This window comes from Variovorax durovernensis (assembly GCF_977011995.1).
In genome coordinates this window covers 3,849,803-4,742,598 of sequence record NZ_CDRNCW010000001.1, presented here as the reverse complement: position 1 = coordinate 4,742,598, position 892,796 = coordinate 3,849,803, and the positions used below count along the sequence as shown (strand labels likewise).

Annotated in this window: 843 protein-coding genes, 12 tRNA genes, 3 riboswitches and 1 other annotated feature (2 of these 859 running past the window's edge); of the genes, 454 read left to right on the top strand and 401 right to left on the bottom strand. The window is 66.9% G+C overall.

What is annotated here, in order from left to right:
• Both ACWV14_RS22555 and ACWV14_RS22550 read right to left on the bottom strand, forming a co-directional pair.
• Positions 1–18,928 carry the 5' portion of an Ig-like domain-containing protein gene (locus tag ACWV14_RS22555; protein ID WP_454903847.1) on the bottom strand. It extends 2,957 nt beyond the left edge of the window, so 18,928 of the gene's 21,885 nt are visible here — the first part of the coding sequence; the start codon lies at positions 18,926–18,928; the stop codon falls past the left edge of the window.
• An 800-nt stretch (positions 18,929–19,728) separates the two neighbouring features.
• Positions 19,729–19,938, bottom strand: coding sequence for a hypothetical protein (locus tag ACWV14_RS22550; protein ID WP_422087584.1), 210 nt, complete (start codon positions 19,936–19,938; stop codon positions 19,729–19,731).
• 185 nt (positions 19,939–20,123) lie between these two features.
• Between ACWV14_RS22550 and ACWV14_RS22545 the strand changes: the two genes are divergently transcribed.
• Positions 20,124–20,597, top strand: coding sequence for a hypothetical protein (locus ACWV14_RS22545; protein ID WP_454903846.1), 474 nt, complete (start codon positions 20,124–20,126; stop codon positions 20,595–20,597).
• Between the two features lie 92 nt (positions 20,598–20,689).
• Entirely contained in the window at positions 20,690–22,525 is a 1,836-nt protein-coding gene (locus ACWV14_RS22540; protein WP_454903845.1) for a bifunctional metallophosphatase/5'-nucleotidase, read from the top strand.
• On the opposite strand, the gene ACWV14_RS22535 is transcribed toward ACWV14_RS22540, so the two are convergent.
• From ACWV14_RS22535 to ACWV14_RS22515, 5 genes are all read right to left on the bottom strand, one after another.
• Positions 22,456–23,463: a DUF418 domain-containing protein gene (locus ACWV14_RS22535; RefSeq protein ID WP_455342663.1), complete on the bottom strand. Its 1,008-nt coding sequence runs from the start codon at positions 23,461–23,463 to the stop codon at positions 22,456–22,458. The genes ACWV14_RS22540 and ACWV14_RS22535 overlap by 70 nt on opposite strands.
• Positions 23,464–23,590: 127 nt before the next feature.
• Positions 23,591–23,950, bottom strand: a complete 360-nt coding sequence (locus tag ACWV14_RS22530; protein WP_422087580.1) for a hypothetical protein — start codon at positions 23,948–23,950, stop codon at positions 23,591–23,593.
• Positions 23,951–24,049: 99 nt separating this feature from the next.
• A complete protein-coding gene (locus ACWV14_RS22525; RefSeq protein ID WP_081267980.1) occupies positions 24,050–24,433 on the bottom strand; it encodes a roadblock/LC7 domain-containing protein in 384 nt (127 codons plus the stop codon).
• 31 nt (positions 24,434–24,464) lie between these two features.
• A complete protein-coding gene (locus tag ACWV14_RS22520; RefSeq protein ID WP_454903841.1) occupies positions 24,465–24,989 on the bottom strand; it encodes a GTP-binding protein in 525 nt (174 codons plus the stop codon).
• Entirely contained in the window at positions 24,986–25,738 is a 753-nt protein-coding gene (locus tag ACWV14_RS22515) for a hypothetical protein (RefSeq protein ID WP_454903840.1), read from the bottom strand. The genes ACWV14_RS22520 and ACWV14_RS22515 overlap by 4 nt, the downstream gene beginning before the upstream one ends.
• Before the next feature lie 326 nt (positions 25,739–26,064).
• On the opposite strand from ACWV14_RS22515, the gene ACWV14_RS22510 reads away from it, so the two are divergent.
• Positions 26,065–26,649, top strand: coding sequence for a BPSL1445 family SYLF domain-containing lipoprotein (locus ACWV14_RS22510; protein ID WP_454903838.1), 585 nt, complete (start codon positions 26,065–26,067; stop codon positions 26,647–26,649).
• A gap of 21 nt (positions 26,650–26,670) precedes the next feature.
• Here the strand turns inward: ACWV14_RS22510 and ACWV14_RS22505 are convergent, their stop codons facing one another.
• Genes ACWV14_RS22505 through ACWV14_RS22490 form a run of 4 tightly spaced genes read right to left on the bottom strand, consistent with a single transcriptional unit; the run spans position 26,671 to position 30,094 of the window.
• Positions 26,671–27,513, bottom strand: a complete 843-nt coding sequence (locus ACWV14_RS22505) for a plasmid replication/partition related protein (RefSeq protein WP_454903837.1) — start codon at positions 27,511–27,513, stop codon at positions 26,671–26,673.
• A 30-nt stretch (positions 27,514–27,543) separates the two neighbouring features.
• Positions 27,544–28,353, bottom strand: a complete 810-nt coding sequence (locus tag ACWV14_RS22500) for a 4'-phosphopantetheinyl transferase family protein (RefSeq protein WP_454903836.1) — start codon at positions 28,351–28,353, stop codon at positions 27,544–27,546.
• A gap of 25 nt (positions 28,354–28,378) precedes the next feature.
• Positions 28,379–29,083, bottom strand: coding sequence for a glutathione S-transferase N-terminal domain-containing protein (locus ACWV14_RS22495; protein ID WP_454903834.1), 705 nt, complete (start codon positions 29,081–29,083; stop codon positions 28,379–28,381).
• A gap of 51 nt (positions 29,084–29,134) precedes the next feature.
• Entirely contained in the window at positions 29,135–30,094 is a 960-nt protein-coding gene (locus ACWV14_RS22490) for a TIGR03571 family LLM class oxidoreductase (RefSeq protein ID WP_454903832.1), read from the bottom strand.
• 190 nt (positions 30,095–30,284) lie between these two features.
• Here ACWV14_RS22490 and ACWV14_RS22485 point away from each other — a divergent pair, with 190 nt between their 5' ends.
• The 3 genes from ACWV14_RS22485 to ACWV14_RS22475 all read left to right on the top strand — a co-directional run bounded on the left by ACWV14_RS22485 (position 30,285) and on the right by ACWV14_RS22475 (position 34,097).
• Positions 30,285–31,604: an MFS transporter gene (locus ACWV14_RS22485; protein ID WP_454903830.1), complete on the top strand. Its 1,320-nt coding sequence runs from the start codon at positions 30,285–30,287 to the stop codon at positions 31,602–31,604.
• A 10-nt stretch (positions 31,605–31,614) separates the two neighbouring features.
• Complete coding sequence (locus ACWV14_RS22480) at positions 31,615–33,033, top strand: FAD-binding oxidoreductase (RefSeq protein WP_454903829.1); 1,419 nt, start codon at positions 31,615–31,617, stop codon at positions 33,031–33,033.
• A gap of 89 nt (positions 33,034–33,122) precedes the next feature.
• Complete coding sequence (locus ACWV14_RS22475; protein WP_454903828.1) at positions 33,123–34,097, top strand: LysR substrate-binding domain-containing protein; 975 nt, start codon at positions 33,123–33,125, stop codon at positions 34,095–34,097.
• On the opposite strand, the gene ACWV14_RS22470 is transcribed toward ACWV14_RS22475, so the two are convergent.
• On the bottom strand, positions 34,094–34,786 hold the full coding sequence (locus ACWV14_RS22470; RefSeq protein ID WP_454903826.1) for a TetR/AcrR family transcriptional regulator: 693 nt from the start codon (positions 34,784–34,786) through the stop codon (positions 34,094–34,096). The genes ACWV14_RS22475 and ACWV14_RS22470 overlap by 4 nt on opposite strands.
• A gap of 204 nt (positions 34,787–34,990) precedes the next feature.
• Between ACWV14_RS22470 and ACWV14_RS22465 the strand changes: the two genes are divergently transcribed.
• Genes ACWV14_RS22465 through ACWV14_RS22455 form a run of 3 tightly spaced genes read left to right on the top strand, consistent with a single transcriptional unit; the run spans position 34,991 to position 38,511 of the window.
• The gene (locus tag ACWV14_RS22465; RefSeq protein ID WP_454903825.1) at positions 34,991–35,794 is read left to right on the top strand and encodes an SDR family NAD(P)-dependent oxidoreductase; all 804 of its coding nucleotides are present in this window, start codon (positions 34,991–34,993) and stop codon (positions 35,792–35,794) included.
• 25 nt (positions 35,795–35,819) lie between these two features.
• Positions 35,820–36,956 (top strand): DUF5938 domain-containing protein, encoded by a 1,137-nt coding sequence (locus tag ACWV14_RS22460; protein ID WP_454903824.1) that lies wholly within the window; start codon positions 35,820–35,822, stop codon positions 36,954–36,956.
• A 4-nt stretch (positions 36,957–36,960) separates the two neighbouring features.
• Positions 36,961–38,511, top strand: coding sequence for an acyl-CoA synthetase (locus tag ACWV14_RS22455; RefSeq protein WP_454903822.1), 1,551 nt, complete (start codon positions 36,961–36,963; stop codon positions 38,509–38,511).
• Here ACWV14_RS22455 and ACWV14_RS22450 read toward each other — a convergent pair.
• The gene (locus ACWV14_RS22450; protein WP_454903820.1) at positions 38,496–40,127 is read right to left on the bottom strand and encodes a class I adenylate-forming enzyme family protein; all 1,632 of its coding nucleotides are present in this window, start codon (positions 40,125–40,127) and stop codon (positions 38,496–38,498) included. The genes ACWV14_RS22455 and ACWV14_RS22450 overlap by 16 nt on opposite strands.
• Before the next feature lie 100 nt (positions 40,128–40,227).
• Positions 40,228–41,067 carry a hypothetical protein gene (locus ACWV14_RS22445; protein ID WP_454903818.1) on the bottom strand — a complete coding sequence of 280 codons (840 nt, stop codon included), beginning with the start codon at positions 41,065–41,067 and terminating at the stop codon, positions 40,228–40,230.
• A 234-nt stretch (positions 41,068–41,301) separates the two neighbouring features.
• Between ACWV14_RS22445 and ACWV14_RS22440 the strand changes: the two genes are divergently transcribed.
• Positions 41,302–41,961, top strand: a complete 660-nt coding sequence (locus ACWV14_RS22440; RefSeq protein ID WP_454903816.1) for a DUF1345 domain-containing protein — start codon at positions 41,302–41,304, stop codon at positions 41,959–41,961.
• Between the two features lie 19 nt (positions 41,962–41,980).
• Here the strand turns inward: ACWV14_RS22440 and ACWV14_RS22435 are convergent, their stop codons facing one another.
• From ACWV14_RS22435 to ACWV14_RS22425, 3 genes are read right to left on the bottom strand one after another with little or no spacing between them, the layout of a single operon-like run.
• Positions 41,981–42,928, bottom strand: coding sequence for a DMT family transporter (locus ACWV14_RS22435; protein WP_422087562.1), 948 nt, complete (start codon positions 42,926–42,928; stop codon positions 41,981–41,983).
• Positions 42,929–42,956: 28 nt separating this feature from the next.
• A complete protein-coding gene (locus ACWV14_RS22430) occupies positions 42,957–43,454 on the bottom strand; it encodes a methylated-DNA--[protein]-cysteine S-methyltransferase (protein ID WP_454903815.1) in 498 nt (165 codons plus the stop codon).
• A 6-nt stretch (positions 43,455–43,460) separates the two neighbouring features.
• Positions 43,461–45,053 (bottom strand): DNA-3-methyladenine glycosylase 2 family protein, encoded by a 1,593-nt coding sequence (locus ACWV14_RS22425; RefSeq protein ID WP_454903813.1) that lies wholly within the window; start codon positions 45,051–45,053, stop codon positions 43,461–43,463.
• A gap of 111 nt (positions 45,054–45,164) precedes the next feature.
• Here ACWV14_RS22425 and ACWV14_RS22420 point away from each other — a divergent pair, with 111 nt between their 5' ends.
• Together ACWV14_RS22420 and ACWV14_RS22415 are read left to right on the top strand one after the other, a co-directional pair.
• Positions 45,165–46,547: a phosphomannomutase/phosphoglucomutase gene (locus ACWV14_RS22420; protein ID WP_454903812.1), complete on the top strand. Its 1,383-nt coding sequence runs from the start codon at positions 45,165–45,167 to the stop codon at positions 46,545–46,547.
• Positions 46,548–46,551: 4 nt separating this feature from the next.
• Positions 46,552–47,937 (top strand): 3-deoxy-D-manno-octulosonic acid transferase, encoded by a 1,386-nt coding sequence (locus ACWV14_RS22415; protein ID WP_454903811.1) that lies wholly within the window; start codon positions 46,552–46,554, stop codon positions 47,935–47,937.
• 9 nt (positions 47,938–47,946) lie between these two features.
• On the opposite strand, the gene ACWV14_RS22410 is transcribed toward ACWV14_RS22415, so the two are convergent.
• From ACWV14_RS22410 to ACWV14_RS22395, 4 genes are all read right to left on the bottom strand, one after another.
• Positions 47,947–49,488 carry a TolC family outer membrane protein gene (locus ACWV14_RS22410; protein WP_454903809.1) on the bottom strand — a complete coding sequence of 514 codons (1,542 nt, stop codon included), beginning with the start codon at positions 49,486–49,488 and terminating at the stop codon, positions 47,947–47,949.
• Positions 49,489–49,508: 20 nt separating this feature from the next.
• Entirely contained in the window at positions 49,509–49,853 is a 345-nt protein-coding gene (locus ACWV14_RS22405) for a rhodanese-like domain-containing protein (RefSeq protein WP_454903807.1), read from the bottom strand.
• 14 nt (positions 49,854–49,867) lie between these two features.
• The gene (locus ACWV14_RS22400) at positions 49,868–50,545 is read right to left on the bottom strand and encodes a protein-L-isoaspartate O-methyltransferase family protein (RefSeq protein WP_454903806.1); all 678 of its coding nucleotides are present in this window, start codon (positions 50,543–50,545) and stop codon (positions 49,868–49,870) included.
• Between the two features lie 89 nt (positions 50,546–50,634).
• Complete coding sequence (locus tag ACWV14_RS22395; RefSeq protein WP_454903804.1) at positions 50,635–51,312, bottom strand: TetR/AcrR family transcriptional regulator; 678 nt, start codon at positions 51,310–51,312, stop codon at positions 50,635–50,637.
• 102 nt (positions 51,313–51,414) lie between these two features.
• Between ACWV14_RS22395 and msrA the strand changes: the two genes are divergently transcribed.
• The 6 genes from msrA (at position 51,415) to ACWV14_RS22365 (ending at position 58,210) form a co-directional block, all read left to right on the top strand.
• Positions 51,415–51,966, top strand: coding sequence for a peptide-methionine (S)-S-oxide reductase MsrA (gene msrA, locus ACWV14_RS22390; RefSeq protein WP_454903803.1), 552 nt, complete (start codon positions 51,415–51,417; stop codon positions 51,964–51,966).
• 14 nt (positions 51,967–51,980) lie between these two features.
• Complete coding sequence (locus ACWV14_RS22385; RefSeq protein ID WP_454903801.1) at positions 51,981–52,370, top strand: hypothetical protein; 390 nt, start codon at positions 51,981–51,983, stop codon at positions 52,368–52,370.
• Between the two features lie 80 nt (positions 52,371–52,450).
• Positions 52,451–54,628 carry a TonB-dependent receptor gene (locus ACWV14_RS22380; protein WP_454903800.1) on the top strand — a complete coding sequence of 726 codons (2,178 nt, stop codon included), beginning with the start codon at positions 52,451–52,453 and terminating at the stop codon, positions 54,626–54,628.
• A gap of 19 nt (positions 54,629–54,647) precedes the next feature.
• Complete coding sequence (locus ACWV14_RS22375; RefSeq protein WP_454903799.1) at positions 54,648–55,031, top strand: hypothetical protein; 384 nt, start codon at positions 54,648–54,650, stop codon at positions 55,029–55,031.
• An 82-nt stretch (positions 55,032–55,113) separates the two neighbouring features.
• A complete protein-coding gene (locus tag ACWV14_RS22370; RefSeq protein WP_454903798.1) occupies positions 55,114–57,207 on the top strand; it encodes a TonB-dependent receptor in 2,094 nt (697 codons plus the stop codon).
• Between the two features lie 52 nt (positions 57,208–57,259).
• A complete protein-coding gene (locus ACWV14_RS22365) occupies positions 57,260–58,210 on the top strand; it encodes an AEC family transporter (RefSeq protein ID WP_454903797.1) in 951 nt (316 codons plus the stop codon).
• Positions 58,211–58,231: 21 nt separating this feature from the next.
• On the opposite strand, the gene pdxH is transcribed toward ACWV14_RS22365, so the two are convergent.
• The gene (gene pdxH / locus ACWV14_RS22360) at positions 58,232–58,885 is read right to left on the bottom strand and encodes a pyridoxamine 5'-phosphate oxidase (RefSeq protein WP_454903795.1); all 654 of its coding nucleotides are present in this window, start codon (positions 58,883–58,885) and stop codon (positions 58,232–58,234) included.
• 29 nt (positions 58,886–58,914) lie between these two features.
• On the opposite strand from pdxH, the gene ACWV14_RS22355 reads away from it, so the two are divergent.
• On the top strand, positions 58,915–59,493 hold the full coding sequence (locus ACWV14_RS22355; protein WP_454903794.1) for a nucleotidyltransferase family protein: 579 nt from the start codon (positions 58,915–58,917) through the stop codon (positions 59,491–59,493).
• Here ACWV14_RS22355 and ACWV14_RS22350 read toward each other — a convergent pair.
• Both ACWV14_RS22350 and ACWV14_RS22345 read right to left on the bottom strand, forming a co-directional pair.
• Entirely contained in the window at positions 59,483–60,019 is a 537-nt protein-coding gene (locus tag ACWV14_RS22350; protein WP_454903792.1) for a superoxide dismutase family protein, read from the bottom strand. The two genes, ACWV14_RS22355 and ACWV14_RS22350, sit on opposite strands and share 11 nt — an antisense overlap.
• A complete protein-coding gene (locus tag ACWV14_RS22345; RefSeq protein WP_454903791.1) occupies positions 60,016–60,702 on the bottom strand; it encodes a gamma-glutamylcyclotransferase in 687 nt (228 codons plus the stop codon). The genes ACWV14_RS22350 and ACWV14_RS22345 overlap by 4 nt, the downstream gene beginning before the upstream one ends.
• Positions 60,703–60,837: 135 nt before the next feature.
• On the opposite strand from ACWV14_RS22345, the gene ACWV14_RS22340 reads away from it, so the two are divergent.
• The 4 genes from ACWV14_RS22340 (at position 60,838) to ACWV14_RS22325 (ending at position 64,957) form a co-directional block, all read left to right on the top strand.
• Positions 60,838–61,395: an OmpA family protein gene (locus ACWV14_RS22340; RefSeq protein WP_454903790.1), complete on the top strand. Its 558-nt coding sequence runs from the start codon at positions 60,838–60,840 to the stop codon at positions 61,393–61,395.
• 197 nt (positions 61,396–61,592) lie between these two features.
• Positions 61,593–63,431 carry a phosphogluconate dehydratase gene (gene edd, locus ACWV14_RS22335; RefSeq protein ID WP_454903789.1) on the top strand — a complete coding sequence of 613 codons (1,839 nt, stop codon included), beginning with the start codon at positions 61,593–61,595 and terminating at the stop codon, positions 63,429–63,431.
• Positions 63,432–63,590: 159 nt separating this feature from the next.
• Positions 63,591–64,226 (top strand): bifunctional 4-hydroxy-2-oxoglutarate aldolase/2-dehydro-3-deoxy-phosphogluconate aldolase, encoded by a 636-nt coding sequence (gene eda / locus ACWV14_RS22330; protein ID WP_454903788.1) that lies wholly within the window; start codon positions 63,591–63,593, stop codon positions 64,224–64,226.
• A gap of 2 nt (positions 64,227–64,228) precedes the next feature.
• Positions 64,229–64,957 carry a haloacid dehalogenase type II gene (locus ACWV14_RS22325; protein ID WP_454903787.1) on the top strand — a complete coding sequence of 243 codons (729 nt, stop codon included), beginning with the start codon at positions 64,229–64,231 and terminating at the stop codon, positions 64,955–64,957.
• Here ACWV14_RS22325 and ACWV14_RS22320 read toward each other — a convergent pair whose 3' ends face one another.
• The 7 genes from ACWV14_RS22320 to ACWV14_RS22290 all read right to left on the bottom strand — a co-directional run bounded on the left by ACWV14_RS22320 (position 64,958) and on the right by ACWV14_RS22290 (position 70,969).
• On the bottom strand, positions 64,958–65,515 hold the full coding sequence (locus ACWV14_RS22320; RefSeq protein WP_454903786.1) for a DUF1697 domain-containing protein: 558 nt from the start codon (positions 65,513–65,515) through the stop codon (positions 64,958–64,960).
• Between the two features lie 19 nt (positions 65,516–65,534).
• Complete coding sequence (gene gloA / locus ACWV14_RS22315) at positions 65,535–65,948, bottom strand: lactoylglutathione lyase (protein WP_081268016.1); 414 nt, start codon at positions 65,946–65,948, stop codon at positions 65,535–65,537.
• Between the two features lie 61 nt (positions 65,949–66,009).
• The gene (locus ACWV14_RS22310; RefSeq protein WP_454903784.1) at positions 66,010–66,690 is read right to left on the bottom strand and encodes a glutathione S-transferase family protein; all 681 of its coding nucleotides are present in this window, start codon (positions 66,688–66,690) and stop codon (positions 66,010–66,012) included.
• A gap of 102 nt (positions 66,691–66,792) precedes the next feature.
• Positions 66,793–67,479, bottom strand: a complete 687-nt coding sequence (locus tag ACWV14_RS22305) for an ABC transporter ATP-binding protein (RefSeq protein WP_454903782.1) — start codon at positions 67,477–67,479, stop codon at positions 66,793–66,795.
• Positions 67,476–69,155, bottom strand: coding sequence for an ABC transporter permease (locus tag ACWV14_RS22300; RefSeq protein ID WP_454903781.1), 1,680 nt, complete (start codon positions 69,153–69,155; stop codon positions 67,476–67,478). Before ACWV14_RS22300 ends, ACWV14_RS22305 begins: the two co-directional genes overlap by 4 nt.
• Positions 69,156–69,195: 40 nt before the next feature.
• Positions 69,196–70,260 carry a Fe(3+) ABC transporter substrate-binding protein gene (locus tag ACWV14_RS22295; protein ID WP_454903780.1) on the bottom strand — a complete coding sequence of 355 codons (1,065 nt, stop codon included), beginning with the start codon at positions 70,258–70,260 and terminating at the stop codon, positions 69,196–69,198.
• A gap of 160 nt (positions 70,261–70,420) precedes the next feature.
• A complete protein-coding gene (locus ACWV14_RS22290) occupies positions 70,421–70,969 on the bottom strand; it encodes a PaaI family thioesterase (protein WP_454903779.1) in 549 nt (182 codons plus the stop codon).
• A 75-nt stretch (positions 70,970–71,044) separates the two neighbouring features.
• On the opposite strand from ACWV14_RS22290, the gene ACWV14_RS22285 reads away from it, so the two are divergent.
• The 4 genes from ACWV14_RS22285 (at position 71,045) to ACWV14_RS22270 (ending at position 75,117) form a co-directional block, all read left to right on the top strand.
• Positions 71,045–71,500 (top strand): MarR family winged helix-turn-helix transcriptional regulator, encoded by a 456-nt coding sequence (locus ACWV14_RS22285; RefSeq protein WP_454903778.1) that lies wholly within the window; start codon positions 71,045–71,047, stop codon positions 71,498–71,500.
• A gap of 103 nt (positions 71,501–71,603) precedes the next feature.
• Positions 71,604–72,917 (top strand): MFS transporter, encoded by a 1,314-nt coding sequence (locus tag ACWV14_RS22280; protein WP_454903777.1) that lies wholly within the window; start codon positions 71,604–71,606, stop codon positions 72,915–72,917.
• A gap of 23 nt (positions 72,918–72,940) precedes the next feature.
• Positions 72,941–74,362 (top strand): MATE family efflux transporter, encoded by a 1,422-nt coding sequence (locus ACWV14_RS22275; RefSeq protein ID WP_454903776.1) that lies wholly within the window; start codon positions 72,941–72,943, stop codon positions 74,360–74,362.
• 44 nt (positions 74,363–74,406) lie between these two features.
• Positions 74,407–75,117: an SDR family oxidoreductase gene (locus ACWV14_RS22270; protein ID WP_454903774.1), complete on the top strand. Its 711-nt coding sequence runs from the start codon at positions 74,407–74,409 to the stop codon at positions 75,115–75,117.
• A gap of 12 nt (positions 75,118–75,129) precedes the next feature.
• Here the strand turns inward: ACWV14_RS22270 and ACWV14_RS22265 are convergent, their stop codons facing one another.
• From ACWV14_RS22265 to ACWV14_RS22245, 5 genes are all read right to left on the bottom strand, one after another.
• Positions 75,130–75,447: a hypothetical protein gene (locus ACWV14_RS22265; RefSeq protein ID WP_454903773.1), complete on the bottom strand. Its 318-nt coding sequence runs from the start codon at positions 75,445–75,447 to the stop codon at positions 75,130–75,132.
• Between the two features lie 203 nt (positions 75,448–75,650).
• Positions 75,651–76,388, bottom strand: a complete 738-nt coding sequence (locus ACWV14_RS22260) for an aldolase (RefSeq protein ID WP_454903771.1) — start codon at positions 76,386–76,388, stop codon at positions 75,651–75,653.
• Between the two features lie 38 nt (positions 76,389–76,426).
• Positions 76,427–77,068: a 2-dehydro-3-deoxy-6-phosphogalactonate aldolase gene (locus ACWV14_RS22255; protein WP_454903770.1), complete on the bottom strand. Its 642-nt coding sequence runs from the start codon at positions 77,066–77,068 to the stop codon at positions 76,427–76,429.
• Complete coding sequence (locus tag ACWV14_RS22250) at positions 77,065–77,976, bottom strand: 2-dehydro-3-deoxygalactonokinase (RefSeq protein ID WP_454903769.1); 912 nt, start codon at positions 77,974–77,976, stop codon at positions 77,065–77,067. Before ACWV14_RS22250 ends, ACWV14_RS22255 begins: the two co-directional genes overlap by 4 nt.
• Positions 77,977–77,979: 3 nt before the next feature.
• A complete protein-coding gene (locus tag ACWV14_RS22245) occupies positions 77,980–79,716 on the bottom strand; it encodes an IlvD/Edd family dehydratase (protein WP_454903768.1) in 1,737 nt (578 codons plus the stop codon).
• 149 nt (positions 79,717–79,865) lie between these two features.
• On the opposite strand from ACWV14_RS22245, the gene ACWV14_RS22240 reads away from it, so the two are divergent.
• The 5 genes from ACWV14_RS22240 (at position 79,866) to ACWV14_RS22220 (ending at position 85,076) form a co-directional block, all read left to right on the top strand.
• Positions 79,866–80,609 carry a FadR/GntR family transcriptional regulator gene (locus tag ACWV14_RS22240; protein WP_454903767.1) on the top strand — a complete coding sequence of 248 codons (744 nt, stop codon included), beginning with the start codon at positions 79,866–79,868 and terminating at the stop codon, positions 80,607–80,609.
• Positions 80,610–80,715: 106 nt separating this feature from the next.
• Entirely contained in the window at positions 80,716–82,098 is a 1,383-nt protein-coding gene (locus tag ACWV14_RS22235) for an ABC transporter substrate-binding protein (RefSeq protein WP_454903766.1), read from the top strand.
• A 43-nt stretch (positions 82,099–82,141) separates the two neighbouring features.
• A complete protein-coding gene (locus ACWV14_RS22230; RefSeq protein WP_454903765.1) occupies positions 82,142–83,023 on the top strand; it encodes a carbohydrate ABC transporter permease in 882 nt (293 codons plus the stop codon).
• On the top strand, positions 83,020–83,871 hold the full coding sequence (locus tag ACWV14_RS22225) for a carbohydrate ABC transporter permease (RefSeq protein ID WP_422087520.1): 852 nt from the start codon (positions 83,020–83,022) through the stop codon (positions 83,869–83,871). Before ACWV14_RS22230 ends, ACWV14_RS22225 begins: the two co-directional genes overlap by 4 nt.
• Positions 83,872–84,005: 134 nt before the next feature.
• The gene (locus tag ACWV14_RS22220) at positions 84,006–85,076 is read left to right on the top strand and encodes an ABC transporter ATP-binding protein (protein ID WP_422087519.1); all 1,071 of its coding nucleotides are present in this window, start codon (positions 84,006–84,008) and stop codon (positions 85,074–85,076) included.
• A gap of 11 nt (positions 85,077–85,087) precedes the next feature.
• Here the strand turns inward: ACWV14_RS22220 and ACWV14_RS22215 are convergent, their stop codons facing one another.
• Complete coding sequence (locus ACWV14_RS22215) at positions 85,088–86,128, bottom strand: endonuclease/exonuclease/phosphatase family protein (RefSeq protein ID WP_454903763.1); 1,041 nt, start codon at positions 86,126–86,128, stop codon at positions 85,088–85,090.
• 116 nt (positions 86,129–86,244) lie between these two features.
• Positions 86,245–88,044, bottom strand: coding sequence for a DEAD/DEAH box helicase (locus ACWV14_RS22210; protein ID WP_454903761.1), 1,800 nt, complete (start codon positions 88,042–88,044; stop codon positions 86,245–86,247).
• 302 nt (positions 88,045–88,346) lie between these two features.
• Here ACWV14_RS22210 and ettA point away from each other — a divergent pair, with 302 nt between their 5' ends.
• Positions 88,347–90,008, top strand: coding sequence for an energy-dependent translational throttle protein EttA (ettA, locus tag ACWV14_RS22205; RefSeq protein WP_056587499.1), 1,662 nt, complete (start codon positions 88,347–88,349; stop codon positions 90,006–90,008).
• Positions 90,009–90,011: 3 nt separating this feature from the next.
• On the opposite strand, the gene ACWV14_RS22200 is transcribed toward ettA, so the two are convergent.
• From ACWV14_RS22200 to ACWV14_RS22180, 5 genes are read right to left on the bottom strand one after another with little or no spacing between them, the layout of a single operon-like run.
• Positions 90,012–90,473, bottom strand: a complete 462-nt coding sequence (locus ACWV14_RS22200) for a carboxymuconolactone decarboxylase family protein (RefSeq protein WP_454903760.1) — start codon at positions 90,471–90,473, stop codon at positions 90,012–90,014.
• Positions 90,391–90,888 (bottom strand): MerR family transcriptional regulator, encoded by a 498-nt coding sequence (locus ACWV14_RS22195; RefSeq protein ID WP_454903759.1) that lies wholly within the window; start codon positions 90,886–90,888, stop codon positions 90,391–90,393. Before ACWV14_RS22195 ends, ACWV14_RS22200 begins: the two co-directional genes overlap by 83 nt.
• A 51-nt stretch (positions 90,889–90,939) precedes the next feature.
• Positions 90,940–92,736, bottom strand: coding sequence for an aminodeoxychorismate synthase component I (gene pabB / locus ACWV14_RS22190; RefSeq protein WP_454903758.1), 1,797 nt, complete (start codon positions 92,734–92,736; stop codon positions 90,940–90,942).
• Positions 92,726–94,105 carry a TAXI family TRAP transporter solute-binding subunit gene (locus ACWV14_RS22185; protein WP_422087513.1) on the bottom strand — a complete coding sequence of 460 codons (1,380 nt, stop codon included), beginning with the start codon at positions 94,103–94,105 and terminating at the stop codon, positions 92,726–92,728. The genes pabB and ACWV14_RS22185 overlap by 11 nt, the downstream gene beginning before the upstream one ends.
• 17 nt (positions 94,106–94,122) lie before the next feature.
• Positions 94,123–95,151 carry a P1 family peptidase gene (locus ACWV14_RS22180; RefSeq protein ID WP_422087512.1) on the bottom strand — a complete coding sequence of 343 codons (1,029 nt, stop codon included), beginning with the start codon at positions 95,149–95,151 and terminating at the stop codon, positions 94,123–94,125.
• Between the two features lie 40 nt (positions 95,152–95,191).
• On the opposite strand from ACWV14_RS22180, the gene ACWV14_RS22175 reads away from it, so the two are divergent.
• Positions 95,192–96,493 carry an NAD(P)/FAD-dependent oxidoreductase gene (locus tag ACWV14_RS22175; protein WP_454903755.1) on the top strand — a complete coding sequence of 434 codons (1,302 nt, stop codon included), beginning with the start codon at positions 95,192–95,194 and terminating at the stop codon, positions 96,491–96,493.
• A 16-nt stretch (positions 96,494–96,509) separates the two neighbouring features.
• On the opposite strand, the gene ACWV14_RS22170 is transcribed toward ACWV14_RS22175, so the two are convergent.
• From ACWV14_RS22170 to ACWV14_RS22130, 9 genes are all read right to left on the bottom strand, one after another.
• Positions 96,510–96,800 (bottom strand): copper-binding protein, encoded by a 291-nt coding sequence (locus ACWV14_RS22170; RefSeq protein ID WP_454903754.1) that lies wholly within the window; start codon positions 96,798–96,800, stop codon positions 96,510–96,512.
• Between the two features lie 32 nt (positions 96,801–96,832).
• Positions 96,833–97,279: a DUF411 domain-containing protein gene (locus tag ACWV14_RS22165; protein ID WP_454903752.1), complete on the bottom strand. Its 447-nt coding sequence runs from the start codon at positions 97,277–97,279 to the stop codon at positions 96,833–96,835.
• Positions 97,280–97,289: 10 nt separating this feature from the next.
• On the bottom strand, positions 97,290–97,802 hold the full coding sequence (locus tag ACWV14_RS22160) for a cupredoxin domain-containing protein (RefSeq protein ID WP_454903751.1): 513 nt from the start codon (positions 97,800–97,802) through the stop codon (positions 97,290–97,292).
• Between the two features lie 23 nt (positions 97,803–97,825).
• A complete protein-coding gene (locus ACWV14_RS22155) occupies positions 97,826–99,220 on the bottom strand; it encodes a multicopper oxidase family protein (protein ID WP_454903750.1) in 1,395 nt (464 codons plus the stop codon).
• A 1-nt stretch (position 99,221) separates the two neighbouring features.
• Positions 99,222–100,691, bottom strand: a complete 1,470-nt coding sequence (locus ACWV14_RS22150; protein WP_454903748.1) for a TolC family protein — start codon at positions 100,689–100,691, stop codon at positions 99,222–99,224.
• A gap of 77 nt (positions 100,692–100,768) precedes the next feature.
• Positions 100,769–101,185, bottom strand: coding sequence for a hypothetical protein (locus ACWV14_RS22145; protein WP_454903746.1), 417 nt, complete (start codon positions 101,183–101,185; stop codon positions 100,769–100,771).
• 24 nt (positions 101,186–101,209) lie between these two features.
• Positions 101,210–101,497 (bottom strand): hypothetical protein, encoded by a 288-nt coding sequence (locus tag ACWV14_RS22140; protein ID WP_454903745.1) that lies wholly within the window; start codon positions 101,495–101,497, stop codon positions 101,210–101,212.
• On the bottom strand, positions 101,494–102,489 hold the full coding sequence (locus ACWV14_RS22135; RefSeq protein ID WP_454906053.1) for a glycerophosphodiester phosphodiesterase: 996 nt from the start codon (positions 102,487–102,489) through the stop codon (positions 101,494–101,496). The genes ACWV14_RS22140 and ACWV14_RS22135 overlap by 4 nt, the downstream gene beginning before the upstream one ends.
• A gap of 2 nt (positions 102,490–102,491) precedes the next feature.
• Positions 102,492–103,034: a DUF1439 domain-containing protein gene (locus ACWV14_RS22130; protein WP_454903744.1), complete on the bottom strand. Its 543-nt coding sequence runs from the start codon at positions 103,032–103,034 to the stop codon at positions 102,492–102,494.
• 268 nt (positions 103,035–103,302) lie between these two features.
• On the opposite strand from ACWV14_RS22130, the gene ACWV14_RS22125 reads away from it, so the two are divergent.
• The gene (locus tag ACWV14_RS22125) at positions 103,303–104,847 is read left to right on the top strand and encodes a glycosyltransferase family 39 protein (protein ID WP_454903743.1); all 1,545 of its coding nucleotides are present in this window, start codon (positions 103,303–103,305) and stop codon (positions 104,845–104,847) included.
• Here the strand turns inward: ACWV14_RS22125 and ACWV14_RS22120 are convergent.
• From ACWV14_RS22120 to ACWV14_RS22070, 11 genes are all read right to left on the bottom strand, one after another.
• Positions 104,844–105,332, bottom strand: a complete 489-nt coding sequence (locus ACWV14_RS22120; protein ID WP_454912793.1) for an N-acetyltransferase family protein — start codon at positions 105,330–105,332, stop codon at positions 104,844–104,846. The two genes, ACWV14_RS22125 and ACWV14_RS22120, sit on opposite strands and share 4 nt — an antisense overlap.
• Before the next feature lie 19 nt (positions 105,333–105,351).
• Entirely contained in the window at positions 105,352–105,846 is a 495-nt protein-coding gene (locus tag ACWV14_RS22115; RefSeq protein WP_454903741.1) for an AAA family ATPase, read from the bottom strand.
• A 189-nt stretch (positions 105,847–106,035) separates the two neighbouring features.
• A complete protein-coding gene (locus tag ACWV14_RS22110) occupies positions 106,036–106,818 on the bottom strand; it encodes an amino acid ABC transporter ATP-binding protein (RefSeq protein WP_422087500.1) in 783 nt (260 codons plus the stop codon).
• Entirely contained in the window at positions 106,802–107,455 is a 654-nt protein-coding gene (locus tag ACWV14_RS22105; protein WP_454903739.1) for an amino acid ABC transporter permease, read from the bottom strand. Before ACWV14_RS22105 ends, ACWV14_RS22110 begins: the two co-directional genes overlap by 17 nt.
• A 21-nt stretch (positions 107,456–107,476) precedes the next feature.
• Positions 107,477–108,139 (bottom strand): amino acid ABC transporter permease, encoded by a 663-nt coding sequence (locus tag ACWV14_RS22100; protein ID WP_422087498.1) that lies wholly within the window; start codon positions 108,137–108,139, stop codon positions 107,477–107,479.
• A 15-nt stretch (positions 108,140–108,154) separates the two neighbouring features.
• A complete protein-coding gene (locus ACWV14_RS22095) occupies positions 108,155–108,958 on the bottom strand; it encodes a transporter substrate-binding domain-containing protein (protein WP_454903737.1) in 804 nt (267 codons plus the stop codon).
• Positions 108,955–109,746 (bottom strand): GntR family transcriptional regulator, encoded by a 792-nt coding sequence (locus tag ACWV14_RS22090; RefSeq protein ID WP_454903735.1) that lies wholly within the window; start codon positions 109,744–109,746, stop codon positions 108,955–108,957. The genes ACWV14_RS22095 and ACWV14_RS22090 overlap by 4 nt, the downstream gene beginning before the upstream one ends.
• Before the next feature lie 205 nt (positions 109,747–109,951).
• Positions 109,952–110,707: a tetratricopeptide repeat protein gene (locus ACWV14_RS22085; RefSeq protein WP_454903734.1), complete on the bottom strand. Its 756-nt coding sequence runs from the start codon at positions 110,705–110,707 to the stop codon at positions 109,952–109,954.
• Positions 110,704–111,393 (bottom strand): hypothetical protein, encoded by a 690-nt coding sequence (locus ACWV14_RS22080; RefSeq protein WP_454903732.1) that lies wholly within the window; start codon positions 111,391–111,393, stop codon positions 110,704–110,706. The genes ACWV14_RS22085 and ACWV14_RS22080 overlap by 4 nt, the downstream gene beginning before the upstream one ends.
• A 195-nt stretch (positions 111,394–111,588) precedes the next feature.
• Complete coding sequence (locus tag ACWV14_RS22075; protein ID WP_454903730.1) at positions 111,589–112,554, bottom strand: Bug family tripartite tricarboxylate transporter substrate binding protein; 966 nt, start codon at positions 112,552–112,554, stop codon at positions 111,589–111,591.
• 41 nt (positions 112,555–112,595) lie between these two features.
• Positions 112,596–113,036: an OsmC family protein gene (locus ACWV14_RS22070; RefSeq protein ID WP_081271490.1), complete on the bottom strand. Its 441-nt coding sequence runs from the start codon at positions 113,034–113,036 to the stop codon at positions 112,596–112,598.
• A gap of 226 nt (positions 113,037–113,262) precedes the next feature.
• On the opposite strand from ACWV14_RS22070, the gene ACWV14_RS22065 reads away from it, so the two are divergent.
• On the top strand, positions 113,263–114,960 hold the full coding sequence (locus ACWV14_RS22065; protein ID WP_454903729.1) for a long-chain fatty acid--CoA ligase: 1,698 nt from the start codon (positions 113,263–113,265) through the stop codon (positions 114,958–114,960).
• Between the two features lie 12 nt (positions 114,961–114,972).
• On the opposite strand, the gene ACWV14_RS22060 is transcribed toward ACWV14_RS22065, so the two are convergent.
• The gene (locus ACWV14_RS22060; protein WP_422087490.1) at positions 114,973–115,455 is read right to left on the bottom strand and encodes a tetratricopeptide repeat protein; all 483 of its coding nucleotides are present in this window, start codon (positions 115,453–115,455) and stop codon (positions 114,973–114,975) included.
• 118 nt (positions 115,456–115,573) lie between these two features.
• Between ACWV14_RS22060 and ACWV14_RS22055 the strand changes: the two genes are divergently transcribed.
• On the top strand, positions 115,574–116,095 hold the full coding sequence (locus ACWV14_RS22055; protein WP_454903728.1) for a thermonuclease family protein: 522 nt from the start codon (positions 115,574–115,576) through the stop codon (positions 116,093–116,095).
• 61 nt (positions 116,096–116,156) lie between these two features.
• Here ACWV14_RS22055 and ACWV14_RS22050 read toward each other — a convergent pair whose 3' ends face one another.
• The gene (locus tag ACWV14_RS22050; RefSeq protein WP_454903727.1) at positions 116,157–117,512 is read right to left on the bottom strand and encodes an NAD(P)/FAD-dependent oxidoreductase; all 1,356 of its coding nucleotides are present in this window, start codon (positions 117,510–117,512) and stop codon (positions 116,157–116,159) included.
• 156 nt (positions 117,513–117,668) lie between these two features.
• On the opposite strand from ACWV14_RS22050, the gene egtB reads away from it, so the two are divergent.
• From egtB to ACWV14_RS22025, 5 genes are all read left to right on the top strand, one after another.
• On the top strand, positions 117,669–118,928 hold the full coding sequence (egtB, locus tag ACWV14_RS22045; RefSeq protein ID WP_454903726.1) for an ergothioneine biosynthesis protein EgtB: 1,260 nt from the start codon (positions 117,669–117,671) through the stop codon (positions 118,926–118,928).
• A 2-nt stretch (positions 118,929–118,930) separates the two neighbouring features.
• Entirely contained in the window at positions 118,931–119,935 is a 1,005-nt protein-coding gene (egtD, locus tag ACWV14_RS22040) for an L-histidine N(alpha)-methyltransferase (protein WP_454903725.1), read from the top strand.
• 688 nt (positions 119,936–120,623) lie between these two features.
• The gene (locus tag ACWV14_RS22035) at positions 120,624–120,908 is read left to right on the top strand and encodes a DUF427 domain-containing protein (RefSeq protein WP_422087484.1); all 285 of its coding nucleotides are present in this window, start codon (positions 120,624–120,626) and stop codon (positions 120,906–120,908) included.
• Positions 120,905–121,660 carry a 2OG-Fe dioxygenase family protein gene (locus tag ACWV14_RS22030; RefSeq protein WP_454903724.1) on the top strand — a complete coding sequence of 252 codons (756 nt, stop codon included), beginning with the start codon at positions 120,905–120,907 and terminating at the stop codon, positions 121,658–121,660. Before ACWV14_RS22035 ends, ACWV14_RS22030 begins: the two co-directional genes overlap by 4 nt.
• A gap of 142 nt (positions 121,661–121,802) precedes the next feature.
• Positions 121,803–122,243 (top strand): universal stress protein, encoded by a 441-nt coding sequence (locus ACWV14_RS22025; protein WP_007833935.1) that lies wholly within the window; start codon positions 121,803–121,805, stop codon positions 122,241–122,243.
• Between the two features lie 14 nt (positions 122,244–122,257).
• Here ACWV14_RS22025 and ACWV14_RS22020 read toward each other — a convergent pair whose 3' ends face one another.
• A complete protein-coding gene (locus ACWV14_RS22020; RefSeq protein WP_454903722.1) occupies positions 122,258–122,920 on the bottom strand; it encodes an RluA family pseudouridine synthase in 663 nt (220 codons plus the stop codon).
• Between the two features lie 206 nt (positions 122,921–123,126).
• Between ACWV14_RS22020 and ACWV14_RS22015 the strand changes: the two genes are divergently transcribed.
• Complete coding sequence (locus tag ACWV14_RS22015; RefSeq protein ID WP_454906051.1) at positions 123,127–124,332, top strand: MFS transporter; 1,206 nt, start codon at positions 123,127–123,129, stop codon at positions 124,330–124,332.
• Between the two features lie 14 nt (positions 124,333–124,346).
• On the opposite strand, the gene ACWV14_RS22010 is transcribed toward ACWV14_RS22015, so the two are convergent.
• The 3 genes from ACWV14_RS22010 to ACWV14_RS22000 are packed head-to-tail and all read right to left on the bottom strand — an operon-like array spanning position 124,347 to position 125,085.
• A complete protein-coding gene (locus ACWV14_RS22010; RefSeq protein ID WP_454903721.1) occupies positions 124,347–124,634 on the bottom strand; it encodes a 2Fe-2S iron-sulfur cluster-binding protein in 288 nt (95 codons plus the stop codon).
• Between the two features lie 20 nt (positions 124,635–124,654).
• Positions 124,655–124,939: a VF530 family protein gene (locus ACWV14_RS22005; RefSeq protein WP_454903720.1), complete on the bottom strand. Its 285-nt coding sequence runs from the start codon at positions 124,937–124,939 to the stop codon at positions 124,655–124,657.
• Positions 124,936–125,085: a hypothetical protein gene (locus ACWV14_RS22000; protein WP_172839976.1), complete on the bottom strand. Its 150-nt coding sequence runs from the start codon at positions 125,083–125,085 to the stop codon at positions 124,936–124,938. The genes ACWV14_RS22005 and ACWV14_RS22000 overlap by 4 nt, the downstream gene beginning before the upstream one ends.
• An 87-nt stretch (positions 125,086–125,172) precedes the next feature.
• On the opposite strand from ACWV14_RS22000, the gene ACWV14_RS21995 reads away from it, so the two are divergent.
• The 3 genes from ACWV14_RS21995 to ACWV14_RS21985 all read left to right on the top strand — a co-directional run bounded on the left by ACWV14_RS21995 (position 125,173) and on the right by ACWV14_RS21985 (position 127,374).
• Positions 125,173–125,691 (top strand): GNAT family N-acetyltransferase, encoded by a 519-nt coding sequence (locus tag ACWV14_RS21995; RefSeq protein ID WP_081271502.1) that lies wholly within the window; start codon positions 125,173–125,175, stop codon positions 125,689–125,691.
• Positions 125,692–125,702: 11 nt separating this feature from the next.
• Complete coding sequence (locus ACWV14_RS21990) at positions 125,703–126,386, top strand: PepSY-associated TM helix domain-containing protein (protein ID WP_454903719.1); 684 nt, start codon at positions 125,703–125,705, stop codon at positions 126,384–126,386.
• Between the two features lie 79 nt (positions 126,387–126,465).
• A complete protein-coding gene (locus ACWV14_RS21985) occupies positions 126,466–127,374 on the top strand; it encodes a DUF808 domain-containing protein (RefSeq protein ID WP_454903718.1) in 909 nt (302 codons plus the stop codon).
• Between the two features lie 24 nt (positions 127,375–127,398).
• On the opposite strand, the gene ACWV14_RS21980 is transcribed toward ACWV14_RS21985, so the two are convergent.
• The gene (locus ACWV14_RS21980; RefSeq protein WP_198087122.1) at positions 127,399–127,611 is read right to left on the bottom strand and encodes a hypothetical protein; all 213 of its coding nucleotides are present in this window, start codon (positions 127,609–127,611) and stop codon (positions 127,399–127,401) included.
• A gap of 29 nt (positions 127,612–127,640) precedes the next feature.
• Positions 127,641–128,837 carry a beta-propeller fold lactonase family protein gene (locus ACWV14_RS21975; RefSeq protein WP_454903717.1) on the bottom strand — a complete coding sequence of 399 codons (1,197 nt, stop codon included), beginning with the start codon at positions 128,835–128,837 and terminating at the stop codon, positions 127,641–127,643.
• An 83-nt stretch (positions 128,838–128,920) separates the two neighbouring features.
• Between ACWV14_RS21975 and ACWV14_RS21970 the strand changes: the two genes are divergently transcribed.
• The 4 genes from ACWV14_RS21970 to ACWV14_RS21955 all read left to right on the top strand — a co-directional run bounded on the left by ACWV14_RS21970 (position 128,921) and on the right by ACWV14_RS21955 (position 131,014).
• Positions 128,921–129,424: an N-acetyltransferase family protein gene (locus tag ACWV14_RS21970; RefSeq protein WP_454903716.1), complete on the top strand. Its 504-nt coding sequence runs from the start codon at positions 128,921–128,923 to the stop codon at positions 129,422–129,424.
• Between the two features lie 13 nt (positions 129,425–129,437).
• The gene (locus ACWV14_RS21965) at positions 129,438–129,710 is read left to right on the top strand and encodes a DUF2164 domain-containing protein (protein WP_237679590.1); all 273 of its coding nucleotides are present in this window, start codon (positions 129,438–129,440) and stop codon (positions 129,708–129,710) included.
• 66 nt (positions 129,711–129,776) lie between these two features.
• Positions 129,777–130,202 carry a hypothetical protein gene (locus ACWV14_RS21960; RefSeq protein WP_422087474.1) on the top strand — a complete coding sequence of 142 codons (426 nt, stop codon included), beginning with the start codon at positions 129,777–129,779 and terminating at the stop codon, positions 130,200–130,202.
• A gap of 14 nt (positions 130,203–130,216) precedes the next feature.
• Positions 130,217–131,014 (top strand): enoyl-CoA hydratase/isomerase family protein, encoded by a 798-nt coding sequence (locus ACWV14_RS21955; protein ID WP_454903714.1) that lies wholly within the window; start codon positions 130,217–130,219, stop codon positions 131,012–131,014.
• Positions 131,015–131,036: 22 nt separating this feature from the next.
• Here ACWV14_RS21955 and ACWV14_RS21950 read toward each other — a convergent pair whose 3' ends face one another.
• Both ACWV14_RS21950 and ACWV14_RS21945 read right to left on the bottom strand, forming a co-directional pair.
• Positions 131,037–132,140 carry a M14 family metallopeptidase gene (locus tag ACWV14_RS21950; protein ID WP_454903713.1) on the bottom strand — a complete coding sequence of 368 codons (1,104 nt, stop codon included), beginning with the start codon at positions 132,138–132,140 and terminating at the stop codon, positions 131,037–131,039.
• A gap of 54 nt (positions 132,141–132,194) precedes the next feature.
• Positions 132,195–133,514 carry an MFS transporter gene (locus ACWV14_RS21945; protein ID WP_454903711.1) on the bottom strand — a complete coding sequence of 440 codons (1,320 nt, stop codon included), beginning with the start codon at positions 133,512–133,514 and terminating at the stop codon, positions 132,195–132,197.
• Positions 133,515–133,648: 134 nt separating this feature from the next.
• On the opposite strand from ACWV14_RS21945, the gene ACWV14_RS21940 reads away from it, so the two are divergent.
• Positions 133,649–134,551 (top strand): LysR family transcriptional regulator, encoded by a 903-nt coding sequence (locus ACWV14_RS21940; RefSeq protein WP_454903710.1) that lies wholly within the window; start codon positions 133,649–133,651, stop codon positions 134,549–134,551.
• Here ACWV14_RS21940 and ACWV14_RS21935 read toward each other — a convergent pair.
• The gene (locus ACWV14_RS21935; RefSeq protein ID WP_454903708.1) at positions 134,548–135,195 is read right to left on the bottom strand and encodes a glutathione S-transferase; all 648 of its coding nucleotides are present in this window, start codon (positions 135,193–135,195) and stop codon (positions 134,548–134,550) included. The genes ACWV14_RS21940 and ACWV14_RS21935 overlap by 4 nt on opposite strands.
• A gap of 95 nt (positions 135,196–135,290) precedes the next feature.
• Here ACWV14_RS21935 and ACWV14_RS21930 point away from each other — a divergent pair, with 95 nt between their 5' ends.
• The 4 genes from ACWV14_RS21930 (at position 135,291) to zigA (ending at position 139,237) form a co-directional block, all read left to right on the top strand.
• Entirely contained in the window at positions 135,291–136,160 is an 870-nt protein-coding gene (locus ACWV14_RS21930) for a helix-turn-helix domain-containing protein (protein ID WP_454903707.1), read from the top strand.
• Between the two features lie 43 nt (positions 136,161–136,203).
• Complete coding sequence (locus tag ACWV14_RS21925) at positions 136,204–137,103, top strand: SDR family oxidoreductase (RefSeq protein WP_454903706.1); 900 nt, start codon at positions 136,204–136,206, stop codon at positions 137,101–137,103.
• Positions 137,104–137,230: 127 nt separating this feature from the next.
• Positions 137,231–137,944: a DUF899 family protein gene (locus ACWV14_RS21920; protein WP_454903705.1), complete on the top strand. Its 714-nt coding sequence runs from the start codon at positions 137,231–137,233 to the stop codon at positions 137,942–137,944.
• A gap of 99 nt (positions 137,945–138,043) precedes the next feature.
• Positions 138,044–139,237: a zinc metallochaperone GTPase ZigA gene (gene zigA / locus ACWV14_RS21915; RefSeq protein ID WP_454903704.1), complete on the top strand. Its 1,194-nt coding sequence runs from the start codon at positions 138,044–138,046 to the stop codon at positions 139,235–139,237.
• Between the two features lie 10 nt (positions 139,238–139,247).
• Here zigA and ACWV14_RS21910 read toward each other — a convergent pair whose 3' ends face one another.
• A complete protein-coding gene (locus tag ACWV14_RS21910; protein WP_422087464.1) occupies positions 139,248–139,736 on the bottom strand; it encodes a Fur family transcriptional regulator in 489 nt (162 codons plus the stop codon).
• Between the two features lie 168 nt (positions 139,737–139,904).
• Here ACWV14_RS21910 and ACWV14_RS21905 point away from each other — a divergent pair, with 168 nt between their 5' ends.
• Positions 139,905–140,903 carry a Bug family tripartite tricarboxylate transporter substrate binding protein gene (locus ACWV14_RS21905; protein ID WP_454903702.1) on the top strand — a complete coding sequence of 333 codons (999 nt, stop codon included), beginning with the start codon at positions 139,905–139,907 and terminating at the stop codon, positions 140,901–140,903.
• Between the two features lie 15 nt (positions 140,904–140,918).
• On the opposite strand, the gene ACWV14_RS21900 is transcribed toward ACWV14_RS21905, so the two are convergent.
• The gene (locus ACWV14_RS21900; RefSeq protein ID WP_454903700.1) at positions 140,919–141,227 is read right to left on the bottom strand and encodes a hypothetical protein; all 309 of its coding nucleotides are present in this window, start codon (positions 141,225–141,227) and stop codon (positions 140,919–140,921) included.
• A 146-nt stretch (positions 141,228–141,373) separates the two neighbouring features.
• Between ACWV14_RS21900 and ACWV14_RS21895 the strand changes: the two genes are divergently transcribed.
• The 5 genes from ACWV14_RS21895 to ACWV14_RS21875 all read left to right on the top strand — a co-directional run bounded on the left by ACWV14_RS21895 (position 141,374) and on the right by ACWV14_RS21875 (position 145,732).
• Positions 141,374–142,036, top strand: coding sequence for an alpha/beta hydrolase (locus ACWV14_RS21895; protein ID WP_454903698.1), 663 nt, complete (start codon positions 141,374–141,376; stop codon positions 142,034–142,036).
• 13 nt (positions 142,037–142,049) lie between these two features.
• A complete protein-coding gene (locus tag ACWV14_RS21890) occupies positions 142,050–142,367 on the top strand; it encodes a putative quinol monooxygenase (protein WP_454903696.1) in 318 nt (105 codons plus the stop codon).
• Between the two features lie 175 nt (positions 142,368–142,542).
• Entirely contained in the window at positions 142,543–144,105 is a 1,563-nt protein-coding gene (gene gshA, locus ACWV14_RS21885; protein WP_454903694.1) for a glutamate--cysteine ligase, read from the top strand.
• A gap of 187 nt (positions 144,106–144,292) precedes the next feature.
• Complete coding sequence (locus tag ACWV14_RS21880) at positions 144,293–144,673, top strand: response regulator (protein WP_454903693.1); 381 nt, start codon at positions 144,293–144,295, stop codon at positions 144,671–144,673.
• 129 nt (positions 144,674–144,802) lie between these two features.
• Positions 144,803–145,732 (top strand): SDR family NAD(P)-dependent oxidoreductase, encoded by a 930-nt coding sequence (locus ACWV14_RS21875; protein ID WP_285413040.1) that lies wholly within the window; start codon positions 144,803–144,805, stop codon positions 145,730–145,732.
• Positions 145,733–145,759: 27 nt separating this feature from the next.
• Here the strand turns inward: ACWV14_RS21875 and ACWV14_RS21870 are convergent, their stop codons facing one another.
• The 3 genes from ACWV14_RS21870 to bamE form a co-directional block, all read right to left on the bottom strand.
• A complete protein-coding gene (locus tag ACWV14_RS21870; RefSeq protein ID WP_422087455.1) occupies positions 145,760–146,119 on the bottom strand; it encodes an HPF/RaiA family ribosome-associated protein in 360 nt (119 codons plus the stop codon).
• 116 nt (positions 146,120–146,235) lie between these two features.
• Positions 146,236–146,664: a CBS domain-containing protein gene (locus ACWV14_RS21865; RefSeq protein ID WP_454903692.1), complete on the bottom strand. Its 429-nt coding sequence runs from the start codon at positions 146,662–146,664 to the stop codon at positions 146,236–146,238.
• A gap of 146 nt (positions 146,665–146,810) precedes the next feature.
• The gene (bamE, locus tag ACWV14_RS21860) at positions 146,811–147,419 is read right to left on the bottom strand and encodes an outer membrane protein assembly factor BamE domain-containing protein (protein WP_454903691.1); all 609 of its coding nucleotides are present in this window, start codon (positions 147,417–147,419) and stop codon (positions 146,811–146,813) included.
• Positions 147,420–147,612: 193 nt separating this feature from the next.
• Between bamE and ylqF the strand changes: the two genes are divergently transcribed.
• Entirely contained in the window at positions 147,613–148,575 is a 963-nt protein-coding gene (gene ylqF, locus ACWV14_RS21855; protein WP_422087452.1) for a ribosome biogenesis GTPase YlqF, read from the top strand.
• 1 nt (position 148,576) lies between these two features.
• On the opposite strand, the gene ACWV14_RS21850 is transcribed toward ylqF, so the two are convergent.
• Both ACWV14_RS21850 and ACWV14_RS21845 read right to left on the bottom strand, forming a co-directional pair.
• Complete coding sequence (locus ACWV14_RS21850; protein WP_454903690.1) at positions 148,577–149,413, bottom strand: hypothetical protein; 837 nt, start codon at positions 149,411–149,413, stop codon at positions 148,577–148,579.
• Positions 149,414–149,533: 120 nt separating this feature from the next.
• On the bottom strand, positions 149,534–151,177 hold the full coding sequence (locus ACWV14_RS21845) for a DUF4139 domain-containing protein (RefSeq protein ID WP_454903689.1): 1,644 nt from the start codon (positions 151,175–151,177) through the stop codon (positions 149,534–149,536).
• Positions 151,178–151,373: 196 nt separating this feature from the next.
• Here ACWV14_RS21845 and ACWV14_RS21840 point away from each other — a divergent pair, with 196 nt between their 5' ends.
• Entirely contained in the window at positions 151,374–151,799 is a 426-nt protein-coding gene (locus ACWV14_RS21840; RefSeq protein WP_422087449.1) for a PaaI family thioesterase, read from the top strand.
• On the opposite strand, the gene ACWV14_RS21835 is transcribed toward ACWV14_RS21840, so the two are convergent.
• Positions 151,729–152,952, bottom strand: coding sequence for an acyltransferase family protein (locus tag ACWV14_RS21835; protein WP_454903687.1), 1,224 nt, complete (start codon positions 152,950–152,952; stop codon positions 151,729–151,731). The two genes, ACWV14_RS21840 and ACWV14_RS21835, sit on opposite strands and share 71 nt — an antisense overlap.
• 153 nt (positions 152,953–153,105) lie before the next feature.
• On the opposite strand from ACWV14_RS21835, the gene ACWV14_RS21830 reads away from it, so the two are divergent.
• The 4 genes from ACWV14_RS21830 to ACWV14_RS21815 all read left to right on the top strand — a co-directional run bounded on the left by ACWV14_RS21830 (position 153,106) and on the right by ACWV14_RS21815 (position 156,794).
• Entirely contained in the window at positions 153,106–154,008 is a 903-nt protein-coding gene (locus tag ACWV14_RS21830; protein ID WP_454903685.1) for a LytTR family DNA-binding domain-containing protein, read from the top strand.
• A gap of 152 nt (positions 154,009–154,160) precedes the next feature.
• Positions 154,161–155,363 (top strand): ammonium transporter, encoded by a 1,203-nt coding sequence (locus ACWV14_RS21825; protein ID WP_106935068.1) that lies wholly within the window; start codon positions 154,161–154,163, stop codon positions 155,361–155,363.
• A gap of 80 nt (positions 155,364–155,443) precedes the next feature.
• On the top strand, positions 155,444–156,379 hold the full coding sequence (locus ACWV14_RS21820) for a succinylglutamate desuccinylase (protein ID WP_454903684.1): 936 nt from the start codon (positions 155,444–155,446) through the stop codon (positions 156,377–156,379).
• A gap of 13 nt (positions 156,380–156,392) precedes the next feature.
• Positions 156,393–156,794, top strand: coding sequence for a DoxX family protein (locus ACWV14_RS21815; protein ID WP_454903683.1), 402 nt, complete (start codon positions 156,393–156,395; stop codon positions 156,792–156,794).
• 13 nt (positions 156,795–156,807) lie between these two features.
• On the opposite strand, the gene ACWV14_RS21810 is transcribed toward ACWV14_RS21815, so the two are convergent.
• From ACWV14_RS21810 to ACWV14_RS21800, 3 genes are read right to left on the bottom strand one after another with little or no spacing between them, the layout of a single operon-like run.
• Positions 156,808–157,698 carry a restriction endonuclease gene (locus ACWV14_RS21810; RefSeq protein ID WP_454903681.1) on the bottom strand — a complete coding sequence of 297 codons (891 nt, stop codon included), beginning with the start codon at positions 157,696–157,698 and terminating at the stop codon, positions 156,808–156,810.
• 55 nt (positions 157,699–157,753) lie between these two features.
• Positions 157,754–158,665: a peptidoglycan DD-metalloendopeptidase family protein gene (locus ACWV14_RS21805; protein WP_454903679.1), complete on the bottom strand. Its 912-nt coding sequence runs from the start codon at positions 158,663–158,665 to the stop codon at positions 157,754–157,756.
• 42 nt (positions 158,666–158,707) lie between these two features.
• The gene (locus ACWV14_RS21800; RefSeq protein ID WP_454903677.1) at positions 158,708–159,259 is read right to left on the bottom strand and encodes a pseudouridine synthase; all 552 of its coding nucleotides are present in this window, start codon (positions 159,257–159,259) and stop codon (positions 158,708–158,710) included.
• A gap of 86 nt (positions 159,260–159,345) precedes the next feature.
• Here ACWV14_RS21800 and ACWV14_RS21795 point away from each other — a divergent pair, with 86 nt between their 5' ends.
• Positions 159,346–159,654, top strand: a complete 309-nt coding sequence (locus ACWV14_RS21795) for a hypothetical protein (protein WP_454903675.1) — start codon at positions 159,346–159,348, stop codon at positions 159,652–159,654.
• A gap of 60 nt (positions 159,655–159,714) precedes the next feature.
• On the opposite strand, the gene ACWV14_RS21790 is transcribed toward ACWV14_RS21795, so the two are convergent.
• The gene (locus ACWV14_RS21790; RefSeq protein ID WP_454903674.1) at positions 159,715–161,529 is read right to left on the bottom strand and encodes a glutamine--tRNA ligase/YqeY domain fusion protein; all 1,815 of its coding nucleotides are present in this window, start codon (positions 161,527–161,529) and stop codon (positions 159,715–159,717) included.
• A 147-nt stretch (positions 161,530–161,676) separates the two neighbouring features.
• Between ACWV14_RS21790 and ACWV14_RS21785 the strand changes: the two genes are divergently transcribed.
• Complete coding sequence (locus ACWV14_RS21785) at positions 161,677–162,024, top strand: hypothetical protein (protein WP_081271540.1); 348 nt, start codon at positions 161,677–161,679, stop codon at positions 162,022–162,024.
• A gap of 82 nt (positions 162,025–162,106) precedes the next feature.
• Here the strand turns inward: ACWV14_RS21785 and ACWV14_RS21780 are convergent, their stop codons facing one another.
• The 5 genes from ACWV14_RS21780 to ACWV14_RS21760 all read right to left on the bottom strand — a co-directional run bounded on the left by ACWV14_RS21780 (position 162,107) and on the right by ACWV14_RS21760 (position 165,859).
• A complete protein-coding gene (locus ACWV14_RS21780) occupies positions 162,107–162,943 on the bottom strand; it encodes a LytR/AlgR family response regulator transcription factor (protein ID WP_454903673.1) in 837 nt (278 codons plus the stop codon).
• A 9-nt stretch (positions 162,944–162,952) separates the two neighbouring features.
• Positions 162,953–163,966, bottom strand: a complete 1,014-nt coding sequence (locus ACWV14_RS21775; RefSeq protein WP_454903671.1) for a sensor histidine kinase — start codon at positions 163,964–163,966, stop codon at positions 162,953–162,955.
• Positions 163,967–164,022: 56 nt separating this feature from the next.
• The gene (locus tag ACWV14_RS21770) at positions 164,023–164,322 is read right to left on the bottom strand and encodes a 2TM domain-containing protein (RefSeq protein ID WP_454903670.1); all 300 of its coding nucleotides are present in this window, start codon (positions 164,320–164,322) and stop codon (positions 164,023–164,025) included.
• The gene (locus tag ACWV14_RS21765; protein ID WP_454903668.1) at positions 164,319–165,275 is read right to left on the bottom strand and encodes a sterol desaturase family protein; all 957 of its coding nucleotides are present in this window, start codon (positions 165,273–165,275) and stop codon (positions 164,319–164,321) included. The genes ACWV14_RS21770 and ACWV14_RS21765 overlap by 4 nt, the downstream gene beginning before the upstream one ends.
• 62 nt (positions 165,276–165,337) lie before the next feature.
• Positions 165,338–165,859, bottom strand: a complete 522-nt coding sequence (locus ACWV14_RS21760; protein WP_454903666.1) for a DUF6622 family protein — start codon at positions 165,857–165,859, stop codon at positions 165,338–165,340.
• A 257-nt stretch (positions 165,860–166,116) separates the two neighbouring features.
• Here ACWV14_RS21760 and ACWV14_RS21755 point away from each other — a divergent pair, with 257 nt between their 5' ends.
• The 4 genes from ACWV14_RS21755 (at position 166,117) to ACWV14_RS21740 (ending at position 175,713) form a co-directional block, all read left to right on the top strand.
• Positions 166,117–167,667, top strand: a complete 1,551-nt coding sequence (locus ACWV14_RS21755) for an efflux RND transporter periplasmic adaptor subunit (protein ID WP_454903665.1) — start codon at positions 166,117–166,119, stop codon at positions 167,665–167,667.
• A gap of 46 nt (positions 167,668–167,713) precedes the next feature.
• Positions 167,714–170,830 (top strand): efflux RND transporter permease subunit, encoded by a 3,117-nt coding sequence (locus ACWV14_RS21750; protein WP_454903664.1) that lies wholly within the window; start codon positions 167,714–167,716, stop codon positions 170,828–170,830.
• 97 nt (positions 170,831–170,927) lie between these two features.
• Positions 170,928–174,218, top strand: coding sequence for an efflux RND transporter permease subunit (locus ACWV14_RS21745; protein WP_454903663.1), 3,291 nt, complete (start codon positions 170,928–170,930; stop codon positions 174,216–174,218).
• Between the two features lie 10 nt (positions 174,219–174,228).
• Positions 174,229–175,713, top strand: a complete 1,485-nt coding sequence (locus tag ACWV14_RS21740) for an efflux transporter outer membrane subunit (protein ID WP_454903661.1) — start codon at positions 174,229–174,231, stop codon at positions 175,711–175,713.
• Positions 175,714–175,774: 61 nt separating this feature from the next.
• Here the strand turns inward: ACWV14_RS21740 and ACWV14_RS21735 are convergent, their stop codons facing one another.
• Positions 175,775–176,140: an SPW repeat protein gene (locus tag ACWV14_RS21735; protein WP_422087429.1), complete on the bottom strand. Its 366-nt coding sequence runs from the start codon at positions 176,138–176,140 to the stop codon at positions 175,775–175,777.
• A gap of 346 nt (positions 176,141–176,486) precedes the next feature.
• On the opposite strand from ACWV14_RS21735, the gene ACWV14_RS21730 reads away from it, so the two are divergent.
• Positions 176,487–177,176, top strand: coding sequence for a GntR family transcriptional regulator (locus tag ACWV14_RS21730; protein ID WP_422089057.1), 690 nt, complete (start codon positions 176,487–176,489; stop codon positions 177,174–177,176).
• Positions 177,177–177,194: 18 nt separating this feature from the next.
• On the opposite strand, the gene ACWV14_RS21725 is transcribed toward ACWV14_RS21730, so the two are convergent.
• The gene (locus tag ACWV14_RS21725; RefSeq protein ID WP_454903659.1) at positions 177,195–178,061 is read right to left on the bottom strand and encodes a MurR/RpiR family transcriptional regulator; all 867 of its coding nucleotides are present in this window, start codon (positions 178,059–178,061) and stop codon (positions 177,195–177,197) included.
• A 144-nt stretch (positions 178,062–178,205) separates the two neighbouring features.
• On the opposite strand from ACWV14_RS21725, the gene ACWV14_RS21720 reads away from it, so the two are divergent.
• The 3 genes from ACWV14_RS21720 to ACWV14_RS21710 are packed head-to-tail and all read left to right on the top strand — an operon-like array spanning position 178,206 to position 181,162.
• Entirely contained in the window at positions 178,206–179,540 is a 1,335-nt protein-coding gene (locus ACWV14_RS21720; RefSeq protein ID WP_454903657.1) for an aspartate aminotransferase family protein, read from the top strand.
• Positions 179,541–179,592: 52 nt separating this feature from the next.
• The gene (locus tag ACWV14_RS21715; protein ID WP_454903655.1) at positions 179,593–180,507 is read left to right on the top strand and encodes a transporter substrate-binding domain-containing protein; all 915 of its coding nucleotides are present in this window, start codon (positions 179,593–179,595) and stop codon (positions 180,505–180,507) included.
• Positions 180,508–180,520: 13 nt separating this feature from the next.
• Positions 180,521–181,162 carry an aspartate/glutamate racemase family protein gene (locus ACWV14_RS21710; RefSeq protein WP_454903654.1) on the top strand — a complete coding sequence of 214 codons (642 nt, stop codon included), beginning with the start codon at positions 180,521–180,523 and terminating at the stop codon, positions 181,160–181,162.
• Here the strand turns inward: ACWV14_RS21710 and ACWV14_RS21705 are convergent.
• Positions 181,154–182,038 carry a hypothetical protein gene (locus ACWV14_RS21705; protein ID WP_422087424.1) on the bottom strand — a complete coding sequence of 295 codons (885 nt, stop codon included), beginning with the start codon at positions 182,036–182,038 and terminating at the stop codon, positions 181,154–181,156. The two genes, ACWV14_RS21710 and ACWV14_RS21705, sit on opposite strands and share 9 nt — an antisense overlap.
• A gap of 155 nt (positions 182,039–182,193) precedes the next feature.
• Between ACWV14_RS21705 and ACWV14_RS21700 the strand changes: the two genes are divergently transcribed.
• On the top strand, positions 182,194–183,018 hold the full coding sequence (locus ACWV14_RS21700; protein WP_454903652.1) for an undecaprenyl-diphosphate phosphatase: 825 nt from the start codon (positions 182,194–182,196) through the stop codon (positions 183,016–183,018).
• Positions 183,019–183,029: 11 nt separating this feature from the next.
• On the opposite strand, the gene ACWV14_RS21695 is transcribed toward ACWV14_RS21700, so the two are convergent.
• Genes ACWV14_RS21695 through ACWV14_RS21680 form a run of 4 tightly spaced genes read right to left on the bottom strand, consistent with a single transcriptional unit; the run spans position 183,030 to position 187,747 of the window.
• Positions 183,030–184,946: an ATP-binding protein gene (locus tag ACWV14_RS21695; protein WP_454903650.1), complete on the bottom strand. Its 1,917-nt coding sequence runs from the start codon at positions 184,944–184,946 to the stop codon at positions 183,030–183,032.
• Complete coding sequence (locus ACWV14_RS21690; RefSeq protein ID WP_454903648.1) at positions 184,856–185,560, bottom strand: response regulator; 705 nt, start codon at positions 185,558–185,560, stop codon at positions 184,856–184,858. Before ACWV14_RS21690 ends, ACWV14_RS21695 begins: the two co-directional genes overlap by 91 nt.
• A gap of 42 nt (positions 185,561–185,602) precedes the next feature.
• Complete coding sequence (locus ACWV14_RS21685) at positions 185,603–186,235, bottom strand: GNAT family N-acetyltransferase (protein ID WP_454903647.1); 633 nt, start codon at positions 186,233–186,235, stop codon at positions 185,603–185,605.
• Between the two features lie 54 nt (positions 186,236–186,289).
• A complete protein-coding gene (locus tag ACWV14_RS21680) occupies positions 186,290–187,747 on the bottom strand; it encodes an aminotransferase-like domain-containing protein (protein WP_454903645.1) in 1,458 nt (485 codons plus the stop codon).
• Positions 187,748–187,877: 130 nt separating this feature from the next.
• On the opposite strand from ACWV14_RS21680, the gene ACWV14_RS21675 reads away from it, so the two are divergent.
• The 7 genes from ACWV14_RS21675 (at position 187,878) to ACWV14_RS21645 (ending at position 195,853) form a co-directional block, all read left to right on the top strand.
• Positions 187,878–189,488, top strand: a complete 1,611-nt coding sequence (locus tag ACWV14_RS21675; RefSeq protein ID WP_454903644.1) for an ABC transporter substrate-binding protein — start codon at positions 187,878–187,880, stop codon at positions 189,486–189,488.
• Between the two features lie 4 nt (positions 189,489–189,492).
• Positions 189,493–190,434, top strand: coding sequence for an ABC transporter permease (locus tag ACWV14_RS21670; RefSeq protein ID WP_081266501.1), 942 nt, complete (start codon positions 189,493–189,495; stop codon positions 190,432–190,434).
• 13 nt (positions 190,435–190,447) lie between these two features.
• Positions 190,448–191,320, top strand: a complete 873-nt coding sequence (locus tag ACWV14_RS21665; RefSeq protein ID WP_454903643.1) for an ABC transporter permease — start codon at positions 190,448–190,450, stop codon at positions 191,318–191,320.
• 12 nt (positions 191,321–191,332) lie between these two features.
• Positions 191,333–192,970, top strand: a complete 1,638-nt coding sequence (locus tag ACWV14_RS21660) for a dipeptide ABC transporter ATP-binding protein (RefSeq protein WP_454903642.1) — start codon at positions 191,333–191,335, stop codon at positions 192,968–192,970.
• 26 nt (positions 192,971–192,996) lie between these two features.
• Entirely contained in the window at positions 192,997–193,707 is a 711-nt protein-coding gene (locus tag ACWV14_RS21655; RefSeq protein ID WP_454912792.1) for an AzlC family ABC transporter permease, read from the top strand.
• Positions 193,692–194,051 (top strand): AzlD domain-containing protein, encoded by a 360-nt coding sequence (locus ACWV14_RS21650; RefSeq protein ID WP_454903638.1) that lies wholly within the window; start codon positions 193,692–193,694, stop codon positions 194,049–194,051. Before ACWV14_RS21655 ends, ACWV14_RS21650 begins: the two co-directional genes overlap by 16 nt.
• Before the next feature lie 329 nt (positions 194,052–194,380).
• Positions 194,381–195,853, top strand: a complete 1,473-nt coding sequence (locus ACWV14_RS21645; protein WP_454903637.1) for an amidase — start codon at positions 194,381–194,383, stop codon at positions 195,851–195,853.
• A gap of 9 nt (positions 195,854–195,862) precedes the next feature.
• Here ACWV14_RS21645 and ACWV14_RS21640 read toward each other — a convergent pair whose 3' ends face one another.
• The 5 genes from ACWV14_RS21640 to ACWV14_RS21620 all read right to left on the bottom strand — a co-directional run bounded on the left by ACWV14_RS21640 (position 195,863) and on the right by ACWV14_RS21620 (position 202,990).
• Positions 195,863–196,663 (bottom strand): alpha/beta fold hydrolase, encoded by an 801-nt coding sequence (locus ACWV14_RS21640; RefSeq protein WP_422087412.1) that lies wholly within the window; start codon positions 196,661–196,663, stop codon positions 195,863–195,865.
• 92 nt (positions 196,664–196,755) lie between these two features.
• Positions 196,756–197,595: a peptidase gene (locus tag ACWV14_RS21635; RefSeq protein WP_422089056.1), complete on the bottom strand. Its 840-nt coding sequence runs from the start codon at positions 197,593–197,595 to the stop codon at positions 196,756–196,758.
• 28 nt (positions 197,596–197,623) lie between these two features.
• Positions 197,624–200,254 carry a DNA mismatch repair protein MutS gene (gene mutS, locus ACWV14_RS21630; protein WP_454903635.1) on the bottom strand — a complete coding sequence of 877 codons (2,631 nt, stop codon included), beginning with the start codon at positions 200,252–200,254 and terminating at the stop codon, positions 197,624–197,626.
• A 268-nt stretch (positions 200,255–200,522) separates the two neighbouring features.
• A complete protein-coding gene (locus ACWV14_RS21625) occupies positions 200,523–201,332 on the bottom strand; it encodes a hypothetical protein (RefSeq protein ID WP_454903634.1) in 810 nt (269 codons plus the stop codon).
• Positions 201,333–201,463: 131 nt separating this feature from the next.
• Complete coding sequence (locus ACWV14_RS21620; protein ID WP_454903633.1) at positions 201,464–202,990, bottom strand: diguanylate cyclase; 1,527 nt, start codon at positions 202,988–202,990, stop codon at positions 201,464–201,466.
• A 191-nt stretch (positions 202,991–203,181) separates the two neighbouring features.
• Between ACWV14_RS21620 and ACWV14_RS21615 the strand changes: the two genes are divergently transcribed.
• The 3 genes from ACWV14_RS21615 to ACWV14_RS21605 are packed head-to-tail and all read left to right on the top strand — an operon-like array spanning position 203,182 to position 206,214.
• A complete protein-coding gene (locus ACWV14_RS21615; protein WP_454903632.1) occupies positions 203,182–204,159 on the top strand; it encodes a magnesium and cobalt transport protein CorA in 978 nt (325 codons plus the stop codon).
• Positions 204,160–204,217: 58 nt separating this feature from the next.
• Positions 204,218–204,685, top strand: coding sequence for a MarR family winged helix-turn-helix transcriptional regulator (locus ACWV14_RS21610; RefSeq protein WP_409195210.1), 468 nt, complete (start codon positions 204,218–204,220; stop codon positions 204,683–204,685).
• The gene (locus ACWV14_RS21605) at positions 204,682–206,214 is read left to right on the top strand and encodes a DHA2 family efflux MFS transporter permease subunit (RefSeq protein ID WP_454903630.1); all 1,533 of its coding nucleotides are present in this window, start codon (positions 204,682–204,684) and stop codon (positions 206,212–206,214) included. Before ACWV14_RS21610 ends, ACWV14_RS21605 begins: the two co-directional genes overlap by 4 nt.
• Positions 206,215–206,345: 131 nt before the next feature.
• Here the strand turns inward: ACWV14_RS21605 and ACWV14_RS21600 are convergent, their stop codons facing one another.
• The 3 genes from ACWV14_RS21600 to ACWV14_RS21590 form a co-directional block, all read right to left on the bottom strand.
• Complete coding sequence (locus tag ACWV14_RS21600) at positions 206,346–207,185, bottom strand: siderophore-interacting protein (protein WP_454903629.1); 840 nt, start codon at positions 207,183–207,185, stop codon at positions 206,346–206,348.
• Positions 207,186–207,231: 46 nt separating this feature from the next.
• Positions 207,232–207,810 carry a PadR family transcriptional regulator gene (locus ACWV14_RS21595; protein WP_454903628.1) on the bottom strand — a complete coding sequence of 193 codons (579 nt, stop codon included), beginning with the start codon at positions 207,808–207,810 and terminating at the stop codon, positions 207,232–207,234.
• A 94-nt stretch (positions 207,811–207,904) separates the two neighbouring features.
• A complete protein-coding gene (locus ACWV14_RS21590) occupies positions 207,905–209,053 on the bottom strand; it encodes an FAD-dependent oxidoreductase (protein ID WP_454903627.1) in 1,149 nt (382 codons plus the stop codon).
• Positions 209,054–209,124: 71 nt separating this feature from the next.
• On the opposite strand from ACWV14_RS21590, the gene ACWV14_RS21585 reads away from it, so the two are divergent.
• The 8 genes from ACWV14_RS21585 (at position 209,125) to ACWV14_RS21550 (ending at position 215,100) form a co-directional block, all read left to right on the top strand.
• The gene (locus ACWV14_RS21585; RefSeq protein ID WP_454903625.1) at positions 209,125–209,580 is read left to right on the top strand and encodes a MarR family winged helix-turn-helix transcriptional regulator; all 456 of its coding nucleotides are present in this window, start codon (positions 209,125–209,127) and stop codon (positions 209,578–209,580) included.
• Positions 209,581–209,689: 109 nt separating this feature from the next.
• The gene (locus ACWV14_RS21580) at positions 209,690–210,484 is read left to right on the top strand and encodes a DUF1266 domain-containing protein (RefSeq protein ID WP_454903624.1); all 795 of its coding nucleotides are present in this window, start codon (positions 209,690–209,692) and stop codon (positions 210,482–210,484) included.
• Positions 210,485–210,581: 97 nt separating this feature from the next.
• The gene (locus ACWV14_RS21575; protein ID WP_454903623.1) at positions 210,582–211,505 is read left to right on the top strand and encodes a protein NO VEIN domain-containing protein; all 924 of its coding nucleotides are present in this window, start codon (positions 210,582–210,584) and stop codon (positions 211,503–211,505) included.
• Between the two features lie 58 nt (positions 211,506–211,563).
• The gene (locus ACWV14_RS21570; protein ID WP_454903622.1) at positions 211,564–212,271 is read left to right on the top strand and encodes a hypothetical protein; all 708 of its coding nucleotides are present in this window, start codon (positions 211,564–211,566) and stop codon (positions 212,269–212,271) included.
• A gap of 369 nt (positions 212,272–212,640) precedes the next feature.
• Positions 212,641–212,922 (top strand): hypothetical protein, encoded by a 282-nt coding sequence (locus ACWV14_RS21565; protein ID WP_454903621.1) that lies wholly within the window; start codon positions 212,641–212,643, stop codon positions 212,920–212,922.
• Positions 212,923–213,014: 92 nt separating this feature from the next.
• The gene (locus ACWV14_RS21560; protein ID WP_454912791.1) at positions 213,015–213,785 is read left to right on the top strand and encodes a hypothetical protein; all 771 of its coding nucleotides are present in this window, start codon (positions 213,015–213,017) and stop codon (positions 213,783–213,785) included.
• Positions 213,786–214,000: 215 nt separating this feature from the next.
• Positions 214,001–214,804 (top strand): hypothetical protein, encoded by an 804-nt coding sequence (locus ACWV14_RS21555; RefSeq protein ID WP_454912790.1) that lies wholly within the window; start codon positions 214,001–214,003, stop codon positions 214,802–214,804.
• Positions 214,801–215,100 (top strand): hypothetical protein, encoded by a 300-nt coding sequence (locus tag ACWV14_RS21550; RefSeq protein ID WP_454912789.1) that lies wholly within the window; start codon positions 214,801–214,803, stop codon positions 215,098–215,100. Before ACWV14_RS21555 ends, ACWV14_RS21550 begins: the two co-directional genes overlap by 4 nt.
• Here the strand turns inward: ACWV14_RS21550 and ACWV14_RS21545 are convergent.
• Positions 215,076–216,307 (bottom strand): IS3 family transposase gene (locus ACWV14_RS21545; RefSeq protein ID WP_454902881.1). Its coding sequence is split into 2 segments (ribosomal slippage): positions 215,076–216,019 and positions 216,019–216,307, totalling 1,233 coding nucleotides; the frame shifts between segments, so codons are not numbered across the junction. The genes ACWV14_RS21550 and ACWV14_RS21545 overlap by 25 nt on opposite strands.
• Positions 215,913–216,029, bottom strand: a sequence feature (AL1L pseudoknot). Its footprint overlaps the gene before it by 117 nt.
• Positions 216,308–217,059: 752 nt before the next feature.
• Between ACWV14_RS21545 and ACWV14_RS21540 the strand changes: the two genes are divergently transcribed.
• Together ACWV14_RS21540 and ACWV14_RS21535 are read left to right on the top strand one after the other, a co-directional pair.
• On the top strand, positions 217,060–218,121 hold the full coding sequence (locus ACWV14_RS21540; RefSeq protein ID WP_454912788.1) for a hypothetical protein: 1,062 nt from the start codon (positions 217,060–217,062) through the stop codon (positions 218,119–218,121).
• A 356-nt stretch (positions 218,122–218,477) separates the two neighbouring features.
• Entirely contained in the window at positions 218,478–220,190 is a 1,713-nt protein-coding gene (locus ACWV14_RS21535) for an AIPR family protein (RefSeq protein WP_454903618.1), read from the top strand.
• A gap of 180 nt (positions 220,191–220,370) precedes the next feature.
• On the opposite strand, the gene ACWV14_RS21530 is transcribed toward ACWV14_RS21535, so the two are convergent.
• The 3 genes from ACWV14_RS21530 to ACWV14_RS21520 form a co-directional block, all read right to left on the bottom strand.
• Positions 220,371–221,699 (bottom strand): sulfatase family protein, encoded by a 1,329-nt coding sequence (locus ACWV14_RS21530; RefSeq protein WP_454903616.1) that lies wholly within the window; start codon positions 221,697–221,699, stop codon positions 220,371–220,373.
• 20 nt (positions 221,700–221,719) lie between these two features.
• Positions 221,720–222,718, bottom strand: coding sequence for a Bug family tripartite tricarboxylate transporter substrate binding protein (locus ACWV14_RS21525; protein ID WP_454903614.1), 999 nt, complete (start codon positions 222,716–222,718; stop codon positions 221,720–221,722).
• A gap of 145 nt (positions 222,719–222,863) precedes the next feature.
• On the bottom strand, positions 222,864–223,874 hold the full coding sequence (locus ACWV14_RS21520) for a Bug family tripartite tricarboxylate transporter substrate binding protein (protein ID WP_454903613.1): 1,011 nt from the start codon (positions 223,872–223,874) through the stop codon (positions 222,864–222,866).
• Between the two features lie 125 nt (positions 223,875–223,999).
• On the opposite strand from ACWV14_RS21520, the gene pcaQ reads away from it, so the two are divergent.
• Positions 224,000–224,959, top strand: a complete 960-nt coding sequence (gene pcaQ / locus ACWV14_RS21515; protein ID WP_454903612.1) for a pca operon transcription factor PcaQ — start codon at positions 224,000–224,002, stop codon at positions 224,957–224,959.
• Positions 224,956–226,170, top strand: coding sequence for a DUF418 domain-containing protein (locus tag ACWV14_RS21510; RefSeq protein WP_454903610.1), 1,215 nt, complete (start codon positions 224,956–224,958; stop codon positions 226,168–226,170). Before pcaQ ends, ACWV14_RS21510 begins: the two co-directional genes overlap by 4 nt.
• Here the strand turns inward: ACWV14_RS21510 and ACWV14_RS21505 are convergent.
• Positions 226,143–226,763 carry a LysE family translocator gene (locus ACWV14_RS21505; RefSeq protein ID WP_454903609.1) on the bottom strand — a complete coding sequence of 207 codons (621 nt, stop codon included), beginning with the start codon at positions 226,761–226,763 and terminating at the stop codon, positions 226,143–226,145. The two genes, ACWV14_RS21510 and ACWV14_RS21505, sit on opposite strands and share 28 nt — an antisense overlap.
• A 106-nt stretch (positions 226,764–226,869) precedes the next feature.
• Here ACWV14_RS21505 and ACWV14_RS21500 point away from each other — a divergent pair, with 106 nt between their 5' ends.
• The gene (locus ACWV14_RS21500; RefSeq protein WP_422087390.1) at positions 226,870–227,355 is read left to right on the top strand and encodes an Lrp/AsnC family transcriptional regulator; all 486 of its coding nucleotides are present in this window, start codon (positions 226,870–226,872) and stop codon (positions 227,353–227,355) included.
• On the opposite strand, the gene ACWV14_RS21495 is transcribed toward ACWV14_RS21500, so the two are convergent.
• Genes ACWV14_RS21495 through ACWV14_RS21485 form a run of 3 tightly spaced genes read right to left on the bottom strand, consistent with a single transcriptional unit; the run spans position 227,322 to position 231,711 of the window.
• Positions 227,322–228,407: a mechanosensitive ion channel family protein gene (locus ACWV14_RS21495; RefSeq protein ID WP_422087389.1), complete on the bottom strand. Its 1,086-nt coding sequence runs from the start codon at positions 228,405–228,407 to the stop codon at positions 227,322–227,324. The genes ACWV14_RS21500 and ACWV14_RS21495 overlap by 34 nt on opposite strands.
• A complete protein-coding gene (locus ACWV14_RS21490) occupies positions 228,407–230,650 on the bottom strand; it encodes an FUSC family membrane protein (RefSeq protein WP_454903606.1) in 2,244 nt (747 codons plus the stop codon). Before ACWV14_RS21490 ends, ACWV14_RS21495 begins: the two co-directional genes overlap by 1 nt.
• Positions 230,651–230,652: 2 nt before the next feature.
• A complete protein-coding gene (locus ACWV14_RS21485; protein WP_454903604.1) occupies positions 230,653–231,711 on the bottom strand; it encodes an inositol monophosphatase family protein in 1,059 nt (352 codons plus the stop codon).
• A 109-nt stretch (positions 231,712–231,820) separates the two neighbouring features.
• Here ACWV14_RS21485 and ACWV14_RS21480 point away from each other — a divergent pair, with 109 nt between their 5' ends.
• On the top strand, positions 231,821–232,561 hold the full coding sequence (locus ACWV14_RS21480) for an RNA methyltransferase (protein WP_454903602.1): 741 nt from the start codon (positions 231,821–231,823) through the stop codon (positions 232,559–232,561).
• A 76-nt stretch (positions 232,562–232,637) separates the two neighbouring features.
• A complete protein-coding gene (gene cysE, locus ACWV14_RS21475; protein WP_454903601.1) occupies positions 232,638–233,411 on the top strand; it encodes a serine O-acetyltransferase in 774 nt (257 codons plus the stop codon).
• A 10-nt stretch (positions 233,412–233,421) separates the two neighbouring features.
• Here cysE and cadR read toward each other — a convergent pair whose 3' ends face one another.
• On the bottom strand, positions 233,422–233,892 hold the full coding sequence (cadR, locus tag ACWV14_RS21470) for a Cd(II)/Pb(II)-responsive transcriptional regulator (protein ID WP_422087384.1): 471 nt from the start codon (positions 233,890–233,892) through the stop codon (positions 233,422–233,424).
• 70 nt (positions 233,893–233,962) lie between these two features.
• On the opposite strand from cadR, the gene ACWV14_RS21465 reads away from it, so the two are divergent.
• Positions 233,963–236,266, top strand: a complete 2,304-nt coding sequence (locus tag ACWV14_RS21465; protein ID WP_454903599.1) for a heavy metal translocating P-type ATPase — start codon at positions 233,963–233,965, stop codon at positions 236,264–236,266.
• Between the two features lie 81 nt (positions 236,267–236,347).
• Complete coding sequence (locus ACWV14_RS21460; RefSeq protein WP_454903598.1) at positions 236,348–237,601, top strand: cation:proton antiporter; 1,254 nt, start codon at positions 236,348–236,350, stop codon at positions 237,599–237,601.
• Between the two features lie 4 nt (positions 237,602–237,605).
• Here ACWV14_RS21460 and ACWV14_RS21455 read toward each other — a convergent pair whose 3' ends face one another.
• Positions 237,606–238,931, bottom strand: a complete 1,326-nt coding sequence (locus ACWV14_RS21455; RefSeq protein ID WP_454903597.1) for a heavy metal sensor histidine kinase — start codon at positions 238,929–238,931, stop codon at positions 237,606–237,608.
• On the bottom strand, positions 238,928–239,605 hold the full coding sequence (locus ACWV14_RS21450; RefSeq protein ID WP_422087380.1) for a heavy metal response regulator transcription factor: 678 nt from the start codon (positions 239,603–239,605) through the stop codon (positions 238,928–238,930). Before ACWV14_RS21450 ends, ACWV14_RS21455 begins: the two co-directional genes overlap by 4 nt.
• A gap of 160 nt (positions 239,606–239,765) precedes the next feature.
• Between ACWV14_RS21450 and czcI the strand changes: the two genes are divergently transcribed.
• The 7 genes from czcI to ACWV14_RS21415 all read left to right on the top strand — a co-directional run bounded on the left by czcI (position 239,766) and on the right by ACWV14_RS21415 (position 250,029).
• Positions 239,766–240,140, top strand: a complete 375-nt coding sequence (czcI, locus tag ACWV14_RS21445; protein ID WP_454903596.1) for a cation efflux protein, CzcI family — start codon at positions 239,766–239,768, stop codon at positions 240,138–240,140.
• 95 nt (positions 240,141–240,235) lie between these two features.
• The gene (locus ACWV14_RS21440; protein WP_454903595.1) at positions 240,236–241,600 is read left to right on the top strand and encodes a TolC family protein; all 1,365 of its coding nucleotides are present in this window, start codon (positions 240,236–240,238) and stop codon (positions 241,598–241,600) included.
• A gap of 18 nt (positions 241,601–241,618) precedes the next feature.
• On the top strand, positions 241,619–242,980 hold the full coding sequence (locus ACWV14_RS21435; RefSeq protein ID WP_454903593.1) for an efflux RND transporter periplasmic adaptor subunit: 1,362 nt from the start codon (positions 241,619–241,621) through the stop codon (positions 242,978–242,980).
• Positions 242,981–242,990: 10 nt separating this feature from the next.
• Positions 242,991–246,203 carry a CusA/CzcA family heavy metal efflux RND transporter gene (locus ACWV14_RS21430; RefSeq protein WP_454903592.1) on the top strand — a complete coding sequence of 1,071 codons (3,213 nt, stop codon included), beginning with the start codon at positions 242,991–242,993 and terminating at the stop codon, positions 246,201–246,203.
• Complete coding sequence (locus ACWV14_RS21425) at positions 246,193–247,104, top strand: cation diffusion facilitator family transporter (protein WP_422087375.1); 912 nt, start codon at positions 246,193–246,195, stop codon at positions 247,102–247,104. The genes ACWV14_RS21430 and ACWV14_RS21425 overlap by 11 nt, the downstream gene beginning before the upstream one ends.
• A gap of 210 nt (positions 247,105–247,314) precedes the next feature.
• Positions 247,315–249,573: a catalase/peroxidase HPI gene (katG, locus tag ACWV14_RS21420; RefSeq protein WP_454903590.1), complete on the top strand. Its 2,259-nt coding sequence runs from the start codon at positions 247,315–247,317 to the stop codon at positions 249,571–249,573.
• Positions 249,574–249,756: 183 nt separating this feature from the next.
• On the top strand, positions 249,757–250,029 hold the full coding sequence (locus ACWV14_RS21415; protein WP_454903589.1) for a hypothetical protein: 273 nt from the start codon (positions 249,757–249,759) through the stop codon (positions 250,027–250,029).
• A 20-nt stretch (positions 250,030–250,049) separates the two neighbouring features.
• On the opposite strand, the gene mog is transcribed toward ACWV14_RS21415, so the two are convergent.
• Both mog and yjgA read right to left on the bottom strand, forming a co-directional pair.
• A complete protein-coding gene (mog, locus tag ACWV14_RS21410) occupies positions 250,050–250,649 on the bottom strand; it encodes a molybdopterin adenylyltransferase (RefSeq protein WP_422087372.1) in 600 nt (199 codons plus the stop codon).
• Complete coding sequence (gene yjgA, locus ACWV14_RS21405) at positions 250,646–251,302, bottom strand: ribosome biogenesis factor YjgA (protein WP_422087371.1); 657 nt, start codon at positions 251,300–251,302, stop codon at positions 250,646–250,648. Before yjgA ends, mog begins: the two co-directional genes overlap by 4 nt.
• Before the next feature lie 105 nt (positions 251,303–251,407).
• On the opposite strand from yjgA, the gene pmbA reads away from it, so the two are divergent.
• Positions 251,408–252,778: a metalloprotease PmbA gene (pmbA, locus tag ACWV14_RS21400; protein ID WP_454903586.1), complete on the top strand. Its 1,371-nt coding sequence runs from the start codon at positions 251,408–251,410 to the stop codon at positions 252,776–252,778.
• Between the two features lie 9 nt (positions 252,779–252,787).
• Here the strand turns inward: pmbA and ACWV14_RS21395 are convergent, their stop codons facing one another.
• Positions 252,788–253,723 (bottom strand): LysR family transcriptional regulator, encoded by a 936-nt coding sequence (locus tag ACWV14_RS21395; RefSeq protein ID WP_454903585.1) that lies wholly within the window; start codon positions 253,721–253,723, stop codon positions 252,788–252,790.
• Between the two features lie 125 nt (positions 253,724–253,848).
• Between ACWV14_RS21395 and ACWV14_RS21390 the strand changes: the two genes are divergently transcribed.
• Positions 253,849–254,583 (top strand): sulfite exporter TauE/SafE family protein, encoded by a 735-nt coding sequence (locus ACWV14_RS21390; RefSeq protein ID WP_455240183.1) that lies wholly within the window; start codon positions 253,849–253,851, stop codon positions 254,581–254,583.
• Positions 254,584–254,590: 7 nt separating this feature from the next.
• Here the strand turns inward: ACWV14_RS21390 and ACWV14_RS21385 are convergent, their stop codons facing one another.
• The 6 genes from ACWV14_RS21385 to ACWV14_RS21360 all read right to left on the bottom strand — a co-directional run bounded on the left by ACWV14_RS21385 (position 254,591) and on the right by ACWV14_RS21360 (position 259,222).
• Positions 254,591–255,061 carry an NUDIX domain-containing protein gene (locus ACWV14_RS21385; protein WP_454903583.1) on the bottom strand — a complete coding sequence of 157 codons (471 nt, stop codon included), beginning with the start codon at positions 255,059–255,061 and terminating at the stop codon, positions 254,591–254,593.
• A gap of 5 nt (positions 255,062–255,066) precedes the next feature.
• A complete protein-coding gene (locus ACWV14_RS21380) occupies positions 255,067–255,516 on the bottom strand; it encodes a GatB/YqeY domain-containing protein (protein WP_454903581.1) in 450 nt (149 codons plus the stop codon).
• Positions 255,517–255,625: 109 nt separating this feature from the next.
• Positions 255,626–255,838 carry a 30S ribosomal protein S21 gene (rpsU, locus tag ACWV14_RS21375; protein WP_007833691.1) on the bottom strand — a complete coding sequence of 71 codons (213 nt, stop codon included), beginning with the start codon at positions 255,836–255,838 and terminating at the stop codon, positions 255,626–255,628.
• 230 nt (positions 255,839–256,068) lie between these two features.
• Positions 256,069–257,307 carry an NAD(P)/FAD-dependent oxidoreductase gene (locus ACWV14_RS21370; RefSeq protein ID WP_454903579.1) on the bottom strand — a complete coding sequence of 413 codons (1,239 nt, stop codon included), beginning with the start codon at positions 257,305–257,307 and terminating at the stop codon, positions 256,069–256,071.
• Positions 257,304–258,092 carry a YaeF family permuted papain-like enzyme gene (locus ACWV14_RS21365; RefSeq protein WP_454903577.1) on the bottom strand — a complete coding sequence of 263 codons (789 nt, stop codon included), beginning with the start codon at positions 258,090–258,092 and terminating at the stop codon, positions 257,304–257,306. The genes ACWV14_RS21370 and ACWV14_RS21365 overlap by 4 nt, the downstream gene beginning before the upstream one ends.
• Complete coding sequence (locus tag ACWV14_RS21360) at positions 258,092–259,222, bottom strand: sterol desaturase family protein (protein ID WP_454903575.1); 1,131 nt, start codon at positions 259,220–259,222, stop codon at positions 258,092–258,094. The genes ACWV14_RS21365 and ACWV14_RS21360 overlap by 1 nt, the downstream gene beginning before the upstream one ends.
• Before the next feature lie 147 nt (positions 259,223–259,369).
• Here ACWV14_RS21360 and ACWV14_RS21355 point away from each other — a divergent pair, with 147 nt between their 5' ends.
• The 4 genes from ACWV14_RS21355 to ACWV14_RS21340 are packed head-to-tail and all read left to right on the top strand — an operon-like array spanning position 259,370 to position 262,470.
• Positions 259,370–260,203 carry a transporter substrate-binding domain-containing protein gene (locus ACWV14_RS21355; RefSeq protein ID WP_454903574.1) on the top strand — a complete coding sequence of 278 codons (834 nt, stop codon included), beginning with the start codon at positions 259,370–259,372 and terminating at the stop codon, positions 260,201–260,203.
• A 10-nt stretch (positions 260,204–260,213) separates the two neighbouring features.
• Positions 260,214–261,011 (top strand): amino acid ABC transporter permease, encoded by a 798-nt coding sequence (locus ACWV14_RS21350; RefSeq protein ID WP_454903573.1) that lies wholly within the window; start codon positions 260,214–260,216, stop codon positions 261,009–261,011.
• A gap of 1 nt (position 261,012) precedes the next feature.
• Positions 261,013–261,783 (top strand): amino acid ABC transporter ATP-binding protein, encoded by a 771-nt coding sequence (locus tag ACWV14_RS21345; RefSeq protein WP_454903571.1) that lies wholly within the window; start codon positions 261,013–261,015, stop codon positions 261,781–261,783.
• Positions 261,784–261,801: 18 nt separating this feature from the next.
• Entirely contained in the window at positions 261,802–262,470 is a 669-nt protein-coding gene (locus tag ACWV14_RS21340) for an aspartate/glutamate racemase family protein (RefSeq protein ID WP_454903570.1), read from the top strand.
• On the opposite strand, the gene ACWV14_RS21335 is transcribed toward ACWV14_RS21340, so the two are convergent.
• The 13 genes from ACWV14_RS21335 to ACWV14_RS21275 all read right to left on the bottom strand — a co-directional run bounded on the left by ACWV14_RS21335 (position 262,467) and on the right by ACWV14_RS21275 (position 279,336).
• The gene (locus ACWV14_RS21335; RefSeq protein ID WP_454903568.1) at positions 262,467–263,357 is read right to left on the bottom strand and encodes an ABC transporter permease; all 891 of its coding nucleotides are present in this window, start codon (positions 263,355–263,357) and stop codon (positions 262,467–262,469) included. The two genes, ACWV14_RS21340 and ACWV14_RS21335, sit on opposite strands and share 4 nt — an antisense overlap.
• A gap of 162 nt (positions 263,358–263,519) precedes the next feature.
• Positions 263,520–264,437, bottom strand: coding sequence for an ABC transporter permease (locus ACWV14_RS21330; RefSeq protein WP_454903567.1), 918 nt, complete (start codon positions 264,435–264,437; stop codon positions 263,520–263,522).
• Between the two features lie 16 nt (positions 264,438–264,453).
• Entirely contained in the window at positions 264,454–265,722 is a 1,269-nt protein-coding gene (locus tag ACWV14_RS21325) for an ABC transporter substrate-binding protein (protein WP_106935001.1), read from the bottom strand.
• 56 nt (positions 265,723–265,778) lie between these two features.
• Positions 265,779–266,897, bottom strand: coding sequence for an ABC transporter ATP-binding protein (locus ACWV14_RS21320; RefSeq protein ID WP_454903565.1), 1,119 nt, complete (start codon positions 266,895–266,897; stop codon positions 265,779–265,781).
• 86 nt (positions 266,898–266,983) lie between these two features.
• Complete coding sequence (gene cobA / locus ACWV14_RS21315; RefSeq protein WP_454903563.1) at positions 266,984–267,793, bottom strand: uroporphyrinogen-III C-methyltransferase; 810 nt, start codon at positions 267,791–267,793, stop codon at positions 266,984–266,986.
• A complete protein-coding gene (gene ybiB / locus ACWV14_RS21310; RefSeq protein WP_454903561.1) occupies positions 267,790–268,695 on the bottom strand; it encodes a DNA-binding protein YbiB in 906 nt (301 codons plus the stop codon). The genes cobA and ybiB overlap by 4 nt, the downstream gene beginning before the upstream one ends.
• Before the next feature lie 185 nt (positions 268,696–268,880).
• Positions 268,881–271,676 (bottom strand): nitrate reductase, encoded by a 2,796-nt coding sequence (locus ACWV14_RS21305; protein WP_454903559.1) that lies wholly within the window; start codon positions 271,674–271,676, stop codon positions 268,881–268,883.
• Positions 271,677–271,769: 93 nt separating this feature from the next.
• Positions 271,770–272,174 (bottom strand): nitrite reductase small subunit NirD, encoded by a 405-nt coding sequence (gene nirD / locus ACWV14_RS21300; RefSeq protein WP_454903557.1) that lies wholly within the window; start codon positions 272,172–272,174, stop codon positions 271,770–271,772.
• A gap of 11 nt (positions 272,175–272,185) precedes the next feature.
• Complete coding sequence (nirB, locus tag ACWV14_RS21295) at positions 272,186–274,657, bottom strand: nitrite reductase large subunit NirB (protein ID WP_454903556.1); 2,472 nt, start codon at positions 274,655–274,657, stop codon at positions 272,186–272,188.
• Positions 274,658–274,681: 24 nt separating this feature from the next.
• Complete coding sequence (locus tag ACWV14_RS21290) at positions 274,682–275,491, bottom strand: ABC transporter ATP-binding protein (RefSeq protein WP_422087354.1); 810 nt, start codon at positions 275,489–275,491, stop codon at positions 274,682–274,684.
• 55 nt (positions 275,492–275,546) lie between these two features.
• The gene (gene ntrB / locus ACWV14_RS21285) at positions 275,547–276,485 is read right to left on the bottom strand and encodes a nitrate ABC transporter permease (RefSeq protein WP_454903554.1); all 939 of its coding nucleotides are present in this window, start codon (positions 276,483–276,485) and stop codon (positions 275,547–275,549) included.
• Between the two features lie 10 nt (positions 276,486–276,495).
• Positions 276,496–277,740, bottom strand: coding sequence for a CmpA/NrtA family ABC transporter substrate-binding protein (locus tag ACWV14_RS21280; RefSeq protein ID WP_454903552.1), 1,245 nt, complete (start codon positions 277,738–277,740; stop codon positions 276,496–276,498).
• Between the two features lie 330 nt (positions 277,741–278,070).
• A complete protein-coding gene (locus ACWV14_RS21275; protein ID WP_454903550.1) occupies positions 278,071–279,336 on the bottom strand; it encodes a nitrate- and nitrite sensing domain-containing protein in 1,266 nt (421 codons plus the stop codon).
• A 127-nt stretch (positions 279,337–279,463) separates the two neighbouring features.
• Here ACWV14_RS21275 and tsaD point away from each other — a divergent pair, with 127 nt between their 5' ends.
• On the top strand, positions 279,464–280,522 hold the full coding sequence (gene tsaD / locus ACWV14_RS21270) for a tRNA (adenosine(37)-N6)-threonylcarbamoyltransferase complex transferase subunit TsaD (protein WP_454903549.1): 1,059 nt from the start codon (positions 279,464–279,466) through the stop codon (positions 280,520–280,522).
• Here the strand turns inward: tsaD and ACWV14_RS21265 are convergent.
• Both ACWV14_RS21265 and ACWV14_RS21260 read right to left on the bottom strand, forming a co-directional pair.
• Positions 280,461–281,219, bottom strand: coding sequence for an alpha/beta hydrolase-fold protein (locus tag ACWV14_RS21265; protein WP_454903547.1), 759 nt, complete (start codon positions 281,217–281,219; stop codon positions 280,461–280,463). The genes tsaD and ACWV14_RS21265 overlap by 62 nt on opposite strands.
• A gap of 188 nt (positions 281,220–281,407) precedes the next feature.
• Positions 281,408–281,779 carry an Hsp20/alpha crystallin family protein gene (locus ACWV14_RS21260; protein ID WP_422087348.1) on the bottom strand — a complete coding sequence of 124 codons (372 nt, stop codon included), beginning with the start codon at positions 281,777–281,779 and terminating at the stop codon, positions 281,408–281,410.
• Between the two features lie 125 nt (positions 281,780–281,904).
• Here ACWV14_RS21260 and ACWV14_RS21255 point away from each other — a divergent pair, with 125 nt between their 5' ends.
• From ACWV14_RS21255 to ACWV14_RS21130, 26 genes are all read left to right on the top strand, one after another.
• Entirely contained in the window at positions 281,905–283,185 is a 1,281-nt protein-coding gene (locus ACWV14_RS21255; RefSeq protein ID WP_454903545.1) for a branched-chain amino acid ABC transporter substrate-binding protein, read from the top strand.
• A gap of 32 nt (positions 283,186–283,217) precedes the next feature.
• Positions 283,218–284,390: a pyridoxal phosphate-dependent aminotransferase gene (locus tag ACWV14_RS21250; protein ID WP_454903544.1), complete on the top strand. Its 1,173-nt coding sequence runs from the start codon at positions 283,218–283,220 to the stop codon at positions 284,388–284,390.
• A gap of 91 nt (positions 284,391–284,481) precedes the next feature.
• The gene (locus tag ACWV14_RS21245) at positions 284,482–285,417 is read left to right on the top strand and encodes a DMT family transporter (RefSeq protein WP_454903542.1); all 936 of its coding nucleotides are present in this window, start codon (positions 284,482–284,484) and stop codon (positions 285,415–285,417) included.
• A gap of 88 nt (positions 285,418–285,505) precedes the next feature.
• Entirely contained in the window at positions 285,506–285,772 is a 267-nt protein-coding gene (gene rpsO, locus ACWV14_RS21240) for a 30S ribosomal protein S15 (protein WP_007837783.1), read from the top strand.
• Positions 285,773–285,978: 206 nt separating this feature from the next.
• A complete protein-coding gene (gene pnp, locus ACWV14_RS21235) occupies positions 285,979–288,303 on the top strand; it encodes a polyribonucleotide nucleotidyltransferase (protein WP_454903540.1) in 2,325 nt (774 codons plus the stop codon).
• Between the two features lie 89 nt (positions 288,304–288,392).
• A complete protein-coding gene (locus tag ACWV14_RS21230; RefSeq protein WP_454903539.1) occupies positions 288,393–289,391 on the top strand; it encodes an NAD(P)H-quinone oxidoreductase in 999 nt (332 codons plus the stop codon).
• 13 nt (positions 289,392–289,404) lie between these two features.
• Positions 289,405–290,169 carry a triose-phosphate isomerase gene (gene tpiA, locus ACWV14_RS21225; RefSeq protein WP_454903537.1) on the top strand — a complete coding sequence of 255 codons (765 nt, stop codon included), beginning with the start codon at positions 289,405–289,407 and terminating at the stop codon, positions 290,167–290,169.
• Positions 290,170–290,208: 39 nt separating this feature from the next.
• On the top strand, positions 290,209–290,619 hold the full coding sequence (gene secG, locus ACWV14_RS21220) for a preprotein translocase subunit SecG (RefSeq protein WP_454903536.1): 411 nt from the start codon (positions 290,209–290,211) through the stop codon (positions 290,617–290,619).
• 119 nt (positions 290,620–290,738) lie between these two features.
• Positions 290,739–290,823: transfer RNA gene (locus tag ACWV14_RS21215), tRNA-Leu, on the top strand.
• Between the two features lie 67 nt (positions 290,824–290,890).
• Positions 290,891–291,250: an NADH-quinone oxidoreductase subunit A gene (locus tag ACWV14_RS21210; RefSeq protein WP_012748607.1), complete on the top strand. Its 360-nt coding sequence runs from the start codon at positions 290,891–290,893 to the stop codon at positions 291,248–291,250.
• A 15-nt stretch (positions 291,251–291,265) separates the two neighbouring features.
• Positions 291,266–291,745, top strand: coding sequence for a NuoB/complex I 20 kDa subunit family protein (locus tag ACWV14_RS21205; protein ID WP_007837763.1), 480 nt, complete (start codon positions 291,266–291,268; stop codon positions 291,743–291,745).
• Between the two features lie 13 nt (positions 291,746–291,758).
• A complete protein-coding gene (locus ACWV14_RS21200) occupies positions 291,759–292,370 on the top strand; it encodes an NADH-quinone oxidoreductase subunit C (RefSeq protein WP_422087340.1) in 612 nt (203 codons plus the stop codon).
• Positions 292,371–292,375: 5 nt separating this feature from the next.
• A complete protein-coding gene (locus tag ACWV14_RS21195; protein ID WP_422087339.1) occupies positions 292,376–293,629 on the top strand; it encodes an NADH-quinone oxidoreductase subunit D in 1,254 nt (417 codons plus the stop codon).
• A 10-nt stretch (positions 293,630–293,639) separates the two neighbouring features.
• The gene (locus ACWV14_RS21190) at positions 293,640–294,194 is read left to right on the top strand and encodes an NADH-quinone oxidoreductase subunit NuoE family protein (RefSeq protein ID WP_454903534.1); all 555 of its coding nucleotides are present in this window, start codon (positions 293,640–293,642) and stop codon (positions 294,192–294,194) included.
• Positions 294,194–295,534 carry an NADH-quinone oxidoreductase subunit NuoF gene (gene nuoF / locus ACWV14_RS21185; RefSeq protein ID WP_106934983.1) on the top strand — a complete coding sequence of 447 codons (1,341 nt, stop codon included), beginning with the start codon at positions 294,194–294,196 and terminating at the stop codon, positions 295,532–295,534. Before ACWV14_RS21190 ends, nuoF begins: the two co-directional genes overlap by 1 nt.
• A gap of 20 nt (positions 295,535–295,554) precedes the next feature.
• Complete coding sequence (gene nuoG / locus ACWV14_RS21180) at positions 295,555–297,726, top strand: NADH-quinone oxidoreductase subunit NuoG (RefSeq protein WP_454903532.1); 2,172 nt, start codon at positions 295,555–295,557, stop codon at positions 297,724–297,726.
• Positions 297,723–298,802, top strand: a complete 1,080-nt coding sequence (nuoH, locus tag ACWV14_RS21175; RefSeq protein WP_409195238.1) for an NADH-quinone oxidoreductase subunit NuoH — start codon at positions 297,723–297,725, stop codon at positions 298,800–298,802. The genes nuoG and nuoH overlap by 4 nt, the downstream gene beginning before the upstream one ends.
• A gap of 18 nt (positions 298,803–298,820) precedes the next feature.
• Positions 298,821–299,342 (top strand): NADH-quinone oxidoreductase subunit NuoI, encoded by a 522-nt coding sequence (gene nuoI, locus ACWV14_RS21170; protein ID WP_042579825.1) that lies wholly within the window; start codon positions 298,821–298,823, stop codon positions 299,340–299,342.
• A 37-nt stretch (positions 299,343–299,379) separates the two neighbouring features.
• Positions 299,380–300,036 carry an NADH-quinone oxidoreductase subunit J gene (locus tag ACWV14_RS21165; protein WP_454903531.1) on the top strand — a complete coding sequence of 219 codons (657 nt, stop codon included), beginning with the start codon at positions 299,380–299,382 and terminating at the stop codon, positions 300,034–300,036.
• A complete protein-coding gene (gene nuoK / locus ACWV14_RS21160; protein WP_019653383.1) occupies positions 300,033–300,341 on the top strand; it encodes an NADH-quinone oxidoreductase subunit NuoK in 309 nt (102 codons plus the stop codon). The genes ACWV14_RS21165 and nuoK overlap by 4 nt, the downstream gene beginning before the upstream one ends.
• Positions 300,342–300,348: 7 nt before the next feature.
• Complete coding sequence (gene nuoL, locus ACWV14_RS21155; RefSeq protein ID WP_454903530.1) at positions 300,349–302,379, top strand: NADH-quinone oxidoreductase subunit L; 2,031 nt, start codon at positions 300,349–300,351, stop codon at positions 302,377–302,379.
• Between the two features lie 25 nt (positions 302,380–302,404).
• Positions 302,405–303,883, top strand: coding sequence for an NADH-quinone oxidoreductase subunit M (locus ACWV14_RS21150; RefSeq protein ID WP_422087333.1), 1,479 nt, complete (start codon positions 302,405–302,407; stop codon positions 303,881–303,883).
• A gap of 24 nt (positions 303,884–303,907) precedes the next feature.
• Positions 303,908–305,395, top strand: a complete 1,488-nt coding sequence (nuoN, locus tag ACWV14_RS21145) for an NADH-quinone oxidoreductase subunit NuoN (protein WP_422087332.1) — start codon at positions 303,908–303,910, stop codon at positions 305,393–305,395.
• A gap of 15 nt (positions 305,396–305,410) precedes the next feature.
• Positions 305,411–305,716 (top strand): DUF2818 family protein, encoded by a 306-nt coding sequence (locus tag ACWV14_RS21140; RefSeq protein ID WP_454903527.1) that lies wholly within the window; start codon positions 305,411–305,413, stop codon positions 305,714–305,716.
• Between the two features lie 4 nt (positions 305,717–305,720).
• Complete coding sequence (locus ACWV14_RS21135) at positions 305,721–306,329, top strand: NUDIX domain-containing protein (protein ID WP_454903525.1); 609 nt, start codon at positions 305,721–305,723, stop codon at positions 306,327–306,329.
• A gap of 7 nt (positions 306,330–306,336) precedes the next feature.
• Positions 306,337–306,789, top strand: a complete 453-nt coding sequence (locus ACWV14_RS21130) for a DUF1178 family protein (RefSeq protein WP_422087329.1) — start codon at positions 306,337–306,339, stop codon at positions 306,787–306,789.
• A 15-nt stretch (positions 306,790–306,804) separates the two neighbouring features.
• On the opposite strand, the gene ACWV14_RS21125 is transcribed toward ACWV14_RS21130, so the two are convergent.
• The gene (locus ACWV14_RS21125) at positions 306,805–308,589 is read right to left on the bottom strand and encodes an ABC transporter transmembrane domain-containing protein (protein WP_454903524.1); all 1,785 of its coding nucleotides are present in this window, start codon (positions 308,587–308,589) and stop codon (positions 306,805–306,807) included.
• A 76-nt stretch (positions 308,590–308,665) separates the two neighbouring features.
• Between ACWV14_RS21125 and ACWV14_RS21120 the strand changes: the two genes are divergently transcribed.
• The 4 genes from ACWV14_RS21120 to ACWV14_RS21105 are packed head-to-tail and all read left to right on the top strand — an operon-like array spanning position 308,666 to position 313,635.
• Entirely contained in the window at positions 308,666–309,202 is a 537-nt protein-coding gene (locus ACWV14_RS21120) for a MarR family winged helix-turn-helix transcriptional regulator (protein WP_454903523.1), read from the top strand.
• Positions 309,195–310,667 carry an efflux transporter outer membrane subunit gene (locus ACWV14_RS21115; protein ID WP_454903521.1) on the top strand — a complete coding sequence of 491 codons (1,473 nt, stop codon included), beginning with the start codon at positions 309,195–309,197 and terminating at the stop codon, positions 310,665–310,667. The genes ACWV14_RS21120 and ACWV14_RS21115 overlap by 8 nt, the downstream gene beginning before the upstream one ends.
• Before the next feature lie 38 nt (positions 310,668–310,705).
• Positions 310,706–312,022: an HlyD family secretion protein gene (locus tag ACWV14_RS21110; protein ID WP_454903520.1), complete on the top strand. Its 1,317-nt coding sequence runs from the start codon at positions 310,706–310,708 to the stop codon at positions 312,020–312,022.
• Positions 312,023–312,072: 50 nt separating this feature from the next.
• Positions 312,073–313,635: a DHA2 family efflux MFS transporter permease subunit gene (locus ACWV14_RS21105; RefSeq protein WP_454903519.1), complete on the top strand. Its 1,563-nt coding sequence runs from the start codon at positions 312,073–312,075 to the stop codon at positions 313,633–313,635.
• 52 nt (positions 313,636–313,687) lie between these two features.
• Here ACWV14_RS21105 and ACWV14_RS21100 read toward each other — a convergent pair whose 3' ends face one another.
• Complete coding sequence (locus tag ACWV14_RS21100) at positions 313,688–314,896, bottom strand: AGE family epimerase/isomerase (RefSeq protein WP_454903518.1); 1,209 nt, start codon at positions 314,894–314,896, stop codon at positions 313,688–313,690.
• Between the two features lie 268 nt (positions 314,897–315,164).
• On the opposite strand from ACWV14_RS21100, the gene ACWV14_RS21095 reads away from it, so the two are divergent.
• From ACWV14_RS21095 to ACWV14_RS21070, 6 genes are all read left to right on the top strand, one after another.
• Positions 315,165–315,935 carry an ABC transporter ATP-binding protein gene (locus ACWV14_RS21095; RefSeq protein WP_454903517.1) on the top strand — a complete coding sequence of 257 codons (771 nt, stop codon included), beginning with the start codon at positions 315,165–315,167 and terminating at the stop codon, positions 315,933–315,935.
• A 1-nt stretch (position 315,936) separates the two neighbouring features.
• A complete protein-coding gene (locus ACWV14_RS21090) occupies positions 315,937–316,644 on the top strand; it encodes an ABC transporter ATP-binding protein (RefSeq protein ID WP_454903516.1) in 708 nt (235 codons plus the stop codon).
• A 64-nt stretch (positions 316,645–316,708) separates the two neighbouring features.
• The gene (locus ACWV14_RS21085) at positions 316,709–317,908 is read left to right on the top strand and encodes an ABC transporter substrate-binding protein (protein ID WP_454903515.1); all 1,200 of its coding nucleotides are present in this window, start codon (positions 316,709–316,711) and stop codon (positions 317,906–317,908) included.
• 54 nt (positions 317,909–317,962) lie between these two features.
• Positions 317,963–319,159, top strand: coding sequence for an ABC transporter substrate-binding protein (locus tag ACWV14_RS21080; protein WP_454903514.1), 1,197 nt, complete (start codon positions 317,963–317,965; stop codon positions 319,157–319,159).
• Between the two features lie 135 nt (positions 319,160–319,294).
• Positions 319,295–320,170 carry a branched-chain amino acid ABC transporter permease gene (locus ACWV14_RS21075; RefSeq protein ID WP_422087319.1) on the top strand — a complete coding sequence of 292 codons (876 nt, stop codon included), beginning with the start codon at positions 319,295–319,297 and terminating at the stop codon, positions 320,168–320,170.
• Positions 320,171–320,180: 10 nt separating this feature from the next.
• The gene (locus ACWV14_RS21070) at positions 320,181–321,173 is read left to right on the top strand and encodes a branched-chain amino acid ABC transporter permease (RefSeq protein WP_454903513.1); all 993 of its coding nucleotides are present in this window, start codon (positions 320,181–320,183) and stop codon (positions 321,171–321,173) included.
• 81 nt (positions 321,174–321,254) lie between these two features.
• Here the strand turns inward: ACWV14_RS21070 and ACWV14_RS21065 are convergent, their stop codons facing one another.
• The 4 genes from ACWV14_RS21065 to ACWV14_RS21050 all read right to left on the bottom strand — a co-directional run bounded on the left by ACWV14_RS21065 (position 321,255) and on the right by ACWV14_RS21050 (position 326,656).
• A complete protein-coding gene (locus ACWV14_RS21065) occupies positions 321,255–321,710 on the bottom strand; it encodes a hypothetical protein (protein WP_454903511.1) in 456 nt (151 codons plus the stop codon).
• A gap of 91 nt (positions 321,711–321,801) precedes the next feature.
• Positions 321,802–322,890 carry a lipocalin-like domain-containing protein gene (locus ACWV14_RS21060; RefSeq protein WP_454903510.1) on the bottom strand — a complete coding sequence of 363 codons (1,089 nt, stop codon included), beginning with the start codon at positions 322,888–322,890 and terminating at the stop codon, positions 321,802–321,804.
• Positions 322,890–323,966: a PLP-dependent cysteine synthase family protein gene (locus ACWV14_RS21055; RefSeq protein ID WP_454903508.1), complete on the bottom strand. Its 1,077-nt coding sequence runs from the start codon at positions 323,964–323,966 to the stop codon at positions 322,890–322,892. Before ACWV14_RS21055 ends, ACWV14_RS21060 begins: the two co-directional genes overlap by 1 nt.
• A gap of 68 nt (positions 323,967–324,034) precedes the next feature.
• Positions 324,035–326,656, bottom strand: coding sequence for an FtsX-like permease family protein (locus tag ACWV14_RS21050; RefSeq protein WP_454903507.1), 2,622 nt, complete (start codon positions 326,654–326,656; stop codon positions 324,035–324,037).
• Positions 326,657–326,737: 81 nt separating this feature from the next.
• Between ACWV14_RS21050 and ACWV14_RS21045 the strand changes: the two genes are divergently transcribed.
• Entirely contained in the window at positions 326,738–328,174 is a 1,437-nt protein-coding gene (locus tag ACWV14_RS21045; RefSeq protein WP_454903506.1) for a serine hydrolase domain-containing protein, read from the top strand.
• A 13-nt stretch (positions 328,175–328,187) separates the two neighbouring features.
• On the opposite strand, the gene ACWV14_RS21040 is transcribed toward ACWV14_RS21045, so the two are convergent.
• From ACWV14_RS21040 to ACWV14_RS21030, 3 genes are read right to left on the bottom strand one after another with little or no spacing between them, the layout of a single operon-like run.
• Positions 328,188–329,090, bottom strand: coding sequence for an ADP-ribosylglycohydrolase family protein (locus ACWV14_RS21040; RefSeq protein ID WP_454903505.1), 903 nt, complete (start codon positions 329,088–329,090; stop codon positions 328,188–328,190).
• On the bottom strand, positions 329,087–329,647 hold the full coding sequence (locus ACWV14_RS21035; protein WP_454903503.1) for an NADAR family protein: 561 nt from the start codon (positions 329,645–329,647) through the stop codon (positions 329,087–329,089). Before ACWV14_RS21035 ends, ACWV14_RS21040 begins: the two co-directional genes overlap by 4 nt.
• A gap of 13 nt (positions 329,648–329,660) precedes the next feature.
• Positions 329,661–330,278, bottom strand: coding sequence for a DUF4291 domain-containing protein (locus ACWV14_RS21030; protein WP_454903502.1), 618 nt, complete (start codon positions 330,276–330,278; stop codon positions 329,661–329,663).
• Between the two features lie 156 nt (positions 330,279–330,434).
• Between ACWV14_RS21030 and ACWV14_RS21025 the strand changes: the two genes are divergently transcribed.
• Complete coding sequence (locus ACWV14_RS21025) at positions 330,435–331,091, top strand: NUDIX hydrolase (RefSeq protein ID WP_454906049.1); 657 nt, start codon at positions 330,435–330,437, stop codon at positions 331,089–331,091.
• A 6-nt stretch (positions 331,092–331,097) separates the two neighbouring features.
• On the opposite strand, the gene ACWV14_RS21020 is transcribed toward ACWV14_RS21025, so the two are convergent.
• The 5 genes from ACWV14_RS21020 to ACWV14_RS21000 form a co-directional block, all read right to left on the bottom strand.
• Positions 331,098–332,330: an RNA polymerase sigma factor gene (locus ACWV14_RS21020; protein WP_454906047.1), complete on the bottom strand. Its 1,233-nt coding sequence runs from the start codon at positions 332,328–332,330 to the stop codon at positions 331,098–331,100.
• Positions 332,330–332,692, bottom strand: a complete 363-nt coding sequence (locus ACWV14_RS21015; protein WP_454903501.1) for a YciI family protein — start codon at positions 332,690–332,692, stop codon at positions 332,330–332,332. The genes ACWV14_RS21020 and ACWV14_RS21015 overlap by 1 nt, the downstream gene beginning before the upstream one ends.
• A gap of 162 nt (positions 332,693–332,854) precedes the next feature.
• Positions 332,855–334,216 (bottom strand): NAD(P)H-dependent oxidoreductase, encoded by a 1,362-nt coding sequence (locus tag ACWV14_RS21010; RefSeq protein ID WP_454903500.1) that lies wholly within the window; start codon positions 334,214–334,216, stop codon positions 332,855–332,857.
• Between the two features lie 4 nt (positions 334,217–334,220).
• On the bottom strand, positions 334,221–335,096 hold the full coding sequence (locus ACWV14_RS21005) for a phytanoyl-CoA dioxygenase family protein (RefSeq protein ID WP_454903499.1): 876 nt from the start codon (positions 335,094–335,096) through the stop codon (positions 334,221–334,223).
• Entirely contained in the window at positions 335,093–335,800 is a 708-nt protein-coding gene (locus tag ACWV14_RS21000) for a GntR family transcriptional regulator (RefSeq protein ID WP_454903498.1), read from the bottom strand. The genes ACWV14_RS21005 and ACWV14_RS21000 overlap by 4 nt, the downstream gene beginning before the upstream one ends.
• 117 nt (positions 335,801–335,917) lie before the next feature.
• Between ACWV14_RS21000 and ACWV14_RS20995 the strand changes: the two genes are divergently transcribed.
• On the top strand, positions 335,918–336,883 hold the full coding sequence (locus tag ACWV14_RS20995; protein WP_454903497.1) for a threo-3-hydroxy-L-aspartate ammonia-lyase: 966 nt from the start codon (positions 335,918–335,920) through the stop codon (positions 336,881–336,883).
• Between the two features lie 4 nt (positions 336,884–336,887).
• Here the strand turns inward: ACWV14_RS20995 and ACWV14_RS20990 are convergent, their stop codons facing one another.
• From ACWV14_RS20990 to mutL, 5 genes are all read right to left on the bottom strand, one after another.
• On the bottom strand, positions 336,888–338,225 hold the full coding sequence (locus ACWV14_RS20990) for a TIGR03118 family protein (protein ID WP_454903496.1): 1,338 nt from the start codon (positions 338,223–338,225) through the stop codon (positions 336,888–336,890).
• Between the two features lie 226 nt (positions 338,226–338,451).
• Positions 338,452–339,102, bottom strand: a complete 651-nt coding sequence (locus ACWV14_RS20985) for an ABC transporter ATP-binding protein (protein WP_454903494.1) — start codon at positions 339,100–339,102, stop codon at positions 338,452–338,454.
• Complete coding sequence (gene miaA / locus ACWV14_RS20980; protein ID WP_454903492.1) at positions 339,099–340,145, bottom strand: tRNA (adenosine(37)-N6)-dimethylallyltransferase MiaA; 1,047 nt, start codon at positions 340,143–340,145, stop codon at positions 339,099–339,101. Before miaA ends, ACWV14_RS20985 begins: the two co-directional genes overlap by 4 nt.
• 82 nt (positions 340,146–340,227) lie before the next feature.
• A complete protein-coding gene (locus ACWV14_RS20975) occupies positions 340,228–341,202 on the bottom strand; it encodes an alpha/beta hydrolase (RefSeq protein WP_422087299.1) in 975 nt (324 codons plus the stop codon).
• Positions 341,203–341,393: 191 nt separating this feature from the next.
• A complete protein-coding gene (gene mutL, locus ACWV14_RS20970) occupies positions 341,394–343,301 on the bottom strand; it encodes a DNA mismatch repair endonuclease MutL (protein ID WP_454903491.1) in 1,908 nt (635 codons plus the stop codon).
• 85 nt (positions 343,302–343,386) lie between these two features.
• On the opposite strand from mutL, the gene ACWV14_RS20965 reads away from it, so the two are divergent.
• A complete protein-coding gene (locus ACWV14_RS20965) occupies positions 343,387–344,055 on the top strand; it encodes a DedA family protein (protein ID WP_454903489.1) in 669 nt (222 codons plus the stop codon).
• 77 nt (positions 344,056–344,132) lie between these two features.
• Here the strand turns inward: ACWV14_RS20965 and ACWV14_RS20960 are convergent, their stop codons facing one another.
• From ACWV14_RS20960 to tsaE, 3 genes are all read right to left on the bottom strand, one after another.
• Entirely contained in the window at positions 344,133–344,417 is a 285-nt protein-coding gene (locus tag ACWV14_RS20960; protein ID WP_422087296.1) for a glycine zipper domain-containing protein, read from the bottom strand.
• A 153-nt stretch (positions 344,418–344,570) separates the two neighbouring features.
• Positions 344,571–346,058: an N-acetylmuramoyl-L-alanine amidase gene (locus tag ACWV14_RS20955; RefSeq protein WP_454903487.1), complete on the bottom strand. Its 1,488-nt coding sequence runs from the start codon at positions 346,056–346,058 to the stop codon at positions 344,571–344,573.
• Positions 346,055–346,561, bottom strand: a complete 507-nt coding sequence (tsaE, locus tag ACWV14_RS20950) for a tRNA (adenosine(37)-N6)-threonylcarbamoyltransferase complex ATPase subunit type 1 TsaE (RefSeq protein WP_422087294.1) — start codon at positions 346,559–346,561, stop codon at positions 346,055–346,057. Before tsaE ends, ACWV14_RS20955 begins: the two co-directional genes overlap by 4 nt.
• Here tsaE and queG point away from each other — a divergent pair.
• Positions 346,547–347,620 carry a tRNA epoxyqueuosine(34) reductase QueG gene (gene queG / locus ACWV14_RS20945; protein WP_454903485.1) on the top strand — a complete coding sequence of 358 codons (1,074 nt, stop codon included), beginning with the start codon at positions 346,547–346,549 and terminating at the stop codon, positions 347,618–347,620. The two genes, tsaE and queG, sit on opposite strands and share 15 nt — an antisense overlap.
• On the opposite strand, the gene arsC is transcribed toward queG, so the two are convergent.
• From arsC to ACWV14_RS20925, 4 genes are all read right to left on the bottom strand, one after another.
• On the bottom strand, positions 347,617–348,006 hold the full coding sequence (arsC, locus tag ACWV14_RS20940) for an arsenate reductase (glutaredoxin) (RefSeq protein ID WP_454903484.1): 390 nt from the start codon (positions 348,004–348,006) through the stop codon (positions 347,617–347,619). The genes queG and arsC overlap by 4 nt on opposite strands.
• 46 nt (positions 348,007–348,052) lie before the next feature.
• A complete protein-coding gene (locus ACWV14_RS20935) occupies positions 348,053–348,565 on the bottom strand; it encodes a 6,7-dimethyl-8-ribityllumazine synthase (RefSeq protein WP_454903482.1) in 513 nt (170 codons plus the stop codon).
• 98 nt (positions 348,566–348,663) lie between these two features.
• A riboswitch (FMN riboswitch) is annotated at positions 348,664–348,833 on the bottom strand.
• Between the two features lie 97 nt (positions 348,834–348,930).
• Complete coding sequence (locus tag ACWV14_RS20930) at positions 348,931–351,117, bottom strand: TonB-dependent siderophore receptor (RefSeq protein ID WP_454903481.1); 2,187 nt, start codon at positions 351,115–351,117, stop codon at positions 348,931–348,933.
• A 271-nt stretch (positions 351,118–351,388) separates the two neighbouring features.
• Entirely contained in the window at positions 351,389–352,483 is a 1,095-nt protein-coding gene (locus tag ACWV14_RS20925) for a DNA glycosylase AlkZ-like family protein (RefSeq protein WP_454903480.1), read from the bottom strand.
• Positions 352,484–352,938: 455 nt separating this feature from the next.
• Between ACWV14_RS20925 and ACWV14_RS20920 the strand changes: the two genes are divergently transcribed.
• Positions 352,939–353,208, top strand: coding sequence for a hypothetical protein (locus ACWV14_RS20920; protein WP_454903478.1), 270 nt, complete (start codon positions 352,939–352,941; stop codon positions 353,206–353,208).
• 278 nt (positions 353,209–353,486) lie between these two features.
• Positions 353,487–354,056 (top strand): DUF6998 domain-containing protein, encoded by a 570-nt coding sequence (locus tag ACWV14_RS20915; RefSeq protein ID WP_454903477.1) that lies wholly within the window; start codon positions 353,487–353,489, stop codon positions 354,054–354,056.
• A 359-nt stretch (positions 354,057–354,415) separates the two neighbouring features.
• Here the strand turns inward: ACWV14_RS20915 and ACWV14_RS20910 are convergent, their stop codons facing one another.
• From ACWV14_RS20910 to ACWV14_RS20870, 9 genes are all read right to left on the bottom strand, one after another.
• Positions 354,416–355,294 (bottom strand): sugar phosphate isomerase/epimerase family protein, encoded by an 879-nt coding sequence (locus ACWV14_RS20910; protein WP_454903476.1) that lies wholly within the window; start codon positions 355,292–355,294, stop codon positions 354,416–354,418.
• Between the two features lie 9 nt (positions 355,295–355,303).
• Entirely contained in the window at positions 355,304–356,491 is a 1,188-nt protein-coding gene (locus tag ACWV14_RS20905; RefSeq protein WP_454903475.1) for a dihydrodipicolinate synthase family protein, read from the bottom strand.
• Between the two features lie 7 nt (positions 356,492–356,498).
• Positions 356,499–357,662 carry a Gfo/Idh/MocA family protein gene (locus ACWV14_RS20900; protein WP_081266627.1) on the bottom strand — a complete coding sequence of 388 codons (1,164 nt, stop codon included), beginning with the start codon at positions 357,660–357,662 and terminating at the stop codon, positions 356,499–356,501.
• Between the two features lie 42 nt (positions 357,663–357,704).
• Entirely contained in the window at positions 357,705–359,135 is a 1,431-nt protein-coding gene (locus ACWV14_RS20895) for an enolase C-terminal domain-like protein (RefSeq protein WP_454903473.1), read from the bottom strand.
• Between the two features lie 11 nt (positions 359,136–359,146).
• Positions 359,147–359,926, bottom strand: coding sequence for an ABC transporter ATP-binding protein (locus ACWV14_RS20890; RefSeq protein ID WP_422087283.1), 780 nt, complete (start codon positions 359,924–359,926; stop codon positions 359,147–359,149).
• A 57-nt stretch (positions 359,927–359,983) separates the two neighbouring features.
• Positions 359,984–360,994 (bottom strand): ABC transporter substrate-binding protein, encoded by a 1,011-nt coding sequence (locus ACWV14_RS20885; RefSeq protein WP_454903472.1) that lies wholly within the window; start codon positions 360,992–360,994, stop codon positions 359,984–359,986.
• Positions 360,995–361,033: 39 nt separating this feature from the next.
• Positions 361,034–361,807 carry an ABC transporter permease gene (locus ACWV14_RS20880; protein ID WP_422087281.1) on the bottom strand — a complete coding sequence of 258 codons (774 nt, stop codon included), beginning with the start codon at positions 361,805–361,807 and terminating at the stop codon, positions 361,034–361,036.
• A gap of 22 nt (positions 361,808–361,829) precedes the next feature.
• Positions 361,830–362,822, bottom strand: coding sequence for a tripartite tricarboxylate transporter substrate binding protein (locus ACWV14_RS20875; protein ID WP_454903471.1), 993 nt, complete (start codon positions 362,820–362,822; stop codon positions 361,830–361,832).
• Between the two features lie 160 nt (positions 362,823–362,982).
• Complete coding sequence (locus ACWV14_RS20870; protein WP_454903469.1) at positions 362,983–363,657, bottom strand: TetR/AcrR family transcriptional regulator; 675 nt, start codon at positions 363,655–363,657, stop codon at positions 362,983–362,985.
• Positions 363,658–363,750: 93 nt separating this feature from the next.
• Here ACWV14_RS20870 and ACWV14_RS20865 point away from each other — a divergent pair, with 93 nt between their 5' ends.
• Positions 363,751–365,481, top strand: coding sequence for a thiamine pyrophosphate-binding protein (locus ACWV14_RS20865; RefSeq protein WP_454903468.1), 1,731 nt, complete (start codon positions 363,751–363,753; stop codon positions 365,479–365,481).
• Here the strand turns inward: ACWV14_RS20865 and ACWV14_RS20860 are convergent.
• Positions 365,441–365,740 carry a hypothetical protein gene (locus ACWV14_RS20860; protein WP_422087277.1) on the bottom strand — a complete coding sequence of 100 codons (300 nt, stop codon included), beginning with the start codon at positions 365,738–365,740 and terminating at the stop codon, positions 365,441–365,443. The genes ACWV14_RS20865 and ACWV14_RS20860 overlap by 41 nt on opposite strands.
• Positions 365,741–365,843: 103 nt before the next feature.
• Here ACWV14_RS20860 and ACWV14_RS20855 point away from each other — a divergent pair, with 103 nt between their 5' ends.
• Positions 365,844–366,587 (top strand): AraC family transcriptional regulator, encoded by a 744-nt coding sequence (locus ACWV14_RS20855; RefSeq protein ID WP_454903467.1) that lies wholly within the window; start codon positions 365,844–365,846, stop codon positions 366,585–366,587.
• A gap of 88 nt (positions 366,588–366,675) precedes the next feature.
• Here ACWV14_RS20855 and ACWV14_RS20850 read toward each other — a convergent pair whose 3' ends face one another.
• On the bottom strand, positions 366,676–367,128 hold the full coding sequence (locus ACWV14_RS20850) for an SWIB/MDM2 domain-containing protein (protein ID WP_081266636.1): 453 nt from the start codon (positions 367,126–367,128) through the stop codon (positions 366,676–366,678).
• Between the two features lie 154 nt (positions 367,129–367,282).
• Positions 367,283–368,206 (bottom strand): DMT family transporter, encoded by a 924-nt coding sequence (locus ACWV14_RS20845; protein ID WP_454903466.1) that lies wholly within the window; start codon positions 368,204–368,206, stop codon positions 367,283–367,285.
• A 38-nt stretch (positions 368,207–368,244) separates the two neighbouring features.
• Between ACWV14_RS20845 and ACWV14_RS20840 the strand changes: the two genes are divergently transcribed.
• The 11 genes from ACWV14_RS20840 (at position 368,245) to ACWV14_RS20790 (ending at position 378,573) form a co-directional block, all read left to right on the top strand.
• Entirely contained in the window at positions 368,245–368,637 is a 393-nt protein-coding gene (locus ACWV14_RS20840) for a gamma-glutamylcyclotransferase family protein (RefSeq protein ID WP_454903465.1), read from the top strand.
• Between the two features lie 227 nt (positions 368,638–368,864).
• A complete protein-coding gene (gene aceA, locus ACWV14_RS20835) occupies positions 368,865–370,196 on the top strand; it encodes an isocitrate lyase (protein ID WP_454903464.1) in 1,332 nt (443 codons plus the stop codon).
• Between the two features lie 311 nt (positions 370,197–370,507).
• A complete protein-coding gene (gene thrS, locus ACWV14_RS20830) occupies positions 370,508–372,415 on the top strand; it encodes a threonine--tRNA ligase (RefSeq protein WP_454903463.1) in 1,908 nt (635 codons plus the stop codon).
• Between the two features lie 101 nt (positions 372,416–372,516).
• Positions 372,517–373,137: a translation initiation factor IF-3 gene (gene infC, locus ACWV14_RS20825; RefSeq protein ID WP_422089050.1), complete on the top strand. Its 621-nt coding sequence runs from the start codon at positions 372,517–372,519 to the stop codon at positions 373,135–373,137.
• A gap of 151 nt (positions 373,138–373,288) precedes the next feature.
• Positions 373,289–373,492 carry a 50S ribosomal protein L35 gene (gene rpmI, locus ACWV14_RS20820; RefSeq protein ID WP_007832497.1) on the top strand — a complete coding sequence of 68 codons (204 nt, stop codon included), beginning with the start codon at positions 373,289–373,291 and terminating at the stop codon, positions 373,490–373,492.
• Between the two features lie 24 nt (positions 373,493–373,516).
• Positions 373,517–373,876, top strand: coding sequence for a 50S ribosomal protein L20 (gene rplT / locus ACWV14_RS20815; RefSeq protein WP_012747009.1), 360 nt, complete (start codon positions 373,517–373,519; stop codon positions 373,874–373,876).
• Positions 373,877–373,988: 112 nt separating this feature from the next.
• On the top strand, positions 373,989–375,065 hold the full coding sequence (gene pheS / locus ACWV14_RS20810) for a phenylalanine--tRNA ligase subunit alpha (RefSeq protein ID WP_454903461.1): 1,077 nt from the start codon (positions 373,989–373,991) through the stop codon (positions 375,063–375,065).
• A gap of 40 nt (positions 375,066–375,105) precedes the next feature.
• Positions 375,106–377,547, top strand: coding sequence for a phenylalanine--tRNA ligase subunit beta (gene pheT, locus ACWV14_RS20805; RefSeq protein WP_454903460.1), 2,442 nt, complete (start codon positions 375,106–375,108; stop codon positions 377,545–377,547).
• Positions 377,548–377,552: 5 nt separating this feature from the next.
• Positions 377,553–377,930 carry an integration host factor subunit alpha gene (locus ACWV14_RS20800; protein ID WP_454903459.1) on the top strand — a complete coding sequence of 126 codons (378 nt, stop codon included), beginning with the start codon at positions 377,553–377,555 and terminating at the stop codon, positions 377,928–377,930.
• Positions 377,931–378,002: 72 nt separating this feature from the next.
• Positions 378,003–378,470 (top strand): MerR family transcriptional regulator, encoded by a 468-nt coding sequence (locus ACWV14_RS20795; RefSeq protein WP_454903458.1) that lies wholly within the window; start codon positions 378,003–378,005, stop codon positions 378,468–378,470.
• Between the two features lie 26 nt (positions 378,471–378,496).
• Positions 378,497–378,573: transfer RNA gene (locus tag ACWV14_RS20790), tRNA-Pro, on the top strand.
• Positions 378,574–378,733: 160 nt separating this feature from the next.
• Here the strand turns inward: ACWV14_RS20790 and ACWV14_RS20785 are convergent.
• On the bottom strand, positions 378,734–379,096 hold the full coding sequence (locus ACWV14_RS20785) for a DUF3761 domain-containing protein (protein WP_454903456.1): 363 nt from the start codon (positions 379,094–379,096) through the stop codon (positions 378,734–378,736).
• A 189-nt stretch (positions 379,097–379,285) separates the two neighbouring features.
• On the opposite strand from ACWV14_RS20785, the gene ACWV14_RS20780 reads away from it, so the two are divergent.
• From ACWV14_RS20780 to ACWV14_RS20770, 3 genes are all read left to right on the top strand, one after another.
• Positions 379,286–379,516, top strand: a complete 231-nt coding sequence (locus ACWV14_RS20780) for a hypothetical protein (protein ID WP_454903454.1) — start codon at positions 379,286–379,288, stop codon at positions 379,514–379,516.
• A 260-nt stretch (positions 379,517–379,776) separates the two neighbouring features.
• Positions 379,777–380,475 carry a Crp/Fnr family transcriptional regulator gene (locus ACWV14_RS20775; RefSeq protein ID WP_454903453.1) on the top strand — a complete coding sequence of 233 codons (699 nt, stop codon included), beginning with the start codon at positions 379,777–379,779 and terminating at the stop codon, positions 380,473–380,475.
• Positions 380,476–380,597: 122 nt separating this feature from the next.
• A complete protein-coding gene (locus ACWV14_RS20770) occupies positions 380,598–380,855 on the top strand; it encodes a hypothetical protein (protein ID WP_422087267.1) in 258 nt (85 codons plus the stop codon).
• A gap of 82 nt (positions 380,856–380,937) precedes the next feature.
• On the opposite strand, the gene ACWV14_RS20765 is transcribed toward ACWV14_RS20770, so the two are convergent.
• Positions 380,938–381,300: a hypothetical protein gene (locus ACWV14_RS20765; RefSeq protein ID WP_454903452.1), complete on the bottom strand. Its 363-nt coding sequence runs from the start codon at positions 381,298–381,300 to the stop codon at positions 380,938–380,940.
• A gap of 636 nt (positions 381,301–381,936) precedes the next feature.
• Here ACWV14_RS20765 and ACWV14_RS20760 point away from each other — a divergent pair.
• The 6 genes from ACWV14_RS20760 to ACWV14_RS20735 all read left to right on the top strand — a co-directional run bounded on the left by ACWV14_RS20760 (position 381,937) and on the right by ACWV14_RS20735 (position 391,401).
• The gene (locus ACWV14_RS20760) at positions 381,937–383,361 is read left to right on the top strand and encodes an EAL domain-containing protein (RefSeq protein WP_454903450.1); all 1,425 of its coding nucleotides are present in this window, start codon (positions 381,937–381,939) and stop codon (positions 383,359–383,361) included.
• On the top strand, positions 383,358–383,564 hold the full coding sequence (locus tag ACWV14_RS20755; protein ID WP_454903449.1) for a hypothetical protein: 207 nt from the start codon (positions 383,358–383,360) through the stop codon (positions 383,562–383,564). The genes ACWV14_RS20760 and ACWV14_RS20755 overlap by 4 nt, the downstream gene beginning before the upstream one ends.
• 44 nt (positions 383,565–383,608) lie before the next feature.
• Positions 383,609–384,205 carry a hypothetical protein gene (locus ACWV14_RS20750; RefSeq protein WP_454903448.1) on the top strand — a complete coding sequence of 199 codons (597 nt, stop codon included), beginning with the start codon at positions 383,609–383,611 and terminating at the stop codon, positions 384,203–384,205.
• 16 nt (positions 384,206–384,221) lie between these two features.
• Positions 384,222–385,631, top strand: coding sequence for a CsgG/HfaB family protein (locus ACWV14_RS20745; protein ID WP_454903447.1), 1,410 nt, complete (start codon positions 384,222–384,224; stop codon positions 385,629–385,631).
• Positions 385,632–385,733: 102 nt separating this feature from the next.
• Positions 385,734–390,431 carry a beta strand repeat-containing protein gene (locus ACWV14_RS20740; protein ID WP_454903446.1) on the top strand — a complete coding sequence of 1,566 codons (4,698 nt, stop codon included), beginning with the start codon at positions 385,734–385,736 and terminating at the stop codon, positions 390,429–390,431.
• Positions 390,432–390,618: 187 nt separating this feature from the next.
• A complete protein-coding gene (locus tag ACWV14_RS20735) occupies positions 390,619–391,401 on the top strand; it encodes a Crp/Fnr family transcriptional regulator (protein ID WP_454903445.1) in 783 nt (260 codons plus the stop codon).
• A gap of 33 nt (positions 391,402–391,434) precedes the next feature.
• Here the strand turns inward: ACWV14_RS20735 and ACWV14_RS20730 are convergent, their stop codons facing one another.
• Positions 391,435–391,779, bottom strand: a complete 345-nt coding sequence (locus ACWV14_RS20730; RefSeq protein ID WP_454903444.1) for a hypothetical protein — start codon at positions 391,777–391,779, stop codon at positions 391,435–391,437.
• Between the two features lie 425 nt (positions 391,780–392,204).
• Between ACWV14_RS20730 and ACWV14_RS20725 the strand changes: the two genes are divergently transcribed.
• The 9 genes from ACWV14_RS20725 (at position 392,205) to ACWV14_RS20685 (ending at position 401,266) form a co-directional block, all read left to right on the top strand.
• Entirely contained in the window at positions 392,205–393,851 is a 1,647-nt protein-coding gene (locus ACWV14_RS20725; RefSeq protein WP_454903443.1) for a ShlB/FhaC/HecB family hemolysin secretion/activation protein, read from the top strand.
• Between the two features lie 64 nt (positions 393,852–393,915).
• Positions 393,916–395,721 (top strand): DUF2341 domain-containing protein, encoded by a 1,806-nt coding sequence (locus ACWV14_RS20720; protein WP_454903442.1) that lies wholly within the window; start codon positions 393,916–393,918, stop codon positions 395,719–395,721.
• Positions 395,722–395,732: 11 nt separating this feature from the next.
• Entirely contained in the window at positions 395,733–396,146 is a 414-nt protein-coding gene (locus ACWV14_RS20715) for an ExbD/TolR family protein (protein ID WP_258352369.1), read from the top strand.
• A gap of 10 nt (positions 396,147–396,156) precedes the next feature.
• Complete coding sequence (locus tag ACWV14_RS20710; protein WP_454903441.1) at positions 396,157–396,897, top strand: energy transducer TonB family protein; 741 nt, start codon at positions 396,157–396,159, stop codon at positions 396,895–396,897.
• Positions 396,894–398,756, top strand: a complete 1,863-nt coding sequence (locus ACWV14_RS20705) for a putative porin (RefSeq protein ID WP_454903439.1) — start codon at positions 396,894–396,896, stop codon at positions 398,754–398,756. Before ACWV14_RS20710 ends, ACWV14_RS20705 begins: the two co-directional genes overlap by 4 nt.
• Positions 398,757–398,766: 10 nt before the next feature.
• The gene (locus ACWV14_RS20700) at positions 398,767–399,504 is read left to right on the top strand and encodes a hypothetical protein (protein ID WP_454903437.1); all 738 of its coding nucleotides are present in this window, start codon (positions 398,767–398,769) and stop codon (positions 399,502–399,504) included.
• Entirely contained in the window at positions 399,501–400,415 is a 915-nt protein-coding gene (locus tag ACWV14_RS20695) for a peptidylprolyl isomerase (RefSeq protein ID WP_454903435.1), read from the top strand. The genes ACWV14_RS20700 and ACWV14_RS20695 overlap by 4 nt, the downstream gene beginning before the upstream one ends.
• 27 nt (positions 400,416–400,442) lie before the next feature.
• The gene (locus ACWV14_RS20690; protein WP_454903433.1) at positions 400,443–401,003 is read left to right on the top strand and encodes a YbjN domain-containing protein; all 561 of its coding nucleotides are present in this window, start codon (positions 400,443–400,445) and stop codon (positions 401,001–401,003) included.
• An 8-nt stretch (positions 401,004–401,011) separates the two neighbouring features.
• Entirely contained in the window at positions 401,012–401,266 is a 255-nt protein-coding gene (locus tag ACWV14_RS20685) for a hypothetical protein (protein ID WP_454903431.1), read from the top strand.
• A gap of 81 nt (positions 401,267–401,347) precedes the next feature.
• On the opposite strand, the gene ACWV14_RS20680 is transcribed toward ACWV14_RS20685, so the two are convergent.
• Positions 401,348–401,650: a hypothetical protein gene (locus ACWV14_RS20680; protein ID WP_454903430.1), complete on the bottom strand. Its 303-nt coding sequence runs from the start codon at positions 401,648–401,650 to the stop codon at positions 401,348–401,350.
• 123 nt (positions 401,651–401,773) lie between these two features.
• On the opposite strand from ACWV14_RS20680, the gene ACWV14_RS20675 reads away from it, so the two are divergent.
• From ACWV14_RS20675 to ACWV14_RS20650, 6 genes are all read left to right on the top strand, one after another.
• The gene (locus tag ACWV14_RS20675; protein ID WP_454903428.1) at positions 401,774–402,658 is read left to right on the top strand and encodes a LysR family transcriptional regulator; all 885 of its coding nucleotides are present in this window, start codon (positions 401,774–401,776) and stop codon (positions 402,656–402,658) included.
• A 92-nt stretch (positions 402,659–402,750) separates the two neighbouring features.
• A complete protein-coding gene (locus ACWV14_RS20670) occupies positions 402,751–403,389 on the top strand; it encodes a DUF1345 domain-containing protein (protein ID WP_454912785.1) in 639 nt (212 codons plus the stop codon).
• A 43-nt stretch (positions 403,390–403,432) separates the two neighbouring features.
• Entirely contained in the window at positions 403,433–404,287 is an 855-nt protein-coding gene (locus ACWV14_RS20665) for a hypothetical protein (RefSeq protein WP_454903426.1), read from the top strand.
• 132 nt (positions 404,288–404,419) lie between these two features.
• A complete protein-coding gene (locus tag ACWV14_RS20660) occupies positions 404,420–405,412 on the top strand; it encodes a Bug family tripartite tricarboxylate transporter substrate binding protein (protein ID WP_454903424.1) in 993 nt (330 codons plus the stop codon).
• Between the two features lie 62 nt (positions 405,413–405,474).
• On the top strand, positions 405,475–406,443 hold the full coding sequence (locus ACWV14_RS20655) for a Bug family tripartite tricarboxylate transporter substrate binding protein (RefSeq protein ID WP_454903422.1): 969 nt from the start codon (positions 405,475–405,477) through the stop codon (positions 406,441–406,443).
• A gap of 232 nt (positions 406,444–406,675) precedes the next feature.
• Entirely contained in the window at positions 406,676–407,029 is a 354-nt protein-coding gene (locus ACWV14_RS20650; RefSeq protein ID WP_081266769.1) for an alpha/beta hydrolase, read from the top strand.
• 77 nt (positions 407,030–407,106) lie between these two features.
• Here the strand turns inward: ACWV14_RS20650 and ACWV14_RS20645 are convergent, their stop codons facing one another.
• The 8 genes from ACWV14_RS20645 to ACWV14_RS20610 form a co-directional block, all read right to left on the bottom strand.
• Positions 407,107–407,691 (bottom strand): DNA-3-methyladenine glycosylase I, encoded by a 585-nt coding sequence (locus tag ACWV14_RS20645; protein ID WP_454903420.1) that lies wholly within the window; start codon positions 407,689–407,691, stop codon positions 407,107–407,109.
• Between the two features lie 60 nt (positions 407,692–407,751).
• The gene (locus tag ACWV14_RS20640) at positions 407,752–408,069 is read right to left on the bottom strand and encodes a chaperone modulator CbpM (protein ID WP_454903418.1); all 318 of its coding nucleotides are present in this window, start codon (positions 408,067–408,069) and stop codon (positions 407,752–407,754) included.
• 2 nt (positions 408,070–408,071) lie between these two features.
• On the bottom strand, positions 408,072–409,034 hold the full coding sequence (locus ACWV14_RS20635) for a DnaJ C-terminal domain-containing protein (RefSeq protein ID WP_454903416.1): 963 nt from the start codon (positions 409,032–409,034) through the stop codon (positions 408,072–408,074).
• A gap of 60 nt (positions 409,035–409,094) precedes the next feature.
• Positions 409,095–409,745, bottom strand: a complete 651-nt coding sequence (locus ACWV14_RS20630; protein WP_454903415.1) for a histidine phosphatase family protein — start codon at positions 409,743–409,745, stop codon at positions 409,095–409,097.
• A gap of 13 nt (positions 409,746–409,758) precedes the next feature.
• Entirely contained in the window at positions 409,759–412,161 is a 2,403-nt protein-coding gene (locus ACWV14_RS20625) for a penicillin acylase family protein (RefSeq protein WP_454903413.1), read from the bottom strand.
• A gap of 94 nt (positions 412,162–412,255) precedes the next feature.
• Entirely contained in the window at positions 412,256–412,837 is a 582-nt protein-coding gene (locus ACWV14_RS20620; protein ID WP_454903411.1) for a glutathione S-transferase family protein, read from the bottom strand.
• Positions 412,838–412,864: 27 nt separating this feature from the next.
• Positions 412,865–413,503, bottom strand: coding sequence for a CDP-alcohol phosphatidyltransferase family protein (locus tag ACWV14_RS20615; protein ID WP_422087237.1), 639 nt, complete (start codon positions 413,501–413,503; stop codon positions 412,865–412,867).
• A gap of 112 nt (positions 413,504–413,615) precedes the next feature.
• On the bottom strand, positions 413,616–414,356 hold the full coding sequence (locus tag ACWV14_RS20610) for a glutamine amidotransferase (protein WP_454903409.1): 741 nt from the start codon (positions 414,354–414,356) through the stop codon (positions 413,616–413,618).
• 53 nt (positions 414,357–414,409) lie between these two features.
• On the opposite strand from ACWV14_RS20610, the gene ACWV14_RS20605 reads away from it, so the two are divergent.
• Genes ACWV14_RS20605 through ACWV14_RS20595 form a run of 3 tightly spaced genes read left to right on the top strand, consistent with a single transcriptional unit; the run spans position 414,410 to position 415,696 of the window.
• On the top strand, positions 414,410–414,907 hold the full coding sequence (locus tag ACWV14_RS20605; RefSeq protein WP_454903408.1) for a hypothetical protein: 498 nt from the start codon (positions 414,410–414,412) through the stop codon (positions 414,905–414,907).
• 10 nt (positions 414,908–414,917) lie between these two features.
• Positions 414,918–415,385 carry a ribonuclease HI family protein gene (locus ACWV14_RS20600; RefSeq protein WP_454903406.1) on the top strand — a complete coding sequence of 156 codons (468 nt, stop codon included), beginning with the start codon at positions 414,918–414,920 and terminating at the stop codon, positions 415,383–415,385.
• A gap of 47 nt (positions 415,386–415,432) precedes the next feature.
• Positions 415,433–415,696: a DUF3297 family protein gene (locus tag ACWV14_RS20595; protein ID WP_422087233.1), complete on the top strand. Its 264-nt coding sequence runs from the start codon at positions 415,433–415,435 to the stop codon at positions 415,694–415,696.
• Between the two features lie 24 nt (positions 415,697–415,720).
• On the opposite strand, the gene ACWV14_RS20590 is transcribed toward ACWV14_RS20595, so the two are convergent.
• Complete coding sequence (locus ACWV14_RS20590; protein ID WP_454903405.1) at positions 415,721–416,587, bottom strand: DUF2272 domain-containing protein; 867 nt, start codon at positions 416,585–416,587, stop codon at positions 415,721–415,723.
• A gap of 348 nt (positions 416,588–416,935) precedes the next feature.
• Between ACWV14_RS20590 and bla the strand changes: the two genes are divergently transcribed.
• Entirely contained in the window at positions 416,936–417,823 is an 888-nt protein-coding gene (gene bla, locus ACWV14_RS20585) for a class A beta-lactamase (RefSeq protein ID WP_454903404.1), read from the top strand.
• Between the two features lie 16 nt (positions 417,824–417,839).
• Here the strand turns inward: bla and ACWV14_RS20580 are convergent, their stop codons facing one another.
• From ACWV14_RS20580 to ACWV14_RS20560, 5 genes are all read right to left on the bottom strand, one after another.
• Positions 417,840–418,685: an amidohydrolase family protein gene (locus tag ACWV14_RS20580; RefSeq protein WP_454903402.1), complete on the bottom strand. Its 846-nt coding sequence runs from the start codon at positions 418,683–418,685 to the stop codon at positions 417,840–417,842.
• 47 nt (positions 418,686–418,732) lie between these two features.
• Positions 418,733–419,356, bottom strand: coding sequence for a PAQR family membrane homeostasis protein TrhA (gene trhA, locus ACWV14_RS20575; protein WP_422087223.1), 624 nt, complete (start codon positions 419,354–419,356; stop codon positions 418,733–418,735).
• Positions 419,357–419,393: 37 nt separating this feature from the next.
• Positions 419,394–420,797, bottom strand: a complete 1,404-nt coding sequence (locus tag ACWV14_RS20570; protein WP_454903400.1) for a glycerophosphodiester phosphodiesterase family protein — start codon at positions 420,795–420,797, stop codon at positions 419,394–419,396.
• A 135-nt stretch (positions 420,798–420,932) separates the two neighbouring features.
• Entirely contained in the window at positions 420,933–421,703 is a 771-nt protein-coding gene (locus ACWV14_RS20565) for a class I SAM-dependent methyltransferase (protein WP_454903399.1), read from the bottom strand.
• Complete coding sequence (locus ACWV14_RS20560) at positions 421,700–422,206, bottom strand: O-acetyl-ADP-ribose deacetylase (RefSeq protein ID WP_422087220.1); 507 nt, start codon at positions 422,204–422,206, stop codon at positions 421,700–421,702. The genes ACWV14_RS20565 and ACWV14_RS20560 overlap by 4 nt, the downstream gene beginning before the upstream one ends.
• Before the next feature lie 195 nt (positions 422,207–422,401).
• Between ACWV14_RS20560 and ACWV14_RS20555 the strand changes: the two genes are divergently transcribed.
• On the top strand, positions 422,402–423,397 hold the full coding sequence (locus ACWV14_RS20555) for a sialic acid TRAP transporter substrate-binding protein SiaP (RefSeq protein ID WP_454903398.1): 996 nt from the start codon (positions 422,402–422,404) through the stop codon (positions 423,395–423,397).
• A 6-nt stretch (positions 423,398–423,403) separates the two neighbouring features.
• Here ACWV14_RS20555 and ACWV14_RS20550 read toward each other — a convergent pair whose 3' ends face one another.
• The 3 genes from ACWV14_RS20550 to ACWV14_RS20540 all read right to left on the bottom strand — a co-directional run bounded on the left by ACWV14_RS20550 (position 423,404) and on the right by ACWV14_RS20540 (position 427,145).
• Positions 423,404–424,822, bottom strand: a complete 1,419-nt coding sequence (locus ACWV14_RS20550) for a GTPase/DUF3482 domain-containing protein (RefSeq protein ID WP_454903396.1) — start codon at positions 424,820–424,822, stop codon at positions 423,404–423,406.
• Entirely contained in the window at positions 424,819–426,222 is a 1,404-nt protein-coding gene (locus ACWV14_RS20545) for a DUF2868 domain-containing protein (protein WP_454903394.1), read from the bottom strand. Before ACWV14_RS20545 ends, ACWV14_RS20550 begins: the two co-directional genes overlap by 4 nt.
• 341 nt (positions 426,223–426,563) lie before the next feature.
• Positions 426,564–427,145, bottom strand: a complete 582-nt coding sequence (locus tag ACWV14_RS20540; protein WP_454903392.1) for a TetR/AcrR family transcriptional regulator — start codon at positions 427,143–427,145, stop codon at positions 426,564–426,566.
• Between the two features lie 83 nt (positions 427,146–427,228).
• On the opposite strand from ACWV14_RS20540, the gene ACWV14_RS20535 reads away from it, so the two are divergent.
• Positions 427,229–427,660 (top strand): VOC family protein, encoded by a 432-nt coding sequence (locus ACWV14_RS20535; protein ID WP_081266706.1) that lies wholly within the window; start codon positions 427,229–427,231, stop codon positions 427,658–427,660.
• A gap of 6 nt (positions 427,661–427,666) precedes the next feature.
• Here ACWV14_RS20535 and ACWV14_RS20530 read toward each other — a convergent pair whose 3' ends face one another.
• Positions 427,667–429,523, bottom strand: coding sequence for an ABC transporter ATP-binding protein (locus ACWV14_RS20530; RefSeq protein WP_422087214.1), 1,857 nt, complete (start codon positions 429,521–429,523; stop codon positions 427,667–427,669).
• Positions 429,524–429,742: 219 nt separating this feature from the next.
• On the opposite strand from ACWV14_RS20530, the gene ACWV14_RS20525 reads away from it, so the two are divergent.
• From ACWV14_RS20525 to ACWV14_RS20500, 6 genes are all read left to right on the top strand, one after another.
• Positions 429,743–430,972 (top strand): ABC transporter substrate-binding protein, encoded by a 1,230-nt coding sequence (locus tag ACWV14_RS20525; RefSeq protein ID WP_454903390.1) that lies wholly within the window; start codon positions 429,743–429,745, stop codon positions 430,970–430,972.
• An 83-nt stretch (positions 430,973–431,055) separates the two neighbouring features.
• Positions 431,056–431,931: a branched-chain amino acid ABC transporter permease gene (locus tag ACWV14_RS20520; RefSeq protein ID WP_422087212.1), complete on the top strand. Its 876-nt coding sequence runs from the start codon at positions 431,056–431,058 to the stop codon at positions 431,929–431,931.
• A 25-nt stretch (positions 431,932–431,956) separates the two neighbouring features.
• Positions 431,957–433,882, top strand: coding sequence for a branched-chain amino acid ABC transporter ATP-binding protein/permease (locus tag ACWV14_RS20515; RefSeq protein WP_454903389.1), 1,926 nt, complete (start codon positions 431,957–431,959; stop codon positions 433,880–433,882).
• A 34-nt stretch (positions 433,883–433,916) separates the two neighbouring features.
• Entirely contained in the window at positions 433,917–434,639 is a 723-nt protein-coding gene (locus ACWV14_RS20510) for an ABC transporter ATP-binding protein (RefSeq protein WP_422087210.1), read from the top strand.
• Positions 434,640–434,701: 62 nt separating this feature from the next.
• Positions 434,702–435,586: a LysR family transcriptional regulator gene (locus ACWV14_RS20505; protein WP_454903388.1), complete on the top strand. Its 885-nt coding sequence runs from the start codon at positions 434,702–434,704 to the stop codon at positions 435,584–435,586.
• A gap of 123 nt (positions 435,587–435,709) precedes the next feature.
• Positions 435,710–436,534, top strand: a complete 825-nt coding sequence (locus tag ACWV14_RS20500; protein WP_454903386.1) for a DODA-type extradiol aromatic ring-opening family dioxygenase — start codon at positions 435,710–435,712, stop codon at positions 436,532–436,534.
• Positions 436,535–436,564: 30 nt separating this feature from the next.
• Here the strand turns inward: ACWV14_RS20500 and ACWV14_RS20495 are convergent, their stop codons facing one another.
• On the bottom strand, positions 436,565–437,353 hold the full coding sequence (locus tag ACWV14_RS20495; RefSeq protein WP_454903385.1) for a GntR family transcriptional regulator: 789 nt from the start codon (positions 437,351–437,353) through the stop codon (positions 436,565–436,567).
• 205 nt (positions 437,354–437,558) lie between these two features.
• Between ACWV14_RS20495 and ACWV14_RS20490 the strand changes: the two genes are divergently transcribed.
• Genes ACWV14_RS20490 through ACWV14_RS20455 form a run of 8 tightly spaced genes read left to right on the top strand, consistent with a single transcriptional unit; the run spans position 437,559 to position 445,902 of the window.
• Entirely contained in the window at positions 437,559–438,815 is a 1,257-nt protein-coding gene (locus ACWV14_RS20490) for an ABC transporter substrate-binding protein (RefSeq protein WP_454903384.1), read from the top strand.
• A 20-nt stretch (positions 438,816–438,835) separates the two neighbouring features.
• Positions 438,836–439,744: a carbohydrate ABC transporter permease gene (locus tag ACWV14_RS20485; protein WP_454903383.1), complete on the top strand. Its 909-nt coding sequence runs from the start codon at positions 438,836–438,838 to the stop codon at positions 439,742–439,744.
• Positions 439,744–440,580 (top strand): carbohydrate ABC transporter permease, encoded by an 837-nt coding sequence (locus ACWV14_RS20480; RefSeq protein ID WP_422087204.1) that lies wholly within the window; start codon positions 439,744–439,746, stop codon positions 440,578–440,580. Before ACWV14_RS20485 ends, ACWV14_RS20480 begins: the two co-directional genes overlap by 1 nt.
• Before the next feature lie 22 nt (positions 440,581–440,602).
• A complete protein-coding gene (locus ACWV14_RS20475; RefSeq protein WP_454903381.1) occupies positions 440,603–441,826 on the top strand; it encodes an ABC transporter ATP-binding protein in 1,224 nt (407 codons plus the stop codon).
• Between the two features lie 11 nt (positions 441,827–441,837).
• A complete protein-coding gene (locus ACWV14_RS20470) occupies positions 441,838–443,085 on the top strand; it encodes an enolase C-terminal domain-like protein (protein WP_454903379.1) in 1,248 nt (415 codons plus the stop codon).
• A 10-nt stretch (positions 443,086–443,095) separates the two neighbouring features.
• A complete protein-coding gene (locus ACWV14_RS20465; RefSeq protein WP_454903377.1) occupies positions 443,096–443,863 on the top strand; it encodes an SDR family oxidoreductase in 768 nt (255 codons plus the stop codon).
• 23 nt (positions 443,864–443,886) lie between these two features.
• Positions 443,887–444,855 carry a tripartite tricarboxylate transporter substrate binding protein gene (locus tag ACWV14_RS20460; protein ID WP_454903376.1) on the top strand — a complete coding sequence of 323 codons (969 nt, stop codon included), beginning with the start codon at positions 443,887–443,889 and terminating at the stop codon, positions 444,853–444,855.
• 12 nt (positions 444,856–444,867) lie between these two features.
• Positions 444,868–445,902 (top strand): L-idonate 5-dehydrogenase, encoded by a 1,035-nt coding sequence (locus tag ACWV14_RS20455; RefSeq protein ID WP_454903375.1) that lies wholly within the window; start codon positions 444,868–444,870, stop codon positions 445,900–445,902.
• A 26-nt stretch (positions 445,903–445,928) separates the two neighbouring features.
• Here ACWV14_RS20455 and ACWV14_RS20450 read toward each other — a convergent pair whose 3' ends face one another.
• Positions 445,929–447,386, bottom strand: coding sequence for a glycosyltransferase family 2 protein (locus ACWV14_RS20450; protein WP_454903373.1), 1,458 nt, complete (start codon positions 447,384–447,386; stop codon positions 445,929–445,931).
• A gap of 128 nt (positions 447,387–447,514) precedes the next feature.
• Between ACWV14_RS20450 and ACWV14_RS20445 the strand changes: the two genes are divergently transcribed.
• Together ACWV14_RS20445 and ACWV14_RS20440 are read left to right on the top strand one after the other, a co-directional pair.
• On the top strand, positions 447,515–448,087 hold the full coding sequence (locus ACWV14_RS20445; protein WP_454903371.1) for a cytochrome b: 573 nt from the start codon (positions 447,515–447,517) through the stop codon (positions 448,085–448,087).
• Between the two features lie 8 nt (positions 448,088–448,095).
• Positions 448,096–448,947 carry an alpha/beta fold hydrolase gene (locus tag ACWV14_RS20440; protein ID WP_454903370.1) on the top strand — a complete coding sequence of 284 codons (852 nt, stop codon included), beginning with the start codon at positions 448,096–448,098 and terminating at the stop codon, positions 448,945–448,947.
• Positions 448,948–448,970: 23 nt separating this feature from the next.
• On the opposite strand, the gene ACWV14_RS20435 is transcribed toward ACWV14_RS20440, so the two are convergent.
• Positions 448,971–449,906, bottom strand: coding sequence for an aldo/keto reductase (locus tag ACWV14_RS20435; RefSeq protein WP_454903369.1), 936 nt, complete (start codon positions 449,904–449,906; stop codon positions 448,971–448,973).
• Between the two features lie 153 nt (positions 449,907–450,059).
• Here ACWV14_RS20435 and imuA point away from each other — a divergent pair, with 153 nt between their 5' ends.
• The 4 genes from imuA (at position 450,060) to ACWV14_RS20415 (ending at position 456,543) form a co-directional block, all read left to right on the top strand.
• On the top strand, positions 450,060–450,866 hold the full coding sequence (imuA, locus tag ACWV14_RS20430; RefSeq protein WP_454903367.1) for a translesion DNA synthesis-associated protein ImuA: 807 nt from the start codon (positions 450,060–450,062) through the stop codon (positions 450,864–450,866).
• A complete protein-coding gene (locus ACWV14_RS20425; protein ID WP_454903366.1) occupies positions 450,835–452,187 on the top strand; it encodes a Y-family DNA polymerase in 1,353 nt (450 codons plus the stop codon). Before imuA ends, ACWV14_RS20425 begins: the two co-directional genes overlap by 32 nt.
• Positions 452,180–455,548: an error-prone DNA polymerase gene (locus ACWV14_RS20420; RefSeq protein WP_454903365.1), complete on the top strand. Its 3,369-nt coding sequence runs from the start codon at positions 452,180–452,182 to the stop codon at positions 455,546–455,548. The genes ACWV14_RS20425 and ACWV14_RS20420 overlap by 8 nt, the downstream gene beginning before the upstream one ends.
• 71 nt (positions 455,549–455,619) lie before the next feature.
• Positions 455,620–456,543, top strand: coding sequence for a hypothetical protein (locus ACWV14_RS20415; protein WP_454903364.1), 924 nt, complete (start codon positions 455,620–455,622; stop codon positions 456,541–456,543).
• Between the two features lie 21 nt (positions 456,544–456,564).
• On the opposite strand, the gene ACWV14_RS20410 is transcribed toward ACWV14_RS20415, so the two are convergent.
• From ACWV14_RS20410 to ACWV14_RS20395, 4 genes are all read right to left on the bottom strand, one after another.
• On the bottom strand, positions 456,565–457,581 hold the full coding sequence (locus ACWV14_RS20410) for a phosphotransferase (protein ID WP_454903363.1): 1,017 nt from the start codon (positions 457,579–457,581) through the stop codon (positions 456,565–456,567).
• Positions 457,582–457,614: 33 nt separating this feature from the next.
• A complete protein-coding gene (locus ACWV14_RS20405) occupies positions 457,615–458,133 on the bottom strand; it encodes a 2'-5' RNA ligase family protein (RefSeq protein ID WP_454903362.1) in 519 nt (172 codons plus the stop codon).
• Positions 458,134–458,143: 10 nt separating this feature from the next.
• Positions 458,144–458,365, bottom strand: a complete 222-nt coding sequence (locus ACWV14_RS20400; protein ID WP_422087179.1) for a hypothetical protein — start codon at positions 458,363–458,365, stop codon at positions 458,144–458,146.
• A 78-nt stretch (positions 458,366–458,443) separates the two neighbouring features.
• Positions 458,444–459,715, bottom strand: coding sequence for an SGNH/GDSL hydrolase family protein (locus tag ACWV14_RS20395; RefSeq protein ID WP_454903361.1), 1,272 nt, complete (start codon positions 459,713–459,715; stop codon positions 458,444–458,446).
• A 112-nt stretch (positions 459,716–459,827) separates the two neighbouring features.
• On the opposite strand from ACWV14_RS20395, the gene ACWV14_RS20390 reads away from it, so the two are divergent.
• Positions 459,828–460,736 (top strand): LysR substrate-binding domain-containing protein, encoded by a 909-nt coding sequence (locus ACWV14_RS20390; protein ID WP_454903360.1) that lies wholly within the window; start codon positions 459,828–459,830, stop codon positions 460,734–460,736.
• Positions 460,737–460,742: 6 nt separating this feature from the next.
• Here the strand turns inward: ACWV14_RS20390 and ACWV14_RS20385 are convergent, their stop codons facing one another.
• From ACWV14_RS20385 to ACWV14_RS20375, 3 genes are all read right to left on the bottom strand, one after another.
• Positions 460,743–461,162: a hypothetical protein gene (locus ACWV14_RS20385; protein WP_454903358.1), complete on the bottom strand. Its 420-nt coding sequence runs from the start codon at positions 461,160–461,162 to the stop codon at positions 460,743–460,745.
• Positions 461,163–461,282: 120 nt separating this feature from the next.
• Entirely contained in the window at positions 461,283–462,830 is a 1,548-nt protein-coding gene (locus tag ACWV14_RS20380; protein ID WP_454903356.1) for an amidase, read from the bottom strand.
• Between the two features lie 10 nt (positions 462,831–462,840).
• The gene (locus ACWV14_RS20375) at positions 462,841–463,836 is read right to left on the bottom strand and encodes a Bug family tripartite tricarboxylate transporter substrate binding protein (protein ID WP_454903355.1); all 996 of its coding nucleotides are present in this window, start codon (positions 463,834–463,836) and stop codon (positions 462,841–462,843) included.
• A 124-nt stretch (positions 463,837–463,960) separates the two neighbouring features.
• On the opposite strand from ACWV14_RS20375, the gene ACWV14_RS20370 reads away from it, so the two are divergent.
• Positions 463,961–464,872, top strand: a complete 912-nt coding sequence (locus ACWV14_RS20370) for a LysR family transcriptional regulator (RefSeq protein ID WP_454903354.1) — start codon at positions 463,961–463,963, stop codon at positions 464,870–464,872.
• A 22-nt stretch (positions 464,873–464,894) separates the two neighbouring features.
• On the opposite strand, the gene ACWV14_RS20365 is transcribed toward ACWV14_RS20370, so the two are convergent.
• A tRNA-Gly gene (locus ACWV14_RS20365) sits at positions 464,895–464,968 on the bottom strand.
• Between the two features lie 227 nt (positions 464,969–465,195).
• Here ACWV14_RS20365 and ACWV14_RS20360 point away from each other — a divergent pair.
• Positions 465,196–466,500: a tyrosine-type recombinase/integrase gene (locus tag ACWV14_RS20360; RefSeq protein ID WP_454903353.1), complete on the top strand. Its 1,305-nt coding sequence runs from the start codon at positions 465,196–465,198 to the stop codon at positions 466,498–466,500.
• Here the strand turns inward: ACWV14_RS20360 and ACWV14_RS20355 are convergent.
• The 6 genes from ACWV14_RS20355 to ACWV14_RS20330 all read right to left on the bottom strand — a co-directional run bounded on the left by ACWV14_RS20355 (position 466,473) and on the right by ACWV14_RS20330 (position 469,626).
• Entirely contained in the window at positions 466,473–466,733 is a 261-nt protein-coding gene (locus ACWV14_RS20355) for a helix-turn-helix transcriptional regulator (protein WP_454903351.1), read from the bottom strand. The two genes, ACWV14_RS20360 and ACWV14_RS20355, sit on opposite strands and share 28 nt — an antisense overlap.
• Positions 466,730–466,936, bottom strand: a complete 207-nt coding sequence (locus ACWV14_RS20350; protein ID WP_454903349.1) for a hypothetical protein — start codon at positions 466,934–466,936, stop codon at positions 466,730–466,732. The genes ACWV14_RS20355 and ACWV14_RS20350 overlap by 4 nt, the downstream gene beginning before the upstream one ends.
• On the bottom strand, positions 466,933–468,036 hold the full coding sequence (locus ACWV14_RS20345; protein ID WP_454903348.1) for a hypothetical protein: 1,104 nt from the start codon (positions 468,034–468,036) through the stop codon (positions 466,933–466,935). Before ACWV14_RS20345 ends, ACWV14_RS20350 begins: the two co-directional genes overlap by 4 nt.
• Positions 468,033–468,503: a hypothetical protein gene (locus ACWV14_RS20340; protein WP_454903347.1), complete on the bottom strand. Its 471-nt coding sequence runs from the start codon at positions 468,501–468,503 to the stop codon at positions 468,033–468,035. Before ACWV14_RS20340 ends, ACWV14_RS20345 begins: the two co-directional genes overlap by 4 nt.
• Positions 468,504–468,667: 164 nt before the next feature.
• Positions 468,668–469,438 carry a BRO-N domain-containing protein gene (locus ACWV14_RS20335; RefSeq protein ID WP_454903345.1) on the bottom strand — a complete coding sequence of 257 codons (771 nt, stop codon included), beginning with the start codon at positions 469,436–469,438 and terminating at the stop codon, positions 468,668–468,670.
• A 62-nt stretch (positions 469,439–469,500) separates the two neighbouring features.
• On the bottom strand, positions 469,501–469,626 hold the full coding sequence (locus ACWV14_RS20330) for a hypothetical protein (RefSeq protein WP_454906045.1): 126 nt from the start codon (positions 469,624–469,626) through the stop codon (positions 469,501–469,503).
• Positions 469,627–469,814: 188 nt separating this feature from the next.
• Here ACWV14_RS20330 and ACWV14_RS20325 point away from each other — a divergent pair, with 188 nt between their 5' ends.
• Positions 469,815–470,417 carry a hypothetical protein gene (locus ACWV14_RS20325; protein ID WP_454903344.1) on the top strand — a complete coding sequence of 201 codons (603 nt, stop codon included), beginning with the start codon at positions 469,815–469,817 and terminating at the stop codon, positions 470,415–470,417.
• 279 nt (positions 470,418–470,696) lie between these two features.
• Here ACWV14_RS20325 and ACWV14_RS20320 read toward each other — a convergent pair whose 3' ends face one another.
• Together ACWV14_RS20320 and ACWV14_RS20315 are read right to left on the bottom strand one after the other, a co-directional pair.
• Positions 470,697–471,533: a hypothetical protein gene (locus tag ACWV14_RS20320; RefSeq protein WP_454903343.1), complete on the bottom strand. Its 837-nt coding sequence runs from the start codon at positions 471,531–471,533 to the stop codon at positions 470,697–470,699.
• Positions 471,534–472,046 carry a hypothetical protein gene (locus ACWV14_RS20315; protein ID WP_454903342.1) on the bottom strand — a complete coding sequence of 171 codons (513 nt, stop codon included), beginning with the start codon at positions 472,044–472,046 and terminating at the stop codon, positions 471,534–471,536.
• Between the two features lie 443 nt (positions 472,047–472,489).
• Between ACWV14_RS20315 and tnpA the strand changes: the two genes are divergently transcribed.
• The 5 genes from tnpA to ACWV14_RS20290 all read left to right on the top strand — a co-directional run bounded on the left by tnpA (position 472,490) and on the right by ACWV14_RS20290 (position 475,829).
• Positions 472,490–472,888 (top strand): IS66-like element accessory protein TnpA, encoded by a 399-nt coding sequence (gene tnpA, locus ACWV14_RS20310; protein ID WP_454902877.1) that lies wholly within the window; start codon positions 472,490–472,492, stop codon positions 472,886–472,888.
• On the top strand, positions 472,885–473,232 hold the full coding sequence (tnpB, locus tag ACWV14_RS20305; protein WP_116914203.1) for an IS66 family insertion sequence element accessory protein TnpB: 348 nt from the start codon (positions 472,885–472,887) through the stop codon (positions 473,230–473,232). Before tnpA ends, tnpB begins: the two co-directional genes overlap by 4 nt.
• Before the next feature lie 84 nt (positions 473,233–473,316).
• The gene (gene tnpC, locus ACWV14_RS20300; protein ID WP_454906007.1) at positions 473,317–474,897 is read left to right on the top strand and encodes an IS66 family transposase; all 1,581 of its coding nucleotides are present in this window, start codon (positions 473,317–473,319) and stop codon (positions 474,895–474,897) included.
• A gap of 56 nt (positions 474,898–474,953) precedes the next feature.
• On the top strand, positions 474,954–475,451 hold the full coding sequence (locus ACWV14_RS20295; protein WP_435497498.1) for a hypothetical protein: 498 nt from the start codon (positions 474,954–474,956) through the stop codon (positions 475,449–475,451).
• Between the two features lie 99 nt (positions 475,452–475,550).
• Positions 475,551–475,829, top strand: coding sequence for a hypothetical protein (locus ACWV14_RS20290; RefSeq protein WP_454903341.1), 279 nt, complete (start codon positions 475,551–475,553; stop codon positions 475,827–475,829).
• Between the two features lie 76 nt (positions 475,830–475,905).
• Here ACWV14_RS20290 and ACWV14_RS20285 read toward each other — a convergent pair whose 3' ends face one another.
• Together ACWV14_RS20285 and ACWV14_RS20280 are read right to left on the bottom strand one after the other, a co-directional pair.
• On the bottom strand, positions 475,906–476,973 hold the full coding sequence (locus tag ACWV14_RS20285) for a helix-turn-helix domain-containing protein (protein ID WP_454903339.1): 1,068 nt from the start codon (positions 476,971–476,973) through the stop codon (positions 475,906–475,908).
• A 6-nt stretch (positions 476,974–476,979) separates the two neighbouring features.
• The gene (locus tag ACWV14_RS20280) at positions 476,980–477,621 is read right to left on the bottom strand and encodes a hypothetical protein (protein ID WP_454903338.1); all 642 of its coding nucleotides are present in this window, start codon (positions 477,619–477,621) and stop codon (positions 476,980–476,982) included.
• Positions 477,622–477,920: 299 nt separating this feature from the next.
• Here ACWV14_RS20280 and ACWV14_RS20275 point away from each other — a divergent pair, with 299 nt between their 5' ends.
• The 4 genes from ACWV14_RS20275 to ACWV14_RS20260 all read left to right on the top strand — a co-directional run bounded on the left by ACWV14_RS20275 (position 477,921) and on the right by ACWV14_RS20260 (position 483,349).
• Positions 477,921–478,322 (top strand): SMI1/KNR4 family protein, encoded by a 402-nt coding sequence (locus tag ACWV14_RS20275; protein WP_454903337.1) that lies wholly within the window; start codon positions 477,921–477,923, stop codon positions 478,320–478,322.
• Positions 478,323–478,387: 65 nt separating this feature from the next.
• Complete coding sequence (istA, locus tag ACWV14_RS20270) at positions 478,388–479,977, top strand: IS21 family transposase (protein WP_454901620.1); 1,590 nt, start codon at positions 478,388–478,390, stop codon at positions 479,975–479,977.
• Positions 479,967–480,770, top strand: coding sequence for an IS21-like element helper ATPase IstB (gene istB, locus ACWV14_RS20265; RefSeq protein ID WP_454901618.1), 804 nt, complete (start codon positions 479,967–479,969; stop codon positions 480,768–480,770). The genes istA and istB overlap by 11 nt, the downstream gene beginning before the upstream one ends.
• Positions 480,767–483,349, top strand: coding sequence for a glycosyltransferase (locus tag ACWV14_RS20260; protein ID WP_454903336.1), 2,583 nt, complete (start codon positions 480,767–480,769; stop codon positions 483,347–483,349). The genes istB and ACWV14_RS20260 overlap by 4 nt, the downstream gene beginning before the upstream one ends.
• A gap of 223 nt (positions 483,350–483,572) precedes the next feature.
• Here the strand turns inward: ACWV14_RS20260 and ACWV14_RS20255 are convergent, their stop codons facing one another.
• On the bottom strand, positions 483,573–484,124 hold the full coding sequence (locus ACWV14_RS20255) for a DUF4188 domain-containing protein (RefSeq protein WP_454903334.1): 552 nt from the start codon (positions 484,122–484,124) through the stop codon (positions 483,573–483,575).
• Positions 484,125–484,266: 142 nt separating this feature from the next.
• Here ACWV14_RS20255 and ACWV14_RS20250 point away from each other — a divergent pair, with 142 nt between their 5' ends.
• Positions 484,267–484,536 carry a hypothetical protein gene (locus ACWV14_RS20250; protein WP_454903333.1) on the top strand — a complete coding sequence of 90 codons (270 nt, stop codon included), beginning with the start codon at positions 484,267–484,269 and terminating at the stop codon, positions 484,534–484,536.
• A 123-nt stretch (positions 484,537–484,659) separates the two neighbouring features.
• Positions 484,660–485,067, top strand: a complete 408-nt coding sequence (locus tag ACWV14_RS20245) for a Crp/Fnr family transcriptional regulator (protein ID WP_454903331.1) — start codon at positions 484,660–484,662, stop codon at positions 485,065–485,067.
• Between the two features lie 29 nt (positions 485,068–485,096).
• Here the strand turns inward: ACWV14_RS20245 and ACWV14_RS20240 are convergent, their stop codons facing one another.
• The 3 genes from ACWV14_RS20240 to ACWV14_RS20230 all read right to left on the bottom strand — a co-directional run bounded on the left by ACWV14_RS20240 (position 485,097) and on the right by ACWV14_RS20230 (position 487,486).
• On the bottom strand, positions 485,097–485,366 hold the full coding sequence (locus ACWV14_RS20240; protein WP_454903329.1) for a hypothetical protein: 270 nt from the start codon (positions 485,364–485,366) through the stop codon (positions 485,097–485,099).
• A gap of 772 nt (positions 485,367–486,138) precedes the next feature.
• Positions 486,139–486,453, bottom strand: a complete 315-nt coding sequence (locus ACWV14_RS20235; RefSeq protein WP_454903328.1) for a hypothetical protein — start codon at positions 486,451–486,453, stop codon at positions 486,139–486,141.
• A 211-nt stretch (positions 486,454–486,664) separates the two neighbouring features.
• A complete protein-coding gene (locus ACWV14_RS20230) occupies positions 486,665–487,486 on the bottom strand; it encodes a ferritin-like domain-containing protein (protein ID WP_454903327.1) in 822 nt (273 codons plus the stop codon).
• Between the two features lie 249 nt (positions 487,487–487,735).
• Here ACWV14_RS20230 and alaS point away from each other — a divergent pair, with 249 nt between their 5' ends.
• From alaS to ACWV14_RS20210, 4 genes are all read left to right on the top strand, one after another.
• Positions 487,736–490,360 (top strand): alanine--tRNA ligase, encoded by a 2,625-nt coding sequence (gene alaS / locus ACWV14_RS20225; RefSeq protein ID WP_454903326.1) that lies wholly within the window; start codon positions 487,736–487,738, stop codon positions 490,358–490,360.
• Positions 490,361–490,399: 39 nt separating this feature from the next.
• On the top strand, positions 490,400–491,416 hold the full coding sequence (locus ACWV14_RS20220) for a 2-dehydropantoate 2-reductase (protein ID WP_454903325.1): 1,017 nt from the start codon (positions 490,400–490,402) through the stop codon (positions 491,414–491,416).
• A 697-nt stretch (positions 491,417–492,113) separates the two neighbouring features.
• Positions 492,114–494,360 (top strand): M1 family metallopeptidase, encoded by a 2,247-nt coding sequence (locus ACWV14_RS20215; RefSeq protein WP_454903323.1) that lies wholly within the window; start codon positions 492,114–492,116, stop codon positions 494,358–494,360.
• Positions 494,361–494,374: 14 nt separating this feature from the next.
• On the top strand, positions 494,375–494,794 hold the full coding sequence (locus tag ACWV14_RS20210; RefSeq protein ID WP_454903322.1) for a hypothetical protein: 420 nt from the start codon (positions 494,375–494,377) through the stop codon (positions 494,792–494,794).
• Between the two features lie 4 nt (positions 494,795–494,798).
• On the opposite strand, the gene ACWV14_RS20205 is transcribed toward ACWV14_RS20210, so the two are convergent.
• A complete protein-coding gene (locus tag ACWV14_RS20205; protein WP_454903321.1) occupies positions 494,799–495,551 on the bottom strand; it encodes a transporter substrate-binding domain-containing protein in 753 nt (250 codons plus the stop codon).
• Between the two features lie 165 nt (positions 495,552–495,716).
• Here ACWV14_RS20205 and ACWV14_RS20200 point away from each other — a divergent pair, with 165 nt between their 5' ends.
• The 5 genes from ACWV14_RS20200 to ACWV14_RS20180 all read left to right on the top strand — a co-directional run bounded on the left by ACWV14_RS20200 (position 495,717) and on the right by ACWV14_RS20180 (position 502,081).
• Positions 495,717–496,133, top strand: coding sequence for a response regulator (locus ACWV14_RS20200; protein WP_454903319.1), 417 nt, complete (start codon positions 495,717–495,719; stop codon positions 496,131–496,133).
• Entirely contained in the window at positions 496,130–496,759 is a 630-nt protein-coding gene (locus tag ACWV14_RS20195; RefSeq protein ID WP_454903318.1) for a biliverdin-producing heme oxygenase, read from the top strand. Before ACWV14_RS20200 ends, ACWV14_RS20195 begins: the two co-directional genes overlap by 4 nt.
• Positions 496,760–496,862: 103 nt before the next feature.
• Complete coding sequence (locus ACWV14_RS20190; protein WP_454906043.1) at positions 496,863–499,103, top strand: ATP-binding protein; 2,241 nt, start codon at positions 496,863–496,865, stop codon at positions 499,101–499,103.
• On the top strand, positions 499,096–499,554 hold the full coding sequence (locus ACWV14_RS20185) for a response regulator (protein WP_422087158.1): 459 nt from the start codon (positions 499,096–499,098) through the stop codon (positions 499,552–499,554). The genes ACWV14_RS20190 and ACWV14_RS20185 overlap by 8 nt, the downstream gene beginning before the upstream one ends.
• Positions 499,547–502,081, top strand: coding sequence for a response regulator (locus ACWV14_RS20180; protein WP_454903316.1), 2,535 nt, complete (start codon positions 499,547–499,549; stop codon positions 502,079–502,081). Before ACWV14_RS20185 ends, ACWV14_RS20180 begins: the two co-directional genes overlap by 8 nt.
• Before the next feature lie 12 nt (positions 502,082–502,093).
• On the opposite strand, the gene ACWV14_RS20175 is transcribed toward ACWV14_RS20180, so the two are convergent.
• A complete protein-coding gene (locus ACWV14_RS20175) occupies positions 502,094–503,584 on the bottom strand; it encodes an ATP-binding protein (protein WP_454903314.1) in 1,491 nt (496 codons plus the stop codon).
• A 5-nt stretch (positions 503,585–503,589) separates the two neighbouring features.
• A complete protein-coding gene (locus ACWV14_RS20170) occupies positions 503,590–504,282 on the bottom strand; it encodes a response regulator (RefSeq protein ID WP_454903312.1) in 693 nt (230 codons plus the stop codon).
• Here ACWV14_RS20170 and ACWV14_RS20165 point away from each other — a divergent pair.
• Genes ACWV14_RS20165 through ACWV14_RS20155 form a run of 3 tightly spaced genes read left to right on the top strand, consistent with a single transcriptional unit; the run spans position 504,281 to position 505,694 of the window.
• Positions 504,281–504,403 (top strand): hypothetical protein, encoded by a 123-nt coding sequence (locus ACWV14_RS20165; RefSeq protein WP_454903311.1) that lies wholly within the window; start codon positions 504,281–504,283, stop codon positions 504,401–504,403. The two genes, ACWV14_RS20170 and ACWV14_RS20165, sit on opposite strands and share 2 nt — an antisense overlap.
• A 29-nt stretch (positions 504,404–504,432) precedes the next feature.
• The gene (locus ACWV14_RS20160) at positions 504,433–504,780 is read left to right on the top strand and encodes a hypothetical protein (RefSeq protein ID WP_454903309.1); all 348 of its coding nucleotides are present in this window, start codon (positions 504,433–504,435) and stop codon (positions 504,778–504,780) included.
• Between the two features lie 17 nt (positions 504,781–504,797).
• Complete coding sequence (locus tag ACWV14_RS20155) at positions 504,798–505,694, top strand: alpha/beta fold hydrolase (RefSeq protein ID WP_454903308.1); 897 nt, start codon at positions 504,798–504,800, stop codon at positions 505,692–505,694.
• 13 nt (positions 505,695–505,707) lie between these two features.
• Here the strand turns inward: ACWV14_RS20155 and ACWV14_RS20150 are convergent, their stop codons facing one another.
• The 3 genes from ACWV14_RS20150 to ACWV14_RS20140 form a co-directional block, all read right to left on the bottom strand.
• Positions 505,708–506,520, bottom strand: a complete 813-nt coding sequence (locus ACWV14_RS20150) for a substrate-binding domain-containing protein (protein WP_454906041.1) — start codon at positions 506,518–506,520, stop codon at positions 505,708–505,710.
• 93 nt (positions 506,521–506,613) lie between these two features.
• Positions 506,614–506,811: a hypothetical protein gene (locus tag ACWV14_RS20145; RefSeq protein ID WP_422087152.1), complete on the bottom strand. Its 198-nt coding sequence runs from the start codon at positions 506,809–506,811 to the stop codon at positions 506,614–506,616.
• A gap of 18 nt (positions 506,812–506,829) precedes the next feature.
• Positions 506,830–507,726, bottom strand: coding sequence for an SPFH domain-containing protein (locus tag ACWV14_RS20140; RefSeq protein WP_454903306.1), 897 nt, complete (start codon positions 507,724–507,726; stop codon positions 506,830–506,832).
• Positions 507,727–507,904: 178 nt separating this feature from the next.
• On the opposite strand from ACWV14_RS20140, the gene ACWV14_RS20135 reads away from it, so the two are divergent.
• Complete coding sequence (locus tag ACWV14_RS20135) at positions 507,905–508,387, top strand: Spy/CpxP family protein refolding chaperone (RefSeq protein ID WP_455240178.1); 483 nt, start codon at positions 507,905–507,907, stop codon at positions 508,385–508,387.
• A gap of 21 nt (positions 508,388–508,408) precedes the next feature.
• Here the strand turns inward: ACWV14_RS20135 and ACWV14_RS20130 are convergent, their stop codons facing one another.
• From ACWV14_RS20130 to ACWV14_RS20120, 3 genes are all read right to left on the bottom strand, one after another.
• A complete protein-coding gene (locus ACWV14_RS20130; protein WP_454903302.1) occupies positions 508,409–509,179 on the bottom strand; it encodes a TIGR04325 family methyltransferase in 771 nt (256 codons plus the stop codon).
• A 122-nt stretch (positions 509,180–509,301) separates the two neighbouring features.
• The gene (locus ACWV14_RS20125; protein WP_454903300.1) at positions 509,302–510,204 is read right to left on the bottom strand and encodes a response regulator; all 903 of its coding nucleotides are present in this window, start codon (positions 510,202–510,204) and stop codon (positions 509,302–509,304) included.
• Entirely contained in the window at positions 510,182–513,577 is a 3,396-nt protein-coding gene (locus ACWV14_RS20120) for a hybrid sensor histidine kinase/response regulator (RefSeq protein WP_454903299.1), read from the bottom strand. Before ACWV14_RS20120 ends, ACWV14_RS20125 begins: the two co-directional genes overlap by 23 nt.
• Before the next feature lie 244 nt (positions 513,578–513,821).
• On the opposite strand from ACWV14_RS20120, the gene urtA reads away from it, so the two are divergent.
• From urtA to ACWV14_RS20080, 8 genes are all read left to right on the top strand, one after another.
• Positions 513,822–515,087, top strand: a complete 1,266-nt coding sequence (gene urtA / locus ACWV14_RS20115; RefSeq protein WP_454903298.1) for an urea ABC transporter substrate-binding protein — start codon at positions 513,822–513,824, stop codon at positions 515,085–515,087.
• Positions 515,088–515,234: 147 nt separating this feature from the next.
• The gene (gene urtB / locus ACWV14_RS20110) at positions 515,235–516,149 is read left to right on the top strand and encodes an urea ABC transporter permease subunit UrtB (protein WP_422087145.1); all 915 of its coding nucleotides are present in this window, start codon (positions 515,235–515,237) and stop codon (positions 516,147–516,149) included.
• Between the two features lie 32 nt (positions 516,150–516,181).
• Complete coding sequence (gene urtC / locus ACWV14_RS20105; protein WP_454903297.1) at positions 516,182–517,372, top strand: urea ABC transporter permease subunit UrtC; 1,191 nt, start codon at positions 516,182–516,184, stop codon at positions 517,370–517,372.
• A gap of 17 nt (positions 517,373–517,389) precedes the next feature.
• Entirely contained in the window at positions 517,390–518,133 is a 744-nt protein-coding gene (urtD, locus tag ACWV14_RS20100; protein WP_454903295.1) for an urea ABC transporter ATP-binding protein UrtD, read from the top strand.
• 263 nt (positions 518,134–518,396) lie between these two features.
• Complete coding sequence (gene urtE / locus ACWV14_RS20095) at positions 518,397–519,086, top strand: urea ABC transporter ATP-binding subunit UrtE (protein WP_093075114.1); 690 nt, start codon at positions 518,397–518,399, stop codon at positions 519,084–519,086.
• 38 nt (positions 519,087–519,124) lie between these two features.
• Positions 519,125–520,357 (top strand): formamidase, encoded by a 1,233-nt coding sequence (fmdA, locus tag ACWV14_RS20090; RefSeq protein WP_081270126.1) that lies wholly within the window; start codon positions 519,125–519,127, stop codon positions 520,355–520,357.
• Positions 520,358–520,371: 14 nt separating this feature from the next.
• A complete protein-coding gene (locus ACWV14_RS20085; protein ID WP_422087142.1) occupies positions 520,372–520,713 on the top strand; it encodes a zinc ribbon domain-containing protein in 342 nt (113 codons plus the stop codon).
• Positions 520,714–520,873: 160 nt separating this feature from the next.
• Positions 520,874–521,218: an alpha/beta hydrolase gene (locus ACWV14_RS20080; protein ID WP_454903294.1), complete on the top strand. Its 345-nt coding sequence runs from the start codon at positions 520,874–520,876 to the stop codon at positions 521,216–521,218.
• Positions 521,219–521,287: 69 nt separating this feature from the next.
• On the opposite strand, the gene ACWV14_RS20075 is transcribed toward ACWV14_RS20080, so the two are convergent.
• The 3 genes from ACWV14_RS20075 to ACWV14_RS20065 are packed head-to-tail and all read right to left on the bottom strand — an operon-like array spanning position 521,288 to position 524,204.
• Positions 521,288–521,977, bottom strand: a complete 690-nt coding sequence (locus ACWV14_RS20075; RefSeq protein ID WP_454903293.1) for an RraA family protein — start codon at positions 521,975–521,977, stop codon at positions 521,288–521,290.
• Positions 521,978–521,991: 14 nt separating this feature from the next.
• Positions 521,992–522,978, bottom strand: a complete 987-nt coding sequence (locus ACWV14_RS20070) for a Bug family tripartite tricarboxylate transporter substrate binding protein (protein WP_454903291.1) — start codon at positions 522,976–522,978, stop codon at positions 521,992–521,994.
• Positions 522,975–524,204 (bottom strand): pyridoxal phosphate-dependent aminotransferase, encoded by a 1,230-nt coding sequence (locus tag ACWV14_RS20065; protein WP_454903290.1) that lies wholly within the window; start codon positions 524,202–524,204, stop codon positions 522,975–522,977. The genes ACWV14_RS20070 and ACWV14_RS20065 overlap by 4 nt, the downstream gene beginning before the upstream one ends.
• Before the next feature lie 102 nt (positions 524,205–524,306).
• Here ACWV14_RS20065 and ACWV14_RS20060 point away from each other — a divergent pair, with 102 nt between their 5' ends.
• Entirely contained in the window at positions 524,307–525,311 is a 1,005-nt protein-coding gene (locus ACWV14_RS20060) for a LysR family transcriptional regulator (RefSeq protein ID WP_454903289.1), read from the top strand.
• A gap of 53 nt (positions 525,312–525,364) precedes the next feature.
• Complete coding sequence (locus ACWV14_RS20055; RefSeq protein WP_454903288.1) at positions 525,365–526,663, top strand: aspartate carbamoyltransferase; 1,299 nt, start codon at positions 525,365–525,367, stop codon at positions 526,661–526,663.
• A 19-nt stretch (positions 526,664–526,682) separates the two neighbouring features.
• On the opposite strand, the gene ACWV14_RS20050 is transcribed toward ACWV14_RS20055, so the two are convergent.
• Together ACWV14_RS20050 and ACWV14_RS20045 are read right to left on the bottom strand one after the other, a co-directional pair.
• Complete coding sequence (locus ACWV14_RS20050; protein ID WP_454903287.1) at positions 526,683–527,033, bottom strand: VOC family protein; 351 nt, start codon at positions 527,031–527,033, stop codon at positions 526,683–526,685.
• Positions 527,034–527,155: 122 nt separating this feature from the next.
• Entirely contained in the window at positions 527,156–527,668 is a 513-nt protein-coding gene (locus ACWV14_RS20045; protein ID WP_454903286.1) for an N-acetyltransferase family protein, read from the bottom strand.
• Between the two features lie 164 nt (positions 527,669–527,832).
• Here ACWV14_RS20045 and ACWV14_RS20040 point away from each other — a divergent pair, with 164 nt between their 5' ends.
• Positions 527,833–528,186 carry a hypothetical protein gene (locus ACWV14_RS20040; RefSeq protein ID WP_454903284.1) on the top strand — a complete coding sequence of 118 codons (354 nt, stop codon included), beginning with the start codon at positions 527,833–527,835 and terminating at the stop codon, positions 528,184–528,186.
• Positions 528,187–528,204: 18 nt separating this feature from the next.
• On the opposite strand, the gene ACWV14_RS20035 is transcribed toward ACWV14_RS20040, so the two are convergent.
• The 3 genes from ACWV14_RS20035 to ACWV14_RS20025 all read right to left on the bottom strand — a co-directional run bounded on the left by ACWV14_RS20035 (position 528,205) and on the right by ACWV14_RS20025 (position 532,015).
• Positions 528,205–530,490, bottom strand: coding sequence for a glycoside hydrolase family 3 N-terminal domain-containing protein (locus ACWV14_RS20035; protein ID WP_454903283.1), 2,286 nt, complete (start codon positions 530,488–530,490; stop codon positions 528,205–528,207).
• A 143-nt stretch (positions 530,491–530,633) separates the two neighbouring features.
• Positions 530,634–531,401: a class II aldolase/adducin family protein gene (locus ACWV14_RS20030; RefSeq protein WP_081270119.1), complete on the bottom strand. Its 768-nt coding sequence runs from the start codon at positions 531,399–531,401 to the stop codon at positions 530,634–530,636.
• Between the two features lie 23 nt (positions 531,402–531,424).
• Positions 531,425–532,015: an HD domain-containing protein gene (locus ACWV14_RS20025; protein ID WP_285411851.1), complete on the bottom strand. Its 591-nt coding sequence runs from the start codon at positions 532,013–532,015 to the stop codon at positions 531,425–531,427.
• 119 nt (positions 532,016–532,134) lie between these two features.
• On the opposite strand from ACWV14_RS20025, the gene ACWV14_RS20020 reads away from it, so the two are divergent.
• Complete coding sequence (locus ACWV14_RS20020; protein WP_081270117.1) at positions 532,135–532,857, top strand: Crp/Fnr family transcriptional regulator; 723 nt, start codon at positions 532,135–532,137, stop codon at positions 532,855–532,857.
• Positions 532,858–532,883: 26 nt separating this feature from the next.
• Here ACWV14_RS20020 and ACWV14_RS20015 read toward each other — a convergent pair whose 3' ends face one another.
• The 5 genes from ACWV14_RS20015 to ACWV14_RS19995 all read right to left on the bottom strand — a co-directional run bounded on the left by ACWV14_RS20015 (position 532,884) and on the right by ACWV14_RS19995 (position 537,986).
• The gene (locus ACWV14_RS20015; protein ID WP_454903281.1) at positions 532,884–534,056 is read right to left on the bottom strand and encodes an ABC transporter substrate-binding protein; all 1,173 of its coding nucleotides are present in this window, start codon (positions 534,054–534,056) and stop codon (positions 532,884–532,886) included.
• 80 nt (positions 534,057–534,136) lie between these two features.
• Positions 534,137–534,892, bottom strand: coding sequence for a tRNA (guanosine(46)-N7)-methyltransferase TrmB (trmB, locus tag ACWV14_RS20010; RefSeq protein WP_454903280.1), 756 nt, complete (start codon positions 534,890–534,892; stop codon positions 534,137–534,139).
• Complete coding sequence (gluQRS, locus tag ACWV14_RS20005) at positions 534,892–535,806, bottom strand: tRNA glutamyl-Q(34) synthetase GluQRS (protein ID WP_454903278.1); 915 nt, start codon at positions 535,804–535,806, stop codon at positions 534,892–534,894. Before gluQRS ends, trmB begins: the two co-directional genes overlap by 1 nt.
• 7 nt (positions 535,807–535,813) lie before the next feature.
• Positions 535,814–536,914 carry an NAD(P)/FAD-dependent oxidoreductase gene (locus ACWV14_RS20000; protein WP_454903276.1) on the bottom strand — a complete coding sequence of 367 codons (1,101 nt, stop codon included), beginning with the start codon at positions 536,912–536,914 and terminating at the stop codon, positions 535,814–535,816.
• Between the two features lie 118 nt (positions 536,915–537,032).
• Positions 537,033–537,986 (bottom strand): LysR substrate-binding domain-containing protein, encoded by a 954-nt coding sequence (locus ACWV14_RS19995; protein ID WP_454903275.1) that lies wholly within the window; start codon positions 537,984–537,986, stop codon positions 537,033–537,035.
• 160 nt (positions 537,987–538,146) lie between these two features.
• Between ACWV14_RS19995 and ACWV14_RS19990 the strand changes: the two genes are divergently transcribed.
• From ACWV14_RS19990 to ACWV14_RS19975, 4 genes are all read left to right on the top strand, one after another.
• Positions 538,147–538,848 carry a pirin family protein gene (locus tag ACWV14_RS19990; protein WP_081270110.1) on the top strand — a complete coding sequence of 234 codons (702 nt, stop codon included), beginning with the start codon at positions 538,147–538,149 and terminating at the stop codon, positions 538,846–538,848.
• A gap of 36 nt (positions 538,849–538,884) precedes the next feature.
• A complete protein-coding gene (locus tag ACWV14_RS19985; RefSeq protein WP_454906038.1) occupies positions 538,885–539,343 on the top strand; it encodes a DoxX family protein in 459 nt (152 codons plus the stop codon).
• A gap of 196 nt (positions 539,344–539,539) precedes the next feature.
• Positions 539,540–540,091, top strand: coding sequence for a flavodoxin family protein (locus ACWV14_RS19980; RefSeq protein ID WP_454903273.1), 552 nt, complete (start codon positions 539,540–539,542; stop codon positions 540,089–540,091).
• Positions 540,092–540,240: 149 nt separating this feature from the next.
• On the top strand, positions 540,241–541,164 hold the full coding sequence (locus ACWV14_RS19975) for a pirin family protein (protein ID WP_454903271.1): 924 nt from the start codon (positions 540,241–540,243) through the stop codon (positions 541,162–541,164).
• A 75-nt stretch (positions 541,165–541,239) separates the two neighbouring features.
• Here ACWV14_RS19975 and ACWV14_RS19970 read toward each other — a convergent pair whose 3' ends face one another.
• The 5 genes from ACWV14_RS19970 to ACWV14_RS19950 form a co-directional block, all read right to left on the bottom strand.
• On the bottom strand, positions 541,240–542,814 hold the full coding sequence (locus tag ACWV14_RS19970; protein ID WP_454903269.1) for a tripartite tricarboxylate transporter permease: 1,575 nt from the start codon (positions 542,812–542,814) through the stop codon (positions 541,240–541,242).
• Between the two features lie 4 nt (positions 542,815–542,818).
• Positions 542,819–543,340 (bottom strand): tripartite tricarboxylate transporter TctB family protein, encoded by a 522-nt coding sequence (locus tag ACWV14_RS19965; protein ID WP_454903267.1) that lies wholly within the window; start codon positions 543,338–543,340, stop codon positions 542,819–542,821.
• A gap of 145 nt (positions 543,341–543,485) precedes the next feature.
• Positions 543,486–545,036 carry a sensor histidine kinase gene (locus ACWV14_RS19960; protein ID WP_454903266.1) on the bottom strand — a complete coding sequence of 517 codons (1,551 nt, stop codon included), beginning with the start codon at positions 545,034–545,036 and terminating at the stop codon, positions 543,486–543,488.
• Positions 544,993–545,703 (bottom strand): response regulator, encoded by a 711-nt coding sequence (locus ACWV14_RS19955; protein ID WP_454903265.1) that lies wholly within the window; start codon positions 545,701–545,703, stop codon positions 544,993–544,995. Before ACWV14_RS19955 ends, ACWV14_RS19960 begins: the two co-directional genes overlap by 44 nt.
• A 17-nt stretch (positions 545,704–545,720) precedes the next feature.
• Positions 545,721–546,512, bottom strand: a complete 792-nt coding sequence (locus ACWV14_RS19950) for a sulfurtransferase (RefSeq protein WP_454903264.1) — start codon at positions 546,510–546,512, stop codon at positions 545,721–545,723.
• Between the two features lie 62 nt (positions 546,513–546,574).
• Here ACWV14_RS19950 and dnaE point away from each other — a divergent pair, with 62 nt between their 5' ends.
• The gene (gene dnaE / locus ACWV14_RS19945; protein WP_454903263.1) at positions 546,575–550,093 is read left to right on the top strand and encodes a DNA polymerase III subunit alpha; all 3,519 of its coding nucleotides are present in this window, start codon (positions 546,575–546,577) and stop codon (positions 550,091–550,093) included.
• 108 nt (positions 550,094–550,201) lie between these two features.
• The gene (locus ACWV14_RS19940) at positions 550,202–550,555 is read left to right on the top strand and encodes a YgiW/YdeI family stress tolerance OB fold protein (RefSeq protein ID WP_454903261.1); all 354 of its coding nucleotides are present in this window, start codon (positions 550,202–550,204) and stop codon (positions 550,553–550,555) included.
• Between the two features lie 27 nt (positions 550,556–550,582).
• Here the strand turns inward: ACWV14_RS19940 and ACWV14_RS19935 are convergent, their stop codons facing one another.
• From ACWV14_RS19935 to ribD, 11 genes are all read right to left on the bottom strand, one after another.
• Positions 550,583–552,316, bottom strand: coding sequence for a peptidoglycan D,D-transpeptidase FtsI family protein (locus ACWV14_RS19935; RefSeq protein ID WP_454903259.1), 1,734 nt, complete (start codon positions 552,314–552,316; stop codon positions 550,583–550,585).
• Positions 552,317–552,402: 86 nt separating this feature from the next.
• Positions 552,403–553,326 (bottom strand): energy transducer TonB, encoded by a 924-nt coding sequence (locus ACWV14_RS19930; RefSeq protein ID WP_454903258.1) that lies wholly within the window; start codon positions 553,324–553,326, stop codon positions 552,403–552,405.
• 3 nt (positions 553,327–553,329) lie between these two features.
• The gene (locus tag ACWV14_RS19925; RefSeq protein ID WP_081271152.1) at positions 553,330–553,767 is read right to left on the bottom strand and encodes an ExbD/TolR family protein; all 438 of its coding nucleotides are present in this window, start codon (positions 553,765–553,767) and stop codon (positions 553,330–553,332) included.
• A gap of 15 nt (positions 553,768–553,782) precedes the next feature.
• Positions 553,783–554,505, bottom strand: a complete 723-nt coding sequence (tolQ, locus tag ACWV14_RS19920; protein WP_081271153.1) for a protein TolQ — start codon at positions 554,503–554,505, stop codon at positions 553,783–553,785.
• Positions 554,502–554,960, bottom strand: coding sequence for a YbgC/FadM family acyl-CoA thioesterase (locus tag ACWV14_RS19915; RefSeq protein ID WP_106934838.1), 459 nt, complete (start codon positions 554,958–554,960; stop codon positions 554,502–554,504). The genes tolQ and ACWV14_RS19915 overlap by 4 nt, the downstream gene beginning before the upstream one ends.
• Positions 554,957–556,153, bottom strand: coding sequence for a pyridoxal phosphate-dependent aminotransferase (locus ACWV14_RS19910; RefSeq protein WP_454903257.1), 1,197 nt, complete (start codon positions 556,151–556,153; stop codon positions 554,957–554,959). The genes ACWV14_RS19915 and ACWV14_RS19910 overlap by 4 nt, the downstream gene beginning before the upstream one ends.
• Positions 556,154–556,241: 88 nt before the next feature.
• On the bottom strand, positions 556,242–556,799 hold the full coding sequence (gene nusB, locus ACWV14_RS19905) for a transcription antitermination factor NusB (protein WP_081271156.1): 558 nt from the start codon (positions 556,797–556,799) through the stop codon (positions 556,242–556,244).
• On the bottom strand, positions 556,796–557,260 hold the full coding sequence (ribH, locus tag ACWV14_RS19900; RefSeq protein WP_081271157.1) for a 6,7-dimethyl-8-ribityllumazine synthase: 465 nt from the start codon (positions 557,258–557,260) through the stop codon (positions 556,796–556,798). Before ribH ends, nusB begins: the two co-directional genes overlap by 4 nt.
• A 7-nt stretch (positions 557,261–557,267) precedes the next feature.
• A complete protein-coding gene (gene ribBA, locus ACWV14_RS19895; RefSeq protein WP_081271158.1) occupies positions 557,268–558,422 on the bottom strand; it encodes a bifunctional 3,4-dihydroxy-2-butanone-4-phosphate synthase/GTP cyclohydrolase II in 1,155 nt (384 codons plus the stop codon).
• Entirely contained in the window at positions 558,419–559,084 is a 666-nt protein-coding gene (locus ACWV14_RS19890) for a riboflavin synthase (RefSeq protein ID WP_454903256.1), read from the bottom strand. The genes ribBA and ACWV14_RS19890 overlap by 4 nt, the downstream gene beginning before the upstream one ends.
• Before the next feature lie 133 nt (positions 559,085–559,217).
• The gene (gene ribD, locus ACWV14_RS19885) at positions 559,218–560,339 is read right to left on the bottom strand and encodes a bifunctional diaminohydroxyphosphoribosylaminopyrimidine deaminase/5-amino-6-(5-phosphoribosylamino)uracil reductase RibD (RefSeq protein WP_454903255.1); all 1,122 of its coding nucleotides are present in this window, start codon (positions 560,337–560,339) and stop codon (positions 559,218–559,220) included.
• Positions 560,340–560,537: 198 nt separating this feature from the next.
• Between ribD and ACWV14_RS19880 the strand changes: the two genes are divergently transcribed.
• From ACWV14_RS19880 to ACWV14_RS19855, 6 genes are read left to right on the top strand one after another with little or no spacing between them, the layout of a single operon-like run.
• The gene (locus tag ACWV14_RS19880) at positions 560,538–561,065 is read left to right on the top strand and encodes a GspH/FimT family pseudopilin (RefSeq protein ID WP_454903253.1); all 528 of its coding nucleotides are present in this window, start codon (positions 560,538–560,540) and stop codon (positions 561,063–561,065) included.
• A complete protein-coding gene (pilV, locus tag ACWV14_RS19875) occupies positions 561,059–561,610 on the top strand; it encodes a type IV pilus modification protein PilV (RefSeq protein ID WP_454903252.1) in 552 nt (183 codons plus the stop codon). The genes ACWV14_RS19880 and pilV overlap by 7 nt, the downstream gene beginning before the upstream one ends.
• Positions 561,607–562,431 (top strand): PilW family protein, encoded by an 825-nt coding sequence (locus ACWV14_RS19870; RefSeq protein WP_454903251.1) that lies wholly within the window; start codon positions 561,607–561,609, stop codon positions 562,429–562,431. The genes pilV and ACWV14_RS19870 overlap by 4 nt, the downstream gene beginning before the upstream one ends.
• Positions 562,428–563,111, top strand: coding sequence for a PilX N-terminal domain-containing pilus assembly protein (locus ACWV14_RS19865; RefSeq protein ID WP_454903249.1), 684 nt, complete (start codon positions 562,428–562,430; stop codon positions 563,109–563,111). The genes ACWV14_RS19870 and ACWV14_RS19865 overlap by 4 nt, the downstream gene beginning before the upstream one ends.
• A 20-nt stretch (positions 563,112–563,131) precedes the next feature.
• Positions 563,132–566,497, top strand: coding sequence for a pilus assembly protein (locus ACWV14_RS19860; RefSeq protein ID WP_454903247.1), 3,366 nt, complete (start codon positions 563,132–563,134; stop codon positions 566,495–566,497).
• On the top strand, positions 566,425–566,979 hold the full coding sequence (locus ACWV14_RS19855; RefSeq protein ID WP_454903245.1) for a type IV pilin protein: 555 nt from the start codon (positions 566,425–566,427) through the stop codon (positions 566,977–566,979). Before ACWV14_RS19860 ends, ACWV14_RS19855 begins: the two co-directional genes overlap by 73 nt.
• Positions 566,980–567,014: 35 nt before the next feature.
• On the opposite strand, the gene nrdR is transcribed toward ACWV14_RS19855, so the two are convergent.
• From nrdR to ACWV14_RS19840, 3 genes are all read right to left on the bottom strand, one after another.
• The gene (gene nrdR / locus ACWV14_RS19850; RefSeq protein WP_106934830.1) at positions 567,015–567,458 is read right to left on the bottom strand and encodes a transcriptional regulator NrdR; all 444 of its coding nucleotides are present in this window, start codon (positions 567,456–567,458) and stop codon (positions 567,015–567,017) included.
• An 18-nt stretch (positions 567,459–567,476) separates the two neighbouring features.
• Positions 567,477–568,721: a serine hydroxymethyltransferase gene (gene glyA, locus ACWV14_RS19845; protein ID WP_454903244.1), complete on the bottom strand. Its 1,245-nt coding sequence runs from the start codon at positions 568,719–568,721 to the stop codon at positions 567,477–567,479.
• 41 nt (positions 568,722–568,762) lie between these two features.
• A riboswitch (ZMP/ZTP riboswitch) is annotated at positions 568,763–568,888 on the bottom strand.
• A gap of 39 nt (positions 568,889–568,927) precedes the next feature.
• Positions 568,928–569,761 (bottom strand): lytic transglycosylase domain-containing protein, encoded by an 834-nt coding sequence (locus ACWV14_RS19840; RefSeq protein ID WP_422087108.1) that lies wholly within the window; start codon positions 569,759–569,761, stop codon positions 568,928–568,930.
• 674 nt (positions 569,762–570,435) lie between these two features.
• Between ACWV14_RS19840 and ACWV14_RS19835 the strand changes: the two genes are divergently transcribed.
• Positions 570,436–574,257 (top strand): DUF748 domain-containing protein, encoded by a 3,822-nt coding sequence (locus tag ACWV14_RS19835; RefSeq protein ID WP_454903243.1) that lies wholly within the window; start codon positions 570,436–570,438, stop codon positions 574,255–574,257.
• 202 nt (positions 574,258–574,459) lie between these two features.
• Positions 574,460–577,291 carry a DUF349 domain-containing protein gene (locus tag ACWV14_RS19830; protein WP_454903242.1) on the top strand — a complete coding sequence of 944 codons (2,832 nt, stop codon included), beginning with the start codon at positions 574,460–574,462 and terminating at the stop codon, positions 577,289–577,291.
• 78 nt (positions 577,292–577,369) lie between these two features.
• On the opposite strand, the gene ACWV14_RS19825 is transcribed toward ACWV14_RS19830, so the two are convergent.
• From ACWV14_RS19825 to ACWV14_RS19800, 6 genes are all read right to left on the bottom strand, one after another.
• Positions 577,370–577,966 (bottom strand): hypothetical protein, encoded by a 597-nt coding sequence (locus ACWV14_RS19825; protein WP_454903241.1) that lies wholly within the window; start codon positions 577,964–577,966, stop codon positions 577,370–577,372.
• Between the two features lie 81 nt (positions 577,967–578,047).
• Positions 578,048–578,851, bottom strand: coding sequence for a M90 family metallopeptidase (locus ACWV14_RS19820; protein WP_422087104.1), 804 nt, complete (start codon positions 578,849–578,851; stop codon positions 578,048–578,050).
• 17 nt (positions 578,852–578,868) lie between these two features.
• Positions 578,869–579,630 (bottom strand): UDP-2,3-diacylglucosamine diphosphatase, encoded by a 762-nt coding sequence (locus ACWV14_RS19815; RefSeq protein ID WP_454903240.1) that lies wholly within the window; start codon positions 579,628–579,630, stop codon positions 578,869–578,871.
• 25 nt (positions 579,631–579,655) lie between these two features.
• Positions 579,656–580,168 (bottom strand): peptidylprolyl isomerase, encoded by a 513-nt coding sequence (locus ACWV14_RS19810; protein ID WP_454903239.1) that lies wholly within the window; start codon positions 580,166–580,168, stop codon positions 579,656–579,658.
• A gap of 26 nt (positions 580,169–580,194) precedes the next feature.
• A complete protein-coding gene (locus tag ACWV14_RS19805; protein WP_454903238.1) occupies positions 580,195–580,788 on the bottom strand; it encodes a peptidylprolyl isomerase in 594 nt (197 codons plus the stop codon).
• 79 nt (positions 580,789–580,867) lie between these two features.
• A complete protein-coding gene (locus ACWV14_RS19800; protein ID WP_454903237.1) occupies positions 580,868–581,455 on the bottom strand; it encodes a tetratricopeptide repeat protein in 588 nt (195 codons plus the stop codon).
• Positions 581,456–581,644: 189 nt separating this feature from the next.
• Between ACWV14_RS19800 and cysS the strand changes: the two genes are divergently transcribed.
• From cysS to ACWV14_RS19770, 6 genes are all read left to right on the top strand, one after another.
• Entirely contained in the window at positions 581,645–583,021 is a 1,377-nt protein-coding gene (gene cysS, locus ACWV14_RS19795; protein ID WP_454903236.1) for a cysteine--tRNA ligase, read from the top strand.
• 17 nt (positions 583,022–583,038) lie between these two features.
• The gene (locus ACWV14_RS19790) at positions 583,039–583,689 is read left to right on the top strand and encodes a DNA-3-methyladenine glycosylase family protein (protein ID WP_454903235.1); all 651 of its coding nucleotides are present in this window, start codon (positions 583,039–583,041) and stop codon (positions 583,687–583,689) included.
• A gap of 15 nt (positions 583,690–583,704) precedes the next feature.
• On the top strand, positions 583,705–584,685 hold the full coding sequence (locus tag ACWV14_RS19785; protein WP_454903234.1) for an acetyl-CoA carboxylase carboxyltransferase subunit alpha: 981 nt from the start codon (positions 583,705–583,707) through the stop codon (positions 584,683–584,685).
• A 13-nt stretch (positions 584,686–584,698) separates the two neighbouring features.
• Positions 584,699–585,676: a tRNA lysidine(34) synthetase TilS gene (tilS, locus tag ACWV14_RS19780; RefSeq protein ID WP_454903232.1), complete on the top strand. Its 978-nt coding sequence runs from the start codon at positions 584,699–584,701 to the stop codon at positions 585,674–585,676.
• Between the two features lie 55 nt (positions 585,677–585,731).
• The gene (locus ACWV14_RS19775; protein ID WP_237680085.1) at positions 585,732–587,000 is read left to right on the top strand and encodes an aspartate kinase; all 1,269 of its coding nucleotides are present in this window, start codon (positions 585,732–585,734) and stop codon (positions 586,998–587,000) included.
• Between the two features lie 27 nt (positions 587,001–587,027).
• Positions 587,028–587,120: transfer RNA gene (locus ACWV14_RS19770), tRNA-Ser, on the top strand.
• On the opposite strand, the gene ACWV14_RS19765 is transcribed toward ACWV14_RS19770, so the two are convergent.
• Positions 587,088–587,471 carry a hypothetical protein gene (locus tag ACWV14_RS19765; RefSeq protein ID WP_454903230.1) on the bottom strand — a complete coding sequence of 128 codons (384 nt, stop codon included), beginning with the start codon at positions 587,469–587,471 and terminating at the stop codon, positions 587,088–587,090. The genes ACWV14_RS19770 and ACWV14_RS19765 overlap by 33 nt on opposite strands.
• Positions 587,472–587,888: 417 nt before the next feature.
• Between ACWV14_RS19765 and ACWV14_RS19760 the strand changes: the two genes are divergently transcribed.
• The 8 genes from ACWV14_RS19760 to ACWV14_RS19725 all read left to right on the top strand — a co-directional run bounded on the left by ACWV14_RS19760 (position 587,889) and on the right by ACWV14_RS19725 (position 593,346).
• Entirely contained in the window at positions 587,889–588,200 is a 312-nt protein-coding gene (locus ACWV14_RS19760; protein WP_454903229.1) for a cellulose synthase, read from the top strand.
• A complete protein-coding gene (locus ACWV14_RS19755) occupies positions 588,200–588,340 on the top strand; it encodes a hypothetical protein (RefSeq protein WP_454903228.1) in 141 nt (46 codons plus the stop codon). Before ACWV14_RS19760 ends, ACWV14_RS19755 begins: the two co-directional genes overlap by 1 nt.
• Positions 588,333–588,542 (top strand): hypothetical protein, encoded by a 210-nt coding sequence (locus tag ACWV14_RS19750; protein ID WP_454903226.1) that lies wholly within the window; start codon positions 588,333–588,335, stop codon positions 588,540–588,542. The genes ACWV14_RS19755 and ACWV14_RS19750 overlap by 8 nt, the downstream gene beginning before the upstream one ends.
• 1 nt (position 588,543) lies before the next feature.
• Entirely contained in the window at positions 588,544–588,774 is a 231-nt protein-coding gene (locus ACWV14_RS19745; protein ID WP_454903225.1) for a major capsid protein, read from the top strand.
• A gap of 1,133 nt (positions 588,775–589,907) precedes the next feature.
• Positions 589,908–590,396, top strand: coding sequence for a virulence factor TspB C-terminal domain-related protein (locus ACWV14_RS19740; protein ID WP_454903223.1), 489 nt, complete (start codon positions 589,908–589,910; stop codon positions 590,394–590,396).
• Position 590,397: 1 nt separating this feature from the next.
• Positions 590,398–590,721 (top strand): DUF2523 domain-containing protein, encoded by a 324-nt coding sequence (locus ACWV14_RS19735; protein WP_454903222.1) that lies wholly within the window; start codon positions 590,398–590,400, stop codon positions 590,719–590,721.
• Between the two features lie 9 nt (positions 590,722–590,730).
• Entirely contained in the window at positions 590,731–591,933 is a 1,203-nt protein-coding gene (locus ACWV14_RS19730) for a zonular occludens toxin domain-containing protein (RefSeq protein ID WP_454903221.1), read from the top strand.
• Positions 591,934–592,449: 516 nt separating this feature from the next.
• Entirely contained in the window at positions 592,450–593,346 is an 897-nt protein-coding gene (locus ACWV14_RS19725) for a rolling circle replication-associated protein (protein WP_454903220.1), read from the top strand.
• An 8-nt stretch (positions 593,347–593,354) separates the two neighbouring features.
• Here ACWV14_RS19725 and ACWV14_RS19720 read toward each other — a convergent pair whose 3' ends face one another.
• Positions 593,355–593,756: a hypothetical protein gene (locus ACWV14_RS19720; protein ID WP_454903219.1), complete on the bottom strand. Its 402-nt coding sequence runs from the start codon at positions 593,754–593,756 to the stop codon at positions 593,355–593,357.
• 88 nt (positions 593,757–593,844) lie between these two features.
• On the opposite strand from ACWV14_RS19720, the gene ACWV14_RS19715 reads away from it, so the two are divergent.
• Entirely contained in the window at positions 593,845–594,459 is a 615-nt protein-coding gene (locus ACWV14_RS19715) for a recombinase family protein (RefSeq protein ID WP_454903218.1), read from the top strand.
• A gap of 103 nt (positions 594,460–594,562) precedes the next feature.
• On the opposite strand, the gene ileS is transcribed toward ACWV14_RS19715, so the two are convergent.
• From ileS to ACWV14_RS19645, 14 genes are all read right to left on the bottom strand, one after another.
• Positions 594,563–597,343 (bottom strand): isoleucine--tRNA ligase, encoded by a 2,781-nt coding sequence (ileS, locus tag ACWV14_RS19710; protein ID WP_454903216.1) that lies wholly within the window; start codon positions 597,341–597,343, stop codon positions 594,563–594,565.
• Positions 597,344–597,409: 66 nt separating this feature from the next.
• On the bottom strand, positions 597,410–598,762 hold the full coding sequence (locus ACWV14_RS19705; RefSeq protein ID WP_454903215.1) for an MFS transporter: 1,353 nt from the start codon (positions 598,760–598,762) through the stop codon (positions 597,410–597,412).
• The gene (gene argE, locus ACWV14_RS19700; RefSeq protein ID WP_454903214.1) at positions 598,759–599,898 is read right to left on the bottom strand and encodes an acetylornithine deacetylase; all 1,140 of its coding nucleotides are present in this window, start codon (positions 599,896–599,898) and stop codon (positions 598,759–598,761) included. Before argE ends, ACWV14_RS19705 begins: the two co-directional genes overlap by 4 nt.
• Positions 599,895–601,043 (bottom strand): Leu/Phe/Val dehydrogenase, encoded by a 1,149-nt coding sequence (locus ACWV14_RS19695; protein WP_454906036.1) that lies wholly within the window; start codon positions 601,041–601,043, stop codon positions 599,895–599,897. The genes argE and ACWV14_RS19695 overlap by 4 nt, the downstream gene beginning before the upstream one ends.
• Before the next feature lie 210 nt (positions 601,044–601,253).
• Positions 601,254–601,928, bottom strand: coding sequence for a Rieske 2Fe-2S domain-containing protein (locus tag ACWV14_RS19690; protein ID WP_454903213.1), 675 nt, complete (start codon positions 601,926–601,928; stop codon positions 601,254–601,256).
• Positions 601,929–601,938: 10 nt separating this feature from the next.
• Entirely contained in the window at positions 601,939–602,664 is a 726-nt protein-coding gene (locus tag ACWV14_RS19685; protein ID WP_454903211.1) for an alanyl-tRNA editing protein, read from the bottom strand.
• 23 nt (positions 602,665–602,687) lie between these two features.
• Positions 602,688–603,608, bottom strand: a complete 921-nt coding sequence (locus ACWV14_RS19680; RefSeq protein WP_454903210.1) for a DMT family transporter — start codon at positions 603,606–603,608, stop codon at positions 602,688–602,690.
• Positions 603,609–603,687: 79 nt separating this feature from the next.
• Positions 603,688–603,987, bottom strand: coding sequence for a DUF1330 domain-containing protein (locus tag ACWV14_RS19675; RefSeq protein WP_454903209.1), 300 nt, complete (start codon positions 603,985–603,987; stop codon positions 603,688–603,690).
• 57 nt (positions 603,988–604,044) lie between these two features.
• On the bottom strand, positions 604,045–604,866 hold the full coding sequence (locus ACWV14_RS19670) for a hypothetical protein (RefSeq protein WP_454903208.1): 822 nt from the start codon (positions 604,864–604,866) through the stop codon (positions 604,045–604,047).
• A gap of 47 nt (positions 604,867–604,913) precedes the next feature.
• Positions 604,914–605,906: a class I SAM-dependent methyltransferase gene (locus ACWV14_RS19665; protein ID WP_454903207.1), complete on the bottom strand. Its 993-nt coding sequence runs from the start codon at positions 605,904–605,906 to the stop codon at positions 604,914–604,916.
• 277 nt (positions 605,907–606,183) lie between these two features.
• On the bottom strand, positions 606,184–607,023 hold the full coding sequence (locus ACWV14_RS19660; RefSeq protein WP_422087084.1) for an AraC family transcriptional regulator: 840 nt from the start codon (positions 607,021–607,023) through the stop codon (positions 606,184–606,186).
• Positions 607,024–607,188: 165 nt separating this feature from the next.
• The gene (locus ACWV14_RS19655) at positions 607,189–609,096 is read right to left on the bottom strand and encodes a sensor histidine kinase (RefSeq protein WP_454906034.1); all 1,908 of its coding nucleotides are present in this window, start codon (positions 609,094–609,096) and stop codon (positions 607,189–607,191) included.
• 148 nt (positions 609,097–609,244) lie between these two features.
• Positions 609,245–609,559: a c-type cytochrome gene (locus ACWV14_RS19650; protein WP_454903205.1), complete on the bottom strand. Its 315-nt coding sequence runs from the start codon at positions 609,557–609,559 to the stop codon at positions 609,245–609,247.
• Positions 609,560–609,588: 29 nt separating this feature from the next.
• Positions 609,589–610,029: a DUF3592 domain-containing protein gene (locus ACWV14_RS19645; RefSeq protein WP_422087082.1), complete on the bottom strand. Its 441-nt coding sequence runs from the start codon at positions 610,027–610,029 to the stop codon at positions 609,589–609,591.
• A 132-nt stretch (positions 610,030–610,161) separates the two neighbouring features.
• Here ACWV14_RS19645 and ACWV14_RS19640 point away from each other — a divergent pair, with 132 nt between their 5' ends.
• Positions 610,162–610,833 (top strand): hypothetical protein, encoded by a 672-nt coding sequence (locus tag ACWV14_RS19640; protein WP_454903203.1) that lies wholly within the window; start codon positions 610,162–610,164, stop codon positions 610,831–610,833.
• Positions 610,834–610,852: 19 nt separating this feature from the next.
• Here the strand turns inward: ACWV14_RS19640 and ACWV14_RS19635 are convergent, their stop codons facing one another.
• From ACWV14_RS19635 to ACWV14_RS19615, 5 genes are all read right to left on the bottom strand, one after another.
• Positions 610,853–611,035: a hypothetical protein gene (locus tag ACWV14_RS19635; protein ID WP_422087080.1), complete on the bottom strand. Its 183-nt coding sequence runs from the start codon at positions 611,033–611,035 to the stop codon at positions 610,853–610,855.
• A gap of 123 nt (positions 611,036–611,158) precedes the next feature.
• Positions 611,159–611,965 (bottom strand): polyphosphate kinase 2 family protein, encoded by an 807-nt coding sequence (locus ACWV14_RS19630; RefSeq protein ID WP_422087079.1) that lies wholly within the window; start codon positions 611,963–611,965, stop codon positions 611,159–611,161.
• 43 nt (positions 611,966–612,008) lie between these two features.
• A complete protein-coding gene (locus ACWV14_RS19625; protein WP_454903200.1) occupies positions 612,009–612,443 on the bottom strand; it encodes an RNA-binding S4 domain-containing protein in 435 nt (144 codons plus the stop codon).
• 18 nt (positions 612,444–612,461) lie between these two features.
• Entirely contained in the window at positions 612,462–613,892 is a 1,431-nt protein-coding gene (locus tag ACWV14_RS19620; protein ID WP_454903198.1) for a sensor histidine kinase, read from the bottom strand.
• The gene (locus ACWV14_RS19615; protein WP_422087076.1) at positions 613,889–614,569 is read right to left on the bottom strand and encodes a response regulator; all 681 of its coding nucleotides are present in this window, start codon (positions 614,567–614,569) and stop codon (positions 613,889–613,891) included. The genes ACWV14_RS19620 and ACWV14_RS19615 overlap by 4 nt, the downstream gene beginning before the upstream one ends.
• Before the next feature lie 131 nt (positions 614,570–614,700).
• Between ACWV14_RS19615 and ACWV14_RS19610 the strand changes: the two genes are divergently transcribed.
• The 3 genes from ACWV14_RS19610 (at position 614,701) to ACWV14_RS19600 (ending at position 617,861) form a co-directional block, all read left to right on the top strand.
• Positions 614,701–615,660 (top strand): Bug family tripartite tricarboxylate transporter substrate binding protein, encoded by a 960-nt coding sequence (locus ACWV14_RS19610; protein WP_454903195.1) that lies wholly within the window; start codon positions 614,701–614,703, stop codon positions 615,658–615,660.
• 139 nt (positions 615,661–615,799) lie between these two features.
• The gene (locus ACWV14_RS19605; protein WP_454903193.1) at positions 615,800–616,336 is read left to right on the top strand and encodes a tripartite tricarboxylate transporter TctB family protein; all 537 of its coding nucleotides are present in this window, start codon (positions 615,800–615,802) and stop codon (positions 616,334–616,336) included.
• A 1-nt stretch (position 616,337) separates the two neighbouring features.
• The gene (locus tag ACWV14_RS19600) at positions 616,338–617,861 is read left to right on the top strand and encodes a tripartite tricarboxylate transporter permease (RefSeq protein WP_454903191.1); all 1,524 of its coding nucleotides are present in this window, start codon (positions 616,338–616,340) and stop codon (positions 617,859–617,861) included.
• Positions 617,862–617,949: 88 nt separating this feature from the next.
• Here ACWV14_RS19600 and ACWV14_RS19595 read toward each other — a convergent pair whose 3' ends face one another.
• The 4 genes from ACWV14_RS19595 to ACWV14_RS19580 are packed head-to-tail and all read right to left on the bottom strand — an operon-like array spanning position 617,950 to position 624,442.
• A complete protein-coding gene (locus ACWV14_RS19595) occupies positions 617,950–621,066 on the bottom strand; it encodes an efflux RND transporter permease subunit (protein WP_454903189.1) in 3,117 nt (1,038 codons plus the stop codon).
• Positions 621,067–621,087: 21 nt separating this feature from the next.
• Complete coding sequence (locus ACWV14_RS19590) at positions 621,088–622,230, bottom strand: efflux RND transporter periplasmic adaptor subunit (protein WP_454903187.1); 1,143 nt, start codon at positions 622,228–622,230, stop codon at positions 621,088–621,090.
• Entirely contained in the window at positions 622,227–623,750 is a 1,524-nt protein-coding gene (locus tag ACWV14_RS19585; RefSeq protein ID WP_454903185.1) for an efflux transporter outer membrane subunit, read from the bottom strand. Before ACWV14_RS19585 ends, ACWV14_RS19590 begins: the two co-directional genes overlap by 4 nt.
• Positions 623,747–624,442, bottom strand: coding sequence for a TetR/AcrR family transcriptional regulator (locus ACWV14_RS19580; protein WP_422087069.1), 696 nt, complete (start codon positions 624,440–624,442; stop codon positions 623,747–623,749). Before ACWV14_RS19580 ends, ACWV14_RS19585 begins: the two co-directional genes overlap by 4 nt.
• Positions 624,443–624,586: 144 nt before the next feature.
• On the opposite strand from ACWV14_RS19580, the gene ACWV14_RS19575 reads away from it, so the two are divergent.
• The 13 genes from ACWV14_RS19575 (at position 624,587) to ACWV14_RS19515 (ending at position 636,738) form a co-directional block, all read left to right on the top strand.
• The gene (locus tag ACWV14_RS19575) at positions 624,587–626,110 is read left to right on the top strand and encodes a sigma-54 interaction domain-containing protein (protein ID WP_454903183.1); all 1,524 of its coding nucleotides are present in this window, start codon (positions 624,587–624,589) and stop codon (positions 626,108–626,110) included.
• A gap of 51 nt (positions 626,111–626,161) precedes the next feature.
• Complete coding sequence (locus ACWV14_RS19570) at positions 626,162–627,283, top strand: DUF4272 domain-containing protein (protein ID WP_454903181.1); 1,122 nt, start codon at positions 626,162–626,164, stop codon at positions 627,281–627,283.
• A gap of 47 nt (positions 627,284–627,330) precedes the next feature.
• Positions 627,331–627,669 (top strand): hypothetical protein, encoded by a 339-nt coding sequence (locus ACWV14_RS19565; protein ID WP_454903179.1) that lies wholly within the window; start codon positions 627,331–627,333, stop codon positions 627,667–627,669.
• The gene (locus ACWV14_RS19560; protein ID WP_454903177.1) at positions 627,666–627,941 is read left to right on the top strand and encodes a hypothetical protein; all 276 of its coding nucleotides are present in this window, start codon (positions 627,666–627,668) and stop codon (positions 627,939–627,941) included. Before ACWV14_RS19565 ends, ACWV14_RS19560 begins: the two co-directional genes overlap by 4 nt.
• Positions 627,942–628,086: 145 nt before the next feature.
• Positions 628,087–629,274: a substrate-binding domain-containing protein gene (locus tag ACWV14_RS19555; RefSeq protein WP_422087064.1), complete on the top strand. Its 1,188-nt coding sequence runs from the start codon at positions 628,087–628,089 to the stop codon at positions 629,272–629,274.
• A gap of 243 nt (positions 629,275–629,517) precedes the next feature.
• A complete protein-coding gene (locus tag ACWV14_RS19550; protein WP_454903175.1) occupies positions 629,518–630,972 on the top strand; it encodes an extracellular catalytic domain type 2 short-chain-length polyhydroxyalkanoate depolymerase in 1,455 nt (484 codons plus the stop codon).
• A gap of 44 nt (positions 630,973–631,016) precedes the next feature.
• The gene (locus ACWV14_RS19545) at positions 631,017–631,781 is read left to right on the top strand and encodes an ABC transporter ATP-binding protein (RefSeq protein WP_454903173.1); all 765 of its coding nucleotides are present in this window, start codon (positions 631,017–631,019) and stop codon (positions 631,779–631,781) included.
• Positions 631,778–632,506 carry an ABC transporter ATP-binding protein gene (locus tag ACWV14_RS19540; RefSeq protein WP_454903171.1) on the top strand — a complete coding sequence of 243 codons (729 nt, stop codon included), beginning with the start codon at positions 631,778–631,780 and terminating at the stop codon, positions 632,504–632,506. The genes ACWV14_RS19545 and ACWV14_RS19540 overlap by 4 nt, the downstream gene beginning before the upstream one ends.
• Positions 632,503–633,483, top strand: coding sequence for a branched-chain amino acid ABC transporter permease (locus ACWV14_RS19535; RefSeq protein ID WP_454903170.1), 981 nt, complete (start codon positions 632,503–632,505; stop codon positions 633,481–633,483). The genes ACWV14_RS19540 and ACWV14_RS19535 overlap by 4 nt, the downstream gene beginning before the upstream one ends.
• A 16-nt stretch (positions 633,484–633,499) precedes the next feature.
• Positions 633,500–634,567, top strand: a complete 1,068-nt coding sequence (locus tag ACWV14_RS19530; protein WP_455342662.1) for a branched-chain amino acid ABC transporter permease — start codon at positions 633,500–633,502, stop codon at positions 634,565–634,567.
• Entirely contained in the window at positions 634,564–635,454 is an 891-nt protein-coding gene (locus tag ACWV14_RS19525) for an alpha/beta fold hydrolase (RefSeq protein WP_454903166.1), read from the top strand. The genes ACWV14_RS19530 and ACWV14_RS19525 overlap by 4 nt, the downstream gene beginning before the upstream one ends.
• A gap of 54 nt (positions 635,455–635,508) precedes the next feature.
• Entirely contained in the window at positions 635,509–636,015 is a 507-nt protein-coding gene (locus ACWV14_RS19520) for a DUF1993 domain-containing protein (protein ID WP_422087057.1), read from the top strand.
• A 159-nt stretch (positions 636,016–636,174) separates the two neighbouring features.
• A complete protein-coding gene (locus ACWV14_RS19515) occupies positions 636,175–636,738 on the top strand; it encodes a thioredoxin family protein (protein ID WP_454906033.1) in 564 nt (187 codons plus the stop codon).
• Positions 636,739–636,762: 24 nt separating this feature from the next.
• Here ACWV14_RS19515 and ACWV14_RS19510 read toward each other — a convergent pair whose 3' ends face one another.
• Both ACWV14_RS19510 and hemH read right to left on the bottom strand, forming a co-directional pair.
• On the bottom strand, positions 636,763–637,611 hold the full coding sequence (locus ACWV14_RS19510; RefSeq protein ID WP_454903164.1) for a class I SAM-dependent methyltransferase: 849 nt from the start codon (positions 637,609–637,611) through the stop codon (positions 636,763–636,765).
• Positions 637,608–638,639 (bottom strand): ferrochelatase, encoded by a 1,032-nt coding sequence (gene hemH, locus ACWV14_RS19505; RefSeq protein WP_454903163.1) that lies wholly within the window; start codon positions 638,637–638,639, stop codon positions 637,608–637,610. The genes ACWV14_RS19510 and hemH overlap by 4 nt, the downstream gene beginning before the upstream one ends.
• Before the next feature lie 15 nt (positions 638,640–638,654).
• Here hemH and ACWV14_RS19500 point away from each other — a divergent pair, with 15 nt between their 5' ends.
• Positions 638,655–639,386 (top strand): HAD family hydrolase, encoded by a 732-nt coding sequence (locus ACWV14_RS19500; RefSeq protein WP_454903162.1) that lies wholly within the window; start codon positions 638,655–638,657, stop codon positions 639,384–639,386.
• 4 nt (positions 639,387–639,390) lie between these two features.
• On the opposite strand, the gene ACWV14_RS19495 is transcribed toward ACWV14_RS19500, so the two are convergent.
• Entirely contained in the window at positions 639,391–639,696 is a 306-nt protein-coding gene (locus ACWV14_RS19495) for an NIPSNAP family protein (RefSeq protein ID WP_454903160.1), read from the bottom strand.
• Between the two features lie 120 nt (positions 639,697–639,816).
• On the opposite strand from ACWV14_RS19495, the gene ACWV14_RS19490 reads away from it, so the two are divergent.
• Positions 639,817–640,461 carry a LysE family translocator gene (locus ACWV14_RS19490; RefSeq protein ID WP_454903159.1) on the top strand — a complete coding sequence of 215 codons (645 nt, stop codon included), beginning with the start codon at positions 639,817–639,819 and terminating at the stop codon, positions 640,459–640,461.
• 15 nt (positions 640,462–640,476) lie between these two features.
• Here ACWV14_RS19490 and ACWV14_RS19485 read toward each other — a convergent pair whose 3' ends face one another.
• From ACWV14_RS19485 to hpnC, 5 genes are read right to left on the bottom strand one after another with little or no spacing between them, the layout of a single operon-like run.
• Positions 640,477–640,785 (bottom strand): hypothetical protein, encoded by a 309-nt coding sequence (locus ACWV14_RS19485; protein ID WP_454903158.1) that lies wholly within the window; start codon positions 640,783–640,785, stop codon positions 640,477–640,479.
• Entirely contained in the window at positions 640,782–642,041 is a 1,260-nt protein-coding gene (gene hpnE, locus ACWV14_RS19480; protein WP_454903156.1) for a hydroxysqualene dehydroxylase HpnE, read from the bottom strand. Before hpnE ends, ACWV14_RS19485 begins: the two co-directional genes overlap by 4 nt.
• Positions 642,038–642,853: a hypothetical protein gene (locus ACWV14_RS19475; protein WP_454903154.1), complete on the bottom strand. Its 816-nt coding sequence runs from the start codon at positions 642,851–642,853 to the stop codon at positions 642,038–642,040. Before ACWV14_RS19475 ends, hpnE begins: the two co-directional genes overlap by 4 nt.
• Before the next feature lie 11 nt (positions 642,854–642,864).
• Positions 642,865–643,704, bottom strand: a complete 840-nt coding sequence (gene hpnD, locus ACWV14_RS19470) for a presqualene diphosphate synthase HpnD (RefSeq protein ID WP_454903153.1) — start codon at positions 643,702–643,704, stop codon at positions 642,865–642,867.
• On the bottom strand, positions 643,701–644,615 hold the full coding sequence (gene hpnC / locus ACWV14_RS19465; protein WP_454903152.1) for a squalene synthase HpnC: 915 nt from the start codon (positions 644,613–644,615) through the stop codon (positions 643,701–643,703). The genes hpnD and hpnC overlap by 4 nt, the downstream gene beginning before the upstream one ends.
• 153 nt (positions 644,616–644,768) lie before the next feature.
• On the opposite strand from hpnC, the gene ACWV14_RS19460 reads away from it, so the two are divergent.
• The 4 genes from ACWV14_RS19460 to ACWV14_RS19445 all read left to right on the top strand — a co-directional run bounded on the left by ACWV14_RS19460 (position 644,769) and on the right by ACWV14_RS19445 (position 651,306).
• Positions 644,769–646,613 (top strand): potassium transporter Kup, encoded by a 1,845-nt coding sequence (locus ACWV14_RS19460; protein ID WP_454906031.1) that lies wholly within the window; start codon positions 644,769–644,771, stop codon positions 646,611–646,613.
• A gap of 138 nt (positions 646,614–646,751) precedes the next feature.
• Positions 646,752–647,963: an efflux RND transporter periplasmic adaptor subunit gene (locus tag ACWV14_RS19455; RefSeq protein WP_454903150.1), complete on the top strand. Its 1,212-nt coding sequence runs from the start codon at positions 646,752–646,754 to the stop codon at positions 647,961–647,963.
• Complete coding sequence (locus ACWV14_RS19450; protein ID WP_454903148.1) at positions 647,960–651,118, top strand: efflux RND transporter permease subunit; 3,159 nt, start codon at positions 647,960–647,962, stop codon at positions 651,116–651,118. Before ACWV14_RS19455 ends, ACWV14_RS19450 begins: the two co-directional genes overlap by 4 nt.
• Positions 651,119–651,219: 101 nt before the next feature.
• Positions 651,220–651,306: transfer RNA gene (locus ACWV14_RS19445), tRNA-Leu, on the top strand.
• A gap of 87 nt (positions 651,307–651,393) precedes the next feature.
• On the opposite strand, the gene ACWV14_RS19440 is transcribed toward ACWV14_RS19445, so the two are convergent.
• Positions 651,394–652,359 carry a tetratricopeptide repeat protein gene (locus ACWV14_RS19440; protein ID WP_454903146.1) on the bottom strand — a complete coding sequence of 322 codons (966 nt, stop codon included), beginning with the start codon at positions 652,357–652,359 and terminating at the stop codon, positions 651,394–651,396.
• A 267-nt stretch (positions 652,360–652,626) separates the two neighbouring features.
• Between ACWV14_RS19440 and tig the strand changes: the two genes are divergently transcribed.
• The 8 genes from tig to ACWV14_RS19400 all read left to right on the top strand — a co-directional run bounded on the left by tig (position 652,627) and on the right by ACWV14_RS19400 (position 659,638).
• Positions 652,627–653,943 carry a trigger factor gene (gene tig, locus ACWV14_RS19435; protein ID WP_422087044.1) on the top strand — a complete coding sequence of 439 codons (1,317 nt, stop codon included), beginning with the start codon at positions 652,627–652,629 and terminating at the stop codon, positions 653,941–653,943.
• Positions 653,944–654,058: 115 nt separating this feature from the next.
• Positions 654,059–654,667: an ATP-dependent Clp endopeptidase proteolytic subunit ClpP gene (gene clpP, locus ACWV14_RS19430; RefSeq protein ID WP_081270880.1), complete on the top strand. Its 609-nt coding sequence runs from the start codon at positions 654,059–654,061 to the stop codon at positions 654,665–654,667.
• A 109-nt stretch (positions 654,668–654,776) separates the two neighbouring features.
• Positions 654,777–656,042 carry an ATP-dependent Clp protease ATP-binding subunit ClpX gene (gene clpX, locus ACWV14_RS19425; protein WP_339090356.1) on the top strand — a complete coding sequence of 422 codons (1,266 nt, stop codon included), beginning with the start codon at positions 654,777–654,779 and terminating at the stop codon, positions 656,040–656,042.
• 23 nt (positions 656,043–656,065) lie between these two features.
• On the top strand, positions 656,066–658,507 hold the full coding sequence (lon, locus tag ACWV14_RS19420) for an endopeptidase La (RefSeq protein WP_454903144.1): 2,442 nt from the start codon (positions 656,066–656,068) through the stop codon (positions 658,505–658,507).
• A gap of 65 nt (positions 658,508–658,572) precedes the next feature.
• A tRNA-Gly gene (locus ACWV14_RS19415) sits at positions 658,573–658,648 on the top strand.
• A gap of 63 nt (positions 658,649–658,711) precedes the next feature.
• Positions 658,712–658,785, top strand: a tRNA-Cys gene (locus ACWV14_RS19410).
• Positions 658,786–658,884: 99 nt separating this feature from the next.
• A tRNA-Leu gene (locus ACWV14_RS19405) sits at positions 658,885–658,976 on the top strand.
• A 20-nt stretch (positions 658,977–658,996) separates the two neighbouring features.
• On the top strand, positions 658,997–659,638 hold the full coding sequence (locus tag ACWV14_RS19400) for a DUF6806 family protein (protein ID WP_454903143.1): 642 nt from the start codon (positions 658,997–658,999) through the stop codon (positions 659,636–659,638).
• Positions 659,639–659,651: 13 nt separating this feature from the next.
• On the opposite strand, the gene ACWV14_RS19395 is transcribed toward ACWV14_RS19400, so the two are convergent.
• The 6 genes from ACWV14_RS19395 to proV are packed head-to-tail and all read right to left on the bottom strand — an operon-like array spanning position 659,652 to position 666,368.
• Complete coding sequence (locus tag ACWV14_RS19395; protein ID WP_454903142.1) at positions 659,652–660,425, bottom strand: PA3715 family protein; 774 nt, start codon at positions 660,423–660,425, stop codon at positions 659,652–659,654.
• Positions 660,426–660,456: 31 nt separating this feature from the next.
• Positions 660,457–661,251 carry a glutamate racemase gene (gene murI / locus ACWV14_RS19390; RefSeq protein ID WP_454903141.1) on the bottom strand — a complete coding sequence of 265 codons (795 nt, stop codon included), beginning with the start codon at positions 661,249–661,251 and terminating at the stop codon, positions 660,457–660,459.
• Position 661,252: 1 nt separating this feature from the next.
• The gene (locus tag ACWV14_RS19385) at positions 661,253–662,806 is read right to left on the bottom strand and encodes a fumarate hydratase (protein WP_422087038.1); all 1,554 of its coding nucleotides are present in this window, start codon (positions 662,804–662,806) and stop codon (positions 661,253–661,255) included.
• A 56-nt stretch (positions 662,807–662,862) separates the two neighbouring features.
• Positions 662,863–663,879 (bottom strand): glycine betaine/L-proline ABC transporter substrate-binding protein ProX, encoded by a 1,017-nt coding sequence (gene proX, locus ACWV14_RS19380; RefSeq protein WP_454903140.1) that lies wholly within the window; start codon positions 663,877–663,879, stop codon positions 662,863–662,865.
• 17 nt (positions 663,880–663,896) lie between these two features.
• The gene (gene proW / locus ACWV14_RS19375) at positions 663,897–665,078 is read right to left on the bottom strand and encodes a glycine betaine/L-proline ABC transporter permease ProW (protein ID WP_454903139.1); all 1,182 of its coding nucleotides are present in this window, start codon (positions 665,076–665,078) and stop codon (positions 663,897–663,899) included.
• Positions 665,079–665,099: 21 nt separating this feature from the next.
• A complete protein-coding gene (proV, locus tag ACWV14_RS19370) occupies positions 665,100–666,368 on the bottom strand; it encodes a glycine betaine/L-proline ABC transporter ATP-binding protein ProV (RefSeq protein WP_454903138.1) in 1,269 nt (422 codons plus the stop codon).
• A 504-nt stretch (positions 666,369–666,872) separates the two neighbouring features.
• Here proV and fumC point away from each other — a divergent pair.
• Positions 666,873–668,270 (top strand): class II fumarate hydratase, encoded by a 1,398-nt coding sequence (gene fumC / locus ACWV14_RS19365; RefSeq protein ID WP_454903137.1) that lies wholly within the window; start codon positions 666,873–666,875, stop codon positions 668,268–668,270.
• Positions 668,271–668,390: 120 nt separating this feature from the next.
• Here the strand turns inward: fumC and ACWV14_RS19360 are convergent, their stop codons facing one another.
• Positions 668,391–669,008, bottom strand: a complete 618-nt coding sequence (locus ACWV14_RS19360; protein WP_422087033.1) for an NAD(P)-dependent oxidoreductase — start codon at positions 669,006–669,008, stop codon at positions 668,391–668,393.
• A 101-nt stretch (positions 669,009–669,109) separates the two neighbouring features.
• Here ACWV14_RS19360 and ACWV14_RS19355 point away from each other — a divergent pair, with 101 nt between their 5' ends.
• On the top strand, positions 669,110–670,027 hold the full coding sequence (locus tag ACWV14_RS19355; RefSeq protein ID WP_454903136.1) for a LysR family transcriptional regulator: 918 nt from the start codon (positions 669,110–669,112) through the stop codon (positions 670,025–670,027).
• Between the two features lie 13 nt (positions 670,028–670,040).
• On the opposite strand, the gene ACWV14_RS19350 is transcribed toward ACWV14_RS19355, so the two are convergent.
• Positions 670,041–670,679, bottom strand: a complete 639-nt coding sequence (locus ACWV14_RS19350; RefSeq protein ID WP_237680148.1) for a YqhA family protein — start codon at positions 670,677–670,679, stop codon at positions 670,041–670,043.
• A gap of 157 nt (positions 670,680–670,836) precedes the next feature.
• Between ACWV14_RS19350 and acs the strand changes: the two genes are divergently transcribed.
• Both acs and ACWV14_RS19340 read left to right on the top strand, forming a co-directional pair.
• Positions 670,837–672,834 carry an acetate--CoA ligase gene (gene acs / locus ACWV14_RS19345; RefSeq protein ID WP_454903134.1) on the top strand — a complete coding sequence of 666 codons (1,998 nt, stop codon included), beginning with the start codon at positions 670,837–670,839 and terminating at the stop codon, positions 672,832–672,834.
• Positions 672,835–672,971: 137 nt separating this feature from the next.
• Positions 672,972–673,487: a Signal transduction histidine kinase gene (locus tag ACWV14_RS19340; RefSeq protein WP_106934741.1), complete on the top strand. Its 516-nt coding sequence runs from the start codon at positions 672,972–672,974 to the stop codon at positions 673,485–673,487.
• A 19-nt stretch (positions 673,488–673,506) separates the two neighbouring features.
• Here the strand turns inward: ACWV14_RS19340 and ACWV14_RS19335 are convergent, their stop codons facing one another.
• Positions 673,507–673,821, bottom strand: a complete 315-nt coding sequence (locus tag ACWV14_RS19335) for a c-type cytochrome (RefSeq protein WP_422087029.1) — start codon at positions 673,819–673,821, stop codon at positions 673,507–673,509.
• Positions 673,822–673,928: 107 nt separating this feature from the next.
• Between ACWV14_RS19335 and ACWV14_RS19330 the strand changes: the two genes are divergently transcribed.
• The gene (locus ACWV14_RS19330; RefSeq protein ID WP_422087028.1) at positions 673,929–674,180 is read left to right on the top strand and encodes a TIGR04438 family Trp-rich protein; all 252 of its coding nucleotides are present in this window, start codon (positions 673,929–673,931) and stop codon (positions 674,178–674,180) included.
• A 117-nt stretch (positions 674,181–674,297) separates the two neighbouring features.
• On the opposite strand, the gene ilvD is transcribed toward ACWV14_RS19330, so the two are convergent.
• The gene (gene ilvD, locus ACWV14_RS19325) at positions 674,298–675,992 is read right to left on the bottom strand and encodes a dihydroxy-acid dehydratase (protein ID WP_454903131.1); all 1,695 of its coding nucleotides are present in this window, start codon (positions 675,990–675,992) and stop codon (positions 674,298–674,300) included.
• A gap of 102 nt (positions 675,993–676,094) precedes the next feature.
• Here ilvD and ACWV14_RS19320 point away from each other — a divergent pair, with 102 nt between their 5' ends.
• From ACWV14_RS19320 to ACWV14_RS19290, 7 genes are all read left to right on the top strand, one after another.
• On the top strand, positions 676,095–677,039 hold the full coding sequence (locus ACWV14_RS19320) for a LysR family transcriptional regulator (protein ID WP_454903130.1): 945 nt from the start codon (positions 676,095–676,097) through the stop codon (positions 677,037–677,039).
• Positions 677,040–677,114: 75 nt separating this feature from the next.
• The gene (gene lgt, locus ACWV14_RS19315) at positions 677,115–677,945 is read left to right on the top strand and encodes a prolipoprotein diacylglyceryl transferase (RefSeq protein ID WP_454903128.1); all 831 of its coding nucleotides are present in this window, start codon (positions 677,115–677,117) and stop codon (positions 677,943–677,945) included.
• Between the two features lie 115 nt (positions 677,946–678,060).
• Positions 678,061–678,729: a GntR family transcriptional regulator gene (locus ACWV14_RS19310; protein ID WP_454903127.1), complete on the top strand. Its 669-nt coding sequence runs from the start codon at positions 678,061–678,063 to the stop codon at positions 678,727–678,729.
• Positions 678,730–678,757: 28 nt separating this feature from the next.
• A complete protein-coding gene (locus ACWV14_RS19305) occupies positions 678,758–680,224 on the top strand; it encodes a malonyl-CoA decarboxylase (RefSeq protein ID WP_454903126.1) in 1,467 nt (488 codons plus the stop codon).
• A 100-nt stretch (positions 680,225–680,324) separates the two neighbouring features.
• Entirely contained in the window at positions 680,325–681,311 is a 987-nt protein-coding gene (locus ACWV14_RS19300) for a Bug family tripartite tricarboxylate transporter substrate binding protein (RefSeq protein WP_454903125.1), read from the top strand.
• Positions 681,308–682,108 carry an enoyl-CoA hydratase/isomerase family protein gene (locus ACWV14_RS19295; RefSeq protein ID WP_454903123.1) on the top strand — a complete coding sequence of 267 codons (801 nt, stop codon included), beginning with the start codon at positions 681,308–681,310 and terminating at the stop codon, positions 682,106–682,108. The genes ACWV14_RS19300 and ACWV14_RS19295 overlap by 4 nt, the downstream gene beginning before the upstream one ends.
• Positions 682,109–682,120: 12 nt before the next feature.
• Positions 682,121–683,659: a malonate--CoA ligase gene (locus tag ACWV14_RS19290; protein ID WP_454903122.1), complete on the top strand. Its 1,539-nt coding sequence runs from the start codon at positions 682,121–682,123 to the stop codon at positions 683,657–683,659.
• Positions 683,660–683,669: 10 nt separating this feature from the next.
• Here the strand turns inward: ACWV14_RS19290 and ACWV14_RS19285 are convergent, their stop codons facing one another.
• A complete protein-coding gene (locus ACWV14_RS19285) occupies positions 683,670–684,734 on the bottom strand; it encodes a phenylacetaldoxime dehydratase family protein (RefSeq protein ID WP_454903120.1) in 1,065 nt (354 codons plus the stop codon).
• Between the two features lie 18 nt (positions 684,735–684,752).
• Entirely contained in the window at positions 684,753–685,757 is a 1,005-nt protein-coding gene (locus ACWV14_RS19280) for a carbon-nitrogen hydrolase family protein (RefSeq protein WP_454903119.1), read from the bottom strand.
• Between the two features lie 199 nt (positions 685,758–685,956).
• On the opposite strand from ACWV14_RS19280, the gene ACWV14_RS19275 reads away from it, so the two are divergent.
• On the top strand, positions 685,957–686,919 hold the full coding sequence (locus ACWV14_RS19275; RefSeq protein WP_454903118.1) for an AraC-like ligand-binding domain-containing protein: 963 nt from the start codon (positions 685,957–685,959) through the stop codon (positions 686,917–686,919).
• 24 nt (positions 686,920–686,943) lie between these two features.
• Here ACWV14_RS19275 and ACWV14_RS19270 read toward each other — a convergent pair whose 3' ends face one another.
• From ACWV14_RS19270 to ACWV14_RS19250, 5 genes are all read right to left on the bottom strand, one after another.
• Positions 686,944–687,369, bottom strand: a complete 426-nt coding sequence (locus ACWV14_RS19270) for a universal stress protein (protein WP_454903117.1) — start codon at positions 687,367–687,369, stop codon at positions 686,944–686,946.
• A 99-nt stretch (positions 687,370–687,468) separates the two neighbouring features.
• Complete coding sequence (locus tag ACWV14_RS19265) at positions 687,469–688,290, bottom strand: sulfite exporter TauE/SafE family protein (RefSeq protein ID WP_454906029.1); 822 nt, start codon at positions 688,288–688,290, stop codon at positions 687,469–687,471.
• Positions 688,291–688,599: 309 nt separating this feature from the next.
• Positions 688,600–688,944 carry a cell division protein ZapA gene (locus tag ACWV14_RS19260; protein ID WP_454903115.1) on the bottom strand — a complete coding sequence of 115 codons (345 nt, stop codon included), beginning with the start codon at positions 688,942–688,944 and terminating at the stop codon, positions 688,600–688,602.
• Entirely contained in the window at positions 688,941–689,165 is a 225-nt protein-coding gene (locus tag ACWV14_RS19255) for a DUF904 domain-containing protein (protein WP_081270851.1), read from the bottom strand. Before ACWV14_RS19255 ends, ACWV14_RS19260 begins: the two co-directional genes overlap by 4 nt.
• 98 nt (positions 689,166–689,263) lie before the next feature.
• Positions 689,264–690,979, bottom strand: a complete 1,716-nt coding sequence (locus ACWV14_RS19250; protein WP_454903113.1) for a ClcB-like voltage-gated chloride channel protein — start codon at positions 690,977–690,979, stop codon at positions 689,264–689,266.
• A 53-nt stretch (positions 690,980–691,032) separates the two neighbouring features.
• Positions 691,033–691,296, top strand: a riboswitch (cobalamin riboswitch).
• 93 nt (positions 691,297–691,389) lie between these two features.
• On the opposite strand from ACWV14_RS19250, the gene ACWV14_RS19245 reads away from it, so the two are divergent.
• The 17 genes from ACWV14_RS19245 to ACWV14_RS19165 all read left to right on the top strand — a co-directional run bounded on the left by ACWV14_RS19245 (position 691,390) and on the right by ACWV14_RS19165 (position 708,682).
• A complete protein-coding gene (locus ACWV14_RS19245) occupies positions 691,390–693,306 on the top strand; it encodes a TonB-dependent receptor domain-containing protein (RefSeq protein WP_454903111.1) in 1,917 nt (638 codons plus the stop codon).
• Positions 693,291–694,724, top strand: a complete 1,434-nt coding sequence (locus ACWV14_RS19240; RefSeq protein ID WP_454903110.1) for a cobyrinate a,c-diamide synthase — start codon at positions 693,291–693,293, stop codon at positions 694,722–694,724. Before ACWV14_RS19245 ends, ACWV14_RS19240 begins: the two co-directional genes overlap by 16 nt.
• The gene (locus ACWV14_RS19235) at positions 694,693–695,292 is read left to right on the top strand and encodes a bifunctional adenosylcobinamide kinase/adenosylcobinamide-phosphate guanylyltransferase (RefSeq protein WP_454903109.1); all 600 of its coding nucleotides are present in this window, start codon (positions 694,693–694,695) and stop codon (positions 695,290–695,292) included. The genes ACWV14_RS19240 and ACWV14_RS19235 overlap by 32 nt, the downstream gene beginning before the upstream one ends.
• On the top strand, positions 695,289–696,164 hold the full coding sequence (locus tag ACWV14_RS19230) for an ABC transporter substrate-binding protein (protein ID WP_454903107.1): 876 nt from the start codon (positions 695,289–695,291) through the stop codon (positions 696,162–696,164). Before ACWV14_RS19235 ends, ACWV14_RS19230 begins: the two co-directional genes overlap by 4 nt.
• The gene (locus ACWV14_RS19225; RefSeq protein ID WP_454903105.1) at positions 696,134–697,186 is read left to right on the top strand and encodes a FecCD family ABC transporter permease; all 1,053 of its coding nucleotides are present in this window, start codon (positions 696,134–696,136) and stop codon (positions 697,184–697,186) included. The genes ACWV14_RS19230 and ACWV14_RS19225 overlap by 31 nt, the downstream gene beginning before the upstream one ends.
• Entirely contained in the window at positions 697,183–697,959 is a 777-nt protein-coding gene (locus ACWV14_RS19220; RefSeq protein WP_454903103.1) for an ABC transporter ATP-binding protein, read from the top strand. The genes ACWV14_RS19225 and ACWV14_RS19220 overlap by 4 nt, the downstream gene beginning before the upstream one ends.
• Before the next feature lie 22 nt (positions 697,960–697,981).
• Positions 697,982–698,551 (top strand): cob(I)yrinic acid a,c-diamide adenosyltransferase, encoded by a 570-nt coding sequence (gene cobO, locus ACWV14_RS19215; protein ID WP_454903101.1) that lies wholly within the window; start codon positions 697,982–697,984, stop codon positions 698,549–698,551.
• A 261-nt stretch (positions 698,552–698,812) separates the two neighbouring features.
• Positions 698,813–699,499 (top strand): 5,6-dimethylbenzimidazole synthase, encoded by a 687-nt coding sequence (gene bluB / locus ACWV14_RS19210; RefSeq protein ID WP_454903099.1) that lies wholly within the window; start codon positions 698,813–698,815, stop codon positions 699,497–699,499.
• Complete coding sequence (locus ACWV14_RS19205) at positions 699,499–699,972, top strand: MotA/TolQ/ExbB proton channel family protein (RefSeq protein ID WP_454903098.1); 474 nt, start codon at positions 699,499–699,501, stop codon at positions 699,970–699,972. Before bluB ends, ACWV14_RS19205 begins: the two co-directional genes overlap by 1 nt.
• On the top strand, positions 699,969–700,322 hold the full coding sequence (locus tag ACWV14_RS19200; RefSeq protein ID WP_081266948.1) for a DUF2149 domain-containing protein: 354 nt from the start codon (positions 699,969–699,971) through the stop codon (positions 700,320–700,322). The genes ACWV14_RS19205 and ACWV14_RS19200 overlap by 4 nt, the downstream gene beginning before the upstream one ends.
• Positions 700,319–704,338, top strand: a complete 4,020-nt coding sequence (gene cobN, locus ACWV14_RS19195; RefSeq protein WP_454903096.1) for a cobaltochelatase subunit CobN — start codon at positions 700,319–700,321, stop codon at positions 704,336–704,338. Before ACWV14_RS19200 ends, cobN begins: the two co-directional genes overlap by 4 nt.
• Positions 704,339–704,347: 9 nt before the next feature.
• Positions 704,348–705,340 carry an adenosylcobinamide-phosphate synthase CbiB gene (gene cbiB, locus ACWV14_RS19190; protein ID WP_454903095.1) on the top strand — a complete coding sequence of 331 codons (993 nt, stop codon included), beginning with the start codon at positions 704,348–704,350 and terminating at the stop codon, positions 705,338–705,340.
• Positions 705,337–706,353: an aminotransferase class I/II-fold pyridoxal phosphate-dependent enzyme gene (locus ACWV14_RS19185; RefSeq protein WP_454903094.1), complete on the top strand. Its 1,017-nt coding sequence runs from the start codon at positions 705,337–705,339 to the stop codon at positions 706,351–706,353. Before cbiB ends, ACWV14_RS19185 begins: the two co-directional genes overlap by 4 nt.
• Before the next feature lie 21 nt (positions 706,354–706,374).
• Positions 706,375–706,728, top strand: a complete 354-nt coding sequence (locus ACWV14_RS19180; protein WP_454903093.1) for a CidA/LrgA family protein — start codon at positions 706,375–706,377, stop codon at positions 706,726–706,728.
• Between the two features lie 132 nt (positions 706,729–706,860).
• The gene (locus ACWV14_RS19175) at positions 706,861–707,589 is read left to right on the top strand and encodes an LrgB family protein (protein WP_081271219.1); all 729 of its coding nucleotides are present in this window, start codon (positions 706,861–706,863) and stop codon (positions 707,587–707,589) included.
• Positions 707,590–707,636: 47 nt separating this feature from the next.
• Entirely contained in the window at positions 707,637–708,188 is a 552-nt protein-coding gene (locus ACWV14_RS19170) for a GNAT family N-acetyltransferase (protein WP_422087003.1), read from the top strand.
• Positions 708,189–708,217: 29 nt separating this feature from the next.
• Positions 708,218–708,682, top strand: a complete 465-nt coding sequence (locus ACWV14_RS19165; protein ID WP_454903092.1) for an OsmC family protein — start codon at positions 708,218–708,220, stop codon at positions 708,680–708,682.
• Positions 708,683–708,696: 14 nt separating this feature from the next.
• Here the strand turns inward: ACWV14_RS19165 and ACWV14_RS19160 are convergent, their stop codons facing one another.
• Both ACWV14_RS19160 and ACWV14_RS19155 read right to left on the bottom strand, forming a co-directional pair.
• Complete coding sequence (locus tag ACWV14_RS19160) at positions 708,697–709,449, bottom strand: flagellar brake protein (RefSeq protein ID WP_454903090.1); 753 nt, start codon at positions 709,447–709,449, stop codon at positions 708,697–708,699.
• 220 nt (positions 709,450–709,669) lie between these two features.
• A complete protein-coding gene (locus ACWV14_RS19155) occupies positions 709,670–710,584 on the bottom strand; it encodes a LysR family transcriptional regulator (RefSeq protein ID WP_454903088.1) in 915 nt (304 codons plus the stop codon).
• 181 nt (positions 710,585–710,765) lie between these two features.
• Between ACWV14_RS19155 and ACWV14_RS19150 the strand changes: the two genes are divergently transcribed.
• From ACWV14_RS19150 to ACWV14_RS19135, 4 genes are all read left to right on the top strand, one after another.
• Complete coding sequence (locus ACWV14_RS19150) at positions 710,766–711,662, top strand: alpha/beta hydrolase (RefSeq protein ID WP_454903087.1); 897 nt, start codon at positions 710,766–710,768, stop codon at positions 711,660–711,662.
• A gap of 148 nt (positions 711,663–711,810) precedes the next feature.
• A complete protein-coding gene (locus ACWV14_RS19145; RefSeq protein WP_422086998.1) occupies positions 711,811–713,061 on the top strand; it encodes an efflux RND transporter periplasmic adaptor subunit in 1,251 nt (416 codons plus the stop codon).
• Positions 713,062–713,101: 40 nt separating this feature from the next.
• Positions 713,102–716,383 carry an efflux RND transporter permease subunit gene (locus ACWV14_RS19140; protein ID WP_454903085.1) on the top strand — a complete coding sequence of 1,094 codons (3,282 nt, stop codon included), beginning with the start codon at positions 713,102–713,104 and terminating at the stop codon, positions 716,381–716,383.
• A 15-nt stretch (positions 716,384–716,398) separates the two neighbouring features.
• A complete protein-coding gene (locus ACWV14_RS19135) occupies positions 716,399–717,898 on the top strand; it encodes an efflux transporter outer membrane subunit (protein ID WP_454903084.1) in 1,500 nt (499 codons plus the stop codon).
• Between the two features lie 82 nt (positions 717,899–717,980).
• Here the strand turns inward: ACWV14_RS19135 and ACWV14_RS19130 are convergent, their stop codons facing one another.
• Positions 717,981–718,283 carry a hypothetical protein gene (locus ACWV14_RS19130; RefSeq protein WP_454903083.1) on the bottom strand — a complete coding sequence of 101 codons (303 nt, stop codon included), beginning with the start codon at positions 718,281–718,283 and terminating at the stop codon, positions 717,981–717,983.
• A gap of 79 nt (positions 718,284–718,362) precedes the next feature.
• Between ACWV14_RS19130 and ACWV14_RS19125 the strand changes: the two genes are divergently transcribed.
• The 4 genes from ACWV14_RS19125 to ACWV14_RS19110 are packed head-to-tail and all read left to right on the top strand — an operon-like array spanning position 718,363 to position 722,229.
• Positions 718,363–719,823 carry a cobyric acid synthase gene (locus ACWV14_RS19125; RefSeq protein ID WP_454903082.1) on the top strand — a complete coding sequence of 487 codons (1,461 nt, stop codon included), beginning with the start codon at positions 718,363–718,365 and terminating at the stop codon, positions 719,821–719,823.
• A complete protein-coding gene (gene cobT, locus ACWV14_RS19120; RefSeq protein ID WP_454903080.1) occupies positions 719,820–720,878 on the top strand; it encodes a nicotinate-nucleotide--dimethylbenzimidazole phosphoribosyltransferase in 1,059 nt (352 codons plus the stop codon). Before ACWV14_RS19125 ends, cobT begins: the two co-directional genes overlap by 4 nt.
• Entirely contained in the window at positions 720,875–721,669 is a 795-nt protein-coding gene (locus tag ACWV14_RS19115; protein WP_454903079.1) for an adenosylcobinamide-GDP ribazoletransferase, read from the top strand. The genes cobT and ACWV14_RS19115 overlap by 4 nt, the downstream gene beginning before the upstream one ends.
• The gene (locus tag ACWV14_RS19110) at positions 721,666–722,229 is read left to right on the top strand and encodes a histidine phosphatase family protein (RefSeq protein ID WP_454903077.1); all 564 of its coding nucleotides are present in this window, start codon (positions 721,666–721,668) and stop codon (positions 722,227–722,229) included. Before ACWV14_RS19115 ends, ACWV14_RS19110 begins: the two co-directional genes overlap by 4 nt.
• Before the next feature lie 12 nt (positions 722,230–722,241).
• Here the strand turns inward: ACWV14_RS19110 and ACWV14_RS19105 are convergent, their stop codons facing one another.
• Positions 722,242–725,013 (bottom strand): LuxR C-terminal-related transcriptional regulator, encoded by a 2,772-nt coding sequence (locus tag ACWV14_RS19105; RefSeq protein ID WP_454903076.1) that lies wholly within the window; start codon positions 725,011–725,013, stop codon positions 722,242–722,244.
• A 141-nt stretch (positions 725,014–725,154) separates the two neighbouring features.
• Here ACWV14_RS19105 and ACWV14_RS19100 point away from each other — a divergent pair, with 141 nt between their 5' ends.
• A complete protein-coding gene (locus ACWV14_RS19100) occupies positions 725,155–726,717 on the top strand; it encodes a methyl-accepting chemotaxis protein (protein WP_454903075.1) in 1,563 nt (520 codons plus the stop codon).
• 33 nt (positions 726,718–726,750) lie between these two features.
• Here the strand turns inward: ACWV14_RS19100 and ACWV14_RS19095 are convergent, their stop codons facing one another.
• Positions 726,751–727,578, bottom strand: coding sequence for an Ivy family c-type lysozyme inhibitor (locus tag ACWV14_RS19095; RefSeq protein WP_454903074.1), 828 nt, complete (start codon positions 727,576–727,578; stop codon positions 726,751–726,753).
• A gap of 65 nt (positions 727,579–727,643) precedes the next feature.
• On the bottom strand, positions 727,644–728,291 hold the full coding sequence (gene nth, locus ACWV14_RS19090; protein WP_454903072.1) for an endonuclease III: 648 nt from the start codon (positions 728,289–728,291) through the stop codon (positions 727,644–727,646).
• A gap of 109 nt (positions 728,292–728,400) precedes the next feature.
• On the opposite strand from nth, the gene ACWV14_RS19085 reads away from it, so the two are divergent.
• Entirely contained in the window at positions 728,401–729,588 is a 1,188-nt protein-coding gene (locus tag ACWV14_RS19085) for an aminotransferase-like domain-containing protein (protein WP_454903071.1), read from the top strand.
• Position 729,589: 1 nt separating this feature from the next.
• On the opposite strand, the gene ACWV14_RS19080 is transcribed toward ACWV14_RS19085, so the two are convergent.
• The gene (locus tag ACWV14_RS19080) at positions 729,590–729,817 is read right to left on the bottom strand and encodes a hypothetical protein (RefSeq protein WP_081267286.1); all 228 of its coding nucleotides are present in this window, start codon (positions 729,815–729,817) and stop codon (positions 729,590–729,592) included.
• A 66-nt stretch (positions 729,818–729,883) separates the two neighbouring features.
• Entirely contained in the window at positions 729,884–730,906 is a 1,023-nt protein-coding gene (locus ACWV14_RS19075; RefSeq protein ID WP_454903070.1) for a histone deacetylase family protein, read from the bottom strand.
• Between the two features lie 126 nt (positions 730,907–731,032).
• Between ACWV14_RS19075 and ACWV14_RS19070 the strand changes: the two genes are divergently transcribed.
• Positions 731,033–731,362, top strand: coding sequence for a DUF6172 family protein (locus ACWV14_RS19070; protein ID WP_422086985.1), 330 nt, complete (start codon positions 731,033–731,035; stop codon positions 731,360–731,362).
• 13 nt (positions 731,363–731,375) lie between these two features.
• Here ACWV14_RS19070 and ACWV14_RS19065 read toward each other — a convergent pair whose 3' ends face one another.
• The 3 genes from ACWV14_RS19065 to mfd all read right to left on the bottom strand — a co-directional run bounded on the left by ACWV14_RS19065 (position 731,376) and on the right by mfd (position 736,711).
• Positions 731,376–732,440, bottom strand: a complete 1,065-nt coding sequence (locus ACWV14_RS19065; RefSeq protein WP_454903068.1) for an Ldh family oxidoreductase — start codon at positions 732,438–732,440, stop codon at positions 731,376–731,378.
• Positions 732,441–732,518: 78 nt separating this feature from the next.
• On the bottom strand, positions 732,519–733,232 hold the full coding sequence (gene serB / locus ACWV14_RS19060) for a phosphoserine phosphatase SerB (RefSeq protein WP_454903066.1): 714 nt from the start codon (positions 733,230–733,232) through the stop codon (positions 732,519–732,521).
• A complete protein-coding gene (gene mfd, locus ACWV14_RS19055; RefSeq protein ID WP_454903065.1) occupies positions 733,229–736,711 on the bottom strand; it encodes a transcription-repair coupling factor in 3,483 nt (1,160 codons plus the stop codon). Before mfd ends, serB begins: the two co-directional genes overlap by 4 nt.
• Positions 736,712–736,830: 119 nt before the next feature.
• Here mfd and ispD point away from each other — a divergent pair, with 119 nt between their 5' ends.
• Positions 736,831–737,553 carry a 2-C-methyl-D-erythritol 4-phosphate cytidylyltransferase gene (gene ispD, locus ACWV14_RS19050; RefSeq protein ID WP_454903063.1) on the top strand — a complete coding sequence of 241 codons (723 nt, stop codon included), beginning with the start codon at positions 736,831–736,833 and terminating at the stop codon, positions 737,551–737,553.
• On the top strand, positions 737,550–738,038 hold the full coding sequence (gene ispF / locus ACWV14_RS19045; RefSeq protein WP_454903062.1) for a 2-C-methyl-D-erythritol 2,4-cyclodiphosphate synthase: 489 nt from the start codon (positions 737,550–737,552) through the stop codon (positions 738,036–738,038). The genes ispD and ispF overlap by 4 nt, the downstream gene beginning before the upstream one ends.
• An 11-nt stretch (positions 738,039–738,049) precedes the next feature.
• Here the strand turns inward: ispF and ACWV14_RS19040 are convergent, their stop codons facing one another.
• Together ACWV14_RS19040 and ompR are read right to left on the bottom strand one after the other, a co-directional pair.
• A complete protein-coding gene (locus ACWV14_RS19040; protein WP_454906027.1) occupies positions 738,050–739,471 on the bottom strand; it encodes an ATP-binding protein in 1,422 nt (473 codons plus the stop codon).
• A gap of 74 nt (positions 739,472–739,545) precedes the next feature.
• On the bottom strand, positions 739,546–740,277 hold the full coding sequence (gene ompR / locus ACWV14_RS19035) for an osmolarity response regulator transcription factor OmpR (RefSeq protein WP_007837017.1): 732 nt from the start codon (positions 740,275–740,277) through the stop codon (positions 739,546–739,548).
• A 137-nt stretch (positions 740,278–740,414) separates the two neighbouring features.
• Here ompR and ACWV14_RS19030 point away from each other — a divergent pair, with 137 nt between their 5' ends.
• Both ACWV14_RS19030 and ACWV14_RS19025 read left to right on the top strand, forming a co-directional pair.
• Positions 740,415–740,813: a hypothetical protein gene (locus ACWV14_RS19030; protein ID WP_454912779.1), complete on the top strand. Its 399-nt coding sequence runs from the start codon at positions 740,415–740,417 to the stop codon at positions 740,811–740,813.
• Between the two features lie 74 nt (positions 740,814–740,887).
• The gene (locus ACWV14_RS19025; RefSeq protein WP_454903060.1) at positions 740,888–741,592 is read left to right on the top strand and encodes an SIMPL domain-containing protein; all 705 of its coding nucleotides are present in this window, start codon (positions 740,888–740,890) and stop codon (positions 741,590–741,592) included.
• 27 nt (positions 741,593–741,619) lie between these two features.
• Here ACWV14_RS19025 and ACWV14_RS19020 read toward each other — a convergent pair whose 3' ends face one another.
• Positions 741,620–742,390, bottom strand: a complete 771-nt coding sequence (locus ACWV14_RS19020; RefSeq protein WP_237680209.1) for a 3-hydroxybutyrate dehydrogenase — start codon at positions 742,388–742,390, stop codon at positions 741,620–741,622.
• A gap of 26 nt (positions 742,391–742,416) precedes the next feature.
• On the opposite strand from ACWV14_RS19020, the gene ACWV14_RS19015 reads away from it, so the two are divergent.
• The 6 genes from ACWV14_RS19015 to rimO all read left to right on the top strand — a co-directional run bounded on the left by ACWV14_RS19015 (position 742,417) and on the right by rimO (position 748,533).
• Positions 742,417–743,418, top strand: coding sequence for an alpha/beta fold hydrolase (locus tag ACWV14_RS19015; protein WP_454903058.1), 1,002 nt, complete (start codon positions 742,417–742,419; stop codon positions 743,416–743,418).
• A 55-nt stretch (positions 743,419–743,473) separates the two neighbouring features.
• The gene (locus tag ACWV14_RS19010; RefSeq protein WP_422089189.1) at positions 743,474–745,669 is read left to right on the top strand and encodes a RelA/SpoT family protein; all 2,196 of its coding nucleotides are present in this window, start codon (positions 743,474–743,476) and stop codon (positions 745,667–745,669) included.
• A 48-nt stretch (positions 745,670–745,717) separates the two neighbouring features.
• Positions 745,718–745,794, top strand: a tRNA-Val gene (locus ACWV14_RS19005).
• A gap of 310 nt (positions 745,795–746,104) precedes the next feature.
• Positions 746,105–746,413, top strand: a complete 309-nt coding sequence (locus tag ACWV14_RS19000) for a hypothetical protein (RefSeq protein WP_422086975.1) — start codon at positions 746,105–746,107, stop codon at positions 746,411–746,413.
• Positions 746,414–746,487: 74 nt separating this feature from the next.
• Complete coding sequence (phaR, locus tag ACWV14_RS18995; RefSeq protein ID WP_081267273.1) at positions 746,488–747,048, top strand: polyhydroxyalkanoate synthesis repressor PhaR; 561 nt, start codon at positions 746,488–746,490, stop codon at positions 747,046–747,048.
• Positions 747,049–747,126: 78 nt separating this feature from the next.
• The gene (gene rimO / locus ACWV14_RS18990) at positions 747,127–748,533 is read left to right on the top strand and encodes a 30S ribosomal protein S12 methylthiotransferase RimO (RefSeq protein ID WP_422086974.1); all 1,407 of its coding nucleotides are present in this window, start codon (positions 747,127–747,129) and stop codon (positions 748,531–748,533) included.
• An 84-nt stretch (positions 748,534–748,617) separates the two neighbouring features.
• Here the strand turns inward: rimO and ACWV14_RS18985 are convergent.
• Both ACWV14_RS18985 and ACWV14_RS18980 read right to left on the bottom strand, forming a co-directional pair.
• A tRNA-Leu gene (locus ACWV14_RS18985) sits at positions 748,618–748,702 on the bottom strand.
• A gap of 269 nt (positions 748,703–748,971) precedes the next feature.
• A tRNA-Leu gene (locus ACWV14_RS18980) sits at positions 748,972–749,056 on the bottom strand.
• Positions 749,057–749,137: 81 nt separating this feature from the next.
• Here ACWV14_RS18980 and rnr point away from each other — a divergent pair.
• Positions 749,138–751,405 (top strand): ribonuclease R, encoded by a 2,268-nt coding sequence (gene rnr / locus ACWV14_RS18975; RefSeq protein ID WP_454903056.1) that lies wholly within the window; start codon positions 749,138–749,140, stop codon positions 751,403–751,405.
• 52 nt (positions 751,406–751,457) lie between these two features.
• Positions 751,458–752,222 carry an SDR family oxidoreductase gene (locus ACWV14_RS18970; RefSeq protein ID WP_409195367.1) on the top strand — a complete coding sequence of 255 codons (765 nt, stop codon included), beginning with the start codon at positions 751,458–751,460 and terminating at the stop codon, positions 752,220–752,222.
• A 13-nt stretch (positions 752,223–752,235) separates the two neighbouring features.
• On the opposite strand, the gene ACWV14_RS18965 is transcribed toward ACWV14_RS18970, so the two are convergent.
• Positions 752,236–753,696: an NAD(P)H-hydrate dehydratase gene (locus ACWV14_RS18965; RefSeq protein WP_454903054.1), complete on the bottom strand. Its 1,461-nt coding sequence runs from the start codon at positions 753,694–753,696 to the stop codon at positions 752,236–752,238.
• Positions 753,697–753,737: 41 nt separating this feature from the next.
• Here ACWV14_RS18965 and ACWV14_RS18960 point away from each other — a divergent pair, with 41 nt between their 5' ends.
• The gene (locus ACWV14_RS18960; RefSeq protein ID WP_454903053.1) at positions 753,738–754,166 is read left to right on the top strand and encodes a hypothetical protein; all 429 of its coding nucleotides are present in this window, start codon (positions 753,738–753,740) and stop codon (positions 754,164–754,166) included.
• Here the strand turns inward: ACWV14_RS18960 and ACWV14_RS18955 are convergent.
• The gene (locus ACWV14_RS18955) at positions 754,156–755,409 is read right to left on the bottom strand and encodes a D-amino acid dehydrogenase (protein WP_454903052.1); all 1,254 of its coding nucleotides are present in this window, start codon (positions 755,407–755,409) and stop codon (positions 754,156–754,158) included. The genes ACWV14_RS18960 and ACWV14_RS18955 overlap by 11 nt on opposite strands.
• A 53-nt stretch (positions 755,410–755,462) precedes the next feature.
• Positions 755,463–756,788, bottom strand: a complete 1,326-nt coding sequence (locus ACWV14_RS18950) for an amidase (RefSeq protein WP_454903050.1) — start codon at positions 756,786–756,788, stop codon at positions 755,463–755,465.
• 210 nt (positions 756,789–756,998) lie between these two features.
• On the opposite strand from ACWV14_RS18950, the gene rpsB reads away from it, so the two are divergent.
• From rpsB to ACWV14_RS18845, 21 genes are all read left to right on the top strand, one after another.
• Positions 756,999–757,754, top strand: a complete 756-nt coding sequence (gene rpsB, locus ACWV14_RS18945; RefSeq protein WP_081267266.1) for a 30S ribosomal protein S2 — start codon at positions 756,999–757,001, stop codon at positions 757,752–757,754.
• Positions 757,755–757,835: 81 nt separating this feature from the next.
• Positions 757,836–758,759: a translation elongation factor Ts gene (gene tsf, locus ACWV14_RS18940; protein ID WP_081267265.1), complete on the top strand. Its 924-nt coding sequence runs from the start codon at positions 757,836–757,838 to the stop codon at positions 758,757–758,759.
• A gap of 96 nt (positions 758,760–758,855) precedes the next feature.
• A complete protein-coding gene (gene pyrH, locus ACWV14_RS18935) occupies positions 758,856–759,578 on the top strand; it encodes a UMP kinase (RefSeq protein ID WP_454903048.1) in 723 nt (240 codons plus the stop codon).
• An 11-nt stretch (positions 759,579–759,589) separates the two neighbouring features.
• Positions 759,590–760,150 carry a ribosome recycling factor gene (frr, locus tag ACWV14_RS18930; protein WP_081267263.1) on the top strand — a complete coding sequence of 187 codons (561 nt, stop codon included), beginning with the start codon at positions 759,590–759,592 and terminating at the stop codon, positions 760,148–760,150.
• Positions 760,151–760,158: 8 nt separating this feature from the next.
• Entirely contained in the window at positions 760,159–760,887 is a 729-nt protein-coding gene (gene uppS / locus ACWV14_RS18925) for a polyprenyl diphosphate synthase (protein WP_454903047.1), read from the top strand.
• A 19-nt stretch (positions 760,888–760,906) separates the two neighbouring features.
• Complete coding sequence (locus ACWV14_RS18920; protein WP_454903045.1) at positions 760,907–761,752, top strand: phosphatidate cytidylyltransferase; 846 nt, start codon at positions 760,907–760,909, stop codon at positions 761,750–761,752.
• A complete protein-coding gene (ispC, locus tag ACWV14_RS18915) occupies positions 761,749–762,936 on the top strand; it encodes a 1-deoxy-D-xylulose-5-phosphate reductoisomerase (protein WP_454903043.1) in 1,188 nt (395 codons plus the stop codon). Before ACWV14_RS18920 ends, ispC begins: the two co-directional genes overlap by 4 nt.
• 33 nt (positions 762,937–762,969) lie before the next feature.
• Positions 762,970–764,340 carry an RIP metalloprotease RseP gene (gene rseP / locus ACWV14_RS18910; RefSeq protein WP_454903041.1) on the top strand — a complete coding sequence of 457 codons (1,371 nt, stop codon included), beginning with the start codon at positions 762,970–762,972 and terminating at the stop codon, positions 764,338–764,340.
• A 38-nt stretch (positions 764,341–764,378) separates the two neighbouring features.
• Positions 764,379–766,814 carry an outer membrane protein assembly factor BamA gene (bamA, locus tag ACWV14_RS18905; RefSeq protein WP_422086962.1) on the top strand — a complete coding sequence of 812 codons (2,436 nt, stop codon included), beginning with the start codon at positions 764,379–764,381 and terminating at the stop codon, positions 766,812–766,814.
• Entirely contained in the window at positions 766,815–767,366 is a 552-nt protein-coding gene (locus ACWV14_RS18900) for an OmpH family outer membrane protein (RefSeq protein WP_422086961.1), read from the top strand.
• Between the two features lie 14 nt (positions 767,367–767,380).
• Positions 767,381–768,358: a UDP-3-O-(3-hydroxymyristoyl)glucosamine N-acyltransferase gene (gene lpxD / locus ACWV14_RS18895; protein WP_454903040.1), complete on the top strand. Its 978-nt coding sequence runs from the start codon at positions 767,381–767,383 to the stop codon at positions 768,356–768,358.
• Between the two features lie 23 nt (positions 768,359–768,381).
• Entirely contained in the window at positions 768,382–768,831 is a 450-nt protein-coding gene (gene fabZ / locus ACWV14_RS18890; protein ID WP_013541729.1) for a 3-hydroxyacyl-ACP dehydratase FabZ, read from the top strand.
• Between the two features lie 29 nt (positions 768,832–768,860).
• A complete protein-coding gene (gene lpxA, locus ACWV14_RS18885) occupies positions 768,861–769,649 on the top strand; it encodes an acyl-ACP--UDP-N-acetylglucosamine O-acyltransferase (protein WP_081267255.1) in 789 nt (262 codons plus the stop codon).
• A gap of 10 nt (positions 769,650–769,659) precedes the next feature.
• On the top strand, positions 769,660–770,808 hold the full coding sequence (lpxB, locus tag ACWV14_RS18880; protein WP_454903037.1) for a lipid-A-disaccharide synthase: 1,149 nt from the start codon (positions 769,660–769,662) through the stop codon (positions 770,806–770,808).
• On the top strand, positions 770,780–771,496 hold the full coding sequence (rnhB, locus tag ACWV14_RS18875; RefSeq protein WP_454903036.1) for a ribonuclease HII: 717 nt from the start codon (positions 770,780–770,782) through the stop codon (positions 771,494–771,496). The genes lpxB and rnhB overlap by 29 nt, the downstream gene beginning before the upstream one ends.
• A 7-nt stretch (positions 771,497–771,503) precedes the next feature.
• A complete protein-coding gene (locus ACWV14_RS18870; RefSeq protein ID WP_454903035.1) occupies positions 771,504–772,289 on the top strand; it encodes a TrmH family RNA methyltransferase in 786 nt (261 codons plus the stop codon).
• Positions 772,290–772,432: 143 nt separating this feature from the next.
• Entirely contained in the window at positions 772,433–773,632 is a 1,200-nt protein-coding gene (gene carA, locus ACWV14_RS18865) for a glutamine-hydrolyzing carbamoyl-phosphate synthase small subunit (RefSeq protein ID WP_454903034.1), read from the top strand.
• Positions 773,625–776,873: a carbamoyl-phosphate synthase large subunit gene (gene carB / locus ACWV14_RS18860; protein ID WP_454903032.1), complete on the top strand. Its 3,249-nt coding sequence runs from the start codon at positions 773,625–773,627 to the stop codon at positions 776,871–776,873. The genes carA and carB overlap by 8 nt, the downstream gene beginning before the upstream one ends.
• Before the next feature lie 11 nt (positions 776,874–776,884).
• The gene (locus ACWV14_RS18855) at positions 776,885–777,754 is read left to right on the top strand and encodes a Kdo hydroxylase family protein (RefSeq protein ID WP_422086953.1); all 870 of its coding nucleotides are present in this window, start codon (positions 776,885–776,887) and stop codon (positions 777,752–777,754) included.
• 66 nt (positions 777,755–777,820) lie between these two features.
• A complete protein-coding gene (gene greA, locus ACWV14_RS18850) occupies positions 777,821–778,297 on the top strand; it encodes a transcription elongation factor GreA (RefSeq protein WP_056581276.1) in 477 nt (158 codons plus the stop codon).
• 11 nt (positions 778,298–778,308) lie between these two features.
• Positions 778,309–778,725, top strand: coding sequence for a DUF4149 domain-containing protein (locus tag ACWV14_RS18845; RefSeq protein WP_454903029.1), 417 nt, complete (start codon positions 778,309–778,311; stop codon positions 778,723–778,725).
• Positions 778,726–778,765: 40 nt separating this feature from the next.
• On the opposite strand, the gene ACWV14_RS18840 is transcribed toward ACWV14_RS18845, so the two are convergent.
• Both ACWV14_RS18840 and ACWV14_RS18835 read right to left on the bottom strand, forming a co-directional pair.
• Positions 778,766–779,485, bottom strand: coding sequence for a glycosyltransferase (locus tag ACWV14_RS18840; protein ID WP_454906025.1), 720 nt, complete (start codon positions 779,483–779,485; stop codon positions 778,766–778,768).
• A gap of 41 nt (positions 779,486–779,526) precedes the next feature.
• A complete protein-coding gene (locus ACWV14_RS18835) occupies positions 779,527–780,006 on the bottom strand; it encodes a YhbY family RNA-binding protein (protein ID WP_422086951.1) in 480 nt (159 codons plus the stop codon).
• A gap of 33 nt (positions 780,007–780,039) precedes the next feature.
• On the opposite strand from ACWV14_RS18835, the gene ACWV14_RS18830 reads away from it, so the two are divergent.
• From ACWV14_RS18830 to ACWV14_RS18810, 5 genes are all read left to right on the top strand, one after another.
• Positions 780,040–780,708: an RlmE family RNA methyltransferase gene (locus ACWV14_RS18830; protein ID WP_454903028.1), complete on the top strand. Its 669-nt coding sequence runs from the start codon at positions 780,040–780,042 to the stop codon at positions 780,706–780,708.
• Positions 780,709–780,875: 167 nt separating this feature from the next.
• The gene (gene ftsH / locus ACWV14_RS18825; RefSeq protein WP_081267244.1) at positions 780,876–782,792 is read left to right on the top strand and encodes an ATP-dependent zinc metalloprotease FtsH; all 1,917 of its coding nucleotides are present in this window, start codon (positions 780,876–780,878) and stop codon (positions 782,790–782,792) included.
• Between the two features lie 109 nt (positions 782,793–782,901).
• Positions 782,902–783,717: a dihydropteroate synthase gene (gene folP, locus ACWV14_RS18820; RefSeq protein WP_454906023.1), complete on the top strand. Its 816-nt coding sequence runs from the start codon at positions 782,902–782,904 to the stop codon at positions 783,715–783,717.
• A complete protein-coding gene (glmM, locus tag ACWV14_RS18815; RefSeq protein ID WP_454903027.1) occupies positions 783,714–785,051 on the top strand; it encodes a phosphoglucosamine mutase in 1,338 nt (445 codons plus the stop codon). Before folP ends, glmM begins: the two co-directional genes overlap by 4 nt.
• Complete coding sequence (locus ACWV14_RS18810) at positions 785,048–785,542, top strand: GNAT family N-acetyltransferase (protein ID WP_454903026.1); 495 nt, start codon at positions 785,048–785,050, stop codon at positions 785,540–785,542. The genes glmM and ACWV14_RS18810 overlap by 4 nt, the downstream gene beginning before the upstream one ends.
• Positions 785,543–785,622: 80 nt before the next feature.
• Here the strand turns inward: ACWV14_RS18810 and ACWV14_RS18805 are convergent, their stop codons facing one another.
• From ACWV14_RS18805 to lexA, 9 genes are all read right to left on the bottom strand, one after another.
• Positions 785,623–786,894, bottom strand: coding sequence for an acyl-CoA dehydrogenase family protein (locus ACWV14_RS18805; protein WP_081270383.1), 1,272 nt, complete (start codon positions 786,892–786,894; stop codon positions 785,623–785,625).
• A gap of 31 nt (positions 786,895–786,925) precedes the next feature.
• Positions 786,926–788,035, bottom strand: coding sequence for a phosphotransferase (locus ACWV14_RS18800; protein ID WP_454903025.1), 1,110 nt, complete (start codon positions 788,033–788,035; stop codon positions 786,926–786,928).
• Between the two features lie 18 nt (positions 788,036–788,053).
• Positions 788,054–788,773 carry a Crp/Fnr family transcriptional regulator gene (locus ACWV14_RS18795; RefSeq protein WP_422086946.1) on the bottom strand — a complete coding sequence of 240 codons (720 nt, stop codon included), beginning with the start codon at positions 788,771–788,773 and terminating at the stop codon, positions 788,054–788,056.
• A gap of 61 nt (positions 788,774–788,834) precedes the next feature.
• Positions 788,835–789,614 carry an oxepin-CoA hydrolase, alternative type gene (locus ACWV14_RS18790; protein WP_422086945.1) on the bottom strand — a complete coding sequence of 260 codons (780 nt, stop codon included), beginning with the start codon at positions 789,612–789,614 and terminating at the stop codon, positions 788,835–788,837.
• A 7-nt stretch (positions 789,615–789,621) separates the two neighbouring features.
• Positions 789,622–791,142 carry a 3-hydroxyacyl-CoA dehydrogenase gene (locus ACWV14_RS18785; protein WP_454903024.1) on the bottom strand — a complete coding sequence of 507 codons (1,521 nt, stop codon included), beginning with the start codon at positions 791,140–791,142 and terminating at the stop codon, positions 789,622–789,624.
• Positions 791,143–791,273: 131 nt separating this feature from the next.
• Positions 791,274–792,431 carry an MFS transporter gene (locus tag ACWV14_RS18780; RefSeq protein ID WP_454903022.1) on the bottom strand — a complete coding sequence of 386 codons (1,158 nt, stop codon included), beginning with the start codon at positions 792,429–792,431 and terminating at the stop codon, positions 791,274–791,276.
• Positions 792,428–793,435 carry a D-2-hydroxyacid dehydrogenase family protein gene (locus ACWV14_RS18775; RefSeq protein ID WP_422086942.1) on the bottom strand — a complete coding sequence of 336 codons (1,008 nt, stop codon included), beginning with the start codon at positions 793,433–793,435 and terminating at the stop codon, positions 792,428–792,430. The genes ACWV14_RS18780 and ACWV14_RS18775 overlap by 4 nt, the downstream gene beginning before the upstream one ends.
• A gap of 91 nt (positions 793,436–793,526) precedes the next feature.
• A complete protein-coding gene (locus ACWV14_RS18770; RefSeq protein ID WP_454903021.1) occupies positions 793,527–793,892 on the bottom strand; it encodes a hypothetical protein in 366 nt (121 codons plus the stop codon).
• Positions 793,893–794,029: 137 nt separating this feature from the next.
• On the bottom strand, positions 794,030–794,713 hold the full coding sequence (gene lexA / locus ACWV14_RS18765) for a transcriptional repressor LexA (protein WP_013541704.1): 684 nt from the start codon (positions 794,711–794,713) through the stop codon (positions 794,030–794,032).
• Between the two features lie 73 nt (positions 794,714–794,786).
• On the opposite strand from lexA, the gene ACWV14_RS18760 reads away from it, so the two are divergent.
• The gene (locus ACWV14_RS18760; protein WP_454903020.1) at positions 794,787–795,749 is read left to right on the top strand and encodes an asparaginase; all 963 of its coding nucleotides are present in this window, start codon (positions 794,787–794,789) and stop codon (positions 795,747–795,749) included.
• A 34-nt stretch (positions 795,750–795,783) separates the two neighbouring features.
• Here ACWV14_RS18760 and adk read toward each other — a convergent pair whose 3' ends face one another.
• The 6 genes from adk to ACWV14_RS18730 all read right to left on the bottom strand — a co-directional run bounded on the left by adk (position 795,784) and on the right by ACWV14_RS18730 (position 799,615).
• A complete protein-coding gene (gene adk / locus ACWV14_RS18755; protein ID WP_081270374.1) occupies positions 795,784–796,440 on the bottom strand; it encodes an adenylate kinase in 657 nt (218 codons plus the stop codon).
• 138 nt (positions 796,441–796,578) lie between these two features.
• Entirely contained in the window at positions 796,579–797,352 is a 774-nt protein-coding gene (kdsB, locus tag ACWV14_RS18750) for a 3-deoxy-manno-octulosonate cytidylyltransferase (protein WP_454903018.1), read from the bottom strand.
• Positions 797,349–797,531 carry a Trm112 family protein gene (locus tag ACWV14_RS18745; RefSeq protein ID WP_007836935.1) on the bottom strand — a complete coding sequence of 61 codons (183 nt, stop codon included), beginning with the start codon at positions 797,529–797,531 and terminating at the stop codon, positions 797,349–797,351. Before ACWV14_RS18745 ends, kdsB begins: the two co-directional genes overlap by 4 nt.
• Positions 797,512–798,537 (bottom strand): tetraacyldisaccharide 4'-kinase, encoded by a 1,026-nt coding sequence (lpxK, locus tag ACWV14_RS18740; RefSeq protein WP_454903016.1) that lies wholly within the window; start codon positions 798,535–798,537, stop codon positions 797,512–797,514. The genes ACWV14_RS18745 and lpxK overlap by 20 nt, the downstream gene beginning before the upstream one ends.
• Positions 798,538–798,963 (bottom strand): ExbD/TolR family protein, encoded by a 426-nt coding sequence (locus ACWV14_RS18735; RefSeq protein WP_422089186.1) that lies wholly within the window; start codon positions 798,961–798,963, stop codon positions 798,538–798,540.
• 19 nt (positions 798,964–798,982) lie between these two features.
• A complete protein-coding gene (locus ACWV14_RS18730) occupies positions 798,983–799,615 on the bottom strand; it encodes a MotA/TolQ/ExbB proton channel family protein (protein WP_081270371.1) in 633 nt (210 codons plus the stop codon).
• Between the two features lie 328 nt (positions 799,616–799,943).
• Between ACWV14_RS18730 and xseA the strand changes: the two genes are divergently transcribed.
• Positions 799,944–801,242 (top strand): exodeoxyribonuclease VII large subunit, encoded by a 1,299-nt coding sequence (xseA, locus tag ACWV14_RS18725; protein WP_454903015.1) that lies wholly within the window; start codon positions 799,944–799,946, stop codon positions 801,240–801,242.
• Between the two features lie 49 nt (positions 801,243–801,291).
• Positions 801,292–801,873: a superoxide dismutase gene (locus ACWV14_RS18720; protein WP_454903014.1), complete on the top strand. Its 582-nt coding sequence runs from the start codon at positions 801,292–801,294 to the stop codon at positions 801,871–801,873.
• 70 nt (positions 801,874–801,943) lie between these two features.
• On the opposite strand, the gene ACWV14_RS18715 is transcribed toward ACWV14_RS18720, so the two are convergent.
• The 3 genes from ACWV14_RS18715 to ACWV14_RS18705 all read right to left on the bottom strand — a co-directional run bounded on the left by ACWV14_RS18715 (position 801,944) and on the right by ACWV14_RS18705 (position 803,197).
• Positions 801,944–802,402, bottom strand: coding sequence for a DUF192 domain-containing protein (locus ACWV14_RS18715; protein ID WP_106934673.1), 459 nt, complete (start codon positions 802,400–802,402; stop codon positions 801,944–801,946).
• Between the two features lie 101 nt (positions 802,403–802,503).
• Positions 802,504–802,704, bottom strand: coding sequence for a hypothetical protein (locus tag ACWV14_RS18710; protein ID WP_454903012.1), 201 nt, complete (start codon positions 802,702–802,704; stop codon positions 802,504–802,506).
• 154 nt (positions 802,705–802,858) lie between these two features.
• Entirely contained in the window at positions 802,859–803,197 is a 339-nt protein-coding gene (locus ACWV14_RS18705; RefSeq protein WP_237680256.1) for a cell envelope biogenesis protein TolA, read from the bottom strand.
• A gap of 221 nt (positions 803,198–803,418) precedes the next feature.
• Here ACWV14_RS18705 and icd point away from each other — a divergent pair, with 221 nt between their 5' ends.
• From icd to ACWV14_RS18665, 8 genes are all read left to right on the top strand, one after another.
• A complete protein-coding gene (icd, locus tag ACWV14_RS18700) occupies positions 803,419–804,678 on the top strand; it encodes an NADP-dependent isocitrate dehydrogenase (RefSeq protein WP_454903011.1) in 1,260 nt (419 codons plus the stop codon).
• A gap of 234 nt (positions 804,679–804,912) precedes the next feature.
• Positions 804,913–805,272, top strand: a complete 360-nt coding sequence (gene clpS / locus ACWV14_RS18695; protein WP_042674481.1) for an ATP-dependent Clp protease adapter ClpS — start codon at positions 804,913–804,915, stop codon at positions 805,270–805,272.
• A 67-nt stretch (positions 805,273–805,339) separates the two neighbouring features.
• Entirely contained in the window at positions 805,340–807,661 is a 2,322-nt protein-coding gene (gene clpA, locus ACWV14_RS18690; RefSeq protein ID WP_106934672.1) for an ATP-dependent Clp protease ATP-binding subunit ClpA, read from the top strand.
• A gap of 117 nt (positions 807,662–807,778) precedes the next feature.
• Positions 807,779–809,224, top strand: coding sequence for a cardiolipin synthase (gene cls / locus ACWV14_RS18685; RefSeq protein WP_454903010.1), 1,446 nt, complete (start codon positions 807,779–807,781; stop codon positions 809,222–809,224).
• Entirely contained in the window at positions 809,225–810,664 is a 1,440-nt protein-coding gene (sbcB, locus tag ACWV14_RS18680) for an exodeoxyribonuclease I (protein ID WP_454903009.1), read from the top strand.
• A gap of 41 nt (positions 810,665–810,705) precedes the next feature.
• The gene (locus ACWV14_RS18675; RefSeq protein WP_454903007.1) at positions 810,706–811,434 is read left to right on the top strand and encodes a CatB-related O-acetyltransferase; all 729 of its coding nucleotides are present in this window, start codon (positions 810,706–810,708) and stop codon (positions 811,432–811,434) included.
• Between the two features lie 35 nt (positions 811,435–811,469).
• Complete coding sequence (locus tag ACWV14_RS18670; protein WP_454903006.1) at positions 811,470–811,841, top strand: DUF3574 domain-containing protein; 372 nt, start codon at positions 811,470–811,472, stop codon at positions 811,839–811,841.
• Positions 811,828–812,424, top strand: a complete 597-nt coding sequence (locus ACWV14_RS18665; RefSeq protein ID WP_454903005.1) for a GNAT family N-acetyltransferase — start codon at positions 811,828–811,830, stop codon at positions 812,422–812,424. The genes ACWV14_RS18670 and ACWV14_RS18665 overlap by 14 nt, the downstream gene beginning before the upstream one ends.
• Here ACWV14_RS18665 and ACWV14_RS18660 read toward each other — a convergent pair.
• The 14 genes from ACWV14_RS18660 to ACWV14_RS18595 form a co-directional block, all read right to left on the bottom strand.
• Complete coding sequence (locus ACWV14_RS18660) at positions 812,377–813,222, bottom strand: alpha/beta hydrolase (protein ID WP_454903004.1); 846 nt, start codon at positions 813,220–813,222, stop codon at positions 812,377–812,379. The two genes, ACWV14_RS18665 and ACWV14_RS18660, sit on opposite strands and share 48 nt — an antisense overlap.
• 14 nt (positions 813,223–813,236) lie before the next feature.
• The gene (locus tag ACWV14_RS18655) at positions 813,237–814,517 is read right to left on the bottom strand and encodes an amidohydrolase family protein (protein ID WP_454903003.1); all 1,281 of its coding nucleotides are present in this window, start codon (positions 814,515–814,517) and stop codon (positions 813,237–813,239) included.
• A 148-nt stretch (positions 814,518–814,665) separates the two neighbouring features.
• Positions 814,666–815,118: a hypothetical protein gene (locus tag ACWV14_RS18650; protein ID WP_454903002.1), complete on the bottom strand. Its 453-nt coding sequence runs from the start codon at positions 815,116–815,118 to the stop codon at positions 814,666–814,668.
• A gap of 9 nt (positions 815,119–815,127) precedes the next feature.
• A complete protein-coding gene (locus ACWV14_RS18645; protein WP_454903001.1) occupies positions 815,128–815,586 on the bottom strand; it encodes a hypothetical protein in 459 nt (152 codons plus the stop codon).
• A 2-nt stretch (positions 815,587–815,588) separates the two neighbouring features.
• Positions 815,589–816,512, bottom strand: coding sequence for an ABC transporter permease (locus tag ACWV14_RS18640; RefSeq protein ID WP_454902999.1), 924 nt, complete (start codon positions 816,510–816,512; stop codon positions 815,589–815,591).
• Positions 816,513–817,577 (bottom strand): ABC transporter permease, encoded by a 1,065-nt coding sequence (locus ACWV14_RS18635; protein ID WP_454906020.1) that lies wholly within the window; start codon positions 817,575–817,577, stop codon positions 816,513–816,515. It lies immediately after the preceding gene.
• Complete coding sequence (locus tag ACWV14_RS18630) at positions 817,577–819,175, bottom strand: ABC transporter ATP-binding protein (RefSeq protein WP_454902998.1); 1,599 nt, start codon at positions 819,173–819,175, stop codon at positions 817,577–817,579. Before ACWV14_RS18630 ends, ACWV14_RS18635 begins: the two co-directional genes overlap by 1 nt.
• The gene (locus tag ACWV14_RS18625; RefSeq protein WP_454902997.1) at positions 819,172–819,867 is read right to left on the bottom strand and encodes an alpha/beta fold hydrolase; all 696 of its coding nucleotides are present in this window, start codon (positions 819,865–819,867) and stop codon (positions 819,172–819,174) included. Before ACWV14_RS18625 ends, ACWV14_RS18630 begins: the two co-directional genes overlap by 4 nt.
• A 44-nt stretch (positions 819,868–819,911) precedes the next feature.
• A complete protein-coding gene (locus ACWV14_RS18620; protein WP_454902996.1) occupies positions 819,912–820,880 on the bottom strand; it encodes a 5'-methylthioadenosine/S-adenosylhomocysteine nucleosidase in 969 nt (322 codons plus the stop codon).
• Entirely contained in the window at positions 820,880–823,693 is a 2,814-nt protein-coding gene (locus ACWV14_RS18615; protein ID WP_454902995.1) for a polysaccharide deacetylase family protein, read from the bottom strand. Before ACWV14_RS18615 ends, ACWV14_RS18620 begins: the two co-directional genes overlap by 1 nt.
• A 16-nt stretch (positions 823,694–823,709) precedes the next feature.
• Entirely contained in the window at positions 823,710–824,714 is a 1,005-nt protein-coding gene (locus tag ACWV14_RS18610) for a BMP family protein (protein ID WP_081265877.1), read from the bottom strand.
• Positions 824,715–824,868: 154 nt separating this feature from the next.
• Entirely contained in the window at positions 824,869–825,498 is a 630-nt protein-coding gene (gene upp, locus ACWV14_RS18605) for a uracil phosphoribosyltransferase (RefSeq protein ID WP_081265876.1), read from the bottom strand.
• 38 nt (positions 825,499–825,536) lie between these two features.
• Positions 825,537–826,943, bottom strand: coding sequence for a URC4/urg3 family protein (locus tag ACWV14_RS18600; RefSeq protein WP_454902994.1), 1,407 nt, complete (start codon positions 826,941–826,943; stop codon positions 825,537–825,539).
• Positions 826,940–828,250: a GTP cyclohydrolase II gene (locus ACWV14_RS18595; RefSeq protein WP_422086916.1), complete on the bottom strand. Its 1,311-nt coding sequence runs from the start codon at positions 828,248–828,250 to the stop codon at positions 826,940–826,942. The genes ACWV14_RS18600 and ACWV14_RS18595 overlap by 4 nt, the downstream gene beginning before the upstream one ends.
• Before the next feature lie 111 nt (positions 828,251–828,361).
• Here ACWV14_RS18595 and ACWV14_RS18590 point away from each other — a divergent pair, with 111 nt between their 5' ends.
• Positions 828,362–828,952: a sigma-70 family RNA polymerase sigma factor gene (locus ACWV14_RS18590; protein WP_454902993.1), complete on the top strand. Its 591-nt coding sequence runs from the start codon at positions 828,362–828,364 to the stop codon at positions 828,950–828,952.
• Entirely contained in the window at positions 828,949–829,590 is a 642-nt protein-coding gene (locus tag ACWV14_RS18585) for a DUF1109 domain-containing protein (protein ID WP_454902992.1), read from the top strand. Before ACWV14_RS18590 ends, ACWV14_RS18585 begins: the two co-directional genes overlap by 4 nt.
• Before the next feature lie 27 nt (positions 829,591–829,617).
• Here ACWV14_RS18585 and ACWV14_RS18580 read toward each other — a convergent pair whose 3' ends face one another.
• Positions 829,618–831,135: a helicase HerA-like domain-containing protein gene (locus tag ACWV14_RS18580; protein ID WP_454902991.1), complete on the bottom strand. Its 1,518-nt coding sequence runs from the start codon at positions 831,133–831,135 to the stop codon at positions 829,618–829,620.
• A gap of 92 nt (positions 831,136–831,227) precedes the next feature.
• Between ACWV14_RS18580 and ACWV14_RS18575 the strand changes: the two genes are divergently transcribed.
• From ACWV14_RS18575 to fabG, 10 genes are read left to right on the top strand one after another with little or no spacing between them, the layout of a single operon-like run.
• The gene (locus ACWV14_RS18575; RefSeq protein WP_237680277.1) at positions 831,228–831,539 is read left to right on the top strand and encodes a phosphopantetheine-binding protein; all 312 of its coding nucleotides are present in this window, start codon (positions 831,228–831,230) and stop codon (positions 831,537–831,539) included.
• A gap of 5 nt (positions 831,540–831,544) precedes the next feature.
• Complete coding sequence (locus ACWV14_RS18570) at positions 831,545–832,189, top strand: COG4648 family protein (RefSeq protein ID WP_422086912.1); 645 nt, start codon at positions 831,545–831,547, stop codon at positions 832,187–832,189.
• A 16-nt stretch (positions 832,190–832,205) separates the two neighbouring features.
• A complete protein-coding gene (locus ACWV14_RS18565; protein WP_454902990.1) occupies positions 832,206–833,918 on the top strand; it encodes an AMP-binding protein in 1,713 nt (570 codons plus the stop codon).
• Positions 833,918–834,940, top strand: a complete 1,023-nt coding sequence (locus ACWV14_RS18560) for an acyl-CoA synthetase (protein WP_454902989.1) — start codon at positions 833,918–833,920, stop codon at positions 834,938–834,940. Before ACWV14_RS18565 ends, ACWV14_RS18560 begins: the two co-directional genes overlap by 1 nt.
• Positions 834,912–835,559, top strand: coding sequence for a LolA-related protein (locus ACWV14_RS18555; protein ID WP_454902988.1), 648 nt, complete (start codon positions 834,912–834,914; stop codon positions 835,557–835,559). The genes ACWV14_RS18560 and ACWV14_RS18555 overlap by 29 nt, the downstream gene beginning before the upstream one ends.
• Entirely contained in the window at positions 835,556–837,952 is a 2,397-nt protein-coding gene (locus tag ACWV14_RS18550; RefSeq protein ID WP_454902987.1) for an MMPL family transporter, read from the top strand. The genes ACWV14_RS18555 and ACWV14_RS18550 overlap by 4 nt, the downstream gene beginning before the upstream one ends.
• A 17-nt stretch (positions 837,953–837,969) precedes the next feature.
• On the top strand, positions 837,970–838,791 hold the full coding sequence (locus ACWV14_RS18545) for a polysaccharide deacetylase family protein (protein ID WP_454902986.1): 822 nt from the start codon (positions 837,970–837,972) through the stop codon (positions 838,789–838,791).
• Entirely contained in the window at positions 838,788–839,564 is a 777-nt protein-coding gene (locus ACWV14_RS18540; RefSeq protein WP_454902985.1) for a class I SAM-dependent methyltransferase, read from the top strand. Before ACWV14_RS18545 ends, ACWV14_RS18540 begins: the two co-directional genes overlap by 4 nt.
• Entirely contained in the window at positions 839,561–840,034 is a 474-nt protein-coding gene (locus ACWV14_RS18535; protein ID WP_454902984.1) for a hydroxymyristoyl-ACP dehydratase, read from the top strand. The genes ACWV14_RS18540 and ACWV14_RS18535 overlap by 4 nt, the downstream gene beginning before the upstream one ends.
• Positions 840,031–840,762: a 3-oxoacyl-ACP reductase FabG gene (fabG, locus tag ACWV14_RS18530; protein ID WP_454902983.1), complete on the top strand. Its 732-nt coding sequence runs from the start codon at positions 840,031–840,033 to the stop codon at positions 840,760–840,762. Before ACWV14_RS18535 ends, fabG begins: the two co-directional genes overlap by 4 nt.
• 107 nt (positions 840,763–840,869) lie before the next feature.
• Here the strand turns inward: fabG and ACWV14_RS18525 are convergent, their stop codons facing one another.
• The 4 genes from ACWV14_RS18525 to ACWV14_RS18510 are packed head-to-tail and all read right to left on the bottom strand — an operon-like array spanning position 840,870 to position 844,288.
• Positions 840,870–841,646: a glycosyltransferase family 2 protein gene (locus ACWV14_RS18525; RefSeq protein WP_454902982.1), complete on the bottom strand. Its 777-nt coding sequence runs from the start codon at positions 841,644–841,646 to the stop codon at positions 840,870–840,872.
• Positions 841,613–842,410, bottom strand: coding sequence for a lysophospholipid acyltransferase family protein (locus ACWV14_RS18520; RefSeq protein ID WP_454902981.1), 798 nt, complete (start codon positions 842,408–842,410; stop codon positions 841,613–841,615). The genes ACWV14_RS18525 and ACWV14_RS18520 overlap by 34 nt, the downstream gene beginning before the upstream one ends.
• Positions 842,411–842,462: 52 nt before the next feature.
• Positions 842,463–843,497: a chorismate transformation enzyme, FkbO/Hyg5 family gene (locus ACWV14_RS18515; protein ID WP_454906018.1), complete on the bottom strand. Its 1,035-nt coding sequence runs from the start codon at positions 843,495–843,497 to the stop codon at positions 842,463–842,465.
• A 2-nt stretch (positions 843,498–843,499) separates the two neighbouring features.
• Positions 843,500–844,288, bottom strand: coding sequence for a class I SAM-dependent methyltransferase (locus ACWV14_RS18510; RefSeq protein WP_454902980.1), 789 nt, complete (start codon positions 844,286–844,288; stop codon positions 843,500–843,502).
• A 116-nt stretch (positions 844,289–844,404) separates the two neighbouring features.
• Here ACWV14_RS18510 and ACWV14_RS18505 point away from each other — a divergent pair, with 116 nt between their 5' ends.
• The 9 genes from ACWV14_RS18505 to rng are packed head-to-tail and all read left to right on the top strand — an operon-like array spanning position 844,405 to position 852,035.
• Complete coding sequence (locus tag ACWV14_RS18505) at positions 844,405–845,130, top strand: YebC/PmpR family DNA-binding transcriptional regulator (RefSeq protein WP_454902979.1); 726 nt, start codon at positions 844,405–844,407, stop codon at positions 845,128–845,130.
• A gap of 48 nt (positions 845,131–845,178) precedes the next feature.
• On the top strand, positions 845,179–846,477 hold the full coding sequence (gene purD / locus ACWV14_RS18500) for a phosphoribosylamine--glycine ligase (RefSeq protein ID WP_454902978.1): 1,299 nt from the start codon (positions 845,179–845,181) through the stop codon (positions 846,475–846,477).
• Positions 846,477–847,394 carry an oxygen-dependent coproporphyrinogen oxidase gene (gene hemF, locus ACWV14_RS18495; protein WP_454906016.1) on the top strand — a complete coding sequence of 306 codons (918 nt, stop codon included), beginning with the start codon at positions 846,477–846,479 and terminating at the stop codon, positions 847,392–847,394. Before purD ends, hemF begins: the two co-directional genes overlap by 1 nt.
• Positions 847,391–848,023, top strand: coding sequence for a nicotinate (nicotinamide) nucleotide adenylyltransferase (nadD, locus tag ACWV14_RS18490; RefSeq protein ID WP_454902977.1), 633 nt, complete (start codon positions 847,391–847,393; stop codon positions 848,021–848,023). The genes hemF and nadD overlap by 4 nt, the downstream gene beginning before the upstream one ends.
• On the top strand, positions 848,023–848,718 hold the full coding sequence (gene rsfS, locus ACWV14_RS18485) for a ribosome silencing factor (protein ID WP_454902976.1): 696 nt from the start codon (positions 848,023–848,025) through the stop codon (positions 848,716–848,718). Before nadD ends, rsfS begins: the two co-directional genes overlap by 1 nt.
• Positions 848,715–849,182 (top strand): 23S rRNA (pseudouridine(1915)-N(3))-methyltransferase RlmH, encoded by a 468-nt coding sequence (rlmH, locus tag ACWV14_RS18480; protein WP_454902975.1) that lies wholly within the window; start codon positions 848,715–848,717, stop codon positions 849,180–849,182. The genes rsfS and rlmH overlap by 4 nt, the downstream gene beginning before the upstream one ends.
• On the top strand, positions 849,179–849,892 hold the full coding sequence (locus tag ACWV14_RS18475) for a phytanoyl-CoA dioxygenase family protein (protein WP_454902974.1): 714 nt from the start codon (positions 849,179–849,181) through the stop codon (positions 849,890–849,892). The genes rlmH and ACWV14_RS18475 overlap by 4 nt, the downstream gene beginning before the upstream one ends.
• Positions 849,893–849,895: 3 nt before the next feature.
• Positions 849,896–850,498 (top strand): Maf family protein, encoded by a 603-nt coding sequence (locus ACWV14_RS18470; RefSeq protein ID WP_454902973.1) that lies wholly within the window; start codon positions 849,896–849,898, stop codon positions 850,496–850,498.
• 10 nt (positions 850,499–850,508) lie between these two features.
• Positions 850,509–852,035, top strand: coding sequence for a ribonuclease G (gene rng, locus ACWV14_RS18465; RefSeq protein WP_237680298.1), 1,527 nt, complete (start codon positions 850,509–850,511; stop codon positions 852,033–852,035).
• 19 nt (positions 852,036–852,054) lie between these two features.
• On the opposite strand, the gene msbA is transcribed toward rng, so the two are convergent.
• Entirely contained in the window at positions 852,055–853,839 is a 1,785-nt protein-coding gene (gene msbA, locus ACWV14_RS18460) for a lipid A export permease/ATP-binding protein MsbA (protein WP_422086892.1), read from the bottom strand.
• 252 nt (positions 853,840–854,091) lie between these two features.
• On the opposite strand from msbA, the gene tolB reads away from it, so the two are divergent.
• The 6 genes from tolB to ACWV14_RS18430 all read left to right on the top strand — a co-directional run bounded on the left by tolB (position 854,092) and on the right by ACWV14_RS18430 (position 859,110).
• Positions 854,092–855,318 (top strand): Tol-Pal system beta propeller repeat protein TolB, encoded by a 1,227-nt coding sequence (tolB, locus tag ACWV14_RS18455; protein ID WP_454902972.1) that lies wholly within the window; start codon positions 854,092–854,094, stop codon positions 855,316–855,318.
• A 24-nt stretch (positions 855,319–855,342) separates the two neighbouring features.
• Positions 855,343–855,861: a peptidoglycan-associated lipoprotein Pal gene (pal, locus tag ACWV14_RS18450; RefSeq protein WP_454902971.1), complete on the top strand. Its 519-nt coding sequence runs from the start codon at positions 855,343–855,345 to the stop codon at positions 855,859–855,861.
• The gene (gene ybgF / locus ACWV14_RS18445) at positions 855,861–856,610 is read left to right on the top strand and encodes a tol-pal system protein YbgF (RefSeq protein WP_081270502.1); all 750 of its coding nucleotides are present in this window, start codon (positions 855,861–855,863) and stop codon (positions 856,608–856,610) included. Before pal ends, ybgF begins: the two co-directional genes overlap by 1 nt.
• Before the next feature lie 43 nt (positions 856,611–856,653).
• Positions 856,654–857,475: a tRNA threonylcarbamoyladenosine dehydratase gene (locus ACWV14_RS18440; protein ID WP_454906014.1), complete on the top strand. Its 822-nt coding sequence runs from the start codon at positions 856,654–856,656 to the stop codon at positions 857,473–857,475.
• Between the two features lie 49 nt (positions 857,476–857,524).
• Positions 857,525–857,600: transfer RNA gene (locus tag ACWV14_RS18435), tRNA-Lys, on the top strand.
• 124 nt (positions 857,601–857,724) lie between these two features.
• The gene (locus ACWV14_RS18430) at positions 857,725–859,110 is read left to right on the top strand and encodes an MFS transporter (RefSeq protein WP_454902970.1); all 1,386 of its coding nucleotides are present in this window, start codon (positions 857,725–857,727) and stop codon (positions 859,108–859,110) included.
• A gap of 37 nt (positions 859,111–859,147) precedes the next feature.
• Here ACWV14_RS18430 and ACWV14_RS18425 read toward each other — a convergent pair whose 3' ends face one another.
• On the bottom strand, positions 859,148–859,405 hold the full coding sequence (locus ACWV14_RS18425; RefSeq protein WP_454902969.1) for a helix-turn-helix domain-containing protein: 258 nt from the start codon (positions 859,403–859,405) through the stop codon (positions 859,148–859,150).
• 75 nt (positions 859,406–859,480) lie between these two features.
• Between ACWV14_RS18425 and ACWV14_RS18420 the strand changes: the two genes are divergently transcribed.
• Positions 859,481–860,527 carry an RNA methyltransferase gene (locus tag ACWV14_RS18420; protein WP_454902968.1) on the top strand — a complete coding sequence of 349 codons (1,047 nt, stop codon included), beginning with the start codon at positions 859,481–859,483 and terminating at the stop codon, positions 860,525–860,527.
• A gap of 153 nt (positions 860,528–860,680) precedes the next feature.
• On the opposite strand, the gene ACWV14_RS18415 is transcribed toward ACWV14_RS18420, so the two are convergent.
• Positions 860,681–862,102: a short-chain fatty acyl-CoA regulator family protein gene (locus tag ACWV14_RS18415; RefSeq protein WP_454902967.1), complete on the bottom strand. Its 1,422-nt coding sequence runs from the start codon at positions 862,100–862,102 to the stop codon at positions 860,681–860,683.
• Positions 862,103–862,240: 138 nt separating this feature from the next.
• Between ACWV14_RS18415 and ACWV14_RS18410 the strand changes: the two genes are divergently transcribed.
• The 5 genes from ACWV14_RS18410 (at position 862,241) to ACWV14_RS18390 (ending at position 868,583) form a co-directional block, all read left to right on the top strand.
• Positions 862,241–862,642, top strand: a complete 402-nt coding sequence (locus tag ACWV14_RS18410; protein ID WP_454902966.1) for an acyl-CoA thioesterase — start codon at positions 862,241–862,243, stop codon at positions 862,640–862,642.
• Positions 862,639–863,802, top strand: a complete 1,164-nt coding sequence (prpC, locus tag ACWV14_RS18405) for a bifunctional 2-methylcitrate synthase/citrate synthase (protein WP_454902965.1) — start codon at positions 862,639–862,641, stop codon at positions 863,800–863,802. Before ACWV14_RS18410 ends, prpC begins: the two co-directional genes overlap by 4 nt.
• Positions 863,803–863,868: 66 nt before the next feature.
• Positions 863,869–866,475: a Fe/S-dependent 2-methylisocitrate dehydratase AcnD gene (acnD, locus tag ACWV14_RS18400; protein WP_454902964.1), complete on the top strand. Its 2,607-nt coding sequence runs from the start codon at positions 863,869–863,871 to the stop codon at positions 866,473–866,475.
• Between the two features lie 19 nt (positions 866,476–866,494).
• The gene (prpF, locus tag ACWV14_RS18395; protein WP_454902963.1) at positions 866,495–867,685 is read left to right on the top strand and encodes a 2-methylaconitate cis-trans isomerase PrpF; all 1,191 of its coding nucleotides are present in this window, start codon (positions 866,495–866,497) and stop codon (positions 867,683–867,685) included.
• Between the two features lie 34 nt (positions 867,686–867,719).
• Positions 867,720–868,583: an isocitrate lyase/PEP mutase family protein gene (locus ACWV14_RS18390; protein ID WP_454902962.1), complete on the top strand. Its 864-nt coding sequence runs from the start codon at positions 867,720–867,722 to the stop codon at positions 868,581–868,583.
• 83 nt (positions 868,584–868,666) lie between these two features.
• Here ACWV14_RS18390 and ACWV14_RS18385 read toward each other — a convergent pair whose 3' ends face one another.
• On the bottom strand, positions 868,667–869,551 hold the full coding sequence (locus ACWV14_RS18385; RefSeq protein ID WP_454902961.1) for a hypothetical protein: 885 nt from the start codon (positions 869,549–869,551) through the stop codon (positions 868,667–868,669).
• A 142-nt stretch (positions 869,552–869,693) separates the two neighbouring features.
• Here ACWV14_RS18385 and ACWV14_RS18380 point away from each other — a divergent pair, with 142 nt between their 5' ends.
• Complete coding sequence (locus ACWV14_RS18380) at positions 869,694–869,936, top strand: hypothetical protein (RefSeq protein WP_454902960.1); 243 nt, start codon at positions 869,694–869,696, stop codon at positions 869,934–869,936.
• Between the two features lie 68 nt (positions 869,937–870,004).
• Here the strand turns inward: ACWV14_RS18380 and ACWV14_RS18375 are convergent, their stop codons facing one another.
• The 3 genes from ACWV14_RS18375 to ACWV14_RS18365 all read right to left on the bottom strand — a co-directional run bounded on the left by ACWV14_RS18375 (position 870,005) and on the right by ACWV14_RS18365 (position 875,973).
• Positions 870,005–873,091 carry an efflux RND transporter permease subunit gene (locus ACWV14_RS18375; RefSeq protein WP_422086879.1) on the bottom strand — a complete coding sequence of 1,029 codons (3,087 nt, stop codon included), beginning with the start codon at positions 873,089–873,091 and terminating at the stop codon, positions 870,005–870,007.
• Positions 873,092–873,101: 10 nt separating this feature from the next.
• Entirely contained in the window at positions 873,102–874,280 is a 1,179-nt protein-coding gene (locus ACWV14_RS18370) for an efflux RND transporter periplasmic adaptor subunit (protein ID WP_454902959.1), read from the bottom strand.
• 82 nt (positions 874,281–874,362) lie between these two features.
• On the bottom strand, positions 874,363–875,973 hold the full coding sequence (locus ACWV14_RS18365) for an efflux transporter outer membrane subunit (RefSeq protein ID WP_454902958.1): 1,611 nt from the start codon (positions 875,971–875,973) through the stop codon (positions 874,363–874,365).
• A 257-nt stretch (positions 875,974–876,230) separates the two neighbouring features.
• On the opposite strand from ACWV14_RS18365, the gene ACWV14_RS18360 reads away from it, so the two are divergent.
• Positions 876,231–876,791, top strand: a complete 561-nt coding sequence (locus ACWV14_RS18360) for a fasciclin domain-containing protein (RefSeq protein ID WP_081270516.1) — start codon at positions 876,231–876,233, stop codon at positions 876,789–876,791.
• 180 nt (positions 876,792–876,971) lie between these two features.
• Here ACWV14_RS18360 and ACWV14_RS18355 read toward each other — a convergent pair whose 3' ends face one another.
• A complete protein-coding gene (locus ACWV14_RS18355; RefSeq protein WP_454902957.1) occupies positions 876,972–877,688 on the bottom strand; it encodes a helix-turn-helix domain-containing protein in 717 nt (238 codons plus the stop codon).
• 71 nt (positions 877,689–877,759) lie between these two features.
• Here ACWV14_RS18355 and ACWV14_RS18350 point away from each other — a divergent pair, with 71 nt between their 5' ends.
• Both ACWV14_RS18350 and ACWV14_RS18345 read left to right on the top strand, forming a co-directional pair.
• Positions 877,760–877,993: a helix-turn-helix domain-containing protein gene (locus ACWV14_RS18350; RefSeq protein ID WP_422086875.1), complete on the top strand. Its 234-nt coding sequence runs from the start codon at positions 877,760–877,762 to the stop codon at positions 877,991–877,993.
• A gap of 4 nt (positions 877,994–877,997) precedes the next feature.
• Positions 877,998–878,234, top strand: coding sequence for a hypothetical protein (locus tag ACWV14_RS18345; RefSeq protein ID WP_422086874.1), 237 nt, complete (start codon positions 877,998–878,000; stop codon positions 878,232–878,234).
• On the opposite strand, the gene ACWV14_RS18340 is transcribed toward ACWV14_RS18345, so the two are convergent.
• From ACWV14_RS18340 to ACWV14_RS18290, 11 genes are all read right to left on the bottom strand, one after another.
• Positions 878,185–878,688 carry a hypothetical protein gene (locus tag ACWV14_RS18340; protein WP_422086873.1) on the bottom strand — a complete coding sequence of 168 codons (504 nt, stop codon included), beginning with the start codon at positions 878,686–878,688 and terminating at the stop codon, positions 878,185–878,187. The genes ACWV14_RS18345 and ACWV14_RS18340 overlap by 50 nt on opposite strands.
• Before the next feature lie 25 nt (positions 878,689–878,713).
• Positions 878,714–880,705, bottom strand: coding sequence for an ABC-F family ATP-binding cassette domain-containing protein (locus ACWV14_RS18335; protein ID WP_106934630.1), 1,992 nt, complete (start codon positions 880,703–880,705; stop codon positions 878,714–878,716).
• A 167-nt stretch (positions 880,706–880,872) separates the two neighbouring features.
• The gene (gene prmB, locus ACWV14_RS18330; RefSeq protein ID WP_454902956.1) at positions 880,873–881,751 is read right to left on the bottom strand and encodes a 50S ribosomal protein L3 N(5)-glutamine methyltransferase; all 879 of its coding nucleotides are present in this window, start codon (positions 881,749–881,751) and stop codon (positions 880,873–880,875) included.
• Entirely contained in the window at positions 881,748–882,929 is a 1,182-nt protein-coding gene (gene dapE / locus ACWV14_RS18325; RefSeq protein WP_454902955.1) for a succinyl-diaminopimelate desuccinylase, read from the bottom strand. The genes prmB and dapE overlap by 4 nt, the downstream gene beginning before the upstream one ends.
• A 23-nt stretch (positions 882,930–882,952) precedes the next feature.
• On the bottom strand, positions 882,953–884,101 hold the full coding sequence (locus tag ACWV14_RS18320) for a PilT/PilU family type 4a pilus ATPase (protein ID WP_454902954.1): 1,149 nt from the start codon (positions 884,099–884,101) through the stop codon (positions 882,953–882,955).
• Between the two features lie 63 nt (positions 884,102–884,164).
• Positions 884,165–884,998 (bottom strand): 2,3,4,5-tetrahydropyridine-2,6-dicarboxylate N-succinyltransferase, encoded by an 834-nt coding sequence (gene dapD / locus ACWV14_RS18315; protein WP_454902953.1) that lies wholly within the window; start codon positions 884,996–884,998, stop codon positions 884,165–884,167.
• A gap of 40 nt (positions 884,999–885,038) precedes the next feature.
• Positions 885,039–886,259, bottom strand: a complete 1,221-nt coding sequence (gene dapC / locus ACWV14_RS18310) for a succinyldiaminopimelate transaminase (RefSeq protein ID WP_454902952.1) — start codon at positions 886,257–886,259, stop codon at positions 885,039–885,041.
• An 86-nt stretch (positions 886,260–886,345) separates the two neighbouring features.
• The gene (locus ACWV14_RS18305) at positions 886,346–887,356 is read right to left on the bottom strand and encodes a DUF3829 domain-containing protein (protein WP_454902951.1); all 1,011 of its coding nucleotides are present in this window, start codon (positions 887,354–887,356) and stop codon (positions 886,346–886,348) included.
• Between the two features lie 91 nt (positions 887,357–887,447).
• A complete protein-coding gene (locus tag ACWV14_RS18300) occupies positions 887,448–888,086 on the bottom strand; it encodes a LysE family translocator (RefSeq protein ID WP_454902950.1) in 639 nt (212 codons plus the stop codon).
• A gap of 18 nt (positions 888,087–888,104) precedes the next feature.
• Entirely contained in the window at positions 888,105–889,451 is a 1,347-nt protein-coding gene (gene argA, locus ACWV14_RS18295) for an amino-acid N-acetyltransferase (RefSeq protein ID WP_409195416.1), read from the bottom strand.
• A 70-nt stretch (positions 889,452–889,521) separates the two neighbouring features.
• Positions 889,522–891,519, bottom strand: a complete 1,998-nt coding sequence (locus tag ACWV14_RS18290; RefSeq protein WP_454902949.1) for an AAA family ATPase — start codon at positions 891,517–891,519, stop codon at positions 889,522–889,524.
• Between the two features lie 455 nt (positions 891,520–891,974).
• Here ACWV14_RS18290 and hrpA point away from each other — a divergent pair, with 455 nt between their 5' ends.
• A protein-coding gene (gene hrpA, locus ACWV14_RS18285) for an ATP-dependent RNA helicase HrpA (RefSeq protein ID WP_454906012.1) crosses the window boundary here: on the top strand, positions 891,975–892,796 show its 5' portion. Its footprint extends 2,964 nt past the window's final position; the window shows 822 of its 3,786 coding nt (coding positions 1–822); its start codon is at positions 891,975–891,977; its stop codon lies off the right edge, out of view.

Below are 892,796 nucleotides of genomic sequence, written 5' to 3'. Positions count from 1 at the left end.
CGTCGATCGTCACAGCCTTCGTCTGTTCGGCTCCGATGTTGCCGGCGGCATCGACGACGCGAACCTGGTAGGTATGCTGTCCTTCGCTGAGCACCGGGCCGCCGGAGTAACTCCACGCCGTACCGGTGGTGGCCGCGTTGACCCAGGTTCCATTGTCGAGGCGGATCTGCACCGTCTCGTTGCTCCCAAGCGTCCTGCTCAGCGTTCCGTTCACCGTCAGGGTGTTGTCCGTTGTGATGAAGTCGGTGGAGCTGACGCCGTTGTCCTCCGAGATCGAATCGATGCTGACCGAGATCGACGGCAGCGCGAGGCTCACGGTCAGGCTGAATGGCGCGGATGCCGTACCGGCGTTGCCGCTGGCGTCGGTGATCACGGCCCTGTACTCATGCGAGCCCTTGCCGACGCCGTTGAGCTGCAGCGTCCAGGTACCGTTGAGAACCGTCGCGTCGCCGATGAAGGTCGAGCCCTCGTAGATCTTCACCACATCGCCTGCGTTCAGGCCGCTCACCGTGCCCTTGAGCACCGGCGTGGTGTCGTTCGTGCTCGTGCCGCTCGCGTAGTCGCCCGTGTTGGGCGCCACGTCGTCGGTGTAGGCGGTGATAGCCACGGCGTTGCCGGTGGTCGGGGCGGTAATGTCGATGAGCACAGCCTGGGAGGCGGACGCCGCCAGATTGCCCGCGGTGTCGACCACACGCACCCGGTAGTCGTGCCTGCCTTCGGTCAGCACTCTGCCGTCGACGTAGCTCCAGCTGCCGTTTGCGACCGTGAGGTTGGTCCAGCTGCTGCCGTCGGCGCTGATCTGCGCTACCTCGTCGGCGGCCAGCTTGCCGGCCAGCGTGCCGTTGATGGTCAGGCTGGTGTCGTTGGTGATGAAGTCGCCGGCGACTCCGGTGTCGGTGGTGATCGACGCGATGCCGATCGAGACGCCGGACGAAGATTGGGTGTCGATCACCACGCGCTGCTTGCTCGGGCTGCCGGTGTTTCCGGCAGCGTCGATCACGCGTGCCATGAAAGCATGTTCGCCCGGCGCAAGTGCCACGCCGGTGTTGTCCAGCTGGTAGGTGCTGCCGGAGACAAGGTTCGCGTCCTTCCAGGTCGCGCCGTCGTCCAGCGAGATCTGCACTTTCTCGCCCGCGCCGATCGCCGCGTTGACTGTTGCCGTCACGACGAGGGTCGTGTCGCTGGTGATGAAGTCGGTAGTGCTCAGGCCGGTATCGGCGCTGATGGCGGTGATCGTTGCCAGTTGCGACGGTGCGACCGTGTCGACCGTGAAGTTCAGCGGCGACGACTTCGGCCCTTCGTTGCCGGCCGCGTCGACGCTGCTGGTCGTCAGGCGGTGAGCGCCGTTGGCCAGCTCCTTGCCGGCTTCGGGCGTGAAGCTCCACTTGCCTGCACCGTCCGCGGTTGCGGTGCCGATCAGCGTGCCGTTGTCGTAGATCCTGACAGTGCCGTTGGGCTCGGCCCCGGTGCCCTTCAGCACGGGGCGGGTTTCGTTGGTGGAGCTGCCCGAGGTGATGGGGCCGGTGACCGGTGCCGTTTCGTCCATGACACTTTCGACGGAAGGTGCCGTGGAGGGCGCAACCGTGTCGACCGTGAAGTTCAGCGGCGACGATTTCGGCCCTTCGTTGCCAGCCGCGTCGACGCTGCTTACCGCCAGGCTGTGCGTGCCGTTGGCCAGTTCAGAACCCGTTGCGGGCGTGAAGCTCCACTTGCCCGCACCGCCCGCCGTCGCTGTGCCGATGAGCGTGCCGTTGTCGTAGATCCTGACCGTGCTGTTCGGCTCCGCTCCGGAACCTGTCAGGGCGGGCCGGGTGTCGTTGGTCGCACCGCCCGGCGTGATCGCACCAGTGGCAGGGGCTGTGTTGTCCGTCACGCTATCGATGGAAGGCGCTGCCGTGGGCGCACCCTGGTCGATGCTGAGTGTGAATGCCGCAGAGGCGCTGCCCCGGTTGCCCGCCGCGTCCTCGACGCGGGCGACGTAGCGGTAGCGGGTACCGTCGACGAGGCCAGAATCCTGGAAGGTCCAGGCCGAGGCGCCGGTCATGGTGGCGGCGCCGAGGCGTACGCCGTCGCGATAGATCGCAACCACTTCGCCCGCGCCCAGTGTGCCTTCGACCGTGCCGTTGAGTTGCGGTGCCGCGTCGTTGGTCGTGCTGCCTGACTCGAATGTGCCCTGCAGCGGGTTCTGGTTGTCTGTGTAGCTCGTGATAGTCGCCGTTTGGGTCGGTGCGTCCTGGTCGAGCTTTATCGCGTAGGCCGTGCTCTGCGCGCCCTGATTGCCGCTCGAGTTCACGACGCGGGCCGTGTAGCTGTAGGTCATGCCGTCGGCCAGGCCCGTGTCGCGGAAGCTCCAGGCAGTGCCGGTCACGGTGGCGGTTCCGACCACAGTGCCGTCGCGCAGCACCTGGACCACGTCGCCCGCGTTCAGGGCGGTCGAGATCGAGCCGCCGAGCGTTGGCGTGGCGTCGTTGGTCGCGCCGCCGTTGGCCACGTTGCCCTGCACCGGATCCCTGTCGTCCTGTACCTGCAGGATCTGCACCGCCTGGGAGACGGCCGAGGTGTTGACGGTGAAGCTCAGGCTGTTGGAGGCGGCGCCGGCGTTGCCGGCAGCGTCCATGACCCTGGCCTCGTAGGTGTAGGTCGACCCGCTCGCGAGACCTGCGTCGTCGAAGGTCCATGCCCTGCCGGAGACCTTCGCGATGCCGACGTTCACGCCGTTGCGGAACACATACAGCTGTTCGGTGCCGTTGAGCGCGGAGGAGAGCCGGCCTTCCAGCGTGGGCGAGTCGTCGTTGGTGCTGCCGTTGGCCGCGATGTCGCCCGAAACCGGGTCGACGTTGTCGATGGCGCGGGTAAGCACCACCGTCTGCGTCGGCGCCGTGGTGTCGATGCGAACGGTATAGGCGCTGGAGTAAGGCCCCGGGTTGGAGGCCGCGTCCTGCACGTGGGCAACGTAGGCGTAGGTCGTGCCGGTGGCAAGGCCGCTGTCGGCATAGGTCCAGTGCGTTGCATCCGTCATGGTCGCGGTGCCGGCCACCATGCCGTTGCGCAGCAGGACGACCTTCTCGCCCGACCGCAGCGCGGCCGAGATGGTGCCGGTCAACATCGGCGCCGTGTCGTTGGTATAGCCGTTGTCAGCTACGGTGCCTTGCTGCGGATCGACGTCGTCGATCACGGCTGTGACCACGGCAATGGTGGTCGGGCCGGTGGCCTGCAGCGTGATGGCATAGGGCGAGGAGGCCACGCCGGCATTGCCGGCGGCATCTTCGACCCGGGCGGTGTAGCTGTAGCGTGTCGCGTTGACGAGGCCGGTGTCGTCGATGAAGAACCAGCCTGTGCCGGAGACCGACGCGCGACCGATCTTCACGCCATCGCGATAGACCGCGACCACTTCGTTGCTGCCCAGGCCGGCCGACAGCGTGCCTCGCAACTCGGGCTGCGAGTCGTTGGTGGTGCCGCCATTGGCGATATTGCCCTGGCCCGGATCGACGTTGTCGAACACGGTCGAGATCGTCACCTGCAGCTCCGGCGCCGGAGCCGAAGCGTCGACCGTGATGGTGTAGCGGTTGGAGAGGGCGCCGCGGTTGCCCGCGGCGTCCTCGACGCGGGCGGTGTAGCGGTAGCTGGTAGCGTCGGCAAGGCCTGCGTCATCGAAGGTCCAATGGGTCGCGTCGGTCATCGTTGCGGTGCCGACGACCACGCCGTCGCGCAGCACGGCGACCTTCTCGCCGCCCTGCAGCGCGGCCGAGATGGTGCCTTCCACTTGCGGCGCCAGGTCGTTGGTGTAGCCGTTGTTCGCCACCGTGCCCTGCTGGGGATCGAGGTTGTCGTTGACCGCGGTCACGACCGTCGATTGCGTTGGCGCGTTGGTGTCGACCGTGAAGTCCAGCGTCTTCGATTGCGGCCCTTCGTTGCCGGCCGTATCGACGCTGCTCGCCGTCAGGCGGTGTGCGCCTTCGGCCAGTTCCTTGCCGGCTTCGGGCGTGAAGCTCCACTTGCCCGCGCTGTCCACCGTGGCCGTGCCGATGAGCGTGCCGTTGTCGTAGATCCTGACCATGCCGTTCGGCTCCGCGCCCGAACCTTTGAGCTGGGGTCGGGTGTCGTTGGTCGCACCGCCCGACGTGATCGGCCCGGTGACCGGTGAAGTGTTGTCCGTCACGCTGTCGACAGAGGGCGCCGTCGCAGGCGCGGTCCGGTCGACAGCGAGCGTGAAGACTGCCGAAGATCCGCCCTGGTTGCCCGCCGCGTCCTCGACGCGGGCGGTGTAGCTGTAGCGGGTGCCGTCGACGAGGCCCGAATCCTGGAACGTCCAGGCCGAGGCACCGGTCATGGTGGCGGCGCCGAGGCGGACGCCGTTGCGATAGATCGCCACCATTTCACCCGCATCGAGCGTACCGTCCAGTGTCCCGTTGAGCTGCGGCGTCGCGTCGTTGGTCGTGCTGCCCGACCCGAAGGTGCCCTGCGTCGGGTCCTGGTTGTCCGTGTAGCTCGTGATTGCCACCGACTGGGTCGGCGCCTTCAGGTCGACGGTGATCGCATGGGCCGCGCTTTGCGCACCCTGGTTGCCGGCCGAGTTCACGACACGGGCGGTGTAGTTGTAGGTCATGCCATCGGCCAGGCCCGTGTCCTGGAGGTACCAGGCCGTCCCGGTCACGGTGGCGGTGCCGATCACCTTGTCGTTGCGCAGTACCTCGACCACATCGCCTGCATTGAGGGCGGTGGAGATCGAGCCGCTGAGCAATGGCCGGGTTTCGTTGGTCATGCCGCCGTTGACCAAGTTGCCCTTCGCCGGCTCGGTGTCATCCAGCACCCGCAGGATCTGCACGGTCTGGGAGACACCCGAGGTATTGACGGTGAAGCTCAGGCTGTTGGAGGCGGCGCCGGCGTTGCCGGCAGAGTCCATGACCCTGGCTTCGTAGGTGTAGGTCGTGCCGCTCGAGAGGCTGGCGTCCTCGAAGGTCCAGGCGGTGCCCGTGACCTTCGCGATGCCGGCGTGCAAGCCATTGCGAAACACGTGCAGTTGCTCGGTGCCGCCGAGCGCCGCCGAGATCGTGCCCTCGAGCGTCGGCGTGTCGTCGTTGGTGTGGCCGTTGGCCGGGATGTCTCCGGAGACCGGGTCGACGTTGTCGATGGCGCGGACCAGCTTCACCGTCTGCGTCGGCGCGGTGGTGTCGATGCGGATGGTATGGGCGTTCGACTCGGCCCCCGGATTGGAGGCTGCATCCTGCACGCGGGCGGTGTAAACGTAGCTGCGGCCATTGGAGAGGCCGCTGTCGGCGTAGGTCCAGTGGGTCGCATCCGTCATGGTCGCGGAGCCGATTTCCTTGCCGTCGCGCAGCACGATGACCTTCTCGCCCGCCTGCAGCGCGGCCGAGACCGTGCCCGTCACCTTCGGCGTGGTGTCGTTGGTATAGCCGTCGTTGGCCACCGGGCCTTGCTGCGGATCGACGTCGTCGGTCACGGCCGTGATGGTGGTAGTGGTGGGCGGGCCGGAGAGCTTCAGCGTGATGACGTACGGCGACGAAGCCGCGCCGCCGTTGCCCGCGGCATCTTCGACGCGCGCGGTGTAGCTGTAGCTCGCGGCATTGGCGAGGCCGCTGGTGTCGGTGTAGGACCAGCTCGTGCCCAGGACTGTTGCGGTGCCGATCCTGACGTTGTCGCGATACACCGCGACGACCTCGTTGCCGCCCAGGCCGCCCGTCACCGTTCCCCTGAGCTCCGGCTGCGAGTCGTTGGTGGTGCCGCCGTTGGCGACGTCGCCCTGCACCGGGTCGGCGTTGTCGAACACGGTCGAGATCGTGGCCTTCTGCATCGGCACGGAGGTGTCGATGGTGACGGCATAGCCGCCCGAGATGGCGCCCCGGTTGCCGCCGGCGTCCTCGACGCGCGCGGTGTAGCTGTAGGTGCGGCCGTCGCTCAGGCCGGCGTCGTCGAAGGTCCAGCTGGTGGCGTCGGTCATTGTCGCGGTGCCGATGACGGCGCCGTCACGCAGCACGACGACTTTCTCGCCAGCCTGTAGCGCCGCCGAGATCGTGCCCGCCACCTGCGGCGCGGCATCGTCGGTATAGCCGCCGTCCGCCACCTTTCCACGCAGCGAGCCCTGGTCGTCGTTGATCGAGACGATGGTCGTCGATTGCGACGGCGCGATGGTATCGACCGTGAAGGCCAGCGGTGCGGAACGCGGACCCTCGTTGCCGGCCGCGTCGACGCTGCTCGTCGTGAGGCTGTGGGCGCCGTTGGCGAGTTCCCTTCCGGCCTCTGGCGTGAAGCTCCACTTGCCGGCGCTGTCCACCGTGGCCGTTCCGATGAGCGTGCCGTTGTCGTAGATCCTGACGATGCCGTTGGGTTCGGCACCCGAGCCCTTCAGCTCGGGGCGGGCATCGTTGGTGGTGCCGCCCGCGGCGATGGAGCCGGTGACCGGTGCGACGTCGTCGAAGGCGCTTTCGATGGAAGGCGCTGCCGTGGGTGCACGCTGGTCGACGGTGAGCGTGAAGGACGCCGAGGCGCCGCCCCGGTTGCCCGCTGCGTCTTCGACGCGCGCGACATAGCTGTAGCTGGTGCCATCGACGAGGCCGGCGTCCTGGAAGGTCCAGGTGGAGTCACCGGTCAGGGCGGCGGCGCCGAGGCGCTGGCCGTTGCGATAGATCACCACCGCGCTGCCGGCATTGAGCGGGCCGGTGAGCGTACCGTTGAGCAGCGGCGATGTGTCGTTGGTCGTGCTGCCCGATGCGAAGGTGCCCTGTTGCGGGTTCTGGTCGTCGATGAAACTGAGGATGGTCGCCGACTGGATCGGCGTCTCCGTGTTCACGGTCAGCGAGAAGTCCGCGGAGGCTGTGCCCTTGTTGCCTGCCGCGTTGGCAATCACCGCCTTGTAGGTGTGCGTGCTGCCGCTGGCCAGGGCCGGCAGCGCGAAGGTCCAGGCGTTGCCGTTTACGGTGGCCGTGCCCAGCAGCGCGGTGCCTTCGAGGATCTGCACGACGTTGCCGGCCTTCAGGCCCGAGACCGTGCCCTTGAGCACCGGCGTGGTGTCGTTCGTGCTCGTGCCGCTGCCGTAGTCGCCGGTATTGGGCGCCACGTCGTCGGTGTAGGCGGTGACGGCCACCGCGTTGCCGGCGGTGGGGCTGCTGTTGTCGATGACCATGACCTGCGAGGTCGGCTGTCCCGCGTTGCCGGCCACGTCCACCACGCGCGCCAGGAAGGTATGGCTGCCGTCGGGCAGCGAGGCTGCGGTGTTGTCGAACTGGTACTTGCTGCCGCCGACGGGCGTGGCCTTGTTCCAGGTCTTGCCGTTGTCCAGCGAGAGCTCCACCGTGGCGCCGGGCTCCAGCGCCGCGTCGACCGTGACCGTCGCCACGAGGGTGCGGTCGCTGGTGACGAAGTCGCTGGCGCTGGTGCCGGTGTCGGTGCTGATCGCGACGAGCGTGGCCTTGGCCGTGGGCGGCGTGACGTCCACGTTGACCGTGAAGACGCCCGACTGCGGACTCTCGTTGCCCACCGGGTCGGTGGCCGTGGTGATGAGCTTGTGCGCGCCCTCGGTCAGCGGCGTGGTCGGCGTGAAGCTCCAGCTGCCGTCGGCCTTCACCGTCGTGGAGCCGAGGAAGCTGCCGTTGTCGTAGACCTTGATGACGTCGCCGGCCGTCGCGCCGCTGCCGCCGAGCGTGGGCGTGGTGTCGTCGGTGAAGCCGCCGTTGGCGAGCGGGCCCTGCACGAGGCCGACGTCGTCGCCGACACCTGTGATCTTCGGCGAGCCAGGTGCGGTCGTGTCGATGGTCAGCTCGATGGCGGCTTCGCCCTTCTTGCCTGCGGCATTCACCGCCGTGGCCTTGTACTCGTGCCTGCCTTCGTTCTGCGCAGGCAGCACCAGGCGCCAGTTGCCGCCGGCATCTGCCGTGGTCGAGCCGAGAACCGGTCCGTTCGCACCGTCCGTCACGGTCACGAGGGCGCCGGCCGTGGTCTTGCCAACGAGCGTGGGCGTGATGTCGTCGGTGCGCGAGCCGGATGCGAGGTCAGTTTTGATGCTGCCCTGGTTGTCCTCCGCATGGCCGATGCTGACGACGACGTCGCTGGTGTCGACCGTGAACGCCAGCGGCGCGCTGGCGGCGCTGGTGTTGCCGGCGGCGTCGGTGATCGTGTGCTTGATGCTGTGCGCGCCTTCGCCCAGCGGCTTGCCCGGCGTCATGCTCCATGCGCCGTCGTTCGCGGCCGTCAGGCTGGCGATGAGCGTGTCGCCGTCGTACACCTTGACGGTGTCGCCGGCCTTGAGGCCGTTGCCGCTGAAGGTGGGCGAGGCATCGTCGGTGGTTCCGCCTGCCGCGATCGGGCCCTTGAGCAGCCCTTGGCCATCCGTGACGACGACCACGGCCGGCGTGGCCGGCGCCGTGGTGTCGAGCATGACCGGGTACAGGCCGGTCGACGGGCTGGCCTGGCCCGCGCCGTCAACCGCGACCGCGCGCAGGTTCTTGACGCCGTCGCCGCTCAGGGGGCTGGTGGTCACGCTCCAGGTACCGTTGGTGGCCACGCTGGTCGAGCCCACGGCCACGTCGTTGGCATACACCGTCACGACCGTGTCGGCCTTGGCCGTGCCGCCGAGCGTGAGGGTCGTGTCGTTGGTGCTGGCATCCTTGGCGAGGCTGCCCTTGTCGTCGCTCACGCCGGTGATTGCCGGTGCCGGCGGTGCATCGCCCAGCAGGGTGAATGTGGACGCGAGTGTGGACGCGCCGATGTTGCCGGCTGCATCCACCGGCCGTGCGGTGAAGCTGTGCGGGCCCTGGGCCAGGGGCTGGCCGGGCGTGAAGCGCCAGCTGCCGTCCGCGCGAACCGCCGCGCCGCCGATCAGCATGCCGTTGTCGTAGACGTTGACGCTCGCAACCTGGTTCGGGTCCGCCTTGCCGGCGTACTCGGGCTTGCTGTCGTCGGTCTGCGCGCCCGCGGCCAGCGGGCCGGTCATGGCGCCCACGTCATCCAGAACCTGGATGAGCGAGGCGTCCAGCGCCGGAGGCGGCGTGGTGTCCACGGTGAGCCTGAAGTCGTTCGCGCGCGGGCTCTCGTTGCCCGCCGCGTCGGTGAGCGTGTAGCTGACGGTGTGAGCGCCTTCGCCGAGCGGGAAGGTCGGCGTCAGCGTGCCGGTGTTCGGGTCGTAGGTGGCGGCGACCTTGGCGCCGTCGACATACAGCGACGGCGTCTGTCCGGCCGCGACGGAGGCGATCCTGAAGCCGGGCGTGGTGTCGTCGGTGGAAGAGGCCACGCTCGCCGGGTCCTGGGTGGCGCCGGTGCTGTCGACGTAGCTCGACACGGCGTCGGGCCTCGCCGGGGGCGTCGTGTCGACGTTGATCACGAAGGGAGCCGAATGCTGGCTCCGGTTCCCCACTGGGTCGGTGGCCGTTGCGGTGAGCTTGTGCTCGCCCTCGGCAAGCTGCGCGGTCGGGGCAGCCGTGGTGAAGCTCCATCGGCCGTCTGACTGCACCGTGGTGCTGCCGATGGCGCTGCCGTTGTCGTGGATCGTGATGATGTCCCCCGGCGTCGCGCCGCTTCCGCCGAGCGTGGGCCTCGTGTCGTCGGTGGCGGCACCGCTGGAGAGCGGACCCTGGACCGTGCCGACATCGTCACCGACCGCGGCGATGACCGGCACGGCCGGCGGCGTGGTGTCGATGGTGAGCGTGAATGCGGTTTCGCTGCTGTTGCCGGCCGCGTTCACTGCCGTGGCCTTGTAGCTGTGCGCGCCTTCTGCCTGCGCAGGCAGCATGAGGTTCCAGTTGCCGCTGGCATCCGCCGCGGTGGAGGCAAGGACGGCTGCTCCTTCCTTGATGGTCACCACTGCACCTGGGGTCGCCGTGCCCACGATCGTCGGCGTGGTGTCGTCCGTAGATCCGGTGGGGCGGGTCTTGATCTGCTGCCCTTGCCGGGTTTCGCCCGCCTTGGTGACGCTGACGGCAACCGCGCCGGTGTCGACCGTGAAGCCCAGCGGTGCGCTGGCGGCGCTGGTGTTGCCCGCGGCGTCGGTGATGGTGTGCGTGATGCTGTGCGTGCCCGGGACCAGGCCGGCGGGCGTGAGCTCCCAGCTGCCGTCGGACTTGACTGTCGTGCTGCCGAGCAGCGCGGCGCCGTCGTACACCTTGACCACCTCGCCCGGCGTTGCGCCGCTGCCGGCGAACGTAGGCGTGGTGTCGTCGGTGGAGCCGCCATTGCCGAACGCGCCCTGCACGGTGCCGAAGTTGTCCGTGGCTGAAACGGTGGCCGGGGTGGCCGGTGCCGTGGTGTCCAGCACCGCGCTGTCGTTCGCCGTCGGCCTTGAGACGTTGCCGGCGACGTCTTTGCTGATTGCGCTGACGCGGATCGGCGAGCCCTCGGCCGGGTTGGGGAAGGAGAAGTCGACGAAGCCCTTGGCAACATCCGCTGCGGCCAGCTTGACGTCGTACATGCGGGTGCCGTCGGTGACGCTGATTTCGTCGCCCACGTCGGCGCCGGACACGAGGGTGACCCGCGCTGTCACGTCTGCTCCCTTCTCCTTGGCGTTGATGAAGCCGTCGTTGTTGGCGTCGTTGACGATCGCGATGGCGATGACGGGCGCCACGCTGTCGACCACGGCCGTGCCGGGCTGGCTGGCGTTGCCGGCGGCGTCGGTAGCGACGACTCGCAGCTGGGTGCCGTTGACGGCGGGCGTAGCGGGTGCGATGCGGTACTCGCCATTGCTGCCCGCGGTCGCGCTGCCGATGAGATTGCCTGCGCTGTCCCTCACGGTGACGACGGAGCCCGCCTCGGCCGTGCCGGCAATCGTGCTGCCCGAGGTCGGCTTGATGGTCGGCGTATCCGGAGCCTTGCTGTCGACCGTGGTCCTGGCGGACGGGCCGGTGTTGCCGGCGGCGTCGGTGGCGGCAACTTCGAGCACGGTGTCATGCTTCGGAGCAGTCGCCGGCTTGACGGTGTAGTTGCCGCTCGCGTCAGCCGCGGCGCTGCCGACCAGGTTGCCCGCGCTGTCCTTCACCGTGACCACCGAACCGGCCTCTGCCGTGCCGGCGATGATGCCGCCGCTCGTGGGTTTGACGGTGGGCATTGCCGGGGCTGCGCTGTCCACCGTGGCAGTGGCTGCAGGGCCTGTGTTGCCGGCGGCGTCGGTTGCGGAGACGCCGAGCGTCGCGCCATGCGCGGGAGGAGTCGTGGGCTTGACCGCATAGTTTCCGCCGGCGTCGGCTGTCACGCTCCCGATCGCCTTGCCGGTCTGGTCCGCGACCGTGACGATGGAGCCTGGCTCTGCCTTGCCGGTGATGGTGCTGCCGTTCGTCGGGTAGACCGTCGGCCTTTGCGGAGGCACGGCGTCCACCGTTGCCGTGGTTGCGGCGCTGACGTTGCCAGCCGCGTCGGCGGCCACGGCGCTGATCTTCGCGCCGTCTTCCGGCGGCTTGGCCGGCGTGATGGAGTAGGAGCCGTCGGATGCCGCGGTGGCGCTGCCAATGACCTTGCCCGTGCCGTCGCTGATGGTGACGGTCGAACCGGACTCTGCCGTGCCCGTGATCGGGTTGCCATGGTTCGGGGCAATCGTCGGCGCTTCGGGCGCCTTGCTGTCGACAGTGGCGCTGGCGGGCGAACTGGCGTTGCCCGCCGCGTCGGCGGCCGTGACCTCGAGCACCGTGCCGTGCGCCGGACGGGTCGTGGGCTTGACGGTGTAGACGCCGTTCGCGTCGGTGGTGGCGCTGCCTACGAGGCTGCCCGCCTTGTCCTTGACGGTGACGACCGAGCCGGGCTCGGCCGAGCCGGTGATCGTGTCGCCGTTCGTTGGTTTGACCGTGGCGGTGGCCGGCGCCGCGCTGTCTACCGTTGCCTTGACTTCGGGGCTGGTGTTGCCGGCGGCGTCGATAGCTGTGGCGTGCAGTACGGCGCCGTGCGCCGGGGTGCTCGCCGGCTTGATGGAATAGCTGCCATCGGCTGCGGCGGTTGCGCTGCCTACGACCTTGCCCGAATCGTCCTTGACGGTGACGACCGAGTTGGCCTCCGCCGTACCGGCGATCAGCTTGCCGTTCGTCGGGTTCACCGAGGGCTTTGCCGGGGGCATGTTGTCCACCGTGACCGTGGCTTCGGGGCTGCCATTGCCGGCGGTGTCGATGGCCACGGCCTTGAGCGTCGTACCGTCTTCCGGCGGCCTGGCGGGGTTGATGGCGTAGGTGCCATCGGCCCCGACGGTCGCGCTGCCGATGACCTTGTCCGAGCCGTCCTTCACCGTGACCACCGAGCCGGCTTCAGCCGTGCCCGTGACCGAGCTGCCGTTGGTCGGGTTGAGCTTCGGGGCGTCCGGGGCCTTGCCGTCGACCGTGGCCGAAGCGGGCTGGCTGGCATTGCCCGCCGGGTCGGTGGCGACGATGCGCAGTTGCGCGCCATCCGCCGGCCTGGCCGTGGGCTTGATGCTGTACTTGCCGTCGCTCGCTGCGATGGCGCTGCCGATCGCGGTGCCCGCGTCGTCGAAGACCGTGACCAGCGCGCCGGCCTCGGCTGTGCCTGTGATCGGGTCACCGTTGGTCGGGTTGGCGATGGGCGCTGCCGGGGGCACGCTGTCCACCCTGGCCGTGGTCGCCGGGCCGATGTTGCCGGCCGCATCGGTGGCGGCGACGTTGAGCGTCGTGCCGTTCGCGGGAGTGTTCGCCGGCTTGACGGCATAGCTGCCGTTCACCCCGGCGGTTGTGCTGCCGATGAGGTTGCCCGCGCCGTCTTTCACCGTGACCACCGAGCCGGGCTCGGCCGTGCCGGTGATCAGGTTGCCGTTGGTCGGATTCACCGTGGGCCTTGCCGGAGGCAGGCCGTCCACCGTTGCCGTGACTTCGGGGCTGGCATTGCCTGCCTTGTCGGTGGCTGCGACCTTGATCGTCGCGCCGTCTTCCGGCGGCTTGGCGGGATTGACCGTGTAGGTGCCGTCGGCCGCGGCGGTCGCGCTGCCGATGACTTTGCCCGCGCCGTCCTTCACCGTGACCACCGAGCCGGGCTCCGCCTTGCCCGTGATCGAGCTGCCGTTGGCCGGGTTGACCGTGGGCGCGTCGGGTGCCACGCCGTCTACCCTGGCCGTGGCGGGCTGGCTGACGTTGCCGGCCGCGTCGGTGGCGGCGACGCTGAGCAGCGTGCCGTCGGCGGGCTTGCCGGCCGGCTTGACGGCATAGCTGCCGTTGGCTGCCGTGGTCGCGCTGCCGATGACGTTGCCCGCGCCATCCTTGACCGTGACGAGCGAGCCGGGCTCGGCCGTGCCGGTGATCTGGTTGCCGTTGGTCGCATCGACGGTGGGCGTGACGGGTGCTTCGCCGTCGACCGTGGCCCTGGCTTCGGGGCTGGCGTTGCCTGCGGCGTCGGTGGCGACCGCGCGCAGCACCGTGCCGTTCGGCAGGGTGGCGGCTGGCGCGATGCTGTAGGCGCCGCTCGCGGCGGCGGTCGCGCTGCCGATGAGGTTGCCCGCGCTGTCCTTGACCGTGACCACGGAGCCGGCCTCGGCCGTGCCCGCGATGCTGTTGCCCGCGGTCGGGGCGATCGTCGGTGCCGGGGGCAGCACGCGGTCGACTGTTTCCCGGGCTTCAGGACTGGCGTTGCCTGCTGCGTCGGTGGCCACGGCGCGCAGCACGGTGCCGTGCGCCGGAATGGCTGCGGGCTTGATGCTGTAGGTGCCGTTGGGCGCGGCGATGGCGCTGCCGATGAGCCTGTCCGAATCGTCGGTGACCCGGACCACGGCGCCGGCTTCCGCGGTGCCTGTGATCAGGTTGCCGTTGGTCGGCTCGACGCGCGGCGCATTTGGCGCCTGGCTGTCGACCTTGGCCGTGGCCTCGGGACTGTTCGTGCCGGCTGCGTTGGTGGCAACGACGTGCAGCACCGTGCCGTGTGCCAGGGTGGCGTCAGGCGTGAGGCTGTAGGCGCCGCCGGCATCCGCCGTCGTGCTGCCGATGAGGTTGCCTGCGTCGTCCTTCACCGTGACCACCGAGCCGTGCTCGGCCGTGCCCGTGATCGGGTTGCCGTCGGTCGGGCTGATCGTGGGCGTCGCGAGCGCGGAGCGGTCGATCCTGGCCGTGGTTTCAGGGCTGGTGTTGCCGGCGGCGTCGGTGGCGACGGCATGAAGCACCGTACCGTGCGCCGGTGCGGCTGCGGGCGTGATGCTGTAGGCGCCGTTGGCGTCGGCGGTGGCGCTGCCGATGAGTGCGCCCGCGTCGTCCTTGACGGTGACGACGGAACCGGCTTCGGCCTTGCCAGCGATGCGACTGCCGTTGGTCGGGTTGACCGTGGGCGCGGTGGGCACCACGCTGTCGACCATGGTCCTGGCTTCGGGGCTGGCGTTGCCGGCGGCGTCGGTGGCAACGGCGCGCAGCACCGTGTCGTTCGCCGCTACGGTGGTGGGCTTGAGGCTGTAGGCACCGTTGGCGTCGGCCTTCGTGTTGCCGACGACGTTGCCGGCACCGTCCCTGACGGTGACGATCGAGTCGGACTCGGCCGTGCCGGTGATCAGGTTCCCGTTGGTCGGATCGAGCGTGGGCGCGGGAGGCGGCACGCTGTCGACCGTGGTCGTCGCGGGCTGGCTGGCGTTGCCGGCAGCGTCGGTGGCAATCACCTGGATCTGTGTGCCGTGCGCCGGCGGCGTGGCGATGTCGACGGCGAAGTTGCCGCCGGACGCGGCGGTCGCGCTGCCGATGACCTTGCCCGCGCCGTCCCTGACCGTGACCACGGCGCCGGCTTCGGCCGTACCCGTGACCGTGCTGCCGTTGGTCGGGTTGACCGCCGGCGCGCCGGGCGCCTTGCTGTCGACCGTGGCGCTGGCGGGCTGGCTGGTGTTGCCGGCGGCGTCGGTGGCGGTGACGCTGAGCACCTCGCCGTGCGCCGGAGTCGTTGCCGGCGCGATGCTGTAGGCGCCGTTGGCTGCAGCGGTGGCGCTGCCGATGACATTGTTCGCGCCGTCCTTGACCGTGACGACGGACCCCGCCTCGGCCGTGCCCGTGATGAGGCTGCCCTTGGTGGGATCGACCTTGGGCGCGGAAGGCAGTTCGCCGTCGACCGTGGCCCTGGCCTCGGAGCCGGTGTTGCCGGCCGCGTCGGTGGCGGTCGCTCGCAGCACGGTGTTGTGCGCCAGAACGGTCGCGGGCTTGACGCTGTACACGCTGTTGGCGTCGGCGGTGGCGCTGCCTATGGCGTTGCCCGCTCCGTCCCTGATGGTGACGACCGACTTGAGTTCGGCCGTGCCCGTGATCAGGACGCCGTTGGTCGCGTCGATGGTGGGCCTGGCCGGAGGCACGCTGTCGACCGTGGCGCTGGCGGCCTGGCTGGTGTTGCCTGCGGTGTCGGTGGCAACGACATTCACCGCCGTGCCATTCGCCAGCGTGCCGACCGGGGTGACGATGTACGTGCCGTTGGGCTCCACGGCGGTGCTGCCGATGAGCTTGCCTGCGCCGTCCTTGATGGTGACCACCGAGCCAGGCTCGGCGGTGCCCGAGATCGTGCCGCCGTTGGTCGGGCTGACCGTAGGCGCATCGGGGGCCTTGGCGTCGACCGTGGTTGAGGCGGGTTGGCTGGTGTTGCCGGCGGCGTCGGTGGCGGTGACGCTCAGCACCGCGCCGTTTGCCGGAGGCGTGGTCGGCGCGATGCTGTAGGCGCCGTTGGCATCCGCGGTGGCGTTGCCGACGACATTGCCCAGGCCGTCCTTGATGGTGACGACCGAGCCGGCCTCGGCCATGCCGGTGATCCGGCTGCCGTTGGTCGGGTCGATCTTGGGCGCGGAGGGCAGTTCGCTGTCGACCGTGGCCCTGGCTTCGGGGCTGGTGTTGCCGGCGGCGTCGGCGGCGGTCGCGCGCAGCACTGTGTTGTGGGCCGGAATGGTCGAGGGCTTGATGCTGTAGGCGCCGTTGGTATCAGCAGCCGTGCTGCCGACGACATTGCCGGCACCGTCCCTGATGGTGACGACCGATTGGGGTTCGGCCGTGCCGGTGATCAGGTTGCCGTTGGTCGCATCGATGGTGGGCTTTGCCGGCGCCAGGCTGTCGATGGTGGTGGTGCCGGGCTGGCTGGCGTTGCCCGCGGCGTCGGTGGCAACGGCGCTGATCTTCACGCCGTGTGCCGGGAGCTTGGCAGGCGTGATGCTGTACACGCCGTTGGTGCCGGTCGTCGTGCTGCCGATGAGGTTGCCGGCGTCGTCCTTGACCGTGACCACGGAGCCGGGCTCCGCGGTGCCGGTGATCGGGCTGCCCGAGCTTGCGTTGAGCACCGGCGCCGGCGGCGGCGTGCCGTCGACCGTGGTCGTGGCCGGCTGGCTCGCGTTGCCTGCGGCGTCGACAGCAACGACGCTGATCTGCGTGCCGCCTGCCGGCCGCGCCGAAGGGTTGATGCCGAACTTGCCGTTGGCGTCGGCGGTGGTGCTGCCGATGAGGTTGCCCGCGTTGTCCTTGATGGTGACGACCGAGCCGGCTTCGGCGGTGCCGGTGATCGCATTGCCGTTCGTTGCATCGACGGTGGGCGCCGGCGGAGGCGCGCTGTCGACGGTTGTCTTGGCTTCAGGGCTGGTGTTGCCGGCGGGGTCGGTAGCGGTCGCGCGCAGCACGGTGCCGTGCGCAGGAGGGGTAGCCGGAGCGACGCTGTAGGCGCCGGTGGAGGGCGAGGCGGTCGTGCTGCCGAGGAGCTTGCCCGAATCGTCCTTGATGGTGACGACGGAGCCGGGTTCGGCGGTGCCCTTGATCAGGCTGCCGTTGGTCGCGTCGATGGTGGGCCGTGCCGGAGGCACGCCGTCCACCGTTTCGCTGGTTTCGGGGCCGGTGTTGCCGGCGGCATCGGTGGCTGCTACACGCAGCACCGTGCCGTTGGCCGGCGAGTTCGTCGGCGTCACTCTGTAGGTGCCGTCGGGTGCGGTGACGGCGCTGCCGATGAGCTTGCCCGCGTCATCCTTGATCGTGACGACCGAGCCGGCCTCTGCCGTGCCCGTGATCGGGTTGCCGTGGGTCGGATCGACCTTGGGCGCGGGGGGCGGCACGTTGTCTACCGTGGCCGCGGCCTCGGCGCTGGTGTTGCCGACGGCATCGGTGGCGGCGACGCGCAGCGTCGTGCCGTTTGCAAGCGGCGCAGCCGGAGTGATGCTGAACTTGCCGCTGGCATCTGCCGTGGTGCTGCCGATGAGCTTGCCCGAGCCGTCCTTGATCGTGACGACCGAGTCGGCCTCCGAGATGCCCGTGACCGAATTGCCGTTCGTCGCGTTGACGACGGGCGCGTCGGGCGGCCTGCTGTCCACCGTGGTAGTGACCGGCCGGCCGACGTTGCCGGCAGGATCCTTGGCCACGATCTGGATCACCGTGCCGTCCGCTGGCGGCGTGGCCGGGGCGAGGGCATAGGTGCCGTTGGCTGCGGTGACCACACTGCCGATCAAGCTGCCGTTGCCGTCCGTGATCGTGACCATCGAGTCCGGCTCGGAGGTGCCCGCGATCAGGCTGCCGTTGGTCGGGCGCACGGTCGGCGTAGGCGGCGTGCCGTCGATGGTGGCCGTGGCTGGTGCGCTGACGTTGCCCGCGGCGTCGGCAGCGACGACCTTGATCACCTCGCCGTTCGCCGGACGCTTGGCCGGCGTGAAGTTGTAGATGCCGCTGGCCGCGGTGGTCGCGCTGCCGATGACGGCGCCATTGGCGTCGGTCGCGGTGATCACCGACCCCGGTTCCGCGGTGCCGGTGATGGGGCTGCCGTCGGTCGGGTTGATGGTGGGCGCGTCGGGCGCTGTGCTGTCGACCTTGATGATGGTGGGCAGGCTGGTGTTGCCTGCGGGGTCCGTGGCCACGACGCTGATCGCCTCGCCGTCGGCCGGACGCTTCGCCGGGGTGACGCTGTAAGCGCCGTCAGAGCCGGCGGTTGCGCTGCCGATGATGTCGCCCGCGCCGTCCTTGATGGTGACTCGTGCACCAGGCTCGGTCGTACCCGTGATCGTGGTGCCGTCGGTCGGGTGGACCGAGGGCCCGGTGGGAGCCGAGCTGTCTACGGTGGCCGTGGCCGACGGGCTTGCGTTGCCGGCGACGTCCGTGGTCACGACGTGGATCACGGCACCGTCTGCCGGCGGCGTTGCCGGCGTGACGCGGTATGTGCCGTCCTGGCTGGTGATCGTGCTGCCGATCAGGTTGCCGCGTTCGTCGGTGACTGTGACCACCGAACCCGGCTCCGCGGTGCCGGTGATGAGGCTGCCAGCCGTGGGGTCGACCGTGGGCATGCGGGGCGGCATGCTGTCGACGGTCGCCCTGGCTTCGGGGCTGACGTTGCCGGCGCGGTCCACAGCGACGACGAGAAGTTCCGTGCCGTGCGGCGGCGGCGCGGCGGGACGTACCTCGTAGGTGCCGTCGGGCGCGACAGTCGCGCTGCCGATTTCCTTGCCTGCGCTGTCGGTGACCCTGATGACCGTTCCGGGCTCCGCCGTGCCGGTGATCGAAATTGCGTTGGTCGGATTGATGGTGGGTCTGCCCGGCGGTGTGGCGTCGTCGGGCGAGGTGGGCCGGGATGCCGGCAGCGATGCACCGCTGCCGGCCCCTGCGTCGTTTCCACCGCCGCCGCCGCCAGCAGCACCCGCTGCGGCCAGCCCGCCACCGACCAGCCAGGGAAGCAAGCCGAAATTGAAGTCCTGATGCAGAAGCAAAGGCTCGATGGAATCGATGTCCGAATAATCGACGGCCAGATCGCCTTGGCCTTCGCCGAGCTTTGCCAGTTCCAGGCCGCCCCGGTCGTCGTTCAGTACCAGATCGCTCTTGTTCCCGTCGAATGAAGTGAAGAAGCCGTGAACGATCACGACCTCGCCCGAAACAGCGGTGATGACCAGATCGTCGCCAACGCGGCGCATTCCCTTGATCTGGTCCTTCGAGAGGCCGATGCGGACAACCGATGCTCCCTTCAGGGAAATCTCGTTCATCAGGATCTGGCTGATTTCTCCACCACGCTTAGCAATCACTTCCAACGAAAACATCTTCACTCCTTGTCCTTGAATTGATTAATCTTCCAAGGCTCTGTAATAAAAATTCGAATAAGGACGGGTCGGTCGAAATTCTGGGGTGTCTCAAAGGCGGCCAAATTGATTTATTTGGCGTTCAAGACTCAATGAAATCCATTGACCCTTTGCAGGTTGCTGGAAGGAGGATTGGGGCTGGAACGCCTTACCCTTCGCCAGCATTGCTTGGGTGGCGTAATGTAATGCTTTACATTGCGCGTAAAACATTTCAACGATTGAAGACAGGTGTCAGTCGCCACCGCGGAAAATATCCTTTTGCCTATATTTTTTAAAATGGTTGTGAGAAGAATCACGCGTTTGATGGGTTTTGTGAGTTCATGGCTTTTTGTAAATTTCATATTTATTGCCATGGAAGGACATGATCGAGAAAACCCCTTGAAAGGTGGCTCAATCAATTTGTAAGGGGTTCGCGAAAAAATTCACGTCATAAAGACGGAGGCGCGAAGCCCTCCAGAGCGCGCTCTGAGGGCGAGGCAGGTGTCGATGGGGAGAAGGGAGGGTGTCGGCGCGAGCAACCCTCGTTCAGGCTTCCAGCCGGAAGCCGATTGATTCAAACGCGCTTTGCAGCCGAACTCGGTCGTGCCCGAGTGGATGAATTGCTCATCCATCGCCCGGTGAGTTGATCAATATGTGCGACGCGCAATTGGGCGCGCGCAGGCCGGGACATTGAAATTCCGTCGATGGCGCCTGTCGACGAAGGGGTACCCGGCGATTTCAAAGGCAGCGCTCAAGGGCGCTGTCGATAACGCATGCTCAGCTCAATCGGGCTCGATCACGCCTTCGTCCAGATAGCGCTGGTACTCGGCGATCGGAATCGCCGTCGTCTGCGCGCTTCCGCCGTCTCCCCAACTCAGCACCGCGCTGTCGGGTGCCAACTGGACCTCGATCGGTCCCTGGGGGATCAGGATGAGGGGGCCATCGCCGGCCCTGTACTCGACATCTCCGGTGACTTTCGCGTTCGCTGGCATGGGGGCATTCCTCGGGCTAGGGTGGCGGAGCCGTCAGCTTACCGCGCCTGTGCAGAGGAGGGGGCGTCGCACCGCGACTAATCGTGTAGGTCTGACCGCCGTTCGCGGTTGGTCACATCGGCGTCATGTGCCGCGTGGCACGCTCGCGCCCGTTTCCCCCAACGGATTGAAGTCGAGAAATTGCGATGAAGCCACTGCATATGGTCGCCGCGCTGGCCGCCTGCCTGCTGGCTGTCGTGTCGGTCGTGCTCGCCGCCTGGAACCCCGCAACTGAAAAAGCTGCCAGCGCAAGCGACGCCGCATCAGTTCCGTTGCTCGAAATCCGCTGGCATGGCGGCGGCATCGTGCTGCAGGGCGCGGTGCGTGACGCGGCCACGCAACTTGCGCTGGCACAAGGCGCGGCCGAGCGTCTGGGTGGGGAGACGGACCAGGTGACCGACTGGCTCGACATCACACCCACCGGGCTTGTCGTGGCCGACCCGGCGGCGCTCGCGCAGCTCATCCGTCTCGGGCAGGAAGGCTGGCACCTGCAGCGGCGGCCTGCCGAGGCGCGGCTCGCGGTGCAGTCGCTCGCCGACACGCGCAGCGCACAGGCCCTGTCGTTGTTGCAAACCGCCTTTGGCCCCGGCGTCTCGGTCCGCCTGGTCCAGCTGCCCTGATCTTCGTGAAACCTCCATGGGCCGAAGGGATTCACGGCGCCGTCATGCGCCTTGACCAGCATCCGCTGCACTCAAAACAGAGGAGAGGTGCCATGCAACCATCATTGAAACAACTCGCCCTGGCGAGCGTCGTACTTGCCACGCTGACCGCCTGCGGCGGCAGCAACAATTCGAACAGCCTCCTGCCTTTACCGGCGCCCACCGCTTCCAACCCGCCGGCGCCTGCGCCCGCGCCCGCGGTGCCAGGCACGGTGGATGTCAAGCTCATTGCCTTCAACGACCTGCACGGCAACCTCGAGCCGCCGAAGCTGACGATCTCCGCGCCCACCAAGGGTGGCGGCACGGTGGCGGTGCCGGCCGGCGGCGCGGCCTACATGGCCTCGGCCATCGCTGCGCTCAAGGAGAAGAACCCGAACAACGCGGTGGTCTCGGCCGGCGACATGATCGGTGCGTCGCCGCTGGTGTCCGCGCTCTTCCTTGATGAGTCGACCATCGAGGCCGTCAACGCCATGAAGATCGACTTCAACGCGGTCGGCAACCATGAGTTCGACAAGGGCCAGACCGAACTGCTGCGCATGAAGAACGGCGGCTGCGCGAAGAACACCGCACTCGAGCCTTGCCGCGTCAACAAGGACTTCCCGGGTGCGAATTTCGGCTTCCTGTCGGCCAACACGGTGAAGACCGACGGCAGCACGCTGTTCCCCGCCACCGGCATGAAGACCTTCACCAAAGATGGCGCCACGGTCAAGGTGGCGTTCATCGGCATGACGCTGAAGGGCACGCCCAACATCGTCACGCCCGCCGGCGTCGCCGGCCTGAGCTTCAAGGACGAGGCCGACACCGCCAATGCTCTCATCCCGCAACTGAAGGCTCAGGGCGCCGACGCCGTGGTGGTGGTGATCCACGAAGGCGGCACCACCACCGTGGGCTACAACGACAAGAGCTGCACGGGCTTGAGCGGCGACATCCTGCCGATCCTGAACAAGCTCGATGCCGCCGTCGACGTCGTGATCTCGGGCCACACGCACCGTTCTTATGTGTGCGACTACAGCAAGACCAACCCGGCCAAGCCCTTCCTGCTGACCAGCGCCGGCCAGTACGGCACGCTGCTCACCGACATCAACCTGACGATCGACACCCGCACGCGCAAGGTCACGGCCAAGGCGGCCGACAACGTGATCGTGCAGGGCGAGGCCTATACCAGCGGCTCCAACACCTATGCGGTGACCGACCAGTACCCTGTGTTCGGCAAGAACCAGCAAGTGGCTGCGCTGATCAGCCAGTACCTCAGCATCGCGGGGCCGCTGGTGCAGCGCGTGGTGGGCCAACTCACCACCACTGCCACACGCACCCAGACGTCATCGAGGGAGAGCGTGCTGGGCAACCTGATCGCCGACGCGCAACTGGCCGCGACCAAGGCCGCTGACAAGGGCGCCGCGCAGATCGCCTTCATGAACCCGGGCGGCGTGCGCGCCGACCTCGCGCCCGCTTCCGACAGCAGCGTGACCTACGGGCAGATCTTTGCGGTGCAGCCCTTCGGCAACAGCCTCGTGGTCAAGACCATGACCGGCGCGCAGATTCGGGCGGTGCTGGAGCAGCAGTTCAACAGCGGCGCCAACACGACCGCGGCACCGAAGGTACTGCTGCCGTCGGCCGGCTTCACCTACACCTACAACCTCTCGCAGCCCGCCGGCTCACGCATTGCCAACATGGCACTCAACGGCACCGCGATGGCCGACGCCACCAGCTACCGCGTCACGATGAACAGCTTCCTGGCCACGGGCGGCGACAACTTCACCGTGTTCAACCAGGGCACGAACACGCTGGGCGGTGACCAGGACGTGGACGCGCTCGAGGCCTACATCAAGGCCGGCAGCCCGTTGGTCCCGCCGGCAACGGACCGCATCACCAACGCCACGCCGCCCTGAGAGGCCGGCAGCGCGGGCAGGCGCATCGGTTGTGGCTCGCCTCGGACCAGGCTGTGCCACACCCACTCGGCCGGGCCGAAGCGGAAGCGGCCCAGCCACCAGCAACTGAACAGCGCCTGCAGACCGAAGATCGCGAGAGCGGCGAGCGCAGCGTCCGCGAGTCCGAACTGCGGCCCCGGGCCCAGCCCGATGCCGTAGAACAGGCCAAGGCCGAACAGCGTCTGACCGAGGAAGTTGGTCAGCGCCATGCGGCCCATCGGCGCCAGCTTGCGCAACCATCGGCGCCACGCGGCTTGCTGGAACAGCAGCACGAAGCCCGCCATGCAGAAAAGGCCCTGCGCCAGCCGCGCGATTTCCCGCAGCAGGCGTGCCAGGACGAGGCCCGCGCCGTCGTGCAGCCATGAGGCGGCGGTGCCGGTGCCGTGGTAGTTCCGCAGCACCAGCAGCGTGCCCGCAATCACGCTGACGCCAAAGCTCGCGCGCAACAGCCGGACCCAGAAGCGCCGGTGCGCCACCGACTCCTGCAGCACCCTCGCGCGGCCGACGGCCATGCCGATCAGCAACGGACCGAGCAGGAACAGAGCAAGCGACCACGCGGCAGTGCGCATGCCGATGTCGCCCCACCAGAAGAGACAGGCGAGCGCAAGGCCGATTGCCGGCAGCACCAGCATGCGCCGCACGCAGAGCCGAGTGCCGTCGAGCTGCATCGTGAATCCGACGCCGAAGAGCAGCGTGAAGAGGGTGATCGACCTCGCGTCGACCAGCAGCACCCCGAGCAGCGCGAAGCCGCGCAGTGCGTCGAGAAGTTCAACGCGCCGCGTGACAGGCGCAGGCCCGGGCGTGGACGAGGTTCGCGCGCGCGAGGCGGTGGTGTTCGAATGGCTCAGGGAGCCGCCCGCGGCTGAATAGCGCGGCAGCCTTGCAGGATCGAATGTCATCGGAGTTCGCAGGGTCGGGTCGGGTGCCGTATGTCGGGCGGCTGCAGCGAGCCGCCCGTGCCAGACCTGCGATGCTATGAATCAGCATTGCGCGAACATTGCGTTTTCCGGCGCATGCGCCGCGCGCTCAGACGGCCAGGTTCTGCTCCACGTCCAGCGCCTTGCGGCGGGCCAGCGCGAGGTTCGACTTGGCCTTGTCGAGCACGAGGTAGACGAACAGGCCTTCCTTCTTCTGCATCGGCCGGATGATGTGGTACTGCCTGCCCAGGGTGATGAGGATGTCCTCGATGACGTCGTTCAGGCCCAGGTCGCGCATGGTGCGCAGCTTGGCGCGGACCACTTCGGTGTTGCCCGCCGCCGCCACCTCCAGGTCGACACCCGAGCCGATCTGGCCCAGGATCATGCCGCTGCTGGAATCGACCAGTGCCGCGCACAGCGCGCCGTCGCAGGTCATCAGGTCGTCCATGGATTGCTTGATATTTGCCATCGGAATCTTTCCTAGTGCCTCGCCCCTGAAAGTCGGCAGCCACCCGGGCGAAGAGGTGGGCGGCTGCCGGAGTCGAACCGATGCGGCCGGGGCGGGCCCTCAGGCCTGCTGCAGCGACAGCGTCGCCTGCTTCGCGAAGTAGAGGACCTGGCCGATGATCGCGTCCTTGCCCGTGACGACGCTCACGATGAGCGTGATCTCCGGGTGGCGCGCCTGCAGCATCAGGATGTGGCCGTGGGTTGCTTCGATGGTCACGTTGTCGCAGGCGCCGAGGTTGCTTTCCTCGCCCGCGACCGCACCCAGCGCCGCCAGAGAACTGGCAATGGCCGAGAGGCGGGCCACCTGCGCGGTGTTCTCGACGCGCGCGGCCAGCTCCAGGCCGTCCTCGGTCGAGATCACCACCGCTTTCACGCCCTTGATCTCGCGCATCAGCGTGTCGATGGCGGCCTCGGCGGCGAGCTTGATTCTTGGCGTTATTTGCATGGCGGCTCAGGAATGAGGAAAGAGGGATGGCTCAGGTTTCGAGCTGAAGCAGCAGCAGCTCCAGCAGTTCGACCACCTGCCGCGCATCGGTGACGTTGGCGGGCAGTACCGGGCACAGCACGCCCCGGGCTTCCATTCGCTGCGCATAGGCATCGATGTCGGGCTGGGGGTGGGCCTCCATGCGGCCCACGGCGACCACGCAGGCGGTCTTGGCGATCAGTTCGGAAAAGCCGTCGAGATAGACATCCAGGTCGGCCAGCGGGTCGGGGCGGCTGTTGTCCACCAGGATCACCAGGCCGAGCGCGCCGCGCGCCAGGATGCGCCACATGAAATCGAAGCGCATCTGGCCGGGCGTGCCGTACAGGCGCAGCTTCTCGCCGTTGTCGAGCGTGAGTTCGCCGTAGTCCAGGCCCACCGTGGTGGTGGCCTTGGCCACGGAGGTGTCGCTGTTGCGCACGTCGGTGCTGACCGGTGGTATCTCGCTCACGGCGCCGATGGCGGTGGTCTTGCCGGCGCCCATGGTGCCGGTGAAGAGGATCTTGTGTTCGACAGTCATTTGTGCCCTGTCGCCAGCAGGCCGAGGCGGTTGCGGATGCGCGCCAGCAGGCCGGGTTGCACGGGGTCGCGCGCCAGGGCCTGCGGACGGCTGTCGACCGGCAGGACCGAATCGGGCGCGGACGGCGTGGACAGCACGATCGGCGGCGCGGCTGCGGCAACGGGCGCAGGCTGGCGGGCGCTTTCGAGCAATTCGGCGCGCCGCAGGTCGGCGAGGAAGTCGAGGCAGTCCTGTGCTGCGAGGCCCGAGCGTTGCCGCAACAGCAGCAGGGAGGTCGGCCGGCCGGTCATGAGGGTGGCCAGGCGAACGCGCGCGGGCGTCTCCAGCAGGGCGGCGGGCGGCCAGCGCAGCAGGCGGAATTCTTCGTCGTCGGCGATGTGGGTGTCGGGAGCCGCAAGCCCCAGGCCGCGTGCATGCACGACCATCGCGCCGAGGCGGTTGAGCGTGTTCTCCAGCTCGTCGGCATGCAGCGGCAGCGCCAGGAAATGGCCGCCGCGCTGCGGATCAGGCTGGCCGATGGCGAGTACCGGCACTGCCGTCGCCGGATCGTCGGTTTCGGCGGAGGCTTGCCCGCCCACCACCCGCAGGTCGGCCTGGCCGGCTTTCCAGGCCCAGTGCTGGTGTGTGCGGTGGTCGAGCAGGCGGACCAGGGACTTGAGAAGCAGCTCTTCCCGGGGCGGCAACCCCTCGACGCTGAAGCTCAGCAAGGCGCGTTGGCCTTTGATCGCGGGGTTGGCGGCGGTCGTCATGGCTGGTGTGCGTGACTGCGATGCGCCTCGAAGGAGGGCTGCAGCATGGGGCGGATATGCCGGTTTGGATGCAACGCAGGCTCGCTGGAAATGGTTGTATCAATATGTGTGACGATAAAAATATAACACCTGTTGCAAATAAAAACACAACATTACGACGGAAGTTTTTGTGGCCGCCAGGCCGGCCATTCATCGACGCCGTGTCTTCGCGTAGGCCGATTCCCCAAGTCGGCTTTGGCCCGGTTTCGCGGATTTAGCATGGGCGCATCTGCCGAGGGAGGCAGTGATTTCTTCGCCGATCGATGTTTTTTCCAAAGGAAGACGCCATGAACAACCTGAATCTCCGCACACTCGCCGTTTCGTCCGCCGTTGCCCTGTGCAGCATCGCGTTTGTCGGCTGCACCACCACGAAGCCGCAGGATCAGGCCAGCAGCGCGTCGTCGCGCGCCTCGGTCGACGCGCAGGTCGACGCCTCGATGTCCAAGCTGTATGACTCCGTGAAGGGCTCGCGCGAGCTGGTCGCGCGTTCGAGCGGGGTGCTGGTGTTTCCCGCCGTGGTGGGGGCCAGCATGGGCGTGGGCGCCGAGTACGGCCGGGGCGCGCTGCGCGTGAACGGGCGCACGCAGTCGTACTACAGCACCACTTCCGGCTCGCTGGGCTTCCAGGCCGGTGCGCAGTCGAAGGCGGTGGTCTACGTGTTCACCACGCAGGCTGCACTGGACAAGTTCCGCAACAGCAAGGGCTGGACCGCCGGCGCCGACGCCACCGTGGCCGTTGCAACCATCGGCGCCAACGGCAGCATCGACACCAATACCCTGCGCCAGCCGGTGGTGGGCTTCGTGATGACCAACGTGGGTCTGGAAGCCGGCGTCTCGCTGTCGGGCGCGAAGATCACCGAAATCCAGCTGTAACCCGGCCGCGCGCTAAAGCAGTTACTGGCCGAGCCGTGCCTGCAGCTCGGCCACCTGCTTGCGCAGGGCGTCGTTTTCGGCGGTGAGCTGAACGACGCGTTCCTTCAGCAGTTGCACCGTGTCGGCGTCTGACGCCGACTGATCGTCGCCGGCCGCGGTCTCCGCTGGTTCCTCGCGCGGCTTCTTCTTCGACTCTCGCACGCGCTTGGCAGCCTGCTTGAGTTCGTCCTTGCCGGCGTTCGCAGCCGACACCTGTTCGTCGGCCGGCAAGGTGGCTACTGCCGCGGCGGTGTTGATGGAAATCACGCCCGACTTCACGGCCGCCACCAGTTCAGGTGCGGCCTGCTTCTGGATCTTCTCGATCATCACGACTTGGCTGCTGCTCAAGCGTGCGGCCCTGGCAATGGCCTCGCGGCTGTTCAGCGGGGCAGGTGGGGGCAGCGGCACGGCGCCGTCTTCGGCATTCGCGTCGGCCGGCGGATCGACGTCGAAGGGCGCATCGCTCGCCGATGCCGGGGCGGCAGAGGCCGTGCGAGCGCGCTGCTGGTCCACGATGTCTTTCTTGCGCAAGGCGAGCACGCCGCGCAGGAAGTCCGAGATGCTGCGCCGGCCCAGGTGCTGGTCGATCATCCACAGATGCACGTCGTCGATGGTCTTGAAGCGCGTGTTCTGCACGGTCTGGAATGGCAGGCCGTGCTTCTGGCAGATGCCGTAGCGGTTGTGGCCGTCGACCAGCACGTCGCCCCACAGCACCAGCGCGTCGCGGCAGCCCTCGGCCAGGATGCTGCGTTCCAGCGCTTCGTATTCCTCCGGCGTCAGTGGGTCGATATAGGCTTTGAGTTCTTCGTTGACGACGATGTTCATGGGTGCGGGATCGGGGAGAGGGGCGGAATTCTAGATGCCCGCCGATCCACCGCTGCGCACCGCCCGGATATCGAGGGGCCTCTCCCATTGCAGCGGCGCGATGTCGCGGCACACGATCCGCATGCCGCTGCCCTCGGTGGCGGCGCAGACGGCAACCAGGTGCTCGGGCGTAGGCCTCAGTTGCCAGAAATACCGATGCGGTGCGTTGTCGCCGCGCACGTCGCCCCAGAGCGCGAATCCGATGCGGTCGTGGGCATCGTCCAGCGCAAAGCCGAAGCTGTCGAGCGGGATCTGCAGGCCCATTCCGCGCGCCTTGATGTAGCTCTCCTTCAAGGTCCACAACTCGAAGAAGCGATGTGCGCGCCGTGCAGGCGGCAACGCGGCCAGCGCTTTCGCCTCGGCCGGCGAGAAAAAGTGGTCGGCGAGCTCCAGTGAGGCGGTGCGGCCGAGGTTCTCGGCATCGACACCCATCTCGAGATTTCGCGCAAGCGCCAGCACGATCAGCCCGTCGGTATGGCTCAGGTTGAAATCCAACCCGTTGGCGGCCTGCGTCATCGGCTCTGCGATACGGGGGCGGCCGAAGCTGCCCTCGGCAAAGCGCCAGTCCTGCGGCCGCACCGTCGCATAGCGCGACAGGACCGTGCGCACCAGCACCCGCGTCAGCAGGTGGCGATACCGGTCGCGCTGAAAGTGGAAGCGAGCGGTCCGCGCAAGTTCATGAGGCTCCAGCAGCGCACGGCAGGCCGCCTCCAGCGCCGGATCGCCGGATTCGCCGTGGCGGCAGAACCAGAGATGGATTTCGCCCGGAGGAAGGGGAAGGGAAGCGTCGGCTGGTGACATGAGGGCGCCGATGAGCGCGGCCCGTTCAGCCGCGCTTGGGAATGCCCAGTCCCTTGACGACGGCGGGCCGCGCGACGAAGGCTTCGAGCACGCGCGCGACGTTCGCGAAGTCCTTGAAGCCCACCAGCTCGCCGGCCTCGTAGAAGCCGACGAGGTTGCGGATCCAGGGGAAGGTGGCGATGTCGGCGATGGTGTAGCTGTCGCCCATGATCCATTCGCGGTTCGCGAGGTGCTTGTCGAGCACGCCGAGCAGGCGCTTCGACTCACCCACATAGCGGTCGCGCGGGCGCTTGTCCTCGTAGTCCTTGCCGGCGAACTTGTTGAAGAAACCGAGCTGGCCGAACATCGGGCCGATGCCGCCCATCTGGAACATCACCCACTGCAGGGTCTGGTAGCGGCCGGCGGCGTCCTGCGGAATGAACTTGCCGGTCTTCTCGGCCAGGTACACCAGGATCGCACCCGACTCGAAAAGCGCCAGCGGCTTGCCGCCCGGGCCGTCGGGGTCGAGGATGGCGGGGATCTTGTTGTTCGGGTTGAGCGAAAGGAACTCCGGCGACATCTGGTCGTTGGTCTCGAAGCTCACGAGGTGCGGCTCATAGGGCAGGCCGGTTTCCTCCAGCATGATCGACACCTTCACGCCGTTGGGCGTGGGCAGCGAATACAGCTGCAGCCGCTCGGGATGCTGCGCGGGCCATTTTTTCGTGATGGGGAAGCTCGAGAGATCGGTCATGGGTGGTGTCCTTGGGTTCGCGGAAACTGCAAGCGCCGGATTCTGCCCGGGTCAGGCCGCTGGCGTGCGTGCGTGGCCTTGCAGCCGCGGCAACACCTCGCGCCCCAGTTCCTCGACCACCTCCCTGGCGGGCCGAGGGCCGCGCACCACGTTCATCAGCACGTGCGCGACGCCCGCGTCCTCCATGCGGTCGAGATAGGCCACCAGCGCATCGCGCCCGGTGCGCAGGCCGAGTTCGATGGGCTCGGCCGGTGCGGCGGGGTCTTCGAGCAGGTCAATCTGCAGCGACTGGATGAAAGGCTTGGCCTCGCCGTCCGCGCGCTCGCGCAGCGCGGTCTGCCAAAGGCCGATGCGGCCCTGCTGGCGTGCCTCGTCGCGGTGATACGTGGCCCAGCCGTCGGCTTGGGCGGCGGTCCATTGCAGCGACTGGCGCGCCGAGCCCACCACCAGCATGCCGATGCGTTCGGCGGGCGGGGCCATCAGGTCATGGCCGCCGGTGGCTCCGCGCAACGCGGCGCGCCCGGCCGCATCGGGCGAGAGTGCCGAGCGCACCAGGTTCCAGCGCTCGCGGAAGGCGTCGCCGCGCAGCGCGATGTCCTGCTTGAAGATGGCGAACTCGGCCTCGCGGTCGCCGGAGCCCAGCCCGAGGATGAAGCGTTCGCCGGACAGCCGGTTCAGCGACAGCGCCGCCTTGGCCACATGCAGCGGATGGCGCAGCGGCAGCACCGCCGCGGCCGTGCCCAGCGCGATCCGCCGCGTGGCGCCGGCCAGCATCGCGAGCCACACGAAGGGTTCGTCGAGCACCGAGATTTCATCGCCCTGCGGCACCATCACCGGCACATCGCGCGTCCACAGCGCGGCAAAGCCGAGCCGGTCGGCGAGGGCGGCAACTTCGCGCTCCGCCTCGGGGTCGGCCATGGCGCCGTTGGCGCGGGCCACGGGCGTCATCAGGCCCAGGGTGAGTCGGCCGGCAAGCAAAGTCTGCCGGTAGGCGGCGTTGAAGGGAGGCATGTACGGAAGGCGCGAAGGCGCACGTGAGGTTCTGAAAATGATCGCACGGGCAATCTCGTTCGGAGATGCACCGATCTTCAATCCATATGAATCTTGCGTGTAAACCCGCAGCGGCGATGCCGGGCCGCCCGCGACCATCGGTTGCCGACAACACGAATACAGACTGAAGCAAGGAAAGAGAGAAGCGCCCATGAGTTCCACCTCCACCGCGGCCGAGCCCTACGGCGGGCACTTCGACAGCACTGCCGATGCGGTCTACCGCAAGGTCGGCTGGCGGCTGATTCCGCTGCTCTTTCTCTGCTACATCGTGGCGTACCTCGACCGTGTGAACGTCGGCTTCGCCAAGCTGCAGATGCAGGGCGACCTGCAGTTCAGCGAGGCGGTCTACGGGCTGGGCGCGGGCATCTTCTTCATCGGCTACTTCCTGTTCGAGGTGCCGAGCAACGTGGTGATGCACCGGGTGGGGGCGCGGCGCTGGATCGCCCGCATCATGATCACCTGGGGCGTGCTGTCGGCGGCCACCATGCTGGTGAGTTCGCCGATGTCGTTCTACGTGATCCGCTTCCTGCTGGGCGCGGCCGAGGCGGGCTTCTTCCCCGGCATCATCATGTACCTGACCTACTGGTACCCGGCCGCGCGGCGCGGCAAGGCGACCTCGCTGTTCCTTGCGGCGATTCCGTTCGCGGGCATCCTGGGCGGCCCGCTGTCGGGCTGGATCCTGCAGGGCATGAGCGGCGTCCATGGCTGGGCCGGCTGGCAATGGCTGTTCCTGCTGCAGGGCCTGCCGACCGTGGCGCTGGGGCTGGTGGTGTGGCGCTACCTCGACGACCGCGTGAAAGACGCGCAGTGGCTCACGCCCGCCGAGCGCGAACTCATCGCGCGCGACATCGCCAGGGAAGACGCCGGGAAGGCGCAGCCGCGAATCCTCGGCGTGCTTGGCAACGGCCGCGTGTGGCTGCTGGCGCTGGTGTACTTCGCCTATACCTCGGGGCTTTACGGCATCTCGTTCTGGCTGCCGAGCATCATCAAGGCCATCGGCGTGACGGGAGCGCTCGACATCGGGCTGCTCAGCGCGATTCCGTGGACCTTCGGCGTGATCGCGATGTACTGCATGGCGCGCAGCGCCGACCGCCGGCTCGAGTACCGTTGGCACAGCGCGCTGGCCGCCGTGGTCGGTGCGCTCGGCCTTGTGCTGAGCGTGGTCTTCCACGGCAACACGGTGCTCGCGATGGCCGGCCTCACGCTGGCCACCATGGGCATCATGTCGACGTTCCCGGTTTTCTGGGGCATGCCGACGGCTTTTCTCGGCGGTGCTGCTGCGGCGGCTGGCATTGCGCTCATCAACTCCTTCGGCAACCTGTCGGGCTTCAGCGCGCCCTTTCTCATCGGCCTCATCAAGGATGCGACGCGCAGCACCGATGCAGGCCTGTACATGCTCGCTGCACTGCTGGTGACTGGCGCGGTGCTGGTGTTGTTCGTCAAGCCCGGGCGCGCTTCGGCGCAGCCCTGAAGGAACCTCCATGGACTCCGTCGCAGGCACTCCCGCGCGTTCCAGAATGCGCCGTTCCCCGTCGCCCGAGTTGCTCGCCCTGTTGCAGCGCAAGTTCGCCGATCGCTTTTCCACCAGCAGCGCCGTGCTGCAGCAGCACGGCACCGACGAATCGACCTACCCGCCGCAGCCGCCCGATGCGGTCGTGTTTGTCTGCAGCACGGAAGAAGTGGCCTTCGTGGTCCGGGCCTGCGCGAGCGAGCGCGTGCCGGTCATCGGCTTCGGCGTGGGCTCGTCGGTGGAAGGGCACTTGCTGGCGGTGGAGGGCGGCGTGTGCATCGACTTCTCGCGCATGAACAAGGTGCTGGCGATCCGCCCGGGCGATCTCACGGCCACGGTCGAAGCGGGCGTAACGCGCGGGCAGCTGAACGCGGCGCTGTCGGAGACAGGCTTCTTCTTCTCGGTCGATCCCGGCGCCGATGCATCCATCGGCGGCATGGTGGCCACGGCCGCGTCAGGCACCAACACCGTTCGCTACGGCACGATGCGCGACAACCTCGTGAGCCTCACGGTGGTCACGGCCAACGGCGACGTGGTGCGCACCGCCTCGCGGGCACGCAAGAGCTCGGCGGGCTACAACCTCACGCAGCTCTACTGCGGCTCGGAAGGCACGCTGGGGCTCATCACCGAGGCCACGGTGCGGCTGCATCCGCACCCTGAGGCATATGCCGCGGCGGTGGTGAACTTTCCGTCGGTGCGCGCCGCGGTCGATTGCGTGATCGAGTCGATCCAGATGGGCGTGCCGCTCGCGCGCGCCGAGATGCTGGACGCGCTGACCATTCGCGCCGTGAACGCGCACAGCCGCACCACGCTCGGCGAGAGCCCCACGCTGTTCCTGGAGTTCGGCGCGAGCCGCACGCAGATCGACGAGCAGGCCGGCATCGTGCGCGAGATAGCGGCCGGCCACGGCGGCAGCGAGTTCCAGTGGGCCAACCGGCAGGAAGAGCGCTCGCGCCTGTGGACGCCGCGCCATCACGCCTACTTCGCCTGCCTGCAGCTGAAGGCAGGCAGCCGCAGCCTGACGACCGACGCCTGCGTGCCGCTGTCGGCGCTGGCGCAGTGCATCGACGAAACGCAGGCCGACATCGCCGAGCATGGCCTGCTGGTTCCGGTGTTCGGCCATGTCGGCGACGGCAACTTCCATTGCCTGGTGCTGGTGGACCCGCACAACGCGGCCGAGAACGAAGCCGCCGAAGCCTTCAGCCACAGGCTGGTGCAGCGCGCTCTGCGCCACGGCGGCACCTGCACCGGCGAGCACGGCGTGGGAATGCACAAGATGAAGTACCTGGCCGAGGAACACGGCGAGTACGGCGTGGCGCTGATGCGGTCGATCAAGCAGGCACTCGACCCGCACGACATCTTCAATCCCGGCAAAGTCGTCGGCGCATGAGCGCACGCGCTACCGAGGCCCGCATACCCCCGACCTAGAATGACCGGCCGCGCTCCGCACCCCCGCAACGCGCGGCCGGAGATATGCGGATGGAACTGCGCCAGTTCAGGTATTTCGTCGCCATCGTGGACTGCGGCAGCCTCTCGCGCGCGGCGCAGCAACTCTTCATTGCCCAGTCGGCGCTGAGCAAGCAGATGGCCGAGCTGGAAGGCGAGCTCGGCGCCCCGTTGCTGCTGCGCAGCCGCAACGGCGTGGCGATGACCGAGGCGGGAAAGGTGTTCTACGAGTACGCGCAGGGCATCACCAAGCAGGTCAGCGACGCCAGGGCTGCGGTGCATGTCGCGGCTGATTCGGTTGCCGGCTCCGTGGTGGCGGCGCTGCCGCAGAGCGTGTCGCCCATGATCGCGTTGCCGCTCATGCGCGCGGCGGCCCGGCGCTACCCCGACGTGGTGCTGCACCTCAACGAAGAGCTCACCGGCAACATGGCCGACCAGTTGCTGCGCGGCCGGGTCGACGTGGCGATGTTCTCTCCGACCATGCCTGCCGAAGACATCGCCTTCACGCCGCTGGTGGAAGAAGACTTCGTGTTCCTCGAATCGCCGCAGAGCCCGCATGCGCTGCCGCCCGGCGACGTGAGCATCGAGCAGGCCACCGCGCGCCCGATGGTGTGGCCGGCCAATGCGCACGGCCACTGCACGCGCTGGCTGGTGGACGGGTTGCTCGAGGCGGCGGGCCATCCACCGGCGCGCGTGGCGGCGGAAATCAATTCGGTCTACACGCTGAAGGCAGCGGTCGAGGCGGGGCTCGGGCCGACCATCATGCCGCTGGGCCTGGTGCAGCGCGAAATGAAGGAAGGGCGACTGGCGGCCCACCGCATCACATCGCCGGCGATGTTTCGCACGCTGGGGTTGTGCGTGTCGGTGCACCTGCCCACGACCAATGCGAAGCGCGCGGTGTGCGCGCTGATCGGCGAGGTGGTCCGCACGCTGTGCGAGAGCGGCGAGTGGCAAGGCGCGCGCTTCGTGGCGGGCGCGGCTGCCGCTGCGAAAAAACCGAAGTCCTAGAGCGCCTTGGCGGCGGCAGTGCGCTTGCGTGCCGCCGGCGCGGCCTTGGCGGGCAGCGAGAACAGCCGCACGATGGACTGCCGCACGTCGGCCTGCATCGCGGCCACGGCGCCGGCGTCGCCCGAAAGATGCTTGAGCAGCGCCTGCTGGAACAGCCCGTCGAACAGCGCGTAGGTGGCCGAGGGCGTCATGCCTGGGTCTTCGCCAGACAGCTCGGCGAAGCGGCTCATGATGCGCCAGATCATGTCTTCCAGGCTCTTGTCGATCTGCACGACATCGGAGCGGAATGCTTCCTCGAACAGCGCCTGCGAACGCAGGTCGTACCAGAGGCGGTGCACATGGCCTTCGTCGCGCAGCGTGTCGGCCAGGCTCTGCAGGAAGCCTTCCATCAGCTCTTCGCAGGTGTTCGCGCTGTCGACCGCATGGTCGTAGCGGGTGACGCAGCGTGCCTTGTATTGCTTGACGCTGCAGATGATCAGGTCGATCTTGTCGCTGAAGTAGTAGTGCAGCACGCCGTGCGAGAACTCGGAGTTCTGCGCGATCTCCCGCAGGCTGGTACGCGCATAGCCCAGCGCGGCCAATGTGGTGAGCGCGGCCTCGCCCAGTTCCGCACGCCGCTCCGAGAACTTGTCGACCCTCGCCTTGGGCACCCGCTCCGCTTGCTTCTTTACGCGTTGTTCTATCGTCATTTCAAAACGGGCCGCATGCATGCCGGCCCCCTGTACCCGTGTTGATTGCAAACCATAGCACGCAAGCGGGAGAACCCGCATCCGGCGTGTCACGCATGCCATTCTATGGAATCTTGACACTCGTCAAATAAATCCTTGACACACGTCAAGTCGATTTCTAGCATGGCCGTTCCATCTCATAAACATATCCACAGGAGACAAGTGATGGCCAAGTTCGACTTGAAAGGGCGCCGTGCGCTCGTGACGGGCGGTGCGCGCGGCATTGGCGCGAGCATTGCCGAAGCGCTGGCTGCGGCCGGTGCGTCCGTGATGATCGGCGACGTGCTCGCCGACCTGGGGCGGGAGACAGCCACCCGGCTCTCTTCCTCAGGCGCGAAGGTGGGCTTTGTCCCGCTCGACGTCACGAAGGACGGCGACTGGGCCTCGGCCACAGAGACCACGGTGAAGGAGCTTGGCGGCTTCGACATCCTCGTCAACAACGCGGGCATCGAGATCACCTCGCTGGTGATCGACGTCGACGGCGACGACCTTCGCCGCATGCTCGACGTCAACGTGGCCGGCACGCTGCTCGGCATGAAGCACGCGTTCCGCGCGATGCGCCCCGGCGGCAGCGCGGGCGGCGGCGGGGCGGTGGTCAACATCGCTTCGGTCGCAGCCACCATCGCGTTTCCGGCCATCGCCGGCTATTCGGCCACCAAGTCGGCGGTCGACCGCGCCACGCGCGTGGCGGCCATGGAGTCCGGCAAGCTGGGCTACGGCGTGCGCGTGAACTGCATCTACCCCGGGCTGGTGCCCACCGACATGGGCATGAAGCTCGCCAACGACATCGTGGCCGCGGGGCTCGCGCCCAGCGTCGAAGCGGCCGTGGGCGACGTGGTCGGCCAGACGCCGCTCGGGCGCCTGGGCGAGGTCGGCGACATGGCCGACGTGGTGGTCTTCCTCTGCAGCGACGCGGCCCGGTTCATCACCGGCGCCGGCATCGCGGTGGACGGCGGCATGGGCATGTGAGCGCACGGCATCAAGGAGACACAACATGAGCAGCAGCAAGAAGAAGCCCGTCGTCGTCTACGGCGCCTCCGGCTACACCGGTCGCCTGATCTGCGAGTACCTGCGCGAGTACAACATCCCCTTCATTGCAGCGGGCCGCAGCGCGCAGAAGGTGGAAGAAGCGATGAAGTCCAACGTTCCCGGCATCGAGACCGCGAACTACGGGGTGGTGGAGGTGGCGCATTCGGCAGGCGCACTCACCGAGCTCTTCACCGGCGCATCGGTGGTGCTCAACACGGTGGGGCCTTTTGCCAGGTTCGGCGCCGAAGTCGTCGAAGCCTGCCTGGCCGCCGGATGCCACTACACGGACACCACCGGCGAGCAGGACTGGCTCATCACGCTCGAGCGTGAATGGGGCGACAAGTTCGCCAAGGCCGGCCTGCTGCTCTCGCCGGGCCTGGCGCAGATGTACACCACCGGCGAGATCGCAGCGCAGCTGTGCCTGGAGACGCCAGGGCTCGACACGCTGGACATCGCCGTGTTCTGGGGCGGCAGCCCGACCATCGCGTCTACCCAGACCATCCTGGTCAATGCAGCCACGTCCAAGGCTTACTACCTGGAGCAGAACGAGTACGTTGAATGGCAACCCGACGCAGGCCTGTATCACCTGTCGATTCCGGGCCAGCACGAGGCTGCACTGGCATTGCCCTGGGGCGGCACCTCGCACCCGGTGTGGTTCAAGCGCGATCCGCGCGTGGCCAACGTGAAGGTGCTCGGTGGCGTCTTCAACAAGGCGCTGATGCAAGGCGTGCCGCAGATCGTCGCCGCCGCGCTCAAGGCCACCGAAGGCATGAACGATGAAGACCGCTACGCGGCGCTGGCCAAGACGGCGGCGGGCGTGATGAACACCATGCCTCCGCGCGAGAACCCGCGCATCAACAAATCCGTCGATTCGGTGCATGCCTCCGGTCCGCTGGGACGTGTGCATTGCGTGATCTTCGGCAACTGCAACTACAAGCAGACCGGCTTGCTGCAGGCCTATGCAGCCGCCTCGCTGCTGCAGCAGCCACCCAGGCGTGCCGGCTTCGCCTCGGGTTGCCAGGCCTTCGGGCATCGCGAGCTGCTGGGTGCGCTGCGCAGCTTCGGGCTGGTGCAGGAGCCGGCGCTCACGCGCCTGGGCTGACTCCATGCGCCTCGTCGACTACCTCGACAAGGGCGCCCAGCTGGGCGCCCATGCGCCGTGCCTGACCCTGGGCGCCATCGAACTGAGCTATGCCCAGGTGCAGCGCATCAGCTGGCGCGTGGCACGTGGCCTGCAGCGCGCCGGCGTGCGGCCGGGGGACAAGGTGGCCGTGCTGTCGAGCAACGACGCAATGGCCTTCGCCACGGTGTTCGGCATCTCGCGCGCGGGCTGCGTGTGGTGCCCGATCAACCCGCGCAACGAGGCGAGCGAGAACGCCTTCGTGCTCGACGCCTTCGACTGCGCATGCCTGTTCTTTCACGGCAACTACGCGGACATGGTCGGCCAGATGCGCCCGCGGCTGCCCAAGTTGCGAGCGCTGGTGTGCCTCGACGGGCGGCAGCCTTTCGCGCCCTCGCTGGACGACTGGCTCGAAGGGCTGGACGACTCGCCCATCGACATCCCGCCGCCCGACGACCTGGTCATGATTGCCGGCACCGGCGGCACCACCGGCCAGCCCAAGGGCGTGATGCTCTCGGGCCGCAACCTCGAGGCGATGTCGGCGCTGACGCTCATGGGCTATCCCTTCGAAGGCCGGCCCGCCTACCTCGCGCTTGCGCCGCTCACGCATGCGGCCGGCGTGCTGTGCCTGCCGGTGATGGCGCTGGGCGGGCGGGTGGTGATCATGCCCAAGCCCGACCTCGGCGAGTTCCTCGGGCTCATCGAGTCGCACAGCATCACTCACACCTTCCTGCCGCCCACGCTCATCTACATGCTGCTGCAGCATCCGCAGCTCGCCTCTACGCAACTCGATTCGCTGCAATGCTTCTGGTATGGCGCCGCGCCCATGTCCGCCGCGCGGCTCGAAGATGCGCTGCGGAAGATCGGCCCCGTCATGGCGCAGCTCTTCGGCCAGACCGAGGCGCCGATGATGATCTCGATGATGTCGCCGCGCGAGCACTTCAACGCAGACGGCACGGTCGCGCGCCATCGACTTTCTTCCGCCGGCCGCCCCGGCCCACTGGTGCAGGTGAGCGTGATGAATGGCGACGGCGCGCTGCTGCCCGCCGGCGAAAGCGGCGAGATCGTGGTGCGCGGCTCGCTGGTGATGCAGGGCTACTACAAGGACCCGCGCGCCACCGAGGAAGCGCGCCGCTTCGGCTGGCATCACACGGGCGACATCGGCTACCTCGACGCCGACGGCTACCTGTACATCGTCGACCGTGCCAAGGACATGATCATCTCGGGCGGCTTCAACGTCTACTCCGCCGAAGTGGAACAGGCGCTGATGCAGCACCCCGATGTGCAGGACAGCGCCGTCGTCGGCCTGCCCGACGAGAAGTGGGGCGAGCGCGTGGTGGCCGTGCTGCAGCTGCATGCGGGGCGGCAGGTCGATCCGGAAGAGATCAAGGCCTTCGTCAAGTCGCGCATCGGCAGCGTGAAGGCACCCAAGCAGATCGAGGTGTGGCTCGACCTGCCGCGCTCCAAGGTGGGCAAGGTGCTGAAGAAAGACGTGCGCACGACGCTGCTGCAAGCCGCCGGTCAGCCGCGCGTGTAGTTGTCCTGGTGCGCCTTGCGCAGTTCGAACTTCTGGATCTTGCCGGTGGACGTCATCGGCAACGCGGGCAGGAAGATGATCTGCTTGGGCACCTCGAAGCCGCCAAGGTGCTCCTTGCAGTGCGCCGTGAGCGCGTCTTCGGTGAAGTCCGCGGGCGCGTCGGGCCGGCGTGTCACGAAGGCGGTGATGGCCTCGCCCCAGCGCTCGTGCGGCAGGCCCACCACCGCGGCGTTCATCACGGCCGGGTGGCGCAACAGTACTTCCTCGACCTTGATGGAGGGCACGTTCTCGCCGCCGGACTTCACCATGTCCTTCAGCCGGTCGAGGAAGATCAGTTGCCCGTCGTCGTCCATCTTCCCGAGGTCGCCCGAGTGGTGCCAGCCGAAGCGCTGTGCATTGGCGGTGGACTCCGGGTCCTTGTAGTAGCCCAGCATCACGTTGGGCCCGCGAAAGACGATCTCCCCGACCTGCCCGGGCTCCAGCAGTTCGCCGTCGTCGCCCATCACCGCGACCTCGTTCACCAGCGTGCCCACGCCCCAGTAGGAACCGAATCGATTGCGCTGCTCGCTCGCCTCGAAGATGGTGGCGCCCGGATACATCTCGGTCTGGCCCGACACCAGCGCGAAGTTGGGGCAGAACTCGTCGAGCAGGCGCAGCAGCAGCGTGCGCGACATCGGCGCCATCGCATACACGCAAAGCCGCAGGCTCGACAGGTTGCGCGCCGTGCGCTGCGGGTGGGCCAGCAGCGCGCCGTACATCATCGGCAGGCCCACGGCCACCGTGATCCTGTGGCGCTCGATGGCGGCGAGCATCGCGCCGGGGTCGAAGCCGCGAAGCACGACCACCGCGCCACCCACCGACAGCGCAGACATCAGCACCGTGTGCTGGCCACAATGGAACAGCGGCAGCACGCTGCTCCACACATCGGCGCGCTCCGGGCTGCTGCCCCACTCGACCATGTTGCTGAGCAGCACCGAATGCACCGACGCATGCGAATGCATCACGCCCTTCTGGCGTCCGGTGGTGCCGCTGGTGTACATGATGAGCGCGAGGTCGGTGCTGTCGATGTCCACGTCGGGCAGCGTCTCTGGCCCTTGCGCGATGGCCTGCGGCACGGTCGGGATGCCCTGCGGCGGCGTGTCGCCGTCAAGCACGCACAGCAGGGCACACACTCCCGTGGACTGCAGCAGTTCGCGCAGCTCGGGCTTCGCTTGCAGCGCGGTGTCGATCACCACATGCCGCACTTCGGCATGCGCAAGGATGTAGCCGATGGCGTCCACCGCCAGCGCGGTGTTGATCGGTACCCACACCAGCCCGGCCTTCTGGATGCCCAGCATTGCAACCACCATCTGGATCGAGTTGTTGCACAGCATGCCCACGCGCTCGCCCTTGGCGAGCCCCATGCCCAGCAGGTGGTGCGCGAAGCGGTTCGATGCCGCATCGAGTGCGCGGTAGGACAGGCGATGTTCGCCCTCTATCAGCGCCGTGCGCTCGCCGAAGCGGCGCGCGGAGCGGTGGATCACGTCGCCCAGCGCGATGCGCGCAATGCGCGGATGAAAGCGCGTGGCCGACGAGGGCGCGAGGCCGGTGACGGCCGTGGTGGTGGCTGCAGGCATGCTGTATGTCTCCGTTCTTCGTTCGTTGGGGCGCAGCCTAAGGCTGGCCCCGACGTCGCGTCTTGCGAAGACTGGCTGCGCGCGGCCGCTCTGGCTGTGCCTAGAAGCGGGCCTTCAAGAAAGCCGACGGGCCTTGCAGCCGCACCTTCAGGCGCGTGTCCGCAAAGTCGGCGTCGCGGGTCAGGTCGATGTTGGTCACGTTGTAGGCGAGCACCACACCGACGTTCTTCACCGGGAACCACTCCACGCCCGCGGAGGCGTTGTAGATGTTGCCGTGGAAGCGGCCGCCGTTCTTCCACACGCCCGAGGCGTCGGCAAACAGCCGCAGGTCGGGAGTGATGGCATGGCGCACGCCGATTTCCAGCAGCGGCGCGATCGCGTTGTCGCTGGAGCTCTGGCTGTAGGTGCCGACCTGTCCGTTGACGATGGCGCCAGCACTCGTGCCCAGCGTGGCGCGGTAGTAGGCCGCGCCGGCCCCCAGGCCCAGCACCGTGTTGCCCGTGCCGATCCACCACTTGTAGGACAGCTTGGCGAAGTCGAGCTTGGTGCTGATGTTGGCGTTGCCGAAAGTGTTGAGCGAGCCGAAGCTGCCGAAGGTGTTGTTGCTCGCGATGCCGCCCGAGTAGTCGCGCTTGTATTGGTAGTAGTCGAAAGAAATGCCCTGGCTGTCGCCGATCAGCATGTCTGCGCTGACGCGCGGCATGGTCACGCGGCCGGGCTTGAGGTCACCCGACTGCAGCGAGCCGTAGGGCGTATTGACGGAGGCATTGAACTTGGGATCGGCGTTGTAGCCGCCCACGGAGAAACTGAAGCGGTCCAGCGCCGGGGACGGATCGGCAAGGGCAGGTGCGGCGGCAAACAGGAAGCCGGTGCCGAACAGGGCGCCGATGGCGCCGAAGCGGACGGTCCAGTCGAAGGGGCGGGAGTGGAGCTGCAACATGAAATGGATCTTTCGGACGGAAAAGAAAAGCCTCGGGCACATGCGCGTTGGCGCGTGGTTTTTCTTACGCATGTGGCTTCCGAGGGCTGCTCCCTGAGGTCGACCAACAAAGTAATGGCGGCGCGTGCTCGATTCCATGCGCGCAATGCGGCTGCGCGTGTAGGACTTTCTCCAACGTGCCTGAATGCGCGGCTTTCGTCGGCACACCGGTGCGCGCGGCGCTACAGTGCCCGCATGCGAGAACACCTTTCCACCACCACCGGCCCGCAGCGGCTTCTGTACGGCGGCCTGGTGGGCGCCGCGGTTGCCTTGGTGCCCTGGTCCATGAGCGGCATGGCGCGCGGGCTGGCCGGCTGGTGCGCCGGCGTGCTGGTCTACCAGGTGCTCACATGGTGGCTGGCCGACACCTTCGACGCGCGCCGCACGCGCGAGCGCGCGCAGTCGCTGGACCAGCCCAACGTGGTGATCCTGGTGTCGATGCTGGTGGCGGTGGGCGTGAGCGTGGTGGCCATCGCCATGCTGCTGCAGCAGGTCAGGCAGCTCGACGGCTGGGAGCGCGTGGCGCACGTCGCGCTCGGGCTGGTGGCGCTGGCGGGGTCGTGGCTGATGATGCATTCGATCTACGCGTTCCACTACGCGCACCGCTACTACATCGACCAGAAGAGCGGCAGGCCCGACGGCGGCCTCGACTTTCCGGGCAAGGACGACGCCCCCGACTACTTCGACTTTCTCTACTACTCCTACGTGATCGGCATGACCTCGCAGGTCTCCGACGTGCAGGCCACGTCGAAGGAGATGCGCCGCATCACGCTGATCCACAGCGTGCTGTCGTTCACCTTCAACATGATGGTGCTGGCGCTCTCGGTCAACGTGGTGGCCGGCGCCTTTTCCTGAGCGCGCCTGTTGCGGACGTTCAGGCCGCGGCCTTGCGCGGCCAGCCGAGCTTGACGATGCCGGTGGACAGTGCCACACCGCACACGATGACGGCGGCGCAGATCAGCATCCACTGCGTGATGTGCTCGTCGAGGAACACCGCGCCATAGAAGAGTGCGAACACGGGCACCAGGAAGGTCACCGTCAGTGCGCGTGCGGGCCCGGCGCGCTCGATCAGCCTGAAGAACAGGATGTAAGCGATGCCCGTGCAGGCGATGCCCAGCGCCAGCAGCGCGAGCCATGCGCGCAGGCTCGGCATCTGCGCAGGCCACAGCAAAAAGGCGGGGATGGCCAGGAACAGCGTGGCGCCGATCTGGCTGCCGGTGGCCGTGGTCAGGGCCGGCACGCCGCCCAGGTGGCGGCGCGTGGCGCTGGCCGATATGCCGTAGCACAGGCACGCGCCCAGGCAGGCCAGCACCGCCCACAGTGCCGCATGGCCGCTGGCGCCCGCATGCAGGCCGGCGCCTCGGCTCGCGAGCATCGCGACGCCGGCAAAGCCGATCACCAGGCCCACGATGCGCGAGCCCGCGGGCCGCTCGCGGAACCAGGCCCAGGCCACCAGTGCGCCGAACATCGGCGTGGTGGCGTTGAGCACCGCGGCCAGGCCGGTGTTGATAGTCAGCAGCGCGAAGCAGAACAGCGCGAACGGCATGCCCGAATTGAAGACGCCGACCGCGAAGCTGGCCTTCCAGTGCTTCGCGATGCTCGGGCCCTGGCCGCGCAGCAGTGCGATCGGCAACAGGAACAGCGCCGCGATGGCCACCCGCACGGCCGCAGTCGGCAAGGCTCCGAACTCGGCCGCGCCGATGCGCATGAAGAGAAAAGACGCTCCCCAGAGCGCCCCCAGCAGCACCAGGTCGACGAGCCACCCTGCGGAGGTGGCGGGCGCGATGGTCTTGGCGGAGATGTTGTTGTTCGTTGTGCTCATGCGTTTCTCGTTCTTCTTCGTGGTTGCCTTACAGCGCGCCTTCCAGCTCCAGGAGGGCGGTCTTGCGCTCGAGCCCGCCAGCGTAACCGGTCAGCGAACCGTCGGCGCCGAGCACCCGGTGGCAGGGCACGATCACGCTGATCGGGTTGCGCCCCACGGCCGCGCCCACCGCGCGCACCGCGGTGGGGTTGCCGAGCTTGGCGCTCAGCGTGCCGTAGGTCAGCGTGGCGCCGGCCGGAATGGTCAGCAGCTGCTGCCACACGCTCTGCTGGAACGCGGTGCCGTGCGAGAGGTCGAGCTTCATGTCGAAGTGGTCGCGCTTTCCGGCAAAGTAGTCGCGCAGCTGCGCGGCCGCCTCGACCAGCGCGGGGTGGTCGTCTTTGGCGATCCAGCCCGTGGTGTCGGGCCAGTGGCGCTGCTGGTCGAACCAGACGCCGGCCAGGCCCAGGTCGGTGGCCGCCATCGTGATGCCGCCGAGCGGCGTGTCGATGTGCGATGTGTAGATGAGCTTGCTCTTGAACTTCATGGCATTTCAGGCGGGGAGGCCTGCCGTGGTGATGAGGGGAGATGCAGCCGTGGCTGCGATACCGGTATCGGGAGCCGAGGGCGCGTGCCATGCGCGCAGCACCGCATAGCTGCGCCAGGGGCGCCAGGCTTGCGAGGCTTCGCTGGCGGCGCGCGCGGTGGTCACGCCCAGCGCCTTCTGCAGCGCGACATCGCCGGCGGGGAAGGCATCGGGCCAGCGCAGAGCGCGCATCGCGATGTATTGCGCGGTCCAGGCGCCGATGCCGGGCAGCTCCTGCAGCGCCGCGATGGTCGAGGGCACGTCGGCCCCTGCATGCAGCGCCAGCTTGCCGTCCGCGACCTCGCGGGCGATGGCCTGCAGCGCGGCCTGCCGCTGGCGCACGATGCCGAGCTGGCCCAGCGCATCGCCGCTCGCCTGTGCAATGGCGGCCGGCGTGGGAAACAGCCGGTCGAGTCCTTCGACGGGCGTGGCGATGGCTTCGCCGAATGCCGCTACCAGCCGCGAGCCCAGCGTGCGCGCCGCGGCGACCGTGATCTGCTGGCCCAGCACCGCGCGCACCGCCAGCTCGAAGCCGTCGACCGCGCCGGGCACGCGCAGCCCGTCGCCGTGCGGGAAGGCCGCATGCAGCGCGGCGTTGATGGCCATCGGCTCGGCGTCGAGGTCGAACAGCGCGCGGGCGCGGCTGATGACGATAGGCAGCACCGCCGCCAGCGAGTCGCTGACCGACAGCAGCACCTGTTCGCGTTCGAGGTCGAAGCGCAGTTGCAGCCAGCCGGCATGCGCCTGTGCACCCTGCTGGATGCGCAGGGTGCGCGCCAGCTTCACATAGGCGGGCGTGCTGCCCTTGGCCGGCTCCTTGCCGTCGGCCGTAGCCACCACTTCGATGCCGCGCAGGGCACGGCGCGCGAAGAAGCCGAGCATGGCGTTGTCGTCGTAGGGCGGCCTGAAGCCCAGCCGCACCTCGATGGCCCGCCCCGCGCCGTTTTCGACGGCCGCGCCGCCGGCACGGCGCAGTGCGCTCGGGTTGAGGCCGTAGTGCTCCACGAATGCGGCATTGAAGCGCCGCACGCTCGCAAAGCCGCTGGCCAGCGCGACCTGCGTCATGGGCAGGCGGGTGTCGGCGATCAATTGCTTGGCGGCCAGCAGGCGGCGCGTCTGCAGGTACTGCAGCGGTGACACGCCGAACTGCGCCTCGAAGATGCGGCGCAGATGGCGGTCGCTCACGCCCAGGCGGGCTGCGATCTGCGCCGCGCCGGGGCCGTCTTCGGACCATGCATCGGGCTCGTCGATCAGCCGCGCGGCCTGCAGCGCGAGGATGCGCGAGGCGTCTTCGGTCGACCAGCTGGCCGCGCGCGGCGCCAGTTCGGGCCGGCAGCGCAGGCAGGGGCGAAAGCCCGCGGCCTCCGCCTGCGCAGCGTGGCGGAAGAACCGGCAGTTCTCGCGCCGCGGCAGCTTGACGCGGCAGACCGGGCGGCAATATATGCCGGTGGAGGTCACGGCAGTGAAGAACGACCCGTCGAAGCGCGCATCGTGCGTCTTCATCGCCAGGTAGCAGGCGTCGCTCTCGAGCGCTTCGGTGGGGGCGTGGTTGGAAGGCATGGGGAAATGATACGGTTTCGACTCGTTTCAACTGGCCGTTTTCGGACATGTGGCACCCCGGGGCGTTGCCTACAATGGCCCGTTTACAAATCCAGCAGGGAAACGCCTTTCATGCAGCTCAGCGCGTCGATCTTCAAGGCCTATGACATTCGCGGCGTCGTGCCGGTCACTCTCGATGCCGAAGTGGCGGAAGCACTCGGCCGGGCCTTCGGCAGCGCCGCCCGTGCCGCCGGTGAAAAGTCGGTGGCCGTGGGACGCGACGGCCGCCTGTCGGGTCCGATGCTGGTCGAAGCGCTGATCAAGGGCCTGGTGGCCACCGGCGTCGAGGTGATCGACGTGGGCGCCGTCACCACGCCCATGCTGTACTTCGCGGCCCACACGCTGGCCTCCAGCGGCATCCAGGTCACGGGCAGCCACAACCCCAAGGACTACAACGGCTTCAAGATGGTGCTGGCCGGCCGCGCCATCTACGGCGACGAGATCCAGGGCCTGCGCAAGACCATGGAAGCCGGCACCGCGCAACTCGCCCCCGGCGGCAGCGTGCGCAAGGTCGACGTGACCGAGGCCTACGTGAAGCGCATCGCCAGCGACATCAAGCTGGCCCGGCCCATGAAGATCGTGGTCGACTCCGGCAACGGCATCGCGGGTGCATCGGCTCCGGCCATCTTCCGAGCCATCGGCTGCGAGGTGACTGAGCTGTTCAGCGAGGTCGACGGCGACTTCCCCAACCACCACCCCGATCCGAGCAAGCCCGAGAACCTCAAGGACCTTATGGCCGCGCTGGCTTCCGGCGACGCCGAACTGGGCCTGGCCTTCGACGGCGACGGCGACCGCCTGGGCATCGTCACCAAGGACGGCCAGAACATCTTCCCCGACCGCCAGATGCAGCTGTTCGCGCAGGACGTGCTGTCGCGCGTGCCGGGCGGCACCATCATCTTCGACGTGAAGTGCTCGCAGCGCCTGGCGCCGGCCATCGAGGCCGCGGGCGGCAAGCCGATGATCTACAAGACGGGGCACTCGCTCATCAAGGCGAAGATGAAGGAGCTCGATTCGCCTCTGGGCGGAGAAATGAGCGGCCACATCTTCTTCAAGGAGCGCTGGTTCGGCTTCGACGACGGCACCTATGCGGGCTGCCGCATGCTCGAAATCCTGAGCAAGAGCCCCGACGCGAGCGCGGTGCTCAACGCCTTGCCCACCAGCTTCTCGACGCCAGAGCTGAACGTGGCCTGCGCCGAGGGCGAGCCCCACGCGGTGGTCGACAAGCTCGTGAAGAGCGCCGATTTCGCGGCGCCGGCCAAGGTGTCGACCATCGACGGCCTGCGCGTCGACTGGCCCGACGGCTTCGGACTGATCCGCGCGTCTAACACCACGCCCGTGCTGGTGCTGCGCTTCGAAGGCCAGACCGATGTCGCGCTCAAGCGCATCGAGGCCGAGATGCTGGCGCTGCTGCGTACCGCCAAGCCCGACGCCCAACTGGCGGCAGCCGCCCACTGAGCCTGTGCGTTCGCTACTGCTGCGCCTCTACGGCGTCTTCACCACTGCTGTGCAACCCCTGGTCCGCCGCAAGCTGCGGCGCCGTGCCGTGGCCGAGCCCGGCTATGGCGTGGCCGTCGAGGAGCGCTTCGGCCGCTACGACGAGTCCATCACCGGCCATGCCCAGTGCTGGGTGCATGCGGTCTCGCTCGGCGAGACGCGCGCGGCCGCCATCCTCATTGCCGAATTGCGCCGGCAGTACCCGGGCGTGCCGATCCTGCTCACGCACGGCACCGCCACCGGACGCGAGGAGGGCGCCAAGCTGCTCGAGCCGGGCGACACCCAGGTCTGGCAGCCGTGGGACACGCCGGGTGCCGTGGCGCGCTTTCTCGACAAGTTCCAGCCGCGCATCGGCGTGCTGATGGAAACCGAGGTCTGGCCCGAGATGGCCGCCGCCTGCGCCGAGCGCCGCATTCCGCTGGTGCTGGCCAATGCGCGCCTCAACGAGAAATCGCTGGCCGCAGCCGAGCGCCTCGCATGGCTCTCGCGGCCCGCCTACTCGGCCCTCACCGCTGTGTGGGCACAGACAGAGGCCGATTCGCACCGGCTGGTGTCGCTCGGCGCCAAGGTGGCCGGCGTGTACGGCAACCTCAAGTTCGACGCCACGCCCGACGCGCGCCAGCTCGGCACCGCCATGTCGCTGCGCGAACGCCTGCCGCGCCCCATGGTCGTGCTCGCAAGCTCGCGCGACGGCGAAGAGCGGCTGCTGCTCGAAGTGCTCAAGCGCTTCGGCGCGACCTCGCCGGTGCCGCCGGAGCAGGGCGCGGTGCGCTCGATTGCCAAGCGCGTGCACGACGTGCAGTGGATGATCGTGCCGCGCCATCCGCAGCGCTTCGACGAAGTGGCGGCGCTGATCGAGGCCGAAGGCTTCGCGGTGGCACGGCGCAGCGCGGCGGGGCAGCCGGCCGAATCGGAAATCTGGCTCGGCGATTCGCTGGGAGAAATGGCGCTTTACTACGGCCTGGCCGACGTGGCGCTGCTCGGCGGCAGCTTCGAGCCGCTGGGCGGACAGAACCTCATCGAACCGGCGGCCTGCAGCTGCCCGGTGATCATGGGACCGTCGACCTTCAACTTCGCCGAAGCGGCGCAGCTCTCATTGGCGGCAGGCGCGTCGCTGCGCGTCGAGGGCATGGAGCAGGCGGTGACGGCGGCGCTGAAGCTGGTCGAGAACCCCGAGCGCCGTGCGGCGATGGCGCAAGCCGCGCAGGCCTTCGCCTCGTCGAACCGTGGCGCCGCGGAACGCACGGCCGCGGCGGTGCTGGCAATTGCGCAGGCGGCCGAGCCCGTGGACACGGTGAACGCGCCGCTGGAAGTAGATCAGCCGCCGCGCGCGGAACCCACGCTGGACTGAAGAGCAGCCTCAGCGCACCGGCGGGTTCAGGATCACCGGTGGCACGGGCGGCGTCGGCATCGTCGGCGCGGGCGGATTGAACGGCTGCACCGGTACCGGGGGAATCACGGGAATGCTCGGCGGCGCGACCACCGGTTGCTGCTGCTGCGCGCGGTCCGGTGCCGTGGCCGAGGGCACTGCCGGCACGCTGCCGTTGCTCGCCAGCGTGGCGTTGATCGCATTCATGTCGTCGGTGGTCAGCGTGCCGTTGGCCTGGCGCAGCTTGAGGTTGCCCAGCAGCACGTTGTAGCGCGCCTGCGCGAGGTCGCGCTTGGTCTGGAACAGCTGGCTCTGCGAGTTCAGCACGTCGATGTTGATGCGCACGCCCACCTGGTAGCCCAGCCGGTTCGCATCGAGCGCGCTCTGGCTCGACGATTCGGCGGCCTCCAGCGCCTTTACCTGCCCCGCACCCGAGACCAGCCCGAGGTAAGCCGCGCGCGTGGCCTGCGCCACGTTGCGGCGCGTGCCCTCGAGCACGCTGCGCGACTGGTCTTCGAGTGCCAGCGTTTCCTTGATGCGGTTCTCGGTCGCGAAGCCGGCGAACAGCGGCAGGTTGAACGTGACGCCGACCGTGGTCGCATTGGTGCGCGTGCCCACGGTGCTGGTGGTGGTGCCGGTCGGATTGCGCGTGACGTTGTAGCCGAGGTTGGCGTCCAGCGTGGGCTTGTGGCCGGCCTTGGCCTTCTCCACCTCGAGCCCGGCCACGTCGACGCCCAGGCGCGCCTGCTTGATTGCCGGGTGCACTTCGTCGGCCTGCGAAACCCAGGCATTGATGTCCGCTGGCATGGCCGTGGGCAGCACCACCGGCACCGCCAGCGGCACCGGCACGCTGCCGGGGCGGCCGACCAGCTGGTCGAGCACCACTTTCTTGACCTGCAGGTCGTTTTCGGCCGAGATTTCCTGCGCGATCACCAGGTCGTAGCGGGCCTGCGCTTCGCGCGAGTCGGTGATGGTCGATGTGCCGACCTCGAAGTTGCGCTTTGCCGACGCCAACTGTTCGGCCACGGCCACCTTCTGCGCGCGCACCAGCGCCAGGTTGTCCTGGCTGGCAAGCACGTCGAAGTAGGCCTGGCTCACGCGCACGATCAGGTCTTGCTCCGCAATGGTGAACACCGCCTGCGCGATGTCGGCCTGGCGCTTGCCTTGCTCGTAGGTGGCCCAGTTGGCGGGGCGGTACAGCGGCTGCGTGGCGTTGATGCCGACGTTCTGCGTGTTGAAGTCGCGCGGGGTGCTGGTGCCTCGGCCGGTGCCCGTGAGGGTTTCGATGTCGACGTCGCTGCGCGTCACGCCGGCCGTGAGGCCGACCGCCGGCAGGATGCCGGCCTTGGCCTGCGCGGCGCGCGCCACGTTGGCGTCGTACTGGGCCCGCGCGCCCTGGTAGGTGGCGTCGTAGCCGCGGGCGGCGTCATACAGTTCGTTCAGTGTCTGGCCCTGGGCCGGCAATGCGAGCAGTGCTGCGAAGGTGCTTGCGAGCGCTGCGGAAAGTGGCGAAAGCCGGGGCCTGGAGGGCATGAACGTCCTTGGAGAAAGAATCAGTAGCGTGGGACCGTGGGGTCGTGTGAAGACCATGCGTCGATGCCGCCGGCCACGTTGGCCAGGTCGGCAAAGCCGTTCTGGCTCAGGAACGCGGCCACGCGCTGGCTGCGCGTGCCGTGGTGGCAGAGGCAGGCGATGCGCTGGCCCTCACCGGGCCTGGCCAGCTCGGCCAGGCGCCCGGGGATCTCGTTCATCGGGATCGCGACCAGGGTGAAGCCCTGGGGCACGACGCTCGCCGTCTGCAGCTCCCAGGGCTCGCGCACGTCGAGCAGAACCGGGGCCGCATCGGCGTCCTGGGCGAACCAGGCGGCGAGGTCGGCGGGGCGGACTTGGTCGATCATGGGTTTCCGTCCGCTCAGAACGAGAAGCGCGAGGGTTCGGGGAAGTTCAGCAGGCGCGGGGCCACGGTGTCCCAGGGCTGGATGGTGTCCCACTTGCTTTCGCTGGTGCGGGTGACGAAGTGGGCGCGCATCATGGGCTCGTCGCCCACGATGGCCGACAGGCGGCCGCCGACCTTGAGCGAACCCAGCAGGTTCTGCGGAATGCGCGCGACCGAGCCGCTGAGCACGATCACGTCGAAGCTCGGGCCGCTGGCCAGGGGTACGGAGCCGTCGGCGTGGCGCACTTCGACGTTGGTCACGCCGTTGCGGCGCAGCGTCTCGGCGGCGCGTGCGGCAAGCACGGGGTTGATTTCCAGCGACAGCACCTGGGCGGCGCGGGCGCCGAGCAGGGCGGCCATGAAGCCGGAGCCGGTGCCGATCTCGAGCACCGATTCGTGCTTCTGGATGTGCAGGTCCTGCAGCGTGCGGGCCTCGACCTTGGGCGACAGCATGAATTCGCCGGGCACGGAGCCGTCCAGCAGCGGCAGTTCCATGTCGAAGAACGACAGGGTGCGGTGCTCGTCGGGCACGTAGTCCTCGCGGTGGATTTCAGCCAGCAGTTCGAGGATGTCGGTCTCCAGCACATCCCAGGGGCGGATCTGCTGTTCGATCATGTTGAAGCGCAAGCGCTCGAGGGTGGGGGTGGGGTTCATGGCGTGGCTTTCCTTGTGGGCTCAGGACAAACCTTCAATTTTAGGTGGCGCCGGTGACACCCGCGGCCCGGTCGGCCTTCCGCGACGCTTCATGCCTTGTCTCCGGGGCGAACGGTGAGGCCGTAAAGCACGGTTTCCGCCTGTGTCGCGAGGTATTTCTCGGGGTCGAGCGTCGAGGCGCCGTCGACGCAGACCATGGCCGAATGCTTCCAGAGCATGAGGAAGACCATGGGTGCGACCACCGAATAGATCGCGTGGTCGATGTCGACCTTGGCGAACTCGCCGCGGTCGATGCCGCGCTGCAGAATGCGACGCAGCAGGTCGTGGCCGGGGCGCACCACCTCGCGGCGGTAGAACTCCGCGAGTTCGGGGAAGTTGGAGCCCTCGCACATCATCAACTTGGTCAGGCCGGATGCCTTGGTCATGCCGACGCGTTCCCACCACACGTTCATGCAGTAGCGCAGCATTTCGGCCGAGGTGCCCTCGAACGCTTCGAATTCGGCATTCCACTCGGTGAAACGGCCGCCCAGGCTTTCCATGACCACGGCCTTGAACAGCTCTTCCTTGCTAGGGAAGTACAGGAAGAGAGTGCCCTTGGAAACGCCGGCCCTTGCCGCCACTTCTTCGGAGCGGGTGGCGGCGAAGCCCTTTTCCACGAACAGGTCGAGTGCGGCCGCCAGCAATTCGCCGGGGCGCGCTTCTTTCCGGCGTTCACGCTTGGCGCGTATCGGACAGATCTTGTCGACAAAGGATCGGGGCGTGGGCATGATTTTAATGACTCGCGGGTTAGTAATGTAGTGAGCGGCATCTGTCACGTCAAGCCGCGACAATATCGGGTTCGTCTTTTTCCAACCTTCCGGAGCAGTGCAATGACCTCTTCATCGTCGCCCACAGAAACCATCGTGCTCGGTGGTGGCTGCTTCTGGTGCACCGAGGCGGTCTTCGACCGTGTGCAGGGCGTGCTCGACGTGGAGTCGGGTTATTGCAACGGCCAGGTCGTCAAGCCGACCTACGAACAGGTCTGCACCGGCCGTACCGGCCACGCCGAGGTGGTGAAGCTCGAATTCGACCCGGCCCGGATCAGCCTGCGCGAGATCCTCGAGATCTTCTTCGTGGTGCATGACCCGACCACGCTCAACCGCCAGGGCAACGACGTCGGCACTCAGTACCGCAGCGGCATCTACTACACCGACGACGCCCAGAAAGAGGTGGCCGAAGGGGTCATCCGCGAAATCGAGGCCAGCAAGACCTACCGTTCGCCGGTCGTCACCGAAGTGGCCAGGCTCGACAACTATTCGACGGCCGAGGCCTACCACCAGGACTACTTCCTGAACAACCCGAACCAGGGCTACTGCGCATTCGTCGTGGGCCCGAAGGTCGAGAAGTTCCAGAAGACCTTCGCCTCGCGCCTGAAGGCCTGATCGCTCCCGGACCCGTGCGCATCGCCCGCCAGTCACCCTCCCGTTCGTCGCGCGCGTTGATCGTCGCGCTGGCGTTCGCGTTGTGGATCGCGGGCACGCTCGGGGTCATGCACCGGTCGCTGCACGTGCCGGGCCTTTCGCAGGCCGCGGCGGCGGTGCAGCAGGCATCGCAGAGCGGTGTGCACAAGCATGCGGCTCATGGACTGGGCAGCCTGTTCGGCGAGCACACCGACGCCGAGTGCCGGCTGTACGACCAGCTGGAGCACGGCTCCACGGCGCCCAGCGTGCCGCTGGTGGTGCTGCCGATACTGCTGCCTTCGGCCACCTTCGCCTATCTGCAGGGCGAGGCCATCGCCCGCTGGATCGCGCTGTTCGACGCGCGCGGTCCGCCTTCCACTCGCTGAATCCCCCCGTGTTCCGGCCGTAGCTGCCCGCATTGCGCGGGCGGCTGCGGATCGTTCATCGATTCAACGAGTGTCCATTCATGATTCCCAATTTCCGTCGCAATGCCGTTGGCATTGCCGTTCTTTCCCTGCTGTCCTGGCCGGCCTTCGCCCAGGACGCGACCACCACCACGACAACCACCACCGTCGCTCCCAGCAGCGCCGAGGGCACGCTGTCCACCGTGGAGATCCAGTCCGAGCGCCTCAAGAAGGCGCGCATGGAGCTTTCGCCCGAGGTCGGCGCGACCGTCTATCGCATCGACCGCGCGGCCATCGACGCGCTCGGCAAGGGCGATGCCACGCCGCTCGACGACGTGCTGCTGACCCTGCCTGGCGTAGCCAAGGACTCCAAGGCCTCCGGCTCGCTGCACGTGCGCGACGACCACGGCAACGTGCAGTACCGCGTCAACGGCGTGCAACTGCCCGAAGGCATCTCGGGCTTCGGCCAGTCGCTGGACACGCGCTACATCGACTCGGTCAACTTCCTGACCGGCGCCTTGCCCGCACAGTACGGCCTGCGCACCGCCGGGGTGGTAGACATCCAGACCAAGCAGGGCTTCGGCAAGCCCGGCGGCTCGCTCGGCTTCACCTTCGGCAGCCACAACACGCTGGAAGAAAGCGGCTCCGTCTACGGCACCACCGGCAACCTGAGCTACTACCTGTCGGGCAGCCTGGTGTCCAACACCAACGGCATCGAGAACCCGCAGCCCACGCTCAATGCGCAGAACGACCGCACGCGGCAGGGCAAGACCTTCGGCAACCTGTCTTACTACCTCGATGCCGACACCCGCCTGGGCCTGATGTTCGGCACCTACAACGGCAAGTTCCAGATCCCGACCAACCCTAACCAGACGCCGGCCTTCTCGCTGGCCGGCTACAGCGACCTGGGCACGGGCTACAACGGCCTGCCATCTTCCGACGTGCGCGAGCGCCAGACCGAGGCCACGCGCTTCGTCGCGCTGTCCTACCAGAAGACCGTGGGCGCGCTGGATTTCCAGATCTCGGCCTTCCACCAGTACTCGAACCTGCACTACGTGCCGGACGCCGTGGGCGACCTGATTTACAACGGCGTGGCTTCCGACACCCTGCGTTCCAACTCGTCGAACGGCCTGCAGGCCGATGCGTCGTACAAGCTGAACGACGCCCACACACTGCGCTTCGGCGGCGCCTACACGCGCCAGAGCACGCGCAGCATCAATGCTGTGAACGTGTTCCCGGTCGACGACAGCGGCGCGCAGGTAGGCAACACGCCGGTGCTCATCAACGACAACTCCGGCAAGGTCGGGCAGCTCGCCAGCCTCTACGTGCAGGACGAATGGCGCATCGACCCCAGGCTGACCTTCAACTACGGCCTGCGCTACGACAGCGTCGACGCGTTCACCAAGGAGCACCAGTGGAGCCCGCGGCTGAACCTGGCGTACAAGCTGTCGGACGACACGGCACTGCACGCGGGCTACGCGCGCTACTTCACGCCGCCGCCGCAGGAGCTGGCTTCGCAGCAGAGCATCAACCTCTACACCGGCACCACCAACCAGCCTGAAATCGCCAATTCCGACCCGGTGAAGGCCGAGCGCACCCACTACTTCGACCTGGGCCTGGACCACAAGGTGAACGACAACCTGTCGCTGTCGGCCGACGTGTACTACAAGAACATCACCAACTTGCTCGACGAGGGCCAGTTCGGCCAGGCGCTGATCCTGTCGCCGTTCAACTACGCCAAGGGCTTCGCGCGCGGGCTCGAGCTGTCGGCGCGCTACAACGACGAACACTGGTCGGCCTACGCGAACTTCGCCTACCAGAAGGCGATGGGCAAGAACATCGTGTCGAGCCAGTCGCTGTTCGGTGCCGACGAGCTGAGCTACATCGCCAACCACTACGTGTACCTGGACCACGACCAGACCTACACGCTGTCGGGCGGCGCAGCCTACCGCTTCGGCGACAACCAGGTCAGCGGCGACCTGGTCTTCGGCAGCGGCCTGCGCCGCACACCCGACGGCGGCGCGCCCAACAGCGCGGCGCTGCCGCACTATGCCGTCGTCAACGCCGCGTACTCGCACACCTGGAAAGAGTCTTCGGGCGGCGACATCGTCGGGCGCATCGCCATCCTGAACCTGTTCGACAAGAGCTACCTGCTGCGCGACGGAACCGGCGTGGGCGTTGGCGCGCCGCAGTACGGCACGCGGCGCAGCCTGTACGTGAGCATGACCACGCACTTCTGATGCAGGCCTGGCACGCAAGATGAACCCGAGGCTGTCGCGCACCGTCGCACTCATGCTGCTCTTCGCAGTGTGGGTGACGGCTACGCTCGGCCTCGTGCACGCCACGCTGCACGTGCCGGGCGACCGCGCGTGGGCCGTGGCCGCCGCGACCGCCGCGGCCGAGCCCTCGGCAAAGCACGCCCCGGCGCAGCGGCATGGCTGGATTCATGCGCTGTTCGGCGACAAGACCGACGCCGAGTGCCGGCTGTACGACCGCCTGTCGCACGGCTTCAGCATGCCCGGCGTGCCGCTGGTGGTGTTGCCGATAGTGCTGCCGTCTGCCACCTTTGCCTATCTGCAGGGCGAAGCCATCGCCCGCTGGATCGTGCTGTTCGACGCACGCGGTCCTCCACTCGCTCGCTGATTTCTCACGTGTTCCGGCTGTGCCGCCACCCGCCTCGCGCGGGTGGCGGCCGGTCGCCCCTTGATTTCAACGAGTGTTTTTCATGACCCCCAATTTCCGTCGCAACGCCATCGGCGCTGCCGTTCTTTCGCTCGCCGCACTGGCGGGCGCGGCGCAGGCGCAGACCGCGCCTGCGCCTTCCACCGCCAATGACGCCAGCCTGCGTGAAGTCACCGTCACCGGCAACCCGCTCGGCGCCAGCGACCTCATTGCGCCGACGACTTCGCTGTCGGGCGACAAACTGCTGCTGCGTTCCGAATCGACCCTCGGCGAAACGCTGAACAACCTGCCGGGCGTGAGCAGCAGCTACTTCGGCCCCAACGCCAGCCGGCCCAGCATCCGCGGGCAGGACGGCGACCGCATCCGCATCCTGCAGAACGGCGGCGGCGCGCCCGACGCCTCGGCGCTGAGCTACGACCACGCGGTGCCGGTCGACGCGCTCGTCACCGAGCGCATCGAGGTGCTGCGCGGCCCTTCGGCGCTGCAGTACGGCGGCAGCGCTGTCGGCGGCGTGGTCAACGTGATCGACAACCGCATTCCGTCCGAACCCATCAACGGCTTCGGCGGCCGTGCCGACCTGGGCTATGCCACCGGCAACAAGGAAAAGAGCGGCGGCGTGGTTCTTGAGGGCGGCAACGACCGCATCGCGCTGCACGTCGATGCCTTCAACCGAGATTCGAAAGATGTGTCGGTGCCCATCAGCCTGGAGTGCAGCAAGCCGGGCTCGCCGTGGATGGCACGCAAGATCTGCAACTCGGCCAACCAGGCGCACGGCGGCGCCCTGGGCGGCACGGTGTTCTTCGACCAGGGCTGGGTCGGCGCGTCGGTCAGTACCTACCGCAGCACCTACGGCACCGTGGCCGAGGACGACGTGACCATCGGCATGAAGTCCGACCGCCAGGCGCTCGAAGGCGAATGGCGCCCGGGCGGCTTCATCAGCAGCATCCACGCCAAGCTGAGCCACACCAACTACCGCCATACCGAATTCGAGGGCCGCGAGCCGGGCACCACTTTCTCGAACATGAGCAACGACCTCCGCCTCGAGGCTCGCCACCAGAAGATCGGCAACTTCGAGGGACTGGTCGGCTTCAGCAGCGAGACCAACCGCTTCGCCGCCGACGGCGAGGAAGCCTTCGCGCCGCACAGCCGCACGCGCTCGACCGCGCTGTTCGTGCACGAGGAGTACGGCACCTCGTGGGGGCGGCTGAGCTTCGGCGCGCGCACCGAGAAGGTCCGCGTGCGTTCGCTGGGCTACCCGGAAGACCCGAGCGTGACGCGCTTCGCCGTGGGCGAGCGCACCTTCAATCCGCACAGCGCAGCCTTCGGCGCTCTGGTCAATCTCACGCCGCAGTGGCAGTTGACTTCCAACCTCGCCTATACCGAGCGCGCGCCGAAGGACTACGAGCTGCTGGCCAACGGCCCGCACGTGGTAACGGCCGCGTGGGAGGTGGGCGACCCGAAGCTCGATAAGGAAAAGTCGACCGGCTTCGACCTTGGCGCGCAGTGGAAAGATGGCCCCAACACGGCCCGCGTCAACGCGTATGTCACGCGCTTTCGCAATTACATCGGGCTGACCGCCTCCGGCCGCGAGCTGGATTCCGAAGGCAACGTGGCCGAGCCCGGCACGCCCGACACGCTGGCCGAATACCTCTACGGCGGCGTGCGCGCGCGCTTCATCGGCATCGAGGCCAACGGCAACCTGCGCCTGCTGGGCGCCGACGGCTTCGCGCGCATGGCCGATGCCGGCACGCTCGACCTCGAATGGCGCGGCGACATCGTGCGTGCGAAGAACCTCGACACCGGCGAGCCGCTGCCGCGCATCGCACCGCTGCGCCTGGGCGCCACGCTGGCCTACGGCAACGGCCCGTGGACCGCGCGCCTGGGCTTCGACTACAACGCCGCGCAGCACCGTGTGCCGAGCGTGGGCGCGCGCGAGACCGATGCGTACACGCTGTGGAACGCGGCCATCACCTACCGCATGAAGGTGCAGCGCGCGAACCTCACCTGGTATGCGCGCGTGGACAACATCACCAACAAGCTGGCCTACAGCCCGACATCGATCCTCACGACCACGGTGTACCCGAACGCACCGCTGCCGGGGCGGACGCTGAAGGTCGGCTTACGCGTGACGTTCTGAGGAGCGAGGGAAGAGGAGGGGGCGACGGAAACCCCTCGGCTATCCTCGCCGGGTGAATTCGTTCGTCATCTCCTCGCTTCTTCCCGTCGTCCTGCTCATCGCCGCGGGCTACCTTGCCGGAAGGCGCCGCTGGATCGGCGGCAATGCAGTGAAGGACCTGTCGAACCTCATCTTCCTGCTGCTCGCGCCCGCGCTGCTGTTCCGTGCGATGAGCACGGTGCATGTCGAGCAGCTGAGCCTCAAGCCGGTGGCGGCGTACTTCATTGCCTCGGGCCTGCTGTTCGCGGGCACGATGGCGCTGCGCGGCTTCAATCGCACGGCGGCCGTGATCGCTCTGGCCAACACCTACAGCAACACCGTGATGATCGGCATCGCGCTGATCGGCCTGGCCTACGGCGAGGACGGCATGGTGGTGCTGCTCACCCTCATTTCTTTGCACTCGCTGGTGCTCTTGACCAGCGCCACGGTGGTGCTGGAGCTGGCCGTGGCGCGCGAGCACGCGGCGGCCGGCGGCGCGCAGAAGCACTCGATGGCGCGTACCGTGCTGCGCGCGCTGCGCAACGCCATCATCCATCCGGTGCCGCTGCCGATCCTGGCCGGGCTGCTGTTCGCGCAGACCGGGCTCGTCATGCCCGAGGTCATCGACAAGCCGATCCAGCTGCTCGGGCAGGCCTTCGGACCGGTGGCGCTGGTGATGGTGGGCATCACGCTTGCGCTCACGCCCATCGGGCGGCACTGGCGCGGCGCGCTGACCCAGGCGCTGGTGAAGAACCTGCTGCACCCGCTGCTGGTGGCCGCCATCGGCTGGGCGCTGGGTGTGCGCGGCATCCCGCTCACGGTGATGGTGGTGGCGGCGGCGCTGCCGATCGGCGCCAACGTGTTCCTGTTCTCGCAGCGCTATCGCACCGCCGAAGACCTGGTAACGGCCAGCGTCGCGGTGTCGACGGTGCTGGCCCTCGGCACGCTGACACTGGTGATGGTCTGGGTGCAGTGGCTGCCCTGAAGCAAGGCCTGACGACGCGGCTCAGGGCGCGAGCCGCTCGCGCACCCAGTCCGTGCCTTCGAGCCGGTAGCGCAGCCGGTCGTGCAGCCGGCTCTTGCGGCCCTGCCAGAACTCCCAGCGGTCGGGCACCAGCCGGTAGCCGCCCCAATGCGGCGGACGCGGGGGAGAGAGCAGATGCCTGGCGGCGAACAGGGCCGCGTTCTTCACCAGCACGTCGCGTCCGCTGATCACCTCGCTCTGCGGGCTGGCCCAGGCGCCGATTCGCGAATCGAGCGGGCGGCTGGCGAAGTAGGCGTCGCTCTCGTCGGCGCCGACCTTCTCTACGCGGCCCTCGATGCGCACCACGCGCTCCAGCTCGACCCAGTGGAACTGCAGCGATGCGTACGGATTGCCCGACAGCTCGCGGCCCTTGCGGCTCTCGTAGTTGGTGTACCAGACGATGCCGCGCGCGTCGTAGCCCTTGATGAGCACGATGCGGCTCGACGGCCGCAGGTCGCTGCCCACGGTGCACAGCGTCATCGCGTTGGGCTCGGGCACCTGCGCGTCGATGGCCTCGGTGAGCCAGCGTTCGAACTGCTTCAGCGGGTCGCCGGCGCTGTGGGCCTCGCCGAGCTCGGCGCGCTCGTAGCTCTTGCGCAGCGCGGCCAGCGCGTCATTGGAAAGAGGGGAAGTCATGACAGGATTGTTGCGCACATACTCCGCCCATGACGACCAAGAAGGCGAATTCCCCGGTGGTGATCGTGCTGGCCTCGGGCCGCGGCGAGCGCTTCATCGCGGCCGGCGGTACAGGTTCCAAGCTTCAGGCGCCGCTGGCCGGCAAGCCGGTGCTGGCACGCACGCTGGACGCGGTGCGCGCCAGCGGACTGCCGTGGCACCTGGAAGATGCTGGGCACCCCGGCATGGGCGATTCGATTGCGGCTGCGGTGCGGGCCACGCCCGATGCCGCCGGCTGGCTGATCCTGCCGGGCGACCTGCCGCTGGTGCGGCCCGAAACGCTGCTGGCGGTCGCTGCCGCGCTGGGCATTGGCGTAAATGCAGTGCAGCCGCAGTACTGGGGAGAGCGCGGGCATCCGGTCGGCTTCGGGGCCGCCTGCCATGCACAGCTCGCGGCGCTGGAGGGGGCCCTGGGCGCGTCGTCCGTGCTGCGGGCGATGCGCGCGGCCGGCTCGGTCACCGACCTCGCGGTGGACGATGTCGGCGTGGTGACCGACATCGACACGCCCGAGGCCCTGGCGCACGCCGAGGCGCTCTGGCTCGCAGGGCCGGGCAGGCTCAGCGCGTGATCACTGCGCAGGCGATGCGCGGGCCCGAGTTGCCCGAAGGCTGGGTCGTGAAGTCGTCGCGGTCGCGGTGAACGACGAGCGCGCGGCCGACCACGTTGTTGGCGGTGCCGTCGGTCAGGGAGATCGAGTGGTCTTCCACGCTGAAGCGCGCCACGCCGCCGGCGTCGGCCACCAGGCTCGGCAGTTCGCCGGCATGGCTGCCCGGCGCGGCGAACTTGCCGTGCGTGGCGCCGGTCGGGTTGAAGTGGCCGCCGGAGGCATCGCCGTTGTTGCCGCAGTCGCCCTTTTCGTGGATGTGGAAGCCGTGCTCGCTGCCCGGCACCAGGCCGCGCACCTCGCCCGACACGCGCACGCCGTGGTCCAGCGCGGTGAATGTCACCGTGCCGCGGGTCGGGTTGGGCGTGATCGCGCCGGTCGGCACCAGCTCCACGACCGTGCTGGGCTTGCCGCCCATGCTGCCGCAGGAGGCGAGTACGGCGCAGGCGCCCAGGGCGGCGGCGATGGCGGAGAGACGACGATGGTTCATGTGTTTTCCTTGGACGGTCCGGAGGAGGGGTGGGAGGGTTTGTCTGGAGACCCCGGAACATATACCGGAGCCTGCGGCGCGTCGCAATCGGCGGCGGACTGCTCTTGCGCGGCGGCCAGCGCCACCAGCCGGGCCAGCGCGGCGTCGTGGATGGCGTGGCGGCGCAGTTCCGCCAGCGTCTGCTGGGCGTAGTCGAGCGAACTGCCGTAGCGCCCCACCGCGTTGGCGAAGATGTGGCGGTAGTGCTCGTCGCTGAGTTCGCCCGTGAAGTTGGGGCTGCGCCGCGAAAGCGTGAACGCCAGCGCCCGCACCGGGCCTTCGGCCGTGCCGCAGCGCAGCCACTTGGGGTCGTACACGCCGGTCGGCATTTCGCGCAGCCAGAGCCGGCGCAGGGTATCGAGCCCTTCGGCCTTCGGCACCCGGAACACCATGCCCCGCACGCTGCCGCCGGAGAGCAGGCCGAACACCAGGCCGGGCACCTGCACGCTGCCGCGGTTGACCCGGCTCCACATCTTCAGCGCCCGGTGCCAGCCGCGCACCCAGGCCGGGCGCCGCTCGATGAAGTCGAACTCGGGCCGCCAGATCAGTGAGCCGTAGCCGAACAGCCACAGATCCTCATGCCCGCCCCAGTCGGCGATGGCGCGTTCGAGCATCGGTTGCGGGTCGCGCAGGGGCTTGGGCATGGGGTCGAGTCCCGGCGGACCGGGGTTTGGCGCCGGGTCCGACACGGGCGTGCCGGGGCCGGGGCCTACAATTTCGTGATCATGGTTCACCGCACCATTATTTACCGTCCCCTTTCCTACGGAGCAAGACCCGCAATGAGCGACGACGACAGCCAGCAAAATTTCATCCTCGGCTTCCTGATGGCGTTGATCGCTCTCGTGATCTTCTTCGTGATCGGCATCGTGCTCTGGCACAAGTCGCACAACCCGGCCGCGGCGCTGGCCGCCGCCAAGCCGCCGGCGGTGGTGATCTCGGCACCCGCGCCCGGCGCGGAGCCCAAGCTGGCCGAAGTGACTGAAACCGTCACGGTCACGATCCCCGATGGCGCCAGCATCCGCGTGGTCAACGGTGTGGTGAACTTCTACTTCGCAACCGGCAGCGCCGACTTGGCGCCCGGTGCCGCCGAAGCGCTGGCCGCGGTCATCAAGGGCGTGGAAAGCGGGCGCAAGGCGGTGATCTCCGGCTTCCACGACACCACCGGCGACGCCGCCATCAACGAACAGCTTGCCAAGAAGCGGGCCGAAATGGTGCGCGACGTGCTCGTGGGCCTGGGCGTTCCGGCCGCCAAGGTCGACCTGCAGAAGCCCGCGGTCACGGCCGGCACGGGCAACAACGCGGAAGCGCGCCGCGTCGAGGTCAAGCTGGTCGACTGACCGCCTTGCCGCCTTCGCAGGCCAAAGAGAGCCCGGTCCGCCGGGCTTTTTTCATGCGCGCCGCCTCGTGGGGCATGACTGAGTAAATTCGTATCGTCCGGCGCCCTCATTTCATCAGCCCGCGGCGCCCGGCTTGGTACCATGGGCCTCCAGGCCCACAGTCGCCCCGGCGACACGCAGCAAGAGCCAATATCCCCATGAGCAGCAGCACACACCCCACCGTCCGCGACGTCACCGATCGCATCCGCGAGCGCAGCCATGGGCCGCGCAGCGCCTACCTCGCCCAACTGGCCGAGATCCGCAACCGAGACCGCGGCTCCGACCGCATGGGCTGCGCCAACGTGGCGCACGCCGTGGCCGGCATCCCGGCCAACGACAAATTCCGCGTGGTGGCCGAACGCGCGCCCAACATCGGCATCGTCACCGCCTACAACGACATGCTCTCGGCCCACGCGCCGTACCAGGGCTACCCCGACATCATCAAGCAGGAGGCCCGCCGCCTCGGTGCCACCGCCCAGGTGGCCGGCGGCGTGCCGGCCATGTGCGACGGCGTCACGCAGGGCACGCCAGGCATGGAGCTGAGCCTGTTCAGCCGCGACGTGATCGCCATGGGCACCGCCATCGCGCTCACGCACGACATGTTCGACGCCGCGCTGATGCTCGGCGTGTGCGACAAGATCGTGCCGGGCCTGCTGATCGGCGCCTTGCACTTCGGCCACCTGCCGACGGTGTTCGTGCCCGCCGGCCCCATGCCTTCGGGCCTGTCGAACGGTGCCAAGTCGAAGGTACGCGAACAGGCGGCGCAGGGGCTCGTTGGCCGCCAGGGGCTGCTCGACGCTGAAATGGCCGCCTATCACACACAGGGCACCTGCACCTTCTACGGCACCGCCAACAGCAACCAGATGCTGCTGGAGGCCATGGGCCTGCACGTGCCCGGCACGGCCTTCATCCAGCCGGGCGACGCGATGCGCGAAACGCTCACGCGCGAGGCTGTGCGCACGGTGCTGGGCAAGGCCGGCGACGCCGCCTTCCAGTGCCCGCCCATAGGCGAGATGGTCGACGAGCGCTGCATCGTCAACGCCATGGTCGCGCTGCTGGCCACGGGAGGCTCCACCAACCACCTGATCCACTGGGTGGCCGTGGCGCGCGCGGCCGGCATCGTGATCGACTGGGACGACTTCTCCAAGCTCTCCGACATCATTCCGCTGCTGACCCGCGTGTACCCCAACGGCAGCGCCGACGTGAACGAATTCCAGGCGGCCGGCGGCCCCGGCTTCGTGATCGGCGAACTGGTGGACGCGGGCCTGATGCACGGCGACGTGCTCACCGTGCGCGCCGGCGGGATCCGCGAGTTCGGCAACGTGCCGTCTTTGGTCGAGGGCGGCGAGCAGCGGCTGAGCTGGAGCCCCGCCGCGCCGTCGAAGAACGACGCCGTCGCAAGGCCGGTGAGCAGCCCCTTCAGCGCCACCGGCGGCTTGAAGCTGCTGAGCGGCAACCTCGGCCGCAGCGTCATCAAGGTGTCCTCGGTGCCGGATGACCGCCATGTCATTGAGGCACCCGCGCGCGTGTTCGACTCGCAGGCGGCGCTGCACAAGGCCTTCACCGCCGGCGAGCTTGAGCGCGACGTGGTCTGCGTGGTGCGCTGGCAGGGCCCGCAGGCCAACGGCATGCCCGAGCTGCACAAGCTCACTCCGCCGCTGTCGGTGCTGCAGGGCAAGGGATTCCGCGTGGCGCTGGTCACCGACGGCCGCATGAGCGGCGCGTCGGGCAAGATTCCGGCCGCCATCCACGTATCGCCCGAAGCGGCCGCCGGCGGCCCGCTCGCCAAGGTGCGCGACGGCGACCTGATCCGGCTGGACTCGGTGGCGGGTACGCTCGCCGTGCTGCTGCCCGAAGACGAATGGGCCGCGCGCGAAACCGCAACGCTGCCCGAAGCACAGCGCATCGCCGACGGGCGGGGCCTAGGCCGCGAGCTGTTCGCCGGCATGCGCAGAAACGCATTGACTGCAGAAGAAGGAGCCTGCTCATGGCTGTGATCAGGCTCGCCCCCAGGCTGCGCGCACTTCGTGTCGCTTCGCCCGCCCCCTGCCGGGGGCAACACCAGCGGCCCGGCAAAGCCGTTTCCGCGGTGTTTCTGGAATCGAGCCCTGCGCAGTTCGAGGCTGCGGGCTGTACGAAACATATGGAGCCATGAGATGACAGAAAAACTCACCCCCCTCGACGTGATGCGCGACGCACCCGTCATTCCGGTCATCGTGCTGAACGACGTGAAAGACGCGGTTCCGCTCGCGCGCGCCCTGGTGGCCGGCGGCATCCGCATGCTCGAGGTCACGCTGCGCACGCCGCAGGCGCTGCAGTGCATCGAGGCCATCGCCAAGGAAGTGCCCGAAGCCGTGGCCGGCGCGGGCACCATCCGCAGCGCGGCCGATGCGCAGGCGTCGGCGCTGGCCGGGGCAAAGTTCGGCGTGAGCCCGGGCTACACGCGCTCCGTCGGCAAGGCCTGCCACGACCTCGGCCTGCCGCTCCTGCCCGGCGTGGCAACCGGCAGCGAGATCATGACCGCGCAGGAAGACGGCTACACCCAGCTGAAGTTCTTCCCCGCGCTCCAGGCCGGCGGCCTGCCGATGCTCAAGGCATGGCAAGGCCCGTTCGGCGACGTCACCTTCTGCCCCACGGGCGGCATCCATGCGGGCAATGCGGCGGAGTTCCTCGCTCTGTCGAACGTGGCCTGCGTGGGCGGTTCGTGGATCGTGCCGACCGACGCCATCCGCGACGGAGACTGGGCCCGCATCGAGCAGTTGGCACGCGCCGCGAGCCAGCTGCCGCGCTGAACATGCGCGCCGCGTTCGACGCGAGCGACCTCAAGGTCATCGCGTTCGACGTCTTCGGCACGGTGGTCGACTGGCACAGCGGCATTGCGGCCGAGGCCGAAAGCGCGCTGCCTGGTGTCGATGGCGCCGCCTTCGCGCTGGCCTGGCGTGCGGGCTACCAGCCCGCGATGAAGGCCGTGATGGAACGCATCGCCGCGGGCGAGGGCGGCTTCACGCTGCTCGACGAGCTGCACCTGAGCATGCTCGAGCAGGTGCTGCACGATTTCAGCCTGGCCGACCGTCTCGACACCGCCGCCAAGCGCGACCTGAGCCGCGCCTGGCACCGGCTGCCGGCCTGGCCCGATTCGGTGGCCGGGCTCACGCGGCTCAAGAAGAAATTCACCATCTGCACCCTGTCGAACGGCAACATCGGCCTGCTCACCGAAATGGCCAAGCGCGCCGGCCTGCCCTGGGACTGCGTGCTGTCGGCCGAGGTGTTCAAGGCCTACAAGCCCGACCCGCGTACCTACCTGGGCGTGGCGGGCGTGTTCGACGCCACGCCCGGCCAGGTGATGCTGGCCGCGGCGCACCACGACGACCTGACCGCCGCGCGCACCTGCGGGCTGAAGACCGCGTACATCGAGCGCCCGCATGAGTTCGGCCGCGCCCGGCCGAAGGACGTATCGCCGCAGCCGGACAACAACCTGCATGCACGCGACATCGACGAACTGGCCGATCTGCTGGGCTGCTGATCAGTCCGTGAGCAGTTTTTCCACCGTGCGCAGGTTGCGCGAGGTGGTGCTCGATTTGTAGCGGGTCTTCGCCAGCAGCTTGGCGACCGGTGTGTCGGTGCTTTCGCCGCGCGGGCATTCCCAGTACAGCACGCCCTTGCCGCGCTTCAGGCGTTCGACCTTGGCGTCGACGGTGCCGGCCTTCTCGATGATCTCGTCGAGCATGGCGGCGTCGGAGCCGAACACGAGGTACGGGTGGCGCTCTTCGTCGATGCGCTCGAAGGGGTAGCCCGCGGCCATGTCGGCCACGGTTTTCTGCGTGAGCAGCACGATCCAGGCGTCGTAGCCAAAGCGCTTGCGCAGGGCCTGCTCGATGCGGGTGCGCAGGGCGCCGGCGTCGCTTTCGTCGGTGTCGAACAGCACATTGCCGCTGGCGAGCACGGTGCGCACCGCGCCGAAGCCCAGTTCGACGAAGAGCGCCTTGAGGTCGGCGCTCTTGATCGTGATGCCGTTGACGTTCACGCCGCGCAGCAGTGCGACATGGCGGGTCGTGCTTGTCGGCTTCTTCGTGCCTGGCATGGAGCAGCCCCGCCTGGGTTCAGCGCAGGCCGCCGCCGGCGGCGCCTTCGTCGCGCTGGATCAGTTCTATCTTGTAGCCGTCGGGGTCCGTCACGAAGGCGATGACGGTGGTGCCGCCCTTGACCGGACCGGCTTCGCGTGTGACGTTGCCGCCCGCTGCCTTGATCTTTTCGCAGGCCGCGTAGGCGTCGGGCACGCCGAGCGCGATGTGGCCGTAGGCGGTGCCGAGTTCGTAGCTCTCGGTGCCCCAGTTGTAGGTCAGCTCGATCTCTGCCTGATCGGGGTTGCCCTTGCCGTAGCCGATGAAGGCGAGGCTGTATTTGTATTCGGGGTTTTCCGATGTGCGCAGCAGGTTCATGCCGAGCACCTTGGTGTAGAAGTCGATGGAGCGCTGGAGGTTGCCGACGCGCAGCATGGTGTGAAGAAGTCGCATCTCGTGGTGCCTTGTAGTTATGAAAGGGGAGGCCGCTATTGTCGGCTTCCGCGCGTGGCGATCAAGCCGCCAGGGTCAGCAGGTGGGCCTGGTGCTTGCGCAGGAAGGCCATGAGGTGCTGCGGATACTCGGGCACCACCGCATCGCGCACGCTGGGGCGAGCCGCCAGCGCCTGTCGCCATGCGTTGAGCCTGGGCTTGCCATCGAACACGCGCGAGTCGCTGATCGCATCGAACACCTCGAAGTAGCGGAACACCGGCGCAAACACCGCGTCGACCAGGCTGAAGCTGGCGCCCGCGAAGTAGGGGCCTTCGCCGAGCGTGGCTTCGACGCGTTCGAGCTTGGCTGCGAGCGCAAGGCGCTTCTGTTCGAACACGGCGGCGTCCTGCGTGGTCTCGTAGCCCCAGAGATCGGCGAGGATGGCCGATCCGAACTCCATCCATGCGCGATGTTCGGCACGTGTGAGCGGGTCTTCGGGGTGCAGGCGTGCGCCGGGCTGCGTTTCTTCGAGGTATTCGCAGATCACGTTGCTCTCGAACAGCACCGCTTCGGAGCCGTCGGGCCGGCGCACTTTCAGCAGCGGCACCTTGCCCAGCGGCGAGATGTCGAGAAACCACTGGGGCTTGTTCGCGAGGTCGACCACGACGCGCTCGAAGGGCACGCCTTTTTCATGCAGCGCGATCGCGGCGCGCTGGACGTAGGGGCACAGCAGGTGGCTGACGAGGGTGAGTGTCGGGGACATGGGGCTTTCCGTTCTCGAAAAGGATGTTTCGGATCGCCGCGATTCTTGCGGGGCCGAACAACCTTTTCCCGAAAAGCCCATTCGGAAAAAGACGCCCTTGTGCTAGGTCACCGCAGTGCCTTGCCAGTGCGTGATGCGCCCGCCATGCATCACGCCGATGCGGTCGGCCATGGCATGCGCCTCGGCCTCGTTGTGCGTCACCAGAATCGCGGTCTGGCCCGCCTGTTTCAGGATGCCGCGCACCTGTGCAGTAAGGCGCTCGCGCGTGCCGCCGTCGAGGTTGGAAAAAGGCTCGTCGAGCAGCAGCAGGGCGGGCGAGGGCGCGAGCGCGCGAGCCAGCGCGATGCGTTGCTGCTGGCCGCCAGAAAGCTCGTGCGGATAGCGCTCCGCGGCGTCTGCCAGGCCGACCAGCGCGAGCATCTCGGCCACCCGCTCGTGCTGCGTGTTGCGCGGCAGGCGGCGCAGCCCGAAGGCCACGTTCCTGGCGGCCGACAGGTGCGGGAACAGCGCATATTCCTGGAACATCATGCCCACGCGGCGCTGCTCGGGCGGCAGGTGAATCTGGCCGGACGACAGCAATGTGTCGCCCAGGCGGATGGTGCCGCCGCGCACCGGCTCGAAGCCCGCGATGGCGCGCAGCACCGTGGTCTTGCCGCAGCCCGAGGGTCCGAACAGGCAAGCGATGTCGCCCGCGTCCAGCGCGAGCGAGAAGCCGTCGACCACGGTGTGCGGGCCGCGCGGCGTGTCGTAGGCGAGCCTTAGCGAATCGAGGTGCAGCGAAGAACTCATGGCGTATCCGGGCTGAAAGTGGCGGTGGGCGTGCCCAGTTGGTTGCGCGCCAGCAGCACCACCGGCAGCAGGCCGGCCAGCACGATGGCGAGCGCGGCAATCGCGCCTTCTTCGTAGGTGCCGCGCGCGGCCTCGGCGTAGAGCCAGGTGGCGAGGGTGTCGAAATTGGCGGGCCGCAGCAGCAGCGTGGCGGGCAGTTCTTTCATTGCGTCGACGAACACCAGCAGCGCACTGGCCGCCAGCGCAGGGCGCAGCAGCGGCAGGTGCACGCGGCGCAGCGTGCCGCCGGTGGTTTCACCGAGCAGCCGGGAGGCCTGTTCGATGGCTGGAGGAATGCGCGAAAGACCCGCCTCGATGCCGCCCACCGGCATTGCCAGGAAGCGGATCGTGCAGGCCACCACCAGCACCACGCCCGCGGCCATCAACGGCAGGCCCTGCCAGCCGAAGGCCGTGGCAAGCGCCGCATCGAAAGCCAGTGCGGGTGTCAGCAGCCCGATGGCGAGCACCGTGCCCGGCACCGCATAGCCCAGCGTGGCGACGCGCGCCTGCCAGCGCGCACGGTTGATGCCGGAGCCCTGTGCGCGCGCGGTCCATGCGACCACCAGCCCCGCAGCCACGGCCGCCACGGTGACGCCCGCCGCCAGAGCCAGCGTGTTGCCCAGGCTTGCGAGCAGGCCTTGCGAAATGCCGCCGCCCTGGCGCAGCCGCTTGGCACTTTCCCAGACGAGGTACAGGGCCGGGGCCACGAAGCCGATCAACACCGGCAGTGCAGCGGCAGCGGTCGCAGCCCAGGCCGCGCCTCCGCGCAGCCGGCGCGGCTGCACGGCGCGCATGCGTTGTGCCGAGCCGAAGCGCTGGTGCCGGCGGCCATTGCGTTCGAGCCAGACCAGCGCCACCACCATGAACAGCATGGCGCATGCAATCTGCGCGGCGCCCGCGAGGTCGGAGCGCGTGATCCAAGTGGTGTAGACCGCCACCGTGAGCGTGTTGACGCCGAGGAATTCGGAGGCGCCGATGTCGTTGAGCGTTTCGAGCAGCGCCAGGCTCAGGCCCACGGCCAGCGCCGGTCGCGCCAGCGGCAGCGCCACGCGGAAGAATGCGCCGCGCCGGTTCTCGCCGAGCATGCGCGCGGCTTCCATCAGATGGGCCGGCTGCGTCATGAACATCGCGCGCGCCGTCATGTAGACGTAGGGGTACAGCACGAAGCCCAGCACGAAGATCGCGCCCGGCATGGAACGCAGGTCAGGCAGGCGGAACTGGCGCGGGCTGTCGAAGCCCAGCATCCAGCGGATGGCGCCCTGTACCGGGCCGATGGGGTGCAGCAGGTCGAGGTACGCGAAGGCGACGATGTACGTCGGCATCGCCAGCGGCAGCAGCAGCGCCCAGTGCAGCACGCCGCGCCCGGGAAAGTCGTGCGCCGTCACCAGCCATGCGCAGCCGGTGCCGATCAGCAGCACCAGCGTGCCGACGCCCGCCAGCAGCAGGGCAGTGTTGAGCGCCGCCTGCGGCAGCACGTGCGCGAGCAACGGTCCCCAATGCCCGACGCCCGAGCCGAACGCGATCCACGCGAGCGATAGCACCGGCGCGAGCACGCCGACGGCGATCAGGAAAGACGCGCAGCGCCAGGCCGGGCCCGCGGCGTGCAGGCCCGGCGGCCGGCGCCGCAGGAAGCTCATTCAGTCAATTGCCGGCAAGGTGTGCCCGGCTCCGTCGAAGTCACTGGTCGAAGCCGACCTTGTCGACCAGCGCGCTGGCCTGCTTGCGGTACTTGGCGATCTCGGTCAGCGGCAGCGGATCGACCTTCAGCTCGCCGATGGTCTGGCCGATGATGGGGTCGAGCGCCACGCCCTTGCGCACCGGGTATTCGTAGTTGGCCTGCGCGTAGAGCGCCTGGGCCGGTTCCGACACCAGGAACTCGAGCAGCTTGACCGCGTTGGCGCGCTGCGGCGCGTTCTTTGCCACGGCCGCGCCGCTGATGTTGACGTGCGTGCCGCCGCTCTTGGCGTTGGCGAAGGTCGGGCGCACCACCTTGATGGCGTCGCCCCACTTGCGCGCGTCGGTGCCTTCCTTGGCGCTCTTCATCTGGCCGACGTAGTACGAGTTGGCCAGGCCGACGTCGCAGATGCCGCCCAGGATGTCGCGCGCCACGTCGCGGTCGCCGCCGGTGGCCTTGCGCGCCAGGTTGGCCTTGACGCCGCGCAGCCACTGCTCGGCCTTGGCTTCGCCGTCATGCGCGATCAGCGAGGCGACCAGCGCGGTGTTGTAGGGATGCTGGCCGGCGCGGATGCAGACCTTGCCCTTGTACTTCGGGTTGGCCAGGTCTTCGTAGCGGAAGCTGGTGATCGGCAGGCTCTTGTCCGCGTAGAGCACGCGGGCGCGCATCGAGAGCGAGAACCACTGGCCGTCGGCGCCGCGCAGGTTGGCGGGAATGGCCGATTCGAGCGCGGCCGACTTCACAGGCTGCGTCACGCCGCCGTCCACCAGGTCCATGAGGTTGCCGATGTCCACCGTCATCAGCACGTCGGCCGGCGAGCGTGCGCCTTCGGCCTTCACTCGCTCCAGCAGGCCGTCCTTCACGAACACGGTGTTGACCTTGATGTTGCTCTGCGCGCTGAAGGCCGAGATGAGCGGCTGGATCAACGCCGGCTCGCGCGTCGTGTAGAGCGTGAGTTCGTCGGTGGCGGCTTGTGCGGGCAGGGCGGCAACGGCCAGCCAGGCGGCGCTGGCGCCGAACAGTGCGCGCGCGGCGCGGCCTCGGACGCTTTTGCGTTCGGTGAACATGAAGAAATCCTCCGGGAAGCGGCTGTGAAATATTCTGGAAACGCCGCCGCCTGATGCCTTGGCAACGGCGGCGATGAGAATAATTATCACTGGGCCTGCTAAGGCCGACGCCTTTGGACTTACAGGTCGAAGGCCTACTTCGCTTCCAGGCAGCTCAGGGTCAACGCGCCGGCGGGATCTCGAACACCAGGCAGGTGGTCGTGGCGTGCGCGTACAGCGTGCCGTCGGGTCCGTACAGCCGCGCTTCGGCGGTGGCCAGTTGCTTGCCGCAATGGATCACCTTGCCTTCGGCGCGCACGCGCTGCACCTTGGGCGTCAAGCCCTTCACGTAGTTCACGCCCAGCTCGGCGGTCGTGTAGCCCCGGCCGGGCGGCATCATGGTGTGCACCGAGCAGCCCAGGGCGGAGTCGAGCATGGTCGCGACCCAGCCGCCATGGATGGTGCCCAGCGGATTCAGGTGCTGCGGCAGCGGCGTGCCCTGGAAGATGGCCACGCCGGCGCGCACTTCCACGATCGTGAAGTCCAGCGTCTTGGCGATGGCCGCGTAGGGAATCTCGCCGGCCAGCATCGCCTGCATCACTTCGAGGCCGGTCTTGCCCGCGATCTGCTCGGGGCGGGCGAGGCCGGGGCCGGGGCCCGCGTCGAGGCGCTCGGTGATGCGGCGTTCTTCGGCGATCCAGCCTTCGAGCTGGTTGAGGTTCTGTGTCATGCCTGTGTTCCTTCTGGGGGCTTTGCTGGGTGGTGTTGATTGCATATGCAATAGTTGCACATACAATAATATCCCATGGACACACCCACCAAGCCGCGCGGCTGCACCAGCTTCAAGGTGCGCCAGCTGTCGCGCCGCCTTTCGCAGCACTACGACGCCGAGGTTTCGCAAAGCGGCCTCAAGACCACGCAGTACTCGCTGCTGTCGAACCTGGCCCGCGTCGGCCCCTGCCGCCCGGTCGACCTGGCTGCCGAACTCAAGATGACCGCCTCCACCCTGAGCCGCAACCTGCAGCCGCTGATCGCCGCGGGCTTCGTGGCGCAGACCGCCGGTGCCGATGCGCGCAGCCGGCTGGTGCAGGTCACGCCCGAGGGCGAGGCCAAGCGGCGCGAGGCCCTGGGGCACTGGAAGACCGCGCAGCAGAAGCTCAATGCGCTGCTGGGCGTGGAGCGCGTGCTGGCGCTGCACCTGCTGATCGACGAGTCGATGGAACTGCTGGGCGCCGACGACGCACCCGACGCCGACGACTGACCCCACCACCCGCCGCTTTCCCACGCATGCACATCAGGCGCACGGCCGCGCGCCGCCCCCGTTTTCTTCGTCCTCCACATCGCATTCCAACATCCGAGGTCTCATGTTCGCCAACCAAGTTTCCGCATGGCTGCAGCGCCCCGGCATCCACTACGGCTGGATCGTCGCCGCCATCACCTTCCTGACCATGCTGACCATGTCGGCTGCGCTGGGCCTGCCGGGCGCCATGCTCAAGCCGCTCGGCCAGGAATTCGGCTGGAGCACCGAGCAGATCTCGTCGGCGCTCGCGCTGCGCTTCGCGCTGTTCGGCCTGATGGGGCCGTTCGCCGCGGTGCTCATGGAACGCTACGGCCTGCGCGCGGTCATCTGCACCGGCCTTGCACTGGTGGGCCTGGGCATGGCGCTCGTCACCATGGCTTCGCAGCTATGGCAGCTGTTCGTGCTGTGGAGCCTGATGCTGGGCCTGGGCACCGGCATGACCGCGCTGGTGCTTGGCGCGGTGGTGGCCAACCGCTGGTTCGTGGCGCGGCGCGGCCTGGTCATCGGCATGCTCACGGCCAGTTCGGCCACGGGGCAACTGGCGTTCCTGCCGTTCGCGGCCTGGATGATCGAGCACTGGGGCTGGCGCTCGGCCATCGTGCCGATCGTGATCGGCAGCATCCTCATCGGCCTGCTCGCGCTGTGCCTGATGCGCAACCGTCCGTCCGACATCGGCCTGCTGCCCTACGGCGAAAAGCCCGGCACGCAGCCGGCGGCGCCCGCCACCGCCGCGCCCGCCATGAACTTCGCCACGCCATTCCGCGTGCTGAAGGAAGTCTCGACCAACCGCACCTTCTGGATCCTGGCGGGCACCTTCTTCATCTGCGGCCTGAGCACCAACGGCCTGGTGCAGACGCACTTCATCTCGCTGTGCGGCGACAACGGCATGGGCGCCGTGCCCGCCGCGTCGGTGCTGGCGATGATGGGCGCCTTCGACTTCGTCGGCACCATCCTCTCGGGCTGGCTGTCGGACCGCTATGACAACCGCAAGCTGCTGTTCTGGTACTACGGCCTGCGCGGTCTGTCGCTGTTCTGGCTGCCGCATTCGGAGTTCACCATCTACGGCCTGGGCATCTTCGCGATGTTCTACGGCCTCGACTGGATCGCCACCGTGCCGCCGACCGTCAAGCTCGCGGGCGCTGCCTTCGGTCCCGCCAAGGTGGGCCTGGTGTTCGGCTGGGTCTTTGCCGCGCACCAGTTGGGCGCCGCGACGGCCGCCTATGGCGCCGGCTTCGCACGCACGCTGCTGCTGACCTATACCCCGGCGCTGTACGCAGCTGGCGCGGCCTGCCTGGTGGCCGCGTTGATCGTGCTGATGATCCGCCGCCCGGCCGCCAAGGCCGGCACACCCGTGACGCCCGCCGCGGCACGCGCCTGACCCGATCGCATCGAGGCCCCGCCATGACCGCTACCGGCAACACCGCCGAACTCGACCCACGCACCCGGCGCCTGCTCGAGGCGCCCATCGTGCCCACGCTGCTGCGACTGGCCGCGCCCAACGTGCTGGTGATGGTGGCGCAGGCCTCCGTCGGCCTGATCGAAACCTACTTCGTCGGCAAGCTCGGCACCGACGCGCTCGCGGGCATGGCGCTCGTGTTCCCAATCGTCATGCTGATGCAGATGACCTCCAGCGGCGCGATGGGCGGCGGCATCGCATCGTCCATCGCCCGTGCGCTGGGTGCGCGGCGCCGCGCCGATGCCGATGCGCTGGTGTGGCATGCCATCGTCATCGCGCTGGGCTTCGGCCTGTGCTTCACGCTCGCGCTGATACTGGGCGGACGCTGGCTCTACGGGATCATGGGCGGCACTGGCCCGGCGCTCGAAGCCGCTCTCACTTACTCGCACTGGGTGTTCTCGGGGGCGGTGCTGGTGTGGCTGTTCAACTCGCTGTCGGCCATCATCCGCGGCACCGGCAACATGTCGGTGCCTGCCAACGTGACGGTGGTGGGCGTGGTGTTCCTGATTCCGGCGTCGCCGCTGCTGATCTTCGGCATCGGTCCGCTGCCGGGCATGGGCATCGCCGGCGGCGCGATGGCGCTGCTGCTGTATTACCTGCTGGGCTCCATTGCGCTCATCGTCTATCTGCGCTCGCCGCGCAGCCTGCTGCGGCCCACACTGGCCGCGCTCAAGCTGCGCTGGCCGCTGTTCCGCGACATCCTGCGCATCGGGCTGGTGGGCGCGGTGTCCACCGTGGCCACCAACCTGTCTATCGGCATCGCGACCGCGCTCACCGGGCATTTCGGCTCGGGCGCGCTGGCCGGCTACGGCACGGCCTCGCGGCTGGAGTACCTGCTGGTGCCGCTGGTGTTCGGCCTCGGCGCGCCGCTGGTCGCGATGGTCGGCACCTGCATGGGCGCGGGCCAGCGCGAACGCGCGCTGCGCGCCACCTGGGCCGGCGCGGCGCTGGCCTTTGCGTTGACCGAGACCATCGGCCTCGCGGCTGCTTTATTCCCGCGCCCATGGCTGCTGCTGTTCGGCAACGACCCGGCCATGCTCGAGACCGGTGCGCACTACCTGCGCGTGGTGGGGCCGCTCTACGGCTTCTTCGGCGTCGGGCTGGTGCTGTATTTCGCGTCGCAGGGCGCGGGCCGGCTGCTGTGGCCGGTGCTCGGCAACATCGCGCGGCTCGCGGTGGCCGGCACGGGCGGGTGGCTGGCGCTGCGCTGGGGCGGCGGGCTCACCGGCGTGTTCGCGGCGCAAGGCGTTGCGCTGGTGGTGTACGGCATCGTGATCGCATCGGCCATCGCGGGCGGTGCGTGGTTCGGCCGGGTGGGCTGGCCGCGCACCACCAGCGGCTTGCTGCGCCGAGTGGCGCAGGCTTGACGCTAAGCAGAAATTTCTGACGACTCTCAACTCAAAGGCACATCATGAAGATCAAGGACTCCGTCGTTTTCATTACCGGCGCCAATCGCGGCCTCGGCCTCGCTTTTGCGAAGGCAGCACTGGCGGCGGGCGCGCGCAAGGTCTACGGCGCGGCGCGCGACCCCAACTCCGTCACGCTGCCCGGCGTGACACCGGTGGCGCTCGACGTGACGCAGCCCGCGCAGATCGCGGCGGCCGTGCGCGCCTGCGGCGATGTGTCGCTGCTGGTCAACAACGCCGGCATTTCGCGCGGCTCCAGCCTGCTGGGTTCGCCCGATGCGATGGCTGCGGCGCGCGCGGAATTCGAAACGAATTTCTTCGGTCCCTGGGCCGTGACACAGGCTTTCGCGCCGGTGCTCGCGGCCAACGGCGGTGGCGCCGTGATCAACGTGCTGTCGGCCCTGAGCTGGACCACCTTCCCGAGCGTGGCGACCTACAGCGCGACCAAGTCGGCCGCATGGTCGCTGAGCAACGGGCTGCGCAACGAACTCGCCGGGCAAGGCACGCAGGTCACGAGCCTGCATGTGGCCTTCATGGACACCGACATGGCCGCGCATGTGCCCGGTGCCAAGGCTTCGCCCGACGACGTGGCGCGGCAGGCCCTGGAGGGCGTGGAGGCGGGCAAGGCCGAGGTGCTGGCCGACGCGGTCACACGGCAGCTCAAGCAGGGCCTGTCGAGCGATGCGCCGCCCTATGCGGCGGCGCCTGCCCGCTAGAGGCTCGCAGCCTCAGTAGCGGTACGGGTTGTTCGGCCGGTGGTCGTAGCGGTTGGGCACGCCGTCGCCGTCGTTGTCGCGGCGACCGTGGCGGCGGTCGTCCCAACGGCGGTCGCGGTAGTAGCGGTCATTGCCGTGGTAGTGCCGCGGGGCGTGGTAGTAACGCGGCGGAGGCGGCGGCGCGTAGTAGCGCGGGCGCGGCGGCGGTGGCGGCACGACGTAGACCTGCGCCTGGATGAAGCTGCCGCCAGTCTGTGCCTGGGCCGGTGCGGTGAATGCGGCCAGCGACAGCAAGGCCGCTGCGCCGAATGCCAAAGTAAGCTTTTTCATCTCTGATCCCCACTTGTGTGTTTGAAGCCTCATCCTCGCGCCCTTGTGTGAAGCTCTTGTAAGGCTGGAGCGAAATCGGATGAAGAGCTGTAAGCCCGTGCGCGTAGGACGCGGCGCGAGCAAGACACAATTGTGAAGGAGGTTCGAGCCGCGGATCACCTCCGCGGGCAGGCCGTTGGCCCTATGGCCCGTAGGCCGAACGCTCAGCTGCGCGGCGCCGGCAGCATGCGGCGCAGCGCCTCGAAGAACAGGTCCGACTGCTCGCGTTCGCCCTGGATCTGCGCCGCCACGTGCGCGGCCAGCTTCGGATCGACCGGCGCCAGCGGCCGGCCGGTCGATTGCGCTATCACCTGGTGCAGGCAGGCGCGCTCGAGGTAGTAGAGATCGTCGTAGGCATGGGCGATGGTGCCGCCCGCCACGATCACGCCGTGGTTCGCGAGAAAGGCCACGTCCTTTCCCGACATCGCGCGGGCGATGCGTTCGCCCTCGGCGTCGTCCAGCGCCAGGCCGTTGTACTCGGCATCGATCGCGATGCGGTTCATGTAGCGCATCGCGTTCTGGCTCGAGGTCGGGTCGAGCGCGCGGTCGACCGTGATCGTGAGCGCCGTGGCGTAGGGCATGTGGCAGTGCAGCACTACCGCATGGCCGGTGAGCCGGTGCACCGCGCCGTGGATGAACAGGGCGGTGGGCTCCACGCGGTGGCGGCCGGCAAGCACTTCGCCGTGCACGTCGATCAGCACGATGTCGTCGGGACCGATCTCGCTCCAGTGCAGCCCGCGCGGGTTGATGAGGTAGCGGTCTTGCGCGCCCGGCAGCATCACGCTGAAGTGGTTGCAGACGCCTTCGGACAGCCCGTGGTGGGCGGCGGCGCGAAGGGCCAGTGCGAGGTCTTCGCGCAGCTTGCGGACCGCGGGGCTGGCGTAGTCGGAATCGGCGGACATCGTGGGAGTCTCTCCTGGTTCTTGTGGGTTGGCCGGTGTCAGGCCTGGATCACTCCGGTCCAGGCCGCGATGAATTTCTTCGCGTCTTCGCGCACCGCCACTGCCTGCTTGCCCGGCTTGTAGAGCGCGGAGCCGATGCCGAAGCCGGCCGCGCCGCCCGCCCGCCATTCGGCCATGTTCATGGGCGTGATGCCGCCCACGGGCATCACCGGCGTGCCGGCCGGCAGCACCGCCAGCAGCGCCTTCACCACGGCGGGCGATGCCAGCTCGGCCGGGAACAGCTTGAGCCCGGTGGCGCCGGCCGCGAGCGCGCCGAAGGCCTCGGTGGGCGTCATCACGCCCGGCAGGCAGACCATGCCGAGCCGCGCGGCTTCGGCGATGACATCGGCGTTGTAGTTGGGCGAGACGATCAGCTCGCCGCCGGCCGCGTGCACGTCGCGCACCTGCTGGGCGCCGAGCACCGTGCCGGCGCCAACCAGCGCCTGCGGAAAGCGCTTGCGCATCAGCGCGATGCTCTCCAGCGGTTGCGGCGAGTTGAGCGGCACTTCGAGCAGCCGGAAGCCGGGCTCGACGATGGCGTCGCCGACATCCGCGGCCTCGTCGGGCGTGAGGCCGCGCAGGATCGCCACCAGGGGCAGCTCGCGCATCGCGGCGTTGAATTTTTCGAGGGGCGTGGTCATGCGGCTGCAGTTCTGTCGGTGTCGAGAAAGCCGGACAGCGCGTGCAGTCCGGCCCAGGTGGCTTCTGCGCCCAGCGTGCGCGTGGTGACGCCGGTGGCGCGCAGCGCGAGCGTGTAGCGCTGGGTGAGGGCGGGCGAGCCGATCAGCACCACTTCGCCGACCGCCTGCAGCGATTGCGTGCGCAGCTCTTCGCCGATCAGCAGGCCCGAGAGATAGCTTGCAAGCTCCTGCTTCGGCATGCGCTCGAACAGCGCCAGCGTGCGCGCGCCGAAGGCGTTGTGCAGCAGGCCGTGGCCGTTTTCGGAGAGGGTCACGCCTTCGAGGAAAGCGGCTTCGTCGAGCGGCGCCGACGCGTCGAGCGTGCGCGCGAGGATCGAGTGCTGGCTCAGCAGCGCATAGAACTCGCCCGTCATGTATGTGCGAAAGCCCGCCACGCGGCCCTTCTTGACCGTGGCCCACTTGTTGTGGGTGCCGGGCAGCACGAAGACGCCGTCGTCCAGTCCGGTGATGGACATGGCGCCGAAGATCTGCACTTCCTCGCCGCGCATCACGTCGGGCACGCCGTCATGCTCGTCGCTCAGGCCGGGAACGATCGCGATGCGCGCACCGGGAATGGCGTCGATGTCGATGATCTTGCGGCCCACTTCGACGCGACCCGCCGGGCAGGCGCAGTAGGGTGCCTCGACCCAGCCCTGCTTGCTGCCGGCCATGCCGGAGATCAGGCAGCGGGCGCCTTCGGTCCGCATCCAGTCGCCGAACAGCGTCTCGAAGACTTCGGGAAACCCGCCTTCAGGCACGGTGAGGATGCCGCGCGCGTCGCTGCGTTCTTCCAGCACCTTGCCGTTGGCGTCCAGCAAGGCGCCGCGCAGGGAGCTTGTGCCCCAGTCGATGGCTACCAGTCGTTTCATTTACTAGTGATTGTCGCGCGGCACGAAAGACCCGCGACGCCCACGCAGGAACGCCAGGTCGGCCCCCTGGTCGGCCTGCAGCACCGTGTCGACATACAGCTTCCAGTACCCCGAATCCAGCGGCGCCTTGGGCGCCACCCACTTCTCGCGCCGCTTCGCCAGCTCTTCGTCGCTCACATGCAGATGCAGCTTGCGGTTCGGCACGTCGAGTTCGACGATGTCGCCGTCCTGCACCAATGCCAGCGGTCCACCGGCCGCAGCCTCGGGCGCCGTATGCAGCACCACCGTGCCATAGGCCGTGCCGCTCATGCGTGCGTCGCTGATGCGGACCATGTCGGTGATGCCCTTGCGCAGCACCTTCGGCGGCAGCGGCATGTTGCCCGCCTCTGCCATGCCGGGGTAGCCCTTGGGTCCGCAGTTCTTGAGCACCATGATGCAGTGCTCGTCGATGTCCAGGTTCTCGTCGTCGATGCGCTTGTGCAGGTCTTCGGCACTCTCGAACACCACCGCGCGGCCCTTGTGCACCAGCAGCTCGGGCGTGGCCGCGCTGGGCTTGATGATCGCGCCGTTGGGCGCGAGGTTGCCGCGCAGCACGCAGATGCCGGCCTTGTCCTTGAAGGGCTCGGCCTGGGTGCGGATGACCTGCGGGTTGAAGTTCTCGGCGTCCTTCACGTTCTCCCACACGCTCTGTCCGGTGACGGTGAGGATGTCCTTGTGCAGGTGGTCGGCGATTTCCTTGATGACCACCGGCAGGCCGCCCGCGTAGCAGAAGTCTTCCATCAGGTACTGGCCCGATGGCTGCAGGTTCACCAGGCATGGCAGCTCGGCGGCAAGGCGGTCGAAGTCGTCGAGCGTGAGGTCGACGCCCATGCGGCCCGCAATGGCCAGCAGATGGATCACGAAGTTGGTGGAGCCGCCGATGGCCGCGTTGACCTTGATCGCGTTCTCGATGGCCTGGCGCGTGAGGATCTTCGACATGTTCATGTCTTCATGCACCATGCCGACGATGCGCCGGCCCGCCTGCCGTGCAAGCACGTTGCGGCGGCCGTCCACGGCGGGGTAGGCCGCATTGCCCGGCAGGCCGATGCCCAGCGACTCGACCATGCTGGCCATGGTGCTCGCGGTGCCCATCGTCATGCAGTGGCCGTGGCTGCGGTGCATGCAGCTTTCGGCCTCGAAGAATTCCTGCAGCTTGAGCGTGCCGGCGCGCACCTGCTCGCTCATTTGCCACACGCCGGTGCCGGAGCCCAGCTCCTGGCCGCGCCACTTGCCCGAAAGCATCGGGCCGCCCGACACGCCGATGGTCGGCAGGTCGACGCTGGCCGCGCCCATCATGAGAGCCGGCGTTGTCTTGTCGCAGCCCATGAGCAGCACCACGCCGTCGAGCGGGTTGCCGCGAATGCTTTCTTCAACGTCCATGCTCGCGAGGTTGCGATACAGCATGGCGGTGGGGCGCAGCAGTGTTTCGCCGAGCGACATCACCGGGAACTCGAGCGGGAAGCCGCCCGCTTCGTACACGCCGATCTTCACCTGCTCCGCGAGCGTGCGGAAGTGCGAGTTGCAGGGCGTGAGTTCGCTGAATGTGTTGCAGATGCCGATGACCGGGCGACCGTCGAACTGGTCGTGCGGCACGCCCTTGCCCTTCATCCAGCTTCTGTAGATGAAGCCGTCGCGGTCGTTGCGGCCGAACCATTGCTGGCTGCGAAGTTCGCCGGGTTTCTTCTTGGGGATTGTGCTCATGGGGTTTGTCTCCGAGTACCGTTTTTGTGGTGACAAACCTCAGGGTTTGTCCTGCCGGGCTGCAGTTTCAATCATCATATGATAAGCGCGGAGAGCCTGCCAGAGCCTCTGTTTTTTGGATTGGCGGGATACCGGAATTCACATCGCACATGATCAAGAACATCCACGGTCGAACGCTCGAGCTGCTCGGTGAAGCCGTGGTGTCAGGGCGTTACGCCATCGGTGCTTCGATCCCCGCCGAGCCCGTGCTCGGCGAGGAGCTCGGTGTGAGCCGCACCGTGGTGCGCGAGGCCATCAAGTCGCTGGCGGCCAAGGGCTTGATCGTCACCGGGCCGAAGGTCGGCACGCGTGTGCTGCCCAAGGACAAGTGGAACTGGTTCGACCCCGACGTCATCACCTGGCAGGCGCGGGCAGGCCTCACGCCCGAGTTCCTGCGCGACCTGCAGGACCTGCGCCGCGTGGTCGAGCCCGCGGCCGTGCGGCTTGCCGCCGAACGTGCGAGCGAGAAGGACATCGAGGAGATCGAGGCCGCCTACGCAGGCATGAAGGAAGCGGTGGAGAACGGCGGCGAGTACGTCACCTTCGACCTGCGCTTTCACAACGGCCTGCTCGCCGCCGCGGGCAACCGCATGATCTCGCAGATGAGCAAGGTGCTCAACGCGCTGCTGCGCACCAGCTTCGAGATATCGACCACCAAGCCCGACGGTCCCGCGCTGTCGCTGCCGTTGCATCGCGCGGTGCTCGACGCCGTTATCGCGCACGACCCCGCGAAGGCCGAGCTGGCCATCATCCGGCTCATCGACGGCGCGCGACAGGACATCGAGGACGTGCTCGGCTCGCGACGGCGCCTGCCGCGCCTGAGCCGGCCGCCGCCCAGGCTCAAGGCCAGCTAGCAGCTTCGGCGCCGACCACGCGTTTTCCCGCAGTTCGCATCCGGTTCTTTCCACCCTGGCTCGCGCCCGAGCCGATTCCACCGAAGAAGAGAAGGAGACAACAAGCATGAAACTCGTCAAATCGCTGATCGCGCCGACGCTGGTCGCGTTGGGCCTGATAGCGGCGGGCAATGCCGCCGCTCAGGAAAAACTCACCGTCTGGTGGGTCAAGGGCTTCTACAAGGCGGAGGACGACGCACTGTTCGCCGCCATCAAGAAGTTCGAGGAGAAGAACAAGAACGTCAAGATCGAGCTGTCGCAGTACCCGATCCAGGACATGATCCCCAAGACCGTGTCCGCGCTCGACTCCGGCAGCCCTCCCGACGTGGCCTACGCCGACGTGTACGACTTCCAGGTCACCGGCAAGTGGGCCTACGACGGCAAGCTCGAGGACATCAGCAGCGTGCTCACGCCCATGAAGGACCGCTTCGCGCCCAACACGCTGGAGACCACCTACCTCTACAACGACCAGGCCAAGACCAAGGCGTACTACGCGTTCCCGATCAAGCAGCAGACGATGCACATCGAGTACTGGCGCGACATGCTGGCCGAGGCCGGGTTCAAGGAGTCGGACATCCCGACCACCTGGAAGGAGTACTGGTCGTTCTGGTGCGACAAGGTGCAGCCCGCCAGCCGCAAGGAAAGCGGCAAGCGCACCTTCGGCATCGGCCAGCCCATGGGCGTGGATTCGAGCGACGCCTTCTATTCGTTCCTGACCTTCATGGACGCCTACAACGTCAAGCTGGTGGACGACAACGGCAAGCTGCTGGTCGACGACCCGAAGGTGCGCACCGGCCTGATCGGCGCCATGACCGACTACACCGCGCCATACACCAAGGGCTGCACGCCGCCTTCTTCCACCAGCTGGAAGGACCCGGACAACAACGTCGCGTTCCACAACAAGACGACCGTGATGACGCACAACGCGACCATCTCCATTGCCGCCAAGTGGCTCGATGACTCGACCAACGCCTCGCTCACGCCAGAGCAGCGCGAGGAAGCGCGCAAGAACTACACCGAGCGCATCCGCACGGCCGGCTTCCCGAGCAAGCCCGACGGCAGCAAGATGGTTTACCGCACCGCGGTGAAGACCGGCGTGGTGTTCAAGGATGCGAAGAACAAGGCTCGCGCCAAGGAGTTCGTCGCCTTCCTGATGCAGGAGGACAACCTCACGCCGTACGTCGAGGGCTCGCTGGGCCGCTGGTTCCCCGTGACCAAGGCCGCGCAGCAGCGCGACTTCTGGAAGGCCGACCCGCATCGCCTCTCGGTCTACAACCAGTACGCCGCCGGCACAGTGACCTTCGAATTCACCAAGAACTACAAGTTCACCGTGCTGAACAACGAGAACGTCTGGGCCAAGGCCATGAGCCGCGTCGTGACCGACAAGGTGCCGGTGGACAAGGCCGTGGACGAGATGATCGCGCGCATCAAGACGGTGGCGGGGCAGTAAGCCGCGCACGCACGGCACCCGTCAACATCAGCAGCTGCACACCATGAGCGCCACTGCCACCGCCGCCGCGTCGACCACACCGGCGCCTGTCGTCAATCTCGGAGCGCGGCATGCGCGCTGGCAGTTCTGGGGCGCGGTCATGGTCGTGCCCTACCTGCTGGTGTTCGTGGTGTTCGTGCTGTACCCGGTGGGCTACGGGCTTTGGCTCGCCCGCCATCCGCAAAGCTACGTGAAGCTGGTCGAAGATCCGATCTTCTTCCGCTCGGTGATCAACACGGCCATCTTCCTGGTCGTGGCGATCAACCTCAAGATGCTCGTGGCACTCGTGCTGTCGGGCTTCTTCGTAACGTCCCGCTGGTGGATCAAGATCGTCGCGGCGATCTTCATCCTGCCGTGGGCGATGCCCTCCATTCCCACCATCCTGTCGATCCGCTTCATGCTGAACCCGGAGTGGGGCGTGATCAACAGCACCATCTTCCGCCTGACCGGCGCCGACGGCCCCAACTGGCTCAACGATCCCTCGCTGGCGCTGGCCTTCGCGATGCTCGTGCACATCTGGAAGTCGCTGCCGTTCTGGACGCTCATCCTCGTGGCCGGGCGCCTGGCCATTCCCACCGAGCAATATGAAGCGGCCTCGGTCGACGGCGCCTCGTCGTGGCAGAAATTCCGCTTCGTGAGCTGGCCGGCGCTCAAGACGCTCTACATCACCTCGCTCATCCTCTCGATGATCTGGACGCTGGGCGACTTCAACAGCGTGTACCTGCTGACCGGTGGTGGCCCCGCCGACTTGACGCACGTGCTCGCCACGCTGGGCATCCGCTACCTGCGGCTCGACCAGGTCGACCTGTCGATGGCATCCATCGTGGTGGCGCTGCCGCTGGTGCTGCCGCTCGTGTACTTCATGATGAAGAGGCTCTCGAAATGAAACGCTGGACCCCCAAGGCCATAGCGACCGAGGCCAAGCTGCTGCTCATCGGCATTCCGGTGTTGCTGTGGACGCTGATCCCGGTCTACCACATGGTGCTGTTCGCGATCTCGTCGAAGGACTCCGCGACCTCCGGCCACCTGTGGCCCAAGAACCCGACGCTGGACAACTTCCGCATCGTGTTCCAGCAGAAGCATTTCTACCTCGACCACTTCTGGCTGCAGTTGTGGAACTCGCTGGTGATCGCGCTGTCGGTGGGCGCGCTCACGCTGTTCGTCGCCACCACCGCCGCCTTCGCCATCAGCAGGCTGCGGGTGCGCGGCGGCCGCACGGTGATGAACCTGGCGCTGTTCACGTACTTCATTCCGGCGGCCTTCCTGGCCGTGCCCATGTACAAGACCATGGGCAACTACGGGCTGCTGAACAGCCAGTGGGCGCTCATCCTGGCAATGGTGACCATCGCTTCGCCGTACTGCATCTGGGTGCTCAAGCAGGCGTCGGACAAGCTGCCCTATGAACTCGACGAGGCCGCGCGCATGGACGGCGCCTCGCCGCTGCAGCTGTTCCGCCTGGTCTACCTGCCGCTGATGGTGCCGTCGCTGGTGGCGGTGGGCACCTATTCGCTGCTGCTGGCCTGGAACGAGTACCTCTATGCCTTCCTGCTGCTGTCCAACGACAAGAGCGTGACGCTCGCCGTGGCGCTCGGCAACTTCCTCTCGGCCGACGACTCGCCGTGGGAACTGCTCATGGCCACCGGCCTCATCTACGCGCTGCCGCCCGCGGCGATCTACTACACCTTCAAGCGCTACATGGTGGGCGGCCTCACGGCCGGCGCGGTAAAGAGCTGACCCCCAGGCTTCGCGCACTTCGTGTCGCTTCGCCAACCCCCTTCGAGGGGGCGACACCTGCGGCCGGGCAAAGCCGGTTCCGCGGTGTTCCGCGAAGTACCCGGGATGCAACGACACACTGAAGAGAGAACTCCATGGCATCCGTTTCCTTTCGCAATATCCAGAAATCCTTCGGCAAGGTCCAGATCATCAAAGGGCTGGGCTTCGACATCACCGACGGCGAGTTCGTGGTGCTGGTCGGTCCGTCGGGCTGCGGCAAGTCGACCTTGCTGCGCATGCTCGCGGGCCTGGAAGACATCAGCGGCGGCGAGATCATGATCGACGGCCGCGTGGTCAACGACCTCGAGTCGAAGGACCGCGACATCGCGATGGTGTTCCAGAGCTACGCGCTGTATCCCCACATGACGGTGGGCGAGAACATGGGCTTCAGCCTGCGCCTGCGCAGCGCCGAGAAGTCGGTGACCGAGGAGCGCGTGGCGCGCGCCGCGAAGATCCTCAACCTCGACGCATTGCTCGGCCGCTATCCGCGCGAGCTCTCGGGCGGCCAGCGCCAGCGCGTGGCCATGGGCCGCGCCATCGTGCGCGACCCGAAGGTGTTCCTGTTCGACGAGCCGCTGTCCAACCTCGATGCCAAGCTGCGCGTGGCCATGCGCGCCGAGATCAAGGCGCTGCACCAGCGGCTGAAGACCACCACCGTGTACGTGACGCACGACCAGATCGAAGCCATGACCATGGCCGACCGCATCGTGGTGATGCACGACGGCATCGTCGAGCAGATCGGCACGCCGCTGGATTTGTACGACCGGCCCGACAACCTGTTCGTGGCGCAGTTCATCGGCTCGCCGTCGATGAACGTGATCGAGGGCACGGTGCGCCGCGCGGGCGGCGAGTGCTGGGTCGAGGCGCAGGGCGCGCGCTGGCCGGTGCCGGCCACCACATCGGCGCCCGACGGCCAGCCGGTGCACTACGGCGTGCGGCCCGGCGACATCACGCTCGGCGGCGGCCCGCAGTCGGTGGCCGCCAAGGTGATCGTGGTCGAGCCCACGGGCGCGGAGACCGAGCTGCTGGTGCAGGTCGGCGAAGCCCGGCTGGTGCTGGCCGTGCATGGCCGCGTCGATGCCCGGCCCGACGAGATCGTCAACCTGGCGATCGACACGCCGCGTGTGCACCTGTTCGACCGGCAGACTGGCCGCCGCATGGGCTGAGCGGCCTCGGGTCAGTCCGTGCGCAGCCTGAGCAGGGCGCGCACGAAGCCGTGGTCGGAGCGCGAGCGGTCGCGCCCCTCGTGCAGGTGGTCGTTGAAGTAGTCGACCCGCCGCACGTCGCCCAGGCTGTGGCGGCTGGTGGCGACGAATTCCTCGCTCACCAGGATCTGGTCGAGCACCTCCGGATAGCCCTGGTGGATGTGCGAATACGCCACGTCCTTCTTGAGCGCTGACTCGCCCTGTATCTCGTAGGCGTTGAACAGTGCCACGTCGCGCGCGGCCTTGTCGTAGGCGACCTCCGAGGTGGCCGCCACGAGCTGCGTGGTCACGCTGTGCGGGCTGTCGTTGAAGTCGCCCATCACCACGAGCGGCACGTTCGTGCCCTGCAGCAGGTCGATGACGATGCAGCGCAGGGCCGCGGCCTCCGCGCCGCGCATCAGCAGCGAGCGCAGCGACGCCATCACGCCCACCTTGCGGTCGTCGCGGTCCTCCAAGTGGTTGCCTTGCGCATCCTGCAGGAACTTCGGGCGCTTGGACTTCAGGTGCACCGTGAGCACGTGCACCTGCTGGCCGTGCTTCATGCGCACCGTGGCCAGCAGGGGCGGGCGTTCGAAGCGCGTGTGCGCGCCCAGGCCCGGCACCTCGACGCCGAAGCCTGGCGGGAAGTCGACGAAGGAGCGGACCTCGTCCACCTTCAGCCGCGTTGCGATGCCCACGCGCGGCGTGCCCTGTGCGCCAGTTCTCGCAGGCGTGCCGGCGGGGCTGTCGGGCGGCGGCGTGTTCTCGGCGCCGGGCACGGACACGAAGTCGTAGCGCAGGCCGCTGCGCGCGATGGCGGCCTTCAGCGCCGCTTCGTCCCACACCTCCTGCACCGCCAGCACGTCGGCATTCAGCGCATGGAAGCGCTCGCCGGTCCAGTCGATCTTCCGTTCGTACTCGTGCTCGGTGTAGGCGTCCTGGTTCTCGTAATACGCGCGGTTCGGGTTCGCGAGGTTGAGAAGGTTGCAGGTGGCTACGAATAGGGTGGCGTAGTTGGGTGGGATGTATTGCATGGCGTAACGATTGTGGCCCGGGCAGGGCGGTGCCGCGCCACCAATGAAAAGGGCACCGAAGTGCCCTTGTTCTGGTTCCGGGCAGGCGTGCCGCCCGGATGTGTGTGCTTTTTGCCTCAGCGGCCGAAGGAACGGCCACCGCCGCCACCGGAACGGCCGCCACCGCCGCCGTAGCCACCACCGCCGCCACCCGAGCGGCCACCGCCGCCCGAACGGTTGCCGCCGTAGCCACCACCGCCGCCGCCGCCCGGACGACCGCGTCCACGGCCGCCACCCATGTGGTCGACGCTGGTGCGCAACGGATCCGGCTGGCCCGCGCCGCCTGCGACCGCTTCGGCGCGCAGGTGCGCGACCTGGTTGGCTTGCGTCGGGCTGTGGCTGTTGCCGTGATGGCGCGGCTGGCGCTCGTCATGCGGCTGATGGGCTTGCTGATGCGGTGCATGGTGCGGTGCGCGTGCCGGACCTTGCGGGCCGCGGCCTTGCGGTGCGCGGGCACCCGGGCCGCGCGGGCCTTGGCCTTGTCCACCGCCGTTGGCATTGCGGGCTTGGCCGCCACCCTGGCCCTGGCCGCCGCCGCGGCGCTGACCGCCGCCATTGCCGCCGCCACCGCCGTTGCCGCCACCCTGGCCGGCCTTGTTTTCGCGGATGCGTTGCAGCATCTCGGTGCGGGCGGCCTTGGCGGCTGCCTGCATCACGTCACGGCTCGGCGGCCGGCCGGCGCCGCCCCAGATCGTCTGGCGACCCATGGCGATGGGCTCGGCGCGTTCGCCTTCTTCGGGACCGAAGCCCTCGACGATCTGCACGGGAATCGTCTGCTTGGTGAAGCGTTCGATTTCCTGCATGAAGCCTTCTTCGTCCAGGCACACGAAGCTCACGGCCTCGCCGCTCGAACCGGCACGGCCGGTGCGGCCGATGCGGTGAACGTAGTCTTCGCTGACGTTCGGGATCTCGTAGTTCACCACGTGCGGCAGCTCGTCGATGTCGATGCCGCGGGCAGCGATGTCGGTGGCCACCAGCGCGCGGATGTCGCCGCTCTTGAAGCCGGCCAGCGCCTGCGTGCGGGCGCTCTGGCTCTTGTTGCCGTGCAGCGCCATCGCCTCGATGCCGTTCTTGGTGAGGAATTCGGCCACGCTGTTGGCGCCGAACTTGGTGCGCGTGAACACCAGCACCTGGCTCCACTTGTTCTCGTTGATGATGTGCGCGAGCAGCGCCTTCTTCTTGCCGCGGCCCACGGGGTGGATCACCTGGGTGATGCGCTGCACGGTGGTGTTGCGCGGCGTGACCTGGATGCTCTGCGGGTTCTTCAGCAGCGTGGCGGCCAGGTCGCGGATCTCGTCGCTGAAGGTGGCCGAGAACAGCAGGCTCTGCTTTTCCTTGGGCACCAGGGCCAGGATCTTCTTCACGTCGTGGATGAAGCCCATGTCGAGCATGCGGTCGGCTTCGTCCAGGATCAGCATCTGGACCTGGCTCAGGTCGAGCATGCCCTGCTGCTGCAGGTCGAGCAGGCGGCCGGGGGTGGCCACGAGGATGTCGACGCCCTTCTTGAGCTTGCTGATCTGCGGGTTCATGCCGACGCCGCCGAAGATCACGGTCGAGTCGAGCTGCAGGTACTTGCCGTAGGTGCGCACCGACTCTTCGACCTGGGCCGCGAGTTCGCGGGTGGGGGTCAGCACGAGGGCGCGGATGCCGACGCCGCCGAACTTGTTGGTGGCGCTGCGGCTCATGCTGAGCTTGTGCAGCATCGGCAGCGTGAAGGCAGCGGTCTTGCCGGTGCCGGTCTGTGCGCCGCCCAGCAGGTCATGACCTTCGAGCACCGCGGGGATGGCTTGCGCCTGGATGGGGGTGGGCGAGTCGTAGCCGTGCTCGTGCACAGCCTTCAAGATGGCGGGGGCCAGCTTCAGTTCGTCAAAATTCATTGGAAACAATAAGCGCCATACACGGCGCAGTGGCATCGGCCCGCTTGGCGTCTTGTTGACGCCGAGCCAGTCAAGGCAGATGAAGGTCAGGGGTGGGAGCCGGAAAGTCCGCCCTCGCAAAAGGGTTGTTGGATTGGAGCTTTCTTCGTCCCCGGCAGAGAGCCGGTGTTGCGGGCAACTGGACCCGGCAACGGTGCCTATTGTCGCATGAGTCGATAATCGGTGGTTTGCCGCGCCCGAATGCTCCTTTCTGGCGCCCGCGCTTTTCCCCGAATCTTTGTACCCAAGGTAACTACTCCCAGATGGCTCAATACGTCTATTCGATGAACCGTGTCAGCAAGACCGTGCCGCCCAAGCGGCAGCTCTTGAAAGACATTTCGCTGTCCTTTTTCCCCGGCGCCAAGATCGGCGTGCTCGGCCTGAACGGCTCGGGCAAGTCCACGCTGCTCAAGATCATGGCGGGTGTGGACAAGGAGTTCGAGGGCGAGGCACTGCCCATGCCGGGCATGACGATCGGCTATCTGGAGCAGGAACCCAAGCTCAACACCGAGCACACGGTGCGCGAATCGGTCGAGGAGTCCATGGGCGCGGTGTTCGCGGCCAAGGCGCGCCTTGAAGAGGTGTACATCGCCTATGGCGCCGAAGACGCCGACTTCGACGCGCTGGCGGCCGAGCAGGCCCAGCTCGAAGCCATCATCGCCACCGCCGGCACCGATTCCGAACACCAGCTCGAAATTGCCGCCGACGCACTGCGCCTTCCGCCGTGGGACGCGAAGATCGGCCTGCTGTCAGGCGGCGAAAAGCGGCGCGTGGCGCTGTGCCGCCTGCTGCTGAGCAAGCCCGACATGCTGCTGCTCGATGAGCCGACCAACCACCTGGACGCCGAATCGGTGGAGTGGCTCGAAGTGTTCCTGCAGCGCTTCACGGGCACCGTGGTGGCCATCACCCACGATCGCTACTTCCTCGACAACGCGGCCGAGTGGATCTTGGAAATGGACCGCGGTCGCGGCATTCCCTGGAAGGGCAACTACAGCACCTGGCTCGAGCAGAAGGGCGAACGCCTGGCTCAGGAGCAGAAGAGCGAAGAAGCCCACGCCAAGGCGCTGAAGAAGGAACTGGAGTGGTCGCGCCAGAACCCGAAGGCACGCCAGGCCAAGAGCAAATCCCGCCTGGCCCGCTTCGAAGAGCTGAGCGACATGGAATACCAGAAGCGCAACGAAACGCAGGAAATCTTCATTCCTGTGGCGGAGCGGCTGGGTCAGCAGGTGTTCGAGTTCCACGGCGTCAGCAAGTCCTTCGGCGACCGCATGCTGATCGACAACCTGAGCTTCACCGTGCCGCCGGGCGCCATCGTCGGCATCATCGGCCCGAACGGCGCCGGCAAGTCGACGCTGTTCAAGCTGCTCGCGGGCAAGGAAAAGCCGGATTCGGGCGAAGTCGTCATCGGCCAGACCGTGAAGATGGCCTTCGTCGACCAGCACCGCGACGAGCTGGCCAACCAGAAGACCGTGTGGGAAGACATCTCGAACGGCCTGGACATCATCAACGTCGGCAAGTTCCAGATGGCCAGCCGCGCGTATGCGGGGCGCTTCAACTTCAATGGTGCCGACCAGCAGAAGAAGGTGGGCACGCTGTCGGGCGGTGAACGCGGCCGCCTGCACCTGGCCAAGACGCTGATCGCCGGCGGCAACGTGCTGCTGCTTGACGAACCGTCGAACGACCTGGACGTGGAAACCCTGCGTGCGCTCGAAGACGCGCTGCTCGAGTTCGCCGGCACGGTCATGGTGATCAGCCATGACCGCTGGTTCCTCGACCGCATCGCCACCCACATCCTGGCCGCCGAAGGCGACAGCCAGTGGACCTTCTTCGACGGCAACTACCAGGAGTACGAAGCCGACAAGAAGAAGCGCCTTGGCGAAGAAGGCGCCAAGCCCAAGCGCATGCGCTACAAGGCGCTGAAATAAGGCTCAGGCGGCTTCGGCCGCTTCGGCAAGAGCGCGCGGTTCCGCAAGGGGCCGCGCGCTTTTTTCATCGTCCGCCGCAAACACATCGCGTGCGGCGAAGAGTCCGTTCAATGCCGCCGGAAAGCCCGCGTATACCGCCATCTGCATGATGATTTCGATCACTTCGTCGCGCGTCACGCCGACGTTCAGCGCGGCCTGGATGTGCACCTTCAGTTGCGGCGCGGCATTGCCCAGCGCGGTGAGCGCGGCCACCGTCGCGATCTCGCGGGAGCGCAGGTCGAGGCCGGGGCGCGAGTAGATGTCGCCGAATGGAAACTCGATCAACAGGCGGCCGAAGTCGGGCGCGATGCCGGCCAGGCTCTCGACCACCTTGACGCCGCCTTCACCGTCGATCTCTTGGAGCTTGGCCAGGCCACGCGTGTAGCGCAGGTTTTCGTTGTGGCCCTGGTTCTGTGTGTTCGTCATTGCTCGTCTTTCCTTTCCGGGCTTTGCCCGACAGAGGAGGACGCTTCGTCGTCTTCTCGACCTCGCGGTAGTGGTCGATCTTGAGCGACAGCGCCTGCATGGATTGCTGCAGCGCCGCCACCCGGGCCTGAACTTCGGCAAGGTGCTGTTCGAGCATCTCGCGCCGTTCGCCGACGCTGGCGTCCCCCTGGCTTCGAAGCCTGACGAAGGCCTGCATGCCCTGGATGGACATGCCGGTCTCGCGCAGGCGCAACAGGAAATCCAGCAAGTCCATGTCGGCGCTCGCATAGCGCCGCTGACCGCCCGGTGCACGCGGCACCGCGGCAATCAGCCCGATGCGTTCGTAGTAGCGCAGCGTGTAGGCCGTGAGGCCGGTTCGCTCTGCGACTTCCGCAATGGTCAGACTGGTTTCCATGGCGTTGATTCTCGAAATTAGAGCGCGCTCCAAGTCAAGCGCTTCGTTGAACTATTTTTGAGGAAGCTGCAGATCGGCATCGAGCCAGCCGCGCAGGCTGTTCACGAAGGCCAGGGCCTGCACGCGGGGCAGATCGTCCACCCGCACGACCGCTTCGGCAAGCTGGCCGCTGCGCAGCCGGCTGGCTCGGCCTACGCCGCCCAGCAGGCCGCAGTGCAGCGCAGGCGTGACCCAGCGGCCGTCCAGCAGCAGCGCGATGTTGCCGCGCGTGCATTCGGTGATCTCGCCGTCGCGGTTCCAGAGCAGCGTGTCGAACACGCCCGGCACCGTGGGCGCGAAGGCCTCGTAGTGGGCGCGGCGGGTGGTCTTGAAGCGGGTGAAGTCGCTTTGGGCCTCGTCGAATGCGCGGTCCGCAAGCTGCAGTCGCACGCGTGAGGGTGGCGCTTCCATGGCAAAGGCTTCGGCGCGGGGCGTGCCTTGCGCGTCGAGCAGCAGGCGCACGCGCCATGTGCCGCCCGCGTGCCGTGCCTGCAGGTCATGCAGGCATGCGGCCACGAGCGCTTCGTTCCACGGGCGGCCGAAATGCCTTGCGGCGCTGGCCATGCGTTCGAGGTGCGCCGCCGCATCGCGCAATTCGCCTTCCACCAGCGCCAGGGTCTCCAGCAGATCGAAATTCTGTTCGTCGTCGCGCCGTGCACGCGACAGGAAGGCGCGCTTGTGCCGCCATTCGTCCCACTCCGCATCGGCCCGCGCATCGGCGGTGATGCCGCTTCCGATGCCGCAGCGAGCTTCTCCACTGCGCAGCGTCACCGTGCGGATCGGCACGTTGAAAGTCGCATGGCCGCCGGGCCGCACCACGCCGACCGCGCCGCAGTACACGCCGCGTGTCTCGGGCTCCAGTTCGCGGATCAGCCGCATGGCGCTGACCTTGGGCGCTCCGGTGATCGAGCCGCAGGGGAACAGCGCCGCGAATACATCGGCCAGCGAGGTGCTGTCGCGCACCAGCGCCTCGACGTCCGAAGTCATCTGCCATACGGTGGGCAGTGCCTCGGTGTGGAAGAGCCGTGGCACCCGCACCGAGAAAGGCCGCGCCACGCGCGACAGGTCGTTGCGGATCAGGTCCACGATCATCACGTTCTCGGCGCGCTCCTTGGCCACCGTACGCAGCCGCCGCGCCAGCGCATCGTCTTCCTCCGCAGTGGCGCCGCGCGGCGCCGTGCCCTTCATCGGCCGAGCGAGGATGTGCTCGCCCTCCCGGTCGAAGAACAGTTCGGGCGACACCGACAGCACCTGCTCTTCGCCGCTGTCGATGAAGGCGGTGTAGCCGCCGGGTTGCGCTTGCCGCAGCGCGAGGAACCAGTCGCGCGCATCGCCCTGGAAGCCGGCGCGCAGGGCGGCGGTGTAGTTGATCTGATAGAGCTCGCCATCCGCGATCGCGCGATGGATGGCCTGCATGCGTTGGTCAAAGGCCGCGCGCGGCAGGCTGCATTGCCAATCGACAGAAGGCGGGGAGGGCGCTGAAGGTGCTGAAGGCGCGGCATCGGGCCAGGGCAGCGCTTCGTCGTGCACGCCGAACCATGCCAGCGGACCGTCGGCGTCGTGCACCGCGAAAGCGGGGTCGAAAGCCGCGGCGGCTTCGTAGCGCAGGTAGCCCACGCACCAGCGGCCCTCGCGTGCCATTGCCTCCACCGCCTCCAGCACCGGCCGCACCTCGCTGGCAGTCCGCGCCACCAGCAAGCGCGACGGCGCGCCGAAGGCCATGCGCAGCCGGCTCGTGCCGTTGCTGCGCGGCTCCACGAAGTCGATCAGCGCGCTCAGGCCCGAAAGCGCCTTGCCGTCACCCAGCATTGCTCGTGGCGGCCGCCACCGGTTCGGCCTCGGGTGCACTTCGCGCCAGCACGCGCTTGCGCACCGCATAGATGTTGTTGCGCAGCGCGTAGAGCTCGTCGGCATAAGACAGCGGCACCGCCACCTTGTTGACGGTGCGGTCGAGCTGGTCGAGGTCGTCCAGCAGCGCCTTCGTCTCGCCCTTGTGCGCATCGACCTTGGCCTCGATGTCGCGCAGCCGCGCATACCAGCGGAACACGCGGCGGCGCACGCGGAACTGGTAGAGCGGAGGTACCACGCGGCTCAGCGGCAGCATCAGCACCAGCAGGCCGCCGAGCACCAGCCACATGCGCTCGACCAGGTTGCTGGCCCAGAACGGCAGGTAGCGCTGCCATGCCGGCGGCGTGCCGTTGATGGCGCGGTCGCCCTCGGGGCTCACCGGCAGTTCGCTGGTGCGTGTGTTGGGAAAGTCGCGCGCCCGGTTGAACCAGCCGGCGCCGCTGTGCAGCGTCTGTGCGGACTGCGCGAACAATTGCCGCAGGGCGGGGTGCGTTTCGTCGCGTGACAGCAAGGATGTGGTGGCTGCCAGCAGCGACACGTCATGCGGCGGCAGGTCTTTCGACAGGTCGACCACGCCGCGCGGCAGCGTCACGGCCGACAGGAACGGGAAGCGGCGCGAATAGGCGTCGGCCTGCCCGAAGTCCATGAGCTTGATGTCGTCCGAGCGCAGCAGGTGCTGCACCTGCGGCGACTGCGGCGCCGACGACAGCACGATGGCGTCGAGCAGCCCCGCCTGCAGCGCCTCTGCGGCGGCGGCCTGCTCGAGGTTCGACAGCAGCAGGTCGTCGGGGCCGAGCTTGTTGGCCTTGAGCATGCGCTCCATGATGTCCGGCAGGCCGCTGCCCGGCAGGTCGACGTTCACGCGCAGGCCGCGCAGTTGCGTGAGCGATGTCAGCGTGCCGGTCTTGCGGTCGATCTTCTGCGCGGTGTCGGCACGATAGAACAGCCAGATCGGCTCGTAGAACAGGCTGCCGAGCGAAGTGAGCCCTGCTTCCTCGTCGGCCACCGGGTCGGCGCTGCCGCCGCGCACGAAGCCCACGTCGGCACCGCCGGTGCGCAGCAGCTGCAGGTTCTCGGTCGAGCCTGAAGTGGGCTTGAGTTCCACCTCGATGCCGGCGCGCTTGAGGGCTTCCGCATAGTGCTTGCCGAACTGCGCGTAGGCACTGCCCGTGGGGCCGGTGGCGAGCGTGACGTGCTTGGGCGGCTGCGGCTGCAGCCACCAGTAGGCGGCGACCAGGAGGCCGATCACGATGAACACGATCGGCCCCGCCGAGGCGATCAGGTCGCGGATCGACAGCAGGATGAGCTTCAAGGTCCTGGGGAACGCCATGGTGATCTTTCCCGTATTCAGCCGCGCGTTGCTGCGATGTCCGCCGCGCAGGGAATGTGCAGCTCGCCCACCGTCACCGTGCGCGCCGCTTGCACCGCGCGCAGCGTGGCTATGGCGACAGCCTCGGCGGCCATGGTGCTGAGCACCGTCATGCCCGGGGCGTTGCCTTCCAGCGGCACGCGGCCGGTGGCCAGCGCGAACAGCGTGTCGCCGTCGCTCATGGTGTGCACCGGGTTGATGGAGCGTGCCAGCCCGTCGTGCGCGACCATGGCAAGCCGGTTGGCCTGCACCTTGGTCAGCACCGCGTCGGTGGCGATCACGCCGATGGTGGTGTTGGTGCCCGCCAGCAGCGGCTTGGGGCTGTCGCCGCGCAGCAGGGCGCGGCGGGTGTCGAGCAGTGACTTGCCGTCTTCGGTGCGCGCGCCGGCCACGGGCTGGCCGGTGTTGTGGTCGATCACGTCGCCCAGCGGATTCACCGCGATCAGCGCGCCCACAGTGACGCCGCCGACCGTGACCGACGCGGTGCCGATGCCGCCCTTCATCGCGCGGTGCACGCCGAAGAGCTTGCCCACCAGCGCGCCGGAGCCCGCGCCCACGTTGCCTTCGGCGGGCGGCGCCGTGCTCGCGGCTTCGCAGGCGGCATAGCCGGCCGCGGCGTCGGGGCGGATGCGCGCATCGCCCATCGGCAGGTCGAACAGCACGGCGGCGGGCACGATGGGCAGCGTGCCGAAGCGCACGTCCATGCCGATGCCGCGTTCCTCCATCCAGCGCATGGCGCCTTCGGCCGAGGCCAGGCCCCAGGCGCTGCCGCCCGCGAGCATCACCGCGTGCACCTGCTGCACCAGGTTGCCGGGCGCGAGCAGGTCGGTCTCGCGCGTGCCGGGGGCCGCGCCGCGCACGTCGACACCGCCCACGGCGCCGTCGCGCGCCATGATCACGGTGCAGCCGGTGGGGCGGCGGGTGTCGGAGAAATGGCCGACTTCGATGCCGGCGACGTCGGTGATGGAGCCGGCGGAATGGGAAGAGGTGGAAGAGGGGGCTGACATGGCGGCCGATTATGAGACCGCACCCTCTACGATCAGCACCATGACAGTTGCAAGAAGTTTCTCCCCCGACGGCGGGAGCCGTCATGTCGTGGTGATCGGCGCGGGCGCGGTGGGCAGCGCCACCGCCATCGAAGCCCTGCGCGCGGGCCTGCGCGTGACGGTGGTGGAGCCCGGTGAACCGGGCGGCCCGCAGGCCACGAGCTACGGCAACGCCGGCTGGCTGTCGTCGCATTCCGTAGTGCCGCCTGCGTTGCCGGGCGCCTGGCGCAAGGTGCCGGGCTGGCTGGCCGACCCGCTCGGGCCGCTCGCCCTGCGCTGGCGCTACCTGCCTCGGGCCCTGCCATGGCTGCTGCGCTACCTGGCCTCGGGCTGGACCGAGGCGCGCGTGCAGCGCACCGCCGACGCACTGCGCACGCTGCTGGCCGATGCGCCCGCGCTGCACGCGCAACTGGCTGCCGAAGCGGGCGTGCCGCAACTCATCGAGCGGCGCGGGCTGCTGCACGCCTACCGCTCGCGCGCGGAGTTCGACGGCGATGCGCTGGGCTGGCGCGTGCGCCGGCGCGTCGGCATCCAGTGGGAGGAATGGCCGGAGGCCGAACTGCGCCGCCGCGAGCCCGATCTCGATGCGCGCTACACCCTCGGCATCTTCGTGCCCGAAGCCGGCCACTGCCGCAACCCGGGCGCCTACGTGGCGGCCCTTGCCCGGCGTGCGCTCGATGCGGGCGCCGAACGTGTCGCCGCTCGCGCAACGGGGTTTCGCATCGAGGGCGGCCGGTTGCGCGCCGTGCGCACCGAGGCCGGCGAAATCGCCTGCGACGGCGCTGCCATCTGCGCCGGTGCCCGCTCGGGCGCGCTGGCCGCGGCCGCCGGCTCCGCGGTGCCGCTGGAATCGGAACGCGGCTACCACGTGGTCGTCGAAGACGCCAAGGCCGGCCCGCGCACGCCGACCATGGTGGCCGATGGCAAGCTCATCGCGCACTGGATGGACGGCGGCCTGCGCGCGGCAGGGCAGGTCGAGATCGCGGGCCTGGAAGCCGCGCCCGACTGGCGCCGCGCCGCAATCCTCCACGAGCATCTGCAATCGATGTTTCCCTCGCTTGCACGGCCCGCGCCTGGCGCGCCTTCCGTGAAGCATTGGCTCGGACACCGCCCGAGCCTGCCCGACGGGCTGCCCTGCATCGGCCCGTCAGGTGCCAGCGCCGACATCGTGCTGGCTTTCGGGCATGGCCACGTCGGCCTGTGCGGCTCGGCGCGCACGGGGCGACTGGCGGCGCAGCTGCTCGCGGGTGTTGCCGCGGAGATACCGCTGGCGCCCTTCGATCCGGCGCGCTTCAAGTCCTAGAGTTGGCTGGCGAATCTCAGTTCGCCGGCGCTATCGACAGCACCGTGAGCGCGCCGTCTACCTTGTCGGCCGTGAACTGCACCTTGTCGCCGGGCTTCACCTTCGTGAGCAGCGCGGGGTCGCTCACTCGGAAGACCATCGTCATGCCGGTCATATCGAGGTTGGGAATGTCGCCGTGCTTCAGCGTGATCTTCTTCGCGTCGGTGTCGACCTTGCGGACCTCGCCTTCGACGGAAGGCAGTGCAGCCTGCGCAAAGGCTGCTGCGGCGAGCAGGGCGGCGGAGAGTGCGGTGAACAGTTTCTTCATGATGAGTTTGCTTTCCTGGGTAGTCGTTTGATTCAGCGATAGCTTTGATAGACGCGCGTGCTGCCGTCGGCCAGCACCAGCAGCACGTCGTAGGGATCGCGCCGGTCGCCATAGGCCGGGCCGTCCATGCCGGGCGAGCCGACAGGCATGCCGGGCACGGAGAGACCGATGGCCTTGGGCTTTTCCTTGAGCAGCCGTTGCATCTCGCGCGCGGGCACATGGCCTTCGATGGCGTAGCCGCCGACGAGGCCCGTGTGGCACGAGCCCAGCTTGGCGGGCACGCCCAGGCGGGTGCGCGCGGCGGTGTTGCCTTCGTCATGCACGTGCGTGGCAAAGCCGTTCTTGTCGAGGTGCCTGACCCAGTCCTGGCAGCAGCCGCAGTTCGGGTCCTTCCAGATCTCGACCATCGGCGCCGCGGCCATCGCAGTGAAAGGTACGGCAGTCGAAGCCAATGCCAGCAGCAGCTTTCTTCTTTGCATGGTTTCTCCTTCAGGATTTGCCGGCGGCAGGCAGCACGCGGACGCGGCCCGCCATGCCGAGCTCGTAGTGGTCCTTCACCAGGCAGGCGAAGTCGAAATCGCCGGCGCGGTTGAATGTCCAGACCATGTCGCCGGTCTTGCCCGGGGGCACGTGAACCATCCACGGCTCGTCGTGTTCCATGCCCGGGAATTTCTTCATCATGGCCGCGTGCGCCTCGATCTCGGCGGTGGTGCCGAGCACCAGTTCGTGCAGGTCCTTGCCGCGGTTCTTCAGGCGCAGGCGGATGGTGTCGCCTTCGCGCACTTCGATGACCGAAGGCGTGAACGTCATGTCGTCGGCCATCGAGATGTCGATGGTTCTCTTCACCGCGCCGGCCTTGCCCGCGATGCCCCAGGGCTTCTGTTCGGGGGCGAGCGTGGCGGCGCCTTGCGGCTTGGCGACGTGGTTCTCGTGGGCCTGCGCCGCGGTGGCGGCTGCCGCAAGGGCAAGGCAGGCGGCGATGGATGCGAGTGTCTTGTTCATGAGGTGAGTTCCAGGAAAAGAGATCAGTGGTTGTGTGCGCCCTGGCCGGAAGGCTTGCGCACGCTGGCGTCGGTCTTGTCGTTGTCGTGCTTGGCGGAAGGGGTGCTGCGCGTGGCCGGTGGCACGGCCGCGCCGGGCACTTCGCGCGCTACGGTGCCCGCCGGGTGCCTGAACCAGCCCGGGTCGCGGTAGTCGCCCGGCTTCTGGTCGCGGCGCACCTTCAGCAGCGTGAACATGCCGCCCATCTCGGCCGATCCGAAGGGGCCGGCGCCGGTCATCATCGGCACGGTGTTGTCGGGAATGGGCATCTCCATCTCGCCCATGTCGGCCATGCCCTTGTCGCCCATCACCATGTAGTCGGGCACGAGCTTGCGGATCTTCTCGGCCACGCCTTTCTGGTCGACGCCGATCATGGTTGGCACCTCGTGGCCCATCGGGCCCATGGTGTGGTGCGCCTTGTGGCAGTGCAGCGCCCAGTCGCCTTCCTCGTCGGCGATGAACTCCATCTGCCGCATCTGGCCCACCGCCACGTCGACCGACACCTCCGGCCAGCGCGCGGTGCGCGGCACCGGGCCGCCGTCGGTGCCCGTCACCTCGAACTCGTGGCCGTGGATGTGGACGGGGTGGTTGGTCATCGTGAGGTTGCCCACGCGGATGCGCACCCGGTCGCCCTTGCGCACGTTCAGCGTGTCGATGGCCGGGAACACGCGGCTGTTGAAGCTCCAGATGTTGAAGTCGGTCATGGTGTTGACCTTGGGCGTGGCGCTGCCTGGCTCCACGTCGAAGCTGCCGAGCAGGAAGCAGAAGTCGCGCTGCACCGGCTCGATCAGCGGATGGCTGCGGGCCTCGCGCGGATGCGTGACCCAGAAGCCCATCATTCCCATCGCCATCTGCACCATCTCGTCGGCGTGCGGGTGGTACATGAAGGTGCCGGGCCGGCGCGCGGTGAATTCGTAGACGAAGGTCTTGCCCGGCGGAATGTGCGGCTGCGTGATGCCGCCCACGCCGTCCATGCCGTTGGGCAGCCGCTGGCCGTGCCAGTGCACGGTGGTGTGCTCGGGCAGCCGGTTGGTCACGAAGATGCGCACGCTGTCGCCCTCGACCACCTCGATGGTCGGGCCGGGTGACTGGCCGTTGTAGCCCCACATGTTGACCTTGAAGCCGGGCGCCATCTCGCGCACCACGGGTTCGGCGACGAGGTGGAATTCCTTGACACCGACGTTCATGCGCCAGGGCAGCGTCCAGCCGTTGAGCGTGACGACGGGGTTGTAGGGCCGGCCGTTGGGCGGGTTGAGCGGCGGCGCGGTGGCGGTCGAGCGTTGCGACACCGGCTCGGGCAGCGCGGCCATGGCCACGCGGCTCACCGTGGTGGCGGCAACGGCCGTGGCCGCCCCCGCGAAGAAGTTGCGGCGGTTCATGTCAGTGGCCTCCCGCCGCGGGTGTTTCGCTGGCCGCGGCGGTCTGCAGCGCGGTCATGCCGCCGGGCGAACTGCCGGTGAGCACCAGCTGAAGATCGGTGTCCGCCAGCCAGAAGTCGCGCTGCGCCTCGATGCCCGCGTTCACCGCAAGCACGCTGGCGCGGGTTTCGCCCAGCAGCTCCCACACACTCGCGAGCATGCCGTTGTAGCGCAGCACCATTTCCTCGTTGACCTGCTTGCGCAGCGGCAGCACCTCGTCGCGGTAGCGGCGGGCGATGGCGTAGGCGGTGTTCCAGCCTCGCCATGCCTCGCGCGCCTCGCTCGCGGCCAGCACGCCCACGTCGCGCACGCGGGCGGCCGACTGCAAATACAGCGCCTCGGCGCGGCCGTTGCGCGCCTGGCCCCAGTCGAAGACCGGAATCGGCAGGTCGAGCTCGAAGCCTCGCTTGGTGCTGCGCGAGCGGTCCGCGCCGTTGTCGAACTTCGTGTTGCGCACCACGCCCAGTTCCATCGCATTGATCACGCTGGTGGCGTGCGTGAGGCCGAGCGAGCCGGCCACCGCCGCGTTCTGCGCCGTGGCCGAACGCACGTCGAGCCGGTCGCGCAGCGCCAGCGCCTGCACGTCGCCGAGTTCAGGCGCTGCATCGGGCAGCGGCGGCAGGCGGTCGGGCAGGGTGTAGGCCGTATCGCCGCCGCTCAGGCCTAGCAGCCGGGTGAGCTGCTCGCGCGAGGCGACGGCCGCCTGTTCTGCGCGAGCGAGCTGCGCCGCCGCGTCGGCCAGAAGGAGCTGTTCGCGCGTGCGCTGCAGCGTGCTCCAGTTGCCGGCTTTGGCCATGCGGTGCGCGAGTTCGGCGCCGGCTTCGGTGGCCTCCTTCGCGTCGCGCAGGTAGGCCACGCTCTGCTGCGCGGCCACCGCGCGCACCCAGGCGCGGCGGGTGTCGGCGGCCAGCACCAGCACGCTCTGCGCGGCCTGCAGCTTGGCCGACTCATGCCGCTGGCCGGCCCAGCGCGCCTGCCACGGCAGCGTGAGCAGGCCCACCACGTTGAAGCTCAGCATGCGCTCGAACTCGCGCTCGCTGCCTTCGCTCAGGCGGCTGAAGGCGAACACCGGGTTCGGCAGGCTCGCGGCCTGCACGCGGTCGGCGTCGCTCAGTTGCAGCGTGGCGAAGGCGTCCTGCACGCGCGGGCTGTTGACCAGCGCGATGCGCACGGCCGACTCGGCATCCAGCGGCCGCGCGAGCAACTCGCCGATGCGCTTGCGCGAGGCCTCATCGGGCGCGCGCTGGGCCGTGGCGCCGGCCACCAGCGGATTGCCGGCCGTCAGCGCCTGCACGTCGGCGCTGCCGCCGTCGGACGAGAGGCTGGCGCAACCGGCCAGCACCAGCCCTGCAGCCAGCGCGGCCGTGGTGCGGACGAATGAAACAGAAGAAGAATTGCGGCCGGCGGGCTGCCGGCCAAAGATGGGGTTCACGCTCGATCTCCATGAGCAATACGACGGACGCCGCGAGCCGGAACAGGCTCACTGCGGACGGACTACGGGCAGGGAGATCAGGAAATGGGCGGCTTCAGGCCCGGGGCGGGCTCCGCGCTGGCAAAGCGGCTCGCGTGCGCGGCGGGCGGTGCCTGCGGCGCGCTGTGCACGATGCCGACGAGGGGCATGCCGCCGAGTGCCACCGTGTGGCAGACCTGGCAGGCGGTGCAGGTGCCGCAGCCCTGGTGGCTGCCGGCGTCGTTGTCGTCGTCGTGCGAGCCGGCGTGATGGTCGGCCATGGACATGGCCATGTGGTCCATGCTCTTGTCGGCTTCCATCGCCTCGTGGCAATGGGTTTCGGTCGCCGCCGTTGCCATCGAAGCCGCGGAGGCCGCCGGCAGCGAATGCCGCACCATCTCCAGCGCCATTGCATCGCCGAGCCAGCCGCGGATGGGCAGCAGGGCGATCATCAGGGCGAGCAGCAGGGTGCGCATGGGGCGGGATGATAAACCGGCGACTTATGCCACCAGCTGGCCCCGGGCCTTGTCGGCCCACACCTGCAGGTTGTCGAGCAGGTCCTTCTGGCTGAACGAGCAGCTTTCCTCGCTGAAGAGCGCGCTCGACTCGAGCCGGTCGAGCAGGTTCAGCAGCACCTCGCCGTAGCGGGGCGGCAGTGCGGCAAGCAGTTCGGCGCTGCCGCGTGCATCGTTGGACAGCGCGGTGACGGAGCCGCCACCGCTGCTGCTCAGCGCCGCGATGCGCGCGGCCAGGGCGTCGAGCTGGGCCGCGGCGAGTTCGCGGCTCATGGCGTGGCCTTTCCGGGTGGCGGCAGGGCCAGGCCGCGTTCGCGCATCAGGTCGCGCAGCATGTCGGGGTAGTCGGTGATGATGCCGTCGGCGCCCCAGTCCATCAGCCGCTGCATGTCGGCGCGCTGGTTCACTGTCCAGGGCAGCACGGTCATGCCGAGCTTCTGCGCCTCCTTGATGACGTCGGGCGACAGGTCGGCATAAGCCGGTGACCAGATCACCGGGCCGGTTCCGTTGGCCGACGCGGCCTTGACCATCTGCGGCACCGACGCGAAGCTCGAAAGTGTCAGGCCCGCGGTCCAGCGGGGGTCCTGCAGCGTGCGCGGCGTGGTGAGGTAGGCGCGCGGCAATTGCGGCGCGAGCTGGCCGACCAGCGCCAGCGTGCGCCAGTCGAAGCTCTGCACGGTCACCCGGCCGGCCATCTTCGCCTTGTCGACCTCGGCCAGCAGCGCGCGCACCATCGGCTCCGGCGCAGCGGTTTCGCCGGGCTTGTTCGGATCGATCTTGGTCTCGATGTTGAAGCGCACCGTGGCCGCATTGGCGCCGCGTGCCTGCACCCGCTCGAACAGCGAGGCCAGCGTCGGAATGCGTTCGCCGTCGCGCGCCTGCTGCAGCGCGAACTGCTTGCCGTAGTTGCTCGACGGGTTCAGCCGGCCCACGTCGTAGGTCTGCAGCTGTGCCAGCGTGAGCGAGCGGATCGCCGCGCCGCTCCTGGGCGCCAGCCAGGCGCCGCTGGCGTCTCGGGTGTGATCGGGGTTGAGCGAGGTGTCGTGCGAGATCACGACCACGCCGTCGGCCGTGAGCCCGATGTCGAGTTCCAGCGTGGTCACGCCCAGGTCGATGGCGTTGTCGAACGCAGCCAGCGTGTTCTCCGGCGCCAGGCCCCGGCCGCCGCGATGGGCTTCGAGGTCGAAATGCTGCCTGGCCGTGGGCATGATGGCCGCGCAGCCGGCGGCGAGCAGCGCGGTGGCGGCGAGGAGCGTGAATTTCATCTTCATTTGAGTTGCACCTTGATGCCGTTGTCCGACACGGTGATGTCGCCGATCTCGTAGGTCTTGCGCCCGACCGTCAGTTCGTCCGCAGTGAAGCTGCGCAGCACCTGGCCTTGCAGCAGTTCCTGCGCGACCACCGCGCCGACTTTCTGCAGCCGTTCGGCGTCGCGCCCCTCCACGCCTTGCAGCTCGAGCCGCTCGGCCTTGGGCTGGTCGAGCCGCAGCGCGCGTGTGGCGGCGTCGTACTTCAGCGCGCTGCTGACCGACACCAGGCCCTGCACCGGCGAGGCGGCCAGCAGGGGGCTCGCGATGGTCAGCGTGGCCGTGATGGCCGCGCGGTTGCTGCGCGCATCAAGGCCCAGTTGCGGATCGCGCAGGCCGACCATGAAGATCTCCGCATAGCGCTCGGCCACCGGAAAGCGCCTGGCGATCTGCGCCTGCAGCTCGTCTCGCGTGGCGGTGTATTCGCTGGTGAAGAAGTTGAAGCCGGCCAGCGCCGCGAACGGCGCCTGCAGGGCTGCGGCGCCCAGCAGCACGCGAAGCATCCGGCGGCGGGAAGTGAGGGGGACAGAAGAGCGGATGTGCATACCTCGCAGAGCTTGCCACAGGCACAAACATTCCCGGTGGCCGGCAGGTGTTGTCGGGGCGCCGCATCTTGTCTGGCAGGTAAAGTTTTGTAATGAAATTTGGTTAATATGCGGTCCGCGCACCAGGCAGCATTTCCTGCTCCGGCAGGAATGTCACCCATGCGAGCGATCGGGGCTGCGGCCGAAGTCCGCCCCGTCCGACCTCTCTCACGGATGCTTTTCACACATGCTGCTTCAGTCCGACAGCCGGGCGAGTGTTCCCGGGCGTGCGATGCTCGACCTTGGCGCGCTGCTGCCTTCGTCCCGTTTTCCCGCCGCCCGCACGTCCGAGGTCGCGCTCTGGATGGCGGTCTGGGCGATCGCATGGATCACGCTGCTGTCCGCGCTGAGCTGGTCGCCGCCGACCGATTCGGTGGAGCAGCTCACCTGGGTGCGCTCCGTCGAATGGGGCTACTACAAGCATCCGCCGCTGCCGACCATCCTGATCTGGCCGCTGGTGCGGGTCTTCGGCATCCACGAATGGGTCGTGGGCGTGGCCGGGGCGCTGGTCATCTCGGCGGCGCTGCTGATCTCCTGGCGGCTGGTGCGCGAACTGGCAGGCCGGCACTTCGCGGCGCTGGCGCTGCTCGGCTCCTTGTGCATCACCTACTACAGCACCCGCACCAATTTCTATAACCACAACACGGTGCTGCTGCCGTTCGTGGCAGCCGCCGCGTGGTTCTGCTGGCGCGCCTTTGCCGACCGCTCGCAGGGCGCGTGGCTCGCGCTGGGGCTCATGCTGGGGCTGGGCGCGCTGGCCAAGTACCAGGTGGCGCTGGCGGGTGTGTCCGTCATCGCCTACTGGCTCGTGAAACGCGGCTGGCGCGACATGGTGCATGTGCGCGGCCTGCTGGCGGCCGGCTGTGTGGCCGCGATGGTCTTCGCACCGCACCTGTGGTGGCTGGTGGCGCACGATTTCCTTCCGTTCCAGTACGCCAGCCGCACCTCGCTGGGCGCGGCGATGCCTTGCGTCCAGCGCACCGCGCATGCGCTGCACTGGCTGGCCGACCAGTGCAACCGGGCCAGCCCCGCACTGCTGCTTGCCGCCGGCCTGCTGTGGAAGACCAGGCGCGCGGCTGTGGTGCCGCCCAGCGTGCTGTCGGCGCGCGAGGTGCCGGAGATTCACCCTGACGCCAGGCGCTTCCTGTTCGCATGGGGCCTGCTGCCGCTATTGACGGTGGTGCTGATCGGGCTTGCGGCCGGGGCCGACCTGCAGTTCCAGTGGGGCACCGCCTTCATGTCCTTCACCTGCGCGGCGCTGATGCTGTGCGTTCCCGCCGAGCGCTGGCAGCGCGTCGCATGGCGCCACGCGCTGGCCGGCTTCGTCGTCGTGCAGCTGTTGCTCGCGGCCATGGCCTGGGCCACGTCGCCTGTGAGCGGGCTGGGCCTGTCGAAGAGCCGTTCGGCCGAATTCCGCTCGGCCCAGCTGGCGGCGCGCATCGGGCCGCAAGCCCGCATCGCGCTGGACGGCCCGATCCGCGTCATCACCGGGCCCGCGCGCATGGCGAGCGCGCTGTCATTGCGGCTGTCCGAACGTCCCCTCGTGCTGCTGGAAGGCGACCTGGTCGCAAGCCCGTGGGTGTCGCCAGCGCACATCGAGCGCCACGGCATGTTGTGGGTCGGCGACGACCGCCACGCGCCGCCGCCGGGGCTCAATGTGCATTGGGAGACGGAGCAGCTCTGGTGGGCGGTGCAGCCGCCGCTAATGGGGCGCGTGGACGAGCACTACTAGCCGCCAAGCGGCAGCTCATAGCGCGCGAAGGCACCCGACTGCTTGCGGATCTCGCTGTGCAGCGAGAACCCGAAGCCCTCGTACAGCCTGCGAAGCGGTGCCCGGTCGGCCACGCAGTCGAGCCGCAGCCAGGGACGGCCGAGTCCGCGCGCATGCTCGCGCGCAAAGCCCAGCAGCGCGATCGGCACGCCTTGCCCGGCCCAGGCCCTGCGCACCGCCAGCTTGTGCACGAACACCGAACTCCCGCTTTCGATCTCGGGCCAGAAGTTCGGGTCTTCGAGGTCGAGCCGGACGACGCCGGCCACGTCACCGTTCTTGCGTGCGATGAAGTAGCTGCCGGCTTCGGTGTCGCGCCGGATGCGCTCGGGTGCGATGTCGGTGGCCGTCCACAGCGGACGGCCTTCGGCTGCGATCCATTGCGCGGCTTCATTCAATACGGCCGCCACGGTGACGGCTTCCTCGGGGAGGGCTTGCTCGATCTGCATGGGGGCCGAGCTTAGCGGCTCATGCATGCCGCACTACCTCGAAGCCTTCGTCCGGCGATGGCGGCACGAAGTGGCTGCTGATCAGCTCGAACTGGGTGTCCGAGGTCTCGAAGGCATGCGTGCCCGAGGTGTTGCGCGCCCGCAGCCGCTGCTTGCAAACCTCGTCGGGCACATCGAGAAAATGCAGCCGGTGCGCCGCGCCGGCCTTCTCGAAGATTCCGCGCGCCCAGGCCCGGTTGGCGACGGTGTTTGCGGGAAAGTCGAGCACCACCGACACGCCGGCCGCAAGCAGGGCAGCCACGTGGTCGGCCATGGCCGCCTTCAGCCGGCCGGATGCGCGCACGTAGTCGGGCAGCTCGCGGATCTCGCCCGGGTACAGCGCGGCGAGCCAGGTGTCTTCGCTGATGAGCACCGTGGCGGGCTCGGCGGCCAGGCGCTGGGTGAGGGTCGACTTGCCCGCGGCGATCTTGCCGCAGACCATGTGAAGTACGGGACGGGTGGGGTTCGATGACATCGTTCGATCTCCTGTCGTGGTCTTGAAGAAAACCCCAGGAGACAAAAAACCCGCCTCTTGGGGCGGGTTGCATGGCGTGAAGTCTGTAGAAGAACCGCGCGCTAACCCACCATCTCTCGGATGGTGCGAATAATCGACGCGATGTGCAGGCCGGCCATGGGCAGAGGATAGCCCATGGTGCGCCCTCAGTCAGTCATGCAGCGACGACAGGAACTGCTTCAGCTCGGCCGTCTGCGGGTTGCCGAACAGCTCCGCCGGCGGCCCCATCTCGTGCACGCGGCCCTGGTGCATGAAGATCACGCGGTCGCTGACCTTGCGCGCGAAGCTCATCTCGTGCGTCACCATCAGCAGCGTCATGCCCTCGTCGGCCAGCGACTCCACCACGCGCAGCACCTCGCCCACCAGTTCGGGGTCGAGCGCGGATGTGATCTCGTCGCACAGCAGCACGGCCGGCTCCATCGCCAGCGCGCGGGCGATGGCCACGCGCTGCTGCTGGCCGCCGGAGAGCTGGTCGGGCATGGCGTCGAACTTCTCGGCCAGGCCCACGCGCGTGAGCAGCTTGCGCGCCTGCGAGGCGGCTTCGAGGCCGGCGCGCTTCTTCACCAGCGTGGGCGCGAGCATCACGTTCTTGCCGACCGTGAGGTGCGGGAACAGGTTGAAGCTCTGGAAGATCATGCCCACGCGCTGGCGAAGCTCGCGCATGGCCATGGCGCTTTCATGCAGCAGCGGCTTGCCGTCGACGGTGAGCGATCCTTCCTGGAACACCTCGAGCCCGTTGATGCAGCGCAGCAGCGTGCTCTTGCCCGAGCCGCTCTTGCCGATGATGGCGATCACCTCGCCGCGCTTCACGTCGAGATCGATGCCCTTGAGCACCTCGTTGGTGCCGTAGGACTTGCGCAGCGCGGTGATGCGCACGATGGGCGCACCCACCGAGGTGGCGGGCTGTTGTTGCGGTTCAAGCACGGCGGCCATGGGTTTTCCTCTCGAGGGTCTTGGCGTACAGGCTCACTGGGAAGCACAGCACGAAATAAAGCAGGGCCACGCAGCTGAACACCACGAAGGGCTTGAAGGTGGCGTTCGAAATCATGCTGCCGGCCTTGGTGAGCTCGACGAAGCCGATCACCGAGGCCAGCGCCGTGCCCTTGATGACCTGCACCAGGAAGCCGACCGTGGGCGCGATGGCGATCTTCACCGCCTGCGGAAGGATCACGTGGCGCATCTGCTCGCCGAAGCTCAGCGCCAGGCTGCCCGAGGCTTCCCACTGGCCCTTGGGGATGGAAGCCACGCAGCCGCGCCAGATCTCTGCAAGGAAGGCGCTGGTGTAGAGAGTGAGCGCCACGCTGGCGGCGGTCCATGCCGACACGTCGATGCCGAACAGCGCAATGCCGAAGTAGGCCAGGAACAGCTGCATCAGCAGCGGCGTGCCCTGGAAGAGCTGCACGTACAGGCCCACGGCCTTGTTCGCGAACTTGCCGCCGCGCAGCCGCAGGAACAGCAGCAGCGCCCCCACGATGCCGCCGCCGATGAAGGCGATGAGCGACAGTACGACGGTCCAGCGCAACGCCATCAGCAGGTTGCGCAGGATGTCCCAGAGAGAAAAATCGACCATGGTGAAGGGCCCCGTATTCGGTCAGCGGCCGAAGAAGAACTTCGGCCCCGCCCAGTCGAGCAGCCGGCGCAACGCGACCGACAGCGCGAGATAGATCAGCGTGGCGACGATGAAGGCCTCGAAGGCGCGGAAGTTGCGGCTCTGGATGAGGTTGGCGGCGTAGCTCAGCTCCTCGGTCGAGATCTGGCCGCACACGGCGGAGCCCAGCATCACGATGACGATCTGGCTCACCATCGCGGGCCACACCTTCTTCAGCGCCGGCGGCAGCACCACGCGCAGGAACACCTGCGACTTGCTCAGCGCCAGGCTCACCGCGGCTTCGATCTGCCCCTTGGGCGTGGCCTCGATGCCGGCGCGGATGATCTCTGTGGAATAGGCGCCGAGGTTCATCACCATCGCGATCACCGAAGCCACCTCCGGCGAGAGCTTGACCCCCGCCGCCGGCAGCCCGAAGAAGATGAAGAACAGCTGCACGATGAAGGGCGTGTTGCGGATCAGCTCCACATACGTGCCCACGGCGATGCGCAGCCATGCCGCCCCGTTCGCGCGCGCCCAGGCGCAGAAGGTGCCGACGATCATGCCCAGCACGGTGCCCACGGCCGTGAGGCCGATGGTCCACGCCACGCCGCGCAGCAGCAGCGGCCATTCCGACAGAACTGCGCCAAAGTCGAATTCGATGTTCATGGCCGCGTGGCTCGATCAGACAGGCAGGTCGCCTGCGGCTTTGCCCAGCCACTTCTTCGACATGGCGTCCAGCGTGCCGTCCTTCTTGGCGGCGGCGATGATCTCGTTGACCTTGGTCTTCAATGCGGTCTCGCCCTTGGCGATGCCGACGAAGCAGGGGCTGTCCTTGAGCAGCAGCTTGAATTCGGCGCTCACCTTGGGGTTCTTGGCGAGCATGTCGCCGGCGACCGCCGCGCTGGTTGCAATGGTTTGCGTCTGGCCGGCCACGAAGGCGGCGATGGTCGCGTTGTTGTCCTCGAAGCGGCGGTAGTCGACGTTCGGCGGCGCCACCTTGTTCAGCTCCTGGTCTTCCATCGCGCCGCGCGTCACGGCAACGGTCTTGCCCGCCATGTCGGCGAAGCTGGCCAGCTTCATGCTCTTGGCGGCGTACACGGCCTGGAAGAAGGGCGCGTAGGCGGAAGAGAAGTCGATCACCTTCTCGCGCTCCGGGTTCTTGCCGAGCGTGGAAATCACCAGGTCGGCCTTGCGGGTCTGCAGGTAGGGAATGCGGTTGGCGCTGGTCACGGGCACCAGCTCGACCTTCACGCCCAGCTTGGCGGCGATGAGCTCGGCCATTTCCACGTCGAGGCCTTGCGGCTTCATGTTCTTGTCGACCGAGCCGTAGGGCGGGTAGTCGGTCGGCACGGCGATCTTGATCGTCTTGGCCTTGAGCACGTTGTCGAGCGCGTTCTGGGCCTGCGCCGCGCCGGTGGCGGCCAGCATGGCCACGGACACCATGGCGAGCGCGAACTGGCGTTTGGACAGGAAAGAGAAGGTCATAGCAAGGCTCCTAGGTAAGTCGAAGAATCGGAATCGGGGGGTGTGACGCCCGGCTTGCGGCGCTTGGCCTTTGGCGCTGCGACTGCGGCGGCCTGGGTGTTCTGCAGCGGCGCCAGCGCGTCGCGCAGCTGCGCGAGCGGGTCGGTGGGCGCCTGCACGCGCAGTGCCGACTGCACCGTGCCGATGTGCTCGGCCATCAGCGCCTCGGCGGCGGCGTGGTCGCCGCGCTCCAGCGCCGCGACGATCTGCACATGGTCTTCGCACGACTGAACCGCGTCGTGCGTGGACTGGTAGAGCATCGCGATCAGCGTGGTGCGCGCGGTGTAGTCGCGCAGCGTGTCGGCCAGCAGCGTGTTGCCCAGGCATTCGGCCAGGCACACGTGGAAGTCGCCGAGCAGGAAGCTGCGGTTGCCGACGTCGCTCTCTTTCAGTGCGGCTTTTTCACGCTGCAGGTGCGCCTTCAACTGGCGCAGGGCGGTCTTCTCGATCTTCCCGGTGCGGCCCGCGCTGCCTGCGCTCCGAATGAGCCCCAGTTCGATGACGCGCCGCGCCTCGAAGGCTTCGCGCGCTTCGTCCTGCGAAGGCTCGATGACGAACCAGCCGCGCCGCGCGCTCACCGTGACGATGCCGCGCGCCGCCAGCCGGGTGAGGGCCTCGCGCACGATGGTGCGGCTGCAGTCGAACAGCATCGCCAGCTGCTGCTCGCCCAGGCGCGAACCCGGCGCGAGCTTCTGCGCCATCACCGCTTCGACGATGCGTGCACTGATTTCGGATGCGGAAATGGCCATAGGCCTGCATACCAGCAGCTTCTATGCCAACTGGTATGCAAGGCGTGTGCACCAAAAAGAGGCTGTGCAGCCCTCAGGTTTTCAGAACCTGACTGGAAAGTCGCCTTTTTCGAACGCGGGGATCACGGCCTCGAGTTCCTCGAGCCGCTCCGGCGCGCAGAACTTCGGTTCGCCTTGCTCTGCGCCACGTAGCGGCTGATGTCGTTCACTCATCTTGTTGAAGACTGTCCGGCATGAAGGTCGCGCTGTCGAAGCCATACCGGGGAAGTAGAGCATCGAAGGGCGGCTGCCGCAGCGAGACAAGCACTTGAGCACGATCGGCCGGCTTGATTTCGGTGCCCAGCAACTCCTTGCCGCGATCCAGGTCCTTCCTGGCCAATTCGCGCCGGCCCTGCGCGTCGTACGCGAGGGCGCGGTACAGGTAAGCCCACGCATAGGTCGGTTGATACCTCAAGCCCTCGGTGAAGGCTTCGGTTGCTTCGGGCCATTGCTTGAGCTCGCTCAAGGTCCTGCCCAGGTGGTAGTAGGCCGGCATGCCCGACAGGCCGAGCCGCTCGTCCTGCATCTTGCGAAGTAGCTCGAGTGCCTTGGTGGGCTGCCCTGCGTCGCGGTACAGCGACGCGAGGTTGATGAAGTCCCAGGCCGCGCGGGGTGGAATCAGGCGCTGGGATGCTTCGAGGTCCTGAATGGCCTCGTCGTACTGTTCGAGCTGCCGTCTCGCGTGGCTGCGCATCTTGAGCGCAAGGCCCTTCAGGATGGCGGTCTGCGGTCCGCTGTCGACACAACGGGTCCAGAGCGCCACGGCTCGGTCCGGTTGCACATAGGCGGCCCCGTCGGCGGTCAGCGGCAGGTTGCCGGCGACCCGGCACGCGCCTTGGCCCGTGAGGGGCACCGACGCGCAGCCCGCGATGGCCAGGCCCAGCGCGGCGGCCAGGACGAGTCTGATGACGGCTTTGCTCATTGCTGCAGCGACGTTGGAAGGTCGGGACGCACGCGTTCCAGCAAGGGCGGCGTGACGGAGCCTTGCAAGGCGCAGGAGACCTTGGTCCGGCCGGGCGCCTCGTCGGCTTCGATGAGCAGCACGCGCTCGACCGTGCCCTTCTGCGTCACGGATCCGGACTGTCCACCACGGCGCCATGCGTCGATGGGATCGCCGATCCGCCGGTTTTCCGCGCGAGCCCATTCGGCGCCTGTCTTCACGACACGCTGGGCTGGCTGCAGAAGACGGTTGAGTGCATCCGCGGCCTTGTCGGGCGTACCTTCGACGTCGAAGCCCCACCAGAGAAATGCGCCCATCGTCGCGTCGTAGCTCACCTCGTTGCGCCAGGCGAGCAGGCGCAGGCCTGCCACGTCGATCGGCCGTGCGAAGGACTGCCGCTGTCCTTTCTCCGACCGTGGATCGGCCACCGTGGGGGCGGCCACCGTGCCGTTCATGGCGACTTCGACGCCTGACCCGAATAGCTGAGGCTTCTGGCCCAGCAAGGTGAAAAACGATGCATCGCATTGCGCGAATGCCGTGAGCGCCGTCTTCGCGGCATCGAGGTCGGGCGCCGTGTCGGCGGCGCCGGCCGAAAAAGACATGGCCGTGAAACAAGCCAGGGCTGCCATGCGGCGGCGGAGGCCGGTGTGGTCTTGATGTGTGCGCATTGCGCGATTCCTCCCGTTTGATTGCGTTGCCCTTGTCGTCTCCGGCGACGCAGGTCGCCCTCCACGCGACAAGGTGCGGCACTATATCCAAGAGACTTGGCAATGCGCGGCCGACGCGCCTGCGTAACGGGCAAGGCAATCGCAAAAAAGTTGGCGCCGGTGCTGGCGCAGGCGCGCAACCGGACCGGTCGGCGGTCAGTCCATCCGCGCGCCGGACGCCTTCACCGCCTTTTCCCAGCGCGGCGTTTCCGTTGCCAGGAAACGCGCGAAGTCCTCGCTGCCCAGGTAGGCCGGGTCGGCGCCCTGGCTGACCATGCGGTCGCGTACCTCGGGGTTGTTCAGCACCTGCTTGAAGGCGTCGCTGAGCCTGGCGACCACGTCTTTCGGCGTGTCTTTCGGCGCGAGGAAGCCGTAGAAGCCCACCACCTCGAAGCCCTTGACGCCCGACTCGATCACGGTCGGCACGTCGGGCAGGGCGGGGTTGCGTTCGCGGCTGGTCACGGCCAGCGCGCGCACCTTGCCCTGCTTGTGATAGTTGGCCGCCTGCGGAATCGATTCGGCCATGAACTGCACCTGCCCGCCCATCAGGTCGGTGAACGCCGGGGCGCTGCCGCGGTAGGGGATGTGCACCATGAAGATGCCGGTCGCGGTCTTGAACATCTCGGGCACCAGGTGGCTGATGCCGCCGTTGCCGGCCGAACCGTAGTTGACCTGGCCGGGCCGCGCCTTGGCGTAGTCGACGAACTGCTTGAGGTTCTGCACCGGCAGCTTGGGCGTGACCAGCAGCGCCAGCGGCTGCATGGCGGTGCGCGCAATGGGCACGAAGTCGCGTTGCGTGTTGTAGGGCAGCTTGCTGTAGAGCGCGCCGTTGATCACCGCCACGCCGGTGTTGGCGAGCATCAGCGTGTAGCCGTCGGCGGGGCTCTTGGCGACCGCGTCGGCGCCTACCGAGCCGCCGGCGCCCGGCCTGTAGTCGACGATCAGCGGCTGGCCGAGCACGGCCTGCAGCTTGTCGGTCAGCAGGCGTGCATGCTGGTCGAGCGGGCCGCCGGCCGGAAAGCCGATGACGAGCTTGATCGGCTTGTCGGGGTAGGCGGCCAGCGCGGCGGTGCCGAGGCCGAAAGAAAGGACCGCCAGGGCGGTCCGGATGGGCTTGTTCATGATCCGTCTCCTTGTTGTGGAGACGATCATAAGCAGCCCGGTCAGCCGGCCAGCGTCGCCTTCAGCGTGATTTCGGGCACGCTCGCCAGCGCCTTCGACAGCGGGCAGCCGGCCTTGGCTGCGGCGGCGATCTGCTGGAACTTCGCTTCGTCGAGCTTCGGCACGGCGGCGTCGAGTTCGAGCGCGATGCGGTCGATCTTGAAGCCCTCGCCGTCCTTGGCCAGCCGCACGGCGGCTCGGGTGTCGATCCTGGTGGCGGTGAAGCCTTCTTTTTCGAGCGCGAAGGCAAAGGCCATCGTGAGGCAGGCCGCGTGGGCCGCGCCGACGATTTCCTCGGGGTTGGTGCCGCGCTTGTCGTCCTCGAAGCGGCTGGCGAAGCCGTAGGGGTAGTCCTTGAGGGCGCCGGTCTCGGTGCTGACCAGGCCCTTGCCGGTCTTGCCGGCGCCTTCCCAGTGAACGCTTGCGTGCTTGTCTGCTGCCATGTCGACTCCTTGGTGCGGTGGGTGGGGGGAAGGGCAGGTATCGCCGATGGCGGGTGCGTTGTCTGTAGTCGCATGGCGCATGCGTGCGTTCCAGCGGTGTCAGAAAAATTGGCGTCACCTAGGCGACGCCCCACGGGCTTCCCCGATGGGAGCGGTGCCATTGGCGGCTTAGGCTGCGTGCAGCCGCTTTTTCTTCTCCCCTCTGCTTCCCCCGCCTGTTCTCACCATGCAACAACGCCCGCATTACAAGTTCTGGCCCAAACGCCTTCCGCATTCGATCACCGTCCCCGCCACCTCGCTCTGGCACAACCTGGCCACTTCGGCCGCCCGCTACCCGGACAAGCCGGCGCTCGTGTTCTTCGGCCGGGTGCTCAGCTACCGCGAATTCGCCGAACAGGCCGAGCGCCTGGCAGGCGCGCTGCATGCGCTGGGCGTGAAGCGCGGCGACCGCGTGATCCTGGACATGCAGAACTGCCCGCAGCTGGTGATTGCGCATTTCGCGATCCTGCGCGCCAACGCGGTGGTGGTGCCGGTCAACCCGATGAACCGGGCCGAGGAACTCAAGCACTACATCACCGACCCCGACGCCAAGGTGGCGATCATCACCGGCGACCTCGCGCCCGAGCTTGCCAAGGCCAGCGACGCACTGCCGCCCGAGCAGCGGCTTTCGCACATGATCGTGACCCAGTTCACCGACGCCTTCGACGCCGACATCTCTGGCGAGGACGCCCCGGCTCCCGCCTGGAAGGAGTGGCTCACCACCCGCCATCCGCTGCCCGCGCTGGCCGGCGGGCAGGCCCTGGCCTGGACCGACGTGCTGGCCGCCGACCATCCGGCGCCCGCGCATGTGGTGGGCGCCAACGACATGGCGCTGCTGCCCTACACCAGCGGCACCACCGGCCTGCCCAAGGGCTGCGTGCACCACCATTCGAGCCTGATGCACAACGCGGTGGCCGGCCAGCTCTGGGGCGGATCGACCTCCGAGACGGTGGTGCTGGCGGTGATGCCCATGTTCCACATCACCGGCGTGGTCAGCATGATGCACACCGCCATCCTGGCGGCGGCCACGCTGATCATCATGCCGCGCTGGGACCGCGACGTGGCCGGCCGGCTCATCTCGCGCTGGAAGGTCACTGCCTGGACCAACATCCCGACCATGGTCATCGACCTCATGGCCAGCCCCAACTTCGCGAGCTACGACCTCTCGAGCATGACCTACATCGGCGGCGGCGGCGCGGCCATGCCGCAGGCAGTTGCACAGCGGCTGCTGGAGCAGTACGGGCTGAAGTACCAGGAAGGCTACGGCCTGACCGAGACCGCCGCGCCATCGCACACCAACCCGTCGGACCACCCCAAGCAGCAGTGCCTGGGCATTCCGTTCATGAGCACCGACGCGCGGGTGGTCGACCCCGACACGCTGGCCGAAATGCCCATCGGCGAATCGGGCGAAATCATCATCCACGGCCCGGAAGTGTTCCAGGGCTACTGGAAACGGCCCGACGCCACGGCGGCGGCCTTCGTCGAGTTCGAGGGCAAGCGCTTCTTCCGCTCGGGCGACATGGGCCGCATGGACGAGGACGGCTATTTCTTCATCACCGACCGCCTGAAGCGGATGATCAACGCCAGCGGCTTCAAGGTGTGGCCGGCCGAGGTCGAACTGCTGATGTTCCGCCACCCCGCCATCCAGGAGGCCTGCGTCATCTCCACCAAGGACGACTACCGCGGCGAATCGGTCAAGGCTGTGGTGGTGCTGCGCGCCACGCACAAGGACACCACCGAGCAGCAGATCATCGATTGGTGCCGCGAGAACATGGCGGTCTACAAGATCCCGCGCAAGGTGCAGTTCGTGGATGCGCTGCCCAAGAGCGGCAGCGGCAAGGTGATGTGGCGGCTGCTGCAGGAAGACGAGAGCCGCGCGAAGTGAGCGGAGCGGGCCTTACTTTGTGAGGCCCAGCGACTTCAGCAGCGCCCCCGCCTCGGTGCGTCCGTTCGGCGTGATGGACTGCGAGGCCACCGCCTTGCCCAGGTAGTCGACCACCTTGTGCCGGTTCTGGTTCGGCCCTTCCCAGAGGAAGAGCCGGCCCAGCTCCAGTGCCGCGTCGCCGTCGCCCTGCGCATAGGCTTTCTCGAACCAGAAGCGCGCCCAGCGGAAGTTGCCTTCGTCGCGATAGCAGATGGCGAGGTTGGCGCAGCCCGCCACGTCGCCTGCCTTGGCGGCTTTGCGATACCAGTCGCGTGCGGCAGCGGGGTTCTTCTTCACGCCGATGCCGTGGTCGAGGAAATAGCCGACGCTGTTGAGCGCGTGGGTCTCGCCCGCCGCCGCGGCCTTGAGGAAGAGCGAAAGAGCCTTCTTGTGCGCGCCGGCGTCCCATGCGTCGTTGGCCGCGAGGAACCAGTCGTCCTGGGTGGGTTCTTGCATGGTGCGTGCTCTCCTTCGAAACATGGTTCAAAAGAAAAAGTCTGTGTACCGACCGGTTCCTGCGAGTGGATCACTTAGCCTCGATCGGTCCCGCATTCTGCCTATCTCCCGCTTCTTCATGCATTCGCGCGCGCTGCTGCTTTCCTGCCTTCTTGCCTTCTTTCCGCTCCTGACCCAAGCCGCTCCGCGTTCCTGCCTCGTCGTGGGCATCAGCGACGGCGACACGCTCACCGCGCGCTGCGGCCGCATCGGTGCCTACGAACGCGTGAAGGTGCGCATCGCGGCCATCGACGCACCCGAGAAAGCGCAGCCCTACGGCCAGCGCAGCCGCCAGGCGCTCGGCAACCTGTGCTTCAGCGAGACCGCGCTCATCAGCGAAGTCGACACCGACCGCTACGGCCGCACCGTGGCAGACGTCAGCTGCAACGGCGAGGACGTCGGCAGCCGCATGGTGTCCGAAGGCTGGGCCTGGGTCTACGACTACAACAAGCTCGCCACCAGGCGCGGCGGCGGCCTCTTCAAGCTGGAGGCCAGGGCCAGAGGCAAGCGCCTGGGCCTGTGGGCCGACCCGAGGCCGACGCCGCCGTGGGAGTGGCGCCGCAGCGAGCGCGACTCGCGGCACCACGGCTTCTTCTTCTGAGCCTCAGCAGGCGCCGCAGCCCCGGCAGCGCGGCGCCAGCTGCATATCGGCGCCCGGATCTTCAGGATTCGCCCTTGCCCTGCACGTCGGCCACCACGCGCGCATTGCGCTGGAAGCTCCAGTAGGCGCCGGCCCAGTCCATCATCACGACGATGCGGTTGCGAAAGCCGATCAGGAAATACGCGTGCGCGAACAGCCAGAACAGCCACGCCAGGCGGCCGCTGAAGCGCAACGGACCGAAGGGCGTGCCCAGGTCGACCACGGCCGAGTTGCGTCCGATGGTGGCCAGGTTGCCGTAGTCGGCATAGCGGAACGGCACCGTCGGCTGGCCCGCGATGCGGCGCAGGATGTTGGCGGCCGCCGCGCGCCCCATCTGCTTCGCGCCGGGCGACACGCCGGGCACCGGCTTCGGCGGCTTGCCTGGCGCATGGCTCATGGCGGCGGCGAGGTCGCCGACCACGCTGATCGCGGGGAAGCCCGCCAGGCTCAGGTCGGGCTCGACCTTGATGCGGCCCGCACGGTCGCATTCGACGCCGGTGGCGGCGCCCAGCATGCGCCCCAGCGGCGAGGCCGCGACGCCGGCGGCCCACACCACGCAGCTGCTATCGATTCGGTAGCTGGCCGCGGGCGCGCCGTCTGCGCCGCCGCCGGTCTGCACTTCGAGGCCGGTGGGATCGATGGATGTGACGCGGGCGTTCAGCCGCACCTCGACGCCCAGCTTCTCCAGCTGCTCCAGCGCCTTCTGGCTCAGTGACTCGGGCATGGCCTGCAGCACGCGCGGGCCGCCCTCGACCAGCAGCACCTGCGCGCTGGCCGGATCGATGTGGCGGAACTCGCCCGACAGCGTGTGCTTGGCGATCTCGGCCAGCGTGCCGGCCATCTCTACGCCCGTCGGCCCGGCGCCGATCACCACGAAGGTGAGCAGGGCGCGGCGGCGGTCGGGGTCGGTGGTGATCTCGGCCGTCTCGAACGACAGCAGCACGCGGCGGCGGATCTCGAAGGCATCGGCCAGCGTCTTCAGGCCGGGAGCGATCGGCGCCCACTGGTCGTTGCCGAAGTAGCTGTGCGTGGCGCCGGCCGCGACGATCAGGTGGTCGTAGGGCACGCTGTCGCCGTTGGACAGCTGCACCTTGCGCGCGGCGGGGTCGATGCCGGTCACCTCTCCCAGCAGCGTGGTGATGCGCGGCTGCTTGCGGAAGAGGGCGCGCACCGGCGCAGCGATCGACGGTGCCGCGAGCCCGGCGGTCGCCACCTGGTAGAGCAGGGGCTGGAACAGGTGATGGTTGGTCTTGTCGATCACCGTCACGTCGACGTCCGCGTGCTGGAGCTTGCGCGCCGCTTCGAGTCCGCCGAATCCGCAGCCGACGATGACGATTCGCGGCCTGCCCGATGTGCCCGATGGGTTGGTCGTTTGCATCCGACGGATGATACGCAGCCCGCCATGCAAGCCCTTGCGTCTTGTGCCACAGTGCCTCTCCGCCGATTTTTCGGCTGCGAGCCCGCGGCGTTTTGTCCTACGCGCTTTCTTCACGCGAATGGGCTACAAAGTGCGGCTGACCCGACTGGAGACCCCATGACGCTTTCCCGGCCGATCACACAGGCGGCGAGCGCACTGCGCGACAGGTTCCGCGATGTGCGCGCCACCAGCCTGGCGCTTGCCGCCCCGCTCTCCGCCGAAGACCAGTGCATCCAGTCGATGCCCGACGCGAGCCCGACCAAGTGGCACCTCGCGCACACCACATGGTTCTTCGAGACGGTGCTGCTGCAGCTGCATGCAACGGGCTACCAGCCTTTCGACAGGCGCTTTCATTATCTTTTCAACTCCTACTACGAGGCGCTCGGCCCGCGCCATCCGCGCCCGCAGCGCGGCCTGCTCACGCGGCCTTCGGTGGACGAGGTGCATGCGTACCGCAGGCATGTCGACGAGGCAGTGGTCGCGCTGCTCGAAGAGGGCGGCGGCGATTGGGCGGCCATCGAGCCCATCGTCACGCTCGGGCTGAACCACGAGCAGCAGCACCAGGAGCTGCTGCTCACCGACATCCTGCATGCGCTGTCGTGCAACCCGATGCTGCCCGCCTACAAGCCCGCGAGCGGGCCGGCGCTGCGGCTGGCCGCCGTGCCGCCCGCCATGCGCTGGATCGAACAGCGCGGCGGTCTGGTCGAGGTGGGCTTTGGCGGCCGTGAGTTTTCTTTCGACAACGAGACACCGCGCCACCAGGCCCTGGTGCAGCCGCATGCCATTGCCGACCGGCTTGTGAATTGCGGCGACTTCGCGCAGTTCATTGCCGACGGCGGCTATCAGCGGCCCGAGCTTTGGCTGTCCGACGGATGGGCGGCTGTGCAGGCGAACGGCTGGCGCCATCCGGCGTACTGGCTCGCGCCCGACGATCCGCGGCTGGGCTTCGGCCTGCAGCAAACGCAAGGGCCTTCCGCCGGCTGGAATGTGTTCGGCCTGCATGGCGTGCGGCCGATGGAGGCCGATGCGCCCGTGTCGCAGCTCAGTTTCTACGAAGCCGCCGCGTATGCCGAATGGGCCGGCGCACGGCTGCCTACAGAGTTCGAATGGGAGGCCGCGTACGACGCTCCCGGCATCACGCAGATGACCGGCCACGTCTGGCAGTGGACGCGTTCGTCGTACGACCCATATCCCGGCTTCCGGCCGATGCCCGGCATCGCGGCGGAATACAACGGCAAGTTCATGGTGGGGCAACTGGTGTTGCGCGGCGGCAGCGTAGCCACCCCGGCCGGGCACACGCGGCCCAGCTATCGCAACTTCTTTCCGCCGGCGGCGCGCTGGCAGTTCTCGGGGCTGCGGCTCGCGAAAGACATCTGATCATGCGAAATCCGACTTCCTCTTCCTCGCTGTCCTTCGTTCCCGCGAAGACGCGTGCCGCTACCGATGCTTCCGAAGCCGCAGCGCCGCTGTCGGAGTTCGGGCGCGAGATGCAGGCGGGGCTTGCGCGCTCGCCGCGCAGCATTTCGCCGAAGTTCTTCTACGACGTGGCGGGGTCGCAGCTGTTCGACCGGATCTGCGAGTTGCCCGAGTACTACCCCACACGCACCGAACTGCGCATTCTTGGCGAGTGCGCGGGCGAGATTGCGCAGCAGGTCGGGCCGAATGCGGAAATCGTGGAGTTCGGGGCCGGGTCGCTCACGAAAGTGCGGCTGCTGCTGGATGCGCTGGAGACGCCCAAGCGCTATCTGCCCATCGACATCTCGGGTGAGCACCTGGAAGCGGCTGCGGCGCGGTTGAAGGCGGACTATCCGGAGCTTGTGGTGCAGCCCATTGCGGCCGACTACACCATGCCGATGGTGCTGCCTGCGCCTATGGCCGGGGCAGGGCGGCGAGTCGGTTTCTTCCCGGGGTCGACCATTGGAAATTTCGAGCCTGACGAGGCGTTGGCCTTTCTGCAGCTTGCTGCTCGGATGTTGCGTGGCGGAGGGCTCTTGATCGGTGTCGACCTGGTGAAGGACCCGGCGCGGCTGCATGCGGCTTACAACGATGCGCAAGGGGTGACGGGCCAGTTCAACCTCAACCTGCTGCGTCGTGCCAACTCGGAGTTGAATGCGGACTTCGATCTGGATGGGTTCTCGCACGCGGCGTTCTACAACGCGCCTCGGCGGCGGATCGAGATGCATCTGGTGAGCCGGCGGGCTCAGAGCGTTTGTTTGAATGGCGAACGGTTTGGGTTCGAGGAGGGCGAGACTATTCATACGGAGTACTCGCACAAGTTCACTGTTGAAGGGCTTCGGGCTTTGGCTGCTCGGGCGGGGTTTAAGCCTGGGGCTGTTTGGACGGATCCTGAGAGGCTCTTCAGCGTGCATTGGTTGGCTGCCTAGGTTTGGTTCCGGGGCCGGGATATCCGCCCGGCGGCGGACTCACTTTCTTTTGCTTCGCCAAAAGAAAGTAAGCAAAGAAAAGGCGACCCCACTGTCTGCGACCCCTTCGCTGCGCTACGGGGCAACCTGCGGTGCTCGCGTTTCGCGGGGTCTCGCAGAACTCGCTTCGCTCAAACAGCTGCGAGCCCTTATCCGCGAAACACTCCGCTCCTCGGCGCAGCCAGAGGGGAGGAGACTGGCCGGGCCTTTGCTTCGCTCGGCCCACGCCGCACAGCCGCTGCGCGGCTGTGCCATCCGCGCCGAGCGAAGCAATGGCGCGTTCGGTTTCCAACTCCCTTCTGGCTGCGCCGAGGAGCGCAGACGTAGGCGGGATCAGGGCCGCAGCTGTTTGAGCGAAGCGAGTTCTGCGGACCCCCGCCGTAGTCGAGCACCGCAGGTTGCCCGTAGCGAAGCGAAGCGAAGGGACGCAGACAGCAGGGTCGCCTTTCTTTTGCCTACGTTTCTTTGGCGAAGCAAAGAAAAGTAGGTCGGCCGCCGGGCCGAGACCCGGCCCTGGGAAAAAACAGCACAACAGGCACAGATACGACCACATAAAAAGCTGCATTCCGCAGCAGCGGCACAATACCCCTCGCCCCGTGCGGCAGCACAACGGCCAGCGCCCGCAACCCTCCCCCTGGAGACCAAGACCATGAAAGCAACCTGGAACGGCGTCACCATCGCCGAAAGCGACGACACCGTGCTCGTCGAAGGTAACCACTATTTCCCGATGAGTTCGCTCAACCGCGACGTCGTCACCTTCAGCAACCACAAGACCACCTGCCCCTGGAAGGGCACCGCAAGCTACTACTCGCTGCTGGTCAACGGCGAGCTCAATACCGACGCAGCCTGGTACTACGCCGACCCGAAGCCGGAAGCAGAGGAGATTCGCGACCGTGTCGCGTTCTGGAAGGACGTGAAGGTCAGCGCGCAGTGACCACGGCCGCTTTCACACCTCCGTTCATCGCTCCTGCAGACCTCCCGGACGCACTGCGTGGCCAGGGCTATGCGGTGCTGAGCCCCCAGGGGGTCAGCGAATGGCTAGGCGCTCCGCTGCCGCAGCTCGAGGCGCTGCATGCCGACTGGAACGAACTCCCGCCCGACGAGTACCTGAAGGACGGCGGCCGCTACCGCACGCGGCGCCATGCCTGCTTCACCGTCGAGGCCGACGACCACGCCACGCTGGCACAGGTGCCGCATCGCGCGCACTGGCAGCCGGTCGAATACAACGCGCTGCACGGCGGCATGCAGCGCTGGTTCGCGCCGATGCTCGACGCCACGGTGGCGCAACCTGTGTGGCAGCGCCTGCTGCAGCAGCTGGGCAAGACCAGCAGCGACATGCGCGGCGCGCCGCAGCGCTGGTTCGTGGAAGCGCACCAGTTTCGCATCGACACCGCCGGCGGCATCGGCCGCCCGACGCCCGAGGGCGCGCACCGCGACGGTGTCGACCTCGTGGCTGTCGCACTCATCGGCCGGCAAGGCATCAAGGGCGGCGAAACGCGGGTGTTCGAGGCCAACGGGCGGCGCGGCGAACGCTTCACCATGACCGAGCCATGGACCCTGCTGTTGCTCGACGACGCGCGCGTGATCCACGAGTCCACGCCCATCCAGCCGCTCGAAGAGGGCGGCGAAGGCTGGCGCGATACGCTCGTGATCACCTGCCGGGCCAAGGGTTTTCAGGGCGACTGACAAACCCGCGCGGCGGCGCGCGCGAACGCGTTGTGCCGCCGCTGGTACGAGTCCTACAGTCCGGCCACCCGAACAGCGGTTAAATTCGAGCCCCGGCTCTTTTTGAGCCGGGTCTGTCTGCGAACGAAAGCGAGGTCCCGCCATGTTCAATCACATCCTGGTTCCGATCGACGGCTCCGAAACTTCCATGCTCGCCGTCAGCAAGGCCAGCGGCCTCGCGCTGGCCTTCGGAAGCCGCATCACGTTGATACACGTGATCGACAACTATCCCTTCATCGGCGTCGGCGCGGACTATGCGCTCGGCCAGAACGAATACCTCGCCGCCGCAACGGCCAGTGCCAACGCGGCACTCGCGCGCGGCGTGGCGGCGCTGGCGGCCGAAGGCCTGCACAGCGACCAGCGCGTGATCGACGGCCACGTGGTGCACGAAGGCATCGTCGACACGGCCATCGCCATCGCGGCCGATCTCATCGTGATGGGTTCGCACGGCCGCAGCGGCATCGAGAAACTGCTGCTCGGCAGCGTCACGCAGCGCGTGCTGCAGGACGCGAACATGCCTGTGCTGGTCGTCAAGGGCGGCTGAGGCCCAGCCAGCACTCAGCAGCTCGAAGAAACGAAATCGGGCGGCCGACTGAAGCAGAGCTCCTGCTGCGTCACCGGATGCACGAAGCCCAGCTTGCTCGCATGCAGCAGCAGGCGCGGTGCGCGTGCCTGCAGGGCAGCATCGCCATAAAGCGCGTCTCCCAATATCGGATGGCCGATCGACAGCAGGTGCACGCGCAACTGGTGCGATCGGCCGGTCAGCGGCTCCAGCAGCACGTGGGTGGCGGCCGGCTCGCCGGGCCAGGCTGAAATCGCCTTCCAGCGCGTGACGCTCGGCTTGCCCGCCGGGTCCACCTTCTGCAGCGGCCGGCGCGGCCAGTCGGCCATCAGCGGGGCGTCGATCACCGACCAGTCTTCGCGCAGCGGCATCGCGCCGTCGACCACGGCTTCGTAGCGCTTGTGCACGCGGCGCTCGGCAAAGGCGGCGCTCAGGGCGCGCTGCATCTCGATGCCGCGGGCCATCACCACCAGGCCGCTGGTGCCCATGTCGAGCCGGTGCACGATCAGCGCGTCGGGCCATTGGCGCAGGGCGCGTGCGCTCAGGCAGTCCTGCTTGTCCTCGCCGCGGCCAGGCACGCAGAGCAGGCCGGCAGGCTTGTCGAACACCAGCAGGTGGTCGTCTTCGTGAACGGGGTGCAGTGGGGCTGGCAGGGTCATGGAGGCACCGAGTTTAGAGAGCGCGACAAAGGGCGCGCAGGGGGCGTTGCCGCGCCTCACGGCCCGCTCATGAAGCCTCGGATATCCTTGAGCGGATGTCCGGCCCCGACCCCGCTCCCGCTTCCTTTCCTCCCGCAGCCTCCGCCGTTCCGGCCGGCGCGGCTTCCTCCCCCAGCTTTTCCGACCTGACGCGCGAACGCCCCTTCATGCAGATGTGGACGGCGCGGCTCTTCGGCACCGCCGCCTCGCAGATGCTGCTGGTGGCCATCGGCTGGCACATGTACGACCTCACGAGCAGCGCCTGGGACCTGGGCCTTGTCGGCCTCTACCAGTTCGTGCCCGCGCTGCTGCTGGCGCTGCTGGCGGGCCACATCGTCGATCGCCATCACCGGGGGCGCATCGTCGCGGCCTGCTTCGCGGTGCAGGGGCTGGTCGCATTGGTGCTGCTGCTGGCGGTGATGGGGAAGCACGACACGCGCGGGCTGCTGCTGGGCCTTTCGCTGGTGCTGGGCGCGGTGCGCGCCTTCCAGATGCCAGCGCAGCAGGCGCTGACGCCGCTGCTGGTGCCGCCGACCATGCTGGCGCGCGCGATGGCCTTCAGCTCGGCCGGCATGCAGGGCGCGATCATCGGCGGGCCCGCGCTGGGCGGGCTGCTGTTCGTGGCCGGCATGGCGGTGGTCTACGGCGCCAGCGTGGTGTGCTTTGCCCTGGCCTGTGCGCTGGTGCTGCGGCTGCGCTACGCCTACACGCCGGCCGCGCGCGAGCCGGTCACGCTGGCCACGGTGTTCGCGGGCGTCGACTTCATCTGGAAGCGCAAGCCGGTGCTCGGCGCGGTCTCGCTCGACCTGTTCGCGGTGCTGCTGGGCGGCGCGGTGGCGCTGCTGCCCATCTACGCCAAGGACATCCTGCACACCGGCCCCTGGGGGCTCGGCCTGCTGCGCGGCGCGCCCGCCGTGGGCGCGCTGGTGATGTCGATCGCGCTCACGCGCCGGCCGGTCGAGCGCCACGTGGGGCGCACGCTGCTGATGGCCATTGCGCTGTTCGGGCTGTGCATGGTGGTGTTCGGCATCTCGAAGAGTTTCGTCGTGTCGCTGATCGCGCTGGCGGTCTCGGGCGGGGCCGACATGGTCAACGTGGTGATCCGCCAGACGCTGGTGCAGCTGGAGACGCCCGACGCCATGCGCGGGCGGGTGAGCGCCGTGAACTCGATCTTCATCGGCGCCAGCAACCAGCTCGGCGAATTCGAGTCGGGCGCAACTGCGGCGCTGCTGGGGCCGGTCGGCTCGGTGGTGGTGGGGGGCGTGGGCACGATGCTGGTGGCGCTCACCTGGTTCAAGCTGTTCCCGTCGCTGGCGCAGCGCGACCGGCTGACGGTGGCGGCGCCTGCCGCTGCCAGGCCCGTGTCTTCCTAGCCTGGCCGGCGAACTCAGTCCGGGAAGAGGGAGCGCGCGCTGGGCACGTCGAGCGTCAGGTCGCCCAGCGCCTGCGCCACGCAGGGCAGGATCCAGCCTTCTTCTTTTTCGTCGAGGCTCAGGCCCGGCCACTCGATGGTGTGGCGGGTCTCGCCCGACAGCCGCTGGCAGATGCAGGTGCGGCAGGTGCCGTTGCGGCATGAGCTGGGCAGCTCGATGCCCGCGGCCTCGGCGGCCTGCAGCAGCGTGGTGCCGGCGTCGGCCTCGAAGCTGAGGCCCGACGGTTCGAGTCGAACCTTCATCGTTGCGGGATCAGGGGGGATCAGCGGGTTGGGGGATTCTGCTGCTGCTGTTCGCGGCGTTGCTCGCGCAGCATGAAGAGATACAGGCTCTCGACCTTCTCGCGCGCCCAGGGGGTCTTGCGCAGGAACTTGAGGCTGGAGCTCACGCTCGGGTCGATCGCGAAACAGCGGATGGGAACCAGCTCCGAGAGCTGTTCCCATCCATAGTGGCCGGCCAGTGCCGTCACGATGGCCTCCAGCGTGAGCCCGTGCAGCGGATTGCGCGGCTGCGCGGGCCTGGCCGGGGCCGGTGCTGCGTCGGTCACTTGTTCTTGAGCTTGCCGCGCGGGATCACTGCCGTGGTGACCGTGCGGACCGGTTCGATGCCGCCGGTGCCGACGGGCTTGGGCGGCGAGGTGTCCTTCTTCGGTTTCTTCGCTTCCTTGGTGCTGCGTTGCTGACCCTTGGCCATGTCGATTTCTCCTGTTGTTACGACGGATGCAGCGGGCAGTTTAGCGGTGCGGCGACAATACGCGGTTCCATTGATTTCCCCGCATTCATGTCAGATTACGAAGTTCGCCCCGCCACCCTGCGCGACGCCAAGGCCGTCGCCGAAGTCCACGCCCTGGCCGCCAAGGCTGCCTACGAAGGCATCCTCCCCGAAGAAGAGCTGCGCACCCTGGCCCCGGCGTCGCGGGAAGCCAAGTGGCGCGAAGCCATCGAATACAGCGAACCCCAGGTGCACGTGGTCACGCACGGCGGCCAGATCGTCGGCTTCGTCGGCTTCGACCGCTCTCGCGACCCCAAGACCCCGCCCACCACCGGTGAAATCTGGGCTATCTACGTCAAGCCCGAGCACTGGGGCAAGGGCGCCGGCGTAGCCCTGTGGGACGCCGCGCGCGAAGGCCTGGAAGAAGAGGGCTGCACCACGGTCACCATCTGGGTGCCGATCCGCAACGACCGCGCCATGCGCTTCCACGAACTCGCCGGCTTCAAGCGCGAGATGAAGACCGCCAAGACCACCGCCTTCGGCACCGTGCGTGTCGAGGAAATCCGGCTCAAGCGCGACGTTTCCTGATCCCCGCTGCCATGGACCACGACAGCAGCACCCTGGGCCACGCCGCGCGCGTGCGCTCCCACCAGCGCCGCACGGCCACCGTGCAGTGGATCCGCCGCATGCACGGCTGGATCGGCCTCTGGGGCGCGGTGCTGGGGCTGCTGTTCGGGTTCAGCGGCATCTGGCTGAACCACCGCAACGTGCTGAAGCTGCCGCAGGCACAGGAGCGCACCCGCGCCCAGCTGGCGCTGCCCGAGCCGGCGCCCGAGACGCCCGAGGCCATGAGCCGCTGGCTGCAGGAGGCACTGCGCATGAGCGGGCCGCCCAACTCCACCCGTATCGAGCCCGCCAAGGCCGTGGCATGGGCCGACAAGAGCGACCACGGCGCCCCCGCGCTCACGCAGCCGGCGCACTGGGTCTTCAATTTCGGCGGCCCGAACGAAATGGTGCAGGCCGAGTACTGGCAGGGCAACCGCTCGGTCGGCGTGGCTACCACGCACAACGGCTTCGTCGCCACGCTCACCAACATGCACAAGGGCGGCGGCATGCCGATGCCTTGGATCCTGCTGGTCGACACCTTGGCCGGCAGCCTGATCTTCCTGTCGATGTCGGGCGTGGCGCTTTGGGTGCTCACGCACCGCCGCCGCCGCGTGGGCCTGGCGGTGTTCGGCGTCTCGCTGCTGGCTGTGCTGGCACTGGCGCTGAGCGCGCTCTGAGCCTGCCCCGTATGGGTATTGCGGAGCAGCCCGAAGGCAACGGCTAAGCTCGCCGCTTCTCTTTTTCACCGACTTGCCCATGGCCACCAGCCTGCTCCTGCTGCTCGACGACATCGCGACCGTACTGGACGACGTGTCGGTTCTCACCAAAGTGGCCGCCAAGAAAACGGCCGGCGTGCTGGGCGACGACCTCGCGCTCAATGCGCAGCAGGTGTCCGGCGTCAGGGCCGAACGGGAGATTCCCGTAGTGTGGGCCGTGTGCAAGGGCTCGTTCATCAACAAGGCGATTCTGGTACCGGCCGCCCTGGCCATCGGCACCTGGCTGCCGTGGCTGGTGACGCCGCTGCTCATGGTCGGCGGCGCATTCCTGTGCTTCGAGGGCGCCGAGAAGCTCGCCCACAAGTTCCTGCACAAGAAGGAACACGCCGAAGACACCGGGCGCCATGAACAGGCCGTGGCCGACGCCTCGGTCGACGTGGTCGCCGTCGAAAAGGACAAGATCAAGGGCGCGGTGCGCACCGACTTCATCCTCTCGGCCGAAATCATCGCCATCACGCTGGGCACGGTGCAGGGCCAGCCGTTCACCACGCAGCTCAGCGTGCTGGTGGGCATCGCACTCATCATGACCATCGGCGTGTACGGCCTGGTGGCCGGCATCGTGAAGCTCGACGACGCGGGCCTCTACCTGAGCCAGCGTGCAAGCGCGGGCGCACGGGCCCTGGGCCGCGGCATCCTGGCGGCGGCGCCGTGGCTCATGAAGGCGCTGTCGGTGGCCGGCACCGCCGCCATGTTCCTCGTGGGCGGCGGCATCCTGGTGCACGGCGTGCCGGCACTGGGCCATGCGGTCGAAGACTGGGCCAAGGCCACCGGTGGCGTGTTCGGCACGCTGGGCTCCATGGGCGTGAATGCCGGCGTGGGCGTGGTGGCCGGCGCCATCGTGCTTGCCGTGGTGGAACTGGTCGGCAAGCTGCGCGGCAAGAAGGCCTGACCGAGCGATCGAGGCCTGCCTGGGCTACTGGCGCGGCTTGCCGCGCTTGAACAGCTCGACCACCACCAGCGCGGTGCCCAGCGCCAGCGCGAACCAGCCGACCAGATAGGCGCCCGCCACCATCTCGAACCAGCGCGTGCCCTGCAGGAAGCGCGGCCCCAGCAGAACGGCGGCGCCGATCACGAGGCAGAGGATGCCGCGTTCGAGCGTGCGGAGTTGTCGTTTGGGTTGCGCCATGGCTTCTTCTTCGTTCGGGAAAAGTGGATTCAGTGCGTCATTGTCCCGCGCATCGCGGCCGGATGGCCTTCCAGCGCGAATGACTTGCCCGTAGGCAGCAGCGTGTCGCCGTCGAGCCGCAGGATGGTGATGTCCTTGTCGATGAAGTTGCCCACGTAGAGGTACTTTCCGTCGGCGCTCCACACCGCGCCTTCCGGCAGGCCGCGCACCACCACCTCGTTGGCGCGCGTGACCTTCTTGCCGTCGATCTTCAGCAGCACCACCGAGCCGTTGCGGTTGTAGAAGTAGGCGTTCTTCGCTGCGTTGCTGCCGCGCAGGATCACCGCCACCGCATGCCTGCCGGTCGGGCTCACGGCCAGGCCCTCGGGGCCGTCCCCGACCACCACCTTGTCGATCACGCGCGGCGGCGCGGCTTCCATGTCGATCACGCTCACCGTGTCGACCTGCCCGTCGGACGCGCCGGCATTGCCGTTGTCCGCCGTGAGCGCGAGCTTGCCGTCGGGCGTCACGTCGACGTTGTAGGGCCACAGGCCCGCCGCGAGATCGACCTTGTTGTAGCTGACCTTTTCGCCGTCCACGTCGAGCAGCGCGATCTTGTGGCTCGGGAACTTGGCCGCCAGCGCGCGCCTGCCGTCTGGCGTGAAGCGCACATGCGCCACCGATTCGCCCATGGCCACGGTGTCGATCAGCGTGACCTTCTTGCCCGCGATGCGCAGCACGCTCACCGAGTTGTCGGCGCGGTTGGCCACCAGCGCCAGGTTGCCCGCGCGGTTGATCGACAGGCCCGAGGGCTGCTTGCCGACCTGCAGTGTGTCCAGCAGCTTGGGCGGGCTGGCGGTCAGGTCGATCACGAACAGGCGGTTGTCGGGCACCTGCTTGCGCACGCCGTTTTCCTCGATCACGTTGAGCGAGTTGGCGACCAGCGCGAGCGTTTCGCCGGGCGTGATGGCCAGGTTGGTCGGCGGGCCGGCAATGGTGTTGTCGAGCTGCAGCGTGCCCAGCACCTTGGGCGCGAGCGGATCGGTGCCGATGTCGAGCACCTGCACGGTGTCGCGCCCCATGGGGCCGAGGTTGACGGCGCCGGCGTCGTTCCAAGACTGCTTCTCGTCGTTCGCCACCAGCATCAGCTGGCGCTGCGCCACGGTGGGCGTCATGGAGGTGCAGCCGGGAAGCGAGGCGAGGGCGGCCAAGGCAAGGGCCGCGAGTGCGGCGGGGCGGATCTTCATGGTGTCTGTCTCCGGTTCCGTGTTGTTGTGGCCGCATGGTAGCGAACGGCGGGGCCTTGAAAGCGGCAAGAATGGGAAACGCCTTGTTGCCCCTCAGCGCCATGAACACTTCGACGCCCGTCATCCGCACCGCCACCCTGGACGACCTCGCCGCCGTGCAAGCCCTGTACGCCGAGCTTCGCCCGCACGACCCTGTGCTCTCGCCGGGCGACGCGCAACGGCTCTGGCGCGGCATCGTCGACGACCCGCATGCCAGCGTCGTCGTCGCCGAAGTCGACGGCCGGCTCGGCGCCACCTGCATGCTGGCCACCATTCCGAACCTGGCGAGCGGTGGGCGGCGCATCGGCGTCATCGAGCACGTCATTACTGCGGCGGCTTTCCGCCGGCGCGGGCTCGCGCGCCAGGTGCTGCGCCATGCGCTGGCGCTGGCCTGGGAGCGGCAGGGCTGCTGCAAGGTGCTGCTGCTTTCCGGCGTGGCGCGCGAGGAGGCTCATGGCCTATACGAATCGGTCGGCTTTCGCGGCGACGTGGAGCGCGGCTTCGTCGCCAAGCCCGCGCCCGGCACAATCGATCGACTCCATCCCTGAGAGACAGACATCCATGACCATCGAGATTTCCAAGGAAGCGCGCCAGCAGGCCATCACGTCCATCGAGCGCTATTTCCGCGAGAACATGGAAGAGCCGATCGGCAACATCGGCGCCGGCGCGCTGCTCGGCTTCTTCCTCGAGGAAGTCGGCCCGCTGGTCTACAACAAGGCCGTGGCCGAGGTGCAGGAACGGCTGCAGCTGCGCATTTCGGAGATCGACCTCGAAGTGCACGAGGACGAGTTCCAGTACTGGCGCAAGTACGACAAGCAGAAGAAGGGAAAGTAGGCGTCGTCGCGCCCGCGCATCGCCGGGAATTCAAAAGTGCTTCAAAACGTTGCAGAATTCACGGCCATGCACCTTCAACGCCTGTTCCTTCGTTCCGCGCTCGCTCCGGCCTTGCGCATCTTCGCTGCCTTGCCTCTGGTGCTGGCCGCATCCATGGCCACGGCGCAGCAGAACCCGTCCGACTTCCCGCTCGATTCGGTCGGCTACCTGAACGAGGAGTTGCCGCGCATGGAAGCCGCCATCGCCGCGAAGGACCGCAGCTTCTTCCACGACGCGATGGCGCGTACGGTGGAGTTCTCGGACCGCTGGGGCTTCAAGGTCAAGGCCAACCCCGAGCTTGCGGCCTACCCGATGTGCACCGCGGCGGTCATGGACTACGTGGTGGTCGGCATGTGCAGACTTACTCCCGGCGACGATGCATGCGAGCCCGGCCTCGCGGCGCGCTTCGACAGCAACGTGCGGCGCTGCCGCGAAATCGCCGCCAAGAAATAGAACACGGATTCGCCATGGACTACACCCGCTATCAAACCCTTGCCATCACGCGCCGGGGCGCGAACGGCGCGGTGCTCGACATCCAGATGCGCGCGGCCAACGGCAAGCTGCCGACGGCCGGACACGACGGCCACCGCGAACTCGCCGAGATCTGGCGCGACGTGTCGGCCGACGACACGGTGCGCTGCGCGGTGCTGCGGGGCGAGGGCCAGGGCTTCTCGGGCGGTGGCGACCTCGCGATGGTGCAGGACATGACCACCGACGACGCGGTGCGCCAGCGCGTGTGGCGCGAGGCGCGTGATCTGGTCTACAACATCATCAACTGCGACAAGCCCATCGTCAGCGCCATGCATGGACCGGCCGTGGGCGCGGGGCTGGTGGCGGGCCTGCTGGCCGACATTTCCATTGCCACCAAGAGCGCGAAGATCGTCGACGGCCACACGCGACTGGGCGTGGCGGCGGGCGACCATGCGGCCATCGTGTGGCCGCTGCTGTGCGGCATGGCCAAGGCCAAGTACCACCTGCTGCTGTGCGAGCCGGTGAGCGGCGAGGAGGCCGAGCGCATCGGCCTCGTGTCGCTCGCGGTGGACGAAGCCGAGCTGCTGCCGCGCGCCTATGAGGTGGCCGACCGGCTCGCGGCCGGCAGCCAGAGCGCGATTCGCCTGACCAAGTACGCGCTGAACAACTGGCTGCGCCAGGCCGGCCCGACCTTCGATGCCTCGCTGGCACTCGAATTCATGGGCTTCGCAGGCGCCGACGTGCGCGAGGGCATCGCCTCGCTGCGCGAACGGCGCGCGCCGAACTTCGGCTGAAGTCCGGACGCTGCCTGTCTCTTCAGGCTTTGCGCAGGCCTTGTAGCGTCTGCAGCAGCACGACGCGGGTCTGCCCCAGCACCATGCCTTTCCATTCCTCGTTGTCGCAGTAGAACGCGTCGCGCAGCTGCTGGCGGATCTCGCGCTTCTGCGATTCGGGCGCCTCTGGGTGGCGGCGCAGCCAGGTGTCGGCGCGCAGGCGGTTCAGCACTTCCAGGTCGGGCAGCGTGCCGAACTCCAGGCCCATCGGCGCCACGCGGGCGTTCGGGCATTCGTCGTAGGCGGTCGAGATGACCGGGCCCGACACGTCGGCCGAGGCCGAGTCGCCCGCGAACGGGGCGAACACGTCGGCGCCCCACCAGGCGTGGGCCAGCGCCAGGTCTTCGGGCGTGTTGCGGCCCGGGTAGATCTTCTCGCCGTGGCCGTAGGGGCCCAGGCCGGTGTGCACGTCGATCCAGCCCAGGTGCGTGGCCGAGGCCGCGTACTTGCGCAGGATCTTGCGGATGGTCCTGTTGCTCCACGACGGCGCGGTGCCGCCGTAGAACAGGCCGTCGGGCGAGGTGTACTGGCCCTTGGTCACGGCCGCGCGGAAGGCGGTCATGCCGTGCATCTGGATGTAGGCGCCCACGGCGGCCTCGTCGGTGGGCGTGGGTGGCCAGCTGGCGGGCAGCACCAGCGGCTCGACTTCGGCGTAGGCGGTGTTCACCGGCAGCGGCGCGTTGAAGTCGATGTGGTTGCGGTTCAGGTCGATGTTGTCTTCGTTGGTGCGGTGCAGGTGCGAAAAGCCGTGCGGGTTGACGGCATGCACCAGCAGCAGCGCCACGCCGGCCTGCTCCAGGCGCGAGAGCAGGTCTGCGTCGTTCAGCGTGGCGATCTGCGCGCCCGAGCCGCTGAAGCCTTCGGGGCCGTGCGTGCCCGAGGTCACGAGCAGCAGCTTCTTCGCGTCGATGGCGCCGATCAGCGCGACGTCGGTGGCCAGCTCTTCGCCGAGCGCGCCGCGGTGCGCCTCAAGCACGAACGACTCGACGGCCGCGCCGCGCTGGGCGGCGGCCTCGAGGAACTTGGCGCGGGCTTCGGCATACGTGCCCGAGAAATGCCGCGTGGCGGCGGAGCGTTGTGTTGGCATGAGGTGGGGACTCCTGTCTGTGTTGGCTTTGAGTTTGAATTTAGGGGGCTGTGGTCAGCCCGCCGCGTGGGCGCCCGCCGCGTCGATGTCGCGGCCCGTATGGTCGCGCAGCCAGAGCAGGCCGAGCAGCGAGACGACCGTCATCGCCACCAGGTACCAGGCCGGCGCCAGCTTGCTGCCCGTGGCGTTTAGCAGCCAGGTGCTGATGAAGGGCGCGAAGCCGCCGAACAGGGCCACGCCCACGCTGTACACCAGCGACATGCCGCTCGCGCGCACAGCCTTCGGAAACATCTCCGGCAGCATCGTGATGCCGGGCACCGTCTGCACCACCAGGCCCAAGCTGAAGACACCGAGCACCACGAACAGCACCGTGGGCGTGGGCGAGGCGTTGAGCCACAGGAAGCCCGGGTAGATGAGCACGGCCAGCGCGATGCGGCTCCACAGGATGAGCGGCTTGCGGCCCACCACGTCCGACAGCTTGCCCACGAAGGGCGCGAAAGCGAACGAGATGAGGCCGGTGAGCGCGGCGCCGAACAGCGCCACCGAGGGCGTGAACCCGAGTTCGCGCACCGCATAGGTCGGCATGTAGAACGTGACCACGTAGGCCGCCGTGGTGCCGCCCACCAGCGTGAGGATGGCGGCCAGCACCGTCTTGCCGTGCCGCGTGCAGACGATCTTCAGGCTGCTTTCGCGCGGCGCGGCGGCTTCGGCCGGCGAGATGTGCAGTGACTCTTCCAGGTGGCGGCGGATGTACATGCCCACCGGCGCGATCAGCATGCCGATCACGAAGGGCACGCGCCAGCCCCAGCTCTGCATGGACTCGGCCGAGAGCGCGGTCGTGAGCACGCCCACCACCACGGCGCCCATCAGCACGCCCAGGCCCTGGCTGGCGAACTGCCAGCTCGCCATGTAGCCGCGGTTGGCCGGCGTTGCGTGTTCCACCAGCAGGGTGGTCGAAGCGCCCACCTCGCCGCCGGCGGAGAAACCCTGGATGAGCCGCGCCAGCACGATGACGATCGGCGCCGCGACGCCGATGCTCGCGTAGGTGGGCGTGAACGCGATCAGCGCGCAGCCCAGCGCCATGAGGAAGATGGTGAGCGTCATGGCCTTCTTGCGGCCCGCGCGGTCCGCATAGGCGCCGATGACGATGCCGCCCAGCGGCCGCATGATGAAGCCCACGCCGAAGCTCGCCACCGTCAGCAGCAGTTGCCCGTAGGAATTGAAGGTCGGAAAGAAGAGCTTGCCGATCACGAGCGCCAGGAAGCCGTAGACGGTGAAGTCGAAGAACTCCAGGCCGTTGCCGATGGTGGTGGCAACGATGGTCTGGCGCCGGCGCGCGGGGCTCGAAGCCGGCGGGTTGCTTGGGGTGCTCATGTCTCTCCAGTGTGTGCTTGCTTTGTATGGATGTCTGCCAAAGGTATGTATGCCCCTGGCCGCGCCGGATGCTAGAGACTCGCCGCTGTCATGAAAAGACAATAATTGGGCCATAACGATAACTTTTGGTTGTCATGAAACCCAATCAGTTGCACGCCTTCGTGGCGGTGGTCGAGCAGATGAGCATCCGCGCCGCGGCCCGGGTGCTGGGGCTGTCTCAGCCGGCGGTGACGAAGATCGTGCGCGAGCTGGAGCGCGAGGTCGGCGCGCCGCTGGTGGAGCGCAGCGTCAAGGGCGTGCGGCTCACCGAGTTCGGCCAGGCCTTTGCGCCGCGCGCGCGGCTGCTGCTGGCCGACATGCAGCGCGCGCGGGACGAGATCGCGCAGATCCGCGACGGCGCCACCGGCACGGTGTCGATGGCCGTGAGCGCCTCGTTCGCGCTCACCGTGCTGCCCCCCGCGTTCAAGGATTTCCACACCCGCCTGCCCGCCGTCGACGTGCAGTTCAGCGAAGCGGTTCTGCCGTGGATGCTGGCGCGGCTGCGCGACGGCTACCTCGACTTCGCGGTGGCCCACGTGGTGCCGGGCACGCTCGATCCGCAGTTCGAGGCGCTGGAGCTGTTTCCGGTGCAGCTGGTGGTGGGCATGCGAAACCGCCATCCGCTGCGCGGGGCGCGCTCGCTGCTCGACCTGTACCCGGCCGAATGGATATTGCCGGGCGACGACGACCGCGGGCGCGAGTCGGTGGCGCCGCTGTTCACGCCGCTGGGGCTGCCGCCGCCCTCGCGCATCATCCAGGGTCAGTCGGTGACGGTGGCGCTCGGGCTGGTGGGGAACATGGACCTGATCGGCCTGTTCGTCGAGCCGCTGGTCAAGCTGACTTTCAAGCGCCACGGCATCCGCCGGGTCGACGTCGACGAGTCGCTGCCCATGCTCAATGTGTGCGTGCTGCGGCGCAAGGGGCAGCTGTCGACGCCGGCGGCGCAGCACTTCATCGAGTGCATCCAGCGTGCGTCTGCGGCGGTGATGTCTGCCTAGAAACGGACGCCGGCCTCGCCGGTCTTCCAGGGCTCGTACTTGTGCATGACGCGTTCGAACAGTTCGGAGCCGGTCCAGCCGTCTAGCCATGCCTGCAGGCGGGGCCACGGCTGCGCGGCGAACCATGCGGCGTCGACCATCGCGAACTGGCGCACGAAGGGCATCAGCGCGGCGTCGGCCAGCGTGGAATGGCCGCCGGTGAGCTGCGGCGAGGCCGATAGCCGGTCTTCGAGACTGCGCAGGAATAGCGCGCCCCGGTCGCGGGCCGGCACGCCGCCGTCCGCATGGCGGTCGGGGTACTTGTAGCGGTCGAGCAAGGGCTTGAAGCCCTCGTCGCATTCGGCGACCAGCGCGAGCATGTCCGCAAGCGTGCCGGCCTCGGGCGCCAGCCAGCGCAGGGGATCGTTGCGGCGCAGGGCCCAGAGCATCACGTCCAGGCTTTGCTCCAGCACCGTGCCGTCGCCGGTCAGCAGCACCGGCACCGTGCCCTTGGGCGAGGCGGCGAGCATTTCTGCGGGCTTGTTCTTCAGCACCACCTCGCGCAGCTCGCAGGCTTGCTCAGCGGCCACCAGTGCGAGCCGGGCGCGCATGGCGTACGGGCAGCGGCGGAACGAGTAGAGAACGGGGAGGGCGATGGCGGGCATGCGGGAGAGGGGGAGCGAACAAGGCGAACGGCCGATTTTCAGCGAGCTCCAGCCGGCACGCCCACCAGGGGCGTTTTTCAACACAATCGGCATCCATGGGCGAACGCCTTTTCCTCCGGCTCGAAGACGACCCCCTGCACGGGCCGGAATCGGCCATGCCCGCTGGCACGCTGCGCGCGTTTCCGGTGGGCGCCGCGCTGCGCGGGCACGTGTCGCACGTCATGCTGTACCGCGAGACGTTTGCAGAAGGCCACGAGATGCGCGAGCGCGTGCTGCCCGACGGCGCGGTGCGGCTGGTCTTCAACTTCGGCGACGCGCCCTCCGCGGGGAGTGGCGACGGGCTGGCGGTGGAGGCCATCGGCGCCTCGGCCGCACCGGTCGTGGTACGCATGCGGGGCAAGGTCGAGGGGCTTTCCGTCACGCTGCGTCCCGGCGCCGCTGCCTGCTTGCTCGGGCTGCCGGCCGGCGAGATCGGCGGCGGCGCGGTCCACCTCGATGCGCTGTGGAGGGGGGAGGGGGCGGCGTTGCTCGAGCGCATGGCCGAAGCGCCGGACGATGCACAGCGTGTGGCGCTGCTTCACGCGGCCCTGTCACAGCGCTTGCGCGACAGCCGCATCGCGGGCAACGACATCGCCATGTATGCGGCGCGGCTGATCGCGGCGTCCGAAGGGCGCCTGCCGCTGCGCGAGGTGGCGGCGGCAGTCGGTGTCGGCGAGCGGCGCCTGCAACAGCTCTTTCATGCGCACGTCGGGCTGTCGCCGCGCGCCTGGAGCCGGCTCGCGCGGATGCATGGCTGCCTGCGCGCGCTGCGGCAGCGGCCGGCACCGGACTGGGCGGACCTTGCGCTGGAAGGCGGCTTCTACGACCAGTCGCACCTCGTCAACGAGTTCCGCGCGCTGTGCGGCGTCACGCCGACCGAGTTCCTGGGACGCGCGGCTTCGGTTTCTTCCAAGACGGGCGATTGAGCGCGGGCTATCTTCGTTCGCTCTCAAGCAAGGAGCCGAAAAGATGCAGAAACAAGAAAGCACAGACCGTCCGCTGAAGGACTGCGTGGCGGTGGTAACGGGTGCGAGCAGGGGCGCCGGGCGCGGCATTGCGATCGAACTGGGCGCAGCCGGCGCCACCGTGTACGTCACCGGACGCAGCACGCGCGAACAGCCTGCCGCCAGCTACGGCCAACTGCTGGCCCTGTCGGACCTGAAGGCGCTGCCCGGCAGCATCGACGACACCGCCGACGAGGTCACGCGCCAAGGCGGCCGGGGCATCGCCGTGCAGTGCGACCACACCCGCGAAGACGAGGTGGCCGCGCTGTTCGCACGCGTGGACAGCGAGCATGGCCGACTCGACCTGCTCGTCAACAACGCCTGGGGCGGCCACGAGAGCTTCAACGGCGTATTCGAGGCGCCGTTCTGGGAGCATCCGCTCTCCAACTGGGACACCATGTTCGACCGCGGCGTGCGCAACCATCTGGTGGCCAGCCGCTGCGCCGCGCCGATGCTGGTGCGGCAGAAGAAGGGGCTGATCGTCACCACCACCTTCTGGGACCGGGGCCGTTACCTGCGCGGCAGCCTGTTCTACGACCTGGCCAAGGCGTCGATGACGCGGCTGGCCTTCGGCATGGCGCACGAGCTGAAGCCGCACGGCGTTGCGTCCGTCGCGGTGTCGCCGGGCTGGATGCGCACGGAATTCGTGCTGGCCGGGCACAAGACCGACGAGGCGCACTGGCAGGAAAGGCCCGAACTCGCGCGCACCGAATCGCCGCGCTACCTTGGCCGGGCGGTGGCCGCGCTGGCGGCCGACCATGCCGTCATGGACAAGACCGGCGAGGTGCTGCGCGTGGCCGACCTGGCGCGCGCCTATGGCTTCACCGACATCGACGGGCGGCAGGTCGAGGCTTTCGAGATGTAGGGCGGCGTAGGACAACTCCAGGCCCGGCAGGGGAAAAGCGCGTACTGGCGCAGCGAGATATTCGGCAGCAAGATGGCGCGGCGATCAACGTCAATCCCCATCTCTCGGCCTCAGGAGGTGATCCGCCATGTCTTCCAGTGCAGAGTCCTTGGGCCTTGCTTCGGCAAGCCAGCTCGCAAGGTCCAACCCCGTCCGCTTCCCCGGCGAAAGCGCCGAGTACCGCAAGGCGCGCACCGAGTTGCTCGCCGAAGAAATCGATCTGCGCCGCCGCATCGAGCGCGTGGCCGAGATGCGCCGCGCGCTGCCGCCGGGCGGCGTCGTGCCGCACGACTATGTGTTCCAGGGCGCCGATGGACAGGTGAAGTTCTCCGAACTGTTCGGCAAGCACGGCACCCTCATCACCTACAACTGGATGTTCGGCCCGAAGCGCGAGCGGCCATGCCCCATGTGCACGTCGCTGCTCAGCGCCTACGACGGCGAAATGCCCGACATCCTGCAGCGCGTGGCGTTCGCGGTGATCGCCACCTCGCCCATCGACCGCATGACGGCGTTTGCGCGGGAGCGTGGCTGGCGCCATCTGCCGCTGTACTCGTCGGGCGGCAACGACTTCAACCGCGACTACGCCGGCGAGAAGCCCGACGGCGGCGACAACCCGGCGTTCAACGTGTTCCGGCGCGACGGCGACACCATCCGCCATTTCTGGGCCGCCGAGATGAGCCCCGGCACCGCCGACCCCGGGCAGGACCCGCGCGGCGCGCCTGACCCGATGCCGATCTGGAGCCTGCTGGACATGACGCCTGAAGGGCGGGGCAAGGACTGGTATCCGCAGCTTCAATACTGAGCGGCGGGACGGCGCGGGCGACCTGCGCGAAAGGCAAACGCAACCAAGTTGCGTTGATCCATATAATGCAATCCTGTTGCATATATGGAGCCTGCCCCCATGGCCGATCGCCTCCCCGTCACCGTGCTCTCCGGCTTTCTCGGTGCCGGCAAGACCACGCTGCTGAACCACATCCTCCACAACCGCGAAGGCCGCCGCGTGGCGGTCATCGTCAACGACATGAGCGATGTCAACATCGACGCTGCGCTGGTGCGCGACGGCGGCGCGCAGCTGTCGCGCACCGACGAGAAGCTGGTCGAGATGAGCAACGGCTGCATCTGCTGCACCTTGCGCGAAGACTTGCTGGTGGAGGTGGGCCGGCTCGCCAAGGAGGGCCGCTTCGACCAGCTGGTGATCGAGTCCACCGGCATCTCCGAGCCGCTGCCCGTGGCCGAGACCTTCACCTTCGCCGGTGAAGACGGCAAGAGCCTGGCCGACGTGGCGCGGCTCGACACCATGGTGACGGTGGTCGACGCCTTCAACTTCCTGCGCGACTACAGCTCGGCCGACAGCCTTGGCAAGCGCGGCCAGTCGCTCGGCGACGAGGACACGCGCACGGTGGTCGACCTGCTTATCGAGCAGGTCGAGTTCTGCGACGTGCTGGTGGTCAACAAGATCGACCTGGTCACCGCCGAGGAGCGCGAGCGGCTGATGGCGATCCTGCACAGCCTGAATCCGCGCGCCCGCATCGAGGTGTCGGAGTTCGGCCGCGTGGCGCTCGACCGGGTGCTGGACACCGGCCTGTTCGACTTCGAAGAGGCCGAGCAGGCGCCCGGCTGGCTGGCCGAGCTGCGTGGCGAGCACCTGCCCGAAACCGAGGAATACGGCATTCGCAGCTTCGTCTACCGTTCGCGCCTGCCGTTCCACCCGATGCGCTTCTGGAAGCTGGTGCAAAGCGAGTGGGAGGGCGTGGTGCGCTCCAAGGGCTTTTTCTGGCTCGCCAGCCGCGCCACGCGCGCCGGCTCGTGGTCGCAGGCCGGTGGTGCCTGCCGCTACGGCGCGGCAGGCTTCTGGTGGGCGGCGGTGCCGCGCGAGCACTGGCCGACCGACCCGGAGGCGCTGGATCTGATCCGCAGGAACTGGGACCCGGCCACGGGCGACGCGCGGCAGGAGCTGGTGCTGATCGGCATCGGCATGGATGAAGACGCGCTGCGTGCGCGGCTGGACGCCTGCCTGCTGACGGAAAACGAGATGCGCTTCGGCGCCTCGTGGTGGCAGAACTTTCCCGATCCGTTCCCGTCCTGGAACGCGTGAACGGCCGAAGCTACCGTGCGCACTCTCCGCAGGTGCCGTGCAGGGTGAGGGCGGTGTGGCGGGTGTCGATGCCCTGCTTGCGCAGCGCCTTGCCCAGCCTGCCCATCACCTTCGGCAATTCCGGGTCGGACGGCAGTGCCAGCACCTTGTGGCACTGGTCGCATTCGAAGGTGTTGCCCGAGGCGGCCTCGACGTGGCGCGAGAAGCGGTTGACCCGGTCGGCGCCCACCCGGCGGTCGCACAGGCCGGCCTCGACCAGCCGGTCGAGCACGCGGTAGACCGTGACGCGGTCGGGCGCCTCGCCGGCGGCGGCGGTGTAGGCGGCGGCCACTTCCTCGTGGGTCAGCGGCTGGGAGCTGTGTTCGAGCAGTTCGAGCACGGTCTGCGCGGCGCGCGTCACGCGCAGGCCGCTGTCGCGCAGCAGCCGTTCGCTGTCGAACGGCGCCGCGGCGGCAGGGGCGGCAAGAGGGGGCTTCGGTTGCGAGGTGGTGGTCTTCATGCGAAACGCCATTGTGTTGCATCCGGGGTGCCCGTGTCCCTATCGGGGGCGCAGGGAGGCGGTGGCATATGCCCGAACGCACCTAAGCATCTGACAAATGGGTCGTTTGCCTGCGGGCGGTAGCGCTCCAGAATCGCGCGCTTTGTCTTCCGCTAACGAAAGTTCACCATGCGCGCCCGTTTCCTGCTGACTCCGATATTCGCCCTGGGCGCGTTGTGGGCCGGCGTATCGCTTCCCCTGGCCGCGCAGGCGCAGCAGCCTGCTGCAGTGGCCTACCCGTCGAAGCCTGTGCACATCACTGTCGCGAACACGCCCGGCAGTTCGCCCGACGTGCTGGCGCGCTTTCTGGGGCAGCGGCTTTCGGAACAATGGAAGCAGCCCGTGGTGATCGACAACCGCGCCGGCGCGGCGGGCATCCTGGCGGCCGACGGCCTGGCCAAGGCCCAGCCCGACGGCTATTCGCTGCTGGTGGGGGCCGACGGGCCGATCACCATCCTCCCCAACATCCAGGCCGGCCTGCCCTACGACGCGCGGCGCGACCTGGTGCCGGTGGTGTCGCTCGGGCAGATCGACTTCGTGCTGGTGGCCAACCCGAAGACGGGCTTTCGCACGGTGGCCGACTTCGTGCGCGCGGCCAAGGCCCATCCGGGCCGCATCAACTACGCCTCGGCCGGCAACGGCAGTCCGCAGCAGCTCAGCATGGAACTGCTCAAGCAGAAGGCGGGCATCTACGTCACCCACATCCCGTACCGCGGCGGCCCGCTGGGCATGCAGGACGTGATCGCAGGGCAGGTCGACGTGATGTTCATCGCCGTGGGCCCGGCGCTGCCCCAGATCCGTAGCGGCCGGCTGGTGGCGCTGGGCACCAGCGGCGAGAAGCGCCATGCGCTGCTGCCCGAGGTGCCCACCGTGGGCGAGACCTATGCGGGCTATCGCTCGGGCACCTGGTTCGGTTTGTTCGCGCCGGCGCGCACGCCGCAACCGGTGGTCGACGCCATCGCGGCCGATGCTGGCCGCATCGTGCAGACACCGGCTGCCCGCGCCGAACTCGCAGCACAGGGCATCGAGGCCACCGGTCATCCGCAGCGCCAGTTCCAGGCGCAAGTGTCGAGCGAATACGAGCGCTATGCGCAGATCGTGAAGGCAGTCGGCATCAAGGCCGAATAGTCCGCTGCAGCTGCTTTACTTGACGGACCGGGCCAGCGCCTTGGCGAAGGCTTCCACGTCTTCCTCGTGGCACGCCTCGGCGGCCAGCGGGGCATGGCCCTGCGCCACGGCGGCGAGCGCGACGGCCTTCCTGGGGCACAGGCCGAGGCAACTGCACTGCACCACGCGCAGCCGCACCGGCAGGTGCGAGAGGCTGTGCTTCAGTTCCTTGCGGACCTGCCTGGCCCTGAGCTTCGTGGGGCCGTCCTTGCGTTCTTCGCAGTCGCCGCAGACCAGCACGACGCCGGCCAGCTTGGTCTCTACCAGGGGAGGGGAATGGCTCACTCGGGGTTTCCTTGGTGTCTTTGCGAACCATGTTGGGCGCGGCGCAACCATGTGCAAGTCAGCCAACCGGCCGTTTCCATGCCTCTGGCAGGCCCCGAATGCGCTAAGGTCCGGTCATTCGCGTTCCTGAATACCTTTGCCCGACCATGTCCCGTCCCCCCATCGAGATAGAAACCGCCCCCAACCCCACCGCCACGGTGATCGTGATGCACGGCCTCGGCGCCGACGGCAACGACTTCGTGCCGATCGCCAATGAACTCGACCTGGCGGCCGTGGGCCCGGTGCGCTTCGTGTTCCCCAACGCGCCCGTCATTCCCGTGACCATCAACGGCGGCTACCAGATGCCGGCCTGGTACGACATCGCCGTGGCCGATCTCGCGGCGCGCGAAGACGAGGCCGGCCTGCGCCGCTCGCAGGCCACCATCGAGGCGCTCATCGCCAGCGAGAAGGCCCGGGGCATCGCCGCCGGCCGCATCGTGGTGGCGGGCTTCTCGCAAGGCTGCGCCATGGCCCTCATGACGGGCCTGCGCCACACCGAACGGCTGGCGGGCATCGTCGGCCTCTCGGGCTACCTGCCGATCGCGGCCACCACCGCGGCCGAGCGCCATGCCGCCAACCACGAGACGCCAGTGTTCCTGGCGCACGGCCGGCAGGACCCGGTGGTGCCCCTGGCCGGCGCCGTGCGCTCGCGCGACGCGCTCATCGCCCTGGGCTACACCGTCGAGTGGCACGAATACACGATGGCGCATTCGGTGTGCACGGAAGAAATTGCCGACCTGAACCGCTTTCTGCTGCGGGTGCTCGGCTGAAGGAGACGACCCCATGATCCTGGTCATCGGACACGCGCTGGCAAAGCCCGACACCCTGCAGGCGATGCTGGCCATCAGCACCGAGCACGTACAGCGCTCGCGCGCCGAGCCGGGCTGCATCTCGCATGAAGTGACCACCGATGTGCTGCAGCCGCTGCGCCTGACCTTCGTGGAGCGCTGGAGCGACATGGCCGCGCTGCAGGCGCACTTCCGGGTGGACGCCTCGCGCGCCTTCGCCAAGGCGCTGGCGGCCATGGCCGAGGGCACGCCGGAGATCCATGCCTACCAGTCCGACGAGATCGACCTCTCGGCGGGCCGCGCCAAGGCCTGATTCCGGCCGGTATCAAGGTACGGTCGAGCCGTTCAACCCGCTTGGCAGCTATGCGTGAAGCTATCAAAAAAGTAGCGCCCGGCAGGGTAGCCGAATGCGGGATTCCCTGCGCAAGCAACGTGCGCGCGCCCGTGCTACCTTCCAGCCCCTCAGAAGATTGATGGGTCATAACAATATGAGCAACAGATTGCAGGAGAGGTTGGGTGCTCTTTCAGCGACACGACTGAAAGGCATGCGACGCGGAATCGAGAAGGAAAGCCTGCGGGCGTTGCCGGACGGCAAGCTCGCGCTCACGCCGCATCCGCTGGCGCTGGGTTCGGCGCTCACGCATCCGCACATCACGACCGACTTCAGCGAATCGCAGCTCGAACTCATCACGGGCGTGCACGGCGGCGTCGAGTCGGCACTGGAAGAGCTCACGCGGGTGCACCAGTTCACCTACCGGGTGCTCGACACGCTGGGCGACGAGCGCCTCTGGGTGTCGAGCATGCCCTGCGGCCTGCCCACCGACGAGACCATTCCGATCGGCCGTTATGGCTCGTCGAACGTGGGCCGCGCCAAGAGCGTCTACCGCATGGGCCTGAGCCACCGCTATGGCCGGCGCATGCAGACCATCTCGGGCATTCACTACAACTGGTCGCTGCCCGAGGTGTCCAGCGAACAGTACTTCGCGCTGATCCGCAATTTCCGCCGCCACGCCTTCCTGCTGCTGTACCTGTTCGGCGCTTCGCCGGCGCTGTGTTCGAGCTTCGTGGCGGGCCGCCCGCACGAGCTGCAGCCGCTGGGCGACGGCAGCATGTTCATGCCGCACGGCACCTCGCTGCGCATGGGCCGGCTGGGCTACCAGAGCGACGCGCAGGCCTCGCTGGCGGTGAGCTACAACAGCCTGGAGGGCTACGGTGCCTCGCTGCAGGACGCGCTCACGCGCCCGTGGCCGGCCTACGAGGCCATCGGCATCCGCAACCTTGGCGGCGACTACAACCAGCTCGCCACCAGCCTGCTGCAGATCGAGAACGAGTTCTACGGCACCATCCGCCCCAAGCGCGTCATCAACCCCGGCGAGCGCCCGCTGCATGCGTTGCGCGAGCGCGGCGTGGAATACGTCGAGGTGCGCCTGATGGACCTCGACCCCTTCGAGACCGTCGGCATCAACGCGCAGACCATGCGCTTCATCGACGTGTTCCTGCTGCACTGCCTGCTGAGCGACAGCCCTGACGACACCCCGCAGGAAATCGCCGACCTCGCGCGCAACCAGCACCTCACCGCCGCTCGCGGCCGCGAGCCGGGCCTGCTTCTCGCGCGCGGCGGCCGCGAAGTTTCGCTGGCCGACTGGGGCGTGGAGCTGGCCGAGCAGTGCCTGCCGATTGCCGCTGCGCTCGACGCGGCGCATGGCGGCGGCACGCAGCATGTCGACGCAGTGCGTGCCGCGCTGGCCGCGCTGCAGGACCCCGACAGCCTGCCTTCGGCCCGCGTGCTGGCGGCCATCGAGCAGCAGCATGGCAACTCCTTCGTCGGCTTCGTGCGCGCGCAGTCGGAGCAGACCCGCGCCGCGCTGCTGGCGCTGCCGTTCTCGGCCGAGCAGCAGGCCGCGTTCGAGCGGATGACTGCCGAGTCGATCCAGGAGCAGAAGCGCATCGAGGCGGCCGACACGATGCCCTTCGAGATCTATCGCGAGCAGTACGTGTCGCCCGCGCGGCTGGGCATGACGCGCGGCCGCGTGGCGGCGCTGGCGGCCTAGCCCTACGCGGGGCACCTGGGCAGGCTCCGCGCCTCGCATGCCGACAGGCGTGCTGGCCGATGGCCTACAGGCATTGGCCCGCCTGGCTCACCGTGAGCGGCGCCCGGGTGGCGAGGATGTGGTCCATGCATCGACCACCTTCGTCCTCCAATACTTACCGGCCAGCCGCCGAGCCGGGGTTGTCGCCATGAGTTTCAGGGCCTACCTCGTCGAAGACAGCCCCGTGATCCGCGACAACCTCGTCGGTTTCCTGCAGGACGTGGCCGATGCCGAGGTCGTGGCATCCGCCAGTACCGAGGACGAGGCCGTGAGCTGGCTGCGCCTGCACAGCGACGACTGGGACCTGACCATCGTCGACCTGTTCCTGAAGCGCGGCAACGGCCTCGGCGTGATCCAGGCCTGCCGCAACCGCGCGCCGCACCAGAAGGTGGTGGTGCTCAGCAACTACGCCACCACCGACATGCGCCAGCGTTCGGAGCAACTGGGCGCCGATGCCTTCTTCGACAAGTCCGCCGAGCTCGACCAGCTGGTGGCGTACTGCGAACAGGTGCGGGCTTCCCACGGTTGAACCGGGGCCGGGCGGCTGACGCGCGCAGGACTGCGCGCCGGCGCCTTTCTGGGGTAAAACGCCACGCTGCCGCCTTCCGGGCGGCAACGAACAACGGCAAGCAACTCCCTAGGAAAGCGACAACGAGACATGAGCAGCAGCAACAGCAGCATCGACTTCAAGGGCCGCGTGGCCATCGTGACCGGCGCGGGCGGCGGGCTGGGCCGCCAGCATGCGCTGGCGCTGGCCGCGCGCGGCGCCAAGGTGGTGGTGAACGACCTCGGCGGCGCGCGCGACGGCTCCGGCGGTTCGGTGAGTGCCGCGCAGGCGGTGGTCGATGAGATCAAGGCGGCCGGCGGCGAAGCCATTGCCAACGGCGCCTCCGTGACCGACTTCGAGGCGGTTCAGGCCATGGTCAAGGAAGCTGTCGACGCCTGGGGCCGCGTCGACATCCTCGTCAACAACGCAGGCATCCTGCGCGACAAGAGCTTCGCGAAGATGGAACTGGCCGACTTCAAGCTGGTGGTCGACGTGCACCTGATGGGCGCCGTGAACTGCACCAAGGCCGTCTGGGCGCTCATGAACGAGCAGAAGTACGGCCGCATCGTGATGACCACGTCTTCTTCGGGCCTGTACGGCAACTTCGGCCAGAGCAACTACGGCGCCGCCAAGCTGGCGCTGGTGGGCCTGATGCAAACGCTGAGCATCGAAGGCGCGAAGAACGACATCCGTGTCAACTGCCTGGCCCCCACCGCCGCCACCCGCATGACCGAGGACCTGTTCCCCAAGGAAATGCTCGAGGCCTTCCGCCCCGAGGCCGTGGTGCCCGCCATGCTGGTGCTGGCCGCGCAGGACGCGCCGAACCGCACCATCCTCTGTGCTGGCGCCGGCACCTTCGAGGCGGCGCACATCACGCTGACGCAAGGCGCCTGGCTGGGCATCGAGGCCGACACGCCTGAACAACTGGCCGCGCGCCTGTCTGAGGTGACGGAGCGCGAAGGCGAGATCGTGCCGCAGAGCGGCGCGGCGCAGGGCTCCAACGAAGTGGCCAAGGGCATGGCCAACGCGAAGCGGGGCTGAGGGCAGCGTCACCGCCGCCCGCGCCGGCTACTCCGCGATGAACGTGGGGTCGGTGCGGATCGAGCCCCGGTCCCGGTGGTTGTGAAGGCGGCCCAGGGTGCTGTCGAGCAGCCGCTTGAGCTTGTCGGCCGCGCCGCGGAAGGCCTCGTCGAGGGTGGCCGCGTGCTGCTTCACCGCCAGCGGCTGGTGGTGCGCGAGGCGCGCCTCCATCACGCAGCACTTGTCGGCGCCGCCGGTCTTGTCGTGGTTCTCGTCGCTCAGGTGTACCTCGACGCGGGTCACGTCGTCGACGAAACGGCTCAGGTGTTGCTTGATTTCGGTGTCGGCCCAACGCTCCAGCGCGTCCTTGTTGGTGATGCCGTTGCTCGTGTTGACCTGAATCTGCATGCAATGTCCCTGCTGGATGGATGAACGAAGGCCCACTGTGCGCCCGGATGCGCCACACCGTGCGTAGGTCTATTCCCTACCCACGCGCCGGGCAGGGTCCGCAATGCGGCGGTTTCTCAGCTCTGGATGTACGTGGTCAGTTGCTCGATGGTGGCCTCGTGGTCCGAGATGATGTCGTCCATCAGGTCCTGGATCGAGATCATGCCGACCACCTTGTCGCCGTCGACCACCGGCAGGTGGCGGAACTTGCGCTGGCTCATGAGCGTCATGCAGGCGCGCGTGCGGGTTTGCGGGGTGACGGTCATCACGTCGGGCGTCATGATCTCGCTGACGCGCACTTCCTTCGAGTTCTTGCCCTGCAGCGCCACCTTGCGGGTGTAGTCGCGCTCGGAAAGAAAGCCCACCAGCTTGTCGCCCTCCATCACCATCAGCGCGCCCACCTCGAAGCGCGCGAGGGTGGACAGCGCATCGAACACCGTGGCGTGGGGAGAGGTGCGCCAGGCCGCGGAATCGTGGCGCTTGAGCAGTTCGGAGACGGGTTTCATCGCGGTAACTCCATAAAAAAGTTTTCGATTCGACCGACGCTCATGCGCCGCGCTCGCTCAAATGATAGGGGCGGACGTGCCTCAGGCGGCGCAAAACCCTCTAGGGGATTGCGCGTGTGTGCAATGCACGCGCAATCCGCGAAAACTCAAGGCTGTGCCGGCGCGGCGGCGAGCACGCGGCTCAGGGCCACCGGGTCGCCCACCACGGTCTTCACCAGGCCCTTGTCGTCGAACTGCACCTGGAACTCCGACCAGCTGTCGCGCCAGTAGCGCCACACCGGTGCGTCGAGGCTGGGGTTCTCGCTGGCCACCGGATAGCCGATAGCCATCAGCACCTGTTCGCGCGTCATGCCGGGCATCACCTTGGCCGCCAGGATGGCCTCGCGCACGGCGGGCGCGAAGGTGGCCATCTTCTGCTTCGGGTCCTGGGTGACGACGTAGCGCTGTGCAAACTCCGGCAACGTGATGTTGCGGCTGTAGTCGTTTTTGATGCGCTGCGGCTTGCCGCCCAGGTCGAGGCTGAACCAGCGGAAGTCGTAGGCCGTGATGCGCGCCGGGGTGCCCACGGCAACGATGCTCGTGCCCTGCTCGTCGTAGTTGATGTCGCTGATCGACTCGCCGTACGTGCGCATGTTGCAGCACAGGTAGCCGTTGATCATCGGGCCGGGCGGCGGCGACGGGCGCTGTGCATGGACGACGGTCGCGGTCAGGGCGGTGGCTGCCAGCAAGGTGGCGGCCGCAAGGCGGTTGAACATGGATTTCCCTCGGAGTCTTGTTGGAATGGCTGCGGTTTGCAGCGGGGAAATTCTAGGCAGAATGGCTGTGCGTAGCTATCGAAAACGTAGCACGCAGCTACCGTTCAGGTTCCCGGTTCACAATTCGCACCCCGGCCCGAAGGCCGGTCCGTTTCCCCGAATTCCAGTCAGCGCGAAAAGAAAGAGCCTACCGATGGCGATCCAGTGGTTCCCCGGTCACATGTATGCGACCCAGAAGGCCATCACCGAACGGGTGAAAGACATCGACGTGGTCATAGAACTGCTTGATGCACGCCTGCCCGGCTCCAGCGCCAACCCCATGCTGGCGGAGCTCACGGCCGGGCGGCCCAGTCTCAAGGTGCTCAACAAGCAGGACCTGGCCGACCCCGAGCGCACCGTGCACTGGCTCGCGCACTACAACGCGTTGCCCGACACCCGCGCCATCGGCCTGGACGCGAGCCAGACCACGCCCGCGCAGCAACTGGTGAAGGCCTGCCACCAGCTCTCGCCCAACCGCGGCGGCATGGCCAAGCCGATGCGCGTGCTGATCTGCGGCATTCCCAACGTGGGCAAGTCGACCCTCATCAACACGCTGACCGGCGGGCGCAAGGCCAAGACCGGCGACGAGGCCGGCATCACCAAGCTCGAACAGCGCATCACGCTGGCCGACGACTTCTACCTGTGGGACACGCCCGGCATGCTGTGGCCGCGCATCATCGTGCCCAAGAGCGGCTACAACCTGGCCGCCAGCGGTGCCGTGGGGCGCAACGCCTTCGACGAGGAAGAAGTGGCGCTCGAGTTGCTCAACTACCTCAAGGTGCACTACGGCGCCGGCGTGGCCGCGCGCTTCAAGCTGGTGGAGCTCGACGCCGCCACCATGGCCGAAATGAAGGACGAGGCGCTGCTCGACACCATCGGCCGCAAGCGCGGCGCGCTGCTGGGCAAGGGGCGCGTCAACCTGCAGAAGGCCGCGGAAATCGTCATGCACGAGTTCCGCGCCGGCAACCTCGGGCGCATCACGCTCGAAACGCCGGAAGAGTTTGCCGAGTGGCTGGCCGAGGGGCAGCGCCGCGACGCCGAGCGGGCCGCGAAGAAGGCCGCGCGCAAGCAAAAGGGCAAGCCGAAGCCCGAGACGGCGCCCGGTCAGGAAGCCTGAGTCAGTCCAGTGCGAACAATGCCGCGGCTGCCTCGTTGAGCGCCACCGTGCGGCGCGAATCCGGGTGCGGCCCGGCGGCCTTCAGCGCGCGCTGGTAGAGCGCGACGCGCGTGGCCGAGACCGGCCGGCACAGCGGCCGGCTCACGAAGCGCGAGAAGCTGCGCCCCGGCACCACGTAGCGCCCCGGGTTGAGCCGCGCGAAGCGGATGTACGCCTGCAGCGCATAGAGCATGTCGGCATGCAGCGCGTCCATGCGCTGCTCGGCGTCCTTGCCGATCTGCGCGCGGCCCTTGGCGTCTTTCTTCAGCGGCATGCCGAGGATGTCGGCCATGTCGATCTCGAAGTGGGTGAAGTCGCCATACGGGCGCTTGCAGTCGATCATGAAGGTGCGCCAGTTCGCCCGCTGCAGCAGGCGGATGTGCTCGTCGGTCACGTCGAAGGCATCGCGCTGGCCGAAGGGCGGCTGGAAGGCGTAGTGCCCCTGCGCAAAGCTCGCATGCAGGAAGAAGGCCGAGGCCACGGTGGTGAAGCGGTCGACTGCCGGCGACGCGGCGCCGTCGAGCGCTTCGCCGAATTGCTCGAGCGTCAGGTCGGGCGGCACGATGCCGGGTGCGCCGGATTCGCAGTCGATCCACTCGGCCTTGCTGCGGCGGAACCAGTCGATGTCTTCCTGCGTGATCTCCACGCTGCCGATGGCGGTGGCCGGCAGGGCAGGTTCCGGCGGCGCGGCGGCAGCGGCGGGCGCGCTTTTCTGCTCGCAGCCCGAGACGGCGAGCAGGGCGGACGCCGCGCACGCGGCCGACAAGGCCAGCGCGCCTCGCCGATGAATCCTTCTCACGTTTTTTCTCCCATGGAAAAGCAGTTGGGTCCATCAGGATGCCACGCCGGCCTGACTCGGATCTGAGGACGCGTTGCAAGTGCCGGTGCCACCCGGCAGCCCGGCAGCCCGGCCGGATGCTCAGCGCATCTGCAGCCGCGCGTCCTTCGGGTAGCCGATGGTGTAGTCGGCCGCCACGCGGGCGGACTTGCCGGCGTCGAGGTCGAAGCGCCACATCGTCAGGCCGGGCTGCTTGTTCCACGACAGGTCGTCGGGCCTGGGCGCGAACTGCGAGCTCACGCGCACCTGCTCGTCGACCGACACCGGCGCGGCCTCCAGCACCTCCACCGTGACAGGCGTGCGGTGGCGGTTCTCGACCACATAGGCGCGTTGCACCTTGCGCTCGGCGCGCGAGCCGGCGAAGCCGCCGGTGCCCTGGTTGTCGCGCTCGGGCTCGGCCTGCACGCGCACCAGCTCGTCGCGGCCGAAGGACAGCGTCAGGCGGGCATCGGTGGGGGGGCTCCAGCGGCCATTGCCGACGAAGGCGCCGTCGCGGTACAGCAGCATCGGGCCGGCCGGCCAGACGCCGTCGGGCTGCGCCATGTCGGCGACCAGGAAGGCGCTGGCATCCACGCGCGGGCTGGTGCGAGCGACCAGCCTGGCGGTGTCTTCGTGCTGGCCCAGCGCCAGGGTCACGCGCTGGCCGTTGGAGGGCACGTCGATGCTTTGCGGCACCGAAAACTCGGTGGCGAAGCTGCTGTCGAACACGCTCACGTCGAACAGCGGTGCGCGGCGCTCCCGCAACTGCTTGGCGCTCTCGGGGGCCGTGGCTATCGGCGCGGCGGCGGGCATCGGCGCCATCTCGTAGTTGCGCGGGCGCGCCGGCGGTGGCGGCTCCACGCCGATGCGCCATGCCGAAGGCAGGCGCCCCGTGGTTTCGCGGCGCGGCTGGCCGGTGGAGAGCACCAGCTTCACGCCGCGCCAGTCTTCGCCCGTGGCCTGCGCCACCAGCGCCTGGCGTTCGATGCGGACCTTGCCCGTGCCGCTGTCGAGCAGCGCGCGGTAGCTGGGCGTCCAGCCGGGGCCGTTGACCTGGTAGCTGAGCTTGACGTCGGCGTCTGCGCTGGCTGCCAGGGTGACCGTCACGGCCATCACCTGGTCGCCGCTGCTTTGGGTGCGGGTGCGCTCGGCGAGAAGAGGGTTGAGCTGGCGGTCGATGTCGGTCTGCCGGCGCTGGATCTTGTGCTGCTTGAGCAGTGAATCTTGCCCGGTACGGCGCATCGCCTCGGTCATGGCCACGAGGTTGCGCGCATCCATCGGCGCGCGGGCGCCCTGGGGCGCGTCGCCGCCGCTGCCAGCCAGGCCCTTGAGGTAGCCGTTGACCATTCCGAGCGCATCGCTCTCGGCCTGCAGCGCGGCCTTCTGGTCCTCGAGTTCGCGGATGCGGCCGTCGAGCGCGCTGGTCGCGCACTGCGCGGAAAGCTCGCGCGCCTCGCCAAGCACCGAGGTCTCGCCGACGCGCACCGATGCGTCGGCCGACACCTGCAGGCTCTGCACGTCCAGCCCGGCGGGCAGGCAGGCGAAGGTGACCGAACGGCTGCCGGCCGCCACCCGCGCCACGCGATCGATGGTGGCGCTGCCGGGATAGACCTTGACCTGGGTGATGCGCGAGCCGGAAAAGCCGGCCGGCTGCGTGGCGGCTTGCCCCTGCGCGCTGAGACTCAGCACCAGCAGGACGGCGGCGCCGGCGGTGGCGCGAAGGAAGACGGAGGTCGATGCTTTCATGGGATGCCTTCGAAGAAAGTGGGACAGACCCCCACTGCTACGGACGGGCCGCGCGAACGGGGTTAAGGCATCGCAAGAAAATTTTCGGCCGCTGTCGCCAAGGCAACCGCCGGCGCGCGGGCGGTCACGCGCGCGACGACGAATGCGAGGGGTGGTTCGTAGAGTGGCCCGCACCGCTTTCCAGGGACTGCACGCCATGCTCGACACCATCCAGGCCATCAACAAGACCGCTGCCTTCAACCGCTGGGCCGGCTTCGAAGTCACGAGCGCCGCCAACGGCGAAGCCGAACTGCGCATGGACTTTCGCGAGGAAGACATGGGCCAGTACGCCGGCTTCCTGCATGCGGGGCTGATCGGCGCGCTGCTCGACACCGTGAGCGGCTTTGCGGCCGCCAGCGTGGCCGGCCGCGTGCTGGCGTCGCATTTCTCGGTGAACTGCATCTCGCCCGCCGTGGGCCGCGCCTTCGTGGCGCGGGGGCGGGTGGTGAAGGCCGGGCGCAAGCAGGTGTTTGCCGCGGCCGAACTCTATGCGCAGGGCGAGGGCGATGCCCTCAAGCTCGTGGCGACGGGGAACGCCATTCTGGTTCCGGTGGAAGAGGCTGCCGCGAAGCCGGCCGCCTGAGCTTCAGCCCGAACAGCGGCCGCATGAAGTTGACGCGGCGGATCAGCCCGTCGGTCAGCGCCCAGCAGCCGAAGATGGTGAGCGCCACCAGCAGCGCGGGCTCGACCACCGGGCCGAGCGCGAGCGGGGCCAGCAGTACCACGCCCACGATGATCAGCGTCTGGTGCAGCACGTACCACGGGTACACCGACTCGTTGGCCCAGCGCAGCCAGGGCCAGGGCCGGTTCAGGTACCGGTGCCCGTAGCCCAGGATGGCCGAGACCGTCAGCCACAGATAGAGCACGCGCAGCACGTCCATCGACAGCCCCGAGGGCGGCCCGCTGGTGACGGCGCGCAGCGCGAAGAAAGTGGCGATCACCGCGAGCGCCGATGCAAGGGACACCCGGCGCAGCCGCTCCAGTTCCTTCCAGACGCCGGTGTCCACGCCCATCCAGTAGCCATAGAGGAACATCGTGAAATAGATGCTGTGCAGATGGAAGTCGCGCACCAGGTTGTGGGTGGCCGGAAAGCGCGAGGCCAGCAGCATCGTCCACAGCAGCAGCGGCACCGTAGGCAGCAACAGCAGCTTCCAGCCGCGCAGTCCGTTGAAGCCGCGCCGCACCCGCTGGCCGGCGGCGGACTTCCACAGCGGCAGCGTCAGCGCCACCAGCGCCGTGTAGGTGAACAGGTAGGGCAGGTACCAGAGGTGGTTCCAGGTGATGCCGAAATCCGCGCCGTCGAAGGCCTGCTTCGGCCACGGCGCACTCATCGACAAGTAGCGCAGCAGGAAGGCGCCGAAGCCCGGCGCCACCATCCCGTTGGCCACGCCCTGCGCATAGGCCTGGTAGGGCACGATCACCGCCATGCCGAAAGCCAGCGGCAGCATCAGCCTCAGGCCCCGGCTGCGCAGCAGCCCCCAGGTGCCCTGGCCCCGGCTCAGGAAACCCAGCGACACGCCGGAGATGAGGAACACCAGGTCCATGCGCCAGAGGTTGAGCATTGCCATCGGCCAGCGCAGCCATTCGGCCTCGTGAGGGCTCTTGAGATGCCAGTGCCAGCCGGCCACGTAATACATGCCCACGTGATAGAGGATGACGAAAAGGAAGGCCAGCGCGCGCAGGGCGTCGATGTCGTGGCGGCGATGGTCTGGCGGGGTGTGGTTGGCGGCGTGCATCTTGGGGCCTTGAAGCTGGAAGGCCGCGATGTTCGGCCGCACGGCCCCGCGGCGGCGCACCGCCGGGACGGATTGCCCCTGCTTTGTGACGAGCGGTGGCTGCCAGGGACGAAATCCGCCGGCCCCAGGGGCGATTTCGCGAGAATTCCGGGCATGGGCGATCCACGCAAGAACCTCTACGAACGCTACGAGCCGATCCGCCGCTATGTCGAGGTGGGCTTCTGGATCGTGCTGATGACGCTGCAGGCCGTGTTCAGCACCCTGGTCGCGATTGCCGACGTCGGCACGCGCGCCGTGCCGCATGCCCGCTGGGAGGTCGTGACCTGGGAGGTGTCGAGCCACGTCATGTTGTTGCTACTGGTGCCGGCGCTGGTGGCCATCGAGCGCCGGCTGGCGCCGCTGGCGAGCAGGCACTGGGTCCGGTTCCTGGCCTGGCACCTGGCGGCCAGCGTCGCGGTCAGCGTGGTCCATGTGGCCGGCATGTTCGGGCTGCGCTCGCTGGTCTATTCGATGGTTGGCGAGCACTACGGCTTTTCCAACTGGACCGCCCAGTGGGGCTATGAGTACCTGAAGGACGTGCGGGGGTACGCCAGCATGATCTTCGGCATCTGGGTCTACCGGCGGTTCCTGCTGCGGTTGCAGGGGGAGGCCCGGGTGCTCGATGCGCCGGAGGAGGGCGTGACAGAGGCTGCGCCCTCCATGCCGCAAGCACCCCCACCACCTCCCCCGCGCCCCGAACGATTCCTCGTGCGAAAGCTGCGCCGCGAATTCCTCATCGCCGCCACCGACATCGACTGGCTGCAGGCCGAGGGCAACTACGTGGGCCTGCACGTCAACGGCCACGATTACCTGCTGCGCGCCACGCTCACCGACTTCCTGACCCAGCTCGACCCCGACCGCTTCGCGCGCGTGCACCGCAGCCACGCGGTGAACCTGGGCCGCATCAAGGAAATCGAGCCGCTGGACGGCGGCGACGCCCGGCTGCACATGCACGACGGCACCACGGTGCCTTGCAGCCGCCGCTACCGGGACGCGCTGCGCGCCGGCGCGGGCTGATCCGGTGCGCAAGCGGGCTTGGGAAGCCCGTTATTGGTTCGTACTGCACCATCAAAGAGCTTTCAGGCACCTTTTTTGCTTGCTTGTGGCGCCGCTCCGAGCAATTCGGGTGCGTTGCACCAAATCAAACCAAAAAACTGCAAGAAGCTTCAATGGACGCACTCAAACAGGGCGCAGACGCGCTGTTCATCCTTCTCGGCGCGATCATGGTGTTGGCCATGCATGCCGGTTTTGCCTTTCTGGAGCTCGGCACCGTCCGAAAGAAGAACCAAGTCAATGCGCTGGTGAAAATCCTGGTCGACTTCTCGGTGTCGACCATCGTGTACTTCCTGGTGGGCTACGGCGTGGCCTACGGCACACATTTCTTCGTGAGCGCCACCGAACTGTCGGCAAGAAGCGGCTACGAGCTGGTCAAGTTCTTCTTCCTGCTGACCTTTGCCGCAGCCATTCCGGCCATCATCTCGGGGGGCATTGCAGAGCGCGCCAAGTTCTGGCCGCAGCTCATCGCCACGGCAGTGATCGTCGGTTTCGTCTATCCGCTGTACGAAGGCATTGCGTGGAACAAGCACTTCGGCATCCAGGGCTGGATCGCCTCGCTCACCGGCCACGAGTTCCATGACTTCGCGGGCTCGGTGGTGGTCCATGCCGTGGGCGGATGGCTCGCATTGCCGGCCGTGCTGCTGCTGGGCGCGCGGCGCAACCGCTACCGGGGCGACGGCTCGCTGAGCGCTCACCCGCCGTCGAACATTCCGTTCCTGGCGCTGGGCGCATGGGTGCTGTGCGTGGGCTGGTTCGGCTTCAACGTGATGAGCGCGCAGAGCATCGACAAGATTTCGGGCCTCGTCGCCGTCAACTCGCTGATGGCGATGGTCGGCGGCACGCTGGTGGCGCTGGCCATGGGCAAGAACGACCCCGGCTTCGTCTACAACGGTCCGCTCGCGGGGCTCGTGGCCATTTGCGCCGGCTCCGACCTGATGCACCCGCTGGGCGCGCTGGTGGTAGGCGGCGTGGCGGGCGCGATCTTCGTCAAGATGTTCACGCTGGTGCAGAACAAATGGAAGATCGACGACGTGCTCGGCGTGTGGCCGCTGCACGGCCTGTGCGGCACCTGGGGCGGCATCGCGGCGGGCATCTTCGGCACGCAGGCACTGGGCGGCATGGGCGGCGTGAATGTGTGGGCGCAGCTCATTGGCACGCTGATGGGCGTCGTCTGGGCCGGCCTGGCGGGGTGGGCGGTGTACGGCGCGCTGAAGAAGGCGGTCGGGTTGCGCCTGACGCAGGAAGAGGAATACGACGGGGCCGACCTGTCGATCCACCATATTTCGGCTACGCCGGAGCGTGAAGTGAACTGGTAATGGGCCCTGGCGGCGTGCGAGGCGCGAAACGGCCATCTGTAGCAAACTTGCCGGCTGCTTCGCTCACTCCCTACAGCCCCATGACCCAATCGCCCCCCGCCCTCGAAGTCCTCCCCCGCGACCTCTCCGCCTACCGCAAGGGCAACGTCGGCATCGACTACGTGCACCGCTTCGAGTCGGGCAAGCCCGGCCCGCACGTGCTCATCAACGCGCTCACGCACGGCAACGAGATCTGCGGCATGACCGCGGCCACGCACCTGCTCGACAACAACGTGCGCCCGAAGATCGGCACGCTCACCGTGGCCTTCGCCAACATCGAGGCCTACGAGTCATTCAAGGAAGAGGCGCCCTTCGACAGCCGCCAGATCGTGCACAACCTGAACCGCATCTGGTCGCCCGAGTGGCTCGACGGCGCGGAAGACAGCCCCGAGCTGCGCCGCGCGCGCATCCTGCGCCCGGTGGTGGAAGCGGCCGACCACATCCTCGACATCCATTCGACCAGCCAGCCCGTGGTGCCGTTCTGGGTGTACCCGGCGTTCGAGCGCAACGCCAAGGTCGCGCTGGCCATCGGCCGCCCGTCGGTGCACCTGGTGATGCCCGACGGCCTGGGCTCGGGCACGCCGCTGATCCAGTACGGCAGCCATGGCGGCCCGGACGGCAAGGGCGTGGCGATGGTGGTCGAGTGCGGCCAGCACTTCCTGCGCTCCGCGTCCGAACTCGCGACCGCCGTCACCTACGACTTCCTTGCGTACTTCGGCCTCGTCGACAAGGACCCGGCCACGCCGCCGCCCGAACCGCAACGGCGCTTTCAGCTGCTGCAGACCTACGTCATCAAGTCGGAAGACTTCGCGTTCGTGCGCCCGCTGATCGGCTTCGAGACCTTTGCCAAGGGCGAACTGATCGCGACCAACGGCGCGGAAGAGATTCGCGCGCTGTGCGACGACTGCACGATCTTCATGCCGGCGCAGCGCACGATCGTCGGGCGCGAGGCGGTGTATCTCACCAAGCCGCTGTGAGGCTGGCTGTTCGATGACCATGATGCCCGCCATGAGCCGTTGGCGCACGGCGGGGCTGGTGTTCGTCTTCCTGTGGTTCGCCATAGGCGGGGTCGCGCATTTCGTGGCGACCGAAGCCGAGATGCAAATCGTGCCGCCGTGGATTCCCTGGCCGCGCGAGATCGTGTGGGCGAGCGGCGCCTTCGAACTGCTGGGCGCGGCCGGGTTGCTGTGGCGACACACGCGGCGGGCTGCGGGGATCGGGCTTTTCCTGCTGACCCTGGCGGTCACGCCCGCGAACGTCTACATGCTGCAGCGGGCGGACTTGTTCGCAAACGTGCCGTATTGGGCGCTGGTGGCGCGGCTGCCTTTGCAGGTGGTGTTGCTGGCCTTGATTGCGTGGAGTACGAAGCTGCCGAAAACGCTCGACAAGTGAGCGAGCCGGCGGGCTATGCCGTTGCGACAGTCTTGGCCTTGGGAATCGTCCGGCCTCCGCACCGACGATAGTTGGCGCAACCCCAGAAGCTGCCGTCGTTCCTTTTCGAATCCTTTTCGATCATCTTGGCACCGCAACTTGCGCAAGTGGGGCGCCAGTATTCGCCCTCGTACGCGACCGCGAGCAAGGCCGCCTGCTGCTCCGGCGTGCGCTGGCTGATCAGCTTCAGCAACGCGGTACCGTCCTGTGCGTGAATGCCGTTCGCCTTGGCGAACGCGATGGCATCGTCGGAAAACGTGGAGCTCGTGACGTAGGTGCCGCTCTTCAACTGATGCGAGGCCATCACCCCGAAGAACTCGCGCATTTCCTTGACGCCGACCACCTTGGTCCGCCAGTGCTTGCACTGGACGATGCGTGGCACGTCGCTGTGCCTGGATTGGAGCCAGATGTCGATTCCACCGTCCGCGCCATGCGACTGGCTGCGCGTGGTGAAGCCGGCCTGCGCGTAGAGCGCTTCGCACACAGCCTCGAATCGGCGCCATTCGATGGCGGCAAGCACGGAAGGCCCCCACTGCGATTCCATCCGGGGGGCGGGTGTTAACGACGTGGAGGGCTGCTGCGATGTTTTTGCGGAAGCAGGTTTGGCTGGCTTGACGGGCGCCGGTGCCGGCACCGAGCCGCGGTTCGTGAGGTAGTTCAACGCGAGAAGCACTGCCCCTATCGCCAATGCCATCCACCCCGCCGGACGAAGTGCCGAACCGAGAGCTCCCGCGAACACGTCCTTCAGCAACAGGGGTAGTAAGGTCAGCAACAGGATGCCGATGAAGACCGCCGTCCATCCTTTGCCTGCAAGCTCTCGCCGGGCACGCTCGCGGCGCCGCTCGGCTCTTGTTTTTCCAGCCATCGCTTGTCCTCGTCTCGCTCCAATCTTCGGCGAGTGTATGAGGAGTGCGGGAGCTTCAGGCAGCAACGAACAAAGCCGGATCCACCATCGCCCGGTTCAGCATCACCGACCAATGCAGGTGCGGCCCGGTCACCCGTCCGGTCGCGCCCACCGCGGCCAGCTTCTCGCCGGTCTTCAGCACGTCGCCGATCTTCACGTCGACCCGGCTCAGGTGGCAGTACATCGTCAGCAGCCCACCGCCGTGGTCCAGCCACACCGTGCCGCCGTTGAAGAAATAGTCGCCCGTGTCGATCACCTTGCCGGGCAGCGGCGCGAGCACCGGCGTACCGGTGCCCGCCGCGATGTCCATGCCGCTGTGCGGATTGCGCGACTGCCCGTTGAACACCCGGCGCAGGCCGAACGAGCTGGAGCGGCGGCCCGGCACGGGCACGCGCATCTGCAGTGCTGCATCGGGGCGCATGTCGGTGAGCGTGGCCATCACGGTGGTCAGGTGTTCGCGTTCGCGTTCGTAGCGGGCCTGGTCTTCGGGGGCCAGGTCGACGGTGCGCGGGGCGACAGTCAGGCGTTGCTCCCGGTATTGCTTGGGGGCGATGGTGTAGGCGATCTGCTTTTCGGGGCGGCCTTCGGGGCGCACGGTAATGCTGGCTTCGCCCGGCTCGGCCGCGAGGGGAATGCCGACCAGCGCGGTCCATTCGATGGCGTCGCCCAGCACGAGCAGGGGTACGTCGCCTGCAAAGGCAGCGGGCCGCTTTGCAGCCGGGCCTAGCGACAGGCGGGCCACGCCGCCCGGTACCTGGGATGCGTGTGGCCAGACATCGGCGTGCGCGGGTTGCTGCGATTTCTTTGACGAGGCGGCGTTGGCCAGCTGTGAAGCAGGCATCGCCAGCAGGCCGAGGCCGCCGAGCAGGGCAGAGCGGCGATTCAGCATGGAAGACGCACGTTCGGAAAAGACGGAATTGATTGGCATGAATAGATGTTCGATGAAGGTTCTTTTTGATGCGGGGCAGGGTCAGCCGAGCCAGCTCCCGGGCGCCAGCCCTTCGAGCGTGTGCGGCCCGATGGCGGCGCGGATCAGCCGCAGCGTCGGCAGCCCGACGGCCGCCGTCATTCGTCGCACCTGGCGGTTGCGGCCTTCGCGGATCGCCAGCTCCAGCCACGCGGTGGGGATGCTCTTGCGCTCCCGGATCGGGGGCTGGCGCTCCCACACCTGGGGCGGCGGGTCGAGCAGGCGCGCCCTTGCGGGGCGCGTGGGGCCGTCGTTGAGCTGCACGCCGCCGCGCAGCGCCGCGAGCGCTTCTTCGGTCGGCGTGCCTTCCACCTGCACCCAGTAGATCTTTTCCATCTTGAAGCGCGGATCGGCAATGCGCGCCTGCAGCTTTCCGTCGTCGGTGAGCAGCAGCAGGCCTTCGCTGTCGGCGTCGAGCCGGCCGGCCACATAGACGCCGGGGATGTCGATGAAATCTTTCAAACCGCGCCAGCGGCCCTCGGGCGTGAACTGGCTGAGGACGCCATAGGGCTTGTTGAAGCGGATCAGGCGGGAAGAAGGGCTCGGAAGGTTCATGAGCCGACAGGATAGCCCGGGTCTGTCCTGCAACATTCGATGCAGTGGGTGGCTCCAATGGGTTCATCACCAAGGAGAACCCGGAAATGACGATGCGAAGCTTTATTCATCTCGCTTGCGTGGCGGCGGCGGGTTTTCTGATGGCGGCCTGCAGCAGCACGTCCTTGCGCGTCGGCGGGGCGCCCGATGCGAGCGTCAAGAATTGCGTTGCCGCCGCCGCGCGTGAACTGCGGGTGCCACCGGCGAGCATCGTGGTGGACAGCGGTTCGACGCCGCGCGACGGGGTCTATACGATCAACCTGAAGGTCGGGCCGCAAGCGCGGTCAGCCGTGTGCACCACCGATGAGAACAGCGCGGTGCTGGGCGTGGTCTACAAGCGGGCGGGCGCGTACTGATAAAAGAAAAAAGCCGGAGCCATGGAGGCCCCGGCTTTCGCCTTGAGGACGCGGGAAGCCTTATTTGCCCCAGCTGTCCCGCATACCCGCCGCACGGTTGAACACCAGCTTGCCATCGGCGCCGCCCTTCGAATCGCGCACGAAGTAGCCGTGCCGCTCGAACTGGATGCCGACGCCCGGTTCGGCCTTAGCCAGCGAAGGCTCGACGAACGCCGAGCACGTTTCCAGGCTCGTCTTGTTCAACTCGTCCAGCAACTCGCCGCTGCCCGGGTTGGCTTCGGCAAACAGTCGCTCGTACAAACGCACTTCGGCCTGCACCGCGTCCGCAGCCGCCACCCAGGTAATGTTGCCCTTCACCTTGATCGCGTCCGCGCCGGGCGTGCCGCTCTTGGTGTCGGGCACCAGCGTGGCCTGCACTTCGACGAGCTTGCCGTCGGCGTCCTTGGTGCCGCCGGTGCATTCGATGACGTGGCCGTACTTCAGCCGCACCTTGTTGCCGGGGAACAGGCGGAAGAAGCCCTTGGGCTGCACTTCTTCGTAGTCGGTGCGCTCGATCCACACTTCGCGGCCGAGCTTGAATTCGCGCTTGCCCATTTCGGGGTGGTGCGGATGCACGGGGGCCGAGCAGTCGTCGAGTGAGTCGTCGCTGCCCATCAGCTCGCCCCAGTTGGTGATGACCAGCTTGACCGGGTCGAGCACGGCCATGGCACGCGGGGCGATGGGGTCGAGCGAGTCGCGCAGCGCGGCCTCGAGGCTGGCGTAGTCGATCCAGCCGCCCGACTTGGTGGTGCCGCTGCGTTCGCAGAACAGGCGCAGTGCCTCGGGCGTGTAGCCGCGGCGGCGCAGGCCGGCGATGGTGGGCATGCGGGGGTCGTCCCAGCCGTCGACGTATTTCTCCTCGACCAGCTGGCGCAGCTTGCGCTTGCTGGTCATCACGTGGGTGACGTTGAGGCGCGCGAATTCATATTGGCGCGGATGCGGGCTGGCGATCAGGCCGCCTTCGGCGAGGCGGTCGAGCAGCCAGTCGTAGAAGGGGCGCTGGTCTTCGAATTCGAGCGTGCAGATGCTGTGGGTGATCTGCTCCAGCGCGTCTTCGATGGGGTGCGCATAGGTGTACATCGGGTAGATGCACCACTTGTCGCCGGTGTTGTGGTGATGGGCACGGCGCACGCGGTACAGCGCGGGGTCGCGCATGTTGATGTTGGTGCTGGCCATGTCGATCTTGGCGCGCAGGATGGCGGCGCCGTCGGCGACCTGGCCGTCGCGCATGGCACGGAAGCGCGCCAGGTTTTCCTCGGGCGTGCGGGTGCGGAAGGGGCTGTCTGTGCCGGGCGTGTTGAAGTCGCCGCGGTTCGCGCGCACCTCGTCGGCGGTCTGCTCGTCCACGTAGGCGAGGCCGGCGCCGATGAGGTATTCGGCCGCCTCGTACATGAAGTCGAAGTAGTTGCTCGCGAAGTACTCGTGCTCCTGCAGCGTGCCGGGCGCGCTGGGGCGGTCGGCCAGGTAGGTTTCGTAGCCGAGCCACTTCACCGCGTCGCGGATGGAATCGACGTATTCCTGGTCTTCCTTCTCGGGGTTGGTGTCGTCGAAGCGCAGGTGGCACACGCCGCCGTATTCCTTGGCCAGTTCGAAGTTGAGCCAGATGCTCTTGGCGTGGCCGATGTGCAGATAGCCGTTGGGTTCGGGCGGGAAGCGCATGCGCACCTTGGCCGGATCGGCCATGCCCTGGGCATGATGGGCGGCGCTGCCGGGCGATCCGCCCCACTTGCGGCCTGCGTAGGCGCCCTGTGCGAGGTCGTTCTCGATCACGTGGCGCAGGAAATTGCTCGGTGCAGCGGTCGTTTTGGCGCCGTTTTTGTCGGTCGGGGAGGTCATTGCGGCATTCTAGAGGGCGCCCTTTGGGCGTTACCTTTGGCAACTCTCTTCACATTGGGGGGTGCACCCCGTTTGCATTTGCCGCGTTCAATACGTACATGGGCGGTTCAGACCCGAACGCAGCCCCCCAAACAAGGAGTCCACATCATGAGCCTCACACGTTCTACTTTCTTCAAATGGGCCGCCGCAGGTGTCGTGGCAGCCGGTGCACTGTTTGCGGCCACCTCGGCCAGCGCTCGCAGCGACGTGAGCTGGTCGATCGGCGTCGGCGTGCCAGGCGTGGCTGTCGGCGTGGGCAACCCGGGCTATTACCCGGCTCCGGCCCCTGTGTACGTGCCGCCGGCACCCGTCTACTACGCGCCGCCGGCCCCGGTCTACTACAACCCGCCGCCGGTGTATTACCGTCCGGCCCCGGTCTACTACGGCCCGCCGGCCTATTACGGCCCGCGCTACTACGGTCGTGGCTACTACCGCGGTCATGGCCACTGGCGCTAATTTGCAACGGCTTTTGTGACTGAATGAAAAACCGGCCCTCGTGAGGGCCGGTTTTTTTATGGGTGCGCCGGATGCCGGCGTTTCACATGGCGCGAAACAGGTGGGCATATAGGCGGCTGACCGGAATCTTCTCGGTCCGCCCGCGCAGCACGAGGTGCATCTTGCCGGCCTCGTCGCGATGCACCGACTCGATGGCTGCGCTGCGTACCACCACCGCCCGGTGCACCTGCCAGAAGGTGTCGGCATCGAGCTGGGGCAGCAGCTGCTTCAGCGGCGTGCGGATCAGATATTCATGCGTGGCGGTCAGCACGCGCAGGTATTTGTCCGCTGCTTCGAAATACAGAACCTCGTCGATGGGCACCATGCGCACGGTGCTGCCGCCGGCGTCGCTGGCGGCGATCATGCGCAGCGGTGCGGCCGGCGGCGCGACGGCTTCGGCGCCCGCGCCCGCGGCGGTCAACACCTGGCGCCATTGGGCGAGGGTGCGTTCGAGGGCTTCGTCCGCCACGGCGGGGGTGGCCTCGGGCTGCCGGGCGGCCAGCGCCTGCTTCAGCCGTGCCACCGTTTTGCGCAGCCGCTCCGGCTGCACCGGCTTGAGCACGTAGTCGATGGCCTGGGCCTCGAAGGCGCGGGCGGCGTATTCGTCGTAGGCCGTGACGAACACCAGTTGCGGCATCGGCGCCTGGTCGGCAGGCCAGCAGTCGGCCAGTTCGGCGACGGCGCCCAGGCCGTCCAGGCCTGGCATGCGGATATCGAAGAACAGCACCTGCGGCAGCAGTCGCAGCGCCTCGCGCACGGCGCTGCGGCCGTCGCCTGCGATGGCGACGACCTGCAGTTCCGGCCAGGCGGCGGCCAGTTCGGCCTTGAGGGCTTGTGCGAGCAGGGGCTCGTCTTCTGCAATGAGGGCTGTCGGGGTCATATTGGAATTTCAGGCAGGCAGGGGGAAATTCAGCGTCGCGCAGGTGCCGCCGGTGCCGCTGGGCGCCAGACGCAGGGCGCCTTGCGCGCCATACACAGTGGCCAGCCGCTCGCGCACTTGCTCGAGCCCGAAGCTGCTGCCCTCGGAGGGCGGCGCGCCATCGAGGCCGACGCCGGTGTCGATCACCTCGATGACCAGCTGGCCGGCATCCTGGCGCGCGCGCACGGTGATTTCCCCGCCTTCCACCTTGGGCTCGAGCCCGTGGCGGATGCTGTTCTCGACCAGCGGCTGCAGCAACAGCGGCGGCACGGGCGTGTCGCGCAGTGCCTCGGGCAAGTCGAGCGTGTAGCGCAGGCGGTCGCCCATGCGCACCGACATCAGTTCGAGGTAGTCGGCCAGCCGGTCGAACTCGGCCGACAGCGGATGCGACAGCGCCCGAGAGCCGCTGAGCGTCATGCGCAGGTAGCTGTTGAGCCGGTCGAGCATGGCCACGGCGCGCGGAGGGTCGACGGTGATCAGCACGCGCAGGTTGGCCAGCGTGTTGAAGAGCATGTGCGGCTCCAGCTGCGTCTCGAGCAGCTTGAGACGCGCCTCGGTGGCGTTGCGCTGCGCCAGCTCGACCTGGCTTTGCAGGTGCTTGCTCCTGCCGAGGCTGTAGAAGAAGAAGCTCATGCCGATCGCCGCGACGATGGTGATCGTGATGCCGGTGGCCAGCTTGTGGCCCTTGAGGTCGAGGAAGTCGAATGTCGGTGCGCCGACCCAGGCGTCGCCGGCCAGGTTGCCGACGACGAAGCCCACGCTCACGCCAGCCGCGATCAGCAGCACGCCCCACGGCCCCTGGGGCCAGAGGGATTCGCGATGTCCGCTGAGGAAAAGCCGGCCGACATCGATGAAAAGCCAGGCCACGATGCCGATCGACATGGAATACACCATGTGAGCGACCCAGTTGCCGCCGCCGGTGATGGTCAGCAAGGTGGCGATGAGGCAGTTGAAGACAGCGGTGACCAGTCCATGCCGCAGCATGGACTTCAGGTTTTCCGTGCTGAACCTGTTTCTTGCGGCAGCAGTCTGCTCCAGGCTCACCCGCGGTCCCCGGCACCCAGCGCGCGGCGCTCGCGTTCGACCAGGCGGTTGTAGAAGCCGCCACCGGGGGCGATGAACCAGACCACGGCACCATGGATCAGCAGCCCCAGGCCCCAGCCCATGAGCGGATACATGGCCCAGTTGCGGCCGTTGGCGGCCGAGATCGTGACCAGGCCCACGTTGACCAGCACATAGACAAAAGCGTGGATGTACCAGCCCATCTTGGCGCCGGCACGGCGGCGGGCGAGGCGTTCGACGTCGGAGAAGCGGGCGTTGTCGGGCGAAGATGGGTTCATGACAGCTCCTTGTTGTATTGGACAGGAATGAAATCGGGGGTGGCCGAGGGGGCCGCAGGCATTGCCTGCAGAGCCGCGCGCTGCCGCAGTTCTTCCGTGGTGTCGCCGGGGCCGTCGGGCTTCCAGCCCGGCGGCTTCACGAGATAGCCCAGGAAAGCCCGCACCGAGCGTGCCGAGGCCAGGTCTCGCAGCAGCGCACGCCATTGCGAGAACTCGATCTCGAGGATGTTGTTCGTGGTGATCGGGTTCACCAGCCCGTAGCGGCAGGGCAGGTCGGCGCGCTCGGGAATATAGGTGCCGAACAGCCGGTCGAACACGATCAGCACGCCGCCGTAGTTGCCGTCGAGGTATTCCAGGTTCGACGCATGGTGCACCCGGTGGGCCGAGGGCGTGTTCAGAAACCATTCCAGCGGGCCGAGGCGCGGAATCCAGGTCGCATGGATCCAGAACTGGTATAGCAGGTTCAGCGTGAGCATCAGCAGCACCACTTTGGGCGGCATGCCCAGCAGCGGCGCCAGCATGAAGAAGGCCAGGGTGCCGGTGAGGCGGCCGGTCCAGCCGAAGCGGTAGGCGGCCGACAGGTTCAGCTGGTTCGGCGAGTGGTGGATGGAGTGGGTGCACCAGAACCAGCGCACCCGGTGCGCCGCGCGGTGGTACCAGTAGTAGCAGAACTCCTGTCCGATGAAGCAGGCGGCCCAGCCGGTCCAGTGGTCCATCGGCAGCGTGAACAGGCGATGGGCATAGAACCAGTCCATGGCGCCTGTCCAGAAGGCCAGCGGCAGCAGCCAGCGCAGCGGGTATTCGCGCACCAGGAAGTCGACCACCGAGATGCCGGACGCCTTCCAGTCGTAGCTGCGCCAGCCGTTGCGCAAGGCAAGCACCAGCGCCTCGGCGATGGAGGCGACGAGCACCACCGTGACGGAGATCTTGAGGATGAGCAAGAGCACGTTCATGGTGGCGGTTCCTTGGGGCTGGGGCCGGATGCCGATCTGGAGGCTGGGGCCGGAAGCCGATATTAGGCGGCGCGCACGCCAGCCGACATGGCGTCAGTACGGATGGCGAGCTTCCACAGGCGTGCCGCGCGGGCCACGAAGACGCCGGTGAAGGCACCGTACAGCGTCGGCACCACGATGCCGAAGGCGGCCTGGTGGCCCAGTTCGGGGTGCATGGCCAGGGCCGCGCCCACCACGTACTTGGTCAGGAAGATGCCCATCATGAGCATCAGCGGCACCGGGCTGCCGGCCACGTGGAAGCGGCGCTCGGCGGCGTCGTAGCGGGTGGTGGCGGGCAGCGGGCGCTGCAGCACCAGCGCCAGCAGCACGACCGCGGCGACGGCCCAGCCTAGCAGGGCGCCGAACGATTCGCCGAAGACCGAGATCACGCCGTACAGCGACAGGCCGCCCATGGCGACGGGCATCAGCGTGACCCTGCTCAGGCTCACGTCGTTGGTGAGCAGCTGCCTGGCGCCGAGCCAGAGCAGGAGGAAGAAAACGGCGAACACCCACTTGGGCGTATGGAGGATGACTTGCATCAGCATGGTGGCGCTCCGTTGAAAGATGAAGAAAAGCCGAAGGGCGGGAGAAGAATCGATGGAGCGGACTTTGCCGGGCCCGACCCCTGCCGGCGACCGGCGTGCGACGAAACGCCGGGCGGCGGCGCGAATTGCGGCAGGCGGGCGTGAACTGCGGCCCGGGCGTCAGCTTTACCGACGCTTTACGGCCCAGCAAACTCCGGGGCTACCATTGCGCGCTGTACTCTAGGTCGACCCTCGCACCCCCTTCGCACGCACAGCCCATGGAACAAGAAAAACCGCCCGAGCCCCTGCCCGCCAACGTGTCTCCCACACATCCACCGGTGCGCAGGCGTCGCTGGGTTGGGGCGTTGCTGACTCTGCTGTTGCTCGCGGTTCTGGGGGGCGGTGCCTGGTATCTGATCCAGCGTGCGAAGACGCCCGCGGGTGCGCCGGGCGCGGCCCCGGGCGGCCGGCCGGGCGGTCCCGGCGGCGCGGGTGGACCGGGAGCACGCGGCGGTGGCGGTCCCGGCGGCCCTGGCGGCGCGGCCACCAGCACTGTCGGCATTGCGACCGCCAAGCAGGCCGACATCCCGGTGCAGCTCGAGGCGCTGGGCACGGTCACGCCGCTGGCCAACGTGGTGGTGCAGCCGCAGGTGTCGGGCGTGCTCACCGCGGTGCTGTTCCAGGAAGGGCAGATGGTCAAGAAGGGCGACGTGCTGGCCACCATCGACCCGCAACCGTTCCAGAACTCGCTGGCGCAGGCCAGCGGCGCACGCCAGCGCGACGAGGCCCAGCTGGCGGCGGCGCGCGTCACGCTGTCGCGCTACCAGACCCTGCTCGGGCAGGACTCCATCGCCCGGCAGGACGTCGATACCCAGGCCGCACTGGTCAAGCAGCTCGAAGGCACCGTGGCCATCGACCGCGCCAACGAGAACACCGCCAGGCTCAACCTCACCTGGAGCCGCATCACCGCGCCGGTGAGCGGGCGCATCGGCCTGCGGCCGGTGGACGCGGGCAACTACATCTCGACCGGCGCCACCAACGGCATCGCCACCATCACCCAGATCGCGCCGATCGACGTCGAATTCGCGATTCCGCAAGACCGCGTGCCCGAGGTGCAGGACCGACTGGCACAGGGCGCGAAGCTCGACGCCACCGCCTTCGACCGCACGCGCACGCGCAGGCTCGCCATCGGCACCTTCGCCACGCTCGACAACCTGGTCGACACCGCGACCGGCACCGTCAAGGCCAAGGCCCGCTTCTCCAATGCCGACAACACGCTGTTCCCGAACCAGTTCGTCAACCTGCGGCTGCTGCTGCGCACCGTGAGCGGCGCGGTGGTGGTGCCGGTGACGGCGCTGCGCCACGGGCCCAACGGCGACTACGTGTATGTGCTGAAGGACGACAGCACCGTGGCGCAGCGCACGGTGACGCGCGGCGAGTCGAGCGTCGACAACGTCGCGATCATGTCCGGCCTCACGGCCGGCGAGCAGGTCGTGACCGAGGGCGGCGACCGCCTGAAGGACGGCGCGCGGGTGCAGACCACGGTCGACCGGCCGGCGGCACCGCCGGCGGGCGCGGCCTCCGGGGAGCGCCGCGGGCATCGCGGTGAGCGCAATGGCGCGGGCGGAGGTGGAGGTGGTCGGCGCGAAGGCGGGGCTGCTGGTGCCGGTGGGGCAGGTACGCCAGGCGGCGGCGCAGCCGGCGCGGAAGGCGCGGGCACGCGGCAGCGGCCGGCTTCATCCGACTCTGCCACCCCCTCTGTGCCTCCGCCCGCGCCCGCGGTGCAGCCGGGCACGCCGCCCGCCGCGCCCGGCGGCACGATGCGCTGACAGCTAGCGCGCCAACCAGACAGACCGACCGCAAGCGCCGCGACCGATGAGTCCCTCACGCCCGTTCATTCTTCGACCGGTGGCGACCTCGCTGCTGATGGTCGCCATCGTGCTGGCCGGCCTGGTGGCGTTCCGCTTCCTGCCGCTGTCGGCCCTGCCGCAGGTCGACTACCCGACCATCCAGGTGCAGACGCTCTACCCCGGGGGCAGCCCCGAGGTCATGAGCAACACCGTCACCGCGCCGCTGGAGCGCCAGTTCGGCCAGATGTCGGGGCTCGACCGCATGAGCTCGACCAGCGCGGCCGGCGTGTCGATCATCACGCTGCAGTTCTCGCTCGGCCAGACGCTGGACGTGGCCGAGCAGGAGGTGCAGGCTGCCATCAACGCCGGCGGTTCGCTGCTGCCGGCCGACCTGCCGGCGCCGCCGGTGTACGCCAAGGTCAACCCGGCCGACGCGCCGGTGCTCACGCTGTCCATCACCTCCGACACGCTGCCGCTCACCGAGGTGCAGAACCTGGTCAACACCCGGCTCGCGCAGAAGATCAGCCAGGTCTCGGGCGTGGGGCTGGTGTCGCTGAGCGGCGGGCAGCGCCCGGCGGTGCGCATCCAGGCCAACACGCAGGCGCTGGCCACCAACGGCATCGGGCTGGACACGCTGCGCACCGCCATCGCGGCGGCAAACTCCAACGGCGCCAAGGGCAGCTTCGACGGCCCCAAGCGCTCCTACACCATCAATTCGAACGACCAGCTGCTCACGGTCGATGACTACAAGAACCTCATCGTCTCGTACAAGAACGGCGCGCCGATCCGCATGGTCGACGTGGCCCAGGTGGTCAACAGCGCCGAGAACACACAGCTCAGCGCCTGGGCCGGCAGCAAGGTCGACGGCAGCACCAAGCTGATTCCGGCGATCATCATGAACGTGCAGCGCCAGCCCGGCGCCAACGTGATCGCCACGGTCGACGCCATCAAGGCGCAACTGCCCGAGCTGCAGGCCGGCCTGCCCACCGGGCTGAACATCTCCGTGCTCAGCGACCGCACGGCCGGCATCCGCGCCTCGGTGGAGCACGTCGAGATGGAGCTGGTGCTGGCCGTGGTGCTGGTGGTGCTGGTGATCTTCGCCTTCCTGGGCAGCCTGCGCGCCACCGTCATCGCCAGCATCGCGGTGCCCATTTCGCTCATCGGCACCTTCGGGCTGATGTACCTGCTGGGCTACAGCCTCAACAACCTGAGCCTGATGGCGCTGACCATCGCCACCGGCTTCGTGGTGGACGACGCGATCGTCATGATCGAGAACATCGCGCGCTACATCGAGGAGGGCGAAAAACCGCTGCAGGCCGCCTTCAAGGGCGCCACGCAGATCGGCTTCACCATCATCTCGCTGACGGTGTCGCTCATCGCGGTGCTGATTCCGCTGCTGTTCATGGGCGACGTGGTTGGCCGGCTGTTCCGCGAGTTCGCGGTGACGCTGGCCATCACCATCCTGATTTCCGCCGTGGTGTCGCTCACGCTGGTGCCGATGATGTCGGCGCGCTGGCTCAAGCACGAGCCGAAGCGCGACACCGCCAGCCAGGGCCTCGGCGCGCGCGCGCAGCGCTTCTTCGACGGCGTGATGGTGCGCTACGACCGCTCGCTGCACTGGGTGATCGACCACCAGCCGCTCACGCTGCTGGTCGCGCTGCTCACCATGGTGCTCACGGTGGTGCTGTACCTCTCGATCCCGAAGGGCCTGTTCCCGACGCAGGACACCGGGCAGCTGCAGGCGCGCATCCAGGCAGCGCAGGACGTGTCCTTCGACCGTATGTCGCAGCTGCAGCAGCAGGCGGCGCACGCCATCCTCGAAGACCCCGACGTCGAGAATCTCAGCTCCTTCGTGGGCGTGGACGCGGCCAACAACACCATGCTGCACACCGGCAGCATGCTGATCAACCTGAAGCCCGGCCATGACAACCAGCAGAAGATCATGGACCGGCTGCGCGAGCATGTGCGCGGCGTGGCCGGCGTCACGCTCTACCTGCAGCCCACGCAAGACCTGACCATCGACGCCGAGACCGGCCCGACCGAATACCGCGTGTCGCTCGAAGGCGTGGACAGCGCCGCCATCACCGAATGGATGACGAAGCTGGTGGCGCGGCTGCAGACTTCCGACAAGGTGCGCAACGTGAGCAGCGACGCGGGCGCGCAGGGCCTGGCGGCCTTCGTGAACGTGAACCGCGACACGGCCGCGCGGCTGTCGATCACCGCGAGCACGGTGGACGACGCGCTCTACAGCGCCTTCGGCCAGCGCATCGTCTCGACCATCTTCACCGAGACCAACCAGTACCGGGTGATCCTCGAAGCCATGCCCGGCATGGTGAACACGCCGCAGTCGCTGGGGCAGCTCAGCCTCATTGCCGGCTCGGGCACGGCCACGCCGCTTTCGGCCATTGCCAACATCAGCGAGCAGCAGGCGCCGCTGCAGATCACGCACGTGGCGCAGTACCCGGCCAGCACGCTGAACTTCGACACCGCGCCGGGCGTGTCGCTCGGCTCCTCGGTCGATGCCATCCGCGCGGCGGCCAAGGAGATCGGGCTGCCCAGCAGCATCACCATGACCTTCCTCGGCGCCTCGGGCGCCTACGAGCGGTCGCTGTCGAACCAGCTCTGGCTCATCCTGGCTGCGGTGGTGTGCGTCTACATCGTGCTGGGCGTGCTGTATGAAAGCTACGTGCATCCGCTCACCATTTTGTCGACGCTGCCCTCGGCCGGCGTGGGGGCGCTGCTGGCGCTCATGATCACCGGCAACGACCTGGGGGTGATCGGCATCATCGGCATCATCCTGCTGATCGGCATCGTCAAGAAGAACGCGATCATGATGATCGACTTCGCCATCGATGCCGAGCGCAACCAGGGCAAGTCGGCGCGCGAGGCGATCCACCAGGCGGCGCTGCTGCGCTTCCGGCCCATCCTGATGACCACGCTGGCCGCGCTGTTCGCCGCCGTGCCGCTGATGCTGAGCTTCGGCGACGGCGCCGAGCTGCGGCGCCCGCTGGGCCTGGCCATCTTCGGCGGCCTGATCGTGAGCCAGCTGCTCACGTTGTTCACCACGCCGGTGATCTATCTCGCGTTCGACCGGCTGGGCGGCGGAAGCACCCGGCGCACGGTCGAGGAGGAAGCGGCTTGAACCGTTTGGCTGCTTGCTGGTTGTTTGTTTTCCGGGGCCGGGATATCCGCCCTGCCGGGGCGAGACCCGGCCTCAGCCCGACGCAAGGAGCGCAGCGATGAACCTCTCGCTGCCCTTCGTGCGCCGTCCCATCGGCACGGTGCTCTTGACCATCGGCGTGGCGCTGGCGGGCATTGCCGCCTTCTTCGTGCTGCCGGTGTCGCCGCTGCCGCAGGTCGACTACCCGGTCATTTCCGTCAACGCGTCCATTCCGGGCGCGAGCCCCGAGACCATGGCCACCAGCGTGGCCACGCCGCTGGAGCGGCACCTGGGCACCATCGCGGGCGTCAACGAGATGACCTCGACCAGCTCGGTCGGCACCTCGCGCGTCACGCTGCAGTTCGACCTGAGCCGCGACATCAACGGCGCCGCGCGCGAAGTGCAGGCCGCCATCAGCGCCAGCCGGGTCGACCTGCCCGCCACGCTGCGCAGCAACCCGACCTACCGCAAGGCGAACCCGGCCTCGTCGCCGGTGATCATCCTGGCGCTCACCTCCAAGACCAAGACGCCGGGCCAGATCTACGACGCGGTCTCCAACATCGTGAGCCAGCGGCTGTCGCAGGTGGACGGCGTGGGCGACGTCGAGATCGGCGGCGGCTCGTTGCCCGCGGTGCGCATCGAGCTGCTGCCGTTCGCGCTCAACCGCTACGGCATCAGCACCGAGGACGTGCGCGCCGCCATCCAGGCTTCCAACGCCAACCGGCCGAAGGGCATGGTGCAGGGCGAGGGCCGCAAGCTGCAGATCTACACCCAGACGCCGGCCCTGCGCGCCAGCGACTACGCCTCCATGGTCATCGCCTGGCGCAACGGCGCGGCGGTGCGGCTGCAGGACGTGGCCGAGGTGCTCGACGGCGTGGAAGACACGCGCACGCTGGGCCTGTTCAACGGCGAGCCCGCGATCATCGTGCTGATCACGCGGCAGCCCTCGGCCAACATCATCGAGACGGTCGACAGCGTGCGCGCGCTGCTGCCCGAGCTGCAGGCGCAGCTGCCGCCCGACGTCACGCTGCAGGTGGCCTCTGACAGCACCAACTCCATCCGCGGCTCGCTGCGCGAGGTCGAGCTCACGCTGGTCATCTCCGTCATCCTGGTGGTGCTGGTGGTGAGCCTGTTCCTGCGCAGCGTGCGCGCGACCATCGTGCCGGCCGTGGCCACGGTGGCGGCGCTGCTGGGCACCTTCGGCGTCATGTACCTGCTGGGCTTCAGCCTCAACAACCTGAGCCTGATGGCGCTCACGGTGGCCACCGGCTTCGTGGTGGACGACGCCATCGTGGTGCTGGAGAACACCAGCCGGCACATCGAGTCGGGCATGACGCGCATGAAGGCGGCATTGCTGGGCGCCAAGGAAGTCGGCTTCACCGTGCTGTCGATCAGCGTGTCGCTGGTGGCGGTGTTCATTCCGCTGCTGTTCATGGGCGGGCAGGTGGGGCGGCTGTTCCGCGAGTTCGCGGTCACGCTGTCGGCGGCGGTGATGATCTCGCTCGTCATCTCGCTGACCACCACGCCCATGATGTGCGCCTGGATGCTCAAGCCCGGCGGCGAGCATGACAAGAACAAGCCGCAGGGCCGCTTTGCTCGCATGGCCGCGCGCAGCTACGACTGGGTGCTCAAGCGCTACGAGCACAGCCTCGACTGGGCGCTGGACAGCAAGGGCCTGGTCATGCTGATCCTGGTGGCGGTGGTGGGGCTCAACGTGTATCTGTTCAGCGCCGCGCCCAAGGGCTTCTTCCCGCAGCAGGACAGCGGCCAGCTCAACGGCGGCCTGCGCGCCGACCAGAGCATTTCGTCGAAGGCCATGGCCGCCAAGCTGCGCGAGGTGGTCGACATCATCCGCGCCGACGAGGCGGTCGACACGGTGGTCGGCTTCACCGGCGGCAGCCGGGCAGGGGGCGGCTTCATGTTCGTCAACCTGAAGCCGGCCAGCCAGCGCAAGGACAGCGGCCTGGCCGTGATCGCGCGGCTGCGGCCCAAGCTCAACGCGGTGGCCGGCCTGCGCGTGTTCCTGGGCACGGTGCAGGACGTGCGCTCGGGCGGGCGCTCCAGCAATTCGACCTACCAGTACACGCTCAAGAGCGACAGCCTGGCCGACCTGCGCACATGGGCCTCCAAGCTGGCCGACGAAATGAAGCTGCAGCCGGTGCTGACTGACATCGACACCGACCAGACCGAGAACGGCGTCGAGACGATGGCGAATGTGGACAAAAACACCGCGAACCGGCTCGGCGTGACCTCCACCGCAGTGGACAACGCGCTGTACAACGCCTTCGGCCAGCGGCAGGTGGCGACCATCTACACCGAGCTCAACCAGTACCACGTGGTCATGGAATGGGCGCCGCGCTACACGCTCAGCCCCAATGCGCTGAGCGACGTGTATGTGCCGGCCACCAAGACCACGGTGGTGGCGGGGCAGGCGGTGACCACGCAGGTCGCGGCACCGACCACCACTTCCAATTCGGCGCAGTCGGGCAGCAAGGCCGGCACGGGTTCTGCCGCGACGAGTTCGTCGAGCACCTCCGTCCCGGTTTCGGCCAACCCGGCGCTGCGCAATGCCTCCTCGGGCAACGTGCTGAGCAACACCGCCACGTCCCTTGTGCCGCTGTCCGCAGTGGCCAAGTTCTACGAGAACTCGGTGGCCACTTCGGTCAGCCACCAGGACGGCGAGCTGGCGACCACCATCTCGTTCAACCTCGTGGAAGGCGCCAACCTGGGCGACGCGCGCGAGGCCATCGCCAAGGCCGAGGCCAACATCGCCATGCCGACCAACGTGCGCGGCGCTTTTGCGGGCACGGCGGCGAGCGCGCAGCAGTCGCAGAGCCAGCAGGCCATGCTGATCCTGGCGGCGCTGGTCGTCATCTACATCGTGCTGGGCATCCTGTACGAAAGCCTGGTGCACCCGATCACCGTGCTGTCGACGCTGCCCTCGGCCGGCGTGGGCGCGGTGCTGGCGCTGCTGATGTTCCGCATGGAGTTCTCGATCATTGCGCTGATCGGCGTGTTCCTGCTGATCGGCATCGTCAAGAAGAACGCCATCCTGATCATCGACTTTGCGCTGGAGGCCGAGCGCTCGCGCGGCCTCAGCCCGCTCGAGGCGGTGCGCGAGGCCTGCCTGCTGCGCTTCCGCCCGATCCTGATGACCACCCTGGCCGCCGCGCTAGGCGCGCTGCCGCTGGCCATCGGCTTCGGCGAGGGCGCCGAGCTGCGCCGGCCGCTGGGCGTGGCCATCATCGGCGGGCTGATCGCAAGCCAGATGCTGACCCTGCTGACCACGCCGGTGGTCTACCTGCTGCTGGACAAGCTGCGCCGCCGCAGCGCCCACGAACACGAACTGAGCCGTGCCACGACCGCCTGAGACCATCGCCATGAACGCACTGCTTCCTTTTTCCTCTCGCGCGCCGGGGCGCCTTTCGCTCCCGGCACTCGCGCTGGCCGCGCTGCTCGCGGGCTGCTCGGTCGGCCCGCTTTACCACCAGCCCGTGACCGCATTGCCGAACGACTGGAAAGAGCAGAAGGCCGCCGAAGGCTGGCTGCCCGCCGCGCCGGCCGATGCGCTGGACCGCGGCGAATGGTGGAAGCTGTTCGGCGACCCGACGCTCGACGAACTGGCGTCGCGGGTGCAGGTGTCGAACCAGAACATCGCCGCGGCGGTCGCCAACTACGCCAATGCACAGGCGCTGGTGCGCGGGCAGCGCGCGGCGCTGTTCCCGCAGGTGTCTCTCAACGGCTCCGGCAAGCGCTCGGACACGGGCAGCACCAGCCCCTCCAACTCTTTCTCCGCCACGCTCGACGCGACCTGGGCACCCGACGTCTGGGGGCGGCTGCGCGAGTCGGTGAACAGCGCGTCGGCCAACGCGCAGGGCAGCGAGGCCGACCTGGCGTCGGCGCGCCTGTCGGCCATCGGCAGCCTGGCCACCAACTACCTTTCGCTGCGCGAAGCCGACGTGGAAATCGGGCTGCTCGACCAGACCATCGAGGGCTACGAACGCGCCTACACCATCACCAGCAACCGCTACAAGGCCGCGATCGCCGCGCAGTCGGACGTGCTGCAGGCGCAGAGCCAGCTGGCCACGGCACGCGCGACGCGCCTGACGCTGGTGCGCAACCGCGCCACCTTCGAGCACGCCATTGCGATGCTGGTGGGCGCGGTGCCGGCCGATTTCAGCCTGCCGGCCGCGGCCTGGAAGCAGACCGTGCCCGGCATTCCGACCGGCGTGCCCTCGACCCTGCTGCAGCGCCGGCCCGACATCGCGTCCGCCGAGCGCTCGGTGGCCTCGGCCAATTCGCAGATCGGCATCGCGCGCTCGGCCTATTTCCCGAGCTTCAACCTCAGCGCGGCAATCGGCGGCAGCGCCAGCCGGGTCGGCGACCTGTTCAATGCGTCGAATACGCTCTGGTCGCTCGGCCTCTCGGCGGCGCAGGTGGTGTTCGACGCGGGCTCCATCTCGGCCAGCGTCGACGCGGCCAAGGCCAGCTACGACGCCAGCGTGGCGCGCTACCGCCAGACCGTGCTTGCCGCATTCCAGGGCGTGGAAGACCAGCTCACCGCTGGCGCCACGCTGGCGCAGCAGGAGGGCATGTACCGCGAGGCCTCCGCGGCCGCGGACAAGACCGAGCAGATCCTGCTCAACCAGTACCGCTCGGCGCTGGTGGCCTACACCGACGTGGTCACGGCCCAGGTGTCCGCACTGAACGCGCGGCGCACGCTGGTGCAGGTGCAGCTCAACCGGCAGCTCGCCGCCGTTTCGCTGATCCAGGCGCTGGGCGGCGGCTGGCATGCGGGCTGGATGGAGGGCGAGGCGCAGCCGGAGCAGCCCGCTGCGTCACCCGCGTCACCCACCAGGCCGTGAGTGCCTGACGGCCCGGCCGCCGCCCAAGGCGCCGGCTCCTGTTCCGATGAAGCGTTGCCGGTCAGTGCGCCGGACGGTCCATCGCCTGGCCGAGATAGTCCTTGTCCGTCACCAGCACCCACAGCGCCAGCACCAGGATCACCGCGGCCACGAGCACCGCGTTGATCAAGGCCGTTTCCAAGCCACGGAACCCGACCAGCCACGGCGACACAGCGAGCCAGGCCGCCAGCGCGACCTCGGTCCATTCTTCCCACTGTCGCGGCACGAAGGTCGCGCCCAGCGCCACTGCGCCCAGCACGATGCCGGTCGCCACCATCGTCCACATTGCGGACGACATGTCCGAAAAGCCCAGGACCCAGGGCGAGACGATCAGCCACGCGCCGGCGACGGCGTTGACGGGGTCCTGCCAATGCTTGACTTGCTTCATGGTCGTTACTCCTGTCGCGACAAGGGGGCGCGACAAGTTTTTGACCGTCGTTTCAGAACGCGGTTCCGTTTGACAGATCGTTCTTGGCGGAAACATTAAAAAAGCACCCGAAAGGTGCTTAGGTAGTACTTCCAAAGTAGGACTACAGTGATTATTCTTAAATGTGTTAGTAAATGTTAAGAATTTTTCCCTATTCATCGAAAAGGTCCGAAAACGGATTTTTACGGAAATCGGGGATATGAAGCTTTGATACCGGGCCGTACCATCCGCGCGGCCTGATCCCGGGCGCACCCGTTTCCGATTTCCGATGACCCCCCCAGATACCTCCCGGACACGCGCGTTGTCCGTGGCCGATACGCTGCGCAATCGCATCTTCGACGGTGTGATCGCACCCGGCTCCCACCTGATGGAGATCACCCTCGCCAACGAACTGGGCGTGTCGCGCACGCCTGTGCGCGGCGCGATGGCGCGGCTGGCCGACGAGGGGTTGCTGGTGTATCTGCCCAACAAGGGTTTCCAGGTGCGCCGCTTCAACGCCAAGGACGTGTTCGACGCCTTCAGCGTGCGCGCCACCCTCGAAGGCATGGGCTGCCGCATCGTCGGCGAGCGCGGGTTGGACGGCACCGCGCTGGAACGGCTGGTGGCCATGCTCGCAGAGCAGCACGAGGTGATGCGCTCCGACGGCTGGAGCGACGAGCGCGCCACGCGCTGGCACGACCTGAACCTCGAATTCCATCGCAAGCTGCTGATGCTGGCCGACAACCGCTGGCTGAGCGAGGCGGTAGGCCGCGCCTACCAGTTGCCGATCATCTTCGACAGCAACTTGCGCCCGCACAACCGCGACGCGTCGACGCCGCTCTACCACCGCGCCCAGGCCGAGCAGGCGCTGGAAGAACACCGGCAGATCGTCGAGTCGCTGAGCCGCCGGGAAGCCGTCGACGCCGAGGCGCTCATGCGCGAGCACATCACCGCCAACCGCGACTTGCTGGTGCGCCACCTCGGCAAGCAAAGCGGCCGGGTGCGCGCGCTGGCCTGACCCGGTCGGCTCGGGGCTTCAGCCTCCGCGCACGACCGGTGGCACCAGGTACGCGCCGGATTCGAACAACTGCGCCTCGGCCTGGTCGATGCGCCGGATTCCCGGCTTGCCCGCGCGGCTGGCCAGCAGTTCGACCAGCGCTTCCGTCAACGCCACGCCGGCCGCCACCGACGGGAAGAACGAAGGGCTGTGGATGGTGAACAGCAGCGTTTCGTCCGCCAGCAGCGACAGCGGCGAGGCTGCGCTGTCGGTGATGGCGACGATGCGGCAGCCCGCCGCCTTGGCCGCCTCCGTCACCTGCAGCGCCTCGCGCGAGTAGGGCGCGAAGCTCGCGACCACCAGCGCGTCGCCCTTGGCGAAGGCGCGCTGCTGCATCTCCAGCGAGCCGCCCTGGCCATCGACCAGATGCACGCTGTCGCGGAACAGCCGATACACGTAGACGAACGAAAAGGCGATGGAAAAGCAGGCCCGGAAGCCCGCCGCATGCACGGCGGGGGCCTTTTCTATCAGCGCGCAGGCCTTCTGCAGCGCCTGCTCGCTCTGGCGGTGGGTGGCCTCCAGGTTGCGGCGCTGCACCTCGAACATCTCGCCGGTCAGGCTCTGGTCCCTGGCGCGGCCGACCAGTTGCTTGGCGCGCTCGCCATAGGTGTCGGCGTCCAGCCCCATGTCGGCGGCGAACGCCTCCTTCAACTGCGGCCAGCCCTCGAAGCCCAGGGTCTGCGCGAAACGCACGAGCGTGGCGGGCGTGCTCTGCGAGCGCGTGCCCACGTTGCGCATCGAGCCGGTGACCACCTCGTTCGGGTGGTCGAGCACGTAGCGCGCCACTTGCTGCAGCGCAGGGCTCAGTTCGTTGAAGCGTTGGCGGATCAGGTCTCTGGCGCCCATGGCGATGTCTCTTCTCGATGGCTTCTGTTGCTGTTGGAACAAATGTACCGGAGGCGGCTCCTTGTGGCAGTTGACGGAACAAATGTTCCAAACAATAATTCAGCCGAAACGTTAGTTCCAAGAAAACCTCTGACTCCGCCCGACATGACGCACGTCTTCCACCGCCATCTCCGCCAGACCCCGCCCGTTGCCGCCGGCTCGCACGGCATGTACATCCGCGACGCCGAAGGGCGCGAGTACCTCGACGCCTCGGGCGGCGCGGCCGTGTCTTCGCTCGGCCATGCGCATCCGGAGGTGCTGGCGGCCATGCATGCGCAGATCGACACGCTGGCTTATGCCCACACCAGCTTCTTCACGAGCGACGTGGCCGAGCGGCTGGCCGACGAGCTGATCGGCTCGGCGCCCGAGGGCATGAGCCACGTGTACCTGGTGAGCGGCGGCTCCGAGGCGGTGGAGGCGGCGCTCAAGATGGCGCGCCAGTACTTCGTGGAAATCGGCCAGCCGCAGCGCACCCATTTCATCGCGCGGCGCCAGAGCTACCACGGCAACACGCTGGGCGCGCTGGCGGTGGGCGGCAACGCCTGGCGGCGCGAGCCCTTTGCGCCGATCCTGGTGCCGGCCACGCATGTGTCGCCGTGCTACCCGTATCGCGAGCAGCGCACCGACGAAAGCGCCGAGCAGTACGGCCTGCGCCTGGCGGCCGAACTGGAGGCCGCCATCCTCGCGCAGGGCGCCGACCGCGTGATCGCTTTCGTGGCCGAGACGGTGGGCGGTGCCACGGCCGGCGTGCTGACGCCGGTGCCCGGCTACTTCAAGGCGGTGCGCGCGGTGTGCGACAAATACGGCGTGCTGCTGATCCTCGACGAGGTGATGTGCGGCATGGGACGCACCGGCACGCTGCACGCCTGCGAGCAGGAAGGGGTGGTGCCCGACCTGATGACCATCGCCAAGGGGCTGGGCGGCGGCTACCAGCCGGTGGGCGCGGTGCTGGCGCAGCGCCGCATCGTCGAGGCAATGTCCAAGGGCAGCGGCTTCTTCCAGCATGGCCACACCTACCTGGGCCATCCGATGGCCTGCGCCGCCGCGCTCGCGGTGCAGCGGGTGATCCGGCGCGACGGCCTCGTCGCCAAGGTGCGCGAGGACGGCATCGCCTTCGGTGCCATGCTGGCCGAGGCGCTGGGCGCGCATCCGCATGTGGGCGACATCCGCGGCCGCGGATTCTTCCGGGGCCTCGAGCTGGTGGCCGACCGCGCGGGCAAGACGCCGTTCGACCCGGCACACAAGGTCAATGCCGCCATCAAGAAAGACGCGATGGCGCGCGGCCTGCTGTGCTACCCCTTCGGTGGCACGGTCGACGGGCGGCAGGGCGACCACGTGCTGCTGGCGCCGCCCTTCATTGCCACCCGGCAAGACCTGCAACGGATCGTCGAGCGCCTGGCCGAATCGATCGACGCCGTGACGCGCGCCGCCGCGCGCTGAGCACCGCTTTCCCTTCGCTTTTTTCTTCAACCGTCGTTCCGAGGAGCGTTTCATGCCCAAGCTTCGTCCGCTGTTTTCGTGCGGTGCCGCCGCGTTCGCGCTGGTTTTCGCGTCCCTGCCGCCCCTGGCCGCCGCGCAGGCGCAGGAGAGCGATACGCTCGCCAGGATCAAGGCCAGCGGTGCCATCACCTTCGGCTACCGCGAGTCGTCCTTTGGCTTCTCCTACCTCGACGGCAACCTCAAGCCGATCGGCTACAGCATCGACATCTGCAACCGCATCGTCGACGCGGTGAAGACGGAACTGAAGATGCCGAACATCGACATCAAGTACCAGGCCGTTACTTCGGCCAACCGCATCCCGCTGGTGCAGAACGGCACGGTCGACATCGAGTGCGGCTCCACCACCAACCTGCTCGAGCGGCAGAAGCAGGTGGCGTTCTCGCCGGACATCTTCCGCTACAACGTGCGCATGCTGGTGAAGGCCGATTCGGGCATAAAAAGCATCGCCGACCTGCAGGGCAAGACGGTGGCCACCACCAGCGGCACCACCTCGTTCAGGCTGCTGCGCGAAGCCGACCGGGGCCGCGGGCTCGACGTGACCAACCTGGCGGGCAAGGACCACAGCGATTCCTTCCTGCTGGTGGAAAGCGGCCGCGCCCAGGCCTTCGTGCTCGACGACATCCTGCTGGCCGGCCAGCTCGCCAATGCGCGCAACCCGAAAGACTTCGCCATCACCGGCGAAAGCCTGCGCACCGAGAACCAGTCGCTGATGTTCCGCAAGGACGACCCGGCCTTCAAGGCGCTGGTCGACCGCGTGGTGTCGGGCATGATGAAGTCGGGCGAGATGGAAAAGCTCTACGTGCGGTGGTTCATGTCGCCGATTCCGCCGAAGGGCATCAACATCAACTACCCGCTCAACGCAGAGACGAAGGACGCGTTCGCGAATCCCTCGTCCAAAGGCATCTGAACCAAACGATCCCATGACCCGCATTGCCCTGATCCACGCACTCTCGCACTCCGTCGCTCCCATCAACGAGGCCTTCGCGCGCGACTGGCCCGAGGCGCAGCGCATGAACCTGCTCGACGACAGCCTCTCGGCCGATCTCGCGCGGGGCGGCAAGGGGCTGGACGATGCAATGCACGAGCGCTTCCAGCGCCTGGCGCAGTACGCGGTGGATACCGGCGCGCGGGGCATTCTCTTCACCTGCTCGGCCTTCGGGCCCTGCATCGAGGCGGTGGCGCGGCGGCATGCGGGCATTCCGGTGCTCAAGCCCAACGAGGCCATGATCGACGAGGCAGCGCAAGGGCAGGGCCGGCTCGGGCTGATCGCCACCTTCGCGCCCACGCTGGCGTCGATGCCGCCCGAATTCCCGCAAGGAACGCCGCTCGAACTCGCGCTGGCCGAAGGCGCGCTCGATGCGCTGAACGCCGGCGACGCGCAGCGGCACGACGCGCTCATCGCCGCCCAGGCCGTCGCGCTGCGCGAACGCGGTTGCACGCGGCTGGCGCTGGCGCAGTTCAGCATGGCGCGGGCGCGCGCCGCCTGCGAGTCGGCCAGCGGCCTGCCGGTGCTGACCACGGTCGACAGCGCGGTGCGCGCGCTGCGCCGGCGCTCAGCGTGAGGCGCGCGTGCTTTCGATGACCGAGAACAGCGCCGTCATCGCGATCTGCGCCGCGTCGCTGCGGCCCAGCCGGCGCGTGACGAGGCTCTCGCGGTCGGTGCCCTCCAGGCCCTGCGACAGGCGCCGGTAGATATCCGCCGAAGGCATGGTCGCCGACGTGCCCAGCGCATCGCAGTAGGTGTCGGTGAGGATGCCGGTGAGCTGCTCGCTTTGCGCGTTCGACAGCTTCATCGAGTCGCCCGCGAAGACGGCGGCGATGCAGTGCATCAGGTAGGCCTGCGTCTCTAGCGAGAACGACTGCTGGCGCACATAGCACTCGAAGGCGCCCCAGAACAGCGCCTCGGAGGTGCGGCGCCAGCTTTCGAGCACCTTGCGCGCCTTGGCCACCAGGTCGGCATGCGCATCGCCCGGCTCGGTCGGCCTCAGTGCCAGTCCCTGCAGGGTGAGCGAGACCTCGGGCGCGGAGGCGCCGAGGATGAAGCTCCAGAACTTCCAGCGGGCGTACCACTTCTTGTCGTGCGCCGGGTCCAGCGGCTCGAGCAGCCAGAAGTCGATGCTCTGGGCCGCGTCGGTGCGCTGCCCGGCGGCGATGCCGTCACCCAGGTCCAGCTCCTGCATGACCGATTCCATGCGGTCGGCGGCAATGTGCCCCTGCGCCACGATGCCGGTACTGTGGCCGCTGCGGTCGATGTCGAGCAGCCGTTGCATCAGCTGGCGCAACTCGCCGGCCGAGGCGCCGGTGGCCTCGACCACCCGCCGCATCGAGGCGCATTGTTCTTTCTCGATGTCCTGCATGTTCTTGCGGCGGTCTTCACCGTGGTCGTCGGCAGTCGAAACATGCTCTTCGAGGCGGTCCCCGAGGGTCAAGGTGGGCATCGGCAAAACTCCTCCGGCTCGACTTGTCCGGGCAGTTTCCACTATGGGTCAATGCGCCGCGGCGGCACATCACCCGAACTGGGTATCCTGACCTCCACCTGAATGGTGGCTGACCGACGCCATCGTGATAATTACGGCTCTTTCAAGGAGTACGCGTGGACATTGTTTTGCTGGTCAAGGCCGCCATCATGGGCATCGTGGAGGGGCTGACCGAATTCCTGCCGATCTCGTCGACCGGCCACCTCATTCTTGCCGGCTCGCTGCTCGGCTTCGACGACGACAAGGCCAAGGTCTTCGACATCGCCATCCAGACCGGCGCGATCTTCGCGGTGGTGCTGGTCTACTGGGAAAAGATCAGGTCGACCGTGGTCGCGCTGCCCCGGCAGCCCCGGGCGCAGCGGCTGGCGCTGAACATCTTCATCGGCTTCCTGCCCGCTGTGGTGCTGGGCCTGCTGTTCGGCAAGGTCATCAAGGCGCACCTGTTCATCCCGACCGTGGTGGCAAGCACCTTCATCATCGGCGGCTTCATCATTCTCTGGGCCGAAAAGCGGCCGCCGGGCTCGGTGCGCATCGAGCACGTGGACGACATGACGCCGTGGGACGCGCTCAAGGTCGGCCTGGTGCAGTGTTTCGCGATGATCCCGGGTACCAGCCGCAGCGGCTCGACCATCATCGGCGGCATGCTGCTGGGCCTGTCGCGGCAGGCGGCGACCGACTTCTCTTTCTTCCTGGCCATCCCGACGCTCATCGGGGCGGGCGTGTACAGCCTCTACAAGGAACGCGCGCTGCTGTCGGTGGCCGACATTCCGCTGTTCGCCGTGGGGCTGGTGTTCTCGTTCGTGAGTGCCTGGCTGTGCGTGCGCTGGCTGCTGCGCTACATCAGCACCCACAACTTCGTTCCGTTCGCCTGGTATCGCATCGTGTTCGGCATCGTGGTGCTGGTCACGGCGTGGACCGGCACGGTGGTCTGGGCCGACTGAGGCCGCTGAGTTCAGGGCTGCGCGGCCAGCGGCATGCGCAGCAGCACCTGCGTTTCGCCGGGCCGTGACTGCAGCTGCAGCTGCGCCCCGAGCCGCCGCGCCCGTGCCTGCAGGCTGCGCAGGCCCGCGCCGGTGGCCTTGTCGATGCTCTCCACGGCAAAGCCCCGGCCGTCGTCGCGCACGCTGAGCCGAAGCTCCGCACCGGCGCGCGCCACTGTCACGTCCACGCGCCGGCTGGCGCTGTGCTTGAGCACGTTGGTCAGCGCCTCCTGCAGGAAGCGCATCAGGTCGAGGCTCTGTGACGCGGGCAGTTCGAGCGTCTCGATGTTCGACACGCTCCAGCGGCAGTCGATGCCGTTGGCTTCCAGCAGCTGCGCGCTGCGGTAGCGCATCGGCGCCAGCAGCTCGCCCAGCGCGCGGGCACCGTCGTCCCGGCCTGTGGCGTCGATGATCAGCCGCAGGTCGTCTCGCAGATGCTTGAGCATGGCGAGCAGCTCGGGCGCGCCGAGGTTCTCGGGCGTGCGCTCCAGCTTGGCGATGCTGCCCACCAGCATGCCGCCGAGCCCGTCGTGCAGGTCGCTCACCAGATTCACCCGCTCGCCGATGCGCGCATGCGTCAGCTCCAGCGCATGCCGCTGCGCCAGCGTGGCGGCCAGGTCGGCCTTGGCGGCGTTCACTTCCTCGATCAGCTCGGTGTTGAAGTTCTCGATGCGCTTGAGGCTCTTCACGAACTGCGCGGCCAGCGTCAGCGCCATGCCCAGCAGCAGGATGTACGAGGACATCGTCGTGTAGTAGGTGTTGCTGTCGATGATCTGCGTGAACACCAGCAGGTCGTGCGCATCGGTGAGCGCCGACACCGCCATGAACGGGGCGAGCGAGCGCATCGGGCTGTCGCGGTGGCGCAAGGCATGCACGATGGAAGTGCCGTTCACCGCAATGACGGTGAGCCCGCCCACCAGGGTCCAGACGGCGCGGTGCGCTATCAGGTCGGCGCCGGGCGCCAGCCACAGGTCGAGCACGCCGGCCATCGCCAGCAGCAGCGCCGCGGCCTCCAGGCGCGGCATGCGCCGCCCGCAGAAGCGCAGCGCGAAAACGACGTACGACACGCCGAAGACCAGCAGCAACGAAACGTTCAGCGCCTGCCAGCTGTGGTTGCTGGCAAAGGGCCAGGGGCTGGTCGCGATCTGGTTGTAGCCGAACAGCAGCCACAGCACCGACATCAGCGCGAACCAGCCGTAGGCCGTCTCGCGCCGGCGCAGCAGCCACAGCGCGGCAAAGAAGGCCGATGCCGCCGCGCTCACTGCCAGGCCCAGCACCTGCAGGTCGCGGCGGATCAGGCGCTCCCGCTCGAAATCCGCCTGCATCGCGGCCGGCGTGCCCAGGCTCACCGGCCCCAGCCCTGCCTGGTAGGCGAACAGGCCCGACACCCGCACCAGCAGCGTGTTGGTGCCGGGCCTGAGCAGCGGCGGCGCCAGCAGCCAGTAGCGCGGGGTATTCCAGGCGCGCGTGAGCGGTTCGACCAGGCTGTCGTCGCGCGAAATCGGCGTGCCATTGAGCGAAACCTCGCCGGCCATGTTCAGGTAGTGCAGCAGCAGGCCGGCTTCACGCACCTGCCCGGGCTGGTCCCAGGTCAGCCTGTACCAGACCACGCCGTCGAAGCCCGGCCAGCGCCCGGCCCAGCTGTCGGGCAGGGTGACGGGCGTCCAGCCCTCGGCGGGGGGGGCCGTGTCGTGCCAGCCGGTGGCACGCACTGCCTCGACGCGCAGCGCGGGTGCCTCTGCGCCTGTCTGGGCAGAGGCGGCGGGGGCCGCAAGAAGAAAAAGAAGCAGCGCGCCCGTCAGCGCAGCAAGCCATGCCGCCGCGCCTGGAAGACGGCTTCGGTGCGCGAATTGACGGCCAGCTTGCGGTAGATGTTCTTGGTGTGGCATTCCACGGTCAGTCTGGAGATCGACAGCGACTCTGCCATGTCGCGGTTGCTCAGGCCTTGCGACACGAGCTCGAGGATCTTGTGCTCGCGGCGCGTCAGCGCGGCCGGCGCCGCTTCGCCGGGGGCGCTTGCCTGTGCGTCGGCCGGCGCCTGCTGCGTCGCGAGCCACCCGAGGATATGGCGCGCGATGCTCGGGTCGATGGGAGCACCACCCTGCTGGATGCTGCGCAGCGCAATGCCGAGTTCGATGTCGTCGCGATCTTTCAGCAGATAGCCGATGGCGCCCGCGCGCAATGCCGCGAAGATGATTTCCTCGGTGCGCCAGGCCGATATCACCACCGCCGGCACGCCCGGGTGGTGCGCCCGCAGCCAGCCGATCAGCTCCACGCCGCTGCCGTCTGGCAGGCCGATGTCCACCAGCACCACGCCGTAGTCATGTTCGCCAAGCAGCTGCCGCGCCCCGGCGACGCTGTCCGTCGCAGCGATGCTGTGCTCGTCGCAGCCGAGCGTGGACAGCACATAGCGCAGGCGCTCCTGCATGGCCGGGTCGTCCTCGACGATGAGGGCGGGGCTCAGCGAGACGGGTTCGGCGTCTTCGGTAGGGACTCGGGACATTCGGTGGTTCTTCGGCCAGTGCGGCGCGAGGGTTGGAACGGGTCAGCTATTTTCCGGGCTGGTTGCCAAGTATGTCCCGGGCGGGCGGCACATGATCGCGTACGGTGAACCCGTGACCGGCTCCAGGTGCTCCGCCGCCGTGCGAAAGCCCAGCCGCTCGTAGAACGCCACGCTGCGCGGCGTGAAGGTTTCCAGGAAGCAGGGCACGCCCGCCGCATCGGCCTCGGCCAGTGTCGGCGCCAGCAGCCGGGCGCCCAGCCCGCGCCCCTGTGCGGCGGGAGAGATGCCCAGGATCGACAGATACCAGGCACCCTCCGGCACCACGGCCGGCGCACGCGCGGCCATGAATTCGACGATGCGGTGGTAGTTGCCGTGGCCTTTCGGGCCCAGCGTGGCCGAGAGGAATTCGTTCTTCGCCGCCGATTCGGCCGCATCGGCCGCCTCCGCGCGCGGCAGCAGCCAGGCGGCCGCTCCGAGCCGGCCGTCTTCGGTCGCCAGGCAGCGCCCGGTCCGGGCAGCCTCGCCGAGCGAGTAGGCGAAGTAGGAGGCCAGCACCTTCTTGCGGGCAGCCATGTCGTGCTCGAAATCGACGGAGATCGCGAGATAGAAGGGATCGACGATCAATGCGTCGGCCAGCGCGGGCGTGGAAGGGAATTCGGATTCGGGCTTCTTCATGACCCGCGCGATTCTAGGCAGGGCACCCCTTATTCGGAGTTTGCCGCCTTTGCCTCAGGCCGGGTCCTCCTTGGCCTTCGAGCGCAGCCTTTTCGCTTCTTGCGCCAGGAAGCGATACAGCTTGGGGTCGTCGGCGTAACCCACGTTGAAGCGCAGCCACGGCGTGGGCCGCAGATCGGTGCGAAAGAGGTCGCCCGGCGCCAGCAGAAAGCTTTCGGCAATGGCGCGTTGCGCCAGCGCGCGCATGTCGACATCGTCGCGCTCGAAGCGTGCCCACAGAAAGGGCCCTCCCGCCGGCCGCGTGAAAAGCTGCATGCCGGCGGCCTCCAGCCGGTCGCACACGGTGCGCTGCGCCGCCTGGAGGTGTTCGGCCAGCTTCGCCACGTGGGCCCGATAGCGGCCTTCGACCAGCACGCCGTGCAGCAGCCGCTCGGTGAGCTCCGAGGTGGTGAGGCTGTTGACCATCTTCTGCAGGATCATCTTCTCGGCGAACTCCTCGCTGCAGGCGACGAAGCCCACGCGCAGCGCCGGCGATACCGTCTTGGAGAAGCTGCCGACATGGATCACGCGGCGCAGGCGGTCGAGGCTCGCGAGCGGGGTGGCCGCGCCCGGTGGCTCCAGGCCGGCCATCACGTCGTTGTCGACGATGTGGAAGTCGAGCTGCTCGGCCAGCCGCAGCATCTGGTACGCCACGGCCGGCGTGCACTGGCTGCCCGTGGGGTTGTGCAGGTTGCCGGAGGTGAAGAAGGCCTTGGCGCCGTGGCGCTGCGCCAGCGCCTGCAGCGCAGCGAGGTCGGGGCCGTTCACGGTGCGCTCCACGCCCACCAGCTTCAGGTCGAGCGAGCGCAGCATCGCGTACAGGTTGGTCGAGCCCGGCTCGTCGACCAGCACCACGTCGCGCGGCTGCAGCAGGCAGCGCGCCACCAGGTTCAGCGCCTGCGAGGCGCCGTGCGTCAGCACGATCTGGTGCGGCGCGGTCTCGATGCCCTGCTGCGCGAGCAGCGTCTGTATCTGCTGGCGCAGCGGCAGGTAGCCGTAGGGCGTGCCGTAGCTCGCGATGCCGGTGCCCGGCTTGCGCGACAGCGCGGCCAGCGCGCGGCGCACGCCGTCCATATGCAGCATCTCGGGCGGTATCCAGCCGCAGCCCGCGTTCAGCAGCGTGCGGTCGTCTTCATACACATGCTTCAGCAGCCACAGCGAGTCGACCGAGGTGCGCCCCAGGAAGGGCTTGCGCCGCGTGGCCGCGCGCTCGGCCTCGGCCACGTAGTAGCCGCTGGCGCGCCGCGCCTCGACGTGGCCCTCGGCCACCAGCCGCTGGTAGGCGTTGGTGACGGTCATGGTGCTCACGCCGCAATCGGTGGCGAGCGCGCGCACCGAAGGCAGCTTGTCGCCGGGCTTCATTGCGCTGGATGCGATCTGCGCCAGCAGGGCGTCGTAGAGCTGGCGAACCAGGGGCGCGGGCAGCGAAGGATTGACAGTGATCACGGCAAGGCGTGCACGCTTCGTGTGCACGAAAAACCCCAACACGGGGACAAACACGGGACAGGCGAGCGACTGTTCTACTACAGGCGATTCAAACTGTATATATGCATTTGACCTGGCAGATGACTCAATGGAGCCCTTGCCGTCTTCAGGAAATCACATGCAACCGCAGCTCTTTTCGTCTTCGCGCGCCGTGTTGTCGCGCCGCCTTGCCCGATGGGGCGCAGCCGTGCTCCTGGCCGGCGCGGCCGTCGTTCCCGCCGTGGCGCAGACCACCACGCTCAAGATCATTCCGAGCAGCAACATCACCGTGCTCGACCCGATCTGGACCACGGCCTACGTGACACGCAACTTCGGCTACATGGTGTACGACACGCTCTTCGCCACCGACCTCGAAGGCCATATCAAGCCGCAAATGGTCGACAAGTGGAAGGTGTCGCCCGACAACAAGACCTGGACCTTCACGCTGCGCGACGGCCTGGAGTTCCACGACGGCAAGCCCGTCACCAGCGAGGACGCGGTCGCCTCCATCAAGCGCTGGGCCAGCCGCGACACCTTCGGCGCGCAGCTTTCCAAGGTGACGGAGCGCTACGAGACGCCCGATGCCAAGACCTTCTCCATCGTGCTGAAGGAGCCCTTCGGCCTGGTGCTCGAAGCGCTGGGCAAGCCCTCGTCGAACGTGCCGTTCATCATGCCCAAGCGCATTGCCGACACCTCGGGCGACACGCAGATCAAGGAGTCGATCGGCTCCGGGCCCTACGTCTTCAAGGCCGACGAGTTCCGCCCCGGCGAGCGCGTGGTGTTCACCAAGAACATGCGCTACAAGCCGCGCGCCGAGGCGCCCTCGGGCACGGCCGGCGGCAAGAACGTGTATGTGGACCGCGTGGAGTGGCTCATCATCCGCGACGCGCAGACGCAGATGAATGCGCTGCTCAACGGCGAGGCCGACATCCTCGAGCAGCCCGCCTTCGAGCAGTACGCCACGCTGCGCACCAACCCCGACATCAAGCTGATCGACGCGCAGCCCGCGGGCAACCAGTTCATCCTGCGCTTCAATTTCCTGCAGCCGCCGTTCAACAACGAGAAGGTGCGCCGCGCCGCACTGCTGGCGCTGGGCCAGGAAGCCTTCCTGCGCACGCAGGTTGGCACGCCGGGCCTCACGCGCTACTGCAAGAGCATGTTCCCCTGCGGCACGCTGTTCGAATCGGAGCAGACCGGCGACTACACCGGCGTGGCCAACCCGCAGAAGGCCAAGGCCCTGCTCGAGGAGGCCGGCTACAAGGGCGAGCCGGTGGTGCTGATGCGACCGACCGACAACCCGACCATCGGCAAGCTGCCGCTGGTGGCAAAGCAGCAGCTGGAGCAGGCTGGCTTCAAGGTCGACATGCAGTCGATGGACTGGTCCACGCTGGTGGCGCGCCGCGCCAAGAAAGACGCCCCCTCGGCCGGCGGCTGGAGCGCGTTCATGACCTCGTGGACCGCATCGGACATCCTCAACCCGATCACCATGGCCATGATGAACGCCAGCGGCGACAAGGGCTGGTTCGGCTGGCAGAACGACCCCAAGCTCGAAGAGATCAAGGTGCAGTTCGCCCAGGCCAAGACCGACGCCGACAAGAAGAAGCTGGCGCAGGCCGCCCAGCTGCGCGCCTTCGAGACCGCCACGCACGTGCCGGTCGGCCAGTACAACCAGCCCGCCGCGGTGCGCAAGAACGTGAGCGGCCTGGTGCCGGCCGGCGCGCAGGTGTACTGGAACATCAAGAAGCAATAAGCCCATGCTCACGTTCCTCGGCAAGCGCCTGCTCGCCACGCTGCCGGTGCTGCTGGTGGTGGCGCTCGCGATCTTCATGATCGTGCGCCTCACTCCCGGCGACCCGGCGGCGGTGATCGGCGGCAACAGCGCCACCAACGAAGACCTGGACCGCATCCGCGTGCAGCTGGGCCTGACCCGGCCGCTGTGGGAGCAGTTCGCGATCTGGTGCAACGGCGTGCTGCACGGCGACCTGGGCTTCTCGTTCTTCCTGAACAAGCCGGTGACCGAGCTCATCGGCCAGCGCATGGAGCCCACGCTTTCGCTGGCCGGCGGCACGCTGCTGCTGGCGGTGGCCATCGCGCTGCCGCTGGGCACGCTGGCCGCATGGCGCATGGGTGGCTGGCTCGACAAGGCCGTCATGGCGTTCTCGGTGGCCGGCTTCTCGGTGCCGGTGTTCGTGGTCGGCTATGTGCTCATCTACCTGCTGGCGATGAAGCTGCAGTGGTTTCCGGTGCAGGGCTACCGGCGCATCGCCGACGGCGTGGGGCCGTGGCTGAACCAGCTGGTGCTGCCGTGCCTCACGCTGGCCATCACTTACGTGGCGCTGCTGTCGCGCGTGACGCGGGCGGCGGTGAGCGAGGCGCTGACCGAAGACTACATCCGCACCGCGCGCGCCAAGGGCATCACCGAGCTGGAAGTGCTCAAGCACCATGCGCTGCGCAACGCGGCGGTGCCGGTGGTCACGGTGATCGGCGTGAGCGCGGCGCTGCTGCTGGGCGGCGTGGTGGTCACCGAGACGGTGTTCGCGATTCCCGGCCTGGGGCAGCTCACGGTCGATGCGGTGCTCAACCGCGACTTTCCCGTGCTGCAAGGCGTGGTGCTGTTCTTCGCGGTGGTGTACGTGGCCGTCAACCTGCTGGTGGACCTGAGCTATCTCTTCATCGATCCGCGCATCCGCTATTGATTGACTGACTGACATGAGCACCCTGAAAAGACTCTGGCGCAACACCGCCGTGCGCGGCGGCGTCGTCGTGCTGGCCGTGCTGGCGCTGCTGGGCGTGTTGGCGCCCTGGCTCGGCACTTTCGATCCGTCCGCGATGGACCCGAGCTTCATCTCGGTAGGCGCGGGCACCGCGGGGCAGGTGACCATGCCCGACGGGGCCCAGTTCGCCCACACCTTCTGGATGGGCAGCGACAGCGTGGGGCGCGACGTTTGGAGCCGCGTGCTCTACGGCACCCGCATCTCGATGACGGTGGGCCTGTTCACCGCCTTCGTCGCCATTGCCTTCGGCTGCCTGCTGGGCATGCTGGCCGGCTACTTCCGCGCCGTCGATGCGGTGCTGATGCGCGTGATGGACGGCGTGATGGCCATCCCCGCGGTGCTGCTCGCCATCACGCTGGTGGCTGTGCTGGGCGCCAGCCTGCCGACGGTGATCCTGGCCATCGCGGTGCCAGAGGTGCCGCGCGTGACCCGGCTGGTGCGGGCGCTGGTGATGAGCCTGCGCGACGAGCCCTTCGTGGAGGCCGCGCGTGCGCTGGCCACGGCCGACGCGACCATCTTGTGGCGCGACATCCTGCCGAACGCGCTGGCGCCGCTGATCGTGCAGGGCACCTTCATCGCGGCTTCCGCCGTGCTGACCGAAGCCATCCTGAGCTTCCTCGGCCTGGGCCTGCCGTCGGACGTGCCGACCTGGGGAAACATCATGGCCGAGGGCCGCGTGCAGTTTTCGCAGAGCCCGGGCAACGTGCTGTTCCCCGCGTTGTTCCTGGTGCCCACGGTGCTGGCCATCAACATGCTGGGCGACGGCCTGCGCGACGTGCTCGATCCCAAGTTTTCCAAGCGCGTGTGAGGCGCCGATCCAATGACTGATTCCAATCGAAGCGCCGCCATTCTCGAAGTGCGCGGCCTGCGGGTCGCGCTGCCCTCCGATGCCGACCGGCCGCATGCCATCGAGCATCTCGACCTGCGCATAGAGGCAGGGCGCACGCTGTGCATCGTGGGCGAGTCCGGCTCGGGCAAGTCGGTGCTGGCCACCACCGTGATGGGGCTGCTGGCCAAGGGCCTGGTGCTCGCGGGCGGCGACGTGATTCTTTCGGGCGAGAAGCTGGTCGACAACGGCCGCTTCACCTCCGACAAGCGGCTGCGCCAGTTGCGCGGCACCGGCATGGGCATGGTGTTCCAGGAGCCGATGACCGCGCTGAACCCGGTGCTGACCTGCGGCGAGCAGGTCGACGAGCTGCTGCGCACGCACACCGCGTGGGGCGCGGCCGAGCGCAAGGCGCACATCCTCTCCATCTTCGAGCGCGTGCGGCTGCCCGACCCGGCGCGCATCCACGGGAGCTATCCGCACCAGCTCTCGGGCGGGCAGCGGCAGCGCATCGTGATCGCGATGGCCATCATCCTCAAGCCGCGCCTGCTGATCTGCGACGAGCCGACCACCGCGCTGGACGTGACCACGCAGGCCGAGATCCTGAAGCTCATCGCCGAGTTGCAGGCGGAGCAGGGCAGCGCCGTGCTCTTCATCACGCACGACATGGGCGTGGTCGCCGAGATTGCCGACGACGTGATGGTGATGCACCGCGGCGCGCTGGTGGAACAGGGCCCGTGCGAACAGGTGCTGCGCAAGCCGCGCGAGGCCTACACCCGCATGCTGCTGGACGCCGTGCCCGGCATGACGCCGCCGCCCGCGCGCGAACTGCCCGGCGGCAAGCCGCTGCTGGCGGGCACGGGCGTCGGCAAGATCTACACGCGGCGCGACTGGCTCGGCCGCGCGAAGCACAACACCGCGCTGCAGGACGCCAGCGTGGCCGTGCATCGCGGAGAGACGGTGGGTGTGGTGGGCGAATCGGGCTCGGGCAAGTCGACCTTCGCGCGCTGCATGATCCGGCTGATTTCGCCCAGCGCGGGCAGCATCTTCTGGGGCGACGCCGAAGTGCGCGACCTGCCCGAAGGCCGCCTGCGGCCGCTGCGCTCGCGGGTGCAGGTGGTGTTCCAGGACCCGAACCGTTCGCTCAACCCGCGCCGCACCGTGGGCTCGTCGATGGTCGAAGGCGCCATGAACTTCGGCCTGAGCAAGCTGCACGCGCGCCAGACCGCCGAGGAGCTGATGGACCGCATCCAGCTGCCGCGCACCGCGCTCGACCGCTATCCGCACCAGTTCTCGGGCGGCCAGCGCCAGCGGCTGGCCATTGCGCGCGCCATTGCCTGCCAGCCGCAGGTGCTGGTGGCCGACGAGGCCGTGTCGGCGCTCGACGTGTCGGTGCAGGCGCAGATCCTCGACCTGCTGCGCGAGATCCAGCGCGACCTGGGGCTGGGCATTCTCTTCATCACCCACGACCTGCGCGTGGCGGCGCAACTGTGCGACCGCGTCATCGTGATGAGCCAGGGCCGCATCGTGGAGCAGGGCCCCACGGGTCAGGTGTTCGGCGCGCCGGCCAACGACTACACGCGGCGGCTGCTGGCGGCCGCGCCGCGTGCGGAACTCGCGAGCGCCCGGTGAGCCGGTGGAGCGCCTGGCGCGCATCGATGGCCGACCCCGTCTGGCGCGGCGCATTCGCCGAGGGGCGGCGCGACATCGCGGGTGCCGCGCTCGGCACCATGGCCATGGGCCTGGTGGCGGGCGTGGCCATGGCCAAGAGCGGCGTAGGGTTGGGCGTGATCCTCGCGATGTCGCTGCTGGTGTTCGCGAGCGCCTCGCAGCTGGCCTGCCTGCCGCTCATCGCGGCCGGAGCGCCGTTGTGGGTGATCGTCGCAACCGCTTGCGTGCTCAACCTGCGCTTCGTGGTGTTCAGCGTGAACTGGCGCCGCTATTTCGGCGGGCATCGCAGGATGCAGCGCGTGCTGCTGTCGTACCTCGCGGGCGACCCGGTGTATGCGCAGTTCGTGCAGCGCCATCCGCAGCCTCCGCCTTCGGGGCGCACAACGACGCGCCAGCAGGGCTACTTCCTCGGCCTCGCGCTGACCAACTGGGCGGCGTGGCACGTGGCGTCGCTCGCGGGCATCTTCCTGGCCGACGCGATTCCCGCCGCATGGGGCCTGCGCTTCATCGGCGTGCTGGCGCTGCTGGCGTTAGCGCTGCCGATGCTCACCGACCGCGCGGTGCGCTGCTCCGCGTTGGCCGCCGGCATGGTGGCGCTGGCCACGGCCTCGTGGCCGATGGGCCTCAATGTGGTGGCGGCCATCGCCACGGCTTTCGCGGCCGGCACCTGGGCCGACCGCCGGTGGGGTACGCGCTGATGCACCTGGGGCACGATGTGTACGTGTGGCTGGCCGTGGGCGCGCTGGTGGCGGTGACGGTGCTCACGCGCAGCTTCTTCCTGCTGCCCGACAGCGAACCGAAGCTGCCGGGCTGGCTGTGGCGCGGACTGCGCCATGCGCCGGTGGCGGCGCTGCTCGCGATGGTGGTGCCCGACGTGTTCCTGAGCAACGGGCGCATGCTGGCCGACTGGCACGATGCGCGGCTCTTTGCAGTGGCTGCCGCATTGACCTACTACCTCGTTCGACGAAACGACGTGACCGGGACGATTCTTGTCGGCACGGGTACGCTGATGCTTCTGCGACTGGGGTTCGGGTGGGCTTGATGTACCTTGCTGTCCTTGTTTCGCATCGTTGTTCGGGGCGCGATCACGCCGGCGGGGTACCTTGCTCCGCGAATGTCCTCCGCCCTTCGGGCTCCTCCTTTATTTCGCTGCGCAAGGTACCCCGCCGGCGTGATCGTTTTACAGAGCGGTCGTTGTTCAGCCACACGCCAGCAGCGTGCCCTGTGCGCAGGGCGCCGGGTGCTCCCCGCAGCGAAATAAAGGAGGAGGCCGAAGGCCGGGGGACATTCGCGGAGGGGAGTACCCGGTGGCCTGTGCACTCGCCCCGAACAAATACACACTTTCCTTGAACACAAACGGAGAACGAAGAAATGACTTTGGCAATGAGCTGGGACGAATGGGCCTCGCATGACGGCATCGGCCTGGCCGAACGGGTCCGCAAGGGCGAAGTGACGGCGGCAGAACTTGCGGCACAGGCCGCCGCCGGCATCGCGAAGGTCAACCCGCAACTGGATGCCGTCGTCGAAGTGTTCGACGACGTAGTGGCCGATCCACTCAAGGACGGCATGAACCCCGAAGGCGTGTTCGCGGGCCTGCCCTACCTCATGAAAGACCTGGGCCCCACCCTCAAGGGCCGGCTGCAGGAATTCGGCTCCATGATGATGCAGGGCCACCGCCCCGCGGCCGACAGCTTCCTCACGCAGCAACTGCGCAAGGCCGGCCTCAACATCGTCGGCCGCAGCACCACCCCCGAATTCGGCGTGTGCAGTTCGGCCGAAAACAGCATTAGCGTCACCCGCAATCCGTGGGACCTCGAATACACCACCTGCGGCTCGTCCGCCGGGACCGCGGCGGTGGTCGCGGCGGGCGTGCTGCCGCTGTCGCACGCCACCGACGGCGGCGGCTCCATCCGCATTCCGGCGGGCGTGAACGGCAACATCGGCCTGAAGGTGTCGCGCGGCGTGTTCTCGCTGGCACCGGGCCTGTCGGACCTGTCGGGCCTGGTGTCGATCCAGGGCTGCCACAGCCGCACCGTGCGCGACACCGCCGCCTTCGTCGACAACGCACGCGGCGGCGCGCCGGGCGAGTTCATGCCCTTCTGGTCGCCGGCCGAGCCGTACAGCGAACTCGTCAAGAAAGACCCGGGCCGCCTGCGCATCGCGCTGTCGCACGAGTGGGGCGACTTCCGCGCCACGCCGCATTTCGTGGCCGAGCTGGAGCGCGTGGGCAAGTTCCTCGAAGGGCTGGGCCACCACGTCGAATGGGCGCTGCCCGAGGTCGACTTCCAGACCGCCTTCGCGGCGCAGACCACCTGCTACATCAGCAACTTTGCGCAGGTCATCGACGGCCACCTGCACCGCCTGGGGCTGGAGCGCCCGCCGGCCGAACTGCTGGAGCCGATCAACATCAAGATCTGGGAAGCGGGGCTGCACACCTCGTTCACCGAGCGATCGAAGATGCAGGCGGTGTTCAACACCACCTCGCGCGCCTTCGGCAACTTCTTCCAGCAGTGGGACATCATCCTGACGCCCGTGACTGCGCTGCCCACGCCCAAGGTCGGCACCAGCGAGTACCTGACGACGAGCACCAACCCGTCGGTCTACGACTGGTTCGCCAACCTGTGGAAGAACTTCGCGTACACGCCACTGGCCAACCTCTGCGGCATGCCGGGCATCTCGCTGCCGATGGCCTCGCAGGAAAACGGCCTGCCGCTGGGCATCCAGGCGCAGGCCGCGCAGGCGAACGACGGGCTGCTGCTTCAGCTGGCCGCGCAGATCGAGCGGGCGCTGGGTGGCAAGTGGAATGCGGGCGAGCGGCCCGGGGTGCACGTCACCAAGGGCTGACGACGCGGGTCACAGCAGGTTGCGCAGCGCGGCTTCCACGGCCGCGGCTGTGGCCAGCGGCTTTTCCATGGGGAACAGGTGGGTGCCGTCCAGCATGGCGATGCGGCCCTTGGTGACCTGCTGGGTCATCGCCATGCCCACGCGCTTCATCTCGGCCGACTGGCGCCCGCCGATGAATGCGGCCTTGCACTTGAGCGGGTGCGCGCGCAGCAGGGCGCCCAGGTTGTGGGGCAGGGTGTTGTAGATGGCGGTCTCGACGTCGCGGTCGAAGCTCAGTGCCCGCGTGTCGTCGCTGTCGAAGGTGCCGTGGTCGATGTAGTCGTGCAGCACCTGCTCGTCCCACTTCGCGAAGGCCTTCTTGCTGCGGAAGTGCTCGAACACCGCCTCGCGGTGCTCCCAGCTGTTGCGGCGCTTGCGGCTGACGGCGCCGGGCGAAATGCTCTTCATGAGCGGCGTGCGCTTGACCATGTTGAGCGTGTTCGCACGCCAGCCGCCGAGGATGGGCGAATCGATCAGCACCACGCCGCGCGCCAGCTCGGGATGCCGCGCTGCGCACATCAGGCTCAGGAAGCCGCCAAGTGAATGGCCGACAAGAAACACCGGGCCGCCCGCGCGGTCGGCGCGTGCCTTGGCGAAGTCGGCCAGCTGCTGCACCAGGTGCGGCCAGTTGTCGGTAACGGGGTACTTCGGGTCGTGCCCGAATTTCTCGATGGCGTCGACTTCGAAGCCGCGGTTGCGCAGGCTGTCGAGGACGACGCGGTAAGTGCTCGCAGGAAAGCTGTTGCCGTGCGAGAAAACGACGGGAGGCATCATGGCCGCCGCCGGGCCGCCCCAAGGCGGCCAAGCCTCCCCCTCGGGGGGTGGCGAAGCACACGAAGTGGCAAGCCGGGGGGCATCATTTCTCAGATGAGCTTTTCGTCTGGCGTGGAAATCTTGCGCAGCGCGCTGTGGCGCGTGGCCGGCATCTTCAGCGGATGCTCGGTGTGGCTGTCGTCCCACACAGGGTCTTCGATGCTGTCGAACACCTCGCGCAGCTTCTGGCCCCAGCTGCTGTGCACCATGCGGTAGTAGGGGTTGTCGGCGTCGATGCAGATCACGCGGTCGGTTTCGAGCTTGTTGGCCTCGTAAACCACCAAATCGAGCGGCAGGCCGACCGACAGGTTCGACTTCATGGTCGAGTCCATCGACACCAGCGCGCACTTGGCGGCTTCGTCCAGCGGGGTCTCGGGGGTGAGCACGCGGTCGAGCACGGGCTTGCCGTATTTCGACTCGCCGACCTGGAAATAGGGCGTCTCGGTGGTGGCTTCGATGAAGTTGCCGGCCGCGTACACCAGGAACAGGCGCATGCCTTCGCCCTTGACCTGCCCGCCGAAGATGAAGGACACGTTGAAGTCCAGCCCTGCATGCTTGAGCGCCTCGGCGTCGCGGTCATACACATGGCGCACCGCCGAGCCCAGCACGCGGGCGGCGTCGAACATGCTCTTGGCGTTCCAGATGGTGATGGGGTCGCCGGGCGTGCCGTCTTCGCGGGTCTCGCGCAGTTCTTCGATCTGCAGGATTTCGCGCACCGACTGCGAGATGCTCAGGTTGCCCGACGACAGCAGCACCATGACGCGGTCGCCCGGCTGCTCGTAGACGATCATTTTGCGGAAGGTGCTGATGTGGTCCACGCCCGCATTGGTGCGCGAGTCGGAGAGAAACACCAGGCCGGCGTTGAGTTTGATGCCTACGCAGTAAGTCATGGGTTCGTCTTGCATGAACGGTGCCCGATCACGCGGCACCGAGTTCACGTTTGTTCAATTTTTGAAGGGCATACAGGGCATCGAGGGCTTCGCGCGGACTCATCGCATCAGGGTCGAGCGCAGCCAGCGCGGATTCTACGGCGCTGACCAGCGGCGTCTCGGCCACCGGGGGCGGCGCGAACAGGTCGACCTGCGCGCGGGTCTGCGCATGCTGCGACTCCAGCGCTTCCAGCGCCTGCCGGGCATGGTTGACCACCGCCGCCGGCATGCCGGCGAGCCGCGCCACCTGGATGCCGTAGCTCTTGCTGGCCGGGCCGGGCTGCATTTCATGCAGGAACACGATGTCGCGGCCCGCTTCGGTGGCGCTCACGTGCATGTTCACCGCGCCGTGGTGCGTGGCCGGAAACTCGGTCAGCTCGAAATAGTGGGTGGCGAACAGGGTGAAGGCCTTGCTGCGGTCATGCAACTGGGCCGCAATGCCCGCGGCCAGCGCCAACCCGTCGAAGGTGCTGGTGCCGCGGCCGATTTCGTCCATCAGCACCAGCGACTGGGCCGTGGCGCTGTGCAAGATTTGCGCGGCCTCGGTCATCTCCAGCATGAAGGTCGACTGCGCATTGGCCAGGTCGTCCGCCGCGCCGATGCGGGTGTGGATGGCGTCGATCGGTCCCAGCCGGCAGGCGGCCGCCGGCACGTGCGAGCCGATGGAGGCCAGCAGCACGATGATCGCCACCTGCCGCATATAGGTCGACTTGCCGCCCATGTTGGGGCCGGTGATGACCTGCATGCGCTGCTGCGGCCCGAGCTGCGTGTCGTTGGCAATGAAACCGCCCGAAGACTTTTCCGCCAGCCGGGCCTCCACCACCGGGTGGCGGCCCTGCTGAATCTCGATGCAGGGGTGCGACACGAAGCTCGGCGCGCGCCAGTGCAGCGTGTGCGAGCGCTCGGCCAGCGCGCACAGCGCGTCGAGCGTGGCAATGCCGCCGGCCAGCTGCGTGAGCGCGGGCACCGAGGGCTGCAGCGCGTCGAGCAGCTGTTCGTAGAGCCACTTCTCGCGGGCCAGCGCGCGGTCTTGCGCGCTCAGGGCCTTGTCCTCGAAAGCCTTCAGCTCGGGCGTGATGAAGCGCTCGGCGTTCTTCAGCGTCTGGCGGCGGCGGTAGTTGTCGGGCACCTTCGAGAGCGCGCTTTGCGTCACCTCGATGTAGAAGCCGTGCACCCGGTTGAACTGCACCCGCAGGTTGCTGATGCCGGTGCGCTCGCGCTCGCTGACTTCGAGCTTGAGCAGGAAGTCGTCGCAGTTCTCGCTGATGGCGCGCAGCTCGTCGAGTTCGGCGTCATGCCCGGTGGCGATGACGCCGCCGTCGCGCACCAGCGCCGACGGGTCGGGCTTGATGGCGCTCGCCAGCAGGTCGGCGCAGCCCGGGGGCGGCGCCAGGCGCTCGGTGATCCGGGCCAGCAGCGCCGCGCCGCCGGGCAGCAGGGGCGCCAGTTGCTCCGCCTTTGCCAGCGCCAGGCGCAGCGCCAGCAGCTCGCGCGGGCGCACCTGCCGCAGCGCGATGCGGGCGGCGATGCGCTCCACGTCGCTGGTGTTCTTGAGCTGCTCGCGCAGCGTGCGCCAGGGCGCCGCCGTGGCGCCGAGCACCGTGGCCTGCAGCGCGCCGATGGCTTCGAGCCGTTCCTGAGCCTCGGAGCGGTCGCGCCGGGGCGACAGCAGCCAGCGCTTCAGCAGCCGGCTGCCCATGCCCGTCATGCAGGTGTCGAGCAGCGAGAACATGGTGGGCGACTCTTCGCCGCGCAGCGTCTGCACCAGCTCGAGGTTGCGGCGCGTGGTGGGCGGCAGCTCGATCAGGTCGCCGTCGCGTTCGACCGAGAGGCGCTGCACGTGCGAGAGCGCGCGGCCCTGCGTGTGCTCGGCGTAGCCCAGCAGCGCGGCGGCGGCAGCGTGTGCGTTGGTCAGCGATTCGGCATTCCAGGCGGCCAGGCTGTTGCTGCCCATCTGTTCGCTGAGCTTGCGCTCGCCCAGGCCGCCGTCGAACTGCCACGCGGGGCGGATCGACAGCGTGAAAGGCGTGGCGCTGCGCGCGGCCTTCAGGCGTTGTTCGAAAGCCGGCGTGACCTCGGCGCTGTAGAGCAATTCGCTCGGCGCGATGCGTGCGATCCAGGCTTCGAGCGCGTCGGCCGGGCATTCGGCCAGACGCAGTTCGGCGCCGGTCACGCTGAGCCACGCCAGCCCGCAGAAGTTGCGCGAGCCCGCATGCACCGCGAGCAGCAGCGATTCGCTCTTGTCGTTGAGCAGTTCGGAATCGGTCAGCGTGCCGGGCGTGACCACGCGCACCACCTTGCGCTCGACCGGGCCCTTGCTGGCGCCGACCTCGCCCACCTGCTCGCAGATGGCGACCGATTCGCCCAGCTTGATGAGCCGCGCGAGGTAGGTGTCGACCGCGTGGAAGGGCACGCCGCACATCACCACCGGCTGGCCGGCCGACTGGCCGCGCTGGGTGAGCGTGATGTCGAGCAGGCGCGCGGCCTTCTCGGCGTCGCCCCAGAAGAGCTCGTAGAAGTCGCCCATCCGGTAGAACAGCAGGGTGTCCGGATGGTCGGCTTTCAGGCCCAGGTACTGGGCCATCATTGGCGTGTGCGCAGAGACGTCTGACTTGTTCATTTCAATCAATAACTTGCGATCCGTGCCACCGGTGTGCGGGGCCGGCAGGGCCGGGCGCCATGGAGCGGTCGCCCGCCGCCTCGGGACTGGGGGGCTTGTAGGGGGAGTGCATGGAGAGCACAGCGCCGGAGCCCGCATGGGCACGGGTGGAAATGCCGGGGCATTTTACGTTCGGCGTGCTTGACCCAAGACCGTTGCCGGCGTCCCGCCGGCCGTCAGCCATCCACGGGCTCTTCGTGGCCCATCGCGCAAACCCAGGGAAAGGCGTTCATTGCGCTGATGGGGGAGCGCCTGGAGAGCAATCCATGACCTGAAAGTAGGTCGGAATCTTGACGGGCTGCATCAATTCAGGCGGCTGGTCGCGCTCGTTGAGAAAATTCGTGTCGCTCTGAATCTTTGGCGCGAGAAGCACTCGTCGTTGCTCTGGGCCAATGAAGAGAACGCTGAATTGCTCGGGGTCGGTTTTTTCGCAGTTGAAGCTGCTCACGAAGTCCGCCTTGTGCGCTACGCGATAAATCTTGGCCTTGATGCCGGCATCGTCGAGTTGCGTAAGTATGAGCAGCAAAGCCAAGCCGCTCGACACGGCCGCGGCAAACACTCGAGTTCCAAGGCCGAGCTTCTCGATGTCGTCCTTGTCGCTGAGGACAGATCCCCAAAACATGAATCCAATCACCACTACTGATCCGAAGAATACGACGCCCATTGGCCATTGCATGTAGGTGGCGAACCGCAAGACCGTGGCTGCGATAGTCGTCAACGGCAAGGCCGCCGCGTCGATGTGGAATACCGCGTTGATGTCATTGACCGCGTCTACCCGCGAAAGGTAGCCCACAAACGCCAACGCCGAGACAAGACCCCAGCGAAAGCTCTCGAATCCCAAAGCCGGCTTCATCAATGTTTCGACGAACCCTGCGATGGAGAGCAAGCCAAGAGTGACTGACAAGCCCAATACCGAGGTGAACAGCGCCTGCGAGATGTTTCTGTCTCGCAGCGCCATGGCGGCTATGACCAAGATCAAGAGAGAAACGACAGAGGCGATAGTAAGCGGGGTGGTGCTTCTTTTGGATTTTTCGGTCATGGCTGGCTTATCGGGACTGGGGACTTGTCGGGGGAATGCAGGGGAAGTGCAGCACTGGAGCCCGCATGTGCACGGCTGGGAATGCCCGGGGGATTTACGTTCGGTGCATTAGGTCCAGGCTGCTGCCGGCGTCAGGCGGACGGCCGGCCATCCAGGGGCTCTTCATGCCCCATCGCGCGATTGCGCCCGCCTTCCTTGGCCTTGTACAGCGCGCGGTCGGCCGTCTCGATGAGCCGCTGTTCCGCCCCGGCCGGCTGCACGCCCCGCAGGCTGGCCGCGCCGATGCTGAGGGTGACCCGTTCGTGCGGGCTGGCGCTGTGCGGGGTGTCGAGCGCGCGAACCCGTGCCAGCAGCAGCTCGGCGACGCTCAGGGCGCCCGGCAGGTCGGTGTTGGGCAGGATGATCGCCATTTCCTCGCCGCCGTAGCGCGCCACGAGGTCGCCCGGGCGCTTGACGCCCAGTTGCAATGCATCGGCGACGGCTTTCAGGCATTGGTCGCCGGCCACGTGGCCGTATGTGTCGTTGAAGGGCTTGAAGTAGTCCAGGTCCAGCAGCAGCAGCGAAAGGCTCGTCCCTTCCCGGGCGGCGCGGCGGCATTCCAGTGACAGCACCTCGTCGAAGCTGCGGCGGTTGGCCAGGCCGGTGAGCTGGTCCTGCGTTGCCAGCACCGCCAGCCGGCGGTTGGCTTGCAACAGATCCTCGCGCGCGGCCATCAGCGAGGCCTCTGCGCGGATCCGGCGGCCGATGTTGACGATCAGCCGCCAACCCACCGCCGCCATGGCCGCCAGCAGGGCTCCCACGACGCCGGTCGTGAGCAGCGCCTGGTGCCTCCAGGCCTTCAGCGCCTCGTCGCGGCCGAGGGTCACGGTGGTGAGCACCGGGTAGCGGTCGCTCTTGCGGAAGGCGTAGAGCCGTTGCCGCCCGTCCATGCTGGAGCGGAACGAGGCTGTGCCCACCGTGCCGGCAAAATGGCGCTGGAAATTGGCCGACCCGGAAAAATCGAGTCCGATGTCTTTTTCGCGATAGGGATAGAGCACCAGCATCTTCCCGTTGTTGGTCGTCAGGCCGATGGTGCCGCTGCTGCCGAGCGCGATGGCGCCGAACGCGCGCAGGAAATTTTCCAGGCCGAGCCCGACGACCACCACGCCGGCGAACTTTCCCTCGCTGTCTTCCAGGCGTCGGCTGACCGTGATTCCCCATTCGCCGGTGAACGGGTTGCGAAGCGGCGGGCTGATGAAGACATCGTTCGAGCGGTTCTCGCGATGGTGCTTGAAGTAGGCCTGTTTGGCGCTGTTGGTGCCCGCTGGAACGTGCCCCTTGGAGTACAGCAGCCAGTCGCCCTGGGCGTCGAGTACGGCGACGCCGTCGAGCTGGTCGAGCAAGGGCTTCTGGCGTTCGATCAGCGACTGCACGCGCTCCAGATGCTCGTGCCGGTCGTCTTCCTTCAAGGTTTCGGCCACGCCCTGCAGCAGCATGTCGCTCTGGGTGAAGACACCCTCGGCATAGATGTTCAGCGCCTTGGCCAGGTTGAGGTTGTTGGTGTCGGCCGCGGCCAGCGTCTGGTTGCGCGCCACCCAGAGTTGCCAGACCGTGGCGGTCGATACCGAAACCATGACGGCCAGCAGCAGCGATTTCGCAAGACGAATGTCCCGCTTCACTTGATCGATTCCTCGAACGAACTTGTTTCCATGGCCTTCCCCCCCCTCGTATATTTATATGTCCATTTGCCAGGCGGACGAGGGCGAACTCTAGCTGACCTGCCTGAATCCGCGGTGGCACCCGCGCCGGAAGCCGTCGCCGCCTCGTGGCACCATCCATGGCTCCACCAACGTGAATTCCGGGGGTACCGATGCTCATCAACTGCGTCGCCTATGAAAACGGCTCCAAGCTCGCCGATATCTCGGTCGAAGACATCAGCGACTACATCTCCCGGCCCGGCTGCTTTGTCTGGGTGGCGCTGAGCGACGCCTCCGACGAAGAACTCGGCGAAATGCAGAAAGAATTCGGCCTGCACCCGCTGGCCGTGGAAGACGCCCACCACGGCCACCAGCGCCCGAAGGTGGAGGAATACGGCGATTCGCTGTTCGTGGTCATGCACCTGGTGGAGCCATCGGCCGAGGGCGAGCACTGCACGAACGTGGGCGAGGTCGACGTGTTCGTCGGCCGCAACTATGTGCTGTCGGTGCGCAACCGCAGCCAGCAGGGCTTTCTGGGGGTGCGCGAGCGCTGCGAGCGCGAACCCGAGCTGCTGCGCAACGGCGCGGGCTTCGTTCTCTATGCGCTGATGGACGCGGTGGTCGACCGCTACTTTCCGGTGATCGACGCGCTGGAAGTGGAGCTGGAGGCCATCGAGCAGCAGATATTCGGCCAAGGCGGCGCGGCGCGCGACAAGATCAAGCAGCTGTATGACCTGAAGCGCCGCAGCATGATCCTGAAGCGCGCGGTGGCGCCGCTGCTGGAGGCGGCAGGCAAGATGCACGGCGGGCGGGTGCCGCAGATCTGCATGAGCTCGCAGGAATATTTCCGCGACGTGGGCGACCACCTGGGCCGCATCAACGGCTCCATCGACGCGATGCGCGACACCATCGCCACCGCCATCCAGGTGAACCTGTCGATGGTGACCATCGAAGAGAGCGAAGTCACCAAGCGGCTCGCGGCCTGGGCCAGCATCTTCGCGGTGTGTACCGCCTTCGCCGGCATCTGGGGCATGAACTTCGAGAACATGCCGGAACTGAAATTCCGCTATGGCTACGCGGTGGCGCTGGGGCTGATCGTCAGCACCTGCAGCTACCTGTATTACCGGTTCAGGCGGGCCGGCTGGCTCTGAGCGGCTGCCGGCGCTCGCTAATGCCAAACTAATAAACATATAGATAATCTAGTCCCTTATGAAAAGGGACTTCACCCAGCGCTTCGGCTTCCTCGTCAAGAGCGTGGGCAAGCTCTACAGCGAAGAGTTCGACCGCCTCGCGCGCGAACGCATCGGACTCACCAGCGCCCAGTGCCGCCTGCTCGGCGCGCTGGCCATGCATGACGAAGACGAGCCGCTGTCGCAGGCCGAACTCGCGCAGCGCCTCGACCTCACGCCGATGGCCGTGGCCGGCCTGTGCGACCGCATGGCCGCGGCCGGCTGGATCCGCCGCGAACCCAGCCCGACCGACCGCCGCGTCAACAAGATCCACCTGGAGCCCAGCGCCGAAGAAGCGCTCGACGCCGCGCTGAGCATCAGCGACGGGCTCAACGCCCGCGTGATGTCGGTGCTGTCCCAGGCCGAGCGCGCGCAGCTGCTGGGCCTGCTCGGCAAGGTGCACGGCAGCCTGGTGGACATCACCTCGGGCGGGGGGCAGAAGCCATGAGCGTCGCACCCGGAACCACGGTGCCGCACCGCGGCATGATCACCATCTCGATCATGCTGGCGACCATCATGCAGGCGCTGGACACCACCATCGCCAACGTGGCGCTGCCGCACATGCAGGGCAGCCTGCAGGCCTCGCAAGACCAGATCACCTGGGTGCTGACCTCGTACATCGTGGCCTCGGCCATCGCGCTGCCGCTGACCGGCTGGCTCTGCGGGCATTGGGGCAGGCGGCGGGTTTTCATCATCTCGGTGATCGGCTTCACCGTGGCTTCGGCGCTGTGCGGGCTCGCGACCTCGCTGGTCGGCATCGTGGCGGCGCGGCTGCTGCAGGGCATCTTCGGTGCCGCGCTGGTGCCGCTTTCTCAGGCGGTGCTGCTCGACATCAACCCGCGCGAGAAGGTCGGCCAGGCCATGGCGATCTGGGGCGCGGGCATCATGGTCGGGCCCATCCTGGGGCCGCTGCTGGGCGGCTGGCTCACCGAGAACTTCGACTGGCGCTGGGTGTTCTTCATCAACCTGCCGGTGGGCATCTTTGCCTTCTGGGGCATTGCGCGATATTTGCCGGAGAGCCGGCCTAAGGGCGAGAAGCTCGACATCTTCGGCTTCGTGACGCTGAGCCTTGCCATCGGCATGCTGCAGCTCTTTCTGGACCGGGGCGAGCAGCTCGATTGGTTCGACTCGTGGGAGATCAAGCTCGAAGCCGCAGCCGCGCTGGTGGCCTTCGGCTTCTTCGTGGTCCACACGTGGACGGTGCAGGGCGTTTCCTTCTTCGACCGCGACCTGCTGAAAGACCGCAACTTCGTCACCGGGCTGCTGTTCGCCTTCATCGTCGGCATGATCCTGTTCGCGACGATGGCGCTGCTGCCCAACTTTTTGCAGGGCTTGATGGGCTACCCGGTGGTCTACACCGGCGAGGTGACGGCGCCGCGCGGCGTCGGCACCATGATCGCGATGATCATCGTCGGGCGGCTGGTGCAGAAGGTGGACGTGCGCGCCATCATGGCCGTGGGCTTCAGCCTCACTGCCTTCTCGCTCTACCAGATGACGCGGCTCACGCTGCAGATGGACAGCACGCTGATCGTCGTCTCGGGCTTCATCCAGGGGCTGGGCATCGGCTTCACCTTCGTGCCGCTGTCCACGGCCACCTTCGCCACGCTGGCACCACGGCTGCGCAACCAGGGCACGCCCATCTTCAGCCTGCTGCGCAACATCGGCAGCAGCGTGGGCATCTCGATCGTGCAGGCGCTGCTGACCGAAGGCTCGAGCAAGGCGCATGCGCAGATCGCCGCGACCGTGGCGCCGGGCAACCAGGCGCTGTCGACGTTGCCGCAGATGATGTCGCCGGACACGATGACCGGGCTGGCGCTGCTCAATGCCGAAGTGACGAGGCAGGGGGCGCTGGTCGGCTACCTGGATGACTTCGCGATCATGATGATCATCACGGTGCTGGCGATTCCGCTGCTGCTCTTGATTCGCAGCCCCAAGCGGAGTGCGGCGGCGTCGGGCCCGGCGGAAGTGCCGCATTGAATTTCTCCCTCCCCCGCTGGGGGAGGGCAGGGGTGGGGCACGGCGGCCTATGAACCACCAGCGGCTTCTTTGAACGCCGCTTGCCCCCATCCCAGCCTTCCCCCAGCGGGGGAAGGAGCAATACCAGCAGGTCACTCGTCGTGGGAGTCGTGCGTCGCCACCGCGCCGCGGCGCCAGTAGCCCGAGGCCCGCGTCCATTTCGGATTCGCGCCGCGCTCGCCCACCAGATGCGCGCGCAGCGCCTTGGCGATGGCCGATTCGCAGCCCACCCACGCATGGAAGTCGCCGGCCGGCAGCTTCGCGGCCTTCAGCGCGTCGAGCAGCGCAGGGCTGGTGCCCGGCTCGGCGCCGCGTCGGTGCACCCAGTGCAGCGTGAGTTCGGCGCGGGTCTCGAAGGGCAGTTCGTCGGCTTCGCTGTCGACCTCCGCCAGCACCACCACGCGCGCGCCGGCCGGCAGCTCGGCCAGGCGGCGCGAGATGGCGGGCAGGGCAGTGTCGTCGCCGATCAGCAGGTGCCAGTCGAATTCGGTCGGCACGATGAACGAGCCGCGCGGGCCGCCCACGCCGAGGACGTCGCCGGGCTTGGCCTGCTCGGCCCATTGCGTGGCGGGGCCGGCGTCGTGCAGCGCGAAGTCGATTTCCAGCGTGCCGGCCCTGGCGTCGTGGCGGCGCGGCGTGTAGTCGCGCATGGTGGGGCGGCCGCTTGGGGGCCACACCGGGCCTTCGGGGCCGGCGGTCGGCAGCGTGAGCTTGCCGGTGGCGGCGTCGGGAAAGAAGATCTTTGCGTGGTCGTCGAAGCCGGGGCTGTGGAAGCCCGCGAGGTCGTCGCCGGCGAGCGTCACGCGGATCAGGTGCGGCGTCACGCGTTCCACGGTCTTGACCGTGAGCTGGCGAAAGCGCAGTTCATGCCGCACCCGGCGCGGCGTGCGGTCGGGTGCGGAGGCGGTTGGCGAAGTACTGAAGTCAGTCATTGCATGAATCCTGTGGAAACAGGGCGGGTTGAGATTCGGTGGTGGCTCAGATCTTGTCGATCTGCTGTGCGGCGCTGTCGAGCACGGCGGCAAAGTCGTGCGCCTGCTGCTCGGTGAGCGGCGCGCCCGACAGGCGCATGCGCATGGCGAGCTTGAGGTTCTCGATGGCGCGCGTGACTTGCGGCGGGCGTCCGCCGCGCGGGCCGGCGCCGTCGACGCCACCGCTCATGCGGGCCATCATGGCGTCGGCCATCTCGCGGTTGGCCGCGAGAAATTCCTGCCCGCTGGCGGTGATGCTGTAGCGCTTACGCCCGCCGTTGTCGGCCGTTTCCACGCTCAGGTAACCGAGCTCCTCGAGCAGCGTGAGGGTGGGGTAGACCACGCCGGGGCTCGGCGCGTAGCTGCCGCCGAGGCGGTCTTCGATGGCCTTGATCAATTCGTAGCCGTGGGCCGGCTTGTCGGCGATGAGCTGCAGCAGCACGAAGCGCAGGCCGCCGTGGCCGAACACGCGGCCGCCGGCGCCGCCGCCGCGCCCGCCACGGTGTCCGCGACCTCCGGAGAGGCCGTCTTCATGCTCGCCGCGCGCGGTGCGGCAGTGGTGGTGGCCGGAGTGGAAATGTCTCATGGTGGGCATCCTTTTCGATGTATGTCTGAAATTATTTTAGATATATCTAAAAGAAAGTCAAACCGATACATGCCGGGATTCCCGGGCGGAGGGATCAGGCGGCTGCGGAGGCCCGGTGCTGACGCAAATGTTCGAGCGACAGTGCCTCGCCGATGTGCGACATCTGGATGGCCGCGCCTTCGGCCGAGCGTTCGGCCACTTCGGCGACGCGCTCGAACATCCGCGCTTCGCAGGCGGTCACAGCGCCGGCCCAGTCGGCTTGTTTCGCCAGCGCGGCCGCCAGTTCGACGGCGTCGCGCATTGCGGCATTCACGCCTTCGCCGCCAAAGGGCGACATCAGGTGTGCAGCGTCGCCCAGCAGCGTGAGCCCGCGGCGGGGCGCCCAGCAATGGCCGACCGGCAGTGCGTAGATGGGGCGCGGCACGAACAGGTCGTTGCTGGCGCGGAAGAGGTCGGTCAGGGCGTCGGCGTAGCCTGCGAACTCGTCGATCAGCGCGCTGCGCACTGCGGCGGGCGATGCAAAGTCGAAGCGCTTCGCAGCCCAGTCGGGCGGCACGCGGAAGATCGCGTAGCCGCGGATGTGCGCATTGCCGTTGCGCTGCGCGATGATGAGCTTGCCGTCGCCTTCCACGTCGAGCTTGCCACGGCCCACCAGCCTGGAGAGCGCCGGATGGCTGTCGTCCACGTCATCGATGCCGAACTCGATGAAGGTCAGCCCGCTGTACTGCGGCTTGTACGGCGAGAGCAGCGGCCGCACGCGCGACCATGCGCCGTCCGCGCCGACCACCAGGTCGAAGGGGCCGGCTTCGCCGTCGGCCAACAGCAGGTTCCAGCGCCCACCCTCCTGCAGCCGCAGGTCGCGCAGCGCACGGCCCCATTGCACGCAGTCGGCCGGCAGCGAGGCCAGCAGGATGTCGCGCAGCGCGGTGCGGTCGATCTCGGGGCGGTTGCCGGCCGAAGGATCGGGCTCCTCGAACAACACGCGGGCTGACTTGTCGAGCAGGCGCGAGCCCTGGTCTTCGTAGCGCGCGAAGCGGCGGAAGGCGTCGCCGAGGCCGGCCTCCTCGATGGCGAGCAGGCCCGAGTCCTCATGAAGATCCAGCGTGCCGCCTTGCGGGCGCGAGAGCGGGTCTTCGTCGCGTTCGAACACGGTGGCGTGGATGCCGGACAGGTGAAGGAGGCGCGCCAGCGTGAGGCCGCCGGGACCGGCGCCGACGATGGCGATGCGGGGATGCTTGTTCATTCGATCGACTCCGAATAAGGATAGGTTCCTATTCATATTAGCATAGGCTCCTATGGAAGTAGAATGACGGCATGGCAGACATTCCCGAACCCAACCCCCTGAAGCTTCTGGGCCGCGTGGCCCGCGGATTCACGCGCATCGTCGATGGCGGCCTGCGTGAGCTGGGCCTTGCGGCCGGCCAGCTGCCGGTGCTGGTGTCGCTGAAAAAGAGCAAGGCGCTGTCGCAGGCAGAGCTCGCGCGGATCGCGCAGGTCGAACAGCCCAGCATGGCGCAACTGCTGGCGCGCATGGAGCGCGACGGGCTGGTCGAACGCGTGGACGACCCGGAAGACAGGCGCAGCCGCCTGATCTCGCTCACGCCGCTGGCCGCCAGGCGGCTGCCCAAGGCCAAGCTGCTGATGGATGCGCACGTGGAAAAGGCGCTGGCCGACTTTTCCCCCGAAGAGATCGAGCAGCTGACGGCGCTGCTGCTTCGGGTCGACGCGAACGTCGAGCGCATGGGGGGAGTGGCGGCTGGACCGGCCTGACACCCTGCGGCCGCCCGTGCTGGTTAACATGTGCCGTTCCGCGGGCTGCGGCGTGTCCGCCACGCCAACCCGGTCCGTTTGGCTTCGATCACAGGGAGGTTCAATGGGGATGATGGATACCCTCGGCCACGCGCTGATGGACAACGACAAGCTTCACTTCGACACCGCCGAGGTGCTCACAAGCGAAGAGCAATGGCTGGTCACACTCAGTGCGCCGCTGTCCGCTTTCAACGGCGACTTAGTGAACGCGGTGGCTACCGGCAAGGACAGCGACGTGCTGCGCGAAGGCATCGCCGACGTCTGGAGCGTGCACGACCGCGCCAGCTTCGAGCAGACCGCCCGATGGCTGGTCGACGAGGGCCAGCGCTCGGCCTACCGCCCGTTGTGGAATGCCGTGGCTGCCATCGATACGGCCACGCGAGAAACGCCCATGCTGCTTCGGATGGCCATGGAAGCCTTCTTCCCCGCGTTCTTCCAGATCAAGGCGCGCAAGAGCCTTGACTATCGCCAGCTCGCCGCGCAGAGCGGCAAGTCGACGCAGGAGCTGGCAGCGTTGATGACGGGCAGCCCGAGCTGGGTCGAGGCCCTGCGCAAGCACTTCCAGGTCTCCGCGGCCGACGTGCCCAATCTGGTCGCCTGGGACGCCGTGCGCCTTGCCAGCCTATCGCGCTGGGCGGTGCAGCTCGGCTACATCGAGCGCGCCGAGTTCGCGGGCTTCGCCGGCGGCCTGGCCGCGCAGGTGCGCGAGGCCTACACCAGCTGGTCGCAGGTGAGCGCCGCATACATAGCGGGCGGGCTCATCTGGAAATACTCCGATGCGCGCGAAGAGCATCTGCTTCGCACCAACCGCATGCTGCTGAGCGATGCGCGTAGCCCCTACCGCAGCGTTCCGTTCGCCGGCTGAAGCGGCGCCTGATGCACCCACGCCCGCATCCACCGGCAGCCCTGCCGGGCGATGCGGCATACTCCCCACCCCCTCAAACTCACCAGAATTCCACTGAATGGACAAGGAAGTCGACCCCCGCGTACTCACTGTGATCGACGAGATGCGGCTCTCGGGCCCACGGCTCACACCGGTCGAGATCGTTGCAAAAATGGGTGTGTTCGACGCTCGCGACAAGCCCTTCGAGCATGCCTGGCTGGCCACCGGCGACAACATCATCGCCACCATCTGGGCCGAATGGGTGAACGTGGCGGCCAACGGGCGCTGGTTCTACCTCGAGTCGCTCGACGTGCACCACCGCGCCGGCGGCGGCGAACGCAACGCACAACAGATACAGCGCGCCAAAGACAGGCTCGCGCTGCTCAAGCGCAGCTTTGACAGCGGCAGCGGCTTTCGCGCCGTGGTGCAGACCAACCGCATCGCCATCCTCGAAGTCGAAAGCAACAAGGACGCCAAGGTGTCCACCCGCGTGCGCGACGACGACGAATGGCACGTCGCCAGCTGGGAGCCCGAGCACAAGCTGGCCGTGCTCGTGCGCGGACCGAGCGGCTGGACGCCCACCGACGCCGAAGTGCAGGCCGCCAGGGCGCGCGGCAACGTGCCGCAGCCCATCTCGACCACGGCCAATGCAGCCGCGGCAGGCGGCGGCGACAAGGCATCGCCCGAACAGGTGCAGGCCGCGGCCCTCGAATACGTCGTCAAGCACTTCACCGGCTACGGCTACAAGGCCGAGAACATGACCGGCAAGGGCTTCGACCTCGAAGTGTCCAACGCCAAGGGCCAGACCCTGCTGCGCGTGGTCGTCAAGGGCACCGCGCCGGGCGTGCCCAGCTTCAAACTCAGCAAGGAAGAAAGCGACTGCTCCGTGCGCGAGGCGCTGTGGCGCCTGCTGGTGGTGACCGATGCCGGCAGCGGCGTGGCGCAGCACAAGATCTACAAGCCGACGGAGATCAGTTCGGCGCCGGGGTTCGATCCGGCATAACCCGCGCGCGGCCCATGCCGCGTTCGGCTCGAAGAAGTAAACAGGGAGTTTCGTCAGCATGCTCAAGTCTTCGACCACCCTCTCGGGCCGATTCGCAAAGCCGCTTCTTGCGGCTTTTTCATTGCTGCTGGCGGCCAGCGCCAGTGCGGAGCCGGTAGGACGAACGGAGTTCGATCCGGGAGGCCTGCCCTGGCTTCCGTTGACCGAATACCAGTCTCCACTGAAGTTCGATGGTGGCGCGCACGTGGTCAACCTGAAGACCAAGGCGTTCTACCTGGCGGGCTCCGGCACGGAGCCGTTGGCCGTCCTGACCATTACAAGCACCGAAGGCGGAGTGGCCCCGAGCGTGCGCTGGGTGAGCGAGACCTGCCCAGCTGCGCGACCGAAATTCCATACCGATGACTTCGGCACCGGCCAGAGCGCGCGAACGCGGCAGTGCCTCATCGTCAACTCCGCACTCGCGACGATGGCTTTCCTGAAGCCAGAGTCCGAAATCGCCAAGGCAGCAGAGCAGAAGGGCATTGCCCTGTTCAAGTCCGGCTACTCCATCCGTAGCGTCTATGGCGCGAACGGAGGCACCCTGTTGCGCGTCAACCTGATGACCAACAAGCGGTTCGCCGGGCTCGCAGGCGTGCAGCCGAAAGCAGAGGACAGGCACGAAACCCCGGAGCCTCTCATTGCGTGGGGCGAGGCGCTGCACAAGGCGGTGGAAGAGTCGGTCCTGTCCATGTCCGGCAAGCTGGTGCTGCCCCCGGTTTCGTTCTGAGCATGCGCTGACGGAGGGCGAGAGTCCTCCAACCGTCATCGCTTTGTGTCTTGCCGCAGCGCCCCGGCAGATATCTCATCGATTCGAGAATTCCTCGACGAAATCTTTTCTCTTGCGCGGCTTCGCTTCTCTACAGTGAATGCCCCTGCCGCAAGACGCCCCTCCTCGTGGGCGACGAACACCGTGAAAAGGAACTCCCCGAACTTCTGATCAAGTGAACTGATAGACCGCCTACCTCACGGCGGGTTGCCGGTGCTTCCTTGGTGCATCGGTGCGAACGTGAGGCACAAAAGGCGACGGCCAGGGCGCGCAAACACCCTGACCGTCTGACCACATGACGTGCACAACTTTTCAGAGGAAGCACACCAAATGGCTGAGCGAATTATGGCTGGGCGTTCTGCGCCCAAATCTTCCCGCCGCACACGCGGCACCACGAAGCCCACGGCGACCACCACCCCGACAGCCGACGAGGCAAGAGACCTGCTTGAAATCAAACTGGCACAGCTGAACTCGCTGCTGTGGTGCTGTTATGGCGACGGCAATGGGTGGTTCGAGGAAGCGGGGGAGAAGCATCGGGATCACTTGCTCTGGATCGCTGCGGATTTAGCAAGGGATGCGGAGATGTTGTTGCAAGAGAGCGGGCCGAGGTAGGGCGCCGCGACCGTCTGATGGCAGGGCATCCCTCAAAGGCGGGATACCCTAGAACTCTCCTCTGCGCTAATGTCGCGCAGAGGAGGGTTCCCATGCCGATCCCGAACTTGTTCTATGGGCATCAAGATGCCTTGATGCGTGGCGCGTCTCCGACTGCACTCGCCGTGGGCGACTCCTGGTTCTGGTACCCGTTCGACAACCTGCTCGGTGAGATCGCGACGAGGCGCGTTTTGCAGTCGATAGTCGTGGCGGGCTACAACGGCTCAGAGGCTTCGGAATGGCAGGGCAAGTACGCCGTTTCGATCAAGGCCACTTTCGACTTCTATGCACGAGGCCCTCTGGTCAAGGCGCTTTTGCTTAGCGGTGGTGGAAACGACATCGTGGGACAGAAGAATTTTCCGAAGCTGATCAAGACCAATTGTTCGACCTGTCAGTCAGTTTCTTCCTGTTACGCGGATGGACAGCCTGCGACAGCACTGGACAAGATCATCGGCCACTACCGGAGGCTGATCAAACTCTTCAGAACCTATAACCAAACTGCTGTAGTCGTACTCCATAACTATGACGACGCGTACGCAACTGGCGAAGGCGTTTTTGGTCCGGCAGATTGGCTCAAGGTTCCGATGGAGAAATGCCAAGTACCGGCCTCCTTGCGCAAAGGACTCTTCGAGGATCTTGTAACTGCCTTTGGCAAGGCACAAGACGCCTTGGCCGCGGAGCCTGGCTTGGGAAAGATCGTTGCGATCAAAACGACAGGTACGTTGGCGAAGAATCAATGGGCTAACGAATTGCATCCGACGCCTGAGGGGTTTCGACTACTCGCGGAGCTGAAGTTTTTGCCGGTGCTGGATGCCGTGTGGTAGCTGCCGAAGGTGACAAGGCAACCGTCTTAGCTAGGTCGCATTCACGACGATTCATTACCCAATTCACCGCGGAGGTCTATATGACGATTCGAGGCTGCTTGGCTGGGGCACTGGTTCTCCTTCTCCTGATGTGCGGCCAGGCTCATGCTTGGCCTCCCGCTGAAGAGCCTTGCGTAAGCCACGCCGGGGGCGGTGACATCGGGAAAGGAGTCTGCGTGCAAGCACAGAACTTCGAGGCGACCTTCTTTTCCGACGTTGTCGGGGCGAAGGGATCCAAGGATGAGCGCCTAAGTTATCGCGTGTGCAATCTTTCTGGCCCGGAGTTGTACTTCGTTTGGAAAGGAGCTGGCTTCTGGAGCGGTGCGTTGAACACACCGAAGGCTGGTGGCTGCTTCTTCTACAGTCGGCCGCCTGTTGGAGTTGTTGGCAAGCCGGACCTGCGCGAGGTTCTTGTGACGCGTGAACTGACCAGCAAGAAGATCTCCACCATCATTGACGAGGGAAGTTGGATGCGCCAAGCATTTGACTGGGTCACCAGTGCGGGGTATTCGCTTCCAGAAGGAACGCCAAGCGAGCCACAGCGCCGCGTGGTTATTAATTCCTACCGCAAGCAGGTCGAGGAAACGGTGCAGTTTCGAGTTGACTTCCCATCCAGCATGATCACCTGCATCGGACTGCCAGAGGGCGCGCTGCGAAGGAACGAGGAAGAAACGCTGAAGGGCCTCAAGTCGCAAGGCGTCTCCGAAGCCCGTATCCTTTCAGGACCGGATGAGATCGCAAAGGCTTGCCTTGGAAGCGTGCGTGGCCCCAAGTCGGGGGACTTGATCAAAACGCAATTCAACTCGATGCGCGTCTTGGTGCTCGAAACAAAGAAAGTGACCAACGAGGGTCTCTCAGTTAAGTTTTCTCTTCCGTCCAAGACAGAGAAGATCAAAGACATGCCCGTCATGGTCTTCAGCCCCACTGACAAGGTGGTTTGGTACGTGTTCACTTTCCCCACTGTCGCGAGCGGAGAATGAAGAAGCTCTTCATGGAATACGTTGGCGCGATTCTGGCCGCCATCATGACAGTGCCGGCGTCGAAACTGCTGGTGCCCGATCCCGCGTTCGGTTTTGCCATCCTGGTGGGATCCACGATTGGCGCATTGGTCGGCAAGTTCCTTCACACATTCCTTGGGAAAAAGCGCATTACGCGGGCGACCACTGTTGCCTCACTGATTGCCTGGCTCGTTTTGGTTCTCGCCTTCTGGGCTGAATCGCCCCGGCTTTCATGGAGACCAGTTGGTTTAAGTCATGCCGCCGTCTTGGCGGACTGACTGGCGAGTTGCCGGTAATAGTTTGCCTCAGCTTCTGCAGGTGGGATGTAGCCGATGGGTTCGAGCAGGCGATGGTGGTTGAACCAGGACACCCATTCGAGCGTCGCGAACTCCACCGACTCCTTGGTCTTCCACGGTGCCCGGCGATGGATCAGCTCGGCCTTGTAGAGGCCGTTGATCGTCTCGGCCAGGGCGTTGTCATAGGAGTCGCCTTTGCTGCCCACTGATGGCTCAATGCCAGCCTCGCCCAGTCGTTCCGTGTACCGGATGCTGACGTATTGCGAGCCGCGATCCGAGTGACAAATCAAGCTGCCGTCGCGTTCGGGTTGACGCTCGTACAGCGCTTGCTCCAAAGCATCGAGCACGAAGTCCGTGCGCATCGAACTGCTGACCCGCCAACCCACGATGCGCCGGGCGAACACATCGATCACGAAGGCCACGTACAGCCAGCCCTGCCAGGTCGAGACGTACGTGAAATCGGACACCCATAGCTGGTTCGGACGCTGCGCACGGAACTGACGGTTGACCCGATCCAGAGGGCATGGCGCTCTGGCATCGCTGATCGTGGTCTTCAGCACCTTGCCGCGCATCACGCCTCGCAGCCCCAGGCGCCGCATCAGCCGCTCGACCGTGCAGCGGGCCACAGCCGTGCCCTCGCGTGCCAGTTGCCTCCAGACCTTGTCAGCGCCATAGACCTGCATGTTGGCCTGCCACACGCGCTCAATCGCCGGAATGAGGACATCGTCGCGGTGCGCTCGGGCGCAGCGCTTGTGCGGCTCGCGCAGCAGTGCCGCGTGCCGCCGATAGCCCGACGGGGCGACCTGCAAAACCTTGCAGATCGGCTCGACCCCGAAGGTGTCGCGATGCTTGTCGATGAAATCCCTCAGGACTTCAGCCGGCGGTCGAGCTCCGCCTGGGCGAAAAACGCGCTCGCCAGCTTCAGGATCTCGTTGGCCCGGCGCAGTTCCTTGACCTCGCGCTCGAGCTCCTTCATCCGCTGGGCCTCGCTGGTCGTCACGCCTTCTCGAACGCCGTTGTCGACCTCGTCACGCTTGACCCATTCGTTCAGCGTCTGCGGCACACAGCCGATCTTCGGTGCAATCGACTCGATCGCCGCCCACAGCGATGGGTACTCCCCACGGTGCTCTTGCACCATCCTCACCGCGCGCTCACGCACCTCGGGTGAGAACTTGTTCGACTTCTTCATGGCTCAATCCTCTCAGAGTGTTGAGCCTCCACAAAATCCGGGGCGATTCAGGGCCGTCTATGCATTCGGATGGAGGGAAGGGGTGTTCCCGGCGACCAGCAGCTACCTAATGCTCACTCAGATTGCCGTTGGGGCTATGGCGATACTGGTTGCAGGCGCTGCTGCCTTGGTGGGTGCCGAGGCTGGCGCGCGCGCATCATAGTGTGCCGGTCATGCCGGGAATTTGTTCGTAAGTGCCAAGCACGAATCGCTTGGGCGCCCACCTTCTACGCTTTGCCGCAGTTCAACTCCAACAGAGTGGCTAAATCAAAATCCTGTCGCTCCAGCCTCAACGCTGAGGCATATCCTTCGACGAGTACCCCAGGCTCACAGTCGCATCCTCAGGAGTCGCATGCTTCGTCGCATTCCACGCGACGAAGCAAAGGCACTCCTCGAAATCAAGCTTGCGCAGTTTGACTCGCTGCTGTGGTGTTGCTAGGGCGACGGCAACAGATGATTCGAGGAGGCAGGGGAGATGCACCGGGATCGCATGCTCTGGATTGCTGCTGAACTGGCGCGGGAGGCGGAGACGTTGTCGCAGGAAAGTGGGTAGGGCGGGCACTAGCGCTCTCAGTCGGCTTCAACTGGGCATCCCACAAAGTAGGGATGCCCGGGACCTTTCACCTCCGCTACCGTAGTGCAGGGGAGTACCACAAAGGTATGGGAGGCGGAAGATGCTTTGGAAAGCGGCGAACGTAGCCATAGCGGCATTCATGTTGATGCCTGGCGCATCCTTTGGCTTCGAGCTATCGCCGGACGGAACGTCCTTCGAGAAGAAGCTCGCAAAGAAGGGACAACCGACCGGAGACAAGTTGCTCAGTAAGCTCGTGGACTTGGGTGTTCGAAAGTTCGGCAGCCCGGTCCACGAAGAAATTGCAAACCGGTCATTGGATTGCGATGGAGACGCTGACATTTGCGCTGACCCTGATTGGGACCCGGCGCAGGCCTACGTACTCGCTGGAGTACGTTGGAATGATGACCCGCCATTCAGGTTCGAGTCTTCGTTTGGCAAGTATGGGGGATGCAAGGCCGGAGACACAGTGCGCCTTGTGGTCCAACCCGAGTGCTGGGGGCGAGTCTTCTACGACGGAAAGAAGAGGGCCGCTCGCGGTGAAGTATTGAACGCCAAGACGGCGCCGCTGCTTGTACGTTCCCACTTTGGAGACATGCAGTTCCTCCACGCAATGGGCTCGGTCGACGGTGAGTCGCCGGACATCACCTACGCGCGCATCATGATGTGGGCCGAGTTCACGTGGAAGGTCGCGACCAGAAAGATCCCTGCCAATGGCATCGTTGCGAATCAAGACGTGGCGGGTATTCGCGAAGTCTTTGGCTTGAACGGATGGAGCGTGCAAGATCTCTTCGCTCTTGGCAATCCGAACATCCGCAAACCCTCCTATTTGGGGGCGGTCGCGTTCGGAAGCCTTCTGCACACCGTTCAGGATTCGTTCTCTCGCGCGCATGTTGAGCGTGAGCAAATAACGAAGGGGGCCAAGTGCGCGGGTGCAATCGACTATGCCGCGCCGGGTTCCATCAGAGAGTTCCACGCTTATGGTCACCAAGACGCGGACAAGCACTCCACAGCGGACGTTCGTGCCGCGTTCTCCGTTCACTGGTCTTCCGGAGCACCAAGCGCGGTGGACGTTGGACGGGTGCTTGCGCAGTTCTATGACCGACAAGCGGAGTGGATGGAGGTTCGGCCATATGTGGAATGCGTATTCCGATTGGCGCCGGACGCGAGGCAGGCGTCTCCTGGTGACTATGCGCTCAAATGATCGACGTCGGTCTTATCGGACTCCCAATGATTTGGCGCGGGTATTTAACTGCCGACGATGCAGGTATTGCACTAAGCAAAGAGAAGCCTGCGCTCCCAGGCGACGAGTACAGATTTCTGGTGTGGCCTAATCCTCAAAACTCCATGGTCCGCTATGTGGCGGTGGCCGAAATCTGATGAATTCGCGCGAATAAGGACTATTGGCTAGAAATTTTATGTTTCTCGCCAAAATTGAGAAAAACAAAGCAACCGCATCGGTCGTTGGGTTTAAGCAGATTTGTCGCGCCAGCACACACAAGGGCTTAATCGCTAAGCCGGCTAAGAAAAATTTATATTTGCAGTACAACGAGGATAAATATGCATGACGAAATACTTAAGAGCTATGTGCGAGATTTCAGCGAACAGAATGCGCTTGAAGGCAAGAACGAATCTGAGCAATTCGAAAGATTTGTGAATTACTGCATCATCTCGAAGCAGTATCCTCGAGATTTTGATTTTGAAGATCTTTCGATAGGTGGAGGTGCTGATTCCGCGATTGACGGGGTGGCAATTATAGTCAACGGAAACATCGTTCAGGAGCCAGAGGAAATTGATTTCTTTCTGAATAGAAATGGATCACTTGGGGTTTCATTTTCGTTTGTTCAGTCCAAGACTTCCGCAAAATTCAGTGGAGCGCAGATTCTAAATTTTCTTGCCGGGATTAAAAATTTCTTTGCCGATCATTCGGCGATCCCGGAGAATGAAGAAATTCAAAGATTAAGATCTATAAAGCAAAGAATTTACAAAAACAGCATAAGTCTAGATGGTGCGCCAACCTTGGATTTATTTTTCGTAACGACCGGGGCGTGGGCCGAGCCTGAGCATATTAGCGGCCTTATTTCGGGTGAATTGAAGGTTTTGAGGGATAGAGGTTTGTTTTCGAATCTCAACTTCCAATGCGTAGACGCAGAACGATTAAAGCAGACGTATAGAGAGGTGCGAGGGCGTTCGTTAAAGGAAATCGATTTTCCGTCGTTGGTGGCGTTGCCTGAAATCGAAGGCGTGCGTCAATCTTTTGTAGGTAGTTTGTCTGCGCAGGAATACCTAAAGCTTGTAACGGACTCGGATGGAGGGCTGCAGCGCAATCTTTTTTACGATAATGTTCGCGATTTTCAAGGTCAAAATTCTGTCAATCGTGAGATCGACTCGACTTTAAAATCTGGATCCGGACAAGCCGCGCTTGCGATATATAACAATGGCATCACGATCATAGCCAAAAAAGTTGAGCGTATAAGTGGAAAGGTGAAGCTTACAGATTACCAGATTGTAAATGGTTGCCAAACGAGTCATGTGCTGTTCGCCAATCGCGATAGAATCGACGCGGGCTCGCACATTATTTTGAAGATCATCGAAACTGTGGATCCAGAGATTGCTGTCAACGTAATTAAAGCCACCAACCGACAGACCGAGGTGAAAGTTGAGGCATTTGAATCGCTTTCACCATTTCACAAAGATCTCGAAGAGTATTACAAGGCAAAGGCCGCATCGCGAAAGCGCCCCATTTATTACGAGCGTCGATCCAAGCAGTATGAGAATGTGCCTGAGGTAAGAAGCAGTCAGGTTACGACGTTGTCCGCACAGATCAAAGCGTTCGTGTCGGCGTGCCTAGCGCAGCCGCAGAGTACACACCGCCATTTCGGGGAAGTTCTTGATAGCAATAGGGAGCGGATGTTTGTAGCTGGCGATTCACTGGAGAAGTACTACACAGCAGCAGCTGTTTTGAATCGACTAGAGAATCTATTCAAGCGCAATGCTGTAAGGCCACGCTACAAGGGCTATAAATACCACTTGGTCTTTATGCTCTACAACTACTTTGTCAAAATTCACACTTCCAAAGGAAGACCAGATTTCGACGCCATTTGTGAGGCTCTTGATCATGACACCGAACTGGTGAAACTGATACAAGCTGGCTCTCAGAGCATCGAGACTGCACTGAGAAAGCTAAAGCTGTCTTTCGAAGATGGCATACGCAGCAAGGCATTGACGGACCTTCTAGCGAGAGAATTAGCGGTGCATGCAAAGAGCGCCTAACAGTTCAACTCAAATGTTACGGGCATTTGAGCCCTAGCACCTATAGCCGCTAAAGGCGTAGAGCCTTTAACGCCTACTTTCTTGAACAGTCGCAATCGGTATGAGCAATCAATCGACGAGGCACCGGCAGTAGCGGCACTGCTGAATCACGTGGTCAAGTTTTGCCCGTGCCGTCGTCGCTCACCTCTGCGGCATATCCTCAACCGAATACCCCAAACTAACAGTCGCATCCTCAGGAATAGCCGGCATCGTCGCATTCCAAGCCGCCCAATCCGCCCGCATCGCAGCCAGCCTCTCAGGCTCCTTCTTCGCCAGATTCGCCCGCTCGCGTTCATCCCCGGGGATGTTGAACAGGTACTCGTTCCCGTCCACCTTCAGGTACTTCCAGTCGCCGTCGCGCAGCGCTTCCTGGCCACGATGGTTCATGCGCCAGTGCAGCGGGCGGCGGAAGCTCTTCGACGCGTCCTTGAGCACGGGCATCAGCGAGACGCCATCCAGCGGATAGTCCGGGTGCGCCGCCACGCCGGCCGCTTCGAGCATGGTGGCCGACCAGTCCATGGTCATGCACAGCTGCGTGCTCTCGCCGCCCTTGCCGATCACGGCGGGCCAGTGCGCGATCCATGGCACGCGGATGCCGCCTTCGGTCAGGTCCATCTTGCCGCCCACCAGCGGCCAGTTGTCGGAGAAGCGTTCGCCGCCGTTGTCGCTGGTGAACACCACCAGGGTGTTGTCGGCCATGCCGTGCTTTTCCAGCGCGGCCATGATCCAGCCGATGCCTTCGTCCATGTGATGGATCATGCGGCGGTACACATGAATGTTGCCGCCGGCCAGGTCGAACAGGTTGTCCTTGATGTTCGGCGCCTTGGCCGCGTCGTCGCGGGTTTCCCACGGCCAGTGGGGCGCGGTGTAGTGCAGGCTCAGGAAGAAGGGCGCTTCCTCTTTCTTCTGGAGTTCTGCCATGCGGTCGACGTAGTCGACTGCGCGCTTCGAGAGGATGTCGGTGAGGTAGCCCTCTTCGACCTTGTCTTCTTCGCCAAACCACAGGTCGTGGCGGCCTGTGGAGTCGCAGTGCGTGAAGTAGTCGACCCCGCCCGACATGGGCCCGAAGAACTCGTCGTACCCCGAGCGCAGCGGCCCGAAGCTGGGCGGGTAGCCCAGGTGCCATTTGCCGATGAGCGCGGTCTGGTAGCCGCTGGCCTTCAGCAGTGAGGGCAGGGTGGGGTGGTCGGTCGGCAGGCCCAGGGTGGTGCTGCCGCGGCTCTTGCTGTTGATGGGCTCTTCGGCCGCGCCGCGCAGGCGGTACTGGTAGCGGCCGGTGATCATGCCGAAGCGAGTGGGCGAGCACACGGGCGAGTTGGCGTAGCCCTGCGTGAGCTTCAGGCCGTTGGCGGCCAGGCCGTCGAGCACGGGCGACACGGGGCCGAAGGCGGCATCGCGGCCGCCGTAGCAGCCCAGGTCGGCATAGCCGAGGTCGTCGGCCACTATGAAGATGATGTTGGGTCTGGTCATATATCTCCTGGAGTTCTTCTTCAGGGCTGATAGCCCGACTTCTGGACCACGGGCGCCCACTGCGTGCGGTAGGCCTTGAGCATGGCCACGGTCTGCGCCTGGGTGCTGACCACCGGCGTCATGCCGGAGTCCTTGAACTTGCGTTGGGTGTCCGGGTCTTGCATGACTTCGCGGATGGCGGTGGCCAGTTGCTCGACCTTGGCCTTGGGCATGGTGGTCGGCGCGAAGAAGGTGTTCCAGCCGGTGGCGGACAGGTCGAGGCCGGCTTCCTTGAAGGTGGGAATGTTCGGCGCGAACGGCGAGCGCTTGGCGCCCGACAGCGCCAGGATGCGCAGCTTGCCCGCCGCGTGCTGCGGCAGCACCACGTCTTCGGTGTCGACGGCAATGGGCACCTGTCCGCCGATCAGGTCGTTCAGCAGCGGCGCGGAGCCGCGGTAGCCGATCACCTGGGTCGGCACCTTGGCCTTCTCGCCCACCATGAGCCCGAAGAAGTGCGGCAGGCTGCCGGTGGCGGGCACGCCCACGTTGGCCTGGGCGGGGTTGGCGCGCATCCATGCGAGCAGGTGGTTCAGTTCGCGCACCGGCAGGGTGGGCGACACGGCGAGTGCGAAGTCGTAGTCGTTGACGTGCGACACGGGCACGAAGTCGCGGTCGGGGTCGTAGTTGTTGTCCTTGAAGACCAGCGGCGCCACCACCATGACGGCGGGGTTGGCGAGCATCAGCACGTTCTGGTTGGCCGGCGTCACTTTCACCTGCTGCGCTGCTAGGCGGCCACCCGCGCCGGGCTTGTTGTCGACGATCACCGCCACGCCCAGCTTGGTGCCGAGCTTGTCGGCCACCACGCGCGCCACGCGATCGGTGGCGCCGCCGGGCGCATAGCCGACCACGATGTGCAGCGGGGTGTCGAGCTTGGCCTGGGCGGCGGCACCGGTGGCAAAGGCCGCCGTGAAGCCGGCTACAGCCAGCATGCCGACGAGGCGGTGGGTGGCGCGGCGGGTGAGGGAGTGGGTCGGCAGCATGATGTGCAGGTCCTTGTCGTTTCAGGCAATGGCCAATGAGTGTGACCGCGAGGTCCGCGGTTGCGGACGATTCTGAAGACGCTGCATTCGATTGTTCAAATCAACCATTGCCCTGGTTTACCCAGGTGTGGCGCTCCTGCCCTGTTCAGTCGACCTTCATGCCCGTGGCCTTGACGATGCGGCCGTAGCGCGCAAGGCTGGCGGCCAGGTGGTCGCTGGCGGCGGTGCCGGTTTCTCCGAGCGGCACCATGTCGAGCGTGGCAAGGCGCGACTTGACCTCGGGCAGCGCCATTGCCTTCTGCAATGACGCGCGCAGCGTCTGCATCACGGGCTCGGGCGTGGCGGCAGGCACCATCGCGAGGTAGAGCACCTCGAACTCCAGGTTCTTCAGCCCCAGTTCGCCCACGGTGGGCACCTGCGGCAGCAGGGGCGAGCGCTGGCGGCCGGTCACGGCCAGCGCGCGCAGCTTGCCCGACTGCACCTGCGGCAGCAGCCCCGGCGTGGCGAGGATGCCTGCCTGCACTTCGTCGCCCATCAGCGCCAGCACCGCCGGCGCGTTGCCCTTGTAGGGCACGTGCGTGATCTTGGCGCCGGTCTCGTTCGCGAAGATCTCGGCGGCGATGTGGCCGGGGCTGCCGTTGCCGGCAGAACTGAAAGTGGCGGGCTCGGCCTTGGCCTGCGCGATGAACTCGGGCAGCGTCTTCGCCTTCACGTTGCCCGCCACGCCAAAGCTCAGGCCCGACGAGCTGAAGATCATCAGCGGCTTCAGGTCCTTGGCCGCGAACGGCATCGACGCATAGAGGTGCGGGTTGATGGTGAAGGTGGTGTCGATGCCCAGCAGCACCGTGTAGCCGTCGGCCGGGCTCTTGGCCACCAGGTCGGCGCCGATGTTGCCGCCCGCGCCGGGGCGGTTGTCGACGATGAAGGGCTGCTTCAGGTCTTTCTGCAGCGCATCTGCCAGCGCGCGGCCAAGGATGTCGATGGGGCCGCCCGCCGGAAAGTTGGTGAGCAGCTTCACCGCCTTGGTGGGGTATGGGGCGTCGGCTGCCTGCGCCGCCGTGGCGCAGAAGCCCAGGGGCAGCAGCGCCGCGCAGGCGGCGGCCGCGGCAAAGCGGCGGCGCGCGCCGCCCAGGGCGTTCTTGAAAGCGGTGGTCATGTCTTGGCTTGTCTCCTTGTCTGAGGCAACTCTAGGGCGGAGGCAAGGCCGGCACAACTGAAAGCTCTTCTGCCAGGTATTCCGACTGGTTATATTTCAAAGCCCGTCTCCCAGAGAGAAACCCGATGTCAGCCATGAACTTTGCGCGCCTGAAGCTGCGCCACCTGCAATGCCTGGTGATGGTGGCGCAGGAGCGCAACCTGGTGCGCGCCGCCAAGGCGCTGTCGCTCACGCAGCCGGCGGTGTCCAAGACCGTGGCGGAGCTTGAAGAAATCATCGGCCGTCCGCTGCTGCTGCGGCGCCGTCGCGGTGTCGAGCTCACGCCGGCCGCCGAGGTGCTGGTGCGCCATGCCGTCTCGGCGCTGCGCGGGCTGAGCGAAGGCCTGGGCCTGGCCATGGACATGCCCGAGGCCGACCAGTTGCACGTGGCCGTCGGCGCGCTGCCCAACATGGTGGCCAACCTGCTGCCGGAGGCGGTCGCCTTGCTGCATGCCTCGCATCCGGCGCTGCGCGTGCGGGTGGTCAGCGGCATCAACGCGCAGCTGATGACGCAGCTGCGCCAGGGCGAAATCGACCTCGTGCTGGGCCGCCTCGCGCAGGCCTCGGCCATGGCCGACCTTGCGTTCGAGCATCTCTACAGCGAGCCCTTGCTGCTGGTGGTGCGGCCGGGGCATCCGCTGGCTTCGCGGCGCAAGCTGGCGCTCGATGCGCTGGCCGGCTATCCGCTGGTGCTGCCGGTGTCGGGCTCGCTGATCCGTCACACGGCGGACGCCTTTCTCATCGCGCAGGGCGTGGCCTTGCCCAACCGGCTGGTGGAAGCGACCGACACCAGCTTCGCCATCGGGCTGCTGCAGCGCTCCGACGCGGTGTGGTTCGCGCCGCAGGGGGCGGTCGAAGGTTTTCTGGCGCGCGGCGAGCTCAAGCGCGTGGCCATCGACACCACCAGCACCGAAGGCCCGGTGGGGCTCACGGTGCGGCGCAACAGCGAGCCGGGCGAGGGCGCCCGCCTGCTGATGGAAACCATCCACGGCATCGTGCAGAAGCGCAAACCCATCGTGGGCCGGCGACCGGTGGAGGCGGCATGAGCACGGTGGCTCCGTTGCACGAGCGCCAGTCGCTGGTCGATGCACTGCGCGGCTTCGCGCTGCTCGGCATCCTGGTGGTGAACATCGCGACCTTCTCGTCGCCGTTCTACGGCATGGGCGTGCCCGACCCGATGGCTCAGACGGCGGTGGAGCGCGCGGCGCTGTTCGCGCGCTCCTTCCTGTTCGAAACCAAGTTCTACCTGCTGTTCTCGTTCCTGTTCGGCTACAGCTTCACCCTGCAGATGCAGTCGGCCGAGCGCGACGGCAAGCCTTTTGCGCCGCGCATGCTTCGGCGCCTGGTGGGGCTGTGGGTGCTGGGCCTGCTGCATGCGGTGGTGCTGTACCACGGCGACATCCTCACGACTTACGCGGTGATCGGTGGCGTGCTGCTGTTGCTGCGGCGGCGCGGCGACGGCGTCATGGCGTTCTGCGCGGTGAGCCTGGTGCTGCTCACATCGCTGCTGTGGGCCAGCCTTGGTTTCTTGATGACGCGCGCGGGTGTCGATGCCGACACGCGCAGCCTCTATGCCGAAGCCGTGGCGGCGCTGCACGCCTACCGGGGCACGCCGGCCACGGTCATCGCCCAGCATGTGCGCGAGCTGGCGCAGGTGTGGGTGGTGCTCGCATTCGCGCAGGCACCGACGGCGCTGGCGATGTTCCTGGCGGGCTTCATCGCCGGGCGGCGCGGCTTGCTGGCGAATGCCGGCGCGCATCGCACGTTGTTCGAGCGCCTGTTTTTCTGCGGGCTGCTCATCGGCGTGCCGGGTGCCATGTTCTATGGCCTCTCGACCATGCGCAACAGCGACAGCGGCGGCCGCGAGGTCATCGGCCTTGCGCTCGGCCTGCTCACCGCGCCTTTCCTGACCGCCGCCTATGCGTCGGGGCTGGTGCTGCTGTTCCAGACGCCGCGCGGGCGGGCGCTTGTCGCATGGCTCGCGCCGGCGGGGCGAATGGCGCTCTCCAACTACCTGCTGCAGTCGCTGGTGTGCGCGTGGATCTTCCTGGCTTACGGGTTGCGGCTGATGGGTTCGGTAGGCCCGCTCGCCAGCTTCGCGTTTGCGTTCTCGATCTTCGCGGTGCAACTGCTGCTGAGCCGCTGGTGGATGGAGCGCTTTGCCTATGGCCCGGTCGAATGGCTGCTGCGTGCGTTCACGCTGCTCGAGCTGCCGTCGATGCGCAAGACTCAGCGCATGAACAGCGTCGAGAGCTGATACGCCGCAAAGCCCACCAGCACCACGCCTGAAAACCGGTTGATGCCCTGCATGGCCCTGTCGCTGAGTCGGTGCCGCACTATCGACACCGCGCTCGAAAGCCCTAGCCACCACAGCGCGGAGCCGAGGAACACGCCGAGCACCATGGTTGCGGCGGCCGGCGCGCCGCTCACGTGGCCGGTGGCGATGGAAGCGAACACCGCAATGAAAGACAGGATGGTCATCGGATTGGCCAGCGTCAGCAGGAACACCGACAGCATCGCCTTCAGCGGCGTGGTCGCGTCAGCGGCATCGCGTGCCTTGGTGGCGGCGGGCGCGCGCAGCAACTGCACGCCCATCCACGCGAGGAACGCCGCGCCGCCCAGCGCCAGCGGCACGCGCGCCGCCATCATCGTGGCAATGACGGCGGATACACCCAGCGCGCCGATTGCGCCGTAGAACGCATCCGCCAGCGCGGCGCCAAGGCCGCTCATGAAGCCGATGAGGCGGCCGTGCGCGAGCGTGCGCTGGATGCACAGCAGGCCGATGGGGCCGACCGGCGCGGCAATCGAAAGGCCGATGACTAGGGACTTGAGGAAGAGTGCGGAATCCATCCGGCAATTGTCCCGAGCCGCCCCGCTGTAGAGAATGGCGAAGCGCAGGCCGATCGGCCCGTTGGCCTGAAATCGGAAGCCTGCGCCTCACTCACGCCTGAAATCCATGGAAATCGACAGCAAGAACTGGCAGATCCTCGACGTGCTTCAAGAGGACGCGCGAACCTCGCTCACCTCGCTGGCGCGGCAGGTCGGCCTGTCGGTGCCGTCGACGTCGGAGCGCGTGAAGCGGCTGGAAGAGGCCGGTGTGCTGGAGGGCTATCGCGCCGTGGTGCCGCCGCGCAAGGTGGGCTACACGGTGACGGCGCTGGTCGGCATCACCACGCTGCAGCCAGACAAGCCACGGCTGCTGAAGCTGCTCGAGGGCAAGCCCGAAGTGCTCGAATGCCTGCACGTGACGGGGCAGGACTCGTACGTGATGAAGGTGATCGCGCGCGACATCGAGCATCTGGAGAGCTTCGTCGGCAGCATCAACCACCTGGGCGAGACGCGCACGTCGATCGTCATGTCGGTGCCGATTCCGGCGCGCGCGGTGCAGGCGCCGGCCGGGCTGGCCGATCAGCGTGCGGTGGGAACTGCGGGAGCCGCGTAGGCCTGCTCCTGCGTGCCTTCGCTTTCGATGCGCATCTTGGGCAGGAACTGCGGGTACTCGCGCTGCATGAAGTCGATCAGCCCTTCGCGCACGTTGCAGCGCAGGTCGAAGGCCAGGCCCGAGGTGGCGGCGGTGCAAAGCACGCGGATCTGCATGGTGCGTTCGGTGGCGTCCGTCACGCGCAGGTTGAAGAAGCGGCCGTCCCATTCGGGCGAAGACTTCACGATGCGCTCGACCTCTTCCCGCAGCGGCGCGAGCGGCATGCCGTAGTCGGCGTAGATGAACACCGCGCCCAGCAGCTGCGACGAGTGGCGCGTCCAGTTCTGGAACGGCTTTTCGATGAAGTAGGTGAGCGGCAGGATCAGCCGGCGCTCGTCCCAGATCTTGATGACGACGAAAGTGCCGGTGATCTCCTCGACGCGGCCCCATTCGCCTTCGACCACCAGCACGTCGTCGATGCGGATCGGCTGCGCCAGCGCTATCTGCAGGCCGGCGATGAGGTTGCTGAACACCGGCTTGGCCGCAAGACCGGCCACGATGCCGATCACGCCGGCGGAAGCCAGCAGGCTGGCGCCCACCTGGCGCGCGCCGGGGAAAGTCATGAGCATCATCGCGCCGCCGGCCACCAGCACCACCGTCATGGCGGTGCGCGCGAGCACGCGGGTCTGGGTGAGCACGCGGCGCGCATGCAGGTTGTCGGCCACGTCCGAGGGGTTCTGCGCGAGCACGCCTTCGGCGAAACCGCTGATGGCCCTGACCGCGAGCCAGGTGGTCGAGGCGATCAGCAGCAGCCCCGTGAAATGCCGCACGTTGCCGATGAAGTGAAGGTCATCAGGCGCGCCCTGCCACACCACGTTGAGCGCCAGCAGCGGCAGCACGACCCGCGCCGCGGAATTGCAGCTGACCACCATCGAATGGATCGTCGGGGCGGGGCGGGTGATCCGCCTCAACACAAGGCCGCCGATACGGTGCGCGAGAAGAGAAAGGGGAACTGCGATCAGGGCGGCAATCCATGTGCCGAACCAGGGGTGGGCGAGTATCTCTTTGATCATCAGGCGGTGGTCGTCTTTGCTTGTGCTGTGGTTTCGTTCAGTGGTTGAAGAATGCGGGCCGCGTCGTCGCGCAGCTGCGTGGCAAGTGCCGTGGCCAGATCGAGGCGGCGCAGCAGCCAGGGGCTGATGTCGTTGTCGAACGGGTCGGGCAGGGGGATCGGGCCGCCGACGGTGGTGGAGCCGGCGCTCTCGGGGTGAGAGGGGCCGGTGGTCGGTGTAGTTCCGATGGCGGCTTCGATTCTTTGCGCGGTGCGGCTGATGGGGCCCTCGACCTCGCCCGGCGTGAGGCGGTCGCGCCGCAGCACGAGCATCGATTTGACCGCGCTCAGTTGCGCGAGCAATTGGTAGCTGTGGGCCTGCAGGTGTTCGAGCGGCTCCAAGGGCGGCTGCACCGCGCGCGGTTCGGAGAGCGAACGCTGCGTGGCCTGCACCAGCGCCGAGAGGCTGTCGTAGGCCTCGCGGCGCGCGAGCCGCCATTCGAGTTCAGGGCTGCTGTCGATGGCCTGCAATTGGCCCAGGCCGAGCGCCAGGCGCGCATGGCGGGCCTGCGCCGTGAGCACGCGCGCCACCAGCGCCGGAAGCTGCGTGCGCTCCCATGACGGCAGCACGTAGCAGAAGCCCCAGGCCAGCGCGGCGCCGATGAGCGTGTCGGCAATGCGCTCGAACAGCGCGAAGATGGGCGCCACGCCCACGTTCAGCATGTGGGCCTGCACCAGGCCCAGCACGGTGGCGGCCACGGCGGTGATGAGATAGCGCCGCACCGCGAAGCTGTGCGCAATGGCCTGCGCCACGGTCACGATGGCCAGCAGCGCCAGCGCCGACGGATGCGCCGACAGCAGCCCCACCGCGAGCACGCAGCCCAGCAGCGTGCCGGCCACGCGCGCGTTGCGCCGCTCCAGCGTCTGCGAGAGGCTGCCGCGCAGCACGACCACGATGGTCAGCAAAATCCAGTAATCGTGCGAACCCCACGGCATCGACACCGCAATGGCATAGCCGGCAGCGATGGCCAGCGACGCGCGGATGGCGTGGCGCAGCGGCGGCTGGTCCCAGCGCCACAGCGTGAAGAAAGGGCGCCACGACCAGTCGGTCGGGCTCACGAACATCTGCCAGTTGGCGCGCACCACCGCAAGGTTGGGCTCGACGTCGCCGCGGGCCATGGCCGACAGGCGCAGCACCTCGTCGTTGATGTGGCCGATGCGGCTGGCCAGCCCGCGCGCCAGCATGGCGGCGGTGGGGCCGATGTGGCCACCGCCGTTGGCGCTGTCGTCGGCCGACACGTGAATGGCCGCGAGCCGCGGGCGCCGGTCCGCCACGGCGGGGGGATGGCGGCGCATCAGCAGCGCATCGGCCAGCGCGATGGTCTCGTCGGCGAGTTCTTCGAGCACCTGGCGCATTTCGATGAGCGCCGCGGCATGCGCGGGGTGGGCGCGCAGGGTGTCGAGGTCGAGCTCGCTCGCGAGCAACTGGTCGCGCATTTCGAGCACGATCACCAGCATGGCGGCCAGCCGCTGTCGGCGCGGCGTGCGGGGCGATTCGAGCACGATGTCGCGCGTGGCCTGCAACTGGTCGGCCAGCGCGGCCTGTTCGCGCAGCAACTGGCCGAGCAGCGGTGCGGGGGTGTCGCGCACGTCGCGGGTGTCGTCGTGCGGCAGGAACTGGCCCGCCTCGGTGCGCATCAGCGCGGCCAGCGAATACAGCACGTCGGCCATCGACTGGGTACGAAAGCGCCCGTTGAGCAGCAGGTTGGCGAGCGTGGCCCAGATCACGTAGAGGCCGGCGCCCAGCCCGAAATGCCAGGTGCGCTCGAGTGCATCTGCCATGTCGCGCGGCGTCTGCGTGGCCATGGAGAAGATCATCGAGAACATCACCGCAATGGCGATCGGGATGCCCCGCTTGCCCCAGGCCATGGCCAGGAAGGCCATGAAGGTGGCGGGCACCAGCAGCAGCCCGAGGCGGATGGGGGCGGTGTGCAGTATCTGCACCGCAAAGAAGAGCGGCAGGCCGATAAGCGGCGCCGGCAGCATCTGGAAGAACTTGCCGCGGCGCGGGCCGGGCAGGTCGGGCGGCGCGGTGACGATCACGCCGGTGGCGGCCGTGGAGGCCGCCAGGGTGCCCAGCCACAGGTGGATGCCGCCCGAGATGAACAGCAGCCCGAGCGCCACGGTGAGCCCGCTCGCGACATAGTGGCTCAGCGCAATGCGCAGAGCGGCGCGAACCCGGTGGGCGGCTCGGGGCCCCAGCATCGTCACTTGGCGGAAGCGTCGCCCTCGGAGGGCGCTCCGGCGGCGGGAGCGGCGTCGCGGCGTACGCGCGTGAGCTTGCGCGGCGCGGCAGGGGCGGCCACGGCGGGCTTGTCGCCTTCAGCGGTTTCGTCCGCGAAATCGACCACCGTGCTGCGGGCATAGAGGTCGACCGACGCGTCGTCGGGGTTCGACTTGGTCGAGGCCGACACGGCGCGCATGCGGTCGCTGGCGCGCAGCTTGTCGTCGACGTTGGCGAACTTGGAGTACTTGGCGAGCAGCGGCACCAGCTGGCCGTAGATGCGCGGTGCGGCAGCCAGGCATTCGCGCTGTTCGAGAAATTCGGGCTCGCCCGTGAAGTTGCCGATCAGGCCACCGGCTTCGGTGACCAGCAGCGAACCGGCGGCCACGTCCCAGGGGTTCAGGCCGGTTTCGAAGAAGCCGTCCGTGAAGCCTGCGGCCACGTAGGCCAGGTCCAGGGCCGCCGCGCCGGGGCGGCGCAGGCCGGCCATGCGGGGCATCATGTCCGCCATGATGGCCAGGTACTGCTTGAAGTTGTCGCCGGTGCGGAACGGGAAGCCGGTGGAAATCAGGCACTCGGTGAGCTTGGTGCGCTTGGACACGCGGATGCGGCGCTCGTTCATGTAGGCGCCGCGGCCCTTGGTGGCGGTGAACAGGTCGTTGCGGCTGGGGTCGTACACCACGGCCTGCTCGATCTTGCCGCGCACAGACAGCGCGATCGACACGCAGTAAACGGGGAAACCGTGGATGAAATTGGTGGTGCCGTCGAGCGGATCGATGATCCAGACGTAGTCGGAGTCCTTGGCGCCATGCTCGGTGCCCGATTCTTCGGCCAGGATGCCGTGCCCCGGATAAGCGCCGAGCAGCGTCTCGATGATCGCTTGCTCGCTCGCGTGATCGACTTCGGTGACGAAGTCGTTGACCTGCTTCTGCGAAATGCGCACGGCCTCGACGTCGAGGGCAGCGCGGTTGATGATCGCGCCGGCGGCGCGTGCGGCCTTGACGGCCACGTTGAGCATGGGATGCAGGTTGGGGGACGACATTGGATTGTGAGAAGAACGGTGGGGAGGCCCCGGAGACGGCCCGGCGATGCGGGCAGCGAGAATCGGGGCATTTTACCGGCTCCGCCGTTCCGTGTCTCCCGAACCCGCCATGCGCACCCGTTTCATCCTGATCCAGACCAGCCACGCCGGCAATGTGGGCGCCGCCGCCCGCGCCATGAAGACCATGGGCTTCTCCGACCTCGTGCTGGTGGCTCCCCGCTGGGCCAACGTGCTGCGGCGCGAGGAAACCATCCAGCGCGCGAGCGGCGCGCTCGACGTGCTGACCAACGCCCGCATCGTCGAAACGCTGGACGAAGCCCTCGACGGCGTGACCCACCTGTGCGCCACGGCCATGATCCCGCGCGACTTCGGCCCGCCCACCCGTACACCTAGAGAGCACCTGGAGCCCCTGGCCCAACAGGGAGACCAGCACGTCGCCTTCCTGTTCGGCTCCGAGCGTTTCGGCATGCGGAACGAGGACGTCTACCGGTGCAATGTGGCCCTGACCATCCCGACCGACCCGAAATTCGGCTCGCTCAACCTGGGCGCGGCCATCCAGGTGATCGCCTACGAATGGCGGCTGGCGCTGGGCGGCTACGAAGTGCGCGAGGCCGTCAACCCGGTGCAGGCGGCCGACGCGCAGGCCGTGGCCGGCATGCTCGACCACTGGGAGCGCTCGCTGGTGGACATCGGCTTTCTCGACCCCGAGGCGCCCAAGAAGCTCATGCCGCGGCTGCAGCAGCTGTTCAACCGGGCCCAGCCCACGCCCGAAGAGATCCACATCCTGCGCGGCATCGCCAAGGCCATGAGCGACGCGACCAAGCCGCCTCGCGGCTCCCTGCCCGAATAAAACCTTATCGCCCGTAAGCGATGGCGGCGGGCTATAGACTGCCCGCCCCATATAGATATAACGACAAAAGGCAGCGATGTTCTCTCGACTGCGCGCCGACATCCGGTGCATCCTCGAACGCGACCCGGCCGCCCGCAGCGCCTGGGAAGTGATCACGGTCTACCCCGGCTTCCATGCCGTGGTGCTGCACCGTTGGGCGCACGCCTGTTGGACCCACGGCTTCAAGTGGCCGGCGCGCTTCATCGCGCACTGGGCGCGCTGGATGACGGGCATCGAGATCCATCCTGCCGCCAAGATCGGCGAGCGGGTGTTCTTCGACCATGCGATGGGCGTGGTGGTCGGCGAGACCGCCGAAATCGGCGACGGCTGCACCATCTACCAGGGCGTGACCTTGGGCGGCACCTCTCTCTACAAGGGCACCAAGCGGCATCCGACGCTGGGCCGCAACGTGGTGGTGAGCGCCGGGGCCAAGGTGCTGGGCGGCTTCGTCGTGGGCGACGGCGCCAAGATCGGCAGCAATGCGGTGGTCATCAAGCCGGTGCCCGCGGGCGCGACGGCGGTGGGCATTCCCGCGCGCATCATCCCGTCGAAGGCCGGCGAAAGCGCCGACGTGGCCGCGCCGCAGAAGTTTTCGGCCTACGGCATCACGCAGGAAGACGACCCGCTGAGCCAGGCCATGCGCAGCCTGATCGACAACGCATCGAGCCAGGAGCACCAGATTGCGCTGCTGTGGCAGGCCATCGAGAAGCTGTCGGACCGCTCCGGCACCACCAAGGACTGCGTGCCGGGCGACGCGGCCCGCGACGAGTGCTTCGAGGCCGAGAAGCTCACGCAGCTGATCGGCAAGTAAGTCCGTCGCTTCAGGCGGCGCGCTTGGCCGGCGCGTGCAACGCGCCGTGCACATGCCCCGCGTGCTGCCCGAAGGTCTCGGGCGCGAGCGCTGCGGTGTCCAGCTCCTGCAGGATGCCGCAGTTGCTTGCCGACTCCGGCCCGCCGCATTGCTGGCGCAGCGCCTTCAATTGCTTTTCCAGCGTCTTCAGCTCGGCGATGCGCGCGGCCACGTGGCCTATGTGGTCGTCGAGCAGCTGGTTGACCTGGCCGCAGTCTTCCTGCGGGGCGTCGCGGAATTTGAGCAGGCTGCGGATCTCGTCGAGCGTCATGTCGAGCGAGCGGCAGCGGCGGATGAAGCCCAGGCGCTGGGCATGGTCTTCGTCGTAGATGCGGTAGTTGCCGTCGGTGCGCGCGGGCTCGGGCAGAAGTTGCTCGCGCTCGTAGTAGCGGATGGTTTCGACGGGGGTGTTCGCAACCTTGGCCAGCTCACCGATTTTCATGATGCGGCAAATGAACGAGTGGAAAAGAGCGTTTGACTCTACACCTGCTTCAGGGTTTCCAATCGATTCCATGACGAACGAAAACGCTCTGACCCGGCCCGTGCCGCACGCCCATCCTCATTCGCATGGCGATGACCACGGCCATAGCCACAGCCATGACCATGCCGAAGACGCGTGCTGCGGCGGCGGCAGCCACGGCGGCGCGATTCCATTCGCGGCAAATACCGCCGATGTGCCGAAGGGCGCCTTGCTCTTCCGCATTCCCACCATGGACTGCGCGGTGGAAGAGTCTGAAATCCGCCGCGCGCTGGAGCCGGTGGCGGGCGTCAAGGCCCTGCGCTTTCGCCTCGGCGAGCGCACCATGGCCATCACCACCGAAGACGGCGCGCTGCCCGAGGCACTGGCCGCCATCCGCAAGGCCGGCTTCAAGCCGGAGCCGCTGAATGCGGCGGGCGGCCCCGCATCGGGCACACAGGCTGCCGCGGCACCCGCGCAGATCGCCGGCATGAACATGGGCCTCGTGCGCCTGATCGCGGCGCTGGTGCTGGCGGTGGCTGCCGAGTCGATCTCGTTCATGGCGCTGGACGGCATGGGCTTCAAGGCCGTGGAAATCGCGCTCGCCCTTGGCGCCATCGGGCTGGCCGGCCTGGACACTTACAAGAAGGGCTTTGCCGCGCTGGTGCGCGGGCGCCTGAACATCAACGCCCTGATGGCGGTGGCCGTGACCGGCGCCTTCATCATCGGTCAGTGGCCCGAAGCCGCGATGGTGATGGCGCTCTACGCCATTGCCGAGCTGATCGAGGCGCGCGCCGTGGACCGCGCACGCAACGCCATCCAGAGCCTGCTGGCGCTTGCGCCCGAGCAGGCGGAGGTCAAGCAGGCCGACGGCAGCTGGCAGACGGTGATGGCCAACACCGTTGCGCTGGGAGCCGTGGCGCGCATCCGCCCCGGCGAGCGCGTGCCGCTCGACGGTGTGGTCACCGAGGGCACCAGCGCCATCGACCAGGCGCCCGTCACCGGCGAGAGCATTCCCGTCGACAAGACCGTGGGCGACCCGGTGTTCGCGGGCACCATCAACCAGACCGCCGCGCTGGAGTTCCGCGTGACGGCGGTGGCGTCGAACACCACGCTCGCGCGCATCATCCACGCGGTCGAAGAGGCGCAAGGCTCGCGCGCACCCACTCAGCGCTTCGTCGACAAGTTCGCGGCCATCTACACGCCCACGGTCTTCGTGCTGGCGCTGGCCGTGGCGGTGCTCACGCCGCTGTTCATGGACTGGACGTGGATGCAGTCGGTCTACAAGGCGCTGGTGCTGCTGGTCATTGCATGCCCGTGCGCGCTGGTCATCTCCACGCCGGTCACCGTCGTGAGCGCGCTGGCCTCGGCCGCGCGGCGCGGCATTCTCATCAAGGGCGGCACGTACCTCGAAGAGGCGCGCAAGCTCAAGGCGATTGCGCTCGACAAGACCGGCACCATCACCGAAGGCAAGCCCAAGCTGGTCGAGTCGGTGCTGGTGGATGCATCGGGCAACGAAGCCGTCGTGTTCGCGGTGGCCGCCAGCATCGCGGGCCGCTCCGACCACCCGGTCTCGAAGGCCATTGCCGAGGGCCTGAAGAGCCAAAGGCAAGAGGTCGCCGACTTCACCGCGCTGCCCGGCCGCGGGGTGGGTGCCACGCTGGCGGGCCAGGCCTATGTGCTCGGCAACCATCGCCTGATCGAGGAGCGCGGGCTGTGCTCGCCGGCGCTCGAAGCCGAGCTCAAGCGGCATGAAGAGGCGGGCCGCACCGTCACGCTGCTGGCATCTGACAAGGCGGTGTTCGCGCTGTTCGCGGTGGCCGACACCATCAAGGAATCGTCGCAGGCGGCGGTGGCCGACCTGCGCGCGCTGGGCGTGACGCCCGTGATGCTCACCGGCGACAACACCGCCACGGCAAAGACCATCGGCGCCCACGCCGGCATCGACGACGTGCGCGGCAACCTGCTGCCCGAGGAAAAGCTCGACGCCATCAAGGCCATGCAGCAGCGCTACGGCGCAGCCGCCATGACCGGCGACGGCATCAACGACGCACCCGCACTGGCACAGGCCGACATCGGCTTCGCCATGGGCGGCGCGGGCACCGACACCGCCATGGAAGCGGCCGACGTGGTCATCATGAACGACGACCTGCGCCGCATTCCCGAGACCATCCGCCTGTCGCGCCGCGCGCACTCGGTGCTGTGGCAGAACATCACGCTGGCGCTCGGCATCAAGGCCGTGTTCTTCGTGCTCGCGGTGTTCGGCAGCGCGACCATGTGGATGGCGGTGTTCGCGGACATGGGGGCGAGCCTGCTCGTGGTGGCGAACGGGCTGCGCCTGATGCGCGTACCCAAGTGAGCGCGCAGCCGGGTTGAGCCGATCATTGGCTGGCACTAACATGGGCCGCAATTCCGTCGGCTTCCAAGTTATCGCTACGCCATGTCCGCAACTTCCCTGCTGCTGCAACTCATCGTCATCCTGACCACTGCGCGCGTCTGCGGCTGGGTTCTCCGCCACGTCGGGCAGCCCAGCGTGGTGGGCGAGATGGCCGCCGGCCTGATGCTGGGGCCGGTGGTCTTCGGGGCGCTGTTTCCGTCGCTGCATGCGCAGCTGTTCTCCAAGGCCTCGCTGCAGGGGCTGTCGTCGCTGTCGACGCTCGGGCTGGTGCTTTTCATGTTCGTGGTTGGCCTGGAGCTGCGGGCTTCCAAGGGCGTGCGCGAGCAGTTGCGTTCGGCGGGCTACGTGGGCGTGCTGAGCGTGGTCGTGCCGCTGGCGCTGGGCATCGCGATCTCGCCGGCCCTCTACCCGACGCTGGCGCCTGCCGGTGTGGGCTTCTGGCCGTTCGCGCTGTTCATGGCGGCGGCGCTGTCGATCACGGCATTCCCGGTGATGGCGCGCATCCTCAAGGATCGCGGCATGACCCGCACGCCCTTCGGGCAGCTGTCGCTCGGCGCCGCCGCCGTGGTCGACGTGTTCGCTTGGATCCTGCTGGCCTTCGTGGTGGCGCTGGTGGGGGCGGGCGAGGGCTACCAGGGCCTGCTCAAGACCACCGTGGGCATGGCCGTGGTGCTGTGCGTGCTGTTCTTCGGGCTCAAGCCGGCCTTCGCGTGGCTGTTGCGCACCAAGGCGCCCGAGGGCGAGCCCTCGACCACCGTGATGGCCTCGCTGATGATCGGCCTGCTGGTCACGGCCCTGGCTACCGAGTGGCTGCACCTGCACGCGGTGTTCGGCGCTTTCCTGTTCGGCGCCTGCCTGCCGCGCGACGACCGGCTGCTGAAGTCGCTGAGCGAGCGCATCGAGCCGATTTCCATCGTCGTGCTGATGCCGTTGTTCTTTGCGCTGGCCGGGCTTGGCACCACGTCCAACGCGTTCTCGGGGGCGGGCTTCGGCGCCATGATGCTGATCCTGGGCGTGGCCGCCTTCGGCAAGATCGCCGGCGGCGCGGTCGGTGCCCGCATGGCTGGCTACGGCTGGCGCGACAGCCTGGCCACGGGCTCGCTGATGAATGCGCGCGGGCTGATGGAGCTGATCGTCATGAAGATCGGCCTGGACGCCGGCCTCATCGGCCCAGAGCTGTTCACGATGCTGCTGGTCATGGCGCTGGTGACCACCGCCATGACGGGACCGCTGATCAACCTGTTCATCGGCCGCCGGGCGCCTGCCGTGGCCGATGCGGCGCCCGCCAAGCCTTGATGGCTCAGCGCTGCAGCGTGAACCCGATGCGCGTCTCGCCGCCCTGGCTGGCCGCGAACACCCGCCCGCCGTGCATGCGCGCAATGGCCTCTACGATCGACAGCCCCAGGCCGTGGTGCCGGGTGGAGCCGTCGCGCGCCTGGGCGGCACGGTAGAAGCGCTCGAACAGGCGCGGCAGCGCGGCAGGGTCGATGGGTTCGCCGCGGTTGACCACCGCGATGGTGAATTCCTCGCTGTCCTGGGCTATCTCGATGCGGATGACCGAGGCCGGCGTCGCGAAGCGGATGGCGTTGCCCAGCAGGTTGAACAGCGCGCGCCGTATCAGCGCGGCGTCCACGTCGGCCATGGCGTCGCCCGCCACCTCGGCGCGCAGGCCGGCTTCTTCCAGCATGGCGTCGTAGAAGTCGATCACGTCGGCGGCCTGCACGGCCAGGCTCGTCACCGCGCGCGTACGCATCGGCGTGCCGCGCTCGGCCTGGGAGAGAAACAGCATGTCGGTGACGATGCCCGAGAGCCGGCCGATCTCTTCGAGGTTGGACGCGAGCACGGCCTGCAGCTCCTCGTTGCTGCGCTGGCGGGTCAGCGCGAGTTCGGTGGAGCCGATCAGGTTGGCCAGCGGCGTGCGCAACTCGTGCGCAACGTCGGCGTTGAACGACTCCAGCTGCACGTAGGCACGCTGCACCCGCAGCAGCAGGGCGTTGAACTGCGTGATCCAGGGGCGCAGCTCCTCGGCGAAGTCCATGGCGTCGATCGGCCGGTTGGCCTTGTCCGGCGCCATGGCCGCGGTGCTCTCGGCCAGCCGCTTGAGCGGACGCAGCCCGCGCCGCACCAGCCACATGCCGGTGAACGAGACCAGCGCCGTGCCCAGTACCACCGCGCCCAGCAGCGTCCAGGCAAGGCGCCGCAGCAGCCGCGCTTCCTGCGCGGTGTTCACGCCGATCTGCACCGACAGCTGCGTGCTGGTGGCGCCCTGCGTCCATGGCACCTCGATGTCGCGCAGCATCCAGAGCCCGCCGAGCGCGGGCGTGGACTGGAACAGCGTCTGGCCCGCGTGCGAGATCGACAGCGTCACGTCGTCCTGCATCGAGAAGAAGTCGTCGAGCTTGTGCCGCAGGAAGGGCAGGTCGCCGCCTTTCTCGGCCTCTTTGAGCAGGTGTTGCACCAGCACGGCCTTGTGATCGAGTTCCTCTTCCTGCTTCTGCCCGAAGTTCCAGGCGGTGACGAGGTAGATGGCAAGGCAGATCACGCTGAGCCCGAACAGGGTCTGCGCGGCGATCCAGAGCGACAGCCGGCTCTGGATGGAGTGCGGCCGGCCTGGGGGCTGGCTCATGCCCAGGAGCGGTCTTCGAGAACGTAGCCCATGCCGCGCACCGTATGCAGCAGCTTCACGTCGAACGGGTCGTCGAGCTTGCTGCGCAGGCGGCGGATGGCCACTTCCACCACGTTGGTGTCGCTGTCGAAGTTCATGTCCCACACCTGCTCGGCAAGCGTGGTGCGCGACAGGATCTGGCCGCGCCGTCGCAGCAGCACCACCAGCAGCGTGAATTCCTTGGCTGTGAGGTCGAGTCGTGCGCGGTTGCGAAAGCACTTGCGGCTGATGAGGTCCAGCTCCAGGTCGGCCAGCCGCAGCGTGGTCGATTCCTGCGGCTTGCCCCGGCGCAGCAGCGCCTGCACCCGCGCCAGCAGCTCCGAAAACGAGAACGGCTTGACGAGGTAGTCGTCCGCCCCTTGCTGCAGGCCCTGCACGCGGTCTTCGACCTTGTCGCGCGCCGTGAGCACCAGCACCGGCACGTTCCTGGTGCGCCGTATGGCCTGCAGGACGGCAAAGCCGTCGATGCCAGGCAGCATCACATCGAGCAGAACCAGTGCGTAGTCTCCCTCGGTGGCGAGGTACTTCCCCTCGATACCGTCGCGGGCAATATCGACCACGTATCCGTTCTCTTCGAGCCCCTTTTTCAGGTAGTCGCCCAGTTTGGGCTCGTCTTCGATGACAAGAATTCGCATTACCGAATAGTAACGAAGCACTTACGCTGCCCTGGTTACGTTTTGGTAATCCTATTGACGGACAAACACCCGACCTGGTGTCATACATTCCGCAGCGCATGCACACCGCAAGGGCATTGCCGAAAGCCTTGCCACAGGCCCCCGATATACTTTTTGCTCCATGCGCCGCTGGTTCCTGATCCTCATGCTGTTCCTGCTTCCGTTCCAGCTCAGCTGGGCGGCGGCGTCAGCCTATTGCCAGCACGAGCGCGACACGCAGCCCGGGCACTGGGGCCACCACGAGCACGAAAACCGCGGCACCGACCGCAGCCACAGCGGCGAGGGCGCGCAGAAGAACTCCAGCACCCAGCCCAACGCCGTCATCGGCGACTGCGCGGTCTGCCATTCCGGCTACGCACAGCACGTCGAAGGCGCGCCCGAGCCCGTGCTGTCCGCACGGCGCACCGCACAGCCGCTGCGCGTCATGGCGGCCGAGCGCTTCGATTCGCACATCTCCGACGTTCCGGTCCGTCCCGACTGGTCTCTCGCCCTCTGATTCGGCGAGAGAACATCCACAACTTCTGATCCACACCATCAGCTGAGCTCTCGCCGAATTCGTCCGTCCGTTGTTTCGCAACCCAGGAGAATTCGATGCGCACGCTCTTCGTGCCGCTGGCCGCATTGGCCATGGCGGTGCCCCCGGCATATTCACAACAAGTCACGCCGTCCGTTCCGGCCCCGGCCGGTTCCTCGTCAGCTTCGCCGCAGGCGTCTTCGCGCGCGGCCACCAGGACACTGGAGCCTGCGGGCCCCCTGACCCTGCGCAGCGCCGTCGCGATGGCACTGCGCGCCAACCCCGGCCTTGCCGCCGCGTCGCGCGAGCAGGACGCCACCGAGGCCGCCATCGTGCAGGCCGGCGCCTGGCCCAACCCCACGCTCGACGCGCAGCTGGAAGACCTGCGCCGCGACAACCGCACCACCACCTTGCAGCTGAGCCAGCCGATCGAGCTCGGCGGCAAGCGCTCTGCCCGCGTGACGGCCGCCGAGCGTGCGCGCGACCAGGCCGCGTCGGCACTGGCGGGGCGCCGCGCCGAGATCCGCGCCGCGACCGTCACCGCCTTCTTCGACGTGCTGACCGCGCAGGAGCGCCTGCGGCTCGCGCAGGATTCCGTGGGCCTCGCGCAGACCGCGACCCGCGCGGCCACCAACCGCGTGGCCGCCGGCAAGGTGTCGCCACTGGAAGAAACCAGGGCGCGCGTGGCCGAGGCCGGTGCGCGCGTGGAGCTGCTGCAGGCCGAAGGCACGCTGCGCTCGGCCCGCCAGCAACTGGCCGCGCTGTGGGGCAACCCCGATCCGCGCTTCACGCAGGTGGAGGGCGCGATCGACCAGTTGCCCGCTATGGCGCCAGCGCAAGACCTGGGCGTGCGCCTCGCCGCGGCACCCGTGGTGGTGCAGGCGCGGCTCGAGGTCGAACGGCGCAAGGCACTGTCCGACCTGGAGCAGGCCAAGCGCATTCCCGACGTGACCGTGTCGCTCGGCGCCAAGCGCGTGCCGGCTTCCGACGGCGAAGTCGGCGGCAACCGGCGCAACCAGGTGGTGGTGGGCCTGTCGGTGCCGCTGCCCATCTTCGACACCAACCGCGGCAACGTGGCCGAGGCCCTGAGCCGCGAGGAGAAGGCGCGCGACGACCTCGCCGCCGCCGAGCTGCAACTGGGCACCGAGGTGGCGCAGGCCACCGAACGCCTGCGCTCCGCGCGCGCCACCGCCCAGACGCTGCAGCACGACGCGCTGCCCGGCGCCGAGACCGCCTACAAGGCCGCGACCAAGGGCTTCGAACTGGGCAAGTTCAGCTTCCTGGAAGCGCTGGATGCCCAACGCACGCTGTTCCAGGTGCGCGCGCAGTACCTGCTCGCGCTGGCCGACGCGCACCGCGCGGCCGGCGAACTCGACCGGCTGCTCGGCAACGAAGGCGACGACATCTCCCCCATGACACCCGCGGCGCCCGTGGCGCGCTGACAAGGAAGGCAACAGATCATGAACACAGAAAACCGCGGCTCTTTCGCAGAACGCGTGGGCAAGAAGCAGTGGATGGCCATCATCGTCGTCCTCGTCGTGGGGCTCGGCGCCGGCGCGATGATTCTTCGCTCCGCACCCGCCAAGCCCGAGGCCGCCGGCCATTCGGAAGAGGCCGGCCATGGCGACGGCGAACATCACGAAGAAGGCAAGGCCCACGGCAAGCCGGAAGCCAAGGAAGAGGCCAAGGACCACGACCACAGCCACGGCGAAGCCAAGGGCCACGCCGACAACGAGCACCACGAGGAAGGCAAGCAAGAAGCGAAAAAGGAACCCGCCGGTCACGAGGAAGAGGAAGAAAAGATCGGCTTCACCGACGCGCAGATCAAGGCCGCCGACATGACCATCGAAAGCGCGGGCCCCGCGCGCATCAAGTCGTCGCTGCAGTTGCCCGGCGAGATCAAGTTCAACGAAGACCGCACGGCTCACGTGGTGCCGCGTGTGGCGGGCGTGGTCGACAGCGTGTCGGCCAACCTGGGCCAGGAGGTCAAGCGCGGACAGGTGCTGGCGGTGATTTCGAGCCCGGCGCTGTCGGAGCAGCGCAGCGAGCTGCAGTCGGCGCAGCGCCGGCTCGCGCTGGCGCGCACCACCTACGAGCGCGAGAAGAAGCTCTGGGAGGAAAAGATCTCGCCCGAGCAGGACTACCTGCAGGCGCAGCAGGCGATGCAGGAAGCGCAGATCGCCGTGGCCAACGCCAACCAGAAGCTGCTGGCGCTGGGCGCCACGCCGTCTTCGTCGGCGCTGGGCCGCTACGAGCTGCGCGCGCCCTTCGACGGCATGGTGGTCGAAAAGCACATCTCGCTCGGCGAATCGGTGGGCGAGGCGGTCAACGTGTTCACCATCTCCGACCTGTCGACGGTATGGGCCGAGATCAGCGTGGCGGCCAACAACCTGAACCTGGTGCGCATCGGCGAGCCGGTGAGCATCCGCTCCAGCGCCCTGGGCCAGACCGCAACGGGCAAGGTGTCTTACGTGGGTTCGCTCATCGGCGCGCAGACGCGCACCGCCACCGCGCGCGTCACGCTGACCAACCCGCAGCGCGTCTGGCGCCCGGGGCTGTTCGTGAATGTCGAGCTCGTGGCCTCCGAAGTGGACGCGCCCGTGACCGTGTCGGCCGAGGCGGTGCAGACCGTGGAAGACAAGCCCACCGTGTTCCTGCGCGTGCCCGGCGGCTTCGTGCCGCAGCATGTGCAGACCGGGCGCAGCGACGGCCAGCGCATCGAGATCACCAGCGGCCTGAAACCCGGCGCGGCCTATGCCGCCACCGGCAGCTTCGTCGTGAAGTCGGAGCAGGGCAAGAGCTCCGCCACGCACACCCACTGAGGAAGCACGCATGTTCGAACGAATCATCCGCTTCTCCATCGAGCAGCGCTGGCTGATCCTGCTTGCCGTGCTGGGCATGGCGGCGCTGGGCATCTTCAGCTACCAGAAGCTGCCCATCGACGCGGTGCCCGACATCACCAACGTTCAGGTGCAGATCAACACCGCCGCGCCGGGCTATTCCCCGCTGGAGACCGAGCAGCGCGTGACCTACCCGATCGAGACCGTCATGGCCGGCCTGCCGGGGCTGCAGCAGACGCGCTCGCTGTCGCGCTACGGCCTCTCGCAGGTCACCGTGATCTTCAAGGACGGCACCGACATCTACTTCGCGCGGCAGCTCGTCAACGAGCGCATACAGTCGGCGCGCGAGAGCATGCCCAGCGGCATATCGCCGGTGATCGGGCCCATCTCGACAGGCCTCGGCGAAATCTATCTCTGGACCGTGGAAGCGGAAGAGGGCGCGAAGAAGGCCGACGGCAGGCCCTATTCGCCCACCGACCTGCGCGAGATACAGGACTGGATCATCAAGCCGCAGCTGCGCAATGTGGCGGGCGTGACCGAGATCAACTCCATCGGCGGCTATGCCAAGGAGTTCCAGATAGCTCCCGACCCGGCCAAGCTGCTGGCCCATGGCCTCACCATGACCGACGTGGTCACCGCGCTGGAGCGCAACAACGCCAACGTGGGCGCGGGCTACATCGAGAAGCGCGGCGAGCAATATCTCATTCGCGCGCCGGGGCAGGTGAAGTCGGTGGAGGACATCGGCAACGTCATCCTCGGCAACGCCAACGGCATTCCGCTGCGCGTGCAGGACGTGGCCGAGGTCGGCATCGGCAAGGAACTGCGCACCGGTGCCGCCACCGACAACGGCCGCGAAGTGGTGCTGGGTACGGTGTTCATGCTGATCGGCGAGAACAGCCGCACCGTGTCGCAGGCCGTCGACAAGAAGATGCAGGAGATCAACCGCACGCTGCCCGCCGGCGTGAAGGCGGTGACGGTGTACGACCGCACGGTGCTGGTGGACAAGGCCATCGCCACGGTGAAGAAGAACCTGTTCGAGGGCGCGGTGCTGGTCATCGCGATCCTGTTCCTGTTCCTGGGCAACATCCGCGCGGCACTGATCACTGCGCTGGTGATTCCGCTGTCGATGCTCTTCACCTTCACCGGCATGGTGAACCAGAAGGTCAGCGCCAACCTCATGAGCCTGGGGGCGCTGGACTTCGGCATCATCATCGACGGCGCGGTGGTGATCGTGGAGAACTGCGTGCGAAGGCTGGCCCATGCGCAGGCCCACAAGGGCCGGCCGCTCACGCGCAGCGAGCGCTTCCATGAAGTGTTCGCCGCCTCGCAGGAGGCGCGCCGGCCGCTGCTGTTCGGCCAGCTCATCATCATGATCGTGTACCTGCCGATCTTTGCGCTCACGGGCGTGGAGGGCAAGCTGTTCCACCCGATGGCCTTCACCGTGGTGATCGCGCTGCTGGGCGCGATGATTCTGTCGATCACCTTCATCCCTGCTGCCGTGGCGCTGTTCATCGGCAACAAGGTGAGCGAGAAGGAAAACCGCCTGATGGTGTGGGCCAAGCGCGGCTACGAGCCCCTGCTGGCGCGCGTCATGTCCGCCAAGCCGCTGGTGATCACCACCGCGGTGGTGGCGGTGCTGCTGTCGGGCCTGCTGGCCACGCGGCTGGGCACCGAATTCGTGCCCAGCCTGAGCGAAGGCGACTTCGCCATTCAGGCGCTGCGCATTCCGGGTACCAGCCTGACGCAGTCGGTCGAGATGCAGAAACAGCTCGAACGCACGCTGAAGGAGAAGTTTCCGGAAATCGAGCGCATCTTCGCGCGCACCGGCACGGCCGAGATCGCTTCGGACCCGATGCCGCCGAACATTTCGGACGGCTACATCATGCTCAAGCCCGAGAGCGAGTGGCCCAAGCCACGCCGCTCGCGCGCCGAGCTGCTGGCGGCGGTGCAGGAAGAAGTCGAGAAGCTGCCGGGCAACAACTACGAGTTCTCGCAGCCGATCCAGCTGCGCTTCAACGAGCTGATCTCCGGCGTGCGCAGCGACGTGGCGGTGAAGATCTTCGGCGACGACATGGACGTGCTCAACAAGACCGCGGCCGAGGTGTCGGAGGCGCTGGGCAAGATCCCCGGCGCGGCCGAAGTGAAGGTCGAGCAGACCACCGGCCTGCCGATGCTCACGGTGAACATCGACCGCAACAAGACCGCGCGCTACGGCCTGAACGTGGGCGACGTGCAGGACGCGATCTCGGTCGCGGTCGGCGGGCGCGAGGCGGGCACGCTGTTCGACGGCGACCGCCGCTTCGACATCATCGTGCGCCTGCCAGAGAACCTGCGTACCGACCTCGAGGCCATCAAGCGCCTGCCCGTGGCGCTGCCCAAGGGCGCCGGTGCCGAGAGCGCGCGCACCAGCTTCATCCCGCTGGGCGAAGTGGCCACGCTCGACATCGCGCCGGGTCCGAACCAGGTGAGCCGTGAAGACGGCAAGCGCCGCATCGTGGTGAGCGCCAACGTGCGCGGCCGCGACCTGGGCTCCTTCGTGGCCGAGGCCGAAGAGGCCATGCGCAAGGTGAGCATTCCCTCGGGCTACTGGACCGTGTGGGGCGGGCAGTACGAGAACCTCGCGTCGGCCACGCAGCGGCTGCAGGTCGTGGTGCCGGTGTCGCTGCTGCTGGTGTTCACGCTGCTGTTCGCGATGTTCGGCAACCTCAAGGACGGGCTGTTGGTGTTCACCGGCATTCCGTTCGCGCTCACGGGCGGCATCGTGGCGCTGTGGATGCGCGGTATTCCGCTGTCGATCTCGGCGGCGGTGGGCTTCATTGCGCTGTCGGGCGTGGCGGTGCTCAACGGGTTGGTGATGATCTCGTTCATCCGCAACCTGCGCGAGGGTGGGCTGCCGCTGGACGCAGCCATTCGCGAAGGCGCGCTCACGCGGCTGCGGCCGGTGCTGATGACCGCGCTTGTCGCGTCGCTGGGCTTCGTACCGATGGCCATCGCCACCGGCACGGGCGCCGAGGTGCAGCGGCCGCTGGCCACCGTGGTGATCGGCGGTATCCTTTCGTCGACCGCGCTGACGCTGCTGGTGCTTCCGCTGCTCTACCGCATCGCGCACAGGCGCGACGAAGACGAGGTGCAGCAGGAAGACGCCCGCGAGCAGAACTACGGCGCGCCGCTCGACCCTGCACCGCAAGGATTCCATGGCACATGAGCATTCGCACGCCACAGGCAGCAATGAAAAGGCGCTGCGCTGGGCACTGCTGCTGACCTCCGTCTACCTCGTCGCCGAGGTGGTCGGCGGGCTGGTGTCGGGCAGCCTCGCGCTGTTGTCCGATGCCGCCCACATGTTCACCGACACCGTGGCGCTGGCGATTTCCCTGGCCGCCATCTGGATCGGCAAGCGGCCCGCCGACAGGCGGCGCACCTTCGGCTACTACCGCTTCGAGATCCTGGCGGCGGTGCTGAACGCGGTGCTGCTGTTCTTCGTGGCGATGTACGTGCTGTACGAGGCGTACCGCCGCATCTCCGCGCCGGCCGAGATCCAGTCGACCATGATGATGCTGGTGGCCGCCGGCGGGCTGGTCGTCAACCTCGTCGGCATGCGGCTGCTGGCGGCGGGCAAGGACGAGAGCCTCAACGTGAAGGGCGCGTACCTGGAGGTGTGGGCCGACATGCTGGGCTCGATCGGCGTGATTCTCGGCGCACTGGTCATTCGCTTCACGGGCTGGGCATGGGTCGACTCGGTGATCGCGGTGGCCATCGGGCTGTGGGTGCTGCCGCGCACCTGGCGGCTCCTGCGCGAGAGCCTCAACGTGCTGCTCGAAGGCGTGCCCGACGAGGTGGATCTGCCGGAGATCGAACGCGCGCTGCTGGCGAGCGAAGGCGTCGCCAGCCTGCATGACCTGCACGTGTGGGCCCTCTCCAGCGGCAAGGTGAGCCTGAGCGTGCACGTGGTGGGCAAGCCGGATGTGGGCGATCTCGCGCCGTTCACGCAGCGCCTGCGCGCGCTGCTGGCGGAGCGCTTCGACATTCACCACTCCACCGTGCAGGCCGAGCGCGTGCCGTGCGAGCAGGCGGCCGAAAGCCATGGGTTCGGGCCGGCGGCGGCCTGAGTGATGCCACTCGGCTTCAGGGGCCGATCGATTGCGGCGGGGCGGGCGATGAGGCTATAAAGCTCGCGTCCGAGCGCCGGAGACCGCGCGGCGAATGACAAGCAGGGCCAGCTTGCGCTATCGCTGGAATTGAGTGCTTCTATTCGCCCCACGGCGGCTTCTGTCAGAGAATTTGCCTGATCCCCTCGCAGCACAAAACCAGGAGTTCCCATGAGCAGTGACAAGACCGAAGCCAAGTGTCCCTTCAGCCAGGCAGCAGGTGCCGGCACCACCAACCGAGACTGGTGGCCCAAGCAGCTGCGTATCGATCTGCTTCACCAGCACTCGTCGAAATCCGATCCGATGGACAAGGACTTCGACTATGCCGCGGCGTTCAAGAGCCTCGATCTTGCAGCGGTGAAGAAAGACCTCGCCACGCTGATGACCGACTCGCAGGACTGGTGGCCGGCGGACTTCGGCCACTACGGCCCGCTGTTCATTCGCATGGCATGGCACAGCGCGGGCACCTACCGCATCGGTGACGGACGCGGCGGCGCCGGTCGCGGCCAGCAGCGCTTCGCACCGCTGAACAGCTGGCCTGACAACGTGAGCCTCGACAAGGCACGGCGTCTGCTCTGGCCGATCAAGCAGAAGTACGGCAACAAGATTTCGTGGGCCGACCTGTTGATCCTCACGGGCAACGTCGCGCTGGAAACGATGGGCTTCAAGACCTTCGGCTTCGCGGGCGGCCGTGCCGATGTGTGGGAACCCGACCAGGACGTGTACTGGGGCCGCGAGACCACTTGGCTCGGCGGCGACATCCGCTATTCGCAAGGTTCGCCGGGCGTCGAGAAATCCGGCGCGGTGCTCGTGAAGGACGACGACAGCAAGGTGCCGCACACACGCGACCTCGAGAACCCGCTGGCCGCCGTGCAGATGGGCCTGATCTACGTGAACCCCGAAGGCCCGGACGGCAACCCCGACCCGCTCGCCGCGGCGCGCGACATCCGCGACACCTTCGCGCGCATGGCCATGGACGACGAAGAAACCGTGGCGCTCATTGCCGGAGGCCACACCTTCGGCAAGACGCACGGCGCGGGCCCGGCAACCAACGTCGGGCACGAGCCCGAGGCAGCGGGCATCGAAGACCAGGGCCTGGGCTGGAAGAGCAGCTTCGGCACCGGCAAGGGCGGCGACACCATCACCAGCGGCCTGGAAGTCACCTGGACCACCACGCCCACGAAGTGGAGCAACAACTTCTTCGAGAACCTGTTCGGCTTCGAATGGGAACTCACCAAGAGCCCCGCGGGCGCGCACCAGTGGGTGGCCAAGGGCGGTGCCGGCGCGGGAACCATTCCGGACGCGCACGACCCGTCGAAGCGCCACGCGCCGACCATGCTCACCACCGACCTGTCGCTGCGCATCGACCCGGCCTACGAGAAGATCTCGCGCCGCTTCCTTGCAAACCCCGACCAGTTCGCCGATGCATTCGCCCGCGCATGGTTCAAGCTCACCCACCGCGACATGGGCCCGCGCGCACGCTACCTCGGACCGGAAGTGCCGGCCGAAGAGCTGATATGGCAAGACCCGATTCCGGCCGTCGACCATGCGCTGGTCGATGCGCAGGACGTGGAAGCGCTCGCCAAGAAGGTGCTGGCCTCGGGCCTCACGCCGGCGCAACTCGTTTCGACGGCATGGGCTTCGGCATCGACCTTCCGCGGCTCCGACAAGCGGGGCGGCGCGAACGGTGCACGCATTCGCCTCGCTCCCCAGAAGGACTGGGCGGTGAACGAGCCGGCGCAACTGGCCAAGGTGCTGCAGGTGCTCGAAGGCATCCGCGAGGAGTTCAACGCGGCGCAGAAGGGCGGCAAGAAGATCTCGCTGGCCGACCTGATCGTGCTGGCCGGCGGTGCCGGCGTGGAGCAAGCTGCGCGCAATGCCGGACGCGAACTCAAGGTCCCCTTCTCGCCGGGCCGTGCCGACGCGTCGCAGGAACAGACCGACGTGCAGTCTTTCGAGCCCCTGGAGCCGGTGGCCGACGGTTTCCGCAACTACACCAAGGCGCGGTTCAGCGTGCCGGCCGAAGTGCTGCTCGTCGACAGGGCGCAACTGCTGACGCTGACCGCACCGGAGCTGGCCGTGCTCCTCGGCGGCCTGCGCGTGATCGGCGCCAATGTCGGCCAGAGCCAGGACGGCGTCTTCACCAAGAAGCCGGGCACGCTGAGCAACGACTTCTTCGTCAACCTGCTCGACATGGGCACGGAGTGGAAGGCTGCTCCGGCCGGCAACGAGAAGTACGAAGGCCGCGACCGCAAATCGGGCGAACTGAAGTGGACCGGCACGCGCGCCGACCTGGTCTTCGGCTCGAATGCGCAGCTGCGCGCCATTGCCGAGATCTACGCGAGCTCGGACGCGCAAGAGAAGTTCGCGAACGACTTCGTGGCCGCGTGGACGAAGGTGATGAACCTCGACAGGTTCGATCTGGCCTGAGCCTGAGGGCTCACGGTTCGCCGGAGGCTGAGAGGCCTCCGGCGCGGCGAAGCGAGGGGCGTCGATTGTTGGACAATCAGATCGATGGGTAGCTACGACAAGTCTTCCGCACGCACCGCAACAGCCGAGCCGCGCGCTCCGCAGCGTCGCCGGGTCCATGGCGGCTCGCCTTCACATCCTCCAATGGCGTTCGACGTCGGCCCTGCGGCCGAGCCCGCCGCGCCCAGTGCGCGGACGTGGCGCTCGACGGTGGTGGGCATGTCGCTCGGCCTGGGGCTCGTGCTGGCGCTGTCCATGAAATGGCTCATGAGCTACCAGATCGACAGCGCCGAAGAGCGGCGCGTGCAGCAGAAGGCGGCGCGTGCCGCGGCCGCGCGCTGCTACGAGCAGGCGTCGCACGCGGCGGTCAGTGCGTGCCTGAAGGACGTCGAGGCCAGGAGCCTTCCGCCGCAGTAGCGGCCGCGAGTCGACGCCGCTCAGGCGCGAGTGCGGATGGCCGACTTCGGCCGGAAGGCCTTGCAGACCGAATCGTCGGTTTCCAGGTACGGCCCGCCAATCAGGTCGATGCAGTAGGGCACCGCCGCGAAGATGCCGGGCACGAGCTGTGCCCCGTTCGCGTCCTTCAGCCCCTCGAGCGTTTCCGCGATCGACTTGGGCTGGCCCGGCAGGTTGATGATCAGGCTCTTGTCGCGGATCACCGCCACCTGCCGCGACAGGATCGCGGTAGGCACGAAGCGCAGGCTGATCTGGCGCATCTGCTCGCCGAAGCCGGGCATTTCCTTGTGGGCGACGGCCAGCGTGGCCTCGGGCGTCACGTCGCGCAGGGCGGGGCCGGTGCCGCCGGTGGTCAGCACCAGCGAACAGCCGGCGTCGACCAGCTCGACCAGCGCGGCGCTGATGCGCGCGGCCTCGTCGGGAATCAGCCGGGGCTCGAATTCGATGGGGTTCTTCAGCGCCTTGCCGAGCCATTCCTTCAGCGAGGGCAGGCCCTTGTCTTCGTAGGCCCCGCTGGAGGCACGGTCGCTGACCGAGACGATGCCGATGCGCACCGGCTCGAAAACAGCTTCTGCGCTCATGCGTCCTCTTCCCGGTCTTGTTCCGCCGCGGCGGCTGCGTGGTCGTCGCCGCCGTGCACCGCCAACTGGGCGCGCACGAGCTGGAAGATCTCGCGGTAGGCCTTGCCCTGTCGGGGCGCTTCACCGGCCGGGCCGGTCTTCATGTCCTTGCGGGCCTGGCGCACCAGGGCGCGCAGTTGCTGGGAGTCGGTGGCGGGGTGGGTTTCGATCCAGCCGCCGAGGGCATCGTCGTCGGCAATCAGCCGGTCGCGCCAGCGCTCGGCCTCGTGCAGGGCGGCGGTTTCGGCGGCCGGCACGCTGGCCTGCTCCGACAGGGCCTGCCTGACGGCCTCCAGCACCTCGGGCTCGAGCTTGCGCATGAGCTTGCCGATGAACTGCATCTGGCGGCGCTTGCCTTCGAAATTGGTGATGCGCTTGGCTTCGGCGATGGCGTCGACCAGTTTCTCGTCGAGCTGGAGCGCGTCGAACAGGCCGGCGCGCAGCGTCAGCAGTTCGCCGCCCAGCTTCTGGAGTTCGTCGCTCTCGCGCTTGAGGTCGGTGCGGCTGGCGTCGTCGGTGCCCTTGAGCTCGCGCTTGAGCTCCAGGTCGAGCTCGCTGCCTTCAGCGACGAACTGGCCACGGACGAAATAGCCTTTTTTGGGTTTGCGGGACATGGGATGGATTCTGGGCCGCACCGTGCGGCGTTGCAACGCATGCAATGCGCGGTGGGAAGCAGGGGGTAAACGGGGATTGGGGGGCGCAAGTATCATAGCCACCACATGACGACATCCTCCTCGCGCGCCGATTCCGGCTTCGCCTACAGCCGCTCCTTCTTCGAAAACCTGGTCGACTCGGCCTTGGCGCACGCCAAGAAGCTCGGGGCGACCGATGCCGGCGCCGAGGCGTCCGAGGGCTGCGGCCTGAGCGTCTCCGTGCGCAAGGGCGAGCTCGAGAACGTCGAGCGCAACCGCGACAAGTCGCTGGGCATCACGGTCTACGTGGGCCACCGCCGCGGCAACGCCAGCACCTCCGACTTCTCCGAAGGGGCCATCAAGCAGACCGTCCAGGCGGCCTACGACATCGCCCGCTTCACCGCCGAAGACCCGGTGAGCGGCCTGCCCGACGAGGCAGACATCGCCAAGGAGCACCCCGAACTCGACCTGTTCCACCCCTGGGACGTGACGAGCGAGCAGGCCGCCAAGCTGGCGCTTGAATGCGAAGCGGCCGCCCTGTCGACCGACAAGCGCATCACCAACAGCGAAGGCGCGGGCGTCTCGGCCCAGCAGAGCCACTTCTTCAGCGCCCACACGCACGGCTTCCGTGGCGGCTACGCCAGCTCGCGGCACTCCATTTCGGTGGCGCCCATCGCCGGCAAGGGTGACGACATGCAGCGCGACGCCTGGTACAGCTCCATGCGCTCCGCCGACGAACTGGCCAGCCCGCAGGCCGTGGGCCGCTACGCCGCCGAGCGGGCGCTGAGCCGCCTGAAGTCGCGCAAGATCAAGACCACCGAATGCCCGGTGCTGTTCGAGTCGCCACTGGCCGTGGGCCTGCTGGGCGGTCTGGTGCAGGCCGTGAGCGGCGGGGCGCTGTATCGCAAGAGCAGCTTCCTGCTCGATTCGCTGGGCAAGCCCGTGCTGCCCAAGCACATCGACGTGGCCGAAGACCCGCACGTGATGCGCGGCAAGGGCAGCTCGCCCTTCGACGACGAAGGCGTGACCACCCGCGCGCGCAAGGTGGTCGATGCCGGCCGCCTCGAAGGCTACTTTCTCTCGACCTACTCGGCCCGCAAGCTGGGCATGAAGACCACCGGCAACGCCGGCGGTTCGCACAACCTGACGCTGAGCTCGCGCCTGACGAAGCACGCCGACGACCTCGACGCCATGCTCGCCAAGCTGGGCACCGGCCTGTTCGTGATCGAGCTGATGGGCCAGGGCGTGAACTACGTGACCGGCGACTACTCGCGCGGCGCCAGCGGCTTCTGGGTCGAGAAGGGCAAGATCGCCTTCCCGGTGCAGGAGATCACCATCGCCGGCAACCTGAAGGACATGCTCATAGGCATCGAAGCCATCGGCGCGGATGCCTACACCTTCGGCGCCAAGACCACCGGGTCGGTGCTGGTGAACCGCATGAAGGTGGCCGGCGCCTGAGGTCCTGGGTCAACCGGGTCGGGCTTCTTCCGCGGCCCGCCGCGGCCTGGCGGGTTCTTCCATCGGCGCGATCAGGTGCTCGAGCATGCGCCTGGCATTGAGCGGCAGGTCTTCCGACGAGCGCACGCAGGCCATCAGCGTGCGCTCGGCCCATTTGTCCGCAAGCGAGGCGCGCGCGATCTTCATCGAGCGGGCACAGCGTTCGGCCGCCGTCTGCGGCACGATGCCCACGCCGATGCCGTACTCGACCATGCGGCACACCGCCTCGAAGTTGCGCACCCGCACCCGGTAGGCGAGGTGCTTGCCGAGCGCGCGCACATGTTGGGTGATCAGCTGCTGCAGCGCACTGTCCGCCGGCAGGCCCACGAATTCGTTGTCGACCACCTCGGCCAGTTTCAGGCGCCGGCGCCCGGCCAGTGCGTGGCCGCGCGGCATGACGAGCACGAGGTCGTCGCGGCGGAAGGTGTGGCATTCGAGGCCCTCGCTGTCGATGGCGTCCGAGACGATGCCGATGTCGCACAGGCCGGCGCGCAGCGCTTCCACCGTGTCGGGGCTGGCGCGTTCCTCCAGGTCGACCGAGATGCGCGGATGCTGCGCGAGAAAGCGGCTCAGCACCTCGGGCAGGTGCTCGGTCAGCGCCGAGGTGCCGCACATGAAGCGCACATGGCCCTTGAGGCCCTGGCCGTATTCGCCGAGTTCGCCGCGCAGCCGCTCCATCTGCTGCAGCACGACGCGCGCATGGTGCAGCAGCGTGCGGCCGGCCTCGGTGGCGCGCACGCCCTGCGCGTGGCGCGTGAGCAGCGGGGTGCCGAGCGCGTCTTCCATGCCGCGCACCCGCTGGCTGGCGGAGGCCAGCGTCATGTGCGAGCGGCCGGCGCCGCCCGTGAGGCTGCCGGCCTCGACCACGTTGAGGAAGAGCCGCAGGTCGGTGAGATCGAATCGCATGATCCGCCGGAGTGTGCACCAGGAGCCTCAGTCCCAGCCTGAGGCTGGCTGCGCGAATGCCGCATTTCCGGGCGCGGGCTTCATCGGCAGACTCGGCCGCGATGACGATGCCAACGAACGACGCGATGAGTTTCTGGGCCGCCGCCACCGCGGTGTACCTGCTAGCCGGGGTGATCAAGGGCGTGGTCGGCCTCGGGCTGCCGACGGTGTCGATGGGGCTGCTCGCGCTGTGGATGTCGCCGGTGCAGGCGGCGGCGTTGCTGATCGTGCCGTCGCTCGTCACCAACATCTGGCAGACCGGGCCGCGCGCGACCTTCATGCCGGTGCTGCGGCGCATCGGCGGCATGCAGGTGGGGGTGGTGATCGGCACGCTGGGCGGGGCGCTTTGGCTGGGCGTGCCGGCGGGCGCCTGGGCTTCGTTCGCGCTCGGGGTGGCGCTGGTGGTCTACGCGGTCTGGGGGCTGACCGGGCGGCACCTGCATGTGAGCGACGCGCGGGCGCGCTGGCTGGGGCCGCTGGTGGGCATCGTCACTGGGCTGGTGACTGCGGTGACGGGGGTGTTCGCGGTGCCGGCCGTGCCGTATCTGCAGGCGCTCGGGTTCCAGCGCGATTCGCTGATCCAGGCGATGGGAATCTCGTTCACCACCTCGACGGTGGTGCTGGCCATCGGGCTGATCGGGAACGGGGGCTATCCGGTGTCGGCGCTCGGTGGCTCGTTCGCGATGCTGGTGCCGGCCATCGGCGGCATGGTGGTCGGGGCCTGGCTGCGGCAGCGGCTGTCTGTGGCCGTGTTCAAGCGCTGCTTCCTGATCGGGTTGGCGCTGCTGGGGCTCTACATGGCCGCGCGCGCCGGCTTGTGAGCCGAGGTCAGGCTGCGAGCAGCAGCGCAGCGCGGACGCGCTCGATGGTCTGGCGGTAGGGCAGGGCGAAGTCGTCGAGGGGGTCGCCGGATTCGAGCCAGCTGAACAGGAATACCAGGCCTTCCTCCTCGGGGCTGCCCGTTGCCGTGTGCGTGAAAGTCTCGGGCAGCGGGCTTTCGGCGCGCATCAGGAACAGGTGCCACAGCTGCGGGTGGCGATGGGTGTTGCCTTCGACGCCGGCCTCGCATTCGCGGTCCAGCGTGCCCAGCGACCGCAGCGGGCCGCGGTGGTCGATGCCCGATTCCTCGAGCAGTTCGCGGCGCACCGCCACCTCGGGCGATTCACCGGGCTCGATGGTGCCCTTGGGGAGCTGCATGTTGCCATCCTCGGGATGGCGGAACACCAGCAGCCGGCCCCGTGCGTCGACCAGGCAGGCGCAGGCCTTGGGAATGGCGACGGAGGGGCTGCCGGCGTTCATCGGCATCAGGCGCCCGACAGAGCGGCCTTGACCGCTGCGCTGACCTGGCCCATGTCGGCCTTGCCGGCGAGGCGGGTCTTGACCACGCCCATCACCTTGCCCATGTCGCCGGGGCCGCTGGCGCCCAGCTCGGCCACGATGGCCTTCACCGCGGCCGCCGTTTCATCGGCGCTCATGCGCTGGGGCAGGTAGACCTCCAGCACCTTGATCTCGGCGGCTTCCTTGTCGGCGAGGTCGGCGCGGCCGCCGGTGGTGAAGGCGGCGATGGAGTCCTTGCGCTGCTTGACCATCTTGTCGACGATGGCGACGACCATGGCGTCGTCGAGCTCCACGCGCTCGTCGACTTCCTTCTGCTTCATGGCGGCCAGGAGCAGGCGGATGGTGGCCAGGCGCTCGGAGTCCTTGGCGCGCATCGCCGTCTTCATGTCTTCGGTGATTTGTTCTTTGAGTGTCATTCGGCAACCTTTCGGAAAAAACAAAAGCCGCGGCAGGTTTCCCTGGCGCGGCTGAGGCAACTGGGCGGCGGTGCTGACTTTCGTCTGGAGCCGGCCGCCAGGGCGTTGCTTAGTACAGCTTCTTGGGCAGCTGCATGCTGCGCACGCGCTTGTAGTGGCGCTTGACCGCGGCGGCCTTCTTGCGCTTGCGTTCGGCGGTCGGCTTTTCGTAGAACTCGCGGGCACGCAGGTCGGTCAGCAGGCCGAGCTTTTCGATGGTGCGCTTGAAACGGCGCAGTGCGACGTCGAAGGGCTCGTTTTCTTTAACGCGGATGGTGGTCATTGATGAATCGTTGAAATGAATTTGGCCTGGAGAGATCGAGGCCCCAAGCCGGGGTTCCTCAACTGAAAACTGTTTGCGGCCGTTGAGGGGAGGCCAGAGTTAGCCCGCGATTATAGCACTCCCCCAGGCTGCGCGCACTTCGTGTCGCTTCACCTTCCCCCTCGCCGGGGGCGGCACCGGTGGCCCGGCAAAGCCGGTTCCACGGTGCCCTGGAAGGGAGTCCGTGGGGGTCAAAGGGCCTGTGCGCACGCATGGGCGCTCGCCCACGCCCATTGGAAGTTGTATCCGCCCAGCCAGCCTGTGACATCGACCACTTCGCCGATGAAAAACAGCCCGGGCTGCTTCGATTCCATGGTCTGGGAGGACAAATCCCGGGTGTCGACGCCCCCGGCCGTGACCTCGGCTTTCTTGTAGCCCTCGGTGCCGCTGGGGGTGATCTGCCAGCGGGCGATGCGCTCCGACAGCGCCGCCAGCGCCTTGTCGGCCGCCTCGTTCACCGGCCGCTGCAGTGCCGGGTCCTGGCCGACCCAGGCGTCTGCCAGCCGGGAAGGCACCAGCGTGGCCAGTTCGTTGGCGATGCGCTTCTTCGAGCGGAGCTTGGCTTCGCCCAGCGCCTCGGCCACGTCCACGCCCGGGGCGAAATCCAGCGTCAGCGGGGCGCCGGGCTTCCAGTAGCTCGAAATCTGCAGTACCGCCGGGCCCGAAAGCCCGCGGTGGGTGAACAGCAGGTCTTCCAGGAAGGCCATTTTTTCTTTCTTGGCCCCGGTTTCGATGCGCACCGGCAGCGCGAGCCCGGCCAGTCCGGCATAGGGCTCCCAGGCTTCGCCGCCGAAGGTCAGCGGCACCAGCGCCGGCCGCGGCGTGACCACACGCAGGCCGAACTGCTCGGCGATGCGGTAGCCGAAGTCGGTGGCGCCTATCTGCGGGATCGACAGGCCGCCGGTCGCGACCACGATCTTCGGCGTTTCGATCAGGCCTCGGTTGCTCTCGATTTGATAGCCGCCCGCGCCGGTACCGCCTGCATCAGCGGCTGAAAATGCAATGTTCCCGATCTTGCACGGCTGCCACCGTTCGACGCCGCCAGCCGCGCATTCGGCCAGCAGCATGTCGACGATCTGCTGCGAGGAACCGTCGCAGAACAGCTGCCCCTTGTGCTTCTCGTGAAAGGCGATGCCGTGCTTCTGCACCAGCTCGATGAACTGGTGCGATGCATAACGCGACAGCGCCGAACGGCAGAAATTCGGGTTGTCGCCGATGAAATGGCGCTGCGGCGCCCGCACGTCGAGATCGCGATTGGTGAAGTTGGCGCGCCCGCCGCCCGAGATCCGGATCTTCTCGCCCACCTTCTCGCTGTGGTCCACCAACAGCACCTTGAGCCCGCGCTGGCCAGCCACTCCGGCGCAGAACAGCCCGGCCGCGCCGGCGCCGATCACGACGACATCGAAGCGGGATGAAGCTGCCGCGCTCAAGGGCCATCCGCCGCGAGCAGCGGCGGCGGGTTGTATTTCAGGTGGCCCACATAGCGCAGCGGCTGCGTGGCGGCAATCGAGGGCACGTCGCCTTCACGCATGTGCAGCAGGTCGGCCGGGCTCACCCAGCGCGGGTCGGCGCGGGTGATCGGCAGGCCTGCCTGCCTGTAGGCCTCCAGCACGAACTGGGAGCAGAAGAACTGGTCGTTGCGGCTCGCGCCCAGTTGCACCATCGCCAGGCCGCTCATGCAATAGCTGCTGACTGCCTCCGGCATCAGCGGCAGTTCGCAGAGGCGGCGGTTGAGCACGAAGGGCGCGTTCAGCAGCACGCCCACGGTGTTGTAGCGCGTGCCGACCTGCGACATCGCCCATTCGCGCAGGCGTGCAGCGCCGGCTGCATCGACCCCAGGCACCCGAAAGGCCACGACCATCTGTTCTTCGTCGACCACCTCGGCCAGCGGCCGGGCGCGCACGCCCGTGCCCACGGCTTCGGCGATCTGGCCGTCGCCCAGGTAGAGCACCGCGTGGCTCACCGGCGAGAAGGTGCCCAGCCGGATGCCGAAGGAATTGACCGTGGCGATGGAGGTCAGCAGGATGTCGCCCGGCTCCAGCGCATCGGCCGCGATGAGCTCGCCGCCGTTGCCCGGCGCGATGACCGAGCTTTGCACGCGCAGGCGCAGCCCGGCGTCCTTGGAGGGCAGGTCGAGGCGGGTGGCGCAGGCCGTGAGCAGCAGGGCGGCGCCCGCGGCAATGACGACCGCGGCGGTCTTGAACGTGGCGCGCATCAGCCCTTCCAGACGAACGGGAACTTCAACTGCTTGAAGAAACCGTTGGGCACGTAGTCGCCCAGCACGCCGTATTTCTCGGGCCAGAGCTTGGTGCTCTTCACCGCCGTGCCGAAGATGTAGTCGAGGAAGGCGTAGTGCGCCGCGTAGTTCTTGTCGAGCGCCTCGATGTCCTGGCTGTGGTGCCAGTGGTGGAAGTTGGGCGTCACGATCAAATAGCGCAGCGGGCCGAGCCGCACGCTCACGTTGCAGTGGTTGAACACCGCCTGGAAGCCGACCACCACGATGTACGCGTCGATCACTTCCTTGCTGAAGCCCAGCACGTAGATGGGCGCCAGCACCAGCGTGCGGGTGATCAGCAATTCGAGGATGTGCTGGCGCGAGCCGGCCATCCAGTCCATGCTCTTCACGCTGTGGTGCACCGCGTGCAGGCGCCACAGCACGGGCACCTCGTGGTAGGCGCGGTGCGTCCAGTACTGCACCAGGTCGGCCACCAGGATGATCAGCAGGATGCCGGCCCAGAACGGCAGGTTGCCCACCCAGCCGCGAATGCCGTCGTTGGCGGCCCAGCCGAAGAGCTTGTGCACCAGCAGGTTGGTGGCCAGCAGCACGAAGCCCACGATCATGTGGTTCACCACGAAGTGGTGGAAGTCGGTCTGCCACTCCTCGCGGAACACGGGCTGGTCCTTGCGCAGCGCGAACAGCTTCTCGATGAAGATGAAGATCAGCGACGAGCCCAGCAGGTCGAGGATGAACCAATCGAGCCCGATGTACGGCGTGTGGTCCGCGAAGTCGTGCACCGGCACCTTGTGCCCGCCCAGCAGCGCCGAGACCGCCACAAGCAGGAACGCGGCCGACGACAGCCAGCGCGAGCGGTTGAAGATGATGTTCACCAGCGACAGCCCGCCCGAGATGACCAGCGCCGTCAGCAGGATGATCCGCATCACGTCGACGTTGTAGCTCTTGCGAAGCTCCGGCGTGGTGAGGTACTGCGGAAAGTGGAAGGCGAGCACGCCCAGGAAGCAGAGGATGGCCAGGCTCAGGGCGATCGTGCCTGTGACCAGCCCCTGGCCGCGGCGCAGTTCGCCATGGTTGTTGGTGAATTCGTTGAGTTTGTCGATGTCGAGCATGGGACCCCCTCAGGGTTGTGTTGTGCTTGTTGTGCGGCGGATTTTAGGTCGCGCGGTGTTTTTCGACGAGGCGGCCCAAGCGCAAGGAAAACCTTGGAACCAATCGCTTACCTTTGTATATTGGCAAGCCAATTGCTTGGAGTGCTCGTGACCATCAAACAGAATTTCATTCGGGCCCTCGTGGCTGCCGTTGCCGCCTGTACCTTCGGGCCGGCTTTTTCCCAGGACCAGGAGAGCTCGCTCGCGCGGGTGCAGCGCACCCATGTGCTGCGCGTGGGGGCCATCGCCGGCGCCATTCCGTACTTTGCCAAGGACCCGGGCACCGGCAAGTGGGAGGGCTTCGGCCCCGACTTCGGCGAGAGCCTGGCCAGGAGCCTGGGCGCCAAGGTCGAATACGTCGAGACCACCTGGGGCAACGCGGTGCTCGACCTGCAGTCCAACAAGATCGACGCCATGTTCGGCCTGGCCCCGTCGCCGCAGCGCGCGGCCATGGTCAACTTCGCCGACACGCTGTTCGAGAACACCTACACGGTGGTCTGCAAGAAGGGCGTGCCGCAGAAGAGCTGGGAACAGCTGAACACGCCCGAGACCAAGATCGTGGTGGACATCGGCTCCAGCCATGACCAGTTGGCCCAGCGCGTGCTGCCCAAGGCCGACGTCACCCGCCTGGAGAACTCCGGCGCCGCCACCATGTCGCTGCAGGCCGGCCGCGCCGATTGCCAGGTGCTCGTGATCCTGCTGGCCGAGCCACTGCTGGCCAAGCGCCCGGGCCTGGGCACGATGTACATCCCGCAGCCGGTGTACACCGCGCCGGTGAGCATCGGCCTGCGCAAGGACTCCGACCCCGGCCTGCAGAAGGCGGTGAACGCCTGGCTGGCGCAGGAGCGCAGCAAGGGCGAGGTGCGCAGTGTCATCCTGAAGAACATGGAAAAGCTCGCGGGCGTGCCGGCCAGCGCCTTCCCGCCTGAAATCAAGTTCTGAAGGGGTCGCCATGGACCTCGAGGATCCGACGAGCGAGCCCAGGGGCCGCTCCCGGCTCGGCACGGCCGTGCTGCTCGCTTGCGTGCTGGCCGGCATCTGGGCCGCGGTGCGCCATTTCTCCGGCGGCGCGTCCGGCACGGCCTACGACTGGGACTTCAGCGTGCTCTGGAGCTACCGGCGGCTGCTGCTCATAGGCCTGGCCTACACGCTGGTGTTCACCGTCGTGTGCGTGGTGCTGGGGCTCCTGATCGGCCTGGTCACCGGGCTGGGGCGGTTGTCGCGCAACCCGTGGGTGTCGGCGCCGATCCGCGCCTACATCGAGGTGTTCCGCTGCACGCCGGTGCTGGTGCAGCTGGTGTGGTTCTACTACGCGCTGCCGGTGCTCACCGGGCTGGAGATCTCGGCCGTTGCGGCCGCCACGCTGTGCCTGTCGCTCTACGGCGGTGCGTTCTATTCCGAGATCGTGCGCGGCGGCATCATTTCCATCGACAGCGGCCAGGTCGAGGCGGCCCGCGCGCTCGGCATGACGCGCATGCAGCTCATGCGCCGCATCGTGCTGCCGCAGGCGTTCAAGCGCATGGTGCCGCCGCTCATGAGCCAGTCGATCATGCAGCTGAAGAACACCTCGCTGCTGTCGGTGCTGGCCGTGCCCGACCTGCTCTACCAGGGCCAGGTGATCGCGCACGAAACCTACCGGCCTCTGGAGCTCTACACCTTCATCGCGGTCGCCTACTTCGCGGTGCTGCTGCCCGTCACCATCTGGGCCAAGCGCATGGAATTCGGCGCCGGCGCCAAGGAAGAAGCCTGAGATGCCCGCACCCCTGATAGAGATCAGCAAGCTCAAGAAAGCCTTCGGGCAGAACGTCGTCCTGAAGGACATCTCGCTGCAGATCGAGCGCGGCCAGGTGGTCGCGATCATCGGACCCTCGGGCTCGGGCAAGTCGACGCTGCTGCGCTGCATCAACCTGCTGTCGGTGCCCAATGCCGGGCGCATCACGGTGGGCGAGCAGAGCATCGAGTTCAACGGCGTGCACACCACGCTGCCCAACGAGCGCGCGCTGGCGCGCTTCAGGGCGTCGACGGGCATGGTGTTCCAGCACTTCAACCTCTTCCCTCACATGACGGTGCTGCGCAACGTGATGGAAGGGCCGATGACGGTGCTGAAGACGCCCAAGCCGCAGGCCGAGGCCGAGGCGCGCGCGCTTCTCGCCAAGGTGGGCCTGCTGGATCGCGCCGATTACTTTCCCGACAAGCTCTCCGGCGGCCAGAAGCAGCGCGTGGCCATTGCGCGCGCGCTGGCCATGAAGCCCGCCGTCATGCTGTTCGACGAAGCCACCTCCGCGCTCGACCCGGAACTGGTCGGCGAAGTGCTCGGCGTCATCAAGGGGCTGGCCAGGGACGGCATGACCATGATCCTGGTGACGCACGAGATCGGCTTCGCGCGCGAGGTGGCCGACCAGGTGATCTTCATGCGCGACGGCGTGGTCGCGGAAAGCGGGCCGCCGGAAGTGGTGATCGACAACCCGAGGCAGGCGGCGACGCAGGCTTTCCTGGGCCGCTTCAAGGGTGCGGCGGCATAGCGCAGAGGGCGTGCCGTGATGCGCGACGCCATGCCGTTCCTCGGCGTGCTGATGCTCGACACGCGCTTCCCGCGGCCGCCGGGCGATGTAGGCAATCCGGCGACCTTCGAGCGGCACGGCATCGCGGTGCGGCTGCTCGTGATCGAGGGCGCTTCGCCCGAGCGCATCGTGAAAGAGGCTGACCGCTCGCTGCTGCAGCCCTTCGTAGACGGCGCGCTGCGGCTGGCCGGGGAGGGCGCGGCCATGCTCACCACCAGCTGCGGTTTTCTGGCGGCGTACCAGCAGGTGCTGGCCGGCGCGGTGCAGGTTCCCGTCGTCACGTCGAGCCTGCTGCAATGCCGCGAGTTCGCGCGCCCGGGCATCCTGACCTTCGATGCGGATTCGATGAGCCGGGCCATCCTCGACGCGGCCGGTGTGCCGCAGGGCACGCCGGTGCAGGGCGTGCAGCCGGGCTGCGAGTTCCATCGGCGCATCCTGAACAACGAAGAGCATCTCGATCTGGCGGAGGCCGAGCGCAACGTGGTCGATGCCGCGCGCCGGCTGGTGGCGCTTCATCCGGAGGTGGGGGACATCGTGATGGAGTGCACCAACATGCCGCCATACCGCGACGCCGTTGCCCGCGCCACGGGCCGCCGGGTGCACGACATCGAAACGCTGCTGGCCGCCCGGTGGGCAGCCCTTGGTTAGCGTCTGCGGGTGGAGCGCCGGCGCAGCAGGGCGGCCGAACCCAGCGCCACGGCCATGACCAGCAGCGACACGACGGTGGTCACCGTGCCCAGTGCATAGATCGACGGCGTGGTGACGGTCGAGGTCAGGCCCTGCAGCTCGAGCGGCAGGGTGTTGACGTCGCCGATGGCCTGCGAAGTGCGGGCGATTTCGTCCCAGGAGAGCGTGAAGCCGAACATGCCGATGCCCACGATCGAGGGGCCGATCAGCGGGAGCACCACGAAGCGGAAGCTCTGCCACGGGGTGGCGCCGAGGTCGCGTGCGGCTTCTTCGTAGGCCGGGTTGAAGCGGTTGAACACGGCGAACATGATGAGCAGGCCGAAGGGCAGCGTCCATGTCAGGTGCGCGCCGAGGGCGGAGCTGAACAGGCCGAGCGCGGTGCCGTAGCTTTCGAGCAGCGTGGTGGCGTCCATGGCTGTCAGCATGCTCTTGATGCCGGTGTCGATGAGGCGGAACTGCAGGCCGATGCCGAGCGAGATGATGATCGACGGCATGATGAGGCTGGCCACCGTGACGAAGAACAGGGCGTTGCTGCCGGCGAGCTTCTTGCGGAACGCCAGGCCTGCCAGCACCGACAGCACGACGGTGAAGGCCATCACCACGGCGCCCAGCGCAAGAGAGCGCCTGAAGGCTGCCCCGATATCCACCGTGCCCAGCCCTTCAGCCAGTTTGTAGAACCAGTGCAGCGAAACGCCGCGCAGCGGGAAGGTGAGGCCGCCCTCGGGGCCCTGGAAGCTGAGCACGAAGATCGTGATCATCGGGCCGTAGAGAAACAGCACGAACAGGGCGAATACCGTGGCGAGAGGCCAGAAGCCGGGGCTGCGTTGTTCGCCTATGCGTTGGCTCATTTGTGTTTTTCCTTCAGGGCGAGTGCGAATGACATCGGGTGCTCCCCTCCGCGAATGTCCCCCGCCTTCGGCTCCTCCTTTATTTCGCTGCGGGGAGCACCCGGTGCCATTCGCGGATGGACGCAGTCGGCGTGAGCGAGCCCTGAAGAACAAAAGCTCACCCTAGAGCTCCTTGCGAATGTCGACCAGCCGGGTCAGCCCCCAGATGATCATCAGCACGACAGCCAGCAGGATCATCGCGTTGGCCGCAGCCAGCGGAAACTGCAGGTACGAGGTCTGCACCTGGATGATCTTGCCGATGGATGCGATCTGCTGGCCGCCCATCACGCCGATGGTGACGAAGTCGCCCATGACGATGGTGATGACGAAGATCGAGCCGATCAGGATGCCCGTGCGCGACAGCGGCACCACCACGTTCCACAGCGTCTGCCAGCCCGATGCGCCCGCGTCGCTGGCCGCTTCGAGCAGCGAGCGGTCGATGCGCATCATGCTGTTGAAGATCGGCACGATCATGAACATCGTGTACAGGTGCACGAAGGCCAGCACCACCGAGAAATCGGAGAACAGCAGCCATTCGAGCGGCTGGTTCACCAGGCCCAGGCCCATCAGCGCCTGATTGACCAGCCCGTTGCGTCCCAGGAGCGGCACCCACGAGATCATGCGGATCACGTTCGATGTCCAGAACGGTACCGTGCACAGCACGAACAGCACCGTCTGCATGGTCGACGAGCGCACATGGAACGCCAGGAAGTACGCAACCGAGAAGCCGATCAGCAGCGTGATGCCCCACACCAGCACGCAGAACTTGAATGTGCTCAGGTAGGTGTTGAGCGTGACGCACAGGTCGCCGTTGTCGGTGAGGCGCGAGCAGCCTTCGAACAGGCTGAGGTAGTTGCGCAGCGTGACGGCCGGGATCAGCTCGTATTCATTGAAGTTCCACAGGCTGACCATCGCGACCAGCGCCAGCGGAATCAGGAAGAACAGCAGGAACACCAGCGCGAACGGCGCCGCCTGCCACCACGCCCTGACGGCGTGGATGGGCGTGGCGGCGGCGGACGCGCGGGTGGTGGGAGCGTTCACAAGCTCGGGTCGAAGGTCAGGCCGCGACGAACTCGTTCCACTTGCGGACCATGTACTCGTTCTCGTCCATCACCGCGTTCCAGCAGGCGATGCCGCCCATGCGCTGTTCGTAGCTGCCGCCGTCGCGCACCGAGCCTGCCTTGGCAATCACGTCGCCCTGCGGGCTCTTGATGTCCTGCGCGGCGGGCTTGCCTTCCATCCAGTAGGCCCATTCGTAGGCTTCCATCTTGGTCTTGGCGGTGTCGAGCACGGCGCTGTAGTAGCCCTGGCGGTTGAGGTACGCGCCGGCCCAGCCGTCGAGGAACCAGTTGATGAATTCATACGCGCCGTCGAGCTTCTTGCCCGACAGCGTGGCCGGCAGGCCGAAGCCCGAGGCCCAGGCACGATAGCCTTCCTTGAGCGGCTGGAAGGTGCAGTCGATACCCTTGCTGCGCACGGCCGTGACCGCGGGCGACCACATCGACTGGATCACTACCTCGCCCGAGGCCATGAGGTTCACCGATTCGTTGAAGTCCTTCCACAGCGCGCGGAACTGGCCGGCCTTCTTGGCCTCGATCAGGGTCTTGATCGTCAGGTCGATCTCGGCCTTGGTCATGTTGCCCTTGTCGGCATATTTGTGGATGCCCTTGGCTTCCACCACCATCGCGGCGTCCATGATGCCGATCGACGGAATGTTCAGGATCGCGGTCTTGCCCTTGAACTCGGGGTTCAGCAGTTCTGCCCACGAGCCGATGGGGCGCTTGATCAGGTCGGGGCGGATGCCCAGCGTGTCGGCGTTGTAGGTGGTGGGAATCAGCGACATGTACTGCGTGGCCGACTTGGCGAAGGCCTTGCTCTTCTCGCCCTCTAGGTAGATCACCTTCACCGGCGCCGTGCCCTGGTCGCCGACCTTCTTGCCGGCCACTTCGCCCTTGGTGAACAGCGAGGTGATCTTGTCGGCGTTCTTCACGCGCTTGGTGTCGATGCCCTTGAGGTTGCCGGTCGGCACGATCTTCTTGAGCGAGAAGAACTCGGTATCGATCAGGTCGAAGCTGTTGGGCGCGGTGACGGCGCGCTTGGTCACGTCGTCGGTGGTCACGGCCACGTACTGGATCTCGATGCCGGTGTCGGCCTTGAACTTCTCGGCAATGGCCTTGTCCTGGTTCACTGCCGTGCCGAGGTAGCGCAGCACGACCTTTTCCTGCGCATGCACGAAAGGCGCGATGCCCGTGGCCAGGATGCCGGCCGTGCCCTGCAGCAGGGTGCGACGCTTGAAGCCGGCGGACGAGTCGATGGGGTCGGTCATGGTGAAGTCTCCGTGGAAGAAACAGTGGAAAGGAAAGGGAAGAAAAAAGGGTCGGCTCAGAGGGTCATGGCAAGCGCGGCCATGTCGTCGCGCGGGGCACTGCCGGCGAGCGCCGATGCCCGCTCGCCCGGCGGCTTGACACCGGGGCCGAGCACGCGCGCGTCGGCCGCGGCCCATGAAAGGTGCACTGCCTCGCCCTGCACATAGGGCCGGGCGAGAAAGGCGGCTTCGCCCAGCAGCACCGAAACGTTCTGGCGGCCTGGAGCGGCGCCGCCGAGCGACAGGCCGAGCAGCACGTAGGTGCCCTGGTATTCCACGTCGGTGACGGTGGCCCCCAGTGCATTGGGCGCGGCGCTCGCTTCGTCGGAAACCGAGGCGATCCGCATGCGGTCGTTGCGCACCGCGATCGGGCCGGCTGGCGTGTCGAACACGTTGTGGCCGCCCATGAAGCGCGCCACGAATTCGCTCGCCGGGTGGTTGTAGACCGCGTGCGGCGAGCCGACCTGCTCGATCACACCGTGGTTCATGACCACCATGGTGTCGGCCAGCGCCATGGCTTCTTCCTGCGAGTGCGTGACGTGCACGAAGGTCAGGCCCAGTTCCTTCTGCCAGCGCCGCAGTTCGGCGCGCATCTGGATGCGCAGGAAGGGGTCGAGTGCCGACAGCGGCTCGTCGAGCAGCAGCACGCGCGGTTCGGTGATGAGCGCGCGCGCCAGCGCCACGCGCTGCTGCTGGCCGCCGGACAGCTCACCGGGCTTGCGGTTGGCCAGGTGGCCCATCGCGACGCGTTCGAGCAGGTCGTTGGCACGCTTGTGGCGCTCGGCCTTGCCGACGCCTTTCATCTTGAGGCTGAAGGCCACGTTGTCGGTGGCCGAGAGGTGGGGGAACAGCGCGAAGCTCTGGAACATCATCGCCGTGCCGCGCGCCGCCGCGGGCAGGTCCGTGATGTTGCGGTTGTCCAGCAGGATGTCGCCGCTGGTGACCGACTCGTGGCCCGCAATCATGCGCAGCGTGGTGCTCTTGCCGCAGCCCGACGGGCCGAGCAGGCAGCAGTAGCTGCCGCTGGCGATGCGCAGGTCGATCTGGTCTACGGCGGCCGGCGTGCCTGGCGCATAGCGCTTGGTCAGCGCGACGATTTCGACGGCGGCGGGTTCAGGCGTGACGGCTGCATTCATTGCCGGTGGCACAGCACGATCCATGCCACGTTGTGGTGCGCGGCGCCCGCGCCGCTCGAACCGTCCTCGCCCCGGTCAGGTGCCGATCAGGTACCGAATTTGCCCGCGCCCACCGACACTTCGGCCGCCGCCAGTCCGCGCAGCACGTCGCCCACCACGATCACCGCGGGGCTGGCCAGCCCGGCATCGGCGATGCCGTTCTGCAGGTTGCCCAGCGTGGTCGCGATGTGCCGCTGGTGCGGCAGGCTCGCGTGCTGGATGACGGCCACCGGCGTGTCGCCCGGCAGGCCCTGCAGCAGTTCGCGCTCGATGTGGCCCGCGCCCGCTACGCCCATGTAGATCACCAGCGTGAGCCGCGCGTTGTACGCCGTTGCGGCCAGCGCGCGCCAGTCGGTCGGGTCTTCGGCCGCGCCCGCGCCGGTCTTGGCATGGCCGGTGACGAACACCACCCCCTGTGCATGGTCGCGGTGCGTGAGCGGCACGCCCAGTGCGGTCACGGCCGCGAGGCCGGCGGTGATGCCGTTGACCACGGTGCATTCGATGCCGGCTTCGCGCAGGTGCTCCACCTCTTCGCCGCCGCGTCCGAAGATGAAGGGGTCGCCACCCTTGAGGCGCACCACCGTTTCGCCTTCGCGCACGGCGGTGATCATCAGCCGCTCGATGAAGGCCTGCGGCGTGCTCTTGCAGCCGCCGCGCTTGCCCACGTGCACGATGCGCGCGTCGGGCCGGGCGTAGGCCTGCACGATCTCGTCGTTCACCAGGTCGTCGACCAGCAGCACCGTCGCGGCCTGGATCGCCTTCACGGCCTTGACGGTCAGCAGTTCAGGGTCGCCCGGGCCGGCGCCCACCAGCGTGCAGCGACCGGCGATGAGGGAGGTGGGGGTGTCGTTGTTCATGCGTGGGATGCCAGTTGCGTGATGTGCCTGACCTGCGCCGCAATGGCTTCGGGCACGGGAAGCTCGCCGGCCAGCACGCGGCGCGTGTAGTCGGCGGTGGTGGCGACGTCGATTTCCTTTGGCAGGCCCGGCACCTCGGCGGTGGTGCCTGCCTGTTGCGCCTGCAGTTCGGTGCGCACGCCGCGCACGAAGCCGTCGATCTGCGCGGTGCGGCGCGGATCGGAAACCACTTCGCCTTCGAGGCCGCGAGAGAGCAGGGCCGTCATGCCCGTGAGCTCGAAGGTCTCGCCCATGGTGCGGGCGTATTCGGGGTGCGTGTAGCTGGCCACCACCACACAGGGGCCGGCGGTAGGCTGCATCAGCTTCACCACGCTGTGGCCCGGGTTGCGCAGGCCGACCACGCGGCGCACGTCGAGCAGGCGCTTGAGTGCGGGGTTCAGCAGTTCGGTAGGTGCAAAGGCCGTTTCGCCATTGGCGACGGGGCGGACGGCATCCAGAGGAGCGACGCCAAGCGCCGAGAGCACGTTGGACGCCAGCACGCGCGAGGTTTCGCTGGCGCTGCCGTGCACCAGCACCGGCAGGCCCTCGCGGGCCAGCAGCAGCGCCAGCAGCGGCGTGAGCACCGGCAGCTTGCGCGCGCCGTTGTAGCTGGGCAGCACGACCAGCGCCCGGTCGCCGGCCGGAATGCGGTTCAGCCGCGCATGGGTGGCATCCAGAAAACCAGCCATCTCCTCGGGTGTTTCGCCCTTGATGCGCATGGCCAGGCAGAAGCCGCCGATTTCGAGGTCGGTGACGGTGCCGTCCAGCACCTGGCCGAACAGGTCGGTGGCCTGTTCGCGCGTGAGCGGCTTGGCGCCTCGCGCGCCGCGGCCGATTTCCTTGATGTATTGGCTGATTCCCATGGGTGGGTGAATTGTCCTGCAACGCTTATGCCGGAATGTCATTCGGCTTATGCATTGGTTTTGCTCCTTCCCCCTTTGGGGGAAGGTTGGGATGGGGGCAGGCGGCCTTTGAGGCTGCGCCGCGTTGGATGCCGCCTGCCCCCACCCCAACCCTCCCCCAGAGGGGGAGGGAGCGAGACACGGGGTCATGGCGCAACTGCCATCGCCTCGGCCGGCGTTGCCCGCACCATGCGCTTGAGTTCCGGAATGCACGAGCCGCAGTTCGTACCGCACTTCAGCGCGCCCTGCAGCTTGGCCAGCCGCTCGTCGGCGGTGCCGGTGCAGCGGCCCAGTTCGGTCTGGATCGCCACGTCCGCCACGTTGAAGCAGGTGCACACCGTCTTGCCGCGCGATTGCACCGCCACCGGCGCTTTCGAGCCCGGCGACAGCAGCAGGCGGCCGTAGCTCTGCGCCGGCAGTTCCTCGCGCAGCAGCGTGGCGATCCAGGCTTCGGCGCTGGTGTCGCCGCCCAGCAGGAAGGCTTCGAGGCCGGCGCTGCCGTCGGCGCGGCGCACCAGCCGAGCCGAACGGCGCTGGCCGCGGCGGCGGTCGGCGTAGCGCAGTGTGTCGGCGGTCTGCAGTCCGAGCAGGGCTTCGATCTTCTCGATCGGTGCGTCGTCGGGCGCATCGTGCGCGGCGGCGCGAAAGAGGAGGCCGCTGCGTTCGGCACCCTGCATGTTGCCGGCAAACGGCACGCAGGTCGCAAAAGGAAACAGCGCCATCATCGGCTGCAGCGCGCGGTGCGCGGCCAGCGCGTCGCCATCGGGCAGCCAGGCCATGGCCAGCAGCGACCACGGAAGCTCGGCCTTGAGGATCTTCACCGGCGTGTGCTTCAGCTCCGGCTGCTTCGAGGCCGGGCAGTAGGCCGGCGTGGTGAGCGCGTTGATGCCCGCCAGCCGCGTGCCGTTCGACGAGCAGCCGCTCAGGTACTCCTCGCCCCAGTGCATGGCAACGAATGTCTGGCTCAGTCCCACCTCGGCGCTGGCGCGCGCGGGCAGCAGGATCGAGCCGCGCCTGGAGGTCAGGTGCACCAGGTCGCCTTCGCGGATCTGGCGGCGCGCCATGTCCTGCGCGTTCATTTGCACCACCGGCTCCGACACATGGCCGAACAGGCGCCCGACGGTGCCGGTGCGGCTCATGCCGTGCCACTGGTCGCGCAGCCGGCCGGTGTTCAGCGAGAAGGGGTAGCGGGCCTCGCGGGCCTCGGCCACCGGCTTGTAGACAGTGTCGACGAAGCGGGCGCGGCCATCCGGCGTGGGGAACACACCGTCTTCGTAAAGGCGCACGCGGCCGGTGCTTTCGCCTTCCCTCAGCGGCCATTGCTGCGGGCCGGCGGTTTCCAGCATCGCGTAGCTCAGGCCGGTGATGTCGAGGTCGCGCCCGCGCGTGGATTCGCGATGCTCGTTCCAGACCGATTCGGCCGTCTCGTACGGGAACAGCGTGAAAGTGCGGCTCAGCTGCCTTTCGAGACGGTGCGCGAAGGCCACGGCAATCGACCAGTCGTTGCGCGCCTCGCCGGGCGCCGGCACGGCCGGGCGCACGCGCGAGATGCGGCGTTCGCTGTTGGTCACGGTGCCTTCCTTCTCGCCCCAGGTGGTGGCGGGCAGCAGCAGGTCGGCAAAGGCGCAGGTTGCGGTGGTGGCAAAGGCTTCCTGCACCACGACGAACTCGGCACGTTCCAGCGCGCGGCGCACCGTGGCCTGGTCGGGCATCGACTGCGCCGGGTTGGTGCAGGCGATCCACAGCGCGCGGATCTCGCCGTCGGCCGCGGCCTGGAACATCTCGACCGCTGTCTTGCCCGGCTTCTCGGGCACCGAGGGCACGCCCCACAGCGCGGCCACTTCGGCGCGGTGATCCGGGTTCGCCAGGTCGCGGTGCGCGCTCAGCAGGTTGGCGAGGCCGCCGACTTCGCGCCCGCCCATCGCATTGGGCTGGCCGGTCAGCGAGAACGGGCCCGCACCGGCGCGGCCGATCTGCGCGGTGGCCAGGTGCAGGTTGATGAGCGCAGCGTTCTTCGCCGTGCCGCTCGACGACTGGTTCAGGCCCTGGCAGTACAGGCTCAGCGTGGCAGGCGACGTGGCAAACAGCCGCGCCGCTTCGAGCAGGTCTTCCTTCGGGATGCCGCACACCTGTGCCACCTTGTCCGGCGTGCATTCGCGCACCGTCGCCTTCAGCGCGTCGAAGCCGTTGGTGTGGGCCGCGATGTATTTCGCGTCGATCCAGCCTTCCCACAGCATCAGGTGCAGCATGCCGTTGAACAGCATCACGTCGGTGCCGGGCTGGATGGGCAGGAACAGGTCGGCGATCTCGACCGTGTCGGTGCGGCGCGGGTCGGCCACCACGATCTTCAGCGCCGGGTTCGCGGCCTTCGCGTCCTCGATGCGGCGGAAAAGAATGGGGTGCGCCCACGCCGTGTTGCTGCCCACGATGAACAGGCACTGCGCATGCTTCAGGTCGTCGTAGCAGGCCGGCGGCGCGTCGGCGCCCAGCGTCTGCTTGTAGCCGGCCACGGCGCTGCTCATGCACAGGCGCGAGTTGGTGTCGACGTTGTTGGTGCCGATCAGGCCCTTGGCGAGCTTGTTGAAGACGTAGTAGTCCTCGGTCAGCAGCTGGCCAGACACGTAGAAGCCGACCGAGTCCGGGCCGTGGTCGCGGATCACCTGCGCGAACTTGCCGGCGGCGTTGTCTAGCGCGGTGTTCCAGGTCACCGCGCTGGGTGCTTCTGCGCGCACGAGGCGCTGCATGGGCTGCAGCAGCCGCGTCTGCCGCGTGACCGTGGCACTGGCCGTGAGGTGCAGCGTCGAGCCCTTGGTGCACAGGCGCCCGAAGTTCGCCGGATGCTCGGGGTCGCCGCGCACACCGGTGATCTCGCCGCCGGTCGACTCGATGATCACCCCGCAGCCTACACCGCAGTACGGGCAGGTGGACCGGGTCTCCCGCATTACTCCCTCTACCTCTGGGGGAGGGTTGGGGTGGGGGCTCGCGGCGTGCCCGATGGACACGCTGGTGCTCGTGTTCACGCCGCAGCCCTCACCCTAGCCCTCTCCCAGGGGGAGAGGGGACAACACGGCGAAAGCCTTGGGGCCGGCAACCGGGCGCGGCAGGTCTGTGGCACGCGTCGCCAGTTCGCCAGCGTCCAGGTGCACCACGCCGTCTTCCACCTTCACCGCGAACTTCGGCGTGCAGCCTTCGTCGGGCGACTTGGCGCAGCCGTCGTCCAGCCCGATGGCCCAGTTGTGCAATGGGCAGGCCACGCTGGTGCCGAACACGATGCCCTGGCTCAGCGGGCCGCCCTTGTGCGGGCAGCGGTCGAGCAGAGCGAACACTTCGTTGTCGGCGTTGCGGAACACCGCGACGTCCACGCCCACCGGCCGCGCCACGCGGCGCGAGCCGAGCACGGGGATGTCGTCGATGCGGCAGATGACTTTCCAATCGCTCACGGTGTCTCCTTTCAGGCTGTCTGGTGGGTATCGCTCGGCGCCGTCAGCGGCGTGAACTGCCGCACGTCCACCGAAGCCTGCGCCGATTCGAACCACGGGTCGGGTTCGCCGTCGAGCGCGAACTGCAGGCGCTCCCACAGCGCCTTGCGGCCCTCGGCGTCTTCCAGGATCTTCTTCTTCACGTAGTCCAGCCCCACGCGGCCGATGTAGTGCACCGTGCGCTCCAGGTACCAGCCCTCTTCGCGGTACAGCTGCAGGAAGGCGCCCGAATACTCCATCACTTCTTCGGACGTCTTCACCTTCACGAGAAACTGCGCCACTTCGGTCTTGATGCCGCCGTTGCCGCCCACGTAGAGTTCCCAGCCCGAGTCGACGCCGATCACGCCCACGTCCTTGATGCCGGCCTCCGCGCAGTTGCGCGGGCAGCCCGACACCGCCAGCTTGACCTTGTGCGGCGAGTACATGGCCCACAGGGCGCGCTCCAGGTCCTTGCCCATCTGCGTGGAGTCTTGCGTGCCGAAGCGGCACCACTCGCTGCCTACGCAGGTCTTCACCGTGCGCAGCGACTTGGCATAGGCAAAGCCGCTGGGCATGCCGATGTCCTTCCAGACGCCTTCCAGGTCTTCCTTCTTCACGCCCAGCAGGTCGATGCGCTGGCCGCCCGTGACCTTGACAGTCGGGATCTTGTACTTGTCGGCCGCGTCGGCAATGCGGCGCAGTTCGTCGGGCGTGGTGTGGCCGCCCCACATGCGCGGAATGACGGAGTATGTGCCGTCCTTCTGGATGTTGGCGTGGCTGCGCTCGTTGATGAAGCGGCTCTGCGGATCGTCCTTGGCCTCTTTCGGCCAGGTGCTGATGAGGTAGTAGTTGATGGCCGGTCGGCAGGTCGCGCAGCCGTTGGGCGTGCGCCATCCGAGGTTGCGATACACCTCGTCGTGCGTCAGGTAGTGCTCCTTGCGGATCGCATCGCGCACGTCCTGGTGGCTCGCGTCGGTGCAGCCGCACACGGCCTTTTTCTTGGGCGTGGCCGAGTAGTCGCCGCCCGCGGTGAACATCAGGATCTGCTCGACCAGCCCGGTGCACGAGCCGCAGCTGGCGCTGGCCTTGGTGTGCTTCTTGACCTCATCGAGCGTGAACAGGCCCTTTTCCTTGATGGCCTTGCAGATGGCACCCTTGTTCACGCCGTTGCAGCCGCAGACCTCGGCATCGTCCGGCATGGTCGCGGCCTTGTTGTGGCCCTCGTGGCCGGTGTCGCCGATGTTCGATTCGCCGAACATCAGCTTGTCTCGGATGTCGTGCACGCTGCGGCCGTCGCGCAGCAGCTTGAAGTACCAGCTGCCGTCCACCGTGTCGCCGTAGAGGCAGGCGCCCACCAGCTTGTCGTCCTTGATCACGAGCTTCTTGTAGACGCCACCGAAGGGGTCGCTCATGACGATCTCTTCGGTGCCTTCGCCGCCCTGGAAGTCGCCCGCGCTGAACAGGTCGATGCCCGTCACCTTGAGCTTGGTCGAGGTGAGCGAGCCCATGTAGCGGCCGATGCCGAACATGGCGAGATGGTTGGCCGCCACCTTGGCCTGCTCGAACAGCGGCGCGACCAGGCCGTAGGCAATGCCCCGGTGCGCCGCGCATTCGCCGACCGAGTAGATGCGCGCGTCGGTCACGGTCTGCATGGTGTCGGTCACCACGATGCCGCGGTTCACGTGCAGCCGCATGCTCTCGGCCAGCGCGGTGTTGGGGCGGATGCCGACCGCCATCACGACGAGGTCGGTCGGCACTTCGAGGCCGTCCTTGAAGCGGATGGATTTGACGCGGCCGTCTTCACCGCCCACCAGTTCCTGCGTCTGCGCGCCCATCAGGAACTTCATGCCCCGGTCTTCCAGCGACTTCTGCAGCAGCTTGCCGGCCACCTCGTCGAGCTGGCGCTCCATGAGCCAGGGCATGACGTGCACCACCGTCACCTGCATGCCGCGCTTCATGAGGCCGTTGGCCGCTTCGAGGCCGAGCAGGCCGCCGCCGATGACCACCGCATGCCTGTGCGTCTTCGCGGTCTCGATCATCAGGTTGGTGTCGGCGATGTCGCGGTAGGCGATCACGCCTTCGAGCTTTGCCCCGGGCACGGGCAGCATGAAGGGGTTGGAGCCGGTGCACAGCAGCAGGCGGTCGTAGGCGGCTTCGGTGCCGTCCTCGGCGCGCACGATGCGCTTGACGCGGTCGACCGACGCCACCTTCTTGCCGGCGTGCAGTGTGATGTTGTTTTCTTCGTACCAGCTCCACGGGTTGAGGATGATCTCGTCCACCGTCTGCTCGCCCGCCAGCACCGGCGACAGCAGGATGCGGTTGTAGTTGGGGTGCGGCTCGGCGCCGAACACCGTGATGTCGTACAGGTCCGGCTCGACCTTGAGCAGCTCCTCGATGGTGCGGACGCCGGCCATGCCGTTGCCGACCATCACGAGCTTCTGCCTTGTCTTCACGCGCATGTCCATGGTGTGTGCTCCTGCGGTCGCGGTTCAGGCCGCGGTCTTCTCCACATGGGCCTGGCGGGTGTAGAGAAAGTCGATCACGGCCTTGCGGGCGTGAACGTAGGCGGGGTCTTCGGCCAGCTCCACGCGGTTGCGCGGCCGTGCGATGTCGACGCTCAGCACTTCGCCGATGGTGGCGGCCGGGCCGTTGGTCAGCATCACGATGCGGTCGCTCAGCAGCACTGCCTCGTCGACGTCGTGCGTCACCATGACGACGGTGCTGTGCGTCTTCTGCACGATGGCCAGCAACTCGTCCTGCAGCTTGGCGCGGGTGAGGGCGTCGAGCGCGCCGAAGGGCTCGTCCATCAGCAGCACCTTGGGCTCCATCGACAGAGCGCGCGCAATGCCCACGCGCTGCTTCATGCCGCCGGAGATTTCGCCGGGCCGCTTCTGCGCGGCGGGCGTGAGACCCACCAGCGCCAGTGCCGCGTCGGTTCGGGCGCGCAGCTGCGCCTTGTTTTCGGTGGCCGCGAACACGCGCTCGACGGCGAGATACACGTTCTCGAAGCAGGTGAGCCAAGGCAGCAGCGAGTGGTTCTGGAACACCACCGCGCGCTCGGGGCCGGGGCCCTTGATTTCCTTGTTGGCGCACAGCAGCGCGCCCTGCGTAGGCGTGGTGAGCCCGGCGATCAGGTTCAGCAGCGTCGACTTGCCGCAGCCCGAATGGCCGATGAGCGTGATGAACTCGCCCTTGGCCACGTTCAGGTTCACGTCGCGCAGCGCGACGAAGCGGCCCTTGGGCGTCTTGAACGCTTGCTCCACGCCGTGGATCTCGATGTACTTTCCATCGTCGGTCATTGGAAACCTCCGCGCAGCAGCGCTGCGGTATTCGCCTTCGGAGCGGCCGTGCGGCTCATGACTTCACCTCTTCGAACGTGAACGCGGTAGCGAGTTTGATGAGCGCGAACTCCAGCACCAGGCCGACGATGCCGATCACGAAGATCGCGATGATGATGTTGGCGACGTTGAGGTTGTTCCACTCGTCCCACACCCAGAAGCCGATGCCGACGCCGCCCGTGAGCATCTCGGCCGCCACGATCACCAGCCATGCGGTGCCCACTGCCAGCCGCACGCCGGTCAGCATGTAGGGCAGCACGGCGGGGAACAGGATCTTGGTGAGGATCTTCCACTCGCTGAGGTTCAGCACCTTGGCCACGTTCATGTAGTCGCTGGGCACGCGCTGCACGCCCACTGCCGTGTTGATGACCATCGGCCAGATCGAGCAGATGAAGATGGTCCAGATGGCGGCCGGGTTGGCGCCCTTGAACACCAGGAGGCCGATGGGCAGCCAGGCCAGCGGCGACACGGGGCGCAGCAGGCTGATCAGCGGGTTGAACATGCGCGACAGGAACTCGAAGCGCCCGATCGCGAAGCCCGCCGGAATACCGACCAGCGCGGCCAACCCGAAGCCCAGCGCCACGCGCTGCAGCGACGAGAGCACGTTCCAGCCCACGCCCTGGTCGTTGGGGCCCTTGCTGTAGAACGGATCGCTGAACACCGTCACGGCCTGTTGCCAGGTGGTGGCCGGTGTCGGGAAGCCGGTGGTGCTCTTCATTGCGACGATTTCCCAGACCAGCAGCAGCAGGCCGAAGCCCGCCAGCGGCGGCAGCACGCGCATCCAGAAGGCGCGCAGGTCGATGGGCGTGCGTTGCTTTGGCTCCCTCTCTCCTTTGGGGAGAGGGTTGGGGTGAGGCGCTGCTTCGGCGCGAGGCGTACCCTCACCCCGGCCCTCTGCCGCACGCGGGAGAGGGAGGGATGCTTCGAGCGGCGAGTGAAAGACTGCGCTGACCATGGTGTTCTCCTCAGGCATGCAACTTGAACGACTCGGCGTACTTCTTCGGATCCTTGCCGTCCCAGACCGAGCCGTCGAACAGCTTGCTGGTGCGCATCGGGTCCTTGGGCACCGGCGTCTGCGTGGCGGCGGCGGCCTGCTTGTAGATGTCGATGCGGTTGATCTCGGTGGCCACCTTCAGGTAATCGGGGTGCTCCTTCAGCAGGCCCCAGCGCTTGTGCTGGGTGAGGAACCACATGCCGTCCGACAGGTACGGGAAGTTCACGGCGCCGCCGTTGTAGAACTTCATGTGGTTGGGGTCGTCCCAGCTCTTGCCCAGGCCGTTGGTGTAGCGGCCCAGGATGCGCTGGTTGATGGCGTCCACGCTGGTGTTGACGTAGCTCTTGTCGGCGATGGTCTCGGCCATCTTGTTCTTGTTCTGCAGGCCGGCGTCGATCCACTTGCTGGCTTCCAGAACAGCGGCCGTCACGGCGCGCGCGGTGTTGGGGTACTTCTTCGTGAACTCGGCGGTGCAGCCGAGCACCTTTTCGGGGTGGTCCTTCCAGATGTCCTGCGTGGTGATGGCAGTGATGCCGATGCCGTCCATGATGGCGCGCTGGCCCCAGGGCTCGCCCACGCAGTAGCCGTCCATGTTGCCCACGCGCATGTTGGCCACCATCTGCGGAGGCGGCACGGTGATGTTCTTCACGTCCTTGAACGGGTCGATGCCGGCCGATGCGAGCCAGTAGTAGAGCCACATGGCATGCGTGCCGGTGGGGAAGGTCTGAGCGAAGGTGTATTCGCGCTTCTCGCTGGCGATGAGCTTGGCGAGCGATGCCGCATCGACCGCGCCCTTGTCCGAGAGCTTCTTCGACAGCGTGATGGCCTGGCCGTTGTTGTTGAGGGTCATGAGCACTGCCATGTCCTTCTTGGGGCCGCTCAGGCCCAGGTGCATGCCGTAGACCAGGCCATAGAGCACGTGCGCCATGTCGAGGTCGCCGTTGGACAGCTTGTCGCGCACGCCGGCCCAGCTGGCTTCCTTGCTGGGCACGATCTTCACGCCGTACTTCTTGTCGATGCCCAGCACCGAGGCCATCACCACGCTGGCGCAGTCGGTCAGCGGGATGAAGCCGATCTTCACTTCTTCCTTCTCGGGCTTGTCGGAGCCCTGGGCCCAGACTGCCGCGCGCAAGGCGGGGTCGATGCCAACGGCGCCGATGGCGGCGGCTTGCAATACGCGGCGTCGGCTGAGGCGGGTTTTGAGCAGGTCGGTCATGGGCGGGGCTCCGGTTGAAGACGAACAAACAAGAAAGACAAAAACGAAAAGGCGTCCGCACCGCGCAGGGGCTGCTCGAGAACGAGCCCTTGCGGGATGGGGACGCCTTTGTCCGGTCGGTGGGTGGCACCCGCCTTTGGGTGCCGCCTGCCTGAAGACCTTTTTGGGTCTATGCGCTGGCTGCTTGCAAGCGTTGTGCCAGCCTTGCCATGCAGTGTGTTGCTATCAGGAAAGTAGCTGGAGCGCCTTGCACGGCAAGGGTTGGGCTCCATCCGGACGATGGATGCGCGGCAGGCACGATTGTTGTGCGGTGCACCAAATTGAACGCCGTCAGCGGGGCGGCGTGCGATCCGGCATGGGAAGGTAGTCGGCCATCGCAAGCACCGACTCGGCCACTTCGACGAGCCGGCGGCCCTGGTTCATGGCGGTCTCTCGCAGCATCTTGTGCGCCTCCTGCTCGCTCATGCGCCGGTGCGCCATCAGCAGGCCCTTGGCGCGTTCGACGAGCTTGCGTTCGTTGAGCGAGGCACGCACGGTCTGGAGTTCGTCGCTCATGGCCTGCAGCCGTTGCGACTGCTCCTGCACCATGTCGAGCACCGATCGCTCGAGGTGGCGGCCGAGCTGTGCGGGCGTGGCGGCCTGCGCGTCGGTGTCGTCGAAGAACAGGGTGGCGTCGGTCTGCGGCGCCAGCGTGTCGAGCACCTGCCGGTAGGCCTGCAGTTCGCTGCGTGCCCGGGCGGTCTTGTGGCTGCAGAGGGCGCGCAGGTCGGCTTCGAGGCGGTCTTCGACGGTCCGCATGGCGTCGATGCGGCGCGTGCAGCAGTCGAACCAGGCCTGGCCCAGCGCGGAGTCGGCGGGCGCGGAGGTGGCGCCCCGGCGGCGCATGCGTTCCAGCTCGGCCAGGGTGGCGTCGGACTGGCTCTCGCGCCAGAGGGCGAGTACCGCGTCGCCGGAAAAGTCGATGAACACCTGGAAGCAGCGTTCCTGCGATTCGATCAGGTGTTGCCACTGCAGGCGCCGGGTTTCGTCGCTGCGGCCCTGGGCCAGTGCGGCGGCGCCGAATGCGCGCTCCTGGCCGGCGAACTCCTTGCCCTGCATGAAGTTGAACATCGCCACCAGGAGGCGGGAGATTTCAGGGTCGGTGGCGCCGTCGGCCGCCTCGAACACCACCGAAAGCAGGCCGGCGATGAGCTTGACGAAGGCGGCGGTCGACTGCGACGGCTTGAGTTCGCGCGCATCGATGCGCCGGCGCAAAGCGGGCAGGGCGTCCAGGCCGGGCAGCACCCAGGCAATGCGGCTGAACAGCCGCGCGCCGTTGCCGGAGCCGACGCCGCGATGGTGCTCGGCCTCTAGCTGGTCGAACCCCGCGCGCACTTCCTGCTCGAGCGCCAGGCATTCGGCGATCTGCGGGGCGCGCTGGTCGGCCAGGCGCATGCCGTGCGAGGCGAGGAACACGTTCGACATGCCGCGCTCGCGCTGCAGCGCATGCACCAGCCGCCCGATCACGCCGACCAGTTCGCTAGTGCGCGCGAGCTGGTCCAGCTCGTCGATCTCGCAGCGGCGGGCGGCGATCAGAAAACTCAGTCCGGACTTCATGGTGGGTGCGTTCGCCTGCGGGGAGCCTTTCGGGAACGTTGCAACATCCGTGCCTCTCGGGCCAGCCTCTCGCCCGCGCTTGCCCCTTCGCGGGCGCCTGCGGCGGGCGCCACCTACACTCGGCGGCATGCTCTTGTTGGGAATCGAATCATCCTGCGATGAAACCGGCGTGGCGCTGGTGGAGTCGCACGGCAACGCGCTGCCGGTGCTGCGCTCGCATGCGCTGCACAGCCAGATCGCCATGCACCAGGCCTACGGCGGCGTGGTGCCCGAACTGGCCAGCCGCGACCACATCCGCCGCGTGCTGCCGCTGACCGAGTCGGTCATGGCCGAGGCCGGCCGCTCGCTCAGTGAAATAGACGTGGTGGCCTACACGCGCGGCCCAGGCCTGGCGGGCGCGCTGCTCGTGGGCGCCGGCGTGGCCTGCGCGCTGGGCGTGGCGCTGGGCAAGCCGGTGCTGGGCGTGCATCACCTCGAAGGACATCTGCTGTCGCCATTCCTGAGCGCCGATCCGCCGGAGTTTCCGTTCGTGGCGCTGCTGGTGTCGGGCGGCCATACGCAGCTGATGCGGGTGGACGGCGTGGGCCGCTACGAGCTGCTGGGCGAGACCATCGACGATGCGGCCGGCGAAGCCTTCGACAAGAGCGCCAAGCTCATGGGCCTGCCGTACCCCGGCGGGCCGTGGCTCGCGAAGCTGGCCGAAGGCGGCGATGCCGCGGCTTTCAAGCTGCCGCGTCCGCTGCTGCACAGCGGCGATCTCGACTTTTCGTTCGCCGGCCTGAAGACGGCGGTGCTCACGCAGGCCAAGAAGCTCGGCGACCAGCTCGAGTCCAGCAAGGCCGACCTCGCGGCGTCCACGCAGGCGGCGATCGTCGAGGTGCTGCTGAAGAAGTCGCTCGCCGCGCTGGACCAGACCGGCCTGAAGCGGCTGGTGGTGGCGGGCGGCGTGGGGGCGAACAAGAATCTGCGCGAGCAACTCAATGCCGCATGCGCAAAGCGCAAGGTGCGGGTGCACTACCCCGAGCTGCACCTGTGCACCGACAACGGCGCCATGATCGCCATGGCTGCCGCGATGCGCCTGCAGTCGGGCCTGTCGCAGGCGACCGAGCGCTATGCCTTCGACATCAGACCGCGATGGCCAATGGAATCGCTGACTGCCGAGGCGTCGACGCCGCAGGCTGCGTAGCCGGCAGCGGCTGGCGCGAACGGCCGACTGCCGGCAGCGGCAACACGTCCAGCACGTTGCGCCAGAGCTGGCGCCATTGCGGCCAGTCGTGGCCGCCTTCGGTGGTGAACACGCGGCCCGGCGGCAGCGCGTCTGCCAGAAGCTTGTGGTTGCCGGCAAAGCGGTCGTCGAGGCCGAATCCCAGGTAGAGCGGCGGCAGGTTCTTCGAAGGCTGCGCCGAGAGGTATTGCTGGAAGAAGGGCCAGAGCTTGCGGTCGGGCTCTTCGTCGGGCTGCGGCCCGGTGGGTGCCTGCCATGCGCGCAGGCCACCGGCCTTCTTGATCTCAGCCCCGAGCACACGGCGCCCGAGGTAGGGCGCCAGCGCCACGATGCCGTCGACCGAGCCCGGCCTTGCCAGTTCGTGGATCAACGCGCCGAAGCCGCCGATGGAAATGCCCACCAGCCAGATCGCCTTGTAGCCCTTGGCACGCTGCGGCTCGATGACGTCGGCGTGCAGGCGCTCGCTGAGGGTCTGGTCGTAGTAGTACGACACGTCGGCGTCCACCAGCAGCGCATCGGCTGCGAGGTGACGCTCCCGGACGGCGCTGATGAAGCCTTCGCGCTCGAACTCGTCAGGCTTGAGGTACGCCCCTGGCAGGAAGACCAGGAGCGTGTCGGATTGTTCGGTGGGGTTTGCGGGTTGAAGGTGAGTTTTCATGGTGCCGTGAGGGGCACCCTATCCGCACCGTCATGATTTCGATGCGTTTACAAGACGCCCACGAAGAAGAAAGTACTAAGAAAACGTCACATCATGTGACGTTATGCGGCCCTATTGTGAATAGGGAGCATGTTCAAAGTCAAAAGCAACCCTTTACTGACACTTTCTTCTTGTGGGCATAGGCCGGACTAGTTGATTTGCAAACTCGTGGCCTGGCTCACCGGCACCAGTTTTCCGAGCTTCAGCGTGAGCACGCCATTCTCGAGCTTGGCTTCGCTGGTGGCCACGTCGATGTCCTGCGGCAGCTCGTAGGCGGCCTTGAACTGGCGCTTGGCTTCGGCCTTGCTGTCGATGCGCAGCACGGCGCCTTCGATGCTGATGGCGAGGTCTTCACGCGAGAAGCCGGGCACGTCGAGCGAGAGGGTCCAGCTCTTGTCGTCCTGTTCCACGAGCGGCGAACGGCGAGTGCCGGCGAAGGCCTCGCTGGCGAAGCGTTCGAAGGCGCGGTCATAGGCGCGCGGAGCGAAACGGGCGGTGCGGAGGGTGGGTGCGAAAAACATGTGAAGAACTCCTGAGTGAACACAATGGGGACAAGGAATGTGTGTCCCTTACACTGCGCGGCCGTTCCATCGTGTGAGTGCCGCTTGACACCTCATCTAGGCCCACCGGCAAGCGTTTCAAGACAATGAATCCCCCCTTTAATTTGCGTCGCGAGACCTTGAAATTCGCGGCGCTGGCGCTATGCGCGAGGCCCTTCGCGGCGCTCGCGCAGACCCCGCCCGCACCCATCCGCCTCGCGCTGACCGAAAGCATGAGCGGCCCCTTCGCCAATACCGGCGAGGCCGTGTTCCGCAACCTGCTGTGGGCCGTGGAGCGCGTGAACGCGCGCGGCGGCATCAAGCTGCCGGGCGGCGCGCGCATGCTGCAGCTCGACCGCTACGACAGCAAGGGGCAGAACGAAGAAGCGCTTTCCGCATTGCGAGCCGCCATGGACGACGGCGCGCGCATCGTGCTGCAGGGCAACTCGTCTGCCACGGCCGCGGCGCTGGTCGATGCCATCGACAAGAACAACGAGCGCGACCCGTCGCGGCGCGTGATCTTCCTCAACTACGCGGCGGTCGATCCGGTGCTCACCAACGAGCGCTGCAGCTTCTGGCACTTCCGCTTCGACGCCCATGCCGACATGCGCGTAGCGGCGCTGATGGATGTGGTGAAGGACGACGCCGCGCTCAAGCGCGTCTACCTGATCGGGCAGGACTACAGCTTCGGCCAGTCGGTGCTGCGCGAGGCGCGCCGGCAACTCGGCGCGCAGCGGCCCGACGTGGAGATCGTCGGCGACGAACTGCACCCGATGGGCAAGGTGAAAGACTTCGCGCCCTACGCCACCAAGATCATCGCGAGCGGCGCGCAGGCCGTGGTCACGGGCAACTGGGGCAACGACCTCACGCTGCTCGTGAAGGCGGCGCGCGAGGCCGGCTTCAACGGCACCTTCTATACCTTCTACGGCAATGCGCTCGGTGCACCCGCAGCCATCGGCGACGCCGGCATCGGCCGCGTGGTCGCGGTGGCCGACTGGCTGCCCAACGTGCAGACGGCGCAGTCCGCGGAGTTCTACCGCGCCTTCCGAGCACGCTTTCCGAAGCCGGCCGAAGACTATGTGCACATGCGGTTGGCGCTGATGATCGAAGCGCTTGCACAGGCGATCGAACGCGCGGGCAGCGTGGACGCGGTGCCGGTCGCACGCGCGCTGGAGCAGGCCGACGTGAGCCTCCATGGCCAGCGCGGCCGCATGCGCGCTGCCGATCACCAGTTCCAGCAGCAGCTGGTGGTCGGTGTGATGGACAAGCAGGGCAGGCCGGGCGTGCAGTTCGACGTGGAAGGTTCGGGCTACGGCTTTCGCGTGGTCAAGACCATTCCCGCCGAACGCGCGGAACTGCCGACCTCGTGCAAGATGAAGAGACCTTGATCGATTGATGACAGAGAACAGGACCTACAGACATGCGTGAAGCCATCCACAACCTCGAAGCGTCGAAGATCCGCGAAGTCGCCAACGCCGGCATGGGGCGCGACGACGTGCTGGCCTTCTGGTTCGGCGAAAGCGACGAAGTCACGCCCGAGGTGATCCGCCAGTCGGCCATCGAGTCGCTGCAGCGGGGCGAAACCTTCTATGCCCACAACCTCGGGCTGCCCGAGTTGCGCGAAGCCATCGCGCGCTACACCAGCGGGCTGCACCCGGCGGTCGATGCATCGCGCATCGCCGTCACCTCGGGTGGCGTGAGTGCGCTGATGCTGGCGGTGCAGGCGCTGGTCGATGCGGGCGACGAAGTGGTTGCCGTGACGCCCGTGTGGCCCAACCTCACGGCGCAGCCCGCGATCATGGGTGCGAACGTGCGCACCGTGCCGCTGGTGCCGGTGAACGGCCAGTGGACGCTCGACCTGCCCGCGCTGCGCGCAGCGGTCACGTCGAAGACGAAGCTGCTGATCGTCAACGCACCCAACAACCCGACGGGCTGGACCATGACGCGCGACGAGCAGCAGGCCGTGCTCGACCATTGCCGCCAGACCGGCACCTGGATCCTGGCGGACGAGGTGTACGAGCGGCTGTACTACGAGCCGACGCCCAACGGCTGCGCGCCGAGCTTCCTCGACATCTCGAAGCCCGACGACCGCCTGGTCGTGACGCACAGTTTTTCGAAGAGCTTCCTGATGACTGGCTGGCGCCTCGGCTGGCTGGTTCTGCCGCCCTCGATGGTGGACGGCATCGGCAAGCTGATCGAGTTCAACACCTCGTGCGCAAGCGTGTTCACGCAGCGCGCGGCCATCACCGCCATCGAGCACACCGCCGAGATCACGCCGCGCGTGGTGGCGCACCTGAAGTCGTGCCGCGACACGCTGGTGCCGCTGCTGGCGGCGGTGCCGGGCGTGCAGGTGGCGGCGGCCAAGGGCGGCATGTATGCCTTCTTCCGGCTCGAAGGTTTCGGCGACTCACTCGAAGTGGCCAAGCGGCTGGTGGCCGAGGCAGGACTGGGCCTCGCGCCGGGCAATGCCTTCGCGCCCGAGGCGCAGGGCTGGCTGCGCTGGTGCTTTGCCTCCAAAGACCCGCAGCGGCTGGTGAAGGGCGTGGAACGCCTGCGCAACTGGCTGGCGGAGCAGCCTTCGCACAAGGCCTGATCGAGGCGCTCGGCCCCGCTGCAATTTCGTTCAATACGCGGCGCGCGCCGCCCGCGAAGCTTGCCCCTTTCTCGAAAGCGAAGGGTCTGGCATGTCGGAACGGTCGAAGGGCATGGCGCTGTGCGCGCTGGCGATGGTCACGGTAGGCAGCACTGTGGTGGCGAGCAAGGTCATCGCGGGCGGGCTGCCGCCTTTCACCGCGACCGCGCTGCGGTTCGCGATGGCACTGCCGGTGTTCCTCTTGCTGATGCGGCTGACCCGCACCCCGTGGCCGATGCCCGGCCGGCGCGACATGGCGCTGCTGCTGTGCCAGGCGGGGCTGGGCAGTGTCGGGTACACCGTGCTGCTGATCATGGGCGTGCGCTGGGCGCCGGCGGCCAGTGCGGGTGTGGTGGCGGGCACCTTGCCGGCGGTGGCGGCGCTGGTGGCAGTGATTGCGCTGCGCGAGCGGCCGGGACGCTACCTGGTGGGCAGCATCGCGCTGGCGACGGCCGGGGTGCTGGCGATCAGTTGGCCCGGGGCAGGAGCCGTTTCGGCGGGGGACTCGAAATCTCCCGCCGCCTTGTTGGGCAACCTGCTGGTCCTGGGCGCGGTCGTCTGCGAGGCGATGTTCATCCTGCTCAACAAGCGGCTGCGGGTGCCGGTGCGCCCGCTGGCGCTCTCGACGCTGATGGCCGCCTTCGGACTGCTGCTGTCGCTGGTTCCGGCCCTGTTCGAGCGAGCCTGGGAGCATGCCTTGCCGATGCAGGCGCTGGCCGGTGTCGCGTACTACGCGCTGGTGCCCACCGTGCTGGGCTTCGTGCTGTGGTTCGCCGGCTCGTCCCGGTTGCGCGGGGCGGAGGCGGCGCTGTTCACGGCCATCCTGCCGGTCTCGGCGCTTGTGCTGGCGGCGCTCTGGCTGGGCGAAAGCATCAGCCCGGCCCAGATTGCCGGGGGCGTCTGCGTTCTGGGCGCGGTGGGGCTGGCTTCCCTCGATGGAAGGGGTTCCAGGGGGCATGAAAGCCCGGTGAAAGTCGTCGAGCTATAATCCCGAGGCTTTGCATGCCGCAAGGCGCACGGTGGGTGCAGTTCCAGCGCACACCGCAAGTCAAACATCCCGGAACAAGGAAATCAACATGATCGCAGCCTCCATCAAGGCCGAAGTCGTCAAAGACAACGCCCGCGCCGCCAACGACACCGGCAGCCCTGAAGTGCAAGTCGCACTGCTGACCGCCCGTATCAACGAGCTCACCCCCCACTTCAAGACGCACGCCAAGGACCACCACGGTCGCCGCGGCCTGCTGCGCATGGTGAGCCGCCGCCGCAAGCTCCTCGACTACCTCAAGTCCAAGGACGCCGACCGTTACACCGCGCTGATCGCCAAGCTGGGTCTGCGCAAGTAAACCAAATCGCATGAAAAAACGCCTGGGTTAGTCCGCTAGCTCAGGCGTTTTTTACTTCGCGATCCACTTTCGGAGTGCCAAAACAGAGCGAAGCTGTGTCATTCCAATGAAGTTCTCCCCGAGCTTCGCTGGAATGGCATCGTGTTCTGAGAAGCCTCCGTCTCTTGCGGATTCTGTGTAGTCCGCTATCAAAACAGGAGCAAAACATGAGCCTCTTCAACAAAGTCACCAAGTCGTTCCAGTGGGGCGACAAGACCGTCGTCATGGAAACGGGTGAAATCGCCCGCCAGGCCAGCGGCGCCGTGCTCGTCGACATCGACGGCACCGTCATCCTCGCGACCGTGGTCGCTTCCAAGTCGGCCAAGGCCGGCCAGGACTTCTTCCCGCTGACCGTCGACTACATCGAGAAGACCTACGCCGCCGGCAAGATCCCCGGCAGCTTCTTCAAGCGCGAAGCCAAGCCCAGCGAACACGAAACGCTGACCAGCCGCCTGATCGACCGCCCGATCCGCCCGCTGTTCCCCGAAGGCTTCCTGAACGAAGTGCATGTGGTCATCCACACGATCTCGCTCAACCCCGAAGTCGACGCCGACATCGCCGCCATGATCGGCGTGAGCGCCGCGCTGTCGATCTCCGGCGTGCCGTTCAACGGCCCGATCGGTGCGGCCCGCGTGGGCTACATCAACGGCCAGTACGTGCTGAATCCGGGCCAGACCGCCCGCAAGGATTCGCAGATGGACCTCGTCGTCGCCGGCACGCAATCCGCCGTGCTGATGGTCGAATCCGAAGCCCTGCAACTCAGCGAAGAAATCATGCTGGGCGGCGTGGTGTTCGGCCACGAACAAGCCAACGTCGCGATCAACGCAATCCATGAACTCGTGCGCGACGCCGGCAAGCCGGTGTGGGACTGGAAGGCCCCTGCCGAAGACGAAGCCTTCGTCGCCAAGGTCAAGGGCCTGGCCGAAGACAAGCTGCGCGCCGTCTATCAAATTCGCAGCAAGCAAGCCCGTACGCAAGCCTTGCGCGAAGCCAACGCCAGCGTGCTCGAGGCACTGAAGGCCGAAGGCACCGAATTCGACTCCGGCAAGGTCAGCGACCTGCTGTTCGCCATCGAATCGAAGATCGTGCGCAGCCAGATCCTGTCGGGCGAGCCCCGCATCGACGGCCGCGACACGCGCACCGTGCGCCCCATCGAGATCCGCAACTCGGTGCTGCCCCGCACCCACGGTTCGGCCCTGTTCACGCGCGGTGAAACCCAGGCGCTGGTCATCACCACGCTTGGCACCGAACGCGACGCACAGCGCATCGACGCGCTGGCCGGCGAATACGAAGACCGCTTCCTGTTCCACTACAACATGCCTCCCTTCGCCACCGGCGAAGTGGGCCGCATGGGCTCGACCAAGCGCCGCGAAATCGGCCACGGCCGCCTGGCCAAGCGCGCCCTGGTCGCCGTGCTGCCGAGCAAGGAAGAGTTCCCGTACACGGTTCGCGTGGTGTCGGAAATCACCGAGTCGAACGGCTCGTCGTCGATGGCATCGGTGTGCGGTGGCTGCCTCTCGATGATGGACGCCGGCGTGCCCATGAAGGCGCACGTGGCCGGCATCGCCATGGGCCTGATCAAGGAAGACAACCGCTTCGCGGTGCTGACCGACATCCTGGGCGACGAAGATCACCTGGGCGACATGGACTTCAAGGTTGCCGGTACCACCAACGGCATCACCGCGCTGCAGATGGACATCAAGATCCAGGGCATCACCAAGGAAATCATGCAGGTCGCACTGGCGCAGGCCAAGGAAGCGCGCATGCACATCCTGGGCAAGATGCAGGAAGCCATGGGCGAGGCCAAGGCCGAAGTCTCCAGCTTCGCTCCGCGCCTGACCACGCTGAAGATCAACCCCGAGAAGATCCGCGACGTGATCGGCAAGGGCGGCTCGGTCATCCGTGGCCTGCAGGAAGAAACCGGCACGACGATCAACATCGACGAAGACGGCACCATCACCATCGCCTCGACCGATCCGGAAAAGGCCGAGCTGGCCAAGAAGCGCATCGAGCAGATCACGGCCGAAGTCGAAATCGGCAAGGTCTACGAAGGCCCGGTCACCAAGATCCTGGACTTCGGCGCGCTCATCAACCTGCTGCCCGGCAAGGACGGCCTGCTGCACATCAGCCAGATCGCGCACGAGCGCGTCGAGAAGGTGACCGACTATCTGAGCGAAGGCCAGATCGTGAAGGTCAAGGTTCTCGAGACCGACGAAAAGGGCCGCGTCAAGCTGTCCATGAAGGCCCTGACCGAGCGTCCGGCCGGCATGGAATTCAGCGAGCGCCCGCCGCGTGAAGACCGTGGCGATCGCGGTGACCGTGGTGGCGAGCGCCGCGAGCGTTCGGACCGTGGCGACCGCGGCGACCGCGGTGGTGATCGTGGTGAGCGCGCACCGCGCTTCAACGACCAGCAGCAGCAACCGCGCAACGAGCAGCCGCAGGCTCCGGCTGGCGAGCAGCAACAGCAAGCCCCGCGCGAGCCTCAGGAGTAAGAAGGGCGCAACGGCGGTCCGGTGCCGCCGTTGCCATCTTTTGAACAGCAAGCTTCGCCCCATCTGCGGGCGCAGGAGGCCGAAAGACCATGAAAGCCATTGAAATCACTTCGTTCGGCGCCCCCGAGGTGCTGCGCGTGGCGGAGCGCCCCGATCCGGTTGCCGGCGCTGGCGAATTGCTCATCCGCGTTGCGGCGAGTGGTGTCAATCGCCCCGACGTGCTGCAGCGGATGGGCAATTATCCGGTGCCTCCGGGCGCATCCGATCTGCCGGGCCTCGAAGTGGCCGGCGAGATCGTGTCGGGCGATGCCGCGGCATTGGCCGAGGCGGGCTTCAAGGTCGGCGACCGTGTCTGCGCGCTGATTGCGGGCGGCGGCTATGCGCAGCTGTGCGTGGCGCCTGTCGCGCAATGCCTGCCGGTGCCCAAGGGCTGGAGCGATGTCGAGGCGGCTTCGCTGCCGGAGACCTTCTTCACCGTCTGGAGCAACGTGTTCGAGCGTGGCCGACTGCAGAAGGGCGAAACGCTTCTGATCCAGGGCGGCTCGAGCGGCATCGGGGTGACGGCGATCCAGATCGCCAAGGCGCTCGGTGCGACCGTGATCGTCACGGCCGGCAGCGACGACAAGTGCGAAGCCTGCAAGAAGCTGGGCGCGGACCATGCCATCAACTACCGCACGAGCGACTTCGTCGAAGAGGCGAAGAAGCTCACGGACGGGAAGGGCGTGGACGTGGTGCTCGACATGGTCGCCGGCGACTACGTGGCGCGCGAGATCGAGTGCCTGGCCGAAGACGGCCGGCTCGTGATCATTGCGGTGCAGGGCGGCGTGAAGAGCCAGATCAATGCGGGCCTCGTGCTGCGCAGGCGCCTCACGATCACCGGCTCGACGCTGCGTCCGCGGCCGGTGGCATTCAAGGGCGCCATTGCCAAGGCGCTGCGCGAAAAGGTCTGGCCGCTGCTCGAGAGCGGCGCGATCAAGCCCGTGATCCACAGTACTTTTGCGGCAGCGGGTGAACCGAGCGGCGCCGCCCAGGCTCACACGCTGATGGAATCGAACCAGCACATCGGCAAGATCGTGCTGACATGGTGACGAGAAGAACGCGATGACAACCAAGAAGAAACTGATCGCCGGCAACTGGAAGATGAATGGCAGCCTGGCTGCCAACGAGGCGCTGGTGAAGGCGCTTCAGCAAGGCCTGGCTGCTAGCCCGGCCGCGTGCGACGTGGCGCTGTGCGCGCCCGCACCGTACTTCGCGCAACTGCAATCGCTGCTGGCGGGCTCGCCCGCATTGGCATTGGGTGCGCAGGACATTTCGGCGCATCCCCAAGGTGCATTCACCGGCGAGCAGTCGGCGGCGATGCTGAAGGATTTCGGCGTGCGCTACGCAATCGTCGGTCACTCGGAGCGTCGCCAGTATCACGGCGAGACCGATGAGGCCGTGGCTGCGAAAACCGCTGCCGCAATGGCCAACGGCATCACGCCGATCGTCTGCGTCGGCGAAACGCTGGCACAGCGCGAAGCAGGGCAGACCGAAGAGGTCGTCAAGCGTCAGCTGGCGGCGGTCATCCATGTGAACGGCCATTGCATCAGCGAGATCGTCGTGGCCTACGAACCTGTCTGGGCCATCGGCACAGGCAAGACGGCCACGCCGGAGCAGGCCCAGGCAGTGCATGCCGTGTTGCGCGCGCAGTTGCATCACGCAGCGAGCGAGCACGCTGCTGCCATCAATATCCTCTACGGCGGCAGCATGAACGCGGCGAACGCCGCGGAACTGCTGGCACAGGCCGACATCGACGGCGGCCTCATCGGCGGCGCGTCGCTGAAGGCGCCCGACTTTTTGCAGATCATCTCTGCCGCTGCTCGCTGAACGCGGGCAACGGTGGCAATCAATTAGGAGTAAGAACGAATGAATGTGGTCCTCAACCTTCTGGTCGGCGTGCAGATGCTGGCAGCCCTGGTCATGATCGGCCTGATCCTGATCCAGCACGGCAAGGGAGCCGACATGGGCGCTGCTTTCGGCAGCGGCAGTGCCGGCAGCCTGTTCGGTGCGAGCGGCAGTGCGAACTTCCTGTCGCGCACCACGGCGGTGCTTGCCGCGGTGTTCTTCGCATGCACGTTGCTGCTGGCCTATTTCAGCCATTCGCGTCCTGCTGGTGGTGGCAGCCTGCTCGAGCGCGCTGCTGTCGGAACGCCTGCTGCACCCGCTGCGCCTGCTGCTCCTGCAGTCGGCGAAATCCCTGGTGCAGCCGCTCCTGCAGCCCCTGCGTCGGCTCCTGCCACGCCCGCTCCAGCGCCCGGCCAGATTCCCAGCAAGTAATCAACTCGTTTTCATGAGCTGTCAGTGAAAAACGGCTCGTTTTCAGGGTAAACTCTAAATCTGTTCGGAAAGCCAAATACCTGTTGCAGGTACCTCATGCCATCCGAACAGTAAATACCGCGGTCGTGGTGAAATTGGTAGACACGCTATCTTGAGGGGGTAGTGGCGAAAGCTGTGCGAGTTCGAGTCTCGCCGACCGCACCAAATCTCATCGGCAGAAAGCCTCATCCAGAGGTTCTTCTTGCCGGTGGCAAGCGGTGAAAAACTCTCGATGAATCTCGACTCCTACCTCCCCGTCCTTTTGTTCATTTTGGTCGGAGTCGGCGTAGGCGTCGCCCCTCAGGTCATCGGATACATTCTCGGCCCCAATCGGCCCGACGCCGCAAAGAACGCTCCCTACGAGTGTGGCTTTGAAGCCTTCGAGGATGCGCGCATGAAGTTCGACGTGCGCTATTACCTCGTCGCGATTCTCTTCATCCTGTTCGATCTCGAAATTGCCTTTCTCTTTCCGTGGGCCATTGCGCTCAAGGAGATCGGTGCTGTCGGCTTCTGGGCCATGATGATCTTTCTCGCCATCCTCGTCGTGGGCTTCGCCTACGAGTGGAAAAAAGGCGCGCTCGACTGGGAATGACAAGGAAGCTACACAATGGCCATTGAAGGCGTTCTCAAAGAAGGTTTCGTCACCACGACCTATGACTCGGTCGTGAATTGGGCGAAGACCGGATCTCTCTGGCCGATGACGTTCGGCCTCGCATGCTGTGCCGTGGAAATGATGCACGCGGGTGCTGCCCGCTACGACATCGACCGTTTCGGCATGCTGTTCCGTCCCAGTCCGCGCCAGTCCGATCTGATGATCGTGGCCGGCACGCTGTGCAACAAGATGGCTCCGGCATTGCGCAAGGTCTATGACCAGATGCCCGAACCGCGCTGGGTGTTGTCGATGGGCTCGTGCGCCAATGGCGGCGGCTACTACCACTACAGCTATTCCGTCGTGCGCGGCTGCGACCGCATCGTGCCGGTCGACGTCTATGTGCCGGGTTGCCCGCCCACCGCCGAAGCTCTGCTTTACGGCGTGATCCAGTTGCAGCAGAAGATTCGCCGCACCAACACCATTGCCCGCGCCTGAGAGATTGCCGACGATGACTGACTTTGCAATTTCGCCGGAGGTGCTGCGCGCCACCATCGCCGAGACGCTCGGCGACAAGGCCAAAAGCGTGACGATCGCACTCGGCGAGGTGACCGTCGTGGTCGATTCGACCGACTACATCGACGCCGCGCTGCTGCTGCGCGACGCGCCCGGCTGCCGTTTCGAGCAACTGATCGACCTCTGCGGCATGGACTATTCCGACTACCGCGAAGGCGAGTGGCAGGGCGAGCGCTATGGCGTCGTTACGCACCTGCTTTCCGTGAGCCTCAATCAGCGCGTGCGCCTCCGGGTGTTCGCGCCGAACGAAGACCTGCCCGTGGTCGATTCGCTGCAGCCTGTCTGGAATGCCGCGACCTGGTTCGAGCGCGAAGCGTTCGACCTCTATGGCATCGTGTTCGAAGGGCATGACGACCTGCGCCGCATCCTGACCGACTACGGCTTCATCGGCCACCCGTTCCGCAAGGACTTCCCGGTGTCGGGTCACGTCGAAATGCGTTACGACGAAGAACAGAAGCGCGTCGTCTACCAGCCGGTATCGATCGAGCCGCGAGAAATCACCCCGCGCGTGATCCGCGAAGATAACTACGGCGGCGGTTTGCACTGACTGATATGGCCGAAATCAAGAACTACACACTCAACTTCGGTCCCCAGCATCCGGCGGCACACGGCGTGCTGCGCCTGGTGCTCGAACTGGACGGCGAAGTCATTCAGCGCGCCGATCCCCACATCGGCCTGCTGCATCGCGCGACCGAGAAACTCGCCGAATCGCGGACCTTCATCCAGTCCCTGCCGTACATGGACCGTCTCGACTACGTGTCGATGATGAGCAATGAGCACGCCTATTGCCTGGCCATCGAGCGGATGATGGGTCTCGAGGTGCCGGAGCGTGCGCAGTACATCCGCGTGATGTTCGCCGAGATCACCCGCCTGCTGAACCACCTGCTGTGGCTCGGCGCGCACGGTCTGGACTGCGGCGCGATGAACATGCTCATCTACTGCTTCCGTGAACGCGAAGACCTGTTCGACATGTACGAGGCCGTGTCCGGCGCGCGCATGCACGCGGCGTACTTCCGTCCGGGCGGCGTCTATCGCGACCTGCCGGACGCGATGCCGCAGTACAAGGTCAGCAAGATCAAGAACGCGAAGGCGATCGAGAAGCTCAACGAGAACCGCCAGGGCTCGCTGCTCGACTTCGTCGACGACTTCTGCAAGCGCTTCCCGAAGATGGTCGACGAGTACGAGACGCTGCTCACCGACAACCGCATCTGGAAGCAGCGCACCGTGGGCATCGGCGTTGTCACGCCGGAGCGCGCGCTGAACCTCGGCTTCACCGGCCCCATGCTGCGTGGTTCGGGCATCGAGTGGGACCTGCGCAAGAAGCAGCCCTACGACGTGTACGAGCGCATGCAGTTCGACGTGCCGGTCGGCAAGACTGGCGACTGCTATGACCGCTACCTGGTGCGCGTCGAAGAGATGCGCCAGGCCAACCGGATCATCCAGCAGTGCTCGGCCTGGCTGCGCGCCAACCCTGGTCCTGTCATCACCGACAACCACAAGGTCGCCGCGCCCGCGCGCGAATCGATGAAGGCGAACATGGAGGAGCTGATCCACCATTTCAAGCTCTTCACCGAAGGCTTCCACGTGCCCGAAGGCGAGGCGTATGCAGCCGTCGAGCATCCGAAGGGCGAGTTCGGCATCTATCTCGTGAGCGACGGCGCCAACAAGCCGTACCGTCTGAAGATCCGCGCCCCTGGTTTCCCGCACCTCGCCGCCCTCGACGAAATGTCGCGCGGTCACATGATCGCCGACGCTGTCGCGGTGATCGGCACGATGGATATCGTGTTCGGCGAGATCGACAGGTGAGAAAGAGCGAATGACTTCCTCGACCCACCATGACACGGCGCCTTCGGCGCCTTCTTCCCCTCTGCAGCCGGCGATCCTTGAGCGCTTTGCTCGCGAGGTGGCCAAGTACCCCGAAGCAGGCAAGCAATCCGCGGTGATGGCCTGCCTGGCCATCGTCCAGCAGGACGAAGGCTTCGTCAGCCTGCAGCGCGAGCGCGAGATTGCCGAGTACCTCGGCATGGCGCCCATCGCCGTGCACGAAGTGACGACCTTCTACAACATGTACAACCAGCACCCGGTTGGCAAGTTCAAGCTCAACGTGTGCACCAACCTGCCTTGCCAGCTGCGTGACGGCGTCACGGCCCTCGTGCACCTCGAGAAGAAGCTCGGCATCAAGATGGGCGAGACCACGGCCGACGGCCTGTTCACGCTGCAGCAGAGCGAATGCCTCGGCGCGTGCGCCGACTCGCCCGTGATGCTGGTCAACGACCGCACCATGTGCAGCTTCATGAGCAACGAAAAGCTCGACCAGCTCATCGACGGGCTGCGCAATGCCGCGCCGGCCGCCAAGGGGGAGGCTTCGTGATGTCACCCGAACAAGTGCTTCAGCAGTTCCAGGCAACGGGCGTCCAGACCTGTTTCCATGACCGCCACATCGAGCCGCAGATCTATGCGGGCCTCGACGGCACCAACTGGCGTCTGGCCGACTACGAGGCGCGCGGCGGCTACCAGGCCCTGCGCAAGATCCTCACCGAGGGCCTCACGCCCGACCAGGTGATCGCCGAAGTCAAGGCCTCGGGCCTGCGCGGCCGTGGCGGCGCGGGCTTCCCGACCGGCCTGAAGTGGAGCTTCATGCCCCGCCAGTTCCCGGGCCAGAAGTACCTCGTCTGCAACTCGGACGAAGGCGAGCCGGGTACGTGCAAGGACCGCGACATCCTGCAGTTCAACCCGCACATCGTGATCGAAGGCATGGCCATCGCCGCGTATGCGATGGGCATCAGCGTGGGCTACAACTACATCCACGGCGAGATCTTCCAGACCTACGACCGCTTCGAGGAAGCCCTCGAAGAAGCGCGCGCCGCCGGCTACCTCGGCGACAAGATCATGGGCAGCACGTACAACTTCCAGTTGCATGCCGCCCACGGCTTCGGCGCCTACATCTGCGGCGAAGAAACCGCGCTGCTCGAATCGCTCGAAGGCAAGAAGGGCCAGCCGCGCTTCAAGCCGCCGTTCCCGGCCAGCTTCGGCCTGTACGGCAAGCCGACCACCATCAACAACACCGAGACCTTCGCGGCGGTGCCCTGGATCATCCGCAACGGCGGTCCGGCCTACCTCGAATGCGGCAAGCCGAACAACGGCGGCACCAAGATCTACTCGGTGAGCGGCGACGTCGAGTTGCCCGGCAACTACGAAGTGCCCATGGGCACGCCGTTCTCCAAGCTGCTCGAGCTGGCTGGCGGCGTGCGCAAGGGCCGCACGCTGAAAGCAGTGATTCCCGGCGGATCGTCGGCGCCGGTGCTGCCGGCCGACATCATGATGGCCTGCACCATGGACTACGACTCCATCGCCAAGGCCGGCTCCATGCTGGGCTCGGGCGCGGTGATCGTGATGGACGACAGCCGTTCGATGGTCGAGTCGCTCAAGCGCCTCTCGTACTTCTACATGCACGAGTCCTGCGGTCAATGCACGCCGTGCCGTGAAGGCACGGGCTGGCTCTACCGCGTGGTGGACCGCATCCATAACGGTCAGGGCAAGCCCAGCGACATGCAACTGCTGGACTCCGTTGCCGGCGACATCATGGGCCGCACCATCTGCGCGCTCGGCGATGCCGCGGCCATGCCTGTGCGCGCAATGATCAAGCATTTCCGTCACGAGTTCGAAGCCCTGATTCCGGGCCACGTTCCGACGGCGCCCGTCAAGGCCTGAGCGCGAGAAGAAACATACTCATGATCGAAATCGAACTCGACGGCAAGAAGGTCGAAGTGACCGAGGGCAGCATGGTGATGCATGCTGCCGACAAGGCGGGCACGTACATCCCGCACTTCTGCTATCACAAGAAACTCAGCATTGCGGCCAACTGCCGCATGTGCCTCGTCGACGTGGAAAAAGCGCCCAAGCCGATGCCGGCCTGCGCCACGCCCGTCACGCAAGGCATGATCGTTCGCACCAAGAGCGAGAAGGCCATCAAGGCGCAGCAGTCGGTCATGGAGTTTCTCCTGATCAACCACCCGCTGGATTGCCCCATCTGCGACCAGGGCGGCGAATGCCAGTTGCAAGACCTGGCCGTGGGCTACGGCGGTTCTTCCTCGCGCTACGAGGAAGAAAAGCGCGTCGTGTTCCACAAGGACGTCGGCCCGCTGATCAGCATGGAAGAAATGAGCCGCTGCATCCATTGCACGCGCTGCGTCCGCTTCGGCCAGGAAGTGGCCGGCGTGATGGAGCTCGGCATGTCGCACCGCGGCGAACACTCCGAAATCGAGACCTTCGTCGGCGACTCGGTCGACTCCGAGCTGTCGGGCAACATGATCGACATCTGCCCGGTCGGCGCGCTCACGAGCAAGCCGTTCCGCTACAGCGCCCGCACCTGGGAACTGTCGCGCCGCAAGTCGGTGAGCCCGCATGATTCCACCGGCGCCAACCTGATCGTCCAGGTCAAAAACAACCGCGTGATGCGCGTGGTGCCGCTCGAGAACGAAGACGTCAACGAATGCTGGATCGCCGACCGTGACCGTTTCTCGTACGAAGCGCTCAACGGCACGGAACGCCTGACGCAGCCCATGCTGAAGCAGGGCGGCCAATGGCAGCAGGTCGACTGGCAGACGGCGCTCGAGTACGTCGCCAACGGCCTCAAGCAGATCAAGGCCGACCATGGCGCGCAGAGCATCGGCACGCTGGTCAGCCCGCACAGCACGCTCGAAGAGCTGCAGCTCGCCACCATGCTTACGCGTGAACTCGGCAGCGACAACATCGACTACCGCCTGCGCAACGCCGAATTCACGGCGTTCGAAGGCGTGCGCTGGCTCGGCACCTCGATCGCCTCGCTCACGCAAGTGCAGCGCGCGTTGGTCGTGGGCTCGAACCTGCGCAAGGAACATCCGCTGTTCGCACAGCGCATCCGCCAGGCCGTGCGCAAGGGCGCCGCGCTGTCGGTGATCACCTCGGCCAGCCTCATGGCCGACCGCAACGCCTGGGCCATCGACGTGGCGCAGTCGTCCATCGTCGAAGCCGACCAGTGGGTCGAGGCGCTGGCCGCCGTGGCTGCTGCCATCGGCGAGACCAATGGCGCAGCCGCGCCGCTGGCTCCGAAGACTGCACCGGACGCCGCTGCCAAGGCCATCGCGGCCTCGCTGCTCAGCGGCGAACGCAAGGCCGTGCTGCTCGGCAACGCCGCCGCCCACCACGCCCAAGCCAGCAGCCTGCTGGCGCTGGCGAACTGGATCGGCGCGCAAACCGGCGCCACCGTCGGCTACCTGACCGAAGCCGCCAACACCGTGGGCGCGCAGCTCGTCGGTGCGTTCCCGAAGAACGGCGGCCTCGATGCCGGCCGCATGCTCGCCGCGGGCTCCGGCCTGAAGGCCGTGCTGCTGCTGAACACCGAGCCGGTGTTCGACTCGGCTGCCGGCAAGGCCGCTGCCGATGTCATCGGCAATGCGCAAATGGTCGTCACGCTCAGCCCGTTCAAGGCCAACCTCGAGTTCAGCGACGTGCTGCTCCCGATCGCTCCGTTCACCGAAACCCCTGGCACCTTCGTCAATGCCGAAGGCCGCTTGCAAGGTTTCCATGCCGTCGTGAAGCCGCAAGGCGAAACGCGTCCGGCGTGGAAGGTGCTGCGCGTGCTGGCCAACCTGCTGGGCCTGCAAGGCTTCGCGTTCGAATCGACCGCCGAAGTGCTGGCCACCGTGGGTGACAAGGGTGCCGTGCCCGCGAACGCACTGAGCAACGCGACCTCCGCCAATGCAGTCGCTTCCAGCGGCGTGGTTGCCGCGCCCGTGGTTGCGAGCATCTACCAGCTCGACTCGATCGTGCGCCGCGCGCCTTCGCTGCAACTGACCGCCGACGCGCGCAACGCATCGGCTGGTTCGAACGTGACGGCTCGTGCCGAGGAGGCACTGGCATGATCGTCGACACCATTCATGGCTTCGGCCAGGGGCTGGTTGCCGCAGGCTGGTGGACCGGCGTGGTCTGGCCCGTGGTCTGGACGCTGATCAAGATCATCGTCGTCGTGATCCCGCTGATGCTGGCCGTGGCGTACCTCACGCTGTGGGAGCGCAAGGCCATCGGCTTCACGCAGATCCGTATCGGCCCGAACCGCATCGGCCCGCTGGGCCTGCTCCAGCCGATCGCCGACGCGCTCAAACTGATGACCAAGGAAATCATTCTTCCGACGGTCGCCAACAAGGGCCTGTTCCTGCTGGGCCCGATCATGACCATCATGCCGGCGCTCGCCGCATGGGCCGTGATTCCCTTCGGTCCTGACGTGGCGCTGGCCAACATCAATGCCGGCCTGCTCTTCGTGATGGCCATCACCTCGCTCGAGGTGTACGGCGTGATCATCGCCGGCTGGGCCTCGAACTCGAAGTACGCCTTCCTGGGCGCGCTGCGCGCCTCGGCACAGATGGTGAGCTACGAAATCGCGATGGGCTTCTGCTTCGTCGTGGTGCTGATGGTCACCGGCAGCCTGAACATGAGCGAGATCGTGAATGTTCAGGGCAAGGGCATGTTCGCCAACATGGGCGTCGGCTTCCTGTCGTGGAACTGGCTGCCGCTGCTGCCGATCTTCGTCGTGTACTTCATTTCGGGCCTGGCCGAAACCAACCGCCACCCGTTCGACGTGGTGGAAGGCGAGTCCGAAATCGTTGCCGGCCACATGATCGAGTACTCGGGCATGAGCTTCGCGATGTTCTTCCTTGCCGAGTACGCCAACATGTGGCTCGTCTCGATCCTGACCGTGGTGCTGTTCCTCGGCGGATGGCTGCCCCCGTTCGAGTTCCTGAGCTTCATTCCGGGCTGGATCTGGCTGGGCGCGAAGACCTTCTGCGTGGTCACCATGTTCCTGTGGGTTCGCTCGACGTTCCCGCGCTTCCGCTATGACCAGATCATGCGTCTGGGCTGGAAGATCTTCATTCCCGTCACCCTCGTGTGGCTGGTCGTGGTCGGTGGCTGGATGCAGACGCCATTCAACATCTGGAAATAACAGGAAGCGCCAACAATCATGTCTGCTGCGCACACCGCAACACCGTCCGCGCCGTTCTCGCTCAAGGACTTCCTGGGCAGCTTCATGCTGTTCGAGTTGTTCAAGGGTCTGGCCATCACCGGCAAGTACGCCTTCGCCCGCAAGATCACCGTGCAGTTCCCCGAAGAGAAGACGCCGCTGTCGCCGCGCTTCCGCGGTCTGCATGCACTGCGCCGCTACGAAAACGGCGAAGAGCGCTGCATTGCCTGCAAGCTCTGCGAAGCCGTCTGCCCGGCGCTGGCCATCACCATCGAATCCGATGTGCGTGACGATGGCTCGCGCCGCACCACGCGCTACGACATCGACCTGACCAAGTGCATCTTCTGCGGCTTCTGCGAAGAAAGCTGCCCGGTGGACTCGATCGTCGAGACGCACATCTTCGAGTACCACGGCGAAAAGCGCGGCGACCTGTATTTCACCAAGGACATGCTGCTGGCCGTTGGCGATCGCTACGAAAAAGAAATTGCAGCGAACAAGGCGGCCGACGCCAAGTACCGCTGATCCGACCAGCCCGAACCCCGTACCAATTCGAATTCCAATGGACGTCAAGACCGGTCTGTTCTATCTGTTTGCCGCGGTGCTGCTGTTCGCAGCGTTCCGTGTCATCACTTCCCGCAACCCCGTGTACGCCGCGTTGTACCTGGTGCTGGCTTTCTTCCAGGCCTCGGCCATCTGGCTGCTGCTGCGCGCCGAGTTCCTCGCGATCTCGCTGGTGCTGGTGTATGTCGGCGCCGTGATGGTGCTGTTCCTGTTCGTCGTGATGATGCTGGACATCAACGTCGACAGCCTGCGAGAGGGCTTCTGGAAGCACTTTCCGCTGGCAGCGGGCGTAGGCGCGCTGATCGCGCTCGAAATGGCAGCCGTGCTGATGGGCGGCTTCCGCCTCGGCGAAGCGCGCGTCACCACCGGGGCCATGGCTGCCGACAGTTCGAACACGCTCGAACTCGGCAAGCTGCTGTACTCGCAATATCTGTATCCGCTCGAAATTGCTGCTGTCATCCTGCTCGTGGCCATCGTGGCCGCCATTGCTCTGACCCTGCGCACTCGCAAGGACAGCAAGTACACCAACCCGGCCGACCAGGTTCGCGTGAAGGCGGGTGACCGCGTGCGCATCGTGCAGATGCCCGCGACGCGCGCAGCCGAACCGGTGGCTGAAGCAGCAACTGCGGACGCGGCAAAGGAAAACAAGGCATGACGCTCACGCTCGGACACTTTCTTTCGCTCGGCGCGATGCTCTTCGCGCTCTCCGTGATCGGCATCTTCCTGAACCGCAAGAACCTGATCGTTCTGCTGATGGCCATCGAGCTGATGCTGTTGGCGGTCAACATGAACTTCGTGGCGTTCTCCCACTTCCTGGGCGACATGCACGGACAGATCTTCGTGTTCTTCATCCTGACGGTGGCAGCGGCCGAGTCGGCCATCGGGCTGGCGCTGCTGGTTCTGCTGTTCCGCAACAAGTCGAACATCAACGTGGACGAACTCAACTCGCTCAAGGGTTGACAGCAACATGAGCGCAACCCTTTCCGCATCCACCTTGCTGGCCGTGCCCCTGGCACCCCTGGTCGGCGCAGCCATTGCCGGCCTGTTCGGCACCAAGTTCGGCGGCAATCACATCGGCCGCAAGGTCACGCACTCGCTCACCATCCTGGGCGTGCTGGTCGCCTTCATCATCTCGGCCATGACGCTCAAGAGCGTGATCGTCGACGGTGCCCGCTTCAACGCCACCCTCTACGAGTGGATGGTCGTGGGCGGCCTGAAGATGGAAGTCGGCTTCATGGTCGACGGCCTCACCGCCATGATGATGTGCGTCGTGACCTTCGTGTCGCTGATGGTCCACATCTACACCATCGGCTACATGGAAGAAGACGACGGCTACAACCGCTTCTTCGCGTACATCTCGCTGTTCACCTTCTCGATGCTGATGCTCGTCATGAGCAACAACATGCTCCAGCTGTTCTTCGGCTGGGAGGCGGTGGGCCTGGTGTCATACCTGCTGATCGGCTTCTGGTTCAACAAGCCGACCGCGATCTTCGCGAACATGAAGGCCTTCCTGGTCAACCGCGTGGGCGACTTCGGCTTCATCCTGGGCATCGGCCTGATCGCTGCCTATGCCGGCACGCTGAACTACACCGAAGCCTTCGCCAAGGCAGGCACGCTGGCCGGCATCACGTTCCCGGGCACCGAGTGGATGCTCATCACCGTGATCTGCATCTGCCTGTTCATCGGCGCGATGGGCAAGAGCGCGCAGTTCCCGCTGCACGTGTGGCTGCCCGACTCGATGGAAGGTCCGACGCCCATCTCCGCGCTGATCCACGCTGCAACGATGGTGACCGCCGGCATCTTCATGGTGGCGCGCATGTCGCCGCTGTTCGAGCTGAGCGACACGGCCCTGAGCTTCATCCTCGTGATCGGTGCCATCACCGCGCTGTTCATGGGCTTCCTGGGCATCATCCAGAACGACATCAAGCGCGTGGTCGCGTACTCGACGCTCTCGCAGCTCGGCTACATGACGGTGGCGCTGGGTGCCTCGGCCTACTCGGTCGCGGTGTTCCACCTGATGACGCACGCGTTCTTCAAGGCGCTGCTGTTCCTCGGCGCAGGCTCGGTGATCATCGGCATGCACCACAACCAGGACATCCGCTGGATGGGCGGCGTGCGCAAGTACATGCCCATCACCTGGATCACCTCGCTGCTGGGTTCGCTCGCGCTGATCGGCACGCCGTTCTTCGCCGGTTTCTACTCGAAGGACAGCATCATCGAAGCGGTGCACGAAAGCCACCTGTGGGGCGCGAACTTCGCGTACTACGCGGTGCTGGCCGGCGTGTTCATCACGGCGTTCTATTCGTTCCGCATGTACTTCCTGGTCTTCCACGGCAAGGAACGCTACGACCAGAACCCCGACGCACACCATGACGACCATGGGCACGACGACCACGGCCATGGCCATCACGACCACAAGCCGCATGAGTCGCCCTGGGTCGTCTGGCTGCCGCTGGTGCTGCTGGCCATTCCCTCGGTGGTGATCGGCTTCATGACGATCGAGCCGATGCTGTTCGGCGAGTTCTTCAAGAACGCGATCTTCGTGGACGGTGCCAAGCACCACGCCATGAAGGAGCTGGAAGAGGGCTTCCATGGTCCGGTGGCCATGGCCATCCACGGCCTGACGACGGCGCCGTTCTGGCTGGCGCTGGCCGGCGTGGTCCTGTCCTGGTACATGTACATGATCAACCCGGCGCTGCCGGCCGCCATCAAGCGTGCCTTCGGCCCGATCTACCGCCTGCTCGAGAACAAGTACTACATGGACTGGTTCAACGAGAACGTCATCGCCCGCGCCACCCGTGCCCTCGGCACCGGCCTGTGGAAGGGCGGCGACCAGGCCCTGATCGACGGTGCCGTCGTGAACGGTTCGTGGAAAGTGATCGGCCGGATTTCGGGTGTGGTGCGCTGGATGCAGTCAGGCTACATCTATCACTACGCCTTCGCGATGCTGCTCGGCATCTTCGTCCTGATGACGTACTTCGTCTGGTTCAAACGCTGAGCCTAAGCGCTGGAGAAAAAGAAAAATGGGTTTGTTGAGCCTTGCCATCTGGGTGCCGATCGCATTCGGCGCCGTGCTGCTGGCGTTTGGCCGTGACGAGCACGCCAGGGGCGTTCGTTGGGTCGCGCTCGTCGGTGCCATCGTGAGCTTCCTGGTCACGGTGCCGCTGTTCACGCGCTTCCAGAACGGAACCGCTGCCATGCAGTTCGTCGAGAAGACGAGCTGGATCGCTCGCTTCAACGTCAACTACCACCTCGGGGTCGACGGCTTGTCGCTCTGGCTGGTGCTGCTGACGTCGTTCATCACGGTCATCGTCGTCATTTCCGCCTGGGAAGTGATCACCGAGCGCGTGAACCAGTACATGGGCGCGTTCCTGATCCTGTCGGGCTTCATGATCGGCGTGTTCTCCGCGCTCGACGGCGTGCTGTTCTACGTGTTCTTCGAAGCCACGCTGATCCCGATGTACCTGATCATCGGTATCTGGGGCGGCCCGAACAAGATCTACGCGGCGTTCAAGTTCTTCCTGTACACCTTGCTCGGCTCGCTGCTGATGCTGGTGGCGCTGATCTTCCTGTACAACAAGTCGGGCGGCAGCTTCGACATCCTGGCCTGGCACAAGCTGCCGCTGGGTTCGACCGCGCAGACCTTCCTGTTCTTTGCCTTCTTCGCCGCCTTTGCCGTGAAGGTGCCGATGTGGCCGGTGCACACCTGGCTGCCTGACGTGCACGTCGAGGCGCCCACCGGCGGCTCCGCCGTGCTGGCCGCGATCATGCTGAAGCTGGGTGCCTACGGTTTCCTGCGCTTCTCCATGCCGATCGCGCCTGACGCCTCGCACGAATGGGCCTGGCTCATGATCGCGCTGTCGCTGATCGCAGTGATCTACGTGGGCCTGGTTGCGCTGGTGCAGCAGGACATGAAGAAGCTGGTGGCTTACTCGTCGGTCGCCCACATGGGCTTCGTGACGCTCGGCTTCTTCATCTTCAATGAGCTCGGCGTGTCCGGCGGCATCGTGCAGATGATCGCCCACGGCTTCGTGTCGGGCGCCATGTTCCTGGGCATCGGCGTGCTGTACGACCGCGTGCACTCGCGCCAGATCGCCGACTACGGCGGCGTGGTCAACACCATGCCCAAGTTCGCCGCGTTCGCGCTGCTGTTCGCCATGGCCAATTGCGGCTTGCCGGGCACCGCCGGTTTCGTGGGCGAGTGGATGGTGATCCTGGGTGCCGTGAAGGCCAACTTCTGGATCGGCCTTGGCGCTGCCACCGCACTGATCTTCGGCGCGGCCTACACCCTGTGGATGTACAAGCGCGTGTACCTCGGCCCGGTCGGCAACGACCACGTCAAGGAACTCAAGGACATCAATGCCCGCGAATTCCTGATGCTGGCCCTGCTGGCAATTGCCGTGCTGTGGATGGGCCTGTATCCGAAGCCCTTCACCGATGCAATGGATGCCTCGGTGACCGAGCTCCTGCGCCACGTGGCAGTTTCCAAGCTGCCCTCCTGATGCCACGCTGAAGAAGAGAACGAGATGATTGACAAAATCAGCTGGGTCACGATCTACCCTGAAATCGTGTTGCTGGTCATGACCTGCATCATTGCACTGGTCGACCTGTCGGACACGAGCCCGCGCCGTACCCGCACCTATGTGCTGACGCTGCTCACGCTGGCCGTGGTCGCCGTGCTGTCGGGCCTCCAGGCCTACGACGGCAAGACCGCCTACGGCTTCGGCGGCATGGTCGTCAGCGACCCGATGGGCAACTGGCTCAAGTGCTTCGCCACCGTGGCATTGATGGTCACGCTGGTCTATGGCCGCCCCTATGCGGGCGACCGCGAGATGCTGCGCGGCGGTGAACTCTTCACCATCAGCATGTTCGCGCTGCTGGGCATGTTCGTGATGATCTCGGGCAGCAATTTCCTGCTGATCTACCTGGGCCTCGAACTGCTCACGCTGTCGAGCTACGCGCTGGTGGCGCTGCGCCGCGACAACGCGGTGGCCAGCGAAGCCGCCATGAAGTACTTCGTGCTTGGCGCCATGGCCAGCGGCTTCCTGCTGTACGGCCTGTCGATGATGTACGGAGCGACCGGCTCGCTCGACGTCAACGAAGTCTTCAAGACCATCGCGAGTGGCAAGGTGAACCACCAGGTGCTGGTGTTCGGCCTGGTGTTCATCGTGGCCGGCCTGGCATTCAAGGTGGGCGCAGCGCCGTTCCACATGTGGGTGCCCGACGTCTACCAGGGTGCACCGACCGCGATCACGCTGCTGATCGGCGCCGCGCCTGAGCTGGCTGCCTTCGCCATCATCATCCGCCTGCTGGTCGACGCGCTGCAGCCGCTGGCCATCGACTGGCAGCAGATGCTGGCCGTGCTCGCCATCGCCTCGCTGCTGGTCGGTAACCTGGCGGCCATCGCGCAGAGCAACCTGAAGCGCATGCTGGCGTATTCGACGATCTCGCAGATGGGCTTCATGCTCCTCGGCCTGGTCGCCGGCTCGGACCAGCAGGGCACCTACAACGCCCAGTACGCCTACAGCGCCTCGATGTTCTACATCGTGACCTATGTGCTGACCACGCTGGCCAGCTTCGGCATCATCCTGCTGCTGGCACGCGAAGGCTTCGAGAGCGAAGAGATCACCGATCTCGCCGGCCTCAACCAGCGCAGCCCGCTGTACGCAGGCGTGATGGCCATCGCGATGTTCTCGCTGGCCGGTCTGCCGCCGCTGGTCGGGTTCTACGCCAAGCTGGCGGTGCTGCAGGCGCTGATCGCCTCGGGCCACGCCATCTACATCGGCCTGGCGGTGTTCGCGGTGATGATGTCGCTGATCGGCGCGTTCTACTACCTGCGCGTGGTCAAGGTCATGTACTTCGACGCACCTGTCACGGCCACCACCGTGTCTGCACCGCGCGATGTGCGCACCGTGCTGACCATCAACGGCGCGCTGATCCTGATCCTGGGCATCGTGCCCGGCGGACTGATGACGCTCTGCTACGACGCGATCGTGGCCACGCTGGCCCACTGACGCGGCCGACCTCGGGTGTCGCAAACCGCGTCTGTCTGGGTCGTGTTGCTGGTGGCCCTCTTGGCCGCCAACCTGCCGTTCCTCAACGACCGCCTGTTCGGCGTCGTGCCGCTGCCGACGAATCCCAAGTCGCTCGCGGTACGCCTTGCCGAACTGGTGGTCTTGTACTTTCTGGCCGGTGGCATCGGGCTGCTGTTCGAGCGCAGGGCAGGGCAGATCGCGGCGCAGGGCTGGGAGTTCTACGCGGTGACGGGCTCGCTGTTCATCGTGCTCGCCTTTCCGGGGTTCACCTGGCGCTACCTGATGAAACACAGGCACTGACGACATGACTGCATCTTCCACCTCCGATTCGCACCTGAGGGAAGAACTCACGAAGAGCGAAGAACTCTTCAGGGGCAACTTCCTGAAGGCCAAGCGCGACACCATTCGCCTGCCCGACGGCAACACCGCTACGCGCGAGTACGTGGTGCATCCCGGCGCGGTGGTGGTGATTCCGATGCTGGACGACGGCCGTGTGGTGCTCGAGCGCCAGTTCCGCTACCCCGTCGGCCATGTGATGGTCGAGTTCCCGGCCGGCAAGCTCGACGCGGGCGAAGACCCCTTCGTCTGCGGCAAGCGCGAGCTGCTCGAGGAAACGGGCTACACCGCGCGCGAATGGGCGCATGCGGGCGCCATGCACCTGGCGGTGGCGTACTCGACGGAAATCATCCACATCTATTTCGCGCGCGGCCTTTCGCTCGGCGAACGCCAGCTCGACCACGGCGAGTTCCTCGACGTGTTCACGGCCACGCCCGAAGAGCTGGCCGGCTGGTGCCGCGACGGCACCGTCACCGATGCCAAGACGCTGACCTGCACCCTGTGGCTGCAGAACGTCATTTCGGGCGCATGGGCACTGGACTGGACGGCCCTGGGCTCCCAAGGCGGCGCGGGATAATCCGCGCATGAAGGTTCTCGATCTACGCTGCGCACACGGCCACGGCTTCGAAGGCTGGTTCGCGTCCAACGAAGCCTTCGACAGCCAACTGGCTAGCGGGCTGGTCGAATGCCCGGTCTGCGGCGACACCGCCATCGTCAAGCTGCTGAGCGCACCGCGACTGAACCTGGGCAATGCCAAGGCGCCGGAAGCCGCGGCGCCCGCGGCTGTCGCCCAGAACGCTCCCGCCGAACTCTCGCCTGAAGCCCGCTGGATGCGCGCCGTGCGCGAGGTGCTGGCCAAGACCGAAGACGTCGGCGAGCGCTTTGCCGACGAGGCTCGCAAGATGCATTACGGCGAAGCCCGTGAGCGCGGCATCCGCGGGCAGGCGACGCCCGAGCAGACCGAAGCGCTGCTCGACGAGGGCATTCCGGTGATGGCGCTGCCGATTCCCGCCGCGCTGAAGGAAACGCTGCAGTAGCAGCAAGCGGCCTGCTCAGGCCGTGAACTGGAGCGCCGCGAGGCGCGCATACACGCCGCCTTGCGCCACCAGCGTCGCGTGCGTTCCCTGTTCGACGATGCCGCCGTGGTCCAGCACGATGATGCGGTCGGCTTTCTGCACCGTTGCCAGCCTGTGCGCAATCACGAGCGTCGTGCGGCCTTCCATCGCTGATTCGAGCGCGGCTTGCACCATGCGCTCGCTCTCCGCGTCGAGCGCGCTCGTGGCTTCATCGAGCAGCAGCAGCGGCGGATTCTTGAGCATGGCCCGCGCGATCGCGATGCGCTGGCGCTGCCCGCCCGACAGGCGCACGCCGCGCTCGCCCAGGAATGTGTCGTAGCCCTCGGGCAGGGCCTGCAGGAAGTCGTGGGCGAAAGCGGCACGGGCGGCTGCGTGCACTTCTTCTGCGGTGGCTTCCGGGCGGCCATAGCGGATGTTCTCGAACGCGCTGGCCGAGAAGATCACCGCATCCTGCGGAACCAGGCCGATGCGGGTGCGCAGGTCGGGCAGGGCGAGCGACGCCAGCGGCGCGCCGTCGAGCATCAGCCGGCCGGACTGCGGGTCGTAGTAGCGCAGCAGTAGCTGGAACACCGTGCTCTTGCCGGCACCGCTCGAGCCGACCAGCGCCACCGTTTCGCCCGGCGCGATGTCGAGGCTGAAGTCGCGCAGCGCCGGGGTGCCCGGCCGCGAGGGGTAATGGAAGGTCACCGCATCGAAGCAGATTGCGCTGCCGGCGGCAGGCACCGGCGTGACCGTCGGGTTGGCCGGGGAGACGATGGCGGCGGGCGCATGCAACAGCTCCATCAGGCGCTCGGTGGCGCCGGCTGCGCGCAGCAGGTCGCCGTAGACCTCGCCGAGCACCGCGGTGGCGCTGGCAAGAATGGCGACGTACACGACCGTCTGGCCCAGGTGGCCGGCCGTGATGTCGCCGCGCAGCACCGCCTGCGTGCCCTGGTACAGGCCCCAGAGCAGCGCAGCCGAGGTGGCGATGATGATGAACGCCACCAGCACGGAGCGCGCCTTGGTGCGGCGCACCGCAGTGCGGAAGGCGTTTTCGGTCGAGCCGTTGAAGCGCGAGGCTTCGCGGTCCTCGGCCGTGTAGCTCTGCACCACGGGAATCGCGTTCAGCACTTCGGCGGCGATGGCGCTCGAATCGGCCACGCGGTCCTGGCTGGCGCGCGACAGCTTGCGCACGCGGCGGCCGAACCACATGCTCGGCAGCACCACCAGCACCAGGATGCCCAGCACCTGCACCATCACATAAGGATTGGTCCAGACCAGCACCGCCAGCGCGCCCACGCCCATCACCGCGTTGCGCAAGCCCATGCTGAGCGAGGAGCCGACGACCGTCTGCACCAGCGTGGTGTCGGCCGTGAGACGCGAGAGCACTTCGCCGGTCTGCGTGGTCTCGAAGAACGCCGGGCTCTGCTTCAGCACATGTCCGTAGACTGCATTGCGGATGTCCGCGGTAACGCGCTCGCCCAGCCAGCTCACCGTATAGAAGCGCGCGGCGGAGAAAAGACCCAGCGCCACGGCCACTGCGAAGAGGGCACCGAAGTGGTCGCGCAGCGCCATGGTCTGCGCGCCCTTGTCGGGGTTGACGAAGCCACCGTCAATCAGGCTGCGCAAGGCGATAGGGAAAGCCAGCGTCGTGACTGCTGCCATCACCAGAAACACCCCCGCCAGGACGATCTGGACCCGGTAGGGGCGAAGAAAAGGGCTCAGGCCCGACAGCGACCGGGGCGAGCCCTTGGCCATGGAAGACGGAGGGGTAGAAGCCATCGGGCGATTCTACCGAACCCTTGCCCCTACAAAGGCAGCCTTGACAATAATTGCCTCGGCAGCTAATATTTTGCCCATGAGCGATGCAAACACCCCAGAAGCTGTGCCTGCCTCCGCCGGCGCAGAGCGTCGCCCGCCTGTTTTCTACCGAGCGGAGACGTACTTGGCCGAAGACAGCATCGGCTACCTGATGCGCCGCATCGTGACGGCAGTAGGGCAGGCAGTGGAAACCCGCATGTGCGAGCCCGGCGGGCCGACCTATCCGCAATGGGTGCCGCTGTACAAGTTGCACGTCGGCGCCGCCACCACCGTGGCCGAACTGGCCCGCGCCTGCGAACTCGACACCGGCGCCATGACGCGCCTGCTCGACCGCCTCGAAGCCAAGGGCCTCTGCCGCCGCGTGCGTTCCCTGGAAGACCGCCGCGTCGTCAACATCGAACTCACCGACGAAGGCCGTGCCGCCGCCAAGGAAGTGCCGTACGTGCTCAGCCGTGTGCAGAACGAACATCTTGCAGGTTTCACAACCGAGGAATGGGAGCAGCTCAAGGGTTACTTGCGCCGCATCCTCGACAACGCACAGGCTCTCGCGGCCCGTGGAGATAAAAATGACTGATTCCCTCGCCGTGCGCGCGCTGCGTCGCACCCCCGTCGTGGCTGCCGCACTGCTGGTGGTCGCATTGGCAGGCTGCGCCGACATGGCCGGCATCGGCTCCCTGGCCAGGCTGCGTGACGCGTCGTCGCTGGGCATCGCCCCCGACAGCGCCGCGGTGCCGGTCTCCCGCCTCGACAGCCAGTGGTGGCTCGCCTTCGGCGATCCGCAGCTCAACACGCTGATCGACCAGGCCGTGGCCGGCAACCCCAACCTGCAGGTCGCGCAGGCCCGTCTCGCGCGCGCGCAGGCTTCCGCCGACATCGCCGGTGCCGCCCTCAAGCCCAAGGTCAACGGCGAGCTCGACCTGAACCGCCAGAAGTTCAACAGCAACTACATCTACCCGGCACCGCTGGGCGGCTCGATCCAGAACATCGGCCTGTTGCAGCTCGGCGCGAGCTGGGAGCTCGACTTCTTCGGCAAGAACCGCAGTGCGCTCGACACCGCCATCGGCGCGGCCAATGCAGCCGCCGCGGATGCCGACGCGGCCCGCGTGCTGCTCGCAAGCAACGTGGCGCGCAGCTACTTCCAGTGGGCCCGCCTGAACGACCAGCTCACCGTGGCCAAGCGCACCCTGGCGCAACGCGATGAAACGCTCAGGCTCGTGCGCGACCGCGTCTCCGCCGGCCTCGACACCCGCCTCGAACTGCGCCAGAGCGAAGGCGGCCTGCCCGAAGCGCGCCAGCAGATCGAATCGCTCAACGAGCAGATCGCCCTGCAGCAGCATGCGCTCGACGCGCTCGTGGCCCAGCCCAACGTGTCGCAATCGCTCAAGCCGCCGCTGCTGGGCGAGGTCAAGCCGATCGCGCTGCAGGCGAACATTCCGGCCGACCTGCTGGGCCGCCGCGCCGACATCGCCGCCGCGCGCTGGCGCGTGGAGGCCGCCACGAGCGACGTGGCCAATGCCAGGACGCTGTTCTATCCGAACGTGAACCTCACGGCCTTCGCCGGCTTCCAGGCGCTGGGCTTCGGCAAGCTGCTGAAGTCGGGCAGCGAGCAGTGGGGCGTGGGCCCGGCCATCAGCCTGCCGATCTTCGAAGGCGGCAAGCTGCGCGCCAACCTGCGCGGCAAGTCGGCCGACCTCGACGTGGCCATCGAAAGCTACAACGCCACCGTGATCGACGCGGTGCGCGACGCCGCCGACCAGGTGACGAGCGCGCAGTCGATCGCACGCCAGCAGACCGAACAGCGCGCCGCGCAGACCGCTGCCGAAGGCGCCTACGACATCGCCGTGCAGCGCTACCGCGCGGGCCTTGGCAACTACCTCAACGTGCTGACGGCGGAAACCTCGGTGCTGCAACAGCGCCGCCTGGCGGTCGACCTCGCCGCGCGGGCGCTCGACACGCAGGTGGCGCTGGCTCGCGCACTGGGTGGCGGCTGGCAGCCGCCGGCCACCACCACGGCTTCAGCCCCGGCCGCACAGAACTGAACAGACCCGATTTTTTCGTCTTCGGAAAGAACTTCATCATGAGCGATAACAACACTCCGACGCCCGCTGCAGCCGCAGCTCCCGCTGCCCCGGAGGCGCCCGCCAGCAACGGCAAGCGCCGCCGCGCACTCACCGCGCTTGCCGCCGTGGTCATCGTCGCCGGTGGCGGCTGGGGCCTGTACGAATGGCTGGTGGCCAGCCACTACGAGGACACCGACAACGCCTACGTGTCGGGCAACGTGATCCAGATCACCCCGCAGATCGGCGGCACCGTCATGGCCATCAATGCCGACGACACCGACTTCGTGAAGGCCGGCCAGCCGCTGGTGCAGCTCGACCCGGCAGACGCCAAGGTGGCGCTCGAGCAGGCCGAGGCCGCGCTCGCGCAGGCCGTGCGCCAGGTGCGCACGCTGTACGCCAACAACGGCTCGCTGGCCGCGCAGGTCACGCTGCGCCAGTCGGACATCGTGAAGGCGCAGAGCGACATCGCCAAGGCGCAGGACGACCTGCAGCGCCGCCGCGCGCTGTCGGGCAACGGCGCCGTGTCGAAGGAGGAACTCAACCACGCCGAGACGCAGCTCGACACCGCCAAGAGCCAGCTCGCAGCGGCGCAGGCCGGCGTGGTCGCCGCCAAGGAAGCGCTGGTCAGCAACCAGTCGCTGACCGAAGGCACCAGCGTGGCCCAGCACCCGAGCGTGCTGGCCGCCGCCGCCAAGGTGCGCGAGGCCTACCTCGCCACCCAGCGCGTGGCCATGCCCGCGCCGGTAGACGGCTACGTCGCCAAGCGCACCGTGCAGCTCGGCCAGCGCGTGGCCGCCGGCACGCCGATGATGTCGATCGTGCCGCTCAACCAGCTGTGGGTCGACGCCAACTTCAAGGAAGTGCAGCTGCGCAACATCCGCATCGACCAGCCCGTGAAGCTCACCGCCGACGTGTACGGCAAGAAGGTCGAGTACACCGGCAAGGTCGCCGGCCTGGGCGTGGGCACCGGCAGCGCCTTCGCGCTGCTGCCCGCGCAGAACGCCACCGGCAACTGGATCAAGGTGGTGCAGCGCGTGCCCGTGCGCATCGCGCTCGACCCGGAACAGCTGAAGGCCAACCCGCTGCGCATCGGCCTGTCGATGGACGCCGAGATCGACATCTCGTCCAAGAGCGGCAAGATGCTGGCCGACGCGCCGCGTCCCGCCGCGCTGGTGCAGACGCAGGTCTACAGCCAGCTCGACCGTGGCGCCGACGCCGAAGTGGACCGCATCGTCGCGGCCAACCTCGGCCGCAGCGCGCCCGCCACGGCCGCGACACCGGCCAAGGCCGCGCCTGCCGGCGCTTCGGTGGCCGTGCAAGGCCAGCCGGGCTGATCGCCCGCACGGCCTTCTTCAGGTAATCAGCTCAGTTCGCGCGACCCGCAATGGCCACCGCTGCTCCTGCTTACATTGCGCATCCGCCGCTCGAGGGCGCAGCCCGCGTCTGGGGCACGGTCGCGCTGTCTGCGGCAACTTTCATGAACGTGCTCGATTCGTCGATCGCGAACGTGTCGTTGCCTGCCATTTCGGGCGACCTGGGCGTGAGCACCACGCAAGGCACCTGGGTCATCACCAGCTTCGCGGTGGCCAACGCCATCGCGGTGCCGCTCACCGGCTTCATGACGCAGCGCTTCGGACAGGTGCGCCTGTTCATGGCGAGCGTGATCCTGTTCATGGTCGCCTCGCTGCTGTGCGGCCTGGCGCCGAACATGACGACGTTGATCGCGTTCCGCGCGCTGCAGGGCTTCGTTGCGGGGCCGATGATCCCGCTGTCGCAGACGCTGCTGCTCTCGAGCTACCCGCGCGCCAAGGCGGGCCTGGCGATGGCCATGTGGTCGATGACCACGCTGGTCGCGCCGGTGATGGGGCCGCTGCTGGGCGGCTGGATCACCGACAACATCTCGTGGCCGTGGATCTTCTACATCAACATCCCCGTGGGCATCGTCGCGGCGGCAATCACCTGGGCGCTGTATCGCAAGCGCGAGAGCAGCACGCACAGGGTGCCGATCGACGCCATCGGCCTTGCGCTGCTGGTGCTCTGGGTGGGCTCGCTGCAGCTGATGCTCGACAAGGGCAAGGAGCTCGACTGGTTCCACTCGGCGCAGATCGTCACGCTGGCGGTGGTGGCCGTGGTCGGCTTCGCGTTCTTCCTGGTCTGGGAGCTGACCGACAAGCATCCGGTGGTCGACCTGTCGCTGTTCAAGCGCCGCAACTTCTGGTCTGGCGCCGTTGCGACGGCCGTGGCCTACGGCCTGTTCTTCGGCAACGTGGTGCTGCTGCCGCTGTGGCTGCAGCAGTGGATGGGCTATACCGCGACGCAGGCGGGGATGATCATGGCGCCTGTGGGGTTGCTGGCGATCTTCTTCTCGCCGGTGGTCGGGCTCACGGTGGCCAAGATCGACCCTCGGCGCTACGCGACCTTCTCGTTCCTGGTGTTCGCCCTGGTGCTGTGGATGCGGTCGAACTTCAACACGCAGGCCGACTTCGTCACCATCATCATCCCGACGGTGATCCAGGGCATCGCGATGGCGTTCTTCTTCATCCCGCTCGTGACCATCACGCTGTCGGGCCTCACGCCGGACCGCATCCCGGCCGCATCGGGGTTGTCCAACTTCCTGCGGATCACGGCGGGCGCGATGGGTACGTCGATCACCACCACGCTGTGGGAAAACCGCGCGGCGCTGCATCACTCGCAGCTGTCCGAGGCGGTGAACCAGGGCAACAACGCGGCGACCAGTGCGATGTCGGGCCTGGCGAGCAGCGGCTTCAGCACCGAGCAGGTGCTGGGGCAACTGAACCGCATCGTCGACCAGCAGTCGTTCATGCTGGCCACGAACGACATCTTCTATGCGTCGGCGCTCCTGTTCCTGCTGCTGATTCCGCTGGTGTGGCTGGCAAGGCCGCAGAAGGGCGGCGCAGGCGGTGATGCTGCCGCAGGCGCACACTGACAGGCAGACGACCCACCAGCCCCCAGGCTTCGCCAAGAAGACCTGGGGGTTTTTACTTGGCGGGCGTGTTCAGCGCGCGCAGCACGTCGTAGCAGGCGCCCATGGTGTGATAGTCGGTCTTGCCGGCCGGGCTCTTCTCGTCGTTGATCTTCTTGTTGCGCGGCGAGAGGATGCGATACCAGGCGCCGTGCCGGTGGTCGACGAAGTGCTCCCAGCTGTACGCCCAGATGCTGTCGTACCAGTCCCAGTAACCAGATTCGCCGGTACGCACCGCAAGCAGCGCGGCGGCCGCGAAGCTCTCTGCCTGCACCCAGAAGTACTTGTCGCCGTCGCACACCGTGCCGTCGGGCGCGAAGCCGTAGACCAGCCCGCCGTTGTCCGCGTCCCAGCCGCGGAACATGGCAGTATCGAAGAAGTGCTGTGCGCGCGGCAGGATCCAGTCGGCCTTGCGGCCGGCGCTCGCAAGATGGCGCTCCAGCTGCAGCAGCAGCTTGGCCCATTCCGTCAGGTGACCGGTCTGGAAGCCCCAGGGCCTGAAGATGTTGGTCTTGTCTTCCCGGTTGTAGTCCCAGTCGATTGACCAGTCCTCGCGGTAGTGCTCCCACACCAGCCCGTCCGCCAGCGCAGCTTGCCGGCCGGTGATGGATTCCGCCAGCACCAGCGCGCGGTCGAGGTAGCGGGCTTCCTGCGTCGCCTCGTAGCCGGCCAGCATCGCCTCGCAGGCATGCATGTTGGCGTTCTGCCCACGGTAGGCGCCGACGCGCCAGTCGGCCGTGGCCTCGTCGGCGTAGAGCTGGTGGTGCGGCTCCCAGAAGTGCCGTTCCATCAGTTCCCAGGTGTGGGTGAGGCCCGCATGTGCTTCTTCCATGCCGGCCATCAGCGCATGTGCGTGCGCCAGCAGCACGAAGGCCAGTCCGTAGCAATGGCAGGTGCTGTCCTGCACGGTGGCGCGTTGCTGGTGCCAGTCGATCTGCCACGCATAGCCGCCGCCGGGCTGTGCATGGCCGTGCTGCAGGAAGGCCATGCCGTGCCGCACCGCCGCCAGGTGCGCCGGGTTGCCGAAGTGCCGGTAGGCCATCGCGTTGTTGAAGACGAAGCGCGTGCTGCTCACCAGGTGCCGCGTGCGCTGGTCGTACACCGTGCCGTCGTCCTTGTAGAAATGGAAGAAGCCGCCCGAAGCGTCGATGCAGCGCGGCTCGTAGAACGACAGCGTGTGCAGCACGTGATCGGTCAGGAAATCGGGAGAGCGGAAATTCAGCATGTTCGCTTCAGTCTACGCAGCCCCCCGCGAACCCCGCTCGGGGTTTCCCGCAGAGGTCTTAGTGTTGCCAGGGCGCGCTTTGTCGCTGCAACGACAGTCGCGGATCGGGCCGTTGCGCCGCCCTGCGCAGGTTGCACTGCAGCATAGGCATTTGCCCCAGTATCCAAGCGAAGGGCGCCCACCAACAATCAGGCCGCGCTCGATGGTGGCGCATTGAGATGGACTGCATGACCCACTTTATTTTTCTGCACCTGGGCGACTCCGCGAGATGAGCGACGTCATCCTCGAAACACGCCAGCTCACCAAGGAATTCAAAGGGTTCACCGCGGTCAGCAAGGTCAACCTGTCGGTGGTGCGCGGCTCGATCCATGCGCTCATCGGTCCCAACGGCGCCGGCAAGACGACCTGCTTCAACCTGCTCACGAAGTTCCTCGAGCCGACCACCGGCTCGATCCTCTTCAACGGACAGGACATCACGCGCGAGCGTCCGGCGCAGATCGCACGGCGCGGCATCATCCGCTCGTTCCAGATATCGGCCGTGTTCCCGCACCTCACGCTGCTGGAGAACGTGCGGCTGGGCCTGCAGCGCCGGCTGGGCACCTCGTACCACTTCTGGAAGAGCGAGAAGTCGCTCAAGCCTCTGGATGCCAGAGCCCGCGAGCTGCTGGCTGAAGTCGGCCTGGAGGATCTGGCCGACGAGCAGACCGTGAACCTGCCCTACGGACGCAAGCGCGCCCTCGAGATCGCGACCACGCTGGCGATGGAGCCCGAGCTGATGCTGCTCGACGAGCCTACGCAGGGCATGGGCCATGAAGACGTGCACCGCGTGGCCGAACTCATCAAGCGCGTGTCGGCGGGCCGCACCATCCTGATGGTGGAGCACAACATGAGCGTGGTCTCGACCATCGCCGACACCATCACCGTGCTCCAGCGCGGCGCGGTGCTGGCCGAAGGGCCGTACGCGGAAGTCTCGAAGAACCCGCAGGTGATGGAAGCCTACATGGGCACCACCGACGGCGAAATGCAAGGTGCCCACTGACATGACCGCCGCACTCGAAATCAAGGGCCTGCAAGCCTGGTACGGCGAATCGCACGTGCTGCACGGCGTCGACATGGTCGTGCAGCCGGGCGAAGTCGTCACGCTGCTGGGGCGCAACGGCGCGGGCCGCACCACCACGCTGCGCGCCATCATGGGGCTGACCGGTGCGCGCAAGGGCAGCATCGAGGTCAGCGGCAAAGAGACCATCGGCATGCCGACGCACCGCATCGCGCACCTGGGCATCGGCTATTGCCCGGAGGAACGCGGCATCTTCGCCAGCCTTTCGTGCGAGGAAAACCTGATGCTGCCGCCCGAGCTGAAGGGCGCGGGGCAGGGCATGTCGGTCGACGAGATCTACACCATGTTCCCCAACCTGGCCGAGCGCCGCCACAGCCAGGGCACGCGCCTGTCGGGCGGCGAGCAGCAGATGCTGGCCGTGGCGCGCATCCTGCGCACCGGTGCCAAGCTGCTGCTGCTCGACGAGATTTCAGAAGGCCTGGCGCCGGTCATCGTGCAGGCGCTGGCCCGCATGATCACCACGCTGCGCGCCAAGGGCTACACCATCGTCATGGTGGAGCAGAACTTCCGCTTTGCCGCGCCGCTGGCCGACCGCTTCTACGTAATGGAGCACGGCCGCATCGCGCTGACCTTCGGCGCGGCCGAGCTCGAAGCCAGGATGCCGGTGCTCACCGAGCTGCTCGGCGTCTGAAACGCATCAAGTCCACAAGACCTGTTCCTTCCATCCCACAAAGATTCCTTCAGGAGACAACAGCATGAACAAAAAGAAACTCGGCCTCATCGCAACCGCCGTCGGCATCCTCGCACTGAGCGCGGGCGCCGTGCAGGCGCAGGAGAAAGTGAAGATCGGCTTCGTTACCGACTTGTCGAGCCTGTATGCCGACCTCGAAGGCAAGGGTGGCGCCACCGCCATCCAGATGGCCATCGACGACTTCGGCGGCAAGGTGCTGGGCCAGCCCATCGAACTGCTGACGGCCGACCACCAGAACAAGGCCGACATCGCTGCCTCCAAGGCGCGCGAATGGATCGACACCGCAGGTGTGACGATGGTCTTCGGCGGCACCAACTCGGGCGTGGCGCTGGCCACCGCCAAGGTGGCTGAAGAAAAGAAGCGCGTGTACTTCAACAACGGCGCGGGCAGCTCGGTGCTGACCAACGAGCAGTGCAGCCCCTACACCATCCACTACGCCTACGACACGGTGGCGCTGGCCAAGGGCACGGGCGCGGCGGTGGTAGACCGCGGCGGCAAGAGCTGGTTCTTCCTGACGGCCGACTACGCCTTCGGCCATGCGCTCGAAGCCGACACCACGAAGGTCGTGAAGGAGAAGGGCGGCACCGTGCTGGGCGCGGTGCGCCATCCGCTGAACGCGTCGGACTTCTCGTCCTTCCTGCTGCAGGCGCAGAACTCCAAGGCACAGATCCTGGGCCTGGCCAATGCCGGTGGCGACACCATCAACTCGATCAAGGCGGCCAAGGAATTCGGCATCAACAAGACCATGAAGACCGCCGGCCTGCTGGTCTTCTTGAGCGACATCCACAGCCTGGGCCTGAAGAACACCGAAGGCCTGCTGCACACCACCAGCTGGTACTGGGACCTGAACGACGAGTCGCGCAAGTTCGCCAACCGCTTCTTCGAGAAGACCAAGCGCATGCCGACCGACGTGCAGGCCGCCGACTACTCGGCCACCATGACCTACCTGAAGGCCGTGGCCGCCGCCAAGACCACCGACTCCGACAAGGTGATGGCGCAGCTCAAGAGCATGAAGATCGACGACTTCTACGGCAAGGGCCAGATCCGCGCCGACGGCAGCTTCATCCACGACATGTACCTGGTCGAAGTGAAGTCGCCCGCCGAGTCGAAGAAGCCGTGGGATTACCTGAAGGTGCTCAAGACGCTGCCGGGCGACCAGGTCTTCACGACCAAGGCCGAAACCAAGTGCGCCCTCTGGAAGTAAACGGCTGAAGCCGCGCCAGACCTTTTCACCGAAGTCAAACAAGAGGATCACTCCATGAAACGCACGCTCATTGCTTCTGCCTGCCTCGCTGCTACCTGCCTCATGGCCGCCGGTGCCGCGCAGGCCCAGGAGAAGGTCAAGATCGGTTTCATCACCGACATGTCCAGCCTCTACGCGGACGTGGAGGGCAAGAACGGAGCCCTCGCGATCCAGATGGCCATCGACGACTTTGGCGGCAAGGTCAACGGCATGCCCATCGAGCTGCTGCAGGCCGACCACCAGAACAAGGCCGACATCGCCGCCTCCAAGGCGCGCGAGTGGATCGACACGCAGGGCCTGACGATGCTGTTCGGCGGCACCAGCTCCGGCACCGGCCTGGCCATGGCCAAGGTGGCGCAGGAGAAGAAGCGCGTGTTCGTCGTGAACGGCGCGGGCAGCTCGGCGCTCACCAACGAGCAGTGCAGCCCCTACACCGTGCACTACGCCTACGACACCGTGGCGCTGGCCAAGGGTACCGGCAGCGCCGTCATTGCGCGCGGCGACAAGAGCTGGTTCTTCCTGACGGCCGACTACGCCTTCGGACAGGCCCTGGAAGCCGATGCCTCCAAGGTCGTGAAGGAGAAGGGCGGCACCGTGGTGGGCAGCGTGAAGCATCCGCTGAACACGTCGGACTTCTCTTCGTTCCTGCTGCAGGCGCAGAACTCCAAGGCCCAGGTGCTGGCGCTGGCCAATGCCGGCGGCGACACCATCAACGCCATCAAGGCGGCCAAGGAATTCGGCATCACCAAGACCATGAAGATGGTCGGCCTGCTGGTGTTCGTGACCGACGTGCACAGCCTGGGCCTGAAGAACACCGAAGGCCTGCTGCTGACCACCAGCTGGGACTGGAACCTCGACGACAAGACGCGCGCCTTCGGCAAGAAGTTCTTCGAGAAGACCAAGCGCATGCCCACCGACATCCAGGCCGCCGACTACTCGGCCACCATGACCTACCTGAAGGCCGTGCAGGCCGCCAAGACTGTCGATGCCGACGCGGTGATGGCGCAGATCAAGAAGACGCCGATCGACGACTTCTACGCCAAGGGCTATGTGCGCGAGGACGGCCGCTTCGTGCACGACATGTACCTGGTGCAAGTGAAGTCGCCGGCCGAATCCAAGCAGCCGTGGGACTACTACAAGGTGGTCCAGAAGCTGAAGGGTGAAGACGTCTTCACGACGAAGGCCGAAAGCAAGTGCGCGTTGTGGAAGTAACCCCCCAGGCTGCGCGCACCGCGTGTCGCTTGGCCAACCCCCCTTTGCAAGGGGGGCGGGCCGGCCGCTTCGGGCGGCCGTGCGCGGCGGCCCCCGCGAGAAAGAAAGAACGGCCAGAGGCTTGCTGATACGTCTATGAATATTTCCCTACCCGGCCTGCTGAGCCAGCTCCTTCTGGGGCTGGTCAACGGCTCGTTCTACGCCATCCTGAGCCTCGGGCTGGCGGTGATCTTCGGCCTGCTCAACGTCATCAACTTCGCGCACGGCGCGCTGTTCATGCTCGGCGCCGTCCTGACATGGATGGCGATGGAGTATTTCGGCATCAACTACTGGGTGATGCTGATCGCGGCGCCAATCGTCATCGGCATCTTCGGCGTGCTGATCGAGCGGCTGCTGCTGCGCTGGATCTACAAGCTCGACCATCTCTACGGCCTGCTGCTCACGCTCGGCCTCACGCTGCTGATCGAGGGCGTGTTCCGCTCGGTCTACGGTGTTTCGGGGCTGCCTTATGACGCACCCGATGCGCTTTCGAGCGCCACCGACCTCGGCTTCATGGTGCTGCCCAACTACCGCGCCTGGGTGGTCGTCGCCTCGCTGGTGGTGTGCTTCGCTACCTGGTACGTGATCGAGAAGACCCGCCTCGGCGCCTACCTGCGCGCCGGCACCGAGAACCCTCGCCTCGTGGAGGCCTTCGGCGTCAACGTGCCGCTGATGATCACGCTGACCTACGCCTTCGGCTGCGCGCTCGCCGCCTTCGCCGGCGTGCTGGCTGCGCCGGTGATGCAGGTCTCGCCGCTGATGGGGCAGAACCTCATCATTGTGGTGTTCGCCGTGGTGGTTATCGGCGGCATGGGCTCGATCATGGGCGCCATCCTCACCGGCCTGGGCCTCGGCGTGATCGAGGGGTTCACCAAGGTCTTCTATCCGGAGGCATCCTCCACCGTCGTGTTCGTGATCATGGTCATCGTGCTGCTCATTCGCCCAGCCGGCCTGTTCGGCAAAGAAAAATAAGGCGGACGGCATGAACATGAAAAAGATATCCACCGTCGTCTACGCGCTGCTCCTGCTCGCACTGGTGCTGGCTCCGTTCTTCGGCGCCTACCCGGTGTTCGTGATGAAGCTCATGTGCTTCGCGCTGTTCGCCGCGGCCTTCAACCTGCTGCTGGGCTTCACGGGGCTGCTGTCCTTCGGGCACGCGGCGTTCCTCGGCGGTTCCGCGTACGTCGCGGGCCATGCGATGAAGGTCTGGGGCCTCACGCCCGAGCTGGGCCTGATCGCGGGCACGCTCACCGGCGCATTCCTGGGCTGGATCTTCGGCGTGCTGGCCATCCGCCGGCAGGGCATCTACTTCGCGATGATCACGCTGGCGCTCGCGCAGATGATGTTCTTCGTCGCGCTGCAGGCCAAGTTCACCGGCGGCGAAGACGGCCTGCAGGGCGTGCCGCGCGGCAAGCTCTTCGGCCTGATCGACCTGTCGAGCGACCTCACGATGTACTACGTGGCGCTGGTGATCGTGGTGGCCGCGTTCCTGCTGATCGTGCGCACCATCCATTCGCCGTTCGGCCAGGTGCTCAAGGGCATCAAGGAGAACGAGCCGCGCGCGCTTTCGCTGGGCTACGACGTGAGCCGCTTCAAGCTGCTGGCCTTCGTGATCTCGGCCGCGCTGTCGGGCCTGGCCGGTTCGCTCAAGACGCTGGTGCTGGGCTTTGCCACGCTGTCGGACGTGCACTGGACCGCCTCGGGCCAGGTCATCCTGATGACGCTGGTGGGTGGCCTCGGCACGCTGTCGGGCCCGCTGGTGGGCTCGGCCGTGGTGGTGCTGCTCGAGAACAAGATCGGCGAACTCGGTAACTTCCTTGCGCGCATCACTACCATCGACTGGTTCAACACGCTGGGCGAATCAGTGACCATGGTCACGGGCCTGATCTTCGTGATCTGTGTGCTGGCGTTCCGCAAGGGGATCATGGGGGAGATCATTGCGTTCATCGAGCGGCGCAAGGGCCGGGTGAAGTAGGCGCAATCAAAGAAAAAAGGGAGCCTCGGCTCCCTTTCTTCATTGCGGCTGCAGGTCCGTCCCCGTCCCCGGGCCCGCAGTTCAGCAGTTGCCCCTCTTCGCCTGGCCGGGCGGGCAGAAATCGCGTTCGCGCTCATGCCAATGGTCGCGGTCGTGGCGGCGGCCGTGATCCTCATCCCACTCCCGCTCCCGGCGTGCTTCACGGTAGGCCTCGCGCCGGCGCCAGTCGCCTTCGGCCCAGCGCCAGCCGCCGCGATCCTCGATCCAGCGTCCCGGGGCATAGGCATAGCCCGCACGTTCGGGCTGCCAGCCCCCCGGGCGCCATGCGTAGGCACGGCCGTCCCAGGCCCAGCGGCCAGGCACCCAGACGAAGCCGCCGCGCGGTGGCGGCAGCGGCTCATAGCGCGGCGGCGGCGGAGCCGCCATCACCAGGCCGGGCACGTTGATGTTGACCGAGACCTGCGCATTGGCCGCCAATGGGCTCGCGAGGATCGAAAGGGTGCCGGCCATGGCCAGTACTGCGAGTCGGATCTTCATGGTGGTGTCCTTTGTCATGGATGGTTTTAGACATTTTCCCAACGCGGGCGGGAATGGTCCGGTTGTCGGTTCTTGTGCGCCGCTACAACATTTAGAGCTTCAGCGGTGCCGCGTAGCCCGTCATCTCGAGGTAGCCGCGCCCCACGCGCCGCCCCTGCGCATCGAGCAACTCGCTCAGGCCTTCCCAGTACACGCCACCGGTCGAGCCGCGGCTGTCCAGTTCCTGGTCGTCGAGCAAAGCCCGCACCTCGAAGCTGCCGCCCGGCGTCTGCACGCGCCACTGCGTCGGGTACCTGGCCTGCGTGCGCGGGCTTTCCCATGTCTTGAGGCTTTCGAAGCGCACTTCGTCATTCTTGAAGATGCGCGCCACGCCGTCGCGCGGACGGAACGAGCCGCCTGCCCACAGGCCGCTGCCATCGGCGCGGCGCAGGTGGAAGGCGGTGAGGGCGCTGCCGTCGTCGAGGTTCATGCCGATCCAGTCCCAGCCGACGGCCTCGGGGTGCATCAGCGCTTCGCTCCATTCGTGGTCCAGCCACGCAGCGCCGTTCACTTCGAAGGCCTGGCCCTTGAGCGTCAGCTTGCCCTGCGCCTTGAGCTGCGGCTCGCTGTAGTAGTAGCTGGCCTGCGATTCGTCCGGCCCCTTGCGCGAAAGGCCGGCGTTGCCCTGCAGCAGCACGGGCTGTGTCGGCGTGAAGCGCAGGTCGAGCATGAACTCGCCGGCAGGAATGCGCGCGATATAGATGCCGCCTTCTCGCGCCAGCGACCAGTCTCGGATGCGCACGTCGGTGTCGGCCTCGCCGGCTTCCGCCACGCCGAAGCCAGCGCGTGCGATGCGCTGGTCGTGCAGCAGCACTCGGCCTTCGAGGTCGGTGACGGCCGCATGTGCGAACACGAGGTTCTTCGCCGCGAAGGCCGAGCGCATGCCCTGTGTGGCTTCGACGTGCGAACGGAAGAAGGTCACCTGGAAGCCGATCTCGCGTCCGACCGCCGTCTTCGCATGGCCGGTGATGTACCACCACTCGGTATGCAGGTCGGGGTGGCTGCCGAAGTCGCGTGGGAACTGCAGCGTTCTCGGCGGCAGCGCCCACGCGGCCGGTGCGGCGTACATGGCCGCCAGCAGCAGCGTGCGACGTGACAGCGAGGAGGGGGAGGGGGGCGAGGGCAAGGGCAGCATCGTCATCACGCAGCCACGAGCGCGTCGATGCGTTGCTGCGCCGGCTCGATGTCGCCGAAGGCGTTGCGCACCCACGCCGCATCGTGATAGCTCGGCAGATAGCGTTCTCCCGCGTCGCACAGCAGCGAAAGAATGGAGCCCTGTTGCCCGGCCGCGCGCATCTCCTGCGCGACGGCGAGCATGCCGACGAAGTTGGTGCCGGTCGACGGGCCGACCTTGCGGCCGAGCAGGGCCGAGAGCGCATGCATCGCCGCCACCGATTCGAGATTGGGCACTTCGATCATGCGATCGACCAGCGCGCGGATGAAGCTGGGCTCCACCCGCGGCCGGCCGATGCCCTCGATGCGCGAGCCCGCCGCCGTCAGCGCGGCGTCGCCCGTGCGGTGGTAGGCAGAGAACACCGAGCCCTCGGGGTCGGCCACGCACACCTGGGTGTCGTGGCGGCGGTAGCGCAGGTAGCGCCCGATGGTCGCACTGGTGCCGCCCGTGCCCGCACCCACCACGATCCACTTCGGCACCGGATGCCGCTCGCGCGCCATCTGCTGGAACATGCTCTCGGCGATGTTGTTGTTGCCGCGCCAGTCGGTCGCGCGCTCGGCATAGGTGAACTGGTCCATGTAGTGCCCGCCGGTGCGCTCGGCCAGCGAGCGGGCTTCCTCGTACACCTGCGCCGCATGGTCGACGAAGTGGCAGCTCGCGCCGTAGAAGGCGATCTGCGCGATCTTTTCCGGTGAAGTGGTGCGCGGCATCACTGCGATGAACGGCAGCCCCAGCAGCCGCGCGAAGTAGGCCTCGCTCACGGCGGTGGAGCCGCTCGACGCCTCCACGATGGTCGTGCCTTCGCGCACCCAGCCGTTGCACAGCGCATAGAGAAAGAGCGAACGTGCAAGCCGGTGCTTGAGGCTGCCGGTCGGGTGGGTCGACTCGTCCTTCATGTACAGGTCGATGCCCTGCGCCGCGAGGGCGGGAAGGGGCAGCGGAATCAGGTGCGTGTCGGCGCTGCGCTGGTAGTCGGCCTCGATGCGGCGGATGGCGCTGTCGAGCCATGCATTGCAGGACGAGGAAGAGGGTGTTTGCTGCATATCGGTCTCAGTCTACAAGTCATGGTTGGCGCCTGGCATGGGCACCTGGAGCGGGCCGGCCCCGCCGTCTACCAGTCTTCCTTCACCGCCAGCACCACGTCCCGCCCGGCGGCGGCCCGCCCCGCGAGCCACGCGGTTACGGTGCCCGCCACCACCACCGCGCCGCACAACCCCAGCAGCCGCAGCCACGGCACCAGCAGATCCATGCTCCAGTGGAAGCTCTGCGGGTTCACCACCTTCACCAGCACCACCGACACCGCCAGTCCCAGGCCCAGCCCGGCGACGGCGCCGATGGCAGTCCACGCGGCGCCTTCGCCCGCCACCACCGCCAGCACCTGCCGCCGCGTGAAGCCCAGGTGCGCGAGCAGGCCGAATTCCTTGCGCCGCGCCAGCACCTGCGCGCTGAAGCTGGCGGCAATGCCGAACAGGCCGATGGCGATGGCCACTGCCTGCAGCCAGTAGGTCACGGCAAAACTGCGGTCGAAGATGCGAAGAGAGGTCGTGCGGATCTGGCCCACCGACGCAATCTCCACCGATTCGGCGGAGCCGCCGTCCTGGCGCGCCGCCAACTGGCGCACCTGCGTCTGCACCGCGCCTTCGGACGCGCCGGGCGCGAGCCACAGCGCCACGTCGCTCACGTTGCGCTCGCCGGTGATGCGCTCGTAGTCGCGTGCGTCCATCGTGATGGCGCCGAACTGGCGGGCATAGTCGCGCCACACGCCGGCCACGAAGAACGCCTGCGGTTTCCCTTGCGCATTCGTCCCCGGGCTCACTGCCGGGCTCATGGCGGCCGAGAGCGGCCCGAACAACGTGCCCGGCTTGGCGCCATACAGCTCGACCATCGGCTCGCTCACGTAGATGCCGACCTGCCCCTCAGGCACCGGCAGCGCGGTGCCCACCAGCGGCAGCGACTGGGTGGCCCCGCCTTCGAGGCTGCGCGCGATCAGCGTGACGGCGGGCCGTGTGGCATCGAGCTGCAGCGTCTGCGTGCGCAGCGTGCCGGTGCGCGCCACGCCGGGCAACTGCGCCAGCGACTGTACGAAAGCTGGCGGGAAGGTCGCGGTATCTGTGCTGTTGCCGTTGCCGGCGTTGCCGCCACGCCCGCCCGAGGTGGCCCGCACATACAGGTCGGCCGGCAGCACGACGTCGAGCCAGTGCGTGACGGAGTCGCGGAAGCTCGCGACCATCACGGTCAGCGCGACCGCCAGGCTCAGGCTCGCCACCACCCCGCTCACCGCCACGGCCGCGGTGCCGCGCATGCGGCGTGCGCGCTCGATGGCCAGCATCGGCAGCAGGCGCTGCGCGAACACCGGCGCAATGCGGTCGTACAGCAGCGCGATGAGCCAGGGCAGGGCGGTGATGCCGCCCACCAGCAGGCAGGCCACCGACAAATACGCCGCCACCGGAATACCGCCGATGGCCGGCACATTGGCCAGCACCGCGCCGAGCGCGATCAGCCCCAGCGCCAGCCAGTGGCTGTTGCCCCGCGTGGGTGCCGCGCCCAGGCCCTTGAGCGTCTGCGCCTCGGGCAGCGCCTGCGCCGCGCGCGCGGGCCACCAGCCGCCGACCAGCGCGGCCAGCACGCCCAGCCCGCCGTATAGCGCCGCGGCGCCGGTGCTCCAGTGCAGCTTGGGCGCGACGCCTTCGAAGTAGCCACCGCCCAGGTCCCCGCCGAGCACCCGCAGCGCGAAAGCCGCGAGCGCGGTGCCTAGCGCGAGCCCGGCCGCGCTGCCGATCAGGCCCAGCACCAGCGATTCGGCGAGCACCAGCCGCAGCCGTTCGCGCGGCGTGAGGCCCAGCACGCCGAGCAGCGCGAACTGCTGCGCGCGCTTGGCCACGCTGAGCGCCAGCACCGAGAACACGAGGAAGGCGCCGGTGAACAGCGCGACCAGCGCCAGCACCGTGAGGTTCACGCGGTAGGCGCGCGAGAGGTTGCTCACGCGCTCCGCCGCATCGCCCGGCTCCGCGAACTGCACGCCCGCCGGCCAGTCCGGCGATTGCCGCAGCGAGGCGATGAAGGCGGCCCGGTCGGTGCCGGGCGCGAGCCGCAGGTCGATGCGGCTCAACTGGCCGACCTGGCCGAACAGCTCCTGCGCGGCGGCGATGTCCATCACCGCGAGTGCCGTGCCGCCTGCGGCCACGTGGCCGGCCACGTCGAGCCGTTGCCACGCGTCGCCGCTGCGCAGTTGCACCGTCTCGGCCGTGCCGCCGGCCGCTTGCGGTGGCAGGCCCAGCGCGGTGCGGGCTGCATTGTTGAGGAACACATGGCCGGGCGCGAACAGCGCGAAGCGGTCGGCGCCGGCCGCGGCCTGCGGCATCAGCGCGGGCGCGATGGTCGGCAGCACAAGCGCGTCGATGCCGATCACGCGCATGGGCACCTGGCGCTCGCCGGCGGCCAGCGCCAGGCCCTGGAACTCCAGCACCGGGCTGGCGAGCGTGACCTGCGGGTGCTGCGCGATGCGCGCGAACACCGCCTCGTCGAAGCCGCCCTGCACGGCGCGCACCTCGAGGTCGGGCTGGCCGTTGACCGAACGCACCGCGCTGGAGAACTCGTCCAGCGCCGAGGCGTTGATCAGCTGCACCGAGAACGCCAGCGCCACGCCCAGCATCACCGCCAGCACGGCGGCCGCGTTGCGCCAGGGGTGGTGGCGGAGTTCCTGCCAGGAGAAGGTCGTGAGCAATGCGCGCATGCGCCGATTGTCGCGGCGCGCACGTTGTTACACAGGCGTGGCACGATGGCACCTCTTCGACGACGCCTGAGGAATCCCACGATGCGGCTCCTGCCCCGCGCCATGACCCGCGCTATTTCCCGCCGCTGGCTCGCGGCCTGGCTCCTCGCACCGCTGCTGGCCGGCACTGCCGCCGCGCAACTGCAGCCGCTGACCCTGGCCAGCGACCCGGCCTTCATCGCCAGGGCCGCGCTCGGCGCGGAGCGCGGCACCCTGGTGGTCGGCACGCTGCGCAACGGCAAGCCCGCCTACGGCGCGGCCTACAACCCCGAGCCGCCGTCGCCGCCGCGCCCCATCGAGCCCAACAGCGCGGAGCAGCCGATGTTCGAGATCGGCTCCGTCACCAAGGTCTTCACCGGCCTGCTGCTGGCGCAGGCGGTGGAGCGCGGCGACCTCAAGCTCGACGACAGCGTGGGCAAGCTGCTCGCGGGCAAGGTCGAGGGGCTGTCGCCCGCCGTGGCCTCGGTCACGCTGCGCCAGTTGGTCACGCACACCGGCTGCATGCCAGTGATGGCCGACGGCGTGGGCGGCGGCGCGCCGCTGGCGGAGCAGTTCCGCAGCTTCGACAAGCCGATGTTCTGGGCCGCGCTCACGCGCATCAAGCTCACGGCCGCGGCGCCGCCGTGCGAGGGCGCGTACAGCAACTTTGGCATGGCGCTGCTCGGCCAGTTGCTGGCGGAGCACTACGGAACCTCGTGGGGCGAACTGGTGCGCGCGCGCATCACCGAGCCGCTGGGCATGAACGACACCGTCATCACGCTCGGCGACAAGGCTTCGCGCATGGCCCCGGCCTTTGCCGGCGACCGCCGCCAGCCGCTGTTCGACATGCAGGCCTATGCGCCGGCCAGCGCGCTGCGCTCCACCGCCGCCGACATGATGACCTTCAGCCGAGCCATCATCGCGGGCGCCGGCGGCCCGCTGGGGCCGGCCGCCGCGCGCATGCTCACGCCACTGGCGCATTACGAAGGCGCCGAGATCGGCTACGCGGTGATGGTGCGCGGCCCCGAGGGAGGCCGCCGCACCTACTGGCACGCTGGCCTCACCGAGGGATACCGCACGCTCTGGCTGATCGCACCCGACACCAACGAGGCGATCGTCGTGCTCGGCAGCAACGCGCGCGCGCCGCTGCAGCCGGTGATGCTGGCCATCGGCAAGAGCCGCTACCCGGTGCCGACGACCGAGGTGCCGCTCGACCCGCAGCGGCTGGACGACTACAAGGGCGAGTTCCGCATCACCAGGACCAAGGCGCTGAGCTTCACCGTGCGTGGCTCGAAGCTGCTGGTGCGCGAGACCGGGCGCGGCTACAACGCACTGACGCCAACGGGCACTGACCGCTTTGCCGTGGTGGGCATCGGCGCGCAGTTCGTGTTCCGGCGCGACGCGGCGAATTCGGTGGTCGCCGTGTCGCTGACGCAAGGGGGCAGTCAGCTCGATGCGCGGCGCGAGGGCGCTGCGGCGGCGGTTCCCTTGCAGCAGTGAGCGTGCGGGGAGTTCAGCCGGCCAGCGCCAGAAGCCGGTCCGCCATCTGCTCGATCTCTTCGCGCATCACCAGCGGCCGGAGCCAGTCCGCCGGAATAGCGCCAGCGCCATAGAAGGCGCCTGCCAGCTGGCCGCAGATCGCCGCGGTGGTGTCGGCATCGTCGCCCAGGTTGGTGGCGGCGAGCACGGCTTCCTCGAACGACCGCGTGTGCGCGAAGCACCAGAGCGCCGCTTCTAGCGACTCGACGCAGTAGCCCGATCCCTTGATGCGCTCGATGGGCTTCGATGCGTAGTCGCCGCGCGCCAGCGCCGCGACCTTTTCGCTCATGGGCGCCAGCGGGGCGGCCGCGAGAATCGCTTCCTTGCTTTCACCGCGCAATGCCGAGCGCAACTGCAGCGCGAAGAGCTGCGAGCATTCGATGGCCTCCTGGGCGCCGTGCGTGGTGCGCGTGCTTTCTCCGGCCTGCTTCCAGGTGGCCTGCGCGCTGGCCGCGTAGAACATCGGCACCGGCGCTAGCCGCATCAAGGCGCCGTTGCCGGCCGTGCGCGGATCGGGGTCGCCCGCGAACGGATCGCCGGACGCGAGATAGCGGGTGAGAGCGCCCGACACCGTGAGGCCGATGTCGAAGCAGTTGCCGGTGCTGCTCATGTAGCCCACGCTGCGCCAGTTGCAATAGCGGTTCATCTGGTCGACAGCGTCGAAGCCCTTGCAGTGGATCAGGCTCGCGGCCAGGCACAGCGCCATCGAGGTGTCGTCGGTCCATTCGCCGGCAACAAGCCCGAACGGGCCGCCGCCCTGCATGCCGGTGACGGGCGTGAAGCTGCCGCGCGTGCGGAACTCGACCGTGGTGCCCACGGCGTCGCCGCAGGCCAGGCCGAGCAGGCAGCCGCGGTAGCGGTCGATGCCGTTGTTCATTGCGCCTGCCTCAGCGCGTCGCGCGCGGCCATCAAGGCAAAGCCCAGCAGGTTGAGGCCCTTCCATTCGCGCGGGTCTTGCGCCGCGGGGTCGGTCGCGGCGCGGCCGATGCCCCAGATGGGATCGACCGGGCTGGCTTCCACCAGCACCTGATGGCCCGTGCCCAGCAGGAAGGCACCGAGCGCCGGGTTCTGCGCGAACTTCGCGATGTTGCCGCGCGTCACGATGTCCAGCCGAGCGGCCACCCATGCGGCCTCGTCGAAATTGCGGATCTCGCGGCCCAGCTTCTTGGCTTCGGCGGGCGTGCGGGCCGCGAGGATGCGTTCGCAGGTTTCGGCGTCGTCGAAGAGGCGCGCCTTGCCGGCCATCATGAAGTGCTCGGCGGTGCGATAGCGGACACCGTCGACGGTGAATTCCGCCTCGAACCACTGGCTGAAGCAGCTCTTGTTGACGCCGCTCTTCGGCGCCTGGTGGCCCCAGAACAGAAGGTATTCAGGGCGGTGGCCCTGTGCGAAGTACGCGGGCAGGTCCCGGGTGCTGCGGGGTGTCGTGGTCATTTTTCTTTTCTCCTCAGGCGCCGACGACGAGCGGATGCTCCACCGGCAGTTGCAGGTCGGGGTTGTCGTTTTGCGCCAGGGGGCGCTGCGCGTCCACGAAGGGGCGCATGTCGATGACTTCCAGCAGTTCATCGCTCGCGAACGCGGCCAGCGTGCGGCCTCGCAAGCCCAACTGGATCGCGCGGCGCTCCAGCTTGTGGCCGCTGGGTGAGTGATCGGGGTCCCATTGCAGGCGCACTTCGGACCGGCCGACGGCCTCCTGCCATGCCTCGCGGCTCGGGTAGCGCGCATCGAAGGTCGACGGCACCGCCTCGCGCACCACGCGCTCGAAGAACGCGCGGCGCAGCCTCAGGCCGAGCGTGACCTCCTGGCCTTCCTTGGTGCCCCAGCCGCTGCGGTACATCATCCAGAGGAAGTTGGGCTTGATCCAGCTCATGCGCGAAAGGCTGAAGTCCGGGCCATCTAGCCGGCCATGCCGGATGGCGTATTCGCCGATGGCAGGGCGGTAGGCCTGGTAGACGATGACGGATTCGGCGTCGTGGTGGGCGAGGATGTGTTGCCCGCTCTGCGGCCAGCGCGCGCGCTGCGCGATGTGCCGCTCGGTGGGAAGGGGTGTGACAGCAGGGTTCATTTTTTCTCTTCTTCTTTTTGAGTTGCTCTGTGCAACTAATTGAGGGTTGTATAGTACAACTAACAGATCCGGCGTCAAGCCTTTCCCGTGAACACACCCAAGCCGAACTTCCCGCCGCTGACTTTTCCCCGCCCGCTGGTCACTGTCGACGTGGTGATGTTCACCGTGCTCGGCGATGCCCTGCAGGTCTTGCTGGTGAAGCGGCCAGCCGACAGCGACGAGCCCTTCCCCGGCAAGTGGGCGCTGCCTGGCGGCTTCGTGAACATCGACGAAGACGCCACGCTGCTCGACTGCGCCCTGCGCAAGCTGCGCGAGAAAACCGGTGTGATCACACCCTACCTCGAACAGCTCGGCAGCTGGGGCGGGGCGCAGCGCGACCCGCGGGGCTGGTCGGCCACGCACTGCTTCTATGCGCTGGTTCCGGCGCAGGCAATGCAATTGCGCAGCGGCGCCAACGCGGCGGAGGTGACGTGGTTCGAGGTCGATGCCGCCTCGCGCAAGCGGCTGGCCTTCGATCACGGCGAGCTGCTCGGGGCGGCAATCGCCCGGTTGCGCAGCAAGGTCGAATACACCTCGCTGCCGGCCTTCCTGCTCGAAGAGCCTTTCACGCTGCCGGCGCTGCAGCACGTCTACGAAGTGGTGCTGGGCCGCGACGTCGACAAGAGCGCGTTCCGCAAGCGCATGCTCGACGGCGGGTTCATGGAAGAGGCCGGCATGGTCACCGGCAGCCTCGGGCGGCCGGCCATGAGCTACCGGCTGCGCGATCGTTCGCAGGCGGCATTGTTTCCGCGCACCTTCAACAGCACGAAGTAGGGCCGCTCAGAGCCGCTGCGACATCGCATTGAGATAAGCCCGCACCACCGCGCTGGTGCTCAGGCCGATGGCCCGGTCGTATGCCTGCCGCGCCGCCGCGCGTGCGCCGCCGGCAGCCAGCAGATGGGCACGCGCGGCCCAGAACGGCTGGTAGTTGGTGACATCCGCCGCGGGGATCGCATCGAGCGCCTGCAGGCCCGTCTCCGGTCCGCGTGCATTGGCCAGCGCGCAGGCGAGGCTGACCTGCGCGCCGATGCTGGGGCGCAATGCCAGCAGGCCCTGGTACAGCGACACCAGGGTTTCGGGCGGCACGGGCGCACCGGCGCGGCGTTCGCAATGCGCCGACTGGATGGCCGCCTCCAGCTGGTAGGCGCCCAGCGACTGCATCGACGAAGCGTGCCGCAGGTGGTGCTCGGCCTCGGCCAGCAATTGGTGATTCCAGCGCGTGATGTCCTGCTGGTCGAGCGGCACGTACGCGCCTGCATCGTTGCGGCGTGCGGCGGTGCGTGCTTCGCAGAACAGCATGAGCGCGAGCAGGCCCAGCGGCTCGGGTTCGCGCGGCATCAGGTTGCACAGGATGCGGGCCAGGTCGATGGCCTCGGCCGTGAGGTTGCGCGGAATGGCATCGGCGCCGTCCACGTCGTCCCAGCCTGTGCCGTAGGCGGCGTAGATGCCGTCGAGCACGTCCTGCAGCCGCTGCGGCAGTTCGCGCGCCTGCGGGTATTCGAAGGAAATGCCGGCGGCGCGGATTCGCGCCTTGGCGCGCACCAGCCGCTGGCCGAGCGTCGAGGGCGAGGTAAGGAAGGCGCTGGCCATGCGCGCCGCGTCCAGGCCGAGCACGGTCTGGAGCATCAGCGGAGCGCGTGCCGGCGCGTCGATGGCCGGGTGCGCGCAGACGAAGAGCAGGCGCAGCCGCTCGTCGGGCACGGCCGCGCCGTCGGTGGCGCTGTCGTCGATCTCGCCCGCCAGCAGCATCAGCGCCTGCGTGGCCTCGTCCTGCACGCGGGTGTGGCGCCAGGCGTCGAGCTTGCGGTGCCGCGCGACGCTCAGCAGCCAGGCATCGGGCCGGGCCGGGATGCCGTCGGCCGGCCAGCGTTCGAGCGCCCGGGCAAAGGCATCTGCCAGAGCGTCTTCCGACGCGGCGATGTCGTGCGTGCGGGCCGACAGGATGGCCAGCAGCCGCCCGTACGAATCCCGCGCCGCCCGTTCGGCGGCCTGGTGAGCCACCGGGCTGTTCATCATGCGGAGACGGCAGTGGCCATGAACACCGGCCTCACTTCGACGCCGCCGCTGGTCGCGCACGGTGCGCGCGCCGCCCATTCGAGCGCCGCGTCGAGGTCGGGCACGTCGATCACGAAGTAGCCGCCGAGCTGCTCCTTGGTGTCTGCGAAGGGGCCGTCCTGCACCTGGCGCTTGTCGCCGCGCACGCGCAGGGTGGTGCCGGTCATGGGCGGGAACAGGCCGTGGCCGCCGAGCGAGATGCCGGCCTCGCGCACCGCGTCGGCATAGGCGACCCAACTGGCGCGGTAGGCCTGGGAGGAGGCGTCGTTGCGTTGTTCGAATTCGGCCGCGGGTTGGTAGAACATCAACATGTATTGCATGGTGTCTCTCCGTCATGGAAAAGCTTGCAGAGCAGGATCGCTCACCACAATGACGGCCCGCGTGCGGCCATTTCGACACGCCGTTGCGCGTCGGGGCGAATATTTTTTCCGTTATGGCGCGCGGGTGCAATGCATCATTTCGCATTCACCCGCGGTTCGCGCTCACGCCACCCGCGCTTCCATCGCCGGTGCGAACATGCCTTCCATTTCGCCGCGAAGCTTGTACGCAGCGGTCGAAGTGTCGATGGCCACGTCGGCCCAGCTCAGGCTCTGGCCCTTCTTCACCGGCCGCAACAGGCGGATGCCGTGCGCCAGCCCCAGCGGCAGGCCGCCCATGCGCAGCGAGCGGTCGGCCGGCAGCAGCTTGCCCCAGACCGTGTAGCCGCCTTCACCGTCGAGCACCTCGCCCACCGCGAGGTCGCGCTTGGCGGTGGCCACCACGTCGGCGTTCCAGCAGGTGGCCGCGCCGGTGGGCTCGCCGCGCAACGCCACGCTTGCCACCGACATGCCCACCTCCAGGCCGATCAGGTGCCAGCGCTTGTACAGCGTGAAGTAGCGCCCGCTCGGGTCGGTGTGGGCGTTGTACTCCTCGAAGCAGTTCTTGATGTACTCGGTCTCGGCCTCGACCGTGACCCACACGCCCATGCGGATGTCGTAGGGAATCTTCCGCCCGTCGGCTTCGAGCGAGGAGACCACCTCCACCATGCCCTTGCGCTCGAGCACGCCGCCTTCGCTCCTGGGGCGCGTGACGAAGGGAATGTCTTCCACGCTCGCGGGCGGATAGAGCAGGCCGTCCGACGGCACGGTGAGCCCGGTGGCGTTGGCCACCGCCGAGCTTTCTATGGACGGCTTGGAGCCGTCCAGAAAGCTGTTGAACATCTTCGGATTGAGCCCGCCGCGCTTCGCCTGCTCGGGCGTGAGGCCGTAGTTGCCCCACACCGTCTCGGGTGTCGATTCGGTGAAGTGCGGCAGCCACTTGTGGCCGCGCCCGGCTGCCACCACCGGAAAGCCGCAGGTGCGGGCCCAGTCGACCAGGTCGCAGATCAGCGCCGGCTGGTCGCCGAAGGCCAGCGAATAGACCACGCCGGCCTGCTGCGCCCTGTGCGCGAGCAGCGGGCCGCAGAAAGCGTCGGCCTCCACGGTCACGTTCACCACGTGCTTGCCGTGCGCGAAGGCGTCCAGGCAGTGGTCGACTGCGGCGATGGGGTTGCCCGTGCACTCGACCACGATGTCGATGGACGGTTCGCGCGTCACGGCTTTCCAGTCGTCGGTGATCCAGGTGGTGCCGTTTTTCAGCGCTTCTTGTACGGATGAGGCCGCAGCACGTTCGCGCTGCCAGCCCACGCGCTCCAGGTTGACGCGGGCCGCGTCCGGCGAAAGGTCGGCAATCGCCACCAGTTGCACGCCGGGCGTGCGCGGAATCTGCGCGAGGTACATGGCGCCGAACTTGCCGGCGCCGATCAGGCCGATGCGCACGGGGCGGCCTTCGGCGGCGCGCTGCCGCAGGCGTTTGTGCAGGCTCATGGGGTCAGGCCTCCGCGGTGTCGAGCACGTCGAGCGAGGTGCGCAGCGCGCTCTCGGGCAGGCCGTTCTTCCATGGCACCTCCACCGGATAGGGCTTCAACAGGCAGTCGTCGGGCAGCATCTCGATGGGCGTGAAGTCGCGGTGCGCGATGTACTCGGGCCGCTTGTGGCGCCGGATGTGGTTGCTGACAGCGCACAGGCTCAGGTACACCGCCACGCGGTTGAAGGGCGAAAGATTGCTGCCCGAGGCATGCACCAGGCAACTGTGGAAAAGAATCATCGAGCCCGCCGGCCCCTTGGGCGAGACGATGCCGCCGTGCTTGCCGCCGGCACGGTCGACCAGCTGGCGGATCAGGTCGTTGTCGACCGTCCACAGCGGGTAGCTGGTGGTGGTCAGGTCATGCCTGGCATCGACCACGCCCTTGCGGTGGCTGCCAGGAATGAACATCAGCGGGCCGTTGTGCTCGTTCACGTCGTCCAGGAAGATCGCGACGTTCATCGCGCGCTCGGTGGGCATCAGGTCGTCGTTGAGCCAGGTGCCGTAGTCCTGGTGCCACTGCCACACGTCGCCTTCGAAGGCCATCTTGCCGTTGATCTTGAATTGGTGCATGTAGACCTCTTCCTCGAAGAGGTCGGTCACCGGGCCCACCATGCGCGGGTGGCGCGCCAGCCGCGCGAACGGCTCGCTGATGAGGTGCGCGGCGAAGTTCGTGCGAACCGCGTCTGAGCCTTTCTCGCGCACGTTGAAGGCCTCGCGCCGGTCGTAGAGGTCCGGCACCGCGTCGGTCAGCGCCTTCGTCTCTTCGGCCGAGAAATGGCCAGGGAAGAACAGATAGCCGTCGCGCTCGAACTGCGCGCGTTGCTCCGGGGTCAGCTTCATGCCTTGTCTCCTTTTCTTGTCGGTGGGGTCATGGATGCGGCGCGCGCCAGTTGCTGCGCGAGCCGCTCGCTCAGTGCCTCGCTGGCCCGCGAGACGTGTTCCTCGCTCAGGCGCGCCGCGCGCTCCGCGTTGCCGGCCGCGATGGCGGCGGCAATCGCCTCGTGCTCGTCCCAGAGCGATTCGCGCTGCGGCTCGGCCTGCAGCACCGCGCCCATTGCGCGGCGCAGGTGACGCCAGTGCGGGTCGGCGCTCTGGCCGATCAACGGGTTGCCCGAAGCCTCGTAGATGGCTCGGTGGAAGGCCACGTCGGCATCGAGCATGGCTTCCACATTGCGCCCGCGCGCGGCGCGGCGGCCACGCTCGATGAGCTTGGGGTCGATGCGAAAGCGCTGCTGCGCCGCGAGCCGCGCGGCCAGCGCATCGAGCGCGCCGCGCACCTGGTAGACCTTGCGCATCGCCTCGGCCTCCAGCGGCGCGACCAGCACGCCCCGGCCCGGCGCGTCGAGCACGAAGCCATCTTTCTTGAGCAGCCGCAGCGCCTGCAGCACCGGCTGGCGCGAGACCGACAGGCGCTGAGCGATGTCTTCCTGCGTGATGCGCTCGCCCGGCGCGAGCGTGCCGCTGCTGATGGCGCCGAGCAGGGCGCGGTAGACCTGGTCGACGAGGTCGGGGGCGGCTTCGATGCTGACGAGCTGGGCTGGCATGGACGGTCTCCGGGTCTGAACTCTGTATACAGAGTACAAACTTCGGGGCGTCCGCGCATCCCGGGTTTTTACTCATCGGGGCTGCAAAAGATTGCAAGCCGCCGCTAAGCTCGGCGCATGCAACTACCTACCTACGACGACGTCATCGCCGCTGCCGCGCGGCTCGAGGGCCATGCCCATCGCACACCGGTGCTGCGCTCGACCACCGCCGACGAGCGCTGGGGCGCCAGCTTCTTCTTCAAGTGCGAGAACTTCCAGCGCATGGGTGCCTTCAAGTTCCGCGGCGCTTTCAACGCGCTGTCCAGGTTCGACGCTGCGCAGCGCAAGGGCGGCGTGATCGCCTTTTCTTCGGGCAACCATGCGCAGGCCATCGCGCTGTCGGCCCGCCTGCTGTCGATGCCCGCCGTGATCGTGATGCCCAAGGACGCGCCCGCCGCCAAGGTCGCGGCCACGCAGGGCTACGGCGCGGAAGTCGTGATGTACGACCGCTTCACCGAAGACCGCGAGGCGCTGACCAGGCGGCTCGCGCAGGAGCGCGGCATGACCATGATTCCGCCCTATGACCACCCGGACGTGCTCACCGGGCAGGGCACGGCGGTGAAGGAGCTCATCGAGGAGACCGGCCCGCTCGACCATCTGTTCGTGTGCCTCGGCGGCGGCGGGCTGCTGTCGGGCTCCGCGCTGTCGGCGCGCGCGCTGTCGCCCCGGTGCAAGGTCTACGGCGTCGAGCCCGAGGCAGGCAACGACGGCCAGCAGTCGTTCCGCGCGGGCAAGATCGTGCACATCGAGACGCCCAAGACCATCGCCGACGGCGCGCAGACCCAGCACCTGGGCGAGTACACCTTCGGCATCATCCGCCGCGACGTGGACGACATCTTCACCGTGACCGACGCGCAGCTCGTCGACGCCATGCGCTTCTTCGCCGAGCGCATGAAGATGGTGGTGGAGCCGACCGGCTGCCTCGCCTTTGCGGGCGCCATTGCGGCGGGCAAGGCCATCGCCGGCCAGCGCGTGGGCATCGTGATCAGCGGGGGCAACGTCGACCTGTCGCGCTACGCGGCGTTGCTCGCCCCGCAGTCATAAGGCCTCAGGCGGCGCGCAGCGAGCCGAAGAGCCCTTCGGTTTCGTCCTGCGGGCCGGCCGCGAAGTACAGCGCGTTGCTGTCGCCCAGCGCCACGCCGTTGCCGAACTGCAGGCCCCAGAGGCCGGCGATGGCGACCGGCTTGTCCTGTGCGTCGCGCAGGTCGTCCACATACTGCCCGCTGCCCAGGTCGAAGGCGCATATGCGGCCCGCACCGCCGAAGTTGCCGACCAGCAGCCGGCCCGACAACGCACCGAAGTCGGCCGGCGCGATGGCCACGCCCCAAGGGGCGTTGAGCCGGTCGTCGTCCGCGTAGATGCGCAGCAGGCGGCCGTCAAGATCGAACTCGGCCAGCTTGCCCCGCGCGGGCCGGTTGCCCGTGGCGGCTTCGGCTGCGGCATCCAGGGCATCTTCCTCGCCGGCGTGAAAGGCATTGGCCTGGGCCGGGTCTGCCTGGCTCAGGGCATACAGCACGAACACCCGGTCCCGGGTTCCGTCGTTCACCACCTGGATGTTGAACGGCACAGGGTCGCCAGGCCGCGCCATGCCCGCCGGTCCGCTCGCGAAGGGATTGGCGAAGCCCTGCGTGGGCACCGGTTGCCACTGTGCATCGAGCGTGCGTATTTGCGGCTGCGCGCCGAAGTCGGCCAGCCACAGGCGGTCCCATCGGCCGGTGTGGATGGCGGCGCCGAAGAAGGCCATGCCCTGATCCGCGCCGTTGAAGACTTCCACGGCTGGGCCGTCGACGCGCACGATGGCACCACTGTCCGCATCGCGCTCGGTCCAGGCGCTCACGCTGCCGCTGTCAGTGACGAAGATGAAGCGCGCCGAGCCATCGAGCATGCGCGTGCCAGCCGGCTGGCCTTGCACCCGGAACAGGTTCGAGCTCAGGGCCGCGCCGTTGAATACGACGCCTGTAACCTTGCCGAGGCTGTCATCGCCCGTGCCGGCGTCGGCGGCCGACACGGTCACCTCGCGCAGGCCATCCTGTTGCAGCGTGCGCAATGCCGGGTCGGTGGAACGCGTCACGTCGCCCAGGTACTGCCAGGAGATGCCGCCGCCGCCGATCCAGAAATGGCCGCCGGCACCGGCCGGGCGAATGGCGATGCCCCAGCCGTTGATGAATTCCGGCTCCGTGAAGCGGGCGCCGTAGCGCGTGTGGCTGGCCAGCAGATTGGCTTGGCGGTATCGGTTGATGGCTGTGGCGGCGCCGCTGCTGCCGGCACAGGCGATTGGCACCGATGAGCACTGGCTGAAAGCGGTGTCGCCGCTTCCGCCGCCGCCACAGGCGACCAGCGCGGATGAAGCGAGTGTGCCTAGAACGAAGTTTCTTCTGTCGAGCATGGATGATCCCCCTGATTGCGTTGCAAAGCCGTTTTTGAGTTGGCTGGGCACGCGGGACCACCATGCCTTTGAAGCAGATGAACTGCAGGCGTCGGTGTGTTCGCAGATGGCCTGGCTACGGGCCGCCGAATGCTATGAGAACCCGTCCTGGGGGCTCGGAAATCCGGCGCTGTTTCTGCCAACTTTTGCCGTACTCGGCGATGGCATTGAGCGCAGTCCGGAAATCTCAGGCAGCGATGCCGTCGGCGCGCAGATGCAGCAGGCGGTCTGCCCGGGCCGCCGCGCTCTCGGAGTGCGTGACCAGCACGAGCGACGCGCCGTGCTCGCGCGTCTGGCCGATCAGCAGTTCCATCACCTTGGCGGCGGTGGCCGGATCGAGGTTGCCGGTGGGCTCGTCGGCCAGCAGCAGGGCGGGGCGGTGCACCAGCGCGCGTGCGATGGCCACGCGCTGCAGCTGGCCGCCCGACAGCGTTTGCGGTAGCCGCGCGCCCATGCCGGGCAGTCCCACCGCTTCGAGCATCTGCGCCACGCGGCCGTCGTCGCGCTGCTGGCCCAGCAGCATCAGCGGCAGCGACACGTTCTGCGCCACGTCGAGATGCGGCAGCACGTGGAAGGCCTGGAACACGAAGCCCACGTGGCGACGGCGCCAGAGCGCGCAGGCTTCGCCGTCGAGCGCGCCGATGTCCGTGCCGTCGTGCGTGACCGTGCCCTGGTCCCAGCTGTCCAGGCCGGCCATGCAGTTGAGCAAGGTCGACTTGCCGACACCCGACTCACCCACGATGGCGACGAACTCGCCGGGCTCGACGGCGAGCGTCACGTTCTCGAAGACGGGCGATTCGCCGTAGTGCTTGCCGAGGTTTGAAATTCGCAGCGTCATCCGGGGCTCTTGGGGCTCATGGCCTTTGCAATCAGTTGAACGGCGTTCTGCACCGCGTAGGGCGCGTCGCAGGCAATCACGGTGCGCTGCGGCATGCTGCGCAGCCAGGTGACCTGCCGCTTGGCGAGCTGGCGCGTGGCGGCGATGCCGCGTTCGCGCAGGTCGGCCATGGACCGGGCGTCGGGCTGCGACGCGCCGCACGCGTCGAGCGTTTCCCACGCCTGGCGGTAGCCGACGCAGCGCATCGAGGGCAGGTCGGTCGACAGGTCGCCGCGTGTGCGCAGCGCCTTCACCTCGTCGAGGAAGCCGGCTGCCAGCATCGCGTCGAAGCGCTCGGCAATGCGCTTGTGCAGCCACGCGCGGTCGGCGGGTTCGAGCGAGAACAGAACGCCGCCTTCGACGGGCCTGGCTGTCTTGTTGTCGCTCGCATGAAAGCTCGACAGCGGCTGCCCGCTGCTTTCCCACACTTCGAGCGCGCGCTGAATGCGCTGGCTGTCCTGCGGTGCGAGCCGCGCGGCCGTGACCGGGTCGACCTGCGCGAGCCGCGCATGCATCGCGGGCCAGCCGAGCGTGGCCGCTTCGGCGTCGATGCGCGCGCGCACGGCGGCGTCGGCGGCGGGCATCGCGTCGATGCCGTCGAACAACGCCTTGAAATACAGCATGGTGCCACCCACCAGCAGCGGCATCGCGCCGCGCGCGCGGATCTCGCCAATGAGCCGCGTAGCGTCTGCCACGAAGGCGGCGGCACTGTAGCTTTCGCGCGGGTCGAGGATGTCGATCAGGTGGTGCGGTACGGCGGCGCGCTCTTCGGCGGTGGGCTTGGCGGTGCCTATATCCATGCCGCGGTAGACCAGCGCCGAATCGACGCTGACGATTTCCACGGGGCGGACCATCGACATGGCCAGCGCCACCGCGGTCTTGCCGGACGCGGTGGGGCCGGCGAGTGCGACATAGCGCGGTGAATCTGGAGGGGGCGCGGCGCCCGGCGAGGCCGGGGAGGCAGCCGCGTTGGCCGCGGCGGCCGGAGGGAAGCTGGGAGACATGATGCGCCGAGGGTAGCAAATGGCGCGGGGGGCTTCGGCGCCGCGGGGCTTGCCCGCAGACGCCGTTGCGCGGAATCGTCGATCAGATGGCCGCGGGTACCGGCGAAGGTGCGGCGCCGCGCACGTCTTGGGCAGCGGGCGCGGCGGCGGCTGGCGGTGCGAGCCGTGGCGTCGGCCGGGCCGGGCCGCCGTTGCTGGCAAGCGTGGCCTCCGGCTTCATGCGAAACAATTGCCCCAGCGCCGCGCGGTACTGCGCCTCGCCGACAGAGTTGGTGTCGTGGTGCGAGCCGCCCTCGACCAGCACGAACAGCTTGGGCACCGTGGCCGCGTCATATAGCTTGCGGCCCAGCGTGGGGTTGATCAGGCTGTCGGCCGTGCCGTGCACCACCAGCAGCGGCGCGGTGATGTTCTTGACCGTGTTGATCGCCTCGAAGCGCTGGGTGATGAAGGGGCCGAAGGGCAGCCAGCCCCACTTGAAGCCGCTCACCACGTCGGCGATCGAGGTGAAGGTGCTCTCCACGATCACGCCGCTCTCGTCGTTCACGTGTGCCGCCAGGTCGATGCCGATGGCGCCGCCGAGCGAGTGGCCGAAGATGTAGCGGTGTTGCTTGGGGTGGCGCGCTGCCAGCCACGTCCAGGCGGCGCGGGCGTCTTCGCGGGCTGATTCCTCGGAGGGCAGGCCCTTGGAGCTCTTCCCGAAGCCGCGATAGTCGATGGCCAGCACCGAGAAGCCCAGCTCGTGCATGCGTTGGATGCGCGGCGCCGAGCCGGCGACGTTATAGCGGGCGCCGTGCAGGTACAGCAGCACGGGCGTGTCGGTCGTCTCGGGCTTGCCACCCAGCCACAGGCCGTGCAGGCGCGCGGGCTCGCCGGTGAGGGAAGACTGGAAGTCGATCCACACGTCTTCCATGCCCTGGGCCATGGAGGCGGTATTGCCCCAGCTGCGGTCGCTGGGCTGGAAGATCCACTGGCGCTGCTGTTCGTCGAGCGTCGAGCAACCGGCCGCCAGCAGGGCGCAAAGCGAAAAGACTGACGCGAGGAGGGTCCAGCGTTTCATCATGAGGTTGAGGGACAGCGAAGTCGGCGGAAAAGTTCACCTGCTCTGGCCGCGGCGTGCCGACATTGCGCCGCGGTTAACTCCCTGAAACAACGCTCGCAGGCGCTTTGTGGAGCCTATGCAACGTGCGTGCCTGCGCTGTGGATGACTGCCCGAACCCCTCGAAAACCCTCTGAAAGGCGCTTTCCGGGCTATCGACCGCGCATGAAAAGCGCGTCCAGCTCGCGGATGGAGAGCTGCCGCCAGGTGGGCCGGCCGTGGTTGCACTGGTCGGAACGCTCGGTCGCTTCCATCTGGCGTAACAGTGCGTTCATTTCGTCGATGGTGAGCTTGCGGTTGGCCCGAACGGCGCCGTGGCAGGCCATGGTGGAGAGCAATTCGTTCTGGGCACGCTGCACGACGGTGCTTGCGTCGTGCTGGCCCAGTTCGGCCAGCACGCTGCGCGCCAGCTCCACCGGGTCGCCGTCCGCCAGCGTTCCGGGCACGGCGCGCACCGCGAGCGTGCGCGGCGAGAACGGCGTGATCTCCAGCCCCAGCGTCGGCAGCACCGCCGCGCAGGCTTCGGCCGTGGCTACTTCCTGCGGCGTGGCCGCGAAGGTGGCGGGAATCAGCAGCGGCTGGCTGGTGATGGCCGCGCCGTCGAGCTGTGTCTTGAGCCGCTCGTAGACGATGCGCTCGTGCGCCGCGTGCATGTCGACCACCACCAGTCCCTGGCTGTTCTCGGCCAGGATGTAGATGCCCTGCAGCTGGGCCAATGCCCGGCCGAGAGGCCAGGCCTCGTCATTGGTGGCGATGGGGGCCGCGGCGGGGCTTGCTGGCAGGCCTGGGCCGGCAGGCGAGCGGAAGGCCAACGGCGCAGTCGAGCCGCCCAGAGGCCAGTTCGAGGGCTGTTCGAAGGCCGTTTCATTCCGTTGCGGCTCGTTATCGGCGCGCTGTTGAGGCCACAGCGCCTCGAAATCCCCGGCACCACGCTCCTGAGCTATGAAATTGATAGCGGGCTGCGCCCAGCTGGCGTTCGGCGGCAGCGGTGTCTGCTTGAAGAAGGGCTGCGGCGGGCTGGAAGCGGCCACGGCATCGCCGGCGCGCGGCGCCGCCAGCGCGTCCTCGATGGCATGGCGCACGGCCTGGTGGATCTCGCGTCCATCGCGAAAGCGCACCTCGATCTTGGTCGGATGCACGTTCACGTCGACCCGCGACGGATCGATCTCGAGGTACAGCGCGTAGATCGGCTGGCGGTGGCCGTGCAGCACGTCTTCATAGGCGCTGCGCACCGCGTGCGACAGCACCTTGTCGCGCACGAAGCGGCCGTTGACGTAGAAGAACTGCTGGTCGCCGCGCGAGCGGGCCGCATCGGGAATGCCGGCACGGCCGACCACGCGTACCGGACCGCCGACGCGGTCGACGGCCACGCTCTGCGCCACGAACTCGTCGCTCAGCGCATCGGCCAGCCGCTGCTCGCGGATATCGGCGGCGCGCCATTGCTCCACCAGCTTGCCGTCGTGCCAGATCGAGAAGCCCACCTCGGGCCGCGCCAGCGCATGGCGGCGCACCGCCTCGATGCAATGGGCAAGCTCGGTGGCATCGGTCTTCAGGAACTTGCGGCGCGCGGGCGTCGCGAAGAACAGCTCGCGCACTTCGACCGTCGTGCCGGTGGAGCGGGCCACCGGCCGGAGTTCGCCGGTGCGGCCGTCGAGCGCAAAGGCCGTGTCGGCGCCGGCAAAGCGCGAAAGAATGCTGAGTTCGGCGATCGCGTTGATGGCTGCGAGCGCCTCGCCGCGAAAGCCCATCGTGCCGACCGTCTCGAGGTCGTTGAGGCTCGCGATCTTGCTGGTGGCATGGCGGCGCAGGGCCACGGTGAGCTCTTCGCGCGGAATGCCCATGCCGTCGTCCTCGACGGAGATCAGCCGCACGCCGCCCGATGCCAGCCGCACCGTGACCTGGCGGGCGCCCGCGTCGAGCGCGTTGTCCAACAGTTCGCGCACCACCGAGGCGGGCCGCTCGACCACTTCGCCAGCGGCGATCTGGCTGATCAACTCGTCGGGCAGTTCGCGGATGGGGCGGCGTTCGGTGGGGGAGGGAAAGGTTGGGAGGGCACTCACCGCGTCATTTTAGGAGGGGTGCCGCCGAGCCTGATGTTGGGGGGATTCAGGGGGCGTTCGGGTTCAGCAAGGATAATCCGCGCCCATGGAAATCATCAGCTTTCTCGTCGACTTCATCCTGCATGTCGACAAGCATCTCGAGCAGTTCGTCATCGCTTATGGCCCGTGGGTCTATGCGCTTCTCTTCCTGATTGTGTTCGTGGAAACGGGGGCGGTGGTGATGCCGTTCCTGCCCGGCGACTCGCTGCTCTTCATCGTCGGCGCGCTTTGCGGCGCGGGGCTCATGAGTTTTCCGCTGGCCTGCGGCATCCTGATTGCGGCGGCCATTTTGGGCGACCAGTGCAACTACTCGATCGGCCGCTACTTCGGGCCGAAAGTGTTCCAGTGGGAGAGCTCGCGCTTCTTCAACCGCAAGGCCTTCGACCAGGCGCATGGCTTCTACGAACGCTATGGCGGCATCACCATCGTGCTCGCGCGCTTCATGCCCTTCATTCGTACCTTCGCACCCTTCGTGGCCGGCGTGGCGGAAATGAACCGCGCCAAGTTCACGGCGTACAACGTCGCGGGCGCACTGATCTGGGTGCTGGGCATCGCGACGGCGGGCTACTTCTTCGGCAACCTGCCGTTCGTGCGGCAGCATCTCGACAAGATCATCTGGGCGCTGATCTTCATTCCGGGTCTGATCGCGATCTACGGCGCATGGCGCGCTTCCAAGGCCGAGAAGGCGCGTGCTGCGCAACTGCCCGCGGCCTGATCCGCGACCCATTCACCTCAAAACGTAAAAAGCGCGCCACGAGGGCGCGCTTTTTTCATCCCTGGGCCTGAACCGGATCAGTAGTTCGGGCCGTTGCTCGGGTAGTAGCCGCTGCCTTGCGGATAGCGCTGCCGGTTGTAGTTGCGTTCGTCGGCATTGCGGCCCACCTGGTTGCCGATGATGCCCCCGATGGCTGCACCGCCGACGGTGGCTGCAGTGTTGCCGCCGATGGCATTACCCACCAGCGCGCCGCCCACCGCACCCACGCCAGTTCCGAGGTTCTGGTTGGGGCCGCTTGCGCAACCCGCGATAGCCATGACGGAAGTAGCCGCAGCTGCTGCGATCCAGAGTCGTGTCTTCATGATGTGCACCTTTCGAGGAGTGATGAGTCATCATGTCCAGATTGCTCTTTGGCACGGTGTAGGAGCCTGCCGCGCCTCCCTGTGCGCTGTCACGGGCCGGCCCGCGTGGGACAGCAGGGCATGCTTTGGCTTTACAAAAGCCCCGCTTGCGCCTCAGAGCTGGCGGCTGCGCGCGAGCGGCGGGTTCTGCGCAAAGTAGCGCTGAATGCCGCGCATCAGCGCATCGGCCAGGCTTTCCTGGTATTCGACGCGGCGCAGGTTCGCTTCTTCTTCCGGGTTGCTGATGAAGGCGGTTTCGACCAGCACGCTCGGAATGTCGGGTGCCTTCAGCACCGCGAAGCCGGCCTGCTCGACCTGCCCCTTGTGCAGCCGCGCGCCGATGTTCTTGATCTCGCCCAGCATCGCGCCGCCGAGCTTGAGGCTGTCGTTGATCTGCGCGGTCGTGCTCATGTCGAGCAGGGCGCGCTGCACCTGCGCCTCGTGGCCGCCCACGTTGACGCCGCCGATCTTGTCGGCCTCGTTTTCCTTGTTGGCCATCCAGCGCGCGGCGCTGCTCGACGCGCCGCTCTGGCTCAGCGCGAACACGCTGGCACCGCGCGCGGCGGGCGTGGTGAAGGCGTCGGCATGGATGCTCACGAAAAGGTCGGCCTGCACGCGCCGGGCCTTCTGCACGCGCACGCCCAGCGGCACGAAGAAGTCGGCGTCGCGCGTGAGAAAGGCGCGCATCGGGCTGCCGTTGACGCTGCCCGCGTTGATGCGCTCGCGCAGCCGGTGCGCGACCTGCAGCACGATGTCTTTTTCGCGCGTGCCGTTGGGGCCGATGGCGCCGGGGTCTTCGCCGCCGTGGCCGGGGTCGAGCGCCACGATGATGATGCGGTCGGTGCGGCTCGCCGTGGCGGTGCCGCCGCGGGGCGCGGCCACCGGCGGCGGTGATGGAGGTGGCGCGACGGGCCTGACGGGCGCGGTGCCCACGACGGGCGGTGGCGCGACGATCACCGGCGCTTGCGGGCGATCGTTGCCGGCCACCACGGCGGGCGGCGGCGACTGCGGGCCGGGGCGCATGGCCTGCTGCGCCATCAGGTCGCCGAGCGGGTCGACCGCCGGCGCGGTGGGGTTCGAGGGCACGATGCCGGCCACGGGCGGGTTGTTTCCCTGCGGCGTGCGGGGCGCGTCGCGCAGGCGCTCGGCGATCAGCGCTTCCATCGGGTCGACGGCCTGCTCCGGGTACAGGTCGAGCACCAGCCGGTGCTTGTATGCGGCCACCGGTGCGAGCGAGAACACCTGCGGCACCACGGCCTGCTTCAGGTCGAACACGATGCGCACCACCTTCGGCGCGTTCTGCCCGACACGCAGGCCGTTGATGTACGGGTCGCCCGGCTTGATCTTGCCGACCAGTTCGCGCAGTTCGGGGTTGAGGTCGATGCCCTCGATGTCCACCGCGAGCCGCGGCGGGCTGCCCACCACGAGCTGTTGCGAATTGAGGCGCGCGTCGGACTCGATGGTCACTCGGGTGTAGTCGGCGGCGGGCCAGACGCGCACCGCGAGGATGGTCGCGCCGCGCGCGATCTGGTGCACGCCGAGCATCAGCGCGATGCTGCCGCCCTGCAGCAGCACGCGCCGTTTCAGGCCGACCGCCTTCATGCGGCGATGCGCGCCAGCAGATCGCTGCCGCGAGGGGTGTTCGCGAGGAGGGTCACGCTGCGTGTGTCGTCAGTCATTGCTTCTATTTTAATAGCGAGGTCGGCAATTGGTGTGCGGCCCGCGGCGTTTTCGGGCCATTCGGCCAGCTTGAGGCCCGGGCCAGCGAAGATGTCGCGGAAGCCGGCGTCGTCCCATTCGCGCGGGTCGGCGAAGCGATAGAAGTCGAAATGGAAGATCTGCAGTCCGTCGGGCGCGTCGTGCGGCTCGACCACCGCATAGGTGGGGCTCTTGATGCGCCCCGCGATGCCGAGCGCGCGCAGCAGGTGTCGAACGAAAGTCGTCTTGCCGGCGCCGAGGTCGCCATGCAGCGCGATGAAGGCGTCGCGCAATGCGGGCGATGCGGCGAGCGCCTGCGCGAAAGCGTCGGTGTCGTCTTCGCTGCGCCAGCGCAGGATGCGGGTGCTCGTTTGCGTTTCTACAATCGGCAAGTGATCGTCAGCCATCCACTCGTTGTTCGTATTCAGGCTTTGGCCCGGGAACTCGGATTCTCCCAAATCGGAATCGCGGGCGTCGATTTATCGAGCGCCGAGGACGGTCTGATGCAGTGGCTGGCCCACGGGTTCCATGGCGAGATGCAATACATGGCAACACACGGCACCCGCCGCGCCCGCCCGGCCGAGCTGGTGCCGGGCACGGTGAGCGTGATCACCGCGCGCATGAACTACCTGCCGCGCGACACCGCCCCCGAGTGGCAGGCCGTCGAATTCGACCGCCTCACGCGGCCCGGCGAAGCCATCGTGTCGGTCTATGCGCGGGGCAGGGACTATCACAAGGTGCTGCGCAACCGGCTCGCGAAGCTGGCCGAGCGCATCGCCGAGGAGGTCGGCCCCTTCGGCCATCGCGCCTTCACCGATTCGGCCCCCGTGCTCGAGGCCGAGCTGGCCTCGCGCAGCGGGCAGGGCTGGCGCGGCAAGCACACGCTGGTGCTCGACCGCGACGCGGGCTCGATGTTCTTCCTGGGCGAGATCTACGTCGACATGGCGCTGCCGCCGAGCGAGCCCGTGACCGCGCATTGCGGCAGTTGCAGCGCATGCATCGACGTGTGCCCGACGCAGGCCATCGTCGCACCCCGGCGGCTCGATGCGCGGCGCTGCATTTCCTACCTCACCATCGAGCACGGCGCAGCCATTCCGCTGGAGCTGCGCCCCTTGATGGGCAACCGAATCTACGGTTGCGACGACTGCCAGCTGATCTGCCCCTGGAACAAGTTCGCGAAGAAGAGCGAGCTGCCCGATTTCGACGCGCGCGAAGGGCTCACGGGGCGTTCGCTGGCAGAGCTTTTTGCGTGGACCGAGGCCGACTTCCTGCGCCGCACTGAAGGCAGCCCGATCCGCCGCATCGGCCATGAGCGCTGGCTGCGCAACATTGCGGTGGCCTTGGGCAATGCGGTTCGCGCGGGCGAGGACGGCGCGAAAGAAGCGCTTGCCACGCGCGTGGAGCACCCCAGCGAGCTCGTGCGCGAGCACGTCGCCTGGGGCCTCGAGCAGGAAGTGCCCGTCTAGCTTTTCTTCGTGGGCAGGATCTCTTCCACGCGCTGCCACGGCCTGCACATCAGCGTTCCGCGCGGCGACACCACGATGGGCCGCTGCAGCAGGATGGGGTGCGCAACGATGGCGTCTAGCAGCTGGTCGTCGCTCAGTTTCTCGTCGGCCAGTTGCAGTTCCTCATACGGCGCTTCCTTGGCGCGCAGCAGGTCGCGCGCGGCCAGGCCCATGGCCTTGGCCAGCTCGCGCAGCTTCTTCCTGCTCGGCGGCGTTTCCAGGTAGAGAACGATCTCGGGCTCCACGCCGCTTTCGCGGATCAACTGCAGCACGTTGCGCGACGTGCTGCAGTTGGGCTTGTGGTAGATCGTCATCGGATAGTCGGTGGTGGGGGTGCGTGCGGTCATGGCGCCGATTATGAAAAGAACCGGGCACCACGCCTCGCGGCCGTTGTCACGCGGCCAGCAGCGCGTCGACCTGCTTGAGCGCTTTGAGCGTCTTGAAGCAGGCCTCGGCCACTTCCGTGCCCTTGACCGCGAAGTGGCGATGGAAGTACTTGCGGTGCTCCACATGCTCATGGAAGTGGTGCGGCGTGAGCACGGCCGAGAAGATCGGCACGTCGGTCTCCAGCTGCAGCGACATCAGCGTGCTGACCACCGTGTTCGCGACGAACTCGTGGCGGTAGATGCCGCCGTCCACCACCAGCGCGCAGCCGACGATGGCCGCGTACTTGCCGGATTTGGCGAGCCGCTTTGCATGCAGCGGGATCTCGAAGGCGCCGGGCACGTCGAAGATGTCGATGAGCTCGCGCGCCACGCCGAGCCGCGTCATCTCTTCGAGGAAGGCGTCGCGTGCCTGGTGGACGATGTCGGAATGCCACTGCGCCTCGACGAATGCGATGCGCGTGCCGCGCGGCGAATCCGACGCGGCAATGGCGGAGAGGGGAAGGTCGTTGATCTGACTCATGGTGTGCCTCTTGAAAGCAGGTTTCCTGAATCAGGGCGCACGAAACCACGAGGCCACCCGCGCGCCTGCATGGCAGGGCACGCGGGTCGTCCCGCATTTCGCGCTCTCTTTCATCCGGACTGTGACCGTCGGCTTCGGAATCGCACCGAAATCTGCTGACCCTGGAATCTGTTGAAGGCGCCAGGCGCTCGCGGGCTTGTGCGGCATCTCTTTCAGAAAAGCCGCCATCACCGCCGGTGGGGAATTGCACCCCGCCCTGAGAACGCTTGCCGTCCGGCAGGCCGGACAACGGCGCGATTCTAGGAGCGCGCCGCGGCCGGGCTTGTCACCCGCGCGCCAGACCTTCGGCCGCGCGGGGATTTTCTTCAGAAGCGATACGTGGCGGACGCGGTCACTGTACGGCGCTGGCCATAGAAGCAGTCGCCTCGCGCCAGGCACGTGGTGAGCTGCACCTTGTCGGTGAGATTGGCCACGTTGAGCGACAGGCGCAGCGGGCCGTTGTCCCACGCGAACATCGCGTCCAGCAGCGTGACCGCCGGCACCGGGTTGGCGTCCATGCCGTCCCACGACTTGCCGACGTAGCGCAGGCCCGCGCCGGCCGAGAAGCCCGGCACGCCGCCGATGGAGAAGCGGTGCGTCACCCACGCCGAAGCCGCGTGCGTGGGCACGCCCGAGATACGCTTGCCCAGGTCGGCGGCGTTGCTGCGCGACACGCGCGCGTCGGTATAGGCGTAGGTGGCGATCCAGTCCCAGTCGCGCGCGATGCTGCGCTTGTATTCGAGCTCCAGTCCCTTCACGTGCACTTCGCCGAGCTGCACGCTGTTGAGCGGGTTGGTCGGGTCGGTGGTTTTGCGGTTGGTGTCGCGCAGGTCGTACACCGCCGCCATGAACGAGCTGCGCTGGCCTTCGGGCTCCCACTTGACGCCGGCTTCCCATTGCTTGCCGCGCTGGGGCTTGAAGGGCGTGTTGTTGAGATCGACGCCGCCCAGCGGCAGGAACGATTCCGCATAGCTCAGGTATGGCGCCCAGCCGCCGTCGGCCAGGTACACCAGGCCGGCACGCTTGGTGGTGGCCTTGGCGTCGATGCCTTCCGCAGGGCGGCCCTGAGTGTCGGTGGTGGCCTTGTCGTGGCGCAGCCCCAGCACGCCGATCCAGCGGCCGTACTTGACCTGGTCCTGCACGTAGATGCCGGCCTGCTTCTGCACCACCTCGGGCGAGCGCGTGTAGCTGGTGGGCGGCGTGTAGTTGCCGTACACCGGCGCGTAGACATCGATGGCGCCGGCGCGCCCGCGGCCCGACAGCTTGGAGGTGGTGTTGCGCTGGAAGTCGGCGCCCAGCAGCACCGTGTGCTCGACATCGCCGGTCTTGAAACGGGCCTCTGCCTGGTTGTCCAGCAGCAGCATCTTGCCGCCGTTGATGTCGCTGCTCAGGTCGCGCTCGAGCGTGCGCTGGTCGGCGTTGAACACCGGGCGGGCCGGGCGGCCGGTGAGCCGGTTGGCGGTGAAGCTGGTGTACGAGGTGTTGTAGACCACCTTGGTCTCGGTCGAGCGCAGGTTCTGGCGGAAGGTCCAGGTGTCGTTCAGGCGATGGCTGAACAGGTAGCCCAGCGAGGTGTTGCGGGAGTCGAAGCGGTCGAAGCCCGGTTCGCCCATGAAGGTCGAGGTGGGAATCGGCCCGTAGAGCGAGGGCAGCAGCGTGCCCTGCCATGGGAAGAAGCCGATCAGCGAGCCGCTGTTGTCCTTCTGGTAGAGCGCCTGCAGGGTGAGCGAGGTGTCCGCGTTCGGGCGCCAGGTGAGCGAGGGCGCGACCAGGATGCGGTCGTCCGGCACATGGTCGACCTGCGTGCCGCTGTCGCGGTTTACAGCCACCAGGCGGTAGAGCCACTTGCCTTCGGGGTCGATCGGCCCGGTGAAGTCTGCCGCGACCTGCTTGCGCGCGTTGCTGCCCAGCTGCAATTGCACTTCGCGCTGGGTCTCGGCCTGCGGCCGCTTCGACACCATGTTCAGCACGCCGCCGATGCCGCCTTGCCCGTACAGCACCGACGACGGGCCGCGCAGCAGTTCGACGCGCTCGAGCATGTACGGATCGAGCTTGGTGGAGTTGTACGTGCCGTAGGTGCGCTGCAGCCCATCCAGGTACTGGACGGCATCGCCGCCGCGCACCTTGAACGAGTCGACGCGGCTGTCGAAGTAGCTCGACACCACGCCGGCCGTGTAGTTGGTGGTCTCGCGCAGCGTGAGCGCGCCCTGCGCCTCCATCTGGTCGCGCGTGACCACCGAGATGGCCTGCGGCGTCTCGATCAGCGGGGTGTCCGTCTTGGTGGCGGTGCCGCCGCGCCTGGCGACGAAGCCGGTGACCGGCCCGGTCGCGGTCTCGCCGGCGTCGCCCGACACCGTGACCGTGGGCAGCGCCTTGCGGGTTTCGGCGGCGTCGTCCTTCTCCTCGGCGTAGGCTGGCACGGCGGCGCCCAGCGCCAGGGCGGTTGCCGCGAGCGTGACGCGGCGGGTATGGGAATGGCGCCAAGCGGGGCGCCGATGCTTCTTCGATGTCATGTGCAGCTTCTCCTGTGTCCTGCGTTTGGGGGGAGTGGCTGCGGCGCGCGCCGAATGCGGGCGCGCCATGGCTTCTCGTCTCTGATCCGGTCGATTCGGTTCGGGCGAGCGCAAACCGGCGGCTGGCTTCGGGCTGGCGGCCGGTGGGTTTTATGGGTTCTTGTTGCGTCGTCGCGGGCAGCTGTGGAAGCTGCGGTCTTCGTTCCTTCGAAGACGGCTGGCGCCCGTTGCGGGCAGCTGGCTGAGGCTGGCGATTATAGGAAGAAAGGCATCATCGTCCCGCGAGAAACAGCGCCATGCGCTGCAGTTCGTCGTCCAGCGCCGCGCGGAATGCCGCGTCGCGCGGCCTCCCGTCGGCATAGCCGAACATCGGCTTCAGCCGTCCCTCGGCCGAGCTGCCGAAGTTGGCCCAGCCGATCACCCGGTCGTGCCACAGCATCGGCAGCGCGTAGTAGCCGAACTGGCGCTTGGGCGCGGGCGTGTAGGCCTCGAACTTGTAGGTCCAGTCCCAGAGCAGCTCGAAGCGGCGGCGGTCCCACACCACCGGGTCGAAGGGCGCGAGCAGGCGCACCGCATCGTCGGGCGCGTGGCGGCGCGAGGCCGGGTTCTCGTCGGCAGGCCAGTACCAGGTCGTGCCGTCGATGCGGCAGCTCGCGAGTTCTTCTCGCGCGATGCGCAGCGCTGCCTGCGTCTGCGCCGACAGATGCGGCGCGCCGTAGCCGAGCAGGCGCACGAGGTAAGTGAGGCTCGCGGCCGGCAGCGGCGCGTATTTGCGCACCACCAGTTCGATCAGCGCGGCAGCGCGTTGTGCGCGGCCGGCGGGGCTGTCGTCGGCGGGCTGGTGCGTCACGGCTTCGTAGACGCGCGTACCGCTGTCGCGCCGCACCACGCGAAGCATGCCGCGGTAGTGCATGTCGTCGAGCAGGTGCGTGGTGGCGTTGCTCGAGCCGCCCCAGTAGTTCTTGATGCGGCCATGCGCGAAGTGCTGTTCGACTTGTCGCGGATGCACCTGACCGTGTTCCTGCACATAGGCCAGCACGTCGGCCGCCTTGTGCCGTGTGTCGGCATCCCATGCACGCTTGGCCTCGCGCGGGTGCATGAGCGCCAGGTGTTCGCGCGGCAGGAAGCCGTAGTTGACGAGACAGTCTTCTTCGATGGCGAGCCGCGTGTAGCGGCTTTCGAGATCGCCTGCGCGGTAGTCCTTGACGCGGTGGCGCAGCGTCAGGTCTTGTGCACGCGCCGGGGCTCGGATCGGGTCGGCCTGCACGAAGCCGAGTTGGCGGATTGCTGCCGGCAGCGTGGTCGGCTTGAAGAGGGTGCGCGCCACGGCGTAGCGGCGCAGGTCGTCGAGGGTCGGGTCAGCCATCGGCGAATTGCAGCACAGGTGGCGGGATTTCGCTTTGCTGCGTTGTTCAGGGCGCGATCACGCCGACGGGGTACCTTGCTCCGCGAATGTCCCCCGGCCTTCGGCCTCCTCCTTTATTTCGCTGCGCAAGGCACCCCGCCAGCGTGATCGTTCAGTGCCGCTGCGGAAGCTGCATTTGTTGGCGGTCGTCGGGACTTCGTGCCGCGTGGAACGGCTGCTTTGTCGCGTTCTTCTCTAGAGTGGATGCCCCTGTCACTCTGCACCCCACCAAGGGGACAAGAAAGGCGCGACACACTCACCGCTCAGATGTTTGAAGGCTGCTTGCCTCGCGGCAGGTCTTCGTTGCGAAAGCAGCGATGCAGATGCGAGGTATCAAAAGGCGACGGCCGAGGTGTTACCAGCACCCCGACCGTCTAACCAAGTTCGTGCAACACCCTCTAAAGGAACGCACAAAAATGGCTACCAAGACTATAGCCCGGCCTCGCACGCCGGTAGCTTCCGAAGACAACGCCCAAGACCCGGCGGATGTTCTTGAAAACACCCTCTCGCAACTCGAAGCTCTCCTGTGGGTTTGCCACGGGGAAGACATCGACTGGTGCAGCGGGGATGGACCTCGACGACTGGACAACCTGCTTTGGCTTGCGGCTGAACTGGCCCGCAAGGCGGGAGAGCTGTTTCAGCTGAGCGAGAAGGCGCGACACGCAGCGTTTGAGACTGGCGGATAGCGGCCGGTCTGCGGGCCGCAGGTTTCTCGGCCCGCGTGAAGCCTTCGTGGTGAAGAGAATTCGGGGCGATTGGGGTTTACGGGGTCTGGCTCAATGGCAGCTCTGTGTTCAGAGGTGATCGGCGGTCGTTCACCTGGCCCGCCACCGCCGATTCAATCCTCGAAAAACTCGCTCGACGCTGCGGGCGAATTACTGCGACAGGACAATAGCTGGCAACGTCTAGTGCCTGTGTGGAGGTGGACAATCGAGCAGGAGCAGGACAAGAAGCGAGGGACAGAATGAGCGATTGGGATTTTCTTCACGAGATGTACGACCGGGGCTACAGCGCGGAGGACATAGCGGATGCTGCGGCCTGCGGCGTAGCACCTTGGGAGTGGGAGCACATCGACAGGGAGTGGGCCGAGGATCAACTTGAGGGCGAGCCTGAGGAGGATGCCTCCTCAGTTCAGCCTGTCCGAAGCAGGGAGGGCTTTCCGTTCAGCATCCTGAAGCAGACGGACATCTTCCAAGACCTGGTCGAGTGCGCGGCTCGGCACTTCGAGAACACTGGCCGATATCTCCAAGTCTGGGGCGAGCTTGGCGAAATCTACGCAGAAATCAAGTTTGGGCTTCGCCGCAATGCGACTCACACGCCCGGCTCTGACGGCACGATTGACGGCGAGCGGGTGGAGGTCAAGACCATCTCGCCCGAGAAGACCAGCGACCACGTACTGGTCAAGAGCCAGGGCAACTTCGAGAAACTGCTTATTGTCCGTATTGATCGGGACTTCCACTTTCAAGGCAAGCTCATCGACCGCAGCGAGCTCTCAGGTGGCGCGGGCAAGTACCTTAAGGGGCGGCTGCCATGAACGAACTCTCTTTCAGAAGCAATCTCCCGAGCATCGAATCGACCTCGTGGGTCTAGGCCTTCGCCAGCGTCATCGCAATCGGCGCAATGGGTGTCGATCGCGGCCAGCACCAACCCTTTGGACCTCCACTTGTCCCCCGCGTGTCTCTCAAAAAGCTGGTTGATACGCCTCTGCACGTCTATCTGAAATTCGCAGCAGAGGTCAAACCGCTAGCGTTACAGCCGCGCTCATCGTGCACAGGGCGTCGGGTGCTCCCCGCAGCGAAATAAAGGAGGAGGCCGCAGGCCGGGGGACATTCGCGGAGGGGAGTACCCGGCGGCCTGTGCACGCGCCCCGAACACGGCGAACACAGAGCAGCGCTAGACAGCCCGCTTGTGCCGCTCGATGCAGACTTCCAGAGTCTCGCTCCCAGGCCGCTGCCACCAGTCGAGACTCGAAAAGATCTCCACCTCGCTGAAGCCGGCGAACCCAGCGTCCTCGACCCACCCGCGGATCTTCTTCAGCTCGACCACGCCGTCACCCATCATCCCGCGGTCGCTCAGCAGATCGCGCGTGGGCGTGAGCCAGTCGCAGACGTGGTACGCCAGCAGACGCTCGCGGCCGGCGCGGGCAATCTGCTGCTGCAGCTTCGGGTCCCACCACACGTGATAGATGTCGAGCGCCACGCCCAGCATGCCGCTCTTTCCCGCGTCGAGTTCATCGCAAATATCGAGCGCGTGCTCCAGCGTGTTGACGCACGCGCGGTCGGCCGCCTGCATCGGGTGCAAGGGCTCGATGGCGAGCGGCATGCCGACCTCGCGGGCGTACTCCAGCGATGCGGCGATGCCGTCGCGCACCTCGCCGCGCGCACGGCCGATATCCTTGTAGGCCGCCTTGCCGTCCAGCGCGCCGGGCAGGGCACCGACCACCAATACGAGGCAGGGCGCGTCGAGCGTCTTCGCTTCGTCGATTGCGCGGCGGTTGTCGTCGAGCGCAGCCTTCAGTCCGGCCGCATCGGGCGCGGGGAAGAAGCCGCCGCGGCAGTAGCCCGAGAGGCCGATGCCGTGCGCCTTCAGTTGCTTCGCCACCTTGTCGAGCCCGACAGCCGCCACCTGGTCGCGCCAGGGGCTGATCGCGCGGATGCCGCGCTCGGCGCACTGGTCGATGATGCGGTCCAGCGGCACCTCGGCGCCCAGTTGCTTGCGCACCGTGGCGGTGTTGATCGACAGCCAGTCGTGGTCTTGCGAAAAATCACGCATGGGGTGGCTTCAACCTTCCACGCCGTGCAGCGCGAGCAATGTCTTCATGCGTCGGACAGCCAACTCGGGCTGCTCCAGCAGGTTGGCCGCATCGGCCAGCCGGAACAGTTCCGCAAAGTGCTGCAGCGAGCGCGTGCTCTGCTGGCCGCCGACCATCGTGAAGTGCTTCTGGTGGCCGTTGAGCCAGGCCATGAACACCACGCCGGTCTTGTAGAAGCGCGTGGGCGCTGCAAAGATGTGGCGCGACAGCGGCACCGTGGGGCCGAGGATGTCGTGGAACTTCTCGTTGTCGCCTTGCGCCAGTGCGCCCAACGCGGCGCTCGCTGCCGGCGCGATGGCGTCGAAGATGCCCAGCAGCGCGTCGCTCTTGCCATGCGTCGGCTCATTGCCGAAGCCGTCACCTGCAATCAGCTCGGCGTAGTTGAAGTCGTCGCCCGTGTACATGCGCACGCCCGGCGGCAGGCGCCGGCGCATCGCAATCTCCTTGTCCTTGTCGAGCAGGGAGATCTTGATGCCGTCGACCTTGTCCGGGTGCGCCGCGATGATGCCCAGCGCGGTGTCCATGGCGGCGTTGACGTCCTTCGTGCCCCAGTAGCCGGCCAGCGCCGGGTCGAACATGTCGCCCAGCCAGTGCAGCACCACCGGCTGCTTCGCCTGGCTCAGGATGCGGTCGTAAACGCGCTCGTAGTCGGCAGGGCTCCTGGCCACGCGGGCCAGCGCCCGGCTGGCCATCACGATCAGCTTGCCGCCGAGCGCCTCGATGGCGGCCATCTGCTCTTCATAGCCGCGGATCACGTCGTCGACGCTCTTCACGCTGTCGATGTCCAGGTGGTCGGTGCCGCAGCCCGAAGCCACCAGAGCGCCCGGAACGTCCTTGGCCGCATCGAGCGAGCGGCGGATCAGCTCCAGCGAGGTGGGCCAGTCCAGGCCCATGCCGCGCTGCGCGGTGTCCATGGCCTCGGCCACGCCCAGGCCCAGCGAAAACAGGTGGCGGCGGTAGGCGATGGTGGTGTCCCAGTCGACCGCGCATTGCAGCCACGGGTCGATGGCGGCCAGCGGGTCGGCCACCACGTGCGCGGCCGAGTAGGCGATGCGGTTGAACTTCACGCCCGCGTCGGGCTTGACCGGCGCGGTGCCGCGCAGCGCGTAGGGCGCGAGCGCGCCGCCCGAGGTGGGGAGAGTGAGAGAAAGCGCCATGCCTGCCTCAGACCTTCAGCGCGGGCACGTCGACCCAGCGGCGGTCTTGCCACGATTCCAGCGCGGCCTCGACCAGCTGCACGCCCTTGGCGCCTTCGGGCAGCGTCCACTTGTAGGGTGCGTTCTCGACCACGTGGCGAATGAAGTGCTCCCACTGGATCTTGAAGCCGTTGTCGTAGACCTGCGAGTCCGGAATCTCCTGCCACTGGTCGAAGAAGTTCATGGTCTGCTTCTCGTCAGGGTTCCACACCGGGCGCGGCGTGGCCACGCGCGACTGGGCGCGGCAGCTCGACAGGCCGGCCACGGCCGAGCCGTCGGTGCCGTCGACGTGGAAGGTCACGAGGTCGTCGCGGCGCACGCGCGTGACCCAGCTCATGTTGATCTGCGCGATGACGGGCTCGCCGTTGTGGCCGGTCAGCTCGCAGGTGGCGTAGGCGGCGTCGTCGGCGGTGGCTTCATAGGGCTTGCCGGCCTCGTCCCAGCGCTTGGGGATGTGGGTGGCGCCGATGCATGACACCGACTTCACTTCGCCGAACAGGTTGTCCAGCACATAGCGCCAGTGGCACATCATGTCCAGGATCATGCCGCCGCCGTCTTCCTTGCGGTAGTTCCAGCTCGGGCGCTGGATGGGCTGCAGGTCGCCTTCGAACACCCAGTAGCCGAACTCCAGGCGCACGCTGAGCATGCGGCCGAAGAAGCCGGCGCGGCGCAGCATGTCGAGCTTGCGCAGGCCGGGCAGGAAGAGCTTGTCCTGCACCGCGCCGTGCTTGAGGCCCGAGCCCTCGGCCAGACGTGCGATTTCGACGGCCTCGTTCAGGTTGGTGGCAATCGGCTTCTCGCAGTACACATGCTTGCCGGCGCGGATGGCCTTGGCCAGCAGCGTGGGGCGCATCTGCGTGGTGCCGGCGTCGAAGAAGATGGTGTCGTCCTTGTTCTCCAGCGCCTTGTCGAGGTCGGTGCCCCAGCGCGGGATGTTGTGCGCCTTGGCCAGCGCTTCCATCTTCTCGGCATTGCGGCCGATGAGGATCGGGTCGGGCATGACCTTGTCGCCGTTCGACAGCGTGACGCCGCCTTGCGCACGGATGGCGCAGATCGAGCGGATCAGATGCTGGTTCATGCCCATGCGGCCGGTGACGCCGTGCATGATGATTCCGAGACGTTGGGTGGCCATCGTTTTCTTCCTTGAGATGCGAGAGAGATTGAAGAGGGTGCTTCAGTAGACGGAACGCATGGCGTCCCACGAGATGCCGGCGCCGGGTTTGCCGGTGGCAAAGCCGGGCGCGTTGGCGAGCGAGGACAGATCGAGCTGCCCTTCGCGGATGGCGAGGCGCACTGCGCCGTCGCTGGGTTCGTACAGGCCGGGATGCAGCTTCAGCAGGGCCTGCTGCTCGGCCTCGGGCGAGGCCGCGAGGCCGTTGACGTAGTGGTGGCCGTTGCGCTCGACGTGCGAGAGCCCGAGCCACGCGACCAGCGCCAGGTCCTGCTGCACGCCGAGGCCGGCCTGCATGGTGAGGTCTTCGCCAGACAGGAAGTAGCGTGCCGTGTCGCCGGCCGCGTTCCACTGCGCGCATCGCGCGGCATTGACGATCGACTTGTAGAAGCCCTTGCAGCTCTTGCTCGACACGCCGGTGTAGCCGAGCGCTCTGGCCTGCAGGAATGCGTCGAGCGTGCTGTCGGATTCGTCGATGAGCAGCGGAATGCGCTCGCCCAGTGCCGACACGTCGCGCTGCAATGCGGCGTCGCGGCGGATCGGCTGCTCGACGAACACCGTCTTCTGCACCAGCGTGTGCAGCGCGGGCGTGGACAGCATGCGGTCGAGGAACGCGCCAAAGGCGTCCGCGTCGGCGTACTGCTCGTTGCCGTCGAGCGTCACCAACTGGGCGTGGCCGTCGATGATGCGGGCGATGCGCTCGAGGCGCGCGATGTCCTGTGCGGTGTCGCCGCAGAGCTTGAGCTTGAAATGCGTGAGGCCATAGCGGCGCACGGCGGCCGCGAGCGTGGTGGGCAGGCCGTCGGCGGCCGCGTCGGGCAGGGCGTCGCTTTCGTCGATGGCATCGGCCAGGCCCACGGTGTGGCGCGCGGCAATGCGGGTTCGCGGCGATTGCTTTGCCAGGAAGGCGGGCATGTCGAAGCCCGCGAGGTCGTCGGCCAGGCCGCTGCCCGCGATATCGATGCCTGCAAGGTTGGCGCTCATCGCCGTCGCGAAGCTCACGCCGCTGTGCAGGCACAGCGCGTCGAGCAGGGCGCGGTCGATCAGCGCGGGGCCGTAGCTGGCCACCAGCGGCTGCAGGCCCTTGGCCCTGGCGCGGCTTTGCAGTGCGGCGTAGTTGGAGGCGAAATGCGTCCACGCGGTCTGCGCGTCGGCCTCGGCGGTGTAGGCCTCGCGCGCATCGCGCAGGGCGAAGCGCAGTTGCTCGAAGTTCTGTTCGTTGGTGAGCGCGGGGTTCTTGTCGAACCACTTGGGCACCATCATCTCGGCGGCGCAACCCTCGGCCGTGCGGCCGTCCGCGAAACGGATGCGGGCCTTCACGTAGACCTGCGGGCAGGCCGTGACCGTGGCCGCACCGAAGCGGAACGGCAGTCTCAGCACCACGCTGCGCTCGGTGAAGCGAATCTCCTCGACATGAAAACGGATCGCGTCCATGGCTGTCGCCTTCAGTGGTCCAGGATGCCCTGCGAGAAGAAATGCGCGCGCACCAGCTTCGTGTAGGCGCCGAACTCGGGCGAGGCCATCATGTCGAGCGTGCGGGCGCGCGGCAGGTCGATGTCGTACACGGCGGCAATGGAGCCGGGCCGCTCGCTCATCACGATCACGCGATCCGACAGGAAGATGGCCTCGGGAATGCTGTGGGTGATGAGCATCACCGTCTTCTTCGACGCCATCCAGATGCGCTGCAGCTCCAGGTTCATCTTCTCGCGCGTCATGGCGTCCAGCGCGCCGAAGGGCTCGTCCATCAGCAGCACCGACGGGTCGTGCAGCAGGGCGCGGCAGATCGATGCGCGCTGCTGCATGCCGCCCGACAGCTGCCACGGGTACTTGCCTTCGAAGCCCTTCAGGCCGGCCATCTCCATCAACTCGCGGGCGCGAGCCCTGGCGGCGTCCATGGGCAGATGGCGCATCTCGGCCTGCAGCAGGATGTTGTCTTCCACGCTGCGCCAGGGCAGCAGCACCGCGCTCTGGAACACGATGCCCACGTCCTTCTGCGGCCCCTTGATCGGCTTGCCGGCCAGCGTGAGGCTGCCGCCGCTGATGGGCAGCAGGCCCGCCACCATCTTCAGCAAGGTGCTCTTGCCGCAGCCCGAGGGGCCGACGACGGAGACGAACTCGCCTTCCTCGATGGCGAAGTCGAGCGGCTTGAGCGACTCGACCGGGCCATCCTTGCTTTGGTAGATCTTCGAGACGCCGCGCGCTTCGATCAGGTTGACTTGGGACATGGAGTGCGTGAGAGATGGCGGCAGCGGAAAGCGCGCGGGTTCAGGGGCAAGGGCGGGTCAGGGGAGAAAGTCGAGCGTCACGTAGTCTTCAGGCTTGCCGCGCGTCGATGGGTCCATGCCGCCGTACTGCACCAGCAGGTCGAGCGAGTCGCTGACGTTCTTCATGGTCACGCGATACGGACGCTGGTTGGCGGTTTCCTTCGTGTGATAGAGCGCCACGCTCTGCTTCATGCCCACGATGAGCGTGTCGCGCACGCCGGCCTTGGCGTTGGCCTTGAGCATCGCGTCGACGGCCGCCTCGGGGCTCTTTTCGGCGGCTTCGGCGGCCTTGGTGGAAGCGCGCATGAAGCGCTTCACCAGGTCGGGGTTCTCTGTCAGCAGGTTCTTGTTGGTGATGATCCCGGAGCTGATCTGGTTCACGCCCGAGTCGGCGAAGCGGATCGGCGTCACCGGCTTGCCGGTGGCGTCCTGCAGCTTGATGGCCTGGTCCATCACGTAGCCCAGCAGCAGGTCGGCCTGGCCGTTGGTCACGGCATTGAGCTTGGTCTGGCCGTCGCCCGAGACGATCTTCACCTGGTCGGGCTTGATGTCGTTGACCTTCAGGAACAGCGGCCACATCTGCGACATCGAGTCGCCCGGCGTCACGGCCACGGTCTTGCCGATGATGTCCTTCGGCGTCTTGATGTTCTTCTCGGTGAAGCCCATGACCGACATCGGGCTCACCTGGAACAGCACGCCGGTCGACTTCAGCGGCGCGCCCTTGGCGGCGGCCTTGATCATGGTGGTGACGTCGATGTAGCCGAAGGTGGCCGACTTGGCGGCCACCGCCTGCGCGGTGACGGCGGAGCCGCGGCCCTCCTGGATGTCGAGGTCGATGCCCTCGTCGGCGTAGAAGCCCTTTTCCTTGCCGAGGAAGAAGGGCGCGTGCTCGCTGTACAGGTACCAGTTGAGCATCAGCGTGACCTTGTCCTTGGGCTTGTCGCCCTGGGCATGGGCCGGCGAAATGGCGAAGGAGGCGAAGGTGGCGAGCGCTGCCGCGGCGAGCAGCGAGGGAAGCAGTTTCTTCATGGTGTTGTCTCCAGGAGTTGTCGGTTTTTGCGAAGGAACTCAATGCGTGTGGCGCTGCGAGGCATGCCACGGAATCATCACGCGCTCGACCAGGTCGACCGCGACGAAAAGAATCACGCCGATGCTCGACAGAACCACCAGCGCGGCAAACATCAGCGGCAGGTCGAAGTTGCCGTTGGCCACCTGCAGCACATAGCCGATGCCCGAGTTGGAGCCGACGAATTCACCGACCACCGCGCCCACCACGGCCAGCGTGACCGACACCTTCAGGCCACTGAAGATCTGGGGCAGGGCCTGCGGCAGGCTGATCTTGAAGAAGGTCTGCAGGCGGCTCGCGCCCATCGAGCGAGAGAGATCGAGCATGTCGGGCTCCACCGACTTGAAGCCCATCACCGTGGACACCACCACCGGGAAGAAGCCCAGCAGGAAGGCGCTGATCACCTTGGGGAAGATGCCGAAGCCGAACCACACCACGAACAGCGGTGCAATTGCCACCTTGGGAATGCTCTGCGAGAACACCAACAGCGGGTAAACATACGACTCGACCACACGCGAGTAGGCGATGACCATCGCGATCGGAATGCCGATCAGGATCGTCAGGCCGAAGCCGCCGAGCGTGGCGAGCGTGGTCTTCCAGCTTTCGGCGAGCAGGTGCGGCCATTCGGCGACGAGCTGCTTCACCACCTCCCACGGCGGCGGAATCAGGTAGGCCGGAATCCTGAAGAGGCGGATTGCCAGGTCCCACAGCACCAGCAGCATCAGGATCAGCAGGAAAGGGCGCAGGGCAGGGGAGAGCAGGAGCTTGCGGAGCATGGGCGGGCCGGGGCTTTCTGGCTTACTGCTGGACCGACAGGCCGGCGGCCTTCACGAGTTCGGCGTTGCTGGCGATCTCTTCCTTGATGTAGGCGTCGAACTGCGCGGGCTTGAGCGTCCACGGATCGGCGCCGAGCTTGGCGAAGCGCTCCTTCACCTCGGGCGTGGCCAGCGCCTTGGTCACCTCGGCGTGCAGCCGCTCGACGATGTCGCGCGGCGTCTTGGCGGGCGCCATCATTCCGATCCAGAAGTTGAACTCGGAGCCGGGCACGCCGGCTTCGGTGGTGGTGGGCACGTCGGGCAAGGCGGCGGCACGCTTGGGCGAACCGACGGCCAGCGCCAGCAACTGGCCTTCCTTGATCTGGCCGATGACCGGCGCGATGGGCGAGAAGTAGTAGTCGACGCGGCCCGAGAGCACCTCGGTGACGGCTTCGCCCGATCCCTTGAACGGGATGTTGGTCGCGTCGATCTTCGCGGCCAGCTTGAATTTCTCGGCGTTCAGGTGCGTGGCGCTGCCCTGTCCGGCCGAGGCGAAGTTCATGCTGCCCGGCTTGGCGCGCGCGGCGGCCAGCAGTTGCGGCAGGGTCTTGATGTTCTTCGACGGCGAGATCACCAGCGCGTTGGGCAGCGACGAGATCGGCGTGATGCCGGCGAAGTCGTGCACCGTGTCGAAGGGCAGCTTGGCGAAGGTCGAGGGGCTGACCGTGTGCGACGACGAGTGAATCATCAGCGTGTAGCCGTCGGGCGCGGCCGTGGCCACTGCCTGCTGGCCGATGGTGCCGCTGGCGCCCGCGCGGTTGTCGATGACCAGCACCTGGCCCATGCTGGCGCCCATCTTGTCGGTGATGGCGCGCGCAATGATGTCGGTGGTGCTGCCGGCAGCGAAGGGCACGATCACGCGGATCGGCTTGGCCGGGTAGCCGTTCTGCGCCGATGCCATGCCCGGCAGAAGGGCGGCGATGCAGGTCAGCGAGGCAAGGACGGTGGTGCGTGCAGTGCTGGCAAAGAACTTCATGGACGTGTCTCCGCGCGGTCGGGCCGCTTCTTGTATCGATCAATTCACCAATGAGTGAATTAAAGATTGTAGAAACGGCTGCGCCGCAGCGTCAACGGCCGCTGCCTAGTGAATACCCGGAGAGTTGGAGGGCGCGCCGCAGCCGTGCGCGCCCGGTGCGTCAGTGCAGTACGTAGCCCAGCACGAGGTCGGTCATGTGCGAAAGGCGTTGCGCCATCGCCTTGGGGGCTCGCAGGTCACGGCCGAAGATGGCCGACAGCGTGTGGTTGTTCGACAGGTAGAAGTAGCACAGCGACGCGATAGAGATGTAGAGCTGCACCGGGTCCACGCCCGCGCGGAACAGGTTGTCGCGGCGGCCGCGCTCGAGCACGGTGTCGAGCAGCTGCACCAGCGGCGAGTTCATTTCCTGGATGCGTTCGGAACGCTTCAGGTGCGCCGCGCAGTGCAGGTTCTCGCTGTTGAGCAGCGTGATGAATTCGGGGTGCTCGAGATAGTAGTGCCAGGTGAACGACACCAGCTGGCGGATGGCCTCCACGGGGTCGATCTCGTCGAGGTGCAGGCGCTGCTCGGCCTCGCGGATGTCGGCGTACACGCGCTCCAGCACCGCGAGGAACAGGTCGTCCTTGCTGCCGAAGTAGTAGTAGATGAGGCGCTTGTTGAGCCCGGCGCGCTCGGCGATGCTGTCCATGCGTGCGCCGGCCAGCCCGCGCGCGGAGAACTCGTCGCGCGCCGACGCGAGGATGGCGAGCTGCGAGCGATCGGCATCGCGCGAGCGTGGCTCGATCGTTTCGGTCGCGTCGTGGGCGTCGGGCGTGGAGTCCTTGGGGGGCTTCATGTCGCGAATTTAACCAATTGGGGAATTAACGCAAGGCGTCTGGGGCAGGCGCTCATAATTGCCGGAGACATTCGTAGCGAGGTTCTTCTTCACATGAGTACATCACAACCCGCAGGCCACCTGATCGTCGAGTGCCTGGTCGAGCAAGGGATGAATATCGCGTTCGGCGTGCCGGGCGAGAGCTTCCTGGCGGTGCTCGACGGCTTTCATGCCTACCGCGACCGCGCGCGCTTCATCGTCAACCGGCAGGAGGGCGGCGCGGCCTTCATGGCCGAGGCTCACGGCAAGCTCACGGGCCGCCCAGGCGTGTGCTTCGTGACCCGCGGCCCGGGTGCGACCAATGCGTCGATCGGCGTGCACAACGCCTTCCAGGATTCGACGCCGATGGTGCTGTTCGTGGGAGACGTCGGCAGCGACTTCCGCGATCGCGAGGCCTTCCAGGAGGTCGACTACGGCAGCTTCTTCGGGCCGAGCACCAAGGGCTTCGCCAAGCGGGTGGAGCGCATCGACGACGCCAACCGCATTCCAGAGTACGTGGCGCGCGCCTTCGCCACCGCCATGAACGGGCGGCCGGGGCCGGTGGTGCTGGTGCTGCCCGAAGACATGCTGCGCAGCGAGACCAGTGCGCGGCCGCTGGCGCGCGTGGACGCGGTCGAGCCGTGGAGCGACCCCGGCGCCCTGCGCACGCTGCGCGAACTGCTGCTGAAGTCGCAGCGTCCGCTGGTCATTGCCGGCGGTGGCGGCTGGACGACGCAGGCCGCACAGGCGTTGCAGCGCTTTGCCGAGAACTGGCGGCTGCCGGTGACGAATGCCTTCCGCTTCCAGGACACTTTCGACAACCACCATCCGCTGTATGCGGGCGACGTCGGCATCGCCATCAACCCGAAGCTCGCGCAGCGCGTGAAAGATGCCGACCTGATCCTGGCCATCGGCCCGCGCCTGGGCGAAATGACGACCGGCGGCTACACGCTGCTCGAGGCGCCCAAGGCGAAGCAGACGCTGGTGCACATCCATGCGAGCGCGGAAGAACTCAACCGCGTCTACCAGGCCGACCTGGCCATCAACGCCGGCATGAGTGCCGCCGCTCGCAGCCTCGAGGTGCTGAGCGCGCCGCCGACGCTGCCCTGGGAAGAATGGACGCTGCAGGCCCATGCGGACTACGAGGCCAACCTCGTGCCTCAGGCGCTGGCCGGCATGCCCGCCGAGACACCGCGCGGGCCGGTCGACATGGCGGCAGTCGTCGCACTGCTGCAAAAGCACCTGCCGGAGGACGCCGCCATCACCAACGGCGCGGGCAACTTCGCGAGCTGGGTGCACCGCTACTTCCGCTATCAGGGGCTCGCCAAGGGCGCCAAGACGCAGCTGGCGCCCACCAGCGGTGCGATGGGCTACGGGGTGCCGGCCGGCATCGCGGCCAACCTGGCGACGGGGCGGGTGGCATTCACCATCGCGGGCGATGGCGATTTCCTGATGACGGGGCAGGAATTGGCAACGGCTTCGCAGCACGGCGGCAAGAGCATCATCGTGCTGCTGAACAACGGCATGTTCGGCACCATCCGCATGCACCAGGAGCGCGAATACCCGGAGCGCACTAGCGGCACGGCGCTGCGCAATCCCGACTTCTGCGGGCTTGCGCGTGCCTACGGCTATGCGGCCGAGCGCGTGACGGAGACTGCGCAGTTCGAGGCCGCGCTGCTGCGCGCGCTGGCAGCCGACACGGGCACGCTGATCGAGATTCCGCTCGACCCCGAGGTGATCACCACGCGCGGCACGCTGGCGTCGATCACGCGCGCGGCGAAGCAGCAGCAACAGGCGCGGGGCTGAGCGCCGCGCGATGACGTGCCACCTCGGCGCGCAAGGCGGGCGACCGCAGCTCGAACACGTCGAACAGGCCCAGCGCGTCGAGCGTGGGGATCAGGGCAACCAGGTCTTGCTCGGCGGCTTGCCTGTCGGCAGCCGGCGTGCTCGCGTCTTCGAGGATGCGCACGTTGGCGAGGAAGGCGCCGACCGATCCCTTGCGCAGGGTGTGGCCGTCGATGACGGCGAAGTCCTGGCCGTCGGGCAATACGTCTTGGGCTCTCATCTTTGTTCCTTTGAAGGGGTAGTGCAGATGAGGTCGATGCTAGGCAGCAGCAGGTCTTCGGGCTTGCGGCGCGGGGCCAATCGATACCGCCGGCGGGCCACCCATGGCTGCTGATGCCCCTGTGAAGCTCTGGATCAGCGCCTACGAGGCGCCGCGCGTCACGGGCTACCACGCCCACGAGGACGGCCAATTGTTCGCCTTGCGCGAGGGTTTGCAGGTCATCGAGACGCCGTCGGGCCGCTGGGTGCAGCCGCCGGGGTGGATCGGCTGGATCGCGCCGCGGTGCGCTCACGCGGCGCAGAGCTTCGGTCCGACGGCGGGCTGGAGCCTGCACGTCGATGCTCGGGTGGCCGCATTCCTGCCTGATGGGCCTCATGTTTTTGCCGCGACGCCGCTGGTGCAAGGGCTGGTCGACCGGCTGACCTCGCTCGATGCTTCTGCCGGTTCGCTCGATGCGCGCCGCGCGCGGTTGGTCGGCGTGCTGGTCGACGAACTCGCTGCGGGCGAACTGCCTTCACTGCACCTGCCAATGCCGCAGGACAAGCGCCTTGCCACGATGGCCGCCGCGCTGGCCGACGACCCGTCGCTGCCCGACAGCATCGACGATTGGGCCGATCGCATCGGCATGGCCCGCCGCACGCTCACGCGCCGCTTCGTCCTCGAGACAGGACTGAGCTTTGCGCAGTGGCGGCAGCAGGCGCGGCTGCTCAAGGCGGTGGAGCTTCTGAGCTTGAAGGAGCCGGTGACGGCGGTGGCATTGACGGTGGGCTACAGCTCGATCAGCGCCTTCATAGAAGCCTTCCGCAAGCACTTCGGGCGAACGCCGTCGCGTTTCTTCGGGGCGTGAAAGGCGCCTGAAAGGCCTCGCATGCGGGCGAAAAAAAAGCCGGCTGGAAGCCGGCTTCTTGATTCAGGAGCGCGAGGCCCCTGGGCGCTTACTTGACGTGCTTGCCGATCAGCGCGGCCAGTTCGAACATCGACACTTGGGCCTTGCCGAAGATTTCCTTCAGCTTGGCGTCTGCGTTGATGTTGCGCTTGTTGGCCTTGTCTTGAAGGTTGTTCTTCTTGATGTAGTCCCACAGCTTGCTCACGACAGCGGTACGCGGCAGCGGCGTGGAACCGACCACAGCGGCCAGTGCCGGGCTGGGGGTCAGTGCCTTCATGAACGCTGCGTTGGGCGTGCGCTTCTTGGCGGGAGCAGCCTTCTTTGCGGGAGCGGCCTTCTTTGCAGGAGCAGCCTTCTTCGCCGGTGCGGCCTTCTTGGCGGGAGCAGCGGCCTTCTTTGCCGGTGCAGCAGCCTTCTTCGCCGGAGCGGCGGCCTTCTTTGCAGGAGCCGCAGCCTTCTTTGCCGGAGCTTTCTTGGCCGGAGCCTTCTTTGCAGTTGCCATGGTTGATTTCCTTTTTTGGTTGAACACTCACCAATGAAAAACTTGCGTCTCCAGTGGCAATGCGGATGCTAAATGAGAAGAAACGCGTTTCCAAGGGAAAAAGCGCTTTTTTCATTGGGAGTTGTTGTTTTTTCAGAGGGGAGAAGCCCCGTTTTCACCTCCGGCGCCCAGGCCACGTCGCCAGCACCACGCCCACGAGTGCGATCACGAACGCGAGCAGCTGCGTCGAAGAGAGGCTTTCGCCCAGCACGAGCACGCCCACGAGCGCCGCGCTGACCGGCAGCAGCACGGCGAAAACACCCGCTTGTGCGGCTGGTACGTTGCGAAGTCCGGTCATCCAGAGCCACACGGTCCAGATGCTCGCCGCGAGCGCATAGGCCACGAGCAGCGCCCAAGTGCCGAAGCGCACGGCGGTGAAGTCGAACTGCAGCGCGAACCAGATGCCGAAGGGCATCGACAGCGCGAAGCCCCAGAGGTTGATGAGCGATGCGATGCGCTTGGGGCCGAGGCTTCCGGTGAGCGACTTGCCGATCACCGCATAGGCCGTCTCGCAGAGCACCGCGCAGAACACAAGCAGGTTGCCTAGCCAGGGCATTGACGCCGGCGAGGACGAGGGCGTCGCCGATGCATGCGCGGGCGCGAGCGCCAGCAGGCCGATGCCGAGCGCTGCGCACGCAATGGCCAGGCCGATGCGCACCGTGATCCGTTCGCGCAGGAAGAGCCAGCTCGCGACGGCCACGCACGCGGGGATCGACGCCATGATCACGCCGGCCGACACAGCGCTGGTCAGGCTCACGCCGAACAGCATGCAGATCGAGAACAGGAAGTTGCCGAGGAACGATTCGAGGAACACGAGCCAGCGTGTGTGCGCTGTCATCGGCGGCTCATCGGGCGTGCGCTTGAGCCAATGCGGCATTGCCAGGGCGGCGATGCCGAAGCGCAGCCATGCGAGCAACAGCACCGGGAAGGCGGCAACGAGGGGCTTGGAGAGAGCAACGTAGCCGCCGACGAGCGACATGCTCAAGGCCAGGCAGCCGTAGGCCACGAGGCGGCCTGGTGTGGGGGCGGCGGAGTTCAATAGACTGAAGTTTTTGTAGTTGCTGGGAAGGCGGTTCGATGATGCCCCACGTTTTTGTTTACGGCACGCTGCGCTGCGGCGGACGCAACGACATCGCGCGCTACCGGCCCGCGCCTGTGCTGGTGGGCGAGGCGGCCATCGGCGGCACGCTGTACGACCTGGGGGCGTATCCGGGCGTCGTGCTGGGCGGGGCAGGATGCGTGAAGGGCGAGGTGTATGTGATCGAGCCCGCGGTAGAGGCGGCGCTCGATCTGCTCGAGGAGGTGGCCGACGACGATTCGGGCGAGTACATCAGGCGGCGAGTGCGCGTGGAGGTCGGCGGGCAGTGGATCGATTGCCTGGTGTACGAGATCCATCCGTCGCGCATCGTGGGCCGGCGTGTGATCGAAAGCGGGGATTGGATCGCGCATGCGGTGCGCATCGGTGCTTGATTTTCACCAACGAAAGATCGATTGCGCATTGCGAAATTTGCTGCTGCTGCGGCGCAATATTTTTTCTCAATATGAGAAAAATAATTTTGCATTGAGAAATATATCCGTAAGTTATTGATTTTGTTGAGTGAAAAATATGTCTTCTATAAGACATAAGAGTCTTTGGCCGGATTAAAGTAACTCCACGGCCGCAGCGCCCAACCTTCAACCAACCTCACGGAGTGACCATGCCCCAGACCCTCACAGAACAACTCAGCCGCGAACAGCAAATCGCCGCCCTCGAAAAAGAGTGGGCCACCGATCCCCGCTGGAAGGGCGTCAAGCGCGGCTACAGCGCGGCCGACGTGGTGCGCCTGCGCGGCTCGTTTCCCATCGAGCACACGCTGGCCAAGCGCGGCGCGGAGAAGCTCTGGGACAAGATCAACGGCGGCGCCAAGAAGGGCTACGTGAACGCGTTCGGCGCCATCTCGGCGGGCCAGGCAATGCAGCAGGCCAAGGCCGGCCTGGAAGCCGTGTACCTGTCGGGCTGGCAAGTCGCTGCCGACGGCAACACGTCGGAAACGATGTATCCCGACCAGTCGCTCTATGCCTACGACTCGGTGCCGACGATGGTCCGTCGCATAAACAACACCTTCCGCCGCGCCGATGAAATCCAGTGGGGCCGCGGCATCAACCCGGGCGACAAGGAGTTCATCGACTACTTCCTGCCGATCGTGGCCGATGCTGAAGCCGGCTTCGGCGGCGTGCTGAACGCCTTCGAGCTGATGAAGAACATGATCGCCTCCGGCGCTGCCGGCGTGCACTTCGAAGACCAGTTGGCCGCAGTGAAGAAGTGCGGCCACATGGGCGGCAAAGTGCTCGTGCCGACGCAAGAAGCCTGCGAGAAGCTGATCTCGGCCCGCTTCGCCGCCGACGTGATGGGCGTGCCCACCATCGTGCTGGCCCGCACCGACGCCGAAGCCGCGAACCTGATCACCTCCGACCACGGCGCCAACGACAAGCCCTTCCTGACGGGCGAACGCACGCAGGAAGGCTTCTACCGCGTCAAGAACGGCCTGGAGCAAGCCATCAGCCGCGGCGTGGCTTACGCGCCCTATGCCGACCTGGTGTGGTGCGAAACCGGCGTGCCGGACATCGGCTTCGCCCGTGAGTTCGCGCAGGCCGTGCACGCCGCATGCCCGGGCAAGCTGCTGTCGTACAACTGCTCGCCTTCGTTCAACTGGAAGAAGAACCTCGACGACAAGCAGATCGCCTCGTTCCAGGAAGACCTGTCGGCGCTGGGCTACAAGTACCAGTTCATCACGCTGGCCGGCATCCACGTCAACTGGTTCAACACCTTCCAGTTCGCCCACGCCTATGCCCGCGGCGAAGGCATGAAGCACTACGTCAACATGGTGCAGGAACCCGAATTCGCGGCACGCGACAAGGGCTACACCTTCGTGTCGCACCAGCAGGAAGTGGGCGCGGGTTACTTCGACGACGTGACCACCGTGATCCAGGGCGGTTCGTCCAGCGTGAAGGCGCTGTCGGGCTCGACCGAAGAAGAACAGTTCCACTGATCCGCGAGGTACTCGCTGTCACTTTCAGCCCGGCCGAGCGCCGGGCTTTTTTGCGCCAGTGCCGTGCCTTGGGAATGTCGCGCCCGCATCCCGAGCGGGCAGCGGCTAGAATCGCGGACTCTGCACTCAACAAGAGCGAGAAAGGCACCTTGGTTATGACACCGCGAACTACTCCGCAAGGATTCAGCGGCTTTTTCTTCACTGAAGGAAAAGGCCGGTAGCCCCGCGCACGCTGGTTTCTGCCAGCTCTACAACCAAGCAAAGCGCGGTCTTCCACCGCGCTTTTTTGTTTTTCTCCCCGAGGTTTTCACATGATCCAGATCACGCTCCCCGACAACTCGCGCCGCGAGTTCCCCGGCCCGGTTTCGGTGGCACAGGTTGCCCAGTCCATCGGCCCCGGCCTGGCCAAGATGACGGTGGCCGGCAAGCTCGACGGCAAGCTCGTCGATGCCAGCGACGTCATCGACCATGACGCCAAGCTGCAGATCATCACGCCCAAGGACGACGAGGGCCTGGAAATCATCCGCCACTCGACGGCCCACCTGGTCGGCCACGCGGTGAAGCAGCTCTATCCGACGGCCAAGATGGTGATCGGCCCAGTGATCGACGAAGGCTTCTACTACGACATTTCGTTCGACCGTCCGTTCACGCCGGAAGACATGGCCGCCATTGAGGCGCGCATGCGCGAGCTGATCGCGCAGGACTACGACGTGATCAAGAAGATGACGCCGCGCGCGGAAGTCATCGAAGTCTTCAAGTCGCGTGGAGAGGACTACAAGCTGCGCCTCGTCGAGGACATGCCCGACGAGCAGGCCATGGGCCTCTACTACCACCAGGAATACGTCGACATGTGCCGTGGCCCGCACGTGCCGAACACGCGCTTCCTGAAGGTCTTCAAGCTCACGAAGCTGGCCGGTGCCTACTGGCGCGGCGACGCCAAGAACGAGCAGCTCCAGCGCATCTACGGCACGGCCTGGGCCGACAAGAAGCAGCTCGACCAGTACATTCAGCGCATCGAGGAAGCCGAGAAGCGCGACCACCGCCGGCTGGGCAAGGAACTCGACCTGTTCCACATCGACGAAGTGGCTCCGGGCGTGGTGTTCTGGCATCCGAAGGGCTGGGCGATCTGGCAGCAGGTGGAGCAGTACATGCGCGGCATCTACCGCGACACGGGCTACTGGGAAGTGAAGGGCCCGCAGATCCTCGACAAGAGCCTGTGGGAAAAAACGGGCCACTGGCAGAACTACCGCGACAACATGTTTACGACGGAGTCGGAGAAGCGCGAGTACGCGCTGAAGCCGATGAACTGCCCGGGCCATGTGCTGATCTTCAAGAGCGACCTGCGCAGCTACCGCGACCTGCCGCTGCGCTACGGCGAATTCGGCCAGTGCCATCGCAACGAGCCCAGCGGCGCGCTGCACGGCATCATGCGCGTGCGGGGCTTCACGCAGGACGACGGGCACATCTTCTGCACGGAGGACCAGATCCTCGACGAGTGCATCGCGTACACGGCGCAACTGCAGAAGGTCTACGCCGACTTCGGCTTCACGGACATCCTCTACAAGGTCGCCACGCGGCCTGAGAACCGCGTGGGCTCCGACGAGCTGTGGGACAAGGCGGAGCATGCGGTGATGGAGTCGCTGCGCCGCTCGGGCGTCGACTTCGTCATTGCGCCCGGCGACGGCGCCTTCTACGGCCCGAAGATCGAGTACACGCTGCGCGACGCCATCGGCCGCCAGTGGCAGTGCGGCACGATGCAGGTCGACTTCAACACGGCTGAGCGACTGGGCGGCGAATACGTGACGGAATCGAGCGGTCGTGCGCACCCTGTGATGCTGCACCGCGCGATCGTCGGTAGCCTCGAGCGCTTCATCGGCATGCTGATCGAACACCACTCGGGCGCGATGCCCGCCTGGCTCGCTCCGGTGCAGGTGGCGGTGCTCAATATCAGCGAAGGACAGGCCGATTACGCTGCGCAAGTTGCGAAAGCGCTGCAAAATCAAGGGCTTAGGGTTCAGCTAGATCTGCACAACGAAAAGATTACGTATAAAATACGGAAGCATTCGTTGCAAAAGCTCCCTTACATCGTTGTCGTGGGCGACAAGGAAAAGGAAGCAGGTGCCGTCGCAGTGCGCGCCCGGGGAAATCAAGACCTCGGTGCAATGTCCCTCGAATCGTTTGCACAACGGCTCGTCCAGGATGTTGCTGACAAGCGTTGATTTGTCTCTGAAACACCTTATATGTTTCCCTGCCAGATCGTGCCGCTTGTCCGCGAGGACTGACCGGCGTTCGCTACAGATTTTGTAGCAAATTTTGAAGGATTCTGACCATCGCTACTGCATTTCGCGACCGCCGCCACCGCGAGGAACGCCAACACCGCCTGAACCGGGAAATCATGGCCCCGGAAGTCCGCCTAGTCGGCCCGGAAAACGAGCCAATGGGTGTTATGAGTCTCTCGGAGGCCTTGCGCCTTGCTGGCGAGGCTGACGTGGATCTGGTGGAGGTCGTCGCTGCGGCCAACCCGCCGGTTTGCCGCCTGATCGAGTACGGCAAGTTCAAGTACCACGAGCAGAAGAAGGCGGCCGAGGCGAAGTCGAAGCAGAAGGTCATCGAGGTCAAGGAAATCAAGTTCCGCCCCGGTACCGACGATGGCGACTACAACATCAAGATGCGCAACATCAAGCGCTTTCTTGAAGACGGCGACAAATGCAAGATCACGCTGCGCTTCCGTGGCCGCGAGATCACGCACCAGGAGCTGGGTCTGGCACTGCTGCAGCGCATTCGCGACGAACTGGGCGACCTGATCATGGTCGAGCAGTTTCCGAAGCTCGAAGGCCGGCAGATGATCATGATGATCGCGCCGGGCCGCAAGAAGGCCGGTGGCGGAGCGCCAAAGCCTGCGACGGACGCTGCACCGGCGGCGACGCCTGCAACGGCCTGAGGGCTGCGGTAGAGAGGTTTTGAAGGGATTTCGCCTTTGCCGGCGCTTCGCAAGAAGGACTGGCAGGGGCGAGATAAAGAAGTGTCTCGGGGCCAACAAGTCCGTGGAGCATCCATGGCGCCTCACGAGCACAAACTAAAGGAGCATTCACATGCCCAAAATGAAGACCAAGAGCAGCGCGAAAAAACGTTTCCGCGTTCGTCCCGGTGGCACCGTCAAGCGCGGTCAAGCCTTCAAGCGTCACATCTTGACGAAGAAGACCACCAAGAACAAGCGTCACCTGCGTGGTGCAGTCGCAGTGCATGAGACCAACATGGTTTCTGTCGCCGCCATGCTGCCCGGCCGTGGCATTTAACTCAGACGAACAAGGAGTACACACATGCCTCGCGTCAAACGTGGTGTAACGGCTCGCGCCCGCCACAAGAAAGTTCTCGCACTCGCCAAGGGTTTCCGCGGTCGCCGCGGCAATGTCTTCCGCATCGCCAAACAGGCGGTGATGAAGGCAGGCCAATACGCCTACCGTGACCGCCGTACCAAGAAGCGCGTGTTCCGTCAGCTGTGGATCGCGCGTATCAACGCCGCCTCGCGTGAACTGGGCCTGACTTACAGCCAGTTCGCCAATGGCATCCGCAAGGCCGGTATCGAGATCGACCGCAAGATGCTTGCGGACATCGCCGTGCACGACAAGGCCGCATTTGCCGGCATCGTGGAGCAGGTCAAGGCCAAGCTGGCTGCTTGATTCTGCACAGCAGGCTGCCGCCTCCGGGCGGCTTCCTGCGCCCACGGCTCAAGGGCTGGCGCTTGAAAAAGCTCCAGCTCTTTTTTATTTCCCCTCGAAGATTTTTGTTGCTATGAACGAGTTGGACTCCCTTGTCGACACCGCACGCGCCGCCTTCGCCGAAGCGAAAACGCCCGCAGAGCTCGAAAACGCCAAGGCCCAGTTCCTCGGCAAGTCGGGCCGCATCACCGAGCTGATGAAGGGCATGGCCGCGCTGAGTGTCGAAGAGAAGAAGTCCCGCGGCGCCGCGATCAATGTGGCCAAGCAGGCCATCGAGGCCGCGCTGACCGATCGCCGCCAGCAACTCGCTGACGAAGAGCTCTCGCTCCAGCTGCGCGCCGAAGCCCTTGACGTGAGCCTGCCCGGCCGCCGCCGCATCCCGGGCGGCCTGCATCCCGTGAGCCGCACTTTGGAGCGCATCGAGGAAATTTTCTCCAGCATGGGCTTCGACGTGGCCGACGGCCCCGAAGTCGAGAGCGACTGGCACAGCTTCACCTCGCTCAACAACCCGCCGAACCATCCTGCGCGTTCGATGCAGGACACCTTCTACGTCGACATCAACGGCGACGACGGTATTCCCTACAACCTGCGCCCGCACACCAGCCCGATGCAGGTTCGCTACGCGCATCAGCACATCAAGAAGTACGCCGCCGAATTCGCAGCCGCCGCGGCCGACACCAGCGGTACCGTGAAGGCGCCCGAGATCCGCGTGATCGCCCCGGGCCGCACCTATCGCGTCGACAGCGACGCCACCCATTCGCCCATGTTCCACCAGTGCGAAGGCCTGTGGCTCGGCGAGAACGTGAGCTTCAAGGACCTGAAGGTCGTCTTCACCGATTTCTGCCGCACCTTCTTCGAGCGCGACGACCTCGTGCTGCGCTTCCGCCCGAGCTTCTTCCCATTCACCGAGCCGAGCGCCGAGATCGACATCCAGTTCGCGAGCGGTCCGCTGGCCGGCCGCTGGCTCGAAGTGTCGGGCTCGGGCCAGGTGCACCCGAACGTAGTGCGCAACATGGGCCTCGACCCCGAGCGCTACATCGGCTTTGCCTTCGGCATGGGCCCTGACCGGCTCACGATGCTGCGCTACGGCGTGAACGACCTGCGTCTGTTCTTCGACGGCGACCTGCGTTTTCTCTCGCAGTTCCAGTAAGCCCCTCCATACACAGAAAAACCAGATCGAGATCGAAGAGATGCAATTCCCGGAATCCTGGCTGCGCGAGTTCTGCAACCCGCCACTTGACAGCGCCGCACTGGCCGAAACGCTCACCATGGGCGGCTTCGAGGTCGAAGAGCGCCGTCCGGTCGCGCCGCCTTTCACGCGCATCGTGGTCGGCGAAATCAAGGAAGCCGAGCAGCACCCGAATGCCGATCGCCTGCGCGTGTGCCAGGTCGACGCGGGGCAGGGCGCCTTGCTCAACATCGTGTGCGGCGCGCCCAATGCGCGTGTCGGCATCAAGGTGCCTTGCGCGCTGGTCGGCGCCGAACTGCCGCCGGGTGAAGACGGCAAGCCCTTCCTCATCAAGCTGGGCAAACTGCGCGGCGTCGAGAGCCAGGGCATGTTGTGCTCGGCGCGCGAACTGCACCTGAGCGAAGACCACGGCGGCCTGTTCGAGCTCGCTGCCGACGCGCCCATCGGTGCCGACGTACGTGAAGTGCTCAAGCTCGACGACTCGCTGCTCACCCTCAAGCTCACGCCCAACCTGGCGCACGGCCTGAGCGTCTACGGCGTAGCGCGCGAGCTCGCCGCGCTCACCGGCGCGCCGCTCAAGACGCCGGCCATCAAGCCTGTGGCTACGTCGTTCAGCGACGTGCTGCCCGTCAAGGTCGAGGCGCCCGAGCTTTGCGGCCGCTTCTCGGGCCGCATCGTGCGCGGCGTGAACACCAAGGTCGCCACGCCGGCATGGATGGTCGAGCGCCTTGCGCGCTGCGGCCAGCGCAGCGTGACGCCGCTGGTCGACATTTCGAACTACGTGATGTTCGAGTACGGCCAGCCCAGCCACATCTTCGACCTCGACAAGATCCACGGCGGTCTCACGGTGCGCTGGGGCAAGGCGGGCGAGCAGCTCAAGCTGCTCAATGGCACGACCATCACGGTGGACGACAAGGTCGGCGTGATTGCCGACGACCGCGAGGTCGAATCGCTCGCCGGCATCATGGGCGGCGACGCCACCTCCGTCTCGGACGACACCCAAAACATCTACGTCGAGGCCGCGTTCTGGTGGCCTGCCGCCGTGCAGGGCCGCTCGCGCCGCTTCAACTTCTCGACCGACGCCGGCCATCGCTACGAGCGCGGCGTCGATCCGAGCCGCACGGTGCAGATCATCGAGCGCATCACGCAGCTGATCGTCGAAATCTGCGGCGGCCAGGCCGGTGCGATCGACGACCAGAAACTGCACGTGCCGGAGGCCGTCCCCGTCACGCTGCGCGTGGCTCGCGCCGCGCGCGTGATCGGCATGCCGCTGACGCAGGCCCAATGCGCCGACGCGCTGAACCGGCTCGGCTTTGCCATCACCGAAGGCGAAGGCACGCTGACCGTGACCCCGCCGCCGCATCGTTTCGACCTGCTCATCGAAGAAGACCTGATCGAAGAAGTGGCGCGACTGATCGGCTTCAACAACCTGCCGACCACCGCACCACTCGCGCCGATCACGGCCCGTGTGCGGCCCGAGGCGCAGCGCGGCCGCTTTGCGGTGCGACGCGCCGTTGCGGCGCTGGGCTATCAGGAAACGATCAACTTCAGTTTCGTCGAGGCGCATTGGGAGCAGGACCTTGCCGGCAATGCCAATCCGATCAAGCTGCTGAACCCCATCGCCAGCCAGATGAGCGTGATGCGTTCGTCGCTGCTGGGTTCGCTGCTGCAGGTGCTCAAGTTCAACCTCGATCGCAAGGCGCCGCGCGTGCGCGTGTTCGAACTGGGCCGCGTCTATCTGCGCGACGACAGCGTCGCCACCACCGACAGCACCGTGCGCGGCGTTCACCAGCCGATGCGCGTGGCGGGCCTCGCATGGGGCGACGCAGCCGAAGCGCGTTGGGACGGCAAGCCCGAGCGCATCGACTTCTACGACGTCAAGGGTGACGTCGAAGCATTGCTCGCGCCGCTGGTGCCGAGCTTCGAGGCGGCCGAACATCCTGCGCTGCACCCGGGCCGTTCGGCGCGCGTGCTGGTCGACGGCAAGGCCATCGGCTTCGTCGGGGAACTGCATCCGCGCTGGCGCCAGAAGTGGGACTTTGCGCAGGCGCCAGTGCTGTTCGAACTCGATCTCGACGCAGTGACGGCGCGGCCCGTGCCCGTGGCGCAGCCGGTGCCCAAGCACCAGGCCGTCGAGCGCGACATTGCCGTCGTCGTGGCCGAAGCCGTCACGCACGACGCGCTGATGCAGACGATCCGCGCGGCCACGGCTGCGCAGGGCCTGCTGCGCGATGCGACGCTGTTCGACATCTACCGTCCGCAACCGCTGCGCGATGGCGCGGTGGCCGCACCCGGTGCGCTGGCACAGGGCGAGAAGAGCATGGCGGTGCGCCTGAGTTTCCAGAGCGACAGCGCCACGCTGACAGATGAGCAGGTCGAGCCTGCGGTGCGTGCCATCGTCGAACAATTGGGCGCCAGGCTCGGCGGCCGCTTGAGGGGATGAAGAGAATGAATGCTGCCGATTTCACGCTCGAGGCCCTAGAAACGCCTGCGCTCACCAAGGCGCATCTGGCCGACCTGCTGTTCGAGCAGATCGGCCTGAACAAGCGTGAGTCCAAGGACATGGTCGAGGCGTTCTTCGAACTCGTGGCCAGCAGCCTCATCGAGGGCACGGACGTGAAGATCTCGGGTTTCGGCAACTTCCAGATCCGCGTGAAGGCGCCGCGGCCGGGCCGCAATCCGCGTACCGGCGAAGCCATTCCGATCGGTGAGCGCCGCGTGGCTACCTTCCATGCGAGCGCCAAGCTCAAGGAACAGATTCACGGCAGCATCGAGCCGCAGGGCGGTGGGTCGACCGAAGTCGAGTGGAGCCTGGGCACCGAGTGAATGAATAGTGCTTGGTGCTGTGCGCTTGCGTAGAGTAATCTCTAAGGTTTCCCGCGCACAGTCTTGATTTCAATGGAGAAAACGCTCCCGCCGATTCCTGTCAAACGCTACTTCACCATCGGTGAGGTCGGCGAACTCTGCGGCGTCAAGCCGCACGTGCTGCGCTATTGGGAGCAGGAGTTCACGCAACTGCGGCCCATGAAGCGGCGCGGCAACCGCCGTTACTACCAGCATCACGAGGTGCTGATGATCCGCCGCATCCGCGACCTGCTCTACGACCAGGGCTTCACCATCAGCGGTGCGCGCAACAAACTGCAGGAACTGGTGCAGGGCGAACGTGATCGCCGCAAGGCCGGCGGCGAACTGCCGCTCGAAGGCATGGAAGCGATCGAAATCGAACAGGAAGAATTCGATGCGGCCGTGCAGGATGCGCCAGCACCTGTGGTTGCTGCTGCGCCGAAGACGGTCGATCTGTCGCAACTGCTGAACCTGCGGCGCGAACTCTTTGAAATTCGTGAGCTGCTGACCGTCGGACACTGAATTTTCACAGCTATAATCGAGAGCTTCGGTGTGTGGCGCAGCCTGGTAGCGCACTTGCATGGGGTGCAAGGGGTCGAAGGTTCGAATCCTTTCACACCGACCAAAATCAGTAGATAGAACAACGGCTTACGCTCACAAGGCGTAGGCCGTTTTTCTTTGTGCGTGACAAACAGAGAGTCTAGGCATGGCCTTTCTGCCGGAATGAAAAAAGCCCTCGCAAGGAGGGCTTCGTCACCGCAAGAGCAGCCTGGTCGGGGCGGTCTTCAGCAGGCCTTGCCGTGAGCCGCATGGGCGCCTTTGGCCTTGGCGTCAGCCTCGGACATATACGAGCCGTGCTTGGTCTTGCCGAAGTACTTGTCGCTAGAGCAGTGGTAGACCTTGCCATTCACCCAGACTTGACCAGCGGTGGCACCGGCTGCCACTGTCGTTGTTGCGGCGGCTGCGGCCGGCTTGGCGGCGGGTGCGGCGGCTGGTGCTGCCGCAGGCGCTGCCTGCGCGGCGGGAGCGGGGCTCGGTGCCGCTGCCGGTGCGGCAGCAGGCTTCTGGGCAAGAGCCGAAACGGCAAAAACGCTACCGGCAGCCAAAAGGATCAGAGCTTTTTTCAAGATGGGCACCTCGAAGGTCACACGAAAACACGTGCATGTTGCTGCCAACGCCCTCGCCGGGCGGGGGTTGACTGGGGGCTCCTGCAGCGGTCGTGGACGAGATGTTTTTCACGATTGGCAAAGGTTGTGAGCGATTCTCAACGAGCAAATTAACGCTTGTGAACTAGTTCCTGTGCCTATGGGGCAGGGCCTTTTATCCTCGAGACCATGATGAAAGCACCAACCCACATTCTTGACCTCCCCGACGGTTGGACTGCGGATTTCGAGATCGTCCGCACCCTTCATGGCTCCTACGCCGGCATCGCCAGGCTGAGCCTCAGTGGTGTGCAGAAGTGCGCGCTGGTCATAACCCAGCAACTGACCTGGGACGGCGCCTTCGAGCGTGCATGTGCGCGAGCCGCGCACTTCGTGCGGGAATGGATCTCCAGCGCCCGGGAATGATGAAGGCCCTCGTGTGGCCAACCGACGGGTTGCAGCCTCTGGCCGCAACCCGTTTTTCTTTGGTGCGCACGAGCACTGATGGCATCGTTTTGAAAACTTTATGGCTAAAAATCGACGAGAACTGCCAAAAAGTACCGAATCGGAAAAAGTCCAGTCTCAGGACTGAGACGCGCGGTCAAGTCCGCAGATGACGAGCCAGCACTCTCGGTATACGCCCCGCGACGCCAAGTTCGCGGCGGCACCAGATACCGCTTCCCGTCATGTACCTGCATCCTCTTCTTGCCAAGTTGCCTGCCGTCGATCGCGACGCGCTTGTCCAGTCCAGCGAACTGCGCTCCTATCGCCGCAATGCCCCGGTTCTTGTCGCCGGTCAATGGACTGGCCACATCTACTGCGTTGCGAATGGCCTGCTGCGCGTGGTGGCCCCAGGCTGGGAAGACGGCATGGACGTCACGACCGACTTTATTCGTCCCGACGACTTCTTCCTCGGCCCGTCCTTGAGCGAAGGCCAGTACCAGGCCAGGCAGGGCTTGATTGCGGTGTTGCCGTCGTCGGTATACCTCGTGCCGGCCGCCGTACTGCGCAAGCTGTGCGCTAAGCACCCGGAGGTGGCGCTGGGCCTCCTGGGGCTCGCGATGAATCGCATGTCCGGCATTCGTGGGCAGATGCGCAGCGTGGCGGAACTGTCGACCGAGGACTTGGTGAGCCGCGTGCTGCACCAACTGACCTACTTGGCGCCAGCGGGTGCTGGCAGCTACGACAGGCGCATCACGCAGTCGGTGATCGCCTCTTACTCGGGGCTCTCGCGCGAGGTGGTCAACAAGACGATGCGCGACCTGGAGAGCAGGGGACTCGTTCGGCGCGACGAGGACGGAATTCATGTCTTGCCGCAGGTCGGGGAGGCTCCAGTGCCGCCTCGTGTATTCGGTACATCGACCGGATGCACCCAGCGTGTGTAGTGCGGAGGGTCGGCAGGCGACGAGGGGGTGAGAGAAACGATCGCGCCGCTCGAAGAATCTTCTTCTCATACCAAGGAACTAGTTCCTTGGTGTGACATTACCCCCCGGCCTATTCTCGAAGCATGAGTTCAACGCAACAACAACTTCTGGTCGAACTGCCCGACGGGTGGTCGAGCCGGATCGATATCAAGCAAACCACCAATGGCCGCTACGCGGGTGTCGCCGAATTGAGCCTGCAGGGGCTCAAGTGGGGCGTTCTGGTCTTCATGCAGCAGCCGTCGCTGGAAGCCGCGCTGGCACGTGTGCGGCTGCGGGCCAGCCAGTTCGCCAGGGAGCGGCTTTCGCTGCTGGACGTCGAAGCGCAAATGCAGCTGCACTGAGGCGGAAATGAAAAAGCCCGCGCAAGGCGGGCTTTGAAATGTGGTCGTGAACTCTCACGCGGTCCACGGTTACGGCAAATTTTCACTTGCGGAAGCCACCTGTTATTTTTCTCGTCGCAGTGACTTCGACGCGCCGGTGTGAGATTCGGCTTGCCTGGCCAGGCAACGTTCGGAGCAAGTCCAAACGAGGCGCGAGTATATCAGGGCTCGTCACAGCCCATGTTTTTCCTATCCCGCGCATGAAGTTTGCCAAACCACGAGCAATGGCAAACGCGGCACCATCGATGTTCTCCTTGAACAAGCTTGGTAGAACATCATGAAGACATTCAGAAAGCTCGTCGGCGGCGCCATCTCTCTCGCAGGTGCCGTGGTGATCGTTGCCCAGCACCTTTGAAAGGCCTGCGTGCCACGCACGCGAATGCGGCAATCGACCGATGAAAGCCATCGAAAGACCGCTCCCGCTCTTCGTGTGATTGCGCCCCGGGCCTGAAGCCCGCATCGGCCAGCTGATCGGATGCGTGGTAGCAGAACGGCTCCTGGAGCCGTTCGCTCAGCTATGGCGCCAGCTCGGTCCCGTGGGCCATCCGGTGTTCGTCAAACATTGTTTACAAATGTGAGCTGGAACACATACACGGGCCGAAAACGAATGCCAACGGCTACTGTAATCCGTAGTATTCATTTTGTTTCAAATGTCCTACGGAGCTTGCAACGTGATGGTTCAAAGATCCTCGTTCTTCCGAACGTACAAGCCACGGCGTGCCGTGCGCGGGTCTGCCTCACGAACGCGTGGCGCCGATGAGTCGAGGGCCACGTCCATGCCTTATTCCTAGCCACCGCAGCGCAAGCGCAGGCGTTCTCCGCCTGACGCCGCGCACCCCCTCGCCGTGACCCGATAGCCGATCGCGAGGCCTCCTGAAAAGAAGGCCCCAGCCTGTGGCGGCTGTCGCCTGCGCGTCGAGTTTCCAGTGTCCGGTTCGAACCCGCGTTGCGACGTGGGGTGGCCGACTGTTGCCGCAAGAAACGCGGTGGCTCCTTCTTCTCTTGTGTGAATTCGACGCAGAAATTTTCGACCGAGGACGCAATGCCTGCTCTCTCTCCGCTGACAACCTGGCCTCTCGGCGCGGACATGCCCGCCGACTGGGCACCGCGTGCGTCGGCGGCGGGCGACGCGGCAAACGACCGCCCGCCTCGCGATGCGAACGACGCGCAGGACACGATGCGCATTCCCTACGCGGACTCGGTGCCCTTCGTTTCCACCGTGCCCGCCGAACTCTTCGCGCGCCAGCCGCGGCACAGGCCTTGTGCCTACGTCTTCATCGCGAACCTGCCGCACCTCGCCGAGGCCTACGGACAAGACTTCGCATCGAGCGCGAGCCGCGAAATCCAGCGCCGCCTGTGCGCGAACTTCCTGTGCTCGGCCGAGACCGATCTCGCCCGCCTGCGCGACGACTGCTTCCTGCTCTGGGCCAACGATGCCTTTGCGGCCGGCACCGTGCGTGCCGGCTCGTCGGTGAGCCGCGAACTCGAGACGCTGCTGTCCGAGCTCGGCGCGGAGCCGGTGCGCGCCAAGGGCATCACCGCGATGGCGCAACTGCATGCCGACTGGATCGAGGTGCGCCCGCCCGAGCAACTCGGCGACGCCGAGATCGAACTCACGCTGTGGACCGCACAGCCCTTCCCTGATTTGGGCGAGAGCAGGGCGGATGGATGGCGCCAGCGCTACCGCGCTGACATGGACGTCGCCGTGCGCGTCAGCGAGGCTGTGCTGGCAGAGGGGCTGAGCTTCGGATGGCAGCCCGTGGTGCACGCGGGCGGCATCGCCACCATCTTCTATCGCGAAGGGCGCCCGCGCATTGCGCCGGGCCGCGGGGAGCCCGCGTCGCTCGCGCCGGAGGTATTCCTGCCGTGCCTGCAACGCCTGGGCCTTGCGCGCGCCTTCGACCGCCTCGTGCTGCGGCGCGCGATGGAGGCCTTGAGGCTGCGGCCTTCGGCGCACATCGGGGTGCGCATCAGCGCGCAGAGCGCCAAGCCCGATCACTGGTGGGCTTCGCTGCTGTCGGCGCTCGACGAAGAGTTCGCGTTGGCCTCTCGCCTGGTGATCGAGATCACCGGCAGCAGCGGCTTTCCCGACCTCGAAGCGGCGCGCGATTTCTGCGTGCAGCTGCAGTTGCGCGGCTGCCGCATCGCATTGCGCGACTTCGGCGGCGGCGGCGACAACCTGGCCGCCGTGCAGGCCTGCCGACCTGACATCGTGAAGCTCGACGCGTCCTTCCTGCGTCGTGCGCGCAGCGGCGCCTTCGGCCGCGAGTGCCTGCAGGGAATGGTCTCGATGTGCAGCCACTTTGCGACGCACGTCGTGGTCGACGGCGTCGAGCGCGAGGACGACGTGCACATCGCCCTGGCCGCGGGCGCGCAGTGGCTGCAGGGTTACAGCGTTCGCGGCAGCGAGCCGCAAAGCCACGCCGAGGCGCCCGCCGCCCGGCGCCAACAGGTGGACTTCTCATGAACATGCCTATGGACCTGCACCTTCGCCTTGCCCGGTTGAACACCGAGCTGCTCCAGCTGCAACGCGCAGTGCAAGACCTGATGCAGCAATGCGTCATGCACTCGGACAACGCGAGTGCAGACGACATCGTCGCCAAGGCCCAGTACCTGGCGCTCGAAGCCGCATTGCGCATGCCCGATGCGCGCAGCACGACGCGCGCATGACACCGCTTCACCTTTCAACGTTCCCTCTCTCCCGCAGAAATCCTATGCCTAACCAACTCGTCCAGGTTACCCCCGGCGCGCGCGACTTCCGGTTGCGCCAGCGCTTGTCTTTCGTCTCGTTCAGGCACTTCATGCGATTGGGATTGCATGCATTCTTCGTGGTCGCGGCAGTGGGGGCTTCGGCCAACAACGTGGGCGAGAACATCGCCTGGCAGTTCCAGACCTCCACCGACAAAGCCAACCAGGCCGCGGTGCAGGACATGATCCAGCGCAAGAAGGCCGGCAGCTACGGCGCGGCCAACTACACCACCAACACCTACATCGGCAAACAGTACAACTGCGACGTCACGGCCACGGCGCAGGGCAACCAGGGCACCAACAGCACGGTTGCCAATTCGCCCAGCACCAGCGGCGCCGCCGCCAACTCCACGGGCAATGCCAACACCGGCTACGGCGGCGCGGGCACGGTGACAACGGGCCAGGCCAACACCGGCACCGTCGGCTCGTTCGTGAACGGCTCCACCAGCAGCAACGTGCAAGGCTGGTCCAGCCAGGCCCTGAACTCCAACCAGACCAACACCGGCAACCAGAGCGCCAGCGTCAGCGGCAGCTCGGCATGCGCATTCGGCGCGCTCAACTGACAGGGAAGAAAAAAGAATGATCACGTTCGAGTCGATCCGCGCATTGCCGCGCGTCAAGAAAACGGCTGCGTCGCGCGGCCTGCTGGCGGCAGCCGCCGTCATGAGCCTGGCCGGTTGCGTGACCGCGCCGCAGCAGCAGCTCGCGCCGAAAGAGGCGCCCATCGTCCTGGGCCCCGCCGTGCGCGAAAACATCACGCCGATGGAGCCCGTGCTCGCCTGCTTCGGCGATCACGTGGCGGCCATGCAGCGCCCGCCCATCGTCATCACCGTGGGCGACGTGAAGGACTACACCGGCAAGTACAGCATCAACGAAGGCAATGCCATCACCCAGGGCGGCGCGCTGATGGTGTATTCGGCGCTCGGCAAGCTAGGCGGCGCGGTGCAGGTGGCCGAACGCTTCGACCCCGTCATTGCCGAACGCGAACTTGGCTATGCCGACCGCCGCCAGCTCGGCGACGGCCGCGCGCACCAACTGGCCGGCCCCAACGGCGGGCAGGTGGTGCCGTGGCTGCCGTACTTCGGCGGCTCCATCAACAAGTCCGACTACTTCATCGTCGGCGGCATCACCGAGCTCAACTACAACATCAACTCCGGCGGTGCGGAGGTCGCGGTGAACCAGGTGGGCATCAAGGCGCGCACCTTCAGCCAGTCGGTGGGCGTGGACCTGCGCATCGTCGACACCAAGACGCTGATGATCGTCAAGACCGTCAGCCTGACCAAGCAGTTCAACGGCTACGAGGTCGGCTTCAACGTCTTCCGCTTCTTCGGCAGCAAGCTGTACGACATCGACGTCGGCGCCAAGGGCCAGGAGCCGGTGCAGATGGGCGTGCGTGCCGCGCTCGAAGAGGGCGTGGTGCGTCTGGTGGCCGCCGTCTCCAAGGTCGATCCCGAGCCCTGCCTGGGCATGCGCATGAACGACCAGCTGCAGATGGTGCCGGCCGAGAAGCTGCGCAAGGTCGCCAACCCGCTGGTCGATTCGGCCGGCACGCCGGTGCAGCAGGGCGAGGCCGTCAACGCGGCCAGCCAGACCGGCGCCAGCCTGTCGGGCTCCAGCGTGCAGATCCCGTTCGAGTTCGGCGCCGCCGCGCTCACGGGCGGCACGCTGAATCTGCTCGACCAGATCGCCGCGGCCGCAGCCAAGGGCCCGACCGAAGTCGTGCTCGTGGCACGCGACACCGAGAACTGGGACGCCGGCAAGCGCGACATGCTGATCGACCAGCGCATCGGCGTGGTCACGTCCGCGCTCGCATCGCGCGGAATCGCGCCCGGTGGCATCAACGTCACATGGCGGCCTGACAAGGCGGACACGTCGATTCATCGCGACGGTGCCGGCCTGCAGGAGATCGCCAAGCTCCGCGTGCAGGGCGCGGGGAGGGGTGGACCGGCCCGCACGGTCCGCGAGGAGAACGCAACCGGAGGGAAGTAACCGACACCGAGTCCCCAACCGCACCACCACCACAACGCATCACGTTTCCAGATCGATCTCGTTCGGGATCGAGTCAGTCATCCGATCCAAAAAGGAAAATCCATGAAGAAGAATCGCAAGAATCACGGCGCCGGCACCCCGGCGCTCGGCAGCGTCGGCCTGGCAGTGCTCGCCATGCTGATGGGCAGCGGCGCGCAGGCCGCCGATGTGAGCTTCGGTACCCCGGCCACAGTGACGGTCACTGGCCACAAGACCGTGCAGAGCGTGCAGGGCAACACCGTCGGTGTTACCGCTGACACCTCGGACACGACGACCGGCGTCACCGTGGTCGGCCCGCAGGCCGGCAGCAGCAACACGACGACCAACAACCAGGTCAAGCCCACCGCCATCGGCAACACCTTCACCAACTCGATCGACCTGTCGCTCACCGGCACCGCTCCCGACTCGAGCGCCGAAGGCTCGGCGTCGCTCGGCGTGCAGACCAACAGCGGCGTGGTGTCCAGCACCGCCAACAACAACGTCGTGAAGGTCGACCTGACCGGCTTCACCAGCGGCAGCGCTTCGAACACGGCCAACACCATCGCTGCCAGCACCACGCTGAACAGCGGCTCCTCGACGATCGCCGGCACGGTGCCGAACGACTACACATCCGGGACCTTCGGCTCCACGAACATCGGCTACACGCCGACCGGCAACTCCGCCAACTCGCAGGGCAGCATCGTCATCACTTCGGGGCAGATGGGCACGGGCGCCGCTTCCAGTGCTACGGCCAACGGCAACGAGGTCACGCTGAGCCTGACCTCGCCCACCACCGCTACCGTGACTGCCGGTCCGGTGCTCGACAACAACACCGTCTCGGCCACCCTCAAGGGCAACACCGCGACCAGCACGGCCAGCATCCAGCCCGGCGGCGCGCCCACCTTTGTCGGCTCGGCCGTCGTGTCGAACCTGCAGCTGAACCAGGCTGCCGGCGTCGGCGTGACCCACAGCGCTGTCACCGAAGGCACGACCATCGGCGCGACCGTGGGCGGCAACGCCGTGGGCGTGACCAACACGCTGACGGGCGGCCTCTCGGTCCAGGGCAACACCGTGTCGAGCGCGGCCACCGGCAATGAGTCGCTGGGCGCGGCGGGTGTGGCGGGCAACCGGATCGTGCTGGGCGACGGCATGTCCGTCACCGGCTCCGGCGCTCCGGTCATCAACACGGCCAGCTTCAACAGCGGCGCCTTGTCTAACGTCGTGGCGGCCGACATGGCGATTCTCAACAGCCAGGGCAACGTCGGCGTCTCGCTCTCCAGCCAGAACCTGGGCACCTCCGTCAGCGCCGCTGTGCAGTCGATCGACAACGGCTCGGTCAACCTGTCGGGCAACAGCGTGACCTCGGCAGCCACCGGCAACGCGGCTTCCAGCGCCATTGCCAGCGGAAGTAACGCGGCTGCGTTTGCAGCCACCGCCGCTCTGGCCAGCCAGCAGAGCAACTACGGGGTCAGCGTGGATGCCCTCACCGGTCCGTCGGTCGTCGGCGTGACCTCCGGTTCCGAGAACGGCACCAACAACGCCAGCACCGTGACCGTCGGCAACAACCGCACCGCGGCCACCGCTTATGGCAGCAGCGTGAGCCAGAACCTGTCGCTCGAAGCGAATGCAATGCCCCTGGTCGGCTCCGCATTCCTCAACGGCGGCGGCACGCCCGACGGCAACGTGACGGCCGTCGGCGCGGCAACGGTGTCGAACCTGCAAGGCAACTATTCGGGCGCGGTCAGCGCCACGAACGCTCTCTCTGTCGTCGGCCTGAGCGCGGATTCGCGCGGCACCGGCGGCGACACCGTCAAGGCCAGCGCCTTCGCGGTCACCGGCAACACCCAGGAAGCCGTGGCTGTCAGCAACAGCGCGGGCAATGCGCTGTCGCTGACCGGCACCAGCGTGGGCTCGGGCGCTGGCGTGGCCAATGTGCAGATCGTCGACGGCAACTCGCCGGTGCAGGCCGAACTCGTGGGTGCAACGGCCACCGCTTATGTCGGCACGCATTCGACCGACACCAGCGTGGCGCTCACCAACAACCTGCAGCGCGCTGTCGGCTACGCCAATTCGGCATCCAACACGCTGAACGTCGCGGCCAACGGCGCCAACGTTGCTTCGGTGGGCGGACCCGCTTCGGTCGTGTTCCCCGTCGGCGGCAACGTCAACGCCGGCTACGGCGTGCTGAGCAGCCAGTCGGCGCTCGGCGATGTGACCGCCAGCGCATCGGGCACTACCCAGACCCTGCCGGTGGCCGCACTGGAAGTGCTGGTCGAAGGCAACGTGACCCGCGGCACTGTCACCAACGAAGGCAACGCCTTCGTCGGCGCGGCCTACGGCAACGACGTGGCCAACGGCGCGAAGCTTGCGCTGGGCACCGGCGTGACCACCACCGGCTTCTCGACGGTGGCGAACGTGACCAGCGTGCAGAACGTGGCTGGCGCCGTCGCGGCAGCCGCGTCCGGCGGTTCGGTGGTGAACACGAGCATCGAGGACAACCTCGCGAACTCTTCGGTGTCCACTTCGAACAACCAGATCCAGGCGCTGGCCAACGGCAACCGCGCGAGCGGCAACACGCTGTCGGTGACGGGCAATTCGCTGTCCACCGCAAGTACCGGTCCTCGCCAGGGCGCCGTGTCGAACATCGGGCAACTGATTACCGACGCTTCGTTCAGCGTGCAGAACGCGCAGACCGGTTCGGGCTCCGTCACCGCCACCCAGCGTGACACGACCACGAACCCGGCCACGCCCACCGCCGCACAGATGCGCACGGACATCGGCGGCTCGGTCACGGGCTCCACGGTCGCGTCCAATGGCAACAGCTCCAGCGCTTCCGCCACGAGCAACAGCGCCACCAACGGCCTGACGCTTGCCGGCACCACGATCGCCACCTCGGGCGCGCTGCAGAACTCGCAAAGCACCAGTGCGGACGTGAATGCGCTGATTGGTCTGGCGGGTACGCCGGGCAGCCCCGGCACGCCGGCGGCGCCGTTCAACTTCAACGCAACCGGAAGCGGCCTGGCGGGGAACATCGCGGACAGCCAGGTGACTCTGACGGGCGGTACGCTGACAGTGGCAACGTCGAGCCTGACGACCGCTCAGATCAACTACCTCACGGCCAACGGCTGGAGCATCACGGGCGGCAACATCAGCGGGCCGGCTACATTGCTCGGCACGATCCCGCTGACGACTTTTGCCACGATCAACAGCGGCGGCACAGCTCCGTTCTCGGCCACCATCCCCGGCACGCCCGCAACGGCAGCCGTTCCGAACCAGGGCGGCGTCACCGTCGCCGTGGCCGGCGCGGTCACCAACTCGCAGCTGAGCGTCAATGGCAACACCGCCAGCGGCGCGGTCACCGGGAACACCGCCACCAACAGCGTGTCCGTCACCGGCGGCAACATCGCTGCGGGCAGCGGCAACACCGTGGGCGCGGCGGGCACGCTGCCGTTGTCTGCCGGCACCGGCGCGAAGGCCGACCATGCGCTGTCGAACCTGCAGCAGGTGAACGACGGCGCAAGTCTTGCCACCAGCGTGTTCGGCACCTATGCCATCGACACCGCCGCGGGCGCGGCCATCGCGGGCTCTACCCTGAGCGTGTCGAACAACAGCCAGCGCGGCAGCGCGGTCGCCAACACGGCGGCCAACAGCGTCGCACTGAGCGGCAACAGCGTGCAGGCCACCACGGCCCTGTCGTCGCAGCAGAGCAGCGCGGCTGCGGTGTCGGCCGGCTCGACCCTCGAGCTGTACGCACCGGGTGCGGTGTCGAACTCGTCGGTTGCTCTTTCGGGCAACAAGAACGTGTCGCTCGGCGTGATCAACGACGTGACCAACACGCTGGCCGTCACCGGCACCAACGTGACGCCCGTCGGCGCTGCCGTCAACGCGAACCTGAGTCCGGCCACCGCCACCGGCGACCATGTGCTGAACAACAGCCAGGTTGCCTCGACCAGCGTGAGCAGCACGGCCAGCACGCGCCTGTACAACCAGGACCAGGTGGCAGCCGCCACCACGGGCCTGGCGAACAGCAGCGTGACGGTTACCGGCAACAGCACCACGGCCGAAGCCTCCGCCAACCGCGCCGACAACAGCGTGGCCCTGAACGGTGCGGCGCTGCAAGGCGCCAACGCCGGCCTGGTCAACACGCAGAGCAGCTCCGCGGCAGTGGCGTCCAGCGCCATCACCTCGGCCACGTTCCAGCTGAACGGCACCGCACCGGCCTCGGCCGCGGCGCTGAACAGCGGCGTCACGATCGACGGCAACAGCACCACGTCGCTGGCTCGCGGCAACGCGGCCACCAACGCGCTGAACGTCGCGGCAGGCAGCAGCTACGGTCTTTCGACCGCGGATACGGCCGGCAGCACGCTGGGCGCCACGCAGGCGACGGCCGCGGTGCTGAACACGCAGGGCAACTCGGGTACGGTGACGTCCAACGCCACGGGGACCTACCAGGTCGCGCTCAACGGCCAGGCCGTGGGCACCGTGCCGGGCCTGACCAACGGCACGGCGGCTGTCACGGGCAACACCGTGGCTGCACAGGCGTACGGCAACAGCGCGACCAACACGCTGACCGTGACGGCACCGGCCACCGGTCGCCCGACCGCTGCCATCGGCAACTACCAGACCAACAGCGGCGCCATCGTCGCGACGGCCACTGGCGTGAACTACGGCGTGGGCGTGACGGGTGCGACCAACGGCAGCACCCTGCGCGCCGCGGGTAACCAGATCACCGCCACGGCGGTGGGCAACTCCGCCGTGTCCACGATCGCGTCGGCCCGCTAAGGGTTGCCGCTCCAGCCCCGGCGAGATTCCTCTCGCCGGGGCTTCTTGTCCGCCCGGGCCGCTTGCGCGGTCCGGCGTCGCAGGCCCCAAGGGCGGGGCCATGCCGGGTTGGGCAATGCCGCACGCCGGTTCCGGATCGATCCGCATCGTTTCCGGCTAGCCCTCTCGCCAGGAAAAACCTTCAGCCATGTATCTGCATCCCCTCATAGCCAATGTGCCGCCCGCCGAGCGCGCGGCCCTGGTCCAGTGCAGCGAGTTGCGCTCGTACCGGCGCAACGACGTCGTGCTCACCGCCGACGAATGGACGGACCGCATCTACTGTGTGGCGGGCGGCCTCTTGCGCGTGGTCGCGCACGGCCGCGAAGACGGCGGCGACGTCACCACCGACTTCATCCGCCAGGACGATTTCTTTCTCAGCCCCTCATTCACCGAAGACCGCTACCAGGCCATGCAGACGCTCGTCGCGGCCTTGCCGTCTTCGGTCTATCTCGTGCCCGTCGCGGCCGTGCGCAAGCTGTGCAGCCAGTACCCGGAAGTGGCCATCGGCCTGCTGGGGCTCGCCATGAAGCGCATGTCGGTCATTCGCGGGCAGCTGCGCCGCATTTCCGCGCTGTCGTCCGAAGACCTGGTCAGCCGCGTGCTGCACCAGCTGACCCAACTGGCCCCGGCCGTCACCGGCGGCTACGACAAGCGCATCACCCAGTCGGTGATCGCCTCTTACTCCGGCCTGTCGCGCGAGGTGGTCAACAAGACCATACGCGACCTGGAGAGCCGCGGCCTCGTGCGCCGCGACGAGCACGGCGTGCACGTGGACGCCGATTTCGCGGCCACCGACTTCGGCGGCCTGTTGCCGGTGGAGGAAAACCTCTCGCACATCGAGCCGCACCAAGGCAATCCGATGTTCGCGCCGGACATGCTCGAAGTGTCGCGCGGGTCGTCCGGCCGCGCAGGCAAATCCGGGCTGCCCTGAGCCGCCCGGCGAGCGGACCGTTCTTCTTCAGGGTCAGGGACGCGGAATCAGCGGCGAAGAAGGCACCACCGGCGGCGGACGCTGCGGATAGACCGAGGTGCCGAAGGTGTTGCCCATGCGATTGCTGGTGGCCGCCTGGTTGAACAGGCCGAGCTGGTTGGACGGCCTTTGCGTGATGGCCTCGGAGGCAAGGCCCGGCTGGGCGCCGTCGGGGCCGCGTGGTGCCGCCGCGGGCTGCAGCTTCTGCGTCAGGCAGGCATAGGAGGGGGTGCGTTCGCCGTTGACCACCACCTCAACGCAACTGTCGGCGCCTGCCGCCGCCGCGCCGAAGCCGAATGCCGCCAGGGCGGCGACGCCATACAACAAGAACCCGCGCATCCTCGCACCTCCGTATTCGTTCTGGTCGCCTGCCGCAGCGGCGGCGAACCGGCCACTCTAGGCAGAGCACAAGTCATCGGAAAGACGCTGGCCGGTCCGGGTTGCGAGGGCCTGCGCGTGCACAAGCCACCGGGTGCTCCGCTCCGCGAATGTTCCCGTCGGCGTGATTGCATCCTTCACGGCTGCATGCGCTCTGATTTTCATTGCCGTGTCACAAAGAAAGGGCCTCCCATGTGGAGGCCCTTCTTCTTATGCGCAAGAAAACCCGCCAAGCGGACTTGATGTCTTTTTCTTGATGAAGTTTTTGTGACAAATGGCAGTCGCTGTTAACGCCGTGCGTCTAGATAAGCGTACGCAGCAGCGACATGGCGTCTCTCCGACATGCCTGCTGCCAAGCGAGCTTCATCTTTGAGAACGAGCTGTAAATGCATGACATGAAGAAGAACGGCCCACCGATGTGTTGGAGAGCGGTGTGGCTGGCAGTGGTGGCGATGGGCGCCCAGGGCGCGGTGTTCGCCCAGGCCCCCGCGCCATCCGCATCCACACCCGCGGCGCCGGCCGCGGCAGCACCCGAGCCGGCCCGCAAGGTCGACATTGCCGAATACATCGTGCGCGGCAACACCGTGCTCGATGCCCGCACCATCGAGAAGGCGGTCACGCCGTTTCTCGGCCCCGAGCGCACGCTGAAAGACGTGGAGGGCGCGCGCGACGCGCTGCTCGCGGCCTACCAGTCGGCCGGCTACCAGTCGGTGTACGTCGACCTGCCCGAACAGCAGGTGACGCAGGGCATCGTGTTCCTGCAGGTCAACGAGACCCGCGTGGGCCGCGTGCGCGTGGTGGGTGCCGAGTACAACTCGCCGCTCGACGTGCGCGACCAGGTGCCCGCGCTGAAGGAGGGCGGCGTGCCCAACTTCAACACCGCGCAGGCCGAGCTCACCGCGCTCAACCGCAGCCCCAAGCGGCAGGTGATGCCGCTGGTGCGCCAGGGCAGCATGCCGGGCACGATGGACGTCGACCTGAAGGTGGACGACAGCAACCCCTGGCGCGCCAGCGTCGGCCTGAACAACGACTACAGCGCCGACACGCGCAAGCTGCGCGCCACCGCATCGCTGGGCCACGACAACCTCTGGCAGATGGGCCACAGCGCATCGATCAGCTTCTTCGGCGCGCCGCAGGACCTGAGCCAGACCAAGGTCATCTCCGCAAGCTACAACGCGCCGCTGGCCGGCACCAACTGGAGCCTGGAAGGAAACGCCTATGTGTCCGACAGCGACGTGGCCACCACCGGCGGCACCAACGTGCTGGGCAAGGGCCATTCGTTCGGGCTGAAGGCGACCTACACCGTGCCCAACACCGGCAACTGGTGGCATGCCTTCAGCGTGGGCGTCGACTTCAAGAACAACGAGGAAGCACTGCGCCTGAAGGGCAGCGGCGACACCGTGCCGCTGAAGTACGCACCCATCACGCTGTCTTACTCGGGATTCCGCCAGAGCGACAGGAGCCAGTACGGCGTGGGCGTGTCGCTGGTGGTGGGCACGAGCAGCTCGTTCGGCTACACCAGCGACTGGGCCGCCTTCGACTACAAGCGCTACAAGGCCTCGCCCAGCTTCATGGTGCTGAAGACCGACCTCAACGGCACCTACACCTTCGACGGCGGACAGCAGCTGGCGGCACGTTTCAACGCGCAGATGACCGACTCGCCGCTGGTGTCCAGCGAGCAGATCGCCGGCGGCGGCATGAACTCGGTGCGCGGCTACCTGTCGGCCGAAGTCACCGGCGACTACGGCGTGGTCGGCTCGCTCGAGCTGCGCAGCCAGCCCATCACCCTGCTGGGCCCGCTGGTGGAGAACTGGCGCGTGTATGCCTTCGCCGATGCGGCGCGCCTGCGCCTGAAGAGCCCGCTGCCCGAGCAGAACGACAAGTTCCAGCTGGCTTCCGTGGGCCTGGGCACGACCTTCAAGGTGGGGCAGTACTTCTCGGGCCGCGTCGATTTCGGCTATCCGCTGAAGGACGGCCCCCGCACCAAGCGCCACGACCCGCGCGTGAATTTCAGCCTGACCGCGAACTACTGACGACGCGGCTTCCAGTTTCCTTCTTTCAATTTTTCTCTCTACGAGCTTTTCGGAGACCCCTGTCATGCGACGCATACTTTTCATCGTGCTCACGCTGCTGAGCACGCTCTTGCCGGGCCTGGCCCACGCCTGGTGGCAAGCCGAGTGGTCCTACCGCAAACCCGTCACCATCGACGGCGGCCCGCAGGCCGGCGCCATCGGCAGCGATGCCGGGCGCGTGCCCGTGCTGGTGCGCCTGCACACCGGCAACTTCAAGTTCGAAGGCGTGAGCGAGACCGGCGCCGACCTGCGCTTCGTCGCGGCCGACGACAAGACCGTGCTGAACCACCAGATCGAGCAGTTCGATCCGCTGCTGGGCATGGCGCTGATCTGGGTGGACGTGCCCAACGTCTCGGCCGGCACGCCGCAGAAGCTGTGGATGTACTACGGCAACCCCAAGGCCCCGGCCTCCGGCAACGGCCAGCGCACCTTCGACCCCGACTACACGCTGGTCTACCACTTCGCCGAAGGCGCCGTGCCCCCGCGCGACACCACCGCCTATGCCAACAACGGCCAGACCGCCGTCGTGCCGGTCGAAGGCACCGTCATCGGCAAGGGCGCGCAGCTGGGCAACGGCGCGCTGATGTTGCCGGCCACGCCGTCGCTCGCCGTGCAGGCCGGCGGCGCGCTCACCTTCTCCGCATGGGTCAAGCCCGACCAGCTCGGCGCGCGCCAGGCCGTCTATGCCCGCCGCGACGGCGCCGGTGAACTGGTGATCGGCATCGACCAGGGCGTGCCCTTCGTGCAGGTCAACGGCCAGCGCAGCACGCCGGGCCAGCCGATCCAGGCCGGCCAGTGGTCGCACATTGCAGTGAAGGCCGAAGGCGAGAGCGTGGCGCTCTACGTCGGCGGCCGCCCCACCGTGTCGCTGGCCGCCAAGCTGCCCGCGCTGAACAGCGCCGCCGCGCTCGGTGCCGACGTGGCGCCCACCGCGCCCGCCGCCGCCAATGCACAGGCTGCCGCCGCCTTCGCCCCGTTCACCGGCGCGATCGACGAAGTGCGCGTGTCCAAGGTCGCCCGCGCCGACGCACTGCTTCTGGCTGACGCCGTCTCGCAAGGCGCCGAGTCGCGCCTGACCGTGTTCGGTGCCGACGAGCAGCAGGCCGGCAAGAGCCACTTCGGCTTCATCCTGGCCGCGATGCCGCTGGACGCATGGGTCGTGGTGGGCCTGCTGGGCCTGATGATGGCGCTGTCGTGGGCCATCATGATCGGCAAGGGCCGCAGCTATGGCGCCACCTCGCGCGCCAACGCCGCCTTCATCGAGCACTTCCGCGAAGCCGCCGGCGCGCCGCTGGACCGCCTGGCCATCAACAACACCGTGCCGCAGGAGGTGCGTGCCGATTCGTCGCTGTGGCGCCTGTACGAAGTGGCCATCGACGAGATGCGCCGCCGCCACGACCGCGGCTACGACCTGAACTCCGTGTCCACCGCCACCATCGGCGCCATTCGCGCGGCCATGGACGGCGTGATGGTTCGCGAGACCGAGCGCATGTCCAAGCGCATGAACTGGCTCTCGACCACCATCGAAGGCGCGCCCTACGTCGGCCTGTTCGGCACCGTGATCGGGATCATGCTGGTGTTCGTCGTGGCGGCCATGGCCGGCGCGGTGGACATCAACTCGGTGGCACCCGGCATGGCGGCCGCGCTGCTGTGTACCGCTGCCGGCCTGGGCGTCGCGATTCCCGCGCTGTTCGGCTACAACTGGCTGGCCTCGCGCTCGGACGCCATCGGCGCCGACATGGCGGTGTTCGTCGACGAGTTCGTCACGCGCCTGGCGGAAGAGCAGGGCGAAGGCCGCTCGGTGCCGCAGGCCGTCGCACGTCGCGCCTGAGGACGGGCACCATGGCAAACACCGCAGCCAAGTTCGGCACCCGCAAGCGCGCGGGCGGCATCAACATCACGCCCTTCGTCGACGTGCTGCTGGTGGTGCTGGTGATCTTCATCCTCACCAGCAACGCCAGCATCCCGGGCATCAAGGTCGACCTGCCGAAGGCCAGCGCCTCGGTGGCGCTCGAGAAGCCCAAGACCAAGGCCATCACCATCGACAACGCGGGCAACGTGTTCCTCGACGCCTACCCGGTCACGCTGCCGGAGCTCGAGGAGCGCCTGCGCACCGAGAAGGCCCTGTCGCCCGACTTCCCCGTGATCGTGCGCGGCGATGCCAGCGTGCAGTACGCGAAGGTCGTGGACGTGCTGGACCTGCTGCGCCGCATCGAGCTGAACCAGATCGGCCTCGTGACCGGCAAGCAGAAGTGAGGAACGGAGAGTGAAACCTCGCGACCCGAGTTCTCCTGCTTGCGCGCATGGCGCGGGCGTCAAGGCGGGTGGTGCAGGGCTTTGGCGCCGCTGGGGCGGGGTGGCCATCGGCCTGGCGATCGTCGCCGCGCTGGTGGCCCTGGTATGGCACCTGCTGTCGGACACCGCGAGCACCAAGCGCGTGGTGGCCGACGCGCCGATGCTGATGCTGCCACCCCCGCCGCCGCCGCCACCCGAGCCCGAGAAGCTGCCCGAGCCCGAGCCGGAAAAGATCAAGCCCGAAGTGGTCGAGAAAGAGCCCAAGCCGGTCGAGCCGCTGGAGCCGCCCAAGGACGACGCGCCGCCCAGCCCGTCGAAAGACCTCGGCGACCCCGTGACCATGGACAGCGCCGGACAGGCCGGCAACGACGCATTCGGCATCCAGGCCGGCAGCGGCGGCGGCATGAGCGGCACCGGTGCCGGCGGCGGCCTGGGCAGCGGCTCTTATGCGCGCTATGTGTCGAGCGTGCTGCAGCAGGCGCTGTCGCGCGATCCGCGCACGCGGCAGCTGGTGTTCGACGACATCCAGGTCGACATCTGGCTCGGCGCCGACGGCAAGACCACGCGCGTGCAACTGGTGCGCAGCACCGGCACGCCCGACAGCGACGAAGCGGTGCTGGCCATGTTGCGCGGCCTTGATCGCATCGACGAGAAGCCGCCGGCCTCGCTGCGCTTTCCGATGCGCGTTTCCATGAAGGGGCGCCGGCCATGAACCAGCACCGCCACCACGCCGCCGCCGCCCCGCAAGCCATGCCTGATCCATTCAATCCTGTGAACGAAGCGATGAACCATCTCAAGAACATTTCGAGCCGGGGCGCCATGCCGACCCTGCGCAAATGCGCGCTCGCGGCGGCCGTGGCCTCCGCGTTCGTCTTCGCGGCCGGCAATGCCTCCGCACAAACCGCCGCGGCACCCGGCGAGTCGGCCATGGTCAAGCTGATCCGCGGCCTGATCCAGAGCGGCACGCTCGCCAAGGACGTGGGCGAGGCCCTGCTGGCCCAGGCGCAGACCGAGGCGCTGGCCGCGCAGCAGGCGCAGCGCATGTCGGCCGCCACCACCGCCGCGTCGGCCAGCAACGCCGGCGGCGTGCGGCTGGAGCCCGGCGACGTGCGCGTGCCCTACATCTCGCAGACCGTGCGCGACCAGATCCGCGACGAGGTCAAGGCGCAGGTCATGGCGCAGGCCAAGGACGAAGGCTGGGCCGCACCCAACGAAACGCCCGAGTGGAGCAAGCGCATCCGCGTGGAAGGCGACGTGCGCGTGCGCAACGAGTCGCGCGGCTACGCGGGCAACAACAGCAACATCGAGATCAACTGGGCCGAGCTCAACAAGGGCACGGGCTACGACGTCAACCCCAACACCAACCTGGCGCTGCCGTCGATCCTGAACACCCGGCAAGACCGCCGCAACCTGTTCCGCGCGCGTGCCCGCCTGGGCGTGTACGCCGACCTCAGCGAGAACACCAAGGCCGGCGTGCGCCTGGCCTCGGGCAGCGACGAGAGCCCGGTCTCGACCACCCAGACGCTGGGCGGCGGCCTGAGCAAGAAGAGCGTGTGGCTCGACCAGATGTGGATCTCGCACAAGCCGGTCGACTGGCTCACCGTGACGGCGGGCCGCTTCGGCAACCCGTTCATGTCGACCGACCTGCTGTATTCCAGCGACCTGAACTTCGACGGCATTGCCGCCCAGTTCGAGAAGAAGCTCGCGGCCAACCGCGACCTCACGCTGTTCGGCACGCTGGGGCTGATTCCGCTGGAGTACTCGTCGGACAACTCACCGAGCCGCAGCCAGACCAAGATGAAGAGCGAGAACAAGTGGCTCTTCGGCGCGCAGGCCGGTGCCGAGTGGAAGCTCGACGAAGAAAACCGCGTGCGCGGCGCGCTGGCGTACTACAACTTCCGCAACATCAGCGGCCAGGTCTCGCAGCCTTGCGCGCTGTATGCCGGCGCCGACGGCTGCAGCACCGACTGGTCGCGCCCGGCCTTCATGCAGAAGGGCAACACGCTCATGCTGCTGCGCGACATCTCGCTCGACCCGCTCAACCCGGCCGGCACGCCGCAGCCGCAGTACGTGGGCCTGGCATCGAAGTTCCGCCTTATCGACCTGAACCTGCGCTGGGACACCGCGGTGGCGGGCAACAACCTGCGCCTGGACGCCAACTTCGTGAAGAACACGGCCTACGACGCGCGCGACATCTGGAACCGCGCGGGCATTCGCGGCGCCATCGTCAACAACTTCGGCGCCACCGGCGGCACCACGCAGGCCGACTTCAAGAGCGGCGGCAATGCCTACATGCTGCAGGCCACCTACGGCAAGCCGGCACCGACCGCGCGCGGCGACTGGAACGTGCTGGCGGGCTACAAGCGCATCGAGCCCGATGCGATGCCCGACGGCTACAACGACTCGACCTTCCACGGCGGCGGCACCAATGCGCGCGGCTACTTCCTGGGCGGCTCTTACGCGATCGACAAGAACATGTGGTTCACCGGCCGCTGGATCTCGACCAAGGAAGTCTATGGACCGCCGCAGTCGATCGACACCCTGCAGCTCGAATTCAATGCGCGTTTCTAAGGAGCCATCCGTGTCCAGAAAAATCTTCCCGGCGCTGCTGCTGGCGACCCTGGCCGCCACGGCCGGCGTGACCCACGCACAGCAGGCCCCGGGCGGCCAGAGCATGGAAGAGCGGCTGCGCGCGCAACTGCGCGCCACCACCACCCAGCTGCAGCAGGCGCAGAACGAACTGGCCGCGCTGAAGGCGGGGCAGCCCGCGGCGGCGCCGGCCAGGCCGGGTGGCGCGGCGGCGGGTTCTTCCGAAGTCGAAGCGCTCAAGAAAGAACTGGCGCAGAGCCAGTCGCAACTGGCGGCGGAGCGCCGCGCGCGCGAGCAGGCCGGCGCCGGCAGCCAGCAACTGCGCCAGCAGGCGCAGGCCACGAGCGAGAAGGCCACCGCGCAGATCGCGCAGTACCGCGGCGCCTACGACGACCTGCTGAAAATGGCGCGCGCCTCCGAGGCCGAGCGCCAGCGCCTGGCCACCGAAGCCGCGACGCACCGCACCGCCATCGCGCAGTGCGAGGCCAAGAACGCGCAGCTCTATGCGGTGGGGCAGGAGATCCTGAAGGCCTACGAGACCGTCGACCTGGGCAGCGTGCTGGCTTCGCGCCAGCCCTTTGCCGCGCAGAGCCGCGTCAAGTTCGAGCAGATCGCGCAGCAGTACGGCGACAAGCTGTACGAAGGCAAGTTCGACGTGCGCGCGGTGAATGCACCCGCACCCGCCGCCGCACCTGCTGCCGCCGCACCCGCATCGGGAGACAAGCAATGAGGCGCTTCAAGCCTTCTTCCGCCGCGCTGGTGCTGCTGATGTCGGCCGCCGGCATGGCTGGCGCGCAGGCGCCGGCCGCCGGCAACGCGGTGGTCGCCCGCCTGGGCGAAGCCACGGTGGCGCAGGACGAGATCGAGCGGCTGCTGCAGTCGCTGCCAGAAGCCGAGCGCACCGCCATCAAGGCCGACCGCGCCGTGCTCGACAACTGGCTGCGCCAGCGCCTGCTGAGCGAAGCCGTGCTGCGCGACGCGCGCGCCAAGGGCTGGGCCGAACGTGCCGACGTCAAGGCCAAGGTCGATGCCGCCACGCGCGAAGTCACTTCGCGCATCGTGAGCACCAGCTACCTCGAGTCGGTGAGCCAGGTGCCCGCGGGCTACCCGTCCGACGCCGAGGTGAAGACCGCCTACGAGCAGGGCAAGGCCAACTACAACCTGCCGGCTGCCTACCATGTTGCGCAGATCTACCTGGCAACGCCAGACCGCGACGCGGCCGCCGTGGCCAAGGTGCGCGAAGAGGCCACGAAGCTCGCGCGCCAGGCCCGCACTGGCGACTTCGCGGCCGTGGCCCGCGCCAGTTCGCAGGACAGGCGCAGCGCCGAGCGCGGCGGCGAGGTCGACACGCTGCCGCTCGCGCGCATTCTTCCGGAGCTGCGCGACACCGTCGCCAGGCTCAAGCCGGGGCAGGTCAGCGAGCCCGTGCAGGCCGAAGCCGGCTTCCATGTGGTGAAGCTGCTCGACATCACGCCGGCACGCACCGCCACGCTCGATGAGATGAAGCCGCAGCTGCAGGCCGCGCTGCGCCAGCAGCGGCAGCAGCAGCTGGTGCAGGCCTATCTCGCGCAAGTGGCGCCGGCCACCAACCTGAGCATCGATGCAGCGGCGCTGGACGCCGCGATCAGAAAAACCAACTAACCCATCACCATCATCCACAGGGTCACCATGAACAACACAACCACAAGCAATACCGCTGAAGCCGCTGCAGTTGCAGCCGCTCCCCTCAATGACCTGCTGGACGCCGTCACGCCCGAGCAGGTGTCGGACGCGATCAAGGCCGCCGGCGGCGCCGTGACCACCATCGAACAGGACGGCGTGGTACGCCTGCACAGCGCCAGCCACGGCATCGGCTTCCAGGTGCTGTGGGGCAACCCCGTCACCACCACCCAGTACACCGACTTCACCCTGAGCTGCCCGCTGCATGTGCAGGGCGGCACGCTGCCGGAGGCTGTGCTTGCCTCGTGGCACCGCACCAAGCGCTTCGCGCGCGTGGCGCAGCACGGCGACTTCGTCGTGCTGGAGATGGACGTGGTCGTGGCCGGCGGCGTGAGCCCTGCATACCTCACTTTTGCCGTGCGCCTGTGGATGCAGATGATGGGCGAGTTCTTCCTGCACCTGCGCAACTACGGCCCCGCCGCCGAGACGCGCGGCGACGCGGCGAATGCCGAAGTCGGTGAAGTGGCCGGCGCGGTTGGTGGTGCCCAGGGCGTGTCCGCCGCTGCGTGACCCGCGCGATGCCAGCGAGCGCAGCATCCGGCGGTCCGGCGGCGGACCTTCACGATTCGCCGACCGGCCGCGCCATCCAGGCCGCCGCGCGGCAGGCCCAGCGCGCGCGCCGCGCCGAGACCGTGCGCCTGCGGCAGCGCGCCGCGCTGCTGGAGCTGCTGGTGCAGACCATGGCGGACCTGCACATCTCGATGGCGGAACTCAATACGGCGCGGCGGACGATGGCGTCTTCTTGGAAGACGCCGGACGACGGGGCTTCCTGATTTGACCCGAACGGTCGATCGGTCGACGAAGCGCACTTCGCACTCCTCATGTCGAAGGATGTGCGTCAGTGCGCGGGTGATCTATCCGGCCTCGGCCAAGACCCGATCACAGCCCGCCTTGAGATGAAACAGGGCCGCAGTCAGGTCCATCGACGCATTGCGGGCACGCAGGGCATTCACCGCGCCCAGAACATCGGCTTCGAAGCGTGCGATGAACTCGGGCGCCTCGTTCTCCGGCAGCCCCGCCATATAGGCGCAATGCTCAGGGTCCTTATAGAAGGCCCTCACGGCCGGTGGGTCGGCCTGAACTGAAGCGCCGGGAGCATCCGCGAATGCGGCGAGGGGGAGAAGAGCCGAGGCAGCCATCAGCAGTTTGAACTTCATGTGTCGAGGATTCAGACTTTGGTCAAGGTAAGCCAGCGGTCGCCGGTCTCGCAACGATCCTAGGTTCATGGCACTATTTAGACCATGGCATGAAGCCAATAGTCCAAAGCAGGAATCTAAATAGTGGATCTCAAGTTGCTCAGCGTCTTCGACGAGGTCTACAAGACCCGCAGCGTCTCGCGCGCCGGCGATCACCTCGGCATGCCGCAGTCTTCCGTCAGCATCGCCCTGGCTCGCTTGCGGCGGCATTTCGGCGACCCGCTCTTCGTGCGTACGTCCGAAGGCATGCAGCCGACACCTCATGCCACCGCATTGGTCGCGCCGATCCGGCAAGCGCTGGAGTTGCTGCGCACCGTCACGCGGCAGCAGGCGGTCTTCGAGGCGGCGAAGTCCGAACGCAGCTTTCGCGTGTGCATGACCGGCATCACCCACCTCGTGCTGTTGCCGGACCTCATGAACCGCTTGAGCGAGGTCGCGCCTTCGATTCACGTCGAGGTCACGCACATCTCGGATCAGACGCCGCGGATGCTGGAGTCCGGCGACGCGGACCTGGCCGTGGGCTTCATGCCTGAACTCGAGGCCGGCTTCTATCAGCAGAAGCTGTTCGACCAGCGATTCGCATGCGTCGTGCGAAAGAACCATCCTCGTGTACACGAACGCCTGACGCCGGGCATGTTCAAGCGGGAGAACCATGTGGTGGTGTCCTCGCCCGGCGCGGGGTACGAACTGATCGATCGCGAACTGGACCGTTTGGGCGTTCAGCGCAAGGTCAGCCTGCATCTGCCAAATTTTCTGGGGATCGGTGCGCTGGTGGCGCAGACGGACCTGATGATCACCGTGCCTGCCAGGGTGGCCGAAACCCTGGTGCGAATCTCCGACGTGAAGGTGTTCAACCCGCCCTTCAAGCTGCCGGGCTTTGCCATCAAGCAGCATTGGCATGAGAGATATCAGAACGACCCGGCCAACAAGTGGTTGAGGTCGGTCATTTCCGATCTCTTCCTGGAGTAGGGCGGTTCGCCAGTTCGGCGCGAGCGCCGTATCCTCGACGCCGCCTTGCACAACCACAGATGAAAACTCCAAGACACCCACTTCTTCGCCAATTGGTCGCGCGGCCACGGCTCTTCATTGCCGCGGCCATTGCCATCGCGGTCGGCATCCTGCTGCCCTCGGCCATCGAGGCTCATCTGGTCACGCGCCTGCTCATTGCGTGGAACACCGGCGCATGCCTCTACGTGGCCTTGGCCGCGACGATGATGATCCGGTCATCGCCGCAGCACATGCGCTACCGCGCGCAGCTGCAGGACGAGGGGCAGATCGTCATCCTGGTGCTGGTGGTGGTGTCGGCCATCGCGAGCCTCGCGGCCATCGGCGGCGAGCTGGCTGTGGTGAAGGATATGCACGGCCTCGAGAAGATCGCGCACATCGCGCTGGCCGGGCTCACGGTGATGTCGTCGTGGGCCTTCACGCAGATGATGTTCACGCTGCACTATGCGCACGACTACTACGCGGCAGTCAGCAAGGGGCGCAAGCCGGGGCTGCAGTTTCCCGATGACGAGGCGCCGACCTATGGCGATTTCTTCTACTTCTCGGCGGTGATCGGCACTTCGGGGCAGACGGCGGACGTGTCCTTCGTGTCGAAGCCCTTGCGGCGGATCGGCTCGGTGCATTGCATCCTCGCGTACCTGTTCAACACGACGGTGCTGGCGCTGCTCATCAACATCGGCGCAAGCCTGTTCTGAGCAGGTCAGGGAGGGGAAATGCGGGCGTGCCAATAATGGCGCCATGCTTTCTTCGAACCGCCTTTCCCCCACCCGTTTCCTTCTGTTGCTTGCGTTGCTCCTGGCCCCCTTGATGGGTTGGGCGCAAAGCCGTGCGGAGGCGCTGCTGCAGTTCGAGGGCGTGCAGGCGCGCTACCAGGCTTCGTATGCGCCGGGCGCCGTCGCACGCGGTGCACGCGAACTGCTGGACCCCGACGACCAGGCCATCGCCGACAAGGCACTGAAGGCACTCGACGCCGCCGCCAGCCGCGCATTCAGCGCCAAGGCTTCCCTGGCCGCGATCCAGCAGGAAGTGGCATCGGCCGGCAACGGCGGTGCCGCGCCAGGTCCGCAGGTGCTGGCCGCTGTCGCCCGCTTCGCGAAGCTGCGCGCCGACTACGCCGCGATGAGCGAGGCCGGCAGGGCAGAGTTCTTCAGCCGCGAACGCGCCAAGCCGGCCGACCCGGTGCGCACCGAACTGCTCGAACGCATGGCCGTGGGCGATGTGCGCGAAATCGATTTCTCGAGCCAGCTGCTGATGAGCGCGGTGGTCAAGCAACTGGCGCGCGGCAACGGCGGCCAGCTCAGCGCCTTGCCCGACAGCACGCTCGACATGGCGCTGGACACGCTGTGGTCGCGCGGCGTGACCTCGACGCGCCCGCGCAACCTGATGATCGTGGCGCGCGAGTTCGAGAAGCAGATCACGCAGGCGCTGCTGGCCGCATCGCCCGACGAAGACGTGGCCGCCTTGCTGGCCTGGCGCAACGAGCCGCAGGCGGCAGCCGAGCGCGAGGCGCTGGTGGGCACCTACCGCGCCGAGGTCAAGGGCAGCGGCGGGGTGGCGCTGCGCACGCTGATACGCGGCTGGCCGCGCTCGTGAGCACAGCTTCGCCGCGGGCCATCCCCTGCGGCGGCTAGGACAAATCCCGAGGGCCAAAACCCGTTCCAGGGCGTGCAATGCCCGTTGCCTGCATCGCGCAGCCGCGCCATCAATTTCGGGAACAACGCCAGCATGAACATCGACCGCCGCAGCTTCTCCGCATTGGCCCCCGCGTTGGTGCTCGCCGGCGCCGGCGGGCTGCTTTCCCGCACCGTTCGGGCGCAGGCTGCGGCGTTTCCGTCCAAGCCCATTCGCATCGTCTGTCCGTTCGCACCGGGCGGCGGCTCGGACTTCATCGCGCGGCTGACGGCCGGCAAGCTCGGCGAGCGCATCGGCCAGTCGGTGCTGGTCGACAACAAGCCCGGCGCGGGCGGCGTGCTGGGCACCGAGATCGGCGTGAAGTCGGCGCCCGATGGCTACACGCTGCTGCTGATAGCTGGCAGCTACACGGTGAATCCGGCGCTCTACAAGCTCAACTTCGATCCCGTCGCAGACATCACCCCCGTGGTGCAACTGTCGCGCGGCGCGTACGTGCTGTGCGTGAACGCGCGCGTGCCTGCGCGCAACCTGCAGGAGCTGCTGGCGCTCGCGCGCAAGGATCCGGGCAAGCTCACCTTCGCATCGAGCGGCGCCGGCGGCCACCTGCATGTGGTGACCGAGTACATGTTCGAGATGGCCAAGGCCAAGGCCACGCACGTACCCTACAAGGGCACCGGCCCGGCGGTGAACGACCTGCTGGCCGGCAACGTCGACATGCTCTTCGCGGGCACCGAGGCGCTGATGCAGCACGTGAAGGCGGGCAAGCTGCGCGCGCTGGCGGTGAGCACGGCGAAGCGGCTGCCGGCCTATCCCGACATTCCTTCGGTCGCGGAGAGCGGCTTGCCCGACTACGACGTGGTGGCCTGGCACGGGCTGGTGGCGCCCAAGGGGCTGCCGCCGGCGGTGCTCGCCAAGCTCAGCACCGAACTCAACGCGATGCTGCGCGCCAAGGACGTCGAAGAGCGCCTCGAGCCCACCGGCGTGGGCGCGGCCGGCGGCACGCCCGAGGAGTTTGGCGCGCTCATCCGTGCCGAGCTGGTGCGCTACGGCAAGGTGATCCGCGAAGCGGGCATCAAGGCCGAGTAGCCTGGCGTGCCGGGCTTTTTCTTCTTCTTCATACCTCACAACAACACAGGAGAACCTCACTCATGTTTCCCATCCGCATTGCTTCATTGGCCATCGGGCTTGCCGTATCGGTGATCGCGCAGGGCGCCGCCGCCCAGGCGTGGCCCACCAAGCCGATCCGGCTGGTCGTTCCCTTTTCCGCGGGGGGCGCCAATGACCTGATGGCCCGTGCGGCGGCCGAGGGCGCGTCGAAGCAGCTCGGCCAGCCGGTCATCGTCGACAACAAGCCCGGCGCGGGCGCGATCCTGGGGGCCGACGTGGTCGCCAAGAGTGCGCCCGATGGCTACACCTTCCTGGTGAGCGCGGCCGGCGTGGTGTCGAACAGCATGATCAAGAAGAGCATGCCGTACAAGGACGATGCGCTGGTGCCGGTTGCCATGATCGGGCTTGCGCCCTCGGTCATCGTGGTGCCTGCCAATGCGCCCTACAAGGATTTGAAGGAGTTCGTCGCTGCCTCCAAGAAGTCCGGCGGCGGCTTCCACTGGGCCACCGCGGGCACGGGCAGCACGCCGCATTTCGTCGAGGGAATTCTCGAGACGAAGTACGGCAGCAAGCTCGACGTGGTGCCCTACAAGAGCGGCTCGGAGTCGATCACCGCGGTGCTCGGCAGCCAGGTCGAGGCCACCTCGGAAGCCAGCATCGTGGTGCTGCCCTATGTGAAGAGCGGCAAGCTGAAGGCGCTGGCCGGCACGTGGACGCAGCGCATTTCGGCATATCCCGACCTGCCGACGGCGGCGGAAGAGGGCTTCCCCGAGATCCGCATCGCCCACTGGGCCGGCGTGCACGCGCCGCGCGGCACGCCCGACGCGATCCTGGACAAGATGGCAGCCGCCGTCGACGCCGCGATGAAGGCGCCGGCCACGGTCGAGCGCCTGAAGGGCATGGGTATCGAGCCCATCGGCGGCACGCGGGCGAGCTTCACCAAGTTCGTCGACGAAGAGCGCGCCCGGCTGGGCGGCGTGGTCAAGGCCACGGGCATGAAGGAAGACTAGGAGCTGGCACGCGATGTGCATGCGGATGTGTGCGGCTTGGCAAAGCAGGAAGAAGGTACGCAAAATCGGCTCGTCTTGAGCGAATGAAAGGGCACTTGCGTTAGCGGAGTCAGAAAGTTCCTCGTCATTGTTTCAATTTCATGAACACTGCGATTCGATTGAATAGGGTTTTCCCTAGGAATCGTGGTGCACACTGGAGGCACTCAAAAGCCCAATGAAGAAGGAAATTGAAATGAAGACCTCGAACATCCTCGCCGCCGCCGCTCTGTCCCTGCTCGCCGCCGCTGGCGCCCATGCAGAAACCTACGAAGGCGTGCAGCCCCTGACCTCCGGCTACAGCCGCGCCGACGTGGCGCCCCAAGCCGTGGCAGCCGCCCGTGCCGGCAACGCTTATGGCGACAACGAAGGCGCCGCATCGACCGCAACGCCCGTCCTGGCCGCTTCGGTCGACCGCGCCACCGTCCGCAGCCAGGCTGTTGCCGCTGCACACGCACCGGGCCAGAACCTGCGCCCCGAAACCTTCGCTGGCAGCGTGATCCCCGCTCAAGCGAAGAGCCTGAGCTTCACGCGTCAAGCCGGCCTGTAATTGAATGAAGGCGGCGCAAGCCGCTTCAGTCACAAGCCAAGAAAGAACCGGACCTGCGAAAGCAGCGTCCGGTTTTTTCATTGGGGCCTGGCTTTGTGCCTTGCGCCGTGACGGTGACAGTCCGCCGCGTGGTCGTCGACGATGCCGGTGGCCTGCATCCATGCGTAGACGATCACCGGCCCGACGAACTTGAAGCCGCGCTTTTTCAGTGCGGCGGAGATTTCTTCCGACAGCGGCGTCTTCACAGGCACGCTTCCGGTGCGGTTCACGATGGGTTTGCCGCCCGCCATGCCCCAGATGAATTCAGAGAAGTCTTCGCCGGCCGCCTGCATGGCGAGATAGGCACGCGCATTGCCGATGGTGGCCTCGATCTTCGAGCGCGAGCGCACGATGCCGGCGTCCTGCATCAGCTGCTCGACGTCGGCCTCGGTGAATTTGACGATCTTCTCGGGCACGAAGCCCTTGAAGGCTTTGCGGAAGGCATCGCGTTTGCGCAGGATGGTGAGCCACGACAAGCCGGCCTGGAAGCCGTCGAGCATGAGCTTCTCCCACAGCGCGCGGCTGTCGTGCTCGGGCACGCCCCATTCGGCGTCATGGTAGGCGGCCAGAAGCGGGTCGGTCTGGGCCCAGGCGCATCGGATCTTTGGGGGCTGTTGGCTCATCTCGGGATTCTCGCTCGGCTCGCCTGGCCGGACGAGCCCGGAAACCGAGGAAGGGCCTGCCTAGCCCAGCCTGTGCGCGTGCAGCATCGCCTTCAGCCGCCGCACCTCATGCTGCAGGTCGAGGATCAGCGCGGCCGCGTCGAGTCCCACGCCAAAGTCGCGCTCCAGGCGGCGCGCCTCTAGCGCGTATTGCAGATCGGCGCTCGAGAACTGCCAGCGCTCGGGCTGTGTCTCGGGCGTTTCGATGCGAAGGATGCCGACCTCGACCAGTTGCACCACCCAGGCGGTGTCGGCGCCCACGGCGTGCGCCAGGTCGCTGGCCGCGAGCGGCTGCGAGGCGCTGATGGCGGTGGCGGTCGTGAGTGTGAAATTCACCATGCTCAGACTCCCAGATGCTGGCGTGGGTTGAACGATGCCGTGGCTTGCGCCAGCTGCTCGTAGGCCTTGCGGGCATCGTCGCTGTCGGCGGGCGGCAGCGCGATTTCGATCAGCAGGTACAGGTCGCCGGGCGTCTTGCCCGCGAGGCCCCGGCCCTTGAGCCGCAGTTTCATGCCGCCGCGCGCATTGCGGGGCACGGTCACCTCGACCACGCCGCCGGTCGGCGTCGGCACCTGCACTTGCGCGCCCAGCGCCGCCTCGGCGGGCGTGACGGGCAGGGTCATGTACAGGTCGCGCTCTTCCACGCGATAGAGCTTGTGCGGCGCGATGCGCACTTCGAGATACAGGTCGCCCGGCGGCTCGCCGCCGTGGCCGGGCATGCCTTGGCCCGCGAGGCGGATGAACTGGCCCGGATGCATGCCCGGCGGGATCTTCACGCTGAGCGTGCGGTTCTCCCACTGGGGATGGCCCTGTGCATCGACCGTCTGCGCGCGCAGCGTGATCTCGCGCTCGGCGCCCTTGAGCGCGTCTTCGAGGGCGATCTCGATGGCCGCGTGGTGGTCTTCGCCGCGCGCCTTGTAGTTCTTGCGCGCGGCGCCGCGCCGCTCGGCCTCGCCGAACAGCGACGAGAAGAACTCGCTGAAGTCGGCGTGGTCCGCGGGGCCCTGGTTGGGGCCGCGGTGGAACTCGAAGCCTTCGTCCCAGCCCGGTGGCGGCTGGAAATGGCCGTCGGGGCTGCCGCCGCGCGCGACGCGCTCGGCCAGCGCGTCGTAGGCGGCGCGCTTCTCTTTGTCGCCCAGTACGTCCTTGGCCTCGTTGATGTCGCGCATGCGCTTCTCGGCGTCGGGCTCCTTGCTGACATCGGGGTGGTATTTGCGGGCGAGCTTGCGGTAGGCCTTGCGCACCTCGTCGTCGGACGCGGTGCGGTCGATGCCCAGAGCGCTGTAGTAGTCCTTGAATTCCATGGTGTGTGGCGGTTCGTTGAGTGGACGGCTTGAGCGGGTTCCGGGCGCTTCGCGGGGTGCCTAGGCCAGGGCCGCCTCGCCGTTTGTATCTGCATGCCGCAGCAGCGGCGTCACGGTCCATGTGGGGCCGCTGCGTTCGAAACGCAATGGCTGCGCATTGCCCAGGAGCTTGAAATCGACCGGCACGCCCAGCAGCGCGGCCAGGGCGTATAGCGTGCCGCCGTGCGCCACCACCAGCACCGGGGCGGGCTGGCGCAGGGCCGCGTCGAGCGCGGCGCGCTTGCGCACGACGAACTGCGTGAGCGTCTCGCCGCCCTCGGGCTCGCAAGCCCAGTCGATGTTGGCCGACGAAGTGCCGATCAGCGCGCCGAAATTGCGCTCGCGCAGCGCCTCTTGCGCCGAGGGCGTCAGGCGCAGCGCGGCGGCCACCGTGTTCGCGGTGTCGAAGGCGCGCCGTGCATCGCTGCAGACGATGGTGCGGATCGGCTCGCCCGCCAGCAGCCCGGCGGCCCGTGCCGCCTGCTGCAGGCCAAGCTCGCTCAGCGGCTCGTCGGGCGCCTGGAAGATGCGCTGCGCGTTGCGCCCGGTCTGGCCGTGGCGCAGGAAGTAGAAGTGGTCGCAGGCCGGCGCGAGCGGCTGCGCCGCCGCGATGCGGATCAGCTCGTCGAGCCCGCTCGCGGCGGTGTGGGAAGGGGAAGTCTGTTGCGGCATGAACGAGATGATGTCAGTACGCGAGCTGCAGCGGCGTGCCCTCGCGCTGTGCCCGCACGTCGGCGGGGTGGAACGGCAGCGGGTGCCACTGCTTGGCCGCGAACAGCGGCAGCTGGTCGTAGGCGCGCGGCGAGGCCGGGTCGCTGCTCTGGCCGTAGGTCAGCAGGCCTTGCGCCACAGGGCCGTTGGCGTCGAAGGTCACGACCTGCATGTAGCTGCTGCCGTAGTTGACGTTGTAGCCCTTCGGGTCGATCAGCGACTGGCCCTGCGACTCCAGCTTGTTGAGTACGCCCTCGAATTCGTCGCCGCCGTGCAGCGCGATCTTCTGGCCGCGCACCAGGCGCGATTGCGGCACGCCCAGCGGCACGTCGGCCGCGAAGCCGGCGGTGCGGACCACGCCGACCGCTTCTGCGAGCGCCTTGAACACGGCGTCGCGCGTGGCGGGCGTGGCCATGTCGAGGTCGGCCGGCGTTGCCACGGGTTGCGCGGGGTCGAAGGGCACGCGCCAGACCTTCGGCACGTCCTTGGTCTTGCGCCAGAACTCGCGGAACAGCGCCGCGCCCCTGGAATCGGCATTGCTGGTGCGGTCCCAGGCCGACAGCACGCGGCAGCCCAGGGCCTGGTCGGCATTCAGGGTGCTGGCGCTGGCCTGGCAGGCGGCCTGCAGGTCGTCCATCACGAGCATGCCGGCAAGGTTCTTGTCGCGGAAGATCACGCTGCGCAGTTCGGCCGCGCCCATGCGGTTGCCGGGCAGGCCGTCGTTGCCCGCCAGGCGGCCCCGGATTTCCATGATCGCGCTGCGCGTGCGCAGCCGCTGCGGCACGCCCACGGGGCCGACCAGCGGCGAGACGCCCGCCATCGGCGCGGTCTCGGGGTTGCTGAGCCAGAAGCTGTCGTTGCTGTTCTGAACGTAGTCCGGCGTGATGACCACCGGCATGCGGGCCGGCGCGATGATGCCGGGCGCGGCGGCCGTGCTGTCGCGGTTCCAGGCGCAGGCGCTGCGCGAACCGTCGAGCACTGGCAGCCCGGCCGCATTGAGCAGCGCGGCGGCGGCAGGCGAGGGCGCGCAGGCCTTGAGCATGTCGGCCGACACGTCGGGCACCACGGACAGGTCGGCGTACATGGCGTTGCCGTCGCGGTCGGCCGCGATGGTGTTGATCCACGGCATGCCCTGGTTGCCCATGGCGGCGCGCAGCTCGGCCACGTTGCGGGCCTGGGCCATCTTCATCCAGCTCTCGGCCGAGCGCACGTTGAGCGTGTTGGCGTCGCGGATGGCGTAGGCCTTCTGCGCGGTCCAGCCCAGGCCGGCGCGCGGCAGCGAGATCACCGGGCCCCAGTCGGTCGAGTAGAAGGTGTGCTGCGCCGGCGCGGCACCACCGCCCGTTGCCGCGGCCGGCAGCACCACGGTGCGCGCCACCATCTTTTTCGGCTGGCCGTCGACCAGGTATACGGTCGGGTCGTTGGGGTCGAGCTTCAACTCGTACAGCGTGAAGCGCTTGCCGGTCGACACGGTATGCGTCCAGGCCACATCCTTGTTGAAGCCGATGGCCACCACCGGGCTCAGGCCACCGGTGGCGCCCATCACGTCGACCTTGCCGGGAATGGTGAGGTGCATTTCCCAGAAACGGTTGGTGCCAGTCCACGGGAAGTGCGGGTTGCCCAGCAGCAGGCCGCGGCCATCGGGCGTGGCGTTGCGGCCGAAGGCCCAGCCGTTGGAGCCGAGTTCGCCGCCCTCGGGGTTGGCGTTGAAGCTGTGGCGGCCGATTTCGGCGACGGCTTCCTTCAGTTCGACCGGCGCGGCGCCCGTCTTGGTGCCGGGGCTGGGCGGTACTGCGGCCAGCACTGCGCCGGCCAGCGCGCCCAGGCCGCCCTGGATCATCGACATCTCGGTGGCGCGCGACAGGTCGGTCAGGGTCATCGGCCGCACCCAGGGCTTGCCGCGACAGGGTTCGGGCAGCCCGTTGACGCCGGCGTCCTGCAGGTAGCGGTTGTAGCCGGCCACGTAGCCGCGCAGCGCGGCCTGCACGTCGGGGCTGGTGGTGGCGCCTGCGCGCGCCAGGGCCGCGTCGTCCATGTGATAGCGGATGAACAGGTCGATCTGCGCATTCGGCGCGCGGCCCAGGCCCAGGTCGCCGGTGTTCTGCGCGCCCAGGAACTGCGAGCGCTCGCCGCGCAGCGTGAGCAGGTGCTCGGCGGTCTGGCAGACGTTGTCTTGTGCATGCGCGTAGGCGCTGCCGTACGCCAGTCCTTCGTAGTCCGGCGCCGTGATGTGCGCGATGCCGAAGGTGGTGCGCTCGATGGTCACGCTGCGCCCGCCCGGCGGCGGTGTGCTCGCGCAGGCGGCGAGCAGGGCGGCCAGTCCCACGGAAAGGGCGGTGAGCGCAAAGCGGGAGGGCGTGGCGTTCTTCGATGTCATGCGGGCGTCTCTCTTCTTGGAATGGAACAAGCAAGCCGATTAAAGGACGAGCCTTTGCCGCGCGATGTCACCAGCGCGGCACGCCGCGCCGTGTTCAGCCGAACTTCATGCCCTTGGGACGGGCCTGCAGCCGGTTGATGTAGGCGTCGATCTTCGGGCGGTTCGAGCGGCCACCGAACGCACGGTGCCAGATGAACATGGAGCCGATCATCACGTCGGCCGCCGTGAACTGCGAGCCGAACAGGTAGGGTCCGTCGCCGAGTTCGCGTTCGACCGCGTCCTTGGCGCCTTCGAAATCGGTCCAGCCGCGTGCGCTGTTGTTGCTGCGGATCTTCAGCAGGCTGTCGCCCATCGCGGGCTCGAGCTGGGAGGTCGAATAGACCATCAGCGAGAGGTAGCGTCCGCGATCGGGCGAGCCGACAGCCGGTGCCAGCCGCTTTCCGGGAAACTTCTCGGCCAGGTACATGCAGATGGCCGCGTTCTCGAACACGCGCGTACGGCCGTCCACCAGCGCCGGCAACTTGCCTGCCGGGTTGATCTTCAGGAACTCGGGCGTCTTGTGCGCCTTCTCGCGCAGGAGCGTGGTCACGATCTCATAGGGGGCGCCGGTCTCGTCGAGCATCCATTTGGCAACCTGCGAGCGGCTTTGCGGGTCGAAGTAGAGCTTCATGGTCATCGACGTGTCTCCTGTGTCTGGGGGAACTCAGAACTTCGGAATGCGCAGGGTCTTGCTGATCATCAGCGTGCCCGAGAGCGCGAACATCAGCACCAGCGGATGCAGCTGCCACGGGCCGATGGTCCAGGCGCCGCCCCACACCGATGCACCAATGCTGCCCTGCCACGCGGCATATGCCAGCACGGCCACCAGCACCACGCTGGTCGGGATGGGCGTGCCCTCGAAATACTTCACCTTGTCGGCCCCGGCCGACAGCGCCTCGGCCGTTACGTTGTAGCGCGCGAGCCGGCTCACGCCGCAGCCCACGAAATAGATCAGCAGCACGCAGTCCCAGCCGCCGTTGAGCCCGGCCGCAAAGCCCAGCGCGGCCGGCGCCACGCCGAAGGAAATGATGTCGGCCAGCGAGTCGAGTTCGCGGCCGAGGGCCGATTGCGTCTGCCGCCAGCGCGCGATGCGCCCGTCGAACACGTCGAAGATGAAGGCCGCCGGCGCCAGCGCCGCCGCCCACAGGAACTGCGGGAGCGACTGGCTGGCCATGAAAGCCATTGCCAGGAACACTCCGCCCACCCCGCATGCCGCATTGCCGAGCGTGAAGACGTCGGCCAGGTGGAATTCCCGGATCATCGAAAAATGCTTGCGGGCCGGCACGGGCGAGGGAGTGGTCATGAAAGAAGTGTGGAGCGAAAGGCGGATGGCCCGCACCTTAACCCAAGCGCCGGATGCTTCTTGTAGTCGCGGTCCGACGGCTTGCGGGGGCCGCGATGGGCCTCGATGCAGCTCAGACGCCCTGGCGTGCCTCGGCAATCCGCGCAAAGCGTCCGAGCAGGCTGGCAGCCGCGCCGGTCTCGCTCACGCTGTCGCGCAGTGCTGCGGGGTCGGCGCCCATGGCGGTCAGCTCGCCGCGCAGGTTGTCGATGTAGCCGCGCATCGCCTCGGCGTCGAATTCCGGATGGAACTGCACGCCCCAGGCATGCTTGCCGACGCGAAAGGCATGCACCGGCTCATGGGCGCTGGCGGCCAGCGGCACCGCGCCTTCTGGCAGCCGCAGCGCGCTCTGCCAGTGCACCGCGTTGGCCGGAAACTGCGCGGGCAGGCCGCCCAGCAGCGGGTCGGTGGCGGCGGCCTCGGTGAGCGACACCGTCACGGTGCCGACCTCCGCGCCGCCCGGGTGGTTGCCGGCCTCGCCACCGAGCGTATGCGCCAGCAACTGGTGGCCGTAGCAGATGCCGAGCACCGGCGTGTCGAGCGCCACGGCCTGCGCCAGCCATTCGGCCGTGGTTTCGCTCCACGGTTCGCGGTGCGACACCATCGCATGCGAGCCGGTGACGACCACGCCGGCCACCTGGCCGGGGTCGGGGAGGGTGTCGCCTCGGCGTGGGTCGATCACCAGGATGGGAAGCGTCTGCGTGCCGAGTCCGTCGGCAACCCAGTGTTCGAAATCGCCACGGCGGGCGCGCAGCGCGTCGAAGGTGCCTCCGACCTTGACGATGACGAGGGGGAGCGGGGGGCTGTTGTCCATGACGCGATCATGCCGCAGGTGCGCGGCGGCCCCGCTGCGGCTACAGTGGCGTGATGCGCGCATTGGCACTCCTTATTCCGGCGATCTTTGCCGTGGCCGCGGCGGTGTCCCCCGGCGGCGCCCGCGCGGAAGTGACCCGCTGCACCGATGCCAGCGGCGCCGTCTCTTACACCAACGTCGAATGCCCGGCGGGCAGCAAGCAGGCGCGGCAGGTGCCGATCCTCGAATCGCCGCCGCCCGACCCGGCGCGCCGCGACTATTCAGCGGCGCCACAGCGCTCCGCGCCGCCAGTCCCGCCCCCCAGCCGTGTGGCGAGCAACCCGCCTTCGGGTCCGGCCATCATCCCGCGCTACCCCGCCGAGACGCAGCCGCAGCCAGCGGCGGAACCACCGGGCGTCGTCGTCCTGAGCCCCGATCCGTACTACGACCCCTACTACGACGGCGCGCGCCCCATCCGCAGGCCACGGCCGCCGCATGCGGTCGACCCCGGCCCGCCGCCCGGCCAGCGGCCTTGCCAGAACCTGGCTGGCATCAAGCGCTACAACTGCTGAAGACGATCGAATGAGCGGCGACGGTTCCGTGGCCCCGGGGCTCCCGTGGGTGGTTCACTGCGACGGCAGCGCCATGCCCAACCCGGGACGCATGGGCATAGGCGCCGTCATCACCGCGCCCGACGGCAGCCGCCACACGCTGTCGCAGGCCACCCATGCCATCGGCTGCAACAACGAGGCCGAGCTGCTGGCGCTGACCGCCGCGCTCCACGCACTGCGCGACAAGGGCGCCACCGCCGTGCTGGCCTACAGCGACAACAGCACGCTGGTCGAGCAGCTTGCCGCGCCGGGCGCCAAACCCATCGAGCGCATGGCCCCGCTGTTCGACGATGCCCGCGCGCTGCTCGGCAGCTTCGCGCAGGCGCGCGTGCAATGGATTCCGCGCCAGCGCAACGGCGAAGCCGACGCGCTGGCCCGCGCCGCGCTCGGCTTCGGGCCCAAGCCGCCGCCCAGGCATGGGAAGAAGAAGCGCCGTTAGAGCACCGTCAGGGAAGGGGCCAGCCGGAGCCCCTATCATCACGCGCCATGACCGAAGCCACTCCCACTCCTTCTTCCTCCCTCCCGCCTCTTCCCGACCACCTGTCTTCCGATCCGCGCAGCCCCCACCACCTGGCGGCTGCCTTCGAAGGCGACATCGGCATCCGCTTCAACGGGAAGGAGCGCCTCGACGTCGAGGAATATTGCATCAGCGAAGGCTGGATCAAGGTTCCCGCCGGCAAGACCCTCGACCGCAAGGGCAAGCCCCTGCTGCTCAAGCTCAAGGGCAAGGTCGAGGCGTTCTACAAGTAAGCGTCAAACAACTGGCGCGTTCTTTCAGCGCCACTGCAGCAGCAGCGACCACGGCTGCCTGCTCATGTGGCGGTCGATGCACCCCGCCGCGCCGGGCGTGCATCCCTCGGGCAGATAGCTCGGGTCCAGCCGGCGCGTGCCCGGCGCAAAGTCCAGCCGGCGCCGCGTGACCGACTGCAGCACATTGCCTCCCACCGCGTCGAAGCCCGTCGCATCGACGGCCACCACCACGTCGCAGTGCATCGGCAGCGCATCGCCGCCGGTGGGCCGTGTCGCCAGGACCTCGCCGATCTTGTCGAAGGTGTCGAGGCCCGCACCCGCACCGCGTGCCTGGCAAACCAGATCGCCGACGCGCGGCGGCGTGCGCGTCAGATCGCAGGCGCGCAGGGCGTAGCGCGTCGGGCGCCCGGCCTGCTCCTCGATGCCTGCCTGCCACGCGGCACCCGCGTAGTCCACGTGCGCTTCGGAAAAGACGAATTCGTCGTCCGCCAGCCCCGCCTGCCGCGCGAGCCAGCTGATGAAGGCCGCCGACCACGGCGTGTCGATCACCGCGACCCGCTTCAATGCGACATCGACCGCGCGCAGCTCCGGTGAGTCCAGCCCCTCGTCGGGCCCCACGCCCATGCCCTGCAGCCGCGCGGCCGAGGCCTCGTTCAGCGACTGCATCAACGACTGCCGGTAGGCCGGCCGCAGCCCGCCGTAGCGCACCCGCGAAGGCAACAACGGATCGACCGCCTGCCAGTAGCTGACCACCCGCTCCCAGGGCGCAAGGCCCGGCACTGTGCGGCGCGTGTCTTCGGCTTCGGAGTCGCCGTCCATCGTCATGCGGCCCTCGGCATCCATCGTCTGGCCGCCGAAGGCTTCGTGTTCCTGCGTGGCGAAGGTGGCCATGGCGAGGGCCCGGGCGGTGGACGGGGATTGGAGGGCGGTGTCGAGGCAGCCAGGGGCGGCGAGTGTGGCGAAGGGCGCCAGGGCGAGGCACAGGGTCGCCAGGACTGGCGTTGCCGGGCGTTGAGAAGACGAGGTGAGAGCGTTCTGTCGCGGCATGTGGTCGGGGAGCATAGCCCGGCGCAGGGCACGCACGAAGTTCATTCAGCCATTCGGTCGAGCATGTCCGCGCGTTACAGCCGATACACCCGGGACGCAAAACAGCGGCGGCGCGCTGGAGCGCCAGGCACCGCGCTCCTACGATTGCCGGCGTCCCATCCACTCCACTCGCCGACAGAAAGCAAAGAAGAAATGAACTCACCCGTCCAGCGCCGTACCCTGTTGCTCGCCGCCTCCGTGCTGCCGCTTGCCGCTGCCTGCACCGCGTGGTCGCAAAAGGGGCCGCAGGCTTCCGCCGAGGCCCAGCTTGCCGAACTCGAACGCGCCTGTGGCGGGCGCCTTGGCGTGGTGGCGTTCAACACGGCCAGCGGCGCACGCCTGCAGCATCGGCCGCATGAACGCTTTCCGTTCTGCAGCACTTTCAAGCTGATGCTGGCCGCCGCGGTGCTGGAGCGCAGCGCGAAAGACCCGAGCCTGCTGTCGCGCCGCGTCAGCTACAGCAAGGCCGACATCATTCCCAACTCGCCCGTCACTGAAAAGCATGTGGCCGACGGCATGACGGTGGCCGCGTTGTGCGCCGCGACCATCCAGTACAGCGACAACGCAGCCGCCAACCTGCTGATGAAGATGCTGGGCGGCCCGGCCGACGTGACCGCCTTCGCGCGCACCATCGGCGACCAGGCCTTCAGGCTCGACCGTTGGGAGACCGAACTCAACACGGCCATTCCCGGCGACCTGCGCGACACCACCACGCCCGCGGCCATGGCCGACAGTGTGCAGCGGCTGGTGCTGGGCGATGCGCTGGGCGCCGCGCAGCGTAGCCAGTTGCAGGCCTGGCTGCAGGGCAACACGACCAGCGCCGAACGCTTCATGGCCGCCGTGCCGCCGGGCTGGAAGGTGGGCGACAAGACCGGCGCGGGGGCTTACGGCACCAACAACGACGTCGGCGTGATGTGGCCGCCGGCCGGCGCACCGCTGGTGGTCGCCGTATACCTGACCTTCCCCGACAAGGACGCGAAGAACCGCAACGATGTGGTGGCCTCTGCAGCACGCATCGCGGTAAGCGCGCTTGCGGGCTGAGACCGGCGCGTCGCGATCAGTTGCCGCCGGTGCCGAAGCCGAACAGCCGCACCGGCGTGTCGAAGAGGATCGCGCGGCGGTCTGCCTCCGAAGGCACGCTGCGCGCGAACACGCCGAGCAGCGTGCCGTAGTCCAGCCGCCGGGTGGCGCGAATGTTCGGCCAGTCTGAACCCCAGAGGCAGTTGGCGGGCCCGAAGGCAGACAGCAGTTCATCGGTGAATGGCCGGGCATCCGCGAAGGGCAGCGCCTCGCGCGAGAACTTGTCGTAGCCCGACAGCTTGACAGCGCAGCGCCCGCTGTCGGCCATTCGCAGCAGTGCGTCGAAGCCGGGGCTCGCAAGCCCGCGCGAGATGTCGGGGCGGCCGTGGTGGTCGACCACGATCTGCGCGCCGCAGCCCAGCAGGCGCGGTGCCAGTTCGGCCATCTGGTCGTCCTGCACCTGGACCTGCACGCACATGCCCAGCGCGGCGATGCGTTCCCACAGCGCATCGGCATTCGCATAGTGCGCAAGGCCCAGCAGTGCCATGTTGAAGGCGATGCCAACTACGCCCTGGGCCTGCAGGTCTTGCAACTGCGAGGCCGATGCGTCGTTATCGACCACGGCAATGCCCTTGAAGCGATGGCCGCCGCGCCTGATGGCGTCGAGCATGCAGCGGTTGTCGGTGCCGTAGCCCGAGTTGGGTCCGACGAGCAGGGCGTGCGACACGCCGTAAGCCGACATCACCTGCATGAAGTAGTCGGCGGTGGCGATCTCGCCGCCCGACGGCGCGTAGAAGACGCCTGGCGCATACGGAAAGGATTCGGGGTCGAAGATGTGGCAGTGGCAGTCGATCTTCGGGGCAGAAAAAATAGAAGCGTCCATGGGGTGCCGAGTGTGGCATTGCCACGCCGCTGGCGGCACCACGCCAGCTACAGCACGAACCAGCCGACAGCGATGTAGTGGCTGATCGTGCCCGCCAGCACGAACAGGTGCCAGGCGCCGTGCGCATGGCGAAAGCCCTGCCGGTTCCGGTAGAAGATGGTGCCTACGGTATAGAGCACGCCGCCGATCAGCAGCCACGCCAGCCCGGCACCGTCGAGCCGCGCGGCCAGCGGCACGGCAGCCAGCACCCCGAGCCATCCCATTCCGATGTAGAGCGGCAGCGAGGGCTTGGCCGAAGCGCCGGGCTTCGGCGGCCGCAGCTCGCGCCATATGCCGAACAGCGCCACGCCCCAGATCGCCGAGAGCAGCAGCCAGCCCCACTTGCCGTGCAGCGTGACGAGCGCGAAGGGCGTGTAGGTGCCGGCGATCAGCAGGTAGATCGCGCAGTGGTCGGCCCGCTCCCACACGCGCTTGAGGCGGCCGCGCGTGCTGTGGAAGAGCGTGGAGGCCGCGTACAGCGCCACGGCAGAAAGCGAGAACACCAGCGCCCCCGCAATGCGCGCGGGGTCGCCGGTAGGCACGGTCTTGATGAGCAGCAGCGCGGTGGCTGAGAGCGCCAGCAGCAGGCCCAGCAGGTGGCTGTATCCGTTGAGTCGTTCGCCCGGGTACATGGTGCCGTTCAGCCGGTTGCCTGCGCCGCGTTGCGCATCAGCGGCCCGTTTCCTTCAGGTAGGTCTTGCGCGCCGCGACGGCCGTGTTCGCGAAGTCCGAGAACACGCCGTCGATGCCGGCGCGGAAATACGCAAGGTATTCGGCCGTCGGGTCACCCTTGTAGATGCCGGCCAGGTACTTCGACTCGTTGCGGAAGGTGTAGCTGTGGACGAACAGGCCGGCCTTGTGCGCGTCGGCGATCAGGCTGGTGGGCTTGATGGTGTTCACGTCGACCATCCCCTTGTTGGCCGCGACGAAGGGCACGATGGTGTGCGCCATGACCTGCGGCTTCCAGGGGCCGATGCCGTCGGCATAGGTCTTGATCTCGGCCAGGCCCGCGGGCGTGAGCATTTCGCCGAAGAACTTCGGGTTGCCGGCCAGCGTCCAGCTGTAGGGGCGCCCGTCGATGAAGGTGTATTCGTCGTTGGTGACGTAGATCATCGCGCCGGTCTTGTAGTCGACGTCGTTGCCGTCCACCAGTTGCACCGCGCGTGCCTTCAGGCCGGCCGAGCGCAGGTACTTCAGGCTCTCGGGCTCGAAGCTCTGCACGAAGATGGGCGCGTCCTTGCGGTTCAGGTCGTTGAAGTTCATGACCTTCAGCAACGCATCTTCCAGCGGGTGGCTGCCGGCCGGGCCACAGCCGTTGGCAATGGCCTGCGCGTTGTTCCAGATCGGGTTCTTCGTTTCCGGGTACACCGAGAACGTGCGGCCGGTGGCGGCGCTCTTGGCCTTGGCAATGTCGAGCAGTTCCTGGAAGCTGATGATCGGCAGCTTGCCGTTGAGGTCGGTGGGGCGTTCGTCCCTGGCGTCGTAGGTGGTGCCGCGGATCCACTGGCGCAGCTCGTCCATCGTGAAGTCGGTGATGGACCAGTCGCCGGTGTGGTCCTGGCCGTCGACGACGAGCGACTTGAGCACGGACTTCGGATCGTTCGGGTCGGTCAGGTCGCTCCAGTATTGGGCGGGGCCGTTCTCGGGGGTGACCGGGTACTTCACGTTGACCTTCACGCCCGGCACGGTGCGCTTGCGCGCGTCCACGGCGGGGTTGGTCTTGGCGACTTCGGCGATGTTGGTGTTGTCGCTGAGCCAGGGGTTGTGGCGTGCGACCAGCACGCAGTCCTTGGTGAGGTGCAGGTCGGTCTCGAGCGAATCGGCGCCGGCATCGGCCGCGGCTTCGTAGGCGGTCTTTGTTTCTTCGGGGAACAGGCCTGGCAGGCCGCGGTGAGCAATGACGAGTGGCACCGAACCGTCGAGCGTGCCCAGTGCCGCTGGGGCCGGAGGCGCGGGCGGCGCCGGTGCCGGTGCCGGCGCTGGCGGAAGTACCGGGATCGTGGGGCCCCCATTCCCGCCACCGCACGCGGCAATCACGAGGCCGCCTGCAACGGCCACCAAGGCAGCGCGCATGGGGCGGGGAGCGGGTGCGGGAACAGCTTTTGTCATTGGGTTCTGGCGTCCGTTGCAAGTAGATTGAAAGCTGGCGGATGCTAGGTTTGGCCCATGACGGTACGGTGACCGGTAACCTCCAGGCGATCAATCCTTTCAGGGCCGCGTGCCCACCAGCACAGGCTGGAAGAACGCGCCGTCGATGCGTCGCACGTTTTCCAACCCCGCCTCGCGCATCAGCTCGCACAGCCGCGTGGTCGACACGGCGTAGTAGCGCGAGCGCATCACGCGCGTGCTCACCTCGTGCGTGGCCAGGTTTTCGGTGACGAAGAAGAAGCCCAGGTCGTAGTGCTCGCCCTTGCCTGCGTCCGTGAAGTCCCACACCTGGAACAGCACGTGGCGCAGGCCGTTTTCGACGCGCGCGCCGTAGTGCTTCACGAGGTTGCTGCCGCGCTCTTCCTTTGTGTAGTCGCGCACGCTCACCACGCAGCCGCCGCCCGGGCGCAGGCATGAGGCCATCTGTCGGAAGGTGAGCAGCAGGTCTTCGTCGGTCTGCAGGTGCGGCATCGAGTTGTCGCAAGACATCACGATGTCGAAGCCGCCGCCGTGATGCGCGTGCGCCTCGCGCATGTCGCAGACCGAGAAGGCGACATCGAGGCCGCGCACCTGTGCTTCGTGCCGCGCGCGTTCGATTTCCTGGGGCGACAGGTCCGATGCCGTCAGCGAGTGGCCCAGCGCAGCGAGCCCGAGTGTCTGCGTGCCGATGCCGCAGGACACGTCGAGCACCCTGCGCCGCACGCCACCGCCGGGCCACTCGGTATCGATCAGTTGCGCGAGCTTGTCGCCCTGCGCGCGGATGCTCTCTTTCCAGTCGGGATAGATCAGGTGATAGAGCGGGGCGAGGTCGTCGTAGAAGTCGTTGGTCATGCCAGTGCTGCCTCGTAGACCGCGAGGTCGCCCATGGAGAAGCAGCAGAAGACGACCTCCTGCACCGATGCCGCTTCGTTCGCGGCGTCGCGTACCGTGTCCACCGCCACCTTCGCCGCCAGTTCGACGGGGTAGCCGTAGATGCCCGTGCTCACGCTCGGAAACGCGATGCTGCGCACGCCTTGCGCGCCGGCCAGCGCCATCGAACGCCGGTAGCACGACGCGAGCAGCTCGGGCTCGCCCGACGTGCCGCCGCGCCATACCGGGCCGACCGTGTGGATGATGAAGCGCGCGGGCAGGCGGTAGCCCTTGGTGAGCTTGGCGTCGCCGGTCTTGCAGCCGCCGAGCAGCCGGCATTCGTGCAGCAGGTCCGGCCCTGCCGCGCGGTGAATGGCACCGTCCACCCCGCCGCCGCCAAGCAGCGAAGAGTTGGCGGCATTGACGATGGCGTCGACCTGCAGTGTGGTGATGTCGGCGCGAAGGGCGCGCAGCGCGGCGGTCATGGCGTGTTCCTTTCTGGTGCGGCCTCACGATAACGCCCCGCTAACCCCATCAAACCCCAGTCGGGCAAACCCGCTCCCGGCGGCTGTCGCTACTCCTTACGATGCGCTCGCCGGGCCCGATGGCCTGGCGTCGGACCCGTAGCAGTGGCGTCGATCTTGCATGGGGCCGATTGTTCTCAACCCGAGGGAGAGTCGATGAAAAGCTTCTTGCCGTGGCGCCGCGCCGCATTCGCGCTGGTGGCGCTGGGATGCGCAATGGCCGTGCAGGCGCAGCAGGTGTTGCAGTTCAAGTGGGGCCATGTCTACGAGCCCACGAGCATCTTCCATCAGCAGGCCGAACTGGCGGCGCGCAAGATCGCGGAGCAGTCCGACGGCAAGATCAAGATCGAGGTGGTGCCTTCGTCGAAGATGGGCCAGGAGGCGGACTTTCCGCTGATGCTGGCGAATGACTCGATGCAGATCGCCTACGTCGGCGACGCCACGCTGGCCGAAGGCTATCCGCCGCTTAGCCTGGGCAGCTACCCCTTCGCCTTCAAGGATCTCGACCACATGCGCAAGTACCTGGCGAGCCCTTTGCTGGCCGACCTGATGAAGGGATACAACGAGAAGAGCGGCAACCGCATGGTGGCCACGGTGTATTACGGCGCGCGGCAGGTCACTTCGGCCAGGCCGCTGGCAAAGCCCGAAGACTTCCGCGACCTGCGGCTGTATGTGCCCGCCGCCGCCTCTTATCAGCTCTTTGCCACCGCGCTCGATGCCAAGCCGGTCACGCTGCCTTTCATGAGCCTCTACGGTGCGCTCAAGAAGGGCGAGGTCGAGGCGCAGGAAAACCCGCTGGGCATCGTCAGGTCGAAGAAGCTCTATGAAGTGCAGAAATACGTGCAGCTCACTGCGCACGTCTACGACACGCTGGGCATCGTGATCGGCAAGGCGGCATGGGCCAGGCTCTCGCCGCCGCAGCAGGCGATGGTCGAGAAGGTGCTCGTGGAAACCGCGAAGTGGACCAACGTCGGCGTGATCGCCAGTGAGCTGGAAGACGAGCAGTTCCTGCGCAGCAAGGGCATGACGGTGACGCCGGTCAATCGCCAGTTGTTCCTCGAGCGCATCGTGAAGCGCGCGACGCCGGAGCAGCAGGGCGCGCGGCCGGGAGACTACGCGAAGCTGCAGGCACTGGCGGCTGGCGCGAACTGAGGCGCTTCAGGCCTGCTCGAAGGCTTGCAGCAGCTGGCTCGACAAGTCGCCGACCAGGGCTTCGCGTTGCGGCGACGGTCGCCAGAAGGCGCGGCTCGTCACGCCGGTTGCTTCCCAGTCGGGGTGGTTGCGCGCGGGCTGCGCGGCGCGCACGGCCGCGGCGGCGGCCTTCGTGGGTGCATCGCCGTCGGCGGGCGCCTCGGCGGCAATGCGCTGCGTGGCCGCATGGCCGCGCACTTCCAGCGCCTGCGTGAGCTTGAGCTGCCATGCGACCAGCGCGAACAGCACGCCGTCTTCTACCGTCAGTTCATGCACGTCGCGCAGCTTGTTGGCGATCTTGCGGCCCAGCGGACCCCAGCCCTGGGACACCGCGCCGCCAATGGCGCCACCCAGCGCAGCGCCTGCGCCCAGCGAGATGCCGGCCACGGCCAGATCGGCCACCACGCCCACGGCGGCGCCGATGACAGCGCCCTTGCCAAGGCGCAGGCCGGCGTCCTTCATGGCTTCGGGGCTGAAGAAGTCGAGCGCCCAGCGGCCTTCGATGATCGGCAGCGGCGCTTCGTCGGCATCGCCCTGGCGAAAGCCGTAGAGCGCGAGCAGGTCGTCGGTGCAACGCTGGGCCTTGTCGAACACGGTCTTCTGCAGCGCCGCGACCAGCGTCTGCCGGCGCTCGGCGTCGGCGAACTCGGCGGCCTGCACCGTGCGGCGGACGGCGGCGGCGTTGACCAGCAGCGCGGCGATGCGCGTGCAGGCAGAACGGCGGCGGCCGGCGGCTTCGGTGTCCAGCGAATCGACCACGCCGCGCAGCAGTTCGCGGCGATCGCGCAGCAGGGTGGCGAGGTCGTTGTACAGGTCCTGCTCGGCGCCGACGAACGGAGCCGCCGCGTCGAAGCGCACCTGCACATGCAAGCCGTAGGCCGACAGCAGCTCTTTCCAGGCCGCCTCGCGGCTGGCGGCGTCGCGCACGAAGTTCAGCACCGGCAGCACCGGGCGCGCGCAGGCGTTGAGCAGTTCGATTTCGTCGTGGAACTTGGGCAGCACCGGTTCGCGCACGTCGATGACGAGGAAGGCCGCGTCGATGTCGAGCATGGTGCGCAGCACCTTGGCCTCCTGCTCGAACACGCCGTGCGCCTCGGGGCCTTGCAGGAACTGGCGGATGCGTTCGGGCGGGGTGGCCTGCGGGTCGAAGCGCGCGAGGTGCTCGCGCAGTGCGACGGCGTCTTCGAGGCCGGGCGTGTCGAAGAAGCGCACGGCGGTTTGGCCGCCCACCTCGAGATCGGCCGACTCGACATGGCGCGTGGTGCCGGGGCGCTGCGACACCTCGCCGAAGTCGATGCGCCGCGTGAGTGTGCGCAGCAGCGAGGTCTTGCCCGCGTTGGTGTGGCCGACGACCGCGATGCGGATGGGCTGTTGCTGCTGCGTCATGGGGCGGTGGCCTCGTTCGGCCGCAGTGCGAGGTCGATGCGGTCGCTGGCGGCGATGCTTTCCAGGCCGCAGTCGCGCAGCCAGTCCAGCCAGCGCCGCGTGGCGGTGGCATCGGCTGCGCCCGCGAGCCACAGGCGGCATTCGCCGCAATGCGCCAGCACTTCGCGCAGGAAGCGTTCGGTGCCGCGGTCGGGGCTCGATGCGGCATTGCAGGCCAGCAGCACGGTGCGCGGGCGGGCGTGCACGAGCTGGTCGAGCAGCGTTCGCCGTGCCGGGGCGCTGCCGTCGATGCGCTCCACCTGCGTGGCCGCGTCGAGCGGGATGGTTGCAGGAGGCCAGGGCATGTCGGGCGGCAGCTCGAAGCCGATGACGAAGAGGCCGTCGTGCAGTGCCGATACGGGCAGGCTCGTGGGCGCGCCGGTGCGCGTGCGGCCCGGGTCGGCGTCGACGATGGCGGCGGGCGCCAGCGCGGCAAAGCGCGCTAGCAGCTTGCGGTAGTAGGGCTCGTGCCAGTCGGGCTGCAGCGCCTTGCGGCGGCGCTTCCAGACGGCGGCGCTCAACAGCACCAGCGCGACGCGCGGCAGCAGGCCGTAGACAGCGATGCAGCCGGTGAGCCACAGCGCCCAGGTTCGCTGGCCTGCCGCTGCAGGCGTGGAGGCCAGCACGGTGGCTGGATCCGGCACCGGAAAGCCGAGCTGAGCCGGCGCCCAGCCCAGCACCTGCACGGCCCGTACGAAGAAGGCGGGGTCGAGAATCGTCGTTTCCCAACTCAGCGTGTAGCTGCGGAAGGCGAGTGCGAAGAGCATCGAAGCCAGCACCACCGCGAACGACAGTGACCAGATGCCGTGGCTCACGAGCCCGAAGGCCCAGGGCAGCAGCCTGGCGCGCGTCAGCAGCCCGGTGATCGAGCGCAACAGCACCGGCGCCTGCCCACGCTTGCCGCCGGCCACGCGCGCTGTGAGCGACAGCCAGATCCAGCCGAGCGATGCGGTCCCGAAGGAACTCAGCGGAAAGCAGAGCCCCGCCAGCCACAGCAGCAGCGTGAGCGCGTGCAGGCCCAGCAGGCTTACGAGCGCGACGATCACATTGATGTGGCGCTCGCCACCGCCCACCACGTTTCCCGCGAGGCCGAGGCCGGCCACGACGATCAGCGCCACGAGTGCGATCAGCACCCAGGGCGCCCATTGCCGGGCGCGTAAAAGTTCAGGCTCCAGGCCGATGCGTTCGCCGAGCTGGCGCGCGCGTTCGATGATTGGCGCGTGAGCGTCGGGCGTGCGCGAGGCGAGGGCGGCGCGCATGGCCTGTGCGTCGTCGAGCGGGCCGCTCTGTTCGACCCACCGGATCGCCTCGGTGATCACCGCATCTGTAAAGGCATGTTCGCGCAGCGCGGTGTTGGTCAACAGGGTCCCTTCGCAAGTGAGGCCCCGCACGGTGCCGGGGCGCGCGAATTATGCCCGGCGCGCCGCGGGCTCCCCATGAGAAACGGGGCCGCGAGCGGCCCCGTTCTGCAGGTGTCGGAGTAGGGGCGTGCCCGGTCTCAGCGAAGGCCGAAGAACGAGAGCACGGCAACCACGACCACGACCAGACCGACGATGTAAATGATGGAATTCACGCGAGACTCCGTTGTTGACGACGATGTCAGCATCGCGCCGTGGAGGTTGCGCGAATGTCGGCGGCAGGCGGCGTGTGATGTAGGACTTGCGAAGCGCCAGCCTGTACTGCTTGCCCACGGGAATGGCGTTCAGCGCTTCTTGTCCGGCCCCAGCGCCTGCTCGACCAGCCAGCGCATCGCCGCGCGGACCTCTTTCGCATCGGCGCCCGCGTCGATCTCCAGCGCCGCACGGTCGAAGGCGGCCGACAGCAGTTGCGACAGCGCATCGACCGAGACTTCGCCGCGTCCCATGCCGGCGCGTGTCAGGCCCTGGCGCAGCGAGTGCGCCGCGTTGGCATCGTCGATCGCCATGATCTCCGCCATGCCCAGCACGGCAGGGCCGTCGACCAGCAGCAGCCGCGTGCGGCCCGGCATGGTCATGGCGTCCAGATAGGCCTCGCTGCCTTCGAGCAAGGCTTCGCGCGGGCCCAGCCGCTCGGGCGTGGCGGCTTCGATGTCGGCCGCCACGGCCATTGCCTCGCGTGCCAGCACCTGGCGGAACAGGTCGCGCTTGTCCGCGAAGTGGTGGTACAGCGCGCCTCGGGTAATGCCGGCTGCGAGGGCGATTTCAGGGGTGGAGGTGTCGCCGTAGCCCTTGCTGACGAAAAGCGCGCGTGCGGCTTCGAGCAGGGCGAGCTGGGTGCTTTCGGTGCGTTCTCGGTTGGTGGCCATGCCGGGTAATTTACATGCAGGCTGTCTGTAGGTTAGTATTTAACGTACGTGCAGTCTGTATGTTTTATGAAAGGGCCGATTCCATGAAAGTCACGAGCTACTACCCCGTCGTCATGACCGAAGACGTTGCGGGCACCGCCGCCTTCTACCGGTCGCATTTCGGCTTCGTGCCGCTCTTCTCCAGCGACTGGTACGTGCATCTGCAGCTGGAGGGGCAGCCCTCGGTGAACCTCGCCGTGCTGGACGGACGCCACGAGACCATTCCAGAACCGGCGCGCGGGCAGGTGGCGGGCGGCCTGCTGCTGAACTTCGAGGTGGAAGATGCCGATGCGGTGCACGACCGGCTGAAGGCCGCCGGCCTGCCGATCCTGCTGCCGCTGCGCGACGAGGCCTTCGGCCAGCGCCACTTCATCACGCGCGACCCGAACGGCGTGCTGATCGACGTCATCAAGCCGATCCCGCCGTCGGGGGAGTTCGTTGCGCAGTACGAGGCGGGGGCGCTGCCGGCCGCCTGAATGCGATCAGGCGCGCAGGGCTTCGTCTTCGTCGAGGCTGTCGCCCAGGAAGCCGCCGCTCTGGTGCGCCCACAGCCGCGCATACAGCCCGCCCTGTGCCATCAGCGTGCGGTGGTCGCCTTCTTCCACCACGCGGCCTTCGTCGAGCACGATGAGCCGGTCCATCGCGGCGATGGTCGACAGCCGGTGCGCGATGGCGATCACGGTCTTGCCTTCCATCAGCGTGTAGAGGCTCTGCTGGATGGCGGCCTCGACCTCGGAGTCGAGCGCGCTGGTGGCTTCGTCGAGCAGCAGGATCGGTGCGTCCTTCAGCATCACCCGCGCGATGGCCACGCGCTGGCGCTGGCCGCCCGAGAGCTTCACGCCGCGTTCGCCCACATGCGCCTCGTAGCCGCGCCGGCCGCTCGCGTCGCCCAGCGTCTGGATGAATTCATGGGCTTCGGCCCGCTTGGCGGCAGCCTCGATCTCCTCGTGCGTGGCGTCGGGGCGGCCATAGGCCACGTTGTCGGCCACCGAGCGGTGCATCAGCGAGGTGTCCTGCGTGACCATGCCGATGTGGCTGCGCAGCGAGTCCTGCGTGACGTGCGCGATGTCCTGTCCGTCGATCAGGATGCGGCCGCTTTCCAGGTCATGGAAGCGCAGCAGCAGGTTCACCAGCGTCGACTTGCCCGCGCCCGAGCGGCCCACCAGGCCGATCTTCTCGCCGGGCTTCACGGTGAGGTTCAGGTCGTCGATGACGCGGCGGCCGCCGTCGCCGTAGCGGAAGCTCGCATGTTCGAAGCGCACCTCGCCTTGCGGCACCTGGAGCACGGTGGCGTCGGCCGCGTCGAGCACGGTACGCGGGCGCGACAGCGTCTTCATCCCGTCCTGCACGGTGCCGATGTTCTCGAACAGGCTGGTCATCTCCCACATGATCCAGTGCGACATGCCCTGCAGCCGCAGCGCCATAGCGGTGGCCGCGGCCACCGCGCCCACGCCGACCGCGCCCTTGGACCACAGCCACAGCGCCACGCCCGCCATGCCGGCGGTCAGGCCCATGCTGAGTGCATGGTTGACGATCTCGAAGGCGCTCACCAGCCGCATCTGGCCGTAGCCGGTCTTCATGAACTCGCGCATGGCGTCGCGTGCGAAGCCGGCCTCGCGCTGCGTGTGCGAGAACAGCTTGACGGTCGCGATGTTGGTGTAGGCGTCGGTCACTCGGCCGGTCATGAGGGCCCGGGCGTCGGCCTGCGCCTTGCCGACCTTGCCCAGGCGCGGCACGAAGTAGATGAGGGCGCAGATGTACAGCGCCAGCCAGATCAGGAACGGCCACACCAGCTGTGCGTCGAGCAGGCCCACCAGGATGATCATGGTGGCCACGTACACGCCCATGGCCACGAGCACGTCGGCCAGCACGAAGATGGTCTCGCGCACCGCGAGCGCGGTCTGCATCACCTTGGCCGTGATGCGGCCCGCGAACTCGTCCTGGTAGAAGGCCATGCTCTGGCCCAGCATCAGCCGGTGGAAGTTCCAGCGCAGCCGCATCGGCAGGTTCACGGCCAGCGTCTGGTGCTTGACGATGGTCTGCAGCGCCACCACGCCGATGCTGATCACCAGGAAGGCGGCCAGCCACATCAGCGTGGTGCCGCGCTCTTCCCAGAGGCGCGAAGGCACCTGCCCGCCGAGCCAGTCGACGATGCGCCCGAGGATCGCGAACAGCACCGCCTCGAAGGTCGACATGACGGCCGTGAGCGCGGCCATGGCAGCGATCTTGCCGCGCACGCCGTGCGTGCAGGCCCAGAGAAAGGCAAAGAAGCCCTGCGGCGGCAGCGAAGGCTCGGCGACAGGGTAGGGATGGAGAAGTTTTTCGAAGAAGCGGAACAAGGCGAACGGTCTCCCGGAGAGACTTCGACTGTAGCCGCGCATGCATGACCTTGCCCCGAAAAGGTGCGTTGTCCAGGTGTCGCCCCGGGAACAGTCCGGCTAGGGTTGTCACTCTCCGGAGCCGAATCGTTATCGACTATGTTTTGGTGACTTCGCGCTCGCGCGTCGTCGCTTTCGGTCCGACCCAGAAATTTCACAACAACGTTGGAGACGTTTTCCATGCATTTTCGTTTCAAGCTGCTGGCGCTGACCAGCGCGCTCGCCCTTTCGGTCAGCGCCTTCGCGGCCGATCCGATCAAGATCGGCGTGGACGGTCCCTTCACCGGAGGCTCGTCCTCCATGGGCGTGAGCATGCGCGACGGCGTTCGCCTGGCCGCGGAGGAAATCAACAAGTCCGGCGGCGTGCTGGGCCGGCAGATCCAGCTGGTCGAGCGCGACGACGAAGCCAAGAACGAACGCGGCGTGCAGATTGCCCAGGAGTTCGTCAACAAGGAAAAGGTCGTGGCCGCGGTGGGCTACATCAACACCGGCGTGGCGCTGGCCTCGCAGCGCTTCTTCCAGGAGGCGAAGATCCCGGTGCTCAACAACGTCGCGACGGGCTCGGTCATCACCCACCAGTTCGACAAGGACCCGGAGAACTACGTCTTCCGCAATGCCGCGCACGACAGCATCCAGGCGCCGATGATCGTGGAAGAGGCCATCACGCGCCGCGGCTACAAGAAGGTCGCGATCCTGGCGGACTCCACCAACTACGGCCAGCTCGGCCGCGAAGACCTGGAGCGCGCGCTCAAGAACAAGGGCATCACGCCCGTGGCGGTCGAGAAGTTCAACATCAAGGACGTCGACATGACGGCCCAGCTGCTGAAGTCGAAGGAAGCCGGCGCCGAGGCCGTGCTCACCTACGGCATCGGCCCCGAGCTGGCCCAGATCGCCAACGGCATGACCAAGCTGGGCTGGAAGGTGCCGATCATCGGCAGCTGGACCCTGGCCATGGCCAACTTCATCGACAACGCCGGCCCCGGCGGCGACGGCGCGCGCATGCCGCAGACCTTCATCCAGGAGCCGACCACGCCCAAGCGCAAGGCGTTCATCGACGCCTTCGTCGGCAAGTTCAAGCCGAAGAACAACCGCATGGATTCGCCGGTGTCGGCGGCGCAGGGCTACGACTCCATCTACCTGCTGGCCGCCGCGATCAAGCAGGCCGGCAGCACCGACGGCCCGAAGATCAAGGCCGCGCTCGAAGACCTGCAGGCGCCGGTCGAAGGCGTGGTGACGACCTACAACAAGCCCTTCACCAAGACCGACCATGACGCCATCACCGCCAACATTCCGGTGTTCGGCGAGGTCAAGGGCGGCCGCGTGGTCTTTGCCAGCGCCGACGACCAGAAGAGCGCCGGCACCGTCCGCCTGAAGGACGTGGCGGCCAACGACGCGCTGCTGAAGAAGTAGCCACCGGATCGAGCGCCGACGCCGCCCCGGGACCTGTTCCTGCGGCGGCGCATTTTTTGGTCCAACGCCTTCTGCGAGCCGCCATGCAAATCCTTACCCAACTCATCTTCAGCGGCATTGCGCTGGGCATGATCTACGCCGTCATCGCGTTCGGCTATCAGCTCACCTTTGCCACATCGGACACCCTGAACTTCGGGCAGGGCAACGCACTCATGCTCGGCGCGATGGTCGGCCTCACGCTGGTGAACATGGGGCTGAACTACTGGCTGATGATCCCGCTGGTGTGCGTGTTCGGCGCCTTCCAGGGCGCAGTGGTGGAGCGCATCGCGGTGCGCCCGGCGATCAAGATCAAGTCGGAGTTCGGCTGGATCATGTCCACCATTGCGCTGGGCATCATCTTCACCAACGTGGCCGAGAACGTATGGGGGCGCGACGACCTGAAGTTCCCGTCGCCGCTGCCGGAGTCGCCGATGCACTTCCTGGGCGCCAACGTGCTGCCGATGGAAATACTGGTGGTCATCGGCGCGCTGCTCATGATGCTGGCGGTCGAGCTGTTCAACCGCCGCTCGATCTACGGCAAGGCGGTGGTCGCGACCTTCAACGACCGCGATGCCGCCAAGCTCATGGGCATCAACACCGGCCTGGTCATCACCTTCTCGTATGCGCTGTCGTCCATGACGGCGGCCTTTGCCGGCGTGCTGATCGCGCCGCTCACGCTGACCGGCGCCTCGATGGGCGCGGTGCTCGGCCTGAAGGCTTTCGCGGTCGCCATCATCGGCGGGCTCACCAGCGGCATGGGCATCGTGGTGGGCGGGATCATCCTGGGCATTGCCGAGACCACCACCGGCTTCTACCTGAGCACCGGCTACAAGGACGTGCCTGGCCTGGTGCTGCTGCTGATCGTGCTGGCCGTGCGCCCGTCGGGCCTGTTCGGCAAGGCCGCCATCAAGAAGGTGTGAGCGCGTGGCCATGAATTCCGAAAAAATGAAAACCAGCCATCTCCTCCTGGCGATAGCGGGCGTGGCGGCGCTGCTGCTGTTCCCGATCGGCATCGACAACCCGTACTACATCCACCTGCTCGAGACCATCATGATCTACGCGATCCTGCTGTTCGGGCTGGACATCGTGGTGGGTTACACAGGCCAGGTTTCGCTGGGCCACGCGGGCCTGTTCGGCCTGGGCGCGTACGCGGCCGGCGTGCTGGTGTTCAAGCTGTCGGCGCCGTTCTGGATCACGGTGCCGTTCGCCATCGTGTTCACGGCCGGCTTCGGCGCGCTGCTGGCGTTGCCGGCGCTGCGCGTTTCGGGGCCTTACCTGGCCATGGTCACGCTGGCCTTCGGCACCATCATCCAGATCCTCATCAACGAGATGAGCTTCCTGACCGACGGGCCGATGGGCATCAAGCTCGAGAAGCCCGCGCTGTTCGGCCACAAGCTCGACGACCGCGAGTACTACTGGGTGGTGGCGGTGCTGATGGTGCTGTCGCTGGTGGTGGTTCACCGTATCCTGCGCTCGCACCTGGGGCGGGCTTTCGAGGCGCTGCGCGGAAGCCCGGTGGCCTCCGACTGCATGGGCGTGTCGGTGTACCGCTACAAGGTTTATGCCTTCGTCATCAGCGCCGGCTTTGCCGGGCTCGCGGGCTGCCTGTATGCGTACTCCGAGCAGTACATCTCGCCCAACTCCTACAACTTCGAGCTCACCGTGCTGTTCCTGCTGGCGGTGATCATGGGCGGGCGCAAGAGCCGCATCGGCTCCATGCTCGGCGCCACCATCATCGTGCTGCTGCCCAAGCTGCTGGACGACGTGGTGCTGTTCCGATACGTGTCGGTGGGGCTGGCCGTGCTGGTGCTGGTGGCGGCCGTGGTCGCCGTGCGGCGCCAGCGAGCCACGCCCGGGCAGATGGCCATCCCCGTGGTCGGCAGCATCGCGCTGGCGGGCCTGGCCTTCTGGCTGGACGCAATGACCGACTGGCGGCTGTCGATCTTCGGCGTGATTATGCTGTTCGTCATCTACTACCTGCAGGACGGCATCGTCGGCTTCGTGCGCAAGGCGCTGAACATGCGCCGGCCGGTGGCAACGGTCGCGGTGGCGGACGTCGATGCGGCACCGGCCGATGCGGTGTCCACCGCGGCCCATGCCGGCGGCACCGAAGACGTGCTCGAGGCCTCCGGCGTGCTGATGCAGTTCGGCGGCCTGAAGGCGCTCAACAACGTCGACCTGCGCATCAGGCGCGGCACCATCCACGGCCTGATCGGGCCCAACGGTTCCGGCAAGAGCACCATGATGAACGTGCTGACCGGCATCTACGTGCCGACGGCCGGCGCCATCTCCTTCGGGGGGCGTTCGCTGGTGGGGCGTACCTCTGCCGACATCGCTCTGTCGGGCATTGCGCGCACCTTCCAGAACGTGCAGCTGTTCGGCGAGATGACCGCGCTGCAGAACGTGCAGGTCGGCCTGCACCACAGCTTTGCGAGCAACCTGCTCGACGTGGCGGTGCACACGCCGCGCTACCGGCGCGAGAGCGCGGCGGCGGTGCAGCGCGGGCTGGGGCTGCTGAAGTTCGTCGGCCTGGAGTCGTTTGCCACCGAGGAGGCGCGCAACCTGCCCTACGGCAAGCAGCGCCTGCTGGAGATCGCGCGGGCGCTGGCGCTCGACCCGCAGCTGCTGCTGCTCGACGAGCCGGCCGCCGGGCTGACCGCGCCCGACATCAAGGAGCTGCTCACCATCATCCGCAAGATCCGCGAGCACGGCGTGACCGTGATCCTGATCGAGCATCACATGGACGTGGTGATGAGCATGTGCGACACCGTCTCGGTGCTCGACTTCGGCCAGAAGATCGCCGAAGGCGAGCCGGCCAGGGTGCAGGCCGACGAGAAGGTGATCGAAGCCTATCTGGGCGGCGGCGCATGACGGGCGCCGGCAACGCACGACCAGGAACCCCAACATGCTGACCATCCAGAATCTTTTTGCGGGCTACGGCAAGGTGCAGGTGCTGCACGGCATTTCGATCGAGGTGCCCAAGGGCAAGGTCGTGACGCTGATCGGCTCCAACGGCGCCGGCAAGACCACCACCATGCGCGCCGTGTCGGGAATGATCGCGCCAACGGCCGGCGAGATCACGCTCAATGGCAAGCGCATCGACGGGCTGGAGTCGTTCCACATTGCCAAGCTGGGCCTAGCGCATTCGCCCGAAGGCCGGCGCGTGTTCGCGACCATGACCGTCACCGACAACCTCACGCTGGGTGCCTTCCCGCGCCTGACGGGCAGCCGCCCGCGCGGCGACGTGGCGGGCGATCTGGAGCGCGCGCTCGAACTCTTTCCGCGCCTGAAGGAGCGCCGCACGCAACTGGCCGGCACGCTGTCGGGCGGCGAGCAGCAGATGCTGGCCATGGCGCGCGCGGTGATGCTGAACCCCGAAGTGGTGCTGCTCGACGAGCCTTCGATGGGCCTGGCGCCGATCCTGGTGGCCGAGGTGTTTCGCATCATCGAGCGGCTCAAGAGCGAGGGCGTGACGATGCTGCTGGTGGAGCAGTTCGCCGCCGCCGCGCTGGGCGTGGCCGACTACGGCTATGTGCTGGAGAACGGGCGCATCTCCCTGCACGGGCCGGCAGCCAGGCTGCGCAGCGACCCGGCCGTGAAGGCGGCCTACCTAGGCGGCGGGCACTAGACTCCCCGTGTGAAATTTGAAGGAACCGAGACCCCCGAGCCTGGCATCTTGCGGAGCCCCCCATGGATCGCATGACCAGCCTGCGGGTGTTCCGCGAAGTGGTCGAGGCCGGCAGCTTCGTGGCCGCCGCCGAGCGCCTGGGCATGTCGCCCCCGATGGCCAGCAAGCACGTGGCGCAGCTGGAGAAGTCGCTCGGCGCTAGGCTGCTGCACCGCTCCAGCCGCCACCTGAGCCTGACCGAGGCGGGCACCGCCTGGTACGAGCAGAGCCGCCGCGCGCTCGACCTGCTCGACGCGGCTGAAGCCGCCATCGGCCAGACCCACGACACGCCGCGCGGCCAGCTCAAGGTGAGCGCACCCGTGTGGTGCGCGACACCGCGCTTTGCGCGCATGCTGGCCGACTACCGCGCGCAGTACCCTGAAGTGCTGGTCGACATGCACCTGGAAAACCGCAAGGTCGACCTCGCGGCCGACGGCTACGACCTGGCCCTGCGCGCCACGCAGGAGCCATCGCCGGCGCTCATCGCGCGGCCGCTGTGCAGCGTGCCTTTCCATCTGGTCGGCACGCCGGCCTGCGTCGAACGAGCGGGCGGGTTGCCCGCGCTGCCGGCCGACCTGGCGAAGCTGGGCGCCATCGTGCCGAGCTATGTGAACCTGGAGAACCTCGCGCTCAAGGGCCCGGGCGGGCGAATGTTCCCCCTGCGGCTGGTGCCAGCCATGCGCTCCGACGACACCACCCTCACGCTGCACGCGGTGCGCTCGGACATGGGCATCGCCTACATGCCCTCGTGGCTGGTCGAAGAGGACATCGCCAGCGGGCGGCTGCTGCGGCTGCTGCCGGAGTTCCATGCCGTGCCGGTCACGTTGTTCGCGGTCTACACGAGCCGGCAGTACATGTCGTCGAAGCTGCGGACCTTCATCGACTTTCTGAGCGAGCGGCTCGGGTAGGGCGCGCCACCAACGCTGCCGCTTCAATGTTTCCTGTAGGGAACTGATTCGATGCATCGGTGCCTGTCGATTTCCTTGCAGGAAATGTCTACAGTCGATGCAACGCTTTCAAGGAGCATCGACTTGACTCACGACGACACCCACACTTCGCGCCTGCCGACCTATTTCATCTCCCACGGCGGCGGCCCCTGGCCCTGGATGAAGAAGGAAATGGGCCCGACCTACGACAAGCTCGCCGCCTCGCTGGCCGACATGCCGCGCCAACTCGGCCGCAAGCCGAGCGCCATCCTCATGGTGTCGGCGCACTGGGAGGCGCCCGCCTTCACGGTGCAGGGCAACCCCAAGCCGCCCATGATCTATGACTACGGCGGCTTCCCCGCCCACACCTACGAAGTGCACTACGACTCGCCCGGCTCGCCCGAACTCGCGCAGCGCGTGCAGTCGCTGATTGCCGCCGCCGGCCTGCCGGTGCAGATCGACCCCGAGCGCGGCTACGACCACGGCATGTTCTCGCCGATGGCGGCCATCTATCCGCAGGCCGACGTGCCGGTGGTGCAACTGTCGCTGCGGCGCGGACTCGATCCGGCGGAGCACCTGGCGCTGGGCCGTGCCATTGCACCGCTGCGCGACGAGAACGTGCTGATCGTTGGCAGCGGCCTGAGCTATCACAACCTGCGCAACTTCGGCCCGCAGGCGCACGGCGTGTCGAAGGCCTTCGATGACTGGCTCGACGAAGCGGTGGTGAAAAGCGACGCCGCCGGGCGCAGTGCGCAACTGCTCGACTGGGCCTCAGCCCCCGCGGCGCGCATGGCGCATCCGCGCGAAGAGCATCTGATTCCGCTGATGGTGGCTGTTGGCGCGGCCGAAAGCGAAGCCGGCGAGCGGGTCTATCACGAGGATGCCTTCATGGGCGGGCTCGTGGTGTCGAGCTTCCGCTTCGGCGCCTGAGCGGGTCCGCCCCCGGTGCCGGTCGGCGGCTCAACCGGGCGCGCCGAGCGCCAGATAGCTGTCGTCGCCATTGAGGCTGCAGTCGAGCGTGCTCGGCGCCACGTCGCGCTCGAGCACCTCGAACATGCTGTCGACGAAGTCCATCAAGCGGTCCGATGCCGCGATGGCCGCGTCCACGTCGCCGTTGGCCACGGCCTCTATCACTGCAATGTGGCCTTCGACCGTGTCCTTCAACTGCACGTTGTCAGGCTTGTGCATGTGATAGATCCAGCCGATGCGCCGGAAGATCGTGTGCAGCGGCCGCAACGTGCCTTCCACGAAGGGCTCCTGCGCGGCCGCCAGAAACAGCTGGTCGATCAGGCGGTCTGCCACGTTGAATTGCTCGATCGACATCTGCGCGCCGTGCTCCACCAGCTGCCGCTTGATGTGCTGCATGCGGTTGCGCTCCGAAGCGCCGGAGCGCTCGGTGGCGAGCCGAATGACGAAGCGCTCCATGTCCCGGCGCAGCCGCAGCAGCAGGCGGTCGCGCGTGAGGTCGATGGGTGCGATGCGGATGCCGTGCCGCGGCGTGATCTGCACCAGCGTGTCGGCCGCCAGGCGATTGAGCGCCTGGTGCACCGGCGTGCGGCCATAGCCGACCATGGCCTGCAACTCATGCGTGGCAAGAAAGCGGCCCGGCGCCAGCTTGCAGCAGATCAGCAGTTCTTCGATGCGTTCATAGGCCTGGTCCGACTGGTTGGCGGCGCTCTTGAGCGACGTGGCCTGCGCTGCGCTGTCGACGGAAACCAGCTTGGGCCTGGCAGGGGAACGGGTGGCCATGGAACTCCTTGATTCGTCGGTCGAGCATAGCTGATATGCAAGGGAAATCACAGTGCCATGGTCGGTCCCGCCAATGAAGGAGGTGCATCCAGGGCTCTCTCGGAGCAGAGGGTAAGTACGAATAAATATCGTGAAATATCACGATATTCTTGCCCACCTTTCACCGAAGAACCTGCGGCCCCGGCGCCGCCTCCTGGAGACCTGAATGAGAAAACTCTCAAGCCACCCGAGCCTTTTCGCCGGTACCGTTGCATTGGGAGCCGCGGCTGTGTTCGCCTGGACCCTGCCAGGCATCGCGCATGCGCAGGCCAAGGAAACGCTGAGCTTCGCGGCGGCGACATTTGCTGAGTCGGGGCGGGGCGACAAGCTCAAGCTGTGGGTCGACAAGTTCAACAAGAGCCAGACCGCCATCGAAGTGCAGCCGCTCGCGCTGCCGTTCTCCACGTTGGCAAAGACCGTGTTCACCCAGATGGGCGGCGGGGCGGGGCCGGACCTCATCCGCTTCGACCTGATCGACTACTACGCCGCCGCGCAGGCGCAGCGCATCGTGGCGATCGACGGCGACATCAAGCCTGGCGACTACCGGCTGACGGACCCCAACAAGTACCTGGTGATCGGCGGCAAGCGCTACGGGGTGCCCTTCGAGATCAGCAACTACCAGCTGATCTACAACCCGCAGCTTCTCAAGGGCGGCAAGCCGCCTGCCACCTTCGACGAGTTCCTTGGCGCGGCCAAGGCGGCCAGCGGCGACAACGTGTTCGGCTTCGCCTATCGCGCCACCATGGCCGAGAGCAATGGCTTCTGGCAGGACCTGTGCAACTTCGTCTACGGCTTCGGCGGGCGCTGGAGCGACGACAAGGGCAACCTCACGATCAACAGCGCCAAGGTAGTGGAGGGCGTGGTTGCCTACAAGAAGATGTACGACCTCGGCGCCACACCCAAGGGCGCCGACGCGGCCACCTACCGCCGCATGTTCTGGGAAAAGAAGCTCGCGATGGAGATCGACAACGGCGGTGTGGCGGGCATCTTCAACCAGCAGGCGCCCGACCTGCCGCTGGGTGCCGCGCCGTCTCCGTTCCCGACCCGCACCCAGGGCCTGATCCTCGCGCCGCTGGCCATCAACGCCAACACGAAGCACAAGGCCGCGGCCGTCACCTTCGTCAAGTGGATGATGCAGCCCGACAACCAGAAAGAGCTGCAGGCCATCCTTGGTGCGGCCAGCGTTGCCACAGTCGTCGAACGCACGCCTGAGGAGCTCAAGGCCAAGCCCTGGCTCAAGGTCTTCGACGACCAGGCGCCGTACAGCGTGCCGCAGCTGGTGCAGGGCTTCGAGGCGCGCACGCCCGAGATCCAGCAGGTGATCCTCGAGCAGGTGCTGCGTGTGCTGCAGGGCGGCGCTGATCCGCAGAAGGCCATGGACGACGCGCAACGGCTCGTCAGTGCCCGCGTCCTGCGCAAGTAAGCCGGGCCAGGGCACTTGCAATGACTGCCAACAAGCAAGCCGCCTCGGGCGGCGTGGGGTGGGCGCCGTACCTGTTCTGCGCGCCCGTCATGCTGTACCTGCTGGTCTTCCAGGCCTACCCGCTGGTGCAGGAGCTGTACCTGAGCTTCACGCAGACTTCCCTGCTGTCGCCGGGCCAGCACGATTGGGTCGGGTTGCGCAACTACGCGGACCTGTTCGGCCAGGCCGAGTTCAACCAGGTGCTGCTCGTCACCGCGGTCTATACGGTGGCATGCGTGGTGTTTTCGATCGGCATCGGCCTGGGCACGGCGCTGCTGTTGAACATGCCGTTTCGCGGACGCGGCATCGCGCGCTTGCTCATCACCATTCCCTGGGCGGCGCCGCCGGTGGCGGTGGCGTTGATCTTCATCTGGATGTTCAACGGCCAGTACGGCGTGCTGCAGCACGTCTTCAACTTTCTCGGCCTGTCGTCGGGCATGGAAGGGTGGCTGGACAACCCCTCGCGGGCCTTGCCGGCGGTGCTGCTCACCACCGTGTGGCAGATCTTTCCCTTCACCTCGGTGGTGATCCTGTCGGCGCTTCAGGGCGTGTCCAGCGACCTCCGCGAGGCGGCGGTCATCGACGGTGCCGACAGGCTGAGCGTCTTCGGCGCGGTCGTATGGCCGGCCATCCGTCCGACGGTGATGCTGCTGACGCTGTTCATCACGATCTGGTCGCTGCGCCGCTTCGACCTGATCTGGCTCATGACGCAGGGCGGCCCGATCGGCTCGACCAACACCCTGGTGATCGAGCTGTACCGCCGGGCCTTCACGTACCGCGAGCTGGGCGAGGCCGCTGCGGTCGGCATGGTGGGGCTGTCGCTGGCGCTCGTCATCACGGTGGTCTATTTCCGGTTGACGGTGCGCGCCGAGCGCGCGGCGGGGCACTGATGAAAACAACGACGCTCGACTGGCGCCAGGCACTGCTCATGATCGTGATCCTCGGCATGCTGGGCATCACGGCCTTTCCGATCTACTGGATGCTGGTCACCTCGACCACGTCGTCGGCCGACCTCTTCGCGACGCCTCCGCACCTGCTGCCGGGCCTGGCGCAGTGGCACGTGTTCCGCGACGTCTTCGGCAGCACCGACGTCGGCACCTGGCTGGTCAACAGCGCGATCGTCGCGGTCGGCACCACGGTGCTGAGCCTGGCCCTCGCGGTGCTGCCCGCGTATGCACTGTCGCGCTTCAGGTTCGCCGGCATCGCCATCGTGGGGCTCGCGCTCTTCGTCACGCAGATGCTGCCCGAGGCGATGCTGGTGGTGCCGCTGTATGCGATCTTCGGCCAGCTCTCGCTGCTCAACACGCTCACGGGCCTGATCCTGGTGAACACGGCCTTCACGGTGCCGGTGATCACCTGGATCCTGAAAGGCGCCATCGACGGCGTGCCGATGGACATCGAGGAAGCGGCCAGCATCGACGGCTGCTCGCGCCTGGGCACGGTGTTCATCGTCGTGATTCCGCTGATTGCGCCGACGCTGGCGGCCACCGCGGTGATCGCCTTCTTCCACGGCTGGAACGAATACGTGTTCGCGCAGACCCTGGTCAGCGCGCCCGAGCTGCACACCGCCTCGGTGGGCCTGGCCGGCTTCGTCGGCGAACTGAGCACGCCGCTGCACTCGGTGATGGCCATCGGCCTGATGTACACGCTGCCCGCCGTCTTCTTCTATCTCCTCGTGCAGCGCTACGTCGTTGCCGGCATGACCGCCGGCAGCGTCAAGGGCTGACCGGTCACGCAAGGATTGCATCGTGTCATCCATCTCCCTGAAAAACGTCGCCAAGACCTTTGGCGCCAAGACGGTGCTGGGCAACATCAACGTCGAGGTGCCGGCCGGCGAGTTCCTGGTGCTGCTGGGTCCTTCGGGCTGCGGCAAGTCGACCCTGCTGCGCATGCTGGCGGGGCTTGAAACCGTGAGCGACGGCGAGATCCACCTGGGCTCGCGCCGCGTCGACACGCTGCCGCCCAGCGCGCGCGACATGGCGTTCGTGTTCCAGTCGTATGCGCTCTATCCGCACATGACGGTGCGGCGCAACATCACCTTCCCGCTGATCATGCGCAAGTTCCGCTGGTGGTTTCACATTCCGCTGCTGGGGCACTTCGCCAAGCGCCGCATCGAGAGTTCGCCCGAGGTGCGCGAGCTGGTCGATCGCACGGCGAAGATCCTGTCGCTGACCGAGATGATGGACCGCCATCCGCGCACTCTCTCGGGCGGCCAACGCCAGCGCGTGGCGCTGGGCCGCGCGATGGTGCGCCAGCCCGAGGTGTTCCTGATGGACGAGCCGCTTTCGAACCTCGACGCCAAGCTGCGCTCGTCGATGCGTGCGGAAATCATCAAGCTGCATCGCGACCTGGGCGGCACCTTCGTCTACGTGACGCACGACCAGATCGAGGCAATGACGATGGGCACGCGCATCGTGCTGATGCACGCCGGCGAGGCGCAGCAGATCGGCACCCCGCGCGAGATCTACACCAACCCGGCCAACACCTTCGTGGCCCGCTTCATCGGCACGCCGGCCATGAACCTGGTGCACGCCCGCCTGGAGGGTTCGCAGCTGAGCATCGGCGAACTGAAGGTGCCGCTGCCGGCGCATCTGGGCGTTCGGGGCGCCGACAGCGGCGCGAACGTGCTGGTCGGCGTGCGGCCGAACGCGCTCACCATCGGCGCCGATCCGACACAGCCGGGCATCGCAGGCACCGTGGGACTGGTCGAGCACGTGGGGGCCGAATCGATCGTGACCGTTCGCCTGGACACGGCCCGCACCGCGCACGACCGCGACGGCGGCACGGCCGACGAAATCATGGTGACCGAGGCGGGCTACAGCACGCTGAGCGCCGGCAGCAAGGTGCGCATTTCGCTCGACCTGGACCAGGCCGTCCTGTTCGCGGCCGACTCGGGCAAGCGCATCTCGAACGACATTCCGCTGCCTGGCGGCACCGCACACCCGGCCTTGCAACTCCAACCCCAGCACTGACGCATCCGCACATGGCAACACTTATCTCCGACGTGAAGGTCATCCTCACGGCACCCGAGGGCATCAACCTCGTGGTCGTGAAGGTCGAGACCAACCAGCCCGGCCTGTACGGCCTTGGATGCGCGACCTTCGCGTACCGCCACCTTGTCGTGCAATGCCTGGTCGAGCAATACCTCAAGCCACTGCTTGTCGGCCGCGACGTGAGCGCGATCGAGGAGCTGTGGCAGCTAATGCACCAGAACGCCTACTGGCGCAACGGCCCGGCCGAGAACAACGCGATCTCCGGTGTCGACATGGCGCTGTGGGACATCAAGGGAAAGATGGCCGGCATGCCGGTCTACCAGCTGTTCGGCGGCAAGGTGCGAGAAGGCGTGCCCATCTACCGCCACGCCGATGGCCGCGACCTGGCCGAGCTGTGCGACAACATCCAGGGCTACATGGCGCAGGGCATCACCCACATCCGCTGCCAGAGCGGCGGTTATGGCGGCGGTGGGTTCGGCAAGGCTCCCTCGACCGCGCCGCGCGGCGCGCCTGACGGCGTGTACCTGGACAGCCGCAGCTACATGCGTGACACCCTCAAGCTCTTCGAGGGCATCCGCGGCAAGGTGGGTTTCGACGTGGCGCTGTGCCATGACGTGCACGAGCGCCTGAGCCCGATCGAGGCAATCCGGTTCGCCTGCGAGATGGAGCGCTTCGAGCTGTTCTTCCTGGAAGACGCGATTGCGCTGGAGGAGGGAAAGTGGCTGCGCCAGCTGCGCGAGAAGACGCGCATTCCCCTGGCGCAGGGTGAGCTTTTCAACAACCCCTATGAGTGGAAGACGCTCATCGCCGAACAACTCATCGACTTCATCCGCGTGCACCTGAGCCAGATCGGCGGCATCACGCCCGGGCGCAAGCTGCAGCTCTTTGCCGAGCAGTTCGGCGTGAAGACCGCGTGGCACGGGCCCGGCGACATGTCGCCGGTGGCGCACGCGGCCAACATCCACATCGACCTGGCCGCGCGCAATTTCGGCGTGCAGGAATGGTCGGGCGTGCAGCCTCCGAACTTCGTGATCCAGGACCTGAAGGGCCCGCCCGGTGCATTGCTGGACGTGTTCCCCGGCTTGCCTGAATTCAAGGACGGCTACGTCTACGCCAACGACAAGCCGGGCCTGGGCGTGGACATCAATGAAGAAGAGGCGCGCAAGTACCCCTGCGAGAACGTCATCACCACCTGGACGCAGACGCGACTGGTCGACGGCACGCTCCAAACCCCCTGAGGAATCCATCATGTCCACCCAACTCTTCAGCCTGGCGGGCAAGACCGCGCTCGTCACCGGTTCGTCGCGCGGCCTTGGCTTTGCCATTGCCGACGGGCTGGCCGCCGCGGGTGCGCGGCTGGTGCTCAACGGTGTCGACGCGGCACGGCTCGAGACTTCCGCCGCGACATTGCGCGACAAGGGCTACGTCGTCGAGGCTTGCGCGTTCGACGTGTGCGACGAAGCCGCGGTCGTGGCCGCCTTCGAGAAGCTCGATGCGGCGGGCATTGCTGTCGACATCCTGGTCAACAACGCCGGCGTGCAATACCGCAAGCCGATGGTCGAGCTGGCCACGGACGACTGGCGACGCGTGATCGAGACCAATCTCACCAGTGCCTTCGTGGTGGGGCGCGAGGCAGCCAGGCGAATGATTCCGCGCGGCCGCGGCAAGGTGATCAACATCGGCTCTCTCACCAGCGAACTGGCGCGGGCCACGGTGGCGCCGTACACGGTCGCCAAGGGCGGCATCAAGATGCTCACCCGCGCGATGACGGCCGAATGGGCGAGCCACAACATCCAGGCCAACGCCATCGGTCCGGGCTACATGCTCACGGACATGAACCAGGCGCTCATCGACAACCCGAGCTTCGATGCGTGGGTGAAAGGGCGCACGCCGGCGGGCCGATGGGGCAAGCCGGAAGAACTGATCGGCACCGCCGTCTTTCTGGCGTCGGAAGCATCCAACTACGTGAGCGGGCAAATCATCTATGTCGATGGCGGCATGGTGTCCGTGCTCTGACGGTCATTGAAGGAGACATCAACATGAAGCGCTTTCGCCTTGCCTGTGCCGCCGCCGCGACTTTCGCGGGCGTGCTGCTGACCTCGTCTGCCGTGCATGCGGCCGACTACCCCACGCGGCCGATCGAAGTGATCGTGCCTTCGTCCGCCGGCGGCGGCACCGACGTGATGGCCCGGATCTTTGCCGATGCCGCGAAGAAGAACGTGCCTCAGCCGCTGATCGTCGTCAACAAGCCCGGCGCGGGCGGCGGCATCGGCATGACCGAGGCGCAGCGCGCGCCGGCCGACGGCTACAAGATCGGCGTGATCATCTCTGAGCTGGCGATCATTCCGCACCTGAACATGACCAAGGTGACGACCGCCGACTTCATCCCGATCGCGCGACTCAACGGCGACCCCGGCGTGATCGCCGTGCGGGCCGAGTCACCCTACAAGACCATCGACGACCTGCTGGCCGCGGCGCGCAAGCAGGAGGGCGTGGTGTCGATGGGCAATGCCGGCACCGGCACGATCTGGCACCTGGCGGCCGCGGCCGTCGAGCAGAAGGCGCAGGTGCGCTTCAACCACGTGCCGTTCCAGGGCGCGGCGCCCAGCGTAGGCGCGCTGGTCGGCGGGCATGTGGATGCGATCACCGTGAGCCCGGCCGAGATCGGCTCGCACGTGGCCGCGGGCAAGGTGCGCGTGCTGGTCGCAATGGCCGACCAGCGGCTGCCCGCGCCCTACGACAAGGTTCCGACATTCAAGGAGAAGGGCGTCGACCTCGTCGTGGGGACCTGGCGCGGGCTGGGCGTGCCGCTGAACACGCCGCCCGAAGTCGTCAAGTTCCTGCGCGACGCGACCCGCAAGACAGCTGAAGACCCGGTATTCCGGGATGCGCTGCTCAGGGCCAACCTGCAGCCGGCCTACATGGAAGGCGAGCAGTTCCAGGTGTTCATGAACAGCCAGTCCGCCTACTTCAAGTCGCTGCTTGCCAGCGTCGATCTCAAGAAATAACAGGCCATCACCATGGAAGCTCTCGTCATACATGCCCCTGGCGACCTGCGCGTGGAGGAATTCGAAACCGCCGAGCTGGGCGCGGGCCAGTTGCAGGTGCGTGTGCGTTGCGGCGGCATCTGCGGGTCGGACCTGCACTACTACCAGCACGGAGGCTTCGGCGCCATCCGCATCAAGGAGCCGATGGTGCTGGGTCACGAAGTGGCCGGGGTGATCGAGGCGGTCGGCGCGGGCGTGACGGACTTCAAGCCGGGCGAGCGCATCGCGATCAGCCCGAGCCGCCCGTGCGGCCTCTGCAGCTATTGCCAGCAGGGGCTGCAGAACCACTGCCTGGACATGCGCTACTACGGCAGTGCGATGCGCACGCCCCACGTGCAAGGCGCGTTCCGCCAGCAGATCGTGGTCGAGACGCACCAGGCGCACCGGCTGGCCGATTCGCTCAGCGATGCCGAAGGCTCCATGGCCGAGCCTTTCGCGGTGGCGCTGCATGCGGTGCGGCGTGCCGGCTCATTGCTTGGCAAGCGCGTGCTGGTCACGGGCTGCGGCCCGATCGGCGCGCTGGCGATCATTGCGGCGCGGCGCGCCGGCGCGAGCCACATCGTTGCAACCGATGTGGGCGCGCATACCTTGGGCAAGGCGCTCAAGGTCGGCGCGGACGAGATCGTCAACGTTGCGGAAACCCCTGACGGCCTGGCGCGGTTCACAGCCGACAAAGGCAGCTTCGACGTGCTGTTCGAGGCCAGCGGCAATGCCCGCGCGCTGGTCGGTGCATTCGACGCGCTGCGCCCGCGCGGCATCATCGTGCAACTGGGCCTGGGCGGTGACATGAGCTTGCCGATCAACACCATCGTGGCCAAGGAGTTCGATCTGCGCGGCGCGTTCCGCTTTCACGAAGAGTTCGCGATGGCGGTCGAGTTGCTCAACAAGGGCCTGGTCGACGTGAAGCCATTGATTTCCGCAACGCTGTCCTATCGCGATTCCGCGAGGGCGTTCGCGCTGGCGGCGGACCGGTCCCAGTCGATGAAAGTGATCCTGAATTTCGACTGATGCCCTCGGGGCGTGGCGGCGCTTTTCTAGCTGCGCCGAACCCCGTCGGCATCCACCAGCCCGACGCGCGTCTGCCGCCCCCAGGTTCCGCGCCCGGTCAGGAAGCTCCACCATCCCCAGGCCGCACCCGTGTGCCGCAGGATCTGGAAGGTGAAGGGCTCGACCAGCGCCGCCAGGAAGGCCTGCGCCATGTTGGCCTCGCTCTGCTGGCCAATCCAGCGGCGGTACAGGAACACAGACCACAGGTGAAAGACCAGATCGAGCACGATCTTCGCGCCGATCACCCCAGCCACCGGCGCCAGCACGCCGAAGTTGCCGCGCACCAGGTACATCAGCAGCAGGCCGAAGGCGGCCAGCCCGTAGAGCGGCTGCAGCGTGTCGATGGCCTTCACGGGCAGCATTGCGATGCCGAGCCAGCCATAGCGCCGGTCGCCGACCATCGCGCGATACCAGTATTGGGTCTGCAGGAAGCCGCCGAACCAGCGGCGGCGCTGGCGCAGGAAGGCGCCGGTGCTGCTCGGCGCGTCGGTGTGGGCCTGCGCGTCGCCCAGCACGCGCACGGTCCATGGCAGGCCGTGCGCCTGGGCGTGGCGGTGCAGGCGGTGGATGAGTTCGTAGTCTTCGACCAGGCAGTCGGTGTCGAAGCCGCCCACTGCGCGCACCGCATCGGTGCGAAAGCCGGCAAAGGCGCCGGAGATCAGCAGCAGCCCATTGACGCGCATCCACGCATAGCGCGACAGGAAGTTGCGGATGTACTCGTACGTCTGGAACCACTGGAAGCAGCGCCCGGCCAGCGTGCGGCTGCACACCGGCGTGATGACGCCGGTGGCGGCCACGAGGTCGGGTTCGTCGGAAAAAGCCTGGCGGACCGCGCCGATCGCCTTGCTGTCGAGCAGCGTGTCGCCGTCCACCGTGAGCACGGTGTCGGTGTCGATGCACAGGATGGCCGCGTTCAGCGCCACCGCCTTGCCGCCGTGCGGCAGCCGCAGCCAGTAGAGCGCCGGGTGCGTGGCGCTGGCTGCGCTCAGTTCGCCCAGGGCCGGCGCGACAAGGCCGTAGCGCGTGGTGAGAAGCTCGGCGGTGCCGTCGCTCGAACCGTCGTCGGCGATCACGATGCGGTCGGGTATGTCGGTCTGGCCGAGCAGGGCGGCCAGCGTGACGGGCAGCACGGCGCACTCGTTGTGCGAGGCGACGATCACGCCCAGCGTGGTGCGGCGGCCGGTGCCGTCCGGTTGGGAAGGAGGGCGGGGGCGCAGGATCGGCAGCGTCATCCACCCGACGAACAGCAGCAGCACCGTGTCGTAGAGCACATAGGCCACGCCCACCGACCATGCGCCGACGTTGCCGACGCGGAAGGCCATTGCGAAAAGCAGGCCCCACAGCACGAGCACGCCGCCGTGTATCAGCCAGCTTCGCAGCGGGGTGGCGGGGGGAGACAGGCGCGGCGATGCGGCCAGGAACGCGGAATGAAGGGAATTGTTCAAGAGAAGATGCCTGGGCGACGAACGGTCATACGCAAGAACATGGTCAGCGGTTTCGGAAAAGCCCGGATACAACCGGGACAATCGCAAAAGTCACTGACAGACTCGGCCCACGCCTGAAAATTCCCCGCATGCTCCCACAAACCCGCTACACCCGAACCGCGATGGCCTTGCACTGGCTCATCGCCGTGCTCATGGCCGTCAACATCGCGCTGATCCTGCTGGTCGACCACTACCCCGACGACTGGGTGCGCCCGGCGGTCGACACCCACAAGTCGATCGGCATCACGGTGCTGGGGCTGGTCATTCTGCGAATCCTCTGGCGCTTCACGCACAAGCCGCCGGCCATGCCGGGCTCCTATGGCGCGTTCGAACGCTTTGCCGCGCACGCGGCCCACGGCGTGCTGTATTTGCTGATGGTGCTGCTGCCGTTGTCGGGCTGGATGCACGACTCGGCCTGGAAGGACGCCGGCACCCACCCGATGTACCTGTTCGGCCTGTTCGAGTGGCCGCGCATCGGCTGGATCATGGCCATCGAGCCCACTCTCAAGGAAACCTGGCACACCGTTCTGGGCGGCGTGCACGCCTGGGCCGGCTATGTGCTGTACGTGATGTTCGGGCTGCACGTGCTGGGCGCGCTGAAGCACCAGTTCCTGGACGGCGAGCGCGAGCTGCAGCGCATGTGGCCGGGAGCACGCGGATGAGCGGCGGCATGAATGAAGAAGAAGCGCGCGCAGCAATCGCGCGCGTCGATGCGCTCTCTACCCATCACGACCCGGTGCACGGCGGCGTGCGCGTGCGCTGGCGCCGCTTCGGCACCGACACCAGCCGGCCGCCCCTGGTGCTGCTGCACGGCGGCCACGGCAGCTGGATGCACTGGCTGCGCAACGCCGAGGCACTGTCGGCCGGCCGCACGCTGTGGCTGCCCGACATGCCGGGCTTCAACGAATCCGACGCGCCGCCGCGCGTGGCACCCGGCGAAGACTCGCTGCCGCCCTTGCTCGATGCGCTGGGCGGCACGCTCGACCAACTGATCGGCGCGGGCACGCCCATCGACCTGGGCGGCTTTTCCTTCGGCGGGCTGACGGCCGCGCGCTTCGCCGTGCGGCGCGGCGCCATCCGCCGGCTTGCGCTGGTGGGCAGCGGCGGCCACGGCACGCTGCGGCGCATGACGGTGCAGATGATCAACTGGCGCTCCGCCCCCGACCGCGAACACGAGCGCGCCGCGCTGCTGCACAACCTGGCCGCGCTGATGCTGCACGACAAGGCTGCCATCGACGCGCTGGCCTTCGAGATCCACGACATCTCCTGCCACGGCACGCGCTTTCGCAGCAAGGAGGTGTCGCTGTCGGGCGGCCTGCAGCAGGCTATCGACACACTCGGCGTGCCCACGCTGCTGCTGTGGGGCGAGTTCGACGTCACCGCCGATCCGCGCCCGCTGGTGGCGCGGCTGGTAGCCGAAGGCCCGGGGCGCGAGGGCGCGGTGATCGACGGTGCCGGGCACTGGGCACAGTACGAGCGCGCCGACGAGGTCAATGCGCGCTTGCTGCGGTTCCTGGCCTGAATATCGGCGCGCAAGACCGCCGGTCAGCGATCTATCGAAACGGCGTTTTCGCGCCAGAACGCCGCATCGGGAAAGGTGCCGCTGCCGGCCGCCGCGTTGTCCGCCATGTGCTCGGCGCGGCTCGTGCCCGGGATCACGCAGGTCACGGCGGGGTGGCTCAGCACGAACTTCAGCAGCACCTGCGCCCAGCTCGTACAGCCGATCTCGCCGGCCCACGGCGGCAGTGGCTTGTCGCGCAGGCGGCGCAGCAGCCCGCCACCACCGAAGGGCAGGTTGACGATCACCGCCACGCCGCGCTCGGCGGCCAGCGGCAGCAGGCGCTGTTCCGCCTCGCGGGCGTCGAGCGAATAGTTGATCTGCAGGAAGTCGAGCTTCTCCGCCTTCAGCACCGCTTCCACCTCGCCGTAGGCCGAGGCGGTGTAGTGCGTGATGCCGATGTAGCGCACGCGGCCCTTGTCCTTCCAGCCGCGCAGCGTGGCCAGGTGGGTGCGCCAGTCGACGAGGTTGTGCACCTGCATCAGGTCCATGCGCTGCGTGCGCAGCCGTGCGAAAGATTGCTCCATCTGCGCTATGCCGGCCTCGCGGCCCGAGGTCCAGACCTTGGTGGCGAGGAAGGCCTTGTCGCGCCGGCCTGACGCGGCCAGCAGTTCGCCGGTGGTTTCCTCGGAGCGGCCGTACATCGGCGAGCTGTCGATCACCGTGCCGCCGGCCGCAAAGAGCGCATCGAGCACGCCGGGCAATCGCTTGTATTCCTCGGTGCCGGGGCGCTGGTCGAAGCCGATCCAGGTGCCGCAGCCGATGACGGGCAGGGCTTCCCGGGTGGAAGGAATTGGGCGGGTGTTCATGGCGGGCATGGGTGGTCGTTGCGCGAAGGCGGGGAGCACGGCGCCGGCGCACAACGCGGCGCCCAGGCGCAGCAGTTCGGCGCGGGTGAGGGGAAAGTCCTTCGGAGGCGGCATGGCTGGCAGTATCCGGTGGAAGGCGTGGGCGGCACCGAAAGGAGCGCTCCGGACCGCCAGTTTCTTCCTCCTGGCCCCCCGTGACGAAGAAAAACAGCTTTTTTCCCGCAGCCCATGAAATACTGTATAAAAATACAGTTAACAGTCTTTGCCATGGGCCTTCCTTTCCTCGATTCCTTTTCCGCTGCCGCGGGCCGCGGCGTCTGGCATGCCGACGAACTCGGCCTGGCCGACGCCCAGGTCGTCGCGACCGGCCACGCCGCGCTCGACGCGGAGTTGCCGGGTGGCGGATGGCCGGTCGGCGCGATGACGGAATTGCTCCAGGCCGCGCCCGAAGCCCATGTCTGGCGGCTGCTGCTGCCAGCGTTGGCACAGGCGGTGCAGGTGCGCGGCGGGCCGGTGGTGCTGGTCGGCCCGCCCTTGGAGCCCTGTGGGCCGTCGCTTGCGGCGCAGGGGCTGCCGGTGGAAGCGCTGATGTGGGTCCGCAGCGAGGCGCCGGCCGCGCGGCTGTGGGCCTGCGAACAGGCGCTGCGCTGCGCCGACGTGGCGGCCGTGGTGGCGTGGCTGCCGCAGGCGCGGGTGGCCGAACTGCGGCGGCTGCAGCTGGCGGCGGCGCAGCATGAACTGCTGCTGTTCGTGTGCCGGCCCGAGTCGGTCGCGTTGTCGGCATCGCCCGCGCGGCTGCGCATTCGCGCCGACCGCTGCGAGGCCGATGCCTCGCAGATCGCGTTGCACATCCTCAAGCGCCGCGGGCCGCCGCTGGCCGCGCCGGTCATGCTGCCCGCGCGCAACGAGCGCATGGCCGCGCTGCTGGCCGCCGCCCGGGTGCGCCGCAAGCTGCGGCTGCAGCAGCAAGGCACCGTGGAAGCGGGCGAGACGGCAACCTCCGCCAAGGTGGTGCGCATCGACGCGTGGAAAGGAGGCCCAAGTGCACTGGATCGCCTTGCGGTGGCTACTTGACGATGCCGGCACGCCCGATGGCCCGGTCCTGCCCACGCCCGAGGCCCTCGGCTGGTGGGCGCTGCGCTACACGCCCCACGTCGCCTGGCAGGACGAAGCGCTGATGCTCGAGGTCTCGGCCTGCGAACGCCTCTGGGGCGGCCGGCTGCAACTGATGCGCCTGCTGCTGGCCGACAACCCCGCGCCCGACGCGCGCATGCTGGGTACGCAGGGCGCCACCAGTCTGATCGCGCTGGCGCGGCTGCGGCTGTTCGCGCGTGAAGAGAAGCGACCGCAAGACGTGCCCGCCGGCCTGCCGCTCGACACCCTGAGCGCGGCGCGCGCGCACCTCGACCTGCTCGCGCGCCTCGGTTGCCGCACCTGGGGCGACGTGGCTGCGCTGCCGCGCGGCGGCCTCACGCGGCGCTTCGGTGCCGAGTTGCGCGATGCGCTCGACGCCGCCTGGGGCCTGCGCCCCGAAAGCCACGCCTGGCTCACGCTGCCCGACGTGTTCGAGCAGAAGCTCGAACTGCCCGCGCTGGCCGAAACAGCGCCCGAACTCATGTGGTCGGCCAACCGGCTGCTGGCTTCGCTGCAGCTGTGGCTGCGTGCCCGCCAGCGCGGCGCGCGCGCGCTCGAGCTGCAATGGACGCTCGACCTCAAGCGCTTCAACGGCGTGAACCTGCCGCCGCACCAGCAGGTCACCGTGCGCACGGCCGAGCCCACGCAGGACATGGCTCACCTGCGCCGGCTGATGTCCGAAAAACTCGGGCTCACCACGCTCTCGGCGCCCGCGAGCTGGCTGCGGCTGCGTACGCTGGAGACCGATCCGTGGGCCGGCGCCAGCACCAGCTTCCTGCCAGAAGACAACCGCAAGGGCGACAGGCTGCACGAGATGGTCGAGCGCCTCAGCGTGCGGCTCGGCCCGTCGCAGGTGCTGGTGCCCTCGGCACAGGCCGACCACCGGCCGGAGCGCAAGCAGGCGTGGCGGCCCGCGCTGCACAAAGACACGGCCCCGCCCGACAAGTCGCGCAGGCAGGCGCAGGCGGCCGCCTCGCAGCCCGACGCCATCTACCCGCCGTGGCTGCTGCCCGAGCCGCTGCGGCTCGAGATGGACGGCGAGCGCCCGTGCTATCGCGGCACGCTGAACAGGCTGGTAGGGCCGCAGCGCGTCGAGGCGGGCTGGTGGGGCGACAAGGAAGAAGGCGGCCAACCCGCGATGCGCGACTACTACGTCGCGGAAAGCCCCGAAGCCGGGCTGGTGTGGATTTTTCGCGAGCGGCCTGCAGCGCGCTTTTCTTCGGGCGAGGTGCGCTGGTATCTGCAGGGGTTCTATGCCTGAACTGAGCGGCAAGCAGGAAAGCAGGCGCCAGCCCGCCAAGGTGCATGCGCTGCCGGTGCCGCTGCGCAAGCCGCCCGCGTTCACGCTGCCCGATTACGCGGAGTTGCACTGCCTGACCAACTTCAGCTTCCAGCGCGGCGCGTCGACGCCCGAGGAGATGGTGGAGCGGGCCTATCAGCTCGGCTACACGGCGCTGGCGATCACCGATGAGTGCTCGGTGGCGGGCATCGTGCGGGCGCATGTGGGCTTGCGCGACTTGCCCGCGAAGCTCGACGAATATGAGCGCGAAAACCCCGACGAGCCGAAGATCCCGCGCAACCCCGGTTTCCGCCTGCTGTTCGGCAGCGAGTTCCAGTTCGAACGCTTGAGGCTCGTGGTGATCGCCAACGACACCGAAGGCTGGGGCAATCTGTGCGAGTTCATCACCGCCGCGCGCAACACCGAGCTGCCCAAGGGCGAATACCGCGTGAGCTGGGAAGAGAGCGACGTGGCCTCGCTGCAGCATTGCCAGATCCTGTTCGTGCCGAACCGCAACCCCGGCGGCGCAATGGACACGGCCACGCTGCATGAAGACCTGATGACCGCCAAGACGCTGTATGGCGAGAACCTCTGGCTGGCCGTGGAGTTGTTCAACGAACTCGACGACGACCTCTGGCTGGTCACGCTGATGCAAGCGGGGGAGGAGGCCGGCGTGCCGTTGGTGGCGGCCGGCGACGTGCGCATGCATAAGCGCGGATGCAAGCCGCTGCACGACGTGTTGACGGCCGTACGCGAGGGCAAGACGGTGGCCGAATGCGGTTTTGCGCTGCAGTCGAATGCCGAGCGGCACCTGCGATTGCGGGTTCGACTGGCCGAGCTTTATCTGCCGGAGATGCTCGCGAATACGCAGACAGTGGCGCGGCTTTGCAAGTTCGACCCCAAGGTGATCCGCGAAAACTACAAGTACCCGCTCGAGACCGTGGGAAGCAGCGAGACCGCCGCGCAGACGCTGGTGCGAAAGACGTGGGAGGGAGCGCTCAAGAGGTATCCGCTCGAAAGATATGGCTCGGGCATTCCCGAGAACGTCTGCCGGCAGGTGCACAAAGAGCTGAGCCTGATCCTCGAACTCGAATACGAGATGTTCTTCCTCACCGTGGAAGACATCGTGCGCTTCGCCAAGTCGAAGGACATTCTTTGCCAGGGGCGAGGCTCGTCGGCCAATTCCGCGGTCTGCTATTGCCTGGGCATCACCGCGATCAACCCTGAAAAGGGACATCTTCTGTTCGAGCGTTTCCTGAGCCGCGAGCGCCATGAACCACCGGACATCGACGTCGACTTCGAGCATCAGAAGCGTGAACTGGTCATCCAGTACATCTACGAAAAATACGGACGGCATCGCGCAGCCATCGCCGCTGTCGTCATCTGCTACCGCTCGCGCAGCGCATTGCGCGACGTGGGCAAGGCCATCGGCATCGACGAGCGGCTGATCGACGAGTTCGCGAAAGACCATTACTGGTTCGACGACACCGTGCTCGGCGAGCAACTGTGCCAGGCTGCCGCGCGTGCCGGCGTGGAAGAAGACGAACTCAAGCTGACCCAGTGGATCGAGTTCACGCAGAAGCTCAAGGGCTTCCCTCGCCACCTGAGCCAGCACGTGGGCGGCTTCGTGCTCACGCACACCAAGCTCACGCGGCTGGTGCCGGTAGAGAAGGCGTCGATGAAAGACCGCTCCGTCATCCAGTGGGAGAAGGACGACCTCGAAGCGATGGGCATGCTCAAGGTCGACGTGCTGGCGCTCGGCATGCTCAGCGCCATTCGCCGTGGGCTCGAGCACATGAACCGCTGGCGGGGCTCGATGGTGGAGATGCACCAGATACCGAACGACGACAAGAAGGTGTTCGACATGATCTGCGACGCCGACACCATCGGCGTGTTCCAGATCGAGAGCCGGGCGCAGATGTCGATGCTGCCGCGACTGAAGCCGCGCACCTATGAAGACCTGGTGATCGAGGTGGCGATCGTGCGGCCGGGGCCGATACAGGGCGGGATGGTGCATCCGTATCTCAAGCAGCGGGAGCGGGTGCGCAAGGGATTGCCGATTCACTACGAGAAGGAAGAACTGCGCCCCGCGCTCGAACGCACGCTGGGCATCCCGATCTTCCAGGAGCAGGTGATGCAGATTGCAATGATCGCGGCCAAGTTCACTGCAGACGAGGCCGATCAGTTGCGGCGAGCCATGGCGGCATGGAAGCGCAAAGGGGGCCTCGACAAATTCCACGACAAACTAGTGAATGGCATGGTCGATAACAAATACCCCAGGGCGTTCGCCGAAGCCATCTTCAAGCAGGTCATGGGCTTCGGCGACTACGGCTTCCCCGAAAGCCACGCCGCCAGCTTCGCGTTGCTGGTCACGGTGAGCAGCTGGCTCAAGAACTACGAGCCCGCCTGCTTCCTCGCCGCGCTGCTCGATTCTCAGCCGATGGGCTTCTACAGCCCGTCGCAGCTGGTGCAGGACGCGCGGCGGCATGGCGTCGAGGTGCGCCCGGTCGATGTGACGAGAAGCGACTTCGACACCACGCTCGAAGCGCGAGACCCCGATGCACCGCGTCCTTCCGGCATCGACGAACGCTATGCCGACCGCCTTGGCAACGAGAACCAGCCTGCGGTGCGCCTGGGCCTGAACCGCATTGCCAGCCTCAGCGCGGGCGGCGCCGAGCGCCTGCTGCAGGCCCGCGCCGCGGCACCCTTCACCAGCACCGAAGACCTTGCCCTGCGCGCTGAACTCGACGGCAAGGACATGGCCGCTCTGGCCGCGGCCGATGCGCTGATGTCCCTCTCGGGCCACCGTCGCCAGCAGGTGTGGGACGCCACGGCGCAACGCCGGGCGCCGGCCCTGCTGCGAGGCGTGCCCATCAACGAGCAGGCGCTGCTGCTGCCGGCCGCGTCCGAAGGCGAGGAAATAGTCGGCGACTACGCGGCGCTCAGGCTCACGCTGCGCCGCCATCCGCTCGCTCTGCTGCGCCCGCGGCTGGCACGCATGAAGCTCATGAGCGCGGCCGAGTTGCGTTCGGTGCCCAACGGCCAGACCGCGCGCGCCTGCGGCATCGTCAAGGTCCGGCAGCGGCCGCAGACGGCCAACGGCACCATCTTCGTCACGCTGGAGGACGAGACCGGGAACGTCAACGTGATCGTCTGGAGCCATGTCATCGAGGCCTGGCGCGAGCCGCTGCTCAAGTCGCACCTGCTCGCGGTGCAGGGCACGTGGCAGCGCGACGACGAAACCGGCGGCAAGGTGCAGCACCTCGTGGCCACTGGCTTCAAGGACCTGACGCCGCTCATGGGCCGGCTGGCGCAGAGCAACACCAGCCGCGACTTCCATTGACGGATCGATTGATGCAACCGATCGTTCCATGCCTCGCGTTCCGAAAGACTTTTCGCTAACCTGCCAGAGCCATGCCCGAACTCGTCCTTGACCCCGTCATCGCCACGCCCATCGGTCCGCCACCGCCCGCACCCGACGTGCCGGTGCCCATGCCGCCTCCGCCCATGCCACCGCCCGAAGGCGATCCGCCGCCGGTGGTGCCGCCGGTGACCGACCCCGGTTTTCCGCCGCCGGTGGTCGAGCCGCCGCCGATGCAGACCGCCTCCTGCGAAGTGATCGAGGTGCCCTTCGGCAAGCTGCACGCACGGCGCCTGCGCGAGATCTACCGCTCCGCCGGCTGGCCCTGTTGCGACGGCATCGAGGTCGAGCTGCTGGCGGGCGGCTTCCTCGAGCGCGTGCGCAGCATGCATGGCCACGAGACTCTGCGCGTGACCGACGCGGGCATTGCGCGCATCGCGACCACGCTCACCATCAACCGCGCGGCCATGTCGCCGCACGAGGCGCTGGTCGAGCGCGTGGCGCGCGAGATGACGCGCGGCGGCCGCATCGCATGGCGCGGCCTCGGGCTGCGCGCCCGGCTGCCGCCGCTGGAAGACGGCGGCAAGCCGCGCTGGTGCATCGCGCGGCCCGATGTGTTCTCGATCCGCAATACCAGCGTCGAGGCTTATGCACACCCCATCGTGCACGAGGTGAAGGTGAGCCGCGCCGACCTGCTGGGCGACCTGCGCAAGCCCGACAAGCGCGCGGCGTACCTCGACCTGGGCGGCGAGTGCTGGTACGTGCTGGGCAACGACGCGAAGGGCCGCTGCATCGCCAAGCCCGAAGAGGTGCCGGCCGAATGCGGCGTGATGGTGCTCGAAGGCGAGCGGCTCGTGGTGGCGCGTGCGGCCGTGCATCGCAGCTCCGAGCGCATTCCGTTCGGGGTGTGGCTGGCGCTGGCCAAGGCGCAGCCCATTGCCGGCTTCGAAGACGACCCGCAAGACCTGCTGATCTGACGCGTTGCCCCTTCGCCTGATTCAGGTCACGGCGTCGTAGCTCTGGTGAGCGATGGCGACGACGCCGTTCGGCAGGAACAGGCTCTGCATCCGGCGCAAGCCTTCTTCGCGCTCTTCAGCGCCGGCCTTGGCGCTGTCGAGTACCCGGTCGCAGATTTCGAGCACGTTGTTGGTGATGCGCTCGTAGCGGTAGTAGGCCAGCGCGACTGTGTCGATCTCCGACGGGCCGTAGCTCTCGTAGAAAAGCGCTTGCTGCCGAGGCTGGTTCCACGCGTTGCCGACGCCGCCCCCGATGAACATCAGGTCGCGCTCCTTGGGCGCGAGTATCGGCGCGTGCCAGCCGGCGATGGACAGCCGGTCGCCGTCGCCCACGAGAACGTTGCCCGCGTGGATGTCCGAGTGGCACGGCACGAGCCGCGGCGGACGTTCGAGCAGGATGGAAGCCAGTTGCTCGCTACGGTAGACGACGGTGTCGATCTCTTCGGCGTGTTCTTCCCAGAAGGCGAGAAAGCGCTGGACGATGCCGTCGCCAGCGGTGCCGTTGATGAAGCGGCGCTGATAGCGGCGCACGCCTTCGCGCCATTGGTGCGCGTAGCTTTCCTTGGGGAGCTTGGCGAGCAGGGCTTCGGGGAGTTCGGTGCGGTGGATGGCGCCGAGTGCCTGGCCGAGTGCGATCCACAGCCGGTCCGACAGGGCGCTATCGAAGCCGTTCTGTCCGTCGAAGAAGGGGTGGAGCGTCCAGTTGAAGCCGTGGCTTTGAGTGCTCAGCGCGCCGTCTGCGGTGGGTATGGGGGCCATCACGGCTTCGATGCCCTTGTCGTGATGGAGAAAGGCGGGGAGGGCGAGGGTCGATGGATTGAGTTCGCCCTGCTGCAGCTTCAGGAAATATCGCGTCTCCTCATCCGCAATGACGCGAAAGGCGGCGGATGTGGTGCCTGCTCCCGCGGACAGGAGTTCGGACCGGGCAACGCGGAGCCGATAGGCCTGCGTGAGGTGCTGGGCGATGGTCTCGTGCGAGATGTCTGAGGGTGTCGGCATCCGGCCACTGTAGTGCCTTGCGAATGCCTCGTCTCAATGCAGAGGATATGAGTCCAGCAGCTCGTGGCGGAACGGGCGGGTGAAGTGCGAGCGGACCAGGCGGAATTCACGGGCGGTCCAGTGGATGGGCTCAAGGGGCATGGGGCCGGCGGCATGCTCTGAATTGCGTGCGATCGTGATGTGCGGCGTCCACCGGCCTGAGAGCAACAAGGAAAAGCCCGAGCGCCGCAGCGCAAGGCTGATGTCGTATTGGAGGCGCCGCAATCCCTCGTGCGTGGAGGGCTGCACCACCGAGACGTCATTGGGCCATGTGCATGAGCTGTCGAGCTTGATGTTCAGCGGCCGCGTGGGCACTTCGGCGAGCGCGGCACGCAGTCGCCGCTCGGCTTTGCCCTGCTGATCGTCGAGGGACTGAAGCGTAAGGTGCAGGCGCTCTTTCGGCGGAAACGAGCAATCTCTTGGCCACCACCAATCCTGGCGGTGTGCCTGGATTTCAGCTTGCACGTCCGCGGTGGGGAAAAGTCCGATGAGAAGCCTTTTGCTTTCGGTCATGGTCGCTCCTTCAGGAAACCGACGGCCACCAACTCTCTGCCGTCGTGCGGATGACGCGCGACGCCTGAACGCGAACGTCGTCCTTGTCATGGCTTTCGCCGTAGCCTTGCTCTCGGGCCACCTTGAAGGGCCAGGTCGAGATCCGGCCCTTGCGGGAACGGGGCTGCAACGCATGCAGCCTCGAGAAGAAAAGGGCCTGCGCGGAGGGCGCTGGCGGGTTGGCGGTGGTCATCGGCGTCGCCTCGATGTTGTTCTTGGAGACGACGAATTCTAGAGAAATACTGTATGTATGTACAGTATATTTGCGAGCTTACGGCGCCGTGCCCAGCAGGGCTTCCAGGTCGACGGCGGCTGCCATCGCCTTGTAGCCGGCATCGCCCGGATGCAGGTGGTCACCCGAGTCCATGGCCGCCTTCAGGCGCGACGGACGGGCCGGGTCGCGCAGCAGTGCGTCGAAGTCGACCACCGCGTCGAATGCGCCGCTCTCACGGATCCAGCGGTTCACGGCCTGGCGCACCTTGTCTTTTTCGGGGGAGTAGTGGCCTTCGAGTGGTGTGCCTTGCAACGCGCCTTCGTTCGGAGTGATGGTTCCCGCCACGATGCGCACGTTGTGGGCATGGGCCATCTCGATCAGTTGCCTGAAGCCCTGGATCAACTCTTCCGCGCGCATCGCGGGCTCGTCGGGCGCGAACGGTCCGCCGGGCCAGCCGATGTCGTTGGTGCCCAGCAGCACGACCATGGCCCGCACGCCTGGCTGCGCGAACACGTCGCGGCCCGCGCGCTCCAAGCCGGCGCGGCCCATGCCGTCCTTCAGCAGCCGGCCGCCGGAGATGCCGGCGTTCAGCACGGCGATGTCGCGGTTTGCGAGCCGCTCGGCCAATGCATCGGGCCATCGGGTGTTGGCACCGGGCGTGGCGCCGTTGCCGTCGGTCAGCGAATCGCCGAAGGTGACGACGGTGACCGGGGCCTTGGGCGCTTCCACGATCAGCCCGCTGACGTAGACGCGGGTGCTCCACTGGCTCGCGGTGGCCGGCATGCGCGGGATGCCGGTCAGGTCGCCTTCCGCCACATAGGCGACCTGGCGGGCGTCGAAATGAAAGCCCGCGGGCTGGCTGGGGCGCGGCAGGTAGAGCGACACCGCAACCTCGCCGAGCGCGGGCAATGCGATGTCGACCGGATCGCTGACGAGCCGGACGCCGGGCGGCACGGTCACTTCGGCCTGTCCGCCGAAGCGCAGTTGCCGGTCGCTGCCTTCGACGATCTCGGAGCCCTCCGCATGGCGTGCCACACGAGCCGCGCCGATGTGCAGTGGCGACGTGCCGCCTTCGTTGCTGATCACCACGCGCAGCCGCGTGCCGCCGATGCTCAGGCGCGCCACCTGGCGCACGGTCTGCCGGTTGAACTGGAAGGGCAGGCCCGAGGGCAGCACGAAGTCGCCGCTCCAGATGGGCTGCGTGCTGGCGATCCAGCTGGGGCTCCAATAGGTCGTTGCGGGTCCGGCCGCAGACGCGGCGGCTGCGCTGGCCAGTGAAAGCGCCAGGGCGCCGTGACGAATGAACGAGGTGAGTGAAGAGGCTGTCATGTGCATGTCCTTGGATGAAAAGCGAATCGGTGGCCGACTTTCATTCATGCAGATACGGAAGGGTAGAAGGCAGAATAGCATCCAGGTCATTCCAAATTCGAATACATCTGCCATGGATACCTTGCGCGCCATCGAAGCCTTTGTGCACAGCGTCGAGCTGGGCAGCCTGTCGGGCGCCGCGCGTGCGCTCGATACCACACAGCCCACCGTCAGCAAGCTCGTCGCGGGGCTCGAGCGTTCGCTGGGCGTGCGGCTGTTGCGGCGCACCGCCGCGGGCCTGAGCCTGACGGAGGAAGGCCAGCGCTTTCACGAGCGCTCGCGGCGCGTTCTGGAAGACTACGGCGACGCGGTGGCCGATGCGCGCGAAGGCATCCAGCAGCCGCGCGGCCTGCTGCGCGTGAGCGCGCCGGTGACGCTGGGCCAGCGGCATCTCAATGCGATGGTGCTGGAGTTCCTGGCGCTCTACCCCGACATCGAGCTGGAGCTGGTACTGGACGACCGATTCGTCGATCCGCTGGAGGAGCGCATCGACGTGTCGCTGCGGGTCGGCGGCACGCTGCCGCCCGATCTCGTTGCCCGGCACCTGGGCATATGGCCGCGCGTGCTGGTTGCGTCGCCCGAGTACATCGCCGCGCGCGGCAAACCGCGCAAGCCGCAGGATCTGCTGACTCACGACTACCTGCGCTACGCTGGCGGAGACGATGGCGTGCTGTTGCAGGGGCCGAACGGGCAGGAGACGGTGCCGGTGCGCAGCCGCTATCGCGTCAACAACGCCGTGGCGCTGCTCGACAGCGTGCTCGGCGGCGCGGGCATTTCATTGCAGCCGACGTGGATGGTGGCGGACCTGCTGGCGCAAGGCCGTCTGGTGCGGGTGCTCGGCCGGCACACAGGGCCTGCGCAGGAGCTTCACCTGCTGTATGCGCCGCGCCGCCATCTGCCGCTGCGTGTGCGCGTGGCGGTGGACTTCCTGGCCGAGCGGGTGTCGCGCTTGCCAGGAGCCGTGTCGCCGCGGCGAGGCTGAACGCCGTCAGTCGATGCGGATTTCGAAGTACGCCTCGTCGGTTTCGCCCAGATCGCGAAAGCCGGCGGTTCGCGCGGCGTCGTAGGCCTTTGCCCAGCGCTTGGCCATTGCGATTTCTGCCTTCGAGAGCTCGCTCTCGCTCGACTCGCTGGCATTCTGGAAGGCTCGCAGCGCGGGGATGACATCGTCGCCCAGTTGCCGATCGATTTCGCGCCGGAAGCGCTGTTCGGCCACTCTCGCGGCGTCGGCCGATGGCAGTGCGTAGTCCGCCAGCCGCACGGTGTAGGCGTCTGGTGGCGAGGCATCGGCTTGGGCCGCTGCTTCGACCTCCACGAAGTGGAGCGGGGCATCGAATTCGGGCAACGATGCGACAGGCATGGGTGCCGGCGCGGTTGCGCGGGGGAAGAACAGTTCAGCTTGGTTCATCGTCCTGGTGTGCTTGGGGCAATTGACCGGGATTGGGAATTTCAGAACTCCCGTGAAGTACTGTTTGAATATACAGTATTTTGATGTGCAAGCAAACAACCCAGCGCCCGCCGGTGAGGCTCAGACAGCCGAGATCGCGGCGCTTTCCATGAGGCCGCGATCGAAGATGGGCGGTGTCCTGACGATCGATGTCAGCGCAGGCTCCGCCGCTCTCAGCGCGGCCAGGTCGGGACGTGGCCTGCGCAGCTGCGCATCGCGAGAGAACGCCGCCTCCATGGCATGCGCCGCACCCAGCACCTGGTGGTCCATCCTGAATCCGCCCACGACCTGCAGTCCGAAGGGCATGCCTGCGTGGTCGACGCCGCAAGGCAGCGAAATCGCCGGGTGCGTCGTGAGCGTGACCACGTAGGTCAGCGCCAGCCAGCGGTAGTAGTTGGCCTGCGTCTCGCCGTTGATGGTGTCGGCATACGGCTGCGTCCAGGGGAAGGGCGAGACCGGGGTGGTCGGCGACAGCACGAGGTCGTAGTCGGCGAATGTCGCCTGGAAGCGCTTGAGAAGGCGGGTCTGCTCGGCCTGTGCCCAGGCACTGTCGAGCAGGCTCATCCGCGCGCCCATCTCGTAGTTCGCGCGCGAGTGGGGCCCCAGGCTGTTTGGGTCGCGCTCGTAGGCTGCCTGCATGCCCGCCACGAAGGCCTCGGCGCGCAGCACGTCGAAGCAGCGATGCGCTTCGCCCATGTCGAACTCGACCTTGTCGCAGCGCCGGAACAGGTGCCGCATGGCCTCGATCTTCCGGCGGAAAGTGGCGCGGATGCCGTCGTCCACCGCGCAGGTGCCGAAGTCTTCGGTCCATGCCACGCGCAGATTGGCCAGGTCGACCGGAGCCGGCTTGAGAAAGGACAACGGGTCCAGCGGATGGCTGAGCGGGTCGCCCGCGTGCATGCCGGCGGATGCGGCCAGCTGAAGGCAGGCGTCTTCCACGGTGCGGCCCATGGGACCGACGACCGAAATCGGGGTCCAGCCCAGCGGCTTGCGCACGCTCGGCACGATGCCCGGCGAAGGCCGGAAGCCCACCACGCCGCACTTGGCCGCAGGAATGCGCAGCGAGCCGCCGGTGTCGGAGCCGGTGCACACGGGCAGCATGTCACAGGCCAGCGCCGCCGCCGAGCCGCCCGAAGAGCCGCCCGCATTCAGGTTCGGGTCGAAGGGGTTGCCGGTGGCGCCCCACACTTCGTTGCGCGAGTTGGCGCCTGCGCCCATCTCGGGCACGTTGGTCTTGCCCGTCACGATGGCACCCGCTCGGCGCAGGCGAGCCACCAGTTCGATGTCTTCCGTCGGCACGTGGTCGCGGTAGATGGCGGAACCCCAGGTCGTGAGCAGGCCCTGCGTGGGCTCGAGGTCTTTCACGCCCAGCGGCAGTCCGTGCAGCAGTCCGAGCGGGTCGCCGCGCACGACCGCGCTTTCCGCGTCCCTGGCTTCGGCGCGTGCGCGCTCGAAGCAGGTGGCGGTCACTGCGTTGACAAAGGGGTTCACGCGTTCGATTCGCGCGATGCACGCTTCCAGCAGTTCGACCGGCGAGATCTCCTTGCTGCCGATGAGGCGGCGCAATTCGACGGCGGATTGCTCGACGAGTTCGGCGGCGGGTGGCGATGTGTTCGGTGTTGCGTTCATCAGTGGCTCTTCAATCGGCCGTGATGCTCGCGCGAGCGGCCACGGCGCGCATCACGGGCAGTTCGCGGTTGATGAGTTCGCTGGCCGCGGCGGCGTTGCTGTATGCCGGCTCCAGCCCCTGGCCCAGCAGCTTGGCGCGTGTGTCGGGGTCGGCGATGGTCGCCGCAAGGGCCTTCTCGAGCTTGGCCTTCACATCGGCGGGGAGCCCCTTCGGCGCCGCCAGCATCAGCCAGGTGTCCATGTCGATGCCGGCATAGCCGCTCTCGGCCATGGTCGGCACGTTGGGAAGCAAGGCGGAGCGCTTGGCCGTGGTCAGCGCAATTGCCTTGATCTTGCCGCTCTTGAGTTGCGGGATCGCTGCGCTCACGGTGTCGATGCTGAAGGGAATCTGCCCGCCCATCAGGTCGGTCATGGCCGGAGCGCTGCCCTTGTAGGGCACGTGCGTCATCTTCAGGCCGGCAGCGTGCAGGATGCTTTCGCCGGCGAACTGCGAGGTGGTGCCGGTGCCGAAGGAACCGTATGAATATTTGCCCGGCGACGCCTTCACGTAGTCCACGAACTGCTTCACCGTCTGAACCGGCACATCGCTGTTGGCCAGCAGGATCAGTCCGGTGCGCCCGGCGATGCCGATCGGGTCGAAGCTCTTGACGGGGTCATAGGGCAGGTTGGCACGGATGGCGGGGTTGACGGTGAACGTGGTGCCCGAGCTGACCAGCAGCGTGTAGCCGTCGGGCGCCGCCTTCGAGACGTAGCTTGCACCGATCACCGTGCCGGCGCCTGCGCGGTTCTCGATGATGACGGGCTGGCCAAGCTCCTTGCCGAGCCGCTGCGCAATCACGCGGCCGTTGACGTCTGTTGCGCCCCCTGGCGGGAAGGGAATCACGAGCGTGATCGGGCGCGAGGGGAAGGCCGTCTCGGCGGCGGGCGCGGTCAGCGGCACGGCGGCAAGGCCGAATCCGTACAGCAAGGCGAGGGCCGCGCGGGCCATGAGCGGAAGACGGTTCATCGGGGCTCCTGATGGTTCGAGAGGGTGCGAAACAAGGCCATCCTAGGAGTCGGGAGTGGATGCAACAAGCGCAATGTTTAGAATCTTTCGTTGCCAAATCAGCAATCGAGAACCGGAGAATTCCATGTCACTTCGTGCCTTGCAGGAGACCGCGGTCCGCTATTTCCTCGAGGTCGTGAAAACCGGCTCGGTGAAGGAAGCGGCGCTCAAGCTCAACGTCGCGTCTTCGGCGGTGAGCCGGCAGGTGGCGCGCCTGGAGCGCGAACTCGACACGCTGCTGTTCGACCGGCATGCGCGAGGCATGGTGCCCAATGCCGCCGGCGAACTGCTGGCGGCGCATGCCAAGCGGGCGCAGCAGGACATCGAGCGGGTTGCGAACGACATCGCCGGCTTGCGCGGCCTGCGCAGCGGACATGTGCGCGTGGCGAGCACCGAGGGCTTTGCCTTCGACTTCATCCCGACCCTGATCGCCCGCTTCCGGCGCAAGCACGAGGGCGTGCGCTTTCACTTGCAGGTCTGCTCTCCGGCCGACATTTCCAGGCATGTGCGCGATGGCGAAGCCGACGTCGGCATCACCTTGAGCGCCGTGCCCGAACCCGGCATCGAGATCGAACTGCGGCATCCCAGTCCCATCCTGGCCGTGATGGGCAAGGACCATCCGCTGGCGTCACAGCGGCAGTTGTCGCTGCGCCAGGTGGTGGCGTACCCGCTGGGATTGCCGCAGGAAGACAGTTCGATACGGCGCCTGCTCGACGCCAGTTGCAGCCGGCAGGGGCTGAGCTATATGCAGGCCATGTCCAGCAACCACGCGAGCGCGCTGTTGAGCTTTGTGGCGGAGGGTGGGGACAGCATCGCCTTCTACGGTGCGTTGTCGATGCGCCCGTTGCTGCAGAGCAAGGCGCTGGTCGTCATTCCACTCAAGGACCGCGAGATGAACGAGCGCCATCTGGAGATAGAGACCATGGCGGGCCGCTCGCTGCCCGATGCGGGAAAAGCCTTCGTGCGGTTTCTGGTCGACGCGGTGAAGGCTACGTGATGCGATCTGGGAAGAGGGGGAGTGGAGCGGGTGAAGGGAATCGAACCCTCGTATGAAGCTTGGGAAGCTGCCGTTCTGCCATTGAACTACACCCGCATTTTGCAACCCGTTGATTTCTAACGAGTTATCGACCTAAGTACCTGATTTTACAGAGGAAAGAGGGTCTTTCGACTTCGACCGTGTTCCCAACGTCACCCGGTCAAACCCCTGTCCACTTGGCACCTTGGCGTAGGTTTTGGCGTAGGTTTTTTTGATAGAAACTACACCCGAAACCACCCGTCGGACGCATGCCTGCGAGCGACGACAGCCGGGAGTATAGGGCCATGTTCTTCGATGTTCGCGCTGCCAAGCAGCTCAAGCCAGGCGAGCATCTCGTCGTTGAAGGTTGCGAGGGACTGCGCCTTGTCGCCTCTGCGTCGAAGATGACGTGGACCTACCGCTACAAGCAGCCTGGAACGGGCTTGATGAAGCAGACCCGCATCGGCACGTATCCCGGCATGCGGCCATCCGAAGCGGCCGAGGCCGTGGAGCGGCTGCGCACCCTGCGCGCCGACGGCGTGGACCCGAAGGCGTTCCAGCGGCAGCAGCGCAAACCTGCCACTGCGGTGCCGGCAGGCGCCGAGGTGTTCACGGTGCGCAAGCTGGTGCAGGACTACATCACCAACCACATCGAGCTGGAACGCCAGGAAGCGGGTGCCATCGCGGCGAGGAGGGCGCTCGAAAGGCTGCTGGACGAAGAGCCGGCATTTGCCGATGCGCCTGCGGCTGCCGTGACCCGCTCTACGTGCTTCGACCTGCTCGACGCCCGAAAAGCTACGCCAACCGCGGCGCAAAAGCTACGCTCGATGCTCGGCGCGGCGTGGTCGCGTGCGCTGGACGCTGGCCGTCTCGACCAGGACGTGCCGAACTGGTGGCCCACCCTGATGAAGGGCAAGCTGAAAAGCAAAGGGAAGATCGTCGGCGGTGAGCACCAGGGCCAGAAGCGGCGCGTGCTGCGCGACGATGAGGTGGGAGAACTGCTGGCGTGGCTGCCGAACATGCACGAACTCGGCCGTGATGCGACGCAGATGTACCTGTGGACCTGCGCGCGCGGCGTTGAGATCCTGGCCATGCGCCCGGAGCACGTCACCGAAGAGAAGGATGGCTGGTGGTGGACCGTGCCGAAGGAGGCGACAAAGAATGCGCGCTTCGAGGAAGCCGTCGATCTGCGCGTGCCGTTGGTGGGGCGTGCACTGAAGATCGTTCAGCGCCGCCTCAAGGCCGTAGGCAAGTCTGGGCTGCTATTCGAGGATGCCCGCGGCGAGCAGTACACCCAGCACGACTTCTCGACCTACATCTATGGCTTGCAGCCGTACTCCGAGAAGGTGGCCCGCCGCGAGAGCGAGGGGCTGATCCTCCCGGTGACGCACTGGACACCGCACAACCTGCGCCGCACCGGCCGCACGATGCTGGCGGCGCTGGGGTGCCCGAAGGAGATCGGCGAGGCGGTGCTGGGCCACCTACCCCCGGCCATCGAGGGCACCTACAACACGCACACCTATGACAAGGAGCGCCGGCTCTGGCTCACCAAGCTGGCCAAGTACCTCGAGGCGCTCGACCGTCAGGCTGGTGCGCCGGCTCGGCCGTAGCCGCAGTTCTTCGGCGGAAGGTGGTCGGACTCGGGGCGTTCGCGGCCCCAGGCTTCGAGTTCTTCAACGAGCCACGCCGTGCGTCCCTTGCTGACCTTGCGCGGCTTCGGCGCTTCGCCCCGCGCCACCAGGTCTTCGAAGGTGCTCTCGCCGATGGCCAGGAAGGCAGCCGCATCGGCTCGCCCAAGGTAGAGCGGCCTGATCTGCACGACAGGAAGAGGGAGCTTCTTCATCGCTTGGCATCCTCCGCCATCACGGCCCGCACGATGGCATTGCGCAGGCCGACCCGTGCGGTTCTGGGTAGGGTCTCCCAAAGCGTCGGGTGCTCGGTGTCGATGTACTCCATCACGTCGAACGCCACCAGGTCAGCATCGATGGTTCCTTGGGGCTTGGGCACCAGACGTAGTGCCGGCGTGCGGGTAGCGGCGGTGCTCATGCTGCCACCCACCGTGCAACAGCTTCATCGAGGGACTCGTGCGCGAGATCGAGAATGCGCAGGGCGCCATGCAGCGCAACGTCATCATCGGCATGCAGTGCTGCTTCCAGCACGGCAATCGTCACGCTGATGGGCGCGGAGGCGTTCTCGCACATCCGAACATCGCGGGCGCCGATGCCCTCACTCAGAATCTCCTTGCCACGCTCCGCGCAGTACTTGACCCCGTAGATCAGGTCAGAACCGATCTCGATGGCGCGGGCCTGAATGATGGCGATGGCCTCGCACAACATGGCGTAAGGGCCTTCTTCGATGCCAAGGGCTTCGAACGCAGAAGGGGCCAGTGCTGTCGTGGGCTCGGACGCTTCTGCGCCTTCGTGCTGCTGCGTGCCGTCTTCACCCGCAGCGCCGGCCTGGGTTTCGGCAAGCGTCAGGTCTTCGAAGTACTCGGGATCGAGAACCTGCGGGCCGATGGCGCCAGACAAGACCGAGGTGAAGCCTTCGTACAAAGACTGCTCGCACATGGCATCGACGAAGTAGTCGCCCACGATGTTCACTTGCCGTGCGCCAGCATCGCGATTTCTGCGTTGGCATTCGCTCGCACAGTCGTTGTCGCGGCATTCCCGGAGCATCTTGATCGCGAGATCCCTGCCGCGTTGGAAGTCGTACTCGTCACCGCCGACCGGCAGCGCTCGAACTGCATCGTTCACGGGATCGAGCGCGGTCTGCGCGGCGTCGAGCAACGCAAATGCCTCTTCCAGCGTGCCGTGCAGCACCGTACCTTCAGCGAGCTTGATCGCGCCCTGGATGCAGGCCAGCACGGGAAACAGGCCGTTGTAGACGCGCTTCGCATCGGCCTGCGTAATGTCTTCACGCCGGATGACGAGGTTGGGCTCCAGGATCACGTCGTGATTGATGTGGTCGAGCAGTGTGTCGATCGGCTCGCCGCGCTCTGCTGCGTCGTAGGCCATTTCGAGCTTTTCTTCTGCCGCGCCCATCCAGCCGCGGATGTCCGCGATGGTGACCCGCGGCGGCTCGATCTTCTTGGCGACGGCAGGGCGCTTGGCAGCCTTGGCGCGGGGCTTGTCGAGGACGGCATTCATGCTTGCACCTCGCGCTTCGTCAGCTCTTCAACCGCTCGCGCAGCGAGTTTCTCGACGGTCCAGTAGCACATCGAGAGGCAGCGATCTCCCAAGCGGAATCCGCGCAGCCCGCGTCCGAGGTCGTCTTGCGACACGGCCTCAAGGTGCGCGGCCAGGGAACTGGCATGGCACACGACATCTCGCGTGGTTTCCGACACGGCAAGGTTCCTCGAGAGGTCACCGGCCGTGCTCAGCAGAGAGGCTGTGGCCTGGACCATCCCCGAGAGGCCAGGGGCTTTGTTGGGCTCGTCGAACGAGCTGTCGCCGCCGAAGGTCTGGGAAAGCAGCGACGCGATGGTGGCTGCTTGCTCGAGCAAGTCGTGCAAGTTCTCTTTGCCTTCTGCAGAAGCTGCGGGCAGAAATGAGGGTGTCGGCGGTGGGGGCGGCACGGTTGCGCCTGCCAGCGCGAGCGTGGCATCATTCGTCATGTGAAGTTCCTATCCTTTGACGGGGTGGTTTTTCATAGACGGTCGAGTGGGCTCAATCACTCGGCCGTCGCCTTTTGGGGCGACGCCATCCATGTTGGTGGGAAACAGAATACGGAACGGATCGCACTTTCGTAAGGTTGCGGTGCGATCTGGTCCCATTTTTTTCATGCGGCCTCCTTCTCGGGGCCGAGCAGCGGCAGCACATTGGGGCTCCACTTCACTTGCTGAATCGGAACGCCGCTGCCGTGCTTCTTGCCGGTGTCCAGGATGCGTGCGAACTCGCGGCCGGCATCGGTGACTTCCCAGACATCACCGCGCTTCATCTGCATACCGGCCTCGGCGAGCAGCAGGTTCACGCCGCGAGCACTGGCGCCGATGCGCTTGCCCAACTCCGTCGGCGTGAAGAACTGGGTGTCCTGCTTCTCGGCTTCGAGATGCACTTGGCCCAGGCCTTCGAGCAAATTCACGTCGGTGAGCTTGCGCACCATCTGGTTGGCGCTGATCGCTGCGGCGTTCTTGTCGCAGCCGAGCAGGCGGGCCACGCGGAACAGCGGCGGGAAGGCTTTGGCGGCGTCGTAGGCCAGTCGCACGGGTGAGGGCGCTGCCCTCGGTGCCGTGTAGCTGCCCGTCTTGCGGATCGAGGGCAGTACTTCTTCGAAGACCCACCGCTCAAAGCGTTCGGCCGCCGGCAGGGTGCTGTTCACGATCAGGCGCAACACATCGGGCTCGGAGAGAACGCGCATTTCCTGGACGCCACCGCCCGTTTGAAGGGGGTGCAGCTTTTGCACCCCCTTGCAGTGCGAGCGGATTGCCGTGCTGGCGTCCGCGTAGCCCAGTGCTTCGGCAACGTCCTTGCCGACGAAGTAAGGCTCACCGTCGATCTCGAGCGCCCGGATGTTTGTGCCGTCGAAGGTGAAGGGAACGATATTGCTCATTGCTGTCCTTTTCGTCGTTGCTGACTTTTGGTGATTGAGGTGCCGCTGTCTGCTAAAGCGCTTTATTTGAGAAGTGGCCCGAGCTGTCGAGCACGGGACTCTTGGAGCCGAAAGACGATCTCATTTCCTAAAGTTCGGCGGTTGTCGATGGACTGGTGCTTCAGCCAGTCTCGGAGCTCTGTTGGCATGCGCACTGGCGTTGATGAGGGGCGACTCGCGGGGGTGTTCATGCAGCTCCTTGGCTAATAGAGTTGAAAGTGGCTCATGTGTTCGATAATGTATTGTGTGGTCGTTTCGAGCACAAGCGCTTTGATGGTGACTTTGAAGTTTTTTTGGCACATCGAGCGGAAGCCCAGGTTGGGTGGACAATTGCCGAATGGCTGAGACAAAGAAGACCGCAAGCAGGCTGACTCGTAGCGAGACCGTGACCGTGAGGCTGGACCCACAGTTGCGGTACTTGGCGGAGCTGGCAGCCCGGAAGCAGCGACGCTCCCTCTCTAGTTACATCGAATGGGCAGTTGAGATCAGCTTGAAAGACGTGCGGCTGCACGAAGGCACGGGCTACAACGGAGATGAAAGCATCACCGTTGCCGAGGAAGCCGCGAAGCTTTGGGACGTAGACGAGTCGGAACGCTTCATTAAGCTTGCGATCAGCTATCCCGCATTGCTCACGCAGGAGGAGCAGGAGCGATGGAAGCTGTTGAACGACAGCCTGCTGCTGGCTCCGGCTAGGAGACGGGATATGTCGGGGAATGTCTTGTGGAACAACTCCGTGCTTGAAGACAAAGTTTTTCCAGTGGTGCGCAAGGAGTGGCCACGATTGATCGAGGTCCATGGAGCAGGCACCGAGTTGCGTGCGAAGTGGACTTCCGAAATGAGAGCGGCAGTGCAGGATGGATTTATGTACCCGGGCTACAAGCCAGACCAACCACTTGCCAAGGCCAACTTTTCGGACATGGATGACGATGTTCCGTTCTAAGGAGTTCGTCTCGCCCACTGTTCTGTCGCGCCCAACGCTCCGCCGACGGTGTCCCGCCATGATCTTGTTCATGATTCTTTCCCCCGCTTAGAGGCAACGATCAGCTTGAGGTGGTGTGCCTCTCAGTACAAGTCTTGTAGCCGTGCTTGCCTAGGAAGAAGCGCTGTAGCCCCTCAACGTGATCGCCGTGCTGTGGTTTGCCCGCGGTGCATCCGATGTGCTGCGGTATGGGGCGGACTTTGCAGGGCTGAGGACGGGGCGTCACTACCCGCCTACCGGCTAACCGTCCGGTTTGCCAGTAGGCGGGGGATCTTTAAGCCACACCTCTCTCAACTGCTTTTCCGTTATATCAACGCCGAACTCATGTTTGACACGACGAACATAGTCACGCGCGAACGCTGACTTGTTTGCGTTGTAGGCGTTCTGGTGAGTTGACCACTCATGCTGGACAAATGTTCGAGCACGTTTGCCAGGGGCATGTCTGGCTGCGACGGCCCGAGTTGCCTGCTCGCGTCTGGCCTGTTGCTTGGCGAAATTCAGGGTGGATTCCATGCTCTTGGGAAGCTGCAACCGATCCCTCAGAGCCAATATGTCAACGACGTTTTCTATTAGGCCATTTCCGTCTAGAAATTCAGAGATGACGGCGCTATCAACGCGCCACAGTAACGCGAGTGCAATGAGTTGTCCGTAGCCATCAATCGGGCTGTCTCCAACCAGCCAGTGTGGTGCCTGCTGGTCCGTGATCTGAAGGAGCAGCATCAAGCGTTCGACCCAGTCGAATTCGTTCCAGCGATCCTCTAATTCGGCTCGTGAATCTAAATTGAATGAGACGCGGCCCTGGTCAACCATCTTCAATAAGTCAGGAAAAAACTCCTTATCCAACATCTCGTTCGCGACGCCGATCCAGTCCCGATAACCCTCGGGCGTAAGGATGGCTTCTGAGATTCCAGCGAGATAGGTGTACGCCAAGAACCCGGCGGCCCAAACGGTCTCATCGAGGTGGAGTTTTCCTCTGGCATCCATGACGCGCTTGGCGATGAATCCTGGCTGATCATCATCAAACGACAGATGGAGATCGAAGGCCTGAAGCGGATGCCGAATCTGCGGATTGGACATTCAATACGGCTTGGGTGGTCGTGGATCGGCGAGGTCCTTTAGCCAAACCTCCCGTAGCTGCTTTTCAGTGACTTTAAGGTCAAATTCGTTTTTGATCCGACGCACATAGTCGCGAGCAAAGGCTGATTTGTTGTTCGCGTATTCGGAACGGTGCTCCTGCCACTCTGCAGTGACAAACTGTTTGGCAGGCCGGGTGCTTGCGTGCCGGGCGGCGACAGCCTTCTTCGCTGAATCCCTCCGCTTTGTGCTGTCCCTGATGTACTCGAAGCACTCGAAGAGCTGCTCATGAAGCCAAAAGCAGGCCGTCGGATCGTCTTTGCCCCAGCGAATACCAGCCATGCGATCCAGCAGCAGCAAGCCGAATCCGGCAAGTTCGACTCCCTGGTCGACTGGCTGGTCGAGAAAGTCTCCAACGGACGTGCATTCGTCCATGCGGGTAAGGACCTGCGCCAACTGAAGCGCAGTGGAGATGCCGGCTTTCTTGAGTCCTTCCAAAAAGGTATCGCTGTACATCTCAAAGTAGCTCGATACACCGTCTTCGACAGCGAGGCCCCCAACGGTCAAATATTCGTCACGCCTGCTTTTCGCGTCAAGCCATCGAGGGTCGGGCGGGGTTGAGAGGTCAATCACACCCGTGATATTGCCATCAACACGAGGGAAGGGGCGCAAAAGCTGGGCATCGACGCGAGGCGCTAAAGTGGACCCACTCAATAACAGAGGAGGGCGACCATGAAAATTCAAACTAGGCGTCTCGCTTGCCAGGCGCTACTGCTGCTCTTGGCCGCGGGCTCGGCGTCTGCAAAGACAATCACATGCGTTCCGGTCGCGAGCAAGGACACGCCATACGTAATAGTCCGACGAAGGCCGTCCTTGCCTGACGCGCTGGCTGCGGGAAGCATCTGACCCGAATCGCAGACCCGCTTGTAGGTGTGCGCTAAATGGAGATGGTGCACACCATGAAGAGTGAGCAAGACGCAGGGAAGGCGAGCCGGCGACATCACGACCGAGCGTTCAAACATGAGCTCGTACAACAAAGCTTGGAGCCGGGCGCGTCCGTGTCGGCGATCGCGCTGCACGGCGGCGTCAACGCCAACATGCTGTTCAAGTGGCGCAGGGAGCATCTTCGGGCTGCTGGCGGCGCGTCGGCGGCTGTACTGTTGCCGGTGACTGTCGCGCCGGCGGCCGAGGTCATGACGGTTCCCGCGTCAGGCGAGCATGCTGTGGCGCCACCGAGGTCGGCTCTGCGCAGCGGCGTTATTGAGTTGGAGTTCGCCGGCGCCCAGTTGCGCTTGCGCGGGCCGGTCGACGAAGACAGCCTGCGCCGTGTCCTGCGCGCGCTGCGCCAGAGCGAATGATCGGCCCGCGCGCTGGCACTCGGGTGTGGCTGGCCGCCGGTGTGACGGACATGCGCTGCGGCATGGACACGCTGGCGGCGAAGGTACAGACCGCGCTGAGCGAGGACCCGTACGGCGGTCATGTCTTCGTCTTCCGCGGTCGCCGAGGCGATCTCGTCAAGCTGCTGTGGAGTGACGGCGATGGCATGTGCCTGCTGGCCAAGCGGTTGGAGCGTGGCCGCTTCATCTGGCCGCAGGCAGAAACGGGCTCGATCTCGCTGAGCGCTGCACAGCTGTCGATGCTGCTCGAAGGCATCGACTGGCGACGGCCCGAGCGTACCTGGCAGCCGCGCGCGGCAGCATAGGCGGCCTTCTGCAGTTGACAGGGCAACTCCCGCTGTGGAAATGGGTGACGACAGGCACAGTCGCACCCCATGACCTCCGAGGAACTGCTGGTTGCCAACGCCGCTCTTAGCGGCGAGGTACAGCGCTCGCAAGAGGCATTGAAGATTGCACTGCTGACCGTCGAGAAGCTCAAGGTGGAGGTGGCTTACCTGCGGCGCATGAAGTACGGGCGCTCCAGCGAACAGCTCGAGCACGCGCAGCTTGAGCTCGTGGGCGGTCAACTCGCGCAGCCGGCGGTGCCCGCTGAAGGCGCCGATCATCCCTCCAACGTCACGTCCATCGAGCAGGCTCGCAAGAAGCGGCAGAAGCGACAGCGCACCGGTGTACGGGACTTGCCGGATCACCTGCCACGGCGCACTGTGGTGCACACTCCGCAAAGCGGTTGCAACTGCGAAGCCTGTGGCCGCGGCCTTCGCGAGATCGGACAGGACGTCTCGGAGATACTCGACTACGAGCCGGGCACCTTCCACGTCGTGCGCCACGTTCGCCCCAAGCTCGCTTGCGCGGCCTGCAGCACGATCATGCAGGCACCGGCGCCGAGTCGGCCGATCGACCGCTGCATGGCCGGCACCGGCCTGCTCACGCATGTGCTGGTGAGCAAGTACTGCGACCACACGCCCCTGTACCGGCTGTGCCAGATCTACAGCCGTGAAGGCGTCGAACTGCAGCGCTCGACCCTGGCGGACTGGGTAGCGCAGGCGGCACGCCTGCTGAGCCCGCTGGCCGAAGCGATCGGCCGCTACGTGGTGGCGGCCGATAAGGTCCACGGCGACGACACGCCGATCCGCGTGCTCGGCGGTGCGGGCGCCAAGGCCCGCACCGGGCGCCTGTGGGTGTACGTGAGGGATGACCGCCCCAGCGGCGACACAGCGCCGCCGGCGGTGTGGTTCCAATACTCGGTGAACCGCAAGGGCGAACACCCCGTTCGTCACCTGAGGCACTTCAAGGGAATCCTGCAAGCGGATGCCTTCGCTGGCTACCACCCGCTGTACGAAGACGGCCGTGTGGTCGAGGCGGCTTGCTGGAGCCATGCACGCCGCAAGGTGTGGGACATCCACGAGCGTCAGCACAAGCTGGCCGGAACGCTGGCGCACCAGGCGTTACAGCGCATCGGCAAGGTGTTCGGCGTCGAGGCCGACATCCGCGGCAAGACGCCGGATGAGCGAATGCGGGTTCGCCAGGAGCACACTGGTCCCATGCTGGATGAATTGAGGGAGTGGTTCAACACAACGCTAGCGCAGGTCTCGGCAAAGTCGCCGATGGCGCTGGCGATCGGGTACTCGCTGAGCAACTGGACGGCGCTGACGCGCTTCGTTGACGACGGCCGCATCGAGGCGCACAACAACGCTGCCGAGCGCGCGCTGCGCGGCGTCGCTATCGGACGCAAGAACTATCTGCACCTCGGCTCCGACGCCGGCGGCAGCAGCGCTGCAGTGATCTACACGCTGATCGGCTGCGCCAAGCTCAACGGAATTGACCCACAGGCCTACCTGCGACACGTGCTCGAGCGCATTGCTGACCACCCGAGCAACCGCATCGACGAGCTACTGCCGTGGGCCGTCGCCGGTGAGCTCGTCAAGGCTACGCCCACGACATCAGCGACGGCAGACAAGCTCGCGGCCTGAGCGTTGCCGCTGGCAAAATTGCCGACATGCGTGTCGAGCAGATCAAAGACCTTCCCATGGCCACCAGCGCCGAGCTGTACCAGCTCAGCTGGGTCATCGAGCAACTCATGGCCGACCCCCGACGCATCGTGCAAGCGCGCTCGCAGCTGCACATGGGCCAACTGGTGCAGTACTGGGACTGGGGCACTGGCAAACTGCGCAGGGCCCGCATCGTGGCCATGAAAGACCGCCAAGCCACGCTGGTCGACGAGCAGAGCAAAGAGCGCCTGAACGTGCTGTATGCGGCCATCGTGCCGGCGGAGGAACAGCCGAATGCTTCGGATGCCAGATCAGCGTCAGCGGCGCCTGCGGCGCCGCTGAGGCCGCCGCCGGAGATCAACAGGAAGGAGGACTTCCGTGTCGGCCAGCGCGTCAGCTTCGTCGACCAAAGCCTCAAACGTCAGGTCGGAGAGATCAAGCGCCTCAACCAGCGCACAGCCACCGTTCACTGCGACGGCCGGGCCTGGCGCGTGGGCTTCGGCCTGCTCCAGCACGTGGCCGACATCACGCCATAAAGCACCCGGCCGTCAACGACGGCCTTGAGCGGACTATTACCGCCATACCTGCACTGGGTTCGCAGAATCTCCATCGATGAGCCTTCGCGAACTGTCAACATGGACATGGTGCGCTTCAGGACCAAGGACTCGGAGACGATGGTCAAACTGAAAGCCGAGTTGGTGAGCTCGACAGACACCCAGTTTGGCGAGCCGATCTATGTCTTCAACACAATTCCCGCTGCTGGCGTCGAGGTCACCCACCTCTTCAAGCTATTCAAGTCGCTGGATGACTGGCGCCTCATCAGTGCAGGAGTGACGTTCGTCGGCAAGACGCCGGCGTTGAAGGCGATTGAGCCGAGCGCGGTCTTTGATTGCAAGCGATCGGAAATGGGCTGACGGCGGAAACGGCGATGTGCCGGTTCGATTCCGGCCCTGGGCATAAAAAAGCCCGCGCGAGGCGGGCGAGAGATGTTTAAACGATGGATAGAGTGGGTTTCTGGCGCGGTGGCGCAACTGGAGGTTGCACAACCAGTTCTCCCACAAGGGCTTCAATCTCCTCTGCTGGAATATGAAGTGTTCTGGCAATGGAGTCTCTTGTCACACCCTCTTGCCAGAGTTCCGCGAACACCATTCGCCACAGCACGGATTTCTCCCTGGGACGTCCCTCAGGCTCAGTAGTTCGATAGCCTCGCTGGCTTATCTGCTTGCAAAGGTCACGGTAATGCCAGTCGGAAATGAGTTTGGCATCGAAGGCCGTTCGAGCCAGAGCTGCGACCGATACCCCCCACCTCGATTTTGCAGAAACCAGTTGTTCCAGCGAACGAACTCGTTGAAGGTGCCCGATAAGATCGCCTCGATTGATGAGGAACGCAGAGGCAAAAGCATCCGCATCGCGTTCAACATCACGATTACTGTTGGCACCGTGCATGTGAAGAACCAAATGACCTAGCTCGTGAGCTGCATCGAAGCGGCTACGTTCGGCCGACTTAAACGTGTTCAAAAATACGAACGGCACTCCATCCCGCCAGCACGAAAAGGCATCCACATTCTTATGTTGTTCGGCAAGTGCGAAAACGCGTACACCTTTCGCCTCAAGCAGTTTGATCATGTGCTCGACAGGGCGAGTGCCAATGCCCCAGTGGCTCCTGAGTGCTTCTGCTGCTGCAATCGGCTCCTCTTCCCGCAAGTCCAGCAACTGAGGCTCCGGAAGTGAAAACTTCTGTGAAACCCAATGATGAAATTCAAAGGCAATGGCGCCGGCTGCGAGCGCTGCGTCGCGTTGGCGCGCAGTCAAGCTCGACAAACTGCGGAAACTCACTGCCTCAGTGGTCAGTTCCTCGCAGTCGCTCAAATAGAAGAACTCGATCGGATATTCCAAGGCTCCAGCTAGGGCCCGGACCGTGTCCATGCTTGGCTCATTGGTATCACCCACCTCCAGTCGGGTAAGCGTCACCGCTGTAACTCCAGACCTCTCGGCTAGTTCCTTCTTGGTGAGTTGACGCCGCTTTCGTGCAATCGAAAGCCGGTTAGCGTTGAACATGGGAAATCACTTTTTTGCAATCCGAACTTCGAAATCACCACTGTCGCCATCATCAGGACGTTTGGCATCGCGCGGGCTCGGATCTAGATCCTCATCCACAACGAAGATGCGTTTGCTGAATCCGTCGAACTGTGTTCCCTCGAAGATTTCCGGGCAAGAAACTTCGGCGCGGAGCTTCTTTTCCTCGGTGCTGACGCACAACACCCAAACAGTCGGGACAGCGCCGCTGGGAGTCGCCGTTGCGACCTGAGGAGCTTCGAACAGTTCTCCCTGTTGTCCAGCGTGGATCAGCTTGCGCGAGCCGGATCCTTTGCCTGAAATCGCTTGTGGATCCCGCTCGGTGCAGGCCATATCCACGCTTTGGAAGCAAAGCTGAATACCGAGAACGTGATTGACGGTCGATTCCACGTTGCCGGCCCGGCTGATGACCCATCCTTCGGGGACGAGTTCCAGCCGGATCTGCCGCACACCTTTGATGTAGGCGAGGGTGCCTGGCGTGCTGCACGGGTCGACCTCCAGCGCTTCTGCCTTGGCCGCGGCGCTGGCTTTGGCGACTTGCGTCACGATGTTGGGGGTCAGGCCAAGCGCACGAAGCTCCTGGCGGACTTGCCACTGATCGCTAATGAGGATGGGTTTGCGGTTGAGCATGGTCCCGTGATGTTAATTTTCTAAGACTACATTGTAGGTGAAAAAAATTAACATTCGTGGGATTTTTTATGGAGATCCTCTGAGGACAGATGGACACGGGCTGCCAACTGCGCTTGGAACTTAGGCGGTCCGCCTTTGTGTCGGTTGGAGCCTGCTATCCGAAGATCACAGCCGAAAATCGAGTGTTCAGGCTCCTCCGCTGCATCTGTCTCGCAGTAGAGCAGGGGACTCAAATCCCCCGCCGTAGGAGGCGAGGCGCGCGCACTTCGGCATACTCGACGCGACAACTCCGCGTCGCTATGCCCATCGAATCCGCCAAGCAATTCCACGCGCTTCACATCGAGCCCAGAATAGGCGCCCCAATCGGCGCCAGCGAGGCGGAAGTCGAAGCGCTTGAGCTCAAGCTGGGTTTCCAGCTGCCCCAGGCCTACAGGGATTACCTACTTTGGATGGGGCGGGACTGGAACGGCATCTTTCGCGGATCAGCCTGGTTCATCGACTGCGTCTTTTCGAACCACGGGATGCTTCGGGATCTGCTCGAAGAGGAGGGCGTTCGATACCAGATGAAGAACTCTCACGTCGTCTTCTTCTCGCACCAAGGCTACATGGCGGCCTGGTTTGATGCTGAGACGGCGGTCCCGGATCCCCAGTGCTGGTTCATTGTTGATTTCCATCCAGAAGTGACCCACTTGGCCCGGTGATTTCCATCTAAATCTGACCCACGTGATAACCCTAACCTGCTGCTTTTAGCAGCAGGAGCACAGGAGTGATTGACGTGGCGACACTGAGTGTCATCAGGCGTTGGGCACTGCGAGAGCAACTGTCCATCCGAGAGATAGCCCGGCGCACGGGCTTGTCTCGCAACACCATCCGCAAGTACCTTCGCGAGGGCGAGGCGGCGCCCAGCTACGCGAAGCGCATCAGCCCGAGCAAGCTCGACGCGTTCGCCGAGAAGCTCGGCGGCTGGCTCAAGAGCGAGGCGTCTAAGTCACGCAAGCAGCGGCGCACGCTCAAGCAGATGCACGCCGATCTGGTGGCGCTGGGCTACCAGGGCTCCTACAACCGCGTGGCGGCCTTTGCACGAGCGTGGCATGCGCATCTCCACGAGGTCCAGCAGACGACCGGGCGCGGCACCTTCGTGCCTCTGGCCTTCGGTCCCGGCGAGGCATTCCAGTTCGACTGGAGCGAGGACTGGGCCGTCATCGCTGGTGAACGCACCAAGCTGCAGGTGGCGCACTTCAAGCTCAGCCACAGCCGTGCGTTCATCGTGCGCGCCTACCTGTTGCAGACCCACGAGATGCTGTTCGATGCGCACAACCGGGCCTTCGAGGTACTCGGGGGCGTGCCTCGGCGCGGCATCTACGACAACATGAAGACCGCCGTGGACAAGGTACGCCGCGGCAAGGAGCGCGACATCAACGCGCGCTTCAGCGCCATGGTCAGTCACTACCTGTTCGAGGCCGAGTTCTGCAACCCGGCCTCGGGCTGGGAGAAGGGCCAGGTCGAGAAGAACGTGCGTGATGCGCGCCACCGGTTGTGGCAACCTGTGCCGGCGTTCGCCACGCTGGCGCTGCTCAACGACTGGCTGGAGGACCGCTGCAAGGCGCTGTGGGGCGAGATCGTCCACGGCAAGCTGCCAGGGACCGTAGCCGATGTCTGGGCGCAGGAACGGCCACTACTGTTGCAGATCCCCAGACCCTTCGATGGTTTCGTGGAACACACCAAGCGCGTCTCGCCCACCTGCCTGGTGCACTTCGAGCGCAACCGTTACAGCGTTCCGGCCTCCTACGCGAACCGGCCAGTGAGCCTGCGCGTGTACGCCGAACGCCTCGTCGTGGCGGCCGAGGGCCAGATCGTGTGCGAGCACACGCGCATCATTGACCGTCGCCACGACACCGCAGGTCAGACCGTCTACGACTGGAGGCACTACCTGGCAGTGCTGCAACGCAAGCCAGGAGCGCTCAGGAACGGAGCGCCCTTCAGCGAGCTGCCGCAGGGCTTCCGGCGGCTGCAGGCCGCGCTGCTGAAGCAGCCAGGCGGAGACCGCGAGATGGTGGAGATCCTGGCGCTGGTGCTGCACCACGACGAGCAGGCAGTGCTGACCGCGGTCGAACTGGCGCTGGAAGCCGGCGTGGCCAGCAAGACTCATGTGCTGAATGTGCTGCACCGACTGCTCGATGCCAAGCCCATTGCGCCGGCGCCTGTCACGGCACCGCAGGCACTGCGCCTGATGAACGAGCCGAAGGCCGATGTGCTGCGCTACGACACGCTCCGGGGGCGTGCCAGCGCTGCTGGCGGCCTGCGCGGGCCGCTGAACTCCAAGTCGAGTAGCCAGGAGGTGCGCCATGCGACATGACCCTGCCAGCGGCGCCATCGTGATCATGCTGCGCGAACTCAAGATGCACGGCATGGCCCAGGCCGTCGCGGAGCTGGCCGAGCAGGGATCGCCGGCCTTCGAGGCGGCCCAACCGATGCTCTCGCAGTTGCTAAAGGCAGAGACAGCCGAGCGGGAGGTACGCTCGGTGGCCTACCAGTTGAAGCTCGCTCGCTTCCCAGCCTATCGCGATCTCGCTGGCTTCGACTTCGCCAACAGCGAGGTCAACGAGGCGCTGGTGCGTCAGCTACACCGATGCGAGTTCATGGACGATGCGCAGAACGTGGTGCTCGTGGGCGGTCCGGGCACCGGCAAGACCCACATCGCCACGGCGCTGGGCGTGCAGGCCATCGAGCACCAACACCGCCGGGTGCGCTTCTTCTCGACGGTAGAACTGGTCAACGCACTCGAGCAAGAGAAGGCCAGTGGCAATCCCGGCCACATCGCGCACCGACTGATGTACGCGGACATGGTGGTGCTCGATGAACTGGGCTACCTGCCGTTCAGCGCATCAGGTGGCGCGCTGTTGTTCCATCTGCTGTCCAAACTCTACGAACGCACGAGCGTGGTGATCACAACCAACTTGAGCTTCAGCGAGTGGGCCAGCGTCTTCGGCGACGCGAAGATGACGACGGCGTTGCTGGACCGGCTCACGCATCACTGCCATATTCTGGAGACCGGAAACGACAGCTTCCGCTTCAAGCACAGCTCGGCTCAACCCGTTCAAGCAGTCCAACCTAAAAAGGAGAAAGCCAAGAACTTATCCACACCGTGAGCCGGCTGGCTCGCAAAGAGGGTGGGTCAATATTCGATGGAAATCGCGGGTCAGGATTCCATGGAACTCAACAGCCAGAGGGTGTCGAGCTGCCGGAACATGTGACCCTTGTTGCAGCGGAGGTGGTCTTCGAGCGCAGAGAGTGGAATCATCGACGCAGCCATTACAGCTTTCTGGAGTTCGCGACGAGCGTGAAGCCGGCCTGCTTTCGTTACCTCCTTGACCAAGGAGTGCAGCGTGTCGTTTATCTCGATCCGGACATCCGCGTGTTTCAGAGGGTGGATCAATTCTGGGACGGTGCGGGCGCAGAAGCCGAGCTTGTCCTTACGCCGCATACGCTGGCGCCGATACCCAACGATGGATGTATGCCAGACGATCTCGTCATCCTGCGGGCGGGTCTTTACAACCTCGGCTTCGCGGCGCTGCGAGACACACCCCGCGCGCGGTTTCTGCTGCAATGGTGGGATGAGAAGTTGCGCACGCTGTGCTTTGAAGATGTACGCACGGGTGTATTTACTGATCAGAAGTGGATGGACAACGCGCCACTGCTTGTGCCAAGAGCGAATGTTCTGCGGCATATAGGCTTCAACGCTGCGTATTGGAATCTTCACGAGCGCAGCCCACAGTGGTCGGGCGATCGCTGGCAGATGAAGGCCGCGAGCGGGGAGGTGCAGGATCTCGTCTTCTTTCACTTCAGTGGCTTCAACCCGGACTTGAAGCAACTGTCGCGCTATGAGAGCCGCTTTGGCTGGAACCTGCCGGGTGACGCACAGACCTTGTTCGGCGAGTACGCGCAGGCACTGAAAGATGCCGGTATCGACCGATTCCGCATGTTGGAACTCCCGCGGGTTTCTTTCGCCGACGGTGTCACATGGGATCGAGCATGCCGTGCGCTGTATCGTCAGTTGCTCACTGAAGGCGTGGGCTTAGGCGACCCCTTGGAGGATCCCGCCTTCTTGCGTTGGGCAAGAGGCAAAGCGACCGGCGATCATGTGACGCGGTATATGCGAACTGTGCTTGAGATGCGTGCCGATCTCGTGAACGCATTTGATGATGGCCACGATGCAGTGGGTCTGATGGCTTGGATGCGGACCTCCGGCCTGCGCGAACTCGGCCTTGATCGCAGTCTCGTGGAGCGTCTGGGAATTGCGGGCAAGTCCGACCAGATGAGCGTGAACTACATCGGTTACCTCAGTGCCCATCTTGGTGTTGGGGAGGCAGCGCGAAACAGTGTTACGGGTTTGGACGCGGCAGGAATTGCCGTCCGCTGCCACGATATTTCGTTTGATACGACGGCACCGACAGGACGGTACAGCCTCCCGATACCGCGGTGGGCCCCAGGCGTTCCTGCCGCGACAATCGTCGGCTGCAATGCGGACATGCTGCCCGATGTGCTGTCGAAACTGGCGCCAGAGTTTCTGAGCCAATATCGCATCGGCTGTTGGTACTGGGAAACTCCTGACTTCCCGGACGAGTGGACAGATCGTTTCGATTTGGTGGATGAGATCTGGGTTGGGACACAGTTCATCGCTGATGCCATCCGGCAAAAAACCACCATCCCGGTCACTGTGATGCCCCCGACGGTGATGCCACCACCGATCAAACGCGACCGTGCGTGGCTTGAGACACTGCTGCCGGAGACCGCGAGCGACGAGTTCGTCTTTCTCTTCCAGTTTGACGTTGCTTCCGTTCCGTTCCGGAAAAATCCAGAAGGCGTCATTGCAGCTTTTGTTGAAGCCTTTGGACCGTCGGAGGCTGTTCGACTGGTCGTCAAGGCGCTGAACGCAAAGGCGGCGCCTGACTTGATGCAGTCGCTGCGCGAGTCGGCAGAAGACCATCGCATTTCCTTCCTATCGGAAGCGATGGACAGCGATGAGCGCTTTCGACTGCTGGCGTCCGTGGACGGCTTTGTTTCGCTGCATCGAGCCGAAGGTTTCGGTCTCTCGATTGCTGAGGCGATGGCATATGGCCTGCCCGTGGTGACTACAGGTTGGAGCGGCAATGCAGATTTCACGCATTCCGACAATGCGGCCTTGGTGCCTTTCGATCTCGTGCGCAGCAATTCTGCTCATGGGCCGTATAGAGCGGGGACACTCTGGGCTGAACCCAAGATCGACGCTGCTGCCAAGCTGATGCGGCGTGTGTGGCTGGACCTCACATGGCGGGCACAAATTGCGCAGGCGGGGCAGCGAACTGTGGCCTCTCAGTTTTCTGCCAGTGTGGTGGGCACTGCCATGCGGGCTCGCCTCCTGCAGGTCGCTGGATTGCGTCGAGGCCAAGTTGCCGCTCGGCAGCGATCGGCCGTCAAGAATGCCGCCAAGGTTCTGCAATCGCGCAATACATCGCTTTTCAACACTGTGCTTCGCGATATGGTCCGTTACCCTAGCTACTACCTCGTTCGGATGCCACGCGTGCCCCGGCTGTTGTGGCGCCATGGGATTTACGGGGTGGCCATGAGGGCAGAGGCAGTCGCGACTGCCACCGTCGATGTCAAGGGTCAGTATGGCGTCACGCGCATTCTGGCCCAGCTACGCAAGCGACTGCTGAAGTGGCGGGGCGATAGTCCGCGTCTGCGCTGACGCTATGGTCCGCTTGAAGAAAACCCGTGTCGCGATAGCAATCGCCGCGGCGTAGGTTTTGGCGTAGGTTTGTGCTGAACCTGCCGTATTTTCATTGGAGGGTGTGCTTCTGCCATTGAACTACACCCGCATCTGAAACTCGTTGATTGCCAACAAGCTATTGCCTCAAGCGGCGGATTCTACAGAGGAAAAGAGCCCTTTCGCCCGCGACGAGATCGTCCCGTCATTCCTGCATCCTCGTCTGTCTCAATCGCGCAGCCGCCGAGCGATTGGCTTCCACAACGCCCTGTGTCATCCCAGCCCCGCCGAGCCCGAACGCTGGCATGTTGACATAGATGTTCTCGTAGGTGCCCGGCGATACCGCGTAGGTTTCGTGCCAGATGCCCACGGAGCCATCCGTGCCGATCGCCTTGTTGAAGGCCCTCCATGCCGGAAGATGTTCGGCTTCCTTGTCTTTGGCATAGGCCAGCAGTTGTTCCATGGAGCGCCAGTACTGAAGGACCATGATCGTCCTTGAGAACCACATTTCGGCATGCAGGAGGCCGCGCTCCGGCTGGCGACCGAGTTCCTTGAGCATGCGTGGCATGGCGCTGGCGACAGGCAGCCACTTGTGGACTTTCAACGGCTGGTTGATGCGCATGCCGATGAGGAACACGACGAAGTCGCCCTCGAGTTTGGCGGTCAGGCGTTCTCGGTGAATCATGGGCGGGGCATCCTGTTCGGCGGCGGTGAAGTCGATGGGTGGACTGTGTCGGTCCGCTGCATCGGCTGCCACTCGAATGCGACGAAATGCATGTCCGAAGTGCCAAGTGCGCCTGCTGCGGATCGAATCGCAATGCCGGCTCGGCGCTGTTTTTCATGGGCTATGCTGCGCGGCACAACGCAATTTTTAGCTTGGAAATCAGACAATGGAAGATGTGAAGATCCTGCAGATCATGCCCGCCGAAGGCTGGGTTGCCGTGTATGACGGAGGCGACGACGGCGAGATGGAAGAGCCCCTTGCCTGCTTCGCGCTGGTTCAGGTCGACTACAAGAATGGCGACGGCCCTCAGACCGAAGTCCGCGGCATGGCACCTGACGAGAAGCTCATGGCATTCGTGGAAGATGCCGAAAACTTCGTGACGGTTCGCCGCGCCGAAGAGAACGAAGACGACGAAGAAGAAGACGAAACCGATACCGAAGACTGAGCGCCTTTGGCCGGCGGGGCAGGCGCCCTCATTGGAGTTGGCGTTTGTAGGGTGTATCGCGATTCGTCGAATACCTAAATCTGCGGGATTGCTGGGAAGGTACCAACGGCTCACCATCGCTGCGTGTCCCTTCACCCTCTTACGGCGAATCTGCCGGCCGCGGAGCGCGAGGCGCTCCTCAAGTGCAGCGAACTGCGCCACTACAAGCGCAACGATACTTTGCTGAGCGCGGGTGAATCGACCGATCAGATCTATTGCGTGGCAAGCGGTCTGCTTCGAGTCGTCACGCCATCGCGCGACCAGGGCACCGAAGTGACGACCGAGTTCGTCGCACGCAACGACTTCTTCTTCGATCTGTCGATCCGCGAAGACCGCTACCAGTCGATGAATACGCTCGTTGCCGCACTGCCTTCGGCGGTCTATTTACGTACCCAGATGCGCCGCATCTCATCGCTCCCGCCGGAGGCAGTGGTGCATCGCGTGCCGCATCAGTTGACCGACTTGGCCCCGTCGAGCGTTGGCGGGGCCTGACGGCCAAGCGAAGCGGCTTTGGCGGTTGCTCAGGCGCCGCCGCGTGTAGGCGCTGCGCTGTCGTCGCACGGCGGGGAAAGAGGTCTCTCGGCCGCTTCGCCGTATTCGACGTAGTTGGGCTCTACCGGGTGAACGATAGCCGCGGTTTCCTCGTCGTCGAACTTGACCAGCAGGTATTCGCCGCTCGATCCCCTGATGGTGCCGAAGCGGCCCTGAAGTTCGACGCGCCCACCACGTCGCGCGGGAACCCTGAAGCGCGTTCGTATGTAGGGAAGACCAACCTTGAAATATTCGACCACGGAAAACTCTCTGTTCTGCTGCGGGTGCCACGTCGGAATGTCATTGGCAGCGCCTCCCTGGCTGGCACGAATCCGGCGACTGCATGGTCGCAATTTCCCGGGAGGCTGTGGGGTGGCTTGTCAGCCAGAACCGACCGTTGCTGACAGCCGTTGGGTGTCTGGAAGCGCTAGAGCGTTGCGGGAAAGCCCCGAATTCAAACCAATCCGAAGATTTTTTCAGGTGCTGCCTCTTTTGCGGGCATCGCGTTGCAGGCCACGCCAGGCAAGGCTTCCGAGCGCTGCGCACAAGGTTTTCCACAACATTGTCCCCATCGGGAAGGGAAAACGTGTCATTGCCGTGTGGTAGGCGGTCATGACCGTGGCAGACCAGGTTGAAGGGCGGCTGGATCCGGGCAAAAAAATACCCGCCGAAGCGGGTGGCGAGGAGCCCGTATGGGCGCTCTAAGAAAAAACAGAGAGCTCTTCTTCTATTGCGGCCCTGTTGCGTGACAGCAATTGCATGGTCCAGGGAGGCCGGCTGGAGGCCTGTCAGCCGGAAACAGTCAGCAGCCGTAGGACACTTATTAAAACGTGAACTATTTGGCAGTTTCTTGGGGTTCGAAGTTGTTGTGCCACAGCAGCAAATTGGAATTGTCGGTGCCGTCCGACAACGCGGCGGCGCATGAAGCCCTAGATTTTGTTTGCTCGCTTCGAAGTGCGAGTTCTCTGTGTGTGACAGCACTCAAGAGGTTCAGCCCAGCCTAGTGCTGGGTTTTTTTTGTTCAATTTCTGTTCAAAGCAGTTCGAAGTGAAATTTCGTGTTCCGAGGATGGCTCAGCAGTGGTGCCGCCACATCGATGGCGTGGTCCCAGGCTTCGCGCCATACGCGGGCATTGGCAATCTGCGTGTCCGTCATCGACTCCATGCCCCATTCGAGCTGGCTCGACCAGGCCCGGTAGCACTTCACCACGCGCGTCGGCGGCCCGATGCGCTGCTCGAGCATCCGCAGGAAGGTGAAGCGCACTTCCATCAGGTCCCGTATGGAGAGGCTCTTGCCTTCGAGGCGCACTGTGTAGGCTTGGTCGCGATTGGCTTTGTGTTCGAACATCGGACTCGCATGCAGAGACTGCGAGCAACTTGCCAGGAGCGCAGGGCGCTCGTCCGAAGGTCTCCGCCCCGCCGCTAGAGGTGTGAGTGCAAATACTAACGAGACGCCGGTTGCCAGAAACGAGACTGCCGTCCCGTTTTTCTGCTTTGCACAGCCTTGCGGTTGCGACGTGGCCGTTGTAGGTGGGCGTGCCGCGTCGGCGCAAGCGCACTCAGCGCAGGAACACGTGCTGCATGAACTGCTTGATCGGGTACTGGATCACTGTCTGCACCCGCGCCGGCAGTTCCAGCGGCCGCATCAGCATCTTGAGCGTGGTGCCGGCGCTCAGGTTGGTGCGGATGGTGCTGTTCATCTTGGCGCTCAGTTGCTGCACGTAGGCCGTGTCGCTGGCGCGGCCGGGCGAGCGTGCCTTCACCACGTGGCGGATGGCGCAGTCGGCATCCTCGCTCTTGAGCTCCAGCGTGCGGCGGCCGATGGTGCCGAACACCCGGAAGCGGCTCAGCTTTTCCTGCTCGCGGTAGCGCCGGAAGAAGCGGTAGAAGTGCTTGTAATGGTTGACCTCGTCGGTCGCGATGCGGCTTGCCAAGTCGTGCAGTACCGGCTCCGTGGTGCTGCGGGCCATGGCCCGGTAATAGGTGGCGGTGCCTGTCTCGACCACGCAGCGCGCGGTCATTTCGAGAGCGCGGGTGGGGGCCAGCAGTTCGACCTTGCAGTAGGTCGCGTATTCCTCCAGGAAGCCGGCGTACGCCGTGTCCCACTCGAACTCGGGCCACACGTGGCGCACGTAGGCGCGCAGCGCCTTGCCGTGTTGCAGTTCTTCCTTTTCCCAATGGTTCGACAGCCAGTCGGTGACCTCGTCGTCGCCCCTGAAGAAGTCGACCAGGTTCTGGGTGTAGAGGTCCGAGCCGCTTTCGATGAAAGACGCCGAGGCGACCAGGTAGAAGAGGTTTTCGTCCGCACGGACTTCATCGAGCGCAATGCGCGAGAAGTCCAGATCTTCGATCTTCCAGTGTTCCGCCTCTTGCCTTGCCATGCGCGCTCCTTGCTTCAAGTCCGTACAAGTACGGATGACGTCGCCCGTATTTGGTTCTCTTTTCCGTCAGGGCTGCATATTAGCCGCGGTGCCCGGATCATGCTGTTTTACCCCGGACAGCCCGGGGACCGTGGCCAAACCTATAATCGTTTGTTCAAGCAAATCAAGCAGTTAGGCCGGTTCGCCGCAGTGGGTTCGACAAGAGGGTCGCCATCGCCGCGCCGCCCTCGACAGAAGACGAATCCAAAGATGAGCCAGCCCACATTCACGGTCGCGGACATCCGCAAGACCTTTCTCGATTTCTTCGCTTCCAAGGGCCACACGGTGGTGCCGTCCAGCTCGCTGGTGCCCGGCAACGACCCCACCCTGATGTTCACCAACTCGGGCATGGTCCAGTTCAAGGACGTGTTCCTCGGCGAAGACAAGCGTCCCTACGTGCGCGCCGCCTCGGTCCAGGCCTGCCTGCGCGCCGGCGGCAAGCACAACGACCTCGAGAACGTGGGCTACACCGCGCGCCACCACACCTTCTTCGAGATGCTGGGCAACTGGAGCTTCGGCGATTACTTCAAGCGCGAATCGCTGAAGTGGGCCTTCGAGCTGCTCACCGAGGTCTACAAGCTGCCGGCCGAGAAACTCTGGGCCACCGTCTATATCGAGGACGACGAGGCCTACGACATCTGGACCAAGGAAATCGGCCTGCCGCCCGAGCGCGTCGTGCGCATCGGCGACAACAAGGGCGGACGCTACATGTCCGACAACTTCTGGATGATGGCCGACACTGGCCCTTGCGGCCCGTGCTCCGAGATCTTCTACGACCACGGCCCCGAGATCCCCGGCGGCCCGCCCGGCAGCCCCGATGAAGACGGCGACCGCTACATCGAGATCTGGAACAACGTGTTCATGCAGTTCGACATGCAGCCCGATGGCTCGGTCAAGAAGCTGCCCGCGCCCTGCGTCGACACCGGCATGGGCCTGGAGCGCCTGGCGGCGATCCTGCAGCACGTGCACAGCAACTACGAAATCGACATCTTCGATGCGCTCATCAAGGCCGCCGGCCGCGAGACCGGCACGCAAGACCTGTCGAACAACTCGCTGAAGGTGATTGCCGACCACATCCGCGCCACCTCGTTCCTGGTGGCCGATGGCGTGATCCCGTCGAACGAAGGCCGCGGCTACGTGCAGCGCCGCATCATCCGCCGCGCCATCCGCCACGGCTACAAGCTGGGCCAGAAGAAGCCCTTCTTTCACAAGCTGGTGCCCGACCTCGTGAAGCTGATGGGCGACGCGTACCCCAAGCTCGTGGCCGATGAAAAGCGCATCACCGACACGCTGAAGGCCGAGGAAGAGCGCTTCTTCGAAACGCTGGCCAACGGCATGGAAATCCTCGACACGGCGCTGGCCGGTGGCGCCAAGACGCTGCCGGGCGAAGTGGCGTTCAAGCTGCACGACACCTACGGCTTCCCGCTCGACCTGTCGGCCGACGTGTGCCGCGAGCGCGGCGTGGGCGTCGACGAGACCGGCTTCAACGCGGCCATGGAGAAGCAGAAGGCTGCAGGCCGTGCCGCCGGCAAGTTCAAGATGGACCGCAACGTCGAATACGCCGGCGCGGGCAACGTCTTCACCGGCTACGAGCACCTCGAAGAAAACGCCAAGGTCGTCGCGCTGTACCTCGAAGGCGCTGCCGTGCAGGAACTCAAGGAAGGCCAGAGCGGCATCGTGGTGCTCGACACCACGCCGTTCTATGCCGAGAGCGGCGGCCAGGTCGGCGACCAGGGCGCGATCGTGTCCGAGGGCGTGCAGTTCGGCGTCGAAGACACGCAGAAGATCAAGGCCGACGTGTTCGGCCATCACGGCACGCAGACCCAGGGCACGCTCAAGGTCGGCGATGCGGTGAAAGCCGCGGTCGACACCGCGCGCCGCGCCACCACCATGCGCAACCACTCGGTCACCCACCTGATGCACAAGGCCCTGCGCGAAGTGCTGGGCGACCACGTGCAGCAGAAGGGCTCTCTGGTCGATGCCGACAAGACCCGCTTCGACTTCGCGCACAACGCGCCCGTCACGCGCGAGCAGATCACCGAGATCGAGAAGCGCGTCAACGCCGAAATTCTTGCCAATGCGCCGACCCAGGCCCGCGTGATGGACATGGAGTCGGCCCAGAAGACCGGCGCCATGATGCTGTTCGGCGAGAAGTACGGCGAGACCGTGCGCGTGCTCGACATCGGCACCAGCCGCGAGCTGTGCGGCGGCACCCACGTGAACCGCACCGGTGACATCGGCCTGTTCAAGATCGTCAGCGAAGGCGGCGTGGCCGCCGGCGTGCGGCGCATCGAGGCCGTGACCGGCGCCAACGCGCTGTCCTACCTTCAAGATCTCGAATCGACCGTGCACAGCGTGGCTGCCACGCTCAAGTCGCCGGCCGCCGAGCTGCAGGGCCGGCTTACGCAGGTGCTTGAGCAGGTGAAGGCGCTGGAGCGCGAAGTGGGCTCGCTCAAGGGCAAGCTCGCCTCGTCCAAGGGCGACGAGCTGCTGGCGCAGGCGGTCGACGTCAACGGCATCAAGGTGCTCGCTGCCAAGCTCGACGGCGCCGACGCCAAGACCCTGCGCGACACCATGGACAAGCTGAAGGACAAGCTCAAGACGGCAGCCATCGTGCTGGCCGCCGTGGACGGCGACAAGGTGCAGATCGCGGCCGGCGTCACCGCCGACAGCACGGCCAAGGTCAAGGCCGGCGAGCTGGTCAACTTCGTGGCCCAGCAGGTCGGCGGCAAGGGTGGCGGCAAGGCCGACATGGCCATGGCCGGCGGCACCAATCCGGCAGGCCTCGCGGCCGCGCTGCAGTCGGTGCAGGCCTGGGTCGCGGAACGCGCCTGACGGCACCACGGTCCCTTCGAGCCGCAAGTATTTCAGTTCATGCCAGACGCGACGCCCGGTGAAGTGCTCGTGATGGGGGCGGGCACCATCGGGTGCTTCATCGGCGGCAGCCTCGCGGCGGCGGGTGTGCCCGTCACCTTCGTCGGCCGTCCGCGCGTGCTCGAGAAGCTCACTGCACACGGGCTGACGCTCTCCGACATGGACGGCGGCGGGCACAAGCTGCCGGCTGCCGGACTGCGGCTGTGCGAGCAGGTGCCCGTGGGCGCCAGGCCCGCGCTGGTGCTGCTCTGCGTGAAGAGCGGCGCCACGGCCGAGGCTGCAGGCGAGCTGGCCTTCGCATTGCCCGCGGGCACGACGGTCGTCTCGCTGCAGAACGGCATTTCCAACAGCGCCGCCGCATCGCAGGCGGGGCCTTCGCTCAACGTGCTGTCGGGCATGGTGCCTTACAACGTGGCCGAGATCGGCCCCGGCGCCTTCCATCGCGGCACGCCCGGCCGGCTGGCCGCGCAGGACGACGTTGCCCTGCGCCCCTGGCTGCCGGTGTTCGAGCGCGCCGGCGTGCCGCTCGACCTGCATGCCGACCTGTTGCCCGTGCAGTGGGGCAAGCTGCTGCTCAACCTCAACAACCCGGTCAACGCGCTCTCCGGCCTGCCGCTGCGCGAAGAGCTGATGCTGCGCGGCTACCGCCGCTGCTTCGCGTCGCTGATCGACGAAGCATTGAGCATCCTCAACGTTGCCGGCATCGCGCCGGCGCAGGTGGCTGCGGTGCCGGCGCGGCGTTTGTCGAGCCTGCTGCGCTTGCCCGACTGGGTGTTTCGCATCGTCGCCGCGCGCATGCTGCGCATCGATGCCAAGGCCCGCTCCAGCATGGCCGATGACCTGGCACTGGGCCGTCGCACCGAGATCGACGCCCTCAGCGGCGAGGTCGTGCGTCTCGCGCAGGAGCATGGCCTGAGCGCGCCGCGCAACGCGCGCATGGTGGGCTTGCTCGGTGCTTGGCCGGAACAGCCCCGGCGCTGGTCGGCACGCCAGTTGCAGGACGCGCTGGGCCTGTAGCACCGGCAGCGTGCCCGAGCGCATGAGGCCTCGGGTTCGCAGCTTTCACGCATTCGGGGGCGACACGAACCTTCGTACTGTGGCGATGCAAGCACAGTGTTTGCCTTCGAGATTTGTCATCTGCGTGAGCATGTGTTGCCGCGGCTGAACCATCTTCGTAGCGTGCGTGGCCCGCTTTGGCCCATGACTCCATTCGGCCTATGGCGCGCGAACATTTTGAGAGAGAAAAGTTCCGGCAGTCGTTGAGCCGTCGCATTCGATCAGCTAAAACTGGCGCACTTCAATGGACGAGGGAATGCGCGTGAAACCAACGAGAAGAGCCGCAAAGATTCTTGCCATCGCCAGCATGGCCTGTGCCGTTGACGACACGCGCGAACGCGCCTTGTCGATCTCCTGGCGCTGAACGCACCCTCCGCGCCGCCAGCTCCCCGCTTCGCATCCGATCAACCCGCTTCTTGACGGGAATGGACGAGCTCATCCCTCGCATCCTGGGACCACCGCTTTTTGCACGGTGTAGCTCCTGCGTGCGTGTGCTTTCCTGACGAACCACCTGTTCGCCGGGAGGGCGCCGTGTTGCCCGTTCCATGGGCAGTTGTTCTCCATCTCATCACCGCGCGTGCCATGCGCATCGCTGGCTATCCGCCGGCGCTTGCGGGGCGGCGCATCTTCTTCTTACCAAGAGTACCCAGAGGCGATCATGAAAAAATTCAACACACCCGTCGTCAATCATCTTGCCATCACGGCGGTGACCCTTGCCGTGCTGACGGCCTGCGGCGGCGGCGGAGACAGTGGCGGCGGTGCTTCTCTCGGCGGTGGCGGCGTCGGCCTCGGCGCGTCGTCGGGGCCGGTGGTGTCCGCACCCGCGGTCGACCCCACGCAGAAAGCGCCCGACGACGGGGTGCCCGTGGCCGCCAACGACCTGGCCGCCGCGGCGGTGGACCGCTCGGCCAAGCCGCAGGAGCTGCCCGACACCGTCTGGCCCAGCAACTACAAGCTTTGGTTCCGCCCCGATGCGGCGCTCAAGACCTTCGTGGGCCGCGGCGACGTGGAGATCGAGGTGCTCAAGCCGGTCGATGCCATCGTCGTGGCCGCGCACAACCTCAACTTTGCGAAGGGCCGCACCACGCTGCGCAAGGTGTCGAACCCCGGCGAGGCGATACCGCTGATTCCCACGCCGCAGACGCTCGGCGACTTCGTGCAACTGCGCCTGAGCGACGGCCAGATCGCCAAGGGAAAGTACCTGCTGCACATGGAGTGGGACGGCAAGATCCAGTTCTCCGACGCGGAGTTCTGCCCGCCCGCGGAGGTGCAGCGCAACCCGTTCTGCTCGGCCGCCACCGGGATCTTCAAGGTCGGCCTCTCGACACCTGAGGGCGTGAGCAGCGACGCCATCGTGACGCAGGGCGAGACCAACTACGCGCGGCAGTGGTTCCCGGGCTGGGACGAGCCGGCCTTCCGCCACACCTTCGAGATTTCTGCCGAGGTGCCCGGCGACTGGAAGACGGTGTCCAACGGCGCGCAGATATCGGCCGTGAAGCTGCCCGACGGCTACCAGCAGGTGTCGTTCGAGAAGACACCGTCGATGCCGATGTACCTGACCTTCTTCGGGGGCGGCAAGTTCGACATCCTGCCCGACACCTTCAAGAACCCGCTCGACGGCAGCGACATTCCGCTGCGCTGGTTCACGCCGCCGGGCCGCTCCACCTGGGCGACCTTCCCGATGGAGTGGACCAAGGTGGCCATGGACTACTACTACAAGTACACCGGCATCCCGCTGCCGATCAAGAAGTTCGACACCATCGCCGCCAACGACAGCTACAACAACAAGCCCAACACCGGCTTCGGCGGCATGGAGAACTGGGGCGCGATCTTCGAGTTTGCCGACGCGGTGCTCACCAAGCCGGGCGACAAGCCCACGCTGTATTCGGTGACGGTGGTCACGCACGAAATTGCGCACCAGTGGTTCGGCGACCTGGTCACGCTCGACTGGTGGGACAACGTGTGGCTCAACGAGTCGTTCGCGCGCTGGTTCGAAAGGCGCACCACCATCAAGTTCCACCCCGAGTACTACAGCTTCTCCGACTACGTGCTCGACAAGCACAACGTGATCGTGGCCGACCTGAAGAGCACGGCGGTGCCGGTGCAGCGCAACCTCAACGACGCGGGTTCGTTCGGCTTCATCAGCCCGTCGATCTTCGTCTACAACAAGGGCAGCCACGTGCTGGAGACGGTGCAGAACTACATCGGCGAAGAGGCGATGCAGAAGGGCCTGCAGATCTACCTGAAGGACTACGGCTTCGGCAACGTCACGCCGTCGCGGCTGTGGACATCGCTGGAGAAGGTGAGCGGCGGCAAGAAGGTGGCCGACATCGGCGACAGCTTCATCCGCCAGACCGGGGTGCCGCTGCTCACGGTCGATGCGCAGTGCGCGGCGGACCGCACCTACGTCAACATCACGCAGGAGTCGTTCCCCAACCAGAACCAGTTCCCGGCTTCGACCTGGAACATCCCGGTCACGCTGGCGTATGGCGACGCGATGGAGCAGCGCAAGACTTTCGTCATGTCCACGGGCGCCGTGCAGGTGGAGCTGCCGGGCTGCACTGCGGTGCTGGCCGGGCCGACCGGGCAGGACTACTACGTGAGCAACTACAGCGCGCAGTCCTGGAGCGCGTTGCTGGCCAAGGCGCAGAGCTTTGCCGACAACAAGCCGCTGCTGCTGAACATCGAGCGCGACGCCTTCCGGCTGCTGCAGGTGGGCCGCATCACGCAGGTGCAGTACGACCAGATCAAGGGCATCGTGAACCTGCCGGCGGCGCTGCTGGCCAAGACCAGCGAGAGCCAGCAGAAGATGGCCGCCGTGGACGCGGGCGCCGAGAAGGAGGAATACCCGCACGCGCTGCGCTTCCAGGGCAACCTGAAGCTGCGCGAGAACGAAAAGCGCTGAGAAGGAGGACAGCCATGAACACGGCATCGAAGAAATGGCTGGCCGCCGGCGCCTCGGCGCTGCTGCTGGCCGCATGCGGCGCAAGCAGCGGCAACGGCGCGCCGGAGGCAGACCTGGTCGGCGTCTATGCCGTCAGGCAGAACGGCGCACTCAAGGAGCTGATCAAGATCGAGCGCCAGGGCGACGGCTACGTCATGCGCGACAAGGTGCGCACGCCCGAATGGAGCGAACCGAAGATGCAGATGCGGCCGGTGACGCGCGAGCAATGGAGCCGCATCACCACCGACAAGGAGAACACCGCCTTCGTCGGCGTGGCGAGCGGGCAGCTCGGCATCTTCAAGGTGCCGGCGGGCTGGAAGAAAAACGGCTTCCAGACCTCGACCGGCTACTTCCTGTTCTATTCGCAGGGGCCGGTCGAGGCGTACAAGCTCTGAGGGCTCAGGCCGGGGGCGCGACGCTCGCGCCCTCGATGCGATGGCGCTTCAGCGCGTCGGCCACGAAGCCGGCGGCCTTCATTTCCTCGACGAAGGCCGCCAGCAGCGCCTGCGCGCCCGCCCCCCGGCTGGCCGGCGTGCCCATGGCCTGCTGGATCACCATGAAGCGGCCCGGCAGCACGCGCACGCCCGGCGCGCGCTGCGCCTCGCCTTCGAGCAACTGGCGGATGCCCGCCGCCACTTCGACCTCGCCTGCGCGCAGCGCCGCGAGCGCCGGGCCTGCGCCCTGCAGCCGGACGATCTCGGCCTGCTTGATTTCGCGCGTCAGGAACAGGTCGTAGGCGCTTCCCGCGCCGACCGAGATGCGATGGCCGGGCGCATCGACCTGCGCGTTGTCGGTCAGCGCGGAAGCCGAGGGCACGAGGTAGCTGCCCTCGATCAGCACGTAGGGAGCGGTGAACAGCAGCCCTTCGCTGCGTGCCGGGTCGATGGCGAAGAAGCCGATGTCGGCCTTCTCGTTCTTCACCGCGTCGACCGAGGCCGCGGCCTTCTCGAACACCACCAGCTCGATGCCCACGCCCAGCCGCCGCGCGAACTCGCGCGCCAGGTCGATCGACACGCCCACCGGCTCGCCGCCGGCGGGGTTCTTGTTCGCGAGGATCGGGTTGCCGAGGTTGATGGAGGCGCGCAGCGTGCCGCCGGGCGCGAAGGCTGAAACGAGGGCGGGGGAGATCGTCGTCGGCTGAGGCTGTGTCATGGCGTTCATTCGTCGGCAGGCGCCGCCGGGGAAGATGGGAAGCGCGCCAGTTTACGGGCGGGCTTGCCGGATTTCCTACCGGATGTAGGGAAGCGCGCTCACCGGCCGGGCCTCGCGGCTTCGCTTAGGCTTGGGGGCATTCGAAGAAACAATTTTGTCTCCGCCGTGCCGCTTTCCACTTTTCTTGTCGAAGACAACGCCCACATCCGCCACAACCTGATCGCCGCCATGGAGGACGAGGTCGACATCCACCTGATCGGCACCGCCACCACCGAGGCGGAAGCCGTCGACTGGCTCGACAAGAATCCGGGCACCTGGGACCTGCTGGTGGTCGACCTGTTCCTGAACGAAGGCTCGGGGCTGGGCATCGTCAAGCGCTGCGGGCGCTGCCGCCCGGGCCAGCGCGTGGTGGTACTGACCAACTACGCGACCGGAGAAATCGCCGACTGGGCGCGAGAACTCGGTGCCGACGCCGTGTTCGACAAGGCGGCGCAGCTGGACGGCTTCTTCTCGCTTTGCGCCAGCTTCGAGGCCGAAGGCCGGGAGCGCGGCGGCAAGCCGTTGGAAAGCCTCGCGCCATGAGCGCCGGCGCCCAGCCCTCCGTGGCCGAGGTGTTGCGCCCGTTGCGCAGTGCCACCCACGCGCTGCATGAAGCGCTCGACAGCCGCCTGCCGATCGCGCGAGAAAACGCCTCGCTGGCCGACTACGCCGCCCACCTACGCGCCCTGCGCCCGTGGCTGGAGGCGGTGCGCCAGGCGCTGGCCGCCCCCGGCGATCCTGGGCTGGACCGCGTGGCGCGGCGCACAGACCGCCGCCTGGCCGCGCTTGCACTCGATCTAGAAGACGCCGGCACGGCGCCAGCCGGGGAGGGCGCGGCTGCATCGGCCGAGGCATCCCTTGCACCGCGGCTGGCGGAAGCCGCCCGCGAGCCCGCTTTCGCCTGGGGCCTGGCCTACGTGCTCGAAGGCTCGCAGCTCGGCGGCATGGCCATGCACAAGCGCCTGGGGCCGCGGCTGGCGCCGCATCCGATGCGCTACTTCCAGCCCGTGGATGCGCCCGATGGCCTGCCCGCGCAGTGGAAAGACTTTGTCGCGCAACTGGCGGCGGCGCTGCGCGATCCGGCGGCGGTCGGCTCGGCACAGCGCGGTGCGGTGGCTGGCTTCGAGACCCTCATGCCGCGCTTCGGGTTGCAGCCGGCCGGACTGTAGGAAGCCGCCGACGAGACCGCCCGGGACGCGCTGGCATGATCCTTTCGACCCGTTTTCCGACGAACCCGCGCGGCCGCAGCCGCGCTGCCTGACCTTGCCCAACGTGCCACAGCCCATCACCCTCACCGAGCCTCCTGGCGGTTCCCGGGCCCTCGAGCCCATGGAGGTCGACCTGTCCAATTGCGACCTCGAGCCGATCCGCGTGCCGGGCTCGATCCAGCCGCACGGGCGCATGCTGGTGCTCCAGCCCGAGTCGCTGGCGCTTGTCGCATGGAGCGAGAACTGGCCCGACGCGGAACTGTCCGCCGCGCTGGCGGCGGTTCGCGGGCTGAAGCTGCCGGCGCTGCCGCCGGGCGGTGCGCCGGTGTCGCTCGGCGCGATGAATCTTGCGCAGGCGTTCTTCGATGCTTCCGCGCACCGCAGCGAGAACCACTTGATCGTCGAGTTCGAGGCGGCTTCGCCCCCGGGCGGCAACGAGGCGCCCATCTACTCGCTGGGACGCGTCTTCCTGCCCCTGCTGCAGGAGGCCGCCACGGTGGACGAGCTGTGCGGCCTGGCCGCGCGCGAGATGAAGCGGCTCACCGGCTTCGGCCGCTGCCTGGTCTACCGCTTCGACGCCGCCGGCCACGGCGAGGTGCTGGCGGAGAACGCCGACCCCGGCTACGACAGCTACAGCGGCCATCACTTTCCCGCGTCCGACATTCCGCGCCAGGCGCGCGCGCTGTACCTCGTCAACCATTTCCGGCTGATTGCCGATGCCAACTACCAGCCGGTGCGCCTGCTCGCCACCGACGCCTCGCTCAGCGCCGGCGACATCGACCTGTCGCAGGCACAACTGCGCAGCGTCTCGCCGATCCACCTCGAGTACATGCGCAACATGGGCACGCTGGCATCGATGTCGGTGTCCATCGTCATCAACGGCAAGCTCTGGGGGCTGATCTCCTGCCACGACCACGCGCCGCGCTTCCTCGACACGGGCACGCGGCTCGCGTGCGAGCACCTGGGCCAGCTGCTGTCGCTGCAGATCCAGTCGAAGGAAAGCAACGGCGAGGTGGCCGAGCGGCTCGAGCTGCGCCAGCTCACGCTGCAGATCGTCTCGCACCTGTCCGACAGCGACGCCACCCTGCAGCACCTCACGGCCGAGGTTTCGCTGATGCTGCGCGTGATGCGCGCCACCGGCGCCGCCGTGGTGCTCGACGACGAGGTCTGGTGCGTGGGCGACGTGCCGGCGCGGGCGCATGTGCAGGAGCTGGCGGGCTGGATCGCGGGGCTCGGCGTGGAGGTCTACGAAAGCAATTCGCTGGCCGCGCACTTCGCGCCCGCGGCGCAGTTCATCGAAGTCGCGGCGGGCGTGCTCGCCATCTCCATCTCGCAGGTGCACCGGCATCTGATCCTCTGGTTCCGGCCCGAGATCGTGCAGACGGTCCGCTGGGCTGGCGACCCGCAGAAACCGCAGGCCGTCAACGGACGCATGCATCCGCGCCTGAGCTTCGAGAGCTGGGTGGAGCACATCCGGGGCTGCTCCACGCCGTGGTCGGTGGCCGAAGTGGGCGCGGCCGGCGAGCTGCGCCAGGCGCTGATCGGCATCGTGCTGCGCCGCGCCGAGGAACTGGCCTCCGTGGCCTCCGAGCTGGGCCGGGTCAACAAGGAACTGGAGGCTTTCTCGTACACCGTGTCGCACGACCTGCGCGCGCCCATGCGGCACATTGCCGGCTACGTCGACCTGGTGGCCCAGACCGAGGGCAAGCAGCTGAGCGCGCGGGCCCATCGCTATCTTTCGCATGTCAAGGACGCCGCCGCCTTCGCGGGGCAGATGGTTGACGCGTTGCTCGACTTTTCTCGCATGGGCCGCTCCGCGCTCAAGCAGCGGCAGGTCGACAGCGCCTCGCTGGTCGAGGGGCTGGTGCGAGAGCTGACGCGGCTGGAGCCGCAGCGCAATATCGAATGGCAGGTCGATGCCGACCTGCCGCTGCTTTACGCCGACCCGCTGCTGCTGCAGGTGGCGGTGCGCAACCTGCTGGCCAACGCCGTCAAGTACTCGCGCACCCGCAGCCCGTCGCGCATCACGGTGCGCAGCATCCGCAGCGACCTGGGCGACGGGCTCGAGGTGCAGGACAACGGCGTGGGCTTCCAGATGAAATACGTCGACAAGCTGTTCGGCGTGTTCCAGCGGCTGCACCAGGCCGAGGATTTCGAAGGCACGGGCATCGGCCTGGCCAATGTGAAGCGGATCGTGGAGCGTCATGGCGGCACGGTCTGGGCAAAGGGGGAGATCGATGCGGGGGCGAGCTTCGGCTTCATCCTGCCGCGCCAGGGCCCCGACAACGGAGAAGGAAATGCTTAAGCCGATCCTGCTTGTCGAGGACGACACGCGAGACCTCGAACTCACCCTCATCGCGCTGGAGCGCAGCCAGCTCGCGAACGACGTGGTCGTGCTGCGCGACGGTGCGCAGGCGCTCGAATACCTGCATCGCGAAGGCGAGCACGCGGACCGCGCCGAAGGCAACCCGGCCGTGATCCTGCTGGACCTGAAGCTGCCCAAGGTCACCGGGCTGGAAGTGCTGCAGGCGGTGCGCGCCAACCCGGCGCTGCGCAGCATTCCGGTGGTGATGCTCACCTCGTCGCAGCAAGAGTCGGACGTGCTGCGCAGCTACGAGCTGGGCGTGAACGCCTACGTGGTCAAGCCAGTGGCGTTCGACCGCTTCGTCTCGGCCATTGCCGAGCTGGGGGTGTTCTGGGCGGTGCTCAACGAGCCGCCACCGGGTTCGCTGAAGGCGGCGCGCAAGCATGAGTAGCGCGGGCGACGCCGCTGCCGCGACACCGCAGCCTCCGGGCATCCTGATCCTCGAAGACTCGCGCTTCGACATCGAACTGCTGACCGAGGCCCTTGCGCAAGCCATGCCGTCGGCCACCACCCATGTGGTGCGCGACGAGCGCGGCTTCGTCGACGCGCTGAACACGGGCGGCTTCTCGCTGATCCTGTCCGACTACGAGCTGCCGGGGTTCTCGGGCGCGCATGCGCTCGAGGTGGCGCGCCGAATGGCGCCGGAGACGCCTTTCATCTTCGTCTCGGGCGTGATCGGCGAGGACAACGCGGTCGAGCTGCTCAAGAGCGGCGCCACCGACTACGTGAGCAAGGGCCGCCTCGCGCGGCTGCCGGTGGTGCTGGAGCGCGCGCTCAAGGAGGCCGCCGACCGGCGCGCCAAGGGGCTGGCGGAGCGCCGGCTGAACGCGGCCAACGCGGCCATCATGGAAGCCGAGGCGCGCCGCCTGGCGCTGATGGAACTGGGCGACCGCATCCGCGACATGGACGAGCCGGGCGACATCGCCTATGCGGCCTCGGAAATGCTGGGGCGGCGCCTCGCCGTGGACCGCGCCGGCTACGGCCTGGTGGACACGGCGGCCGAGACCATCGCCATCGCCCGCGACTGGACCGCCCCCGGCGTGGCCAGCCTGGCGGGGCTGCTGCACTTTCGCGATTACGGCTCCTACATCGAAGACCTGCGCCGCGGCGTGACCGTGGCCTTCGCCGACGCCCGCCTGGACCCGCGCACCCGCGACAACGCCGATGCGCTGGAGGCCATCACCGCGCGCGCGGTGGTCAACATGCCGCTCACCGAACGCGGCGGGCTGGTCGGGCTGCTCTATCTCAACCATGGCCAGGCACGGCCGTGGTCGCGCGACGAGCTGGATTTCGTCCGCGAAGTCGGCGACCGGGTGCGCTCTGCCGTCGCGCGGCGCGAGGCGCAGATCGAGCTGATGGCGTTCGCCGAGTCGCTGGAGCGCCAGGTCGAGGCGCGCACCCATGAGCGCGACCGCACCTGGGCCCTGAGCCAGGACCTGCTGGGCGTGGCCAATGAGCAAGGCTTCTTCCTGAGCGTGAACCCCGCATGGGAAACCGTGCTGGGCTGGAGCGCCGACGAGATCCGCGCCATGCCGTTTCGCTCGCTGGTGCATGCCGACGACATGACCCACACCGAGGCCGAGCTGCAGCGCCTGATGCGGGGCGAGCGCGCCACCGGTTTCGAGAACCGCTACCGCACTAAGAGCGGCGGCTACCGCTGGCTCTCATGGACAGCAGTGCCCGACAACGGCCTGCTGTACGCCGCCGCGCGCGACATCACCGAACAGAAGGAGCGCGAGGCCGAACTCGATGCCGCGCGCGAGCAATTGCGCCAGAGCCAGAAGCTGGAGGCCGTGGGCCAGCTCACCGGCGGCCTGGCGCACGACTTCAACAACCTGCTGGCCGCCATCAGCGGCAGCCTGGAACTGATGCGCCGGCGCGGCCTGGACGGCAAGCCGGCCGACATGGAGCGCTACGTGGGCGTGGCGCAGGGCGCGGTCAAGCGCGCGGCCTCGCTCACGCACCGGCTGCTGGCGTTTTCTCGGCGCCAGACGCTGGAGCCCAAGCCGCTGAACGCCAACCGGCTGGTGACCGACATGGAAGAGCTGCTGCGCCGCACGCTCGGCCCGCAGATCGCGCTGGAGACGGTGGCCGCAGTGGGCCTGTGGAACGTGCACGCCGATCCGGGCCAGCTGGAGAACGCGCTGCTCAACCTGTGCATCAACGCGCGCGACGCCATGCCGGAGGGCGGCACGCTGGTGATCGAGACCGCCAACCGCTGGATCGATGCCCGAACCGCACGCGACCGCGACCTGCCGATGGGACAGTACGTGTCGCTCACCGTCAGCGACAACGGCGTGGGCATGCCGCCCGAAGTGGTGGCGCGCGCCTTCGATCCCTTCTTCACCACCAAGCCTATCGGCATGGGCACGGGGCTGGGGCTGTCGATGATCTACGGCTTCGCGAAGCAGTCGGGCGGGCAGGTGCGCATCTACTCGGAAGTCGGCAAGGGCACCTCGGTCAGCATCTACCTGCCGCGCCACGACATGCAGGAAGAGGTGGCCACCGCGCCGGCCGAGACCATGCTCGCGCCACGTGCCGACCAGGGCGACACCGTGCTGGTGGTCGACGACGAACCCGCGCTGCGCATGATCATCGTCGAGGTGATGCAGGGGCTCGGCTACGCCACGCTGGAGGCCGGGGACGGCGCCGAGGCGCTGCGCGTGCTGCAGTCGCCGCGCCAGCGCATCGACTTGCTGGTGAGCGACGTGGGCCTGCCCGGCGGCATGAACGGGCGGCAGGTGGCCGACGCCGCGCGCATCGCGCGGCCCGGCCTCAAGGTCCTGTTCATCACGGGCTACGCGGAGAACGCGGTGCTGAGCCACGGCCACCTCGACCCCGGCATGCACGTGATGACCAAGCCCTTCGAGATGGACGTGCTGGCGCGCCGGGTGAAGCAGCTGATCGAAAGCCGCTAGAGCTGGCAGGCCTCAGGACTCCGCCGGTGCCACCGCGCCGAGCGGCCCCAGCGGACCGGAGGCGCCCGGCGAGCTTTCTCCGGCCAGCGGCAGCCGTACCGTCACTTGCAGCCCCGGCCCCAGGCCCGTGTCGTCGAGCGAGATGGTGCCGGCGTGCGCGTCGACCACCGAGCGCACGATCGCCAGCCCCAGGCCGCTGCCGGTCTGCGTCTGGTCGGGGTCGCGGAAGAAACGGTCGAACACGCGCTCGCGCAGCGCCGGCATGATGCCGGGCCCCTGGTCGACCACCGTCAGCACCGCCTCGTTGCCTTCGCGCCGGATGCCCACGCTCACCGTCGAGCCGACGGGGCTGTACTTGGTGGCGTTGTCGATCAAGTTGTCGATCATCGAGACCAGGCTGTCGCGGTCGCCCGCGATTTCCACCGGCTCGTCGGTCACCAGTTCGATCTCGACCTCGCGCACATGCGCCAGCGGCGACAGCGCCGCGAGCCGCTCCTGCAGCAGGTCGTCGAGCCGCAGCGGCCCGGGCGCCGAGGCCTGCGCGTGGCTGCGCATGAGCCGCAGCAACTGGCCCACCAGCCGCTCGGCGCGTGCGTTGCTGTTGAGCACCCGCGCGAACAGCTCGTGCTGGCGTTCGGTGGGAATGTGCTGCACCAGCAGCGACTGCAGCGCCTCCACGTTCACCCGCATCGCGGCGATGGGCGTGCGCAGCTCGTGCGCCGCGTCGGCGATGAAGCTCTGCTCGCGCGCGATGCTCGCGCGCAGCCTGTCCATGAGCGCATTGAAGTTGTGCACCAGCGGCAGCAGCTCTTCATGCCGTGGCAGGGCCGTCACCGGGGCCAGGTCGTGGGGGCCGCGCGAAGCTATTTCGCGCGCCACCTTGCGCCAGGGCCGCAGCGCCAGCCGGATCGACAGCCATGCCGGCAGCAGCAGGAAGGGCACGCTGATGACCAGCGGCAGGATGTAGTAGCCGCGCGTCTGGAAGGTGAGCCAGATCTGCATGCCGCCCGGCGTTATCAGCGTGACGCGGGTCTTGCCCGTGGGCGACTCGATGGTGCGGGCGCGCCAGCTCTTGCCGTCGGCTTCAACCGTCTCGCCGATGTCGGGGCGGGTGTTCGAGATGCCCGAGGGCACGCCGTCGGAGCGGTAGATCTCGCGGCCGTTCTGCCACACGATGACGCTCGGCGACAGCGTGGCGTCGTTGCCGCTGCCGAAGGCGTTGCGCAGCGCCAGGTCCATGGCGCGCAGGCTCTCGTACTGTTTGGCCGGCTGGTCGGTGAGGTTGCGCGCCACCGTGAGCATGCTGCGCTGGGAGGCGTCGATGGCCGACAGGTCGTCGATCATGGCCGAGCCCAGCAGCAGCGCCACGGCCAGGCTCCACAGCAGCGTCATCATGCCGATCTGCGCGAACATCAGCCGGCGCACCAGCGACGGCCGCTTCAGCCGCCCCCACAGGTTGCCCAGCAGCCTGCCCGGGACCCGGGCAAGAGCATCGAGCGACATCGGGGTCACGCCTGCTCCGCCTGATGCGCCGCCGCGGCCAGGTAGATCACGTAGCCGATGCCGCGCACGGTGCGGATGTAGCCGTCGCCGATCTTGCGGCGCAGGTTGGAGATGTGCACGTCGAGCACGTTGCTGCCGGGGCTCTGGCCGGGCATGCCGGGCAGCGCCAGTTGTTCGAGCATGCGGCGCGCGACCACGCGGTCGGCGCGCTTGACCAGCAGCGTCAGCAGCTTGAATTCGCTGCGCGACAGCGCCACCGGCTCGCCGTTCACCCGCACGCGCTGGGTCGGCTCGTGCAGCCACAGGCCACGCACCTCGAAGGTGGCGCCGTCGCCGCCGTAGCTGCGGCGGGTGAGGGCGCGCACACGCGATATGAGCTCGGCCAGCACGAAGGGCTTGACCAGGTAGTCGTCGGCGCCGTTGTCCAGGCCCAGCAGCCGGTCGTTGAGGCTGTCGCGCGCGCTCAGGATCAGCACCGGCAGTCGCGCGCCTTCGCGGCGCAGCCGTTCGAGCACGGCAAGGCCGTCGCCGTCGGGCAGGCCGAGGTCGAGCAGCAACAGGTCGCACCCTTGCTCGTCAAGGATGCGCATTGCTTCCTCGATGCGGCGCACCCACACCACGTCCATGCCCTGGGTCTGCAGTGCAACGCGGATGCCGGTGGCCAGATCGAAGTCGTCTTCGGCCAGGAGGATCTTCATGGGCGGCAATCTACCTCCCGAAGCTGAAGAATTCCCAAAGAAAGCAGTGGCGGCGGCGGCCCGCACGGTGCCGGATTTTCAGCAGACCTTCATCCACGCGGATCAGGATGGCGGGTGTTGATCAAACCGTCCGAAAAAAGAAAAAACACCATGCATTCCCGGTTCGCCATCGCCGCCGCGATGCTCCTGCTGCCCCTGGCGGCGCTGGAGGCACGCGCTCACCGCCCCGATCCCTTCCCGGAAGACTTCAGGCCGCTGCGGCCCGTTTACCGCGTGGAGCGGCTGGAGCGCATCGACCTGCACCGCGACGGCCCGGGCACCCGATGGGGCGCAGGCGCCGGGTCGGGATGGCCCACCGGCTGGGGCGTGGATTCGCGAGGCGGCCGCCGCTACAGCCATGAGCGCTACGACGAGCCGCGGCGCGACCGGCGGGATTCCGACGGCGACGGCGTGCCCGACCGCTGGGACCGCCGGCCCCACGACCCGTCACGCCACTGAGCCACCGGGACACCGAGATGAGCCCCTACCAAGCAAGCCTGCTGGGCGCCCACTTCCGCTCGCCGGAAGCCCGGTCCTCTTTGCTGGATTCGTATGCCCGCGTGCTCGCGCGCTGGCCGCTGCCTCATGAAAGCCGCTACGTCGAGACGCGCTACGGCCGCGCGCACGTGCTGGCCTCGGGGCCCGCCTATGCGCCGCCGGTGGTGCTGCTGCACGGCGGAGGCGGCAACGCCACCACCTGGGTGCACAACATCGCGCGGCTCGCGGGTTCGCTGCAGGTGTATGCGGTAGACATCATCGGCGACGCCGGCCGCACCGAAGGGCGCCGGCCCGCGTCGGAAGACGCGTACTGCAACTGGCTCGAAGACGTGCTGATCGGCATCGGCCGGCCGAAGGTGGGGCTGTGCGGTGCCTCCTTCGGTGCGTGGCTCGCGGCGGCGTACACGCGCCAGACTACGCGACGCGTCACCAAGCTCGCGCTGCTGGCGCCGCCCAACCTCGAGTCGCCGCGCATCGGCACCATGTTGCGCGCGGGGCTTGCGGCGGCGTTTCCCAGCGAGCGGCAGGTGCGCGCCTTCCATGGGCTGGTGTCGTCGCCAACGGCGCCGGAGCCGCCGCCCTGGGCCATGGACGACCTGCTCGTGCGCTGGCGCTGCCAGCGCAGCCATCCCCGGGCGCCGGGCCGCATGAGCGACGCCGACCTGCGCGTGCTGCCCAAGAGCACGCTGCTGATGCTCGGCGAGGATGAGGTGCTGTACGACCCGGTGCGCGCCTGCGCCCGCGTGAAGGCCCAGGCGCCGCATGTGCGCGTCGAGCTGCTGCCCTATGCGGGCCACACCATCGCGTTCGACCAGGCGGAGAAGGTCGGCGACACGCTGGTCGAATTCTTCCGGCGCGACGGCTGGACGCTGTAGCGCGTATGTGCGCTCAGCGCGCGGTCAGCGGCTCCAGGCCGGTCTTCGCGATGGTCGGCGCGGCGGCCGGCGAGTTGAGGTAGCGGATCAGCTGCTTCGCCGCCTCGGGCTGCTTCGACGCGCTTGCGATGCCGGCCGAGAACACCGTCACGCGTTGCACCTCTGCAGGCAGCGGGCCGATGTAGTCGATGCCTTCTATCGGCAGCAGCTCGCTCACCTGCTGCAGCCCCAGCGCCGCGTCGCCGCGCGCCACCACCGATCCGACGCGCTCGCTCAGGATGCGCCTGCTCTTGGGCTTCACCTCGGCCTCGATGCCCAGCTTCTTGAGCAGCTCGGTCTCGTAGTAGGTGCCGCTCGCGCTGGCCGAATAGGCGATCGACGGCGCGGCGATCAGGGTGCGCTTCAGCGCATCGACCGTGCTGATGTCTGGCCTGGGCGCGCCTTTGCGCACAGCGAAGCCGATGGAAGAGCGCACCAGGTCGACCTGGCTGCCCGGCACCACCTTGCCCTGCGCGACCAGCGCGTCGAGGGCGGGACGCGCCAGGATCACCACGTCGGCCGGCTCGTTGCGCGCGAGGCGGCTGGGGATCGAGTCGTCGGCGTTGCCCATCGACGCGCCGTAGGCCGTCTTGACGCTGCGGCCGCTGCTGCGCTCGAAGGCCGGGCGCAGGTCGTTGTAGGCGGCGGTGAAGCCGCCGGAGGTCATGACGTGGATGTCCGCAGTGGGCGCGGCCGGCTGCGTGCCGCAGCCGGCGAGAGCGAGGGCCGCGAGCAGCGGAAGGGCGGCGCGGCGGGTGAAGGAAGAGAAAAGGGGCTTGGTCACGATGTCTCCGGTAGGAAGGGGCGGCGAACGGTGCCGCCCGCAGCCGTCATCGTAGAAGCCGTGGCTGTCATTCCGCCCACGGCGGATTCGGGGTTATCACCGAGGCGGCGCTGGCTTGTCGTCGGCCTTCGCGTCCGCGGCCGGCAGCCTGCCGCGCCTGGCCAGCCCTTCGCGCAGCAGGAACTCGACCTGCGCGTTCGCGCTTCGCAGCTCTTGCGCCGCCAGGCGCTCGATCTCGGCCCACAGGGCGGGATCGATGCGCAGGGGATAGGATTTTTTTCCGGGACTGGCCATCAGGGGAAAGGGGCGGGGTCAGGTGTAAAGCGTACCCGTGTTGACGACGGGCTGGGTCTCGCGGTCGGAGCACAGCACCACCAGCAGGTTCGACACCATCGACGCCTTGCGCTCGTCGTCGAGCACCACCAGGTTGCGCTCCGACAGCCCGCGCAATGCCGCCTCGACCATGCCGACCGCGCCGGCCACGATCTGCTGCCGCGCGCTCACGATGGCCACCGCCTGCTGGCGGCGCAGCATCACCTGCGCGATCTCGGGTGCATAGGCCAGGTGGGTGAGCTTGGCATCGAGCACTTCGACGCCGGCGCTCGCGAAGCGCTGGTTGAGTTCGGCCTTGAGTGCGTCGGCCACCGTGTCGAGCCCGGCGCGCAGCGTGGTCTCGTCGCTCGACAGGTCGTCGCCGCTGTCGTAGGCATAGAGGGTGGCAAGGTGGCGGATGGCGGCCTCGGCCTGGATGGCGACGAACTTGTTGTAGTCGTCGATTTCGAACACGGCCTGCGCCGTGTCGTGCACTCTCCACACCACCGCCGCGCCGATCTCCACCGGGTTGCCGCGCTTGTCGTTCACTTTCAGCGCCGGTGTGTTGAGGTTGCGCGCGCGCAGCGAGATCTTCTTGCCGGTTTGCAGCGGATTGGTCCAGCGCAGGCCTTCGGTGCGGTCGGTGCCCTGGTACTCGCCGAAGAGCGTGAGGATGATGCCCTCGTTGGGCTGCAGCATGTAGAGACCCGGCACCAGCACGATGCCCGCCACGACCAGCAGCACGCTCGCTGGTGGCGGCATCAGGCGCTGCACGATGGCGACCGCGCCGAGCGCTATCAGCAGCACCGCCACAGCGACGATGCCGTAGCCGTTGATGGAACGGTAGGAGCGCTCCTTGCGGATGGAGCGAGGGGTTGCGGGGGGCATCTCGTTCATGGGTTCCTCCTGTGAAAGTGATATCACTTTAATATCTTTTTTGAGGCCGCTCAAGATTTTTCTGACGGCCATCTGCCTTTACCCCCGGTTTACCGGCGGGCAATCCGCTGGACAGCCGCGGCTCCTGAAATGCACCCTGGCCCTTCTCGGGCCTGCATCAAAGGATTTCAGGATGACGATGAAACGACCCCTGCAGCAGTTCGCGCTCGCCGCGGTATTGATCGCCGTGAGCGGCCACGGCTTCGCACAGTTCGGCGGCGGTGGTGGCATGGGTGGCGGTGGCCGGCGCGGCGCGCGCAGCGAAAGTTCGTCGAACCAGCGCACGGGCGACGGCCTGTCCACGCCGGCCACCGCGGCGGCCAGGGTGCGCGACAAGCTCTACGACCTGCGGCTGCAGTTGATGATCACGCCGGAACAGTCCTCGCTGTGGGACCGCTTCTCGGATGCCGTGTGGGACCTGGCCGGTCGCGGCAGCATGGCCAGCGCGGCCTCGGCGGACGACCAGACCGCGGTGCAGTTCGCGCAGCAGCGCGCGACGCTTGCAGCAGACCGGGCCCACCGCGCGCAGGCGGTGAGCGATGCGCTCTCCAGGCTCTACGAAACGCTGTCGCCCGATCAGCGCCACATCGCGGACCAGAACCTGCCCGCTGTCATTCCCTGACGGGTTCGCGGCCTCGCTGCTTCAGGCGCCCAGGTCGAAGCAGCAGCCGGCGTAGTAGGGCTTGTCGCCGCCGTCGACGAAGGGCACCTCGATCGGCTTGCCCTCGTTGCGCCAGGCGTCGCGCTTCTTGTAGCCCGAGCGCATGAGCTCGGCCATCAGCTCGTCGTAGTGCTCGATGCGATAGGGGCACACTGCCACGCCGATGCTGTTGAGCGTGTAGATCGTGCGCTCTGGATGCACCGCCGTCGTGTTCAGGATGATGCGCTTGGGCTTCACCGCCAGCGACGCAAGAATCGCGTCGATGCGCTGCGGCAGGTATTGCAGGCTGCCCGAGGCGTACAGCAGGTCGCAGCCGCTGGCGTCGCGAGGGTCGGTGGTGAAGTCGAGCTGCGCGGTGGCTTCGCGCTGCACCGCCAGCGCGCGCCCGCTCTCGACCACGCCGGGTACGTCGCACACGGTCCAGTGCAGGTTGTCGGGGTAGCTCAGCACGCGACGGAACGCGTAGTACTTGATGCCGATGTGCCCGCCCAGGTCGAACACCCGCGTGAGGCCCGCGTCGATCGAACGCCCGAGCCAGAACAGCGCCGGGTAGTCGTAGAAGTAGATCTGCGGGCTGTAGAGCTTGGCGGCCTCCGCGTTGTCGTAGCCCACCGCCTTGCTGGGCGGCGCGCCGGCCTCGGCCGCGGCGAAGCTCTCGAACGAACCCATGAAGAGGTTCTCGTCCTGGTTGTTCAGGAACTTGCGCCTGTAGGCGCTTTCGCGCGGCGGGAACTGCAGAAGGCTTGACAGCATTTGTTTGCTCCGGTGGCGCCTGATTCTGAGCGCGGCAGACGCATCCAAGGGACAAAGCCCTGTGCCGTTGGGGCGGTTACCCCATGGGGGTTACCTACCGTTCGCACCCCGGGTGGCAGCCGTCACACCAGTTGCCCGCTCGCCAACGCCGCGGCCGCAGCCCGCGTTTCCACCCCCAGCTTCTCGAAGATGTGCTCCAGGTGCTTGTTCACCGTGCGCGGGCTGGTGCCCAGGATCTCGCCGATGTCGCGGTTGGTCTTGCCCTTGGCGAGCCATGACAGCACCTCGGTCTCGCGCGGCGTGAGCGCTGCTTCCGCGAGCCGCGTGGCGGGGCCTTCGCGCTGCATCGCGAACAGCAGCATGGTCTCGCCGAGCGCCGCAGCGCCCAGGTTGCGAACCGACAGGCGCATGCCCGTGGCGGTGCCTACGGCTACGGCCGCCCCCGGTGCGAGCGCCGCTTCGAGCGATGCGGGCAGCAGGCCTGGTGCCACCGGGTCTTCCAGCGCATGCAGCCACAGCGCGGCCTGCGGCGAGCGCCACGCGATGCGCCCGCGCGTGTCGACGAACACCACGCCCATGCCGGCCACGTCGACCGCGTCGCGGGCCATGCGCGTGATGCGGGCGTTGCGCGCGTGCGTGTGCAGCCGCGCCAATACTTCCTGCGCCCGGATCGGCTTCACCACGTAGTCGACTCCGCCGCACTCGAAGCCCTCGACCACGTGCGAGGTCTCCGACAGCCCCGTCATGAACAGCACCGGAATGTGCGCTAGCGCCGGGTTGGCCTTGATGCGCCGGCAGGTCTCGAAGCCCGAGAGGCCGGGCATCAGCCCGTCGAGCAATATCGCGTCGGGCACCACCAGCTCCAGCCGCTGCAGCGCGGCTTCGCCGTCGGCCGCCACCAGCACGGTGTAGCCGCTGGCCTCGAGCGTGTCGCACAGCATGCCCAGGCTGCTGGGCGCGTCGTCGACCACCAGCACCACGGGGCGTTCGGCCGAAGGCGATTCAAGGGGCGAGGGTGTCTGCATCTTCTGCCAGTGCGTTGCGGAGGTTGTCGAGTTCGAAGCGCGCGACCATGCCGCGCAGCCAGGTGCAGGTGGCCGCGGCCGAGGGCGATGCGGCGGCCAGCCGGTCGAGCGCGGTGTGCAGGCCGCGCACATGGCCCATCTGCACCAGCCGCATGAGTTCGGCGCGGTCGTCTTCCGACAGGTCGAGCCGGCGCGGGCGCGGGGGAGCGCGGTCGTCATCTGCGGTGGGTGGCTGCGCATCGCCGGGCGACAGCCATTCGAGCCCGAGGTGGCGTTCCAGCGTCGCGATCAGCTCCGACTCGATCACCGGCTTGCCCACGAAAGCCTGGCAGCCCGCCGCGCGCAGCCGCTCGGCCTGGTTCTCGAACATGTTGGCCGAGACGATGATGATCGGGATGTCGCGGAAGCCCGAGGCGCGCACCGACGTGGCGGTCTGCCAGCCGTCCATGTCGTCCATCGTCAGGTCGAGCAGGATGGCAGAAGGCAGTTCCTCGCGCAGGCTGTCCAGGCACTCGGTGCCGCTCGCGGCCTCGCGCACCTCGAAGCCCAGCGGCACGAGCATGCCGGCGAGCATCTGGCGCTGCACCGGCTGGTCGTCGACCACCAGCAGCGTGCGGCGCGCGCCGAGGTAGCCCGACACCGGCTGGCGCGGCGCGCCGGCCCTGGCCTGCGGGCCGGGGTCGGCCACCTCGCGCAGGTACACGCGCACGCTGAAGGTGCTGCCTTGCGACGAGGTCGAGGCCAGCTTGAGTTCTCCGCCCATCAGCGAAGTCAGCAGCCCGGTGATGGTGAGGCCCAGCCCCGTGCCGGGCTCGCCCCTGCGCCGGCCAGCCGCTCCGCGCTCGAAGGGCAGGAAGATGCGCTGGTGGTCCTGCGGCGCCACGCCGATGCCGGTGTCGACCACGTCGAAGCGCAGCACTTCGCGCCGCGCATCCACGTGCAGCGTCACCGTGCCGCTGTCGGTGAAGCGCACCGCATTCGTCAGCAGGTTGATGAGGATCTGCCGCAGCCACTTGGCGTCGGCATGCACCCAGGGCGGCAGGCGGCCGGCGTGCGTGTAGACGAAGGCCAGGCCCTTGTTCTCGGCCTGCGGCCGCACCATGTGCACCAGCTGGTCGAGAAAGGCCGGCAGCGCCAGCGGAGCGGGCTCCAGCTGCAGCCGGCCGGCCTCGATGCGCGCGAGGTCGAGCAGCCCGTCGATCAGGCCCAGCATGTGCTCGCCGCTGCGGTGGATGGTCTGCACGGCATCGCGCGGCGGCGTTACCGCGTCGCCCTTGAGCAGGATCTGCGAGTAGCCAAGGATGCTGTTGAGCGGCGTGCGCAGCTCGTGCGTCATGCCTGCCACGTAGCGCGTCTTGGCCTGGTTGGCGGCCTCGGCGGCTTCCTTGGCGGTCTGCAGCGCGGCGTCGGTGCGGCGGTGCGCCTCGATCTCGAGCGCGAGCAGGTTGTTGTGGCGGTTCGATTCTTCCTGCGCCATCTGCCGGCTTTCGCTGCCCAGCACCACCCACCATGCCGCCACCGCGGCCACCACCGACAGCAGCGCGAACACCTTCAGCAAGGCCGTGGCCATGGTCGAGTCGCTGGTGCCCGCGATGGCCTCCTGCGCATAGACCACGCCCACCACCGTGGCCAGCAGCGCGACGAGCGATGTGGCCACCAGCAGGTAATGCGCCACGCGAAAGTTCAGCCGCGCCGACAGGGCCGGCGGCAGCAGCGCCTGCAGCCATCCGCTCATCTGCTCGGCCGCGCGCGAGTCGGTCTTGCAGCGGTCGTGGCAGCGCGATTCGAGCGTGCAGCACAGCGAGCAGATCGGCGCGCTGTAGGCCGGGCAGTGCGCCATGTCTTCCGACTCGAAGCTGTTGTCGCACACCGAGCATTTCACGCTCTGGCCGGGCGCCCAGCGCTCGATGTCGTTGCGCGCAAGGTAATAGCGCCCGCGCGTGCGCCATGCGAGCAGCGGCGACAGCGCCATGGCCGTAGCCAGCGCGATGAAGGGCGAGAAGGCCTTGGCCCAATGCCCCAGCGCGCCCGAGTAGGCCAGCATCGCCAGCGCCGCCGCCGCCAGCATCGCGACGAGACCCACGGGGTTGATGTCATAGAGGTGCGCGCGCTTGAACTCGATGGCCTTCGGGCTCCACCCCAGCGGCTTGTTGATGACCAGGTCCGCCACCAGCGCGCCGACCCAGGCGATGGCGATGTTGCTGTAGAAGCCCAGCACATGCTCCAGCGCGGCGAACACGCCCAGCGCCATCAGCAGTATCGCGATGACCACGTTGAACACCAGCCACACCACGCGCCCCGGGTGGCTGTGCGTGAGCCGGGCGAAGAAGTTCGACCACGCCAGCGAGCCCGCATAGGCGTTGGTGAGGTTGATCTTCATCTGCGAGACCACCACGAACAGCACCGTCACGCCCAGCACCCAGGCCGGGTCGCGCAGCACGTAAGAGAAGCCCGTGAGATACATCTGCGTGGGCTCGATTGCGTGGATGCCCGGTATCTCGTGCTGCAGAGCCAGGAAGGCGAGGAAGGCGCCGCCCATCATCTTCAGCATGCCGGGCACGATCCATCCCGGCCCCGCGACCAGCACCGCCGTCCACCAGCGCACGCGGTTGGCGGCGGTCTTCTCGGGCAGGAAGCGCAGGTAGTCGACCTGTTCGCCGATCTGCACGACCAGCGAGAAGGCCACCGTGGCGGCGGCGCCGAACATCAGCGGATCGAAGCCGCTGCTGTCCGAGGTGCGGCCCACCAGCCCGGTGAAGTCGGCGTACAGCTCGGGCTTCTTCACCAGCACCGCGACGAAGGGGCAGACGAACAGCACGATCCAGATCGGCTGCGTCCACAGCTGCAGCCCCGATATGAGCGTGATGCCCCGCGCCACCAGCGGAATGATGACGATCGAAGACACCATGTACAGCAGCCACAGCGGCCAGTCCAGGTACATCTGCAGCGCCAGCGCGAGGATGGCCGCCTCCAGCGCGAAGAAGATGAAGGTGAAGCTCGCGTAGATCAGCGAGGTGAGGGTGGAGCCCAGGTAGCCGAAGCCCGCTCCGCGCGTGAGCAGGTCCATGTCCACGCCGTGCCGGGCCGCGTAGTACGAGATCGGCAGGCCGGTGAGGAAGGTGATGAGCCCCACCACCAGGATGGCCCACAGCGCGTTCGAGAACCCGTAGCTCAGCGCGATGGCCCCGCCGATGGCCTCCAGCGCCAGGAACGAGGTAGCGCCGAAGGCCGCGTTGGCCACGCGGAACTCCGACCACTTGCGAAAGCTTCGCGGCGTGTAGCGCAGCGCGTAGTCCTCCAGCGTCTCGTTCGCGACCCAGGCGTTGTAGTCGCGGCGGATGCGAAAGATCTTCTGTCCGGAGACGGATTGCATGGCGGGTTCTCGCGGCGGCGGTTGCATGGGGCGGGTACAGCAAGAAGCGCTCCCTGTGCCCTTTTTTCGCCGATCTCCGGCTCGCGAGTCTGCGGGCAGGGCCGGTTCCCGCCGCTACGTTGAATGACGTATTCGCGCATACGCCACTGATTTCTAAAGTTCCAGCCATGGTGCTCGGGGCACCGTCCGATGCACTGTGATGGTGCGCGGCCTTCCTTTCCAACAACCTGCCTGGAGTTTCCTGATGTCGCGTGATTCCGATTCTTCCCTCGATGCCCTGGCATTGCGCCGCCGCCGTCTGCTGCAGGGTGCCGCAGCGCTGCCCGTGATGGGCCTGAGTGGCCTGAGCTTCGGCCAGGGGCAGTTCCCCACGGCCAAGGTCAACACCACCAAGCTCGCCGTGACCGACACCGAAGTGACGGTGGGCCAGCTGCATTCGTCCACCGGCACCATGGCCATCTCGGAAACCGGCTCGATCCAGGCCGAGCAGCTGGCCATCGACCAGATCAACGCGATGGGCGGCGTGCTGGGCCGCAAGATCAAGGTCATCAAGGAAGACGGCGCCTCCGACTGGCCCACCTTCGCCGAGAAGTCGAAGAAGCTGCTGGTCAACGACCACTGCGCGGCCGTGTTCGGCTGCTGGACCAGCGCCTCGCGCAAGGCCGTGCTGCCGGTGTTCGAAAAAGAGAACGGCCTGCTGTACTACCCGACCTTCTACGAAGGCCTGGAGCAGAGCAAGAACGTGATCTACACGGGCCAGGAAGCCACCCAGCAGATCATCTGGGGCCTGGATTGGGGCGCGAAGGAGAAGAAGGCCAAGACCTTCTTCCTGGTGGGCTCCGACTACATCTGGCCGCGCACCTCGATGAAGATCGCGCGCAAGCACATCGAGAACTTCCAGAAGGGTTCGGTCAAGGGCGAGGAGTACTACCCGCTGGGCCACACCAACTTCAACTCGCTGATCAACAAGATCAAGGTGGCGAAGCCCGACTGCATCTTTGCCGCCGTGGTGGGCGGCTCGAACGTGGCCTTCTACAAGCAGCTCAAGGCCGCGGGCATCACCGGCGACAAGCAGTTCCTGCTGACGCTGGCCGTGACCGAGGACGAGATGACCGGTGTGGGCGGCGAGAACTTCGCGGGCTTCTATTCGTCGATGAAGTACTTCCAGACGCTGGACAACCCGAACAACAAGAAGTTCGTGGAAGCCTTCAAGGCCAAGTACGGCAAGGACGCCGTCATTGGCGACGTGACGCAGGCGGGCTACCTCGGCCCGTGGCTGTGGAAGGCCGCGGTGGAGAAGGCAGGCAGCTTCGACGTGGACAAGGTCGTGGCCAGTTCGCCGGGCATCGAGCTGAAGACGGCGCCCGAGGGCTACGTGAAGCTGGATGCGAACCACCACCTGTGGAGCAAGGCGCGCATCGGGCAGGGGCAGCTGGATGGGACGTTCAAGGTGGTGGCGGAGTCGGCTGAGCTGATCAAGCCGGATCCGTTCCCCAAGGGCTACCAGTAATCCTGTCTTTCTCCCTCCCCCTCTGGGGGAGGGCAGGGGTGGGGGCAAGCGGCGTCACCGCTGGGCACGCTCCGCCTGCCCCCATCCCAGCCTTCCCCCAATGGGGAAGGAGCCAACACCCAAATACCAACACCGGAACCTGTCGCCATGACTCTGTCGGACATGATGAACATCGGCCTCATGCAGGGCTTCGCGGGGCTGAGCCTCTTCGCGGTGCTGCTGCTCATGGGGCTTGGCCTGGCGATCATCTTCGGCCAGATGGGCGTGATCAACATGGCGCATGGCGAGTTCATGACCATCGGCGCCTATTCGATCTACCTGGCCGCGCGTGTCACGGAAAGCCTGGCGCCCGAGTTCATGCCGTACTACTTCCCGATCGCCATCGCGCTGGCCTTCGTGTTTGCCTTCATCACCGGCTGGATCGTGGAGTGGGTGCTGATCCGCCACCTCTACAAGCGGCCGCTGGACACGCTGCTGGCCACCTGGGGCGTGAGCCTGGGGCTGCAGCAGATCTTTCGCACCTTCATCGGCCCCAAGGAAGTGAGCCCCACGCTGCCCGAATGGCTCATGGGCTCGTGGACGCCGCATGAAGGCCTCGACATTCCCATCAACGGCCTGTTCGTGCTGGCGCTCACCGCGCTGGTGACGGGCGGCGTGCTCGTCGCGCTGCACAAGAGCCGCTGGGGCCTGCGGGTGCGCGCCACCGTGGCCAACCGCACGATGGCCAATGCCACCGGCATCGACACGAAGAAGACCGATCGCCTGACCTTCGCCATCGGCTGCGGCATTGCCGGCGTGGCGGGCGCGGCCTTCACCACCATCGGCTCGACCGGGCCGACCTCGGGCTCGCTCTACATCGTCGACGCCTTCCTGGTCGTCACCTTCGGCGGTGCTGCGAGCCTTTTCGGCACCGTGGTCTCGGCCTTCGGCATTGCGCAGACGCAGTCGATCTCCGAATTCTTCATGACCGGCTCGATGGCCAAGGTGCTGACGCTGTCGCTGATCGTGCTGATCCTGATGATGCGGCCCCAGGGACTCTTCGCAGTCAAGGTCCGCCGCTGATGAACCCGATTCCCTTGCAGGAGAACGTTCCGATGAATTTCATCAAGGCCTCGATCCAGCGCTACCAGCTCGGCAGCCTGCTGCTCCTGGTGCTGCTGCTCGCGGTGGTGCTGCCGCTGTCGCTCGACATCTTCCGCCTCAACCTCGTGGGCAAATACCTCACCTACGCCTTCGTGGCAGTGGGGCTCGTCATGGTGTGGGGCTACGGCGGCGTGCTGAGCCTGGGGCAGGGCGTGTTCTTCGGCATCGGCGGGTATGCGATGGCGATGTTCCTCAAGCTCGAAGCCTCCGACCCTGTCTCCACCAAGATCCAGACCACGCCCGGCATTCCGGACTTCATGGACTGGAACCAGATCACCGAGCTGCCCACGCTGTGGCTGCCCTTCAAGAGCCTGCCGCTGAGCCTTGCGCTGGTGGTGCTCGCGCCGATGGCGCTGGCGTGGCTGGTGAGCTTCGCGATGTTCAAGCGGCGCGTGGGCGGCGTGTACTTCGCGATCATCACGCAGGCAGTGGCGCTGATCTGCACCGTGCTCATCATCGGCCAGCAGGGCTACACCGGCGGCGTGAACGGCATGACCGACCTGAAGACCATGCTGGGCTGGGACACGCGCACCGACGGCGCCAAGTACGTGCTGTACTACGTCTGCGTCGGCCTGCTGGTGCTGAGCATCCTGCTGTGCCGCTGGGTGCAGACCAGCAAGCTGGGCACGCTGCTGCTGGCCATGCGCGACAAGGAAGACCGCGTGCGCTTCTCCGGCTACGACGTGTCGAACTTCAAGGTCTTCATCTTCTGCCTGGCGGCCGGGCTCTCGGGCATCGGCGGCGCCATGTTCGCGCTGCAGGTGGGCTTCATGTCGCCGAGCTTCGTGGGCATCGTGCCGTCGATCGAGATGGTGATCTTCTGTGCCGTCGGCGGACGCATGAGCCTGGTGGGAGCGGTGTACGGCGCGCTGCTGGTGAATGCGGGCAAGACGCTGTTCTCCGAGAGCTTCCCCGACCTGTGGCTGTTCCTGATGGCGGGCCTGTTCATCGGCGTGACCATGGCCTTCCCGATGGGGCTGGCCGGCGTGTGGGAAGAAAAGATCCGCCCGTGGTGGAAGTCGCGCCGGCAGGCGCTGCGCGAGGCCGCCGTCAAGCCGCCGGCATCAACTGCACCGGTACCGCCTGCAGCACAGCCACCCGAACCCACGCTGCCAGAAGGCGTCGGCGGCCAGCGCGCCTGAACCGGAGCCACACATTCATGAGCAATACAGACTTCGCGCTGGCGGTGGAAGACCTCACCGTGTCCTTCGACGGCTTCAAGGCCATCGACGATCTCACGCTGTACATCGACCGAAATGAACTGCGCGTCATCATCGGACCCAACGGCGCCGGCAAGACCACGCTGCTCGACCTGATCTGCGGCAAGACGCGCGCGAGTGCCGGCAGCATCAAGTTCAAGAACACCGAACTCACGAAGATGGCCGAGCACAAGCGGGTGCGTTTGGGCATAGGCCGCAAGTTCCAGACCCCGTCGATCTACGAGAACCTGAGCGTGTTCCAGAACCTGGAGGTGTCGTTCCCGAAGGGGCGTTCAGTGTTCGGCGCATTGGCTTTCAAATGCGACGACGAGGTCAAGGCCAAGGTGCAGGCGATTGCTGAAGAGATCGGCCTGGCCGACCGCCTGGAGACCGAAGCCGGCCTGCTGAGCCACGGCCAGAAGCAGTGGCTGGAAATCGGCATGCTGCTGATGCAGGAGCCCGAATTGCTGATGCTCGACGAGCCCATTGCCGGCATGAGCGCGCGCGAACGCGAACTCACTGCCGATCTGCTCAAGCGCATCTGCCAGAACCGCGCGGTGATCGTCATCGAACACGACATGGCCTTCGTGAAGCAGATCGCGCACAAGGTCACCGTGATGCACCAAGGGAAGATCCTTGCCGAAGGGCCCATGGAGAAGGTGCAAGCCGATCCCAAGGTCATCGATGTTTATCTGGGGCACTAGATGAAGCGCTGTCGTTCAGGGCTCGCTCACGCCGACGGGGTACCTTGCTCCGCGAATGTCCCCCGCCGTCGTGAGCGTTCAGAGCACTTGTTGATTGGCCGCGAACCGGCAGCGTGTCCTCTTGCACAGGGCGTCGGGTACTCCCCGCAGCGAAATAAAGGAGGAGGGCGAAGCCCGGGGGACATTCGCGGAGGGGAGTACCCGACGGCCTGTGCAAGCACCCCGAACACAACCCGAGAGAGTCCAAAGATATGAGCAACATCATGCTGAAGGTCGAAGACCTGCACGTGGCCTATGGCCAGAGCGAGGCCTTGCACGGCATCTCCTTCGAGGGCCATGCCAACGAAACCATCGCCATCATGGGCCGCAATGGCATGGGCAAGACCACGCTTTTCAAGAGCTTGATGGGCGTGCTGCCATTGAAGAGCGGGCGCATCGAAGTGGCGGGGCAAGACGTCTCGCGCGACGAGAGCTTCCGCCGCGTGGCAAAAGGCATCGCCTACGTACCGCAAGGCCGAATGATCTTCCCCACGCTGACTGTGGAAGAGAACATCCAGACCGGCCTCGAGAACTCCAAGACCCGCCGCATCCCCGAAGAAATCTACGCACTGTTCCCCGTGCTGTGGGACATGAAGAGCCGCAAGGGCGGCAACCTCTCCGGCGGCCAGCAACAGCAGCTCGCCATTGCGCGCGCCCTCGTCACCGACCCCAAGGTCCTGCTGCTCGACGAGCCCACCGAAGGTATCCAGCCTTCGATCATCAAGGACATCGCCAAGGCGCTCAACGAGATCCGCAAGCTGCGCGGCATCACCATCGTCGTGTCCGAGCAGGTGCTCAGCTTCGCGATGGACGTGGCCGACCGGCTCTTCGTCATCGAAGGCGGGCGCCTCGTGCACGAGACCGCGCGCGACAAGACCGACGTGGATCACATCAAAGCCTATCTCTCCGTTTGATTTCCGTTCAACCACAACCCAACCAGGAGCCACTGCAAATGACGGACACGCTGATCAAGGTCGATCTGACCAAGTCGCCCACCGAGAACGAGAACATCCACAACCGCTGGCACCCGGACATTCCGATGGCCTGCTGGGTCAACCCGGGCGACGACTTCATCCTCGAAACCTTCGACTGGACCGGCGGCTTCATCAAGAACAACGACAGCGCAGACGACGTGCGCGACATCGACCTGAGCACCGTGCACTACCTCTCGGGCCCGGTGGGCGTGAAGGGCGCGGAGCCCGGCGACCTGCTGGTGGTCGACCTGCTCGACATCGGCGCCAAGCAGGACAGCCTCTGGGGCTTCAACGGCTTCTTCTCGAAGAAGAACGGCGGCGGCTTCCTGACCGATCACTTTCCCGAAGCGCAGAAATCGATCTGGGACTTCAAGGGCATGTTCACCAGCTCGCGCCATGTGCCGGGCGTCAACTTCGCGGGCCTGATCCACCCGGGCCTCATCGGCTGCCTTCCCGACAAGCCCATGCTCGACATGTGGAACGAGCGCGAGAAGGCGCTCATCGCCACCGACCCGGACCGCGTGCCCGGCCTGGCCAACCCGCCATTCGCCGGCACCGCCCACATGGGCAAGATGACCGGTGAAGCCCGCGCCAAGGCTGCGGCGGAAGGCGCACGCACCGTGCCCCCGCGCGAGCACGGCGGCAACTGCGACATCAAGGACCTGTCGCGCGGCTCCAAGGTGTTCTTCCCCGTGTACGTGGACGGCGCGGGCCTGAGCGTGGGCGACCTGCACTTCAGCCAGGGCGACGGCGAGATCACCTTCTGCGGCGCCATCGAGATGGCCGGCTGGGTGCACATGAAGGTCACGCTAATCAAGGGCGGCATGGCCAAGTACGGCATCAAGAACCCGATCTTCAAGCCCAGCCCCATCACGCCGCAGTACAACGACTACCTGATCTTCGAAGGCATCTCGGTCGACGAGAGCGGCAAGCAGCACTACCTCGACGTGAACGTGGCCTACCGCCAGGCCTGCCTGAACGCCATCGAGTACCTGAAGAAGTTCGGCTACTCGGGTGCGCAGGCCTATTCGATTCTGGGCACGGCGCCGGTGCAGGGCCACATCAGCGGCGTGGTCGACGTGCCGAACTCGTGCGCCACGCTGTGGCTGCCCACGGGCATCTTCGATTTCGACATCAACCCGAACGCATCTGGTCCGGTGAAGTTCATCGACGGCAGCATCGACATGCCGCTTTCGCACGACCTGCGTTGAAGGAAGGCCAGCCCATGCCCACCTACGACTACGCCTGCGGGCAATGCGGCGGCTTCGAGGCGCTGCGGCCCTCGGGCCTGCGCGATGAACCTGCCTGCTGCCCGGATTGCGGCACGGCTTCTCCGCGCGTGCTCTCGGCGGCGCCACGGCTCGCGCTGATGGCATCGGGCACGCGCCGGGCCATGGAGACCAACGAGCGGGCGCGGCACGAGCCGGGCAGCTCGCGGGACTATGCGCGCTTCAAGCACCCGGCGGGCTGTGGCTGCTGCAGTTCGGGCAAGCGGGGGGCGACGGTGACCGCGCCCAACGGCGCCAAGTCCGCGCCGTCGCGCCGGCCCTGGATGATCAGCCACTGAGGCGGTTTCGCAGGGGCAACCCCTATTGACCGGGTTCTTTTCAAGGCCCCGATTGTTTCAATCCCGTGAACGCCGCGGTTCATTTTGCGAGCGTTTTTCGGGGTCATTCAGGATCAAACTTCTCCTCACCAACCAACCGTTTGCCCTGAAGGAGATTGAAATGAATGCCTCGAAGATCCTCGCCGCTGCTGCCCTCTCGCTCCTGGCTGCCGCCGGAGCCCATGCAGAAACCTACGACGGCGTGCACGTCGTGAACTCGTCTGTTTCCCGCGCCGAAGTGGCACCGCAAGCCGTTGCCGCCGCACGTGCAGGCAACGAGTACAGCGATGCCGCCGGCGCACAAGCCTTCACGTCGACCGCCAACCGCGCGACCGTGCAGGCCGAAGCTGTCGCCAAGGCGCACGACCCGCTGCAAAGCCTTGACCGCCGCGCGTTCTACCGCGACGAAGTGCCGCAAGCCTACAAGAAGCCCAGCGTGTCGTTCACGCGCCAGGCCGGCCTGTAAGCCGTTGCATGAGCAGGAATGAAGAAGGGCCTCTACGGCCCTTTCTTCATTTCCGCAGCTCGTTTTTCTCTATACGAGCTTCTCGTTTTCCTTGAGCACGCCTGCATTGCGCAGCGCGGAGTCCAGCCACTTGGCTGCGGTGTCGCCGTTCTTGATGGCTTCGATGCGCGCGGCTTCGTCCTCGACCTTGCGCTTTGCCGCCGGCAGCAGCGCCTCTACCTTCTCCCGTTCGATGACGACCACGCCGTCGGCGTCGCCGACCACGAGGTCTCCGGGCCGGACCGCCACGCCGCCCACTGACACGGGGTGCCCGATGCGCCCGGAGGCCAGCTTGGTCGGGCCGTTGGGATTGGTGCCGACCGAGAAGACCGGAAAGTCCATCTCGTCGATCTCCACGCTGTCGCGCACCGCGCCGTCGATCACCACGCCGACAATGCCGACCTGACGGCAGGCGTTCATCATGATCGTGCCCATGAGGGCTGCGCTCTGGTCGCCCTTGCCGTCGATCACCAGCACGTCGCCGGGCTTTGCTAGCGCGATGGCTGCATGGATCATCAGGTTGTCGCCCGGCCGCACTTCCACCGTGAGCGCACTGCCCGCGAGCGTCATGTGATGGCGCAGGGCCTGGATGCGGCCGTGCAGGGCGCCACGGCGGCCGTTGACGTCGGCAAGAATGGCTGGCTGGTACGCGGAGGCCTGCCGCACCAGGTCGGAGGAAACACGTTCGAAGTCGCGAACGATGTCGGGAAGCTGGCTCATCTGGTGTTTCCTTCTTATTCGGCCTTGACGTCGGCGTCCTTCACCACGCGGCCCCACTTGCGCTTGTCGGCCGCCAGGAAGGCTCGGAACTGCTCGGGCGTGCTTCCCACGGGCTCCAGGCCATCGGCGGCGAGCCGCTTGGAGATTTCGGGCATCGCCAGCACCTTGGCCACTTCGTGCTGGATGCGCGCCACCACGGCGGGCGGCGTGTTCTTCGCCGCGCAGATGCCGGCCCAGGTCACCGGGTCGAAGTCCGGAACGCCGGATTCGGTCACGGTCGGGATGTCCGGAAAGGCAGCCAGCCGGCGCGGGCTGGCCACCGCCAGTGCGCGCAGCTTGCCTGCGCGGGCGTACTGCATCGAGCTCACGGGCTGGTCGAAGATCATCGAGACTTGGCCCGCGATCAGGTCCGTCATCGCCTGGCCGGTGCCCTTGTAGGCTACATGGACGATGTCGATGCCCGCGCGGCTCTTCAGCATTTCCCCGGCAAGGTGCCCGCCGGTGCCCGTTCCCGAAGAAGCGAAGTTGATCTCGCCTGGCTTCTGCTTGGCGTAGGCAATGAGTTCCTTGACGCTCTTCACGGGCAGCGTCGCATTCACCAGAAGCATGTAGGGCGCGTTGACCACTTGCGTGACCGGTGCGATGTCCTTCTCCGGGTCGAAGGGCATGCTCTTCAAGATGTACGGCTGGATCGACAGCGTGCCCGTGGTGCACATCAGCAGCGTGTGCCCGTCCGCCGGCGCGCCGAGCATGGCCGATGCCGCGATGTTGCCGCCGGCACCTGGGCGGTTCTCGACCAGCACCTGCTGCCCCAGCCCTTCGGCCAGCTTGGGCGCGATCAGCCGCGCCACCACGTCGTTGGAGCCGCCGGGCGAAAAGCCCACGAGGATCTTCACGGGCTTCGTCGGAAAGGCATCGGCAGCCGATGCTTGGGTGGCAGCGAGCCAGGCGGCGCCCGCGGCAATGGCCGGCAGCAGCTTCAGAAGAGGGCGGAGTTTCATTGCGGTTCCTGGTTGATGGCTTGGCCCGAGAGTTCGCCGCGCGCCCGAGCGATGCGGCGGCAGCCCTCCAGCAGCTGTTCGGTGCTGGCGGCAAAGGAGATGCGGAAATGCGTCGGCACGCCGTAGGCGCTGCCTTGCAAGGCAGCGAGGTCTTGGGCATCGAGCAAGTGCATCACCCAGTCGTCGCTGGTCTCGATCACCTTGCCCTTGTCCGTGCGAAGTCCGAACAGCGCGCTGCACGAGGCGAAGATGTAGAAGGCCCCGTCGGGCACTTCGCAACGGATGCCGTCGATGGCGTTGAGCGCCGCAACCACCGTGTCGCGCCGTGCCTGGTATTCGCGCCGGTTCGTGGCGACGGTGTCTTGCGGTCCGGTGAGCGCCGCGACGGCCGCCGCCTGGGCCACCGAGTTGGGGCCTGAGGTGCTTTGCGACTGGAGCTTGACCATCGCCTTGATCAGCGCCGCGGGCCCCGCGCCGTAGCCGATGCGCCAGCCCGTCATGGCGTAGGCCTTGGACACGCCGTTCACCGTCAGCGTGCGGTCCTTGAGGTCGGGCGCCACCTGGGCCATGGTGGCGAATTCGATGTCGCCGTAGATGAGGTGCTCGTAGATGTCGTCGGTCAGCACCCATACATGCGGGTGGCGCCGGAGCACCTCGGCCAGTGCCTGCAGCTCGGCGCGCGTGTAGGTCGCGCCGCTAGGGTTGTTCGGCGAGTTGAGCATCAGCCAGCGCGTCCTGGCGGTGATGGCGCGCTCCAGGTCCGCGGGTTGCAGCTTGAAGCCCGCCGCAGCCGGGCAGTCGACGAAGACCGGCACGCCGCCGGCCAGCAGGGCGATGTCCGGGTAGGACACCCAGTAGGGCGCCGGCACGATGACTTCGTCGCCCGCCGCCACGGTGCACATCAGCGCATTGAAGATCACCTGCTTGGCACCGGTGCCGACGATGATCTCGCCCGGTGCGTAGGCCAGCCCGTTCTCCTTGAGCAGCTTGCCGGCGATGGCCTCCTTGAGTTGCGGTGTGCCGCCGACGTCGGTGTAGCGGGTCTGGCCGGCCATCATGGCGCGGATCGCCGCGTCCTTGATGTGCATGGGGGTCTCGAAGTCGGGCTCGCCGGCGGTCAGGCCGAGGATGTCCCGGCCCAGCGCGCGCAGCTCGCGCGCTCTCTGGCCGGCCATGGAGCTGGGCGACGGCTTGATTCGATTCAGGCGTGGTGCGATGTGAAGCATGCACGCAGTATCAAAGTCGCTGCGCCGCAGAACAAACGAGAAATCGGAGCAGCTCGGTATTCCTTTTTTTCCTGGCGAGTGGAGGGCGTACATTCCGCAGCCATGAACTTCACCTTCAAGCAGCTGGAGGCCTTTCTCTTCAGCGCCAAGCTCCAGAGCTTCAGCGCCGCGGCGGTGAAGCTGCACACCACGCAGTCGGCCATCTCCAAGCGATTGGCGGAACTGGAAGAGTCATTGGGCGGCCCCTTGCTGCACCGCACTTCCCACGGCCTGGAACTGGCCCAGGCCGGCCGCGAACTGCTGCCGCTCGCGGAAGAAGCCCAGCGGCTCTGGCAGCGCATCCAGCACGACATCAGCGTCGACAAGACGCTGCGCGGCACCTTCCGCGTGGGCGTGACTGAGCTGATCGCGATGACCTGGCTCACCAGCCTGATACAGCTGCTGCAGAAGCTGCACCCAGAGGTGACGCTCGAGCCGGTGGTCGACGCGGGGCTCACGCTGTTCGAGCGGCTGGAGGCCAACAAGCTCGACCTGTCCATCATGCCGGGCATCTTCTGGGGCCAGGCCTTCGAGTCGATCAAGGTCGGGCAGGTCGACCAGGCCTGGATCGCGAGCCCGCGCCTGGGCATTCCCAACCGGGCGCTGAAGCCGCACGAGTTTGCCGACTACCCGGTGATCGAGCAGCCCGCCGGCGCTTCGAAGAACAGGTTCTACGAAGCCTGGCGCGCGGAACACGGCTTCCGCTTCGGGAAGGTCATGCTGACGAACAGCACAACAGTGCTGCGCGAACTGACGATCAGCGGCTTCGGCATCAGCCAGCAGGCGCTCGACTATGTGCGCCCGGACATCAAGAGCGGTCTGCTGCGCATCGTGAGGACCGACCCCATGCCGCCGCCGCTGGTCTACAGCGCGGTCTACCGGCGCGACAACTCCAGCCCCGCGCTGGCGCGCATCGTCGAACTGGCGGTGAAGACCTGCGACTTCACCCTGCGGGCCAGCCAGCACGACGTGGCGCCGCCACGCCCGCCGCGCGGTTCGGGCGCGACCCTGCGGCAGCGCACGCTGCGCCAGGCCCCGAAGAAGCCCGCCAGGAAGACGCGGCGATAGGTTTTTGCTTCAGCGCTTCAAAAATATACGCATTGAGTATATATTTGCGCCCCATGAACAACATGCCGCAACAGGTGCTCCTCCGCGACGCGATGCGTCAACTCAACATGACGCGCGACGCCTTTGCCGAACGCATCGGCAGCCGGAGGAGGGCGCTGGACGCCTGGCTCCTGCCCGACGAATCCAATGAATTCAGGGCCATGCCCGAGGTCGCGCGGCGCTTCGTCAGCGAAATCCTGGCTTCGGACGGCCGGCACGAGAAATATACGCAAAGCGCACATGAGGGTGTCTTGCGCAAGGCAATGTCCACTGGCGGGGCGCATCACCTGCTGTCGGTCAACCAGCTCAACCGCGACGCCATCGACGAACTGTTCCAGCTTGCCGACGTCATGCAGCCCATCGCGCGCCGGCGCAAGGTCAGCCGCGTGCTCGAAGGTGCCGTGCTGGCCAACCTGTTCTTCGAGGCCAGCACGCGCACCCGCGTGAGCTTCGGCGCCGCTTTCTGCCGGCTCGGCGGCTCGGTGTGCGACACCACCGGCTTCACCTTCTCGTCGATGGCCAAGGGCGAGTCGATCTACGACACCAGCCGGGTGATCGGCGGCTATGTCGACGCGATGGTGGTGCGCCACCCCGAGCAAGGCTCGGTCGCCGAGTTTGCGCGCGCCACCAACGTGCCGGTCATCAACGGCGGTGACGGCCCGGGCGAGCACCCGAGCCAGGCGCTGCTCGACCTGTACACCATCCAGCGCGAGTTCTCGCGGCTGGGCAAGCTGGTCGACGGGGCGCACATCGCGATGGTCGGCGACCTGAAATACGGCCGTACCGTGCATTCGCTCATCAAGCTGCTCGCGCTGTACAAGGGCCTGAAGTTCACGCTGATCTCGCCGCCCTCGCTCGCGATGCCGGCCGCCATCGTGGAGGCCGTGAGCCGCAACGGCCACGTGGTGGAAACCGCCGCCACGCCGGCGCAGGCACTGGCCGGCGCCGACATCATCTACGCCACGCGCATCCAGAAAGAACGTTTCGCGAACGACGAGGTGCTGGAAGGCTTCGACAACGCCTTCGAGATCAATCGCGCGCTGATCGAGTCGGCCTGCAAGCAGGACGTGGTGGTGATGCACCCGCTGCCGCGCGACGGCCGGCCGGGTTCGCACGACCTGAGCACCGACCTGAACAACGACCCGCGCCTGGCCATCTTCCGCCAGACCGACAACGGCATCCCGGTGCGCATGGCGATCTTCGCCACGCTGCTGGGCGTGGACAAGCTGGTGAACCGCTCGATGCGCGACGCAGCGTGGACGCCGCCGTCCCACATCGGGCCGGACGACAGCGTGTTCCACGGGCTCGACTGAGTCCGCTCTGCGCAGTGGCTCAGGCGTGCGCGAGGATGTTGACCAGCTTGCCGAAGGGATCGCGCACGTAGAAGCGGCGCACGCCCCAGGGTTCGTCGACCGGTCCGTATTCGATGGCGAAGCCCGCGGCCTTCATGCGCTCGAAGGCCGTGTCGACGTCGTCCACCTCTATCGACAGGTCGGGCACCGGCGTGTCAGATCCTCCTTCCGACGCGAAGCTCAGCTGCACCGCCATTTCCGCTTGCGAGCCGTAGGTCTGGATCCATCCGTGGTCCATGAGCAGGTCGAGGCCGAGCACGTCCTTGTAGAAAACGGCGGCGCGCGCAGGAGCGGGTGTTGCGATGTTGGCGACGATGCGCTTGACTTTCATGGGGTGGGCTTTCTGATGGTGAAGGTCTGGGCGAGTCCGTTGCGCTCGGTGTGCAGCAGGTCGCCTTCGACGCGGATGTTCGTCCATCGATTCGCGTCTCCGTCGGAGCCGACGATCTCGATTCATGCCTTGCTTGTGTCCATGTCCGGACCGGCTTCGCCGCCGTTCCGGAAATCTCGCCGGTATTTGACGAAGCCTTTTTTCTTCAAACCCGCAAAACCGCATCGCTCGAAGAGGCGGTGCGCTTCGCTGCGCTCGGACGCGCTGAGCAGCATGATCTTCGAGCAGTCGCGTGCGGTGCATTCGTTCTCGATGTGCCGCAGAAGCGCTGTTCCTGAGCCCTGATCTCTAAACGCCTGGCCGACGACGATGTTCTCGACCACGGCGAAGGGCTGAGCCTTGTACATCACGTCCGCGCAGAAACTCAGCAATGCCGTGGCACGCAGCACGCCGCCGTTCTCGAGAACGAGCAACACCGTCCGCGGGTCGGTCGCCAGTTCGGCGATGCGCTCCGGCAGTACGCAGACATGGGGACTGTCGACAAGTTCGCTGTAGAGCCTCTCGATATCTTTTGCGTCCTGGGGCAGGGCTCGGCGAATCGAAGTGGTAGAGGCTGTGGGATCCGTTGCTTCCACGAGGCGGCTTTCCGAGTAGGGGAACGACCAAATATAGAGCCAGGCGCGAAGCGGCCGCTCATGCCCATCTAAGCGAACTCTCACCGCAGCTTAAGCAGCCACTCACAGGCCGATAAGTGCAGCGTCCTAGAGTGAAAGCGTCGCTATCAATCAAGGAGACAGACATGAGAGTCCGTACCGTTACTTTGTGCATTGCCGCAGTGCCCGCGCTGGTGCTGGCCTCGTTCGCGCACGCGAACGGGTTTGCCGATCCAGACTATCCGCAGGTGTCGCATTCGACGCAGTCGCGCGATGCAGTGGCCGCGGATGCCGTGCGTGCCAACAACGGCATGCACGCCACCGAGGTCATGGAGTCGCAGCCCGCGCCGGCCGTGAGCGGCCTCGACCGCGCACAGGTGCAGGCCGACGCGATCCGCGCCAACACCGGCATTCATCCGACGGAGGTCATGGAATCGCAGGTGGCACCGCCGGTGGCATCGGCGAACCTGCCGAACACTTCGAGCGCGTCCGGGGAATGAAGCTGCGCGCGGCCGTCTTCAGTCGCGCGTGAGAACGAAGCGCTTGCGGATGCCGTCGGCAGCCGAAGGCGCCACCCACAGGTCGAACTCGCCGGGCTCGACCGTGGGCTTCATGTCCCGGCCGATGAACTGCAGGTCGTCTTTGGTGAGCGTGAATTCGACTTGCGCCGATGCGCCGGGCGCGATGCTCAGCTTGCGAAAGTCCTTGAGCTCGCGCACTGGCCGCGTCACGCTGGCCGCGCGCTCGGCCACGTAGAGCTGCACCACTTCTTCCGCTTCGCGTTGCCCGGTGTTGGTGACGGTGGCGCGCACGCGCAGCGTGTCCGACATGGTGATGCGGTCCTGGCTCAGCTCCACGTCGTCGTAGCGCACCGGCGCATAGCCGATGCCGAAGCCGAAGGGGTAGAGCGCCTCGTGGGTCGCGTCGAGATAGCGGCTCTTGAAGGACATGCCCGGCGCGCCCTCGGGTGAGGGCCGTCCGGTGCGCTTGTGGGCGTAGTAGTAGGGCACCTGGCCCGCGGTCTGCGGAAAGCTCACCGGCAGCCTGCCCGAGGGATTGAAGTCGCCGAACACCACGTCGGCGATGGCACCGCCCGTCTGCACGCCGAGGAACCAGGTGACGAGGATGGCGCGTGCGTTGCGCACCGCGCCTTTCAGCGCCATCGCGCGGCCATTGCTCAGCAGCACGACCACCGGCTTGCCGGTGGCGGCCACGGCTTCGGCCAGGTCTTGCTGCGCCTGCGGCAGGCCGATGTCGCTGCGCGAACGCGCCTCGCCCGACATCTTCTCGCTCTCGCCGATGGCCAGCACCACCACGTCGGCGTTGCGTGCGGCGGCCACCGCGGCGTCGATGCCGCCGGGCAGTGCCGTGCCGATGCCCGAGCCGCGCACCACGGTGACCGACGAGTTGGCACCGAGCGCCGCGCGCAGCCCCTGGTCGATGCCCACCGGCGCCGACTGCCCGGGGAACAGGCTCCAGGCGCCCATCAGATCGACAGTGCCTTCGGCGAAGGGGCCGATCAGCGCGATCTTCGTGCCGGCCTTGGGCAGCGGCAGCAGCATGCGGTCGTTCTTCAGCATGACGATGGAGCGGCGCGCGGACTCGCGGGCCAGTGCAAGGAACTCGGGGTTCTCCGCGCGCTGCGAGGCGGGCGGGCCGTCGAGGCCGCGCATCGGATCGTCGAACAGGCCGAGCTTCTGCTTGACGTGCAGCACGCGGCGCACCGCCTCGTCGAGCCGCGCCATCGGCACTTCGCCCGAGGCCACGAGGTCGGGCAGGTAGCGAATGTAGAGGCCGCTTTGCATGCTGACGTCGGTGCCGGCCAGGAAGGCCTGCTTGGCGGCCTCGCGCGGGTTCGCGGCGTAGCCGTGCTCGACCAGCTCCTCGTCGGCCGTGTAGTCTGAGACCACGAAGCCCTTGAACTTCCATTCGTCGCGCAGCACGCCTGTCAGCAGGTCGTGATTGGCGGTGGAGGGGATGCCGCCGATCTCGTTGAAGGCGCTCATGACCGACAGCGCGCCCGCGTCGATGGCCGCGCGGAACGGCGGCAGGTAGACCTCGCGCAAGGTGCGCTCCGAGATGTCGCTCACGTTGTAGTCGAGCCCGCCCTCGGCGGCGCCGTAGGCCGCGAAGTGCTTGGGCGTGGCCAGCATCGCGTCGGGGCGCGAAAGATCGCTTCCCTGGAAGCCGCGCACGCGGGCGGCGGCGAAGCGCTTCGACAGCAGCACGTCTTCGCCGGCGCCCTCCAGGCCCCGGCCCCAGCGTGCATCGCGTGCGATGTCGACCATCGGCGCGAAGGTCCAGCGGAAACCGTCGGCCGTGGCCTCGACCGCCGCGGCACGTGCCGTGCGTTCGGCCAGCGCGGGCTCCCAGCTCGAGGCCTCGGCCAGCGGCATCGGGAACATCGTGCGAAAGCCGTGGATCACGTCCGCACCGAAGATCAGCGGAATGCCCAGCCGAGACTCCTTCACCGCGATCTGCTGCAGCCGCCGCTTGCCTTCGAGGCCCGCGTTGTTGAACAGGCCGGTGAGGCGGCCGGCGCGCACGTCGGCTGTCTCCTGCTGCGCATTGCGCCAGCCGGCCTGGGGGTTGTTGGGTGTGTCGATCTCGGCCGGGCCGTACAGGCTGAGCTGCCCGGCTTTTTCCTGCGGCGTCATGCGGGCGATGAGCGCCTCGATGCGGGCATCGGCATCCGCCGCATCGGGGGCGGCCGATGCGGATGGGGCAATGAGCGCCAGGGAAAGGAGAAAGGCGCAGGCGGGGACGAGAGAGAGCGCCGAGGGGCGCGGGGATCGGACTTGCATGGGCGTCTATTCTGCAGATAGCGGCAGGCGCCCTGGCAGAAATGGATGCGCGCTGCTTCAGGCCCCGCGGCGCGCCAAAAAAATGGCCGCCAACACCCGTCGCGCAGGCGGTGGCAGCCGTGGAAACCGGTGACCGGCGTGGCTTATTGCTTGTAGCTGTCGTCGATGCGGTCCAGCTTGCGAATGAGCGAGGGCCAGACGAACGAGCCGCCCAGGCCGCCGGTCTGCACCTTCATGGCCTGGCCCACGCCTTCGACGATCTTCGGGTTCACGTGCGTGAGTTCGCTGCCGCCCGACTGCGCCGCAATCTGGATCTGGCAGGTGTTCTCGAAGGTGTACATCGACAGAAAGGCGTCGGCAATGGTCTTGCCGCAGGTCAGCAGGCCGTGGTTGCGCAGCATGAGGAAGTTGGCATTGCCCATGTCGGCCTGCAGGCGCGGCTTCTCGTCGTCGCGGAAGGCCACGCCTTCGTAGTCGTGATAGGCCAGCGATGCCAGCACGAAGGTCGACTGCTGGCTGATGGGCAGCACGCCGTTCTTCTGCGCGCTCACGGCAATGCCGGCCTTGGTGTGGGTGTGCAGCACGCACTGGATGTCTTCGCGCGCCGCATGCACCGCGCTGTGGATCACGAAGCCCGCCGGATTCACGGGGTAGGGCGAGTCGATGATCTTGTTGCACTGCTGGTCGACCTTGACCAGGCTCGATGCGGTGATCTCGTCGAACATCAGGCCGTAGGGGTTGATCAGGAAGTGATGCTCGGGGCCCGGAATGCGCGCGCTGATGTGCGTGAAGACCAGGTCGCTCCAGCCGTAGAGCGCCACCAGGCGGTAGCAGGCGGCAAGGTCGACGCGAAGCTGCCACTCCTCGGCGGAGACGAGCTTCTGGATTTCGGGTTGGGAGAAGGCGTTCATGGGGTTGTGTCCTGGAGGTGGGGTCAGGCGGCCGCGGGTTCGGTCAGCGCGGCCTTGTAGATGCTCTGCTTCGGCTGCGCCATCACGCGGCGCAGCATGGGCTCGAATTCGCCGATGGGCAGCGTTTCGGCCTTGGGGTCGAAGGCGGGGTTGTCGTAGAGCGCGCAGAACTCGGCCGTGCGCTCGTAGTGCGGATGGTCCTTGAAGTTGTCGCGCATGTTGCGATCAAGGCCGATGTGGTGGAAGAAGTAGTGGCCCTGGAAGATGCCGTGGTTCTGAACCATCCAGTGGTTGGCCTCGCTCACGAAGGGCTTCAGGATGGCGGCGGCAATGTCGGGGTGGTTGAAGCTGCCCAGCGTGTCGCCGATGTCGTGCAGCAGCGCGCACACCACGTATTCCTCGTCGCGGCCGTCGCGCAGGGCGCGCGTGGCGGTCTGCAGCGAATGGGTGTAGCGGTCGACCGGAAAGCCGCCGTAGTCGCCTTCGAGAATCTGCAGGTGTTTGATCACGCGTGCGGGCAGGCCGCCCGTGAACTGCATGAATTCGCCGCCGATCAGTTGCCAGTCTTCGCGCGTGCTTTCCTGCATGCTCTTGAAACTTGCGCGTGCGTTCATCGTGGGAGTCTCCGTTCTTGGGGGTAGCGGCCACTGTATGCCCGTGCTTGACGCTGAACTGTCAAGAATTTGACAATGCGGCGTTCTGGTAAACCCCCGCCTCGCGCGGCTTCCTGCCCATGGCCGCTGCCCCCAAGACCCGACTTTCACCCCCGCACCGCGCGGCGCTGGAAGGCAATCCGTGGTTCACCAGCATTCCGCGCGCGCAGCGCGAGGCGCTGGTGGGTGCGGCCGAACTGCTGCATGTGCGGCGCGGCGCAATGGTGTTCCGCCAGGGCGACACCATCAACGCAGCGGGTGGCGGCTTCTACGGGCTGGTGGCCGGCAGCATCAAGATTTCATCGCTGCGCCAGGACGGGCGCGAGGCCATCCTCGCGGTGCTGGAGCCGGGCAACTGGTTCGGCGAGATCACGCTGATCGACGGCTCGCCGCGCACGCACGACGCCACCGCGCTCGAAGCGCTCGACCTGCTGGTGGTGCCGCCCGAGGCCTTCGTGCAGCTGATGCGCGACGGCGTGTTCGCCAACGCCATCGCAGCGATGCTGGCCGCGCGCGTGCGCATGCTCTACGGGCTGGCCGAAGACGCCACGCTTCGCAGCCTGCGCGCCCGCGTGGCGCACCGGCTGCTGGTGCTGGCGCGCGGCGACGCCACGCAGTCGCCGCACACGCGCAGCAACGTGGCGCTGCCGCAGGAGGCGCTGGCGATGATGCTCGGCGTGACGCGCCAGACGCTGTCGAAGGAACTCAATGCGCTGGCTGCGGAAGGCGTGGTTGCGCTGGGCTACGGGCGCATCGAACTGCTGTCGCTCGATGCGCTGCAGGCGCTGGTGCGCACCGGCTGAAATGCCGTTCGATGTGCGGCCGCGCCTCAGCGCAGCACGCGGCCGTCCGATGAAATGCTGATGAGGTCGATGCTGCGCACGTTGTCGCGCAGGCCGGGCCGCAGGTTGATGCGGAAGCCGCCGACGTCGTAGTCGGTCATGCCGGTCATCACGCGCTGCAGGCTCGCGGTGTTGAATCCCTTGCCCGCGCGCCGTACCGCTTCGCCGGCGGCCTTGGCCGCGATGAAGCCCTCGAGTCCTTCGTACGACGCGGTCTGGTCGGAGTTGTCGACCGCCGCCAGGTACTCCTTGACGATCGGGATGGCCGACGGCCGCGGCGAGGGCACCACCTGCGAGATGACGATGCCGCCGATGTCCTTGCCCAGCGTGGCGTAGAGCGGGTCGATGCCGACGATCGAGAAGGCCATGAAGTTGCCCGTGTAGCCGCTCTTGCGCAGCTTGCGGATGGCGTTGGCCGTGGTGCCCGAGAGCGACACCAGCACGATGGCCTGCGGCGACTGCTGCTGCACGGTCTTCAGCGCGGCGTCGAGCTTGTCGCCGTCGGCCGGTACCAGCGCGGTCGCCACCAGCGGCGGCAGCTTGAGTTCGCTCGCGGCCTGCTGCACGGCCGCGAGGCCGGCGCGGCCCATGGCGTCGTCGTCGCCCACCAGCGCGACACGGGTCTGCCCCACGGTGGCGCACTGGCGCACGATCTTCAGTGCCTCGTCGATCATGCCGGGGCGCACGTGGAACACGTTGGGGTGGTCGGCGCCGCGCAGCGCGTCGGAGGCCGCGAAGGGCGCGAACAGCAGGCTGCCCTGTTGCGTGGCCACATTGGCGCCGGCTTCGCTGCTGGCGGTGCCGACGAAGCCGAACAGCATGTCGGCCTTGTTGGTGGTCAGCAGGGTGCGTGCGTTCGCGGTGGCGCGCGCCGCGTCATAGCCGTCGTCGAGCTGCAGCAGCTTCAGCTGCAGGCCGCTTGCGGCGTTGCGTTCATTGAAATCGCTCACCGCGAGGCGGCTGCCGGCGGCGAATGCGGTGCCGATTTCATAGGCGCCGCCGGTGAGCGGCACCGATTGGCCCAGCAGCACCACCCGTGGTGCGCCGGCCGATGCCGCGCGCGTGGATTGCGCCATGGCCGGATGCATGGCGCCGATACCGCTTCCCAGAAGCAAGGCACCGCAAGCCTTGCCCAGCCATTCCCTGCGCGATGTGTTCATGTGACACCTTTTTACCGTTAGTAAAAAAGTGTAGCAATTTCGAGGCCAGGGGGAAAGCCCGGGCCGGCTCCAGACTTGCCCTAGGCGCGCTCGAAAACCAGGTCCCACACGCCGTGGCCCAGCTTGATGCCCCGGTTCTCGAACTTGGTGAGCGGGCGGTAGTCGGGCTTGGGCGCGTAGCCCTCGGCCGTGTTGCGCAGCAGCGGCTCGCCCGACAGCACCTCGAGCATCTGCTCGGCATAGGGCTGCCAGTCTGTGGCGCAATGGATGTAGCCGCCGGGGCGCAAGTGCTGCGCGAGCTTGGTCACGAATTCGGGCTGGATCAGGCGGCGCTTGTTGTGCCGCTTCTTGTGCCACGGGTCGGGGAAGAACACATGCACGCCGGCCAGCGTGCCGGGCTGCAGCATGTGGTCGAGCACGTCGACCGCGTCGTGCGCGCAGATGCGGATGTTCGACAGCGACTGCTCGCCGATGCGCTTGAGCAGCGCGCCCACGCCAGGCTCGTGCACTTCGCAGCAGAAGAAGTTGGTCTCGGGCAGCACCGTCGCGATGTGCGCGGTGGCCTCGCCCATGCCGAAGCCGATTTCCAGCACGGTGGGGCCGGCGCGGCCGCCGAAGGCCGCCGTCAGGTCGAGCGGCTCGGGCTTGTAGGGCACCAGGTACAGCGGGCCCAGTTCGGAGAAGGCGCGCGCCTGGCCTTCGGTGGTGCGGCCGCCGCGCTTCACGAAGCTCTTGAGGCGGCGATGCAGCGGATGCGGCTTGTCCGCGTCGTCGTCGGGGGCGGGCGCGTCGTCGCTGCGCGGGAGGTCGTTGGGCACGGTGTCGGGAAGGTTCATTACGGCCGCGAATTGTAGAGAGCGCGCCATTCGGGCACCCAGGCGGCCAGCGCGGCCGTGCAATCTGCGGCCGCGGCGGGCCCCAGGCCGAGCACGCGCGCGGCGGCGTCGAGCGCGGCCAGTGCGGCTGCCGGCGTGCCGGTGTCGATGGCGGCGGCGCCGTTCTGCTTGGAGAGCTTGTCGCCGTCGGCGGCGCGCACCAGCGGCGTGTGCAAATAGGTCGGCGTGGGGAAGCCGAGCGCGCGCTGCAGCAGGATCTGGCGCGCGGTGTTGTCGGTGAGGTCTTCGCCGCGGACCACGTCGGTCACGCCCTGCTCGGCGTCGTCGACCACCACGGCGAGCTGATAGGCCCAGGGGCCGTCGGCACGTCGCAGCACGAAGTCGCCGACCTCTCGGCTGACGTCCTGGCACTGGCGGCCCAGGCGGCGGTCGGTGAAGCAGAGTTCGCCGGGCGGCTGGCTTGCTTCGAATTTCTCGGTGGCAAAGCGCCAGGCGCGCGCCGGCTTGCCGTGCAGGCCGTCGCGACAGGTGCCGGGGTAGACCCGCTCGCCGTGCCGTTCATGCCGCTGGCCGAGCCGCGCGAGCGCCTCGTCGATGTCCTTGCGCGAGCAGCCGCAGGGGTAGGCCAGCCCGCGATCTTTCAGCCGCGCCAGCGCAGCCTCGTAGTGCGCGGTGCGCTGTGTCTGCCATACCGGGGGCTCGTCGGGCAGCAGGGCGCAGTCGGCGAGTTGCTGGAGGATGCGCTCGCCCATGCCGGGCAGGCAGCGCTCGGTGTCGGCATCCTCGATGCGCACCAGCCAGCGCGCCTGCGGCCCGCGCGCGCGCACGTCGAGCCAGCTGGCAAGCGCGGCCACCAGCGAGCCCGCGTGCAGCGGGCCGGTGGGCGAGGGCGCGAAGCGGCCGGTCTCCCTCATCTCCCGTTCAGATGACGGCGAGCGCGAGCGACAGGCCCGAGAGGAAGGCGTCTTCCACGCGATGGCCGATGCACCAGTCGCCGGCCACGCCGATGCGGGCCTTGGCGTCCCAGAGGTGCGTGGTGCCCACGGGCACTTGCGTCTGCGCTTCGTTCCAGCACAGGGCCTGGGCGTGCGCGGGCGTGGCATGGATGCCGGTGATCTCGGCGAAGGCGCGCAGCAGCTTGGCTTCGACGCGCGCGGGCGTGTCGCGCAGGTGCTCCTGCGACCAGGTGGCGCTGGCCTGCAGCGTCCAGCGCTCGACCGGCTCGCGGCCGGGCTTGGACGATTCGCGCGCCAGCCATGCCACGCGGTGGTGGGTGCTGCGCGCCGCGTTCCATTGCGGGCCGAGGTGCGACATGTTGGGCTGGTTGGCCTGGGGGTAGGCAATCATCAGCGTCCAGCAGGGGGCGATGCGTACCGGTTCGACCTTGGCGGCGAGCCGGGCCGAAAGCCTGTCGCCGTCCAGCAAGGCGCGCGTGGGCGAAGGCGGCACGGCGAGCAGCACGGCGTCGAAACCGGAATAGACGTGAAGGGAGTCGTCGGCGCCCGCGGTACGCAGCTGCCAGCGCTTGGGGTCGAGCGCATCGGGCTCGATCTGCGTGACCTGCGTGCCGGTGATGAGGCTGTCGCCCAGCGGCTTGGCCCAGTGGGCTACCAGCGCGTCCATGCCGGGCTGTGCCACCCAGTGCGATTCGAGCGAGGGCAGGGCGGCTTCGGCCACTCGGCCGTGGGCGTCGAGCACGCGCACGAGGTTGGCGCTCCAGCGCTTGCAGACGCCGGGCGTGTTTTCGAGGGCCAGCGCGAAGCGCGGGTCGCGCACGGTGAAGTACTGGGCGCCGCTGTCGAAGCGGCCGAAGGCGGTGTCGACGCTGGCCATGCGGCCGCCGGCCGTGGCCCCGCGTTCGAACAGCGTGACCTTGTGGCCGGCCTGCACCAGCGTTCGGGCGCAAGCCACCCCGGCGATGCCGGCGCCGACGACGGCGTAGTGCCGTGACGGGGGCGAGGGGCGCGGGGTGGCCGGGGTTCGGTGGCGGTCGGCGGGTTTTGCAGTTGCGCGAGAGGTCATGACGGACTCTTTTCTTCTGGATGGGAGGCGGTTGGATGTGTCTGCACTCTACATCGGTCCGGCGGGGGCTTTGCCTGAGGGCACACCCTTAGCGCGTCGGCGCGAATCCGGGTCATGCTCATCGACCGCGGTGCCGTTCGAGCAATGCGCGCCGCGTGCCTTCATGCTCGAACTGCGCGAGCCACCATTCGAGCGCGCGCCCTGGCTTGCCCGCGCTGCGCACGCGCCATGCGCAATGCAGGGAGCCCAGCGGCTGCGTGCGCTCGGTCTTCAACTCGACCAGGTGCCCCGCCTCGATGTACGGCCGCGCCATCGGCTCGGGAAGAAAGCCGCCGCCCAGCCCGTGCAATTGCGCGGCGATCTTGGCCTGCATGCTCGGGACCGTCAGCACGTCCTGCCCGCCCACGAGGTTGACCGTCATCGGCGTGCCGTGGCGCGTGGAGTCGGCAGCGGCCACCGCGCGGTACCCGCGCATCACGGCGTCGCTGAGTGGCTGTGGCAGGCGTGCGAGCGGATGGTGCGGCGCCACGGCGTAGACGAAACGCAGCTCGCCGATCAACCGGCTGCGGATGCCGGTAGCGGTGAAAGCCAGGCTCGCCGCGTCGAGCACCGCGCCGATCGCCAGGTCGGCTTCGCCGCTGGTCAGCGCCTCGATGGTTCCCAGCAGCGTCTCGTCGCGCAGCTTGAGCCGCGTGGGCGGCTCGAGCGCGAAGAAGGCGGTGGCCAGGTCGAGCAACGGGTCGCGCGCGATCACGCTGTCGACAGCAATGGTCAGCATCGGCTCCCAGCCGGTGGCCACGCGCTTCACGCGGTTGGCCACCGCGTCGATTTCCTTGAGCAGCCGGTCGGCCTCGCGCAGCAGTTCGGCGCCGGCCTCGGTCAGCCGCGCCTGGCGCGCGCTGCGGTCGAACAGCAGCACGTCGAGCGCATCCTCGATCTGGCGCACCCGGTAGCTCAGTGCGCTGGGCACCAGGTCCAGCGTGCGCGCGGCGGCGGCAAAGCTGCCCGTGGCGGCCACGGTCTGGAGCATGGCCAGGGCGTCGGGGGTCAGTACGTCTCGGGGGCTGGGCATGGCGGCTCCATTGATCAAATTATTTGAATGGTGCCATCAAAACACGGCGTCTTTCCGAATGGGGTGCGGACCTAAAGTTCTTTACATCCGCTGCGCATCCGGCGCGGCATACGAAGAAGGCCCGAGCATCCCCACGGGGCAGGGCCAAAGGAGTTCTACGATGTTGCAAGTCCGTAAATCACAGGAACGCGGTTATGCCGACCATGGCTGGCTGCGCTCGTTCCACAGCTTTTCCTTCGCCAACTACTACGACCCGGCCCACATGGGCTTCGGCAACCTGCGCGTGATCAACGAAGACCGCGTGGCGGCGGGCGCCGGCTTCGGCACCCACGGCCACAAGGACATGGAGATCATCAGCTACGTGCTGTCGGGCGAACTGGCGCACAAGGACAGCATGGGCAACGTGGAAAGCATTCCGCCCGGCGACGTGCAGCGCATGAGCGCGGGCCGCGGCGTGATGCACAGCGAGTTCAACCACAAGGCCGACGAGACCACGCACTTCCTGCAGATCTGGATCCAGCCGAACGTGCGCGGCATCGAGCCCGGCTACGAGCAGAAGCAGTTCAGCGACGCCGAGAAGCGCGGCAAGCTGCGCCTGGTGGCTTCGCCCGACGGCAGCGACGGCTCGGTGAAGGTGCATGCCGACGCACGCCTGTACGCCGGCCTGCTCGACGGTGAAGAAAAAGCCAGCCTGGCGCTCGACCCGGCGCGCAAGAGCTATGTGCACCTGGTGCGCGGCGAACTCGAAGTGAACGGCCAGAAGCTTGCAGGCGGTGACGCCGCGATGCTCGAGGGCGAATCGCAGCTGACGCTGGCCGACGGCAAGGACGCCGAAGTTCTGGTGTTCGACCTGGCCGCCTGATCCCCCTTTGCCGGGCGCCCGCCGCCCGGCTTTTTTCTGTCCCTTTTTCAATTTCAACAACCGAGGAGTTTTTCAAGCATGGCAACCACAACCACCACCAATTCGGCACAAGACACGCTGGCCCTGATCGGCCGCGTCCTGATCGCCTACCTGTTCATTCCCGCCGGCTTCGGCAAGCTGATGGGCTTCGGCGGCACCGTCGGCTACATCACCTCGGCCGGCCTGCCGTTGCCCGAAGTGGCCGCGGTCGTCGCGATCATCGTGGAATTGGGCCTGGGCATTGCGCTGCTGCTGGGCTTCAAGACCCGCTGGACCGCCATCGTGATGGCTGTCTTCACCATCGTGACCGCACTGTTCTTCCACAAGTACTGGTCCGCACCCGAAGCGATGAAGATGATGCAGCAGATCAATTTCAACAAGAACATGGCGATCGCCGGCGGCCTGCTTGCGCTCGCAGCATTCGGTGCCGGCCGTTTCAGCATCGACAAGAAGTAATCTTCTCTTTCAGGGCTGGGGGGCGATCACGCTGGCGGGGTACTCTGCTCCGCGAATGTCCCCCGCCCTTCGGGCTCCTCCTTTATTTCGCTGCGCAGAGCACCCCGCCAGCGTGATCCGTCCAGAGCACTGGTAATCGGCGAGCACACACCCCTAACAACGAACACGCACACTCATTTCACCTCGGAGAAATTTCATGGCAAACATCGTCATCGTCTTCCATTCCGGCTACGGCCACACCCAACGCGTGGCGCAAGCCGTGGCAGACGGCGCGGGCGCACAGCTGCTCGCCATCGACGCCGACGGCAACCTGCCCGAAGGCGGCTGGGAAACGCTGGCCGCGGCCGACGCCATCATCTTCGGCTCGCCCACCTACATGGGCGGCGTGAGCTGGCAGTTCAAGAAGTTTGCCGACGCCTCGTCCAAGGTCTGGTACACGCAGGGCTGGAAAGACAAGCTCTTCGCCGGCTTCACCAACAGCGCCACCATGAACGGCGACAAGGTCACGACCCTCACCTACCTGTGGACCCTTGCCATGCAGCACAGCGGCATCTGGGTCAGCATGGGCATCCTGCCGACCAACAACAAGGCCGCCACGCGCGACTCGATGAACTACGTGGGCGGCTACGGCGGCCTGCTGACGCAATCGCCCTCCGACGCCAGCCCCGGCGAAATGCTCAAGGGCGATTTCGACACCGCCCGCGCATTCGGCGAGCGCATCGCGGCGGTGGCAACATCGCGGGGTTAAAACCACCCCCAGGCTTCGCGCACTTCGTGTCGCTTCGCCAACCCCCTCACCGGGGGCGACACCGGCGGCCCGGCAAAGCCGGTTACGCGGTGTCCCGCGAATGGGCTGCGACCAACGAAGCCGATCACTCACTCATCAAGGAGAACACGATGACCGACGCCATTCCAGAGACTCAACTGCTTCGACCGCACGACAAGGACCTGGGCGGTGGCTTCAAGGTCAGGCGGCTGCTGCCGGCGGCGCAGCGCCGTTCGGTCGGGCCGTTCGTGTTCTTCGACCACTTCGGCCCCGCTACCGAAGTGCCGGGCAGCGAGCACGACGTGCGGCCGCATCCGCACATCGGCCTTTCCACGGTCACCTATCTCTTCAAGGGCGCGATGATGCATCGCGACAGCCTGGGCAGCGTGCAGGAGATCCTGCCCGGCGCCATCAACTGGATGACCGCGGGGCGCGGCATCGTGCACTCCGAGCGCAAGCCCGATCGCCTCAAGGCCGACACCTACGAGAACCACGGCCTGCAACTGTGGGCCGCGCTGCCGCAGGCGCATGAAGAGGTCGAGCCGAGCTTCGAGCACACGCCCGCTGGCGCCATCCCGGAAGCGGTGGTGCAGGGCGTCGATGTGCGCGTGCTGGTGGGCGAAGCCTTCGGCGTGCGCTCGCCGGTCAAGACGCTGTCGCAGACCGTTTACCTCGACATCGCATTGCCGGCCGGTGGCCGCTTCGAGCTGCCCGCGCTGGCGCCGGAACTGGCCGTGTACACGGTCGACGCCGATGCGAGCGTCGATGGCGAATTGGTGCCCGCGCACACCATGGCCGTGCTGCCCGCCGGGCAGGGCGCGGTGCTGACGGCCGACACCGCCGTGCGCCTGATGGTGATCGGCGGCGAGCCGCTCGACGGGCCGCGCTACATCACCTGGAATTTCGTTTCCAGCCGGCGCGAGCGCATCCTCGAGGCCGGTGCCGATTGGGCGGCGCAGCGCATGGGCCACGTGCCCGGAGAAACCGAGTTCATTCCGCTGCCGGGCAAGCCTTTCGGCGTGCGCGAGCCGGACACCGGCACTACACCTGTCTGAGACAGACCCGCTTGAAAATGAAGAAGGCCCGCATCAGCGGGCCTTCTTCTTGATGGAACGGAAAGCAGGGTCGGCTTACTTGCCGCCGCCGCCCATCGAGGCAGCCTCCGCGGGCGGAGCGCCTTCAGGCGGCTTGGGCAGGTCCATCATTGCCTTGCGGCCACCGCGACCGCGCCATGCCGAGTAGCCCACGCCCAGCAGCAGCAGTGCGCACAGGCCGATGAAGGTGCCGCTGATCGGACGGGTCACGAACACCGACAGGTCGCCGCGCGAGAGCAGCAGGGCGCGGCGGAAGTTCTCTTCCACCATCGGCCCGAGCACGAAGCCCAGCAGAATCGGCGCGACCGAGAACTCCAGCGTCATCAGCACCGCGCCGACGATGCCGAAAACCAGCACTTCCCAGATCTGGAACAGGCTGTTCTGCGTGCTGTACACGCCCGTCGCAATGAAGAACATCGCGGCAGGGAACAGGTACTTGTAGGGCACCTTCAGCAGCTTCACCCACACACCGATCATCGGCACGTTCAGAATGACGAGGATCACGTTGCCGATCCAGAACGAGGCGATCAGGCCCCAGAAGATGTCCGGATGCTCGGTGATGAGCTGCGGGCCGGGCTGGATGCCCTGGATCAGCAGCGCACCCAGGATCAGCGCCATCACCGCATCGCCCGGAATGCCCAGGCTCATCGTCGGGATGAAGTCGACCTGCGTCTTCGAGTGCGCAGAGGCCTCGGGGCCTGCCACGCCTTCGATCATGCCGGTGCCGAACTTGTTCGGCGTTTTCGACACCTTGCGCTCCAGCGCGTAGGCGATGAAGGTGGTGATGGTCGGGCCCGTGCCGGGCATGGCGCCGAACACCGTGCCGACGATGGTGCCGCGGATCATCGCGGGGAAGGCGCGCTTGAGCTCTTCCTTGCTCGGGCGCATGTCGCTGAGCTTGAGCGTGCCGGTGTCGCCGATGGCCTTCATGCGGTTCACGTTGAGCAGGAAGTCGGCCACGCCGAACAGGCCCATCGAGATCGCCACCAGTTCCAGGCCGTCGCTCAGTTCAGGCAGGCCGAACGCGAAGCGGAAGCTGCCGCTGTTCACGTCGGTGCCGACCACGCCGCACAGCAGGCCGAACAGCGTCATGGCCACGCCCTTGAGCGGCGAGCCGCGCGACATGGTGGAGCCGGCCAGCAGGCCCAGCAGCATGATCGAGAAGATCTCGGTCGGGCCGAACTTGAACGCGATCTGCACCAGCAGCGGCGAGGCGAAGATCATCACGATGATGCCGACCGACGCCGCGAAGAACGAGGCGATCATCGTCACCCCGAGCGCGACGCCCCCCTTGCCCTGCTTGGTCATGGGGTACCCGTCCAGGCAGGTCACCGCATGCGGCGGGTGGGACGGCATGTTCATCAGGATGGCGCCGATGGCACCGCCGTACTGCGAGCCGTAGAAGATACCGGCCAGCATCAGGATGGCGGGCACCGGGTGCATCACGTAGGTGAGCGGCAGCAGGATCGAGATGGCCTGCAGCGCGCCCATGCCCGGCAGCACGCCGATCAGGTTGCCCACCAGCACGCCGAAGAAGGACCACAGCAGGTTCGAGCCCTGGAAGGCAACGCCGAAGCCGAACCACAGGTCATGTAGCGATTGACCGATCATGATCTCAGCCTCCCCACTGGAACAGGGGGAGCTGCAGCTTGAGCGCCCACCAGAAGACGACCACCGCGATGAACGACATCGCGAGCGAAAGCAGCACTGCTTCGGTCAGCGTGTTGTCGCGGTCGCCGAGCGCCGAGATGAACACGATGGCGAAGGTCGCCGGCAGCAGGCCGCCGTACTCGCCGAACAGCAGGAACGCGAGGATGCCCAGGATGATGCAGACGCCGCCGCGGATGTCGGGCATGCCGCCTGGATGGCCGTGCGAGACGGCCTCTTCGGATACGGGCTTGTCGCCGCGCGCGGACACCGCGATGAGCAGCCCCGTGAGTGCAAGCAGCGCGCCCAGCGCCACCGGGAAGAAGCCCGGTCCCATGTGCGCGAGCTCGCCCACGCGGTAGCCGACGCCGGCGTAAACCGCGGCCAGTCCGATGACGATCAGCAGGGCGCCGCCGTAGTAGTCTTTCTTGAATCTGGAAGCGGGCCGGGGCGCGTGCGAGGCCGGATCTTCACCGAGCTGGTGCTGCATAAGTCTCCTTCGATTTGGAAGGAGGGCAGTCTAGGAATCGAGGCTTTCAATCCCCTTTCGGGTGGGGCGCAAGCGGCCTGTGGAGCCTCAAAATACGTGTAATCACGTACCGGCGTATCCGGTGAAACCCTAGCAAAAACAGGCCTCAGGCGAGGTGCAGCGGCAGCCTCAGCGTGGCGCGCAGTCCGCCGCCGGTGTTGCTCTCTGGCATGCCCGCGCTGTCGAGTTCGATCTCGCCGCCGTTTCGCCGCGCATAGCCGCGCGCAATGGTCAGGCCGAGGCCCGCGCCGTGTGCCGCGCCCGCATCCACGGCCGGGTCGCGGTGAAAGCGCTCGAACACGCTCTCGCGCCGCTCGGGCGCGATGCCGGGGCCGTTGTCCCACACCTCCGCCAGCGCAGACGAAGCATCGCGCCGCACGGTCACGGTGATGTTGCCGCCGCGCGGCGTGTACTTGAGTGCGTTGTGCACGAGGTTCGCGAGCACCTCATGAAGCTCCGCCGCGTTGGCGAGCACCGGCAGCACGGGCGTGTCGTCGTCTTCGCCTTCCTCGTCGGCGGCGACGGTATCGCTGCGCGCATCGACCCAGCCCAGGTCCTGGTCGTTCTCGCGCGCGAGCGGCAGGTACTCGAGCACGACGCCGCGCGCGATGGCGTTGAGGTCGACCACCGCGGGTTCGGCCCGGGCGGCTTCGCCTTCGGTGGTGGCATGGGCCAGCGCGAGCAGCTGTTCGCTGAGGCGACGCGTGCGCGCCAGCTGCGCGACGATGGCATGCAGCGACTCGCGCATGCGCGCGGGGTCGGTCTCGCGCACCGCGTAGCCGGCCTGGATGGACAGGATGCTCAGCGGCGTGCGCAGCTGGTGCGAGGCATCTGCCAAGAACTGCGATTGCTCTTCCACCATGCGCCGGTGGCTCGCGATGTGGTGGTTGACCGCGTCGACCAGCGGCACCACTTCCTTGGGCACGCCGTTGGCGTCGAGCGGCTTCAGGTCGTCGCGCGAACGCTCGCGCAGCGAGCGGCGCAGGCGCTCCAGCGGGCGCAGGGTCCAGGCCACGCCCAGCCACACCAGCAGCGCCATCACCAGCACCATGCGGGTGTCGCGCAGCAGCTCCTGGCGCAGCGACTCCGACTGGGCCTCGGTGCGCGGCCCGATGCCCTCGGCCGCCTGTATCAGCACGCTGTACGCCACGCCGGGGTGGACGTGGTCGTACACCGTCTGGCGCAGCGCGGCCACGCGCACGCGGTGTTGCTCGTGCAAAGCGTCGTAGAACACCGGCACGCCGTCGGCGGGGCGGGCGGCGGGCCGGGGCAGGCCGGGCACGCCCATGAGCGTGGTCTCGGGCGAGTTCACGTCGAGCGTGCCGCCCTTCGGAATGCGCTGCACGCCAACGTGCAGGTACTTGTAGCGCAGGTGCGTCGACTCGAACATCGCCTGGATCGAGAAGGGCTCCTGCACGCGCACGCTGCCGTCGCTCGCGACCACGATGCCGTTGGCCAGTGCCTGCACGGGTTCAAGCAGGCTCTGGTCGTAGGCGGCCACCAGCGAGTCGGTCAGCGCGCGGTAGTCGTTCCAGCTGTCCAGCGCCAGCAGCGTGACCATCCCCGGCAGCAACAGCGCCAGCAGCCGCGTGCGGATGCCGAAGCGCTGCGGCTCAGTCGCCGGCGATGGGGTTGGCGGCCGAGGCTGCGGATCCATCGGCAATGCCTTCGAGCATGTAGCCCAGGCCACGCACGGTGACGATGCGCACGTCGCTGTCCGCCAGCTTGCGCCGCAGCCGGTGCAGCACCACTTCGATGGCGTCCGGGCCGGCGGTGCTGTCGTTGGTGAACACCTTGGCAAAGAGCTGCGACTTGCCGACCGGCGAGCCGCTGCGCATCAGCAGCGCGGTCAGCGCCGCCTGCTCGCGCGGCGTGAGCGACAGCAGCGTGCCGCGCAGCGTGAAGGCATGGCTCTGGCTGTCGTAGGAGAGAGAAGCGCACTGCAGGCGCGGGTGCTGCTTGCCGCGGCTGCGCCGCACCAGCGCCGACAGGCGGGCCTCCAGCTCGACCAGCTCGAAAGGCTTGGAGAGGAAGTCGTCGGCGCCCAGGTTCAGGCCGCGCACGCGGTCCTGCAGGGCGCCCTGCGCGGTGAGGATCAGCACCGGGGTGCGGTCGTCGGCATTGCGCATGTCGGCCAGCACGGTCAGGCCGTGCTTGTCGGGCAGGCGCAGGTCCAGCACGATGGCGTCGTATTCGGTGCCGGCCATGAAGGCTTCGGCGGTGCGCGCGTCGGGCGCGTGGTCGGCGACGAAGCCGCTCTGGGTCAATGCGCGGATCAGCCAGGAGGCCATGTCCAGTTCGTCTTCGACCAGGAGGATGCGCATGGAAAGCTGCCGGTGGTTCAGGTCTTCAGGCCGAGGTTCAGGTCGACGTCTTCCGCCGCGCGTGCACTTGCGTCGGCCGCGCGGGCGCTCAGGTCGGGCGCCAGCGCGCGCCGGCCGTCGAATACGAAGCAGTCGCCGTGGTAGTGCGCGCCGCCGACCTGCTCGAAGTATTTGAGGATGCCGCCTTCGAGCTGCAGCACGTTCTCGATGCCTTCCTCGCGCATCAGGATGGCCGCCTTCTCGCAGCGGATGCCGCCGGTGCAGAAGCTCACCACAGTCTTGCCGGCGAAGTCGGCGCGGTGCTCCTTCAGGGCGGGCGGGAATTCGGTGAACTTGGTGATGCGCCAGTCGATCGCGCCGTCGAAGGTGCCTTCGTCCACTTCGAAGCCGTTGCGGGTGTCGAGCAGGGCGATTTCGCGGCCCTCGTCGTCATGGCCCTGGTCGAGCCAGCGCTTGAGCGTGGGTGCGTCCACGCCGGGTGCGCGGCCGGCGGCGGGCTGTATGGCCGGGTGGTCCATGCGGATGATCTCGCGCTTGAGCTTCACCAGCATGCGGCGAAAGGGCTGCGATGCTGACCAGCTCTCCTTGGCCTCGAGGTCGGCGAAGCGGGCATCGGCACGCAGATGGGCCAGAAAAGCCCGGACGCCGTCTGCCGAACCCGCCAGAAACAGGTTGATACCCTCCGGCGCCAGCAGGATGGTGCCCATGAGGTCCAGGGCCTGGGCGCGGGCGCGCAGGTCTTCACGCAGCACGGGGCTGTCGTCGATGGCCACGAACTTGTAGGCCGCGATATTCAAAATCTCTTGCACGGGGCGGGATTGTAGGGAACCCCAACTCACATGGTGAATGCGGTGCTTTCTACAATGGCTGGATGTTTGTTCACCTGCGCCTGCACACCGAGTTTTCCGTCGTCGACGGCACCAACCGAATCGATGAAGTCATCAAGGCCGCGGCTGCCGACAAGCAGCCCGCACTGGCCATCACCGACCTGAACAACCTGTTCGGCGCGGTCAAGTTCTACAAGCAGGGGCGGGGCAAGGGCGTCAAGCCGGTCATTGGCGCCGAGATCTTCATCGACGGGCTGGGCAAGGAGCCAGGTGCGCTGACCCGCATCGTGCTGCTGGTGCAGAACATGGAAGGTTATCTGAACCTCTCCGAGCTGCTGGCGCGTGCCTGGACGCAGAACGTGGCGCGCGGCCAGTCGCAGGCGGCCTGCAAGCTGGAATGGGTACAGGAACTGGCGGGCGGGCTGATCGCGCTGTCGGGCGCGCAGGCCGGGCCGCTGGGCCAGCCGTTGCTGCAGGGGCAGGGCGAGCGCGCCGCCGAACTGGCGCTGCAACTGGCGGGGATTTTTCCGCATCGCTTCTACATCGAACTGCAGCGCGCCGGCCGTCCCGAAGACGAGCCGCACGTCATTGCCGCCGTGCAACTCGCGGCGCGGCTGCGTCTGCCAGTGGTGGCCACGCACCCGGTGCAGTTCGCGGCCCGCGAAGACTACGAGGCGCACGAAGCGCGCGTGTGCATTTCCGAAGGCGAGATTCTGGGCAACCCGCGCCGCGTTCGCCGCTTCACCGAAGAGCAGTACTTCAAGTCGACCGCCGAGATGCAGGGCCTGTTTGCCGATGTGCCGAGCGCGCTGGCCAACACGGTCGAGATCGCCAAGCGCTGCAACCTGACGCTGGTGCTGGGCAAGCCGCAGCTGCCGGACTTTCCCACGCCTTTCATCAGCGACGGCGTGCGCATGCCGATCGGCGAGTTCTTCCGCCAGGAGTCGTTCGAGGGGCTCGAGGCGCGCCTGAAGCACCTCTACCCCGACGAGGCCAAGCGCAATGCCGAGCGCCCCCGCTACGTCGAGCGGCTCGAGTTCGAGATCAACACGATCCTGAACATGGGCTTCCCGGGCTACTTCCTGATCGTGGGCGACTTCATCAAGTGGGCCAAGGAAAACGGCTGCCCGGTGGGACCGGGCCGGGGCTCGGGTGCCGGCTCGCTGGTGGCCTATGCGCTGAAGATCACCGACCTCGACCCGCTCGAATACAAGCTGCTGTTCGAACGTTTCCTGAACCCCGAGCGCGTCTCGATGCCCGACTTCGACATCGACTTCTGCCAGGGCAACCGCGACCGCGTGATCGACTACGTGAAGGACAAGTACGGCCGCAACGCCGTGAGCCAGATCGCCACCTTCGGCACCATGGCCGCGCGCGCGGCCATCCGCGACGTGGGCCGCGTGCTGGACATGAGCTACATGTTCTGCGATGGCATCAGCAAGCTGATCCCGAACAAGCCCGGCATGTCGGTCACGCTGCAGTACCCGCCCGAGAAGAAGATCGAGGGCGACAAGAACAACTACGCCATCGAGATGGAGCCGCAGCTCGCGGAGCGCATCGAGAAGGAAGAAGAAGTCCGCATGCTGGTCGAGCTCGCGCAGAAGCTCGAAGGCATGACCCGCAACATCGGCATGCACGCCGGGGGCGTGCTGATTGCGCCGGGCAAGCTCACCGACTTCTGCCCGCTCTACCAGCAGCCGGGCAGCGAATCTGCCGTGAGCCAGTACGACAAGGACGACGTCGAAGCCATCGGCCTCGTGAAGTTCGACTTCCTGGGCCTTGCCACGCTCACCATCCTGGAGATTGCGCGCGAGTTCATCATGAAGCGCCACAAGGGCCAGGAGAACTTCGCGTTCGAGAACATCCCGCTGAACGATGCGGCCACTTACCGGCTGTTCTCCGAAGGCAAGACGGAAGCGGTGTTCCAGTTCGAATCTCGCGGCATGCAGGGCATGCTGAAAGATGCGCGCCCCACGCGGCTGGAAGACCTGATCGCGCTGAACGCGCTCTACCGCCCGGGCCCGATGGACCTGATTCCCAGCTTCGTGGCGCGCAAGCACGGCCGCGAAGAGGTCGAGTACCCGCACCCGGCCGTGGCCGAGATGCTCTCCGAGACCTACGGGATCATGGTCTACCAGGAGCAGGTGATGCAGACCGCGCAGATCCTGGGCGGCTACTCGCTCGGCGGCGCCGACTTGCTGCGCCGCGCCATGGGCAAGAAGAAGCTCGAGGAAATGGCCGAGCACCGCGAGAAGTTCCGCGCCGGTGCGCTTGCCACGCACGGCATCGTCCAGGACAAGGCCGACGAAATCTTCGACTTGATGGAGAAGTTCGCGGGCTACGGCTTCAACAAGTCGCACGCCGCCGCCTACTCGCTGCTGGCGTACCACACGGGCTGGCTCAAGGTCCACTACACGGCCGAGTTCTTCTGCGCCAACATGACCGTGGAAATGGACGACACGGACAAGCTCAAGCTGCTGTTTGAAGACGCCCAGAAGAACTTCGGCATCACCTTCGAGCCGCCGGACGTGAACCGCGGCAACTACCGCTTCGAGCCCGTGACCGACCGCGTCATTCGCTACGGGCTGGGGGCGGTCAAGGGCACAGGCCAGCTCGCGGTCGAGGCCGTGGTGCGGGCGCGCGAAGAGGGCGGCCCGTTCAAGAGCCTGTTCGACTTCTGCGTGCGCATCGACCGCCAGCGCATCAACAAGCGCACGGTGGAAGCGCTCATCAAGGCCGGCGCCTTCGACTCCATCCAGCAGAACCGCGCGTCGCTGATCGCTTCGGTCGACCGGGCCTTCGAGTTCGCCAGCGCGACCGCGGCCAATGCTTCGCAGGTCGACATCTTCGGCGACTGCGAACACGGCTCGGCCACGGCAGAGCCCGACCTGGTCGACGCCACGCCGTGGGGCGTGAAGGAGCGCCTGACGCTCGAGAAGACGGCCGTCGGCTTCTACCTGTCGGGCCACCTGTTCGACGAGGTCTCGCACGAGGTGCGGCGCTTCTGCAAGCGCGAGATCGGCGACCTGCTCGACAGCCGCGACCAGCAGGTCATTGCCGGCATCGTGAGCGACTTCCGTGTCATCAACGGCCAGCGAGGCCGGCTGGCGATCTTCAAGCTCGACGACAAGTCGGAGGCCATCGACGCCACCGCCGACGAGGCGACCATCAACGCCAACCGCAACACGCTGAAGGACGACGAACTCGTCATCGTCAGCGGCCGGCTGCAACCGGCGCGCGGCGGCTTCGAGGCGCGCTTCCAGGTGCAGCAGGTGTGGGACCTGGCCACTGCGCGCTGCCGATTCGGCAAGTTCCTGCGCGTGGCGGTAAACGGCAAAGCGCCCGACATCGCACGCCTGATCAAGGACTTTCCGCCGCGCACCGAGCAGACCGAGGTCGGAGACCTGGTCCAGGGCCTGCCGGTGCGGCTGTCGATGGCGCGCGGCGGTGCGCAGGTCGAGCTGCAACTGGGCGAGCGTGCCAAGTTCTTCCCTACCGACGCGGCACTGGCCAGCTGGACCGCGCAGGCGGAGGCCGGCAAGGCGCAGATCGTCTACGACTGAGCGAGTGCGGGGGCGCGCCCTCAAGCGCCTTTGGCGCGTGGGCCCTTTCATCGGCCCGCTACGATCTTCCTTGTGCTTTTCAACCCGAAGTTCAAGGAGGAACTCGCCATGAATAAATCAGCTCTCGTTCTCACGCTGGCCTTGGCCCTGCCGTTTACCGCCTCTGCCCAGTACGCGGGCCCGAGCACCGTGCCGGCGATGAACGTCAAGCAGCTGCTCGAAACCGGCAAGGACGACCAGCACGCCACGTTGCGCGGCTTCATCGTCTCGCACGACGGCGGGGAGCACTACACCTTCGCGGACGACACCGGCCGCATGAAAGTCGAGATCGATGCCAAGCATTTCCCCGCCGGCGTGAAGATCGACGACAAGGTGCGCGTCGAGATCACCGGCGAGCTCGACAAGGACCGGTTCGGCAACAAGATCGAACTCGACGTGAAGCGCCTCAGCCTGGCGCCCTGATCCTCTTCCTTCGCCCGGAAGACGGGCTCAGTGCGACGACTGCGGCGCCACGGCCAGGTCGGGCAGCACGTTCATGATGCGCAGCGTCTGCTGCACCACCTGGCTGAACACCGGCGCCGCGACCAGGCCGCCGAAGTACTTGCCCGCGCCGGGCTCGTCGATCATCACCGCGACGATGATGCGAGGCTTGTCGATGGGCGACATGCCGGTGTACCAGGCGCGGTACTTGTTGCTCGCATAGCCCTTGCCGACCTGCTTGTGCGCGGTGCCGGTCTTGCCGCCCACCGAGTAGCCCACGGTCTGCGCGAGCGGCGCGGTGCCGCCGGGCGCCGCGGCCAGGTGCATCATCTGCCGCACCTGGCTCGCCACCAGTGGCGAGAACACCTGCACGCCGGCCGGCTCCTCGCCGTTGTTCTTCAGCAGGCTCACCGGAATCACTTCCCCGTCGTGCGCGAATGCCGTGTAGGCGTGCGCGATCTGGAACAGCGAAGCCGACAGGCCGTAGCCGTAGGACATGGTGGCCTGTTCGATCGGGCGCCACGACTTCCACGGACGCAGCCGCCCGGTCACGGCGCCAGGGAAGGGCGTCTGCGGCTTCTGGCCCAGGCCTACCGCGGTGAGCGAGTTCCACATTTCCTGCGCCGACATGCGCTGCGAAATCTTGGTGGCGCCCACGTTGCTGGATTTCTGGATCACGCCCTCGACCGTGAGCACGCCGAAGTTCTCGTCGTCGTGGATGGTCGCACCCGACACGGTGATGCGGCCCGGGTTGGTGTCGATGATGGTCTTGGGCGTGACGCGGCCCAGTTGCAGCGCGGTGGCGACGGTGATCGGCTTCATGGTCGAGCCGGGCTCGAACACGTCGGTCATGGCGCGGTTGCGCAACTGCTCGCCCGTGAGGTTGCGGCGGTCGTTGGGGTCGTAGCTGGGGTAGTTGGCCATGGCCAGCAACTCTCCGGTGCGGGCATCGACCACCACCACGCTGCCGGCACGCGCCTTGTTGGTGACCACGGCGTCGCGGATCTTCTCGTAGGCCACGAACTGCACGCGGTCGTCGATGCTCAGCTGGATGTCGTGGCCCTCGGTGGGCGGCACCTGGTCTTCGGTGTCCTCGACGATGTGGCCCAGCCGGTCTTTCAGCACGTGGCGCGAGCCGGACTTGCCGGCCAGCTCCTGGTTGAAGGCCAGCTCGATGCCTTCCTGGCCCACGTCTTCCACGTTGGTGAACCCGGCCAGGTGGGCGGCGGCCTCGCCCTCGGGGTACTGGCGGCGGTAGTCGCGGCGCAGGTAGATGCCCTTGAGGTTGAGCGCCGCCACCTGCTTGGCGACCGACTGGTCGACCTGTCGCTTGATCCAGACGAAGCTCTTGTCCTCGTCCTCGAGCTTCTTGTCGAGCTCCTTCTGCGGCATGCCCAGCAGCTTGGCCACCTGCTGGAGCTTGGCCAGCACCTCGGGATCGTCGCGCTCGATGTCCTCGGGGATGGCCCAGATGCTGGGCGCCGGAATGTCCGAGGCCAGGATCAGTCCGTTGCGGTCGAGGATGCGGCCCCGGTTGGCCGGCAGCTCCAGCGTGCGCTGGTAGCGCACTTCGCCCTGGTGCTGGAAGAAGTCGTTGTTGAAGATCTGGACGTAGGCCGCGCGTGCCGCCAGCAGCATGAAGCCGAAGGCGATGCTGGCCACGATGAACTTGCTGCGCCACACGGGGGTGGGGCTGGCGAGCAGTGGACTGCTGCCGTAGCGGATGCGGCCGGTGGGATTCATGAGCCCTGATTATCGAGTTCCGGGTGACGTGCAAGTCACCCGGAAGGGGCCCGTTTTCTTAGCTGCGCGTTAGGCGCAAGCAGAGATCAGCGCTTGGGGCGCAGCGACACGATCAGCGACGGGAAGATGCGCCCGTCGGTGTCGCGCGGCAGCTTGTCGGTCTTGCGCAGGCCGCGCTCGGCCGCGTCGTCCCAGCCCGGCAGGCCGCTCGACTTGCTGAGCTTGACGCCGACGATGGTGCCGTCGGGTGCCAGGCTCACCTCGAACTCCGCTGCCGGGTTGCCGTTCACGGTGTCGGCATCGGGGAAGGTGATGTTCGGGCGGACCGCCGCGGCAATGCGGCCTGCATAGCCGCTGGACGGACCCGACGAGCGCATGGCCGTGCCCTTGGAGTCGTCGCTGCCGCTGGCACCGGCCAGGCCCTGCATGCGCTTGAGCGTCGCGGCTCGGTCGGCGGCGGCCTGCTTCGCGGCGGCCTCGGCCTTCTTGGCTTCAGCCTGCTTGGCCTCGGCCTCCTGCTGCTTCTTCTGCTCGGCCAGCTTCTGCTGCTGTTCCTTCTTGCGCTGGGCCTCGTCTTCGGCGCGCTGCCTGGCTTCGAGCTCTTTTTTCTTCTGCAGCTGCTGTTGCTGCTGCTCGAGTTCGCGCTCTTTCTGTTCCTTCTGCTCCTTGAGCTTCTTCTCGCGCTCAAGAGCGATGTCGGGCGCCTTGGGTGCGGGAGCGGGCTCGGGGGCCTTGGCCACTGGCGGAGGAGGCGGCGCCGGGGCCGGCGGCGGCGGCGCGGGAACGGGGGCCGGTGCTTGCGGTGCCTGCAGGCGGGGCGCCGCCTGTTGCACCGTGGACGACCACAGCTCCGCGTCTACAGCGCCTTCGTCGGCTTCGCTCTTCCAGCGCACGCCCCAGGTGAGCGCGGCAATCAGCAGGCCGTGCGCAATGAGGGCCAGCACGACGGCGCGCGGCGTGCCGCGCTGCGGCGGCGGTGCGAACTCGGGGCGATCCAGTGCGAGCGACATGCCTTATTTGCCGCCCGTGGTCGTGACCGACAGGCCCACGCGCTCGACGCCGCTGCGCTTGAGCTGGTTCATGGCCTTCACCACGGTCTCGTATTTCACCGACTTGTCGGCGCTGATGACCACCGGGCGGTCGTTGTCGCCGCCCTGGGCCTGCTTGGCCGCGGTGCCGATCTGCGTCATGGGGATCGACGTGCCGCCGGTGCCGGTGGACGGGTCTTTCTTGATCTGCACTTCGTCATCGCTCTTGATGACGATCTCGATGGGCTTGTCGGGCTGCTTGTTGGCGCGGTCGACCGTGGGCAGGTTGATCACGCTCGGCGTGATGAGCGGTGCGGTGACCATGAAGATGATCAGCAGCACCAGCATCACGTCGATGAACGGGACCATGTTGATCTCGTTGATCGTCCGGCGTCCTCGGCCCCGGGATGAAACGGCGGGCATGCGTCGCGCCTCCGCTCAGCGGTTGGCCGGAGCCACCGACGAAGCAGCGCCGCCGGCGGCCGGGTTGGCCGAGAGGTTGCGCTGCAGGATGTTGGAGAACTCCTCGATGTAGGTTTCGAGGGCGATGGCGATCTTGTCGATCTCGCGGGCGAAGCGGTTGTAGCCCACCACGGCCGGGATGGCGGCGAACAGGCCGATGGCGGTGGCCACCAGCGCTTCGGCGATGCCGGGGGCCACGGTGGCCAGCGTCACCTGCGTGAGGGCGGCCAGGCCGGTGAAGGCATGCATGATCCCCCAGACCGTGCCGAACAGGCCGACGTAAGGGGAGACCGAACCCACGGTGGCCAGGAACGAGAGGTTCTGCTCGGCCGCGTCCAGCTCGCGCTGGAAGCTTGCGCGCATCGCGCGGCGGGCGCCGTCGAGCAGCGTGGCGGGGTCGCTCACGTGGCGCTCGCGCAGCTTCTGGTACTCGCGCATGCCGGAGGCGAAGATGCGCTCCATGGGGCCGGCGAACTTGGCGTTCTGCGCGGCGGAGGCGAAAAGCTCGTTGAGGCTGGTGCCCGACCAGAACTCGCGCTCGAAGTCGTCGTTGAGCGCACGCATGCGGCGCAGCGCAAAGTACTTGCGGATGATCGCGGCCCAGCTGGCGATCGAGACGATCACCAGCAGCAGCACGACCAGTTGAACCACGAAGCTCGCATGGAGCAGGAGATTGATGATTGAAAGATCTTGGTTCATGGCTTGATAGGTTGAGTCATGGAGCCGCTGTAGCGCTCGAGGGTTCCCGTGACTTGTTTCGGTATGCGCGCTGGACGCAAGGTGGCGGCGTCCACCCAGCCGATGCGGATCGTGCCTTCGCAAAGCAAGACGGGTGCCGCGGCACCGGTACGCTCCTGCTCTGTTTTTGATAGCACGCGTTGACCGATTATCAACGACGCGGTGCCGAGTTGTTGAAGATCGGCTGTAACCAGGAGTTCGTCGTCGAGCCGGGAGGGGCGATGGTATTTGAGCTGTGTTTCGCTCACCACGAACTGGCCGCCGGTTTCCTCGCGCAGCTTGCGCTGCTCGACGCCCAGCGAGCGCAGCCATTCGGTGCGGCCGCGCTCCATGAACTTCAGGTAGTTGGCGTAGAACACGATGCCGCCGGCGTCGGTGTCTTCCCAGTAGACGCGGATCGCAAACGCGTAGCTCATGAGGCCGCGGTCTCGGCCATGACCCGCAGGCGCTCGATGGATTCCTGCAGGTGCGCCATCGAGCTGGCGGTGGAAAAGCGGATGAACTTGCCGGTCTCGGCCGTGCCGAAGTCGCGGCCGGGCGTCACGGCCACGTGGGCGCGCTTCATGGTCTCGAAGGCGAAGTCCCAGCTGCCCGAAATACCGAGCTTCTCGGCGAAGCCGGCGCAGTCGGCCCAGGCATAGAAGGCGCCGTCGGGCATCACGGGCACGTTCAGGCCCAGCGCGTTGAGTTGCGGAATGAACCAGTCGCGGCGCGCCTTGAACTCGGCGCGGCGGCGTTCGTATTCGGCGATGCTCGCGTCCTCGAAGCAGGCGAGCGCCGCGTACTGCGACACCGTGCTCGCGCAGATGAAGAGGTTCTGCGCCAGTCGCTCGACCACCGGCACCAGCACTTCGGGCACCACCAGCCAGCCGAGCCGCCAGCCGGTCATGTTGAAGTACTTGCTGAAGCTGTTGATGCTGATGACGTTGTCGTCGATGGCCAATGCGGTCTGGCCGAAGGCGTCGTCATACGAGAGGCCTAGGTAGATCTCGTCGATCAGCGTGATGCCGCCGCGCTGCGACACCACCTCGTGGATGCGGCGCAGCTCGTCTGGCGCGATCGAGGTGCCGGTCGGGTTCGACGGCGACGCCAGCAGCACGCCGCGCGTCTTGTCGGTCCAGGCGGCCTCGACCTTGGCGGCGGTGAGCTGGTAGCGCTCTTCGGCCGTGGTCGGCACCAGTACAGCCTTGCCGTCCGCAGCGCTCACGAAGTGGCGGTTGCACGGATAGCTCGGGTCGGGCATCAGGATTTCGTCGCCCGACTCGATCAGCGCCAGGCAGGCCAGTTGCAGCGCAGCCGATGCGCCGGCGGTGACGACGATGCGGCGGGCCGGCACGTCGACGTTGAAGCGCTGGCGATACCAGGCGCTGATGCGTTCGCGCAGGTGGTCCAGGCCGGTGGCCTGCGTGTACTGCGTGGCGCCGGCGCGCACCGCGCGGGCGGCGGCTTCCTGCACCAGCGGCGGGGCGGTGAAATCGGGTTCGCCGATGTTCAGGAAGATCATCGGCCGGTCGGTGTGGGCGACTTCGCGCGCCAACGCACCGGCGGCCTTTGCCACTTCCATCACATAGAAGGGCTCGATGCGCTGCGCGCGCGTAGAAATTCTCATCTCACCCCCAGGCTGCGGCGTTGCACGCCTTCGCCTACCCCCTCGCAAGCGAGGGGGCGAGCGCCTTCGGGCGGCCGGGCGGCACTCCTCATGCCTTTGCTTTCCCCGAAGCCCGATCGGCTTCTACTTCGAGCGGGCGCAACTGCGGCGCCAAACCGTTGAGCACCGCGTTCACGTACTTGTGGCCGTCGGTGCCACCGAATTCCTTGGCCAGCTCGATGCACTCGTTGAGCACCACGCGCCACGGCACGTCGAGGCAGTTCTGGAATTCGTACACGCCGATCCACATCACGGCGTGCTCGATGGGCGAGATTTCCTCGAACTTGCGGTCCAGCAGCGGGCGGATCAGCGCGTCGAGTTGCTCCGCGCCTTCGATCGAGCCGTGCAGCAGCGCGTCGTAGTGCAGCGCGTCGGCCTTGTGGAAGCCGGCGAGGTCGCGCGTGAAGTGGTCGATGTCGGTCGGGTCGTTGCGGCCCACCAGGTGCTGGTAGAGCGCCTGCAGCGCGAACTCGCGTGCGCGGCTGCGGTTCGACTTGGCCGAAGCCTTGCGCGCGCCGGTGCTCGTGAGGCCGACGCGCGACTGGCGCGGCTTGGCGCCATCGGCGGGCTTCGCGGGCTTGAGGGGCTTGGAGGTGTCTTCGGTCATGAAAGGGTGGCCAGCAGTTGCGCCATCTCGACTGCCACGCGGGCCGCGTCGCGGCCCTTGTCGGTCTGCCGGGCAACGGCTTGCTCGAGGTTTTCGGTGGTGAGGATCGCGTTGGCGATGGGAAGTCGGTAGTCGAGCGCGACGCGGCTCACGCTGGCGCCCGATTCGTTGGCCACCAGTTCGAAGTGGTAGGTCTCGCCGCGGATGATGCAGCCCAGCGCCACCAGCGCGTGGTAGCCGCCGCGCTCGGCGAGCGCCTGCAGCGCCACCGGCACTTCGAGCGCGCCGGGCACCTGCAGGTGGTGGATGTCGTTGGCGGCCACGCCCAGTGCCTCGAGTTCCGAGAGGCAGGCCGAGGCCAGCGCGTCGGTGATGTCGGCGTTGAAGCGCGCCTGCACGATGCCGATGCGCAGGCCTTTTCCGTTGAGTGGCGTGTTCTCGCCCTTGTTTGCGCCTTGCATGGTCTGGTCAGTCTTTCGTGAGGTAGCCGGCAATCTCGAGGCCGTAGCCCGCCGCCATGCTCGGCATGCGACGCGGCGTGCCCAGCAGGTTCATCTTGTGTACGCCGCATTCGCGCAGGATCTGCGCGCCGATGCCGTAGCTGCGCAGGTCCATGCGGCCGCGCTCGGGGGCTTGTGCGGGGCGCGCGGTGCCGTCGAACTGGGCCAGCAGCTCGCCGGCGGTTTCGCCGCAGTTCAGCAGCACGGCCACGCCCTTGCCCTCGTTCGCGATGTGCGAGAGGCTGGCGTCCAGGCTCCACGAGTGCAGCGAGCGGTTGATTTCGAGCGCGTCGAGCACCGACAGCGGCTCGTGCACGCGCACGGACACCGTGTCTTCGGGTGCCCACTTGCCGCGAACCAGCGCCAGGTGCACGCCGCGGCTGGGCTTGTCGATGAAGGCGTGGGCGGTGAAGGCGCCCCAGTTGGTCTGGATCTCGCGGCAGCCGACCTTCTCGACCAGCGACTCGACGCGGCTGCGATGCTCGATCAGCGCGGCGATGGTGCCGATCTTCATGTTGTGCTCGGCCGCGAAGATCTGCAGGTCGGGCAGGCGGGCCATGGTGCCGTCTTCGTTCATCACCTCGCAGATCACGGAGGCGGGCGAGCAGCCGGCCATCGCGGCCAGGTCGCAGCCGGCTTCGGTGTGGCCGGCGCGCATGAGCACGCCGCCGTCCACCGCCTGCAGCGGGAAGATGTGGCCGGGCTGCACCAGGTCGGCGGCCACGGCGTTGGGCGCCACGGCGGCCTGCACGGTGCGCGCGCGGTCGGCGGCCGAGATGCCGGTGGTCACGCCTTCGGCGGCCTCGATGGAAACGGTGAACGCGGTCGAATGCTTGGCGCCGTTGCGCTGGACCATCGGCGGCAGTTGCAGCCGCTCGCACATTTCGCGCGAGAGCGTCAGGCAGATGAGGCCGCGCGCATGGCGGGCCATGAAGTTGATGGCTTCGGGCGTGATGTGGTCGGCTGCGATGACGATGTCGCCTTCGTTCTCGCGGTCTTCCTCGTCCACCAGGATCACCATGCGGCCGGCGGCGAGGTCGGCCACGATGTCCTCGACCGGCGAGATCGGGGCGGGGGCGCGCGCGGCGCGGGGGGCGCCGATCGGCGTGACGGAGGCGTTCATTCGGCTGTGTCCTTGGAATACGTGGAAGACGGGGGCACCAGCACGCCGGCCTGGAGCATGCGCTCCACATAGCGCGCCACGGTGTCGATTTCTAGGTTGACCTTCGAGCCGGCCTTCAGGCCGCCGAGGGAGGTGTTGTCGACGGTGTGCGGGATCAGGTTGATGCTGATCTCGGCGCCGCCTTCGATGTCGTCCACCTTGTTGACGGTGAGGCTCACGCCGTTGATGGTGATGGAGCCCTTGTAGGCCAGGAAGCGGGCCAGCGCTGGCGGCGCGACCACGCGCAGCTCCCAGCTTTCGCCGACCGGCTCGAAGAAGCTCACGCTGCCGATGCCGTCCACGTGGCCCGACACGATGTGGCCGCCGAGGCGGTCGCTGGCGCGCAGGGCCTTCTCGAGGTTGATGCGACTGCCTTCGTCGGTCAGGCCGGCCGTCTTGTCGAGCGACTCGGCCGAAATGTCGATGGTGAACTGCCGTTGCTCGGGGACGAGGGTGGTGACGGTCATGCAGGCGCCGTTGAGCGCGATGCTGTCGCCGAGCCCGACGTCGTCGAGGTAGCCGTCGGGCGCCTCGATGCTGAGTCTTTTGCCGTAGGAGGAGGAGGTGCCGAGGTCGTGGATGGCGGCGATGCGCCCCACGCCGGTGATGATTCCGGTGAACATCCGCGCATTTTCGCAGACATCGTGAGCCCCCCGGCTCTTCATGGCGCTTTGCGCCATGTAATTCGCCACCCCCCGAGGGGGAGGCGCGGCCCGCCTTGGGGCGGCCCGGCGGCCGCCGCTCCTGCGCCGAAGGCTAGAACGCGTCCCTCCCGGCGACCCGGGCCACGATGCGCAAGTCTGGCCCGAGCATGTCCACGGACTTGAATTCGAGGGGCAGGGCGCCCGCCAGCGAGGTCAGCGGACCGTCTGGGTGCAGGTGGCTGGCGATGTCGAGCCCGGTGCCGATCAGCTTGGGCGCCAGATAGACCAGCAGCTCGTCGACGCAGCCTTCGCGCAGCATCGAGCCGTTGAGCTTGTGGCCCGATTCGACGTGCAGCTCGTTCACGCCGCGCGCCGCCAGGTCCTGGAGCATGGCGCGCAGGTCGACCTTGCCGTCGGCATTGGGCAGGCAGGTGACTGTGGCGCCCTTTGCCTCCAGCGCCTCGGCTTTCTTGTCGTCGCGGCTGGCCGCGTAGATCCAGACGGCGCGGCCTTCGATGAATATGTTCGCGTCAGGCGGCGTCTGCAGCCGGCTGTCCACCACGACCAGATGCGGCTGGCGCGGGGTCTGGACCAGTCGCACGTCCAGGCGCGGGTTGTCTTCGAGCACGGTTCCGACGCCGGTCAGCACCGCGCTGGCGCGGGCTCGCCATGCATGGCCGTCGGTGCGGGCAGCTTCCGACGTGATCCACTGGCTCACGCCGTTCTCGAGGCCGGTCTTGCCGTCGAGCGACGCGGCGACCTTCATCCGTACCCATGGGGTCTTGCGGACCATGCGGCTCAGGAAGCCGATGTTGAGTTCCCGCGCTTCTTCCGCGCCCGGCCCTACCTCGACCTCGATGCCCGCTGCGCGCAGCCGCTCGAAACCCTGGCCGGCGACCAGCGGGTTGGGGTCGCCAAGGGCCGCGACGACGCGGCTCACGCCCGCCGCAATCAGTGCGTCGCAGCAAGGGCCGGTGCGGCCATGGTGCGCACAGGGCTCCAGCGTGACCCAGGCGGTCGCGCCAGCGACTGAATTGCCCCGGGCCGCCGCATCGCGCAGCGCCATGACTTCGGCATGCGGGCCGCCGACCTGCTGGGTGTGGCCCTGGCCGATCACGGTGCCGTTGGCGGCCACCAGGACGCAGCCGACGCGCGGATTGGGATCGGTCTCCGGGCCGGCCTGGCGCGCGAGATTCAGCGCCTGGATCATCAAATTCGCGGTTTGATTTTTCATTTATTTATTTATTGATTCGAATATTTTTGAAGTGTGAATTCTTGAGGCAATTGAAAAATAGCCATTGGTCTATTTGTTTTGACCGTTTGTCGTGAAATTCGCCGGTCAATAGAAAATTGAAAAATAGAATTTCCGGATATCGAATCAGGGGAGAAGGTCCGCCTAGGCACAGCAGTGCGAAGCGGCCGAACGCACAACATGAATAACGGATTCTGCGCGTCCGCGAGAGCACGCCCGCGCCATGCGGGAAGGCGAGGGGGCTTCACCCTCTTCGAAATGATGGTTGTCGTCTCATTGATGACCGTCCTCCTGGCAATGGCGCTGCCCGGTTTCAGCCGCCTGACTGAAAAGTACCGTGTCGAAAGCATGGCTTCAGCCTTGATGGCGAGCGTGAGCCACGCGCGCTCGGAAGCGGCCCGGCGCGGAAAGACCGTGACCATCCAGGCGCGCACGGGCTGCACCGGCAGAGACTGGAGCTGTGGCTGGGACACCCTGGCAGGCAGCGGCGACGCAGCCGAAATCATCAGGCGGCAAGACCCCGACACGCGGGTCGCAGTCCAGAAAAGCCCGACCGGCGCCATGTCTTTCGACCCAATGGGCCACTCCTCCGGCTTCGCCGGCTTCAGCTTCTACCCAGTGGGAAATGCCGATTCTTCCAATGGTGCTGCGGTGTGCATTTCGCTTGCCGGGCGCCTTCGGCTGGTGAAGGGAAGCGGCTCATGCTGAGCGTTCCTGTTCGCAAGCCGCGTCGGGAGCGAAAGCAGCAGGCAGGCCTCTCGATGATCGAGGCCATGGTGGCCATTCTCTTGCTTTCGTTTGGCCTGACGGCGCTGGCCGGCTTCCAGTTGCGCGTGCTTGCGGACAGCGCAGGTGCCAGCAACAAGAACATCGCGGTGCAGTTGGCCGGCGACATGGCAGATCGCATTCGTGCCAACCTTGTTGCAGGCCCGGCATCCAGCAGTCCCTACGTGGCCAACTGGTCAGCGGCGAGCGCCAACGCCCCCGAGCCTCTATGTGCCGGAACCAGCGCGACTTGCACCGCCGCCCAGCTCGCGGCCAACGACCTGTGGAACTGGAAACGCGCGGTAGCGGCCGCGCTGCCGGGCGGACAGGCAAACGTGCAGAGCAACGAAGCGGTCGGCGGCTTGCTGTTCGTGCATATCGCGTGGAACGAGCCCGCCGTCTCCAACCCGATCGCACCGGACTCGAACTGGAACTGCCCGACCGGCAAGGCCTGCATGGAAGTCGTCGTCGCGGTGCCGCAGCCATGAGCAGCAGGGCATTTGCACCCGGCCTGCGGCAGGCCGGCTTCACGCTGGTCGAGTTCCTCGTCGCATTGATCATCGGCATGCTGGTGGTGCTGGCTGCCGTGGCCAGCATGCTCGGCGCGCGCACGACAGCCATGACGGGCGACGATGTCAACGCGCTCAACCAGTCGTCGGCTTTGGCGTTCAGGCTGCTGGGCCAGCAGATCCGGCAGGCGGGCTACATACCGATCGACGTCACCGAACCGCTGTACTACTTCAACTTCAATGCGGACAAGAACACCAATCTGGCGAGCGAGCCGGTTTTCTTCGCGATCAAGGGAGAGGAGGCGCCGCGCGGTTCGGTGAACGACAAACTGAAGGTCGGCTATGCGCCGAGTCCCGACCACTTCAAGGACTGCCTGGGTCAGGGGCCGAGCAGCACAGCGGCCAATGTGTACGACCCGGCCAATCCCGCCGCATCGGGCAACCTCCGATTGATCACCAGCGAGTTTTCGGTGGCGGACGGGGTTCTGAAGTGCAAGGGCAGCGGCAGTAACACGCCGCAGCCGATCGTCGATGGCGTGGAGCGCTTCGACGTCATGTACGGCATTGGTGCCGAGGTCGGGAGCGAACGGGTGGCGCGCTATGTGACGGCAGCCGGCGTTGCGAACTTCAACCTGGTTCGCACGGTGCGTGTCTGCCTGCAACTGGCGGGCAGTTCCAGGAACAACCCGGGCGGCAGCTACACCGACTGCGATGGTGCGTCGAAGACCACCAGCGACGGCAAGCTGCGGCGCGTGTACACGGCGGTGTTCGCGCTGCGCAACAACCTCGGGGCGCTATGACGCACTCCCGGTGCCTTCGAGTGCCTGGGGCACAGCGCGGGTTCTCGCTTTTCATCGTGCTGGTCATGCTGCTGCTCTCGGCCTTGCTGGCGGTGGGCGGCGCGCGGATGGCCCAGTTGTTCGAGTCCGTGGCGGGAAACCAGCGTGAGCATCAACGCGCTTTCGAGGCCGCGGAAGCGGCACTGCTGGACGCGGAACGTGACATCCGGCAACTGGCCTTTGCCAGCACGAGCAAGACCTATGTTGCGTGTTCGGCACTATCGACGTCGCGCTGCCGCAAGGCCGAAGATGGCCGCGTCTTTCCCGATAGGGAGACGGGCTGGGTGACCGCCTACGTAAACGATGGCCCCAACAGCTGCGAGCGCGGCATCTGCTACTTCGCGGCGATCGATTCGGTGGCGGCTGCACACGGCAGCGAGGCTTACCGTTTCTGGACCCGCGATGCGTATGCGAGCAAGCACGCGTCTTACGGGCAGTTCACCGGGGCTCCCAGCGCCGGCAATCCGGCGCTTGCCGGCGCCAGGTACTGGATCGAAGTCATCGACCGCAAGAACAGCAAGTACCCGTTGTACCGGATCACCGCAGTCGCCACGGGCGCTCGCAGCGCGAGCACCGCCGGCGGGACGCAGGTCGAGTTGCAGATGTCGTTCGACCCGGATCCGGTCACCAAGGTGAATTGAGTAATGCGAGAGGGAGCAAGATGAAAAACATCCGAGAATTTTCGAGAGCCGCCGTGGCGTGCGGCCTGATGCTGGCGCAGTGCGCCGGCTACGCCGCGCAATATCCGCTGGCGCAGGCGCCGCGCAATACCGCCGTCAGGGAGCCGGCGCCGAACGTGATCGTGTCTGTCGACAACTCGGGCAGCATGAATTGGTCGTCCCGCGCATCGGACGGAAATACGCCGGTTGCAGGAACACCCTCGCGAATGGAGGCGCTGAAGACCGCGCTCCGGGAAAACTTCTCCGCGGCCAACATTCCCGACGACCGGATCCGCCTCTCCTGGCAGGCGATGAACAGCAACAGCAACGACAACAGCTGCGTCGGTTTCTTTGGCGACACCTCGGCGGGAAGTCATGGGGCCAGCAGATGTCTGGTTGGTGGCCGCGCCAACGCAAACCTGATGCGCTCGCTGGACGGCACGCATCGTGCCAATTTCATGGCTTGGGTCGATGCCTTGTCTCCGAACGGCGGAACACCGCTGCACGCCATGATGACCCGGGCCGGCGAATACATGAAGACCACTGGCCAATACAGCCCATATTCGGACGACCCGGGTGTGGAGGGGGCCGGGCAGTCGAGTTGCCGGAAATCCTTCCATATTCTCATGACGGACGGCGAGTACAACCGCTTCGGATTCAACCAGGATCCAGCGCAACTCGGCATGCCGGCCATCGGCAACGAGGACGGGACGCGCCGCGTCCTGCCCGACTCCGTGGTCTACCTGCCGCGCGCGCCCTACGGGGACAACGCGGGAGCCGTCAACAACGTCGCCAACTGGAACGAGAGTCCGCGCGGTGCCTGGAAACCCACGGCCGAATATCGTCCGACCCTGGCCGACATGGCTTTTCACTACTGGGCCAGCGATCTGCAGCCGGACGTGCCGAACAATCTCAAGCGTGTGATTGCCGAAGGCGGCAACGTGGCGATAGGCGCGGCGACTGTCCCCGAGTACTGGAACCCCAGGAACGATCCGGCCACCTGGCAGCACCTGACGACCCATACCATCGGTTTTGGCGCTGCGTCGTCGTGGACGGGGGCGCCAGCCATTTCGGCGGGGGCGTCGAAGCCGACCTATAGCGGTGACTATGCAAGCCTGGTCGACGGCACGATCCCATGGGCGAACCCGCTCGCGAACACGCTGCACGCGACGGAAACCTCCGGGCCCGATGGCTCCGTCACAACCCGATCCCCCTACTGGCGTTCCGGTGGCTATTCCCACGAACGGGCTGCCAACATCGCCGCTGTCCGCATGGACCTCTGGCATGCCGCCCTCAACGGCCGCGGCACCTTCACGCCAGCCTCGAATGCGCAGGCACTCAGCGATGCCTTCAGATCCATCCTCGGGCGGATCCTTCTCGACACCCGCCTGTCTCCGGCCTCCATTGCTGCAAGTGCCTCCAGGGTGTCGGCCGGCACGGCGGTCTACCAGGCCGGCTACGACACGGCCGACTGGTCCGGCATGCTCACCGCCACCAGGTTCGGCACCAATGGCCGGCTGTCGGACACGGCCGAATGGTCGGCACGTGACCTGCTTGACGCACGCATGGCGGCGGCAGGCGCGCACGACAGCAACCGCAAGGTGCTCAGTTTCTCGGGCGCCGCGGCCGCCGGTTCCGGCGTGCCGTTCCGGTGGGCGAGCCTGAACGATGCGCAAAAGGCCGCGCTCAAGGGAAACACCGGCACCGATGACAAAGACACCGCCCTCGGGCGGGCGGTGCTCGACTTCCTGCGCGGAGACCGCAGCAACGAGGGCGCTGGAATGGAACTGCGCAAGCGCGGCCATGTGCTCGGCGACATCGTGGGCTCCAGCGTCTGGTACACGGGGCAGCCCAACAGCGGCTTCACCAACGATGCCTACGCCAAATTCGCCTCGGTCGCCCGCACGCCGATGGTCTACGTGGGTGCCAACGACGGCATGCTGCACGCCTTCAACGCAAACACCGGGCAGGAAGCGTTCGCCTACGTGCCCGAAGGCCTCTACGGCACGGCAGCCGCGCCCAGGCTCAAGCGGCTCAGCGAAGGCAGCTATTCACACAGGTACTACGTCGACGGCAGTCCCTTCGTGGCCGACATCTATTTGGGGGCCGCAGCCTCGACCACCGAGGCCCAGAAGGTGGGGGCGTGGAAGTCTTTCCTCGTGGGCACGCTGGGGGCGGGCGGCAAGGGCTACTTCGTGCTCGACGTCACCAAGCCTCAGGAAATCGACGAGTCCAAGGCGGCCCAGACGGCGCTGATCGACACGACCGCGCTTTCCGACGACGACCTGGGCCACCAGTTCCAGCAACCCGTGCTCGACTCTTTTTCCAGGCGCGCGCTGCAGGTGGCGCCGCTGAACAACGGGCGCAAGGCCGTGATCCTGGGCAATGGCTACAACAGCACGAGCGAAAAGGCGATGCTGTGGATCCAGTACCTCGACGGCGACAAGTCGATCCTCAAGATCCCCGCTCCCGTCACCCAGGGCGCCGGCACTGGCAACGGGCTGTCCGCTCCGCGGGTGGTGGACCGTGACGGCGATGGCAAGGTCGACTTTGCCTATGCAGGCGACCTGCTGGGAAACATGTGGCGCTTCGACCTGAGCGATCCCGACAGCCGCAAGTGGAAAGCCACGTTGGGTTCCGCTGCCACCGCATCGAGCCTCGACAACGTGCCGCTGTTCGCGGCGGGAGCCACGCAGCCGATCACGGCGGCGCCGGTGGTCGTCGGTCATCCGCGTGGCGGCTACATGGTGGTGTTCGGCACGGGAAGGCTGTTTGCCGTCGGCGACGAAAGCAGCACCGCCAGCCAGTACCTGTACGGTATCCGGGACGGGGCCAACGGAAGCACCGGTACGGCCGTGCTGACCGACCTGGTGGCGCAGACCGTCGGCGCAGCCACCGTCGAGGAAGACGGTGGCGAGTTCCGCACCGTCTCGAGCAACAGCGTGAGCTACAGCGGTTCCCACGCCAAGCGCGGCTGGTACTTTCAGCTGCCGACCTCCAGGGAGCGCATCGTCTATCCGGGCGATGCCTTGAGCAGCAGCGCAGGCCTGTTCTCGAGCACCGTTCCCGGCGCCGGCAGCAATTCGCTCGATTGCACCGCGGGCACCAACGACGATGGCTGGTCGATGGTGATCGACTTCTTCAGCGGCTCCGCCCCCGACGGCATTGCCTACGGCACGGCGACCGCCACCGCCGGCTATCTCGGTTTCCGGAATCACGCCGGCAAGGACGACATCGTCTTCGAGCCGCAGGGCCGGGAGAAGGGCAAGGACGTGATCTGCAATGCGGCAGGCGCGTGCAAGACGCCGATGCGGCCGGACATCGTGCGCCGCTTCGGCTGGCGCAATCTGATGTCGTCGTCGAACTGACGCCGAGGCCGAGGCAAGCCATGAAAAAATATTCCAAGGCACGGTGCCATGAGCAAAGTCGCGCGCATGGCTTCACGCTGATCGAACTCATGATCGCGACGGCGGTGATCGCCATCCTCGCCGCCATTACCTATCCGAGCTACACGCGCTACGTGCTGCGGGCCAAGCGGGCCGATGCCAAGCAACAGTTGCTGCAGGCGGCGCAGTGGACCGAACGCTACATGACCGCCAACGGCACCTATCCCCCGGCGACCGTCGCGTTGCCGGCCGAACTGAGGCAGGCGCCATCGTCCGGTACGGCGAACTATTCCATCAGCTATGCCGCAAGAACTGCGACCAGCTACACCTTGCAAGCCGTTCCAGGCGGGGCTTCACGCAACGACGAATGCGGAACGCTCACGATCAACCAGCAGGGCGTCAAGCTGGCGGGCAGCAGCACAGACGCTTCGAATGCGCTGGTGCAGCTTTGCTGGAACCGTTGAAGTGCCTGTGAGAGTGCGACGGTTGCCGGCGAGGCTCAGATGTCGCGCAGCAACTGCCTGAACTCGTCCACGTCTTCAAAGCTGCGGTACACCGAGGCAAAGCGCACGTAGGCGACCTTGTCGAGCTTCTTGAGTTCGCGCATCACGAGCTCGCCCACCTTGGTCGAGTCGATTTCGCGCAGGCCGCTGGCCAGCAGCTTCTGCTCGATGCGAAGCAGGGCGTTGTCGATCTGCTCGATGCTCACAGGGCGCTTGCGCAGCGCCAGCATCATCGAGGCGCGCACTTTCGACGAATCGAAGTCGGCGCGGCTGCCGTCTTTCTTGACGACGACCGGAAAATTGACGTCGGGGCGCTCGTAGGTGGTGAAGCGCTTGTCGCAGGCGCTGCACTGGCGGCGCCTGCGGACGAAGTCGGCGTCCTCCGAAACGCGGGTCTCGACGACCTGCGTTTCAAGATGACCGCAAAAAGGGCATTTCATGCGGTCGGGATTTCCAGATCAGCGGTAGACAGGGAAGCGGCTCGTCAGCGCGTGCACCTTGGCGCGCACGGCATCGATGTTCGCCGCGTCGCGCGGGTTCTCGAGCACGTCGGCGATGAGGTTCGCGGTGATGCGGGCCTCTTCGTCCTTGAAGCCGCGGGTGGTCATGGCCGGGGTGCCGATACGCACGCCGCTGGTGACCATCGGCTTTTCCGGGTCGTTGGGGATCGCGTTCTTGTTGATCGTCATGTGGGCGCTGCCCAGCACGGCCTCCGCTTCCTTGCCGGTGATGCCCTTGGCGCGCAGGTCGACCAGCATCAGATGGCTTTCGGTGCGGCCGCTCACGATGCGCAGGCCGCGCTCGGTGAGGGTGTCGGCCACGATCTGGGCGTTCTTGACCACCTGTTGCTGGTAGGCCTTGAACTCGGGCGACATGGCTTCCTTGAACGCGACAGCCTTGGCGGCAATCACGTGCATCAGCGGGCCGCCTTGCAGGCCGGGGAAGATCGCGCTGTTGATGGCCTTCTCGTGCTGCGACTTCATCAGGATGATGCCACCGCGAGGGCCGCGCAGGCTCTTGTGCGTGGTGGAGGTGACGATGTCGGCGTGCGGCACCGGGTTGGGGTACACGCCCGCAGCCACGAGGCCGGCGTAGTGGGCGATGTCGACCATGAAGATGGCGCCGACGTCCTTGGCCACCTTGGCGAAGCGCTCGAAGTCGATGCGCAGCGAGTAAGCCGAGGCGCCCGCGATGATCAGCTTGGGCATGTGTTCATGCGCCTTGCGTTCCATCGCGTCGTAGTCGATGGCTTCGTTGGCATCCAGGCCGTAGCTCACGACGTTGAACCACTTGCCGCTCATGTTCAGCGGCATGCCGTGGGTCAGGTGGCCGCCTTCGGCCAGGCTCATGCCCATGATGGTGTCGCCGGGCTTCAGGAAGGCGAGCATCACGGCTTCGTTGGCCGATGCGCCGCAATGAGGCTGCACGTTGGCGGCGTCCGCGCCGAAGATCTGCTTGACGCGGTCGATGGCCAACTGCTCGGCCACGTCGACGTGCTCGCAGCCGCCGTAGTAGCGCTTGCCCGGGTAGCCTTCTGCGTACTTGTTGGTGAGCTGCGAGCCCTGGGCGGCCATGACGGCCGGCGAGGCGTAGTTCTCGCTGGCGATCAACTCGATGTGGTGTTCCTGGCGCGCGTTTTCGGCTTGAATGGCGGCCCAGATTTCGGGATCGGTCTGTTCGACCAGGATATTGCGTTGGTACATGGCAGTCCTTTGAAGACGAGGTCCTTGTTCTTCAACCAAACAAGGGCTGCCCAGGCGAACGGCTGAACGCCTGTTGTGGTCAGGCGGTACGCTTCCCAGTGGTATTCCACGTCAGCGCGGGGCACCTTTTCAGGGTGCTGCGCCTATCGCCAGTCGCGTACAGGCCGAGTGTAGCGCACGCCTGCCCGTACCCGGCCAGAGAACCCTCAGGAGACGGAGGAGAGCAGGGCGACCTTGGCCGGCTCGCTGCCTTCTTCGGGCTTGGCCGGTGCCACCACGGGCAGCGGTTGGGCGCGCACGCCCGGCGGCGTGATCGACGGCGCACGGCCGTTGGCCACCTGCAGCAGGCGCTCGTGCTCGGCCATCACCTTGGCGGCGTAGCCGCCGTCGTCCTCGAGATTGGCCGCGCCCACGTAGTAGCGCAGGCCGCCTTCGAGCGAACCGGCGCGGGCGATGCATTCCTGCAATACCTTGACGCCGACGCGCATGTTGGTCACAGGGTCGAAGGCGGTGAGCGTGCCGCCCGCGCTTTCGTACTTGTCGCCGTGCACGCGGGTCATGACCTGCATCAGCCCTTGCGCGCCGACCTGGCTCTGCGCAAAGGGGTTGAAGCTGGACTCGACGGCCATGATTGCGAGGATCAGGGTCGGATCGATCTTCGTGCGCTTGCCGATGCCGTAGGCCTCGGCCACCAGCACGCTCAGCGGCTCGGCGGCCACGCGGTACTTCTTGCTCAGCCAGTAAGCCACTGCGGCCTGCTGCTTGGGCAGGTCGCTGGGGCTCGCGGCCGTGGTGCGCTCGATGGCGGTCGGCTCGAGGTCGGTGGCTTCAGGCGCAGGCTTGCGCGACTGCAGCCAGCCCATCAGTTGCTCCTCGCCGGTCTTGCGCAGGTCGGGCCGCGCCACGAGGGCGAGGGCCGCGAACACGATGGCCAGACCGACCAGTGCAAACCCGTTGTGGGTAATTTCAAAAAAGCCGTCTGCCACATCGGACACGAAGGTCCGTAGCCCGCGGGCTGTGGCATCGAACGCCTTGTTCATCGCTCTTCCTTTCTGTGCGGCACCTGATACGCAAAGCCGGTGAGGGCGATGGATGAAGGCAGCGGCGCTTGGATTGGTACGAATCAGGCTCCGCGCATGGAGTGGAGGTGGGTTAGGAGCGCGGCGACCTGATCAAGCCGGTTGGGATTCGGCAGCGGATTCAGGGAGGCTCTGCTGCGTCAGGCAGTCAGGGCAGGCCGGATTCTAGCGTGGGTTAATACCTGGTCAAGCATAAGGAATTGCATCTTTATGCTAATAGTTGTTTAAAAAGTTCGTGGTTTCGAGGTGTTTTGTCTTAGGTGAAATCCCTTTGTAATTTGCATTTGCAAAGCAAGGGTGCGACGCCTAATCTGAACGGGCCTGAGGTTTTCAGGCGTTTTTCCGAGGTCAGGCAGCCCGAGGTGCAAGTCAAGGGCTCGAACGACCGAGGATCCACGGTGGCAATCTCTTGCTGCCAGCACGGCGGGAACCATTAACTTCCGGTCGCGCGAAACGATGGCATGGGTCTAGCGCCCGCCATCAAGCCCGGTGGCAAGACATTCGTCGAGCCATCGGGCTTTCTTTTTTGCGCGCCCCAGAGGAGCTTCTCCGGTGTTTCCGGTATTTCTTCCGAAGCGCGGCTGCGGTTGCTCCGGCTATGGGGAGTTGACGCGTCTTTGCGGCACACTCCGGCGATGGACGTAGCTTCGATCAAACAGAACAAATGGGTGCGGCGTGGGATCGTCGCGTTGCTGTCGTTGTTGGCCTTCTGGGTCATCGCCTGGCTGGCGGTGCCGCCGATCGCCAAGAGCCAGCTTCAGAAGATTGCAAGCGAGAAGCTAGGCCGGCAGGTGACCGTCGGCAAGATCGACTTCAAGCCCTGGACGCTGGAGCTCACGCTGAACGACCTGCGCATAGCCACCGCCGATGGCAGCAAGTCGCAGTTGGCCATCCAGCGCATCTATGCCGATGCCGAGCTGCAATCCATCTTCCGCCTCGCACCGGTGATCGATGCCGTGTCCATCGATGCGCCGGCCATCCTGCTCACGCACCAGGCCGACGGCAAATACGACATCGACGACATCCTGGCCAAGCTGTCGGCCGGCCCGCCCGCCGACCCGAAGGCCAAGCCCGCGCGCTTTGCCATCTACAACATAGCGATCAATGGCGGCTCGGTCGACTTCGACGACCAGACCGTCAAGCGCAAGCATGAGCTGCGCGACTTCGTTCTCAAGGTGCCTTTCCTGAGCAACCTCGATTCGAAGCGCGACATCAACACAGAGCCCAAGCTCGCCTTCGTGCTCAACGGCAGCAAGTTCGACTCGGCGGCCCTCACCACGCCCTTTGCCGACAGCCGCAAGACCGACGCCAGGGTGCAATTCAAGGGGCTCGACCTGGTGCCGTACCTTGGCTACATCCCGGGCGGACTGCCGGTGCGCCTGCAGGCGGGCAGCCTCGACGCCGACCTGAAGATCGGCTTCGAGCACGGCGCCACCAACGGGCTGAAGATCACCGGTACGGTGGAGGCGCACACCACCAAGGTGGCCGACGCGCGCGGGCGCGACCTGCTGGCTTTCGAGTCGCTCAAGCTCGCGCTCGACGACGTGCGGCCGCTGGAGTCGGTGTTTCACCTGAGCGAGATCGCGCTGGTCAAACCGCAACTGGCGGTGGCGCGCGATGCCGCGGGCCAGCTCAACCTGCTGGCCACCGACCCCGCCACCGGCGCTACGGAAAAGGCCGCGCCCCTGCCAACGGCGCCCGCAAGTCCGCCGGCCAGCCAGCCCGCCGAAAAGCCGGTGCTGAAGGTGCAGGTCGACAAGGTCGCGCTGAGCGGTGGCCGCATCGGCTGGCGCGATGAAACCGTCAAGCCCGCCGCAGCCATCGATGTGACCGAGCTCGGCTTCGATGTCACCGGCGTCACCTGGCCCATGGACAAGCCAGCCCAGTTCAACGGCAGCACCGCCATTGCCGGTGCCTCGCTCAAGTTCAAGGGCAGCGCCACCGACAAGGCGGCCGACGTGGAAACCGAGGTCGATGCGCTGCCGCTGTCGCTGGCTGCTCCTTATCTGGCACAGAGCCTGGAGCCCACGCTCGACGGCAAGCTCAGCGGGCAGATCGACATCGCCTGGGCCCAGCCCAACCTCAAGTTCAAGGCCCGCCGCCTGGCCGCGGACGGGCTCGCGCTGACCCAGGCCAAGACTGCGCTGGCCAGCGTCGGACGCTTCGAGCTGGTCGACGCCGAGGCCGACATGACGAACCACACGCTGAACGTGGCTTCGTTCACCGCCACCAACCCCAAGGTGCGCATCGAGCGCGACAACGAAAAGCGCTGGATGTTCGAGCGCTGGCTCAAGACACCGGCCGGCGACGGCACCAAGGAAGCCGAAGCTAAGGTGGCAGCGCCAAAGCCTGCCGCCGCCGAGGCGCCTCAGCCCGGCGCCAACACCAAGCCTTGGGCGCTGACCATCGGCAAGCTGGCCGTCGACAACGGTGCGCTCTCTTATTCAGACAAGGCTTCCGCGACCCCGGTGACGATCGAAGTCACCGCGTTCAAGCTGCTCGCCCAGAAGCTCGCCCCCGAAACGAACACGACTTCCCCGCTGGAAGTGTCGGGCCGCATCGGCTCCGGGCGGTCCGATCCGGGGCGTTTCGACTACAAGGGCAACGTCGTGCTCAAGCCGCTGGCGGCCGAGGGCCGGCTCGAGGTGGCGTCGTTCCCGGCGCATGCTTTCAAGGCCTACTACGCCGATGCGCTCAACGTCGACATCCGCCGCGCCTTCGCGAGCTACCGCGGCACGGTGCGCTACGCGACCACGCCCGCCGGCATGAGCATCAAGCTGGCCGGCGACACCGCGCTCGACGACTTCCGCGCCAACAGCGTTTCTCTCACGCAGTCGCCAGGCTTCGACCGCAACACCAACCAGTTGCTGAGCTGGAAGACTCTGAGCCTGCGCGGCCTGCAGGTCAGCATGGCTCCCAACGTGGCCCCGACGGTCGACGTGCGCGAGACCACGCTGACCGACTTCTTCGCCCGCGTCATCGTCGACCCCACCGGCCGGCTGAACCTGCTGAGCCTGACCAAGAAGGGCGAGGCGGAAGCCAACGCCGCGGCCGCCGCCGCAGGCGAGGCCAGCACCCGCAAGGGGCCGGGCGGAGCGACCACCACCACGACGGCCCGGGCGGCGGCGCAGAAGCCCGCCGGTCGCTCGGTGTCTGCCGAGGAAATGGTCGGCGGCGCGGCCGAACCCGCCAAGCCGGCGGCAACCGCCGCGGCGACGCCCGCACCGGCCGCGGCCGATACGGGCCTGGCGCCGGTCATCAACTTCGGCCCGATGAGCCTTGTGAACGGCAAGATCGACTTCACCGACCTGTTCGTCAAGCCCAACTACTCCGCCGACCTCAGCGAGCTGACCGGCAAGCTCAGTTCGTTCTCGTCCAATCCGCCGAAGGGCGAGGGCGGACGGCCCGCGCTGGCCGACCTCGAACTGCGCGGCAAGGCGCAGCAGACCGCGGCGCTGGAGATCTCCGGCAAGCTCAATCCGCTGGTCAAGCCGCTCGAACTCGACATCACCGCCAAGATGCGCGACCTCGACCTCGCGCCGCTGTCGCCGTACTCGGTGCGCTACGCCGGCCACGGCATCGAGCGCGGCAAGATGAGCATGGACGTCAACTACAAGGTGGCGGCCGACGGCCAGCTCACGGCCACCAACAAGCTGGTGCTCAACCAGCTGCAGTTCGGAGACGAAGTGGCGGGTGCGCCCGCCAGCCTGCCGGTGAAGCTGGCGGTGGCCCTGCTGGCCGACCGCAACGGCGTGATCGACGTCGACCTGCCGCTGAGCGGCTCGCTCAACGACCCGCAATTCAGCGTAGGCCCGCTGATCTGGAAGGCCGTGGTAAACCTGATCGTCAAGGCGGTGACCGCGCCGTTCAGCCTGCTGACTGGTGGCCTGGGCGGTGGCAGCGGCGAATCGAGCGCCATCACCTTCGATGCCGGCAGCTCGGACCTGAGCACTGCCGCCAAGGAAAGCCTGGACAAGGTCGCGAAGGCCCTGACCGACCGGCCGACGCTGCAGATGACGGTCGTGGGCACCGCCAGCCTCGACAAGGAGCGCGATGCCTACCAGCGCCAGCGCGTGCGCCAGCTGACCCTGGCCGAGAAGCGCCGCGTCGCGGTGCGCGGTGGCCAGGCCGGCACCGACGTGCCGCCCGTTACCGATGCCGAATACCCCGAGCTGCTGACCGCCGTCTACAAGCGCGCGGACATCACGAAGCCGCGCAACCTCGTCGGCCTCGCTAAAGACCTGCCGCTCAAGGACATGGAAAACCTGCTGTTCGCGAGCGTGCCGGTCGACGAGGAGTCGATGCGGCAGCTGGCGGTCGAGCGCGGCGCGGCCGTGCGCGACTACCTGCTTGCGAAGAGCGTGCCGAGCGAGCGCCTGTTCCTGGGCGCGGTACGCACCACCGCCAGCGGCACCGACTGGAAGCCGGGCGCCGAGCTCAGCCTGACCATGAAGTGACGCGGCAGAACCGCCCCAGGGACTTGGTTTTTTTCCACCGCTTGCTATATATGTAGTCCGTCAATCTCCCAGCCAGCAACCCCGGGCTCGCCACGGTTCCAGGACGGAATTCGGTGGCCGGCCGCAACTGGGTGAAAATGTCGATGTGCGCCGGCCTTTGCCGGCGCCTTCGCTTTCTCTACTAAGACAACGATTTCGCGCAGTGACCTCTACTTCTTCCAAGCCACACGACATTCAGGCCCTCGACACGCTGACCGGCGGCGCCTTCACCGCGCCGACTTCCGGCGAGCGCGCCGCGCGCATCCGCGACTGGCTCGCTGGCAACCCCGCGCCCGAGCAGATGCAGGAAGTCTTCAAGGAGCTGAGCGGACGTGACAAGGGCGCCGCACGCCTGCTGCGCGAAAAACTCGACGAACTCAAGCGCGCCAAGGGCCAGGAGGCCATTGCGGCCGAATGGGTGCAAAAGGCCGAGGCGCTGCTCGCACAGTCCAAGCTCAACATCGCCGACGCACTGGCATGGCAGCGCGACGCCGCCAAGGCCGGCGCACCGCTGTCGCGTGAACCGCTGGCCGGCCTGAAGCTCAAGCTGGCGGAGCGCGTCAAGGGCATCGAAGACCTGCAGCATCGCGCTCAGGTGCACCGCGAAGCCGCCGTGCTGCTGGCCCAGCGCTTCGAAGTGCTGTCGACCAAGGGCTGGCAGGACGCCCAGGCCGCCGAAGAATCGCTGCGCGCCGACGTGGCCCACTGGCAGCAGCAGGCGACCGAAATCACCGGCGACGCCAACTGGACCAGCCTGGACGCCAAGTTCGCGCCGCAGCTCGAGTCGTCGAAGTCGCAACTGCTGGTGGTCTCCGACTCCTTCCACAGCGCGCTGGCCCTGGCGATTGCTGCCGCCGCGGATGCCGCGGCACCGCTGCCGCCAGTGCCCGTGTGGGCAGACGAACTGCGCGCCGCGCGCGGTGAAGTCGTAGCTCCGAAGGTCGCCGCTCCCGCACGCCCTGCCGCGCCCAAGGTCGATCCGGCCGTGCGTGCCGCCGCGCAAGACGCGGTACAGGCCGCGCTCGCCAAGCTCGAGCAGGAAACCGCCGAAGGCCACGGCAAGGCCAGCGCCGGCGCCGCAGCCGCGCTGCGCGCTGTGCTCAAGGAACACGGCAAGCTGGTCGAGGCGCCGCTAGAAGCCCGCGTGCATGCCGCGCTCGTGGCCGCCGGCGAACTCGAAGGCTGGCAGCGGTGGAGCGCCGACAAGGTGCGCGAAGACCTCGTCGCCAAGGCCGAAGGCCTGCTCAAGCGTCCCGAAGGCCAGGCCCTCGGCGGCCGCAAGATGCAGGAAACGCTGCGCGCCCTGCGCGACCAGTGGAAGCAGGCCGACCAGGGCGGCGTGCCGAACCACGCGCTCTGGAAGCGCTTCGACGAAGCTTGCAACGAGGCCCACAAGGTGGTCGAGGCCTGGCTGGAGAAGGTCCGCGCCGACGCCGCCGAGCACCGCGCCCATCGCGTGGCACTCATCGAAGAGGTCAAGGCCTGGGCAGCGGAACACGCCGGCGCCACCGACCTGAAGGCGCACAACCGCGCGCTGCACCAGTTCGCCGACCGCTGGCGCGACGCCGGCCATGTGGGCGAGAAGGTGTTCGCAGAACTGCAGCCGCAGTGGAACGAAGCCTTCGGCGCCGCCCGCGCACCGTTCGAGACTGCGCAGAAGGCGAGTGTCGAGCGTCGTCAGGCCATGATTGCCGAGGCGACCGAGCTCGGCGCCCAGCCAATGCTGCGCATCGACGCTGTCAAGGCGCTGCAGCAGCGCTGGCAGTCCGAGGCGCAGAGCGTGCCGCTCGACCGCCGCCACGAACAGAAGCTGTGGGACGCCTTCCGCGCGCCCATCGACGAGGCCTTCAATCGCAAGACGGCCGAGCGTGAAAAGGCTTCGGCCGCGATGAGCGAGCACGACCGCCATGTGCTCGACGCCTCGAAGGCGCTCGATGCCGCCAATGCCGGCGGCGATGTACAGAAGATCCGCGCGGCCATCGCTCGCCTGGAAGGCGCGCTGCGTGGTGAAGCGCCGCCTCCGGCTCCGAAGGCCGAGCAGGCAGCCCCCACGAGCGACGGCCCGTCGGTCGGCGCGACCGAGGTCGTGGCTCCGGGCCAGGCCGCCGCCGAATTCGGCGAGAGCGCTGAGCAAGCACCCAGCCCGAGCGATGCGGAAGCTTCGCCCGGCACGCACACCGAGGCGCCCGCCGCTTCGGCCGATCTCGTGGCGCCCGCCGATGGCGCAGACGCCTCGGCACGCAGCGACGCCGCTGCGGAAGCCCCCGCTGCCGCACCGAAGCCCGCACCCAAGCCGGTGGTGGCCATGCGCGGCGATGACCGCCCAAGCAGCAAGAAGGCCGAGGCAGCACCCGCCGCTCGCGGCGCTGGCGGCCGCTTCGGCGACCGGCGCGATGCCGGCCGGCCCGGTGCGGGTGGCCCGGGTCGCCCCGGCGGCGATCGCGGTGCTCCGCGTTCCGGTGACCGCGGCGATCGCGGCGCCCCTGGCGGCCGCTTCGGCGACCGTCCGCCGCGTGAAGACCGCGGCCCGCGCCTTGGTGACGCGGCCTTCCGCGCCCAGCGCGAAGCGCTCGAGCGCGCCGACATGGCACTGCGCAAGCTCGCCGCGCAGGCGCACGGCGAAGCTCTGACGCAGGTGCTTGGCGCCTGGGAGCAGCGCGATGCCGCCCGTCTGCCCAGCGTGCAGGAACTGGGTCGCGCTGTGACGCCGGCAGTGCGCACCGGCTGGTCGCAGGCCATCGGCTCCGCGCCGACGGCTGCTGCAGGCGATGCCGCCGAAGCGCTGCTGCGCCTCGAAATGGCTGCCGAAGTGCCGACGCCCGCCGAGCAACTCGATGCACGCCGCGCGCTGCAGCTCAAGCTGCTGACGAAGCGGGGCGATCCGGCGCCGGCACAGACCTGGGGCCAGGACGCGGGCAAGGTGCTGGCCGCCGCTCACGACGCTGCAAGCGCCCGTCGCCTGCAGAACGCGCTGAAGGCGCTGCTGCGCAAGTAAGAGCGGCCTTTTCGTGCAGCCATGAAAAAAGACGCCCGCGGGCGTCTTTTTCTTTGGGCTGCGAGGGCAGGGGGCGGGTCAGACCTTCTCGCCGATCGCGGGCGTCTGCACCGCCGCCGCCTGTTCCGCCGCATGCCCGCTGGCAATGCGGCGCCGGATGAACAGCCCGCCAATGCCCAGCAGAAGGGCGATGGTGCCGACGATCAGCGTGCCCTTGTCGGTGGCGCTCGACGCCGCCGCCTTGTCCTTGGTTTCCATGATTTTCTGCACGTCGGCCAGCGACACCACCGGCTGGCCCTTCAACTTGACCTCGTAGACCAGGTTGTTGTCCGAGGGGTCGACGCGTACGTCGACCGCTTCGTCGATCAGCGGCTCCAGCTTGCTGCGGCCCACCGCATAGTCGACGCGCCATTTTTCGGTGCTGCCGTCGGCCACCTTGGCGTCAAGCACGAAATAGCGGCGCGTCGTGCTGCCGCCGCGTCGGCGCTTGGTGGTTTCGGTGATTTCGCTGCCGCCGACGATGGTGCCGCTCCTGGCCACCAGGTCTTCGACTGCCGTACCGTGCGTATCGGCGTTGGCCTTGAACTGTGCATAGCCTGCCCACCCCAGGATTCCGATGCCGAGCACCAGCGCAAGCCATGCCTTGCCGGTGAGCTGATAGAACCAATCCCTCATGTTGTGTACCTTTTTTGCGAGTTGATAACCCGTCAATAGTAAAGGCTGAATCGCTATCAAATAGATAGCCAACAATCGAGATCAGACGAGGGATTGAGGCCGTTTAGGCAGAAAGAATTCATCGAAGATCGCGAGCACTTCGGGGAAGTCCCGGCCGAAATTCGGGCGGTTCACGAAGTAGGCCTCGCAGGCGACGGCGAAGAACTCGCTGATCGATGTCGCTCCGTAGGCGTCGAGCCACGGCGGTTCGGCACCGAAGCGTTCGGCCAGGATGGTTTTTTCGCGGAAGTCGTCGTAGGCGGGCTTCAGCACAGCCATCCACGCCGCGCGGGCCTCGCGCGCATTGCGCTTGCCCGCAAAGCCGGCCGGCAGTGGCGGGCAGCCGTTGGCGTCGCCGTTGCGCATGTCGATCTTGTGGGCGAACTCGTGGATCACGACGTTGTAGCCGCGGTCCGAGGTAATGCTGCTCGCGAGCACGTCGTCCCAGCTCAGCATGACCGGGCCGCGGTCCATGGCCTCGCCGGCCACGACCTCGTTGTACTCGTGCACCACCTGCGCGTCGTCGACCACCTTGCGGCGGGCCACGACCTCGGAGCGATGCACCACGATGCCGACGAAATCGTCGTACCAGGCCAGGCCGCCCTTGAGATGCAGCACCGGAAGCACGGCCTGCGCGGCGATGGCCAGCGCCACTTCATTGGTGATGCTGAAGTTGCGGGCGCCGTGGAATTCCTTGTCGCGCAGGAACTCGGCGGTCAGGGTGCGCAGCCTTTGCAGGTCGGCGGCGGGGCGGTCGGCGAGGAAGGCGTAGCGCGTGAGCACGGCCTGCCATGCGGCATCGGGGATCGGGGGCAGGGCGCGCAACCGGCGCAGCCACTTGAACATCGGTGGCGGCGGCGCGGCTAGCGCAGATCGACGCGCTGGGCGCCGGCGGAGGAAAGACAGAGCAGCTGCGCGCGCGGTGGATGGGCGGCCGCGTCCCAGTCGCTCAGAACGATGCGGCGCAGGCCTTCGCCCAGGTCGTGATCGGCGGGGCGATGCGTGTGGCCGTGCACCAGGGCGTGGGCCTGGGCCTGCTGCAGCCATTGGCGCGCGGCGGCGGTGTCGACGTCGGCCCAGACGACAGAGGGATCGCGCTTGCGGTCCTCGCTCTGCACCCGCATCGAGCGCGCGAGCGCACGGCGCTCCTCGAGCGGGCGCGCGAGAAACGCGGCCTGCCATGCGGGCGTGCGAACCTGGGCGCGGAACTTGAGGTAGTCGGTGTCTTCGAGGCAGAGGGCATCGCCATGGCTCAGCAGCCATCGCCGGCCGTGCAGCACCAGCACCGTGGGGTCGTCCAGCAGCGTGAAGCCGCATTGCGCCGCGAGCGCGGGGCCGACCAGGAAGTCGCGGTTGCCGTGCATGAAGTACACCGGCAGCCGCTGCGCCGTAAGGCGCAGCAGTTCGGCGCATTGCGCCTCGAAGCCGGGCTGGACGGCGGCATCGTCGCCGACCCACACTTCGAACAGGTCGCCGAGGATGATCAGCGCGTCGGCCGGCGTGGTCTGCAGGTAGCCCTGCCAGGCCTCGAAAGTGGCGGGCTCGCCGGCCTGCAGGTGCAGGTCGGAGATCAGGTCGACAGTGCGCCAGGCGGCGGGCGCCACCAGTTCATTGAACACCGTCATCGCTGCCGCCACCGGGGGCTCGCGATCACTCTGCAGTGACGACGGCCTTTTCGATCACGACGTCTTCGAGCGGCACGTCGTCATGGAAGCCCTTGCGGCCCGTCTTCACGGCCTTGATCTTGTCGACCACTTCGGTGCCGGAGACGACCTTGCCGAACACGGCATAGCCCCAGCCCTGGGCCGAAGGCGCCGTGTGGTTCAGGAAGCCGTTGTCCGACACGTTGATGAAGAACTGGGCCGTGGCCGAGTGGGGCGCGCTGGTGCGGGCCATGGCGACGGTGTAGTTGTCGTTCTTCAGGCCGTTGTTGGCTTCGTTCTCGATCTCGGCGCCGGTGGGCTTTTGCTTCATGCCGGGCTCGAAGCCGCCGCCTTGCACCATGAAACCGGGGATCACGCGGTGGAACACCGTGTTGTCGTAGTGGCCCTTCTTGACGTACGAGACGAAGTTCTCGACCGACTTGGGTGCCTTGGCGGCGTCGAGTTCGAGCGTGATCACGCCGTAGTTCTTGATGTGCAGTTCGACTTGTGGGTTGCTCATGAGGGACTCCTTCTTCGGAAAACGGATTACTTCGCCACCACGGTGGCGGACTTGATGGTGACGGGCTCGACAGGCACGTTCTGCATGCCGCCCTTGTTGCCGGTCTGCACGGCGCGGATCTTGTCGACCACGTCGGTGCCGGAGACGACCTTGCCGAACACGGTGTAGCCGTAGCCGTCGGGGTTGGGTGCGTTGAGCGAGTCGTTGTTCTTCACGTTGATGAAGAACTGCGAGGTGGCCGAATCGGGGTTGCCGGTGCGGGCCATGGCAATGGTGTACTTGTCGTTCTTCAGGCCGTTGCTGGCTTCCAGCGGAATGGGCGCGCGGGTGGGCTTCTGCTTCAGGTCGGCGGTGAAGCCGCCGCCCTGGATCATGAAGCCGTCGATGACGCGGTGAAACACCGTGCCGTCGTAGTGCTTGTCGTTGACGTACTGCAGGAAGTTCTCGACCGACTTCGGCGCCTTGGCGGCGTCGAGTTCGACCACGATGTCGCCGGCCGAAGTGGCGAGCTTGACGCGCGGGGAGGCGGTCTGTGCATGCCCGGCGGCGGCGAACGTGAGTGCGGCGGCCAGCACGAGGGCGCTGCGGCGGCTGAATCGGGAGAGTGCGTGGATCGTCAAGTGATGCTCCGTGTGCGGATGGGGGAGAGCGGGGGGCGCACGACGAATCGGTCGCCGTCGCGCGGGAGACCTCGCTCGCTTACTTGCTGGTGCGGCCGACCGGCTTGCGGATGACCACCGGCGCGTTGGGCAGCGCGGCAGCCTCGGCATCGGTCTTGGGCGTGAAGATCTGGCGGATCAGCGCCAGCTTGGGCGCGACGCTCGGATTGGTGCTGGCGAACTGCTGGGCGCGCACGTATTCCTGGGCCGCGAGGCGGGCGTATACGTCGCCCAGGTTCTCGTGCGCGGTGGCGTAGTTCGGGTTGAGCTTGATGGCCTGTTCGAGGGCGGAGCGCGCCTGGTCGAACTTGCTTTGCGACGCATAGAGCGCGGCGAGGTTGTTGTAGGGCTCGGACAGCTCGGGGAAGTCCTGCGTGAGCTGGGTGAAGGCGGCGATGGCCTCGTCCTGCTTGTTCTGCTCGGTGAGGATCACGCCGCGCAGGAAGCGCATCTGCGGGTCGCGCGGCTTGCCGGCGATGTAGGTGTCGGCCTTGGCGAGCGCTTCGGCCGGCTTGCCCTGGCGCAGCAGCGTGTTCACGTCGTCATACTCGTTGGCATGCGCGGCGCCCCACAGGCTGAACAGCAGGACGAAAGCAAGGGAGAGTCTGGAGAAAGCGGCGTGCTTCATGAAGCCTCGGAGTGGGAAGTGCGGGCTTGGGGAACACCCGGGAGATACTCGGCAGCAGCCGTTTATACTAGGTTGCATTGTAGCCGAGGGGCCATGTCCAACCCCTCGCGACCACAGCCCCCGTCACCCCTGAAAAACATCGTCGTTCGCCCGTGCCGCACGTGCGCGAAGCGACGTTTTCCGAATCTCATGAGTCTGCGCATCTACAACACGCTGTCGCGTGAATTGGAGGAATTCTCCCCCCTGCAACCCGGACAGGTGCGCATGTACGTTTGCGGCATGACGGTCTACGATTTCTGCCACATCGGCCACGCCCGCATGATGATGGCGTTCGACGTGGTGCAGCGCTGGCTGCGCGCCAGCGACTACGCCGTGACCTACGTGCGCAACATCACCGACATCGACGACAAGATCATCGCTCGCTCCGTGCAGCGCGGCATCACCATCCGCGAGCTGACCGACGAAGTGATCGCGGCCATGCACGAAGACATCGGCGCGCTCGGCATCGAGCCGCCCACCATCGAGCCGCGCGCCACCGAATACGTGCCGCAGATGCTCGGCATCATCGAAAAGCTGGAGCAGAAGGGCCTGGCCTACCGTTCGGACAACGGCGACGTGAACTACGCGGTGCGCAAGTTTCCGGGCTACGGCAAGCTGTCGGGCAAGTCGCTCGACGAGCTGCATGCGGGCGAGCGCGTTGCCGTGCTCGACGGCAAGCAGGATCCGCTCGACTTCGTGCTCTGGAAAGCCGCCAAGCCGACCGAGCCCGCCGACGCCAAATGGGAAAGCGCCTACGGCACCGGGCGGCCGGGCTGGCACATCGAGTGCTCGGCCATGAGCTGCGCCACGCTTGGCGAGACCTTCGACATCCACGGCGGTGGCGCCGACCTGCAGTTTCCGCATCACGAGAACGAAATTGCCCAGAGCGAAGGCGCCAACGGCAAGCCGCTGTCGCGCTTCTGGGTGCACAACGGCTTCGTGCGCGTGGACAACGAAAAGATGTCCAAGAGCCTGGGCAACTTCTTCACCATCCGCGAAGTGCTGCAGAAGTACGACGCCGAGAGCCTGCGCTTCTTCCTGGTACGCACGCATTACCGCAGCGCGCTCAACTACAGCGACGCGCACCTGGACGACGCCCGCAATTCGCTCAAGCGCCTGTACACCGCGCTCGACCTCGTCGCACCGGCTGAAGTGGCCATCGACTGGGCCCAGCCCTATGCCGCGCGCTTCAAGGCCGCCATGGACGAAGACTTCGGCACGCCCGAAGCCATTGCCGTGCTGTTCGAGCTGGCCGGCGAGGTCAACCGCACCAAGTCCGCCGAGATCGCCGGCTTGCTGAAAGCGCTGGCCGGTTCGCTGGGCCTGCTGCAGGGCGACCCGCGGGCTTTCCTGCAGGCCGGCAGCACGCTGGACGACGCGGCCATCCAGGCCCGCATTGCCGAGCGTGCCGCTGCCAAGGCGGCAAAGAACTTCGCCGAAGCCGATCGCATTCGCCAGGAACTCCTCGAGCAGGGCATCGTGCTCAAGGACTCGCCCACGGGAACCACCTGGGCGGCTGCGCAGTGAACGGTACGACGAACCCCATGCCCGCCACCAAGAAGTCCAGCGTACAGATCTATACGCCGGACTATTGGGAAGAGGCATGCAAGCACCTCTCCAGGAAAGACCGCGTCATGAAGCGGTTGATCCCCAAGTTCGGCGACGCCTGCCTGGAGTCGCGCGGCGACGCGTTCACCACGCTGGCGCGCAGCGTGGTCGGCCAGCAGATTTCGGTGAAGGCCGCGCAGACGGTCTGGGACAAGTTCGCCGCGCTGCCGCGCAAGCTGACGCCGGCCAACGTGCTCAAGCTCAAGGTCGACGACATGCGTGGTGCGGGCCTCTCGGCACGCAAGATCGAGTACCTGGTCGACCTGGCCCTGCACTTCGATTCGGGCCTGGTGCACGTCGATTCGTGGAAGGACATGTCGGACGAGCTCATCATCGAAGAGCTCGTGGCCATCCGCGGCATCGGCCGCTGGACGGCCGAGATGTTCCTCATCTTCCACCTGATGCGCCCGAACGTGCTGCCTGTAGACGACCTGGGGCTGCTCAACGGCATCAGCGTCAATTATTTTTCGGGCGATCCGGTGAGCCGCAGCGATGCCCGCGACGTCGCCGTGGCCTGGGCCCCGTATTGCAGCGTGGCGACTTGGTATATTTGGCGATCACTGGACCCGGTTCCAGTCGCATATTGAACACAGGAGAAGACGTTGGCGAAACGAACCTTCCTCGACTTCGAGCAGCCCATTGCTGAACTCGAAACAAAGATCGAAGAACTGCGCTATGTACAGACCGAATCGGCGGTCGACATTTCTGAAGAAATCGATCAGCTCGGCAAGAAAAGCCAGCAGCTCACCAAAGACATCTACAGCGACCTGACGCCCTGGCAGATCACCAAGATCGCCCGGCATCCGGAGCGCCCCTATACGCTCGACTACGTCAACGAAATCTTCACCGATTTCGTCGAGCTGCATGGCGACCGGCACTTTGCCGACGACCTGTCGATCGTGGGCGGCCTCGCGCGCTTCAATGGCGTGCCGTGCATGGTGCTGGGCCACCAGAAGGGCCGCGACACCAAGGAGCGCACGGCGCGCAACTTCGGCATGAGCAAGCCCGAGGGCTACCGCAAGGCGCTGCGCCTCATGAAGACGGCCGAGAAGTTCAAGCTGCCGGTGTTCACCTTCGTGGACACGCCAGGTGCCTACCCCGGCATCGACGCCGAGGAGCGCGGCCAGTCGGAAGCCATCGGCCGCAACATCTTCGAGATGGCGCAGCTCGAGGTGCCGATCATCGTCACCATCATCGGCGAAGGCGGTTCCGGCGGCGCGCTGGCCATTTCGGTCGGCGACCAGCTGGTGATGCTGCAGTATTCGATCTACTCGGTGATCAGCCCGGAGGGCTGCGCTTCCATCCTGTGGAAGACCAGCGACAAGGCGCAGGAAGCGGCCGATGCATTGGGCATCACCGCGCACCGCCTCAAGGCACTGGGCCTGGTCGACAAGATCGTGAACGAGCCCGTTGGCGGCGCGCACCGCGACCATCGGCAGATGGCCGCGTTCCTGAAGCGCGCGCTCAACGACGCCTTCCGCCAGGTCAGCGACCTGAAGCCGAAGGAACTGCTGGATCGCCGCTACGAGCGCCTGCAGAGCTACGGCCGTTTCAACGACACCAAGGCCGACAACGGCAGGTAACGCAGTCTCCGTCATGAACTCCGCTTTCGAACGCGCCATGGCCGCGTTCGAGCCGGCGCATTGGCCGCTGGCGGTGGGGTTCAGCGGGGGCGCCGATTCCACGGCCCTGCTGGCCGCCTGCGCGGCGCGCCGGCCGGGCGAGGTTGTTGCCTTTCACGTGCATCACGGGCTGCAGGCCGCAGCCGACGACTTCGAACAGCATTGCCGTGACGTTTGCGGGCGTCTGGCCGTACCGTTGCGCGTTCATCGCGTCGATGCACGGCATGCGCGCGGAGACAGTCCGGAAGATGCGGCCCGCCGTGCCCGCTACAGCGCGTTTGCCGAGATGGCGCGCATGGATGTGGGCGCGCCGGCTATCAAATCGATAGCGCTGGGCCACCACGCCGATGACCAGATCGAAACCCTGCTGCTGGCGCTTTCGCGCGGTGCGGGGCTTCCGGGGCTGGCCGCGATGCCGGCGCACGTGGAGCGGGGCGGGCTCGAAATCCATCGCCCGCTGCTGGGAGTGGCCGGTGCCGACATCCGTGAATGGCTGACCGGGCGCGGCCTGCCGTGGATCGAAGACTCGACCAACGGCGACGCGCGCTACACCCGCAACCGGATTCGCGCCGTGGTGCTTCCGGCGCTGGCGCAGGCTTTCCCGCAGTTCCGCGCCACCTTCGCGCGCAGCATCGGGCATGCCGCCCAGGCGCAGAAGCTGCTGGACGAGCTTGCTGCCCAAGACCTGGAGACGGTGGGCAACCCGCCGCGCATTGCGACGCTGCAGACCTTGTCGCATGCCCGGCAGGCCAATGTGCTGCGCCACTGGCTGATGCAGGCCCACGGCTGCGCGCCCAGTGCGGCGCAGCTCGACCAGTTGCTCAGCCAGGTCCGCGCCTGTACCACGCGCGGCCACCGGATCCACCTCAAGGTGGCCGCCGGATTCATCGAGCGGAAGGGCGATTTCCTGCATTGGTACAATGCCCCGCCCTCGCCGAAGACTTTGCTCTGACAGCTTGCAGGGCGCCGCCTTTCAAGCGGCCCTTTTCTTTTCTCTGATTTCACCCATGGCATTGATCGTTCACAAATACGGCGGTACGTCGATGGGCTCGACCGAGCGCATCAAGAATGTCGCCAAGCGCGTCGCCAAGTGGGCGCGCGCAGGCCACCAGATGATCGTGGTTCCGAGTGCCATGAGCGGCGAGACCAACCGCCTGCTCGGCCTGGCCAAGGAGCTGGCGCCCAGCAAACCCGGCGTGGCGCACAACCGCGAGCTCGACATGCTGGCCTCGACCGGCGAGCAGGCGTCGTCGGCGCTGCTGGCCATCGCGCTGCAGGCAGAGGGCGTCGAGTCGGTCAGCTACGCCGGCTGGCAGGTTTCTGTGCGCACCGACAACTCCTACACCAAGGCCCGCATCGAAAGCATTGACGATGCGCGCGTCATGGCCGACCTGAACGCGGGCAAGGTGGTGGTCATCACCGGCTTCCAGGGCGTGGACGACGACGGCAACATCACCACGCTCGGCCGTGGCGGCAGCGACACCTCGGCCGTGGCCATCGCCGCGGCCATGAAGGCGAACGAATGCCTGATCTATACCGACGTCGACGGCGTCTACACGACCGACCCGCGCGTCGAGCCCGACGCACGCCGCCTGACGACCGTGAGCTTCGAGGAAATGCTCGAAATGGCGAGCCTGGGCTCCAAGGTGCTGCAAATCCGCTCGGTGGAATTCGCCGGCAAGTACAAGGTGCCGCTGCGTGTGCTTTCGAGCTTCACGCCCTGGGACATCGACATCAATGAAGAGGCCAAGTCCGGCACGCTGATCACTTTCGAGGAAGACGAAAACATGGAACAAGCCGTCGTATCCGGCATCGCATTCAACCGCGACGAAGCCAAGATCTCGGTGCTCGGCGTGCCCGACAAGCCCGGCATCGCGTATCACATCCTCGGTGCCGTGGCAGACGCCAACATCGAAGTCGACGTGATCATCCAGAACCTGAGCAAGGACGGCAAGACCGACTTCAGCTTCACCGTGCATCGCAACGAATACGCGAAGACGGTCGACCTGCTGCAGTCGAAGGTCATGCCCTCGCTGGGCGCGACCGAAATCGTCGGTGACACCAAGATCTGCAAGGTCAGCATCGTGGGCATCGGCATGCGCAGCCACGTGGGCGTCGCAAGCAAGATGTTCCGCGTGCTGAGCGAAGAGGGCATCAACATCCAGATGATCTCGACCAGCGAAATCAAGACCTCGGTCGTGATCGACGAAAAATATATGGAACTTGCGGTGCGCGCACTGCATAAAGCGTTCGATCTGGATCAACCGAGCGCCTAAGTAATGGCATAATCGTGGCTTCTTTCAGGAACTGTGACCGAGTGGCCGAAGGTGCTCCCCTGCTAAGGGAGTATGGGGTGTAGAGCCTCATCGAGGGTTCGAATCCCTCCGGTTCCGCCAAGTTGATGAAGCCCCGTTGATCGCTGTATCGACGGGGCTTTTTTCATTGCTCTCGGGAAACGCTGCAAGCATGGCTTTGAAGCCATCTGCGGCTTTTTTTTCGTCCGCGTTTTCGGACAGTTCGAGGTCTTCAGCCATCGCTGCAATGAAGGCCCGTGTGGGGTCTTCGCCCAGCACAGCGCGCAGCTTGCCCCTCACTCTCCAGTTACAGGGGCGCTTCCCTTGTTTCATCTGTATCAGCGTCGGTGCCGTCGTGTCTAAGAGGGCAGCGAGCTTGACCTGACTGCCAGCTACGGCGGCTGCTGCCTCGATAAGCTTGGCGACGGTAAGGGGTGTTGCAAGTTGCGACATGGTCGTGTAGGCTCTGGGTATTGCAGTTTGCGATAGGTTGCAGATTGCTCATTCTAGAGGCCCATATGCGCGATCAAACAGACAGCCGCACTCACCCGCTTCCTCTCGGTAGGCCTGCCTATCCGATCCTCGACACGTGGCGCCCATACGTCGTGTGGCACGGCGCTCGGTTCATCGGCGTCTATTGGGCTCCGGACGCCCGGCGCGCCGCTTCGGACGCGCGCGCTGAGGCCGCTTCCTTCGGCCTTGTTTCCCTGCGTGGGGCGCGCCTGACTGTCGAACTTCACGCTGCGGCCGCACTGCCCGGCGTAGAGGCTGCTCGCGTTGCCTAACTGGCTGAGTCGCCCGCTCGAAGCGCGCTTTCGCCGCGCGTTTCCGGCAGTCGATTTGGCTGCGTCTTCTCAGGACGAACACACCATGCAATCCATCCTCGAAATTCTCGTTATCAACACCAAGACCGGTAAGTCGAAAAAGACCGGCAACGACTACAGCATCCCCGAAGCGCAGTGCGTGCTGCGCAACGACGACCAGTCCGTTGCGGCGGTCGGCGTGCTGGTCATCCCGAAGCACCTGGAAGATCAGGCCAAGCCGGGCCTGTTCACGGGCTCTTTCGCTCTCGAAGCCGCGACGTTCGGTGAGAACCAAGGCCGCATCGTCGCGAAGCTCGTGGGCCTCACGCCGCTGCCGCCGAGCGCGCTGCGCCGTCAACCTGCTGCCCCTGCTGCGTGATGCTGGTCTTCGCCTTCATCGTCGGCGCTTTCGCTGGTGGCGTGTTGGTGGCCTGTGCTGAGGCCCATGCATGCGCCGCTGAGCGCATCTACCGCGCGCGGTATCGCGATCACAGCAAGGTGCCGTCGATCCATGGCTGATCCAACGGTCATCGAATGCACGGGGGCCTGCACGGTCACCGTGGTTCACGAATTGTCTCTGCCCGTGCTCCAACTGGAGCCCGAACAGGGCGCACAAATCGCCGCAGCAATTGTTGGCGTATGGGCGGTCGGCTGGTGCATTCGGCAGCTGGTCAAGCTCCTTCAATCCTCCGATGTGTCTTCGAAAGAAAGTGAGTCCTGAAATGGGAAATCGTCTCGTGAGTTCGCTGCGTGGCAAGGCCGTGGCCGTTGCTGCTCTCGCCGTCGCTGCCGCGTCGTCGGCTTCGGCTGCGGTCATCGACGTGTCCGACGTCGTGACTGGTATCAAGGAATACACCGGCACCACCAGTCCGATCGTGTTGATCGGTGCCGCTGTGCTGCTGGTCGTCGTGGCTGTCAAGGCCATCGGCTGGGTGCGTAGCGCGCTGAAGTGATCGTTTCCCCGGGATTGATCACCCCGGGGGCTTCTTCAAAGGGCTCGCGTCGAGTCCTTCGCAGAGGGGAACAGCGTGGGAATTTTCATCATCATCGCGGTCTTGGGGGCGACATGGCTCATTTTCTCCGCCTGATGTTCTGCGGGTTGTTGTGTCTGGCGGGCACTGCTGGTGCTGTGGTCCCTACGGTTGCTTCTTGGGGGTACTCCAACCCTGGCTATGGCGCTAGTGGTCCCCTGGTGGGTAGCGGGTTTTCCACGGCGGTTGCTGCTTGCCAAGACTTCATTGCGAAGAGCAATCCTTGGCGCAGTTCGCCTGTTTTCTTTCGTGATGTGCTCGGCATGGCGTGTCGGTTGGATCGACCCGCTGGCACGTTCTATGAGTCGCAGCAGTTGACGACTGCCCAAGTCTGCCCCGCTAATAGCGCGTTGGTTGGTGGTCAGTGTCAGTGCAGCGATGGCTATATCGAGGATTCAACAAAGACCTCGTGCGTGTTGCCTCCTGATCCGTGTGCTGCCTTGGCTGGTCAGGATGCTGGTGACTGGGTGAGAGACAAAGGGGTTAACGCCGCTGGTACAGGGCCGGTGTCGCGTTCTTGGAGCGTGTGCAATGCCTACAGTTCTACCGCGGGTGGCAAGTGTGTAGTCACGGTGTCAAACGCGACCTGCGATGAGGTTGGGTTTGGCACGGACGTTGGCCCTGGGCAAGGCTTCTTTCGGTGCGTGGGCAGGGGCATCTATACGGGGACATCAGCGATCTCTGGCAAGTGTGATCCGACTTCTGCTGGTAAGGGCACGGGTGACAGTCCTGTCGATCCGTCGCCGGCCACTCCTCCTGTTCCGGGTAGTGACCCGCCGAAGGCTCCGACTCCTAAGCCTCCTGATGGTTTGCCCGCTCCTGCGCCGTGTCCAGCTGGTCAGGCCCCTGGTACCGTCAATGGCACGACTGCGTGCTATCCAACTGGTTCGGATACGCCCAAAGCTGGCGGCAAGGATAGCTCTACAAACAACTCCGATGGTTCGAAGGAAACCAAGCACGAAGAGACCACGTGCAATGCGGGTGGCTCTAAGTGCTCCACCGATACGACTACGTGTAAGACTGCGGCAGGGGCAACCACTTCGACGTGCAGCACGGTGACCACGACGGATACCGCGCAGGGCACTTGCCAAAAGAGTCCCGGCAATTCTGTGTGCGCTGGCGGTAACGGTTCACCCGGCTCGTCGTTCGGAGGTAACTGCAAAGCAGGATTTAAGGCCGTTGGTGAGGATCCTGTGCTCAATGCAATAGCGCAGGAGCAGTACAAGCGCAATTGCGAGCTGTTCGAGAGCGACACGGAGGAGCGGCAGGGCTACGAGGCTGACAAGGCCAAAACAAAGTCCGGCACGGATCGGACTGGTGAGCTTTCTGAGGGCAGTAAGCGCACCGTCTCGATTGGTCCGTCGAGCTTCGATGGCAGTAGCGCCATAGGTAGCTCGCAGTGCATCACGGATCGGACGATCTCGATGAGCGGTTACTCGATCACGCTGCCGTTTTCTCGCATCTGTCAGTACCTCGAATACATCGGCACGTTGCTGATGGTCGTGTCGTATCTGACGGCTGCTCGTATCGTCGTGAGAGGTTGATATGCCCGCATTTCTCCCCTGGATCATTGCCGGCCTTTTGGGCGGCCTTCGTTATGTTGCTGGGTCGATGGCACTCCAGGTGCTCGTCGGCCTCGGTATTGGCTTGGTGACTTACACCGGCATGGATATCAGCCTTGACTATCTGAAGCAGCAGGCCTTGCAGCAGATTGGCGGCTTGCCTGCTGATCTGATCGGCTTGATGGGCTACCTCAAGATCGGCAACTGCATCAACATCATCACCAGTGCGATGGTGGCTCGCATGACGATGACGATGGTGCGTACAGCCTCTGGCGCGCTGGCGGTGAAGCGCTTCCTGAAGCTCTGAGGGCGCGGCATGTTCTACCTTCGCACCGGTGGAAACGGCTCCGGCAAAACGCTGTTCACGCTTCAGGATGTTCGGAATCTCCAAGTGGAGACTGGTCGGCCCGTGTGCTTCAACATCCGGCCCGCTAATGATCCGGAGAAGCCGAACAAGCCCTACTGCAATCTCAAGCCTGAGACCATCGCAGAGTTTGGTTGGAAGCCGATCCGTTTCGAGGATTGGGAGAAGCAAGAAAAGGGCACGATCTTCTTGATCGATGAGTGTCACTACGATCTGCCGACACGACCCGCCAGCCAAAAGCCGCCTCCGCATATCGCACGTTTGACCGAACATCGGTCAGCTGGCTTCGATTTCTTTTTGCTCACCCAGCATCCAAAGAACATCGATAGCTTCGTGCGGAACCTCGTGCAGGCTCCTGGCTGGCACCAGCACGTTAAGCGCTTGGCTGGCGCTGCGCCCGTGTCGAACTTCGTGCAGTGGGATGCTGTTGAACTTCAGTGCGAGAAATTCGGGTCAGGGAAGAACGCGCAGATAAAGCCACGGCCCTTTCCAAGGGAGGTGTACGGCTGGTATGACTCGGCGTACCTGCACACTGGCAAGGTTCGCATTCCGCGGCAGGTTGTGGTGTTGGCCATCTGCATCGTCGCGATTCCTACGCTGTTCTATTTCGGTTTTTCAAAGGCTTTCAGCGGTGGCGCGGCGGCTAAGGCTGTAGAGGCATCGGGTGGCACTGGGGTTGCTGGTCAGGGCACGTCGACGGTAAGGCCAAAGACCGCAACGGAGTACATCGTGAGCTATAGGCCGCGCATTCCGGACCTGATGCATACGGCACCGGCCTACGATGAGTTGACCAAGCCAAAGCGCGTGCCCGTGCCTGCGGCGTGCGTCGAAATGAAGTCGGTCGGCTGCAAGTGCTACACGCAGGATGCGACGCCGTACCCTGTCGGCTTGGACATGTGCCGCCAGTTGGTCGCACACGGTGCCTTCCTGGCATTCCAGCCCGAAGGCGAGCGGGCGAACCCGACGCAGGTGCAGCCTGTGAAGGCCGCAGATTCGCAGCAGGCGGGGCTACAGCAGCCTTCTGGCCTCACGTTGATAGGTGGGGGTATCCCGACTGCTCCGGGGCCTTTGTTGCCTCCTTCTGCCTCTCCTGGTCCGCAGTCGCGTGTGCAGCCCGGGTCGAAGTGGTCGTTTCAACCGGGCGGCGGAGAGTGATCCAAGGTTTGGATTTGATGCCCTTACTCGAGCATGTGGGTATTACGTGCCCCTGCGCCAGCGCTCGCGCTACTGCAAAGCAAAGCCGCCGAAGCCCTTGTGGCGTAGGCGTCTCGTCTCTGGTGCTGTGTGGGTTACGTGCCCCTGCCGTGTCTCTGGCCGGCCACTCAAGCGCCCGCGGCTGCGGGCTCCTGTCGGTGGGTTGTGTGGCTGCTGGTCAAGGGGCACGCGCGGAGCCGGCCGCAGGACCAGCACGGAGTGCGGGCCAAGGCCGCGCGCAGCGCGGCCTTAATTTATTAAAAGAACACATTACGACCGGCACCTGCAAACAGCAGCGGTCAAGGTGCAAACCGTAGGTTGAGAGTCAGGCCCGAAGGGCCAAAAGAAAGTCCCGGCGTAGCTGGCAGGCCACCCGGGACAGATACCGCAACATTGTTCAAGGGATGCGATATGAGCGCGATGGTAAAGCACAGGGGCATTTGGTGCGAGAAGATTCAAGATGGCGTGAAGGTGCGCATGCAGACCTTCGACAACGGCCAGCGCGAGACGCTGATACAGCCGCGCTACCTCTTTGTCCCCACGGTCGACAGCGACAACCCGGATTGCTGGGTCGATGAGGTCGACCAGTCCGGCACCCTCCTGGAACAGCAGCAGCTTGAGGAGCGCGCCAAGCGAGCCCGCTGGAAGTCCGGCCAGCGTGCTAAGCGCAATTGCCGTTGGAAGATCAAGCAAGCTGGCTTCAACGAGATGCTGACCCTCACCTACCGGGCGAATCAGCAGGATCTCGCGCTGTGCCGGAGGCATTTCGCTGCGTGGCTGCGCAAGATGCGCCGGGCCATTCCTGGCTTCCGTGGCGTCTGGGGTTTCGAGCGGCAAAAGCGCGGCGCGTGGCATGTGCACGTGGCCTGTGACCGGCTCCCCGTGCTGATGCAGTTCAGGGGCGCGAAGGTGCTGAGCTGGAAGGTCGGCACGGCCCTTTGGCGCGACGTGGTGGGGGCAGACAACGGCCTGTGCTTCGTAGGTGGGAAGGATGGCCGTTTCAACCGCTATAGGAGCCCAGCAAAGATCGCGGGCTACGTGTCGAAGTACCTCACCAAGGACCACGAGAACGGCGAGTTCGGATCGCGCATGTGGGACAGCACGCGGGGGCTGACGCCTCCCCCGGCGATGACGCTGCACTTCCCCGGTGTGTCCATGGCCGATGCCATCGGCATGTCGTTCGAGCTGCCGCAGGGTCACGTCGTTGTGCAGCACCTGTGCAACAAGCTCAACACGATGTGGATGCTCTACAGCGAGCCCGATCCACTCGTGAAACGCACTACCGAGGCGGTGATGGTCGATGCTGCTGCGCAGCGTTATGCGGAGTTCGCCAAGCTGGCCGTCGAGCGTGGTTTCGCATGCCGCTCTGTGTGAGCTTGGCGCTATTGAAGTCGGCAGTTGTTTGCGCGGAGCTGCGCTCGTATGGCGATGGTTCGCTTTTGATCTTGATTAACAGTGTCTACGGGTTGCCAGTAGCCCCTGCTGTAGCGGCCTTCGATCTCGTTGAGTTCGTTGATCAGCCTGCCGCATTGTTGGTCTTGTCCTGCTGCGGTTGCCGTCGAGGTCGTTGCGCCCGCGTTGCGATTCATGTTTCGTTGAGCTTGCTCTACCTGTTGGTCGAACGGCACGTCGGCAACAGTCTCGATTCTGTCGATGAAGGCGTTTCGGCTGCTGCATGTTCCGTTGGTCCAAAACGTTGAACCGTTGTATGCCTTGCAGAGGTAAATGGTGGCTGCATTGCATTGGGCGGCGGCCAGTAGAGCAATTGCAAGTAGGGGCTTCATCTTGTCGCTGGGTGTAAGTGGCGGCAAAACGATAGCACGGCAGGGGTGCCGGGTGTCAGCGTGCTGGCTGGCGTCGGTTTGCGGCTCAATGCATTACGGCATTCAGCGTTTTACATTGGGGGTATCGATGCTTGTTGGGTATGCGCGAGTTTCGACTCGCGAGCAGGAAACGCACTTGCAAATAGATGCGTTAAAAGCCGCCGGTGCTGAGGTCATCTTTCAGGAAAAGACGTCTAGCGTTGGTCAGCGTGTCGAACTGAGGCGTTGTTTGCAGTCGCTGCGTCCAGGCGACGTCTTCATGATTTACAAGCTCGATCGGGTAGCCCGATCGCTGCCTGATCTGCTGTCCATCCTTGAGGAAATTCGGCTTGCTGGCGCGCTGGTGAAAAGTCTCACCGAGCCGCTGGATACCACTACTGCGATGGGCTCGTTTGTGATTCAGATTCTGGGCGCCGTCGCCCAGTTGGAGCGGGGGATCATCCGAGAGCGCTCAATCGCAGGTCAGCGTGCGGCTCGGGATCGTGGTGTGTTGGTTGGGAGAGGGCGCGCGCTGGCGTCAGATGATGAGGCCGAAGTCGTGCGGTTGTACGCTGCCGGTGAACATACGATGCACGCTCTTGCTGTGATGTTCGAGGTCTCTGATTCCGTCGTGAAGCGCGCGGTGTATCGAGCCAAGAAACCCGGTCATTCGAGCTTGAAGTAGGTTCGAAAACTTCCGGTTCCGCCAATCAAGCCCAGTAGCTTTCACGCTGCTGGGCTTTTTTGTTTCTGCTCCTGAACTCCAATGAAGGTGCTCTCACACGCCCTCAGGCGTCGTTCAACTCCAGAAGCCCAGACAACACCGTCCGGCACCGCCCGCAAAGCATCTTCTGCTCGGCGTCATCCGTCACCGTGGCGTCGTGCCTCCAGCACCTCATGCAGCGCAGCGACGAGGTGCGCCTGACCTTGACCTCGACGCCGCCACTTTCTTTCAAGGCCACATCGGCGACCATGAAGATCGAAGGCAGTTCCGCACTCAGTAGCGCAAGCGACTCGATGGTCTCCGCAGGCGCTTCGATGACGATGCTCGCCTCGCTCGATCGGCCGATGGCGCCTGACGAGCGGATGTCTTCGATCGCCTTCATCACGCTGGGCCTAAGCAGCCTCACCTGCCGCCAGAATTCGGCAAGCTCCGAGTCGCCCATGCAGGGTAGCATCGCTTCATCCCAGGTGTGGACGAACACGCTGTCTTCCTGCGACTTGAACAGCACCGCCCAGGCTTCTTCCGTGGTGAAGCTGAGGATCGGCGCTGCCAGGAGCAGCAGGTTCTTCACGATGGCGTGCAGCGCGGTCTGCGCGGAGCGTCTTTCATGGCTGTCGCGCGCGCTGGCGTACAGCCGGTCTTTCAGCACGTCGAGGTAGAACCCGCCGAGCTCTTCCGCGCAGTAGCCGTGCAGCAGCCGGGTCACCGAAACGAAGTCGTACTCGCGGTAGCTCTTGCGGCATTGCTCGGCGAGTTCGCGGCAGCGAAGCATGGCGTACTGGTCGACGCGCTCGAGATCCTCCGCGGCCACGCTGTCGGTCGCCGCATCGAAGTCCGACACGTTCAGCAGCAGGAAGCGGATGGTGTTGCGGATGCGCCGGTACATCTCGACGACGCGGTCCAGGATCTCTTGCGAAACGGAGATGTCCGTCGAGTAGTCGGTGCTTGCGATCCACAGGCGGATGATGTCCGCGCCGCGCGTATTCGCCACCTCCTGCGGGCTGACGGTGTTGCCCAGCGACTTGCTCATCTTCTTGCCGTCTCCGTCGACCGCGAAGCCGTGTGTCAGCACTGCCTTGAACGGTGCGCGTGCGTCGGCCGCGCAGCCGGTCATGAGCGATGAGCCGAACCAGCCGCGATGCTGGTCGGAGCCCTCCAGATAGAGGTCCGCCGGATACCCATGCGCGTCGGGGCGGCGGGCATCGCGATAGACGGTGGCGTGGATGGAACCGGAGTCGAACCACACATCCAGGGTGTCCGACAGCTTCTCGTACTCGCTCTCGTCCACGCCCAGGTCCGCGGGCTTCAGGCGCGTCCAGGCGGAGATGCCTTCGCGTTCGATGCGCAAGGCCACCTCTTCGACGAGCCGTGCGGTCTGCGGATGCAGCGACTTGTCGCTGCGCCGGACGAAGAAGGGAAGGGGGACGCCCCATGTCCGCTGCCGCGAAACGCACCAGTCGGGCCGGCCGTCGATCATCGCTTCCATGCGCGAGCGTCCCGAAGCCGGATAGAACGGCACGTCCCTGATTGCCTCCCGCGCTGTCTCGCGCAGCGTGCGCGTGTCGCCCGCCGCCCGCTGGTCCATGCCGATGAACCACTGCGTCGTCGAGCGAAACAGGATCGGTGTCTTGTGGCGCCAGCAGTGAGGGTACGAGTGCTCGATGCGCTCCTGCCTGAGCAGCGATCCGTCGGCCTTCAGCATGTCGAGGATCAACTTGCTGCCTTCTTCCAGCCCCATGCCGCCGATGGCCGGCAGGCCGGCCACGAAGCGCCCGGCACCGTCGATCACGTTGTCGCCGCTGAGGCCCAGGCTGCGGCACAGTTCGAAGTCTTCCGCGCCGTGGGCCGGCGCCAGGTGGACCAGGCCGGTGCCGGTGTCCAGCGAGACGAAGTCGGCGGCCACCAGCGGCACTTCGGTGTCCAGCAAGGGGTGCTTCAGCCTGAGGCCGACGAGGTCGGCGCCGGGCGCGACCGCGCAGAGTTCATGGTCCACGCCCATTGCGGCGAGCAGCTTTGCGCCGCTTTCCGCGGCCATGACCAGCAGGCCGTTCGGCGTGTCATAGAGCCCGTAGCCGGCCTCGGGATCGAGGCCCACTGCGACGTTGCCTGGCAGCGTCCACGGTGTCGTGGTCCAGATCGTCAGCCGGGCCTGCTTGCCGGGCATGGGCTGGCACTTGAAGCGCGATGCGAAATCGACCGCGTCCAGTGCCAGCAGGCCGACGTAGGCGGTCGTCGAGCGCTTGGAGGCGTATTCCAGTTCCGCCTCTGCCAGCGCCGACTGGCAGTCGACGCACCAGTTGACCGGCTTCTGGCCGCGAAACAGCAGGCCGCGCTGGCGGATGCGGTCGAGAAAGCGGATCTCGTTGGCCTCGGTCTCGAAGTCCATGGTGCGAAAGGCCCTGTCCCAGTCGCCCAGCAGGCCCAGCCGCAGGAAGTCTTTCTTCTGGCTTTGCGTCTGCTGGAGCGCGTATTCGCGGCACAGCTGCTGCACCTGTTCCGTCGGCAGGCCCCGTCCGTTCGCCTGCTCGATCCGGTGCTCGATGGGCATGCCGTGGCAATCCCAGCCGGGAATCCATTGCGCATCGAAGCCGTCGAAGAAGCGGCTCTTGAAGACCATGTCCTTGAGAACCTTGTTCACCGCATGCCCGATGTGGATGTCGCCGTTCGCATAGGGCGGGCCGTCGTGCAGGATGAAGGGAGGGCGGCCGGCCGCCGCGGTGCGCATCTGCTCGTAGATGCGCTGCTCTGCCCACCGCTTGACCAGATCGGGTTCGCGCCTGGGCAGGTCCCCTTTCATGGGAAACGGGGTCTTCAGCAGATTCAGGGTGTCTTTGAGGTCCGACATGTGTTTTCTTCTTTATGGCGATCACCTGGGCCGCAGGGGTGGCCGCGGCTGTAAGTGAGCGGCGCGTTATGCCTTGTTGCGTAGAACCGAACCGGCGGCCAGGAGCGCCGCCAGGCTGGCGGCCGCGGCGAACATCACATACCAGGCGGGGGCGAGCGGGCTCCCGGTCTGGGCGATCAGCGCCGTGGCAATGAATGGCGCGAAGCCACCGAAGATCGTGACAGCGAAGTTGTACGCAATGGAAAGCCCCGTGGACCTCACCTGCGGCGGATAGAGCTCGGCCATGGCGGCAGGGGCGGGCCCGGTAAAGCCGGCAATCAGCACTGCAAAGACGATCAGTACCGCCGTCAGGGTCACTGCACTTGGAAAAGCCGTGAGAAGCCAGAGCGCCGGATAGGCCAGCACCAGGATTGCCGCGGCGAACCCGATCAGCAGCGGCCGCCGGCCGATACGGTCCGACAGTCCACCGAAAACCGGCGCCAGCACGACCAGCACCAGGAGCCCGGCGCCATTCGCCCAAAGCGATGCGCTCTGGGGCAGTTTCAGCGTGCGCACGGCGTAGGTCGGCATGTAGACGAGAAAGAAATACGTGCACACCGTCCACACGATGGTGACGCCGAATCCTGCGACGATTTCCTTGCGGTACGAGCCGATCACCTGCTTCAGCGGGGATGCCTGCCGGTTGGCGGCCTTGGCTCGTTCGAAGGTTGCCGGCTCTCGTGTCCTGGCCCGGATGTACCAGCCCACGGGACCGATGACCAGGCCGAACAGAAACGGAACTCGCCAGCCCCAAGACTCCAGCTGCTCGGGGCTAAGAATCCCCGTGAGCGTCGCGCCGAAGATCGAACCGAGCAGCAGCGCTCCGGCCTGGCTGGCCTGCTGCCAGCTTGCAAAGTAGCCTTTTCGCCCCTTGGGCGCATGCTCGACGAGAAATGCCGTCGCTCCCCCGACCTCGCCGCCGGCGGAGAAGCCCTGGATCAGCCTCGCCAGAACGATCCAGGCGGGTGCCCAGAGACCCACGTGGGCGTAGGTCGGCGCCAGGCCGATCATTGCCGTTCCAAGCGCCATCAGGAGGATGGTCGTGGACAACGCGGCTTTTCGCCCGTGCGTGTCGCCGAGTGCGCCCAGAACCACCGCACCGATCGGGCGCATCACGAAGCCGACGCCGAAGGTCGCCACGGTCAGCAGCAGCGAAGAGGTTTCGTTGCCCGTCGGGAAGAACAGCCTGGAAATCGTGAGCGCGAAGAAGCCGTAGACGGCAAAGTCGAACCACTCCAGCGTGTTGCCGATGACCGCGGCGGGAATCATCCGGCGCGTGGCATCGTGGGCCCGTGCGCTCTGCGCCGGAGTTCCGTCGGTGGTGAGGGCTGCTAGGGCGGTGGCGGTGTCCGCCACCGCGGCTGCGTCGAGGTTTTTCATGCTGTCTTGAGAGAGGGGGTGGGTGAGACGTCGGCTTCGCAGAGTGCCCACGCACCGGCCGATTGCATGAAGCGATCGGCCGCCTGCAACTGGGCTGCAGAGATCCATTCGTCCGGCTGATGCGCCTGCGCGATGGAGCCGGGGCCGCATACCACCGTCGGGATACCCACCTGCTGGAAGAAGCCCGCCTCGGTGCCGAACGGCAGGTCTGCCTCCGGCCAGAGCGCGCCGAGCTCGCGTGCGACCGAGAGAGCCACGTCGTTGTTGCGTGCCGACAGCGCCGGCACGCCGGCAACCTGCATGGCCTCGACCGTGACGCCGGCGGGAAGGTCCGTCAGCGCTTCCCTGACCACGTTGCGCACAAGCTCCGCCGCCGCTTCGTCTTCCGGACGGAACTCCCACAGGACCTCGCAGCAGCCCGGCACGATGTTGATGGCGGTGCCTCCGTCGATCCGGCCGATGTTGATCGTGGCCTCGCCGCCCTGCCTGGCAAGGCTGCGCCGCAGCCCGGCCAGGCAGGTGACCAGGTAGGCGGCGGGCTCTATGGCGCTGGCGCCAAGCGAGGGGTCGCTCGAATGCGCGGGGAGTCCGCTGAAGAGCGCCCGGTGCCCGAAGAAACCGCGATGCCTGACGCCGATCCGCATCTCGGTCGGCTCGCCGATGATGGCCAGTGCAGGTGCCTCCACTTGCGTCTTCAAGCAGCTCACGAGCTCTGGAACGCCGAGGCATCCGATTTCTTCGTCATAAGAGAACGCAAGGTGAATCGGGCGAATCAATGACCGCTGCCGCCACGAAGGAACGGCCGACAGGCAGGCGGCGATGAAGCCCTTCATGTCTGCCGCGCCGCGGCCGTGGAAGCGGCCGTCGCGTTCGACCAGCGTGAAGGGATTGGCGCTCCAGTTCTGGTCGGTCACCGGCACGACGTCGCTGTGCCCGGAGAGCACCATGCCGCCCGCCATGTCGGGGCCGATGCTGGCGAGCAGGTTCGCCTTGCGCTTGTCCTCGCTGTGCACGAGGTGCACTTTCACCCGATGCGCCGACAGGTAGTCGGCTATCCAGTTGATCAGGTCGAGGTTCGACCGGTGCGATGTCGTATCGAAGGCCACCAGGGTCCGCAGGATCTCGACGGTGGTCATGCGACACGCTCGGTCAGGATGCTGTTGCCGCTGCTGGGGTTGACGCTGCCCGGGTTGCCGCCCAGCCGCTCCTGCACCAGCTGCATGGCTGCGGATTGGGTCGGCATGCCCGTGCGCGCGGCGAGTTCGAAGACCCGGTGCAGAGTGGCGCCGATGGCTTTCACCTGCGAATCCACCTTTGCGGAATTGAAACCCTCGTGCTCCGACGCCACGCGGATCAGGCCGCCCGCATTGATCACGAAGTCCGGCGCGTACAGGATTTTCTGGTCGCGCAACTGCCTGCCATGTTCGTCGCGGGCCAGTTGGTTGTTGGCGCCGCCGGCGATCACCCGGAATTTCAGCTGCGGCAGGGTTCGATCGTTCACGACCGCACCCATTGCGCAAGGAGAGAACACGTCGGCCTGAACGGCATGGATCTCGTCGGGCTCGACTGCCCGCGCATCGAATTCGGCGCAGGCCTTGCGCGCCAGCGTCGCATCGACGTCGGATACCGTCAGGCACGCCCCCGCACCGGCGAGCAGCCGGCACAGGTTCCAGCCGACGTTGCCCAGGCCTTGCACTGCAACCGTCAGCCCGCGCAGGTCGCGATCCAGCCGATGCGCGACGCTGGCCTCGATGCCGTGATAGACCCCCAACGCCGTGGTCGGCGAAGGATCTCCGGTGCCGCCGAGCTCCTGCGGCAAGCCGACCACGTGCCGGGTGTTCTGTCGTACCCAGGCGAAGTCGGCGACAGTGGTGCCCACGTCCTCGGCGGTGATGTAACGGCCGCCAAGGCGGTTGACCGCCACGCCCATCGCCCGCAGCAGTTCGGGCGTCTTGCTCTTGCGCGGGTCGCCGAGGATCACCGACTTTCCGCCGCCCAGGCCGAGTCCCGCGGCTGCGGCCTTGAACGTCATTCCACGCGACAGGCGAAGCACGTCGCGCAGGGCGGAAGCATCGTCGGCATAGGGATACATGCGGCATCCGCCCAGGGCCGGTCCGAGCCGGGTGCTGTGGATGGCGATGATGGCCCGCAGCCCGACCCGATCATCGGAAACGAAGACGACCTGTTCGTGGTCCGCAAAAGACTCGGTGGAGAAGACTGTCATTTGATTTTTTTGAATTTCATTTGAACGAGTGCGGACATCGCTGCTAGGCCGCCGCATCAATGCCTGGAAATTCAGGCTAGAAAAAGAAGCAGGCGGCGTAGATATAGCAATAGCTCCACTGGCCGGACATCGGGTGCAGTGCCGGAGAGCGTCAGGACTTCAGGGCTTGCTTGGCGGAATGATTGCGTCATGTGGTGGCCTCGCTTTGAGGTGCAGCATGACAGGGGGCAGCGCGGTGATATTGGCGAAAATTTTGCGCCTGGAAAATCAGGTGCGGGATGGCTGCAAGGCGCTTGCCGTGGCGCTCAATCCCATCTCGTCGAACAGCCTTTGGTATTCATTCAGTGCGAGATTTCGCAGCAAATGGTGATGGCTGGATTCGATCATTAGTTCGCTGTTCGAGAATTCGAATTTCGCGATGTCCATCCAGTCTTCAGGAAGAAGTTTGAATCGAAGCTCCGTGTCTTCCTGGCCGGAGTCTTCGGTCTTCAAAGGAATCAAGGGTATTTCCGGCTCGCCATGCGGGATCAGGCAGGTCCAGATAAGACCGTGGCGCTCAACCGCAGGAAACATCGTGATCCTGAAACAATCCACCGCCTTGAGTGCCAGCTTCTCCGGCGCCTTGCGGCATTGCCCGTCGGACCCGAAGCGCAGGCCGTGGTAGGCGCAAACCAGCTCGCCGTCTTCGATGCGACCCGTGCTCAGCTGCAGCCCGCGGTGCGGGCACATGTCGCGGGCGATGCGAATGCCATCGGGCATGCGATAGATGGCCAGTCGCAGATTCAGCAAGCTCACCTGCCGCGGTCTGGCCAACACCTTGTCGGCGCGGGAGACCGGAAACCACTGCCTGGCCAGAAGGGGCCAGTCCTGCTCGGAGAAGCTGCAGTTCGAAGGCAGGAACCCTTCGGGCAGGGGGCGCGGAGGAAGCTGTTCGACTGGCATGCCCGGGGCCCTATCTGACGAGGCCGATCCGGATCCTCCGGTTGTGCTGCCCCTTGTTCTCGATCTTCAGGATGCGCAGCGGTGCCGATTGCGAGGTCTTCGAAAGATGGGTTCCGCCGCAGGCCTGCCGGTCGAGTCCCACGATTTCGATGATGCGCGTGGTGCCGTCGTCCTGGCTCGGCGGCGCCACGGACCGGCTGCGCAGCACCCCGGGCTCGCGCGAGAGTTCGGCAGCATCGAGATACACCGCATTCACCTGCAGCCCGTCGGAGATGAGGGTGTTGAGTTCGGGTTCGAGCTTGCGCAGTTCGTTGTTGTCGGCTGCAGGCAGGTCGAAGTCGATGCGGGCCGTGCCGTCGGCTGCCATTTGCACGCCCGTGACCAGCGAGCCCTCGAAGCGCTGGTAGACAAGCGCATTGAGGATATGCAAGCCCGTGTGCAATTGGCTCATCATGAAGCGGAAATCCTGATCCACCTTGGCGATGACCTTTTCGGCGGGAATCTCGGCGGTTTCCGCTTCATCGAAGTAGTGCCATGCATTGCCGCCTTCCATTTCGATCCGGCCGATCTTGATTTCACCGCCATTCCACTGCAGCGTGCCGCGATCCGCCAATTGCCCGCCGCCGCCCGGATAGAAGAACGACCGATCGAGAAGAACGGCATTCGGGCGGCGCGCTATGACATCGGCTTCGAATTGAAAGCAATCGGGTTGGGTATGGCAAAGGTAACGTGACATGAATTCCTCGGTTCGCGGGATGCTTATGAAAATCGTCGTGCGGTAACGATGCCGACCAGAATGATCACGGCGCCCGCAAATTCGGTAGCGCTCAGGTATTCGTGGAACAAGTAGGCGCCGAGCACGGTTGCAATGACAGGCTGAATCAGCAGGGTGATGGAAGAAAGCGCGGCCGGGAGCTTGGCCAGCGCATAGGCGATGAGGCCCTGGCCCCCGACGTGGGACACGACAGCAAGCGCAAGCAGCATCAGCATGCCGTGAATGGTGTGCGGAACCAGCGATTCGCCGCGCAGCAGCGTGATGGGCAGAAGAACGATCAGCGTGCCGACGCTGCTCCATGCCATGACGGTCATCGTCCGATAGTTCGAGCGCACGAGGCTGACCGCCAAAAGATATGAGCCGTAAAAGACGGCCGTCAGCAGCCCTAACAGATTTCCCGTCATATAGCTCGACCCGAAATCCAGTCGATGGCCGATCAGGATGAATGCGCCGGCCAATGCGCACAGCATGCCGAGCAGGAAGCCGGATTTGAATTTTTTCCCCAAGAATAAATTGGAGCCGAGCACCACGAAGATCGGGGCAAGATTGGCAAGCAGATTGGAATTGGCCAGCGTGGTCAGTGTCATGGACCAGTGGTAGAGCGCCAGATTCCCTGAAAAGATGAATCCGACCAGAATGAGCTTGATGGGAATGGCCGGCATCCGTTCGGCCGCCGGGCCGGTCGGGCCAGCCGGGCGCGCGGGCTCGGCTCTTGCCGCGAGCATATCGAGCAGGAAGAAGATCGGAATTGCCAAAGCAACCCGATAAACCGCGCTTGCCGTTGGAGGCAATTCGCTGTGACGGAGAAAAACTCCGCCCAGCGCCAATGCCGCCGCGCCAAGCAGAAGCGCGACGAACGAAAAGAAATTGCTTTTTGAAGCAGCAGGTAGGGCAATGGTCGTCATATTTTATTTGACACGACCGAGTCTCCATCGGTCGTGTCAGCCGGTTTGTTTTAATCATCAAAAGGGCAGGGCAAAAGAGCTATCGCCCTTCAAATCCCTCGATCACCATGAGCTGCATGTCGACCGCAGCATCCTTTCGCAAACCACGTGCAAAGGTATATTCCGGTGATTCGTAAAATTTTCTCGCTGCGTCGGCAGATTTGAATTCGACAAGAACCACGCGCCGGTCATCCGGAGAGCCTTCCAAATGCATGCGATCGCCTCCCCGTGTCAGAAATTTGCCTCCAAATTTTTCTATGATCCCGGGCGTGAGTTGCTTGTATTCGTTGTATTGATCCGGATCCACAATAGACATCCGGCCAATCAGATAGGCAACCATATGGCAACCTTACTCAGTGCTGAAAGCGCTGTTCAAAATTAAAATCGCAGTCGGTTGCTATACGTATGCGACTTTTCTCTGCTCTGCGGCAGCGACACCGGATTGCAGCAATGCCGCATCCAGAACGTCCCAGAGGCCGGTCAGCGAATCGAGGAAATCGTCCGCGCCCTCGACGACCAGATGGGCGTATTCCGTCTTCAAGGCAAGCTCGACCGCGGTGCGGGCGTTTTGCTCGTGATGCTGCTCGGCGCCGACTTCGCCCCAGTGCTCCAGGAGGTAGTGCATTTCGGGCACATCGAGGTCCGCGTTGTAGATGCCGCTGTCCACCAGGCAATACTTTTCGCCGGGAATCAATTGCTGGTTGGAGATCATTTCCAGCGCCAGCGTGGTGCCGAGGTTCCTGTAGGTGTTCTCGATGTCCGTCAGCTTGCGGTGATCGAAGACGCCAATGGCCTTGCGGACTTGCGCGGTCAACCCGGTGTCCATGTCGTAGCCGGGCAGGGAACCGAGCAGCTGGTTGGAAAAATCCTTGAGCTTCGCTTCGACCTTTTCCTGGTTGTAGAGGTCCGAAAACACGGGCTTGTCGGCCGATTGGTTGACGATGTATCCCGCCATCGTGGCCAGCTCGGGGCCGTGACCCGATTCGCTCTCGACGATTTCTTCCAGCAACTCGCTTTGCCTGTGCAGCCCGTGCTCCTTGAGCGCATCGGGAAAATTCCATCCCGGACGCGTAGACGCGCAGAAGCTCTGGATCTGGTGAAAAAGGGCTCCCACAACGGGAGGTTCCGGTTCGATCTTTACCCAATTCTTGAAAATCGGGTGAGAATAGCAACGATGACTTTTAACTCTCTCAACCAGATCGGAAATGGTAACGCTCATTTCGTGCTCCTAATTACAGTTGGTTAAAAAATGCCGTGATAACTCGGTTATTTGCTTGCCATCAACATTCGCCCTCCAGGGTGATCAAGTATTTCGACCCGCACATTTGAAAAGCCCGCGCGGAACAATTTTTCACTCCATTCTTCTTCGCTCAGAAGTCTCCTGGACATGAAATGATTGTGCAGATGATTGAATGCGGCGGCGAACGGCTTTTCCCAGCTGGATTGAGCAACGGGAATTGCGTCGACGATGATCAGCGTGCCCTTGATCGCATTGGCGCAACAAGCGCGCAGCAATGCGTCGAGGGTTTCTTCCTCTGCGGGAAGAAGGTCGTGCATGACGAATCCTGCGTGGATGATGTCTGCATCCCTGATGAGAGAAGCGTCTTCCACGAGAACCTGGATGGGGGCGGTAACGAACTGGAGCCTGTCGCTCATTCCCGCTTCACTGGCCGCCCGAACGGCTTGCTCGGTGGCTGATGCACTCAGGTCGATTCCAACGCCTTTTGAGCCTGGAATTTTCCTGAGCATGCGAATCAGGAACCCTCCTGACCCCGATCCAAGATCCACGATTTTCTTTGGTGCCATGGCAACGATGGCGTTTTCCGGCTGCGGATAAAAAGATTTCTCGCCCATCCATTTCGATGTGCGCGCAACCAATCCTCCGCTTCGGGGATATTTGAGTTGCGCCTCCTCGTTGTTTTCCGAAAATTCTTTCGCGTTGTTGATCAACGGGGCACAGGCGCGCAGCGCCCATGAGAGATATCCGACTTCATTGATCAGTTCGTCGAAATTGCTGCCGGCCTTGTAGGTTGCCGGCGCCTTTTCATCCAGTACCTCGATGATTCCCGCCTTGCTCAGGGAGTCGAGGTAGGCGGAAATCACGGATTCCTTGATTCCGCAGGACCGGGAGGCCGTGGCGGCGTCCACTACCGGTGATTTCTGGAGAAATTCAATGATTCCGTACTCCGCGCCTATTTCCAGCAGGATTGCAGAGCCTGCGAGGGAGGAACCAGTAATGCCGCGATCAACGTTTTGCATGGGTCACCTGTGGGTTAAACACTATTGAAAACGAATTAATTACTTTGCAGTGGTCGAAACCATTTAGTTGCACGATAGTCAGTGCGTGGAAACCCGTATTGGTAAAAATTGCAGCCGGAAGCGATCGCGCAAAAAAACGGATCGGAATTCAGCGCGAGCACCGCGATACGGTGGGCCGCAAGAGGGCGGGCTCAGGTGCGAGACCCGGGGGAGCGAAGAAGCTAGCGCGGGCCCTCAGCGCATGGCGCGAGGGCCGCGGAGGCGCGTGGAGAAGATTTCAGCAGGTGCGCGCGCGCACGTACTGAAGAGGCGTCATGCCGAAGGTGCGCTTGAAGTGCCTGGTGAGGGCACTCTGGTCGTAGAAGCCGCTGGCCATGGCGGCTTCGATGAGCGGGCGGCCCGCCGCGAGCAGGGCGATGGCGGCCCGCAGGCGCAATTGCGTGAGGTAGGTGTGCGGCGTCAGGCCGATGGTGCGGTTGAATGCGCCTATCAGCTGGAACGGCGTCAGGTCGGCGGCGGCGGCCATCTGTTCCAGCGTCAGCCGTTCCGCGTAGGCGTCGTGCAGCAGCTCCAGCACCGGCGCCAGCACCTGCGCATCCGCCGGCACGCCGAGCACGCGCTGCCCCGCCTGTCCATGGCTCTGGAAGAGGGTGCCGAAGCTGTGCACGAACAGCTCCTGCTGCCGCAGCGCGTCCCACTGTTCCTTGTGGCCGTCGAAGGCCCGGTGCAGTTCCAGGAAGCTCGCGATGAGGTCCGGGTCGCCGAGGATGTTCGACATGAAGTACCGGGTCTGGTCGATCCCCAGCATGGCCAGCAGGTGCCGGATGCCCGGTTCGGCCAGATAGAAGGCGCGATAGCGCCACCGGGCGCTGCCGCCCATGCGGCCGGAGTGCGGCTCGGAAGGGTTGAAGACGAGGAGCGCCTGCTGGTGGGCGATGTCGGTGCGGCCGCGGCTCTTGAACTCCGCGCCGCCGACCTCGGTCACCGCGATCACGAAGGAGTGATGAACGTGGGGCGCGTACTCATGTGTCGTGAAGTCCGCCTGCAGCATGTCCATGCCCGGCAGGTCGGGCACATGCCAGTAGCGCGACGTGTTCCGAGGGTCAAGCCTTGCCAACGTGAGCCTCCGTTCGGGTCAAGGGTTGCGACGCTTCGTGCGTCCGACCGGTTGCGTGGCACCTGAATGGTGAGCGATGCCGCCCGTTTGTGCAAAGGAACCGGAGCGAGCCGAGAGGTTTGGATCAAGCAAACGCTGTGCCATTTCTTCGATGGCGTGCCGGCCCTAGGCCGCCAGGGCCTCGCGCGCAAGCGGCAGCCACAGCATGAACCGCGTGCCTGTCGGGCGCGATTCCCAGCTGACGGTGCCCTGGATCGACCGTGCCCGCCGCCGCTGGTTCTGCATGCCGCGGCCCGACGGCGAGGACAACACCTTGTCGACGTCGAAACCCTGCCCGTTGTCTTCGATCGTCACGCGAACGCCGGCGCCGTCCAGCGCGGTCTCGACACGGATCTCGGTCGCGCGGGTGTGGCGCAGGATGTTCGAGATGCTCTCCTGCACGATGCGCAGTATGTGCAGCGCGCTCGACGGGTCGAGCCATTCAAGGGCGGGCAGCTCCTGCACTTCCCAGCGCAGCGACACGCCGGTGCCTTCGAGCCGCGGCTCCAGCCGGTAGCGCAGGGTGGCGAGCAGCAACAGCAGGTCGGCTTCTACCGGCTCCAGCGAATCGAGCGTCAGCTTCAGGTCGTCGAGGCAGCTCTTGAGAATCTGCGAGATCTTCTCGTCGCTCATGCCGCCGCTCTCGACCGAGCGGATGGCGGTAATCAGCGAGGAGCCCAGGCCGTCGTGCATGTCCTGCATCAGGCGCTGGCGTTCGTCGCTGATGGTGCGCAGGCGCTCGACGTCGCGCAGCCGCTGGTGGCTCAGCTCGAGTTCGGCCTCGCGCTTGCGCAGCCGGTCGGCAAGGCTGTCGTTCAGCTGCTCGACGGCGCCGATGGCATGCACGTAGCGCCGGTACATCAGCACGCCGAACACGCTGAAGGTCACCGCGTTGGTGTAGGCGCCCAGGTACCAGCCCTCGGGGCTGATGAAATTGTTCTGCAGCAGCCAGTCGGTGATGCCCAGCAGCACGCAGACGCCGATGCCGGCTGCCACCAGCCGCCCTTCGGTCGAGCGGCGCCATGCGCTGACGCCGCCGACCAGGCAGACGGCCGTGCCCATGAGGGCCGCCACGGCGTAGATCAGCGGCGTCACGCGCGGGGTGTTCTGCACCAGGTTCAGCCCGGGCATGGTCAGCACGCCGACCGCTGTGGTGGCCAGCACCACGCCCCAGGTCAGCCACTTGAGTTGGCGCTGGTGCAGCTGCCGCAGGAAGAAGTGCACCACCAGAACCAGCCAGAACAGCGAATTGACGGTCAGCCACGCGAACCAGTCGTTGGCGATCGGCTGGCCCACGTAGAAATGCAGGCCGCGCATGAACGACGTGGCCGACAGGTTGAAGAACAGCAGATAGCCGGTTTCGTCGGGGCGCCTGAGCCAGACGAAGAGCGCGAACACGCCCACGGCCATGAAAGCGGCGCTGAGCATCGCCGGCAGCTCCTGCTGCAGCCACTGGCGCAGGCCGTGTCGACCCCGCAGCGTTTCGATGGGGCCGACCCACAGCGACGACACCGCCACCTGCGTGTTGCGCGAGTGTTCCAGGCGAATGAGGATCTCCTGTGGCGGCGTGCTTGCGGGGCCGCGGTCCAGCTCGACCCACAGCGGCGTGCGGGTGCTGTTCCACAACGGGCCCAGTTGCTGGGCGCGGTGCACGAGCCGGCCGTCGGCGTAGACGGCGATGGTGCCGTCGGTCTTGACGCGGGCGCCGTACAGGGCCAGAGGGCCATTCGAGGGAGGCAGGTGACGCGTGGAGAGCCGCAGCCACGTGATGCGGGTCGGCCGGGCCGTGGGCGACATGCCGACGGCGGCGTCGCCGTCGGCTTGGCGCAGCAGTGCGATGGGCAGGGCCAGCGGTAGCCGGATCGGGTTCCAGTCGTCGGGCAGTTCGCCTGCTTGCTGCCGCGGGGGCGGCGTGCTGAAGCCGGAGGTGTCCTCGACCTGCCAGTCGGCCTGCTTCAGGTGCAGCGCGGCCTTGGACTGCTGCAGCCCGGACATCCCGCCGAAGAAGGCGCCGATGACGGCCAGCAGTGTCATCGACAGCACGAGCACCACATTGGCGAAGAAGGGCGCGGGACGGGAGTTCAAGGCAGAGCGTTCAGGTGGGCGCGTCCAAATCCGACGCACCGCGTGTGTAACCTATTTTCGCTCTTTGTTACCAATCTTGAGGACGTGCTGGCTGCTTTCAGTGAGAGGCGGGCTGGGACAACACCCACTGGGCCAGGGCGCGGGCATCGGCTTCCGACACGTGGGCCTGCCGCGGCATGATGACGCGGCCCCAGGTGCCGACGCTGCCATCGCGGATCTTGCCGGCCAGCCGCGCGGGCGCGTCGCCGTCGTTTCGGTAGCGCTCCGCGATCTGGGCGAAGCCCGGGCCCACCTGCTTGTGGACCAGTCCGTGGCAGGACAGGCAGCCGTTCTTGCGGGCCAGGTCGGCGGGCGGCGTCTGGGCCGTGGCGGTGATCGCCGCAAGCATGAGCAAGGCTGGGCGGAAATGCATGGATGGGAAAGCTCGATGAGAAGGGGAGATCAGGTTCCGGGTTCCTGATCGCGCTGGATGCGCCGCAGGATCTCCGCGAACAGCAGAAACGCAGCGCCGATGATGCCTGCCATGGCCGGTCCGCCCCACAGTTCGAACGCATCGTCGAGCATCACGTTGGCCGGGTTCGAGGGCTGGGCATAGACCTGGACGCTCTCGCCGGCCTCGTAGCGCGGCGTGCCGCTGCTGCTCGAGGTGGTGAAGTCGATCAGCGCGCCCGACGGTGCCCTGAAGCGCACCAGCGGCCGCCAGGTGCCGTCGGTGTTGTTCTTGTTGCTGCTGCGCACGTGTTGGAGTTCCACCACCTCGCCCTGCACGCGGTCGGCCGACGCAATGAACCTCAGCTTGCCGAAGAGCAGGTAGCAGCACAGCACGAGCAGCGCGACGCCGATGAGCGCAAAAAGGTACTTGGCGAATGTCTCGATCTTCATGGGGCTGGTGGCTGGGGGAATGGCCCCATCGTCGCAAATGCCGGGCGTCGTTCATTCGCGACAAGGCGATTCAAGAGTAACTATATGTATGGTTAAATCCCTTGAACAATCGTTAGAAAACGAGGGATTCCCATGAAGTTCCTGCTGAGCATTGCGGCCGCCGTTGTCGCACTGGCTGGCTGTGCCAGCCAGCCGATGACGCCGACTGAACCCGGAACGGGGACCGGTCTCTCTTATGTGCCGATGGTCGCCATGGAAGGCGTGGACAGCGCGCGCTACGCCAGCGACGTCAGCGCCTGCCGCGAGGCGGCCACGCGGATCATCGCGCGCAGCGAGGCCAACACCGATTTGATGTGGGCCGCCGTCGGGGTGGGTCTTGTCACCTGGTACAGCCAGGGCATGGCGACCGGCTTCGCGGTGGCCGGCATCGGCACCTCGGCCGTCGACTACTCGGGGCAGCCCTCGGCCACGCTGATTGCCGAGCACCAGCAGATCGCAATCGTCCACTGCATGGCAAAGCGCGGCTACCGAAATCTCGATCCCAACGTGCGCGACTCGTTCTACGGCAACACCTTCGATCCGGCCATCGTGTACAAGCCGCGCCGTACCGGCGTCGACACCTACAACGTCGAGAAGCTGGCCAAGGCCGGGCGCTGCAACCTGCAGCCGCGCGCCGAACTCACGGCCAAGGGCCCGGGCTACGAAACCTACAACGTGCCTTGCGACAACGGTGCCACCTGGGCGGTGCGCTGCGAGTTCGGCAAGTGCCGCGTGCTGGCCCAGGCGCTCATTCGCCGCTCCTGAGCCATTTCTTCATGCGCGCTCAGCGATAGACGTAGTGGCCGCGCACGAAGCGGCCATGCTCGCGGTGCGCCGGCACCCAGACCTTGTGCGGACGATGGTGCGGGCGGTCGTAGCCGGGGCCGTGGCGCGGCGGCATGGGCTGGGCCATGGCTGCGGTGGAGGCAAGCATGCAGGCTGCAAGGGCGAAGAGTATTTTTTTCATGTTGGAGTCCTTCTTTGGGTTGCACCTGAATTGGTACGAAGCCCAGCTTAGTGGGCTGCCCGGCGCGGCTCCGTAGGCGAAGTCGCACTTTACAAACGCGACACCAAAGAAGGCCCGGGCGCCTTATTTGATGATCATGCCCTTGAGCGCCGGGTCCGGGGGCGGCGGCTTCAGCTTCATCTGCCGCATCGTCTTCACCAGCAGTTGGGCAACCATCACGTTGCGGTGCCGCTTGCTGTTGGCGGGTATCACGTGCCAGGGTGCATGCTCGGTAGACGTGGCGCCCAGTGCGCTCTGGTAGGCCTGCTGGTAGGCGTTCCACTTGGTGCGCACCCGCAGGTCGTCCATGCTGAACTTCCATTGCTTGCCGGGCGTGTCGATGCGCGCCTGCAGGCGCTCGCGCTGCTCGTCCTTGTCGATGTGCAGCATGCACTTGATGACGACCGTGCCGGTTTCGGTCAGCAGCCGCTCGAAGTCGTTGATCTGTGCGTAGCGGCGCTTGGCCTCGGCCTTGTCGATCCAGCCCTCGACCACCGGCACGAGCACGTCTTCGTAGTGGCTGCGGTTCCACACCATGATCTCGCCGGTGCGCGGCACGGCAGCATGGCAGCGCCAGAGGTAGTCGTGTGCGCGCTCCTCGTCGTTGGGCGCCTTGAAGGCCGTCACGCGCACGCCGAGCGGCGAGGTTCGCGAGAACACCCATCGCACGGTGCCGTCCTTGCCGCTGGTGTCCATGCCCTGCAGCACCAGCAGCAGCTTGCGCCGGCCCTCGGCGTGCAGCAGGTCCTGCAGCTCGTCGAGCTCGACGGCGAGCGCGTCGACCTCCGCGCGCTGCGAAGCTTCGTCACCCTCGCAGAAGGGCGTGTCGTCGGGGTCGATGTGCGAGAGCTTGAACTTGTCGCCTACGCGGTATTTCTTGAAGCTGGCCATGCAACGGGACTCCTCGAAGAAAGAAAGCCCACAGCGTAAGCGATCAGCGTTCGGTGTCGTCCGTGTCGATCGATGCGCTCCAGCGGCTGTCCCATTCGGCGTGCCGCACCGCGCCGTCCAGTTCGCGCCGGTCGCGCTTGGTGGGGCGGCCCTGTTCGATGGCCAGGGCCGGCTCGCTGCCCATGCGGCGCAGTTCGCGGAAGGCGGCCTGGGCGGCGATGCTCTCGGGCGTTTCCTCGTAGAGCTGCTGCGCCACCGGCGCCGGCCCGCGCTGGCCGCTGAGGCCGCGCACCGTGACCGTTCGCGTGAGCGTGCCCAGCCGCATGGCAACCGTGTCGCCGGCCTTGACCTCGCGCGAGGCCTTGGCGACGTCGCCGTTCACCTGCACGCGGTTCTTGCCGATTTCCTCCGCGGCCAGCGAGCGCGTCTTGAAGAAGCGGGCGGCCCAGAGCCATTTGTCGATGCGCAGACGTTCCATGGATATCAGGAGTGAATATCAGGAATTGTGCCGCCACAGCGGCAAACGCACGACCGCATCCAGCCCGACCACGCGTGCGGCGCAGTCCGACGTGGCGGGCGCGACACGGTTGTCGAGCGCGATCCGTCCCTCCAGCGCCAGCACGATCTCTCTGCAGATCGCCAGCCCCAGCCCCGAGCCGCTCGACGAGCTGCCTGCAGAAAACGGCGCGAACAGCCGCTGGCGCAGCTCCGGCGAGATGCCCGGGCCGCCGTCCCGCACGGTGAGCACGGCTTCGTCTGCCTCGGCATGCACCGAAACCAGCAGCGCCGCGCCCGCCGGGCTCAGCTTGATGGCGTTGTGCAGCAGGTTGCGCGTGAGCTCCTGCAGCATCCACTGGTGGGCCCGCACCACCACCGGCGCGTCGATGGCCAGCTCGAAGTCCAGCGCCTTGTCGGCCACCAGCGGCGACAGGTCGAGCGCGATCTGCCGCACGATGGCGCCGAGGTCGAGCGCCACCGATTCCGGCTGCTGGCGCAACTGCTCGACCTTGGCGAGCGACAACATCTGGTTGGCCAGCGTCGTCGCGCGCTCCACCGTCTGGCTTATTTCACCGAGCGCCTGCTCGGGCGCCACGTCGCCGCGCCGCGCCGATTGCACCTGTGCCTTGAGCACCGCCAGCGGCGTGCGCAGCTGGTGCGCGCTGTCGCGCACGAAGCGTTTCTGATGGTCCAGCAGCCGCTGCAGCCGGCCCATGACCTCGGTGGTGGCGTCGATCAGCGGGCGCAGCTCGCGCGGGGCGTCGGGCGCGTCGATGGGCGAGAGATCGTCGGCCGCGCGCTTCTCGATGGCTTCGCCCAGCTCGCGCACCGGCCGCGTGGCGCGTTGCACCACGAACACCGTGGCCAGCGCGATCACGCCCATCAGCAGGAACTGCCGCCACAGTGTGTCGACCAGCAGCTTGCGCGCCAGCGTTTCGCGGATTTCCAGCGTCTCGGCCACCTGCACCACCGCCATGCCGCGGCCGCGCGCGCTGGCCACGGGCTGCAGCAGCACCGCCACGCGCACCGGCTGGTTGCGGAACTGGGCGTCGTAGAAATCGACCAGCGCCGCATACGCGCTGCGGTCCGGGATGCGTCCGCGCCAGAACGGCAGCTCGGCAAAGCCCGAGATCATTTCGCCGTCGAGCGCCGACACCCGGTAGAACAGCCGGCTGCGGTTGTCGGCCTCGAAGGCCTCGAGCGCGGAGTAGGGCACGATCGCGCGCAGCTGCGCCATCTCGTCGTAGCCTTCCACGTCGAGCTGCTCGCCGATGGTCTTGGCGGACGCCAGCAGCGTGCGGTCGTAGGCGGTGGTGGCGGCAGCCAGGCTCTGGCGGTACAGGCTCACGCTGTTGATCACGATGAACACGGCAATCGGCGCGAGGATGCCGAGCAGCAGCCGCGCGCGAAGCGAGGAGATGTGCCTCATGCTTCCGGTCGCAAGAGGTAGCCCAGCCCGCGCATCGTCATCAGCACGGCGCCGGTGCCCGCCAGCTTCTTGCGCAGGCGGTAGACCACCACCTCGATCGCTTCGTACTGCACCTCGGTCTCGCCGGGGAACACCAGTTCGAACAGGCGCTCCTTGGTCACCGCGTGGCCCGGTTTCATCATCAGCGCCTTCAGCAGTGCCAGTTCGCGCGGGGTGAGTTCGAGCAGCTCGGCCCGGTTGTAGATGGCGCCGTTCGCGGGCTCGAAGCGCAGCCCGCCGATCTGCTGGGGGTTCAGCCCCATGTCGCTCATCACGCCGTGGCTGCGGCGGCGCAGCGCACGGATGCGCGCTTCCAGCTCGTCGAGGTCGAAGGGCTTGGGCAGGTAGTCGTCCGCGCCGGCGTTCAGGCCCATGATGCGGTCGCCGACGGTGCCGCGCGCCGTCAGCAGCAGCACCGGCGTGCGCAGCCCCTCGGCCCGGGCCTGGGCCAGCACCTGCAGGCCGTCGAGGTTCGGCAGGCTCAGGTCCAGCGCCACCACGTCGGGCTCCAGGTCCCGCCACATGGCGACGGCCTCGGCCCCGTCGCCGCAGACGCGCACGTCGATCCGCTGGCGGCCAAGGGTGCGCTGCAGGGTGATTTGCATCGAGGGGTCGTCTTCGACCAGCAGCAGCTTCATACGGGCACGGATTGGTGGGAATTCGGTGTTTTCCCCAGTTTGTCGGACAGCCAACTGACAGCGGGGCGGCGCATGATACTCAGCTTCAAGTCAGCTTCCTTTCAAGTTACTTTCAGCATCAGGAGACAACAATGCGTCGCGACACCTTTCTGAAGTCATTGGCCGCACTGGCCGCCGCCGGGGCCCTGCCACTGTCCGCCCGGGCCGCCGCCAACGTCAAGATGATGATCCCGGCTAACCCCGGCGGCGGCTGGGACACCACCGGCCGCGCCCTGGGCAAGGCGCTGACCGATGCCAAGGTGGCAGACACCGTCACCTACGACAACAAGGGCGGCGCCGCCGGCGCGCTGGGCCTGGCCCAGTTCGTGAACGGCTCCAAGGGCGACGCCAACGCGCTGATGGTCATGGGCTCGGTCATGCTGGGCGGCATCATCACCGGAAAGCCGCCGGTCAACCTGTCGCAGGCCACGCCCATCGCGCGCCTGACCACCGAATACAACGTGTTCGTGCTGCCGTCGAACTCGCCGTTCAAGACCATGAAGGACGTGGTCGAGCAGCTCAAGAAGGACCCGGGCAGCGTCAAGTGGGGCGGCGGTTCGCGCGGCTCCACCGAGCACATCGCCGCGGCCATGATCGCGCAGAAGGTCGGCGCCGATCCCTCGAAGATCAACTACGTGGCCTTCCGCGGAGGCGGCGAGGCCACCGCCGCCGTGCTGGGCGGCAACGTCACCATCGGCGGCAGCGGCTACAGCGAGTTCGCCGAATACATCGCGGCCGGCAAGATGAAGGCCATCGCCGTCACCTCGGCCCAGCGCCTGCCGGGCATCGACGTGCCCACGCTGAAGGAGCAGGGCATCGACGTGGAAATCGGCAACTGGCGCGGCGTGTACGGCGCCCCCGGCATCTCCGCCGATCAACGCAAGGCGCTGACCGACATGGTGCTGGCCGCCATGAAGAGCGCGTCGTGGGCCGAGTCGCTCAAGAAGAACGACTGGACGCCCGCCGTGCTGTCGGGCGAAGCGTTCAACAAGTTCGTCGATGACGACTTCGCGAGCCTGCGCGCCATCATGACCAAGTCCGGCATGGTCTGACATCGGCTCGCCCCCAGGCTGCGCGCACTTCGTGTCGCTTCGCCTTCCCCCTGCCGGGGGCAACACCTGAGGTCCGGCGGAGCCGGTTCCTCGGTGTTCTTGAAGGGGGCTTTTCTTTCGCCCGATTCGGGAGCAAAAAATGACAACTCCAGACTCCTCGGCCTCGCCGCAATCCGCGGCCACATGGCCGCAAACCCTGGTCGGCGCCGGCGTGCTGCTGACCGGCCTCGCGCTGGCGTTCGGCGCCATCGGCATTTCTTCCGAAGCCGGCTACGGCGGCGTCGGCCCCAACTTCCTGCCCTGGCTGGTGTCGGTGGTGCTGGTGCTGTGCGGCGGCTGGATCTTGTGGGAAGCACGCACCGGCGGCTTCCGCGAACTCGACGCGCCCTCGGGCGCCGAGCACGCCTACTGGCCCGGCTTCGTCTGGGTGTCGGCGGGGCTGCTGCTCAACGCCGCGCTCATCACCACGCTCGGCTTCATCCTGAGCTGCACGCTGTGCTACGTGCTGGCGGTGCAGGGCCTGCGCCGCGCGAGCGGGCAGGGCGCCGTGAACGCGCCGCGCACCTGGGCGACCGACCTGCTGGCCGGCCTGCTTATCTCGGCGCCGGTGTTCTGGACCTTCACGCAATTCCTGGCCATCAACCTGCCCGGCCTCACTTCGACTGGCTGGCTCTGACATGGACATCTTCAACGCACTCATGGCGGGCTTCGCCGCGGCGATCACCCCCGTCAATCTGCTCTGGTGCCTGGTCGGCTGCGCCCTGGGCACGGCCGTTGGCGTGCTGCCCGGCATCGGCCCGGCGGTGGCGGTGGCGATGCTGCTGCCCATCACCGGCAAGGTCGACGTCACGGCCTCGATGATCTTCTTCTCGGGCATCTACTACGGCGCCATGTATGGCGGCTCGACCACGTCCATCCTGCTCAACACGCCCGGCGAAACCGCCAGCATGGTGACCGCGATGGAGGGCAACAAGATGGCCAAGAGCGGCAGGGCGGGCGCGGCGCTCGCCACCGCCGCCATCGGCTCTTTCGTGGCCGGCACCATCGCCACGGTGATCGTCACGCTGTTCGCGCCGTTCGTGGCCGAATTCGCGGTCAAGCTCGGCCCGCCCGAATACTTCATGCTGATGCTGCTGGCCTTCACCACGGTGAGCGCGGTGCTCGGCAAGAGCACGCTGCGCGGCATGACGGCACTGTTCGTCGGCCTGGCCGCGGGCTGCGTCGGGCTCGACCAGATCTCGGGGCAAGGCCGCTACACCGGCGGTGTGCCCGAACTGCTCGACGGCATCGAGATCGTGCTGGTGGCCGTCGGCCTGTTCGCCGTGGCCGAGGTGCTCTACGCCGTGCTGTACGAAGGCAAGGTGGTCGAGGGCCAGAACAAGCTGAGCCGCGTGCACATGAGCAAGCGCGACTGGAAGCGCTCGATCCCCGCGTGGCTGCGCGGCACCGCCATCGGCACGCCCTTCGGCTGCATTCCCGCCGGCGGCACCGAGATCCCGACCTTCCTGAGCTACGCGACCGAAAAGAAGCTGGCCAAGGACGCCGACGCCAAGGCCGAGTTCGGCACCAAGGGCGCCATCGAAGGCGTGGCAGGCCCGGAGGCCGCCAACAACGCCACGGTGACCGCCGCGCTGATTCCGCTGCTCACGCTGGGCATTCCCACCTCCAATACCACCGCCATCCTGCTGGGCGCGTTCCAGAACTACGGCATCCAGCCGGGCCCGCAGCTGTTCACCACCTCGGCGGCGCTGGTGTGGGCGCTGATCGCCTCGCTCTACATCGGCAACGTGATGCTGCTGGTGCTGAACCTGCCGATGGTCGGCCTGTGGGTCAAGCTGCTGAAGATTCCGAAGCCCCAGCTCTACGCCGGCATCCTGATCTTCGCCACGGTGGGTGCCTATGGCATGCGCCAGAGCGCGTTCGACCTGTTCCTGCTCTATGGCATCGGCCTGCTGGGCGTGCTGATGCGGCGCTTCGACTTCCCGACCGCACCGGTGGTCGTCGGCATGATCCTGGGGCCGCTCGCCGAAGCGCAACTGCGCAATGCGATGTCGATGGGCGAGGGCAGCGCCATCGTGTTCCTGCAGCGCCCGATGTCGCTCGCGCTGATCGTCATCGTGCTGGCCGTGCTGGTGCTGCCGCGGCTTGCCAAGCGAATGAGCGAACGCAAGCTGAAACGGCTGGCGCAATTGGACGCCTGACGCTCTTCGGAGCCCGCTTCAGGGCGGGCCAGCCAAATAAAGAAGCCGCGGCATTTGCCGCGGCTTCTTTCATTTCTGCCTGTGCGTTCTACCGTCCCGCTGCGGGCGTCTCGACCAGGTCGTCGTCGATATGCGGATCCGCCGGCTGCCCGCGCAGCCTGCGCACCGTGCGGCGGATCCAGTGCTCGATGTCGTCCACGTAGGTGAACACAGCCGGTACCACCAGCAGGCTCAGCACGGTCGAGGTGATCAGCCCGCCGATCACGGCCATCGCCATCGGCGAGCGGAAGCTCGAGTCCGCCGAGCCGAAGCCGACCGCGATCGGCAGCATGCCGGCGCCCATGGCGAGCGTGGTCATGATGATGGGCCGCGCGCGCTTGTGGCAGGCGTCGCGCAGCGCGTCCCAGCGGCTCATGCCGTGGTCGCGGCGTGCCACGATGGCGTACTCGACCAGCAGGATCGAGTTCTTGGTCGCAATGCCCATCAGCATGATGAGGCCGATCAGCGAAGGCATCGACAGCGCCTTTTGCCCGATCAGCAGCCCCACGAATGCGCCGCCCAGCGCCAGCGGCAGTGCACAAAGAATGGTCACCGGGTGCAGGAAGTCCTTGAACAGCAGCACCAGCACGATGTAGATGCACAGCACGCCCGTCAGCATCGCCAGGCCGAAGCTCGCGAACAGCTCGGTCATCACCTCGGCGTCGCCGACCTCGGCAATGCGCACGCCCGGCGGCAGCTTCTGGATCGACGGCAGCTTCTGCACCGCGGCCTTCGCGTCGCCCAGGCCCACGCCCGACAGTTCGATCTCGAAGTTCACGTTGCGCGAGCGGTCGTAGCGGTCGATGACGGCCGGGCCGCCTTCCATGGTGAGCGAGGCCACCTGGTTGAGCATGACCGGCCCGCGCGTGCCGGGCACCGAGAGGCGGCCGAGCAGGTCGATGTCCTGCCGCGCGGAGTCTTCCAGCTTCACCACGATCGGCACCTGCCGCTGCGCGAGGTTGAGCTTGGCGAGCGACTGGTCGTAGTCGCCGAGCGTGGCCACGCGCAGGGTCTCGGCGATGGCGGAGCTGGTCACGCCCAGGTCGGCGGCGCGCGCGAAGTCGGGGCGCACCGCGATCTCGGGGCGCACCAGGCTCGCGGTGGAGGTGATGTTGCCCAGGCCGGGAATGGTGCGCAGGTCTTTCTCGACCGCGCTTGCGGCGCTGGCCAGGGCCACCGGGTCTTCGCCGGTCAGCGCCAGGATGTATTTCTCGCCCGAGCCGCCCAGGCCCACCGTGCTGCGCACGCCGGGCAGCGTTTCGAGCGCGGTGCGGATCTGGTTCTCGATGACCTGCTTGCGCGGCCGGTCGCCGCGCGGGTCGAGCTTGATGGTGAGCGTGGCCTTGCGCGTCTCGGGCGTGCCGAAGCTGGCGAACGGGTCGCCGCCCGCGCTGCCGCCCGCCACCGTGGTGTAGACGCTCTTCACGTGCGCGATCTGCATCACGCGGCGGCGCGTTTCTTCCGCCGCGGCGGTGGTCTGCGCGAGCGTGGAGCCCGGCGCGAGCGACAGGTACACCTGCGTCTGCGAGTTGTCGTCCGGTGGAATGAAGCCGGTCTTGAGCAGCGGGATCATCGCCAGCGAACCGAAGAAGAAAAGGGTGGCCAGCACCATCGTCTTGAAGCGGTTGTGCGTGCTCCACTCCACGGCGCGCATATACCAGCGCAGCCAGCCGGGTTCCTTCTCGGCCGTGACCACGGGCTTGAGCATGTAGGCCGCCATCATCGGCGTGAGCACCCGCGCCACCACCAGCGACGCAAACACCGCGAGCGCGGCGGTCCAGCCGAACTGCTTGAAGAACTTGCCGGCAATGCCGCTCATGAAAGCCGTGGGCAGGAACACCGCGATCAGCGTGAAGGTGGTGGCAATCACCGCCAGGCCGATTTCGTCGGCCGCCTCCATGGCCGCCTGGTAGGGCGTCTTGCCCATGCGCAGGTGGCGCACGATGTTCTCGACCTCCACGATGGCGTCGTCCACCAATATGCCGACCACCAGCGACAGCGCCAGCAGCGAGATCACGTTGACCGAGAAGCCCAGCAGGTGCATGCCGATGAACGCCGGGATCACCGACATAGGCAGCGCGATGGCCGACACGAAGGTGGCACGCCAGTCGCGCAGGAACAGCCACACCACCACCACCGCCAGGATGGCGCCCTCGTACAGCAGGTGCAGCGAGCCGTTGTATTCCTCTTCCACCGGGTCGACGAAGTTGAAGGCCTCGGTCAGCTCGATGTCGGGGCGCTGCGCGCGCATGTCGGCCAGCGCCTTCTGCACCGCGTGGCCCACTTCCACCTCGCTGGCGCCGCGGCTGCGGGCTACTTCGAAGCCAACCACCGGCTTGCCGTTGAGCAGCGCGGCCGCGCGCGGCTCGGCGATGGTGTCGCTGATGCGCGCCACCTGGTCGAGCCGGATGCGGCGGCCGTCGGTCAGCACGATCTGCATGTCGGCGAGCTGGTCGGCCGACTTCACCGTGGCCAGGGTGCGCACCGGCTGTTCGCTGCCGCCCAGGTCGAAGCGGCCGCCCGCGCTCTCGGTCTGCACCTGGCGCAGCTGGCGTGAGATGTCGCCCGCCGAAGCGCCGAGTGCCTGCAGCTTGACCGGGTCGAGGTCCACATGCACCTGCCGCGTGGCGCCGCCCACGCGGTTGACCGCACCCACGCCCGGCAGCGCCAGCAGCCGCTTGGTGACGTCGTTGTCCACGTACCAGCTCAGCGCCTCGTTGTCCATCTGAGAGGACGCGATGGTGAAGGCCAGCACCGGCTGGCCCGCCAGGTCGAGCTTGGTGACGACCGGGTCGCGCACGTCGGCCGGCAGGTCGGAGCGCACGCGCTGCACGGCGGAGCGCACGTCGTCCACGGCTTCCTGCACCGGCTTCTCGAGGCGGAACTCGACGATCAGCGTGGCGGCGCCGTCCTGCACCTTGGTGGTGATGTGCTTGAGGCCCTGCACAGTGGCGATGGAGTTTTCGAGCTTGCGCGCGACGTCGGTCTCCAGCTGCGAAGGCGCCGCGCCGGGCAACGAGGCCGAGACCGTCACGGTCGGCAGGTCGATGTCCGGAAAGTTCTGCACCTTCATGGCGTTGAACGACAGCAAGCCACCGAAGGTGAGCAGCACGAACAGCATCACCGCCGGAATCGGGTTGCGTATGGACCAGGCAGAAACGTTCATGGGCGAGTCCTTTGTTCCTGCTTACTTGGCGGCGGCGGGGGCTGCTGCCGCGGGCGCGTCGACCACGCGCACCAGGTCGCCGTCGTTGAGGAAGCCGGCGCCTTGCACCACCACCTTCGCGCCTTCGGGCAACGCGCTGGTGATCTCGATGCGTTCGTTCAGGCGGCGGCCGATCTGCACCTTCATCTGCGCCACGTGGTTGTCGGGCTTGAGCAGGAAGACGTTGTTGAAGCCGTCGCGCGGCACGATGGCGCTTTGAGGCACCGTGGGCGCAGAGCTGCGGCCGAGCTCGAAGTCGCCGCGCGCGAACATGCCGGCCTTGATGCCGGTGTTCTGCTGCACGTTGGGCAGGTCGACATACACCAGCGCCGCGCGCGTCTGCGGATCGACCGTGGGCGCGATGCTGCGCACCTTGCCGCGCACCTGCGCGCCGCTGGCGCTGACCACGAAGGCGGTGGTGCCCACCGAGATGCGGCTCAGCTCGGCCGAGGTGACTTCGGCACGCCATTCGAGCCGGCCCTGGCGGATCAGGCGGAACAGCTCGGTGCCGGCGGCCACCACGCTGCCGACCGTGGCGGTGCGCGCCGAGATCACGCCGTCGTCGGGTGCCAGCACCTGCGTGTTGCGCCCGCGCACTTCCTGCGCGGCCAGCACGGCTTCGGCTGCCTCGACGCGCGCCTTGGCGGTCTGCTCGGTGGTCTGGTACTGGTTGATCTGCTGCTGGCTCAGCGCGCCGGTGGCCTGCAGCGTGCGCGCGCGTGCGGCATTGCCGGCGGCGTCGGCGGCGGTGGCGCGGGCTTCGGCCAGCGAGGCGCGCGACTGCGCGATGTCGGCGCGCACCGTCTCGGGCGAGAACACGGCCAGCACCTGGCCCTTCTTGACCACGTCGCCCACGTTCACCCGCACTTCGGCGAGCTTGAGCCCGTTCGACTCGGAGCCGACCACGGCCTCCTGCCAGGCCGCCACGTTGCCATTGGCCGCGAGCGTGAGCGTGAGTTCGGTGGCTTCGGGCGCGGCGACGGTGACGGTCAGCGTCGGTTTGGGCGCAGGGCCGGCGGTCGCGGCCTTGTCGGCCGGCTTGCGCGTCATGAAGACGACCGCCGCGATGACGACGGCCAGCACGATCAGCGCGGTGACGAGGGTGGAACGCTTCATTGTTTTCATGGCGACGTCGCGACCTTGGCGGCCGGGGTGGTGTTCATTGAGGATGTTTCGGACGACTCGGAGGGTTGTCCGGGGCGGCTCCAGCCGCCGCCCATGGAGCGGTACAGCGCGACCCAGGCCTCGGTGCGCTCGCGTTGCAGCGAGACGCGCGCGGTCTGCGCCGCGAACAGCGTGCGGCGCGAGTCTTCCAGTTCGAACAGGCTGGCCAGGCCGCTGCTGTAGCGCGCCTGCGTGGCGTCGAAGGAGGCCTGGTAGTTCTTCACCGCCGTGTCGGCGTCGTTCGCGCGGCCGTTGGTGGCGTCGAGGTTGACCAGCGCTTCTTCCACCTCGCGCACCGCCTGCCGCACGTTGGCGCGGTAGATCGACACCGCCTCGGCGTAGCGCGCCTTGGCCGCGTCGGCATTGGCCTTGCGCGAGCCGCCGTCCAGCAGCGGCACGCTCAGCGACACGGGGCCCACGGTCCAGTTCTCCAGCGACTGCTGCAGGCCGCCAACGCGGTACTGCGTACGGCCGATGGAGCCCGAGATGCTGAGCTTGGGATAGCGCTCGGCCTCGGCCGAGCCGACGTCGGCGCTGGCCGATGCCACGCCGAGTTCGGCTGAATACACGTCAGGCCGTTGCGAAATGGCTTCCGCCGGCACGCTGGCGATGCTGCCCACCGCGGGCAGCGCATGCTGCGCCGGGGAGGCCGCGAGCTTCTGCTCGAGCGTGCTTTCGTCGATGCCGCTGAGCGCGACCAGCGCCTTGCGCTGCACCGCGCACTGGGCGCGCTGCTGCGTCAGCCGGCCGGAGGCGTCGGCCGCGCTGGCGCGGGCCAGTGCGGCGTCGGCGGGCGCGGTGAAGCCGGCGCGCATCGACAGGTCGGTGAGGCGCGCGGTCTCGGCGCGCGATCGGGTGTCGGACTCGGCCACGCGCAGCTGCTGCTGGCAGGCGCGTTCGGCGAAGTAGGCATTGGCGGTCTCGGCCGCCACCGACACCCGGGCGTCGTGCCATTTGGCGTCGGCGCTGCCCAGCTTGGCCTGGGCGGCGTCGCGATCGGCGCGCAGGCGGCCGAACAGGTCGACCTCCCACTTCGACTGCAGGCCGGCCTGCAGCGTGGTGATGGGGGTGGTGGCCCCGAGGCTGCTGCTACTGCTGGAGGCCGATCCGCCCGAAGGCGCTCCGGCCGCGAAGCCGGAGGTGCCGCGGCTCGCCGACGCCGTGCCGTCCAGGCTCGGCAGCAGCGCCGCGCCGGTCTGCACGCGCGTGAAGCGTGCCTCGGCCACGCGTGCCGCGGCGCTGGCGACGTTGGGGCTGGCGGCCTCGGCGGCGGCGATCAGCTCGACCAGCAGCGGATCGTCGAGCTGGCGCCACCAGTCGGCCAGCGATGCGAGCGAGCCGCCGTGGGGCAGGGGGGCGTGCCATTGCGCGGGCGTGGGCGCCTCGACCTGCGCCGGCGGGCGGGTCAGCGCGCAGCCCGGGAGGCCGAGGCCGAAGCCCAGCGGCAGGCACAGGGTGGCAATCAGTCGGAGTCTTCTCATTGGGTTGGCTTTCTGTCGGCACGGCGGCGTGCCGCCTCGGCCGCGACCAGCGCCATTGCGTAGCCGGTCAGGCGGTCTGCCCAGGTGTCGATGCCGCGCGACGTGCGCAGCAGCGACGGACGGATGGCCTCGATGAAGTCCTGGCTCACGTAGAGCTGCATCGACAGCCCGGTGATCGCGAAGGTGAGGCGGTGGATGTCGTCGTCGGCCCGCGCCACGCCCAGGTGGCGGCACAGCAGCTCGGCGATGGCGCGGTGCGGGCCCTTGATGTCGTGCTCGAGTTCCTTGGCCCAGCGGCTGGTGGGTTCGAGCATCTCGCGCATGTGAAGCTGTATGCATTGGCGCACGATCTCGCCCTGCTTGAGCGGGTCGATCATCGACACCATGCAGATGCGCAGCGTTTCCTCCAGCGGGCGGCCCGGCACCTTGCAGGCCGCTACGAGGTCGCTGGAGTCGCCGCCCATCGGCTCGTTGAAGGTGGCGGCGTAGAGGCCTTCCTTGTCGCCGAAGTAGTAGCTGATGGCCGAGATGTTGGCGCCGGCCTCCTTGGCGATCTCGCGCGTGGAGGTCTTGGCGAAGCCCTTCTGCGCGAACAGCCGCAGCGCTGTGTGCAGCAGCCGGTGGCGTGCCTCTGCGCCGTCGCTGCGCGGTGCGCGGCGCGCAGCCTGGGTGGTGGTGGCTTTCGCGTTCATGCCCGGCATTACACCACGCAAGAAATCAAACGATTGATTAACTTAAGGCTTCATGAAGAACTTCGGTTACACGCGAATATGAGTATTTGCTGAAGAGAAACGGCGCCCGATTTGTTGCCGATTGATGCGCGCTACGATGCCGCCATGCCTGTTTCTCCTTCCTTGCCGCCCGCCCTGCCGCTCGATGCGCAGGGAATCCTCGCGCTCGCCGCGCGCTCGATGTTTCATTTGTTTTCAAGCATCAGCCAGGGCATGTTCCTGGTCGACCGCGGCGGGCGCATCGTGTGGGTGAACGAGGGCTACCGGCGCTTCCTGCCGGCGCTGGGTTTCTCTTCCATCGACCAGTTCATGGGCCACATGGTGGAAGACGTGATTCCGAACACGCAGATGCGCCGCGTGCTCGAGACCGGCGAGCCGATACTGATCGACCTGCTGACCAACAAGGCAGGCACCTTCGTGGTCAGCCGCATTCCGCTGCGCGAGGAGCGCGAGGGCGCCGACGGCGGCATGGGCGAGGTGATCGGCGCCATCGGCATCGTGCTGTTCGACCAGCCCGAGACCACGCTGCAGCCGCTCATCAGCAAGTTCGCGCTGCTTCAGCGCGACCTCGACGACGCGCGGCGCGAACTGGCCAGCCAGCGCAACAACCCGCTCTACCACCATGCGGACGGCCAGCGACGCTCCAAGTACACCTTCGCGAGCTTCATCGGCAGCAGCCCGGCGGCGGTGGAGGTCAAGCGCCATGCGCGCCGCGCCGCGCAGTCGGCCAGCCCGGTGCTGCTGCTGGGCGAAACCGGCACCGGCAAGGAACTGCTGGCGCATGCCATTCATGCGTCGTCCGCGCGCGCAAAAGGGCAGTTTGTCAGCGTCAACATCGCGGCCGTGCCCGACACCCTGCTCGAAGCCGAGTTCTTCGGCTTCGCGCCCGGCGCCTTCACCGGTGCCGACCGCAAGGGCCGCGAGGGCAAGTTCAAGCTGGCCGACGGCGGCAGCCTGTTCCTCGACGAAATCGGCGACATGCCGCTGGGCCTGCAGGCCAAGCTGCTGCGCGCGCTGCAGGAAGGCGAGATCGAGCCGCTGGGCTCCAACAAGCTCGTGCCCTTCGATGCCCGCGTGATCGCCGCCACCTCGCGCGACCTGCCGGAGTTGGTGCGCCGCGGCCAGTTCCGTGAAGACTTGTACTACCGCCTTAACGTGCTGCCGCTGCGCGTGCCGCCGCTGCGCGAACGCCGCGCCGACATTCCCGCGCTGGTCGAGGCGCTGGGCGAGGACATGGCGCTGCGCAGCGGCGAGGCGCCGCCCGAACTCACGCCCGAGGCGCTCGCGCTGCTGGCCGGCCAGCACTGGCGCGGCAACATCCGCGAGCTGCGCAACGTGCTGGAGCAGGTGACGATGCGCAGCGACTCGCAGCGCATCGACGCCGTGCAGCTCGAACGCATCCTGCGCGAGGCGGGGCTGGAGCAGATCGAGCTGCCGGCCACCCTGCAGAGCGCGCACGATGCCGATGAAGAAGCGGCACTGCTGCGGCCGCTGGCGCAGCAGGTGGCCGAACTGGAGCGCAAGGCGATTGCGGCTGCGCTGGCATCCACCGGCGGCAACAAGCTGGCGACGGCGCGGTTGCTCGGGATTTCACGAGCCACGCTGTACGAGCGCATGACGAACCAGTAAGTAGCGGCCGCCGATGGCGGCCGGATGTAGATAGACAGGGAGAGGATTTTCATGAAGGGTTTGCTGACACGACTGAAGGCGCTGGCCGGCTCGGGCGCCGCGCCGGCCGCATCCACTGCATCGCCTGACGCAGAGGAGGGCGAAGGCGTGCTGATCAATGCCTACTGCACGCGTGCCGACGTCCCGGCGCTCGGCTTTCCGCACACGCTGCATGCGCGCCGTGATCTTTCCGATCCCGAGCTCGCGGCGCATCTTTCGGGCTTCGTGGGCTATGTGCTCAGCAGGGGCAACGGCGAGATGTCGCGCAACCGTTATCACGTGATGCGGCACATCCAGCGGGTGCGCCAGCATCTGAGTTTCTCCATCGACGAGTCGCAGCTCGACGCGGTTTCTGCATGGGCGGAGCGCGCGAACGCCATCGTGTTCCTGCCCGACGGCGGCATCCGCGACCCCAATGGGCGGGTGTTGCTGTCCGCGGCGGGCGAGGAGCCCGACCGGGAGGCCGCGGTTCCCTATCCAGCCGAGGCATGGCAGCGAAAGGCGCGAACCGAGGCGCTGCTCGCGTCGCGCGGCATGCCGGTGCCGCAGCACCTGCCGCCTCTTGTTTCGGAGCCCGAGTTGCGCCCGCGCACGCCGCAGGAGCTGGCGGGCCGGGCGTTCGCGCTGCTGGCCGTATCGGCCCGCGCCGAGTCGGTCGCGAGCGGCGAGCCGCTGTCTGCGAGCGACCTGTTCAGGCGGCTGCCGTCCGCGCAGGTGAGCCTGTCGCCCGACGAGCAGGCCTTTATTTCCGACGACGCTCCCGGCGAGTCGGCGGTGGCGCAGTTCGGTTGGCGCTTCGAGTGCCTCTTCGTGCTCGAATGGGTCTTGGGCCTTGTCGATGCACTGCCGTTTCCCGGCGCGATCTGCGACGTGCCGCTGGCCACGCGCCTGATGCTGAATGCCGGTGACGTCGACGGCGTGATGCGGGCCTCGAAGGTGCGCCCGGACAGCGAACTGCTCGATGCGCTGGATCTGCACTACCGGCTGCACTGGCTCGTGCGCCAAGCGCGTCTCAAGGAAGAGGCGCCTCCCCCGGGCGTCGACGCCGGTGTCGTGATGGAGCGGCATCGCGCGCTGAACTGGCTGGTGCGCTTCGAAGACCGCGACTGGGACGACGTCGACACGCCCACATGACGCCCGACAATCTCGCTTCCTCCTGCCATCCTTCTGCTTTTGCATTCATGAAGACATCGATTCGTTCCCTTGCGCTCGTCGCGGCATGTGCTGCAGCCAGCCTCGCCAGCGCGGCGCCTGCGCCCCAGTGTGCGAGTGAAGCCGTCTCCCGCGCCAGGAAGCTGCTGACCTTTCACTTTGGCGAGGACGACCGCATCCAGATCGACCCCGCCGTCAAGGAAATGCCGCCTATCCGCAACCCTGCCAACAAGCAGCAGCAGTTCAAGGTGCTGGAGGTGTGGGGCTCGATCTACAAGGGCAACTACCGCATGCGGCTCATCTATTACGTGTCGGGCAAGGACTGCACGTTGATGGGCCAGGAAATCCTGGAGTTCGCAAGCCTGTGAGCGTCCAGGCCCTGCGCGCCACCTTCGGCCCCAATTGCCACTGGTGCGGCCTTCCGATGGACTTCAGCGAGCCCTTCGGCCGACCTGAATCCGCCACCATCGAGCACCTTGTCGACTCCACGTTTGGCGGCATGCGTTCGCCAAAGCACCGGCGGCTCGCGCATGCAGCCTGCAACCATGCGCGCAACGAGTTCCGCATGCAGGCCGAGCGCCAGTTCAGGCAATGGATCGCCGAGCGTCAGGCCTCCGCGAAAACCCTGAACGAGAAATAGACAGTTGTCTGAAAAAAAGACGGAGACAGTGTTCTGAATTCAGCCGGATGGCGTTTCTCCCGAATGAAGAAACGTTTGTTATCAATGGCTTAGAGAATGGCACGAACTGTGCAATATTCAGTCACCATTTTCAGGAGACAAAGAAATGAACCGTCGCCACCTCGTCGCCCTGGCCGCGCTTGCCACCTGCGCAGCCGCCGCTCCAGCCTGGGCCCAGTCCAATGAAATCCGCATCGCCCACATCTACAGCAAGACGGGCGCGCTGGAAGCCTACGGCAAGCAGACGCAGACCGGCCTGATGATGGGCCTGAGCTACGCCACCGAAGGCACGATGATGGTCAACGGCAAGAAGATCGTGGTCATCGAGAAAGACGACCAAGGCAAGCCCGACCTCGGCAAGTCGCTGCTGGCGGCCGCCTACTCGGACGACAAGGCCGCGCTGGCCATCGGCCCGACCGCCTCCGGCGTGGCGCTGGCCATGCTGCCGGTGGCGGAGGAATACAAGAAGATCCTGCTGGTCGAACCCGCCGTGGCCGACTCGATCACCGGCGACAAGTGGAACAAGTACATCTTCCGCACCGGCCGCAATTCGAGCCAGGACGCCATCTCCAATGCCGTGGCCGTCGACAAGCCCGGCGTGACCGTGGCCACGCTGGCACAGGACAACGCCTTCGGCCGTGACGGCGTGAAGGCCTTCGGCTCCGCGCTCAAGAAGGCCAAGCTGGTCCATGAAGAGTACCTGCCGCCCGCCACCACCGACTTCACCGCCGGCGCGCAGCGCCTGATCGACAAGCTGAAGGACCAGCCGGGCCGCAAGATCATCTGGATCGTCTGGGCCGGCGCGGGCAATCCGTTCAAGATCGTCGACCTCGACTTGAAGCGCTACGGCATCGAGATCGCTACCGGCGGCAACATCCTGCCGGCCATGGCCGCCTACAAGGCGCTGCCGGGCATGGAAGGCGCGGCGTACTACTACTTCGGCATCCCGAAGAACCCGGTGAACGACGCGATGGTGTCCGCCCACTACAAGGAATTCAAGACGCCGCCGGACTTCTTCACGGCCGGCGGCTTCTCGGCCGCGATGGCGGTGGTGACGGCGCTCAAGAAGACGGGCGGCGACACCAACACCAACAAGCTCATCAGCACCATGGAAGGCATGAGCTTCGACACGCCCAAGGGCAAGATGACCTTCCGCAAGGAAGACCATCAGGCGATGCAGTCGATGTACCACTTCAAGATCAAGGTCGACCCGGCGTTCGCCTGGGGCGTGCCGGAGCTGGTGCACGAGATCAAGCCTGAAGAAATGAACATCCCGATCAAGAACAAGAGATAAGAGCTCGCCCCCAGGCTGCGCGCACTTCGTGTCGCTGCGCCAACCCCCTACCGGGGGCAACACCAGCGGCCCGGCAAAGCCGGTTCCGGGTGTTCCTTGAATGTTCTTTCTTTCGCCCCGGATGGCCGCCGGGCGAAGCGACAGCCTGCGCCCATTTTTTCCTGATGGAGGCGGGCCGGCGCGATCCACGGCCGATTCGTGAGCAAGCAAGCGTTCGACAAACCACAACAGAAGGAGACAGCGATGCCAGCGATGCGATTGAACTGGAAGGGACTTGCCGCGGCTGCGGCGATGGCGGTGGCGGCGCACGCCGCGACGGCTGCGGTGCCGCTGCCGTCGCTCGGGGCCAACCCGGCGGAGGTGAGTGTGTCCGGCCTGTCGGCCGGCGGTTTCGCGGCGGTGCAGTTGCACGTGGCCTATTCGGCCACCTTCAAGCGCGGTGCCGGCGTGGTGGCCGGCGGGCCGTTCTATTGCGCCGAAGGTTCGGTGCTCAACGCCACCGGCCGGTGCATGACGCACAGCACCAGCATCCCGGTGTCGTCGCTGGTGAGCACCACCAACAGCTGGGCCGCCAGCGGTGCGATCGACCCGGTGTCGAACCTGAGCGCCTCCAAGGTGTACATGTTCTCGGGCACCTCCGACAACACCGTCAAGCAGGCGGTGATGGACGACCTGAAGACCTACTACCAGAGCTTCGTGCCCGCGGCCAACATCGTCTACAAGAACAACATCGGCGCCGGCCACGCGATGGTCACCGACGACTACGGCAGCGCCTGCAGCACGACCGCGGCGCCATACATCAACAACTGCGGCTTCGACCTGGCGGGCGAGATCCTCACGCAGATCTACGGACCGCTGAACCCGCGCAACAACGGCACGCTGGGCGGCACCTTCACCGAGTTCAACCAGTCTGAGTTTGTCTCCGGCCACGGCATGGCCGCGACCGGCTGGATCTACGTGCCGCAGGCCTGCACAACAACCTCGTGCCGCGTGCACCTGGTGCTGCACGGCTGCAAGCAGAACTACTCGGACGTGAGCGACCAGTACGTGCGCAAGACCGGCTACAACCGCTGGGCCGACACCAACAACATCGTGCTGATCTACCCGCAGACCAGCACCGCGGCCACCAACAGCTGCTGGGACTGGTGGGGCTACGACAGCGCCAACTACGCGAAGAAGTCGGGCCCGCAGATGGCGGCGTTCAAGGCCATGATCGACCGCGTGACCAGCTCCGGCGGCGGCAGCGGACTGCCCGCGCCCACCGGCGTTGGCACCTCGGGCGCGACCAGCAGCAGCATGGTGATCGGCTGGAACGCCGTGAGCGGTGCCAGCGGCTACAACGTGTACCGCGGCGGCAGCAAGGTCAATGCCGCGCCGGTGACCGCCACCAGCTACACCGACAGCGGCCTGGCCGCGTCGACCAGCTACAGCTGGACAGTGGCCGCGCTGAATGCGAGCAACGTCGAAGGCGCCATGTCGACGGCGGCCACCGGCGCCACGACCGCGGGCAGCGGCGGCGGCACGGGCACCTGCTACACCGCCAGCAACTACACGCATACCATCGCCGGACGCGCCTATGCCTTGTACGGGCTGACCTATGCCTACGGCTCGAACCAGTCCATGGGGCTGTGGAACATCTACGCGACCACCACGCTGAAGCAGACCGGCCCCAACTACTACGTGATCGGCAGCTGCTGAGGCGGCCGTGCAATCTTTCGACTCCTGACTTGCAATGACCAACGATGCTTGAGACCCGAGATCTGACCATCCGCTTCGGTGGGCATGTGGCCGTCAACAGTGTGAGCTGCGCTTTCGCGCCGGGCACGCTGACGGCCATCGTGGGCCCCAACGGCGCGGGCAAGACCACTTACTTCAATCTGATCTCGGGCCAGCTCAAGGCTAGCGCCGGCACGGTGTCGCTCGACGGGCAGCCGCTGTCGGGCCTGTCACCGTCCGCGCGCACGCACGCCGGGCTGGGGCGGGCTTTCCAGCTCACCAACCTGTTCCCGAACCTCACCGTGCTGGAGAACGTGCGCCTGGCGGCGCAGGCCACGCGCGAGGGTGCGCACCGGCGCGGCCTGAACCTGTGGAGCATCTGGAGCGACCACAAGGCGCTGACGGAGCGCGCCGACCAGATACTGGCCGACGTGGCGCTGAAATCGCGTGAACACGCGACGGTGGCGAGCCTGCCGCACGGCGACCAGCGCAAGCTCGAAGTGGCATTGCTGATGGCGCTGGAGCCCAAGGTCTTCATGTTCGACGAGCCCACGGCCGGCATGAACGCGGCCGAGGCGCCCGTCATCCTCGACCTGATCCGCAAGCTCAAGCAGGACAAGACCAAGACCATCCTGCTGGTCGAGCACAAGATGGACGTGGTGCGCGAGCTGGCCGACCGCATCATCGTGCTGCACAACGGCACGCTGGTGGCCGACGGCGAACCGGCCGAGGTGATCGCCTCGCCGGTGGTGCAGGAGGCCTACCTGGGCGTTTCGAAGGAGGCTGCATGAGCACACAGAACCTGTTGAGCCTGGAGGGCGTGCACACGCACATCGGGGCGTATCACATCCTGCACGGCGTGGACCTCGCGGTGCCGCGCGGCCAGCTCACCATGCTGCTGGGCCGCAACGGCGCGGGCAAGACGACCACGCTGCGAACCATCATGGGCCTGTGGCATGCGTCGCAGGGCAGGGTGCGCTTCGGTGACAAGGAAATCACCGCGCAGCACACACCGCAGATCGCCGGCCTGGGCATTGCCTACGTGCCGGAGAACATGGGCATCTTCTCCGACCTCACGGTGAAGGAGAACATGCTGCTCGCCGCGCGCGGCGCCAAGAACGCGCAGCAGATCGACGACACGCGCCTGAAGTGGATCTTCAAGCTCTTCCCCGCGGTCGAGAAATTCTGGAACCACCCGGCGGGCAAGCTCTCGGGCGGACAGAAGCAGATGCTGGCCGTGTCGCGCGCCATCGTGGAGCCGCGCGAGCTGCTCATCATCGACGAGCCCAGCAAGGGCCTGGCGCCCGTGATGATCAACAACATGATCGACGCCTTCGCCGAGCTCAAGCGCAGCGGCGTGACCATTCTGCTGGTGGAGCAGAACATCAACTTCGCGCAGCGACTGGGCGACACCGTCGCTGTGATGGACAACGGCCGCGTGGTGCACGCCGGCTCCATGGCGGACTTCTCCGCCGACGCGCAACTGCAGCAATCGCTGCTCGGACTGGCTCTATGAAACTCGACTTCGACTGGAAGCCGCTGCTGCTGGCCCCGGTGCTGGCGCTCGTCGCGCTGCCGCTGACCGGCTCTTTCTCCACCTGGCTCACGCTCACCGTGGCGGGGCTGGCGATGGGCATGATCATCTTCATCATCGCCTCGGGCCTCACGCTGGTGTTCGGCCTGATGGACGTGCTGAACTTCGGCCACGGCGTGTTCATTGCGCTGGGCGCCTTCGTGGCGAGCAGCGTGCTCGGCCTGATGGGCGACTGGACCGGCTCCGGCGAGCTGTGGCGCAACCTGGTGGCCGTGTTCCCGGCCATGCTGGTCGCGATGCTCGTGGCCGGCGCGGTGGGGCTGGCGTTCGAGCGCTTCATCGTGCGGCCGGTCTACGGCCAGCATCTGAAGCAGATCCTCATCACGATGGGCGGCATGATCATCGGCGAGGAACTCATCAAGGTGATCTGGGGACCGGCGCAGGTTCCGCTGCCGTTACCCGAGGCCCTGCGCGGCTCGCTGCTGGTTGGCGATGCGGCCATCAGCAAGTACAGGGTGCTCGCGGTGGCCGTGGGCGTGGTGGTGTTCGGCGTGCTCGCATGGACGCTGGGCCGCACCAAGATCGGCCTGCTCATCCGTGCCGGCGTGCAAGACCGCGAGATGGTCGAGTCATTGGGCTACCGCATCGGGCGCCTCTTCGTCGGTGTGTTCGTGGTGGGCAGCGCGCTGGCCGGCCTGGGCGGCGTGATGTGGGGGCTGTTCCAGCAGAACCTGGTGCCGCAGATGGGCGCGCAGGTCAACGTGCTGATCTTCATCGTCATCATCATCGGCGGGCTCGGCTCGACGGGCGGTGCGCTCATCGGCGCGCTGCTGGTGGGGCTGATGACCAACTACATCGGCTTCCTGCTGCCCACGCTCACGCAGTTCGCCAGCATCTTCCTGATGGTCGCCGTGCTGCTGTGGCGTCCGCAGGGCGTGTACCCCGTGGCGAACCGCTGAGAAGGAGAAAGCCGTCATGTTCCTGAAACGACTTCTCTCCAACGACATGCCGCGCAGCCGCCTGCTGGAGCTGCTGCTGGTGGTGCTGTTCCTTGCGCTGGCGTTCGCGCCTTTCATCTTCCCGGGCGTCAAGGCGCTGAGCGTCGCGGCCAAGATCCTGGTGTTCGTGGTGCTGGTGGCCAGCTTCGACTTGCTGCTGGGCTACACCGGCATCGTGAGCTTCGCGCACACGATGTTCTTCGGCATCGGCGCCTACGGCATCGCCATCTCGGCCTCGCGGCTCGGGCCCAACTGGGGCGCGGTGCTGGTGGGGCTGGGCGCGTCGCTGGCGATCTCGCTGGTGCTCTCGTTCGCCATCGGCCTGTTCTCGCTGCGGGTGCGCGCGATCTTCTTCGCGATGATCACTCTGGCCGTGGCCTCGGCGTTCCAGACGCTGGCCTCGCAGCTGTCGGACTTCACCGGCGGCGAAGACGGCCTGACCTTCAAGCTGCCGGAGCTGATCTCGCCGAGCTTCGAGTTCTCCGAGGAGCCTTTCCTCGGCGTGTCGCTCGACGGGCGCCTGCTGTGCTACTACCTGCTGTTCGTTGCGGCGGTCGTGCTGGTGCTCGCGCTGCTGCGTATCGTGAACTCACCGTTCGGCCGCGTGCTGCAGGCCATCCGCGAGAACGAGTTCCGCGCCGAGGCCATCGGCTACCGCGTGGTCGTGTACCGCACCACGGCGGCCGTGCTGTCGGCGCTGTTCGCCACGCTCGCCGGCGCGATGCTGGCGATCTGGCTGCGCTACAACGGGCCCGACACCTCGCTGAGCTTCGAAATCATGATCGACGTGCTGCTCATCGTGGTGATCGGCGGCATGGGCACCATCTACGGCGCGGCCATCGGCGCGGTGCTGTTCGTCATTGCACAGAGCTACCTGCAGGACCTGCTGCGCGTCGCCAACGAGGCCGCAAGCGGCCTGCCTTGGCTTGCCGCGCTGCTGTCTCCCGACCGCTGGTTGCTGTGGCTCGGCGTGCTGTTCGTGCTGTCCGTCTATTACTTCCCCACCGGCATCGTCGGCAAACTGCGAGCAAGGGCTGCGCGATGAGCGACAACAGCAATCAGATTCCACTCTCGCGCTATGCGCAGCTCGCGGGCCGCGAGATCCATTGGCTCGAATGGGGCGCTGAAGACGCACCCGTGGTCATTGCGTGGCACGGCCTGGCGCGCACCGGCCGCGACATGGACGAACTGGCGCAGCACTTCGCCTCGCGCGGCTTCCGCGTGATCTGCCCCGACACCATCGGCCGCGGCCTGAGCCAATGGAGCCCACTGCCCGACGAGGAATACAAGCTGTCGTTCTATGCACGCATCGCCAATGCGCTGTGCGACGAACTGCGGCTGGGGCGCGTGCACTGGGTCGGCACCTCGATGGGCGGTGCCATCGGCACCGTCTGTGCGTCGGGGTTGTTCGAGCCGCGCATGAAGGCGCGCATCGCAAGCCTGGTGCTCAACGACAACGCGCCTGAACTGGCCCAGCCCGCCATCGAGCGCATCCGCGCCTACGCGGGCCAGCCGCCCGCGTTCGACACCGTGGCCGAGCTGGAGGCCTTCTTCCGCACCGTCTACAAGCCCTACGGCTGGCTCAGCGACGCGCAATGGCGCCGTTTGACCGAAAGCTCCACGCGCCGTCTGGCCGACGGCCGCGTCACGCCGCACTACGACCCGGCCATGGTCCGGCAGTTCAGCGCGCACGACAACGACTACCTGATCTGGCCGCACTATGACGCCATCGAGGTTCCGGTGCTGTGCCTGCGCGGCGTGGAGTCCGACCTGGTGCTGCCCGACGTGGTCGAGCAGATGCGCCTGCGTGGTCCCGGCGCGGCCGGCCGGCTGCAGGTGATCGAAGTGCCTGCCTGTGGTCACGCGCCCGCGCTCAACGTGCCGGAACAACTGGAGCCGATCGAAGGGTTTATCCGGGCGGCCGGTCGTTGAAGCCGCGGCGGCAGGACAATCGCCGCCGCTTCAACCACAAAGGCCTCGAACATCATGGCGCTCTCGCTGTACGACCTGTCCGTGCCCGTCTTCGCACGCGGACTCGGCCAACTCACCCATCTGCTCGACAAGAGCCTGGCACACGCCAAGGCCAACGGCATCGACCCGGCCACGCTTGTCGAGGCGCGCCTGGCGCCCGACATGCTCACACTGACCGGACAGATCCAGCGCGCCAGCGATGCCTCGAAGCTGGGCACGGCCCGCATCGCCGGCATTACCGCGCCGAGCTTTCCCGACGAGGAAAAGACCTGGGACGACCTGCTCGCCCGCGTCGCGAAGACGCAGGACTTCCTCGCAAGCGTGGACCGCGCGCTGATCGACGGGCAGGAAGAGCGCCCCGTGACCATCAAGGCGCGCGAAGGCGAAGCGCACTTCACCGCGCAGCGCTACCTGCTGCAGTTCGCGCTGCCCAATTTCTTCTTCCATGTGACCACGGCCTACGACGTGCTGCGCCACAAGGGCATCCCGATCGGCAAGATGGACTACCTCGGCAAGTTCTGAGGCGCTCGGGGCCGCCGGGTCGCCGGGGCCGGGCCTTCACGCCGCCGGGACAAAGTTCAAATTGCCGTGACACATGCGCACGCCCGGGGTGCGCCGCAAACAATCGCCCCTGACCGCTGTCGGTCTGACACAAGGAACGGGGTTGCGATCATGAAGAACATGCTGTCCAGGAGAGCTTTCTCGGGGCTCGCCGTGGGGGCATCCGCGCTGGCTGCGGCTGCCGGTGGCGGATGGCCGGTGCGAAGTGCCTTGGCTGCTTCGCCGGGCCTGCGCGAGTACGGCAAGGCCCCCGAGTTCACGGGCATCGACAAGTGGCTCAACTCGGAGCCGCTCATGCTGAAGGGGCTGGCCGGGCAGGTCGTGCTGGTCGACTTCTGGACCTACTCGTGCATCAACTGCATCCGCACGCTGCCGCATGTGGTGAGCTGGTACGAGAAGTACAAGGATCAGGGCTTCGTGGTGGTGGGCGTGCACTCGCCGGAGTTCGCCTACGAGAAGCTCACGCGCAACGTGGAAGACGCGATCCGGCGCTTCAACATCCGCTATCCGGTGGCGCAGGACAACGCCTTTGCCACCTGGAAGGCCTACGACAACCAGTACTGGCCGGCGTTCTACCTGGTCGACAGCAAGGGCCAGGTGATGCGGCAGCACTTCGGCGAAGGCGAGTACGCCGAGATGGAAGCCGCGATCCAGGTGCTGCTGGCGCGCAAGTCGGCGGGCTGAAACACGCGGCCTACCGGGCGCGCGTCAGGGCTTGCGTGCGCAGAGCGAGTACATCAGCGGTATGCGCGGCATGCCTTCGGGCGGTGCCATGCGGCGGCCGCCGATGTCGCGCATGCCCTCGAAGGGTTTCCAGCCGTTGGCATACGGGTACTCGTCGAGCCGCTCGACCACCAGGCCGGCCTGCGACAGCGCGGTCGTCACCTGGCCCACGCCCCATGAGAACTCGAAGCTCGGGTGCGGATTGCTGAAGTCCTGCACGCCAGCCTCGTAGCCCTCGCGCACGAGGCCGTCGCCTGACTGGGCCACGTAGTCGCTCACGCCGTCTTCCGGCACCGGCGCGTCGTTGAAATAGTCGTAGTGGAACTGCCATGACGGGTCGAACACCATCGCGAACGGATGGAAGTCGATGAAGACGAAACGCCCGCCGGGCGCGAGCACTTGCGACACGCCGCGCGCCCACGCCGACAGGTCGGACAGCCAGCACAGCGTGCCGTAGGAACAGAACACGATGTCGTGGCGCTCGCCGCGCGCCTGTGCCTCACTGAAGTAGTCGTACACGTCCGAGCGGACGAAGCGCGCCGGAACGCCCGATTGCGCCGAGAGCCTCGTCGCGAAGGCGATGGCCTCGTCGGAAATATCAACGCCCGTCACCTCGGCGCCCAGGCGAGCGATGCTCAGGCTGTCCTGTCCGGCGTTGCATTGCAGGTGCAGCACGCGCAGGCCCTGCACCTTGCCGAGCAGGCCGGTTTCTTCGGGGAAGAGCGTCGAGCCGCCATTGCGGAAGAAGGCGGCCTGGTCGCCCTTGTGGCTGTTGTGCGCGACGGTGGCCGCGTTCCACGAGAGCCGGTTGGCCTCGTGCAGTTCTTTCTTCATCGTGTGAACGCCCGTGTGGGCCAGCCCGCCAGGTTGCGTTCGGCAATGCCCGCGAGCGCGGTGATCCATGCCGGGCTGTCGTTGAGACAGGGGATGTAGCTGAAGCTCTTGCCGCCCGCATGCAGGAAGGCCTCGCGGCCTTCCATGGCGATTTCCTCGAGCGTCTCGAGGCAGTCGGCGGGGAAACCCGGGCACACCACGTCGACGCGCTGGATGCCGGAGGCGCCGAGTTCGCGCAAGGTGGGCTCGGTGTAGGGCTCGAGCCACTTGGCACGGCCGAAGCGCGACTGGAAGGTGACGCGGTGCTGCGCCGTCGAGAGCCCCAGCCGCGCGGCCAGCAGGCGTGCGGTTTCGAGGCACTGCAACTGGTACGGGTCGCCGAGCGCGATGTTGCGCGCGGGAATGCCGTGGAAGCTCATCAGCAGCACTTCGCCGCGGCCTTCGGTCTTCCAGTGTTTCTCGATGCCTTGGGCGAGCGCCTCGATGTAGGCCGGGTCGTCGTGGAAGTCGTTGACGAAGCGGAACTCCGGCAGGCGGCGCTGCTTGCGGCTCCAGTCGTTCACCGCGTCGATCACGCTGGCCGTGGTGGTGGCCGAGTATTGCGGGTAGGCCTGCAGCACGAGCACGCGGGTGACGCCCTCGGCCTGCAGTGCGTCGAGGCGCGAGGCGATCGACGGGTTGGCGTAGCGCATCGCATCGCGCACCGTCACGCGGTGGCCGCGTTCGCCGAGCCAGCCGGCCAGCAGCGTGGCCTGCTTCTGCGTGAACACCTTCAGCGGCGAGCCTTCGGGCGTCCAGATGCTCGCGTACTTGGCGGCCGACTTGGCGGGGCGGACGCGCAGGATGATGCCGTGCAGGATCAGCGCCCAGATCGCCCTGGGAATCTCGACCACCCGCGGGTCGCCCAGGAAGTCTGCTAGGTAGGGCCGCACGGCGGCGGCGGTGGGTGCGTCGGGCGAGCCCAGGTTGCACCAGAGCACGGCGGTGCGCGGGGTGCCCGGCGGGGCGTTCTCGGGATGTGGAGGCATGCGATATTCTCAGGCATGACCTCCGCTTCGACGGCGCCAGCGGGCGCCGAACCCCTCGACCTCCAACGTATTTCCGCGATCTCGCTCGACCTCGACGACACGCTGTGGCCGATCTGGCCGACCATCGAGCGCGCCGAGGGCGTGCTTCAGGAATGGCTGCTGCGCGAGGCGCCCAAGACGGCCTCGCTGCTGCTGACGCCCGGCATTCTTCGCGAACTGCGCGAAGCCACCGCCAAGGAACGTTCAGACCTTGCGCACGACCTGAGCGCGCTGCGCCGGGAGTCGATCCGCACCGCGCTCAAGCGCTCGGGCGAAGACCCGGCGCTGGCCGACCCGGCCTTCGAGGCATTCTTCGAAGAGCGCCAGCGCGTGACGCTGTACGACGACGCGCTGCCCGCACTCAAGTGGCTCAGCGAACGCTACCCGCTGGTGGCCATCTCGAACGGCAACGCCGACATCCACAAGACCGGCGTCGGCCGGTGGTTTCGTACCGCCTTCAATGCGCGGGCCTTCGGCAGCGGCAAGCCGCATGCGCCGATCTTCCGCGCCGCCGCGGCATCGGTCGGCTTCCTGCCCAAGGACGTGCTGCACGTGGGCGACGACGCCGAACTAGACGTGGTCGGCGCGCTCAATGTCGGCATGCAGGCTGCATGGCTGGTGCGCGACGAACGGCCCTGGGTGCATGGCACCCGGCCGCAGCTGATCGTGCCGAACCTGCACGCGCTTTGCGTTGCGCTCGGCGCCTGAGGGCTTACTTGAATACCGGTCGGAAGAAGCTGCGTTCGTAACTCAGGATGCAGCGGGTTTCTTCCGCGTACTTGAAGGCGGCCTGGCATTCCGGGTCCTGCATCGAGTCGGCACGATACTTTTCGTAAGCAGCCAGGCTCGGGAAGGTGAACATCGCCAGCGCCACGTTGTTCGTGCCTTCCGAAGGCAGGAAGTAGCCGTGGTGCTGGCCGCCGAACTTCTCGACCAGCGGGATCCAGAGCTTTCCGTAGTGCTCGAACTCCTTGAGCTTGTAGGCGTCGACGATGTAGCGCAGGTAGCAGGTGACCATGGGTTGGGTTCCGGGAAGTGAGGGGATATTGGCGCGGCGTCTGCGCCGATTCGCGGGGCTGACTATAGTTTCCCGTCGTCCTCAACTTCTTGCGGCCACGCGCCGGGCAGGAACCCCAAAGTGCATTTCTCGAACTGGCTCGTCTTCTGCGGCGTCACGCTGCTCGTCGCCTTCACGCCCGGACCCGCGGTGTTGCTCGCGGTCTCGAATTCGATTAGCGTGGGCCCGCGACGCGCGATGATCAGCTCGCTCGGCAATGCGACGGGGCTGTTCATGGTGTCGGCCGCGGCAATGGCCGGGCTGGGCGTGGTGCTCTCGACCTCGGCCCATGCCTTCATGCTGCTGAAGGTGGCCGGCGCGGCCTACCTGGTCTACCTGGGCATCAAGCAGTGGCGCAGCCAGGGCAGCGTTTTTGCCGACCTGCAGGGCGCGCCGGCCGGCGCCGTGCCGCGTTCGAGCCTGCGCCTGTTCGGCAACGGCCTGACGGTGGCGCTGACCAACCCGAAGGGCATTCTTTTCTTCTCCGCACTGTTCCCTCAGTTCCTCACGCAGGACGCGCCGCTGGCCATGCAGTTCGCGGTGCTGACGACCACCTTCGCGACCGCGTCGGTGCTGTCGCATGCGTTCTACGTGCTGCTGGCGCGCCTGCTGCGAAAGCAGCTGTCGGACCCGCGCCGCACGCGGCTGTTCAACAAGGTGTCGGGCGGGGCCTTCGTGCTGCTGGGCCTGAGCCTGCTGAGGCTGCGCAACAAGACGGCGGCCTGAGCTTCTTCTTGGCCGTCAGTCGAGCGCGAACTGCTCGCGCAACGCCGCACAGAAATCGGCTGTGCCGCTGAGCGAGAGGGTGACGGTGTCGAAGCGCGGGTTCTCTTCGCGCGTTTCCTGCAGGTCGTAGTCCCACGTCGCGCCTTCGTCGAGGGCGCCTCGTGCATGCGGGAACGTGGCCTCGGCCCACGCCAGCACGGTGGCAATCTCTTCCTTTACCTCGGGCGTCTTGCCGGACGTGGTCGAGGCCATCGCGTCGAAGGTGCCGTGGCCTTCGGTGTCTTCGCTGTAGTCGAAGTCGAGGTAGCGCAGTTCGGTGGTCATGGGGTCAATGCCTGTGCGACGGCGAGCCCGCTGAGGACGGCGCCTTCGAGCGTGGCCGGGTAGGGGCCTTCGGTGTAGTCGCCGCAGGCCTGCAGGCCGGGCGCGATGGCCGACGGGGGTCTGGCGAGGGCGGGCGTGCAGGCGAAGGTGGCGCGCTTCTCGACCACGGTCTGCACGAGCTGCAGCTTCGTCTGGCCCAGTTGCGCGACAGCCTGTGCGATCACCTGTTCTTCCAGCACTTCGCGCGAAGCCTCATTGGCGCTGACGACCATCGCCAGCACGCCTTGCATGCCGCCGAGCTGGCCCCGGTCGAAAGCAAACTGCGCGGGCGCCTTGGCCGGGTCGCTGCGCAGCGCCAGCATCGGTTCCGCCAGCGGCGAGGCACCGCGCACATAGACGGTGGCGATGGCCTCGAAGCGCAAGGCCTCGGTGGTTGCGCACCAGGTATCCGCCTGCAGGCCGGACGCACGGACCAGCCGGGCAGCGTCCCACGGCGCGCAGGCCAGCACCACTTGGTCGAAGGCTTCATCGTCGACGCGCCACTGTCCGCCCTCGGATGCGATGGAGCGAACGCGTGTGCCGATGCGCACTTGCGTGCCCTGGGCCGTCAGCCATCGGATGGCCGCGTCGGGGAGCAGCGTGCCCAGGTCGGCGCGTGGCAGCAGCAGGTCGGCGCCGCCGCTGCCGCTGAAGAGTGCGTCTTTCAGCACGCGCAGGAACACTTCGCCGCTCGACTGCCCCACGGGCGTGTTGAGCGCCGACACGCACAGCGGCTCGATCAGCTCCTTCATCACGCGCGGCGTCAGGCCGGCGCACAGGTCGGCGACCGTGGTGGTGCCGGCGCAGCGAAAGCCCGCAAGGCGCCAGCCGATGGCGGTGCGCAGCAGCGACGACTTGTCGCGCCATGTCCAGCCGCGCGCGCCGAAGATGCCGGCCAGCAGATCGAGCGGCGCGGGCAGCCGCGGCAGCTTGAGGCCGCCACCGTCCGCAAAGCGCAGCGACAGCGGCAGGCGCAGCAGCACGCTGTCGACATCCACGCCGACGTCGCGCATCAGCTTCAGCGTGGCGGTGTAGGCGCCAATCAGGATGTGCTGCCCGTTGTCGAGCGCCAGCCCATGCATGTTGTCGACGCGCCGCGCGCGGCCGCCGGGCATGTGCGCGGCTTCGAACAGCGTGACGGCATGGCCGAGCCGCGTGGCCTCGACCGCGCAGGCCAGGCCGGCCCAGCCGGCGCCGATGACTGCAATTCTTTTCATTGAAAGCCGCGCGGGAGCAGGATGCGGTCGCTGTAGGGGTCCAGGTCGTTGTCCGGCTTCTCGCAACGGACGAAACACCGATGCGTGAGCAACTCGATGCGCTCGGCCCTTGTCAGCCCGTCTTCGCGCATCCGCAGGCCGCTGTCATTCAAGTCGTATTTGCCGTCTGCGTTGAACAGCAGCTTGTCGCCCACGATGTAGTCGCGCCTGAACTGCGTTGCCCATTGCGAGTTGGAGCCCCAACCGTCCGCCAGATCCTCCCTGGGGCGGTATTTGCGCCGGTGAGCCCAGTAGAGGGTCGACGACGTCGCGATTTCAGGTTGTAGTGCGCCAGACACGCAGGACACGGCCACACCGGCTCGCGAGAACATCATGGGACCGAGCATCAGTGCGGGCCAATCCACCCGTTCGAGATCGATGTAGTCCTGGCGGGGGCTGGTTCCGTCTGCTTCGACGACTTCGACGATTTCATGAAAGAAGGGCGAGTAGGCCGGCTCGTCGACCACGCGAAAGCCCAGGCCAGTCATGAACGCGAGGTACTCCGGCATGGTCAAGGCCGGGCCTTCCCAGATGTCGTGTGTTCCCCGTTGAAATGCCATCAACAAGATCTGGTTGATGCGCGAGAGCGCATAGAGGCGCCATGAGTCATCGGTTTCAATGGGCTCTGGCGACGTTTGCTGCTCGAACGCGGTCAACCATTCGCGCTCGCCTGCTATCCATGGACTGAGCAACTCATGGAATAGGTCAGCCTGGGGGTCTATGCTGAGGATCGCCCTGAACAGACCGACATGCGAAAGCTGGGAAGCATCCATGGAAACCGAAGCTAGATGCGCCCGAGCGCCTGAACCTTCCACGCCAGCCAGAACTTGCGCACCGGCGTCAGGCTCACCCGCTGGTTCAGCACCTGGAAGTCGTCGCGCTCGATCTCACGCAGCAGGGTGCGGTAGATGCTGGCCATCATGAGGCCCGGCTTCTGCGCGCGGCGGTCGGCCAGCGGGAGCAGGGCGAGCGCCTCGTCGTAGGCCACGTGGGCACGTGCTGCCTGGAACTTCATCAGCGCGACGAAGCGTTCGGAGTGCACGCGGTTCAGGATCTCGTGCGCCTTCACGTCGAACTTCTGCAGCTCGTTCACCGGCAGGTAGATGCGCCCGCGCAGGGCGTCTTCGCCCACGTCGCGCAGGATGTTGGTGAGCTGCAGCGCCAGGCCCAGCTTGTGGGCATAGGCGGTGGTCTGCGGATCGGTCTGGCCGAAGATGCGCGCCGCGACTTCGCCCACCACGCCGGCCACGAGGTGGCAGTAGCGCGAGAGGCCCTGGAAGTCGAGATAGCGGGTCTGGTCCAGGTCCATCTGGCAGCCGTCGATCACCTCGTTGAGCTGGCGCGCCTCGATGCCATAGGCCGCGGCATGCGGCATCAGCGCCTGCATCACCGGGTGGCGCGGCGTGCCAGCGAATGACTGGGCCACCTCGGTACGCCACCAGGCGAGCTTGGTAGCGGCCACGCCGGGGTCGCTGACCTCGTCGACCACGTCGTCGACCTCGCGGCAGAACGCATAGAAAGCCGTGATCGCGGCGCGGCGCGGCTTGGGGAGGAACAGGAAGGCGTAATAGAAACTGCTGCCCGAGGCGGCGGCCTTGTCTTGCACGTATTGCTCGGGATTCATCGGGGAGGCGCTGCTTTCATGGGCCGTGATTGTCTCCGCATCCGCATGGCCTTCCAGAGCAGCAGGGGGGCATCGGCCTTGCCGACGGTGGGGCGCTGCGAGAAGGTGTCGAAGCCGAGGTCGACGATCTTGTCGAGGATGCGCAGCCCGCCCTGCACCACGAGCCGCAGTTCCCAGCCCGCGCGGCCGGGCAGCCGGTGCACCAGCGGCGCGCCCTCGGTCATGAGCTCGCGCGCCCAGTAAGACACCACTGCTATCAGATTGATAGCTTCCTGCGGCGGCGGGGCTGGCGACAGTGGCGCGAAGACCTTGAAGTTCTCGCGCGTCAGGCCACGACGGTTGCAGTCTGTCAGCGGGAAATAGAAGCGTCCGCGCGGCAGGTCCACGCTCGGGTCCTGCCAGAAATTGATGAGCTGCAGCGCGCTGCAGATGGCGTCGCTCTGCGCCAGCGCCTGGGCGTCATGCACGCCATAGAGGTGCAGCAGCAGCCGGCCGACCGGGTTGGCGGAGCGGCGGCAGTAGTCGAGCAGCTCGGCGCGGTCGGCGTAGGTGCCGTGGTCGCGGGTTTTCTCGATGTCCTGCATGAAGGCGCTCAGCAGGTCGGCGAGCAGGTCTTCGGGCAGCTTGTACTGCGCGATGCTGTGGGCGAGCGGCCCGAACACGTGCGGCCAGCGCGAAGACGGCAGCACCTCGCCCTGCGCGGCGGCGGCCAGTTCCTCGCGGTAGGCGCGCAGCTCGGCCAGCCGCTGGTCGGGCGAGGCCTCGCCCTCGTCGGCGATGTCGTCGGCGGTGCGCGCGAAGTGGTAGATCGCGGCAATGGGCGGGCGCAGGTGTGGAGGGCACAGCCAGGAGGCTACGGGGAAGTTCTCGTAGTGGGCCGGCGGGGCGGCGAGGTGGGGAGTGGCGGACACGCCACGATTGTCCGCGACGACGCAACGCCCCGGCACTATGCTCGCACCGTCGCCACTTTGAACTTCCTGCTTCTCATGAAAGCATCCGCACCGGCTTCCGGGTCCCAGGTTTCAGCGTACGGCGAGGCAGCGCACCCGGCGGGGCCGACGCTCATGATCGCCGCGCTGGGCGTCGTGTTCGGCGATATCGGCACCTCGCCGCTCTACGCCTTCAAGGAGACGATGAACCCCGAGCACGGGGTGCCGTTCTCGCCCGATTCGGTGCTGGGCCTGCTCTCGCTGATCTTCTGGGGGCTGATGTTCGTGGTCACGCTGAAGTACGTGGTGTTCGTGCTGCGCGCCGACCACGACGGCGAGGGCGGCATCCTGGCGCTGCAGGCGCTGGCGCGCAACGCGGTGGCCGGGCCCAAGACCAGACCCTGGGTGTGGAACGTGATCGGCATGCTCGGGCTGGTGGGCGCGGCCATGTTCTACGGCGACAGCCTGATCACGCCGGCCATCTCGGTGCTGTCGGCGGTCGAGGGCCTGGAGGTGCAGGCGCCGGTGCTGCAGAAGGCGGTGCTGCCGATCACGGTGGTCATCCTCATCGGGCTGTTCGCGGTCCAGAAGAAGGGCACGGGCGTGGTCGGCAAGGTGTTCGGGCCGGTCATGCTGCTGTGGTTCCTGATACTGGCCGCGGCCGGGCTGTGGCAGGTGCTGCAGCAGCCGCAGGTACTGGCGGCGCTGGATCCGCGCCGGGCCCTGGGTTTCCTGGTCGAGCACCGGGCGCAGTCGCTGGCGGTGCTGGGTGCGGTGTTCCTGGCCTTCACGGGCGGCGAGGCGCTGTATGCAGACATGGGGCACTTCGGCGCCAGGCCGATCCGGCTCGCGTGGCTGTTCATCGCGCTGCCGGGGCTGGTGCTGAACTACTTCGGGCAGGGGGCGCTGGTGCTGGCCAACCCGGCGGCCATCGACAACCCGTTCTTCCGCCTCTTTCCTTCCTGGGGCGTGCTGCCGATGGTGGTGCTGGCGGCCATGGCCACGGTGATCGCATCGCAGGCGGTGATCTCGGGCGCCTTCTCGCTCACGGCGCAGGCGATGCGCATGGGCTACCTGCCGCGCATGCGGGTGATCCAGACCTCGGGCACGGCGATCGGGCAGATCTACGTGCCGACGGTCAACTGGCTGCTGATGGTGGGGGTGCTGCTGCTGGTGCTGGGCTTCAGGAGTTCGGGCGCGCTGTCGGCGGCCTACGGCATCGCGGTGTCGATCACCATGGTGACGACCACGCTGCTGGCCGGCATCGTGGCCTGGGGCCTGTGGCGCTGGAACAAGGTGGCCGTGGTGGTCGGCGTGGCGGCCTTCGCGGTGGTCGACCTGACCTTCGTGGTGGCCAACAGCCTGAAGATTGCCGAGGGCGGCTGGCTCACGCTGGCGGTGGCGGTCGTGGTGATGGTTGTCTTCACCACCTGGGCCAAGGGCCGCAGGCTGGGCCTGGAGGCTGCCGCGGCCGAGAGCCTTCCGTTGCGGCCCTTCGTCGAGTCGCTGGCGCTGCACATGCCGCACCGGGTGAGCGGCACGGCGGTTTTCCTGAACCCCGATGCCACCGCGGTGCCGCATGCCCTGCTGCACAACCTCAAGCACAACCAGGTGCTGCACGAGCAGGTCATCGTGCTGCGCGTGCTGCCCTGCGACACGCCGCGCGTCGATGCGCGCAACCGCATCGAGGCCGAGCAGCTGATGGACGGCATATGGGTAGTCACCGCGCGGCACGGCTTCATGGAGCGGCCTGACGTGCCCGAGTTCATCCGCATCCTGGCCTACCAGAAGACGCTGGCAATCGACTCGATGAAAACCTCGTACTTCGTCTCCCGCGCCTCGGTCGGCGAGGAAAACCTGCCGGGCCTGAACCCGGTACGGCGCGCGCTGTTCGGCTGGCTGCAGCGCAACGCGGGGCGGGCATCGGACTATTTCGAGCTGCCTGACAACCGCCTGGTGGAGATGGGGCAGCGTACGTAGTGCCCGGCGCGTAGACAGGGGCAGGGGGGCGGGGTCAGGCTCTAGTGACCAACCGGTCATTGACAGTGGTTCGGGTTTATCCTAGATTACTAACCAGTGGGTCATTAATGGCCCGGTTCGTCCTCTCCTGGGTGTCTCATGACCGCCTCCACCACTGTCTTTTCCCGTGCCCGCAGCGCCGCATGGCTGCTGCTTCCCGCCGTCTTCCTGGCCGGCTGCTCGCCTAAACCCGCGGTCCAGGACCCTGTTCGCGCGGTCAAGGTAGTGACCGTGGGGGCGAGCGAATTCGACGCCCAGCCCGAGTTCTCCGCCGAGGTGCGTGCGCGCGTCGAGTCGCGGCTGGGCTTCCGCGTGGCGGGCAAGATCACCCGGCGCCAGGCGGAACTGGGCCAGCACGTGCAGGCCGGCCAGGTGCTGGCGCAGCTCGATCCGCAGGACTACCGCCTCGCCGCCGAAGCCGCCCGCGCCCAGCAGGCCGCCGCGTTGACCAACCGTGATCTCGCGGCCGCCGACCTGAAGCGCTATCGCGAGTTGCGCGAGCAGAACTTCATCAGCGGCGCCGAACTGGAGCGCCGCGAAACCACCTGGAAGGCCGCGCAGGCCCAGCTCGAACAGGCGCAGGCGCAGCTGTCCTCGCAGGGCAACCAGGCCAACTACACGACGCTGGTGGCCGACGTGGCCGGCATCGTCACCGCCATCGAGGCGGAGCCGGGCCAGGTGGTGCAGGCCGGCACGCCGGTCGTGCGCATCGCACAGGACGGCGCCCGCGACGTGGTGTTCGCGGTGCCGGAAGACCGCGCCACGCTCGTAAAGATCGGCTCGCCGGTCACCGTGCGCGGCTGGTCGGGCGGCAACGAATTGCAGGGCCAGGTGCGCGAGGTGGCGGCCAGCGCCGACGCCGTGACGCGCACGTATTCAGTCAAGGTCGCGATCGACGCGGCCGCCTCGCCGCCGCTCGGCGCCACGGTCTATGCGCGGCCGCAGGCGCTGGCGCACGCCACCACCGCCGTGATGAAGCTGCCGACCAGCGCGCTGCGCCAGGAGGGCAAGGGCTCCGCCGTGTGGGTGCTCGACAAATCGACCATGACGGTGCGCTCGCAGCCCGTGCAGGTGGCGACGGCCGACGGCAACGAGGCCGTCATCGCCAGCGGCATCACGCCCGGCATGATGGTCGTGGCTGCCGGCGTGCATGTGCTGTCGCCGGGGCAGAAGGTCACCATCTACCAGTCGAAGGAGGCGGCCGCGGCCGCCGCCAATGCCGACGCGAAGGCATCGGCACAGCCCGTGGCGGCCGTCGCTGCGACCGACAAAGAGATTGCGGCAGGCGCAACGGGCGGTGTTGCCAAATGAGCGGCAACCCGGAGAACCCCAACGACAAGCCCGCCGGCTTCAACCTCTCCAAATGGGCGCTGGACCACGCGCCCCTGACGCGCTACCTGATGGTGGTGCTGATGGTGCTGGGCGTGTTCGCGTACTTCCAGCTCGGGCAGGACGAAGACCCGCCGTTCACATTCCGCGCCATGGTCGTGAAGACCTACTGGCCCGGCGCCACCGCGCAGCAGGTGGCCGAGCAGGTCACCGACAAGCTCGAGCGCACGCTGCAGGAGGCGCCTTACGCCGACAAGATCCGCAGCTACTCGAAGCCGGGCGAGTCGCAGATCATCTTCAACATCAAGGACTCTTCGAAGTCCACCGAGGTGGCCAACGTCTGGTACACGGTGCGCAAGAAGATCGGCGACATGCGCGCCACCTTGCCGGCCGGCGTGCAAGGCCCGTTCTTCAATGACGACTTCGGCGATGTCTACGGCGTGATCTACGCGCTGGAGAGCGAAGGCTTCAGCTACGCCGAGCTCAAGACGCTGGCCGACGACGTGCGCCAGCAGCTGCTGCGCGTGAAAGACGTGGCCAAGGTCGACCAGTTCGGCGTGCAGGACGAGAAGGTCTACATCGAGATCTCGCAGAAGCGCCTGGCGCAGCTCGGGCTCGACTTCAACGCGGTACTGCAGCAGCTCGGCTCGCAGAATGCGGTGGAGAGCGCCGGCTCCATCTCGTCGCCGCAGGACGTGGTGCAGGTGCGCGTAGCCGGCCAGTTCACCAGCGTGGACCAATTGCGCGAAATGCCCATCCGCGGCAGCTCGGGCAGCCAGCTCAAGCTGGGCGACATCGCGGACATCCACCGCGGCTACGTCGATCCGCCGGCGGTCAAGATGCACCACCAGGGCAAGGAAGTGATCGGCCTGGGCGTGTCGATGGCCAAGGGCGGCGACATCATCGCGCTGGGCAAGGCGCTGAAGGCCACCACCGCCACCATCGACAAGCGCCTGCCGGCCGGCGTGAAGCTGGCGCAGGTACAAGACCAGCCGGTGTCCGTGGCCAGCTCCGTCAACGAGTTCGTCGGCGTGCTGATCGAGGCCGTGGCCATCGTGCTGGCCGTGAGCATCATCTCGCTCGGGCTGCACAAGGGCGGGCGCTTCGGCTGGTACATCGACATGCGTCCGGGGCTGGTGGTGGCGATCACCATTCCGCTGGTGCTGGCCGTGACCTTCCTGGCGATGAACTACTTCGGCATCGGGCTGCACAAGATATCGCTGGGCTCGCTCATCATCGCGCTCGGCCTGCTGGTGGACGACGCCATCATCGCTGTCGAAATGATGGTGCGGAAGATGGAAGAGGGCTACGACAAGGCCCGCGCCGCCACCTACGCCTACGACGTCACGGCCAAGCCGATGCTCACTGGCACGCTCATCACGGCAGCCGGCTTCCTGCCGATCGGGCTGGCGAAGTCGGTGACTGGCGAATACACCTTCGCGATCTTCGCGGTGACGGTGATCGCGCTGGTGCTGTCGTGGATCGTCTCGGTGTACTTCGTGCCGTACCTCGGCACGCTGCTGCTCAAGGTGAAGGCGCACGACCCCGACGCGCCGCCGCACGAGCTGTTCGACACGCCGTTCTACAACGCCTTCCGCCGCGCGGTGAACTGGTGCGTGCAGCACCGCTGGATGACCATCGGCGCCACCGTGCTGATCTTTGCGCTGGGCATCGTCGGCATGGGCAAGGTGCAGCAGCAGTTCTTCCCGGACTCGAGCCGGCCGGAGATCCTGGTCGACATCTGGTTCCCCGAAGGCACCTCGTTCGCCGCGAACGAAGAAGTGGCCAAGCGCGTGGAGAAGCGTTTCATGGAAGAGGCCGGCGTGAGCACGGTCAGCACCTGGATCGGCTCCGGCGTGCCGCGCTTCTACCTGCCGCTGGACCAGGTGTTCCCGCAGACCAACGTGTCGCAGCTCATCGTGCTGGCCAAGGACCTGAAGGTGCGCGAAACGCTGCGCCTGAAGCTGCCGCAGCTGCTGGCGCAGGAGTTTCCCGAGGTGCGGGGCCGCGTCAAGCTGTTGCCCAACGGGCCGCCCGTGGCCTACCCGGTGCAGTTCCGCGTGATCGGGCCGGAGCCCGCGCTGCTGCGCGGCCATGCCGACGAGGTCAAGGCCGTGCTGCGCGACAACCCCAACATGCGCGGCGTGAACGACAACTGGAACGAGTCGGTGAAGGTGATCCGCCTCGAGGTCGACCAGGCCAAGGCCCGCGCCCTGGGCGTGACCAGCCAGGCCATCGCGCAGGCATCGAAGACGATGTTCAGCGGCACCACCGTGGGCCAGTACCGCGAGAACGACCTGCTGATCGACATCGTGCTGCGCCAGGCGCCCGACGAGCGCCAGGCCATCTCGGACATCGGCAATGCCTACATTCCGACGACTTCGGGCCGGTCGATTCCGCTCGCGCAGATCGCCAAGCCGGTGTTCACCTGGGAGCCGGGCGTGATGTGGCGCGAGAACCGCGACTACGCCATCACCGTGCAGGGCGACGTCATCGAAGGCCTGCAGGGCGCGACCGTCACGACCCAGTTGCTGCCGAAGCTGCGCGAGCTGGAGGCCGGCTGGGCCGCGGCCGGGCAGGGCGGCTATCGCATCGAGGTGGCGGGCGCCGCCGAGGAAAGCAGCAAGGGCTCGGCCTCCATCGTGGCGGGCGTGCCGATCATGCTGTTCCTGGTGTTCACGCTGCTGATGCTGCAACTGCACAGCTTCAGCCGCTCGCTGCTGGTGTTCATCACCGGGCCGATGGGCATTGCCGGCGTGGCCGGTGCGCTGCTGGTGCTCAACCGGCCGTTCGGTTTCGTCGCGCTGCTGGGCGTGATCGCGTTGATGGGCATGATCCAGCGCAATGCGGTGATCCTGATCGACCAGATCGAGATCGACCGCGCGGCGGGCGTGCCGGCGTGGGACGCGATCGTCGAGTCGGCGGTGCGGCGGCTGCGACCGATCGTGCTGACGGCGGCGGCCGCGGTGCTGGCGATGATCCCGTTGTCGCGCAGCGTTTTCTGGGGGCCGATGGCGGTTGCAATCATGGGCGGGCTGATCGTGGCAACGGTGTTGACCCTGCTCGCGTTGCCTGCGATGTACGCCGCTGCATTCCGTGTGAAGCGCGAGCCGAAAGCGGTGCCGATTAGCGTTTAAAATCGAAAGCTGACCGATTTCAAGCGGATGGTCTTTGGCCCACGGGAATCCGTGGCGCCGAAAGCCCGTCCGCTTTTGCATTCACCTGAAAGATTGGCATCGCGCGGGTGGCGAAATTGGTAGACGCACCAGGTTTAGGTCCTGACGTTCGCAAGAACGTGCCGGTTCGAGTCCGGCCCCGCGCACCAGCCCTCTGCTACGTAGCCCGTTCTATCGAGCAGTGAAAAAGCCCCATTCCGTGAGGAACGGGGCTTTTTCTTTTTTGCCGGCTCTTGTTACCAGTCGTTGTCGCCGCTGCTGCTGTCGCCGCCGCTGTCGAAACTGCCGCCGCCGCTCGAGTCGTCCCAGGAGCTCGTGTCCTTGATGCCGAAGTCGTTGTCGACGATGCGTTCGGGCTCCGGGGTGGTCGACGAGGGCCAGAGGCCGCGGCCCATTTCGGTGTTTCCGTTGTCGGCGATGCGGGTCGTGCCGCTGTCCCTGTTGTCGATCACGTTGTTGTCGCTGCCGTGCATCCAGTGGCGCACCGCCTCTTGCGCGACCACCGCGCCGACGCCCACGGCCGCACCCGTGGCAAGGGCCGAGCCGAGGCCCATGCCGGGGCTGGCGGCGGGCGGTGGCGCGGGCGTCCAGTTGCCGCCAGGGCCGTAGCTTCCATAGCCCGCAGGCGCGCCCTGCATGCCGGGCATGCCCGGTGCGGGGCCGTACGACGGGGCAACCGGTGCCGCGGGCGGCGCAACCCGGCGCCGGAAGGCGAGGTAGCCGACGACCAGCAGCCCCAGCAGGGCGATGGGCATCCACGGTACGGAACTCGTCCTGCTCTCTGTGACGCGTGGTGCCGGCGCAGCGGGCTCGCTCACGCGGGAGGGCGTGCTCCTGGCCTGCGGCGCCGGCTTGTCGAGCTTGTTCGTGAGTCGTTCGACGGCCTCGGGCTTGGCGAAGTCGAGTTCGGGCGACAGCGTCTTCGCCTTCGCGAGTTCGCTTCTCGCGTCGTCGAGCTTGCCTTCGGCCGCGAGCAGCTCGGAGTGCACGAAATGCGCCTTGGCGCTGTTGGGGTGGTCCTTCAGCACCTTCGCGATCATCGCGTCGGCGTCGGACATCCGGCCGCCGTTGGCGGCCTCGTAGATCTGCTGGATGGTCGGCTCTTTCGGAGCTGGCGCATCGGTCTTGGCCTGCGCGAGGGAGGGCATGCCGAATGCCACGGCAAGGCTGAGGGCGAGGGCGGCAAACATTCGCTGGAGCATGAGAATTTTCCTGTGCATCCCTGTGAGGGAGGATGAATCGAGGGTCACTGTACGAGCCGAATATTGGCCAAACCTGACCGCTGTTCGCTTCGCGCTTCAACCCCGTGAAAACCCGCTTTCCCGCCGGATTAGAATCCCGGGTTGCCCAGTTTTGCAGGCGGCACCCGCGTGCCTCCGCATAAATCCCGCCAGCGCGTGTAAGTCCTTGATCTGTATTGATAAAAAAGATGCAGGCCCCGCGCACAGCCCCCTTACCAGGAAGACATCATGACCGTGACCGTTGAAACTCTCGAGAAGCTCGAACGCAAGATCACGCTGACCCTGCCGGTCGGCACCATCCAGTCCGAAGTCGATTCGCGCCTCAAGAAGCTCGCGCGCACCGTCAAGATGGACGGCTTCCGTCCCGGCAAGGTGCCGATGAACGTCGTGGCCCAGCGCTATGGCTACTCGGTGCACTACGAAGTCATGAACGACAAGGTCGGCGAAGCCTTCTCGCAAGCCGCGAACGAAGCCAAGCTGCGCGTCGCCGGCCAGCCCCGCATCACCGAGAAGGAAAACGCACCCGAAGGTGAACTGGCCTTCGACGCGGTCTTCGAAGTGTTCCCCGAAGTCAAGATCAACGACCTGTCGGGCGCCGAAGTCGAGAAGCTCTCGGCCGAAGTGGGCGAAGACGCCATCGACAAGACCCTCGACATCCTGCGCAAGCAGCGCCGTACCTTCGCCCAGCGCGCGCAAGACGCCGTGGCGCAAGACGGCGACCGCGTGACGGTCGACTTCGAAGGCAAGATCGATGGCGAGCCCTTCCAGGGCGGCAAGGCCGAAGACTTCCAGTTCATCGTCGGCGAAGGCCAGATGCTCAAGGAATTCGAGGACGCCGTGCGCGGCATGAAGTCCGGCGACAGCCGCACCTTCCCGCTGTCGTTCCCGGCCGACTACCACGGCAAGGACGTGGCCGGCAAGCAAGCCGACTTCCTCGTGACCGTGAAGAAGATCGAAGCCTCGCACCTGCCCGAAGTCAACGAACAGCTCGCCAAGTCGCTCGGCATCGCCGAAGCCACCGTGGAAGGCCTGCGCGCAGACATCAAGCGCAACCTCGAGCGCGAAGTGAAGTTCCGCCTGCTGGCTCGCAACAAGAACGCCGTGATGGACGCCCTGGTGGCCAACGCCGAACTCGACCTGCCCAACGCCAGCGTGCAAGCCGAAGTGAACCGCATGGTCGAAGGCGCCCGTGCCGAGCTGAAGCAGCGCGGCATCAAGGACGCCGACAAGGCTCCGATCCCCGACGAAGTGTTCCGCCCGCAAGCCGAGCGCCGCGTGCGCCTGGGCCTGGTGGTGGCAGAGCTGGTGCGTGCCAACAACCTGCAGGCCAAGCCCGAGCAGATCAAGGCCCACATCGACGAGCTGGCCGCCAGCTACGAAAAGCCGGCCGACGTGGTGCGCTGGTACTTCAGCGACAACAACCGCCTGGCCGAAGTCGAAGCCGTGGTCATCGAGAACAACGTGACCGACTTCGTCCTGGGCAAGGCCAAGGTCAATGAAAAGTCGGTGTCGTTCGACGAACTGATGGCGCAGCAGCAGGGCTGATTTCCGTCTTCGCCCGCTACGCCAATGGGGCTTGTGCTTTGCGGCACGAGCCCCATTTCACTCAGGCGTACAGTTAACAAACAGCGAACGATTTCATTTTCCGGAGAGCAAATTCATGAGCGCACAGGAAATCCAAGGCCTCGGCATGGTCCCGATGGTCATCGAGCAATCGGGCCGCGGCGAGCGGTCTTATGACATCTACTCGCGCCTCCTCAAGGAGCGCATCATTTTCCTGGTGGGCGAGGTCAACGACCAGACGGCCAATCTCGTGGTGGCGCAGCTGCTGTTCCTCGAGAGCGAGAACCCGGACAAGGACATCTCCTTCTACATCAACTCCCCGGGCGGCAGCGTGAGCGCCGGCATGGCGATCTACGACACCATGCAGTTCATCAAGCCCGACGTGTCGACGATGTGCCTGGGCTTCGCGGCCAGCATGGGCGCCTTCCTGCTGGCGGCCGGCGAGAAGGGCAAGCGCTTCTCGCTGCCCAACTCGAAGATCATGATCCACCAGGTGCTCGGCGGCGCACGCGGCCAGGCCACCGACATCGAGATCCATGCGCGCGACATCCTGCGCACCAAGGACCAGATGAACCGCATCCTGGCCGAGCGTACCGGCCAGCCGCTGGAAAAGGTCAAGGCCGATACCGAGCGCGACTATTTCCTCACGGCCGACGAGGCCAAGGACTACGGTCTGGTCGACCAGGTCGTCGCCAAGCGCGGTTGAAGGCCGGCGCCGGTGGCGCCAACAAATGGCAGAAACGGCGTTTTCCACACGGGAAACGCCGTTTTTGTTTAGTTATCATTGTCCCTACCCTGTAACGAGGCATCTGTCCATGGCCGAAAAAAAAGGCTCTTCCAGCGAAAAAACGCTTTATTGCTCGTTCTGCGGCAAGAGCCAGCATGAGGTCAAGAAGCTGATCGCGGGCCCTTCGGTCTTCATCTGCGACGAGTGCATCGACCTTTGCAACGAGATCATCCGCGACGAACTACCCGCGGGTGAAGAAGCGCGCGAGGCACGCAGCGACCTGCCGACGCCGCTCGAGATCAAGACGAATCTCGACAACTACGTGATCGGCCAGGAGCCGGCCAAGCGGATGCTGTCTGTGGCGGTCTACAACCACTACAAGCGCCTGCGCCACAAGGAAAAGGCCAAGGGCGAGGATGTCGAGCTCAGCAAGAGCAACATCCTGCTGATCGGCCCCACGGGCTCGGGCAAGACGCTGCTGGCACAAACGCTGGCGCGCATGCTCGACGTGCCGTTCGTGATGGCCGACGCCACCACGCTGACCGAAGCCGGCTACGTGGGCGAAGACGTCGAGAACATCATCCAGAAGCTGCTGCAGAGCTGCAACTACGAAGTCGAGCGTGCACAGCGCGGCATCGTCTACATCGACGAAATCGACAAGATCTCGCGCAAGTCCGACAACCCCTCGATCACGCGCGACGTGTCGGGCGAGGGCGTGCAGCAGGCCCTGCTGAAGCTCATCGAAGGCACCATGGCCAGCGTGCCCCCGCAGGGTGGGCGCAAGCACCCGAACCAGGACTTTCTGCAGATCGACACGACCAACATCCTGTTCATCTGCGGCGGCGCCTTCGCCGGCCTGGAAAAGGTCATCGAAAACCGCACCGAGGCCTCGGGTATCGGCTTCGGCGCGTCGGTCAAGAGCAAGCAGCAGCGCAGCATCACCGAGGTGTTCCGCGAAGTCGAACCCGAAGACCTGATCAAGTTCGGCCTGATCCCCGAACTCGTGGGCCGCATGCCCGTGGTCGCGTCGCTCGCGGAGCTCAGCGAGGACGCGCTGGTCCAGATCCTGACCGAGCCCAAGAACGCCGTGGTGAAGCAGTTCACCAAGCTGCTGCAGATGGAAGGCGTGGACCTCGAAATCCGCCCGGCGGCGCTCAAGGCGATCGCGCGCAAGGCCCTGGCCCGCAAGACCGGTGCACGCGGCCTGCGTTCGATCCTTGAACAGTCGCTGATCGACACCATGTTCGAATTGCCGAATGCGACCAATGTCGACAAGGTGGTGGTCGAGGAATCGACCATCGACGAAAACAAGCCCCCGCTGCTCGTGTACCGCGAAGCTGCGAAAAAGGCTTAAAGCCAAAGACGCGAAGGATCTGCATGTCTGGCCATACCCCTCTGCCTCCCGAAGCCCTCGACCTGCCGCTGCTGCCGCTGCGCGACGTCGTGGTGTTTCCCCACATGGTGATCCCGCTCTTCGTGGGTCGCCCCAAGAGCATCAAGGCGCTCGAACTGGCCATGGAGGCGGAGCGCCGCATCATGCTGGTGGCCCAGAAGGCCGCCGCCAAGGACGAGCCCTCGGTCGAGGACATGTTCGAGGTCGGTTGTGTCTCGACCATCCTGCAGATGCTCAAGCTGCCCGACGGCACGGTGAAGGTGCTGGTCGAAGGCCAGCAGCGCGCCCGCGTGAACCGCATCGATGACGGCGAAACCCATTTCTCGGCCAACGTGACGCCCGTCGAGGCGCCCGAAGGCGGCGAGAAGGGCACCGAGGTCGAGGCGCTGCGCCGTGCGGTGATGCAGCAGTTCGACCAGTACGTCAAGCTGAACAAGAAGATTCCGCCCGAGATCCTGACCTCGATCTCGAGCATCGACGATCCGGGCCGCCTCGCGGACACCATCGCCGCGCACCTGCCGCTCAAGCTCGACAACAAGCAGGCCGTGCTGGACCTCGACGACGTCAAAGCCCGCCTGGAAAACCTGTTTGGCCAGCTCGAGCGCGAAGTCGACATCCTGAACGTCGACAAGAAGATCCGTGGCCGCGTGAAGCGCCAGATGGAAAAGAACCAGCGCGACTTCTACCTCAACGAGCAGGTCAAGGCCATCCAGAAGGAGCTCGGCGAAGGCGAAGAGGGCGCGGACATCGAGGAGATCGAGAAGAAGATCAAGCTCGCCAAGATGTCCAAGGAAGGACTGAAGAAGGCCGAGGGCGAGCTCAAGAAGCTCAAGCTCATGTCGCCCATGTCGGCCGAAGCCACCGTGGTGCGCAACTACATCGATGTGCTGATCGGCCTGCCCTGGAGCAAGAAGACCAAGATCAAGCACGACCTGGCCAATGCCGAAGCCGTGCTCAACGCCGACCACTACGGCCTGGAGAAAGTCAAGGACCGCATCCTCGAATATCTCGCGGTGCAGCAACGCGTCGACAAGGTCAAGGCGCCGATCCTGTGCCTGGTCGGCCCGCCGGGCGTGGGCAAGACCTCGCTCGGGCAGTCGATCGCCAAGGCGACCGGCCGCAAGTACACCCGCATGGCGCTGGGCGGCATGCGCGACGAAGCCGAAATTCGCGGCCATCGCCGCACCTACATCGGCGCGCTGCCGGGCAAGGTGCTGCAGGGGCTGAGCAAGATCGGCACGCGCAATCCGCTGTTCCTGCTCGACGAAATCGACAAGCTGGGCACGGACTTCCGTGGCGACCCGTCGAGCGCGCTGCTCGAGGTGCTCGACCCGGAGCAGAACCACACCTTCGGCGACCACTACGTGGAAGTCGACTTCGACCTGAGCGACGTCATGTTCGTCGCCACCTCGAACTCGATGAACATTCCGCCGGCGCTGCTGGACCGGATGGAAGTCATCCGCCTCTCGGGCTACACCGAAGACGAGAAGACGAACATCGCAATCAAGTACCTGCTGCCCAAGCAGATGAAGAACAACGGCGTCAAGGACGAAGAGCTCCTCGTCACCGAAGAGGCCGTGCGCGACATCGTGCGCTACTACACGCGTGAAGCGGGTGTGCGGTCGCTCGAGCGCGAGCTGTCCAAGATCTGCCGCAAGGTGGTGAAGGGCCTGCTGCTCAAGCAGCTCACGCCGAAGGTCACGGTCGATGGCGCGAACCTCAACGAGTTCCTGGGCGTGCGCAAGTACAGCTTCGGCCTCGCGGAGAAGCAGAACCAGGTCGGCCAGGTGGTCGGCCTTGCGTGGACCGAGGTCGGCGGCGACCTGCTGACCATCGAAGCGGTCACGATGCCCGGCAAGGGCGTGATCAGCCGCACCGGTTCGCTGGGCGACGTGATGAAGGAATCGGTCGAGGCCGCGCGCACGGTGGTGCGCAGCCGCTCGCGCCGCCTTGGCATCAAGGACGAGGTGTTCGAGAAGCGCGACATCCACATCCACGTACCCGACGGCGCCACGCCGAAGGACGGCCCGAGCGCGGGCGCGGCAATGACGACGGCCTTCGTGTCGGCGCTCACGGGCATCCCCGTGCGCAGCGACGTCGCGATGACCGGCGAGATCACGCTGCGCGGCGAGGTGACGGCCATCGGCGGCCTGAAGGAAAAGCTGCTGGCCGCATTGCGCGGTGGCATCAAGACCGTGCTGATCCCGGAAGAGAACGCCAAGGACCTGCAGGACATTCCAGAGAACGTGAAGAACGGCCTTGAGATCGTCCCCGTGAAGTGGATCGACAAGGTGCTTGAGATCGCGCTGGAGAAGATGCCCGAGGCACTGTCTGACGAAGAAGTGGCCGCATCGGCCGCTGCAGTGGCCGAACTGGCCAAGCAGCGCGCCGCGGCACCGGCTTCCGAAGGCTCGGTCAAACATTGATCGATCGATTGATCGCAAAACTTTCGGAGCCCTGAAATATTGGTATATAATTCGAGGCTCGAAACGCGGGAATAGCTCAGTTGGTAGAGCGCAACCTTGCCAAGGTTGAGGTCGAGAGTTCGAGACTCTTTTCCCGCTCCAGTTTTGAAAAAGGGAAGCTCCAGCTTCCCTTTTTTTCGCTAGGTCGATTTCGTTTTTCTGCGTGGCGCGATAGCAAAGCGGTTATGCAACGGATTGCAAATCCGTCTAGCCCGGTTCGACTCCGGGTCGCGCCTCCACCCTCTCGTTCAACTCGATTCGACCCCGATCACCAAGCCCCGCCAACCATCGTTGCCGGGGCTTGTTTTGTTTGGGTTATCGTCGATGTTCAACCTGACGCCCGGATGGTGAAATTGGTAGACACATCGGACTTAAAATCCGCCGCTTCCTTAATCGGGGCATACGGGTTCGACCCCCGTTCCGGGTACCACATTTACAAGGGAGCATTCGATGCCTCGCTACAACGCTCCATTTGAGATCCATGTGCACGGCGATGTGCCGTTGCGTGCGGACGTGAGCTTCGACCAGATCCAGGAGGCGCTCAAGCCTCTGTGGAAGTACGCCGGCGCCAAGTCGCTGGCCGACGGCGCCACCAGCACCTACGAAGAAGAGCCGGGCATCCGCTTCGAGCAGAAGGAGCACATGCTCCAGATCTGCTGGACGGTGCCGGGCGACGAAGACTTCCGCCAGGCGCTCGACGAGATGTGCATGGGCCTGAACGAGCTGTCGGACCGCGGCGCGGCCATCGAGGTCACGTTCTACGACACCGACTTCGACGAGGAAGAGGGCGACCCCGAAGAGGAGTCGCGCGACGACTTCCTGATGCTCTTCGTCGGCCCCAACCCGGCCGCCATCATGCAGGTGCAGCGCGACCTGCTGGTGGAAGACGTCGTGAACCTCATGGAGCGCCACTTCGACGGTGCCGAGCTGGGTGGGGTCGTCTCCGAGATCGATCGCCTCTTCAGCGACCGTTTTGATGCCTTGGTGAACTCTTTGGAGATCGGCAAGCGCCCGCGCGGCACGGGCGGCCCCGGCAGCGGGGGCAGCGGCGGTGGGCATGGCGGCGGGCGCCGTCCGCGTCACCTGCACTGAGATTGAAAAGACTTCAGGGTGCCTGCCGCAGCAGCGACTTCGGCACCTTGAATCGCTCGCCGTCGTAGCGCAGCGTCACGGTGCTGAACTTCGCGGGCAGCGCCTTCTCCACGCACCCCTGGTCTTCCTCTTGCTGCGCGCGGCTTTGCACCAGCGTGCGCGACAGTTGCAGGTCGGCAAAGCCGTTGCTCGTCGTCTTGCCGATCGAGAGCATCGTGCGCAGCTTCTCGAAGTGACCGGTGCAGGTCGAATCCCATCCCCCGTTGTCGTGGTCGAGTTCGACCTCCTGCAGCACCTGGCGGAATTGCTTGCCGTGCTGCACGTACAGGCGCACCGTCTCGCTCGCCAATGGGCTGCCCGGCGCGCTGGTGCCCCGGTAGCGCACGCGCACGCCGAAGGCGCGGGCGTCGGATGCCAGCACGTAGCGCGAGGTGTCGATGCGGATGTCCTGGATCGACGTGGTGGCGTCCTCGTCGAGCGCCTCGGGCTGGAAGAGCCGGCCGATCACCGTGTCGCGCTCGGTGTTGCCGTTGTCGGGCCGCTGGATCAGCAGCAGTTCGAGGTCGAACACCTTGGCGCCGTTGTCGGTGGTCTCGCGGGGCAGCGGCAGCACGACGATGCTGCGCCCCGGAAAGGCCGGCCAGACCTTGCACGCCGCCAGCCGCTCGTCGAGCGGGCGTCTGGGGTACAGCTTGGCATGCATGCGTTCGGCCAGGCCGCTCTCGCAGGCCGCGTGGCTCAGGCCGGCGGCCAGCAGAAGGCTCAGGAAGAGGGCGGCGTGGCGCATCCGGGAACGCATGGAGATGATGGAGTCCGATTCAGGCTGAAGTGGCGGTGCCGGCGGCAAGCCCGAGCCAGCGCGCCGCGGCGGCTTCGAGCACGGCGACATCGCCGCTGCTTTCAAGGCGCAGCCCGCCGTTGCCGCTGTCCGCGAGCCGGGCTGCCGAAGCCAGCAGGCGCCGGGTCTGCTGCGCGACCGGCACGCCGGTGTCGATGAAGCGCAGCGTGGCCGGCGCGTGGCGGCGCAGTTCGTCCTTCACGAGCGGATAGTGGGTGCAGCCCAGCACCACCGTGTCGACCTGTGTGGGGCCGTCGCCGAAAGGCCCGGCCTCTTTCATGTAGCGCTCGCACAAAGCAGAAATGCCCGCGACGTCGAAGCCTTCGATGGCCTTCACCAGCCCGTCGCAGGGCACCGATCGCACCTCGGCCGATCCGGCGAAAGATGCGCGCAAGGCCGCGTACTTGGCGCTGGCCAGCGTGCCGCGCGTGGCCATCACCGAGATATGCCCCGTTCGGCTGGCTGCCACGGCGGGCTTGAGGCCGGGCTCCAGCCCGACGATCGGCAGGTCGGGGTGCTCGGCGCGCATGAGGTGGATGGCGGCGGTCGTGGCGGTGTTGCATGCGACGACCAGCGCCTTGATGCCGTGCTCGCGCCGCAGCTGTTCGACCACCGCGCGCGAGCGCTCGATCACGTAGGCGTCCCCGCGTTCGCCGTACGGCGCGTAGGCCGTGTCGGCAAAGTAGACGAAGTTCTCTTGCGGAAGCTCGGCCCTCAGCGCGGCCAGCACGCTGAGGCCGCCGACCCCGCTGTCGAAGACGCCTATCGGGCTCAACTCAGGCTTCTTCCATCATGATGGTCTTGAACTCGCCGCTGGCGATGCGCTTCTGCCACTCGGCCGGGCCGGTGATGTGCGCGCTGGTGCCGCCGGCATCGACCGCCACCGTCACGGGCATGTCGACCACGTCGAATTCGTAGATGGCTTCCATGCCCAGGTCCTCGAAGCCGACCACCTTGGCGGTCTTGATGGCCTTGCTGACCAGGTAGGCGGCGCCGCCCACGGCCATGAGGTAGGCGCTCTTGTGCTTCTTGATGGCCTCGATGGCGACCGGGCCGCGCTCGGCCTTGCCGATCATGGCGATCAGGCCGGTCTCGGCCAGCATCATCTCGGTGAAGCCGTCCATGCGCGTTGCGGTCGTGGGGCCGGCGGGGCCGACGGCCTCGTCGCCCACCGGGTCGACCGGGCCGACGTAGTAGATGACGCGATTGGTGAAGTCCACCGGCAGCTTCTCGCCCTTGGCCAGCATGCCCTGGATGCGCTTGTGCGCTGCGTCCCGGCCGGTCAGCATCTTGCCGTTCAGCAGCAGCGTGTCGCCGGGCTTCCAGCTCGCCACTTCGGCGGGCGTGAGCTTGTCGAGGTCGACGCGCTTGCTCTTCTTCTCATCAGGGGCCCAGTTCACGTCGGGCCACAGGTCGAGCGATGGCGGGTCGAGGTAGACCGGACCGCTGCCGTCCATCGTGAAGTGCGCGTGGCGCGTGGCGGCGCAGTTGGGGATCATCGCCACGGGCTTGCTCGCCGCGTGCGTGGGGTACATCTGGATCTTGACGTCGAGCACGGTGGCCAGGCCGCCCAGGCCCTGCGCGCCGATGCCCAGTGCGTTGACCTTCTCGTACAGCTCGATGCGCAGTGCCTCGACCTTGCTCAGCTCTGCGCCCGACTTCTTCTTGGCCAGCAGCTCGTGCATGTCCAGGTCGTCCATCAGGCTTTCCTTGGCCATCAGCGCGGCCTTCTCGGCGGTGCCGCCGATGCCGATGCCCAGCATGCCCGGCGGGCACCAGCCGGCGCCCATGGTGGGCACGGTCTTGAGCACCCAGTCGACCACGCTGTCGCCGGGGTTCAGCATGGCCAGCTTGCTCTTGTTCTCGCTGCCGCCGCCCTTGGCCGCCACCGTGACTTCGACCTTGTCGCCCGGAACGATCTCCGTGAAGATCACCGCGGGCGTGTTGTCCTTGGTGTTCTTGCGGTCGAACTGCGGGTCGGCCACGACCGAGGCGCGCAGAGTGTTGTCGGGGTGGTTGTAGCCGCGGCGCACGCCTTCGTTGATGGCGTCGTCGAGGCTGCCGGTGAAGCCGCCCCAGCGCACGTCCATGCCCACCTTGAGGAACACGTTGACGATGCCGGTGTCCTGGCAGATCGGGCGCTGGCCCGTGGCGCTCATCTTGCTGTTGGTCAGGATCTGCGCAATGGCGTCCTTGGCCGCAGGGCTCTGTTCGCGCTCGTAGGCGCGGGCCAGGTGGGCGATGTAGTCGGCGGGGTGGTAGTAGCTGATGTACTGCAGCGCGGCGCTGATCGATTCGATCAGGTCGGCCTGCTGGATCGTGGTCGTCATGGTGGGGGGGCTTTTTAGGAATGTGAAAACGCCCCCCGATTATCTCAGCCCACTGCCTAGGGAGCCGCCGCTGCCCGAGCCTCGGCAATCCACCCGTCGAACAGCTGCTGGTGCGCCTTGATCCACCCGTCGGTGTGCCGTTCCACGTCCTGTTGCGTGTTGGCGCCCTGGCTCATGCGCAGGTTCTGCGCGTTGATGTCGCTGATCGGCAGCTTCATGATCTCGAACAGCTTGCCCGCCGCAGGGTTCTTCTCGACGAAGGCCCGGTTGGCGACGATCTGCTCTTGGTTGGCCTGGAAGCCGTAGTTCTTGCCGTTCGGCAACTGCGTGTCGACGTTCCCGCCGTCGCCCTGCGAAGAAGAGAAGGGCACCTGCAGCCACACCACGTCCGCACCCGGGCGCAGCACGGCGCTCACCCAATACGGCGTCCACGTGTAATACAGCACTGGCTTTTCCTGCTTGAAGCGGGCGATGGTGTCGGCCATCAGCGCGGCGTAGCTGCCTTGCTTGTGGGTGACGGTGTCGCGCAGCTGGTAGGCAGTCAGGTGGTTCTCGATGGCCAGTTCGCAGCCCCAGCCGGGATTGCAGCCCGTGAGGTCGGCCTTGCCGTCGCCGTCTGCGTCGAACAGCTTGGCGATGGCCGGGTCCTTCAGCTGCGCGATGTTGCTGATGCCGTACTGCTCGGCCGTCTTTCGGTCGATCAGGTAGCCCTGCACCGCGCCGTCGGAGTACACACCCTTGCGCCACAGCTTGGCGTCGCCGCCGCTGTTCTTGTAGAAGTCGGCGTGCAGCAGGCTCCAGTGGTTGGCCATGAAGGTGGCGTCGCCGTTGGCGATGGCCAGGTGCTCGGTGGCCGGCTCCAGGTCTTTCATGGGCTCGACGGTGTAGCCGAGCTTTTCGAGCGCGCGCATCACCAGCAGCGTCTGGAAAGCTTCCTCGGCGAGCGAGCTCTTGAGTGGCAGCACGGTCACGCCCTTGCCGGGCAGTTCGTTGGCCGCCTGGGCCGCCATGCCGGAGGCCACGAAGGCAAGGGCCAGCAGGCCGCGTGCGATGAGACTGGTCTTCTTCGTCATGCGTTGGTGTCCTCCGATCATTGCGCCTGGGCCGACAGGGCGGGTGCCGGCTCGCCAGCGGTACGGCCCGGCGCCACGGCGCGTTGCAGCACACGCAGCGCAAAGCCGACCGGCCCGGTGTGCCACCAGCGGCGGCCGCCGGCGCGGCGCGACTTGCCCATGGCCTGCGTCAGGCGGTCCAGCGAGATCGCCAGCAGCACGATGCCCAGGCCGCCCACGGTCGCCAGGCCCATGTCGAGCCGGCCGATGCCGCGAAGCACCATCTGGCCGAGGCCGCCCACGGCGATCATCGAGGCGATCACCACCATCGACAGCGACAGCATCAATGCCTGGTTGATACCCGCCATGATCGACGGCATGGCCAGCGGCAGCTGCACCTTCACCAGCATCTGCCAGGGCGAGGCACCGTAGGCGCGCGCGGCTTCGATGAGGTCGGGGCGCACCTGGCGCAGGCCGAGGTTGGTCAGGCGCACCAGCGGGGCCAGCGCGAAGACGATGGTGACGATCACGCCGGGCACGTTGCCGATGCCGAACAGCATCACCACCGGCACCAGGTACACGAAGGCGGGCGTGGTCTGCATCGCGTCGAGCACCGGCCGCATGATCCGCTGCGCCCGGTCGCTGCTGGCCAGCAGCACGCCCAGCGGCAGGCCGATGACCATGCAGAACACCAGCGAGGTCAGCACCAGCGACAGCGTCACCATCGCTTCGGGCCAGATACCCAGCATGGCCACCAGCAGCAGCGCCACGGTGGTGCCGATGGCCAGCGCGCGGCCGGCGAATTGCCAGGCGAACAGGCCGATCAGCGCAATCATCGCGAGCGTGGGCAGGCCGGTCAGCAGGCTCTGCACAGAGTTGAGCGTGCTGTCGATGGGCAGGCGCACGGTCTGGAAGAAGGGGCGGAAGTGCTCGACCACCCATCCCAGGCCCTGGTTGATCCAGGATTCGATAGGCAGCGAGCCGTCCCACAGGCGATGCAGCTGGAAGCCGCCGCTGGCGGCGTCAGCCTGGCCGGCCAGCTGGTGCGCCGCATGGGCGGGCACGGGTGCGTCGAGCCAGGCGCTGGTCGACGCGGGGTCGGGCGCGGCGGACAGGGCTTCCCACGGATCGACTGGCGTCGTCACCGGAGCGGGCGTCGCGAGCATGGAGGCAGCGTCGTTCAGGGGTGCGAGTTCGGAGGGCAGTGTGGTGTCGTTCATCTGGAGTTCCTTCGAAATCGGTCAGGCCGTGGCGGCGTCTGCGGCAGGCACGGCGGCGGGTTGCTGCTGCGGCTGGTGCGCGGGGTCGATCGGCGGTGTGTCGCGGTCGAGGAACTTCAGCAGCGTCGTCTTGCTGATCGCACCGCAGAAGCGGCCGTCTGCGGCCACTACCGGCACCGCGCAAGGCGCCTGGCCCACCTGGCCGAAAAGGCCGGCCACGGGTGCGTCGGCCTCAATCACGCCGAGGTCATTGAGGAACGCGTGCCGCAGGCCGAGCGCGCCGGAATGGCCGTCGAGCGCCGCGCGCAGGGTTTCGGCGGACACGGTGCCCAGGTAGCGCTTGTTCGGGCTGGTCACGTAGGCGAAGTCGCGGTCCTGGTCTTCCAGCTGCTTGAGCGCCGCGCGCGCACCGCGCTCGGGGTGCTCGCTGACCACGGTGAGCTGCTTGCGCGCGATGTCGCCGGCCTTGAACACGGCGGCCGCGTCCACGCCACGCACGAAGCTGCGCACGTAGTCGTTGGCGGGGCTGCGCAGGATCTCGTCGGGCGTGCCGACCTGGATCACTTGCCCATCTTTCATGATCGCGATGCGGTCGCCGATGCGCATGGCTTCGTCGAGGTCGTGCGAGATGAAGACGATGGTGCGGCGCTGCTCCTGCTGCAGCCGCAGCAGTTCCGACTGCATTTCGGTGCGGATGATCGGGTCGAGCGCCGAGAAGGCCTCGTCCATCAGCAGGATCGACGGGTCGGAGGCCAGCGCGCGCGCCAGGCCCACGCGCTGCTGCATGCCGCCGGAAAGCTCGTCCGGGTAGCTGGCGCCCCAGCCCGCCAGCCCCACTTGCGCGAGCGCCTTGTCGGCCTGCGCCAGGCGTTCCTTCTTGCCCGTGCCCGAGAGCTCGAGGCCGAAGGCGGTGTTCTCGCGCACCGTCATGTGCGGCATCAGCGCGAACGACTGGAACACCATGCTGATGTCCTTGCGGCGCAGCGCGCGCAGGCGGGCGCCGGAGTGTTCGTTGATGTCGGCGCCGTCGATCACGATGCGGCCCGCGGTCGGCTCGATCAGCCGGTTCAGCAGGCGCACCAGCGTCGACTTGCCCGAACCCGAGAGCCCCATGATGACGAAGATTTCTCCGGCCTGGATTTCGAAAGTGGCGTCGAACACGCCGATCGACTGGCCGGTGCGGGCCAGGATTTCTTTCTTGGACAGACCTTGGCGGACCAGTTCCAGTGCTTGCTCGGGCTCGTCGCCGAACACCTTGAAAACATGGTCGATGAGAATTCCTTTGGCCATACGTCGGGGCTCCTTTCGTGTGAAGGGTTGACAGATCGCCGCCCCCGAAAGGACGACGCGACCACGCCCCCAGCCCATTCGATGGGCTGCCGACAGGCACTGAAGACGACTTGGCGACGAAACCAGTGCCTGCCGGATGCTTCAATCGCAGAGCGGCGGGCTGGTCGAGGGGCGCCGCCTGGATGAGCTTGGCGTGGCAATGGGGGCGGAAAGATCCGCCCGGGGTTGCCGGGCTGAGCCCGGCGGGGGAACCTTGCACCGCGACGGGATTCGGTGATCCGCGAGTAGTGAAGGCTTGACCGACGCTGTCATCATCATGACTTGTCGGTCGTCAGAAGACCTAGATCATAACTTTTCGGCATGATGAGGTCAAGGCGCTGGCAGGTATCAACCTGTCAGCGGCGGCGCAATGGCCTCGTCAGATGAGAGCTACTCCTATTGGCGCGATACTCTGCGTCGCGCCGGAAAGCGGCGCGATTTTTCTTGAACGCGGAGCTTTTTCTCATGACGACTTCCCCCAAGACCCGTGCCGAGCGCGACACCTTCGGACCGATCGACGTGCCGGCCGACAAGCTGTGGGGCGCGCAAACGCAGCGCTCGCTGCAGAACTTCGACATCTCCGGCGAGCAGCAGCCGCGCGAAATCATCAAGGCGCTGGCCCAGGTGAAGCGCGCGTCGGCCGTGGTCAACCACGCGCTGGGGCTGCAGGACGAGAAGAAGACCAACGCCATCGTGGCGGCCGCCGACGAAGTCATCGCCGGCAAGCACCCGGGCGAGTTCCCGCTGGTGGTCTGGCAGACCGGCTCGGGCACGCAGACCAACATGAACGTCAACGAAGTGCTGGCCAACCGCGCGAGCGAACTGCTCGGCGGCGAGCGCGGCGAAGGCCGCCTCGTGCACCCGAACGACGACGTCAACCGCAGCCAGTCGAGCAACGACGTGTTCCCGACCGCCATGCACGTGGCCGCGGTGGAAGCCATCACGCACAAGCTGCTGCCCGCCATTGCCAAGCTGCGCGGCACGCTGGAGCAGAAGTCGAAGGACTTCGCGGACATCGTGAAAATCGGCCGCACCCATCTGCAGGACGCCACGCCCCTCACGCTGGGCCAGGAGTTCTCGGGCTACGTCGCGCAACTGGCGCACGGCGAGGCGCATGTGCGCGCCGCGCTGCCGCATCTGAGCGAACTGGCGCTGGGCGGCACGGCCGTCGGCACGGGGCTCAACGCGCCCAAGGGCTACGCCGAGCAGGTGGCCGCCGAGCTGGCGAAGATCACCGGCCTGCCGTTCGTGACCGCGCCGAACAAGTTCGAAGCCATGGCCAGCGTCGATGCGCTGGTGCATGCCCACGGCGCGCTGAAGACGCTGGCGGCCAGCATGAACAAGATCGCCAACGACGTGCGCTGGCTCGCCAGCGGCCCGCGCAGCGGCATCGGCGAACTGAGCATTCCCGAGAACGAACCGGGCTCGTCGATCATGCCGGGCAAGGTCAACCCGACCCAGAGCGAGGCCGTCACGATGCTGGCCGCGCAGGTGTTCGGCAACGACGTGGCCATCAACATCGGCGGCGCCTCGGGCAACTTCGAGCTGAACGTGTTCCGCCCCATGGTCGCGCACAACTTCCTGCAGAGCGTGCGCCTGCTGGCCGATGGCATGGTGAGCTTCAACGACCACTGCGCCGTGGGCATCGAGCCGAACCGCGAACGCATCACCGAGCTGGTGCAGCGTTCGCTGATGCTGGTGACGGCGCTGAACACGCACATCGGCTATGACAAGTCGGCCTACATCGCCAAGAAGGCGCACAAGGAAGGCACCAGCCTGCGCGAAGCGGCGATCGCCTCGGGCCACCTGACGGCCGAGCAGTTCGATGCGTGGGTGGTGCCGGAGAACATGACCGGCCGCTAACTCCGTTACGACCTGGCTCTTTCGTGGGGGCCGCCGCGCACGGCCGCCCGAAGCGGCCGGCCCGCCCCCGGCAGGGGGTTGGCGAAGCGACACGAAGTGCGCGCAGCCTGGGGGCGAGCCTCAATATCCGATGGTGTAGCGCTGGCGCGAGTGAGCGGGCTTTTCCAACTCGTCGATGAACGCGATCGCGTAGTCCTCGAAGGTGATCCAGCTGCGGCCTTCGGCGCTCACCAGCAGGTCGTCCTTGCCCAGGCGGAACTTGCCGGTGCGCTCGCCTTCGACGAACTCGGCGGAGGGCGACAGGAAGGTCCAGTCGAGATCTTTCTCGTTGCGCAGCGCGTCGAGGAACACGCCGCCGGCCGAGGCTTCGGCGCGGTAGGCATCGGGGAAGTTGGGCGTGTCGATCACCTTCAGGCCGGGCGCCGCGAACAGGCTGCCGGCACCGCCGACCACCAGCAGGCGCTTCACGCCCGCGCGCTTGACCGGCTCGATGATGGCCGCCGGCGGCACGGTGGCGAAGTGCGCGGCGCTGAACACGGCGTCGTGGCCGGCCAGGGCTTTTTCGAGGGCGGCGGCGTCGAGCACGTCGAGGTCGACGGCCTTGACGTTGGCGCGTCCGGCCAGCTTGGCGCTGGCCTTGCGGGCGATGGCGGTGACGGTGTGGCCGCGGCGCAGGGCCTCTTCGAGAAGCTGGCTGCCGGCGCGTCCGGTGGCCCCGATGATGGCGATGTGGCTCATGGTGATCTCCAGAAAGTGGATGGGCTGAGCCGCATCTTAGGTTTCTGCTTTCGAAAGAAACACCTCGATTTGCGCGCTTGTTTATTCCTAAAATCGTGCAAATGGATCGATTGAATGCAATGCGGGTGTTTGTCAACGTGGTCGATTCGGGCAGTCTTTCCGCGGCCGCCGACAAGCTCGACCTGTCACGGCCCGTGGTCACGCGCTATGTGGCCGAACTGGAGCAGTGGACCGGCGCCCGCCTGCTGCATCGCACGACACGCCGCCTGAGCCTTACCGCGGCAGGCGAAGAACTGCTGCCGCGCTGCCGCCAGGTGCTGGAGCTCACGGGCGACATGCAGGCCGCGGTGCGGCACCCCGCCGAGGCGCCACGCGGTCAGCTGCGCATCACGGCCAGTACTTCGTTCGCGCAGGCGCAACTGGCCGGGGCCGTGGCCGACTATGTGAGGCTGTATCCCGGCGTGGCGGTCGACCTGGTGCTGCTCGACCGCTCGGTGAACCTGGTGGACGAGCGCATCGACCTCGCGATTCGCGTGGCCGTGGAAATCGACCCGAACCTTATCGCGCGTCGGCTCACCGATTGCCGCTCGGTGGTTTGCGCTTCGCCGGGCTACCTGAAGGAGCAGGGCAGGCCGCTGCGGGTGGAAGAACTGGCCCAGCGCAATTGCCTCACGCATTCCTATTTCGGGCGCAGCCTGTGGAACTTCACGCGCAAGGAAGACGGGGAGCCGGTTTCGGTGGCCGTGGGCGGCAACGTGTCGACCAACGACGCAGCCAGCCTGATGCAACTGGCGCGGGCGGGGGCGGGCATCGCGATGCTGCCGACCTACCTGACTTCGGCACTGGTGCAGGCAGGGGAACTGGTGCCGCTGTTCACCGATTTCGAGCCGCAGGTCGTCGGCATGTATGCGGTTTACGCCTCTCGCAAGCACATGCCGGCCACCTTGCGCACCATGCTCGACTTCCTGGCAGGGCGCTTCACCGAAGTGCCCGCGTGGGATCTGCCGCACGCAGGCTAGGTACAAGAAAAACTCAGTGGCGGTCGTCGCCGTGCGGCGCCGACGAGGTCATGAGCTTGTCGGTGTAGGCGATGGCCATGGCCGAGAACAGGAACGCGATGTGGATCACCGTCTGGGCGATCAGCACGCGGTCGGTGTAGTTGTCGGCGTTGATGAAGGTCTTCAGCAGGTGGATGGAGCTGATGCCGATGATGGCCGTGGCCAGCTTCACCTTGAGCACCGAGGCATTCACGTGGCTCAGCCATTCGGGCTGGTCGCGGTGGCCTTCGAGGTCCATGCGGCTCACGAAGGTCTCGTAGCCGCCCACGATCACCATGATCAGCAGGTTGGAGATCATGACCACGTCGATCAGCGCCAGCACCACCAGCATGATCACCGTCTCGTTCAGCGTGCCGACCGGGGCGGTGGTCTTGTAGCCGATGCTGGTGATCAGCGCCTGCAGCGCTTCCTTGCTGCCGAAGGCGGCTTCCACCAGGTGCAGCAGCTCGACCAGGAAATGCACCACGTACACCGCCTGCGCCACGATCAGGCCCAGGTACAGCGGCAACTGCAGCCAGCGGCTCGCGAAAATCAGCTTGGGCAGCGGCCGAAGCGGCGAACCGCGGCGTGGTACGGGCGGGTTCCGGGTGTCGAAAGGATCGGGAGCGGACATCTGGAGGGCGGTTGTTTGGGACGGGGGATTCTAGGGGTGTCCCCGTGTCGCACTCGTGATAACCCCGCGAACTAACATCGGGCAGTCACCGACCCGTCAGTGCCCCGTAAGTGGGCACACCGACATTACGGCCGCATCCATCCAGGAGACATAGAGCATGAGCAGCGCATCGAAGAACATTGAATCCGTCCTTGTCGAGAACCGCGTGTTCCCGCCCGACGCCCGCGCCACCGACGGCGCCCGCATTTCCGGCATGGCCGCCTACGAGGCCCTGTGCAAGGAGGCCGAACAGGACTTCGACGGGTTCTGGACCCGCCTGGCCAAGGGCAACCTGCAGTGGACCAAGCCGTTCACCAAGACGCTCGACGAGTCGAACGCGCCGTTCTACCAGTGGTTCGGCGACGGCGAACTCAACGCCAGCGCCAACTGCCTCGACCGGCACATCGGCACCCCGGTCGAGAACAAGACCGCCATCGTCTTCGAGGCCGACGACGGCACCGTCACCAACGTCACCTACAAGGAACTGCTGGCTCGCGTGAGCCAGTTCGCCAACGCGCTGAAGGCGCAGGGCATCCAGAAGGGCGACCGTGTCGTCATCTACATGCCGATGACGGTCGAGGGCGTCATCGCCATGCAGGCCTGCGCGCGCATCGGCGCCACCCACAGCGTGGTGTTCGGCGGCTTCTCGGCCAAGGCGCTGCAGGAGCGGATCATCGACGCGGGCGCGGTGGCGGTCATCACGGCCAACTATCAGTTGCGTGGCGGCAAGGAACTGCCGCTGAAGGCCATCGTGGACGACGGCATCGCGCTGGGCGGCTGCGAGTCGATCAAGACCGTGTTCGTGTACGAGCGCACGCCCACCGCGTGGACCCGTGTCGAAGGCCGCGACAAGACCTTCGACGAGGCGCTGAAAGGGCAGAGCACCGAGTGCGCGCCCGTGCCGGTGAATGCCGAGCATCCGCTGTTCATCCTCTACACCTCGGGCTCCACCGGCAAGCCCAAGGGCGTGCAGCACGCCACCGGCGGCTACCTGCTGTGGGCCAAGCTCACGATGGACTGGACCTTCGACATCCGCCCCGAAGACGTCTTCTGGTGCACCGCCGACATCGGCTGGATCACCGGCCACACCTACGTCGCCTACGGCCCGCTGGCGGCCGGCGCCACACAGGTGGTGTTCGAGGGCATTCCGACCTTCCCGCACGCGGGCCGCTTCTGGCAGATGATCGAGAAGCACAAGGTCAGCGTGTTCTACACCGCGCCCACCGCCATCCGCTCGCTCATCAAGGCCGCCGAGGGCGACGAGAAGGTGCACCCGAAGAACTGGGACCTCACCAGCCTGCGCATCCTGGGTTCGGTCGGCGAGCCGATCAATCCCGAGGCGTGGATGTGGTACCACCGCAATATCGGCGGCGAGCGCTGCCCCATCGTCGACACCTTCTGGCAGACCGAAACCGGCGGCCACGTCATCACGCCGCTGCCGGGCGCCACGCCGCTGGTGCCGGGTTCTTGCACGCTCCCGCTGCCGGGCATCATGGCCGCCATCGTCGACGAGACGGGTAAAGACCTGCCCAACGGCGCGGGCGGCATGCTGGTCATCAAGCGGCCCTGGCCCTCGATGATCCGCACCATCTGGAACGACCCCGAGCGTTTCAAGAAGAGCTATTTCCCCGAAGAAATGGGCGGCACGATCTACCTGGCCGGCGACGGCGCGGTGCGCAGCGAAGACCGCGGCTACTTCCGCATCACCGGCCGCATCGACGACGTGCTGAACGTCTCGGGCCACCGCCTGGGCACGATGGAAATCGAGTCGGCGCTGGTGTCCAAGACCGACCTCGTGGCCGAAGCCGCCGTGGTGGGCCGCCCCGACGACGTCACCGGCGAGGCGGTGTGCGCCTTCGTCGTGCTCAAGCGCGGCCGCCCGACCGGCGAAGAAGCCAAGCAGATCGCCAACGAACTGCGCAACTGGGTCGCCAAGGAAATCGGTCCTATCGCCAAGCCCAAGGACATCCGCTTCGGCGACAACCTGCCCAAGACGCGCAGCGGCAAGATCATGCGCCGCCTGCTGCGCAGCATCGCCAAGGGCGAGGCCATCACGCAGGACACCTCGACGCTGGAAAACCCGGCCATCCTGGAACAGCTGGCCGAAAAGCTCTGACGGCTGTAGGACGTGGCCCCCTGTGGGGCCATGAGCCCGTGGACGGCCTCCGGCTGAGGTAAAACCATTGGAGTGACCGTGCGCCTCGACGCGCGCGGCTGTCTCCAATGTGTTCGATCTTTCCGAAGGAGGCCCACATGGGCGTGAGATCTGCTTTTCTTTTTGTCATCGTGCTGCTCATCGCGGCACTCGCCGCGCTGAACTGGGGCACGCTGTCCGCGCCCACCGATGTGTGGCTCGGCTTCATGACCGTATCGGCGCCGCTGGGGCTGATCATGCTGGGCCTGACCGTGGTGCTGGCGGCTTTCTTCCTCGTCTACGTGCTGTACCTGCACAGCTCGGTGTTGATCGACACCAAGCGTCATACGAAGGAAATGCAGGCCCAGCGCGATCTGGCCGACAAGGCCGAGGCTTCCCGCTTCACCGAACTGCGCAATTTCCTGGAGGCGCAGGAGAACAAGCACATGGCGCAGAACGCCGACCGCCAGAGTGCGCTGCTGGCGCGCCTCGACCAGCTCGAAACCTCGGTGCGGCTGCGCTCCGACCAGACCGACAACACGGTGGCCGCGCATATCGGCCAGCTAGAGGACCGCATCGAGCGCCGGCCGCTGTCGCCGGTGGTGATGCCGGCCGACATCAACCCGCAGGGTTGATGCAGCGGCGCCTTTAGCCTTACTTCGTCTGCAGCACCCAGGCCGCGAGCTTCTTGGCGTCGGCTTCGCTGACCTGGTTGTTGGCCGGCATCGGCACCGGTCCCCACACGCCGGAGCCGCCCTTCATGATCTTGCTGGCCAGCTTGTCGACCGCGCCCTTGTCGTCCTTGTACTTCGCGGCCACGTCCTTGAACGAGGGCCCGAGCACCTTGCGCTCGACTGCGTGGCAGCTCATGCAGTTCTTCGAGGTGGCCAGCGCCAGATCGGCGAAGGCGGGCGCGGCGAGTACGCCAAGGCCGAGACCCAGGGCTGCCGTCATCAGGACTCTTTTCATGGGGATCTATTTCGTAAGGGCTGAGTTACATTCGACTCAACGCGATTGTAGGTAGCGCCGTGCACGGCGTCCGTCAGCGTTGCCAATACAACCCCGAGGGATTCGCGATGTGGTTTCTGGCATTGGGCCTGCTCGGCCTGGCCCTGAAGTATCTCGAAGTCGGCATGGTCGCCGGCTGGAGCTGGTGGATCGTGCTGTCGCCGTTCGCGATGGCCCTCGCATGGTGGGCATGGGCCGATTCGTCGGGCTACACCAAGCGCAGGATCATGGAGCGGGAAGACAGGCGCAAGCAGGCGCGCATCGACCGCCAGAAGACCAACATGGGCATCAAGCCCACCAACGGCCAGCGCCGCAGGTAGGGCTCGCCCCGAGGCTGCGCGGCACTTCCTGTCCGCTTCGCCCTCCCCCTGCCGGGGGCAACACCTGAGGCCCGGCGGAGCCGGTTCCTCGGTGTTTCACGCAATACCTTGTCTTGCTCAGAACTTGTCGAGCACTGCGCCGGAGCTGGCGCTCGAGGCATTGAACGCGAACTTCGCCTGCACGCCGCGCGTGTAGCGCGGTGCCGGTGCCTTCCAGCCTTCGCGGCGCTTGGCGATCTCGGCTTCGGGCACGTTCAGCTCGAGCTTCAGTTCATGCGCGTCGATGGTGATCGAGTCGCCCTCGTTCACGAAGGCGATGGTGCCGCCCGCTGCCGCTTCCGGCGCGACGTGGCCCACCACCATGCCCCAGGTACCGCCCGAGAAGCGGCCGTCGGTGATCAGGCCCACGCTTTCGCCGAGGCCCGCGCCGATCAGCGCGCCCGTGGGGGCCAGCATTTCCGGCATGCCCGGGCCGCCCTTGGGGCCGAGGTAGCGCAGCACCATCACGTCGCCGGCCTTGATCTTGCCGTCCAGGATGGCCTTGAGCGCCGACTGCTCGTCGTCGAACACGCGGGCCGGGCCGGTGATGACGGGATTCTTCAGGCCGGTGATCTTGGCCACGGCGCCTTCGGGCGACAGGTTGCCCTTCAGGATGGCCAGGTGGCCTTCCGCGTACATCGGCTTGTCGATCGGGCGGATCACGTCCTGGTCGGCGCGCGGCACGTCCGGCACGTCCTTCAGCACTTCTTCGATGGTCTGGCCCGAAATGGTGATGCAGTCGCCATGCAGCAGGCCTGCCTTCAGCAGCACCTTCATCACTTGCGGAATGCCGCCGGCCTGGTGCAGGTCGACCGCGAGGTACTTGCCCGAGGGCTTCAGGTCGCAGATGACGGGCACCTTCTTGCGCATGCGCTCGAAGTCGTCGATGGTCCATTCGACCTCGGCCGCGTGCGCGATGGCCAGGAAGTGCAGCACCGCGTTGGTCGAGCCGCCCGTGGCCATGATCACGGCCACCGCGTTCTCGATGGCCTTCTTGGTCACGATGTCGCGCGGCTTCAGGTCTTTCTTGATCGCCTCGATCAGCACCTTGGCCGATTCCTTGGCCGAGTTGGCCTTTTCGTCATGCGGGTTGGCCATGGTCGACGAGTAGGGCAGGGAGATGCCCAGCGCCTCGAATGCGCTGGACATGGTGTTGGCGGTGTACATGCCGCCGCAAGAGCCGGTGCCGGGAATGGCGCGCTTCTCGATCTCGTGCAGGTCTTCGTCGCTCATGTTGCCGGCGGCGTTCTGGCCCACGGCTTCGAACACGCTGACGATGTTCAGGTCCTGGCCCTTGTAGCGGCCCGGCAGGATGGTGCCGCCGTAGACGTAGATGGCCGGCACGTTGGCGCGCAGCATGCCCATCAGGCCGCCGGGCATGTTCTTGTCGCAGCCGCCGACCACCAGCACGCCGTCCATCCACTGGCCGCCCACGCAGGTCTCGATGCAGTCGGAAATGACTTCGCGGCTCACCAGCGAGTACTTCATGCCTTCGGTGCCCATGGCCATGCCGTCGGAGATGGTGGGGGTGCCGAATACCTGCGCGTTGCCGCCGGCTTCCTCGATGCCCGCGATGGCCGCGTCGGCCAGCTTCTGCAGGCCCGAGTTGCAGGGCGTGATGGTGCTGTGGCCGTTGGCGACGCCGACCATCGGCTTCTTGAAGTCGCCTTCCTCGTAGCCCATGGCGTAGAACATGGAGCGGTTGGGCGCGCGGCTCTTGCCTTCGACGATGTTGGCGCTGCGGCGATTGATCTGGATCGGTTTGGTGTCCATGGTGTCTCTTCTGTCGTGGGGGAGATCGGGGGAGCCCAAGTATCGGACTTCTGATTGATTGGTTCCAATCCGTTTTTTGCTGTCGATTGATATGCTTGGCATATGAAAGAAAGCCTGATCGACCTGCGGGCCTGGCGCCAGTTCGTGGCCGTGGCCGAAGAACTGCATTTCGGCCGCGCCGCGCTGCGCCTGCACATGACGCAGCCCCCGGTGACCCAGGCCATCGCCCAGCTCGAGAAGGCGCTGGGCGTGGTGCTGTTCGATCGCACCCGCCGGCGCGTGGCGCTCACGCCGGCCGGCGAGGCGCTGCTGCCCGACGTGCGCGAACTGCTGGCGCGCGCGCAGGCACTCCCGGCACGGGCGCGCGCGGCGGCGGCGGGGCAGGTGGGGCGCGTGCGCATCGCATTTGTCTCGACCGTGGGCTTCGAGCAGTTGCCGGCCTGGGTGCGCGAATTTCGGGTGCTGTGCCCCGAGGTGGCGCTGGAGCTGGTCGAGGCCACCGGCGACGTGCAGCTCGAAGCCTTCGCGCGCGGCGAGATCGATGCCGGGCTGATGCTGCATTCGCCCGGCGCCGCGCCACCGGGGCTTGCGCGGCTGGTGGTGTCGCAGGAGCCGCTCGTGCTTGCGCTGCCAGAGCGGCATGCGCTGGCCCACGTGCCCAAACTGCTGATGTCCGACGTGCTGGCCGAGCCGCTGGTGCTCTTTCCGCGCCGTATCGTGCCTTCGCTGCACGACGCCATCTTCGACCTGTACCACGCAGCCGGCCGCGCGCCGCTGCTGGGGCAGGAGGCAATCCAGATGCAGACCATCGTCAATCTCGTGTCCGGCGGCATCGGCGTGGCGTGGGTGCCCGAGAGCGTCACGCAGTTCCGCCGCGCGGGTGTCGTGTACCGGCGCGCCGAAGAGTTCGCCCCGGCCGCGCGGCATCGCAATGCGCCGGTGCTGCCGGCTTGCGAGACCAGCCTTGTGTGGCCCGAGGAGGCCGCCAACCCGGCGCTCGCGCGCTTCGTGGCCTTCGTGAGGGAGCGCGGCGCGGGGCCGGGCTGACGGACGTCTGGACGGCCGCCTCAGGCCGAATATCCCCGCCCCGGCCCCGACATCCGGCCGGGGCACAATCTGCGGATGCTCATGTATCCGCAGATCAATCCCATCGCCCTGCAACTGGGGCCGGTGGCCATCCACTGGTACGGCCTGACCTACCTGGCCGCCTTTGCGCTGTTCTATTTTCTCGGTACGCGCCGGCTGCGCCATGAGCCGTACCGCTCGCTGGTGGGCGCGGGCGCATGGCAGCGCAAGGACATCGAGGACATACTTTTCCTGGGCGTGATGGGCGTCATCGTCGGCGGGCGACTCGGCTACTGCCTGTTCTACAAGCCCGAGTTCTACCTCACGCATCCGCTCGAAATTCTCTACGTGTGGCAGGGCGGCATGAGCTTCCACGGCGGCCTGCTCGGCGTGATCGGCGCGATGGTGTGGTTCTCGCACTCGCGCGCGCGGCCGTTCTGGCAGGTGATGGACTTCGTCGCGCCCTGCGTGCCGACCGGCCTTGCCGCCGGCCGCGTGGGCAACTTCATCAACGGCGAACTCTGGGGCCGCTTCAGCAGCCCAGACCTGCCCTGGGGCATGGTGTTTCCGCAGAGCGGCTCGATGCTGCCGCGCCACCCGTCGCAGGTCTACCAGTTCCTGCTCGAAGGGCTGCTGCTGTTCGCGATCATGTGGATCTATGCGCGCAAGGAGCGCAAGCAGGGGCAGGTAGCCGCGGTGTTCCTGATCGGCTACGGCGCGCTGCGCTTCATTGCAGAGTATTTCCGCGAGCCCGACGATTTCCTCGGCCTGCGGGCGCTCAACCTGAGCCAGGGCCAATGGCTCAGCGTGCCGATGGTCATTGCCGGCATCGCGCTGTGGTTCTGGTTCGGCCGCGGCGGCAAGACCGCGGCTACCGCACGCGCTTGACCCGGAAGTTCGCAGGGTAAGTCCCAGCCCGCGCAGCGGGTTCGCCGCCTTGCGCCGGCTCGCGTGCAAGCTCAGAATTACGCGTAATTACAGGAAATTACGCGGCCCCGATCCCATGCGCCTGGTCCCCAACTCCCTGCACGACGAAGTCGCCGCCACGCTGCGCGAGCAGATCTTCGACGGCACGCTGGCGCCCGGCAGCTTCGTGGACGAGGCCGCGCTGTGCGAGCGGCTTTCCATTTCGCGCACGCCGCTGCGCGAGGCGCTCAAGGTGCTCACCGCCGAAGGCCTGCTGCGGCACGAACCGCGCCGCGGCTGCTTCGTGCGAGAGGTGACGGAGCGCGACCTCGACGAGATATTCCCGGTCATCGCGCTGCTCGAAGGCCGCTGCGCCTACGAAGCCGCCCGCAACGCGAGCGATGCCGAACTGCACGAACTCGACGCGCTGCACGAACGGCTGGTGCGCCATGCCAAGGCGCGCCGCATCAACGACTACTACGCCACCAACCACATCATCCATGAGGCGATCATCACGCTCGCCGACAACAATTGGCTGGCCCAGGTGATAGGCGACCTGCGCAAGATACTGAAGCTCGCGCGCCTGCAGCAGCTGCATGCGCCCGGCCGGCTGGAGCAGAGCCTGTCGGAGCACCTGGCCGTTTTCGCGGCCCTGAAGGCACGCGACAGCGAAGGCGCCGACGCCGCCATGCGCACCCACATGCTGCGCCAGCGCGAGGCGCTGCGCGAAGTGATGCGCCATCAGAAATCCAGGGTGATGTCGTGAGCATCCCCCCGAGTATTGGAGTCCCCCGATGAGTGCGACCGAATGGTTCCAGGCCCGGCTGCGGTCCGGTGAAAGCTCGAAGGTGCCGGTGGCGCCGGAGAGCACGGTAAAGAGTGCGCCCAGGAGCGCCCCCAAGCCCAGCGTGCGCTCCACCGCCGAGCGCCTGCAGGTCACGCTGCGCAAGGCCGACGAGGCCCTGTCGCCGCGCGCCCTGCGCCGCGTGCTGGCCGAGCTGCAGGCGGTGATCGATCCGCGCGTGAGCGAGGTCGAGGGCGGGCGCCGCGCGCATGCCATCGCGGACGCCTACCGCGCCGCCACTGCCGAGGAGCGCCGCGACTACTGGGCGCTGATGAGCGAGCACTTCGCCGCCGATGCGCAAAAGCTCAAGGTCGCCCGCGACCAGCACCAGGCGGCGGTCGGCACGCCCGACGAAGGCCAGGCCGAGCTGCGCCTGCGCCGCGCGCTGGTGTCGCCGCGCATGCGCCTGCTGCAGCGCTTTGCGGTCGAGCCGGAGGGCATGCGCTTTCTGGTCGACCTGCGCGCCGACCTGCTGCCGTGCCTGAAGGCCGACAAGCGCCTGATTGCGCTGGACGCCGAACTGGAGCACCTGTTCTCCACCTGGTTCGACGTGGCCTTCCTCGAGCTGCGCCGCATCGACTGGGACTCGCCGGCCTCGCTGATCGAGAAGCTCATCCGCTACGAGGCGGTGCACGACATCAAGAGCTGGTCCGACGTGAAGAACCGGCTCGACGACAGCGACCGCCGCTGCTACGGTTTCTTCCATCCTCGCCTGCCCAACGAGCCGCTGATCTTCGTCGAGGTGGCGCTGGTCGACCGCATCAGCGACGGCATCACGCCGCTGCTCGACGAGGCCGCCGTTCCAGTGCTGCCAGCCAAGGCCACCACCGCCATCTTCTATTCGATCAGCAACACGCAGAACGGCCTGCGCGGCGTGAGCTTCGGCGACTCGCTCATCAAGCGCGTGGTCGAGACCCTGCAGGACGAGCTGCCTCGCCTGAAGACCTTTGCCACGCTGTCGCCGATTCCGGGCTTTCGCACCTGGCTCGCGAAGAACGCCGCCGAGCTGCTGCCGCGGCTGGACGAAAAGCGCGAAGCCGAGCTTGGCCGGCTCGTCGGTTCGATGCCGCCCACCGCGGAGCGCCTGCTCGCCGCCGTGGATACGGCCAACGGCCTGGAGCCCAAGTCGCCGCTGCGCCAATGGCTCATGCAGGCCGCCGCCGAATACCTGGGCCGGGCGCTGGTCGACGGCACGCCGGCCGACCCGGTCGCGCGCTTCCACCTGGGCAACGGCGCGCGCGTCGAACGCCTGAACTGGGCGGGCGACCCTTCGCCCAAGGGACATAAGCAGTCGTACGGTCTGATGGTCAATTACCTCTACGACCTCAAGCGGCTGGACAAACATCGCACCTGGCTGGCGGACGGCAAGGTGGCAGTGTCGGGAGACATCGAAAGCCTGTTCTTCAAAAAAGGCTGAAGTCCGAAAGAGCGCAGTAGCAAGCAAGTGCCAGTGCCGGCGCAAGACACGCCGGCGGCCGCATCGGGCGGCAAATCCACAACGACAGGAGACGAGACAAATGAATTCGAACTTCCAACGCCGCGACGTCCTGCGCGTGGCCGCTGCCGGCGCGGCCATGCTTTGCGGCGCGGCGCGCGCCCAGCAGAACTGGCCGGCCAAGCCGGTGACGATGGTCGTGCCGTTCCCGGCGGGCGGCGGCACCGACGCGTTCGCGCGGCCGCTGTCGGGGCAGTTCTCGCGGCTGACGAACCAATCGCTCATCATCGACAACCGCGGCGGCGCGGGCGGCACGCTGGGAGCCAGCATCGCGTCGAAGGCATCGGCGGACGGCTACTCGCTCTTCATGGGCGCGGTCCATCATGCGATCGCGCCTTCCGTCTATCCGAAGCTCGACTACGACATCGAGAAAGACTTCGTCCCGCTGATGCTGCTGGCCAACGTGCCGCAGGTGGTGGTGGTCAACCCGAAGCGGGTGCAGGCCACGAGCATCAAGGAACTCATCGCGCTGGCCAAGCGCAGCCCCGGGCAGCTCAACTACGGCTCGGCCGGCGCGGGCACTTCGCACCACCTGGCGGGCGAGCTGTTCAAGCTGCAGACCGGCACCTTCATCACCCACATTCCGTACCGCGGCGCGGGCCCGGCGCTGGCCGACCTGATTTCCGGCAACGTCGATCTGATGTTCGACGGTCTCGGCTCCTCGGCCCAGTACATCAAGAGCGGGCGCATCAAGGCGCTGATGGTGGCCGGCAGCAAGCGCAACCCCGCATTTCCCGACGTACCATGTGCGGCCGAAGTCGGCCTGCCCGACTACACCGTCACCACCTGGTACGGCCTGTGGGCGCCCAGGCGCACCCCGGCCGATGTGCAGCCGCAGATCATCGATGAAATGAAGAAGGTGCTCGCAAGCGACGACATCAAGAACATCTGGGCCCAGAACGGCTCGGAGATCCCGACCATCACCGGCGCCGCCTACGGCAGCTTCGTGAATTCCGAAATCAAGCGATGGGCGACGGTGGTGAAGGCCTCGGGCGCGAAGATCGAATGAGCGTAGGCGAGCAGCGCGGCAGCCAGGTCTCGTTGCGCCGGGACGGCGCAATCGCTTTCGTCATGCTCTCGAACGCGGGGCGGCTCAATGCAATGACGCGTGCCATGTGGCGCACGCTGCGCGCCGTGTTCGACGACCTGCGCGACAGCAACGAAAGCGACGGCAGCCTGCGCTGCGTCGTCGTGCACGGGGAGGGCGGTGCCTTCTGCGCGGGCGGCGACATTTCCGAGTACCCGTCGTTCCGCTTCGAAGAGCCGAGCCTGCGCGAATTCCACGAGAACGAGGTGTGGGCCGCGCTGCAGGCGATGCTCGACTGCCCGCTGCCGCTGGTCGCGCAGATCGAAGGCGCCTGCATGGGCGCGGGCATCGAGATCGCGAGCTGCTGCGACATCCGGCTGGCCGGCGCTTCCGCGAAGTTCGGCGCGCCCATCGCGAAGCTCGGCTTTCCGATGGCGCCGCGCGAGGCCGCGCTGGTGCATGGCGCCATCGGCGACGTGCTCGCGCGCGACATGCTGCTGGCCGCCGGCGTGCATGGTGCCCGGCGGCTGTACGACGCGGGCTTCCTGCTGAGCGTACTGCCCGACAACGAAGTGGCCGCCGCCGCGCGCGACCACGCCATGCGCATCGCCGCGCTCGCGCCGCAGACGGCGCGCCTGCACAAGAAGACCTTTTCCGCGCTGCGTGCCGGTGCGCCGTCGGCCCACAGCCTGCTGGCCACGGCCTACGACTATGCCGACTCCGCCGAGCACCGCGAAGGCATCGACGCCTTCCTTGCCAAGCGCAAACCGAATTTCTGAAGTACCTGCCCGATGAAGAAGCCTGCCAACGCCAACCTGTTCGCCGCCCTGCGCGCGGCCTTTCCCGCCGACCTCGACGCCATTGCCGTGGAGACCGATGACGGCCTGTTCTATTCGTGGCGCGACCTGGACCGCGCCAGCGCCATGATCGCCAACCTGCTCGATGCACTGAAGCTCGAGAAGGGTGCGCGCATCGCGGTGCAGGTCGAGAAGTCGGTCGAGGCCATGCTGCTGTACCTCGCCACCTTGCGTGCCGGCTACGTGTTCCTGCCGCTGAATACCGCCTACCAGAGCGCCGAGATCGAATACTTCATCGGCAACGCCGAGCCGGCCGTGGTGGTGTGCACCAGCCGCAATGCGCCGTGGGTCGGCCCCATCGCCAACGCGGCGGGCACGAAGCACGTCTTCACGCTGGACGACGACCGCACCGGCACGCTGCTCGAGGTGGCCGCGCAATGCAGCGACCAGCACACGCCGGCGCGGCGCAAGGCCGACGACATGGCCGCCATCCTCTACACCAGCGGCACCACCGGCCGCAGCAAGGGCGCCATGCTGTCGCACGGCAACCTGCTGTCGAACGCCGAGGTGCTGAAGGACTACTGGGGCTGGACCGAAGGCGACGTGCTGATCCATGCGCTGCCCATCTTTCATGTGCACGGCCTGTTCGTGGCGCTGCACGGCGCGCTGCTCAACGGCAGCAAGATGCTGTGGTTCTCCAAGTTCGACCCGAAGCGTGTCGTGCAGAAGCTGCCCGAAGCCACGGTGTTCATGGGCGTGCCCACGCTGTACGTGCGGCTGCTGGCCGAGCCGGGCCTCACGCGCGATGCGGTGCGCAACATGCGGCTTTTCATCGCCGGCTCCGCGCCGCTCCTGATCGAGACCTTCGACGAGTGGCGCGAGCGCACCGGCCACACCATCCTGGAACGCTACGGCATGAGCGAGACCGCCATGCTCACCTCCAACCCCTACAAGCCTGAGCAGGGCGAGCGCCGCGGCGGCACCGTCGGCTTCGCGCTGCCGGGCGTGCAACTGCGCGTGCGCGACGACAGCGGCCGCGACTGCACCACCGACGAGATCGGCAACATCGAGGTCAGCGGCCCCAACGTGTTCTCGGGCTACTGGCGCATGCCCGAGAAGACGAAAGAAGAATTCACCGCCGACGGCTTCTTCAAGACCGGTGACGTGGGCAAGATCGACGGCCTGGGCTACATCACCATCGTCGGGCGCAGCAAGGACCTGATCATCAGCGGCGGCTACAACGTGTACCCGGCCGAGATCGAGGGCTACATCAACGAGATGGCCGGCGTGGCCGAGAGCGCCGTGGTCGGCGTGCCGCACCCCGACTTCGGCGAAGTGGGCGTGGCCATCGTCATTCCCAAGGCCGGCGCCGCGCTCGACGCCGAAGCCATCGTGGCCGACCTCAAGTCGAAGCTCGCGAACTTCAAGATCCCCAAGCGCTGCTTCGTGGTGCCCGAGCTGCCGCGCAACACCATGGGCAAGGTGCAGAAGGCGCTGCTGCGCGCGGAGCACAAGGCGTTGTTCGCGAGCTGAGCGGAGCGGCTCATGCCGCCGGCGCGAGCCCGTTCATCAGCCCGCTGCGTGCGTGGCAATTGATGTACTCGTAGCTCTGCTCGTCGGCCTTCAGCACCGACACCTCGTGGTACACGCGCAGCTGCAGCTGGAAGTTCAGCGCCTGCACGTAGCGCATGAAGCTGCCGAAGATCGCGACGTGCGTCGGGTGCGACTCGGCCCAGCGCTCCATGTCGGCCAGCGAGCGCCAGTAGCTCAGGCCGAACGACTTCTGCAGCGGCTTGCCGTTCGCGTCGAGGTGGTGCATGTAGCGGTTGCTGTAGCAGCCGATGCCCAGGCCCTGGTCGCGCAGGAAGTCCATGCCTTCGCGCAGCACGGGCTCCATCTCTTGCAGGTAGAGCGTGCGTTCCTGGCCGGTGGTGTCGGTCCACTCCTGGCCGGAGCGGATCATCGCGATGTTCTCGTGGCCCGCGATGCGCACGCGCTGCCCCAGGGCCGGCGCGCCGGCGATCACAGCGCGCGTGCCCGAAGGCAGCATGGCGTCGGTCTGCGAAAGCGGGATGCGGTCGCGCATCGATCCCCAGTAGCCGTGTTCCTGCAGCTCGCCGCTGACCTCGCCCATCACCACGCCCACGCCCTCCAGGCGGTCGGGCGTGTTGAACATGGTCTCGAAGTGCTGCACGCGCGGCGATGCGATCTCGCGGAAATAGCCGAGGCCTTCCGTGAGCCGCTCGTCCGAGCGCCACCATGCGTCGACGGCGGGCGTGGCGCACCAGCGCCTGAACGCATCGGGATCACGCCAGTAGGCGATGGCGATCATGTTGTCGAAGCCGTCGGCATCGACGTAGTGCGTGAGGTCGTGGTGGCCCGGACCGTCGGGCAGGGCAAAGTCGCGCGCAATCTTCATCAGCGCGGCGCATGCGCGGCCCTGCATTTCCGCGCCGCGCGACTGCACGCCGAAGTAGCCCATGACCACCTGCGTGGTCGACACGGGCGCGCGGGCCGACCACACGGGGTAGGGCGGGGCGTAGTCGTCTTCCACGCGGCGGTGGCGCGTGCGGGGACACTTCAGGTGTTCGGCGATGGCGGATTCCATGGCTCGGCTCCTTCGGTGTCAGGCCACGACCGGCTCGGCCGCGCTGCTCTCGGGCTCGGGTGTGAGCTGCACCACCATGGGCTCGCGGCGCGTCTTGTTCAGCAGCAACTGCGTGACGTCGGGGCGCGAGTAGTGGCCGCTGGGGTCCGCAGCGGCCTTGGCGAGCGAGATCATGCCGAGGTCGATGTCGGCGACGACCAGGCCTTCTTCGTCCTCTGCCAGCGGCGTTCCCAGCGGTGAACCGTCGGGCGCGTAGATGCGCGCATGGCCGCCACCGACGCCCAGCATCTGCTGCTTGCCGGCGTCGGTGCACATCAGCTCGCTCATGGCCTTCGACACGGTGGCGCAGGGCGCGATCACGAAGCAGCCACCCTCGACCGCATACACCTGGCTTGCGGCGTTGTTGACTTCCTGGCCCAGCGCGTAGGCTGCGCCTCGGTACAGCGAGAAGCTGGGCCAGGCCGCGCAGTGGATCTGCTCGTTCTGCGCATACATGGCGTACTTGCTGAGCGGCTGCAGATGCTCCCAGCAGCACAGCGAGCCGATGTTGCCGATGGGCGTTTCCACCACATGCAGGTCGGCGCCGTCGCCTTCGCCGAACACGGTGCGCTCCACGTGCGTGGGCTTGAGCTTGCGGCGGGTCTGCACGGTGTTGCCCTGGTCGTCGATCAGCGCCTGCGCAATGTAGAGGCTGCCCGCAGCCTTCTCGCTGAAGCCGAACGACAGCCAGATCTTGTGCTTGCGCGCCGCGGCGTTCAGTCGCTCGAACTCGGCGGAGCCGATGACCAGCGAGTTGTCGTGATAGCGCTGCACGAACTGCATGCCCCATGCGGGCGAGTCGAGCCATATCCACCATGGGTAGCCGGGGATCCATGTCTCGGGAAAGGCGATGAGCTGCACGCCCTGCCTGGCGGCCTGCGCCATCAGGTCGATGGTCTTGTCGATGGTGGCGTCGAGGTCGAGGAACACGGGCGCGGCCTGCACGGCGGCGACGCGCAGCTTGGGGTGGACGGTGGTCGGCATGGTGGATCTCCAGGTGCAATGAAAGAGCAAGGGACGTAACGGACCGCGTGGGTGGCGCACCGGGTTTGCGCTGTGGCATGCGGGTTGCTTGAAGCGTAGATTCGCGCCGCCGGAACGCCTTGACCCGGATTGGCGGCGTTCTTGTTCCAGCGTTGCATGCCCTGTTTCCGGCCTCCTGCACGCCCTTCGAGGAATTCCGATGACCCAGTTGCTCAGCACCGACGCCGTCTCGCGCGACCAGCGGCTCGCCTACTGGACCGACATGATCTGCAACGTGTACGTGCAGCTCGAGTGCGACGCCGTGAAGGACGACGACACCGGCAACTTCGAAGGCAGCATCCGCCAGCACACGCTGCCCAGCCTCGACATGTCGGTCGTCACCTCAGGGCCGCAGAGGGTGATGCGCACGCCGGGGCACATCGCGCATTCGAGCGATGACTACTTCCTTGTGAGCATCCAGGCGCGCGGCCAGGGCGTGGTGCGCCAGGACGGGCGCGATGCGGTGCTGTCGGCCGGCGACTTCGCGCTGTACGACAGCACGCGGCCTTACGAGTTGTTGTTCGAGCAGGCCTTCGAGCAGATCGTGCTCAAGCTGCCCGGCGACCGCCTGCGCAGCGAATTGCGCGACACCGAGGCGCTGACGGCCACCACCGTGTCGGGCCGCGAAGGGGCGGGGCATCTGCTGCTGGGCATGATCCGCACGCTGCGCGAAGACATCGACACGCTGCAGCCCGCATCGGCGCTGGCGGTGGCCAACGGGGTGCAGAACATCCTGGTGGCGGGCCTGCAGACGCTGCCCGCGGCGCGCGCGCCGGCGCTCAGCAATCTCACGGCGTACCACCTGGCGCGCGTGAAGCGGCGCATCGACGAGCAGCTGGCCGACCCGATGCTGTCGGTGGGCACGCTGGCGGCGGAACTTGGGGTGTCGGTGAGCCACATCCACCGCGTGTTCAAGAGCGAGCCGCTCACGCCGTCGCAGTACATCTGGGAGCGCAGGCTGGAGGCGTGCAGCCGCGACCTGCTGGAGCCGCGCCTGGCGGGGCGTCCGGTGGCGGAAATTGCCTATGGCCGCGGCTTCAACGATGCGGCGCATTTCAGCCGCGCATTCCGCGAGCGCTTCGGCTGCTCGCCGCGCGAATGGCGGCAGCAGCGGGTGCAATAGCCGGGTGCAAGCCGGCTGCGCCTGCTACTGGACCAGCAGCACCGGCCTGTCCGTCTCCGAGATCACCTTGGTCGCCACCGAGCCCATCAACGCGCGGCCGAGGAGGCCGTGGCCGTGCGTGCCCAGCACGATCAGGCCGGCCTGTGCCGCGGTGGCCGACTTCAGGATTTCTTCCGCCACATGGCCGTGGCGCGAATCGACGGTGTAGTTGCCTACGCCCTTTTCGGCGAAGAGCGCCTTCACCGGGTCGAGCACCTTGGCGCTTTCCTCGGCGTAGTAGCCGGTGACCAGGTCCTTGCTCAGGTGGCGCGTGACGTTGCCCGAGATGCCGGCGCACACGTGCACCACCACGAGCTCGTGACCGTCCACGAACATGGCGCGGTTGTTGAAGAGGTAGGCCAGGGCCTTCTGCGTGAAGGTGCTGCCGTCGACGGCGATGAGGATTTTCATGCGTTCCTTATACGGCGCGCCCTGTGGCGCCGCAACGAGTCGCACCTTCTGCCGAAGGGCCTTGGAGGCCGCTGCCGGGCTTGAGGGTTCAGGCCCGCATCAACCGTGCAGGCCCTTCCAGAGCATGTACGCCGCCAGCAGGTACAGGATGCTCGCGAACACGCGCTTGAGCTTCTTCACCGGCAGGCTGTGCGCGGCCTTGGCGCCCAGCGGTGCGGTGAGCACGCTGCATGCGGCGATCACCGCGAGCGCGGGCAGCCAGATGTAGCCGAAGGAGCCTGCCGGCAGGCCCTCGACGGATTGGCCGCTGACCACGTAGCCCGCCACGTTGGCCACCGCAATCGGAAAGCCCAGCGCCGCGCTCGTGGCCACGGCGTTGTGGATGGCGATGTTGCACCATGTCATGAACGGCACGCTGATGAAGCCGCCGCCCGCACCCACCAGGCCCGAGATGAAGCCGATGGCACCGCCCGCCGCCAGTTGGCCGCCCGTGCCCGGCATCTGCCGCGTCGGCTTGGGTTTCTTGTCGAGGAACATCTGCGTGGCCGAAAAGCCCACGAACAGCGCGAAGACGATGGCGAGTGCCGTGCCCTTGAGCAGCGCGAACACGCCCAGGCTGCCCGCGAGGCTGCCGATGACGATGCCGGGCGCAAGCCGCTTCACGATGTCCCAGCGCACCGCGCCGCGCTTGTGGTGCGTGCGCACGCTCGACACCGAGGTGAAGATGATGGTGGCCATCGAGGTCGCGATGGCCATCTTCACCGCCAGGTCGGCCGGCACGCCGCGGTGGCCCATGATGATCGTGATGAACGGCACCATCATCATGCCGCCGCCGATGCCCAGCAGGCCCGCGAGAAAGCCGGTGCCGAGGCCGAGTGCCGCGAGTTCGGCGATGAGCAGGGGGTCGAGCAGGGCGGCGATGTTCACGGTGGCGTCTGGGAGAGGAGGGGAAAGTGCTTCTGCAAAAAGCAGCGGCCCCGTGCAACTGGTGCAGGGGGCCGCGGCGGGAAAAGGTGTCTGCAGATTGTGTGCCGGACCCGCATCCTGAACCAGGGTTCAGGTGGGCGAGGGCAGCAAGACTTCGGGTTCATCTGACGCGAGATGATCACGCCCGTCTAGCGATGTACCAAGCCCGGCTCCGGAGAGCATTGGAACAAGGAAATATTAAGCCCGACACGTCTGCAGACAGTTCGGATTTTACGCCTCCCTACCTGTGTCCGACGAAATCATTCAGAGCAAATGTCCATCGCCGGCAAGGGCTTGATCGAGTCTTTGAATGAGCTGCGCGGCCTTCGGGTCGGTTTCTGCCGTATCGGCGGCGGTGCTTGCTGCCTCTGCGGGTGGTACTGCCGCGGGCGCGGCGGCGGCCGTGGCCTGCTGGGCGGCCAGGTCGAAGGCCAGGTTCAGCGAGGCCAGCACCGCGATGCGGTCGCGGGCCTTGACTTTTCCTGCATCGCGGATCTTGCACATGGCCGCGTCCACGCGTTCGACGGCTTCGCGCAGCTGCGCTTCGCCGCCATCGGGACAGCCGAGCAGATAGCTCTGGCCCATGATCTGTACTTCAATCTGCTTCATGCGGAGGGGTCTTGGGGAGGTGGTTCAGCCGGCAGCCGTTCGAGCAGCGCGTCGAGGCGCGTGCGGGCCGCGGCGAGCCGCGACTTCAGTGCGTCGCGTTCGCGCGTGAGCGCATCGACCTGTTCCTGCAGCAACTCATTGGTGCGCTGCACCTCTTCGTGACGCACGAGCAGGCGTTCGACACGCTCGGCGATCTGGTCGATGGGGCTGGATGCGGGCATGGTTGGCGATTGTAGTTTCCCTGGGAGGGGCCCTTCGCCATGCTTGGGCGAGGGTGCGTCGAGGCATGGATTCTGCGGCCTTCCCCCCGTGTTTCAAACTACTCGCTCAGCCGCACATAGGTGGCGAGCAGCGCGCTCTTTGCCGCCACGCCCAGCAGCACCGGGTTGGCCGCGCTCTCGATCACCGGCAGGCGCTCGCCACGGTGCTCCAGGAAGCGTTGCAGCGCTTCGCCCAGGCCGGTGTCGGCGGTGATCGGCAGTATCTCCTGGGAGAGCAGGCTTCTGGCTGTCGTTTCGGCCGGTGCGGCGCCGAGGGTGGCCAGCGGCACCACGCCCAGGTAGCGTCCCCCGGCGTCGACCACGTACAGGTATTTCACCGGATGCTGCAGGAAGAGCTTGCTCATCGCCTCGCGGTCCGCGTCGGGGCCGACCACGGTCTCGGCCGGCTGCACCAGGTCGCGCACGAGCAGCCCGCGCAGGCGCAGCTGTGCGTCGCGCTGCTCGTTGCGGCGCAGCGTGATCTCGTACATGGAACCGGCATTGGCCGAACGCGCGACGAAGTACGCGATGACGCTCGCTGCCATCAGCGGCAGCATGACCTGGTAGCTCAGCGTCATCTCGAAGATCATCAATATCGCCATCAGCGGCGCCTGCGTCGCGCCTGCCAGGAAGGCGCCCATGCCGACGATGGCATAGGCAAAAGGCGCCGAGCTGGAAGCCGGCCACAGCGCCTGCACCGCCAGCCCGAACAGCGCGCCGATCATGCAGCCGAAGAACAGCGCGGGCGTGAACACGCCGCCCACCGCGCCCGAGCCCGCGGTGGCCATGGTCGCGGCCGCCTTGGCGACCAGCACCATCGCGATCAGCGTCCAGGGCCACGGCGTGTGCAGCACCGCGTTGACCACGCTGTAGCCGTTTCCCCAGACCTCGGGCATCGGTACCGAGATGACGCCCATCAGCAGCCCGCCCAGCGCCAGCCGCCACGGCAGCGCGAGCGGCAGCTTCGCAAACAGCGCGCGGCTGCCCTGCAGCGCACGCAGGAAGCCGACCGACGCAAAGCCCAGCAGCACGCCGAGCACGCAGAACAGCGCCACCTCCGCGCCGTGGATCTCGGGGAATGCGGGCATCTTGTAAGGCGGCTGATAGCCCGGCAGCGCGCGCATCGCGACGTTCGCCACCACCGACGCGATGATGATCGGCCCCACGCTCTCCATCGCGATCGAGCCCAGCACGATCTCGGCGACGAAGAAGGCGCCTGCGATGGGCGCGTTGTAGGCCGCCGTGAGGCCGGCGGCGGCACCGCAGGCCACCAGCAGCCGCAGCCGTTCCGCCGGAAAGCGCAGCAGCCGCCCCAGTTGCGAGGCGGCCAGCGCCGCGAGCTGCACCATCGAGCCTTCGCGACCGATCGAGCCGCCGGTGCCGATGCTCACGAGCGACGACGCGCTGCGCACCAGCGTCTGCGCGACCGGGATGCGCCCGTCGCCGAGCACGATCGCTTCCATGTAGTCTGAGGTGGCGCTGCGCACCGCCACGCGCTTGGCCAGCACCAGCAGCAGGCCCGCCACCAGCCCGCCGAGCGTGGGGCAGGCGACGCGCGCCCACCACGGCAGGTGCCTGGCCATGGCCACCAGCCCTTCGCCGGGGCCCAGCACCAGGTGCTCGAAGCCATAGAGCGCCGCGCGGAACAGTTCGGTCGCCAGCGTGCCGAGCAGGCCCGCGGCAATGGACCACAGCAGCATCGACTGCCAGCCCGAAACGCCGAAAAGCCGCTGCAGCGCGGAACGAATATTCAGGAAAACCGAGGCCGGGCGCATTGCTGCGATGTTAGCGGTGCGCAACTTTCGGCTTAAATCGTGTCCGCCAGGGCCTAAAATCCTGCCCGTTGGTGCCTGCGGCGTGGTTCACGCGCCGCGGTTCAACGGGAAGCAGGAGTGAAGGTCCCCCGAACGCCCTCGAGCGCGTACCGGGCCCGACCCAAGCCGCCTGCGCTGCCCCCGCAACGGTCAAGCAGACGACGCCGCAAGGCGTCACCCCTATCCACACAGCCACTGGGCACCCTGAAACAGGTGCCTGGGAAGGCGGCGAGGGGCGTTCTGCCAGCCCGGATACCGGCCAACAAGGCGGCTGCCGCATGCACGAGAGATTCCGTGCGCGAGGCAGCCATTGCGCCCAGGTGCCGGCGGGGAAGCCGGCACGGGGCATTGACGTTCGTTCGGCACATTTCATGATTTCCCACGCTTCCGTTTTCCGTGGCCGCGCTCCCGCGCGCCGTCTCCGCTTCGCCTGCCTGCCGCTGGCGCTGGCATCCGCCTTCGGCGGCCCGGCCCATGCGCAAGAAGCGCTCACCCTCGGCGAGACGGTGGTCACGGCCAACCGCACGCCGCAGGCACTGTCGGACCTGGTGGGCGACGTGTCGATCATCGACCGCCAGACCATCGAGCGCAGCGGCGCCACCGGCGTGGCCGACGTGCTGGCGCGCCTGCCCGGCATCGAGATCTCGCGCACCGGCGGCATCGGCAACACCACCAGCCTGTACATCCGCGGCGCGGAAACGCGCTTCACGGCCGTCTACCTCGACGGCGTGCGCATCGACTCGCAGTCGACCGGCGGCGCCGGCTGGGAAGGCATTCCGCTGTCGCAGATCGACCGCATCGAAGTGCTGCGCGGCCCGGCCGCCGCCGTGTATGGCTCGGATGCCGTCGGCGGCGTGATCCAGCTCTTCACCAAGCGCGGCGAAGAGGGCGTCTCGCCCTACGCGGGCATCGGCTTCGGCAGCTACGGCCTGCGCAAGATCGAAGGCGGCGTGAGCGGAAAGTCAGGCCTGTTCGACTACTCCTTCGGTGTCGAACATGAAGAGAGCAAGGGCTACAACGTGCAGCCGGTGGCCAAGCGCAACGTGGTCAAGGACGGCTTCACCAGCCCCGATCGCGACGGCTACAACAGCACCTCGGGCAACGTGAAACTGGGCTTCCAGATCGCCCCCGACCAGCGCATCGACGCCACGCTGCTCGCGAGCGACATCAAGGCCGGCTACGACGCCACCGTGTCGTACAAGACCAAGCTGCCGTTCCTGTTCGCCAACGACATCGCGAACAACACGCTGCGCACCGCCGGCCTCACCTGGTCGGCCAAGTGGAACGATGTGTACAGCACCCGCGTGCAGATCACTGATTCGCAATCGGTCTACAAGACGCAGCCTTCGTTCTACCGCACTGAAACCCACCTGCGCGGCTACCTGTTCCAGAACGAATTCCGCTTCGGCCCGCACCTGGTGACGGCCACCCTCGAGCGCCGCGAAGACGCACTCGACAACGCGCCCACCACCAGCTCGAAGCTGCTGTCGCGCGACCGCGCGCAGGACGCGCTGTCGCTGGGCTACGGCTTCGTGCAGGGCCCGCACTCGCTGCAGCTGCATGTGCGCCACGACCAGGACAGCGAGTTCGGCGGCAAGACCACCGGCAGCGCCGCCTACGGCTACGCCATCACGCCGTCGCTGCGCTTCACGGCGTCGGCCGGCACCGCCTTCCGCGTGCCCACGCTGTACCAGCGCTTCAGCGAGTACGGCCTGGCGTCGCTCAAGCCTGAATCCAGCCGCAACGTCGAACTGGGCCTGCAGTACACCGAAGGCGCCTCGCACGCCGGCATCGTGGTCTACAAGAACCAGGTGCGCAACCTGATCGGCTTCGATGGCTCGGCCAAGGGCTGCGCTTCGTCCTTCGGCTGCTACACCAGCACCGCGCGCGCCCGCTACCAGGGCGTCACGCTGTCGGGTGGCCACCGCATCGGCGACGTCACCCTGCGTACCTCGCTCGACTTCCAGGATCCGCGCGACCTCGGCACGCACAACCTGCTGGCTCGCCGCGCGCAGCGCCACGCCACCTTCGGTGCCGACTGGCGCGTCGCCGGCTGGACCCTGGGCGCCGAGGTGCAGACCTCGAGCCGCCGCTACGACGACGCCGCCAACAGCGTCAAGCTCGGCGGCTACACCGTATTGAACCTGTCGGCCAGCAGGCAGATCACGCGCGACCTGAACCTGATCGCGCGGGTCGACAATGTGGGCAACAAGGACTACCAGTACGCACGCCTGTACGCCACCGCCGGCCGCACCGCGTACGTCGGTCTCAAGTGGACGCCGCAATAAGCAACCCCTCGCGAAGAAGCGACACCGCCGGTGCCGCGGCGGCCGCCTGCGCCGCGGTGCTGGTGGCCGCCCCGGCCTCTGGGCAGGGCAAGACCACGGTCGCGGCCGCGCTCGCGCGGCTGCACACGCGGCAGGGCCGGCGGGTGCGGGCCTTCAAGTGCGGGCCCGATTTCCTCGACCCGCTCTGGCTCGCGCTGGCCACCGGCGCGCCGGTGCATTCGCTCGACCTGTGGATGACCGGCGAAGCCGACTGCCGCGAGCGCCTGCGCGCGGCGGCGGCCGACTGCGACCTGCTGATCGTCGAAGGCGTGATGGGCCTGTTCGACGGCACGCCCAGCGCGGCCGACCTGGCCGTGCGCTTCGGCCTGCCGGTGCTGGCCGTGATCGACGCGCATGCCATGGCCGGCACCTTCGGCGCGCTGGCCTATGGCCTGCAGAACTTCCGTCCCGGGCTACCGTGGGCCGGCGTGCTGGCCAACCGCGTGGGCAGCGAGCGCCATGCCGGCATGCTGAAAGACGCGCTGCGCGAGCCCTCGCAATGGCTCGGCGCCTTGCCGCGCGACGCGGGCTTCACGCTGCCCGAACGGCACCTGGGGCTGGTGGTCGCGGACGAACTGGGCGATGCGATGGCGCGCCTCGACGCCGTGGCCGACGTGCTGGCCGGCACGCCGCTGGGGCAGATGGACATCGCGCAACTGCCGCAGGTGCGCTTCGATGCCGCGCCGCCTGCCGCGCCCGTTGAGCCGTTGCTGGCCGGCCGCACCATCGCCATTGCGCGCGATGCTGCCTTCTCCTTCATCTACCCGGCGAACCTCGACGTGCTCACCGCGCTGGGGGCGCGCCTTTCCTTCTTCTCGCCGCTCGCGGGCGACGCCTTGCCCGCTTGCGATGCGGTCTGGCTGCCCGGCGGCTATCCGGAGCTGCATGCCGAGGCGCTGTCGCGCTGCGAGCCGATGCGCGCCGCGCTGGCGGCCCACGTGGCGGCCGGCAAGCCCGTGTGGGCCGAGTGCGGCGGCATGATGGTGCTGTTCGAAGAGCTGGCCACGCATGAGGACGCGGACGCCGGCAGCGTGCATCGCATGTGGGGCCTGCTGCCCGGCCGGGTGACCATGCAGAAGCGGCTGGCCGGCCTCGGCCCGCAGCAGCTGCCGCTCGGCAGCCACGCCTTGCGCGGCCACACCTTTCACTATTCGCGCTGCGAGACACCGCTCGCGCCCGTCGCGCGCACCGCCCGGCCGGGCACGACCCAGGCCGTGGGCGCGCAGGGCGGCGAGGCGCTCTACGTGCACGGCCCGGTGCGCGCCAGTTATTTCCACGCGTGGTTCGCTTCCAGTCCGGAAGCCACCGCGCGCCTTTTCGGCGCCATGCCCATCGAGTTGCAAAGCCATGCCCACCATGATCAAGCCCGCGACTGTTGAGCACGAGTTCATCCTCGGCGGCCAGAAGAGCGGCAAGTCGCGCCGCGCCGAGCAGCGTGCCGCCGATTGGCTCGCCGCCGGCCCACGCACCCATCGCGCCGTGATGATCGCCACCGCGCAGGCCTACGACGACGAGATGCAGGAGCGCATCTTGCGCCACCAGGCCGACCGCGCCGAGCGCGTGCCCGGCATGCGCACCATCGAGGAGCCGGTCGAGCTCGCGCGCGCCATCGTCACGCAGAGCACGCCCGGGACGCTGGTGGTCGTCGACTGCCTCACGCTCTGGCTCACCAACCTGCTGATGCCGATGCCCGTTGAAGACGCCCGTCCCGCCACGCGCACGCCGGCCACGCACATGGGCATGCTGATGGTCGCGCTGCGCGAGGCGCGCGGCCCGGTGGTGCTGGTGGGCAACGAAATCGGCCTCGGCGTGATTCCGCTGGGCCGCGAGACGCGCTCTTTTGTCGATGCGCTGGGCCGCCTGAACCAGGACGTGGCCGCCGCCTGCCACCGTGTGACGCTCATGGCGGCCGGCCTGCCGCTGAGCCTGAAAGCCCCCGCCGCATGAGCATGAAGAAGATCCGCATTCCGCTGGCTGCGCTCGGCCTGGCCCTGTTCGCACTGGCGGCGCACGCCCTGGACGTGGTCGACGAGCGCGGCGTGACCGTGAGCCTGCGCGAGCCGCCGCGGCGCATCGTCACGCTGCTGCCTTCGCTCACCGAATCGGTTTGCGCGCTCGGCGCTTGCGACAGGCTGGTGGGCATCGACCGTTATTCCAATTCGCCCGAGCAGGTGAAGGCGCTGCCGCAGGTCGGCGGCGGGCTCGACCCGAACGTCGAGGCCATCGTCGCGCTCAAGCCCGATGCGGTGCTGCTCGCCAAGTCGTCGCGCGTCACCCAGCGGCTCGAGGCGCTCGGCGTGAAGGTGCTGGTGCTCGAGCCCAAGAGCCATGCCGACGTGCGGCGCGTGCTCGACAAGCTCGACCAGGTGTTGGGCACGCACGAGGCGCCCAGGGTCTGGCGCGTGATCGACGCCAGCGTGTCGGCCGCCGCGCAGTCGCTGCCCGCGAGCGCGAAAGGCCTGCGCGTGTACTTCGAAGTGAACAGCGCGCCCTATGCGGCGGGCGAGTCGTCGTTCATCGGCGAAACGCTCACCCGGCTCGGCGCGAGGAACATCGTGCCGGCTTCGCTCGGCCCGTTTCCCAAGCTCAACCCCGAATACGTGGTGCGCGCCAATCCCGACCTCATCATGGTGAGCGTGCGCAGCGCGCAGGGGCTGGAGCAGCGGCCCGGCTGGGCGGGCATCCGCGCGGTGCGCGAAGGTCGCATCTGCCGCTTCAGCGCGGAGCAGTCCGACGTGCTGGTGCGGCCCGGCCCACGCATGGACGAGGCCGCGCGCCTGATGGCGCAATGCCTGAGCGACAAGGGCGGCCGTCGGTGAACGCGGCGGTCAGGCACACGGCGCACCTGCGGCGGGTTCTGCTGCTGGGCTTCGGCCTGCTGGTGCTCGGCGCCGGGGCGATGCTGCTGGGCCTGGGCATCGGCAGCACCGGCTTCGAGAGCCTGCTGTCGGCGCGGCACGACCCGGTGGCGCTGCAGATCGTGTGGGACATCCGCCTGCCGCGCACCCTTGGCGCCTGGCTGGCCGGCGCCTTGCTCGGGCTGGCGGGCGCGGTGGCGCAGGGGCTGTTCCGCAATCCGCTGGCCGATCCGTACCTGCTGGGCAGTGCCTCGGGCGCCTCGCTGGGCGTGGCGCTGGCGCTGCTGATGTTCGGCGGCTCGGCCGCGAACACGCAATGGGTGATGCGGCTCGGGCTCACCGGCGCTGCCTTCATCGGCGCGGTGGTGGCGGTGATGCTCACGCTGCTGCTCGCGCGCGGCGTGCAACAGACGCTGCGGCTGCTGCTCGCGGGCGTGATCGTCGGCGTGGTGCTCGGCGCCGCCAAAGACCTCATCACCATCGCCTCGGCCGACATCCTTCAGGCAATCCAGGGCTTCATCCTCGGCAGCACCGGACTGGTCGGCTGGAGCGCCTGCGCGGTCATGGCGATGGTCGGCGCGGTGTGCCTGCTGCTCGGCTGGGCGCTGGCGCCGGTGCTCGACGGGCTGGCGCTCGGCGAGGCCACGGCGCGCAGCCTGGGACTGCCGCTGGGCGCGATGCGCGCGGCGCTGGTGGTGGTGCTTGCGCTGGCCACCGGCGCGGCCGTGGCGCAGACCGGGCTGATCGCATTCGTCGGCCTGGCGGCGCCGCATCTGGTGCGCTCGGTGGTCAAGACCACGCATGCGCGGCTGATCGTGCTGTCGGCGCTGATGGGCGGCTTGCTGCTGATGTCGGCAGACCTGCTGGCGCGCTGGCTGATCGCGCCGCAGGAACTGCCGGTGGGCGTGCTCACGGCGGTGCTGGGCGGCAGCTACCTTCTTTGGCTGATGCACCGGCGCGGCGCCCGCGGGGGCGTGGCATGAACAACGCACCCGCGCTCGAAGCGCGCCGCCTGAGCGCCACCCTCGGCGCCACCGAGGTACTGCACGGCATCGACCTGGCGCTCGCGTCCGGCCGCTGGACCAGCATCGTCGGGCCGAACGGCGCGGGCAAGTCGACCTTGCTCAAAGCGCTGGCGGGGCTGCTCGCGCATCGCGGCGAGGTGCGGCTGTTCGGCGAGCCGCAGGCCAAGATTCCGGCGCGCGTGCGGGCGCAGCGGCTGTCGTGGCTCGGCCAGAGCGGCACCGGCGAGGGCAGCGCCGACGACCTGATGGTCTACGACATCGCCATGCTCGGCCGGCTGCCGCACCAGCGCTGGCTGGCAGCGCCCGGCGCGGCCGACCGTGACGCCGTGGAACGCGCGCTGCGCACCACCCAGGCCTGGGACTGGCGCGACCGCCCGCTGGGCCAGCTTTCCGGCGGCGAGCGCCAGCGCGTGCTGCTGGCGCGTGCGCTGGCGGTCGAGGCCGAGCTGCTGCTGATGGACGAGCCGCTCGCCAACCTCGACCCGCCGCACCAGGCAGACTGGATGCAGACCGTGCGAGCCCTCGTCACCGGGGGCAAGACCGTGGTCAGCGTGCTGCACGAGCTGCCGATGGCACTGGCCGCCGACGAGCTGGTCGTGATGAACCACGGCCGCGTGGTGCACCACGGCACCTGCGGCGACCCGGCCACCCATGCAGCGCTGGAGCAGGTGTTCGACCACCGCATCCGCGTGCACCGCGTCGCGGACCAGTGGATCGCGCTGCCGCAGTAACCAACATACGAACCGAAGAATCATGCAGATCGAAACACCCCCCAGCGAGAAGCCTTACGAGAAGCCAGAGGGCGAGCGCCGCGGCATCGTCATCGTGAACACCGGCGACGGCAAGGGCAAGAGCACGGCGGCCTTCGGCCTCGCGCTGCGCGCTCATGGCCGTGGCAAGGCGGTGAAGATCTATCAGTTCATGAAGGTGCCGAGCGCACGATTCGGCGAGCACCGGATGTTCGAGCAGATCGGCATCCCGATCGAGGGGCTGGGCGATGGTTTCAGCTGGAAGAGCCAGGACCTGGAGCGCTCGGGGCAGCTCGCGCGCGACGGATGGGAAAAGGCGAAGGCGGCGATCATGTCGGGCGATTTTTTTCTCGTGGTGCTGGACGAGATCACGTATCCGCTGATCTACGGCTGGCTGCCGCTCGAGGGCGTGCTCGAGACTTTGCGTGCGCGGCCCAAGCATGTGCATGTGGTCCTGACGGGGCGCCGTTGTCCGCCGGAGATCATCGAGTTGGCCGATACGGTGACTGAGATGACTTTAGTGAAGCACGCTTTCAAGGCTGGGATTCCTGCGCAGCGTGGGATCGAGGATTGACATGGGGCGCGATCCCGCCGACGGGGTACCTTGCTCCGCGAATGTCCCCCGGCCTGCGGCCTCCTCCTTTATTTCGCTGCGCAAGGCACCCCGCCAGCGTGATCGATGGACGCAGCGGTTGATCCGACGGCATGAGCAGAGCGCCCGATGTGCACAGGGCGCCGGGTGCTCCCCGCAGCGAAATAAAGGAGGAGCCGAAGGCGGGGGACATTCGCGGAGGGGAGTACCCGGTGGCCTGTGCACCCACCCCGAAAGAGCAACGTGACCACCCCGACTTTCACTAAGGAAGAAGCCCAGGCGGTCTACCGCGCCATCCACGAGCGCCGCGACATGCGCCACTTCGCCAGCGGCCGGGTAGAGCCCGATGTACTGCGACGGCTGCTCGACGCGGCACACCACGCGCCCAGCGTCGGCTTCATGCAGCCCTGGCGCTTCATTCGCATTCGCGGCCAGGCGCTGCGCCAGCAGTTGCACCGCGTCGTCGAACACGAACGCGTGCTCACGGCCCGTGCGCTCGGCGAGCGTGAAGACGAGTTCATGCGGCTCAAGGTGCAAGGGCTGCTCGACGCGGCCGAGCTGCTGGCGGTCACGCTGGCCGATGGACGCGAGAAGCACGTTTTCGGCCGCCGAACGCTGCCGCAGATGGACCTGGCCTCGGCCTCCTGCGCCATCCAGAACCTCTGGCTCGCGGCGCGCGCGGAAGGGCTGGGCATGGGGTGGGTGTCGCTGTTCGATCCGGCCGAAGTGTCGGTGCTGCTGGGTCTGCCCGAAGGCGCGGAGCCCATCGGCTTGCTGTGCCTGGGGCCTGTGCACCAGTTCTATGAAGAGCCGATGCTGCAGCGCGAACGCTGGGCGATGCGCGAGCCGCTGGCGTCGCTGGTGTTCGATGAAAGCTGGGGCCGTTCTTCGGACCTGTTCGACAAAACTACTTCCACGGAGCCGACCTGATGCTGGCCTTCGACACCGTTCTCTTCGAGCTTGCGCGCCTGTTCCTCTGGCCGGTGACGCTGGGCGTGCTGCTGTCTTTCGTCTATGCGGTGTATTGCCTCGGCGCCTTCGGCATCGAGTATCTGCAGCGCCGCCGCGATCCGTCGCGTGCGCTGGTGCTGCAACGCCATGCCACCGCGAGCCAGGAGCAGATGGAGCTCGTGGTGCTCAAGCAGCTCGAAGGCGTGCGGCTGTGCAGCCGGGTGGCGCCGATGCTGGGACTGATCGCCACGATGATCCCGATGGGGCCGGCGCTGGTGGCCGTGGCTTCTGGTGAATCGCAGGGCGTGGCGCAGAGCCTGGCGCCGGCATTCGCCAGCGTGATCGTGGCGCTGGCTTCGGCATCGATCACCTTCGTGGTGTACACCGTGCGCCGCCGCTGGCTGATGCGCGAACTGGTGACGGTGCTGGACGCGCGGGACCGCCTGTCATGAGCCGGCGCCAGTTCTCCATTCTCAGCAGCCTGGACAGCGACGACGATGATCCGGTGCTCTCGACCATCAACCTGATCGACGTGTTCATGGTGGTGATCGGCATGCTGATGATCGCGGTCATCAACAACCCGATGAACCCGTTCGCGCAGGACAAGGTGACGATCATCCGCAACGAAGGCAAGCCCGACATGGAGATCATCACGCGCGAGGGCCAGAAGCTCACGCGCTTCAAGGCCAGCGGCGCGACGGGGCAGGGCGACGGCGAGAAGGCCGGCACGGCCTGGCGGCTGAAGGACGGCACGATGGTCTATGTGCCGGCGGACGCGGTGCCTGCGCAAGGCGGGAAGTGACGCGGGTTTTCTTCTGGCTGTTCGGGGCCCTGGCGATGCTGGGCCTTCTTGCGCCGGCCCATGCACAGCCGGCGGGCAGGCGTGTGGTGGTGCTGAGCACCTCGCTGGTGTCGCCGGCGCGGGTGGTCCGGCTGGAGCACGCGGCGCTTGAAGCGGGGCTGCCGCTGCAGGTGGTGTCGGCGGCCAAGGATGCGCCCGAGGTGCTGGGCGCTGCGCTCGACGGCGCGCGCTTGCTCGTGATCGATGCGCCGCACATCAGCGTGGCGCAGGCCGCTGCCGCCCGCTTCGGCGACGTCATTTCGCGCACTGCCGTGCCGTATGTGCTGGTGGGCGAATTCGCGCTCGTCGCCAAGGGGCAGGCCTCCGTCGCCGTGCCGCTCGCGGCCGAGCGGGGCGTCGATGCCGCCTGGGCGCAGCGGCTGCGCGAGTACTGGCGCTTTTCCGGCGCGGCCAACCTCGCCGCGTCGATGAAGGCGATGGCGCGGACCGGCGAGCTGGCGGGGCTGCCGACACCCGTGCCGCTGCCGCTCGCCGGCCTCTATCACCCCGGCTGGCCGCGCATCGAAACCGACATCGCCGCGCTCGACCAACTGCCCGGTGACCCCGCAAGCGGCACCGTCGCCATCGCGATCAACAGCGCCACCGTTACCGGCGACGACACAGCCTGGCTCGATGCGCTCATCGCCTCGCTGGAGCAGCGCGGCCTGCGCGCCTATGCCTTCTACGGACCGCGCCAGCAGAAGGACCTGTTCTTCGGCATGACGCACGCCGGTGACCGGCGCGTGGCTGACCTGATCGTCAATGCCTCGCTGGTCTTCAGCCCCAACGAGCGCAAGGCCGAGCTGGAGCGCATCGGCGTGCCCGTGCTGCAGACGCTGCCTTCGCTGGCGATGGACGCCGCGCAGTGGGCGCGGAGCAAAGACGGCCTCGCGCAGGCCGACATTGCCTCTTACTACAGCCCCAGCGAGCTGGCCGGCATGATCGACCCGATGCTGGTGAGCGCGCGCGACGCCGCATCGGGCACGCTGCAGCCGCTGCCAGCGCAGATCGACGCCGTGGCCGCCAAGGCCGCCGCGCTGCTGCGGCTGCAGCGCACGCCGGCGTCGCAGCGGCGCGTGGCGATGCTGGTCTACAACTACCCGCCGGGCGAGGCCAATTTCGGCGCGTCCTTCCTCAACGTGCCGCGCAGCGTGAACAACATGCTCGCGGCGATGAAGTCCGCCGGCTACAGCACCGAGCTGCCGGGCGCCGACGCGCTGATCGCGCAGGTGCAGGCGACGATGAAGGCCTACTACCCGACGGGGCAGGACGACGCTTTGCAGCCGCTGCTCGACAGGGGACTGGCCGATGCGATGCCGCTGTCGCGCTACCTCGCATGGTTTCGCGCGTTGCCCGCGGAGACGCAGCGGCGCATCGAGGCCTATTGGGGGCCGCCGGAACAGTCGACCATGCTGCGCCCCGTTTCGGGCGAGCCGGCCTTCGTGATTCCGCGCGTGCGTTTCGGCAATGTCGTGGTGCTGCGCCAGCCGCCGCGCTTCGAGCCCGGCACGCAGGTCGTCGACAAGGCCCAGCAGGTCTATCACCGCTCGGCCATTCCGCTGAGCCACGGCTACCTGGCCACCTACCTTTGGCTGCGCACGCAGTTCGGCGCGAGCGCGGTGGTGCATGTGGGCACGCACGGCACTGTCGAATGGTCGGCGGGCAAGGAGCGGGGGCTGTCGGTGCAGGACGATCCGCTGCTCGCGCTGGGCGACCTGCCGAACGTGTACCCGTACATCATGGACAACCTCGGCGAGGCCACCACCGCCAAGCGGCGCGGCCGGGCGACGATGGTGAGCCATTCGACGCCGATGTTCGCGCCCGCAGGTTTCCGGCCCGGCGTGCAGGCCATGCATGAGCGCATGCACGACTGGGAAAACCTGTCGCCCGGGCCTGTGAAGACGGCCATGGAAAGGCAGCTGACGGCCGAGTTCGTCGAACAGCACTACGACCGCGACCTGCAATGGACGCCCGCGCGCATCCGCGCCGACTTCGCGGGCTTCATCGCGGTGCTGCACCCGTACCTCGACGAACTCGCGCAGACCGCGCAGCCGCTTGGCCTGGCCACCTTCGGCCAGGCGCCCGATGCCGAATGCCGCCGCATGACGATCCTGCAGATCCTTGGCAAGCCGCTGGTGGAGGCGCTGGGCGAGGACGTCGACGAAGCCTTCCTGATCGATGCGAAGAACGTGGCCGCCTCACGGCCTGCGCGTTGGGTGGAGCTGGCGCTGAGTGATGCGCCAGCCGCAAGCGCCATGGGCAAGACCCCGGCCGAGGTGCACAAGCTGGGCGAGCTGGCCGAGCGCGCCCGCAAGCTCGACGCGGTGCTCGCGCACAACGAGGAAATCGAAGGCTTGCTGACCGCACTGGACGGCCGCTATCTCAAGTCCAGCTACGGCGGCGACCCGGTGCGCAACCCCGACAGCCTGCCGACCGGCCGCAACCTCTACGGCTTCGACCCGAGCCGCGTGCCGACGCGTGCGGCCTGGGAAACGGGCGTGGCCGCGATGGATGCCTGGATCGCCGAGCATGCGAAGAGCCACGGCGGCAAGACGCCCGGCAAGATCGCGTTCACGCTGTGGGCCGGCGAGGCTTCGCGTCATCAGGGCGTGCTCGAAAGCCAGGCCTTCTATGCGATGGGTGTGAAGCCGCGCTGGGACGACGCGGGCCGCATGAGCGGCGTCGAAGTGATTCCGGCGCAGGTGCTGGGGCGTGCGCGCATGGATGTGCTGATCAGCGTCACTGGCTCCTACCGCGACCAGTTTCCGAACGTGATGCGCTGGCTCGATGAAGCGGTGCAGCAGGTGGCCGCCTTGCCCGAGCCCGGCAACGCGGTGGCGCAGCACAGCGACGCGCTGGCTGGCAAGCTGCGCGCGCAGGGCGCGACGCCGGAGGAAGCGAAGCGCTGGTCGACCGCGCGCGTGTTCTCGAACGAGCAGGGCAGCTACGGCGCCGGGCTCGAAGAAGCCGCGCTCGCGAGCGATGCGTGGAAGCGCCAGCAGCGCGGCGGCGGCGACGCGCAGATGGCGCAGCTCTACATGGACCGCATGGGCCACGCCTACGGCAAGGGCCTCGACGGCGCGGCGCGGCCGGGCGCCTATGCGGGCAACCTCGCGCAGGTCGACGCGGCGCTGATGGCCCGCAGCTCCAACCTCTACGGCGTGCTCACCAATGACGATCCCTTCCAGTACCTCGGGGGCATCGCGCAGGCGGTGCGGCAGCTCACCGGCAAGGACCCGGCGCTGTACGTGCAGAACCTGCGCGACGGCACGGCGGTGCGCACCGACACCGCCGCCGGCGCCATCGCCCGCGAGATGCAGACGCGCTACCTGCATCCGCAGTGGATCGCCGCGCAGAAGGCCGAGGGCTACAGCGGCACGCTGCAGGTGCTGAAGACGGCGCAGTTCCTGTGGGGCTGGCAGGTCACCGTGCCCGATGCGGTCCGGCAGGACCAGTGGCAGTCGCTGCACGACGTGTACGTGCGCGACAAATACAGGCTGGGCACACGCGAATGGCTCGAAGGCGACAACCGCGCGGCGTTCGCGCAGACGCTGGAACGCATGCTCGACGCGGTGCGGCTGAACTACTGGAAGCCGGATGCCGCCACGCGCCGGGAGCTTGCGCGTGCGTATGCCGAGGCGGCGCGGGCCAGCGGCCTGCGCGAGCGGAACGAGGGCGTGCAGAGGTTCGTGCGGCAGCAGCTTGCCGCGCCAGCAGCACCCGTTGCGCAGGTCGTACCGGTCGTACCGGTGATCGCGGCGCCCCCAGCCCCTGAGCCCGCCAAGGCCCCGGAGGCCGAGCCGGTTGCCGAAGGTGCGCAGCCCGTGAGCGGCTTCAGGCTTGAACCCACGCCCGATACGCCTCCGGCGCCGAAGGCCGAATCCGTCGTCCTGCGCCTGTGGGTCGTGTTCGGTGCCGCATTGCTGGTCGCGCTCGGCGCGCTGGCGCAGTGGCGGCGCGGCAGGGCGGCCGCCTGATTCGCGAGAATGGCGGCTCCCATGCCTGCTGACGATTCGCTCCTGTCTTATTCCCTCGCCCTCGCCGGCGCGCTGTGGCTCGCGCTGGCCATCGACCGCTGGCTCGGCGAGCCACGTGCGTACCTGCATCCCGTGGTGTGGATGGGCAAGTACCTCGGCTGGATCGGCCTGAGCGCCGCGCCGCTGCGTCACAAGGCGAAGCCGGTCGACCTGCCGGCCTTCCTCATCGGTGCGCTGACCTGGTGCATCGGCGCGATGGCCGTCTGGGGCGTGGCCTCGGCCTTGCAGGGCGCGATCGTGCAGTGGCTGCCCGCATGGGCGGTGGCCGTGCTGCTGGGCCTGCTGTTCAAGCCGCTGTTTGCATGGCGCATGCTGCGCGACGAAGTACTGGCCGTCGAAGACGCGCTGGCCGTGTCGCTCGACGCGGGCCGCGCGCAACTCTCGCGGCTGGTGAGCCGCAACGTGGCTGAGCTTGACGAGCGCGAGGTGCGCGAGAGCGCCATCGAGTCGCTCGCGGAGAACCTCAACGACTCGCTTGTGGCACCGGTGTTCTGGTTCGTGCTGTTCGGCCTGCCGGGCGCCGCGATCTACCGTTTCGCCAACACGGCGGACGCGATGTGGGGATACCGCGGCGAACGCGGCGGGCGCGACTGGACATGGTTCGGCAAGTGGGCCGCGCGCGCGGACGACGTGCTCTCTTGGGTGCCCGCGCGCATCACGGCATTGCTGCTGGCACTGGCCGCCTGGCGCTGGCCGGCGAGGCTGTCTGAAGAGGCGCGGCGCACGCCGTCGCCGAACAGTGGCTGGCCGATGGCGGCGATGGCTTTGCTGCTCGGTGTGCGGCTGGCCAAGCCCGGCGTGTATGCGCTGAACGCGGAAGGGCGCGCGGTCGCTGCGGCCGACACCCGGCGCGCCGCGCAACTGGGCGCAAGGGCGGTGCTGGCGTGGGCGATGTGCGCTTCGGTGGTCATCGTCGCGGTGCTTGGGGTGACGTGGGAATGACGGACGGCTTCATTCATGGCGGCCCCGATGCTTCGGGCGCGGCGCCGCACGACTTCTCGACCAACGGCAATGCAGTGGGCGCATGCCCGGCCGTTCTGGCCGCGCTGCGCGATGCCGATCCCGCACACTACCCGGATCCGCGCTACACCGCCTTGCGCGTCAGGCTCGCGGGCTTTCACGGCGTGGCGCCGGAGCGCATCGTGATCGCGGCCAGCGCGAGCGAGTTCATCCACCGCATCAGCGCGGCCGTCGCGAAGGGCGGCACCCGCACGGTCTGGCTGCCGGCGCACAGCTACGGCGACTACGAGCGCGCCGCGCGGGCCTGGGGCCTGCAGGTGTTGCGCGCGCCGGCGCCGTTCGACGCGGCCGCCTTGCGCTGGTGCTGCGAACCGTCGAGCCCGCTCGGGCAGCCGCAGGCCGATCTCGTGGCGCATGCGCAAGGCGAGGGCGGGCCTTGTGTGCTCGACATGGCATATGAACCGTTGCGCCTCGAAGGCCGGCCTTCGCTGGACACCGCGCAGCAAGACCGCATCTGGCAGATGTGGACGCCGAACAAGGCCATGGGCCTCACCGGCATTCGCGCTGCCTATGCCATCGCTCCCCTCGACGCCGTCGGCTCTCCATTCATGGAGCACCTCGGCCTGCTGGCGCCCTCGTGGCCTCTGGGCACGCACGGCGTGGCGCTGCTGGAGACATGGACCGGCGACGACGCCCAGCGCTGGCTCGCACAAAGCCTGGACACCCTTCGCGAATGGAAAGCGCAGCAGCGCGCCGTCTGCGAGTCCCTCGGCTGGGAGTGCCTGCCCAGCGACGCGAACTTCTTCTGCGCCCGCACCGACGAGCCATATCCCCGTTTCGCCGCCGCACTGCGCGCCCAGGGCATCAAGCTGCGCGACTGTGCTTCGTTCGGCCTGCCGGGCCGTGTGCGGCTCGGCGTGCTTTCGCCTGCGAGCCAGCAAGCCTTGAAACAGGGGTGGACAAGCGCGGCGTGTTCCCCCGAACATCCGCTCTGAGCTGACACCCGAACAAGAACCATGCTCTACGCCATCACCACGCTCTTCCTTTGCCAACTTGCCGGTGAACTGCTCGTGCAGTGGCTCAACCTGCCGATCCCGGGGCCGCTGATCGGCATGCTGCTGCTGTTCGTCGGCCTGCTCGTGCGCGGCGGCGTGCCGCAGTCGCTGATCGACACCTCGGGCCATCTGCTGCGCAACCTGATGCTGCTTTTCATCCCGGCCGTGGCCGGCGTCATGCTGCATTTCGAGCGGGTGGGGCGCGAGTGGCTTCCGTTCCTCGCGGCCGGCATCGTGGGCGCGGCCTTCACCATGACGGTCACCGCGCTCACCTTGCGCTGGATGATCCGCATCACCGGCAAGGACGCGGAATGAGCGCCGCGCCGGGCCGCCCCAAGCAAGCTCGCACCGCAGCGCGAAGCGCGGAGGTCTTCCGATGATGAGCGCCGCGCCGGGCCGCCCCAAGCAAGCTCTCGCCGCAGCGCGAAGCGCCGAGGTCTTCCGATGATGAGCGCACCGGCCAGGCTGTCCGAAATCTGGGTCTTCCTCGCGCAGTCGCCGCTGCTGTGGCTGTCGCTCACGCTGCTGGCTTACCTGGGCGCGCTGTGGCTGCACACGCGCAGCGGGCGCAATCCGGTGGTCAACCCGGTGCTGATATCGGTGATCGTCATCGTCTCCGTGCTGCTGCTCACGCGCACGCCCTACGACACGTATTTCGAGGGCGCGAAGTTCGTGCACTTCCTGATCGGCCCGGCCACGGTGGCGCTGGCGGTGCCGCTCTACGGGCAGGTCGGCCGCCTGCGCAGGCTGTGGCTGCCGATCGGCGTGGCACTGCTGGTGGGCTCGGTCGCGGCCATTGTTTCGGCCATCGGCATCGCATGGGTGCTGGGCGGCTCGCACGAGCTGATGATGTCGCTGGCACCCAAGTCGGCCACCATGCCGATCGCGATGGGCGTGGCCGAGAAGATAGGCGGCCTGCCGTCGCTTGCCGCGGTGGCGGCGGCCATTGCGGGCATCTCGGGCGCCATCATGGCCACCGGGCTCCTGAACCTGCTGCGCATACGCGAACCCGCGGTGCGCGGCTTTGCGGTCGGCATGGCGGCGCACGGCATCGGCACGGCGCGGGCCATCCAGGTCAACGAGACGGCGGGCGCGTTCTCCGCGCTGGCCATGGGGCTCAACGGCATAGCGACGGCGTTGCTGGTGCCGCTGATCGTCAGGCTGATGGGAGCCTGAGGCGCGTGCCGCGGTACTGGCCCAGATCCATCTCCGAGCCGCGGCCGATGGAGCTCGTCTGGCCCGCGAAGCCGTATCTGGCCAGCTATGTGTCGGCCCTGAACCGGGGCTGGGCGCGCGACGAGTCGCGGCCCGAATCGGGCGCCGAGGAGCGCGCGGCCATCGAGGCCGATGCCGCGCTGTTCCTCGAGAACCTGGTGGATCGCGAGGCCAAGGGGCCGCCGGTCACGCTGCCCGACGGCTCGCGGGTGCCGCGCCTGCCGGGCTACAAGCTCTGGATGTGGGACGGCGAGTTCTGCGGCAGCATCGACCTGCGCTGGCAGCCCGGCACCATCGCCTTGCCGGTCTACTGCCTGGGCCACATCGGCTACCACGTGGTGCCGTGGAAGCAGCGCAAGGGCTATGCGACGCGCGCGCTGCGCGCCGTGCTCACGCTGGCGGCCGGCGAGGGGCTGAGCCGCGTCGAGATCACGACCAGCCCCGACAACTTCGCGTCGCAGAAGGTGATCCTGGCCAACGGCGGCGTGCAGGCCGAGACCTTCCTCACGCTGCCGAGCCAGGGCAGCCTGACCAAGTTCCGCTACTTCATCTACCTCTGACAACCGCCGACAGGCAAGGAGCGCCACCCATGGCCCACTACACAGCCGAAGTCCTCTGGCAGCGAGGCGAGCAGGATTTCCTGGGCAACACCTACAGCCGGCGGCACACGCTGCGCTTCGACGGCGGGGTGGAGGTGCCGGCCTCGTCGTCGCCGCACGTGGTGCCGCTGCCCATGTCCGACGCCTCGGCGGTCGACCCGGAGGAAATGTTCGTCGCCTCGCTGTCGAACTGCCACATGCTGTGGTTCCTCACGATGGCGGTGAAGCGCAAGTTCGTGGTCGACCGCTATTTCGATGCGGCCGTCGGCACGATGGAAAAGAACGCCGAAGGAAAGATGGCGATGACGGTGGTCACGCTGCGGCCCGAGGTGCATTTTTCGGGCGAGCACCTGCCCACGCGCGAGCAGATCGACCAGATGCACCACCGCGCGCATGAAGAGTGCTTCATCGCGAATTCGGTCAAGACCGAGGTGCGCTGCGAGCCGGTGTACTGACCGGCTGACCGGCTTCAGCCCACCAGCGACCGGCTCTTCATTTCGAGCCGGGTGATCAGCCGCTGCAGCGCGGTTTCGGCGCCGGCCGGCAGTGCCACGAATCGGAATCCCAGCTGGTAGCGGATCGTGCCGTTCTCCAGCGTGGTGGCGCGCTGCGACACCAGCTGCATGTCGAGCGTGAGCTGGCCCAGCGTGCCGAGCGACAGTTCGCAGTCGAGCAGGCGCGTGCCCACCGGCAATTCGGCCACGCGCTCGTCCTTCGTGCGCAGGCCGACGCCGCCGAGCGACAGGTCCTGCACCTCGAAGCTGAACGGATCGCCCTTGGGCGGCAGGCGGCCCGAGCAGGTGTACGAATCGAGGATCGGCGCATCGACGCGGAAATACTCGCGGCGCTGCATGTAGACCAGCACTTCGGGAAAGTCGGCCTCGAATGCGGGCATGCCTTCGTAGCGGACCTCGCGCGGCGTGGCGATGGAGAACTCGATGCGCACGCCTTCCGGCTGGGCCTGGAACAGGCAGCGCCGCGCTGCCAGCAGGCCCTGGTTCTGCTCGGGCTGCGAGCCCCAGTCGAAGGTGAAGACACGCCTGCGCAGATCGACGTCCAGCAGCTGCGTCACGAGCTGGCCGCCCGCGTACTGAACGGTGAGGTTGTTGCTGCGATTGACGAGGTTGCGCAGCTGAACGCCGATTTCCGCCGGGGTGCGGCGTCCGAAATTGCCTGTTTCGTCGGGCGCGTTGGCCTGGCCGTTCGACTGGTCTGTATCCATGAGCTTGCCGGTGTGTATGTTCTTGCGGGCGCGTACCAAGGCTCCTGCCGGGGCTGCTGCTCGGCCCTTATGGGGGCCGCGGCACGTGCGTCAAACCGGAAATCGCGACGCTTTCCGGAATCGGACCTGAGTTATTAGCGGCATCAGACGGCCAAGTTTTAGGGTCCGGCGCGAATTATCTTCTGCAAATGTGGCGGAACTGGCGTGCCGCACGGCCCAATCAGCGCCGCTGCAGCCTCGGATTCTTCGCGAACAGCTCCGCAGCCCAGTCCACGAAGGCCCGCACCTTCGCGCTCAGGTGCCGGTTGGGCGGGTAGACCACGTGGATAGGCAATGGGTCGCGGCTCCAGTCGGGCAGCACCTCGACCAGTTCGCCGCTTTCCAGCAGCGGCTCGGCCATGAAGGTGATGCACTGCGAAATGCCGAAGCCGCCCAGCACCGCCGTGATGTGCGCGTTGCTTTCGTTCACCGACACCCGGTAGGGCCCGTTCAGCTCGATCTGCTCGTCGCCCTTCTTGAACTCGTGCGGGTACACCCGCCGCGTGGTGCCCGAGAAGTAGCTCACCACGTGGTGCCGCTTCTCGATGTCATTGGGATGCTGCGGCATGCCGTAGCGTTTGATGTACGCCGGTGACGCCACGGTGACGAAGTGCAGCGTGCCGATGCGCCGCGCCACCAGGGACTGGTCGCTGAGTTCGCCCGCGCGGATCACGCAGTCGACGTTGTCGCTGATCAGGTCGACCGTGCGGTCGCTCACGCCCAGGTCGACCTGGATGTCGGGGTAGCGGTCGCAGAAGGTGGCCAGCGCGGGCAGGATGATGAGCCGCGCCACCGAGGTGCCGATGTCGATGCGCAGCCGCCCCGTGGGGTTGGCCTGCGCATTCGTCATGCTGGCTTCCATGTCGTCGAAGTCGTTCAGCAGGCGCGCGGCCCGCTCGAAGTACGCAGCGCCGTCGGGCGTGACCGTCACGCGACGCGTGGTGCGGTTGAGCAGCTTTACCCGCAGGCGCGATTCCAGCGCCTGGATCTGCTTGGTGACGGTGCCCTTGGGCAGCGCGAGCGAGTCGGCTGCCCGGGTGAAAGTGCCGGCCTCCACGACGCGGACAAAGATCCGCATGGCCTGGATTTGATCCATTGAATGCCTGTTCTGGGATACCCGGCCCACACCGGGGGGAGCGGATTCTCACATATGCGGGCATTCCCCATGGCGCCCGGGATTGTTGTCGGTTTGGAAACAGAGTGGGGCCATGTTTCCTGTTTAACGCTCCATGTAGCGCCTTATATTTCAACCATCGCCCATTCCCCCGAGGTCGCCCATGTCACCCGTTCCATCGTCCAGTTCCGCCGAAGCCGCAGCGCGCGCCGCGGCACAAGGCGTGGAAGCCGATCTGTCGATCGAGCTGCCCGGCCGTGAACCGGTCGGCGCGCGCGTGTACGGCCAGCGTACCAAGGGCGACGTGGTGCCGCTGGTGCTGCATTTCCACGGCGGCACCTTCGTGTGCGGCGGCCTGGACAACGGCCGCAACGTGGCCCGGCTGCTGGCCGGCGCCGGGGCGGTGGTGGTTTCGCTGGCCTACCCGCTGGCACCCCAGTCGCCGTTTCCGGAGCCGATCGAGGTGGGCTACGCCGCCCTCGAATGGCTCTACAAGCAGCGCACCAAGCTGGGCGGCAAGGGCGCGCAGGTCTACCTGGCCGGCGAGGAAGCCGGTGGCAACCTCGCGGCTGCCGTGGCACTTATTGCCCGTGACCGGGCGCATCCGCCGGTGGCGGGCCAGATCCTGCTGTCGCCCATGCTCGACCCGTGCGCCGGCACCGCCTCGCTGCGCAAGGCCACCAATGACGCGGCCGAGTGCCGCTGGGCCAGCGGCTGGGAAAAGTACCTCAGCTGCCCGTCGAACGCCACGCACCCCTATGCGGTGCCCAGCGGCTCGCTGCGTCTGTCGGCCCTGGCGCCCGCGCTGGTGCTGGTGGGGCAGGACGACGCCATGCGCGACGAGGCGCTGACATTCGCGGGCCGCTTGCGGGCCGCTGGTATCGAGGTCACGAGCAGCGTGCTGCCCAGTGCCACCGACTGGCCGAAGGCGCTCTACGACACCGAGAACACGGGTTGCGTGGCCTGTGAGGCCACGGTGCAGCAGCACTTCCGCGAGTTCTTCAGCGCCACCACGCCAAAGGCCGTGCCTTCGGGTACGGCGCCCAACCACCCCAGTTAGTAGCCGGCCGACCCCGTCCGCCTGATCGACACGCTGCCAGCGCGGCAGCGTGCGAGGGCCTCTTTTTTTCCGAAATCCGCCTCCTGGTGCCCAAAAGCACCGGGCTGGCCTGTTGCATCCCAAAAGTCATCGAGAAGGACGAACCATCATGTCGAACAACGAGAAAAAGCTGTCTTCCGCTGCCCGCAAGGGCCTGTGGCCCGCCGTGACCGGCCTGACCGCGCTGCTGGCAGTGGCCGCCGCGGTGGTGGGCATGTACAGCTTCAAGGCAGAAGCCAACAACACCCCCGCCGCGCCCCAGGCCACGCCGGTGTCCGTGGCGACCGTGGCTTCGAGCGAGATCAACGCCTGGGACGAGTTCTCGGGCCGGCTCGAAGCCGTCGAGCGCGTCGATGTGCGCTCTCGCGTCGCGGGGGCCGTGCAGTCGGTGCACTTCCGCGAAGGCGCGCTGGTCAAGCAGGGCGACCTGCTGGTCACCATCGACCCCGCGCCGTATGCGGCCGAGGTCGAGCGCGCCGAAGCGCAGGTGGCATCCGCCCAGGCCCGCCAGTCGTTCAGCCGCAGCGAACAGGAGCGCGCCAAGCGCCTGTGGGACGACAAGGCCATCGCCCAGCGTGAATTCGACGAGCGCGTGAACGCCGGCCGCGAAGCCGACGCCAACCTGCGCGCGGCGCAAGCCTCGCTGCAGTCGGCGCGCCTGAACCTGGGCTACACCCAGGTGCGCGCACCGGTGTCGGGCCGCATTGGCCGGATCGAGGTGACGGTGGGCAACCTGGTGGCGGCCGGTCCGGGCGCCCCGGTGCTGACCACGCTGGTGTCGGTGAGCCCGATCTACGCGAGCTTCGACGCCGACGAGCAGGTCATTACCCGCGCCCTGAAAGAACTGCCCAGCGGCTCCAGCGCCCGTGGCCAGATCGAGAGCATTCCCGTGCAGATGGGCACCGCCGGGCTCGACGGCACGCCCTTCACCGGCAAGCTGCAACTGATCGACAACCAGGTCGACGCCCGCAGCGGCACGGTGCGCGTGCGTGCCTCGTTCGACAACAAGGACGGCGCGCTCATCCCCGGCCAGTTCGCCCGCATCCGCATGGGCCAGGCGCGCAGCGACAGCGCGCTGCTGGTGAGCGAGCGCGCCATCGGCACCGACCAGAACAAGAAGTTCGTGATGGTCGTGGGTGACGACAGCAAGGCGGTCTACCGCGAAGTGACGTTGGGCGCCTCCATCAACGGCCTGCGTGTCGTGAGCAAGGGGCTGAAGGCGGGTGACCGCGTCATCGTCAACGGCCTTCAGCACATCCGCCCGGGTGCGCTGGTGGCGCCGCAGCAAGTGACCATGGACGCGAAGGCCGACCCCAAGCAACAACAACCGGAACGCGTGGCCGAGGCCGCGAAGTCCTGATTTCGGAGGAGGGCGCAGCCGCGCCCGCCGGAGAACCAACATGAATCTCTCAAAATTCTTCATCGACCGGCCGATCTTTGCCGGCGTGCTGTCGCTATTGATGCTGATAGCCGGCCTGATCGCGCTGCGCGGGCTGCCGATTTCGGAGTACCCGGAAGTCGCGCCGCCTTCGGTGGTGGTGCGCGCCCAGTACCCCGGCGCCAACCCGAAGGTGATCGCCGAGACCGTTGCCACCCCGCTCGAAGAGCAGATCAACGGCGTCGAAGGCATGCTCTACATGGGCAGCCAGGCGACCACCGACGGCGTGCTGACGCTCACCGTCACGTTCCGCCTGGGCACCGATCCCGACAAGGCGCAGCAGCTCGTGCAGAACCGCGTCTCGCAAGCCGAGCCGCGCCTGCCCGAGGAAGTGCGCCGGCTCGGCATCACGACCGTCAAGAGCGCGCCTGACCTGACGATGGTGGTCCACCTCGTCTCGCCGAACAACCGCTACGACATCAACTACCTGCGCAACTACGCGGTGCTGAACGTGAAAGACCCGCTGGCGCGCATCGAAGGCGTGGGCCAGGTCCAGATCTTCGGCGGCGGCGACTACTCCATGCGCGTGTGGCTCGACCCGCAGAAGGTCGCGCAGCGCGGCCTCTCGGCCAGCGACGTGGTGGCCGCCATCCGCGGCCAGAACGTGCAGGCCGCGGCCGGCGTGGTCGGCGCTTCGCCGGGCCTCTCAGGCGTGGACATGCAGCTCTCCATCAATGCGCAAGGGCGCCTGCAGAGCGAGGAAGAGTTCGGCGACATCATCGTCAAGAGCGGCACCGACGGCGCCGTGACCCGCCTGCGCGACATCGGCCGCCTCGAAATGGGCGCCGCCGACTACTCGCTGCGTTCGCTGCTGAACAACGACCCGGCCGTCGGCATGGGCGTGTTCCAGGCACCGGGCTCCAATGCGCTCGACATCTCGGCCAACGTCCGCAAGACGATGGAAGAGCTCAACAAGAACATGCCCGAGGGCCTGGAATACCGCATCGCCTATGACCCGACGCAGTTCGTGCGTGCGTCCATCGAATCGGTGATCCACACGCTGCTCGAAGCCATCATGCTGGTGGTGCTGGTCGTGATCCTGTTCCTGCAGACGTGGCGCGCTTCCATCATTCCGCTGCTGGCCGTGCCGGTGTCGGTGATCGGTACCTTCGCGGTGCTGCATGTGCTGGGTTTCTCGATCAACGCGCTGAGCCTGTTCGGGCTGGTGCTGGCCATCGGCATCGTGGTGGACGACGCCATCGTGGTGGTGGAGAACGTCGAACGCAACATCGAGGCGGGGCTCACGCCCCGTGAAGCCACGTACCGCGCGATGCGGGAAGTGTCGGGTCCCATCATCGCGATCGCGCTGGTGCTGGTGGCCGTGTTCGTGCCGCTGGCTTTCATCAGCGGCCTCACGGGCCAGTTCTACCGCCAGTTCGCGGTGACGATTGCGATCTCGACGGTGATCTCCGCGATCAACTCGCTCACGCTGTCGCCCGCGCTCGCCGCCTTGCTGCTGCGCGGCCACGACCAGCCCAAGGACGCGCTGACGCGCGGCATGGACCGTGCCTTCGGCTGGCTGTTCCGCGGCTTCAACAAGCTGTTCCATCGCGGCTCGGAGGCCTACAGCGGCGGCGTGAAGAACGTCATCTCGCGCAAGGCGCTGATGCTGGCGATCTACGTTGCGCTCATCGCCGTGACCTTCGGTCTCTTCAAGGCGGTGCCCGGCGGCTTCGTGCCGGCGCAGGACAAGCAATACCTGATCGGTTTTGCCCAACTGCCCGACGGCGCCACGCTGGACCGCACCGACGAGGTGATCCAGCGCATGGGCGAGATCATGAAGAAGAACCCGAACGTGGAAGACGCCATCGCCTTCCCGGGCCTGTCGATCAACGGCTTCACCAACAGCTCGAACTCGGGCATCGTGTTCGCCACGCTCAAGCCCTTCGACCAGCGCAAGCGCCCCGACCAGAGCGGCGGCGCGGTGGCCGGCCAGCTCAACGGTGCCTTCGCAGGCATCCAGGACGCATTCATCGTGATGTTCCCGCCGCCGCCGGTGGCGGGCCTGGGCACCACGGGCGGCTTCAAGCTGCAGCTGGAAGACCGCGCTTCGGTGGGCTACGACCAGATGGACGCCGCGGTGAAGGCCTTCATGGCCAAGGCACAGCAGGCGCCCGAGCTGGCCGGCATGTTCACGAGCTGGCAGGTCAACGTGCCGCAGCTGTATGCCGACATCGACCGCACCAAGGCCCGCCAGCTCGGCGTGCCGGTGACGGACATCTTCGACACCATGCAGATCTACCTCGGCAGCCTGTATGCGAACGACTTCAACAAGTTCGGCCGCACGTACAGCGTGCGCGTCCAGGCCGATGCGCCTTACCGCGCCCGTGCCGAAGACGTGGGCCTGCTGAAGGTGCGCTCGACCTCGGGCGAGATGGTGCCGCTGTCGGCGCTGATGAAGGTCAACTCGACCTTCGGCCCGGAACGCGCCATGCGCTACAACGGCTACCTGGCCGCCGACATCAACGGCGGCCCGGCACCGGGCTACTCGTCGGGCCAGGCGCAGGACGCGATCACCAAGATCGCGGCCGAGACGCTGCCCAAGGGCGTGAGCTTCGAGTGGACCGAGCTCACCTACCAGGAAATTCTGGCCGGCAACTCCGCCTTCCTGGTGTTCCCGCTGGCCATCCTGCTGGTGTTCCTGGTGCTGGCCGCACAGTACGAAAGCCTGACGCTGCCGATCGCGATCATCCTGATCGTGCCCATGGGCATCCTTGCCGCGATGACGGGCGTATGGATCTCGGGGGGTGACAACAACGTCTTCACCCAGATCGGGCTGATAGTGCTGGTGGGGCTGAGTGCGAAGAACGCGATTCTGATCGTGGAGTTCGCCCGGGAGCTGGAGTTTGCCGGCCGTACACCCGTGCAGGCCGCCATCGAAGCCAGCCGCCTGCGGCTGCGCCCGATTCTCATGACCTCGCTGGCCTTCGTGATGGGCGTGCTGCCCCTCGTGCTGTCGACCGGCGCGGGCTCGGAGATGCGCAAGGCCATGGGCGTGGCGGTGTTCGCCGGGATGATTGGCGTGACGGCCTTCGGCCTGTTCCTGACGCCGGTGTTCTACGTGCTGCTGCGCCGCCTTGCGGGCAACCGGCCGCTGAAGCTGCATGGCCAGGTGCCGCATGGCGAAGACTTCGTGTCGGCCGACCATCCGGCTGCACCGGCACCTTCGTCGTCGCACGGCGGCTCGGGCGGCGGTGGCCTGCACCCGGTGCCTGCGTCGCCGCGTCCTTCGCATGACGACTGATCAAGAAAGTTCATCATGAATATCCAAGCAAAGACTTTGGTGAAACCCCTTCGCGCCGCCTTGCTGCCGCTGCTGGCCGCCTTGGTGCTGGCCGGCTGCGCCACCGTGCCTTCGGGCCTGCCCGAAATCACGACCACCGCCCAGTTCAAGGAACAGGGCAAGGACCAGGGCGCCACGCCGCCCGCCGGCTTCACGCGCGCCGTGCCCTCCGAGGCACACCAGCGCGGCGCCTGGTGGCTGGTGTTCAACGACCCGACGCTCAACGCGCTGGTCGAGAAGGCCGACATCCACAACAACGACATCCAGGCCGCCGCCGCGCGGCTGGCCGAGGCCCGCGCGCTGGCGCGCACCGCCGACGCCGACCGCCTGCCGCAGATCGGCCTGGGCGCCGGCGCCAACCGTGGTGCGGGGCTGGACAAGGCCACGGCCAGCACCCGGCCGGCCACGATGACGAACGTGGGCGCCACGTTCTCGTACGAGGTCGACCTGTTCGGCCGTCTCTCGGGCGCCAGCAACGCGGCCCGGCTTGACGCCGCCGGCCGCGAGGCGCTGCTGCAGAGCACCCGGCTCGCGATACAGGCGCAGACCGCGCAAACCTACCTGCAGCTGCGCGCGCTCGATGCCGAACGCGCCCTGGTGCGCGAGCAGGTCGAGGCCTACCGCGACACGCTGCGCCTGTCGCAGCGCCGCGAGCAGGCCGGCGACATCGCCGAGCTCGACGTGGCGCGGGTGCAGACCGAGGTGTCGTCCACCGAGTCCGACGCGCTCGCGCTCGACCGGCAGCGCGCCCAGGTCGAGCATGCGCTGGCGGTGCTGGTGGGCGATTCGGCCTCCAGCTTCGGGCTGCGCACCGACGAGTGGTCGACGGTGCTGCCGAACATTCCGCCGGGCGTGCCCGCCACCGTGCTGATGCGCCGGCCTGACGTGTCGGCCGCGCAGAGCGCGGTGCTGGCCGCACAGGCCCGCGTGGGCGTGGCGCAGGCCGCGTGGTTCCCCGACATCTCGCTGACCGGCGCCGCCGGCTATGCGTCACCCGAGATCGGAGACCTTTTCAAGTGGTCGGCCCGCTCGTGGGGCGTGGGCGCGCTGCTGTCACTGCCCATCTTCGACGGCGGCCGCCGCGAGGCTGGCGTGCAGGGCGCCAATGCCCAGCTCGACGGGGCGCTGGCCAGCTACCGCACGCAGGCGCTGGTGGCGTTCCAGGAGGTCGAAGACCAGCTGGCCGCCATCCGCATCCTGCAGGAGCAGTCGGTGGTGCAGGCGCAGGCCGTGACCTCGGCCCAGCGCGCCACGAGCCTGTCGGACACGCGCTATCGCAACGGCTACATCAGCCAGCTCGACCTGCTGGACGCGCGCCGCAGCGAACTGCGCAACCGCCGGCAGGCGCTGCAGGTGAAGTCGGCGCAGTACCAGGCGGCCGTTGGGCTGATCCGCGCGATCGGCGGCGGCTGGGACGTGCCGGCGCCCGTGGCGACCGCAGCGCCCGCGGCCGGGCAGGCCGTGGCCGCGCGCTGAGCGGCGGCGAACGATCGGAAGATTTGGAAAGAGTGAAAGCCTGAACGCTGCAAAGCGGTCTTTGCGCCGCCGTGGGCAGGCCCTAGTCGGTATTGCCGGCTGTGCCTGCGGCGGCGCTTATTTTTTGCAGCTCCAGCACGCCCATGGCCATCGCATTGGAATAAGTGGCCTGCGGCTTGGCGGCCGTGCGGTAGACCCGGTAGTCGAGGGTCTCGGAGGCGTCGCCGCCGTGATGGGCTTCGAGAAGGGTCCAGAAAAACTGGCCCGGCTCGTGTTCCTCGACGGCTAGCGCCAAATCGTTCAAAACTGGCATGGTCCCTGGTTGCTGTGCGTTGTGTAAGCCGTATCTACGCATCAGAGCCACTTTTGGATTCACGCGCTGCATTTGAACTGCTCCAGGTGTGAAAGATGTCGCATTTCGTCGATCTGCCTGGACGGCTTAGGCGCTCAACGACAATCCGCCGATGAGTTCAACGGCGAAAAACAGGCCGGCGCGGTGCGTCATGGTCCTTGGCACCACCAGCGGGGCCGGCAAGAGCTGGCTGGCCACGGCGCTGTGCCGCTGGTATGCGCGGCGCGGCCTGAAGGTGGCGCCGTTCAAGGCGCAGAACATGAGCAACAACGCCCGCGTGGTGGGCGGCGGCGAAATCGGCAGCGCCCAGTATTTCCAGGCCCTGGCCGCCAACGCCGTGCCCGACGTGCGCATGAACCCGCTGCTGCTCAAACCCGAGCGCGACACCCACAGCCAGGTGGTGCTGATGGGGCAGGTGAGCGAAGAGCTGTCGGCCCTGCCGTGGCGCGGCCGCAGCGAGCGCGTCTGGCCGCAGATCGCCCAGGCGCTCGACGAACTGCGCGCCGGGAACGACGTGGTGGTGATCGAAGGCGCCGGCTCGCCGGCAGAGATCAACCTGATGGCCAGCGACATCGTCAACATGCGCATCGCCCGCCACGCCCAGGCCCGCTGCCTGCTGGCGACCGACATCGACCGCGGCGGCGCCTTCGCGCACCTGTACGGCACCTGGGCGCTGCTGCCCGAGGCCGACCGGGCGCTGCTGCAAGGCTTCGTGCTCAACAAGTTCCGGGGCGACGCCGCGCTGCTGGCGCCCGCGCCGCAGCAGTTGCAGGAACTGACCGGCGTGCCCACTGTGGCCACGCTGCCCATGTGGTGGCAGCACGGCCTGCCCGAGGAGGACGGCGTGTTCGACGACCGCAGCCGCGCGAGCGGCACCGTCACCCGCACGGTGGCGGTGGTGGCGTATCCGCGCATCAGCAACCTCGACGAATTCCAGGCGCTGAAGAACGTGCCGGGCGTGCGCCTGGTCTGGGCCCGCACGCCGGCCGATGTGGCGGGCGCCGACTGGATCGTGTTGCCCGGCTCCAAGCACACCAGCGGCGACCTGGCCTGGCTGCGCGCGCAGGGGCTCGACGGCGCCGTGGCCGCGCATGCCGAACGCGGCGGCGCGGTGCTGGGCATCTGCGGCGGCCTGCAGATGCTGGGCGAGGCGCTGGTCGATCCGCACGGCATCGACGGCAACGCGCCGGGGCTGGGCATGCTGCCGCTGGTGACGGTGTTCGCGCGCGAGAAGACGGTGCGCCACCGCACGGCCACCTTCGGCGAACTGGGTGGCGCCTGGGCCGCGCTGTCCGGCGTGCCGGTGGCCGGCTATGAAATCCACCACGGCCAGACAGCCGCCCATCCGCAACTGGCACACGACGGCAAACCGGTGATGCCCGACGGGCTGGCCTGGCAGAACGCGCGCGGCAATGTGCTGGGCATTTACCTCCATGGCCTCTTCGAAGACCCCGGCGCGCTTCATGCCCTGTTCGGCGCCTCGGCGCCCACGCTGGACGCCACCTTCGACGGCCTGGCCGATTTCATCGACACCCACTTCGACGCCGGCGTGCTGGCCGGACTGATTGCATGAACAACGACAACAACCTGATTCCCGCTATTCCCGCCATTCCCGACCTCGCCGACACCGGGCTGAGGGCGCGCCTGCAGAGCGCTCTCGACAACAAGACCAAGCCGCTCGGCGCGCTCGGCCGGCTGGAGGCGCTGGCCTTGCGCATCGGCCTGATCCTGGGCACCGAACTGCCGCGGCTCGAGGCGCCGCAGATGCTGGTTTGCGCGGGCGACCACGGGCTGGCGGCGCGCGGCGTCTCGGCCTATCCGAGCGACGTGACCTGGCAGATGGTCGAGAACTTCCTGGCCGGCGGCGCCGCGGTGAGCGTTCTGGCGCGTCAGCACGGTCTGGCGCTGACGGTGGTCGACTGCGGCGTGCGGCGCGACTTCCAGCCCCGGCCCGGCCTGGTCTCGCGCCGGATCGCCCCGGGCACTGCGGACGCTTCGGTCGGCCCGGCCATGACCGCCGAGCAATGCGCCCAGGCCATCGCCAACGGGCGCGAGGTGGTGCGGGCGCTGCCTGGCAATGCCTTGCTGCTCGGCGAGATGGGTATCGGCAACAGTTCGTCGGCCGCGCTGCTGCTGTCGCGGCTGGGCGGCCTGCGCATCGACGACTGCACCGGCATCGGCACCGGGCTCGATGGGGCGGGGCTGGCGCGCAAGCGCGAGGTGCTGCGCCAGGTGCTCGCGCTGCACGCGAACGCGACGGCACCGCTGGACGCGCTGGCGGCCTTCGGCGGCTTCGAGGTGGCCACGCTGGTCGGCGCGGTGCTGCAGGCGGCCGAGGAGCGCCGCGTGATCGTGGTCGACGGGTTCATCGCCAGCTCGGCCGTGCTGGTGGCGCAGGCCCTGCAGCCTTGCGTGGGGCAGCGCTGCGTGGCGGCGCATTGCTCGGCCGAGCCGGGCCACGTGCTGCTGCTGGAGCAACTGGGCCTGGAGCCGCTGCTGAACCTCGACATGCGGCTGGGCGAAGGCTCCGGCGGGGCGCTGGCGTGGCCGCTGCTCGAATCGGCCTGCCGCATCCTGCGTGAAATGGCGAGCTTCGAGGCGGCGGGCGTGTCGCGCAAGGACGCATGAGCGGTATCCGCCACTTCCTGCTGGCGTTGCAGTTCTTCACGCGGGTGCCGGTGACGGGCCCGCTCGCGGACTGGGTCGGCTTCAGCCCGCAGATGCTGCGCGCCAGCGCCGCGCACCTGCCGGGCATCGGCTGGCTGGTGGGCACGGTGGCGGCGCTGGTCTTCACGGGCGTGGGCATGGGGCTGCCCGGCGTGGCGGGCGCGCTGGCGGCGGCGGTGCTGAGCACCGTGGCCACGGTGATGCTGACCGGCGCGTTTCATGAAGACGGACTGGCCGACGTGGCAGACGGCCTCGGCGGCTCGGCACGGCGCGAACGGGCGCTGGAAATCATGAAGGACTCGCGCATCGGCGCTTTCGGCGCGGTGGCGCTGGTGCTGGCACTGGGCCTGAAGTTCGCGCTGCTCGCCACACTGGCGGCGCGGGGGCTGCAGTCGGTGGCCATCGCCATCGTCGGCGCGCATGTGCTGTCGCGGCTGATGCCGCTGTTCCTGATCCGCTGGCTGCCCTACGTGGGCGACAGCGGCGCGAGCAAGGCCAAGCCGCTGGCGGACGCCATCAGCGGCGGCGCGCTGCTCATCGCCGTGCTGTGGACGGTGCCCGCGGTGGGTTTGCTGCTGCTGGCGCACGACCCGGTGCACGTCGGGGCGGCGGTGCTCATGGCGCTGCTGGCCGCGGGCTGGATGGCGCGGCTTTTCATGCGGCGGCTGCAGGGCTTCACGGGCGACGGCCTGGGCGCGACCCAGCAGGTCTGCGAACTCGCGATCTACCTGGCGCTGGCCTGGCACGCATGAGCACGCTCTGGCTCCAGCGCCATGCCCCGGTGGTGGCCGAACCGGGTCTTTGCTACGGCGCCACGGACCTCGACGCCCATGCCGACGCCACGCTGGACGCCGCCCGGCGCATCGCGCCGTTGCTGCCATCCGGCACGCTGCTGTGCAGTTCGCCTTTGCGGCGCTGCGTTGCGCTGGCCGACGCCATCGCCGCGCTGCGGCCCGACCTGCCGGTGCGGCGCGACGCACGGCTGGCCGAGATGGATTTCGGCGCCTGGGAAGGCCGGCCGTGGGCCGCCATTCCGCGCGAAGACTTCGACGCCTGGACCGCCGATTTCGCGGACCTGCGCGTGGGCGCCCACGGCGAGAGCGTGCGCGCCTTCATGTCGCGCATTGCCGCCGCGCACGACGAATGGCTGGCGCGGGGGCGCGACACGCTCTGGGTCACGCATTCCGGCGTGCTGCGCGCGGTGACGCTGCTGCGGCGCGGCATCCGTTGCCCTGTAACAGCGGGCGACTGGCCCGGCGGCGAAATGCCGTTCGGCGGCTGGCTGACCTTCGAGCATCCGCCCACCGCCTGACGGAGATGGCGGCTACCTCCTGCCGTCGTCGCGTTCCAGCTCCTGCCGCATGCGCTGCGCGACGGCGCTGCGCCCGTGGGCGTCGAGCTTCATGTAGATGTTCTTCAGGTGCCACTTGACCGTGTCCAGCGACAGGCCGAGCGTGAGCGCGATCTTCTTGTTCGGCAGCGACTGCAACAGCAGCTCGGCGATCTCGGCTTCACGCAGCGTGAGCTGGCTGCTCGCGCGGCGGTCGTCCCGCAAGCGCGGCACCGGCACAGGCTCGGCGCGTGCGTCGCGCTGCGATTGCGCCAGCGCCTCGATGCGCTCGATGAAGAACGACAGCACCGGATCGAGGTTGGGAATCGTGGCCGCCGTGCGGATCAGCTCCAGGGCGTTGTCGTGCGCGCCGAGCAGGGTGGCCAGCAGCCCCAGCCGGTGGCCCAGGCGCAGGGCCGCGCACACGCGCGCCCTCGACGCCTCGGCGCGCCCGAGCCTGCGCTCGACCTCGGCCGCCTGGAGCTGGAGGGCGGCCACGAAGCCGACCTGCCCGCGTTGCCCGTAGCGGTGCGAGAGGGTTTCGATCTTCGCCAGCGTGGGCAGCAGTTCGCCGTCGTGCATCGCCAGCCAGATGCGCGCCTGCTCCACGATGTCGGCGATGCGCCGGAGGGTGCCGGGCTCGACGCCCGGGTGCCGGCTCTGCAGCACTTCCAGTTCCTGCAACGACGTGCGTGCCGCTTCGGCATGGTTGTTCGCCAGCTGGACCCTGAGCTGCTCCAGCAGCACGCAGGCCAGCGCGCGGTCCATGCCGAAGCGCCCCAGGAAGCTTGCAGCCTGCGCCAGATGCTCCAGCGCCTCGCGCCACCTACCCGCGGCCTGCTGCGCGCGGTTCGACACGAGGATCATGCGCAACGCGGTGTCGGGAATCAGGCCGTCGTGCGTGCCGAGCTGTTCCTGGATGAAGCGCGCGGCCACCAGCGGACCGTGCTGCTCGTAGAGCACCTCGACCAGCAACTGGGCGGTCAGCCGCTCGGCCTCGGCGCAGCGCGCGCCGCGCTCCTGTGCTTCGCTCAGCACCTGGCGGTAGATGCGCTCCGCGCGGTGCATCTGGCCCTCGACGGCATACGACAGGCCGACGAGGCAGCGCCCCACCAGTGAACCGAACAGGGTGCCGACCATCGGTTCGCCGTCGACCCGCGGCGTCGGCTCATCGCGCTGGATGCGCCGTGCCTGCTCGAACTCGCCGCGGTGCAGGTAGAGCCAGGTCAGCACGTTGCGCCGGCCGGCCAGCGCGAAGTCGTCGGCTCCCGGCGGCGGGGCCAGCAGTTCGGGCAGCAGCCGCGAGAGCGCGTCGTTGTCGTCGTTGCGGATGGCGAGCAGGCAGTTCAGCAGCGCCAGCCGGTAGCGCATGGCCGGCGCGACGGCGCCGGCCTTCCCGCGCAGCCGCTCGATGCTGAGGGCGCAGTCGTCGAGGCGGTAGTCGGCCAGTTCGACCCAGGCCATCCAGAGAGCGAGATTGGTGTTGTCTCCGACGGTCTGGGCGTCGAGCTGGCGCACCAGCGCTATCACCTCGTTCATCCGGCCCTGGGTGAACAGTGCGGCCGCGCCGCGCTCGGCCAGCCGGGCGGCCGTCTCATGCTGGCCGGCGGCCAGCGCATGCCGCACGGCCTGATGGTGCATGCCGCGCACCGCGAACACCTGGCAGGCCGCGGCATGCACCCGCAGGCGCTCGGCTTCGGGCCAGGCCGCGAAGCGCGTCAGCAGCACGCTGCGCAGCAGCGGGTGCATGTGCCACCAGCGTTCGCGCGGCGGTGCGGCGTCTTCCACCGGTTCGGGCGTTCCCGGTGCCGCGGAGAGCAGGCCTTCGCGCGCCAGCGGTTCCAGCAGTTCCGAGCACAGGGCGGGGGGGTAGCCGGTGCCCGCCAGGTCGGCGCACAGCGACGCATTGAAGCGGGTGGCGGCGGCGCAGCAGGTGAGCAGGCGCAGTTGCGTCGCCGAAAGGCGGGAGAAGACGTGCGCGTGAAAGTACGCGGCAAAGGGTTCGGGGTCGGGCACGCCGTGAACCAGGGGTGACGACTGCACGCCGCGCCGCCGGCGCACGTCGGCGCTGGCCAGCCGCACCAGGGCCGGCCAACCCTCGGTAAGCCGGTGGATCGCCGCGGCGGCGCGCTCGTCCAGGTCGGGCAGGCGCATGCCGAGGTAATCGATCGACTCCGGCAGGCTGAAGCGCAGGTCGTCGTTGCGCAGCTCTAGCACCGTCTTGGAGGCCGGGGCGTGCGCCAGCGTCATCGGCAGGTCGTCCTGGCTCGCGAATACGCACATCAGGTTGGGCGGTGCGTATTCGACGAGCAGTTGCAGCGCGTGCAGCACGTTCTCGCTTTGCGCGCAGTGCACGTCGTCCACGATCAGCACCACCTTGCGGCCATGCGCGGCGATGCCCCGCACCAGCGCGATGACCAGCCGCTCGATGGCATAGGCATCGGGGCGTGCGTGCGCCACCGCCTGCCTGGTGATGGCGGCATCGATGGCACCCAGAGCCGCCATCAGGGCGGTCATGAAATGCAGGTCGCCCTCTGGAACGTCGGCGAGCCTGACCCAGGCGATGTCGGTTTCCGCCGAGACCAGCTCGCGCTGCCATGTGAGCAGCAGCGAACTCTTGCCGAAGCCGGCGGGCGCCCGAAGCACGACACAGCGGCGCGTGCCCGGCCCGGCGAGCCGGTCGAGCAGGCTCTGGCGGACCAGCAGCCGGCGGCTGCGGCTGCGGGCGCGCAGTGCTGTCGCGCCGGGGGAGAGTTCGGATTGCATCCTTGTGAATTTTCATTCATCCGGCGCCCGCTGAAACACATGTATCCGGGTTTGCCCATCCCACCCTTCAGGGGTGGGGTGGCGCATGCCAGGGCCGCCGATGACGAAAGGGAGACCACGCAACTTTTTGAAGGAAGCTACATGCTCGATCTTTCGAATCTCAGGATTGGAGCCCGTCTCGGGCTGGGCTTTGCGCTGTTGCTGCTGCTCCAGCTGGTCATCACGGGCATCGGCCTGCACCAGATGGCCAATCTTTCGGAGCGCATCGCCTTCGCTACCGAGGTCGGCCAGCGCAAGCTCGACGAACTCAACAACGCGCAATCCGCCATCGGCAAGCGTGCCATCGCGGCGCGCAACCTGGCGCTGGTGAATGACTCGTCAGGGCAGAAAGGCGACATCGAGCTCGTCGGCAGCTCCCAGCGCGAGATCGACGCCGGCCTGCAGAGGCTGGCCACGGTGATGGCCGACCCGGCCGCCTCGACCCCCGAAGAGCGCAAGATGCTCGAGAAGCTGCGCGCGCTCGAGGCGCAGTACCTGCCCATTGCCAGGAATGTGGTCGCGCTCGCCACCTCGCACCAGACCGAAGCTGCAGTCAGGGTGCTGACCCAGGAGTGCATGCCGCTGCTCAACCAGGTGCTGGCGCATGTCGCGGCCTTCCAGGCGCAGCTGAAGAAGAGCGCCGACGAAAGCACCGCGTCGACCCAGGCCGCGTACCAGCGCGCCAAGTGGCTGATCGTGTGGATCAGCTGCGCCTCATTGGTCGGCGGGTTGCTGCTGGCCTTTCGCATGACGCGCTCGATCACGCGGCCTCTCGTGCAGGCGGTGACGGTGGCGCAGCAGGTGGCTTCGGGCGACCTGACGGCGCGCATCGAGGTGGCCGATTCCTCGGAGTCGGGCATGCTGATGCGTGCCCTGCGCTCCATGAACGACGAGCTGGCCAAGGTGGTGGGGCAGGTGCGCGACGGCACCGATTCCATCGCCACGGCGTCGAGCCAGATCGCCTCGGGCAACCGCGACCTGTCTTCGCGCACCGAGGCGCAGGCCAGTTCGCTGGAGCAGACGGCGGCCTCGATGCAGGAGCTGACCTCCACCGTCAAGCAGAACGCCGACAACGCACGGCTGGCCAACCAGCTGGCCGACTCGGCCTCGCAGGTGGCTTCGCGCGGCGGCGCAGTGGTGGATCAGGTGGTGGAGAAGATGGCGTCCATCAACGCCTCGTCGCGCAAGGTGGTGGAAATCATCGGCGTGATCGACGGCATCTCGTTCCAGACCAACATCCTCGCGCTGAACGCGGCGGTGGAGGCGGCGCGTGCCGGCGAGCAGGGGCGCGGCTTTGCGGTGGTGGCGTCGGAGGTGCGCAGCCTGGCGCAGCGCTCGGCCGCGGCCGCGAAGGAAATCAAGACGCTGATCGGAGATTCGGTGGAAGAGGTCGACGCGGGCAGCACGCTGGTCAACGAAGCCGGCAAGACCATGGAAGAGATCATGGGCAGCGTGCGGCGGGTGACGGACATCATGGCGGAGATCACCGCGGCCAGCCAGGAGCAGTCGGCCGGCATCGAGCAGGTGAACGACGCCATCAAGCAGATGGACCGCACCACGCAGCAGAACGCGGCGCTGGTCGAGCAGGCGTCAGCCGCCGCGCAGTCGATGAACGATCAGGCCGCGGGCCTGGTGCATGCGGTGCGCATGTTCAAGCTGGCCTGAGTGCCGCCGAGAGCGGCCCGGGGCGGGCGCCGCTCAACTCTTCTTGCGCCACTGCTCGCGCCAGAGCTTGTCGAGCTGGGGTGCGAGCGCGGCGGGCGGCGTGCCCACCAGCCGGTTCTTGCCGTCGCGCTGCACCAGGCCGTAGATGCGGCCCGAGCTCTGGTCGTACAGGGCGATGGCGTTGTTGTCGTAGCAGTCGTGCGGCTTGCAGAAGGCATGCAGCAGGTAGCGCGTGCCGTCGACCGTCACCCATTGGGGCTCGGGCGCCGGGCCTTCGCGGCGCACCAGCCAGCGGTCGGTTTCTCGCGTGCCGAGTGCGGCGCGCCAGGCCTTCTGCATGGCCGGTCCCTGCGCCAGCGCGGCGGGGCTGCCGGTGGGCGGTGCCGGCTGCTTCGCTGGCGCCGCGGCCTCGGCCGGCGGCGGCACGGCGCGCGCGGCACCGTCGCAGCGCCAGTAGCGCAGCTTCATCATGTCGGGGCCGAGCTGGCCGGCGACGGGCTTCTCGGCGTCCAGCGTGATCGACTGGCCCCGAGCCTCGCGGTAGACCAGGAATGTCATGGCGCCGGCCTTGGCCACGTTGCTCATCAGCGCCACGTCGAAGTTGGGCGGCGGCGGGCTGTTGCCGAAGAAGCTGTGGGCCGTTTGCGGTGCGGTGCCGACAACGCGGCGCTTGCCGCTTTCGGCGATCAGCATGTCGGCATGCACCTGCACGGTGGGCGCGGCGGCGTTGGCGCAGTCGGTCGACCAGCGTCCGCCGTACTGCGCCATCGCATCGGCGGGCAGGCCCGACGAAGCGGCCTGCGACCACGACACGGCCGGCATGCAGGCCGCCATGCCGAGCAGGGCGGTGGCTACGAGCATTCGGGACGGGGTCTTCTTCATTGTCATTCGATGTGTTTGCCGGATGTGCTTGCAGTGTGTGCTTCTCATGCCGTCTTCGGCGCGGGTGTCTTGGGCTTGTAGTCGCAGAGGGTGGCGACCGCGCATTCCCAGCAACGCGGCTTGCGCGCCACGCAGACGTAGCGTCCGTGAAGGATGAGCCAGTGGTGCGCGTGCAGCCGGTACTGCAGTGGGACGCGCTTCTCCAGCTTGAGTTCCACCTCCAGCGGCGTCTTGCCCGGCGCGAGCCCGGTGCGGTTGCCCATGCGGAAGATGTGCGTGTCGACCGCGATGGTGGCCTCGCCGAAGGCCACGTTCAGCACCACGTTGGCGGTCTTGCGGCCCACGCCGGGCAGCGCCTCCAGCTCGGCGCGGGTGCGCGGCACTTCGCCGCCATGCTGCTCCACCAGCATGCGGCAGGTCTCGATCAGGTGCTTGGCCTTGCTGCGGTACAGGCCGATGGTCTTGATGTATTCCTCCAGACCCTCCACGCCGAGGCCGAGGATGGCCTGCGGCGTGTTCGCCACCGGGAACAGCTTGCGCGTGGCCTTGTTCACGCCCACGTCGGTGGCCTGCGCGGACAGCAGCACGGCTGCCAGCAGCTCGAAGGGCGTGGTGTATTCGAGTTCGGTCCTGGGTTCGGGGTTGGCCGCCTGCAATGTGGCGAAGAAGAGGGGGATGTTTTCTTTTTTCATGGGGCGGGGGTCGGCGTTAGCGCAATATATCGTTGAAAGGCCAAAGCCTTACGCAGCTTTATTGCCCGCCGCTTTCGCGACAATGGCACCCCAGAAAGAGAGCCAAACCATGCAATTCGCCTCCCGACTCGACAACGTCGAGACCTCCGCCATCCGCGAACTCTTCAAGCTGCTGGGCAAGCCCGGCATCATCAGTTTCGCGGGCGGCTTCCCTGACAGCGCCATGTTCGACGTCGAGGGCCTCAAGGAGGCGAGCAACAAGGCACTCACCGAAGAACCCGGCGGCGCGCTGCAATACGGCGCCACCGAAGGCTACGAGCCACTGCGCACGCAGCTGAGCGCCTTCATGAAGACCAAGGGCGTCGACGTCGAGCCCGGCGGCCTGATCGTCACCACCGGCAGCCAGCAGGCGCTCGACCTGCTGGGCAAGACCATGATCTCGCCCGGCGACAAGGTGATCGTCGAGGGCCCGACCTTCCTGGCCACCATCCAGTGCTTCCGCCTGTACGGCGCGCAGCTCATCAGCGCGCCCATCGACGCCAACGGCGTGAAGACCGACGAGCTCGAAAAGCTCATCGCCGAGCACAAGCCCAAGTTCGTCTACCTGATTCCCACCTTCGGCAACCCCAGCGGCGCCATGCTGAGCCTGGAGCGCCGCAAGAAGGTGCTCGAACTGGCCGTGAAGTACCAGACGCTGATCGTCGAGGACGACCCCTACGGTGACCTGTACTTCGGCGAAGCCCCGCCGCCGTCGATCATGGCCCTGAGCAAGGACGTGCCCGGCAGCCGCGAGCTGCTGGCCCACTGCGGCAGCCTGAGCAAGGTGCTGAGCCCCGGCCTGCGCATCGGCTGGATGATCGCCCCGCCCGAGCTGCTGGCCAAGGCCACCATGTGCAAGCAGTTCAGCGACGCGCACACCAGCACCTTCTCGCAGGCCACCGCGGCCCAGTACCTCAAGAGCGGCCGCATGCCGGCCACGCTGGCGCATGTGCGCGAGGTATACGGCCAGCGTGCGCAGGCCATGGGCAATGCGCTCAAGCGCGAACTGGGCGATGCGGTGAGCTTCACCCAACCCAACGGCGGCCTGTTCTTCTGGGCCCGCCTCACGGGTGCCAACGGCAAGCTGGCCGATGCGAACGAACTGGCCAAGCGCGCCATCGAGAAGCTGGTTGCCTTCGTGCCCGGCGCGCCGTTCTTCGCCGAGAAGCCCGACGTGGCCACTCTGCGTTTGAGCTTCGCGACGGCCGACGTGGCGAAGATCGAAGAGGGCGTCAAGCGCCTGGGTCAGGCGCTGTAAATCACGGGGAGCGGTGCAGCCGGGGCGCTGCAAGCAGCTCCAGGTTGTCCGCAATGGCCGCATCCACGTTCGGATAGCGGCCTTTCATTTTCGAGAGCGTCATGATGGTCTGGAGCGCCTTCAGGTCCTTGACCGAGGGCGCGACCTTGATCTGCGCGATGGCGGCTGTGGGATTGCCACCGTTGATCAATGCCATCACCTTGCTTGCCCAGTCGTTTGCGCGCGCCATGTCTTTACCTGCTTCCATTCGAAGCGCCGACTGTACACAGAGCAGCGGCTGTCGCCGCCAAGACCATCACGCGATATCCGCGAATCCCCCGAAGAAGGCGCTTGCGTTGGCTTCCAGGCTCTCGAGGTGATAGCCGCCTTCCTGGACGATCAATGTCGGCAGGCCCAGCGCGCCAACAGCCTTGCCCAGGCGCCCGAAGCCCTCGGTCGTCACCGCGACCTGCGACTGCGGATCGTCCTTGTAGATGTCGAAGCCGAGCGCCAGGACCAGCGCATCCGGCTCGAAGCCTTGCAGCGCCCGCACAGCATCGTCGAGCCGCTCGAAGAAGACTGCCTCCGGTGCGCCGTGCGGCATCGGGAAGTTGATGTTGAAGCCCTCGCCCTCGCCGGCCCCGCGCTCGTCCTCGTAGCCGGCCACGGCCGGGTAGAAGTTGGTCGGGTCGCCGTGGATCGAGACGTACATCACGTCGCTGCGGCCGTAGAAGATTTCCTGCACGCCCTGGCCGTGGTGCATGTCGGTGTCGAGCACCGCCACGCGAGCGAAGCGCCCGCGCAATGCCTGGGCGGCGATGGCGGCGTTGTTGAGGTAGCAGAAGCCGCCGGCGGCATCGACGCGCGCATGGTGGCCGGGAGGGCGGCACAGCGCATAGGCCGCGCGCGCACCATCCGTGATGGCCGCCGCGCCGGCCACCGCGCTCTGGGCCGACCAGTACGCCGAACGCCAGGTCTCGGCCCCGACCGGGCAACTGCCGTCGGCCAGGTAGCGCGCTGCCTTGGCTAGGATGCCGCGCAGGCGGTTGGGCTCGCGCACATAGACGTTCGACATGACCTCGTCGCCCCAGTCGGGCGGCATCTGCTTCCACTCACCGTGGGCTTCTTCGAGAAAGCGCAGGTAATCGCCGCTGTGCACGGCGGCCAGCGGCGCCATGCCGGCATCGGCCGGTGTCCGGAGGTCGAAGCCGAGCGACTGCACGGCGGCGACGAGCCGGAGCGCGCGCTCGGGAATTTCCTGCGGGGTGCGCATCTGTCCGCGCGACAGGTAGCTGCGCGGGTGATGCAGCAGTTGCTCCGGATGAAAGAAGGTCAGCATGGGTGATTCGGCATGGCCGCCGCGGGATCTGTTGCCTGGCAGCCATGGTAGCGAGCAAGATCGGTGCCCATACAGGGCATCGGGCGGTGCCGGATTCGGCGGCTTTCACATTGGTTACGATCACCCATGAGAAAAACCTTTCAGCTTCAGGTCGAGGGCAAGCACCCCGACCGTCTCCTCGAAGCCATCAAGCACGAGATCCGCAAGTACATCAAGCGCGAGCGGCGGCGCGAATTGCCCGAAGGCGCGGACTTCTGGGACTTCGACTGCAAGTTCGGCGCGGCCGAGGAATCGGCCGAAGTCGTCCACCTCTCGGCCATCACCGGCCTGATCGACGGCGTGGTCAAGGACGGCGGCAAGCAGTTCTATGTCGAGGTCGTGGCCAAGCCCGGCAAGCGCAAGCCGCGGCCCGAGGGTGAGGCCGCTCCTGGTTCTTCCGAAACGGAAGAAGACTGAGCCTGCCTTTGGTCTAGATCAGCGCCTGCGCGAGCCGCAGGCCGTAGTGCTGCTCAGCATCGTGCAGCGCACGCGCGATCGACGGGTGCAGCCGCACCCCGTTCTTCGATTGCGCTTCCCTACGCTTCAACCCGCCTTCGCCCGGCAGCCGCACAGGCTTGGCCGGGTCGATGGGCGTGTTGGCGCGGCATTGCGCGGCCACGTGGTCCATCTGGCGCAGGAAGGCGTCCTTGCCGCCGAAGGCGTTGAGGTCGTGCAGCGTGATGTGCACCGTGGCGCCCCAGCCTTCGGGCGGGTCGGCCCGGCCGTGGCCCGCGAGGCCGGCGGTGAGCGTCTCGACCAGCAGCGCCATGCCGTAGCCCTTGTGGCCGTGGCTCAGGCCGCCCACCGGCAGCAGCGTGCCGGGCGGCTGGTCGAACAGCACCTGCGGGTCGTTCGACGGTTTGCCGGCGGCGTCGATCAGCCATTCCTCGGCGAAGGTTTCACCGGCCGCACGCTTGCGGTTGCTCATGCCGTTGGTGGTGATGGAAGCCGAGATGTCGACCATCACGCCGCCTTGCGACAGTGGAAAGCCCATGGCCAGCGGGTTCGGCGTGAACACGGCCTGCGTGCCGCCGAAGGGCGCGACACTGGCGGCATTGGGGTCGGAGCAGGCCAGCAGCATCAGCATGTCGTCCTGCAGCGCGCGCAGCATGTAGACGGCGAGGCAGGCGATGTGGTGGCTGCGGCGGATGACGAGCGAGGCGGTGCCGAGTTCGCGCGCACGCGGCACGAGCAGATCCATGCCCTGGTCCATGAGCCACGGGCCGGGCAGGCGCTTGCCGTCCCACAGTACGGCGGCGGGGCGGTCGGACAGCACTTCGGGGGAGCCGTCGCGGGTCATGCCGCCCGATTCCAGTTCTTTCACGTAGCCGGCCAGCAGTGCGAGGCCGTGGGTGTCGTGGCCCAGCAGGTCGCCTTCCACCAAGGTGCGGGCGACGCTGTCGGACTTGGATGCTTCGAGCCCGGCTTTTTGGAGGAGGGCGCTGGCGTAGTCCTTGAGGGCGTCGGCGCGGTAGAGCGGGGCGGTGTCGGTCATGTCAGTGCTCCGTTGTCTCGTTGTGTTGTTTGCTGTCCGTTCAGGGCGTGATCGCCCCAGGAACCACGCCCCAACCAGTCATCGCAGTATTTCGAGAACGCGGTCCAGGCCGCCTTCATTGATCGCGACCATGGCCTGCTCGCGCACCTTCGGCTTGGCGTGGTAGGCCACCGAGAGACCGGCTTCGCCCATCATCGGCAGGTCGTTGGCACCGTCTCCGACGGCGATGGTTTCCTGCGGCGAGATGCCCATGAGTGAAGCCACCTCGAGCAGCGTGCGGCGTTTTTCGGCGCCGTCGCAGATGTCGCCCCAGCTTTGCGTGACGACCTCGCCGGTGAGCTTGCCGTCGGCTTCGTCGAGCAGATTGGAGCGCGCGAAGTCGATGCCCAGGCGCTCCTTCACGCGGTTCGCGAAGAAGGTGAAGCCGCCCGACACCAGCAGCACCTTGAGGCCGGCCTTCTTGCAGGCCGCGACCAGCTCGCTCGCGCCCGGGTTGAGCTTCAGCCGCTCGTCGTACACCTGCTGCAGCGCTTCGACCGGCACGCCCTCGAGCAGCGCCACGCGGCGGCGCAGGCTCTCCTTGAAGTCCTTGATCTCACCGCGCATCGTGGCTTCGGTGATGGCGGCCACCTCGGCCTTCTTGCCGACCGCATCGGCGATCTCGTCGATGCACTCGATGTTGATCAGCGTCGAGTCCATGTCGAAAGCGATCAGCTTGAAGTCGGCCAGCTTCAGCGGCGGCTTCACGCGCTGGATGACCAGGCCGGGGGAGATTTCTTGAATGGCGCTCATGCGGTGGCGGTTTCCTTGACGATGGGTTGGCCCAGGCTGCGCAGCACGTCGCGCACCAGCTGGGCCCGGTCTTTCGGCTCTTTCAGTTCGCGCTCGATGCGCAGCTTCTCGTTGCCGGCCAGCTTGATGTGCTTGTTCTTCTGGATCAGCTGGATGATGGCCATGCCGTCGACCGGCGCGTCTTTCCTGAAGGTGATGTTGATGATGCCCGGCGCGGCATCGACCTTCACCACGCCGTACGGCCGCGCCAGCACGCGCAGGCGGTGCGTGTCTATCAGCGTCTGCGCCTGCGGCGGCAGCTTGCCGAAGCGGTCGACGATTTCTTCGAGCAGCGTGTCGATCTGGTCGGGCGTCTTCGCGGTGGCCAGCTTCTTGTAGAACGACAGCCGCAGGTGCACGTCGCCGCAGTAGTCGTCTGGCAGCAGGGCGGGGGCGTGCAGGTTGATCTCGGTGGTGACCGACAGCGGCGACAGCAAGTCGGGCTCCTGGCCGGCCTTGAGCGCGCGCACGGCCTCGCTGAGCATCTCGTTGTAGAGCTGGAAGCCGATTTCCATCATGTTGCCGCTCTGGCTTTCGCCCAGCACCTCGCCGGTGCCGCGAATTTCCAGGTCGTGCATGGCCAGGTAGAAGCCGGAACCCAGTTCTTCCATCTGCTGGATGGCGTCGAGCCGCTGGGCCGCCTGCTTGGTCAGGCCCTCGGTGTCGGGCACCATGAGGTAGGCATACGCCTGGTGGTGCGAACGGCCGACGCGGCCGCGCAGCTGGTGCAGCTGCGCCAGGCCGAACTTGTCGGCGCGGCTCATCACGATGGTGTTGGCGGTCGGCACGTCGATGCCGGTCTCGATGATGGTCGAGCACAGCAGCAGGTTGTAGCGCTGCGCCACGAAGTCGCGCATCACGCGCTCCAGCTCGCGCTCTGGCATCTGGCCGTGGGCCACGGCGATGCGGGCCTCGGGCAATATCTCTTCCAGCTTCTGGCGGCGGTTCTCGATGGTCTCGACTTCGTTGTGCAGGAAGTAGACCTGCCCGCCGCGCTTGAGCTCGCGCAGCACGGCCTCGCGGATCACGCCCGTGCCTTCGTTGCGCACGAAGGTCTTGATGGCAAGGCGCCGCTGCGGCGCGGTGGCGATCACGCTCAGGTCGCGCAGGCCTTCCAGCGCCATGCCCAGCGTGCGCGGAATCGGCGTGGCGGTGAGCGTGAGCACGTCGACCTCGGCGCGCATGGCCTTCATCGCCTCCTTGTGGCGCACGCCGAAGCGGTGTTCCTCGTCGATGATGAGCAGGCCCAGGTTCTTGAACTTGACCGACTGCGAGAGCAGCTTGTGCGTGCCGACCACGATGTCGACCTGGCCCTCGGCCAGCCCCTTGGCGGCGGTGGTGATTTCCTTGGCGGAGCGGAAGCGGCTCATCTCGGCCACCTTCACCGGCCACTTGGCGAAGCGGTCGACCAGCGTCTGGTAGTGCTGCTCTGCCAGCAGCGTGGTTGGCGCCAGGAAGGCCACCTGCTTGCCGCCGGTGACGGCGATGAAGGCGGCGCGCAGCGCCACTTCGGTCTTGCCGAAGCCCACGTCGCCGCACACCAGGCGGTCCATGGGCTGGGGCGAGATCATGTCCTGCACCACCGCATGGATCGCGGCCTTCTGGTCGGCGGTTTCCTGGAAGCCGAAGTCGTTGGCGAACACCTCGTAGTCGGCCGGCGAATAGCGGAAGGCATGGCCTTCGCGCGCGGCGCGTCGGGCGTAGATGTTGAGCAGTTCTGCCGCCGAGTCGCGCACCTGCTCGGCTGCCTTGCGCTTGGCTTTTTCCCACTGGCCGGAGCCCAGCTTGTGCAACGGGGCCTCGTCGGCGCTGACGCCGGTGTAGCGGCTGATCTGGTGCAGCTGCGACACCGGCACGTAGAGCGTGGCCTTGTCGGCGTACTCCAGGTGCAGCATTTCCTGCAGCAGGGGCTTGCCGTCGGGGCCGTTGCCCTGGCCCAGGTCCATGTGGATCAGGCCGCGGTAGCGGCCGATGCCGTGCGCGGTGTGGACCACCGGGTCGCCGACGTTCAGCTCCGACAGGTCCTTGATGAGCGCTTCGACGTCGCTGACCTGTTCCTGCTTCTTGTTGCGCCGGCGCGTGGTGGGCGCTGTGGCGAACAGCTCGGTCTCGGTGACGAGGTCGATGCCCTGCTCGCGCCAGGCAAAGCCCGAAGCCAGCGCGGCGGTGGCGATGCCGACCTTCTCGTCGGTCGAGGCTTCGAACTCGGCCAGCGAGTCGAAGGCCGGCGGGTTCACGCCGCTGGCGCGCAGGAAGTCGAGCAGGCTCTCGCGGCGGCCGTCGCTCTCGGCGATCAGCAGCACGCGGTGCGGCGTCTTCGCGATGTGCGCCTTGAGGCCGACGAGCGGGTCTTCGGCGCCGCGCACCACGGCGAAAGGCGGGAGCTTGTCGAACTCGGCGTAGGGCGCCTCGGTGGGCACGTCGCCGCGGATGGCGAGCTGCGCATGGGGCTTGGCGCGCTGATAGAACTGCTCGGCGTTCAGGAACAGCGCTTCGGGCGGCAGCGCCGGGCGCTCGGGGTCGCCCTGCACCAGCCGGTAGCGCTCGTTGGTGTCCTGCCAGAAGTGCTGGAACGCGGGCTCCAGGTCGCCGTGCAGCACCACGGTGGCGTCGGGGCCGAGGTAGTCGAACACCGTGGCCGTCTCGTCGAAGAACAGCGGCAGGTAGTACTCGATGCCGGCGGTGGCCACGCCGTTGCCCATGTCCTTGTAGATGCGGCTTTTGGTCGGGTCGCCCTCTAGCAGCTCGCGCCAGCGGCCCCGGAAGCGCCCGCGAGCGTCTTCGTCCATCGGGAACTCGCGGCCGGGCAGCAGGCGTACCTCGGGCACGGGGTAGAGGCTGCGCTGGGTGTCGGGGTCGAAGGTGCGGATGGAGTCGATCTCGTCGTCGAACAGGTCGACGCGGAACGGCACCGGCGAACCCATGGGGAACAGGTCGATCAGCCCGCCGCGCACTGCGTATTCGCCAGGGCTCACCACCTGCGTCACATGGCTGTAGCCGGCCAGCGTGAGCTGGGCCTTGAGCTTCGATTCCTCGAGCTTCTGCTTGGCCTTGAAGTGGAAGGTGTAGCCGGCCAGGAAGGACGGCGGCGCCAGGCGGTAGAGCGCGGTGGTGGCAGGCACCAGCACCACGTCGGCCTCTTTCTGGCTGATGCGCCAGAGGGTGGCCAGGCGCTCGCTGATCAGGTCCTGGTGGGGCGAGAAGCTGTCGTAGGGCAGCGTCTCCCAGTCGGGGAACAGGGCGCAGCGCAGGTCGGGAGCGAAGAAGGCGATTTCGTCGATCAGGCGCTGGGCGTCGTTGGCATCGGCGGTGAACATCGCCGTGGCGCGCCCGGCGGCTTTCTCGCGCATGGCCAGCTGCGCCAGCAGCAGTGCATCGGCCGACAACGGGGGACGCGGCAGCGTGAAACGCTTGCCCGCCGTGAGGTGGGGGAGGTCCATGGAACGCTTAGGAAATGCACAACACCCCGCGCCGGCTGGCGAGGGGTGTGCGAAGGGCAATTCTAGAATGGCGGCCCTTCATCCGCTTGTCGGCCATTGGCCCGCCCGTACAGGACCTCATGTCTTCTTCCCGACTTTTCGTGCTGATCCCCTGCGCCGGCTCCGGCCATCGCGCGGGCCATGGGCAGTCCACCCAGCCCAAGCAGTACCAGCGCCTGGCTGGCCTGCCGATGGTGGCGCACACGCTGGAGGCCTTCCGGGCCCTGGCGGGGCGTTTCGCGGGGCTTGCGCTGGTGGTGTCGCCGGACGACCGCGACGTGGACGCCGCGCTGCCGCGCTTTCCCGCCGAGAACGAATACCTGCTGCGCGTAGGCGGCCTGACCCGGGCGGCCACGGTGCGCAACGGCCTGGCGGCGCTGCGGCAGAAGGGCGCCGGCGCGCACGACTGGGTGCTGGTGCACGACGCGGCGCGCTGCCTCGTCAGCTCGAGCCAGATCGAGGCGCTGATCGCGGCCTGCGAGCACGACGCCGTGGGCGGCCTGCTGGCCCACCGGCTGGCGGACACGCTGAAAGCATCGACAACGGAAAGCCGCGTGGCCCAGACCCTGCCGCGCGCCGACAAGTGGCTGGCGCAAACTCCTCAGATGTTCCGCGTCGGCATGCTGCTCGACGCGCTGGAGCGCATCGGCGACGCCGTGACCGACGAGGCCGGCGCCATCGAGGCCATCGGCCTGTCGCCGCTGCTGGTGCCGGGCAGCGCCCAGAACTTCAAGGTGACCTACCCCGAAGACTTCGCACTCGCCGAGGCGGTGCTGCTCGGGCGCAGGAAGGGCATGGCATGACGAGCGCTTTCAATATCCGCGTCGGCGAGGGCTGGGACGTTCACCAGCTGGTGGCGGGGCGCAAGCTGATCCTGGGCGGCGTCGAGGTGCCGCACGTCACGGGCCTGCTGGGCCATTCGGACGCAGACGTGCTGCTGCACGCCATTACCGACGCGCTGCTGGGCGCCGCCGGGCTGGGCGACATCGGCCGGCATTTTCCGGACACCGACCCGCAGTTTCGCGGTGCCGATTCGTCGGTGCTGCTGGCCGAGGCGGCACGCCGGGTGCGCGCGGCGGGCTGGGAGATCGGCAACGTCGACAGCACCGTGATAGCCCAGGCGCCCAAGCTGGCGCCTCACATTCCTCTCATGTGCCAGCGCATTGCCGACACGCTGGGCGTGGCGCTGGAACAGGTGAACGTGAAGGCCAAGACGGCCGAGAAGCTGGGCCCGGTGGGCGAAGGCCGCGCGATGGAAGCACGCGCGGCCGTTCTGCTGCACCGCTGACGCGGCGGCGCTCAGGCCGGCTTCTTGCCGCCTGGCAAATCGCCGGGCTTGCCGGCACCCGCCGGCATTGCGCGCGGCATCCGGATATGGGCCGCGAGGCCGCGCCCCGGCGTGCTGGTCAGCGCAAAGGTGCCGCCCATTCGCTCGATGTTCTTCGCCACGATCGACAGGCCCAGGCCCGCGCCGGCCGCGGAGGTGCGGGCGGTGTCGCCACGGAAGAAGGGCTTGGTCAGCTGCGAGAGCAGGGCGGGCTCCACACCCGCGCCGTGGTCTCGCACCTTGATCAGCACCGCGTCGTTGTTGGCCTGCGCCTGGATCGTCACGTCGGCCACGCCGGTGGAAGGCGTCTTGCCGTAGCGCCGCGCGTTCTCGACCAGGTTGGAAATCACCCGCGTGAGCTCGACCTCGTCGCCCAGCACCCGCAGGTCGGCGGGCACGTCGACGGTGATGTTCATTTCCTCGTAGTCCTGCACGGCGTAGGTGCAGGCGTCGACCACGTCGCGCAGCAGCACGGGGCGCGGATCGACATGGTCGGGCCGGGCGTAGTCTAGGAACTTGTCGATGATCGCGTCGAGCTGGGCGATGTCGGCGGCCATGTGGTCGCGCGCGTCTTCGTCGGCCACGCTCATCTCGGTTTCCAGCCGCAGCCGTGCCAGCGGCGTGCGCAGGTCGTGCGAGATGCCGGCCAGCATGATGGCGCGGTCCTGCTCGATCTTGGCGAGCTGGTCGGCCATGCGGTTGAAGCCGATGTTCACGGCGCGGATCTCGTTGGTGCGGGCGCGCTCGTCGAGCCGGTGGGCTTCGTACTCGCCTTCGCGCACCTGCATGGTCGCGCGCGACAGCTGCTTGAGCGGCAGGTTGATGAGCCGCGTGATCAGCGCCGCCCCGGCCAGCGACAGCGCCATCGCCGTGCTGAGCCAGACCAGCCAGGTGCGCCCGCCCACGCGGCTGAAGCGCGTGGGGTCGAGCAGCAGCCAGTAGGTGTCGCTCTCGATGGTGAAGCCGATCCACAGGCCGGCTTCGTCGTTCACGCGGCTCGCCACCGTGGTGCCTTCGCCGAGCTGGTCGATCAGCTCTTCGGTCACGCGCAGGTCGAGCGCGCCACTGGTGTAGGGCTCGAAGCGGTCGTTGGGCTCGCGCGGGAGGATGCGCACGCCTTCCTGGTCGGCCAGTGTCTTGATCAGCGAGACCCGGGTGATCGCGTCCGAATACACCAGCGCCGCGCGCGTGAGGTTCACGAGCGAGGCGATCTGGTGCGCGGTCTGGATGGCTCGCGGCTCGTATTCGAGCGAGCGGAAGGTCTGCAGCCAGGCGACCGTACAGCCGATCAGCAGCAGCGCGAGCAGGAAGAAGGTGCGCCAGAAGAGGCTGAAGCCCAGCTTGAGGCCGGGGCGGCGGTCACGTTGGGAGCTCGCCTCGAGCGGGCTCGGCATCGTGACCTGCGCGCCGTCCTCCTGGACCAGGCCCGGTCTGGCGGGTTGGCCGATGGCCACCTTTCAACGGGGCGTCAGGCCGTGCCGTCCGGCACGAACACGTAGCCCACGCCCCAGACTGTCTGGATGTAGCGCGGCGCAGCGGCGTCGGACTCGACCAGCTTGCGCAGGCGCGAGATCTGCACGTCCAGGCTGCGGTCGAAGGGCTCGAACTCGCGCCCGCGCGCCAGCTGGGCCAGCTTTTCGCGCGACAGCGGTTGACGCGGATGGCGCACCAGCGCCTTCAGCATCGCGAACTCGCCGGTGGTCAGCGAGAGTTCTTCGCCATCCTTCTTCAGGGTGCGCGAGCCGAGATCGAACGCGAACGGGCCGAAGGTGACGGTCTCGTTCTCTGTGGAGGGGGCGCCGGGCGCCTCGAGCGGCGGGCGGCGGCGCAGCACTGCGTGCACTCGGGCCAGCAGTTCGCGGGGGTTGAAGGGCTTGCCGAGGTAGTCGTCGGCGCCGACTTCGAGACCGACGATGCGGTCCACATCCTCGCCCTTGGCGGTGAGCATGATGATCGGCGTGCGGTCATTGGCGGCGCGCAGGCGGCGGCAGACCGAGAGGCCGTCTTCGCCGGGCATCATCAGGTCGAGCACGATCAGGTCGACCGTGTCGCGCAACAGGATGCGGTTGAGCGCCTTGCCGTCCTCGGCCACGATCACTTCGAAGCCTTCCTGCGTCAGGTAGCGGCGCAGCAGGTCGCGGATGCGGGCGTCGTCGTCGACGATCACGATCTTGTCGGTGCGAGCGGGAACTTGAGTCATTTCTACAACGATGAATTTGTAACAGGGCCGATTCTGAAGGCGTTAAGGACTCGTTGAGCCAGATTTACTTATGGTTTGACACTAAGTTACAAAACTTGCGGACGCTCGCGGTCTGGTCACCAGCGGTACGCGTTGAGGTGGCAAAGTTCCTGCTGCCTTATGACTTTCGCTCAATGAGACACCCATTTTTCGCCCGGTCATTTCTTGTCGCCTGTGCATGCGCGCCGCTGTGGGCGCAGGCGGTTCCCGGCAATTTCATGAGGGTCGGCGAAGTGCGCCGCAGCGAGGTTCGCGATGCCGTCGCGGCCCATCGGGCCGGGCAGCGCGAAGAGGTCCGCCGCGAGGAAGCCGTGGCCGGCCGGCGCCTGACGGCCGCCGAGTTGTTCGAGCTGCGCCAGCAGGTTCGCGGCCAATGGACCCCGCCCGCCGCGGGTGCATTGGTCAATTCGGCAGAATCGCAGCCGGCCGAGCGGATCGCGCCGGCACCGCCGACCGCGGCCCGTCCGCTGACGTATCCCAGCAGCCAACGCCGCTGAGGCGTTCCGGCGGGCCAGCCAGTTTGCGTGCTGGCCTTGGCTTGTCTTTCATACCAACTAGGGAGAACTACACCTTGAAAACCATCAAATTGCTTGCGGCCTGTGCCGCCCTGGCCGTGGCCGGCACCGCCATTGCGCAAAGCGTTGTCACGCCCGCGCCGCAAAACGTGCTGCAGCTGTCGGCGACCGGAACGGTCGAGGTGCAGCAGGACATGCTGAGCATGACGCTCACGACCACCCGCGACGCTGCCGATGCCGCCACCGTGCAGACGCAGCTCAAGGCAGCGCTCGATGCCGCCCTGAGCGAGGCCAGGAAGAGCGCCCAGCCGGGCCAGCTGGATGTGCACACCGGCAATTTCAGCCTGTCGCCGCGCTACACCAAGGACGGCAAGATCAATGGCTGGCAGGGCTCCACCGAGCTGGTGCTCGAAGGCCGCGATTTCCCCCGCATCACCCAGACCGCCGGCCGCATCAGCACGCTGAGCGTGGGCAACGTCGGTTTCGGCCTGAGCCGCGAGCAGCGCACCAAGACCGAGGCCGAGGCACAGGGCATCGCCATCGAGAACTTCAAGCAGAAGGCTGCCGAGCTGGCCAAGGGCTTCGGCTTCGGCGGCTACACCCTGCGCGAGGTGTCGGTGAACGCGAGCGACAACGGTCCGCGCCCGCGCATGATGGCGATGCAGGCGAAGGCGTCGTTCTCGTCCGATTCGGCCGTGCCGGTCGAGGCCGGCAAGACCAGCGTGATCGTGAACGTGTCGGGTTCCGTGCAGCTCAAATAAGAAGGCTGCGTACCGCCGGGCTACCCTTTACTGGGCAGTCCAGCCGCCGTCCATGGCCCAGGCAACGCCCCGGACCTGGTCGGCCGCCGGCGAGCACAGGAACACGGCCAGGCCGCCCAGTTGCTCGACGGTAGTGAACTGCAGCGAAGGCTGCTTTTCGCCCAGCAGCTCGTTCTGCGCCTGCGCGGCCGTGATGCCTTCGCGTGCCGCGCGGTCGTCGATCTGCTTTTGCACCAGCGCCGTGAGCACCCAGCCGGGACAGATGGCGTTGACGGTGACGCCGGTGGTCGCGGTTTCCAGTGCGACCGACTTGGTCAGGCCGACGATGCCGTGCTTGGCCGCCACGTAGGCCGACTTCTGCGCCGAGGCCACGAGCCCGTGGGCGGAGGCGATGTTGATGACGCGGCCCCAGTTGGCCTCGCGCATCGCCGGAATCGCCAGCCGGGTCGTATGAAATGCGCTGGTGAGGTTGATTGCGATGATGGCGTCCCAACGTTCGGCGGGGAAGTCCTCGACCTTGGCCACGTGCTGGATGCCGGCGTTGTTCACGAGGATGTCGACACGGCCGAACTTCGACGCGGCGAACTTCATCATGTCCTCGATCTGCTCGGGCTTGCTCATGTCGGCCCCGTGGTACTCGGCGCGAACGCCCAGCGCCTCGATCTGGGACTTGGGGGCTTCGGCGTCGCCGAAACCATTGAGCACGATGTTCGCGCCCTGTTGCGCGAGCGACTTGGCGATGGCCAGGCCGATGCCACTGGTGGACCCCGTGACAAGCGCGGTTTTGCCTTTGAGCATGTAGATCAATCTCCGGATGAATTAGGATGCGACGAGACAATTATCCGCACCAGGACGACTTCGTTTTCATGACTGAACCGACGCTTCATTACGTGGCGTGCGACGACGCCCAAGGCGGCCATCGCATGGCCTATTGGCAATGGGGCGACGCACGCAGTGCGCACGTCGTCGCCTGCGTGCACGGGCTGACCCGGCAGGGGCGCGATTTCGACCTGCTGGCACAGGCCATCGTGGCACGCGCCGGCGGCAACGTGCGCGTGGTCTGCCCCGACGTGGTCGGGCGCGGACGCAGCGACTGGCTGCGCGATCCGGCCTTCTACCAGGTGCCCGTCTATGCGGCCGACATGGTGGCGCTGGTGGCGCAACTGCACCGCGAACAGGCCATCGACACGCTCGACTACATCGGCACCAGCATGGGTGGTTTGATCGGCTTCGTGCTCGCGGGACACAAGGAACTGCCGCTGGCGCGGCCGATCCGCCGCTTCGTCCTCAACGATGTCGGCCCGACGATCGAGCCTGCTGCGGTGCAGCGCATCGGTGCCTATGTGGGCAAGAGCGGCCGCTACGAGAGTGTGCAGGCGGCGGCCGATGCCATGTGGGCGCTGTCGACCACCTTCGGACCGCACACGCCTGAGCAATGGCTCGCGCTGTCGCGGCACATGGTGGTGCCGGCATCGCAGCGCACGGCCGACGGCTCGGCCAAGGTCGATGTGAGCGGCGACGAAAGCGGCAAGCAGGGCGACTGGCTGCTGCACTACGACCCTGCCATCGGCGTGGCGCTGCGGGCCATCACGCCCGAAGCTGCGGCGCAGGGCGGCGCGATCATGTGGGGGCTGTACGACGCCATCGAGGCGCGTACGCTCATCACGCGCGGCGCCGTGTCCGATCTGCTGTCGCGCGAAACCGCGCAAGCGATGACGCAGCGCGGCCCGCATGCCGCGCTGGTCGAGTTCGAAGGTGTCGGCCATGCGCCGACCTTCGTCGACCCCGCGCAGATCGCCGTCGTCACCCGCTTCCTGTTCGATTGAGTGAAGAAGCGTGAAGCGCGACTCATCGAGCCTCCAGACGGCGCCCGTGTCCGACATGGCCATGGTCGACTATCCGTTGTCCGCCGCAACGGCCGAGCGCTCGCCGGTGATGGAGAACATGCTGGCGCGCGCGCGTGCGTTCGCCGAGCCGCTGATCGCCGATGAGAAGCTGGACACGGGAGAGAACACGCTCGCGCATGCCGACGCAGTGGCCGCCATCGTCGCGAAGATGGGTGGCTCCGAGGCGATGCAGGCGGCGAGCTACCTGGTCTATGCCTGCCAGCACCTGAACCGTCCGCAGGAGGTGATCGCCAAGGTGTTCGGCGACAACTTCGCGGCGCTCGCGGTCGAGACGACCAAGCTGGTGCGCGTGCAGGAGCAGGCGCGTTCGGCCTCGCAGGGGCATCACGCCGAAGGCGCGGGTGCGCAAACGGAGAACGTGCGCAAGATGCTGCTGGCGTTCTCGCGCGACTTGCGCGTGGTGATGCTGCGGCTGGCTTCGCGCCTGCAGACCTTGCGGCACGCGGCGGCAAGCAAGCAGCCGGCGCCCGAAGGTGTGGCGCGCGAGTCGCTGCAGGTGTTTGCGCCGCTGGCCAACCGGTTGGGCATCTGGCAGGTGAAGTGGGAGATCGAGGATCTTTCGTTCCGCTTCCTCGAACCCGAAACCTACAAGCTGATCGCGCGGCTGCTCGACGAGAAGCGCATCGAGCGCGAAGGGCACGTCGAGCAACTGCGCTCGCAACTGGAGCGCGAACTGCAGGCCGAGGGCGTCAAGGCCACGGTGCAGGGGCGGCCCAAGAATATCTACAGCATCGTCAAGAAGATGCGCGGCAAGTCGCTCGACTTCGCGCAGGTCTTCGACATCCTCGCGCTGCGCGTTGTGGTGCCCGACGTGAAGGACTGCTATGCGGCGCTGGCCTGGGTGCATTCGCACTTCCAGCCCATCGACGAGGAGTTCGACGACTACATCGCTCGGCCGAAGCCCAACGGATATCAGTCGCTGCACACGGTGGTGCGCGAGCTGGTCGATGGCAAGCCGGGCAAGCCCATCGAGATCCAGATCCGCACCGAGGAAATGCACGACCATGCCGAGCACGGCGTGGCCGCGCACTGGGCCTACAAGGAAGCCGGCCACAAGGGTTATGCGGGCGTGTGGGCCAGCGGCGAGTACGACGCAAAGATTGCGGTGCTGCGGCAACTGCTGGCGTGGGAGCGTGATCTGTCCGGCGGGCTGCAGGGGCAAGGCCTGTTCGACGACCGCATCTATGTACTGACGCCCGATGCGGCGATCGTCGAGCTGCCGCAGGGAGCCACGCCGGTCGACTTTGCGTATACGGTGCACACGACGCTGGGCCATCGCTGCCGCGGTGCGCGTGTCGATGGCGCGATGGTGCCGCTGAACACGCCGCTGTCGAACGGGCAGACGGTCGAGATCATCGCCGCCAAGGAAGGCGGGCCCTCGCGTGACTGGCTCAATGCGGAACTCGGCTATCTCGCCAGCCATCGTGCGCGCGCAAAGGTGCGTGCATGGTTCAACGCGCAGATCACGCACGAGACCGTGGCGCGCGGGCGCGAGGCGGTCGAGAAGCTGCTGCAGCGCGAAGGCAAGACAGCGGTGCGGCTGGAAGACCTGGCTTCGCAGCTCGGCTTCAAGTCGGCGGACCATCTGTTCGAAGTCGTCGGCAAGGACGAGTTCTCCCTGCGCAACATCGAGACGCTGCTGCGTCCGCCGGAGCCGACGCCTGGGCCGGACGATGGGGTGCTCATCAAGAAGGCGCGCGGCAGCGAGAAGTCGGGCAAGGGCGGCGTGCTGGTGGTCGGCGTGTCTTCATTGATGACGCAACTGGCCAAGTGCTGCAAGCCCGCGCCGCCGGATGCGATTCGCGGCTTCGTCACGCGCGGGCATGGCGTCAGCGTTCACCGAAGCGATTGCAGCAACTTCCGCACGATGGCGGCCAAGGATGGCGAGCGCGTGATCGATGTCGAGTGGGGTGCTCCCAAGAAGGGCGCGGAGGTACCTGTGTATGCGGTGGACGTGGCTGTGGAAGCAGCCGACCGCCAGGGTCTGCTGCGCGATATCTCCGACGTCTTTGCGCGCGAGAAGATGAACGTGATCGGCGTGCAGACGCAATCGATCAAGGGCACGGCGTGGATGACGTTCACCGTCGAAATCGCAGATGCCGCGCGGCTCACGCAGGTGCTTGGCGTGGTCACTGCAGTAATTGGCGTGCGATCTGCACGTCGTCGCTAAAAAGTGCCATTTCTCCTGCTACAATAGCTGCTTCTCGGACACATCCTTAGGCGCGTAGCTCAGCTGGTTAGAGCACCACCTTGACATGGTGGGGGTCGTTGGTTCGAGTCCAATCGCGCCTACCAATTTTCCCTCTGAAGAAGACCAGTCTTCAGGCTTACAGGGAAAATTTGAAAACTGCAGCTGCCAGCAAAAGCAGCCTGCAATTTTTCTTTCTTACTGCCTCGATGGCACTATCGATTCATCTCGCATTAATCCGACGCAAGCGTTCGGGTGTTTGCGTCATGCAGTCTGGTTTTGGAAGACCTAGGCCATGTTGTTGTGCTACCTTGAGGGCTCTGAAATTTCATTCCAATTTTCTTGATTAGCGATCCGATACATACGCGATCAACGCTGGTTGATCGGACTCATGCCGAGAGGCGTCTTGCGGCGCTGATGAAGCAGGCTCCTCTCGAGTTTGCACGCGCTGTCTACGGCATCAACGACCACTCAAGTGGCCGCACCGACACCATGGCCGCACGCGAAGTAGCGCGTGCACAACGCCAGGGTATGCCGGTGACCGAAGAGCGAGCCGAACAGCGTGCGCGCGCCTATCTGCCTACCACCGGGCAGGAGCACTGCCCGCGCTGCTGGGTCGTCTACGGGCAAAAAAATCCACTGCGTTTTCGTAGTACCGCTGAAGAGCGGCCCGAAACCGCGGCCTGCCATGCATGCGGCGCGGAGTACGCAATATCGCCGGATTGAACAATGTGCGGGGCGCGGTCAGGGTAAACCTTGTCGCGATGCAGCAAAACCGCTCCCTAGAATCATCCGATGACATGGGCGTCCATGTGAAGGAGTCCGCAGTGCAGAGCAAGAAGTCCGGGGTCAAGCCGGTACAGCGTGTGATCAAGAAGTACCCCAACCGAAGGCTCTACGACACCGAGACATCGACGTACATCACCTTGACCGAGGTGAAGCAGCTGGTCATCCAGAACGCGCAGTTCGTGGTGCGGGATGCCAAGACCGGTGATGACCTCACGCGCAGCATCCTGCTGCAGATCATTCTCGAAGAAGAGGCGGGTGGCGCGCCGATGTTCACCGAGCAGGTGCTGGCCAACATCATTCGCTTCTACGGGCAGGCGATGCAGGGCTACATGGGGCCGTATCTCGAGAAGAACATCCAGGCCATGACCGAAGTGCAGGCGCAGCTGGCCGACAAGGCCGAAGGCCTGACGCCCGAGATGTGGTCGCGCTTCATGACCATGCAGTCGCCGATGCTGCAGGGGCTGATGGGCAACTACGTCGAGCAATCCAAGAACGTTTTCCTGCAGATGCAGGAGCAGATGCAGAAAAACACCGAGCAGGTATTGGGGGCCTTTGGCATCAAGCGTCCTTGAGTACCGCCCGATCGCCATAAGGCAAAGGTTTTTCGATGGGCGCCCGGCCGTCACCGATAGCTGGGACAATAGAGGCATATGAGCGAAGTTGCCTCCCCCGAACGCACGGCCACGCCGACCGCCCCCAAGGTCGGATTCGTGAGCCTGGGCTGCCCCAAGGCCCTTACCGATTCCGAATTGATCCTGACCCAGTTGAGTGCCGAGGGTTACCAAACTGCCAAGACCTTCGAAGGTGCCGATCTTGTGATCGTCAACACCTGCGGCTTCATCGACGATGCCGTGAAGGAAAGCCTGGACACCATCGGCGAAGCGCTGGCTGAAAACGGCCGTGTCATCGTCACGGGCTGTCTCGGGGCCAAGACGGGCGACCAAGGTGGCAATCTGGTGCGCCAGATGCATCCGAGCGTGCTGGCCGTTACCGGCCCCCATGCCACGCAAGAGGTGATGGATGCTGTTCACGCGAACCTGCCCAAGCCGCACGACCCGTTCATCGACCTGGTTCCCAACACCTTCGGCGTTGCCGGTCTCAAGCTGACGCCGCGCCACTATGCCTATCTGAAGATCAGCGAAGGCTGCAACCACCGGTGCACCTTCTGCATCATCCCGTCGATGCGCGGCGACCTCGTGTCGCGGCCGGTCGGCGACGTGCTGAGCGAGGCCAAGGCCCTGTTCGAGGGTGGCGTGAAAGAGTTGCTCGTGATCAGCCAGGACACTTCGGCCTACGGCGTCGACGTCAAATACCGCACCGGCTTCTGGGATGGCAAGCCGGTCAAGACCCGCATGCTCGAACTGGTGCGCACCCTCGGTGAAATCGCCGAGCCGTATGGCGCCTGGGTTCGCCTGCACTATGTGTACCCGTATCCGAGCGTGGACGAAGTCATTCCGCTGATGGCGAGCGGCCAGGTGTTGCCGTATCTCGACGTGCCGCTGCAGCACAGCCACCCTGATGTGCTCAAGCGCATGAAGCGGCCGGCCAGCGGCGAGAAGAACCTGGAGCGTATTGCGCGTTGGCGCGAGGTGTGCCCGGAGCTCGTGATCCGCAGCACCTTCATTGCCGGCTTCCCAGGCGAGACCGAGCAGGAATTCGAGCACCTGCTCGACTTCATCCGCGAAGCCGAGATCGATCGCGCCGGTTGCTTTGCCTACAGCCCGGTCGCAGGCGCCACGGCCAACGACATTCCGGGCATGCTGCCCGAGCCTGAGCGCGAAGCGCGCCGTGCCCGCTTCATGGAAGTGGCGGAGGCTGTGTCGATCGCCAAGCTGCAGCGTCGCATCGGCTCGACCATGCAGGTACTTGTCGATTCGGCGCCGGGCCTGGGCCGCAAGGGTGGAGTGGGGCGCACGTACGCCGATGCGCCTGAGATCGACGGCACGGTCCGTCTGCTGCCGCCCGAGAAGATCAGCAAGACGCTGAAGGTCGGCGAGTTCACGCGCGCGCGCATCGTGGGCGCCGAAGGTCACGACCTGATCGCCCTGCCGATTTGATGCAGATTCGAACGGACAAGAAAAAAGCCACCGGAGACCGGTGGCTTGTTTCGGAACATGACCTGGCGGGGGTCAATGTGAATTTGGTGCCCAGAAGAGGACTCGAACCTCCACGATGTTACTCGCTAGTACCTGAAACTAGTGCGTCTACCAATTCCGCCATCTGGGCATTCTCTGCTTTTCAGCAAAGAATGCGATTATATACACAGATTTGGCGCAACCTTTTTGGCCAGTCGAAATTTTTGCGTCTGCACGGCTTTGTTCGTGTGGGTGCTTTGTTGCCGAATGCGGGCGAGCGTGTTCGTGCGTGCACGGTCAGTATCGGCGGGTGCAATCTGGCGATCGTGTCGCCCGTGATGCAGATGCGAACGACCATGAAAAAAGCCACCGGATACCGGTGGCTTGAATCGAATGACCTGGTGAGGGTCTGTATAAACTTGGTGCCCAGAAGAGGACTCGAACCTCCACGATGTTACTCGCTAGTACCTGAAACTAGTGCGTCTACCAATTCCGCCATCTGGGCCCACGTAGTTGCCGAAGCAACTGCGTTTTGAATTTCAGGAAAGAAGGAGATCATATCAAAAATAATGGCACTTCCAGCGGCTTGCTGGACGAATTCGAAGGAACTGTTCAAGGACATCGCGACGGGCACGGCTTCGTGCAGCGTGATGACGGTGAAGCAGACATTTATTTGCCACCGAACGAAATGCGCGCGGTGCTGCACAAGGACCGCGTCAAGGCACGCGTGGTGCGGCAAGACCGGCGCGGCCGCCCTGAGGGGCGCGTGGTCGAAATCGTCGAACGCCCAGAGCAGCCGATCATCGGCCGCCTGTTGCACGAAGGCGGCATCTGGCTCGTTGCGCCGGAAGACAAGCGTTACGGGCAGGACGTCCTGATCCCCAAGGGCGCGACCGGTCCCGCGAAGGTGGGCCAGGTTGTCGTCGTGCAGCTCACGGAACCGCCGGCGCTGTTCGGCCAACCCGTGGGCCGAGTGAAAGAAGTGCTGGGCGAGATCGACGACCCCGGCATGGAAATCGAGATCGCCGTGCGCAAGTACGGCGTGCCTCACGAGTTTTCCGCGGAGTGCCTGGCCGAAGCCAAGGCGCTGCCCGAGAAGGTCCGCCCCGCCGACAAGAAGGGGCGCGTAGACCTCACCGACGTTCCGCTAGTCACCATCGACGGCGAAGACGCACGCGACTTCGACGATGCCGTCTATTGCGAGCCCGCGAAGGTGGGCCGTGGCAAGGGCTGGCGCCTGCTGGTCGCGATTGCCGACGTCAGCGCCTATGTGCAGACCGGCTCGGGCATCGACATCGACGCCTACGACCGCGCCACCAGCGTCTACTTTCCGCGCCGCGTCATCCCGATGCTGCCGGAGAAGCTCTCGAACGGCCTGTGCTCGCTCAACCCCGAGGTCGAGCGCCTGTGCATGGTGTGCGACATGCTGGTTGCGGCCGACGGCGAGATCTACGCCTACCAGTTCTATCCGGCCGTAATGTTCAGCCACGCGCGGTTCACGTACACCGAAGTGGCGGCCATCCTCGGCAACACGCGTGGCCCTGAAGCCGCCAAGCGCAAGGACCGCGTCAAGGACCTGCTGAACCTCGCCGACGTCTACAAGGCACTGCTCAAGCAGCGCGGCAAGCGCGGCGCGGTCGACTTCGAGACCACCGAGACGCAGATCATCTGCGACGACGCCGGCCGCATCGAGAAGATCGTGCCGCGCACGCGCAACGAAGCGCATCGCCTGATCGAAGAAGCGATGCTCGCCGCCAACGTCTGCAGCGCCGACTTCATCGCCGAAGGCAAGCACCCGGGCCTGTTCCGCGTGCACGAAGGCCCGACGCCCGAGAAGAAGGAAATCCTGCGCGGCTACCTGAAGGCGATGGGCGTCGGCCTGAGCATCACCGACGACCCCAAGCCGGGCGAATTCCAGGCGATTGCCGAGGCCACCAAGGAACGCCCCGACGCGCAGCAGATCCACACCATGCTGCTGCGCTCGATGCAGCAGGCGATCTACACGCCCATCAACAGCGGCCACTTCGGCCTCGCCTACGAGGCTTACACCCATTTCACGAGCCCGATCCGGCGCTACCCGGACTTGCTGGTCCACCGCGTGATCAAGGCCATCCTGGGCAAGACGCGCTACCAGCTGCCGATGCTGCCGACGCCAGGCGAGGCGCATGCCAAGCTGGCGAAGCGGCTTGCTTCGCGCGTGAAGGCACCGACCAACAAGCCGCAGAAGGCGACAGTCGCGCCCAGCAAGGAAGTGCTGGCATGGGAGGCCGCGGGCCTGCATTGCAGCGCCAACGAACGCCGTGCCGACGAGGCCAGCCGCGACGTCGAGGCCTGGCTCAAGTGCAAGTACATGCGCGAGCACCTCGGCGAGGAATACGGCGGCGTGGTCACCGCGGCCACTACCTTCGGCATCTTCGTCACGCTCGACGCGATGTACGTCGAGGGGCTGGTGCACATCACCGAGCTCGGCGGCGAGTACTTCAAGTTCGACGAGATGCGCCAGGAACTGCGCGGCGAGCGCACCGGCATCCGCTATGCCATCGGCACGCGGGTGCGGGTGCAGGTGAGCCGCGTCGACCTGGACGGCCGCAAGATCGACTTCCGCCTCGTGCGCGAAGGCGAGGAACTCACGGCACGTGCCATGAAGGACAAGGGCGTGGCATCTTCGGGCGTGCCGGTCAAGGCGTCGGCCAAGCGAGGCAGCCGCCACAAGGCGGCGGAAGCCGGTGGCGGCGAGCCGCGCGGGGAGCGGGGTACCTCGGCTTCGGCCGGGCCGCAATCCGCGATGCAGGCTTTCAAGTCGGCGGTCAAGAAGGCTGCCAACAAGATGAAGGGGCGCAAGCCGCGCCGCTGACGCCTTGCCGCATGAACCATCGACAACCTCAAGAAAGAAAGAGACAGACAGCATGAGCGCTGAAGACAACAAGGGCCGCATCGCCATCGTCACGGGGGCGGGTTCCGGCATCGGCCGCGCCGCGGCGCTGGCGCTGCTGGGCGACGGCTGGAGCGTGGCACTGGCCGGGCGCCGGCTGGAGCCGCTGGAACAGGTCGCCGAAGAATCGGGCGCCGGTGCGCGCGCCTTCGCGGTGCCTACCGACGTGGCCAAGGCCGATTCGGTGCAGGCCTTGTTCGCCGCCACGGTCGAACGCTTCGGGCGTGTCGACCTGCTGTTCAACAACGCAGGTGTGGGCAACCCGCCCGGCCCCTTCGAGGACTGGACGCCAGAGCAATGGCAGGGCGTGGTCGACATCAACCTGACGGGCATGTTCTTCTGCATCCAGCAGGCGTTCCGCACGATGAAGGCGCAGACGCCGATGGGCGGCCGCATCATCAACAACGGCTCCATCTCTGCCACCGCGCCGCGCCCCAATTCGGCGGCCTACACGGCGACCAAGCATGCGGTCGAGGGTCTGACCAAGACCGCGTCGCTGGACGGCCGCAAGTACGACATCGCGGTGGGGCAGGTCGACGTGGGCAATGCGATGACCGAGCTGGCCGCGCGCATGGCCAAGGGCGTGCCGCAAGCCAATGGCGAACTCGCGATCGAGCCGCTGATCGACGTGAAGATCGTCGGCCAGTCGGTGCTCTACATGGCGAACCTGCCACTGGAAGCGAACGTGCTGTTCCACACCATCATGGCGACGAAGATGCCCTTCGTCGGGCGCGGCTAAGCAAAGAGCCGCGTCAGGCGGGCGCGCGGCGGGCCAGAGTGCCTGCCGTGAGCGGGGCTGCATCGGCCGGCCAGGTGTCGGCGATGTGGCCATGCTGCCAGACAGCTTCGCATGCGGCCTCGAAGGCGGGCCGCCCGGCTGCCAGCGCGGCGCCGATCATGCCGGCCAGCACGTCGCCGGTGCCGGCGGTCGCCAGGCGGGCGTTGCCTGTCAGGTTGATGACCGGAGGCGCTCCGCTTGCGTCCGAAACCACCGTCCCCGATCCCTTGAGCACGGCGACCGCGCCGAAGCGCAATGCAAGCTGGCGCGCCGCCGCGAGCCGGTCGGCCTGGATGTCGGCGGCCGTGCAGTCGAGCAGGCGAGCTGCTTCGAGCGGATGCGGGGTGATCACGGTGGGCAATCCGTCTTTTCCGCGCGATGCGAGTTGCGCCTGCAGCGCGCTGTCGGCCGCGATGGCGTTGAGAGCATCCGCATCGAGCACCAATGCAGCGGCTGTCGCCAGCACGCGCGGCAGGAGTTCGCGCACGGCTTCGCCGCCGCCGCAACCGCAGACGGCGGTCATTGCCGACAGGTCGAGCGAGCGGGCGTCGCGCAGCATCAGCTCTGGCTGTGAGGTGTCGACGACGGCCGCGCCTGGGTCGAGCAGGCCGACGAACACCCGGCCTGCGCCGGCATGCAGCGCGGCTGATCCTGCCAGCAGCGCCGCGCCCGCCATGCCGGACGCTCCTCCGATCACCGCGACGTCGCCGTAGCTGCCCTTGTGCGAGGCATGCGCGCGCGGCAGTGCCCTCGGCGTGCCGGCGAGCCGGGCGGTTGGCTGATCCTTGATGTGGCTGCAGCCGAGATCGTCGAACCAGGTGATGCCTGCTGCGTCGCGCCCTTGTGCGGTGAAGAGGCCGGGCTTCAGCGTAAGAAAGGTGATGCAGTGGCGTGTCGAGTCGGTCGTGCGGTCGGCGTCTTTCGGCAGCGCGCCGGTGTCCGCATTCAACCCTGACGGCACATCGACACTGAGCACAGGCTGCGCGCTCGCATGCATCTGCCGTAGCCATTCGGCCATCGTGCCTTCGGGTGGTCTTGTGGAGCCGATGCCGAGCAGTGCGTCGATGGCGAGCTCGTAAGCGGTCGGCGGGTTCTCTGCAAAGGTGACACCCGCGTCGCGGGCACGCTGCAGTGATGTTTTCGCATCCGGCGGCAGCCGGCTCTCGTCCCCGGCGAACGTGATCACGGGAAAGAAGCCTCGATGCCGCAACTGCGCCGCCGCCTCGAAGCCGTCGCCGCCGTTGTTGCCGGGCCCGCAGGCCACCCAGATCGTTCGCGCCTGCGGCGCAATGGCCATTGCGAGTCGCGCGACCGCGAGGCCGGCGCGCTGCATCAATGTGTGAGCAGGCAGCGCGGCTGCCGCGGCCTGCTCGATGCGGCGCGTGGCGGCGATGTCGAACAGGTCTGCGGCGGTGGCGGGTGTGATGCGTTGCATCGATCCATTGTGCCGCTGCGTTGCCTCTCTATCATCGGTGGATGAACTTCAAGAGCGTCGCTTGGGTGCTCGCCCTGCTTGTCGCAGGGCTTGTCTTTTTCCTGGCCGCGACCATTGCCTGGATCGCCGGGCTGGCATGGGTGTTGGCCTTGCTGGGTGCCGTGTGGGGCGTCTTCCTGTTGGCCCATTTGAAACGCTGGGTGCCGATGAGGGATTTGGCCTGGGCGGCCAATGTCGGCATCGGTGTCAGCGTGATTCGCTGGTTCGATCTGCCGGCCGGGAGCGTTTCGGGTCTGGCGCGGTTGGCCCTGTTTGGTGCCGGGGTGATGTGCCTGGTTTTCTTCGCCTTGATCGGCCCCGGCTTGCTGGGATGGATCGCCGAGCGCCTGCGGCCGCCGCCGGAGCCCGAACTGCCCGTCGAGCAGCCCGCAAGCCCGGAGCGCCTGCGCCGCTGGGATCCTAAAGACTGAGGCGCTCGACGCCGAGCCCTTCGAGGTCGATCCCCGGATCCTGGCCCGCGATCAGGTCGCCCAGCACGCGTGCGCTGCCGCACGACAGCGCCCAGCCGCTCGATCCGTGGCCGAGGTTGAGCCATACGCCCGGGATGCCGCTGGCGCCCAGCACCGGCGGGCCGTCCGGCAGCATCGGCCGTGCGCCTTTCCATTGCTGTACGCCCGACTGCAGGGTTGCCGCACCTGGAAACCAGTCGTGCAGCACCTTGTAGAGAAGCTGCACGGAGGCCGGATTCATCGTGTCCAGCGAGCCGCCGATCTCAGCGCTGCCGGCCACGCGCACGCGCTGGCCCAAGCGGGAGATGGCGACCTTGTAGCGCTCGTCCATCACCGCGCTGCGCGGGGCATTGAGCGGCTCGCGCACCGGTGCGCTGACCGAATGACCGTAGACCGGCGCCATCGGAATGCGCAGGCCCAGCGGGCGCAGCAGCGTGGCCGAGGCCAGGCCTGCACACACGACGATGGCGTCGTAGCGCACGGGGTCCGAGCCGCTGGCCAGCGACAGCGAAGTGGGCGCGGCGCGGCTCAGCGGCGCGATGTCGCAGTTGAAATGAAACTGCGCGCCCAGGGCCTCGGCCTCCCACTTGAGCAGCAGCGCGAACTGGCGGCAGTTGGCCACTTCGTCTTCCGGCAGGTAGATGGCGCCCGCCAGCGGGGTTTCGGGGTTGAGCGCGGGCTCGATCAGGCGGGCCTCGTCGGCATCGACTTCCTTGAAGACGCTGCCTGCCGCGCGCAGCACGTCGAGCCCGGGCTGGACCAGCTTTTTCTCGCGCTTGGAGCGCAGCAGCACTAGGTAGCCGTCGCTGCGCTCGTAGCTCAGCTCGCGCGCCTCGGTCACTTCGTGCAGCCGGGTGCGGCTGTAGAAGGCCAGCCGTTGCATGCGGGCGCGGTTGGCGAGGTAAGTCTCGAGCTTGCAGGCCTTCTGCCAGCGCGACATCCAGCCGATGTCGCGCGAACTCAGGGGCCAACGCAGCTTGATGGCGCCATGCGAGGACAGCAGCGAGCGCAGCACCTTGCCGCGCATGCCGGGAGCGGCCCAGGGGGTGACGTATCCGGGGGCGACCACGCCCGCATTGGCGAAGCTGGCTTCTTCGGCGGCGGCGCCCCGGCGCTCGAACACGGTCACTTCATGGCCGTCGGAAACCAGTTCCCAGGCGGTGGTGACGCCGATGATGCCGGCGCCCACGATCGCGATTTTCATTGAATGTTCTAGATAAGAGAGACGGCGGACGCCCGTAGTATGGGCGAAGCCAGCTATTGATTCTGTAGCGTGCACTCGGTTTGCAGGGCTAACGCGAGCACGGCGTCGTCGTGCAGCGCGGCATGCCACAGCATGAGGCCGACCGGCAGTTCGCCGGGGATGTGGCAGGGCAGCGAGATGGCGCAGCCGTCGAGCATGTTGACGATCGACGGATTGCGCAGCAGCAGTCCGTTGATGCGGAAGAACTCGTCGTCGCGCTCGGCTCCCGGCGCCACACTGGCAATGGAGGGCGCGGTGATCGGCACCGTGGGCGACAGCATGGCGTCGAAAGGCGCCAGCGCGGCTTCGACGCGGGCGATCCAGTCGCGGCGGGCATGGATCAGGTCGATGTATTCATGCGCCCTCATGCCGGCACCGCGCAGGATGCGCTGGGCCACGCGCGGGTCGTAGCCGGCGCCGCTGCGTTCCAGCAGCAGCCGGTGCCAGGCGTGGGACTCGGCCGCCGAGAAACCGCCGGTGGCGTTGATGGTTGCCAGCTCGGCCAACTCGGGGAGCGCGATCTCTTCGATGCGGGCGCCGGCGGCGCGCAGCCGCTTCAACGAGCGCTGGAAGGCGGTGTCGACGGTGGGTTCGATGTCGTCGAAGAACACGTTCTTCACCACGGCGATCCGGTAGGCGGCCAGGGGCGCATTGCCGGCCGTGACGCGCCGCGCGGCAAGAATTTCGTGCGCGGTGATGGCGTCGCGCACCGACCGCGTCATGGCGCAGACGGTGTCGAGCGTGGTCGAAAGCGGCAGTGCGCCGTCGGCGGGTGTGAGGCGGGCGGTGTTCTTGAACCCGACGATGCCGTTCAGCGCCGCCGGAATGCGGATCGAGCCGCCCGTGTCGGAGCCCAGGCCGATGAAAGCGGCGCCGCTGGCCACCGAGATTGCGGCGCCTGACGACGAGCCGCCCGGAATGCGGGGCGTGGCGGTGTCGCTCACGTTGGCGGGCGTGCCGTGGTGCGGATTTACGCCGACGCCGGAGAAGGCGAACTCCGTCATGTTGGTGCGCCCGGTCAGTACGCCGCCCGCAGCGCGCAGCCGCGCTACGGCGAGGGCGTCGGTACTGGCGGCTGGTGCATGCGACAACACCACGGAGCCGGCGGGCGTCGGCTGGCCCGCGATATCGAACAGGTCCTTGCTGGTGAAGGCCAGCCCGGAAAGCCGGCTTTCGGTGTCGGTGCCGGCAACGGTCTGGCGGGCCTCGTCGAACATCGTTCGGGTGAAGACGTGGGCGCAGGCTGCCGACTGCGAGACGTCGATGGCGCGCTCCAATTCGGTGCGTACATCGGAGCCACCTGCCAGGAGGGAGAGACGGGTGGCGTGGAGGTCGTTCATGTGTGGGGCTGCAGTGCCGCGAGGACGGCTCGGGTTCAGGAAGAGGGCAGAGTGGCCGTGCTATACTCTTTGGGTTTCGCTGGTCGAGCGACGGCTCCCGTTGCATCCAGCCAGACACATCCGCAAACCGGCCCAATCAAGGTGTTGTGACTCCATCCAAAAGAGCACAAAACGGGCTGGATTTTAGACCCAACCTTTGGAGTAATTTCAATGTCTACCACCATGCGCGAAATGCTGGAAGCCGGTGTCCACTTCGGTCACCAAACCCGCTTCTGGAACCCCAAGATGGCTCCGTTCATCTTCGGTCACCGCAACAAGATTCACATCATCAACCTGGAAAAGTCGCTCCCGATGTTCCAGGACGCGATGAAGTACGCCAAGCAGCTCACGGCCAACCGCGGCACGATCCTGATGGTCGGCACGAAGCGCCAGGCCCGTGAAATCGTGGCTGCCGAAGCCCGCCGCGCCGGCGTGCCCTTCGTTGACACCCGCTGGCTCGGCGGCATGCTGACCAACTTCAAGACCGTCAAGACCTCGATCAAGCGTCTGAAGGACATGAAGGCCCAGCAAGAAGCCGGCCTCGACTCGCTGAGCAAGAAGGAGCAACTGACCTTCTCGCGCGAAATCGAGAAGCTCGAAAAGGACATCGGCGGTATCCAGGACATGACCGCTCTGCCCGACGCCATCTTCGTGATCGACGTGGGCTTCCACAAGATCGCCGTGGCTGAAGCCAAGAAGCTCGGCATTCCGCTGATCGGTGTGGTCGACTCCAACCACTCGCCCGAAGGCATCGACTACGTGATCCCCGGCAACGACGACTCGTCGAAGGCCGTCACGCTGTACGCACGTGGCATCGCCGACGCCATCATCGAAGGCCGCAACAGCGCCACCGGTGACGTGGTCAAGGCCATCGCCGAAGGCGGCAGCGACGAATTCGTCGAAGTCGAAGAAGGCGCTTCGGCCTGATCGGCGCGCTCGCGAGCCTGAAGAAGGGGCTTTGGTGCCCCTTTTTTTTAACCTGATTTTTGGATTTACGGAGATACACAAATGGCTGCAATCACCGCAAGCATGGTCGGCGAACTGCGCGCGAAGACCGACGCGCCCATGATGGAATGCAAGAAGGCCCTGACGGAGGCCGACGGCAACATGGAAAAGGCCGAAGAGCTGCTGCGCATCAAGCTCGGCAACAAGGCCGGCAAGGCATCGGGCCGCATCACCGCCGAAGGCGTGGTCACGGCTTTCGTCGACGGCGCTGCCGGCGGCATGATCGAAATCAACTGCGAAACCGACTTCGTCACCAAGAACGACAGTTTCCTGGCCATGGCCAACGCTGCCGCGATGCTGGTCGCCAGGAACAACCCCGCGGACATCGCTGCCCTGGGCGCGCTGGCCTATGAGCAAGACGGTTTCGGTCCCACGCTCGAAGACGTGCGCAAGGGCCTGATCGGCAAGATCGGCGAGAACATGAGCTTCCGCCGCTTCAAGCACTTCACGGGCAACGGCAAGCTGGCTTCGTACCTGCACGGCACGCGCATCGGCGTGATGGTCGAGTTCGAAGGCGACGACACGTCGGCCAAGGACGTTGCGATGCACATCGCCGCCATGAAGCCGGTCGCCATCCAGGCTTCCGACGTGCCTGCCGACCTGATCGAAAAGGAACGCGCAGTTGCCAAGGGCAAGGCCGACGAAGACCGCAAGACGGCCGAAGCCGAAGGCAAGAAGCCGCAGCCGGACGACATCGTTGCCAAGCGCATCGAAGGCGGCGTGCAGAAGTTCCTGAAGGAAGTCTCGTTGCACAACCAGCCGTTCGTCAAGAACGACAAGCAGACCGTCGAGCAGATGCTCAAGGCCGCCAACACCACGATCAAGGGCTTCACCCTGTACGTGGTCGGCGAAGGCATCGAGAAGAAGGTCGACGACTTCGCCGCCGAAGTGGCTGCGCAAGTTGCTGCTGCCAAGGCTGCTGCCTGATCCAGCCGCCACACAAGCGGCGGTGCGCGAACGCGTGCCGCCGCTTTTTCACCGCTACGTTTTACACTCGCCCCCGCCAACTCAAGGAAATTGCCCATGTCTGATGCCCGTCCAGCCCACAAGCGAATCTTGTTGAAGCTGTCGGGAGAGGCGTTGATGGGCGACGACGCTTTCGGCATCAACCGCGCCACCATCGTCCGCATGGTCGAGGAAATCGCCGAAGTGGTGAACATGGGTGTCGAGGTGGCCGTGGTCATCGGCGGCGGCAACATCTTCCGCGGCGTCGCAGGAGGCTCCGTCGGCATGGACCGCGCCACTGCCGACTACATGGGCATGCTGGCCACCGTGATGAACGCACTGGCGCTGGCCGACACCATGAACAAGCAGGGCCTGGTGGCCCGCGTGATGTCAGCCATTGCCATCGAGCAGGTGGTCGAGCCCTATGTGCGCCCCAAGGCCCTGCAGTACCTCGAAGAGGGCAAGGTCGTGGTGTTCGCCGCCGGCACGGGCAACCCGTTCTTCACCACCGACACCGCTGCCGCGCTTCGCGGTGCCGAGATCGGCGCCGAGCTGGTGCTCAAGGCGACCAAGGTCGACGGCGTGTACACCGCCGACCCCAAGACCAACCCCAATGCAACGCGCTACGCCACGCTGACTTTCGACGAGGCAATCGCGCAAAATCTCGGCATCATGGACGCCACGGCCTTCGCGCTGTGCCGCGACCAGAAGCTGCCGATCAAGGTGTTCTCGATCTTCAAGAACGGCGCGCTCAAGCGTGTCGTGATGGGCGAGGACGAGGGCACGCTGGTGCATGCCTAGGAGTATTTGAGATGACCATTGCAGACATCCGCAATGCGACCGACGCGAAGATGAATCAGTCGCTCGCCGCATTCCAGAACAACCTCACCAAGATCCGTACGGGCCGTGCCAATTCGGCACTGCTCGATTCGATCCACGTCGAGTACTACGGCTCCCAAGTGCCGCTGAGCCAGGTGGCCAACGTGTCGGTGCTCGATTCGCGCACCATCAGCGTCCAGCCCTGGGAAAAGGGCATGGGCGCCAAGATCGAGAAGGCCATCCGCGAAAGCGACCTGGGCCTGAACCCCGCCTCGATGGGCGACCTTATCCGCGTGCCGCTGCCCGCCATGAGCGAAGAGCGCCGCAAGGAAATGACCAAGCTGGTCCGCAACGAAGGCGAAAGCGCCAAGATCGCCACGCGCAACCTGCGCCGCGACGCGAACGAGTCGGTCAAGAAGCTGGTCAAGGACAAGCTGGCGTCGGAAGACGACCAGAAGCGCGCCGAGGCCGAGATCCAGAAGGTCACTGACCGCCACATCGCGGAAATCGACCGCCTGGTCGCGGCCAAGGAAGCGGAGATCATGGCCGTTTGAGGCCTGCCATGGCCTCGTCAACGCCGCGCACCCCGCATCACGTTGCCATCGTCATGGACGGCAACGGCCGTTGGGCGACGCGGCGCTTTCTGCCCCGCGTCGCGGGGCACAAGCAGGGCGTCGAATCGCTGCGCCGCTGCGTCAAGGCCTGCGCCGACCGCGGCGTGGGCGTGCTCACGGTGTTCGCGTTTTCGTCCGAAAACTGGAACCGCCCCGTCGAGGAGGTTTCCGGGCTCATGGAACTGATGGTCGGCGCGCTCGCCCGCGAGGTGCCCCGGCTGAGCAGCGACGGCGTACGGCTGCACTTCGTCGGAGAGCGCGGCGGGCTGTCGCCGAAGATGGTGAAAGGCCTGGTCGACGCCGAGGCCGCCACCGCGCACAACGAGCGCATGGTGTTCAACGTCTGCTTCAACTACGGTGGCCGGTGGGACATCGCTCAGGCGGCGGCCAAGCTGGCGGCTCGGGGCGAAGCCATAACTGAGGCAAGCCTCGACCGGGCAATGGCCCTGGCCCATGTGCCCGATCCCGACCTGTTCATCCGCACGGGCGGCGAGCAGCGGTTGTCCAATTTCCTGCTCTGGCAGAGTGCCTACGCCGAGCTTTTCTTCAGCGACAAGCTGTGGCCGGAATTCGACGAGGCTGCGCTGGACGAGGCCATCGCCGCGTTCCAAAGCCGCGAGCGTCGCTTCGGCCAAACCTCGGCACAGGTCTCGGCTCCCCAGAGCCAGACGGCCTGAAAGCCCGACAACCTCTCGCATGCTCAAACAACGCATCCTCACGGCGATCGTGCTGCTCGCGATCCTGCTGCCGGCGCTGTTCTATCGAAACTACATTCCCTTTGCCTGCGTGATGCTGGTGCTGATCGGTGCCGCTGCCTGGGAGTGGGGGCGCCTGAACGGCTATGGCCAGCGGCTGGCGGTGTTCCTGGGCATCGAGACGGTGGTGCTTTGCGCGCTGTCGTGGTGGCTGGGCCTGCTCGAACAGTCGCTGGTGCTGATGTGGACCCTGGCCGGCGCTGCCTGGGTGCTGGGTGGCGCGCTGCTGCTCCGCGTGGCGGTGCCGGGCTGGCCGCGGATTCCGCGCGGGCTGCGGCTGGTCGGTGGCCTGTTGGCGCTCTGGGTTGCATGGCTTGCGGCGGTGCAGGCGCGCATGGTCGGCATCAACTTCCTGCTGTCCATCCTGGTGCTGGTGTGGGTCGCCGACGTGTTCGCCTATTTCGCCGGCCGGGCCTTCGGCCTCAAGTTCACCCGCAACAAGCTCGCTCCCGCGATCAGTCCCGGCAAGAGCTGGGAAGGTGTCTGGGGCGGCATGATCGGCGTGGTGGTGCTGGCTTTTGCCTGGGTCTGGGCCGACAAGGCGACGGGCGCGACCGTCGCCAGTCTCTACACACGGCTCAACGAGCGCGGCTGGTGGCTCCTGCTGCTCGGTGCGCTGTTTCTTGCGGCGATGAGCGTCGTGGGCGACCTCGTCGAATCACTTATCAAGCGAAGCGCCGGCGCCAAGGACAGCAGCAAGCTGCTGCCCGGCCACGGCGGCGTACTCGACCGCGTGGATGCCCTCTTGCCGGCGCTTCCCATTGCCATGATGCTGGCTTTCCTGTGAACACTCCCAAACAACGCGTCACGGTGCTCGGTTCGACCGGTTCGGTCGGCGTCAGCACGCTCGACGTCATTGCGCGCCATCCCGAGCGTTTCGAGGTGTTTGCGCTGTCCGCCGCCACCAAGGTGGACGAACTGCTGGCGCAATGCGCGCGGTTCCTGCCGCGTTTCGCCGTCATGGCCAGCGCGCCGCATGCGGCACTGCTGGCTGAAAAGATCAAGCAGAACAACCTGAAAACCGTTGTCCTGGCTGACAGTGATGCTCTTGAAAAGATAGCGGCGCACGAAGATGTCGACGCCGTCATGGCCGCCATCGTCGGCGCAGCGGGCCTCGGGCCCTGCCTGGCCGCCGCGCGTGCCGGCAAGCGCCTGTTGCTGGCCAACAAGGAGGCGTTGGTCGTCGGGGGCGAGTTGTTCATGCGTACGGTGCGCGATGGCGGGGCCATGCTGCTGCCTATCGACAGCGAGCATTCGGCCATCTTCCAGTCGCTGCCAGAAGATCCGACAACCTGGTCGCGTCGCATCGACAAGATCATTCTGACTGCCTCGGGCGGCCCATTTCGCACGCGCGCGCCCGAGACACTGGGCGCAGTGACGCCCGAGCAGGCTTGTGCCCATCCGAACTGGGTGATGGGGCGGAAGATCTCGGTCGACTCGGCCACGATGATGAACAAGGCGCTCGAAGTGATCGAGGCGCGCCACCTGTTCGGCGTCTCGCCCGAGCAGATCGAGGTCGTCATCCATCCGCAGAGCGTGGTGCACTCGATGGTCCAGTTCACCGACGCATCGGTCATCGCCCAGCTCGGTACGCCCGACATGCGGGTGCCGATCGCGGTCGGCCTGGCCTGGCCCGAGCGCATCGAGAGCGGCGCGGCTCGGCTCGATTTCCGCCAGATGGCCTCGCTGACTTTCACCGCGCCCGATGCGGCGCTCTTCCCGGGGCTGGGACTGGCATGGCACGCATTGCGCGCGGCGCCGGGTACGACGGCCGTGCTCAATGCCGCCAACGAGGTCGCGGTTGAAGCATTCCTAAACCGGCGGCTTCGTTTCGACCGCATTCATGCGGTCAACATGGAAACTTTGGAGACGGTCTCCCCCTCCAAGCCGGCATCGCTGGCAGACCTGCTGGCAATCGATGCCAGCGCCCGTGCGGCGGCCAATGCCGCGGCGCTGCGTTTCGCAGCCTGACGACGACCCACCCTTACAACTCAGAGGACCCGGATGCTTACTGTCATAGCCTTTGTGGTCGCGCTCGGTGTGTTGATCGCGGTGCACGAATACGGCCACTACCGCGTCGCGGTGGCCTGTGGCGTCAAGGTGGAGCGCTTTTCAGTCGGGTTCGGCAAGGTGCTGTTTCGCTGGCAGCCCAAGCGGCAGCATCCGGGGCAATCGACCGAGTTCGTCATCGGTGCGTTCCCGCTGGGTGGCTACGTCAAAATGCTCGACGAGCGCGAAGGCCCGGTGGCCCCTGAAGAGCGCCATCGTGCCTTCAATACCCAGCCGCTGCGCTCGCGGGCGGCCATCGTCGCCGCGGGACCGATCGCCAACCTGCTGCTGGCGGTGGTGCTTTACACGGCGGTCAACTGGATCGGCGTGCAGGAACCGGTCGCCAAGCTGGGCCGCCCGGTGGCGGCTTCGATGGCCGAGTCCGCGGGCCTGCATGGCGGCGAATACATCACCCGGGCGGGCTTCGACGGCGACCTGTCGCCGGTTCAGTCCTTCGAGGACCTGCGCTGGCGCATGACGCGCGGCGCGCTCGATGGCCACGACCTGACGCTCGAAGTGGCGGGAGAGGGCGGTCGGCCCGCACGCACGCTGGTGCTTCCCCTGAGCAGCCTCGAGAGTCGGGATGCCGATCCGCAGATGTTCCGCAAGATCGGCGTGCTCGCCCCCCTGACGAAGCCGGAAATCGGCGAAGTCATGCCCGGCAGCGCCGCGGAGCGCGCAGGCCTGCGCAACGGCGACGTTGTGCGCGCCATCGGCGACACGGCCATCGTCGACGGACAGCAGCTGCGTGAAGTGATCCGCGCCTCGGTCGACGGCGGCCAGCCGCGTACCCAGGCCTGGAAGATCGAGCGTGGCGGGCAGTCGCTCACGATCGACGTCAAGCCCGAGGTGCGGGAAGAGGGCGCCGCCAAGGTCGGCCGCATCGGCGCCTACGTGGGCGGCCCCCCAGAGATGGTGACGGTGCGCCAAGGGCCGGTCGACGGCGTCTGGCGTGGCGTGGTGCGCACCTGGGAGGTGTCGGCGCTGACCGTGCGAATGATGGCCAAGATGGTCATTGGTGAAGCCTCCCTTAAGAATTTGAGCGGTCCGCTCACCATTGCCGACTATGCCGGCAAGTCCGCCAGCCTCGGCCTGACACAGTATCTTGTCTTCCTTGCGCTCATCAGCGTGAGCCTTGGCGTGCTCAATCTCATGCCGCTGCCGGTCCTCGATGGGGGGCACCTGATGTATTATCTTTGGGAGGGCCTGACCGGGAAAAGCGTCTCTGACGCCTGGATGGAACGGCTGCAGCGGGGCGGGGTTGCCCTGTTGCTGGTCATGATGTCGGTCGCACTCTTCAACGACGTCACGCGGCTCTTTGGTTAACTTTCTGCCGGCCCTTTCCGTGCCGGCTCAATTCACAGATGAACAAAAACTTCAGTCGCTTTCGCCTGCGTAGCGTTGTCGCGGTGGTTGCCAGTGCGCTCGCCGCCACGGCCGCCTGGGCCGTCGAGCCTTTCACAGTGCGTGACATTCGCGTCGAAGGCTTGCAACGCGTCGAAGCCGGCACGATCTTCGCGTCGCTGCCCCTGCGCGTGGGCGATACCTACAGCGACGAGCGCGGTTCCGCCGCGATCCGCGCGCTGTTCGAATTGGGGTTGTTCAAGGATGTGCGCATCGATGTGAACGGCAATGTGCTGGTGGTGATCGTGGAAGAGCGTCCCACCATCGCGGACGTCGACTTCGTCGGCACCAAGGAATTCGACAAGGCCGCGCTGACGAAGGCGCTGCGCGAGGTCGGCCTGACCGATGGCCGTCCGTACGACAAGGCACTGACCGATCGCGCCGAGCAGGAGCTCAAGCGCCAGTACGTGAGCCGCAGCCTGTACAACGCGCAGGTCGTGACCACCGTCACCCCCATCGAGCGCAACCGCGTCAACCTGACCTTCACCGTCACCGAAGGCGAGTCGGCCCGCATTCGCGAAGTGCACGTGGTGGGTAACAAGGCCTTCAGCGAATCGACGCTGCTGAGCCTGTTCGACCAGGACAGCGGTGGCTTCATGAGCTGGTACACGAAGTCGAACCAGTACTCGCGCGCCAAGCTCAATGCCGACCTCGAGACGCTGCGCTCGTACTACATCACGCGCGGCTACCTCGAGTTCCGCATCGACTCGACTCAGGTCGCCATCTCGCCGGACCGCAAGGATCTGACGGTGACGGTGAACATCACCGAAGGCGAGAAGTTCGTGGTGGCAGGCGTCAAGCTCGACGGCAACTACCTCGGCCGCGATGACGAGTTCAAGTCGCTCATCACCATCAAGCCGGGCGAGCCCTACAACGGCGAGCAGGTCACGGAGACCACCAAGGCCTTCAACGACTATTTCGGCACCTTCGGTTACGCGTTCGCCCGTGTGCAGGCGCGTCCCGACATCGACCGCGTCAACAACCGCGTCACGCTGACGCTGCAGGCAGAGCCTTCGCGCCGCGTGTACGTGCGCCGCGTGATGGTCGGCGGCAACAACAAGACCCGCGACGAAGTCATTCGCCGCGAGTTCCGCCAATACGAAGCCTCGTGGTACGACGGCGACAAGATCAAGCTGTCGCGAGACCGTGTCGACCGCCTCGGTTTCTTCACCGAAGTGAACGTCGAAACGCAGGAAGTGCCGGGTTCGCCCGACCAGGTGGACCTGACGGTCAACGTGGCCGAAAAGCCCACCGGCAGCTTGCAGCTGGGCGCCGGCTATTCGAGCTCCGACAAGGTCGCGCTGACCTTCGGCATTTCGCAGGAAAACGTATTCGGCTCCGGTAATTTCCTGGGCGTGCAGGTCAACACCAGCAAGTACAACCGTACGCTGTCGCTGACCACGACCGATCCTTACTTCACCAAGGACGGCATTTCGCGCACGATCAGCGTGTACCACACCACGACGCGGCCGTACTCGACGTCGGAAGACGGCGACTACAAGCTCGTCAACCAGGGCGCCTCGATCCGTTTTGGCGTGCCGTTCAGCGAGATCGACACGGTGTTCTTCGGCATCGGCCTGGAGCGCTACGCGTTCGATCCGAACCGGTCGTCGATCTTCGCGGGCCTGTACACGCCGAATTCCTATCTCTCCTACTTCCAGTGCAAGAAGGATTCGACCGGATTCTTCGTGCTCGGCTGCGACCAGAAGAGCGTCTGGGGTGTTCCTCTGACCGTCGGCTGGGGCCGCGACAGCCGCGACAGCGCGCTGACCCCGACCACGGGCCGTATGCAACGCGCCAACCTCGAATTGGGCGTGGGCGGCGACATGAAGTACATCAAGACGAACTACCAGTACCAGCAGTTCTTCGCGATCAACAAGCAGTACACCTTCTCGGTCAACGGTGAGGTCGGCTATGCCAAGGCGCTTGGCGGCAATACCTACCCGATCTTCAAGAACTTCTATGCCGGTGGTCTCGGATCGATTCGCGGCTTCGAGCAGAACTCGCTGGGTCCGCGCGACGTGCCGCTCTTCGGCCAGACCGATGGCGCCGCGCTGGGCGGTACCAAGAAGGCCATCTTCAACGCCGAGCTGAGCACGCCTTTCCCGGGTGCCGGCAACGACCGTACGCTGCGCCTGTACAGCTTCTTCGACATCGGCAACGTGTTCGGCTCCCGTGCGCCCGGCCTGACGGATGCGCAGTGGAGCGCCCAGAAGAAACTGCGTGCCTCGGTCGGTCTCGGCGTCAGCTGGATCTCGCCGCTGGGCCCGCTGCGCCTGGCTTATGCCTTCCCCATCAAGTCCCAGAAGGAAGTCACGGATCCGAGCACCGGCCTCGTCACTATCCCGAAGGATAGAATCCAGCGCCTCCAATTCCAGATCGGAACGTCTTTCTAAATGAAGCATTTGATTCGCGCCGCGGCTGGCGCGTTGTTGATTCCCGCTCTCGTGTTCGCTGCTGCGCCTGCCCAGGCGCAAGCACAGGAAACCTTTCGCATCGGTTTCGTGAATCCGGACCGCGTGCTGCGCGAAGCCCAGCCCGCCAAGGCTGCCCAGGCCAAGCTCGAGGCGGAGTTTCTCAAGCGCGAGAAAGACCTGACCGCGCAAGGCGAGGCGCTGAAGGCCGCGTCCGAGAAGTTCGAGCGCGAGGCGCCCACGCTGTCCGAATCCCAGCGTGTTTCGCGCCAGCGTTCGCTGGTCGACCAGGATCGTGACTTTCAGCGCAAGCGCCGCGAGTTCCAGGAAGACCTGAACGCGCGCAAGAACGAAGAGCTTCAGCAGGTCTACGAACGCGCCAACCGCGTCGTGAAGCAGGTGGCCGAGGCTGAGAAGTACGACGCCATCCTGCAGGAAGCGATCTACATCAACCCGAAGCACGACATCACCGACAAGGTGATCAAGGCGCTGAACGCGTCGGTCGGCTCTTCTACGCCCGCGGCCGGCAAGTAACGCCGCGAACCGGCGTGTCACTGCAGCTCGGAGCCATCGTTGACGCCCTTGGGGGCGAGCTTCATGGCGATGCGACGCTGTCCATCGAGCGGCTGGCGCCGCTCCAGAATGCACAGCCTGATGCGCTCAGCTTCCTGAGCCATCCCAAATACCAGCAGGAACTGGCGGCGTCGAAAGCTGCCTGCGTGATCGTGTCGCCCGCCATGCGCGAGGCGGCCGCCGCGCGCGGCGCTTTCATCGTCACGCCTGATCCGTATTTCTACTTCGCGCGCCTGACGCAGCTCTGGAAGGCGCACCATGCACGTCCGGAGGCCGACCGCATCCATCCCAGCGCGGTGATCCACGCCGAGGCGCATGTCGATGCCACGGCACGCATCGGCGCGCTGTGCGTGGTGGAGCGGGGTGCGCGCATCGGCGCGGGCACTGTGCTGAAGTCGCGCGTAACGGTCAGCGAAGATTGCTCGATCGGCGAACGCTGCCTGCTGCACCCCGGCGTGGTCATCGGTGCCGACGGCTTCGGCCTTGCGCTGCACCAAGGACAGTGGGTCAAGATCGAGCAGCTGGGCGCGGTGCGCATCGGTAACGACGTCGAGATCGGCGCCAACACCTGCATCGACCGCGGCGCGCTCGACGACACGGTGATCGAAGACGGCGTCAAGCTCGACAACCTGATCCAGATCGGCCACAACGTGCGCGTCGGCAAGAACACCGCAATGGCGGGCTGCGTCGGCGTGGCGGGCAGCGCGACCATCGGCGCCAACTGTACTTTCGGCGGCGGCGCCATCGTGCTGGGCCACCTGACGGTGGCGGACGGTGTCCACGTGTCCGCCGCAACCATTGTTACCCGTTCGATCCACAAGGCCGGCCAATACACCGGCATGTTTCCCATCGATGACAATGCGAGCTGGGAAAAGAATGCGGCAACGCTCAAGCAGTTGCATACCCTGCGCGAACGACTGAAGGCGCTGGAGAAGGCTCCCTCGAAAAAATGACGACGATGCAGGAACAGAAAATCATGACGACGACGCTCGATATCCATCAAATCCTCAAGCTGCTGCCCCACCGCTACCCGTTCCTGCTGGTGGACCGCGTGCTGGACATGGAAAAGGGCAAGCGCATCACGGCGCTCAAGAACGTGACGATGAACGAGCCGTTCTTCAATGGCCACTTTCCGCACCGCCCGGTGATGCCGGGCGTGCTGATGCTCGAAGCCATGGCCCAGGCCGCGGCGCTGCTGTCGTTCCATTCGCTCGACATCGTGCCGGACGACAACACGGTCTATTACTTCGCCGCCATCGACGGCGCGCGCTTCAAGCGCCCCGTGGAACCCGGCGACCAACTCACGCTCGAAGTCGAGATCGAACGCATGAAGGCCGGCATCTCGAAGTTCAAGGGGCGTGCCCTGGTGGGCAGCGAGCTTGCCTGCGAGGCCACGCTGATGTGCGCGATGCGCCAGATCAGCTGATCCGGTCGCAGCCAGCCATTTCACAAGGCATGACCCAGGTTCATTCGACAGCACTCGTCGACCCCCAGGCAGAACTCGACGCCTCGGTGTCGGTCGGCCCCTATACCGTGATCGGCCCGCATGTGCGGATCGCCGCGGGCACCACCGTCGGCGCGCACTGCGTGATCGAAGGGCGCACGACCATCGGGCGCGACAACAGGATCTTCCAGTTCTCGTCCCTGGGCGCCGTGCCGCAGGACAAGAAATACGCCGGCGAGCCGACCGAGCTCGTCATTGGCGACCGAAACGTCATCCGCGAGTTCTGCACGTTCAACCTCGGCGTGCCGGGGGCGGGCGGCGTGACGCGCGTGGGCAGCGACAACTGGATCATGGCGTACACGCACATCGCACACGACTGCCGCGTAGACAACCACACCACGCTGTCCAACAACACCACGTTGGCGGGACATGTGCACCTGGCCGACTGGGTCACGGTCGGCGGGCTCACGGGCATCCACCAGTTCGTTTCGATCGGTGCCCACGCCATGCTCGGCTTTGCCAGCGCCGTGACGCAGGATGTGCCGCCTTTCATGCTGGTCGACGGCAATCCGCTGGCTGTGCGCGGCTTCAACATCGTTGGCCTGCGCCGGCGCGACTTCTCCGCACAGCGGCTCGCTGCGGTGAAGCAGATGCACCGGCTGCTGTACCGCCAGGGCAAGACGCTCGAGGAGGCGCGCACGGCCATTGCCGCGCTCGCGGCTGAAATGCCGGAAGCCGCCGGCGACGTCGCGCTGATGGAATCCTTCCTCGCCAACTCGACGCGCGGCATCGCTCGTTGACGTGACCGCGATGCAGAAGGACGGACAGCGACGCTTTGCGCTGGTCGCTGGCGAAGCTTCCGGCGACTTGCTCGCGGGGCTGTTGCTCGACGGGCTGCAGGCCCGCTGGCCGGACCTGCAGACGGTAGGCATCGGCGGTCCCCGCATGCTGGCCCATGGCTTCCAGAGCTGGTGGCCGCAGGAAAAGCTCGCGGTGCGCGGCTATGTCGAAGTGCTGCGGCACTATGCCGAGATCGCCGGCATCCGCCGCCAGCTCAAGGCCCGCCTGCTGCGCGAATGGGCCGAATTGTTCATCGGCGTCGACGCCCCCGATTTCAATCTCGACCTCGAAGCAGGCCTGCGCAGCCGCGGCATGAAGACGGTGCATTTCATCTGCCCGTCGATCTGGGCCTGGCGGCCTGAGCGCATCGAGAAGGTCCGGGCCGCGGCCGACCACGTGCTGTGCATCTTCCCCTTCGAGCCCGCGTTGCTGGCGGAGCATGGTGTTGCAGGCAGCTACGTCGGCCACCCGCTTGCCAACGTGATCCCGATGACGCCCGACCGCGCTGGCGCACGTGCCGCCATGGGCTTTGCGCCCGACGCCCAGGTCGTGGCCTTGTTGCCCGGCAGCCGCCGTTCGGAAGTGCGCTACCTGGCGGCCCGCTTCTTCGCGGCCGCGGCGCTGATGCAGAAGGAGCGGCCGGAAGTCCAGTTCGTGGCGCCCATCATTCCGAGCTTGCGCGCGGAAGTCGAGGCGCTGCTGCAGGCCAGCGGCATGACCGGCCGCGTGAAACTGCTCGACGGCCAGTCGCATGCCGCACTCGCCGCCTGCGACGCCACGCTGATCGCCAGCGGCACTGCCACGCTCGAAGCGGCGCTGTTCAAGCGGCCGATGGTCATTGCCTACAACATGAATGCGCTCTCCTGGCGCCTTATGCAGCGCAAGCAGTTGCAGCCCTGGGTCGGCCTGCCCAACATCCTGTGCCGCGACTTCGTGGTGCCCGAACTGCTGCAGGAAGCCGCCACTCCGGAGGCGCTCGCCAAGGCCACGCTGGCCTGGCTCGACGCCCCGGAGAAGACCCGGTCGCTGCAACAAAGATTTTCAGAGCTGCATGTGCAATTGCAGCGCGATACGCCGACACTTTGCGCCGATGCGATCCAGAAAGTTCTTGAAGGCTGAGCAAGCCCCGCTGGTGTGGGACGCACCGGGCCTGATGGCGGGCGTCGACGAGGCGGGGCGCGGGCCCCTGGCCGGGCCCGTGGTGGCGGCGGCCGTGATCCTCGACGACCTGCGGCCGATCCGCGGGCTCGCCGACTCCAAGACGCTCACCGCCCTGCAGCGCGAACGCCTGCACGACCAGATCCTGGCCAAGGCGCTGTGCTGCTCGATCGCGCAGGCCACGGTCGAGGAAATCGACACCCACAACATCCTGCAGGCCACCATGCTCGCAATGCGGCGCGCCGTCGAAGGCCTGCGGCTGAAGCCGGTGAAGGTGCTGGTCGACGGCAACCGCCTGCCGACGCTGGACGTGCTGGCCGAGGCCATCGTCAAGGGCGATGCCCGGGTCAAGGCGATCTCGGCGGCGTCGATCCTGGCGAAGGTGCACCGTGACCGCCTGTGCGAGCAGCTGCACACCGAATTTCCCCATTACGGCTTTGCCGGCCACAAGGGCTACGGCACGCCCGAGCATCTCGAGGCGCTGAAGCGCCACGGAGCCTGCGTGCACCATCGCAGGTCTTTCAGCCCGGTGGCGGCGGCGCTGGCCCGCACGGCTGCCGAGAGCGCCGGGGCGGAATCCGTGTCGCCTCATGCGATGGTCATTGGCGTGACCGAGTCCGTGCGCCTCGACCTGCGCGCCGCCCCCTGAACCCCGAATGACCTCCGACACCGGCGCCAGCCACATCAGCTCGCGCGACAACCCGTTGCTGAAGGATCTGCGCAAGCTGGCGCAGGACCCGGGCGCCTACCGCAAGCTGGGCCGCATCTGGCTCGAGGGCGATCACCTGTGCCGGGCGGCGCTGGCGCGCGGCGTCAAGCCGGCGATTGCGGTGTTTTCCGAATCCTTCTGGCCGCAGGCGCCGGCCGAATGGGCCAGCGGCGCGGTCAGGACAGTCGTCGTCAGCGACGATCTCCTGCGCGGCGTCAGCGGCCTGGAGTCGCCGGCGCCCATGGGCTTCGTGCTCGACCTGCCGGCCCGCCCCGAATTGCTGCCCGACGCGCCCAGCGTGGTGCTCGACCGCCTGCAGGATGCCGGCAATGCCGGTTCCATCCTGCGCAGCGCCGCGGCATTCGGGTTTACCCAGGTGATTGCGCTCAAGGGCTCGGCCGCGCTGTGGGCGCCGAAGGTGCTGCGTGCCGGCATGGGCGCTCATTTCGGGCTTCGGCTGATCGAAGGCGTGGACGCAGAGGCGCTGGACGCCTTGACGGTGCCGCTCATGGCCACCAGCTCGCACCGCGGCGAGTGGCTGCACAAGGCCGACTTGCCGCACCCCTGCGCCTGGCTCATGGGGCACGAAGGGCAGGGCGTGTCGGCCGCGCTGGAGGCCCGGGCCACCCACCACATCCGCATTGCCCAGCCCGGCGGCGAGGAGTCGCTGAACGTGGCCGCCGCCGCCGCAATTTGCCTGCATGCCAGCGGAGCGGCCCTGCAGGCCGAATAGCACATCCAGTCCGAGCTACAATCGGGGGCTTACTCGCAAATCAGCGTCGCCCGGCCGCCTTTAACGCCAAAATCCCCTTAAGCAGCAGCTCGCAGGCAATGTGTCCTGGGGCTCCGGGCGACCGTAACCATCCGGAGAACCCAGTGCTTTTGTCTCTCAAGGGAAGTTTCCCGCCCGCCATCCTGGCGCTCGCAGACGGCACGGTCTTTCAAGGCAATTCGATCGGCGCCGCCGGCTCCACGACCGGTGAGGTGGTGTTCAACACCGCCATGACCGGTTACCAGGAAATCCTCACCGACCCGAGCTACTGCCAGCAGATCGTGACCCTCACGTATCCGCACATCGGCAACTACGGCGTCAATGGTGAAGACATCGAAGCCGACAAGATCCATGCCGCGGGCCTGATCATCAAGGACCTGCCCCTCGTCGCCTCCAATTTCCGCAAGACCGCGACGCTCACCGAATATCTGGTGGCCGGCAAGACTGTGGCCATCGCGAACATCGACACCCGCAAACTCACGCGTCACCTGCGCACCCACGGCGCGCAGAACGGCTGCATCCTGGGCCTCGCGGAAGGCGAGACCGTGACGCAGGCGTTGATCGACAAGGCCATCGCCGCCGCCAAGGCCGCGCCGAGCATGGCCGGCCTCGACCTCGCCAAGGTGGTGTCGGTCACCCAGACCTACGAGTGGACCGAGACCGAGTGGAAGCTCGTCAACCTGAACGGCAAGCCGGGCTACGGCGTGCAGATCACGCCCAAGTTCCATGTGGTTGCCTTCGACTACGGCGTCAAGAAGAACATCCTGCGCATGATCGCCCAGCGCGGTGCGCGCATCACCGTGGTGCCGGCACAGACGCCCGCGGCCGACGTGCTCAAGCTCAAGCCCGACGGCATCTTCCTGGCCAACGGCCCCGGCGACCCGGAGCCTTGCGACTACGCCATCAGCGCCGTCAAGGAACTGATCGAGACGGGTATTCCCACCTTCGGCATCTGCCTGGGCCACCAGATCATGGCGCTGGCCTCCGGCGCCAAGACCTTCAAGATGAAGTTCGGCCACCACGGCGCGAATCATCCGGTGAAGGATCTCGACAACGGCCGCGTGAGCATCACCAGCCAGAACCACGGCTTCGCGGTCGACGAGAAGTCGCTGCCGGCCAACCTGCGTCCCACCCACATCAGCCTGTTCGACAACACGCTGCAGGGCCTGGCGCGCACCGACAAGCCAGCGTTCTGCTTCCAGGGCCACCCTGAAGCTTCGCCGGGCCCGCACGACATCGGCTATTTGTTCGATCGCTTCACGGCACTCATGGAAAAGCACAAGACGGAGAACAAGAATGCCTAAGCGCACAGACCTCAAATCGATCCTCATCATCGGCGCCGGCCCGATCATCATCGGCCAGGCTTGCGAGTTCGACTATTCAGGCGTGCAAGCCTGCAAGGCGCTGCGCGAAGAGGGCTACAAGGTCATCCTGATCAACAGCAACCCAGCGACGATCATGACCGATCCGGCCACGGCCGACGTCACCTATATCGAGCCCATCACCTGGCAGACGGTCGAGAAGATCATCGCCAAGGAACGCCCTGACGCGATCCTGCCGACCATGGGCGGCCAGACCGCGCTGAACTGCGCGCTCGACCTCTGGCGCAACGGCGTGCTCGACAAGTACACCGGCGCGGCCACCAACAAGCCGGTCGAGCTGATCGGCGCCACGCCCGAGGCCATCGACAAGGCCGAAGACCGCCTGAAGTTCAAGGACGCGATGACCAAGATCGGACTGGGCTCGGCCCGCTCCGGCATCGCGCACTCGATGGAAGAGGCCTGGGCGGTTCAGAAGAGCGTCGGTTTCCCGACGGTCATTCGCCCCAGCTTCACGCTCGGCGGCACCGGCGGCGGCATCGCCTACAACCCGGAAGAATTCGAGACCATCTGCAAGCGCGGCATCGAAGCCTCGCCCACCAACGAGCTGCTGATCGAAGAGTCTCTGCTCGGCTGGAAAGAGTACGAGATGGAAGTCGTGCGCGACAAGGCCGACAACTGCATCATCGTCTGCTCGATCGAAAACCTCGACCCGATGGGCGTGCACACCGGCGACTCGATCACCGTGGCCCCCGCGCAGACGCTGAGCGACAAGGAATACCAGATCCTGCGCAACGCCTCGCTGGCCGTGCTGCGCGAGATCGGCGTGGACACCGGCGGCTCGAACGTGCAGTTCTCGATCAACCCGAAGGACGGCCGCATGGTCGTCATCGAGATGAACCCGCGCGTGTCGCGTTCGTCGGCGCTGGCCTCCAAGGCCACCGGCTTCCCGATCGCCAAGGTCGCCGCCAAGCTGGCCGTGGGCTACACGCTCGACGAGCTGCGCAACGAAATCACCGGCGGTGCCACGCCCGCGTCGTTCGAACCGTCGATCGACTACGTGGTCACCAAGATCCCGCGTTTCGCCTTCGAGAAATTCCCGCAGGCCGATTCGCGCCTCACCACGCAGATGAAGTCGGTGGGCGAGGTGATGGCCATGGGCCGTACCTTCCAGGAGTCGTTCCAGAAGGCCCTGCGCGGCCTGGAAGTGGGCGTCGACGGCTTGAACGAGAAGACGCAGGACCGCGAAGTGCTCGAAAAGGAACTGGGCGAGCCCGGTCCCGAGCGCATCTGGTACGTGGGCGATGCCTTCGCCATGGGCCTGAGCGTGGACGAAGTGTTCGCACTGACCAAGATCGATCCGTGGTTCCTGGTGCAGATCGAAGAGATCGTGAAGATCGAACTCGAGCTGGAAACCAAGTCGCTCGACGACATCGACCGTGACACGCTGCTCGCGCTGAAGAAGAAGGGCTTCTCCGACCGCCGCCTCGCGCGCCAGCTGAAGACCACCGACACGGCCATCCGCGAGAAGCGCCGCGCCCTGGGCGTGCGCCCGGTCTACAAGCGCGTCGACACCTGCGCGGCCGAGTTCGCGACCAACACGGCCTACATGTACTCGACGTATGAAGACGAGTGCGAGGCCGACCCGACCGACAAGAAGAAGATCATGGTGCTCGGCGGCGGTCCCAACCGCATCGGCCAGGGCATCGAGTTCGACTACTGCTGCGTGCATGCCGCGCTCGCCATGCGCGAGGACGGCTACGAGACCATCATGGTCAACTGCAACCCCGAGACCGTGTCGACCGACTACGACACCTCGGACCGCCTGTACTTCGAGCCGCTCACGCTCGAAGACGTGCTCGAGATCGTCGACAAGGAAAAGCCGCTCGGCGTGATCGTGCAGTACGGCGGCCAGACGCCGCTGAAGCTCGCGCTCGACCTCGAAGCGAATGGCGTGCCGATCATCGGCACCTCGCCCGACATGATCGACGCGGCCGAAGACCGCGAGCGCTTCCAGAAGCTGCTTCATGAGCTGGGCCTGCGCCAGCCGCCGAACGCCACCGCGCGTACCGAAGCCGAAGCCCTCGAGAAGGCCGCGGCACTGGGCTATCCGCTGGTGGTGCGCCCGAGCTACGTGCTCGGCGGCCGCGCGATGGAAATCGTGCACGAACAGCGCGACCTCGAGCGCTACATGCGCGAGGCCGTCAAGGTCAGCAACGACTCGCCGGTGCTGCTCGACCGCTTCCTGAACGACGCCGTCGAGTGCGACGTCGACTGCATCCGCGACGCCGAAGGCGGCACGCTGATCGGCGGCGTGATGGAGCACATCGAACAGGCCGGCGTGCACTCGGGCGACTCCGCCTGCTCGCTGCCGCCCTACAGCCTGAACGCCGACACGGTGGCCGAGCTGAAGCGCCAGAGCGCCGCAATGGCGGCCGCGCTGAACGTGGTCGGCCTGATGAACGTGCAGTTCGCGATCCAGCAGAAAGACGGCAAGGACGTCATCTACGTGCTCGAAGTGAACCCGCGCGCCTCGCGCACCGTGCCCTACGTGAGCAAGGCCACCGGCATCCAGCTCGCCAAGGTGGCGGCGCGCTGCATGGCAGGCCAGTCGCTGAAGTCGCAGGGCGTGACGAAGGAAGTCACGCCGCCGTACTTCAGCGTGAAGGAAGCGGTGTTCCCGTTCGTCAAGTTCCCGGGCGTGGACACCATCCTCGGCCCCGAGATGAAGTCGACCGGCGAAGTGATGGGCGTGGGCAAGACCTTCGGCGAAGCCTTCGTGAAGTCGCAGCTCGGTGCCGGTACGCACCTGCCGAAGTCGGGCAAGGTCTTCATCTCGGTGAAGAACAACGACAAGGCACGCGCGGTGGAAGTGGCGCGCGGCCTGGCCAAGCTGGGCTTCGAGCTGATCGCCACCAAGGGCACGGCTGCCGCGATCAGCGCCGCCGGCATCGAATGCGCGACGGTGAACAAGGTGACCGAAGGCCGCCCGCACATCGTGGACATGATCAAGAACAACGAGATTGCCCTGGTCATCAACACGGTGGAAGAGCGCCGCAACGCCATCACCGATTCGCGGCAGATCCGCACCTCGGCACTGTTGGCACGCGTGACCACGTTCACCACGATCTTCGGCGCCGAAGCGGCGGTCGAGGGCATGGGCTTCATGGACGAGCTGGGCGTGATCTCGGTGCAGGAGATGCACGCGCAACTGGCCGCGGCCTGAGCGTCGCAATCATGGAAACGCAGCTCGTCGAACTGGACCTGACGGACTGGAACGCGGCCACGCCCAACGAGGCGTGGATCGCGGAACTCGAAGCGGGCAAGGTGCTGTACTTTCCGCGCCTGGGCTTCGAGCTGCTGCCCGAAGAGCGCAGCCTGCTGACGCCGAGCCTGCTGTCGCCCGACGTGCGCAACATCAGCCTCGATGCCAACGGCAAGCTCAAGGGCGCCGTGGGCGACGAGGCGGTGCAGCGCACGGCGGCCGCGATGGTGGGGCGCTTCCGGGCGCAGGCCACGCAGCTCATTCACGGGTTGCTGCCGCATTACACGCCGGCCCTGCGGCTGGCGCCCACCAGCTACCGGCCGGCACAGGTCGAGACGCGCGTGCAGTCATGGCGCGCGGACGATCGGCGTTTGCATGTCGATGCGTTCCCGTCGCGGCCCAACTACGGCGAACGCATCCTGCGTGTTTTCACCAACGTCAATCCCGAGGGTGCGCCGCGCGTCTGGCGCGTGGGCGAGCCTTTCGAGGATATCGCCAAGCGCTTCCTGCCGCGCGCCAAGCCCTATGTGCGCTGGCAGGCCAAGCTGTTGCAGGCGCTGCACGTGACCAAGTCGTTCCGCAGCGAGTACGACCACCTGATGCTGCAGTTGCACGACGGCATGAAATCGGACATGGCGTACCAGGAAAGTTCGCCGCAGGAGACAGCCAAGTTCCCGCCCGGTTCGGTGTGGGTGTGCTTCTCCGACCAGACCTCGCACGCAGTGATGGCCGGGCAATACATGCTCGAGCAGACCCTTCATCTGGCTGCATCGAAGCAATACAATCCTGACTCGAGCCCGCTCGCCATTCTGAGCCGGCTGACCGGACGCACACTCGTCTGATCAATTCCCTCAATCGACCGCCGAACGGCAGCGTTCGGCGGTTTCGCTTTATGGAGAACCAACAACATGGCAACCATTCCGATCACCAAGCGCGGCGCTGAAAAACTGCGTGCCGAACTGCATCAGCTCAAGACGGTGGACCGTCCCTGGGTCATCAACGCAATCTCCGAAGCACGCGCCCAGGGCGACCTGAGCGAGAACGCCGAGTACGAAGTCGCCAAGGACCGCCAGGGCTTCATCGAAGGCCGCATCCAGGAAGTCGAAGGCAAGCTGTCGGCCGCGCAGATCATCGACCCGAGCGAGCTCGACGCCGGCGGCAAGGTGGTATTCGGCTCGACCGTAGAACTGGAAGAAGAGGAGTCCGGCGAGGCCGTGAAGTATCAGATCGTCGGCGAAGACGAAGCCGACCTGAAGCTCGGCCTCATCAACATTTCGAGCCCGATCGCGCGCGCGCTCATCGGCAAGGAAGAGGGCGACACCGCCGAAGTGCAGGCGCCCGGCGGCCTGAAGCGCTACGAGATCGTGGCCGTTCGCTACCTCTGACTATTCGAACCATGAAAGACCGTGTTGCGCTGATGCTGGCCGCCTTCTGGTGGGGCAGCCTCACCACGATCGGCTTTCTGGTGGTGCCGATGCTGTTCGCCAGGCTCGGCAATCCGTCTGTGGCGGGTAATTTTGCGGCGCAGCTGTTCGAGGCGCAGAGCTGGATTGCCGTTGCCTGCGGGCTGATCCTGCTGATTCACTTTCGCGCCAAGGCCGACGACCGCATGGACGGCCCGGCGCTGACGGCGATTTTCCTTATTCTCGGGGCTTTGCTGCTGGCGCTGCTTCAGCAGTACGCCGTGGCGCCGCGCATCGTGGCGCGCGACAACCTCAAGCTCTGGCACGCCGTGGGCAGCGGCATGTACCTCGTGCAGTGGGTGTGTGCCGGTGCGCTGCTTTGGCGCATGGGCGAGCGCAAGCCGGGCTGATTCGCGGCGCGGAGGCGGCAGGTACCGCCTCTGCAATCAATCACTCTTTCCAGTATTTCGCCACCCAGCTTGCCGGCCGGATGAACCGGAAGGCACGGTTGCGGCGGCCTGCCAGCGCATCCGGCGGGTTGCATTCGCCATGGAACACCATGACGCGCGCACCCTCGGGCACGAAAGGCTCTTCCCAGTAGTTGGTTGGCCAGGTCGGGATGCCGTGGTACTTGAAGCTCGGGCACCAGGCCGCGGGCCAGTAGGCCAGCTTGCCCTGCTTGTGGAGCATGTCCGACAGGTAGGCCTGCTCGTTGCGGTACTCGGCCTGGACTTTGTCCATGTTGGCGCGCAGGTAGGCCAGGATGTCCGCGTGGGCACCGATCTCGAAGCGGTAGACCGAAGAGTTGCCGGTGATGCGCTCGCGCCGCCAGGGTCGGGGATAGTCGTGAATGATCAGGAACTCGCCGTGCTGCTCGAAGAAGGCGTCGAGGCTGCCCACGACCACCACGTCGAGGTCGAGGAAGAGGGCTGTGCCGCGCAGGCCGTACAGGTCTTTCTCGAAGGTCGTGAGCTTCTTCCAGCCGCCGTCGCGTTGGCCGGGGGCCAGGTTCAAGTTGAGCTGCGGAATCGGCAGGCATGTCACCTCTGGGCGGATGCCGTTGCCGTCGTCCGTCAGGCACACGAACTTGAAGTCGCCGCTGAGGTTGCGGCGCACCATCGCGTAGAGCCTGTTGACGTACTCGGGACCGTATTTCGTGCCCCACTTCATGCAGAGGATGTGGCGCTGTCCGCCTTGCACTGCCACCGGCCTCAGTCCGACTGGTTGCGCTTCTTGGCCGACAGCGGCCGCTTGGCTTTGGCGCGCTTGATGGTGCCGCCAGGCGTGAGGCGCTGGTTGCCGAGCACGCGCAGTGTCTTGATTTCAGGGCGCTGGCCGCCGCGCTTGCTGTACTTGACGATCTTCACGTCGCGCGGGCCGGGCATGCGGTCTTCGTCGATCACACGCTCTTTTTCGGGCTTCGGGCGCCATAGCACCAGCAGCTTGCCGATGTGTTGAATAGGGGCGGCGTCGAGTTCATCGGCCAGCTCGCGCAGCATGGCGTCGCGGGCAAGGCGGTCGTCGGAGAAAACGCGGATCTTGATCAGGCCATGGGCCTTGAGCGCCGCGTCGGCTTCTTTTTTTACGGCAGGGGTGAGCCCGTCTCCACCGACCATGACGATCGGATCCAGGTGGTGAGCTTCGGCGCGGTGCACCTTGCGCTCGGCAGGGGTAAGTTGAATGGCGGGCATCCCCGTATTATCGACGCGTACACGAAGACCCCCATGAGCACCAAAGCCAAAAGCAAAAAAGTCAACAAAGCGTGGCTTCACGACCATATCAACGACCCCTACGTGAAGCTCGCCACCAAGGAGGGCTATCGCGCTCGCGCCGCCTACAAGCTCAAGGAGATCGACGAGTCACTCGGGCTCGTCAAGCCGGGCCAGCTGGTGGTCGATCTAGGCTCCACGCCCGGGGCCTGGAGCCAGTATCTGCGCAGGCGCATGTCGCCCGAAGGCGCTGCGGCAGGCGAACTCAACGGCACCATCATTTCCCTGGATATGCTGCCGATGGAACCCATCGAGGGCGTGACCTTCCTGCAGGGCGACTTCCGCGAAGATGCGCTGCTGCAACAGTTGCTCGGCGTGTTGGCCGGCCGCAAGGCTGACCTGGTGGTGTCCGACATGGCGCCCAACCTGTCGGGTATCCATTCGGCCGATGCAGCCCGCGTGGCGCACCTGATCGAGCTTGCAATCGACTTCTCCCAGCATCACCTGAAGCCTGAAGGCGCGCTGGTAGCCAAGCTCTTCCACGGCAGCGGCTACGACGATCTGGTGAAGCTTTTCAAGGCCAATTTCCGCATCGTGAAGCCCTTCAAGCCCAAGGCGTCTCGGGACAAATCGGCCGAGACCTTCCTGGTCGGAATGGGTCTAAAGGCCTCAGATACGCATTGATACCTTGCCGCCGATTGCCCGTACAGGGCGCAAACCCCTGTCAGGCTATGGCTGCTTTAGGGAAATGCCCGCTTTTCGCAGCTTGAAAAGCCTAAAATGGGGCGTAATTGCGTACCCACAGCGCGTATTTTCATTTTCCCGTCACGCGCTTTCGACTGGAGCTTCGTTTGAACAATCAGTGGTTTTCCAAAGTTGCCGTATGGCTCGTCATTGCCATGGTGTTGTTCACTGTGTTCAAGCAGTTCGACACCCGCGGTGGCGTCGGCTCGGGAGCAGTCAGCTACTCCGAGTTTCTGGACCAGGTCCGGAATAACCAAATCAAGAGCGCCGTCATTCCCGAAGGTGCGGCCGGCGGCGAGATCATCGCCGTCACCAACGACGATCGCAAGATCCGCACGACCGCCACGGTGCTCGACCGCGGCCTCGTGGGCGACCTGATCGACCACAACGTCAAGTTCGACGTCAAGCCGCGCGAAGAGAGCTCGCTGCTCATGACGCTGCTGGTCAGCTGGGGCCCGATGCTGTTGCTGATCGGCGTGTGGATCTACTTCATGCGCCAGATGCAGGGCGGCGGCAAGGGCGGGGCGTTCAGCTTCGGCAAGAGCAAGGCCCGCATGATGGACGAGAACAACAACACGGTCACCTTCGCCGACGTCGCAGGCTGCGACGAGGCAAAAGAAGAAGTCCGTGAAGTCGTCGACTTCCTGAAAGACCCGCAGCGCTTCCAGAAGCTCGGCGGCCGCATCCCCCGCGGTTTGCTGCTGGTCGGCCCTCCCGGCACCGGCAAGACCTTGCTGGCCAAGTCGATCGCCGGCGAAGCCAAGGTGCCGTTCTTCTCGATCTCGGGCTCCGACTTCGTCGAAATGTTCGTCGGCGTGGGCGCTGCCCGTGTCCGCGACATGTTCGAGAACGCGAAGAAGAACGCACCCTGCATCATCTTCATCGACGAAATCGATGCGGTGGGCCGTCAGCGCGGTGCCGGCCTTGGCGGCGGCAACGACGAACGCGAACAAACGCTCAACCAGATGCTGGTCGAGATGGACGGTTTCGAAACCAACCTTGGCGTGATCGTGGTGGCTGCCACCAACCGCCCGGACATCCTGGACGCCGCGCTGCTGCGCCCCGGCCGTTTCGACCGGCAGGTGTACGTCACGCTGCCGGACATCCGTGGCCGCGAGCAGATCCTCGGCGTGCACATGCGCAAGGTCCCGCTGGGCCAGGACGTGAACCCGAGCGTCATCGCCCGTGGCACCCCCGGCATGTCGGGCGCCGACCTGGCCAACCTCTGCAACGAAGCCGCCCTGATGGCCGCCCGCCGCAATGCGCGCGTGGTCGAGATGCAGGACTTCGAGAAGGCCAAGGACAAGATCTTCATGGGCCCCGAGCGCAAGAGCATGGTCATGCCCGAGGAAGAGCGCCGCAACACGGCATACCACGAGTCCGGCCACGCCCTCATCGGCAAGCTGCTGCCCAAGTGCGATCCGGTCCACAAGGTCACGATCATTCCTCGTGGCCGCGCCCTCGGCGTGACCATGAGCCTGCCGTCGCAGGACCGCTACAGCTATGACCGCGAATACATGCTGAACCAGATCAGCATGCTGTTCGGTGGCCGCATTGCCGAAGAAGTGTTCATGCACCAGATGACCACCGGCGCCAGCAACGACTTCGAGCGCGCGACCTCCATCGCACGCGACATGGTCACGCGCTACGGCATGACCGACGCACTGGGCCCGATGGTCTACGCAGAGAACGAAGGCGAAGTGTTCCTGGGCCGCTCGGTCACCAAGACCACGAACATGAGCGAGCAGACCATGGAAAAGGTCGACTCCGAAGTGCGCCGCATCATCGACGAGCAGTACGCCCTGGCGCGCCGCCTGATCGAGGAGAACAGCGACAAGATGCACGCCATGGCCAAGGCGCTGCTCGAGTGGGAAACCATCGACAGCGAACAGCTCGACGACATCATGGCCGGCCGCGCTCCGCGTCCGCCCAAGGACTGGACGCCGCGCATCCCGCCTTCGGGCAGCGGTGGCAGTGGTGGCACGCCGGCCGTCAATCCCGACCCGGCGCCCACAGCGGCCTGAGGTGGGCTTGATCTCAAGCGATAACGGGGCCTCTGGCCCCGTTTTTCATGGTGGCGCTGCCATCTGGCAGACCTCGCGTTTTCGCATCGATCTTGCGCAGCCGCGCGTGATGGGCATCGTCAACGTCACGCCCGATTCCTTTTCCGACGGCGGCGCGCATGCGTCCACCGACGCTGCGCTCAAGCACTGCGAGCAGCTGCTGAAAGAGGGCGCCGACATCCTCGACATCGGCGGTGAATCGACCCGCCCCGGCAGCCCCGCCGTGCCGCTCGACGCCGAACTGGCGCGCGTGCTGCCGGTGGTGCGCGAGGCAGTGAAGCTCAACGTACCGCTGTCGATCGATACCTACAAGCCCGAGGTCATGCGCGCGGTGCTCGACCTGGGCGCCGACATCGTCAACGACATCTGGGCGCTGCGCCAACCCGGCGCGCGCGAGGCCGTGGCGGCGCATCCGTCCTGCGGCATCTGCCTGATGCACATGCACCGAGACCCGCAAACGATGCAGGCCGTGCCGATGAGTGGCGACGTGATCCCCGAAGTGTTGTCGTTCTTGCAGGCGCAGGTGCAACTGCTGCGCGCGCTGAAGGTCGACCCTTCGCGCATCACGCTCGACCCCGGTGTCGGCTTCGGCAAGACCGTGGCGCAGAATTTCGCGCTGCTGGCGCGGCAACGCGAACTGCTCGAGGGCGGCCTGCCGCTGCTCCTGGGCTGGTCGCGCAAATCGTCGATCGGGGCCGTCACGGGCATCGAAGCGGCAAGCGAGCGCATCGTGCCCAGCGTCGCCGCGGCGGTGCTGGCGGTGGACCGCGGCGCAGCCGTGGTGCGCGTGCACGACGTGCGAGACACGGTGGCAGCCATCGCCGTATGGCGCGCCATGAGGGCGGAACAGCCAACACAAACAAAACAAGACACACAGCAACCATGACACGTAAATATTTCGGCACCGACGGCATCCGCGGCACTGTCGGCCAGGCGCCCATTACTCCCGACTTCGTGCTGCGCCTCGCGCACGCGGTGGGCCGAGTGCTCAAGAAGAGCCAGGCCCGCCCTACGGTGCTGATCGGCAAGGACACCCGCATTTCCGGCTATATGCTCGAATCGGCGCTCGAGTCGGGCTTCAATTCGGCGGGCGTCGACGTCGTGCTGCTCGGCCCGCTGCCCACGCCCGGCGTGGCGTACCTCACGCGCGCCCAGCGCGCGAGCCTCGGCGTGGTGATCAGCGCGAGCCACAACGCCTACCCCGACAACGGCATCAAGTTCTTCAGCGCGCAGGGCACCAAGCTCGACGACGCCTGGGAACTGGCGGTGGAAGCCGCGCTGGAAGAAGACCCGGTGTGGGTCGACTCCGCGAACCTCGGCAAGGCCCGCCGCCTCAACGACGCGCCTGGCCGCTACATCGAGTTCTGCAAGAGCACCTTCGCCAACGACCTCACCCTGCGCGACATGAGGCTGGTGGTCGATGCGGCGCACGGTGCGGCCTATCAGGTGGCGCCGAACGTGTTCCATGAACTGGGCGCGGAGGTGAGCAGCATCGGTGTCTCGCCCGACGGGCTGAACATCAACAAGGGCTTCGGCGCCACCCATCCCGAAGCGCTGGTGGCAGCCGTGACGGCGCAGAAGGCCGACTACGGCATCGCACTCGACGGCGACGCCGACCGCCTGCAGCTGGTCGACGCGAGCGGGCGCCTGTTCAACGGCGACGAGCTGCTCTACCTGATGGTGGCAGAGCGCATTGCGCGCGGCGAGAAGCCGGTGGGCGTGGTCGGCACGCTCATGACCAACAAGGCCGTCGAGGTTGCCCTGCGCGGGCTTGGCATCGAATTCGTGCGCGCCAAGGTCGGCGACCGCTACGTGCTCGAGGAACTCGACAAGCGCGGCTGGCTGCTGGGCGGCGAAGGCTCCGGCCATCTGCTGGCACTCGACCGGCACACCACCGGCGACGGCATCGTCAGTGCGCTTCAGGTGCTGCAGGCATGCGTGCGCAGCGGCAAGACCGTGGCGCAGCTGCTCGACGGCGTCACGCTGTTCCCCCAGACGCTGATCAACGTGCGCATTGCGCCCGACCAGAACTGGAAGGACAACAAGGCGCTGGCAGCCGAAACCGAACGCATCGAGGCCGAACTCGGCGATGCCGGCCGGGTGCTGATCCGCGCGAGCGGCACCGAGCCGCTGGTGCGGGTGATGGTCGAGGCCCGCGATGCGAAGGTGGCCGAATCCTGCGCCAAGCGCCTGGCTGCCACGCTGGAGCCCGCGCGATGACGGCGGGCTCGCAGATCGAGGTCTTTCTTGCCGACTACCATGACGTGGTTCAGGCCGCAGCCGTGGTGGATCTTCTGAACGCCTATGCGAGCGAGCCGGCCGGCGGCGGCGTGCCTCTCGACCCCGCGGTGCGCCAGGACCTTCCGGCGGCCCTGGCGGCGCGTCCTCAGGCCTTCAGCGTGCTCGCTTTCGAGGGCGGGCAGCCCGTGGGCCTCATCAACTGCCTGGAGGGCTTCTCGACCTTCGCCTGCAAGCCGCTGGTCAATGTGCACGACGTGGTCGTGCTGCCCAGCCACCGCGGCCAGGGCGTTGCGCAGAAGATGTTCGCTCGGGTCGAGCAGGAGGCGCGCAGGCGCGGCGCATGCAAGCTCACGCTCGAAGTGCTGTCGAACAACAAGCCCGCGCTGCGCACCTACGAGCGCGAGGGCTTCGCGAGCTACCAGCTCGACCCGGAATTCGGGCACGCGGTGTTCCTGCAGAAGAAGCTCTGAAAAGAAAAAGGGCCGAGGCGAGTTGATCGCCGTCGGCCCTCACTCCAGTACTCTCCCCGAGGGAAGAGGTGGCAAGTCCATCAGAAGCGCGTCACCGGCATCTCGGCGTCGGCCTTGTTCGGTGCGTACTTGCCCAGCTCCCACTTGGCGATCGCGTTGCGGTGCACTTCGTCCGGGCCGTCCGCGAAGCGCAGCGTGCGGGCACCGGCGTAGGCGTATGCCAGCGGGAAGTCGTCGCACATGCCGCCGCCGCCGTGCACTTGCATGGCCCAGTCGATCACCTGGCAGGCCATGCTCGGCGCCACTACCTTGATCATCGCGATCTCGTTCTTGGCGACCTTGTTGCCGGCCACGTCCATCAGCCATGCGGCCTTGAGCGTGAGCAGGCGGGCCATGTCGATCTTGCAGCGGGCTTCGGCGATGCGTTCCTGCGTCACGGTCTGCGAGGCCACGGTCTTGCCGAAGGCCACACGCGACGACGCGCGCTTGCACATCAGTTCGAGCGCACGCTCGGCCAGGCCGATCAGCCGCATGCAGTGGTGAATGCGTCCCGGGCCGAGGCGGCCCTGGGCGATCTCGAAGCCGCGGCCTTCGCCCAGCAGGATGTTGCCGACGGGCACGCGCACGTTCTCGAAGTACATCTCGACGTGGCCGTGCGGCGCGTCGTCGTAGCCCATCACGTTGAGCGGGCGCACGATGCGGATGCCCTTGGCGTCGGCCGGCACCACGACCATGCTCTGCTGCGAGTGGCGGGGTGCGTCGGGGTCGCTCTTGCCCATGGTGATGAACACGGCGCAACGCGGGTCGGCCGCACCGGAAATCCACCACTTGTGGCCATTGATGACGTATTCGTCGCCCTGGCGCTCGATGCGCGTGGAGATGTTGGTGGCATCGCTCGAGGCAACGTCGGGCTCGGTCATGGCGAAGGCGGAGCGGATCTGGCCTTCGAGCAGCGGCTTGAGCCAGCGTGCCTTGATTTCTTCCGATCCGTAGCGCGCGATGGTTTCCATGTTGCCGGTGTCGGGCGCCGAGCAGTTGAAGGCCTCGCTGGCCCACGGCACCGCACCCATGATCTCGGCCAGCGGCGCGTATTCCTGGTTGGTGAGGCCGGCCCCGGAGTAGCCGGAGGCCGAGGCGCTGTCGACCGGCAGGAACAGGTTCCACAGGCCCTGCGCCTTGGCCTTCTCCTTGACCTTCTCGACCGTCTTCAGCGCCGTCCAGCGCTTGCCCGCGGCCGTGTTGGCGGCCAGCTCGGCGCTGTACTCGGCTTCGGCCGGGTAGATGTTTTCGTCCATGAACGCCTTGACGCGTTTCTGCAGGTCTTTGGTCTTGGCCGAGTATTCGAAATCCATCTTCGTCTCCTGGTGGGTGTGGGGTCGGCGGTCAGGCCTTCTGGGCGAACTGCCAGGCCATTTCGGCCATGGGGCGCGCGCCGCGGGCCGAAGCCACGGCTTGCTCGCTCGATGCGGTGCCGGCCTCGACCCGCTTGGCAATGCCTTGCAGGATCGCGGCCATGCGGAACAGGTTGTAGGCCTGGTAGAAGTTCCAGTCGGGCGCCAGCGCCTCTGGCGTGCTGATGCGGGTGCGTTCGCAATAGCGGCGGATGTATTCGCTTTCGGTGGGAATGCCCAGCGAGGCGACGTCCACGCCGCCGATGCCGCGCCCGGTGGTGGGCGGCATATGCCACGACATGCAGTGGTAGCTGAAGTCGGCCAGCGGATGGCCCAGCGTGGAAAGCTCCCAGTCGAGCACCGCGATGATGCGCGGCTCGGTGGCATGGAACATCACGTTGTCCAGGCGATAGTCCCCGTGGACGATCGACACCTTGCTTTCGTCGCGAGCGCTCGCCGGCATATGGGCGGGCAGCCAGTCGATCAGCCGCTCCATGGCTGCGATGGGCTGCGAAAGCTCGCCGGCACCGTCGGTCGAGGCCTTGTACTGCTTGCTCCAGCGGCCGATCTGGCGCTCGAAATAGTTGCCGGGCTTGCCGTAGTCGGCCAGGCCGCGCTCGGCGAACTTCACCGTGTGCAGCGCCGAGATCACGCGGTTCATCTCGTCGTAATGGGCCGCGCGCTCGGCATTGCTCATGCCAGGCAGCGACTGGTCCCACAGCACGCGGCCCTGCATGAACTCCATCACGTAGAAGGCGCGGCCGATGACGGCTTCGTCTTCGCACAGGCAGTACATGCGCGGCACCGGCACGTCGGTACCGGCCAGGCCGCTCATGACCTTGAACTCGCGCTCCACCGCATGGGCCGAGGGCAGCAGCTTTGCAACAGGGCCCGGCTTGGCGCGCATCACGTAGCTCTGCGAAGGCGTGACCAGCTTGTAGGTCGGGTTCGACTGGCCGCCCTTGAACATCTCCACCGTCAGCGGGCCCTTGAACCCGTCGAGGTTCTTCTCGAGCCAGGCGGAGAGCGCATCGATGTCGAAGGCGTGCTGTTGCGAGACGGCGCGGGTGCCGATGAAGTTGGAGAAGTCCTGCTGGCTCATGTCGGTTTGTCTGGTGTTCTAGTTTTCAGCTTCCGAGACGCGCATCAAGGCCGCGCGATCCAGCACGACCAGGCCGCCCGGCTCGATCCGGATGGTGCCCTCGCGCTCCATCGTCTTGAGTTCCTGGTTGACCCGCTGGCGCGATGCGCCCAGCAGCTGCGCCAGTTCTTCCTGCGCCAGTTGCAGGCCGATGCGCATCTGGCTGCCGTCGTCCAGGTTGGGCACGCCGTAGCTGCGCACGAGGTGAATGAGCTGCTTGGCCAGCCGCGCCCGCAGGGGCAGAGTGTTGAGGTCTTCCACCAGCCCGAACAGCGTGCGGATGCGGCGCGCCTGCAACCGCATCAGCGCTTCGTACAGCTCCACGTGCGACGCCAGGATCTTCTGGAAGTCGGCGCGTGCCACGCAAAGAATGGTGCTGTCGCCGTGCGAGTAGGTGTCGTGCGTACGCCGGTCCCCGTCGAACATCGCCACGTCGCCGAACCAGATGCCCGGCTCCACGTAGGTCAGCGTCACCTGCTTGCCGGAGACCGCCGTCGAGCTGACGCGCACCGCGCCCTTGGCGCAGGCGATCCAGTGATCGGGCGGGTCGCCGCGGGCGGCGATCAGGTCGCCGTCCTTGTAGCGTTTGACGAAAGCACATCGGAGGATGTCGTGCCGTAGCGATGGAGATAGGGAAGAAAACCAGCGACCACTGTTGATCGCTTCACGTTCTTCGATAGTAAGAATGGGGTCGTCCATTGGTCTGTCCTCTCGGCGACTGAAAAGCTGATGGGTGTCACGGGAGCGACGCGGCGCGCCGTTACTCGTACTGCGGCGGCTTCTTCTCGAGGAACGCTGCGATGCCGATGCCCGCGTTCGGATGGTGCAGGTTGCGCACGAAGTGGTCGCGCTCCTGCGAGAGCTGCGAAGCCAGCGTGGCGCCGCGCGCGTCGCTCAGCAGTTCCTTGATGCTGGCCAGCGAGTTGGGCGCCCTGGTATTGAGCTTGGCCGCCAGTGCCAGCGCGCCGGCCAGCGCCTGGCCGTTCTCGGTCAGCTCGTTCACCATGCCCAGCGCATGCAGGCGCGGCGCGCCGATGCGCTCGCCGTTCATGAGCCATTCGCTCGCCAGCTGGCGCGGCAACTGCTGCCCCAGGTGCCAGCTCAGGCCGCCGTCGGGCGACAGCGCCACGTTGCTGTAGGAGGCCGCGAAGATGGCGTCGCGCGCCGCCACCACGAAATCGCAGGCCAGCGCCAGCGAGAAGCCGGCGCCGGCGGCAGCACCCTCGACTGCCGCGATGATCGGCTTGGGGAAGGTACGGATCGAGTCGATCCAGTTGTGCAGCCCTTCGATGCTCTCGGCCTGCACCGAGCGGTCGAGCTGGCGGTTGGCCAGCAGCCGCTGCAGCGAGCCGCCGGCGCAGAACCATTCGCCTTCGCCCACGATGACGACGCTGCGGATCTCCGCGCTGCCCTCGGCGCCGTTGAGCGCCTCGATGCCGGCGGCGTAGATCTCGGGGCCCAGTGCATTGCGCTGGGTCGGGTTGGAGATGGTCAGCACCATGGTGCTGCCTTCGCTGGTGCTCTTGAGTTCGGCGGTCATGGTTTTCTTATTCTTCTTCGTGCAGCAGGCTCAGGCCCAGCGCGCCGCGGCGGCGCAGCCATGGGCTCGGGCGATAGCGAGGATCGCCATACACCGTCTGCAGGTTGAACAGCACCTCTAGCATGTTGGTCGGCCCGAAGAGGTTGCCCATGGCCAGAGGGCCGCGCGGATAGCCCAGGCCCAGCTGCACGGCGGTCTCGAGGTCGGCAGGCGTGCACACGCGCTGCTGGCACATGTCGGCGGCGATATTGACGATGGTGCCGATCACGCGCTGCGTGACGAAGCCGCCGCTGTCGCGAATCACGCTCACCGCCTTGCCGTCGCGCGCGAACAGGGCATGCGCGGCATCGCGGATGTCGCGGCGCGTGGCCGGGTTGGTGGCGAGCACGCGGCGCTTGGTGGCGGCGTCGTCGATCAGCATGTCGATGCCGATGGTGCGCGTGGCGTCCAGGCGTTCGACGGCGGCGACCGTGGTCACGTCGAAGCCCAGCGGTGCCACCAGGATCAGCGAATGCGGCGCCGGCGCGGCGCCGCTGTCGATCTGCGCGCCCAGCGTGTTCACCAGGCGCAGCAGCTCTGCACGGCGTGCCGCACGCGGCGACACCCAGACCGAAGGCGTGCCGTCGACCACGGGCGCGGGGGCTTCTGGCGTCTGCTGCATCACGCCATCGGTGTAGCGGTAGAAGCCTTCGCCCGTCTTGCGGCCCAGCGCGCCGGCGGCAAGGCGCTGCGCGGTGATCACGCTCGGGCGGAAGCGGGGTTCCTCGAAATACTGGTGATAGATCGACTCCATCACCGGGTGCGACACGTCGAGCGCCGTCAGGTCCAGCAGCTCGAACGGGCCGAGGCGAAAGCCCGCCTGGTCCTTGAGGATGCGGTCGACGGTGGCGAAGTCGGCCACGCCTTCGCTGACGATGCGCAGCGCCTCGGTGCCGTAGCCGCGGCCTGCGTGGTTGACGATGAAGCCGGGGGTGTCTTGCGCCTGCACTGCGCTGTGGCCCATCTGCCTGGCGTAGCCCGCCAGCTGTGCGCAGACCTCGGGGGCGGTCTTGAAACCCGCGACCACCTCGACCACCTTCATCAGTGGCACGGGGTTGAAGAAGTGGAAGCCCGCAACACGCTCGGGGTGCGCGAGCCCGGCCGCGATGGCCGTCACCGACAGCGACGAGGTGTTGGTGACCAGCGTGGCGCTCTCGGCCACCACGCCTTCGAGTTCGCGGAACAGCTTGCGCTTGACTTCCAGGTCTTCGACCACGGCCTCGACCACCAGGTCGCAGCCGGCGAGCGCCTGGATCGAATCGACCGCCTTGACGCGGGCGATGTATGCGTCGCGCGCGGCGGCGTCGATCTTGCCCTTTTCATGCAGCTTGTTCCATTGGGCGGCGAGGGCTTCGCGGCCGCGCTCCGCGGCGCCCGCGAAGCTGTCGAGCAGCAGCACTTCGCTGCCTGCCTGGGCGGCGATCTGCGCGATGCCGCGACCCATGGCGCCGGCGCCTATGACGCCGATTCGGGTGTAGTTCACTGTCATTTGCTGAAGATTTTCGCTGGTTGAGGGGTATCCGGCCTGCCGCGCAGGCGTCGACGCAAGCGCTGTCGTCACCTCCGATTTTGCAGTTGCGCGCGGGCGGGGCGTGACGGGTTTTACGCGGGGGCGCGATTTCAGGCCGGGCGGCGGCTGCGGTCGATGGCGATGCTCAGCGCGATGGCCACCAGCATGACGCCGAAGCCGACCCAGCTCATCCAGGCCGCCGCGTCGTGCGCCAGCAGCCAGCCGCCGAGCGCCGCGCCCACGGCCTGGCCGGTGTAGATGCCGGAACTGTTGAGCGCCACCGAGCCTGGCGCGAGGGCCGGCGCCAGGCCTACCAGGCGGGCCTGCTGGGCCGAATTGGTGGCGAAGCAGCCCAACCCCCAGGGCACCAGCACCACGGCCAGCCAGGCAAGCGTGGACGCCGTCGGCCACAAGAGCAGGCTCAGCGCGATCAGCAAGGTAGTGACCAGCACCATGCGCCCGGCCCCGACGCGATCGATGAAGCGGCTGACCACCATGTTGCCGATGAGCCCGCAGGCGCCGAACAGGGCCCACATCACGCTCAGCGTGGTGGCGTCCGCACCAAAGCTATGCTTGAGGATGGGGCCGAAATAGCTGAAGAGCACGAACTGCCCGGTGCCCTGCAGCGCCGTCACCGACACGATGCCCATCAGCACCGGACTGCGCAGCACGCGCGACCAGGCGGCGGCGGTGAGTGCCGCCGGGCGAATGCCGCTTGGCAGGGTGAGCCAGATCGACGCCGCGCTCACGACGCTGAGCAGGGCAATCGCCACGAAGGCCATGCGCCAGCCCAGATGCCCGCCGATCAGCGCGCCGATAGGCAGGCCCAGCACCGAGGCCATTGACCAGCCAAGGAAAACGAAGGTGACGGCGCGCCCGCGTTGCTCGGGCGGTACCAGCATGCCGGCGCAGGCCGCCGCCTGGGGCGTGAAGATGGCGGGGGCTATCACCGTGAGCATGCGCACCGGCAGCAGCGCGCCGAAGCTGGGCATGAGCGCCGCAAGAGCGTGGCCCGCCGCGTACCAGAGCAGGGTAAGGGCGAGCAGCTGGCGGCGGTCCCAGCCCGCGACGGCGGCGGCCAGCAGCGGCGCGCCGATGCACATCACCGCTGCCGCTGCAGTGATCAACTGGCCGGCGGTCGCGACCGAAACGGCCAGGGAGGCGCTGATTTCATTGAGCGTGCCGGGCACGACCATCACGCCCGTGCCGATCACGAAGTTGCCGGCCAGCAGCGCCCAGAGCGCACCCTTGGGCGCAGGCCGGCTCACCGGCGAACCTGCAGCGCGCCGGGATTCACGATGTTCGTGGGATTGCCGTTGATGTAGCTCACGACGTTGTCGAAGGCCTGGCCGAAGTAGCTCTCGTAGCTTTCCTGCTCGACGTAGCCGATGTGCGGGGTGCAGATGCAGTTCTCCAGCCGCAGCAGCGCATGGCCCTGCAGCGGCGGCTCGCTCTCGAACACGTCGATGGCGGCCAGCCCGGGACGGCCACGGTTGAGCGCCGCGAGCAGCGCGTCTGCCTCGACCAGCTCGGCGCGCGAGGTGTTGACGAACAGCGCCGTCGGCTTCATGCGCGAGAGGTCTTCGAGCGTGATGAGGCCATTGGTTTCCTCATTGAGCCGCAGGTGGACGGAGAGCACGTCGGCGGCTGCAAAGAACTCATGGCGGTTCTGCGCCACCTGGAAGCCGTCGGAACGGGCCTTGGCGCAGCTGGCTTCACGCCCCCAGATCACGACCTGCATTCCAAAGGCCTGCCCGTAGCGCGCGACCAGCTGGCCGATGCGGCCGTAGCCCCAGATGCAGAGCGTCTTGCCCTTGAGCACCGAGCCCAGCCCGAAGTTGGGCGGCATCGAGGCCGACTTGAGCCCTGACTGCTGCCAAGCCCCGTGCTTGAGGTTGCTGATGTACTGCGGCAGCCGGCGCATGGCGGCCATGATGAGCGCCCATGTGAGCTCGGCAGGTGCCTGGGGAGAGCCGGAGCCTTCCGCCACGGCGATGCCGCGCTCGGTGCAGGCTGCCACATCGATGTGGCCCGCGACACGACCGGTCTGCGAGATGAGCTTGAGCTTGGGCAGCTTCTCGATGAGCTGCCGGGAGATCTGTGTTCGCTCGCGAATCAGCACGATCACGTCGGCGTCCTTGAGGCGAACCGAGAGTTGCCCGATGCCCTTGACCGTGTTGGTATAGACCTTGGCTGCGTACGCGTCCAGCTTGGCGGCGCAGCGCAATTTGCGCACGGCGTCCTGATAGTCGTCGAGGATCACAATATTCATGGCGTGCCATTGTGCCTCGCAGCATTGGGATGTCGCACCCCCGAACGTTTGGATACCCACTGCCGACGGGCTCTCCCAGGGGTGCCGGGCCTCAGTGCAGGCGTGTGGAGCGGTGTGCGGCGATCATGGTTTCGGCCGCTTCGAGAGCCGCCAGCCGGTCAAGCTCCGCGCACACGTCGTCCATTCGGCCGGAAATCAAGACACGGTTGCTGCTGCGCTGCTGGCCCTTTCCGTCTACCACGCGTACCACGCGCAGCGGGCGCACGGTCGGGGCGGCTTCAGCCGCAGGGGGTGTCGCGCCGCACGACGGACGCACCGCAACGTAGCGCAGGCCGGCGGAAGTCTCGCTGTGATCGAGCGAGGCGTGGCGATGAGGGCGGCGCGCCGGGATCAAACGGCTGGCGAGCGATTGCAGCGGCATCCAGAAATCAGCAATGGCGAGGAGGGCGATTCCCATGTGAACTCCAAAAAAGTATGAGGTTGAACACAGGCAGGATTTCTTGAAACGGCCGCGACAGGGTGATGGCGACTTCGCGCCATACGCCCGCCACCTGTTGCGGCCGGATGAGTGCTGCTGCCAGCAGGCCCGCAGGCCTACATCAGCATGGTGTTGCGAATGAGGCCCACCGCGAGGCCTTCAATCTCGAAAGGCTCGCCGGGCTGGACGATGATGGTCGGGTAGTCGGGGTTCTCTGCGTGCAGCTCGATGACCTGCTTGTTGCGCTTCAGGCGCTTGACGGTGACTTCGTCGCCCAGGCGCGCAACCACGATCTGGCCGTTGCGCGCTTCCTTGGTGGCTTGCACGGCGAGCAGGTCGCCGTCCATGATGCCGGCGTCTCGCATGGACATGCCGCGCACCTTGAGCAGGTAGTCGGGCTGGCGCTGGAACAGCGTGTTCTCGACGTAGTAGGTCTGGTCGACGTGCTCCTGCGCCAAGATGGGGGAGCCTGCAGCGACGCGGCCGATGAGCGGCAGCGCCAGTTGCGCCATGCCGGGCAGCGAGAGCGAGAACTGGCCGCCTTCGCGGTGACGCGTTTCGTTCAGCGACCGCAGGGCGTCGCCCTTGAGGCGGATGCCGCGCGAGGTGCCGCTGACGAGTTCGATGACACCCTTGCGGGCCAAGGCCTGCAGGTGCTCTTCGGCCGCGTTGGCCGACTTGAACCCGAGTTCATTGGCGATTTCGGCGCGCGTGGGTGGCGCTCCGGTGCGGGCGATGGCGCTCTGGATCAAGTCCAGGATCTGCTGCTGGCGGGCTGTAAGCTTCACGGCGAACTGCATATGTGGTTCCTTGCGGCACTGGCTAGATATCCAGTACCTGTATTTTTAACCAGTTTTAAAAAGTTGACAAGCCATGCCTGATTTCCCTTCGCCTGAACTGCGCCGCGTGGTCGTGCTGGGCACCGGCGGCACCATCGCCGGCAAGGCTGCCAGCAGCGGCGACAACATCGGCTACACGGCCGGTCAGGTGGGCGTGGCCGACCTTCTGGGCGGCATCGAGGCACCCCAGGGCGTGACGCTGGTGGCAGAGCAGGTCGCGCAACTGGACAGCAAGGACATGTCGTTCGAGACTTGGCAAAAGCTCGCGCAGCGTTGCGCACACTGGTTGGCCGAGCCCGACGTGGCGGGCGTTGTGATCACGCACGGCACCGACACGCTGGAGGAGACGGCCTTCTTCCTGCATTCGGCGCTGGCGTCCGCGAAGCCCGTGGTGCTGACTTGCGCCATGCGGCCGGCGAGCGCGCTGTCGCCCGATGGTCCGCAGAACGTGCGTGACGCCATCGGCGTGGCTCTGGCAGCCGGTGCGAAGGGGGTGACCGTGGTGTGCGCCGGCGCGATCCACAGTGGCGCCGATGTCCAGAAGGTGCATACCTACAGGCTCGACGCCTTCGCATCTGGCGACGCGGGCCCGGTGGGCTATGTGGAAGAGGGCGAGGTCCGCCGTGTGAGGGCGTGGCCCGAGGGCGGGGCGCTGCCGGCCTCGAAGATCTTCGAGGCGGCTCCCGTTCGGTGGCCTCGCGTGGAGATCGTCATGAGCCATGCCGGTGCGAGCGGTGCTGTCGTCGAGGCACTGCTGCAACCCGGCAACGCCGAACCGGTCCGTGGACTGGTGCTGGCCGCCACGGGCAACGGCACGCTGCATCACGGGCTCGAAGCGGCCGCGCTGAAGGCGCAGGAGGCGGGCGTGACGGTGGTTCGTGCGACGCGCTGCATGAATGGGCGCATCCTGCCGAAAGCCGATGACCGGCTGCGGGACGCGGGCACGCTCACGCCGGTGAAGGCGCGTATCGCGCTGATGCTCGAGTTGCTCGGGTGAGGTGGTGGCCGCCCTGTCGGAGGGCGGCCGGCAATCAGCTGCTCAGCGCTGCGAGTGCGCGCTGGGTGATTTCATCGACCGTGCCCACGCCCTTGATGGCGCGGTACTTCGGCGCAGCGGCCGGATCGGTCTTGGCCCAGGCCGAGTAGTAGTCGACCAGCGGACGCGTCTGCTGGCTGTACACGTCGAGCCGCTTGCGCACGGTTTCTTCCTTGTCGTCCTCGCGCTGGATCAGGTCTTCACCGGTGACGTCGTCCTTGCCTTCCACCTTGGGCGGGTTGAACTTGACGTGGTAAGTGCGGCCCGAAGCCGGGTGCGAGCGGCGGCCGCTCATGCGCTCGATGATGTCGCCGAAGGGCACGTCGATTTCGAGCACGTAGTCGAGCTTGACGCCCGCCGCCTTCATGGCGTCGGCTTGCGGAATAGTGCGGGGGAAGCCGTCGAACAGGAAGCCGCTGGCGCAATCGGCCTGGGCGATGCGTTCCTTCACGAGATTGATGATCAGGTCATCGCTGACCAGTGCGCCCGCATCCATGACGGCCTTGGCCTGCAGACCGAGCGGCGTGCCGGCCTTGACGGCGGCGCGCAGCATGTCGCCGGTCGAGATTTGGGGGATGCTGTACTTCTGGCAAATGAAGGCCGCTTGCGTGCCTTTGCCCGCCCCGGGCGCGCCCAGCAAAATTAGTCTCATGGTGTCCTCGGACGGTTCTTAGATTTTGTGTCGCGCCAGGCGTCGGCTTCAGGGGCTTTGGGCAGGGCGGAGTTGCTTCGAGGATAGCACGCGTGCCTCCCGGGATTTGTCGCTGCCCCGACAGGCACGTCGAGCTCCTCAGGCCGTCGGGCCGGCGGCGAAGACCGCGCGCACGCGCGCCAGGTCTTCGGGCGTGTCGATACCCGGGCCGGGAGCCACGTGGCTCACGTGTACGGCAATGCGGTGTCCGTGCCATAGCGCCCGCAGTTGCTCGAGCGCTTCCGTCGCCTCGACTGGCGACGGCGGCAGCGACGGAAACTTGCGCACGAAGCCTGCGCGGTAGCCGTAGATGCCAATGTGGCGCAGGGGAGCCGGCGTGGGCAGCACCGTCGGCGCGGCACCGTTGGCGGAGCCATCGCGCCACCAGGGGATCGGCGCACGGCTGAAGTACATGGCGTTGCCCCGTGCGTCGAGCACGGCCTTCACCACGTTCGGATTCATGAAGTCGGCCAGCGAATCGATCTCGTGGGCCGCGGTGCTCATCGCGGCCTCTGCGTGGGTGGCCAGCGTGGAGGCCACGGCATCGATCAGCGCCGGGTCGATCAGGGGCTCGTCGCCCTGCACGTTGACGACGATGTCGTCGCCGTCGAGGCCGAGTTGTTCGCAGGCTTCGGCCAGCCGGTCGGTGCCGCTGGGGTGGTGCTGGCGGGTCAGGATCGCCTCGACGCCATGCGCCTTGCAGGCGTCGATGATCGATGCGTCGTCGCCGGCCACCACCACGCGCGCTGCGCCGGATTCGCTGGCACGCCGGGCCACGCGCACCACCATCGGCACGCCGGCGATGTCGGCCAGGGGTTTGTTGGGGAGCCTTGTCGACGCCAGGCGCGCCGGCACCAGGACCGTGAAGCTCACAGCCCGAGCTCTTCGTCGGAAAGCGTGCGTGCCTCGTTTTCCAGCAGCACGGGAATGCCGTCGCGCACCGGGTAGGCCAGGCGCGCGCTGCGCGAGCAGAGCTCCTGCTTCTCGGGGTTCCAGGTCAACGGACCCTTGGTGACGGGGCAGACGAGCAGTTCAAGCAGCTTGGTATCCATCGAGCGATGATAGCTTTGCGTCGAGCGCGGTGAAGAATTCCGGAACGGGTGCGAAGAGCAGGGGCACCGCCAGTGCGCCGGGTGCCTTGTGCCACAGCTTGACCGCGTCCTTTTCGGTGCAGACGAGAGGGCCGTCGGCATCGGGCGAGCGTTGCCAGGCGTCGAAGTCGAAGTGATCGGGCAGCGCGATGGTTTCGGCGAGCGTGAGGCCACGGCCCCGGAGCATGGCGAAGAAGGCCTCCGGGCGTGCGATGGCCGCGAGTGCGGTCACTGGCCTGCCCGCCAGGGTGTTCAGTGGCACGCGTTGGCCGTCGCTTGTGAGGGCGTAGTCGGCGAGGCGGCGCGAAGCGGTGTAGCCGCCTGCGAATGCGGGGCGTTCGCCGCTGTGCAACACCAGATCGCAGCGACGTGGCCACGCCTCGCGCAGGGGGCCCGCTGGCAGTCGCCAGCCGTTGCCGATGCCCCGGTCGTCGAACACGCAGATCTCGATGTCGCGAGCCAGCGCCAGGTGCTGCAGCCCGTCGTCGCTGACGATGACTTGCGTGCCGGGATGCCGCTCGAGCAGTGCGCGGGCCGCCTCGATGCGCTTGCGCGCGACGAACACGGGGGCCTTCGTGGCGTGGTGAATCAGGGCGGGCTCGTCGCCCACGTCGCTGGGATTGCTGTCACCCGTCACTTCGCGGCAGTCGTCGGTGCGCCGGCCGTAGCCGCGGGACACAACGCCCACCTGGATGCCGCGCGCGCGCAGATGCCGCACCACCGCCATCACCACCGGCGTCTTGCCGGCGCCGCCCGCGATCACGTTGCCGACGACGATCACCGGCACGGGCACGCGTTCCGAGCGAAGCCATCCGAGGCGATAAAGCCAGCCCCGAACGGCGAAGAGGGCCGCATAGAGCAGCGACAGCGGCCACAGCAGGCAGGCCAGCGGGCCGCGGCGCAGCCACGCTTCCTGCAGTCGCGAGGCGGCAGGCGCCCCCGTGCTGCTGCGGCCTTCGGACGGCACTCAGCGCCCGGCTTGCGCCGTCGACTGGGCTGCGAAGGTGATCTGCATCAGGCCGGCGCGGCGCGCGGCTTCCATCACCGTGACGACGGCCTGGTGCGGGCTGGTTGCGTCGGCGCTGATGATCACCACGCTGTCCTTGCCGCCGGTGGCCGCGGCCGCAAGCGCGGCGGCAACGGCTTCGACATTGCGGTCGGCCAGGGGCGTCTTGTTGACCGAATAGCGGCCGTCGGCCGACACCGCCACGATCACTTCCTTCGGGTAGTCGCGCTGCGCGTCGACGTCCGCGGTCGGCAGCCGCAGCTGCATTTCGGTGAACTTGCTGTACGTGGTCGACAGCATCAGGAAGATCAGGATCACCAGCAGCACGTCGATGAACGGGATCAGGTTGATCTCCGGCTCGTCGCGCGCGCCATGGCGGAACTGCATGCGGCCTCGGGTCATGACGTCACTTGCGCAGGGCGTTCAGATGGCGGGCGAAACGCTCGCCCGACAGCTCGAGGTTCAGCAGGTATTCGTCGACCCGGCTGCGGAAGTAGCGCCAGAAAATGAGCGTCGGAATTGCCACGATCAGGCCGAACGCCGTGTTGTAGAGCGCGATCGAGATGCCGTGCGCCAGTTGCGCCGGGTTGCCCGAGCCGACGGCACCGCTGCCGGGCGACTGCGAGCCGAAGATCTCGATCATGCCGATCACCGTGCCCAGCAGGCCCAGCAGAGGGGCTGCGGAAGCGATGGTGGCCAGTGCCGGCAGGTAGCGCTCCAGCTTGTGTGCCACGGTGCGGCCAGAGGCCTCCATGGCGGCGCGCAGGTCGTCTTCGGTGCAGCGGGGGTTGGCGTTCAGCGCGCGCAGGCCGGCGGCGAGCACCTGGCCGAGCATCGAGTTGCGTTCGAGCTTGGTCACCACGTCGGGGCCGGGAATGGCTCCCTGCGAGACAGTGATGGTTTCGTCGAGCAGCTTCGGCGGCAGTACCCTCACGGTCTTCAGACTCGTGAAACGTTCTATAACCAGCGCGAGCGCAATGACCGAACAAGCGAGCAAGGGCCAGATCGGCCAACCCGCGGCAACTATGATGGAAAACAAGAAAATCCTCCGGCCCGTAGACTGCAAATGCGCGGCGATTATCCACTGAGCCCACCATCGCCACGCGCCTTGTTTTGGTGTCGGCAAGGACGCACAGATTCTGTGGATAACTTTGTGACTAACCTGCTGCGCAACGTGTCCGAACCCGCATGGGATGGGCTTTCCGCTAGAACGACTGAATTTTGAGCAGCACTTTTTTCAATGAAATCAATGGCTTGCACGGAAAACCGTGCACCTGTCCCGCATTGGGCGCTGGCGGCAGGGGGCGGGCCGCCCGTTGTGGAAGAGTGGCATCTGGCCGAGCGTGCGCTTCGTGAGCTTGCGTGACATGAATTCCGCGCCAGGACCGCGCGTCTGGGCTGTCGGCGCCTTGTGCCATGCGGTTGCCGACGCGCTCGACGCGCGTTTCAACCCGGTGACTGTGCGCGGCGAAATCTCGGGTTTTTCCCGCGCCTCAAGTGGACATTGTTACTTCGCCCTCAAGGACGAATCGGGTCAGCTGCGCTGTGCGATGTTCCGCCGCGCCGCCGGCCTGCTCGATTTTTCGCCCCGCGACGGCGATCAGGTCGAGGTGCGCGGCCGGCTCGCTGTGTACGAACCGCGTGGCGATCTTCAGCTCGTCGTGGAGAGCTTGCGGCGCGCGGGGCAGGGCGCCCTGTTCGAGCAGTTCATGCAGCGCAAGGCGCGTCTGGAGGCCGAGGGGCTGTTCGACCTGGCGCGCAAGCGTGCCTTGCCCGCCATGCCGCGTGCTGTGGGCGTGGTCACGTCGCTTGGGGCGGCGGCTCTGCATGACGTCGTGACGGCGCTGCGGCGCCGTGTACCGCACATTCCCGTGGTGCTGGCGCCTGCCGCCGTACAGGGGGCAAATGCGCCGGGCGAACTCGTTCGCGCGCTGCATTCGCTCTATGCGCTCGAGCCGGGGGTCGACGTGATCCTTCTGGTGCGCGGTGGCGGCTCGATCGAAGACCTGTGGGCGTTCAACGACGAGGCCCTGGCGCGCACGATCGTGCAGAGCCCGGTTCCACTCATCAGCGGCGTGGGACACGAGACCGACTTCACCATCGCCGATTTCTGTGCCGACCTGCGCGCGCCCACACCGACCGCGGCGGCCGAACTCGTCAGCGCGCCGCGTGACCTGTGGCTCGGTGCACTCGACCTGCTCGAAGAGCGGCTCGACGATTCCCTGGGCGGCCGCCTCGATGTGCTCGGGCAGCGGCTCGACCAGGCGGCGGGGCGGCTCGGGCGTCCTTCGAATCTCGTGGCGCGCCAGCAACTGCGGCTGGCGCACCACGCACAGCGCCTTCAATACGCGATGCGATCCAGGCGCGAACGCCTGGCGCATGTGCCGCGCGCCGTGGCCGCCGACTTTCCCCTGAAGCTCGAGCGCGCGGTGACGCAACGCCACGACCGGCTGGAGCGCATGGCGCTGCGGCTGCGGCTGCTCGATCCGGCATTGGTCTTGCAACGCGGCTATGCCTGGCTCACGGATGCGGACGGACGCGCAGTCGTCAGCGCGAAGCAATTGGCACCGGGCGACGCGGTCGTCGCACGGCTCGCCGACGGCGAGGTCGACCTGACCGTCTCTCCGGGCGGCGTGACGGGCACACGTCCGACGCGACCTCAATAATTAATTCCTAGAATCCACGATTCCCACAACCAACCCACGAGAAAAAACCATGGAACATGTGCTCCCACCCCTGCCGTACGCACTCGACGCACTGGCACCCGAGTATTCGAAGGAAACCCTCGAGTACCACTACGGCAAGCACCACAACGCCTACGTGGTGAACCTCAACAACCTGCAGAAGGGCACCGAGTTCGAGTCGCTGACGCTCGAAGAGATCGTCAAGAAGTCCAGCGGCGGCATCTACAACAACGCCGCCCAGATCTGGAACCACACCTTCTTCTGGAACTGCATGAAGCCGCAAGGCGGCGGTGCACCCACCGGTGCGCTGGCCAAGGCCATCGAAGCCAAGTGGGGCAGCTACGACGCCTTCAAGGAAGCCTTCGTGAAGTCGGCCGTGGGCAACTTCGGCTCGGGCTGGACCTGGCTGGTGAAGAAGGCCGACGGTTCGGTGGACATCGTGAACACCGGCGCCGCCGGCACGCCGCTGACCACTGCAGACACCGCGCTGCTGACCGTGGACGTCTGGGAACACGCGTACTACATCGACTACCGCAACCTGCGCCCGAAGTTCGTCGAGACCTTCCTGGCCAAGCTGGTCAACTGGGAATTCGCCGAGAAGAACTTCGGCTGAGCCCTGGTCTTGCAATGAAAAAAGCCGACCTGTGGGTCGGCTTTTTTTGTGGGCTCAAGCCAGCAAAAACTCAGCGCTTGTTGGCTGTGAACAGTTCTCCCCCGAGCTTCGCGCCTTTCTTGATGTTCTTCTTGGCGAACCAGCCTTGATTCATCTCGAGCACGTAGCGCACCGGCTCTAGAGAGCAGTGCGAGTTCTCGGTCATGGGCTGCATGTCGACCAGGTTCACGATGCGGCCGTCGTCTGCCACGAAGGCGGCGGTCAGCGGCAGGATCGTGTTGCGCATCCAGAAGCACTGCGTGGCAGGCTGCTCGAACACGAAGATCATGCCTTCGGCTTGCGGCATCTCCTTGCGGAACATCAAGCCGATCTCGCGCTGCAGGGGGGTCTGCGCAATCTGCGCATCGATCTTGTACAGGCCGACCGACAACTGCGTACGCGGCAGATCGGTCTGGGGTTGCTGCTGGGCATGCGCCGTCATCATGAAGGACGCGGACACGAGGAGCAGGGCGGCTAGACGCTGGAACATCGGACGACTCTTTCAGGGCGGGGACTGGGTGGGTCCGGCCTCAACCAAATATGCAAATGAAAATGCCCGCTGATGCGGGCATTGCCGGTGAGCGTGAAAGCTTACACCTTCTTGGAAGCAGCCGTGTGGGCCTTGGCGACGTGGCGAACCTTGTGCTTCTTGACTGCTGCGTGCTTCTTCGAAGCGGTGTGCTTGGCAACCTTGGGAGCGGCGGCAGGGGCAGCTGCAGCGGGTTCGGCTTGTTGAGCGAAGGCACCGGCAGCGAAGAGACCGGCGATCAGGGCTGCGAGCAGCTTGTTCATTTGAAATCCTTTGAAATTCGTTGATTTGGACAGCCCTCCCTGCGGAGGTAGACATTCAACGGGGGCCGCTTCCGGCGGTTGACAGGCAAATGTGCTCGGCAGGCGAAAAAAAAGCGCTCCGAAGAGCGCTCTTTTTTTAGGGGGCTGGGCCGACTTACTTGGCGCCTGCCATGTCAGGCGTACCGCCTTGGGTCGACTTGCGCTTCACGCTGCCGTCCTTGTTGCGACGACGTTGGTCACGCGTGCTGGCGCGCTTTTCGCCGGAAGCAGCGGCCTTGTCGGCACCGATGGCGCCGCCTTCGGGGGTCTTGACTTCGTCGCCAGCAGCGGCCTTGACTTGGCCGGCGGGCTTGGCAGCCTTCTTGGCTTCGGCACGTTGCTGCGACTTGCTGTTGGTGGCGTTCCCTTGTTCGGGCGTGGTGCCAGCCGGGTTTTGGGCGTAAGCGCCAGCGGCGAACAGGCCAGCGATCATGACTGCGAGAATTTTGCTCATTGAGATTCCTCTATTCGAGAATTGATTGGAAACGCCTCCCGGCGAGCAGAAGGTCAGACACTAACGAGGCCATTGGCCCGATGGTTGACAAACCCTCGCTGATGGGTTGCGTCTAAAATGTACAGCGATTTGTTCACGTCCTGTACAGCGATTCCTCGCGGCTGTCTGAATTCGCTGACACTCGTCAAAATTACGCCACTCCCCCGGAGCCCAACCCCCTCATGTCCAGCTATCAGCACATCAAAGTCCCGACCGAAGGCCAGAAGATCTCGGTCAATGCTGACAATTCCCTCAATGTGCCTGACCAACCGATCATTCCCTTCATCGAAGGCGACGGGACCGGACTGGACATCACGCCGGTGATGCTCAAGGTAGTGGACGCGGCGGTGGCGAAGGCCTACGGCGGCAAGAAGAAGATCCACTGGATGGAGGTCTATGCCGGCGAGAAGTCGACCAAGGTCTACGGCCCCGACGTCTGGCTGCCCGAAGAAACGCTGCAGGCCGTGCGTGAGTACGTCATCTCCATCAAGGGTCCGCTCACCACGCCGGTCGGTGGCGGCATCCGCTCGCTGAACGTCGCGCTGCGCCAGGAACTCGATCTCTACGTCTGCCTGCGCCCCATCCGTTACTTCGAGGGCGTGCCCAGCCCGGTGCGTGAGCCGCACAAGACCAACATGGTGATCTTCCGCGAGAACTCGGAAGACATCTATGCGGGCATAGAGTTCGAAGCCGAGAGCGACAAGGCCAAGAAGCTCATCAAGTTCCTGCAGGACGAAATGGGCGTCAAGAAGATCCGCTTCCCGAACACCTCGGGCATCGGCGTCAAGCCCGTGTCGATCGAAGGCACCGAACGCCTGGTGCGCAAGGCGCTGCAGTACGCCATCGACAACGACAAGCCCAGCGTGACCATCGTCCACAAGGGCAACATCATGAAGTTCACCGAAGGTGGCTTCCGTGACTGGGCCTACAACCTGGCAGCCAAGGAGTTCGGCGCCGAACTGATCGACGGTGGCCCGTGGATGAAGTTCAAGAATCCGAAGACGGGCAAGGACATCACCGTCAAGGACAGCATTGCCGATGCGTTCCTGCAGCAGATCCTTCTGCGTCCCGCGGAGTACAGCGTGATTGCCACGCTCAACCTCAACGGCGACTACGTGTCCGACGCTTTGGCTGCGCAGGTCGGCGGCATCGGCATTGCCCCGGGCGCGAACCTGAGCGACACCGTCGCGATGTTCGAGGCCACCCATGGCACGGCGCCCAAGTACGCTGGCAAGGACTACGTGAACCCGGGTTCCGAGATTCTCTCGGCCGAAATGATGCTGCGCCACATGGGCTGGATCGAAGCCGCCGACCTGATCATCAGCTCGATGGAGAAGTCGATTGCCAGCAAGAAGGTCACCTATGACTTCGCGCGCCTGATGGACGGCGCGACGCAAGTGAGCTGCTCGGGCTTCGGCCAGGTCATGATCGACAACATGTAGTTGCGCAAGAAGCGCTTGCCGGTGTCTCGCGGCATCGTGCAGCCAGGCCCTTGGATCTTCGAAAGGAATCCAGGGGCTTTTTCTTTGCGAGATATAAGAAAGACGAGCAGCTTGCCGGTTTTTTTATGCGTCTTGGGCTGTCGCACACGGCGCAAGCCCCTTGATTTGTCGAATATGCGCCACCAAGTCTTCATGCGCCGGCACGGTGCTTGCACGCTCTATAGAATCTTTTTCATGGCAACGAGAATTCCCAAAACTCCCAGCACCCCGCCGGCCCAGAAACCGGCCGGGGATGACGGAGATTCGGTCGTCCTGGAGCGCCGGCCGCAGAAAACTGCGCCGCCCCAGATGTACCAGGTAGTTATGCTGAACGACGACTACACGCCGATGGAGTTCGTGATCGTCGTGCTGCAGGAATACTTCAGCAAGGACCGCGAAACCGCGACCCAGATCATGCTCAAGATCCACCTCGATGGCCGCGGTGTCTGTGGGGTCTATTCCCGCGACATGGCGGCCACCAAGGTCAATCAGGTGATGGAAGCCGCTCAGCAAGCAGGGCATCCGCTGCAATGTGTCAGCGAACCTGTTGCGTGAACCAGTTGAATTGCGCAAGCTCCAACCCATCTGAGAACTTATTTACAGCAAGGCAAAAGGAAATCACATGATTGCCCAGGAACTGGAAGTCAGCTTGCACATGGCCTTCGTCGAGGCCCGGCAGCAGCGCCACGAGTTCATCACCGTGGAGCATCTGCTGCTCGCTTTGCTGGACAACCCGAGCGCCGCGGAAGTTCTGCGTGCCTGCTCGGCCAACGTCGACGACCTTCGGGCGTCGCTCACCAACTTCATCAAGGACAACACGCCCCAGGTGGCGGGTACCGACGATGTCGACACCCAGCCGACCCTGGGTTTCCAGCGCGTCATCCAGCGCGCCATCATGCATGTGCAGTCCACCGGCAACGGCAAGAAGGAAGTCACTGGTGCCAACGTGCTGGTCGCGATCTTCGGTGAGAAGGACTCGCACGCCGTCTACTACCTCCACCAGCAGGGCGTGACCCGCCTGGACGTGGTGAACTTCATTGCCCACGGCATCAAGAAGAGCGATCCGCCGGAAGCCGTCAAGGGCGCGGGCGAAGCGCCTTCGAGCGAGGGCGAAGAGGGTGGCGGCGAACGCAATGAGAAGGCATCGCCGCTCGAGCAGTTCACCCAGAACCTCAACCAGCTCGCCAAGGACGGCAAGATCGATCCGCTGATCGGCCGTGAATACGAGGTCGAGCGTGTCATCCAGATCCTGTGCCGCCGGCGCAAGAACAACCCGCTGCTCGTCGGCGAGGCCGGTGTGGGCAAGACCGCCATCGCCGAGGGGCTCGCATGGCGCATCACGCAAGGCGACGTGCCGGAGATCCTGGCCGAGTCGAACGTGTTCTCGCTCGACATGGGCGCGCTGCTGGCCGGCACCAAGTACCGCGGTGACTTCGAGCAGCGCCTGAAGGGCGTGCTCAAGTCGCTCAAGGACAAGCCGAACGCCATCCTGTTCATCGACGAAATCCACACGCTGATCGGTGCGGGCGCGGCTTCGGGCGGCACGCTCGATGCGTCGAACCTGCTCAAGCCGGCGCTCTCCAGTGGCCAGCTCAAGTGCATCGGCGCTACTACCTTCACCGAATACCGCGGCATCTTCGAAAAGGACGCGGCCCTGTCGCGTCGCTTCCAGAAGGTCGACGTGGTGGAGCCGTCGGTGCAGGAAACCGTCGACATCCTGAAGGGCCTGAAGTCGCGCTTCGAGGAACACCACGGCGTGAAGTACGCGGTGGCGGCCCTGCAGGCCGCGGCCGAGCTCAGCGCCAAGTACATCAATGACCGTCACCTGCCCGACAAGGCGATCGACGTCATCGACGAAGCCGGTGCCGCTCAGCGCATCCTGCCGCCGAGCAAGCGCAAGAAGACCATCAGCAAGACCGAGGTCGAGGAAATCGTGGCGAAGATCGCGCGCATTCCCCCGGCCAACGTCAGCAATGACGACCGCAGCAAGCTGCAGACCATCGAGCGCGACCTCAAGAGCGTGGTGTTCGGCCAGGACAAGGCGCTCGAAGTGCTCGCCTCGGCGGTCAAGATGGCGCGTTCGGGCCTGGGCAAGGGCGACAAGCCGATCGGCTCGTTCCTGTTCTCCGGCCCCACGGGCGTCGGCAAGACCGAAGCCGCGAAGCAGCTCGCCTACATCATGGGCATCGAGCTGATCCGCTTCGACATGTCGGAGTACATGGAGCGCCATGCGGTGAGCCGCCTGATCGGCGCGCCTCCGGGCTACGTCGGTTTCGACCAGGGCGGCCTGCTGACCGAGGCCGTCACGAAGAAGCCGCACGCGGTGCTGCTGCTTGACGAAATCGAGAAGGCGCACCCGGACATCTTCAACGTGCTGCTGCAGGTCATGGACCACGGCACGCTGACGGACAACAACGGGCGCAAGGCCGACTTCCGCAACGTCATCATCATCATGACGACGAACGCGGGTGCCGAGACCATGAACAAGGCGACCATCGGCTTCACCAACCCGCGCCAGGCGGGCGACGAAATGGGCGACATCAAGCGCCTGTTCTCGCCCGAGTTCCGCAACCGGCTGGACGCGATCGTCAACTTCAAGGCACTGGACGAGAACATCATCCTGCGCGTGGTCGACAAGTTCCTGCTGCAGCTGGAAACCCAGCTCAGCGAGAAGAAGGTGGAAGTCACGTTCAGCGACAAGCTGCGCAAGCACCTGGCGAAGAAGGGCTTCGATCCGTTGATGGGCGCACGCCCGATGCAGCGCCTGATCCAGGACACGATCCGTCGTGCACTGGCCGACGAGCTGCTGTTCGGTCGCCTGACCGACGGTGGCCGCCTCGAAGTCGATCTCGACGACAAGGACGAAGTGCTGCTCGACATCCAGCCGCTTCCGAAGAAGGAAGGCAAGTCGAAGCCCGAGGCCGAGGAAACGGCCGCAGGCTGATAAACCAGGCAGGCGATCCGTGGCCGACGAGGCCACGGAACAGCCTCCAAAGGCCGGTAGCATCGCGCTGCCGGCCTTTTTCTTTGGGCGCGGCGCATCCATCCACCGTTTGAAGCCTTGATCCTCCCCGTCCTCAGTCCCGAATGGAAAACCGGCCTCTCCCTGGCATGGAGCGGCTACATCGCCGTGCTGTCGGTCTGGATCGTGATGCAGAAGCGCGCGCCGGTGTCCACCATGAGCTGGATCCTCTCGCTGGCGCTGCTGCCGTTCGCGGGCTTCGTCGTCTACTACTTCCTCGGGCCGCAGCGCCTGCGCAAGCAGCGGCTCAAGCGCCTGCGCAGCCGCGCCGGCGCCTCCGCCCAGGCCGACGTGGCCCGGTTGCGCGACGCGGCACACAACGCGCCGCCGGCGCTGCAGCAGATGGCCAGGCTGGGCATGGCCACATGCGGCTTGCCGGTGTCTAGCGCAGCCGGCGTCGAGCTGCTTTCGGGTGGTGCGCGCACCTTCGACGCGATCTTCGAGGCGGTGCGCGCCGCGCAAGACCACATCCACCTGGAGTACTACATCTTCGAGCCCGACAAGATCGGCACCGCGCTGCGCGACCTGCTGATCGAGCGCGCGCAGCAGGGCGTGACGGTGCGCCTGCTGATCGATGCGCTCGGCTCCAAGCGCATCGGCCGCAAATTCATGGCGCCGCTGCACGAAGCCGGCGTGAAGGTGGCGCTTTTCCACGACACCAAGATCGGCCGCCGCCTGCGCCCGGTGACCAACTACCGCACCCACCGCAAGATCGTGGTGTGCGACGGCCGGGTCGGCTTCACGGGCGGCGTGAACATCACCGACGAGGAAGACAAGCGCACCAACCCCGACGCCTATCACGACGTGCACCTGCGCATCGAGGGCAGTGCGGTGCGCTGGCTGCAGACCACCTTCCTCGAGGACTGGACCTACGCCACCGGCGAAGACCCGCGCGGCATGGACGACGCCCTGGACGCGATGCTCCCGCAGCTCGAGGCGGGCAACATTCCCGTGCAGATCGTCACCAGCGGCCCCGACAACGCGCTCGAAGCCATCCACCGCATGCATGTCGAAGCCATCCATTCGGCCGCGCACCGGGCCTGGCTGACCACGCCGTATTTCGTGCCCGGCGAGCCCGCGCTCATGGCGCTCACCAGCGCCGCGCTGCGCGGTGTGGACGTGCGCCTGCTGGTGCCGCGCCGCAGCGACTCGGCCATCGTGAGTGCCGCCGCGCGCTCGTACTTCGACGAGCTGATCGCCGCCGGCGTGAAGGTGTGGGAGTACAAGGCCCGCATGCTGCATTCCAAGACCTTGGTGGTCGACGACCATTGCGCGATGATCGGCACCGCGAATTTCGACAACCGCAGCTTCCGGCTCAACTTCGAGGTCTGCGCCGTGGTCTATGGTCCGGAACTGGCCCTGCCTCTGGCGGCGCAGTTCGAGACCGATCTGCACAGTTCCGGCGCGGTGCGCGCCAACCGGCGCCTGAGCTTCTGGCGCCGTCTCGGCGATGCGATTGCGCGCCTGTTTTCACCCCTGCTCTGAATGAACCACACCTTTCTCTGGCACGACTACGAAACCTTCGGCGCAGTGCCGCGCCGCGACCGCCCCTCGCAGTTCGCGGCCATCCGCACCGACGCCGAGCTCAACGAAGTCGGCGAGCCGCTGATGATCTACTGCAAGCCCGCGCCGGACTACCTGCCCAGCCCCGAGGCCTGCCTGATCACCGGCATCACGCCGCAGGTGTGCCTGGAGCGCGGTATTCCCGAGCATGAATTCGCCGGCCATATAGAGCGTGCCTTCTCGCAGCCGGGCACCATCGGCGTCGGCTACAACACCATCCGTTTCGACGACGAGGTCACGCGCTTCCTGTTCTGGCGCAACCTGATCGACCCCTATGCGCGCGAATGGCAGAACGACTGCGGCCGCTGGGACCTGCTCGACGTGGTGCGCCTCACCTACGCGCTGCGGCCCGACGGCATCGAATGGCCGAAGAAGGAAGACGGCAAGCCCAGCTTCAAGCTCGAAGACCTGGCGCGTGCCAACGGCCTGCTGCACGAGTCGGCGCACGATGCGCTCTCCGACGTGCGCGCCACCATCGCATTGGCTCGGCTGATCCGCGACAAGCAGCCCAAGCTGTTCGACTTCGCCTTCGGCCTGCACAAGAAAGACCGCGTGGCCGTCGAACTGGGCCTGCCCGCCATGCGCGAGACCGCCAAGCCCTTCCTGCATGTCTCGGGCATGTTCCCGGTCGAGCGCGGCTGCCTAGCCGTGATGTGGCCGCTGGCGAGCCATCCGACCAACAAGAACGAGCTGCTGGCCTGGGACCTGGCCCATGACCCAAGCGAACTGCGCGACATCGACGCCGATACCCTGCGCCTGCGCCTCTTCACCCGCACGGCTGACCTGCCCGAGGGCGTGGTGCGCCTGCCCGTGAAGGGCATTCACCTGAACAAGTCGCCGATGGTGGTCGGCAACCTGCGCACGCTGGCGCCGCCCATGGCCGAGCGCTGGGGCGTCGACCTCGACACCGCCATGCGCCACGCGGCCATCGCGCGCGACTTGCCTGACATGAGCGCCATCTGGTCGAAGGTCTACGCCCGCCCGAAGGAAGAAACGCCCGATGTCGACGAAGACCTCTACGGCGGCTTTGTCGGCAACGCCGACCGCCGCCGCCTGAACCAGCTGCGCAGCCTGTCGCCCGAGGAACTGGCCAAGGACCGCACCGGCTTCGACGACGGGCGGCTCGACGAGATCCTGTTCCGCTACCGCGCGCGCAACTGGCCCGAGCTGCTGAGCGAAGATGAGAACGAGCGCTGGGAAGCGCTGCGCGTGGCAAAGCTCTTCAAGGGCGAGGGCGGGGCGCGCACCATCGAGATGCTGTTCAGCGAGGTCGACGCGCTCTCCGAGAACGCCGACGAGCGGGGCGAGGAAATCCTCGGCGCCCTCTATGAATACGCAGAGGCGATTGCGCCTGAAGCCTGACCGAGGCCTGCAGGCCGATCGAACGGAAGAACGAACGAACCATGCTGCAAATCAATCCCGAGCTGTCGACCGCCCTCGAGGAATACGGCCTGTTCCTCGCCACCGGCGCGATGGTGGCGCTGCCGTTTCGCTTTGAGCCGCCAGTGCGGCTGTTCGTGAACGTGCACACCAACGGGGTGTCGATGGGGGCGTACTCATACGTGGCGCCCCTGGTGCAGCTGCACCAATTCCGCATGGGGCGCTACTGTTCGGTCGGCGACAACCTGAACGTGCTGACCCAGCACCCGTCGGACTGGCTGACGACTCACCCTGTTTCCCACCAGCCGTTCTTTCCGCCGCCGTTCAGCCACGTGTCCACCCACGAATACCCGCAGCTCGAACGGACCGTGATCGGCAATGACGTGTGGATCGGCTCCCGCGTGAGCATGAAGAGCGGCCTGACCATCGGCGACGGCGCGATCATCGGAGCGGGCTCGGTGGTGACCAAAGACGTGCCGCCGTTCGCCGTGATGGGCGGCGTGCCTGCGCGCATGATTCGCCGCCGCTTTTCCGATGCGCTCATCGAGCGCATCCAGGCTTGCCCGTGGTGGGACTGGGACCTGCGCCACCTCACGCTCGACTGGCGCAAGCCTGAAGAGGCGCAGACCTTGCTGGAGGCCGCCGTGGCCGAAGGGCGCGTGGTGCGATGGAGCCCGGGCTGGCGCGTGCTCGAGCACGGCACGCCGGCCGAGGAAGGCCAGGCGCGGCCGCTCGTGGTGCGGGTCGAGTGATGCGCTGCGCGTGGCTGTTCGGCACAGTGGCCCTCGTGCTTTCCGCATGCGGCACCGTGCCGCCTGCACCATGCGCCCCCGGCTTCGACGCCTCCGAGCGCGACACGCTCTATTTCGGCCGTGCCATCCCCGCCGGCGGGCAGGTCTCCGACGCACAGTGGAGCGATTTCCTCGACACCGCCGTGACCCCGGCGTTTCCGCAGGGCCTGAGCGTGATCGACGCCGCCGGCCAATGGCGCGGCGCATCGGGCGAAGTGGGGCGCGAGCCATCGAAGCTCGTGGTCCTGCTGCACCCACGCAGCGCCAAGGACGACGCCGCCATTGCCGGCATCATCGACACATACCGCAAGCGCTTCGGGCAGGAGGCGGTGCTGCAGGAAAGGCAATCCGTCTGTGTCCGCTTCTGACAACGATAAAAACCTCGTTCGCCGGCTCACGGCCTCCGATGCGGCGGCCTACCGTGCCCTGATGCTCGACGCCTATGCCACGCACCCCAGCGCCTTCACTTCCACGGTTCAGGAGCGGGAAGGCTTGCCACTGAGCTGGTGGGAAGAGCGACTCGGTGCCGTTGCGGATGCGACGGAGGCCAGCGTGGCCTATGGTGCGTTCGACGACACCGGCGTGCTGGCCGGTGCGGCGGGGCTCGCCTTCGGCTTGCGAAAGCGGGAGCGCCACAAGGCCACCCTGTTCGGCATGGCCGTGGCCGCGTCGGCGCGCCGCTCGGGCTTCGGCCGCCGGCTGGTGCTCGCCTTGCTCGAACACGCGCGGGCTCGCGACGGCCTGCGGCTGGTGCAGCTCACCGTCACCGAGGGCAACGACGCAGCGCAAAAGCTGTACGAAGACTGCGGCTTCCGCACCTTCGGCCTGGAGCCGCTGGCCATCGACGTCGATGGCAAATTGCTCGGCAAGGTCCAAATGTGGTGCGACCTGGAGTCGCCCGCCTCAGCGAGCCCGCCGGTCGATAGAGGCAATGAAGGCGTCCACCGCTGAGGTGTAGGCGCCGGGCAGGCCGAGTTCGGCGTTGATCTGCGCATGCGACAGGTCTTCGGGCACCACCTCCGCGCGTCCGCCCGTGGCCTTGACGCGTGCTGCGAACTGACTGGCCTGCGTGCAAGAACCGTCACGGCGTTGCGTCGAGCACACCAGCAGCATCGGCGGCGCGCCGGGCGCCAGCGCATCGGTCGGCGACACGGTGCGCCAGAAGGCCGGGTCGCTGCCGAACGCACGGTCGTAGAAGGGCAGATGGCGACGCTGCATCAGGGCCGCGGTGTCGAGTGCGGCGCTGTCGAGGGCGACCGCGCCGAGCCAGGGCCGGGCGCCTTGCTGCCGCGCGATGCCGGGTGATGCGCTCAGCAGCGCGACCAGATGCGCGCCCGCCGAATGCCCCATGAGCACGAGCCGGCCCGCGTCGCCGCCCCACGAGGCCGCGCCGGCCTGCACTGCGGCCACCGCACGCGCCACGTCCTGCGCCTGCTGCATCACATCGACCTGCGGCACGAAGCGGTAGGCCACCGACACCAGGATGAAACCCTGTTCGCGTACCCAGTGCTCGACCTTCAGGTCCACCACCGAGGCGGCTGCCTTGTCGCCGAGCATCCACGCGCCGCCGTGGACCATCACCAGCACTGGAGCTCCTTGCGCGTTCGGCGGCAGGTAGACGTCCATGCGCTGCGCCGCGTCGGGGCCGTAGGGGAGGTCGGCCAGCCGGCGCACCTCGGGTTGCGCCATCGCGGGAGCGAGCGCCAGTGCCAGCAGCCAAGCGATGCAATGTCGCAGAAGGCGCTTCATAGGAAGGCTCCCGGTCAGGCCTTCGGAATCATCCAGCCGGTCTCTCCGCCGCGCCCCGGCAAATGCAGCGTCGCGGTGGCGGCCGGCGTCTGCGCCAGCAGCCGACCCTTGCGGAACACCTTGAGCCGCGTGGCGCGCAGGCGGATGGCTTCGACCGGGTCGCGCGCCTGCAGCAGCACGAAGCTCGCGTCGCAGCCGGCTTCGATTCCGTAGTTTTCCAGGTGCATCACGCGGGCGGCGTTCGTCGTCACCGCGTCGAAGCACTGGCGGATGCCGGCCTGGCTGGTCATCTGCGCCACGTGCAGGCCCATGTGCGCCACTTCGAGCATGTCGCCCGAGCCCATGCCGTACCAGGGGTCCATCACGCAGTCGTGGCCGAAGGCGACGTTCACGCCGGCGGCCATCAACTCGGGCACACGCGTCATGCCGCGGCGCTTGGGGTAGCTGTCGTGGCGGCCCTGCAGCGTGATGTTGATCAGCGGATTGGAGATGACAGCCACGCCGCTCTGCGCGATCAGCGGCAGCAGCTTGCTCACGTAGTAGTTGTCCATCGAGTGCATCGAGGTGCAGTGCGAGCCCGTCACGCGGCCCTGCATGCCCAGGCGCTGCGCCTCGAAAGCCAGCGTCTCGATGTGGCGCGACAGCGGGTCGTCGGACTCGTCGCAATGCATGTCGACCAGCTTGCCACGCTCGGCCGCCATTTCGCACAGCAGCTTCACGCTGGTGGCGCCGTCTGCCATGGTGCGCTCGAAATGCGGAATGCCGCCGACCACGTCCACGCCCTTGTCGAGCGCGCGTTCCAGGTTCTCGACGCCGCCGGGTGAGCGCAGCACGCCGTCCTGCGGGAAGGCGACCAATTGCAGATCGAGGTAGGGCGCCACCTGGCGCTTCACTTCGAGCAGCGCATCGACCGCGAGCAGGCTCGGGTCGCTGGTGTCCACGTGCGAGCGCACCGCCAGCAGCCCCTTGGCCACGGCCCAGTCGCAATAGGCCAGCGCGCGCTCGATCAGCGCCTCCGCCGTGAGCAGCGGCTTGAGTTCGCCCCAGAGCGCGATGCCTTCGAGCAGCGTGCCGCTCTGGTTGACGCGCGGCAGGCCGTAGCTCAGCGTGGCGTCCATGTGGAAATGCGGGTCGACGAAATGCGGCGCGAGCAGCATGCCTTGCGCATCCAGCTTTTCATGCGCGGGTGCGTGCAGGCCCTCGGTGACTTCGGCGATGCAGCCGTCCTGCACGGCGATCGACATGCCGGTGCGGCCGTCGGGGAGGGTGGCGTTGGTGATGAGGAGGTCGAGCATCGTTGGGGCTTGTGGGATCGAGTGGGCGCCATTTTCCGTCGCAGCCCTCGGGACGCACAGGCCGTGCCGAGAAAATCCCGCGTCGCGATGGCGGTCTGCAATTGCATCGCCATGTTCAGGAGCTGGCAGCCTCGGTGGCGTCGGGGCGCTACCCCGCCGGCCGCGGCGTCCACTGAAGATAGATGTGCACGTTCTCACTGCGGTCGCGCGCGACGCCGATTTCTCCCCAGGCGAACGTGGCCGGCTGGCGCGGCACGCCGGCCGAAGCCAGCCAGCGCTCGTGAAAACGGTAGCGGTCGTCGGCGCTGGCGTGGAAGGCTTCGGTTTCCAGGTTGCGGTGGCGATGCGGCGTCAGCGTGATGAATGCGCTTGCCAGCCGTTCGTGGTCGAAGCGAAGAGTCAGTTCGACGGCGTTACGGTCAGTGGCCGTGCCGCTGGTGGTGGCGAACACGCATTCGGCCTGCCGGCGTTCCAGGTTCACCATGTGCCAGGTCTTCAGGAAGAGGGGCGGAAGATCGTCTGCCCGGCTGTCCGCATCGATGACGGCTCCGAAGGCTTCGATGCGGCCGTTCGCGGCGTCGAGTGCCAGGGGCGGCGTCATGGGGTGGGCCTAGCGGGTGCGCTGCGCCCGGAACAGGTATTGCCCCGGCCTGGGCCCGACCTCGATGGTCACGCGGCGCAGCTTGTCGTCGTGCCCCGAGCTGGCCTTTGCCGTCACGACGATGCCGCGCGGCGTGGCCCGGCAGGTGAGCTCCGACAGGCCGATCTCCGCATGGTCGTTGTCGAGTTCCGCAATGGACACGGTGTGCGCGGCCTGCAGGCTGCCTTCGGCGTCGCGTTTCATCCATTGCACGTACAGGAACGACTGCGCGAACTGCTCGGCGTGGATCACCCGGTACACGCCCTGGTGGTCGTTGTCCCAGGTGCCGCACAGCTGCACCCAGTTGACCGCGTCGGGCGTCTTGAAATTCTCGTAGGTGATGTCGGCTCCCAGCGCGTGCGCGCCGCCGTCGCACACGGCCAGCAGGGCGGCGAGCAACCGGGCTCGAATGGCGGAAGGCGCGTTCATCGTCAACGTTCCCCTTTGCGGTAGGGCTTCATCAGTGCCTGCGGATAGCTGGCCTTGCGTGCCACCAGCACCAGCGCCAGGATCGACAGCAGGTACGGCAGCATCAGGTACAGCTGGTAGGGCAGCACGGCATCGCCCGATTGTTGCAGCCGCAGCTGCAGCGCGTCGAAGAACGCGAACAGCAGCGCGCCGAGCAGCGCCTTGCCCGGCCGCCACGAGGCGAACACCACCAGCGCCACGCAGATCCACCCACGCCCGTTGACCATGTTGAAGAAGAAGGCGTTGAAGGCCGACAGCGTGAGGAAGGAGCCGGCCATGCCCATCACCGCCGAGCCCGCGACGATGGCGCCGGTGCGCATGGCCGCGACCGACACGCCCTGGCTCTCGGCCGCCTGCGGGTTCTCTCCGGCCATGCGCAGCGCCAGCCCGAGCGGCGTGCGGTAAAGCACCCAGCCCACCACCGGCACCAGCAGCAGCGCGAACAGCGTGAGCGCGGTCTGCGCATTGAGGATGGGCAACGGCAGCCAGTCCATCGGCGCGAAGGGCGTGATGGTCGGCGGCGTGTTCACCTTGGGAAAGCTCACGCGGTAGCCGAAGTAGCTGAGCGCGGTCGCCAGCAGCGTGATGCCCAGCCCCGACACATGCTGCGAGAGCGCGAGTCCCACGGTCAAGAACGCATGCAGCAGGCCGAACACCATGCCTGTGAGCGCAGCCACGCCGACGCCCACCCACAGCGGCGCGCCGGCATACACCGCGAGCCAGCCGGTGAAGGCGCCGGCGACCATGATCCCCTCGATGCCGAGGTTGAGCACGCCCGCGCGTTCGCACAGCAGCACGCCGAGCGTGCCGAGGATCAGCGGGGTGGCGATGCGCAGCACCGCGACCCAGAAGGCGGGGTTGGCGAGGATGTCGAGCAGGTCGGTCATTTACTTCTTCATCCGCACGCGGTATTGCGTCAGCAACGTCGCCACGAGCACCGCGATCAGCGAGGCCGCGACGATCACGTCGGCGATATAGGTCGGCACGCCCACCGCGCGGCTCATGGTGTCCGCACCCACCAGCACGCCCGCCACGAACACGCCGGCTGCGATCACGCCCAGCGGATGCAGGCCGGCCAGCATCGCTATCACGATGCCGGTGTAGCCATAGCCCGGCGACATGTCGAGCGTGACGTAGCTGGTGCGGCCCGCCACCTCGATGGCGCCCGCCAGCCCGGCCAGCGCGCCGGACAGCAGCGCCACCATGACCACGGTGCGCGTCACCGGCACGCCCGCGAAGGCGGCGGCGCGTGCATTGGCGCCCACCGCTCGGATGTCGAAGCCCAGCACCGTGTACTTGAAGACGGCCCACACCATCACCGCGAGCGACACCGCCCACAGCAGCCCGGTGTGCACCCGCGTCTGCGCGACCAGCTTGCCCAGCTCCAGGTCGGACTGCAGCGACACGCTCTGCGGCCAGCCCATGGCGCTCGGGTCTTTCATCGGCCCGTCGAGCAGTGCCGACACACCCAGCAGCACGATGAAGTTGATCAGCAGCGTGGTCACGACCTCGTCCACACCCAGCTTGTTCTTCATGAGCGCCGGGCCCAGCAGCATCAGCGCGCCGGCCACTGCGGCGGCCAGCATCATCAGCGGGAACAGCAGCCAGGGCGACAGCTCGAAGCCCGTGCCGCCATGCATGCCGCCCACTGCGACAGCGGCCAGCGCGCCGGCATAGAGCTGCCCCTCGGCCCCGATGTTGAAGAGCCGCGCCTTGAAGGCGACCGTGGCCGCCAGCCCGGTGAGGATCAGCGGGATCGCCCGCGTCAGCGTTTCGCTCCAGGCGAACACCGAGCCGAAACCGCCCTGCAGCAGCAGCGCGTAGGTGCGGCCGACCGGCGCGCCGGCCCACAGCACCAGCAGGGCACTGACGAGCATGGTGAACATGACCGCGCCCACGGGTGCGAGCACCAGTGCCGTTCGCGAGGTTTCGTGGCGTCTTTCGAGCCGCATCATGAGGACGCTCCTTTGCGCTGCGGCGCCGTGGTTGCCCCGGCCATGGCCAGGCCGATCGCCTCCCGCGTCCATGCGGCGGCGGGGCGCGCTTCGCCCAGATGGCCGCCGTGCATCACGGCCACGCGGTCGCCGAGCGCCAGTACTTCGTCGAGGTCGTCCGAAATCACCAGCACGGCCGCGCCGGCGTCTCGTGCGGCGATGAGCTGCTGCTGCACATAGGCGACCGCGCCGATGTCCAGGCCCCAGGTCGGCTGGTGCGCGACGATGAGGCGCGGTGCGCGGTTCGGATATTTCTTGTTGTCGTCGCCCTTGGCCAATTCGGGTTGCTCGGGAGAGAGCAGGGCGCGGCCCAGGATCAGCTTCTGCATGTTCCCGCCGGAGAGCGAGCGGGCCGGGGCCATCAGGCCGGCGCCGCGCACGTCGAACGCCTTTTCGATGCGCCGCGCATGCAGCCGCGCGGCGGCGCGCTTCACGATGAAAGACCAGCGCGAGAACACCGGGCTGCGCAGCCGCTCGGACACCGCGTTCTCCCACACCGGCAGGTCGCCGACCACGCCGACCGCGTGCCGGTCTTCGGGAATGCGCGCGACGCCGCGTTGCACCAGCCGGGCGGGCGAGGGCGGCAAGGCGCGGCCCATCAGCTGCGCGGAGCCCGAGGAGGCACGGCGCGTGCCGCACAGCAGTTCGGCCAGCGCGACCTGCCCGTTGCCGGACACGCCCGCGATGGCGGTGATTTCGCCGGCACGCAGGGTCAGCGACACCTCACGCAGCCGGTCCTGCCCGCCGTCCTGGCCGGCGGCGGTGCTCACATGGTCGAGCACGCAGACCGGGTCGCCCACCGACTTCGCGGGCCGGCGCTGCGGCGCCTCGACCGCGTGGCCCACCATCCACAGCGCGAGCTGCGCCTGCGTGGTGTCGGCCGTGCGTGCCTCGGCCACCAGCTTGCCGCCGCGCAGCACGGCCACGCGGTGCGACACGCGCAGCACCTCGCCGAGCTTGTGGCTGATGAAGATGACCGACAGGCCCTGCGCCACCATCTGCGCCAGCGTGGCGAACAGCGCCTCGCTCTCCTGGGGCGTGAGCACGGCGGTCGGCTCGTCGAGGATCAGGATGCGCGCGCCGCGGTACAGCGCCTTGAGAATCTCCACCCGCTGGCGCTCGCCGACCGACAGGCTGCCGATCTTCGCGTCCGGCTGCACCGGCAGGCCGAAGCGCTGTGCCACGTCGAGCAGCCTGGCGCGCGCCGCCGCGCGGCGAGACACCGGGCGCCACAGCGGCTCGGTGCCCATCATCACGTTGTCGAGCACGCTGAGGTTGTCGGCCAGCGTGAAGTGCTGGTGCACCATGCCCACGCCGGCGGCCAGCGCGGCCTTGGGGTTGCCCGGCGGCAGCGGCGAGCCGAAGACTTCGATGCCGCCTTCGTCGGCGACGTAGTGGCCGAAAAGGATCGACATCAGCGTCGACTTGCCCGCGCCGTTCTCGCCGAGCAGCGCGAGCACTTCGCCGGCCTGCAGGTCGAGTGAAATGGCGTCGTTGGCCACCAGGGCGCCGAAGCGCTTGGTGATGCCGCTGAGCCGGAGCGCAAGAGGGTTCATGGGGTGGTGGGCTCGGGGCTGCCGAGCTCGCGGCAAAAGTTTTCGATGGCCTGGGCGGCAGCGACGGGCGCCGCCTGCAGCAGGCCGTGCGGGCCTTCCAGCCGGACGACGCGAAGGCCCGACAGCGCGCCCTGGATGGTACGGGCGGCCCGGCCGGGAACGATGCGGTCCTCGATGGCCTGAAGGTACATCACGGGCATGCGCACCTGCGAGAGCTTGTCGACCACGTCCACACGCTGCACTTCTTTCATGCGGCGGGTCATGACGGCGGTCGACACCTGCCGCAGCGAATCCTGCAGCAAAGCCGAAAGGCGCGGCGTGGCAAAGCGGCCCAGCAGCATGCGGCGCATGGGGCCGCGCATCAGGCCGGAGTGCATGAACTTCATCGACAGTTCGAGCAGGCCGCCGCGCAGCAGCGCCAGCCCCGGCTTGGGGCTGCGGGCAAAGCTGCAGCACAGGATCAGCCCGCGCAGCCCCGGCGGCGGGGTTGCGGCGATGGAGATGGCGAGCGGGCCCGAGAAGGATTCGCCGAGCAGCACGAAGGGTTGGCCGTCGGGGAGTTGCGCGCGCACCAGCCGTTCGAGTTCGTCGTAGCCCAGCGGCTCGTTGCCGGGGTAGCGCACCACGTCGATGGCGTTGCGCCGCCCCATGGCCTGGGCCAGGGGCTCGAACAGCTCGCCGGTGCCGTCCATGCCCGGAAGCAGAACAAGGCGGATGAGACCAGCAGGCGCCGCCGTCACTTCCAGGCGGCCAGGAACGCCAGCATGACCTTGGCGGAGTTGTCCGCCGCGATGCTCATGAAGGTGCCCATTTCGTTCTCGCCGTCGCCGCCGCCCGCGAGGTCGCTGAGCGAGCGGAAGGCGATGTAGGGCACGCCGTTGCTGTACGCGACCATGCCCACAGCGGCTGTTTCCATGTCGAGCACGTTGGCCTGGAAAGTCTTGTAGGTGTATTCGCGGTAGGCCTTGTTGTCCATGAAGGCCTGGCCCGACACGCCGTTGCCGCCCACCACCAGCTGGGGCTTGCGCGGCAGGCACTTGCCGGCGCCGCAGTTCGCCAGGTCGACGTTGCGGATGCTGCGCGCCACCTCGAGCATCTTCGGGTCGGCCTCGAACCAGAACTTGCGCACGATCTGCGGATTGGCGGCCGAGCGCACCTCGACCGGGCGCGGGAACATCATCCCGAAGTTGGGCAGCGTGGCGTCGGTGATGAAGGGCGGCGCGCTGTACTTGCCCGGCGCGGTTTCGCGCGCCATCAGCACTTCGAGGTACTGGCCCCATTGCGCGGGCACCGTCACGTCGCCCACGTGCAGCTGCGGGCTCACGCCGCCCGCGATGCCGCTGAACACGATGTTGGTGATGCGAAAGCGGTTGAGCACCAGCTGCGTGTTCATGGTCGCGTTCGTCATGCTGATGCCCGACAGGAACAGCACCACGGGCTTGCCTTCGAGCGTGCCGGTGGTGAACTCCACACCGTTCACGCTGTGCTTCACCGGGCCTTGCAGCCGGGTCAGCAGCAGCTTCAGCTCGGGCTCGAAGGCGGACAGCACCGCGATGCGCGGCGTGTCGTCAAGCCGCGTGCTGCTGTTGATGCTGACCACGTCGGACTTGTAGACGCCGGCGCAGCCCGCCAGCAGCACCCCGAGCGTGGCGGCCAGAACGGGGGCGCGCAGGCGCCGCAGCAGGGAGGATGTGTGGTTCGTCATCATGAGTTCGTCGGTAGTTGCGGGCGGTGGGCTGCGTCGGGCGTGGCGATCCAGGCTTGCAGCGACGCGACGCGCGCGTGCTTCGGCGCCAGGCCGACAAAGGTGGTGTAGGCGGCCAGCGCCTTGGCGTCGTTGCCCGATTGCAGGTAGGCGTCGCCCAGGTTCAGGTAGGCGAGGGCGCGGCTGCCGTCCATCTCGATGGCCTGCTCGAACCAGCGCGCGGCCTCCACCGGCTTGCCGCGCTTGAAGTACACGAAGCCCAGGTTGTTGGCCGCCAGCGCAAAGCGCGGCTGCAGCTTCAGCGCCTCGGTGAAGGCGGCTTCGGCTTCGTCGTAGCGGCGTTCGCGGTACAGCTGCAGGCCGCGGTCGTTGGCGCGCTGGGCGGCCACGCGCGGCGAGACCGGTGCCGCGGCCGGCATGGTCAGCTTGGCGTCGGCGCCTTCGAGGTTCTTCACCACCACCTCGATGGCGGCGGGGCCTGCCTTGGGTGTTGCCGCCGTGGTGTGCACGGCCTGCTCGTTGGCCTCGTCGATGCGCTTGTTGACCTGGCTGGCGGCCGCGTCGAGCTGCACGATGTCGCCGCTCAGGCCTTCGCGCTCGGTGGGCAGCTCGAACACGAACTCGCCACCCTCCGAGCCCGGCAGGCTGCCGAACGCCGGCGTCTGCCGCGCGATGGCCGAGACTGCCGGCGCCACATAGGCAGCAAGCTCGGTGCCGGTGATGACGCCGTCGCCGTTCAGGTCGGCCTTGCCCGACAGCGCCTGCAGCACGGTCCAGGTGAAGACCGAGTGCCCGCCGGGGCCGTCGTCGGCCACCTGCTGGTCGGCGCCGCCGGCGGTGATCATCTGGCGGCCGATGCGGCGCGCGTTGTCGCTCAGGAAGTTCTTGCTGCCGCGCGGCGCACCGCCGCGCGTGAGGCCCAGGCCCGAGTAGCAGGCGTCCACCATGAACAGGACATGCTTGGCCGACAGCGCCTCGGCCACCTCCTGCAGCTGCGGCATCGAGATGGCGTCGGAAGCCAGGTCATCCAGCGCCGCGTCGACCGGGATGATGTAGCCCACGTCGCGCCCGCTCGCAAGCTTGCGGGTGCTGCCGTGGCCGGCGAAGAACACCAGCACGCGGTCGTCGCGCTTCACGCGCTTGGTGTCGGCGAGCTTGTCGTTGAGCACGCGCAGGATGTTGGCGCGCGTGGCCTCGCCGTCGTACAGCGCGGTCACGTTCTCGGGCTTGAAGCCGAAGCGGGTGACGAGCAGTTGCTCCATCGACTTGGCGTCGGGCACGGCATGGTGCAGGCCGGGCCACTTGGCGTACTTGTCGATGCCGATCACCAGCGCGTGGCTGTCTCGGTAGAGCGTGTCGCCGCTGCCGGCGGCGGCCACGCCGTCGTCCGGCGGCGGGCGCTTGGCCGCATTGACGACGAACTTGCCGTCGCGCCAGGTGGCGAAGCGGTAGCCGTCGGCCACCAGCTGGTCTAGCACCGTGGGCAGTGCCTGCACGGTGCGGCCCTGGATGTCGTGGAACAGGATCACGCCGCGCTTGGCCTTGTCGACCTCGGCCAGCACGCGGTCGGCGATCGACTTGGGCACGGGGTCGGCCCAGTCCATGGAGTCGACGGTCCAGAGCATCGAGCGCAGCTTGAGCGCCTCGACCGTGCTCAGCTTGTCCTCGTTGCGCGCGCCGTAGGGAAAGCGGAACAGGGTGGACTGCGGGCGGCCGGTGGCGTCGAGCAGGGCCTCGGTCTCGGAGGCCTCGGTGCGCACCGTGTCGTCGCTCATCCTGGCCATCACGCCGTGGCTGAAGCTGTGGTTGGCGAGCACGTGGCCGGCGGCCAGCACGCGCTTGGCCACCGCGCCATTGGCGCCCAGCTGCGCCTTGCCCTGCGCGTCAAGCTTGCCGAGGTTGCGGCCCAGTTCGAAGAAGATGGCGGGCGCGTCGTAGCGCTTGAGGATCTCCAGGATCTCGTCGGTGTGCTTGGCGTGCGGGCCATCGTCGAAGGTCAGCACCACGGTCTTGGGCGGCAGCGAGGTGCCGAAGATCTCGCGGGTGTCGGCGCCTTCCTTTTCCTTGGCGCTGCTGCCGGCGGGCTGGGTTGCCTGTGTATACGGAACGATGGAGCCGAAGTCTTTCAGGATCTTCTCGCGCGAATACAGGCCCTGCAGCTTGGCCACGTAGTCGGACCACTTCTCGCGCTGGGGCTCGATGCCGCGCTGTGCGAAACGGCCGAACACGTCCTTCAGCTCGCGGTCGTAGGCCTGCTCGATCTCGGCGAGCACGGCCAGGTCTTCGCTGGCGCGGCGGCCGAGCTTGAGGCCGGGCAGCGACTGCGCCTGGGCGTAGCGCGTGCTCAGCTCGGAGAGGAATTCCTTGAACGCGAGGCGGTCGGCGTCGAACCAGCTGGGTTCGCTTTCGATGCGGTCCAGCAGAGCGTTCAGCGCCGGCACGGTGGCCGGATCGGTCATCTCGCCGGCCTGGTCGATGAGGGCCTGCTGGCGCTCCTGCATGTCGTGGAACAGCAGTTGCCCGACCGCGCCGACGGCGCGCTTCTCGGCCGCGTCGAGCGTTCGCTCGCCAGTCATCAGCACGATCATCTGCCGGTGGGCGGCGAGCAGGGCGTCGGCGCGCTCCTGCAGCGCGGCCGGAATGCCTGCGGGGACGGCGGCGGCCGGCGGGGGCGCCGCGGCGGCCGCAGGTGAGGCTGCGGCAGGCGGTGGCGCCGTGCCGGCGGATTCAGGCTGGCATGCGGCCAGGCCGGCGACGGCCAGCGCCGCAACCGCCATGCCCCGGATTGCGGTCCGCCATCGCGCAGGATTCATGGGCACTTGCAGGCGTTTACTTGGCGGTGGACTTGGGTTGGCCGTCGTCCACCTTCACGGTGAACTTGCCCGCGAGGATGTCGGCCTGCTTTGCCTTCACCTTGGCGATGATGTCGGCCGGCACCTTCTTCTCGAAGGTGCCGAGCGGCGCGAGCTCGGAGCCCTTGTGCTTCATCTGCGCGTACACGCCGTAGTCTTCGGCCGCGAACTTGCCTTCCTTGACCAGCTTGATCGCGCGGTCGGCCGCGGGTTCGAAGTTCCACAGCGCCGAGGCCACCACCGTGTCGGGGTACTGGCTCTGCGTGTCGATCACGTTGCCGATGGCGAGCTTGCCCTTTTCCTTGGCGGCGTCGGAGACACCGAAGCGCTCGGCGTACATCACGTCCGCGCCCTTGTCGATCATGGCGAAGGCGGCTTCCTTGGCCTTCGGCGGGTCGAACCAGCTGTTGATGAAGCTAACGCTGAACTCGACCTTCGGGTTGGTTTCCTTGGCGCCGGCCATGAAGGCGTTCATCAGCCGGTTCACTTCGGGAATCGGGAAACCGCCGACCATGCCGATGCGGTTGGTCTTGGTCATGCCGCCGGCCACCATGCCGCTCAGGTAGGCGGGCTCCTGGATGTAGTTGTCGAACACGCTGAAGTTGGGCGCCTGCGGCTTGAGCGACGAGCCCATCAGGAAAGCGACCTTGGGGAAGTCCTTCGCGACCTTGCGCGCCGCCGCTTCCACGCCGAACACCTCGCCCAGGATCAGCTGGTTGCCGCCGGTGGCGTACTCGCGCATCACGCGCTCGTAGTCGGCGTTGCTGACGTTCTCGGTCGCCTTGTATTCGATCTCGCCGCGCGCCTCGGCCGCCTTCAGCGCCTTGTGGATGCGGCCCACCCATTGCTGCTCGAAAGGCACGGTGTACACCGCGGCGACCTTGAGCTTGGCCTGCTGCGCGAGCGCAAGGCCCGGGGCGCCGGCCGCGAGCGCGGCGGCAATGGCGACGGAACGGATGATCAATTGACGGCGTGCTGCCACGGTGCTTCTCCTCGAGTTATGGAAATCTCTGGCTCGCAAAAAACGCGCCGCATCTTCCAGAACACCGCGGAACCGGCTTTGCCGGGCCGCAAGTGTTGCCCCCGGTAGGGGGAAGGCGAAGCGACACGAAGTGCGCGAAGCCTGGGGGCGAGCCCTACTTCGTGCCGAAGATCCGGTCGCCGGCGTCGCCCAGGCCCGGCAGGATGTAGCCGTGGCTGTCCAGCTCGCGGTCGATTGCGGCGGTGTAGATCGGCACGTCGGGGTGCGCGGTCTGCATGGTCTTCACGCCTTCGGGGCAGGTCAGCAGGCAGACGAACTTGATCGACTTCGGGTTCAGCTCTTTCAGGCGCTCGACCGCGGCCACGGCCGAGTTGCCGGTGGCCAGCATCGGGTCGACCACGATCACGTCGCGGTTCTCCATTTCGCCGGGCATCTTGAAGTAGTACTCGACGGCCGTCAGCGTCTTGGGGTCGCGGTACAGGCCGATGTGGCCGACGCGGGCGCCGGGCACCACGGTCAGCATGCCGTCCAGGATGCCGGTGCCGGCGCGAAGAATGGACACCAGCACCAGCTTCTTGCCGTCGATGACCTTGGCCTGCATGGTCTCCAGCGGGGTTTCGACCTCGATGTCCTGCATCGGCATGTCGCGCGTGACCTCGTAGGCCATGAGCATGCTGATTTCATTGAGGAGCCGGCGGAAGCTGTTGGTCGAGGCGTCCTTGCGGCGCATCAGTGTCAGCTTGTGCTGGACGAGGGGGTGGTTGACGAGGTGGACGTTGCTCATTGGAATTGTGTTTGGCGTTGCTGGGTGAACACTGGAGTCTAAAAGACAGTGCCGTCGCTCTCGATCAACAGCGGTGGCGCACCGTTACGCAACCGTTGTGCCAGCGCCCGGCCCGCCGCCCAGGTGCCGCCCTCGAGCACGCAGGCCAGCGGCAGTTCTTCTTCCGTGCGGTCGAGCACCTTGCGCACCCGCGGCGCGAGCTCGTCGAGCAGCGCCACGGTCAGCGCCCGCCATTCGACGATGAACTCGTCGCCCGCCTTCCATCGGCGGGTAAGGAAGGCCGGATCCTTGGGCACGATCACGCCGCTGTCGATCAGCAGGCCGCCGTTGCGGTACTCGGGCAGGGCGGTGAGCGCGTCGAGATGGCGCACCTTCACGCCGGCCCATTCGAAGGGTTCGAGCAGCGAGTAGGTGAGCCACTGCGACAGCTTGTGGAAGGGCATCCAGCCGTTGGTGAGCCCGGGGCCGCTCACCGCGCTGTGGCGCCAGCAGTCGCCCAGCGCCAGCGCGGGGTCGCCCGACCCGATGCCGCCAGGGCTGTCGCTGCCGTCGGCCGCGATGCTGTCCACCGAGTTGGCCGAGGGCCAGATGCGCGACAGCGTCTCGAGCAGCAACGACAGGATCTGGTGCGCCGTGATCTCGGCCGTGGGCGGCGCGGCCGGGCCGTAGGGGCCGACCAGCGCGTCGAACAACCGGCCCGGGCGGCCGTCGTCGCCGAAGGTCTCGGGCTGCTCGTTCATGGCTTCGCCCAGGCGGCGCAGCAGCGTGGCGCGGCCCGCCAGCCCGACCAGCGGATTGGCCTCGCTGACCTGGAAGGCGTCGCCCAGACGGTCAGTCACCAGTCCGCGCAGGCCGGCCGCGTCGACCTGGTAGGGATGGTCGGGGTCGGACGAGAACAGCCCGCCCATGAAGGCGTGGTAGCTGGCCACGGCCAGCCCTTCGGAGCGGGTGAAGCGCTCGCCGGTGGCGGCTTCGGTGTAGTGCCAGTCGGGGCCGGCGCCGGCGTCGAGCAGCACGCTCACCAGCACCAGGTCGATGTGGGCGCGGGCGCGCTGGCGCGCGTCGGCTTCGCCCAGCAGGGTGTCGAGTTCCTCGATGCGGTTGATGCCGCCGGCCTCGAAGTGGCGCCAGCGGCTGTGGTACGGAATGGTGTCCCAGGGGTAGCGCTCGCGGGTCACCTCGGCCACGTTGCGCGCCGCGTCTTCCAGCGTGTTGTCGCCGCCGATGCGGAACCACTGCGATTCGCCGCGCCGCGCGCGTGCCAGCAGGGCACCGGCGCGCTGGCGGATGGCCGCTGTGGTGCGCAGCAGGCTGGCGGCGCCGGCCGGATGGGCGGTGTCAGCGGTGAATTCGGTCGACGGGTCGACCTTGCCCGCGCCGCCCGGCGGCAGGCTGCCGGAGCCGTCGACGGGCATGTCGGGATCGCTGTTGCGGCTTGTCGTCATTCGCTGAGTCCTCGGCCCTTGGCCTTTTTCAGTTCTTCGGCGTCCGGCACCGGGCCGGGCGTGAAATAGCCGGCCGCCATCTTGGCGTCCATCTCGACGCGGGCGTCGGCCGGAATCAGCGCATCGGGAATGTTCACGCGCTCGCCGATCTCGATGCCCGAGCCGGTGATCGCGTCGAACTTCATGTTGCTCATCGACACGAGCCGGTGGATTTTCCTGATGCCCAGCCAGTGGAAGACGTCGGGCATCAGCTCCTGGAAGCGCATGTCCTGGACGCCGGCCACGCATTCGGTGCGCGCGAAATACTGGTCGGCCGTGTCTCCGCCCACCTGCCGCTTGCGGGCGTTGTAGACCAGGAACTTGGTCACTTCGCCGAGCGCGCGGCCTTCCTTGCGCGAGTAGGCGATCAGGCCCACGCCGCCGCGCTGCGCGCCCATGATGCATTCCTCGATGGCGTGCGTGAGGTAGGGCCGGCAGGTGCAGATGTCGGAGCCGAACACGTCGGAGCCGTTGCACTCGTCGTGGATGCGTGCCGTGAGTTCGACCTCGGGGTTGGCCAGGTCGCGCGGGTTGCCGAAGATGTAGAGCGTCTGCCCGCCGATGGGCGGCAGGAACACCTCGAGGTCGGAGCGCGTGACCAGCTCGGGATACATGCCGCCGGTTTCCTCGAACAGGGTGCGGCGCAGGTCGGTCTCGGAGCAGCCGAAGCGGCGCGCCACCTCGGGCAGGTACCAAACGGGCTCGATCGCGGCCTTGGTGACCATGGCCGCGCCGCCGGACGTGAGGAAGTGGCCGTCGGCCTTGAGCCGGCCGCTCTGCAGCGCCTCGATCACCTCGGGCAGGATCACGTGCGCCTTGGTGATCGCGATGGTCGGGCGGATGTCGTAGCCGGCCGCCAGCTCGGTGGCGAACACATCGGCCACCTGCGCGCCCCAGGGGTCGAGCGAGACGATGCGGCCCGGCTCGCTCCACTGCGGGTAGGGGCCTATCACGTCGGTGGGGGAGGTGTTGGTCAGGTCGGCCTTGTGCTCGCGCTTGAGCGCTCCAGAGGCCACGGCCAGCGCGCGGTACACGCTGTAGGAGCCGCTGTGCGTGCCGATGACGTTGCGGTGCGCCCGCTTGGTGGTGGTGCCGACCACCGGCCCGCGCTCGGCGGGGGTGGCCGCGCCCCAATGGATGGGCAGCGCGCCGAAGCCGCCGGCGTGGGAGGTCAGCCGTATGTGGCCGGTAGACGACGAGGGGTGGAGCGGGGGGAGGGGCGTGGTGCTGCCCGGGGAGGAAGGGATCGTTGTGCTGTCTGCAGACATTGGGGGCCCTCAAAAAACACAATGTATCGATGGTGCGTGGTGCTTGCAAGCAGACGGCTTCGGCACAATCGGCCGGAACTTTTTTGGGCAAGGCTGTAACCAGCCGACCGGATGGCACGAAACACAACAGGCAGCAAGACGAACCCGGGCGACGCGGAAGCGGCGCTGCGCAGCCTGTTCCTTCGCGGCCTGGACGGCGACGCGAAGGCCTACCGCGACTTCCTGCAGCAACTCAGCGCGCACCTGCGCGCCTTTCTGGGCAAGCGCCTCTTTGGCTGGCCCGATGAAGTGGAAGACCTTGTTCAGGAATGCCTGCTCGCCATGCACAACCAGCGCCACACCTACCAGAGCGACCAGCCGCTGACGGCCTGGGTGCATGCCATTGCCCGCTACAAGATGATCGACCTGCTGCGCGCGAAGTCGGTCCGCGAAGACCTGCATGACCCGCTGGACGACGACCTTGCCGTGTTCGCCGGCTCGGCCGAGGAAGCCAGCGACGCCCGGCGCGACCTGGGCGGCCTGCTCGAATCCCTGCCCGAGCGGCAGCGCCTGCCGATCGTGCACGTGAAGATCGAGGGCCTTTCGGTGGCCGAGACTGCGAACCTCACGGGCATGTCGGAGTCGGCGGTGAAGGTCGGCATCCACCGCGGCCTGAAGGCGCTGGCCGCCCGCTTAGGCAACCGCTGGGGAGGCGCCGCATGAAGACCGACGACCTCGTGGCGATGCTGTCCACCGGCGACGTGGCGGTGCCGCGCCGCAGCGCGAGCGGGCGCATCGGCCTGGCGCTGCTGGCCGGGGTGCCGGTGTCGCTCTTCATCCTGTTCGCCGAATACGGCATGCGGCGCGACATCGTGCAGGCCATGTTCTGGCCGATGTTCTGGGTCAAGGTGACGTTCCCGCTGTGCATTGCGGCGGCCGGCTTCGTGGCCGTGCAGCGGCTCGCGCGACCGGGCGTGCCCGCGCGGCATGCGTGGATCGGCGCGGCGCTGCCGGTGATCGGCATCTGGGTGCTGGCGGTGATCGCCTGGTTCATCGTGCCGGCGCAGGAGCGCATGCCGTCGCTCATGGGGCAGTCGTGGCGGATCTGCGCAGTCAGCATCGGGCTGATGGCGCTGCCTGTCTTCGCGGCCACGATGGTGGCGCTCAGGGGGCTGGCGCCCACGCGGCCGGCGCTGGCTGGGGCGGCCGCCGGGGCGCTGGCTGGGGGCGTCGGTGCAGCGGTCTATGCGCTGCACTGCATGGAGCTGACCGCGCCGTTCCTTGCTGTCTGGTATGTGAGCGGGATTGCCGTGCCGGTGGTGGTGGGGGCCGTGCTGGGCCCGCGCCTGCTGCGCTGGTAGGCGCCGGACCCAAGCCCCGGCCAGGGCTCAGCGCTTCTTGCTGCCGAAGATCCCGCCGAGCACGCCGCGCAGGATCTCCTTGCCCACCGACGTACCCATGGTGCGGACCGCCGACTTGGCCATGGTCTGCACCAGGCCGTCGTGCTTGGCGCCGCGCGGGCCGGTGGTGCCGAAGAGCATGTCGTTGAGCATGCCGCCCATGCCCGAACCGGAGGCATCGGCCGCGGGCTTGCCGCCCGGCAGCGTGGCCGGCGGCGCATCGGGGGCGCTCTCGGCGCGGCCCTTGAGCTTTTCGTAGGCCGACTCGCGGTCCACCGTCTTCTCGTAGACGCCGGCCACCAGCGAATTGGCGATCAGCGCCTTGCGCTGGTCGGGCGTGATCGGGCCGAGCTGGCTGCCCGGCGGCAGCACGAACACGCGCTCGGTCACGCTGGGGCGGCCCTTTTCGTCGAGGAAGCTGACCAGCGCCTCGCCGACCGCGAGTTCGGTGATGGCGGTCTCGATGTCCAGGCCCGGCTTCTGCCGCATGGTGCTGGCGGCTGCCTTCACCGCCTTCTGGTCGCGCGGGGTGAAGGCGCGCAGCGCATGCTGCACCCGGTTGCCGAGCTGGGCGAGCACCGTGTCGGGAATGTCCAGCGGGTTCTGGGTGACGAAATACACGCCCACGCCCTTGGAGCGCACCAGCCGCACCACCAGCTCGATGCGTTCGACCAGCGCCTTGGGCGCCTCGTTGAACAGCAGGTGGGCTTCATCGAAGAAGAAGGCCAGCTTGGGCTGCTCGGGGTCGCCGATTTCGGGCAGTTGCTCGAACAGCTCCGACAGCATCCACAACAGGAAGGTGGCATAGAGGCGCGGCGAATTCATGAGCTTGTCGGCCGCCAGGATGTTGATCACACCCTTGCCGCCCACCGTTTGCATGAAGTCGGCGATGTTGAGCATCGGCTCGCCGAAGAACTTGTCGCCGCCCTGGGTCTCGATCTGCACCAACCCGCGCTGGATGGCGCCCACGCTGGCGGCGCTGATGTTGCCGTACTGCGTGGTGAACTGGCTCGCGTTCTCGCCCACGTACTGCAGCATGGCGCGCAGGTCCTTCAGGTCGAGCAGCAGCAGGCCGTTGTCGTCGGCGATCTTGAACACCAGGTTCAGCACGCCGGCCTGAGTGTCGTTCAGGTCGAGCATGCGGCTCAGCAGCAGCGGACCCATGTCGGAGACGGTGGCGCGCACCGGGTGTCCCTGGTCGCCGAACACGTCCCACAGCGTGACGGGGCAGGCGGAGGGCTCCGGCACGTCGATGCCGCGCTCTTTCAGCGTGGCGGCCAGCTTGGCGCCGATGGTGCCTTTCTGGCTGATGCCGGTCAGGTCGCCCTTCACGTCGGCCATGAACACCGGCACGCCGATGCCGGACAGCTTTTCGGCCATGGTTTGCAGCGTGACGGTCTTGCCGGTGCCGGTGGCCCCGGTAATCAGGCCGTGGCGGTTGGCCAGGCCGGGCAGGAGGGCGCACTCGACAGTCTCGTGGCGCGCGATCAACAATGGCTCTGTCATAGGTCCTCACTCATGGATTTGCGGGCAGTCTATCCAAACCCCGCCTTTACAATGACTGCGAATTTTCGTTTCAACGTAAACCGGAGCACGTGTTGTCCTCGACCGTCCAAACCAATTCTTCCGCCGTAGGCGATTCGCCTGAACAGTCGCCCACCGAAAAAGAGCTGGCCGTGTTGCTGGTGAATGCGTTGAACCTCGAAATCGCCCCCGAGGACATCGTGCCCACCGATCCCCTGTACGGCGAAGGCCTGGGGCTCGATTCGATCGACATCCTCGAAGTCGCGCTCGAAGTCTCGCGGCGCTACGGGTTCCAGCTGCGCTCGGACGATGAGCGCAACCAGCAGATCTTCCAGTCCTTGCGTACGCTCGCGACCCACGTCGCCCAGCACCGCGTCGCTACCTGAGTCCCATGTCTCGATGGCGATTGGCGCTCCTGCTGCTGGTGGGGGTCGCTTATGCCGGCCTCTCTCACTGGATGACGCTGTTCCACGCGACCGAGCCGTGGGCGGTGGTGGTGTTGCTGGGGCCGCTGTGGCTTGCCGCCGTGGGCTTTGCCGCCAGCCGCTTCGGCCGCTGGGGCTGCGCCGGCGCGGTTCTGCTGGGCATTGCCGGCTTCGTGCTCGTCTTCCTCGGTGAGGCCGGCGACCCGAACCGTCTCTACGTGCTCCAGCACGTGGCCATCAATGCGTTGCTGTGCGGCTGGTTCGGCTCCACGCTGCGCGGCCGGGGCCTGCCGCTGATCACCCAGTTCGCCCAGCGCGTGCACCCGCTCAAGGGCCATATGCTGGCCTACACGACGCAGCTCACGCGCATCTGGACGGCGTACTTCGCGGTCGTTGTGCTGGCGTCCATCGCCATCTACCTGACGCGGCCTTTCTCCGACTGGTCGCTGTTCGCCAACGTGCTGTCCCCCGTGATGGTGGGCGTGCTGTTCGTCGGCGAACATCTGGTGCGCTACCGGCTGCATCCCGAATTCGAACGTACGCGCCTGGTCGATGCAGTGCGTGCGTTCTATGGCACATCGTCGGTGGATTCCAGCGCCGGCGGCCAATGACACAGGCGCTGCCCGCGTGACGACGACAGACAACTTCCTCCTGCCGCTGCTCGCGGACCGCGACCCCGACGCCCCCCTGGCCTGGCGTGCCGGCGTGCCTGTGAGCACCCGGCAGTTCCTGGCCGACGTGGCCCGCTTTGCCCCTGAACTGCCGAACGACGGCCCCGCGGTCAACCTGTGCGTCGATCGCTACGCCTTTGCCGTGAGCCTGGGCGCTGCGCTGGTGCGCGGCCATGCGAGCCTGCTGCCGCCCGACGCCCGGCCCGACACGCTCTCGCGGCTGGCCGAATCCGGCGGGCCGCGCCTGTTCACGCTCGTCGACGATCAGAAGCTCCAGACCCCGGGCATGCGGCGCGTGCTGATCGAAGACCGCTCCAGCCTCGAAGGCGACGCGAGCGGCGCCGTGCCGCAGATCAATGCCGGCATGCACGCGGTCAGCCTGCTGACCTCGGGCTCCACCGGGGCGCCGCAGCCGCACGCCAAGACCTGGGGCACGCTGGTGGGCGATGTGGCGGTGGCGGTCAAGCGACTGTGCCGCGTGCTCGGCCGTTCCTCTCTCGAAGGCCTGACGCTGGTCGCTACCGTGCCGGTGCAGCATAGCTACGGGATCGAATCTTCGGCGTTGCTGGCCATGCTGGGCGGCGCGGCTTTCGAAAGCGGGCGGCCGTTCTTTCCGGCCGACGTGGCGCAGACGCTGGCCTCGGTGCCGCGCCCGCGCGCGTTGGTGACGACGCCCTTCCACCTCAAGACGCTGCTGCTGTCGGGCATCGAGCTGCCGCCGGTGGACCTGATTCTCTCGGCCACCGCGCCGCTTTCGCCCCAGCTTGCGCTGCAGGCCGAGCAGGCCATGGGCGCCGTGCTGCTCGAGATCTACGGCAGCACCGAGTCGGGCCAGGTCGCCACGCGCCGCACGACCGAAAGCGAAATCTGGGAAACCTTCGGCGACATCCGCGTACACGCCGAGCCAGGCGAGGAGGGCGGGCCCGAGCGCTTCATCTTCAGCGGCGACTTCATTCCCGAGCCCACGCCCATGGCCGACGTGCTCGAACTGCTGGACGAGCGCCGCTTTCGCCTGTTCGGGCGCGCCAACGACCTGATTCACGTGGCGGGCCGGCGCAGCTCGCTGGCGCACCTCAACTACCACCTCAACAGCATTCCCGGCGTCGAGGACGGCGCCTTCTGGCTGCCCGACGAGGTGGCCGACGGCGTGGTGCGGCCGGTGGCCTTCGTGGTGGCGCCCACGCTTTCGGCGGGGGACATCGTCGCCGCGCTGCGGCAGCGGCTCGAAGCCGTGTTCGTGCCGCGCCGCGTGGTGCAGGTCAAGGCCTTCCCGCGCGAGGGCACCGGCAAGCTCACGGTGCGCGCGCTGCGCGAATTCGCGCTGGCGCAGCTCGCCGAAGACGACATGCCGGTGCAACTGGCCCACACCGTGCCGGCCGATCACCCGGTCTTTGCCGGCCATTTCCCGGGCCAGCCCCTGGTGCCGGGCGCCTTGCTGCTCGCCGAAGTCCTGGAGGCCGTGCAGCGCGTGCCGGCCCTGGCCACGCGGCTGGGCGCCAACCCGACGCTGGCCGCCGCCAAGTTCCTGGCGCCCGTGCGGCCCGGCAGCACGCTGTCGATCGAGCTGCATCCGGAGGCCGGCGCGGGTCGCGGCGTGCGTTTCGACGTGCGTTGCGACGGCGTGGTGGCTGTCAGCGGGCGATGGACGGCTGTGCAAGAGTCGGCGTGATGAAGCACACCGATGTCGAAGCGCGCGCCGTGAACGAGGCGGCCCAGGCGCCCCGGTCCGCGCCGAAGGGGGAAAAGAGCGAAAAGGGCGATTGGGCCCACACGCCCGAGCGCAGCAACATGCTCGCGCTGCGCTTCATCTGCTTCATGGCGCTGGTGTGCGGGCGCCATGTCACGCGCCTGCTGCTGCCGCCCATCAGCCTGTACTTCCTGCTGTTCCTGCCTGCGCAGCGGCGGCACATCAAGCGCTACCTTTTCAGGGCCATCGGCCCGCATGCCGGCTGGATCGACGGCTACCGCCTGCTGCACGCCTTTGCCTCCACGGTGCTCGACCGGGTGTACTTCCTGCGCGGGCGCATGGATCTCTTCAAGGTCAGGATCGACGGCAATTTGCCGATCGACAACGAGCTTTCCCAGGGCCGCGGCGCCTTTCTGCTCGGCGCCCACGTCGGCAGCTTCGAGGCGCTGGGTGCCTGCCGCCAGCAGACGCACCAGCAAAACCTGCGCGTCGCGATGCTGATGTACCCGGACAACGCGCGGCGCATCACCGCCACGCTCGACGCCATCGCGGTGCCCGAGCTGCGGCCGCACGTCATCGCGCTGGGCCGGCCGCATTCGATGCTGGCGCTGCGCGACTGGCTCGACGGCGGCGGCCTGGCCGGCATGCTGGCCGACCGCACGCTGCCGGGCAGCGAAGACCAGCAGGCGCAACAGCGAGGCAACAACATCGTGCTGCCGTTCCTTGGGCAGCCGGCGTGCTTCAACGACGGTCCTTTCCGGCTTGCGGCGCTGTTGCGCCGCAAGGTGTTCTTCATGGCAGGCCTCTATGGCGGCGGCGCGCGCTACGACGTGCAGTTCGATGCGCTGGCCGACTTCGGCGAGCCGATGTCGGGCATGGCGGAGCGCGAAGTGCGCATCCGCGCCGCGCTGGAGGCCTATGTCGCGCGGCTCGAGGCGCTGTGCCGCGCCCACCCCTACAACTGGTTCAATTTTCATGATTTCTGGCTCGAAGATGCGGCTTGACCGGCTTTGCAAGGCATTCGTGCTGGCGCTGGCCTTCTGCGCCGTGCCGGCCTGGGCGGCGTTCGACCTGCCCGAGCTGATGACCCTGCTGGCCAAGCAGAAGAGCGGCGAGGCCCGCTTCACCGAACAACGCTTCGTGCACGGCCTCGAAGGCCCGCTCGACGCCAGTGGCACGCTGAATTTCGACGCGCCCGACAAGCTGGTGCGCCGCACCCTGTCGCCGCGCGTCGAGACCATGGCCGTCGAAGGCAATACGCTGACGCTGTCGCGCGGCGGGCGTACCCGGACCCTGGCGCTGGACAGCATGCCCGAGCTGCAAGGCCTGGTCGAAGCCATGCGCGGCACGCTGACCGGCGACGGCGCCACGCTGCAGCGCTACTTTCGCAGCACCGTCACGGGCTCCGCAGCCAAGTGGACGCTCGACCTCGTGCCGCTCGACAGCAGGCTGGCCGCCCAGGTGCGCAGCATGCGCATCAGCGGCCGCGCAAGCGACGTGCTGGGGCTCGAGATGGAATTCATCGGGGGTGACCGCTCGGTCATGAACATCTCGCCGAACGGGCCCAATGCGGTGCCCGCCGGTGCGGCTCCCTCCGGCGCGGCCGGCCGCGGCACGCCGTGACCGCAGGTCAGGCGAGCGGGCCGCCAACTTGGCGGCGCAGGGCGGTCGTGCTGCTGGCATGGCTGCTGGTGCTGCTGTGCGGTGCCGTGGTCATCGCACGCACGCAGATCGGCGCCGACCTGTCGGCCTTCCTGCCCAAGAGCCCCGACGTGCGCCAGCGCGTGCTGATCGAGCAGCTGCAAAGCGGTGTGGCCTCGCGCACGTTGATGCTCGGCATCGAGGGCGGCAGCGTCGAGCAGCGCGCCACGGTGTCGCGCGCGGTGGCCAGGAGCATGCGCGAGAGCCAGCTGTTCGACCTGGTCCAGAACGGCGACGTCAGCGACTGGAGCGACGCCGGCACCTGGGTCTTCCAGCATCGCTACCAGCTCTCGCCCGGCGTCGTGCCGGGGCAGTTCACCGCCGCCGGCCTGCGCGATGCGATCAACGAGACGCTGTCGATGCTGGGTACGCCGGCGGGCAACGTCATCAAGCCGCTCCTCGACCGCGACCCGACCGGCGAGACGCAGCGCATCGCGATGGAGCTGGTGCCCGCGAGCGCGCCGCGCAGCGAAGACGGCGTGTGGATGTCCCGCACCGCGCCGCGCGCGCTGATGGTCGCCACCACGCGCGCCGCCGGCAGCGACCTCGACGCACAGGCCGTGGCCATCGCGCGGGTGAACGCGGCCTACGAGGCCGCCTCGCGTGGCATGGGCGCCGACGCGCCCAAGCTGCTGCTGAGCGGGCCGCCGGTGTTCTCGGTGATGAGCCGCGACAAGATCAAGACCGAAGCCATCCACCTCGCGGTGGTGGGCGGCATCGTGATGGGCGGGCTGCTGCTGCTTGCTTTTGCCTCGCCGCGTGCGCTGGTCATCGCCTTTTTGCCGGTAGCCACCGGCGTGGTGGTCGGCACCGCCAGCGTGAGCCTGGTGTTCGGCTCGGTGCACGGCCTGACGCTGGGCTTCGGCAGCACGCTGATCGGCGAGACGGTCGACTACGCCATCTACTACCTCATCCAGGCGCGCGGCGCCGCCGTGGCCGGCACCGGCTGGCAGCGCTGGCGCGACCTCAACTGGCCGACCGTGCGGCTCGGGCTGCTGACCTCGGTGTGCGGCTTCGCGGCGCTGGTGTTCTCGGGCTTCCCGGGGCTGGCGCAACTGGGGGTGTTTTCCATCGCCGGGCTGGTGTCGGCCGCGCTGGCCACGCGCTACGTGCTGCCGATGCTCGCACCCGACGGCGCCACCGGCATGGGCATGCGACGCCACATGGCGCAACTCGCCGGCGCGCTGGTGCGCGGGCTGCCGCGCCTGCGCTGGCCGCTGGCCGCGCTCGGCGTGGCCGCGCTGGGGCTGGTGCTGTGGCAGGGCGGTCACCTGTGGCGCGCCGACCTCGGCGCGATGAGCCCGGTGCCCAAGGCGGCCCAGCAGATGGACGAGATGCTGCGCAACGACATCGGCGCCAGCGACGGCGGCGTGCTGGTGGTGGCCTACGGCGACGACGAGCAGGCCGCGCTGCGCAACACCGAGGCCGCGGCGGCCCGGCTCGATGCACTGGTGGACAGCGGCGAACTCGTGGGCTACGAGGCCGTCACGCGCGTGCTGCCGAGCGTGCAGACCCAGGCGGCGCGCATCGCCAGCCTGCCGACCAGCGACGTCCTGCGCGCCAATCTCATCGAAGCGACGAAGGGAATTCCGCTGCCGGCTTCGCGCCTCGAGCCTTTCGTGGAGGAAGTGGAGGCGGCTCGCAAGCTGCAGCCCGTGCAGCGCGCCGATCTGGCCGGTGGTCCGCTGGGCTCGGTGCTCAACACGCTGATGTACCAGCGCCCGGGCGGCGGTTGGGGCACGCTGGTGGTGCTGCATCCGGGGGCCAAGTTCGACCAGAAGCGGCTCGAAACCGCACTGGCCGGCCTGCCTGAAGTGCAGGTGGTCGACGTCGGCCGCGAACTGGCCGGCCTGTATCAACGCTACCTGCACGAAGCCTTCGTGCAAGTGCTGCTGGGCGCGCTGGCGGTGGTGGTGCTGCTGGGCATCTACCTGCGCTCGTGGCGCCGGCTGCTGGCCGTGTGCCAGCCGCTGCTGTTCGCGGTGGTTCTCACGCTGGGCGGCATGGCCGTGCTGCAGGCGGCGCTGGGCATCCTGCACCTGGTGGGGCTGCTGCTGATCGTGGCGGTGGGTTCCAACTACGCGTTGTTCTTCGACCAGTTGCGCACCACCGGCCGGGCCGACGAGGACACGCTCGCCTCGCTCATGCTGGCCAACCTGACGACGGTGGTGTCCTTCGGGCTGATCGCGATTTCCGACATTCCCGCGTTGTCTTCGATCGGCCGCGTGGTCGCGCCGGGCGCGCTGCTGGCGCTTCTGCTGTCGGCGGCGTTCGCACGCAGCGTGGGGCCTTCGAAGGCTCCGCGCGGTCGATGAGGGGAAAATCCGGTCTCATGTCTTCCGCCTCCGCCCCTCGTGAATCCTGGCCCTGGCCGCCGGCCATCCGCGCCAGTGCGGCATGGCATGTGGCTGCCATAGGCGCGGGCGTGCTCGTGCCTGGCGCGCTGCCGTGGGCAGTGGGTGCCATCGTGCTGAACCATGCGCTCATCACCGGCGCCGGCCTGACGCCGCGCAGCAGCCTGCTGGGCCCCAACGTCACGCGCCTGCCCGAAGCGGCGGGCACGCGCCGCGAGGTGGCAATCACCATCGACGACGGACCGGAGCCGGAGGTCACGCCACGTGTGCTCGACCTGCTCGACGCGCATGGCCAGCGCGCCACCTTCTTCTGCATCGCAGAGCGCGTGCTGGCTCAGCCCGCTCTGGCGCGCGAGATCGTGGCGCGCGGCCACAGCATCCAGAACCACACGGCGCGGCACCGGCACAACTTCTCCTTTCTGGGGCCGCGCGGCTTCGCCGCCGAGATCGCACGTGCGCAGGACATCCTGAGCGACGTGACCGGCCAGCGCCCGACATGCTTTCGCGCGCCGGCCGGCCTGCGCAACCCTTTCCTGGAACCCGTGCTGCACCGCCTCGGCCTTTCGCTGGTGAGCTGGACGCGACGCGGCTTCGACACGCGTGAAGGCGACGCCACCAAGGTGATGGCGCGCCTGAGCCGCAACCTGCAGGCGCGCGACATCCTGTTGCTGCACGACGGCAACGCCGCGCGCACCGCCGCAGGACAACCCGTTTTGCTGGAGGTATTGCCCTTGTTGCTCGAACGTCTGCGCGCCGATGGACTGCGCGCTGTCACCTTGCCCGAGGGCATGAAATCATGAGCGCGGTGCTGCCTTCGCGGGCCTCGACCGACAACGCGTGGCGCGAACTGCACGAAGCCGCGACCATCCCCTACAAGAAGGGCGGCAGCTTCGCCTGGCACTTCGCGCGCGGAAAGCTGGGTCGCGACCCGGTGTTTCGCGGCCTGCTCGAGCGCGGCCTGATCGGTGCGCAGCACCGTCGCGTGGTCGACATCGGCTGCGGGCAGGGCCTGTTCGCCAGCCTGCTTGCGTCGATGAGCGCGATGCAGAAAAACGGCCGCTGGCCCGCCTCGTGGTCCGCCACGCCGGACAACGCCGACTACACCGGCATCGAACTGATGCCCAAGGACGTGGCGCGCGCCGAGGCGTCCATCGGCCATCTGCGACCGGCGCCCAAGCTGGTCTGCGCCGACATGTGCTCGGCCGAACTGCCGGACTGCGACCTCGTCGTGATCCTCGACGTGCTGCACTACGTGGACCTCGAAGCGCAGCAGGGCGTGCTGCTTCGCGTGCGCGACGCGCTGCGCCGTGGCGGCAACCCGCAAGCGCGCCTGCTGCTGCGCGTGGGCGATGCGTCGAGCCGCCGCGGCTTTGCGATCAGCCAGTGGGTCGACCGCACCGTGACGCGCATCCGAGGCCACAAGGTCTCGCCGACCTGGGGTCGGCCGCTGGCCGAGTGGACCGCATTGCTCGACCACCTGGGTTTTCGCGTGCACAGCATTCCGATGAGCGAGGGCACGCCCTTTGCCAACGTGCTGCTGGTGGCCGACCTCGAAGAGGGCCGGGCCGCATGACCGCGCCGCAGACGCTCGACCGGGCCGGCATCGCGCAGCGCATTCCGCACAGCGGCAGCATGTGCCTGCTCGAGCGGCTCGAAAGCTGGGACGCGGACGCGATCCATTGCAGCACCACCACGCACGCGCAAGCCGGCAACCCGCTGCGCACCGAGAGTGGCTTGCTCGCGCCGAACGCCATCGAATACGCCGCGCAGGCAATGGCGCTGCACGGCGGCCTGCTGGCTGCAGAGGGCAGCACGCCGTCGGCCGGCTTCCTGGCGAGTGCGCGCAACGTCAAGCTGGCGGTGGCGCGGCTCGATGACGTCCAGGGCGCGTTGCAGGTGAGGGCGAAGCGCCTGTCCGGCGACGAGCGCCAGGTTCTCTATGAATTCACGGTGAAGGCCGACGACGGCCGCTCGCTGGCCGAGGGCCGTGCCGTGGTGGTCCTGAACACACCGCTGGCCGCGGAAGAAAGCACATCGTCATGAGTCTCGAAGGAAAACGCGCCCTGATCACCGGCGCCAGCGGCGCGCTCGGCGCGGCCATGGCCCGGCGCTTCGCGCGCGAGGGCGCAACGGTGCTGCTGCACGCCAACTCGCGGCCGGAGGCGATCGAGCAACTGGCCGCCGCCATCTCGGCCGACGGCGGCAAGGCCGAATGCCATGTGTTCGACCTGCGCAGCGACGAGGCTTGCGCAACGGCATGTGCGCGCATTCTCGAAGGCGGGCCGGTCCAGATCCTCGTCAACAATGCGGGCGTGCACGACGACGCGGTGCTGCCGGGCATGCGCGCCGAGCAGTGGCACAAGGTGATCGACGTGTCGCTCAACGGCTTCTTCCGCGTCACGCAGCCCTTGCTGCTGCCGATGATGCGCACGCGCTGGGGACGCATCCTGAACATCTCGTCGGTCGCCGCCATCGCGGGCAACCGGGGGCAGGTCAACTACGCGGCCGCCAAGGGCGCCCTCAACAGCGCGACCAAGGCGCTGTCGCTCGAAGTGGCATCGCGCGGCGTGACGGTGAATGCGATCGCGCCAGGGATCATCGCCTCGCCCATGGCAGATGCGGTGTTCGATCCGGCGGTCATCAACCAGATGGTGCCTGTGAAGCGGGCGGGGACGCCGGAAGAGGTGGCTGCGCTGGCTGCTTTCCTGGCTGGTAACGAGGCTGGGTATATCACTGGGCAGGTGATTTCCGTCAACGGCGGGATGATCTAAGTCTTGCACCCTCTCCCTCCGGGAGAGGGTCGGGGTGAGGGCAGCGGCGCGAACGACACGACAAGCGCCGTACCGCGTACCGGGCGCTCCCCAACAAGGCAAAAGACTCAGTCCTGAAACGGAGGCTTCCCAGCCAGCTTCCGAAACACCAGCCCCGGCAGCCGCAGCACGAACTCCACCATCAACCGTGCATGCATCCAGGTCAACAGTACGTTGTCCCGCCCATAGCGGAAGTGCGAAACGCCGCCTTCTTCGGCAGTCAGATACTTCACAGGCGCATCGATGTTCACCGGCTTGACACCGCGCCAGGCCAGTCGAACAACGGCTTCGGTGTCGAAGTCGAAGCGCCGCATCCACGGCTGCTTCGCCATCACCGCGATCAGGTCGCTCACCGGATACACGCGAAAGCCGTAGAGCGAGTCGCCAACGCCGGCAAACAGGGTTTCCAGCTGCGTCCAGCCGTTCGACACGCGCCGCCCGCGCACGCGCAACAGCGGCGCGCTCGCATCGAACACCGGGCGCCCCAGCACCATCGTCTCGGGCCGGTCCAGCGAGGCCTTCATGAACGCGGGGATCAGGTCCGCCGGATGCTGCCCGTCGGAGTCCATGGTCAGTGCGTGCGTGAAACCCGCGTCCCTTGCGGCGCGCAGCCCGTGCAGCACCGCCGAGCCCTTGCCCTGGTTCTGCGGCAGCACCCACACGCGCAGGCCGGGGTCGTTGGCCGCCATCTGCTGCAGCCGCTCGCCCGTGCCGTCGTCGCTGCCGTCGACCACCACCCACACCGGGTTCCATTGCGCACGCGCGGCCTCGACCGTGGAGAACACGCGTTCTCCCGTGTTGTAGCTGGGAATCAGGACAAGGTGGGTGCGCGAGGCGTCTGGCATTCGGGGGACGCGTCGTTGGCGCGCTGTTCCATGTTTTGGCGAAAGTAATGTTCCAGGTCGGCCTGCAGCACGTCGCTGTCCTGCGTGGCCGCAAAGCGCTTGCCCAGCCGCAGCGTGAAGACGATAGGCAGCGGCGGTACGCGCCACAGCGACCAGCCCTTGCTGAGGTAAGGCGAGTCGGTGTCGATGAACACCGTCTGGATCGGCGCCTGCGCCAGCTTGGCGATCAGCGTCACGCCGGGGCGAAAGGGGTTGAGCGGCGGCGTCACCGTGCGCGTGCCCTCGGGAAAGATCACCAGCTGCCCGCCGTTGCGCAGGTCGTTCACCGCCAGCCGCACCATCATGCGGGCCGACTTGTTGCTGATGTAGCGCGCCAGCCGCGCACCCGCGCCGAGGAAGATGTTGCCCATCAGGTCGGCCTTCATGATGCAGGCGCTGCGCGGCAGCCGCGCCACCAGCAGCAGGGCGTCGAGCATGGTCGGATGGTTGGCCACGAAGATCACTCCGGGCTCGTTGCGCATCGGGTCGAGGCAGGTGGCGTCGATGCGCATCATCCCCGTCACCGACGCCAGCCACCAGAACATGCGGTAGGCGAACGCGATGGTCATGCGGCCCAGCGCGCGGGCCGGCCGCGTGGGCATCACAGGGTAGATCAGCATGGCCACGAAGTTCCAGACCAGCGAGATCAGGCCCAGGAAAAGCAGCAGCGCGTAAAGCATCAACGCAAGCGGGATCGACGTGAGAAGACGCAGCACTCGGGTCATTGAGTCAGTCGGGCGATCGGGGCCGTCGGCCGGTCGGTCGGGCACCGGCAAGTCAGGCCCGCAATCGACCGGCGGCAACCGTGTGCGCCTCGATCTCGACCAGCAGGTCGCTGCGGCAGATGTCGGCTTCCAGGTACACCGCGTGGCGTGCCATCGGCGCGTCGGCGCCGAGCGTGCTCTCGATGATGCCGCGCACCGCCTCGGTGTCCGAAGGGTGCCGCACGTACACCACGCAGTCGAGCTCGGCCAGCGCGAACTTCGCACTGCCGCGCTCGTTTGCGGCGGTGATCACGGCCTGCAGGTTGCGCAGCGTTTCGCGGGTCTGCTCGAGCACGTCGCCGTGGTGGACGGTTTCATGCCCGACGATGCTCGCGGTGCCGGAAATGAACAGCGCGACGTTGCCGTCGCCGATGTCCGACAGCGCCGCGCGCGAAAAGGTGGGCGAGCGCGGACCGTAGGTTTCGGGGTAGCGGTAGGCCGACACCTGCCGCGGGTTTTCCACCGGCAGCGGTGCCTGCTGGCCCGCCAGGAATCGGATCGACAGCGCACCCTGGTGGATGCCCAGCGCGCAGGCCGCTGGCGCGCCCTCGAAGGCGGCGCGGCCGGCTTCCAGGAAGGCTTCCTGACGGCCGGCGTTGAACTGGCGGTAGCGCTCCAGCCCGCCGCCGTCGGCGTTGATCTGAGGCAGGTAGTTCCAGATGCGCTGCAGGTGCGGCGTGCCGGCCTGATCGAGCGTCTTGAACAGGTCGCTGTAGGCGCGGCGCGCGAGTTCGGTCAGGCCTTGCTTCTCGGCCGCCTCGTCGAGGTCGATGGCGCCCAGCAACCATTGGCCGTCGGTGCGCCAGCGCGCGATGCCGGTGGTGCCCGACTCGATGTGCGGCGCCGTCAGGTGCCAGACGTCGGCCATCGCGCCATTGGACGACAGCACGCGCGCATTGACTGTCGGCATCCACGCCACGCCGTGCGGCGTGCCGTAGCCCAGCGCCGCGAAGGGCGCCTTGCCCCTGGCGGCCAGCGCCAGGCTGTCGGGCAACGAAAGGCGCTCGACGCGCAGATGGGAAGAAGAGGTTCCGTCCTTAACTTGCACTGTCACCCTGCCTCGACGATGTGGTCTGGTTTGATGGCGGCATAGGCAGAGAACACGCCGAGGCTGGCATGCCGACGCACGTCGCGGAAACCCGCGGCGGCCAGCGCCTGTACTACCTGCTCGGGGGGAATGCAGGCCTCGATGGTGTCCCAGTAGTAGCGCCACAGTTCCGAGGTGTCCCGCCGGCGACCGACCACGCGGGCGATCAGCGGTACCACGGCGCGCATGTAGCCCTTGAGCAGCGCCGTCGCGACGCGGCCCTCGGGCTTGGTAATTTCTAGCACCACCACGCGCCCGCCGGGGCGCAGCACGCGATGGAATTCGCCGAAGGCGGCGGCCACGTCGCTGATGTGGCGCATGGCGTAGCCCATGCTCACGAAGTCACAGCTGGCGTCGGGCCGGGGAAGGGCCTCGGCCACGCCTTGCACCAGTTCCACGCCGGGCAGCTTCACCTGGTCCATCATGCCTGCGCTGGGGTCCACGCCCACGAGCTTGCCGGCCGGGCCGATGAGCTTCAGTGCCTCGCGCGCCACCAGCCCGGTGCCGATGCCCACGTCGAGCACCTCGGCGCCGGGCGCAAGGCCTGCCTGCTGCAGCGCCGCGCGGCGGTAGGAGGGGCCGGTGCCGAAAGCAAGCACGCTCTCGATGCGGTCATAGTCGGCCGCCGTGTTGTCGAAGATGCGACGCAGGAACGCCTGGTGCTCTGCCTCGTTGCTGTAGTACAGCGGCAGGGGAGCGTGGGGCGGCAGGACGACGGGTGTCGCGGGGCCGCCGGTAGGCGATGGTGTCATCGAACGATTATCACCAAAAGCCCGGGCGCGAAATCCAGGGGCCGCCGGGCGTTGTGTGCGCCGGACAGTAAACTCGGAGCTTGCTTTGAAAACACAAGACAGCGAGATAGAAAGCCATGGCCGGACATAGCAAATGGGCAAATATTCAGCACCGCAAGGGCCGCCAGGACGAAAAACGCGGCAAGCTCTGGACCCGTGCCATTCGCGAAATCACGGTGGCGGCACGCGCCGGCGGCGCTGACCTGGGTTCCAACCCCCGCCTGCGGCTGGCGGTGGAAAAGGCCAAGGCCGTGAACCTGCCCATCGACACCATCAAGCGCAACATCGACAAGGCCACCGGCAACCTCGAAGGCGTCAATTACGAAGAAATTCGTTACGAAGGGTACGGCATCGGCGGCGCGGCGATCATCGTCGACACCATGACCGACAACCGCGTGCGCACCGTGGCCGAAGTGCGCCACGCCTTCTCCAAGCATGGCGGCAACATGGGCACCGAAGGCTCGGTGGCCTTCCAGTTCAAGCACTGCGGCCAGATCGTGTTCGCGCCCGGCACCGACGAAGACAAGGTGATGGAAGTGGCGCTCGAGGCGGGCGCCGAAGACGTCGTCACCGACGACGACGGCGCCATCGAAGTGCTGACCCCGGTCGCCGATTTCGAAGCCGTCAAGAACGCGCTCGAGGCCGCCGGCCTGAAGCCCGAGGTGGCCGAAGTCACCATGCGCGCGGAAAACCCGGTCGAAGTCACCGGCGAAGACGCCGCGAAAATGCAGAAATTGCTCGACGTGCTCGAGGACCTGGACGACGTGCAGGACGTTTATCACAACGCCTCGCTGTCCGAGTAAGCACGAATGAATGTTTGTTGAATCACTGCGAGAAATGAAGGCCCGCGAATGAAGGTACTGGTAATTGGGGGAGGGGGCCGTGAACACGCTCTGGCGTGGCGTCTGGCGCAGGCCACCCGGGTGAGCCGCGTGTACGTGGCGCCCGGCAACGGCGGCACCGCGAGCGACGAGCGCTACGACTGCATCGACATCACCGAGCCTGCCGCGCTGCGCGAATGGGCCATCAAGGAAAAGATCGCGCTGACCGTGGTCGGCCCCGAGGCGCCGCTGGCGGCCGGCGTGGTCGACGAGTTCCGCGCGCACGGCCTGCGCATCTTCGGCCCGACGCAGGCGGCCGCGCAGCTCGAGAGCTCCAAGGCGTTTTCCAAGGCGTTCATGAAGCGCCACAAGATTCCCACGGCCGAGTACGAAGCCTTCACCGACGCCGCCGCGGCGCATGCCTACATCGATGCCAAGGGCGCGCCCATCGTCGTCAAGGCCGACGGCCTGGCGGCAGGCAAGGGCGTCGTGGTCGCCATGACCGCGCAGGAAGCGCACGAGGCGGTCGACTTCATGCTGGTCGACAACAAGTTCGGCGTGTCCCACAACGAAGGCGGCGCGCGCGTCGTCATCGAAGAGTTCCTGCAGGGCGAGGAAGCCAGCTTCATCGTGCTGTGCGACGGCAAGAACGTCACTGCGCTGGCCACCAGCCAGGACCACAAGCGCCTGCTCGACAACGACGAAGGCCCCAACACCGGCGGCATGGGCGCGTATTCGCCCGCGCCGGTGGTCACGGCCGAGGTGCATGCGCGCGCCATGCGCGAAATCATCCTGCCGACCATCCGCGGCATGGAGAAAGACGGTATTCCGTACACCGGCTTCCTGTATGCCGGCCTGATGATCGACGCGTCCGGCCATCCGAAGACGCTCGAATTCAACTGCCGCATGGGCGACCCCGAGACGCAGCCGATCATGATGCGCCTGAAGTCCGACCTCTTCGAGGTGTTCTGGCACGCCACCGATGGCACGCTCGATCAGGTCGAGCTGCAGTGGGACCGCCGCGTGGCGCTGGGCGTGGTGATGGCCGCGCACGGCTACCCGCTGTCGCCGCGCAAGGGCGACCGTATCACCGGCATTCCGGCCGAGGCGCCCGACGCCGTGGTGTTCCACGCCGGCACGACGTTGGAAAACGGCGAGCTCAAGACCAGCGGCGGCCGCGTGCTCTGCGTGACCGTGCTGGCCGACAGCGTCAAGCTCGCTCAGCAGCGGGCCTACGAGGTGGCGGCGCGCGTCAATTTCGACGGCGCCCAATACCGCAAGGACATCGGATTCCGCGCGGTGCACGCGCGCAACGCACCCAACGCTTGATGCAGCAAACCAACCCGGCGGCGGTCGGCGACTACCTGCGCGGACTGCAGCAGTCGATCATCTCAGCGGTAGAAAAGGCCGACGGTGGTGCCTGCGTGCGCGACGCCTGGCAAAAGGAGCCCGGTGAGCCGCTGCAGGGTCAGGGCCTGACCTGCATCCTCGAAGGCGGGGAACTGTTCGAGCGCGCCGGCTGCGGCTTCTCGCAGGTGCGCGGCCCCAAGCTGCCGCCATCGGCCACGCAGAACCGGCCCGAGCTCGCCGGCGCGCCTTTCGAGGCGATGGGCGTGTCGCTGGTGTTCCATCCGCGCAACCCCTACGTGCCGATCGTCCACATGAACGTGCGCATGCTGGCGGCGCTGCCTGAAGGCGGCGAGCCGGTCTGCTGGTTCGGCGGCGGCATGGACCTCACACCGTGCTACGGCTTCGAGGAAGACGCGGTGCACTTCCACACAGTGTGCCGTGATGCGCTCGCGCCCTTCGGCGACGACAAGTACCCGCGCTTCAAGACATGGTGCGACGAGTATTTCTTCCTGAAGCATCGCAACGAGCAACGCGGTGTCGGCGGCATCTTCTTCGACGACTTTTCAGAAGGCGGCTTCGAGAACGGCTTTGCCATGATCCGCTCGGTGGGCGACGGCTTCCTGCCGGCCTACCTGCCCGTGGTCGAGCGCCGCCGCGCCATGCCGTACACGGAGCGCGAGCGCAATTTCCAGCTCTACCGTCGCGGCCGCTATGTCGAGTTCAACCTCGTGTGGGACCGCGGCACGCACTTCGGCCTGCAGTCCGGCGGACGCACCGAGTCGATCCTGCTGTCGATGCCGCCGCTGGCGAGCTGGGCCTACCAGCAACGGCCCGAGCCGGGCAGCCCCGAAGCCGCGCTGTACAGCGACTTCATCGTGCGGCGCGACTGGCTGTGAATTCTTATTCCGGCAAGGTGCCGCGCATCGGCGTTTTCGGCGGCGCGTTCGATCCACCGCACAACGCCCATGTGGCGCTGGCCGAGGCTGCGCTTTCGCAGCTGGATCTGGCCGAGCTGCATGTCGTTCCCACCGGCCAGGCTTGGCACAAGAGCAGGGCGCTCACGCCGAAGGAAGACCGCCTCGCGATGACGCGGCTGGCCTTCGCGGGACTCAAAGGCACCGTCGTCGTCGACAGCCGCGAAGTGCTGCGCGACGGCCCGACCTACACGCTCGACACCCTGCACGAACTGCAGAAAGAGCAGCCCGGCGCGCAGCTCGTGCTGATCATGGGCGCCGACCAGGCAAGCGCGCTGCCGACCTGGCATGGCTGGCAGGATATACTCGGCATTGCTATCGTTTCTGTAGCGTATCGCGCATTATCGACGGGCGACACTGCTCGTTTTGATCCGAAAATGCTGCCTGGCCTCCCGGCCGGTGCGCGTTTCGAGGCGCTCGAATTGCCACCTATGGACATCAGCGCCACCGAAATTCGGCGGCGCGCGGCGCTTGGCGTGGACATTTCCTCGCTGGTTCCGGCCACGGTTGCACGCTATATTGACCAACACCACCTCTACCGCTCTGCCTGATGACCACTGAAGCCGCCGCCAAAAAAGACACCCAGAAACTCCAGCGAGCCATCATCGATGGTCTCGAAGACGTCAAGGCGCAGGACATCCAGGTATTCGACACAGAGCATCTGTCACCGCTGTTCGAGCGCGTGATCGTCGCGTCGGGCACCTCGAACCGCCAGACCAAGGCGCTCGCCGCCAGCGTGCGCGACGCCGTGCGCGAAGCCGGTTTCGGCAAGCCGCGCATCGAGGGCGAGGAAAACGGCGAGTGGATCATCGTCGACTGCGGCGCCGCGGTCGCGCACATCATGCAGCCGGCCATCCGCCAGTACTACCACCTCGAAGAGATCTGGGGCGACAAGCCGGTGCGCGCCAAGCTCGGCGGTGCCAAGCCCGCCGCGTCCACGAGTTCGTCGACCAAGGACGAGCCCGAGACCAAGAAGAAGGGCGCCGCCAAGGAACCCACGCTGCGCCGCTCGAGCGCCGCCAAGACCGCGATCCGCGCGGCCGAGCAGGAAGCCAAGGCCGCGAAGGCGCCGGCGAAGAAGGCCGCCGCCAAGACGACGGCCAAGACCGCAGCGAAGAAGGCGCCCGCCAAGAAGGCCGGCACCACCACCGCGCGCGTGCCGGTCAAGGTCGTCGGCAAGCCGGCGGCCAAGAAGCCTGCCGCTAAAAAGGCGGCAGCCAAGAAGGCGCCAGCCCGCCGCGCATGAAGCTCCTGGTGGTCGCCGTCGGGCAGCGCATGCCCGATTGGGCACAGACTGCCTGGGACGACTACGCCAAGCGCTTTCCGCCTGAACTCAAGCTCGAGCTGCGCGCGGTCAAGACCGAGCCGCGCGGCTCCAAGTCGCTCGAAACCCTTTACGCCGCCGAGCGCGAGCGCATCGAAGGCGCGATTGCGCGCGGCATGCGCATCGTGGTGCTCGACGAGCGTGGCACCGCGCTGACCACCAAGGCGCTGGCGGCGCGGCTGCAATCCTGGCAAGGCGAGGGTGACGACGTTGCATTGGTCATCGGCGGGCCCGACGGGCTAGATCCGACCTTCAAGGCCGCGGCACACGAGCGCATCCGGCTGTCCGACCTCACGCTGCCGCACGCGATGGCGCGGGTGCTGCTGGTCGAGCAGCTTTACCGTGCGTGGTCGGTGAACGCAGGCCATCCCTACCACCGCGAATGACCAGCGCCGACGGGCAGGCCGCGTTGCTCGACGAAAAGGGCTATGCGCTTCTGCCGGCGCTGCTGCCGCCCGATCTGCTGGACGAAACCGCGCGGTCGCTGGAGCGTTGGCTCGGGCAGGCGGCGGGCAGCCGTAACCTGTTGGCCCATTCACCGTGCCGCGAGGTGGCCGTGAGGCTCAAGGCGCGGCTGGTCGAATCCGGCCTGCTCTATAGCGCTTCGGTGGCCGTGCAATGCACCTTGTTCGACAAGACGGCCGAGCGCAACTGGCTGGTCGCGCTGCATCAGGACACTTCGATTCCCGCATCGAGCGACAGCCTGCCGACGGTCGTCAAGGAAGGCGAACCGTATGTGCAGCCTTCGACCGAACTGCTGCAGACATTGCTCGCCGTGCGCTTGCACCTGGACGATTGCGGCCCCGATGCCGGCCCCTTGCGCGTCGTGCCGGGCAGCCATCGCAACGGCCGTTTGAGCAACATCGAGTCGCAGGCCATGCGCGCAGCCCAGGGCGAAGCAACCTGCACCGCAGCGCGCGGTGACGCGCTGCTGATGCGGCCCCTGCTGCTGCATGCGTCGTCCCGTGCCCGGCTGCCGGTGCGCCGTCGCGTCCTTCATTTCCTCTTCGGACCCGAGCATCTGCCGCCCGGGCTGGCATGGAACCGCACAGTGGCCGGCGCGCAATCCGCGGCGCGGGCCTCACAGGAGAACTGAACCTTGTCCGACTTCATCTACCTCGCCTCGCAAAGCCCGCGCCGCGCCCAGCTGCTCGGCCAGCTCGGCATTCGCCATGCGCTGCTGCTCGCCGATGCCAGCGAAGACGCCGAGTCACTCGAAGCAGTGCTGCCGAACGAGGCACCGGCCTCCTACGTGCAGCGCGTGACCGCCCTCAAGCTCGATGCGGCGGTTGCGCGGCTGGAGCGGCGCGGGCTGGCCAATGCGCCGGTGCTCTGCGCCGACACCACCGTCGCTCTCGGCCGCACCATCCTCGGCAAGCCTGACGACGCCGCCGATGCCGCGCGCATGCTCGCCATGCTCTCCGGCACGACGCACCGCGTGCTGACGGCCGTGGCCCTGCAGGCCGGTGACCGGCGCCATGCCGCGCTCAGCGTCTCGCGCGTGCGCTTCGCGAAGATCACCGAAGCGCAGATTGCCCGCTACGCCGACAGCGGCGAGCCGCTCGGCAAGGCCGGGGCCTACGCCATCCAGGGCGCGGCGGCCGCGTTCATCGAGCACATCAGCGGGTCCTATTCGGGCATCATGGGACTTCCCATGTTCGAGACCGCCGAGCTGCTCCGTGGCGCCGGTTTCAATACCTGACAAGAATTCCATGCAAGACATCCTGATCAACTGGTCCCCGCAAGAGACCCGTGTGGCGCTGGTCGAGCACGGCGCGGTGCAAGAGCTGCACGTCGAGCGCACGCTGGAGCGCGGGCTGGTCGGCAACATCTACCTCGGCAAGGTGTCGCGCGTGCTGCCGGGCATGCAGTCGGCCTTCATCGACATCGGCCTGGAGCGCACCGCCTTCCTGCACGTGGCCGACATCGTGGCGCCGTTCACGCCGGGCTCGCGGCCCAGCGCGCCGGCGCCGGAACGAGACCACCGCAACGGCGGGCCGATGGTGCCCATCGAGAAGCAGGTGTTCGAAGGCCAGTCGCTGCTGGTGCAGGTCATCAAGGACCCGATCGGCACCAAGGGCGCACGGCTGTCGACGCAGATCAGCATCGCCGGGCGCCTGCTGGTGTTCCTGCCGCAGGACAACCACATTGGCGTGTCGCAGAAGATCCCGTCGGACCAGCGCGAGTCGCTGCGCAACCGCATGCTGGCGCTGATCGAAGCGGCCGCGGCGGCCGATAGCGGCGGCGTGGTGCCGGCCAACACTGGCGGCTTCATCCTGCGTACCAACGGCGAGGATTCCTCCGACCCCGAACTGGCCGAAGACATCGCCTACTTGCGCAAGACATGGTCGCGCATTCGCGAGGCATCGATGCGCATGCCGCCGATGTCGCTGCTGCACCAGGACCTGAGCCTGCTGCAGCGCGTGCTGCGCGACATGACCAGCGAAGACACGCAGACCATCCGCATCGACTCCCGCGAGCAGTTCGAGGTGCTGCTGAAGTTCGGCCTCGAATTCATGCCCAAGGCTGCCGGCAAGCTGCAGCACTACAAAGGCGAGCGGCCGATCTTCGACCTGTATTCGGTTGACGAGGAAATCGCAAAGGCGCTGGGGCGGCGCGTCGAGCTGAAGTCGGGCGGCTATCTCGTGGTCGACCAGACCGAGGCGCTGACCACGGTGGACGTGAACACCGGCGGCTTCGTCGGTGCGCGCAACTTCGACGACACCATCTTCAAGACCAACCTGGAGGCGGCGCAGGCCATTGCGCGGCAGCTGCGGCTGCGCAACCTGGGCGGGATCATCATCGTCGACTTCATCGACATGGGGCGCGACGACCACCGCGAGCAGGTTCTTGGGGAGTTTCGCAAGCAGCTGGCGCGTGACCGGGTCAAGACCACGGCGGGCGGTTTCTCGCAGCTCGGGCTGGTCGAGATGACGCGCAAGCGCACGCGCGAATCGCTGGCGCACATGCTGTGCGAACCTTGCGCAGCATGCGGCGGGCAGGGCATCGTGAAGACTGCGCGCAGCGTGGCCTACGACGTGATGCGAGAGATTCTTCGCGAGGCGCGCCAGTTCACGCCGCGCGAGTTCCGCATCGTGTCGTCGCCGCAGGTGATCGAGCTGTTCCTCGACGAGGAAAGCCAGCACCTGGCGGGCCTGAGCGACTTCATCGGCAAGCCGATTTCGCTGCAGTCCGAACCGGCGATCGGGCAGGGGCAGTACGACATCGTGCTGCTCTGACCTGCCCGCCAGGGCCTGGTCAGAGCGTCGGGTCTTGCCCCGGCGGTGCGCTGCGCACCGCCAGCGTCTGCAGCCGCGCATAAAGGCCGTCGAGCTGCATCAGCTGCTCGTGGCTGCCTTGCTCGGCAATGCGGCCTTGCTCCATCACGATGATGCGGTCCGCGTGCTGGATGGTCGACAGGCGGTGGGCCACGATCAGCGTTGTGCGGTTCTGCATGAGGCGCTGCAGGGCGTCCTGCACGAGGCGCTCCGATTCAGTGTCTAGCGCGGAGGTGGCTTCGTCGAGCAGCAGCACAGGCGCGTTCTTGTAGAGCGCACGGGCAATGGCCAAGCGCTGGCGTTGGCCGCCCGACAGCTGCGTGGCGTTGTGGCCCAGCACGGTGTCGATGCCCTGGGGCAGGTTCTCCACGTGCGAGCTCAGGTTGGCCGCCTCTATGCACTGCAGCACGCGTTCGCGATCGATCTCCGAGCCCAGCGCCACGTTGGCCGCAAGGGTCTCGTTGAGCATCACCACGTCCTGGCTGACCATCGCGAACTGCGCACGCAGGCTCTTCAGTTGCCATTCGCTGGTGTCGTGTCCATCGAGCAGCACCTGGCCGCTGCTGGGCTGCACGAAGCGCGGCAGCAGGTTGACCAGCGTGGTCTTGCCCGACCCCGAGGGGCCCACGAAGGCGACGACCTGGCCAGGCTCGATGGTCAGGCTCACACCGTCGAGGGCGCGCTGTTCGTCGTCGCCGCGGTAGCTGACCTGCACGTTGCGCAGCTCGATGCGGCCCTGGGCGTGCTCGAGGTTGAACGTGCCCTGCGACTCCGGCGCGACCTCGTCGATCAGCACCAGCCCGCGTTCCAGGGCGGCCAGGCCGCGCGTGATCGGCCCGGCCACTTCGGCCAGCCGGCGGATAGGCGCGATCAGCATCAGCATGGCCGTGATGTAGGCGACGAAACCGCCCACCGTAAAGCCCTGCTTGCCGCTCTGCCACAGCGCGATCATCACCACCACCGACAGCGCCAGCGAGGCCATCATCTGCGTGAGCGGCGTGGTCGCGGCCTGGGCGATGGTCGACTTCACGGCCAGGCGGTTCAGGCGCTGGCTCAGCTGTTCGAAGCGTTGGCCCTGCGCGCCTTCGGCACCGTGCAGGCGCACCACGCGGTGAGCGAGCACGTTTTCCTCGACCACATAGGCCAGCTCGTCGGTGGCCTGCTGGCCCTGCTGCGTGAGCCGGTAGAGCCGCTTGGAGAACACCTTCATGATCCACGAGATGCTGGGCACCAGGAAGGCGACGATGAGGGTGAGCTTCCAGTTCAGGTAGACCAGATATCCCAGCAGCGCGATCAGCGTGAAGCCGTCGCGAGAAAGGCCGAGCAGCGCCTGCACCAGCAGCATCGCGCCGGTCTGCACTTCGTAGACCACGGTGTTCGAAAGTGCGCTGGCCGACTGCCGCGCGAACAGCGCGAGTTCTGCGCCGAGCAGCCGCTCGAACATCACCCGCCGCAGCTTCTGCATTCCCTCATTGGCAATGCGCGACAGGGCGTACTGGGAAATGAACTGGGCAATGCCGCGCACCGCAAACAGCAGCAACACGGCGGCGGGCACGAACCACAGCGGCATCTCGCCGCGGGTGAAGCCGCGGTCGAGCAGCGGCTTGAGCAGGGCGGCCATGAGCGGCTCGGTGATTGCCGCCAGCATCGCCCCGCTCAATCCAAGGGCCCACCATTGGCGCGAGCCGCCGAACCAGGTCATGAGTCGCGCCAGACGGCGCATCAGGGGAGGGCGAGGAGTCTCGCCGCCGGGGGAAGCTTGCATGGCGGCGGATTCTACGGGTGCCCCTGTTCCGGGCTTCCTGAAGTGATTCTGTAGGACCGCGCCGCTGGATAAACGTTTTGTGACGGCGTCTCCAAACCAGTGTGTAACATGTGGCCCGTCAAGCCGGGGAGAACTTTTTACCCGGAAACCTCTCCGAACCGCATGAACAAGCCGTTGCCAACTCCAATTCCAACTCCTTCTTCATCGCTATTTGCACGCCGCACTCTCATTGCGGCCCTAGCCGCCACTCCCATGCTTCCTGCACTGGCCCAGTTCCGGGTCGAAGTGTCGGGCGTCGGGCTGACGCAGCTGCCAATCGCGCTTGTTCCCTTCAAGGGCCAGGAATCCTCCCCGCAGAAGATCTCCGACATCGTCCAGGCCGACCTGGAGCGAAGCGGCCAGTTCCGTGGCGTCGATGCCTCTGGCCAGGCGCTGGACGAGGCCTCGCGCCCCGACCTGTCGCTGTGGCGCCAGCGCACCGCCGACTCGCTCGTGGTGGGCAGCGTCAGCCGCCTGGCCGACGGCCGCTTCGACGTGCGTTTCCGGCTGTGGGACGTGGTCAAGGGACAGGATCTCGGCGGACAGAGCTACACCGTGCCGCAAGGCGACCTGCGTCTGGCTTCGCACCGCATCGCGGACTACGTCTATGAAAAGCTGACCGGCGAAAAAGGCATCTTCTCGACCCGCATCGCCTACGTCACCAAGGCCGGCAGCCGCTATTCGCTGTGGGTGGCCGACGCCGACGGCGAAAACGCGCAAGCCGCGCTGGCCAGCCCCGAGCCGATCATCTCGCCGTGCTGGTCGTCCAATGGCCAGCAACTGGCATATGTGTCCTTCGAGTCGCGCAAGCCGGTCGTCTACGTGCACAACGTGGCCAGCGGCCAGCGTCGCCTGCTCGCGAACTTCAAGGGATCGAACAGCGCACCGGCCTGGGCACCCGACGGCAACTCGCTTGCCGTCACCCTGAGCCGCGACGGCGGTTCGCAACTCTTCACCATTCCGGCCGGCGGCGGCGAACCGCGCCGCCTGACGCAAAGCTCGAGCATCGACACCGAGCCAGCGTTCTCGGCCGACGGCAGCACCATCTACTTCGTCAGCGACCGCGGTGGTGCCCCGCAGATCTACAAGATGGGTGCCAGCGGCGGCAACCCGACACGGGTGACCTTCAGCGGCACCTACAACATTTCTCCGGCTGTCAGCGGCGATGGCCGGTGGTTGGCCTACATCTCCCGGGTGGGAGGTGCATTCAAACTCCATGTGATGGAGTTGGCCACCGGCAATGTCAGCGCCATCACGGACACCACCGCCGACGAGAGCCCGAGTTTTGCCCCGAACAGCAAATTGATCGTCTACGCCACGCAGCTGCAAGGCCGCGAAGCCCTGATGACGACCACTTTGGATGGAAAAATAAAGGCACGACTGGCTGGGCAGGCGGGAGACATAAGAGAACCGGACTGGGGTCCGTTTCAAAAGCAATGATTAGGTTTACTTGAGGAGTTCGAAATGTTGAAACGTACGATCTATTCGCTGGCCATCGTGGCTCTTATTGCCGGTTGTTCGTCGGGCACCAAGCTCAACGAAACGCCGGTGACCGACCGCTCCGGCACCGCCGGCGGCCAGCAAGGTGGCGCTAGCGCCGTGGCTCCTGTGACCATCGATCCGAACGCGGGCACCGCGCAAGGTCCGGTGGGCGTGGCGCGCATCATCTACTTCGATTACGACAGCTACACGGTCAAGCCCGAGTTCCAGTCGGCCATCGATGGTCATGCACGTTTCCTCAAGGCCAACCCGCAGCGCCGAGTGTCGATCGAAGGTCACACCGACGAGCGCGGCGGCCGCGAATACAACCTGGCGCTGGGCCAGAAGCGTTCGGAAGCCGTGCGTCGTGCACTGACCCTGCTGGGCGTGAGCGACAACCAGATCGAAGCCGTGAGCTTCGGCAAGGAAAAGCCTGCCGTCCAGGGTTCGGGTGAAGAAGTCTGGGCGCAGAACCGTCGCGCCGAAATCACGTACCGCCAGTGATGCACCGCGCTGTGTTGCGAGGCGCGGCGCTGGCTGCCGCCTTGCTTTGTGTCTCGGTGGGGTCGCAGGCCGCACTGTTCGAGGATGACGAGGCTCGCCGCGCCATTCTCGATCTGCGCCAGCGCGTCGAGGCCATGCGCCAGCAAACCGACCAGCGACTGACCGACGAAAACGGCCAATTGCGTCGCAGCCTGCTCGATCTGCAGAACCAGATCGAGCAGATGCGAGGCGATTTGGCGCGCATGACCGGCCAGAACGAGCAGCTCACGCGCACCGTGAGCGAAATGCAGTCGCGCCAGACCACCCTCGACGACAAGCTCAAGCAGAGCGAGCCCTCGAAGGTGTCGGTGGACGGCCGCGAGTTCAACGCCGATCCGAAGGAAAAGGCCGATTTCGACGCCGCCCTCGGTGTGTTCCGCTCTGGCCAGTTCGCGCAGGCGCAGACCGCGTTCGCCGAATTCGTCAAGCGCTACCCGCAGAGCGGCTACAACGCCTCGGCGCTGTTCTGGCTCGGCAACGCCCAATACGCCACGCGCAACTACAACGAGGCGATCGCGAATTTCCGTTCGATGCTGTCGCTCGCGCCCGACCATGCCAAGGCCCCCGAGGCCGTGCTGTCGATCGCGAACTGCCAGATCGAACTGAAGGACACGCGCGCCGCGCGCCGCACGCTGGAAGACCTGACCAAGGCCTACCCGCAGTCCGAAGCCGCGCAGGCCGGCCGCGAACGACTCTCGCGTTTGCGCTGATGCAGGCGGAGCTTTCCGCTTGAGCGCGATCATCACTGCCGCAATCACCACTCCTCTTGCCGCCGCGGACGTCGTCATCGACACCGCGGCGCCTGACTATGCGCGCCGCTTCGGCGGCTTGGAGCGCCTGTATGGCGTTGCGGGTGCCGCACGCATCCGCAATGCGCACGTGCTTGTCGTCGGCATCGGCGGGGTGGGTTCTTGGGCCGTTGAGGCGCTGGCACGCAGCGGGGTGGGGCGGCTGACGCTGGTCGATCTCGACCACGTGTCCGAGTCGAACATCAACCGGCAGATCCACGCGCTCGATGCGACGGTGGGGCAGGCGAAGGTCGAGGCCATGCGCGACCGCATTGCGCAGATCAACCCGGAGTGCAAGGTGCTCGCGGTCGACGAGTTCGTGGAGCCAGGCAACTGGACGACGGTGCTCGAAGCCGCCGAGGCCACGAACGGGCCTGTGACGGCCGTCGTGGATGCATGCGACCAGGTGAAGGCCAAGCTGACGATGGCCGCATGGGCACGAGCATCGCGCGCCGCCTTCATCACTGTCGGCGCGGCTGGCGGCAAGCGGCAGGCGCACAAGGTCGACATCGACGACCTGTCGCTCGTCACGCACGACCCGCTGCTGGCCCAGTTGCGCCAGCGCCTGCGCAAGGAGCATGGCGCTCCGCGCGAAGGCCGCAAGATCGGCGTGACCTGTGTCTTCAGCCGCGAAAGCGTGGCGCCGCCCGATGCTTCGTGCGCGATCGAAGGCGACGGTTCGCTCAACTGTCACGGTTACGGATCGGTCGTCAGTGTGACTGCGACATTCGGCCAATGTGCGGCAGGCTGGGTTCTCGACAAAATAGCGTCAAACCTCGCGCTATAATCTTAGGCTTTGCTGGATTCAACGCCGGCAAGAAGCGAAAAATGGTTCCGGGACGTTAGCTCAGTTGGTAGAGCAGCGGACTTTTAATCCGTTGGTCACTGGTTCGAATCCAGTACGTCCTACCAGAACCTCTTTTCTCTGAGACACCCCGATCAAGGCCGCATTCAAGCGGCCTTTTTCTTTGGCGCTGTGGGGGAGTTTTCGCAGCCAGGCTATCAGCCACGATGCGCGCATACCGACAATGGCCCCATGCCGCCCCGTCACCGCATCGTTCCCCTCATCGTCGCCTCGCCACTGTTTCTCCAGAACCTGGACACCTCGGTGATGGCCACGGCCCTGCCGACCATCGCGAATGCACTCGACGTGAGCGTGCTGCACCTGAACCTCGCGATCACCTCGTACCTGCTGAGCCTGGCTGTGTTCCTTCCCGTCAGCGGCTGGCTGGCCGAGCGCTTCGGGCCCCGGCGGGTGTTCTGCGTGGCGGTGGCTTTCTTCTCGCTGGGTTCCACCTTGTGCGGCGCGGCGCAGACGCTGCCTCAGCTGGTGGCGTTCCGGGTGCTGCAGGGGCTGGGCGGCGCGATGATGCTGCCAGTGGGGCGCCTCATCCTGCTGCGCAGCGTTCCGCCGGCGCAGATGGTGTCGGCCATGGTGTGGTTCACCGTGCCGCCTGCGTTCGGCCGGCTGGCCGGGCCGCTGTTCGGCGGCGCCATCGTCACGCTGGCCTCGTGGCGCTGGATCTTCCTCATCAACATCCCGTTCGGCCTGCTTGCGATTGCCGGCGCGCTGCGCTTCATCAACGACCTGCCTGAAGACAGTTCGCCCGCGCCCTTCGACATCGAAGGCTTCGTGCTGCTGGCCGTGGGCCTGACGGCGCTGCTCGGCAGCCTGGAGATGGTGGGGAAGTCATTGCTGCCGGTGCCGGCCATCTGGGCGATGGCGGCTTTTGGCGTGCTGGTGTCGCTGGTGTATCACCTGCGAAGCCGCAACAGGGCAGCCCCGCTGATCGACCTGGGCATCTTGCGCTTCCCGACGTACCGCGCATCGATCATCGGCGGCACGCCGCTGCGCATTGCGATCGGTGCCTCGCCGTTCCTGCTGCCGCTGATGCTGCAACTGGGCTTCGGGCTCTCGCCGCTGGCCTCGGGCAGTTTGACGATGGCCACCGCGCTGGGCTCGCTGGCCACGCGCACCGTCATGGCCAAGGCGATACGCACGATCGGCTTCCGCTCGCTGCTGGTCGGCGCGACCTGCCTGACCAGCCTTTGCTACGTGAGCTACGGCCACTTCCGCCCGACCACCCCGCATGTGCAGATCTTCATCATGCTGCTGTTCGGTGGGCTGGTGAATTCGATGGCCATGGTGTCGCTGCAGACACTGGGCTTCTCGCAGATTCCCAAGCCTCGCATGAGCCACGCGGCCACGCTGAACAGCATGGCGCAGCAACTCTCGCTGAGCCTGGGCGTGACGCTCGGCGCCACACTGGTCACGCTGGCGGCGTGGTGGAACGGCAGCGGTGCGGATCGGCTCACGGCGGAAGATTTTTCTCCGGCCTTCGGCGTGGTGGGGGCGATGACGTTGCTGTCGCTGCTGTCGTTCACCAAGCTGTCGAAGGAGGAGGGTGCGGGGCTGCGCTAATCAGGGGTCTGGCTTGGCGCGGCCATGGGCGAAGCACTCAATTGCCCCCAGGCTGCTCCAGCTTCACAGAGATCCCGTAAAGCGCCAGCAGCCCCACCATGTGCCCGACCGAAACGCCGGGCTCGCCCGATTCGATCCGCGCAATCGTCTGCACATGCACGCCCAGCCGCGCCGCCGCGGCGGCCTGGCCTTCGCCGGCACCGGTGCGCGCCAGCTTGGCCGCGGCGCCCAGCGCCTTGATGGTCTGGAGGGCGTCTTCCCCGATATCGACTGAAATTCGTTTGCCTTGGGCCATGCCCGGATTGTCCGCCACCGAAGCGGCGCGCGGCGCCCGCCGGGCACAATCTGGGGCCTACAGCCCCCACATTGCATGCGAATCCACGAACTGAAACGACGACTCCGGGAAGCCGGCGCGGGCCCCAGCCACGAGCAGCGGATCCTGCGGCTGTGGTCCCATGCGCTGCCGCGCAACAGCGGCAGGCGCCTGCCGGCGAGCTTTTTCCCGTCGTCGCTGATGGAAGCCCTGCCGTCCATCGAAGCCGAGCTTGAGGGGCTGGCGCGCATCCATGCAGTCCACCCGGGTGCCGACGGTTCCGAGCGGCTGCTGGTGGCGCTCGCGGACGGCCAGACCGTCGAAAGCGTGCTGCTGCCGCGCGACGGCCTATGCGTTTCCTCGCAGGTCGGTTGCGCCGTCGGGTGCCAGTTCTGCATGACGGGCCGCGACGGCCTGCTGCGGCAAGTGGGCAGCGCCGAGATCATTGCCCAGGTGGCGCTTGCGCGAATGCGCCGGCCGGTGCGCAAGGTGGTGTTCATGGGCATGGGCGAGCCGGCCCACAACCTCGACAACGTGCTGGAAGCCATCGAGTTGCTCGGCACCGTGGGCAACGTGGGCCACAAGAACCTGGTGTTTTCCACTGTCGGCGATCCACGCGTGTTCGAGCGGCTGCTCCAGGAGCGCGTCAGGCCCGCGCTGGCGCTTTCGCTGCACACCACCAAGGCAGAGTTGCGCAGGAAGCTGCTTCCGCGCGCGCCGAACATGACGCCCGAAGAACTGGTCGCCGAAGGCGAACGCTATGCGCGGGCCACCGGCTACCCGATCCAGTACCAGTGGACGCTGCTCGAAGGCGTGAACGACGGGCAGGACGAGATCGATGGCATCGTGCGGCTGCTTTCGGGCAAGTACTGCGTGCTGAACATGATTCCCTTCAACGCGGTCGACGGCGTGGCCTTCAGCCGGCCGTCGTGGGAACGCTGCGAGCAGATGGCCCGCACGCTGCACGAGCGCGGCATCCTGACCAAGCTGCGCAATTCTGCGGGGCAGGACGTCGACGGCGGTTGCGGCCAGCTGAGGGCGCGCGCCGCCGAAGTGGCCGAAGTGCGGGTCGCGATGCCGACAAGAGCCGCGAACCGCAAATAGCCGCCGGCGCTGGCGTCCTCCACGAAGTCTCCCAGATTGGCCGCGATCATCGCGCTGCCCGTTTGATTCCTCCGACGGGCACCTCCCTCCACAGGCCCTTTGCGAGATGGGGGCCATTCAGCCCGCCTTCGTGCGGGCTGCTTTTTTTGGGGTTCAGGCATCCGCCACCGCGTAGGGCGTGAACCGGCTTTCGTTCTCGTTCACGTCCAGCGCCCGCCCGATGAACGGAAACGCCCGCTGCGGGCAGGCCACGCGCTCGCACACCTTGCAGCCCATGCCGATAGGGGTGGGCACGTCCTGGTCGGTCAGGTCCAGGCCCTTGGCGTAGATCAGCCGCGGCGCATGGCGGATGTCGCATCCCAGGCCGATGGCGAAGGTCTTGCTGGGCGAGTCGAAGCCGCGCTGCCCGTGCGACACCGTGCGCGCAACCCAGAGGTAGGTGCGCCCGTCGGGCATGCGCGCGAGTTGCCGCAGCACGCGCCCGGGTTGCGCGAAGGCTTCGTACACGTTCCACAGCGGGCAGGTGCCGCCAGTCTTTGAAAAGTGGAAGTGCGTGGCCGACTGCCGCTTTGAGATGTTGCCGGCGCGGTCCACGCGAATGAAGAAGAACGGCACGCCGGGTGCGCCAGGCCGCTGCATGGCGCTCAGGCGGTGGCAGATGGTCTCGAAGCCGACGCCGAAGCGGCGCGCCAGCAGGTCGATGTCGTAGCGGAGGGTTTCCGCGGCCTTCAGGAAAAGTCCGTAGGGCAGCAGCACGGCACTGGCGAAGTAGTTCGCCAGCCCGATGCGGGCCAGCGCATGCGTCGGGGCGTCGTTGAAGTTGGCGCTCTCCAGCAGCGACTCGATCAGCTTCGTCTGCTCCAGCAATGCCAATTGGGTCGCCAGCTGGAACGACTGCTGGCCGGGCTCCAGGCTGCCCGACAGGCGCAGCACGCGGCTGGCGGGGTCGTAGCGGCGCTGGCTGTCCATGGCGTCGTCGTCCGTGGGCACCACGCGCACGCCGTGTTGATTCATGAGCCGCGACTGCAGCCATTCGGACAGCGAGCCGCCGTGGCCGCGCGCTTCGTCCGCGAGCTTTTCCGCCAGCAGGTCCAGTTCCTCGAAGTGGTTCTGGTGCGCGAAGAAGAAATCGCGCACCGCCTCGAAAGGCATGGGGCGTGCATTCGTCAGTTCGCCTCGGCCGTCGCCGAGTTCGTTGGCCATGATCTCCAGGCGCTCCATGGCTTCCTGGTGGCGACGGTGCAGCGCGAGCAGCGCGCGCGCCACCGCGGGCATCTGCGAGGCCACTTCGCGCAGCTCGGGCAGGGCGACGGCTTCTCCGCCGGGGTTGTCGGCCAGCGCGTCGCGCATGCTCGAGACGAGGCGGGCTTCCTCGTCTTCCGAGAACTGCTGCACGTCGACGCCGAGCGTGCGGCTGATCCTGAGCAGCACGGCCACGGTCAGCGGCCGCTGGTTCTGCTCCAGCTGGTTGAGGTAGCTGGGCGACAGGCCGAGCGCCTGGGCAAGCGCCACCTGCGTCATTCCGCGTTCGGCGCGCAGCTTGCGCAACCGCACGCCCATGAATGTCTTGCTCATGGTGAGGTTCCTTCGGAATGCGCGCCGTTTTGCGAAAGCTGCGTATTCGCAAAATTTGCAAAAAAGGGGTTTCTCATTCGCAATGATTGGCTAATTCAGGCCTTCATTATGGGTGTGCATTTGCGTAAATTGCGAAGCATGACAAACCAGGACACGGCGCTCGAACTCACCGAAATCGTGTTCCCGGAGCACGCCAACCACTACGGCACGCTGTTCGGCGGCAACGCCCTGATGCTGATGTCCAAGGCGGCCTTCCTGGCGGCACGGGCCTTCGCGCAGGCCGACGTGGTCATGGCCGGCTGCGGCGACGCGCAGTTCCTGGCACCCGTGCCGGTCGGCAGCGTGCTGCGGCTGCGCGCATGGGTCAGCCGGCAGGGCCGCAGTTCGCTCACGGTCAGCGTCGCCGGCACCTTCGAGCAACTGGGGCAGGCGCCGCGCGAGGCGCTGCGCTCCTTTTTCGAGATGGTCGTCGTCGACAAGAGCGGACGGCCCAGGCGCATACCCGGGACACACCTGAATCCAGTAAAGGAAGAAGCATGAACGACATCGCAACCCCCGCCGCCCCCGGCTTCAAGCCCAAGAAATCCGTGGCCCTGTCCGGCGTGACCGCCGGCAACACCGCGCTGTGCACGGTCGGGCGTACCGGCAACGACCTGCACTACCGCGGCTACGACATCCTCGACATCGCGCAGGTCTGCGAGTTCGAGGAAATTGCCCACCTGCTTGTGCACGGCAAGCTGCCCACGGCCGCGGAACTGCGCGCCTACAAGGCGAAGCTCAAGTCGATGCGCGGCCTGCCCGCGAGCCTGAAGGAAGCGCTGGAGCAACTGCCCGCCGGCGCCCACCCGATGGACGTGATGCGCACCGGCGTCTCGTCGCTGGGCTGCATGCTCCCCGAGAAGGAAGACCACAACCTGCCCGGCGCGCGCGACATCGCCGACCGGCTGATGGCTTCGCTGGGTTCGATGCTGCTGTACTGGTACCACTGGTCGACGCAGGGCAAGCGCATCGACGTGGAAACCGACGACGACTCGATCGGCGCGCACTTCCTGCACCTGCTGCACGGCCGCAAGCCCTCGGCGAGCTGGGAGCGGGCGATGCACACATCGCTCAATCTCTACGCCGAGCACGAGTTCAACGCCTCCACCTTCACCGCGCGCGTGGTGGCCGGCACCGGCTCCGACATGTACTCGGCCATCACCGGCGCCATCGGTGCGCTGCGCGGGCCCAAGCATGGCGGCGCCAACGAGGTGGCCTTCGAGATCCAGAAGCGCTACGACTCGCCCGACGAGGCCGAGGCCGACATCCGCCGCCGCGTGGAGGCCAGGGAAGTGGTGATCGGCTTCGGCCACCCGGTCTACACCGTGAGCGACCCGCGCAACGTGGTCATCAAGGGCGTGGCGAAGTCGCTGTCGGAAGAAGCCGGCTCGACCAAGATGTTCGACATTGCCGAGCGCCTGGAGAGCGTGATGTGGGAGGTCAAGAAGATGTTCCCCAACCTCGACTGGTTCAGTGCCGTGAGCTACCACATGATGGGCGTGCCCACGGCGATGTTCACGCCGCTGTTCGTCATCGCGCGCACCTCGGGGTGGGCCGCGCACATCATCGAGCAGCGCATCGACAACAAGATCATCCGGCCGAGCGCCAACTACACCGGGCCGGAAGACCTGAAGTTCGCGCCGATCCAGGATCGGAAGTAAAAAGAGAAGAAGAGACAAGAGAAGAAAGCGAGTCCGCACGCGTTGTGCGGGCCCGAGCGCCGCCCCATGAACATCCAATACCGCAAGAACCTCCCCGGCACTTCGCTGGACTATTTCGACGCACGCGAAGCCGTCGAGGCCATCCGCCCGGGCGCCTGGGCCACGCTGCCATACACCTCGCGCGTACATGCCGAGAACCTCGTGCGCCGGTGCGACCCGGCCATCCTCCGGCAAAGCCTGACGCAGATCGTCGATGGAAAGAGGGAACACGATTTCCCGTGGTTCCCGGCGCGCGTGGTGTGCCACGACATCCTCGGGCAGACCGCGCTGGTCGACCTGGCCGGGCTGCGAGATGCCATTGCACAGCAGGGCGGCGATCCGGCCCAGGTGAACCCGGTGGTGCCGGTGCAACTCATCGTCGACCATTCGCTGGCGGTGGAGTGCGGCGGCTTCGACCCCGATGCCTTCGAGAAGAACCGCGCCATAGAGGACCGGCGCAACGAAGACCGCTTCCACTTCATCGAATGGACGAAGCGTGCCTTCAAGAACATGGAGGTGATCCCGCCGGGGAACGGGATCATGCATCAGATCAACCTGGAGCGGATGTCGCCCGTGGTGCATGCGCAGGACGGCGTGGCCTTTCCCGACACGCTGGTCGGCACCGACAGCCACACGCCGCACGTCGACGCGCTGGGCGTGATCGCCATCGGCGTGGGCGGGCTGGAGGCCGAGAACGTGATGCTGGGCCGCGCCTCGTGGATGCGCCTGCCCGTCATCGTCGGCGTGAAGCTCTCGGGCCGGCCGCAGCCGGGCATCACCGCCACCGACGTGGTGCTGGCGCTGACCGAGTTCCTGCGCAAGTCGAAGGTGGTGGGGGCGTACCTCGAGTTCCACGGCGAGGGCGCCTCGAGCCTCACGCTCGGCGACCGCGCGACCATCTCGAACATGGCGCCCGAATACGGCGCCACGGCGGCCATGTTCGCCATCGACCAGCAGACCATCGACTACCTGCGCCTCACCGGCCGAGCCGACGAGCAGGTGCGGCTTGTCGAGACCTACGCCAGGCACACCGGCCTGTTGGCCGATGCGCTGAAAGACGCGCAGTACGAGCGCGTGCTGCAGTTCGACCTTTCCACGGTCGTGCGCAACATGGCCGGCCCGTCGAACCCGCATGCGCGCGTGGCCACCACCGATCTCGCGGCCCGCGGCATCGCCGCGCCGTGGAAAGACGAGCCGGGCCGCATGCCCGACGGCGCCGTGATCATTGCGGCCATCACCAGCTGCACCAACACCAGCAACCCGCGCAACGTGATCGCCGCCGGCCTGCTGGCGCGCAACGCCAACCGCGTCGGCCTCACGCGCAAGCCCTGGGTCAAGTCGTCGCTGGCGCCCGGCTCCAAGGCCGTGACGCTGTACCTGCAGGAAGCGGGCCTCATGGGCGAGCTGGAAAAGCTCGGCTTCGGCGTGGTGGCCTATGCCTGCACCTCGTGCAACGGCATGTCGGGCGCGCTGGACCCCGTCATCCAGCAGGAGATCGTCGAGCGCGACCTGTATGCGACGGCAGTGCTCTCGGGCAACCGCAACTTCGACGGCCGCATCCACCCGTATGCGAAGCAGGCGTTCCTTGCCTCGCCGCCGCTGGTGGTGGCCTACGCCATTGCCGGCACGGTGCGCTTCGACATCGAGAAAGATGTGCTGACCGTGATCGACGGCAAGGAGATCCGCCTGAAGGACATCTGGCCCGCCGACGAGGAAATCGACGCCATCGTGAAGTCGAGCGTCAAGCCCGAGCACTTCCGCCAGGTGTACGAGCCGATGTTCGCCATCCAGCCCGACACCGGCGAGAAGGTGACGCCGCTGTACGACTGGCGCGCCGCGTCCACCTACATCCGCCGACCGCCGTACTGGGAAGGCGCGCTGGCCGGCGAACGCACGCTCAGTGGCATGCGTCCGCTGGCGGTGCTGCCGGACAACATCACCACCGACCACCTGTCGCCGTCCAACGCGATCATGATGGACAGCGCGGCCGGAGAGTACCTGCACAGGATGGGCCTGCCGGAGGAAGACTTCAATTCCTACGCCACCCACCGCGGCGACCACCTCACCGCGCAGCGCGCCACCTTCGCCAATCCCACGCTCAGGAACGAGATGGTGCGCAATGCCGACGGCACGGTGAAGGCCGGCTCGCTGGCGCGCGTGGAGCCGGAAGGGCAGGTCATGCGCATGTGGGAAGCCATCGAGACCTATATGCAGCGCAAGCAGCCGCTCATCATCGTGGCCGGGGCCGACTACGGCCAGGGCTCGTCGCGCGACTGGGCCGCCAAGGGCGTGCGGCTGGCGGGCGTTGAAGCCATCGCGGCGGAGGGCTTCGAGCGCATCCACCGCACCAACCTGATCGGCATGGGCGTGCTGCCGCTGGAGTTCAAGCCCGGCACCAACCGCCTGACGCTGGGCCTGGACGGCACCGAGACCTACGACGTGACAGGCGACCGCAAGCCGCGCGCCGACCTCGTGCTCGTCATCCACCGGCGCAACGGCGAGCGGCTCGAAGTGCCCATGACCTGCCGCCTCGACACCGCGGAGGAAGTGTCGATCTACGAAGCCGGCGGCGTGCTGCAGCGCTTCGCGCAGGACTTCCTGGCCTCTACCGTGGCTGCCTCCGCAGCCTCCTGAACCGACAATCGCACGCATCATGGCTTCCGCACCACAGATCAGGATTCCCGCCACCTACATGCGCGGCGGCACCAGCAAGGGCGTGTTCTTCCGCCTTCAAGACCTGCCCGAGGCGGCCCGGGTGCCCGGCAAGGCACGCGACGCACTGCTGCTGCGCGTCATCGGCAGCCCCGACCCCTACGGCAAGCAGATCGACGGCATGGGCGCCGCCACCTCGAGCACGAGCAAGACGGTCATCCTCTCGAAGAGCGAGCGGCCGGGCCACGACGTGGACTATCTGTTCGGCCAGGTGTCGATCGACCAGCCCTTCGTCGACTGGAGCGGCAACTGCGGCAACCTCTCGGCCGCCGTCGGCCCCTTCGCCATCAGCAACGGCCTGATCGACGCCGGCCGGGTTCCGCGCAACGGCGTGGCCGTGGTGCGCATCTGGCAGGCCAACATCGGCAAGACCATCGTGGCGCACGTGCCCATGACCGACGGCGCGGTGCAGGAAACCGGCGACTTCGAACTCGACGGCGTGACCTTCCCGGCGGCCGAAGTGCAGCTCGAATTCATGGACCCGGCGGCGGAAGAAGAGGGCGCGGGCGGTGCGATGTTTCCCACTGGCCAACTGGTCGACGAACTGGAGGTTCCAGGCGTCGGCACGCTGCGGGCAACGATGATCAACGCCGGCATCCCGACCATCTTCGTCGACGCCGAAGCCATCGGCTACACCGGCACCGAACTGCAGGACGCGATCAACGGCGACCCCGCCGCGCTCGCTAAGTTCGAGGCCATCCGTGCCCACGGCGCGGTGCGCATGGGCCTCATCAAGCACATCGACGAAGCGGCCGGCCGGCAGCACACGCCCAAGGTCGCGTTCGTGGCAAAGCCCGCCGGCTACACCGCCTCCAGCGGCAAGCAGGTGAGTGCGGGCGATGTCGACCTGCTGGTGCGCGCGCTGTCCATGGGCAAGCTGCACCACGCCATGATGGGCACTGCGGCCGTGGCCATCGGCACGGCCGCCGCCATTCCGGGCACGCTGGTGAACCTCGCGGCCGGCGGCGGCGAACGCGAGGCCGTGCGCTTCGGCCATCCTTCGGGCACCTTGCGCGTGGGGGCGCAGGCGAACAAGGTCGATGGCGAATGGCAAGTGACCAAGGCCGTCATGAGCCGCAGCGCCCGCGTGCTGATGGAAGGCTGGGTGCGCATACCCGGCGACGCCTCCTGATCTTTTTTCACCGACTCATACACAGGAAAAACCGATGTCGACTCGCAAGACCCTCCGATCCCTGGCCGAGGCGCGCCGCGGCGTGCTGGTGCCGGGTGCCTTCAACGCGCTGTCGGCGCGCGTGATCGAAGACCTGGGCTTCGAAGCCATCTATGTCACCGGCGCGGGCGTCACCAACATGTGGTTCGGCCTGCCCGACCAGGGCTTCATGGGCCTGCACGAAATCGCCGACCACACGGCGCGCATCCGCGACGCGGTGGGCCTGCCGCTGATCGTCGATGCCGACACCGGCTTCGGCAACGCGCTCAACGTGCGCCACACGGTGCGCGTGCTCGAGCGTGCCGGCGCCGACTGCATCCAGTTCGAGGACCAGGTCGCGCCCAAGCGCTGCGGTCATTTCTCGGGCAAGGACGTGATTTCCACCGAGGAAGCGGTGAACAAGATCAAGGCGGCCGTCGATGCGCGCACCGACCCCGACCTGCTCATCATGGCCCGCACCGATGCAGCCGCCACGCTGGGCTTCGAGGCCGCCATCGAGCGTGCGCAGAAGTTCAGCGAGGCCGGCGCCGACATCTTGTTCGTGGAGGCCGTGACCACGGCCGACGAAATCCGCTCGCTGCCGCAGCGGCTGAAGAAGCCGCAGCTGATGAACATGGTGATCGGCGGCAAGACGCCGATCTTCGGCGCCGAGGAACTGGCCGGCCTGGGCTACGGCATCGTGCTGTACGCGAACGCGGCGCTGCAGGGCGCGGTCGCCGGCATGCAGAAGGCGCTGACGGTGCTGCGCGAGACCAAGCGCGTGGACGAAGACCCGGCGCTGGTCGTGCCCTTCGCCGAGCGCCAGCGGCTGGTGCGCAAGCCCGAGCTAGACGCGCTCGAAAAGCGCTACGCAAGCTGAGGAAGCGGAGAGGAGTGACCACCTTCGAAGAAGGCGGGTCCATGACCTCCGTCTTCGTTTCGAAGGTAACGGGCGGTCGCCGGTCAGATGTGGCGCGTTTGGCCGACGCATCCCAGGCGACTGCATGTACGCACAGTGTGGGGATTCCACGTCGTCTTTTGCGTGGTCACGATGAGCGCTGCCTTGTGGACGCGGCAATAGACGGCTGAACAATGTCCGCAGCGGTGCCAGCCTTTGGTCGGCATGAGCAGGCCCACAGGAACCGCGTTGCAGATGCAGCACATCACGGGCACTTCGTCGAGAACGTCGACATGCGCGGTCTTCAGCGAGTTGAGCCCGATCACGGTCTCGGCCTGGCCTTCGTCCCACATCACGCTGCAACTGTGCAACACGCGGGTATTGGGTACGGTTTGAACGATGGTGCGTCGCATGGCGCCGCGGTATGCAAGCTCAATGCCGATGCCCATGTGGTGCCAGCTGTACCACTCGGCTGTCCTCATGTGCAGTGAGTAGGGGGCATTGGCCCAAGGGCCGACGGATACCGTCAGGCCGTTCTTGCGCGCGGCAATTCGCAGCATCGCTTCCTTGAACGTGGCTTGGGCTGCCAGGTTGCCTCCAGCCGCGGCAACCCAGTTGTTGCGCAGAAGCGTGAAATCCGCGCCCGAGCCCGGGTAGTTCGCGTCCACATTATTGATTCCGGCAACGGCGGGCGGCTCGACAAGGATGTTCATCGCGATGATGTCTTCCCAGATCGATACCGCGCTTTCCGGATCTGCAATGCGGCCGGTCCCCCCGGTCAGCGCCCAGTTCCAGCAAGCGTTGTCGTAGATATTGCCGGTGTGCGTTCCCGGTACGGCAAAGCCGGTGCGCTGCCTGGGCGTGGGGTGCACGGCGACCAGCGGGCGGGCATCCATCAGGTTGATGTAGCAGGCAAGTCGCAGGCGTTGATCCTGGTTGAGATTGGCCACGTCGGCTCCCGGGTTGGGGCCGGGCGCTGTGCCAAGCCATCGAGACCCATCATGCAAAATCCGGGGTCCTCATGCCTATCCCATGAAGCGGTTAAGCCGCTCGGCTTACTTGCGGCTCGCTGTCACCTTACATTGCCCTCAGATGCACCGTTTCATTTCTCTTTCCGTCCTCGTCCTGGCCGCGGCATTGGCCGCCGGGTGCGTCACCCGCACGGCGCCTCGCTACACCCCGCTCGGCAACGGCGTCTTCAAGTCGCCGACCGCGCGGGATGCCGAGAACTACTGCCGCAACTTCGGCGCACCGATGCGCTTCCTGGCCAACCAGGGTGCGGAAGACCCGGCCAAGCGCGTTTCCGAGGGCGAGGTCTTCTACCGCTGCGATTGAAGTAAAAAAGCCCGCGGTCTTCTCGACCACGGGCTCTTTCATGCCGGATGAATGGATGAGCGCAGCGCTCAGGCCTCCGGTGCCACGCTGCCCGGCAGTGCCGGTGCGCCAGTGGCGGTGCCTTCCTCTTCCTTTTCTTCCTTCTGGTGCCGCGCCGCGATGGCCAGGTACATCGCAGGCACCACGAACAGCGTGAACAGCGTGCCGATCGACAGCCCGCTGAAGATCACGATGCCCATCGCCTTGCGGCCGGCGGCGCCCGCGCCCGAGGCAATCACCAGCGGCAGCACGCCGAACACCATCGCGGCCGTGGTCATCAAGATCGGACGCAGCCGGGTGCCGGCCGCCTCGACGATGGCGTCCAGCTTGCTCAGGCCCTGCTTCTGCAGCCGGTTGGCCACTTCGACGATCAGGATGCCGTGCTTGCTGATGAGGCCCATCAGCGTCACCAGGCCCACCTGCGTGTAGATGTTCATCGAGGCGAAGCCCCAGAAGATGAAGATCATGGCGCCGAAGAGCGCGAGCGGCACCGACACCAGGATCACCACCGGGTCGCGGAAGCTCTCGAACTGCGCCGACAGCGCCAGGAACACGATGATCAGCGCGAACACGAAGGTGATGGCGAAGTTGCCCGACTCCTGCACGAACTGGCGCGACTGGCCCGAGTAGTCCACCGAATAGCCGCTGGGCGCCAGCTGCTGCACCACGCCGCGCAGGTACTCCAGCGTCTCGCCCTGGGTGCCGCTGGGCACGCCCTGGATGGTCACCGAGTTGAGCTGCTGGAAGTGGTTGACCGTCTCCGGCTGCACCGAGTACTTCAGGCTCGCCACGGTGCTCGCGGGCACCACGCCGTTGGGCGTCTTGATGTAGAAGTTGAGCACGTCCGACGGGTTGAGCCGGTCGACCTGCTGCACCTGCGGAATCACCTTGTACGAGCGTCCCGAGATCGAGAAGTAGTTGACGTAGCCGCCGCCCAGCGCCGCGCCCATGGCGTTGCCAACGTCCTGCTGGGTGATGCCCAGAGTGGCGATCTTGTCGCGGTCGACCACCACGGTGGCCTGCGGCAGGTCGATCTTCAGGTCGGCGTCGATGTAGTAGAACTTGCCGTCGGCGCGCGCCTTGTCCATGACCTGCTGCGCGAGGGTGTTCAGGTTCTCGAAGGGCTCGGTCGTCTTGATGACGAACTGCACCGGCAGGCCCGAGGCGCCCGGCAGCGCCGGGAACTGGAAGGCCACCACCTTGGCGCCGGCAATGCCGTTCCAGCGCTTCTGCAGGTCGGTCTGGATGTCGTGCGCGCTGCGGGTGCGCTCGTCCCAGGGCTTGAGCAGCACGCCGGCAATGCCCGCGTTGGTGCTGGGCACGCCGGTCAGCTGGAACAGCTGCGCGTACTCGGGCGTGTCGTGCGCGACCTTGAAGATCTGGTCCGCGTACGTCTGCATCTGGTTGATGGTGGCCGTGGGCGCGCCCACCACCTGCGACAGCACGATGCCCTGGTCTTCCTCGGGTGCAAGCTCCGACTTCGACATCTTGAACATCACGAACAGCAGCGCCACCAGGATCACGCCCATGACGATCATCACCGGCCAGGTCTTGAGCACGCTGCGCAGGATGAGCTGGTAGCGGTGGTGCACGCGCTCGAAGATGTGCTCGATCTTCATCGCGAACTTGCCGCTGTCCTGCTCGGGCTTGAAGAAGCGCGAGCACATCATCGGCGACAGCGTGAGCGCCACGATGCCCGACACCACCACCGAGCCCGCGAGCGTGAATGCGAATTCGGTGAAGAGCGATCCGGTCAGCCCGCCCTGGAAGCCGATGGGCACGTACACCGCCACCAGCACCACAGTCATGGCAAGAATGGGCCCGCCCAGCTCCCGCGCCGCGAGCAGCGAGGCCTGCATGGGCGACTTGCCCTCCCGCATGTGTCGGTCGACGTTCTCCACCACGATGATCGCGTCGTCCACCACCAGCCCGATCGCCAGCACCAGCGCCAGCAGCGTGAGCAGATTGATGGAGTAGCCCAGCACCAGCATGATGAAGAAGGTGCCGATGAGCGACAGCGGCATTGCAATGACGGGCACCACCACCGCGCGGAAGCTGCCCAGGAACAGGTAGATCACCACCGTCACGATCACCAGCGCCTCGACCAGCGTCTTGATCACTTCGCTGATGGAGGTGTTGATGAAGTCGGTCGAGTCATAGACGATCTTGCCGGTCAGCCCGGAGGGCAGCTGCGACTGCAGGTCGGGGAACACGGTGCGCACCTGCTTGGCCACGTCCAGGATGTTGGCCTCGGGCGCTACCTTGATGCCGATGAACACCGAGCGCACGCCGTTGAACGCGACGTTGAAGTCGTAGTTCTCCGAGCCCAGCGTCACGTTGGCCACGTCCTGCAGCCGCACGATGGCGCCGTTGCTGCTCTTGATGGACAGCTGCTTGAACTCGTCCACGCTGTGCAGCGAGGTGCCGGCCGTCAGCGGCACGCTCACCATCTGGCCCTTGCTCTGGCCGACGGCGGCCAGGTAGTTGTTGGCGGAGAGCGCCGCGCTCACGTCGGTGGCGGTCACGCCGAAGGCGGCCATCTTCTGCGCGTCCAGCCAGGCGCGCAGCGCGAAGGTGCGCGCACCCAGGATTTCCGCGGTCTGCACGCCCGGAATGGCGTTCAGCTTGGGCTGCACCACGCGAACCAGGAAGTCGGTCACGTTGTTGTTGGGCAGCGTGTCGCTGTAGAAGCCGATGTACATCGCGTCGGTCGTCTGGCCCGTGGCCACCGTGAGCACCGGCTGCTGCGCCTGCGGCGGCAGCTGGTTGCGCACGGAGTTGACCTGCGTGTTGATCTCGGTCAGCGCGCGGTTGGAGTCGTAGTTCAGCCGCAGCGTGGCGGTGATGGTCGACACGCCCAGGCTGCTCGAGGACGACAGGTAGTCGATGCCCTGCGCCTGCGACACGGCGGCTTCGAGCGGCTGCGTGATGAAGCCCGCGACCGTGGCCGCGTCCGCGCCGTAGTAGGCGGTGCTGATGGTGACCACGCCGTTCTCGGTCTTGGGGTACTGGTTGACGGGCAGGCCCGCCAGCGCACGCAGCCCCAGCACCACGATCAGCAGGCTCACCACCATCGCCAGCACCGGCCGGCGGATGAAGATGTCGGTGAAGTTCATGCGCGGGGCCTCACTTTTCCTGCGGCGTCGGCGCCGGGTCGTTGGATGGCTTGACGCTGTTGTCCACCGTGACCGGCGTGCCGTTCTTCAGCTTGTTCTGGCCGCTGCTCACCACCACCTGGCCGGCTTGCAGCCCCTTGACGATGGCGATCTGGTCGCCGCGCGTCGGGCCGGTTTCAATGAAGATCTGCTGGGCCACGAGCTGGGGCTTGCCGGAGGCGTCGGTGGCGGGCGCCGGTGCCGGCGTGCCGGGCGTACCTGGTGCACCGGCCTTGGGCGGATCGGCCGGCTTCACCACGTACACGGTCGAGCCGTAGGGGTTGTAGGTCACGGCGGTGGAGGGCAGCGTCAGGTATTCCTGCATGCCGCCGATGTCGATCTTCACGTTCGCGAACATGCCCGGCAGCAGCACCTGCTTGGGGTTGGCGATGGTGGCCTGCACCTGCACGTTGCGCGTGGCGGCGTCCACCTTGGGGCTGATCGCGTTGATCTTGCCGCTGAAGGTCTGGCCCGGGAAGGTGTCGACCGTGAGGTTCACCACCTGGCCGACCGCGAGCCCTGCGAGCTGCTGCTGCGGCAGCGTGAAGTCGACGTAGATCGGGTCGAGCGTCTGCAGCGTGACCAGCTTGTCGCCGGCGTTCACGTACTGGCCGGGATTGAGCGCGCTGATGCCCAGTCTGCCCGCGAAGGGCGCGCGGATGGACTTCTTGGCCACGATGGCGGCCTGCTGCTCGACCTGCGCGCGCTTGGCCTTCAGGTCGTTGGTGTCGGCGTCGATCTGCGCCTGGCTCACGGCCTGCACCGCGAGCTGCGCCTGGTCGCGCTTGAGCACGGTGGCGGCCTGCGCGGCGGCGGCTTCGGCGGAGTGCAGCAGGGCGATGTCGGAGTCGGCGTTGAGCTCGACCAGCAGCGCGCCGGCCTTCACGTCCTGGCCCGACTTGAAGTGCACGGTGCGCACCAGGCCCGCGACTTCAGTGCTCAGGTCGGCGCCGCGCACCGGGTTGAGCGTGCCGACGGCGGTGAACTGCGACTGCCACTGCAGCTTCTGCACTTCGGCGGTCGACACGGTCTGCGGACCCGGCTTGGGCACGGCCGCAATCAGCGCGCGGATCTGCAGGAACTTGCCGAGCGCCAGCGCGGCGACCAGCAGCAGCACGCAGCCGATCATGATGATCATTCTCCGGGTCATGGGTAGGCTTCTCTTCGAGTTATGGATGAGGGGTTGGGGCGCGGTGGCAAGGGAGTGTGGTGCCGCCGCGGGGGCGATGGGGTCAGTTCCGGACCGGGGCCGCGGTTGCCGCAGCGGCAGCGGGCGTGGCGGGCACGGTCGGCGCCAGGGTCGCGTTGGCCAGCTCGGCACGGTTCCACCAGCCGCCGCCGAGCGCCTGGAAGAGCGCGGCGGTGTCGGCATAGCGCGCGGCCTGCGCCTGCACCAGCGCGGTGTGCGTCTGCAGCCAGGCCTGCTGCGCGGTGAGCAGCGTGACGTAGCTCACGGCGCCGGCGCGGAACTGCGCGGTCGACAGGTCGAGCGACTGCCTGGCGAGCGATTCGGCCGCGGCCTGGTTCTGCAGCGCGACGGCGTCGAGCTCCAGCGCGCGCAGCGCATCGGCCACGTTCTGGAAGGCGCCGAGCACGGTATTGCGGTACTGCGCCGCCGCCGAGTCGTAGGCCGCGACCGCGGCGCGTTGCTGCGCCCGCAATGCGCCGCCGTTGAAGATCGGCTGCGTGAGCCCGGCGCCGATGTTCCACAGCGTGGTCGGGCCGGTGAACAGGTCGCGCGCGCGCAGCGCGTTATTGCCGTAGCTGGCGCTCAACTGGATCTGCGGATAGAGATTGGCGGTGGCCACGCCGACGGCCGCGCTGGCCTGGTGCAGCTGCGCCTCGCTGGCGCGCACGTCGGGCCGCTGGCGTGCGAGTTCGGAGGGAAGCGACAGCGGCAGCGCCTGCGGCAGCGAGAGGCTGGCGAGGTCGAACTCGGGCAGCCCCGCCTCGGACGGCAGCCGGCCGGCGAACACCGCGAGCTGGTGGCGGGTTTGCGCCAGCGCCTTCTCGATGGGCGGAAGGGTGGCCTGCGTCTGCGCCACCTGCGTGCGCTGCTGCAGCACGATCGACTTGGGGATCGCGCCGGTGTCGAACTGCTTTTCGATCACGTTGAGCTGCGCGGTCTGCGCCTGCAGCACTTCGCGCGTGGCCTGCAGCTGTGCGCGCAGCGAGGCTTCGCGGATGGCGGTGGTCACCAGGTTGGAGGTGAGCGTGAGGTACACCGCCTCGACCTGGTAGCGCTGCGTGTCGACGGCGGCCTGTGCGCCCTCGATCTGGCGGCGCGTGCCGCCGAACACGTCGAGGTTGTAGGAGACGTTGACGCTGGCGTTGTACAGCGTGAGCAACTGGCCGCCGGGCACCTGGCTGGTGATTTCGGAAGCGCGCTCGCGTTGCACGCCGAGCTGGGCCGATACCTGGGGCCACAGGTTGCCCGTTTTGGCTTCGTAGGTAGCTTCGGCCTGCCGCAGCGCGGCCTGGGCCGACGCGAGCGTGGGGCTCTGGGCCAGCGAGGCGCGGATCAGCTGGTCGAGCGGCTCGGAGCGGAACACGTCCCACCACTGGGCGGGAATGTCGCGGCCGGCCACCAGCTCCTGTGCCTGTCCGGCCGGGCCGTCGGCCTGGACCGTGCGCGAGGGAACCGGCGCGGGCGTGTAGTCAGGCCCCTGGGCGGCGGCGGGCAGCTCCGGGGTCTTGAAGTCCGGGCCGACCGCGCAGGCGCTCAGCAGCAAGGCGGTGCCGAGCACGGCACCTTGAACGGGCCACCCCGCGAGGCGGCGCACGGAGACCGCGCGCGGCTTGATGGGGTGATCCTCCGACGCTTTGTTTTCTTGATTTGGCATGGGGCAGCGGTTGTACACCCGGAAACGCCGGGAGACCTGACTCTTTCGTGAATCTCGCAGCAATCGCTTCATGCCGCGAGGCCGGCGCGACGAAATTGGTATTACACGGCGCGAAATGCTTCGCAGCGGTGTCAAGTGCGGACGGGCTCGGCCGGCTTTTTTATCCCGCCGGCCGAATCTGTTGTGCACATGGCGCCGTACTGATCGCAGCCGCCGCGATTTTCACGGGGGTCCATTCAACAACCTGGAGCATTTCCATGCAACGCAAACTTCATCGTCTCGCAGCCGTCACTCTCGCCTTCGCCATGTCCGCCGGTGCCGTTTCGGCCATCGCGGCTTCGGTCATGGTGGGCGGTGCGCCGATGCTGCCGACCAAGGACATCATCGACAACGCCGTCAATTCGAAGGACCACACCACGCTGGTGGCCGCCGTCAAGGCCGCGGGCCTGGTCGACACGCTCAAGGGCCCGGGCCCGTTCACCGTGTTCGCTCCCACCAACGCGGCCTTCGCCGCCTTGCCGGCCGGCACCGTCGACACCCTGCTCAAGCCCGAGAACAAGGACGCGCTGACCGGCGTGCTGACGTATCACGTGGTGTCGGGCAAGCTCGACGCGGCCGAGCTGAAGAAGGAAATCAAGGCCGGCAAGGGTTCCGCCGAGCTGAAGACCGTGGCCGGTGGCGTGCTCGTGGCCAAGGAAAAGGGCGGCAAGATCATGATCACCGACGAAAAGGGCGGTACCGCCACGGTGACGATCCCCAACGTCTACCAGTCGAACGGCGTGATCCACGTGGTCAACAAGGTGCTTCTGCCCAAGTAAGGCGGCCCGGGAGAAGAATTAGCCTGGAATTAGCTTTGAGCGAGGTCAGGTTGCAAGCAGGTTCGCAAGCGATATTCAAGTTTCTCCCTGTGGCCTGCAATCCTCTGATCCTCCCTCCTCCAGCAGGTCACCTTGAAGCCCGCCTTCGTGCGGGCTTTTTTTTGCCCGCCGCTCGCGCAGTCAGTCTTCGTCTTCCCACTTGCCGATGACGGTGCCCAGCACGGTGAAAGCGGTGCGTATGGGCTCGTGCTTCGGGTTCAGCGGCAGCAGCCAGCGACGGCCGTCTTCTTCCTTGTAGACCTTGCAGGTGACTTCGCCGCTGTCTTCCAGCCTGGCAATGACGCGCTCGCCGTCGGCCGGCGTCCGCAGCTGGGTGTCGACGAAGACGATCGACCCTGTGGGATAGCTCTTGAGGTGGCCGCTGGCCGCGGTCATGCTGTCGCCGCGCATGCGCAGCGCGTAGGTTTGGAGGCTGTGGTGGGCAATGCACGGAATCCACCGCTCGGCCCGGGGCTGGTCTGACACTTCGCGGCTGTCCCAGCGCGCGGCGTCCGGCCACTCGATGAGCGGCACGGTCTGCGGCGTGCGCGGGTTGTACGAAGGGCCGGCGGGCGGCGTGCGGGTCACGCGGTAGGGGCCGGGCGGCTCGTCGGCGCGGTCGCGCGCGGGGCGGACCTGGTCTTCGTCCCAGGGCGCGGGGCCGTCGCCGGTGTCGAGCCAGTTCGGGTCGGCACGGTAGGCGCGCGCCAGAGCGAGCACGCTCATCGAACGGCTGGTGTCGCCGCGCTCGATCTTCGAAATGCTCGATTGCTTGACGCCCGACACGGCTTCCGCCTGCTTCTGCGTCATCTTCGCGAATTTGCGCGCTGCGAGGGCGCGGCTGGCAATGCTCTCCATGCGCGGGGATTTAAGCTCAAATGAATATTCGGCGTGGACTCTAGAATATGAAAAACAGGGAGGAAATTGCCGTGAAACCACGCGAGTTGGTACAGGCGCTGAGAGCCATGGGGCTCACGCAGAAGCAGATCGAGGCGAGGACCGGAATCCCGCAGCCCACCGTCAGCAAGATCGGATTGGGGCGGGTGCGCGATGTGATGTCGCGCCACTACCTGGCGCTGCTGAACGTCTACGAACAGGAAGTGACGGGCCAGGTCGTGCAGCCGGCCCGGGTCTACACGCCGCGCAAGCGGGCCGGCGAGTGAAGCGGTGCGCCGCCTTTCGTTGCCGTCGGGGCTGTGCCTCGACCGCATGTTGTGCGTGCTGCTGGCGTTGCTGTCGGCCGCGTCGCTGATCTACGGGCTGTGCGCCGCGAGGCCGGCCTTCGCGGGCGCGGGCGTGTTCGGCCTGGCCGGAGCGCTGCAGGTGGCGCTGGTGTTGCTGGACGACGATGCGCTCAGGCGCTCGCGTGCGGTTCGGGCGGCGCTAAGGCGAGAGTGGCGCTGACGCGCACGCAGTCCTTGATGTGCTGCTCGCCCAGCGCGCGCAGCGCGGCATAGCCGAGGGCGGCCGAAACGATCTGCCCGGCAATGGGAACGTATTTGGTCGCCTGCTTGGCGGTCAGGCGCACGCCCGCATGCTTGGCCAGCCGGATCAGCAGGTCGCGCGTGACCAGCCGCCCCACCAGCAGGGCGCCCACCGTGGTGGCTGCCTTCTGGATGCGCTCGCGCTGGTGCGGCGCGAGCCGTTCAACCTGGGTGACCGACAGGCCGAACTCGGCGCTGATCTGCGGCACCAGCCGCGAGAGCAGCGCCGCGTCGGCCATCCAGTCGACGCCGGGCAGGGGCACGGCGCTGGCCGCGGCCGCCATGAGGGCCTTGCGGCCGATCAGGCGGCGCGCGCGGTGCACGGCGGCGACGAGCTTCTCGTCGCCTTGGGCCAGTTCGATGGCAGACGGCATCCAGTGCCCCTTTCAGGTTCCAGGTTCAGGCCGCGAGCGCTTCGAGCTGGTCCGACAGGGCCAGCCAGCGCTCCTCGAGACGGCCGATTTCGTCGTTCAGGGCCTTCAGCCGCTTGCCGGCTTCGGCAATCTCGGCGGAAGGCAGCGGCTGGCTCATGCGGGCCTCGAGCGCGGCGCGTTCGGTGCCGGCGGCGGCCAGGCGCTCGTCGATCTGGGCGATCTCGCGCTTGATCGGCTTGGCCTGGTCGCTGCGCTGCTGGCGCTCCTGCGCGTCCTGCTTGCGCTGCTGCGGCGCGGCGGGGGCGGCCACCGGTGCAGCGGCTGCGGCAGCCGCGGCCGAGACGGCCTCGCGCGTGGCGACCTTGGCCTCTTCGCGCAGGCGCTTGGCTTCGTCGAGCAGGTAGCGCTGGTAGTCGTCCAGGTCGCCGTCGAAATCGCCGACCACGCCGCGGCCGACCAGCCAGAACTCGTCGCACACCGAGCGCAGCAGCGCACGGTCGTGGCTCACCAGCATCAGCGTGCCTTCGAACTCGTTCAGCGCCACGGCCAGGGCCTCGCGGGTGGCCAGGTCCAGGTGGTTGGTGGGTTCGTCCAGCAGCAGCAGGTTGGGGCGCTGCCACACCATCATCGCGAGCACGAGGCGGGCTTTTTCGCCGCCGCTCATGGTGCCCACGGGCTGCTTGACCATGTCGCCGCTGAAGTTGAAGCTGCCCAGGAAGCCGCGCAGGGCCTGCTCCCCCGTGGCTTCCTTGGCATTGCTGCCGAGCTCGCGCGCCATGCGCACCATGTGCTCGAGCGGGGTGTCCTGCGGGCGCAGCACGTCGAGTTCCTGCTGCGCGAAGTAGCCGATGTTCAGGCCCTTGCCCTCGGTGACCTGGCCGGCCAGCGCGCCCATTTCGCGCGCGATGGTCTTCACCAGCGTCGACTTGCCCTGGCCGTTGGCGCCCAGGATGCCGATGCGCTGCCCGGCCAGCACCGAGCGGCTCACGCCGCGCAGGATGGTCTTGGGCTCTTCGTTCTCGATCTCATAGCCGAAGCTCGCGTTGGTGATCGACAGCATCGGGTTGGGAATGTTGCCGGGCTCCTTGAACTCGAAGGTGAAGTCGGCTTCGGCCAGCAGCGGCGCCACGCGCTCCATGCGCTCCAGCGCCTTGACCCGGCTCTGCGCCTGCTTGGCCTTGCTGGCCTTGGCCTTGAAGCGGTCGATGAACTTCTGCAGGTGGGCGATCTTGTCCTGCTGCTTGACGAAGGCCTGCTGCTGCTGCTCCATCTGCAGCGCGCGCATGTCCTCGAACTTGCTGTAGTTGCCGCCGTAGCGCGTGAGCTGGGCGTTGGCGATGTGCAGGGTGACGTCGGTCACGGCGTCGAGGAACTCGCGGTCGTGGCTGATGACGATCATGGTGCCGGGGTACTTCTGCAGCCAGGCTTCGAGCCAGACCAGGGCGTCCAGGTCCAGGTGATTGGTGGGTTCGTCGAGCAGCAGCAGGTCGCTCGGGCACATCAGCGCGCGGGCCAGCTGCAGGCGCATGCGCCAGCCGCCCGAGAAGCTGTTGACAGGCTCGTCGACCTCGTGCGCCTTGAAGCCCAGGCCCAGGATGAGCGCCTGCGCGCGCGGCACGGCGTCGTGCTCGCCGGCGTCGGCCAGGTCGGTGTAGGCGTGAGCCAGCTGCATGCCGATGTCGGCGTCGTCAGGGTTCTCGGCGTAGGCGGCCTCGATGGTGGCCAGCGCCTCGCGCAACTCGGTGAGGCGGGTGTCGCCGCCGACCACGAAGTCGGTGGCCGACTCGTCCGTCTCGGGCATGTTCTGCGCCACCTGGGCCATGCGCCACTGCTTGGGCACGTAAAAGTCGCCGCCGTCTTCGTGCAGCGTGCCGTTGAGCAGAGCGAACAGCGTCGACTTTCCGGCGCCGTTGCGACCCACCAGGCCGACCTTTTCACCAGGGTTGAGGGTGACGGTGGCGCCGTCGAGCAGGACCTTGGCGCTGCGGCGAAGAATGACGTTTTTGAGAGTAATCATGAAAAAGAACCGTAGAGGCGATTATCCCGCCCGGCCCCTTCGGCTCGGCGAAAAGGGGCATAGGCGCGGGGGAATCGCCCGTTAAATGGGGATTCGCAGCCAGTTGCTGCGAGAAAGCGGCTGAAGAGGCGTGGTCTGGCGCAGCTAACGCACGCCGGCACCGGCCCTCATGGCGCGGTGAGCGACGCCAGGGCCGCGCGGGTCACGAGCAGCACCTGGTCTTCGCCTGCCGAGGTTTCGAGCCACACCACCTCAAGCTGCGGGAATGCCGCCTCGAAGTAGTCGCGCTCGTTGCCGATTTCCAGCACCAGCACCGCCTGTTCGCTCATGCGCGAAGGCGCGTCGGCGAACAGCTGGCGCACGAAATCCATGCCGTCGGTGCCGCCGGCCAGGGCCAGTTCGGGCTCGGCGCGGTATTCGGCGGGCAGCGCGGCCATGCTCGCGCTGTTGACGTAGGGCGGGTTGCACAGCACCAGGTCGTAGGGGCCGGGCAGGTTCTTCAGGCCGTCCGATTCGATCAGCGTGACGCGTGCATCCAGCTGGTGGCGGGTGACGTTGATGGCCGCCACCTCGAGCGCCGGGGTCGACAGGTCGGCCGCGTCCACGGTCACGTCCGGATAGGTGAGGGCCGCCAGCACGGCCAGGCTGCCGTTGCCGGTGCACAGGTCGAGCACGCGCTGCGTGTGCTCGCCCAGCCAGTAGTCGATGCTGCCGTCGGCAATCAGCTCGGCGATGAAGCTGCGCGGCACGATGGCGCGCTCGTCCACGTAGAAAGGCACGCCCTGCAGCCATGCTTCTTTCGTCAGGTAGGCGGCGGGCTTGCGGCTGGCGATGCGCTCGTCGATCAGCGCGGCCACCTTTGCTGCGTCGGCGGGCGACACGGGTGTGTCGGCCACGGCGTCGATGTCGTCCAGCGGCAGCTTCAGCCGCCAAAGCACCAGCCAGGCAGCTTCGTCGAAGGCGTTGGCTGTGCCGTGGCCGAAAGCCACGCCAGCGGCTTCGAGCTGCCCGGCGCCGGATTCGATGAGCTCGATGACGGTGCTCATGCGGCAAGCGCAGCATTGAGCTGCTTCAGCGTGCGCAGGTAGATGTTCTTCAGCGTCTCGATCTCTGCCACGTCGATGTGCTCGTCGATCTTGTGGATGCTGGCGTTCACCGGGCCGAGTTCGACCACCTGCTTGCAGATCTTGGCGATGAAGCGCGCGTCGCTGGTGCCGCCGCTGGTCGACAGTTCGGTCTCGATGCCGGTCTCGTCGCGGATGGCGCCTTGCACGGCGGTGACGAGTTCGCCCGGCGTGGTCAGGAATGGCAGGCCGCCAATGGTCCAGGCCAGGGTGTAGTCGACCTGGTGCGCATCGAGCACTGCGTGTACGCGCTGCTGCAGCGACTCGGGCGTGGATTCGGTCGAGAAGCGGAAGTTGAAGTCGATCACCGCGCTGCCCGGGATCACGTTGCTCGCGCCGGTGCCCGAGTGGAAATTGCTGATCTGCCAGCTGGTCGGCTGGAAGTAGGGGTTGCTCGCGGCGTCCCAGCCGCCGGCGGCGTTGATGGCCACCAGTTCGGCCAGCGCGGGGGCCACGGCATGCACCGGGTTCTTCGCCAGGTGCGGGTAGGCGATGTGGCCCTGCACGCCCTTGACCGTGAGCTTGCCGCTCATGGTGCCGCGGCGGCCGTTCTTGATCATGTCGCCGCAGCGTTCCACGGCCGTGGGCTCGCCGACGATGCAGTAGTCGATGACCTCGCCGCGCGCGGCCAGCGCGTTGCAGACGACGACCGTACCGTCGACGCCGGGGCCTTCTTCATCGCTGGTGAGCAGCAGGGCCAGGGTGAGGCGGGGCTGCGGCACGGCCTGCAGGAATTCTTCGATCGAGGTGACGAACGCGGCTACCGAGGTCTTCATGTCGCAGGCGCCGCGGCCATAGAGCTTGCCGTCGCGGTGCGTGGGCGTGAACGGGTGGCTGGTCCATTGCTCGACGGGGCCGGTGGGCACCACGTCGGTGTGGCCGGCGAACACCAGCGTCTTTGTAGCGTCGGCGGCATTGGCCGGGCGGCGCACGGCCCACAGGTTGGTCACGCGGAAGTCTGCGGGGCCGCTCTCGATGGTCTCCAGCGTGAATCCCAGTTGCGCCAGCCGCTCGCCGAGGATCTGCTGGCAGCCCGCGTCGTCGGGAGTGACCGAGGGACGCGAGATGAGTTGTTCGGCGAGCTGGAGGGTGCGGGACATGTCGGAAGGAGTGGCTCTGGAAACTAGAAGCGGACGTCGAGCGTGATGTCCGTGAAGGTGGGCTCGTCGACCTGGTCGGTCAGGCTGCGGTCGTCGGCCATCGCCTTGGGCGCGGCGCGGTTCTGCAGGCGCCACAGCAGGTTGGTGGGCGAGTCGGCCTGGGCCAGGCCTTCTTCGCGGGTCACGCGCTCTTCGGTGATGAGCCGGGCGATGTCTTCCTCGAAGGTCTGCGAGCCCTCGGCCATCGACTTCTCCATGGCTTCCTTGACGCCGGAGAAGTCGCCTTTTTCGATGAGTTCGGCCACCAGCGCGGTGTTGAGCATGACCTCGACAGCGGGCACGCGGCTGCCGGCCTGGGTGCGCAGCAGGCGCTGCGACACCACGGCGCGCAGCGCGCCGCCCAGGTCGCCCAGCAGCGTGGCGCGCACCTCGACGGGGTAGAAGCCCAGGATGCGGTTCAGCGCGCGGTAGCTGTTGTTGGCGTGCAGCGTGGCCACGCACAGGTGGCCCGACTGCGCATAGGCAATGGCGGCCGTCATGGTTTCGCGGTCGCGGATTTCGCCGATCTGGATCACGTCGGGCGCCTGGCGCAGCGCGTTCTTCAGCGCGACATGCAGCGAGGCGGTGTCGCTGCCCACGTCGCGCTGGTTCACCACCGACTTCTTGTTGGTGAAGGTGAATTCGATCGGCTCTTCGACCGTGATGATGTGGCCGCTGGCGTTCTCGTTGCGGTAGTCCAGCATCGAGGCCAGCGTGGTGGTCTTGCCAGCGCCCGTGGCGCCCACCATCAGGATCAGCCCGCGCCGTTCCATGATGAGCGTCTTCAGGATGTCTGGCAGGTTCAGGTCGGCAAAGCGCGGAATGGTGTGGCTGATGTAGCGCACCACCACCGCATAGGAGCCGCGCTGGCGCATGGCGCTGATACGGTAGTTGCCGGTGCCCTCCAGGGCCAGCGCCATGTTGAGTTCGCCGGTGCTCTCCAGTTCCTGGATGCGCTCGGGGGGCGCCACCTCGGCCAGCAGCGCCAGCGGCGCCGAGGCCGGCAGCACCTGCGCGTTGATGGGCACGCAGTTGCCGTTGATGCGGATCAGCACCGGGGAGTGGGCCGACAGATAGATATCGGAGGCCCTGCGCTCGGCCATCAGGCGAAGAATTCGCTCCATCATGTTCATCGGTCTCTCTCCTCGGGTGCTGTTGTTCTCTCAGGCGGAAAGGCGCGTGCTCCGGGGGAGCGATCAGTCTCGCAGCAGGTCGTTCAGGCTGGTCTTGGAGCGCGTCTGCGCGTCGACCGTCTTGACGATGATCGCGGCGTAGGTGCTGTAGTCCTGGCCCGACTTGGTCTTCTTGGGCAGGTTGCCGCTGATGACCACGCTGCCGCTCGGCACGCGGCCGTAGGAGATTTCGCCGGTGTCGCGGTTGAAGATGGGGGTGCTCTGGCCGATGTACACGCCCATGCCGAGCACCGAGTTTTCTTCGACGATCACGCCTTCGACCACTTCGGAGCGCGCGCCGATGAAGCAGTTGTCCTCGATGATGGTCGGGTTGGCTTGCAGGGGCTCGAGCACGCCGCCCAGGCCCACGCCGCCCGACAGGTGCACGTTGGCACCGACCTGCGCGCACGAACCCACGGTGGCCCAGGTGTCGACCATGGTGCCTTCGCCCACGTAGGCGCCGATGTTCACGTACGAGGGCATCAGGATCGCGCCCTTGGCGATGTAGCTGCCGCGGCGGGCCACGGCCGGCGGCACGATGCGCACGCCCGATTCCTTCAGCTCGCTGGCCGACAGGTGCGAGAACTTGGTCGGCACCTTGTCGTAGAAGCCGAGCGAGCCGGCCTGGATCTGCTCGTTGTCCTTCAGGCGGAACGAGAGCAGCACGGCCTTCTTGATCCACTGGTGCACGGTCCACCGGCCCACGCCTTCGCGGGTGGCCACGCGCAGCTTGCCGTTGTTGAGTTCGGTGATGACGTGATCGACGGCGTCGCGCACTTCGGCCGACGAGGCGGAGGGCGAGATGTTGGCGCGGTCTTCCCACGCGGCGTCGATGATTTGTTGCAGTTGCTGGGTCATGGAGAAGGTCTCGTGTGAAAAATGGGAGCCGGGGCGCGGGTCAGCGGCGGCCGGCCGTGTTGTCCTTGCAGAAGCGCACGATGCGCTCGGCGGCCTCGACGCATTCGGCCGTCTCTGCCACTAGCGCCATGCGGATGCGGCCCCGGCCGGGGTTGGCGCTGTGGCTGGTGTCGCGCGCCAGATAGCTGCCCGGCAGAACCGTGACATTGTATTGAGCGTAGAGCGCACGGGCGAAGGCTTCGTCGTCGCCAGCCCACACTTCGGGCACGCCGGCCCAGAGGTAGAAACTGGCGTCGGGCAGCCGCACGTCGAGCACCGGTTCCAGCAGCGGCGTGACGGCCGCGAACTTGGCGCGGTACATGGCGCGGTTCTCGACCACATGGGCCTCGTCGCCCCAGGCCGCGATGCTGGCGGCGGCCACGGTGCCGCTCATGGCGCTGCCGTGGTAGGTGCGGTAGAGCAGAAACTTCTTGATGATGGCCGCGTCGCCGGCCACGAAGCCGCTGCGCAGCCCCGGCACGTTGCTGCGCTTGGACAGCGAGGTCAGCGCAATCAGGTTCCTGAAGTCGGGCCTGCCCAGCTTCACCGAGGCCTCCAGGCCGCTGAGCGGGGGCTCGTCGCGGAAGTAGATCTCGCTGTAGCACTCGTCGGCCGCGATCACGAAGCCGTGGCGGTCCGACAGGGCGAAGAGCTTCTTCCATTCGTCGAGCGACATCACCGCGCCGGTCGGATTGCCCGGCGAGCACACGAACACCAGCTGCGTGCGGGCCCAGACGGCTTCGGGGACGCTGTCCCAGTCGACCGCGAAATTGCGCGCCGGAATGCTCGGCGCGTAGTACGGCTCGGCGCCCGAGAGCAGGGCCGCGCCCTCGTAGATCTGATAGAACGGATTGGGCGAGATCACCACCGGCCGCGGCGACACGGTGGCGTCGATCACGGTCTGGGCCAGCGAGAACAGCGCCTCGCGCGAGCCGTTGACCGGCAGCACCTGCGTGGCCGGGTCGAGCGCCAGGCTGTAGCGGGTCTGGAGCCAGTCGGTGAAGGCGGTGCGCAGCTTCAGGTCGCCGGCGGTGGCGGGGTAGGCGGCCAGCGCGCCCAGGCTGTTGCTCAGCGCCTCCTTGATGAAGGCCGGCGTGGCGTGCTTGGGTTCGCCGATTCCCAGGCTGATGGCGGGGAATTCGGGGTTGGGCGTGACGCCCGCGAACAGTTGCTTCAGCCGCTCGAAGGGATAGGGCTGCAACCTGGAGAGCAAGGGATTCATGGCCCGGATTATCGGCGACCGCCCGGGCCGCCGATGGACGCGTGCCTGCTCAGCCTGCCGCAGGCCGCGTCGTGACCGGCAGCGCTTCAGCAGAGCGGGTGGTTGAACTGGCCGATCATGTTGGCGAAGTTCTGGTTGTAGCGGTTGGCCGAGTTGACGATGCTGGAGCTGCGCATGTGCGCCGGCAACCGGGCCATCGCACCGCTTTCCTTGCGCTTGAACACGCCGTCCTTGATGTCCTTGACCATCGAGCGCGACTGACCGATGAACTCGTTGATCTTCAGCATGCCGCCGTCGCAGACCTTGCCGCTCTTGGCGGACTGCTCGCCCATCTTCTTGCTCCAGCCCTCGGCCGACTCGGCCACCAGCGCCAGCGAGGCCTCGAAGGCAGCCAGCGCCTTGGGGTCGTTGGGCGATTCGAACAACGCATTGGCGTCACCGTGGTTGAGCTTGCCGTGGTAGATGAGCCCGGCGCGGTAGTAGGCGGCGGTGTCCTTCGGGGCCTTCTCGAAAGCCTCCTTGGTCAGCGCCCGGTCGCGGGCGCTCAGGCCGTCGTCGAACGCGGCCTCGGCCTTCGCGACGGTGGTGAGCGCGGCCAGGTAGTCTGTATTCATCTGGCGGGCCTTGTCGCCGTTGTCGGCAAGGTAGCCCTTGGAGTTGGCGTAGTTGTTCAGCTCGCGGCTCAGCGGCGAGAGCACCTTGAGCGCGGCGGAAAACGCCTTGGCCGATTCATCGATCTCGGGCATCGGCGCGCCGATGGCTGCGGCGGTATCGAGCTTCTTCGCCGAGCGGTCGATGAAGATGTCGTTCTGGATGCGCAGGCTGGTCAGCGGCGCCTTGGCCTGCAGCAGCGGCACCTGCTGCGCCATGTATTCCTCGCGCGCTTGCTGGAACGAGGTGCTCAGGCTGTTCGACACGTCGACGTAGATGTTGTATTTCTCGATCTGCTGCTGCTCGGTGTCGGCGGGCGTTGTCTTGGCTTGCGGGGCCGCCCCGGTTTTGTCGGCCGTGCCCGCCTTGTCGCCGCAGCCAGCCAGCAGTGCCGATGCTGCCAAGAGCGTGGCACCCAGGGCCGTTGTCCAGTTCCAGTACTTCATTCTTTCTTTTCCTCCGTTAAAAAAGAAACGCGCAGGCATGCCTGGCCGGCAGGACCGGCCAGGCGGGAACATCGGGGGGTGGTAGGGGCGGTCAGGCCGCGCTGCGCCGGTAGAAGGCCAGCGAGCCAGCCAGCGCCAGCAGCATGCCGCCGCAGGCGCGGTCGATCCAGCGGGTGGCCGACACGGTCAGAAGCCGGATCGCGCGGGCGCCGACGAAGGCGTAGGCCAGCATCACGGTCATGTCCAGGCCCGCGAAGATCAGGGCAATGATCAGGTACTGCGGCGCCTGCGCAGCCGAAGGATCGATGAACTGCGGCAACAGCGCCGAGCAGAAGATGTAGCCCTTCGGGTTGGTCACCGCCACCAGGAAGGACTTGAAGAAGATCCGGCGGCTTTCGCCCGCCGTCACCGACGCGGCGGCATCGGCCGCCGGCAGCTGCAAGCCGCCCTTGGAGCGCAGCATGCGCAGGCCCAGCCACGCGAGGTAGACCGCGCCGACCCACTTCAGCATCGAGAACCAGAACTCCGACGCAGCCAGCAGCGCGCCGAGCCCGAGCGCCACGGCGCCCACCAGCACGAAGTCTGAAAGTACCGCGCCGAGCATGCCCGGCAGCGCGCGTCGCACGCCGTGCCGGGACCCGTTGCTGAGCGCCAGCAGCACCGTGGGGCCGGGCGTGGCGATGGCGGCGAAGGCCACGATGGCGAAGAGCAGGGCGGTGGCGAGCGTCATCGTGGGGTCTCCTTCGTGTCAGATTTTCTTGACCAGAACCTGGCTCTTGCGGTCCCAGTTGTACTTGCGCTTGCGGGCCTCGGGCAGCCAGTCGGGGTTGACCTGCTGGAAGCCGCGCTTGAGGAACCAGTGCATGGTGCGCGTGGTGAGCACGAAGATGCTGTCCAGGCCCATGGCCTTGGCGCGGTGCTCGATGCGCTTGAGGATGCGTTCGCCGTCGCCCTGCGACTGCGTATGCGGCGACACCGTGAGCGCGGCCATCTCGGCGGTGCGCTCCTCGGGATACGGGTAGAGCGCCGCGCAGCCGAAGATCACGCCGTCGTGCTCGATCACCGTGTAGTGGCCCACGTCGCGCTCGATCTCGTTGCGGTCGCGCTTGACCAGCGTGCCGTCGCGCTCGAAGGGCTCGATGAGCTGCAGGATGCCGCCGATGTCGTCCACCGTGGCCTCGCGCAGGCTTTCGAGCTTTTCGTCGATCACCATGGTGCCGACGCCGTCGTGCACGTAGACCTCGAGCAGCAGCGAGCCGTCGAGCGCGAACGGCAGGATGTGGTTGCGCTCCACGCCGGCCTTGCAGGCCTTCACGCAGTGCTGCAGGTAGAAGGCCGTGTCCGTCGGCTTCTGCGGCGGCGGCAGCGAGGCGAGCAGCTTCTCGGCGGCGTCCAGCGGCAGTTCGGTGTCGATGGGGTTGTCTTCGCTTTCGGGCAGCTCGCTGTCGATGCGGATGCCCGGTATTTCCGTCAGGAAGATCAGTTTGTCGGCCTGCAGCGAGATGGCGACGCTGGTGGCGACTTCTTCCATGGTCAGGTTGAAGGCCTCGCCGGTCGGCGAGAAGCCGAAGGGCGACATGAGCACCATCGCGCCGAAGTCGAGCGTGCGGCGGATGCCCGCCGCGTCCACCTTGCGCACCAGGCCCGAATGCTTGAAGTCGACGCCGTCGACCACGCCCACGGGGCGCGCGGTGATGAAGTTGCCCGAGATCACGCGCACCGTCGAGCCGGCCATCGGCGTGTTCGGCAGGCCCTGGCTGAAGGCGGCCTCGATCTCGTAGCGCAACTGGCCGGCGGCTTCCTGTGCGGAGTCGAGCGCCACTTCGTCGGTGATGCGGATGCCGTGCGAGTACTTTGCCTCGTGGCCCTTGGCCGCGAGCTGTTCGTTGACCTGCGGACGGAAACCGTGCACCAGCACGATCTTGACGCCCATGCTCTGGATCAGTGCCAGGTCTTGCGCGATGTTCTGCAGCTTGCCCGCCGCGATCGCTTCGCCCGCCAGCCCGACCACGAAAGTCTTACCGCGATGCGTGTGGATGTAGGGCGCGACCGAGCGGAACCAGGGCACGAAGGTGAAATTGAAGACGGTGGACATAGGGCGTGATTGTGCATTCATGAAAAGGCGTTTGCCTGACTTGGCCAATGCCGGGCGATATCAGGCCATGTCAGGCAATCGCGCGCAGCACGCGGGCCGCGCTGGCCGGAATGGAGCCGCCGCCGGCACCCTCGGAAGGAGGCGCGGGCAGCCCGCCGTGGCGCGCGCGGAAGCTCGCCAGCAGCGCCGAATAGGCATCGGTCGATGCGCCGGTGTCGCTCGTCCCCGGGTCCGGCAGGTCGAGCATGGCGGCGAGGTCGGCCGGCGCGATGGAGCCTTCGCGCATCAGCGCGTCGACGACCGCCATCAGCGTGGGCGTATGCGCTTCGAGCAGCGAGAGGGCGCGTGCATGCTCCTGCACCAGCAGGGCCTCGATCTCGGGGTCGGTCGCCTTGACGTCTGTATTGCGGTTGTCTTCCGGGTCGTTCGAGACGTCGGTGCGGCTCAGGCGCGTGCCGAAGGCGAAGTGGCGCACGTATTGCGCAGCGCAGGCCGTGGCCTGGATGAAGTCCTGCAGGGCGCCCGAGGTGGTGGCCGCCTCGCCGAACACCAGCAGCTCGGCGGCGCGGCCCGCCAGGCTGACGCAGATGCGGTCGCGCAGGTTTTCCTTCGACCAGGCCTTGCGCTGCTCGTAGCTGTTGTAGCCGCCCTCGAACGAGGCCACGTTGATCTTGATCTCCTGCGGTGCGCGGCCGAACAGCAGGCCGTAGGCCACGCCGTGGCCCGCCTCGTGCACGGCGAGCAGGGCGCGGAAGTCTTCGCTCGAACGCTGCTTGAGGCGGTTCAGCTCCAGCGCCACGGGGAACTGGCGGCGCGCCTTGCGGTATTTGGCCGCGATGCACGAGGCACGCGCGTCCAGCGCGAGCCACACCGGCTCGCTGCCGTCGGCGCCTTGCTCCAGCGCCCACAGCGCGGCATTGACCAGCGTGGCGCTCAGGATCGCGTGGATCGACGAGAACAGCGGGCGCGTGCCCTGCGCCGGGAAGACGGCGTTGGCGTAGATCTGCTCGTAAACGCTGGCATCGAGCACGAAGCGCACGCCGGAGCTTTTCTGGATCTCGGCCACGTAGCGGTCGCAGATCGACAGGATCAGGCGCACGTAGGTCGCGCGGTTGAACGAGGGGTAGATCACGTGGTTGTTGCCCAGGCGGGCGATCTGCTCGGGGCGGAAGCGCTCGCCCAGCGCCTTCTTCACGTCGATGACGGAGAGCTTCTTCGTCAGCGCATGGAAGATGTCGGCGTCGGTGTCGCAGTCTTCGACGCGGCGGGCGGTCTCGGCGTACATCTCGTCGAGGTTGCCCGAGACGAACACCAGCAGCTTGCTGTAGTCGGTCTCCCAGCTCTGCTGCGTGTCGCGGAAGGCGCGCAGGCGCGCGTGCACCTCGGCGGGCTTCCAGGCCATGATCTGCAGCAGTGTCTCGGAGAGCTTGAGGCAGCGCTTCACTTCGCGCGCTTCCCAGGGCGACAGGTGCAGCTTGCGCTTCTTGTCGTCGTTCTTCTTGTTGTCGCCGGCGCCGTCGCGGTCCTGCACGTACTCGGCCTGCGCCAGCGACGATTCGATTTCGCCCAGCATCGACAGCGCCGGCGGCAGGCGGCCGTCGGACAGCAGCGCCCACACGTCCTGGTAGCGCTCGACCTTGGCGTCGTGGCCGTTGCCGTCGACTGTGCGAAAGCGCTGGAATTCGTCGAGCACCAGGATGCCGGGCATGCCCTCGGCAATGCCCGACTCGGCCAGCATGGCCGAGATGGAGCCGCGGCTGTGATAGCCCGAGCCGTGGCTGAAGCCGTCCATCTGCACTTCGATGAAGCGGTCGTAGAAGCCCAGGTGCTGGGCGAGCCTGCGCACCAGCTGGGTCTTGCCGGTGCCGGTGAGGCCCCAGAGGCAGACCACCACTGGGCGGCTGATGAGCTGCGGCAGCACATACCAGGCGCGCAGCGAATCGATCACGCGATCGATGATGTCGTCGATGCCGAAGAGCTCGGTCTTCAGCGACTCGGAAACGGTCTGCAGATGACGCGAGCGCTCGGAGAGTTCGGCGTGCAGGTTGGAACGGATGTCTTTTGGCATGGTGTTTTTCTTCTTGTCGAACAGGTACAGGTACGCAAAGGCGGCCGCTCCTTCGAAACAAGGAGCCGGCGGCCGGACGCTGTGGATGTCGGTTGCGGTGCTCCGGCGTATGGAGCGCACGCGAGGCGCGGGCTTCAGGCCGGGCGAGGCAACTTGGCCCTTCCATGCGCAGCGAGCGCATGGCTTGCGCAGCGACGGCGCAAGGTGGTGGGGGCAAGGCGATAGGACATGGACGCGATCGTAGTGGCGGTTTGCAATTGAGTAAAGACTATTTACGGATCGTGTCGCAGCGAAGCCGCGTCCTGTGGATGCCGTGCAACAGCGGCGGTGCGCACCGATAATCTGCGGTTTGCCCGCCGCGCCGGCCCGGCGACTGTTTTCCCTTGACGACCACGACACCCCTCCGCATCGAATTCCCCGAATCGCTTCCTGTCTCGGGCAGGCGCGACGAGATCATGGCCGCCATCTCGGCGCACCAGGTCGTGATCGTGTGCGGCGAAACGGGCTCGGGCAAGACTACGCAGCTGCCCAAGATCGCGCTCGCCCTGGGGCGCGGCAAGCTCAACGCCGAGCCCGGCAAGGGCCGGCTCATAGGCCACACGCAGCCGCGACGCATTGCCGCCAGTTCGGTGGCCAAGCGCATCGCGGAAGAATTGAAGACGCCGCTGGGCGACGTGGTCGGCTTCAAGGTGCGTTTCCAGGACCGCCTGTCGCGCGATGCCTCGGTCAAGCTCATGACCGACGGCATCTTGCTGGCCGAGACGCAGACCGATCCGCTGCTGAAGGCCTACGACACCCTCATCATCGACGAGGCGCACGAGCGCTCGCTGAACATCGACTTCCTGCTGGGCTACCTGCGCGAGATTCTTCCGCGCCGGCCCGACCTGAAGGTGATCGTCACCTCGGCCACCATCGATGCCGACCGCTTCGCCCAGCATTTCGCCTCGGCCAAGGGGCCGGCGCCGACCATCATGGTGTCGGGCCGAACCTTCCCCGTGGAGCAGCGCTACCGCCCGTTCGAAGAGTCGCGCGAGCACGACCTGAACGACGCCATTGCCGATGCGGTCGACGAGCTCTGGCGCGACCCGCACAACGCGGGCGACATCCTGGTCTTCCTGCCCGGCGAGCGCGAGATCCGCGAAGCCGCCGACCACCTGCGCCGCCACGTCAGCCACCAGCCGCTGTTCCGCAGCGCCGAAGTGCTGCCGCTCTTCGCCCGGCTGTCGGGCCCCGAGCAGGACCGGATCTTCGAAAGCCACAACGGACGGCGCATCGTG

Excerpts from the sequence above, each read along its gene's own strand:
- ACWV14_RS22550 (WP_422087584.1), bottom strand. The coding sequence starts at position 19,938 with ATGCCAGCGAACGCGAAAGTCACCGGAGATGTCGAGTACAGGGCCGGC.
- ACWV14_RS22545 (WP_454903846.1), top strand. The coding sequence starts at position 20,124 with ATGAAGCCACTGCATATGGTCGCCGCGCTGGCCGCCTGCCTGCTGGCT.
- ACWV14_RS22540 (WP_454903845.1), top strand. The coding sequence starts at position 20,690 with ATGCAACCATCATTGAAACAACTCGCCCTGGCGAGCGTCGTACTTGCC.
- ACWV14_RS22535 (WP_455342663.1), bottom strand. The coding sequence starts at position 23,463 with ATGACATTCGATCCTGCAAGGCTGCCGCGCTATTCAGCCGCGGGCGGC.
- ACWV14_RS22530 (WP_422087580.1), bottom strand. The coding sequence starts at position 23,950 with ATGGCAAATATCAAGCAATCCATGGACGACCTGATGACCTGCGACGGC.
- ACWV14_RS22525 (WP_081267980.1), bottom strand. The coding sequence starts at position 24,433 with ATGCAAATAACGCCAAGAATCAAGCTCGCCGCCGAGGCCGCCATCGAC.
- ACWV14_RS22520 (WP_454903841.1), bottom strand. The coding sequence starts at position 24,989 with ATGACTGTCGAACACAAGATCCTCTTCACCGGCACCATGGGCGCCGGC.
- ACWV14_RS22515 (WP_454903840.1), bottom strand. The coding sequence starts at position 25,738 with ATGACGACCGCCGCCAACCCCGCGATCAAAGGCCAACGCGCCTTGCTG.
- ACWV14_RS22510 (WP_454903838.1), top strand. The coding sequence starts at position 26,065 with ATGAACAACCTGAATCTCCGCACACTCGCCGTTTCGTCCGCCGTTGCC.
- ACWV14_RS22505 (WP_454903837.1), bottom strand. The coding sequence starts at position 27,513 with ATGAACATCGTCGTCAACGAAGAACTCAAAGCCTATATCGACCCACTG.
- ACWV14_RS22500 (WP_454903836.1), bottom strand. The coding sequence starts at position 28,353 with ATGTCACCAGCCGACGCTTCCCTTCCCCTTCCTCCGGGCGAAATCCAT.
- ACWV14_RS22495 (WP_454903834.1), bottom strand. The coding sequence starts at position 29,083 with ATGACCGATCTCTCGAGCTTCCCCATCACGAAAAAATGGCCCGCGCAG.
- ACWV14_RS22490 (WP_454903832.1), bottom strand. The coding sequence starts at position 30,094 with ATGCCTCCCTTCAACGCCGCCTACCGGCAGACTTTGCTTGCCGGCCGA.
- ACWV14_RS22485 (WP_454903830.1), top strand. The coding sequence starts at position 30,285 with ATGAGTTCCACCTCCACCGCGGCCGAGCCCTACGGCGGGCACTTCGAC.
- ACWV14_RS22480 (WP_454903829.1), top strand. The coding sequence starts at position 31,615 with ATGGACTCCGTCGCAGGCACTCCCGCGCGTTCCAGAATGCGCCGTTCC.
- ACWV14_RS22475 (WP_454903828.1), top strand. The coding sequence starts at position 33,123 with ATGGAACTGCGCCAGTTCAGGTATTTCGTCGCCATCGTGGACTGCGGC.
- ACWV14_RS22470 (WP_454903826.1), bottom strand. The coding sequence starts at position 34,786 with ATGACGATAGAACAACGCGTAAAGAAGCAAGCGGAGCGGGTGCCCAAG.
- ACWV14_RS22465 (WP_454903825.1), top strand. The coding sequence starts at position 34,991 with ATGGCCAAGTTCGACTTGAAAGGGCGCCGTGCGCTCGTGACGGGCGGT.
- ACWV14_RS22460 (WP_454903824.1), top strand. The coding sequence starts at position 35,820 with ATGAGCAGCAGCAAGAAGAAGCCCGTCGTCGTCTACGGCGCCTCCGGC.
- ACWV14_RS22455 (WP_454903822.1), top strand. The coding sequence starts at position 36,961 with ATGCGCCTCGTCGACTACCTCGACAAGGGCGCCCAGCTGGGCGCCCAT.
- ACWV14_RS22450 (WP_454903820.1), bottom strand. The coding sequence starts at position 40,127 with ATGCCTGCAGCCACCACCACGGCCGTCACCGGCCTCGCGCCCTCGTCG.
- ACWV14_RS22445 (WP_454903818.1), bottom strand. The coding sequence starts at position 41,067 with ATGTTGCAGCTCCACTCCCGCCCCTTCGACTGGACCGTCCGCTTCGGC.
- ACWV14_RS22440 (WP_454903816.1), top strand. The coding sequence starts at position 41,302 with ATGCGAGAACACCTTTCCACCACCACCGGCCCGCAGCGGCTTCTGTAC.
- ACWV14_RS22435 (WP_422087562.1), bottom strand. The coding sequence starts at position 42,928 with ATGAGCACAACGAACAACAACATCTCCGCCAAGACCATCGCGCCCGCC.
- ACWV14_RS22430 (WP_454903815.1), bottom strand. The coding sequence starts at position 43,454 with ATGAAGTTCAAGAGCAAGCTCATCTACACATCGCACATCGACACGCCG.
- ACWV14_RS22425 (WP_454903813.1), bottom strand. The coding sequence starts at position 45,053 with ATGCCTTCCAACCACGCCCCCACCGAAGCGCTCGAGAGCGACGCCTGC.
- ACWV14_RS22420 (WP_454903812.1), top strand. The coding sequence starts at position 45,165 with ATGCAGCTCAGCGCGTCGATCTTCAAGGCCTATGACATTCGCGGCGTC.
- ACWV14_RS22410 (WP_454903809.1), bottom strand. The coding sequence starts at position 49,488 with ATGCCCTCCAGGCCCCGGCTTTCGCCACTTTCCGCAGCGCTCGCAAGC.
- ACWV14_RS22405 (WP_454903807.1), bottom strand. The coding sequence starts at position 49,853 with ATGATCGACCAAGTCCGCCCCGCCGACCTCGCCGCCTGGTTCGCCCAG.
- ACWV14_RS22400 (WP_454903806.1), bottom strand. The coding sequence starts at position 50,545 with ATGAACCCCACCCCCACCCTCGAGCGCTTGCGCTTCAACATGATCGAA.
- ACWV14_RS22395 (WP_454903804.1), bottom strand. The coding sequence starts at position 51,312 with ATGCCCACGCCCCGATCCTTTGTCGACAAGATCTGTCCGATACGCGCC.
- msrA (WP_454903803.1), top strand. The coding sequence starts at position 51,415 with ATGACCTCTTCATCGTCGCCCACAGAAACCATCGTGCTCGGTGGTGGC.
- ACWV14_RS22380 (WP_454903800.1), top strand. The coding sequence starts at position 52,451 with ATGATTCCCAATTTCCGTCGCAATGCCGTTGGCATTGCCGTTCTTTCC.
- ACWV14_RS22375 (WP_454903799.1), top strand. The coding sequence starts at position 54,648 with ATGAACCCGAGGCTGTCGCGCACCGTCGCACTCATGCTGCTCTTCGCA.
- ACWV14_RS22370 (WP_454903798.1), top strand. The coding sequence starts at position 55,114 with ATGACCCCCAATTTCCGTCGCAACGCCATCGGCGCTGCCGTTCTTTCG.
- pdxH (WP_454903795.1), bottom strand. The coding sequence starts at position 58,885 with ATGACTTCCCCTCTTTCCAATGACGCGCTGGCCGCGCTGCGCAAGAGC.
- ACWV14_RS22355 (WP_454903794.1), top strand. The coding sequence starts at position 58,915 with ATGACGACCAAGAAGGCGAATTCCCCGGTGGTGATCGTGCTGGCCTCG.
- ACWV14_RS22350 (WP_454903792.1), bottom strand. The coding sequence starts at position 60,019 with ATGAACCATCGTCGTCTCTCCGCCATCGCCGCCGCCCTGGGCGCCTGC.
- ACWV14_RS22345 (WP_454903791.1), bottom strand. The coding sequence starts at position 60,702 with ATGCCCAAGCCCCTGCGCGACCCGCAACCGATGCTCGAACGCGCCATC.
- ACWV14_RS22340 (WP_454903790.1), top strand. The coding sequence starts at position 60,838 with ATGAGCGACGACGACAGCCAGCAAAATTTCATCCTCGGCTTCCTGATG.
- edd (WP_454903789.1), top strand. The coding sequence starts at position 61,593 with ATGAGCAGCAGCACACACCCCACCGTCCGCGACGTCACCGATCGCATC.
- eda (WP_454903788.1), top strand. The coding sequence starts at position 63,591 with ATGACAGAAAAACTCACCCCCCTCGACGTGATGCGCGACGCACCCGTC.
- ACWV14_RS22325 (WP_454903787.1), top strand. The coding sequence starts at position 64,229 with ATGCGCGCCGCGTTCGACGCGAGCGACCTCAAGGTCATCGCGTTCGAC.
- ACWV14_RS22320 (WP_454903786.1), bottom strand. The coding sequence starts at position 65,515 with ATGCCAGGCACGAAGAAGCCGACAAGCACGACCCGCCATGTCGCACTG.
- gloA (WP_081268016.1), bottom strand. The coding sequence starts at position 65,948 with ATGCGACTTCTTCACACCATGCTGCGCGTCGGCAACCTCCAGCGCTCC.
- ACWV14_RS22310 (WP_454903784.1), bottom strand. The coding sequence starts at position 66,690 with ATGTCCCCGACACTCACCCTCGTCAGCCACCTGCTGTGCCCCTACGTC.
- ACWV14_RS22305 (WP_454903782.1), bottom strand. The coding sequence starts at position 67,479 with ATGAGTTCTTCGCTGCACCTCGATTCGCTAAGGCTCGCCTACGACACG.
- ACWV14_RS22300 (WP_454903781.1), bottom strand. The coding sequence starts at position 69,155 with ATGAGCTTCCTGCGGCGCCGGCCGCCGGGCCTGCACGCCGCGGGCCCG.
- ACWV14_RS22295 (WP_454903780.1), bottom strand. The coding sequence starts at position 70,260 with ATGTTCACCGAACGCAAAAGCGTCCGAGGCCGCGCCGCGCGCGCACTG.
- ACWV14_RS22290 (WP_454903779.1), bottom strand. The coding sequence starts at position 70,969 with ATGACACAGAACCTCAACCAGCTCGAAGGCTGGATCGCCGAAGAACGC.
- ACWV14_RS22285 (WP_454903778.1), top strand. The coding sequence starts at position 71,045 with ATGGACACACCCACCAAGCCGCGCGGCTGCACCAGCTTCAAGGTGCGC.
- ACWV14_RS22280 (WP_454903777.1), top strand. The coding sequence starts at position 71,604 with ATGTTCGCCAACCAAGTTTCCGCATGGCTGCAGCGCCCCGGCATCCAC.
- ACWV14_RS22275 (WP_454903776.1), top strand. The coding sequence starts at position 72,941 with ATGACCGCTACCGGCAACACCGCCGAACTCGACCCACGCACCCGGCGC.
- ACWV14_RS22270 (WP_454903774.1), top strand. The coding sequence starts at position 74,407 with ATGAAGATCAAGGACTCCGTCGTTTTCATTACCGGCGCCAATCGCGGC.
- ACWV14_RS22265 (WP_454903773.1), bottom strand. The coding sequence starts at position 75,447 with ATGAAAAAGCTTACTTTGGCATTCGGCGCAGCGGCCTTGCTGTCGCTG.
- ACWV14_RS22260 (WP_454903771.1), bottom strand. The coding sequence starts at position 76,388 with ATGTCCGCCGATTCCGACTACGCCAGCCCCGCGGTCCGCAAGCTGCGC.
- ACWV14_RS22255 (WP_454903770.1), bottom strand. The coding sequence starts at position 77,068 with ATGACCACGCCCCTCGAAAAATTCAACGCCGCGATGCGCGAGCTGCCC.
- ACWV14_RS22250 (WP_454903769.1), bottom strand. The coding sequence starts at position 77,976 with ATGAAACGACTGGTAGCCATCGACTGGGGCACAAGCTCCCTGCGCGGC.
- ACWV14_RS22245 (WP_454903768.1), bottom strand. The coding sequence starts at position 79,716 with ATGAGCACAATCCCCAAGAAGAAACCCGGCGAACTTCGCAGCCAGCAA.
- ACWV14_RS22240 (WP_454903767.1), top strand. The coding sequence starts at position 79,866 with ATGATCAAGAACATCCACGGTCGAACGCTCGAGCTGCTCGGTGAAGCC.
- ACWV14_RS22235 (WP_454903766.1), top strand. The coding sequence starts at position 80,716 with ATGAAACTCGTCAAATCGCTGATCGCGCCGACGCTGGTCGCGTTGGGC.
- ACWV14_RS22230 (WP_454903765.1), top strand. The coding sequence starts at position 82,142 with ATGAGCGCCACTGCCACCGCCGCCGCGTCGACCACACCGGCGCCTGTC.
- ACWV14_RS22225 (WP_422087520.1), top strand. The coding sequence starts at position 83,020 with ATGAAACGCTGGACCCCCAAGGCCATAGCGACCGAGGCCAAGCTGCTG.
- ACWV14_RS22220 (WP_422087519.1), top strand. The coding sequence starts at position 84,006 with ATGGCATCCGTTTCCTTTCGCAATATCCAGAAATCCTTCGGCAAGGTC.
- ACWV14_RS22215 (WP_454903763.1), bottom strand. The coding sequence starts at position 86,128 with ATGCAATACATCCCACCCAACTACGCCACCCTATTCGTAGCCACCTGC.
- ACWV14_RS22210 (WP_454903761.1), bottom strand. The coding sequence starts at position 88,044 with ATGAATTTTGACGAACTGAAGCTGGCCCCCGCCATCTTGAAGGCTGTG.
- ettA (WP_056587499.1), top strand. The coding sequence starts at position 88,347 with ATGGCTCAATACGTCTATTCGATGAACCGTGTCAGCAAGACCGTGCCG.
- ACWV14_RS22200 (WP_454903760.1), bottom strand. The coding sequence starts at position 90,473 with ATGACGAACACACAGAACCAGGGCCACAACGAAAACCTGCGCTACACG.
- ACWV14_RS22195 (WP_454903759.1), bottom strand. The coding sequence starts at position 90,888 with ATGGAAACCAGTCTGACCATTGCGGAAGTCGCAGAGCGAACCGGCCTC.
- pabB (WP_454903758.1), bottom strand. The coding sequence starts at position 92,736 with ATGCTGGGTGACGGCAAGGCGCTTTCGGGCCTGAGCGCGCTGATCGAC.
- ACWV14_RS22185 (WP_422087513.1), bottom strand. The coding sequence starts at position 94,105 with ATGGCGTTCCCCAGGACCTTGAAGCTCATCCTGCTGTCGATCCGCGAC.
- ACWV14_RS22180 (WP_422087512.1), bottom strand. The coding sequence starts at position 95,151 with ATGTCAGCCCCCTCTTCCACCTCTTCCCATTCCGCCGGCTCCATCACC.
- ACWV14_RS22175 (WP_454903755.1), top strand. The coding sequence starts at position 95,192 with ATGACAGTTGCAAGAAGTTTCTCCCCCGACGGCGGGAGCCGTCATGTC.
- ACWV14_RS22170 (WP_454903754.1), bottom strand. The coding sequence starts at position 96,800 with ATGAAGAAACTGTTCACCGCACTCTCCGCCGCCCTGCTCGCCGCAGCA.
- ACWV14_RS22165 (WP_454903752.1), bottom strand. The coding sequence starts at position 97,279 with ATGCAAAGAAGAAAGCTGCTGCTGGCATTGGCTTCGACTGCCGTACCT.
- ACWV14_RS22160 (WP_454903751.1), bottom strand. The coding sequence starts at position 97,802 with ATGAACAAGACACTCGCATCCATCGCCGCCTGCCTTGCCCTTGCGGCA.
- ACWV14_RS22155 (WP_454903750.1), bottom strand. The coding sequence starts at position 99,220 with ATGAACCGCCGCAACTTCTTCGCGGGGGCGGCCACGGCCGTTGCCGCC.
- ACWV14_RS22145 (WP_454903746.1), bottom strand. The coding sequence starts at position 101,185 with ATGCGCACCCTGCTGCTCGCCCTGATGATCGCCCTGCTGCCCATCCGC.
- ACWV14_RS22140 (WP_454903745.1), bottom strand. The coding sequence starts at position 101,497 with ATGAGCCGCGAACTCGCCGCGGCCCAGCTCGACGCCCTGGCCGCGCGC.
- ACWV14_RS22135 (WP_454906053.1), bottom strand. The coding sequence starts at position 102,489 with ATGAAATTCACGCTCCTCGCCGCCACCGCGCTGCTCGCCGCCGGCTGC.
- ACWV14_RS22130 (WP_454903744.1), bottom strand. The coding sequence starts at position 103,034 with ATGCTTCGCGTGCTGCTGGGCGCCGCAGCCCTGCAGGCGCCGTTCGCG.
- ACWV14_RS22125 (WP_454903743.1), top strand. The coding sequence starts at position 103,303 with ATGCTGCTTCAGTCCGACAGCCGGGCGAGTGTTCCCGGGCGTGCGATG.
- ACWV14_RS22120 (WP_454912793.1), bottom strand. The coding sequence starts at position 105,332 with ATGCAGATCGAGCAAGCCCTCCCCGAGGAAGCCGTCACCGTGGCGGCC.
- ACWV14_RS22115 (WP_454903741.1), bottom strand. The coding sequence starts at position 105,846 with ATGTCATCGAACCCCACCCGTCCCGTACTTCACATGGTCTGCGGCAAG.
- ACWV14_RS22110 (WP_422087500.1), bottom strand. The coding sequence starts at position 106,818 with ATGGCCGCCGTGCTTGAACCGCAACAACAGCCCGCCACCTCGGTGGGT.
- ACWV14_RS22105 (WP_454903739.1), bottom strand. The coding sequence starts at position 107,455 with ATGGTCGATTTTTCTCTCTGGGACATCCTGCGCAACCTGCTGATGGCG.
- ACWV14_RS22100 (WP_422087498.1), bottom strand. The coding sequence starts at position 108,139 with ATGAACATCGAATTCGACTTTGGCGCAGTTCTGTCGGAATGGCCGCTG.
- ACWV14_RS22095 (WP_454903737.1), bottom strand. The coding sequence starts at position 108,958 with ATGACCTTCTCTTTCCTGTCCAAACGCCAGTTCGCGCTCGCCATGGTG.
- ACWV14_RS22090 (WP_454903735.1), bottom strand. The coding sequence starts at position 109,746 with ATGGCCATTTCCGCATCCGAAATCAGTGCACGCATCGTCGAAGCGGTG.
- ACWV14_RS22085 (WP_454903734.1), bottom strand. The coding sequence starts at position 110,707 with ATGAGCAAAGCCGTCATCAGACTCGTCCTGGCCGCCGCGCTGGGCCTG.
- ACWV14_RS22080 (WP_454903732.1), bottom strand. The coding sequence starts at position 111,393 with ATGCGCACACATCAAGACCACACCGGCCTCCGCCGCCGCATGGCAGCC.
- ACWV14_RS22075 (WP_454903730.1), bottom strand. The coding sequence starts at position 112,554 with ATGAACAAGCCCATCCGGACCGCCCTGGCGGTCCTTTCTTTCGGCCTC.
- ACWV14_RS22070 (WP_081271490.1), bottom strand. The coding sequence starts at position 113,036 with ATGGCAGCAGACAAGCACGCAAGCGTTCACTGGGAAGGCGCCGGCAAG.
- ACWV14_RS22065 (WP_454903729.1), top strand. The coding sequence starts at position 113,263 with ATGCAACAACGCCCGCATTACAAGTTCTGGCCCAAACGCCTTCCGCAT.
- ACWV14_RS22060 (WP_422087490.1), bottom strand. The coding sequence starts at position 115,455 with ATGCAAGAACCCACCCAGGACGACTGGTTCCTCGCGGCCAACGACGCA.
- ACWV14_RS22055 (WP_454903728.1), top strand. The coding sequence starts at position 115,574 with ATGCATTCGCGCGCGCTGCTGCTTTCCTGCCTTCTTGCCTTCTTTCCG.
- ACWV14_RS22050 (WP_454903727.1), bottom strand. The coding sequence starts at position 117,512 with ATGCAAACGACCAACCCATCGGGCACATCGGGCAGGCCGCGAATCGTC.
- egtB (WP_454903726.1), top strand. The coding sequence starts at position 117,669 with ATGACGCTTTCCCGGCCGATCACACAGGCGGCGAGCGCACTGCGCGAC.
- egtD (WP_454903725.1), top strand. The coding sequence starts at position 118,931 with ATGCGAAATCCGACTTCCTCTTCCTCGCTGTCCTTCGTTCCCGCGAAG.
- ACWV14_RS22035 (WP_422087484.1), top strand. The coding sequence starts at position 120,624 with ATGAAAGCAACCTGGAACGGCGTCACCATCGCCGAAAGCGACGACACC.
- ACWV14_RS22025 (WP_007833935.1), top strand. The coding sequence starts at position 121,803 with ATGTTCAATCACATCCTGGTTCCGATCGACGGCTCCGAAACTTCCATG.
- ACWV14_RS22020 (WP_454903722.1), bottom strand. The coding sequence starts at position 122,920 with ATGACCCTGCCAGCCCCACTGCACCCCGTTCACGAAGACGACCACCTG.
- ACWV14_RS22015 (WP_454906051.1), top strand. The coding sequence starts at position 123,127 with ATGCAGATGTGGACGGCGCGGCTCTTCGGCACCGCCGCCTCGCAGATG.
- ACWV14_RS22010 (WP_454903721.1), bottom strand. The coding sequence starts at position 124,634 with ATGAAGGTTCGACTCGAACCGTCGGGCCTCAGCTTCGAGGCCGACGCC.
- ACWV14_RS22000 (WP_172839976.1), bottom strand. The coding sequence starts at position 125,085 with ATGGCCAAGGGTCAGCAACGCAGCACCAAGGAAGCGAAGAAACCGAAG.
- ACWV14_RS21995 (WP_081271502.1), top strand. The coding sequence starts at position 125,173 with ATGTCAGATTACGAAGTTCGCCCCGCCACCCTGCGCGACGCCAAGGCC.
- ACWV14_RS21990 (WP_454903719.1), top strand. The coding sequence starts at position 125,703 with ATGGACCACGACAGCAGCACCCTGGGCCACGCCGCGCGCGTGCGCTCC.
- ACWV14_RS21985 (WP_454903718.1), top strand. The coding sequence starts at position 126,466 with ATGGCCACCAGCCTGCTCCTGCTGCTCGACGACATCGCGACCGTACTG.
- ACWV14_RS21980 (WP_198087122.1), bottom strand. The coding sequence starts at position 127,611 with ATGGCGCAACCCAAACGACAACTCCGCACGCTCGAACGCGGCATCCTC.
- ACWV14_RS21975 (WP_454903717.1), bottom strand. The coding sequence starts at position 128,837 with ATGAAGATCCGCCCCGCCGCACTCGCGGCCCTTGCCTTGGCCGCCCTC.
- ACWV14_RS21965 (WP_237679590.1), top strand. The coding sequence starts at position 129,438 with ATGACCATCGAGATTTCCAAGGAAGCGCGCCAGCAGGCCATCACGTCC.
- ACWV14_RS21960 (WP_422087474.1), top strand. The coding sequence starts at position 129,777 with ATGCACCTTCAACGCCTGTTCCTTCGTTCCGCGCTCGCTCCGGCCTTG.
- ACWV14_RS21955 (WP_454903714.1), top strand. The coding sequence starts at position 130,217 with ATGGACTACACCCGCTATCAAACCCTTGCCATCACGCGCCGGGGCGCG.
- ACWV14_RS21950 (WP_454903713.1), bottom strand. The coding sequence starts at position 132,140 with ATGCCAACACAACGCTCCGCCGCCACGCGGCATTTCTCGGGCACGTAT.
- ACWV14_RS21945 (WP_454903711.1), bottom strand. The coding sequence starts at position 133,514 with ATGAGCACCCCAAGCAACCCGCCGGCTTCGAGCCCCGCGCGCCGGCGC.
- ACWV14_RS21940 (WP_454903710.1), top strand. The coding sequence starts at position 133,649 with ATGAAACCCAATCAGTTGCACGCCTTCGTGGCGGTGGTCGAGCAGATG.
- ACWV14_RS21935 (WP_454903708.1), bottom strand. The coding sequence starts at position 135,195 with ATGCCCGCCATCGCCCTCCCCGTTCTCTACTCGTTCCGCCGCTGCCCG.
- ACWV14_RS21930 (WP_454903707.1), top strand. The coding sequence starts at position 135,291 with ATGGGCGAACGCCTTTTCCTCCGGCTCGAAGACGACCCCCTGCACGGG.
- ACWV14_RS21925 (WP_454903706.1), top strand. The coding sequence starts at position 136,204 with ATGCAGAAACAAGAAAGCACAGACCGTCCGCTGAAGGACTGCGTGGCG.
- ACWV14_RS21920 (WP_454903705.1), top strand. The coding sequence starts at position 137,231 with ATGTCTTCCAGTGCAGAGTCCTTGGGCCTTGCTTCGGCAAGCCAGCTC.
- zigA (WP_454903704.1), top strand. The coding sequence starts at position 138,044 with ATGGCCGATCGCCTCCCCGTCACCGTGCTCTCCGGCTTTCTCGGTGCC.
- ACWV14_RS21910 (WP_422087464.1), bottom strand. The coding sequence starts at position 139,736 with ATGAAGACCACCACCTCGCAACCGAAGCCCCCTCTTGCCGCCCCTGCC.
- ACWV14_RS21905 (WP_454903702.1), top strand. The coding sequence starts at position 139,905 with ATGCGCGCCCGTTTCCTGCTGACTCCGATATTCGCCCTGGGCGCGTTG.
- ACWV14_RS21895 (WP_454903698.1), top strand. The coding sequence starts at position 141,374 with ATGTCCCGTCCCCCCATCGAGATAGAAACCGCCCCCAACCCCACCGCC.
- ACWV14_RS21890 (WP_454903696.1), top strand. The coding sequence starts at position 142,050 with ATGATCCTGGTCATCGGACACGCGCTGGCAAAGCCCGACACCCTGCAG.
- gshA (WP_454903694.1), top strand. The coding sequence starts at position 142,543 with ATGAGCAACAGATTGCAGGAGAGGTTGGGTGCTCTTTCAGCGACACGA.
- ACWV14_RS21880 (WP_454903693.1), top strand. The coding sequence starts at position 144,293 with ATGAGTTTCAGGGCCTACCTCGTCGAAGACAGCCCCGTGATCCGCGAC.
- ACWV14_RS21875 (WP_285413040.1), top strand. The coding sequence starts at position 144,803 with ATGAGCAGCAGCAACAGCAGCATCGACTTCAAGGGCCGCGTGGCCATC.
- ACWV14_RS21870 (WP_422087455.1), bottom strand. The coding sequence starts at position 146,119 with ATGCAGATTCAGGTCAACACGAGCAACGGCATCACCAACAAGGACGCG.
- ACWV14_RS21865 (WP_454903692.1), bottom strand. The coding sequence starts at position 146,664 with ATGAAACCCGTCTCCGAACTGCTCAAGCGCCACGATTCCGCGGCCTGG.
- bamE (WP_454903691.1), bottom strand. The coding sequence starts at position 147,419 with ATGTTCAACCGCCTTGCGGCCGCCACCTTGCTGGCAGCCACCGCCCTG.
- ylqF (WP_422087452.1), top strand. The coding sequence starts at position 147,613 with ATGGCGATCCAGTGGTTCCCCGGTCACATGTATGCGACCCAGAAGGCC.
- ACWV14_RS21845 (WP_454903689.1), bottom strand. The coding sequence starts at position 151,177 with ATGAAAGCATCGACCTCCGTCTTCCTTCGCGCCACCGCCGGCGCCGCC.
- ACWV14_RS21840 (WP_422087449.1), top strand. The coding sequence starts at position 151,374 with ATGCTCGACACCATCCAGGCCATCAACAAGACCGCTGCCTTCAACCGC.
- ACWV14_RS21835 (WP_454903687.1), bottom strand. The coding sequence starts at position 152,952 with ATGCACGCCGCCAACCACACCCCGCCAGACCATCGCCGCCACGACATC.
- ACWV14_RS21830 (WP_454903685.1), top strand. The coding sequence starts at position 153,106 with ATGGGCGATCCACGCAAGAACCTCTACGAACGCTACGAGCCGATCCGC.
- ACWV14_RS21825 (WP_106935068.1), top strand. The coding sequence starts at position 154,161 with ATGGACGCACTCAAACAGGGCGCAGACGCGCTGTTCATCCTTCTCGGC.
- ACWV14_RS21820 (WP_454903684.1), top strand. The coding sequence starts at position 155,444 with ATGACCCAATCGCCCCCCGCCCTCGAAGTCCTCCCCCGCGACCTCTCC.
- ACWV14_RS21815 (WP_454903683.1), top strand. The coding sequence starts at position 156,393 with ATGACCATGATGCCCGCCATGAGCCGTTGGCGCACGGCGGGGCTGGTG.
- ACWV14_RS21810 (WP_454903681.1), bottom strand. The coding sequence starts at position 157,698 with ATGGCTGGAAAAACAAGAGCCGAGCGGCGCCGCGAGCGTGCCCGGCGA.
- ACWV14_RS21805 (WP_454903679.1), bottom strand. The coding sequence starts at position 158,665 with ATGCCAATCAATTCCGTCTTTTCCGAACGTGCGTCTTCCATGCTGAAT.
- ACWV14_RS21800 (WP_454903677.1), bottom strand. The coding sequence starts at position 159,259 with ATGAACCTTCCGAGCCCTTCTTCCCGCCTGATCCGCTTCAACAAGCCC.
- ACWV14_RS21795 (WP_454903675.1), top strand. The coding sequence starts at position 159,346 with ATGACGATGCGAAGCTTTATTCATCTCGCTTGCGTGGCGGCGGCGGGT.
- ACWV14_RS21790 (WP_454903674.1), bottom strand. The coding sequence starts at position 161,529 with ATGACCTCCCCGACCGACAAAAACGGCGCCAAAACGACCGCTGCACCG.
- ACWV14_RS21785 (WP_081271540.1), top strand. The coding sequence starts at position 161,677 with ATGAGCCTCACACGTTCTACTTTCTTCAAATGGGCCGCCGCAGGTGTC.
- ACWV14_RS21780 (WP_454903673.1), bottom strand. The coding sequence starts at position 162,943 with ATGACCCCGACAGCCCTCATTGCAGAAGACGAGCCCCTGCTCGCACAA.
- ACWV14_RS21775 (WP_454903671.1), bottom strand. The coding sequence starts at position 163,966 with ATGCTGCGGCATGGACTGGTCACCGCTGTCTTCAACTGCCTCATCGCC.
- ACWV14_RS21770 (WP_454903670.1), bottom strand. The coding sequence starts at position 164,322 with ATGAACCCATCTTCGCCCGACAACGCCCGCTTCTCCGACGTCGAACGC.
- ACWV14_RS21765 (WP_454903668.1), bottom strand. The coding sequence starts at position 165,275 with ATGAACGTGCTCTTGCTCATCCTCAAGATCTCCGTCACGGTGGTGCTC.
- ACWV14_RS21760 (WP_454903666.1), bottom strand. The coding sequence starts at position 165,859 with ATGCTGATGCAAGTCATCCTCCATACGCCCAAGTGGGTGTTCGCCGTT.
- ACWV14_RS21755 (WP_454903665.1), top strand. The coding sequence starts at position 166,117 with ATGGAACAAGAAAAACCGCCCGAGCCCCTGCCCGCCAACGTGTCTCCC.
- ACWV14_RS21750 (WP_454903664.1), top strand. The coding sequence starts at position 167,714 with ATGAGTCCCTCACGCCCGTTCATTCTTCGACCGGTGGCGACCTCGCTG.
- ACWV14_RS21745 (WP_454903663.1), top strand. The coding sequence starts at position 170,928 with ATGAACCTCTCGCTGCCCTTCGTGCGCCGTCCCATCGGCACGGTGCTC.
- ACWV14_RS21740 (WP_454903661.1), top strand. The coding sequence starts at position 174,229 with ATGAACGCACTGCTTCCTTTTTCCTCTCGCGCGCCGGGGCGCCTTTCG.
- ACWV14_RS21735 (WP_422087429.1), bottom strand. The coding sequence starts at position 176,140 with ATGAAGCAAGTCAAGCATTGGCAGGACCCCGTCAACGCCGTCGCCGGC.
- ACWV14_RS21725 (WP_454903659.1), bottom strand. The coding sequence starts at position 178,061 with ATGGGCGCCAGAGACCTGATCCGCCAACGCTTCAACGAACTGAGCCCT.
- ACWV14_RS21720 (WP_454903657.1), top strand. The coding sequence starts at position 178,206 with ATGACGCACGTCTTCCACCGCCATCTCCGCCAGACCCCGCCCGTTGCC.
- ACWV14_RS21715 (WP_454903655.1), top strand. The coding sequence starts at position 179,593 with ATGCCCAAGCTTCGTCCGCTGTTTTCGTGCGGTGCCGCCGCGTTCGCG.
- ACWV14_RS21710 (WP_454903654.1), top strand. The coding sequence starts at position 180,521 with ATGACCCGCATTGCCCTGATCCACGCACTCTCGCACTCCGTCGCTCCC.
- ACWV14_RS21705 (WP_422087424.1), bottom strand. The coding sequence starts at position 182,038 with ATGCCCACCTTGACCCTCGGGGACCGCCTCGAAGAGCATGTTTCGACT.
- ACWV14_RS21695 (WP_454903650.1), bottom strand. The coding sequence starts at position 184,946 with ATGCCACACCAAGAACATCTACCGCAAGCTGGCCGTCAATTCGCGCAC.
- ACWV14_RS21690 (WP_454903648.1), bottom strand. The coding sequence starts at position 185,560 with ATGTCCCGAGTCCCTACCGAAGACGCCGAACCCGTCTCGCTGAGCCCC.
- ACWV14_RS21685 (WP_454903647.1), bottom strand. The coding sequence starts at position 186,235 with ATGAAGAAGCCCGAATCCGAATTCCCTTCCACGCCCGCGCTGGCCGAC.
- ACWV14_RS21675 (WP_454903644.1), top strand. The coding sequence starts at position 187,878 with ATGCAACCGCAGCTCTTTTCGTCTTCGCGCGCCGTGTTGTCGCGCCGC.
- ACWV14_RS21670 (WP_081266501.1), top strand. The coding sequence starts at position 189,493 with ATGCTCACGTTCCTCGGCAAGCGCCTGCTCGCCACGCTGCCGGTGCTG.
- ACWV14_RS21665 (WP_454903643.1), top strand. The coding sequence starts at position 190,448 with ATGAGCACCCTGAAAAGACTCTGGCGCAACACCGCCGTGCGCGGCGGC.
- ACWV14_RS21660 (WP_454903642.1), top strand. The coding sequence starts at position 191,333 with ATGACTGATTCCAATCGAAGCGCCGCCATTCTCGAAGTGCGCGGCCTG.
- ACWV14_RS21655 (WP_454912792.1), top strand. The coding sequence starts at position 192,997 with ATGGCCGACCCCGTCTGGCGCGGCGCATTCGCCGAGGGGCGGCGCGAC.
- ACWV14_RS21645 (WP_454903637.1), top strand. The coding sequence starts at position 194,381 with ATGACTTTGGCAATGAGCTGGGACGAATGGGCCTCGCATGACGGCATC.
- ACWV14_RS21640 (WP_422087412.1), bottom strand. The coding sequence starts at position 196,663 with ATGCCTCCCGTCGTTTTCTCGCACGGCAACAGCTTTCCTGCGAGCACT.
- ACWV14_RS21635 (WP_422089056.1), bottom strand. The coding sequence starts at position 197,595 with ATGACTTACTGCGTAGGCATCAAACTCAACGCCGGCCTGGTGTTTCTC.
- mutS (WP_454903635.1), bottom strand. The coding sequence starts at position 200,254 with ATGAACAAGTCAGACGTCTCTGCGCACACGCCAATGATGGCCCAGTAC.
- ACWV14_RS21625 (WP_454903634.1), bottom strand. The coding sequence starts at position 201,332 with ATGACCGAAAAATCCAAAAGAAGCACCACCCCGCTTACTATCGCCTCT.
- ACWV14_RS21615 (WP_454903632.1), top strand. The coding sequence starts at position 203,182 with ATGCTCATCAACTGCGTCGCCTATGAAAACGGCTCCAAGCTCGCCGAT.
- ACWV14_RS21610 (WP_409195210.1), top strand. The coding sequence starts at position 204,218 with ATGAAAAGGGACTTCACCCAGCGCTTCGGCTTCCTCGTCAAGAGCGTG.
- ACWV14_RS21605 (WP_454903630.1), top strand. The coding sequence starts at position 204,682 with ATGAGCGTCGCACCCGGAACCACGGTGCCGCACCGCGGCATGATCACC.
- ACWV14_RS21600 (WP_454903629.1), bottom strand. The coding sequence starts at position 207,185 with ATGACTGACTTCAGTACTTCGCCAACCGCCTCCGCACCCGACCGCACG.
- ACWV14_RS21595 (WP_454903628.1), bottom strand. The coding sequence starts at position 207,810 with ATGAGACATTTCCACTCCGGCCACCACCACTGCCGCACCGCGCGCGGC.
- ACWV14_RS21590 (WP_454903627.1), bottom strand. The coding sequence starts at position 209,053 with ATGAACAAGCATCCCCGCATCGCCATCGTCGGCGCCGGTCCCGGCGGC.
- ACWV14_RS21585 (WP_454903625.1), top strand. The coding sequence starts at position 209,125 with ATGGCAGACATTCCCGAACCCAACCCCCTGAAGCTTCTGGGCCGCGTG.
- ACWV14_RS21580 (WP_454903624.1), top strand. The coding sequence starts at position 209,690 with ATGATGGATACCCTCGGCCACGCGCTGATGGACAACGACAAGCTTCAC.
- ACWV14_RS21575 (WP_454903623.1), top strand. The coding sequence starts at position 210,582 with ATGGACAAGGAAGTCGACCCCCGCGTACTCACTGTGATCGACGAGATG.
- ACWV14_RS21570 (WP_454903622.1), top strand. The coding sequence starts at position 211,564 with ATGCTCAAGTCTTCGACCACCCTCTCGGGCCGATTCGCAAAGCCGCTT.
- ACWV14_RS21565 (WP_454903621.1), top strand. The coding sequence starts at position 212,641 with ATGGCTGAGCGAATTATGGCTGGGCGTTCTGCGCCCAAATCTTCCCGC.
- ACWV14_RS21560 (WP_454912791.1), top strand. The coding sequence starts at position 213,015 with ATGCCGATCCCGAACTTGTTCTATGGGCATCAAGATGCCTTGATGCGT.
- ACWV14_RS21550 (WP_454912789.1), top strand. The coding sequence starts at position 214,801 with ATGAAGAAGCTCTTCATGGAATACGTTGGCGCGATTCTGGCCGCCATC.
- ACWV14_RS21540 (WP_454912788.1), top strand. The coding sequence starts at position 217,060 with ATGTTGATGCCTGGCGCATCCTTTGGCTTCGAGCTATCGCCGGACGGA.
- ACWV14_RS21535 (WP_454903618.1), top strand. The coding sequence starts at position 218,478 with ATGCATGACGAAATACTTAAGAGCTATGTGCGAGATTTCAGCGAACAG.
- ACWV14_RS21530 (WP_454903616.1), bottom strand. The coding sequence starts at position 221,699 with ATGACCAGACCCAACATCATCTTCATAGTGGCCGACGACCTCGGCTAT.
- ACWV14_RS21525 (WP_454903614.1), bottom strand. The coding sequence starts at position 222,718 with ATGCTGCCGACCCACTCCCTCACCCGCCGCGCCACCCACCGCCTCGTC.
- ACWV14_RS21520 (WP_454903613.1), bottom strand. The coding sequence starts at position 223,874 with ATGACCACCGCTTTCAAGAACGCCCTGGGCGGCGCGCGCCGCCGCTTT.
- pcaQ (WP_454903612.1), top strand. The coding sequence starts at position 224,000 with ATGTCAGCCATGAACTTTGCGCGCCTGAAGCTGCGCCACCTGCAATGC.
- ACWV14_RS21510 (WP_454903610.1), top strand. The coding sequence starts at position 224,956 with ATGAGCACGGTGGCTCCGTTGCACGAGCGCCAGTCGCTGGTCGATGCA.
- ACWV14_RS21505 (WP_454903609.1), bottom strand. The coding sequence starts at position 226,763 with ATGGATTCCGCACTCTTCCTCAAGTCCCTAGTCATCGGCCTTTCGATT.
- ACWV14_RS21500 (WP_422087390.1), top strand. The coding sequence starts at position 226,870 with ATGGAAATCGACAGCAAGAACTGGCAGATCCTCGACGTGCTTCAAGAG.
- ACWV14_RS21495 (WP_422087389.1), bottom strand. The coding sequence starts at position 228,407 with ATGATCAAAGAGATACTCGCCCACCCCTGGTTCGGCACATGGATTGCC.
- ACWV14_RS21490 (WP_454903606.1), bottom strand. The coding sequence starts at position 230,650 with ATGCTGGGGCCCCGAGCCGCCCACCGGGTTCGCGCCGCTCTGCGCATT.
- ACWV14_RS21485 (WP_454903604.1), bottom strand. The coding sequence starts at position 231,711 with ATGTCGTCCCCCAACCTGCATCCCATGCTCAACGTGGCCGTCAAGGCC.
- ACWV14_RS21480 (WP_454903602.1), top strand. The coding sequence starts at position 231,821 with ATGCGCACCCGTTTCATCCTGATCCAGACCAGCCACGCCGGCAATGTG.
- cysE (WP_454903601.1), top strand. The coding sequence starts at position 232,638 with ATGTTCTCTCGACTGCGCGCCGACATCCGGTGCATCCTCGAACGCGAC.
- cadR (WP_422087384.1), bottom strand. The coding sequence starts at position 233,892 with ATGAAAATCGGTGAGCTGGCCAAGGTTGCGAACACCCCCGTCGAAACC.
- ACWV14_RS21465 (WP_454903599.1), top strand. The coding sequence starts at position 233,963 with ATGACGAACGAAAACGCTCTGACCCGGCCCGTGCCGCACGCCCATCCT.
- ACWV14_RS21460 (WP_454903598.1), top strand. The coding sequence starts at position 236,348 with ATGTCCGCAACTTCCCTGCTGCTGCAACTCATCGTCATCCTGACCACT.
- ACWV14_RS21455 (WP_454903597.1), bottom strand. The coding sequence starts at position 238,931 with ATGAGCCAGCCCCCAGGCCGGCCGCACTCCATCCAGAGCCGGCTGTCG.
- ACWV14_RS21450 (WP_422087380.1), bottom strand. The coding sequence starts at position 239,605 with ATGCGAATTCTTGTCATCGAAGACGAGCCCAAACTGGGCGACTACCTG.
- czcI (WP_454903596.1), top strand. The coding sequence starts at position 239,766 with ATGCGCCGCTGGTTCCTGATCCTCATGCTGTTCCTGCTTCCGTTCCAG.
- ACWV14_RS21440 (WP_454903595.1), top strand. The coding sequence starts at position 240,236 with ATGCGCACGCTCTTCGTGCCGCTGGCCGCATTGGCCATGGCGGTGCCC.
- ACWV14_RS21435 (WP_454903593.1), top strand. The coding sequence starts at position 241,619 with ATGAACACAGAAAACCGCGGCTCTTTCGCAGAACGCGTGGGCAAGAAG.
- ACWV14_RS21430 (WP_454903592.1), top strand. The coding sequence starts at position 242,991 with ATGTTCGAACGAATCATCCGCTTCTCCATCGAGCAGCGCTGGCTGATC.
- ACWV14_RS21425 (WP_422087375.1), top strand. The coding sequence starts at position 246,193 with ATGGCACATGAGCATTCGCACGCCACAGGCAGCAATGAAAAGGCGCTG.
- katG (WP_454903590.1), top strand. The coding sequence starts at position 247,315 with ATGAGCAGTGACAAGACCGAAGCCAAGTGTCCCTTCAGCCAGGCAGCA.
- ACWV14_RS21415 (WP_454903589.1), top strand. The coding sequence starts at position 249,757 with ATGGCGTTCGACGTCGGCCCTGCGGCCGAGCCCGCCGCGCCCAGTGCG.
- mog (WP_422087372.1), bottom strand. The coding sequence starts at position 250,649 with ATGAGCGCAGAAGCTGTTTTCGAGCCGGTGCGCATCGGCATCGTCTCG.
- yjgA (WP_422087371.1), bottom strand. The coding sequence starts at position 251,302 with ATGTCCCGCAAACCCAAAAAAGGCTATTTCGTCCGTGGCCAGTTCGTC.
- pmbA (WP_454903586.1), top strand. The coding sequence starts at position 251,408 with ATGACGACATCCTCCTCGCGCGCCGATTCCGGCTTCGCCTACAGCCGC.
- ACWV14_RS21395 (WP_454903585.1), bottom strand. The coding sequence starts at position 253,723 with ATGCGATTCGATCTCACCGACCTGCGGCTCTTCCTCAACGTGGTCGAG.
- ACWV14_RS21390 (WP_455240183.1), top strand. The coding sequence starts at position 253,849 with ATGAGTTTCTGGGCCGCCGCCACCGCGGTGTACCTGCTAGCCGGGGTG.
- ACWV14_RS21385 (WP_454903583.1), bottom strand. The coding sequence starts at position 255,061 with ATGAACGCCGGCAGCCCCTCCGTCGCCATTCCCAAGGCCTGCGCCTGC.
- ACWV14_RS21380 (WP_454903581.1), bottom strand. The coding sequence starts at position 255,516 with ATGACACTCAAAGAACAAATCACCGAAGACATGAAGACGGCGATGCGC.
- rpsU (WP_007833691.1), bottom strand. The coding sequence starts at position 255,838 with ATGACCACCATCCGCGTTAAAGAAAACGAGCCCTTCGACGTCGCACTG.
- ACWV14_RS21365 (WP_454903577.1), bottom strand. The coding sequence starts at position 258,092 with ATGCGCGCCACGTTCAAGACCGCCGCGGTCGTCATTGCCGCGGGCGCC.
- ACWV14_RS21360 (WP_454903575.1), bottom strand. The coding sequence starts at position 259,222 with ATGCTCGACATCGACAAACTCAACGAATTCACCAACAACCATGGCGAA.
- ACWV14_RS21350 (WP_454903573.1), top strand. The coding sequence starts at position 260,214 with ATGGACCTCGAGGATCCGACGAGCGAGCCCAGGGGCCGCTCCCGGCTC.
- ACWV14_RS21345 (WP_454903571.1), top strand. The coding sequence starts at position 261,013 with ATGCCCGCACCCCTGATAGAGATCAGCAAGCTCAAGAAAGCCTTCGGG.
- ACWV14_RS21340 (WP_454903570.1), top strand. The coding sequence starts at position 261,802 with ATGCGCGACGCCATGCCGTTCCTCGGCGTGCTGATGCTCGACACGCGC.
- ACWV14_RS21335 (WP_454903568.1), bottom strand. The coding sequence starts at position 263,357 with ATGAGCCAACGCATAGGCGAACAACGCAGCCCCGGCTTCTGGCCTCTC.
- ACWV14_RS21325 (WP_106935001.1), bottom strand. The coding sequence starts at position 265,722 with ATGACCGACCCCATCGACTCGTCCGCCGGCTTCAAGCGTCGCACCCTG.
- ACWV14_RS21320 (WP_454903565.1), bottom strand. The coding sequence starts at position 266,897 with ATGAATGCAGCCGTCACGCCTGAACCCGCCGCCGTCGAAATCGTCGCG.
- cobA (WP_454903563.1), bottom strand. The coding sequence starts at position 267,793 with ATGAACAACGACACCCCCACCTCCCTCATCGCCGGTCGCTGCACGCTG.
- ybiB (WP_454903561.1), bottom strand. The coding sequence starts at position 268,695 with ATGGGAATCAGCCAATACATCAAGGAAATCGGCCGCGGCGCGCGAGGC.
- ACWV14_RS21305 (WP_454903559.1), bottom strand. The coding sequence starts at position 271,676 with ATGCGGGAGACCCGGTCCACCTGCCCGTACTGCGGTGTAGGCTGCGGG.
- nirB (WP_454903556.1), bottom strand. The coding sequence starts at position 274,657 with ATGGACATGCGCGTGAAGACAAGGCAGAAGCTCGTGATGGTCGGCAAC.
- ACWV14_RS21290 (WP_422087354.1), bottom strand. The coding sequence starts at position 275,491 with ATGACCGACGATGGAAAGTACATCGAGATCCACGGCGTGGAGCAAGCG.
- ntrB (WP_454903554.1), bottom strand. The coding sequence starts at position 276,485 with ATGGTCAGCGCAGTCTTTCACTCGCCGCTCGAAGCATCCCTCCCTCTC.
- ACWV14_RS21280 (WP_454903552.1), bottom strand. The coding sequence starts at position 277,740 with ATGACCGACCTGCTCAAAACCCGCCTCAGCCGACGCCGCGTATTGCAA.
- ACWV14_RS21275 (WP_454903550.1), bottom strand. The coding sequence starts at position 279,336 with ATGAAGTCCGGACTGAGTTTTCTGATCGCCGCCCGCCGCTGCGAGATC.
- tsaD (WP_454903549.1), top strand. The coding sequence starts at position 279,464 with ATGCTCTTGTTGGGAATCGAATCATCCTGCGATGAAACCGGCGTGGCG.
- ACWV14_RS21265 (WP_454903547.1), bottom strand. The coding sequence starts at position 281,219 with ATGAAAACTCACCTTCAACCCGCAAACCCCACCGAACAATCCGACACG.
- ACWV14_RS21260 (WP_422087348.1), bottom strand. The coding sequence starts at position 281,779 with ATGTTTTTCGCACCCACCCTCCGCACCGCCCGTTTCGCTCCGCGCGCC.
- ACWV14_RS21255 (WP_454903545.1), top strand. The coding sequence starts at position 281,905 with ATGAATCCCCCCTTTAATTTGCGTCGCGAGACCTTGAAATTCGCGGCG.
- ACWV14_RS21250 (WP_454903544.1), top strand. The coding sequence starts at position 283,218 with ATGCGTGAAGCCATCCACAACCTCGAAGCGTCGAAGATCCGCGAAGTC.
- ACWV14_RS21245 (WP_454903542.1), top strand. The coding sequence starts at position 284,482 with ATGTCGGAACGGTCGAAGGGCATGGCGCTGTGCGCGCTGGCGATGGTC.
- rpsO (WP_007837783.1), top strand. The coding sequence starts at position 285,506 with ATGATCGCAGCCTCCATCAAGGCCGAAGTCGTCAAAGACAACGCCCGC.
- pnp (WP_454903540.1), top strand. The coding sequence starts at position 285,979 with ATGAGCCTCTTCAACAAAGTCACCAAGTCGTTCCAGTGGGGCGACAAG.
- ACWV14_RS21230 (WP_454903539.1), top strand. The coding sequence starts at position 288,393 with ATGAAAGCCATTGAAATCACTTCGTTCGGCGCCCCCGAGGTGCTGCGC.
- tpiA (WP_454903537.1), top strand. The coding sequence starts at position 289,405 with ATGACAACCAAGAAGAAACTGATCGCCGGCAACTGGAAGATGAATGGC.
- secG (WP_454903536.1), top strand. The coding sequence starts at position 290,209 with ATGAATGTGGTCCTCAACCTTCTGGTCGGCGTGCAGATGCTGGCAGCC.
- ACWV14_RS21210 (WP_012748607.1), top strand. The coding sequence starts at position 290,891 with ATGAATCTCGACTCCTACCTCCCCGTCCTTTTGTTCATTTTGGTCGGA.
- ACWV14_RS21205 (WP_007837763.1), top strand. The coding sequence starts at position 291,266 with ATGGCCATTGAAGGCGTTCTCAAAGAAGGTTTCGTCACCACGACCTAT.
- ACWV14_RS21200 (WP_422087340.1), top strand. The coding sequence starts at position 291,759 with ATGACTGACTTTGCAATTTCGCCGGAGGTGCTGCGCGCCACCATCGCC.
- ACWV14_RS21195 (WP_422087339.1), top strand. The coding sequence starts at position 292,376 with ATGGCCGAAATCAAGAACTACACACTCAACTTCGGTCCCCAGCATCCG.
- ACWV14_RS21190 (WP_454903534.1), top strand. The coding sequence starts at position 293,640 with ATGACTTCCTCGACCCACCATGACACGGCGCCTTCGGCGCCTTCTTCC.
- nuoF (WP_106934983.1), top strand. The coding sequence starts at position 294,194 with ATGTCACCCGAACAAGTGCTTCAGCAGTTCCAGGCAACGGGCGTCCAG.
- nuoG (WP_454903532.1), top strand. The coding sequence starts at position 295,555 with ATGATCGAAATCGAACTCGACGGCAAGAAGGTCGAAGTGACCGAGGGC.
- nuoH (WP_409195238.1), top strand. The coding sequence starts at position 297,723 with ATGATCGTCGACACCATTCATGGCTTCGGCCAGGGGCTGGTTGCCGCA.
- nuoI (WP_042579825.1), top strand. The coding sequence starts at position 298,821 with ATGTCTGCTGCGCACACCGCAACACCGTCCGCGCCGTTCTCGCTCAAG.
- ACWV14_RS21165 (WP_454903531.1), top strand. The coding sequence starts at position 299,380 with ATGGACGTCAAGACCGGTCTGTTCTATCTGTTTGCCGCGGTGCTGCTG.
- nuoK (WP_019653383.1), top strand. The coding sequence starts at position 300,033 with ATGACGCTCACGCTCGGACACTTTCTTTCGCTCGGCGCGATGCTCTTC.
- nuoL (WP_454903530.1), top strand. The coding sequence starts at position 300,349 with ATGAGCGCAACCCTTTCCGCATCCACCTTGCTGGCCGTGCCCCTGGCA.
- ACWV14_RS21150 (WP_422087333.1), top strand. The coding sequence starts at position 302,405 with ATGGGTTTGTTGAGCCTTGCCATCTGGGTGCCGATCGCATTCGGCGCC.
- nuoN (WP_422087332.1), top strand. The coding sequence starts at position 303,908 with ATGATTGACAAAATCAGCTGGGTCACGATCTACCCTGAAATCGTGTTG.
- ACWV14_RS21135 (WP_454903525.1), top strand. The coding sequence starts at position 305,721 with ATGACTGCATCTTCCACCTCCGATTCGCACCTGAGGGAAGAACTCACG.
- ACWV14_RS21130 (WP_422087329.1), top strand. The coding sequence starts at position 306,337 with ATGAAGGTTCTCGATCTACGCTGCGCACACGGCCACGGCTTCGAAGGC.
- ACWV14_RS21125 (WP_454903524.1), bottom strand. The coding sequence starts at position 308,589 with ATGGCTTCTACCCCTCCGTCTTCCATGGCCAAGGGCTCGCCCCGGTCG.
- ACWV14_RS21120 (WP_454903523.1), top strand. The coding sequence starts at position 308,666 with ATGAGCGATGCAAACACCCCAGAAGCTGTGCCTGCCTCCGCCGGCGCA.
- ACWV14_RS21115 (WP_454903521.1), top strand. The coding sequence starts at position 309,195 with ATGACTGATTCCCTCGCCGTGCGCGCGCTGCGTCGCACCCCCGTCGTG.
- ACWV14_RS21110 (WP_454903520.1), top strand. The coding sequence starts at position 310,706 with ATGAGCGATAACAACACTCCGACGCCCGCTGCAGCCGCAGCTCCCGCT.
- ACWV14_RS21105 (WP_454903519.1), top strand. The coding sequence starts at position 312,073 with ATGGCCACCGCTGCTCCTGCTTACATTGCGCATCCGCCGCTCGAGGGC.
- ACWV14_RS21100 (WP_454903518.1), bottom strand. The coding sequence starts at position 314,896 with ATGCTGAATTTCCGCTCTCCCGATTTCCTGACCGATCACGTGCTGCAC.
- ACWV14_RS21095 (WP_454903517.1), top strand. The coding sequence starts at position 315,165 with ATGAGCGACGTCATCCTCGAAACACGCCAGCTCACCAAGGAATTCAAA.
- ACWV14_RS21090 (WP_454903516.1), top strand. The coding sequence starts at position 315,937 with ATGACCGCCGCACTCGAAATCAAGGGCCTGCAAGCCTGGTACGGCGAA.
- ACWV14_RS21085 (WP_454903515.1), top strand. The coding sequence starts at position 316,709 with ATGAACAAAAAGAAACTCGGCCTCATCGCAACCGCCGTCGGCATCCTC.
- ACWV14_RS21080 (WP_454903514.1), top strand. The coding sequence starts at position 317,963 with ATGAAACGCACGCTCATTGCTTCTGCCTGCCTCGCTGCTACCTGCCTC.
- ACWV14_RS21075 (WP_422087319.1), top strand. The coding sequence starts at position 319,295 with ATGAATATTTCCCTACCCGGCCTGCTGAGCCAGCTCCTTCTGGGGCTG.
- ACWV14_RS21070 (WP_454903513.1), top strand. The coding sequence starts at position 320,181 with ATGAACATGAAAAAGATATCCACCGTCGTCTACGCGCTGCTCCTGCTC.
- ACWV14_RS21065 (WP_454903511.1), bottom strand. The coding sequence starts at position 321,710 with ATGAAGATCCGACTCGCAGTACTGGCCATGGCCGGCACCCTTTCGATC.
- ACWV14_RS21060 (WP_454903510.1), bottom strand. The coding sequence starts at position 322,890 with ATGACGATGCTGCCCTTGCCCTCGCCCCCCTCCCCCTCCTCGCTGTCA.
- ACWV14_RS21055 (WP_454903508.1), bottom strand. The coding sequence starts at position 323,966 with ATGCAGCAAACACCCTCTTCCTCGTCCTGCAATGCATGGCTCGACAGC.
- ACWV14_RS21050 (WP_454903507.1), bottom strand. The coding sequence starts at position 326,656 with ATGCGCGCATTGCTCACGACCTTCTCCTGGCAGGAACTCCGCCACCAC.
- ACWV14_RS21045 (WP_454903506.1), top strand. The coding sequence starts at position 326,738 with ATGCGGCTCCTGCCCCGCGCCATGACCCGCGCTATTTCCCGCCGCTGG.
- ACWV14_RS21040 (WP_454903505.1), bottom strand. The coding sequence starts at position 329,090 with ATGAACAACGGCATCGACCGCTACCGCGGCTGCCTGCTCGGCCTGGCC.
- ACWV14_RS21035 (WP_454903503.1), bottom strand. The coding sequence starts at position 329,647 with ATGACCACGACACCCCGCAGCACCCGGGACCTGCCCGCGTACTTCGCA.
- ACWV14_RS21030 (WP_454903502.1), bottom strand. The coding sequence starts at position 330,278 with ATGAACCCTGCTGTCACACCCCTTCCCACCGAGCGGCACATCGCGCAG.
- ACWV14_RS21025 (WP_454906049.1), top strand. The coding sequence starts at position 330,435 with ATGTTCACCGTGCTCGGCGATGCCCTGCAGGTCTTGCTGGTGAAGCGG.
- ACWV14_RS21020 (WP_454906047.1), bottom strand. The coding sequence starts at position 332,330 with ATGAACAGCCCGGTGGCTCACCAGGCCGCCGAACGGGCGGCGCGGGAT.
- ACWV14_RS21015 (WP_454903501.1), bottom strand. The coding sequence starts at position 332,692 with ATGCAATACATGTTGATGTTCTACCAACCCGCGGCCGAATTCGAACAA.
- ACWV14_RS21010 (WP_454903500.1), bottom strand. The coding sequence starts at position 334,216 with ATGAGCCTGCACAAACGCCTGCGGCAGCGCGCCGCCGAAGGCCGCCCC.
- ACWV14_RS21005 (WP_454903499.1), bottom strand. The coding sequence starts at position 335,096 with ATGAAGCTGACCCCGGAGCAACGCGCGCAGTTCGAGCGCGACGGCTAT.
- ACWV14_RS21000 (WP_454903498.1), bottom strand. The coding sequence starts at position 335,800 with ATGCCAGCCCAGCTCGTCAGCATCGAAGCCGCCCCCGACCTCGTCGAC.
- ACWV14_RS20995 (WP_454903497.1), top strand. The coding sequence starts at position 335,918 with ATGCAACTACCTACCTACGACGACGTCATCGCCGCTGCCGCGCGGCTC.
- ACWV14_RS20990 (WP_454903496.1), bottom strand. The coding sequence starts at position 338,225 with ATGCTCGACAGAAGAAACTTCGTTCTAGGCACACTCGCTTCATCCGCG.
- ACWV14_RS20985 (WP_454903494.1), bottom strand. The coding sequence starts at position 339,102 with ATGACGCTGCGAATTTCAAACCTCGGCAAGCACTACGGCGAATCGCCC.
- miaA (WP_454903492.1), bottom strand. The coding sequence starts at position 340,145 with ATGTCTCCCAGCTTCCCTCCGGCCGCCGCGGCCAACGCGGCTGCCTCC.
- ACWV14_RS20975 (WP_422087299.1), bottom strand. The coding sequence starts at position 341,202 with ATGAAACGCTGGACCCTCCTCGCGTCAGTCTTTTCGCTTTGCGCCCTG.
- ACWV14_RS20965 (WP_454903489.1), top strand. The coding sequence starts at position 343,387 with ATGGAAATCATCAGCTTTCTCGTCGACTTCATCCTGCATGTCGACAAG.
- ACWV14_RS20960 (WP_422087296.1), bottom strand. The coding sequence starts at position 344,417 with ATGAAGACACGACTCTGGATCGCAGCAGCTGCGGCTACTTCCGTCATG.
- ACWV14_RS20955 (WP_454903487.1), bottom strand. The coding sequence starts at position 346,058 with ATGAAGGCGGTCGGCCTGAAACGGCGCGTGCTGCTGCAGGGCGGCAGC.
- tsaE (WP_422087294.1), bottom strand. The coding sequence starts at position 346,561 with ATGGCTGACGATCACTTGCCGATTGTAGAAACGCAAACGAGCACCCGC.
- arsC (WP_454903484.1), bottom strand. The coding sequence starts at position 348,006 with ATGACCGCACGCACCCCCACCACCGACTATCCGATGACGATCTACCAC.
- ACWV14_RS20935 (WP_454903482.1), bottom strand. The coding sequence starts at position 348,565 with ATGAGTCAGATCAACGACCTTCCCCTCTCCGCCATTGCCGCGTCGGAT.
- ACWV14_RS20930 (WP_454903481.1), bottom strand. The coding sequence starts at position 351,117 with ATGACATCGAAGAAGCATCGGCGCCCCGCTTGGCGCCATTCCCATACC.
- ACWV14_RS20925 (WP_454903480.1), bottom strand. The coding sequence starts at position 352,483 with ATGGCTGACCCGACCCTCGACGACCTGCGCCGCTACGCCGTGGCGCGC.
- ACWV14_RS20920 (WP_454903478.1), top strand. The coding sequence starts at position 352,939 with ATGGCTACCAAGACTATAGCCCGGCCTCGCACGCCGGTAGCTTCCGAA.
- ACWV14_RS20915 (WP_454903477.1), top strand. The coding sequence starts at position 353,487 with ATGAGCGATTGGGATTTTCTTCACGAGATGTACGACCGGGGCTACAGC.
- ACWV14_RS20910 (WP_454903476.1), bottom strand. The coding sequence starts at position 355,294 with ATGCGTGATTTTTCGCAAGACCACGACTGGCTGTCGATCAACACCGCC.
- ACWV14_RS20905 (WP_454903475.1), bottom strand. The coding sequence starts at position 356,491 with ATGGCGCTTTCTCTCACTCTCCCCACCTCGGGCGGCGCGCTCGCGCCC.
- ACWV14_RS20900 (WP_081266627.1), bottom strand. The coding sequence starts at position 357,662 with ATGGCCACCCAACGTCTCGGAATCATCATGCACGGCGTCACCGGCCGC.
- ACWV14_RS20895 (WP_454903473.1), bottom strand. The coding sequence starts at position 359,135 with ATGGACGCGATCCGTTTTCATGTCGAGGAGATTCGCTTCACCGAGCGC.
- ACWV14_RS20890 (WP_422087283.1), bottom strand. The coding sequence starts at position 359,926 with ATGTCCCAAGTCAACCTGATCGAAGCGCGCGGCGTCTCGAAGATCTAC.
- ACWV14_RS20885 (WP_454903472.1), bottom strand. The coding sequence starts at position 360,994 with ATGAAGAAACTGCTTCCCTCGCTGCTCGCCGCGGCAGCGCTCGCCACC.
- ACWV14_RS20880 (WP_422087281.1), bottom strand. The coding sequence starts at position 361,807 with ATGCTCCGCAAGCTCCTGCTCTCCCCTGCCCTGCGCCCTTTCCTGCTG.
- ACWV14_RS20875 (WP_454903471.1), bottom strand. The coding sequence starts at position 362,822 with ATGAAGTTCTTTGCCAGCACTGCACGCACCACCGTCCTTGCCTCGCTG.
- ACWV14_RS20870 (WP_454903469.1), bottom strand. The coding sequence starts at position 363,657 with ATGAAGCCCCCCAAGGACTCCACGCCCGACGCCCACGACGCGACCGAA.
- ACWV14_RS20865 (WP_454903468.1), top strand. The coding sequence starts at position 363,751 with ATGAGTACATCACAACCCGCAGGCCACCTGATCGTCGAGTGCCTGGTC.
- ACWV14_RS20860 (WP_422087277.1), bottom strand. The coding sequence starts at position 365,740 with ATGAGAGCCCAAGACGTATTGCCCGACGGCCAGGACTTCGCCGTCATC.
- ACWV14_RS20855 (WP_454903467.1), top strand. The coding sequence starts at position 365,844 with ATGGCTGCTGATGCCCCTGTGAAGCTCTGGATCAGCGCCTACGAGGCG.
- ACWV14_RS20850 (WP_081266636.1), bottom strand. The coding sequence starts at position 367,128 with ATGGCAACTGCAAAGAAGGCTCCGGCCAAGAAAGCTCCGGCAAAGAAG.
- ACWV14_RS20840 (WP_454903465.1), top strand. The coding sequence starts at position 368,245 with ATGATGCCCCACGTTTTTGTTTACGGCACGCTGCGCTGCGGCGGACGC.
- aceA (WP_454903464.1), top strand. The coding sequence starts at position 368,865 with ATGCCCCAGACCCTCACAGAACAACTCAGCCGCGAACAGCAAATCGCC.
- thrS (WP_454903463.1), top strand. The coding sequence starts at position 370,508 with ATGATCCAGATCACGCTCCCCGACAACTCGCGCCGCGAGTTCCCCGGC.
- rpmI (WP_007832497.1), top strand. The coding sequence starts at position 373,289 with ATGCCCAAAATGAAGACCAAGAGCAGCGCGAAAAAACGTTTCCGCGTT.
- rplT (WP_012747009.1), top strand. The coding sequence starts at position 373,517 with ATGCCTCGCGTCAAACGTGGTGTAACGGCTCGCGCCCGCCACAAGAAA.
- pheS (WP_454903461.1), top strand. The coding sequence starts at position 373,989 with ATGAACGAGTTGGACTCCCTTGTCGACACCGCACGCGCCGCCTTCGCC.
- pheT (WP_454903460.1), top strand. The coding sequence starts at position 375,106 with ATGCAATTCCCGGAATCCTGGCTGCGCGAGTTCTGCAACCCGCCACTT.
- ACWV14_RS20800 (WP_454903459.1), top strand. The coding sequence starts at position 377,553 with ATGAATGCTGCCGATTTCACGCTCGAGGCCCTAGAAACGCCTGCGCTC.
- ACWV14_RS20795 (WP_454903458.1), top strand. The coding sequence starts at position 378,003 with ATGGAGAAAACGCTCCCGCCGATTCCTGTCAAACGCTACTTCACCATC.
- ACWV14_RS20780 (WP_454903454.1), top strand. The coding sequence starts at position 379,286 with ATGAAAGCACCAACCCACATTCTTGACCTCCCCGACGGTTGGACTGCG.
- ACWV14_RS20775 (WP_454903453.1), top strand. The coding sequence starts at position 379,777 with ATGTACCTGCATCCTCTTCTTGCCAAGTTGCCTGCCGTCGATCGCGAC.
- ACWV14_RS20770 (WP_422087267.1), top strand. The coding sequence starts at position 380,598 with ATGAGTTCAACGCAACAACAACTTCTGGTCGAACTGCCCGACGGGTGG.
- ACWV14_RS20765 (WP_454903452.1), bottom strand. The coding sequence starts at position 381,300 with ATGGCTTTCATCGGTCGATTGCCGCATTCGCGTGCGTGGCACGCAGGC.
- ACWV14_RS20760 (WP_454903450.1), top strand. The coding sequence starts at position 381,937 with ATGCCTGCTCTCTCTCCGCTGACAACCTGGCCTCTCGGCGCGGACATG.
- ACWV14_RS20755 (WP_454903449.1), top strand. The coding sequence starts at position 383,358 with ATGAACATGCCTATGGACCTGCACCTTCGCCTTGCCCGGTTGAACACC.
- ACWV14_RS20750 (WP_454903448.1), top strand. The coding sequence starts at position 383,609 with ATGCCTAACCAACTCGTCCAGGTTACCCCCGGCGCGCGCGACTTCCGG.
- ACWV14_RS20745 (WP_454903447.1), top strand. The coding sequence starts at position 384,222 with ATGATCACGTTCGAGTCGATCCGCGCATTGCCGCGCGTCAAGAAAACG.
- ACWV14_RS20740 (WP_454903446.1), top strand. The coding sequence starts at position 385,734 with ATGAAGAAGAATCGCAAGAATCACGGCGCCGGCACCCCGGCGCTCGGC.
- ACWV14_RS20735 (WP_454903445.1), top strand. The coding sequence starts at position 390,619 with ATGTATCTGCATCCCCTCATAGCCAATGTGCCGCCCGCCGAGCGCGCG.
- ACWV14_RS20730 (WP_454903444.1), bottom strand. The coding sequence starts at position 391,779 with ATGCGCGGGTTCTTGTTGTATGGCGTCGCCGCCCTGGCGGCATTCGGC.
- ACWV14_RS20725 (WP_454903443.1), top strand. The coding sequence starts at position 392,205 with ATGCATGACATGAAGAAGAACGGCCCACCGATGTGTTGGAGAGCGGTG.
- ACWV14_RS20720 (WP_454903442.1), top strand. The coding sequence starts at position 393,916 with ATGCGACGCATACTTTTCATCGTGCTCACGCTGCTGAGCACGCTCTTG.
- ACWV14_RS20715 (WP_258352369.1), top strand. The coding sequence starts at position 395,733 with ATGGCAAACACCGCAGCCAAGTTCGGCACCCGCAAGCGCGCGGGCGGC.
- ACWV14_RS20705 (WP_454903439.1), top strand. The coding sequence starts at position 396,894 with ATGAACCAGCACCGCCACCACGCCGCCGCCGCCCCGCAAGCCATGCCT.
- ACWV14_RS20695 (WP_454903435.1), top strand. The coding sequence starts at position 399,501 with ATGAGGCGCTTCAAGCCTTCTTCCGCCGCGCTGGTGCTGCTGATGTCG.
- ACWV14_RS20690 (WP_454903433.1), top strand. The coding sequence starts at position 400,443 with ATGAACAACACAACCACAAGCAATACCGCTGAAGCCGCTGCAGTTGCA.
- ACWV14_RS20685 (WP_454903431.1), top strand. The coding sequence starts at position 401,012 with ATGCCAGCGAGCGCAGCATCCGGCGGTCCGGCGGCGGACCTTCACGAT.
- ACWV14_RS20680 (WP_454903430.1), bottom strand. The coding sequence starts at position 401,650 with ATGAAGTTCAAACTGCTGATGGCTGCCTCGGCTCTTCTCCCCCTCGCC.
- ACWV14_RS20665 (WP_454903426.1), top strand. The coding sequence starts at position 403,433 with ATGCTTTCTTCGAACCGCCTTTCCCCCACCCGTTTCCTTCTGTTGCTT.
- ACWV14_RS20660 (WP_454903424.1), top strand. The coding sequence starts at position 404,420 with ATGAACATCGACCGCCGCAGCTTCTCCGCATTGGCCCCCGCGTTGGTG.
- ACWV14_RS20655 (WP_454903422.1), top strand. The coding sequence starts at position 405,475 with ATGTTTCCCATCCGCATTGCTTCATTGGCCATCGGGCTTGCCGTATCG.
- ACWV14_RS20650 (WP_081266769.1), top strand. The coding sequence starts at position 406,676 with ATGAAGACCTCGAACATCCTCGCCGCCGCCGCTCTGTCCCTGCTCGCC.
- ACWV14_RS20645 (WP_454903420.1), bottom strand. The coding sequence starts at position 407,691 with ATGAGCCAACAGCCCCCAAAGATCCGATGCGCCTGGGCCCAGACCGAC.
- ACWV14_RS20640 (WP_454903418.1), bottom strand. The coding sequence starts at position 408,069 with ATGGTGAATTTCACACTCACGACCGCCACCGCCATCAGCGCCTCGCAG.
- ACWV14_RS20635 (WP_454903416.1), bottom strand. The coding sequence starts at position 409,034 with ATGGAATTCAAGGACTACTACAGCGCTCTGGGCATCGACCGCACCGCG.
- ACWV14_RS20630 (WP_454903415.1), bottom strand. The coding sequence starts at position 409,745 with ATGCCGCAACAGACTTCCCCTTCCCACACCGCCGCGAGCGGGCTCGAC.
- ACWV14_RS20625 (WP_454903413.1), bottom strand. The coding sequence starts at position 412,161 with ATGACATCGAAGAACGCCACGCCCTCCCGCTTTGCGCTCACCGCCCTT.
- ACWV14_RS20620 (WP_454903411.1), bottom strand. The coding sequence starts at position 412,837 with ATGACCATGAAGCTCTACTTCGACCCGCAAAGCCGCTCGCAGGTTGCC.
- ACWV14_RS20615 (WP_422087237.1), bottom strand. The coding sequence starts at position 413,503 with ATGACCACTCCCTCGCCCGTGCCGGCCCGCAAGCATTTTTCGATGATC.
- ACWV14_RS20610 (WP_454903409.1), bottom strand. The coding sequence starts at position 414,356 with ATGGACAACAGCCCCCCGCTCCCCCTCGTCATCGTCAAGGTCGGAGGC.
- ACWV14_RS20605 (WP_454903408.1), top strand. The coding sequence starts at position 414,410 with ATGCGCGCATTGGCACTCCTTATTCCGGCGATCTTTGCCGTGGCCGCG.
- ACWV14_RS20600 (WP_454903406.1), top strand. The coding sequence starts at position 414,918 with ATGAGCGGCGACGGTTCCGTGGCCCCGGGGCTCCCGTGGGTGGTTCAC.
- ACWV14_RS20595 (WP_422087233.1), top strand. The coding sequence starts at position 415,433 with ATGACCGAAGCCACTCCCACTCCTTCTTCCTCCCTCCCGCCTCTTCCC.
- ACWV14_RS20590 (WP_454903405.1), bottom strand. The coding sequence starts at position 416,587 with ATGGCCACCTTCGCCACGCAGGAACACGAAGCCTTCGGCGGCCAGACG.
- bla (WP_454903404.1), top strand. The coding sequence starts at position 416,936 with ATGAACTCACCCGTCCAGCGCCGTACCCTGTTGCTCGCCGCCTCCGTG.
- ACWV14_RS20580 (WP_454903402.1), bottom strand. The coding sequence starts at position 418,685 with ATGGACGCTTCTATTTTTTCTGCCCCGAAGATCGACTGCCACTGCCAC.
- trhA (WP_422087223.1), bottom strand. The coding sequence starts at position 419,356 with ATGTACCCGGGCGAACGACTCAACGGATACAGCCACCTGCTGGGCCTG.
- ACWV14_RS20570 (WP_454903400.1), bottom strand. The coding sequence starts at position 420,797 with ATGCGCGCTGCCTTGGTGGCCGTTGCAGGCGGCCTCGTGATTGCCGCG.
- ACWV14_RS20565 (WP_454903399.1), bottom strand. The coding sequence starts at position 421,703 with ATGACCAACGACTTCTACGACGACCTCGCCCCGCTCTATCACCTGATC.
- ACWV14_RS20560 (WP_422087220.1), bottom strand. The coding sequence starts at position 422,206 with ATGACCGCCGCGCTGCGCGCCCTTCGCGCCGACATCACCACACTGCAG.
- ACWV14_RS20555 (WP_454903398.1), top strand. The coding sequence starts at position 422,402 with ATGAAAAGCTTCTTGCCGTGGCGCCGCGCCGCATTCGCGCTGGTGGCG.
- ACWV14_RS20550 (WP_454903396.1), bottom strand. The coding sequence starts at position 424,822 with ATGACGCAGCAGCAACAGCCCATCCGCATCGCGGTCGTCGGCCACACC.
- ACWV14_RS20540 (WP_454903392.1), bottom strand. The coding sequence starts at position 427,145 with ATGGCCACCAACCGAGAACGCACCGAAAGCACCCAGCTCGCCCTGCTC.
- ACWV14_RS20535 (WP_081266706.1), top strand. The coding sequence starts at position 427,229 with ATGAAAGTCACGAGCTACTACCCCGTCGTCATGACCGAAGACGTTGCG.
- ACWV14_RS20525 (WP_454903390.1), top strand. The coding sequence starts at position 429,743 with ATGCATTTTCGTTTCAAGCTGCTGGCGCTGACCAGCGCGCTCGCCCTT.
- ACWV14_RS20520 (WP_422087212.1), top strand. The coding sequence starts at position 431,056 with ATGCAAATCCTTACCCAACTCATCTTCAGCGGCATTGCGCTGGGCATG.
- ACWV14_RS20515 (WP_454903389.1), top strand. The coding sequence starts at position 431,957 with ATGAAAACCAGCCATCTCCTCCTGGCGATAGCGGGCGTGGCGGCGCTG.
- ACWV14_RS20510 (WP_422087210.1), top strand. The coding sequence starts at position 433,917 with ATGCTGACCATCCAGAATCTTTTTGCGGGCTACGGCAAGGTGCAGGTG.
- ACWV14_RS20505 (WP_454903388.1), top strand. The coding sequence starts at position 434,702 with ATGGATCGCATGACCAGCCTGCGGGTGTTCCGCGAAGTGGTCGAGGCC.
- ACWV14_RS20495 (WP_454903385.1), bottom strand. The coding sequence starts at position 437,353 with ATGGCCACCCGTTCCCCTGCCAGGCCCAAGCTGGTTTCCGTCGACAGC.
- ACWV14_RS20490 (WP_454903384.1), top strand. The coding sequence starts at position 437,559 with ATGAGAAAACTCTCAAGCCACCCGAGCCTTTTCGCCGGTACCGTTGCA.
- ACWV14_RS20485 (WP_454903383.1), top strand. The coding sequence starts at position 438,836 with ATGACTGCCAACAAGCAAGCCGCCTCGGGCGGCGTGGGGTGGGCGCCG.
- ACWV14_RS20480 (WP_422087204.1), top strand. The coding sequence starts at position 439,744 with ATGAAAACAACGACGCTCGACTGGCGCCAGGCACTGCTCATGATCGTG.
- ACWV14_RS20470 (WP_454903379.1), top strand. The coding sequence starts at position 441,838 with ATGGCAACACTTATCTCCGACGTGAAGGTCATCCTCACGGCACCCGAG.
- ACWV14_RS20465 (WP_454903377.1), top strand. The coding sequence starts at position 443,096 with ATGTCCACCCAACTCTTCAGCCTGGCGGGCAAGACCGCGCTCGTCACC.
- ACWV14_RS20460 (WP_454903376.1), top strand. The coding sequence starts at position 443,887 with ATGAAGCGCTTTCGCCTTGCCTGTGCCGCCGCCGCGACTTTCGCGGGC.
- ACWV14_RS20455 (WP_454903375.1), top strand. The coding sequence starts at position 444,868 with ATGGAAGCTCTCGTCATACATGCCCCTGGCGACCTGCGCGTGGAGGAA.
- ACWV14_RS20445 (WP_454903371.1), top strand. The coding sequence starts at position 447,515 with ATGCTCCCACAAACCCGCTACACCCGAACCGCGATGGCCTTGCACTGG.
- ACWV14_RS20440 (WP_454903370.1), top strand. The coding sequence starts at position 448,096 with ATGAATGAAGAAGAAGCGCGCGCAGCAATCGCGCGCGTCGATGCGCTC.
- ACWV14_RS20435 (WP_454903369.1), bottom strand. The coding sequence starts at position 449,906 with ATGCCGCCTCCGAAGGACTTTCCCCTCACCCGCGCCGAACTGCTGCGC.
- imuA (WP_454903367.1), top strand. The coding sequence starts at position 450,060 with ATGGGCCTTCCTTTCCTCGATTCCTTTTCCGCTGCCGCGGGCCGCGGC.
- ACWV14_RS20420 (WP_454903365.1), top strand. The coding sequence starts at position 452,180 with ATGCCTGAACTGAGCGGCAAGCAGGAAAGCAGGCGCCAGCCCGCCAAG.
- ACWV14_RS20415 (WP_454903364.1), top strand. The coding sequence starts at position 455,620 with ATGCCCGAACTCGTCCTTGACCCCGTCATCGCCACGCCCATCGGTCCG.
- ACWV14_RS20410 (WP_454903363.1), bottom strand. The coding sequence starts at position 457,581 with ATGCCGACACCCTCAGACATCTCGCACGAGACCATCGCCCAGCACCTC.
- ACWV14_RS20405 (WP_454903362.1), bottom strand. The coding sequence starts at position 458,133 with ATGACCGAAAGCAAAAGGCTTCTCATCGGACTTTTCCCCACCGCGGAC.
- ACWV14_RS20400 (WP_422087179.1), bottom strand. The coding sequence starts at position 458,365 with ATGACCACCGCCAACCCGCCAGCGCCCTCCGCGCAGGCCCTTTTCTTC.
- ACWV14_RS20395 (WP_454903361.1), bottom strand. The coding sequence starts at position 459,715 with ATGACAGCCTCTTCACTCACCTCGTTCATTCGTCACGGCGCCCTGGCG.
- ACWV14_RS20390 (WP_454903360.1), top strand. The coding sequence starts at position 459,828 with ATGGATACCTTGCGCGCCATCGAAGCCTTTGTGCACAGCGTCGAGCTG.
- ACWV14_RS20385 (WP_454903358.1), bottom strand. The coding sequence starts at position 461,162 with ATGAACCAAGCTGAACTGTTCTTCCCCCGCGCAACCGCGCCGGCACCC.
- ACWV14_RS20380 (WP_454903356.1), bottom strand. The coding sequence starts at position 462,830 with ATGAACGCAACACCGAACACATCGCCACCCGCCGCCGAACTCGTCGAG.
- ACWV14_RS20375 (WP_454903355.1), bottom strand. The coding sequence starts at position 463,836 with ATGAACCGTCTTCCGCTCATGGCCCGCGCGGCCCTCGCCTTGCTGTAC.
- ACWV14_RS20370 (WP_454903354.1), top strand. The coding sequence starts at position 463,961 with ATGTCACTTCGTGCCTTGCAGGAGACCGCGGTCCGCTATTTCCTCGAG.
- ACWV14_RS20360 (WP_454903353.1), top strand. The coding sequence starts at position 465,196 with ATGTTCTTCGATGTTCGCGCTGCCAAGCAGCTCAAGCCAGGCGAGCAT.
- ACWV14_RS20355 (WP_454903351.1), bottom strand. The coding sequence starts at position 466,733 with ATGAAGAAGCTCCCTCTTCCTGTCGTGCAGATCAGGCCGCTCTACCTT.
- ACWV14_RS20350 (WP_454903349.1), bottom strand. The coding sequence starts at position 466,936 with ATGAGCACCGCCGCTACCCGCACGCCGGCACTACGTCTGGTGCCCAAG.
- ACWV14_RS20345 (WP_454903348.1), bottom strand. The coding sequence starts at position 468,036 with ATGAATGCCGTCCTCGACAAGCCCCGCGCCAAGGCTGCCAAGCGCCCT.
- ACWV14_RS20340 (WP_454903347.1), bottom strand. The coding sequence starts at position 468,503 with ATGACGAATGATGCCACGCTCGCGCTGGCAGGCGCAACCGTGCCGCCC.
- ACWV14_RS20335 (WP_454903345.1), bottom strand. The coding sequence starts at position 469,438 with ATGAGCAATATCGTTCCCTTCACCTTCGACGGCACAAACATCCGGGCG.
- ACWV14_RS20330 (WP_454906045.1), bottom strand. The coding sequence starts at position 469,626 with ATGCCAACAGAGCTCCGAGACTGGCTGAAGCACCAGTCCATCGACAAC.
- ACWV14_RS20325 (WP_454903344.1), top strand. The coding sequence starts at position 469,815 with ATGGCTGAGACAAAGAAGACCGCAAGCAGGCTGACTCGTAGCGAGACC.
- ACWV14_RS20320 (WP_454903343.1), bottom strand. The coding sequence starts at position 471,533 with ATGTCCAATCCGCAGATTCGGCATCCGCTTCAGGCCTTCGATCTCCAT.
- ACWV14_RS20315 (WP_454903342.1), bottom strand. The coding sequence starts at position 472,046 with ATGTACAGCGATACCTTTTTGGAAGGACTCAAGAAAGCCGGCATCTCC.
- tnpA (WP_454902877.1), top strand. The coding sequence starts at position 472,490 with ATGAAGAGTGAGCAAGACGCAGGGAAGGCGAGCCGGCGACATCACGAC.
- tnpB (WP_116914203.1), top strand. The coding sequence starts at position 472,885 with ATGATCGGCCCGCGCGCTGGCACTCGGGTGTGGCTGGCCGCCGGTGTG.
- ACWV14_RS20295 (WP_435497498.1), top strand. The coding sequence starts at position 474,954 with ATGGCCACCAGCGCCGAGCTGTACCAGCTCAGCTGGGTCATCGAGCAA.
- ACWV14_RS20290 (WP_454903341.1), top strand. The coding sequence starts at position 475,551 with ATGGACATGGTGCGCTTCAGGACCAAGGACTCGGAGACGATGGTCAAA.
- ACWV14_RS20285 (WP_454903339.1), bottom strand. The coding sequence starts at position 476,973 with ATGTTCAACGCTAACCGGCTTTCGATTGCACGAAAGCGGCGTCAACTC.
- ACWV14_RS20280 (WP_454903338.1), bottom strand. The coding sequence starts at position 477,621 with ATGCTCAACCGCAAACCCATCCTCATTAGCGATCAGTGGCAAGTCCGC.
- ACWV14_RS20275 (WP_454903337.1), top strand. The coding sequence starts at position 477,921 with ATGCCCATCGAATCCGCCAAGCAATTCCACGCGCTTCACATCGAGCCC.
- istB (WP_454901618.1), top strand. The coding sequence starts at position 479,967 with ATGCGACATGACCCTGCCAGCGGCGCCATCGTGATCATGCTGCGCGAA.
- ACWV14_RS20235 (WP_454903328.1), bottom strand. The coding sequence starts at position 486,453 with ATGTTCGAACACAAAGCCAATCGCGACCAAGCCTACACAGTGCGCCTC.
- ACWV14_RS20230 (WP_454903327.1), bottom strand. The coding sequence starts at position 487,486 with ATGGCAAGGCAAGAGGCGGAACACTGGAAGATCGAAGATCTGGACTTC.
- alaS (WP_454903326.1), top strand. The coding sequence starts at position 487,736 with ATGAGCCAGCCCACATTCACGGTCGCGGACATCCGCAAGACCTTTCTC.
- ACWV14_RS20220 (WP_454903325.1), top strand. The coding sequence starts at position 490,400 with ATGCCAGACGCGACGCCCGGTGAAGTGCTCGTGATGGGGGCGGGCACC.
- ACWV14_RS20215 (WP_454903323.1), top strand. The coding sequence starts at position 492,114 with ATGAAAAAATTCAACACACCCGTCGTCAATCATCTTGCCATCACGGCG.
- ACWV14_RS20210 (WP_454903322.1), top strand. The coding sequence starts at position 494,375 with ATGAACACGGCATCGAAGAAATGGCTGGCCGCCGGCGCCTCGGCGCTG.
- ACWV14_RS20205 (WP_454903321.1), bottom strand. The coding sequence starts at position 495,551 with ATGACACAGCCTCAGCCGACGACGATCTCCCCCGCCCTCGTTTCAGCC.
- ACWV14_RS20195 (WP_454903318.1), top strand. The coding sequence starts at position 496,130 with ATGAGCGCCGGCGCCCAGCCCTCCGTGGCCGAGGTGTTGCGCCCGTTG.
- ACWV14_RS20185 (WP_422087158.1), top strand. The coding sequence starts at position 499,096 with ATGCTTAAGCCGATCCTGCTTGTCGAGGACGACACGCGAGACCTCGAA.
- ACWV14_RS20180 (WP_454903316.1), top strand. The coding sequence starts at position 499,547 with ATGAGTAGCGCGGGCGACGCCGCTGCCGCGACACCGCAGCCTCCGGGC.
- ACWV14_RS20175 (WP_454903314.1), bottom strand. The coding sequence starts at position 503,584 with ATGTCGCTCGATGCTCTTGCCCGGGTCCCGGGCAGGCTGCTGGGCAAC.
- ACWV14_RS20165 (WP_454903311.1), top strand. The coding sequence starts at position 504,281 with ATGGGCGGCAATCTACCTCCCGAAGCTGAAGAATTCCCAAAGAAAGCA.
- ACWV14_RS20170 (WP_454903312.1), bottom strand. The coding sequence starts at position 504,282 with ATGAAGATCCTCCTGGCCGAAGACGACTTCGATCTGGCCACCGGCATC.
- ACWV14_RS20160 (WP_454903309.1), top strand. The coding sequence starts at position 504,433 with ATGCATTCCCGGTTCGCCATCGCCGCCGCGATGCTCCTGCTGCCCCTG.
- ACWV14_RS20155 (WP_454903308.1), top strand. The coding sequence starts at position 504,798 with ATGAGCCCCTACCAAGCAAGCCTGCTGGGCGCCCACTTCCGCTCGCCG.
- ACWV14_RS20145 (WP_422087152.1), bottom strand. The coding sequence starts at position 506,811 with ATGGCCAGTCCCGGAAAAAAATCCTATCCCCTGCGCATCGATCCCGCC.
- ACWV14_RS20140 (WP_454903306.1), bottom strand. The coding sequence starts at position 507,726 with ATGAACGAGATGCCCCCCGCAACCCCTCGCTCCATCCGCAAGGAGCGC.
- ACWV14_RS20135 (WP_455240178.1), top strand. The coding sequence starts at position 507,905 with ATGAAACGACCCCTGCAGCAGTTCGCGCTCGCCGCGGTATTGATCGCC.
- ACWV14_RS20130 (WP_454903302.1), bottom strand. The coding sequence starts at position 509,179 with ATGCTGTCAAGCCTTCTGCAGTTCCCGCCGCGCGAAAGCGCCTACAGG.
- ACWV14_RS20125 (WP_454903300.1), bottom strand. The coding sequence starts at position 510,204 with ATGCAGACACCCTCGCCCCTTGAATCGCCTTCGGCCGAACGCCCCGTG.
- ACWV14_RS20120 (WP_454903299.1), bottom strand. The coding sequence starts at position 513,577 with ATGCAATCCGTCTCCGGACAGAAGATCTTTCGCATCCGCCGCGACTAC.
- urtA (WP_454903298.1), top strand. The coding sequence starts at position 513,822 with ATGTCGCGTGATTCCGATTCTTCCCTCGATGCCCTGGCATTGCGCCGC.
- urtB (WP_422087145.1), top strand. The coding sequence starts at position 515,235 with ATGACTCTGTCGGACATGATGAACATCGGCCTCATGCAGGGCTTCGCG.
- urtC (WP_454903297.1), top strand. The coding sequence starts at position 516,182 with ATGAATTTCATCAAGGCCTCGATCCAGCGCTACCAGCTCGGCAGCCTG.
- urtD (WP_454903295.1), top strand. The coding sequence starts at position 517,390 with ATGAGCAATACAGACTTCGCGCTGGCGGTGGAAGACCTCACCGTGTCC.
- urtE (WP_093075114.1), top strand. The coding sequence starts at position 518,397 with ATGCTGAAGGTCGAAGACCTGCACGTGGCCTATGGCCAGAGCGAGGCC.
- fmdA (WP_081270126.1), top strand. The coding sequence starts at position 519,125 with ATGACGGACACGCTGATCAAGGTCGATCTGACCAAGTCGCCCACCGAG.
- ACWV14_RS20085 (WP_422087142.1), top strand. The coding sequence starts at position 520,372 with ATGCCCACCTACGACTACGCCTGCGGGCAATGCGGCGGCTTCGAGGCG.
- ACWV14_RS20080 (WP_454903294.1), top strand. The coding sequence starts at position 520,874 with ATGAATGCCTCGAAGATCCTCGCCGCTGCTGCCCTCTCGCTCCTGGCT.
- ACWV14_RS20075 (WP_454903293.1), bottom strand. The coding sequence starts at position 521,977 with ATGAGCCAGCTTCCCGACATCGTTCGCGACTTCGAACGTGTTTCCTCC.
- ACWV14_RS20070 (WP_454903291.1), bottom strand. The coding sequence starts at position 522,978 with ATGAAACTCCGCCCTCTTCTGAAGCTGCTGCCGGCCATTGCCGCGGGC.
- ACWV14_RS20065 (WP_454903290.1), bottom strand. The coding sequence starts at position 524,204 with ATGCTTCACATCGCACCACGCCTGAATCGAATCAAGCCGTCGCCCAGC.
- ACWV14_RS20060 (WP_454903289.1), top strand. The coding sequence starts at position 524,307 with ATGAACTTCACCTTCAAGCAGCTGGAGGCCTTTCTCTTCAGCGCCAAG.
- ACWV14_RS20055 (WP_454903288.1), top strand. The coding sequence starts at position 525,365 with ATGAACAACATGCCGCAACAGGTGCTCCTCCGCGACGCGATGCGTCAA.
- ACWV14_RS20050 (WP_454903287.1), bottom strand. The coding sequence starts at position 527,033 with ATGAAAGTCAAGCGCATCGTCGCCAACATCGCAACACCCGCTCCTGCG.
- ACWV14_RS20040 (WP_454903284.1), top strand. The coding sequence starts at position 527,833 with ATGAGAGTCCGTACCGTTACTTTGTGCATTGCCGCAGTGCCCGCGCTG.
- ACWV14_RS20035 (WP_454903283.1), bottom strand. The coding sequence starts at position 530,490 with ATGCAAGTCCGATCCCCGCGCCCCTCGGCGCTCTCTCTCGTCCCCGCC.
- ACWV14_RS20030 (WP_081270119.1), bottom strand. The coding sequence starts at position 531,401 with ATGAACGCCTTCTCCCAACCCGAAATCCAGAAGCTCGTCTCCGCCGAG.
- ACWV14_RS20025 (WP_285411851.1), bottom strand. The coding sequence starts at position 532,015 with ATGAACGCACGCGCAAGTTTCAAGAGCATGCAGGAAAGCACGCGCGAA.
- ACWV14_RS20020 (WP_081270117.1), top strand. The coding sequence starts at position 532,135 with ATGGCCGCTGCCCCCAAGACCCGACTTTCACCCCCGCACCGCGCGGCG.
- ACWV14_RS20015 (WP_454903281.1), bottom strand. The coding sequence starts at position 534,056 with ATGAACACATCGCGCAGGGAATGGCTGGGCAAGGCTTGCGGTGCCTTG.
- trmB (WP_454903280.1), bottom strand. The coding sequence starts at position 534,892 with ATGAACCTTCCCGACACCGTGCCCAACGACCTCCCGCGCAGCGACGAC.
- gluQRS (WP_454903278.1), bottom strand. The coding sequence starts at position 535,806 with ATGAGGGAGACCGGCCGCTTCGCGCCCTCGCCCACCGGCCCGCTGCAC.
- ACWV14_RS20000 (WP_454903276.1), bottom strand. The coding sequence starts at position 536,914 with ATGACCTCTCGCGCAACTGCAAAACCCGCCGACCGCCACCGAACCCCG.
- ACWV14_RS19995 (WP_454903275.1), bottom strand. The coding sequence starts at position 537,986 with ATGCCCAGCCCCCGAGACGTACTGACCCCCGACGCCCTGGCCATGCTC.
- ACWV14_RS19990 (WP_081270110.1), top strand. The coding sequence starts at position 538,147 with ATGTTGCAAGTCCGTAAATCACAGGAACGCGGTTATGCCGACCATGGC.
- ACWV14_RS19980 (WP_454903273.1), top strand. The coding sequence starts at position 539,540 with ATGGCAAACATCGTCATCGTCTTCCATTCCGGCTACGGCCACACCCAA.
- ACWV14_RS19975 (WP_454903271.1), top strand. The coding sequence starts at position 540,241 with ATGACCGACGCCATTCCAGAGACTCAACTGCTTCGACCGCACGACAAG.
- ACWV14_RS19970 (WP_454903269.1), bottom strand. The coding sequence starts at position 542,814 with ATGATCGGTCAATCGCTACATGACCTGTGGTTCGGCTTCGGCGTTGCC.
- ACWV14_RS19965 (WP_454903267.1), bottom strand. The coding sequence starts at position 543,340 with ATGCAGCACCAGCTCGGTGAAGATCCGGCCTCGCACGCGCCCCGGCCC.
- ACWV14_RS19960 (WP_454903266.1), bottom strand. The coding sequence starts at position 545,036 with ATGGATCCGCAGCCTCGGCCGCCAACCCCATCGCCGGCGACTGAGCCG.
- ACWV14_RS19955 (WP_454903265.1), bottom strand. The coding sequence starts at position 545,703 with ATGCGCATCCTCCTGGTCGAAGACGAACTGGACATGGCCTCCTGGCTG.
- dnaE (WP_454903263.1), top strand. The coding sequence starts at position 546,575 with ATGTTTGTTCACCTGCGCCTGCACACCGAGTTTTCCGTCGTCGACGGC.
- ACWV14_RS19940 (WP_454903261.1), top strand. The coding sequence starts at position 550,202 with ATGAATAAATCAGCTCTCGTTCTCACGCTGGCCTTGGCCCTGCCGTTT.
- ACWV14_RS19935 (WP_454903259.1), bottom strand. The coding sequence starts at position 552,316 with ATGAATCCCACCGGCCGCATCCGCTACGGCAGCAGTCCACTGCTCGCC.
- ACWV14_RS19930 (WP_454903258.1), bottom strand. The coding sequence starts at position 553,326 with ATGTCGCTCGCACTGGATCGCCCCGAGTTCGCACCGCCGCCGCAGCGC.
- ACWV14_RS19925 (WP_081271152.1), bottom strand. The coding sequence starts at position 553,767 with ATGCCCGCCGTTTCATCCCGGGGCCGAGGACGCCGGACGATCAACGAG.
- tolQ (WP_081271153.1), bottom strand. The coding sequence starts at position 554,505 with ATGAACCAAGATCTTTCAATCATCAATCTCCTGCTCCATGCGAGCTTC.
- ACWV14_RS19915 (WP_106934838.1), bottom strand. The coding sequence starts at position 554,960 with ATGAGCTACGCGTTTGCGATCCGCGTCTACTGGGAAGACACCGACGCC.
- ACWV14_RS19910 (WP_454903257.1), bottom strand. The coding sequence starts at position 556,153 with ATGAGAATTTCTACGCGCGCGCAGCGCATCGAGCCCTTCTATGTGATG.
- nusB (WP_081271156.1), bottom strand. The coding sequence starts at position 556,799 with ATGACCGAAGACACCTCCAAGCCCCTCAAGCCCGCGAAGCCCGCCGAT.
- ribH (WP_081271157.1), bottom strand. The coding sequence starts at position 557,260 with ATGCAAGGCGCAAACAAGGGCGAGAACACGCCACTCAACGGAAAAGGC.
- ribBA (WP_081271158.1), bottom strand. The coding sequence starts at position 558,422 with ATGAACGCCTCCGTCACGCCGATCGGCGCCCCCCGCGCCGCGCGCGCC.
- ACWV14_RS19890 (WP_454903256.1), bottom strand. The coding sequence starts at position 559,084 with ATGTTCACCGGAATCATCACCGGCGTGGGGCGCATCGCCGCCATCCAC.
- ribD (WP_454903255.1), bottom strand. The coding sequence starts at position 560,339 with ATGAAAAATCAAACCGCGAATTTGATGATCCAGGCGCTGAATCTCGCG.
- ACWV14_RS19880 (WP_454903253.1), top strand. The coding sequence starts at position 560,538 with ATGAATAACGGATTCTGCGCGTCCGCGAGAGCACGCCCGCGCCATGCG.
- pilV (WP_454903252.1), top strand. The coding sequence starts at position 561,059 with ATGCTGAGCGTTCCTGTTCGCAAGCCGCGTCGGGAGCGAAAGCAGCAG.
- ACWV14_RS19870 (WP_454903251.1), top strand. The coding sequence starts at position 561,607 with ATGAGCAGCAGGGCATTTGCACCCGGCCTGCGGCAGGCCGGCTTCACG.
- ACWV14_RS19865 (WP_454903249.1), top strand. The coding sequence starts at position 562,428 with ATGACGCACTCCCGGTGCCTTCGAGTGCCTGGGGCACAGCGCGGGTTC.
- ACWV14_RS19860 (WP_454903247.1), top strand. The coding sequence starts at position 563,132 with ATGAAAAACATCCGAGAATTTTCGAGAGCCGCCGTGGCGTGCGGCCTG.
- nrdR (WP_106934830.1), bottom strand. The coding sequence starts at position 567,458 with ATGAAATGCCCTTTTTGCGGTCATCTTGAAACGCAGGTCGTCGAGACC.
- glyA (WP_454903244.1), bottom strand. The coding sequence starts at position 568,721 with ATGTACCAACGCAATATCCTGGTCGAACAGACCGATCCCGAAATCTGG.
- ACWV14_RS19840 (WP_422087108.1), bottom strand. The coding sequence starts at position 569,761 with ATGAACAAGGCGTTCGATGCCACAGCCCGCGGGCTACGGACCTTCGTG.
- ACWV14_RS19835 (WP_454903243.1), top strand. The coding sequence starts at position 570,436 with ATGGACGTAGCTTCGATCAAACAGAACAAATGGGTGCGGCGTGGGATC.
- ACWV14_RS19825 (WP_454903241.1), bottom strand. The coding sequence starts at position 577,966 with ATGAGGGATTGGTTCTATCAGCTCACCGGCAAGGCATGGCTTGCGCTG.
- ACWV14_RS19820 (WP_422087104.1), bottom strand. The coding sequence starts at position 578,851 with ATGTTCAAGTGGCTGCGCCGGTTGCGCGCCCTGCCCCCGATCCCCGAT.
- ACWV14_RS19815 (WP_454903240.1), bottom strand. The coding sequence starts at position 579,630 with ATGACGGTGTTCAATGAACTGGTGGCGCCCGCCGCCTGGCGCACTGTC.
- ACWV14_RS19810 (WP_454903239.1), bottom strand. The coding sequence starts at position 580,168 with ATGAGCAACCCACAAGTCGAACTGCACATCAAGAACTACGGCGTGATC.
- ACWV14_RS19800 (WP_454903237.1), bottom strand. The coding sequence starts at position 581,455 with ATGAAGCACGCCGCTTTCTCCAGACTCTCCCTTGCTTTCGTCCTGCTG.
- cysS (WP_454903236.1), top strand. The coding sequence starts at position 581,645 with ATGAGTCTGCGCATCTACAACACGCTGTCGCGTGAATTGGAGGAATTC.
- ACWV14_RS19790 (WP_454903235.1), top strand. The coding sequence starts at position 583,039 with ATGCCCGCCACCAAGAAGTCCAGCGTACAGATCTATACGCCGGACTAT.
- tilS (WP_454903232.1), top strand. The coding sequence starts at position 584,699 with ATGAACTCCGCTTTCGAACGCGCCATGGCCGCGTTCGAGCCGGCGCAT.
- ACWV14_RS19775 (WP_237680085.1), top strand. The coding sequence starts at position 585,732 with ATGGCATTGATCGTTCACAAATACGGCGGTACGTCGATGGGCTCGACC.
- ACWV14_RS19765 (WP_454903230.1), bottom strand. The coding sequence starts at position 587,471 with ATGTCGCAACTTGCAACACCCCTTACCGTCGCCAAGCTTATCGAGGCA.
- ACWV14_RS19760 (WP_454903229.1), top strand. The coding sequence starts at position 587,889 with ATGCAATCCATCCTCGAAATTCTCGTTATCAACACCAAGACCGGTAAG.
- ACWV14_RS19755 (WP_454903228.1), top strand. The coding sequence starts at position 588,200 with ATGCTGGTCTTCGCCTTCATCGTCGGCGCTTTCGCTGGTGGCGTGTTG.
- ACWV14_RS19750 (WP_454903226.1), top strand. The coding sequence starts at position 588,333 with ATGGCTGATCCAACGGTCATCGAATGCACGGGGGCCTGCACGGTCACC.
- ACWV14_RS19745 (WP_454903225.1), top strand. The coding sequence starts at position 588,544 with ATGGGAAATCGTCTCGTGAGTTCGCTGCGTGGCAAGGCCGTGGCCGTT.
- ACWV14_RS19735 (WP_454903222.1), top strand. The coding sequence starts at position 590,398 with ATGCCCGCATTTCTCCCCTGGATCATTGCCGGCCTTTTGGGCGGCCTT.
- ACWV14_RS19730 (WP_454903221.1), top strand. The coding sequence starts at position 590,731 with ATGTTCTACCTTCGCACCGGTGGAAACGGCTCCGGCAAAACGCTGTTC.
- ACWV14_RS19725 (WP_454903220.1), top strand. The coding sequence starts at position 592,450 with ATGCAGACCTTCGACAACGGCCAGCGCGAGACGCTGATACAGCCGCGC.
- ACWV14_RS19720 (WP_454903219.1), bottom strand. The coding sequence starts at position 593,756 with ATGAAGCCCCTACTTGCAATTGCTCTACTGGCCGCCGCCCAATGCAAT.
- ACWV14_RS19715 (WP_454903218.1), top strand. The coding sequence starts at position 593,845 with ATGCATTACGGCATTCAGCGTTTTACATTGGGGGTATCGATGCTTGTT.
- ileS (WP_454903216.1), bottom strand. The coding sequence starts at position 597,343 with ATGTCGGACCTCAAAGACACCCTGAATCTGCTGAAGACCCCGTTTCCC.
- ACWV14_RS19705 (WP_454903215.1), bottom strand. The coding sequence starts at position 598,762 with ATGAAAAACCTCGACGCAGCCGCGGTGGCGGACACCGCCACCGCCCTA.
- argE (WP_454903214.1), bottom strand. The coding sequence starts at position 599,898 with ATGACCACCGTCGAGATCCTGCGGACCCTGGTGGCCTTCGATACGACA.
- ACWV14_RS19695 (WP_454906036.1), bottom strand. The coding sequence starts at position 601,043 with ATGCGGCGGCCTAGCAGCGATGTCCGCACTCGTTCAAATGAAATTCAA.
- ACWV14_RS19690 (WP_454903213.1), bottom strand. The coding sequence starts at position 601,928 with ATGCCAGTCGAACAGCTTCCTCCGCGCCCCCTGCCCGAAGGGTTCCTG.
- ACWV14_RS19685 (WP_454903211.1), bottom strand. The coding sequence starts at position 602,664 with ATGTCACGTTACCTTTGCCATACCCAACCCGATTGCTTTCAATTCGAA.
- ACWV14_RS19680 (WP_454903210.1), bottom strand. The coding sequence starts at position 603,608 with ATGACGACCATTGCCCTACCTGCTGCTTCAAAAAGCAATTTCTTTTCG.
- ACWV14_RS19675 (WP_454903209.1), bottom strand. The coding sequence starts at position 603,987 with ATGGTTGCCTATCTGATTGGCCGGATGTCTATTGTGGATCCGGATCAA.
- ACWV14_RS19670 (WP_454903208.1), bottom strand. The coding sequence starts at position 604,866 with ATGAGCGTTACCATTTCCGATCTGGTTGAGAGAGTTAAAAGTCATCGT.
- ACWV14_RS19665 (WP_454903207.1), bottom strand. The coding sequence starts at position 605,906 with ATGCAAAACGTTGATCGCGGCATTACTGGTTCCTCCCTCGCAGGCTCT.
- ACWV14_RS19655 (WP_454906034.1), bottom strand. The coding sequence starts at position 609,096 with ATGACACTGCTGGCCGTCATCGGCGCCTTCTTCGGCGGGATGTCCGGG.
- ACWV14_RS19650 (WP_454903205.1), bottom strand. The coding sequence starts at position 609,559 with ATGCATTTCCGCCCAGCCTTGCTCATGCTTGCGGCGATCACCGCCACG.
- ACWV14_RS19645 (WP_422087082.1), bottom strand. The coding sequence starts at position 610,029 with ATGAAGATCGAGACATTCGCCAAGTACCTTTTTGCGCTCATCGGCGTC.
- ACWV14_RS19640 (WP_454903203.1), top strand. The coding sequence starts at position 610,162 with ATGAAGTTCCTGCTGAGCATTGCGGCCGCCGTTGTCGCACTGGCTGGC.
- ACWV14_RS19635 (WP_422087080.1), bottom strand. The coding sequence starts at position 611,035 with ATGAAAAAAATACTCTTCGCCCTTGCAGCCTGCATGCTTGCCTCCACC.
- ACWV14_RS19630 (WP_422087079.1), bottom strand. The coding sequence starts at position 611,965 with ATGGCCAGCTTCAAGAAATACCGCGTAGGCGACAAGTTCAAGCTCTCG.
- ACWV14_RS19625 (WP_454903200.1), bottom strand. The coding sequence starts at position 612,443 with ATGGAACGTCTGCGCATCGACAAATGGCTCTGGGCCGCCCGCTTCTTC.
- ACWV14_RS19620 (WP_454903198.1), bottom strand. The coding sequence starts at position 613,892 with ATGAGGCACATCTCCTCGCTTCGCGCGCGGCTGCTGCTCGGCATCCTC.
- ACWV14_RS19615 (WP_422087076.1), bottom strand. The coding sequence starts at position 614,569 with ATGAAGCTGCTGCTGGTCGAAGACGACCCCTCGATGCAAATCACCCTG.
- ACWV14_RS19610 (WP_454903195.1), top strand. The coding sequence starts at position 614,701 with ATGCGTCGCGACACCTTTCTGAAGTCATTGGCCGCACTGGCCGCCGCC.
- ACWV14_RS19605 (WP_454903193.1), top strand. The coding sequence starts at position 615,800 with ATGACAACTCCAGACTCCTCGGCCTCGCCGCAATCCGCGGCCACATGG.
- ACWV14_RS19600 (WP_454903191.1), top strand. The coding sequence starts at position 616,338 with ATGGACATCTTCAACGCACTCATGGCGGGCTTCGCCGCGGCGATCACC.
- ACWV14_RS19595 (WP_454903189.1), bottom strand. The coding sequence starts at position 621,066 with ATGAACGTTTCTGCCTGGTCCATACGCAACCCGATTCCGGCGGTGATG.
- ACWV14_RS19590 (WP_454903187.1), bottom strand. The coding sequence starts at position 622,230 with ATGAAAACAATGAAGCGTTCCACCCTCGTCACCGCGCTGATCGTGCTG.
- ACWV14_RS19585 (WP_454903185.1), bottom strand. The coding sequence starts at position 623,750 with ATGAGAAGACTCCGACTGATTGCCACCCTGTGCCTGCCGCTGGGCTTC.
- ACWV14_RS19580 (WP_422087069.1), bottom strand. The coding sequence starts at position 624,442 with ATGAACGCGAAAGCCACCACCACCCAGGCTGCGCGCCGCGCACCGCGC.
- ACWV14_RS19575 (WP_454903183.1), top strand. The coding sequence starts at position 624,587 with ATGCCTGTTTCTCCTTCCTTGCCGCCCGCCCTGCCGCTCGATGCGCAG.
- ACWV14_RS19570 (WP_454903181.1), top strand. The coding sequence starts at position 626,162 with ATGAAGGGTTTGCTGACACGACTGAAGGCGCTGGCCGGCTCGGGCGCC.
- ACWV14_RS19565 (WP_454903179.1), top strand. The coding sequence starts at position 627,331 with ATGAAGACATCGATTCGTTCCCTTGCGCTCGTCGCGGCATGTGCTGCA.
- ACWV14_RS19555 (WP_422087064.1), top strand. The coding sequence starts at position 628,087 with ATGAACCGTCGCCACCTCGTCGCCCTGGCCGCGCTTGCCACCTGCGCA.
- ACWV14_RS19550 (WP_454903175.1), top strand. The coding sequence starts at position 629,518 with ATGCCAGCGATGCGATTGAACTGGAAGGGACTTGCCGCGGCTGCGGCG.
- ACWV14_RS19545 (WP_454903173.1), top strand. The coding sequence starts at position 631,017 with ATGCTTGAGACCCGAGATCTGACCATCCGCTTCGGTGGGCATGTGGCC.
- ACWV14_RS19540 (WP_454903171.1), top strand. The coding sequence starts at position 631,778 with ATGAGCACACAGAACCTGTTGAGCCTGGAGGGCGTGCACACGCACATC.
- ACWV14_RS19535 (WP_454903170.1), top strand. The coding sequence starts at position 632,503 with ATGAAACTCGACTTCGACTGGAAGCCGCTGCTGCTGGCCCCGGTGCTG.
- ACWV14_RS19530 (WP_455342662.1), top strand. The coding sequence starts at position 633,500 with ATGTTCCTGAAACGACTTCTCTCCAACGACATGCCGCGCAGCCGCCTG.
- ACWV14_RS19525 (WP_454903166.1), top strand. The coding sequence starts at position 634,564 with ATGAGCGACAACAGCAATCAGATTCCACTCTCGCGCTATGCGCAGCTC.
- ACWV14_RS19520 (WP_422087057.1), top strand. The coding sequence starts at position 635,509 with ATGGCGCTCTCGCTGTACGACCTGTCCGTGCCCGTCTTCGCACGCGGA.
- ACWV14_RS19515 (WP_454906033.1), top strand. The coding sequence starts at position 636,175 with ATGCTGTCCAGGAGAGCTTTCTCGGGGCTCGCCGTGGGGGCATCCGCG.
- ACWV14_RS19510 (WP_454903164.1), bottom strand. The coding sequence starts at position 637,611 with ATGAAGAAAGAACTGCACGAGGCCAACCGGCTCTCGTGGAACGCGGCC.
- hemH (WP_454903163.1), bottom strand. The coding sequence starts at position 638,639 with ATGCCTCCACATCCCGAGAACGCCCCGCCGGGCACCCCGCGCACCGCC.
- ACWV14_RS19500 (WP_454903162.1), top strand. The coding sequence starts at position 638,655 with ATGACCTCCGCTTCGACGGCGCCAGCGGGCGCCGAACCCCTCGACCTC.
- ACWV14_RS19495 (WP_454903160.1), bottom strand. The coding sequence starts at position 639,696 with ATGGTCACCTGCTACCTGCGCTACATCGTCGACGCCTACAAGCTCAAG.
- ACWV14_RS19485 (WP_454903158.1), bottom strand. The coding sequence starts at position 640,785 with ATGACCACCGAACTGCGCTACCTCGACTTCGACTACAGCGAAGACACC.
- hpnE (WP_454903156.1), bottom strand. The coding sequence starts at position 642,041 with ATGAAAAGAATTGCAGTCATCGGCGCCGGCTGGGCCGGCCTGGCCTGC.
- ACWV14_RS19475 (WP_454903154.1), bottom strand. The coding sequence starts at position 642,853 with ATGGATGCTTCCCAGCTTTCGCATGTCGGTCTGTTCAGGGCGATCCTC.
- hpnD (WP_454903153.1), bottom strand. The coding sequence starts at position 643,704 with ATGAATCCCGAGCAATACGTGCAAGACAAGGCCGCCGCCTCGGGCAGC.
- ACWV14_RS19460 (WP_454906031.1), top strand. The coding sequence starts at position 644,769 with ATGATCGCCGCGCTGGGCGTCGTGTTCGGCGATATCGGCACCTCGCCG.
- ACWV14_RS19455 (WP_454903150.1), top strand. The coding sequence starts at position 646,752 with ATGACCGCCTCCACCACTGTCTTTTCCCGTGCCCGCAGCGCCGCATGG.
- ACWV14_RS19450 (WP_454903148.1), top strand. The coding sequence starts at position 647,960 with ATGAGCGGCAACCCGGAGAACCCCAACGACAAGCCCGCCGGCTTCAAC.
- ACWV14_RS19440 (WP_454903146.1), bottom strand. The coding sequence starts at position 652,359 with ATGCTCCAGCGAATGTTTGCCGCCCTCGCCCTCAGCCTTGCCGTGGCA.
- tig (WP_422087044.1), top strand. The coding sequence starts at position 652,627 with ATGACCGTGACCGTTGAAACTCTCGAGAAGCTCGAACGCAAGATCACG.
- clpP (WP_081270880.1), top strand. The coding sequence starts at position 654,059 with ATGAGCGCACAGGAAATCCAAGGCCTCGGCATGGTCCCGATGGTCATC.
- clpX (WP_339090356.1), top strand. The coding sequence starts at position 654,777 with ATGGCCGAAAAAAAAGGCTCTTCCAGCGAAAAAACGCTTTATTGCTCG.
- lon (WP_454903144.1), top strand. The coding sequence starts at position 656,066 with ATGTCTGGCCATACCCCTCTGCCTCCCGAAGCCCTCGACCTGCCGCTG.
- ACWV14_RS19400 (WP_454903143.1), top strand. The coding sequence starts at position 658,997 with ATGCCTCGCTACAACGCTCCATTTGAGATCCATGTGCACGGCGATGTG.
- ACWV14_RS19395 (WP_454903142.1), bottom strand. The coding sequence starts at position 660,425 with ATGCGCCACGCCGCCCTCTTCCTGAGCCTTCTGCTGGCCGCCGGCCTG.
- ACWV14_RS19385 (WP_422087038.1), bottom strand. The coding sequence starts at position 662,806 with ATGACGACCACGATCCAGCAGGCCGACCTGATCGAATCGATCAGCGCC.
- proX (WP_454903140.1), bottom strand. The coding sequence starts at position 663,879 with ATGACGAAGAAGACCAGTCTCATCGCACGCGGCCTGCTGGCCCTTGCC.
- proW (WP_454903139.1), bottom strand. The coding sequence starts at position 665,078 with ATGAACGACACCACACTGCCCTCCGAACTCGCACCCCTGAACGACGCT.
- proV (WP_454903138.1), bottom strand. The coding sequence starts at position 666,368 with ATGGCCAAAGGAATTCTCATCGACCATGTTTTCAAGGTGTTCGGCGAC.
- fumC (WP_454903137.1), top strand. The coding sequence starts at position 666,873 with ATGACGACTTCCCCCAAGACCCGTGCCGAGCGCGACACCTTCGGACCG.
- ACWV14_RS19360 (WP_422087033.1), bottom strand. The coding sequence starts at position 669,008 with ATGAGCCACATCGCCATCATCGGGGCCACCGGACGCGCCGGCAGCCAG.
- ACWV14_RS19355 (WP_454903136.1), top strand. The coding sequence starts at position 669,110 with ATGGATCGATTGAATGCAATGCGGGTGTTTGTCAACGTGGTCGATTCG.
- ACWV14_RS19350 (WP_237680148.1), bottom strand. The coding sequence starts at position 670,679 with ATGTCCGCTCCCGATCCTTTCGACACCCGGAACCCGCCCGTACCACGC.
- acs (WP_454903134.1), top strand. The coding sequence starts at position 670,837 with ATGAGCAGCGCATCGAAGAACATTGAATCCGTCCTTGTCGAGAACCGC.
- ACWV14_RS19340 (WP_106934741.1), top strand. The coding sequence starts at position 672,972 with ATGGGCGTGAGATCTGCTTTTCTTTTTGTCATCGTGCTGCTCATCGCG.
- ACWV14_RS19335 (WP_422087029.1), bottom strand. The coding sequence starts at position 673,821 with ATGAAAAGAGTCCTGATGACGGCAGCCCTGGGTCTCGGCCTTGGCGTA.
- ACWV14_RS19330 (WP_422087028.1), top strand. The coding sequence starts at position 673,929 with ATGTGGTTTCTGGCATTGGGCCTGCTCGGCCTGGCCCTGAAGTATCTC.
- ilvD (WP_454903131.1), bottom strand. The coding sequence starts at position 675,992 with ATGGACACCAAACCGATCCAGATCAATCGCCGCAGCGCCAACATCGTC.
- ACWV14_RS19320 (WP_454903130.1), top strand. The coding sequence starts at position 676,095 with ATGAAAGAAAGCCTGATCGACCTGCGGGCCTGGCGCCAGTTCGTGGCC.
- lgt (WP_454903128.1), top strand. The coding sequence starts at position 677,115 with ATGCTCATGTATCCGCAGATCAATCCCATCGCCCTGCAACTGGGGCCG.
- ACWV14_RS19310 (WP_454903127.1), top strand. The coding sequence starts at position 678,061 with ATGCGCCTGGTCCCCAACTCCCTGCACGACGAAGTCGCCGCCACGCTG.
- ACWV14_RS19305 (WP_454903126.1), top strand. The coding sequence starts at position 678,758 with ATGAGTGCGACCGAATGGTTCCAGGCCCGGCTGCGGTCCGGTGAAAGC.
- ACWV14_RS19300 (WP_454903125.1), top strand. The coding sequence starts at position 680,325 with ATGAATTCGAACTTCCAACGCCGCGACGTCCTGCGCGTGGCCGCTGCC.
- ACWV14_RS19295 (WP_454903123.1), top strand. The coding sequence starts at position 681,308 with ATGAGCGTAGGCGAGCAGCGCGGCAGCCAGGTCTCGTTGCGCCGGGAC.
- ACWV14_RS19290 (WP_454903122.1), top strand. The coding sequence starts at position 682,121 with ATGAAGAAGCCTGCCAACGCCAACCTGTTCGCCGCCCTGCGCGCGGCC.
- ACWV14_RS19285 (WP_454903120.1), bottom strand. The coding sequence starts at position 684,734 with ATGGAATCCGCCATCGCCGAACACCTGAAGTGTCCCCGCACGCGCCAC.
- ACWV14_RS19280 (WP_454903119.1), bottom strand. The coding sequence starts at position 685,757 with ATGCCGACCACCGTCCACCCCAAGCTGCGCGTCGCCGCCGTGCAGGCC.
- ACWV14_RS19275 (WP_454903118.1), top strand. The coding sequence starts at position 685,957 with ATGACCCAGTTGCTCAGCACCGACGCCGTCTCGCGCGACCAGCGGCTC.
- ACWV14_RS19270 (WP_454903117.1), bottom strand. The coding sequence starts at position 687,369 with ATGAAAATCCTCATCGCCGTCGACGGCAGCACCTTCACGCAGAAGGCC.
- ACWV14_RS19260 (WP_454903115.1), bottom strand. The coding sequence starts at position 688,944 with ATGAAGCAGATTGAAGTACAGATCATGGGCCAGAGCTATCTGCTCGGC.
- ACWV14_RS19255 (WP_081270851.1), bottom strand. The coding sequence starts at position 689,165 with ATGCCCGCATCCAGCCCCATCGACCAGATCGCCGAGCGTGTCGAACGC.
- ACWV14_RS19250 (WP_454903113.1), bottom strand. The coding sequence starts at position 690,979 with ATGCGCCCGGCCTCGGTTTTCCTGAATATTCGTTCCGCGCTGCAGCGG.
- ACWV14_RS19245 (WP_454903111.1), top strand. The coding sequence starts at position 691,390 with ATGATTTCCCACGCTTCCGTTTTCCGTGGCCGCGCTCCCGCGCGCCGT.
- ACWV14_RS19235 (WP_454903109.1), top strand. The coding sequence starts at position 694,693 with ATGCCCACCATGATCAAGCCCGCGACTGTTGAGCACGAGTTCATCCTC.
- ACWV14_RS19230 (WP_454903107.1), top strand. The coding sequence starts at position 695,289 with ATGAGCATGAAGAAGATCCGCATTCCGCTGGCTGCGCTCGGCCTGGCC.
- ACWV14_RS19225 (WP_454903105.1), top strand. The coding sequence starts at position 696,134 with ATGCCTGAGCGACAAGGGCGGCCGTCGGTGAACGCGGCGGTCAGGCAC.
- ACWV14_RS19220 (WP_454903103.1), top strand. The coding sequence starts at position 697,183 with ATGAACAACGCACCCGCGCTCGAAGCGCGCCGCCTGAGCGCCACCCTC.
- cobO (WP_454903101.1), top strand. The coding sequence starts at position 697,982 with ATGCAGATCGAAACACCCCCCAGCGAGAAGCCTTACGAGAAGCCAGAG.
- ACWV14_RS19205 (WP_454903098.1), top strand. The coding sequence starts at position 699,499 with ATGCTGGCCTTCGACACCGTTCTCTTCGAGCTTGCGCGCCTGTTCCTC.
- ACWV14_RS19200 (WP_081266948.1), top strand. The coding sequence starts at position 699,969 with ATGAGCCGGCGCCAGTTCTCCATTCTCAGCAGCCTGGACAGCGACGAC.
- cbiB (WP_454903095.1), top strand. The coding sequence starts at position 704,348 with ATGGCGGCTCCCATGCCTGCTGACGATTCGCTCCTGTCTTATTCCCTC.
- ACWV14_RS19185 (WP_454903094.1), top strand. The coding sequence starts at position 705,337 with ATGACGGACGGCTTCATTCATGGCGGCCCCGATGCTTCGGGCGCGGCG.
- ACWV14_RS19180 (WP_454903093.1), top strand. The coding sequence starts at position 706,375 with ATGCTCTACGCCATCACCACGCTCTTCCTTTGCCAACTTGCCGGTGAA.
- ACWV14_RS19175 (WP_081271219.1), top strand. The coding sequence starts at position 706,861 with ATGAGCGCACCGGCCAGGCTGTCCGAAATCTGGGTCTTCCTCGCGCAG.
- ACWV14_RS19170 (WP_422087003.1), top strand. The coding sequence starts at position 707,637 with ATGGAGCTCGTCTGGCCCGCGAAGCCGTATCTGGCCAGCTATGTGTCG.
- ACWV14_RS19165 (WP_454903092.1), top strand. The coding sequence starts at position 708,218 with ATGGCCCACTACACAGCCGAAGTCCTCTGGCAGCGAGGCGAGCAGGAT.
- ACWV14_RS19160 (WP_454903090.1), bottom strand. The coding sequence starts at position 709,449 with ATGGATACAGACCAGTCGAACGGCCAGGCCAACGCGCCCGACGAAACA.
- ACWV14_RS19155 (WP_454903088.1), bottom strand. The coding sequence starts at position 710,584 with ATGGATCAAATCCAGGCCATGCGGATCTTTGTCCGCGTCGTGGAGGCC.
- ACWV14_RS19150 (WP_454903087.1), top strand. The coding sequence starts at position 710,766 with ATGTCACCCGTTCCATCGTCCAGTTCCGCCGAAGCCGCAGCGCGCGCC.
- ACWV14_RS19145 (WP_422086998.1), top strand. The coding sequence starts at position 711,811 with ATGTCGAACAACGAGAAAAAGCTGTCTTCCGCTGCCCGCAAGGGCCTG.
- ACWV14_RS19140 (WP_454903085.1), top strand. The coding sequence starts at position 713,102 with ATGAATCTCTCAAAATTCTTCATCGACCGGCCGATCTTTGCCGGCGTG.
- ACWV14_RS19135 (WP_454903084.1), top strand. The coding sequence starts at position 716,399 with ATGAATATCCAAGCAAAGACTTTGGTGAAACCCCTTCGCGCCGCCTTG.
- ACWV14_RS19130 (WP_454903083.1), bottom strand. The coding sequence starts at position 718,283 with ATGCAGCGCGTGAATCCAAAAGTGGCTCTGATGCGTAGATACGGCTTA.
- ACWV14_RS19125 (WP_454903082.1), top strand. The coding sequence starts at position 718,363 with ATGAGTTCAACGGCGAAAAACAGGCCGGCGCGGTGCGTCATGGTCCTT.
- cobT (WP_454903080.1), top strand. The coding sequence starts at position 719,820 with ATGAACAACGACAACAACCTGATTCCCGCTATTCCCGCCATTCCCGAC.
- ACWV14_RS19115 (WP_454903079.1), top strand. The coding sequence starts at position 720,875 with ATGAGCGGTATCCGCCACTTCCTGCTGGCGTTGCAGTTCTTCACGCGG.
- ACWV14_RS19110 (WP_454903077.1), top strand. The coding sequence starts at position 721,666 with ATGAGCACGCTCTGGCTCCAGCGCCATGCCCCGGTGGTGGCCGAACCG.
- ACWV14_RS19105 (WP_454903076.1), bottom strand. The coding sequence starts at position 725,013 with ATGCAATCCGAACTCTCCCCCGGCGCGACAGCACTGCGCGCCCGCAGC.
- ACWV14_RS19100 (WP_454903075.1), top strand. The coding sequence starts at position 725,155 with ATGCTCGATCTTTCGAATCTCAGGATTGGAGCCCGTCTCGGGCTGGGC.
- ACWV14_RS19095 (WP_454903074.1), bottom strand. The coding sequence starts at position 727,578 with ATGCTCGTAGCCACCGCCCTGCTCGGCATGGCGGCCTGCATGCCGGCC.
- nth (WP_454903072.1), bottom strand. The coding sequence starts at position 728,291 with ATGAAAAAAGAAAACATCCCCCTCTTCTTCGCCACATTGCAGGCGGCC.
- ACWV14_RS19085 (WP_454903071.1), top strand. The coding sequence starts at position 728,401 with ATGCAATTCGCCTCCCGACTCGACAACGTCGAGACCTCCGCCATCCGC.
- ACWV14_RS19080 (WP_081267286.1), bottom strand. The coding sequence starts at position 729,817 with ATGGCGCGCGCAAACGACTGGGCAAGCAAGGTGATGGCATTGATCAAC.
- ACWV14_RS19075 (WP_454903070.1), bottom strand. The coding sequence starts at position 730,906 with ATGCTGACCTTCTTTCATCCGGAGCAACTGCTGCATCACCCGCGCAGC.
- ACWV14_RS19070 (WP_422086985.1), top strand. The coding sequence starts at position 731,033 with ATGAGAAAAACCTTTCAGCTTCAGGTCGAGGGCAAGCACCCCGACCGT.
- ACWV14_RS19065 (WP_454903068.1), bottom strand. The coding sequence starts at position 732,440 with ATGACCGACACCGCCCCGCTCTACCGCGCCGACGCCCTCAAGGACTAC.
- serB (WP_454903066.1), bottom strand. The coding sequence starts at position 733,232 with ATGAGCGCCATTCAAGAAATCTCCCCCGGCCTGGTCATCCAGCGCGTG.
- mfd (WP_454903065.1), bottom strand. The coding sequence starts at position 736,711 with ATGGACCTCCCCCACCTCACGGCGGGCAAGCGTTTCACGCTGCCGCGT.
- ispD (WP_454903063.1), top strand. The coding sequence starts at position 736,831 with ATGTCTTCTTCCCGACTTTTCGTGCTGATCCCCTGCGCCGGCTCCGGC.
- ispF (WP_454903062.1), top strand. The coding sequence starts at position 737,550 with ATGACGAGCGCTTTCAATATCCGCGTCGGCGAGGGCTGGGACGTTCAC.
- ACWV14_RS19040 (WP_454906027.1), bottom strand. The coding sequence starts at position 739,471 with ATGCCGAGCCCGCTCGAGGCGAGCTCCCAACGTGACCGCCGCCCCGGC.
- ompR (WP_007837017.1), bottom strand. The coding sequence starts at position 740,277 with ATGACTCAAGTTCCCGCTCGCACCGACAAGATCGTGATCGTCGACGAC.
- ACWV14_RS19020 (WP_237680209.1), bottom strand. The coding sequence starts at position 742,390 with ATGCTCAAAGGCAAAACCGCGCTTGTCACGGGGTCCACCAGTGGCATC.
- ACWV14_RS19015 (WP_454903058.1), top strand. The coding sequence starts at position 742,417 with ATGCGACGAGACAATTATCCGCACCAGGACGACTTCGTTTTCATGACT.
- ACWV14_RS19010 (WP_422089189.1), top strand. The coding sequence starts at position 743,474 with ATGGCCATGGTCGACTATCCGTTGTCCGCCGCAACGGCCGAGCGCTCG.
- ACWV14_RS19000 (WP_422086975.1), top strand. The coding sequence starts at position 746,105 with ATGAAGCAGGCTCCTCTCGAGTTTGCACGCGCTGTCTACGGCATCAAC.
- phaR (WP_081267273.1), top strand. The coding sequence starts at position 746,488 with ATGGGCGTCCATGTGAAGGAGTCCGCAGTGCAGAGCAAGAAGTCCGGG.
- rimO (WP_422086974.1), top strand. The coding sequence starts at position 747,127 with ATGAGCGAAGTTGCCTCCCCCGAACGCACGGCCACGCCGACCGCCCCC.
- ACWV14_RS18970 (WP_409195367.1), top strand. The coding sequence starts at position 751,458 with ATGAGCGCTGAAGACAACAAGGGCCGCATCGCCATCGTCACGGGGGCG.
- ACWV14_RS18965 (WP_454903054.1), bottom strand. The coding sequence starts at position 753,696 with ATGCAACGCATCACACCCGCCACCGCCGCAGACCTGTTCGACATCGCC.
- ACWV14_RS18960 (WP_454903053.1), top strand. The coding sequence starts at position 753,738 with ATGAACTTCAAGAGCGTCGCTTGGGTGCTCGCCCTGCTTGTCGCAGGG.
- ACWV14_RS18955 (WP_454903052.1), bottom strand. The coding sequence starts at position 755,409 with ATGAAAATCGCGATCGTGGGCGCCGGCATCATCGGCGTCACCACCGCC.
- ACWV14_RS18950 (WP_454903050.1), bottom strand. The coding sequence starts at position 756,788 with ATGAACGACCTCCACGCCACCCGTCTCTCCCTCCTGGCAGGTGGCTCC.
- rpsB (WP_081267266.1), top strand. The coding sequence starts at position 756,999 with ATGTCTACCACCATGCGCGAAATGCTGGAAGCCGGTGTCCACTTCGGT.
- tsf (WP_081267265.1), top strand. The coding sequence starts at position 757,836 with ATGGCTGCAATCACCGCAAGCATGGTCGGCGAACTGCGCGCGAAGACC.
- pyrH (WP_454903048.1), top strand. The coding sequence starts at position 758,856 with ATGTCTGATGCCCGTCCAGCCCACAAGCGAATCTTGTTGAAGCTGTCG.
- frr (WP_081267263.1), top strand. The coding sequence starts at position 759,590 with ATGACCATTGCAGACATCCGCAATGCGACCGACGCGAAGATGAATCAG.
- uppS (WP_454903047.1), top strand. The coding sequence starts at position 760,159 with ATGGCCTCGTCAACGCCGCGCACCCCGCATCACGTTGCCATCGTCATG.
- ACWV14_RS18920 (WP_454903045.1), top strand. The coding sequence starts at position 760,907 with ATGCTCAAACAACGCATCCTCACGGCGATCGTGCTGCTCGCGATCCTG.
- rseP (WP_454903041.1), top strand. The coding sequence starts at position 762,970 with ATGCTTACTGTCATAGCCTTTGTGGTCGCGCTCGGTGTGTTGATCGCG.
- bamA (WP_422086962.1), top strand. The coding sequence starts at position 764,379 with ATGAACAAAAACTTCAGTCGCTTTCGCCTGCGTAGCGTTGTCGCGGTG.
- ACWV14_RS18900 (WP_422086961.1), top strand. The coding sequence starts at position 766,815 with ATGAAGCATTTGATTCGCGCCGCGGCTGGCGCGTTGTTGATTCCCGCT.
- fabZ (WP_013541729.1), top strand. The coding sequence starts at position 768,382 with ATGACGACGACGCTCGATATCCATCAAATCCTCAAGCTGCTGCCCCAC.
- lpxA (WP_081267255.1), top strand. The coding sequence starts at position 768,861 with ATGACCCAGGTTCATTCGACAGCACTCGTCGACCCCCAGGCAGAACTC.
- lpxB (WP_454903037.1), top strand. The coding sequence starts at position 769,660 with ATGCAGAAGGACGGACAGCGACGCTTTGCGCTGGTCGCTGGCGAAGCT.
- rnhB (WP_454903036.1), top strand. The coding sequence starts at position 770,780 with ATGCGATCCAGAAAGTTCTTGAAGGCTGAGCAAGCCCCGCTGGTGTGG.
- ACWV14_RS18870 (WP_454903035.1), top strand. The coding sequence starts at position 771,504 with ATGACCTCCGACACCGGCGCCAGCCACATCAGCTCGCGCGACAACCCG.
- carB (WP_454903032.1), top strand. The coding sequence starts at position 773,625 with ATGCCTAAGCGCACAGACCTCAAATCGATCCTCATCATCGGCGCCGGC.
- ACWV14_RS18855 (WP_422086953.1), top strand. The coding sequence starts at position 776,885 with ATGGAAACGCAGCTCGTCGAACTGGACCTGACGGACTGGAACGCGGCC.
- greA (WP_056581276.1), top strand. The coding sequence starts at position 777,821 with ATGGCAACCATTCCGATCACCAAGCGCGGCGCTGAAAAACTGCGTGCC.
- ACWV14_RS18845 (WP_454903029.1), top strand. The coding sequence starts at position 778,309 with ATGAAAGACCGTGTTGCGCTGATGCTGGCCGCCTTCTGGTGGGGCAGC.
- ACWV14_RS18840 (WP_454906025.1), bottom strand. The coding sequence starts at position 779,485 with ATGAAGTGGGGCACGAAATACGGTCCCGAGTACGTCAACAGGCTCTAC.
- ACWV14_RS18835 (WP_422086951.1), bottom strand. The coding sequence starts at position 780,006 with ATGCCCGCCATTCAACTTACCCCTGCCGAGCGCAAGGTGCACCGCGCC.
- ACWV14_RS18830 (WP_454903028.1), top strand. The coding sequence starts at position 780,040 with ATGAGCACCAAAGCCAAAAGCAAAAAAGTCAACAAAGCGTGGCTTCAC.
- folP (WP_454906023.1), top strand. The coding sequence starts at position 782,902 with ATGGGCATCGTCAACGTCACGCCCGATTCCTTTTCCGACGGCGGCGCG.
- glmM (WP_454903027.1), top strand. The coding sequence starts at position 783,714 with ATGACACGTAAATATTTCGGCACCGACGGCATCCGCGGCACTGTCGGC.
- ACWV14_RS18810 (WP_454903026.1), top strand. The coding sequence starts at position 785,048 with ATGACGGCGGGCTCGCAGATCGAGGTCTTTCTTGCCGACTACCATGAC.
- ACWV14_RS18805 (WP_081270383.1), bottom strand. The coding sequence starts at position 786,894 with ATGGATTTCGAATACTCGGCCAAGACCAAAGACCTGCAGAAACGCGTC.
- ACWV14_RS18800 (WP_454903025.1), bottom strand. The coding sequence starts at position 788,035 with ATGAGCCAGCAGGACTTCTCCAACTTCATCGGCACCCGCGCCGTCTCG.
- ACWV14_RS18795 (WP_422086946.1), bottom strand. The coding sequence starts at position 788,773 with ATGGACGACCCCATTCTTACTATCGAAGAACGTGAAGCGATCAACAGT.
- ACWV14_RS18790 (WP_422086945.1), bottom strand. The coding sequence starts at position 789,614 with ATGACCGCCGAACTCAAGAGCACCAGCGAAGGCAGCACCATGGTGCTG.
- ACWV14_RS18785 (WP_454903024.1), bottom strand. The coding sequence starts at position 791,142 with ATGACAGTGAACTACACCCGAATCGGCGTCATAGGCGCCGGCGCCATG.
- ACWV14_RS18775 (WP_422086942.1), bottom strand. The coding sequence starts at position 793,435 with ATGAATATTGTGATCCTCGACGACTATCAGGACGCCGTGCGCAAATTG.
- ACWV14_RS18770 (WP_454903021.1), bottom strand. The coding sequence starts at position 793,892 with ATGGGAATCGCCCTCCTCGCCATTGCTGATTTCTGGATGCCGCTGCAA.
- lexA (WP_013541704.1), bottom strand. The coding sequence starts at position 794,713 with ATGCAGTTCGCCGTGAAGCTTACAGCCCGCCAGCAGCAGATCCTGGAC.
- ACWV14_RS18760 (WP_454903020.1), top strand. The coding sequence starts at position 794,787 with ATGCCTGATTTCCCTTCGCCTGAACTGCGCCGCGTGGTCGTGCTGGGC.
- adk (WP_081270374.1), bottom strand. The coding sequence starts at position 796,440 with ATGAGACTAATTTTGCTGGGCGCGCCCGGGGCGGGCAAAGGCACGCAA.
- ACWV14_RS18745 (WP_007836935.1), bottom strand. The coding sequence starts at position 797,531 with ATGGATACCAAGCTGCTTGAACTGCTCGTCTGCCCCGTCACCAAGGGT.
- ACWV14_RS18735 (WP_422089186.1), bottom strand. The coding sequence starts at position 798,963 with ATGCAGTTCCGCCATGGCGCGCGCGACGAGCCGGAGATCAACCTGATC.
- xseA (WP_454903015.1), top strand. The coding sequence starts at position 799,944 with ATGAATTCCGCGCCAGGACCGCGCGTCTGGGCTGTCGGCGCCTTGTGC.
- ACWV14_RS18720 (WP_454903014.1), top strand. The coding sequence starts at position 801,292 with ATGGAACATGTGCTCCCACCCCTGCCGTACGCACTCGACGCACTGGCA.
- ACWV14_RS18715 (WP_106934673.1), bottom strand. The coding sequence starts at position 802,402 with ATGTTCCAGCGTCTAGCCGCCCTGCTCCTCGTGTCCGCGTCCTTCATG.
- ACWV14_RS18710 (WP_454903012.1), bottom strand. The coding sequence starts at position 802,704 with ATGAACAAGCTGCTCGCAGCCCTGATCGCCGGTCTCTTCGCTGCCGGT.
- ACWV14_RS18705 (WP_237680256.1), bottom strand. The coding sequence starts at position 803,197 with ATGAGCAAAATTCTCGCAGTCATGATCGCTGGCCTGTTCGCCGCTGGC.
- icd (WP_454903011.1), top strand. The coding sequence starts at position 803,419 with ATGTCCAGCTATCAGCACATCAAAGTCCCGACCGAAGGCCAGAAGATC.
- clpS (WP_042674481.1), top strand. The coding sequence starts at position 804,913 with ATGGCAACGAGAATTCCCAAAACTCCCAGCACCCCGCCGGCCCAGAAA.
- clpA (WP_106934672.1), top strand. The coding sequence starts at position 805,340 with ATGATTGCCCAGGAACTGGAAGTCAGCTTGCACATGGCCTTCGTCGAG.
- sbcB (WP_454903009.1), top strand. The coding sequence starts at position 809,225 with ATGAACCACACCTTTCTCTGGCACGACTACGAAACCTTCGGCGCAGTG.
- ACWV14_RS18675 (WP_454903007.1), top strand. The coding sequence starts at position 810,706 with ATGCTGCAAATCAATCCCGAGCTGTCGACCGCCCTCGAGGAATACGGC.
- ACWV14_RS18660 (WP_454903004.1), bottom strand. The coding sequence starts at position 813,222 with ATGAAGCGCCTTCTGCGACATTGCATCGCTTGGCTGCTGGCACTGGCG.
- ACWV14_RS18655 (WP_454903003.1), bottom strand. The coding sequence starts at position 814,517 with ATGCTCGACCTCCTCATCACCAACGCCACCCTCCCCGACGGCCGCACC.
- ACWV14_RS18650 (WP_454903002.1), bottom strand. The coding sequence starts at position 815,118 with ATGACGCCGCCCCTGGCACTCGACGCCGCGAACGGCCGCATCGAAGCC.
- ACWV14_RS18645 (WP_454903001.1), bottom strand. The coding sequence starts at position 815,586 with ATGAACGCGCCTTCCGCCATTCGAGCCCGGTTGCTCGCCGCCCTGCTG.
- ACWV14_RS18640 (WP_454902999.1), bottom strand. The coding sequence starts at position 816,512 with ATGACCGACCTGCTCGACATCCTCGCCAACCCCGCCTTCTGGGTCGCG.
- ACWV14_RS18635 (WP_454906020.1), bottom strand. The coding sequence starts at position 817,577 with ATGCGGCTCGAAAGACGCCACGAAACCTCGCGAACGGCACTGGTGCTC.
- ACWV14_RS18630 (WP_454902998.1), bottom strand. The coding sequence starts at position 819,175 with ATGAACCCTCTTGCGCTCCGGCTCAGCGGCATCACCAAGCGCTTCGGC.
- ACWV14_RS18625 (WP_454902997.1), bottom strand. The coding sequence starts at position 819,867 with ATGGACGGCACCGGCGAGCTGTTCGAGCCCCTGGCCCAGGCCATGGGG.
- ACWV14_RS18620 (WP_454902996.1), bottom strand. The coding sequence starts at position 820,880 with ATGACGAACCACACATCCTCCCTGCTGCGGCGCCTGCGCGCCCCCGTT.
- ACWV14_RS18615 (WP_454902995.1), bottom strand. The coding sequence starts at position 823,693 with ATGAATCCTGCGCGATGGCGGACCGCAATCCGGGGCATGGCGGTTGCG.
- upp (WP_081265876.1), bottom strand. The coding sequence starts at position 825,498 with ATGAGCAACGTCCACCTCGTCAACCACCCCCTCGTCCAGCACAAGCTG.
- ACWV14_RS18600 (WP_454902994.1), bottom strand. The coding sequence starts at position 826,943 with ATGACGACAAGCCGCAACAGCGATCCCGACATGCCCGTCGACGGCTCC.
- ACWV14_RS18595 (WP_422086916.1), bottom strand. The coding sequence starts at position 828,250 with ATGTCTGCAGACAGCACAACGATCCCTTCCTCCCCGGGCAGCACCACG.
- ACWV14_RS18590 (WP_454902993.1), top strand. The coding sequence starts at position 828,362 with ATGGCACGAAACACAACAGGCAGCAAGACGAACCCGGGCGACGCGGAA.
- ACWV14_RS18585 (WP_454902992.1), top strand. The coding sequence starts at position 828,949 with ATGAAGACCGACGACCTCGTGGCGATGCTGTCCACCGGCGACGTGGCG.
- ACWV14_RS18580 (WP_454902991.1), bottom strand. The coding sequence starts at position 831,135 with ATGACAGAGCCATTGTTGATCGCGCGCCACGAGACTGTCGAGTGCGCC.
- ACWV14_RS18570 (WP_422086912.1), top strand. The coding sequence starts at position 831,545 with ATGTCTCGATGGCGATTGGCGCTCCTGCTGCTGGTGGGGGTCGCTTAT.
- ACWV14_RS18560 (WP_454902989.1), top strand. The coding sequence starts at position 833,918 with ATGAAGCACACCGATGTCGAAGCGCGCGCCGTGAACGAGGCGGCCCAG.
- ACWV14_RS18555 (WP_454902988.1), top strand. The coding sequence starts at position 834,912 with ATGATTTCTGGCTCGAAGATGCGGCTTGACCGGCTTTGCAAGGCATTC.
- ACWV14_RS18545 (WP_454902986.1), top strand. The coding sequence starts at position 837,970 with ATGTCTTCCGCCTCCGCCCCTCGTGAATCCTGGCCCTGGCCGCCGGCC.
- ACWV14_RS18540 (WP_454902985.1), top strand. The coding sequence starts at position 838,788 with ATGAGCGCGGTGCTGCCTTCGCGGGCCTCGACCGACAACGCGTGGCGC.
- ACWV14_RS18535 (WP_454902984.1), top strand. The coding sequence starts at position 839,561 with ATGACCGCGCCGCAGACGCTCGACCGGGCCGGCATCGCGCAGCGCATT.
- fabG (WP_454902983.1), top strand. The coding sequence starts at position 840,031 with ATGAGTCTCGAAGGAAAACGCGCCCTGATCACCGGCGCCAGCGGCGCG.
- ACWV14_RS18525 (WP_454902982.1), bottom strand. The coding sequence starts at position 841,646 with ATGCCAGACGCCTCGCGCACCCACCTTGTCCTGATTCCCAGCTACAAC.
- ACWV14_RS18520 (WP_454902981.1), bottom strand. The coding sequence starts at position 842,410 with ATGACCCGAGTGCTGCGTCTTCTCACGTCGATCCCGCTTGCGTTGATG.
- ACWV14_RS18510 (WP_454902980.1), bottom strand. The coding sequence starts at position 844,288 with ATGACACCATCGCCTACCGGCGGCCCCGCGACACCCGTCGTCCTGCCG.
- ACWV14_RS18505 (WP_454902979.1), top strand. The coding sequence starts at position 844,405 with ATGGCCGGACATAGCAAATGGGCAAATATTCAGCACCGCAAGGGCCGC.
- purD (WP_454902978.1), top strand. The coding sequence starts at position 845,179 with ATGAAGGTACTGGTAATTGGGGGAGGGGGCCGTGAACACGCTCTGGCG.
- hemF (WP_454906016.1), top strand. The coding sequence starts at position 846,477 with ATGCAGCAAACCAACCCGGCGGCGGTCGGCGACTACCTGCGCGGACTG.
- rsfS (WP_454902976.1), top strand. The coding sequence starts at position 848,023 with ATGACCACTGAAGCCGCCGCCAAAAAAGACACCCAGAAACTCCAGCGA.
- rlmH (WP_454902975.1), top strand. The coding sequence starts at position 848,715 with ATGAAGCTCCTGGTGGTCGCCGTCGGGCAGCGCATGCCCGATTGGGCA.
- ACWV14_RS18475 (WP_454902974.1), top strand. The coding sequence starts at position 849,179 with ATGACCAGCGCCGACGGGCAGGCCGCGTTGCTCGACGAAAAGGGCTAT.
- rng (WP_237680298.1), top strand. The coding sequence starts at position 850,509 with ATGCAAGACATCCTGATCAACTGGTCCCCGCAAGAGACCCGTGTGGCG.
- msbA (WP_422086892.1), bottom strand. The coding sequence starts at position 853,839 with ATGCAAGCTTCCCCCGGCGGCGAGACTCCTCGCCCTCCCCTGATGCGC.
- tolB (WP_454902972.1), top strand. The coding sequence starts at position 854,092 with ATGCTTCCTGCACTGGCCCAGTTCCGGGTCGAAGTGTCGGGCGTCGGG.
- pal (WP_454902971.1), top strand. The coding sequence starts at position 855,343 with ATGTTGAAACGTACGATCTATTCGCTGGCCATCGTGGCTCTTATTGCC.
- ybgF (WP_081270502.1), top strand. The coding sequence starts at position 855,861 with ATGCACCGCGCTGTGTTGCGAGGCGCGGCGCTGGCTGCCGCCTTGCTT.
- ACWV14_RS18430 (WP_454902970.1), top strand. The coding sequence starts at position 857,725 with ATGCCGCCCCGTCACCGCATCGTTCCCCTCATCGTCGCCTCGCCACTG.
- ACWV14_RS18425 (WP_454902969.1), bottom strand. The coding sequence starts at position 859,405 with ATGGCCCAAGGCAAACGAATTTCAGTCGATATCGGGGAAGACGCCCTC.
- ACWV14_RS18420 (WP_454902968.1), top strand. The coding sequence starts at position 859,481 with ATGCGAATCCACGAACTGAAACGACGACTCCGGGAAGCCGGCGCGGGC.
- ACWV14_RS18415 (WP_454902967.1), bottom strand. The coding sequence starts at position 862,102 with ATGAGCAAGACATTCATGGGCGTGCGGTTGCGCAAGCTGCGCGCCGAA.
- ACWV14_RS18410 (WP_454902966.1), top strand. The coding sequence starts at position 862,241 with ATGACAAACCAGGACACGGCGCTCGAACTCACCGAAATCGTGTTCCCG.
- prpC (WP_454902965.1), top strand. The coding sequence starts at position 862,639 with ATGAACGACATCGCAACCCCCGCCGCCCCCGGCTTCAAGCCCAAGAAA.
- acnD (WP_454902964.1), top strand. The coding sequence starts at position 863,869 with ATGAACATCCAATACCGCAAGAACCTCCCCGGCACTTCGCTGGACTAT.
- prpF (WP_454902963.1), top strand. The coding sequence starts at position 866,495 with ATGGCTTCCGCACCACAGATCAGGATTCCCGCCACCTACATGCGCGGC.
- ACWV14_RS18390 (WP_454902962.1), top strand. The coding sequence starts at position 867,720 with ATGTCGACTCGCAAGACCCTCCGATCCCTGGCCGAGGCGCGCCGCGGC.
- ACWV14_RS18380 (WP_454902960.1), top strand. The coding sequence starts at position 869,694 with ATGCACCGTTTCATTTCTCTTTCCGTCCTCGTCCTGGCCGCGGCATTG.
- ACWV14_RS18375 (WP_422086879.1), bottom strand. The coding sequence starts at position 873,091 with ATGAACTTCACCGACATCTTCATCCGCCGGCCGGTGCTGGCGATGGTG.
- ACWV14_RS18370 (WP_454902959.1), bottom strand. The coding sequence starts at position 874,280 with ATGACCCGGAGAATGATCATCATGATCGGCTGCGTGCTGCTGCTGGTC.
- ACWV14_RS18365 (WP_454902958.1), bottom strand. The coding sequence starts at position 875,973 with ATGCCAAATCAAGAAAACAAAGCGTCGGAGGATCACCCCATCAAGCCG.
- ACWV14_RS18360 (WP_081270516.1), top strand. The coding sequence starts at position 876,231 with ATGCAACGCAAACTTCATCGTCTCGCAGCCGTCACTCTCGCCTTCGCC.
- ACWV14_RS18355 (WP_454902957.1), bottom strand. The coding sequence starts at position 877,688 with ATGGAGAGCATTGCCAGCCGCGCCCTCGCAGCGCGCAAATTCGCGAAG.
- ACWV14_RS18340 (WP_422086873.1), bottom strand. The coding sequence starts at position 878,688 with ATGCCGTCTGCCATCGAACTGGCCCAAGGCGACGAGAAGCTCGTCGCC.
- ACWV14_RS18335 (WP_106934630.1), bottom strand. The coding sequence starts at position 880,705 with ATGATTACTCTCAAAAACGTCATTCTTCGCCGCAGCGCCAAGGTCCTG.
- prmB (WP_454902956.1), bottom strand. The coding sequence starts at position 881,751 with ATGAGCACCGTCATCGAGCTCATCGAATCCGGCGCCGGGCAGCTCGAA.
- dapE (WP_454902955.1), bottom strand. The coding sequence starts at position 882,929 with ATGTCCCGCACCCTCCAGCTCGCCGAACAACTCATCTCGCGTCCCTCG.
- ACWV14_RS18320 (WP_454902954.1), bottom strand. The coding sequence starts at position 884,101 with ATGAACATGATGGAGCGAATTCTTCGCCTGATGGCCGAGCGCAGGGCC.
- dapD (WP_454902953.1), bottom strand. The coding sequence starts at position 884,998 with ATGACCCAGCAACTGCAACAAATCATCGACGCCGCGTGGGAAGACCGC.
- dapC (WP_454902952.1), bottom strand. The coding sequence starts at position 886,259 with ATGAATCCCTTGCTCTCCAGGTTGCAGCCCTATCCCTTCGAGCGGCTG.
- ACWV14_RS18305 (WP_454902951.1), bottom strand. The coding sequence starts at position 887,356 with ATGAAGTACTGGAACTGGACAACGGCCCTGGGTGCCACGCTCTTGGCA.
- ACWV14_RS18300 (WP_454902950.1), bottom strand. The coding sequence starts at position 888,086 with ATGACGCTCGCCACCGCCCTGCTCTTCGCCATCGTGGCCTTCGCCGCC.
- argA (WP_409195416.1), bottom strand. The coding sequence starts at position 889,451 with ATGTCCACCGTCTTCAATTTCACCTTCGTGCCCTGGTTCCGCTCGGTC.
- ACWV14_RS18290 (WP_454902949.1), bottom strand. The coding sequence starts at position 891,519 with ATGCCAAAAGACATCCGTTCCAACCTGCACGCCGAACTCTCCGAGCGC.